This window comes from Streptomyces angustmyceticus, assembly GCF_019933235.1.
In the GTDB taxonomy this organism is placed as follows: domain Bacteria; phylum Actinomycetota; class Actinomycetes; order Streptomycetales; family Streptomycetaceae; genus Streptomyces; species Streptomyces angustmyceticus.
Window position 1 is genome coordinate 1,010,886 of the sequence record NZ_CP082945.1, and the last position, 922,746, is coordinate 1,933,631.

Here is a 922,746-nt window from a genome sequence, read left to right on the forward strand (position 1 = left end):
TCAGGAATTCACGGCCGGTCGAGGTGAGTTCGACCCCATTGCCGGTTCTGTCTAGAAGCTGGAGACCCAGCTCGCCTTCGAGTTGACGGATCGCCACACTCAACGGTGGTTGCGTCATGTGCAGTCGAGCCGCGGCTCGCGTGAATCCGCCTTCCTCGGCTACGGCCACGAAGTACCTGAGGTGCCGCAAGTCCAGTTCCATACGAACAGCATATGGCCCCATGGCTAACGTGTATTGGCGCTGACAGCAGACGTCTGCCTACGCTCATCCATGCAAGTTGCAGCCACCAAACCCTCGGCTCTATCCGCTGCGGGCTCTGTGGAAATTGCCATGGGGGGTCCTCTTGTCTTTGTCACACGAAGTGGCTTTCAACGGGCACATCGACGCGTACGTCACTCATCCCATGGCTGTGACTGGAATCCTCAATCGGCTCGGCACCAGCGACACATCACTCACAATTGACGATATCTGCGCGCATGTGGTGTTAAAGCCACACCTGTGCAGGACGCTGCTGGCCAGCACCACGAACTCGCCCTGAATGTCGCGGAGCCTGAGCGCCCAGCGCCTCGAACGGACACCATGTGCCCCTGGGGCCCGGGTCGGCTGATCAACGCATCAGGGGTCAGCGCGGTCGTGCATGAGGCGGCGCTGATCGAATCCTTGGCCTCTGATCGTCTGTCCGGTGCGGTGCCCGACGCATACGAGACCGAACCGCTGCCACCCGACAGCCCCTGGGGCCCGGAGAGGGCGTCCCGGCACTGCCCCACAGTATCCGGCATCCCCTTGACACCAGGCCGCGCGTCTAAGCGGCGTCCACATCCGAACTCGGTCGACGGCTGCGAGGACAGCCCCGCGGCAACGTCGTCGACCTGGACGCTGAGCACTGAGCCACTACGTCTCCCATGCTCGCCTCGACCACATCACCACGGCAGGTTCCCTTTGTCGCACAACGGCTCTTCGACATCTTCACCGTCGACTGGCGCGACGATGACGCTGATCGCCACCGGCGTATCCGTGCTCTCGTACGCACTCATGCAGACCATGGTCGTTCCGGCCTTGCATGTGCTACAGGTGCAGTTGCACACGACCTCGACGTGGTCGGCGTGGATCCTGAGCGTGTTCCTGCTGACCAGTGCGGCGAGCACACCCTTGCTGAGCAAGCTGGGAGACCGCTTCAGCAAGCGAAAGGTTTTGTTGCTGGTTCTCGCCACCTACCTGATCGGCACGCTCGGCTGTGCTGCGGCAGGCAGCATCGGGGTTCTGATCGGATGCCGTGCATTGCAGGGCGTCAGCCTCGCGGCCCTCCCCCTGTCATTCGGCATCCTGCGCGACGCACTCCCTCAGCACCGGCTGCGCTCGGGACTGGGTCTGGTGTCAGGGACCATCGGTGTGGGTGCCGGCATCGGACTGGTCGTGGGAGGGCTGGTCGTCGACCACCAGTCATGGCGCTGGCTGTTCGCGATCGCTGCGGTACTGATTCTCGGGGCAATGGGCCTTGTTGCGAAGTACGTTCCGGACCAGCGGAGCGGATCCAACGAGCCGGTGGACGTGCCCGGGGCGGTGCTCCTGGCCCTGGTACTCGTGGCGTTGTTGCTCGCGCTGACCAAGGGCACCTCGTGGGGGTGGGCATCTACAGGAACTCTGGCCCTGTTCGGAGTTTCCGTGGTCCTCCTGGCCGTGCTGGTCGTCACCGAGCGGAGGTCCGTCGCCCCCCTGATCGATCCCGCAGTCGTGGCCGGCCGGTCTTTGCTCTCGGTGCACGGTGCGGCGTTCGTGTTCGGTGTGGTCTCGTTCGTGTTCTACGTCCTGCTGCCGGCATTCGCCCAGACCGCAGCAGACCAGCGGCTACCCGGGGGAAGGACGGTCGGCTACGGGATGGGGGCCGATGTCACCGTGGCCGGTTTGCTCCTTCTGCCCGGCTCGTTGGCGCTGTTGCCGACGGGACCTCTCGCAGGTCTGATGCAGCGCCTCACGTCCGCACGGGCCACGCTCGCATCAGGCTTTGCCGTCATGGCCGTTGGGGCGATCTCGCTGTGCTTTTGGAACGGCAACGGGTGGCAACTGGCAGCCGGGTACCTGGTGGTAGGGATCGGTTCCGGACTCGTGCTGGGCGGCATCCCTTCGGTGATCAGTGACTTGACGGAGGCACGACGAACCGCGACCGCCAATGGCGTGAACACGGTGGTCCGTACGGCGGGCGGCGTCGTGGGAAGTCAGCTGGCTGCCGCCTTACTGGCGGCCTGGCACATCGCCGGCTCCGAGATACCGACGCGCGACGCCTTCATCACCGCCTTCTGGATCGCTGCCGCGGTAGCGGCGGCCGGGGGGCTGTTGTGCTGGGCCGGCATCAGAAGCTCGACGATCCCAGCGCCCCGTACGCCAGAGGTCGCTGTCCAACGCCACCAGGGCACAGGAAGCCCACGCCAATGAACCATCCGCCGGCCCACCGGACTTCCCAGGGATTCTCCGGCGTCCCGCCCTCTGGGCACGTCCAGCCGCCACACTCCGAGCGCGCCCGCGACCTCTCGCTACGGATCAACAACCTGTACGGCGATGACGAACCGTGTGCTTCTGCCCGTCTGTTCAAAATGAGGATTTGACCAGGAAATCGCAGGGGAGGCATCAGTGACAGACACGAAAAATGCCCAGCGCGTGACTGCAGCTGCGGAATACGGTGTGGTCGGAACCGTAGAAAGCGCAGCACTGTTCGGCGATCTGCCAGTGACCGTCCGGTTTGAAATCGACCCTGTCAGGCGTTTCATCGGTGATGCGCTGCAGGAGTATCAAAAATGTCTGGACAGTCGCGACGCCAACGGAGTTCCCAGCCATCTGCCGCGCGCGTCGGGTTTGCTGTTCGGGCAGTCGGACGGCGCTGAAATAACGATCAGCGATATCGAATTTGTGCCGAATGTCCGCGACAGTGACGAGAGCGTCATGGCCGAATTCGAAGCGACGATCGCCCCTCAGTTCGGCGATGTGTACAGGAACCCGGGGCGAGGATTCTGGTCCGACGAAAAGGGCGTCCTACGGGCGATCATGCAACAGTCCGCGAACGGCCGGGAGTTGATGGGATCCATACATTCGCATCCGAACTGGCACGAAATCGGCCCGCCACACGAACGCTACCAGAGGCTGAGTGAAAATCCGACACGGATGGATGAATACCTCTTCCGCCAGTCCTGCTGGCCGGTAAACGTCATCTGGTATGTGCATGAAGGCAGTGACGGAATCGCACACCGAGTAGCGGGCTGGCGGCCCGGTCCGAAGCAATGCGACAAGCTTGACATACAGATTCCGTCGGCGATCCATGAGCAATTCGAAGTCCTGCTCGACGAGGGGGAATAAGAGATGCCCGATGTCAAACTTCCCGCAGCCTTCCATCTCTTGACTGGCGGGCGGAGGCAGCTGCCTGTCGAGGGCGGCAGTATCCGGGAGGTGCTGGACGGCCTTGACCGGGCCTGTCCAGGTGTCCTCGATCGACTCATGGACCAAGAAGGGTCCATGAAGCGCTACGTCAATGTCTACCGGAATGACAGCGACATCAGGAGCCTCGACGGCCTCGAGACGAAGGTGGAGCACCATGACGTCATCTGGATAGTGCCGGCGGTAGCTGGTGGCAGCGGAGCGGCACGGGCGGAGGGGGCACGATGACGGACGTAATTCCCACAGAATTCTTCACTGAACCCGGTTCAAATCCGCACGCAGCAGCCGCGGAATACCGGTCCAAGTGTCCGGTTCACCGGATCAATGTTCCCCCCGGCGCCGACGCGTACGCGGTCCTGGGAAGCAAAGTCGTCGAGGAAGCTCTCGGTGACTCACGCCTCTCCAAGCAAGTCGAGAACCTGCCCGCCCGGTATCGGGAAAAGGCCGTGGCCAGTAGCCTGCTCGTGGTCGGCAACCTGGGGTTTGCCGACGTTCCCAAACACACCCGGCTGAAGAAGCCGATCAGCCGGGCATTCCTGCCGGCCACAATTGCCCGGCTACGCCCGCGCATCCAGGACATTGTCGACGATCTCATCGACGCCTTCCCGGAGAACGGTGAAATCGACCTGCTGAGTGCCTTCGCTCTGCCGATGCCGCTTACCGTCATCTGCGAGTACCTGGGGATACCGGTGGCGGACAGGCCGCTGTTTCTGGAGTGGAGCTACGTCCTCAGCCAGGACCCGCTGCAGCACGACGAGGCGGAGCTGAAGGCGGCGAGCGAAGCGTTCACGGACTATTTCACCAAGCTCGTGGCTGAGCGGCGCATGGACCTGCGGGACGACCTGCTGAGCGAGATCATCAGGGCCAGAGACGCGGGCATTTACAGTGAAACAGAGCTGCTGTCGACACTCCTCCTGCTGATCATTGCCGGTCACAAGACGGTCGCCAACATGATCGGCAACGGAACAGCACTGTTGCTCCGCCATCCCGAGCAGCTCGAGATGCTCCGAGCCAACCCCTACCTCATTCCCTCGGCGATCGAGGAGATCCTGCGCTACGAGGGGTCGGCCGCCTGGGCTTCGCTGCGGGTCGCGGCGGAGGATATGCGGCTCGGCAATGTGGACATACCGAAGGGGAGCTTTGTGCACCTGTCGCTGTCCAGCGCGGGTCGTGATCCCGACGTGTATGACGACCCGGACCGTTTCGACATCACCCGGTCGCCGAACCGCCATCTGTCCTTCGGTCATGGTGCCCACTTCTGCATCGGCGCACCGCTGGGCCGGCTCCAGGGCGAAATCGCTTTCTCCACCCTGTTGCGCCGACTTCCGCGATTCGAACTCGCAGTGCCTCCGGAGGAGGTTGCCTGGCTCTCCGACAGCTCGCTCAGCCGAGGCCTCGAGGCCCTCCCCATACGAGTGCGAGAGAGGTTGTCCCGATGACGGAATCAACCAGCCAGAGCATTGCCGTGGTGGGAGCCGGCGGCGTAGGCGGTTATTTCGGCGGCCTGCTTGCCGCTGCTGAGCATGATGTGCGGTTCCTGGCCCGCGGCGAGAGCCTCGCCGCGCTCAGGCGAAAGGGATTGCGCATCAGCAACGGCTCAGGTGACTGGTCCGTGCCACAGGTGCGGGCATCGGACGACCCGCAGGACATCGGCGAGGTCGATTTCGTACTGCTCTGCGTCAAGACTCAGCAGCTGCCGGGGGCCCTCGACGCGCTGGAACCCCTGGTCGGTGAGGACACCGCCGTGGTCACTGTGCAGAACGGGGTGGAAGCTCCTGAGCAGGTCGCAGCCAGGACAGGCCGCCATCGGGTGCTCCCCGGCAATGTCAGGGTCGTCGCCTCCATGGTTGCTCCGGGCGAGATAAGGCAGGTGGGTCCCCCCGGCGCGCTGGGCTTCGCAGAGTGGGACAGCACCGTGTCCGACCGGGTGGTCCGACTGCGCGAGGTGCTGCGGGAGGCCTCGGTGACAGTGCCGGAGCCGAGCGACATCTGGGCCGACCTGTGGGCAAAGTTCCTTTTGGTGGCTCCGATCGGGAGCCTGGGAGCCGCCACCGGTGGGGCGAGCATCGGCGAGCTCCGGTCGCGGGCCGGCACCAGGAACATTCTGATCTCCGGTATGCGGGAGATATACGAGACCGGGATCAAGCTCGGCATCAAGCTGCCGGACGATGCCGTGGACACCGCGACAGGGCTCATGGACCGGCAGTCGCCCGACGTCACCTCCTCGCTGCAACGGGACTTCCTGGCGGGACGGCCCTCGGAGCTTGAAGCGTGGACCGGGGCCGTGGTCCGCCTTGCCCGCCGGGCAGGCCGGACCGCGCCGGTCCACGAGATGCTCTACGAACTGCTTGCCCTGCGCGAATCGCGGGCAGCGAGGAGTGCCCAGCCGTGAACGTGAGATTCGCAGAGCGCAGCACCCTGCGGGCCGTTCGGGCATACCGGGACAAGGAGTCGTCGAACGGTGAAGACGGCACGCACATCACCTTCGATCTGTCCAGCAACGAGCTGGCTCTCCCCCCGCTGCCCACGGTGCTCGGCGGTATCGAGGAACGCTTGCCGCAACTTGCCCGATACCCCGACCCCACGGCACGCGACCTGACCTCAGAGGTTGCCAGGCACCTGTGCGTCTCCGCGGATGAGTTGGCAGTCGGTCCCGGGAGCGCGGGCGTGCTCCAGCAGCTCCTTCTCGCGCTGTGCGGCAAGGGCGACGAAGTCGTCTACGCCTGGCCCGGATTCGACGCATATCCGCTGCTGGTCGCCATTTCAGGTGCCACGAGCGTCCAGGCGCCGCTGACTGCATCCGGAGGACACGATCTCGATGAGATCCGTACCCGGGTAAGTGCGCGGACCAAGGTGGTGATCCTGTGCTCCCCTCATAACCCGACCGGCGCCACAATTGATCACGATGAGTTGCGCGGTTTCCTGCACTCTCTCCCGGATCATGTGGTCACGGTCCTCGATGAAGCGTACGTGGAGTTCGATCGGGGCAGCGATCCCCCGGGCACACCAGGGTTGCTCCGCGAGCACCGCAACATCGTGGTCCTCCGAACCTTCTCCAAAGCCTACGGGCTGGCCGGCCTACGGGTCGGATACGCAGCCGGGCCCCAGCAGGTCATGGCTGCCGTCCGCAAGGCGGCGATACCTTTCGGAGTGACGCGCTTCGCAGAGCAAGCCGCAATTCTGTCCTTGCGCAGTGAGGGCGAACTGATGGAACGTCTGGCCGCAGCGGCGGCGGCGCGCGAAGAACTGACGGCGGGACTCAGGACATTGGGGCTGCCCGTCCTCCCTTCCCGAGCCAATTTCGTCTGGCTGCCGCTCGCCGGGGCCGCCGAGTCATTCACCCGGGCCGCAGCTAGCGCAGGGGTCAAGGTCCGATCCTATCCGGGGCATGGTGCACGGATCTCTGTGGGAGAGACCGAGGCGCATCGCATGCTGCTGGCGGCGCTCGGCCAGAAAGACCATGGCGCCGAGTTCTGAGACGCCATGACCGCGACTGGAGGGCTACTGCAGTTTCCTCCGGTGGTTCTTCCGCGCCGGCCTGTTCTGAGAAGTCTCTGAAGAGATTTCTTCGCCCGTTCTCATACAGCCCGTCGACAGACACCTTAGGGTAGGCATTCTGTGAAAATCCTGATGATCGCCATGCCGTGGCAAGGTCTCGACACACCGTCCAGCGCCCTGGGGGTACTGGGGCCCTGCATACGCAAAAACGCCGCCGACTGGACCGTCGACGAGCTATACGCCAACCTCCGATGGGCCGAATGCCTGATGCGCGAGAGCGACGGCTTCATCACGTGCGAGGATTACGGGAACGTCGCGGATCAAGTCTTCCACGGCGTAGGTGACTGGGTGTTCACCCCGGCCCTCTACGACGTCGACAGTTATCAGGTCGAGGAGTACTCGACGTTCCTCCAGCAGCGGGAAACGGACCCGACACTCCCCGTTGAGATGCAGAAGTATGCCCGGGGGTTCGTCCGGGATCTCGCGGCCGAGATCGCTGCCGACCCACCCGACGTGGTCGGGTTCACGAGCACCTTCATGCAGAACGTGCCGTCGCTCGCACTGGCCAGAGAGCTGAAGAAGATCGCACCGGGCATCCTCACGGTACTGGGCGGCAGTAACTGTGACGGAGCACAAGGTCCAGCCTTGCACCGGAATTTCGGGCAACTCGACTTCGTGATCAGCGGTGAGGGCGAACGTGCACTTCCCGCGCTGCTGAATCGCATCGCCAAGGGCGAGAGCCTCGCTGACGTTCCGGGACTCAGCTGGAGGGGAGACGACGGGAGCACGGTGGTGAATGCACCGTCCAAGGCGGCACTGCCGTTCGCCATGGTGCCTGCCCCCGGTTACGACAGCTACTTTCAGGCAGTGGAAAAGTCACCCGTCCGGCACCACGTCCGTCCGATGCTGGTGCTGGAGACCTCTCGCGGTTGCTGGTGGGGCGAAGCTCACCAATGCACGTTCTGCGGCCTGAACGGATCGAATATCGATTTCCGGAGCAAGGCCCCCGAACGCATCGCTCAGGAAGTCCGCGAGTTGGCCGAGCGACACCAGGTGCTCGACCTGGTCATGGTGGACAACATTCTCGACATGAAGTATCTCCATACGGCCATGCCGGAGATAGCTGCTCTCGACTGCGATCTGAGGATCCACTACGAGATCAAGTCCAATATGAACCGGGAGCAGCTGAGCAAGCTCAAAGAGGCGAACGTCCTGTTCGTGCAGCCCGGTATCGAGAGCCTGAGCAGCCATGTGCTGCGCCTCATGGACAAGGGGGTCAGCGCCGCACACAACGTGCGGATGCTGCGTGACGGGCAAGATCTCGGGCTCAATGTGACATGGAGCATCCTCTACGGCTTCCCCGGTGAGACCGAGGACGAGTACCGCAAACTGCTCCAGAAAATGGCGACACTTGAGCATCTGGAGCCGCCGAGCGGAGCCTGGCGCATTGCGCTGGAGCGGTTCAGTCCCTACTTCGAGGATCCCACCCAGGGGTTCATGTTCCGCCGCCCGTCGGAGATATACGACTTCATCTATCAGGTCCCACGAGATCAGCTGTACGACATGGTGTTCTTCTTCGACACCAGCGTCCAGGGAATCTCAGGGCCCATCGAGGAAGAGATGAAGCGGGCGTGCGAGGAATGGGCCAAGGCCTACCCCCAGAGCACCCTCTCCTACTGGACCGATGAGCGAGGCCGGGTCACCATCGAAGACCGTCGTGCCAGCTGGCCGGAGGAAGTGATCGAGCTGGACGACGTCCAGAGCAATGTGTACCTGGGCATGTTCCAGTGCGCCGCCCGCGAGGGCATACGCCGACGGCTTGCCGAGAGCGGGCACATCGTCAAGGACGGGGAGATCGAGGAGATGCTCCGTTACTTCGTCGATCGCGGCCTGGCATTCGAGGACGAGGGGCGCTACGTGAGCGTCGCCCTTGAGATTGACCCGTATCGCCGAAAGCTGGTGGGCGGCAAGGAGGTGGCGGCTTCACTATGAGCGCGTTGATGGCCATCGATGAACTCAAGACCCGGGGCTCGAATGAGGGACGGGTGCCGGCCGGCGGCCGGCCCTCGACCCTGGCCCTCGGGGCCGACTGGACTGAACTTCCCGCCGCCACCGAGCTGGCGGCGCTGCTGCTCCGGGTACCTGTCGCCGGGGTGCAGCTGACGGAGCCCGTCGACTTCTCGGCACTCCCTCATCATGTGATCGTGCGAATCATCGCGTTGCTTCGCGAATGTTCCGCGATCGGTGCCAGGGCCACCTGGTCGCTGATCCTTCGCGCCGAGCAGCTCGACCTGGTCCCGCGCCTCGATCACCTGCCCGCCCCCGAGAGCATCACGGTGTTGGAGAAAGGGGTTCCGTCCGTCGGCGAGTGGCGTTCTTCTCGTAATTTCGGGCTTCTGTACTTCCGTAAGGGTCCGAAATTCCTGTCCGTCGTCGATCAACGTCCCGAATCCAAGAACCTGATCACTGTGAACGACCCCACCATGATGGAGGTCTTCCTCCAGGGCCTGGAGGGGTGCGCGTGGGCCGAGGTCACCCGCACCCCGCAGTACGCTGCCGCTGCACGGGACCTGGTGAACAAGGGCCTCGTCATGCGTGTCGGGGACCACTGCGTGACCCTTCCGGTGCACATGCGTTCATGGCCTCTGGGTGTGGCTCTTCTGGGAGGAACCTTGGCCTCAGCCGGGAAGAAATCGGAGGATTTTGCGGAGTAGTTCGAGCGATCCCGGGGATGGAGGTTCCTGTCGCAAGAGGAGTTGGGCGGTGAGACACCGATTCGTCACCAGAGGACGACGGTGTCTCACCGAGCCGGCGATTGTCAGTAATGGCTGTTCATGGCGGCACGTACCTCGGCGAGAGTGGTATCGGCCACAGCTCGGGCTCGCTCGTTGCCTTCGCGCAGGGTCTGACGGAGGTAGGCGCGGTCCTGCGCGAACTCGATGCGGCGGGCCCTGATCGGGGCCAGGTACTCGTTGACCGCCTCGGTCACGGTCTTCTTCAGTGCGGCGGCTCCCGCGGAGCCGATGTCGTCGGCCACCTGCTGGGGCGTGCTGTCCAGACAGAGGGCCGCCAGCAGGAGGAGGGAGGACACCTCGGGGCGAGTGGTCGGGTCGTAGGTGATGTGGCGCTCGGAGTCGGTCTTGGCCCCCTTGAGCAGACGGGCGGTCTCGTCGGCGTCGGAAGCCAGGGTGACGGCGTTGCGGCGGCTCTTGCTCATCTTGGTGCCGTCCGTGCCGAGCAGGAGCGGTGCGCTCGACAGCAGGGCATCGGGCTGGGGGAACACGGCGGTGCCGTTGCCGTAGTGGTCGTTGAAGCGGCGGGCGATCGTGCGGGTGAGTTCGAGGTGAGGAAGCTGGTCCTGGCCGACCGGGACCAAGTTGCCCTTGCAGAAGAGGATGTCGGCGGCCTGGTGGACGGGATAGGTGAACATCAGGCCGCTGACGGACGACTGGCGCGAGTGAGCGATTTCGTCTTTGACCGTGGGGTTGCGGTTGAGCTCGGCGACGGAGACGAGGCTGAGGAAGGGCAGCATCAGCTGGTTGAGGGCGGGGACGGCGCTGTGCGTGAAGATCGTGCTGCGCGCCGGATCCACACCGATGGCGAGGTAGTCCAGTACCAGCTCCTCGACATACCCGGTCAGGTTGTCCGCTACATCGCGGTCGGTCAGTACCTGGTAGTCCGCGATGATCACGAACATCTCCACGCCGAGGTTCTGAAGACGCACTCGGTTGTGCAGCGTGCCGAAGTAGTGGCCCAGGTGCAGGCGGCCGGTGGGGCGGTCGCCCGTCAGCACACGGAATTGTCCGGGGTCCTTGAGGATCAGCTTTTCCAACACCGCACTGCGCTCCTGCGCGGCAGACGTCTCGAGCGTGTCGGTGGAGGGATCTGACGCAGAGGCGTCGGGGCCTACGGCCTGGGGGGTGGTGTTCACGAGGTCTCCTGGTAGGCGGGTTTCGCCATCCGGATGACTCGAGCCCTGGTCCAGGGGGACGTGAGTGGGCCGTCCATCCGAACGGCCCGGTCATGCAGAGAGGCGGCCGCTCCTACGAGGAGCGCCACCAGCTCAGACACGACGAAAGATGCATGGCCCCATCATAACGTCGGCTGCCGTGATCCGGGTGGATTCGCGCGCGCGTGGTGGAGGCCCCCCGGGTCATTCATCGGAGGCTCAGGAGGGGGCAGTTGGGGCGGAGAAGCACGTAGTCGGATGGCACCGAGTGGTCTGCTTCCGCCGGCGGGGTGCGCGGGGTGCGTACGGTCCCCGGGACCACACAGCCGCCGAGCCCGGTGACTCCTGTCCATACGTGTCGGGGTCTTGCGTCGTCCCGGTCACCGGGCACCGGTCACCCGTTAGGCCGTTGGATTCGGATCATCTGCTCGTTGGTCCGACGGTGTCGCTGACCGATGCTCCCTGGGCAGGCACGGATCGAGTCGCTGGTGTGGGACCAGGCGCCGAAGCCGGGTGGTAGGGGCGGAGCCACCAGCAGGCGGTCGACGTCTTCGCCTGGAAGTGCCGCACCGGCTTGCCTGCCCTGGACGGATCTGCACGCGGAGTTCGGCTCGCTGAAGGGGGACCACCACCAGCTGCGGAAGTGGGCGGCCGGCGGCGCGTGGGAACGGTTCAGGATCTTCACCGTACTCCTGGCCCAGGCCGACGCCGTCGGCCGCCGGCCAGCCCCTGTGAAGCGTGGGCCCGTACCCCGCCCCGCGCGATGTCTGCCGGGACGGCCGCGACTGGCAGTGACTGCCCGCGCAACGGGTCGGTCAGTGGTAGTTGCGCATGAGGTCGGTGGCCCAGTCGGGCTGGGTGGTGTCGCCCTGGGGGCCGAACTCGGCCATGTAGGGCTTGATGTCGAGGACGGGGGTGCCGTCGACGGCGTCCAGGCCCTGGACGTGCAGGTCGAGGCCGTCGGCCTTGAGGAGACGGCAGCGGGAGACGCCGAGGCGGTTGGGGCGGTTCTTGCCGCGCTGGGCGAAGATGCCGACCAGGGGCCAGTCGGCGTTGCCGCGCGGGTGCCGGGCCCCGGTCTGGATCTTGTCGGTGGGGACACGGTCGAAGTGATAGACGACTTCCAGGTGGGAGAAGGCGTCCAGGCCCGCTACCGCCTCCGGGCCGTACTGGGCGGCGTCCAGGCGGATGATCGCGGTTTCCTTGCCCCAGTCGTCGTCGCGGACCTCCGCCCGGCCACCGACCACCCGGCCCACCGGCACCGAAACCACCTCAGCAGGAATGCTGTCCTCGGGCATGTACCGTGCCTTTCGCTCAAAGGGTCGGTTAGTCAGTCGAGTTGGTTCACCATACCGACGGCCTGCGGTACATAGCTATGCGTTACGCACGTACCGCGCCAAACGCGGTTCAGCCGCTCGCGGGCCTGCTCCAGCGGCGCCTGCAACGCGGTTCACGAAGTCGCCGAGGAGCGAAGGCGGGCCGGGCCGGTCGGCCAGCCGGAGCAGGACACGCTGGAGCACGCACCGTTCGTCGTGGGAGCGAGCGATGGTCTGCCGCTTGACCGGCCCACGCCATGGAAAACCGTCCGCCGCGGGCTCGTAGTCCACTGCGCGGGTGCTCCACGCTGCGTCTGGCGGTCTGGTATCGGATGGCTGCCCAGGACGCGTTCCGGGCCGGCTGTGGCGGTGCCGGTGACAGTCACCTCCAGATAGTGGCCGTGCCTACCTCACTTCGGTGTGCAAGGTGTCGATCACGGGCTGCACGGCGATGAATTGACGAGTAGTCACAAATCTTGCGGCGTTGCCAACACCGCGTGGTTTCGTCGACACCTCGTGGCGTTGCCGGCACCTCCCGAAGACTCCGCTAACGGGCCCCTCCAGCGGACGCCGCAGCCTTTCCGACCTTCACCGCACCCATCGGACAAGCCCTAGAGTCCCCGTGGCCGCACCGTCATCCGGATCCCCTCCCGCGCCCACAGCACGAACCGTTCCACCGGCGTCACTTCGTGCCCCGGGGCGGGTCGAAAGCGTAGGCGCTTGAGGAGGACGGCCAGGACAAGCTGGGCCTCGACGGTGGCCAAAGCGGCGCCCTCGCAGCTGCGCGGCCCGATCCCGAAGGGGACGTACGCGAGCCGCGGCCGCTTGGCCACCTCCTGCGGTGTGAAACGCTCGGGGTCGAACCGCTCCGGCTCGGGCCAGTGCTCAGGGTTCAGGTGCACCGCCCAGAACGGATAGAACACCGTCGTCCCGGCCGGGATCTCGTACGGGCCCAGAACCAGGTCCTCGGTCGTCTCGCGTGCGCCGTACGGGCCGGGTGGGAACAGGCGCATCGACTCCTTGAGCACCATGTCCAGAAAAGTGAGCCGCCGCAGTTCGCCGTAATCGGGCGTGTCGCGCCCGCCCAGCACCTGGTCCAGTTCGGCGGCCACGCGATCGGCCACGTCGGGATGGCGGCCCAGCAGGTGCAGCGTCCACGAGACGGCGACGCCGGTGGTGTGGTGGGCGGCGAGCAGCGTCATCATCACGGTGTCCCGGATGCGCGCCGGGCTCTGACCGGCCTCGATGAGTGCCCCGATCAGGTCGCTGCGGCCGGTGCGGTCGCCCGAGCGGTGGGCCGCCACCACGCGGTCGACCGTCGCGCGCAGATACGCGAGGGCCGCCTCGGCACGCTCCGCCGAGCGCGGGTCGGCCCGCGGCACCTGGTAGAGCCGCCCGAGGTGCTCGGTCAGCACCTCCTCGAACGCGGCGACGACGCGGTCCGTGTCGGTCTCCGCGCCGCCGAGCGCGAACCCGCAGATCATCTGGAGCGACAGCGCGGTCAACTCCTTTTGCAGGTCGACGGGTTCGCCGTCGACCTGCCCCGCCCAGCGGTCCGCGAGCTCCCGTGCCAGCTCGGTGAAGCGCGCGAAGTGCCGCTCGTGAGCCGGCCGTCCGGCGAGCACCGAGAGCAGCAGCCGTCGCCATGGGGTGTGCTCGTCGGCGGGTAGCACTTGCAGATTGCCGGCCTCGCACAGCGGGTCCAGGAACGCGAACAGCTTCTCGGGCCGCGTGTCAAGATGCGCCGTGGCCTCCAGAAGCACGGGGTCGGCGACCGACACGGCCGTGTCCGCGCCTGGCAGTTGGAAGCGCACGACGGGTCCGTACGCCTCGTGGAGGTGTAACTGGTAGTGGTGCAGCCCGCCCGCAGCCGCAACGGCGCTCAGCCCGCCATCGTCCTGGTGCCCGGGGTCGGGGATGCGCATGACGGTGCCTCCTGTCCCAAGTCCTGCCCTCGGGTCCGGTCCGTTCCGAGGGGCCCTTAACTCGCCCTTGCCTCAGCACGTTTCCCCCGTACCCGCTTCCTACCCCACGGTGGGTCCCCTGCCCGCCGCGCTGCACTGGCCTCGGCGAGGAAGCTCGTGTCCAGTGTGGTGAGGCGGCATCCGGCCATGGAGCCGCCGTGAAAAAACCGTTGGCGGACCACGGAAACCATTGTTAATCTCCCGAAGGCCGTGCGAGAGAACGAGGAGGTGGTACCCGTGAACGCAGTATCGACATGGGTGCTCCCCTCTGGGGTCACGGTCGGGCGATAGGTCGTCCGGGAGCGCCGTTCAAGCGCACTCCCGAAAGGCACGACCATGCACTTCACTTCTGCACGGCGTCTCGACGACAGCGTCCTCGAACGCGAATTCACCCTCGGCGAGATCCCCGGCATCCTCTGGACGCCCACATCTACAACACCCGCGCCGCTGATCCTGCTCGGCCACCCTCCGCTCGGACTGCGGAAGATGTACCCCCGGCTGGCGGAGCGGGCCCGGCGCGCCGCGGCGGATGGCTTCGCCGCGGCCACCATCGAGCTCCCCGGGAGCGGTGACCGGCCGCGTTGGGCCGCCGCCGAGCAGGCACGCGCCGACCTGCGCCGGGCTATGGAGGCCGGCGAACCGGTCGGCGACGGGATCATCGACGCCCTCGTCCTCCCGCTCGTCGAAAAGTCGGTCCCGGAGTGGCGGGCCGCCCTGGACGCCCTGCTGTCGTTGCCCGAGATCGGCGGCCCGGTCGGGTACTCGGGGGGAGTGATCTCCATCGGCATCCGGCTCGCGATGGTCGAGGCGCGTGTCTCGGCGGCCGTTCTGTTCGCCGGGAGTCTCGTGCCCGCCGCCATGTTCGCGGAGGCCCGCCGGGTCACCATTCCGCTGCACGTCCTGCTGCAGTGGGACGACGAAGGAAACGACCGGCAGGCGGCCCTGGACCTGTTTGACGCTTTTGCCTCCAAGGAGAAGACGCTGCACGCCAACATGGGCGGGCACACCGGCGTCCCGCAGTTCGAGGGGGACGCCGCGGCCCGGTTCTTCGCCCGGCATCTCCGGTAGCCGCGGGCCGGCGCCGCCCGCCCGGTAAGCCGGAGGCGGTGCCGGCCGGGGCGGTTCTGGGCTCGGTGATCGAGAGAGGCCGGATAGTCGCGGGGATGGCGCGGACTCGCTGACCGTTCCGCACCACGCTTCGAGAGCCGTCCCCCGCAACCGCCCGCCGCCCGCCGCCCGCCGCCCGCCGCTGAGATGATCTCGGCGTGGCCGGAGCGATACGACCTCAGAGCCGTCTTGGACAGGCCATCGCACGGGGTTGATTGCACGCCGCGCGCCGACAGCGCCCGTCAGGGCCCCTGCCATGCGGGCACCAGATGGTCAGCGCCCCGAATCCGGAGCCTCGCGCGAGGCGGCCGGAGCCCGGCCTCCGGGCCGAGAGACCCAGCCGGCGGTGGCTGCCAGAGTGCGCAGGACGGTGGCGCCGGCGAACACTGCCGAGGAGACCGGCCATCCCATCCATCGCGTCAGATCATCCCGCAGGTCGGGATCGACCTCGACGGTCACCCGGATGTATCTGCTCTGCAACCTGGTGACCTTGGTGGGCCGAGGAGCCGGGACGTCCTGCCCGCGCCGCAATGCCGCGCGGTAGCTCTCCTTGCGCTGGCTCATACCTCATCCTGACGCTTGATCAGTTCTTCCGCGAAGTCCATGTACGCCGACCCCTTGGCCTGGACCGGGTTCCCGAAGGACTGGGCGTACAGATCGAGCCGCGCGATATGGGTGTCCAGCACCTCGAAACCCCGCTCGGTGAGTGCCTCGCGAGCGTCCGCGTCGGGCCCGGTGCGGGTGGCATCGGGACGGTTGGTGCGATTGAGCAGCACCGCCGAGCGGGCCGGCTCGGCACGCAGGGACTGCACGTCCGCCATCTCGCCCCGGATGGGTGCCATCCGGTCCAGTTCGATGGGGGCGGGGGTCACGGGCACGATCCACTCGCCGGCGTACCTCATGATGCTGCGGGCGATACGGGGATGGTCCTCCAGCTGGGGCGCGTCGAGAACGACGGCCTGCCGGTTGCCGAGGAAGTCGTTCACGCGACGGTGGACGTCCCCCACCGGCAGGGCGATCACCGGAAACGGAAAGCCATTGGCCAGCTCGCTCCAGCGCAGCGCGGAAGCGGCCGGGTCGCCGTCGACCAGCAGCGGCGGCATGCCCAACTCATAAAGCGCGTGGGCCAGCCACACCGCGCTCGTCGTCTTTCCGACGCCGGGCTTGAGATTTACAAACGCACAACTCAAAGGCACAAGAAAGGACAATAACGGGCATGATCGCCCAGTTTCGGTTGGCGCGAGGGCGTGGTCCCGCGGTTCACCCGCAAGCAGTGAGGAACGTCGGACGCCCGGTCGTGGTCGCGGCCGCACCACCGGCTGCTCTTGCCTCCTCTTCGCCGGACGGCATTCGGCCCCGCCCGGCCGCACCCACTACTCCGCTCGGCCCCGCAACGAGTCACGGCATGGGCACCGCGCTGGCGGGCTTCGCCGTCAAGATCGCCACCGAACGAACGGGCACGGCGGTCGCCCTGCGCTGACAGCCGACGGGACGACGGGACGACATCCACGAGGCGTTCCTCGAAGTGGCCTGCCACGTCATCACCTACCGACGCGCACAGGCCACGCATCAGCCCCTCCTGACCAAGCGAAAAGCTCGGGTGGAACCGGACGCATCCCAGCAGGACTCCGCCCCACCCTGGGCCAGTCGCGAGCCGACAGAACCGACGGGCCGGTACCCCAGCGTGGCCCGGCGGAGTTCGCCGCCCCGGGTGTGGGGTCATTCCTCCAGCGCTGCCGCCATGCGGTCGAGGTCGGCGAGGAGGACCGGCAGGCGCTGTGCCGGGATCGCTTCGACCATGCGCTGTTCGATGGCGTAGACGGCGGCCTGGACGGCGGCCAGGCGTGCGTTGCCCTCCTCGGTGAGGTGGGCGGGCCGGGCACGGCCGTGGTCGGCGGTGGCGGGGCGGGTGATCAGTCCGGCTTCCTGCAGGGCCCGCAGGACGACGTTCCCGGACTGCCGGGTGACGAAGCTCGCGCGGGCGAGGTCGGCGTTGGACATGCCGGGATGCAGGGCCAGGAGTTCGAGGGTGGCGTACTGCGGCACGGTCAGGCCGTGCTCGCGCAGGACCTTGTCCATGGCCCCACGGAGGGCGGCCTGGGTGCGTTTGAGCAGGTATCCCACGTGTTGAGTGACGTCCTTCGTGGGGCGGGACGGTTCGGCCGACGCGTTCTCCAGCATGTCAGCATTTTGACATACGCGACCCGGCCGCCTTAGCCTCGCCTATGTCAAAGTCCTGACATCGAGTTCCGAGGAGAGCTATGACCGCCACCATCGACGGCCCCGACTTCGTCGCCCTGCAAGTGCGTGACCTGCACGCGGCGGCGGACTTCTGCGAGCGGCACATCGGTCTGCGCCGGGCCGCGGTCTCGCCGCCCCACGCGGTCGTCTTCGACACCAAGCCGACCCCCTTCGCCGTCCGCGAGCTCCTCCCGGGCGTCGATCTCACCGAGACCGCACGGCCCGGACTCGGCACGGTCCTCTGGTTCCGGACCTCCGACGCCCACCAGCTCCACGACCAGCTCACCGCTGCCGGGATCAAGATCCTCACTCCGGTCACGGACAGCCCCTTCGGGCCGATGTTCTCCTTCGAAGGCCCCGAGGGCTACACCCTCACGGCACACGGAGGCTGATCATGCCCGCCGTCACCCTCACCCCGGCCGGGCCCTTCTCGCTCGCCTCCGGCATCCGGTTCCTGGAGGGCTTCGGCCCCTCGAACCACCACCCCGCGGCGGACGGAATCCTCCGGCTGGCCTTCCCTGCCGACGACGGGACCTCGGTCGTCTCGGCCGCCGTCCGGCAGGAGGTGAGGGCAGACGGCGGCACGGGAACGGTCCGGGCAGACTTCACCGTGCACCCCGGCACCCCGGACGCGGCGAAGTCAGTGAAGGCGGTGAACGCAGAGGCAGCGGCCAGACAGGCCGTGCGGGCCCAACTCGCCCGCGTCCTCTCGCTCGACGTGGACGCCACCGGATTCACCGGCCTTGCCACGGACCCCGTGGTGGCCGGGCTCATGGCGGACTACCCGGGGCTACGCCCGGTGTGCTTCCACTCCCCCTACGAAGCCGCCGCCTGGGCGATCATCGGCAACCGCATCCGCATGACCCAGGCAGCCGCCATCAAGGCCCGCATCGCCCACCAGCACGGACACCGCGTCCACATCGCAGGCCGGACCCTGCACGCATTCCCCACCCCCACGGTCCTGCGCACCCTCACCCACGTGCCCGGTCTCACCGACATCAAGATCCAGCGGCTGCACGCGCTGGCCGAAGCAGCCCTCGACGGGACACTCGACGCACCCCACCTGCGCGCTCTGCCTGCCGACTACGCCCTCGCCGAACTGCGCGCCCTGCCCGGCATCGGCCCCTTCTCCGCCGAACTCATCCTCATCCGGGGAGCAGGACACCCCGACGTCTTCCCCCGCCACGAACCACGCGTCCACAAGTCCATCGCCACCGCGTACGGGCTCAGGGCCCCGAGCACCGACGACGTCACCCCATTGGCCAGGATCGCCGACCGGTGGAAGCCCTACCGCAGCTGGGTCGCCTTCCTGCTCCGCGTCCACGCCCAGGACACGCCCCGGCCGGGCCCCACGTGCCACGGCTCCCCGCCCCCGTCATGACGTCGTCGTCCGCGCTCGCTGAAATGCGCAGTCCCGAGCATCGAGCCCCCACGCTCATCTCCCCCACCGCAACCACCTCCCCGTGCCTACCGGCGCCCATCACTCCCCCGGTCGCGAGGCCCCGTCACTCGCCCGGTTCCGAAATTCCATCACTCCCCCAGTTCCGAGGCCCCGTCACTCCCCTGCTGCGAAGCCCGGTCGAGTTCTGCCAGGCGCTCACGGCACCTGGCAGCCGTGGTGTCCGCGCCGAGTCCCTCGTAGAGGGCGAGCGCCTCGGTGTACGCGGCTCGCGCCTCGGCGCCGGGCGGCAGCACACCTGCCAGCGAGCACAGGGTGTCGGCGAGGCCGCGGCGGGAACCGACGCGGTGGAACGCGGCGCGCGCCTCGTCGTAGGCGGCTCGCGCCCGGTCCGGTCGGCCGTCGGCGCGTTCGGTGTCGCCGAGTGCGCGCAGGGTGAAGCCCAGGCCGCCGGCGTTGTCCAGGTCCCGGTGGACCTCGGCGGAGCGGGTGAGCATCTCGCGCGCCTCCGCGTAGTTGCCGCGCAGGCGCTGCACGTCGCCGAGCCCGCGCAGCATGTCGGCCTCTCCGCGCCGGTCGCCGATGCGGCGGGACAGATCCCGGGCCCGGACGAAGAGGTCGGCGGCCTCCTCATGGCGGCCGTCGACCCGGGCCACATGGCCGAGGCCGCGCAGCGACTGGGCCTGTCCGCGGACGTCGCCGATCTCCTCGTACGTGGCCAGGGCGGCGTGGTAGCCCTCATGCGCCTCGTATCCCCTGCCCCGGTTGCGCGCGATGTCGGCCAGGCCCCGTATGGCCTGTGCCTGGCCGCGGCGGTCGCCCAGCCCCGCGTACAGCTCACGCGCCTGCCGGAACTCCTCGGCGCCCCGCTCGTAACGGCCCAGCGACACAGCGACGTTGGCCAGACCCCAGTACGTGTCCGCGAGGCCCGCCCGGTCGTCGAGTTCCTCATAGCTGCGCCGGGCTTCGAGGAAGAGTGCGCGCGCGTCCTCGTACCGGCTGCGGGCGCGTTCGGTCTCGGCGAGGCCCCACAGGGCGTCGGCCTGACCGCGCCGGTCGCCGAGCGCCTCGTACAGGTCGGCGGCCACCTGGTAGTTGTCCCGGGCGGTGGTCAGGTCGCCGCTCCTGCGCTCGGTGTCGGCCAGGCCGCACAAGGCGTCGGCCCGGCTGGGGCGATCGTGATCGGTCTCTGCGGTGTCCCTCATGGTGCTCCAGATCCTCGCGAGTTCGGTGGTGGCGCCGAGCCTGCCGAGGAGGGCATGCGTCATCGCGGCGAGCCGCCTGGCCTGCGGGGAACGGCGTTCGACGGCGGCCACGGTCACGGCGATCAGGTTGGTGCGCTCCCGGTCCAGCCAGGTCCGTGCCACGCCCGGATCGCCAGTGCTGGCGGTCAGTGCGACCTGTGCCGCCTCGCCCCGGCTCAGGAAATGGGTGAAGAGCCGGTCGAGTACCTCGTCCCAGCGCTCCTGAGGCTCCTGTGCCATCGCCAGGCTGCGGGCGTAGGCGAGGAACAGGTCGTGGAAACCGAATCGCCCGCGCCCCTGGCGTTGCACCAGGTGCTTGGTGGCCAGGTCGGCCATCCGGCGGCGGCACTCGCGCGCCGTCATCCCGGTCATCGCCGCACACGCCTCCACCTCCAGCTCGGGACCCGGATGCATGGCGAGTACCCGCAACAGGCCGGCCTGCAACGGGTCGGCAGCCTCCAGCGCCTGCCAGGACACGGCGAACGCCGCGCCCACCCGACGGTCGGCGTCGGGAATCTCCAGCAGCGGGGAGTCCGTCTCCCGCATGGCCGACAGGAGTTCCTCCGGTTCCTCGAAGCGCAGCCGGACCGCGACCGCCTGCACGGCGAGCGGGAGGAATCCGCACGCCCGGCAGATCTCCTCCAGCGCGGGATCCGTCGCCTCCTCCGCCTGCACTCCGGCGCTCTCGATCAGGAGCCGTACGGCCTCATCGGCGGGCAGGACATCGAGTTCGGTGAGCGTGATGCGGTCGGGATCATGTAGCGCGACGCGGCTGGTGATCAGGACGAGGCTGCTGTCGTCGCCGGGAAGCAGGCACGCCACCTGTTCCAGCGACTCCGCATTGTCGAGCAGCAGCAGGCCGCGTCTGCCGTGCAGCCAGTTACGCCACAGCGCGGCCTTCGCGTCGAGGTTCGGGGCATTGTCGCCGCAAATGCCCGCCCATGTGAGAAGGGCTTCCATCGCGGCCTGCGCGTTGAGCGGAGCCCGGTCGGGAGTGTGACCGTACAGGTCGAGTTCGAACTGCGCGTCGGGGAAGTCCGCGGCCAGTTGGTGAGCCAGGTACCGGGCCAGTGCCGACTTGCCGACGCCCGGCATGCCGACGATGGCGTGCACCAGCTCGGGTCGACCGGTGAGGTTCCCGGCGACCAGTTCGGGCAACCGGTGGCGTTCGGCCTCGCGGTCGACGATCCTGCGCGGCGGCGCCTTGAGGGTGGTCCGCACCGCTGCTGTCGCCAGCTGCGAACCGGCCGTGAGCCGTACCGATTCCACCGGCCGTTCGGGATCGAGAGCACGTAACAGTGCGTCCTGGCCGGTCATTTCACGCAGCACGCCCCGGAATCCGGGGTCCGCGAGCAGGGCCCGCACGGGAACAGCCGTCAACCGCCGTCCCTCGTAGGGCCGGTCGCTCCAGGCGACGACGCCCAGCAGGGCGCCGCTCTTGTGGACGACGGCGCTGCCGGACATGCCCGACCACTGGTCCCAGCCGGCCGGCCAGGCAGTGGACACGTCAACGGCGTAACGGTCGCTGCGCGTGTACGTCAGCGGGTCGAGGACGCCACGGACCGTCTCGGTCTCCGTGCCGTCGCCCGTGCTGCGCGCGGCGGCCGCCGACATGCCGGTAACGGCGACAGCGACCGGCTCGGCACCCGTCACCTCGGCCCAGCGCGGCTCGGGGACGGCGGGCGCGCCGGACATGTCGAGCCCCTCGGCGGAGAGCCGCAGCAGCGCCGCGTCGAGCCCGGCGTCCCCCTGCCAGGCGACCGTGCACGGCACCGGCTCGGTGAGACGCACGGATCCTCGCCCACCGACAACGGACCTGACCGTGATGTCCGGTCGGGGCCTGCCGTCCGCGAAGGTCACGCCGTGCCGGGAGGTGAGTACGAGCAGGGGCGCGAGCAACCGTCCGGACGAGAACTCCTTCCGTCCCTCGGCGTCCTCCGGGCCCGCGGTGACCGCCACGAGCCCCGGGTGGAGCGGCGTGGTCCCGTCGTGCGCGCTCCCGGTCCGTGGTGTGGTCACCGCCGGCCGGAGACGGTGGCCGAGTCCCCGGTCAGGGTGTCGTGCACGTCGAGCTTGAGGCGCAGCCGGTGGGTCGTGCCCTGTGATGCCTTGGCATCGGCGCCGAGCTTGACCACGCCGAGTCGCACACCGCCCGACGCGCCGGCGTCTTGGCGCACCTCGACGAGGAACTCCATCTCCACCTCGGCGATATGGAACTGGAGCCGGGCGTCCTTGCCGTACTCCTGCGCTTCGGTCAGCTGCGTGCGCAACTGCTCGATCGCCTCGCTGATCTCATTGCGGTCCGTCGCCATCCCGTGCCCCCGTTGTCGCAGATCACTGTCGCCGGATCCTGCCGTACCGGCCCACGCACTCGCCACCTCTTCCCGGTTCCCGGCGGAGAGCGTGCAGGTCGCCGGGAGACTGGTCTGCGCCGCGCTTGGCCTGACTCCCTCTCTGGGGAGACCTCATATTCCAGGCCAGTCAGGCGAGTTCGGTGGCTTGCCCGAGATTCCTGATCCTACCGGTGTGGTGCTCCATGACGAGTTGGATGTGGATCGTCACGTCAGCACGGAGGAGTTGGTGAGCCCACGTTGCTGTCCGAGCCCAGCGAGACCGATGATGTCGAAATTTCCTGGGGATAGCCGGGCGGCCGCACCCCCGAAGTTTCCTCCTCCTCACCTCGGACGGGCAGGGCGGCCGCGCATGGACGGCACCCTTTCTACTGATGGGTAACTTGACGTACAGTGCTGCAGCGGCGGGCAGTTGGCCCGTCGTCTGCCTGTAGGGCAGACAGTCACCACACGGCACACAGGCTGCCACCACGTGTAGCCCGTGCAACGGAAAGGACTGTCCTCATGGCCTCCCCACGCCGGCTTCGCGCCATACTGCTGCCGCTGGCTCTGATCGGCTCCGCGGCCACCCTGGGCACCGGAGCCGCCATGGGCGCGGTTTCGGAGGGATCTTCCTCCAAGGCCGCGCCCGACACCACCGAGCAGCGCCCCACCTGGGCCATCGCCCACCGGGTGCTGACCACGGGCGGGGTGACCATGGCGCTCAAGAACGGGGCCAACGCGCTGGAGATGGACGCAACGGCCTGGCGCAAGGGCTGGTGGGCCGATCACGACGGTTCTCCCACCAGCGCCGGGGACACCATGTCGGCCATGTTCGACCAGGTGGCAAAGGAGCATGATCAGGGGCGTCACGCCTCCTTCGTCTGGCTGGACATGAAGAACCCCGACTGGTGCGACAGCAGCGACCCCAAGTGGCGCCACTGCTCCGTGGCCGCGCTGCGGGACCTGGCTCGCCAGAAGCTGGAGAGCAGGGGCATTCGGGTGCTCTACGGCTTCTACGGCAAGGAGGGCGGCAGCGGCTGGAAGAACGCCCTCGCTGACCTGAACTCCAAGGAAGCGGTCAGCTACAGCGGCGATTACGCGCAGGTCAGGGACGGCTTCGCCAAGTACGGGCCGCACGTCCCCGGCAACCAGCGCGTAATGGACAAGGGCGAGTTCAGCATGGCCTTGAAGTTCGGCAGCATCCGGGAGGAACTGGCGGCCGGCCGGAAGCCCCGGGACGCCGGAGAGCTCGCGCAGACCGTCGGCTGGACGGTGGGCAAGGGTGACAGGGATCGTGCCGCCACCCTGCTCGACTCCTCCGACGGGAGTGCCGCCGTGGACAGCCTGATCTACGGCAACCGGGCATCGTGCTACCCGGACGGCGTCAGCGGCCCGAAGGGCTGCGGCACGGACGACAGCGCGGTGCGGGAATCACTCTCGTACATCACGGACTACGTGAAGGCCCACCCGGACACCCGCAGGATGGCCACCGCTCAGGACATCCCCTTCGGCAGCTGACGTCTCGGGCTGCCCCGCCCGGCCCCGGTTCCTGTCGGCGCCGTCGCCGCACGGACCGCCGGGGACCGCGTCGTACGCGCCGTACGCGCCGTACGCGCCGTACGCGTCGGCACACGGTTACGACCGGGCGCGGGTGCCTTCTCAGTGTCCGGTCACCGGCCGGGATGTCGGCCTGCCGTGCCGCTGATCGGCTCAGGGCACTGGGCACGCACCATGTCTCCCTCAGGAGCCCACCGAACTGAATCGCCAAGTGGTCGTGGAGTGGCGGGTCGATCCGCGCTCCAGTTCCACGCGCTGCTCGGGGTGAATTCGCCCCGAGCAGCGCCAGCAGCGATCCGGCGCGTCAGTGTCGGCGAGGGTTTGTCGAAGGCCGCGCGCAGGTCCGCCGGGACGATCTCGGCGGGGTGTCGGCGGGGTGCGCGATGTCGAGCAGCCCGCTGCGGTTGGTGACGGCCGGAGAGGGCAGTGCAGTGCAGCTTCCTGCGTACGGTGATCATGTGCGAGCGGACCGTGTGGACCGACACCGTCTCGGCGTCGGCGATCTGACGTTTCTGGAGACCGTTCACCACATTTTGGGCGATGCGCGTACGGCCGGAGTGAGCGGCGTGGTCGGGACGAGGGCGGTCGTGGCGTGATTCCTCGTGGCTAACGGTCAGTGGGCCGGCGTCGGGCGCAGGCGCACGGGGAGAGTGGTGTGGCCGTTGCTGATCAGGCTGGGCAGTCGCTTCAGCTCGTGCGGGCCGGCGGCGAGTTGGATGTCGGGGAAGCGCTCGAAGAGCAGTCTCAGGACGACGGTGACTTCGAGGCGGGCGAGCGGAGCCCCGAGGCAGAAGTGGACGCCGTGGCCGAAGGCAAGGTGCTCTTTGCTGGGGCGGGTGGCGTCGAACCGATCCGCGTGGCTGTGCCAGCGGGGGTGCCGGTTGGCGGCGGCATACGAGGCGAGGATGGCATCTCCGGTCTGGATGGTCTGTCCATCGGGGAGCGCGATGCCGGCGCGGGCGTAGCGCAGGGGAAGGTGCTTGATGGCGGGCTGGTGGCGCAGTGTCTCCTCGACGACGTCCTGCCAGGTGCAACGGCCGGAGCGGACGTGAGCCAACTGTTGCGGGTCGGTCAACAGAGCGGTGACGGCGGCGTCGATGACGTTGACCGTGGTCTCGTACCCGGCCGCGAGCATCAGCAGGAGCGTGTCACGCAGCTCGGCGTCGCTGAGGGCCGCGCCGTCGCCCTCCTCATCGCGGGCGGCGATCAGCGACGAGGTCATGTCCTCACCGGGCTCGGTGCGCTTGATCTGGATCAGGGCGTCCAGCAGGCCGTAGAGGGTGGCGGTGTTGGCGACCTGTTCCTCGACGGTGAGATGGGTGGCGAACACGGTGTCCACTACGGTGCGGAACTCGGGCCGCCGGTCGGCAGGTACGCCCATGAGCCGGCCGATGACAGCGATCGGGAGCGGGTAGGCCAGGTGCTCTCGCAGGTCGACCGTCTCGTCGGCCGGAAGGGCACCGAGGTCGTCGAGGATGGCGTTGACCAGGGTCTCGATGTCTGTCTGGAGGGCGGCGGTTCGACGCGCCGAGAGGGTGGGGGCGACCATGCGGCGCAGGCGGCTGTGCTCCTTGCCGTAGGCGGTGAACATGTTGCTGACGGACACCCACAGGGCCAGTGGCCAGGTGGGCACGGTTTCGGCGAAGTCCGGCCAGTGAGCACGGGCGTCTTTGGAGACATCCTCGCTGGTCAGGAGCTGCTTGAGGAGGTCCGGGTCGGACACGCTCCAGGCGCGCACGCCGAGGATGTCCACCAGCGTGGCCGGGCCGCGATCACGCAGGGCCTGGTGCTCGGCGTCCGGATCGGCCCCTGCGGGGTCGAGGACGAGGATCTGCTGTGGGGACACGGTGTTGCCTCTTTCAGCTCGCGGGGAGGATGACGGGCCGGGCGGTGAGCGACCGGTGGAAGCCGCCAGGACGCCACACCAGACGAGGTCGTCACAGTGGCTAACGAGGCCCACCTCGGGAAGGACATCGAGGCCGCACCTGGCGGCCCGGGTTGTCGGTGTTCGTGTCCGCCAAACTCCGTTGAGACAACCCAAAGGTACCGAGCATCTTGGGGATCGGTCATGGCCCGACGGGACCGAATGGGCCCGGGAGCGATCAGTCGCGACGCTATCGGTGGCCTGTCGACCAGAGCGGATCGTGTCAGGCATGCCGGATGACACCGATCACCGCTCCGACGAGATCCATCCGCGAAAGGCGGGGGCACCGTCTGGGCCCCTCAAGCAGCGTGCGCCCGAGCCCATCACGCGGTTGAGGCCACCGATGCAGCCAGCCACCTCAGGCGATACCTATAGCTCAATGCGCCGCGCGGCCCCCTGCCCTCGGGCTCGCAGGGCCCGGTCCTGAACAGATCGGGTGGCCAGCGCGAGCTCAAGCTTCGTCACTGGCAGCATGCTCGGCGGAGGCTGGCTGCGTCAGAGCGCGGTGTGGACCGCCGACGCCGAGCGGCCCACCATGAAAGAGCGTCAAGAGTCGTTGGACTCGGTCGACTCCTGTGCCGGGGAACGTGGTGCGGTCGCTCGGTCGAGGGCGTGGGAGTGTGTCGGTTCCGCCGAAGGAGAGGCATACGGGCGGATTCCCGGCCTGGCTGTGCCCCGGATCGGCTGCAGGGCCGAGCCATGGACATCTCGGATCACGCCCTCGGCCGGAGGGCGAAGTCCCTGTCACTCCCGGCAGCCGCAACCGTCGTTCGCGGTGCCTCAGCACGCCTGTAAAAAGTCCCGGAGGCCCCGCCGAAAGTACTTCCGCGGGGCCTCCACGCATCATTCTCAACTCACTCCGAGATCACCCTCGGCTACTCCGGTAAGATTCTCTGAATCACCGGGTTGGCAATCAGTCCGGGGATCTCTGAAGTCAGACACGAATGCGCATCTCGCAAGAAGCCTCAGAAAGCTCTCGTGAGCGCTTCAGGCTCGACAGTAACCTGCCAGGGCCGCTTCGATGAACTGACGACGATGTGATCACCATTCCGACGAAGATAAATCACCTCTTCGCTCTCCGTGAACCCGAATGCAGCATCTTCCCCTGCTGAGATACGCCTACCAGCATGCGAGAGGGAGAGGGCTAGATCCGTGAGAGTCACGAACCTTCTCTTTGACCTTCTTCGGTCGGAGCACAGGACCGGACGAAGGCCGTGTTCACGTCCCCGGAATCCTCGTACGAGCGATCACGCTCGGGGAATCGTTCGAGGTCAGACCGTCAAGAACAAGCTCAGCGCATCCACACAATGTAGTAGTTGGGGAGTCCGGGCTTCGGAGCGCTTTGGCAGGTGGCCTCGTGGTACTTGGGGTTGAGCGGCAGGTCACGCTGCGCCTGGTCGACGCACTGCTGGAAGGAGTCGTACGACTCGCCACCGACCTGCACCCAGCCGTCATTGGGCTGAGTGTCGGCGAAAGCGGCCGTGGCGGTCAGCGGCATGGTGACGGCTGCGGCACCCACCGCGAGACCGAGAGCGATACGAGTGCGCCAGGACTTCATGAATTCCTCCATTGGTTGCTTTCGGGTCGTTCTCCGCACAGCTCTCCTGGAGAGACGCTGCGGTCGAAAACCGCCTGAGCTGTGCGTCGTTCACCGGGTGGTGAACTTTTCTGGCCAGTGCTGTCCGGGGGCCTGGGCCCTCGTACGAGCCGGTCGGCACGTCCCCGCACCGGTAGAGCGGTGAGCGGTCCATGGGGCGCGTATGGCGCGGGGTGCGCGGGCTTACGGGTGGTACTTCTCCTCGACCGTCTCGGCGGCGCCGGACTTGGTGCTCATGGTGACGCGGACGGTCACGCTGCTGGTCTTGGCAGCCTTCTCCAGCTGGTCCACGGTGCACTTCGAGGTGCCGTAGCCGTCCTGGCCGATGGACACGCTGCCCGAGTCGTCCGAACAGATCGCGGCCGCGCCGAGGATCTTTGTGGCGTTGGCGACGAAGAACGCCTGGTCCATGCCGCCGCCCTGGGGCTTGACGATCAGCTTGCCGGGCGCAAGGTACTCCAGCTTGCCGACGAGCGTGCGGTGACTGCCCGCGTGGGCGACGCCGCCCCCGGCGGTGGCCGACGCCCTGGTGGACTTGGCGCCGTTCTGGCCCTGCGAGGCGGAGTGGGACGAGGAGGAGCCGCTCGTGTGCTGGGCCGGGGCCGAGGCGTGCTGCGAGTCGGACACGGTCGAAGAGCTCGTGGAACCGACGGCGCTCGCCGCCCCGGAGCCCTGCCCGCAGGCCGTGAGCCCCATGCCCAGCGCCGCCGCGGCGACAATGGTGGTGGCGATGCGGCGGCCGGCGCGCCCGCGGAGGCGGGTGGTGACGGTGGCGGTGTTCATCGTGGATTCCTGTTGCTCTGTTCTCTCGTTCGCTCCCGGACAACCATCACCTTCGTAGACCGGATTGGCGTTCTGCTAACGGACGACTAATGCGGTGCAGCGACGCACCGCAGCCCGCTCGTCGCCGACCGCATCGGCATCGCCGGCCCTGGCGTTCAGGTGTGACTGCCTCGATCAGCCCAGGTACCGAGGGACCACTACGACGAGGAGGGGGAAGGAAAGGAGGAGGGGCCGCTCGCAGAGGAAGACTCGGGGACGCTCCTCAGAACGACATCGAACTGAGCTGAACCGGATTTTCTAGCGGCCCTGCAGCCAAGCATGGTCGTCTCGGCAGACGGGAGGACACAGGTCCGATGCCCGCACCACGGAAGTACCCCGACGAGCTGAGCGAGCGAGCCGTCCGCAGAGTCCGGACCTCCGTGTCCATCCGCTACGACGAACGGCTCATCGAGGCCGGCGCGAGCACCTCCGTCGGCTCCGTAGCCGACAGCGACAGCAACGCGATGACCGCCACGGTTCGGGACCGGCCCCCCGCCGTCCAGCCGCCCGCACCCGAATTAGGCCGCTTCTTTCGGATCATCTGATCCTTGGTCTGGTCGTGTCGTTAACTGGCAGTGGGCGCGGATTGAGCCGCTGCTGGCTGACCGGACGCCCCGGAGGGCGGCCGATAGCGCGATCAGCGGCAGGTGATCGACGCGATCGCGTTCAAGTACCGGACCGGCTGCCCGTGGATGGACCTGCCCGCCGAATTCGGGTCGTGGAAAGGCGCCCACAACCAGCTGTGGAAGTGGGCAGCCGACGGCACTTGGGAACGGATCTTCACCGCGCTCCTGGCCCAGCCCGACGCCGAAGGTGACCTCGACTGGGTCGTGGCGGTCGACTCCACGATCGTCCGTGCCCACCAGCACGCCGCCAGGGCCCGTCAAAAGCTGCCCCGGCAGGCGAGCCCGCCGACCATGCCCTCGGACGCTCCCGCCGTGGTCTGACCACCATCATTCAGCTCGCCGCGGACGCCCACTGCAGACCCCTCGCGTTCCCTCGTGGCCATACGTGACGAGCAGCTTTCCTTCGTCGCGCATCTTGTAGCCGGTGTTCAGGCAGTCAACGACGTTGCGGCCGAGTCGGTCCACCGCTGCGGCGACGAGGCCGTCATTCGGCCCCCGCTCGTCGCGAAGCCACGGGCCGAGCTTGGGCCGGGTGACCGGGTCCGTGGCTCCCGATACCTCCCAGTCGTCGGCCCAGCCGATGATGTGCCCGCCGACAGATGCCGCGGCTGTCAGCATGGACGTGCTGGAGGACACCGGCCTGGTCACCGACGCCACGCTCGACGACGTCGCCTCGACCATTCCCAAATGACCGCCCCCCCACGCCGCCGGACGGGAGAGGCTCGAACGGCCTCACACACTCAACAGCCTCCAGTGGCCCATACCTCGACGAATGGTCCCCGGTCGACGCGGGTGACCTCGAAGCCGGCGTGGGCAACGCAATCGACGAACGTATCGCCGTCCCAGACCGTGTACCAGCGACGTCCGTCAGGCTCGTCGAGCCAGCCGGAACGGCCCGTCGCCCTGACGCACGCGTACAGTCTGCCGCAAGGACGCAGTAGTCGGGCGAACTGGCCGAGCACCTCCGCGGTTTCGGCCTCACGCAGGTGCACGAGCGAGGCAGCAGCCCAGATCCCGTCAAACGTCCCTGCCGGGAATCGGTCCCCGATCTCTCGCAGATCGCACTGTGAGGTGGGTGCATGAGCGTTGGCCATGTCGACGAACATGGGGTTGAGATCGATGCCACGGGCGACATGCCCCTGGGCACAGAATCTCGCGAGGTCGCGGCCAGGACCGCAGCCCGCGTCCAGGATCAGCGAGGGCTTGGGAAGTGAGTCAGCGAAGCGTTCAACGGCCGCGGACATCTTTGTGGCGTGTGTTGCCGCATAGTCGTGAGCACTGTCGCTGTAGACCGCGACCGACTGGGCCACGGGGTCGGACGAAGGGTCCTTACTGCTGTACGACGTCATCCTGCCCCTGTGTTCGCTTTGCGCAGTGCCCGTGCAGGGCGCCTCTCCAGTGATCGATTCCTCACCCATACTGTCCGACCCGTTGCCTCCCGCACAGCAATCTTCGTAGCGGTGCGCGTCACGTCCGGCCTCACCACGTACACCCGAAGCCGGAAGCGGCATCTGTTGTGCACTTACGCCATGACCGTCCAGAACGCCTCAGGCGAGAGCGAAGTAGCGCAGCCACACGTAGGCGAGGGACAGGGTGACCGTCACCGCGGTGACGATCAGGCCGTACTTGGTGAACTGCCAAAAAGAGATGGGCTGCCGATTGCGTTCCGCGATGCCGAGGACGACGACATTGGCGGAGGCGCCGATCGCTGTGGCATTGCCGCCGAGGTCGGCGCCGAGCGCGAGGGCCCACCACATGACGTGGTCGCTTCCGCCGCCCATGTTGTGGACGAGGTCGCTGGTGATGGGGGCCATGGTGGCGACGTACGGGATGTTGTCGACAACGCCGGAGAGGACCGCGGAGGCGCTCAGCAGGGTGAGGGATCCGCCGAGTTCGTTGGATCCGATGGCATGCGCCAGACCCTTGGAGACCTCGTTGATGACGCCGGTGTCGATCAGACCACCGATCATGACGAAGAGCCCGGCGAAGAAGGCGAGCGTGGGCCATTCCACTTCGCCCAGTACCTCACTTGTCTGTGCTGAGGAGATGGCGACGAGGAGGCCGGCGCCGAGCAGGGCGACGACGCTGGGGGCGTAGTGCAGGACCGGGTGCAGGACGAAGCCGGCCACCACCAAGGCGAGCACGACCAGGCCCTGGATCAACAGGCGCGGATTCTTGATGGCCTCGCGCTCCTCCAGCGCCATGATCTCGGCGGCCCGGTCCTCGTCGTAGACGAAGGTCTTGCGGAACATGACCCGGCACAGGGCGACCAGGACGACGACCAGGATCGCCGAGAGGGGTGCTAGGTGGACCAGGAAGTCGTTGAAGGTGAGGCCGGCCCGGCTGGCGATGATGATGTTGGGTGGGTCGCCGACCAGTGTTGCCGTGCCACCGATGTTGGAGGCCAGGACCTCGGCGATGAGGAACGGCGCGGCGGGCAGGGCGAGGCGTTCGCAGACGAGCAGAGTGACGGGGGCGATCAGCAGGACGGTGGTGACATTGTCGAGGAGGGCTGAGGCAGCGGCCGTGATGACGACGAGCATGACCATGACCCGGAAGGGTTTGGCCCGGGCGCGTTTGACCGACCAGATCGCCAGATACTCGAACAGGCCGGTCTTCTTCAGGACGCCGACGATCATCATCATGCCCATCAGCAGGAAGATGACGTTCCAGTCGATACCGGACTCCGCGGAGTAGAAGGCCGACGCGTCGTCGGTCGCCCCGACGACCAGCATCAGTCCCGCACCGCCGAGGGCCACGGCGACGCGGTGGATCTTCTCACTGATGATCAGGGCGTACGCGCCGACGAACACGGCGATGGCCGCCCAGCTGTGCCAGTTGTTCACAGTCCTCCGATGAAAGATTCCGGCTGAGTGTCCTCTTGAGCCGGACGGTTGTCCCTCAGCTGAGCGCGCCGGCGTGGTTCTCCTTGGTGAGCGGGTTCGGGTGCACAGCTCCCTCCTCGTGCGGGGCCGGGATTTCGGTCAGGTCGTCGAGAGGGAAGGCGCGCGATCGGGACGTCCATGGAGCTGTGCTCGATGATCGAGAGGCCGATGCACACCGCAATGAACGTGAATGCCTTCTCCGCCTGGGGAACGCCGGAGTGGAGCACCAGCCGCTCCGCCGGCTCCGCCAGCGCCTCACCAATTGCCCAAAAGGCCGCTTCGCATCGGGCGAGATGCGCTCGGCACCGAACACCATCACGAGCACCACGACGCAAGCCCCCGATCGGAAGAGAGAGTGATCCCCTGCTCGCCGACCAGACTTCCCGGCACACCGTGCGGAAGCTTACCGATTCTTGATGGTTCTTTGACAGATCACTAACGGGCACCCTGGGGAACGGAAGCTTGCCGGGCCCCGGCAATGAGCGAGATGTCATCGGCCAGCCCGGCAACCGGGAGCGCTGCCGGTCAGCCGGGCTACGGCCTGCCGACAACGGGTAGAAGCGCCCCCGCCACTCTTCGGGTCGGCCGTCAGGATACGGCGAGCAGGAGCCGCTCCAGCAGATGGGACGCGGTGATCACACCGAGCAGCCGTACACCGCCCTCGTTCTTGTCCACGACCGCCACGAGCGGACTGCGGACCTGCGCCATCAGAGCCGCCACCTCCAGTGCCGTGTCGTCTGGTGCCGCGACCGGTGGCGTGGGCGCCGTACTCGGCAGGCAGTCCCGTACGGTGCGCCCGGACAGCGCCTGACACAGCCGGTCGGCGTGGGGCTCGTCCACCACCGCAGCAAGGGTCGGGTCCTCCACGACATAGCCGGGCACCAGGACTTTGATCATCTGCGAGGCCGGCAGGACCGCCGCCGGCGCGCCCTTCTCGTCCACCACCAGCAGGCCGGGCAGTCGGTGTTCGGCCATCAGCCGGGCCGCGTCCAGAGCCTCGCTGTGGAGACCGACTGTCTCATATTGCACTGCCAGGTCACGTGCCCGCACGATCGGCTCCTGTCTCGCCCTGAGGTACCGGCCTTCGGCGTCACAAAAGCGGCGCCGGGACGGCATGGGGCACCATACAACCGGGCGGCCGGGGGCACCGACGGCGCGGCGAGTGGTGCCGGACAGGGCATCGAACGCGCCACAGCAGCGGCGCCGGTCTTTCACCCGGCGGGCGACCTGGATATGTGCCCAAGGGCTGTGGAGTTGGCTGTTCGGTGGCGAGGATCGGCTGCCCCGTGAACGGCCGACGCGACGGCGTCGACCCGGTCAGTGAGGAGGCCGAGAGCGGTGATGGCCCGGACGGTCGGGTTGTCCTCCGTGCCGCCGAGCTTCTGGGCCCGGACGTAGGAGGATTTCAGCTCTGCCCAGCGGACGGCCTGTTGCGGAGTGAGGGTTTCGCGCAGTTCGGCCAGCTTCAGCAGGTTGGCCTCGGCTCCGCTGGTGAGGGTCTGGGCTTCGGCGGTGTAGTGGTCGTCGATGACGGCCGCCAGTTCCGCGTCGTTCATGACCGGCTGGATGCGCTGGGCGATCTTGGCCATGTTGCGGTAGGAGCCCTGGAGCTGGAAGGGCGGTTCGGTGCGGGTGGTGTCGGTCTGTGCGGCGGAGGCGATGTAGGCGTCGTTGACCGCCAGAACGGTGGCACGGGCGGCGAGCAGGTGCCGCAGCACGGCTGTGACGCGGTCCAGTTCCGCGGGAACGTACGGGTGCGTGAGCCGGTCGGCGCGGGCAGTCGGGTCGCCGGTGGCGAGCCGGATGAGGACGTCGAGGTCACCCCGGTCCCGGCCGGCGAGCGGAGCCAGCACCGGGTTCGCGGTGAGGGTGTTCTCGATGAAGCTGAGGGCGAAGGCCTCCTCCTTGCCGGTCAGTACCTCGCCCAGGTTCCAGACGTCGGCGCGGTTGGCCAGCATGTCGGGCACCCGGAAGCGGCCGCCGGATTCGGTGTAGGGGTTGCCCGCCATGCAGACCGCGAAGCGTTTGCCGCGCAGGTCGTAGGTGCGGGGCTCGCCGTCCCGGACGCCGTCGATGCGGCGGGTGGCGTCGCAGAGCGGGATGAACTTCTGGAGCAGCTCGGGTGAGGTGTGCTGGATGTCGTCCAGGTGGAGGAGGGTGTTGTTGCCTGCCGCCAGGGCGAAGTTGATCTTTTCGATCTCCTGGCGGGCGGTGGCGTTCGGGGCTGCGGCCGGGTCCAGGGAGGTGACGGAGTGGCCGAGTGCCGGCCCGCTCACCTTGACCAGGACGAGGCCGAGCCTGTCGGCGACGTACTCCATCAGCGTCGTCTTGCCGTATCCGGGCGGTGAGATGAGCAGCAGCAGTCCGCCGGTGTCGGTGCGCTTGGCGTCACCCGTGGTGCCGAGCTGTTTGGCGAGGTTGTCGCCGATGAGGGGGAGGTAGACCTCGTCGATGAGCCGGTTGCGGACGAAGGAGGACATCACCCGGGGCCGGTAGGAGTCCAGGTGGATCCGGGATCGCTCGGCGGCCACCAAGGCGGTGCGCCGTCGCTGGTAGGCGCGGTGCCCGGGGACGTCGTGGACACGGAAGTCGCGGGTGCGGGCCAGCAGTTCGTCGATCCGGACCGTGAGTGCGCGGCCGGTGATCCGGGGGTGGGTGCCGAGCAGCCCTTCGACGGTCTCGGACAGCGGTGCGTCGGACTCGTAGCGCCTCAGGTCCGGGCACAGCTCCGCGGCCACGGCCTCGGCCAGGTCACCGGCGGTGGTGCCGCTGCCGGTGGCGACGGTGTAGGAGGACAGCCACGCCTCGACCAGCTGACGGCGTGCGGTCAGGTCGTCGAGGGCGGTCAGGTCCTCGTCGTACGCCGAGGTGCCCACCGTGCGGCGGAAGGTGTCGAGCAGCGTGCGGGTGCCTGCGCTGAGGACGAAGCCGTCGGGACCGCAGATCAGCTCGTCGAAGAGGTATTCAGCGGCGGACACTGCCTCCTCCCCGCCGATCGCACCGGCGAGCTCCGCTTGGAGTTCGGCGATCGCCGGTGTCGGGCCGAATGTCTTCCGGGCGCGGGCGAGCGATGCGGCCCGGCGGGTCCAGACTTCGCGGGCTTCGTCGGTCGGCTCGTGCGCCCAGAACAAGTGGGCGGCGGCCCGGGCGGCGGGGCGGTGGCGCAGCAGGCCGGCGCCGTCGTGCAGACGGAGCAGCGCGGCCAGGATCGCGGTCGCATCATGGTCGTGGATGCCCCGTTCGTATCCCTCGTCATACGACTCCTCGGCAGCCTGCCGTACCAGGGCGGCGAGGTCGGCCCCGGCAAGGGCGGCCGGGCCGTGTTCGTCCAGCAGACGGGCCGCGAGGTGTTCGGCGCGATAGACGTCGGGGGACTCGGAGGGCAGGAGCCTCCCCCAGTACGGGCGGGTGGCGGCGAGGTCCGGGTCGGTGACCGGTGAGCGGAAGTCGGTACCGGACAGGGCGAAGGCGAGTCCGTCTCCCCGGGGGACGAGTGTGAGGTCGAGGGGCTGGGTGTTGACGGCGAAGCGGTGGCGGCCCAGGCGGATGGTCCGGCCGTCGTCGGCGTAGAGGTCGGTGCGGTCACGCAGGGCGCGATAGGCATCCTGGCGGGCGGTCTTCAGGAGCCCCTCCAGTTCCTCCGCCCGTACCTCCTCGCCGAGTTCGCGGAGCTCCACCGCGATACCTCGGGCCTTGGTCACCATCGGGTCGGAGGCGAAGTACGTGGCGACCGCGTCGGCGTCCGCGAGCGCGGCAGCCCGGCGTCCGAGGGTCGCCGTGACCCGTGTCGCCGCGGTGGCAAGCTGCTCGGCGCGGCGGGAGCGGGCGTCGGCAAGGGTCTGCTTGCGGGCGGAGAAGGCTTCGTGGACCTCGGTGCGTATGTCCGTCAGTTCACCGAGGAAGTCGTCGGACTCGGCGAACCGGGACTCCAGTTCCTCCAGCCCTACGAGGACGCGCGTCAGTTGCTCGTCGCATGCCTCCGGGGTGTCTGCGACGGCGATTGCCCCGGCGACGGTCTGGGCGAGCAGGGCGCATTACGCGGTGAATTCGGCGCGGCCCTCGTGGTCGGCGAGTTCGCGGCGGCGGGCGTCGAGCGTGGCGCGGGCGCGGTTCGCGCCGCCCAGTACTTCCGCGATGCGCCCCAGGACGGAGGTGCGGACCGTGGCATCGCCGATGTCGAGTCCGACGACGACCTCGGTGACGGTCCGGAGCCCGTCGGTCAGCTCGTCGATCCGGGCGGTGACGGGTGCTGCCTCGGCGACCGCGGTGATCTTCCCCGCGTCCGAGACGAGCCGCTCCGTCTCCTGGTGGTGAGGGGTGAAGGCATCCTCGCGGGCCAGGAAGGCAAGTGCGCGTTGGCCGAATGCCGCCAGGTCCGTCTCGATGTCAGCGGCGCGTTCGTCGATACGGGCGGTGTCCGCGTACGGCTGGTCCTTGAGGGTGAGCAGATGGCCCTGGGCCTGCCGCAGCTCGGTCAGTCCCGTGACCCAGGCACCGGCGTCGCGGGGGGCCTCGCCGCGCAGGCGGCGCACCACCGACGCGATCCGGACGTCTGCTTCGGCGAGCGCATCGGCGGCCTGCCGGGTCAGCGCCTGGACGGTCTCGAATTCGCCGAGCACCTGTTCGGCGGTGTTCCGCATCGCGTCCAGGGGGGTGCGCAGACCGCCCAGCGCGTCGTCGCCGAGCCAGTGGTGCGCGTCGGCGGTACGGACGCAACCGGCTATCAGTGCCTTGTACACCTCGGTCGTCGGGGTGGTCTCGGCCACAGCGTGCGTGAGGGATAGGCAGTCGGAAATGCCGCGTACGAGGTCGGCGTTGCCGACCCGGGCAAGGGGGTCTCCCCTGTCCGTACGAAGTGGAGAACTTGGGGAAGGTCCGGTGCCGACGGGCCGGGCGGCGTAGGTGTCGGAGACGTAGGGAGTGCGCCAGAGCTGGAGGGGGTGGACCCGGCCCGGTTCGTCACCGGAGCCGCGCTGCAGCACCATCAGCGTGCCGTCGTCGAAGAGCGCCCAACTGCGACAGGAAAGCGGGGCGGTGACTTCCTTGCGGATCAGGTTGTAGGTCAGCAGCAGGCTGTGGCCCTCGGTCCGTGCGTGGAAGGTGAAGAGCAGGTCCTCGCCGTTGGGCGAGCGTACGGATTGCTCGAACTCCAGGCCGGCGGCGTCCGCATCGAAGGTCTTGTACGCGCCGGAGGCCAGGCAGTAGCCGCCCGGAAAGACGATCCCCTGGCCCTCGGGCAGACGGCGGCACGCCTGCCCGATGCCGTCCAGGCGCACCACCGTTTTGGTGAGGGTGTTGACGACGAGGTGACGAGGGGTGGATTCCTTGTACGGGCTGATCCGCAGCAGCAGGAGGTCGCCCACGCGCGCATGGGCGACGTCCGCATCGGCGAGTGACTGCAGCGGCTCGTCGACCGGCTCGGTGTGGATGCCCTCTCCGGTGCCGGTGTCGTTCGCCGCCTTGACGGTCAGGGTTCCGCCGTCCGTCGCGACGAAGACCTCTCCCCGGATGGAGATGTGCGGATGGCGGCCGGGAATGTGGTCCTCGCGGGTCGCCTCGGTCCACTCGAAGTCGTGCGCGGCAGGCAGGACATGATCGCGTTCCCCGCGGGCATCGAGGAAGGAGATCCGGCCGTCGTCGGACACGGACCAGCGCAGTACCCGGATGTCGTCGGCCTTCTCGCCGGTCCGGAAGACGGCGAGAAGCCTGCCCTCGACCCGCCGCAGCCGAAGGAGCCGGGTCTCGCGGTAGTAGCGGTGGAGGGCGGCGAATTCCCGTACGAAACCGGAGTCGTCGAGGAGACCGGGGACGGCGTCCTCTCCGAGCCGTTTCAGGTCACGGTCGTACAGCGCGAAGACCTCGTCCACAGACCTCCCGGACACGGCTGCGGGAAGAGTGCCGTATCCGAAGAGAAGGGCGTCGCCGAGGGCGACGATGTCGCGGGGCCGGCAGGTGTGCTCGGTGTGCAGCCGCTCGGTGCCGGTGAGTTCGAGCCGCGTCGAGCCGAATTCCGCGATGCGGCGGGTGTTGAGTTCCTCGGCCCGGCGGCCGAGTTCGGCGGCGTGTGCGGCGAGCCGCTCGCGCAGGACCTCGTACGTAGCGGTGTCCAGGCCGGTTGCCCCGATGGCCATGGGGTGCGGTTCCCTTCGCGGAGGTGCGGACCGGAGCTGCCGTCCCCTGTGCGGCAGCTCCGGTCGACGCGGGTTATCAGGCTTTGATGGCACCGTTGGTGCCGAGGGCTCCTCCGGAGGTGGTCAGGGGCAGGTCGGCCAGGCCCAGTTCGCCGGCCTTGTCCATCAGTTGTCGCAGCTGACCTGCGTTGGCGGCGTCGCCCGTCTTCATCAGCTTCATCAGCAGGGCGGAGACGGTCAGATTCTGCACATCGGCCGTCGACACCGAGCCAAGGATCCGGCTCAGGTCCTCGGTGAAGTTCGCCGAACCGTCCAGCCAGGGCTTGGCCAGGGCCTGCGCCGTCTCGGAGTGCTGGACGAAACCGTCGACGCCCTTGCCGAGCGCGATGGACGACACCAGCCGGTCGAAGAAGACCGACTCGCCACCGACGATGCTGATGTCGGCGTTCTCCAGCCCGGTCGCGATCATCGTGGCCTGTGCCTCGGCGACCTGGCGCTGGACGTCGAGGCCGGCCAGCCGGATCTCCTTCTCCGCCTGGATCCGCAGCCGGTACTCCTCGTGACCTCGGGACGCCTCGTCCAGAGCGGCCATCGCGCCGGCCTTCTCGGTCAGGCCCTGGGCCTCGGCCTTGAGTTTCTCACCGATCGCCGTGGCCTCGGCGAGGGCCTTCGCCCGTACGCCCTCGGCCTCGGCACGCAGCCGTGCCTCGGTGACCTCGGCCTCGGCGCGACCGGCCTTCTCGATGACCTCGGCCTCCTTGTCGCGGACCTGTACGGCCGCGAGGCCCTCCGCCGCCGACTCGGCCTGGACGCCCTCGGCCAGCCGCACCTTGGCCCGCGCGGTCAGGTCTGCGGACTTCAGCCGGGCCTCGGCCAGCGTCAGTTCCTCCGCCGCCCGGTGGGTGGCGGCCTGTTCGGCGGCCTCGGCGGCCTTGATGTCCTTGACCAGCTTCTCCTGAGCCTGTGCCTCGGCGGCGATGATGACGGCCTGCCGACCGCGTTCCGCCTCCTCCACGGCGCGCAGCTTCTTGATGGACTCCTCCTGCTCGGCGACCGTACGGTCCACCGCGACGCGCTCCCGGATGACCTCGGCGATCTCTCGCTTCTCCGCCTCGACCTCCTTCTCCGCGGAGATCCGCGTCAGCTGCGTCTCCCGCTCCCGTGCGATGACCTCCAGCAGCCGGTCCTTCTCGATGCGCTCGCTCTCGACGGCGATGACCCGCTCGCGGTTCTTCGCGGCGACCGCCACCTCGCGCGCCTGATTCTCACGCTGCACGCCCAACTGCTCCTCGGTGCGCAGGAACGCCCCCTGTGCCCGCAGCCGCTCCTCCTCCACCACCCGCGCCGTCTCGGCCTCCTCACGGGCCCGTGAGGTGTCGATCTCCCGCTTCTGCTTGATCTCGGCGTCGGCCTGCCGGCGTTCCATCTCCAGGATGGCCTCCCGGGCATCGACGTTCTGCCGGGTGATCTCCTTCTCCTCGGTGCGCTGGTACTCGTTGGTGCGCACGTGCTCGACCGTGGTCAGCTCGGTGATCTTCCGGATGCCCTGGGCGTCGAGGACGTTGTGCGGGTCGAGCTGGCTCAGCGGCGTCTGCTCCAGGTGGTCGATCGCCGCGTCCTCCAGGTGGTAGCCGTTCAGATCGACGCCGATGACCTCGATGATGCGGTACCGCAGCTCCTCGCGCTTGGTGTAGAGGTCGGTGAAGTCCAGCTGCTTGCCGACCGTCTTCAGCGCCTCCGAGAACTTCGCGTGGAACAGCTCCTGCATCGTGGTCTGATCGCTGGCCCGCTGCGTTCCGACGGCCTGGGCGACCTTGATGACGTCCTCGACGGTCTTGTTGACGCGTACGAAGAACGAGATGCGGATATCCGCCCTGATGTTGTCCCGGCAGATGAGACCGTCCCGCCCGGTCCGCGTGATCTCGATGGCCTTCACCGAGATGTCCATCACCTCGGCTTTGTGCAGCACCGGCAGGACGACCTGCCCGGTGAAGGTCACATCGACCTTCCGCATCTTGGAGACGATCAGCGCCTTGCCCTGCTCCACCTTGCGGAACAGACGGGAGAAGACCAGCAGCACAGCGACGGCTATGAGCAGGACAACGGCTACGAGCGCACCGATGCCCACAGTGGTGGCATCCATAGGAAACGTCCTTGAGGAATGAGGAAGGGAAGGGTGCAGCGGACGCGCCGGTCCGCGGACTCAGGCGGCGTGGCGCGGGGGGCGAGTGCCACGTCATGGGGCGTGTGCCCCAGAAGTACTCGCCGGTGTCGTCGTAGGCGTGCAACAGTCCGGTGCTGCCGTACGTCAGAGGTTCTGTGCCCCACCGGTGGCCCGGAGCGTTGCGGTGGAGCCGTCCCGGGCGGTGGCCTCGACCAGGCCGGCCCCTGTATCCGCCCGCCTCGTGCGGATGGTGCACGTCAGCCCGACGGAGTCGGCGCGGGGCGGCGCGGGTCTGTCGGGGAAGAGGCGATGCAACGGGCGTACGAGCAACCGGGTCACGCGCCAGGCGACGAGGAGCGCCGCAACCGCTACGGCAAGGCGCACCAGTACGCGGCCCACGCCCGGCGAGACGACCGGATCCAGCAGAACGGTGCCGCTGACGCTCACGGTCCAGGCGAGCACCGTCATCGTGGAGAAGGCGACCGTGACCGGCACTCCCCCCAAGCCCCGGGCATCGAGGTCCACGTCCGCATCGAAGCTGCCGGACTCCGTCACGCCGGCGGCGACCAGCAGCCAGAAGACCACCGCCATGACGAGGGCACTGGTGAACACCAGGGTGGGGAAGCCTGCGGCCGCGGCGAGAAACCTCCCCATGCCCGTCCTCCCCGATCGTCTCTTCCGGTCTGCGCCCCGACTCTTCGGCAGCAAGGGGAGACGGTCCCGCGGCACGCTGTGCCTGCCGGTATCCGGCACCGGGACCGTCCCCTGTGCTCCCCCACCACCATCCTGCCTTCGCGATCACCGCCCCCGCATTGCCGGTTCCCGGCAATCTTCATTAGGGTCTGCATGCCAGGTTGCCGCTAAGAAAGCGTCACCGACACATCAAGAATCCGGGGAACTGTGGCGGAGTACGAAATACCCGAGCACTATCTGGCGGGCTACGCACAGATCCTGGCCGACGTCTCCGTGACCGGCCGACGGCTGACCCGCGATGAGCTCACCTCTCGCCGTGGCCTCGGAGAACAGGCTGCCGAAGCCGGCCTGGGCCTGCGTGCCCTCGTCAGCGGACACCTCGCAGCCACCCGCGTCGCCTGGCCCCACGCCCCCGCCTCGGTGGACAGTGTGCTCGCGGCCGTGCAGCAGGCGGTCGACGCCTTGGCCGAGGGGTACGAGCGAGCCCAGCGGCTGGCCGTTCGCCAAGAGGAAGCCGCCCGCCGCGAGTTCATCGACGACCTCCTCTACGGCCGCAGCGACCTCGGGCGCCTGGCAGAGCGCGCCGAACGCTTCGGCCTGCGCCTCTCCCACGCCCACGCGGTCGCCGTGGCACAAGGACCGGCCGCGTACGACGAGGGCGACGCGGTGCTGCGGCGCGTGGAGCGGTCCCTCATCGCCCGCTTCAGCGACCGCAGCATCCTGCTGACCACCAAAGGCGGCCGCATGCTGTGCATCGCACCCGGCGACCAGGCTGAAATCCTCCTCCACTTCGCCAAACAGGCGTACGCGGCAACGGACGGCGGCCGGGTCGCCATCGGCCGCCCCCAGCCGGGGCCCGGCGGGGTGGTCCAGTCGTACGAGGAAGCCCTCAACACCCTCGACCTCGCCGACCGCATGGAACTCGACGCCCCCGTGCTGCGCTCCGCCGACCTGCTCGTCTACCCCGTCCTCACCCGCGACCGGCAGGCCATGGCCGACCTGGTCCACAGCGCACTCGGCCCCCTCACCACCGCCCGCGGCGGACCTCAGCCCCTCCTGGACACCCTCACCGCCTACTTCAACTCCGGCTGTATCGCAGCCGAAGCAGCCCGCCGGCTGTCCCTGAGCGTGCGCGCACTGACGTACCGCCTGGAGCGCATCCACCAGTTGACCGGCGCCAACCCCGCCGATCCCGACCACCGCTACATGCTCCAGACAGCCGTCATTGGCGCCCGCCTGCTCGACTGGCCGGCCAAGACCCTGTGAAAGCCGTACGCCGCACCCAAGCGATGCTCATTCACCGGAGGTCTCCCACCGATGCCGGACGCGGCGAAGCCCAGCCCCGCGAGGAACGCTCCGGCAAGCAACCACGGGGGTCAGATGCGCACCGAGCGCGAGCAGGGGCAGCGCTCCGAGGGCACTCATCAGCTGCCCCAGCCGCAGCAGGTGGCCGACCACCAGCCGGTACATCACCGCGCTCATCACCAGCAGGCCGATGCCACGCACGCTGAGCACAGGCCCCCACATCGCCTTCCCACTGATCTGCTCGGTCAGCGCCGGTCCCAGGATCTGCCAGGTACCGGTCTGCACCCAGGCAGGTCACCGCGTCGAAGGCCAGAGCGGGGCCGCAGCCCGTGCCCACGACGAGGACACCGGACAGCCCCCGGCCCGAGGATCTTGGTCCCGTTGCGCACCGCTCCGAGCAACGCATTGACCTGCCTGAGCCGGTCGCGGTCGACGAGGTAAGGCAGGATGCCGCGCAGCGCCGGTGCGGTGAAGGCGCCGAGGACGATGCCGAGATCGCCGGTACCGCCCGAGGCGTCGCGACGGCCGCGCGCCACCAGTCGGCGCACACCCTGGAGCGGCTGATCGGCACCGGCCGCGCGGCCCTCCTCCGTGCACTCGAACGCCCGGCGACCAGCAGTGAACCGGCCGTGAAGCTCCGCCAGTCACTGAGCACCATCGGCGGCCATCTGGCAGCCCTGCGCCTCACGGACCTGGTCGTCGGGACACGGGTCGGCCGCCGGGTGGTCTACCGGCGCACAGAGGCCGGCGATAACGGTCGCCGGAACGGAGCAACACCCAGGGGCTCATTGACCAATGCCGGGGCATCATGGAGGCGCAGGGCGTCCACGTCGATGTCGTACGGGCCGTCGATCACGACATCGCCACCGGAGTCTGGCCGGACATGACCGAACACGGCTGGCAGACCGACGCCTGGCCAGGCCTGTACGAGCAGGTCAAAGCAGCCGACATCCTCGTGCTGGCCGGCCCGATCTGGCTGGGCGACAACAGCTCCGTGACCAAGCAGGTGATCGAACGCCTCTATGCCTGCTCGAGCCTTCTCAACACGTCCGGCCAGTACGCCTATTACGGGCGGGCCGGCGGCTGTCTGATCACCGGCAACGAGGACGGCGTCAAGCACTGTGCCATGAACGTCCTCTACAGCCTCCAGCACCTCGGCTACACCATCCCCCCTCAGGCCGACGCCGGCTGGATCGGCGAAGCGGGCCCCGGTCCTTCCTACCTCGACCCCGGCTCGGGCGGCCCGGAGAACGAGTTCACCAACCGCAACACCACCTTCATGACCTGGAACCTGCTGCACCTGGCCAGGATGCTCAAGGACGCCGGCGGAATCCCCGCATACGGCAACCAGCGCACCGCGTGGGATGCCGGCTGCCGTCATGACTATGAAAATCCGGAACACCGGTAGCGTGGTGGGCGGCCGTACCACGAAGGCATCCGTCTGCAGGGACGCCAACCACCGCGGGGATCGTCAGGGTTTCCGCTGACGACACCACGGCCACCACACCCTGGGGTGTCCGGCAGCCGGAATGCGTTGCCGCGTCCCGGCCCCGCAGAAGCGGACTTGCCAGTAGTCCCGGCATCCGGCTCGCCTCCACCCGGGCCCGACCCGGGAAAAGCCAGAGGCGGCTGACCGCCCGAAGGCGACTCAACGGCCTCAGGTCAGCCCCCGGAGGCGCAACCGCCGGCCGGGGCCGCCCTGAGATCCGGTCACTTTCGCCAGAACAAGTGGTGCGTCACCCCGCTCGGGCTGGGCACGACATCCAGGTGGAACCGGTCGAGCAGCTCATCGGGGGACTCCCAGAGTCGTAGTCCGGACCCGAGCTGCGTCGGTGAGACCGCCACGTGCAGGGTGTCGACGAGGTCGGCGTCGAGGAACTCCCGGATGGTGGTTACTCCGCCGCCGAGTCGGACGTCCTTGCCCTGTGCCGCCTCCCGGGCCTGCTCGAGGACCGTGGCCGGGTCGCCGTCGACGAAGTGGAACGTGGTGTCGGACAGCGTGAACGAAGGACGCCGGTGGTGGGTCAGGACGAACACCGGGGTGTGGAACGGGGGCTCGTCCCCCCACCAGCCCTGCCAGTCATGGTCGTGCCAGGGCCCGCGCTGGGGCCCGAACTTGTTGCGGCCCATGATCTCGGCGCCGATGTTGCGGGCGAAGTCCCGGGTGAAGTAGTCGTCGAGGCCCCTGCTGCCCCCGGGGTCAGTCCGCATGGGCCAGCTCGCCGTGGCGCCGGCCCAGGCGAACAGCCTCTCGGGCTCGACATGACCGAACGGCCTCTCCAGGGTCTGGTCCTCACCGGCCCCGATTCCGTCACTCGAGACATTGAAGTTCTGGACTCTCAGTAGCTGAGCCACGTGTTCCTCCTGTGTTGTCGACAACGGTGGTAGGACGTGCCGATCCGGGAAAACTCATCGCCCGCGTCCCGACAGATCATCGTGCGCGTGCTGGTGAGCACACCAGCGGGCTGCTCAACTACACCGGCGAACTCTGCGACGACAGGAGGGGCGCGCCGGGGATCCCCGCGATCACGGGCAGGGAGTGGGGGGACAACCGATTCCCCGGTCGCCTCCCGACCTGGTGGGCGAGCACTGTCACGAGCTCAGGTGGCGCGGCGCTGATCGTTGCTGTGGTGGCGCAGCTGCTCAGCGTGGTGGGTGAGGGTTTTGATGCGGGTGGCGAGGTCGGGGTGGTGCTGGAGGTGCGGCGCAGCGGCCGCCAGAGGGGCCAGGAGGTTGGCGGCGTCGTCGTCGGCGAGGGCCTGGTTGAGGTGCTCGATGGGCGCGTGAGCGTTGGCGGGGAGGTTGGTGAGGGCGGTGATCTGCCCGGCGAGTTGGCGCAGGTCGGCGGCGTTGTGGCGGGCCCAGGCGGCGACGCTGCGGTTGGCGGCGCGGCGGTCGCGGGTGGCTTTGACGCGTGCTTCACCGGTGGTGTTGGCGGGGCCGGGCCGCAGGCGGAGATAGCGACGCTCGGCGGCCTGGCGGCTGGCGACGCCGAGCGGTTGGGCCAGGTCCGCCCAGCTGGCGCCCGCTTCCCGAGCCGCTTCGATCAGATCCGTCTCCCAGGCGGCGAGCTGTTCGCGGACCTCTCGAAGCAGCATCAGTGAAGCCAGGGCCTGCTGGGGTGCCGCGGCGGGGGCGTGCGGTTCGTCGGCCTGCGTGGTGTGGGCGGTGTACATGGCTTCGTTGATGGTGTTCAGCGCCGCCGCGGCGGCGAGGAAGGGCACGGGGGCGGCGTGCCGGCTGGGGGACGGCGTGGGCTGATCGGGCCTGGGCACCGTGATCCTCCGATCCTGTCGTCCAATGGATAACACTTCGGCTTGTCATCCATTGGACGACATGCTACAACGGTATCAGGTGAAGCGCATTGGCAGTTTCTGCCCGAAGTTTCTGGAGGTGTTTCGCGATGTTGATGCGCACCGACCCGTTCCGCGAACTCGATCGGCTCACCCAGCAGCTGATGGGCACGTCCGGCACCTGGTCCAGGCCGTCCCCGATGCCGATGGACGCCTACCGTGAGGGTGAGGAGTACGTGATCGCCCTCGATCTGCCCGGGGTGTCCACGGACGCGATCGATATCGACGTCGAGCGGAACATGCTGACCGTCAAGGCCGAGCGCCGACCGGTGACCAAGGCCGACACCGTGCAGATGGAGCTCTCCGAGCGTCCGCTGGGCGTCTTCTCCCGCCAGCTCATGCTGGCCGACACCCTCGACACCGAGCACATCAAGGCCGATTACGACGCAGGCGTCCTGACCCTGCGCATCCCGATCGCCGAACGCGCCAAGCCCCGCAAGATCAGCATCGGCGGGGAACCCGGGCACAAGCAGATCAGCGGCTGAGCGGATCACACGGGCGGGGCAGGCCTCCCCTTCTCCCGGCCCCGCCCTCCGCACACATCAAGGGGGCCTCGGTGATGACCCTGCGGTGGGAGGCGTTCCTGGCGCATGTCCAGGAACGCGGCGAGTACGAGACGTCACAGGAAGCAGACCGGGCGGCGCGCGTCGTCCTGGCACTGCTCGGCGCGCACCTGGTGGGGCACGAGCGTGCCGAGCTGGCCGCCCGGCTGCCGGAGGCCTACGCCCTGATCCTGCTCAACCCGCTGCAGGCCGCTGAACCGCTCTCCGCCGAGCGGTTCGTCCAGGCCACTGCGGCCTGGATCGAGGGCGCCACCGCGGAGACCGCGAAGTGGGATGTCGGTGCCGTCCTCAGCGTCGTGGCGGACGCCTCCGGTGAAGAGCTCATGCAGCGCGTCCTGCTCCAGCTCCCACCCGGCTACGACCTCCTCTTCGGCCGTCCCCAGTCAGCTTGAACCAAGACATGGCGCGCATTGCGCCTTGTGACGAGAAAGGCAAAGTCTCTCCATGTCCCTGCAGCCCGGGCCGGTTCTTCCCACAGCGGGTATGACGTTCGACCAGATGCTGGAGCGCGTCCGGTACGAAGGCGCCTATCCCACCCGCGAGCGAGCCGGAGAAATCGTCCGCGCCGTGCTGGCCGGACTGGGCCGCCAGCTCACCGGTGAGGAACGCGTCGACCTCGCGGCCCGCCTGCCCGTCGAGGCCGCCACGGTGTTCGCCTTCCAGGTCCCCGACCCCCAGCAACTCACCGGCCGGGAGTTCGTCAAGGATCTGGCAGCGCGCACCGGCGGCACACCCGCCACCGCACGCTGGGACACCGGCACCGTGCTCACCACCGTCGGCCAACTCGCCGGCCACGACCTCCTCACCCGCATCCTCGCCCAGCTCCCCTCCGGGTACGGGCTCCTGTTCGGCCGCGCCGAACTCACACAGGCTGCCTGACACAGCAGCCCAGAACGCGATGCCGGCCGATTGGCGAGACACAAGCAGTACCACCCCGTGCTGGCTGAGACAGCGCGTCAGCACGGGCACCCGCTGACTGGCCTCCGGCCTACGGCCCCCTGGTGGGCTGTGCACTACGGGCCGATGTCGCGCCGGCCGGTCTGCCCCGTCACCCACCCAGGGTGGCGGGGCAGACCGCCGACAACCCCCGCCGCCCCAACCGGCAGCCCAGTTGAAGGCTCTACGCTCTCCTGGCGATTGGACGGCACATGGCGTCCGGTCAGCGAGCTGCGTCGTCACACCATCCCGCAAGAGTCCCGCCTTCGCGGACAATCTGCTGGGCCGCGTTCGCGTCGGCCACCATCAGCACGCGCGGACCCGTGGCCCACGAAGACGAGATCGTCACCGCCGTCCTGGACCACTCAGCGTTCCATCGCAGTCAACGACGTTGCGGCCGAGCCGGTCCACCGCTGCGGCGACGAGGCCGTCATACGGCCCCGCTCGTCACGAAGCCACGGGCCGAGCTGTGGCCGGGTGACCGGGGCCGTGGCGCCCGATACCTCCCGGTCGTCAAAGCTTCTCCGAGTCGATCACGCAGGGTCCGGGAGATTTCGCGTCCACCGCCAGGACGACCTCGGTCAGCCCAGGAAGCTCAGTCGAACCTGGCGAGCGCATGCCATGCGCGGCACCTTCGTCGTGCACCGCGGGCTGCGGGATCACAGCCCAGATTCACGCCGGCGGAGACGGACCGCATCCCTCCCCCGGGCGCCCACACGCTGACCCAACCTTGGTCCGGGGTGTGCCGTCGGCCGGGTGCGCACCCGGGGTGAGGACAGGCGCGCGTGTTCGACAAGTGGCTCAGGCCGCAGGAAGTGGATCAGCCTGATGGACTGTTGGATGACCAGCTGCCCACGGTGGGCCGCCCCGATCTGGTCGAGCCGCGGCTGACCGAGCAGCTGGCCCGTGCCCAGCATGTCTCCGCCCACCGCCTGGCCGATGAGCCGGACGACGAGGTGCCGGTGCTGCCCACCCACGGCTTCGGCAGCTTCTGCTCCTCCTCACAGGCCGAGGGGGACGCGACCACGATCGGCCAGGACCTGGCCGATCCCGTGGGGCAAGCCCGTCACCCTGCTCGCCGACACCCCTGAGCAGATCACCGACGCACAGCGAGAACTGACCCGGGTAGGCATCGACCGCCCGGCCGCCGCCACCGGCGACCCGGGCACCTGGGTCGGCGCCGGCGAGCAGCTCGCTTCCTTCCTCCGCGCCCGGACGAACTGCCCGTACAGCAGCATCCAGAAGTTGCGGTGGCGGGCGGAGACCTTCTCGATCTGCTCGGCGAATCCGCCGAAGCCGTCCACCGCCTGCGCGACCGCGCCGAGCCCGCCGGCCTGCACCACCTGGGCCTTCACCAGGCGAGGGCTGCCGGGGAGACCCTGCCCTCCAGCCGCGTCGCGACCTCGGCGGCCGACGTCTCCTGTGCCGGGCCGCCCTCGTCGATGCGCTTGACGGGGACGAAATCCCGCGGCTCCGAGGCATCCGCCGCGTCCGCCTCCCCGGCAAAGTCGGTGATCTTCCCTGTGGCGACTCAGGGCCCAGACCGAGCTCTGGTCGCACTTCGGCGCAAGTACGACGGTGGTCATGAGCCGCAGCCCGGCCCGCCTCGCTCGATGCCGCCCGCCGGTGGGGGCGCGATGGGGGTTACCCAGATCTCCCTTCCATGCGATGTTCAAATGTCTGATGTTTGTATAGGCTGTCTTCATGAAGCGCATCAGCACACCGCGGAGGACGGCAAGCCTGTCCGCGCAGCTCGTGGACAGCCTCCGCTCGCACATTGAGGCAGGTGGATGGCCAGTGGGAACGCGAATCCCGCCGGAGCAGGCCCTCATCGAGGAGCTCGGGGTGGGACGCAGCACGCTACGGGAGGCGCTCGGCGCGCTCGTGCACCTGGGCCTGTTGGAAGCCCGGATCGGGGACGGCACCTACGTCCGCGCGTCGAGTGAGCTCCAGTCGGTCATGGTGCGGCGAGCGAGTGCCGCGCAGCGGGACAACGTTCTCGAACTGCGCACCGTCCTTGAGGAGTACGCCTCAGGGGCCGCCGCCCTGCGTCGCAGCGAGGACCAACTGCACCAGCTGAAAGAGCTGTTGGCCGACGCCGACGCGGCCTGCGCCGGTGAGGACATGTCCGCGGCCGGCAGTGTCGACGCATTGTTCCACCGGGCCGTCGTCCGGGCGAGCGGAAACGACCTCCTGATCGAGGTGTACGACTACCTCGGTACAGCTCTCACCTCCGCCCTGGGCGGCCTGCCCTGGGACGCCGTCGGCGCCGAGGAGCATGCCGGCCTGCACAGGCGACTCGTCGACGCGATCGAGGACCGGGACGAGAGCGGCGCCCGTGGCGCGGCGGCTGCGATCGTCCAGCTCACCCGTGACCACGATGCCGAGGCACCACGAGTGACGGAGGGGCAGTGAGCAAGGAGTTATCTTCGATATCCCGTCAACCCTCCACCTCCGGGCCGTCGGCTGCCGACAACACCCGGCCTGCCGTGTCGATCGGGCTCGCCTTCGCGATCTGCCTCGTAGCGGCGAACCTGCGAACGCGTCTCACCGGTGTCGGTACGCTGCTGCCGGCGATCGAGCACGGCAGCGACCTGACATCGAGCTGGGGCGGGCTGCTGAGCACTCCCCCTGCTGACGTTCAGCGCGACGCCGCCTCTGGCGGCCCGGACCTCTCACCGGTTCGGCACCGAACGCCCGCTCGTGGCAGCCCTTGGCGCGCCGACCGCCGGAACTGTGGTCCCGTTCGATTGCCTCTGTGATCTGCCTGTTCACCGGGACCGTGATCCCGTCTGCTGCCATCGCGTTCGGCAATGTGCTGCTACCCGCTCTGATCAGGCAGAGCGTGCCCGCACACCGCCTTCAGGGCATCAGCGCTCTCTACGTCACCGTCATGGGCGTCACGGCCGCGGTCTCCTCCGGGATCTCCGCGCCGCTTTCCCACACCTTCCCGGGTTCCTGGCACACCGCTGCCGCCCGGGGTGTTGCCTTCACCATCGCGGCGTTCGTCGTCTGGCTGCCCCGGACACGGGGCGACAGGCCCCAAGCCTCCACCGGCGTGACCCGCAGTCCGGCCCCCTTGGCGGTCGCGACTGGCATGGCAGGTCAGCAAAATCAGGGACCTGCAGTCCCCGGGCTTACACACCGCCGTCGCGTGGCCACCCAGCATCCTGATGGACTGCGGCCGGGACCTCGGTCGTTGTGGCCGGTGGCTTCGCCGCGCTGGTGTCCGCCCCGCGCTGTCCGTTCTGGCGTGCGCCCTGCTCGCTCGGGCGGTGGCGAGTTCCTCGTCCTCTCGCCGGCCTTTCAGAGCGAACGTGCCGGTAGCTCCGGCGAAGCTGCCGCGCCGGCAGGCATGGCGCAGTCCATCGGCTACCTCGTAGCAGCGGCCGGCCCCCTCCTCCTCGACATCCCGCACGACATCACGAGCCGCTGGACATTCCACTCATTGCCCTGATTGTTCTCGGCTTTGCCATGGCAGGTACTGGATACGACGCAGGGCGAACCATCAAGAGCACGACCTCGACGCGTCGTTCCCCCGCCTCGCTCGCCCGAGCCGGAGCCACGTGCCCGGCCCAGGTCCGTTCCAGCACCACGGCACCCTGCCACCCCTGCCTTCCCTTGCCCGAAAAGTGAAGATCCCTCCCGACGAACGAGCCTTCAAGGCCACAGAGGAGACCACTCATGTCCGACTCGAAGCCCCAAACTGACGAGTTCAGCGCGCGTACCGCTCAGCGCAGCGCTCACCTGTACGCGACAGATCCGCAGTTCCGCGGCGCCGCGCCCCTGGACGCCGTCACCGAGGCGATCCGGCGGCCGGGCCTACCGCTCGCCGACCTCGTAGCCACGGTGATGGAGGGGTACGCGGACCGACCCGCCCTGGGCGAGCGTGCCACGGAGCCGGTCACCGACCCGGATACGGGCCGCACCACGTTGCGCCTCCTGAAGCGGTTCGACACGATCACCTACGGCGAACTGTGGGGACGGGTGGGTGCGGTGGCCTCCGAGTGGCGGCACCACCCCGACCACGCCGTGGGCCCGGGTGACTTCGTCGCGGTTCTCGGTTCCACAAGCGCCGAGTACACCGTGGTGGATCTGGCATGCCTCCGCTCCGGTGCGGTGTGCGTTCCTCTCCAGGCCGGCGCCTCGGCGGGGCACCTGGCCCCCATCGTCGCGCAGACCGGACCACGTCTGCTCGCGGTGGACGTGGCACACCTCGACGTCGCGCTCCAGGTCGCGGCGGACGCCCCGTCGCTGGGCAGGATCGTCGTTTTCGGCCACCATCCGGAGATCACCGCTCACCAGGAGAGGCTGGAATGGGCGCGCGGCCAACTCGCGGCGCAGGGCCGAGGCGTCACCCTGGACGCGCTGGCATCCGTCATCGAGCGGGGAAGGACCCTGCCGTCGGCTACCCGGAGCCCCGAGGGATCGACAGCCGACGCGCTCAGCACGCTGATCTACACCTCGGGGAGTACGGGCACGCCCAAGGGTGCCATGTACACCGAGCGTCTTGTCACGCAGTTCTGGGTTGACTTCGTGCCTGACCAGGAGATGCGACCGTCCGTCGTGCTCAATTACATGCCTCTGAGCCACATGATGGGACGGGGTGTGCTGTTCGGCACGCTCGCAAAGGGGGGCATCGCCTACTTCGTGGCGTCGAGCGATCTGTCGACCCTCTTCGAGGACCTCTCCCTGGTCCGCCCCACCGAGTTCATCATGGTGCCCCGCATCTCCGACATGCTCTTCCAGCGCTACCAGGCTGAGTTGACCCGCCGAAACGACGTGGGCGCGGGAGGGGATGCGGCCGAGCAGGCGGACCGCGTGAAGGAGGAGCTGCGGGAGAAGACCCTGGGCGGCCGCCTCCTGTGGGCCGTCAGCGCCTCGGCCCCGCTGAGCGCGGAGATGACGGCGTTCGTCGAGAGCTGCTTGCACGTCAGGATGCTCGACGGTTACGGGTCGACGGAAGCCGGAGTGGTCTCGCTCGACGGCCGGGTGCTGCGGCCGCCGGTGACCGACCACAAACTGGCGGATGTGCCCGAGCTGGGATACTTCCGCACCGACTCGCCGCACCCCAGGGGCGAACTGCTGATCAAGTCCGACCGGCTCGTTTCCGGCTACTTCCAGCGACCCGATGCCACCGCCGATGCCTTCGACGAAGACGGCTTCTACCGCACGGGCGACATCATGGTCCGCATCGGTCCCGACGAGTTGGTGTACGTCGACCGCCGTTCCCACGTACTCAAACTGTCACAGGGCGAGTTCGTGGCCGCTTCCCGTCTGGAAGCCCTCTTCACCGGCAGTCCGGTCGTCCGGCAAATCTTCGTGTACGGCAACAGTGCTCGTGCCTACCTGCTCGCGGTCATCGTGCCCACGCAGGACGCGCTCGACCTCGTCGGCCACGACACCCAGTGCCTCAGGTCGATGCTGCGCGAGTCCCTGCAACGCCTCGCCGCCGAGGCGGACCTCAACTCGTACGAGATCCCACGGGACTTCCTCATCGAGACCGAGCCGTTCAGCCAGCAGAACGGGTTGCTCTCCGGAGTGCGCAAGCTGCTGCGCCCCGCGTTGACGAAGCGCTACGGCGAGCGCCTCGAAGCGCTGTACACCGAGCTGACCGAGCGCGAGACCGACGAACTCCAGGCACTGCGCCAGGCCGGCCCGTCCCGACCGGTACGGGAAACTGTGTTCCGGGCCGTCCGAGCGCTTCTCGGACACCAACAGGACGACGTGAAGCCCGGCACACGCTTCCTCGAACTCGGCGGTGACAGCCTCTCCGCGCTGTCATTCTCCCAGCTGCTGAAGGAGATCTTCCACGTCGACGTCCCTGTCAACGTCGTCGTCAACCCGGTCAACACGCTCCAGCAGGTGGCTGATCACATCGAAATGGCCCTTGCGTCGGGACACCAGCGCCCGACCGCCGACAGCGTCCACGGACCGAGCGCGACACGGCTCGTGGCGGGCGACCTGACGCTGGACGCGTTCCTCGACACGGAGACCCTGGCGAAGAGCGGCAGGCCGGCCGGTCCACTGCCCGAGGCACGGACCGTCCTGCTGACCGGCGCCAACGGCTACCTGGGCCGCTTCCTGTGCCTCGAATGGCTGGAGCGCGTCGCAGAGCGCGGTGGCACGCTGGTGTGCGTGGTCCGCGGCAGCACCGACGAGCTGGCCCGGGCACGGCTCGACGCGGCCTTCGACAGCGGCGACCCGGAGCTCCTCCAGCACTACCACGACCTGGCCGCCGAGCACCTGGAGGTGGTCGCCGGCGACATCGGGGAGGCCGGCCTCGGGCTCGACAAGGAGACCTGGCAGCGGCTGGCCGACGCCGTGGACCTGATCGTTCACCCGGCGGCACTCGTCAACCATGTCCTGCCGTACGACCAGCTGTTCGGCCCCAACGTGCTGGGTACGGCCGAACTGATCAGGCTCGCGGTCACCTCCCGGATCAAGCAGTTCACCTACCTGTCGACGGTCGCCGTCGCCTTCGGGTCCGAGGCTGCGGCCGACGAGGCGGCGGACATCCGCACGGCCTGCGGGGCGCGCGACCTCGGCAGCGGTTACGCGAACGGTTACGGGGCCAGCAAGTGGGCGGGCGAGGTGCTGCTGCGCGAGGCGCACGACACGTTCGGCCTGCCGGTCGCCGTGTTCCGCTCGAACCTGATGCTCGCGCACCCACGCTACCGGGGCCAGCTGAACATCCCGGACGTGTTCACACGCCTCTTGCTGAGCCTGCTGGCGACAGGAATCGCCCCAGGCAGCTTCTACGCCCAGGGCACCGGTGACGGCAGCGGGCACTACGACGCACTCCCCGTGGACTTCACCGCGCGGGCCATCGCCTCGCTGGGCGACCACGCACGGGAGGGGTACCGGACGTTCAACGTCGTGAACCCGCACGAGGACGGAATCTCACTCGACACGTTCGTCGACTGGCTGATGACAACCGGACACCCGCTGACGCGCGTCCACGATTACGACGAGTGGCTCGACCGCTTCGAGACCGCCATGCGCGGCCTGCCCGACCGCCAGAGGCAGCATTCGCTGCTCCCCTTGCTGCACGCCTTCGCAAGGCCGGAGGAGCCCCTGCCCGGCTCCGCCCTGCCGGCGGACCAATTCCGCGCGGCAGTGCGGGTCGCCGCCCTCAACAAGGAGAACGACATCCCCCATCTGTCGCAGGACCTGATCACCAAGTACGTGGCGGACCTTCGGTCGCAGCACCTGCTGTGACCGAGCCGCCCGGACGATCGCTACATAGGACGCCGCTTCGGAGCGGAGGGCCTTAAGACCGTGCGATGTGCAGCATTTTGCATTCAGCGACGGTCCTCCGGGGAACTGTCCACCGGCCGCTCTGCTCGAATTTCCCAGGCGGGGCTTGAGGACGAGGGTTTCCGCGTCATTGCCAGAACGCGAGTCGGAAGGCCGCTCCTGTGGCAGATCAGCGACCAGGGCGCCGAGCTCGCCGTACGTCTTCGTCCGTACAGCACGGCTCCGGGGAAGCCCAGCTCGAGCACCCGCGCTCCAGCTCAGCCGCAGCCGCGGCCGGTGACTGGGTGGGAGTCCCTGCGAACCCTTGAAGCGGCCGGGCCAGGAGGCGGCAATCCCGGCGAGCTGGTCATTTGCCTCGCGGGCCACCGCGATGGCGTCAGCCTCCGGTAGGTCCTGCACGCCCGGCGACGGCCAAGACAGCACGGCGTATCGACACCCTGATCAACCACGTGGGCCAGCCGCTGCTCACGGCTCTTGCCGAGGCGCCCTGATTCAAGAATCGGTAACGGCGCGAGGGCTCACATCTCTCCACGCTCCTGCGCTGCAAGGACGTCCTCGACGTGTGCCAGCAGGGCCTGCTCCACTGTCGCCGCATCCCCCAGGGGCAGGAGGCGGTTGGGTAGATCGATGCCGTTTCCCTTGGTGCTCAGCGTCGGTTCGCCGGGCACGACGAGTCCTTGATGAGCGGATGGTCCCGCAGGAGCAGCGCGAGCGGTTCCGGAGGGTGGTGCCGGAGGCGGTGGCCACACGTCCGCAGGGCGGCAGGCGTAGCGGAGCGTAGACGGTCAGCACCTCGAAGACAGCTCTTCCCGTCCCCACTGCCTCAAGGTGTCAGAGGTGACGGCGGCCGGTGTTCGGCCGCCGTCGAGCGCTCGCGTGGGTGCGGTTGAGGTCAGCCCAGGCAGCCAGGGACCGTGGTGGGGCTGCCGGCGCAGTTGGTGGGGTGGTTGTTGTGGACGATGCTGAGGAGGAGTGCGACGCTTCCGGTGTCGTTGTAGATACCGCCGGGAGCGTTGGTTGCGGTGTTGTCGGACACGCGGCTCTCGGTGAGAGTCGTCGTGGCTCCGGCGCCGCCGAAGTTGGCGATTCCGCCCCCGACACCCGTCGGCCCGGACGCCTCGTTGTGCTGGATGCTGCTTTGAACGATCTTCAGCGTCGCGTCGTTGGCCACTCCGCCGCCCTTTTCCAGCGCCGTGTTCTGGGTGATGGAACTCTGGGCGATGGTCATATCGCCGTCGTTGGCCAGGCCGCCTCCGTTACGGGTCACGGTGTTGCCCGAGATGATGCTCTGAATGACGCGGGTGGTGGACCGGTATTGCCGCCGATTCCGCCGGAGAAGTCGGCCCGGTTGTTCCGGATGACGGAGTGCACGACGTTGAGGGTGCCGTCGTTGCGGATGCCGCCGCCGAAGTCCCCCGATGCGTCGCCGTTGCTGATGGTGGTCAGGTGCAGGCTCAGTTTTCCGACGGCGTCCACCTTGAGGATGCGGAATGCGGGGGCCGCCCCTGAGCGGGTGAGGGTAGCGCCGTTGCCCAGGATGTTGATCGTGTTCTGGATGGACGGCAGGGGCGCGGTCAGGGCGTAGACACAGCCCGGTGCCAGGATGAGCGTGTCGCCCGAGGCGTTCGCTGCGGTGATGGCGCCCGCCAATGCGCCGGGAGAACACGGGACGAACGTCTGCGCGGCTGCCGGGGTGACAGCCATGCCGGTGGCCACGAGGGTGGTGCCGGCCACGGTGGCGAGTGCGCGGATTGCCGTTTTGCGGAGTTTCATTGCTGCTCCTTGGCTGTGTGGAGAGGGAGAGTTCACGAGCCTTTTCCGGTGCGCCCGAAAACAGTTGTGGGGTCGATTCGGAGCCCGAAAAAGGGGCCGTCAGACAGGCCGCACGGGCATCGCATTTCAGGTTCTGTCGCGCCTTTTGACGCCATCCGACTGCTGAGGGGCTCTTGGGGCGCCATGGGTGCCGAGAGGAGTACTTCTGGCAGCCGTTGGGGCTCGTCAGAGGGTGATGACGCCGCCGTGGGCGGAGGCGGGCAGGTGGTTGGAGCTGCCCGCGTAGGTGGCGGTGGATCCGCCGTTGAGGATGATCAGCGGCAGCTGCGCGGTGATCCAGATGCCTGTCGTATCCATGACAGCCTCCTTCGGGTCAGGGGCCGTCAACCACCCACCTGGGACCGCATGTTCGCCACGGCTCAGCGGGCAGTGAAAGTCTCCTCAGCGGGGGCGCTCACACAGCAGCCATAGCGAGGTCTCATGTTCTTCCTCGGCACACTGCCCACCCCCGGTGAGGGATGGGCGGCCCGCCGGAATTCACTTACAGCAGTAAGGCACCGCCGGCGAACCGCGTCTATGCAGCCGACTAAATTTGACCCGCATGGCGGAGCGTGCGGAGCCGCCGCCTGGAAGGTGTCCTGCATGGTCGGGAGAGCACCGCACCGCGCCGGCCTCGGAGCTGGTCCCGTACCCGGCCCTGCTCCACTGGGCATCGGCGGTAGACCATGGGCCCGGGCAGGGCCGGAAAACAACGAACGATCAGGCCAGGGACTACGGGACAGCCCTTACTGATCTTTTCGTAAGTTCGGTGGGTGTGGTGGGTGGATGGTCAGGCCGGTGTGGGCGAGGTAGGACCATGGCAGGTGCTGGTGGTGGTTGATGCGGTGGATGCCTTGTTCAGTGGCGTCGGCGACGTCGGCGAGGTGGTCGCCGGCGGGGTTGGCGAGTTCGCGCTTCTTGAGCGACGACCAGAGCAGTTCCACCGGGTTCAGCTCGGGAGCGTAGGCGGGTAATCGTTCGAGAGTGAGCCAGCCCTGCTCGGCGACCCAGGCCCGCATCGCCCGGCTCCAGTGAGCGGACAGGCCGTCCCAGACCAGGATCACCGGCTCGCCAGGGTAGAACACTTTGACCTGCTCCAGAACGTCGATCAGTGCGGCGGTGTCGTAGCTGCCGGGCTTGAGGTGGAAACACAGGCGGGGACCACGATCCGGGTCGGTGGCGTGGTAGCCCAGGGCCGCGGCCATCGACGCCCGTTTCCAGTTCAACCGGTGCCGCAGATGCGGAGTACGGCCCCGAGGCGCGTAGGCACGACGGACCTGGGGCAGCAGCGAGACGCCTGATTCGTCGAGGAACACGATCCAGGCACGTGTGTTCACCGCCCCTTTTTGATGCGCGGCCACTCGTGCGTGACCCAGCGGGCGATCTCGGACTCGTCCCGCTCCACCGCCCGTCGCTCAGGCCGCTGCAGACTCCACCCCAGCCGGCCGGTCAGCAGACGCCACACCGACGCCCGTGACAGGGACACTCCTGTCACCCGAAGTCACCCCAGGAAGCTCAACCGGACCCGACGGTCCGTGTTGCTCGTGTTCGTGTCGACCAGGCAGATGGACTGCCAGGTGCCGAGGGCCAGGCGGCCGGTGAGGACCGGGAGGGTGGCGTGGGGTGGGACGAGGGCGGGGAGGACGTGGTCGCGGCCGTGGCCGGGGCTGCCGTGGCGGTGGCGCCAGCGGTTGTCGGCGGGGAGGAGGTCGTGCAGGGCGGCCAGGAGGTCGTCGTCGCTGCCCGCGCCGGTTTCCAGGACGGCGATGCCGGCGGTGGCGTGCGGGACGAAGATGTTCAGCAGGCCGTCGCGGCCGGCTGCCGTCTCGCGGAGGAATGCGGCGCAGTCGGCGGTGAGGTCGGCGACGGTTTCCGTCGAGCCGGTGGTGACGTCGAGGGTGCGGGTGGTGAATGCGGTGCTCATGGGTTCATTTTCGTACGGACGGCGGGTTCTTGTCCGCAATCCCGCGGGCTCCTTCCGCAACGCCGGGTCAATACTGCGGCAACAAAGGTCCACCGGCCGAGATGACGATTGACCCCTCTCGGGGCGCACCGCTACGTTCAGCGACATGCCTACAGCAGCCCTGCTCACCACGCGCGGTCACATCGACCTGCTGCGGGTGGCCTCTGCCGCGTGTCGCCGCGGCGGCTGTTGTTGATGCCGTCGCGTTGCTGCTGATGCCCTTGCGGTTGCCGTTGTGGTTTCCGTTGCCGTCGCCTTTGTGTTGCCGCCGCTGTTGCTGAGGCCGCTCTGGATTTCGCGGTGATCGGTGCGCTGCTGATCTGCTTGGCTTGTTGTGGCGGGCGGTTGTGTCCCCTGCGGGACGCGGCATGTGCGGCTGTGCGCGGTGGTTCTGCGACTTCTCTCCGGCTCTTCCGTCGTGGTCGGCTCTGGTGGTCTTGAGCGGACCTCTGCGCCGCGTAGGGGCAACGTGTTTCCGGTGCCTTCGTCGCCGTCTTGAGCGCTGCGTTGTGAGCGCTGTTGCGTCGCCCCACGGGGATTGACGCCTTCTTCTCTCTTCGCCTTCTTTCCTCCCCCTCCCCGTGGAGCATTCATGACTCTCGATCAGGCCGTGGCCCGCGAGGCCCCGGTCGAAACTGCCGCTGAAACAGCAGGGCCGCCGTCTGTGGTGAAAGGTGAGGAGAGGGAGGTGAAGGCCGCCTCCGGTGTCGAGGGGCTTGAGCTGGTTCATGTTGATCCGGTTTCCCGTCGGCGATGGCCGGTGCCGCGGTGGGTGCGCCGTACGGTGGGGCCTCTCGCGTTGCTGGTGTTGTGGCAGGTGCTGAGTGCGAGCGGTGTGCTGGAGGCCGGCATTCTGGCGTCGCCCGGGACCATTGCCGCCACCGCCGGGGACCTCGTGTCGGACGGGACGCTGCCGTCGGCGATGCTGGTTTCGCTGCAACGGGTCGCGGTCGGGCTGCTGTTGGGTGGCGTGATCGGGGTGGCGCTGGCGCTTGTGTCGGGGCTTTCGCGGCTCGGTGAGGATCTCGTCGACGCGACGGTGCAGATGCTGCGTTCCGTGCCCTGGGTGGGCGTGATTCCGCTGTTCATCATCTGGCTGGGCATCGGTGAGGCACCGAAGGTCGCGCTGATCTCGCTGGGTGTGGCGTTCCATCTGTATCTGAATGTCTATGCCGGAATTCGTGGTGTCGACGCCCAGTTGGTGGAGGCCGGGCAGTCGCTCGGGCTGAGCCGGTGGGGGCTGATCCGGCATGTGGTGTTGCCCGGTGCGCTTCCGGGTGCGATGACCGGGCTGCGCTATTCGCTGGCCACCGCGTGGCTCGCGCTGGTCTTCGGTGAGCAGGTCAACGCCGATGACGGCCTGGGCTTTCTGATGAATCAGGCCAGGGAATTCTTCCGCACCGACGTGATCGTGGTGTGCCTGGTGGTCTACGCGATCCTCGGGCTCCTTGCCGATTTCCTCGTTCGTACCCTCGAAAGGCTGCTGCTGCAATGGCGACCGACGTTCACGGGCCAGTGACCACCTCCGAGCGGGAAAAGCAGGTCGCGGGCGCCGCGGCACCCGGCACCGCCGTACAGGTCGGCGGATTGGTGCGGGCTTTCGGTGGGCGGGCCGTCATCGACGATCTCCACCTTTCGCTCCGGCCGGGCGAATTCGTGGCGTTGCTCGGGCGCAGCGGCTGCGGCAAGTCGACCTTGCTGCGGGTCCTGGCGGGACTCGACCAGGAAATCGACGGTGAGGTGCTGGTGCCGCGCCGCAGGGCCGTGGCATTTCAGGCGCCGCGGCTGATGCCCTGGAAGCGGGTCTGGCGGAATGTGCTGCTGGGACTGCCCGGCCGGCCGGAACGCGATGTCGCCGTCAGGGCGTTGGAGGAGGTCGGGCTCGGCCGCCGGGCGGACGCCTGGCCCAAGACGCTGTCCGGCGGGGAGGCCCAGCGTGCGTCGCTCGCTCGTGCGCTGGTGCGCGAACCCGATCTGCTGCTGCTCGACGAGCCGTTCGGCGCCCTCGACGCGCTGACCCGGATCAAGGCCCAGCGGTTGGTGGCCGAACTGTGGCAGGAGCGCGGTTGCGCGGTGCTGCTGGTCACCCATGACGTGGAGGAGGCCCTGCTGCTCGCGGACCGGGCGCTGGTGATGGAGAGCGGCCGGATCGCGTACGAGACCGCGGTGGATCTGCCGCGGCCGCGCACGGTCTCCGATCCGCGCTTCGGTGCGTTGCGCGCCCGGCTGCTCGACCGGCTCGGCGTGGACGGCGAGGCGAATGAGGACGGCACGGATGGCCGGAGCGCCGGAGCGAGCGTGGACGGCGATGAAGGCTCGGGGGGTGTCGTGGGCGGCACGGAGGTCGTCGGCGTCGGTGCCGCCGCCTCCGGCTCCCCCACTGCTGCCGCCTGATCCGCACCAGGGCGATGAGCGCGAGGCGACCCGCCGTCTCTTCGCCCGCCCGGCCTCCGCCCGCCACCCGACTCCCCCACCCCACCCCCAGACCCGAGAACAAAGAACGAAACGGACGCCCCATGAGAGCACGCCCTGTCGCCCCGGCCGCCCTGCTGCTTCCGCTCACCCTGCTGCTGGCCGCCTGCGGTGGTTCGCCGGGGGCCAAGGGAGCCGGTGGGGGGACCGGGAGCGGGACCGATGGCAAAGGGTCGCTGACGCTCAACGTCGGTGATCAGAAGGGTGGTTCAGAAGCGCTGCTGCGGGCCGCCGGTGAGCTGGACGACCTCCCGTACAAGATCAAGTGGTCGACCTTCACCTCGGGTCCGCCGTTGCTGGAGGCGATCAACGCCGGCGCGGTGGACGTGGGCGGGGTCGGCAACACTCCGCCGGTGTTCGCCGCCGCCGCGAAGTCGAAGATCAAGGTGATCGCCGGGACGCACAGCAGGTCGGACGGCGAGGCGATCCTGGTGAAGAAGGGCTCCCCGCTCAAGCGGCCGTCGCAGCTGAAGGGCAAGTCGATCGCCGTGGCCCAGGGCAGCTCGGCGCACTACCAGCTCATCGCCTCGCTGAAGAAGGCCGGGCTGACGCCGAAGGACGTCACGCTCAACTACCTGCAGCCGGCCGACGCGCTCGCCGCGTTCACCCGGGGGAAGGTGGACGCCTGGGCGGTGTGGGACCCGTACACCTCGCAGGCCCTGGATCAGGCCGGTGCCCGGGTGCTGACCACCGGGCAGGGTGTCGTCAACGGGCTGAGCTTCCAGGTGGCCGCGCCGGCCGCAGTGGACGACAAGAAGAAGTCGGCGGCGCTGAAGGACTACACGGAACGCTTGCGGCGGGCGCAGAACTGGGTGTTCAAGCACCCCGGCGTCTGGGCGAAGGCCTGGGCGAAGGAGACCGGGCTGCCGGAGAAGGTGGCGCTGGACGCGGTCAGGCGCACCCGGGGTACGGCGGTCACGGTCGCCGTGGACAAGGCGGCCATCGCCTCCGAGCAGCAGATCGTCGACGCGTTCGCGGCGGTGAAGCTGATCCCCCGCTCGTTCCGCTTCGGGGATTTCGTCGACCCCCGTTTCAACGGTGGCCTGCCGCCTTCGAGCACAGCGCCGCGTACCTATGGAAAGGCTCAGTGAGATGTCCGTACACCTGCATTGGTTCCTGCCGACCGGCGGCGACGGGCGGACGCTCGTCGACCGCCACGCCTACACCGACGGCGGCATCCGGCGGGACCGGATCACCCCGGTCAGCGGGGTACGGGCCCCGGACATCGAGTATCTGGCGCAGATCGCCAAGGCCGCCGAGCAGTTGGGGTTCGAGGCGGTGCTCACGCCGACCGGGACGTGGTGCGAGGACGCCTGGCTGACGACGGTGGCGCTCACCCAGGTCACCGAGCGGCTGAAGTTCCTGGTCGCGTTCCGTCCGGGGGTGATCTCGCCGGTGCTGGCGGCGCAGATGGCCGCGACCTATCAGCGGATCTCGCGCGGGCGGCTGCTGCTGAACGTGGTGACCGGGGGCGATTCGACCGAGCAGCGGAGGTTCGGTGATCATCTCGACCATGACCGGCGCTATGCCCGTACGGATGAGTTCCTGCAGGTCGTCCGGGGGGTGTGGGGTGGCGCGCCGTTCGACTTCACGGGCGAGCACTATCAGGTCGAGGGCGGTCTGACGGCGCTGCCGCCGGACCCGCTGCCGCAGATCTTCTTCGGCGGCTCGTCCGCTGCCGCGGGGCCGGTCGCCGCCCGGAACGTGGATGTGTACCTCACCTGGGGCGAACCGCCCGCGGAGGTCAAGCAGAAGATCGACTGGATACGCGGGCTGGCGGAGAAGGAGGGGCGTACGGTCCGGTTCGGTATCCGGCTGCACACCATCTCCCGGGACTCGGCCAAGGATGCCTGGGCGACCGCCGACCGGCTGCTCGACGACCTCGATCCGGCGACGGTGGCGGCCGCGCAACAGGCGCTGGGCAAGAGCGAGTCGGTGGGGCAGCAGCGGATGCTGGCGCTGCACGGCGGCTCGCGCGACAAGCTGGAGATCTCGCCGAATCTGTGGGCGGGCGTCGGTCTGGTGCGGGGCGGGGCCGGCACCGCGCTGGTCGGCAGCCATGCCGAGGTGGCCGACCGGATCGAGGAGTACCACTCCCTGGGCATCGAGCACTTCGTGCTCTCCGGCTATCCGCACCTGGAGGAGGCGTACTGGTTCGGGGAGGGCGTCCGGCCCGAGCTGGCCGCCCGGGGGCTGCTGGAAGCGGGGCCCGCTCCGCTGGACGGCGTCCCGGCGGCCAACGGCCGGCCGGCCTCCGCTCCGGGCGGGGCGCCGCTGCTGATCGCCGAGGGACGCTGAGCGTCGGCGGACGCCGAGTGCAGGCGGACGCCAACCGCAGGCGGACTCTGAGCGGCGGGGCCGCGTGGCCCGAGGTCCGCTGGCCTCGGGCCACGCGGCTCCGGGCCTCGGGCCTCAGACCTCGGGCCCTGCGGCTCCACGCCCCGCCGCTCCGGGCCGCGGGAAGACAATCACTCCTCCCCCGGTTAGGTGAAGCATGAACTACACCGGGGTGCGCGAGGTCGAGGTCGTGGTGATCGGCGCCGGACAGGCGGGCCTGGCCGCCGCCTTTCATCTGCGGCGGGTCGGTTACGTACCGGACCGGGACTTCGTGGTTCTCGATCACTCCCCGCGGCCGGGAGGGGCCTGGCAGTTCCGGTGGCCCACGCTGACGTTCGACAAGGTGCACGGGATGCATGCGCTGCCGGGCATGGAACTGACCGGCGCCGATCCGCTGCGCCCGTCGTCCGAGGTGATCGGCGCGTACTTCGAGCGGTACGAGCGGACCTTCGGGCTGCGGGTGCACCGGCCGGTGAGCGTGACGGCCGTCCGCGAGGGCGGCGGGGAGTCTCCTGGGCCGGACGCCGGCAAGGCTCTCGGGGGAGGCCGGCTGCTGGTCGAGACGTCGGAGGGGGACTATGCGGGGCGGGCCCTGATCAACGCGACCGGGACCTGGGACCGGCCGTTCTGGCCGCGGTTTCCCGGGCAGGAGTCGTTCGGCGGCCGCCAGCTGCACAGTTCCCGGTACCAGGGGCCGGAGGAGTTCCGCGGTGCGCGGGTCGTGGTGGTGGGCGGCGGAACCTCTGCCGTACAGCAGCTGACGGAGATCGCGCGGGTCGCGGCCGCCACGACCTGGGTGACGCGGCGGCCGCCGGTGTTCCGTGAGGGGCCGTTCGGCGCGGAGCAGGGCCGGGCGGCGGTCGCGCTGGTGGAGGAGCGGGTCAGGCAGGGGTTGCCGCCGCAGAGCGTGGTGAGCGTGACCGGGCTGCCGATGACCGAGGCCGTCCGGCGGGCCCGGGAGAGCGGCGTACTGGAGCGGCTGCCGCTCTTCGCGCGCCTGACGCCCACGGGCGTGAGCTGGGAGGACGGACGCACGGTCGAGGCCGACGCGGTCCTCTACGCGACCGGTTTCCGCCCGGCCATCGACCATCTCGCCCCGCTGCGCCTGCGCGAGCCGGGCGGCGGCATCCGGATGGACGGCACCCGCGCCCAGCGCGATCCCCGGATCCATCTCGTCGGCTACGGGCCGTCGGCGAGCACCATCGGAGCCCACCGCGCGGGACGCGCCGCGGCCGCCGGCATCGGCCGGCTGCTCGCCGCGACGGAACAGCCGGCCGAGGAAGAGCGGGAGTGGGCCGGCAGTCTCGCGTCCTAGACGCCTGTCTTCAAAGCCCGGAAGCCCCCGGGGCCGCCTCCCCCGAAGCCCCGTCCCCCTCCCTCCGCGAGCACCCGCAGACGAACAGATGCCCCCGGGAGCAACTGTTTTCCGGTGCACATTCTCGAAAAGGGAGGGGCTTCAATTGACTCACAGCAACGGGCGATGATGACGGGGCGCGAGCGGCGGGCTGCAGACCGTTACCACGCCTCCGGCCCAAACCCCTTGCTGTGCCGGGGAGTTGAGTCCCACAACTTCAAGGAGAAGATCCCGATGGACATCCTCACCTCTCTCTTGGCCCACGTCCTGCACCTCGTGGGCTGGCTGATCTGACAGACCTCATCCCCAAGGCGCCGCTCCTCCCCGTCCCGGGAGGGGCGGCGCCTTCACGTGTGCCGCCGGGCTCGGTCGGGCGGGCCCGGTCCGCCCGCCCCGTTCCGTCGCGCTACCTGTCCAGCTTCTGCCGGGAGGTCTCGGGAAGCGTCAGACAGACGAGGAACGAGACGAGGCACAGCGGGGCCACGTACCAGGGGAAGAGGTCGGGGTGGCCGGCCTGCTTGAACCAGGTGCCGACGTAGGGGGCCGTGCCGCCGAAGAGGGCGACGGCGAGGGAGTAGGGGAAGCCGACCCCGGCGGCACGCACCCGCGCGGGGAACACCTCGGCGTTGACCGCCGCGGCGACGGCGGTGTAGCCGGTGAGCAGCACCATGCCCGCGCACTGCACCAGCTGGCGAGCGTCACACCGGCCGGCATGAACCACGGCCCGACCAGGTCCGCCACGCCAACCCGCGCACCCGGCTGCCGTTCTACGTGTGGAACGTCGACACCGTCCGCCCGCTGCGCTACACCGAAGCCGTCGAGATCCCCGACTTCGCCCGCCACGAGAACTACCGCGGACGAACAGCTGGGCGCATGCCTTGGCCTCGGAGGCTTCCTCGACCATCTTCAAGATCGCCTTCGGGGTCGGTGCGACTCACCGACCTCGTTTGAACGTTCGTCACCCCACGCCTGCACGGCGCCGTCACCGCCGCGCGTCAGCGCGCCGAGGCCGCCTCGTCCGAGAGCGGCAAGGACGCGTGCGGCTCTGGCGAAGCTGGTGGGCTCTATGGAGCCGAGGTAACCGGAGCGAGGCTGGGCGAGTGCGTGGCACCCAGCAGGCGGCACCATTGGTGCGGCCGATAGCACGTCGGATCACACCCGCGACCGAAATGCCCGGTCCGTGAACTTACGTAAGATTCATCCGAATCTACTGATCCGACCTCGTTAAGGAAACGCACCGAGCGAAATTTTTCATTGCGCGCATATAGCCTTGCTGGTAGCGTCCCTCCCGTAATGATCAAGATGTTTTAGCGTTTACTGGGGGGCTAACTTCATGAGCATGCGAAGCAAGGGGATATCTACCGCGATCGCCTTAGCCGTGACCAGTGCAATGTGCGGAATCAGCGCGCAAGCGGCAATTGCATCACCGGCAGAAGGCCACCAGGACACGGCGGTCGCGCAGGCGACGACGGAAAAGCAAATACATGCCGCCGGAGCTGATGAAATCTGCGCAGTTCTGGGGATCGGCAGCGGCGCAGCAGGTCTCTCCAAGGCTCTCGCCAAGGGCGCATCCTGGGTGGGAATAGGCGCCAGCGTCGGCTGTTACGCATACACGAAGGCGAAGAACGCCACGCCCGCACAAAAGCGCGCGGCCATGCTGAAGTCGTACAGAAATTACCAAGCAAAGAGCGATCTCGGCAAGCTTGACGCGCTCGGCTATTACTGCCGGAAGAAGGGCGGCGGTGGCGGTGGCGGTACCGATTTCGCCTCCCTTAACATGATGATCGGGTACCGGGACATCAAAATGAAGGGCGTAACGTACTCGTGCACCAACATCCGCGACTGACCGGTCGCCGCGGCCTGGGCTATGGAGAGCGATCCTTGCTCTCCATAGCACTGGTCGTAGTGAGTTCGCTGTGGATCACAGAAGACATGGCCCTATGGGCGAGGATACTGTGCGGGGCCGGTGCAGTCGGGGGAGCACTGGGGGTGCTCTACTTCGGATGGCGCTACCTTCGCTCACGCGGGTAATCGCAGTAAGGGTCTCTCAGCGAAGTAGTCGTCGCGAAGTGAGGTAGAGGGAAAATCAGCCGGAGGCGGACGACACGAGCCCGGCTGACCTCGGAAAGCGAATCACTTAGAGATCCCGCGGGTAGGGGCGCCGTCGCGAGTGCCGCGATACCGCCGCCCGGACCAGCGGAATCTCTAAGTGGTCGAGCGATGATCGGTCGTGGCGACGGCCTCGCGAGGGCGGTTTTGCCGTCGGGGGGCTGAATAGTGCCCCACGCGCTCGGCCGAGAATTGACAGTTTGTTACTCACTACCACTGGGTTCTCTGGTACGTCTGGCCGAAACGATCGAAACCTGACAGGGCGCACATGCCCCACGCCTCCGAACGCCGGAACGAGACGTATTGCGTTAGAGCGCACTCCAACTCCTAGCTTCGGAAGCATGCGATACATCAAACTCGGAACGACCGGACTGGAAGTCTCCGCCATCACCCTCGGCTGCATGAGCTTTGGCGAGCCGGACCGGGGCGGCGAGCCCTGGTCGCTGGGCGCGGACGCCAGCCGGGACATGCTCAAGCAGGCCCTCGAGGGCGGCGTCAACTTCCTCGACACGGCCAATGGGTACAGCGCCGGAAGCAGCGAGGAGATCGTCGGCCAGGCGGTCAAGGACTTCACCCGGCGCGAGGAGGTCGTTCTCGCCACCAAGGTCTGGATGCGGATGCGCCCCGGCCCGAACGGCGCCGGGCTGTCCCGCAAGGCGATCTTCGCCGAGCTCGACGCCTCCCTGAAGCGACTGGGGACCGACTACATCGACCTGTACCAGATCCACCGCTGGGACTACGACACCCCGATCGAAGAAACCCTCGAGGCGCTGCACGACGCGGTCAAGTCCGGGAAGGTCCGCTACATCGGAGCCTCTTCCATGTACGCCTGGCAGTTCGCCAAGGCCCTGTACCTGGCTGACCTGAACGGCTGGACCCGGTTCGTGTCGATGCAGGACCACTACAACCTCATCCACCGAGAAGCAGAGCGGGAGATGTTCCCGCTCTGCGCCGACCAGGGCATCGGGGTGATCCCGTGGAGCCCGCTGGCGCGGGGCAGGCTGACGCGGGCCCGGGACACCACCACGGCACGTGCCGGGACCGACGAGGGCGGCAAGATCCTCTACCGCGACGAGGACCAGGCAGTGGCCGAGCGCGTCCACGAGATCGCGGGCAAGCGGGGCCTGTCCCCGGCCCAGGTCGCCCTGGCCTGGGTCATGCGCAACCCGGCGGTGACCTCGCCCATCGTCGGGGTCACCAAGCCGGCCCAGCTGGCCGACGCGGTCGCCGCGGTGGACGTCGAACTCGACGAAGACGAGGCCGCCTACTTGGAGGAGCCCTACCAGCCGCACGAGGCCGCCTACCTGGAGGAATCCTTCTACAAGCCGCAGCCTGTGGCGGGCTCCCGGTAGTCCGGGCTACCGCCGGGCCTTCGACGAGTCCTTGGCCTCGGCCTTCACAGCCCTGTGGTCGGCCCGGCGGTGCTTGCGGGCGGTCGCGCGCAACTGCATGATCCGCGCGCTGCCCGCCAGCGCGGTGAGCAGGATGCCCGCCACCGCGGCCGGCAGCAGGGCCACGCGCAGCGGAACGGGGCATCCAGGTCTGACCGACCTGAACGTGATGGGTCTGCACAGCCCGGCCTCGGCCATCACCTCAGCGATCATCTTCAACGCGGTCATCATCGTCGCGCTAATCCCGCTGGCGCTGCGCGGCGTGCGCTACACCCCTGCGTCGGCCCACGACCTGCTCCGCCGCAATCTCACCCGCTACGGACTCGGCGGCCTCGTCGCCCCGTTCATCGGCATCAGACTCATCGACCTTCTCGTCTCCCACATCCCGGGCCTGGGCTGAGCGGTTGGGCGATACCGCACGAACGGAAGACGGTGACAGTCAACAGCGCACACACGCGGTGGCCCTCGCCGGCTCCGGCCCGACGACGGTCATGTTCGTCCCTGGCACCAACGTCCATGCCGCCTCTTCGCTGCCGCTGGCCGCGGCCCTGATCACCGCCGGCTATCGGGTCCTGCTGATGGACGCCCGGGCCAGCCCGGTCTTCATGCGGACGAACGCATCTTCTTCAACAACCAGTTGCCCTTGTACGGAGCGTGGCCGAGCGAGCTGATCGAGAAGGCATCCGCGGCGGCTCGGTCCGGCAGCGCGCGGCACACTCGGCGCCGAGCTGGGTCTGGTCCCCGGGGCCGGACACCTCGTGATCGAAGAACGCCCCGCCCATCTGACCGCTTTGCTGGACGGGACGGCATAGAGGCTTGGCATGGGACGAGCCGGCGTCAGCGGAGCACACTGAGAGCCACCCGGTTCCGTCCATACGCAACCTTGACGACGAGCTGGTGTGCGCACCGGAACCGTGCGTCCGGTCGAGACAATCTTGATGACGTGACGTCAACTCTCCACCCACGAATGCCCTTTGGGCAACGGTCCGGGCACATGGTGATCTGCGGCGACGACGGGCTCGCCCACCGGCTGGCCGTAACCCTGGACGGAGTGTGCGGCGAGGTGGTCACCGTCGTGCTGCCCTCGCGGCGCGACGGGCACGCGCCGGAGATCGCGGCGCTACACCGTGATCCGCAGTCGCCGGTCGAACTGTTGGTGGCCGCCGGCCCCGACGAGCAGACGCTGCGTGCCGCGGGGGTCGAGCGGGCGGCCGCGCTCGCTCTCACCTACCGCGACGACCAGGTCAATGTGACCGCCGCGCTGCTGGCCCGCACCCTCAACCCGACGATCCGCCTGGTCATCCGGATGTACCACCGCGAGCGGGGCAGCCACCTCGAACGGCTGCTGGACCGGGCAGTGTTGGCGCTCGACCGGTCTGACGACGCGTCGCTGGACATGTCGGCCACCGTGCTGTCCGACACCGATACCGCGGTGCCCGAGCTGGTGGCCGCCGCCGCGGTCGGGCAGGGGCACACCCTCCAGGTGGAGGGGCAGGTGTTCCGCGGCGTGGTACGCCCCGCGCGGATGCCGTCCCAGTCCGCCGACCTGGCCACGCTGGCCGTGCTCTCCGGCGCCCACCAGGACGACCCGGCAAGCGAGGACAGCCACGAGACGCCTGGTGAAGAGGGCACTCAGCTGCTGCCCGACACCTTCACCGCCTATCACCGGCAGTTCACCCACGGCCGGCTGATGTTGGAGGAGGTCACCCACCACCATCGGCCCGAGGCTCCGCCGCGCGACCGGCGCAGCTACGGAGCCTGGCTGCGGGACCGGCTCGCGCATCTGCCGTGGAAGGTGTTCCTCTCCCGCGAGGTCCTCGCGGTCTTCGGCGCGCTGGCCGCGATCATGCTGGTGCTGGCCGTCGCCACGGCCATCGCCGAGACCGGCCCGCTGTGGAAATCGCTGTATCTGCCGCTGCTGGGCATCTTCACGATGGGCGACCCGGCGACGGACGAGACCCCCGCCCGCCGCGTACTGCAACTGATCGCCGGCTTCGTCGGACTGGCCGTACTGCCGCTGGTGGTGGCCGCGACGATGAACGCCACCGAAGCCTTCCGCAAGGGCTCCGTGGGGCACCCGCCGGCCGAGGACCTGGCCGACCACATCGTGCTCGTCGGCCTCGGAAAGATCGGCACCCGCGTGCTGGCCCAACTGCGCACCACCGCCCACCAGATGGTCGTCATAGAGCGTGATCCGCACGCCGGGGTGTCGCCCTCGCCCGCGAACTCGGCGTTCCCCTGCTGCTGGAGGACGCCGGCGCCCCTGGGGTTCTCGGACGTGCCCGGATCCGCCGGAGCAAGTCCCCCCTCGCGCTCACCCGGGAGGACGGTGAGAACCTCGACATCGTCATGGCCGCGCGCGAGGCCAACCCTCAAGTCCGGGTGGTGATGCGGCTCTACGACGATGATTTCGCCGCCACCGTCTCCCGCACGATGCGTGCCTCCTACCCCGACGCCACCACCCGCAGCCGAAGCGTGTCGGCCCTCGCCGCGCCGTCGTTCGCGGCAGCGATGATGGGCCGTCATGTCCTGGGTGTCATGCCGGTCGAACGTGGCTCCCTCCTCTTCACCACCGTGGATGTCGCCGGCCACCCCGAACTGGAGGGCCGCTCCCTTCACCATGCCTTCCGCGAGAACGAGTGGCGCGTCCTGGCCGTGGGCTCCGCTCTTGAGCCGGCTTCTCCCCGCTCGACGGACACGCTCGGCGGCCTCCGCCTCGACCGTCCCGGCTTCGACTGGCGCCCCCCGCACGGCCGCATGCTGCGCGCGGGCGACCGGGTCGTGGTCGCATCGACCCGGCGCGGCTTGGACTTCCTCATGACGGGGGTGCAGCCGCATCCGACGGCACCACGCGTCTGAAAGGGCCGCCGGATTCAGTGTCGTCAACGCGGCACTCGACCGCGTGCGGACGTGCGCTTCGGTGCGCGTTCGCCCGGACGGGTCATGAGGTGACCGCCGGCGGGCTAGCCTCCTTCCGTCCCGTGCCTGAGTGGAGAGCGCGGGCAGGCCCCGGCCCCGTGACGGGACGCATAACGCCGGGGCCTACCAGTCCGAACGATCTACAGCCGTTCAGGACGGAGCCGTCCCCGTCCGGTGCACAGAGCGGCGAGTGGAGAGCGTTGCCCCTTGCTCAGGGTGCGCAGCGCGGGCCAGCCGATATCGGGGTGCTGCTGGGGCAGGTCGTCGACACGGCTGGTGGAGAACCGGGACGCGTGCGCGAAGTCCCGCATCTGCGGCCCCTATGTCTCGCACGCGGCATCGAGGCGGTCTTTGAGCTGGTTGGCCGCAGTGGTGGCCTGGCCGGGCACATCCTGTATGGCGGCCGCCGTGCGGCGTGCGGCCCGCGGCCCGTAGCCGGACAGTCCGACCGTGCCCTTCAGCCCGGCGCGGCCTACCCGCATGCCGGTTCGGGCTCTGGCACGAGCGGCTCGTTCCACACCGCGGGCGAGACTCCCGGTGCCATGGGCCAGGTGCCCGAGGGATCGGGCGACGCCCGCCGATGGAGGTTCCTGTCATGAAGGCCGCACGCACACGCCGTTCCTGACCGTCTGCCAGGCGACAATGTGCCCCCGCGCCCGAGGTACGGATAAGCCACGGCCTCTTCACACTCACCAGGATGCGCGGCCTGGACGCCGTGGACCAACCGGGGTACGGCATGGGGCGATGGTCTGCTGCGACCCGCGGTGGTGAAGGTGACGAGGCCGCCGCCCGGACCCGAACCGCCTGGCGCGGCGCCATTGCCTGAGTGGCAACTGCCGTCGAACCAAAGGACACTGCCCTTCGGGACACTGCCCGAAGAGACAATACCGTCCCATTACGCCCCCTCATAAGCTCCATGACGTCAGCTTCGACAACCCATGCGAAGAGGGGGATTCCCGCGTGACCATCAGGACCGCGATACGCAGGACCACGACGCTTGCTCTGTTCAGCTCTGTCTTCCTCGGCGGCCTCGCCGGGACCGGCGTCGCCGCCGCCCCGGCCGCCCCGGCTGCCCCGGCCGCCTCCGTCCGTCAGTGCAAGGGCGAGTTCAAGCACTCCGTCTCCAACGTGAAGTTCTCCCGCATGCCCAACGGCCGGCTCACCTGGAGCTTCAAACTGACCGCTGCGGCGAAGAGGAACCTCGGCTCCCTGGTCAGGGTCTCTATGCCGCAAGCCTTCGTCTCCGGCCACGAGATCAACCCGCCCTACGGTCCCCACACCCGCTCGAGCAGCTACGACTTCCACTCGAGCATCAAGAGCTACCAGCGCAAGGGCAGCGGCCATAACTTCACCATCAAGACCAACGACGAGATCAGCTTCTTCTGGCTGGTGAAGAGCATCAGCCACCCGAGGTCAGGGGCCTACCGCACGATCACCTGCAAGGTACCCTCGGCCTGATCCCGCACGCGGGGACAGAAGGGGAGATGAGCCGGATGAAGAACGTTCCCGTTCTGGGCGGACGCCACGAGCTGACCATCGAGGGCTTCGCCGCCACCACCGAACACATGGAGCTGCGCTACCACCTCACTCCCCCTCTTCCCCAGAGCGAACCCGACGAGGAGAACGAGGTCGGCGACCACGAACCGTACGTCTTCCTCGCCCTGGAAGCGCTCGACGACGTCGGCAACGAATACCTCGATTCGGGAGGAGCCTTCGGCCTCTCACCCGATGGGAGCGCCACCGAGGGTTCCCTCTCGGTGCAGCCCGGACCGTACGCGAACGCCCGTTCGGTCACCCTGCATCTCACACTGTTCGACGGCACACGCGAGGAAACCCACACCTTCACGTTCCCCCTCGAAGCCGCCGCCGGATAGCACACGAGCACTCGCGGCTCAGCGGCCCTCCCACAGGGGAAGGCCGCTGAGCCGCCCAGGGCCGTCGGTCACGAGGCGGACGGCAGCGGTGGATCCACAGCCGCCGTCGCCGCGTGGCGGCATTCGCAGTGCGTGTCGGCGCACAGCGCGTGGTGAACGAGTACGGAGAGCACCACGGCCTGTAACCGCGTCTGCTGACCCAGCTTGTCCGAGATCCGCGCGATGTGGGCCTTCACCGTCCGCTCCGCGATGCGCAGCTCCCGGGCCACACCGCTGCTTCGGTGCCGCTTGAGGACCATCGGCGGGTGTTCGCCGTGGCGATGGCGACCCTGCTGGCCGAGTTCAACACCTACCTCGACCGGCCCGGCGCCGGCCCCGCCGCCGATCTGGTGGGCTACCGCCAGCACGCGATGTGCTCAGCCGGGACGAACTCACCGCGCTGATCGACGAGATGCGCGACGCCTTGGTGCGCCGTATCGCCAATGAGCCCTCACCCGAGCGCGCCCGTTACCTGATCGCGACTCGCGTGACCGGCCCCCGACACGCTGTGCGCCACCGTCGAGGAAACGCGGTGGTCCGTGGTGCGACGAGCCCCGCCACCGAGCGGGCACACTCTGGCGACATCGGAGTCTGCCCGCGCACTTCGCCTCCGCTGCCCTTAGGGAAGACTGCATCATGGCGTACATGTTGAAGCCGAAGAGACACGGCAAGGCATCGTTGCAGGTCAGAGGGCGTTTCCAGGTCAGCAAGTCAGCACAAAGTCAGCATCGGCGGCGCTACGCCGAGAAACAGGGCCAGCTCCCAGGGCCATAGGGGCACGGCGTGGTCCAGAGCTTCACAGCGTCCGGGGCCGAGGCCCGGTGCCAGTTGTGGGACCAGAGTACAGCTGCCTCTGGGAGTCCAAACATCCCCAGCTTCAGGTGACATAGCCGGATCGACGAGGTGCCGGGCCCGGGTTGATCGCGTCCAGCGCCGGCCCGGGGACCGCGCCCATGACGACGATCGCGACCAGGAGACGGGACAAGGAAGAGCAGATCGCGCGGACGGGCGTCGTCGACAGTGTGCGCAATCGCCGCCGGGGTGGGTGGGCCCGGTGAACATCCGCTGGTCCGTATACGGCACGTACAGCGCCGAGAGGACCAGGGTTCCGACCGCCACCTCCGTGGCCGCCGCATACCACTGAAAGGTGCCGACCCACGGGCTCGGAAGCACCCCCAGGCGCCAGAACCGGCGGATCTGTAACTCGATCACCACCCGTCGGTAGCCGACCGTGCTGTCCGCCAGCCGGCGCACGTACCGGCTTTGTCCCCTGCCCGAGAGCACTCCACAGCCGGGACAGCCGATCTGCTTCGTCGTGACCCGAGCCCGGACAACCAGAGACTCTATGTCGAGCACTACGTTTTCGATCAGAACAACCTCGACCTGGTGGAGCCACAGCCCCTGACGCCTGATGTGGGGTTTCACCGGCGCATGTGATCGATCCGTTCGCAACGGGCACTGGAACTACCGAGACAGGAGATCCATGCCCCTTTCGTACAGCGTCGTGCCAGACAAGAGCAGGAAGCCCACCAGCGCGAAAAGCCACGCCGTGTTCTCCCGCGCATTGGCCTTGAGCCAGTGGTCGATCCGGCGCAGGGCAGGCTGCACCGCCCGTTGAGAGATGAGGCGGCAGAGCGCCATCAGCATAGCGGGGGCGATCATGACCACGCAGTACAACGCCAGCACGGCGACTTGTGCAAGCCAAGGACGGTCGCCACGGCCGAGGATATCGATCGCCGCGAGATACGGGAACATCGTGGCGATCTCCAGCGCCACAGCCACCAGAGCCACCGCGATCACGCTGCGGGCCGTGGCCGATGCGCCGACCGCCGCCTCCCGCCATCGGGCGAAGCGCCCCTCCCTCGCTCTCTCACGTCTCAGAAGTCCGTACCAGACCCCGATGAGGATGAGCACTACGCCGCTCACTGCCATCGCCGTGTCCCCGGCGGGCGAGTCCAATGCAGAACGTAAAGGTTCGCGTACGGCCGACAGTGCGCTCAGCATCAGAACGCCCAGCACCAGATAACCGAAGGCGACGATCAGCAGGTAGCCGAAGACATTCGCCACCCGCAGCGCACGCGGGGTCAGCAGGAACCAAACCGGAATACCCAGGGTGGACACGCTCAGGGTGTCCACCAGAGCCAACGGGAGAACTTGGCCCAGGACGCCCACTAGAAGACCCCCGGGAGCCAGTTGTCCCGGCGGCCGGAGGCAAATGCCACGCCGGTGAGGACGCCCGCGCTGCCTGTCCGCAGATCGCTCGACAACTTGAAGTTGCGCGAGCCCGGGAAGTGCAGCTCGCCCTCACGCGGCCGGATCTCGTGCAGGCCCAGCTGCTGCATGTGCCGGGCAACGAACGCGCGGGCCTGCTCTTCGGCAAGCTCGCTCCGGGCAAGTGTGGCGAGACCCGCGACGAAGCCCGAACGGCCACGGAACAGACCGCTCTGGACCATGAGTTCAGGTCCGTTCGCCCGCACCAGATCCAGTACAGAAGCCTGTGCCGAGGTCCAGCCCTCGTGACGGGTGAGCTCCGCCAGAACGAGGGCAGCGCCGCAGGATCCCACCTCGACATACCCAAGGCTCCTACGCCCCGCATCGTTGAACTGCAGGGAGCCGTCCGCGCACCGTACAAAACCGGAGAGCTCGAACTCCAGCAGCTCCCGGGCGAGGTCGACCGCGGCGGTATCGCCGGTGCGCAGACCATAACGGTGGACGGCCAGCCCGATGCCCGCGACGCCATGCATCAGGCCGAAGTGCGACACGTCCGGTTGGCTGGTCTTTTTAAGCTGATCGAGGTATGCCCGTGCCTGCTTGGTGAGTTCGGCACCGAGCTCCTCGGGGAGTCCCTCCGGCACCAGCGGGTCGACACCCGATGACATCTCGGACGTGGCCAGGAAGACGCCAGCGAGGCCACTGAAGATACTCAGCCCACTGCCGCGGCGTTCCTTCGCCAGGCTCGTTTCCACCAGCCATTGGGCATGGTCGTGCCGCCCGGCCTTCCACAGGACGTAACCGGCACCCAGCTCGCTGTCGTAGAGGCCACAATCGAGCCTGGCGGCCGATTCCCGGCCGCGGACTGCGATCCAGTCAGCCACCTTCTCCGTGAGATCGGGTGCATCGAGGCCCCGGGTGCCCAGCAGTGACCACAGCACTCCGGACGCCCCCGTGGCCAGGGAGGCCGGGGAGAGGGAGAACCCGGTGAAGTCTCCCCGGAAGAGGCGGTCGGTACGGTCCTGGTCCATGGTGGCCCGAAGCCCGGTCACGATTTGCGACGCCCAAGTCTCGAATCCGAGCGAGTCGTCGAGGTGGCTGGAGGCGATCCGTACCGGGCCGTCGGCTGCGGTACCCGCGGGTCGAGCAACGCGTCGGACGCGGTCCGCCCACTCCTGCGGCAGGCCGTACCAGGTCCGACAGGTCTCGACGAGCTGGTGCAGCTTGGCCCCATCCATCCGGATCAGGTGGGTGAGGGGCAGGTAGCAGGAGAGTTCCAGCATGCACAGGGCGTACTCGTCCGCGGCTCGCCCGGTCCTGGTCAAGTCGGTGAAACCTGGCGCACCGGGGAAGGGCCGCGGAGCATCCTGCGGAAGGCAGGCTTCCAGGTCAATGAGCTTGACATCGAGGTCAGGGGTAACCATCACATTCCCCGTGTGCAGGTCCCCGAAGACGTAGCCACGATCCCAGATTGCGTCTAGCGTGCCACGGACCTTTCCGACGATGGCGGAGACGTCCTCGCGGTAGGCCCTGATGTCCTCGGGTGTCGGCGGATCGAACGGATTGGGGCGGACGAGGAAGGGAACCCTGGCGGCGCACCACTCCTGGAGGGTGACCCCTTCGACGTATTCCATCGCAGTGAAGACATGCGACTGCCAGCTGAATTGATCGTACGCCGCGGGGATTCCGGGCAGTGCGGAGAAGGTCCGCATCGCGTGGTATTCCTTGACGGCCCGGGTGACCGAGTCGCCGCCTATCAGGTCGTATCCGGCGAAGGGCCGGGCTTCCTTGAGCACCATCTGCCTGCCGGTGTTCCGGTCAGTGGCAAGGTAGACGCCGCCGCTGTTGGAGAAGTGCAGCGTCTTGTCGATGAGGTACGGGGGAACCGGCCCGTCCGCAGTGGGCACTGGCGGCTTGAACGCGTCCGGGATCTCCACGAACGAAGGGGCCTTGAACGGCACGGACCTGCGGTCGGGGACGAGGTGACCGTCGGGGTGCTCGAGGGCAAGGATCACCTTGCCCTCGTCGGTGCGGCAGTGCCGACGGGTGTAGGCACCGTACCGGACGTGGACGACGCCCCGGTCGATCTGAAGGTCGGACAGGATGCGCGGGCCTTCTGTATCCGCAAGCAGGCCGACGAGCTCGCCGGCCAGGGCAACGGACTGTTCCTCGGTAGCCGGGTAGAGGGCGAATCCCTTGCCGCTGCCCTGCCGGGGCGCGTACTTGGCGTTGATCAGCCACGCGTACTCGTACCGTGCCAGGAATTTGAAGGGGACGCTGCGCGCGAAGCAGAACGCCGAGACCTTCTCCACGAGTGTCTCGAAGGTGTCGGGCGTGACGGCGACATGAATCTTCCACCCCTGACCGGTGACGGGTTCGCCGCCGGGTCGGCAGACGGTCCAGATGCCATGCTGGGAGTACTGCCACCCGTCAGCGTGAGTGACCGGCACGAGCCCGCACCGCATCGCTCGGAACCTGGCATCGTTGGGGTCGGCCTTCCAGCGAGCGATATCGTCGTATGAGTCGGGATCGGTGAAGGTATAGAAGAAGTGCTCCATGCCCAACCTCTTTACGCGTTTACAGGTGCGGTTGCGGTCTCTGTACCCGACGCCACGGTGGTGGCCGACTCGAAGGTGCCGATCACGTCCCAAAGGGGGGCGGTCACCTCGGCGTCGGCGCCCGTGGAACGGCTCGTCCCCTTCTGGGTCTTGACGAGGTGATAGTTCGGGACGTCGTCGAGGCGGGCCAGCACGTCGGTGATGATCGGGTTCGTTGCAACCCCGGGTGGGAAAGACGGGGCGATCACCACGGGGGCACTGGTGCCGAGCGCGGCGAGGAAGAAGGGCGAGGTGCCCGCGCCCGATGCCATTCCCGACAGGAAGGCGACGCTCGCGGGGAAGACAATGATGCCATCGTAGTCAGCCGCGATCCGGGTGTGCACCGGCTCCCGTCGGCCGGTCGTCGTCTCCCAGGTATTGGAGACGACCGGCGTCTCAGTCATCGCGGCGAGGGCCGATGCGCTGACAAAGTGCTCCGCTGAGTCAGTCAGCCCCACCGTCACCTTGTAGTGGGGGCGGTTCGCCGACAACCAGTTGAGCCAGAACGGCAGGTGCGCGGTGGAGAGTGTGCCGGTGGCGACGAGGAACAGGTTGGCTTCTCGCGCCCTCGCCGCCTCACTCTGGTCGAACCGGGGCATCGATTCAAGTCCCTTCCATTGCTTGCGTTGTTGTGGTCAGCCGTCGCGCGAATCCCGGTCCCGTTTGCCTTCCTCCTCGTCCCGCTTCCGGCCTCCCGAGGACTCCAGACCGAAGTCGCCGCGCAATTCCTCAACAATTCCTCGCGGTTTAGTGCGCCGAAAACTCTCCAGCAGATCAAGGACCCCCAACACGGTCAGCACAAAACCGAAGGGCCTACCCTTGAACCATAAGAATTCGATATCAGGAAAGAAAGCGACGAGCACCACACCCGCCACGATCAGGGCAACCCCGAAAACTCTCTTCACAACTGTCGGCATGATTGGTCGACCCTTCCTTGGTCCGCCGCAACCGAAGGCGAGATTGAACTCGAACCCGGTTGCGCAGCTGATGATTTGACGGTTGGAATGCTACATGCAGGCGGTCGACCATGCAGCGCGAGGCTGAAAATCGCCTGTCTGAGCAGGCCGAAATCCTCTGACACCAGATAGTGACCGCCGCGCAGAAACGTCACCTTCACGTCCTCTCCGACTTCCCCCCATCTGTCGAACGCATCTCTGGGGACCAGAGGATCGCGGTCGCCGGCGAAGACTCTGACCGGAACGGACAGTGGGAGTTCCTGCGGTATATGGCGGTACTCGGCGCACATGCGTGCGTCATCCCGCATCAGGCCGAGAAACGGCCGCACCCAGGATGGATGCTGGATCAGCCAGTCGGGGATGCCTCCGATGGCGTGTAGGCGAGTCATCAGCGCGTCGTCGTCGTGCCCGGCCGCGAAGTCGCCCCACGGCACATGGGGCGCACCGAACGCGGCAATCGCCAGGACTTTCGGACGCCGCGCGCTGTGCTGCTCGAAGTGCCGGGTAAGGAGGTAGGCAAGGAGCCCGCCCATACTCTTTCCGAACAACACGAAATCGTCACCTACGTCCCGCTCCAGATCGGCGGCGAGCGCCGGAATCAGCTCCTCAGTACTGCGATGGAGCCTGCTGCGGCCCGAGTTCGAACTGGTTGGCAGAGCGACCGGCATCAATTCCAGACCGGGCGGTGCGTACTGGGCCCACTGACGGAATACGGAGGTGTTGCCGCCCGCGTGATGGAGGCATACCAGTTTCGTCACCGCACACCCCTTCCGCTGCTCATCATTTCAAACAGACGCACTGACAGGGCGGCGACGGTTGGGTTGTCGAACACTATTGACTGCGGCATCCTGCATTCGAGAGTCCGCTGCATTCGGCTTCTCAGCTCGATGGCCCTGAGTGAATCCAGGCCACGGGCGAAGAGATCATGCTCGTCCGAAAGATCGGTTGTGGTACCTCCAAGCACGCGCCCCACCTGTTCCCGTACGTGGGAGAGCAACAGGTCTCTGCGGGTCTCCAGCGGCGACTCGTCGAGTACAGCCCGCAGGCTTTCCCGGGCGTCGGTGTGCTTGCCGCCCGGCATGTCGGCCAAGAGGCCACGCAGTGCGGGTGCATTGCGATCCTCATACCGGTTCCAGTCAGCTGGCAGTACGGCGAGGACGGGATCAGGGCCCCCGGTGGAGAGCAATCTCATGAGGACGGCCAGGCCGTCGAGGGTCGGAATGACATGCTCGCCCCTGCTGACGAGGGCGGCGTTCAGCCCTGCCCGGGCGCTCATGCCGGTCTCCCCCCAGGATCCCCACTGGATCGCGAGCCCAGGCAATCCAAGGCCACGCCGGTAGGAGGCCAGGCCGTCGAGGAACGCGTTCGCCGCCGCGTACGTAGCCTGGCCAGGTGTGCCGAGCAGCGACGACACCGAGGAGAACAGGACAAAGAAGTCCAGCGGGCGGTCGGCCGTCAGGGTGTGCAGATGCCACGCCCCTTGTGCCTTGGGTGCCATGACCCGTGCGAACCGCTCCGGCGACTGCAGCAACAGGACCCCGTCGTCCAGTACGCCGGCCAAGTGCAGCACCCCGCCCAGCGGGGGGAACGCCGGATCGGCGTCGATGCGCGCGAACACCCCTGACAGCGCGTCGTAGTCCGCAACGTCGGATGTGAACGCCTCCACGGTGGCGCCGTCGGCGCGCAGTTGCTCGATCAGGCGACGTGCGACCTCGCCCGGCGGGGTCCGGCCGAGCAGAACCAGATGGCGCGCCCCGGCGTCGCACAGCATCCGTGCCGCCTCCAGACCGAGCCCGCCGAGTCCGCCGGTGATCAGGTACGTGGCGTCGGGGCGTGCCGGGTGCCGCATCGGTGCTGCGGCACCCGGGGCGTCGGCCAGTTCCACGCGGCCGAGCATCTCCACGTGCCTGCGGTGGCCGTCGTAGCCGACCTGGTGGTGTTCGGGCTGCTCCATCGTGGCACTGAGCAGGGCGAGTTCCGCGTACAGCAGGGCAGCCCGGCTCTGACTGTCGGTGCGGGGATCGAGGTCAATCTGGGTGATGCGCAGCTCCGGGTGTTCCGCGGCCGTCACCCGGCCCAGGCCCCACAGTCCGGCACCCGTAGGCCAGGTGACGGGGCGGCTCGCGACGGGCTGGGCGCCATGGGAGACCAGGCAGAGCCGGGGCGCGGCCGCGTCGAGCGCGGCAAGCCGCTGAGTGAGCCGGAGCAGCTGTCCGCCTTCCGCCACGGCGCCGGCACCCGCATCGTCCGTGTCCAATTGGGGGGTGCGGCACAGGACGACCAGGTTGTACGCCGCGAGGTCCACTCCTGCCCTTGCGTCGTCCATGACATCGCAGGTAACTCCATGTAAGCGGGCGAAGGCGGCCGCCTCCTCGCCCAGTTGGCCGTCGGCGATGACCAGCCAGCGGTTGGCGGAGACGGAGGCCGGTTCCGGCAGCGCGGTGGGGGTCCAACGGGTTGAGTAGAGCCAGTCCCGCCAGCTCTCGCGTCGTGCCGGGATCATCGCCTCTCGATCGGCGCGCTTGAGCAGTACGCCGTCCATGGTCAGGATCAGCGTCCCGTCCGGCGCGATCAGGTCGATGTCAGCTCGGAGGACCTCCGGGTCCTCCTCGGCGGTGGGACGCAGCCGTGCATGGCACCAGGCTTCAGTTCCCGCGGAGCTGCTCTCGATGTGGATGCGATCCACACCGAGCGGTACATACGTCCTGCGGCCCAGCTTTTCCGGGTATGTGACGGTGAGTGCGAGGAAGCACGCCTCCAGCAGGACAGGATGGACCCGATGGCGAGACGCCTCGGGGCGCAGTTCCGGGCCGAGGCGTACCTTCGACAGGGCGTTCGGGCCGCACTGCCAGAGCTGGTCGGTGACGTGGAACAGCGGACCGAGGTCGATCTGCCGCTCCTGCTCGCGCTTGTAGATCTCTTCTGGGCGCAGTTCATGGCCGCCGAGTGCGTTCCGCTCCGCGTCTAGCCGTTCGGGCCCGTACGCCCGAGTAGCGCCGGGAGCGGCCACCGCCAGGCTGCCGGAGGCGTGCAGCGTCCAGCCGTGGGCACGCTGGGCTCCTTCGCCCGTGGCCAGGGGGCGGGAGTGGACCTCGAAGGTGTAGGCCCCGTCCTCCTCCGGCTTGAGGGCGACCTGGGTCTGGCGCACGGCCTTCTCATCCGGGAAGGCCATAGCGTGGTGGATGTGGAAGTCCCGCAGCTCGGCGGGGACCGGCCCGAATACCTCGCGGGCGGCGGCGAACGCGATCTCCTGGTAGGCGACGCCGGGCAGTACGACAGAATCGAAGACCCGGTGGTCGTGCAGCCATGACAGTGTGGTCACGCTGGCAACAGAGTCGAACCGTACGCCGCCCTCATCCGCAAGGTCGAGCCGTCTTCCCAGGAGCGGGGCGGTGTGCGAGGCGGCGGTTGCTGTCGCCGGGCCCGGAGCGGCGATCCAGTACCGCTCACGCTGCCACGGATAGGTGGGAAGGGAGACCCGTCGCCGGTCCCGGTCTCCGGTGACCGCGTGCCAGTCGAGGTCGATGCCCCCCTCGTAGAGGCAGCGGACTGCGTCGAGGAGCTGGGCCCACTGGTGGTCTGGCCGCGTGCTGGGGACGAGTGCCGTACCGCGCTCGTCGAAGAGCTCATCGAGGAGCTGCAGCAGTGTCGGCTTCGGGGAGATCTCCAGCAGGGAACCAGCGCCGAGCCCGTGCAGGGTCGCGGCCGCATCGTGGAAGCGTACGGGCCGGGTCGACTGTTCGACCCAATAACGCCAGTGGGCGAGCTCTGGACCGATGACCTTGCCGCTCACCGTGGAAATGATCTCGATGCGGGGCTCATGGTAGGTGACGGTCCGGGCGGCAGCTGCGAACTCGGCGAGAATCGGCTGCATCAGGGGCGAGTGGCAGGCAACAGATATCTCCAGCTTGCGGTGCCGTATGCCCTGGGCGGTCAGCTGGGCGCAGATGTCCTCGATCTCGCTGGAGCGACCCGAAACCACCGTAGATGTAGGACTGTTGACCGCTGCAACGGATGTGTTTGGGCGGAGCATCGGGGCGACGGTCGCCTCATCGGCGTCGACGGCAACCATCGTTCCCGCCTCGGTCAGTTCCCGCATGAGCCGGCTACGTACGTGGACCAGTGTCAGCGCGTCCTCCAGGGAGAACACTCCGGCGAGGCATGCCGCGACGTACTCTCCGAGGCTGTGTCCGAGCATTACGTCGGGCCGTACGCCCCACGACTCCCACAGCTTCGCCAGGGCGTACTCAAAGGCGAACAGCGCGGGCTGGGCGTAGCTCGTCTCGTCGATGGGGGACGGCTCTCCCGGCACGGGGAAGAGCACGGGCAGCAAGGGAAGGCCAAAGCGCGCTCTGAGCAGTTCGTCGCACTGGTCCAAGATGGCCTTGAACACTGGCTGCCGCTGGTACAGCTCGCGGCCCATGCCCGCGTACTGGGAACCCTGGCCGGGAAACAGGAACGCAACCCGGCCGGGCGCAGCGGCCACACTGCCGCTGGGCATTTCCAGCAGCTTCTTCCGGGCCTCTCCGGCGGTCGCAGCGATCACGGCGCGGCGATGCGGGAAGTGGCGGCGGCCAGTGGCGGCTGTGAAACAGACGTCGGCGAAGCGGGCGGTGTCCGAGGGTGAGCCGAGGAAGTCGGCATAACGGCGGGTGAGGTCGACCAGTGCCTGTTCGTTGCGGGCACTCAGCGCGAGGACCTGCATGTCCTGCTCCGCAGAGGGCTGGCGTGTCGGCTCTGAAGTGATCGCGGCCCGCGGAGGTGCTTCCTGGAGCACCACATGGGCGTTCGTGCCGCCCACGCCGAGCGAGGTGACACCAGCTGTGCGCGGACGTCCATCGGTGGTCCAAGGCGCGGTGCCGGTGCTGACCCGGAAGGGGGAGCGGTGGAAGTCGATCTCGGGATTGGGCTCGGAGAAATGCAGGTTGGGTACGAGCATGCCGCGCTCGATGCACAGCGCCGTCTTGATGAGGCCGGCGATTCCGGCAGCCTCGTCCAGGTGTCCGATGTTGGTCTTTACCGAGCCGATGGCGCAGGTGCCCGCGCCTTCCGGTCGGGATCCGAACGCCTCGGTGAGAGCGGTCAGTTCGATCGGGTCGCCCAGGGCGGTGCCTGTGCCGTGTGCCTCGACGTAGCCCACGTCCAAAGGATCGACCCCGGCAGCCTCCAGCGCCTCGCGGACGACCTCGGCCTGGCGCGCCGGACTGGGAGCGGTGAAGCTGGCCTTGTCAGCCCCGTCGTTGTTGACGGCCGAGCCCTTGATGACGGCGATGATCCGGTCGTTGTCCTCGACCGCCTCGTCGAGCCGTTTCAGTACCACGATGCCGCAGCCATTGCCGAAGAGGGTTCCGGTCCCGTTGGCGTCGAAGGTCCTGGTATGGCCGTCGGCGGACATGATCATGCCCTCTTCGTAGAGATAGCCGGCCTCCTGCGGCACCACGATGTGCGCCCCGCCAGCCAGCGCGAGGTCACTGTCCCCTTCCAGCAGGCTCCGGCAGGCCTGGTGGACTGCGACCAGGGATGTCGAGCACGCAGTCTGGACGCCCATGCTCGGACCGCGCAGGTCCAGGGCATACGACACCCTGGTGGCGAGATAGCCGCCGTCGTTGCCGAGCTGGAGCTGGAACTGTTCCAGGTCGGACTCGGTCAGGGCCTTGGCCTGCCCATAGCCAAAGTGCGGGAGCAGATTGTTGAGCAGGTACGTGCTCATCCCGGCGCCGGCGAAGACGCCGACCCGCCCGTCCCGGTCATCGCCAGGAGCGTGCCCTGCGTCCTCCAGTGCCTCCCAGGCGCACTCCAAGAGCAACCGCTGCTGCGGGTCGAGGAGTTCAGCCTCCCTCGCTCCCATGCCGAAGAACGACGCGTCAAACTGGTCGATGTCCGGCAGTACCGCGCCCGCATGCACGAAGTCGGGGTGTGTGGCGATGCTCTGGTCGCGCTGCCCCTCGCCGGTGCCGGGCAGCGCGCCTGCCGACTCCACGCCCTGAAGGAGGTTGTTCCAGAAAGTCTCGATGTCGCGGGCGCCGGGGAAGCGTCCCGCCATCCCAATGATCGCGATGTCCCCGGCGACGCTACGGCGGCGGCGGACGGGCGGCGGGACGATCTCCGGCATGCTCTCACCCAGCGCGTGGGTATTCCGATCGAGGTGGGCCGCGTAGGCCCTGATCGTCGGATGACGCAGCAGGTCTGTCATCGATACGTCGCGGCCCAGTCTGCGGGCGAGCTCCGCCCGCACCACGACCAGCATCAGCGAAGTGCCGCCGAGGTCGAAGAACCGGTCGTCAACAGATATGTCGTCAAGCCGCAGCACACCGCGCCACACATCGGCGAGGAGCTGCTCGATGTCGGTCCTGGCCGCAGCCGCCGTCCGGATCGACAGCCGCTCGAAGGTGACAGGCGGCAGCAACCGCGCTCGGTCGGTCTTGCCGCTCGTGGTAAGGGGCAGTGCAGGCAGCAGGCTGTACGCCTCAGGGAGCATGAGCGGGGGCAGCTTCGGGACGAGGAACGCGTGCAGCACACGTGCGGCGCTCTCGGGCTCCAGTGACCGGCCGGGGACGATATGGGCGACGAGGCGGCGATGTCCGTCGATCTCGTGGGCGAGGACCACCGCCTCCTCGACACCAGGATGCCCCAGCAGCAGCGTCTCGATCTCGCCTGCCTCGATGCGTACGCCATGGGCCTTGACCTGGGTGTCGATCCGGCCGAGGAGTTCCACCGTGCCGTCCGGCAGACGCCGGGCCAAGTCCCCGGTCCGGTAGAGCCGGCCGTCGCCGAATGGATCATCGACAAACTTCTGAGCGGTCAGATCGGGTCTGCCGAGGTAGCCAGGCGACACCCCGGCGCCCGCGACACAGAGTTCGCCCTCCGCGCCTTCGGGCACTTCCTGAAGATCCTGGCTGAGGATGTGGACCCGTACTCCGTCGATGGGCTGCCCGATCGGGGCGATCGTAGGCCAGTTGGCGGGATTGCCGTCCAGAGTGTGGGAGGTGGCGTCCTGGAACTCGGTCGCGCCGTAGTGGTTATGCAGGCGCGCGTCTGTACAGGAGAAGAACTCCCGGATGTGGGGGCCGATCCGCAGCTGCTCGCCAGTCGTGACGACCTCGCGCAGCCGTAGTCTCTCAGGTGCCTCCGCAGCCGCCCGTGCGACGTGTTCCAGCAGGGTGACCGGCAGAAAGAGGCGCTCGATGCGCTCCTCACGGAGGAACTCGACGAGGGCGAACGGGTTACGCCGGACCTCGTCGTCGGCGACGACAAGCGTGCCCCCGAAGCAGAGTGTGGAGAAGATCTCGTGGAAGGAGAAGTCGAAACTCACGGCGCAGATCTGGGCGGTGCGCCTCCCGCAGCTGTCCGGACGGGTGCGGTTGTGCCAGTGAAGGAGGTTGAGCAGGGCTGCGTGGGTCATCACGGCGCCCTTGGGTACCCCGGTGGAGCCGGAAGTGAAGATCGCGTACGCGGGGGCATCAGGCATGTCCCCTTCGACGTCATTCGGTCCGGGCTCGACAGCCACGTGGGCCGCACCCGACAGCGGACGGCAGTGCTCATCGAGGGCGAGGACTGCGGTGGGCAGGCCGGCTGGCAGGGCTGTGCGGTCGGTGACGACCAAAGAGATGCCAGCCGTGTCGATCACGTGGTGGGTCCGCTCGGCCGGATCAGCCAGATCAATCGGCACATAGGCGGCGCCCGCCCGCATGACTCCGAGCATGGCCGCCATGGCTTCGGGGCCGCGTGCCATGCGTACCCCGACGAAATCGCCGTGCCGTACGCCCGCACGCCGCACCGCGGCGGTCACCCGCTCCGTCATCTCGTCGAGTTGGCGGTAGCTGACCTGGCGGGTGCCATGGACGACGGCGGCGGTATCAGCGTGCGGTCCCTGGCCGTGCCGTGCGACCAGGGCGTGCACCCTGGTCGATGGGACCTCGTTCAGTTGGTTCGGCATGGTTCCTCTTCGTGCTTCTTCGTGCGGCCCGGTGCGTACGTCTGGCTGTCGTCAGTCCACAGGCTGGTACGAGACGGAGGGGAAGTAGTCCTCCTTGGCTCCGTCCCGGCGGATGTCCCAGGTAGCGCAGTGCAGGGAACCGCCGTATTCGAAGACGTTGCGGAAGGGGACCGTGAGGACCTCGAAGCTGAGGCTGGAAAGGAGGTCCTGCAGGGGCTTCTCCTGCTCCTCACAGATGACCTTGTCCGGGGAGATGCTCAGTACGTTCATGGAGAGCCACTTGGACGACTGGCAGTAGGCGGGCATCTCGTCGTTGGAAAGCACCGGCTCAGGAGCTTCGATCAGCTTCCAGCCGTCCTTGATGAACATCGGCAGCTCATCGTCACGAAGGGGCCGGTCCGGGTTGGTGAGGATCAGGCCGGGCCGCAGAGGGATGAAGGTGCAGTCAATGTGAGAGGGGAAGTAGTCCAGCGGGAAGTGGACCGGGTGGACCCGGAACCCCTTGGGCTCCAGGGTCCGCTTGAGCCAGCGGATTCCGGCGCGGTTGGTGGTCATGGACTCCTGCACCAGGATGTCGCGCCCGAGGCGGCTCATGTCCGCGGCGTCGAAGACGATCTCGTTCTGGGTGATGCAGAACTCCGACGCGTGCATCCGGGCGTGGCGCTCTTCGAGCGGCCATTCCCAGAAGTCCTGCCGGTACATGTCGTCGGCCATGGTCGGCTTGGGTGCGACGGTCCACGACACCCGGGGGTCCGCCTCCCAGTACTCGTACACGAGCTTCCGGTACGGCTCGTACTCGAAATAGCGGGCCCGGCGCGACATGGTCGCCTCGACCATCTCGTTGCCGAGCGTGATCATCACATCACGCGGGCACACCGCGCAATACTGGTTCTCCACCTCGAAGTGGGGGGTCCGCAGCGGCTGGGAGAAGTCGTGCAACGTGGGGCGGCGCACCGTCACCCCCTGGGCCTCCAAGAGAGCGGCCAGGCCGTCGAGTTCCACCTCAGCGCGGGCTACTGCCTCGGCCGTCTTGCGCCCGGTTGGGAACGGCGCTGTGGCCCGGCCGCGGATCTGCGGCCTGTTGCCGGGCTCGACCGGTTCGAAGGCCGCGCCCGCCGCAGAGCCAACAACCATCTCGCGCAGGGTGTCCCATTCGTTCCACGCATTCACCACAGGCGTATCCGCAGCCATCCGCATGTGCAGTCCTTCCGTTGTCAGTTCGCGACAAGGCCCGGGACGGCCAGGTGTCGGTGATCCGCCCGGCCGTTGAGCAGGTCGCGCACGCGGGTCACGACGACCGACTTGGCCGGCCCGACCAGATCTACGGCGGTGACCTGGTCGACAGCGCACAGGCCGTCGACCAGGAGGGGCAGGCTCGCCGTGTCGAACCACTGCTCCATGAGCATGTACCGATACGCCTCCGGGGAGTCACCCACCCGCTTGCCGGTGCACGGGGAGATGACGGCCGCGGTCGCAGGCCGGAACTCGACGCCGGCCAGGATGTCCTCGAAGGCCGATTTTCCGGGGGCGGCATAGGGGCAGTGCTCGGCCCGCTCGAAGACGTCCAGGACAGCGACGCCGAACCTGCCCAGGACCTGCCGCATCGCGTCGCCGTCGGTGCTGGTGACGCTGATGGCGATCACTCCGGCCCCGAGGTCGACAGAGAGCCACGGCTGCGCGTCGAATGCGCGAAGCGCGTCGACGAGCCGGTATGCGTCCCCCTCCGACGAGGGCAGCACGGCGAGAAACGTTCCGCTACGGCGAGCCTCGTTGGCAGCGATCTGCCGGGTGTTGGTCTCCCAGATCAGCTGAAAGCACGTCTCCTCGGTGATCACCCCGGCGAAGAGCAGGGCGGTCAGACATCCGGCGCTGAGCCCGCCGTACGCCCGCCAGCTCGCGGGTTCGTCTGCCAGACGCCTGATCAGGCTGACGGCCAGCAGCGCCTCATGCACAGTGGAGAGCAGCCCGGTGCTGCCGCCTGCAGGGTCAACCTCGGCCGGGTCGAAGTGGCAGACCCGCGCGGCTCGTTGGAGGTGTTCGTCCGATACGCAGAGGGTGGCTTTCAGTTCGGCCTCGGTCAGCGGGAGCAGCCCTGGCACGACGAGGGCTCGGTCAGAGGTCACCGGTGACGCCACCCGTGACAGGAGTCAGTTCGTACTCCGGATCAAGGGTCAACGACTTCACCACGAAGGCCGAAGGCTCCAGCACGATGTAGGTGTCCAGCTGGAGACTCGTCAGATAGCGGATCACTCCACGCCAGTCGAGGACCGTTGTGAACTGGTCGATCACATGCTGCCGGATGGTCTCACCGCTGGTATACGGGCGGCAATCGTTGATGCTGACCAGGGGGATGGCCGTGTTGCCGTGCGGGGCACGGAACTCCCACTCGTCGGCGAAGCGCTTGCGTACGGTCTCCATCAGAGCACAGTGTCCCGGGAAACTGTAGGGAATCGCCTTGTAGAAGGCGCCTGCCTTTATCAGCGCGGGCTTCATCGCGTCGATGTCCGAGAGTCTGCAGGCTCCGAGGAACTGGTTGCACGACACCGTGGCAGCAAGGTGGAGCAGTGAGTCCAGGCCCTGGGCGCGCAGCTCTTCGAACACCTTGAGAGGGTCACAGTTGTAGAAGAAGACACTAACGTAGTCGGTGTCGGCGAAAACCTCGGTTTCGATGGAGGCCATCAGGTGCGACGTGCGCACCATGTCCTCCAGGGACACCCAGCCGACGGCCGCGGCGGCCGAGAGGAACCCCAGGCTCATCCCGGTCACACAGACTGGCTGTATGTCCCGGCTGCGCAGATCCTGTTGGTATCCGGCAACTCCCATGAGGTTTATCAGCGGGCGCCTAAACCGAGGGTCGTTGACCTCTTCCTCGGTGCCATTTCTGAGGATGGACCTGAAGTCCATCGCCAGGGTGTCACTCGCCAGGTCAAGCATGACATTCATCGACTTCGACAGACCGCGCCGACGTATCTCGTCGTCCACGTGCACCTGAGAGGGAAAGATGTATGCGCCGGTCACACTCACAGCGAGAACCCTTCATCAACGACGACCACTTCACCGTTCATGGCCGCAAAGTCGGCCCCGGCAACGGCCCGGATCACCGAGGCAACCTGCTGCGCCGACACCAACCGCTCCTCAAGACCTGGGGCCATCATTCCGTCGATCACTTGTGCAGGAACCATGGACAGAAGCCGGGTGTCGCGGATCGGGCCCGGGGAGACCGTGTTGAAGCGCACTCCGGCCCCACCCCACTCACGGGCGAAACCGCGCGTCATTGCCTCGAGCGCCGCCTTGCTGGAGACGTATCCGACCGCGCCTACGATGTAGCGCCTGGTGATGACCGACGACACGTTCACCACGGTGCCGCCGCCGGAGCCTGCCATGGCCTGCGCGCTGATCGAGTTGACCTGATAGGCCCCGAAGACGTTGGCGTCGATGACCGACTTGAACTCTTCGGCATTGGACACGGTCGCCACAGCTGGGTTGCCGGCCACGGCGCAGTTCACGACGACGTCGCAAGGGGTGACCCGCGTGAGCAGCTTGCGGATGCCCGTGCCCCGTGTGTCCGGGTCGGGCAGGGTGAGCTGGTGGACCTCGGCCGTCCCGCCGCGCTCGGCGACCGCCGCACCGATCTTCTCCGCCGCGGCTCGACGGCCGTGGTACGTCAGGTGGACCGTTTGCGCGAGCTGCGCGAACTCGAGTGCCACCGCCTGGCCCAGGCCCCCTGTACCGCCGATAACCAAGACGTTCCGGTAGACCGGCGAGTGCGTTTCGCTCATCACTGTTCTCCGCTCAGATGATCCGCGATAGCGCATATGTCGATGCGTCGTGCCAAAGATTCCTTGAGCATCACCAGACGGTCACTGTCACAGCGCCGCCCTACGCGGGGTTGATAATGTTGGTAAGGCTGGTAGTACTCGTCCCGAGTGAGCGACGACTTCAGTGCCGAGACGGTGCCATGAGGTGTCTGCAAGTAGTCCCGGCATACCGCTTCAAATGACATGCCATCGGCTAGCCCCAGTTTGACTGTGGCGTCGTTGTGGACTCCTGTCGTGAACTGGACACGCTGGCAGTTCATAACCTCGAAGAGGTAGTCGATCAGGAGCATCGCCGCCTCCAGGCCGATACCAGTGCGCCACAGTTTCTCATCACCGACGGCGCCCCCGATCTCGAACACCCCTTCACTCAGCCGCCAGAAGTGCACCAGCCCGATGACGGTGCCATGGGAGTCCGCAATCAAGGCCGCACGATTGTGATCGTTCTCCAGCGAGGCGTATTGAGATTCACGGACTAGCCGACTCGACGTACCACGCAGCAGAGTCTCACACTCTGTTGCACTCAGCCATTTCGCCACAGCTCCGAGAGATTCCTCCGAGAAAGGCACGATGCGACACAACAGACCCTTCACAAGGTGTTCGCTATACGTGTTGTAGCTGATCGTGGACGCTTCGCAGCGTGCTGAAGTCCTCGACCTTCAGGTCGTACACCTTGTCGCCGAAGTGCGGCATAAGCGCCGAGGCGAACCGCATTGTGTCCATCGATTCCAGGCCATATTTGTTGTCCGGGCCGAAGACTACGGAGTGATCGTCCGGAACCTCGCCACCGAACCTCTCCCCGAAAAGCTCCAAGAACGCTTTGTGTAGTTCATCCATGAGTCACTCCTCGGCTTTAACATCATTCGGCAGTTGAAAACACAGCGAGCCCCACAGAAATCCTGCTCCGATGGCTCCGAGTACGATCACGTCGCCCGCTTTGGCCCGCCCGTCGGCCGCGAGGCGCCACAGCGCAGTCATCGGTGATGCCGCACCGGTGTTGCCGAGGACGTCAGCCGTGATGGGCACCTTCTCGTAGTCCACGCCCATGGTGCGGACGATGTACTGCAAGAGCCGGACGTTGGCTTGGTGGAAGGCGAAGCCGTTGACCTCGGATGCCTCGACGCCGGCAGCTGCCAGCGCCTCGCTGACGGACTTAGGCAGGCGGGTGGTGGCTTCCTGCCACACCACACGGCCGTCCATTTGGAGGTAGGGGCTGGGGCCTTCATGGCCCGGCGTATCGCGCGCGTGGTTCAGCTGGGACGGCCCCGCCAGGGCGACGGCAGGCGAATAAGCGTTGCCCAGGTCGTAGCTGAGAAGGCCGCCCGAGCCTTCCGTCCTGGTCAGCACCGTGGCTCCCGCCGCATCACCGAAGAAGATCCGGACTGTGCGGTCGCGCGGATCGGATACCCGAGAGGCGCCCTCGGCACACACCACCAAGGCGTTCTGCAAGCCTGGCTCCTGCAGCAGGCAGGAGGCGGTGTGGATGGCGTAGACGGCCGAAGCGCAGGCGTGCTGGGTCATGTCCACGATGCGTGGCGTCTCGATGCCGAGCCGCTCCGCGACAATGACCCCCAGGGACGGCATGATCCATTCGGGCGTACTGCTCGCGACGACGAGCACGTCAATGTCGCGCGCTTCGATTCCCGCGTGGTGAACAGCCTTCTCCCCGGCCTGAATGGCCAGTTCGGTGATGGTCTCGTCGGCACCGAGGAAGCGACGCTCCAGAATTCCGGTCTTCTCTTCGATCCACTCCGGGGTGGTGTCCAGCGTCTCGCACAGCTCAGCGTTCGAAACCACCCGGTCAGGCAGAGCCAGACCCACGCTTCGCAGACTGACTGGGGCGAGTCCCCACTTGGGCACAGTGGTCCCTTCTCACGTGTGTTGACCAAACGGAACGGGTCGGGAAACCGGCGGGCCGGCTGCCTGAGAGAAATTTTCTGCGGGCAGCCGGCCCGCACTACCGTGTCAGCAACCGTCGCTGTTGCTGCTGACAGGGAGCTCGACGCCGTCGGCGATGATCTCGGTGCCCTGAAGGTCGATCACATTGGTGAGGTCCATGGTTGTTCCTCCTCTCGGGGTGTTGATCCGTTAGGAACATCGCCGTTGCCGACGATGGTTTCTGGCGGTGACGCGAGAATCGGTGTTCACGTACGCCACGACGTACCGTCGTGCGCAGCGGTCAGATCCTCCAGCGTCTTTTCCCGCAGAGCGGCGAGCAGCTCTTGACGGTCACCCGGCTCACGCCGGTCCCCGGCGAGAAACGCCGCAAGGTTCGCACAGCAGATTACCGCTGGCCAGTATCCTCCATCGATGAAGAAACGATTCCGGAGAACACCCTCGACCTCGAAATAATCGCGCTCCGTGAGGTATTCGACGAGTACTTCACTGTATGTGGGAACCAGCAACTCCACTCGTTTCACTTCGGACGAGCGGGTCAGCAGGGAAACTGCCTTCCGTATCGACTCCTCAATCAGCTGAATCGTCCACGCCTTGTCATCGCTGGAGGATACGCTCAGCCGGAAGAATCCGGGGGTCTGGCCTGGCGACCAGCTGATCGCGCCGACTGTACAACCGGAACTGCGGACCACGACGTGAGATTTTCGCTCATCCCTCACGATGCGCTGACGCTGTGCGGCAGTTCGCCAGACCGGCCCGTCCGTTGAAACGTAGGAGAACAGTTGAGAGAGCGCTTCGTCAAGAAGTCTCTCATCCCCCTCAGTGAGCACCGGAATGAACTCGAAGTCCACGTCTTTGCGATGACTCACTCTGGCCCCCGAACAGATTGCTTTGCGCGCCTCTTTGGCACTTCCCCGTCGAATTCGTTAATGAACCTATGCCAGTCAGGGTGAGCCGTCAAAGCTCTTGGACTCCGACTCGAACAGCGGTTCTCAGCCCGTCCTGGTTTCTTTGTCCATGGCAGCGGCGCGCTGCTCCAGCTCCAGCGCAAACTCCGTCCACGCCTCGGCATTCCCACGGATGAGTTCCGCCACCGAACCCGCCCAGTGGGCCGGCACATAATCGACGATGCGCCCCAGTCCGGTCTGTTCCATTGGATGCTGATCTAGCCAGCGAAGCAGGGCGCGCCCCGCCTCGTTGAACCGGAGAGACGGGTCATTGCGCAACCGCTGCAGCGCACTCGCGCGGTCCATCGCGGAATCTCGTCGACTTACTGTCGAGGCGAGGGCGCCGGACGGCCGCTGTTCACCGGAACCCTTTCGCCCCTCCGCTGCCACAGCCGCGCGCTGCCTCAGCGGTACAGGATTCTCGCCTTGCGCCAGCCGTTGCCTCACATCACGGACCGTCGAAGGCGCCACTCCAGCAAGCTTGGCGATCTCCCTAAGTGAGAGTTCCGGGCGGTTGGTGAGCAGTTTGCTGGCACGCATACGGCCTTCGACGGTGCTCACCGGACGGGCTCGGCCGTCCCTTCCTACGCGAGCGTTCGACTGCGCATTTTGATCACTCGCCCGGCCTCGGACCGCCCCCACCGTCGCGCCGGACAGGCCAGTAACGGTGGCGATCCGACGGTCCGACCAGTGCGGATGTGTGCTGACGATGCGGGCCGCGGCGGCGGTGCGATCGGCGAGCGAAAGCGGCAGGCCGTGCGCGGCATTCAGGGTGACGGCCAGGACGAACGCGTCACTCTCCTCGCCATCGTAGAACCGCGCTGCAATCTCCTGCAGCCCGAGGAGTTGCGCCGCCCGCACGCGGTGCACACCGTCGATTACCCGCATCGTCAGGCGGTGCACGATGATTGGCGGAGGGACGCTACCCGTGTCCGCCAGCAGCTGTACATGGTCGGAGTTCACACCGACCACTCGAGGTGAACTGTCCAACCTCAGTGAGTCGATGGCCAGGGATACGACCTCTTGGTCTACCTCATCGGCCACTTTGAGCACGTCGGAGCCGGCATCACGATTCATGGCATCCCCCTTGCGCCAGGCGTCCGCAGAGCAGGCCCCCCCTGTCATCGCGTGATCGCCTGGCGTCATAACTGTTTTCGCATTCGCGGCCCTTACGGCCAGTTTGATCATGGATCAATCAAACTTTGGTCATGATCAGCCAAACAGGGTGACAGTGGACAGCGCAAGATCGGTTATCGGCCAGCTCGGGCGTGCGCCCAAGTCGCATAGGCCGTTGCCGGGTTCAAAGGCTGTGGAACCGTCTCAATAGCCGAGATCGTGGTACTCGAGACGAGACACGCCTTATACACCACCCCCTTCACACTCAAGAGCAGCCGGGCCCAGCAAACAGCGGGGTCGTTGTGGGACTGAGAGAGTCCGCAGCTATTCACAGGACCCAACGGGCCGCATTTAGTTCCACGCACCGTGCTGGTCTTGTCGATCGCGGGGTGTGTTGTGCGGTACAGCATGGTGGTGGAAGAACTCGCCTCGGAGGTTACGGTCGAGCCGCCCTCGGATGTGCGGGGGTCGGGTGGCGGCAGCGGGTTGGTCTCACAGGCCGGCGGGGTACTGCTGGTGGAGACGGTCCGGCGGACCGGTCTGGATGCCGCGCTCTCGGCGGCCCTGGAGCCGTGGCGCAAGCCCCGGGCGGTGCATGATTCCGGCAAAATCCTGCTCGATCTGGCCCTGGCGGTCGCGCTGGGCGGGGACTGCCTGTCTGACGTTGCGATGCTGCGGGCCGAGCCCGAGCTGTTCGGGCCAGTCGCCTCCGACCCGACCGTCTCCCGCCTCATCGACACGCTCGCCGCCGCTGGCTCCCGAGCACTGGCCGCCGTCCGGAGAGCGCGGGTCGAAGTACGCGAGCGGCGAGGTGGTCGTGGACATCGACGGTGTGCTGGTCCTGGCGCACTCCGAGAAACAGGACGCCGCTGCGACGTGGAAGAGGACCTTTGGCCATCACCCGCTGTTCCCGTTCCTCGATCACAGCTGCGAAGGCTCCGGGGGGCCGGTTGCGGACCTGCTGCTACCGGGCAACGCGGGCAGCAACATGGCGAGCGACCACATCGCCGCCGCTCGGCAGGCGCTGTCCCAGCTGCCGAAGCAGCACCGTCGCGGACGACGGACGCTGATCCGCACCGACTCCTCGGGTGGCACCCATGAGTTCCTGAACGGGCTGACCGCGCGGGGACGGTGGCTGTCCTACTCGGTCGGGATGGTGATCACCGAGGCGATCCACCGGGCTGTCCTCCTTGCGGATCACCGACGCCGACGTCATGCGCATCACGTGCTTCGCGACGAACACCACCGGCATCCCGATCCCGGCCCTGGAGCTGCGGCATCGTCAGCGGGCCAGGGCTGAGGACCGCATCCGCGCCGCCCGTGACACCGGCCTGCGGAACCTGCCTCTGCACGACGCCGCACAGAACCGCGTCTGGCTGGAGACCGTCCAGTTCACCCTGGAGCTGCTGGCCTGGATGCCCATGCTCGCCCTGGACGGACCTGTCCGGCGCTGGGAACCCAAACGCCTGCGCCTGCGACTGTTCTCCGCCGCCGCCCAGCTCGTCATAACCGGACGCCGCTGCTGGCTCCGACTGGCCCGCCACTGGCCCTGGACCCAGCTCATCACCGCAGCGCTCGAGCGACTGCAAGCCCTCCCGAGCCCCGGCTGACCAGCAAGAACCCCCATCCCGACTCGCCGACGGCCCACACAGCACCCGGGTAGACGCGGTCACGGACGCCGTTGCGCAGGAGTGTGTGGATGCTTTTGATGTCGAGCGTCATGGTCTGCCGATCGCGAGCCGTGGGTGTCCCGTTGAGCAGGGTAGTGGCGCAGCCGGGGGTGGCTTCGGTGCGCCACGGTGCGGTCAGCTGAGGTGTTTGGTGAGGTGGGTCAGGGCGGCAGCAATGGCGATGAGGGGATAGCGGAGCGGCGTTGACGCGGCCAGCTTTCTGGAGGGCAGGAAGCAAGCCGGGGATGGTGCGGAGGCGGTCGAGATCGCGGGCGGAAGCTGCGATCATTTGCGGCTGGTTTGGGCGCTGATCTGGGCGAACGGCTGGCTCACGGCCTCATCGGACGCTGCTGCTTTCACCGTGATTCCCCGCTGTTCCCCGCTCGCTCTGGTGCACTTGTGGTGCAGACCGCGTCACCAGACTGCTTCATCAGAAGCCCCTTCTACGCCTTGGCGCGAGGTCGCGCTCACGTTCACTGCGCTCGCCACGGTTCCACGTGATGACACCTTTCCTGCTGGGCGTAGCCGCCGGGAACGTCCACGCTAACGGAATCCCAGAAGGGCTCGGACTCGCGGAAGTGCCCGCCCCCCGTGTGCCACTGGACTCCGGGATAGTAGCGGCGCAGAGAGCGGAGAGCGGCTGAGGCGAGGCGGCAGCGCGTGTAGCCCTCATAGGAGTGAGGCGATTCCACCCAGCCGATTTCGCACAGATCGCAGACTACGTACTCGACCTCGAAAGCCAGGTCGGATCCGAAGTATGCCGCTCGGATGCGCCAACCTGTCCGCTCATAGGCCCCGGCTGGCCGGTCGGCCCAGGGTCTCGGCGGGGTGGCGGTCCGGTCGAATCGGTAGAACTCGGGGTACGCCCATCGGCGGAGCCGGTCGCGCCAGGTTGGCTTGTCGGGCCACTCCCGTACCCAATGCACGTGGTCAGCGAGCTGCGCTACGGCACGGATCTCCGTTTCCTTCTCTGCCATGGGCTCTCCGTAAGTTGTTAGGCGAACCGGGAGGGCCGGGTGTGGCTTATGGGTTCTTGCCTTCAGTGGCTTCGGAGGAGTAGCCGCCCGGCTCTCCGGGGCGCCCTGGCTGCTGATTGAGATGTGCGCGCTGTGTGCGGTCGCTGATTACGGAGATGACAGCGGCGTGTTCCTTGGGCCGACGGCACGTTGTGCGGAGAGCGGAGGGGCGAGTGAGCGAGCGACAGGCCCCCTGTGATTGTTCGGGCTTGGGCCAGCGCTGCGCGCAAGGCCGCCCGCGCGGTGATGTGGCTGGCTCCGAGCGCGGTTAGCACGGTGAGAATGCCGACCCACAGTCCGCCGTTCGCCATGGCCGAAGAGTCTGTCAGCCAGGGTGCAAGTGAGATAGCCCGCGAGTCGATCACTGGCCTGATCGTGACGGCCAGATAGCTCCCCACTAACTGGCCGTCGGCGGGTAATCCAAACTGCCCGCTAACAGGCCGGGCCGCAGCCCACGGGGGCGATGCGTGCGAGGTGGGATCAATGTCGATGACGTCGATGCGGGGAAAATCTAGTGGGCATCATCACCTCGGAGACCGCCGCAGATCGCCCTGCAAGTTCAGCAGCATCCAGCCTCGTCGCCCGGCCGTTTCCGCCATCCACTAATCGCTGCCGGCACCCCCATTGAGAGCGGGGGCCTCGATCGAGATGGGCATACAAGCCCCTCCGCCAGCATGACGCTTCTGTTGCGCCACCCCAAGCACGTCATCCTTGGCCATCGCGCCTCTAACAGCATTTCCCGGACACCGAACAAGCTCACAGGGCAGACGTTTACACCGGAGTCAACTGCAAAGATCGAGCCTGCTCAACAGCTCGGGCAAGCGAGGCTGCCCGCTCCCCTGGCTCAAGGCACACGCAGGCGATGTGACGCACCATCACATTTTAGCTGACGAATCGTCAGCAAAGTCAGCATTGAGTCAGCATGCACCCTGCCAGAGGTGGTGACAGGTGGCGACACATGCACATGCACCAATCCACTCTGCACCACCCCTGAGCTGCAAAGATGCTGGCCAACCCCTTACACCCGCAACGCTGCCGCCAACCCGGTGTCAATGGAAGCCGAAAAGGCACGGCAAGGCATCGTTGCAGGTCAGAGGGCTTTTCCAGGTCAGCAAGTCAGCACAAAGTCAGCATCGGCGGCGCTGCGCCGGGAAATAGGCTGACTCCCCGGGTCATGCGGCACGCCATGGTCCAGACCTCAGCGGCGTCCGGAGTCGAGACCGATGCCAGTTGTCGCACCAGGGTACAACCATTCGATTCCTTCAAACGCCCTATAGATGACTGGAGTTGAACGAAGCAGCAGCGGCTGCTACTCAGGCACCTCACCGGCAGATACAACGTCTCACTGTCACCGACTGCGCACCTCGCAGCCGCGTTCACCCCACCTGGCAGCGGGGGCACGTGTAAGCGTCCGAGGCAGTACCGCGTCCAATGTGATCTGCTGGTCGGATTGCGACCTTCCAGCGACCCCTCAGCCCCCTGGCGCACCCCCAGACCGTCCGGTTTCACGGTTCGCGCCTACGCCGACTTGCGCCACGCGCCCCTGACCGGCGGCAGTTTCGACGCCGCAGCCTCCTGTTGACCGGCTGCGGGTCCGGGGCAGTGGGATGGGGGCGGGTAGGGGCTGTCTTCTTCGAGCGGCGAATCTTGTCCCCCAGCTCCAGCAGCACGGCGGCATCGACGTTGCTGCGCATCTGGAGAAAGAGGTTGTTCTCCTCGTCATCGACATGCGCGGTCACCTCGGTGCGCAGCCTGCGCACCATCCCTTGAGAACACGATGAGGGAACACGCCAAGACCAACCGAACTCTGCTCGCCCTGCTCGGACTCGTGCTGCTGGGCGGCGGCCTCCTGGTGCTCGCCGACGGCGCCGACATCTACCGGCGCCGACACCTCGAACCCCGGCCGGCTGGCCGCTCACCACTGCGAGCAACGTCCTGGTCCCATCCGCCGATCAGGCCCCGTGGACGGGCATGAGCTGGTGGTGGCCGGCCACCATCGCGGCACTGGCCCTGCTCCTGCCGCTCGCCGTGGCGTGGCTGCTGTCCCAGCATCGGCGCCACCCCCGCCAACTGACCGTCGCAGACTCAACCGAGGACACGGTGACGGTCAGCAACCACGCGTTGAGCGACGCGCTCACCGCCGACCTCGTCACGCTGCCGGGCATCCGGGACAGCCGAGCACTGTTCTACGGCAAGCACACGCACCCACAGACCCGTATCGACCTCACCCTTGGCCCGGGCACCGGCCCGGAGCAGATCCTCAAGGGCCTGCACGACGCCGTCGAACGAGCACGCCGATCCGCCGGCTGGGACAACCTCCCCACCCGTGTCGACCTGAGCGTCGCCCACCACAGAGCACACCGCGTCGAATGACACCACGTCCCGTTCACGGTTCGGGACGCAGCTGAAGGACAGGGCAGCGGCGAGCCAACGCAGGCCGCGCTGGTCGCTTAGTTGGGGGCGCCGCCCGGCCTGCCGGGAAGTTCCAGTCCGCGGCCTGGGCAGAGCGAGGGTTCAGTGGCGTCCGTGGGCGCTGTCGGCAGCTCCGCCGAACAGCCGGGCGACGGCACGAAATGGGAGGGTGACGACGGTGGCGATGGCCCCGCCGATAGACCTGAGTACGTCTGCGATGGCCGTGAGCATGTCGATCCTCCAAGGGTCTCCTCGACCGCGGCGGGCGACGTGCTGCGGATCGCCGTGCGGTCGTGATGCGTCAGCTGGGCAGCTCAGTCCGACTTGGAGCGCGGTTCCTGCGGGTCCACGCCGGAGGATGCCTCGGCATCCCTGCTGCCGCTGGGGCGCTGCGAAGGGCCTCGCCGGCCTTCGTCGTGCATTCCCTTCTCCTGGGACCTGCCGCCCTGCTTTTCTCCGCGACGGGAGGAACTTTTGACGGTGTCGCCCGTGACGCCCTCCATCTCTTCCTGGGACGTTTCCTTGCGAGGTCCGGTCTCGGGGGCGTACTGGTCAGGGTGGAACGACCGGTGCGCGCTCGGATTGTCTTGTTGCGTGGTTTCGTCGATATCAGGAGACCATCCGTGCTGTTTGGTTCCCTTGTGGCGGCTCGGCCCTTCGCCGTGGGAAGGGTGGGGTGTTTTTTCATGCTTGGTCATGAGCGGATCCGCCTCTCGTGTACGCCGCGCCGCGAGCCGGCGAGCGTGGCGTCACTGCCAGGATAGTTCACGCCGCAGAATAGTGAAATCGCCGAGAATTGCAGACGCATTTCACGCGCCATAAACTGCACCCGCAGTTGCACCGACGTGCGTTTCCTTCCGGCGCATCTTATTCTTCTTCCTCTTCGTATTCAGCGTCTTCGTCGTCCTCTTCGGGCTCGTCTTCTTCGGGGGGCTCGTCCTCTTCGGGCTCGTCCTCCAGGTCTTCGGAGTCTTCCTCATCCTCGACCTCTTGGTCCTCTTCGCCTTCGGCGTCTCGATCTTCGTCGTCTTCGAGTCCCTCTTCGTGGGTTCGGACGACTTCGCCATCGCGGATCTCACCGCGCCAGCCTTCGAGGTCCTCGTTGTCGGTGAGCGTGACATACCGCTGGAAGTGCTTGAGGTCCAGACGCAGGCGCCGTCCCTGAGCGCGCCAGATGTTGCCGGTCTTTTCGAAGAAGCCGGCGGGGTAGTACTCGACCACAGCGACAATGCGGGTGAGTTCCGGGGTCAGTTCATGGAAGCTGATGGCACCGCGCGTGGTGCCCTTGCCCCCTTCCGAGTTCCACACGATGCGCTCATCGGGAATCTGCTCTTGTACGGTCGCTTTCCAACTGCGGTTGGAGAACGCCACCTTCAGCTTCCAGTCGCTCTCGATCTCGTCCGACTGCGTGACACTCTTGACGCCCTTGGTGAAGCCGCTGAACTCCTCAAGCTGGGTCCATCGGTCATACACGGTACGCAGGGGCATACCGATGTCGATCACCTCGACGATGTTGGTGACCTTCTTGTCCCCGGCCTTGCCGCCACCGCCGAAGAACCCTTTCACGGTGTCGACTGCCTTGTCCTTGAGGTCACCGGCCTTCTCGCTGAGGAAAGCCTTTACAGGTGACTCGCCGCCGCCGAGCACCCGCTTCCCGACATTGAGCAGGGTGCTGTTGCCGTCCCCCACGTCTCCCAGCCCCTGTGCAAGGTCACTGATCTTTTCTCCGGCCTTGTCCACCAGCCTCTGGCCCTGCGCTTCGGCGAATCCGGACAGCTGCTCCTTGAGCATGTCAAGGCCGGAAGCCTTGTCCGGAGTGGAGTCGCCCTCCTTCGTGGCCATGACCTACCTCCTGCGACTGGTACGGCGGGATGTCTTCTTGGCAGCCGTCTTCTTGGCGGATTTCTTCTTCGCCGCCGGCTTACCGGAGGCAGCCTTCTTCGCCGGAGCCTTCTTGCCCGGGGACTTCGTTGTGCGGGCACGGCTCGCCGAAGACTTCTCCGGTCGCCGCCCGGAGGGCTTCTCCTCTTCGCCCTCTGCTTCTTCGCTCTCGTCCGCGCTTTCTTCCTCGTCGTCAGCCGGTCCTTCTTCGTCCTCGGCCTCGCCCTCTTCTTCATCCTCGGCCGGCTCTTCGCCCTCGGCTGGCTCCTCGTCCTCCGGGGGCCCCTGAAGGGCGCTGGTGCGTTTCTGCAGGGCACCGGCAAGTGCCCCGAGACTGCGGTCGGCTGTCGCAGACAGCGCGGTGCGACCGGACTCCAAGAGCTCACCACGAACCTGGTCCATGAGCTGGGCGGCCTGGGGAGTGGCCGCGAGGCTGCGCAGCGCTTGACCGATCAACTCTCGCGGACTCAGCGCCTGACCGGCGACCATCGAGGCGACCCCGATGGCGAGTTTGCCCTTCTTGGTGCGGCCCAGTACATATCCAGCCGCGAGCGCTGCAGCCAGAGTGACTTTCGTATCGGTTTCCATGAATGGCCTCATGTCACGTTCGTGGGATCGCGCCGCTCAGGCACCGTGCGGCCCCGGTGCGAGGCTCCCCAGATGTCTCGCAGCGCCTCTTGGGAGCAGAAGCTCTCTTCTCCCACCTTCACCCCACATCCTCAGACGCGCATCTCCCCAGGTAAATCGCCCTCGGTGCCGGACCACACCTCGACGACACAGTTCGGGTTTGCCTGACGAACTCGTAGAGTGAGCTTGTTCCGCTTTGACGGACACCCTTGGTGTGGTGGTCAGGCCGCGAGGGCGGTCTCGTAGTCGGCGGGACTGCGGTAACCAAGGCTGCTGTGCAGTCGGTGCAAGTTGTACCAGCCCTCGATGAAGTCGAAGATCGCGGTGTGGGCAGAGGCCCGACTGGGCCAGGCGGCGGTGCCGAGCAACTCACGTTTGATGGTGGCGAAGAAGGACTCGGCAAGGGCGTTGTCCCAGCATTGTCCGGTGCGTCCGACAGAGAGACGGACGTCCAACTCATATGCCAGGGCGGCGAATTGCTGACTGGTGTATTGGCAGCCGCGATCCGAGTGGAAGATCACCGGATGGGCAGGGCGACGCTGCTGGCAGGCAGATCGCAGAGCATCGGCGACCAGATCGGTCCGCAGGTGGTCGGCGGTGGCCCAGCCCACCACCCGCCGCGAGGCGATGTCGATGACCGTGGCCAGATAGAGCCAGCCCTCGTCGGTCGGGACGTAGGTGATGTCGCCGCACCAGCGGGTATCGAGTCCCGCGGCGTCGGGGGCGAAGTCGCGGACCACGAGGTCGGGCCGGAGGGCGGATCGAGGATCAGGAATCGTGGTGGTGTGCCGTCGCCTGCGGTGCCGGCCCTCCAAACCGGCCGCCCGCATCAGCCGGGCAACCCGGCGGCGGCCGCAGCCGGCGCCTTCCTGCTTGAGTACCGCATGAACGCGCGGGGCCCCATAGGTACCGCGTGAATGCTCGTGGACTGCGGCGATCCGCCGGGTCAGCTCGGCGTCCTGGACGGTGCGGGGACCGGGCTTGCCGCTACGGCGGGCGTAGAAGGCGGTTCGGGAGACCTTGAGCAGTTCACATGCGCGCTTGACGCTGTGACCAGCGCGTTTCTCCGCCTCGATGAACGGGTGCACCGTCACCGGGTCTCCTTCGCGAAGAAAGCCGTGGCTCGCTTGAGGATGTCGACGTCCTCGCGCAGTCGGCGATTCTCCCGCCGCAAGGCGGCCAGTTCCTCGCGTTCGCTGCTGGTCAGCCCATCCTTCTCACCGGCGTCGACCTCAGCCTGGCTGACCCACAGCCGCACCGCGGTCTCTGTCAGGTCGAAGTCCTTGGCCACCTGGCCGACCGAGCGGTCACCGCGTCGGCACAGCTCGACGATCTCGGCCTTGAACTCCGGCGTGAACGAGCGGCGAGGGCGTGGCTTCTTCTTCCCCATGCTCTCCATGATGGACATCCTTCCGGGGCAGGGCCCCTGATCTCGGATGTCCGTCAAAGCGGATCAAACCCAAGAGCTCCAGGTGCTCACGAGGCTTTCGAATCACGATCGCTGATGACTTGCGCGTGATCAGGCTCCCCACAGGGAGCCCGGTCCGACTCGTGAACAGTCCGTCCGCATTCACTGCACGATGAGTCCACCCGGACACCGCTGCGGGGTCCGGGTTGCGACCGGACGTCAGGCCGGCACAGCTTCCTTTCCGCCCCGGTCGGCCGGGACGAACTTGTCGATCCTGCCGTCCGCCCCGGGTACGGATGCCTGATTTGCCGGCTTCGTATGCCGGGAGAGCGGTTACGCCAGGACGCGGTGCGGCTTTCGTCTCACGCTATCCGGCGGGCCGAACGAGTATCCGGCTCTGCCGCGCCAGGTACGGGCGCGGCAGAGGTCGCCCGGTCCGGACGGCACGAACCACCCCCGAATCAGCTGTCTGTGGAGTCGATCGGACCCGCATGCGTGGCCGTAATCCTGGTTCCGCACCCGACGCCGCGACCAACTGTCGAACGATCAGACGTCAGGTCCACCCGCTCCGACGGGTGAGCGGACCCGACGCGGCTGACAGAGCGTGCTCGTGGCCGTGCCGGGTAGGGGCCTGGTGACGGGGGCTCAGCAACCGGAGGGAGCCGGTCATGAGCAACAGCACCATGACGGCACGAGCAGCGCAGGGGACCACGTCGAAGGTGTGTGCCGTCCCGGCCCCGACGGTGCTGCCGCAGATCGAGGACCCTCAGCACATGTGACTCCATAGACCGGCCCGTTCAAGCCTCCGGCTCCAATCAGCAGACCGGCTTTGTCGCCGACCTCATCGGCACCGAGGATCCTTGGGTTTGATCCGCTTTGACGGACATCCGAGATCAGGGGCCCTGCCCCGGAAGGATGTCCATCATGGAGAGCATGGGGAAGAAGAAGCCACGCCCTCGCCGCTCGTTCACGCCGGAGTTCAAGGCCGAGATCGTCGAGCTGTGCCGACGCGGTGACCGCTCGGTCGGCCAGGTGGCCAAGGACTTCGACCTGACAGAGACCGCGGTGCGGCTGTGGGTCAGCCAGGCTGAGGTCGACGCCGGTGAGAAGGATGGGCTGACCAGCAGCGAACGCGAGGAACTGGCCGCCTTGCGGCGGGAGAATCGCCGACTGCGCGAGGACGTCGACATCCTCAAGCGAGCCACGGCTTTCTTCGCGAAGGAGACCCGGTGACGGTGCACCCGTTCATCGAGGCGGAGAAACGCGCTGGTCACAGCGTCAAGCGCGCATGTGAACTGCTCAAGGTCTCCCGAACCGCCTTCTACGCCCGCCGTAGCGGCAAGCCCGGTCCCCGCACCGTCCAGGACGCCGAGCTGACCCGGCGGATCGCCGCAGTCCACGAGCATTCACGCGGTACCTATGGGGCCCCGCGCGTTCATGCGGTACTCAAGCAGGAAGGCGCCGGCTGCGGCCGCCGCCGGGTTGCCCGGCTGATGCGGGCGGCCGGTTTGGAGGGCCGGCACCGCAGGCGACGGCACACCACCACGATTCCTGATCCTCGATCCGCCCTCCGGCCCGACCTCGTGGTCCGCGACTTCGCCCCCGACGCCGCGGGACTCGATACCCGCTGGTGCGGCGACATCACCTACGTCCCGACCGACGAGGGCTGGCTCTATCTGGCCACGGTCATCGACATCGCCTCGCGGCGGGTGGTGGGCTGGGCCACCGCCGACCACCTGCGGACCGATCTGGTCGCCGATGCTCTGCGATCTGCCTGCCAGCAGCGTCGCCCTGCCCATCCGGTGATCTTCCACTCGGATCGCGGCTGCCAATACACCAGTCAGCAATTCGCCGCCCTGGCATATGAGTTGGACGTCCGTCTCTCTGTCGGACGCACCGGACAATGCTGGGACAACGCCCTTGCCGAGTCCTTCTTCGCCACCATCAAACGTGAGTTGCTCGGCACCGCCGCCTGGCCCAGTCGGGCCTCTGCCCACACCGCGATCTTCGACTTCATCGAGGGCTGGTACAACTTGCACCGACTGCACAGCAGCCTTGGTTACCGCAGTCCCGCCGACTACGAGACCGCCCTCGCGGCCTGACCACCACACCAAGGGTGTCCGTCAAAGCGGAACAAGCTCACCTGCCCTCGCACTGGCAGAAGACATCCAGGCTCTCAAGCCACACCTGGCCGAGCTCGGCGACCGCGACCGCACTCTCCTCGAACTCCGCTTCGGCGCCGAGATGCCCCAGAGCGAAATCGGCGAGGAACTCGGCCTCTCCCAGATGCACGTCTCCCGCCTCATCACCCGCATCTGCACACACCTGCGGGAAGAGATGCTGGCCACCGACTGACTGAACAGCACCTCAACTGCTGCTCACAGCATGCCACTTGCCTCCGCATGGGCCTGCCGGGGCAAGAGGTTCAGCTGCCCGTAAGCCCGCCGCAGCTGCTCCTTGCCCATAGTTGAAACGGCCCTCACTATTCTTCTTTGACCTCTTCGTAGTGATGCTCCTTGGCCGGAACGCCCGGTCCACGGTGGGAGCGTTTGCCCGCCTGACGACGCCTCCCGACGGCGAAAGAACGCCGGCCGCCGTCCTGGCACCCGCAGACGCCGACGACGACATCGACTGGACGACGCCGGTGGACTCCACGGGCATCCGGGCCCACCAGCACGCCGCGGGAGCACGCAAAAAGAGGCGACGTGCTCCGGCGAGCCTGCCGATCGCGCACTTGGACGCTCCCGCGGCGAGCTGAACACCAAGGCACACCTGGCCGCCGACGGCGCTGCACGGCCTCTGACCTTCACCGTCACCGCAGGCCAAGCCGGTGACGCCCCTACCTTCGCGACGGCGATGTCTGGCATCCCCGTGCCGCGAAACGGCCCGGGCAGGCTGAGAACCAGCCCCTCGCCGTGCTGGTCGGCCGGGCCCACTCATCCCGCCATCCGCAGCCACCTGCGACGCCGAGGCATCCGCGCAGCACCGCAGCCCCTCGACCAGATCGGCCCCGCCTGCGGCGAGGCTGTCAGGTCAGGTGACCGCCCGCCCGACTTCGACGTTTACTACAAGCGCCTGGTCCGCCTCGCCGCATAGGACACCGTCTAATGACCACAATCCGGCATTGCGTGATATCGAGCCGGCTCCGTGCTCGCACTGGCACGGCTCAGCTCACCCAGGCAACCTCACCCCGCCGCGCGAAAGGGCTGGGCGACCTGGATCGGCCCGCCACCGACGACGGGTTTTGACGCCTCCGCCCGCGAGCTGCGCCCCAGCCTCCCCCGGGTGGGCATTCACCGTCTCCCGGCACCCATAATGCGGGGCGGTACCGAATTGCGCCCTGTGGCGCCCTCGCGCAAAGCCATGAAAGCCGCAGCAGCTTCTGGGTGGCGGCGTTCGGCATATGTGACCCGTCCACCCCACCCACACACCTCAGGGGAAATTCCCTGCCTGAAGCCCGCGGTCGTCTAGGGTCAGTGACGGTCGCGGGCTTCCTGAGGCTCCGCCGAACAGTCGGGCGACAGCACGGCTACCCGGCAAGCTTCGGGCGGCGTACCGCTCGGCGCTTGTCGCGAGGTACACCGTGACGCTCTACGTTCGCCGGGCTGACGGCGCACTGGAGGGCGACTCGGCCACCTCGGTGAGTGGCTCCCGGCGCGCGCGATGATGCGGACGATTCGCTCGGCTCATGACCTACCGGTGGGCAGGTCGATGTCCGAACAGGTGCCACTTGTGACGGTGTCCGTCACCGTCGGGTCGGCCACCCCGAGGGGAGCTGCCGTCCTGCCGTGCCGCCGTTCCCAGGTCGCTCCTCGTGTCAGGGTGGTCGACGCGGCCCTCGTGGTCCGTGCCGCGTGCAGCGGCTGCATCGTGGCGCTCCCCTTTGAGCGCTTGACGCATTGCATGCTTCTTGCGGGTGCTGCGGCGCATGCCGCCGAGCAGCAGACTCAGCCCAAGCACTGCCACTGCGCCGATGATGGCACCCAAGAGGAACAACATGCCGGTGGATCCGGTCATGTGGTACCCGAATACCTTGAACGCTGCCGTCAGCTCGTGTGCGCTACCCATGTTGGTAACAACGGCGGCGACGCCGACGACTACCGCAGCGATCAAGAGGATGACTCCGAGAATCACAATCATGACGAGCTCCTGATAATCACCCGAAAGCGCTGTTATCAGGCTGCACCCATCCGCTCGCAGGCACCACCGGGCACCTTCTTCAGCAGTTGCGCGCGATGCAAGAGCCCCGGGTTCGGAACACCGCCAGCAGAAGAACGAGAGCACGACCGGTCCTCCCAGCCGGAGCGCTACGTGCCCCAGGTGGACCACCGCAAGGAGGACACAGGGCAGGAGAAGGTGCCACCGGCGAACGAGATGAAAAGCGAGACCAAGGGCAGCGAACCCCGAGCGGCTCAGACCGACGAGAAGGGCGTGAGGACAGACCGGCTCCGAGAGTCGCTCATCGGCCGACCGGAGCCCGGGATGCCGCGGCGCACTCTGACGTGGACCGCAAAGCCCGGGCCGTCGCTGTACTGAGCGAGACGCTGGAACTCTTGGGGCCAGGTCTATCGGCTGGTCCGAGTCGGCGGCCTTCCGCTGCCTGGAAGCCGACAGCTCTGCTGGTGCGCGACACGCCGCGCCGGCTTCGGTCTGGGCCCGCCACCGATGCCCTCTACCAAGTGCCGGTGAGTCCATACCTGCGGGTGCCCGATGCTGCTCGCCAGAGTGCGTGGCCCGGGGCGACAGGGTCGGTACGGGCGGACCGCTCTCCTGGTTTCGGCCCCTCAGCATCGCGGCCGTGAAAGAGCCGCGATGACCTCACCCACCTCACGCCGACCGTGATCACGGACGAGAGGGCCGACGTCGGCCGGGAGGCCGCCGGTGTGCGACGCAATGAGCCCCCTGCTGCGGGCTGCCGCGCAGTCCGCGCCCTCGACGCACGGACGAGAGGGAAGCAGCCAAGGCCCAGGCCGAAGCCCCGCATGCACGCGCGACCGTCGAGGCCGATGGGGGCAGGCGCAGCGCAGCATCCTCGATGAGGTGTATGTCCTCGCCTAGGGCACCTCGGTACCGGAGGCGCCCGTCAAGGAGATGGTCGCTGCGCTGGCGCTGTTGCCTTCTGGCACGCGCGCTCAACAGCTGCTCCTCCGCTCGGAGACGCGGCGGGTCGGCCCCGTTCGTCCCGTGCGGTCGATGGCTGCTCCGCCTCCGGGTCTGCTGCGCGTAGAGGCATGTCTCCCTGTGGTGTGTCGTCGAGCGCTATGCGCCGCAGGAAGGCGCCGAAGCCGTGCGGGGCCCGGGAGTCGGGTCGGGCTGAGGTGTGCACCGGGCAGGCGTCGGTGCGCAGGATGCGGTAGGCGCGCTGTTCGAGAGCGGCTACGAGCGCGCGGTCCTCTCCGTGGGCGAGAGCGGCGAATCCGCCCGTCGCGCGGTAGGGCGCGGCTGCTACGCCGAGGTTGGCGCCGTGGACGTGCGGGTGCCCCCAGGGGTGGGGTGGTGCGGGACGGCCGGCGAAGTAGTGGGCACGGTGCCGGGCCGCCGTCCGAGGGGCGAGTGCGGCGTGCGGGCGGATGCGCACGGTGCCGACGACGCAGTGCCAGCCCTGGCGCGCGCACCGCAGCTGGTGGGCCAGCCATCGTGGCGGTACGAGGGAGTCGGCGTCCGTCGTCGCGATCCATGCCCGCTCCGCTCGGGAGCCGAGCAGGCGGAGGGCGCACGCCACGCCAGCTGCTCGGGCGGCCCCGACGTTGTGCGCCGGCAGTTCGACGATCGCCGCGCCCCAGTGCGCGGCGATCGCGGCCGTGGTGTCCGTGCAGGCGTCTGCGGCGACCACCGTCACCACGGGCACTGCGGCTGCCTCCGGGTGGCGGAGAGCCATGCGGAGGGCGGCCAGTGCGGCCGGGAGTTCGTGCGCTTCGTTGTGCGCGGGGATGACCACGGCGAGCGCCGAGGGAGGGGGTGGTGGCCGTTTCACACCAGGTCCTCGTGCTGGGCGGGCGAGCGCGGGGCACTGTGGTTGCCGCGGCGGCGCAGCAGGGTCTGGAGGGTGAAATCTGCGTCGCGGACCTCGGTGAGCAGGGACAGCTGCGGGGTGGCGGCGACCGCGGTGGCGACTTCGGGGCCGGTGCGCACGTGCTCGGGTACGGGGTGGTTCCAGTGCACGGTGATCAGCGTGCCTCCGGGTTCCAGGCAGGCCACGGTCTGGTCGAGGGTGTTTTGCAGTGTCGTGTCGTCGAAGTAGTAGAGGAGTTCGGAGAGGACGACGAGGTCGAAGGTGCCTTCTGGCCACTGGTCGGGGACGGTGAGCCGGCGCACGTCGACGTGCGGGAGGTCGCGGTTGCGCGCGTCGGCGGTGGCGACGGCGGAGGCGACGCGGTCGGTCGCGAGCAGATGGTCGCAGCGGGCGGCGAGTTGGCGGGTCAGGACGCCGACGGAGCAGCCCGGCTCGAAGCCGGCCCGGTAGTGCTGCCGGGGCAGCGAGGCGAGGGTCAGGGCGTACTTGCGGTGCTCGTACCAGCGGCCGGCCAGGTCCCAGGGGTCCGTAGAGGCGCCGTACATGGCCTCGAAGTAGCCGGGTGGGGTGCTCAACGGAACATCACCTCGAAGCGCCGGGTGTGGTGTGCGACCTCCTCCGGCGGGAGGATCGCCGCGTTCTGCGCGCCCTCGCCCAGGGGGTGGAGCTGGCTGACGAACTGCCCGATCGCCGCGGCCTTCAGCGCCGCGACATCGGCCGGCAGCCGCAGCAGCGCGGCGTCGCCCCAGGGGACGCGTGGATCGCCCGGGCGGGCCCAGTGCCACATCCACACCGGATACATCCACAGCCGCACCCCCGCCTGCCGGCACACGCGGCGGGCGGCCCGTCCGGCCGCCTCGTGGTCACTGTGCAGATCCCCGGACCACGGGGCGGCACACCAGGCGGCGCCGGTCTCGCGCAGCAGAGCGGCGAGCCGTCCGGCCACCGCGGCTTCGTGGCGGTCGACCTGGGTGTCGGGCACGCCGAGACGCACCGGCCGTACGTCCGGTAGACCCAACACAGCGAGAGCGGAACGGAGTTCGGAGCTGCGTGTGCGGGCCAGCTGCTGTGGCGTGACAAGGGTGCTATGGGGATGCGACATCTCGCCATCGGTGATGGTCATGACGTGGACCTCGGTGCCGGCGGTGGCGAGGCGGGCGAGGGTGCCGCCGAAGCCCAGCACCTCGTCGTCGGGGTGGGCGGCCACGGCGACGACCGGACCGCCGGGCAGGGCCGCGGTGGGCAGACGGTGCAGGGCGTCCCACGCCGCCCACAGTCCCTCTGAGGTGCCCGGGGCGTCGATGGCGTCGGCAGCGGCCTGCCGGAGGTCTGCGCTCACGCGGCCCCCTCGCCGCGCGCCAGCAGGGTGCCCAGTTCCGCGTCGCTGCGCTCGGCGTGGTGCTGGCGGAGGTAGACGGTGAGGTCCGCCACCGCTCGGGCGTGCGCGGCGTCCCGGCACAGCGGACCGGCGCCGGTGGCCCGTCCGACGTGCTGCAGCACCTCGGTGCAGACCTTCTCCACGAAGGCCCGCACCCGCAGGCTGCGCACCCGGCCTGTGCTGCTGCGGTCCAGGAAGTCCTCGTCGATCTCTTGCGCCGCGCGGTCGAGGACCGTCTCGGCGGCGTGCAATAGGGAGTCCGCCTGTCCCAGGTGGGCGGCGGCGTGCCCGTTCAGCGGGTGGCGCCCCGCCGCGTCCAGCAGAGTGTCGGCGACTGCTTGAGCGCCTCCCAGCCAGCAGGCCGCGACCCCGACACCGCCGTGCTGGAAGCCCGCCCGTTGCACATAGCCCTCCATCTGCCCGACCGGCTCCGCGGGAACGTCGTGGAAGGTGACGTCGAGGGTGTCGCTGCCCACCATGCCCAGCGCCTGCCAGCTGTCCGGCACCGGCGTCACGCCCCGGTCGGCGAGGCGCACGGCGAACAGGCGCCGTCCCTGGCCGGTCTCGGCCGTCACCAGCGCGTGGGTGCAGATCCGTGCTCCGGAGCAGTACTGCTTGACGCCCCGCAGGCGCCAGCCGGTGCCGTCGCTGTCGGCGTGGAGTTCCGGGCCGGGCGCATGGGCCGCCCACACGCCCCACCGCTCTCCCGGGTTCGCCGCGCAGCCGTCCAGTTCGTCGAGGATCGCCACCGCATCGACATGTCCTTCGGCCAGCCGGGCTACGGACAGGTCCTGCCGTCCCAGGGCCCGCAGGGCCCCGAACCGTTCGGCGGTCCGCCCGGAGCCGGGCAGGGGAAGGTCCAGGACGTGCCCTTCGACCAGTCCGGCGAACTGCTCGGCGACCGCCTGAAAAGGGTCCGGGGCGCCCGGCCGGGCTGCGGAGGCCGCCCCGGTCCCCGCGGGCGGCACGGGAATCCCCACCCTCGGCTCCTCTCCGCCACGGCATCGCTCTCGTGAGTAGTCTGCGGTCCCGTGCGACACCCCCGCACCTTGAGATCCACCAGTGTGCGGGGCCGGGACCTGCGCCTCCCCTGGAGTCGGGGTCCGGCGAGCCGCCCGGTCTGCGTCGCCGAGTGCTTTCGTCTCCGACCCAGGACACGCTCCGGGCCGGCCACGCAATAGAGGCCCTGACCGTCGCCGCGGTCGATGCGCCGCTCGGACAGCCGGTACAGCCGCAGCTGGGCACAGCTCCAGGTCGATCGCGTTCTTGAAGAGACCTGGTTCCCATGCCGGATACGGTCACACTGCGGCCCCGGTCGCTCAAGGCCGCTCGCACGAGATCTCCCAAGACCGCGGTCACCGAACGTGCGCATCCGCGCCCCCTCGCATGGGGCGGGGAGCCACCACCCGTAGGTGGGGCGGCTGGTCCAGGTGGGTGCCGTCCGGGTGTCAGCAGCCAGCTCAGCGGGTGTGATGGGGACGCGGTCCTGCGACCGTCTCAGCGGACAGCGTCCCGAGCCGGTACTGCCGGCCAGCGAGGTTGTATGCGAAGCAGAGTTGAGCGCGCCGGCCGCTGTGGGCGCCGACTCTCGCGAAAGGAGTCACGGTGGCTACGCCCTCCTCGGATGGTCCGGACCGAGAACACCACGAGGTCGACGACGCTGACCACGGTGGTAGCGCTCACAGACGCCCGAGCGGCGACGGTGGCGGCGCGCGTCGCTCCCGCGCAGACGAGGATGGCGACGGCGGCGAGGCCGGTCGTCCGTCCCGGAAGGGTGCCGCCGACGGTGGTTTGTCCGCGGGCGTCGTGAAGCGCACGTTGCGCGAGTTCAAGGAGGACAATCTCACGGACTGGGCGGCTGCCCTGACCTACTACGGAGTGCTGGCGATCTTCCCTGCCCTGCTGGCTCTGGTGTCCATTCTGGGTCTGCTGGGTCCTTCCGCCATCGACTCAATGATCAAGAATCTCTCCAGCATCGCGCCCGGGTCCGTGCGCAGCCTCCTCACCACCATCCTGGAGCAGCTGAAGGGCGGCCAGGGCAAGGCCCTGCTCGCGTTGATCATCGGTATTGCCCTGGCTCTGTGGTCGGCCTCCGGCTACGTCGCCGCCTTCATGCGGGCGTCCAATGTCGTCTACGACATCGGTGAGGGCCGGCCGGTGTGGAAGACGCTGTGGGTCCGTCTCGGCATCACCATCGCCGTGGTGATCCTTCTGGCCCTCACCGCGGTCGGGGTCGTGTTCACCGGCACCGTGGCCAAGAAGATGGGGTCGATCCTGGGCCTGGGTGACACGGCAGTGACCGTGTGGAATGTCGCCAAGTGGCCCGTCATGCTCATCCTGGTCGCTCTGAGTGTCATGGTGCTGTACTGGGCAGCCCCAAACGTCAAACGCCGAATCCGGCGCGTGCTGCCCGGCGGCGTCCTGGCCGTGGCCATCTGGCTCATCGTCTCTGCACTGTTCGCCCTCTACGTCGCCAATTTCAGCAGCTACAACAAGACCTACGGAACCTTCGCCACCCCTATCGTCGCGCTGATCTGGCTGTGGCTCACCAACATCGCGATCCTGCTCGGGCTGGAGTTCAATGCCGAACTTGAACGCGGACGCGCCACCGAACGCGGCCATCCCCCGGGTGACGAGCCCTACGCCGAGCCCCGCGACACTCGCAAGCTCTGAGAACTGCAGGGAATCGACATGATCGTCAGCGAGACGAGCGGCAGGCAGAACGCCCGTCGATGAGCAAGGGGCGCGCGCTGTCACCGATGAGGGGTGAGCTCGACCCGGCGTTGGCCCAGCGGGATGGTGAGTGGCAGCAGCCGCTTATGCACATCGGCAGCTGGGGCCGTGATCTCGTCGACCAGCCGCTTCCGCGGCCGACCGACGGCAACCCGCCGCGGCGGTGCCACCGGTACCTCGCGGCGGGTGCGGCCGCTGCGGGTGCGCTCGTGGCTAGCGTCTCCTGCACCGGATCGTTGCCGGCCACCGCGTCAGGCGCCAGATGACCACCTAACGGTGTGCCTCGCCACGGGCACCGCCGCCCTTGCCCACTGCGGATCGTCGTGCACGACGGCGTGCTCCCCGGGAGTGTCGCCGCGCTCGTCGCCGCCGACGGACTGAGCAGTGCGCCCGCGCCGAACTCGTCTTCCGTCAGTTGTCAGAGCCTCGATCGGGGTGGTTGCAGGCTGATGAGCCACGGCTCGACCAGAGCGTCGGCCAGGTTGGGAAACACACGGAAGACGCCCTCGGTCCCGGTGAGCTCCAGCACACTGGGCAACGGAGTGCCGCACCAGCTCGATCGCCAGAGCGTCCACAAGCCGTTTGCGGTCCTTGCTGCCCGGGGTGCCTGGTCGAACCGTGCGAAGAGCTCCCCGACCTCCCGGTGATCAGCAACCAGCTCCGCCATCACATCCCCGTCATGCTCCACAGCGCGCCGCCTCTCCTCCGGCAGCCGGTTCCTCCGGCTGACGCACCACGAGTTCCCAGACGTCACACGCATGACACCGGCATGCCCGGAATGGCCCCAACCGCCTGACGTACGGGCGTGGCATCCACACCCTGCGCGCTGGAGGACAGACCATCAGGGTGGGTGCGATGCGTTCCACCCGTTGTCCCGGCCACCCCTCACCGGCCGGCGGCCCTGTGCCCACCCCACTCTCCCCCGGGGCACCCAGCGGCACAGGGCCGACAACACCCCAACTGAAGCCTCCTCGGCCCCAAGTAACAGGTCCCGGTCCGCAGAGTCGGCGGCGCGACGCGGTGTCCTGGCCCGACGCTCCGCGTGCCGGAGAGTGCTCCCCGTGATCGACTGAGTGAACTGTGGTCCGTTTCTGGTCATTGCTGAAAGTGCTCACAGAGGAGAGGGAATGCACCACATGGGGGCACAGCAACCCTCCCAGCATCTCCCAACTTCCCCCAGGGGCCAGCAGCCGGACCCTCCGGGTCCTGCTCGTGCCCGCGGGCCCAGAAGCTGTCGAGCGGTGGCGTGGCGAGGAGCAGCATCCGTCGACCGGGACGTGGCGGTTGCCGTCGGCTCCGTGCTCGCTGATGTCCTGCGCGAGAGAGCGAGCTCGGCCTGTGGCCTGGACGGCGTCTTCGGGCGTGATGTCGCCGAGCGCGTCGCCCGGTTCACGCTCGACGGCGGCAAGCGGACGCGGTCACAGTTCCTGTGGTGGGCCTTGCGTGCCTGCCGGGGAGGCCACGACCACGAGCAGGTCCGCCGCGCGCTGCGTCTCGCTGCCGCACTCGAACTCCTCCAGACCTGCGCGCTCGTGCATGACGACTTGTTGGATGCTTCCCGGCTTCGCCGTGGCAGACCTACCCTGCAGGTCGACATCGCCGCCCAGTACGCCGCGGCCCCTCGGCCGGGAGCGGGCGAGGCGCTGGGCGTCGCTGGAGCCCTGCTCGGCGGCGACCTCGCGCTGGCCTGGGCGGACGACACCGTCGCCCACCTCGAACTGCCGGCACAGACCGGCCGCCGCATCCGGGAGATTTGGACCGCCATGCGGACCGAGATGGCCGCAGGCCAATACCTCGACCTGCACGCTCAGGCCACCGGATCGACCTCGCTGTCCGACGCGATCCGCATCGCCTACCTCAAGAGCGCCTTGTATTCGGTGGAGCGGCCCCTGGCGCTCGGCGCAGCCCTGGCCGGCGCCGACGAAACCTCCGCCCGGGCGCTGCGGGCGGCCGGCCGCAGCGCCGGAATCGCCTTCCAACTCCGCGACGACCTCCACGGCGCCTTCGGTGACCCCGGGCAGACCGGAAAGCCCTCGGGCGACGACCTCCGGCAGGGCAAGCTCACCCCTCTCGTCGCCATGGCCCGCGCGCGAGCGCTGGCCAACGGCGACGCAGCCTCCCTGGCTGTCCTGGACGATTGTGTCGGCTGCCCCGGCCTGACCCCCGAGGACCTCACCGCGGTACGGCACGTGCTCGTCGTCACCGGTGCCCGAACGGCAGTCGAGACAAGGATCGTCCGGCTCGTCAGGCACAGCACGCGCCACCTGAACTCCGCCGATCTGGAACCCAGCGCCCGCTGGCGGCTCCACGCCCTGGTGTGCGCGGTGGCCGGTGCACCCGCCACCGCCGCGGGCTCCTCCACCTCGCGGGCGGCGAAAGAGGCGGGCGCGCCACCACCGTCGGGCAGCACCGCCGACGCCGACCACTGGTGAGGGACAGAACGCGATGCGGCAGGGGCCTACCGCGGGTGCCGTTGCCGTCCATGCATTCGGCGCAGCACGAGGAGCGCGGGCCGTGGCGCAGTGGTCTTCTTTGAGGACCGACGTCCTTCACCGAGGAGAATGCTGTGATCATCAAGAAGCTGCACGAAGCCGGGCTGCGCAGTGAGCACGCCTACTGCGCCGCTCTGGGGTCCATCGGCATCTCGTTCCTGAGCTGGGCCGCCTCCACCAAGCTGGAGAAGTCCGCCGATGTGGACCGGGCAGACCGGTGGGGCATCTTCGTCGGCGAATGGGCTCCCACCTTCTTCGGTCTCGGCCTGGCGCTGGCGCAGTACGAGAAGGACGGCCTTCTGCACCGGCGCTGACGGCACCGGCCGGGCCCGCTGTCACGGGCTTTGCGGGTCCACTCCGGTGTGCGCTTCGGCGTCCCGGGTACCGGTCGGCCGGCGCGAGGGCCCCTTGGTGCCCGTCTTGCGCATGCCCTTCTCATCACTCTGCGCGGCGCGGCGTTCGCCGCCCTTGGTCTCGCTCTTCACCTCGCTCGCCGGTGGCACCTTCTCCTGCCCCGCGCCCTCCTTGCTGTGGTCCGCCTCAGGGGCGTAGCGCTCCGGGTGGAAGGACCGGTGCGCGCTCTTGTTCTCCTGCTGACGGGTCTCGTCGACGTCCGGCGACCACCCGTGGTGTTCGCTTCCCTTGTGCCTGCTGGGGCCCTCGCCCATTTCCGGGTGCGAGGACTTCCGGTCCTTGGACATGTCGCCTCCTGTTCCGGGGCACCGCAGGCCAGGCCGCGATCGCCGTGGCTCAAGGGCCCGCGCCGCTACCTCCAGCCTGGAGACCCGACCGGGCCTTCGCATCCCGGCCAGAGCCTGCAAGGAGATGCGGAGAGTTGACGGGCGAGCACTGTCTGTTCCTCCCTGCGGTTCCCCGGAGGCGGACGCATGGTGGTAGCGGGGAACCATTTGCCCAGGGGGACTGTCGAGGAGAAGCGATGAGAGCTCTGACCTGGCACGGAAAGCGCGACGTGCGTGTGGAGACCGTCCCCGACCCGAAAATCCAGGATCCGACCGACATCATCGTGCGTGTCACCTCCACCGGCATCTGCGGGTCGGATCTGCACCTCTACGAGATCTTCGGGCCCTACCTCGACCCCGGAGACATCCTCGGCCATGAGCCCATGGGCATCGTCGAGGAGACCGGCCCCGAGGTCACCGAGGTCTCGGTCGGCGACCGCGTGGTCGTCCCGTTCAACGTCTCCTGCGGCACGTGCTGGATGTGCCAGCGCGGCCTTCAATCACAGTGCGAGACCACCCAGGTCACCGACCGGGGCATGGGCGCCTCCCTCTTCGGATTCACCAAACTCTACGGCCAAGTCCCCGGAGGACAGGCAGAGTTCCTCCGAGTGCCGTTCGGCAACACGCTCCCCATCAAGGTCCCCCAGGGGCCGCCGGACCAGCGGTTCGTCTACCTCTCCGACGTCCTGCCCACGGCCTGGCAAGCCGTCGCCTACGCCGCCATCCCGCCGGGCGGAAGCGTCACCGTCCTCGGACTCGGACCCATCGGCGACATGGCCGCCCGCATCGCCCTCCACCAGGGTGCGAGCAAGGTCATCGGCGTCGACCTGGTCCCCGAACGCCTCGCACGGGCCCGGGAACGCGGCGTCCATACCCTCGACCTGAACGAGCACGGCAAGGGCCTTGCGGAGGAGATCCATCGGCTCACCGATGGGCGCGGCACGGACTCCGTCATCGAGGCGGTCGGCATGGAGGCCCACGGCGCCCCGCTCACGCGCGCCGCGCAGAACATGGCATCAGTGCTGCCCGACGCCCTCGGCGAACGACTCATGGCACGCGCCGGCGTGGACAGCATGACCGCCTTCAACACGGCCGTCGATGCCGTACGCCGAGGCGGCACCATCTCCCTCATCGGCGTCTACGGCGGCGCCGTCGACCCCGTACCCATGCTGACCCTGTTCGACAAGCAGATCCAGCTCAGGATGGGCCAGGCCAACGTCAAACACTGGGTCGACGACATCCTGCCCCTGCTCAACGACGAGGACGTCCTGGGCGTCGACCACTTCGCCACCCACACCCTCCCCCTGGAAGACGGCCCCCAGGCGTACAAGACCTTCCAGGCCAAGGACGACGGGATGATCAAGACAGTCCTCACCCCGTGAAACCGCAGCCCGCCGCGAGCCGGGGCCCTGTTGCACGAGGGTCGGGCGGGCGTGGTCGGTGGCTGAACGCAGCAGGAGGTCGACATGGCGGCTGAAGAACGGGCCCCGGACGACCCGGTCAGCAAGCATCCGCAGCCTGAGTTCCCGCAGCAGGGCCAGAGCCACCCGGGCTGGACGGGGCCGATGGACCCGCCGCCCGATCACGGCGAGGAGTCCCACCGGGGCAGCGGCCTCCTCGAAGGACGCAAGACGGTGATCACCGGAGGAGACTCCGGCATCGGCCGGGCCGTCGCCCTGGCGTTCGCCCGGGAGGGCGCGGATGTGCTCTTCACCTTCCTGCCCGCCGAAGAGGACGAAGCGGCAGCGACCACGCGACTCGTCACCGAAGCAGGCCGCAGCGCCGTACCGATCGCCTGCGACATCCGGGAGGAGGAGCAGTGCCGGCTGCTCGTCGAGCGTGCCGTCACCGAGTTCGGCCGGATCGACATCCTGGTGAACAACGCGGCGTACCAGATATCGCAGCCCGACGGGATCCCGGCCATCACCACCGAGCAGTTCGACCGGGTGATGCGCACCAACCTCTACGGGATGTTCTGGCTGTCCAAAATGGCGCTGCCGCACATCCCCGCGGGCGGCTGCACCATCAACACCGCTTCGGTCCAGGCATACAAACCCAGCCCTCACCTGCTCGACTACGCCACCACCAAGGGAGCCATCGTCACCTTCACCCAGGGACTGGCACAGATGCTGGCCTCCGACGGCATCCGCGTGAACGCGGTGGCTCCCGGCCCGGTATGGACACCGCTGATCCCAGCGACCCTGCCGGACACCACCTTCGGCAAGCAAGCCCCCCTCGGACGACCGGCCCAGCCCGCGGAGATGGCCCCCGCCTACGTCTTTGTCGCCTCCCCGCGGGCCAGCTACAACACGGCCGAGGCGCAGCAGCGGCTCAACCGCAGTCCACGCTGGCGTCTCGAACCGCATCAGCACTCCGTGGACAGCCCGGCGAGTGTCCGATCTGGCTTTCGCCGCGTGGATTGATGACCGCTTGCACGAGCAACATCACGACTGCTGCGTACGCGCCCGTGCCCACCCGTGCACCCGCGAGCGGTGCCCGGCAGCGCGCCCTACCGACTTTCCCCGAGACCGTGCCCTCCGCAGGCCCTAAAACGCGGTAAACCAAGGTCAATACAGGTGCCCTCCAGCACTCCCCGTTCCACCCCACAGCCCGCGTTTGCGCAGGCCAGCCCCTCAACGGCGATGACAAGCCCCGGTGATTCCCAAGCTCGGAGCGCGGGTTCGATTCCCGTCACCCGCTCCGCACAGAGCCCCAGGTCAGCGGCCTGGGGCTTACTCATCGGGAAGCCGCTTGAGCCGCAGTCGATACACCGTGTACATCAAGCCCGCACTACGCGTATATCTCGCCATTCTCCCGGGATGCGTTGCCCTTCCTGACCGGCACCCCGATCCTGGAGCGTTCGCCACCAGCACCAAAGGGGGACAGGTGAACGTGCCGCGCTGTTTCTACGGGCGCGTGGCGCGGGGAGTGCGATGGAGGATGCGGTGGGCTGCCTCTTCGCCCCAGATGAGGCTGCCGGTGGGCCTCCACGAATGCCTGGTCCCGCATGGGGTCGGTGAACCGCCCAGAGTACGGTGAACATATCGGAGTATTTCGAGTTCTCCCAATTTTGCCGGTGTCCCTCTCTGCGAAACGAGAGGAACGCACCCCTCCACTGCAGGGACGCCTTGCCGCAGACAGCACGATGGAGCGATGGAGCGATGAGGACGCCAACCGTTCCATAACTGACGGCGGTAGGTGTGAGCATTGGCCGTTGGGCACCTCGTACGCCTGACAGAGAAGCCAGCATGAGACCTGTAGAATCGATGCCTTCGGCAGGGATGGCCGAGGTCCGCATCGTCGCCGCATCCCCCGAGGCCGCGCGCCGGGTCGCAGAAGTACTCCGGCGCTGCTTCCCCGCCGCCGAACAGCGCAGCTACCCCGCCGGCCACGACGGCGGGACCCGGCTCCACATCACGGTGGACACCTCGCACACCTCCGAGCCCAACGCGGCGGCCGCGCCATGGCTCGTGACCAGCGAGTCAGCCGCGCGTGACCGGTCGCATGCGGACGAGGTCTGAAAAAACCGCGCCTCAGACCCGCGGCTGCGACAGGGGCGTCCCCTCGACCGGGAGCCCGCCGCTTCTCCGCCGCGATGAGCGCGACACAGTTGTCCCCAGAGGGAGCAGTCATGGCATCACTGACCGAGCGGAAGGCGTACCGCGAGAAGATCATGCAGGCTCTGTACGAGGCCACTGAAGGCAACCGCCTCCTGGGTGTCACCGGGACCAAGCTGGCCCAAGATCTCGCGATCCCGGCAGAGGATCTGGCTGCCGCCTGCACGTATCTGGTGGGCGAGGAACTGATTACGGTCGACTGGACCGCGGGCAATACGCCGGCCATGGTCACGCTGACGCACCAAGGCATCCGGCGCATGGAGGCCGAAGAAGAAAAGCACGGTTGACGCCATGCTCAGGCGGCGTCCGAACCCTTCGACTGTCACTTTTCGCTGCCCGGGCCACGCGGCCGCCAGGTGCTCCAGGTGCTGTTGGCCGAGGGTCTGCGCGGGGCGGCAAGGGATGCATGTGGGGCCGGGAGAGCGAGGAAGCCGCGGTCAGAGCTGACTTGCGGCACTCGGATGGGACGGCGCGATGGGCTGTCCGGGCACGGGAGCACGTGCCCCTACCGGCTGAGGCCCGGAGAACAACCCATCCGGCCGTCAGTGCCGTTCCTCCGCGGCGGGTACCGGTGAACCATGGCTGGCACCTTCACCACCCGCACCATCACCATGGCAACCGGCGCCACGGAGACCATGCACGACCTGACGAACGCATGCTCCGCGTTCCTCCGGGAGGCCGCTCATGGGCGAAACGGACTGCTGCACGTCTTCACCCCCCACCCGACGTCCGGCCTGGCCATCATCGAGACCGGCGCGGGCAGTGACGATGACCTGTTGGCAGCCCTCCGCGGCGTTCTTCCCGCGGACGACCGCTGGGGGGACCGCCACGGCAGTCCGGGCCACGGCAGCGGCCACGTGCTCCCGGCTCTGGTACCGCCACACGCCACGTTGCCCGTGGTCGACGGCGAGCTGGAGCTGGGGGCCTCGCAGTCCGTCGTACTGGTGAACACCGACCAGGACGGCCCCGAGCGCCAGGTCCGGCTGTCCTTCCTCGGCTGACCGGACGTCCCACGCGGTCCTGCGGCTGACAGCCCCCCGTTGGCAGCTGATGTCGCACGAGAGTGTCCGGCTGCCCGCACGGGAGGCGCTGCCTCTTCGCCATTCTCGGGCCGACTACTCCAAGGTCTCCTGCCGTTCGCCTCGTCGCTCCGATCGGCTCGGTGAGCCTTACCAGGAGTAAGCTGGAACTACCGAGGGCAATTCGTACACCAGCCTCCACGCTCGTGTCGTTTTCGGCGATCACGACACCGGGCCGGTGTGATCGGCCCGGGGCAAGGTCCGCGTCATGACCACGACCATTCCGTATACGCCGGCGGTCGAAGACCGGACCTCTTCGCTGCCCCTGCGACTCGTGCTGGCACCGGCCGGCACCGCTCCTGCTCTGCTCGACGGTGCGTGGTGGCCCCGCTCCCGTGACCTCACGGCGGAACTTCCCGCACTGACAGCCGTCCTCGACCCGCTGTGGGGGCGGATCACCCGCGTCACGGTGAACCCCACCTTCTGGCCGGTCATCCCACGGAAGGTGCCCGTCGACGGGCACGTGGTGGGTGTCGGCTGGTTCACGGCCGAGCAAGACCCCCACAAGCTGCTGCTGCTCTCCTACAACGTCGGACGCTGGGACCTCCTGGTCATCCCCCCGGAGACCAGCCCGGCCACCGCCGCCCGGCTCATGACAGAGGCCGCCGATCCGCTCGGCACCCTCACCGCGAGTGCCCTGATGAACGAAGCGGAGCAACGCCGGATCGCGGAGGAGGTGGAACTGTCCCTGGTCTCGGTCTGGGACTCCGAAGGCGGCCATGGCGCAAGCCTGCCGACCTCACGTTCCCCCGCCCGAACAGTCATTGCTCAGGTACCGGATACGGCGAAAGGTATCTGAGCGTCGTGTCAGTCATCGCGAGCGCGACGTCGGTCCTGCAACCCGCTCCGGGGGAAAGCCCCAGGCCAACAGCCTCGGGCTGATCTCTTATCCGGACGGTCTCCCACAGTGCGCCGTTCGCGCGCCGCAACATGCAACCAATGCCGCGTTGCGCGACGCACCCACGAAGGCTCCCATTCCATTGCCCATACCCGCGCGGCTACGGCGAGGGCCGGGCCGACTGCTCGTCGGACCGGCTCTCGCCGCCGTTCACGCCCCCACTCTCGGCCATCTCGGCCGCCTCCCTGGCGCCTCGGCCGAGGGAGAAGGCCGGTTAATTTGTTCCCGTGGCGCGGATCGCACCACAACTCCCCCTGATACGCCGCCATTCACCGTCGCGCGGCGACGCACTGGCACCACCAGCACCAGAACGCCCAGCAGCGCCACTGCCCCCAGGGGCGTCCGTGCACGAACGGTTCCAGCCCGCTTTTGCGCTGGCTGTGAGTTCGCTCCGCCGGCGAGGCGTGATTTCCACGCATGGTCCGTGGCGGCAGCGACCCTAGGTAAGCGCTGCGCCATTCGGGCGACATCTGGGTTCTCCCTCTATCCGGGGACCGCCGGTGACGCCTTAAATAGCAATAGTGAGTCCGGAGGTTGCCCATTCCTCTCGGGGACTCATGCTTTTGCCGGTTGGCCGGTAGCGGTCAGCGGCATTTCCTGATGGGCGATCCTTGGACGGCTGATCAGTTGCCTCTATCAGCTGTGATCTGACTGGCAGTCGGTCCTTGAGGAGCCCAGGACTAGATCGACCAGACCTAGATCGCGAAGGCTCAACATGGGCAAGGGTTCTCAGCCGAAAAGGCATCAACTGCTTTGAGTCGTGGTGAGTGGAAGATCAACTCACGCTGCCGACTCCGCTGACTTCGAACATACCGGTCTCGGCGGATCTCATCTCAAGCTGGGCTCCACGGACCGCTTGCACGCCCAAGTGACCGACTCGGGCGACAGCTCCGCCGGTTTCCCGACTCCCCTGTACTTTCCATCAGACCTGTATGCCGGACACCCTCCGCGTACGGCACAGGCGACGATCCTGCATCAGGCGACCTCCGGTTCGGCGTCACCAGGAGCACGCGGTACGAGCGCCCACGCCTGAGTGCGCTCAGGCAGCGGTGACGAGTGCGCACACCACGCTCGATCGAAGCCTTCATGTTCCTCCCGGCGTGCAGCCAGAGGCACAGCTCACCCCGCGCCCCAGGCGCCGGTCGCAGCGGTGCAAGCGCACCGCTCCCCCACCGTTCCAGGGCGGCATCAGGGCTGCCCCGGAGCCCTTGGAAAGGAAATCCACGATGGCAACATCCGTACCTCTGGGAACCGCCGCTACCTACGGAGTGCTCGCCAACACGGCCGTCACCAACACCGGTCCCACCGTCGTCGCCGGCAACCTCGGAGTGAGCCCCGCCGGTGCGGTGACCGGCTTTCCTCCCGGAACGGTCACCGGAACCATCCACGTGAACGACGCCGCCGCGGCGCAGGCCCAGGCCGACCTGCTCGTCGGGTACACCAACGCACTCTCCCAGCCGGTCACGGGCACCGTCGCGACGGAACTCGGCGGGACCACCCTGACCCCCGGCGTGTACAACTCCCTCTCCGGCACGTTCACCCTCAACGGGACACTGACCCTGGACGCTCAGGGCAACCCCAACGCCGTCTTCATCTTCAAGATGACCACCACGCTCATCACGGGAGCCGCCGGCAACGTCAATCTCATCAACCAGGCGCAGTCCGCCAACGTGTTCTGGCAGGTCGGCAGCTCCGCGACGCTCGGCGCCGGCTCCACGATCAGGGGCAGCATCCTCGCCTTCACCTCGATCACCGCCACGACGGGGGCCACCGTGGACGGCCGGCTGCTGGCTCTCGGCGCCGCCGTCACGCTGGACTCGAACGCGGTCACCGTGCCGCCCCTGTCCACCTGCCAGGTGGTGGTCCAGCCGGTGGCCGGGCCGGTGGTCGTCGGGCAGCCGACCCCCGTGTCCGCTCTGGTGACCTGCAACGGCCTGCCGGTCTCGGGGGCCTCGGTCACCTTCACCGGTGGTGCGGTCCCGGTGAGCGCCACCACCAACGCGGCGGGCATCGCCACCGGATCGCTGACCTTCAACACCGCCGGGCCCGCCACCATCACTGCCACCGTCACCGCGGCCGGCAGCGGGTGTGCGTGCACCGGCGTCGTCTCCGCGCCCCTCCCCATCACCGTCACTCCGCAGCCGTCCTGCCTGGTGGTGATCCAGCCGGTGGCCGGGCCGGTGGTCGTGGGGCAGCCGACTCCCGTCTCCGCTGTGGTGACCTGCAACGGTCTGCCGGTCGTCGGTGGGTCGGTGACCTTCACCGGTGGTGCGGTCCCGGTAACCGCCACCACCAACGCGGCCGGTGTCGCCACCGGAACGCTGACCTTCAACACGTCCGGGACCGCCACGGTCACGGCCACGGTCACCGCGGCCGGCACCGCCTGCGCGTGCACCGGCGTCGCGTCCGCGCCCCTCACCATCCCCGTCACTCCGGCGACGGGCCCGCTGAGCTTGGCGCCCGCCTGCTGGCACGTCAACCTGCCCATCCCGATTCCGAGCGTGTTCGCGGCGACATTGACGGCCAGCGTCACGCCGGCGCAAGCGGGCGTCACGGTCAACTTCTTCGTCTACGGCCTGCCGGTGGGATCCGCGGTGACCAACGCCAACGGCATCGCCACCCTCAACGCCGGCCTGTCCATCCTGCAGATCAGCGCCAGCAACTACACGGCGACCGCCACCGTCGGCGGCGTCCCCGTCCAGGCCACCGGCACCCTGAGGCCCTGCTTCCCGCCGGTGTGACCGGGCCTGCGCCCGATCGGCCGGGGCCGCGTGACGGGTCCTGCTGCGGTACTCGCATACAGGTCTGATCCACGCAGTGCAGACCCTGACTTGACGGCCTTCCGGTGAGCGGCCGGCCCCTGAGGGGCCGACCCTCAAGGGCTGTCCCCCGTCGTGCAAGGACGGGGGACAGCCCGACTCGAACTCACCGGTGAGCCACTGGGCACCACGCCCGTCGGCAGGACGGACACGGGGTCGGAACGCCCCGGGTGCCGGTGGTTGCGTGGGCGACTCACAGGTGAGGACCGGGGCCGGTGTTTGGCTCCGGCATCGGCCCCGGGACAGCCGTGCGGTGTCGCAGTCCCAAGGCCCCGCGTGGAGTCCCCAGGTGGCCGGGCTGACGCATGTTCGGCAGCACCCCGGGGCCCGTGGTCAGCTCGGGCTCGGCCTACTTGCCCCGCACCGACCCCTCGCCCAGGTCAACGTCCTTGTATCACAGCTCCGCCAGCTCCTCCGGGCGCGTCGAGGAGGATCATCAGCTGCCAGCGCAGCCCGGTAACGTCGGCGAGGTCGATGACCTGCTCGACGGTGGCGACCAGACACTCGTCGGCCTCTTCCTTGCCCGCGCCCCTGATCCGGCACTTGCTCTTCTGGATGATGTCGTCATCGACAGCAGCCTCCATGATCGCCTTGAGCAGTGGTAGGGCTTCGCCACCGTGGTTGCGCCCATCGCCTCCAGACGCGGACCCGCTGTTTGGGCATCGCGATAAGCCAGCTCGCCTTGAAGGTGTCTGACACGCCGCCACTGGCTCAATGAGCCCTTTGGCCCGGTTGGCTGGGTCACGCTGTCCTAGTTGATCACGGTGGTTTCAGGAGCCCGTGTGCACCGTCGCATGAGGGGTCTGCGAGTGGGTCCTTGCACGGTCGGCGGCCGCCGGGCAGGGCGGCAACTTGTGCTCCAGGTCCTCACCGGGCGGGGAGCCGAAGAGCCGCAACGGACTCGAACACTTCGACCGTGGAGTATGGCAGGGCCTCGTTGCTTCCCGCCTGCGCTCAGTCATCCGCGGGTCGGCTCACCTTCCCCCTCGCCCTCATCCAGACCCGCGCACCGTGCCACCGGCGCCAAGCCACCGGAGTCGAAGGCCAGGCCGCCTGGTGACTGACCCGTTGGAGACAGCCGGTCCAGCGGGTGAGGGCGCAATGAGGCTGCTGGGTGAAAGGGCATGGGTATGGCGGCAGGTAAGCGGCCGGCGGACACGGGCGCGGTGGACCGGTCGGAAGGGTTCGGCGAGCGGCTGCTGGGGGTGCTGCTGGACCGGGCGCACGAGATGCCGCCGCAGTTGATCGCCCCGCTGATCGCGGAAGAGGTGGCGAGGGTCGGCGGCCGCGACGTCTCGATCCTCCTCCAGGACTATGCGCAGCTGCTGCTGGTACCCCTGCCGGGCAGGCGGCTGACCGTCGGCCGGCCCGAGCTGATCAGTGACTCGCACGCGGGCGCGGCCTTCCTGTACGGGGCCCCTGTCGAGGTACCGCAGGACGACGGCGTCCGGATGTATCTGCCGTTGCTGGACGGCAGCGACCAGGTGGGCGTGCTGGCCCTCACCCTGGACACCGTCGATGACGATGACCGGCGCTTGTTGCGCAGACTCGCCGGCCTCGTCGCCGACATGCTGGTCACCAAGCACAGCTACACCGACCAGTTCTTCCTCGCCCGACGCCGCGAGCCGATGAGCTTGGCCGCGGAGATCCAGTGGTCCCTGCTACCGCCGCTGGCGATGTCCGTCCCGCAGGTCTCGGTGGCGGGAATCCTGGAACCCGCCTACAGCGTCGCCGGCGACAGCTTCGACTACGCCCTCAACGAGGACATCCTGCACGTGGCCATGGTCGATGCGATGGGCCACGGCCTGGATGCCGCCACCATGGCGACCGTCGCCATCGGCGCCTACCGGCACGCCAGACGCGCCGAAATCGGCCTGTCCGAGATCTACGCGTTCATGGACCGGGCCATCGCCGAACAATTCGGGCCCGACCACTTCGTCACCGCGCAGATGATGCGCCTCAACATCACAACGGGCCACCTGCAGTGGGTCAACGCGGGACACCCCGCACCGCTGCTGATCCGAAACGGCCAGGTTCTCCGGCAACTGGAGAGCCCGACCACCTTGCCGGTCGGCTTCGGTGGCGAAGAGCCCCAGATCAGCGAGCAGCTGCTCCAACGCGGCGACCGGGTGCTGTGCTTCACCGACGGCCTGATCGAGGAGCACGAAACCGGCGAGGAACAGTTCGGTGAGGAACAACTCATCCACTGGGTCAACCGCATCGAGCACACAGAGAAAGGAGTGCGCGCGGTGGTCCGCTCACTCTCCCACACCCTGAAACAGGAGCGGGGCGGGAGCACCAGCGACGACGCAACCCTCTTCCTGATCGAGTGGCGCGGGGCCGCCGCCGACCACCTCGCCGTCCTGGAGTGAGCCGACAGCCGCACCACCATGCGGCGCAGGCGACAGCGCGCAGGCTCGCTGCCTCGCCAACCGTGATGCACACTCGCCACTGACTTCCCTCTGACTGCCGCCCCGGCTGCGGCTGCGGCAACTGAGGATCATCAACCGCCTCAGAGGGCCTAAGCAGTCAGTACTTCTGCCCGGTTCGGCTTCGGTCAGCCGGTGTGACGGCCATGAACGGTTCGCCCGACAGCCGAGGCCACCCGGCGGATGGCGCCCCGGCCCGGCGGCCGTTCGGCGGGCGCGACGCCCGGCCGATGGCGGGGAACCCGTACCCGTAGCGTCCCGGGAATGATGCGGCACCGCACGGGAGTGGGCAGGGTGACGGCTTCACCGTCCAGCCCGACGGGGATGAACGGGACGTCGGCATCGACGACGACCTCTTCAGAGGTGGCGAGATTGGTCAGGCCGTGCGTCTGCCCCTCTCGCAGCCGGGCGGCGGTCTCGGCGGGCGTCTCCGCCCTGGCGGCCAGTACCCCCAGGAGCCCGGAGTCCAGTTGCGCACGCCTGCCAAGCCCGGCCGGATCATCGGCCCGGTAGGGGTTGTTGCTCACCAGCACGGCATCAGGCCGGTCCACAGTGAGCAGCCCGGCGCGTACCACCAGCTCCGGGCCTTGGTGGCGGGCCAGGAATTCCGGGAGGATCCGCACCGTCGTGCCGATCTTGTCCTCGCGATAGGCCGGGTCCTGCACCAGAGCGGCATAGGCACCGAACGACACGTTGTTGACGAACACCCGCTCGCCTGCGAACCCGAGATCCACGCGCAGTTCGACGCCGTCTGTGAGGGCCTCCAGTGCGGCCGAAGGGTCGTCTCGGTCCAGGCCGAGGTCCATCGCGAAGTGGTTGCGGGTACCGGCCGGAATGACCACGAAAGGAACACCGTTCTTCGCGGCCACGCCGGCGACAAGTGCCTGCGTGCCGTCTCCGGCGGCCACCCCCAGCAGGTCCGCACCGTCATCCACCGCGCGTCGGGCGACAGTCGCGAGGTCCTGGGGCCGGGAAGGATCGAGCAGGAGAACCTGAGCCCCCAACGCACGGGCCTTTTCGGCGATGCGGAACCGGCTCGCCTTCCCTCCTCCCGAGCGGGGATTCACGATCAGATACGGCCGTCGTGCGGCGGCCACCGGTCGGAACGTGTTCTCGGTCATGGCAGGCGCCGACAGGCCGCGTTCATCAGCCCGGCGCACGTCACCGGCACAGGCGCCGGCACGACTGCTGTTACCACGCCCGCTGCTGGCGATGCCGTCCGCAACCGGCCCGGTCCAGCGATCGCACCGGCTTCCACCTTCATGGCGCCTCCTCCGGCAGTCACGGCTCCGGCACCGGCCCGGTCGCCTTGATGACAGGACTCACGGTTGGGGGGTGATGACGGCGCGTCCTTGGATCTTGCCGTCGTGCAGGAGCTGGTATGCCTCGTTGGCGCGTTCCAAGGGGAAGTGCTCGACCAGCATCTTGATCTTTTGCTGCTGGGCGAGGGTGATCACTTCCATCAGTTCGGGAAGGGAGCCCCAGTAGGGCGAGGCGACCGAGCACTCGTGCGGCGGGCTGGAGAAGTTGACGGGCAGGGCTCCGCCGCCGAGACCGACGATGGTCAGGTGTCCGAGCACCCTGGCCACCTGGGCCGCCATGCGCAGAGTCGGGTCGATGCCGACCATGTCCAGTACGAGCTGAGCGCCCTGTTGCCCCGTCATGTCCTTGATGCGTGTGACCGCTTCCTCGCCCGAGAGCAGCACCTCGTCCGCGCCCATGCGCTTGGCGGTCTCCAGCTTGCCGGCATCGGTGTCCACGGCGACGACGGTGGTCGCCGCGCTGAGCGCTCGCACCATCTGGATGGCCATCTGGCCCAGACCGCCCACCCCGATCACCACCGCGGTCGAGCCCGCCCCCAGCAGGTGCACCGATCGCTTGACGGCGTGATAGCTGGTCAGCCCCGCGTCGCTGAGCGGGGCGGCCTGGCGGGGGTCGAGGGTGCCCAGCGGAATCAGGAATCGCGCCGCCGGGACGAGCATGTACGGAGCCATGCCGCCATCGGGCCCAGCCAAGCCACCGCCGCCAAGACCGCCCGAATTCTCGCAGTAGTTCTCCATGCCCACCCGGCAGCTCGCGCAGATTCCGCAGCCCCAAGGGCCGTAGACCATCACGGGGTCCCCGGACGCGAAGCCGGTCGCGCCCGGCCCCAGCTTCTCGACCCACCCCGCGTTCTCGTGGCCGATCGTGAAGGGCAGCTTCGGGAGCCGCTCCGCGGGCGCCTCCATGAGATGCAGGTCGGAGTGGCAGGCTCCCGCACCCCCGACCTTCACCAGGACCTGCCCGGGCCCGGGGTCGGGCACCGGCACCTCGCGCAGCTCCGGTGGCTTCTGCGCTTGGACGAGCTGGAATGCCCGCATTGCTGATCTCCTCCGGTCCCCTGATCAGACGCTCAGTCTCGGATCCCGTCGATGTCGACCCAGACGTGGCGCGGACCGCGGAAAATCTGGTTGCGGCGGTACGGCGGTGGGTCCTCGACGAGCCGGGGGTTTTGCACGCGGCGGACGAACTCGCCGACCGCGGTCTGGGCCTCCAGCCGGGCGAGCGGGGCGCCGAAGCAGTAATGGATGCCCTGGCTGTAGCCGACGTGCTGGTTGTCGGGGCGTTCGAGGTCCAGTCGGTCGGGGTTCTCGAACCGTTCCGGGTCGCGGTTCGCCGAGCCGTATGCCAGAAAGATCGGCGCGCCCTTCGGGATGGTGGTGCCGGCGATCTCGATGTCCTCGAGGGCGGAGCGAGTGGGCCAGAACTGGACCGAGGACTCGAAGCGCAGCAGCTCCTCGACCCCGGGCACGATGAGCTCGGGCCGGCGGCGCAGCTTCTCGAGCTGGTCGGGGTGCCGCAGCAGGTTGAGCACGCTGTGGGCGATCAGGTTGACCGTGGTCTCATGCCCGGCGAAGAGCATGAGCATGGCATTTCTGACGATCGACTGCTGGGACAGCCCCTCCGGGCCGCCGTCGTTGACCATCCCCGAGAACATGCCCGGTCCGGGCTGCTTGCGGTACTGGTCGATCAGGCCGGCGAGGAACTGCCTGAACTCGGCCACCTGATCGGGGACCGCCGCTGTGCGGCGCTGCTGCTCCGGGTCGTTCGCCTCCGGGCCGAAGTCCAACCCGTCCAGGGCTGCCTCGATCCAGCCATGGAAGCGCGGGATGGACTCCAGCGGCACGCCGAGGACCTTGCAGATGACGGTCACCGGCCCCGGGAAGGCGAACTCGTCGACGAAGTCGACCCGGGTCTTTCCCTTCATATCGTTCAGGAGCTCGCCGAAGACGCGGCGGATCTCGGGCTCGAAGTCAGCGATCGTTTGGGGACACTCGGGCGGCGCGAAGTGCCGCATCATCCGGCGGCGATCCACGTCGTGCTCGGACGGGTCCTCGGTGATGATCGTCGCCTCGAAGGGGTTCGAGGGCGTGTCGGGGCGCTTCCTCTGATCCGAGGTGACCCGGGGGTCGTGCAGCAGCTGGACGACCTCGCGGTAGGTGCTGACGACGTAGGAGCCGTCCGGCTGCCGCGCCACCGGTGTCCTGCGCAGTTCCTCGTAGAACGGGTACGGATTGGCGCGGTTGGCGTAGCGGAGGGCCTGCTGCCAGGGGGTTTCCTCGACCACGAGGCTTCCCTCCTTCTTCCTGTCGATGCTGTCCGCTTGCACGCCCGCCCCGGCGGGCGCGTCAACGAGGCCGAGGCCGGAACTCGGCCCCCCGCTCGCTCGGGTCGTGGCCGGTCAGGACGACGTCGGGGATCGCCGTCGGAACGCCGGGTTGCGGAAACTCGGCCGGAATCGGCTTCATATCGGGGGGGTGGTCCCAGCCCGGCGGCGGAGGCGGGAACGGACCCGATTGCTCGATCAGCTTCCCGTAGTACTCCAGCCACTTGCCGTGATCGAACGCGACGGCGGCGACAATGCGGCCCCGACGACCGTACGCGGCGGCGAAGCGGCGCTCCTTGACGGAACCCTGCGTGAAGACGATCTCGTCGCCGAACGGCGGCACACCGACGGACTTGATGTTGAGGCCGAACTGACCGGACCAGAAACCGGGCAGCAACAGATGCGGGCGATAGTGGGGCTCGAGGTTCACCATGTTGTGCGCCGCGGCCTCGGCGCCGAGAACGGCATTGTCCCAGTGCTCCATCGCGAGGAACTGGTACTCGTACAGCACGTGGGGCGAGCGCGCCACGTCCCCTGCCACGTAAATGCTGTCGGTGACCACGCCGTTGATGTCGAAGGCGCGACCGCCGGCATCGCAACCCACGCCCCAGAAACCGGATGCCAGCCCGGCGCCCTCCAGCCATTCCACGTTGCGGATCGACCCCAGCGAGGCCACCACCACGTCAGCGTCGACGGTGGTTCCATCCGAGAGATGAGCACGCCGCACGTGGCCGCCGGAGTCGCCCTCCAGTGACGACACGCCCAGCCCGCAGCGCAGGTCTACGCCGTGGTCGCGGTGCATCTCCGCGGCGATCTCACCGATCACCCCGCCGAGCGCGCCGACCAGTGGCGCCGAGCCCCGCTCGACGACGGTCACGGGGAGATCGAGTTCCCGGCAGACGGAGGCGACTTCCGAGCCGATGAATCCGGCGCCGATGACCACGACCCGCGACGGCGGCGCGGCCAGCGCTTTTTGCAGCTGTGCGGCATCATCACGCGAGCGCAGCGAGTAAACCCCCTCCAGGGCGGCCTCGTCCGGGTTCGGCCACTGTCGCGCCCGGGTGCCCGTGGCGATCAGCAACCGGTCGTACGGGATCTGCTCGCCGTCGGCCAGGCGCACCTGCTTGGCGGCCCGGTCCAACCCGGTGGCGGTCACCCCGAGCCGCCACTGCGCATTCACTTCTCGCAGGCGGGGCAGCTTGGTGTGGTCGGCAGGTACCCAGCCTTTGAGCACCTGTTTGGACAGCGGGGGACGGTCGTAGGGCTCGTACGGCTCGTCCCCGATGATGGTCACAGACCCGGTGAAGCCCTCCGCACGCAGGGCTTCGGCGGCCCGCAGCCCGGCCAGGGACGCACCGACGATGACGATCCGGCCGTTGGCTCTGAACTGGCGCACCAGCTCTGCGACCGTTGCCGGCACGGTCATGACGTCGCGCTCCCCTTCGCGCCGTCCAAGCGGTCGATCAAGATCGCCTGCACCGGACACGCCGCAGCGGCTCGCTCAACCTGCAGGCGCCGCTCGTCATCGGGATTCGGCTCGTAGGTGAGCGCCTCCTGGCCGGTCAATCTGAAGTCCTTGTGCGCCAAATACACGCATTGTGCGTATCCCTGGCACCGATTCAGGTCCACGGCGATTCGCATGGGCAGACTCCTTCCGATCGCCGCCCAGCCGGACTGCCCACCCGGCGCCCCCGCCGACGACACCGGCTGAGCACCCGCATGTTCGATCCTCTTCGCCACGGCGGTAGCTTCGCGGTGACGCTTACTGCTGGGGAGCGTCACGGTTTGCAGGTCGCGGTACACGTCCGATGGTGTCGGCATCAAGCTTTGCCCGGCCGTTGCCCCCTAAAAAAATGGTCCCCCTGTCTTCCGACGCCCGCAAATGCGCTGTTACGGAAGACATCTCATGGCAGCTGTAGTTCTTGATCACTGACCGGTTCGCGCAGGTTCGGGGGCTTCCGGAGTGCCTGCCCGCAGGGGAGCGGCCACCGGGATCATGAGCGTTTGTGGAGGCAATACGGCCCCGGCAGACCGAGCCGGCTGAAGCCGCTGATCTCGGCGCACCAGCCGAGCCAGGACAGCACCGCCGCCCGGCGGTCCAGGTGTTGACCGCCGCGGTGCCCCAGAGCAGTTCCAGAGCCTCGCCGACCTCGTCGTCCGCGACCGACGCCAGCGGGCGGCCTCAGCCGATCCGCTCCGCGGTCTTGCCGACCCCGATCCCGCAGCTGCGGCCCGTGTTCGGTTGCCGAGCGAGCCGAGGAAGGCGGGGCTCGTTGGGCTGAACGTAATGGAAAGGATGCGGAGCGTGGCAGGTCACCCCAGGGCGCGGTTGACGTCTCTCGCCTACTACCGCGACGCCGCGGAATCAGCGCGTAAAAATCATGACGCTCTCGAACGAGGGCACTTGACCGTCCCGGTCCTGGGAATCTCCAGCTCCCATGGCTCGATCCCCGACATGGCCGCCTCCATCAGCCCGTGGGCAGAGAACGCGACCGGCGTCTTCATCCCACAGGCCGGACACTTCATTCCCGACGAGCAGCCCGACGCAACTGTGGACGTGTTGACCGCGTTCATCGATCACGAGCGTGTCGGGTAGTTCGCGACGCGCTGGTCAGTCCGGTGACGTAGGCAAGATCAGCCAGCAGCCGTGCCCCGGCATGACCCACCACCCCTGCACCGTCGACGGAGACACAAAGCCAGGGACGCGAACCGTTTCCCTCCCTGCACGTAGAAAGTGCCTTCCATCTGGACCGACAGAACCCCTCGACAAGGTTCATCGTCCCAGATCAGAAGGCACTTTCGCGCTCCCGGCCACCAACCGTCCTCACGTCAACTGAAACGGCGAGGCTAACCGAGGGCCTCGGTGAAGTGGCTCTTGCCCGTGCTCGAGGGCCCGCAGATGCAGAGATTCTCCTTGCGAGTCACCCACTCGATCATCTTCAGCGAGTCCTGGGGCGGCCGTGGGATCGAGGAGGCGGTCTCGTCCCAGTTGCCGAACGTCTTGCCCGCCGGGAACCCGGGCCGCTTGCGGCGGGTGCGGAGGATCACGGCGTCCCGGCCGGATCACGCACGGGTGGGTCCCAGCGTTCTGCTGGGACCCACCCACGAGATAGTTGTGCGAAGTCAGTCCTTGAAGGCATCCTTGGCCTTTTCCCTGGCGCCGCGGAGATCTCCCTTGGATTCCTTCGCCGACCCTTCAGCGGCGGCGCTTTCATTTCCGACCGCGCGCCCTGCTTCCTTCTTGGCCTTGCCGGCGGCCTGCTCAGCCTTGGCCTTGGCCTTTTCGCTAGCGCTTATGACGCGGCCCTTTCGTAGGTGCATCATTCCAATGCCCCGTAATTCCTCCGCAAAACCAACGCCCATCCGAAACGATACGGAAGCGGCCCGGAGCGCGCTGCGGTGGAGGTGACTTCCCTGCGGGAACAGCGCCGCTCCGGGCACAGTCATCTTGTGTCCGCAATGAGCCGGATGACGCCTCACCAACGGCAAAGATGCTTCGGGGGCGGGACAGACAACGCAGTGTTGTCTGTCCCGCCCCCGAAGCATCTTTGCTGGCAGGGCGACTACCAGCGGTACCACCGTCCACGCTTTCCACCGGCTCCGGCAGAACGCAACACGAATCCGAGCAGCCACACCGCGAGAACGATGACCGCGACGACCCAAAGGGCCTTAAGAGCGAACCCAGCACCAAAAAGAAGCAGTGCGAGAAGAAGAACGAGTAGCAGGGGAACCATATCTATCAACCTCCGAGCTACCATGTGCCCCGGCCTTCGCCTCCCACACGGCGGACGACAATGTTTCTCGGTCCAAATACAGGGAAGTTCCACAGCGTGACAGTAGGGCTGAGGGGCCCGATGATCAATTGACTCGACAGAGGACCCGACGTCTGAGAATGAATGCTGAGGCGCGGCGACGCCCCTCCTGGCACATACTGCCGACCCCGCTGCCGTTGCGAGCGACTTCGTCGGGGCGAGGAAGGCTAGTTGACCAATCCCCGCCATTGTCTTCGACCGCCCCCATTTGGCGCGGGAATGTCCCCATGGGCAGTTCATGCGAATCCATGACCGCAACTGCTATTGGTGCCGATACTACGACGATCGCCCCGCCCGCCTCGCGGCCCTATGCGCATGCCGTTAACCGCCTACCCCTGCGAGTTCCGTCGGGGCTGGCCGAGGATGCGCTAGGCACCCGAGGCCGTTCACCGCCCGACTCGATGCACGCGACGCGACCCATGCGACGCTCCCTGACGGTACGTCAGCTAAGTCAGCATTGAGTCAGCATGCGTCCTGCCGGAGGTGGTGACAGGTGGCGACACATGCACATGCGCCAATCCGACCTACACCACCTCTGAGCTGCAAAGATGCTGGCCAACCCGCTACACCCACAACACCGCCGCCAACCTGGTGCCAATGGAACTACAACCTTGCCCTCCCCGATGTGGATGACCCCAGTGTCCTGGCCGCGCTGGTGGCTGAGGGCGATGATCTCGACGTCCTGGTCACGGCAGTGCACGACTGGTCCATACCGACACCGGCACCGGCACCGGGCCGGACGGTCGCCCACCAGATAGCCCATCTCGCGTGGTCGGACGCAAACGCACTCAGCGCCTTACGCACTCCGAACGCGTTCCGCGCCGAGCTTGGGCGGGCGGAGACCGAAGGCAGCGGGTATGCCGACAAGGCCGCCGCCGCGGGAGCGGCCAAACCGCGGTCGGTACTCCTGGACGAGTGGCGGGCCGGTCGAGCGGAATTGGCGGCGACGCTGCTCGACGCACCATGGGACCACGCATTCCCCTGGTATATGTCGAAGGTGACCCCGGCCCTGATGGCGCCCCTTCGTCTGATGGAAACCTGGGCGCACGGGCAGGATGTCTTCGACGCTGTGGGCGTGGCGCACGGCCCGACGGATCGGCTGCAGCACGTGGCTTCGCTGGGGGTGTTGGGACGGGCGCTGTCCTTCGCCGCCGTCGGACTGCCTGAGCCGGCGGCCCCCTTCCGCGTCGAGCTGACAGCATCTGACGGACAGACCTGGGTGTGGGGGCCCGAGGCTGCCGCGCAACGGGTACAGGGCAGCGCCATGGACTTCTGCCTGTGTGTCACCCGGCGTCGCCCCTGGCCTGAGACCGGCCTGACGGCATCCGGCGAGGACGCACAGAAGTGGCTGGAGGTGGCGCGCGTCTTCCTCTGAAGGCTTGTCGGGGTGGCTGGTCATGCGCGATGCGTAACGGTTGCGATCTGTCCTCCAGGAACGACGACGGCCCCGGAACGATCGCGTGGTGTGTGCCAGCGCGACAACTCCGAGCCCGTCAGCGGCCCATGCCCGGCGTCATCAGCCGACCACCCGACAGGCTCTCAGCCACCAACACAGCTTCCCTGCCGCGCGCTGCCGGCGATGGCCATTCCGTCGGCGTGCCGCTCCGCAGCCGGTTGCCGTCAAGGTCGCGCAGCTCAATCTCACGCGCCCACGGAGCGTCCTTCGCCTGCACACCCAACTCGGAGGCGAAGGAACCTCGACATCACAAACGCGGAGGTAGACCGACGTGCCGGGAGGAGCATCGCCTTGTGCTCCGACAAGAACAAGCGCACCCCGCCCCGACCCACCTCGACGAACGCGCGGGATTCAGCAAGCCGATGCGGTTGGTCAGTCGCGAGGAGGGGCTGCACGCCGAGGGCAGCGATGACGGCCTCGGCGCTGACTCCTTGCTTCTCCAGTCCAGGACGGATGGGGTCGCAAGAGGCCGCCCCCCGGTAGCAGATACCCCGCGCCCTCACCGCTCCAGCGGGCTGCGAGCGGTCTCGGGCAGTCGAAGGTAGACGGCGGAGGAGACCAGGCACAGCACGGCCACGTACACGGGGAAGAGACCGGCGTGCCCCATGTCCTTGAACAGCGTGCCGACATAGGGCGCCGTGCCGCCGAAGAGGGCAACGGTGAGCGAGTAGGGGAAACCGATTCCCGCGGCACGCACCCGTGCCGGGAACATCTCCGCGTTCACAGCCGCCGAGACGGCCGTGAAACCGCTCAGCAGGATCATGCCCGCGCACTGCACGAGCAGCAGCGTGACGAACGAATCGTCGAGCATGCGCAGCAGCGGCACGATCAGCACGGCGAAGCCGAGCCCGAACATCAGCAGCAGCGGCTTGCGTCCGATCCGGTCGGACAGGATGCCCGCGAGGGGCTGGAGCACGGCGAAGAACGTCAGCGAGAGGGTGCCCGCCAGTAGCGCGTCTGCTTTCTCCACCCCGGCGTTGAGTTCGGCGTACGTCGGCAGGTACGACGTCCACGTGTAGTACGCGAGTGTGCCGCCGGCCGTGATTCCGCCGATCAGCAGCGATTCGCGCGGATGGCGGCGCAACGCCTCGAAGAGGCTTGGCCGGGACGCCTTCGCCTGCTCCTCGATCGGGGTCTTCCCTGCTTGAACGGAGTTGAGAGCTTGGGGAAGCGTCTCGCGCGCGCCGCGCCGGACCCAGAAGCCCACGAGGCTCAGGAGCGCGCCCAGCACGAACGGGACCCGCCAGCCCCAGCTGCCCATGGTGGCGGGCGCGAGATTCGCGACGAGCATCGCCGCGACGCCGGAAGCGACGAGCTGGCCGATGGTCGTCGACACATACTGGAAGCTGGAGAAGAGCCCCCGGCGCCCGGGCCCGGCCGACTCCACAAGGAACGTGGTCGAGGCGGCGAACTCCCCGCCCACCGACAACCCTTGCAGCAGCCTGGCCAGGACGAGGACGAACGGTGCGAGGATCCCGGCGGCAGCGTACGTCGGCGTCAGGCCCACCAGCAGGCTGCTGCCGCCCATCAGCAAGATGGTCACCGTCAGCGCCGCACGTCGCCCGCGCCGGTCGGCGACCGCGCCCATCAACAGCCCGCCGATGGGCCGCATGAAGAATCCCACCGCGAAGACCGCGAACGTCGAGAGCAGCGGCACCAGCGAATTCGCCGCGCCCATGGGGAAGATCTGTGCGGCGATATACGTGGCAAGGAAGGTATAGGTGTACCAGTCGTACCACTCGACGGCGTTGCCGATGGAGGCGGCGGCCAGTTGCCGCAGGCGTGACGGCGGGCGGACACCGTTCGGCGCCCGGTCCTCTGTTATGTGTTCGGCGCTCGACATGGTCCTCCGCTCGTGGTTCTTCTCCTCGGCCTGCTGCTGGGCAGGATGAGCCGACAGGTGATCATGTACCGCGGAAGCGGATGGCCGCCAGGGTCCGTGGCTGCCGAAAGGAGATGGCAATGTGCGTGTAGCACTGTTCGTCACCTGCATCAACGATGTGCTCCACCCACGGACCGGCCGGGCGGTGGTGACGCTGCCGGAGCGGCTGGGGTGGAGGTCGGCTTCCCGGCCGGGCAGAGCTGCTGCGGCCGGCCGCAGTTCAACACCGGCTACCGGCATACGGCCGAGCCGCTGGTGCGCCGCTTCGACCGGGCGTTCGGGGGCGCACGGGCCACGGACGCCGGAGGTGATTCCGCCGGCGGCGGCGCAGGAAGCGGGGTGAGCCGGGGGCGGCCGGGGCCGCGGAGGGCTGCGACAGGTGTGCGACCCCGTTGTCAGTGGGGATTCCTACACTGATCGGGATGCCTTTCGCACACGCGGTGCGAGGGTGCGCGCCCGGGGGGGAGGGAGCAGATGGTGCTGCGGCAGGGCTTACCACCACGGCGTTCCGGCGCGGCGGGTCGCTCACCCGCACCGGAGCCCGCTCCCCCGTCCACTGCCACGCCCCGCTCCGGTGCCGCGCCCCCGGACTCCGCCCCCGCGCGGCTGCTGACCTGGCTGGGGCGGCTCGGCGTCCCGGCCGCCGCGTTCGCCGTGTTCCAGGCGCTGTTGGGCATCCTGCCGCAGAACCTCGCGGGCGAGGCGGCGCGTTACTGCGTGGCGGCCACGGCCGGGATCGGCGTGGGCGCGGTGGTGTGGCTGGCGACGGTCCTGGTGCGGACGCGGGCCGCGGCCGCTGCGGCCGTCGCCGCACCGGCGTCCGCTCACGCGCCCCCGCCCGCCGGATCGCTTCCCGATCTGATGGACGGCACCTACCAGGCGCTGCGGCGCGGCCTCTCGGTGATCGAGGTGTCCGGGCGCGGCCCGCTCATCGGCTGGCCGCACTCCCTCGCCGAGAGCGACCCACCGGTGCACCCGACGGCGTTCGGTACGGCGTACGGGCTGCATCTGCTGCTCGACATCGCGCCGTACGACGGCCGAATACGGGCGGGACAGGTGGCCGAGACGCTGTGGCGGCTGCGGCTTCCCGGCGGCGGCTGGGCCGCCCGCTCCCAGGGCAGCGGGGCACGGCCCGAGGTGTCCGCGACCGTGCTGGGCGCGCTGGCACGGGCCGGCGCCGATCCGCGGCTGCTGGAGGCCGAGATACGGTCCTGCGAGGTGCTGTGGAATCCCGACCATGACGCATCGGGCCTGGCGAACACCTACGTCGTGACGAATGTGCTGCGCGGCCTGCTGCGGGCGGCGCCCGGCTCCACCTCGCTGGAAGGACTGCGCGAGGTGCTGGTCAACGGCGCCACGGCCGACCCGGCGCGCGGCAACCACCGCTGCTGGGGTGCGGCGCTGGCCACCGGCCGCGGCAACTCCGCCCCGTCCGCGGCGCACACCGCGCGGGCGGTGGTGGCGCTGGACCGGGCCGCCCGGGTGCTGGGCGAGGACGCGCGGCAGCGCACGGTGCGCGAGGAGGGGCTGCGCTGGCTGCTGGCCGGCCCGGCGACGCCGACGGGTGGCGTGAGCGACCTGCAGAACTGCCAGGAGGAGGTGCGACGGCCGGACCAGGAGGACCCGCTGCATCAAGAGCTGCTGTCGGTACGGCACTTCGCGGCCGCATGGGTGGCCCGTGCGCTGATGACGGACGGCGCCCGCAAGGTCGCGGCCGAGGACGAGGGGCTGGCGGCGTGGGAGGCACAGCTGACCACTGCCGTGACGCGGGTGCGCGGCATGCAGCGGGGCGGGGTGTGGCGCTGGGACGACGGGCCCATGGGTCACCCGGTGTGGATGGCCTATCAGGGTCTTTCGGTGCTGCGGCGGCATGCGTTGATGGTGTACCGGCCCTGAGACGGGGTGGGGCGAGACTCGGTGGGACGAGGCTCGGGTGAGCAGGGGAACGGGGTGATCCGGGGGCGGAGAGTCGGGGGCGGCAGAGGGGAGTCAGGCTCATGCAGGTCGAGGAAGCCCGGCGGCTGCTGGCGGAACGGCTGGGCGGCGGGCCGGGGCCGCCGTCGCCCGAGTCGGCGCGCGCGGTGACCGCCCAACTGGCCCACCCGGACACGCTCGGCCCCCTGGTCCGGCGATTATCCGCCGGCGACCTGGACCTGGCGGAGTGCACCCGGCTCTCGTACCGCCATGTGCTGGGCTTCGACAAGCTGGTGCTGCTGGCCGGTGCGCCACGGTTCATGCTGCGGATCCACTTCTGGCACGGCGGGACCGGCGCGGCGCCCGAGGACATCCACAACCACCGGTGCGCGATCGCCTCGGCGGTGGTGCGCGGCCACGTCCGGATGGAGTGCTACGAACCGGCCGCGAACGGCGTGCCCGCGACCGCCTACCGGGAGACCATCGACGGCCCCGGCGGTGCCTGGCGGCTGCGCCGCGTCGGGGACGCCCGGCTCCGGCTGGTGTGCACGCAGCGGTACGGCGCAGGGCGGAGCTACGGCCTGGCCGCCCGCACCCTGCACCGCGTGGTGAGCGAGGAGCCGACGGTGACGCTGTTCCTGGAGACCGTCCCTCAGCGGTCGGTGACCGATGTCTACGTCAGGCACCGCGGTGGTGCCGCAGACCGCGGCGGACTCGGGGGCAGCGGTGGAGTCGGTGGTGCCGGTGGCGCCGGTAGCGCCGGTAGCGTCAGCGGCCCCGTCGCCGGGCGCGGCGGCACCACCACGGACGGCGGCTCCGTCACGCACGACGACGGGGACCGGAGAGGCGACGGAGGCGGGGGCGGCGACGACCGGGCCAGCACCGCGGGCCGGACCGACCACGAGGGCCGGACCGGCGCCCGCGACCGTACCGGTGCCGCGCTCAGGGCCGGCGGTGCCGAGCGGGCGGATCCGCCGCCCAAGACTCCGCTGCCACCGGCCGTCTACCTCGCCGAACTCGACTCTCTGGCAGGCTCCTTGGGCTACTGAACGGAGGTGGCGCCAGGCGCCCGTAGCGGGCCGTCATGGCACGGAGCCCGGCAGCGTCCAGCCGCCCGCCGAGCGCCTGGCGGATCACCTCCAGGTTGTAGGCGTCCACCCCGGCCCCGGCCAACTCGGCGGGCCGCGCCCAGCGATGGGCCTGGTCGGCGCTGGGCAGTACGACGTCCAGCGTCAGCGGGCGGACGAGGAAGTTGTCCTGATGGTTGTGGACGCGGCGGCCCCGGTAATCGCTCAGGAAGCTGGAGGATCCGGTGTGCGCGACGATGGTGCCGAGGATGCCGGTCTCCTCCTTCAGCTCCCGCAGGGCGCCGCTCGCGGCGGACTCCCCGCGATCGAGCTTCCCGCACGGCACACCCCACGCGCCGGGCAGAAAGCGCTCACGGTAGCTGCGGCGCACGATCAGCACACGGCCGTCGTGCACCACCACCGCCGCGGCCAGATAGGTGTCGGCTGCAATCTGGTTCATCGGACATCTCGCAATCCGAAGAGACGGGCACAGGCCCGTGGCGGAGGTCCACCGTACCGGCGGAGTCCCGGCGAAGGACCGGTTCCGTGGGAGCGCGCCGGAGCACCGTACGGCGCCCTCCACCTCAGCCGCCGAGCACTGCACCGCCCCCCTCCGGCAGCCGCTCGGCGACCCGGAAGCGTTCGAGCACGACCAGGGTGTCGTCGTCGACGGTGAAGTCCGGGTCGCCGAGTTCCTCGCGCAGGTCCGGGCCGTGCCAGAAGGTCTCGTGGTCGGCCCGCCAGGCGGCCACCGTGGTGTGGCCCTCGCCCTCGGCCCGCGCGTGTGCCGGGTCGACCTCCGCCAGGCGCACCACCCGCACCCCGGTCACCTCGATCACGGCCACCGGACGGCCGGCGGAGTCGGGCAGGACCGCGCGCCGGCCGGCCCTCGGCAGCGGTTCGCCGCCGCGCTCGTACTCGGTCAGCAGGCTCGTCGTGGTGGTCTTGGCGCCGGAGAGCACCGCGGCGACCAGCCGGTCCCGCAGCGGACCGGGGAAGGCGAGGGTGAACTCCGGGAGTTCCGGGTGCTCCTGAGGCTGAGTCATGCCGTGCAGCGTGGGGGCTACGGGCGCGGGGCGGGGGTGGTCCCGCGGGCCGTGCGGGCGGTGTGCAGGGCCCAGCCGATCAGCGGGAGCTGGCCGGGCAGCCGCGCGTAGGCCAGGGCCTTGAGCGGGGCCGGGCGGTGCCGCCAGTCGTGGGCCATCTTGAGGTTGGCCGGGAAGACCGCGGCGAACAGGCCGGCCGCGGCCAGCGCACCGGCCCGGCGGGTGCGCGGCAGGGCGACGGCGGCGGCGACGGCGAGTTCGGCGGCGCCGCTGGCGTAGGTCCAGGTGCGGGCGCTGCCGGGCAGGTGCCGGGGGACGATCGCGTCGAACGGCTTCGGGGCGAGGAAGTGGAGGGTCCCCACCCCCGCCAGCAGACGGGCCAGGGCGCGGGCGGAACGGTCGTCGGCTGTCACGAAGGGCTCCACGGGTCGGACGGACGGAGCGGGACGGAAGGACGGTACCGGGCGGCCGGGAAGGAGGTGCGGCGGCCACCCCGACCAATGAACTGGCCGCCGCGACTCCGACCTTACCCGCGGGTCACTTACGGGGCCATGGCTTGATCGTCCGCCGGGGTGAGGTGTGCGTCACGCCGTACCAGCGCCGCGTAGCGCCCGTCGGCGGCGAGCAGCTCGTCGTGGGTGCCGCGTTCGGTGATCCGGCCGGCGTCCAGCACCACGATCTGGTCGGCGTCGCGGACCGTGGAGAGGCGGTGCGCGATGGTGAGGGTGGTGCGGCCCGCGGACAGCTCGTCGATGGCCTGCTGGACGGCGTGTTCGGTGCGGGTGTCCAGGGCGCTGGTCGCTTCGTCCAGGACGAGGACGGGCGGGTCGCGCAGGATGGTGCGGGCGATGGCGAGGCGCTGTTTCTCGCCGCCGGAGAAGCGGTAGCCGCGCTCGCCGACGAGGGTGTCGTAGCCGTCGGGCAGGGCGGCGATGTGGTCGTGGATCTGGGCGGCCCTGGCGGCGCGGGCGATCTCCTCGTCGGTGGCGTCGGGTTTGGCGAAGCGCAGGTTGTCGGCGACCGAGGCGTGGAAGAGGTAGGTCTCCTGGGAGACCACGCCGACCGAGCGGGCGAGGGTGTCGAAGTCGAGGTCGCGGACGTCGGTACCGTCGAGGGTGACCCGGCCGCCGGTCACGTCGTAGAGCCGCGGCACGAGGTAGCTCAGGGTGCTCTTGCCGCTGCCGGTCGGCCCGACGACGGCGAGGCTGCCGCCGGCCGGGACGGTCAGGTCGATGCCGTCGAGGGTGGGGGCGGCCTCGGGGTCGTAGCAGAACCGGACGTTCTCGAAGCGGATCTCGCCACGCGGCGCCGGGATGCGGACCGGCTCGGCGGGTTCGGTGATGGCGACCGGCAGGTCGAGGTACTCGAAGATGCGCTGGAAGAGCGCGAGCGAGGTCTGCATCTGCACGCCGGTGGACAGCAGCGAGACGGTCGGCCGCAGCAGGCCCTGCTGGAGGGAGACGAAGGCGACCAGGGTGCCGAGGGAGAAGACCGGGCCGCCGAGCTGGAGGACCATGCCCGCCGCCCAGTAGATCAGCGCGGGCATGGCGGCCATCACGATCCCGATGGTGGCCATCCGCCAGCGGCCGGCCATGTTGGCGCGGACCTCCAGGTCGACCAGGCGCTCGGACTCGCCGGCGAAGTTCTCGGTGAGGGAGTCGGCGCGGCCCATGGTGCGGCCGAGCAGGATGCCGCTGACCGAGAGGGATTCGGTGACCATCGCGGACATCGCGGCCATCTGCTTCTGCCGCTGGGTGGTGATCTTCTTGCGTTCGTTGCCGACCCGGCGGCTGATCCAGACGAAGAGCGGAAGCAGCAGCAGCGAGACGGCGGTCAGCCGCCAGTCGAGGGCGAGCATGGCGCAGACGGTGGCGATCACGGAGGTCAGGTTGGAGACCAGGGAGGTGGCGGTGGAGGTGACCGTCGCCTGCATCCCCCCGATGTCGTTGGCGATCCGGGACTGGACCTCGCCCGTGCGGGTGCGGGTGAAGAACGCCAGTGGCATCCGCTGGAGTTTGGCGTAGACGGCGGTGCGCAGGTCGTGCATGACGCGCTGGCCGACGGTGGTGGACACCAGGGTCTGCAGGACACCGAAGACGCTGGTGGTGACCGCGGTGACGATCATGCCGAGGGCGAGCAGGGTCAGCAGGCCGGTGCGCCGGCCGGGTATCGCCACGTCCAGGATCTCGCGGAGGAGAAACGGGGAGGCGACCGAGACCAGCGAGGAGGCGCCGACGAGCAGGCCGACGAGGGCCAGCCGGGCACGGTAGGGGCGGAAGAGGGCGAGTATCCGCCGCAGTTGGACCGGCTTGGCCGGGTCCTTGGGCGGCGGGGTCCACTGGGGTTCGTCGCTGCGCATGGGCTCCTTCGAAGGACGTACGGATTCCCGGGCCGGAAACTGCCGGCGGGCGGATGGGGGACGAGCATCGCAGAGCTTAGCTCATTGTTACCTATACTCACAATGAACGGAGTCCTGTCATCCGCTATCCTCGCGCCATGCCCTCCCCCGAGCCGACGGTCAGCACCACCCACCTCGCCGAGCAGCTGGTACGGCTGACCCGCCGGGTGCACCGCGCCCAGAAACACCACCTGGAGCACCTGGACATCGCCTTCACCCCCGCGCAGTCCCGGCTGCTGCGGATCGTCGACCACTGCCGCGACACCCCGCCGCGAATGGCCGACCTCGCCGAGCGGCTGGAGGTCGTCCCCCGGGCGGTGACCACCCTGGTGGACGCCCTGGAGGCGCACGGCGCGGTGCGGCGGGTGCCCGATCCGGCCAACCGCCGGGTGGTCCGCATCGAGCTGACCGACACCGGCCGTTCCACCCTGCGCGCGTTGCGCAGCGCGCGCCGGGCCGCGGCGGAGGAGATCCTGGCCCCCCTGACCGCCGATCAGCGCGAGGTGCTCGGCGACCTGCTGACCACCCTGGTGGACGGGCCGGACCGACCGCACTGAGCCGTCGGGCCGGACCGACCGCACCGAGCTGACGCGGAGTCAACCGGAGGAGAGCCGCCATGCCCCTGCTGGAGCCGGATCCGCGGGCCCTGCGCCCCACCACCGCCGCGCGCCCCGCCCACGACCGGGTGGCCGGCCACCGGGCCACCGGCACCCCCGGGCCGCTGCGCGGCGACCTGATCGCGCTGCTCGGCCCGGACAAGGTGCTCCACAAGGTCTCCGACCTGGTCCGCTACGCCTCCGACGCCAGCCCGTACCGCTTCGTCCCGCAGGTCGTGGTGATCGCCGAGGACCTCGACGACATCTCCGCGGTCTTCTCCTACGCGCACGGCAAGGGCCGCAAGGTCGTCTTCCGGGCCGCCGGGACCTCCCTCAACGGCCAGGCACAGGGCGAGGACATCCTCGTCGACGTCCGCCGGCACTGGAGCGGGATCCAGGTGCTCGACAATGGCGCCCGCGCCCGGATCCGGCCCGGCACCACCGTGCTGCGCGCCAACACCACCCTGGCCCGGTACGGCCGGCTGCTCGGGCCCGACCCGGCCAGCGCCGTCGCCTGCACCCTGGGCGGGGTGGTCGCCAACAACGCCTCCGGGATGACGGCCGGCACCACCCGCAACTCCTACCGGACGCTGGCCTCGGTCACCCTCGTCCTGCCGTCGGGCACGGTCGTGGACACCGCTCAGCCGGACGCCGACGCGGAACTGGCGCGGGCCGAGCCGGCGCTGTGCGCGGGCCTGCTGGCGCTCAAGGCGGAGATCGAGGCGGACGCGGAGCTGGTGGCCCGCATCCGCGCCAAGTACCGGATCAAGAACACCAACGGCTACCGCCTGGACGCCTTCCTGGACGGCGCGACACCGGTGGAGATCCTGCGCGGCCTGGCGGTCGGCTCCGAGGGCACCCTCGGCTTCATCGCCGAGACGGTCTTCGACACCCTGCCGCTGGACCGCCACACCTCCAGCGCCCTGCTGTTCTTCCCGACGCTGAGCGCCGCCGCCGCGGCCGTCCCGCGGTTCAACGCGGCCGGCGCGCGGGCCGTGGAGCTGATGGACGGCAATACGCTGCGCGCCTCGGTGAGCGTGGCGGGGGTCCCGGCCGACTGGGCGGCGCTGCCCGGGGAGACGGCCGCGCTGCTGGTGGAGTTCCGGGCGCCCGACGAGGCCGCGCAGGAGGCGTACGAGCGGGCCGCGGCCCAGGTGCTGACGGAACTGGAGCTGGTCGCCCCGGTCGCGTCCGTCAGCAACGCCTTCACCCGGGACCCGGCGGTCATCGGCGGCTACTGGAAGGCCCGCAAGGCGTTCGTGACCGCGGTGGGCGGCAGCCGGCCGGCCGGTACGACCCTGATCACCGAGGACTTCGCGGTACCGCCGGAGCGGCTCGCCGAGGCCTGTACGGCCCTGCTGGAGCTGCAGCGCCGGCACGGCTTCGACGCGGCCGTCGCGGGCCACGCCGCCCACGGCAACCTGCACTTCCTGCTCGCCTTCGACGCGGCGGACCCGGCGGACGTGGCGCGCTACGCCGCCTTCATGGACGCGTTCTGCCGGCTGGCCGTCCGGCGCTTCGACGGCTCGCTGAAGGCGGAACACGCCACCGGCCGCAACATCGCCCCGTTCCTGGAGCTCGAATGGGGCCCGCGGGCCACGGAGTTGATGTGGCGGATCAAGGAGACCGTGGACCCGCACGGCATCCTCGCTCCGCGCGTCCTGCTCGACCGCGATCCGCGGGCGCATCTGCGCGGGCTGAAGACCATCCCGCCGACCGAGGACCCGGCCGACCCGTGCATCGAGTGCGGCTTCTGCGAACCGGCCTGCCCCAGCGGGGACCTGACCACCACGCCCCGCCAGCGGATCGTGCTGCGCCGCGAGATGCAGCGCCAGCCGGCCGGCTCCCCCGTCACCGCCGCGCTGGTGGACGCGTACGGCCATGACGCGGTGGACACCTGCGCCGGCGACTCCGTGTGCCAACTGGCCTGCCCGGTGGGGATCGACACCGGCGCGCTGATGAAGGACCTCCGGCACCGGCGCCACTCGCCGCGCGAGGAGTGGGCGGCCGCTCAGTGCGCCCAACGGTTCGGGGCCGTCGAGAAGGCGGCCCGGCTGGCGGTGGCCGCCGCCGACCGGGTCGGCGACCGGGTGACGGGGGCACTGACCAGGGCCGCCCGCAAGGCGGTGCGCCCCGACCTGGTGCCCGAGTGGCTCCCGCAGGTCCCCGGCCCGGCGGCACGCACCCTGCCCGCGACCCGGCGGGCGGGGGCGGCCGCGGTCTACTACCCGGCGTGTGTGAACCGGATCTTCGGCGGACCCGCGGGGCACCGGGGGCCGTCGCTGCCGGAGGCGGTGGTGGCGGTGTCGCGGCGGGCGGGCCGGCCGGTGTGGATCCCGCCGGACGTGACCGGGACCTGCTGCGCCACCATCTGGCACTCCAAGGGCTACGAGCGCGGCAGCACCGTGATGGCCAACCGCATCGTCGAGGCGGCCTGGGGGTGGACGGCCGGCGGCAGTCTGCCGCTGGTGGTGGACGCGTCCTCCTGCGCCCTGGGACTCGCCCGGGAGGTCGTTCCGTATCTGACGCCCCGCAATGCCGCGCTGCACGCCGAACTCACCGTCGTCGACTCGGTCGTCTGGGCCGCCGAGGAGCTGCTGCCGCGCCTGGAGACGGTCCGCCCGGTCGGCTCGGCGGTGCTCCATCCCACCTGTTCCCTGCAGCACTTGGGGGCGGAGGCCCAGTTGCGCCGGGTCGCCGAGGCGTGTGCGCGGGAGGTGGTGGTGCCGGACGACGCGGGCTGCTGCGCCTTCGCCGGTGACCGGGGGATGCTGCACAGGGAGCTGACGGAGTCGGCCACCGCGAAGGAGGCGGCCGAGGTGACCGCGCGGCACTTCGACGCGCATCTGTCGTCGAACCGGATGTGCGAGATCGGCATGGACCACGCGACGGGGGGCCGGGGCTACGCCTCGGTCCTCCTGGCGTTGGAGCGGGCCACCCGCCCGGCTCCCTAGCGGCCTTTTCGCAACCGTCCCTTCGCCGTCGCCCTTACGCGCCCCGGGCCGCACCCGCCGGCCGGGAAGACCCCGGCCGGCGGGTGCGGACACCGGCCGTCAGCGTGTGACGTGCAGCGCCACCGCGCCCTTGGCCGGGACCGAGAGCTGCGCCTTCCCGTCGTTCCCGACGGTGACGGTGTGGCCGTCGCAGGAGGACGGCGCGGCCGCGACGACATCGCAGTACGTGCCGGCGGGCAGCGAGGTGGCGAAGGTGCGGTGCAGTGCGGCGTCGCCGTTGTTGAGGGCCACGAACCCCTTGCCGCCCCGGCCGAAGGCGAGGGCGTTGCCCCCGTCGTCCCACCAGTCCGTCAGCTCGGCCGAGCCCACCGCGTTGCGGAACCCGACCATCCCGGTGATCGCCTGCTTGGCGTGCTCGTTGGTCCAGCCGCCGCTGCCGGCGGGCGGTCCGGCGTCCTTGTCGGACCACTCGTAGCCGGAGTAGACGTTCGGCGAGCCGTAGGGCGAGGCCAGCATGAAGACGTTGGCGAGGGTGTAGGCGGCGCCGTCCTTGTAGGTCAGCGTGGAGCCGTTGCGCTCGGTGTCCCAGTTGTCGACGAAGGTGCGGGCCTTGTCACTGCCGAGCTTGCCGTCGGCGACGGACTTCAACTGGGCGAGGTTGCCGCTCTGGAAGGCGCTCTTGAGGTGGGTGCCGTAGCGGAACTCGTCGACATCGCCGATGCCGGTGTACTCCTCGGGCCGCACCGCCTCGCCCTCGCCGTGGATGACCTCCTGCACCCAGTAGCCGGGGTCGCGCATCTTGCCCTTGATGGCGGCGAGGTCGGTGGCGGAGATGTGCTTGGCGGCGTCCACCCGCAAGCCGTCCACGCCCAGCGACCGCAGGTCGTCGAGGTAGCGGGCGATCGTGGTGCGGACGTGGTCGCTGCCGGTGTCGAGGTCGGCGAGCCCGACGAGTTCGCAGTTCTGGACGTCGTCGCGGTTGGTGTAGTCGGAGATGCTCTTCCGGCAGCCGTGGAAGTCCTTGTCCTCGTAGGAGCCGGGGTAGCGGTACTTGCTGTACCGGGTGCCTCCGGTGCCCGTACCGGATCCGGCCGCCATGTGGTTGATGACGGCGTCGGCGATGACCTTGACGCCCGCGCCGTGGCAGGCGCTGACCATGGAGGAGAACGCGTTCCGGTCGCCCAGCCGCCCGGCGATCTTGTAGCTGACGGGCTGGTACGAGGTCCACCACTGGCCGCCCTCGATGTGCTCGGAGGCGGGCGAGACCTCGACATAGCCGTAGCCGGCCGGGCCCAGCTGCTTGCTGCAGGCCCTGGCGACGTCCGCGTACTTCCACTCGAACAGCGTGGCGGTGACGGTCTTTTCGCCGGGCGGGGCGGCCTGCGAGGACCACGGCGCGTAGGCGGCGAGGCCGGCCGCTGCCAGTACGCCGGCCAGCGCGCCGCCCAGCACACGGGAACGTTGCTGCATTGTGCGCTCCTTTTCATGGGGCACGGCAGAACGCACCGCGCCCACGAGTGCAGCCACGCGCCAGGCTGCCATGGGGGGATTTCGCCTCGGAGCCTGCCGTTTACCGCGCGGACACGTCAAGGCTTTCCGCAAGGCTTTTCAGCGACTTGCGAAAGACATCGGCGGCGGCAGCTCCGGCGTTGCCCCGGGCCGTCCGTGAGTGCGGCGAAGAGTCCAAGAATGCCGCATCAAGAGTCCAATCGGCCCTCTTGTGCCCCAGGCCGTCGGCCGACAGGGTCCTGACCGAGGTTCACGTATGCCCCGGCACACCACCGCTCCCTGGAGGACCGATGAACGAGGCACCTTCGCAGAACCACGACCCCGACGAGGCGGGCCCGAGCCGCCGTTCGGTCCTGTGGACCGCCGGAGCGGCGGGCGCCGGGCTGGGGCTCGGCGGCCTGGCCACCGGGCAGGCCGCGGCCGCCGCACCCGCGTCGGCGGACTCCGCGGCGGCCGCCGGCGCCGCCCCGGGCACCCGCGCCACCACCATGATCGGGGTGCCGTTCGAGCGGCGCGGCACCGTACGCGTCGGCATCATCGGGCTGGGCAACCGCGGCGGCAGCATGATCGACCTCTTTCTCGCGATGCCGGGCGTCCGCGTCGTCGCCCTGTGCGATCCGGTGAAGGACAAGACCGCCAAGGCCGCCAAGAAGGTCACCGCCGCGGGGCAGCCCGCGCCCGCCGTCTACACCAACGGCGACCACGACTTCGAAAACCTCTGCAAGCGCGGCGACATCGACTTCGTCTACGCGGCCACGCCGTGGGACTGGCACTTCGAGATGGCGAAGACGGCGATGCTCAACGGCAAGCACGTGGGCGTGGAGTGCCCCCTCGCACTGCGTCTGGACCAGCTGTGGGAGCTGGTCCACCTCTCCGAGCGCACCCGCAGACACTGTATGCAGCTGGAGAACTGCTGCTACGGCAGGAACGAGATGCGGGTGCTGCGGATGGCCCATGCGGGCCTGTTCGGCGAGCTGTTGCACGGCGCCGGCGCGTACATCCACGACCTGCGCGGCCTGATGTTCGACCCCAAGTACTACGAGGGGCCGTGGCGGCGGCTGTGGCACACCCGGCTGCGCGGCGACCTCTACCCCAACCACGGTTTCGGCCCGGTCGCCAACTACATGGACCTCAATCGCGGGGACCGCGCCGTACGCATCTCCAGCGTCGGCACCCCGGCCCTGGGGCTGGCCGCGTACCGCAAGGACCACATGCCGGCCGGCGACCCCAGCTGGAAGGAGTCGTACATCGGGAGCGACCGGACGATCAGCCTCGTGCAAACCGCCAAGGGGCGGGTGATCCGGCTGGAGCACGATGTCTCCACCCCGCACCCCTACAGCCGGATCAACAGCCTCGGCGGCACCAAGGGCCTCTTCGAGGACTACCCCGAGCGGATCTATCTGGAGCCGGACCAGAACAACGACGAGTGGGGCGACTTCACCAAGTACGCGGAGTGGGACCACTGGCTCTGGAAGGAGCACGCCAATCCGCCCGGCGGGCACGGCGGCATGGACTACATGCTGGTCTTCCGGCTGACGCAGTGCATGCGGCTCGGCCTCGTACCGGACTTCGACGTCTACGACGCGGCGACCTGGACCGCGCCGGTGCCGCTGAGCGACCTCTCCCTCAAGGCGAACGGCGCCCCGCAGGAGATCCCCGACTTCACCCGCGGACTGTGGAAGAAGGCGCGGCCGGGGATGGATTCGGCCAAGCCGGAGGAGTGAGCGGCGGGGGCCGGCTTCCGGCCCGGGGCCCGGAGACGGGGCGGGGCCCGGAGACGGGGCGGGGCCCGGAGACGGGGCGGGGCCCGGAGACGGGGCGGGGCCCGGAGACGGGGCGGGGCACGGAGACGGGGCGGGGCCCGGAGACGGTCCGGGCCCGGCGGGCGGCGGTGCGCCGGCCGGGCCCGTCGCTCGTCGCCCGTCGCTCAGGTGTCGCGGGTGGTGACGGAGGCGGCGCCGCCCGGCTCGGCCGTTGCCTCCCGCGGCTCCTGCCGGTCACCCGCCCGGTCGGCTGACGCGGTCCCCGGCAGCTCGCCGTTCAGGACCTTCTTCGCGGTCACCCGGTCCAGTGCGCCCTCCCAGCGGGAGACCGCGAAGACCGCGACACAGTTGCCGAGCAGATTGGTCGCCACCCGCATGGAGTCCATGATCCGGTCGACGCCGAGCAGCAGGGCGACCGCGCCGGCCGGGATGACGCCCAGCGCCGAGGCCGTCGCGGACAGCGCGAGGAACGCCGAACCCGGCACGCCCGCCATGCCCTTGCTGGTCAGCATCAGTACCAGGACCACGGTGATCTGCTGGCCGAGCGACAGGTCGACGCCGATGGCCTGGGCGATGAAGAGCGTGCCGAGGGAGAGGTAGATCGAGGCGCCGTCGAGGTTGAAGGAGTAGCCGGTCGGCAGCACCAGACCCACCGCGTCGTCCCGGCAGCCCGCCGCGCGCAGCTTCTGCATCATCCGCGGCATCACGGTCTCGCTGGAGCCGGTGCCGAGCGCCAGCAGCAGTTCCTCACGGGTGTAGCGGACGAACTTCCACAGGCTCAGCCCGGTGACGATCCTCAGCGCGCAGCCGAGCAGCACGAGGAAGGCCAGCGCGACCCCGTAACAGGCCGCGATCAGCTTCCCGTACGTCGACATCGCGCCCAGGCCGTACTCCCCCACCAGGTGGGCGGTGGCGCCGAGGACCGCGAGCGGGGCCAGCCGCATCAGGAAGCCGACGACGGCGAACACGACATCCTGTGCCTGCTCGATCAGCGGCAGGATCTGCGGCACCTTCGTCTGCCCGAGGTGCAGCAGCGCGGCGCCCACCAGGCAGGCCAGCACCAGGACTTGCAGCAGCGAGTTCTCGGCGAACGCGCCGACCGCGCTGTCCGGCAGCGACTCCAGGACGAACTGGGCGGCGGAGGGCAGGTGCCCGCCGCCCGTCCGGGCATCCACCGCGCCCTTGTCCAGGGATGCCGGGTCGATGTGCATCCCGGCTCCGGGCGCGAAGACATTGCCGGCCAGCAGGCCGACGACGAGCGCGACGCTGGTCGCCACCTCGAACCAGATCAGCGCCTTGACCCCGATCCGGCCGAAGGCCCTGAGGTCGCCCGCCTTGGTGATCCCGGCGACGACCACGCAGAAGACCAGCGGCGCGATCATCGCCTTGATCAGGCGGACGAAGCCGTCGCCGAGCGGCTGGAGCGAGGATCCCGCCTGCGGCCACAGGCGTCCGACGAGGACACCGAGGACCAGGCCGATGAGCACCTGCGCGAACAGGCTGGTGCGCAGGAGCCGGCCTGCGCGGCGGATGAGGCTTCCGGTGGCGTGCGGCACGGGCACTCCTCCATGGACGGATTCTGTGATGCGGAAGTGGACTTCCGCAGTCCGTCACTATGGCCGCTTGTTGTTCACCACGAAAGAGGTCGGTGCAACTTCCCCGGAAATCTTGGAGCTTGGTCCAAGGGGGAGCACAGGCCCGCCGCATGCGGGCAGGGGTGACGGCCGCGTGGACCACCACGCGGCCCGCGCTCAGGCCGCCAGGTGCGCCCTGTCCCCCATGACCACCACGGGGTGCCGTGCCGGATCGAGGGCGCGCAGCAGCGCCCGCATCCCGGACTTCGGGATGCTGACGCACGCGGACGTCCCGCTGCCGTGGTCCAGGTGGAGCCAGACGCCGCCGCCCTTGGACTGGCCCTGCGGGCGTGACGGGTCCAGCGGGGAGGTCCCCTTGACGCGGTTGTAGTTGATCGCGACGACGTAGTCGAAGTCGTGCCGGGTGCTCTTGGCCCAGTACGACGGCGGAGTGAACGCCGAGGAGTGCGTATAGGGCAGCTTGGCGCCGGGGTCCTGGAGCACACCGCCCGCGTCGGTCAGCGAGAACACCCCGACGGGACTCCGCTTGTCGCCCTCGTGGTGATCGGCCGTCCAGCCGCGCCGGCCGTTGTGGGCGGTCCAACTGCTGTCGCGGTCCCAGCCCTTGGCGCCCTTGTCGTACAGGACGACGGTGGCGTCGGCGGAGTCCACGCCCTTGCCGTAGACCGCCACGACCTGCCCGGAATCGGCCGGGATCCGCGACCGCAGGGCGGTGCCGACGTCGGGGATGTTCTTGAGGTGGGTGGTGGCCGAGGCGCCGCGGGCCGGGCCGCCTGGGCGCTCCCCCTTGCCCGCGCCGTCTCCCTTGCCGTCCCCGTCCTTGCCGCCGCCCGCACCTCCGCAGCCCGCCAGAAGGACCAGTCCCGTCGCGACCGCCGCCGCCATCCGCATCGCACTGCCCGCTGTTCGCATGACCCCCATGGTCGCACCGTCGGCCTGACGGCCTTTCGGCGCCCGGCAGCCGTTCACGGGCCGCCACACGATTGTCCGGATCGCGGGGCCACAGCGGAAAAACCGTTTGAAATCAACCCACGTCGCGGGCCAACCTTCCAGAACCTCCGCCGGAGACGAGACGGACGAGAGGGCATTCCACCTGCCGCAACGGCCTGTTGCCGCCCACCCACCACGACTTCGCCTGGGGCATCATGCACATTCGCGACCTTCCGCATCCCGATCCGGGCGTCCCGGACGTCCGTACGGGCGGCGCCTTCCTCCTATGGCTCTGCGGACAACAGCTCGGCGGGCAGTTCAAGGCCCTCGCCTGGGGGCTGGTGAACGTCGGCGGTATCGCCGCCTCCCCAGTGCCGGTGGGCCTTGCCGTGCAGGCCGTGGTGGACCGCGACGCCGGCCGGCTCGTCCTGGCCGGCGGCCTGGTCCTCGCCCTGGGCGCGCTGATCGCGCTCGGCGGCATGATGCTGCACCGCGCGGCCGTCACCAACTGGATCACGGCGGTCGCCCGGATGCAGCAGCTGCTCGCCCGCAAGACCACGGAACTCGGCTCGGCGATGACCCGGCGGGTGGCGGCCGGGGAGATCGTCGCGGTCAGCACCGGCGACCTGGAGAAGATCGGCTGGTTCGTCGAGGCGCTCTCCCGGTTCGCCGCCTCCGCGGTCGCCGCGGCCGGCGTCTCCGTGGCGCTGGTCCTCTACCGTCCGGAACTGGGAGTACTCGTCGCCGTCGGCGTGCCCGTGATGGCGCTGGCCGTGCTGCCGTTGCTGCCGCGCGCCACCCGACGGGCCGACGCGCAGCGCGAGAAGGCCGGCCAGGCCACCGAGCTGGCCTCCGACACCGTCGCCGGCCTGCGCGTCCTGCGCGGCATCGGCGGCGAGGAACTCTTCCTCGGCCGCTACCGCAGCGCCTCCCAGGAAGTACGCGAGGCCGCCGTCCGCAGCGCCCGGATGTGGTCGCTGATCTCGGCCGTCCAGGTGCTGCTGCCGGGCCTGCTGCTCATCGCGGTGGTCTGGTACGGCACCCGGCTCGCCCTCGACGGCACCATCGCGGTCGGCGATCTCGTCACGGTCTACGGCGCCGTCACCTTCCTGCTCTTCCCGCTCCGGCACTTCGAAGAGATCGCCCAGGCCTACTCCTTCGCCAGACCGTCGGCGAAGCGCACGGCCCGTGTCCTGGCACAGAGCCGGCCGGCCGACGACCGCGCCCCGGGCCGGGCGCCGACGCCGACGGGCGATCTGCACGACCCCGCCAGCGGCCTCACCGCCCCCGCCGGCCGGCTGACCGCGGTGGTCTGCGGCGACCCCGACAGCGCCGGGCGGCTCGCCGAACGCCTCGGCGGACACCCGCCGCAGCACGAGGAAGGCGGCGACGACGGCCCCGGTCCGGTGTCCGTCGTGCTCGGCGGCACCCCGCTGGACGACCTGCCCCGTGACACCGCCCGTACCGCCGTACTCGTCCAGGACAAGGACCCGATGCTGCTCTCGGGCACGCTCGGCGAACTGCTCGACGTCCCGGCGTCCGGCCGGGTGGACGCGACGGCGGCGCTGGCCGCGGCGCAGTGCGGCGACGTGCTGACCGCGCTGGCGCAGGCGTCCGCCGACGACTCGGGGGACCCGATGCGGACCCACATCACCGAGCGCGGCCGGTCGCTGTCCGGCGGGCAGCGCCAACGGCTCGCGCTGGCCAGGTCGCTGGTCACCGACCCCGAGGTGCTGGTGCTCGACGAGCCGACCAGCGCCGTCGACGCGCACACCGAGGCCCGGATCGCCGACGGCCTGCGTGAGCTGCGGACCGGCCGGACGACCGTCGTCCTCACCTCCAGCCCGCTGCTGCTGGACCGGGCGGAACGGGTGGTGCTCCTCCAGGAGGGCAAGGCCGTCGCCGAGGCCACCCACCGCGAACTGCTGCACACCCACCCCGCCTACCGCGCGATCGTCACCCGCGCGACGGACCCCGAGCCGGCGATGTCGGCCGGCCACCGGACCGAGGAGACCGCATGATCGGCCTGGCGCCACCGGAGCACGATCCGGATGCCCCGCAGACCCTCACCACCCTTCCCGTCGGCTCACCGGCCACGGTCCGCGGCTACGTCAGCGGGCTGATCCGCCGGCACCGCGGGGCGTTCACCCTGCTGGTCGCCGTGAACGCGGCCGCGGTGATCGCCTCCATGGCCGGCCCGTACCTGCTCGGCGGGGTCGTCGAGAAGCTGTCCGCGGGGGCCCGGGACCTTCGACTGGAGCACACCATCGCGCTGTTCGCCGTCGCGCTGGCCCTCCAGACGGTGTTCGTCCGGATGGTCCGGCTGCGCGGGGCGATGCTCGGTGAGCAGATGCTCGCGGATCTGCGCGAGGACTTCCTCGTACGGTCCGTGGCGCTGCCGCCGGGCGTCCTGGAGCGGGCCGGCACCGGCGACCTGCTGTCCCGCATCACCACCGACATCGACCGGCTCTCCAGCGCGATGCGCGAGGCCGTGCCGCAACTGTCCATCGGCGTGGTGTGGGTGGCGCTGCTGCTCGGCGGACTCACGGTGACCGCGCCGCCGCTCGCGCTGTCCGCCCTGATCGCGCTGCCACTGCTGATCGTCGGCTGCCGCTGGTACTTCCGGCGGGCGCCGAGCGCCTACCGCTCCGAGGCGGCCGGCTACGCCGCGGTGTCAGCGGTGCTCACCGAGTCCGTGGACGCGGGACGCACCATCGAGGCCCACCGGCTGGGCGCGCGCCGCATCGCCCAGTCCGAGCGACGAATCCGGGAATGGACCCAGTGGGAGCGCTACACGCTCTTCCTGCGCACGGTGCTCTTCCCCGTCGTCGACATGACCCATGTGCTGCTCCTGGGCTCGGTGCTGCTGCTCGGCGGGGCCTTCGTCATCCAGGGCTGGATCACCCCGGGCCAGCTGACGACGGGCGCGCTGCTGACGCAGATGATGATCGAGCCAGTCGGCATGGTGCTGCGCTGGTACGACGAACTGCAGGTGGCCCAGGTGTCCATCGCGCGGCTCGTCGGGGTCCGGGAGATCGAGCCGGAGACCGTGGACACCGGGCGGTTCCCGGACGGCCGGGACGTCCGTGCCGACGGGGTGAGCTTCGGCTACCGGCCCGGCGTCGATGTGCTCCGGGACGTCTCGCTGCGGGTCCGTCCGGGAACCCGGCTGGCGCTGGTCGGGCCGTCCGGCGCCGGCAAGTCGACGCTGGGCCGGCTCCTGGCGGGCATCTACGGGCCGCGGGCCGGCAGCGTCACCCTGGGCGGGGCCGAGCTCTCCGCGATGCCGGCCGAGCGGATCCGCGAGCGGGTGGCGCTGGTCAACCAGGAACACCATGTCTTCGTCGGCACGCTCCGCGACAACCTCCTGCTGGCCCGCGGCGGTGCGGACGACACCGAGCTGTGGGCGGCGCTCGCCGCGGTGGACGCCGACGCCTGGGCGCGGGCCCTGGACAGGGAACTGGACACCGAGGTGGGCTCCGGCGGCCACACCCTGACCCCCGCTCAGGCCCAGCAGATCGCACTGGCCCGACTGGTACTGGCCGACCCGCACACCCTGGTGCTCGACGAGGCAACGTCCCTCCTCGACCCACGGGCGGCCCGCCACCTGGAACGCTCACTGAGCCGAGTCCTGGACGGCCGCACGGTCGTGGCGATCGCCCACCGCCTCCACACCGCCCACGACGCCGACCTGATCGCCGTCGTCGAGGAGGGCCGCATCAGCGAACTGGGCAGCCACGACCAACTGGTCGCCGCCGACGGCGCGTATGCGGCGCTGTGGAGGTCTTGGCACGGGTGAGGGGGTGGCTGTGGGGGGCTCGGGGGCGGGGGTTGGGTTGGGCCCTGGACGCCGAGAACCCCGTCCCTGCTCAGGGACGGGGTTCTCCCCGATGGCCGGGCTGGCCTGCCTGGCGACTTCACACCTTGTCGCGCGTCCTCGTACGTTCCCGTGGTACGTCCTCGTACGTCCTCGCGGCACGTCCCGGCCGTACGTCCTCGTACGTCAGATGTAACCGAGCGCGCTCAGGCCGCCGACGCCGCCCAGCACCATGAAGACCGGCATCAGCACCCTCAACTCCACCCAGCTGCCGGCCTTGAAGCGCATCCCCTTGGGCGGGCCGACCGGGTACCAGCGCTTGCGGCCTATCGGAATGGGCCACAGGATGGGGCAGCCCGAGACGGTCAGGGCATCACCGATGTCGTGGACGAGCGCTCCGAGAACGACCGGGAGCCCCAGCCAGAGGTACTGCTGCCCCGGTTCACTGAACAGCCAGCTCGCGCCGTTGCCCGGCTGGTCGAGAACGCCGGCCAGGATCCAGGCCGAGGCAGCGCCCAGCAGCCACACCAGCACATCGCTGGAGACCCGCGCCGCCCGCCACAGCAGCCCCTCGATGGCGAGCACCATATGGACGAAGAGGATGCCGAGCACCGCCCAACGGCCGCCCTGCATCGCCAGCACGGACATCCCGGCGCCGACCAGCACGGCCCAGACCCAGGTGTGGGTGAGCGTGCGGTGGCCTCCGTTGCGGTTCGAGTCGCCGCGCATCTTGGTCGCCTTGTAGACGGCGTGCGAGATGGCGTCGACCACTTCGCACAGCCACCGCGAAAGCGGTCCGAAGGCCCGCGAGATGGTCGCGGACTTGTGGTCGAGGTCCGGGGCGAGTGCCGCACCGGCACAGATCAGGGCTCCGCAGACGAGCACCGGCCAGGGCATCGGATGTCCGGCGGCAGCGGCCGCCGCGCCCACCCCCAGCCAGGCCGCGGCCCCGGACAGCGAGTGCGCCGGTCCCATCATGGTTGTTCCCACCCCTTGTTCTCTTGCGCTCGTTGTCCCGCGCGGACGGTGTGCCCCGCGCACTGCTGAGCCGCGCCACTGACGCCCGGTCGGCGACTCAGCGTAGCGTCAGATGATCTCCGTACGAGGAGGGGGTGAGCCAACCACCAGCATGAGAGCGCCTGCCGAACCCCGGCATCATTGGCCACCGGTTCCGCCCACCGGCTCCGGCCACCGGACAGGCCCTGCCGAACGGGACAACTGCCCATCGCAGCGCGCCCTCCGGCGTCTGCCCCGGTCGCCGCCGCCGGATCCCGGCCTGAGCGTTGCGCCAACTACGTTGGCTCGCGATGCCCTTGGCGGCGGACGGCTACCGCTCTGGCCCTCCACACCACCTTCGAAACCGCCCGGCGGTCCCCGGCTGGAGGCCGGTGAGCCAGCTCCAGCGGGTCGGTGAGCCCCTCCGGAGCTCGCCCGAGCCCCCTTCGCCGGCCTGGGGAATGCTCCGGTGCGGGTCTCCCCCCACGACCTCTACATCCCCGCTGGGCCTCCACCTCCCTGCTGCCCCTGCCTGCGACGCCGCCAATAGCCCGGCTGCCGCACCCGCCCCCGGCCGCGCGTCCGCGCCCATCTGGGCCTCCCGCCCGGACCGCCTGACTGAACCTCCTGCCCGCAACGCCTGCCCAAACCGCCCGCCGCGCCTCCACACCCGCCCGGACCACCTGCCCGAGCCACCTGCCCGAGCCACCCTGCTTGCCCCATTACCTCCTTTTCTGCCCGCTTCCCCTTTCCGGCTCGCTTCGCTCCCCGCCCCACCGCCCTCGACACCCACCCCGCCCCGACCGTCCGCCTCCTCCACACCTGCGGTGCGAACGCTGCGTGATCTCCACCACCCGCTACCTGCACAGCAGCCCAGCGGATGAAGGCGATGACAACCACGCGCCCCCGATGTCACACGGAGGGTGAGGGCCCCTTGACCCGCCCCTCCCCCGCCCGCGCCGAGGACGGGTGTATATTCGCAGGTCAGGGCCGCCAAAAGGGCCAAGCGGGTCGATATCGGAGGCGTGGCGACGGGTTCTGGAGGCCGTCCGGTCAGGCAACCGAGGACGCTGTCGATCTTCAGCTGATCTCCGGTCGGGTCGCCGGTTCCCTGATCCGGGCCGAAGACAGGCAGTATGGGGGCGTGACCCTCATCGATCATCTCCCGAACGACGCCGATCCCGATGCCCTCTTCGAAGCCTTTTCGGGCTGGGCCGAGCAGCAGGGCATCGCGCTCTACCCTGCCCAGGAGGAGGCGCTGATCGAGGTGGTCTCCGGGGCGAACGTCATCCTGTCCACCCCGACCGGCTCGGGTAAGAGCCTGGTGGCGGCCGGCGCGCACTTCACCGCGCTCGCCAATGATCAGGTCACCTTCTACACCGCTCCCATCAAGGCGCTGGTCTCGGAGAAGTTCTTCGACCTGTGCAAGCTGTTCGGCACCGAGAACGTCGGCATGCTCACCGGTGACGCCTCGGTCAACGCCGACGCACCGGTCATCTGCTGCACCGCCGAGGTCCTCGCCTCGATAGCGCTGCGGGACGGCAAGGACGCCGACATCGGCCAGGTCGTGATGGACGAGTTCCATTTCTATGCCGAGCCGGACCGCGGCTGGGCCTGGCAGATTCCGCTGCTGGAGCTTCCGCAGGCGCAGTTCATCCTGATGTCGGCGACGCTCGGCGACATGTCGCGCTTCGAGGAGGATCTGACCCGGCGCACGGGGAAGCCGACGTCGGTGGTGCGCTCGGCGACGCGGCCGGTGCCGCTGTCGTACGAGTACCGCACCACGGCGCTGACGGAGACCCTCACGGAGCTGCTGGAGACCCGCCAGTCCCCCGTGTACATCGTGCACTTCACCCAGGCCGCCGCCGTGGAACGGGCGCAGGCGCTGATGAGCATCAACATGTGTACGCGTGCCGAGAAAGACCAGATCGCGGAGCTGATCGGGAACTTCCGGTTCACCACGAAGTTCGGCCGCAACCTGTCGCGCTATGTCCGTCACGGCATCGGCGTGCACCACGCCGGCATGCTGCCGAAGTACCGCAGGCTCGTCGAGAAGCTGGCGCAGGCGGGGCTGCTGAAGGTCATCTGCGGCACGGACACCCTGGGTGTGGGCGTCAATGTGCCCATCCGCACGGTGCTGTTCACCGCGCTGACGAAGTACGACGGGTCGCGGGTGCGGACCCTTCGGGCGCGGGAGTTCCATCAGATCGCGGGCCGCGCCGGCCGGGCCGGGTTCGACACCGCGGGCTTCGTGGTCGCGCAGGCTCCCGAGCATGTCGTGGAGAACGAGAAGGCGCTCGCCAAGGCCGGCGACGACCCGAAGAAGCGCCGCAAGGTGGTGCGCAAGAAGGCGCCGGAGGGCTTCGTCAACTGGGGTGAGAACACCTTCGAGAAGCTGATCGCTTCCGATCCGGAGCCGTTGAACTCCCGCTTCCGGGTGACCCACGCGATGCTGCTGTCGGTGATCGCCCGGCCGGGCGATGCGTTCGTGGCGATGCGCAAGCTGCTCGAGGACAACCATGAGCCGCGCAGGAACCAGCTGCGGCACATCCGGCGGGCCATCGCGATCTACCGGTCGCTGCTGGACGGCGGGATCGTGGAGCGGCTGCCGGAGCCGGACGCGGAGGGCCGGATCGTCCGGCTGACCGTGGATCTGCAGCAGGACTTCGCGCTCAACCAGCCGCTGTCGACCTTCGCCCTGGCCGCGTTCGACCTGCTCGACCCGGAGTCGCCGTCCTACGCGCTCGACATGGTCTCGGTCGTGGAGTCCACGCTGGACGATCCCCGGCAGATCCTGGCGGCGCAGCAGAACAAGGCGCGGGGCGAGGCGGTCGCCCAGATGAAGGCCGACGGCGTCGAGTACGAAGAGCGCATGGAACGGCTCATGGACGTCGAGTACCCCAAGCCGCTGGAGGAAGTGCTCTTCCACGCCTACGGCCTGTACCGCAAGAGCCACCCGTGGGTCGGCGACCACCCGCTGTCGCCGAAGTCGGTCATCCGCGACATGTACGAACGCGCCATGACCTTCACGGAGTTCACGTCCTTCTACGAGCTGGCGCGCACCGAGGGGATCGTGCTGCGGTACCTCGCGAGTGCGTACAAGGCGCTGGACCACACCGTGCCGGACGATCTGAAGTCCGAGGACTTCGAGGACATCATCGCCTGGCTGGGCGAGATGGTGCGGCAGGTCGACTCCAGTCTGCTGGACGAGTGGGAGCAGCTGGCCAATCCCGAGGTGGAGACGGCGGAGCAGGCCGCGGAGCGGGCCGATCAGGTCCGGCCGGTCACGGCCAACGCGCGGGCCTTCCGGGTGCTGGTGCGCAATGCGATGTTCCGGCGGGTGGAGCTGGCGGCGCTGGACAAGGTCGAGGAGCTCGGCGAGATGGACGCCGAGTCCGGCTGGGACGCGGATGCCTGGGGCGAGGCGATGGACGCCTACTGGGATGAATACGACGAGCTGGGCACCGGTCCGGACGCGCGCGGCCCGAAGCTGCTGCAGATTGAGGAAGACGCCGAGCACGGACTGTGGAAGGTGCGGCAGACTTTCGCCGACCCGAACGGTGATCACGACTGGGGCATCTCCGCGGAGGTGGACCTGACCGCCTCCGACGAGGAGGGGCGCGCGGTGGTGCGGGTCACGGATGTGGGTCAGTTGTGAGGCGACGGCTTCGACCGAGGCCGCCGATGGATCTGACGGAGGGCCACCGGTCATGACCAATCCCGCCGAAAAGCTGGTCGATCTGCTGGATCTGGAGCAGATCGAGGTGAACATCTTCCGGGGCCGCAGCCCGCAGGAATCGTTGCAGCGGGTCTTCGGCGGGCAGGTAGCCGGCCAGGCGCTGGTGGCTGCCGGGCGGACCACGGAGGGTGACCGCCCGGTCCACTCGCTCCATGCGTACTTTCTGCGGCCGGGCCGGCCCGGGGTGCCGATCGTGTACCAGGTCGAGCGGGTGCGCGACGGGCGGTCCTTCACCACCCGCCGGGTAGTCGCCGTCCAGCAGGGACGCACGATCTTCAATCTGACCGCCTCCTTTCACAAGCCGGAACCCGGCTTCGATCATCAGTTGCCGTTGCGTCGGGTGGTGCCCGACCCGGAGGAGCTGCCGACGGTTGCGGAAGAGGTCCGCGAGGCGCTGCACGACCTGCCCGAGTCGCTGGAGCGGATGGCGCGCAGGATGCCGTTCGAGATCCGCTATGCCGACCGGCTGCGCTGGACGCCGGACGAGATCGAAGGTGCGGAGCCTCGCAGCGCGGTGTGGATGCGCGCGGTCGGTCCGCTGGGCGACGATCCGCTCGTGCACACCTGCGCGCTGACGTACGCCAGCGATATGACGCTGCTGGACGCCGTCCGCATCCCGGTCGAGCCGCTCTGGGGGCCGCGCGGGTTCGACATGGCCTCGCTCGATCATGCGATGTGGTTCCACCGTCCGTTCCGCGCGGACGAGTGGTTCCTCTACGACCAGGAGTCGCCGATCGCCACCGGAGGCCGCGGCCTGGCCCGGGGGCGGATCTACGACCGGGAGGGCAGGCTGCTGGTCTCGGTCGTCCAGGAAGGGCTGTTCAGGAAGCTCGGCGACTGAACCGGGCGGGCGGCGCAGGACGCGGCGGCCGGGGTCCGCACCCGTCCCGGCTCCTCCCTGCGGGCCCGCTCCAGGCACCGGGAGAGGTGGACGCGGTACCAGAGCACTTCGTCGAAGTCCTCCGCCGTCAGGACGCGCTCGAAGGATTCGCGGGCGGCCGGGGTCGCCGTGATCACGGAGGCCATGGTGGGCCGGAGGCGGCGCAGCAGGGACCGCTCCAGCGGGTTCTCGGCGACCGAGGCGAGCTCTTCCGGCGGCAGTACGGCGGCGATCACCGCTGCCGTTTCCCAGGGGTCGTCGGTCTGCCCCATGAGCTGGGTGACCCGCCTGCTGCGCCACTGGCGCGCCCGCCAGTCCTGACCGCTGTCGAGCATCACCCGCATCGCCGCGGGGGTGTTGCCCCGCATCAGGTCGGGTTCGCGCTCCGCGAAGTCGGCGACCTCGGCCGCGAGATAGAGCCAGACCACCGCGCCGAAACGGTTCACATAGAACCGGACGGGGCCGAGGCAGCCGGCCCGGGTCAGTCGCACCGCCCGGCCGGGCCCGATGCCCATGAGCGCCGCGGCCTCGGTCGTGCTGACCGTGCGGACCCGTTCGCGCAGCGCGTCCGGGAAGTCCGGCTCGGCCTGGAGCCGGGCGATCTCCTCCGCCGGAACCCGGCGCCGGCCGAGCGATCCGGCCCCTCCCGGACGGTCGTCGGCCCCGGCCCCGGCCGCGACTGTCCGTACTTCTCCGAGCTGGGTGGCGAGCTCGAACTCGCCGGTCCTCAGCTCCAGTTCACGGGCGGCTCGCCCGGCCGTGAACGTCTGTTGTCCGTCGCACACCACTGTCATGTCGTTTCCCCCGCAACTCATTCCATCACTGACAGTGACGACCATAGCCGTGGGTGGTGACAGCGGGTCAAACCCCGCCTCAGGCCTGTGGATAACTCTCGGGCTGGCGGGCCGCGACGCCCAGATGCTCCCCGACGCGGTTGACCAACAGCGTCATCTCGTAGGCGATCTGGCCCATGTCGGCGTCGGCGCCGGCGAGCACGCACAGACAGCTGCCGTCCCCCGCCGCCGTCACGAACAACACGCCGTCGTCGAACTCGACCATGGTCTGGCGCACCCGGCCGATCCCGAAGTGGAGCCCCGATCCCTTCGCGAGGCTGTGCAGCCCCGAGGCGACGGCCGCGAGATGCTCGGCGTCCTCCCGCGCCAGAGCCTCGCTCGCCCCGGTCACCAGCCCGTCGTTGGAGAGCACCAACGCGTGCCGCACCTTCTGCACCCGCTTGGTCAGATCGTCCAGCAGCCAGTCGAGTCCGCTGCTCAATGCCATTGCTGCTTCCTCCCCGTGTCGCCGTCCGCACGCGTGGCCGGACGTCAGCCCGCGGTCCGCGAACTGCCGTGCCAGCCTGTCCCACCTCCGCCGTCTCGGCAAGCGGCCCTATGGCCCGGCGTGCCACACGGCGCGTGTGTGCACCGCATGGATGAGAATGTCGGCATGGCACACAAGATGACGAAGGACGAGTGGCACAGGTTCCTTTCCGAGGGCACGCGTACCGGCAAGCTGGCGACCGTACGGGCCGACGGCAGCCCGCACATCGCCCCGGTGTGGTTCCTCCTGGACGGCGACGACCTGGTGTTCAACACCGGGGCCGACACGGTCAAGGGCCGCAACCTCGCCCGCGACGGCCGGGTGGCGCTGAGCGTCGACGACGAACAGCCGCCGTTCGCTTTCGTGTCCGTGCAGGGAACGGCGCAGATCGGCGACGACCTGGCGGAGGTGCGGCACTGGGCGACCCGGATCGCGGCCCGCTACATGGGCGAGGACCGCGCGGAGGAGTACGGCGCCCGCAACGGCGTGCCGGGCGAGGTGGTCGTCCGGATCAGGGTCGACAAGGTGGTCGCCTTCACCGGCGTCGCGAGCTGAGGGGCGCGTGGCGCGCGCCGTCCGGTCTCCGCGCCACCTCCGCCCGCCGGTTCACCCCACCAGGTCCGGCACCCGGGCCGAGTGCCGCCGCCCCGCGTGCTCGACGAGCCGGACCAGCACTTCCTTGCCGGAATCGCGGTCGCGCGCATCGCAGAGCACGACCGGGGTGCCGCGGTCCAGGTCCAGTGCCCGGGCCACCTCGTCGGCCCCGTAGGACCGCGCCTCCGCAAAGCAGTTGACGGCCACCAGGAACGGGATCGCGCGGCGCTCGAAGTAGTCGACGGCCGGAAAGGAGTCCTCCAGCCGCCGGGTATCGGCCAGCACCACGGCGCCCAGCGCCCCCTCCGAGAGGTCGTCCCACAGGAACCAGAAACGGTCCTGCCCGGGGGTGCCGAAGAGGTAGAGGGACAGTCCCTGCCTGATGGTGATGCGGCCGAAGTCCATCGCCACCGTGGTGGTGCCCTTGCTGTCCACTCCCCCGGTGTCGTCCACCGTCTCGCCCGCCTCGCTGAGCCGCTCCTCCGTGCGCAGCGGGTGGATCTCGCTGACCGACTCCACCAGGGTCGTCTTGCCCACGCCGAAGCCGCCCGCGACTAAGATCTTCAGGGCCAGTTCGGCGTCGGGGTCCGGGGCCGCGCCCTCCGGGGCCCCATGTGCGGCGTTCATCTGCCGTCTCCTCCAGGATGCAGGGTCCTGCGCGTCACAGGGTGTACGGATCCACGGCTCGGCGAGGGGAGCCTTCGGCGGCGGAGGGCCGACCGCAATCCATGGCGAGGACCGTACCCCCCGCTGGTCGGGTTTTCCCCGGATTCGCCGAAGCCGCCACGTCTTCGGATCAAGATGCTCAACAACCGGCGTATTCGTGGTAGTTGGGGTGAGGGAAGGGAGGGTCGGCCGCCCTCGCAAGGGGTCTCCGCCCTCGCGGGGTGCCTTCGCCCTCTCAGGGGGCCGGACGAAGCGGAGCCGGTCCCGGTGGTCCGCCTGGGCGTCGTGGCGGCCATCGCTCTCGCGGGAGTCCTGTATGCCTGTACTGCCCCGCTCGCCGACCGCTTTGCCCTGGAGGAGCCCGATGACCGGCCACCGCGACGACCACCACGCCGACCGCCCCGCGGATCACCGTGCGGACCGTCCGCACGAGGTCCGGGCATTCTTCGCGCCGCGCGCCGCCGGCTGGGACGCGAAGTTCCCCGACGACGGTCCCGCGTACGCGGCGGGCGTCGCCGAACTGGGCCTCCAGGAGGGCGACCGGGTGCTGGACGCCGGATGCGGCACGGGGCGCGCGCTGCCGGCGCTCAGGGACGCCGTGGGGCCGCGCGGGACGGTGCTGGGCGCCGATCTCACGCCCGAGATGCTGGCGGAGGCCGTACGGGCCGGACGCGACCGCTGTGCGGCGTTGCTGCTCGCCGACGTGACCCGGCTGCCGCTCCTCGACGGCGCGCTGGACGCGGTCTTCGCCGCCGGGCTCGTCTCCCACCTGCCGGACTCGGCGGGCGGCCTCACCGAACTCGCCAGGACCGTCCGCCCCGGTGGCCGGCTGGCCCTCTTCCATCCCATCGGTCGGGCCGCGCTCGCCGCCCGCAAGGGCCGTCCGATCACCCCGGACGATCTGCGGGCGGAGCCGAATCTGCGGCCCCTTCTGGCGGAGTGCGGATGGGAGCTGGTGCGGTACGAGGACTGTGACGCGCGGTACCTGGCGGTGGCGGTGCGGCGGGGGTAGCGGGTAGCGGGGGGCGGCTCGGGGTTTTCCCGCGTCGGTGGGGTAGCCGGGTCGCCTCCCGCGTCGGTGGGCTGCGCCGGGTTGGTGGGCTGCGCCGGGTTGGTGGCTCCGCCGCACACGTCGGTGGGCTCCGCCGGGTTGACGGCTCAGTCCCTCACTTCGGTGGCGGCGTGGTGTCCTCGCCGTGCGGCAGCGGGCAGCTTCCCGTGCGGCCGGTGGTGGGGAAGGTGCCGAGTTCGGAGCTCGAAGTCCTCGTAGGTCTGCGGTAGTCCGGTGATGCCCATGCGGCGGCCGAGGGTGCGGTAGCAGACGGCGACGGCTTGCTCTTCGTGTGCGGACAGCCGCCGCCAGCCGTAGGCGTCGAGCCACCGCTTGGGCATCACCACGAACGTGCACAGGCCATAGCGCATTTCGTCGTTGCTGATGTCGTGGCTGCGGGCCTCGGGGTGCGGGCGGTGGGGCCGTAGCGGTCCGTGATGGTGGGGTCCGCCACGGCGAGGGCGCGCTGGACGGGCAGGCCGGTGCGGTCGGCGAGCGTCAGTCGCTCCCGGACCTCGCGTGGGGTGCGCGGGCGGTAGCGGGGCCCGTGCCGCAGCAGCCGTCGTGGAAGGTCAGCCCCGCGCGCAGGACGGCCTCCAGGGCGCGCCAGCCGGCGTTGTCGCGCCGCTTGGGGACCGCGAGGTCGGCGCCCGCGTCGATCAGCTCGGCGCGGCACTGGGGGCAGCGGCCGGGCCCCGTGCGGCCGTGGTCTTCTTCCACGCGGCCCGGCAGGACAGGCACACGACGTGCATCCGGCTGCTGTGAAAACACATCCGCGCAGCGTACGGCTGGTGACAAGGCCGCACCAAGCCAATTAGGGTGCGCCGACATACTCCGCGATGGATTGGATGGGGAGGCCCGCGTGCCCACGACCGAGAGCGCCGACAACGACCAGTTGTTCGTGCTGACGGCGGTGCTGCTGACGCCCGCGCAGTTCCCGAGCGTGCTCGGCGACGACTACCCCGAGGTGTGTGCGGGCCTCGGCCTCGAACCGTATGCGGAGGGCTACGGGCTGGTCCTCGGTCAGGACGGCAACGGCGCGCGCTGGACCGTGGCGACGGAGGACGTGTCGCTGGTGGCCTGTGCGATCGCGGCCTGGGACTGCGGGATGGAGTACGACCTCTCCCCCGGGGAGGACAGCATCGTCGGGGCGCTGCCCGGCTGGCCCCTCTCGCTCGCCGTGGCGGCGCCGGAAGTGCCGCAGCCGCACGATCCGGAGCCGCAGGAAGGCGATCCGGAGCCGCTGACGCCGCCGGACGCCGAGGAGTGGGGGCCCGCGCAACGGAGGCTCGGCGCGGACGAGATCGCCATGCAGTGGGCGGCCTGGCGCGAGCAGGTGGATGACGAGGACAGCTTTGCCGAGCCCGGGGATCATGCGCACAAGGGGGTGCGGCGGGTGCTGGAGGAGGCGCGCGGCTATGTGAAAGAGCCGCCGCCGCCCGGGCGGGTGCGGTCGTCGTTCGCGGCCGGGGAGGCGCGGACGCTGCGGGTGGACGGGCCGGGGTGGAGCATGGTGGCTCGTACGGATGACATCGCGTTTGTGCTGTTGGACGAGGAGCCGGGGGAAGTGCATCCGGTGGGGCGGGGACCGGAGTTGCCCGGGTTGTTGGCGTCGCTGGAGGAGTTGGCGGCTCGGCCGGTTTGAGGGCCCGAGAGGCTGCGGAGGCACGTTGCTGCCTGGCGGTGAGTGAGGCCGGGGTCTCGGGTTTACGGACGTCGGGTGGGGCTGGTGTCGTGCGGGGCTCGTAGTCGCCGCGGGATCTAAAGAGCACGTCCGGTGGGGGGTGGCGTCGTCCGGAGTTCGTGAGTGCCGCGGGGGCCGGAGGGGACGCACCGGAACCCTCCCCCAGCCTTCGGCCGGGAGGTGCCCCCACGGCGCGGGCGCATCTGGTACGTGGATAGATCGACCCGGCGTTCGCTCCGGTCCTGCGGGCGGGTCCCGGTACATCCCTTCCGGCCGTCCGACGTTGCCGACTGCGGCCCGGTGGCACCGTCCCTCACCGACCAAGCGCGTCGGGCTCCGGCCAAGCCTCGCCCCCAGCGTCGGTCCCGCTGGCCAACCGGAGCGGACAAGAACCGTGCACCCGGCCCCATGCCCTGCGTGCCGCCGGGGCGTGGGACCGGCCGGACCCGTCGCCGGTCGGTGGGACGAGTAAGGGGCACCCCCCCACGGGGGCGGACCGGGCGGTGCCGCCGGCGTGAGGGCGCGGGGCGGGGGCGCTCGGTCAGCGGCCGATCTGTTTGCGGCTGACGCGGCGGAGGCGGCGTCGTTGGGAGGCGTCGAGTGTCAGGTATGCGACGGCCGGGACTCCGACTATGACCAAGAGGGCCGCCCAGAAGGGCAGCAGCCACAGCAGGATCACTCCCACCGCGACGCCGCCGACCGCGACCTTCGCCTGTGTGGACATCCTTCACGCCCCTTCCGCGGCGTACGCCGCATCTGTGTACTCCATTGAACGCCGATTTCGTCTCGCAGGTTCCAGGGGTGGGTGGCCCGCCCTGCACTCGCGGGCGCGCCGAGGGCAGTAGTCAAACTTGAGTAGTGCCCCTGGTGGCTCCTCTCGGTGGTAGTGCCGGACCGGTTCTCCTTGCTGAAGGTGGCTGGGCGGCGGGTTTCTGCTGTCGGAGCTGCGGTGAGGGGCGGGTGGCCCTGGGGCGGCGCGATGTCCGGGGCGTGGTGGAGGCGGATGGCGGAGGGGGTACGGCGGGTGAGGTGGCGGCGCGGCTGTAGACCGTTCTGGCGGAGGGAGGCGGTGGGGGTGTTCCTGGGTGCGTGCCCGGACCTTGCCCTGACGACTGTGGAGGGGTCCCTGTGGTCACTCGCGTGGGGCTGCTCATGGCACCCGTCCGGCTGCCGCCTTCTGGGGGCGCGTCCGTACCGGCGCTGCAGCTCACGGCGCGAGGGGTACCCGATGTCCATGGTTCGAGGGAAACGGGGGTGCGGTGGATCGGTGAGCCGGGCAGCATGGCGAGGTGACCGGCCTGCTGTGGGATGACGTGAAGGGCTTCTTCGACCCGGCCTTGATGGGGTCGTTGCCGGATGTGCGGGTCCCGAATGCCTCGGTCGAGGACTGGCAGGAAGTCCTCGATCTTGTTGTGGAGAGGGGCTGGAAGTGCCAGTACTCCGAAGGAGAGAGGGTGCTTCCGGTGCCTCGGGCGGAAGTCGTTCTGTCCCGTCCGCCGGATGCTGAGTGTCCGGGCCTGCGGGTCTGGCCGGCTGTCGATGTCCTGGCGATCTTCCGTTTTCATGCCGACGATGAAGTCGACTTCGATGTGGACCTGCGGGAGTTGCAGGGCCAGGAGCGACTGGACGTGTTCTGCGGCTTCCTCCGGGAGATCGGACGGCGGCTGGGGAAGCCGGTGCTGATGGAACCGGAGGGCGACTCCGGCCGTCCGGTGCTCGGATTCGTTGTCGAGGCCGATCGCGTCGTTGTCCTCGCGGACCCGCAGGTCAGGTGACTGCGGCCGACGGCTGCGGTGCGCGGCGGCCGCTGGACGGCTTCGGCCCGGAGGCGATCCGTGCGGTGCGGGCGGGGCCGGCCCGTAGCGAGTCGGAAGGGCAGCGCCGGATGCCGACGCTGCACGGCGGCCGGACGGACGGGCCGGAGGTGGCGCCGAATCTGTGGGCCGGGATCGGGCTCGTACGGGGCGGGGCGGGCACCCGCCGGCCGGCAGCCGTGCGGAGGTGGTCGAGCGGATCGTGGAGTATCACCGGCTGGTGGGCATCGAGGAGTTCGTCCTCTGCGGGCACCCGCACGTCGAGGAGGCGTACTGGTTCGGGGAGGGGTGCTGCCGGTGCCGCGGGACGCCCGGGCTGTGGTGGCATCCGTCCGCACGCGAGGGGGTCCACCCCGGTGCCGCCCAGGTCCGTTCGCCGCCGGGGTGGGCCGCGGGTCCGAGGCGGCTCCGGCCAATCCGTCCCATCCGGCTGCGCCGCGGGTCCGCGCATGATTCGCTGAGCTGATCCCCCACCGCCAGGCACCTCGCCCGCAGCAGGAGGACCAGTGACCGGCACCCCGCCGCACGACATGTCGTACGCACCTGCACCACGGACCGTCGACGGGGCGGGCGGCACTCCGCACCGCCCCGGCCGCCTCCCGTACTACGAGGACCGCTCGCCGGGAAGCGGGGTCCTGCCGCCGCGTGCCTGGTACGCGCGCTCGGACGCCGCCCGCCTCTCGCTGCACGGCCGCTGGCGGTTCCGGCTCTCGGCGGGCGCCGCCACCGAGGACGACGCGTTCGCCCGCCCGGACTTCGACGATGCGCAGTGGCAGGAGCTGCGGGTGCCGGGCCACTGGGTGCTCCAGGGGCGCTTCGCCGCCGAGGGCTCCTACGGGGGCGGCGGCGCGCAGCCGCACGGAGCACCGGCGTACACCAACACCGCCTACCCCTTCCCGGTCGATCCGCCGCGGGTGCCGGACGAGAACCCGACGGGCGATCACCGCCAGGTCTTCAACCTGCCCGAGGAGTGGGGCGCGGGGCCCGCGGTGCTGCACTTCGCCGGGGTGGAGTCCTGTGCCCGGGTCTGGCTCAACGGGCAGGAGCTGGGCCATTTCAAGGGCAGCAGGCTGCCGCACGAGTTCGCGGTCGGGCCGCTGCTGCGGCCGCGCGGCAATGTGCTGGCGGTCCGGGTCCACCAGTGGTCGTCGGGCAGCTATCTGGAGGACCAGGACCAGTGGTGGCTGCCCGGCATCTTCCGGGAGGTCTCGCTCCACCAGCGTCCCGAGGGATCGGTCGCCGACCATTTCGTCCACGCCGGGTTCGATCACCGCACGGGCCTGGGCACCCTGCGCGTGGAGTGCGCGCCCGCGGGCCGGGTCACGGTGCCGTCGCTCGGCCTCGACCTGGCGACCGGGGAGAGCGCGACGGTGCCGGTGCGCTGCTGGACGGCCGAGACGTCGCACCTCTACGACGGGGAACTGGCCACCGCCGGCGAGCGGATCCCGCTGCGGATCGGGTTCCGTACGGTCCGCGTCGAGGACGGACTGCTGAAGGTCAACGGCCGCCGGATCCTGCTGCGCGGCGTCAACCGCCATGAGTTCCATCCGCGCTACGGACGGGCCCTGGATCCCGAGACGATGCGCCGCGACCTGCTGCTGATGAAGCGGCACAACATCAACGCGGTGCGCACCAGCCACTATCCGCCGCACCCCGCCTTCCTCGGCCTCTGCGACGAGCTGGGCCTGTGGGTCGTCGAGGAGTGCGATCTGGAGACGCACGGGTTCGGCGGGCAGGGCTGGCGGGACAATCCGGTGGACGACCCGCGCTGGGAGCCGGCGCTGCTCGACCGGGCCCGGCGGATGGTCGAGCGGGACAAGAACCACCCCAGCGTCGTGCTGTGGTCGCTGGGCAACGAGTGCGGTACGGGCAGCGGGCTGTCCGCCATGGCCGCCTGGATGCGCGAGCGCGACCCGTCCCGGCCGCTGCACTACGAGGGCGACCCCAGCTGCGCCGACACCGATGTCTACTCCCGGATGTACGCCGACCACGCCGAGGTGGAGCGCATCGGGCGGCGTGCCGAGGCGCCGCTGCCCGATCCGGAGCTGGACGCCCGGCGCCGCCGCCTCCCGTTCCTGCTGTGCGAGTACGCGCATGCGATGGGGAACGGGCCGGGCGGCCTCGCCGAGTACCAGCGGCTGTTCGAGCGCTACGAGCGCTGCCAGGGCGGCTTCGTGTGGGAGTGGATCGACCACGGGCTGCGGCAGCGGACGCCGTCCGGCGAGGTCTTCCACGCCTACGGCGGGGACTTCGGCGAGGAGCTGCACGACGGGAACTTCGTCTGCGACGGGCTGGTCCTTCCCGACCGGGTGCCCTCCCCGGGGCTGGTGGAGCTGAAGAAGGTCGTCGAACCGGTGCGGATCGAGGCCGCGGGCGGCGCGGCGGGCGCGGTGCGGATCACCAACCTCCACGACTTCGCCGATCTGGGGCACCTCGACTTCCTGTGGACCTACGAGGTGGACGGTGACCCGCGCGGGTCCGGATGGCTGGAGGTGCCGCCGCCGGCGCCCGGCGAGTCGGTGGTGGAGCGGCTGACGGCGCCGCCGCCCGAACCGGACGACGGCCAGGAGGCGTTCTGGACGGTGCGGGCCGTGCTGCGCCGGGACACCACCTGGGCACCGGCCGGGCACGAGGTCGCCTGGGGCCAGCTGCCGGCGGCCCCCCGCCCGGCCGCCGCTCCCCCGGCGGCCACCGCCGTACCCCGCCGCGGCGAGGGCAATGTGATCGTCCTGGGCCCGGGGACCTTCGACGCGGGCACGGGGACGCTGGCCTATCTGGACGGCGTGCGGATCGGCGGCCCCCGGGTGGACGTCTGGCGGGCGCCGACCGACAACGACGAGGCCGCGCCGTGGCAGCCGGGGCCGCGGCCGGCCACCGAGTGGCGGCGGGCCGGCCTGCACCGGATGCGGCACCGGGTCGATGCCGTCGAGGCCGGCCGGGACGCCGTGCTGGTGCGGACCCGGGTCGCCCCGGCCGGCTCGCCGCTGGCGCTGCGCGCGGTGTACCGCTGGACGGCTCACGAGGGGCTGCTGCGGCTGGAGTTGAGCGTCGATCCCGAGGGCGAGTGGCCGGTGCCGCTGCCGCGGCTCGGGGTGCGGATGGGGGTGTGCGGCAGCCTGGGCCGGGCCGAGTGGTTCGGCGGCGGGCCGGGCGAGGGCTATCCGGACACCCGGTCGGCCGCGCGGGTCGGCCGCTGGTCGCTGCCGGTGGACGCGCTGCAGACGCCGTATGTGCGGCCGCAGGAGAACGGTGCCAGGCCCGGTGTGCGCTGGGCGGAGCTGACCCGCTCGGACGGCTCCGGTTTGCGGATCGAGGGCGATCCGGACTTCTACCTCACCGCCCGCCGGTGGTCGACCGAGGAACTGGCCGCGGCCCGCCACACCACGGATCTGCGGCCCGGCGAACACCTGTGGCTCCATCTCGACCACGCGCAGCACGGCATCGGCAGCCAGTCGTGCGGTCCTGGGGTGCTGCCGCAGCACCGGCTGGAGGCGGCCCCGGCCCGGTTCTCGTTCGTGTTCGCGTCGCTGCGCTGAGCCCCGCGGCGCCCCCTGCGGCCAGGGGCGTTGTCACCGGCCCGGGATACGATCCGATGTGAGGCGTGAGCACCCACGCGTCCCGCAGCACGGAGAGGCTTCGCACCATGGTCAGCACGTCCCCGCCGCTCGCCGACGCCCTCGCCGCGGGACCGGTCGTCCTCGACGGCGGGCTGTCCAACCAGCTGGAGGCCGACGGGCACGACCTCGGGGACGCGCTGTGGTCGGCGCGGCTGCTGGCCGAGGAGCCGGAAGCGGTGGTGCGGGCGCACCTGGCGTACTACGAGGCCGGGGCGCAGGTCGCGATCACCTCCAGCTACCAGGCGACGTTCGAGGGGTTCGCGCGGCGCGGCATCGGCGAGGAGCGGGCCGCGGAGCTGCTCGGCCGGAGCGTGGAGCTGGCCCGCGAGGCGGCCCGGCGGGCGTCGGCCGGCGGGGTGGCCGGGCCGCTGTACGTGGCCGCTTCGGCGGGCCCGTACGGCGCGATGCTGGCGGACGGCTCCGAGTACCGCGGCCGCTACGGCCTGTCGGTGGACGAGTTGGAGCGCTTCCACCGGCCGCGTCTGGAGGTCCTGGCGGCGGCGCGGCCCGATGTGCTGGCGCTGGAGACGGTGCCGGACGCCGAGGAGGCCCGCGCGCTGCTGCGGGCGGTGCGGGGACTGGGGGTGCCGGCCTATCTGTCGTACAGCGTCGCCGGGGACCGCACCCGGGCCGGGCAGCCGCTGACGGAGGCGTTCGCGGTCGCGGCCGGCGCCGACGAGGTGATCGCGGTCGGGGTGAACTGCTGCGCGCCGGACGACGCGGACCGGGCGGTGCGCCTGGCGGCGCGGGTCACCGGCAAGCCGGTGGTGGTCTACCCCAACAGCGGGGAGAGCTGGGACGCCGGGGCGCGGGCCTGGTGCGGCGAGGCGGCGTTCCGGGCGGACCGGGTCGCCGCCTGGGCCGCGGACGGGGCCCGGCTCATCGGCGGCTGCTGCCGGGTGGGCCCGGACGCCATCGCCTCGCTGGCGGCGGGGCTCGGCCGCTGACGGGTGGCCCGGTCGCGGGCCGAAGGCGTTACACAGACGCAACCGACGCGGCGGAGACAGGGCCCCGGGCCGGTGGCAGGATGCAGCCACATCGCAGCACGCATGGCTTGGTTGATGTTCATCCTGCCCCTGGAGGGCCCGTGTCCGCTCGCTCCGCGTTGCCTGTCATAGCCGTTGCCGCGGCCGTCGCCGTCCTGTCGGGGTGCAGCAGCACCACGTCCGGCGGGAAGAAGGGTTCCGGCGGCCTGGAACTGGTCTCCTCCGGGACCCTGAAGACCTGCACCCACCTTCCCTACGCCCCGTTCCAGGTGAAGAAGGACGGCAAGGTCGTGGGGTTCGATGTGGATCTGGTGGATCTGGTCGCCAAGGATCTCGGGGTGAAGCAGGAGATCGTCAACACGCCCTTCGAAGGCATCGAGACCGGCCAGGACTTCACCATCCGCACATGCGATCTGGCCGCCGCCGGCATGACGATCACGCCCGAGCGGGACAAGGTCATGGATTTCTCCGACCCGTATTTCAACGCCACCCAGGCGCTGCTGACGAAGAAGGGCAAGCCCTTCAAGAAGGTCGAGGACCTCAAGGGCAAGAAGCTCGGCTACCAGAAGGCCACCACCGGCGGGATCTACGCCAAGAAGCACGGCAAGGGCGTCGAGCTGGTGGAGTTCGAGGACCTGGGGCTGCTGCTGACCGCCGTGAAGTCCGGGCAGGTCGACGCCGGCATCAACGACAACGGTGTGCTCTTCGACTATGTGAAGCAGAACCCGGACACCGCGGTCACCGCGGAGTTCAACACCGGTGAGCACTACGGCATCGGCGTGCGGACCGGGAACGACGCGCTGCGGAAGAAGATCAACGCGGCAATCAAGAAGGCGAAATCGGACGGGACGTACGACCGGATCTACAAGAAGTGGTTCGGCACCACCCCGCAGAGCTGAGGCCGCCGTCATGTCCGTCATGTCCTTGTCCAAACGACAGCGTGCCCGGGTGATCCGCGGTGTGCAGTACGGCGTGCTGGTCCTCGCCGTGGTGGTCTTCGCGCTGGTCGCCGACTGGCACCAGTTGCGGATGGCGTTCTTCGACGTCGAGGTCGCCAAGGCACTGTTCCCCGACATCATCACCACCGCGCTGGTCAACACCGTCCTCTACACCCTGCTCGGCTTCGGTTTCGGGCTGGCGCTCGGTCTGGTGCTCGCGCTGATGCGGCTCTCGTCGGTGCCGCCCTACCGCTGGATCGCGGTCACCTACATCGAGTTCTTCCGCGGCATCCCCTGTCTGCTGGTGTTCATCGCGCTCGGCTTCGGTGTGCCGCTGGCCTTCGAGGTCGCGCTCGACATGAACGTCACGGTCATGCTGTCGCTCGGGCTGGTGGGCGCGGCCTATATGGCGGAGACGATCCGGGCCGGTATCCAGGCGGTTCCCAAGGGGCAGACGGAGGCGGCACGTTCGCTGGGGATGTCGCACGGGCGGGCGATGGTCTCGATCGTCATCCCGCAGGCGTTCCGCATCGTGCTGCCGCCGCTGACCAACGAACTGATCCTGCTGACCAAGGATTCCTCGCTGGTGTATCTGCTGGGGCTCTCCCTCACCCAGTTCGAGCTGGCCAACTTCGGCCGGGACGCCCTCAACGAACACAAGAGCCTGACCCCGATCCTGATCGCCGGGCTGCTCTACCTCGTGATCACCCTCCCGCTCGGCCAGCTGGTCCGTCGGCTGGAGGCCCGTACGGCGAAGGCCAGGTGAGCGGCGTGACGACCGACCAGGCGGCACCGGGGACGACGGACGCGAAGGCCATCGACGTCCAGGGCCTGCGCAAGGCGTTCGGCGAACTGGAGGTGCTGCGCGGCATCGACTTCTCGGTGGCCCGCGGCGAGGTGGTGTGTGTCATCGGGCCCTCGGGGTCGGGGAAGTCGACCCTGCTGCGCTGTGTGAATCTGCTGGAGGAGCCGAGCGCGGGCCGGGTCACGGTGGCCGGCACCGAGGTGACCGACCCGGACGTGGACATCGACCGGGTCCGGCGGCGGATCGGGATGGTCTTCCAGGCGTTCAACCTCTTTCCGCATCTGACCGCGCTGGAGAACCTGACGATCGCCCAGCGGCGGGTGCTGCGCCGTGACCGGGACGAGGCGGAGCGGATCGCCCGCGCCAACCTCGAACGGGTCGGGCTGAGCGACAAGGCGTCGGCCTATCCGGCGCAGTTGTCGGGCGGGCAGCAGCAGCGGGTGGCCATCGCCCGTGCGCTGTCCATGGACCCGGAGCTGATGCTCTTCGACGAGCCGACCTCGGCGCTGGACCCGGAGCTGGTCGGCGATGTGCTGGCGGTGATGCGGGCGCTGGCGCAGGAGGGGATGACGATGCTCGTGGTCACCCACGAGATGAGCTTCGCGCGCGAGGTCGCCGACCGGGTGGTGTTCATGGACGGCGGGGTGATCGTCGAGGAGGGCACTCCGGAGCAGGTGGTGGGCGCCCCGCGGCACGAGCGGACCCGGACGTTCCTGGCGCGGGTGCTGGATCCGGCGGCCGCCGAGGTCGGGGAGGTCACGGACACCGGAGCGGCGGGGAAGCGCGCCGATCGCTGACGGCCCCGGGGCGTGCGTTGCCCGGGGCCGTCCGGTCGCCGGCGCGGTGCCGGCGACGGTGACCGTGCGGCTCAGGACAGCGGCCTGGTGAGCTTCTTGGTGCCGGTGCTGTTGCCCGTCAGGCTGCAGGTGACGGTCTTGATGCCGATCTTGTAGCCGTTGAGGGTGGGGTACTGGACGTAGGTGCCCTCGGCCGTGCCCGCGGGCTGGCGGGCCGCCGTGTGCTCCAGCTCGTCACGGCACAGCGCGGACGCCTTGGACCTGATGCCGGTCTCGGTCGTCAGGCCGGGGGCGAGGCGGTGGACGGTGACCACCTCGGCGTCGTGCGGGCCGGTGCAGGAGGCCCTGTCGTTGTTGCCGCCGCCGCCCTCCCGCAGGTCGTAGCAGTCGCCGGTCTTCAGCAGGTAGAAGGGTATGCGGCCGTCGGCGGGCGTCGGCAGGCCGCTCCCGGCGTCGCTGCCGGCGGGCGTCGCGGTGGGGGTGGGGTCGTAGGAGGGCGCGGCGGAGGCGCTCTCGGACGGTGTGGCGGAGGCGCTCGAACCGGACGGCTGGGCACGGTTGTTGCTGCCGCCGTCGTCGCTGTTGGCGACCACGATGACAGCGATGACGGCGGCCAGGACGACGGCCCCGCCGCCGATGATCGCCGCGATGGTCTTGCCGTTGCCGCCGCCGGGCGGGCCGGGCGGCTGCTGCCAGCCGCCGGGGCCCGCGGGGCCGTAGCCGCCCGCGGGCGGGCCGAAGCCGCCGGCGGGCTGAGGGCCGCCGGGCGGACCGTAGGCGCCCGGGGCGTATCCGCCCTGGCCCTGGCCGCCCGGTCCGGGGCCGCCGGCCGGCGGGCCGAAACCGCCCGGGGCACCGTGGGGCGGCTGCTGCGGCTGGTTCGGGGGCGGAGGCGGAGGAAAGCTCATGGTGGAGGTGATCGCTTCTTTGCTCGGTTTTCGGGGGCCCGGCGACCGGCCCGGCACATTCCGTGTCTGAAACATCCGGCCCATGGGCACCGTTGGCGGCAGTCAGCAAGCCACCCTACGGCTCGGAGGTTCCCCGTGTTCACCGACCTGTCCCTGGACGAGCTGCGCGCCTACCGCCCGCCCCGCCCCGAGCCGCCCGGCTTCGACGCCTTCTGGCAGCGCACCCTCGACGAGACCCGCGCCCACGACCTCGACGCGCGCTTCACCGAGATCGACGCGGGCCTGGCGCTGCTGCGCACCCAGGACGTGACGTTCGCCGGCTTCGGCGGGCACCGGATCCACGGCTGGTTCCTCGCCCCGCGCGCGGCCGACGGGCCGCTGCCGTGTGTCGTGCAGTACCTCGGCTACGGCGGCGGCCGGGGGATGGTGCACGACTGGCTGCTGTGGCCGTCCGCGGGGTACGCCACGCTCGTCATGGACACCCGAGGGCAGAGCGGCCCCAACCGGCCCGGTGACACCCCCGATCCGGTCGGCTCCGGCAATCCGGGGGTGCCCGGCAAGATGACGCAGGGGCTGCTCGACCCCGACGACTACTACTACCGGCGGCTGTTCACCGACGCGGTGCGGGCAGTGGAGGCGGCGCGGGGGCAGGCCGCGGTGGACGCCGGCCGGATCGTGGTCGCCGGCGGCAGCCAGGGAGGCGCCGCCGCCCTCGCGGTAGCGGGGCTGGTCCCCGGTCTGGCGGGCGCGCTGATCGACGTCCCGTTCCTGGCCCATGTGCGCCGCGCCGTCGAGATCACGGACAGCGGGCCGTACGGCGAACTCACCCGCTACTTCGCGGGTGAGCGCGGCCGGATCGACACCGCGCTGCACACCCTGGACCACTTCGACGGCCTGAACTTCGCGGCCCGCGCCACCGCCCCGGCGCTCTTCGGCACGGCGCTGCGCGACGACGTGGTGCCGCCGTCCACCGGCTTCGCCGTCCACCACCACTACGCGGGCGAGAAGGAGCTGAAGGTGTGGCGGTTCAACGCCCACGAGGGAGGCGGCGGCGAGCAGCGGGCGGCCGAAATAGCCTTCCTGCGCACGCTGTTCGGCTGAGCGGCCGGCGCGGCGGGGCACCGGGACGCGGGGCGCGGGCCCTCAGACGGCCCCCATCAGGTGCTCCAGGGCCAGCTGGTCCAGATGCTCGAAGGCCATCCCGCGGGCGGCCGCCGCGTCGGCGTCGAAGGTCTCGTAGGCGGTGCGGTCGGCGAGCAGCCCGGCCAGGCCGTCCTCGGCGGTGGGTCGGCCCAGCTGGTCCAGGCGTGCGGCGTGCAGCGCGTCCTGGACGGCCGGGTCGGCCCGGAAGGCCGCGGCGCGCTCCTTGAGGAGCAGGTAGTTGCGCATACAGCCGGCCGCCGAGGTCCACACGCCGTCCGGGTCCTCGGTGCGCGGCGGCTTGAAGTCGAAGTGCCGGGGCCCGTCGTACCCGGCCGTCTCCAGCAGGTCGACCAGCCAGAACGCGGACCGCAGGTCGCCCGCGCCGAAGCGGAGGTCCTGGTCGTACTTGATCCCGCTCTGGCCGTTGAGGTCGATGTGGAAGAGCTTGCCCGCCCACAGCGCCTGGGCGACGCCGTGCGGGAAGTTCAGCCCGGCCATCTGCTCATGGCCCACCTCGGGGTTGACGCCGAACAGTTCCGGGCGCTCCAGCCTTTCGAGGAAGGCGAGGGCGTGGCCGACGGTGGGCAGCAGGATGTCGCCGCGCGGCTCGTTGGGCTTGGGCTCGATGGCGAACCGCAGGTCGTAGCCCTGCTCGACGACGTACTGGCCGAGGAGGTCGAACGCCTCCTTCAGCCGGTCCAGCGCCGCCCGGACGTCCTTGGCCGCGCCGGACTCCGCGCCCTCCCGGCCGCCCCACGCGACATAGGTGCGGGCGCCCAGCTCGGCGGCGAGGTCGATGTTGCGCAGGGTCTTGCGCAGGGCGAAGCGGCGGACGTCGCGGTCGTTGGCGGTGAAGGCGCCGTCCTTGAAGACGGGGTGGGTGAAGAGGTTGGTGGTGGCCATCGGCACGACCAGGCCGGTGGCGTCCAGCGCCTGCCGGAAGCGTGTGACGGCGGCCTCGCGCTCGTTGTCCCCGGCGCCGAACGGGATCAGGTCGTCGTCGTGGAAGGTGACGCCCCAGGCGCCGAGGTCGGCCAGGCGCCGGACGGATTCGACGGGGTCCAGGGCGCGGCGGGTGGCGTCCCCGAACGGGTCACGGCCCTGCCAGCCGACGGTCCACAGGCCGAAGCTGAATTTGTCCTCGGGCACGGGCTGGTGACTCATCGCGGCTCCCGGTGATTTCGTCAACACACTTTACAAATTCCGCCGCGGCCAAACTAATATGCGGCAGCACACCGGGGAACCCCCCGGACCGGGACCCTGGAGACGGGCCGCCGAGGGAGAGTGCACGATGGGCGCACAGTCAGCCGGACCGCTGGTCGTCGGGGTGGACAGCTCGACCCAGTCCACCAAGGCCCTGGTCGTGGACGCGGCGACCGGCGCGGTCGTCGCCCGCGGCCAGGCACCGCACACGGTCTCCGGCGGCGACGGCAAGGAGAGCGACCCCGCGCAGTGGTGGCGGGCCCTTGGCGAGGCGCTGGAGCGGTGCGGCGACGCGGCGCGGCAGGTCTCGGCGGTGTCCGTCGGCGGCCAGCAGCACGGGCTGGTCGCCCTGGACGCGGCCGGCGCGCCGGTGCGTCCCGCCCTGCTGTGGAACGACGTCCGGCCGGCGCCCCAGAGCGAGCGGCTGATCGCGGAGCTGGGGGGCGCGCGGGCGTGGGCCGAGCGGGTGGGGAGCGTGCCGGGTCCCGCCTTCACGGTGGCCAAGTGGGCCTGGCTGCGGGAGCACGAGCCGGCCGCGGCCGCCGCCACCGCCGCGGTACGGCTGCCGCACGACTACCTCACCCAGCGTCTGACCGGCGAGTCCGTCACCGACCGCGGCGACGCGTCCGGCACGGGCTGGTGGGCGTCGTCCACCGGGTCCTACGACCAGGAGATCCTGGAGCACGTCGGGCTGTCCCCCGAGGCGCTGCCACGGGTGGCGCTCCCGGGCGAGGCCGCCGGGACCGTGCACGCCGGTGATCTGCCGCTGCCGCACGGCGCGTTGGTGGCCGCCGGGACGGGCGACAACATGGCGGCCGCGCTCGGGCTGGGGCTGCGCCCCGGACAGCCGGTGCTGAGCCTGGGCACCTCGGGGACCGTCTATGCGGTCTCCACCCACCGCCCGGCCGATCCGACCGGCACCGTCGCGGGCTTCGCCGATGCCCGCGGTGACTGGCTCCCACTGGCCTGCACCCTCAACTGCACCCTCGCCGTGGACCGGGTGGCGTCGCTGCTGGGGCGCGACCGGGAGGCCGTGGAGGCGGGCGGCGAGGTGGTGATGCTGCCGTACCTCGACGGCGAGCGCACCCCGAACCTGCCGGGCGCCTCGGGCCTGGTGCACGGCCTGCGGCACCACACCACCGGCGGTCAGCTGCTCCAGGCCGCCTACGACGGCGCGGTGTTCACGCTGCTGCAGGCCCTGGACCGGGTGCTGGACGCGGACGCCGCGCCCGATGCGCCGCTGCTGCTGATCGGCGGCGGGGCGAAGGGCCGGGCCTGGCGGGAGACCGTCCGCCGGCTGTCGGGCCGCCCGGTGGTGGTGCCCAAGGCGCAGGAGCTGGTGGCGTTCGGCGCGGCGGCGCAGGCGGCCGGGCTGCTGCTGGAGGAGGACCCGGCGGCGGTGGCCCGTCGCTGGGGGACGGCGCGCGGCGCGGAGTACGAGGCGCTGCCGCGGGACGGCGCCGCCTGGGACCGGCTGGCCGCCACCCTCGCCGACGGCGCGGCGCTGCTGCGGCGGTGACCCCGGCCCCGTGGCCGTACCCCTGGAGGGACCGCCCTCCCCACCCCACGTCGAGGAGACCCCTGTGACCGCGCCCGGCGGCGACACCCAGCACGGCATCCGGCGGCGCAATCTGGCCCGGGTGCTGCGGACCGTGGCCGCGCAGGGGCCGCTGTCCCGGCCGGCGGTCGCGGCACGGATCGGACTGACCCGGGCGGGTGTGGCCCCGCTGGCCGACGCGTTGCTGCGGGCCGGTCTGCTGGTCGAGGCGGGGCGGGCGGCGACCGGCGGCCGGGGCCGGCCGGGCGGTGAACTGGCGGTCAGCGACCGCGGCCCGGCCGGGATCGGCGCCGAGATAGGCGTCGACCACCTGGCGGTGTGCGCGGTCGATCTGCGCGGACGGGTACGGGCCCGGGTCGCGGCCGACGCGGCGAACCGGCACAGCGCCCCCGGCCCCGTACTGCGGCGGCTGTCCGCGCTGCTCGCCGAGGTCACCGGCCGGATCGCCGCCGAGGGGCTGCGGCCGGCCGGGCTGGCGGTGGCCGTGCCCGGTCTGGTGGCCCGGGGTGCGACGACCGTGGTGCACGCCCCCAACCTCGGCTGGCGGTCCGTCGATCTCGCACCGGAGCTCGCCGGGGCGACGGCCCCCGCGGACGGCTCCCCGGCCCTCCCCCTCACCGTCGAGAACGAGGCCAACCTCGGCGCGCTGGCCGAACTCCGGCTGGGCGGGGACGACGGACGGCCCGCGCCGCCGCCGGACTTCGTGCATGTGTCGGCGGAGATCGGCATCGGCGCCGCGGTGGTCGTGGACGGCCGACTGCTGCGGGGGGCACGGGGGTTCGCGGGCGAGCTGGGGCATGTGCCGGTGCGTCCGGAGGGCCCCGCGTGCGACTGCGGCGGGCGGGGCTGCCTGGAGCAGTACGCCGGGGAGGAGGCGGTGCTGCGCGCGGTCGGGCTGACTCCCGCGCAGGCGGCGGCCCATCCCGGACCGGGGGCCCGGCTCGGGCTGTTGGCGCGCCGCGCCGCCGAGGGGGACCCGGCCGTCGTACGGGCGCTGCACGAGGCGGGGACGGCGCTGGGCATCGCGCTCGCCGGGGCGGTGAACCTGCTGGATCCGCGGGCGGTGGTCCTCGGGGGCGCGCTGGCCGGGCTGGCGCCCTGGGTCCTGCCCTCCCTGGAGCGGGAGTTGGCGCTGCGGACGGCCGTGGCGGCGGATCCGGAGCGGGCCGGCGGGCCGGCGGTGACGGTCTCCCGCCTGGGGGCGGACGGGCCGCTGCTCGGGGCGGCGCACGCGGCGCTCCAGGCCGTGCTGGACGATCCTCTCCGTTCCTGGGCCCCGGCTCACTCTCCCCGGAATGGAATCCGCTAAACCTATCCATGGAACGGGAATTCCATGCCACCCCATCGAGCGATTGTGCCGATAAAAACAGCACGACTACGGTCGGTTCGGCGGGTTGCCGCGGAGCTGCCGTGAAAGGGGGGTTCGGCGGCGGTCCGCATCGCACCCTCCGAAGAGACAGGTGGCATTGTGACGATTGCCGACGAATCACTGCACGGCAGTGCGGAAGAGGCCCAGAATTCCAGTCTGAGTACCACCGCCGCGCGGAATTTGGCGACCACCACCAAGACCGCGCCGCAGATGCAGGGCATCACTTCCCGCTGGCTGCTGCGACTGCTGCCCTGGGTGCAGGTGTCCGGTGGCACCTACCGGGTGAACCGCCGGCTGACGTACACCCTCGGCGACGGGCGCATCGATTTCGACATCAGCGGCAGCGATGTCTCGATCATCCCCGACGAGCTGCGCGAACTGCCGGCGCTGCGGGAATTCACCGATACCGGGGTCCTGGCCGCGCTGGGCGAGCGTTTCACCCAACAGGACTACGCGCCCGGTGAACTGATCGCCGAGGCCGGCACACCGGGCGACCGGCTGGTGCTGATCGCCCACGGCCGGGTGGACCGTGTCGGCACCGGAAAATACGGCGAGGAGGCGGTGCTGGAGGCGCTGGCCGGCGGCGACCACCTCGGCGACGCCCCGCTCACCGATGCCGACGGGACCTGGGAGTTCAGCTATCGCGCGGTGACCCGGGTGACCGTGATGGCGCTGCCCCGGCAGGCCCTGGAGGAGATCCTCGACCGCTCCCCCGGGCTGCGCGAGCATCTGGCGGCTGCCGGGCAGGGCGACGCGGCACCGACGAACACCGCGGGGGAGTCCGCGGTCTCCGTCGCCTCGGGGCACCACGGCGAGCCGTCCCTGCCCGGCACCTTCGTCGACTACGACCTGGCGCCGCGGGAGTACGAACTCAGCGTCGCGCAGACCGTGTTGCGCGCCCACAGCCGGGTCGGCGACCTCTACAGCGACCCGATGAACCAGGTCGAGGAGCAGCTGAAGCTGACCGTCCAGGCGCTGCGCGAGCGCCAGGAGCACGAGCTGGTCAACAACCCGGAGTTCGGGCTGCTGCACAACGCCGACCTCAAGCAGCGCCTCCGCACCCGCTCCGGACCGCCCACCCCCGACGACCTCGACGACCTGCTGGCGACGGTGTGGAAGGACCCGGGCTTCCTGCTCGCCCACCCCCTCACCATCGCCGCGATCGGCCGGGAGTGCAGTGCCCGCGGGCTCTATCCGACCGCGGTCGATTTCATGGGGCATTCACTGCCGTCCTGGCGCGGGGTGCCGATTTTCCCGTGCAACAAGATTCCGGTGACCAAGGAGCGGACGAGTTCTGTTCTGCTGATGCGCACCGGCGAGGAAAAGCAGGGCGTTGTCGGCCTGCACCAGACCGGAATTCCCGACGAATACGAGCCGAGCCTCTCGGTGCGTTATATGGGCCTCGACGACCGGGCCGTACTCAAATATCTCGTCAGCGCCTACTATTCCGCGGCCATTCTCGTGCCGGACGCGCTGGGCGTTCTCGACGACGTACAGATCGGCCACTGACCGGCCCGCGGAACGTACGGCGCGCCCGAGAGCGGCCCGATCCCCGCCCGGGCGCGCCGCCCGCACACCCCGCAGGCCCCGCACCCACAGCACCGCACGCTCCGACCAGAACAGGTGAACCCTCTCCATGACCACATCGGTGGATCCGACGTCCGGCCCGCAGCAGTCCGCGATCGAGCAGAGCCGGTCCAGCCTGGACACCGCGGCCGCCCGCAAGCTGGCGACCACGACCAAGACCGTGCCGCAGATGCAGGGGATCTCCTCCCGCTGGCTGCTGCGCATCCTGCCCTGGACCCAGGTCTCCGGCGGCACGTACCGCGTCAACCGCCGCCTCACCCACACCCTCGGTGACGGCCGGGTGGAGTTCACCTCGACCGGGTCCGAGGTCCGGGTGATCCCGGCCGAGCTGCGCGAACTGGCGCCGCTGCGCGGGTACACCGACGCCGCGACGCTCCAGGCGCTGGCGGACCGCTTCGTCCAGCGGGAGTTCGCACCCGGCGAGGTGCTGGCCCGCACCGGCGCGCCCACGGACCGCGTCATCCTGATCGCCCACGGCAAGCTCGACCGGCTCGGCGCCGGCAAGTACGGCGACGAGACGGTGCTGGGGGTGCTGGCCGACGGTGACGCGGTCGGCGCCGCGGCGCTGCTGAGCCCGGACGCGCGGTGGGAGCACTCCGTGCGGGCGGTGACCCGGGTGACCGCGCTGACCCTCTACCGCAGCGACCTCGAAGAGGTGCTGGGCGGGTCGGAGTCGCTGCGCGGCCACCTGGCGGAGTTCCGCGAGGCGCTGGTCCCGGCGCAGAACAAGCATGGCGAGGCGGCCATCGAGCTGGCCGCGGGCCATGTCGGCGAGCCGGCCCTGCCGGGCACCTTCGTCGACTACGACCTGGCGCCGCGGGAGTACGAACTCAGCGTCGCCCAGACCGTGTTGAAGATCCACTCGCGGGTCGCCGACCTCTACAACGACCCGATGAACCAGCTGGACCAGCAGCTGCGGCTGACCGTGGAGGCGCTGCGCGAGCGCCAGGAACACGAGATGATCAACAACCCCGGGTTCGGGCTGCTGCACAACGCCGACCTCAAGCAGCGCCTCCACACCCGCAGCGGCCCGCCGACACCCGACGACCTGGACGAGCTGATCTCCCGGCGCCGCAAGACCCAGTTCCTGCTGGCCCATCCGCGCACCATCGCGGCGATCGGGCGGGAGTGGAACGCCCGGGGGATCTACCCCACGACCGCGGAGTACGAGGGCACGGCGGTCCGGGCCTGGCGGGGCATCCCGCTGCTGCCCTGCAACAAGATCCCCGTCACCCCGGAGCAGACCAGCTCGATCCTGGCGCTGCGGGTGGGCGAGGAGAACCAGGGCGTGGTGGGGCTGCACCAGACCGGCATCCCGGACGAGTACCGGCCCGGACTGTCGGTGCGCTTCATGGGGATCAACGACCAGGCCGTCATCAATTACCTGGTCAGCGCCTACTACTCGGCGGCCGTGCTGGTGCCGGACGCGCTGGGCATCCTGGAGGACGTGGAAATCGGCCACTGACCGGCCCGGCACCGGCCCGGGTGCCACGTCCACCGGCGGCTGCCAAGGCCGTCGGTGTGGCACCCGGGTGACAACCGATCAGGTATCTCTCCCCTCTCCTGACCTGCGCCGTTTCCGCCTTTGGTCGAGCCATTGGCAAAGCGGCCATTCCCTTGGCAGGGCGTGCCCTGTTGCGCATCATGAACGCACCGCAGGTGTGTGACATGTACGCGACCATGCCCCCACGGTTCCTGTCAGGAGTGCCCATGGAGCCCGATCACCGCCGCCCGGACCGCCGCCGCCTGCTCACCGGCGCGGCCGCGCTCGCCGCGTCCGCCGCACTCACCCCCCTCACCGCGGCCGGTGCCGCGCCGCGTCCACAGGCGCGGCGCGGCAGCGCCTATCCCCCGCACCGCTGGGCGCCGGCCAGCCCGTCCAACTTCACCGCGGCCAACCGCCCGGCGAAGTACCCGGTCGACATGGTCGTGATCCATGTGACCCAGGAGACCTACAAGAACACCCTCAAGCTCTTCAAGAGCCCCCGGCACAAGGCGGCCGCGCACTACGTCGTACGGTCCGCGGACGGCGCGCTCGCCCAGTGCGTCCGCGAGCACGACGTCGCCTGGCACGCCGGGAACTGGGGCTACAACACCCGCAGCATCGGCATCGAACACGAGGGCTGGATCGACGACCCGACGTGGTTCACCGACGAGCTCTACGCGCAGTCCGCCCGGCTCACCGCCGCCATCTGCGGCCGCTACGGGATCCCCGTCGACCGCGAGCACATCGTCGGCCATGTCGAGGTGCCCGGCACCGACCACACCGACCCCGGGGAGTTCTGGGACTGGGCCCGCTATCTGCAGCTGGTCCACGAAGCCTCCTGGGGGAGCGCCGGATGACACGACGGCCGTTCCGCGGGTGTACCGATTCATGACATCTCCGGGCCATGGTGGGCATCTTCGGCACCTGGGACAGTTGGCACGACGTCAGGGGGCATCGTGAAGCGGCGATTCGGTCGAGTACGGGCGTTGCTGACGGTGCTGGTGGCGTGGGGTGCGCTGGCCGGCGGAGGGATGGCGGGCGGGCCGCGGGCCACCGCGGCGGGCACCGCCCTCCAGCGCTTCGGCGCCGGGCCGGTGGCACCCGGCGTGGCGTACGGCGAATTCCGGCTGACGGTGCCGCGCGGCATCGTGCACGGACACCTGCTGACGATCGACCTGGCCGATCCCCGGGTCACCGTCGACCTGCTGTACCCGGGAGCGGTCGGCGCCCGGTCGCCGGTGTCCCGACTGGCCGCCGGCCGCGGCGCGGTGGGGGCCGTCAACGGCGACTTCTTCAACATCACCGAGACCCAGCACCCGGGCGTCGAGGCGACCGGCGCCTCGGTCGGCCCCGCGGTGGCCTCCGGGCGGCAGCTGAAGGGCGCGGTGCCCGACGGCCAGCGGTTCGGTCCGGTCATGCCGCCGGGCGCGACCACCGAGGACGTCATCGGCGTCGGCTACGACCGCCGGGCCAGGCTGGACCGGCTCACGCTGCGCGGCGCGGTGCTGACCCCCGAGGGGGTGCTGCCGCTGCGCGGGCTGAACCAGTACGCCCTCCCCGTCGGCGGCATCGGCGCCTACACCCCGCAGTGGGGTCCGGCCTCGCGGCTGCGCGCCACCTGCGGCACCGACACCGACCGGGCGGCGCCGTGCAGCACGGACACCACGGCGGTGACCGTGCGGCACGGCCGGGTGACGGCGGTGACGGACGACCCGGGCGGCGGCGGGGTGCCGGCGGGCAGCGTGGTGCTGGTGGGGCGGGAGGAAGGGGCACGGCGGCTGCGGACGCTGGACGTCGGCGAGCCGGTGCAGGTCGACTCCCGCCTCGTCGGCCGGGGGCCGGTGCCGCTGCGGTTCGCGGTGGGCGGCTTCCCGATCGTGCGGGGCGACGCGCCGGTGGCCGGGCTGGACGGCGTCGCGGTGGCGGTGCGCACGTCCGCGGGGATCGGGGACGGCGGGCGGGTGCTGTATCTCATGGCGCTGGACGGGGCCCCGGGGCAGACGGGTCTGACGGTGCGCGAACTCGCGGACCTGATGGTGGATCTGGGCGCGCGGGACGCGGTGGACCTGGACGGCGGCGGGTCGTCGACGCTGGTCACGGGCGACGCGTACGGGGCGACGGTCCGCAACCATCCGTCGGGCGGCGCGGAACGGCCGGTGCCCAACGCGATCGGGGTGTTCTCGTCGGGGTGAGCGGGCCGGGCGGCCGGCGGCGGCGCCGGTCGCGGCCCGGCACCGTCACGGGCGGACGCTGCTCACCACATCGGCGGCGCCGGACAGTCCCTGGTGGATGTCCGGGGCCAGGCTGCTGTTCGCCAGGTAGAAGCCGAGCAGCGCGCACACCAGGGCGTGCGAGATCTTGAGCTTGCCGCTGCGCAGGAAGATCACGGTGAGGACCACCAGCAGCAGGACGACCGAGATGGAAATGGCCATGGGACGCACACCTCCTCAGCTGCCGCCCGAACGGGCAGCAAGGGGTGGCCAGTTTGGCGTATTTCGGGGTATGTCAGGTTCTCGTCCGGGTGCTCCGATCAGGTGATCACTGCGGGTCACCAGACGGGCGATTGCAGGGCATAGCGGGCCGGTGACCGGCCGGGAGCCGGGGAGCCCGCCGACCCGGGGGCGGGAGGACGCCCCCACCGCCGGCCGGCCGCCGCCGATCCGCTCCCCACCTGCGAGCGGAACGGCCGCGCGGAACGAATCACCCATATCACCGCAAGCGCCGGGCGCCGCCCCGCGACGCGCCCCGCGCCCCGGCGGCCGCCGCACGATGTGGCGTGGATCACGTCACTCCCTGCAACGGGGCGTGCCGATCCGCCGTCTTAGCGGCCGACAGCGTCGCCCCCTCCCCCGTACCGCAGACGGAAGCCCCCGACATGAGCCAGCCCCTCCCCCGCCGCCGACGGCCCGTCCGGCCGCGGCGTGCCGTCCTCGCGCTGGTCCCGGTGATCGGCATGGGCACGCTCTCCGCGTGCGCGGCCGGCCCGGCTCCGGCGCCCCAGGGCGACCCCGTGAAGGTGGCGCTGGACGCGGCGAGCGGGGCCCGGACCGTGCGGGCCGGAGACCGCCTGCGGGTGACCGCGCAGGGCGGCGTGCTGACCGAGGTGCGGGTCACCGACCCCCGGGGACGGCAGCTGCCCGGCGGGCTGGCCCGCGGCGGGCGGAGCTGGACGTCCCGGGCGAAGGCCGCGCCCGGCACCAAGTACTCCATCGTCGCCAGGACCGAGAACGCCCAGGGCGGCGTCGGCGCGACCAAGGAGTCGCTGACCACCGCGCAGGCGGCCCGGCTCAACACCATGACGCTCGATCCCCGCTCGCCGGGCACGGCGGCCGGTGCCGGCCGGTCCCTCGGTATCGTCTTCGACTTCCCGGTCACCGACCGGGCCACGGTCGAGCGGCGGCTGAGCATCAGCAGCGAGGACGGACCGGCCGGATCGTGGGACTGGGGAGAGGGCCCCGGCGGCAGCGACCGGGTGGACTGGCGGCCCGCGCGCCCCTGGAAGCCGGGCACCGAGGTCACGCTGCGGGCGGACCTCGACGGGGTGGACTCCGGCGGCGGCCGCTACTTCGCCGGCGACTACGACCTGAACGTCACCGTCGGCCGAAGCTGCCCGGACTCGGACATGGGACGGGATTGTGGCAAGGTCCACGTGGGTGACCCCCCAGAGGTCACCGCACCCTTTGAACGAGGGGAAGACAACAGGGCCATCGGGATCGGAGACTGGAATGACGGCTGATCCCCGTGGCAGCGAACCAGCGCCCGCGCGTCGAGCAGCTGAACCCTTTCAGAGCCTAGTGTGACGGAATGAGCACCGTGCAGGACCAGGATCAACTCACGGGGTGGCAGCGCTTCCGGCGCCGCGTCCCCAACGGCTTCGCCATCATCTTCAGCCTGTTGGGGCTCTTCTGTGCCCTGATGGCGCTGATCGGGCCCCTCCGGCGCGGACTCCACCCGGTGATCTACTGGCTGGACACGCTCACCATCCCGGTGGTGCCGAACTTCGCGTACGCGGTGTTCCTCTTCCTCCTGGCCGCGGCGATGACCGCCCGCAAACGGGTGGCGCTGTGGTTCGTGGTGACCTACATGGTGCTGGTCACCCTCGCCGACGCGCTGTTCCTGGCCGGCGGGTACTGGGAGTACGCCTTCTCCCTGGTGCTGTGCGCCGGGGCGCTGGTGCTGCTGCTCGTCTCGCACCGCGAGTTCTACGCGATCACCCGGCGCGGCGCGTTCCTGCGCGCGATCCTGGTGCTGATCGGCGGGCTCGCCGCGGCGGTGCTGATCGGCTGGGGACTGGTGTCGCTGGTCCCCGGCACCCTGGAGCCCGGCGCCGCCAACCGGCTGCTGTGGGCCGCCAACCGCGTCTGCGGCGGGCTCGTCGGCGGCCGGCTGATCGAGGGCCATCCGCCGCACTGGACCAGCGCCGTCCTCGGCCTCCTCGGCGCACTGGCACTGCTGAACGCCGCGGCCACCCTGTTCCGTTCGCAGCGCATGGAGGCCGCGCTGCACGGCGACGAGGAGGCCCGCATCCGGGCCCTGCTGGACCGCTACGGCAGCCAGGACTCGCTGGGCTACTTCGCCTCCCGCCGCGACAAGGCCGTGGTCTTCTCCCCCAGCGGCAAGGCCGCCGTCACCTACCGCGTCGAGGCCGGCGTCTGCCTGGCCAGCGGTGACCCGGTCGGTGACCGGGAGGCGTGGACGCAGGCCATCGAGGCGTGGCTGGAGGTCGCCGGACGCTACGGCTGGCAGCCCGCCGTCATGGGCGCCAGCGAGAACGGCGCCAAGGCGTTCGCCCGCTGCGGCCTGGGCGCGCTGCAGCTCGGCGACGAGGCGATCCTGCACGTGAAGGACTTCGACCTCGACGGCCGGGAGATGCGGGTGACCCGCCAGGCCGTCAACCGCGTCGAGCGGACCGGCGCGACCTTCCGCGTACGGCGCCACTCCGCGCTGACCGACGAGGAGATGCAGGAGGTCATCCACCGGGCCGACGCCTGGCGGGACACCGAGACCGAGCGCGGCTTCTCGATGGCGCTGGACCGGCTGGGCGACCCGGAGGACGGGGACTGCCTGCTGGCCGAGGCGTTCGACGGCGACGGCAACATGATCGCGCTGCTGTCCTTCGTGCCGTGGGGCAAGGAGGGCATCTCGCTGGACGTCATGCGCCGCGACCGCACCGCGCCCAACGGCGTCATGGAGTTCATGGTGGCCCGGCTCTGCGCCCAGGCCGGGGCGATGGGCGTACGGCGGATCTCGCTGAACTTCGCGGTGTTCCGCTCCGCCTTCGAGGAGGGCGGCCGGATCGGTGCCGGTCCGGTGCTGAAGTTCTGGCGCCGGCTGCTGCTGTTCTTCTCCAAGTGGTGGCAGCTGGAGGCCCTGTACCGCTCCAACGCCAAGTACAACCCGGAGTGGTACCCGCGGTTCCTGTGCTACGCGGACGCCGGCGCGCTGGCCCGGATCGGTCTGGCCTCCGGTATCGCCGAGGGCTTCGTGGCCGTGCCGAGCCTGGGCAAGCTGTGGGGCAAGGGCCACAAGAAGCGGGTGCTGGCCCCGGCCAGCACCGCGGGCCTGCCGTCGCTGGACGAACTCGGCCTGGTGCAGACCGGACCGGCCACCGAGGAGGAGCTGCACGAACGGGAACTGGCCGCGCTGCCCGAGCAGGTGCGGGTGCGCCACCTCAAGCTGGAGCGGCTGCGCGAGGCCGGCACCGACCCGTACCCGGTGGGCGTGGAGCGCACCCACACCCTCGCCGAGGTCCGCGACGAGCACCCGGACCTGACGCCCGGCGCGCGCACCGGCAAGACCGTCAGCATCGCCGGTCGGGTGCTGCTCACCCGCGACCACGGCGGGGTGCTCTTCGCGGTGCTGCGGGACTGGTCGGGCGATCTGCAGATCGCGCTGACCCGGGACGGCAGCGGCAAGGAGCTGCTGGAGCGCTTCGGTACGGACATCGACCTCGGTGACCACGTCGAGGCCGAGGGCGAGGTCGGCAGCAGCGACCGCGGCGAGCTGACGGTGTTCGTCACCGGGTGGCGGCTGACCGCCAAGTGCCTGCGGCCGCTGCCGGACAAGCGGCGCGGTCTGTCCGACCCGGAGGCCAAGGTCCGCCAGCGGTATGTGGACCTGGTCGTCTCGCCGGACGCGCGGGACAACGTCCGGGCGCGCAGCACGGCCGTCCAGGCGCTGCGCCAGGGGCTGATCGAGCGCGGCTACCTCGAGGTCGAGACGCCGATGCTGCAGCAGATCCACGGCGGCGCCAACGCCCGCCCGTTCCAGACCCACATCAACGCCTACGACCTCGACCTGTATCTGCGCATCGCGCCGGAGCTGTACCTCAAGCGGCTGTGCGTGGGCGGGATGGAGAAGGTCTTCGAGATGGGGCGGACCTTCCGCAACGAGGGCATCTCCTACAAGCACAACCCCGAGTTCACGATGCTGGAGGCGTACCAGGCGTTCGCCGACTACGACGTGATGCTCGATCTGACCCGGGAGCTGATCCAGGGGGCGGCGATCGCCGCGTTCGGCAGCGCCACCGCCCGCAAGGCGGACGAGAAGGGCCGGCTGGTCGAGCACGACATCTCGGGGCTCTGGCCGGTGAAGACCGTCTACGGCGCGATCTCCGAGGCGCTCGGCGAGGAGGTCGACGCGGACACCGGGCCGGACGTGCTGCGCCGGCTGTGCGCCGCCTCGTCGGTGCCGGTGAAGCCGGAGATGGGCCGGGGCGACATCGTGCTGGAGATGTACGAGCGGCTGGTGGAGGAGCGCACCCAGCTCCCGACGTTCTACAAGGACTTCCCGACCGATGTCTCGCCGCTGACCCGTCAGCACCGCAGGGACCCGCGGCTCGCCGAGCGCTGGGACCTGGTCGCGTTCGGCACCGAGCTGGGCACCGCCTACTCGGAGCTGACCGACCCGGTGGAGCAGCGCCGCCGGCTCACCGCGCAGTCGCTGCTGGCGGCCGGCGGTGACCCGGAGGCGATGGAGCTGGACGAGGACTTCCTGCAGGCCCTGGAGTACGCGATGCCGCCGACCGGTGGTCTGGGCATCGGCGTCGACCGGCTGGTCATGTTCCTCACGGGGCTGTCGATCCGCGAGACGCTGCCGTTCCCGCTGGTGCGGCGCCGCTGACGGCACCACGGGCCCGCGCACCGCGGGCCGGACGGCGAAGGCCGCACCCACCGCTGCGGTGGGTGCGGCCTTCGCCGTTGGCGGGCGCCCGTCACATCCGGGCCCCTGGTTCCGGCGGGGCCTGCCCGCCCCGCGGGGTCAGCCCGCCTGGCGAGCCGGGCAGCCGGCCGGGGTGGCCGCCGCCTGCTGGGAGTACTTCCACTCCGGGTCGAGCAGCTCGGTCTTGAGCTGCTGGGCCGCGGCGGGGCTCTCGACGATGTAGCCGAAGTCCTGCAGCCAGGCCGGGTAGAGGTTCTTGGAGCCGATGTAGAACGCCGAGTCGTCCACCGACACCAGCTTGTGGTGCAGCGCGTACGGCTTGCCGTCGGCCCACTTCGCGGCGTCCGAGCTGCGGAACGAGGCGAGCTGCAGGTTGCCGCACAGGGCCCGCGACGCCTTCTCGTTGTCGCCGGTCAGGGCGACGAGACGCGTGCGGAGGGTGTCGCTGATCTCGTCCAGGGACTTGATCTGGGAGTAGCCCCCGCTGCCGACGGCGCCGCGGTTGGCGGGATCGCTGACGACGATGCGGACCTTGACCCCGGCGGCCAGCTTGCCCGCGAGGGTGTCGTAGGTCCGGATGTCGTAGCGCGGCAACGGCGGGCAGGTGGCGTTGAGGTCCTGCTGGGAGATCTCGACGTGGCTGCGCGCGCTGGCGATGAGCGAACGCAGCGCGTTCTCCTCGGGGTTGACCGTGTCGTAGTCGCGGTCGGCGTTGGTGTTGTCGTGCAGCCCCACGGTGCACTTGGTGTCCGGGGCCGTCGGCAGGTCCGGGTGGTATCCCGAGGAGGGGTCGGACTCCTTGATGCCCACGCCGAGGCCGCCGACCGCGATGACGGGGACGTCACCGGTGGGCTCGGCGGGGGCGGATCCCGCCTCGTCCTGCTCCATCGACGGCATGCAGGAGGCGCCGTTCGACGTGGCGAGCCACACCTTGGCCGGGTCGGACGCGTTGCGGCAGGTCCAGTCCCAGAGGGTGTCGAGGTACTTCCCCGCCGAGCGGGCGGCCGGGCCGCTGAGCGCCATGTCCACGTCCGACACCGGGTGGGCGGTGTCGAGGTAGTCGTCCTTCCAGCCGTTGATCCCGCCCGTGATGGCCGTCTTCCCGTCGACCACGAGGAGCTTGGAGTGGTTCCAGGAGAGCGACGTCTTGGACGTGGTCATCGAGGCGACGTTGAGCGTGACCTTGCCGGCCGCCGCGCCGAGCTTGCCGATCAGCTCGTCGCGGTAGCGGGACGGCACCACGTTGAGGTGGTAGATCGGGGCGGCGCCGACCAGGATGCGCACCCGCGGGGAGTGCCCCGCCGCGACGGACGCCTTGAGGCCGTCGACGACGGCGTCCTCGAACCCGCCGTTGGGGAAGGGGGCCAGCGAGGAGATGTCCACGGTGTGCCGGGCGTCGGCGATGTTGCGGGTCATCTTGTCGAGCAGCCGCCGGGTGCCGGCGCGGTCCTTGCAGCCGGCGTCGCCCCAGCAGCCGGGGGTCTGCAGCAGCCAGCCGGCGGGGTCGCCGTCCGGGGCGTCCAGGCGGTTGCCGTCCGTGCGCTGCCACACCGAGCCTTCGAGGCCGGGGGAGGTGTCGCGCAGCGACCGCTCGATGGCGTCCAGATGGGGGGTGGGCGGTGTGTCCGCGGCGTAGGCCGTCGAGGACGGCAGTGCCGCGCACACGGTCGTCAGGGCGACGGACACCGGTATCAGGCGGTGGAGTCGGTGAGGAGCCAAGAGCTTGCCTTTGTGCGTGGGGAGGCGAGCCGGGCGCTGATCACTGGTCATGGACCGCGGGCCCGGCTCCGGTTGCGACGAGAAAATACCGGCTCCCTTCCGCTTCCCCGGCGCAGAAGACGATCTTTGCTACAACTGCTGTTCCCGCCGCGTCCGCTGCTCCCCTGCCGCGGGCGCGGCGGGGCCTCAGAACCAGTTCACGGTGAGCGGGAAGGAGGCGGTCGCGCTCGCGCCCGTGGAGTCGGTGACGGTGGCGGTGACCGGGAAGGTGCCGGTCGCCCAGGGCCTGCCGCCGATCCGGCCGGCGGCGTCGGCGCTCAGGCCCAGCGGCAGGCCGGTGGCGCGGTAGGTGAGCGGGGGCGTGCCCCCGGTGGCGGTGAGCGCGAGGGTGCACTCCTGGAGGAAGCGGCAGGTCTGCGGGCCGGGGGCGGTGAGCTTCAGGTCGCCGCCGGGCGGCTCACCCCCGGTGTCGAACGCCGCGGTGACGGGGGTGGCGGTGGCCGCGTTGCCCGCATGGCCGGTGCCGTACATGTCCTCGATCGTGCGCAGCAGGCTGTAGTGGTTGTACGCGCCGCTGACGGTGCCCTGCCGGACGTGGGCCCCGTGGAAGACGGTCGCGATCCTGTTGGAGCCGAAGTAGTTGTCCTCGTCCCAGGTCACCATCAGCAGGCTGTTGTGGTCCTCGGCCCACCGGGCGTAGGAGTCGAGGTTGTTCCTGAGCCAGGTGTCGCCGCTGCCGACGGCGCAGTCGTGCATGTCGTTGCACATGTCGGGGATCACGAAGGACACGGTGGGCAGCCGGCTGAAGTCGTCCCGGGGGAACTGGGCGAAGGTCCGGCCGGTGTTCAGGGGCACGTTGCGGAAGGCGAACCAGGGGTTGTGCTTCTGGGCGTAGCGGCCGCTGGAGCAGGTCGTGGAACCCTCTTCCGGCAGGCCCTCGTTGTAGCTGGCGAAGGTCTTGCCGACGGCGAGGAGTTCCTGGGCGAGGTTGGGCGCGGTCATCGACTGCGGGGTGTAGCAGCCGTCGCCGGTGACTCCCTGGGTGGCGCCGGAGAAGAGGTGGAAGTAGTTCGGCTGGCTGGGGTGGGTCAGCGCCTTCATGTCCGTCAGACTGGCGCCGCTCTGGGCGAGTTCGTTGAGGTAGGGGGCGTCGCGGTTGCCGATGATCTCGCCGTACTGCTTGTTCTCGAAGACGACGATCACGACGTGGTCGTAGGACGGCAGCGCGGTGCGGGTGCTGCCGCCCGGGTGCACCGCGGCGCCTGCCGGGACGGTGCGGGCGTCGGCGGTGGTGGCGGCGAAGATCAGGCCGAACGCGCCGAGCACCGCCACGAGTGCCCTGCGCGCGCGGACCGCTGTACGGGTCATCGGGTCTCCCTCCTTGCCCGGGACGCGGCGTCCTCGTCCGGGCCGCCGGGCTCCTTGCCCGGAATGCTTCGGGGGTCAGCCTTCGCGGCGGGCCGCGGCCGCGAGGGTGATCCGCAGGACGCGGGGAACCGGCAGGTCCCGGCGGCGGAAGGACGCGACGGCGGCGGCCCGGACGGCCGCGCGCCGGTGCGCGGGCAGCAATAGCAGCACACCGCGGCCCGGACGAGCGCCCGGCCACCAGGCGGACCGGGCACCGGCGTCCAGGGCGGCGCGGGCCGCCGCGGCGAGGCCGGCGGCCCCCGCGGCGCGGGCGCCTGGGGCGGCCGCGGTGGAATCGTCCGCGTCCGGGTCCGTACCCGGCGGGAGGCGGGCGGTCAGGAGCAGCAGGCAGGGGTCCGGGGCGCCGTCGAGGGCGCGCAGCGGGCGGTGGGTGCTGCCGTCGGGCGCGAGGAGGTGGCCGGCGCGGGCGAAGAGCACGGCCCGGCGCAGCCCGTCGTCACCGGGCACCGCGGCGTCCAGGAGGGCCGCCAGCCGGTGGCGGCTCGGGGCGTCCGGGCCCCGGCCGGCGTGGGCGTCCGCGACGGCCAGGGCGACGGCGCACTCCAGCGGTTCGGCGACGGGCAGCCCCACGGCCTCGGGCAGCGGCGCGTTGAGGTGCAGATCGGCGCCGCCGCGCCCGCAGCCGGCGGCGGCGAGGGCGCGCAGCGCGGCGTACGGGCGGGCGGCCCAGTCGGGGGCGCGGCCGGCCGGGCCGGTGAGCGGGAGTTCGGCGGCCTCGGCCGGGTGGTTGAGCGAGGCGCAGCGCAGCACCCCGTCGGCGCGCGGGGCGACGGCCACATCGACGTAGTGGCCGGCCGCCGCGCACCAGCCGGCCCATGGCGGGCTACCGGTGGCCGGCGCCGCGGACGGGACCGCGGGGGCGCCGGCGCGGAACGCGTACGGGGCCCGCCACACCGCCTCGGGCGGGCGCCGGTACGTCGTCGCGAAGCCGTGGGAGAGCAGGCGCAGCAGCGGGTCCGCCGTGGCGCGGCGGGCCAGGTCCGCGCCGCTCACCCCAGCTCCTTGCGGGCGAGCAGCCGGTAGGCGTTGCCGCCGTCGGAGGCCCGGGCCACGGCGGTGCGCAGGGCGTCGAGGGCGAACGCGGCGGCGAAGCAGGGCACCGCCAGGGCCTGGACGGTGCTCCGGGCGGCGCGGCGGGCCGGGGTGTCGGGGACGGTGGCCCAGGGTGCCTGCGGGTCGGGGACGAGGCTGTTGGCGGCGAGGACGGCGGCGCCGAGGAAGTCGCCGTTGGGCTGGTGGGCGGCGCCGTGCTCCTCGGCGAGGAGGGTGAACCCCCGTGCTGCCAGGGCCTGTTTGAGGTTGCCGACGGGCATGAGGTGCTGGTGCTGGGGCTGGAACCAGGGCAGCCAGTAGCGGCCGAGCAGCCGGCCGGCGCGGGACTCGGGGTCGGGGAGTTCGATCAGCAGGTGGCCGCCCGGGGCCAGGACCTTGACGGCGGCGTCGAGTTCGGCGAGGGGGTCCCGGGTGTGTTCGAGGTAGTGGTGCATGCTCACCGTGTCGTAGCGGCCGGTGAGCCGGTCGGCGAGTTCGGGGAACTGGCCCTGGTGGCCGGTGTCGATCCAGCCCCGGCGGGCGGCGGCGTGCACCCCCTCTCCCATGTCCAGCCCGTCGAAGCGGGTGTCGGGCCAGACGGCGCGCGCGGCGTTGCAGAAGTGGGCGGCGGCGGTTCCGACGTCGAGCCAGGCCCGGGGGGTGGTGAAGGGCCGGAGCAGCTCGGCGCGGTCGCGGTAGGTGCCGCTCATCCGGCCCAGGACCAGGGCGGTGCCGTCGCCGCCGAGGCCCTCGTAGAAGTCGCGGTAGTAGAAGTCGAGCCCTTCCGGGGTGAGCCGGGGGTTCTGGAAGATGTGGCCGCAGTGGCGGCACTCCTCCAGGGTGAACCGGCCGGGCTTGCCCTGGAGCAGGTCGGTGGTGCGGACCCGGACGGCGGGGCCGGGCGTCGAGCACCAGGGGCAGTCGGGGCGGCGGGGTTCGAAGAACCGGTCCGTGCCGCCCGCGAGTTCCCTGCTGTAGGCGGCCCGGCGAGCGGCCTCGCCTGCGGGGTCGGGCTTCTCGGCGGCGGGGGTGGCGAGGGTCCGCAGCGCGGTCGCCGCGGCGCGCAGCGGACGGGTGGCGGTGGCGCGGGCGAGGCCGGCGGGGCGCGGGCCGCGGACCGGCCCGAGGACGAGCGCGGGCTGCAGCCAATAGAGGGCGGTCGCCGCCGCGCCCCAACGCGGTGCCGAGACCAGGCACTTCACCAGCAGGGCGAGGCCGGCGAGCTGGGCTGTGGAGAGCAGCGCGGGCGGCAGGCCGCGGGCGCGGAGTTCCTCGGCGTGCCGTGCGGGGTCGGCGGGCGGCACGGCCAGGCCGGGGGCGAGGGCCCAGCCGGTGGCGTCGGGGGCGTACTCCTTGAGGGTGCGCACGAGGCGGAACAGGTCGGCCGGCGCACTGGGCGCGGGCTCGGTGTCGAGCCCGGCGCGCCGGTGCACGTCGTCGGACACCAGCAGGGCGTGGCCCGCGCCGTGTCCCGGGGCGCACCGGTCGGTGCGGTGGGCCACGGGGTCGAGGAGCCGGAGCAGGCCGAGGGTGCTCTCGGCGTCCAGGCGCGCCGGGACGAGGTCCACGACGCGCAGTCCCTCGCGGACGGCGTGATCGGCCGCGGCACGCAGGGTCGCCGCGTCCACGGTGACACCGGGCGCGGTGACCAGGTGCCAGCCGGGCAGCGGCGGCCGCGGGGCGTCCTGGGCGGGGGCGGGGTCGAGCACCGGCAGTGCGGCGAGCCGGCGGCGGGCGCGCACGGTGCCCGCCCCCAGGGCCGTCACGGCGGCGGCCGCCGCCCAGCGGCTGCGGGCTCCCGAACGGTGTGCTCGCGTCATCGGGCTCACGGTCCCTTCTCGTTCTCGGTGGGGGCGGTGCCGGGTTCGGGCGGGACGGCGCGGCCGGTGGCGCCGGCCGACAGCTTCTCCAGTCGGTCGGCCGCGGTGCGGGCGCCGCCGGCCGCGGCGAAGGAGGCCTGGATGCGGCGGGCCGCACGGCGGTGGGCCGGGTCGTCCAGGACGGCGGCCAGCGCCCGGTGCAGTTCGTCCGCGCGGGCCCGGCCGAAGCGCACCCGCACCCCGGCCCCGGACGCGGCGACCTGCCCGGCGACGATCGGCTGGTCGTCGCGGACCGGCGCCACGACCAGCGGCAGTCCGTGGGCGAGCGCCTCGCACACGGTGTTGTGGCCGCCGTGGCACAGCACGGCGTCCAGGTGCGGCAGCAGGGCGAGCTGCGGGACGTACTCCTGGTGGATCAGGTGCGGCGGGACGTCCCGGGCGAACTCCCGGGGGGCGGCCAGGATCAGCTGGGCCCGGTCGGCGAGCGCGTCGGCGGCGCGCAGTACCGCGGGGTAGAAGCGGGTGCCCGCCTCGCGGTTGAGGGTGCCGAGGGAGACCAGCACCCGCGCCCGCCCGGGGTCCAGCCGGTGCCAGGGGAAGTCGCCGGCGGACGGGCGGGCGCCGAAGGCGGGCCCGACGAAGGCGTAGTGGGCCGGATGGACCCGGTCCCCGGGGCGGGCCGCGGCCCCCGCTCCGCCGAGGTCCGCCGCCGGGCGCGCCCCGTCGCCGGCCGGGCCGCCGCCCCCGATGAGCGCGGCGGTGGAGAAGACCAGGACGAGGTGCGGGGAGAAGCGGGGATCCCAGCCGCTGGGCGCGCCGCACTGGGCGAGCAGGGCGGCGATGCGCTGCGCCACCCACTCCCCCACCTTGGGGACCCCGTCGAAGGGGTCGGCGAACTCGGCCGACGTGGTCGCCGAGGTCGCCCAGGGCAGACCGTGCCGGCGCGCCACCAGCGGCCCGGCCAGGGCCTGTTGGTCGGCCACCACCACCTCGGGCGCGAAGTCCTCGACCGCGGCGTGCACCCCGGGGAGCATCGCGCGGGCGAGCGGGAGGAGCACCTCCGCCCAGAGGAAGCGCAGGGCCGCCACCCCCCGCAGATCGCGCCACCGCCCGTGCAGCGCGTCGGTGCCCTCCTCGCCCCCGCCGGGGTCCCCCGCCGGGTACAGCACGGAGCCCGCGGGGAGCAGGGGCGACAGGGCCGCGGCGGGGCCGGTCCAGGCGACCCGGTGGCCGCGCGCGGTGAGTTCGGCGGCCACGGCGATCGTCGGATTGACGTGGCCGGCCAGCGGCGGGACGACGAAGAGCACTCTCATCGGGCCACCGCCCCGGCCGGCGCGCCCAGCCGCTCCAGCACGGCGGCGCAGAGCCCGTCGGTGGCCTCGTTGAGCACCGTGTGTCCCACGCCGGGCAGCACACGCAGCGCGCAGTCCGGCGCCCCGGCCGCGAGGTCCCGCGCTCCGGGCAGGAGTTCGGAGTGCTCTCCGTAGACGGCGAGGACCGGATGGCGCAGCCGGGCGAAGTCGCGGGCGGTGAAGGCGGCGCCGGCCGCGAGGTCCTCGATCAGGGTGGTGCGGTTGAGCAGCGCGTCGGCGCCGGCGGTCAGCCGGGCCTCCTTGCGCCGGCCGAGCGCCGCGAGCTGCTCGGGAAGCCGGCGGTGTTCGAGGCCGAGGGCCGCGACGGACAGGGTGTCGGTCATCTTCTCGACCCAGTCGCCGGTCAGTTGGGCGTCGATCAGCACCAGCGAGGCGACGAGGTCGGGGCGGACCAGCGCGGTGTGCAGGGCGAGCACACCGCCGTAGCTGTTGCCGACCAGGTGCACCGGGCGGCGGTCGAGGCCGAGGGCGGCGAGCAGGGCGGCGAGGTCGGCCACCGCGGTGTCCCGGTCGTAGCCGCCGGGCGGACGGTCGCTGCGGCCGTGTCCGCGCTGGTCGTAGAGGAGCACCGGGTGCCCGGCGCGGGAGACGGGGCCGGCGAGGGTGCAGTAGAAGCTCGACAGGTTGTCCATCACGAGGCCGTGGAGGAAGACGACCGTGGACCCGTCGTCGCGGCCCGGCAGCCACTGGGTGTGCAGGCGCAGCCCGCCTGCGGGGGTCAGGGCCATGGTGGGCTCAGCCCGCGCAGGTCCGGTCGGCGGCGGTGACCTCGTCGATGTGGACGGCCAGTTCGCCGACCGTCATGGCCAGGATCTGGTCGATGTCCTTCTCCGCGAGGAGGCCGAGGAGGTCCACGGCGCCGCCGTAGCGCTGGTGCAGCAGCTCGGCGAGGGCGACGAACTCGATGCTCTCCAGGGCCAGATCGTCGTTGAAGGTGGTCGCGGGGGTGATCTCGCCCACGACGAGGAGCTCGTCGCCGACGACGCTCACCAGCATGTCGGTGATCTCGGCCAGGATCGCCCCGGTGCGCTCGGGGAGCGGGTCAGCTGCCATGGGTGGCCTCCGTGGAAGTGGGGGTGACGGTGCCCGTGCGGTCCTCGGGCGGCGGCCCGGTCCAGGCGACGACATGGCGCGCGGACAGGTCGTGGACGGAGTCGAGGTGGACGAGGTGGGCCTGTCCGGACGGGGAGAGGACCCGCAGCGCGCCGCCCGGCGCGGACGTCACGGCCCACTCCAGCGGCCGCCCGCCCAGGCCGCTGCCGGCCGCCTTCGCCGCGGCCTCCTTGGCGCACCACAACGCGGTGAGCCAGTAGGCGCGGCCGGTGCTCGCGGTGGTCTCCCGGGCCTGCAGGGCGTCCGCCAGGCGGCGTTCGGCCGGGGTGAGGGCGATGCGTTCGAGGGCCTGCGGATCGTCGGTGACCGGTTCGATGTCGATGCCGACCGGGCCGGACCGGTGGGCGAGGGCGACGGCGACGTGGTCCTTGTGCGCGAGCGAGAGGTGGAGCCCGGCGGCGAGCGGGCCCTCGGGCCGGGGGCGGCCGTCGTGGTCCTTGCCGACGGCGACCTCGGCGGGGAAGACCGGGCCGGCTCCCGACTCCCACAGCAGCTCACGGACCGCGTCCTTGGCGGCGATCCGGCCCAGCAGCCAGGCCGTGCGGGCGCGCGGCGCGCAGCGCTCGTAGCGGGCGCGTTCGGCGGCGCCCAGATAGCGGCGCATCACCAGCTCCTGCGAGGCCGGATCGGTCCAGCGGCGCCGGGCCAGGCACCAGCCGCCCGGCCGGGGTTCGCCGATCCCGCACACCTCCGGGGTGAACTTCATGGGCCACACCCGTTCGTCGGCGCCGAACCGCCGGTACGTCCAGTTCTCCAGCCGCGCCCGGACGCCGCCGTCGCCGCCGCACAGCTCCACGTCGCCGCGTACCGTGCCCGGCCGCACCTCGCGGATCCGGGCGGTGGCCGCGAGCAGCGTGCCCTCGCCCGGCGGGGGCCCGTAGAGCCGGACGCGCTCCAGCGTCGCGGGGAAGACCAGCCGGTCACCGGTGAGTTGCAGCTGCATCCAGTGGCCGAGGAGCTGGCCCGCGGCGTCCAGGAGGGCGCCGGGCGCGGGCAAGGCGCGCAGCGTTCCGCTGATGCCGTCGGCGGCCAGCGTGCGGACCTCGTGGACCCCGGCGAACGCCGGCCCGTGGAACATCCACCGGTCCCGGTAGAGGGCCTCGGCGCTCACCGGCGCCGACCGGCCGGACGTCAGCGCCGGGAGGCCGGGGGACGGCGGGGGCGGCAGGTGCGCCCCGAGGTGGACGGTGACCACGGCGTGGTCCCCGAGGGCCACCCGTACGCGGCCGTCGCCGACCGGGGTGGCGGTGACGGGCAGGTCGACGGGCGGGGCGACGGGCAGCCAGCGCAGGGCCCGGACGTCGGAGTAGCCGGTGACGACCTGCCCCGGCCGCACCTCCCGGGCCGCCTCGGCCGCCAGCTCCAGCAGCGTGGTCATCGGGACGACGGGGAACCGGTCGGCGGCCTCCGGCCAGTCGTCGGGCTGGAGGTAGACACAGTGGTCACGGACGTAGGGGACGGTGTCGAGGGAGAGGTGGCGGGTGGTGTGGTGAGGGGTGGGGGCGGGGGGCTGAGGTGCGATGGGGGCGGAGTCGGACGCCGGAGCGGTACGGGCGGCCGCGGCGGCGACTGTGCGGGTGGCGGCCCGGGCTTCGGCGAGGAGGGCGTCCAGAGCCTGGCGGACCGGGTCCGCGGCGGGCGGCTGCGGGTGCGGCAGCGCTCCCCCGCCCCCTCCCCCTCCTCCCCCTTCGGGGGAGGGGGCGGGGGGTGGGTTCGGGGGTGGGGGTGGGCCCGCGGGCGCGAAAAGCCGCCCGCCCGGCGCCGCGTCGCCGAGGCGGACCAACGGCGAGCCGAGATCGAGCCGGACCGGCACCCCGGCCCCCTCCGGGCCGGTGACACGGTCCACCGCCGGGACGCTGGCACGGTCCACCGCCGGGGCGCTGACACGTTCCGCCGCCGGGGCGCTGACACGTTCCGCCGCCGGGCCGACGACGCCATCCACCCCCGGGCCGGCGGCCACCCGGCCCACCTCCCCGGCCGCTCCGTCCCGAGCCGTCAGCCGCTCCCAGCGCGGGTTCAGGCCCTCGGTCCACAACGCGGCGGCCGTCCTGCGCAGTTGAGTGCGTCCGTCGCCGCGGGTGCCGGCCGCCGCCACGGCGAGGTGGTCCGTGCCGTGGAGGGTGTCGCCGACGAAACCGGTGAGGCTGCCGGCGCCGAGCTGGACGAAGGCGCGGACCCCCGTCGCGTACAGCCGGCTGGTCAGTTGCCGGAAGCGGACCGGCTCCAGGAGGTGCCGCAGCACCAGCGCGCGGACGTCCGGAGCGTCCTCGGGGAAGGGCGCGACGGTCGTCGCCGACCATACGGGGAGCCGGGGGTCCCGCAGCGGCAGGGCGTCGAACGCGGCCCGTACCTGGTCGAGATAGGGCGCCCACATCGGCGTGTGGAAGCCGGAGCGGAAGGGCATCTCCTGGGCCCGTACGCCCTGCCCGGCGAGCCGGCGGACGGCCTCGGCCAGCGGCCGCGGAGCGCCGCAGATCACCGACTGGTGCGGACAGTTGTCGTGGCTGACCGCCACCCCGGGCAGCCCTTCCAGGGCCGCCGCGGCCTGTGCGGCGCCGCAGCCCAGGGCCGCGTAGACCAGGTCGGGTACGGCGAGGGAGCCGGGACGCAGCGAGTCGAGGAAGGTGTCGACGGCCTGCGGCGGATACATTCCGGCGACCACCATGGCCGTCCACTCGCCGAGGCTGTGGCCGGTCAGCAGGTCGGGGGCGATGCCCAGTTCGGCCAGGACGCGGGCGAGGAAGCGGCCGGCGGCGAGCGTGTCGACGGCCCGCTCCACCAGGCCGCCGCCCGAGGCCGGGGGGCGGGGCAGGGACATCAGGTCGGCGAGGTCGTCCATCCGTGGCGGCGGTTCGGCTTCCAGGCCAGGGAAGACGAAGGCGAGCCGCGCTCCGGCTTCCCGGGCGTACGGCCCGAAGAAGGGGCTCGGGGTGAACCACACGTCGCCGCGCCCCCGCCACGGCAGTCGGCGCGCCACGATCTTGGCCGCCAGGGCACGGCGCTGCGGCGTGGGGCCGAGGAGCGCGAGACGGCAGGGGCCGTCGGCCGGGGAGACGCCCGCGTCCGCGCCCACACCCGCGACTCCGCCCCCGTGCCCGCGCTCGTACCCGTCGGCGAGGCCGTCCCGGCACCCGCCCGCGAGGCCGTCCCCGTTCTCGTATCCGCTCCCGCCCCCCGCGCCCACGTCCCGCAGCTTCTGCGCCAGTTCGTCGGCAGATCCCGCGGCGAGCCGGACGAGGCGCTCCGGCTCCGCCGTCCGCAGCGGGGAGCGGCGGGGCACGGGCGGTGCGGCGGCGGGGCTCCGGTGTCCGGGGGCCTCCTCCAGGATGACGTGGGCGTTGATCCCGCCGAAGCCGAAGGCGTTGACGCCGGCCCGTAGGGGTGCGCGTCCGGCGTCCCAGGGTTCGGTCTCGGTGAGCGGACGCATCCGGGTACGGGCCAGGCCCTCGTGCGGCTCGTCCAGGTGCAGGGTCGGCGGCAGGGTGCGGTGGTGGACGGCGAGGGCGGCCTTGATCAGCCCGGCGATGCCGGCGGCCTGCATGGTGTGGCCGAGCATCGACTTCACCGAGCCCAGGCCGACGGGCGCCCGGCCCGCGCCGGGTGGCCCGAACACCTGGGCCAGTGTGGTCAGTTCGGTGTCGTCGCCGACCGGGGTGCCGGTGCCGTGCGCCTCCAGCAGGCCGAGTGCGGCCGGGTCGCGCGGGTCGAGGCCGGCGCTCTCCCAGGCCAGCTCCAGTGCCCGGGTCTGCCCCTCGGTCCGGGGGTTCATCAGGCTGGAGGCGCGCCCGTCCCCCGACACGCCCGTCCCGCGGAGCACCGCGTACACCCGGTCCCCGTCGCGTTCGGCGTCGGCGAGGCGTTTGAGGAGGACGACGCCGGTGCCCTCGGAGAGCAGGGTGCCGTCGGCCCGGCGGTCGAAGGGGCGGATGCACTGGGTGGGGCTGAGGGCGCGCAGTTGGGTGAAGACGCTCCACAGGGTGGCGATGTGGCAGTGGTGCACGGCTCCGGCGATCACGCTGTCGCAGCGCCCGGCGGCCAGCAGGTCGACGGCCTGGGCCACGGCCAGCAGCGAGGAGGCGCAGGCCGCGTCGAGGGTGTAGGCGGGGCCGCGGAAGTCCAGCCGGTTGGCGGTGCGGGCGGCGGTGAAGCTGGGCACCAGGCCGATGGAGGCTTCGGGGCGTTCGGGGCCGAGGCTCTGCTGGAAGGCGTCGCGCACCGCGGAGATCTTCGACTCCCCCAGTTCCGGGGCGAGTTCGCGCAGGGTGACGGCGAGCTGGTGGGCCGTACGGACCCGCTGGTCGAGCCGGGCGGTGGCCACGCCCATGAAGCCGCCCCGGCCGAGGACGACACCGATCCGGGAGCGGTCGGCGGGCAGCCGCTCCTGGCCGCCGGCGTCCGCGATGGCGTCGGCGATGACGCGCAGCGCGAGGAGCTGGTCGGGTTCGGCGCCCGGGACGGTGGCGGGCATGATGCCGAAGCGGGTGGGGTCGAAGGCGGCCTGCTCGTCGAGGAAGCCGCCCCGCCGGCAGTAGAAGCGGTCGCTGCGGGCGGGGCCCTCGGCGCCGTGCGGGTCGTAGTAGATCGCGGGGTCCCAGCGGGCCGGCGGCACGTCCGTGATGCAGTCCGTGCCGGCCAGCAGGTTGCGCCAGTAGGCGTCGAGGCCGTCGGCGCCGGGGAACAGCGCCCCCATGCCGACGATCGCGGCGTCCGTGGGGCGGGGGCCGGTCTCAGGCATCGCCCGTCGCCTCCCCGTCCGCCTCCGCCGCCAGGACGACCTGGGGCGAGGTGCCGTGGGCCAGTTCGGCCAGCAGGGCGTCGGCCGCGGCCCCGGGGTCCAGGAGCGGGATGCCGCGGCGGGCGTAGGCGCGCTCCAGCTCCGGGGTGACCATGCCGCCGCCGTCGGCCGCCCAGGGCCCCCAGTCGACGGCGAGCACGCGCCCGGCCGTACGGGCCGACCAGGCCCTGGCGAGGGTGTCCAGGGCGTCGTTGGCGGCGGCGTAGTCGGCCTGCCCACGGTTGCCGAAGACCCCGGCGACGCTGCCGAAGAGGACGAGGAAGCCGGTGTCGTCGCCGGCGGCCTCCAGGAGGTGGCGGGCGCCGTCGACCTTGGTGGCGAAGACCCGGGCGAAGGACGCCGGGTCCTTGTCCCGCAGCAGCTTGTCCTCCAGGGTGCCCGCGCCGTGCACGATCCCGTCGAGCCGGCCGTGCCGGTGCCGGATGTCGTCCACCACGGCGCGTACGGCGGCCGGGTCGGTGACATCGGCCGCGTGATAGCGCACGGAGGCGGCGAGCGGCGCCAGGGCGGCGAGGGTGGCGGTGATCTCACGGCGGGCCAGGACCCGGGTGGCCGCCGCCTCGATCTGTGCCGGCCGGCGCAGCCCCTGGGCGATGAGCGCGGCGCGCAGCGCGATGCGGTCGTGGGCGTGCGCGAGTGCCGGGTCCTCGGGGTGCTCGTCCGGGGGCGTGCGCCCGAGGAGTTCGATGTGGCAGCCGTGGGCGCGGGCCAGGGCGTGCGCCGTACGGGCGGTGATGCCGCGCGCGCCGCCGGTCAGCAGCACCACCGAACCGGCGTCGAGCGGCGGGCGGCCGGTGGCGGGCCCGTCGTGGGACAGCGGCGCGGGGACGGTGCGCAGCGTCGTGCGGGTGCCGTTGGTGCGACCGACGACGACCGGCTCGCCGGGCGCGCACAGTTCGGCGAGGAGGTGGGCCGCGACGCGTTCGGGGCGGTCCTTGGGGTCGATGTCCACGGCGCGGATCAGGACGCCTGGGTATTCGAGGGCCGCCGTACGGGCGAAGCCGCGCAGCCCGGCGCCGGGCAGCGGGTCGGGAGCGTCCCCGGTGGCGTCGTGGCCGAAGGTGCCGCCGGCCGCGGTGGCCAGCAGCAGCCACCGGGCGCCGCCGGTCAGTGCGGTGCGCAGCCCCGCGTACTGTCCGGGCAGTACGGCGCCGCGGCCCGCCCGCAGGGCGCTGAGGTCGATCAGCCCGCCCACCCCGTCGGCGGCGGCCTCGGCCAGCCGCTCGGCGGGCACGGTACGGACCCGCGCCCCATGGCTCTCCAGGAGGGCGGCGAGGGCGAGCGCCACGCCCTGCCCGTCCTCCACCACGGTGAAGTCGCTGCCCGCCACCACCTCGGCGGGCGGCCGGCCGTCCGGCGGGCCGAGGGGGGCCACCTCGACGAGGGAACGGGTGGGCGGCCGCGGCGTCAGGACACCGTCGGCTCCGGTTACGGCACCGGCACCGGCACCGGCACCGGCACCGGCACCGACTCCGGTTCCGGCGAGCGGGGTGACGAAGGTGGGTGGGCTCACGAGGGTGGCGGGAGTGCCGACGCCGGGTGGCTCGGGGACGGGTACGGCGGCCCGCGACGGCGGGGCCGGGACGGTCCCGGCCGGCTCGAACGGCTCGGGCGGCGCGGGCAGCTCCGATGGGACAAGGGGCCGTGCGGGCTCGGCCGCCGCGGGCGCTCCCGCCCCCGGCTCGCTGCGGGCGGCGGCGATCCAGTCCACGATGCCGCTGATGGTCTTGACCCGGGCGAGCTGCTCCACCGCCGACTCCATGGCCCCGTCGGCGTCCTGCGGCAGTCCGATCCGGTCGGCCAGCGCACCGATGATCTCCACCCGCTTGATGGAGTCCACCGAGAGGTCGGCCTCCAGGTCGAGCCCGGCGTCGAGCATCTCGTGCGGATAGCCGGTGCGGGTGTGGATGATCTCCCGTACGGCATCGAGGAGTTCGGCGGGACTCAGCGGCGGTGCCACGGCGGCGGGCAACTGCCCATGGGCGGCGGCCCCGTTCTCGTGCCCGGCCCCGTCCCCGTATCCGGCCCCGGCATCGGCCCCGGCGGGTACGACGCCGGACGAGCCGACGGCCCGCTCCGCGCCGGACACCGGCGGCACGACCGCGGCGCCCCGCCCCCACTCCCCCGCCTCGCCCGCTTCAGCCGGCTCTCCCCGCCACGAGGGCCTTCCCACCTCTCCGGAATCTCCCAAGTACCGCAACACGACGTCCCGTTGGGCGGCGACCAGTTCCCGCGAGGCCCGCAGGTACTCCAGCACCGCGGCCTGCCGGGCGGCGTCACCGGAGGCGGTGCCGCTCCCCGGCGCCGTCCCGTCGCCGGCCGGCCGGGGGTCCACCCGCCGCGCCGGGCGCAGCCCGCCCGGCAGGCAGGCGCCGTCGGCGGTGCGCACCAGGTGCCCGTCGACCAGCCATCCCGGGCGGCGCGGCGGGTCCGCGGGCAGGGGCTCGGCGCGCCCGCGGAACAGCGGCTCGGGGTCGATCGGGACCCCGGCCGCGGCGAGCCGGGCCAGGACGTGCGGCAGCCGGGCCAGTCCCGGTTCGCCGGGGACGTCCAGCGGCACGGCGGTGTGCGGGCGGCCGTCCAGGATGCGGCCGACGAGGCCCGTGAGCACGCGGCCGGGCCCGGCCTCCACGAAGGTGCGCACCCCGGCGGCGTACATGTCCTCGATCTGCTCCACGAAGCGCACGGGCGCGGCGACCTGGCCCGCCAGGGTGTCGCGCACCGCGGACGCCGCGGGGTCGTACGGGCGCGCGGTGGCGCCGGACCAGACCGGGAAGGCGGGCACGGACACCTGGGCCGCGGACAGTTCGGCGGCGAGGGCGTCGCGGGCCGGGCCGAGTTGCGGGCTGTGGAAGGCACAGGCCACCGGCAGGCGGCGGGCGTCGAGGCCGGCCGTGCGCAGTGCCGTCACGGCCGCCTCCACGGCGTCCGTGGGTCCGGAGAGCACGCTCTGTTCGGGCGCGTTGTGGTTGGCGACGACGGCCCCGGAGCCGTGGATCAGGTCCCGCACCCGCGCCGGGGCGGCCAGGACGGCGGCCATCGCCCCGGGGTCCGCCCCGGCCGCCGCGAGGATGGCCTCGCCGCGGCGGGCGCTGAGCCGGAGCAGGGTCGCTGTGTCGTAGGCGCAGGCGGCCCACAGCGCGGTCAGCTCGCCGTACGAGTGCCCCGCCGCGCAGTCGGGGCGTACGCCGAGCGTGGTGAGCAGCCGGTGGGCGGCGGCGGAGGCGAGGCCGAGGGCGGGCTGGGCGACGCGGGTGTCGGTGAGGGCGGCCTGCTGGGCGGCGCGCCGCTCGGCGGTGAAGGCGGTGGGCGGGAACATGGCCGCGACACAGTCCGGGTCGGCGTCGTCCAGCAGGCCGCGCAGGGCGGGGAAGGCGAGGAACAACTCGCCCATCATTCCGGTCCGTTGGCTGCCCTGGCCCGGGAAGAGGAAGGCGACCTGCCCGGGGTCGGCGTCCGGCCGGCGGGGATACACGCCCTCGGTGGTCTCGAACCGGCGGGCGGCGGCCAGTTTGCCGGCGAGGTCGTCGAGATCCTCGGCCACCACGCAGAGCTGGACCGGTCCCTGCGCCGCCGCCGTGTCGGCGGCGAGGTCGCGCAGCGGCCAGGGCCGTCCGGCGGCGTCGTTGTCGGCCAGCCGTGCGGCGAGGCGCTCCATGGCGCGTACGGCGGCGGACCGGTCGGCGCCGCGGAAGCAGAAGAGCTCGGCGGGCCAGTGCGTCAGGGTGTGGGCGGGCTCGGGCGCGCCGTCGTAACCGGCGAGCACGGCGTGGTAGTTGGTGCCGCCGAAGCCGAAGGCGCTCACCCCGGCGATGCGCCGGCCCACGGGGACGGGCCAGGGCCCGGCGCCGCCGGCGTCGAAGCGGAACGGTCCGGCGTCCGCGGCCGGCCGGGTCAGGTGCAGGGTCGGCGGGCGCACGCCGGTGTGCACGGCGCGCGCGGCCTTGATGAGTCCGGCCAGGCCGGCCGCGCACTTGGTGTGGCCGATCTGCGATTTGACCGAGCCCAGTGTGCAGCTGCCGGGGGCGGCTCCCGCCTCCTCGAACATCTCGGTGAGGACGCCGAGTTCGGCGGTGTCGCCGACGACGGTGCCGGTACCGTGGGCTTCGAGGAGCCCGACCTGCGCGGGGCTGATCCCGGCGCGCCGGTAGGCGCGGTCGAGGGCCCGCCGCTGGCCCTCGGGCCGCGGCGCGGTCAGTCCGAGGGACCGCCCGTCGCTGGAGGTGCCGACGGCCTTGACGACCGCGTAGATCCGGTCGCCGTCGCGTTCGGCGTCCGCGAGGCGCTTGAGGACCAGGGCGCCGACGCCCTCGCCGAGCGCGATGCCGTCGGCGGCGGCGTCGAAGGGGCGGCAGCGGCCGGTGGGCGACAGGGCGCGGACGGACGCGAACATCAGGTAGTCGTTGATGCCGTTGTGCACGTCGGCGCCGCCGCACAGGGCCATGTCGGCGTCGTGGTCGCGCAGTTGGCGGCAGGCGAGGTCGAGGGCGGCGAGCGAGGAGGCGCAGGCGGCGTCCACGGTGCAGTTGGCGCCGCCGAGGTCGAGCCGGCTCGCGATGCGTCCGGCGATGACGTTGGCGAGGACGCCGGGGAAGGAGTCCTCGGTCAGGCGGGGCAGTTCGGCGTCGAGTGCGGGCGGCAGGTCGCCCAGGTAGGCCGGGTGCAGTGCGCGCAGTCCGTAGGCGCCGGCCAGTTCGGTGCCCGCCTCGGCGCCGAAGACGACGCTGGTGCGGGCGCGGTCGAAGTCGCGCTCGGCGTATCCGGCGTCCGCCAGGGCCTTGGCGGCGGCCTCCAGGGCGAGCAGCTGCACGGGTTCGATGGCGGTGAGGGAGGCTGGGGGGATGCCGTGGGCGAGGGCGTCGAAGGGGACGGCGGGCAGGAAGCCGCCCCAGCGCGAGGGGGTGCGTTCGCCCGCCCGCGCGGGGTCCGGGTCGTGGTAGGTGGCGGCGTCCCAGCGCTCGGCGGGGACCTCGGTGACGGAGTCGACGCCGGCGACGACGTTGGTCCAGAAGCGGGCGGCGTCGGGGGCCCCGGGGTAGACGCACGCCATCCCGACGATGGCGATGTCCAGCGGTTCCGCGGCCGGCCCCCGGCCCCGGTCCCACTGCCCGTCGGGGGCCGGGAACTCCGCGGCCCGCGCGGCGAGCTGCGCGGTGGCGCCCTCGGTGACGGCGGTGTGCAGGGCGGCGACGGTGGTGGTGGCGCTGCGGGCGGTGGCGGCCTGGCCCAGCATGTAGAGGCCCTCGCGGAGCTGTTCGCGCTCCCCGACGGGCGCGGGCCGCCCGCCGTCGGTGTGGCGCAGGCCCTTGCTCGCCAGGCGCAGGCGGCCGAGGTTGCGCCGTTCCAGCTCCTCCCACCGGGCGCGCGGGTCCGTGCCCCGGGCGGCGAGGCGCCGTTCGGCGGCGGCGAACTCCTCGGTATAGGCCGTCTCGGCGCAGCGGGTGGCGTGGCCCGGCGCGGTCCGCAGCAGTACGGTCCGGTCGCAGGCCAGGGCGGTGTCCTGGAAGCCGGGGAGGACGGCGCCGGTGGCCACGGCCTCCTGGGTGAAGAGGTAGGCGGTGCCCATCAGGACGCCGACGCGGGCCCCCAGTTCGGCGAGCGGGGCCGCGGCGGCGGCCGCCATGGCGGCGGTGCAGGCGTCGTGGATGCCGCCCGCGAAGAGCAGGTCCAGGTCCGCGGCCGTGCCGCCGTGCGTCCCGGCGTGCGTGGTCAGCCGCTCGATCTGCTCCTCCCACAGCGGGAAGCTGGCCCGGGGACCGATGTGGCCGCCGCACTCCTGCCCCTCGAAGACGAATCTGCGGGCGCCTTCGGCGAGGTAGCGCTCCAGCAGGCCGGGCGCCGGGACGTGGAGGTAGGTCCGGGTCCCGGCCGCTTCGAGCGGCGCCGCCTGGGCGGGCCGGCCGCCGGCGATCAGCGCGTAGGCGGGCGCGAACTCGGCGACGGCGGCGAGCTGTTCGCGCCGCAGCTCGGGCGGCGCGAAGCCCAGCAGGCCGACGCCCCAGGGCCGCTCGCCCAGCCGTTCGGCGGTCTCGGCCAGCAGTCGGCGCACCTGCCCGCCGTCCATGACGGCGAGCGCGAGGAAGGGCAGCCCGCCCCCGGCGGCGACGGCTTCGGCGAAGGCGGACTCGTCGCTGACCCGGGTCATCGGCCCCTGGGCCACCGGAAGGTGACGGGCTCCGGGGCGCGGCGCGAGCGGCCGGGTGCGGGCCGCCGCGGCGAGGTGCCCGGTGACGGCGGAGCGTACGGCCTGGACGACGCCGCCGGTGGTGCGGTGCCGCGCGGCGAGACGGGCGGCGAACGCCCCGTCCTGGCCGACGGGGAGCAGCTGGGTCCGCAGGTCCCGGGCGCCGAGGAGGGCGGCGACGCGGTCGGGGCCGGTGTCCGCCCCGGCGCTCGCGTCGTCGTCCTCTCCGGCGTCGTCCCCTCCGGTGCCCGCGGCGGCCGCGGGGGCGGCGAGGTCGGGGCGGGTGAGGACGCGGTGCCCGGCGACGAGGCTGGTCTCGCTGCCGTCCATGGCCCGGATCGCGGCGGCGACCGCACCGGGCAGCCGGGCCGCCCCCTCGGTGGTGAGCGCGAGTTGGGAGTCGAGGAGCACCCCGGCCGCGCCGCCGGCGACGGCCGCGGCGGCGGTGTGCGGACCGATCCCCCCGGCGGCGAGCACCGGGACCGTCACGGACGGGTCGGCCAGGACGCGGGACAGCAGGACGCAGGTGGTGAGTTCGCCCACCCGGCCGCCCGACTCGTGGCCCCGGGCGACCAGCGCGGTGGCGCCCGCGGCACACGCCGCCGCGGCCTCCTCGGGGCTGGTGACCTCGGCCCACACCCGGCGCCGCCCGCCGCCGGCCCAGTCGTCGGGACCCGGGACCGCGCCGCGGCCGGTGGCGGCGTACGCCCGCGGGTCGGCGAGCAGGACGGTGTCGGTCCCCTCGGGCAGGTCGGCGGGCGTCAGCGGGCACCCGGCCGGCACCCGGACCCCGTGCCGTAATCGGCCGAGCCGGCCGAGCGCGTCGCGCGCGGCACCGGCGTCCCGCCCGAGGTCCAGCAGCCCGAGCGCGCCCGCGCGTTCGGCCGCCACGACGATCCGGTCCGCCGGCTCCCCGAAGGGCGAGAGCGCGACGACGAGGTCACGGCCGGTGGACTCCGGACGGGCCGGCGCGGCAGCGGCGGTGCCCGGCCCGGCGGAACCTGCGGCCCGCCCGGCCGGCGCGACCACGGGCCGGGCGGTGGAGTCGGTGGCACCAGGGGCGGAACCGGTGGAGCCGGGAGTGGAGCCGGTGGTGCCGGAACCGGGATCACCGGAGCCGGAGAGGGGGGTGCCGGCGAGAGGGGGCCAGGGGGCCACGGGCGCTCCTTCTGCTGGGGGCGGACACGCTCTACCACTGCCACCTGCGGTAACCAGCGGTAGGCGGTCGGCCGGGCCCGCTGATGCCGCGTTGCATGGTGGAGCCACCCCCATGCACTGTCAACGCACGCGCATCAGGCGGTAGTTGATTCCGCCAAGGTCACCACGGCGCCGCGCCGGCCGCGCCGCCACCCCCTCACCTGGGCGGACGCGCTCCCGAGGACGGGCTCCCGGCACCGCGGCTGGCCGGAAATACACCAGGGTGGCACAGTGCACCAGCGGCTCGCCGCGCAGATAGCGGCCGACCTCACCCGGCGCGGTCAGCGCGTAGCGGTTCTCCGTATGCCAGATGGTCTCGCCGCACACCAAGTTCACCCAGTCGTCGAGCGCCATGCCTGCCACCAACGCCACACTGCGCAAGCCGGTTCAACCGCCTCAAGGGCTTCCACAGCATCGCCTTCCGACACGAGAAGACCGCTACCTCTTACGAGGCAGCGGTCACCCTCGCATCATTCCCGCTCGGGGCAGGAATCGCGCGAAGACGGACCCTGGTACGGCAACTGCGGTGGCGGTGAAACGAGTTCACGCCGCGTCCGCACTTCCGCTCACTCCGTTTCCGTCGACACCCCTCAGCGTCAGGGAGTTCCTGGCAGGTGGCCGAGCCGTGAAGGAGCGTCATTGTAGCCGTCATCCTCGCGCCATTGCGGCCGACCGGAGATGACGAAACTGGAGATTCCATGACCCAGCAGGTAGAGACTCTGCACATCAACCTCGATGTCGAGCGCTTCACTGATCCGTCGGGCGTCCTCTTCCGTCCCCTGCCTGATCACCAAACCGTCATACATCCGCTTGATGCACATGTGCTCAACTCCCGCAAAGAGAATATCGATACGTGTACCGTATTCCTCGCGAGAACTCCTCAGCAACAGGCGCCGATGACTGACAGTATATTGCCAAACCTTGAATCGTCGATCCGATTCATAGACCTCTACCACGCGACGAACCTATCTCTTTCCCGGCTTTCTCGGAACTATACTATCCCAGTCCGGCTCAGGGAGTGACGACCTGGGCACTTTCTCGCCATTATGATAGAAATCCACGTTATTCCAGTCGAGATTTTCGAGCCTCGCATGCCAGGCAAGCTCGTACATCTCCCACTGCGTGGCCTTGTAACCTCCCCACGGAGCACCGGCCTTTACGGCGGACTCGAAAGCCTTCGCATAATCTCCCGTATCCGCGTGTTTGAATCCGTCGAGCGCTACGGCAACCCGGCCATTGTTTCGCAACCTGTGGGACACCTCACTCTGCCACTGGGCGACCGGACCGTAAGGGCCATCGGCGACAACTTGAGCATATTTGGGATCGTTGAACGTAACCGACCCCTCAATTTTTTTGGCGAGTTCCTCACATGGGTCATGAATACCCAGAACCAAGACCTCACACGGGCTGAGGCCCAGTGGGTCTGTCCACGCGAAGGGGTTCGAGACATATGCGTACTGGTTGGGATCAGCAGCCAACCCAAGAGGGTCGGCACTGATGTAGCGACCGGTCTCCGGTTCGTAATAGCGGTGGAAATTATAATGAAGACCAGATTCCGGGTCGAAGTATTGGCCGGGAAATCGGAGGGGCGTGTAGGCCGCACTGTCCGCGGCCCAGGTCGCGATGCCGCCCAGCGTGGAGCGAGCATGCCAGGCAAGATTTCCGGTCTCGTCGAGGAGCTCGGTGGGAGTGCCGACGAGGTCAGTGACAATCGCGAAGAAGCGCTGGTCCACTTCTTCTTGATGCGCATGAGCCGCAGTCTTGCGTTCGGTCTGCGCCAGAGGGTGTCTGCCGTCGTAGTCCCAAGTGAGGGTAACGCTACTTGGCAGGTCCGCGGATGTCGTTGTCTGTTCCGCAAGGTTGCTGCCGTCCCAGGTGAAATCAACCTGCTCAAGAATCGCCCCATCAGCAGCTAGGCGCTTCTTCGCGATACGGCGGCCGAGCGGGTCGTAGTAGTAACGCCACAGCTGCCCGTCAGGAGTGATGACGCCGGTGAGACGGTCCTCGGCGTCCCACGTATAGCGCCACGTGTCGGGTTTACGGGACGGTCGCTTCTTCTGACGGAGGGTGACGCGCCCTTGAGCATCGTATTCGTAGCGGATTGCCCCGGCGCGGTTGATGCGAGTTCCGGTATAGGTACGCTCGCCGCTGGCTTCAGGAGCCGGGTGGTTGTCGGGCCAGGTGGTGTGGGTCTGATTGCCGGCCGTGTCATACGCGTAGGTCGCGGTCCAGTTGTGGGAGGAATCGGTGGTGACCCGACCGGCGGTGTCGAGTTCGAAGTGACGGGCTCCGTCAAGATGGTCTTCAATGCCGATGAGGTAGCCGTCCGCGCGGTAGGTATACGCGCGGTGTTGGATGGTTTCGGCAGGAGAGGCGACGTGCTGGTCGGTGAGCCGGCCGACGGCATCGTAGGCGTGGGTGAAGGTGGTGTCGCCGAAGGTGCGGGAGGTTTCCCGGCCGAGCGCATCGTGGGCGAAGGCCAGGCTACGGCCGGAGGTGTCGAGTCTGGTCCGCTGTCCCACTGCGTTGTAAGTCCATCGGCTCACCGCGCCGGTGGGGGTTGTCCGCGATATTCGACGGCCCAAAGGGTCATAGCCGAAGGTGCTGGTGCGACCGTTCACCGACTCGGCAACGAGCCGACCGAACTCATCACGAGCATAAGTGAGATCACCGTCCGGTCCGGTGATCTCTGCCAGACGGCCGGCGGCATCGTAGGTGAAGGTGGTGAGTTCGCCCTCGACATCTTTGGTGACGGTGCGGCCCAGCGCATCGTGGGTGAAGCGGATCGTGTGACCGAGTGCAGTGGTGCGTGAAGTCAGCCGGCCCGCCGCGTCATGCGTATAGGCCTGGGTGCGGTTGCCGAAGTCGGTCTCGGAGATCAGACGCCCGGCCTCGTCGTACTCGTAGCGCCAGGTCAGCCCTTGCGGGTTGATGACCTTCATCAGCTTGAGTTCGGTGTCGCGCAGGAACTCGTAGCGAGCGCCGTCCGGGTCGGTGCGCGCCTTCAGCTGATCGAAGTGGTCGTACTCGAATGTGGTGACCCGGCCCAAGGCGTCGGTGTGGCTGGTGCAGTTCCCCTCACCGTCGTAGGTCCAGGATTCTCGAGTGGCATCCGGGTTCTGGCGAACCGCGAGGCGCCCTTCGGATGTCCAGCGATAGCGGGTGGTGTTGCCGAGTGGGTCGGTGACGGAGGTGGTACGACCGAAGCGGTCCCTGCGGAAATGCGTGGCGGCGCCGAGAGAGTCAGTGACTACGAGCGGGAGACCGGCCTCGTCGCACTCGATACGAGACGTACTGCCCAGCGGGTCGGTGACGGAGGTGAGGTGGCCACGTTCGTCATGGGTGAAGCGGGTGGTTTGACCAGCCGGATCGGTGACGGCGATCCGGTTGCCCTTGGCGTCGTACTCCTGACGGGAGGTGAGGCCATCGGGACCCGTGACTTCCGCCGGGAGGCCGAGGCCGGTGTAGGTGGCGGTACTGCCGGATCCGTCCGGGCGGACGACTGAGACGACGTGACCGTCTCCGTCGTAGGTCAGGTGTGTGGTGTTGCCTAGGGCGTCGATGATCTGCAGAGGACGGTCGTGCGGGTCGTAGGTGGTGCGCGTGGTGTTGCCGAGTGGATCGGTGATCGCGATGACCTGCAGGCGGTCGTTGACGAGGTACCGGGTGCGAGCACCTTCTCCGTTGGTGTGCACGGTGATGTGGTGCCCGGTTTCGGGGTCGGCCTCGCCGTAGGTGAACCGGTTCGCCAGGTGCCCCTCAGCCCCGGATTGGAAGGTGCACCGGTGGCGATGGTCATAGGTGTACTCGTAGCGGGAATCACGGGAGTCGACCCAGGCCGTCATTCGGTGCTCGGCGTCGTATTCGAACCGCGTCACCGCCCCAGTGGAACCAGTGACATCGATGAGATTGCCCACCTCGTCGTGCCCGTAGGACCGGATCAGCTGGTCCGACCCGTCCTCCGCCGCGCCTGCCAGGTGCAGGGCGGTGAGGCGGCCGTGGTCGTCACAGGTGAGCTTGAGCTCGTAGCCCGCGGTGTGGCGGATCGCGTACGGGATGCCGGTCTCGTCCGCGTAGTCGAAGGTGATCCGGTGCCCGTTGCGGTCGATGATTTCGTCGGGCAAGGCAAGGCCGGGCACATGCAGGGCGTCGCTGAAGTAGCGGGTCTGACCGGTTTCCGGGTCATCGACGGCCCAGTCACCCTGCTCGGTGCGCGTCAGCGGCCAGCGCGGACCGTTCTTCGGCACCACCCGCTCGCCGACCTGCGGGGTGGCATAGCGCAGGAGCATCCCGGTGTCGGTGACGAAAACGACCTCTTCGGAGTCGATCTCCAAGCGCTGATCGACGGTTGAGGACCAGGACGGCCCGATGTGCCGTCCGGTGCGGGTCGAGGACTCGTATCTGCGGGTGAACAGCAAGGGGAGGGCGCCGGGCAGGGCAATGTCGGTCTGAGAGAGGAACACCTTCCCTGTGGCCAGGTCGACCGGGTCGGTACCGTCTGTGCACTTCCCCTCGTCCTTGCGGGTGCTGGCGTGGGGATGCTCCGCATCCGCCTGCTTTGCGGCGGCGCTCTTCGTGGGCCTTCTGGTCGGTCCCTTCGGGTCCAGAGAAGTGCTCCCTCCACCGCCCGAGCCACCACCGTTGGGGGCTTTGGGATCCTTTGCGCCTCCCTTGCCGAGGCCGTTGAAGCGCTCTGCGAGGCTCCTGTCATTGTCTTGGTGGTTCTTGACCATCTCCTTGAGGCCACGGGTCATGTTGTCGTCGAGGTGCTTGGCGGTTTTCTTCACCCCGTCCTCGAGGCCCTCGATGACCTTATCCAGGCACGCGTTGGCCGCATCGGCGATGGCATCCTTGCCCCGAGTGCGGCCGTGATGGCTCTTGGCCCGGCCGATCTTTCCGCCGGCCTTGTTCCGGAACGTGCCGCTCGCGCCCTGCAGGCTCGTGACGACCTTGTGGTGCTCCTCCGGATCATGACTGAACCCGCTGCTGCCGCCCGTCCCAGCACTGCCACCGGACCCGCCGAGCCCGCCCCCACGGCGGCCACCAGCGCTGAGGAGCTCCATCGGGTTCTCGGCAGCAGATTTGGCCGAGTCCTTGGCGTCCTGGATGCCCTGGCCGAAGCCGTCCTTGCCGGCCTTCGCGGTCCGGCCGAGGTCCACACCGTCCTGAACGCCGAGAGCGTTACCACCGAGCTGGACCACCAGGTCCCCGACCATCGCGCCGAGCGCCTCCTCGACCGGGGTCAGCGCGATGCTGACCACCTCCTCGGCGACCGCCTGGCAGACCTCCTTGAAGAGCCGCTTGACGATCACGCGGGTGGCCTGCGTCGCCGCCAGAGCCCCGACCTCGGACAGCCCAAGGGTGAAGGGAGCCGCAGCCTGCGCGGCGATCACCTCTGCGGCCAGAATGCCGAGTTGGACCAGGGCACCGATCTTGGCACCTTCGATGAGGACGGCGACGCCGTCCATCGCCGTGCCCGCCATACGACCGCATTCGGCGAGTCCCTTGAGATGCTTGCCGTTGATCTTTCCCCAGTGTGCGTTGAGCGCCTCGACGGCCAAGGAGCCGCCGGCCGACCCCACCAGACCCTGGATCGCGGTGTGCGCCTCGTTCGCGCCCTCGTCGATGTCGTCAGCGAACTCCCGCATGGCCGAAGCCATTTCGCGGTAGTCGTCCTCATCCACATTCGGCCACGACACCCCGATGATGTCGAGAACCTCATCCGCCCACCCAGGCAGCACAACACCCACGCGAAAGCACACCCCCGTACAGCAGTTGTTGGACCATCAGATCCTGTCAACTGCGCAAATGTTCCTCAAGTGAACTCCGAACCGCCCGGTCCGACGGCGTTCCGTATCCGGACAGCGCTACGAGACCACACAGGTCGGCACCAGGGACGGCAGATCGGGCACGCGGCGGCATGCCATGCGTCACGGCGCCCCCAGTGCGCCACCCCGCTGTCGCCGGGCCCAGAAAGGCTGCTCGGGCCAGCGGGTTTCCTGGGCGTGGACGGTGCGGTGGCCGTGGCGGTAGGCGGCGCGGGCCGTGGCGATCTGGGCGGCGTAGCGGGGCAGGGCCGCGCGGTCTCCGCGCAGTCGGGCGTGGACCGCGCGGCCGGCGTTCAGGCCGGTGTAGAGGGCGGTGAGGATGCCCTGGGAGCTGAGCGGGTCGAAGGCGGCCGCCGCGTCTCCGGCGGCCGTCCAGCCGTCGCCGTGCACCCGGTCCAGGTGGGCGCTGTGCGCGGGGGCGCGGCGGGGCGGCCGCGCGGGGGTGAGGGCGTGCGGGCGGGCCCGGTGGGAGAGGTGCCGGGTGGCCAGCAGGCGGGTGCGGAACCGCTCGGCGTCGTGGGTCGCGGCGGCGGGCAGGTCGGCGTCGGTGAAGTAGGCGACCAGGCGGTGCCGGGAAGGCAGCAGGGCGGTGTACCACCAGCCGTCCCGGTCGGACTCGACCAGCGAACGGCCGTCGGCGGGGGCCTGCGGGGCCGGGTCGAGGGTGAGGTGGAAGGCGGTGAGGCGGTCGCCGGTGCGCCGCCGGGCACCGGAGCGCACCGCGATCGCGGCGCCGCGTCCGGTGGCGTCCACCACCCAGCGGCAGCGGACCGTCCGTTCCCCGCCGCCGGCGCCCTCGCGCAGGGCGAGGTGCCAGGTGCCGTCCGGCTGCCGGGCGGGGCGCCGTACGCCGGTGTGCTCGGCGACCTCGGCGCCCGCCGTACGGGCGGCCGCGCGCAGCCGCCCGTCGAAGAGCGGCCGGTCGAGGTGCCAGCCGTGGCCGTAGGGGTCGCGGAGGGAGTCCACGGCGCGGAGTTCGGCCGAGCCCCAGGCGGACAGGGTGCCGTGGCAGGGCAGGTGGCCGCTGCCGAGGACCGGCCGCTCGACGCCGAGGTCGGCCAGCAGCAGCCGTGCCGCGGACACCAGTGCCTCGCCGGTCTTGGGCGGGCCGGTGCCCGCGTCGGCCAGCAGGACGGTGCGCCCGGCCCGTACGAGGGCGAGCGCGGCGGCGCAGCCGGCCGGGCCGCCGCCCGCGACCACGACGTCGTAGTCCGGGACGGGGCTCACCGGGAGCCGTGGAGGGGGTCGAGCTTCTCCAGGTACCCGGCGGCGATGGCCGTTTCGTCCTGGCCGGTCGCCTCCTTGACCTCCTGGACCGCCTGCTGCACCAGCATCGACTCGACGTCCCCGGCCGGGACCGCGCCGGTCCAGGCGTCGGCCGCACCGGCGAGTTGGGGCACGCCCGCCTCGGGCACCTGGATGTTGATCAGGTTGGTGTGGTCCGGGACGGGCGGGTAGCCGGGCTCGGACTCCACCTGGAGGTAGCGCGGGAACTTGGCGTCACCCACGGTGTATTCGTGCGGCTCGACGATGCCGAACCGGAACCAGTCGTCGATCATCTGGCGGCGCTGCTTGGTGAAGTCGGTGCCCTTCAGGCCGCGCAGCCACACCGCCCGGTTCTCGAAGGCCTTCTCCCGGACGCTGTCGTCGGAGCCGGAGGGCGGGGTGTTGACGGTGGTGAAGTCCGCGTGCTTCAGCACGTGGTTGGGGACCTGGGCGGGCCAGAAGGTGGGCAGGTAGGGGCTGTAGCGCGGGCCGAGCCCGGAGCGTACCTGGTAGCCGGAGCGGCAGCTCGCGGCGTCGCACTGCCAGGGGGCGGCCATCCAGCGGGTGAGGTCGCCGGGGCCCTGGGCGAAGAGCGGGCCGTTCTTGCCCAGGGCGTCCTGGACGGTGAGCGCGTCGCCGTAGTCGCGTTCGGGGTCGTCGGGCCCGCGGTGCAGGATGCGGAACGGCTCGGAGTACAGGGTCTTGTGCCGCATCGGCCAGGTGACCTCGCAGCCGGGGTGGAACGCGTCGGCGGCGCAGTTCTCCAGCGCGGCCCGGTCCAGCAGGCCGGGCTGTTGGGCGGGCGGCGCGTCGTCCACGACCGGGAAGCCCGTACGGGGCGGCCCCGTGGTGAAGCGGCCGTCGGCCCATTGGGCCAGCATCCGGTCCTGGGCCGGGGTGAGGGTGAGGTGCTGGCGGACGGAGGTGGGCTTTCCGCTGGACATGGCGTCGCCGTAGAGCCATGGCCAGGGCACCGGGGAGGTGCCGTCCCGGTCGAGGTCGCGCATCTGGACGTAGACCTGACGGCGCAGCTCCTGGGCCGCCTCGCCCGGGTCGGCGAGCCGTCGGCGCAGGGCGGGGTCGAGGAAGTGGTACGGGCCGGCCCAGCCGAACTGGGTGGCGAAGCCGTGGTTGACCCACTGCAGATCGCAGAAGCGGCGCAGCAGCGGCTCGATGTGGTCCGGGTAGGAGACCTGCTGCACGTCGGGCAGGGTGTGCTCGGTGACGAACAGGTCGCGGAGCAGGTCGTACAGGGTGCGTACGGTCTTCACGCCGGGGGCGTAGTGCGGTGGGGCGACCACGGCCCAGGCCGGGGTGGCGGTCCGGGTGACGCCGCGGAGGGTGACCTCCGCCGTGACCGGGCCGTCGGCGACGTCGTCGTACCAGGTGTCGTTGTTGGCGACGCCCGAGATCGGCTTCTCGGGCATGGCGTAGGAGGCCGACTTCCCGGCGCCGCCGACGACCAGCAGGCGGCCGTCGCTCTGGGTGGACATCGAGCCCAGGGCGACCGCCCGGTTCATGATCGTGCCGGCGAAGGCGGCGGTCTCGTGCCGGGAGGCGCGGACGGTCTGGCGGCCGGGGTCGATGACGAGCTTCTTGCGCTCCGCTCCCCGGACGTCGAAGTTGCGGCGGCGGCGCTGGGCCTCCGTCAGGCCGCCGGCCTCGGGGATGTCGAGCGGGAGGTGGAACTGGTACCAGGCGGCCTTCTTGTTGGCCAGGTGCACCGACCAGGTGATCTCGGTGACGTCCTCGTCGCCCAGCTTGAGTTCCCTGACGACCTCGCCGGCCTGGTTGTAGCCGTAGACCCGGAAACGGGCGGCCTGCCGGATGATCTTTCCCGAGCTGTCCTTGTAGGAGCCGGGCGGAAGCGGCGGCTGGTCGGGGGACTCCGGGCCGATGAAGGGCTGTCGGTCGCTGTTGCCGACCCGGGCGATGCCGATGGCCGGGTGGATCTTCACCTGTGCGATCTGTGTGTCCATCGAGGAGCCTTTCCCAGGGCCGGTGCGGATGCCCCCGAACGCCTCAAACGTAGGAGCGGCGCCGCTGACGCGGGGCGGCCGGGGGCGTCACCTGGGCGCACCGATTCACTCGTTCGGGAGCGCCGGCCGGTGTCGGGGCGGGTGGGGTCAGGGCCGGGTCTCCTGGTCCCGCTCGTCGGCGGTGGCCTGCTCCAGGGCGTCGAGGACCGCGAGCTGCTTGCGGTCGCGCTCCCCGGTGAGGTCGCGGTACGAGCGGGAGCCGTACGCGTCCTCCACGGCCCTGATGAGCCGTTCGGTCTGTTCGGGGGTCTGCGCGGGGCGGCCGGAGGAGTCCCCCAGCTGCCGCATCGACGGTCCGATGTGCTCGGCCATGTGCCGGTAGCCGCCGGGGCCGCCGCCCAGGTGGGCGCCGAGGAAGGGGCCCACCGTGGACCAGCGCAGGCCCAGCGAGTTCACCATGATCATGTCGAGTTCGGCCGGCCCGACCACGCCCTGTTCCACGAGGCGGACGGCCTCCCGGCTCAGCGCGTTCTGCAGGCGGTTGCCGACGAAGCCGGGGACCTCCTTGCGCTCCACCACCGGCACCCGCCGCACCGAGCGGTAGAACGCCACCGCCCGGGTGACGGAGTCCTCGCGGGTGCGCCGGCCGGGCACCACCTCCACCAGCGGCACGAGGTGCGGCGGGTTGAAGGGATGGCCGATCAGGATGCGTCCGGCGTCGTCGATCCCGTCGGTGAACGTGGTGGCGGGCAGGGCGGAGGAGGAGCTGAGCAGGAGGGCGTGGGAGGGGGCCTCGCGGACCAGCCGGGCGAAGAGCGCGCGCTTGAAGGCGGCGCTCTCCGGGCCGCTCTCCTGGACCACGTCGGCGTCCCGGACGGCCTCGGTGACCTCGCCGGCGAGCCGGACCCGGTCGGCCAGGCCGGCGGTGTCCAGGCCCTGCCGGGCCAGGTGCGGGGCGGCCTCGGCCAGTGCGGCGCCGACGGCTTCGGCGAGGTCGGGGCGCGGATCGGTGACCCGCACCCGCAGCCCGTGGCCGGCGAACAGGGCGGCCCACGAGAGTCCGATGGTCCCGGCGCCGATCACGGCCACGGTGGGGTGGGTGGTGCTCATGGCAGACGCTTCTTTCCGTGCGCGGGGTCAGCGCGCGAGGTAGTCGTGCACCGGCGCGACCGGTGCCAGGGTGAGGTCGGTGAGCAGGTGACTGGCCGAGACGATCTCGCGGACCGGGAGGTCGGCCAGCGGCGCCAGCACATGCGCGTCCAGTTGCAGCCGGGCCGGGCCGGTCCAGGCGCCCGTGACGGCCACCTCGCTGATCCGGGTGCGGACCAACTGCGCCACCTGCGGCGTTCCGTCGTAGCCCGGTACCAGCTTGAGCATGAAGGTGGGCACGGTGAGCTGTGCGGCCGCCTCTTCGGGGTCCAGCTCGTGGTGCTTGTAGCCCATGGTGGCGGTCGCCACCCGGATCGTGCCGTAGTCGAGGACGCCGACGAGCGCGCCGTGGTCCACGTAGAGGGCGGGCGAGCCGATGGTCTTCGGGTAGGCGCTCGCCTCGCGCCCGGAGGCGGTGGCCGCGAAGTTGTCGAGGTACATGGCGTGCAGGTACTCGCCGCGCTCGGCGCCGAGTCGGACCGGAATCGCCTGGCCGCATTCGGTGTACGGCCCGTATCCGGTGACATCGCCCATCCGCATCACCTCGAAGCGCACCAGCGGTTCGTCGATCTCCAGCGGCTCGGGCACCACCGCGCGCAGGGCGTCGGGGTCGGTGCGGTAGACGATGTTGAGGTACTCGCGGTGGGTGAAGCGCGGGACCACGGGGGGATACGCCGGGTTGAGCAGGGGGGTGGCATGGTGCCGGGTGACTTCGTGCTGCTTCATGGGAGTTGCTCCTCTACTTGCCCTGCCAGACGGGGGCGCGGCGCTCGGCGAAGGCCGTCATGCCTTCCCGTACGTCGGCCGATGCGGTGAGGGCGGCCGTCACGGTGCGCTGGGCGGCGACGATCAGGTCGCAGGCCAGGGCGAGTTCGAAGCCGCCGCCCATGGCCCAGCCCTCGACGGCGGCGATCAGCGGCTTGGTCGTCACGGTCTCGGTCAGCCCGCCGAAGCCCCGGCCGGGGATCTCCGGCGATTCGCCGGCCAGCGCGGCCTTGAGGTCCATACCGGCGCTGAAGGTGCCGCCGGCGCCGGTGAGGACACCGGCCCGCAGCTCGGGATCGCCCGCCAACTCGTCCAGTGCGGCCGCGAGTTGAGCGGCGACGGCGGCGTTGACCGCGTTCCGGGCGCGGGGCCGGTCGAGCGTGATGACCAGGGACGTACCGATCCTCTCGGTGCGGACCTCGGGGGCGGGGTGCGCGGGACGGGGGTGGGAGGGCGTGGCGTCCGGTGTGCTGGGCATGGCCCGGTCCTTCGGTGGTGGGGGTGTGGGGTGGAGGAGGCGGCGGCACGGCGTCGGCATGACGGGCAGTCGGCGCGGTCCGCCGGGGCGGTCGGCGGGGTGAACGGCCCGCCGACGCCACTGCGGTTGGGCGACCCGACGTGCCGTCAGGAGCGCCTCGCGGCCAGCTCGTCGAAGACCTCGTCGGTGTGCTGGCCGGGCAGTGGGGCGAGCCGCCGGACCGAGGCCGGGGTGGCGGAGTAGCGCACGGGGATGCCGATCGAACGGATCGGCCCCTCGCTGGGGTGCTCGACGAGGTCGAGGAGGTGGCCGTCGCGGACGTACGGGTCGTCGGCCGCCCGGTCGAGTTCCAGCACGGGCGCCATGGGGATGCTGTGCTTGGCGCAGATCTCCTCCCACTCCTCGGTGCTCAGGGACGGCGCGCAGCGGGCCACCAGCTCCAGCAGCGGGTCGACGTCGGCGTCCTCGATGGCCGGTCCCGCCACCCGGGGGTCCTCGGCGAGGTCGGGGCGGCCGGCGGCGGCGAAGAAGTCGCGGTAGTTCTGCGGGGAGTACGGCACGATGCAGGCGAGCCCGTCGGCCGTGGGCACGGCGCGGTGGCCGCGCTTCATGGCCAGCGGGAAGCCGGTGGCGCCCTCCGCGGGCTCGTAGACATGGCCCGCGAGGTGCTCGACCAGGTTGAAGGCGAGCAGGGTGTCCGTCATGGGGACTTCGATGTGCTGGCCGCGGCCCGTGCGGTCGCGGTGCACCAGCGCGGCGAGCACCGCGTAGACGATGGTCAGCGCGGCGACCTTGTCCCCGATGATGGTCGGGAGGTAGACGGGCCGGCCCAGCGCGCGGTGGGCCACGTCCACCAGGCCGGAGGACGCCTGCACCGTCTCGTCGTAGGCGGCGTGGCCCGCGCGGGCGGAGTCGCCGCGGAAGCCCTGGGCGTGGGCGTAGACCAGGCGGGGGTGGCGCTCGGCGAGGTCGGCGTAGGTCAGGCCGAGCCGGGTCAGGGCGCCGGGGCGCATATTGGTGATCAGTACGTCGGCGGTGGCGATGAGCGCCAGGGCGCGCTCGCGGTCGGTCTCGTCCTTGAGGTTCAGGGAGACGCTGCGCTTGTTGCGGTTGACGTTGAGGTTGAGCGGCGTCATACCGGGGGTGTTCCGGTAGCGGCCCGACCGTACGGTGTCCGACGGCGACTCGATCTTGATGACGTCGGCACCGAGGTCGCCGAGGATCTGGGCCGCGTAGGGGCCCATCACCACCGTGGACAGATCGATCACCCGTACGCCGTCCAGCGGGCCGTCGGCGCTTTCGGTCGTGGCGTCCATTCTCGCTCCTGCGGAAGTAGCTGCACTACGAATGTTTCCGCCTCCGACGGTAGGCGGGATGCCGCGGAATGAGAACGATCAAGAAACGAAGAAGGGCATGACCACAGCGGTCATACCCTTTTCCCCGGGGGTGCGGCGCGTTTTCCCGGGGCGCGGCGCGTACGGATCAGGCGAAGAGTTCGTCGGCGAAGATGCGCCGGGCCGCGGCGACCAGCTCGGCCAGATCGCCGCCGGACTCCGCCCGGTCCTTGCGGAAGAGCAGGCCGGTGGCGAGTTCCGGACGGAAATCCACCACCGGCACCACCTTCACATTGTCCAGCCGGTAGGAATGCATCGGGCTTTCCGGAGAGAGCATCGTCATCGAAAAGGCGAGACCGCCCGACACCAGTTCCGAGGTACCCGCGTAATCGGAGCTGTTGAGGCGAATTCTCTTCTTCAGTCCCGCGGAATTCAGCCGGGCATCGATTTCGTCGAAGCAGGCGGGCATCGCCTCGGCGGCGGTGGCCACATAGGGCAACTGCTTCAGCTCGTCCAGGGTGACCGACTCCCGGCCCTCGAACCGGTCGGCGGGGACCGCCGCCCCCAGCCGCTCCCGCATGACGCCGAGGACGCCGAGCGCGGGGTCCGCGACCGGCAGCCGGGCCAGGGCGAGCGCCAGCCGGCCGTCGCGGACCGCCCCGGCCAGGCCGGTGGACCGTCCTGGCCAGCGCTTGAGCTCGTACGCCTCCGTGCAGGCGCCCTCCAGCTCCCTGACCCGGGCGCGCAGGGCGGGGTGCACCCCGGAGGGCATCCCGATGAGCAGGGTCGTGCGCTGCGGACGGACGGCCTCGCGCAGCCGCCAGGGAATGGCGTTGACGCGTTCCAGCACGTCGCGCGCCAGCGGCAGCAGCGCGGCACCGGCCGGGGTCAGCTCGACGTGATGCGTGGTGCGCGCGAAGAGCGTCTGGTCCAGTTCCCGCTCAAGATCCTTGATCCGCTGACTCAGCGGAGACGCCGCCATGTGCAACCTGCGCGCCGCCTGCGAGAAATTCAGCTCTTCGGCGACCGCCACGAAGTAACGCAGGTGCAGCATGTCCACCCGGCCACACTACCGGGAGCGGATTCCGCCCTTCGCGCGAGCGGTGGCGCACCGGAACAGGGAACGGCGGGTCCCGTCAGGGGCTGCCCGTCTTCAGTCTCAGGTTCCATTTGGCCAGGGCCTCGCCGACCGGCTGAAAGATGGTGATGGTGGGGCCGCCGAAGTTGCCGCAGGTGGCGGCGCCGCCGCCGGAGTGCACGCCGATCGCCATCGGGGCGTTGGGCTGGGTGACGTACGAGCCGCCCGAATCACCGGCCGCCGAGCAGGCGTTGGTGAAGGAGAGTCCCTCGATGACCGTGTTGCCGTAGTCCACGGTCTGGTCGACCCGGGTGATCTCCCCGCAGTGCCAGCCGCTGCTCTGCCCGGAGCGGCAGATCGACATGCCCACCAGGCCCTCCTGGGAGCCGGTGACGGTGACCGGCAGGCCGCCCTGGCCCGCCACGTACGAGCTGACGATCCAGCCGGGCCGGTCGACCTCCACCAGCCCGAAGTCGCCCTCGCGATCGTTGACGCTGTGCCCGCCGCCCTGGTTGGAGGTCCCCATACGGCTGCCGTCCTTGCCGTACGCGGCCTGGTCGGGGGTGAGGGTGCAGTGACCGGCCGTCAGGAACCCCTGGAAGTCGCCCGGCCCGGTCACCGAGAAGCCGATCGAGCAGATGCCCTCGCTGCCGGGCATCCACCGTTCGCCGCCGACCACCGAACCGCCCTGCTGGCGCGGTCTGCGGTCGTTGCGCTCGACGGTGACGGGGATCTTCGTGGGCGCCGCCAGCGCGCGCACGGCCGTCTCGAAGGCATCGGCCCCGGCGGTGTGCCGGGTGCGGTCGAAGCGGACCACGACGCCGTTGGCGCGCTCGTCCACGCCCCACCCCGTGACGCCCGGTACGCCTTTCCCGGCCCGCACGCTGATCTCCCGCACCAGCGCGGTGAGCGCGGCGCGGCTGTGCGGCACCGTCTTCGCCACCGCCCCGGCGGCCTCCACCAGCTGCGCGTCGTCGGCGCCGGTGACCGCGACGACGAGCTTGCCGGTCGCCTTGTCGAACCACATCCCGGCGGGCGGCGCGGCGAGCACCCGGCGCACCGTGGCCGCCGCACGGTGCGCGTCGGCCTCCTGCGCGAGCCGGGTGCGCACCTGTTCCGCCGTCAGCCCGAGGTCCCGGCGCATCGCGTCGAGCATGGCGCGCGGCGAGGGCTGGGGCGACGGATCGGCCCGCGGCACGGCGCGCGCCGGGCTGAGCGGCCCGGCGGCCGCCAGGACGGCGGCGACGGTCGCGCCCCAGAGAGCGGCCTTGCGAAAGCGGCGTTCCATCGGCGATCTCCTCGCGGTGTCGGGTGACGTCGGATCCGATTCGTCGAGCCTGCGCGACACCGCGGCGTGCGGCATGGGGGAGAGCGCCCGCATCATGGCCGGATGACCAGTGACCCCGGCCGTCAAATCCCCCGTCCCCATGGCGAGGCAGCCCTCCGGTCGCTGCCGGAGGCGCTGCGCAAGGTGACCTACTCGGGCGCCCGCCATCCGGGAGCGCCGACACCTGAATGCCCGTCATACGTTCCGGACGGGGCGGACGGGGCCTCCCGCGCCGCCCCCGACGCCTTCGCCGACCTGGCCGGGGGCGCGAACTGCCAGCGCTACGCCTATGCCGTACTGCGCCACTTCGGCCTGCTGATACCGCCGTTGCGCTCCGCGGAACTCTGGGCGGACGACCGCGCCACTCGCCGGGCCGCCCGGCCGCGACCGCTGGACCTGGTGCTGTTCGACGCCGGGCCGGCCGAGGGGCGGCCGCCGGGGTACGGCGCGCATGTCGGCGTGCACCTCGGGCCCGACCAGGTCCTGCACCTGTGCCGGGAGATCGGCCGGCCCGCCGTGTGGCGCTATGCGGACTTCGCGGCGCGCCCGCGCTACCGGCGCTTCCTCGGCGCCAAGCGGGCGGTGGTGGGGACGGGGAGCACCGAGGGGCGGTGAAGCCGGTGCGCCGCTGAGCCGGGGGGACATTCCCCTCGGAGACGGGGTGGGTTCAGACCGCCCTCGGGCGCGACGTCCTTCCGCGAGTCGCCTCGCGCGCCGCCGGGCTCAGAATCCGCCCCCGAATCCCCCGTCGCCCCCGCCGCCGAAGCCGCCCCCGTCGAAGCCGCCGCCGTCGCCGAAGCCGCCCCCGAAGTCGTCGGAGTTGAAGTCGGCCCCGGAGTAGTCGCCGCCCCCGGCGCCCGCCGCCCCGCCGAAGTCGGCTCCGTAGGCGTCGGTGGAGAACATCACGTTGCCGAGCAGGGTGCCCACCAGGAGGCCGGGCAGCAGGCCGCCGCCGAAGTAGCCGCCGGCCCAGGGGCCGTAGGCCGGGCCCGCGTCCCAGTAGGGGCGGTCGCCGCTCGCGGTGCGGACCGTACGGGCCAGCGGCTCGCGGCCGTCGTCCAGGCGGCTCTTGTCCGCGGCGCAGACCGGCACGGTGCGCTGCGCGCCGCCCTCGGGCGCCCAGGCGGCATCGGCGACGGACGGGCCGTGCCGCGGGTCGAAGAAGCAGGGCAGCCGGCGCTCGGGCAGCGGCCTGCCCTCGCGGCGCGCGGCGAGGGTGGCCAGCGAGAACCGGCCGTCTTCGAGGGCCTGGGTCACGGCCCGCACCTCGCGCGGGTGCCCGGCCGCCGCCATCGACGTCTTGGCGTTCTCGTACGCGTCCAGCGCATGGCTGTAGTCCGCGCGCATGGCGTCGTCCGCGCCGGGCTCGCCGGGGTGGAAGTCGAGGCGGTCGAGTTCCTCGCCGAAGGCGGTGATGTCCTCGTCGACGACGACCCGCAGGTCCTCCAGCGCCGCCCGCTCCTCCTCGGCCCGCCGCCTGCGGTTGCGGCGGGCGATGGCGTAGGCGCCGCCACCGCCGACGGCGACCAGCACACCGAGGCCGATCGCGGTGCCGGTGTCGAAGCCTGAGCCGCCGGAGCCGCCCCAGGAGGAGGGGGCGTGGCCGTGCGCGGACTTGAGGGCGGTGTCGACGAAGCTGTTGAGGCGGGTGCCGACGTCGGGGTACTGGGAGCGCTTGACCGAGCCGACGAGGTTCTGGACCGCGCTGTGCGGCATCACCCGCGGGTCGGCACCGGCGTTGAAGCCGTTGCCGAGTTCGACGGCGTAGACGCCGCTGATCCCGGTCTTGGTGCGCAGGTCCCGCAGCAGCGTGCCGGGCGGGTACTCGGCGGCCCGGGGCAGCACGGCGACGAAGACCGGCTTGTCCGCGTCCTTGATCTTCTTGGCCAGCGCGTCCGCCTCGGCCTTGGGGAACTGGCCCGCCATACGGGGATCGACGTAGACCGGGCCCTTGGTGAGGGCCGCCGCGGCCTCGTCGAGCCCGCCGGCGGCCCGGGCTCCCGGTGCCGTCGCGGCGACCACCGCCAGGAGGGCGGCCACCAGCAGGAGTACGGGTCCGATCAGGGCACGGCGTATTGCGGTCCTCATGTGTCCGACGCTACCCGAACCACACTTTCCAGACATCACCGGTGCCGGGGTCGATTCGGCCCGCATCGGGGGATTTTCCTCTGCCCGCGACCGGCTGTCGCGCCGGGGCTGTCCATCCAGGTGATCGCTCCGCGCGTCGTTTTTGATGATCAAAGTGCCGGGGATGTTGGGCTCGCCACTCCCCCGAGGAAACGAGGAGACGATGTGCAGGGCCACCTCGATGGCCACGAATCTGGCCGTCGCCGTCGCCGCCACCGCCGTCGGATGCATGCTGGTGATCTCGCTGACGCCGTCGCTCCCGGAAACGGCCGGGAAGCGGCCCTCGGGCGGCGCGACGCGGGCCGCCGCGTCCGGCCACGGGGGCTCGGCCGCGCGGGCCGCCACCTCCGCCCTCCACACGGCCGCGGCCGGCGCGGCCCCCGGGAAGGCCGGGGACTCCGGGGAGTTCGACGCGTCGCCGACGGGGCGGATCGAGGTGACCGAGCCGGAGCCGGGGGTCGACTACAAGGCGAACGGCAGCTTCACCGTGGCCTGGAAGAACAGCACGGGCGAGCCGGTGGACGTCTGGCTGCGGGCGGCGACGGGGCACGACAGGTCGCAGCGGGTGGCCCTGGTGGTGCCCCGGTCCGGCGCCGGACCGGACGGCGAGGCGATCGTGACGCTGCCCAAGGTGCCACCGGGCCCCCACTACTTCCTGGAGGTGTCGACCGCAGGTGACGCCGCGGTCGGCGGCCTCAGCCGGACCTTCGCCATCACCGAGTGACCGCGCCCACCGGACCGGACGCCCCCTACGGGGCGTCGAGGGCGACCAGACCCGCCAGCGCCTCCCGGTGGCGGCCCGGCGAGCCGAGGGCGAGTTCGTCGCTCTTGGCCCGCTTGAGGAACAGATGGGCCGGGTGTTCCCAGGTCATGCCGATGCCGCCGTGCAGCTGGACGCATTCCTGGGCGGCCCGGACCGCCACCGGCGCGCAGTACGCCTGGGCGACGGCCACCGCCAGCGGGGCGTCGGGACTGTCGGTGGCCAGGGCGTCCGCGGCGTTACGGGCGGCGGCGCGGGCCGAGGCCACCTCCAGCCACAGGGCGGCCATCCGGTGCTTGAGCGCCTGGAACGAGCCGACGGGGCGGCCGAACTGGGTGCGCTCGGCCGTGTAGCGCACCGTTTCGGCCAGGCACCATTCGGCGACGCCCAGCTGTTCCGAGGCGAGCAGCCCGGCGCCGGCGAGCAGGGCGCCGTCGACGGCGGTGCGGGCCCGTTCCCCGGAGGCCAGGAGCGTGCCGCGGGCGCCGTCGAAGGTGAGGTGGCCCAGGGGGCGGGTGAGGTCGAGCGGGGTGACGGAGCCGGTGCGGACGCCGTCCGCCGCGGCCTCCACGGCGTAGAGGGCGGGGCCGTCGGGGCCCCGGACCGGCACCAGCAGGAGGGCGGCACCCGCGGCGTCGGCGACCGAGGTCACCCTGCCGGTCAGGGTGCCGTCCGCCCCGGCCCGTACGGCCCCTTCGGACGCCCCGCCCGGAGCCGTGGTCCACGGGACGGCGAGCACGCCGACGCTCCCGCCCCCGGCGAGCGCGGCGAGCGGCGCGGCGACCTCCTCCCGGCCGCGGTCGCAGCCGAGCAGAGCGGTCACCGCGATGACCGCGCTGGTCAGGTAGGGGACGGGCGCGACACAGCGGCCCGCCTCCTCCAGCACCACGGCGGCCTCCCGGGCGCTCGCGCCCGCGCCGCCGAGCTTCTCGGGCACCAGCAGCCCCGCGGCGCCGATGTCCGTGGCGAGCGCGCGCCACAGCCCGGCGTCGTGGGCGGACGCCGACTCCAGGCCCGCGAGGACCGTGGCCGGAGCGCCGCGGTCGGCGAACAGCGAGCGCACGGCGGCGCGCAGCGCCTCCTCGTCCGCGGAGTACAGCAGGTCGGGGTCGGCTGCCGGGGTGCCGGCCGGGGATGTCCCGTCGTTCATCGGGGGAGGTCCTTCCACGCGACGTCCTTGTCGGTGCGCGGCTCGGGCGGCAGGCCCAGCACGCGTTCGGCGACGATGTTGAGCAGCACTTCCGAGGTGCCCCCTTCGATGGAGTTCCCCTTGGCGCGCAGGTAGCGGTAGCCGGCCTCGCGGCCGGTGAAGTCGACGCCGTCGGGGCGGCGCATCGTCCAGTCGTCGTAGGTCAGGCCGTCCTCGGCGAGGAACTCCACCTCCCAGCCGCTGATCTCCTGGGCGAGCCGGGCGAAGGCCAGCTTCATCCCGCTGCCCTCGGGGCCGGGCTGCCCTTGGGACAGCTGCTGGCGCAGGCGCTCGCCGGTGAGCCGGGCGGCCTCGGCCTCCACCCACAGTGTCAGCAGCCGCTGGTGCAGGTCGTGGGTGCGCAGTTCGGGCCGCGCGCGCCAGTCGGCGGCGGCCACGCCGATCATGCCGCCCTCGCGGGGGATGCGGCTGCCGCCGATGGCGACCCGCTCGTTCATCAGCGTGGTCTGCGCGACCTTCCAGCCCTCGCCGACCGCGCCGAGGCGGCGGCTGTCGGGGATGCGGACGCCGGTGAGGAACACCTCGTTGAACTCGGCCTCGCCGGTGATCTGCCGCAGCGGACGGACCTCGACACCGGGGTCGGTCATATCGCAGATGAAGTAGCTGATGCCGCGGTGTTTGGGCAGGCCGGGGTCGGTACGGGCGATCAGGATCGCCCAGCGGGCCAGGTGGGCGCTGGACGTCCAGACCTTCTGGCCGTCGATGATCCAGTCGCCGCCGCTTCCCGCTTCGTCCCCGCCGTCGCGGACCGCGCGGGTGGCCAGTGCCGCCAGGTCGGAGCCGGCGCCGGGCTCGCTGAACAGCTGGCACCACACCTCCTCGCCGGTCCACAGCGGGCGCAGCAGACGCCGCTTCTGTTCGTCGGTGCCGAAGCGGAGGAGGGTGGGCGCGGCCATGCCGAGGCCGATGCCGATGCGGCCGGGGTCGTTGTCGGGGGCGCCGGCGGCCGCCAACTCCGCGTCCACGACCGCCTGGAGGGAGCGGGGCGCGTCCAGCCCGCCGAGCCCCTCGGGGAAGTGGACCCAGGCCAGCCCGGCGTCGAAGCGGGCGCGCAGGAAGTCCAGGCGTTGTGTCGCGGCGGGAGGATGTGCGGCGAGCAGTTCGGCGGTGCGCCGGCGCAGGTCCTCGGCGTCGGTCATCGGGTCTCCTCCGCGGCGGGCAGGACGACGAGCCGGCCGGTGGACGTGCCGTCGGCGACCCGCTGGACGGCTTCGGCGGCGTCCCGCAGCGGGAACCTGCCGCCGATGAGCGGCTTGACGGCGCCCTGGGCGGCGAGCTTGGCCAGCTCCTCGTGGCAGGCGTCGACCGCGGCCGGGTCCTTGGTGTTGTACAGGCCCCAGTGGAGGCCCAGGATCGCGTAGTTCTTCACCAGCGCGTGGTTGAGGGCCGGGGTGGGGATGGCGCCGCCGGCGAAGCCGACGACGATGATCCGGCCCTCGAAGGCGATGCACTTGACGGACTTGGCGTAGGCCTCGCCGCCGACCGGGTCGTAGACCACGTCCGCGCCACGGCCGCCGGTGGCCTCCTTCACGGCGCCGACGATGTCGTCGTGGCGCCGGTCGAGGACGAGGTCGCAGCCCAGTTCGCGGGCCGTCCTGGCCTTGTCCTCGCCGCCCACGACACCGATGACCCGCGCGCCGGCGGCCTTGCCGAGCTGGACGGCGGCGCTGCCGACGCCCCCGGCGGCGGCGTGCACCAGCAGGGTCTCGCCCGCCTGGAGCCGGGCCCTGCGGTGCAGTCCGAACCAGCCGGTCTGGTAGCCGATGTGCAGCGCGGCGGCCTCGGCGTCGTCCAGTGCCTCGGGGGCCGGGCGCACCGCCGCCGCGTCGACGACGGCGAGTTCGGCGAAGCCGCCGTCGGGCAGCGGCGGCTGGGCCAGCACCCGCGCCCCGGTCTCTCCGGCCGCCCCCTCGCCCGCGGCGAGCACCTCGCCGCAGATCTCCACGCCGGGGGTGAACGGCAGCGGCGGCCGCACCTGGTACTGGCCGCGGCAGAGCAGGGCGTCGGGGAAGTTGACGTTGGCGGCCCGCACCCGCAGCAGCAGCTGACCCGGTCCCGGCTGGGGGTCCGGCACCTCCTCCAGCCGCATCACCTCACGCGGCTCGCCGTTCGCGTGTACGCGCCATGCCTTCACCTGGTGCCTCCACTGACCTTGGATACGCGGGTGGGGCGGCGGGCGCAGCGGCGCCACCGCCAGCGACATACTAAGCGGTCGGTATCCCGCAGGGAACAGTCTCCGCCACATCGCGACGGCACCCCGGCACCCGCCGGCCGGGACCGGAATCCTGCCCCGAAGCGCGAGAACCACCGGGCTCACCAGGGTGCGGGCGGACGCCCCGCCCCTCGCCCCCTCGGGCCGCGCTTCGAGATCCTGGCGTGGAACCGCCCGGGGCACGCGCCGATCACCGGGCACCTCGACGCCGGCATCCCCGGCCGCCCGCAGGACCGTCCCGGCCTCCGGCGGCCGCACCATCCGCCGGCGGGCGCGCTGGAGCTGGACTTCGAGGTGCCACGGACGCCGGACGGTTCCGGACGGGGAGTGCCGCTGTGCACCGCGGCGCCGGGCTCACCGTCCGAGGCGGCGCCGCGGCTGCTCGTCGCGGAGCACGGCCCGCGGAGCCGGGCCCTCGAACCCGGGCGCTCCCAGAGGGGGTTCGGATCGGGGCGAGCCTCAGGTCCGCCCGGCCCGCTGCTGGGCGTCGCGCAGGGTGTCGGACGGTGTGGCCCAGCGCGCCCGTATCACCGGGTAGCCGGCCTTCTCGCAGGCGTCGCAGACGAGTTCGTCGTCGTCGACGACATGGCGGACCTCCCGGCCGCGGGCGATCCGGCGCAGGATCTCCAGCTTGGTGTGCCGGGCCGGGCGCCGGTCGCTGTCGCGGCGCATCCACAGCCGGCCCTCCGGCAGCCCGTGCCGGGCGAGCCAGGCCAGCGTGTCGCGGCGGCAGCGTTCCGGACGGCCGGTCAGATAGACGACCTCGCACTCCTCGGTGCTGCGCAGGGCCAGGGCGACCCCTTCGGGCAGCGGTGGGTCCTCGGGGGCGGCCGCGAAGAAGGACTTCCAGTCGCGCGGGGCGCGCTGGAGGTGGTGCTGCCGGTGGGTGGTGTCGGCGAGCGTGCCGTCCAGGTCGAAGACCGCCAGGGGGCGCGTCGTCATGCCGTTGCCGTCCTCGTGTGCCGCTGCCGTCGGCCGGCCGTCTCGGGCGGGGTGACCACGATCCGGCCGGATTCGATTCCCTGCGCGAGGGAGAGGCGATCGTACGCGATCTCGGCGCAGGTCGCGGTGTCCGTTCGCAGGAGGACGTCGGGGCGCTCGGCGGGGCCGTCCGCGTAGCCGGGCCCGCCGTCGGCACCGCCCCCTGTCCCGTCGCCCCCGAGGACGACATGGAACTCGCCCTCGTCGAGGGCGATGCCGACCACGTCGACGTCCTCGGGGAAGTGCCGGGCCAGCCGGGTGACGAGGGGCAGCGCGAACCAGTGGGCCCGTACGGCGTCGGTGGGGCGCTTCTCGTCGAGGGCGGGGGCGCCCCAGTCGGCGAGGGCGGTGAGCGCGGGCAGCAGCGCCCGGCCGCGCGGGGTGAGTTCGTAGACGAAGGCGGCGGTGGGCGGGGCGAGCCGGCGGCGGGTGACCAGCCCGTCCCGCTCCATGTCCTTGAGCCGGGAGGCGAGCATGTCGGTGCTGACGCCCGGCAGGTCGGCGTGCAGATCGGTGTAGCGCCGGGAGCCGCCCAGCAGCTCCCGGACGATCAGGAGCGTCCAGCGGTCGCCCACGGCGTCCAGGGCTCGGGCAACGGCGCAGTACTGGTCATAACTTCGGCGCGGCATGACACCAGCATAGACAGAGGTTGGACTTTCCAAGTCTCCGCTTGGTAAAACCAAGTACGTTGTGAATGCTGCCGCACCGCGCGGTGAGCGAGGTACCGGGAGGCCGCCGCATGCAGTTCAAGCAGTCCAGCAAGATGGCCGACGTCTGCTACGAGATCCGCGGTCCGGTGATCGAGCACGCGGACGCGCTGGAGGAGGCCGGCCACAGCGTGCTGCGGCTGAACACCGGCAATCCGGCGCTGTTCGGCTTCGAGTGCCCGGACGAGATCCTGCAGGACATGATGCGCAACCTCTCCCGCGCGCACGGCTACACGGAGTCCCAGGGCATCCTCTCGGCGCGCCGCGCGGTGGCCCAGCGCTACCAGGAGAGCGGACTGCCGGACGTCGGCGTGGACGACGTCTACCTCGGCAACGGCGTCTCCGAACTCGTGTCCATGGCGGTGCAGGCGCTGCTCGACGACGGCGACGAGGTCCTCATCCCGGCTCCCGACTTCCCCCTGTGGACCGCGGTCACCACGCTCGCGGGCGGCAAGGCCGTGCACTACCTCTGCGACGAGTCGGCGGACTGGCTGCCGGACCTCGACGACCTCGCCTCGAAGATCACCGACCGGACCCGGGCGATGGTCATCATCAACCCCAACAACCCGACCGGCGCGGTCTATCCGCGCGAGCTGCTGGAGGGCATGCTCGATCTCGCCCGGCGCCACGGCCTGATGGTCTTCGCCGACGAGATCTACGACCGGATCCTCTACGACGACGAGGTCCACCACCACGCCGCGGTGCTCGCCCCCGATCTGGTCTGCCTCACCTTCAGCGGCCTGTCCAAGTCCTACCGCGTGGCCGGCTTCCGCTCCGGCTGGCTGGTGGTCTCCGGCCCCCGGCAGCACGCCGCCGACTACCTGGAGGGCCTGGGCACCCTGGCGTCCATGCGGCTGTGCCCGAACGCGCCCGCCCAGTACGCCATCCAGGCCGCGCTCGGCGGCCGGCAGAGCATCCAGGACCTGGTGCTGCCCGGCGGCCGGCTGCGCGAGCAGCGCGACCGGGCCTGGGAGCGGCTCAACGAGATCCCGGGCGTCTCCTGCGTCAAGCCCAAGGGCGCGCTCTACGCCTTCCCGCGCCTCGACCCCGCGGTCCACAAGATCCACGACGACGAGAAGTTCGTCCTCGACCTCCTGCTGCGGGAGAAGATCCAGGTCGTCCAGGGCACCGGTTTCAACTGGCCGCACCCCGACCACTTCCGCATCCTCACCCTCCCCCGCGCCGACGACCTCGACGCGGCGATCAGCCGGATCGGACGCTTCCTGGCGGGCTACCGCCAGTGACACCGGGCCGCGGGCGCGCCGTGCCGCCCCGGCGGCAAAATCCGCCCCACCCGGCACTCACTCGAACGGCCGTACCCCTCTCCCGCCCCCGCCCGCCGCCCGCCGGGCCGGTCCGCGCCCCCGGCGGCGGGCGGAAAGGCCGTTGCGGCGCCGGGAGGGCGCCGCGGCACCGTCCGGTGGTCTCCCGGTCCGGACGGCCCGCCCGCCCCGTGGCGGCCCGTACCGCCGCGCTCGGCGCGAAAGCGCCCTTGAGCGCATCGCCCGCAGCGGCTTAGGTGGAGGGCGGCAATCCTGCCGCCACCCACCTGGGAGAGGGATTCCATGCCCGTACGGCCTGCGGAAACAGAAGCGGAGCTGGAAGCTCACCTGCGCGGAATATGCTTCAAGACCGGTCCCCCGAGCCGTCTCGGGGTCGAGATCGAATGGCTGGTCCATGACGCGCGCAACCCCCGATGTCCGGTCGAACCGGACCGGCTGCACCGCGCGGCCACCACGCTGCGCGCCCTTCCCCTCACCTCCCTGCTGACCTTCGAGCCCGGCGGCCAGCTGGAGCTCAGCTCGCTGCCCGCCCGCTCCCTCACCGAGTGCATCGACACGGTCAGTGCCGATCTCGCGCTGGTCCGCCCCGCCATGCTGGCCATGGGGCTGGGCCTGGCCGGCCACGGCCACAATCCGTGGCACCGCCCCCAGCGGGTGCTGACCGCCCCCCGCTACGACGCCATGGAGACATACTTCGACCGCTGGGGCTCCGCCGGGCGGTCCATGATGTGCGCCACCGCGTCCGTGCAGGTGTGCGTGGACGCCGGGTACGAGGAGCCCGGGCCGCTCGGGCACGGCAGGCGCTGGCTGCTGGCCCATCTGCTGGGCGCGGTGCTGGCCGCGGCCTTCGCCAACTCGCCCACCAGCGAGGGCTGCCCCACCGGCTACCGCACCACCCGCCAGGTCGTCTGGTCGCAGCTCGACCCGGCCCGCACCCTCGCCCCTCCGCAGGGGCCCGATCCGCGCACCGCCTGGGTGGACTACGTCATGGACGCGCCGGTGATGTGCCTGCGCGCGGAGGACGGGCCCTGGCACGCGCCGGAGGGGCTCACCTTCCGCGAATGGGTGCGTACCGGCGTACCCAGACCGCCCACCCAGGAGGACCTGGACTACCACGTCACCACCCTCTTCCCGCCGGTACGGCCGCGCGGCCATCTCGAACTGCGCATGATCGACGCGCAGTCGGGCGAGGCCGGGTGGGTCGTGCCGCTGGCCGTCACGGCCGCGCTGTTCGACGACCAGGAGGCCGCGGAGCGGGCGTACCGCATCGTCAAGCCCCTCGCGGAGACGGCGGGCTCCCGCCCGGCGCCGCGCAATCCGCTCTGGCGGCGGGCCGCCCGCGGGGCGCTGACCGATCCGGAGCTGCACGCGGCGGCGGTGGCCTGCTTCGCCGCCGCGCAGGAGGCACTGCCCCGGCTCGGCGCCTCCCCCGAGGTGCGCGCCGCGGTCGCGGAGTTCACCGAACGCTATGTGGCACGCGGCCGCTGCCCCGCGGACGATCACCTCGACGCCCTGTACGCCGCGGAGGGCGACCTCACCGTTGGGAAGGACAGCCAGTGACCCCCGATCCCGAGCTCCTGCGTGAGCGCGCCGCCTCGGCCCTGCTCGCCGCCCGCGACCGCACCCGCCTCCTGACCACCTGCGTCGAGGAACCCGATCTGGTCGCGCAGCACTCCCCGCTGATGTCCCCGCTGGTGTGGGACCTGGCGCACATAGGCAACCAGGAGGAGCAGTGGCTGCTGCGCACCGTCGGCGGCCGTGACGCGCTGCGCCCCAACATCGACTCCGTCTACGACGCCTTCGAGCACCCCCGCGCCCGGCGCCCCTCCCTGCCGCTGCTCGCCCCCGGCGAGGCGCACGGCTATGTCGCCGAGGTCCGCGGCCGGGTGCTGGACATCCTGGAGCACGCCCCGCTGCACGGCACTCCGCTGCTCGACTCCGGATTCGCCTTCGGCATGATCGCGCAGCACGAGCAGCAGCACGACGAGACCATGCTCATCACGCACCAGCTACGGACCGGGCCGCCGGTGCTCACCGAGGAGGAGCCGCCGCCCTCGTCCGACGACGTGCTGCCCGCCGAGGTGCTGGTGCCGGGCGGGCCGTTCACCATGGGCACCTCCACCGAGCCCTGGGCGCTGGACAACGAGCGGCCCGCGCACCACCGCCTGGTGCCCTCCTTCCTGATCGACACCACCCCCGTCAGCAACGGCGCCTACCAGCGGTTCATCGAGGCCGGCGGCTACGAGGAGGCGCGCTGGTGGGCTCCGGAGGGCTGGGCCCAGGTCCAGGAGCACGCCCTGCGCGCCCCGCTGTTCTGGAAGCGCGACGGGGGCCAGTGGCTGCGCCGGAGGTTCGGGGTGACCGAACCGGTGCCGCCGGACGAGCCGGTGCTGCATGTGAGCTGGTACGAGGCCGACGCCTACGCGCGCTGGGCCGGCCGGCGGCTGCCGACCGAGTCCGAGTGGGAGAAGGCCGCCCGGCACGACCCGGCGGCCGGGCGCTCGCGCCGCTACCCCTGGGGCGACGAGGACCCCACACCCGCGCACGCCAACCTCGGCCAGCGGCACCTGCGGCCCGCCCCGGTCGGCAGCTACCCGGACGGGCAGTCGCCACTGGGCGTGCGGCAGCTGATGGGCGACGTGTGGGAGTGGACGGCGAGCGACTTCCTGCCGTACCCGGGCTTCGCCGCCTTCCCCTACCGGGAGTACTCGGAGGTGTTCTTCGGGGACGAGTACAAGGTGCTGCGCGGCGGTTCGTTCGCGGTCGCTCCGGTGGCCTGCCGGGGCACCTTCCGCAACTGGGACCTGCCGATCCGCCGGCAGATCTTCTCCGGGTTCCGTACCGCCCGCGACGCGGACCCGGCGGCGGGCGCATGACGGCCGCGGCCCCGCCGGCCCGGGAGGGCGATGCCTGATGTGCCGTCATCTTGCTTATCTGGGACCGGAGATCCCTCTCGGCCAGGTGGTCCTGGACCCGCCGCACAGCCTCTACCGGCAGTCGTGGGAGCCGCGCCGGCAGCGGCACGGGACGGTCAACGCGGACGGGTTCGGCGTCGGCTGGTACGCGCCGGACGATCCGCTGCCCGCCCGCTACCGGCGGGCCGGGCCGATCTGGGGCGACGACCTGCTGCCCGACCTGGGGCGGGTGGTGCGCACCGGCGCACTGCTCGCCGCCGTCCGCGACGCCACCGTGGCCGGTGCGGACGCCGAGGCCGCGGCCGCGCCGTACGCCGAGGGGCGCTACCTCTTCAGCCACAACGGCGCGGTGTCCGGCTGGCCGGAGTCGCTCGCCCCGCTGGCGGCCGAGCTGTCCCCGGGGGAGCTGCTGCGGCTGCCGGCCCGCTGCGACGCGGCGTTCCTGTGGGCGCTGGTCCGGCACCGGCTGACCCGCGGCGACGAGCTCGGCGAGGCGCTGGCCGGCACCGTCGCGGCGGTCGCGGCGGCCGCGCCCGGCTCCCGGCTCAACCTGCTGCTGACCGACGGCACCACCATCGCCGCCACCACCTGGGGCGACACGCTGTGCCACCTGGCCCGTCCCGGAGGCGGCACGGTCGTCGCCTCCGAGCCGTACGACGATTCCCCCCACTGGACCGACGTCCCCGACCGCACCCTGCTGCGCGCCACCCCGACCGAGGTCCACCTCACCCCGCTCAAGGAGCCCGCCACGTGAGCCCGCTCAGCATCACCCGCACCCTCCCCGCCGACGCCACCGCGGCCGCGCTGCGCGCCGATGTCGCCCAGGGCCTGGCCCGCACCCCCAAACAACTGCCGCCCAAGTGGTTCTACGACGCCCGCGGCAGCGAGCTGTTCGAGGACATCACCAAGCTGCCCGACTACTACCCCACGCGCGCCGAGCGGGAGATCCTGCTCACCCGCGCCGACCACATCGCCGCGGCCACCCGGGCGCGCACCCTGATCGAGCTGGGGTCGGGCTCCTCGGACAAGACCCGCCACCTCATCGGCGCGCTGGGCGAACTGCACAGCTATCTGCCGGTCGACGTCAGCGAATCGGCGCTGGCCGCGGCGGGCGAGACGCTGCTCACCGAGCACCCCGGCCTCACCGTCCACGCGCTGGTCGCCGACTTCCAGCAGGGCATCGAACTCCCCGACACCCCGGGCCCGCGGCTGCTGGCCTTCCTCGGCGGCACCATCGGCAACCTGCTCCCCGAGGAGCGCACCGCGTTCCTGCGGTCCGTGCACGCCATGCTCTCCCCCGGCGACGCCCTGCTGCTCGGCACCGACCTGGTCAAGGACGAGGCCACCCTCGTCGCCGCCTACGACGACCCGCAGGGCGTGACGGCCGCGTTCAACAAGAACGTCCTGGAGGTCATCAACCGCGAGCTGGGCGGCGACTTCGACCCCGCGGACTTCGACCACGTCGCGCTGTGGAACACCGAGCGCGAGTGGATCGAGATGCGGCTGCGGGCCCGCAAGGACCTGACCGTCAAGGTGCCCGGAGTGGACCTGGCGGTGACCTTCACCGCGGGCGAGGAGATGCGGACCGAGGTCTCGGCCAAGTTCCGCCGGGAGGGCGTGCGGGCCGAACTCGCCGCCGCCGGGCTCGAACTGGACAGCTGGTGGACCGACAGCGCGGACCGCTTCGCGCTGTCGCTGTCCTTCCGCGTCTGAATATCCGCCCTTTCCCGGCCGGCGTGCCCCTCGGGTGCGCCGGCCGGGTGCCGTCCGCGCGCTCCCTGTGGTTCGATGCCCCGATCACAGGTGCGCGCGGGGGCCGTTGCCGCGCGCCCGCGCAGACTCGACGACAGGGGAAGCGGCATGGGGCTGGGACTGGATCGGCGGAACTTCCTCCGGGGCGCGGCCGGGCTGTCGGCCGCCGGGGTGCTGGCGGGCTTCGGCAGCGGGCAGTTCACCGCGGACGCGGCCCAGCGCCGGGGCGTCCGCCTGTCCGTACAGGACTGGATGTCGGCGCTCGGCGACGCCACCCCCGTCCAGCGGCTGACGATCCCCGGCACCCACGACTCGGGCGCCCGGGTGGGCGGCCCCTGGGTCGCCTGCCAGAACACTCCCGTCGACGCCCAGCTCAACAGCGGCATCCGCTTCCTGGACGTCCGCTGCCGGGCCATCGACAACGTCTTCGCCATCCATCACGGCGCCTTCTACCAGGAGCTGATGTTCGGTGATGTGCTCAACGCCTGCCGGGCGTTCCTGCGGGCGCACCCTTCCGAGACGGTCCTGATGCGGGTCAAGCAGGAGTACTCGGAGGTCGGTGCCGAGGAGTTCCGCCGGATCTTCGGCATCTACCTGGACGACAAGGGCTACCGGTCCCTGTTCCGGCTGGACGCCGGTCTGCCGACGCTGGGCCAGGCCCGCGGCCGGGTGGTGCTGCTGGCGGACTCCGACGGCCTGGGCGGCGTCCGTTACGCCGATCCGCAGCTGTTCGACATCCAGGACGACTACATGGCGGAGCCGTTCGGCAAGTACCCCAAGATCGAGGCCCAGTTCCGCAAGGCCGTCGCCCAGCCCGGCAAGCTCTTCGTCAACTATGTGAGCACCGCCGCCCTGCTGCCGCCCCGCTCCAACGCCGACCGCCTCAACCCCCAGGTCAAGCGGCTGCTGGAGGGATCGGAAGGGAGCGGCTGGACGGGCCTGGGGATCGTCCCGATGGACTTCCCGAACGAGAACGGTCTGGCGGAGACGCTGATCCGGCACAACCTCGCGGGGCAGGGCGTGCGGCTGACGGCCTGAGCGCGCGGCGGGGCGCGGGCGCACCGCGCCGCCGGGGTCCCGGAGCCGTCGGCCGGGCCCCGCGCGGGTCACCCGACCGGCCCAACGCGGCGCGGTCCGGCGGCGCGGCCGCCGTCGCCCGCCGCGGCCCGCCGGGCGGGCCCCTCGGGCGGCGGGTCCGCCGGGTTTCCGAGCCCGGCTTCTTTCCGTGATCTTCGCCTGCTGAGCGGAATGATGCGCCAAGTGACCGAACCATGGCACGCATCCGTGCATCAGACTGGGTGAAATGTCTGGTTCCGGTGACATCCCCGTATCCGACGGGGTAAAGCGCCGGCTGATGCGGCGAGGCGGGCTCTTGGTGGAGACGAGCGAACGCGGGACCGAGCCGGCGGACCACGCCGGCGGGGCGGACCGGGCGGCCGGGGCACCGGCGGCCGCGGACTGCCTCGGTCCCCGCGGCCCGGCCTGCTCCGGCCGCGGCCGGCCCGGCGTTCCGCTGCGGGCCACCCTCGCGCTCGGGGTACTCACCGTGGCCGTCGGCAGCACCGCGCTGGTCCTGGGAGCCCCCGCCCGCGATCCGTTCCTGGCCCCCGGGGACACCGCCACCGGCTCCTACCTCGCAACCCGCGCCGACGGCGACCGCGCCGCCGCCGCGCTGCTCGCCGGCCCTTATCAGGAGCGTCCCGGGCCGCCGGTGACGGCACGCTACGGCAGCGGGCGGGCGGCCCCGCTGCCGGTGTCCCGGCCCCTGCGGGCGGCCCCGGCGGCGCCCGCGCCGGCGATCGGCGCGCTCTTCTCCCCCGACGGCGACGGTGACCCCGTCCACCACTGCACCGCCAGCGTGGTGCACGCCCCCGGGGGCGACCTCATCGTCACCGCGGCGCACTGCGTGCACGACGACGGCTTCCGCACCCGGCTGGTGTTCGCGCCCGGCCTGCACGACGGCATCGCGCCGTACGGCCTGTGGGTGCCCACTCGGATCCAGGTCGACCCGCGCTGGATCCACGACCGGGACCCCGACCACGACGTGGCCTTCCTGCGGGTGCGCCGGGCGGGAAGCGGCGGCGGCCGCATAGAGGACGTCACCGGCGCCGAACAGATCCGCTTCGGCACACCGGCCGGACGTCCCGCGCAGCTGGTCGGCTACCCCGAGGACCAGGACGCGCCGGTCAGCTGCCGGAACCGGACCGACGCCCCGAGCCCGACCCAGCTCCGCTTCGACTGCCCGGGGTTCCCGAGCGGGACGAGCGGCGGGCCGATGCTCACCGACCTCGACCCGGCCACCGGCACCGGGTCGCTGATCGGCGTGATAGGCGGCCTGAACGAGGGCGGAGACGACTTCGTCTCGTACAGCAGCCGGTTCGGGGCGGACGTGGCCACGCTCTACCGGCGGGCCGCCGCGGAGCCCGACCCGCGGGTGGCGCGGCCCGGCTCCGAGGCCGCCGCCCTCGGCGTCATGCCCCGCGCGGCACCACGGTCTTGAGGACGGACGGCAGCGGATACCAGTCGGCGGTGGCGAAGCTCGCGTGTGCCGCGGCGAGCTGCCGGACCCGGGCCAGCGCCTCCGCCTCGGTCGGGTGCGTACCGTCGATGACCGGCGGCACGTTGTGGGCGTCGGTCATGATGAGCAGGTAGTGGCGGGTGTCGTACCAGGAGGTGTCGATACTGCCGTTGAGATACGTCGCGGCGTCGCCGTCGAAGACCACGAACCAGGGACGCAGCGCCGGGTCGGCGTAGCGCTCGCGGGGGTCGCCGGGAGCCGCGCCGTGCACCGCGGGGAACGCCGTCGACTGCGCCAGCTTCCCCTGCGCGGCAAGGTCCTTGAGGTGGCCGGCGTACTCGACGTCGGTCCACAGCTTGTCGAACGGGTTCTTCTCCTCGACCGTGCCGGGTATCAGCTCGAAGAGGAACTTGCCGGCCAGGTCGGCGCGCGAGGGCCAGCCGCCGGCCCGCACCGCCTCGTCTGCGGTGGCGTGCCCGCCGGTCAGGTCCCCGGGGCCGTAGACCGCGTCGCCCAGCTTCTGACGGATCAGCGCGTCGAACTCGGCGGGGCCGCGGCCGCCCTTGGCGTTGAAGCCGTCCTTCATCTCGATCTTGAGCAGGATCGGGCGGTGGCCGGGGTGGGCGTCGTGCCAGGCCCTCATGTCGGACAGGCAGCCGGCGAAGTCCTGGTCGCGGCTCTTGGTGCGCAGCTCCGAGGCGTTGGCGGCGCCCTCGCAGTTGCTGTTGTTGCCGAGCGGATTGCTGTGCGAGACCCGCCAGGAGCGGCCCAGCGCATTGGACCAGAGGTCGAGTTCGAGCAGGGCGGCGCCGGAGTCCAGGGCGTCCGCGAAGTAGCGGTACTTCTCCTTCTCATAGGCGTTGTGGACGCCCACGGACGTGCTGGTGCCGTACGTCGTGGCGGCCGGCTCGGCGCCCGCCGGCCCGCTCACCGCGATCACCGCCGCCGCCGCGGCGGCGACCGTCCCCACACACCGCTTCCCGTTCATGTGCCCCGCTCTCCCCTAGGTCGTCGGCCGCCGGCGCTGCTCCCCGACGCCGCCCCGACCGGTCGGTCGTCCGGTCGATCGGGGAGCAGCGTACGGGAGTTCGGCAGATGAGGGACCATGAGGGCCGCAACAGACAAGGAAACACAGCATGACAGGAACCGCCGGGGAGGGCGCATGACCGACAGACACCCCACCGACCGCACGCCACGTACCGGACTGCCGCTGGCGGCGGCCGTCCTCACGGGGACGGTCGCGCTCCTCATCTCGCTCGTGGCGTTCGGCAACATCACCGACTACGACACCAACCGGGCGTTCGTCCAGCATGTCCTGGCCATGGACACCACGTTCAAGGACCCGGACCTGATGTGGCGGGCCCTCACCTCGCACGGGCTCCAGGACGCCGCCTATCTGGCGATCATCGCCTGGGAGACGCTGGCCGGCGTGGTGCTGCTCGCGGGCACCGCGCTGTGGGCGGTCGGCGCGCGGCGCGGCAGCTTCGCCCGCGCGCGGCGGATAAGCACGCTCGGGCTGCTGATGGTGGTGCTGCTGTTCGGGGTGGGCTTCCTCGCGATCGGCGGCGAGTGGTTCGCGATGTGGCAGTCGAAGGACTGGAACGGGCTGGAGGCCGCGACCCGCAACCTCACCGTCGCCGGGATCGCCCTGCTGGTGGTCCACCTGCCCGGCGCGGCCGGAAAGCCGGCCGACGCCGAGTAGCCGGCAGCGGCGGACACGCGCCCCCGGCGGGCCGGAGATCCGGTCCGCCGGGGGCGGGGTGCGGGGGCGCGGCGGCGGGGCTCAGCCCGCCGCGTACACGTCCTCGATGTAGCGCCCGGAGGCGGTCAGTTCGCGCAGCCAGGCATCGGACTCCTGGGGCGAGGCACCGGTGGCGGCGCCGTGCAGTTCGCGGAAGGCGGCCCGTACCCCGGGGGCCATCCGGCTGCCGTCACCGCAGACGTACACCCGCGCACCGGCCCGCAGCAGCTCCCACACCTCGGCCGCCTCGGCGGCGATCCGGTGCTGGACGAAGCGGTGGCCGTGCTCGGGGCGCTCGCTGAAGACCGGGCGCATCGCGATGACGCCGGCGGCTTCGGCGGCGGCGAACTCCTCCGCGTGCAGGAAGTCGGCGGCGGGGTCGTCGCAGCCGAAGTAGAGCCGGGCCGGGGACTGCTGCCCCGCGGCGAGGCGGTCGGCGACGGCGCCGCGGAAGGGCGCGAGGCCAGTGCCGGCCGCGATCAGGATGACCGGGGTGTCGTCGGCCGGGTCGAGGCGGAATGCCTCGCGGCAGGGCTGGACGCGGGCCAGGACGGTGTCGCCGGGCCGCAGGGAGTGCAGATGGGTCGAGCCGGTGCCGCCGGGCAGCAGCGAGACCATCAGATCGGCGTGCCGGGGGTCGGCCGCGGGCGACGACGACAGGGAGTAGTGCCGCACGCGCAGCGGCGGCAGCAGCTCCAGGACCACCGGCCAGGGCAGCGCGCCGCGCAGCGCCGGATGGGCCTCGATCAGGTCGATCACGGTGCGCGGGTCGTCCTCGGCGAGGTGCTCCAGGGCGTGGCGCTCGGGCGGGCACGGGTTGTGCGCGGCGAGCCGCGCCACCTGGGCGGCCGTCGGGCGGACGCCCAGCTCCAGGTGGTGGGTGAGCAGGTCACGGACCGTCAGGGGGCGGTCGACGGGGAGGGTGTCGCGGCTCGCGCGGCGGCCGGAGTGCAGCGCGAGGACGGTGTCGAGGTCGGCGCCGAGGGCCCGCGCGGCCCGCTCGACGGCGGCCGGGCCGTTGGCCGGCAGTACCGCGAGGTGGTCGGCGGTGCGGTAGTTGACGCCGTCCGGCAGCGCGACGCGCAGGAAGCGCTTGGGCCGCGGCCAGCCCTCGGCGGTGAGGTCGCGGGCCTCGGTGACGGTCATCGGGACGAGGCCGTGGCGGGCGGCGAGCGCGTCCAGCGGGCCGCCGGTGACCTCGGTGACGGTGTAGCCGGTGTCCTCGTCGTCCGGTGCGCCCGCGCCGATGCTCGCCGGGTCGCCGTAGCGCGCCAGCAGTTGGGTGCGCAGCGCCGCGGCGAACTCCTTGACGGTGCCGCCCAGGTCGCCGGAGGCGTCGGCCTCGGCGCGCGGCAGCAGCCGGTCGCCGCCGAGTGCGGCCAGGCGGTCGTCGATGAGGGTCGGTATGTGCTGGTAGGTGGCGGCCCAGTTGCGGTCGCCGACACCGAGGACGGCGAACGGGACGCCGGCGGCGGCGCCGTCCCGCGCGGTGCCGAGCCGGCTCACGAACGCGGCGGCGTCGTCGGTGGGCCGGCCGTTGTAGGAGGCGGCGACGATGACGACGGGCCGGTCGGCGGGCAGCGCGTCGGCGTACGCGTCCAGCGGCGCCACGTCGGCGGCGAAGCCCAGGCCGGTGGCCTGGTCGGCCAGCCGCTCGGCGAACTCCCGGCAGGTGCCGTAGTTGCTGCCGTGCAACAGCAGCAGGCCGGTGCCCTGGACAGCGCGGGTGGGCAGCCCGTCGTCGGTCGCGGTGTCGTCCGCGGTGCCGGCGCCGCCGCCGGGGAGCACGGCCAGCGCGGCGCGGACCGCGGCCCGGTCGGCGGGCGTACGGGCGGCCAGGGTGAGGGTGAACCCGTCGGGCTTGAGGGTCAGCGTCTCCTTGATGCGCAGCCGGTAGTCGCCGTGGTCGGTCAGACGGTAGCGGTGGGCCAGGAGGGCGAGCAGCATGGTCGCCTCGTGGAGCGCGAACTGCCGCCCGATGCAGGCGCGTTCACCGGTCCCGAACGGCTTGTAGGCGTGCGGCGAGCGGGCCGCCTCGGCCTCCGGGCTGAAGCGGGACGGGTCGAACAGCTCGGGGTTGTCGCCCCAGGCGGGGTCGCGGTGCAGCATCGGGGTGAGGACCGTGACCAGTTCGCCGGCCTTGACCGGGTAGCGGCCGCCGAGCAGCGTGTCCGCGCGGGCCTGCCGGGTGAAGGCGGCAGCGGTGGGCCACAGCCGCAGCGCCTCGTTGAGGACCTGGCGGGTGAACGGCAGCCGGCCGATGTCCTCGAACGAGGGGTCGGGGTCGCTCCGGTCGCCCCACAGCTCGTCGGCCTCGCGCTGGACCATGCGCAGTGCGAGCGGGTCCTTGAGCAGGTGGTAGAGGGCGAAGGAGAGCGCGCCGGAGGTGGTCTCGTGACCGGCGATCAGGAAGGTGATGACCTGGTTGCGGATGTTGGCGAGGTCGAGGGCCGGCCCGCCGTCGGCGCCCGCGCCGAGCATCAGGCCCAGCAGGTCGTCGTCGCCGGTCTCGCCGCTCTCGGTCCGGGCGGTGATGACCTCGTCGACGACCGACGCGAGGTAGTCGGCGTCGGCCTGGAACGCCGCGTCCGCCGCGGAGTGGTCCGCCTCGGGGTCGCGGGAGAACTTCGTCATGCTCCATTCGAGGCAGCGGACCATCGCCTCGACGAAGGGGTGGGCGCTGTCGCCGCGGGAGAACGACTCGAAGTCGAAGCCGAAGCCGGCGAGCCCGATGGTGTCCAGCGTCATCCGGGTCATGTCCTCGGCGACCTGGACGGGCGTGCCGTCGGCGACCCGCCGGTCCCAGGAGGCCATCACCCGGCGGGCGACCTTGAGCATCGCGGGGTGGTAGGTGCGCATCGAGCCGAGCGCGAAGGCCGGCATCAGGACCTCGTGCGCCTTGGCCCAGTTCGGTTCGTCGTTGTAGGCGGTGAACAGACCGTCACCGGCGAACTCTCTGACGTTCTCCAGGACGACCGACACGCCCTTGGCGAAGCGTGACTCGTCGGCCACCTCGGTGACCAGGTCCAGCGAGGAGAGGAAGAGCGTCTCGCGTTCGCCGAACTTGCGCTTGAAGACCGGGCCGTGGAGCCGGGCGAGGTCCATGGACTGCTGGATGGGCGTGTGGGTGAGCCCGGCGTCCGTGAGGTCGGCCACCGGAATGCCGTCATCGGCGGCGCGTTCGTCGCTGTGGAGCGCGATGGTGTCGGTCATGTCTCCAGAGTGAGGGCCCCCACGCGAAGGTCACGCCCGGACAACTGCATGATTGTGCAGTGGTTTCTCGGTGCACGCTCTTGCGCACGGAGAGGAGAAGGGGAAATGGACAACGGGACTGCCGACGAAGCGCCGGACGCGAACGCGGACGGAGGGGACAAGGCGCCCTGTGAAAGGGAACCCGAACACATCGACCCGGCCGGGCCGTACGCGGGCGGCCCGTGGCGCAACTACTTCCTGATCCTGCTGGACCGTATCCCCACGCCGATCGCGGTGTGCCGGGCCCACGGCGAGGTGCTGATCGCCAATCCGGCGATGGCCGAGCAGTGGGGCGCGGCCCCGGGACAACTGCGCGGCCGCAACCTCCTGGACCTCTTCGAGCCGCGCGCCAAGGCCCAGCTCGACCGCCTCACCGAGGCCCTGCGCCTGGGGCGGCGCTCCCGCTATCCGGTCGAGGTGCGCTGGCGCGACGCGTCGGACGGCACCGAGCGGGAGGGGGAGCTGACCATCGACCCGGTGGGCGACCCCTCGGTGCGCCCGCCCGCCCTGCTGGCGCTGCTGCGGGTCGGCGAGAGCGCCCCGCGGCCGGTGCCGCGCGGGTCGGCGAGCCCGGTGGAGGCCCGGATCCTGACGCTGGCCGCGGGCGGCGCCACCACCGCGGCGATCGGTACGGCGCTGGGCCTGACGGTCGACGGGGTGAACTACCACCTCACCCGGCTGGCCCGCCGCTGGCGGGTGCAGGGCCGCACCGCGCTGGTCGCCCGCGCCTATGTGCTGGGCGTGCTGTCCCCGGACAGCTGGCCGCCGGCCCCCGCCTGAACGCACCCGCCCGCGCGGCGGGGCCCGCGCGGCGGCCCGGCGCTCCGGCAGCACGCGTGTGCGGATAACCTCCGTGGTGTGGAGGACAACACAGCCGCGCCGTTCGAGCGCGGAACGGACGGCCCGAAGGTCATCGTCGTCGGCGTCGACGGCTCCGACTCGTCGTGGCGCGCCGCCTCGTACGCGGCGGGGCTGGCCAGGCGCCAGTCCTCGAAGCTGGTGCTGGTCTACGTCCAGCCGGTGCTGCCGGCCGGAGCGGCGATGGGCGCCCCGGTCGCGGACGCGACCGACGAGGTCGCCGAGGAGCTGATGGCCGAGATCCGCCGGGCGACCGAGCGGCTCGCCGGGATATACAGCCTGCGCTGGGAGTTCCACACCCTGCGGGGCGACCCGTACAACGGCATGGTGCAGATGGCCGACGACCTCAAGGCCGACGCCGTGGTGGTCGGCGCCTCGGAGCAGGCCGGGCACCGCATCATGGGCTCGGTCGCGGTGCGCCTGGTGAAGGCCGGCCGCTGGCCGGTCACCGTCGTCCCCTGAGCCGCGGGCCCCAGGGGCCGCCCGGACGCTCCGCTGGTGGGGCGGGCCGCCCTGAGGCACGGTGGACAGTGCACGGGCGGAGCGCCGCCCCGGCGAGGGAGACCACCGTGACCGACCGCACGTATCGCGTGACCGAGATCGTCGGTACGTCCCAGCAGAGCGTGGACGCCGCGATCCGCAATGGCATCAAGCGCGCCTCGCAGACCCTGCGCAACCTCGACTGGTTCGAGATCAGCCAGGTCCGCGGGCATATCGTCGACGGCGAGATCGACCACTACCAGGTCGGCCTGAAGGTCGGTTTCCGGCTGGAGGACGCCGATTGACCCCCCTCCCGTGTACGTCTCCCGGCGAGTGGCCGCAGTACTAGGGAGTCGCCTTCCCTCCCCGCCTCCGAGGGTCCATGATGATCCGCCGTCGGACCACGACGGAGCGTACGGAGGGATGACGTATGGGGCTGCGCGCGGGACAGGGCATTTTGCGCCGTAAACCGATCGAACACATCGAAGAGACGGAAGGCACCGCGAGCGAGCAGCTCACCCGGGAGCTCGGCCTGTGGCAGCTGACGGCCATCGGTGTCGGCGGCATCATCGGCGCGGGGATCTTCACACTGGCCGGCACCGTCGCGAACGGGAAGGCCGGGCCCGCGGTACTGATCTCCTTCCTCATCGCGGGCATCGCCAGCGCCGCGGCCGCGTTCTCGTACGCCGAGTTCGCCGGCCTGATCCCGAAGGCGGGCTCGGCCTACACCTACGGCTACGCGGTCCTCGGCGAGGTCGCGGGCTGGTTCATCGGCTGGGACCTGCTGCTGGAGTACACCGCGATCGTGGCGGTGGTCGCGATCGGCATCTCGGGCTACTTCGGCTTCCTGCTGGGCGAGTTGGGCGTCGATCTGCCCGCCTGGATGCTCGGCGCGCCGGGGACGGGTCCCGGGCACCAGGTGGACCTCTTCGCGGCGGTGCTCTGCCTGCTGATCGCCTATCTGCTGACCCTGGGCATCAAGAACGCCGCCCGCTTCGAGACGATCGTGGTGGCCCTGAAGGTCCTGGTGGTCATCGTCGTGATCGTGGTCGGCTTCTTCCACATCAAGACCTCGAACTACACGCCGTTCTTCCCGTTCGGGGTGAGCGGCGCCTTCACCGGCGCGGCCACCGTCTTCTTCGCCGTCTTCGGCTACGACGCGATGAGCACCGCGGCCGAGGAGTCCAAGGACGCCCAGCGCCACATGCCGAAGGCGATCATCTACTCGCTGGCCATCTCGATGGTGCTGTACGTCCTGGCCTGCCTGGTGCTGACGGGTATGCAGAACTACAAGGACATCGACCCGGAGAGCGGCTTCTCGTCCGCCTTCAAGGCGGTGGGCCTGAGCGGCCTGGCGGACGTCATCGCGGTCGGCGCGATCATCGGCATCCTGACGGTCATGTTCACCTTCATGCTCGGCGTGACCCGGGTGTGGTTCTCGATGAGCCGGGACGGCCTGCTGCCGAAGTGGTTCGCCAAGACCAGCCCCAAGCACCATGTGCCGACCCGGGTGACCTGGATCGTCGGCTTCGTCTCCGCGGTCATCGCGGGCTTCCTGCCGATCGGTGAGGCCGCCGAGCTGACGAACATCGGCATTCTGCTGGCGTTCGTGGTCGTCTGCGTCGCGGTGATCGTGCTCCGCTACAAGCGCCCCGACCTGCCGCGGACGTTCCGCACCCCGGGCATGCCGGTGGTGCCGGCGATCGGGGTGTGCTTCTCGCTCTGGCTGATCACGTTCCTGGAGTGGCAGACCTGGGTGCGGTTCGTGATCTGGTTCCTGATCGGCATGGTCGTCTACTTCGGGTACTCCTACCGCCGCTCGAACCTGGCACGGGTGGAGCGGCAGCAGGCCGGCGGCGGGAGCGGCGGAAAACGGCTGTGAGCCGGGGCTGCTGACGGCGCGGCGGAGGACGGACGGGCGGGACCGGCGGACGAGGGCCGCCGGTCCCGCCCGTCCGCGGCATCAGAAGACGAACGGTCCCGGGGACTGCGGCGACGTGGCGTTGCAGGTGGCCGTGACGCCGAACACCACGACCTTCAGGGACGTGGCCGCCAGCTTGTCGCCCGCGGCGACCGTGCCGCGGAGCGGACCGGTGGAGACCTGGCTGCCGGCCGGGATCGCCGGGTTGGAGCTGCCGGTGAACGTCGTGGTCCCGGAGCCGTTCTTGGTGAGGGTGAGGGTGGAGGCGACCGAGTTCGCGCCGATGGGTATCGGTGAGGTGATCGCCGACGTGGCGAGGCTGATGGTCGCGGCCGTGCCGTTCTGGGTCGCGGTGAGCGTCGCCTTGCCGGAGCCGAACGCGCCGCAGTTGAAGGTGATGGTGGCGGTGCCGGGGGTCACCGCGGCGGCGGCCGGAGCCATCGCCAGGGTGCCCGCCGCGGCGAGGGCGACGCCGAGCGCCGTACCGAGTCTGAGCGTGCCTGATCCGAGGTGTCTCATGGGGGAGTACCGCCTTCTCGAGGGGGGGTGCGCAGGCCCATGGCAGACGTCGAGGGGGTGTGCGAGGGAACGACAGGCGGCCACGCGGGGGCCCGCGGTCGGGACCCGGCCGACCACCGTCCAGATCTGACGGATGGTCAGCGACCTGAATCGCTGACCATTGAGACACGCCCCCCTGAAGAGAGCAAGGCGGACAGCTCATGATTTTCGGGACGGACGGCGTGCGGTGGACGACCACGTGAGCCCACGACAGGGGCCGGGCACAACGGAGTTGGCGCCCCTCGCCCTCTTGACGCGCACCTGACCGGCACCAAGAATGAGCGCGCCCTGACAACGTTGTCGGCCGGTGGGCCGGGTGGCGTCCCCGCACGCCCGACGGGCCGCTCGGCGGCGCACGATCCCGGAGGTCCGGATCCATGCCATGGCTCAGTCGCACCCGGCGGCGCACCGCGATCGCGGCGCTGGCGGCCGCCCTCCTCGGGGGCGCGCTCACCGCCCCCGCAGCGCAGGCCGAGCCGCCCGGCGGCCCGCTCACCGACCTGGTCAACCCGTTCATCGGCACCCGCAACGACGGCAACACCTACCCCGGCGCGGCCGTCCCGTTCGGCATGGTGCAGCTCTCCCCCGACACCGGCCACTCCACCGGCTACGGCTACGACGACGACCACATCCGGGGCTTCGGCGCGGTGCACCTCTCCGGCGTCGGCTGCGGCCTCGGCGGAGATCTGCCGGTACTGCCCACCACCGGCAACATCACCGAGACCGACAACGCGAAGTACGCCGCCGGCTACGGCCATGACGACGAATCGGCCCGGCCGGGCTACTACCGCGTCGGACTGACGTCCTACGGCGGTATCACCGCGGAACTCACCGCCACCGCCCGCACCGGCAGACAGCGCTACACCTTCCCGGCCACCGACAAGGCCAATGTGCTGCTCGACGCGGGCCAGTCGCTGCACCGGACCGTCTCGACCCGCGTCGAGGTACTGGACTCCCGCACCATCCGCACCGCCATCACCGGCCGCGGCTTCTGCCAGGACACCGCGCCGTACACCGTCTACACGATCACCCGCTTCGACCGGCCGTTCACGTCGTACGGCACCTGGGACGGCGACAAGGTCACGGCCGGCTCCCGGGACTCCACCGCCACCGGCCGGCACGGCGCCTACGCCCGCTTCGACACCCGCACGGACCGCACCGTCGAGGCGACCACCGCCCTGAGCTATGTGGACGCGGCGGGCGCGGCGCGCAATCTGCGGGCGGAGGGCGGCGGCTCCTTCGACCGTGCGAAGGCGGCGGCCGACGCCGCATGGGAGCGGCGGCTGGGGCTGGTGCGGGCCGGGGGCAGCGACCGGACGCTGCACCGCACCTTCTACTCCGCCCTCTACCGGTCCTTCCTCGCCCCGAACATCGGCGGCGACGTGGACGGCCGCTACACCGGCTGGGACCGGCGGACCCATCGCGCCAAGGACTTCACCTACTACCAGAACTGGTCGCTGTGGGACACCTACCGCACCCAGGCGCAGCTACTGGCGCTGCTGGCGCCGCGGGAGTCCCGTGACATGGCGCTGTCCGTCCTGCGCATCGACAAGGAGAGCGGCTGGCTGCCCAAGTGGGGCTACGGCACGGTCGAGACCAACATCATGACCGGCGATCCGGTCACCCCGTTCCTCACCAACGCCTATCAGCAGGGGCTGCTGCGGGGGCACGAGGAGGAGGCGTACGCGGCGCTGAAGAAGAACGCCGACGGGGTGCCGCCGGCCGGTTCGCCGGCCGTCGGACGGGAGGCCAACGCGCCCTACCTCAAGAACGGCTTCGCCCCGTACATCAAGGGCCGCCCGCACCCCAAGCCCGGCGACTCCGACTTCGACCAGGGCGCCTCGGCCACCCTCGAATACGCCCTGTCGGACGCGATGCTGGCCCGGATGGCACGCGATCTGGGACACGACGCGGACGCCGGCCGGTACGCGGCCCGCGCCCGGAACTACCGCAGCATCTTCGACCCGTCGACCGGCTTCTTCCGGGCCCGCGACGAGCGGGGCGCCTTCACCGGGCCCGCCGACCCCGCCAAGAGCGAGGGCTTCCACGAGGGCACGTCCTGGCAGTACCAGTGGCTGGTCCCGCAGGACCTGCCGGGCATGCTGAACCTGATCGGCGGCCGGACGAAGGCCGAGGAGCGTCTGGACGCGTTCTTCGCCTACCCGAAGCTGCTGCGGGACCCGGAGAAGACGGCCCGGGAGGTGTGGGTCAACGGGCCGTACGACTACTACAACGCGGACAAGTACAACCCGCAGAACGAGCCCGATCTCATCGCGCCGTACACCTACCTCTCCACCGGCCACCCCTGGAAGACCACGGACGTGGTGCACGCGGCGCTGACGCTGTTCACCGACGCCCCCACCGGTATGACCGGAAACGACGACCTGGGGACGATGTCGTCCTGGATGGTGCTCTCCTCGATCGGGCTGTTCCCGGTGCAGCCCGGCACCGACACCTGGGGACTGAGCACCCCCGTCTTCGACCGGGTGGACCTGACCCTGGACCGCTGCTACTACCCGGCCGGCCACTTCACCGTCACCGCCCCCGGCACGTCCACCACCCACCGCTACGCACAGTCGGTACACCTGGACGGCACCGCCCACGACCGCACCTACCTCACCACCGGCGAACTCCGCACCGCCCGCGAACTCGCCTTCACCGTGGGCACCCACCCGTCCGACTGGGGCACCGGCGCCCATGCCGCACCACCGCCGGTGGGCGTCTCATCCGCGCAGCAGCAGGTGGGCCGCCGGCGCTGAGAGCGCCACGGCGGAGAGCGACGCGGGAGCGAGCGGCAGCCCCCGATCCGCCCGCGGGCTGGTGGCGCTGCGCGCGGCCGCGGGCGGATCGGGGGCGGAGGGGGTGTGAGAAAGGCGGGTGCGGACGTCAGTCCTGCAGGGCCTGCCAGAACTCGTCGAAGGACATCCGGCCGTCGCTGTCGGTGTCCTTGGCCCTGATGACCGCCTCGGCGACGGGGCCGGTGACGAACGGGTCGCCCATCTCGGCCATCGCGTGCTTGAACTCCTCCGGCGTGACCTGGCCGTCGCCGTCCGCGTCGAACCGGGCGAACGCCGCCCTGGCCTTCTCGATGTCTGCCATGAGAGATGCCCCCTCCGTGGTGCTGCGCAGTGCTGCGCGGTGCTGATGACTGCTGATCTGACCTGCGTACATTAGCGGACCGTCAAGAGGCGTCCGGCCGCGCCCTCCGCCGTGCCAGGTAGGGCGCGGTACGGCTGAGCGGTGCCGCCGCGACCTCGGCCGGGGTGCCGGCCGCCACGATCCGGCCGCCGTCCGCGCCGCCGCCGGGTCCGAGGTCGATGACGTGGTCGGCGCCGGCGACCACCCCCATGTCGTGTTCGACGACCACGACGGTGTGTCCGGCGTCGACCAGGCCGTGCAGCTGGCGCAGCAGCACCTCGGTGTCGGCGGGGTGCAGGCCGGTGGTGGGCTCGTCGAGGAGGTAGAGGGTGTGGCCGCGGCGGGTGCGCTGGAGTTCGGTGGCGAGCTTGATGCGCTGGGCCTCGCCGCCGGACAGCTCGGTCGCGGGCTGGCCGAGCCGCAGGTAGCCCAGGCCCACGTCCTGGAGGGTGCGCAGGCTGCGGGCCGCGGCGGGGAGGTCGGCCAGGAACGCCGCGGCGGCGTCCACGGTCATCGCCAGGACGTCGGCGACGGTCCGGTCCCGGTAGGTGATCTCCAGGGTCTCGGGGCGGTAGCGGGCACCGTGGCAGGCGGTGCAGGGCGCGTACGTGCCGGGCAGGAAGAGCAGCTCGACGGCGACGAAGCCCTCGCCCTGGCAGGTCTCGCAGCGCCCGCCGGCGACGTTGAAGGAGAACCGGCCCGCCGTGTAGCCGCGGGCGCGGGCCTCGTCGGTGGCGGCGAAGACCTTGCGCACCGCGTCGAACAGCCCGGTGTAGGTGGCGAGGTTGGAGCGCGGGGTGCGGCCGATCGGCTTCTGGTCGACGCGGACCAGCCGGTCGATCGCCGCCAGGCCCTCGGCCCCGGCGAGCCGGGCCCGTGCCTGCGGTCCGGTGCCGTCGCCGTCGGCGGTGTCCTGCGGCTCCTCCCCGGTGCCGAGGTGGTCGCGCACCGCGTCCGCGAGGACGCGGGTGACCAGCGTGGACTTGCCCGATCCCGAGACGCCGGTGACGGCGGTGAAGACGCCGAGCGGGAAGGCCGCGTCCAGGCCGCGCAGGTTGTGCAGGGTGATGCCGCGCAGGGTCAGGGTGCCGGAGGGGCGGCGCACGGTGCGCTCGGCGGGCGGCGCGGCGTCGAAGAGGAAGCGGCGGGTGGCGGAGTCGGGGGCGTCGGCGAGCGCGGCGACGGGGCCGCTGTGGAGCACCTGCCCGCCGTGTTCCCCGGCGCGCGGGCCGACGTCCACGATCCAGTCGGCGCGGCGCACCACGTCCATGTCGTGCTCGACGACGAACAGCGAGTTGCCCGCTTCCTTCAGGCGCCCGAGCACGGTGAGCAGGGACTCGGTGTCGGCGGGGTGGAGGCCGGCGGACGGCTCGTCCAGGACGTAGACGACGCCGAAGAGGCCGGAGCGCAGCTGGGTGGCCAGCCGCAGCCGCTGGAGTTCGCCGGCGGACAGGGTGGGCGAGGGCCGGTCCATGCTCAGGTAGCCCAGGCCGAGTTCGGTGAGGACGCCGATCCGGGCCACCAGGTCGCGGGCCAGGACCGGTGCCACCTCGTCGTCCGTCCGCTCCGCGGTGGGCCGCAGCAGCTCGGCGAGGGCGGCGAGCGGGCGGCCGGCGAGGGTGGCGATGTCGTGGCCCGCGAAGGTGACGGCCAGCGCCTCCGGGCGCAGCCGCCGCCCGTGGCACACCGGGCAGGGTTCGGCGACCATGAACCCCTGGACGCGCCGGCGCAGGGTGTCGCTCTTGGAGTCGGCGAAGGTGTGCAGCACATAGCGCCGGGCGCTCATGTACTGGCCCTGGTAGGGGCGTTGGATGCGGCCCACGTCGCGGACCGGGTGCACGGTGACGACGGGCTGTTCGTCGGTGAACAGGATCCAGTCCCGGTCGGCCCGCGGCAGCTCGCGCCAGGGCCGGTCGACGTCGTACCCGAGGGCGTCGAGGATGTCGCGGAGGTTCTTGCCCTGCCAGGCCCCGGGCCAGGCCGCGACGGCGCCCTCGCGCACCGAGAGCCCGGGGTCGGGGACGAGGGACTCCTCGGTGACGCGGTGGACGGTGCCCAGTCCGTGGCACTCCGGGCAGGCGCCGGCCGCGGTGTTGGGCGAGAAGGCGTCGGAGTCGAGCCGCTCGGTGACGCCCTCGGGGTAGTCGCCGGCGCGGGAGAAGAGCATGCGCAGGGTGTTGGAGAGGGTGGTGACGGTGCCGACGGAGGAGCGGGAGGTGGGCGCGGAGCGCCGTTGTTCCAGGGCGACGGCGGGCGGCAGTCCGGTGATGTCCTCGACCTTGGGCGCGCCGACCTGGTGGATCAGCCGCCGGGCGTAGGGGGCCACGGACTCGAAGTAGCGGCGCTGCGCCTCGGCGTAGAGGGTGCCGAAGGCGAGGGAGGACTTGCCCGATCCGGACACCCCGGTGAACGCGACCAGCGCGTCCCTCGGGATGTCCACATCGACGGAGCGGAGGTTGTGCTCACGGGCGCCGCGCACCCGTACGTACGAGTCGGCCATCCCTCCATGATCGGGCACGGCCGCCCGTGCGCGGTCAGCCGGGCGCCGTGGCGGCGGCGATCCGCTCGCGTGCCTCCTCCCAGGGCAGCGGAGCGGCGACGACCGCGCGCAGCGCCCGGACCTGGCGGGGCGGGAGCCCGGCTATGAGCACGCCGACGGCGCTGCCGTCCCGGCCGTAGAGCGCCAGGACGCGCCGCTCGGCCCGGTCGACGACGGTGGTCTCGACCCGGTCGGCGCCCGCGGTCAGGCCGTACGCCTGGATCTTGACGGCGTACTGGTCGGACCAGAAGTACGGCACGGGGGCGAACGGGCGGCGCTCCTGGGCGGGGGCGGCTTCCTCGGCCCCGGCGGGGGCCGAGGGGGCCAGCTCGGCCAGGAGGTTGCGGGCGGCGGCCATGCCCTGTTCGGTGGCGTTCATCCGGTGCTCGAAGCGCAGCGGGCGGCCGTGGACCGGATGGTCCCAGCGGGCCACGTCGCCCGCCGCGTAGATGCCGGGGGCGGCGGCGCAGTACGCGTCGCAGCGCAGCCCGTCGCCGGTGTCCAGGGCGGGGTCGTCCAGCCACTCGACGGCGGGCCGGGAGCCGATCGCCACCAGCACGAGGTCCGCCGGCAGCAGGCGGCCTCCCCCGGGGGCTGTTTCCCCACTGCCGCCGGGGGCACCCCCGCTGGGGGCGGCCCCCTCGGCCAGCCGTACGGCGGTCACCCGCGGGTCGCCCCCGTCGGCCGGGTCCGCGGGCGCCGTCTCGAAGCCGGCCACCGCTCCGGTGACCAGCCGGACGCCGCGGGCCCGGTGCTCCTCGGCGAGCAGCTCGCCGACCTCGGTGCCGACGGCGGCGGCCATCGGTGTCGCCTCGATGCCGACGAGGGTGACGTCGTGCCCCAGCTCCCGTGCCACCGCGGCGGCTTCACAGCCCAGGACGCCGTTTCCGACGATCACCAGGCGAAGGCCGCGTCCCCCGGCGGCTACGCCCTCACTGCCGGGGGCACCCCCCTTGGCCAGCCGGCTGCGCAGGGCCAGGGCGTCGTCGAGGGTGCGCAGGGTGTGCACTCCGGCGATGCGGTCGGCGCCGGGCAGGGTGCGGGCCGCGACCCCGGTCGCGATGATCACGCCGGCACAGGCGAGTTCCGTGCCGTCGTCGAGGGTGAGGGTGCGGGTCGCCACGTCGAGGCCGGTGGCGCGGGTGCCGAGCCGCAGGTCCAGGTCGAGCGGGGCGAGCTGGTCCGTGGTGCGCAGCAGCAGCTTCTCCGGCGCCCAGGCGCCGTGCAGCAGCTGTTTGGACAACGGCGGCCGGTCGTACGGGAGATGGGGTTCGTCGCCGATGAGGGTGAGCGGGCCGCGCCAGCCGGAGCGGCGCAGCGTCTCGGCCGCGGCGAGACCGGCCGCCGAGGCGCCGACGACGGCGATCGGCAGGCCGGTCATGCGTGCACCTCGATCACGGCGGCGGGGCAGATGGCGGCCGCCTCGTGCACCGCGTCGTGCTGTGCGGCGGGCGGTGCGGCGTCGAGCAGCACGACCACGCCGTCCTCGTCGCGCTGGTCGAAGACCTCGGGGGCGATCAGCACGCACTGGCCGGCGGCACAGCACTTGTCGGCATCAAGGGTGATCTTCATGTCGGTGGCTCCGTGGGCTTGTTGTGGTGTGTGGGGGAAACGACCGAGCCACGGCACAGGTGCCCGGCGGGCCCCCTCCCACCGGCTCGCCCTCCCCCACCCGCCGGCCATCCCCCACGACCGGCCGGTCCCCACCCACCGACCGGCCGGCCCCCGCCCACCGATCCGCCACTACGCTGCGCCCATGCCCTCCGCCCAGGCCCCCGACCGCTTCCCCGCCGAACTGCCCGTGATCCGGCAGATGGGCCGGACCGCTTCGGGGCGGGCCTGGCTGGACCGGCTGCCAGGGATCATCCGGGAGATCGAGGAGCGCTGGGAACTGCGGCTCGGCGCCCCGTTCCACGGCGGCAGTTGCTCCTGGGTGGCGCCGGCCCGGTGTCCCGGCGGCGCGGCCGCCATGCTCAAGGTGACCTGGCCGCACCGCGAGGCCGACGGCGAGGCCCCGGCGCTGCACGCCTGGGACGGCCACGGCGCCGTACGCCTGCTGCGCCGGTGCCGTGAAAGCGGCGCCCTCCTGATCGAACGCTGCCGCCCCGGCACCCCGCTCGGGGAGGCGCCGCTCCCGCCCGCCGAGCGGCTCACCCTCGCTGCCGGCCTGCTGCGCGACCTGTGGGCCGCGCCCCCGCCGCCCGACGGCGAACTGGAGCGGATGGACGGGGTGTGCGCCGAGTGGGCCGGCCTCGTCCAGGAACGGATGGCGCGGCTGCGGCCGGGCTACGACCCGGGGCTGGTGGCGCACGGCGCCGATCTGCTGCGCTCCCTGCCGGCGACGGCCGCCCGGGAGGTCGTGGTGCACGGCGACGCCAACCCGGGCAATGTGCTGGCCGCGGAGCGCCGCCCCTGGCTGGCCATCGACCCCAAGCCGATGCTCGGCGACCCGGCGTACGACCCCTGGCCGCTGGCGACACAGCTCGACGCCCCTTTCGCGCACCCGGACCCGCGCCGCGTGCTCCGCGAGCGGTACGCGCTGCTCGCCGGGGAACTGGACGAGGATCCCGCCCGGCTGCTCGCCTGGTCGGCGGCGCGCGCCGTCGAGAGCGCCCTGTGGAGCGCCGACCACGACGACATCCCGGGCGGCGCCGAGGAGTTGACGCAGGCCCGCCTCCTGGCGGACCTGGCGGGACGGTGACTCAGGGGCCGTACACCCCGCCGGCCCAGTGGCCGTACGCCCGCCGACTCAAGGGCCGTACGCCCCGCCGGCCACCCGGCGGATCTCCTCCAGCGGATACGGGGTCGCCCGGCTCTCCCTCTGCACCTGGCGGAAGAAACGCGCCATCACCGCGGCGAGCGGCGCGTGCCGGGCGATGAGTTCCGCGGCCCGCTGCGGAATCCCCGAGGGACGCTCCCCCGCGGCGCAGGCGCGCACCCACGCGTCGCGCTCGTCCCTGCCGTACCCGTAGAGCTGGGTGACCAGCCGGTTCACCAGGTGCGTGACGGTGTAGCAACGGTCGTAGGTCCGGTGCCGCTCGAAGAAGCCGGCCTCGTCCCGCGACAGCGCGAAGCGGGAGGAGACCGCGAGGCCGTAGTCCGTGAAGAAGAGGCGCCGGCCGTCGGTCAGGATGTTCTCGAAGTGGGCGTCGAAGTGCAGGAGCCCGCGCGCGTTCATGAACGACACACCGGCGCGCAGCTCCCGCTCCACCATGGCGCACGCCCGGTCGGCCGCCTCGTCACCGGCGCCGAGCCGCGCGCCCAGCCAGTCGTGCAGGTTCTGCGGGACGTACTCCAGGAACAGCGCGATGCTCGCCGAGGCCCCCCGCAGCTCCTCGATCCGGCGGCGCACCTCCGGGCCGCCGCCCCAGTAGGCGACGGCCCGGTCCACGTCCGCCAGTTCCTCCGGAAGCGGCGTCGCCGTGTCCGGCAGCACCCGCCAATGGTGCAGCAGCGGGAAGCCCTCGCACTCCCCCGCGAGCACCCAGTTCGTCGCCATGAGGTGCACGGCCAGCTCCCGCCAGGCCCCGAAGCCCGGCCCGCCGACGCCGTACTGGCAGAAGGCCGGCAGCCCGAAGACGTTCGCCGTGGAGCGGAGGTGCTCCGGCTGCCGCTCCAGGTCGGTGAGCGGCACCTGCTTCACGAAGACCGGAGTGCCGGCGACGTCCAGCAGCGACGGCTTCCCGCCGAAGCCGGCGCCGAGCGGCACGGACGTGTCCACGAGTTCGCGCAGCCCGCGATCGCTGTGCAGCGCCAGGGTGGTGGAGACGGCGCTGTGTTCGGCCAGCCGTACGGGACGGGACCTGTCGTGACCTGCCACTCTCGCCTCCAGCCGCGTTGGGTTTCCTTGCGGCACCGTCACTTCCCCGGCCCATCGGAGGGAAGCCCTCCGGTGCCGCCTAGGCGACCTCGATGCCGTACTCCTGCACCAGCGCTTCCAGACCCCCGGGGAACCCCTTCCCGCCGAGTACGAAGTCCCAGTCGCCACCCGGCCGTTGGCGGAACGACCCGAGGACCAGGGCGGTTTCGCCACGACGTCCGTCCGAGACCTCCAGACAGCCCAGCTCCTCCCCCGAGGCGTCCAGCAGGCGGATCCGGGCGTCGGTGAAGCCGGAGAGGTCGGCGTCGGGGTCGGCCTGGGGGTCGATGGCCGCGACCAGGACCAGCCGGTCGGCGGCCGGCGGCAGTGACTCGAACCGGACCTGCATCGCGGCCCGGTCGGGGGCGAAGCCGGGCAGCATCCGGACCGCGCCGTCCGGGCTGCGCGGGTTGTTGTAGAAGACGAAGTGATCGTCGCTGAGCACGCTCGTCCCCTTGCACACCAGGGCACAGACGTCGAGGGAGACCTCCCCGGACCAGTTCATGCCGAGGATGTTGTGGTCCGGCGTCTCCTCCGTGGCGGCGGCGCCGGCCGGGGCGTCCCCGCCGAGCCGTCCGCGCAGCCCGTAGCGGCCGAGCAGGTCGACGAGTTCGGGGCCGGCGATGAGGCTGAGTGGCTTGCCATTGGCGAAGGTGTGGGCGCCGGGGCCGAACCGGGAGGTGGTCACCAGCACGCCCTTGTTGGCGCCTTCGGACTGGACGGTGCCGTAGAGGTCGCGGACCGCGGTCGGCGGGACGGTGTTCCGGTAGCGCTTGACCTGCACGATGATCTTGCCGCCGCGGATCGGGTCCGGGTCCAGCGCGTCGACGTCGACGCCGCCGTCGCCGGACCGCTGCGTGGTCACGGCCTGCATGCCCATGGCCCGGAACAGCTCGGCGATGAGGTTCTCGAAGGCGATCGGGTCCATCTCGTACAGATCGGGTTCGCTCTCCGTACCGTGCGAGACGACCCCGCCGCCGGCGTCGCCCGGAAGGCGCTCCGGGCGTACGGCGGTGCGCTGGTCGGGGCGCGCGGCGAGCTGCCCGCGCAGCCCTTCGGTCAGGCACTCCACCGCGCCGACCTGTTCGAGGCGGAAGGAGTCGAAGGCGCTGCGCGGCGCCATGACGGTCGCGAGGTACACCTGGGCCGGACGGCCCGTCGCCGGGTCCACGTCGTCGACGAAGCCGTTCAGCGCCACCGAGTCGAGGGTGCCGTGGCCGTCGGCGGCGAAGAGGTCGCGCAGCACCAGCAGCATGCTCTGGGCCAGCACGTCGCGGTAGAGCGCCCGGCGCTGCGCGGCCGGCCGGGCGGTCTCCTTCTCCTGGTCGGCGCCGGGCATGTAGCGGACGGACTTGGTCTCCGGAACGATGTCGTAGCCCGGGAGCTCCCAGTCCAGGACGAGCTGGCGGGCCGTCGGGTCGTAGGCGGCCGCGATCTGCCGGGGGAAGCCCTCCGGCCAGGCGGTGGAGGAGTACAGCGCGGCGGAGAAGTACTCGACGGCCGCGTCCGCGTCACCGGCGCGCAGCCCGGAGAGCAGCTCCTCGATTCCGGAGTTGTGCCGGCGGATCTCGGCGAGGGCACCGGCCGCCCACTGGTCGTACTGCTGCCGGTAGGCGTCGAGTTGGGCCTGCCGCCGGCTCTCCGCGGCCTGCGCGGTGAACCAGTCCTGTTCGTAGCGTGCGCGGGCCTCTTCCTGGGCCCGGTCGCGGCGGGCGCCGAGGTGCCAGCCGCCCGTCGGCGCGTGGTAGCGCGCCGGGTCGGGCATCGGCACCGGGGTGGCGAGCGCTCCCGGCGCGAACTCCGCTATCCGCTCCGAGCGCAGCAGCGCGGCGGCGGAGAACGCGGGGGCGCGGCAGCCGTCGGCGAGCAGGCCGGTCAGCGCGGCGACCCGGGCGTCCAGCTCCTCGGTCCGCCGCCGTGCGTCGGCCTCGCGCTGCTGCCGGTAGGCGGCCTGCCGCTCACGGTGCATCCGCGCCATGGCGCGCTCGGCGTCCCGTGCCTGCCGTTCCTGATCGCGCTGCTGCTGTGCTCGCGCGCGGCGCTGGGCTTCCTGCTGGCGCTGCTGCTGACGCTGCGCCTCGGCCCAGACGGCCATTAATCCGTGAGAACGGCGGCTCATGTCGCTCAGTGTCCTCCCCCCGGGGCGGCTGCCCCCCAAACCCTGTTAAAGCGGTTTCACCTGCGCTGTTGGTGAAACTCTAGCGGGGGAAGAGGACCCCGGTCAGTCCGGTACGAAGTTTCCGCCCCCTTCGTACGGGCAGCCGCCGACCGCCGCCACGGACCGGCCACGAGCCCGCCCGGACCGCCGCGGCCACACCGCCCCCGGCACGTCATCCGGCTGCCGCCGCCTCCCGCACCTTCGCCGCCGTCCCGGCCGGGTCGTACCCGTCCGGCACCCCGGGCACCAGCACCACATCCCCCTCGATGTGCCGCGTACGCAACGGCAAAATCTCCGCATACGCCCGACGAGCCGTACCACCCCCGAGCCCGCGCCATGTCGGGAAACCCGATGACGACAACAAACCCGGGCCAACTCCCCTCAACAACCTCCACCTCGGCCCCATGCACCAGAAACCGCCCACCGAACGGCTCCAGAGTCGACTGGATCTTCTCCATGTACTCAACAACCTCCGGATGAGGGGCGGAGGGCCGAAGGTGCGCGATGGCGTATGCGGTCATGGGGGCTGCCCTTTCGGCGGGGGTGACTGGGCACTGGCTGGCCCGTCGTCGTTCACGTCCATGTCCACGTTTCCAGGCGGGGCGGTACGGGTCGATTACCTCCGGGGTAAGCCGCCGCTGAGCGGGGCCCGGGAAGGCCGCGCATGTTCGGCTCGACCCCCGCCCAAGTGGTCTGGACGCTCGTGCCACTGGTCAGTTTCAGCCTGTTCGCCGCGGTGCCGTTCGTCGTGGCCGCCGCGAAGGGCGTCATCAAGCCGTGGCCGGCGGGCGTCTACGTGGTGGGCGAGGTCGGCGTCTTCGCCTTCTCCACCGCCATGTCCGGGAACGACCCGAAGAACTGGACCGGCCTACTGCTCGTTCTTCTGATGCTGGTCGCGACGACGCACACCGCTCTGCTCGACAGCAAGAAGATCCACATCGGCAAGTAGCCACGAAAGGACCGTTCCCATGCGGCTGCGCTGGCGCATCCCGTTTCCCGGCCCGTTCTCCATCGGCGGCAGCATTCCGCTGACCGGCGGACGGCAGCGCAGGCGCAGCAGCAGCGGCGGAGCCGGCTGCGTCACCGCGCCGCTCCTCCTGCTGTGGTGGTGCCTCGTCTTCGAGGCATGGGCGAGTTGGTGGGTCCTCAAGCCGTTCTACATCGTCGGGGTGCTGGTTCACCGGAAGGCAACGGGGCGGCACACCCCGATCTGGCGCAGCCGCGGCGGCTGGTGGTGACCGATGAGCAGCCGGGAAGCGCCACGGAACTCAGGCCGGAGCACCGAGTGACGGGCGAGACACGCCTGTTGGCGTGGGCCCGAGCTGACTGGGAGGTCTCGCCAAGGAATGCGCGCTGTGCACCTGGGCCGGTAGTCCGGCCTGGCTCAGTCGATCGTCTTGATCACCCGGGCGGGCACTCCCGCGACCACGGTGCCGGCAGGAACATCACGAGTGACCACCGCGCCGGCGGCGACCACCGCACCGGCACCGATGGTCACCCCCTGTGTGATCACGGCAGCCGTCCCGATCCAGACGTCGTCCTCGATGAGGATCGGCGCGAAGGCGAGGTACTCGCGGCGCTCGGCCAGGGGCAGTGGATGGCCTCCCGTGATGAGGCTGACCTTCGGGGCGATCATGACGCCGTTGCCGATACGGATGCCTCCCTTGTCCATGAAGGTGCATCCCTGGTTGACGAAGACGTTCTCCCCGAACGTCGTGTTCAGCCCGAACTCGGTAAAGAACGGCGGGTAGATCGTCACCGACTCCGGCAGCGGACCACCGAACACAACAGAAAGTAGTGCCGCACGACCTTCACTGTCGCTGAACGGAAGCGCGTTCAGTCGAGACGTCGCATCGGTCACCTCCACGATCCGCTCCGCATGACACGCGAACTCAGGCGTCTGGACATACATGACCTGCTCTGTGCGGATTGACATGTGCTGATCCCACCACCACGCCGAACACCCGATCAAACAACCCTGCACCACACCAGACACAACCAATAGTTGTGCAAGTAAGGTTGGAAGTGTGGATGTTGAAGCACTGCGGACGTTCGTGGCCGTCGCTGAGACCGGCCAGTTCCAGGCTGCGGCCGACGAGCTGGGGATCAGCCAGCAGGCTGTCTCCAAGCGGATCGCGGCCCTGGAGAGGCACATCGAGGTCACGCTCCTGGTGCGGACCTCCCGAGGGTCCCGACTGAGCCTGGACGGGCAGGTCTTCCTGCCGCACGCCAAGAAGGTCCTGGCGGCCATCGAGCAGGCCGAGCAGGCCGTGCGCCCCGGCAGCCGTCCCTTGCGCGTCGATGTCCTCAATCGGCGCATCTCCCCGGCCCAGGCCGTCTACCGGTTCTACCGCTCCCACCCCGAGACGGACCTGGACGCGGTCACGCTGAGCAAGGAGAACGCCGCCCAGGCCGCCCAGGCGGTGCTCGAAGGGACCGTCGACGCGTCCTTCCGCGCCCTGCCGGCAGACCAGGCCCCGGCCGGGATCAGCGCCGAACGGCTCCTGGACGCACCCCTGGAGCTCCTGGTCGGCCCCGGCCACCCGCTGGCTGACGCGCCCGGGGTCAGTCCTGCGGACCTGGCCGGCCACCGCATCTGGATCCCCGGGATCAGGCCGGGCACCGAGTGGGCGGCGTTCTACCAGGCGCTGTCCGAGGCCTTCGGCCTGAGCATCGACGCGCTCGGCCCCAACTTCGGTGACGAGGCCCTGATGGACGCGCTGGCCGACTCGGCCTCGCTGGCCACCCTCGTCGGCGGCGGGGACCGGTACCTGTGGCCCCAGACCCACGACCTACGGCGCATCCCATTGCACGACCCGACCCCGGTCTACCCGCACGTACTGCTGTTCCGCAGCGGAGACCAGCACCCCGTGCTGACCGCGCTACGCGACCATCTGCGCACCACAGGCCCGCGAACACCGCACGACGTGTGGACGCCGGACTGGGCAGACCGCTGACCAGACGCCCGAATCAACGGAAACGCCCTGGCAGCAAAACACCACCCCTCAGATCACCCCCTCCCTCCCCACCCAATACGGATCCCGTAGTTGCCGCTTGAAGAGCTTTCCCGACTCGTCGCGGGGGAGGAGTTCTTCGAAGACGACGGCGCGGGGGGTCTTGTAGCCGGCGAGGTGTTCGGCGACGTGGGTGCGGACCTGCTCGGCGCTGAGGAGTACGCCGGGTTCGGTTTGGAGGTGGGCGGCGAGGACCTCGCCGAACTCCTCGTCGGGGATGCCGAAGACCGCCACGTCGCGGACGCCGTCGAGGGCGAGCAGGCAGCCTTCGATCTCCGCGGGGTAGATGTTGACGCCGCCGGAGATGACCATGTCGTTCCGGCGGTCGCTGAGGTAGAGGTAGCCGTCGGTGTCGAGGTGGCCGATGTCCCCTATGGTGACGTATCCGGGCAGGCCGGGGGCTTCCATGGCGGCGCGCCGGTCGGGGTCGCCGAGGTAGGTGAACCGGGGCCAGCCGTCGCCCGGCTTCAGGTAGATGTCGCCGGTGGCGCCGGCCGGCAGCGGCTGCTTGTCGGGGCCGAGGACCGCGACGTCGCAGGTGTCGGTGGCGCGTCCGACGGTGCCGGGGTGGGCCAGCCACTCCGCGCTGTCGCACCAGGTCACGGCGCCCGTCTCGCTGCCGCCGTAGTACTCGCGCAGCACCGGGCCCAGCCAGTCGATCATGGCGTGTTTGACGTGCGGCGGGCAGGGCGCCGCGGCGTGCACGACGGAGGTCAGCGAGGACAGGTCGTAGCGTTCGCGCACGTCCTTGGGCAGGCGCAGCAGCCGGACGAACATCGTGGGCACGACCTGCACCTGCTCGATGCGGTGCAGGGCGATCAGCCGCAGGAACTCCTCGGCGTCGAAGCGCGGCATGAGGGTGATGTCCAGGCCGGCCGCGAGGGCGAGGACGGCGTGCTGGCTGGGAGAGGCGTGGTAGAGCGGGGCGGGGATGAGGGTGCGTCCGCCGGGGGCGACGGCGAAGCGCTCCAGGAACAGCCGTACGCCTTCGTCGAGTTGCTCGGGGGTGACGGGTTCGCGCAGCACCCCCTTGGGCAGCCCGGTGGTGCCCGAGCTGTAGATGACGGTGGGGGGCCGGTCCCCGGCGGGCTCATCCAGCGGGGCGTGGTCCTCCAGCCACGGGTCCAGCAGCGGGTGCTTTCCGGTGACGGGCGGTGCGCCGATCCCGCAGGCGGCTGCGACACCGGCGGGGACGGCGGCCTCGACGATCCGTACGCCGTCCGGGAGCACGGCGGTCACCGCGTCCAGCAGGTCGCTGTGCGCGAAGACGACCTTGCTGCCGCTGTCGGTGAGCACATGCCGCAGGTCGTCGTGCCGGAAGTGCCAGTTGACGGGGACCGCCGAGGCGCCCAGCAGGGCGGCCCCGGCGGTGATCTCCAAGTGGGCGGGCTCGTTGCGCATCACGACCGCGATCCGGTCGCCGGGCTCGACGCCGGCCGCACGCAGTCCGGTGGCGATCCGCGCCGCACGGTCGAGGAAGGACGGATAGTCGCGTTCATGACCCGCGCAGCGGATGGCCGGGGCGCCGGCGGCGGGCGGGACGACGGCTTCCATGGTGCCTCCAGTGAGTGCGACCGGAGGGCTCATTCAAGCGGCAAGTGCGGTGGGACGCCAGAGTGCTGACGCGGGGTCAGCGATCTCCGGCCATAGGTGGTGGCGCGGCCCCCGGCCGCTCCCGAGGCCGCGCTGAGGTCCGAGGTTTTCCGTCTCCTCGACCTCCTCCGCCCTCAACTTCCGCCTGGTTTCCGCCGGATGCTCCGATGTTTGTCGCGTCCTGGGTCTTCCGGTCCCGGAGGCGGCGCTGCACCATGCGGGATGGCACAGGAGGCACGTACGTGACCAACTGACCCGAGGAGCGAGCGATGCACAGCCGCACCAGACCGTTCCGGCTGCTGGGACTCGTGGGGGTGCTGGGCACCCTGCTGCTGGCCGCCGGTGGCCCCGTGGCCGCCGCGAAGCCCCCGCCGCGGCCCGCCGCGGGACCCGGAACCAACCACGCCATCGACGATCCGTTCACCTCGCCGCGCACCTCGTGGTGGCGTCAGGGCCGGTTCGGGATGTTCATCCACTTCGGCGCGTACTCGAACCTGGAGGGCGAGTACACCCGGCCCGACGGCACGGTGTGCCGCAACGCGGAGTGGATCAAGCGCGAGTGCCGGATCCCGGACGAGGAGTACGAGAAGCAGGCCGCCGCCTTCAACCCGTCCGCCTTCGACGCCGAGGCGATCGTCCGGGCCGCCAAGGACGCCGGCCAGCGCTATCTCGTCATCACGGCCAAGCACCACGACGGCTATGCGATGTGGCCGACCCGGCAGAACACCTGGAACCTGCGCGACCACTCCTCCTTCGACCCGCACCGCGACATCCTCGCCGAGCTGAAGAAGGCCGCCGACGCCGCCGGGATCAAGCTCGGCTTCTACTACTCGATCTGGGACTGGCACGACCCGGACTTCGCCGGCCCGGCGACCTTCCCGCGCTACAAGAAGCGGATGTACGCGCAGCTCAAGGAGCTCGTCGAGCACTACGACCCGGCGCTGTTGTGGTTCGACGGGGAGTGGGACACGGACAACCCCGCCAACCGCTGGTCCCGCCGGGACGGCGCCGACCTCCAGGCGTATCTGCACGGCCTCGACCCCCGCCTGATCGTCAACAACCGGGTCGGCAAGCGCGACGTGGTCGATGGCGACTTCGGCACGCCGGAGCAGGAGATCCCGGCGGAGCCGGTCGACGGGCAGCTGTGGGAGAGCTGTATGACGCTCAACGACCACTGGGGCTTCGCCCGGTACGACACGAACTGGAAGCCGGCGGCGACGGTGGTGCGCAACCTGCTCCAGGTGGCGAGCCGCGGCGGCAACTACCTGCTCAACGTGGGCCCCGACAAGTACGGGCGCATCCCGCAGGCGTCCGTCGACCGGCTGCGGGAGACCGGCGGGTGGCTGGCCGCGCACGGCCAGGGCGACGCGGTCCACGGGGCCGGGTACACGGGGCTGGTGGCGGCCCCGTCCTGGGGGACGGTCTCCCGGCGGGGCGACGCGCTGTACGCCGCGGTCACCTCCTGGCCGGCCGCCGGCACGCCCCTGCACCTCACCGCCAAGGGCCGGTTCGAGATCACCGCGGCCCGGGTGCTGGGCAGCTCCCAGCAGGTGAAGGCCGCCCGCGCCGGTGACGGCTTCGACCTCACCCCGTCCGGCGGCGCCCCCGATCCGCTCGCCGGCGTCATCAAGCTCACCATCGAGCCGCCCGCCGCGGCCCCCGCCGGCACCGGCACCGGGCTGACGGCCCGGAGCTGGGCGAACGACTCCTTCAGCGGGCCGCCCGCGGTGACGGCCGTCGATCCGACGGTGAACAAGGTCTACCGCTTCGACGGATCACCGCACCCGTCGATCCCCGCCGACCACTTCAGCACCCGCTGGACCGGCACCGTCCAGCCGCGCTTCGACGAGACGTACACCTTCACCACCGTCTCCGACGACACCGTGCGGCTGTGGATCGACGGCAAGCCGTTGATCGACAACGCCACCCCGCACGGCCCCACGGTCGACAAGGGGACCGTCACCCTACGGGCCGGACACCGGCACAGCATCCGGATCGACTACACGGAGCGGACCGGCGAGGCGCATCTGAAGCTGCTCTGGTCCAGCCCGAGCCAGTCCCAGCAGATCGTGCCGAGGCAGCAGCTCTACGCCGAGTGACCAGGGCCGCGGCGCACCGGCCGGCGGGCGGGCAGGACGGCGGCACGTTTCCCGCCCCCGGTTGGGCCGTTCGGGTCAACGCGGGGATGGGGGCGGCCCTCCCGGGGCACCGGGCGTGCGCCGGAGCGCCGTTGTCCGTGCCCGCTCCTATTGACGGCCGATGCCGTGGTGCACGCCTGGGACCTGTCCCGTGCGATCGGCGCCGAGGAGCGGCTGCCGGAGCATCTGGCGCGGGCGGCGCTGCGCGAGGTGGAGCCGTACGCCGCCGGGCTCGGCGGCACGGGCCTGTTCGCTCCCGCGGTGGAGCCGCCGGCGGACGCCGACGACCTCACGCGGCTGCTGTGCCTGCTCGGGCGTCGGCCCTGACCCGGAAAGGAAAGAGCCCATGGGTCAGGGCCGGTGCCCGAGTGACCGGTGATTCAGTCGATGCCGCGGAAGATATACGGCTCGGCGGGATCGTCATCGCAGCCGGCGAGGCGCACCGGGGCGCAGCGGTCCCAGATTTCCAGATTGCGGACTTCCTTGATCCGTCCGGGCCGCTCGCCCTGCTTCAAACGGGGCTGCTTGTGTTGAGCCTTGTGCAATGCCACCACGCACTCCTTCTTCAGAGGTATTGGTCCGACGCGGTGGCGCCTTGTTCACAAACCGGGAGGTCGGCCAAGGTTTGTGGCGTTCCCGCGACGGGCCAATGGTGTTGGCGTCTCCCAGAAAGGTCGTCCGTCGCCCCTCAGAGTAACGACGCCGCACTCCGCGCGCTCGGCGTTTTGACGCCGCGATGACACGTCATCGGAAGGTGCGGATACGGCCCCGCTCAGCGACGGGGAATTCGGGGTGGATGTGTGACGCACATCACTCACTCCAATGGCCCTCGGGTTGCTGCATCCGGCCCGGTCCCTAGGCTTGAAGAGTGAGCGGCCGATCCGCCCCGGGTCGCCGCGTGCCGTGGTGCGGGGTGCGCGACGGCAGTGCTACCCATGGGCGGGTGGCATGGTTCTCGGATTCCGGTTACTGGCTGGGGCGGCTGGTCTTCCAGCGCGTGCTGGCCGTCCTCTACCTGGTCGCGTTCGTCGCGGCGGCCCGGCAGTTCCGGGCGCTCATCGGCGCGCGCGGCATGCTGCCGGTGCCCGAGTTCGTGGCGCGGGTGCCGTTCCGGGCGGCGCCCTCGGTCTTCCACTGGCGGTTCTCGGACCGCTTCTTCGCCCTCTGGTCGTGGAGCGGGGCGGTGCTGGCCGCGGCGGTCGCGGCGGGGGCCGCGGACGCCGTGCCGCTGTGGGCGGCGATGGTGCTGTGGGCCGTGCTGTGGGCGATGTACCTGTCCGTCGTGAACGTCGGACAGACCTGGTACAGCTTCGGCTGGGAGTCGCTGCTGCTGGAGGCGGGCACCCTCGCGGTGTTCCTCGGGAACGCCGCGATCGCTCCCCCGGTGCCGGTCATGTGGCTGCTGCGCTGGCTGCTGTTCCGGGTGGAGTTCGGGGCCGGGCTGATCAAGATGCGCGGCGACCACTGCTGGCGGGACCTGACCTGCCTGTACTACCACCACGAGACCCAGCCGATGCCGGGCCCGCTGAGCTGGTTCTTCCACCATCTTCCCGGGCCCCTCCACCGGGTCGAGGTGGCCGCCAACCACGTCGCCCAACTCGCCGTGCCCGTGCTGCTGTTCACCCCGCAGCCGATCGCCGGGTGGGCCGCGGTGGCCATGGTCGTCACCCAGCTGTGGCTGGTGCTGTCCGGCAACTTCGCCTGGCTGAACTGGGTGACCATCGCGCTCGCCCTGTCGGCCGCGGCCCCGCTGTGGGGCGGACCGGCCGCGCCGCTGCCCGCGCCCCCGGTGTGGTTCGCGGTCCTGGCCCTCGCCGCCACGGCCGGGGTCCTCGTCCTCAGCTACCGCCCCGCGCGCAATCTGCTGACCCGGCAGCAGATGATGAACACGTCCTACGAGTCACTGCATCTGGTCAATTCCTACGGCGCGTTCGGGAGTATTACGCGGGTGCGCCGGGAGATCGTCGTGGAGGGGACCGCGGACGCGGTGACCGGGCCGGAAACCACCTGGCTGCCCTACGAATTCCGTGGCAAGCCGGGCGATGTCCGGCGGCTGCCCCGGCAATACGCGCCGTATCACCTCCGGCTGGACTGGCTGATGTGGTTCGCCGCGCTGTCACCGGCCTATGCGCGCTCGTGGTTCGTGCCGTTCGTCGTGCGGCTGCTGGAGAACGACCGGGACACGCTGCGGCTGTTGCACCGCAATCCGTTTCCCGATCTGCCGCCGGCCCGGATCAGGGCGCGGGTGTTCCGTTATCGCTTCACGACCTGGCGGGAATTGCGGGAGACCCGGGCGTGGTGGCATCGCACCGAGGAGCGGGAGTTTCTGGCGCCGGTGGCGCGGTCAGCTCTGCGCGGAAGGCGATGACCATGTCGCGGGCGTGGCGCAGCCCGATGCGGGTGAAGTCGGCTTCCAGCGAGTCGAGTTCGGCCAGCGTCTCGTCCCGGTCGCGGCCGAGGCGGGAGCGGGACTTGGCCAGGCCGAGCCGGGAGAGCGCCTCCCCGCGGGGCTCCTGCATCTCGCGGAACTCCCCCAGCGCGAGGGTGTACATCTCGCGCGCCGACTCGTAACGGCCCGCGCGGTAGAAGACGTTGGCGCGCATCTTGTGGTTGTAGGCGAGCGCGCTGGCCAGGTCCATGGTGCGGCAGATGGCCTCCGCCTCGGACAGCAGGGCGAGCGCCCGCTCCGTCTCGCCCTGTACGGACAGGACGTCGGCGACGCCGCGCAGCGACCAGGCGCGCCCGCGGAAGTCGTCGGCCTCCTCGGCGATGCGGGCGGATTCCTCGAACAGCTCCAGGGCCTTGTCGTAGCCGCCGGTGTTGCGGTGCATCTGGGCTATGCCGGACATCGCCCAGACCATGTGCCGGGCCTCGCCGTGCGCCCGGCCCTGGGCGAGCAGCTGCTCGTGGAGTTCGGCGACCGCTTCGTAGTCGCCCTGGATGCGGCCGGTCTCGGCGAGGCCGGCGAGGGAGTAGCCGTGGGCGAGGCGGTCGCCGCTGCCGTCGGCGAGGGTCACGGCGTGGGCGAGCAGCCGGCGGGCGAGCGGCAGGGAACCGCACTGGCGGGCCAGGGTGCCGCCGCTCCACAGCGCCCAGGCCATGGCGCCCCGGTCTCCGGCGCTGCGGCCGCTGCGGTAGCTCTCCCGCCAGGCGTCGCCCGCCTGCGTCACCCGGCCGAGCCGCCGGTTGGCCTCGGCGACCGCGAGCGCGGCCCGGGACCGCTCCAGGGGTGTGCCGGCCTCGGCGTGCGCCCGGCTCGCCGTCGCCAGCACCTCCTCGTACGAGGAGTTCACGCCCAGTGCCGTGCCCAACTCACCCTGATATTCCGGGGCGAATGCCTTGCCGTACATAGATATCCGTGGCCTCTCGGTCATCTCGGTTCCTTGATCAACAAACTACGAGCCACGGGGGGTACGGCGAATCCGCCCGCGTATGGGTTGTGCTCTACGACTGGAGTGCTACGCGAGGGGCCATGGTCATCACGGGGATGTACGGGATCGTCAGGGTTACCCCGAGGCGTTCGTCAGGGTCCGCCCCTGTGCGGCACCTCGCGCCGGGCGGGTGCCTCACTTGCCGGGAGGCGCGCGAAGAGCCACCCTGCTGGCACGACCTCCCGGTCACGGACCACCGATCGCCGAACACCGAGGTGAGGGATGAGCGCAGCACGTACCGGACCGCCGACCGGGCCGTGGATCGGCCGCAGACGCTTCCTCGGCGTCGCGGCGGGGCTGGCCGCGGCGGGCGGGGCGGGGCAGCTGACCGGGGACCCCGCACCCGCCGGCCGGCCCGCCCCTGAGCACCGCCCGCCCCGCGACCGGCCGCTCTTCCTGGGGACGTACACCTCGGCCCCGGGCGGCGGCACCGGCGTCGGCTTCGGGACGTACGACACCATGACCGGCCGGATCACCGCCACCGGCACCGTGGCGGGCGTCGCCGACCCCTCCTATCTGGCGGTGGCGCCGTCCGGCCGCACCCTCTACGCGGTCGACGAGCAGCAGCAGGGCACGGTGACCGCGCTGGCGCTGTCGCCGGACGGGCCGCCCAGGGCGCTGGGCACCCGCTCCACGGGCGGCGCCGGTCCCTGCCATCTGTCGGTGCACCCCGGGGGCCGCTGGCTGCTGAGCGCCAACTACCTCTCCGGCAGCGTGGCCGTGCATCCGGTCGACCGCGCCACCGGTGCCCTGGGCGAGCGCACGGACCTGGTCACCCACTCCCACCCGCCGCCCGGACCCGGCCAGGACGGCCCGCACGCCCACCAGATCGTCACCGCCCCGGACGGCCGCCATGTGCTGGCCGTCGACCTGGGCAACGACACCGTCTACACCTACCGGCTGGACGAGTCGGCCGGCACGCTCACCGAGGTGTCGTACGCGGCGCTGCGGCCCGGGGCCGGTCCCCGGCATCTGACGTTCCACCCGTCGGGCGCCTTCGCCTATCTGGCGAACGAGGTCGACAACACGGTCGTGGTCTGCCGCTACGACCGGCACAGCGGGCGGCTGACGCCCGGCGCTCCGCAGTCCACCGGGACCGGCCCCGGCACCAGCTATCCGGCACAGTTCCTGGTCACCCGCGGCGGCCGCTTCGCCTACCTCGCCAATCGTGGTCACAACAGCCTCACCCGCTACGCCGTGGAGGCGTCCGGGGCGCGGCTGCGGCTGCTGGACACCGTGCCGGTGGGCGGGGACTTCCCGCGGCAGATCGCCTTCTCGCCGGACCAGCGCCGGCTGTTCGCGGCGAACCAGAAGTCGGGGTCGGTGACGGTGTTCGCGGTGGACGCCCGCACCGGGGCGCTCCGGCGCGCGGGCGAGCCGTTCGCGGCGCCGGTCCCGGTGTGTGTCCTGCCGCTCTGAGCACGGGGCCCGGCCCGCCGTGGCGCGCGCCGCGGACGCCGACACACTGCCGCAACACGGCTGCATGGTTGGCCGGTTAGCGTCGCCTGCCATGAGCACGGGAACGGTACGGGACGACGGCACGACACGGACCGGGGCGGCGACCGGGCCGGCCGGTCTGCGGCAGGGGCTGCAACGCCGCCATATGCAGTTGATCGCGCTGGGCGGGGTCATCGGGGCCGGGCTGTTCGTCGGCAGCGGGGTGGTCATCCGGTCCACGGGGCCGGCCGCCGTGCTGTCCTTCCTGGCGGCCGGCGTGCTGACCGTACTGATCATGCGGATGCTGGCCGAGATGACGGTCGCCCGCCCGGCGCTGGGCTCCTTCTACGCCCACGTCCGCGAGACCCTGGGGCTCCGGGCGGGGTTCACGGTCGGCTGGCTGTACTGGTACTTCTTCGTGATCGTGGTCGCCGTCGAGGCGGTGGCCGGCGGCCGGATCGTCCAGCTGTGGCTGCCCGGCGCCCCGTTGTGGGCGGTCAGCCTGGTGCTGATGACCTTGCTGACCGCGACCAACCTGGTCTCGGCCCGCTCCTACGGCGAGTTCGAGTACTGGTTCTCGACCGTCAAGGTCCTGGCGATCGTGGTGTTCCTCTTCCTCGGCGCCCTGTTCGTGCTGGGCCTGTGGCCGCACTCCCCCGGCGGGCTGGGCAATCTGACCGCGCACGGCGGGTTCGCGCCCGAGGGCGTCGGCGCGGTGCTGGCGGCCGTCGTGCCCTGCATCGGGTTCTTCACCGGCGCGGAGATCGTGACCATCGCGGCCGCCGAGTCGGCCGAGCCGGAGCGGGCGGTGGCGGACGCGATCCGTTCGATCGTGCTGCGGGTGGTGGCCTTCTACGTGCTGTCGGTCTTCCTCGTCGTCGCGGTGGTGCCGTGGACGTCGAGGGCGATCGAGGTGAGTCCGTACGCGGCGGTGCTGGACCGGCTCGCGGTGCCCGCGGCCGGCACGGTCATGAACGCCCTGGTGCTGATCGCCGTGCTCTCCTGCCTGAACTCCGCGCTCTACACGTCCTCCCGGATGCTGTTCGCGCTCACCCGGCACGGGGACGCGCCCCGCGGCTTCACCGCGGTCAGCGCGAGCGGGGTGCCGCGCCGGGCGCTGCTGGCCGGGACCTCGGTCGGCTACCTGTCGGTCGTCGCGGCCTGGATCTCGCCCGACGTCGTCTTCGAGTTCCTGATCAACTCCTATGGTGCGATCGCCCTGTTCGTCTATCTGGCGATCGCCGTCGCGCAGGTGCGGATGCGGCGGAAGCTGGAGCGCACCGAGCCGGAGCGGCTGACGCTGAGGATGTGGCTGTTCCCGTGGCTGAGCTGGGTGACGGTGGCGCTGATGGCGTCGGTGATCGGGGCGATGGCGTTCCTGCCGGACAGCCGCGCGCAGTTCTGGCTGAGCCTGCTGACGGTGGCCGTGGTGCTGGCCGGGTACGAGGTGCGGCGCCGGAAGGGTCCGGCCGCCGCGCCGCGGACGCCGGACGGGGCGGGGGCGTGACGGTCTGAGGGCTCGGTGTCGGGGGGCTGACGGCTCGGCAGCCGGGGGGCGGCGACTCTGCGTCCGGCAGCCCGACGGCCCGTGCGCGGCGGCCTGACGGCTCGGTCCCGACGACTCCACGCCGGACGACCCGAGCAGCTCACCCGCCCGGCCGGCCGGTCTCCCCGTCGGCCAGGTACTGCCGCAGCAGCGTGCGCAGCTCGGTCTCGAACTCCGCGTATTTCCGGCGCAGTCGGTCCCCGGGCCAGTCGCCGGGCAGCAGCGCGGCGGGCAGCAGCGGGTCGGCGAGGAGATGGCGGAGTGCGGCCGCCGCGATGGTGAAACGGTCGGAGGGGGTGGCGGCGCGGTCGAGTGCGCCGGTCAGGGCGTCGGCACGGCGCGCCCAGGCGGCCAGGTCCCACAGCCGGGCGGCGAGCGCGGCCGGGTCGCCGTCCGGGGTGCCGGTGAGCCAGGTGCACTGCTCGGTGACGACGGCGGGCCGGGGCCGGTCGAGGTTGGCGGGGCGCAGCCAGCTGCCCTCACGGAGTTCGGCCAGCCGCAGTTCGGCCATGGCCTGGCGCAGTGCGGTGCGCTCGGCGGGGGGCCTGCCCTCCGCCGTGGCGACCACGGCGATCTCCCAGTCCCCGCTCCAGGGCCGGGTCCGCGGGGCGCGGCTCTCGTCCTGCCGGGCCTGGCGCGCCAGGAGGCGGGTGGTGAGGGCGTACGAGCCGTCGGCCTGGTGCAGATCGCCGGCGGCCACCATGCGGGAGAGCGCGACCCGGACAGTGCCCTCGGCGATGCCGAACAGCTCGCCGACCCGTACCAGGGCGCGCGCGGGCAGCCGCGGCGGGTGATGGCCGAGGAGGGTGCTCAGCACGATCGAGCGTGCGGTGAGCGGCCGCAGCGCGAGGGCGGCGGCCCCGGTGCGGCCGGGAGTGCCGGTGTCGTCGTCGTTCATATGTGCACGAAATTCTAGTCAGCCGGGCATGGGCATTACAGTCTTTCCACAGCTGTTCTGTTTCTGTAACGTCGAGGTATGACCGTCACCCATGAAGTCGTGAATCAGGCCCCGCCGCTGACCGGGTTCAGCGCGGCGGACGAGCCGGCCCTGCTGGAGGCGCTGGTCCGGGACGGCGCCGGGTGGGGCACCGGGGAAGTGACGGAGCTGGGCGCGCTGGCCGGTTCCGCCGCGGTGCAGGACCAGGCGCGCTGGGCGGAGGAGCAGCCGCCCCGGCTGCACACCCACGACCGGTTCGGGCACCGCGTCGACGAGGTCGCCTTCCACCCGGCCTGGCACCAGCTGATGACCGTCGCGGTGGAGCACGGTCTGCACGCCGCGCCCTGGGCCGACGACCGCCCCGGGGCGCATCTGGTGCGCGCCGCGAAGTTCTACGTCTGGTCGCAGGCCGAGGCGGGGCACGGCTGCCCGATCTCGATGACGTACGCCGCCGTCCCCGCGCTGCGCGCCGCACCGGAACTCGCCGCGCGGTACGAGCCGTTGCTCACGGCCCGCGCCTACGACTTCGGACTCCGGGCGCCGCTCACCAAGTCGGGCCTGATCGCGGGCATGTCGATGACGGAGAAGCAGGGCGGCTCCGACGTACGGGCCAACACCACCCGCGCGGTGCCGGCCGGCGACGGCAGCTACCGCCTCACCGGCCACAAGTGGTTCACCTCGGCGCCGATGAGCGACGTCTTCCTGGCGCTGGCGCAGACCTCGGAGGGGCTCGGCTGCTTCCTGGTGCCGCGGGTGCTGCCGGACGGCACCCTCAACGGCATGCGGCTGATGCGGCTCAAGGACAAGCTGGGCAACCGCTCCAACGCTTCCTCCGAGATCGAGTACGACGAGGCGGTGGCCTGGCCGGTCGGCGAGCCGGGCCGCGGGGTGCGGACCATCGTCGAGATGGTGAACATGACCCGGCTGGACTGTGTGCTGGGGTCGGCGGCCGGGATGCGGGCGGGGCTGCGGCAGGCGCTGCACCACACCGCGCACCGGCACGCCTTCGGGCGGGAGCTGGACCGGCAGCCGCTGATGCGCTCGGTGCTCGCCGACCTGGCGGTCGAGTCGGAGGCGGCGACGCTGCTGGGGATGCGGCTGGCGAGCGCCGTGGACCGGTCGCAGGCCGGGGACGCCGGGGAGACGGCGCTGCGGCGGCTGGCGCTGGCGGCCGGGAAGTACTGGGTGTGCAAGCGGGGCAGCACCCACGCGGCGGAGGCGCTGGAGTGCCTGGGCGGCAACGGCTACGTCGAGGACTCCGGCATGCCGCGGCTCTACCGGGAGGCGCCGCTGCTGTCGATCTGGGAGGGCTCGGGGAACGTCGCCGCGCTCGATGTGCTGCGGGCGCTGGGCAAGGAGCCCACCGCGCTGGAGGCGTTCCTCGCGGAGGTGGAGACCGCGGCGGGCGCCGACCGCCGGCTGGACGCGGCGGTGGCCGGGGTCCGCAAGATGCTCGGCGGGCTCGGCGATCCGGAGCGGGCGCAGCTGATGGCGCGGTCGCTGGCGGAGCGGCTGGCGCTGGTGCTGCAGGGGTCGCTGCTGGTGCGCTACAGCCACCCGGCGGTCGCCGACGCGTTCTGCGCCTCGCGGCTCGACGGCGAGTGGGGCAACGCCTTCGGCACCCTGCCGGCCGGCGCGGACCTGGCCGCGATCCTGGAGCGCAGCCGCCCGGCGGCCGGGAGCGGGGCCTGATGTCCGTACGGGTGGAGCGCGCCGGGCCGGTGACGACGGTGGTGCTGTCCCGGCCGGCGTCGCGCAACGCGGTGGACGGCGCGACGGCCGACCAACTCGCCGATGCCTTCCGGGAGTTCGACGCCGACGACGGTGCCAGGGTCGCGGTGCTGTGGGGCGAGGGCGGGACGTTCTGCTCCGGCGCCGACCTGAAGGCGATCGGCACCGAGCGCGGCAACCGGGTGGCGCCGGACGGGGACGGGCCGATGGGGCCGACCCGGATGCGGCTCGGCAAGCCGGTGATCGCGGCGGTCGCCGGCCATGCGGTGGCCGGCGGTCTGGAGCTGGCGCTGTGGTGCGACCTCCGGGTGGCGGAGGAGGACGCCGTCTTCGGGGTGTTCTGCCGGCGCTGGGGGGTGCCGCTGATCGACGGCGGTACGGTCCGGCTGCCGCGGCTGATCGGCGCGAGCCGGGCCATGGACCTGGTACTGACGGGGCGTCCGGTCCCGGCCGCCGAGGCGCTGGACATCGGCCTCGTGCACCGTGTGGTGCCGGCCGGGACGGCTCGTGCGGAGGCCGAGCGGCTGGCGGCGGAGATCGCCCGCTTCCCGCAGGCGTGCCTGCGCAGCGACCGCGCCTCCCTGCTGGACCAGGAGGGCAGGGACGAGCGGTCGGCGCTTGCCGCGGAGCTCCGGCACGGCCAGGGAGTGCTGGCCGAGTCGAGGGAGGGCGCGGCCCGGTTCGCCGCGGGAGCGGGACGGCACGGAGCGCCGGACGGTGGCCCGGACGCCCCTTAGGGGCCGTCACCCTCCGGGACGCCGGCGGTTCCGTGGGGCGGGCGGGCCGCGTCCGCGGGCGGAGGCGATCGCTTACGGTTCTCCGGACACCGACGCCCGCCCCGCCCGCCCCGTCCGCCCCGTCCGCCCCGTCCGCCCTGTCCGCCCCGAGGAGCGCACCCCATGAGCGACCTGAACTACCCCGAGCGGGGCGGCACTCGGCACGCCCCGCTGCCGGCCGGCTACCACCACCTCCACGAGGAGCTGCCGCTCGGCCACGGCCGGGCGGTGCTGGCCGCGGCCGGCGAGGCGATCAGCACCTTCCGGATGCACCGCGCGGCCGGCACCCGCATCCGGGCCGGCGCGCCGCGGGCCGCCCCGGGCGTGGACGTCGAGGTCTCGCTGGGCCTCGGCCCGCTGCGACTGCGGGCGCCGTGCACCGTGGTGTGGACCGTGGACGAGGCGGACCGCGTCGGCTTCGGCTACGGGGCCCGGGAGGGCCATCCCGAGTGCGGCGAGGAGGCGTTCGTCGCCGAGCTGCGCGGTGACGGCTCGGTGTGGTTCACCGTGACCGCCTTCAGCCGCCCCGCCCGTGCGCTCACCCGCCTGGCCGGCCCGCTGGTCCCCGTCTTCCAGCGCCAGTACGTCCGCCATCTCGGCCGCACGCTCCGCCGCCTCGCGAACCCCCGGTGACGGCGGCGGGCGGCCCCGGAAGCGGCCCGATCACCTGACGGGCACGATCAGCGGCGCGGGCTCGTCCGACCCGCCGTCACCTCCCGGTCCGGCGATCCGCTCACCGCCTGATGCCCCCTGGAACACGCTTTGTTACCGGCGCGTAGAGGTGTGCCGCGCGATCGCCATACGTCCACCCCGGCTTCATCATTTCGTCACCATCACCTCTGCCGACCGTGAAAGAAATCCAGGCATGTGTGAAGACGAACTGATCCCGCCGCAGGCGGACATGACCGAGCAGGAGTGGCTGCGGACCGGATCGGCGGCGACGGCCGGGGGGCCGCCGCCGCGTACGACGGGGCGCGTGCCGCAGTGGGTGAACCGGCGGACGCTGCTGGGCGGCGCCATGGCCGGCGCGGCGCTCACCCTGCTGCCCTCGCCGGGCCAGTCGCCCGCGTCGGCCGCGCCCCGCCGCCAGGGCCCGGGGGCCTTCCCGTTCCCCGAACACCCCAACGGCAAGGGCGAGTTCGCCGTGCTGGTCACCGGCGACGCGGGGACCGGCGACGAGGCGCAGTACGCGGTGGCGGCCGCCGCGCGGGACCTCTGCGAGGCCGAGGGCATCGGCCTCGCCGTGGGGCTCGGCGACAACATCTACGAGAACGGCCCGGAGTCCGACGACGACTCGGAGTTCCAGGACAAGTTCGAGAAGCCCAACAGCGGCATCGACGTGCCGTGGCTGATGGTGCTGGGCAACCACGACTGCTCGGGCCTGATCCCCGGCAGCGGCGGCGATCCGTCGCGCGGTGACCGGGAGGTCGCCTACGCCGCCACGTCGCGGCGCTGGTACATGCCGGACCGCTACTACAGCGTGCCGCTGCCGGCCGCCGACCCGCTGGTGGAGTTCTTCGCGATCGACACCATCCCCTGGTCGTCGTACGTCGCCCAGCTTGATCCGCACTACCGGTGGGACGGGCCGTACATGCGCGAGCAGCGCAGCTGGCTGGAGGGCGCGCTGCGCGCCTCGCGGGCCCGCTGGAAGGTGGTGATCGGGCACCACCCGTACCTCAACAACGGCAAGCACGGCAGTGCCGGTTCCTACGACGGCTTCGAGATCGGGAACTACACCAGCGGCGTCCATCTGAAGGACATGTACGAGAAGGTGGTGTGCGGGCGGGCCGATCTGATCCTGTCCGGTCACGACCACACGCTGCAGATCCTGGAGCCGACGGCCCGTACGGGCGGCACCCGGCAGGTGGTGTGCGGCGCGTCGGCCAAGACGGAGGACGGGGTGGCCCACTTCGGTCACCCGGCGGCCTGGCAGAACTTCTCCGACCACGGGTTCATGGTGCTGAAGGTGTCCGGCGCGCGCCTGACCATCGACGCCTACACCGTCGATGTGGCCACCCGGAAGGCCACCCTGCGGCACCGGGCCCGTCAGACCCGGCCGGTCGCGGGGGCGGCACCGGCGCACGCCTGACGGCGGGGCCGCCCGGCGGTCGGGCCCGGGGGCGCGGATCGTGAACGCATCCCGTCAAGGGTCCTGCCCGACCGGGGAGTTACCGGGGGCTCGAAGGGCGGACGCGGATCGGCTCCGGGGCGACCGCGGACCGGCTCCGGGCGGGAGCGCGGCTCGCGACGTCCGGCGACAGGGCAGCGCCCGACAGCGCCGGGCGGGTGACGGCTCCGCGGCCCCGCCGCCCCCGTCACCCGTCCTCCGTACCCCCGGACGGCGTCCGGAGCACCGGACGTGCGGGGCCCCCGGCCCGCGCCTAGGGTGAGCGCATGGCCGCGTTCCGGTGGATATCGGCCCCGGTCAACGGCCCGCGACCGTGGGCACGAGGCAGGCTCGGCCCGGCGTCGCCGGCCGCGACGCCGTGCTGCCCTCGCCACCCGCTGATGCCCGTCCCGCACCGCGCGGCCACGAGGTCCGGCACGCCATGACCGACGCACCTCCCGACCCGTTCGACGCGGAGTACGACCCCCGGGCAGGCCGGGACTGGCGCCTCGTCGAGGAGCACGCGCCCGGAGTGTCGCACGGTGAGCCGATCGGCCTGCGCGAGCGGCTCTCGCTCAACCGGATGGGCACCTTCGACTGGGATCTGGACCGCGGCTCCCTGGACCTGGACCCCGGTGCCATGGACGTCTTCGACCTGCGCCCGGACGAATACGGCGGCGTACCGGCGTCCCTGGTCGGCCGGGTGCCGCCGGAGGAGTGCCGCCGGCTGGACGAGGCCCTGTCCCAGGCCCTGCTGGACGGCCACTCCTCCTACGGGGCGTACTTCCGGGTCCAGTGCCGCGACGGGGCCCAGCGCTGGACCCACGCCCAGGGGCGGATCCTGCACACCGCGGACGGGGCGCCGTACCGGGTCATCGGCATCGTCCGGGAGGCGACCAGCGAGCTGGCGGACTCCGCGCTGCTGCGCTCGCTCCAGCAGGAACGCCAGCGGCAGACGGTGATGGTGCAGCAGACCACCGCCGCGCTGGCCCGTGCGCTGTCCGTCAAGGACGTGACCCGGGTGCTCACCGGAAGCGGCGGCGCCCGGCGGTTCGGCGCGGACGGGCTGGTCCTCGGCCTGGTCGAGAACGACGACTTCGAGGTCATCGCCACCGCCGGGCTGGAGGGCGAGGTGCCCGAGGACATGATGACCTCGCGGCTGGACGACACCCTGCCGCTGGCGGACGCGGCACGCGGGCGCCGCGCCGTCTTCCTCGGCACCCGCGGCGAGCTGATCGCCCGCTATCCCCGGCTGCGCCCGTACACCGAGGTGCTGCCGGCGGGCAGCGCGGCGTTCCTGCCGCTGATCGCGCAGGACACCGTGATCGGGGCGCTGGGGCTGTTCAACGCCGAGCCCGCGGTGCAGTCGCCGGAGGCCAGGAACCTGGCGCTGGCGCTGGCCGGTGTCGTCGCGCAGTCGGTGCAGCGGGCGACCCTCTTCGACCAGGAGCGGGAGTTCGCGACGGGGCTGCAGGCGACGATGCTGCCGCGCCGGCTCCCGCCCATCGAGGGCGGCGCGGTCACCGTCCGCTACCACCCGGCGAGCGTCGGCCGGGACATCGGCGGCGACTGGTACGACGTGATCGCCCTGCCCCAGGGGCGGACCGGGCTGGTGGTGGGCGACGTCCAGGGCCATGACACCCACGCGGCCGCCGTGATGGGCCAGCTGCGGATCGCCCTGCGCGCCTACGCCAGCGAGGGGCACTCGCCGGAGACGGTGCTGGTGCGGGCGTCCCGGTTCCTGGCCGAGCTGGACACCGAACGGTTCGCGACCTGCACCTACATCCAGGCCGACATGGAATCGGGGGCGCTGCACCTGGCGCGGGCCGGCCACCTCGGCCCGTTGATCAGCAACAGCTCCCGGCACATCGACTGGCCCGAGGTCCGCGGTGGCCTGCCGCTCGGCCTGGCCACGGTCTTCGGGCGCGACCACTTCCCGGAGACCCAGCTGTTCCTGGAGCCCGGGTCGACGCTGCTGCTGTGCACCGACGGCCTGGTCGAACAGCCCGGCCAGGACATCACCGCAGGCATCGAGGCGCTGTCCGCGGCGGTGCGCACCGGGCCCACGGAGCTGGAGGCGCTCGCCGACCGGCTCTCGGACCATCTGTGGGCCGACCCCGGCTCGGAGGACGACATGGCCCTCCTGCTGCTGCACCGGCTGCCCGTCTCCGGGGCCGTCGCCACCCCGCGGCTGCGGCTGCACGTCCACCAGGCCGACCCGTCGGGCACCGCGGAGGTCCGCTCCGCGGTGCGCCGCACCCTGGACCAGTGGCGGGCGGGCACCGTCGTGCACAACATCGAGGTCGCCGCCTCCGAGCTGATCGCCAATGCGCTGACCCACACCGAGAGCGGCGCCCTGGTGTCCATGGAGCTGCTGCCCGGCACTCCGCGCCGGATCCGGCTGGAGGTCGAGGACCGCTCCAGCCGGTGGCCGCGGCGGCGCAGCCCCGGCGAGACCGCCACCTCGGGGCGCGGGCTGATGCTGGTCGAGGCGCTCGCGGACGAGTGGGGCGCCGAGCCGCGCGGCGCGGGCAAGGCCCTGTGGTGCGAGTTCGCGGTGCCGGACGGACAGGAGGCGGCGCGGCCGGGGTGACGCCCCGCCATCTCCTGTGGAGGCGAGGCGGCGACCGCCGGTCCGGGGCAGGGGTCAGGCTCTGCGACGCCCCGTCAATTGTGCTGCGGGAGAGGGCGGATACGCCCGGACGGCCCGGGAACGGCAAGGGCCGAGCCGACCAACCTGGCCGTTGGCCGGCTCGACCTGACCGGAACGTACACCCTCACATCCGTCACGGAAACCGCCCCGGCGCAGGCGCGCACCGGGAGCGCTTCTTTCCGGCCCGGTTCAGTCCTCCGGGCCGTACCACAGGGTCGTCATGTTGCAGAACTCCCGGATGCCGTGCCCGGACAGCTCCCGCCCGTAGCCGGAGCGCTTGACGCCGCCGAAGGGGATGCCCGGGTGGGAGGCGGTCATCCCGTTGAAGAAGACACCGCCGGCCTGCACGTCGCGGGCGAGGCGCTGCTGTTCGTCGGGGTCACGGGTCCAGGCGTTGGAACCGAGCCCGAACGGGGTGTCGTTGGCCAGGCGCACCGCCTCGTCGAGGTCGGCGACGCGGTAGAGCGTGGCGACCGGGCCGAACGCCTCCTCGCGGTGGATGCGCATCCCGTCGGTGATGCCGGACAGCACCGTCGGCTCGTAGAACCAGCCCGCGCCGTGCTCGGGCGGCCGCCGGCCGCCGCACAGGGCGGTGGCGCCCCGGTGGACCGCGTCGTCGACGAGTTCCTCCAGGTCGGAGCGGCCCTGTTCGCTGGAGAGCGGCCCGATGTCGGTGTGCTCGTCCATCGGGTCGCCGACGGTCAGCGCGGCCATGCGGGCGGTGAACCGCTCGGCGAAGGCGTCGTGGACGTCCTGGTGCACCAGGAAGCGCTTGGCCGCGATGCACGACTGCCCGTTGTTCTGGACGCGTGCGGTGACCCCGACGCGGACCGCCTTGTCGAGGTCGGCGGAGGGCAGCACGATGAACGGGTCGCTGCCGCCGAGTTCGAGGACGGTCTTCTTGACCTCGTCACCGGCGGTGGAGGCCACCGCGCGGCCGGCCGGCTCGCTGCCGGTGAGCGTGGCGGCGACCACCCGCGGGTCGCGCAGGATGTCCTCGACCGCGCCGGACCCGATCAGCAGGGTCTGGAAACAGCCCTCGGGGAAACCGGCGCGGCGGAACAGCTCCTCCAGGTAGAGCGCGGTCTGCGGCACGTTGGAGGCGTGCTTGAGCAGTCCGGTGTTGCCCGCCATCAGGGCGGGCGCGGCGAACCGTACGACCTGCCAGAGCGGGAAGTTCCACGGCATCACCGCGAGGACGGGGCCGAGCGGGCGGTAGCGCACCACGGCACGGATCGCGCCGGAGTCGCTGACGTCGGCCGGGTCGGGGTGCTCGTCGGCGAGCAACTCCTCGGCGTGGTGGGCGTACCAGCGCATGGTCTTGGCGCACTTCGCCGCCTCCGCGCGCGCCTGGGCCAGCGGTTTGCCCATCTCGGTGGTCATGGTGCGGGCGATGCCGTCCTGGTCGGCGTCGAGCAGGTCGGCGGCCGCGAGCATCCGCTCCTTGCGGTACCCGAAGCTGGTGGTGCGGTGCTCCTGGAATGCCTGGTCCGCCCGGACCAGGTGATCTTCGATCTCGCCCGCGTTGAGGGCGTCGAAGGTCTTCAGGGTCTCGCCGGTGGCCGGGTTGACCGTGGCGATCGCCATGATCAGCACCTCCTCGGTGGTGCGGAAGCGGTGTGCCCCCTGGTCGACGGGGCGAAGGGTCCGGGCGGCTCCTAGGAGAGCGGCGACGGCTCCGGGGACGGCTCCGGGACCGGGTCGGGGTCGGGTCCGGGCGGACGCGGTATCGGCGAGGGTTCCGGCGGTATGGGATCCGGCGGCCCCGGCGGGCTCGGCGGGCCGGGAAGCGGGTCCGGGACGGGCGGCGGGCCTCCCGGATCCGGGGGCGTGGGCTGCGGATCGCGGTCGAGCGTGCGCGCACTGCGCGTTTGCGGTTGCCGCTGCACTGCGGGCCTCCAGACTGAGACGGCTAGTGGCACATGAGCCCCCGTACCCGAGTTTCGCCCGTTCATGGCCCCGGCGCACGGCGGACTGCCGCGGACGGGTTGCGCACGGTCCGCGGGCGTCGTATATGACCTGAACGGACGGCGCCGGACGAGCCGGGCGCGCCCTACATTGCGGTCATGCCCATGACGCGTAGAGGGACGACGAGGCAGTTGGTGGCGGGAGGGGCCGCGAGCGCGGGCGGGGCCACGGCTGCGGGAGGGGCGGCGAGCCCGGGAGGGCGCCCGGTCCGGACGGCCAGGGCGGCCACTGCGGCCGCTGCGGCCAGGGCCATGGCCCGAGGCCGGGGCCGGGCGGCGGTCCAGGTCCGGGCCGCGCACCGGGGCCGGGCCGCCGCGCTGATCTCGGCGGCCGCCGTGGCACTGGTTGCGCTCGCCGCGCCCGCCCCGGCGGCCACCATTCCCATCGGCTCCCCCAAGCACCGCCTCCCCCTCCCCCTCCGCATGGCCGACACCGGCGGCGGCGACCAGTTGATCACCGCCCTGGCGCCCACGGCGGACGCCACCTCCGGGACCGTGCGGTGGTGGCAGCGGCACAACGGCCGCTGGCGGCAGGCGGGTTGGGCACCCGCCCGCTTCGGGTCCGGCGGGCTGACCGAGGGAACCACCCGGGTGCAGGGCACCTCCACCACGCCCACCGGGCTGTACGACCTGCCGTTCGCCTTCGGGATCCTCCCGCCGCCATCCGGGACCGCCGTCCCGTATCGCGGGGTCGGCGCGGACTCCTGGTGGTGCGAGGACAACGCCTCCGCCTCGTACAACCGCTGGGTGGCGCCGCTGCCGCCGGACTGCGCGCCCGGCGAGTCCGAACGGCTGGCGGACCACCCCACGCAGTACGCCCGTGCCCTGGTCATCGGCTTCAACTACCGCCGCCCCGTGCACGGCCGCGGCGCCGGCATCTTCCTCCACGTCAATGGGAAGGGCGCCACCGCCGGCTGTGTCTCCGTACCGGCCGGGGCGATGGCCCGCATCCTGTCCTGGGTCCGGCCGTCCGCACACCCCCACATCGCCATCGGCACGACGCACGGACGGACCGCCCTCACCCGCTACTGACGACTCCCCCGACGAGCCGTCCCGCAGCCGCCGGGCCCACCCCGAACCGGACGACGCGCGGGCCCCGCAGCCTTACGAACCCGCCCCGGAACCACAGGAATACCGCCCCGCCCCGCCACGTTGTGGCCCATGCAGGGGGGCCGCGCACCCCCTACGGGTTCTGTTCCCATCCCCCTAAGGCCGCCAGGCCCCACCCACTCCCTAAGGCTGCGGGTCGCGCGCGTCGTAGCGGGCGAAGGCGCGACGGCCCAGGCCGAGGGCGGTCACCACCAGGACGCAGGCCAGGCCGCCGCCGATCACCGCGGTGGCCGGGGAGGTCAGATCGGCGGCCGTGCCGGCGAGGAAGTCGCCGAGGCGCGGGCCACCGGCGACCACCACGATGAAGACGCCCTGGAGCCGGCCGCGCATCGCGTCCGGCGTCGCGGCCTGCAGCATGGTGCTGCGGAACACCATCGAGATGGTGTCCGCGCAGCCGGCCACGGCCAGGAAGAACAGGCCGAGCCACAGGTGCCGGGAGAGTCCGAAGCAGGCGATGGCCGCGCCCCAGGCGGCCACCGCGATCAGGATGGCCAGGCCGTGCCGGCGGATGCCGCCGAGCCAGCCGGAGAACAGCCCGCCCAGTACGGCGCCCACCGCGGGCGCGGCCACCAGCAGGCCGACGGTCTTGGCGTCCCCGGCGAACCACAGCACCGCGACCGCGGGGAACAGTGCGCGCGGCTGGGCGAGCACCATCGCCGCCAGGTCGGAGAAGAACGTCATCCGCAGGTTCGGGCGGGTGGCGAGAAAGCGCAGGCCGTCCAGGACGGAAGCCCGGCGCCGCGGCCCCTCCCCCTGGTCGGGCCGCATGGACGGCAGGCGCCACATCGCGTACAGGGCGCCGCCGAAGGCCGCCACGTCGATCAGGTACGCGGCCTGGTAGCCCCACAGGCCGACGATGACACCGCCCAGCATCGGCCCGCCCATCAGACCGAGGTTGCTGGTCAGGGAGTTGAGGGCGTTGGCGGCCGGCAGCTGTTCGGGCGGCAGCAGCCGCGGGATCATCGACGAGCGGGCCGGTGAGTTCATCGCGAAGCAGACGGCCTGGAGGGCGACGACGGTGTAGAGCAGCCAGACCCGGTGGTATCCGGCCACCGCGGCGGCGGCCAGCGTGACGGACATCGCGGTGGCCCCGGCGGCGCTGTAGAGGCCCAGGGTGCGCCGGTCGACGGTGTCGGCGATGGCGCCGCCGTACAGCCCGAAGACGACCAGGGGCACCAGGGAGCACAGGCCCACCAGGCCGACCGCGAAGGTGGAGTGGGTGAGGGCGTAGACCTGCAGGGAGACCGCGAGGGCGGTCATCTGCTGGCCCATCCAGGAGATGGTGTTGCCGCACCACAGGCGGCGGTAGTCCGGGGAGAGGCGGAGCGGGGTCAGGTCGGCGAATATCCGCGAGCGCAGGGGTATTTCGCTCTTCTCGGGGGTCGTTGTAGGGGCCACGCGCCGCAGTAAAGCATGCTGCGGGGGGCGCGGCGGGCGGCAGGGCGGGAAGTGGCGCTCGCGCCGGTCACCCCTTACGGGCCCAGCGGTCACCCCTTACGGGCCGAGCGGTCCCCCTTGACGGTCCTGGCGGTCACCCCTTACGGGCCGAGCGGCCGGCGCGCCCGGCCTCCGCTCCCCACGCCCCGGTCGCCCGTCCCCCTGGCCGCCGGCGCCCCCGATCACCTACGGGCCCGGTCGCCTCCGGGCCGGGTCACCCGGCCCACGTCCCTCAGCCGCCCTCCAGCCCGTACACCCTCCGCGCGTTGTCCGCCGCGATCATCGCGCCGACCCGCCGGGCGTCCTCGGCGGACCAGGCCCCGGACGACACCCAGTCGCCGAGGACGGTGCCCAGCGCGGTCCGGAAGAGGGCGCTGCCGACGACGTACAGCTCCGGGAGGCCGTAGGCGTCGGTGGAGAAGAGCAGCTTGCCGAAGGGCGCGAGTTCCAGGAACTCGGCGAGCACGGCAGCGGCGCGCGGGCCGGTGTGGGTGAGGCTCAGCCCGATGTCGGCGTAAACGTGCGGGAACACGGCGGCCAGGTAGGCGGCCTGGCGGTGGTAGGGGTAGCAGTGCAGCAGCACGAGGTCCGTGCCGGTGTCCGCGGTGGTGCGGACCAGGTCGGTCAGCAGCGCCGGGTCGGCGTGGTCGAGGCGGAGGTCGGGGTCGCCGAAGCCGGTGTGGAGCTGGAGGGGGCGGCCGGTGGCGACGGCCAGTTGGACGAGGTGGCGCAGCAGGACCGGGTCGGTGAGCCGGGGCGCGCCCGCGGCCAGCCACGAGCGGGCGGCGGTGTGCACCGCGCCGGGTGCGGGCGGCGCGGGGTCCAGGGCGAGCCCGTGGCGGTAGGCGACGACGGACTTGAAGGCGACGGCGGTGCGCGCCGCGTCCCGGACCGCGCGGGCGAGGGCGTCGGTGAATTCCTCGGCGTCGCGGGTGCCGGCCGCGAGCCGTTCGGCGAGCGTCTCCAGCCGTACGACCTCGAACCCGGCGCCGCCTCCGTCCGCGGCGGTCTCGGCCGGGCCCGTCAGGTCGCCGGGCAGTCCGGTGTCGAGGAGGTAGGTGCCGATGCCGGTGGCCCGCAGCAGACGGCGGCGGGTCTCGGCCGGGCCCAGTCCGGCGCGGCGGGCCAGGTAGCGGTCCGGCGGGCAGTGCGCCGGCAGGCCGAGCAGCGGCGGGCACCAGCGGCGGACCGCGAAGCCGGCCTGGGTGTCGAAGAAGGTGGTGCCGGCGGCGGGCGGCCGGTCCGACTCGGTGAGGTACGCGGCGAACGTGCCGGGGTCCGGGGCGTGCCGGAGCACTCCGTGGCAGTGGTGGTCCACCAGCGGCGGCAGGCCGTCGGCGGGTCCGGGGAGGCTTCCCACGGCGTCCGCGGGCATCACCAGCGCCAGCGGGTGGCGGCGGCGATGGCGTCGTCCTCGCTCTCGGCGAAGTGGGCCTCCTCCGCGCGCCGGACGGCGAGGACCGCGCCGTGCAGCACCTCGCCCATCGCCTCGTGGAGCGGGGCGGACTTCTCCAGCCGGTCGGCCGCCTCGGTGAGGGTGGCGGGCAGCCGGACGATGCCGCGCCGGGCGCGCTCGCGGACGCCGAGCGCGCCCGGGTCGCCGGTCTGGGGCGGCGGCAGCTGGGCCGCGGACTCGATGCCGTGGAGTCCGGCGGCGATGACGGCGCCGACGGCGAGGTAGGGGTTGGCGGCGGCGTCGAAGGTCTTGATCTCGGCGTGGCCGCCGTCCGGGTCGTCGGGGGCGCCGGTGATCAGGCGCAGCGCCGCCTCGCGGTTCTCCACGCCCCAGCACTGGTAGACACCGGCCCAGTGGGAGGGCTGCAGCCGCAGATAGCTGGCGGGTGAGGGGCAGCCGATGGCGAGGAGGGCGGGCAGGGCGTCGAGGACGCCGCCGAGGAAGGCGGTCGCTTCGGGGGCCAGGCCCCATGCGGCGTCGGGGCTGCGGTGCAGGCTGGTGCCGTCGCGGTAGAGCCCGGTGTGGAGGTGGCAGCCGTTGCCGACCTCGCCTGCGACGACCGACGGGGCGAAGGAGGCGCGCAGGCCGTGCCGGACGGAGACGGCGCGGACGGTCTCGCGCACCAGCACCACGTCGTCGGCGGCGCGGACCGGGTCGCCGGGGGCGGTGGTGACCTCGAACTGGCCGGGGGCGTACTCGGGGTGGATCTGGAGGACGTCGATGCCCTGGACGCTCAGTGCCTCGGTGACGTCGCGGAGGTAGTCGGAGAGTTCGACGACCCGGGTCATGCCGTACGCGGGGCCTGTGCAGGGGTAGTCGAGCGGCTCGTCGGCGCGGCCGGGGGCGGGGTGTCCTGCGGGGGCGCGGGTGACCACCCATTCGGTCTCGAAGCCCATCCGCAGTTCCAGGCCGGCCGCCGCGGCCCGTTCCGTCATGCGCCGGGCGAACTGCCGCTGACAGGCGGGGTGCGGCAGGCCGAGCTGATCGTAGCGGTCGGCGGGCGCCCAGGCCCAGCCGGGCTGTGCGGCGAGCGAGGTGACGCGTTCGAGGTCGGGGAAGAGCCGCAGGTCGCCGTCGGGGCCGCCGAGGTGCTCGGAGGCGGTGATGGCGTCGTCGGAGGTGAAGACGTCGAAGACGGGTGACATCCCGATGCCGCGTTCGGCCGCGGCGGCGAGGCGTTCGGCCGGGATGGTCTTGACGCGGGTGATGCCCGCGTTGTCCACCCAGGTCAGCGCCACGTTGCGGACGCCCTCCGCCGAGAGACGCGCCGCCAACTGGCGGGCTTCCTGGCGCTGTTGCGCAGCCCACGAACCCATAGAGCCGTCCTCACTGACCGTGCCGATGCCTCGGCGCCCGTTCCCGCTGTGCGCCCTTGCCGGTGCGGTTCGCCGCGTCCCCGGTCAGGAGCAGTTGAACTCGCACCATACGCACTTTCCGCTGCCGCGCGGTTCCACACCCCAGACATCGGCCAGGCGGTCCACGAGCAGCAGTCCGCGGCCGGAGACGCCGGCCTCGCCCGGCTCGCGGCGGCGCGGCAGGCTGCTGGAGTGGTCCTCGACCTCCAGCCGCAGCAGGCGGCCGACGCTGTGCGGCATACGGATGTTGACGACGGCCTCGCCGTCGGTGTGCAGCAGCGCGTTGGTGATCAGCTCGTCGGCGACCAGTTCGATCTCCTCGGACCGTTCCGCCGCGCCCCAGGCGCGCACCGCGGCCCGGATCATGTGCCGGGCGGCGGACAGGCCCTCGGGGTCGGCGGGCGCGATGTGCTGGCGGAAGCGTCCGACGATGTCGTGCTCGGGCGCGCCGAGGCGGCGCAGCAGGAGCAGCGCCATGTCGTCCTCGCCGGTCCGTTCGTCGGCCGTCTCGCAGAGCCGGTCGGCGAGTTGCTGGACGTCCTGGGGGCCCGAGCGGACCTCGCGGGCGAGCCGCCGCATTCCGTCGTCGAGGTCGGTGCCGGGCTGTTCGACGATGCCGTCGGTGCACAGCAGCAGAGTGTCGCCGGGGGCGAGCAGGACGGTGGTGACCGGGTAGTCGAGCCGCCGGAACTCGGAGGCGATCCCGAGCGGCAGCCCGCCGGCCACCGGCAGCCTGCGGCAGATGCCCTCGGCGTGCCGGAGCAGCGGGTCGATGTGGCCGGCCCGGACGATCCGGGCGGCGCCGGTGCTGAGGTCCGCGTCGACGTAGGTGCAGGTGGCGAAGCGGTCGGTGTCGAGTTCGTTGAGGAAGGCGGAGGCGCGGGCCATGACGGTGGCGGGGGCGTGCCCTTCGGCGGCGTAGGCGCGCAGCACGATCCGCAGCTGTCCCATGAGTGCCGCGGCCTGGGTGTCGTGGCCCTGGACGTCGCCGATGACGGCGCCGACGCGGCCGTCGGGCAGCGGGATGACGTCGTACCAGTCGCCGCCGATGTCCCGGCCCATCCGGGCGGAGCGGTAGCGGACGGCGATCTGGGCGCCGACGACGCCGGGGATCCGGCGCGGCAGCATGGCCTGCTGGAGGCCCGCGGCGAGGTCGTGCTCCTGGTCGTAGAGCATGGCCCGGGCCAGGCTCTGCGCGATGCTGCTGCCGAGCGCCACCAGGACGTTGCGCTCCTGGTCGCGGAAGTCGCTCTCCCTCTCGAAGAAGAGGCCGATGACGCCGATCGGGCGGCCCTGCGCGATCAGCGGGAGATAGGCGGCGGAGTGGACGTCGAGCGGTTCGATGGCCGGCCACAGCCGGGGGTAGTCGCGCTTGAAGGCCGCGCGGCTGCCCACGTAACGCGGAGTGAGGGTGCGGACCACCTCGCTCATCGGGAATTCGTCCCCCACCCGCGTGTACTCCAGATCGGGCACAAAGCTTCCCGCCTTGCCCTCGGAGACCAGCCGGATGCGGCCGGCCTCGACGAGTCCGAGGATCACGTTCTCCGCGCCCAGCCGGCTGAGCCCCTGCTCGTCGGCGAGCACGGCGATGACCTCGCGGACCGTCCGGGCGTGGGCCAGCGCCGCGGTGGTGCGTTCGACGACGCTGGTGTGCCGGCGGCGCTCCTCGTCGACGGCGAGCCGCTCGGCCGCGTGGGTGTATTCGTGGCTGGCGTCGCGCACCACGCCGATGATGCGGCGGGGCCGGCCGCTGCTGTCGCGGCGGATGCTGCCCTGGCTGTGGGTCCAGCGCAGCGCGCCGTCGCGCAGCCGGACCCGGAAGTAGGCGCCGTAGGAGTCGCTGCCGTCCTTGAGGGCGCGGGCGACCAGGGCGTCCAGGCGGGCCGCCTCGTGGGGCGGGACGCGGCGGCCGAGGGTGGCCGGGCGGTCGTCCCACTCCGAGGGGAGCATGTCGAACACCTCGAGGGCGGGCGTGTCCATGTGCATCAGCCCGCTGTCGAGGTCCCAGTCGAAGCCGCCCATGCCGTTGAGGGCCAGGGTCAGGTCCGGGTGGGCGGGCCAGTCGTCCGGCACCGACACGGTGGGCCGCTTCGCTCCCCGGTCAGCCATGTCGTCACTTTGCCACATTCACCCGGATTGCGGCGTGTCCGGCCGCCTCGCCCTCCCTCCGCCCGGCAGCATCGCGCGCGCAACTGACTCGCTCACCAGACTCCCCGCAACACCTTCCCCAGAACCCCGGGAATCCAGGGAATTTCACCCTCTCCCGATCCCCGACTCGTTGCGATGATCTCAACACGCTGTTACGGTCCCTGGCCATGGAGGACGCCCCCGGCCCCCGGATCACCGACGAGGGCGGTGATGTCACGGACCGTGTCCGCGACGTGATCGCCCGGCTCGGCTGCAGCCACCGCGAATTCGCCCGCCGGATCGTGATGGACCCGTCGAAACTGTCCAGGTCACTGGGCGGCACCCGGCGGTTCACGCTGGCCGAGATCGTCCGTGTCGCCGACATCGGCGGGGTGGACACGGGCTGGCTGCTCGGCGCCCCCGAGCGGCCCGCGGCACCGCCCGACCGCGCACCGGCGGCCGTCCCCGAGGGCGGCCGGCCGCTGCAGATCGTGCGGGAGACCGTCCGGCTGATCGCCGAGCACGGCTTCCACGCCGTACGGGTCGCCGACATCGCGGCCGCCTGCGGCACCAGCCCGGCCGCCGTCCACTACCACTTCCCCGGCCGCGACGAGCTGCTGGAGGCGGCCGTGCGCTGGTGCATGGACGAGGACACCGAGCGCCGCGCCGCCGGCCTGGCCGCCGCCCCCGACGCCCGCGGCGAGCTGCTGCACCTGATCGCGCTGCAGACGCCGCGCACCGAGCAGCAGCGCCGGCAGTGGCTGGTGTGGCTCGACCTGTGGGCCCAGGCGGCCCGCTCCACGGCCGTGGGACGGCTGCACGAGCACTACTACCGGCAGTGGCGCACCACCGTCGCCGACGTCGTACGCCGCGGCGTCGGCCAGGGCGTGTTCCGCGCCGTCGATCCGGAGTTCGCCGCGCTGCGGCTGACCGCCCTGATCGACGGCCTGGCCACCCAGGTGCTCGCCACCGCGCCGGACAGCACAGGACCCGACACGATGCACGCCGCGCTGCTCGCCTTCGTCGACAGCGAGCTCACCGCCGCCCCCGCCGGCTGAGGGCGGCCGCTCCCCCGCCGCCCGCCCGACCGGGCCCCGGGGCACGACACCCACCGAAGGGAACCCCCGTGAACAACGAGGTCATCATCACCTGCGCGCTCACCGGCGCCGGCGACACCGTCCACCGCTCCCCGCACGTCCCCGTGACGCCCGAGCAGATCGCCGCGTCGGCCGTCGAGGCGGCGTCCGCGGGCGCCGCGGTGGTGCACATCCACGTACGCGACCCCGAGACCGGCGCCCCGTCGCGCGATCCGCGGCTGTACGCCGAGGTCGTCGAGCGGATCAAGGAGACCGGCACCGACGTCGTGCTCAACCTCACCGCGGGCATGGGCGGCGACCTGGTGATCGACCCCGACCGGCCGCTGCGGCAGCTGCCCGGTACGGACCTGGTCGGCGGCCTGGAGCGGCTGCCGCACGTCGAGGAGCTGCTGCCGGACATCTGCACCCTGGACTGCGGCTCCCTCAACTTCGGCGACGGCTCCAACCTCTACGTCTCGACGCCCGACATGCTGCGGGCGGGCGCCCGGCGCATCCAGGAACTCGGGGTGCGGCCCGAGCTGGAGATCTTCGACACCGGTCAGCTGTGGTTCGCCAAGCAGCTGCTGGCCGAGGGGCTCTTGGACGACCCGACGGTCTTCCAGCTCTGCATGGGCATCCCCTGGGGCGCCCCCGCCGAGCCCGGCGTCCTGCAGTCGATGGTCAACCTGCTGCCCGAGGGCGCCCAGTGGGCGAGCTTCGCGCTCGGCCGCATGCAGATGCCCTGGGTCGCCCAGTCGGTCCTCCTCGGCGGCCATGTGCGGGTCGGCCTGGAGGACAACCTGTACCTCAGCAAGGGCGTCAAGGCCACCAACGGCGCCCTCGTCGAACGCGCCGTCCAGATCACCGAGTTGCTCGGCGCCACGGTCGCCGCCCCCGACCGGGCCCGTGCCCTCCTGGGCCTGAAGCCGCGAGCCTGACCGCCCCGCCGCCCGTCCGCCCCTTCCCTCCCCGAGGAGCCGCTCCCGCATGCCCGAAACCACCCCCGCCCCCTGTGCCCCCGAGGACGTACGCCGTATCGCCTGTATAGGCGCCGGCGTGATCGGCGGCGGCTGGGTCGCCCACTTCCTCGCCCGCGGCTACGAAGTCACCGCCTGGGACCCGGCCGCCGACGCCGGGGACAAGCTCCGCCGCCTGGTGGCCGCCGCCTGGCCCGCCCTGGAGCAGATCGGCCTGGCCGAGGGCGCCGCACCGGACCGGCTGACGCTCGCCCCCACGCTCGCCGAGGCGGTCGCCGACGCCGACTTCGTCCAGGAGAGCGCCCCGGAGAACCTGGAGTTGAAGCGCTCCCTGCTCGCCGAACTGGCCGCCGCGACCCGGCCCGGCGTGGTCATCGCCTCCTCCACCTCCGGCTACCCGATGACCGACATGCAGACGGCGGCCGGGGACGCCGGCCGCCTGGTCGTCGGCCACCCCTTCAACCCGCCCTACCTCATCCCGCTGGTCGAGGTCGTCGGCGGCAAGCGGACCGACCGGGCGGCCGTCGACTGGGCGTCGCGCTTCTACGACCTGGCGGGCAAGTCCGTGATCACCATGGACCGCGAGCTGCCCGGCTTCATCGCCAACCGCCTCCAGGAGGCCCTCTGGCGCGAGGCGCTGCACATGGTCGCCAACGGCGAGGCCACGGTCACGGACATCGACGCCTCGATCACCGAAGGCCCGGGGCTGCGCTGGGCGTTCATGGGCCCCTGCCTGACCTTCGCGCTGGCCGGCGGCGAGGGCGGGATGGCCCATATGCTCGACCACTTCGGCCCGTCCCTGAAGTCGCCGTGGACCCGGCTGGCCGCCCCCGAACTCGACCGCGAGCTGCGCGACGCCATGGTCGACGGCTGCGCGGACGCGGCGGGCGGCCGCACGTACGCGGATCTGGTCGCCGAGCGCGACCAGGGCGTCATCGACGTCCTGCGCGCCACGGGCCGCCTGGGGAGCACCCGCCGATGACCGACCACCCGCCCGGCCCCCTCCCCCTCTTCCACCAGACCGTCCGGGACGACTGGATCGACTACAACGGCCATCTCAGCGAGGCCTACTACGTCCTGGTCTTCGGCTTCGCCACCGACGCCCTGATGGACGCGGCCGGCCTCGACGCGGCCTACCGGGACCGCACCGGCTGCTCCCTGTACACGGTCGAGGCGCACGTCCGCTACCTCCGCGAGGTCGCCCGGGGCAGCGAACTCACCGTCCGCACCTGCGTGTTGGGCGTCGACGGCCGGAAACTGCGCCTCCTCCACGAGATGTTCGCCGGCCCGCCGTCCGGCTCCCCGGTGGCCACCGAGGAGCTGTTCGCCCTGCACGTCGACCGGGCCGCCGGGGGCGCCGCGCCGCTGCCCGCCGCGAGCCGGGACCACCTCGCCGGGCTCCTCGCCCCGGCGCCCCCGTGGGCGGGCCACGGGATCCACGGGGTGCCGCCACGGCGGTGAGGACCGCGGGCAGCGGGGCCGGACCGTCGCACCGGGCCGGCCCCGCCGGTGCCATCCTGGAAGGGCGAGGATCGTCACCACTCACCGAGGGGAAGGCACCATGACCGCCACCAAGGGCCATCACATCGAGGTCGAGCAGGGCACCGAGCACGTCCGCGTCACGGTCGGCGGCCGGCTGCTGGCCGACTCCCGCCGCCCGCTCCTGCTCCACGAGACCGGCTACCCCGTGCGGTACTACCTTCCGCCCGAGGACGTCCGCACCGACCTGCTGACCCCGTCCGCGACCCACACCGTCTGCCCCTTCAAGGGCACCGCGTCCTACTGGTCGCTTCCCGGCGGCCCGGAGGACCTGGTGTGGGCCTACCCCGACCCGCGCCCCGCGGTGGCGCGGATCAAGGACCACTTCTGCTTCTACGAGGTCGACACGGACTGACCCGGGAGCACCGGCGCCCGCGCGGCGGCGGACCCTCCTGCGACGCGGGACGCCCGTACGGCGCACAATCGAAGGGTGAACGACGCGGAGCGACCCCACGACGGCCCCGGCCCCCGTGCGCCGGGCGCACCCCCCGTAGGCGACGAGGGCGGCGACCCGGCCTGCTGGCTGGACCGGGTGTGCGAGGTCTGCGGCCGGATCCGCGAACGGCCCGGCGACGCGGTCTGCGCACACTGCGGCGCCGGGACCGGGGAGACGGCGGCCAAGGCCCCGGACGAGGCGGGCGCCGCCGCCGCGCCCACGCGCCGGCGGGACCGCGACGAGGAGGGCCGGGCCCGCAGCGCCCGCCCGCGCGACGGCCTCGGCCGGCCGCTGCCGTACGGCTCCCCGGGCGTGGCACGGCAGCCGGAGGGAGTGTCCCGTACGCCCGAGCGGGCGCTGGCCGAGGCACAGCGGCTGCTCGACGCGGGGATGCCGTTCCACGCCCATGAGGTGCTGGAGGACGCCTGGAAGGCGGCGCCGGAGGCGGAGCGTGAGCTGTGGCGGGGGCTCGCCCAGCTCGCGGTGGGACTCACCCACGCGGCGCGGGGCAACGCGGCGGGCGGTGCGGCGCTGCTCGACCGGGGTGCGGCGGCCCTCGCCCCGTACGCGGACGCCGCCCCCTACGGGATCGATGCCTCGGGTCTGGTCTCCTGGGCCGGCGCGCTGACGGGGCGTCTGGCCGGCGCCGGGCCCGTACCGGCGGCGGAGAACACGCCCCGGCTGCGGGCCACCGGGAGCGGGACGGGGGACCGGCCCGGCGGCAACGGTGCCGCGGCCGACCGGTGACGCGGGGCTCCGCCGGGACGAGCGGAGCCGCCGCCTCTTCGCCCCGTGGGAGGGGCCACCGGGCCTACGCCGGCCCTGACCCCTGGCCTGCGCGCCCGCGCGCCTGCCGCCGGCGGCCGAACAGGGCGCCCAGCCCCATGGCCACGAGGCCGGCGGCGCCCGCCCCGAGGACGAGGGCGGAGCGCCGGGGGGAGCCGCCGCCCGTGTCGGCCGCGGTGAGTTCGGCGGCCTCCGGGCCGAGCGGCACGCCGCCGTCGTAGGCGGTGCGCACGGCGTGCAGGGTGCCCACCGGCTGGGCCGTGCCGGCGCTGTCGAAGCCCCAGTCCAGCAGCGAACCGGCCTCCTTGTAGACGGCGTTGTTCTCGTTCGACTGCGGGTTCAGCACGGTGACCAGCAGGGTGCGGCCGTTCCGCCGGGCGGCGGCGATCAGGGTGTTGCCGGCCTTGCTGGTGTAGCCGTTCTTGACGCCGATGATGCCGGGGTAGCGGGACATCCCGTGCGAGCCCACCAGGATCCGGTTGGTGTTCTCGATCATGGTGGTGCCGCCGGCGCCGGGGAACGCGGCGCGGGGCGTGGCGCAGTAGCGGGCGAAGTCGTCGTTGGCGAGCCCGGCGCGGGCGAAGACCGTCAGGTCGTACGCGGAGGACACCTGGCCGGGCGCGTCATAGCCGTCCGGGGACTTGACGGTGGTGTCGCGGGCCCCGAGCCTGCGGGCGGTCTCCTGCATCTCCTGGGCGGTGTTGCCCCAGCCGCCGTTCATCGCGGCCAGTACGTGCACCGCGTCGTTGCCGGACCGCAGGAAGACCCCGCGCCACAGGTCGGCGACGGAGTAGCGGCGGCCCTCCTTGACGCCGACGACGCTGCTGCCGGCCCCGATGCCCGCGAGGTCCCCCGAGCTGACCCGGCGTACGGTGCCGGCCGAGAACTTCGGCAGGACGGTGACCGCGAACAGCGTCTTGAGGGTGCTGGCCGGGGGCAGCTTGCGGTGGGGGTTCTTCGCGGCCAGCACGCTGCCGGTGTCCGCGTCGGCCACCATCCAGGACAGGGCGGACAGACCGCCGGGCAGCCGCCGGGTGCCGGGGGCGGCAGCGGCCTGCACCCCGGCACCGGCCGCGGCGGGCTGACGGGACGTCGCGTCGTGCGCAGCGGCCGGTATGGACGTCAGCGACACAGCGGCGGCGGCGATCAGGGTCATCGCCGCTGCCTTCTTGGACACACGCGCGTCAATTGCCATGCCGTCACGCTAAGAAGCGGTGCCGCGCCCCGCAGCACAGTTGAGCCAGACGGACCACGAGGGCTGCCCGGCACCCGGCGTGTCGCAACTGCAACGGGTGCAAAGAAGGACCCGCCCGGTGCGACGGGGGATGCACACCGGGCGGGTCTCAGGAACCTTTCTACCTCATGAGCGAACGGTTATGCCTCAAAAACTTGTTCGTTTGCCGTTCAGAAGGCGACGGGGAGCGAAATCAGGCCACGCGAGCGCAGGGCCCGACGATGCCGCACATCGCCACGCGGGACGTCCAGACGCAGCCCCGGGAAGCGGTCGAGGAGCGCTTCCAGCGCGATGACGGTCTCCATCCGGGCCAGTGGGGCGCCGAGGCAGTAGTGGATGCCGTGCCCCAGCGCGAGGTGCCCCGAGCGGTCGCGGCCGCGGTCGAAAGTGGCCGGATCGGGAAAGCGCTCCGGGTCGCGGTTCGCGGACGCGATCGCCAGCAGCACGGTCTCCCCGGCAGCGATCCGCACGCCGCCGATCTCCAGGTCCTCCGTGGGGAAGCGGCGCAGCGACAGCGGGCCGGGCCCGTCGAAGCGGAGGAACTCCTCGACGGCGGCGGGCAGTTCGGCCGGATTACGCTGCAACTGGCGGAGCTGTTCGGGGTGGTCGAGCAGGGTGAGCACCGCGTTGCCGATGAGGTGGACGGTGTTCTCGTAGCCGCCGAAGAGGAGGAGGAAGGCGAGCGAGGTCAGTTCGTCCTCGCTGAGCCGCTCGCTCCCCTCCCCCGCTCCCTCGGCGGTCTGGTCGTCGCGCACCGCGATCAGGTCCGAGAGAAGATCGTCGCCCGGCTCCGCGCGCTTGGCCGCGATCAGGCCGGTGTAGAACTCCTGCATCGCCCCGATCGCCTCCTTCATCAGTTCCGGACGGCTGGGGTCCGGTGTGATGAGCGCGTCCGACCAGGCCAGGAAGTCGCGGCGGTCGCGGTGCGGGATGCCGAGCAGATCGCAGATCACGGTGATCGGCAGCGGGCCCGCGTAGTCGGCGATCAGGTCCGCCCGGCCGCGCTCCGCCATGGCGTCCAGCAGCGCGTCGGCGGTCTTCCGTGTGGGCGCGCGCAGCGCCTCGACCCGGCGCGGGGTGAAGGCCTTGGCGACCAGGCGGCGGATCCGGGTGTGGTCCGGCGGATCCATGTTCGCCATGTTGGCGTCCAGTGCGGGCGGGAGCGAGAACCCCTGGTAGCCGCCGGGCGCGGCATGGCGCTTGTCCAGGGAGAGCCGGGGGTCGGCGAGGCCGCTGCGGACGTCGTCGTAACGGGTCACCAGCCAGGCGGGGTTCCCGTCGGCGGCGGTGATCCGGTGCACCGGCCCGGCTTCGCGCAGCGCGGCGTAGGCGGGGTACGGATCGTCGAGGAGCGGCGTCACGTCGATGGGGGCGTCGGAGCCGGTATCGGCGGTGTTCGGCATGATCCCGACTGTAGGGCCTGTCCGGCCGGTTCCCGGGTCCGTGCCCGTCGTCCGACGACGGCGGCACCGGTCCGCACGGACCGGTGCCGCCTGGTGGTACGGGCGGCCCGGACCCCCGTGCCGGGCCACCCCGTCTGTGGAGTTGTGCGTCAGGTGCGCGCCACCGCGCTGCGCTGGCGCAGCTCGGTGAGCACGGTCTCGATCAGCGGCGAGTGGTAGACGTCCGCGACCAGCGCCAAGTGCTCGTACTCCGCGGTGAGTTCGGCCGGATCCGAACCGTCGGTGACCACCACGCTGTCGGCGCCGTGGACCGGGACATGGCCCACCGCACGGTTCTCCAGGCCCCGGCGGAGGGCGGCGGCCTCCGCGACGGCCGCCAACTGCCGGTCGTCCAGGGCGACCGCGCGGGCCCGCTCACGGGCGATGTCGACGGCGTCGGACTCCACGTGGCGGCGGATGCCGCGCTGTACGTCCCGGATCTCGGCCATCTGCCGGTTGGCCCGCCACTCCAGATCCGCGAACGGCCACCGCACGGCCCACGCCGAGGGCTCCATCGTGACCTCCGGGGAGCGGGCGGTGACGGTCCGCCAGAGCGGGGAGAGGCGGCGCAGCCGGCGCCAGGCGGCGACCCGGGGGCCGGCCGCCGGCAGCGCGAACCCGGCCAGGACCATGAGCGCCGCGACCGAGGCGCTGAGCGGGGCCACGCCGTTGGACAGCCACAGCGCCGCGTGCCCCGTCCAGGACAGGACGAAGCCGATGACCTTGCAGCCGCAGTAGCCCACACCGAGCCAGCACCCCGCGGACAGCAGCCGCAGGCCACGCGCCAGATAGGTCCGGCCGAGCCGGGCGGCGAGCCGCGGGCACAGCGTCCCCAGGGCCGCCGCACTCATGCCGAAGATGGCCAGATACAGCACCAGGAAGAGCATCACTCCCGGCGAGTCGGTGTAGGCGGTGCTGAAGTCGCGGGGATGCTCGACGGCGTCCGGCCTGCCGACCGCGAAACCGGCGATGGCCACCGCCCAGAGCGCGGCCACTCCCCCGACGGCGGCCCGCGCCCTGGTCCGCGCGCGGGCCCGCGCGGCCGCGCCCTCGCCCGCCGTCCAGCGCAGCATCAGCACCAGCGCGCCCGCGGCGAACATCACGACGGAGGAGTAGAGGAACACCATGGCGAGGTTGGCCACGCCGGTGAGCCGGTCGAAGGCGCGGTAGAGGCTCGGCGCGGAGAACAGGAAGACCGTGGCGACCCCGCCGGTCATCACGCAGGCCAGCCCCAGGTCCGCGTTGCTGCGGTCGCGCAGCCACGCACGGGACTTGTACCCGACGATCAGCCAGGCGGCCACCCCGAACGACAGGTAGATGACGTCAAACACGCGGGCCCCCGTCCCCCGCCACGCCCGCACCGACGCCGTCGCGGCCCCCGTCGCCGGGCGGCGCCTCCTCCCGGCGCCGCAGGTGCTGCAGCGCGGGACCGAGCGCCGCCGCCAGCTCCGCCGCCTGCCCCTCCAGGGGGAGTTCGCGCTCGCCCGCGGACGGCGCCACCCGCTCCATCAGCAGGGTGCCGAGCACCTCGGTCTCCCGCTCGGCGAGGTTGTCGTAGCCGTGGTGCCGGGCGAAGCCCATGGTCAGGCCCATCCGGCGCATGGCCGTGGCAACGTCCACGGAGGGCGTCCACAGCTTCAGCGCGTCCTCGGTGACCGCCGGGTCCTGGCCGTGCCCCAGCAGCAGGTGACTCAGTTCGTGCAGCACGATGTGCGCCTGGTGCCAGGGGGAGGTCTTCAGCTCGTAGAAGACCCAGTAGCCGTCGTCGGTGACGGCCGTCATCCCCGAGACCACCCCGCCCAGGCTCATCGGCACCAGATGGACGGGCCGCGCCACCCGTGTGGCGACGATGTCGCACATCCCGCGCAGATCGGTCGTGGCCGGCAGCGCCAGCTCCTTGATGAGCCGCTTGCACCGCCTGCGTATCTGCCCCACTCGCATGCTCGTCCCGTCCTCGTCTCCGGCCCGCTGCCAGGAAGCGAAAATCCGGCCGCGCTCAACGGTCCGCGTCACCTCACTCACCACCCCGGTCACCGCCCCGGTCGGGCGGATCGGCCGGCAGGTTCATCTGCTGCCGGAACTGGGAGATGATCGTCGTCAGGCTGTCCTGCACCTCCGGCGGCAACCCCACGGAGCGCAGCGCGATGGCGCGCACCCGCTGGTCGCGCATGGCGGCCAGGAAGCGGACCTCCTCCTCCACCCGCGCGGCCTGCGGCTGCGAGAGGTCCCCCAGCAGATAGCCGACCGGTACGCCGAAGAACTTGGCCAGCGCGCGCAGGAGTTCCGGGCTCGGGTTCGTACGCCTGCCGTTGCGCAGCATCGACAGGTACTGCTCGGTGACCTTGACCTCGCCGTACTCCTCGTCGCCCCCGCTGATCTCCTCCGCCACAAAGGCGTTGGTGTACGGGGCGCCCGGCGGATGCATGTTCGCGAAGAGGTGACTCAGCCGCTCCGCGAGCGTGCCGCCCGCTTCGCCGGACCGGCCGTCGTCCCCCACACTCATCCCCGCCGTCCCCCCGTCGATCGACCCCAACGAACAGTTAAGGCACCGGAATTGCCGCCCACATCCTGACACGGAGAGAACGCGGCGCACCAGTCCACTTACGGACAGTAGGGGCCACCACCCCTTAACCCGGAGTTGAGTGACGCCATCGGTGACGGGCCGCCCCCCTCGGCGGCACCACCGGCTCGGCGGCCGCCCCGCTCACGGCGGCCGCGGCCGCCGCCACGGACAGCCCGCTTCCCCCGCGCGGCGGACACACCAACGGCCGGGGCCGGTGGACGGAGAAGGCTCCGTCCACCGGCCCCGGCCGAGATGACCGCCTGCGCGAAGAGGCCGCTCCGATCTCCGGAAACGGAAAACCGGAAACGGAAAAAGGGGCCCCGTAGGACCCCTCCGACCTGCAGAAAAGCAAGTCGGGACGACAGGATTTGAACCTGCGACCCCTTGACCCCCAGTCAAGTGCGCTACCAAGCTGCGCCACGTCCCGTTGCCCGTATCGGCCGGAAGGTTCCCGGCTGACCGCGCACGAGAACAATACCGCATGTCAGAGGGTGGGTGCTGCCATATCGGTGCGTCGGGGCGGGGAGCGGCGGCAGGAGAGATGAGTACGCGTACTCATGCAGCGCCGTCACGGTGCCGCCACGCTACGCGCATGACTACTCCATCGATTCAGCGGCCGACGACGACGGCCTTCTTCGTGCAGGCCGCGGTGTCCTTCGGGCTGTCGCTGGCGGCGCTGGTGATCGGGATCACCAGGCTGCCGGTGGGGCCCTGGGAGCGCGGGTTCCTCGCCATCGGCCTGGTCTTCGTGGTGTCGTCGGCGTTCACGCTGGCCAAGTGCGTCCGCGACCGGCAGGAGGTCGCGGAGGTGACCAACCGGGTCGACAAGGCCCGGATCGACAAGATCCTCATCGAGCAGGACGTCTTCAAGCCGGGGCAGGTCTGACGCGGCGGCCCGGTCCGCGGCCCCGGCGCACCGGGCGCGGCCGGGCCGCCGCTTTGGTTCCCGGCCGCGGCCCGGGCCCGAACTGTGGCTCAGACGTGCTTGTCGAGCCAGGCCAGGAGGTCGTCCTGCACCTCGTCGCGATGGGTCTCGTTGAGGATCTCGTGGCGGGCGTCCGGGTAGGCGCGCCAGGTCAGATCGCGGGTGCCCAGGTAACGGAAGTCCTCCAGAAGTTCGTGGATGAGGGTCATCCGCTGGTGGCAGGGGTCCTGGTCGCCGACGGCGACATGCACGGGCAGGCCGCGCGGGATGCGGGCGAGGTGGGCCGGGTCGTTGATCTTGCGGATGGCGCGGACCCAGTCGGCGGCAAGGCCGGCGCAGAACGGGAAGCCGCAGTCCTCGTCGGCGACGTAGGCGTCCACCTCTGCGGCGTCGCGGGAGAGCCATTCGAAGCCGGTGCGGTGCGCGAAGGCGTCGTTGAAGAAGCCGAAGGTGCGCGGGATGAAGGAGGAGAGCGTGCCGCGGCCGTGCTCGGCGATCTCCCGGTCCAGCTCGGCGAGGGCGCCGTCGATGTCCAGGCCGGGCAGGGTGCGGAAGGCGCCGGTGAGGATCAGTCCGGCAAGGTCGGCGCCGTACTCCTGGGCGTAGTCGCGGGCCAGCATCGCGCCCATGCTGTGCCCGAGCAGCACCAGCGGAATGCCGGGGTGGGCGGCGGCCGCGTGGTCGCCGATGCCCTTGAGGTCGCCGACGATCGCCCGCCAGGCGTCCTCGCCGACCACGCCCCGGCCTCCGGTGGAGGCGGCGGTGGCGCCGTGGCCTCGGTGGTCGGAGGCGAGGACGCCGTAGCCGTGGACGGTCAGGAAGCGCGCGAAGCGGTCGTAGCGCCGTCCGTGTTCCGCGGCGCCATGGGCGATCTGGACCAGGGCGCGCGGGTGACCGGACTCCGGGAGCCAGGTGTAGGTGGCGATGCGGGCGCCGTCCGGGGCCTGGTGGAAGTCCTGCTGCAGGGGCTGCATGGCGTCGTCTCCTGACTGCCGGGGCGGTGGCTGACGAGTCGTCGGCGCCCACTCTTTCGTGTGGGGCGGCGGCGCGCCACGGGGCGCGCGTGGCGTGGTTGCCCCGGCACCCGGGCGGCGTGTCACGATCGGCCGGTTCTTTGCCGACGCTGTGCCGCAACCCCCTGCCGCAGGAGGAACGTTGGACACCACGGACCGCTCCGAGAACCCCTTCGCGCACGTCTCCCGTCCCCCCGCTCCGCTGTCCCGCCGCAGGTTTCTGCAGGGCACCGCCTCGGCCGCGGCCGCGGCGGGTCTGGCCGGCGTCGCGGCGCCCGCCGCGGGGGCGCAGGACGCCGGCCCGAACGGCGCCGTCCTGTCCTTCACGGCCGCCACCAACGGCGCCGCTTCCCTCTCCCCCGCAGGTGACCGGCTGGTCGCCGAGGTCCAGAACGTCCTGTGGTCCCTGCCGCGGGCCGGCGGCGACGCGGTGGCGCTGACCCCGCCCGATCTGGAGCCCACCCGTCCGGTCCACTCCCCCGACGGCCGCCTGATCGCGGTCTGCGCCTACCGGGGCGGCGCCTTCCATCTGTGGACGCTCGCCGCCGACGGCTCGGGCCTGCGGCAGCTGACCGACGGCCCGTGGGACGACCGGGGTCCCGCCTGGTCGCCCGACGGCACCCGGATCGCCTTCGCCTCGGAGCGGGGCGGGGACGCGGTGGCCGGCGGCCCGTACCGCATCTGGGTGCTGGAGGTGGCGACGCGGCGGCTGACCCGGGTGACCGGGCTGCCCGGCCAGGACGGCCCCCACCAGGACGCCGCCTGGGAGGACTTCGACCCCTGCTGGTCGCCGGACGGCTCGCGGATCGTGTTCGTACGGGGGCAGGCGGCGGGCGCGAAGCCGGTGTCCCGCACCGTCGCCTCCGTGCCGGCCGACGGGCGGGGCGCGGTGCGCACCGAGCACACCGAGCCGGCCGCCGCGCAGGTGATGGTGCCGGCGCTGTCCCCCGCGGGACGGCTGGCCTATCTGCGGACCACGGACTTTCCGGGGCCGACCTGCGCGCTGGTGGTGGACGGCGAGCCGGTCGCGGTCGACGGCGATGTGGAGCCGGTGCCGCCGCGCTGGGTCTCGCGCGACGAGCTGCTGCTGACGGTCGGCGGGCAGTTCCGGATCGTCCGGCCCGACGCCCCGCAACACGCCGAGACCGTTCCGTTCACCGCGCGGCTGCCGCTGGACCGCCCCCGCTACCGCGTCAAGGACTACGGCTTCGAGCGGACGGCGGCCGGTCCGGTGCGCGGGGTGCATCTGCCCGCGCTGTCGCCCGACGGCCGCACGGTCGTCTTCGCCGCCCTCAACTCCCTGTGGATCGCGCCCACTTCTGGTGGCGGCGCCGCGCGCAGGATCGTCCGGGCCGACGCCACCCGCTACGTCCTGGCGCCGAGCTGGTCGCGCGACGGGCGGGCGCTGCTCTACGCCGACGACCGCGACGGACTGTTCGCGGTGCGCCGCCGCGACCTCGCCTCCGGCGCCGAGACCGTGCTGGCCACCGGCGGCCGGGTGCAGCCCGCGCTGTCGCCGGACGGCGGACGGCTGGCCGCGCTGGACATGGCGGGGAACCTCGTCGTACGGACGCTGTCCGACGGCACGGAGAAGGTGCTGGCCGCGCCGATGGGCGCCGGCGGGCTGCCCGGCCGCCCCAGCTGGTCACCGGACGGGCGCCGCCTCGCGTACTGCGACCGCACCCGCCTCAACCGCCGCTTCCGCGAGGGCTACAACGTCATCAGGATCGTGGACACCGAGACCGGCGAGGACCGGCTGCACCCGGTCGCCGAGCATGTCTCGATCGCCGACCGCTACGACTCCGGGCCGGTGTGGTCGCCCGACGGGCACTGGCTCGCCGTGATCGTCGAGTCGGCGCTGTGGGTGCTGCCGGTGCGGCCCGACGGCACGCCGGACGGGGCGCCGCGGCAGCTGACGCAGGAGTGCGCCGACCATCCGTCGTGGTCCGGCGACTCCGGCACGCTCCTGTACCTCTCGGCCGGGAAGCTGCGGCTGACCGGGGTGTCCGGGGGCGCGGCGCGGACCGTCCCGGTGTCCCTGGAGCACCGGCCCGCGCGCGCCCGGGACACCGTGGTCCACGCGGGCCGGTTCTGGGACGGCACCGGCGACGAGGTCCGGGAGGACGTCGACGTGGTGGTGCGGGACGGGCGGATCACCGCGGTGGAGGCGCACCGCCCGGCCCGGTCCGGCGCGGCACGGCGGGTGGACGCCTCCGGGCGGACCGTGCTGCCCGGACTCTGGGACGCCCACACGCACCCCTGGCAGACGACCTACGGCGGGCGGCAGACGGCGCTGCAGCTCGCCTACGGCATCACCACCGCGGTCTCCTGCGGGGGCTTCTCCTACGAACAGGCCCGTATCCGGGAGGCCGTGGCGGCCGGGGTGCTCGCCGGGCCGCGCCTGCTGACCTGCGGGGAGCTGCTGGACGGCGCCCGGGTCGCGTACAGCATGGGGCGGGCGCACCGCACCCGGGCGGGGCTGCGCCGCTCGCTGGCCCGCGGTGCGGCCCTGGAGTGGGACTTCGTCAAGACGTATGTACGGGCGCCGGGCTGGGTGATGGCGGAGGCCGCGCGCTTCGCCCACGAGCGGCTCGGGGTCCGGGCCGGGAGCCATCTCCTCTCCCCGGGCGTCCAGCTGGGCCAGGACCTGACGACGCATCTGCAGGCCACCCAGCGGCTGGAGTTCGGTCATGCCGTCAGCGGATCCGGGCACGCCTACCAGGACGTCGAGGAGATCTACACCGGCGCCGGCTTCCACCTCCTCGCCACGCCGTTCTCGGCGGCCGCGCTGCTCGGCGCCGATCCCGCGCTCGCCGACGACCCGCGGGTGACCCGGCTGATGCCGCCCTGGGACACCGCGGTCGTACGGGAGAACGCCGGGCATCGCCCCACCGCGGCGCAGCTGGCCGACATCGACACCGAGGTCGGGTTCTACCGGCGGGTGCTGGACGGCGGCGGGCTGGTCGCGCTGGGCACGGACCAGCCACTGGTGCCCGTGGGGCTGGGCCTGCACCTGTGCCTGCGGGCGCTGCACCGCGGCGGTCTCAGCGTGAGCCGGACGCTGCGCACCGCGACCGTGCTGCCCGCCCGGGTGTTCGGCGCGCAGCGGGACCTGGGGACGCTGGAGGTCGGCAAGCTCGGCGACATGACCGTGGTGGACGGCGATCCGTTCGAGGACTTCGACGCGCTGGTGCGGACCTCCGCGGTGCTGCGCGGCGGTCGCGTCTTCGAGCAGCGGGAGCTGACCGGTTCCTTCCCGGCGCCCGCCGCCCGCGCGCTGCGGGCGGCCGGCACCGACTGGCTGCAGGTGGGCCGTCAGCAGCGCCACGAGTCCTGCTGCGACGTCTCGCGCTGACGCCCCGCGCCCCCGTCCGGCGGGGGTGGGAGGCGTGGGGTGGCGCGGTTCCCGGGCCCCTCCCGGGCCTCCTCGGCCACACCGCACACATCCTCGAACAGGGGGTGGTGCGCCTCCGCCGCGCGCCTCAACTCACCACTTAAATGCGCCCAGTTGATGTTTTATGCGCCCCGCAGTAGGTATGCCAACGGGTATTGCACGGGGTAAGCGAAAGATCACTTTCCGGAACGTTCGCTGCGACGGCACCGCCGGTGCCGTCCGAGGCGTGATGCGACCAGCACGGGGGAGATCGCGAAGGAGGGGCTCGTCTTGCACCGCTACTTCACGGATCAGCGGCATGAGGCACTCCGGCACCAGGTGCGGGAGTTCGCCGAGAGGGAGGTCCGCCCCCGGGTGGCGGACATGGAGGCGAACCGTTCCGTGTGCCACGACCTCTCGCGCCTGATCGCGCGGCAGGGCTGGATAGGCGCGACCGTGCACCGCGCCTACGGCGGAATGGGCGCGGGCCATGTCGCCAAGACGCTGATCATCGAAGAGCTCTCCCGGGTGAGCGCGGCGATGGGCGCCATGGTGCAGGCGTCGCAGCTGGGCGTGGCGAAGATCGTCCACTTCGGCAGCGAGGAGCAGAAGAAGACCTGGCTGCCGGCGATAGCCGCCGGGGAATGCCTGCCGACCATCGCGGTCACCGAGCCGCAGTCCGGCGGCCATGTGCTGGGCATGACGTCCACCGCGGTCCGCGACGGCGACGACTACGTCCTCAACGGCCGCAAGATCTACGTCGGCAACAGCCACGTCGGCGATCTGCACGGCGTCGTCGTCCGCACCGGTGAGGGGTCCAGGGGCCTGTCGGCGTTCCTCGTCGAGTCCGACCGGCCCGGCTTCCGGGTCGGGCCGCAGAAGCCCGCGATGGGGCTGCACGGCTTCAGCTTCGGCGAGCTGTTCTTCGACGACTGCCGCGTCCCCGCGGCGAACCTGCTGGGCCGCGAGGGCGACGGGCTGTCGGTCGCCTACTCCTCCAGCGTGCTGTACGGCCGGCCGAACCTCACCGCCGTGTCGCTGGGCATCCACCAGGCGGTGCTGGACGAGACCACGGACTTCTGCGCCGAGCGGCAGCGCTACGGCAAGCCGCTGGCGGACCTCGGCACCATCAAGCTCAAGCTCGGCCGGATCCAGTCGCGGCTGCTGCTGGCCCGGCTGTCGGCGTACCACGCGGTGCACCTGCTGGACCAGGGGCTGCCGTGCGACGCGGAGCTGATGAACGCCAAGCTGGTCAACGTGGAATCGGCGCTGGAGTCGGCGCGTGACGCGATGGACATCCACGCCGCGTGCGGGCTGTTCACCGACCGGCCGGTGGAGCGCTTCCTGCGCGACGCCCACCACATCTTCGCCCCGGCCGGCACCTCCGACATCCAGCTGCTGCGGCTGGGCGAGCTGGCCCTGGGGCGGGCGCGGGGCGAGTGGTCCAGCCGCCTGGCGGACCTGCTGCGGCGGGAGCCCTCGGAGTGGCCGGACGAGGACGACGCCTCCCTCGGCGCCCCGGCCCCCGCCGTACGCGGCGAGGACACCACGGCCACGGTCCCCGGCCAGCGCACCGGGTCGGTGTCCCTGCGCACCTGACGCGGCCGGCCGCCCGGCCCGGAGCCCGCGGCCACCGGCAGTACGCCGATGCCGCGGCCCCGGGCCGGGCGGGGCAGTGCGAAGCCGCCTCAGGCGTCGCTCTGCTGCTTCTCCATCCGGTGGATCTGGTCGACGAGTTCGGCGGCCATCGCCTTGATGGTCTCCAGCCCCTCGCGGCCCCAGGGGCGGGGTTCGAGGTCCACGACACAGACGGTGCCCAGCGCCGTGCCCGTACGGTCGATCAGCGGCGCCCCGAGGTAGGAGCGGATGCCGATCTCGTCCACGACGGGGTTGCCGGCGAACCGCGGATAGTCGCAGACGTCCTCCAGCACCAGCGCCTTGCGGCGGACGATGACATGCGGGCAGTAGCCGTGGTCGCGGTCCATCACCCGGCCCGGCTGGGCGCTGGCGGGCGCCGGCCCCAGCTCGACGGCCTGGTCCTGGGCGGGCGTGTAGAGACCGGCGAAGTACTGCCGCCGCTCGTCGATGAAGTTCACCATCGAGTAGGGCGCCCGGGTGGTCCGGGCGAGCTTGCGGGCGAACTCGTCGAAGGCGGGCAGCGGCGATTCGCCGATCCCCAGGGCACGCAGCCGGGCGACCCGCGCCGGGGCCTCGTCGTCCTGCGGGGTGAGCAGCAGATGGCGCGTCGGGTCGTAGGAGACGTACGGGACGCGGGAGGCGGGGTGGTTCATGGCAGCTCCGGGGTCGCGGCGAGGGCGGGGGTGAGCAGGTGCTGGACGAGCGAGACCAGGACATGGGTGGCCGAGCCGCACTGGCGGGCGTCGCAGAGCACGACGGGGATGTCCGGGGAGATGTCCATCGCGGAGCGGACCTCGTCCGGGTCGTAGCGGTAGGAGCCCTCGAACTCGTTGACGGCGACGATGAACTGGATGCCCCGCCGCTCGAAGAAGTCGACGGCGGCGAAGCACTGGTCCAGGCGGCGGGTGTCGGCGAGGATGACCGCGCCGAGCGCCCCGTTGGACAGTTCGTCCCACATGAACCAGAAGCGCTGCTGTCCCGGTGTCCCGAAGAGGTACAGGACGTGCGCCGGGCCGAGCGTGATCCGCCCGAAGTCCATGGCGACGGTGGTGGTGTCCTTGTTCTCGACACCCGCCAGGTCGTCGGTGCCCACGCTGATCTGGGTGAGCAGTTCCTCCGTGCTCAGCGGCTCGATCTCGCTCACCGCGCCGACGAAGGTCGTCTTGCCGACCCCGAAGCCCCCCGCGACCAGGATCTTCAGCGCGGTGGGGAAGAGGTCGGTCGAGGGGTCCCCCGGGGGCGGGGGGTCACAGTCGTTGACGAAGTCCATTCAGCACCGCCTCCAGCAGGGCTCGGTCGGTACGGGACGCGGGCCCTGCCGAAACGGCCGCGGGGGCCCGCGCGGTGAGCGCCCCGCAGTCGACGAGGTCGGCGAGGAGCACTTTGGTGACCACGGCGGGCAGCCGTATGTGGGCGGCGATCTCGGCCACGGAGACCGGCCCGCAGCACAGCCCCAGCACCTTGGCGTAGTCGGGGCCCTGGCAGGAGACGGGCCGCCGGCCGGTGGCCATCACCATCGTCAGCAGGTCGAAGTGCGCCGTCGGACGGGTCCGGCCGTTGCTGACGGTGTACGGGCGGACCAGCCGGCCCGCCGCGTCGTCGTACCACGGTTCCCCGCCCTGCCGCCGTCGGCGACGCACGGTCATGGTCAACGACCGCCCGCGGGCGTCTGGTGGCGCGCGGGGGTGGAGAGGTACGGCCGGACGCTCTTGACCAGCATCGACATCTCGTAGCCCAGCACCGCCACATCGGCCTCGCGGCCGGCGAGCACGGCCAGGCACGCGCCCGATCCGGCCGTGGAGACGAACAGGAAGGTGGACTCCAGCTCGACGACCACCTGGAGCACGTCGTCGCCGTCCCCGAAGCGCACACCGGCGCTGCGGGCGAGGGAGTAGAGGCCGGAGGACAGGGCGGCCATGTGGTCGGCGCTGTCGGGGTCGAAGCCGTGGGCGGCCTTGACCAGGCCGTCCGAGGACAGCAGCAGCGCGCTCCGGGCGTGCGGGACCCGCTGGACGAGTCCGGTCAGCAGCCAGGACAGGTCGGTGTGCTGACTTCCCTGCAGCTGCGAATGCGCCTGCGCACGCACATCACTCACCATGGTTGCGGTCGTCTCCTCGGGGGCGGGCCATCGTGGCGTCGTGGTCACGGTCGTAGAGCAGGTCGTTGCTTGCCGGGCCGCTGGTGCCGCCGCCCTGGGCAGAGGTGGTGCCGTCGCCGCCGGCGATGCCGTCGGCGTAGGTGTCGTCGGCGAGGCTGAAGCCGCGCCGGAAGGCGGCCATCAGGCCGGGGTCGTGCTCGGGCTCCGGGCCCGTACGGGGTGCCGTGGACGGCAGGACGGGGTCGCCGCGCAGCTCGGGGACGAGGTGCGTCTGCTTGCGCCGCCGGGGCAGCCGCGGGCGGGCGCTGTTGTCCACGACCGGCGGCGCGGGCGGGAGCACGACCGGGCCGGGGTCGGCGGGAGCGGCGCCGGAGGTGTGGGCCCCGGGCAACTGCGGTTCGGACATCCGGACTTCGGGGGTGTAGACGCCCGAGGCGCGGACCAGCCGGCGACGCGCGGCGCCCGACGCGGCATCGCTGTCCGCGGGCGCGGGGCGCGGGGCCGGGACCGCGGAGGGCTCCGGGAGCGGCCGGTCGCCGTAGCCGAGCGGTGCCCGGTCGAGCGCGTGATCGGGAGCGGGCGCGGGGGCGGGAATCGCCACCGTCGGGCGGTCGGGCCCCGGACCGGTTTCGTGGTGGTCGTGGCGTTCCGCGCGGTCGTGGTGCCGGTGGTGGTCGGGGTGCCCGTACCGTTCCGCCGGGTCGTCGACGAAGCCGCCGCCGTACGCCCCGTCGTGCTCGCGCGCGGGGTCGGTGTCCGGTGAGGTGGCGGACGGCGTCTCCGTTCCTTCCGCGTCCCCGTCGGCCGGCTCCTCGCCGAGCAGCTCCTGGGGCACGATCAGTACGGCCTGCACGCCGCCGTAGATGTTGCTCTGCAGCCGGACCACGATGCCGTGCCTGCGGGCGAGCGAGGAGACCACGAAGAGCCCGATCCGGCCGTCGCTCAACAGCTCGGCGACATCGACGTGTTCGGGGTCGGCCAGCAGGGCGTTCATCCGGTTCTGCTCGTCCGCCGACATGCCCAGGCCGCGGTCCTCGACCTCGACGGCCAGGCCGGCGGTGACGAGCTGGGCGCGCAGCAGGACGGGGGTCTGCGGGGCGGAGTAGATCGAGGCGTTCTCGACGAGTTCGGCGAGCAGGTGGATGACGTCGGCGACGGCATGCCCGTGCAGGGTGCCCTCGATCGGCGGCACCAGCTTGATCCTCGGGTACTGCTCGACCTCGGCGATCGAGGAGCGCAGCACCTCGGTCATGGACACCGGACGGCTCCACTGGCGGCGGGAGATGGCGCCGCCGAGCACGGCGAGGTTCTCCGCGTGCCGGCGGATCCGGGTGGCCAGGTGATCGACGTGGAACAGGCCCTTGAGCAGGTCCGGGTCCTCGACCTGGTTCTCCAGCTCGTCCAGCAGCTCGATCTCGCGGTGCACCAGGGACTGCAGGCGGCGGGCGAGGTTCACGAAGACCTCGACCTTCTGCTCGCTGCCGCTGGCGTTGCTGCGGGCGATGGCGACCGCGTCGATGACCGCGGACTCGGCGGCCCGGCCCGCGGCGGCCACCTCGTGGGCGAGCAGGTCGAGGGTGTCGCCGACGGGCGCGACGCCCTGTTCGGGCTCGCGGCGCTGGATCCACTCGCCCTGCCGCACCCGGTCCAGCAGGTCGTACAGGTCGGACTGGCTGCGCGCGCAGACCTGACGCAGCCGGGCGTAGCGGGCGACGGCGGCGCGGGCCTCGGCGTTCGCGGCGGCGCTCGCGGTGAGCACGATGACGCAGATCAGGGCGAGGCCGCCGCACAGCACCACCCACTCGCGCCCGGTGATCCGGGCGCCGCCGGCCTGTACGACGAAGGCGGCGACGGCCGTGCAGATGACGGCGACGAGGAGGCAGGGGACGGCGGCGAGCCTGACCAGGCGGGCCCGTATCGCCGAGTCGGCCACCGACTCGGGGAACGAGGCCCGGCCGTGCCGTCCGCCCTCACGCTCCCGCCGCCGGGCGGGAGGGGGGACGGCGGCGGCCCCGGGGGAACCCTGGAGCCCCGGGGATCTCTGAGCCTCCTGGGAGGTCTGGGTCCCCTGGGGGAATGCGGTAGGCATCGGCGCCCTCCGGATCGGCCGTTGGCAGTTCACGGAGCACGCACGCTAGTTGTTGCACAGGTGGTGTTCGGACCCACTTCGGGGTTTCGCTACCCCTCGCCACCTCCCTGGGAGGGCGCCACCCGCACGCCAGTGCGACCCGATCCGAACTCGCGTTCATGGAGAGCGAGTTGGGGGCGCACGGGGGAACTTCCCCCGACCGTCACGGACGGCGCTCGCAGGCACGACGCAGCGCTGGGACCCACCAGTCCGCCCCTGCGCGAGCGCGGCGTGCCCACGGCGCACCACCACGGCCCGCCACCGCCCGGCGCGCGCCCTCAGCGGTCCGCGACGAGGTCCACGTCGGTCGGGGAGACCGCCGGCGGCCAGGCGGGCCAGCCGTGGACGGGCGGCACGGCGATCGCCCGCCACCACGGGTAGACCGCCGGGAGGTCGGCGGGCTCGAACGGTTCGCCGGGCCGCGGGTGGGCACTGGTGACCCCGGCCTTCCGGGCGGCGGTCAGGGTCCACTCGGCGGGCTCCGCCCACGGGTGCGGGGCGAGGTTGAACGTGCCCCAGTGGATCGGCAGCAGCACCCCGCCGCCCTTCGCGCCCTGGAGGTCGCGGTGGGACCGGACCCCCTGCTCGGGGTCCATGTGGATGTCCGGCCAGAAGTCGCTGTACGCGCCGATCTGGATCATCGTCGCGTCGAACGGGCCGTGCGCCGCGCCGATCTCCGCGAAGCCGGAGAAGTAGCCGGTGTCGCCGCTGTGGAAGATCCGGTGCTCGGGTCCGGCGACGACCCAGGAGGCCCACAGGGTGTGCTGCGGGCCGCGCAGGCCGCGGCCGCAGAAGTGCTGTGCGGGGGTGGCGGTGAGCGTCAGGCCGCCGACGCGGGTGGACTCGTGCCAGTCGAGTTCGGTGATCCGCTCCGCGGGCACACCCCAGAACTCCAGATTGGCCCCGACGCCGAGCGGCACCACGAAGGCGGCGCCGGTACCGGTCAGGCTCTGGACCGTCGCCATGTCGAGGTGGTCGTAGTGGTCGTGCGAGATCACCACGGCATCGACCGGCTCCAGCTCGTCCAGCGCGATGGGGACCGGGTGCATCCGCTTGGGCCCGGCCCAGGTGAACGGCGAACAGCGCTCGCCCCAGACCGGGTCGAAGAGCACCCGCTGCCCGTCCATCTCGGCCAGGACGCTCGAATGCCCCATCCAGGTGAGCCGCAGCCCCGAGGCGGGCGGCTCGGCGCCCTCCGCGGCGGTCGGGCGGTACACCGGGATCGGGCCGACCGGTGCACGGCGCAGCCGGCCCTCCCGGCTCAGCTGGGTGCGCATCATCGGCAGCGCGGAGCCGTGGAGCAGCTGCCTGGTCTCCGCCGGATTGCGGAACTGGCCGTCCACGAACTGCGGCGACCTGCGCATCCTGGCCAGCCGCTCCCCAGTGGGCACGGCGCCGAAGGCCGCGGGCCGCAGCGCGGAGAGTCGAGTGCGACGGGGTCTGGAACCGGTCACGGCACCTCCATGGTCGGGGCAGTCGCGAAGTGAACGGACCGCGCGGGCGGCGGGTTCCGGTACGCCGCGCCACACGGTGCCGCCGTACGGTTTCCGCACCACGACACCCGGACACTCCACACCATCACCCGCAGACACAAACGGCGCGACCGGCCGCGGCATTCCGGAGTAAGGGTGTGACCCGCGCCGCCGGCCTGCCGCGGAGTCCGGCAGGCCGGCAACCCGGACGCGTCCATCGGGGCGGCGGCCGGCCACGGGGCGAGCCCTCCTTGCCGGGCTCCGCCGGCCGCCGCCGGGTCCGGGCGGGCTCACCGCCCTTCGACGGCGGGCGGACCGGGCAGGCCGGGGCGGCGGGGCAGGAAGACGGTGCGCAGGACGATCCGCGGGGCGAGGAGGCGGGCGGGCGGCGCGGTGAGGCAGAAGACGTCCCGGAAGGCCGCCCCGACGACGGGGTCGATGGCGGCACGGGCCGCGAGCCGGTCGAGGTACCAGGTGGTCAGCCGCTCCCCCGGGCCCGCCGTGGTGTCGGCGGGGCTCGCGTAGGGGCGGTCCGAGCCGACCGCGGCGAGCCAGGCGGGTTCCACGGAGCGGGCCACCGCACGCTGCGCCGCGGCGGTGGCCCCGGGGCGCAGCCCGCCGTCGGCGAGCGCGGTGCGCAGGGCCAGCGCGCCGAGTGCGGCGACCGACATGCCCTGTCCGTACACGGGGTTGAAGGTGCAGCCGGCGTCCCCCAGGACGAGGAACCCCTCGGGGAGGGCCCCGGGCCGCTCGTAGTGCCGGCGGCGGTTGCAGGTGTCGCGGAAGCCGTGCACCGGCGAGAGCGGTTCGGCGCGGGCCAGCAGTTCGTGGACGTACGGGTCGCCGATGGTGGCGGTGAAGGCGGTGAACTCCGCCGCGTCCGTCGGCGGGTGGTGCCCGCGCACCCCGGACAGCGTCAGCAGCCACTTGCCGTCCTCGACCGGCACATACGCGGCGCCGCGCGGGCACTGTGGCCAGCCGGGCACGTTGACGCCCGCGTCGGGCGCGGTGGCCGGGTCCTTGGGGCGGTACATCCGGGTGGCGTACGCCAGGCCCGCGTCCACGGTCTCCTCCTGCGGCGCGGCCCGGCCGAGTGCGGTGAACCACTGGGGTGTGCGGGAACCCCGGCCCGAGGCGTCCACCACGAGCGCGGCCGGCAGCACCCGTTCGGCCCGTCCGCCCGGCCCGCCGTCCCGTGGCCGAATCCGTACCCCGGTCACCCGGCCGGCGTCCCCGGTCAGCCCGACGGCCTCGGTCGCCTCCAGGACCTCCACCCGGGTGGCCGAACCGGCGGCGGCCCGCAGCGCCTGCTCCCTGACCACCGCGTCCAGCACCGGACGGGTGACGCTCAGCGTGCGGTGCCGGCGTTCGTCGAAGCGGCGCTGCCAGCCGGTGGGGGTGCGGGTGAGCAGATCGCGGGGCAGGTACAGGCTGCGTGCGCCGGCCCCGGTGAGCGCGGCGGCCGTGCCGGGCAGCAGTTCCTCCAGGGCGCGCTCGCCGCCGCTGAGGAGGATGTGCAGGTGGCGGGCCTGCGGGACGCCCTTGCGGAACGCCGGCTCCTGCGGGTAGCGGTCGCGTTCGACGACGGTGATCGTGTCGACCCGGCCGAGCAGGGCGGTGACGGCCAGCATCCCGGCCAGCCCGCCGCCGATGACGATCGCGGTGTGCCCGCCATCGGAGTGCGCTGCCACGTGCCCCTCGCTCCCCGGCGGCCCGCCCGGCCGCCGACGATCGTTCGTCCCTGTTCCCGGACCCGCCCGCCCGCCGTCCCGGGGACCCGTACGCGTGCCCCGGTTCGCGCGCGCCGGGCTCCGGAACCCGATCACTGGCGGCCCTCAGGCTTCAGTGCCGTCACCGCCCCTGTCAACGGCCCTTTCCGCCAACCGGTGCACGGGGGCATCCCGGCAGTCCCAGGGATCGCGGCTCCCCGCCGGCTCCTCACCGGCCACGGATCACCGGCGCGGCTTCTTGCGGTCCCTTTGTTCCCTCGCGTCACCGGAGTCCCTGACATCCCGTGATGAGCCGGGCGTGCGTCTAGACTCCCGGCAGCGGACGCTCGTCGTCCGCAAACGGTTCCACCAGCAGGGGATTCGTCTCACCAGCAAGGGATTCAGGGACGCTTGTGACATTCCAGCAGGTTTCTGAGCCGTATGACGCATACGACGTACTCGTCGTCGGCGGGTCGGGCGTGGACACCATCGTGTCGGTCGGCGCGCTGCCCGTACCGCTCGCCGACTCCTATGCGGTCCCCCCTGTCCGGGAAGGGGCGGGGCACACCGGCACCGGCGTCGCGCTCGGCTGCGCGGCCCTCGGGCTCACCACGGGATTCGTGGACTTCCTCGGCGACGACCATCCGGGCAGCCTGGTCCGTGAGCGGCTGGCCGGCACCGGCGTCGACTTCCGGCCGCTGATCTCACCGCACGGCACCCGGCGGGCCGTCAACCTCGTGGCGGCCGACGGCCGTCGGATGTCGTTCTACGACGGCCGTGACCCGGCCGATCTGCGGATGCCGCCCGAGCACTACCTCCCGCCACTGCGCCGCGCCCGGCACGTCCATCTGTCGATCATGCACTTCGCCCGTTTCCTCTACGACGACATCGAGGCCCTGGGCATCCCCGTCTCGACGGATCTGCACGACTGGGACGGGCTGACCGACCATCACCGGGAGTTCGCGCTCCGCTCGGACCTGGTGTTCCTCAGCACGGCCGGGGCGGGCGAGCGGATCGGCTCCGTCATGCGGGAGATCCTGCACGAGGGACGCGCCCAGGCGGTGATCGCGACGGCCGGGGCGGGCGGCGCCTACCTCCTGACCACCGAGGACCGCACCCCGCGCCTGGTACCGCCCGCGGTCCCGCCCGGCCCCGTCGTGGACAGCAACGGCGCCGGCGACGCCTTCACCTGCGGGTTCCTCTACGGCCGGCTGGCGGGCCGGGATCTCGACGAGTGCGCGCGCCTGGGCGCCGTGGCGGGAGCGTACGCCTGCACCTCGCCGGGCACCCACACCCGCCTCGCCGGACCGGAGGACCTGCGCCCGGCCCGCACCGCCCCGTCGGCGGCCGGTGCCACCGCTCCGCCCGCCGACGGCCCGCGGCCGGCGGGTCCGCCGGACGCCCGGGTCTCCCCCGCGGGCGCGTAGATCCCGGCCGGCCGGGTCCACGGGCCCGGCCGGTCAGTCCTTGCGGCCGACCCCGCCGTAGAAGATGGTGTTGTTGAGTTCCCGCGCCCCGGGCACCGCGCCGTCCGGGCGCCACAGCGGCACCCGCACCACTCCCGGCTCCAGCAGGGCGAACGGCCCGAAGAGCGGCTCGATTCCGGCCTTCGAGCGCAGGTTGAGGGAGGCGGTGGCGCTCTTGTAGACGTTCACGACGCCGTCGCGCGCCTGCTCGTCGGTGCGGCCCTCCGCATAGTCCTCGTAGGGCTCACCGGTCGCATGCGACAGCACCAGATGGCTGCCGGCGGGGAGCGCCTCGGCCAGGGTGGCGATCAGGGCGGCGGGGTCCTCGTCGTCGCGGACGAAGTGGAGGACGGCGACCAGCAGCAGCGCCACCGGCCGGTCGAAGTCGATCAGTTCCCGGACCGTGGGGTGGTCCAGCAGGGCCTTGGGGTCGCGGACGTCGCCGAGCACGAAGCCGGTGTGCTCGGTGTTGGTCAGCCGGGCCCCGGCGTGGGTGGCGACGATCGGGTCGTTGTCGACGTACACGACCCGGGTGTCGGGAGCGGTCTCCCGGGCCACCTCATGGGTGTTGGGCGAGGTGGGGATGCCGGTGCCGATGTCGATGAACTGGCGGATGCCCCCGGCGGTCAGTGCGCGCACCGCCCGCCGCATGAAGGCGCGGTTGGCGCGGGCGCTCAGCCGGACCTGGGGGTGGACCTCGATGACGCGCTCCGCGGCCACCCGGTCGACCTCGTAGTTGTCCCAGCCGCCGAGGTAGTAGTCGTACATCCGGGCAGGGTGCGGCCGGCTGGTGTCGATCTCCTCGGCCGCGAAGCCCGAGGGCTCCGGGCCCTGGACGTACGGTCCGAAGTCCGGGACCGCGTCGTCCGGCGTGCCCCCGGATATACCCTGCTCGCTCATGCCGTCCTCCGCTCGGTGCGCCGGCCCGGGGCCGCCGCGAGCAGGAAGTCGGCGTGGCCGGCCTTCGCGCCCTCGATGAAGCTCACCATCTCGTGGTGGGTGTAGATCAGCGCGGGGCCGTCCGGGTCGGTCGACTGGCGCAGCGCGATCCGGCCGTCGCCCAGCCGCATGGCCTCGACGCACTCCCCGCCGTTTCCGCCGCTCCACGGCTTGTGCCAGCCCTCAGTGCCCAGTTCCTTGGCGGGCATGCCGTTGTAGATGCGTATGCGATCCATGGTTCAGATCTCCTTGCGAAAGCCACCCAGAATGGCCTCGGTGGTGTGTGCCGGCGCGGCCTGCGCACACATCCGGTCCAGGGCCTCCAGGAACTGCGAGACGTCGTTGCGCTGGTCGAAGTACACGGCTCCGACGAGGCTTTCCGCGTAGGCGATGTCCGGGAGCTCCGGAATCGGGAAGCGGAAAATGTGGAAGGGGCCGTACATGGCGGGGTGCGGGCCCGCGGCGAAGGGCATGACCTGCAGCCGGACGTTCGGCAGTGCGGTGGCCTCCATCAGCCGGGTGACCTGGTCGCGCATCACCTTCGCCCCGCCGATCGGCCGCCGCAGCACGGTCTCGTCCATGACCACCCACAGCATCGGCGCGTGCTCACGGGTGAGGAGCGACTGCCGCTCCATGCGCAGGGCGACGATGCGGTCGACGTCCGCCGCGGAGGCGTGCGGCATGCCGGCCCGCAGGACGGCGGCGGCGTAGTCCTCGGTCTGCAACAGCCCGGGGACGTAGTGCGGTTGGTAGGCCCGGATCAGGTTGGCTTCGCTCTCCAGGCTGACGAAGGCGCTGAACCACTCGGGCAGGACGTCCCGGAAGCGGTGCCACCAGCCGGGCTTGTTGGCCTCGCGGGCGAGGGAGAGGAAGCCCTCGATCTCCTCCTCGTCGGTGACGCCGTAGGTCGCCAGCAGCTTCTCGACGTAAGGGAGTTTGAGGCCGACCTCGGCCTTTTCCATGCGCCGTATCGTGGCGTGGGTCACGTCGAGGGCCGCCGCGGCCCGTTCGAAGGAGAGTCCCGCCTTCTCGCGCAGGTCCTGCAGTCGCTTGCCGAGCACCACCCGCAGGACGGTCGGCGCACCTGCCGACCGTGGGTCCGCCACGTCCGATCGCCTCCAACTGACTTCAGTGTTCAGCAGTGTGTCATGCCGTCAGCAGCACGAACAGACTGCTCCTTACGATTCTGCAAATTGCAGAGTGATCCTTGCCATCGGTGACCGGCATCGCACATAGTTACGGCGTGGCTTCCTCCAACAACGCTCCCTCGTTAGGGCGCTGTGGCGGCTTCGTCGCCCAGTACCCGCAGGACGCGTTCCACTTGCCCGCGCGACGCACGTCCGTTCCCGAGGCGCGCAGACGCGCCAGTGCGCTGCTGCGCGAGTGGGGCGCGGCCCCACACGTCCGCGACGACGTGGAGTTGGTGGTTTCCGAGCTGTTCACCAACGCGGTCCGGCACACCGACAGCGAGAAGGTGGGCTGCGAACTCTCCCTCCTCGGCGCGCACATACGCATAGAGATCACGGACCAGGGCGGCCCCGAGGACTCGGCGCCGCACGTCCAGCCCGGCAGCGTGGACAAGGAGTGCGGACGAGGGCTGTTCCTCGTCGGCGCGCTGTCGGAGAGCTGGGGCTCCCGCCCCGACGACAGCGGCCGTGGCCGGGTCGTCTGGGCGGACCTGCCGTACGCCTCCCTCGCACGCTGAGGCCCCGCTCCGCTCCGGCGGACACGGGGCCTCCGTCATGCCCGGGGCCGACGACGGGCGCCCCGGCCGCTCTAGAGCGGCAGCAGATCGGGCCGCTTGGGCTCGACATGATCGCCGGAGGACTCGCCGCGCAGCCGGCGCCCGATCCACGGGACGAGGTGCTCCCGCGCCCAGTGGACGTTGTCCCGCCGCGCCTCGGCGGCCGAGCGCTCCGCCTCCGGCGGCCACGGCTGGTCCGGGTCGGCCGGCACCCGCAGCCCCAGCACCTGCCCCGCGCGCAGCGCCACCCGGGTGTGGCCGTCGGCGGACAGATGCAGCCGGTCGTCGCTCCAGGCCCGCCGGTCCTGCACCGACGTGAGCGACCACAGGTCCAGGACCGGGCAGTCGTGCCGGTCCGCGATGGCCCGGACGTGCGCCGTGTACGTGGCGATCTTGCCGCGCAGATGCTTGAGGACGGGGATGCCGCGGGTGTCGAAGCCGGTGCAGAGCAGGACCGTGCCGACCTCCTGCCGCAGATCGGCGACCGCCGCCTCATAGCGCCGCGCGACCGCGTCCGGGTCCGAGCCGGGCCGCAGGATGTCGTTGCCGCCGGCGCAGAACGTCACCAGGGCGGGGGCGAGCTCCTTCGCCCGGGGCACCTGCTCCTCGACGATCTGGTCCAGGAGCCGGCCCCTGACCGCGAGGTTCGCGTAGCGGAAGTCCCCCTCGGCCCGCTGGTCCGAGAGGAGGACCGCCAGGCGGTCCGCCCAACCGATGTACGCCCCGTCAGGGCCGGGATCCCCGACCCCCTCTGTGAAGCTGTCCCCGACGGCTGCGTACGACTCGATGGCGCCCTGGGCGCCGTTGCTGAAGTACTTCGAATCGTCTGCCACGTCAGGACATCCTTCACCTCATGAAGTGACCTACGCCACCGTAACCAGGGGTTGACGAGGGGTGATTAATGCCACCAGGTCAAATTCTTGTCAAGTTGGAATAAGGATCGATCACGCCCTCCGGCACTCCCGCGCGCCCCGGCACACCTGTGATGACCTGATTTCCTGTTGCATCAATGTCGTATCGTCGGAGGTGCCCGCCTCGCCGACGAGCGGCGTCGGCGACCGAACCCGAGGAGCGCGCGTGACGCAGCAGACGCCGCAGGTCCCACAGGCCAAGCCCGAGCTCACGGAGGTCCGCAACTTCCGCGACGTGGGGGGTCTGCCGACGGTGGACGGGCGGCGCGTTCGGGAGGGCAGGCTGTTCCGCAGCGGGCACCTCGCCCACGCGACCGAGGCGGACGCCGCGTTCCTGGCCGGCCTCGGGCTGCACACCATCTTCGACTTCCGCAACGCCTCGGACATCAAGCTGGAGGGCCCCGACGTCACGCTGCCCGGCGTGCGCAACGTGAACATCCCGCTCACCGACCCGGCCGACGGCGCGGAGTTCTGGACGATGGTGCGCGAGGGCGAGCTGGACCAGCTGCGCTCCGCGCTCGGCGACGGCAAGGCCGCGGCCCGGATGGCCAGCACCTACCGCCACATCATCACCACCCGCACCGAAGACCACAGCAGGGTGCTGCACGCGCTGGCCGACGACAGCGTCCCCGCGCTGATGCACTGTGCGGCCGGCAAGGACCGCGCGGGCCTGTCCGTCGCCGTGACCCTGCTGGCGGTCGGGGTGGAGCGGGACGCCATCGAGGCGGACTACCTCAAGTCCAACGACCCCCACCGGCGCTACAAGATCCGCCGCTCCGACAACTCCGCGGTCGGGATGTCGCAGGAGGTCATGGAGCTGCTCTCCCCGCTGTTCGGGGCGCACACCGACTACCTCACGGCCGCCTACGACGCGATCGAGCGCACCTGGGGTTCGACGGAGGCCTACCTCACCGACGGCCTGAAGCTGACGCCCGCCACCCGCGAACGCCTGCGCGACCGGCTGCTGACGGACTGACCACCGCCGCCGCCCGCGCACGGCTCCGTGCCCGCCCCGCGACGGGCAGCATCCGGACACCGGCCGCGGTCGGCGCGGTACCCCGCTCCCCCGCCGTGCGCTGCGCCCAGCGGGCCGTCCCGACATGGACGGCCCGCCCCGTTCCCGCGGCGGCCGGCGCCTCTCCCGCCGGCAGGGTCAGCGGTGGGCGACCGCCTGTTTGACCAGCGTCCGCCCGAAGTCCCAGATGAGTCCGCCGCCTTGGTGGGCGTCGTCCATGACGGCGGTGAACGCCTCGACGAAGCGGTCCACCTCCCGTTCGCCGATGATCAGCGGTGGGATCAGCTTGATGACTTCGAGATGGTCGCCGGAGACCTGGGTCAGGATGCGGTGACGCTGCAGCAGCGGCACCACGACCATCTGCGCGAACAGCCCCTTGCGGGCCGTCTGCAGCATCGTCCAGCGGCTGCGCAGACCGAGCGACGTGGGGCGGCCGAACTCGATGCCGATCATCAGGCCGCGGCCGCGTACGTCGTGCAGCAGCTCGTACCTGTCGACCAGCGCGGCGAGCCGGGAGCGCAGCAGCTCGCCGGTGTGCCGGGCGTTCGCGACGATCTGCTCGTCCTCCATCACCGCGAGCACCGCCAGCCCGGCCGCCATCGCCTGGGCGTTGGCGCCGAAGCTGGCGGAGTGCACCAGCACCCGGTCCATGGACGAGTAGACCTTCTTGAAGATCCAGTCCTTGCCCAGGGTCGCCCCCACCGGGACGTAGCCGCCGGACAGCGCCTTCGCCACGCACACCAGGTCCGGTTCGACGCCCCGCTCGTGCTGGTAGGCGAAGAAGTCGCCGGTGCGGCCGAGGCCGGTCTGCACCTCGTCGGCGATCAGCAGGGCCTTGTGGCGGTGCAGCAGGTCCTGTGCGGCGCGCAGGAACCCGGGCGGGGCGGGGTGGACGCCCTTGCCCTGGACCGGTTCGACCACGAACCCCGCCACGTCGCCGCGCTTCAGCTCCCGCTCCAGGGCGTCCAGATCCCCCATCGCGACGGCGGTGTCCGGCAGCAGCGGGGCGAAGCCGTCCCGGAAGCCGGCCTCGCCGTTGACGGAGAGCGCGCCGGTGGTGAGGCCGTGGAAGGCGTGGTCGCAGTAGAGGAGGCGGGGCCTGCCGGTGGCGTAGCGGGCGAATTTGAGGGCGGTCTCGACGGCTTCCGTGCCGCTGTTGCCGAAGAAGACCCGGTCGAGGTGGGGCGCGCGGGACAGCAGCTGCTCGGCGAGCAGGCCGGGCAGCGGCTGGCAGTCGAAGCGGGTGAGGTCGGCGAGCTGGGCGTCCAGGACGTCGTGCAGGGCCCGGCGGACGACGGGGTGGTGCCGGCCCAGGCCCATCACCCCGAACCCGGCGAGCATGTCCAGGTAGTCCTGGCCGTCGGCGTCCCAGAAGTAGGCACCCTCGGCCCGCTCGTAGACCTTGTCGAAGCCGAGGGTGTGCAGCATGCGCGGGAGCTGGTGGTTGAGATGGCGGGTGTGCAGGTCGTAGCGTTCGCCGCCGCGCTCGGCGAGCAGTGCGGTCAGGTCGAATCCGGTCACGAGTCGCTCTCCTCACGGGCCGGCGCGGCGCCGGCCGGGGCGGCGGTCACCCTCGGTTGCCCGCGACGGTCTCCCTGGCCGCCCTGAGGGACTCCTTCAGCGACCCCATGGTGGCGAGGACGGCGGTCGGCTCGTAGCCGCAGTGCGCCATGCAGTTGGCGCAGCGCGGGTCCTTGCCCCTGCCGTACTTGTCCCAGTCGGTGTCCTCGATGAGCTCCCGGTAGGTGGGGACGTACCCGTCGCTCATGAGGTAGCAGGGGCGCTGCCAGCCGAACAGCGAGTAGTTGGGGATCGCCCAGGCCGTGCACGGGAAGTCCGCCTTGCCCTCCAGGAAGTCCAGGAAGAGCGGGCTGTGGTTGAGCCGCCAGCGGCGGCGGTTGCCGCCGGCGAAGGCCTTCTTGAACAGCTCGCGGGTCTGCTCCACGCCGAGGAAGTGCTCCTGGTCGGGGGCCTTCTCGTAGGCGTAGGCGGGCGACAGCATCATCTCGTCGACCTGGAGGTCGTCGTTGAGGAAGTTGAGGACCTCGATGATGGTCTGCGGGGTGTCGGTGTTGAAGAAGGTGGAGTTGGTGGTGACCCGGAAGCCGCGCCGCTTGGCCTCCTTGATGGCCGCCACCGCCTCGTCGAAGACGCCTTCCTTCGCGACGGATTCGTCGTGCCGCTCACGCATGCCGTCGATGTGCACGGCGAACGCAAAATAGCGTGAGGGCGTGAATTTCTCCATCTTCTTGCGCAGCAGCATCGCATTGGTGCACAGGAAGACATATTTCCGCTTGGCCACCAACTGCCGTACGATTTCGTCGATCTGAGGGTGCATCAACGGTTCGCCGCCGGCGATGGACACCATCGGGGCGCCCGACTCCAGCACCGCGCCGACCGCCTGTGCCACCGGCATCCGCTGCTTGAGCACGCCCGCCGGATGCTGGATCTTCCCGCAGCCCTCGCATTTCAGATTGCATGCGAAGAGCGGCTCCAGCTCGACGATGAGCGGGAACTTCTCGCGCCGGCGGATGATCTTCTGTTCAAAAAGATACGTTCCGACCCGGATGGACTGACGGAGCGGCATGGCCATCTGGCTCACCTCCAGGGGAGCAGCAAAGAACGGTGCCATTCGTGGAAAACGGGGAGTACGGAGCGCAGCACTCGGAAGGCCGATATTCCACCGCGCACGGTGCCGATGCGTACGAGTTCATGTTCTGGAGCGTCCACGACCACCCGGACGGCCGCAACCGGACGGCTGCCGGCGCGCCGGGCGGCCCGGAGGGTCGCCGCGGACTCCATGTCCACCGCGACCGCTCCGGCGGCGTGCAGCGCGGCCCGCTCCGCGCCGCGTACGACGTGGTCGGAGCCCCGCAGCAGCCCGGTGTGCACGGTCAGGCCACGCCGGCGCAGAGCCCGCAGCAGCGGGCCGTTGTCGTGGCAGCGGGTCTCCGGCGCGTCCGGGTGGTGATCGCGGGTGGCCTCGGCGACGACCACGTCCCCGGGCCGCATCCCGGGGGCGAGGCCGGCGCAGAAGCCGCTGGCGACGACGGGGGAACGCTCGGTGACCGAGCCCGCACCGAGCGCTGCCGCGACGGCGCGTTCGGCCGCCTGGGGGCCCATGCCGGTACGGAGCGTGACAATCCGCGGGCCGGCCCCGCACTCCGCTCCCCCGGGGTCGCCGCGGCGCAGCGCGAACCGTTCGATGCCCAGCGCGCAGGCGACGAGCAGCGGCGGCTCCGCGTCCGCGGGGGGCCGGCCGGGCATCAGGAGCCCACCGGCGCGCCGGCCGGGCCCCCGCCCAGATAGCGGCCCAGGGCGGTCAGCGGGAAGACCTGGCGGTAGAGGTGGTAGTTGATGGAGAAGTCCCAGGGGAAGCCGGTGCCGGTGAAGTACGGCTCGTCCCAGGTGCCGTCCTCGCGCTGGGTGTCGGTCAGCCAGCGCACTCCGCGCCGTACCGCCTCGCCGTCCCGTTCCCCGGCCGCGAGCAGCGCCATCAGCGCCCATGCGGTCTGCGAGGCGGTGGAGGCGCCGCGCCCGGCCCACTTCTCCTTGTCCTGGTAGGAGCGCTGGTCCTCGCCCCAGCCACCGTCGTCGTTCTGCACCTGCTCCAGCCAGCGCACCGCGCGGCGCACCGCGGGGTGCAAGGCGGGGATGCCGGCCGCGGCGAGCGCCGGGAGCACCGAGCCGGTGCCGTAGACGTAGTTGGTGCCCCAGCGCCCGAACCAGGCCCCGCTGGGCTCCTGTTCGGCCAGCAGCCAGGCGATGCCGCGGCGGGTGCGCGGGTCGTGGGCGCGGCCGACGTCCGCGAGCATCTCGACGACATGGGCGGTGACATCGGCCGACGGCGGGTCGATCACCTCGCCGAAGTCGCAGAACGGCAGCCGGTTGGGGAACGGGCTGGTGTTGTCGACGTCGAAGGCGCCCCAGCCGCCGTCCTTGGACTGCATCCCGACGTTCCAGCGCACCGCGCGCCCCACCGCCGCCTCGACGCGCAGGGGGTCGGGGTGCCGGACGCGGCGCAGCGCGAGCACCACCTCGGCGGTGTCGTCGATGTCCGGGTAGTTGTCGTTCTCGAACTCGAACGCCCAGCCTCCGGAGGGGAGTTGGGGCCGTTTGACGCTCCAGTCGCCGGGCCGGCGGATCTGTTCGGCGAGCATCCAGTCGGCCGCCTTGACCAGCTGCGGGTGGTCGGCGGGCACTCCGGCGTCGGCGAGCGCGATGGTGGCCAGGCAGGTGTCCCAGACCGGGGACTGGCAGGCCTCGATCATCCGGACGGGGCCGGCTCCCCGGCCCCCGGGCCCGGCGGGACCGTCCTCGCGCCATACGGCGAAGCGGTCGAGCGAGGCCAGGCCGTCGCGCAGCACGGGGTGGTCGAGGTCGTAACCGAGGAGGTGCAGCGCGATGACGGAGTAGACGGCGGGGGGCTGGATGCCGCCCCAGCAGCCGTCGTTCTCCTGCCGCTCGATGATCCATCGGGCGGCGGAGCGCATCGCGGCACGGCGCAGCGTGCGCAGGGCGACCTTGTGGTAGAGGTGCAGCGCCTTGTCCAGGCGCTGGAAGAGCCCGTCCCAGCTGGTGACGGGGGCGGGCTGGCGCGGCGGGTTGGGCCGGCGGGGATCGGTGTGCAGCTCGTCGAGGCCGAACGGCGCCGGGCGCACCGGGCGCTTCGCCGAGACGACGGTCAGCGGCACGATGGTCTGCCGCGCCCAGCACCCGAAGTCATAGATGTTGAGCGGGAACCACTTGGGGAAGTAGAGGAGTTCCGGGGGCAGTTCGGGCAGGTCGTCCCACTTCCACCAGCCGAAGAGGGCCAGCCAGATGCGGGTGAAGACGCGGGCCGCCGCGATCCCGCCCTGTTCGCGGACCCATGCGGAGGCGCCGGCCATGTGCGGGGCGCGGGGGTCGTCCCCGGCGAGGCGCAGGGCGACATAGGCCTCGATGGTGGTGGAGAGTTCGCCGGGCCCGCCGTAGAAGGTGGCCCAGGTGCCGTCCGGGCGCTGTTCGGCGCGGAGGTGACGGGCCGTGGCCTCGGTGAGCTTCGGGTCCTGGATGCCCAGGAACTGACGGAGCAGCAGGTCCTCGGCGTCCATCGTGACGTTGGTCTCCAGGTCGCCCTTCCACCATCCGGCGGGGTCCTGGACGGAGAGCAGGTGGTCCCTGGCGCGGGCGCTCGCGCGGCGGGCGGCCTCCACCGTCTCGCGTGCCGCGGCGGTGCGGGCGGGTGGCGCCGTTCCGGTGGTCCCGGCGGCGGCATCATGGGCCGAGGGGGCCCGGGGCGGCAGGGCCCCGGTGCTTCCGTCGGTCGTCGCTGTCATGGCTTCCCCTTCTGCAGTGAACTGTGAAAAGCGTGCTCAGGGATTCCGTCGGCCGGCGCCCGGCTGGCGCCGGCCGGCGACTGCGATCTATTCGGTGTCGGTGGTGCTCATCTCTCGCGTACAACGACGAAGTCCGCGAGTGCGACGAGCTGTGCGCGGACCTTCTCCGGCATCTCGATCTCGTTCAGGGCGGCGATGGCGGTGGCGTGCTGGCGGCGCGCCTCCTGGGAGGTCCAGTCCCGGCCGCCGGCCTCCTCGATGAGGGCCGCGCGGGAGGCGAACTCCTCCTCGGTGAAGTCGGCGATCTCGGTCTCGCTCTTCTTCGCGTCCTCGGCGAGGATCCGGGCCAGGCGCTCGGAGGCCGGGCCACCGGCGTCCAGCGCGGCGACGACCGGCAGCGACTTCTTGCGCTGGCGCAGGTCGCTCCAGGGCCGCTTGCCGGTGGCCTCCGGGTCGCCCCAGATGCCGAGCAGGTCGTCGACGGCCTGGAAGGCGAGGCCGAGGTGGTAGCCGTACCTCTCCAGGGTGTCGGCGGTGCGGTCGTCGGCGCCGCCGAGGACCGCACCGATGGAGACGGCGCAGGCCAGCAGCGCGCCGGTCTTGTTGCCCTCCATCTCCAGGCACTCCTCGACGGTGACCCGCTCGCGGTGCTCGTAGGAGATGTCCTGGGCCTGACCGTCGATCAGCTTGCGGGAGGCCTGGGTGAGCCGGCGGGTGGCCCGGCCGGCGTCGACCGTGCCGAGTTCCAGCAGTATTTCGTTGGCGAGGGCGAACAGCGCGTCACCGACCAGGATGGCCTGCGCGGGGCCGTGCACCTTCCAGACGGTGTCGCGGTGCCTGCGCTGCTCGTCGCCGTCCATGAGGTCGTCGTGCAGCAGCGAGAAGTTGTGCACCAGCTCGACGGCGACCGCGCCGGGGATGCCGACCTCGGGGGCCGCGCCGGCCACCTCGGCCGACAGCAGGGCGAGCGCGGGCCTCACGGCCTTGCCGCTGTCGCCCGCGGTGGGGCGGCCCTCGGCGTCGATCCAGCCGAAGTGGTAGGCGGCGACGGTGTCCATCGGAGGAGCGAGCCGGTCGACGGCGGCACGCAGCACGGGAGTGGCAAGTGTCCGCCCGCGCTCCAGCAGCGCGGTGACGCTCGCGGTGTCGATAGCTGGGGAAGCCGGATTCACGGTTTCTCCTCTGTTTCCGATGCTCGTGCTCGTGCGAGCGCTCGTACTCGTAGTCATGCCGCCTCCTGAGGCAACTGGCCCTGGGGGAAGCCGAGTTCGGTGAGTGCCTCGCGAGCGGCGGCAGTGCCGCTGCGAACAGCGCTTTCCATGGTCGCGGGCCACCCGGTGGCGGTCCACGCACCGGCCAGGAACAGGCCGGGAGCTTGGGTGCGGGCGGCGGGGCGGAGCCTGCCGACGCCCGGGGCGGGCGCGAAGGTCGCGGTGCGCTCGCGGGTGACGAAGAAGTCGTGGATCCTGGCGCCGCGGGCGGCGGGCAGCAGCCGCTCCAGCTCGGGAAGGTAGCGGGCCCGGAGCTTGCCGACCGGGTGGTCGATCTCCTCCAGCGCGGCGGACTGCGACAGGGCGAGGTACTGGCTGCGCTCCTGGCCGGCCAGGCCCCTGAGCCCCGAGGCGTCGGTGCGGTCGAAGACCCACTGGACCGGCGAGCCGACCGCGGCGAAGAACGGGCGGCGCAGCACCGGGCGGTCGTAGACGACATGGACGTTGAGGATGGGGGCCGTGCCGATGTCCAGCAGCCGGTCCTTGCCGTCCAGCGTGCCGTCGGGCAGCAGGGCGTGCGCCTCGCGCTGCGGTACGGCGAGGACGACGGTGTCCGCGTCGAGCCGCTCGCTGCCGTGCGGGCCGTTCCCGACCGTGACCTGCCAGCCGTCGTCGCCGCGGGTGAGCGCCTGGGCGCGGGTGCGCAGGACGACGCGGACGCCGGCCTTCTCCAGGGCCGTGCGGGCACGGTCGTCGTGGACGTCGCCGAGCGGGACCCGGGACCAGCCGATGTCGGCGGCGCCGGGGGCGGACAGCAGGCCGGTCTTGAAGACCTTGGCGGCCAGGCCCATCGAGGCGTCGCCGGCGCGGGCGTTGAGGGTGGCGATGCCGACGAGGTCCCACAGCGCCTCGACGGCGCGGGCGGACTGGCCGTGGCGGCGCAGCCAGCTGCCGAAGTCCAGCCGGTCCAGGGCGGGGTCGGCCGGGTCGAGGCCCTTCAGCGCGAGGGTGGCGCGGACGACCCCGGCGCGTTCGGCGGGCGAGAGGTGCGGGTAGCCGGCCAGGCTCCCGGCGAGGTGCAGCGGTACGGGCAGCGCGGTGCGGCGCAGCCGGCCGAGCCGCATCCGGTCGGCGTCGAGCACGGGCACGTCCATCCGGTCCTGCAGGGGCACCAGGTGCGCGGCGCCGAGCCGCTCCAGCAGCCCGCTGTAGGCGGTGCAGCAGCGCAGGAAGACGTGCTGGCCGTTGTCGACGGACAGTTCGCCGACGCCGGATTCGCGGCGGAAGGAGAAGACCAGCCCGCCCAGGCGGGGCCGGCTCTCGACGAGGGTGACCCGCAGCCCCGCGTCGGCCAGCGCGAGCGCCGCGGTGGTGCCCGCGAGACCGCCCCCGACGACGACCGCGGCCGCCGCTCCGGGAAGGCCGGACGGCAGCGCGTGCCGCCGGCCGGGCCGCCTGGCTCCCGATGTCATGTGCTCTCCCCCCGTACTGCTCTGAGGGACGCAGCCACCCCCGGAAGGGTTGCCCGCCGCACTGACGCGGGATCACCGCTGTCGTTCGCCGCCCGGCGCATCATCCACGCCTCCGGACGGACTCCCGGCGGCCGATCGCCCGCGCGTCGAGCCCGGACAGCCCGCGCACCGCGACGAAGGCCTTCTCCCGGCCGGGCAGCGAGACCCGGCCGCGCAGCACCGCCTCGGGGTCGGCGGCGATCCGGGTCAGCAGCCGGTGGTAGATGCCTGCCATCGCGGCCACGCAGGCGCCGCTGCGCCGGTCGAGCATCGGCAGCAGCCGGAAGCCCTCGGCGAACAGCGCGCGGGCCCGCTTGACCTCGAAGTGCACCAGGCCGGTGAAGTCGGAGCCGGGCGGCGGCACGGGGCCCTCGAAGCCCGCCGCGCAGCCGAACTTGGCGAGGTCCTCGGCGGGGAGGTAGGTGCGGCCGTTGCCGGCGTCCTCGCGCACATCCCGGAGAATGTTGGTCAGTTGCAGGGCCAGGCCGAGGGTGTCGGCGTACTCGAAGGCGCGGTCGGCGTCCGGCGCGCCCGGTACGGTGCCGAACACGCCCAGCGAGAGCCGGCCGATGGCCCCGGCGACACAGCGGCAGTAGCCCCGCAGTTCGTCCCAGGTCTCGTAGGTCTCGCCGCGCACGTCCATCAGGACGCCGTCGATCAGCTCGTCGAGGCCCTCCAGCGGCAGCGGGAAGCGGCGGGCGGCGTCGGCCAGCGCGACGGCCACCGGGTCGGTGTCGTCGTCGTCGATCCGGCCGTCCTTGACGCGCGCCAGCACCGCCCGGGTGTCCTCCAGGCGGCGTTGTTTGGCGGCGGGCTCCAGGGTGCCGTCGCCGATGTCGTCGACCCGGCGGGAGAAGGCGTAGAGCGCCGACATGGCCTGCCGCTTGTCGGTCGGCAGCAGCCGGATGCCGTAGGCGAAGTTCCGTGCCTGCTGCCCGGTGATGGCCTCGCAGTAGCGGTACGCAGCGAGCACCGGCGCGGACGTGTGTGCGGTTGCCTCCACGGTCCGACTCACCCCTCTCTTCGCAATGTCGCCCCCACCTCGCGCAGCAGGCTGAGCTTGGTCGGCTTGGGCGGTCCAGGGAGTACGTCGTAGTCGGCGGCCGCGACCGCCTGGAGTGCAGCGCGTCCGCCGGCCACGAAACCGGCCAGCAGCAGCTTGAGTCTGCCGTGGACGCTACCCACCAGCGGGGTCCCTTCACGCAGCAGCTCACGGGCGCGTTCGGCCTCGAAGGCGATCAGGGCGCGCACCGACGCGCCCCCGCTCGGCGCGGCCAGATCCGCCTCGTCGACACCGAAGCGTTTCATGTCCTCGGCCGGGAGGTAGACGCGGTCGCGCCCCAGGTCCTCGGCCACGTCCTGGATGTGCTCGACGATCTGGAGGGCGGTGCAGACCGCGTCGGAGCGGCGGATCCGTTCGGGGCTCGCGGTGCCGGTGAGCGCGAGGACGAGGCGGCCGACGGGGTTGGCGGACAGCTCGCAGTAGGCGGCCAGGTCGCCGTAGGTGCCGTAGCGGCTGACCCGCTGGTCCTGCCGGTTGGCCTCGATGAGGTCGAGGAACGGCTGCGGGGTCAGGCCGCAGCGGCGGACGGTGGGGCCGAGGCGGCGCAGCAGCGGATGCCCGGGTCCCGGGGCGCGGTCGCTGAACACGCGGTGCAGGTCGGCTTCGAGGGCGTCCAGCAGCGCGGGCCGGTCGTCGTACTGGGCGCGGTCGAGCCCGAGGAGGACGGCGTCGCCGCCGCCGGGGGCCAGATCGCCGTCACCGATGTCGTCGACGAGCCGGGCGAAGCCGTAGACGGCCATCAGGTCGGTCCGCCAGGCGCGGGGCAGGAAGAACGGCGCGACGGGGAAGTTCTCGTGTGCGGCCTGATCGAGCACGGTGCGCGTCTGCTCCCGCCCGTCGCCCGCCGCCCCCCATCGGGGGAAGGCGCGACGCGCCTGCTCGTTGTCTCGGCTCACCGGGGGCTGCCCGGCGCATTTCGGTGCCGGAGCGAACCAGTAGCCATTGCCGTCACGTCTCCCGTTCTACACCGCCAAGCTAAAACATCCCATTTCGGACACGCCGCAGCGGGCGCCGCGCCCCGATCGAGCCCACATCGCCCGCTCGGGTGAGCGTTGCCCGAGATGTGTCACTTGTGCTGGTCGGTACCCGTACAGCTTACGCCGTACATCTCACCCGCGTCCGAGGGGGTGCCGAAGCCCGGGGCAACCACCTCGCCGGCGTCCATTACGCCCGAACTCGTTCCGGCGTCAATGGAGTTGGCCTTGCCCCCACGCTCGAAGGCCCCCGCGAGGCGGACTCACGGAGGCCTTCGGGTGCGGTACGGGCTATTTGCCCGTCTCCTTCTCGTACGCCTTGATGACCTCGTCCGTCGGGCCGTCCATCAGCAGCTCACCGCGCTCCAGCCACAGGGTCCGGTCGCAGGTGTCGCGGATGGACTTGTTGTTGTGGCTGACGAGGAAGACCGTGCCGGCCTCCTTGCGCAGCTCGCGGATGCGGGCCTCGGAGCGCTTCTGGAAGCTGCGGTCGCCGGTGGCCAGGGCCTCGTCGATCATCAGCACGTCGTGGTCCTTGGCCGCGGCGATGGAGAACCGCAGGCGCGCCGCCATGCCGGAGGAGTAGGTGCGCATCGGCAGCGAGATGAAGTCGCCCTTCTCGTTGATGCCGGAGAAGTCGACGATGCCGTCGTAGCGCTCGCGGACCTGCTCGCGGCTCATGCCCATGGCCAGGCCGCCCAGCAGGACGTTCTTCTCGCCGGTCAGGTCGTTCATCAGGGCCGCGTTGACGCCCAGCAGCGAGGGCTGGCCGTGGGTGTAGACCTTGCCGCGCTCGGCGGGCAGCAGCCCGGCGACGGCCTTGAGCAGCGTCGACTTGCCCGACCCGTTGGAGCCGATCAGCCCGATCGACTCCCCCCGGTAGGCGGTGAAGGAGACGCCCTTGACCGCGTGCACCTCCCGCACACCGGTGGACGGCTTGCGCCGCACGATCCGGTTCAGCGCCGCGGTGGCGCTGCCCTTGCCCGCGCCCGTGCCGTAGACCCGGTAGACGATGTGCAGATCGTCCGCGATCACCGTCGGAATGCGGGCCTCGGCGGCCTTCGCCGGCTCGATGCCGTTCTTCTGTTCAGCCACGTCCGTACCGCTCCTCAGCCTTCCAGAAGTACACAAAGCCGACCACGCCCATCAGCAGCGCCCAGCCACCGGCGAACGCCCACACATGCGGCGGCAGCTTCGCGGAGGTGAAGCTGTCGATCAGCGCGAAGCGCATCAGGTCGATGTAGACCGCGGCCGGGTTGGCGTTGAGCAGGACCTCCACGAAGCCGGGGACGTGCTTGCCCTTGAGGATCAGGTCGATGCTGAACATCACGCCGGACGCGTACATCCAGGTCCGCATGATGAAGGGCATCAGCTGCGCCAGGTCCGGGGTCTTCGCGCCCAGCCGCGCCATGACCATCGCCAGGCCCGTGTTGAAGACGAACTGCAGCAGCAGGGCCGGGAAGGCCAGCAGCCACGACCAGGTCGGCACCTGCCCGAAGCCGAGCAGGATGATCACCAGCACGCCCATGGAGAACAGCAGCTGCTGGAGCTGCATCAGGCAGAACGAGATCGGCAGGCAGGCCCGCGGGAAGTGCAGCGCGCGCACCAGGCCGAGGTTGCCGGAGATCGCCCGGGTGCCGGCCATCACCGAGCTCTGGGTGAAGGTGAAGATGAAGACGCCGGTCACCAGGAACGGGACGAAGTCCGGGACGCCCCGGCTCGTGCCGATCAGCACACCGAAGATCAAGTAGTACACGAGCGCGTTCAGCAGCGGCGTCGCCACCTGCCAGACCTGGCCCAGCTTGGCCTGGCTGTACTGCGCCGTCAGCTTGGCGCTGGCGAACGCGGAGATGAAATGCCGCCGCGCCCACAGCTGCCGGACGTACTCCGGGAGGCCGGGCCGGGCCCCGCTCTGCGAGAGCCCGTACTTCTGGGCCCGCTGGGCAGGGGTGAGCCCCTCATCGGAAGATGGCGGGGCACTCATGGCGACCGCACTGTCGTGCGTGGTCTCGCTCACAGTTGACACTTTCGTCCTCAAGGTGCGCTGCCGGGGCCACGCCCCGGTTCGCGCCTGATGCTCTCAGATATGAGCTTGTCAGATGACGGGAGGGCGGCCCAGTCGGGTCAGTCGCCAAACGGTAGCCCACTTCATGGGGCGCCTGGGACCGCACGGGCTCGCCCAGCCCTCCTTGAAGCCGCCCAGCCAGGCCCGCAGCGCCGGACGGGACGGCCGGCGGGCGAGCGTGAGCAGGAGCCAGACGCCGAGATAGACCGGAACCAGCAGGGCGGGGAGGTTGCGCCGGGCCAGCCACACACGGTTACGGGCCACCATCCGGTGGTAGACCGCGTGCCGGGCCGGCGCCGTCGTCGGGTGGAAGAGCACCATGTCCGCGCGGTAGTCGATCTGCCAGCCGGCGTCCAGCGCCCGCCAGGCCAGGTCGGTCTCCTCATGGGCGTAGAAGAAGTCGTCGGGCAGCCCGCCGACCTCCTCGAACACATGCGTACGGACCGCGTTGGCACCGCCGAGGAAGGTGGTGACCCGCGACGAGCGCATGGGGTCCGAGGCCCGCAGCCGCGGCACATGGCGGCGCTGGGTCTCCCCCGTGTCCGGGTCGGCGATCCGGAAGCTGATGATCCCGAGCTCGGGGTCGGCGGCGAACGCCTCCCGGCACAGCTGTGCGGTGTCCTCCCGGGCCAGCAGCCCGTCGTCGTCGAGGAAGAGCAGGACGTCGACGTCGCTGCCGCCGGGTCCGAACGCCTCGATGCCGGCGTTGCGGCCGGCCGGGATGCCGACGTTCTCCGGCAGCTCGACCGTCCGCACGCCCTCGGGCAGCTCGGGCAGCGGCGAACCGTTGCCCACGACCGCGACCTCGACCGGGTCGCCGTCCTGCTTGGCGACCGAGTCGAGCAGCGCCCGCAGCTCCTCGGGGCGGTTGCCCATGGTGATGATGACCGCGCCGACCTTCATCGCGCCCCTCACTTCAGCCTGCTCGACGCCAGGATGGACACCAGGTGCAGCAGCGTCTGCAGCAGCGCGATGCCGGCCAGCACGGCGACACCGAGCCGGGAGAAGAACAGGTCGCCCCTGACCGTGTCCAGGACCGCCAGGGCCAGGATGAGGAGGGACGCCTCCACCCCGAGGACCAGACGGTGGAACTTCAGCGCGGCGGCGGCCTTGCGGGCCAGCGCCATGCCGGACGAGCGCGGCTCGGACGCCGCCTCCTGCACCGGCGGGAGCCCGCCCTGGTGCCGGGCGACACCGACCAGGTCGGTCTCGGCCTTGATCAGGATGGCGCCGAGCGCGGCGAGGGTGCCCAGGAAGGCCCACAGCCAGTCGATCCGCCCCGAGCCCCACAGGTCGGCGGCGCGCAGACCGAACCCGACCAGGACCGCCGCGTCGCACAGGTAGGCGCCGACCCGGTCCAGGTACACCCCGCCCAGGGAGAACTGCTTCTTCCAGCGGGCGACCTCGCCGTCGACGCAGTCGAGCAGCAGATAGAGCTGCACCATCAGCACACCGAGCACGGCCCCCCAGATCCCCGGCACCAGCAGGGCCGGGGCGGCGAGGACGCCGGCGACGGTCATCACGTAGGTCAGCTGGTTGGGCGTGATCCGCGTGTTCACCAGGTGGCGGTCGATGCGCAGCGAGAGCTCGCGCATGTAGAGCCGGCCGGCCCAGTGCTCGCCGCTCCGCCGGTCCTTCACCCCCGGGGGGTGAACGACCGGGCGGAGCTCAGCTACCGATGGCTTGTGCATAGTCGGCGTAAGCGTCCCTGATCTGGTCGGTGGACAGGTCCAGGTGCTCCAGGATGGTGTAGCGCCCGGGACGGGTCTTGGGTGCGTACTCGACGGCCTGGACGAACTCGTCGTCGGTGAAGCCGATCTCGCCCGGCGTGACCGGCAGGCCGTGCCGGCGCAGCGCCTGGACCATCAGGTCCCGCGTCTCCTTGTCCCCGCGCAGATGCGTGGCGAAGGCCGCGGCGAGGCCGCACTGTTCGCCGTGGCTGGCCGCGCGCTTGGGGTAGAGGATGTCGAGCGCGTGGTTGATCTCGTGGCAGGCGCCGGACGCCGGACGGCTGTCGCCGGCCACCGACATCGAGATGCCGGTCAGGACCAGGCCCTCGGCAAGCACCTGGAGGAAGGCGTCGTCGCCGACCCCGCCGGGGTGGCGCAGCACGGCCTCGCCGGCCTGGCGCGCCATGGCGGCGGCCAGTCCGTCGATCGCCTCGCCGGTCTCCCGGTGCGAGAGCTCCCAGTCCGCGACCGCGGAGATGTTGGAGATCGCGTCGCCGATGCCGGAGCGGACGAACCGGACCGGGGCCTCACGGATGATGTCGAGGTCGATCACCACGGCGATCGGGTTCGGCACACCGTAGGAACCGCGGCCCGCGTCGTTGTCGAGGGTGGCGACCGGCGAGCACAGGCCGTCGTGCGACAGGTTCGTCGCGACGGCGACCAGGGGCAGGCCGATGCGGGCCGCGGCGAACTTGGCGCAGTCGATGATCTTGCCGCCGCCGAGGCCCACGACCGCGTCGTAGTGCCCCTTCTTCATGGCGTCGGCGAGCTTGATCGCCTCGTCCAGGGTGCCGCCGCCGACCTCGTACCACTCGGCGCCGGGCAGCGCGGGGGACAGCCGCTCACGCAGCCGTGCCCCCGAGCCGCCGCTGATCGCGATGGCGAGCTTGCCCGACGCGGAGATGCGCTGATCGGCCAGCAGGCCCGCCAGGTCGTCCAGGGCGCCGGCGTTGATGTCGACGACGACCGGGGACGGGATGAGGCGGGTCAGTACTGGCATGCGATGTCACGGCCCTTCGCGAGGTCGTCGTGGTTGTCGATCTCGACCCACTTGACGTCGCCGATCGGGGCCACGTCCACCTTGAAGCCGCGGTTGACCAGCTCCTGGTAGCCGTCCTCGTAGTAGAGGTCGGGGTCCCGCTCGAAGGTGGTCTTCAGCGCGTCGGCCAGCTCCTCGGCGGCCTCGCCCTCGATGAGGGTGACGCCGATGTACTCACCGGTCGCCTCGGCCGGGTCCATCAGCTTGGTGATCTTCTGGACACCCTTGGCGGGGTCCACGACGACCTTCATCTCCTCGTCGGCGAGCTGCTTGACGGTGTCCAGCGCGAGGATGATCTTCTGGCCGTTGCCGCGGGCGGCGAGCAGGGTCTTCTCAACGGAGACCGGGTGCACGGTGTCGCCGTTGGCGAGGATCACGGTGTGCTTGATCGAGTCACGGCCGCACCACAGGGAGTAGGCGTTGTTCCACTCCTCGGCCTTGTCGTTGTCGATGAGGGTGAGCTTGAGGCCGTACTTCTGCTCCAGGGCCTCCTTGCGCTCGTAGACGGCTTCCTTGCGGTAGCCGACGATGATCGCGACCTCGGTCAGGCCGATCTCGGCGAAGTTGCCGAGGGTCAGGTCGAGGATGGTGGTGTCCCCGTCGACCGGCACCAGGGCCTTGGGCAGAGTGTCGGTGTAGGGGCGCAGACGCCGTCCGGCGCCGGCAGCCAGCACGAGGCCGATCATGCGGGTTCTCCTTCATCGTGTACGGCGGGTGCTTGGGAGGACACCCAGAAACGGATGCTCTCGACGAGCACCAGCAGCGCCAGGACCACAGCAAGGGCCGTCAGCGCGATTGTGAAACCTTCGGGGGACAGCGCGGCGGCGAGGACGGTGACCACAAGGATCCGTCCCTCGTGTCCGCCGGTCGCCCGGACCAGCCACCGGGGCGGGGCTCCGGTGCCACCACGGATGCGGTAGACCGTGTCGTAGTGATGGTAGGCGACCGCCGCGACCAGCCCGTACGCCGCGGGCAGTGCTCCGGGGACGTCGGCGCGGGCGGCCAGGACCAGGATCGCGAGGTACTCGCCGGCCCGGAAGAAGGGCGGGACGAGCCAGTCGAGGGCGCCCTTGAGCGGGCGGGACACGGCCGCGCCGGCCAGCAGCGCGGAGCAGGCGGCGACGCCGACGGTGAGCCACGACGCGGGGTCGTCCTGGAAGATCACCCAGACCAGCAGCACCGCGGCCGAGAGAAACGCCATAGCGGGCGCCAGGTAGGAACCGGTCCGGCCGCGGCCACGCGCCCCGGCGGCGATCAGTTCGGCGAGCGGCCCGGAGTCGGCGAGGTCGGCCAGTGCCTGCGCCGCGCGGTCGGTGCGGCGGGCCCGGCGGGTCAGCGAGCGCAGCACCCGCCCGGCCGTGGTGTAGCAGGCGGCCAGCGCACAGCCGACGAGCAGGGCGTAGAAGACGATGCGGGGGGTGGTGAGCGCGGTGAGCACCGCGATCATCGCCCAGCGCTCCCCGATGGGCAGCACGATCATCCGGCGCACCCAGACCGTCCAGCCGACGCTGTCGAGCTTGTCGGAGAGCGCGGCGGTGGGGCTGGTGTTGGCGGTCGCGTCGTGGTTCGCCTCGTTGAAGGAGAAGTCGACGACATGACGGCAGGTCTGCAGCACCATCGCGCCCAGCGCCAGCGCCCATACGTCGTCCCCGCCACGGGCCGCCCCGAGGGCCAGGCCCGCGTAGTACGCGTACTCCTTGGCCCGGTCGAAGGTGGCGTCCAGCCAGGCGCCCATCGTCGAGTACTGCAGGGAGTAGCGGGCGAGCTGCCCGTCGGTGCAGTCCAGGACGAAGGAGAAGAGGAGGAGCAGGCCGGCCGCGACGAAGCCGCCGCGGGTTCCGGTGGCCGCGCAGCCTGCCGCGATCAGCGCGGTGAGCAGGGACGCGGTGGTGACCTGGTTGGGGGTGAGCCCGCGGCGCGCGCACCAGCGGGCCAGGTAGCGCGAATACGGGCTGATGCAGTACGTCGTGAAGAAGCCGTCGCGGGACTTCACGGCGGTGCGCAGGCGTACCGCCTCGTCGTCGACCGCGGCGACGGCCTCGCGGGCGTCCTCGCGCTGCGCCGGGGTGAGCGCGACGGTGGCGACCAGGCTGCCCAGTTCGACGCGGTGCAGTCCGGCCTCCTCGCGGTCGAGGGACTCGGTGAGGGTGTCGGTGAGCACGTCCGTGAGGTGGGCGGTGCCGGCGCCGACCGGGATCCTGCCGACGGCACGGGCCAGCGCGGCACGCGCCGCGGGCTGCGCGGTGAGCGCGCCGGGCACGGCCGCGGCGGGGAAGCGGGGGTCGGTCAGCGCGAGCCGCAGGGCGTGCAGGTGGCCGACGAAGCGGGGGTCGACGACGGCGACGCGCTCCTGGGCGGGCACCGCGGCGAGCAGCTCGGCCGTGGAGGCGGCATCGTCCGCGGTACGGACGTCAAAGCCCAGCGTGCGCAGGTCGGCTTCGAGCGGCGACCCGGCGACCGGCGGACCGGTGAGGATGGCGGTCGACAGTCGAACTCACTCCTTGGATGCTGACAAGGCAGCACGGACGGTTCGCGATCGATCCGCATTCGATACGAACTACCCGGGCAGCGGGCGTGGCACACCTGGCGCCCGGAGGGCCGGGTGGCACGTCGGCAGAGGCTATCGGATCGCCGGATGCGGCCGTTCACCGCGCATTCATCGCACGATCGAGTGACCGACGGCTGCGCCTGCCGCGATCATCATGGTGGATCAGGTGGTCCATGAACAACTGGCCCGCGGACCGGGCGGTCCCTCCGGTGCCGGTTATGAGCGGGCTGGTCACGGGGCGGGCGGGTTGTGCCGGGGCCGGTGTGGCGAGAGCCATCCCAGGTCCGGGGGGGGCGGTCGCCGTCCGGCGCCGGCGCCATCGGGGCGCGCGGCGCGCTCCGCGGCGGGGGCGAAGGGTCCGGCGGCGGGTGTGGAGCATCTCACGGCCCGGCGCACCGTGCGGGCGGCGCGCTGGCATGTGGCGCCGCGCACCCGCTCTGCCGGTGATGCGGACCCGGCTAGGGCAGACTTGGCGTCGAAGACCGACGACAAGGATGGGCATGCCGATCACACCTGCCAACGGACAGACCGCCGGGGACCCGGCGGTGAGCACACCGGGCGGCGCCGCCGAACCGATCATGCTGGAGCTGGTCGACGAGGACGGTACGACGATCGGCACCGCGGAGAAGCTCGCGGCCCACCAGGCTCCCGGTCAGCTGCACCGGGCGTTCTCCGTCTTCCTCTTCGACGAGAAGGGGCGGCTGCTGCTGCAGCGCCGGGCCCTGGGGAAGTACCACTCCCCCGGTGTGTGGTCCAACACCTGCTGCGGCCACCCCTACCCCGGTGAGGCGCCGTTCGTGGCCGCGGCCCGGCGGACCTCGGAGGAGCTGGGCCTGGCGCCCACCCTGCTGGCGGAGGCGGGCACCGTGCGCTACAACCATCCCGATCCGGCCTCCGGCCTGGTGGAGCAGGAGTACAACCACCTGTTCGTCGGGCTGGTGCGGGCCGAGCCGGCGCCCGACCCCGAGGAGATCGGCGAGATCGCCTTCGTGACGCCGGAGGAGCTGGCCGAGCGGCATGCCCAGGCGCCGTTCTCGGCGTGGTTCATGACCGTGCTGGACGCGGCGCGTCCGGCGGTGCGCGAGCTCACAGGACGTTCGGCGGGCTGGTAGCGAGCGGGGTGAGCGGCAGCTCGGCCCAGATGGCCTTGCCGCCGCTCCTCGTGTTCTCGACGTCGCACTTGCCGCCCGCCTCCGCGGTGAGCGTCTTGACGAGCCACAGTCCGCGGCCGCCGACATCACCCTGTTCCGCCTCCAGTGCCTTGGGGCGGTAGGGGTGGTTGTCCTCGACCGCGACCCGTAGCCAGTTCGCCCCGATGGTGACCTGGACGGCGATCTGGGGCGAGAGCAGGGCCGCGTGCCGGACGGCGTTGGTGACGAGTTCGGAGACGATGAGCAGCAGGCCGTCCATGATCTCGGCGGCCACGGGCACACGCTGTTCGGCGAGCAGATCCCGGACCGCGTGACGTGCCTGCGGCACCGAAGCCTCCAGTGCCGGGGCGGTGAACCGCCAGACACCTTCGTACGCGAGCGGGGAGGTCAGCTCTTCGGGGGGTTCTGCGGGGGGTCCGGAAGGCATCCTCACAGGAAGAGTGTTGAGAATGCGTTGGTCCGGACCGGCCAGCTGAACACAAGTCAGCGCCTATCGACGCCTTATGGCCGATTGCGAGTGAGGCGAGCGGCCCGGCGACCGATCCTGTTGCTTTTATGGGGTGTTCGCGGACTTACCGGAGGTGACCCCCGTACGATCCGCGCCGCCGGCGGTGCGACCGGAACGCACAGTGCGGCGGGACCGGATGCCTGAGCACCGGTCCCGCCGCACTGTTTCAGTAGCGGGGACAGGATTTGAACCTGCGACCTCTGGGTTATGAGCCCAGCGAGCTACCGAGCTGCTCCACCCCGCGTCGGTGAACACCACCCTACGGGCCGGCCGCCTCAGGACCAAATCGATAATCCTCACGGGTGGCGCGAACCCGTCGGTGCCGGGTGCGCGCCCGCCGCCGGGGGCCGCAACCCGGACCGGCTGACCGCCGCGTCCGGGGGGGCGCCGCGCCCGCGCCCTCAGACCGCCCGGTCGGTGATCCGTCCGCCGTCGACCTCGATCCGGCGGGTGGTGTGCACCGCTTCGAGCATCCGGCGGTCGTGGGTGACCAGCAGCAGGGTGGCCGGGTACGACGCGAGGGCGGACTCCAGCTGCTCGATGGCCGGCAGGTCGAGGTGGTTGGTCGGCTCGTCCAGGACGAGGAGGTTGACCCCGCGGCCCTGGAGGAGGGCCAGCGCGGCCCGGGTCCGCTCCCCCGGCGACAGGGTGCGCGCCGGGCGCAGCACATGCGCCGCCTTCAGCCCGAACTTCGCCAGCAGGGTGCGGACGTCGGCGGGCGGCAGGTCGGGGACGCAGGCCCGGAAGGCGTCCATCAGCGGCTGGTCGCCCAGGCCGTGCGCGCCGAAGAGCCGGCCGCGGGCCTGGTCGACCTCGCCGACCACCACGCCGGGGCCCAGGGCGGCGTGCCCCGTCTCCAGCGGGAGCCTGCCGAGGAGGGCGGCGAGCAGGGTCGACTTGCCGGAGCCGTTGGGGCCGGTGATGGCGACCCGGTCCGCCCAGTCGATCTGCAGGTCCACCGGGCCGAAGCGGAAGTCGCCGCGCCGCAGGCCGGCGCCGCGCAGGGTGGCCACGACCGCGCCGGCCCGGGGCGCGGCGGCGATCTCCATCCGCAGCTCCCACTCCTTGCGCGGCTCCTCGACGACGTCGAGCCGCTCGATCAGGCGCTGGGTCTGCTTGGCCTTGGCGGCCTGCTTCTCGGTGGCCTCCACCCGGGCCTTGCGGCCGATCTTGTCGTTGTCGGGTGCCTTGCGGCGGGCGTTCTTGACGCCCTTCTCCATCCAGTTGCGCTGGGTGTGCGCCCGGGTCTCCAGGGCGGCCCTGGTGTCGGCGTACTCCTCGTACTGTTCGCGCGCGTGGCGCCGGGCCCGCTCGCGCTCCTCCAGATAGGAGGTGTAGCCGCCGCCGTAGGTGTTGACCTGCTGCTGGGCGAGGTCGAGTTCGACGACGCGGGTGACCGTGCGGGTCAGGAACTCGCGGTCGTGGCTCACCAGGACGGTGCCGGCCCGCAGCCCCGTGACGAAGGACTCCAGGCGGTGCAGGCCGTCCAGGTCGAGGTCGTTGGTCGGCTCGTCCAGCAGGAAGACGTCGTAGCGGGAGAGCAGCAGCGAGGCGAGGGAGGCGCGGGCGGCCTGGCCGCCGGAGAGCGTGGTCATCGGCTGGTCGAGGCCGATGGACAGGCCGAGCTGTGCGGCGGTCTCCTCGGCGCGCTCGTCGAGGTCGGCGGCGCCCAGCGCGAGCCAGCGCTCCAGCGCCGTGGCGTAGGCGTCGTCGGCTCCGGGCCGCTCGTCGACCAGCGCCTGGGTGGCGGTGTCCAGGGCGAGCTGGGCGTCGGTCACGCCGGTACGGCGGGCGAAGAAGGCGCGGACGGTCTCTCCGGGGCGGCGGTCGGGCTCCTGGGGGAGGTGGCCGACCGTGGCGGTGGGCGGGCTCAGCGCGAGCGAGCCGTCCTCCGGGGTGTCCAGGCCGGCCAGCAGGCGCAGCAGCGTGGACTTGCCCGCGCCGTTGGCGCCGACGAGGCCGACCACGTCGCCGGGGGCGACGACCAGGTCGAGGCCGGAGAACAGGACGCGCTCGCCGTGGCCGGCGGCGAGGTCTTTGGCGACGAGAGTTGCTGACATCAGGCCGCCGATCGTATCCGGCCCGGTCCGTCGTGGTCGCTCTAATATCCGGAGCATGGAACCCGGCCTGAAGACGCATGTCAGCGACGGCACAGCGACCGTCACCATCAGCAACCCCGGCAAGCGGAACGCCATGACCGTGCCGATGTGGCGGGAGCTGCCGCCGCTGCTGGCACGGCTGGCGGCCGACCGGGCCGTCCGGTCGCTGGTGCTGACCGGCGAGGGCGGGACGTTCTGCGCGGGCGCCGACATCGGCTCGCTGCGGGACCCGGCGGGTGAGTCGCAGGGCCTGGCGGCGGCGGCCGAGGAGGCGCTCGCGGCGTTCCCCAAGCCGACGCTGGCGGCGATACGCGGCTACTGCGTGGGCGGCGGCACCCAGTTGGCGGCCGCCTGCGATCTGCGGTTCGCGGAGGAGGGCGCGCTGTTCGGGGTGACGCCGGCCAAGCTGGGGGTCGCCTATCCGGCGGGCGCCACCCGGCGGCTGGTCCGGGTGGCCGGGCTGTCCACCGCCAAGTACCTGTTGTTCTCGGGTGAGTTGATCGACTGCGCACGGGCGCTGCGCACCGGACTGGTGGACGAGGTGCTGGCCGAGGGCGAGCTGGTCAAGCGGGTGGCGGAGTTCTCGGCGGTCCTGGCGAGCCGGTCGCTGCTGACGCAGACCGCGGCGAAGGAGCTGGCCGACGGGACGTGGGACGTGCCGCCGGCCGAGGCCGCGGTGCGCGGCGCTTACTGGGCCGCGCAGGCCCGCGCGAGCGGCGACATCGCCGAGGGTGCCGCCGCCTTCCTGGAGCGCAGGGCGCCGCGTTTCAGCTGGCCCACGGACTGACGCCGGGGCGGGCCTTACGCGGGGCGGGCCTTACGCGGTCCCGGGCGGGTGAGGCCCGCACGGGCCGTGGGACGGCCGCTCACTGCCGCCCGGTCAGCAGGGCCCGGCCCCCCTCCCGCATCATCGCGGTGATCTCGGCCGGGGCCTTGTCCGGGGAGCCCGCGTCGTAGGGCGGCTGCGGGTCGTACTCGATGCCGAGCTGGATCTCCTGGGCCACGGCGTCCCCGGCGATCCGGCCGGCCAGCGTCAGCCCCATGTCGATGCCGGACGAGACGCCGGCCGCCGTGACGTACTTGCCGTCGAAGACCACCCGTTCCCCGGTCGGCTCGGCCCCCAGCGCCGGGAGCTGGTCCAGCGCGAGCCAGTGGGAGGTCGCCCGGCGCCCCTTGAGGAGGCCCGCGGCGGCCAGGATCAGCGAGCCGGTGCACACCGAGGTGGTCCAGGTGGTGCCGGCGTCCACGGCGCGGATCCACTCGTGCACCGGGCCGTCCGCCATCTGATCGGCCTGCCCCGCGCCGCCGGGCACGACGAGGATGTCCGGCGCGGTGACCTCGCCCAGCGTGGCGTCGGCGACCAGCCCGAGCGAACCGAGGTCATTGCGGTGCGGGCCGGTGCGCTCGGCGACGAACACCGTTTCGGCGCCGGGCAGCCGGCTGAGGGTTTCGTAGGGGCCGACGGCGTCCAGTGTGGTGAAGCCGTCGAAGAGAAGGATCGCGAGCTGCATGGCGTCTCCTGTCGGTGGATCGGTATCGGTAGGGGTGGCGCCGGCCCGGTGGAGCGATGGCGGCCGGCAGGGGGTCAGGAAGAGATGAGGGGTGGTCCGACGGTCCGGAAGCGGCGGCGGTATTCGGCCGGAGAGGCGCCCAGGACGCGCAGGAACGCGCGGCGCATCGCCTCGGGGGTGCCGTAGCCACAGCAGCGCGCCACCTGCTCGATGCCATCGGCGGAGTCCTCCAGATGCCGTCGGGCGGCCTCCAGCCGGACCCGGTCGACATAGCGCCCCGGCGTCATGCCCACTTCGTCGCGGAAGGCACGGGCGAAGTGCCGCGGGGAGAGGCGGGCGCGCTCGGCGAGGGCGTCCACGGAGAGGTCCCCCGCCGGGTTCTCGGTGATCCACTGCTGGACGTCGCGCAGCGGTCTGCGCTGTGCGGTCTGCGCGGCGAGCTGGGCACTGAACTGGGTCTGGTTGCCGGGCCGGCGCAGAAACACGACCAGGTGGCGGGCGATGCTCAGCGCGACATCCCGGCCCAGGTCCTCCTCCACCAGGGCCAGGGCGAGGTCGATACCGGCCGTCACGCCCGCGGAGGTGGCCACATCACCGTCCCGTACGTAGATCGGTTCGGGCTCGACCCGTACCGCGGGGAACCGTGCGGCAAGGGTGTCGCAGAGCATCCAGTGGGTCGTCGCCCGGCGGCCGTCCAGCAGCCCGGCCTCGGCCAGCAGCAGCGCTCCGCTGCACACCGAGACCTTCCGCCGGGCGTGGTGGGCGTTGCCGCGCAGCCAGTCGATCAGCCGGGGATCGGGGGTGCGGGTGCCGTCACCGCCGGGCACCAGCAGGGTGTGCGGCGGCCCGGCGGCGGCGAGGGTGGTGTCGGGGACCAGGGCCAGCCCGCTGGTGGTGCGGACCGGGGCGTCGTCAAGGCCGGCGGTGCGGATCCGGTAGGCGCCCGGGGTTTCCAGGGTCGCTCCGTGGAAGACCTCGACCGGTCCGGAGACGTCAAGAGCCTGCACTCCGTCGAAGAGGACGACGAGCACCTCGCGCTGTTCCATGCCTCCATCCTGGACAGCGGCGGCGAAGGCGGCAATGACGGATTTCCCACCCTTTCTGCCATCGCGGCGGCCGGTGGCTCCCCTCCGGTGCCCTGCCCCCGCCTCCATACCGACGGGTCGGTAACCTGCCCGTATGACCACTTCCAGCGCACTGCCCGAGCAGGCCGGCCGGACCTGCCACAACGTCGTCAACCCGTTCCACTCCACGCACTACTTCGCGCCGGAGCTCGCCGCGGAGATGGCCAAGGCGGGCGTCGAGAACCGCAGGGCCGCCTACTTCGCGTGCCGCGCGGCGGCCATGGGCGCGGTGGGCCCCGGCACCGTCACGGCCACCTTCTACAACTTCAAGCACGAGCTGATAGCCGAGCACGTCCCGGCCGTCTGGACGGTCACCACGCCCGAGGCCGTGCTGGAGGCCCGGCTTCGCGCCGTCGACGCCACGCTGCGCCGGCTGCTGGGCAAGGAGACCGTCGAGTCGCCGGAGATGGCGGAGGCGGCGCGGCTGGCGCTGCGCGCCGTCGAGGGCTGCAGCCGACAGGCGCGGCCGCTGTACGCCGCGCACGCCGACCAGCCGGTGCCCGACGCCCCGCACCTGGCCTACTGGCACGCCGCGACGCTGCTGCGCGAACACCGCGGCGACGGCCACCTGCTGGCCCTGCTCGACGCCGAACTCGACGGGCTGGAGGCGCTGGTCTCCCACACCGCCAGCGGCCGCGGGATGAGCTACCAGGGCGTCATGGCGACCCGTGGCTGGTCGGAGGAGGACTGGGCGGCGGCGCAGGAGCGGCTGCGGACCCGCGGTCTGCTGGACGCGGAGGGCGAGTTGACCGAGGAGGGCGTCCGGCTGCGCAAGGACCTGGAGCGCAGGACGGACCGGCTGGACCGGGCGCCGTACGAGCACCTGGGCGCCGAGGGCGTGGCCCGGCTCACCGAGCTGGCGACCGGTTTCACCACGGCCGCCATGAACGCCGGGGCGTTCCCCGCCGCGCTGTTCGGCAAGTGAGGCCCGCGTAGCGTCACCGGGCCCCGTGCCCGCCCGCGGGCGGGCGCGGGGCCGCGCGGACACCCCCGGGCGGCCGGGCGGTGCGACAGTCCGGGCCGCCAACCGGCACAATGCAGGCTCAAGCAAGCGCTGGAAGGCGGGTCAGGATCAACGTGACGGCATCCACTGAGCCCATCGGGACTCCCGGGTCCATCGAAGCGAGGATCGCCGGGGAGCTCGGCGTCAAGGAGCGGCAGGTGAAGGCCGCGGTCGAACTGCTCGACGGCGGCTCGACGGTTCCGTTCATCGCGCGCTACCGCAAGGAAGCCACCGAGACGCTCGACGACGCGCAGCTGCGCTCGCTCGAGGAGCGGCTGCGCTATCTGCGGGAGCTGGAGGAGCGGCGGTCCGCGATCCTGGAGTCCGTACGGTCCCAGGGCAAGCTGGACGACGCCCTGGAGGCGCAGATCCGCGGCGCCGAGTCCAAGGCGCGGCTGGAGGACATCTACCTCCCGTTCAAGCCCAAGCGGCGCACCAAGGCGCAGATCGCGCGGGAGGCGGGCCTGGAGCCGCTCGCCGACGGACTGCTGAGCGATCCGTCGGTGGAGCCGGCCGCGGCCGCCGCGGCGTTCGTGGACGACGGCAAGGGCGTGGCCGACGCGGCGGCGGCGCTGGAGGGCGCGCGGGCCATCCTGACCGAGCGGTTCGGCGAGGACGCGGACCTGATCGGCGAGCTGCGCGAGCGGATGTGGTCGCGCGGGCGGGTCGCGGCGAAGGTGCGCGAGGGCAAGGAGGAGGCGGGCGCGAAGTTCGCCGACTACTTCGACTTCGCCGAGCCGTTCACCGAGCTTCCCTCGCACCGGGTGCTGGCGATGCTCCGCGGCGAGAAGGAGGAGATCCTCGATCTCCAGCTGGAGCCGGAGGACCCGTCGGCGGCGACCGAGGGCCCCAGCTCCTACGAGCAGTCCATCGCGCACCGCTTCGGCATCGCCGACCGGGGCCGGCCCGGCGACAAGTGGCTGCAGGACACGGTCCGTTGGGCCTGGCGCACCCGGGTGCAGGTGCACCTCGGGATCGATCTGCGGCTGCGGCTGCGGCAGGCCGCCGAGGACGAGGCGGTACGGGTCTTCGCCTCGAACCTGCGCGATCTGCTGCTGGCGGCGCCCGCCGGTACCCGCGCCACGATGGGCCTGGACCCCGGCTTCCGTACGGGCGTGAAGGTCGCCGTGGTGGACGCGACCGGCAAGGTGGCCGCCACGGAGACCATCTACCCCCATGTGCCGCAGCAGAAGTGGGACGCCTCGCTGGCCACCCTGGCGAAGCTGGCCCGTGAGCACGATGTCGAGCTGATCGCGATCGGCAACGGCACCGCCTCCCGCGAGACCGACAAGCTGGCGGCCGATCTGATCGCCGCGCAGCCGGAGCTGAAGCTGACGAAGGTGATGGTCTCCGAGGCCGGCGCCTCGGTGTACTCCGCCTCCGCGTTCGCCTCGCAGGAGCTGCCGGACCTGGACGTCTCGCTGCGCGGCGCGGTGTCCATCGCCCGCCGGCTGCAGGACCCGCTGGCCGAGCTGGTCAAGATCGACCCGAAGTCGATCGGTGTCGGCCAGTACCAGCACGACCTGTCCGAGGTGAAGCTGTCGCGCTCGCTGGACGCGGTGGTCGAGGACTGCGTGAACGGCGTCGGCGTGGACGTCAACACCGCCTCGGCGCCGCTGCTCTCGCGGGTGTCGGGCATCGGCTCGGGGCTCGCCGAGAACATCGTGGCGCACCGGGACAGCAACGGCCCGTTCCGCTCCCGTAAGGCCCTCAAGGACGTGGCACGGCTCGGCCCGAAGGCGTACGAGCAGTGCGCGGGCTTCCTGCGGATCCGGGGCGGCGACGACCCGCTGGACGCCTCCAGCGTGCACCCGGAGGCGTACCCGGTGGTGCGCCGGATGGTGAAGTCGGCGGGCAGCGAGGTCGGTTCGCTGATCGGCAACACGGCGGTGCTGCGCTCGCTGAACGCCGCGGACTTCGTCGACGACTCCTTCGGTCTGCCGACGGTCGGCGACATCCTGCAGGAGCTGGAGAAGCCGGGCCGCGACCCGCGCCCGGTCTTCAAGACCGCGACCTTCAAGGAGGGCGTGGAGAAGATCGGCGACCTGCAGCCGGGGATGCTCCTGGAGGGCGTGGTGACCAATGTCGCCGCCTTCGGGGCGTTCGTGGACGTCGGCGTCCATCAGGACGGTCTGGTGCATGTCTCCGCGATGTCGAAGACCTTCGTCAAGGACCCGCGGGACGTGGTCAAGCCCGGCGACATCGTGCGGGTCAAGGTGCTCGACGTCGACATCCCCCGGAAGCGGATCTCGCTGACGCTGCGGCTGGACGACGAGCACGGCAAGGGCGCGCCGGCCGGCGGCGGCGAGCGGCGCGGTGGCGGCGAGCGCCGGGGCGGCAACGGCGGCGGACAGCGCGAGGGCGGCGGCCGGGGCGGCGCGCCGCGGCAGCGGCAGGGCGGCGGCGGACAGCGCGGCGGTGACCGCCGGGGCGGCCGCGACGCCGCGCCGGCCAACGACGCGATGGCGGACGCCCTGCGGCGGGCCGGGCTCCTGGGCACGGAGCGCGGCGGCCGCTGACGGGCCGCGACGACCCGCACGACAACGACCGGCGGCAGCGGGCCCGGTGCCCGCTGCCGCCGGCGCCGTCCGGTGCGGCGGTCCGGTGCGGTCCGGCGCCGTCCGGTGCGGTCCGGGCGAGCGGGCACCCGCCCGGACCGGACCACCGCGCCGGACGCCGGACGGCCGGACCGGCGATGCCCCCCGATGCCGCCCGCCCCGAATTGCGTGGACGGGGACCGCGCTTCGCGCCTACCCTGACCGCATGTCCGGCCCCGAAGCGTCAAGACGCTAGCCACCGGTCGTCCGGTGGCGCCCCGCACCGCTCCGCGCTCGCGCCTTCTTCTCGGCGCGCCTTCGCGCGGCCGTGTTCCGCCTGCCACCGGATCGCCGTAGTACGGGCTTCTCCGACCTGACGCCGCGTCACCCCCGGCACCGCTGTGCCGCCGTGCCGCCGCCTCCGGTCGTTTCGCGCGGTGGCCGCGCGTGCCCGGCCGGACGGGTCGCTCTCCGCGCCCCGTCACGGGTACCGCCGCGCCCGCCGCCTCGTGCCGATTCCCCTGTGGTTGCGGAGTGTTGCTGTGCCGTTCGTTCTCCATCTGCTCCAACTCGCGGTCTTCGCCCAAGGAACCTCCGAGTTCATGCTGTCCGGTCTGCTGCCGGACATCGCCCGTGATCTGCGTGTCCCGGTCTCCGCCGCGGGCGCGCTGACCTCGGCCTTCGCCGTGGGCATGGTCCTCGGCGCGCCCCTGATGGCGCTGCTGGGCCGGCGCTGGCCACGGCGCCGCGCCCTGCTGGTCTTCCTGGTCACGTTCCTGCTCGTCCATGTCGTCGGCGCGCTCACCACCCGCTACGACGTCCTGCTCGCCACCCGGTTCGTCGCGGCCCTGGCCAACGCCGGGTTCCTGGCGGTGGCGCTGACGACCGCCGCCGCCATGGTCGCGCCCGGTGCCCGGGGCCGGGCGACCGCGGTCCTGCTCGGCGGCACCACCCTGGCGTGTGTCGTGGGCGTGCCCGCCGGCGCTCTCCTCGGGGAGCTGTGGGGGTGGCGCGCGGCCTTCTGGGCGGTGGCGCTGGTGTCGCTGCCCGCCGTCCTCGCGATCCTCCGGTCGGTACCGCACGGCCGTCCCGCACGCTCCACGGGACGCGGTGGGGGCGTCCGCGGCGAGCTGGGCGCGCTGCGCCGCCCGCGGCTGGTGGTGATCCTGCTGCTGGGAGCCCTGGTCAACGGAGCGACCTTCTGCACCTTCACCTACCTCGCGCCGCTGGTCACCGGCGTCACCGGCGTCGGCACCGGCTGGGTGCCCGCGGTGCTGGCGCTCTTCGGGCTGGGGTCGTTCGCCGGGGTGAGCGCCGCCGGACGCCTGGCCGACACCCGGCCCGTCCCCCTGCTGGTGGCCGGCGGGGCGGCGCTGCCGCTCGGCTGGACGGTGCTCGCGTTCACCGCCGGGGACCCGGTGGCCGCCCTGGTGCTGGTCCTGGTCCAGGGCGCGCTGTCGTTCGCGGTCGGGGCCACCCTGGTCGCACAGGCGCTCTCCGCGGCGCCCGGGGCGCCGACCCTGGGCGGCGGGTTCGCCACGGCGGCGTTGAACGTGGGCGCGGCGATCGGCCCCTGGTGCGGCGGCGCCGCGCTCACCGCGGGGCTCGGCCCCCGCTCGCCGCTGTGGGTGAGCGCCCTGCTGACGGCCCTCGCGCTCGTCCTCGCGGCGGCGGCCCGCGCGGCGCGTCGCCGGGCGCCGCGGGACGGCGTACCCAGGGTCCTCCGCACGAGCCAAAAAACTTCGGACGGCGATGTCGAGAACCCGTAACCGGCTCCGTCCCCGCTATGAACGCGACCACAATGGGTCGCACCCGCTCCGAGGAGACCGACGATGGCCAAGTACCTGCTGCTCAAGCACTACCGTGGCGCTCCGGCCGCGGTCAACGACGTGCCGATGGACCAGTGGACGCCCGAGGAGATCTCGGCGCACGTGCAGTACATGCAGGACTTCGCGGACCGGCTGGAGAAGACCGGCGAGTTCGTCGACGGTCAGGCGCTGGCCCCCGAGGGGAGCTGGGTCCGCTACGACGGCGAGGGGCGTCCGCCGGTCACCGACGGCCCGTTCGCCGAGACCAAGGACCTCATCGCCGGCTGGATGGTGATCGACGTCGACAGCCATGAGCGCGCCGTCGAGCTGGCCGGGGAGCTGTCGGCCGCGCCCGGGGCGGGCGGGAAGCCGATCCACGAGTGGCTGGAGGTGCGCCCCTTCCTGTCCGCGCCGCCCACCATCACGGAGTGACCCGCACCATGGACGAGGCCCTGCTCCGGAGCCTCATCCCGGGCGTGCTCGCCGTCCTCGTCCGCCGCGGAGCCGACTTCGCGGCGGCCGAGGACGCGGTGCAGGACGCGCTGGTCGAGGCGGTCCGCGTCTGGCCGGCCGATCCCCCGCGGGATCCGAAGGGCTGGCTGGTCACGGTCGCCTGGCGCCGGTTCCTCGACGCGACCCGGGCGGACGCCGCCCGGCGCCGGCGCGAGGACCGCGTCGACGAGGAGCCGGTGCCCGGTCCCGTGCCCACGTCGGACGACACGCTCCGGCTGTACTTCCTGTGCGCCCACCCGTCGCTGACGCCGGCGTCCGCGGTGGCGCTGACGCTGCGCGCCGTCGGCGGGCTGACCACCCGCCAGATCGCGCGGGCCTACCTGGTGCCCGAGGCGACCATGGCGCAGCGCATCAGCCGGGCCAAGCGCACCGTCTCCGGCGTCCGCCTCGACCGGCCCGGTGACGTCGCCACCGTGCTGCGCGTCCTCTACCTGGTCTTCAACGAGGGCTACTCCGGCGACATCGACCTCGCCGCCGAGGCCATCCGGCTCACCCGGCAGCTCGCGGCCGCGATCGACCACCCCGAGGTGGCGGGGCTGCTCGCCCTGATGCTGCTGCACCACGCCCGGCGCGCGGCCCGGACCGCGGCCGACGGCAGCCTGGTGCCGCTCGCCGAGCAGGACCGCGGGCGGTGGGACACCGCGGCGATCGCCGAGGGCGTGGCGATCCTGCAGGGGGCCCTGGCCCGCGACCGGCTGGGCGAGTACCAGGCCCAGGCGGCGATCGCGGCGCTGCACGCCGACGCGCCCGCCGCCGAGGAGACCGACTGGGTGCAGATCGTCGAGTGGTACGACGAGCTGGTGCGCCTGACCGACAGCCCGGTCGTCCGGCTCAACCGCGCGGTGGCCGTGGGCGAGGCGGACGGGCCGCGCGCCGGGCTGGCGGCCCTCGCGGAGCTGGACGACGCGGCCCCGGGCGCTGCGGGCGGGGCGCACCCGGTCCCCCGCCGCACCGCCGTGGCGGCCTACCTCCACGAGCGCGACGGCGACCCGGCGACGGCGGCGCGGCTGTACGCCGAGGCGGCCCGGGAGGCGCCCAACCTCGCCGAGCGCGACCACCTGACGCGCCAGGCCGCCCGGCTCAACAGTCTGCGGGGGCGCTGACGGGCCGCGCGCGGACTCTCCCGGGTATCCGGCGCCCACCCGGCCCGGAGCTCCCGTCCCGGGCCCTGTCTCAGGGCGCCCCCGCATGGCCGCGGATCCGCTCCACTTCCGCCGCCACGTCCGTGAGGGTGGCGCAGTCCGGAACCGGCAGCAGGTCGGGGCCCGGCGGGCCGGCGGGCCGGCGCGGGTCCTCCAGCGCGTCGGCCATGGCGGACAGCGCCTGGCACAGCCGCTCGGCCTCGGCCACGCTCGGGCGGTGGGCACCGTGGTCCAGGCGTACGGCGCAGGCGGTCGCGGCGTCCACGATGCGTTCGGCCGCGGTGACGACGGTCAGCCAGTCGGGGTTGCGGTCCCGGGCGGCGAGGAGTTCGGCCGCGGTGGTCTCCGCCGCCGCCCTGGCCTCGCCCAGCGCGCGGTAGGCGGCGCGGCGCAGCGCCAGCCGCCGGGTGGGGTCGGTGCCCGGCTCCGACTCCAGGACGTGCCGGAGGTACTCCTCGGTGCCGTGCAGCGCCGCGGTGACGCGGTGGCCGACCCGGCGGCGCGGATCGGCGAGCCGGGGCAGATGCCCGACGACGAGCACGATGGCGCAGGCGATGGAGGTGTCGACGACCCGCTCGGCGGCGGCCTCGTGGGCGCCGCTGGCGTAGACGAAGGACAGCACCATCAGCGTGATCGCCACGGTCTGCAGCGCGAAGTGGCGCGTGGCGAACGGCAGCAGCGCGCCGCCCGCGCCCGCCACCACCGCGGGCCACCACGCCCCGGCCGGCACCAGGCCCGCCGCGGCGAAGAGCAGGACGCCGGCGACGGTCCCGGCGAAGCGGTTGACCGTACGGGAGAAGAGCGGGCCCAGGTCGGGCTTGACGAGGAAGGTGGTGGTCGCCGGGAGCCAGTACCAGTGCTCCGGGCGCAGCAGCAGGGCCACGGCGGCGCTGGCCGCGATGCAGACGGCGACCCGCAGCCCGTAGTCGCGCCCGGCGGGCCCGAACAGGCCGCGCCCGCGCCGGGTCCGCCCGCCGACGGCAACCAGCGCCCCCTGGAGCACGGAGCCGGGCAGGGTCATCCAGGCGGGACGGCCCGAAGGGGCGGGTGCCGGCTGCCGCGGCGGCGCCGGCAGCGGCTCGCGGCGGGCGAACACCACCGCGGCGTCCAGCAGCGCCTGGTCGAAGGCGCCGCGCGCGGCCGTACTCGCCTCCGGGGCGGACAGCCGGCCCGGGGAGCCCCCGGTGCGCAGGGCATCGGCGAACCGCCGGGGACTGTCCGCCACGCGGGACGACAGCGGGCGGGCCTCCCACAGCAGCGCGACGCTGGCCTCGCACAGCGCGGTGGCCGCGGCGAACCGCTCGGTGAGCAGGAGTTCCTCGGTACGGGCGGGCCGGTGCAGCAGCCGGCTGGTGAGCCGGCGCAGCCGCAGGGCCTCGTCGGCACGGTCCAGCGCGGCGGTGAGCCGGCGCCGGGCGGGCTCGGCGCCGGTCCCGCCGGCCGCGCCCAGGGCGTCGGCGAGCGCGTCGAAGACCGTGGCGACCGCCGCCCGCTCGCCGCTGAGCGCCCCGCCCGCCGGGCGCGGTGAGCGCACCACGAGCCGCAGCAGGAGCAGCCACAGGCAGCCGGCGAGGACGAAGAGGGCCTTCTCCCAGGGCGCCCCGGGAAGCGGCATCCCGGCCCCCAGGATGGCGGCGGCCAGCATCTGCATGCCGGCGTTGGAGCGCACCGGACCGGCCACGCTGCCCGCGCCGGAGAGGAAGCCGACGGCGAACAGCGCGGGCACCGTCCACCAGCCCGCGCCGGCCGTCTGCAGCGAGGCGCCGATCAGCATGCCGAACGCCGTGGCCAGGGCGGGCAGGCCGATGTGGACGATGCCGGTACGACGGGTGCCGGGGCGGTCGTTGACCCCGGCCAGCATCGAGCCGAGCGCGCTCAGGACGCCGGGCGCCACCTGGCCGGTGGCGATGCCCGCGGCCAGCAGCGGTCCCGCGCACAGCGCACCACGGGCGACGGCCGCCCAGGGCACGGGCAGCCGCTGCCAGCGGAACGGGTGGGCCAGCCAGGCGGGTACGGCGCGCGGCGCGCGGAGCATGGGCCTCCTCAGACGACGGCGTACGAGGTCACGGCGTACGGACGGCGGGAACGGGATCCGAGGGGCGACATCGGCCGACGGTGCTGCCACCAGCCTACGGTCCGTGCCTGTCCGGACCGCTGCCGCGGGGTTACCGCAAGATCACGACGAGATGATCCCCACGCCGCCGGGGCGCCACGAGCGGGTGCGCCGCCGCCCCCGGGCCCTCCGCCTCTCCCGGGCGCGTTCCCGCACCCGCCCTCGTCAACCGCCGCCCCACCCGTTAGCGTCCCGCCATGGCGAGCGACACAGGTGGCATGGACGTGACGGTGGTCGGCGGCGGCGTGATCGGGCTGACGTCGGCGATCGCGCTGGCGGAGGACGGGCACCGGGTGCGGGTGGTGAGCCGGGACGCCGCGGACCGGACGACGTCGGCGGTGGCCGGCGGGCTGTGCTGGCCGTACCGCATCCGGCCCTTCGAACGGGCGGTGCGCTGGTCGGTGCGGTCCTTCGAGGTGCTCGCGGCGCTCGCCGAGCGGCCCCAGGAGACCGGCGCCCGGATGGTGACGGGCACGATGACCCGGGCGGCCGGCGACGGACCGGACGACGGCAGGGCCCTGGACGGCGCCGGCGACGAACTGGCCGCCTGGTACGCCGCGGTGCCCGGACTGCGGCGGGCCACCGCGGCGGAGCTCCCCGAGGGGGACGCGTCGGGGTGGCGGGCCCGCACTCCCCTGGTGGACATGCCGGCCCATCTCCGCTACCTGGAGCGACGGTTGACGGCCGCGGGCGGGACCGTGGAGCGGCACGGAGTCGCGTCGCTGACCGAGGCCGGCCGGTCGGCCGATGTGGTGGTGAACTGCTCGGGGCTGGGGGCGCGCGAGCTGGTCCCCGATCCGGACGTGCATCCGGTCCAGGGGCAGTTGGTGGTCGTGGAGAACCCCGGTATCGAGGAGTGGCTGGTGTCCGCCGACGCGGGCGCGGCGGAGACGACGTATGTGCTGCCCCAGCCGTACGGCGTGGTGCTGGGCGGGACCGCGCGGGAGAACGCCTGGTCGCGGGAGCCCGATCCGGCGGTGGCGGAGGCGATCGTGGCGCGCTGCGCGCGGCGCTTCCCCGAGCTGGCCGGGGCCCGGGTGCTGGCGCACAAGGTGGGGCTGCGCCCGGCCCGTCCGGCGGTCCGGCTGGCGGTGGAACCGCTGCCCGACGGCACGCCGTGCGTCCACAACTACGGGCACGGGGGCGCGGGGGTGACCGTGTCGTGGGGGTGCGCGGACGAGGTGCTGCGGCACGTGCGCGCCCTGCGGGACTTGTGAATCGGCGGCAGACGAGATGAAGTTGCCGCCCAAGGGCGCACATCCATTCCGTCGGCTCGTGCGTCTCATCAGCGAGCGGCATGCGCATAGGGCCGCGCTGCAGGGGCATTTGGAGTATATATTTTGAAAAACGGCAAAATCGGTAAAAGGGGTATGCGTCGGGCATCCGCGGCCGTCGTCACCGCGAGTGCCGTCCTGACCGCCGGGGCGCTCGCCGCACCGGCACAGGCCGCCGCGCCCAAGACCCCCACGATCGTCGCCAAGGGCGGCTTCGTGATGAACAACGGCACCGGGAAGACCCTCTTCACCAAGGCCGCTGACACCCGTCGCTCCACCGGCTCCACCACCAAGATCATGACGGCTCGGGTGGTGCTGGCACAGGCGAACCTCGACCTGGACGCCAAGGTCACGGTCCAGAAGGCGTACAGCGACTACATCGTCGACAACAACTGGGCCTCCTCGGCCAAGCTGATCGTCGGCGACAAGGTCACCGTCCGCCAGCTGCTGTACGGGCTGATGCTCCCGTCCGGCTGCGACGCGGCGTACGCGCTGGCCGACAAGTTCGGCAGCGGCTCCACCCGGGCCGCGCGCGTGCAGTCGTTCATCGGCAAGATGAACTCCACCGCCAAGTCGCTGGGCCTGAAGAACACGCACTTCGACTCGTTCGACGGCATCGGGAAGGGCGCGAACTACTCGACTCCGCGCGACCTGACCAAGCTGGCGAGCAGCGCGATGAAGTACTCCACCTTCCGTACGGTCGTGAAGACGAAGGCGACCACGCAGAAGGTCACGACGAAGAGCGGTGGCTACCGCAACATGTCGTGGGAGAACACCAACGCCCTGCTCGGCAGCTACTCGGGCACCATCGGCGTCAAGACCGGTTCGGGTCCGGAGGCCAAGTACTGCCTGGTCTTCGCGGCCACCCGGGGCGGCAAGACCGTCATCGGCACGGTTCTGGCCTCCTCCTCGGTGGTCAACCGCACCGCGGACGCGAAGAAGCTGATGGACTACGGCTTCAAGAAGTAGTCCGGGGCGAACGAGGGGCCCGTGCGCAGCCGTCCGGCCGCGCACGGGCCCCTTCGTCATGGCGTCGCCGGGGCGCGCTCCGCCGTCAGCCGGCGGCCAGGCGCGCCGACACGCAGGGGTCCTCGTTGCGGTAGCCGAGGCGGTCGTAGAGCCGTTCGGCGGGGGCGTTGTCCGCGAGCTGCCACAGCGTGCAGAAGCCGTGGTGGCGTACGGCGTACCGGGTCAGCCACGAGGTCAGGCCCGCGCCCAGGCCCTGACCCCGCTCGCGGGCGTCGGTGGCGACGGACGCCATCAGCGGGGCGCCGCTGTCGCGCAGGGTGCTCAGCGCGCCGCAGGCCACCAGCTGCCCGTCCGCGCCGCGGATCCCGGCCCACAGGGTGACGTCGCTGGATCCCGGCCCGGTGGAGTGGGCGGGGCTGTGCTCGTTGAGGAAGTCGAGCAGCTCGCCGTGGTGCGAGGCGTCGAGGGTGATCACCCGCTCCTCCGCGGGGTGGACGGCCGGCTCCTCCAGCGTCCAGCGGAAGATCCACTCCACCACGTCGGCCACCGGCAGATGCCGTGCGACCTGCGCGGCGGTGCCGCGCGGCCCGGTGAACTCCCGTACGTGCCCGGGCAGGCCCTGTGCGGCGCGCAGCACCAGCCCGGCCGCGGGATCCGGTTCGCCGACGCACCACAGATGCCCGCGGGCGTCGTCGAGCCAGGCGGCAGCGCCGTGGCCCGACCAGCTGACGCGGCCGGCCGGACGCCGCCGCGCCGCGCCGAAGCGCAGCAGCGCGGCGCCGGTTTGCCGCTCCAGGCCCTGGTCGAACAGGTCCGCGGTCCGGGGGAGAAGAGTCGTTGCCTGCATCGCTCTCTGGGGAAGTAAAGGGGGAGGCGAACGGCCCGGACACGCGCTCGCGCGACCGGAGTCCGTCCATCTGGGTACAGGGGGAGCCCGGCGGCGGCTGCGCACGCGCGCGCCCGGCCGACCGGGACGGCCCACTGTGACATACCGCCCCCGGCCCGGGGCAAATCCGCTCCGCACACCCCCTGGCCCGCCCCCGCCGGCGGCGTGAAATCGGGCCGCGACGCAGGCTCCGGACAGCCGGAGGGGCCGGCCGGAAACCTCTCCGACCGGCCCCTCACCTGCACTGATGTATGTCCCGGCAGGCGCTCGCCGCCGGACGCGTCCGTCAGGTGAACACCTCGTCAAGGAGTCGTGTCCCGGGCCCTTTCGCCGCTCGGGGTCCCGGCGCCGCCGCCGTCCGCGCGGTCCTCGGCGGTCCCGTTGCCGCCCGGCCCGATCTGGATCTCGAAGTCGCCGTCGTACTGCTCATGGCCCGCGATCACGGCCATCTCGACGGCCTCCTCGCCCTTCTGGCCGCGCACGATCAGCGGGTCGCTGCGCAGATCGCGCATCAGCGCCCAGCACATGGCGATCATCACGACCATGAACGGAACCGCGACCAGGATCGTCAGGTTCTGCAGCCCGGTCAGGGCGTCGCCCGAGCCGCCGCCGATCAGCAGCATGATCGCGGCGACCGCGCCGGTCACCACGCCCCAGAAGACCACCACGAGCCGGGTCGGCTCGAAGGTGCCCTTCTGCGAGAGGGTGCCCATGACGATGGACGCGGCATCGGCGCCGGACACGAAGAAGATGCCGACCAGGACCATGACCAGGATGCTCATGACCGTGGCGAGCGGGTACTGGTGCAGCACGTCGAAGAGGTGGCCCTCGGGGGTGCTCGACCCGCTCAGCTTCTTGTCGGCCTGCAGCTTCATCGCCGAGCCGCCGAAGACCGCGAACCACGCCAGGCTGACCACGCCCGGAACGAGGATGACGCCGCCGATGAACTGCCGGATCGTCCGGCCGCGGCTGATCCGGGCGATGAACATGCCCACGAAGGGCGTCCAGGAGATCCACCACGCCCAGTAGAAGACCGTCCAGCTGCGCAGCCAGCTGCCCACGTCGGCGCCGCTGCTGGCCTCCGTACGGCCCGCCAGCTGCGGCAGCTCGCCGATGAACGAGCCGAGGGAGGTCGGCACCAGGTTGAGGATGAGGATGGTCGGGCCGACCACGAACACGAAGACCGCCAGGATCACCGCCAGCACCATGTTGATGTTGGACAGCATCTGGACGCCCTTGGCGATGCCGGAGACCGCGGACAGGATGAAGGCGATGGTCAGCACGGTGATGATGATCACCAGCAGGCTGGTGCTGACGCTGTCCATCCAGCCCAGCACCTTGATGCCGCTGCCGATCTGCAGCGCCCCGAGCCCGAGCGAGGCCGCGGAGCCGAAGAGGGTGGCGAAGATGGCCAGGATGTCGATGACCTGCCCGCCCCAGCCGTTCGCCCGCCGGATCCCGATCAGTGGCGTGAACACCGCGCTTATCGTCTGCCGCCTCCCCCGCCGGAAGCAGCTGTAAGCGATCGCCAGACCCACCACCGCGTAGATGGCCCACGGGTGCAGCGTCCAGTGGAACATCGTGGTCGCCATCGCCGTGTCCATCGCCTGGGCGGCGTCCTTGGGATCGGTGCCCGGCGGCGGCGCGGTGAAGTGCCCCAGCGGCTCGCTGACACCGTAGAACATCAGGCCGATGCCCATGCCCGCGCTGAACATCATCGCGATCCACGACACGGTGCGGAATTCGGGCTCCTCGCCCTCCGTACCGAGCGTGATCCGGCCGTACTTGCTGACCGCCAGCCAGATCGCGAAGATCACGAAACCGGAGGCGGAGAGCACGAACGCCCAGCCCCCGTTGTCGATCACCCAGTTCAGCATGGCGGTCGAGGCGCTCTTGAGGGATTCGGTGGAGGTCGCTCCCCAGGCGATGAAGGCGAGGGTGAGCAGCGCGGTCACACCGAAGACCACACGGTCGGTCTGCGGGGGCCCGGTCCGCCGCGGGTCTTCGGGAAGATCGGCCAGCAAGGGGGTGCCACCCCCGTCTCTGGCTTCCTTGACTGTGTCCGACACGAGTCAACCTTTCAATGAGCCATATTTTCCTTACCCGTTACCCCCTACCACACGACGACAGACGTTCATGGGGGTCGCGACCGTAAGGTGATAACCGGCCCGCGCGTCCAGCAGGAGCGGGACGAGCGCGCGCAGCGGCTGGCGCAGCGGCACGACGGCGCCGCCCCGGTCCCGCTCCCAGCGCACGCCGTGCAGCGCCAGCACGTCCTTGACCTGCGCGAACCGGGCCGCGTCCAGGCGGTAGGCGCAGGGCGGGTCGGACAGGACCTGCCCGTCGCCGGCCGGTTCGTTGTCCGCGCCGCCGAGGTGGACCGGGCCGCGGTCGGCGAGGCCGGCGAGCCGGGCGGCGGCGGTGGCCGCCTCGATGCGCGGGCGGTGCCGGTCGAAGAAGGTGAACGCGCCGCGCAGCGCGGCGAGCTGGGAGGTCACCCGGCGCCGGTTGTTGAGCGCGGGGTCGGCCTGCTCGGCGGCGGTGAGGGCATCGACCCGGGTCTCGACGAGCAGCCCCAGCGAGCCCTTCACCCCCGCGGTGTTGCGCAGGATCCGTTCCTGGCCGTCGCCCGCGACCTGCTTGACGGGGTCACCGGTCTCCGGGTCGGTCCAGATGCCGTAGACGCCGGTGGAGAAGCCGGCCCGCTGGACGGCGGGAGCCACGAAGTCCTGGGAGAGCGCCAGGGCTTCGCGGTGCACCCCGTCCGCGGTGTTGAGGTTGCGGGGCCACAGCGACAGCAGGTCCTTTTGGTAGTACGGGGCGGTCGGCCCGTACTCGTGCAGATCGTAGAGGGTGTCGGGGCGGTAGTCGCGGATGACGCCGGCCACCGCGCGGGCCTCCGCGGTCCGCAGGGCGAGGTGGTCGCGGTTGACGTCCACGCCGTCGGCGTTGCCCCGGGTGTCCGCGGCCCGGCCGTCGGGGTTGGCGGTCGGGACGACCAGCACGCTGGTGCGCTCCAGGAAGCGGCGGGTGGCCGGGGACTTGCTGGAGGCGAGGTCGCGGACGGTGGTCAGGCACGCCTCACGGCCGGAGGGTTCGTCGCCGTGCTGGGAGCAGACCAGCAGCACGGAGTTACCGCGGCGGACCGCCGCCGGGCGCTCGGGGGCCGGGGCGCCGATCCTGACGAGCCGCAGCGGGCGGCCCTGCTTCGTGGTCCCGATCCGGTCGACGCGTACCCGGGCCGAGGCGCGGTCGACGGCGGAGAGGAACGCCTGCTCCTCGGTCCCGCTGGTCCAGCGGGCACCGTGGCTGGTCTCGAACCCCGTACGGGGCGCGGGGGTGCCGCTCGCGCGGGCGGGAGGGGCCGGCACGGTCGCGCCGAGGCAGGCCGTCAGGGCGACGGCCAGCACTCCCAGGGCGGGGCGGCAGGAGCGGGACATCACGAGGGGGCCTCCCTTGGGTGAGCGGTGGGGGGAGTGGGTCCGGTGCGGGGCCGCCCTTCGTGGGCGGCCCCGGGTGGTCGGGCGGTCAGTCCCCGGCCGGCAGCCGGCTGATCGAGCGCGGCGGGGTGATCCCGTCCAGCGGTGCGGCCCCGGCGTCGTGCCGGGGCGCGTCCGCGGTGGCCCGCGCGAAGGCCGGGGCGCCGCCGGTCAGCGGCAGTCGGGCGGAGGTGCGGGACAGGTCGAGGGTGAGCTTCGGGGTGGCGGCGGGCGGGTCGATCAGGCCGGCGTCGGTACCGGCGACGATGAGCGCGAGCCGGTGTCCCGCGGGCACGAGGTGATCGCTCGCAGCCAGGTCCAGGGTGAGGGTGTAGCGCTTGCCCGGGGTGAGCGGGCGGCCCTTGCGGGCGTCCGCCCAGTTGCCGAGGTCCGCCCAGCCGCGGCTGAAGACGGTGTATCCGACCTTCCGGGTGTCGGCGGCGGTCTCCTTGAAGCAGCCGGTGTCGCCCGGGGTTCCGGCGCCCCAGCAGGTGCGCTTGTCGAGGGTGGTGATGCCCTCGCCGTCGGCCGCGTAGTCGCGGATGGTGTCCGGGCCGATGTCCACCAGGACGGCGGAGAGATGGGCGGTGGAGGTGCTCGGGGTGGCGGTCACCGTCACCTTGCCGGAACCGGACAGCCGCAGCGGGGCCCGCAGCGGGGCGGTGCGGAACCCGGCCTTGGCGGGGGTGGATTCGTCGATCCGGGCGGCCCAGTCGGCCTCGCTCAGCTTCGGGTCGTCGGTGAAGGCCGCGGTCGCGCCGTGCGGCGCCCTGGTGGTGCCCAGCACGCCGACGCCGGGTGCGGTGCCGCCGCGCGGCCGCAGGGTGGTGGTCCGGGTGCCGGGGGCGGGCCACTGCCGGTCGGTGGACCAGGTGCCGGGGGAACGCTCGATGTCGGCCATGGGGGCGCGGTCGATGCCGTTGTCGTAGCCCATCAGGTAGTGGTCGAACCAGTGGTGCAGGGTGGTGACCCAGTCCGCGCGGCGGTAGTCGAAGGGGTCGACGTGCCCCGTCTGGGAGAGCCAGATCTTGCGCTCCACGCCGTGCCGGGCGAGCGCGTCCCACCACTGCCCGGCGTGCCGGGTGCGGACGTTGAGGTCCTGCATGCCGTGCACCAGGAAGACGCTGGCCCGGACCTTGTCCGCGTGGCGCACGTAGTCGCGCTCGGTCCACAGCCCGGTCCAGTCGCCGCTGCGCGGCGCACCGTCGGCGAGCTTCTTCTGCGTCGCGGCGCAACGCTTGTGCGCGTCGGGGCTGTTGACGAGATCCGCGAGGGTGTCGGGGCCCGAGTCGTAGAGCGGGGCGCCCTTGGCGAAGTAGTAGTCGTACCAGGAGGAGATGCCGGCGATCGGGACGATGGTCTTGAGCCCCTTGACGCCGGTGGCCGCGACGCCGTTGGCGATGGTGGCGTCCCAGCTCTTGCCGATCATGCCGGTGCTGCCGTTGGACCAGTCGGCGGTGACGGGTCTGCCCCCGGTACGGGAGGTGTAGGCGCGGCCTCGGCCGCCGAGCCAGTCGACGACGGCCTTGGCCGAGCCGATGTCCGAGCGGCCGCCGATGTCGATGCAGCCGTCCGAGCGGTTGGTGCCCGCGAGGTCGACGAGGACCGTCGCATAGCCGCGCGGCACGAAGTAGTTGTCGTAGTAGAGCGGGAACTGGACCGGCCGGCCGTGGTCGTCGTAGGTCTTCTTCTGGCTCTCGTTGCCGCGGCCGCAGCAGGAGTAGTACGGGCTGGCATCCATGATCACGGGGATCCTGCGGCCCTGCCGCGCGGGTTCGGCGGGCCGCACGATGTCGACGGCGACGCGGTCGGTCCTGCCGTCCGCGTCGCCGTCGAGCCGGGTGTCCACCCAGACCGTTTCGCGTATCGCGTGGTCGTAGGAGTAGACGGGTCTGCTCTCCCGGGGCGCCGCCTGCGCGGCGGCCGGCCCGGTCAGGGCGGACAGCAGGGCGACGACGGCCGTCAGCACGAGCACGGTGAAGGGAATGCGGAGGATCCGCGCGGGATTCGTCACGGGCGGACGGTAGCGCGGCTCAACTCCCCTGCGTAAGAGCCCGTTCGGGAACCCTGCGGCCGCGGCCGCCGCCGAGGGGCGGTGCCGGACGACTGATGCGGGTGGCGGGGACGGTGACAGCGCACGCGGGAGGCCCTGCCGGACCGGTGCGCCCCGCCGGAGCGGCCCGGGGTGGTTCATGTCGGTCATGTGTCAGATGAGGCCATGTACATGACGCCGCCCGGCCGCAGTACATAAGGTCGGACTCGAGCCATCCCCCTACGAGTTGGAGGACTCGTGCGTCACAGACTCCTGGTCCCGGGTGCCGTCGCACTCAGCCTGCTGCTGGCGATCCCGGCCTCCGCGGCCGGCTTCACCCCGGGCGCTCCGGGTGTGGGCGACAGCTACTACCCCGAGAGCGGAAACGGCGGATACGACGTTTCCCACTACGACCTGCGGCTCAAGTACCAGCCGAAGACGGACCTGCTGGAGGGGACGGCGACGCTGCTCGCCACGACCACCCAGGACCTGTCGCGCTTCAACCTGGACTTCGGCCTCAAGGTCAGCGAGATCCGGATCAACGGCAAGAAGGCCTCCTTCGCCACGTCCGGCAAGCACGAGCTGGAGGTCACCCCGGCCACGCCGCTGGAGAAGGGCAAGCAGATCAGCGTCGTCGTGCGCTATGCGGGCAAGCCCTCCGAGCTGAAGATCGACAACTTCAGCGCCTGGGCCCGTACGCCCGACGGCGCGGTGATCGCGCAGGAGCCGGACGCCGCGGTGTGGTGGTTCCCCAGCAACGACCACCCGACCGACAAGGCGACCTACGACATCTCGGTGGCGGTCCCGGACGGCACCCAGGCGCTGAGCAACGGCGTGCTGGCCTCGCAGTCCTCCAAGCTGGGCTGGACGCGCTACAACTGGCGCTCGGACAAGCCGCAGGCGACGTACCTGACGACGCTGGCCGTCGGCAAGTTCGACATCACCACCGACAAGACCGCCAACGGCCTGCCGGTCATCAACGCGGTCAGCAAGGACCTCGGCGCGAACGCCGGCTCGGCACGGGCCAGCATCGAGCGCACCACCGAGGCCACCGAGTGGCTGGAGAGCGTCTTCGGCCCCTACCCGTTCAACGCGGTGGGCGGCTATGTGCCGAACGTGCCGGCCCACTACGCCCTGGAGACCCAGACCCGCCCGTTCTACGGCGAGAAGGCCTTCGACCGCGGGACCAACGTCTCCGTCGTCGTGCACGAGCTGGCCCACCAGTGGTACGGCGACAGTGTCTCGCTCAAGGACTGGAAGGACATCTGGATCAACGAGGGCTTCGCCGCCTACAGCCAGTGGCTGTGGTCGGAGAAGGAGGGCGAGGGCACCGCACAGCAACTGGCGGACTACGTCTACGCCCAGCACCCGGCCGACGACCCGTTCTGGAAGGTCAAGCCGGGCAACCCCGGCGCGGAGAACCAGTTCGACGACGCCGTCTACGACCGTGGCGCGCTGGCCCTCCAGGCGCTCCGCAACAAGATCGGCGACAAGGCGTTCTTCGCGCTCCTCAAGTCCTGGCCGACGGAGCACCGGTACGGCAACGCCTCGGTGGCCGACTTCGTGAAGTTCGCCGAGAAGAAGTCCGGCAAGAAGCTGGCCGGCTTCTTCGACACCTGGCTGTTCAAGCCGTCCAAGCCGGCGGTCGGCGCGGGCACCTCGGCGTTCGGCACGGGACGGACGCCGGTCGCCGCACCCAAGTCGTGGAAGCAGATCGCGGCCACCCACAACGTGCACCGGCACTGACGTATGCGTGCGGGCGCCGCTCGGTGCCCGTACGACGATCCGGCCGGAGCGGGGGCGATGCCCTGCTCCGGCCGGAGCTGTTCCGGCTAGCGGCGCGCCGCGCGGCGGGCCCGGCGGGCGATCGGCAGGAACCGCAGACGTTCCGGAAGCACCGGGACCACGGCGCGGACGACCCGCCCGAAGCGGCGCAGCCGGCGCTCCTGCTGGTCCGTCCACTCCAGGCCGATGGCCTGCCGGGCCTCCGGCGGCATCAGCCCGATCGTCAGGAAGCGGCGGACCCGGGCGAACCGCGGGCACAGCCACGGCCAGGTCAGTCGCAGGAGCAGCCGCAGCCACCGGGGTCCGCGGTCCGGGACCGGCAGGTGCGGGTCCGGTTCCACCAACTCCCGCACCACGGCGGTCGCTTCGAGGTCGTTGTCGAGGACCTTCTGGTAATACGGCCAGAACTCCTCGATGCTCTGTGGCATATCGCGGTCGTGGATGCCCAGGATCCGCCCGACCTGGAGCCACTCCGCGTACAGCCGGCGCTCCTGGGCCTCGGTGAAAGGGCGGCCGAGATAGCGCCGGGCGTACCGGAAGACGGGGTAGCCGGTGGCGTGCACCCACGCGTAGTACTCGGGGGTGAGGGCGTGGTACCGGCGGCCGTGCGCGTCGGTCCCCTGGATGCTCTTGTGCATCTGCCGCAGCCGCCGCCCCTCCGCGGCCGCCCCCTCGCCTCCGTACACCCACGTCTGCAGCGAGACGAGCGACCGCTCACCGCGCCCCCACGGGTCCGTACGGAACGCGGAGTGGTCGTCCACCCCGGCACCCACCGCCGGGTGCGCGACCTGCATGGCCAGCGCCGCGGGCAGGGTGAGCAGGATGCGGATGTCCCCGGCCATCGACCAGAGCACACCTCCGACCGGCGGGGGTTTTGGGTCACTTTTCACCGTATTCATGTCATTAATCATGATACGGCGCACCCGACGGGCGAGGGAGGCCGGGGCACCCAGGACGGGCACGCCCTCCCGTCCGCACCGGACACCGCTTCACGGCGATCCGCCCAGATCAGGGGACGCCTTGCGCTGGGTTGGGGTTGCTCCGTGCACCCTGGATCGGGTGCGCCGCCCCACACCCCCGGCCCAGGGCACACCTCGGCACCGGCCATCCCTCCCCCACCGCACCCGCACCCGCACCCGCACGCCAACACCAACACCAACACCAACACCAAGAGGGTCGGCGCCCCGGAACGTCACCCCGGAACGGCTTCGGCTTGTCCATCTCCCGCCCGCCAGGCGGTTACCTGGAGGTAACCCCGGCTGGTTGGATGAGCGCACCGGAGCAAGTCCCGACCCCCACAGGGAGATTCAGTGTCGCACTCAGCGCTGCGCACGTCCCGGATCGCCGCCCTCGTCACGGCCCTCACCGCCGTCACCCTGGCCGCCGCCCCCTCCGCGTCGGCCGCCACCGCCCCCCGTCTGAAGGTGCTCAGCTACAACACCTTCCTCATGAGCAAGACCCTCTATCCCAACTGGGGCCAGGACCACCGCGCCCAGGCGATCGCGGCCTCGGACTTCTTCCGGGGCAATGACGTCGTGGTGCTGCAGGAGGCCTTCGACAACTCCTCCTCCGACGCGCTGAAGGCGGCGGCCGCGGCGCAGTATCCGCACCAGACTCCGGTGGTGGGCCGGAGCAGGAGCGGCTGGGACGCCACCGGAGGCTCTTACTCCGCCGTCACCCCGGAGGACGGCGGGGTGACACTGCTGAGCAAGTGGCCGGTCCTGCGCAAGGAGCAGTACGTCTACAAGGAAGCCTGCGGTGCGGACGCCTTCTCCAACAAGGGCTTCGTCTATGCGGTGTTGGACGTCAACGGCACCAAGGTGCATGTGGTCGGCACCCACACCCAGTCCACCGACTCGGGCTGCGAGGCGGGCGAGGCGGCCGGCGACCGCGCCGAGCAGCTCCAGGAGATGGACGCCTTCCTGGACGCCAAGAACATCCCGGCGGACGAGGAGGTGATGGTCGCCGGCGATCTGAACATCGACTCACACGGCCCCGAGTACGACGCACTGCTCCGCAACGCCGACCTGGCCCCCGCCGACAGCCGCACCGGCCACCCCTACTCCTTCGACACCCAGGAGAACTCCGTCGCGAAGTACCGCTACCCGGACGACCCGCGCGAGGACCTGGACTACGTCCTGCACCGCAACGGCCACGCCCGCCCCACCGGATGGCAGAACACCGTGATCAAGGAACAGTCGACCCCCTGGACCGTCTCCAGCTGGGGCAAGAAGTACACCTACACCAACCTCTCCGACCACTATCCACTGATCGGGGGCTGAGGCAGGGGCGTACGGCGGGCAGCGGGCGGCGGTAGGGGCAGGCACTGACAATCGGCCGGGGCCGAGGAACCGTGCCGCGCCGGGACCGGTGCGGCCGCCTGCTGCCCCGCCGCCGCACAGGCGAAAGGGCGGTCGCGGACGCCGTCCGGCCTCCGCGACCGCCCCTGGTTCCGCGGGCGTGCGCTACTGCGTGACTACTTCGACAGCTCGCGTTCCTCGGCGATGCGGTTCACCCGGCCGCGGACCGCGAACCAGCCGCCGACCAGGGCGACGGCGAGGACCGGGATCAGCATGACGGTCTGCCGGCCGACACCGTCGTCGAACCACATCAGGACGATGACGCCGAGGAGGAAGGCGATGGTGGCGATGTCGGTGACCGGCGTGCCGGGGAGCCGGAAGCGCGGGCGCTCGACCACGCCCTCCTTCGAGCGGCGCACGAACACCATGTGACAGATCATGATCGTGCACCAGGTGCTGATGATGCCCAGTGCCGCGATGTTCAGGACGATCTCGAACGCCTCGCCCGGCACGACGTAGTTGAGCGCGACACCCAGCACACACACCGCGGAGGTGAGCATGATCCCGCCGTACGGCACCTGGTTGCGGTTCATCAGGCCGGCGAACTTGGGCGCGGAGCCCGCCATCGACATGGAGCGCAGGATGCGGCCGGTCGAGTAGAGCCCCGAGTTCAGGCTGGACATCGCCGCGGTCAGCACCACGAGGTTCATCACGTCGCCCGCGGCCGGCACACCGACGTTGGACAGCACGGTGACGAAGGGGCTCTGGCCGTCGACGTACTGGTTCCACGGCAGCAGCATCGCCAGCAGGATCACCGAGCCGACGTAGAAGACGCCCACCCGCCACATGATGGAGTTGACGGCCTTCGGCACGACCTTCTCCGGCTCACCGGTCTCACCGGCGGTCACACCGACCAGCTCCACGGCGGAGTAGGCGAAGACGACGCCCTGGAGCACGATCACCACGGGCAGCAGACCGGTCGGGAAGATGCCGCCGTGGTCGGTGAGCAGATTCAGCCCCGGCGTGTGGCCGCCGACCGGGTGCTGGGTGGCCAGCAGGAAGATGCCGATGAACATGAAGACGACCAGCGCCGCGACCTTGATGATCGCGAACCAGAACTCCAGCTCACCGAAGATCTTCACCGAGATCAGGTTGACGGTCAGCACGACCGCCAGCGCGATCAGCGCCATCACCCACTGCGGGATGTCGGTGAACAGGCTCCAGTAGTGGGTGTAGAGCGCGATCGCGGTGATGTCGGCGATACCGGTCGTGGACCAGTTGACGACGTACATCCAGCCGGCGACGTAGGCGCCCTTCTCCCCCAGGAACTCGCGGGCGTACGAGACGAACGAACCCGACGACGGACGGTGCAGCACCAGCTCGCCCAGGGCCCGTACGACGAAGAAGGCGAAGAGTCCGCAGACCGCGTAGGCAATGGCCAGGGCGGGGCCGGCGGAGTGCAGACGGCCGCCGGCGCCCAGGAACAGGCCGGTGCCGATCGCTCCACCGATGGCGATCATGTTGATGTGCCGGCCCTTGAGGCCCTTGCTGTAGCCCGCGTCGCCCGCATCCTGCTGCGCGCCGCTTCCCCCGTCAGGTGACCTGTGGGCTGTGTCGGTGACGGTTTCTGTGCTCACTGGTGGTGCATCTCGCTTTCGGGGAGGCGCTTGAGCGATGCCGATCCCGCGGACAACGCGGACGGCCGACGGCACACCTTCCCTGAAGACCGGCCCCCCGTCTGTGTGCAAGATCACAGCGTGTATAAGCCATCCAAGATTTGTCCGTTTTTGTCGCGAATTATCTGGCGGTTAAGTTTCAGGCAGGTTTCCGTTCGCCCCATTCCGGCCCTCCCCCGGCACCCGGAACCCGTTGTTCGTGACCGGTTCCGTCCGATGGAAGTCGGAGTTTGCTCCTGCGTGAGCAGATTCCGGCTCGTCGGAACCTCCGTATGACGCCGACATATGCCCGTCGATCTCCGGAAGCCGCGCGCACACGCTCCGTAGCGATGCCGCCGCTCCTTCCGGCCCTTGAGGAGGGGGACGCACCTGCCCTCCAGAACGAACCCGCGGGCTGCGCCGCGCCGGACGGTGCGGGCCCCGGCCGCGGCATGGAGCGATGAGGCGGTGAGGGCGATGGAGGCGGTGAACGAGGAGGAGAAGGGGGCAGAAGGGTTCAGATAGGTTTCACAGGAGTGGTGAGACAGCAATACTGTTCAACATGAGCGAGACCGCCACGGACCTGACGGTCGACGAACTGGCCGCCCGCGCCGGCGTCACCGTCCGCACCATCCGCTTCTACAGCACGCGGGGCCTGCTGCCGCCGCCGGAGATCGGTCCGCGCCGGGTCGGCCGTTACGGACCCGACCACCTCTCGCGGCTCGCCCTCATCGAGGAGCTCCAGCACCAGGGGCTGACGCTCTCCGCGATCGAACGTTATCTGGAGCAGCTGCCGCCGGACCTGAGCGCCCAGGATCTGGCCATCCACCGGGCGCTGGTGGCGAGTTGGATCCCGGACAAGGCGGAGGACGCGACCCGGGAGCAGTTGGAGCGGCGGGTCGGCCGGGCGCTGACCGAGGAGGACCTGGACCGGCTGGCGGCCATGAGCGTGCTCGTACGGACCGATGATCCGCGGGTCTTCCGGGTCGACCCGGGGCTGCTGCACCTGGGCACCCGGCTGCTGGACGTCCCCATCGCGCTGGAGACGATCATCGCGGCGCGGACCGTGGTCATCGAGCACACCCGCTCGGCGGCGCGGGAGCTCAGCCGGCTCTTCAAGGACGAGGTGTGGGAGCCGTACCGGGACGGCGGGCCGGACGAGGAGGAGCTGGCGCGGATGAAGTCGCTCTCGGCCCATATGCAGCCGATGGTGGTGCAGGCGCTGGTCACCGCGTTCCAGCGGTCGATGAAGCAGGAGCTGCGGGAGTCCTTCGGCGAGGAGGGCGGCAACGGCCCGACGGGCCAGGAGGACCGCACCGCGCGGGGGTGACGGGGGCGGGCCGCCGGGGCCCGCCCCCATGACCGGTCAGTCGCTGAACTTCTCGCCCTTCTCGGCCTTTTCGACCAGCAGCGCGGACGGTGCGAACCGGTCTCCGTAGGCCTCCTGCAGCTCACGGGCGCGGGCCACGAAGCCGGGCAGGCCGACGAGTTCCTCGCGTCCGGGACCGCCCTGGTAGCCGTTGATGTACTGGATCACGCCGCCGGTCCAGCCCGGGAAGCCGATGCCGAAGATGGAGCCGATGTTGGCGTCGGCGACGGAGGTGAGCACGCCCTCCTCGAAGCAGCGGACGGTGTCCAGCGCCTCGGCGAAGAGCATCCGCTCCTGCATGTCTCGGAACGGGATGGTGGCGTCCTTCTTGGTGAAGTGCTCGCGCAGGCCGGGCCACAGGCCGGCGCGCTTGCCGTCGTCGCCGTACTCGTAGAAGCCGGCGCCACCGCTGCGGCCGGGGCGGCCGAACTCGTCGACCATCCGGTCGATCACCGCGTCGGCCGGGTGCGGCTGCCAGTTGCCGCCGGCCTCCTCGACCGCCCGCTTGGTCTCCTCGCGGATCTTGCGCGGCAGGGTCAGGGTCAGCTCGTCCATCAGGGACAGCACCTTGGCCGGGTAGCCGGCCTGGGCCGCGGCCTGCTCGACGGAGACCGGGTCGAGGCCCTCGCCGATCATCGCCACGCCCTCGTTGATGAAGTGGCCGATGACGCGGGAGGTGAAGAAGCCGCGCGAGTCGTTGACGACGATCGGGGTCTTCTTGATCTGGCGGACCAGGTCGAAGGCGCGGGCCAGCGCCTCGTCGCCGGTCCGCTCCCCCTTGATGATCTCCACCAGCGGCATCTTGTCGACCGGGGAGAAGAAGTGCAGCCCGATGAAGTCCTGGTCGCGCTCGACGCCCTCGGCCAGCAGCGTGATGGGCAGGGTGGAGGTGTTGGAGCACAGCAGGGCGTCGGGCGCGACGATGTGCTGGATCTCCTTGAACACCTTGTGCTTGAGGGCGACGTCCTCGAAGACCGCCTCGATGACGGCGTCACAACCCGCGAGGTCCGCCGGCTCGGCGGTGGGCGTGATGCGCGCCAGCAGCTCGTCGCGCTGCTGCTCGGTCGTCCGGCCCCGGGAGAGCGCCTTGTCGAGCAGCCCCGCCGAATACTCCTTGCCCTTCTGCGCCGCCTGAAGGGTCACGTCCTTGAGGACCACCTGCATGCCGGCCCTGGCGCAGGAGTAGGCGATGCCCGCGCCCATCATGCCGGCGCCGAGGACCGCGACCTTCTGGACCGGGCGGGGCTCGATGCCCTGGGGGCGGTTGGCGCCGGAGTTGACGGCCTGCAGATCGAAGAAGAACGCCTGGATCATGTTCTTGGAGATCTGGCCGGTCACCAGCTCGACGAAGTAGCGCGCCTCGATGGTCTGCGCGGTCTCGAAGTCGACCTGGGAGCCCTCGACCGCGGCGGCGAGGATGTTGCGCGGCGCGGGGTAGGGCGCGCCGTTCAGCTGCTTCTTGAGGTTGGCGGGGAACGCCGGGAGGTTGGCGGCGAACTTGGGCTGCGCGGGGGTGCCGCCGGGGATGCGGTAGCCCTTGACGTCCCAGGGCTGCTGGGACTCGGGGTGCTCCTCGATGAAGGTACGGGCCTTGGCCAGCAGCTCCTCGGGGGTGGCCGCGACATCGTGGATCAGCCCGGCGTCCTTGGCGCGGGTGGCGTTGTACTGGGTGCCCTGGAGCAGCACCTTCAGCAGCGCGTCGGCGATCCCGAGCAGCCGGACGGTACGGGTGACACCACCGGCGGCGGGCAGCAGGCCGAGGGTGACCTCGGGCAGGCCGATCTTGGTGCCGGGGGCGTCGAGGGCGACGCGGTGGTGGCAGGCCAGCGCGATCTCGTAACCGCCGCCCAGCGCCGCGCCGTTGATCGCCGCGACGACGGGCTTGCCGAGGGTCTCGATCCGGCGCAGGTCCCGCTTGATGCCGGTGCCCGCGGCGAAGGCCTGCTCGGCCTGTGCGGGGGTGACGGCGATCAGGTCGTGGAGGTCGCCGCCGGCGAAGAAGGTCTTCTTGGCGGAGGTGAAGATGATGCCGCGGATGCTGTCCTTCTCGGCCTCCAGGCGGTCGGCGACCGCGGTGAGGGAGGTCTTGAAGGCGCTGTTCATGGTGTTGGCGGACTGGTCCGGGTCGTCCAGGACCAGGGTGACGATGCCGGTCTCGTCCTGTTCCCAGCGAATGGTCGACAAAGCAGCGGATTCACTCATGGTGCGTACTCCGTGGTGGGTGGGACGAGGGTCAGAGGCGCTCGATGACGGTGGCGATGCCCATGCCGCCGCCGACGCAGAGGGTGGCCAGGCCGTAGCGCTTGTCCTGCCGCTCCAGCTCGTCGATGAGGGTGCCGAGGATCATCGCGCCGGTGGCGCCGAGGGGGTGGCCCAGGGCGATGGCGCCGCCGTTGACGTTGACCTTGTCCAGGCTCAGGCCCATGTCCTTGACGAACCGCAGCACGACGGCGGCGAAGGCTTCGTTGATCTCGACCAGGTCGATGTCGTCGATGGTCAGCCCGGCCTTGGCCAGGGCCTTGCGGCTGGCGGGCGCGGGGCCGGTGAGCATGATCGTCGGCTCGGAGCCGGAGACCGCGGCCGAGAGGATGCGGGCGCGCGGGGTGAGGCCGTAGCGCTCGCCGACCTCCTTGGAGCCGATGGCGACGAGCGCCGCGCCGTCCACGATGCCGGAGGAGTTGCCCGCGTGGTGGACGTGGTCGATCTTCTCGACCCAGTGGTACTTCTGCAGGGCGACCGCGTCGAAGCCGCCGGCGTCGCCGATGGTGGCGAAGGACGGCTTGAGGCCGGCCAGGGAGTCGGCGGTGGTGCCGGGGCGCATGTGCTCGTCGTGGTCGAGGACGACCAGGCCGTTGCGGTCGCGCACCGGGACGACGGAACGGTCGAAGCGGCCGTCCTTCCAGGCCTCGGCGGCGCGCTCCTGGGAGAGCGCGGCGAACTCGTCGACGTCCCGGCGGGTGTAGCCCTCGATCGTGGCGATGAGGTCGGCGCCGATGCCCTGCGGGACGAAGCCGGTGTCGAAGTTGGTCATCGGGTCGGCGAACCAGGCGCCGCCGTCGGAGGCCATCGGGACCCGCGACATGGATTCGACGCCGCCCGCCAGGACCAGGTCCTCCCAGCCCGAACGCACCTTGGCGGCGGCCATGTTGACGGCCTCCAGACCCGAGGCACAGAAGCGGTTCTCCTGGACGCCGGCCACCGTGTCGGGCAGCCCCGCGGCGATCGCCGCGATCCGGGCGATGTCGGAGCCCTGGTCGCCGACCGGTCCGACGACGCCGAGCACGATGTCGTCGACGGCGGCCGGGTCCAGCCCGGGGAAGCGCCGGCGCACTTCGTGGATCAGGCCGACGACCAGGTCGATCGGCTTGGTGCCGTGCAGTGCGCCGGTGGCCTTGCCGCGGCCGCGCGGGGTGCGGATCGCGTCGTATACGTACGCTTCGGTACTCAAGTCAACAAGCCTTTCGCATGAGGGTGGAGGCGGGAGCAGCGGGTGGGGACCGGGGCCGGTCCGGGGTCAGCCGAGCAGGGAGCGTCCGATGATCTCCTTCATGATCTCGGTGGTCCCTCCGTAGATCGTCTGGATACGGCCGTCGGTGAAGGCCCTGGCCACGCGGTGTTCCGCCATATAGCCGTAGCCGCCGTGCAGTTGCAGACAGCGGTCGGCGACGCGTTTTTGCAGCTCGGTGGCCCACCACTTGGCCATCGAGGCGTGCACCGCATCCAGCTCGCCGGCGGAGTGGTCGGCGATGCAGCGGTCGAGGAACGCGCGGGTGACGGCGCACTCGGTGGCCATCTCGGCTATCTCGAAGCGGATGTGCTGGAGCTTGGCCAGCGGCCGTCCGAATGCCTCGCGCTCCTTGACGTACTCGCTGGTGATCTCCAGCAGGTGTTCGGCGGCGGCGATACCGGCGACGGCGATACCCATCCGCTCCTGCGCGAGATGGGTCATCAGATGGACGAAGGCGCCGTTCAGCTCGCCGAGCAGGTTCTCCTTGGGGACGCGGACGTCGTGGAAGAACAGCTCAGCGGTGTCCTGGGACTTCTGCCCGATCTTGTCGAGGTTGCTGCCGCGCTCGAAGCCCGCCATGCCCCGCTCGACGACCAGCAGGCTCAGGCCGTGCGCCCCGCCCTCCGGCGTCGTCTTGGCGACGACGATGACCAGGTCGGCGAGGATGCCGTTGGAGATGAAGGTCTTGGCGCCGTTGAGGATCCAGTGGTCGCCCGCGTCCTCGGCGTGGGTGCGGATGCCCTGCAGGTCGGAGCCCGCGCCGGGCTCGGTCATCGCGATGGCGGTGATGATCTCGCCGCTGCAGAAGCCGGGCAGCCAGCGGCGCTTTTGCTCATCGGTACCGAGCGTCGTCAGATACGGGCCGATGATGTCGTTGTGCAGGCCCACGGCCAGCCCGGACGCGCCCACCCGGGTGAATTCCTCGGCCAGCACCGCGCTGTAGCGGAAGTCGTGCTGCCCGCCCCCGCCGTACTCCTCGGGAACCGCCGGCCCCAGCAGTCCCTGCTTGCCGGCCGCCCGCCATGCCTCCCGGCTGACGATGCCGTCCTTCTCCCACTGCTCGTAATGCGGTGTCACCTCCCTGGCGAGGAAGGTCCGTACGACCTGGCGGAAGGCCTCGTGGTCCTCGGTGAAGATCTGGCGCTTCATCTGCGCGGTCATCCTGCGGGCCCTCCTCGGAGCCGGTTCTTGACGGTCTCGGTCGGTGTGACGGACGGCGGCCCCACGGGACCGCGCCGGGCGGCGCGCCCGGTGAGCGGGCCGCCGCCCCCGGTGCGGGTCCTCTCCCGGCGGAGGACGGCGGCCGCCCCGCGGGCGGTGGCCGGCCGGAGCGCGGATCCCATCAGCCGGCCGTGTCCTGCTGCCCGGTGCGGTCCGGGCCGGCGGACGGGGACTCGGCGGGGAGGGGGGCGAGGAGGCCGGGGACCTGCCAGTCACGGGAGATCTCCGCACTGTCCGCCCCGGGCCGTGCGGGCGGCCTGCGCACCGCGCCCGGTGTGCGCGAGAAGCGCGGCGCGGGGGCGGGCTGGGTCATTCCGCCGTGCTCGACGAAGGTGCCGCGGGCGGCGAGATGCGGGTGCTGCGGCGCCTCGCGCAGGGACAGCACCGGCGCCACACAGGCGTCGGACTCCGCGAAGACCGCCGTCCACTCCTCGCGGCTGCGGGTCTTGAAGCGGGCGGCGATGGTGGTGCGCAGCTCGCTCCAGGCGGCGGGGTCGTCGCGTCCTGCGGCCTCCTGCTCGATGCCCAGCAGCCGGATGAACTCGCCGTAGAACCGCTGCTCCAGCGCGCCGACCGCCATGTAGCCGCCGTCGGCGGTCTCGTAGGTGCCGTAGAAGGGGGCCCCGCCGTCGAGGAGGTTGGCGCCGCGCCGGTCCTGCCAGCCGCCGGCCGCCAGCATGCCGTGGATCATCGCCGTCAGATGGGCGGTGCCGTCGACGATGGCGGCGTCGACGACCTGGCCCGTGCCGCCGTCGGTGCGGGCGTGCTGGAGGGCGGCGAGGACGCCGATGACCAGGTAGAGGGAGCCGCCCGCGTAGTCACCGAGGAGATTGGCGGGCGCGGCGGGCGGGCCGTCGGGCGAACCGATCATGCCCAGGGCGCCCGTGATGGCGATGTAGCCGATGTCGTGTCCGGCGGTGCCGGCGAGCGGGCCCTGTTGTCCCCAGCCCGTCATCCGGCCGTAGACCAGCCGGGGGTTGCGTGCCAGACACTCCTCGGGGCCCACTCCCAGCCGCTCGGCCACGCCCGGACGGTACCCCTCGATCAGCACATCGGCGCGCCCGGCGAGTTCGAGGACCTGCGCCACCCCGTCGGGGCTCTTCAGGTCCACCAGCACGGAGCGTTTGTTGCGGTTGGTGACGTCGCAGGCCGGATCGATGCCCAGCCCCGCGCCGCCGGGCCGGTCGACACGGACGACGTCGGCGCCGAGGTCGGCCAGGAGCATGGCGGCGAACGGGCCGGGGCCGATGCCCGCGAGTTCGACCACCCGCACCCCGCTCAGCGGGCCGTTCCCTGACTCCGTCATCGCGCCCCATGCCTTTCCGCACTGTGACACTTCTGATGTAACACTCGTGATGTTAAGAACGTGTTCCACTTTCCACAAGCCCCCCGTGTCGCGCGGCAGCAGCGGAAAAAGCCCGTGGCGGCGATGCTCAACTGTCATCGCCGCCACGGGCCTTTGCGCGCCTGCTGCCGCTGCGCCGCTATCCCCCGTCGAGCTCGGCGATGAGCTTCTTGGGGGCTATGACGCGATAGGACTCCTCCGCCCAGTCGCAGAGCAGCTCGGCCGGCGGAGCGCCCGGCTCCGTGAGGGGGACCCGCACCCATCCGGACCTGCCCAGGCCGTAGCCGGCGGGCTGGGCACCGGGCGAGGTCAGCGCATGGGCATGCACCTCGGGGGCCTTCAGCTTCAGCGTGACCCCGAAGGGATGGTTGCCGTCACCGACGCCCAGGAAGATGAAGACCCTCTTGTTGACCTTGATGACGCTCTCGCCCCACGGGAACTCCTCCACCGTCCCCGGAAGGCCGAGCGCGAACGCGCGCACCCGCTCGCGCACCTTCGCCGGATCCGCCGCCTTCGCCATGCGCTCCTCCACGTCCGTCCCCCGTACGACACCGCCCGCGGCGCCGCCCGGACCGCGCTCGTCACGCCCGGCCCGCCCAACGCATTCCACGCTAACGGCGACCACTGACAACGGCCCGCGGAGCGCCGGACGCCGGGCCGACCGAGGGACACCCGTCCCCCCTTCCTGTCCCTTCCCCCGCAACTCGCCGCCGCGCTGTCCGGCTTCCCCGACGGCCGGGGCCGCGGGCGTGCACGGAGTCGGCGACGGACTCCAGGGCCGCTACGCCACATCCGCCGACGCCTCTCCTGACCCGCCGGACGGACCCGCGGCCGACGCCTCCGCTCCCCCGGCCTCCGGCACCAGGTGGTCGCCGGACGCCTTACGGTCCACCAGCCGGCCCAGCCGCCGGGGCACATCGCCGCCCACCAGGACGATGACCACGAGCGTCAGCCCGAAAGTGAGCACGGCCAGCGCCCTGCCCAGGTGCATGCCTTCGGCCAGATGGGCCCCGAGAACGGGCGCCACCGCCCCGCCCAGGGCCCCGGCGTTGTAGACGAAGCCCAGGGAGGCGGCCCGGGTGGCGGTCGGGAAGTGGCCGGCGAGGTACTTCGGCAGGATGCCGGAGATGCCCTGGCTGAGCGCGAGCAGCCCGAAGAGCAGCACACCGAGCGCCGGCAGGCTGTCCCGCACCGCGAAGACCGGGAAGACCAGGGCGAGGGAGGCCAGCAGGGTGCCGGCATAGGCACGGCGGGTGCCGAACCGGTCGCCGACGAAGCCCGCCAGCCAGCAGCCCGCCATGGTGCCGAAGCCCGCGCAGAACATCACGTCGCCGACCTGCCCGGCGGTGTACCCGAGGCCGGTCTTGAGGTAGGTGGGCAGCAGGGCCTGGATCGGCCAGCTGTAGAGGAAGGCACAGAACACCGTCACCATCAGGGCGACGTACAGCAGCCCTCCGCGACGGCCGCCGAGCTGTGCGGCGAAGGCCACCAGGCACCCCGCGGCGACGACGGACAGCCCCGGCACGAAGCCGGTACCGACGGGTGTGAAGACACAGAACAGCGCGACCGAGGCCGTCGCCGCCAGCGCCGCGTTGACCCAGGGCCGGATCCGGCCGGTGAACAACGGCCGGAACGGATGGGGGCGTTCCTCCCCCGTACGGGCGGCGCCGATCTGCCGCTGCCAGTCACCGGCCTCCGGCAGCGATCTGCGCATCCAGAGGGCGACCAGGACGGGCAGCACGCCGATCCAGAACATCCAGCGCCAGCCCCAGCGCGGGACCACCCAGGCGTAGAGCTCGGCGGCGAGGACGGTGCCGCCGGCGTAACCGGAGATGATGAATCCGGAAGCCCGGTTGCGCCACCGGACGGGCCAGCTCTCCAGCACATACGTCACACTCGCGCCGTACTCCCCCGCCATGCCCAGACCGATCACCAGCCGGGCGACGAACAGGCTGGTGTAGCCCCAGGCGAAACCGCAGGCGAAGGTGCCCAGCGAGTAGAGCAGAATGCTGGCGATCATGGCGGCCCGGCGGCCGTGGCGGTCGGCCATCGCGCCCAGGACGGCGCCGCCCAGCCACCGGGTGACGAAGGCGCCGGAGACCAGCGAGGCGGCGGTGGCGGTGCTCAGACGGAAGTCGTCGGCGATCTCGGTCAGCACGAGCGTGATCAGAACGAAGTCGAAGCCGTCGAGGAGGTACCCGATCCAGGCGGCGGCCATCGCCTTCCACTGGCCCGGACCGACCTCCCGCCACCAGTGCCGTCCGTGCTCAGCGGTATCGGTGGGACGCGTCGTCATGACTACCCGGCCTCCCCGGCGGTAGGGACATGGGACATCCCATGTCACCGCCCATCCGCGAATGTGGACCGGCCGCGAGGCCCTGTCAAGGCTGCCCGCCGCGCTCCCAGCGGCCCTGCGGGAAACCAACGACGCGGCCGCAAAGGGACGTTGACGGAGGCAACGGCAGCTGCCTAAGGTCCGTTCTCCATGCCCCACAGGCGGTCGAGAGGACGCGGGATGCCACGGCAGGACACCTCCGGACGGGCCCATGACCTCGTGCTCTACGGCGCGACCGGCTTCGCGGGCGCGCTCACCGCCGCCTACCTGGCCCGGCACGCACCCAAGGACTGCCGCTGGGCGCTGGCCGGGCGCAACACCGCCAAACTGGAGCGGTTGCGCGACCGGCTGGCGGACATCGACCCGTCCTGCGCCGAGCTGCCGCTGCTGCGGGCCGACAGCGGCGATCCGGACGCGCTGCGCGCCCTCGCCGCCGATACCCGGGTGCTGGCGACAACCGTCGGCCCGTATCTGCTCCACGGCGAGCCGCTGGTCGCCGCCTGCGCCGCGGCAGGCACCGACTACGTCGACCTGACCGGCGAGCCGGAGTTCATCGACCGGATGTACCTGCGCCACGATGCGACGGCCCGCGCCTCCGGTGCGCGCCTCGTGCACGCCGGCGGATTCGACTCCGTCCCGCACGACCTGGGGGTCCTCTTCACGGTGGGGCTCCTGCCGGAAGGCGTCCCCGTACGCATCGACGGCTTCGTGCGGACCAACGCGACGTTCTCCGGCGGCACGCTGACCTCCGCGCTGACCGTCGCCTCGCGTCCGGTGGCCATGGCGCGGGCCGCGCGCGAGCGGCAGCGGGTCGAACCGCGACCGGACGGCCGTACGGTGCGGGCGTCGTTCGGGCCGCCTCTCAAGAGCGCCGAAACGCGCACCTGGGGCGTGCCGTTGCCGACCCTGGACCCTCAGGTCATCGCCCGCTCGGCCGCCGCGCTGGACCGTTACGGGCCCGATTTCCGCTATCGCCACTACGCGGGCGTACGGCGGCTGCCGGTCGCCGTCGGCGGGGCCCTGGGGGTGGGAGCCGTGTGCGCGCTCGCCCAGTTGCCGCCCGCCCGGCGGTGGATGTCGCGGCGCCTGGAGCCGGGCGACGGGCCCGGTCCCGAGCGCCGCGCGCGCAGCTGGTTCAAGGTGCGGTTCGTCGGTTCCGGCGGTGGCGCACGTGTGATCACCGAGGTGTCGGGCGGTGACCCCGGCTACGACGAGACGGCGAAGATGCTCGCCGAGTCGGCGCTCAGCCTGGCCTTCGACGAGCTGCCGGAGACCGCGGGACAGGTGACGACCGCGGTCGCCATGGGGGACGCGCTGACGGCTCGCCTCCAGGATGCGGGCATCACGTTCCGCGTCGTCCGGGAGTAGCCACGGACGCTGGCCCACCCCCGTGGAGGCTCACCCCGGGCCCGCCGTCAGGCGTCGGCGAGCGCCTTCCGGCACAGCGCGTCCGCGGCCCGGGTCGTCTCGGGGAGCCGGAAGCGCGCCGCCAGGTGGAGCGTGTGCGCGCAGGCGCGGTCCAGGTCGATGCGGTGCCCCACGGAGACGAAGACCGGCTTGACGCCCTTTTGGGTCCGCAGCGCACGTCCCACCTCCTCGTCCCCGTCCAACAGGGGGGAGGTGTCGCCGCGCTCCGGCCCGGGAGGTTCGTACCGGAAGGTGAAGGGATTCTTGGCGACACCGATGGTGGGCAGTCCGGTCAGCACTCCCAGATGGCTGGCGAGCCCGAAGCGGCGCGGGTGCGCCAGCCCGTAGCCGTCGCAGACCACCAGGCCGGGGGTACGGGTGAGGCGGGCGAGCGCGTCGAGCACCGTGGGAATCTCGCGGAAGGCGAGCAGTCCGGGGACGTACGGGAACGAGATCTGCCCGACCGCGGTGGCCTCGTCGACGACGGCGCGCGTACGGGCGTCCAGCGCGACGGCGGCAGCGGCGACGACATCGCGTGCGTCGTCATAGGCCACGTCCACTCCGACGACGGTGCCCTCGAACCCCGGTTCCGGACCGGCTTCGTCGAGCCGTACATGGGGCCGCAACCGGTCCTGGACCGCGCGCGCCTGTTCCTCGTCGGCGGGCCAGTGCCGCAGTTCGTCGTCACGGGAGATCGTTCCGGGAGTGTCCATGGTGGCCCCACGCTACCGAACCGGTGAGCGAGCGAGCCTCCGGGCGGTCGGGGCACCGGATGCCCCCGGGCCGGGCATGCCAAGGAGAGCGCGCCCCGGTCCGGGCGCCGCCGACCGGTTCGGTCCGCGGTCTGTTCCAGCGAGGTCCCGGGGCCGCTCCCCCAGGGCCCTGGCCTGCGCGTTCCCGGGCGGAAGGAGGCGCCGATTCCGCCTGATTCCTCGTCTATATTGCAGCTATGTTCGTCTTGGAACTGACCTATACCGCGCCCCTCGAACGCGTCGACGCCGTCCTTCAGGACCATGTGGAGTGGCTGCAGAAGCACTACGCCGCCGGGCACTTCATCGCCGCCGGCCGCAAGGTCCCACGGGACGGAGGCGTGATTCTCGCCGCCGGGACGGACCGGGCGACCGTCGAGCGGATCGCGGCCGAGGATCCGTTCACCCTCGCCGGGGTGTGCGAGTACCGGATCACGGAGTTCGTGGCGACGACGACCGCTCCGGCCCTGGAGCAGTACCGCGAACAGCTCCCGTCCTGAGGGCCCGGCCCTCCGGGCCGGACCGCCGGCGATCCGGCAGTCCGGGCACCGTCGGCAGCGGTCTCGCCAGGACCGCTCTCCGCTCCGGGCAACCGGCAGTCGAGCACGCGGTCTTGCCCGACAGCTCGGCGAAAGCGCCCCGCCCGGGGCTACGACGTCGTCGGCGGCGCCGCCGAACCGCTGAGCGTGTCCGGGCGCGCGGGGGCAGGCGACGCGGGCCAGCGCCCCCCGTTGCGCCAGAAATCCTGGATCTCCTCCAACTGGCGCCCCTTGGTCTCGGGAGCCGTGACGGCCGCGAAGACCAGCGCGACGAGCGCCAGGAACCCGAGGCCCGCGAACGTCCGGGCCGCACCCGCCCAGGCCATCAGGGAGGGGAAGAACTGGGCGATCAGCAGATTGGCGACCAGGTCGGCGGTGAGCATCACCGACGCCCCGGTGGAGCGCAGTTGGGCGGGAAAGGACTCGCTCGCATAGACCCAGATCAGCGACCCGAAGCCGAAGTTGAAGGCCGCGGTGAACAGCAGGATGGCGGCAAAGCCCACCCAGGTCGTGGCGCCGTGCAGCGCGCCCCCGGCGAAGACCGCGGTCAGCACCGCAAGCATCACGGCCATCGTGCCGATGCCGGAGAGCAGCACCACCCGCCGGCCGAGCCGGTCGATGATGAGGATGGCGAGCACGGTCGCGGCCAGTGAGGCGAGCTGCACGAAGGACGGCAGCAGGAAGTTCTGGCCACTGCCGGTGAAGCCCATCTCCTCGAAGATCTGCGGGCTGTAGTACGTCACGGCGTTGATGCCGGTGATCTGGCAGAAGAAGCCGAGACCGACGACGAAGAACGCGGCGCGGGCATACGGCTTGCGCAGCAGCGAGCGCGCCGATCCGCCGCTCTCCTGGGCGAGCGCGGAGGCCACCGCGGCGACCTCCCCGCGCGGATCGACGTCCGGGTCGGTCATGGCCATGACCTCGACCGCCCGCTCCGTCCGTCCCTTGAGGACGTACCAGCGCGGGGTGTCCGGCAGCCTGAGCAGCGGAATCAGCACGAGGGCGGCCGGGATCGCGGAGAGGCCGAGCATCCAGCGCCAGTGACCGCCGCCGGACAGGCCCCAGTTGACGAAGTACGTGATGACGATGCCTGCGACCGTGGCCACCTGGTAGGCGGCGACGGAGGCTCCGCGGATGCGTGCCGGGGTCGATTCGGCGACATAGAGCGGCGCGGCGACGATCGAGATGCCGATGGCGATGCCGAGCAGGAAGCGGACGACGTCCAGCACGACGGCGTTGGGCGCGACGGCGGAGAGGGCGACGAAGACCGCGTACGAGCCGGCCACGATCAGCATCGCCGCCTTGCGGCCCAGGGCGTCGGCGAGCTTGCCGCCGATCAGCGCGCCCGCGATGGAGCCGAACACCAGGATGCTGTTGACCAGGCCCTTTTCGGCCTCGGTGAGGTGGAAGTCCTTGCTCAGGAACACCAGGGCACCGGAGATGCTGCCGGTGTCGTAGCCGTAGATGACGCCGACGACGGCGCCGGTGAGCGCGAACAGCCTGCCGGTGCGGCGGGTGGTCCGGGATGACGGTGGCGGGGGCGTCGCGGAGAGCGTGGCAACGGACATGGGAAGTCCTTTGTGCGGCGGAGCGGGCCTTACTGCATGACTGATCTTGCAAGTATTCGGAGAGTTTCACGCACCTGTCAACACTTCGTGCCGCGCTCTCGACAACCCATCATCACCCCGCCTTCACCCCGGCAGAACCGGCAGTTGAGCATCCACGAAGGCCAAAACCCGCCCCTCCCCTCTGGCGCCTCCACTCGTACGAGGGATGGAAGCGCGTCAGATTTCTGCGTACAGTCGATTGCAACGAAAGCAAATATTGCACTTTCACGCAGCACATCGAGCGTACGCACCTCACGGGAGGGTGGGCCATGAGCGAGATCTCGTACATGGAGCAGGAACTGCACAGCCAGCCGGAGACCTGGCGGGAAGCCGCGCGGATCGGGGCGGCCACGGGCACGCTGCCCAAGCCCGGACAGCGGGTGGCCGTCGTCGGCTGCGGCACCTCCTGGTTCATGGCGCAGTCGTATGCCGCCCTCCGCGAGGCGGCCGGACAGGGCGTGACGGACCCCTTCGCCGCCTCCGAGGCGTTCCTCGGCAGTGACCGCGGCTATGACGCGGTCGTCGCCATCACCCGGTCCGGCACCACGACAGAGGTGTTGCGCGTACTCGACGCCGTCAAGGGACGCATCCCGACGGTGACGATCATCGGTGATCCCGAGACGCCGGCGGTGGCGGTCTCCGACGAGACGGTCGCGCTGCCCTTCGCCGACGAGAAGTCGGTGGTACAGACCCGTTTCGCGACGACGGCACTGACGCTGCTGCGTGCGCATCTGGGCGAGGACGTCTCCCGGGCGGTGGCCGACGCGGAGGAGGCGCTGACCTCGCCGGTGGAGAAGGAATGGGTGGACGCCGAGCAGTTCGCCTTCCTGGGGACGGGCTGGACCTTCGGTCTGGCCAATGAGGCGGCGCTCAAGATGCGGGAGGCATCGCAGAGTTGGACCGAGTCCTACCCCGCGATGGAGTACCGCCACGGCCCGATCGCGATAGCCGCACCCGGCCGGGTGACCTGGCTGTTCGGCCAGGCGCCGGAGGGGCTGGAGGCCGATGTGGTGCGGACCGGGGCGCGCTTTGTGCGCCATGCGCGCGATCCACTGGCCGATCTGGTCCTGGTCCAGCGGGTGGCCCTGGAGCGGGCCCGTGCCCGCGGCCTGGACCCGGACAACCCCCGCAGCCTGACCCGCTCGGTGATGCTCGAAACGCCGGCCGCCTCGTAGGCCCTCACCTCCCCCGCCCCGTCTCCCCCACGCCAATCAACCCCGTCCGCAAGGGAGTCAGCCTCCGATGCCCCTCGTCCCGACCTCGTCGATCGTCGACTCCGCGCGTGAGGCGCGGGTCGGTGCCGCGGCGTTCAACGTCATCCATCTGGAGACCGCCGAGGCACTCGTCACCGCCGCCGAGCGCACCGACATCCCGTTGATCCTGCAGATCAGCGAGAACTGCATCCGCTATCACGGCAGCCTGCTGCCCCTCACCCGTGCCACCCTCGCCCTCGCCGAGGGCTCGACTGCCCCGATCGCGGTGCACCTCGACCACATCACCGATGCCGACCTGGTCCACCAGGGCGTCGCCGCCGGAGTGGGTTCCGTCATGGTGGACGCCTCCGCCCTTCCCTACGAACAGAACGTGGCCACCACCACCGAACTCACCTCCTGGTGCCACGACCGTGGCGCCTACGTCGAGGCCGAACTCGGCGAAGTGGGCGGCAAGGACGGCGTCCATGCGCCGGGGGCCCGCACGGACCCGGACGAGGCGCTGGCCTTCGTCCGTGCGACCGGGGTGGATGCGCTCGCCGTGGCCGTCGGCTCGTCCCACGCGATGCATGAGCGCACGGCCGTACTGGACAAGGACCTGATCGCGGCGCTGCACACCGCGCTGCCGGTGCCGCTGGTACTGCACGGCTCGTCCGGAGTGCCCGACGACGAACTGCGGCGGGCCATCGCCGCCGGAATGACGAAGATCAATATCTCCACTCATCTGGTCTCCGTCTTCACCCGCTCGATACGGCACGCACTGGACGCCGACCCCGCACTCGTCGACTCCCGCAAGTACCTCAAGCCCGCCCGGGAGGCGGTGGCCGAGGAAGCGGCGAGGCTGTTGGGTGTGCTGGGCGCTCCGGCGACGGTCCCGGGCCAGTACGCGGCCCAGGCGCCGGCCCGGGGGTGAGGAGACGGCGGGCGGATCATCGCCCCGGCGGCGCTTCTTCCGCGCGGGCGGGGCGACGGCGGTCGTCACAGAGGACAGGAGGACCAGAGGGCCGGAGAGAGGGGAGGGCTTGCCGCGGTCAGCGCAGTGGAGTGCGGAGTGGAGCGGGGGTGGATCGCGAGGCCCCTACGGTGCGTCGTCGTGGCCTGCTGGGACGAATTAGGCTCGCGTCATGAAGCGCCATGAACGGATGAACGCACTGCTCGAGCTGCTCGGCGACCGGGGCCGGGTGGATGTCGAGGAGGCGGCGACCGCGCTGGAGGTCTCGGCCGCCACCATGCGCCGCGACATGGACGCACTGGCCGAGCAGCAGTTGCTGACCCGCACCCGCGGCGGGGCGGTGCTCAGTTCGGTGGCGTACGACCTGCCCATCCGCTACAAGCACGCTCATCGGTCGGCAGAGAAGGAGGCGGTGGCGCAGGCCGCGGCGAAGCTGGTCGAGCGGGGCGACGTGGTCGGGCTGAGCGGCGGCACGACGACCACGGCGATCGCCCGGGTGCTCGCCACCCGCCCGGACTTCGCGGAGGCCGGCCCACAACCGCATCTGACGATCGTCACCAACTCCCTCAACATCGCCAACGAGCTGGCCGTACGACCACAGATCAAGATCGTGCTCACGGGCGGGGTGGCCCACTCGCGGTCATTCGAACTGGTGGGACCGTTCAGCGAGTTGGTGATGCAGCAGATCTCCATCGATACCGCGTTCATCGGCGCCAACGGCATGGACCCGATGATGGGGGCCACGGTGCACGACGAGGCCGAGGCCCGGGTCAACCGCCTCATGGCCGAGCGTGCCCGGCGTGCCGTGGTCGTGGCGGACTCGTCGAAGATCGGCGAGCGCTGCTTCGCCCGGGTCGGCGGCGCGGACGTCTTTGACACGTTCATCACGGACAACGGAGCGAAGGAGGCAATCCGCCGTGAGTTCACGGACCGGGGACTGAAGGTCGTGGCGGCTCGCCCACCCGTCGGCGAGTGACGCCTGAGCGCCGAGCCACCGTCAGCCCGTCCGCCTGCTGCTCCGCCTGCGTCTCTCCACGCCTTTCCACGCCTCTCCACTGCGCCGCGCTCGCTCCGGCCCCCCTTTCCGGGCAGGACGACTCGGCTCGGTCGCCGACACGGCTCCGAGGGTGGCTCGGCCCCGTCGAGCAGCTCGGCCCCCTTGAGCAACACGGCCCCGTCGAGCGACGGCCTAGTCGAGCGGCTCGGTCTCCATGAGCAACACGGCACTGTCGAGCGGTACCGCCCGGTTGCGGGGCGTGGCCCTCGCTTGGGGCTTCCGTGCGGGTGGTTCGGCCGGGAATCAGCTAGGGCCGGGTCGGTTGTGGACTCGGGCGGGGGCGGTTGCGGAAGGGTTGCCCTGATGTCGCGGGTGTGTCCCTGTGGGACCCCCGGGGCTGATTTCCCCGGGGTGCGCGTGGACAATGGGGAATGAACGTGCGAACCCGATGCGGGCTTCGCGGGGGAATCCAAGTTTTCCAGCGGGGGAGCTTACGGTGCGGAAGATCATGGCGATAGCGCTGGCGGCGGTGGCCTGCAGCGCCACTTTGACCATCACCAGCGCCTCCACCGCTGCGGCGGCGGAACGGGCGCCACACTGCGTGGTGGTGCGGAAGTACTTCAACAAGGGGCACCAGCGCTACGTCCGGCTGACGAATCTGTGCAGCCGGCGGACCGCGTGCTTCACCATCGTCGTGCCGCACCAGCGCGACCCCCACGGCAGCCTTCCCAAAGGCGCGACGAAGGACGTCCGGTACGGCACGACCTGGACGTCGCGGGCCCTGTTCGTGAAGAACAGTTCCTGCTGAGCGGTCGGCGTCAGCACGCCGGGGCGTAACGATTCGCGGGACCGCGACCCCGCCGGGGCGGGTCAGGCACGTACGGCGACTCCGTCCAGCACCATGGAGAGGTACTGGCGGGCGATCTCCTCGGGGCTGTGCTGCCCACCGGGCCGGTACCAGCTCGCCGCGACCCAGACGGTGTCGCGGACGAAGCGGTAGGTGAGCCGGATGTCGAGGTCGGCCCGGAAGACTCCGTCGGCGACACCTCGCTCCAGCGTGCCCAGCCAGGCCCTTTCGAACTTCTGCTGCGAGTCCGCGAGGTAGCCGAAGCGGGGCTGGGCGGTGAGGTGCCTGGCCTCCTTCTGGTAGATGGCGACGGCCGCGCGGTGCCGGTCGATCTCCCGGAAGGACTCGGTGACCAGGGCTTCGATGGTCTCCCTGGGGCCGAGGCGGGCGGCGAGCACGGCGTCGTAGCCGTCCCACAGCTCGGTCAGGAAGCTGGAGAGGATCTCGTCCAGCATCGATTCCTTGGAATCGAAGTGGTAGTAGAGGCTGCCCGCGAGCATCCCGGCCTCGTCCGCGATGCGGCGGACGGTGGTGGCGTTGTAGCCGTGTGCGGCGAAGACCTCCGCCGCGATGTTGAGGATTTCGCGGCGGCGCTCCGGTGACGCGTTCGCGGTCGTCGGCTTCTTCTTGGCGGCTGGCACCTGAATATTGTCGCCCCGCCCTTGCCCGCCTCCGGCCACCCGGGCACTCGCCCAACCGCTGCCCCTGTGACCTCCCCCGGCCGGCCCTTCCTGCTGCTCCCTCGCCCCGCAGGCCCTTCCCGCTGCTCCTCCATTCAGCAGGCCCCGGTGCCGCCACACGCCGCTCGCATATTTCACTAGTAAAACACCTGTTAATCTTTTCTCCATGGGGAAGCATGCCAGGCCGTCCGGGAAGAGCGCGGGCGCCGTGCCGGGAAGTGGGGTGCGGGTCAGACCGCTGCCCGTCAGGAGCAGCGTGCGGCTGCGTAAGCCGGTCGACATTTGGCACAAGCCGGCGCTCAGTGCGGTGGTGGCGCTGGCGATTCCGGATCTCGTGCTCTTCGGGCTGGGGCGGCTGGATCTGGTCCTTTACACCTCGGCCGGGGCGATGTGCGCCCTGTATGCGCACGGTCTGCCGTACGCCGCCCGCGCTCGCACGCTGATGTGGGTGGTGCTCGGCATGGTCGCGAGCCTCGGTATCGCGCTGACCGCCGCCTCGCTGACCACGTCGGCCGTGTTGCTCGTCGTGCTCGCTTCGCTGATGTCCGCGGTCCACAAGATGGTGTGCGATGCGACGCGTATCGGTCCGCCGGCGAACGTCATCCTGACGTTCATCACGGCCTCGGCCTTCTTCGTGCCGCAGCACCTCGGCGAGGTACCCCTGCATCTGGCGCTGGCCCTCGGTACCGGAGGGCTCGCCTGGCTGGTCTGCATGGCACCGGCGCTGATACGCCCGCAGGGGCCGGAGCGGATCGCCGTGGCCCGCGCGCTGGAGGCCGCGGCGGGGCTGCTGCGTACCGAAGCAGGACCCGGCGGCGGGGTGGGACCGGCCGGTGGCGAGCCCGCCGGTGTGGCGCAGGCGCGGCATGCCGCTGCGGCCGCGGTGAATGCCGCCTGGCACACGTTGTTCCTGGTCCCGGCGCGTAACCCGGCCAGGGCCGTCGCGCGAGCCGGGCTCGAACGCCTGCTGGTGCGGGCCGAATCGGCGCTGGGGCACGACGGATGGTCCGCGGCGGGTGAAGCCGAGCGGCTCGGCTCCTGGGCGCGGGAGGTGCGGAGCGGGCGGCCGCTGCCCCGGGTGGTGCTCTCGGACGAGCAGGCGGCGGAGTTGGCGGGCGTCGCCGAAGAGACGCGGGAGCCGCGGCGGCCCGCGCCCGGCCGGCCGTACGGGGTGCGGGCGGTGCTCGCCCGGCTGGCGCCCGGGTCACCGCTGTTGCCCATCGGGGCGCGGGTCGCCGTGGGGTGTGTGGTGGCGGGCTGGGTGTCGATGGCGGTCGGCGTCGGGCATCCGTATTGGGCCGTGGTCACCGCGGCCTCGATCTATCAGGCCAACACCACGCTCTCCTGGCAGCGGGCGCTGCAGCGGACCCTCGGCAACCTGTTCGGCCTGCTGCTCTACACGGCGCTGCTGCCGCTGATGCACCTCGGGGAGCTCGCGATGATCGCGCTGGCGCTGGCCTTCCAGCTCGGGGCCGAGGCGTGCATCACCCGCAATTACTGGCTCGGCTCGGTGTGTGTCACGCCGATGGCGCTGCTGCTGACCGAGTTCGGCCGGCGAACGCCGGCCGGCACGCTGGTCGCCGACCGCTGGATCGACACCGTGGTGGGCGCGGTGGTGGGGCTGGCCTGCTGCGTCCTGGTCACCAACCGGCGGGCCGCCGACCGCATCGAAGCCGCCCTGGGCCGGGTCGAGGCTGCGGAGGCCGTCGCCGCGCGGCTGCTGACGACGGGGGCCACGCCGGCAGCGGACGGGGGCCGGGAGATCGGCTGCGTTCCGGAGACCAGCACCGGCCACACCCCGGAGACCGGCGGCACCCCGGAAGCCGGCTGGGCCAGGGAAACCGGCTACGCCCCCGAGACCAACCGGGCCACCGAGCCCAGCCGGGCCCTGGAGGTCGTCTGGGCACGTGACCGGCTGGCCGGGTGTCTGGTCGAGTTGCGGGAAGCCGTAGAGGTGGCGAGCGGTGAGTGGTGGCAGCGGGCGCTGCCCGAGGAGCGGATCGCGCGTGCCGAGCAGCGGGGGCACCGGGCCCTGGCCGGGTTGGTACGACAGTCCCCGGAGCCGGGACCGGCTCCGGTCCCGGCGCCGGTCCCGGTCGGCTGACCCGCGTGCCCGCCCGGCGCGGCGGCAGGAACGGCGGCAGGCACAATTGAGGGATGTGGCCGAGAGGAGTGTGCGGGTGACCGAGGACATCGTCGCGGGGGTGCTGCGCCAGTGGCAGCAGGTGCACCCCGGGCTGGACACCGGCCCGATGGCGGTGATCGGACGGCTCAACCGCTGTTCCGCACTGCTGCAGCAGGCGTCCGATGCGCCCCTGCGGAAGGCCGGACTCACCCGTCCCGAGTTCGACATCCTCGGCACCTTGCGCCGGATGGACCGTGAGGTGACCCCCGGGCGGGTGGTCCGCGAGACCTTTGCGTCCGGTGCCGCGGTGACCAAGCGCGTACGGCAACTGGAGGAGCGCGGGCTGATCGCCCGCCGCCCCGACGACCGGGACCGCCGCGTCGCGCACCTCTCGCTCACCGAGGAGGGGCGGGAGACCATCGACCGGCTGCTGCCCGAACAGCTGCGGTACGAGGCAGCGCTGCTCGACGGCATCGGCGATCAGCGGCAGGAGGAACTCTCCGCGGCGCTGGGCGAGTTGCTGGTGGTGCTGGAGGGACGGCTCGGAAGCCTGATGGAGTAGGGACGGCAAGCCGGGGGTGAGGGGAACCTCGGGCCGCCCCCTGCATCAACCGGCGTTCCCCACCCCACCCCTTCACCAACGCCCCCTTCCCCCATCACGGACGCCCCCACCCTCAGCCCCTCACGCGGTACGCGCCCCGGCGTCCGCCCTCACGGCTCCAGGCGGGCGATCCGGCCCCGTTCGCCCGCGGCCCAGCAGCCCAGGTCGGGGGCGCAGTCGACGGTGTCGTACGAACCGCGGTCGAAGGTGTGCCAGGTGCGGCCGCCGTCGAGGGTGAGGTCGCTGCCGGACGGGCCGACCGCTAGGGCGAGGTGCCGGGAGTGCGGGAGCCAGACGGCGCCGGAGCGGTAGGCGTTGGGGGGTGCGGCGGCCGGGGTCCAGGTCGTGCCGCCGTCGTCGCTGACGGCGGCGGCGCGGGGCGAGGGCTGCCCGGGGCGGTAGTCGCCGCCGACGGCGAGGCCGTGGAGGCGGTCGCGGAAGGCGAGCGCGAAGACGCCGCGGGCCGGGTCGCCCGCGGGCAGCGGGGTGTCGGTGGCGGACCAGGTGCGACCGCGGTCGGTGGTGTGCAGGACGCGGGCGGTGGCCGCGCCACCGGTCGCGATCCAGGCGTCACGGCTGCCGGTGGAGACCAGGCACTGGCCGCTGGCGGCGAAGGCGGCCTCGCCCTGCTGGGCCGACGGCATGCCCGTCGACGGGAGTACGCGCCAACTGCGGCCGCCGTCAGCCGTGGACAGGATGCGGTACCTGCCGTCGACGGGGTCGCCGAGGGCGATGCCGTGCCGCCGGTCGAAGAAGGTCAGACAGTCGTAGAAGGCGCGGGGGTCGGTGTTGCGGAAGCTTTCGGTCCAGGTGGCGCCGGCGTCGTCGGTGCGGAAGACGCGCGAGGCCACGCCCTCGCCGATCGCGAGGACGACCGCGCGGCGGGCGTCGAACGCCTCGATGTCGCGGAACTCCAGCGCCCCGGCGCCGGGTGGCGAGACGTCGCTCCAGTGCTTGCCGCCGTCGTGGCTGCGCAGCACGGTGCCCGCCGTGCCGGCGACCCAGGCGGTCGTCCGGCTCACGGCCGCGAGACCGCGGAAGCGGGCGGTGCTGCCGCTGTCCTTGAGCCGCCAGCCGGCATGCGGGGTGCTGAGTACGGCCGCCGATGCCGGCTCACCCGCCCGAGTCGGTGCCGCCGCCGGCGAACCCGGCCGGGCCGCGGCCGCCGGCCCGGCCGCCATCGTGGCGAGCACCGCCGCTCCTGCCGCCATGGCCGCCCCACGGCGAGCCCTGCGGGTACGTGACGCCTGCTCGGCCTCCCGGTCCGAGCCCCTGCCCAACAAGCGCCCGTTGCGCCGCATTCGCCCCACCCCGCTCCGGTTGTGGGCTGGAAGCTAGCCCAGCCCGACCGCGCCGTCCAGCCCCCCGGCCCGCCACCGCAGCGGCCACCACCCATCGCACCACCCGCCCCACCCCCGATGGCCTTCCGACAACGAGCCCGTCGACGGCTCGCGGCACACCTGACGCTCCATCACTTGGACCGATTCGCAGCCGATCCCGCCTCCGCGCGCACAGCAAAGAGGGCATATACGTACATTCAAAGGCCCGTGATGCAGGTCACGCAGGAATTCAATGCACCTGGCGCGATGACCTGTGCGTCCTAGTGGCCAAAGGCCCAATCAATCGCCTGAAGGCCCAGCCGAACCGTCTCGTGGCCGCGGGCGCAGCGAACCGCATCGAATACAAGGGAGCCGGCGATGTCCAGCGTCATCGACCAAGCCGTTCAGGCCCGTCTCATCGCGACCGCTCCCCGGTCGCAGGTGATCGCGGCGAGCCTGCGTTACGACCGCGCCGACCCGTTCGCGGTGCGCTTGGTCTTTCCGCCCGCCGCGTCGCTGGACGGGGCGGAGGTGGCGTGGACGTTCGGGCGCGACCTGCTGGAGGAAGGGCTGTGCGGGCCGGCCGGGTCGGGCGACGTGCAGATCTGGCCGTACGACACGGACGCCGTGGTGGTGGAGTTCCACGCCGTCGGGGGCATGGCGGTGGTGCAGTTCGACACCCAGGAGCTGCGGTCCTTCCTGACCCGGTCGTACCAGATCGTCGCGAAGGGCGAGGAGGCGCGGCACCTGGACGTCGAGGCCGATCTCGTCGCCCTGTTGCGCGAGGCGTAGGCCCCACCCGCCCCTGAGGCACCCGACGGCAGGCCCCTCCCCGTTGGAGGCAGGAGCCCACCCCTGGAGGCGGGCCCCCTAGCCGGACCCCTCGCCCCCAGACCGCCCCCAGCGGACGCATACGGCACCTAGCCCACCCCAGGCGCGACCGCCCCAGCCTCCCAAGGCGCCGCGCCCACCCCGTCCGCCATGCCCGCCCCGTCTACGTCACTCGCCCTGCCTGCCTCGCACACCCCGTCCGCCCCATCCGCCCCGAAAAGCTTCGCCAGTTGCAGATCCACCAGCCGTAGCGCGGCTTCGGGCGTGTGCACGCCCAGCAGGACGTAGGTGGCGAGTCCGTCGACCGCGCCGATCAGCAGCATCGCCTCGTCCTCGGTGGCGCGCTCGGGCGGCAGTTCGCCGCGTTCCGCGGCCAGCCGCAGTTGGGCGGCGAAGAAGGCGCGGAGCCGGGGGATGCCGTTCTCGGCCTCGGCGCGCAGGGCCTCGTCGTGCACGGCGCGGGCGTAATAGGCGGCGCCGACCAGCAGTCCGGTACGGCTCCGGTCGTCCAGCGGCAGCATGCCCGACAGGCAGGCGCGCAGCACCTGGCGGGGCGCCGGCTCCCCGTGCAGCGCCTCGATGCGGGCGCGGATCCGTTCCGTGGCGAGCTGGTTGATGTACCGGAGGGCGAAGACGAGCATCTCGTTCCTGGTGCGGAAGTAGTGCTGCAGCCGGCCGAGCGAGATCCCGGCCTCCGCCGCGACATCGCGCAGGCTCGCGCCGTCGAGCCCGCGGGTGCTCGCGATCCGCCACAGCGCCTCCGCGATCTCCCGGCGCCTGGCTTCGTGGTCCACCTTCTTGGGCACGGATGACTCCTTCGTACTGTGCACGACCCTCACGCGGCCCCGGCCCGGGGGAGCCCGGTCCGCTTTTACAAGTCGCTTGTACCGTTATAACGTATGGCTACTCAATACGCTTGACTTGGAAACGGTGACCCTGATGCCCGAGCACGCCGCCCCGTTGCTGCGCCCGCCCCGCCATCGAGTCGATCCCCGGGCCCGTCGGTGGTGGACGGTCCAGGCGCTGCTGACGCTCAGCGGCCCGATGCTGCTCACCGCACTCGTCATGGCGGTGCTGTCCCTCCTCTTCTTCCCGGGCGCGCTGCCGTGGCTGGGCCCCCTGCTGCTGGTGGTGCTGGTGCTGCCCGCCGTCGGCTATCTCGCGGTGATGCCGCGGTGGCGGTACGCGGTGCACGCCTGGGAGCTGGGCGGGCGCGCGGTCTACGCGGCGGGCGGCTGGTTCTGGCAGAAGCGGCGGATCGCGCCGCTGTCCCGGGTGCAGACGGTGGACACCGTGCGCGGGCCGCTCCAGCGGCGGTACGGGCTGGCGACGGTGACCGTCACCACCGCCTCGACCGCGGGCGACATCAAGATCGCGGGATTGTCCGACGCGGACGCCGAGGAGCTGTCCCGGCGGATCGGCGAGGCGGCGCAGGACGTGCCGGGTGATGCCGCATGAGCACGCCGCACGAGCACGAAACGCCCGCCGTGGCGCACGACATACCGGGCACGGCCGGCGCCGACCCCGTCGCGCCCGCCGGCCTGATGGGGACGGACGAGTGGCGTCGGCTGGATCCGCGCACCCTTCTGGTGCACTGCGGCTGGCTGGCGGCGCCGCTCGGTTCGCTGGCACTGACGGCGCTGGCCACCGGAGGCCGTATCACCGCCCGCGCCTGGATCACACTCGCCGCGGTCGCCGCCTCGTTCGCCGTCGTCACCACGATCGGCCTGATCCGCTGGGCCCGTACGGAGTTCCGCGTCGCCCGGCGGCCGGACGACGCGGGCGGTCCCGGCCAGGGGCGCGCGGCCCTCACCCTGGAGGTGCGCAGCGGGCTGCTGACCCGGAGGCTGCGCAGTGTGCCGCTGCGGCGCATCCGCACGGTCGATCTGACCGCGTCGCCGCTGCACCGGCTGTTGGGGGTCACCGTCCTGCGGGCCGGCACGGCGGGCTCGGGCGACGGCCGCAGCGAGCTGTCGCTGGAGGCGCTCGCGGTCCCGGAGGCGGAACGGCTGCGCGCGGAGCTGCTCGCGTACGCGGACGCCGCGGCGGCCGGGAACGATCCGGTGCTGGCCCGCATCCGGTGGCGCTGGCTGCGGTACGCGCCGCTGACGTTCTGGGTCGTCGGCGGGGTGTTCGTGACGGCCGGGTCGGTCTACCGCGTCCTGGACGGCATCGGCATCGAGCCCTGGAAACTGGGCTTCGTCCAGGAGGCGTTCCGCGAGTTCGGCGCGAGCGCCCTGTGGCTGACGATCCCGGTGGCGCTGCTCGCCGTCCTCGCGCTCGGCTCGGCCGGCGCCGTCGCCCTGTACGTCGAGAACTGGTGGGACTACTGCCTGGAGTGGACCGACGCGCGCACGCTGCGGGTGCGCCGCGGGCTGTTCACCACCCGCTCGGTGACCATCGAACGGGCGCGGCTGCGCGGGGTGTTGCTGCGTGAACCGCTGCTGCTGCGGGCCGGCGGCGGGGCGCTGGTGCGCGCGGTGGCGGGCGGCCTGGGCAATCGCGAGGAGAACCGCAAGCGCAGCGGGCTGCTGCCCCCGGCGCCCCGTCCGGAGGCGTTGCGGGTGGCGGGCGGCGCCCTGCGCGCGCCCTTCCCGGGAAGCGGGGCCCCTGTGGCGCTGGCCGCGCACCCCCGCGTCGCACTGCGCCGGCGCCGGGTGCGCGGGCTGCTGTGGGCGGTGCTGCCCGGCACCGCCGTACTGGCCGGTCTCGGCGCGGCGTTCACCCCCGTCCTGCTGCACTGCGCGTGGATCTACGCGGTGGTGGCCACGGCGCTCGTGCTGTGGCTGGCCCGGGACGCGTACCGCAGTCTGGGGCACGGGATCCAGGGCCCCTATCTGGTGACCCGTTCGGGCACCTTCAGCCGGGACACCCTCGCCCTCCAGCGCGAGGCCGTCGCCGCCTGGACGTTCTCGACCTCGCCGTTCGCCCGCCGGGCCGGTCTGGTCACGCTGACCGCCGCGGTCGCCGCGGGCGAGGACGGCTACCGCGTCCCGGACCTTTCGGCCGCCGAGGCCCCGGCCTTCGCCGCGGCGGCGGCCCCGGGAATCCTGGAGGAGTTCCTCCAGCACCCCGGGGCGCCGGAGCCTCCGGGGCGCCTCTCGGAGCAGCGGCTGCCGTAGCGGCGAAGGCACCTCGTCCCGGCCTCCCGCGCCGCGTCCGCCGCCGGGCCGACGGCCGTGCGCCCCAGGGGCCGGGCGAGGGATGCCACCACACATCGCGATATGACGGACCGTCGGACAACCCGTGCGCAACATGAGATACCTCACACCCATGTCGCGTGCACGACCTGCGTGGGCACACCGTCCTACTGGACGAGCCATTGCCCATGACCCGACAGCCGTGAGGGAGCAGCGCGATGAACACTGTCATCGACCAAGCCGTCCAGGTTCGCCTCATCGCCACCACCTCCGGCCCGCACGCGGTACCCGCCGTGCTGCACTATCAGCCCGCCGACCCCCTGGCGGTACGGATGTTCTTCCCGCCGGAGATCTCGCTGGACGGATCCGCCGTGGAATGGGCGTTCGCCAGGGAACTGCTCGACGAGGGGCTGCGGGTGCCGGCCGGGCGGGGCGACGTGCGGATACGGCCGTCCGGCCCGGACCGCACGGTGATGGAGTTCCACGCGGAGGAGGGCGTGGCCATGGTCCAGTTGCGGACCGCGGACGTCCGGCACTTCCTCGCCCGCTCCTACGAGGCCGTGCCCGCGGGCGGCGAGTCGGCGCACCTGGGAATGGACTACGGCCTCGCGGAGTTGTTCGGCGCGGCGTAGGGCGGGGTACAGGGCCGGCGGGCCGATGACGCAACCAGGCCGGGGGAGGAGGCCGTCGCACCGGGAGACCGGACGGCGACGGCACAGCCCGGGGCCTGTCCGGCAGGTCGGTGACGGACAGGCCCCGGGATGTCCGGCGGGACGGGCCGCCGCCCGGCTTCCGGGGCGGCCGCCGGGGTCCCGCCTCAGCGCTTGGGGAACCCGAATCCGTAGCCCTGCTGCTGCATCCACGGCAGCAGCCGGTCCAGCGACTCGACGGTCCGGGCGCGGTCGCCGCCGCCGTCGTGGAACAGCACCGTGGGCCCGTTGGAGAGTTCACCGCGGACCGTCGCCTCGATCCCGTCGACGGTGCCGCCCTCGAAGTCCTTGCTGTCGACGTTCCAGCCCAGGGGCCGCATACCGTGCTGGGCGGCCAGCTTGCGGCTGTAGGGCGTGAAGGCGCCGCCGGGGGCGCGGTAGTACTCGACGCGTGCGCCGCCGGCGGCGTCCTCGATCATCTTCTGCGCGTCGAGTATCTGCCGCGACTGGTAGCTCTCCGGCTGGTGATCCATACCGGTGTTGTGGCTGACGGTGTGGTCGCAGAGCCTGTGCCCCGCCGCCACCACCTGCTTGACCAGGTCGGGGTGGGCCTTGGCCTGCGGTCCGATCATGCAGAAGACGGCCTTGACGTTGTGCTTCTTCAGCACGGCGAGCACCTTCGGGGTCCAGGCCGGGTCCGGGCCGTCGTCGATGGTGATGTTCAGGCTGCGCCCCGGGCGGTCCGAGGCGTGCACGATGGAGGGGTCGACCGGTGCCGCCTGCTGGGCCTTGGCGTCATCGACGCTCTCCGCCTCGGCCTGGGACGTGGTCCCGAAATCGCCGAAGGCGAGCGTCCCCGCGACCGCGAGTGAGACCACCGCCGCCGCGGCCGCCCCGATGATGCCGCTCTCCCTGCCGAAGCGCCGTGCCATCCCGACCCCGTCCCTACCGTGCTCGTGTGCGTACCGAAGGGCGGTGGCCGAGTTGCGCGCACCGCCTTGCACCACGTGAGATGCACCGGAGTCCGGGCAGGCTGCTCCTGTTACGGATCCATCATGAAACTTATTGATACTGGACCCATGCCACGTGTACTTCTGATCGAGGACGACGCCGCCGTACGGGACGGAGTGTCCCTGGCCCTGCGGCGGCGCGGCCACGAAGTGGCGGCCGCGGCAAGCGGGGAGGAGGGGTTGGAGGTCCTGCCGGGCTTCCGCCCCGACATCGTGCTGCTGGACCTGATGCTCCCCGGCAAGGACGGCTTCGAGGTCTGCCGGCTCATCCGCGCCGAGCGGCAGCTGCCGATCATCATGCTCACCGCCCGCGGCGACGATCTCGATGTGGTGCTCGGTCTGGAGGCCGGCGCCGACGACTACATCGTCAAACCGGCCCGCGGTGAGGTCCTCGAAGCGCGGATGCGCGCGGTGCTGCGCCGTACCGCGCTGCCCGCCGACGGCACCCCGGCCGCCGCCGAGCCGGGCCCGGCCCCGGTGGAGACCTACGGCGAACTGGCCATAGACCGCGCCGGACTGGTCGTCGGCAAGGGCGGCCAGGACCTGGCGCTGGCCCCCTCGGAGATGAAGCTGCTGCTGTTCCTGTCCGCCACCCCGGGGCAGGTCTTCAGCCGCCAGCAGCTGCTGGAGCACGTGTGGGAGCACAGCTACCACGGCGACGCGCGGCTGGTCGACGCCTGTGTCATGCGGCTGCGGACGAAGATAGAGGACACCCCGCGCAGCCCCCGTTACGTCCAGACCGTGCGCGGCTTCGGCTATCGCTTCGGACCCCTGTGAAGCGCCCCGGCCTCCGGATGCCGGCCCTCCCCCGCCTGCGCACGGGGAACCCCCAGTTGCTGCGGGGTCTGCGGGCCAGGCTCGTCGTGGGGTTCCTGGTGGTGGCCGCCCTCAGCGCACTGACCACCGCGCTGCTGACGTACCAGGAGGCCCGTAACGCGATACTGCAGCGCTCCCAGGACATCGCCGTCAACGACCTGAGGGCGCAGGTCAACTCGCTGGCGCCGGAGCTGCCGGTGCCGCCGGCCCAGGCGGACCTGGACTCGCTGCGGGTGCAGCTGGAGCGCTCCGGAAAGTCCCGCGACTGGGACATCTCCGTGCACTACAGCGGCGCGCGGGACAGCGGCGACGGCAGCCTGCGGGGCGACGTCGTGATCCCGGGCGGCCTCAAGGCGTCGGTGGAGAAGCGCCATGTGCCGGCCTTCCAGCGCGTGGACCGCGGCGGCGACCCCTGGCTGCTGATCGGGATGCCGGTACGGCAGTCCGACGGCCGCGCCTCCGCGCTGACCGTGTACGCCCAACTCCCGCTGAACGCCGAGGAGTCCAATGTCGAGGCGCTGGTGAGCGCCGCCCAGCGGGGCGCGCTGCCGGTGCTGGTGCTGACCGTGGTCCTGGCGCTGCTCGCCGCGCGCGGGGTGCTGCGGCCGGTGCGCGGTCTGCGGCAGGCCGCCGGACGGATCGCCGAGGGCAAGCTGGACACCCGGCTGGAGGTCAAGGGCGCCGACGAGATCGCGGACCTGTCCCGGACGTTCAACGACATGGCGGCCCGGCTGGAGGAGAGCATGGCCGAGCTGCGCCGCCTGGAGTCCAACTCCCGCCGGTTCGTCGCCGATGTCTCGCACGAGCTGCGGACGCCGCTGGCGGCGATGACCGCGGTCACCGACGTCCTCGACGAGGACGCCGACGCCCTCGACCCCGACACCGCCTCCGCGGTCCGGCTGATCAGCCAGGAGACCGGGAAGCTGGCGCGGATGGTGGAGGACCTGATGGAGGTGTCGCGGTTCGACGCGGGGGCCGCGGCGCTCCACCTGGACGAGGTGGACGTCGGCGAGACCATCCGCAAGACCCTGCAGGCCAGGGCCTGGCAGAAGCGGGTGACGGCGCAGCTGCCGGCGGACGTGCGGGCCGGACTCGACCCGCGGCGGCTCGATGTCGTGGTCGCGAACCTCGTCGGCAACGCCCTGCACCACGGCGGCGAGCCGGTCCGGGTGCGGCTGCACGCCCCGGAGCCGGGCGCCGGCCGGCTGCTGATCGAGATCTCCGACAGCGGCCCCGGCATCGACCCCGAGGTCCTGCCGCACGTCTTCGAGCGCTTCTACAAGGCGGACTCCGCCCGCGCCCGCTCGGAGGGCAGCGGTCTGGGGCTGGCCATCGCGATGGAGAACGTACGGCTGCACGGCGGCTCCATGCGCGCCGCCAACTCCCCCGAGGGCGGCGCGGTGTTCACGGTGGATCTGCCGCTGCGCCACGAGGAGGCGGGGGAACCGGCGCCCGACGCGAGCGCGGACCCGCCGGACGACGAGGCACGGACGGCCGGCGGACCGGCCGCGGACGACGAACGGGACGGCGTACGCTCCGGAGCCGGGAAAGAGACCCACGCATGAGCACCACGAACGCCAGGGAAACCGCGGACGCCCCGGACGCCGCGCGGGCGACGCGTGCCCGCCGGCGGGTGGTGACCGGAGTGCTCACCGCCACGGTGGGCGGGGTGCTCACCGGCGTGCTGGGCGGAGCACTGACCGGCTGCGGCATCGCGCCCACCGATGTCATCGACGCCGGTGAGCCCGCGACCGGAGTACGGTCGCCCGGCCAGCGCACGGCCGATGTCCAGCTGTTCTTCTACGGGCCCTCGGGGCTGCGCTCCGCGACCCGGCGGGCGAAGGAGCCGGTCGACCCGGAGGAGGCCATCGACCTGCTGATGAAGGGGCCGAACCACGCGGAGCGGATGCGCGGCCTGTCCAGCGTGCTGCCGAAGTTTCCCGGCCCGCTGACCGCCGTCACCCATCCGGGCAACGTCGTGATCACCCTGCCGATGAACGTCAAACTGCTGGACTCCGGCTCACTGAACCAGCTGGTGTGCACCGCGGCCAACGCCCGGGTGCCCGGGGGCCGGCCCCCGGGGGAGGTCACCGTGACCCTCGTGGGCGACACCGTCCGGATCGGCCCCATGGTGTGCGGCGGCAACAACGCCTTCCCGGTCGTCGAGCCCAGCCCGACGGGCACCTCCACGAGCCGGCCCACCCCCGTCCCGACGCCGGGACAGCCGGGCCCGACCGACGCGGGCCCGACGCCGGCGGAACCGGACCCGACGGGCTGACGGGCGTCCGGGAGAGCCGGCGGCTCACGGCGTCCGCCACCACGCCGTCATGCCTCCGTCACTCTCCTCACTCCCCGGCAGGCCCCGTCCGCACCCGCAGGAACCGCGGCCGGTAGAGCTCGACATCACCGTTGAGCCGGGCGTCGGGCGGGGTGCCCGGCGGGCCGAGCCAGTTGATGTCGTAGCTGAGCAGAAGCTCCCCGTTCGCGGTGAATTCGGGGTGTACCTGAGGGTTGTAGGCGACGACGTACCGCGGGTCGGCGGCCGGCGGGCGGGGCGGGGTGAGGCGGCCGTCCGGTCCGTGCCAGGGGCCGTGGGGCGAGCAGGACCAGTAGGTGGTGATCGACCGCACTCCGGCCGCCCCGTCGCCCCCGGTGTCCATGGTGAACAGCAGCCAGGCCGGACCGTCGCGCACAACGGTGAAGGCACTGCCGACGCCCCGCCGGCCGCCGGCGCGCAGCACCGGCGCGGCCCGCCCGGCCCGGCGCTGCCAGCGGGCCCCGTCCCAGAACCGCCAGCTCCCGCGGTCCGCGAGCCGTCCGCGGGGAACCCGTGCGAGGAAGGCGCTGGAGGCCGGTGACGAGGCGGGGTCGTCGCCGCCGAAGACATAGGTCCAGCCGCCGTCGCGGACCGCCGCCGTTCCGTAGAGGACGCGCCGGTCCGGGTCGGCGGAGGTCCGGCCGACGGTCTCGGTGATGCCCTCCAGGCGCAGGGCGGGCAGCGACAGCGTGGCCACCTCGGTGCCGCGCGGCAGGCCGAAGATCCATGGTCCGGTGCCGGGGACGCGGTTCCACAGCAGCACCCGGAGGACCTTTTCGGCCGCGCCGGGCGTACGGGGCTCCACGCTCGCGGCGACGGGCCAGCGCCAGCCGCCGCCGGGCGGGTCGGGGAAGAGCGGGCCGGGTGCGGCCGCGGTGCCGCCGGTCAGGGTGCGCGCCGGCCGGCCCGTAGGGGACGTCACCACGGCGGAGTTGTGCCGCAGGAGCGGGGTGCCGCCGGTGTCCGCGGTGCGCCAACGGTGCCGCTCGCCGCGCGGGTTGGGCGGTGGCTGGATCCGGTCGAGGAAGGTGTCGGAGAAGAGCCAGAGCGTACGGCCGTCGGGGAGGCGCACGGAGTGGGTGCCGTCACCGCCGGTCCAGTCGTCCACCCGGGAGTTGTCGTCTCCGTATCGGGCGAATTCCGCGGTATGCCGGGAATCGGCGGACCAGGAGGCGATCCGCCGCCCCCGGCAGTCCGCGGCGGGGCCGGGAGGGGAGGCCCACGGCGTCGCCCCCGGCAGGGCGGCGGAGGCGAGCAGCGCGGCGGCGACGGCGACGGTGCGGGTCAGCGGCGGCTGAGGCATCGCCCTCCTCTGGGGATTTCCCTACTCCTCAAGACCCTGGGGGAGGGTGCCGCGTCCACCGTACGGAACCCCCGGGCGTCACGCGGCAGGCGCGACGCGCGGGGAAAGAGATGACTCCGTGCCATACGGCCGAACCGCCCCACCTGCCCCTTCCGGCGCATAAATATGAAGATCCATGGGAGGTCAACGAGGGCAACGTCACAGCTGGAGCCCCTGCTCCAGCTAACGGTCGTTCGCCTAGCCTGCTGCCATGACCGCCGAGTCCCCCGAACTCCCCCTGGCCGCCGCCTTCCCCGATGCCGATCGAGAGCAGTGGCAGCGCCTCGTCGAAGGCGTGCTGCGCAAATCGGGCGTCACAGAGGCGACGGGCACCGCCGCCGAGGACGCGCTCGCCACCGATCTGCAGGACGGCATCCGCGTCCGCCCGCTCTACACCGCCGAGGACGGCACGGCCGCCCTCGGCCATCCGGGCTTCCCGCCGTTCGTACGCGCCGGGCGGCCCGAGGGCACGACCGTCGCCGGGTGGGACGTACGCCAGCGCCATGTCCACACCGATCCCGTGCGCGCCAACGAAGCGGTGCTGGCCGACCTGGAGAACGGCGTCACCTCGGTCTGGCTGGCCGTCGGCGACGGCGGGCTGCCCGTGGACGGCATGGCCCGCGCGCTCGACGGTGTCTACCTGGACCTGGCCGCGGTCGTCCTGGACGCCGGCGCCGATTTCGCACCGGCCGCCGAGGAGTTGCTGCGGCTGTACACCGCGTCCGGCGCGCCGACGGCCGAGGCCGTCGGCTGCCTGGGCGCCGACCCGCTCGGGCTGCTGGCCCGTACGGGCGACGACGCCAAGCTGCGCCTGCAGGGGGAATCGGCCGCCCGGATCGCCGCGCGCTGCGCCGCGGAGGCGCCCGGCGTGCGCGCGCTGGCTGTGGACGCGCTGCCGTACCACGAGGCGGGTGGCTCCGCCGCCGAGGAACTGGGCGCCTCGCTGGCGACCGGTGTCGCCTACCTGCGGCAGCTGACGGAGTCCGGCCTGGGCATCGACGACGCCTGCCGGCAGCTGGAGTTCCGCTACGCCGCGACCGCGGACCAGTTCCTGACGATCGCCAAGCTGCGCGCCGCCCGGCGGCTGTGGGCCCGGGTCGCCGAGGTCTGCGGGGCCTCCCCCGCCGCCTCCGCGCAGCGCCAGCACGCCGTCACCTCCACGGTGATGATGACCCGTCGGGACCCGTGGGTGAACATGCTGCGCACCACCGTCGCCGGGCTGTCCGCGGGTGTGGGCGGCGCGGAGTCGGTCACGGTGCTGCCGTTCGACGAGGCGCTGGGCGTGCCCGACGCGTTCGCCCGCCGGATCGCCCGGAACACCCAGTCCGTGCTGCTGGAGGAGTCGCACCTGTCCAAGGTGATCGACCCGGCGGGCGGCTCCTGGTACGTGGAGCGCCTCACCGACGAGCTGGCCCGTGCGGCCTGGGCGTTCTTCCAGGAGATCGAGGGCGCCGGCGGCCAGGCCGCGGCGCTGCGCTCCGGGATGATCGCCGGCCGGCTGGCCCGTACCTGGGAGCGCCGCACCGGCGAGCTGGCCCGCCGGCGCGAACCGATCACCGGTGTCAGCGAGTTCCCGCACCTCGCCGAGGCCCCGGTGCACCGCGAGCCGGCGCCCGATCCGATCGGCGGAGGGCTGCCGCGGGTGCGCAGGGACGACGCCTACGAGCGGCTGCGGTCGCGCTCCGACGCCCACCTGGCGGCGAGCGGCGCCCGTCCGAAGGTCTTCCTGGCCGCGCTGGGCCCGGTCGCGGCGCACACCGCGCGGGTGACGTTCGCGGCCAATCTGTTCCAGGCCGGCGGCATCGAGACGGTGCAGGAGGCCGCGCCGGTGGACGCGGAGTCGGTGGCCGAGGCGTTCGCGCGCAGCGGTGCGCGGATCGCCTGCCTGTGTTCGAGCGACGCGGTGTACGGCGAGCAGGCGGCGGCCGTGGCGGCCGCGCTGAAGTCGGCGGGCGCGCTGCGGGTGCACCTGGCGGGCAAGCCGGGCGAGCGCCGGGAGGAATTCACAGCGGCCGGGGTGGACGCCTTCGTCTTCGCGGGCTGCGACGCGGTCGAGGCGCTGTCCTCGGCCCTGGATGTCATGGAGGTGGCGTGATGAACGACACGACACAGCAGACGGGCGCCATCCCGGACTTCAGCACGGTCGAGCTGGGGAAGCCGGGCGGGGCGGACGCCGCGGGCGACACCGGCGAGTGGGCCGCCGCGGTGGCGCAGTCCACCGGCAAGGCCGTCGACGACCTGACGTGGGAGACGCCGGAGGGCATCGACGTCAAGCCGCTGTACACCGAGGCGGACCTCGACGGCCTGGACTTCCTGGGCACCTACCCGGGCATCACGCCGTACCTGCGCGGCCCGTACCCGACGATGTACGTCAACCAGCCCTGGACGATCCGGCAGTACGCCGGCTTCTCCACCGCCGAGGAGTCCAACGCCTTCTACCGCCGCAACCTCGCGGCCGGCCAGAAGGGCCTGTCGGTCGCCTTCGACCTGCCCACCCACCGCGGCTACGACAGCGACCACCCGCGGGTGACCGGCGACGTCGGCATGGCGGGCGTCGCGATCGACTCGATCTACGACATGCGGCAGCTCTTCGAGGGCATCCCGCTGGATAAGATGACGGTGTCGATGACGATGAACGGCGCGGTGCTGCCCGTTCTCGCGCTCTACATCGTGGCCGCCGAGGAGCAGGGCGTACCGCCCGAGAAGCTGGCCGGGACCATCCAGAACGACATCCTCAAGGAGTTCATGGTCCGCAACACCTACATCTACCCGCCGCAGCCCTCGATGCGGATCATCTCCGACATCTTCGCGTACACCTCGCAGAAGATGCCGCGCTACAACTCCATCTCCATCTCCGGCTACCACATCCAGGAGGCGGGCGCGACGGCCGACCTGGAGCTGGCGTACACCCTCGCCGACGGGGTGGAGTACCTGCGCGCGGGCATGGCGGCGGGCATGGACGTGGACTCCTTCGCGCCGCGTCTGTCGTTCTTCTGGGCGATCGGCATGAACTTCTTCATGGAGATCGCCAAGCTGCGGGCGGCCCGGCTGCTGTGGGCGCGTCTGGTCCAGCGCTTCGAGCCGAAGAACCCCAAGTCCCTCTCCCTGCGCACCCATTCGCAGACCTCGGGCTGGTCGCTGACCGCGCAGGACGTGTTCAACAACGTCACCCGCACCTGCGTGGAGGCGATGGCGGCGACGCAGGGCCACACCCAGTCCCTGCACACCAACGCCCTGGACGAGGCGCTGGCGCTGCCCACCGACTTCTCCGCCCGGATCGCCCGCAACACCCAGCTGTTCCTGCAGCAGGAGTCGGGCACCTGCCGGGTCATCGACCCGTGGGGCGGCAGCGCGTACGTCGAGAAGCTCACCCACGACCTGGCGCGGCGGGCCTGGCAGCACATCGAGGAGGTCGAGGCGGCCGGCGGGATGGCCAAGGCCATCGACGCGGGCATCCCCAAGCTGCGCGTCGAGGAGGCCGCGGCCCGTACCCAGGCCCGGATCGACTCGGGGCGGCAGGCGCTGATCGGCGTCAACAAGTACCGGGTGGAGACCGACGAGGAGATCGAGGTCCTCAAGGTCGACAACTCCTCGGTGCGCGCCCAGCAGATCGAGAAGCTGAAGCGGCTGCGCGCCGAGCGCGACGAGGACGCCTGCCAGGCGGCGCTGCGGGCGCTGACCGCGGCGGCCGAGTCCGGCCCCGGCGAGGGGCTGGAGGGCAATCTGCTGGCGCTGGCCGTGGACGCGGCCCGTGCGATGGCGACGGTCGGCGAGATCTCGGACGCCCTGGAGACCGTCTACGGGCGGCACTCCGGCCAGATCCGTACGATCTCCGGTGTGTATCGAGATGAAGCGGGCCCCTCCTCCGGTGTCGAGCGCACCCGGGACCTGGTGGCCGAGTTCGAGCGCGCCGAGGGGCGCCGGCCGCGCATCCTGGTGGCCAAGATGGGCCAGGACGGCCATGACCGCGGCCAGAAGGTGATCGCCACGGCCTTCGCCGACCTGGGCTTCGACGTCGATGTCGGCCCGCTGTTCCAGACCCCGGCCGAGGTCGCCCGCCAGGCCGTGGAGGCGGACGTCCACATCGTCGGGGTGTCCTCGCTGGCGGCCGGCCACCTGACCCTGGTGCCCGCGCTGAAGGAGGCGCTCGCCGCCGAGGACCGCGAGGACATCACGATCGTGGTGGGCGGGGTGATCCCGCCGCAGGACGTGCAGCCGCTGCGCGACATGGGCGCCGCCGCGGTCTTCCTGCCCGGCACGGTCATCCCGGACGCCGCGCACGACCTGGTGCGGGACCTGGCGTCGGTCCTCGGCCACGAACTCTGATCGGGGGGTCATGCCTGCGACGATCGATGTCGAACGGTACGCCGAGGGGGTCCGCGCGGGCTCCCGGGCCTGGATCGCCCGTGCGGTCACCCTGGTCGAGTCCACCCGGACCGACCACCGGGCGGCGGCCCAGCGGCTGCTGGTCGAGCTGCTGCCGCACTCCGGCGCGGCCCGCCGGGTGGGCATCAGCGGGGTGCCGGGTGTCGGCAAGTCGACCTTCATCGACGCGCTCGGCTCGCTGCTGACCGGCGCCGGGCACCGGGTGGCGGTGCTCGCCGTCGACCCGTCCTCCAGCCGTACCGGCGGCTCCATCCTGGGCGACAAGACCCGGATGGAGCGGCTCGCGACGGATCCGGCGGCGTTCGTGCGCCCCTCCCCCACCTCCGGCACGCTGGGCGGGGTGGCGCGGGCCACCCGGGAGTCCATCGTGGTGATGGAGGCCGCGGGCTACGACGTCGTCCTGGTGGAGACGGTCGGCGTCGGCCAGTCCGAGACCACGGTGGCGGGCATGGTCGACACCTTTCTGCTGCTCACCCTGGCGCGCACCGGCGACCAGCTCCAGGGCATCAAGAAGGGTGTGCTGGAGCTGGCGGACCTGGTCTCCGTCAACAAGGCCGACGGCCCGCACGAGCGGGACGCCCGTTCGGCGGCCCGCGAACTGTCCGGCGCGCTGCGGCTGTTGCAGCCCCCGGACGCGGCCTGGACGCCGCCCGTGCTGACCTGCAGCGCCCGCGAGGGCACCGGCCTGAAGGGGGTCTGGGAGCGGGTCGAGCAGCACCGCGCCCTTCTGGAGTCCACCGGCGCACTGGCCGAGCGGCGCCGCGCCCAGCAGGTCGACTGGACCTGGTCGATGGTGCGCGACCGGCTGATCGACCGCCTCCAGGAGCACCCGGAGGTGCGCCGGCTGGGCCCCGGCGTGGAACAGGCGGTGCGCGACGGCGAGATCACCGCGACGCTGGCGGCGGAACGGCTGCTGGAGGCGTTCGGCCTCGGCGACGGCCTGGCGGCCGGGGCGTAGCGGACCATCACGCGGCTGGCGCGGGACCCGGGGGCCGGCTATCCGGCCCCCGTCTCCTGTCCCGGCCGGGCGGGGTGTTCCCGCGCGGCGAAGTGGGCGACGGCCATGGCGCGGAACCGCCGGGCGGCCGTGGAGAGATAGCTGTCCTCGCGCCGGACCAGGTCCAGGGTCCGTACGCAGTCCGGGGTGTCGAGGTGCAGCCAGGCGAGCGGCACGTGCGGGAGTTCGGGGCGGGCGAGGGCGGGGATCAGGCCGATGCCGAGCCCGGCCGCGATCAGGAAGTGCGTGGCGCCGGGCTCGTCGCCCTCGCAGGAGATCACCGGCCGTCGCCCGATCGCGGTGAACAGCCGCTCCAGCAGGGCGCGTTGCCAGTTCCCCTGCCTGGTGGTGATGAAGGGCTCATCGGCGATCTCGGCCACCGTGACCCGCTCCCGTGCGGCCAGCGGATGACCGGCCGGCACGGCGAGCAGCACCTCTTCGCGCAGCAGCCGCACCGCGCCCAGACCGGGCCCGGACAGCGGCTGGGAGGCGAAGCAGAAGTCGACGTCCCGCGCCCGCAGTTGGGCCCGCATCACCTCGGGGGTGGACTGCAGGCACCGGAGGGTGACGCCGGGGTGGGCGGCGCGGAAGGCGGCGAGCAGTTCGGTGAGCGGCAGCAGGGTCTCGGCGGCGACGGCGAGGGAGCCGTCGTCCAGCCCGGCGGCGTCGGCCATCTCCCGCCGTGCGTCGTCGAGTTCGTCCAGCGCCCGTTCGACCCGGGTCAGGAAGGCGGCGCCATGGCGGTTGAGCCGGATGGCACGGCCCTGCCGGTCGAAGAGCCGTACGCCCAGCTCCGCCTCCAGCCGGGCGATCGTCCGGCTCACCGACGGCTGGGCCACCCGTAGTTCCTCGGCGGCCCGGCTGATGTGCTCCCGGCGCGCGACCTCCCGGAAGTAGCGCAGTGACAGCAGATCCATCGGATTCCGGGCCTTCCGTACGGAGCGGGACGACCCGGGAATCGTCACACATCCGGCGGCGCCGTGCCCGCGGCGTACGGCCGCCCGCGCCGGATCCCCGCCGGGCCGGTCTCAGCCGCGCATCGACACCGTCGCCCACACCGTCTTCCCGGTCGGGTCCGGCGTCGTCCAGCCCCACGCGTCGCTCAGCCGGTCGACGATGTGCAGACCGCGCCCGGACTCCGCCAGGTGGTCCGCGGGCTTGACGACGGGGGCGCCACGGCCCGCGTCCGACACGGCGCACAGCACCGAGGAGTTCTGGCGGGTCAGGGCGAGCCAGGCGGTGCAGAAGGGAGCCGGCGCGCCGGACGTCCCGGCCTCCTTGGAGTCCTCGGCGCCGTAGCGCAGGGCGTTGCTGACGAGTTCCGAGACCACCAGGGCCACGTCGTCGGCCACGCCGGCGCACATCTGCCAGCCGGCGAGGGTGGCCCGGGTGAACCGGCGGGCCTCCGGCACGCTGCGGGTGCTTCCGCTGAGGGCGCAGGCGGCGAATCCGTCAGGGGCGGGCATCCACCAGCTGTCCTCACACGCTTCATCCCGAAGGGCGTCGTGCACGGTCTCTGCCGGATGAGTGGTCATCAACATCTCCGCGAGGGGGATTTCGGGGCTGGGCCGGACTGCCTCGGAGAGCTAATATCCTCGTCAGCCGTCGCATGATGCAAGTGCATCTGCAATTACATCAGTAAGGACGGTCGCTCAGGGTCTCGTTCACGCCAAGGTGATCGCGGGCCCGGATCCCGTCGGAGAGCGGCCTCCAGCAAGGGAGCAGCTGTTATGGAGCCGGTGACCAACGGCATGCAGGCGACCAGCATCGAAGGCGCCGTCTGGCGCAAGAGCCGCCGCAGCAACCCCAGCGGCAACTGCGTGGAACTGGCCGCCCTTTCGGACGGCGGGGTGGCGGTGCGCAACTCCCGGTTCGCCTCGGGTCCGGCGCTGGTCTACACCCACGAGGAGATGGTGGCTTTCGTCCAGGGCGCCAAGGACGGCGACTTCGACGATCTCATCGCCGGCCGCTGAGCGTGCGCCGGCGCGATTGGCGCATATGTCGGCCGGATAGTCGCCCCGGCTGTACGAAGCACTCGGGGCGGTGGGACACTGGGCGCTCGCCCGACCACTCAGGGGAGTCAGCATGACCGCCGCGCAGTCGAGCAGCGACCCGTCCCTGCGCCGCTACCTGGAGCATCCGCGGGGCGGCCCGACCGTCCTGCGCATCGTGCTGGGTACGCAACTCCGCCGGCTGCGCGAAGGCGCGGGCATCACCCGCGAGGCCGCCGGGGAGGCCATCCGCGGTTCGCACGCGAAGATCAGCCGCCTGGAACTCGGCCGGGTGAGCTGCAAGGAGCGCGATGTCGCCGATCTGCTGACGCTCTACCACGTCACGGACGAGGCGGTCCGCGACGACTTCCTCAAGCTGGCGCGCAGGACCAGCAGTCCGGGCTGGTGGCACCAGTACAACGATGTGCTGCCCGGCTGGTTCGAGACGCACATCGGCCTCGAAGAGGCCGCCTCGGTGATCCGCACGTACGAAGTGCAGTTCGTCCCGGGCCTGTTGCAGACGCCGGACTACGCCCGCGCGGTGGCCCAGCTCGGGCATCCGCGGTCCTCCCCGGAGGAGATCGAGCGGCGGGTGCAGCTGCGTGTACAGCGCCAGGAGCTGCTGACCGTCTCGGACGCGCCGCGGGTGTGGGCCGTGATCGACGAGGCGTCGCTGCGCCGGCCGCTGGGCGGACCGGAGGTGATGGCGGGCCAGCTCAGACACCTGCTGACGATGGCCGGACTGCCCAACGTCACCCTGCAGATCGCGCCGTTCAGCCTGGGCGGTCTGGCCGCGGCGGGCGGGCCGATCACGATCCTGCGGTTCCTGGAGCCGGACCTGCCGGACATCGTCTACCTGGAGCAGCTGACCAGCGCGCTCTATCTGGACAAGCGCGACGACGTCGACCACTACCTCGCGGTGATGGACCGTCTCAGCGCACAGTCCGAGTCGCCCCGCGAGTCCCTGGCGATCCTGGAGCGGCTGCTCAAGCAGGAGGACTGACGCGCGGCACCGCACAGGCGGAGCGGATCACGCAGGGAGAGGGGCGGGGCGCCCACCGGGCACCCCGCCCCTCTTCCTGCGCCGCGAGCGCGCTACGGCTTGCGGGCCACCCCGCCGAACTCGATCCACTCCTGGGTGAGCTGCTTGGGCCCGAGGTCGGCGTCCGGCTTCCAGGTGGAGACCTCCACCAGGCCCGGCTCCTGGATCTCCAGCCCCTCCAGGAACCCGGCCAGCTCATGGGCCTGCCGCACCCGGCCCCACTGGCCGTGGGTGCTGACCCGCATGAACTCCGTGACGAAGTCGCGGGTCGCGGCGTCCTCGCTGACCAGCTGACACACCACCAGGAAGCTGCCCGGCGCCAGCCGGTCGGCGACCCTCTTGATGAGGCCGGCCGGGTCGTCGGCGTCGGGTATGCAGTGCAGGACCGAGACGAACAGCGCGGCGACCGGCCGGTCGAAGTCGATCAGCCGCTCGACCTCGGAGCTGCCGAAGATGCCGTCGGTGTCCCGCATGTCGGCCTGGATCACGGCGGTGTTGGCGTTCTCCTCCAGCAGCGCCCGGCCGTGCGCCAGCACGATGGGGTCGTTGTCGACGTACACCACCCGGGAGTCCGGGTCGACCTGCTGGGCGACCTGGTGGACGTTGTCCTGGGTCGGCAGACCTGATCCGTGGTCGATGAACTGGCGGATGCCGTGTTCGCGAGCCAGCCAGCGGACCACCCGCTGCAGGAAACGCCGGTTGTTGATCGCCAGCACCTGGGTGCTCGGGACGACCTTGCTCAGCTCTTCACAGGCCTCGCGGTCCACGGCGTAGTTGTCCTTGCCGCCCAGGTAGTAGTCGTACATCCGCGCCACACTCGGGATGCTGACATCGACGGCACTGGACTGCGGTCGTGATTCCTGGCTCATTCCACACTTTCCCGTCGCTTCGACAGTCATCAGCCATGGGGCAGGGGTGATCGCTCCGTACAGGAGTGACCACGCGCCGCAAGGCCCCAACATACCCACCGAACGGCGGTTGCCGCAGACGAGCGGCGGGGTCCCTTGGCAAGAAGTGCCGGATGCCGCGCCACGGGCACGCCGGAGCACCCCAACAGACGTACGAATCAAGGGTGTTCAATCGGCCAGACCGGGCCGCGGGCCGCGCGTCCGCCGGCGCGGGGGTACGGGCCGCCGCCACGCCACTCACAGGCGGCGGCCCGTTCCACTTCCCCGGCGACACCCGACGCCGGGCACGCCCCCCGCGCGGTCCGGGTCGTCCCAGGAGCGCACTCCGGCCCGGTCCGCATCCGGTTCCACCACGGCAGGCACCCGAGCAACTCCCGTTGTGGAATGGAGCGTTGTGTGACCACGCCTACCACCGTCGGCCCGCTTTACACCCGTCTTCCGGATCCGCCCGGAGAGGCCCGTGGCGGGCCACTGCCTTACTTCAACGTAAACTTACCCGTTAGTAACGTTACGGTAGGCTGGACCGGATGACGGATACACGCAGGCGACGCGTTCCCCGCCCGGTCCGGGAGCAGCAGATCATCGACGCGGCGATCGGGGTCTTCGCCAAGCGCGGCTATCACGCCGCCTCGGTCGAGGAGATCGCCGAACTCGCCGGGGTCTCCAAGCCGATGGTCTACCTCTACCTCGACTCCAAGGAGGGGCTGTTCCTCGCCTGCCTGCGGCGCGAGACCGAACGCCTGGTGAGCGCGCTACGGGCCGCGGCGGGCCCGGTGCACGGTCCCGAACTCCGGCTGCGGGCCGGACTGCTGGCGTTCTTCACCTTCGTCACCGGGCACCGCGACAGCTGGGTGGTGCTGCACCGTCAGGCGGCGGAGCTGAGCCCGGCGATCGCGGCGGAGCTGGCCCGCACCCGGCGGGCGGTGGTGACGGAGGTCTCCGGGCTGGTCCGGGCCGGCGACGCGGCGGATGCCGGCCCCGCCTGCCCCGACGACGAGGCCGACTTCGTGACGTACGCCCTGGTCGGGGCGGCGGACTCGCTCACCGACTGGATGACGCTGCACCCCGAGGAACCGCCCGAGCGGATCACCCTGCGGCTGATGAACATGGTGTGGGTGGGCATGCGCAACGTCCTCGACGGCGAGGTGTGGACGACGCCGGGCCGGGAGCCGTAGGGGGTCCTCCCCGAGGCGTGGCGACATGGCGCCTGCCGTACTGGCCGGGTCCCCTGCCCGGCCGGTACAAGAGAGGGATGACCACAGAGCAGAGTGAGCTGTCGACCGCCCCGGGGGCCTCGCCCGGCGCCGAGGCGCCCACCGTCGAGGAGATGGTGCGGGCCAACGAGGCGAACTGGGACGCCCGTACCCCGGTGCATGTGGCGAGCCGGTTCTACGGCCTGGACGGGTCCCGGACCGCCGAGGACTGGTTCGCGCCCTTCGAGTGGACGGACCTGGGCGAGCTGGCCGGGCGGGACGTCCTGCACCTGCAGTGCCATCTGGGCACCGAGACGGCCGCGTTCGCCGAGCGGGGCGCGCGCACGGTGGGGCTCGACTTCTCGGCCGCCGCGGTCGGCGAGGCACGACGGCTTGCCGAGGAGGCCGGCCGCAGCGTGGAGTTCGTCCGGTCGGATGTGCACCGGGCCGTGGAGGCGCTGGGCGGGCGCCGGTTCGACGTGATCTACACCGGCAAGGGCGCGCTGTGCTATCTGCCCGACCTGGCCGCCTGGGCGGAGATCGTCAGCTCGCTGCTCCGGCCCGGCGGGACGCTCTACCTCGTCGAATTCCATCCGCTGCTCGACTCCCTGGGGCCGACGCCGAGCCCGGACCGGCAGCAACTGCGGCTCCACCACGACTACTTGGGCGGTCGCGGGCCACTCCGGAGCGATACGCCGTGCACCTATACCGACGGCCCGCCGGTGGAGGGTGCCACCACGAGTTACGAGTGGCGGCACGGCCTCGGGGAGGTCGTCTCCGCCGTGGTCGGGGCGGGGCTGACCGTGCAACTGGTCCGGGAGACCGAGCTGCTGCCGTGGAAGCGGTTCGACTCGATGGTGCCGTCCGAGAACGGCTGGTGGCGGCTCCCGCCGTCGGAGCCGATCATTCCGCTGCTGTACGCGCTGCGGGCGGTCAAGGTCTGAGCCACCGGCCGGCGCGGGCGCCCGGCGGCCCGCTCCGGCCCGGCCCGGCCCCGGTGGCCCGTCGGTACGGGCCGGGCCCGCGCCTCAGTTCGCCGGACCGTGGATCCTGCGGTGCGTCAGCGCCCACCAGACCTCCGCCAGGTCGGCCGGGTCACGCAGGCTGGTGCCGGTGATCTCCTCGAAGCGCCGCAGCCGGTTGCGCAGGGTGTTGGGGTGGACGTAGAGGGTCCGCGCGGCGGCCTCCAGGCGCAGCCCCTGCTGGAGGTAGGCGGCCGCGGCCTCCTCCAACTGGGCGCCGTCCTCGCCCCGTTCGGCCAGCGGCGCCAGGCGCAGCCCGACCAGCTGCTCCCCCACCGCCGGCAGCGCCACGACGGTGGCCCGCAGTCCCAGTTCCTCGCGGGTGAACGCCCCGACGAGTCCGAAGCCGTCCGCGGCCCGCAGCGCCTGGGTGGCCCGGGTGAACTCCGCGGCGAGTCCGGGCGCGGGGGCCGGGGCGCCCAGCCCCAGGACCAGGCCGCGGCACAAACCGGCCGGACGGCCGGTCAGCAGCCCCGCCACATCGCCGTCCACGGTCGTGACCAGCGGCTTCCCGTCCCCGTCCAGGGCGAGCCAGGGGCGCAGCAGGGCGACGATCCGCTCGAAGGCGCGGTCGCCGGGGCCGGGATGGGCTGCGGGGTGCGGGTCGGGGCCGGGCGCGGGTATGCGGTCCGGCGCGCCGGGCGGGGCATCCTCGGGCAGGCGCGCGCGGAAGGGCAGACGGAGCGCGCTGTGGTCGTACCCGCCCTCCGCGGCGTCCCCGTCGTCGGGGTGTCCGCCCACCCGGTGCCCGTCGCCCGCGCCGTCGCCGGCCGGTCCGGTGCCCCACGTGCCGCCCGGGGAACCGGAGGCGCCCCACCGCGCCTCACCGAGCAGCAGGGCGCGGACCAGCGCCGCGCGCCGGCGGTCCGTCGCCCGGTCGCCCGGGATGCCGACCCCGCAACTGCGGACGATGCGCAGGGTGTTGGCGTCGACCCAGGCGCGCAGCGTCTCGGCGATCGGCAGCAGGTCCTCGGCGGTGCCGCGGCGGGCCGCCATCTCCTCGCCGAACCGCCGCCAGACGATGTCCGTCCCGATCCGGTAGGCCGAGATGATGTCCTCGGCGGGCAGGGAGCGCGCCAGCGTCGTCACCTCGTCGAGGTGGGTCTCGGGGATGCCGTACGCCCGGTCGCGGTCGTGGCCGGGCCCGCGGGGGAACCGCCGTTCCTCCGACCAGCGTTGCACCAGCGACAGGCCGTTGCGCAGGGACGCCAGCACCCGTGGCCGCAGCCGGTCCGCCGGCACCGCCGCGTACGAGGGGAGCTGGGCCCGCAGGCCGCCGATGACCTCGTCGGTGAGGGCGTCGATTCCGGCGTGCAGCGCGGCGACGGACTCCGGCACCGTTGTGGAAGTCTCCACCCGTCCCCTCCCGACTCGGTGTCTTTCCCCATGGCGAAAGCGATCATTCGTCGCCATGCTACGAGGAAGCCGCCCGAACCCCTACAGATGTTCGATCTTGGACGACTTTTCCCCAGCCGTCCGGATCCGTCCGGCAGTTCGGCGCCCGGCCCCGCTGTACCTCCCCGTCACCCCCCGCACCACCAAGGAATCCCATGGCTGTTTCCTGGCGTCGCATCGCGGTGCCCGCCGCCGCGGTCGGCGTGCTCGTCCCCGCCGCCCTCGGCGCCCATGCGCTGCTCTCGGGCCCCGACGCCCCGCGCACCTCCTCGGCCGGCATACCGGCCACCGGGCCGACCGCCCCCGGTGCCGTGCCGGACGACGCCCGGGCCTCCGGTCCGGAGGGCACCGCCGCGGTCGCCCGGCCCTCCGACGCGCCGACCCGCTCCGGCAACTCGGTCTCCGTGCAGCTCTCGTCGTACGACGCACAGCGCAAGCAGGCGGAACTCAAGCCGTCGGCCGGCAAGACCGTACGGACCGGCGACGTGATCGCCGCCGCGCCCAACCGCCATGCCCCGTCGGGTGCGCTGTTCAAGGTCGGCAAGGTGACCGGTTCCCGCGACGGCAAGGTCCGGGTCACCACCGCGCCCGCCACGCTCTCGGAGCTGCTCGGCGATCAGAAGGTGGACCAGCGCGCGGCGTTGCAGCCCGGTGAGATCTCGGTCAGGCCGCTCTCCTCGGGTGTCACGGTGCAGAAGCCCGGTGCCGGTTCCGCCACGGAGAGCGGCGCTCCGGCCACCCCGTCCGGCAGCCCCGGCGCCACCGCCTCCGGCTCCCCGAGCCCCTCGGCGTCCGGCTCCTCCGGGGTCCGCACCCAGCTCGTGCCCTCCGGTACCCGCCCGGCCCCCAGCTCCTCCGGCAGCGCGCTGTCGCCCGACGCGCGCAAGGCGCTCACCACCCTGCGGCTGGGCGTCAAGGTGCCGCTGCCCAAGGGCATCGAGGCGACCGGCAAGTCTCCCGCCCGGCTGTCCGGCGAGGTGACCTTCCGGCCCGAGCTGATCTTCCAGTACGAGAAGCGCGGCGGGCTGAACCTGCTGCCGCAGCGCGCGGCCATCGGCCTCGGCGGCTCGTACGCCTACGGCTGGCAGGTGCACGGCAAGGTCCGCGGGACCGCCGACACCGGACAGGTCGCGGTGCCGCTGGCGGCGGTCACCGGGCGGCACGTCTTCTGGGTGGGCCCGGTCCCCGTCGTGGTCAGCACCGAGGTCACCTTCACCTACCGCTTCACCGCGGGCGGGCGCATCGTGCTCGACGCCGACCAGCGCACCTCCGGCGCGTTCGCCGTCGGCGCGAAGTACGACCGCCAGGGCGGGTGGCAGCCGCTGCACGAGGCGCGGCAGCAGACCCGGGGCGCCGCTCCCCGGGTCGAGGGCGCGGCCTCCGCGACGGCCCGCGTCGGGGCGCACGCCCAGGTGTTCCTCTACGACACCGCGGGCGTCGGCGGCGACCTGTCCGTGCACCTCACCGGACGGGCCGCGGCGGCCAGTGGCGGCGGCGCCCCGGCCTGGGCGCTCAGCGCGGGCTACGACCTCAAGACCGAGCTGATGCTGCAACTGAAGATCTTCGGCATCCAGATCGCCGACCTGCGGACCACGCCGTTCGCCCTGCACGACGAGCGCAAGCTCTTCGGCCGGGGGAAGCTGCCGGCTGCCTGAGCCCACGCTCCCCACACGCACCACGGCGCCCCCGGGACAGCTCTCCCCGGGGGCGCCGTGGCGCGTCCGCGCACGGTGCCGGTGGTCGTCCGCGCACGGGACGCCGCGGTCATCCGTGTACCGGCGCCGCCGCTCTCACCCCAGCCGCCGGTACCGAGAGCGCAGCAGTTGGTCCTTCGCCGGCCCGGCGACCCGCCACTCCAGGTGCCAGGTGTCCGGCCCGGTGACGGTGAAGCTTCCCGCGTACCGGTCCGCGGCACAGGGGTGGACAGTGTTCCAGCGGCCGGTCCTCAGGTCGAGGTCGTGGAAGGGCCGGCCGTCGGCGAACTCGACCTCGGCGGTGCCGTCGGGCCGGGGCCGCAGTCGCAGGGTGCGGCTCGCCGGTTGCTCCGCGCCGCCCCACCGCAGGTGCCCCTCCTCGACGTGCAGCATCCCGGGACCCGCCGGATCGGGACGGAACTCGGCGGTGCCGCGGAAGCTCCCCTCGACGCCGGCCCGCAGGTCGCAGACGGTGCGCTCGATGCTCCAGCGGCCGCCGAGGTACCCCGCGGCATCAGGGACGGGGTACGGCGACGATCCGGCGACCGGCTCCGCGACCTGCCCCGGCACCGCGACGTCCGGACCTGCCACCGGCGACGCCTCCGCGCCCGGCCGCGCCCCCGCGCCCCGCCCCGGCTCCCGTTCGCGCCCCCGGTCCAGCTCACTGCCCATCCCCCCATTCTCCCGTCCGCCCGCCCCGGTCACTCCGTCGGCCCCACCCGGTACCGCTCCCCTCTCCCCCGGCCCCTCGTACCGTGCGGAGCCGCACCGCCCGTCTTACTCTCGGTTCAGTGACCGTCACCGAGGCCCTCAGGGCGGGCCGCCCGTCGGCCCGACGCCGTCGGCCGGGGCGCCACGCCCGCCGCTGCCGCCTCGTACGAGCCGGAGACCGAAAGGCACCACCATGCCGGAGCTGTTCATCGGCGGTCAGTGGACCGCAGCGGCCGACGGGCAGGTGCGGGAGATCCGCTGCCCGGCGGACGGCACGCTGGTCGCGACCGTCGACGAGGGCGGGCCGAAGGACGCGGCAACCGCCATCGGCGCCGCCCGGGCCGCCTTCGACGACGGGCCCTGGCCGCGGACACCGGCGGCCGAGCGCGGCCGGCTGGTGCTGCGCGTCGCCGAGCTGCTGGAGCGCGACAAGGACGCGCTGGCCAGGGCCGAGTCGCTGGACACCGGCAAGCGGCTGGTCGAGAGCGCCTACGACATGGACGACATCGCCAACTGCTTCCGCTACTTCGGCAATCTCGGCGCGGCCGGCGGCACCGACCGGGTGGTGGACGCGGGCGATCCGGAGATCGACAGCACGGTGCGGCACGAGCCGGTCGGCGTCTGCGCGCTGATCACCCCGTGGAACTACCCGCTGCTGCAGACCGCGTGGAAGGTGGCCCCCGCGCTGGTCACGGGCAACACCTTCGTCCTCAAGCCCAGTGAGCTGACCCCGCACACCGCCATTCACCTCATGCGGCTGCTGGCCGAGGCGGGCCTGCCGGACGGCGCGGCCAACCTGGTGCTGGGCACCGGCCAGGCCGTGGGCGCCCCGCTGACCGAGGACCCGCGGGTGGACATGGTGTCCTTCACCGGCGGCCTGGTCACCGGCCGGCGCATCATGGCCGCGGCGGCGCCCACGGTGAAGAAGATCGCCCTGGAGCTGGGCGGCAAGAACCCCAATATCGTCTTCGCCGACGCCGATTTCGACACCGCCGTGGATTACGCGCTGATGGCGGTGTTCCTGCACTCCGGGCAGGTCTGCTCGGCGGGCGCCCGGCTGCTGGTCCAGGAGGAGCTGCACGACGCGTTCGTCGACGAACTGGTCACCCGCGCCCAGCGGATCCGGCTCGGCGGGCCGTTCGACGAACACGCCAGAACCGGCCCGCTGATCTCGGCCGCGCACCTCGCGAAGATCGAGGCGTATGTGGCGGCCGGGCTCGACGAGGGCGCCGTGCTGCTGTGCGGCGGCGCCCGGCCCGACGACCCCTCGCTGTCGAACGGCTTCTACTACCTGCCGACCGTGCTGGACGAGTGCACCCCGGACATGACCGTCGTCCGCGACGAGAGCTTCGGCCCGGTGCTGACCGTCGAACGGTTCCGCACCGAGGACGAGGCGGTCTCGCTCGCCAACGACACGGTCTACGGGCTGGCCGGGGCGGTCTGGACGCAGGACAGCGGCCGGGCCCACCGGGTCGCCGCCCGGCTGCGCGCGGGCACGGTGTGGATCAACGACTTCCACCCGTATGTGCCGCAGGCGGAGTGGGGCGGCATGAAGCAGTCGGGCGTCGGGCGCGAACTGGGGCCGGCGGGGCTGGCCGAGTACCAGGAGGCCAAGCACGTCTGGCGCAACACCGCGCCGCGTCCGCAGAGGTGGTTCGAGTGACCGGCCCCGACACCCCCCGCCCCGGCACCCGGGCCGACGGTTCGCACGACGACGACTCGCTCGCCGAGCTCGGCTACAAGCCGGAACTCAAGCGCACCCTGGGCAACTTCCACACCTTCGCCGCCGGGATCAGCTACATCTCCATCCTCACCGGCACCTTCCAGCTCTTCTACTTCGGCATCGCCCACGGCGGACCGGCCTACTGGTGGTCGTGGCCGATGGTCTTCCTCGGGCAGCTGATGGTGGCGCTGTGCTTCTGCGAGCTGGCCGCCCGCTACCCGGTGGCCGGATCGGTCTACAACTGGTCCAAGAAACTCGGCGGCCCGCACATCGGCTGGCTCGGCGGCTGGATGATGCTGACCGCCACCATGGTGTCGCTGTCCGCGGTGGCGCTGGCGTACCAGGTGACGCTGCCGCAGATCTCGTCCTGGTTCCAGTTCATCGGCGACGGCACCGGCCAGTCCGCGGCCGAGAACGCCGTGGTGCTCGGCACCATCCTCATCACCTTCACCACCCTGGTGAACGCCTTCGGCGTCAAGCTGATGGCGCGGATCAACTCCGCGGGCGTGGCGATCGAACTCATCGCCGCCATCGTCCTGGTCATTCTTCTCGCCGCGCACGTCACCCGCGGCCCCGGCGTGGTGCTGAACACCTTCGGGCTGGGCAGCGGCACGAACCTGGGCTACTTCGGCGCGTTCCTCACCGCGGCACTGGCCTCGGCGTACGTCATGTACGGCTTCGACACCGCCTCGTCGCTGGGTGAGGAGTCCAAGGACCCCGGCCGCAACGCCCCCCGCGCCATCCTGCGGGCGCTGGTCGCGTCCTTCCTCATCGGCGGCCTGATCCTCCTCTTCGCGCTGCTCTCCGTGCCCGATCTGCACTCCGCGAAGCTGGCCGTGGACGGTCTGCAGTACGTGGTGCTCTCCACGCTCGGCTCGACCATCGGGCAGATCGTGCTCTGGTGCGTGGTCATCGCGATCACCGTGTGCGAGCTGGCGGTGCACACCGCCGGCATCCGGCTGGCGTTCGCGATGGCCCGTGACAACAACCTCCCGGCCGCCTCGCTGCTCGCCAAGGTCAGCCCCCGCTTCCAGACGCCGGTGCTGCCGGCCGTCGTCATCGGCCTGGTGGGGATCGGCATCCTCCTCATCAACGTCAACCAGCCGCAGATCTTCTCGGTGATCACCAGCATCGCGATCATCATGATCTACCTCGCCTACCTGGCGGTCACCCTGCCGATGCTGTTCCAGCGGCTGCGCGGCAACTGGACCCCGGTCAAGGGACGCTTCTCCCTGGGCAGGTTCGGCCTTCCGGTGAACGTCCTGGCCGTGCTCTGGGGCTTCGGGATGTCCCTCAACCTCGCCTGGCCGCGCGCCGCGGTGTACAACGCGACCGGCCCGCAGCACTGGTACCTGCGCTGGGGCGCCTTCCTGTTCATCGGGGTCGTGGCGATCGGCGGGTTCACCTACTACTGGTTCGTCCAGCGCAAGCGCACCGGCGTCCTGGCCATGCACGCCGCCGGCGCCCCCGACGGCGGCAGCCCGGGAAGCAGCAGCACCCCCACCCCCTGACCAGGAGCGCGCGATGTCCCCAGACGTCCCCGTGGACGAGTTCGACTATGTCGTGGTCGGCGGCGGCACGGCCGGTGCCGTCGTGGCGGCCCGGCTCAGCGAGGACCCGGCGGCCACCGTCTGCCTCCTGGAGGCCGGCCCCTCCGACGTCGGCGACGAGAACGTGCTGCGCCTGGACCGCTGGATGGGGCTGCTGGAGTCCGGCTACGACTGGGACTATCCGGTCGAACCGCAGGAGAACGGCAACAGCTTCATGCGGCACGCCCGCGCCAAGGTGCTCGGCGGCTGCTCCTCGCACAACTCCTGCATCGCCTTCTGGGCCCCGGCCGAGGACCTCGACGAGTGGGCCGCGATGGGCGCCACGGGCTGGAGCGCGGCCGACTGCTTCCCCCTCTACCAGCGGCTGGAGACCAACGACGCCCCCGGCGACCACCACGGCCGCAACGGCCCGGTCACCCTGCGCACCGTCCCGCCCCACGACCCGTGCGGGGCGGCCCTGCTGGAGGCCTGTGTCGCCGCCGGCATCCCGACCACCCCGTTCAACACCGGCAAGACCGTCGTCCGGGGCGCGAACTGGTTCCAGATCAACTGCCGCCCGGACGGCACCCGTTCCTCCGCGTCGGTGTCCTATCTGCACCCCCTCATGGGCACCCGCAAGAACCTCGACATCCGCACCGGCCTCCAGGCCAAGCACCTGAATTTCGACTCCGCCCGGCGCTGCACCGGCGTGGACTACCTCGCACCGGACCTGATCCACACCCGCACCGTCAACGCCCGCCGCGAGACCGTCGTCTGCTGCGGCGCCATCGACACCCCCAAGCTCCTCATGCTCTCCGGCATCGGCCCGGCCACCCATCTGCGGGCCACCGCCATCGAGCCGCTCGTCGACTCCCCCGGCGTCGGTTCCTCCCTCCAGGACCACCCGGAGGGTGTGATCATGTGGGACGCCAAGCGACCCATGGTCGAGACGTCCACCCAGTGGTGGGAGATCGGCATCTTCGTGAACACCGAACCGGGCCTGGACCGCCCGGACCTGATGTTCCACTACGGCAGCGTGCCCTTCGACATGAACACCTACCGCCGCGGCTACCCCACGTCGGAGAACGCCTTCTGCCTCACCCCGAACGTCACCCGGGCCCGCTCCCGCGGCACGGTCCGGCTGCGCACCCGCGACTTCCGCGACAAGCCCATGGTGGACCCGCGCTACTTCACCGACGAGCACGACGTCCGCGTGATGATCCACGGCCTGCGCCTGGCGCGCGAGATCGTCTCCCAGCCCCCGATGGCCGAGTGGGCCGGCACCGAACTCGCCCCCGGCCCTTCCACCCACTCCGACGCCGACCTGTTCGACTACATCCGCGCCACCCACAACACCGTCTACCACCCCGCGTCCACGGTCCGGATGGGCGCTCCCGACGACCCGTCGACGCCCCTCGACCCCCACTTGCGCGTCAAGGGGGTGACGGGTCTGCGGGTGGCCGACGCCTCGGTGATGCCGTTCCTGCCGGCCGTGAACCCCTGTATCACCACGATGATGATCGGGGAGAAGTGCGCGGACCTGATGCGCGCCGACTGACCGGCGCCCCGGCGCACAGCGACGACCTACGAGGTGGGCTCCCTTCGCCGGCATGGTCCGGATCAGGTGCTAGGGGTCGCCGTCCGGTCTTCCGACCTTCCGGCCTCTCAGCCCGGCCTTCCTTCACGTCCTCGGCGGCAACCAGAGTTGCCTTCCCCGAGGCCGGTCCGGTCGGACTCCCTCGCTCGCCCCGTAGGCCTGCCCTCAGGATACTCCCGACCAAACTGAATGGAACAGTCAATTCGGACTTTTTCCCGGCGGCGCCCGGAAAAGCAGAAAACCCCTGCTCAGCAGGGGTTTTCGTTGGTGTCCGAGGGGGGACTTGAACCCCCACGCCCGATAAAGGGCACTAGCACCTCAAGCTAGCGCGTCTGCCATTCCGCCACCCGGACTAGGTGTGATCTTCGCGGGGCGCTTCCCGCGGCGACGTGGACAACAATACCAAGGTTTCGGAGTGCCTTTCACCTGCGTATCCGTCCGCTACATAACTTCGATTTATGGGCATCGAGGGACATGTCGCGCATATCAGTGGCCCCCGCAGGCCACGTGCGCTCCCGCCGCCGGGGGGCTTCCCCCCGGCGGCGAGGCCGTACGGCTACGGCATCAGGTGGTAGTCGGGGAAGTTGCCCGGCAGGCGTTCGGCGGCCGGGCCCTCGGTGACCGCGCGGACCAGGAGGTCGCCGCCGACGAACGCACCGCTCCAGGAGTTGCCGAAGCCGCCGAAGAGCTCGTCGCGGTCACCGCGGGAGCGGGGCTTGCCGTGGCCGACCTTGAACGCGCGGATCTGCGGGGCGAGGCGGTCGAAGGTCTCCTTGTCGTCGCAGGACAGGCTGGCGACCAGGGCGCCGTTGCTGGCGTTCATGGCGGCGAGGAGCTCGGCCTCGGTGTCGACGAGGACGAGGGTGTCGACGGGGCCGAAGGGCTCGGCGTGGTGGAGCGGGGAGGAGGAGGGCGGGGCCAGGAGGGTGGTGGGCGGGAAGTAGGCCGAGGTGTCCTGGGAGGGCAGGAAGTGGCCGTCGGCGAGGCTGCCGCGGTGCAGCGGGACGGCGCCCCGGGAGATCGCCTCGGTGGTGAGGCCGGCGAGCTCCTTGGCCTTGGCGGCGTTGATCAGCGGGCCGAAGTCGAGTTCGGGCAGCGGGTCGGCCGGATCGGCGACGGCCAGCGGGTGGCCGAACCGGACACCGCGCACGGCCGGGAGGTATGCGGCGAGGAAGTCGGCGAAAGCCTCACGCTGGACGACGAAGCGGGGGTAGGCGGTGCAGCGCTGCTTGGCGTAGTCGAAGGTCTTGCGCACCAGCGGGGTCAGGGACGGCCAGTCGGTGTAGTTCCAGATGCCCCAGGTGTTGAGGCCCTCCTGTTCGAGGATGTGGCGTTTGCCGAGGTCGGCGACGGCGGTGGCGACCCTGGCCCCGGTGTCGCGGCCGCCGACGAAGGAGACGCAGCCGATCTCCGGCGAACGGACGAGGGCCGGCGAGAGTTCTTTGCCGCTGCCGCTGACCAGGGTGGCCGGGACCCCTTCACGGACGGCCAGGGCACAGGCCAGCGTGAGACAGGCCAGGCCGCCGTCGGTGGGGGTCTTGGCGATCACGGCGTTGCCGGCCAGCGCCTGGACGAGCATCGCGTGGATCAGCACCGACATCGGGTAGTTCCAGCTAGCGATGTTGCTGACCGGGCCGGGCAGCGGGGCGCGGCCGGCGACCATCCCGTCGATCCCGGAGACGTACCAGCGGACGCCGTCGATGGCGCGGTCGACATCGGCCTGGGCGAGCTTCCAGGGCTTGCCGATCTCCCAGACGAGCAGCAGCGCGAGCAGTTCGCGGTGCCCGGTCAGCGCGTCGAGGGCCGCGGAGATCCGGGCCTTGCGGTCCGTCAGCGGCACCTGGCGCCAGGCCCGGTGCTGGTCGAGACCGGCGCGTACGGCGTGCAGCGCGGCGTCCGCGTCGAGGCGGGGCGGGCCGGCGATGGGGGTGTTGTCGACGGGGCTGGTGGCGGGCAGCGGGTCGCCGTCCGGATGCCAGGCGGCGGCCCAGAGGTTGAGGACCCGGTCGTCGCGGAAGGCTTCGGGGGCGGCGGCCAGGCTGCGCCGCCAGGCGTCCTGCCAGGACGTTCCGGGTTTGAGGGCGAGCGTCGGGGCGGGCGAGGTGTGCGCGTCGTGCTGCGGGTTCGAGGGGGCGGTGGGGGCCATCGGTGTCTCCGCTCTCGGTGCACGGCCGGAGGGACAGGGTGGTGGCGCTCGGGCGGCTCCCGGAGGAACCGTGTTACTGGACGGTAGTGGGCAGGGCGGCACCGCGGGACGGTCCGGCGTCAGGTATGGCGAGTGTCACTCGGCGCGGGCGGCGGGGCCACCCGGGTGAGGCGACCGCGTGGCTCCCGGGGGCGGCTCGGGCCGCCGGCACTCCCGGTATCCGGCGCCAACAGGCGGTAGCAGAAGGGAAGTTGCCCGGCGCGCAACGCGGCGAGGGTGGGCGGCGCCGCGATGGCACCGCCCACCCTCGTCCGTCGTGCGTACCGGCTCAGCCGGCCGCGGGTTCGGCCGGCTCCCCCGTCTCCTGGGTCCGGTCGGCGATCGCCCGGTGGTGGCGGACGACCTCCCCGATGATGAAGTTGAGGAACTTCTCGGCGAAGGCCGGATCCAGCCTGGCGTCCTCGGCCAGCCGGCGCAGCCGCTCGATCTGTGCGGCCTCGCGGGCCGGGTCGGCGGGCGGCAGGCTGTGCCGGGCCTTGAGCTCGCCGACCTGCTGGGTGCACTTGAAGCGCTCGGCGAGCAGGTGCACCAGGGCGGCGTCGAGGTTGTCGATGCTGCCGCGCAGATAGCTCAGCCGCTCACGGGCCGCCTCGTCGGCGACGGCTGCCGCTTCGCCGGCCGCCGGTGCTGTCCCCTCGCTCATGTGCGTCTCGCCATTCGTGGTTCGGTTGCCTGGTGCGGTGTCGTGCGGGTGCTGTTTCCGCGATGATCGGGTGCACATTACCCGGACGGTGACGGGCGGCCGGGCCGGTCTCGCCGATCGGACCGGAGCGGGCCCTTCCGGGCGGGCGGGACCCTGCCGGGGCCGCAGCGACGGCGGACGCGGTTCTCTCGTGATCCTGACGCCCCCGGCGCCGGTGGCCCGGGGTCTCTCCTCGCGGACCACGCCCGGTGGCAGGCTCCCCCACAGAACCCGCCACCGGGCCGCTCATCCCGGGGCGCGGCACGCGGCCCGTCCCCGGCTCAGGCACATACCCAGGTCGCGGTCCCGCCATCCCTCATTTCGCTCCGAGGATCCGGGCGATGTGGGGGACACCGGTCCGCCCAGGCGGACGGTTCACTTGACCGGCGGCGACATCGAGGCCGACCGTCCTACGGGCGCGCGGACGGCGGGACGGTACGGGCTCCCCCTGGGAGGATGAGCCCGGTCGCACCTGGCAGCCGACCGACCATCGGCGCCGGACAACGCAGGGGGTAATCGCCATGAGCAGGGACCGAATCCGTATCGCGGGGGCCGATGTCGCCGTCGTGGGCGGCAGTATCGCGGGGTGCGCCACGGCGCTGGCCGCCCACCGGGGCGGCGCGGGCCGGGTCACCGTCTTCGAACGCACCGCCGGGCACCTCGCGGACCGCGGGGTCGGCCTCGCGGTGCACAACGCCCGGTACGCCGAACTCGCGTCCGCCGGGTATCTGGACACCGGCATGCCGTGGGTGCAGCTGACCACCCGTCGCTGGTACGTCCGCGACGGCGCCGCTCCGCTCGGCCGCGAGATCGGGACGCTGCCCTTTCCGTTCCGCTCGTACTGCTGGGGGCCGCTCTGGCGGGAGTTACGGCGGCGGCTGCCCGAGGAGACCGTCTTCCGGCCGGGGGTGCGGGTGGACGCGGTCGCCGAGACGGCGGACGGCGCCACCCTCCGCCTCGACGGCGCCGACGACGGGGGCGAGAGCGCCGCGGGCCACGGCGAGCGGTACGGTCCCGGCTCCGGCAGCGGCCGCCGCAGCGAGCACTTCGACCTGGTCATCGGCGCCGACGGCTATCGCTCGGTGGTCCGCGAGGCCGCGTTTCCCGGCGTGCGGCCCGACTACGCGGGCTATCTCGCCTGGCGCGGCGCGGTCCCGGCCGAGCGGCTGACGGAACTCCGCTTCCCCGGCCTGCCGGCCGGCCCCTGGGCCGAAGAGGACTGCGTCTACGGCGTCTTCGACGGCGGCCATGTCATCATCTACCGCATCCCGGACGGCGCGGGGGGCCACCGCGCGAACTGGGTCCTGTACACCGCCCCGCCCGCCGGTCTCGACCTGGGCCTCGACACCCCCACCAGCCTGCCGCCCGGCACCCTCACGGACGCCCTGCACGCCCATTTCGCCTACGTCACCGACGAGCTGCTGCCGCCCTACTGGGGCGGGCTGATGCGGCTGACGCCACGTCACGAGCTGTTCATCCAGCCGATGTACGACTTCACCGCGGCGCGCTACACCGCGGGCCGGCTGCTGCTCGCGGGCGACGCGGCCACCGTCGCCCGCCCGCACACCGGCGCCGGCGCGGTCAAGGCGCTGCAGGACGCCGCGGCCCTGGAGGCCGCGCTGCGCGCCACGCCGGAGCGGCCCGACGCGGCGGCCGGGTACGGCGCCGAGCGCGGCGCGGCCGGCCGGACGATGGTCGAGCTGGGGCGGCGGCTGGGCCGGTTCCTGGTCCAGGACACCCCGGACTGGCGGACGCTGGACCAGGCCGGGCTGACGGCCGCCTGGGCCGCGGCCGACGGCTCGGGCTCCTTCGGCGGCCGGGAGCTGAAGAGCTGACGCCGCGGGACACCGCGCACCGCGCTCCGCCGGCCGGCGGGGCCGGCCGGTGCGCGGTGCGACGCCCGGCTGCCGCGCCGCACCGCCGTGCAGGACAATGGAACGCCGGGGCCGCCGCGCCGCACGCCCCCGGTGACCAGGGCGGCGGCCTGCGCACCACGGGCTCCGGCCCGCCACACGGACAGCACCGGGACCGGGCACGGCCCGGTGCGGACGGGACTGATCAGACATGGGACGGGTCACCGAGCGACGCCGCGTCATCCGCATCCGCGACGGTGCCGTGAGCACCCGCCCGGACACCCTCGTCGCCGAGGAACCGCTGGAGATCCGGCTCGGCGGCAAACCGCTCGCGATCACCATGCGCACGCCGGGCGACGACTTCGCGCTCGCCGCCGGCTTCCTGGTCAGCGAGGGCGTCCTGGCGAGCGCCGACGACCTGGCGAACATCGTCTACTGCGCGGGGGCGACCGCGGACGGCGAGAACACCTACAACGTCGTGGACGTCCGGCTCGCCGACGGGGTCCCGGTCCCGGACATCACCCTGGAGCGCAACGTCTATACGTCGTCGTCGTGCGGGCTGTGCGGCAAGGCGAGCCTGGACGCGGTGCGCACCACCACCCGCTGGCCCCTGGACGCCTCCCCCGCCGCCCCGTTCCGTATCGAGCCGGCGACGCTCGCCGCCCTGCCCGACCGGCTGCGGGCCGCACAGCGGGTGTTCGAACGGACCGGGGGGCTGCACGCCGCGGCACTGTTCACGACGGACGGCGAGCTGCTCGACATCCGGGAGGACGTGGGGCGGCACAACGCTGTGGACAAGATCGTCGGCCGGGCGCTGCAACAGGGGCGGCTGCCGCTGTCGTCGAGCGTGCTGATGGTCTCCGGCCGGGCGTCGTTCGAGCTGGCGCAGAAGGCCGTGATGGCGGGCGTGCCCGTGCTGGCCGCGGTCTCGGCGCCCTCCTCGCTCGCGGTCGATCTGGCGGCCGAGACCGGGCTGACGCTGGTCGGGTTCCTGCGCGGCTCCTCGATGAACGTGTACGCGGGCGAGCACCGTCTCGCCCTGCCGGCCGAGGCCGCCACCCCCACGGGCTGAGGCCGCGTACGGGCGCACGGGCCGGCGCGGCGGCCGCCCCTCCCCGCCCGTGGCTCACCCCTCCGGCAGCGCGATCCGGGTCAGCAGCGCGACCAACTGCTCGCGTTCGGCGGGGGTGAGGTCCGCGGTCAGCTCCGCGTTGGCCTCGTCGCCGAGCTGCTGGGTGCGGCGCAGCCGCCGGCGGCCGTCGGCGGAGATCTCGACGGCGTTCTTGCGCCGGTCCCGGGGGTCGGGGGTGCGGGTCACCAGCCCGTCCCGCTGGAGGTCGTTGACGATGGCGACCATGTCCTTGGGGTCGATGCGCAGCGTCCGGCCGAGCTCCGCCTGGGAGACCGGGCCGAGTTCGCCGACGGCCGACAGCACGGCGTGGTGCATCATCCGCATGCCTTCGGCGGCGAGGGCGTCGGCGACCAGGCGGTGACCGCGGGCGGCGGCGCGGCCCAGCAGCCAGCTGGGGAGCGCGCGGATCCGGCTGGGGGCGTACGGGGTGTCGGCCATGGGGCCACCGTACCCAGAAAACCATTGGCAGGCCCTACGAAAAACCATTGGCGCACCCCATGAATATCGCTATTGTTGGTGTACCCAACGAAGCCCGGCCGGCGCGTGCCGTCCGGCGATCCCGGAGGTGTCCGCCCATGCGCCGAGTCCGTTTCCACACCTACGGCGGCCCCGAGGTCCTGCGCGTCGAGGAGGCCGGGGCGCCGGTGCCAGGCCCCGGCGACCTGCTGGTGCGCACGGACGCGATCGGCGTCACGCTGCCGTGCGTACGGCGGGTGCGCGGGGACGGCAGGGGCGGCGGCGATCCGCTGCCCGCCACACCCGGCGGCGAGATCGCCGGCACGGTCGTCGCGCTCGGCCCGGACGTCACCGGCTTCGCCCCCGGCGACCGCGTCACCTCGCTCACCCTCACCGGCTCCTACGCCGAACTCGCCCTGGCACCCGCCTTCCTGGCGAGCCGGATTCCGGACGACGCCGGTGCCGTGGAGGCGGTGGCGCTGGTGCGCGGCGGCCAGGTCGCGCTCGCCGCGCTCAGCACCGCGGCGCCGCGGGGCGCCGAGTCCGTACTGATCACCGGCGCGGCGAGCGCCACCGGGCACCTCGCCGTCCAACTCGCCAAGCTCCAGGGGGTGCCGCGGGTGGTGGCCGCGGTCGGCTCGGCCGCCAAGGCGGAGTTCCTGTACGGGCTGGGGGCCGACGAAGTAGTGGTCTACGACCAGGAGTCCTGGGGCGCGCCGGTCGATGTCGTCCTGGACGGCGTCGGCGGCGACCTGCTGCCGCGCGCGCTGGCCGCAGTGGCTCCCGGCGGCCGGCTGATCTTCTTCAACTCCGGTGGCGGGACGGTCCCGGCGCACGAGCTGCTGGCGGGCGCCAAGACCATCACGGGCCTGACGATGCGCCGCTTCTCCACCGTCCACCGGGAGCGGCACGAGCAGCACCGGGCGCGGCTGTGGGAGCTGTCCCGGGCCGGCCGGCTGCGGGCCGCGGTGCACGCCGAACTCCCCCTGGCCGAGGCCGCGAAGGCGCACGAGATCATCGAGGCCAGGGCCAACCTCGGCAAGGTGGTGCTGCGGCCGTGAGGCACGGTGGCCGTCGGCGGCATCGGCGGCGCACCCGTCCCACCGGGCACTCCCGGCCCTCGCACCGCACGGGCGCTCCCGGCACGGCGCCTGCGGGCCGGGAGAGTGAATTACGCCCGCGGCACGGAGAACCGCCGCACGCTCCTTGTCGCGGTCCGCACGCGGCAGTAGCTTCCGTCGCGATGCACATAGGACGTGGGATGTCCTGATGACCCGACGCCGATGCCTCGAAGGGCAGGCCGGACCATGACGTCAGCTCTCCGCGCACACCCCAGCCGCCGCAGCAGACCCCGGCGACCGCGCGCCGCGGCCCTGCTCGCCGCACTGGCCGCCACCGCCCTCGCCCTCCTGCCGACCGCTCCCGCGCAGGCCGCGCCTGACGGGGCGTCGGGCCGTACCCGTGCCGCCGCGACGGCGTCCCCCGCAGGGGGCTTCGACCAGCAGATCCTCTTCAAGTCCTCCCAGGAACAGGGCTACTCCTGCTTCCGTATACCGGCCGTCGTGCGGTCCGTACGCGGCACCCTGCTCGCGTTCGCCGAGGGCCGGCGGCACGACTGCGGCGACGCGGGCGACATCGACCTCGTCCTCAAGCGCTCCACCGACGGCGGCCGGACCTGGGGCCCGCTCCAGGTCGTCAACCACGGCGACGGCGACACCCACGGCAACCCGGCGCCGATCGTGGACCGCCGCACCGGCCGGATCGTGCTCGCCGAGACCTACAACAAGGGCCGCGCCGACGGCCTCAACTGCGATGTCCCCTGCGATCGCACCCCGCACCTCCAGTACAGCGACGACGACGGCGCGACCTGGTCCGCGCCCCGGGACCTGACCGCCGCCCTCCGCCCCCCGCGGTGGAACTCCTGGTACGCCACCGGGCCCGTGCACGGCATCCAGCTCACCCGCGGACGGCATGCGGGCCGGCTGGTCTTCGGCATCAACGCCGAGAGCTACGCGGGAGGCCGGGTCACCGCCAACCACGCCGCCCTGGTCCACAGCGACGACGGCGGCGCCACCTGGCGGGTCGGCGCGCTGGACACCTGGCCCGTCGCCGCAGCGGGCACGTTCCGTCAGAAGCCCTCGGAGATGACGCTCCTGGAACGCTCCGACGGCACGCTCTACGTCAACGGGCGGGAACAGGACGGCACCGACCTCGGCCACCGCACCGCCGCGGTCAGCCGCGACGGCGGCGCCTCCTTCGCCGCGCCGTTCCGCGCCCTGCCCGACCTCTACTCCCCGATGGTGCAGGGCTCGGCGCTGCGGCTGGCGCACCCGCGCGCCGGCCGCGGCCGCACCCTGTTCGCGGCGCCCGCCGACCCCGACCGGCGCCGGACCATGACCATCCGCTCCTCCTGGGACGAGGGCCGCACTTGGGAGGGCGTCGACCGGGGCGCCCGGGTCACCACCGACTGGTCCGGCTATTCGGACCTGGTCGCCGTCTCCGACGACGTCACCGGCCTGCTGTACGAGGGCGGCGCGGTCGACGCCCGGGACGAGATCCGTTTCGCGCGCTTCACCGAGGACTGGCTCGGCCCGCGCCGCGGTCCGGACCCCACCACCCGCGACGCCGCCCCCGGCGCCCGGCCGGCCCTCGTCCTGGGCGGCGCCCGGACCACCGCAGGACGCTTCGGGCAGGCACTGTCCTTCGACGGCACGGACGACGCGGTACGCCTCCCCTTCCGCCGCTCCCTTCCCCTGGGCACCCACGACTTCACCTGCAGCCTGTGGTTCCGCTACGACGCCGCCACGGGCGAACAGCCGCTGTTGTGGATGGGCGGGGTGGGCGCCAGGGCCCCGCAGGTCGCGGTGGAGGGCGACCCCGGACACCACCGGATCACCGCCCGCCTCACCGCCGTCGACGGCGCCGCCCCGGCCGCCACCGCGCAGGCCGTCACCCACGACGGCTACAACGACGGCGGCTGGCACCATCTCGCGCTGCGCCGTACGGGCGGCCGGCTGCTGCTCACCGTGGACGGCGGCGAGACCGGTGTCGTCCCCGATGTCCCGGGATCGGTGAGCCAGGGCTCGGTCTTCGGCGTGCACCTGGGCCAGCGGCCCGACAGCCGCGCCCAGTTCACCGGCGCGCTGGACGAGGTCCGCGTCTACCGGCGGGCCCTGACCGACGCCGAACTGGCCGAAGTCCGCAGTGACAACGCCCCGGTGCGCGCCCCGCTGGTCCTGGGGCTGGCGCTGGACCGGGTGCGCGGGGCCGCGCGGAGCTGAGCCGACGCGCCGCCCCGGCCCGCCCGGCCCGCGCGCCGGGCGGGCCTCAGCCCCGCGTCCCGCCCACCCCGGCCTCGGCCTCGCGCCCCGCACCGGCCGCGGCCCCCGCCGGTGCGGCTGCCGTCCCGGCCGCCGGACGGGCGGTGGCGGCGTAGCGCTTCGCCAGCACCGCACACACCATCAACTGCATCTGGTGGAAGAGCATCAGCGGCAGCACCGCCAGACCGGCCTGCGCGCCGAACAGCACACTGGCCATCGGCAGTCCGGTCGCCAGACTCTTCTTGGAACCGGCGAAGGTGATCGCGATGCGGTCCTCGCGGGGGAAACCGAGCCGCTTCGCGCCGTACGAGGTGACGGTCAGCATCACCGCGAGCAGCACGGCCTCCACCCCCAGCAGGCCCAGCAGCCGCGGGGCCGAGACCTGGTGCCAGATGCCCTCGACCATGCCGGCGCTGAAAGCCGTGTAGACCACGAGCAGTATCGAGCCGCGGTCCACCGTGCCGAGGGCCTTCCTGTGGCGGACCAGGAAGCCGCCGACCCACCGGCGCAGCAGTTGCCCGGCCGCGAACGGCACCAGCAGCCGGCAGACGATCGACAGCAGCGCGTCGGCCGAGAAGCCACCGCCGCTCCCGTGCAGGACGAGGCCCGCCAGCAGCGGTGTGGCGACGATGCCGACGAGGCTGGAGAACGACCCCGCGCAGATCGCCGCCGCGACATTGCCGCGGGCCAGGGAGGTGAAGGCGATCGAGGACTGGATCGTCGACGGCACCAGGCACAGGAACAGCAGCCCGGTGTGGAGGGCGGGCGGCAGGACGGCGGGGACCAGGGCGCGCGCGGCCAGTCCGAGCACCGGGAAGAGCACGAAGGTGCAGGCCAGGACGGTGAGATGGAGCCGCCAGTGGCGCAGCCCGGCCATCGCCTCGCGGGTGGAGAGCCGGGCGCCGTAGAGGAAGAAGAGCAGCGCGACGGCGCCGGTGGAGGTGCTCTCGGCGACGGTGGCGGCCGGGCCGCGGGCGGGCAGCACGGCGGCCAGGGCGACCGTGCCCACCAGCGCCAGGACATAGCCGTCCACGAGCAGCCAGGAGGGAAGCTTCGGCAGAGGGCGGCGCATGGTCTCTCTTCGGTCGTTCGACGGCTCCCGTACGGGTGGCACGGCCACGGGCCCTCCAGGGTGCCGCGCCCACCGGAAATCGGGAAACCCTCTTACCGTGGTCACTGTTATTCCGTTTCGCGATGCCCGGCAGCTGGGGGTGCACGGGGAGGGCGGCAGCGGACGACAGCACCCGAGCGGAGGGCCCGTGTTCGACCCCGCGCAGTTGCGCACCTTTCTCGCCGTGGCGCAGACCCTGAGCTTCACCCAGGCCGCGCACCGGCTCGGGCTGCGGCAGTCGACCGTGAGCCAGCACGTGCGGAAGCTGGAGGACGCCGCCGGGCGCCGGCTGTTCGCCCGGGACACCCATGCCGTGGAGCTGACCGAGGACGGCGAGGCCATGCTCGGTTTCGCCCGCACGATCCTGGAGGCGAACGAGCGGGCCGCGGGCTTCTTCGCGGGCACCCGGCTGCGCGGCAGGCTGCGCTTCGGCGCCTCGGAGGACTTCGTGCTGACCCGGATGCCGGAGGTCCTGGAGGAGTTCCGCCGGGAGCACCCCGAGGTCGACCTGGAGCTGACGGTCGAGCTGTCGGGGACCCTGCACGAGCTGCTGGCGGCCGGGCGGCTCGATCTCGTCCTCGCCAAGAGGCGCCCGGACGAGGCGCGCGGCCGGCTGGTGTGGCGCGACCGGCTGGTGTGGGTGGGTGCCCAGCGGCTGCGCCTCGATCCGCGGCGCCCGGTCCCGCTGGTCGTCTACCCGCCGCCCGCGCTCACCCGCGCCCGCGCGCTGGAGACGCTGGAGCGGGCGGGCCGGGAATGGCGTATCACCTGCACCAGCGGAAGCCTCAACGGACTGATCGCCGCAACTCGGGCAGGTCTGGGCGTCATGGCACATACGAGGGGCATGATCCCGCCAGGTCTGGTCCGGATTTCCTCCCGTGCGGGCCTGCCGGAACTCGGCGGAGTGGAGTTCGTCCTGCTCCACGGGCGGGCCGAACGCGCCGCACGGGGCCCGGCGGAGGCGCTGGCCGACGCGATCCTGGCGGGCGGCGACCGGCTGCAGATCCCCTAGGAGCACGCCCTTGATCCACCGGAAAAGCCGCTGGCCGCGGGCTCCGCGCCGGGGCCGGCCGGCGCGTTCAGTGCCAGGTGCAGAGATTTGGTGCAGATATGGTCCCGGCGTCGTGATCGTCCGGCGGCGAACCGGCTGGATCATGTCCAAGCTTCTCCGAAGTAACCCGATTTCGGCGCTTGGCCAGATCCCGTGCGGCCCGATTCACGACGTGGTACGGCTCTGCCGGATGCCGTCACGGTGGGGTACGGTCGCGGCCTTGTGAGCAACACCACGAGGAGCTGGGTCATTGCGCGAGTTCACCGTCCCACCTTTGGCGACCGCGCCCCGGGTCGGCGGGCTGGCGGATGTCGTCTACGAGTACGCCGAGGCCGATCCCGAGCGCGTCGCCTTCGCCCGTAAGGACGACGCGGGCAACTGGCAGAACGTCACCGCCGGGCAGTTCCGGGACGAGGTCCTCGCCCTCGCCAAGGGCCTCCTCGCGCAGGGCGTCCGCTTCGGCGACCGCGTCGGCATCATGTCCCGTACGCGCTACGAGTGGACCCTGTTCGACTTCGCCCTGTGGTCGATCGGCGTCCAGTCCGTACCGCTGTATCCGACGTCGTCGGCGGAGCAGGTCTTCTGGATGCTGCACAACGCGGGCGTCTCGGCGTGCCTGGTCGAGCACGAGGACCATGCGATGACCATCGGCTCGGTCATCGACCGGCTTCCGCAGCTGCGCAAGCTGTGGCAGCTGGACGCCGACCCGGTGGCCGAACTGACCGCGGCCGGCGCGCACATCGACGACGACGTGGTGCACCGCCACCGGATGGCCGTCACCCCGGACGCCACCGCGACGATCATCTACACCTCCGGCACCACCGGCCGCCCCAAGGGCTGTGTGATCACGCACGCCAACTTCATGGCCGAGGCCGACAACATCGTGCTGCGCCACGAGACGGTCTTCACCTCCAAGGGCGACGAGGAAGCCGCCACCCTGCTGTTCCTGCCGCTGGCGCACGTCTTCGGGCGGATGGTGCAGGTCGCCGCGGTCCGCGGCCGGGTCAAACTGGGCCACCAGCCCGAGCTGGCGGCCCGGGCGCTCCTGCCCGACCTGCAGACCTTCCGGCCGACGTTCATCCTCGCGGTGCCGTACATCTTCGAGAAGGTCTTCGCCGCGGCCCGGCGCAAGGCGGAGGCCGACGGCAAGGCCGGGCCGTTCGACAAGGCCGTCGAGATCGCCGTCCGCTACGCCGAGGCACAGGAGCACAAGGCCTTCGGCACCGGGTCGGGGCCCAGCGCCGCGCTGCGGATGCAGCACCAGTTCTTCGACAAGGTCGTCTACAGCAAGGTCCGGGCGGCGATGGGCGGCCGGGTGCGGCACGCGATGTCGGGCGGCTCGGCGATGGAGCGCCGGCTCGGGCTGTTCTTCGACGGCGCCGGCGTCCGGATCTTCGAGGGCTACGGCCTGACGGAGAGCACCGCGGCCGCCACCGCCAACCCGCCCGAGCGGACCCGCTTCGGCACCGTCGGCACCCCCGTGCCCGGCACCACCGTGCACATCGCGGAGGACGGCGAGATCTGGCTGTACGGCGGGCAGATCTTCCACGGCTACCACAACGACCCCAAGGCGACCGACGCCGTGCTGCACGACGGCTGGTTCTCCACGGGGGACCTGGGGGCGCTGGACGAGGACGGCTATCTGACGATCACCGGCCGGAAGAAGGAGATCCTGGTCACCTCCGGCGGCAAGACCGTCTCGCCGGTGGGGCTGGAGGAGCGGGTGCGGGCGCATCCGCTGGTCGCCCAGTGCATCGTCGTCGGCAACGACCGGCCGTTCATCGCGGCCCTGGTGACCCTGGACCCGGAGGCGGTCGCGCACTGGCTGGCCATGCGGGAGAAGCCGGAGATGCCGCCGACCGACCTGGTGCGCGACCCGGACCTGGAGACCGAGATCCGGCGCGCGGTGGTCGCCGCCAACACGCTGGTCTCGCAGGCCGAGTCGATCCGTACCTTCCGGATACTGGCCAACCAGTTCAGCGAGGAGCACGGCCTGCTGACCCCGTCGCTGAAGCTCAAGCGCAAGGCGATCGAGACGGCCTACGAGGTCGAGGTGGACGCGCTGTACCGGACGTGACGGACGGTGGGGGCGCCACGGGTGCGGCGCCCCCACCGCACCCGCGTCCCGGCCGCCCCTCCCCCGTCCGGCGGACCCGGATCGCCCGCGGGCCGGACGGCCGCCGCACCGCTCCCGGCGAGGCTGCTGCCATGAAGAGCAGCCGCCTCACCCGCCTCGGCTGGATCGCGGTCGTCGCCTGCGTGCCCTACCTCGCCCTCAAACTCCTGTGGGTGCTGGGCCTCGACGTCGGCGTCGTCGACGCCTCCCGCTTCAGCCGCACCACCTGGATCGCGGCCAACGCCGCCACCTTCCTCCTCGACGCCGTCGCCGCGGTCGTGGCCCACACCCTCACCCGCCCGGCCGGCCGCCGCGCCCCGGCCTGGCTGCTGGCCCTCCCCCTGTGGGCGGCCGCCGGGCTGCTCCTCCCGCTGCTGACGGGGCTCCTCGGCGGCAGCCTGACCGGCCTGGTCACCGGTGCCCGCAACCCGCTGGCCGACGGCGACTTCCTCCAGCCATGGGTCTTCGGCGTCGTCTACGGCGGCTTCCTCGTGGAGGCCGTCACCCTGCTCGGGGCCTTCGCGGTGTACGCGCACCAGCGCTGGGGCGCCCTGCTGCGCCGCCCGCTGGGCGCGCTGCCCCGTACCGGCAGCCGGGCGCTGCAGCGGCTCTTCCTGCTGCCCGCGGCCGCGGTGCTCGCGGCGCTGGGCACCGTCCGTGTCCTGTGGGGCGCGGGCGCCGGCCCCGGGACGCCGACGGCCGGTGGGCCGCCCCGCACGGTCCTCTCGGCCGCCTCGGACTGCGCCCAGGGCGGGTACGCGGTCGCGGGCGCCGTGGGGCTGGTGCTCCTGGTCCTGCCCGGCCTGCTGCCCCGGCTCCGGGTCCGTACGCCGCTGGCCCTGGCCTGGGCCGGGAGTGCCACGGTCTTCGCGTGCGGCGGCTGCACCTGGCTCGTGCAGGCGGTGGCCGGCGGCCTCTTCGGCGCCGGTGCGGTCCCCGGCGGCCTGCCCGGTCTGCTGGGCGCGCTGGAGCTGTGCACGGGGCTCGTGGTGCTCTGCGCCGGTGCGTTCGCCCTCTGCGAACTGGCCGTCGCGGCGGGCCCCGCACCGGCGGCCTCGGAGCGGGGCGTGCCGGCTCCGCCCGCCCCGGGCACACGGGAAGACCCCCTGTCGTCCGCATCGCTTCGCGCCGTGCGGGAATGCGCGTCCACGGATGATCGTTGACATCCGTGAACGAGAAAGCCGACGTAAGGACCGATTCCCCCGTGAGCAAGGTTCCCTCCATCACGCTCAACAACGGCGTCACGATGCCGCAGCTCGGCTTCGGCGTCTGGCAGGTCGAGAACGACGAGGCGTTCACCACCGTCGGCCAGGCCCTGGACGCCGGGTACCGCAGCATCGACACCGCGGCGATCTACGGCAACGAAGAGGGCACGGGCAAGGCGCTGGCCGCATCCGGCATCCCCCGTGACGAGCTGTTCGTCACGACCAAGCTCTGGAACGCCGAACAGGGCCACGACTCCACCCTGCGTGCCTTCGACGCCTCCCTGGCCAAGCTCGGCCTGGAGTACGTGGACCTCTACCTGATCCACTGGCCGCTGCCGTCGAAGGACCTCTACGTCGAGACGTACCGGGCCTTCGAGAAGATCTACGCGGAGGGCCGCGCCAAGGCCATCGGCGTCTCGAACTTCCTGCCCGGACACCTGGAGCGGCTGATGGGCGAGACCTCCGTCGTCCCGGCCGTCAACCAGATCGAGCTGCACCCGCAGCTCTCGCAGGCCGAGTCCCGCGCCTTCCACGCCCGGCACAACATCGTCACCGAGGCCTGGTCGCCGCTCGGCCAGGGCAGGGGTCTCCTGGAGAACCCCGCGATCGCCGAGCTCGCCGCCAAGCACGGCAGGACGCCCGCCCAGGTGGTGCTGCGCTGGCACCTCCAGCTCGGCAACGTCGTCATCCCGAAGTCCGTCACCCCCTCGCGCATCGCCGAGAACATCGACGTCTTCGGCTTCGAGCTGGACGACGAGGACCTCGCCACCCTCGCCCGCCTGGACACCGGCACCCGTCTCGGCCCGGACCCGGCCACCTTCGACGTGGCCTGACCGGCCCGCTCGCACGGCGCCGCCCGGCTCGTCCGGGCGGCGCCGTCGTCGTACCCGAGTGGCGGGCCCGGCGGACGCCAGGAAGTGTGGAGGGTGAGCGTGGGGCGGTCACGGCGGTCCGCCGACCGGGGCCCCTGCCCCTGCGCTCCGCCCTTGCTCCCCCGTGCCCAGGCATGGGAGGTGCCCCCATCGAGGAGGCCACGATGCCCGAAGTCACCTCTCCCTACCAGGCCGGGACGCCCTGCTGGGTCGATCTCGCGGCTCCCGACCAGCAGGCCGCCATCGACTTCTACTCCGAGGTCTTCGGGTGGGCCGGAGAGGTCGGGCCCGCGGAGACCGGGGGCTACGCCGTCTGCACCCTGAACGGCAAACCGGTGGCCGGCATCATGGCCGCGGTCCCGATGGGCGGCCAGCCCGCGCCGCCGACCGTGTGGACCAGCTACCTGGCGGCCGCCGACGCGGGCGCCACCTCCCAGGCGGTGAGCCAGGCCGGCGGCACGCTGCTGATGCCGGTCACGGACGTGATGTCACTGGGCCGGATGTGCATCGCGGCCGACCCCACCGGCGCGGTGTTCGGTATCTGGCAGCCGATGGACTTCCCCGGCGCCGGCATCGTCAACGAGTCCGGCGCGCTGATCTGGAACGAACTCAACACCACCGAACCGTCCGCCGCCGCCGCGTTCTACAAGGCGGCCTTCGGCATCGAGAGCGCCCCCATGGAGGGCGCCGAGCACTACTACGGCCTGACGGTGAACGACCGGCCGGTGGGCGGCATGCAGCCGATGTCCGAGCAGATGCCGGCCGACACCCCCTCGCACTGGCTGGTGTACTTCGCGGTGGCGGACACCGACGCCACCGTCGACAAGATCACCTCGGCCGGCGGCGCGGCGCTGCAGCAGCCCTTCGACATGGTCGCCGGACGCATGGCGGTGGTGACCGACCCGCAGGGCGCGACCTTCGCCGTGATCAATCCGAAGCCGATGGACCAGGGCTGATCAGGGGCGTCGCGAACTGATGTGACGTCATGGGCGCCGCCGCCCGGCTCCCGGCTCCCGGCTCCCGGCTCCCGGCTCCCGGCTCCCGGCTCCCGGCTCCCGGCCATGAACTACTGCCGGCCGTGAACTACTGCGCGCGTGCCGTGTGGACGGTCTGCGCGGACAGCAGGAAGGCGTCGGGGCGGCGGACGATGCCGGCCGCGTCGTCGGGGTCGGCGAGGCGGGCGAGGGTGGTGCGGTCGCCCTCGTCCAGGCGGTCGCCGTACAGGTCGAGACCCTGGGTCAGGGTGTCCTGGAGGCAGGCGCGCGCGGCGGCGGACAGCGGGGCCGGCAGGTCCAGCAGGAAGCTGCGGGTGCACGGGGTGCGCAGACCGGCGTCGGCGAGGAAAGCGGGCCAGTCCTCGATGTCGTCGACGGTGCCGGGCAGCGCCGCGCGCATCTCGCAGAACCAGTCCTCGCAGGCCGCGTCGATCCTGGCCTGCAGCCCCGGGCGCCCGATGCCGATGTCGCGCGGCAGGAAGCGGGGCGTCAGACCGCCCTCGCAGACGGCGAGCAGCCCGCCGGGCCGCAGATGGGCGCCGAGGGCGGCGACCTGGGCCCGCTGGTCACCGACGTGGTGCAGGGTCCTGGCGGCCCAGATGAGGTCGGCGCCGCCGAGGGCGTCGAGCCCGTCGGGGAGTTCGGCGAGATGGGTGCGGACCCGGTCGCCGAGGCCGAGGCGCCCGGCACGGGCGTGCGCCCGCTCCAGGAGCGCCGCGCTCGCGTCCACCGCGACCACCTCGGCGGCGGGGAAGGCCCGGGCCAGCAGGCAGGTGATGACGCCCGGTCCGCTGCCGACGTCGAGCACCCGGTCCACGCCCTGGCCGCCGTCCGCGCCCGGCCCGACGAGGAGTTCCCGCAGCCAGGCCGCGGCCTGCTCGTGGAGCGGCAGGTGCAGTTCGGCGCCGCGTTCCAGGAGCGGTCCGGCCACCTCCCAGTCGATCTGCCCCTCGTCGTGGGGGCCGTGCCCGGGTGCGGGCCGTTCGTCGTTGCTCATGACATCGAGCCTCCGTTACCGGTCGAGCCCGTGCAATCCGCGTTGCCGTTCCGGCAACCCCGGATTCCGGCGGGGAGCGGCGTGATCGTAGGGTCTGGCCCGTGGCTACTCCGGGATGGATACCGCCGACGGACACCGAGCGGCGGCTGTGCGAAGCGACGGCGCGTGGGGACTGGGACGGGCAGATCGCGGCGATCGCCGGTGAGGATCTCTATCTGGCGGCACCGCAGGAGGGTCAGGACCCGCTGCCCGTCTACGACGACCCGGCGGCGGGTGGTAAGTGCATTCCCGTCCTGACCCGCGGCATGCTGCCGCCGTGGCAGCCGCAGCAGTTCTTCGACCGGGTGTCGCTCGACGAGCTGGCGCAGGACTGGCCGAACGACAAGTGGCGGCTCGCGGTCAACCCCGGGACGCCGTGCGCCGCGTACCTGGCCGCCTCCCCGGCCCACCGCGCCGCCTGGCTGCAGCGGCGCGGCCAGATCGGGCCCCGGCCCGGCGGGCTGCTCGTCACCCACTTCGGGGGCCCGCTGCACGGCCCCCTGGCGCAAGGGCTGGCGTGCGGCGCGCCGATCGCGGTGCATCACAGCGTGCCGTGGAACGAGCTCGGTACGGCCTTCCTCGACCATGACGCCGACGCGCGGACGCTGCGCGAACAGTGGTCGGTGACCGACCCCGCCGCCTGGCAGCAGCGCCTGGACCAGCTGCTCGGCGGGCAGTTCGTCCCGGCGGAGACGGAGGCGGCGCTGCGGGCCAGGGCCCGCGACCGGACCGCTCCGGGCGCCGAGGGCGCCGAGGACGCCGCCGGCGGGGAGAAGGCCGCGGGCACCCCCGACGCCGCGCCGCCGCCCGCCGTCCCCGAGCTGGTGACCCGGTACGAGGAGCGGTTCCGCGCGGACGGGCTGCTGCCGGCGGACGGCCGGGTCGTCTCCCTCGTCGCGCTGGACCACGCCCATGCCGTCGCCCTCGTCCGCTGGGGCCTGGGCGCCCGCCTGTGCGCACCGCAGCAGGCCGAGCACGCCGTGGCGCAGGCCCATGCGCGGGCCCGCGAGGTGTACGGCTCGTGGGAGGAGTTCGCCGCCGGCTACGCGCTGGGCCGGATGCTGGCGTTCGACCACGGCTGGTTCGGCCCGCAGTACGCGGAGGCCGTGCACCTGCACCGGGTCCTCACCCAGGACCCGTCGTCGCCGTGGCGCGCACTGCCCTTCGCCTGACGGACGCCGCCCGTCGGGGCTCGCGGGGCGCGGGTTCGGTGTAGACGTAGGGCATGGATGTAGCGATCTGCCTGTTCAGCTCCGACCTCCGGCTGCACGATCAGCCGGTGCTGCACGCCGCGCTGCGCTCCGCGACGCGGGTGGTACCGCTGTTCGTCGTCGACAGCGGGGTCGCCGACGCCGGGTTCATGGTGCCCAACCGGGCGGCGTTCCTGGCCGGTGCGCTGGCGGATCTCGATGCCGGGCTGCGCGCTCGCGGCGGTCGGCTGGTCATCCGTACGGGGGACGTCGTCGCCGAGACCTGCCGGGTGGCGGCGCAGACCGGGGCCGGGGAGGTGCATCTCGCGGCCGGGGTGAGCGGCTATGCGCTGCGCAGGGAGCGGCGGCTGGGCGCGGAGCTGGCGGCGGCGGGGCGTGCGCTGGTGGTGCACGACGCGGTCGTCACGGCGCTGCCGCCGGCCGCGGTGCTGCCCTCGGGCCCCGGCAAGGACCACTTCGCGGTCTTCACGCCGTACTTCCGGCGCTGGCAGGCGGCGGGGCTGCGGTCGGTGCTGCCCGTCCCGCGGACCGTACGGGTCCCGGACGGGGTGCGGTCGAAGGACGTGCCGTCGGCGGCGGAGCTGTGCCCGGACGGGAAACCGTCGCCCGCGCTGCCGGAGGGCGGCGAGAGCGCCGGGCGCCGCCGGTTCGGGGCCTGGCAGCGCGCGGGCATGGCCGACTACCAGGACCGGCAGGACGATCTGCCGGGCGATGCCACCTCGCGGCTCTCGCCGTATCTGCACTTCGGGTGCCTGTCGCCGGTGGAGCTGGTGCACAAGGCGTCGGCCCGCCGGGACGCCGGCGCCGAGGCGTTCGTCCGGCAACTGGCCTGGCGGGACTTCCACCACCAGGTGCTGGCGGCCCGGCCCGACGCGGCGCGGGCCGACTACCGCACCAAGGGCGACCGCTGGCGGTACGACGACGCCGAGGTGACGGCGTGGAAGGAGGGCCGCACCGGCTACCCCGTGGTCGACGCGGGAATGCGGCAGCTGCTGCACGAGGGGTGGCTGCACAACCGGGCCCGGATGCTGGTGGCGAGCTTCCTGACCAAGACGCTGTACGTGGACTGGCGGGTCGGCGCGCGGCACTTCCTGGACTGGCTGGTGGACGGCGACATGGCGAACAACCAGCTCAACTGGCAGTGGGTGGCCGGAACCGGCACCGACACCCGGCCCAACCGGGTGCTCAATCCGCTCGTCCAGGCCAAGCGGTTCGACCCGCGGGGCGAGTACGTACGGCGCTGGGTACCGGAGCTGGCCGGCCTCCCGGGCGCCGCGGTGCACCAGCCCTGGAAACTGACCGGGCCGGAGCGCGCGGCGTACGACTATCCCGATCCCGTGGTCGACCTGGCGGACGGGCTGGGACGGTTCCGGCGGGCACGCGGGCTGGAGTAGGGGGTGTAGTGCGGCCATGACCCGAACGGCACACCGGGCCCGGGCCCGGCCGGCCGACGTGTCGTGGACGGCCGCCGTGCCGGGAGATGATGCAGGACGGACCGACGGAGAGGACGGACACGACATGGGCGGGAGCGGTATGCGCCGCGGGCTGGACCGGACGCAGCTGGACCGCGCGCTGGGGGCGGTGGGGCCGAGGCAGCCGGCCACGCTGCCGACGTGGGCCCAGTGCCGTACCGCACTGCGCCGTACCCCGCTGTCGGTGTGGCACGACGACGTGACGGACTGGGCCGCGAGCCTGACGTACTACTCGGTGCTGGCGCTGCTGCCGTCGCTGATCGTCACGGTGTCGCTGATCGGTCTCGCCGATCCCCCGGCCACCGAGCAGCTCATCAACCAGCTCAGCTCGATCGCCCCGGCCCAGTCGGGACCGACCGTGCACCGCGCGCTGCTCGGCATGGCGCACCAGCGCACCGCCGCGTGGGTGGTGCTGGGCGGCGCCCTGGTCAGCGCCCTGTGGTCGTCGTGCAGCTATCTGGCCGTCTTCCGCCGCGCCCTGCACGCCATGAACCGCACCAAGGACGACCGCCCGCCGTGGCGCAAGGCTCCGCGGATCCTCATGACGGCGCTGCTGCTGATGGCGCTGCTGATCAGCAGTGCGGTGGCGCTGCTGGTGAGCGGGCCGATCGCCACCGCCCTGGGCCGGGCCATCGGGCTCGGCGAGGCGGGCGAGGCGACCTGGAACCTGCTGAAGTGGCCGCTGCTGGTCGTCCTGGCCACGGTCTTGGCCATGGTCCTCTTCCGGTCCGGACCGCCCAGCTCCCGCGGCGTGCGCCGAGCGGCCCCCGGCGGCATCGTCGCCGTCCTGCTCTGGCTGATCTCGTCCGCCGCCTTCGCCCTCTACGCCTCGTACGTCGGCACCTTCAACCGGCTCTACGGGTCGCTCGCGGGGCCGGTGGTGTTCCTGATCTGGCTGTGGTTCTCCCACCTGTCCCTGCTGTCCGGCGCCCAGTTCAACGTCGAGCTGGCACGGGCCGGGCGGGTGGTGCGGCCGCGGTCGGGGAGCTGAGGGCGGGGAGGCCGGCGGGCCGGTGGCTCAGCGGGCCCCGTGCACCGGCGCGATCTCCTCGATCCGGTGGGCGAGACCGAAGTCGAGGCGGGTGATCCGGCCGCCGAGGCTGTGCGTGTTGACCGAGACGGCGAGCCGGTTGTACCCCAGCGTCAGGTCGGCGTGGTGGCCCAACTCCTCCTGGATCTGCGCGATATGGATGACCATCGCGGCGGCCGGGAAGTGCCCGTGGAAGGCGTAGCCGCGGCAGAGCATCCCGCCCTCGACGGACCAGCCGGGCAGCTCCGCGAGGCGGTCCTCGATCTCCTTGAAGGTGAGCGGTTCCAACGGAGCGTTCATGGCGCTCGCCTCTCGCCGTGCCGGCCGCCGATGAGCCGGTCCCCGAATACGCATGCCGACCACGCCGCCGTCCCTGACGCGACGGCCGCGCTCCCTCCAGCCTGGCACGCCGACGGCCGTTTCGCGCACCCACGGCACACCCCTCCCGTACGGCCCGCCCGCACCGGCCGCTCGACTACCGTCCCTCCCATGACAACTGCTGCGGTGTCCTCACCGGAGACGACCACGGGCGTGGGCGCCCTCCTGCGCGAGTGGCGCGACCGGCGCCGGATCAGCCAACTGGAACTGGCGCTGCGCGCCGACTCCTCCGCCCGCCACATCAGCTTCATCGAGACCGGCCGCTCCCGCCCCAGCCAGGAGATGGTGCTCCGCCTCGCCGAACACCTCGACGTCCCCGTACGGGAACGCAACGCCCTGCTGATCGCGGCCGGCTACGCCCCGACGTTCCCCGAGACCCCGCTGGACGACCCGTCGATGGCGGCCCTGCGCTCCGGCATGGAACGCCTCCTGACCGGCTACGAGCCCTTCCCCGCCCTGGTGGTCGACGGGACCTACCACGTCCAGGCCGCGAACCGCGGCATCACCGTGCTGCTCGAAGGCGTCGCCCCCGCCCTCCTCCGGCCCCCGCTGAACGCCATGCGCCTCACCCTGCACCCGGACGGCCTGGCCCCCCGCATCCGCAACTACCGGGAGTGGCGCGGCCACCTCCTCTCCCAGATGGAGCGCCAGTTGGCCCTGCTGCGCTCCTCCCCCCTGCGCGCGCTCTACGACGAGGTGAGCGCCTACCCCTTCCCGCCGGGCGGCCACGAGACGGCGGCCTCCGGCGAACACGCCCCCTTCGCCCTGCCGATGATGCTCGAACACCACGGCACCGTGCTCTCCTTCATCTCGACCATCGCCACCTTCAACACCCCGATGGACGTCACCGTCTCCGAACTGGCCGTGGAGACCCTCCTGCCGGCGGATCCGGAGACGGCGGCTTATCTGCGGGGGCTGGATCTGCCGGGGTGAAGGGGCTGGGGGCGGCTCGGCCGACGGCCCCGCCGCTGGTCGGGCGGCGCCGGCCCGGGTGCCTGGGGCTGGGGCCCGCTGCCGCCCCCGATCAGACCGCGGGCACCCGGTCCAGGAACCCGCACACGGACCGGATCCGCCCGTCCTCCCCCAGCCGCACCACATCGAACCCGGCCACCGGCGCCGACCCGTCCGCGACGCTGACCAGCTCCCATCCGAACCGCGCCATGTCGTGGTGCCCGTCCACACCCCCCGACCGCCGGAACTCGAACCCGGGGAACTGCGCGTGCGCCCCCGCGATGGCCGCCGCCAGCCCCTCGTGCCCCGCGACATCGACCAGCGGATCGGTGTACGTCACGTCCTCGCCGAAGGCAGCCGCGACAGCCTTCCCCGACGCCCCTTCCCCGCTCGCGTTCCACGCCTCGAAGTACCGCGCCACGGCCGCCTCGTACCGCGCCCCCGCGTCCCCGGCCCGCTGCTCCCCCTGCTGCCCGCCCTGCTCCTGCTGCGTCATGACGTACTCCCACTCCCGACGAGTTCCGAACGGCACCACTGCCGCCTGACCCGGATCACGGACCGGAGTGCGCCGGCCCGTGAACCGGTGCCCTCACCCTGCCGGGCCGTGCGGTGGGGGTCGATTACGCGAGAGGTAATGGCGCAGGAACCTCGGCGCGTGCCCCTCGTCCTCCGTTCTACCGGGACGGCGACAGGACCCGGACCACCTCGTTCAGCGGCTCCGGCGAGGTGGAGAACACGCCGACGAAGGGGTAGGCCAGTTCTGTGACGAGGAACAGGTTGGCGGCGACGAGGACGCTCACCGCCGCGACCATCACGTAATGCATCCGGGCCCGCTCGGCGCCGAAGACGACGGCGAACCAGAGGACCAGTCCGCTGTTCAGCAGGATCACCAGCCACAACGACGGCGGTGGGCCGGTGTTGGTGCGTGCCTGGAGCAGCCGAGTCGTGCGTGCACCGCTCAGATCCCTCAGGGACGCGAGCGAACTGGTGAGGAAGGACCGTTGGATATCGTCGCGCGGCTTGATGGCCTCGTAGGTGGCACTCAGGCGCTTGAGCGCGTTCTCGGCCCCGGGCGTGGTACGGCCGGCCGCGGCGCGGGGCCACTCGGCCGCTGCCGCGCGCCCGTATGCCAGAAGGCCCTGTCGGATCCGCTCGCCATCGGCCTTGCCGAACGCATGGAGACCTTGGGCCATCTGCACCGCGGCGGCCCCCTCGGTCCGCGTCGCCTGGTCCGCCGAGTTCACCTGGCCCCAGAGCGCGAGGACCAGGAAGCCGATGAGGAACCCGTAGACGACGGCGACAACGGGAAAGACGAACTGCGCCATCTCGTTGTGCTCACCCCGCCGGAGACGAGGGAAGCAGCGCCGCACACCCGCCTGGACCACCGCTGTCCCACCCACGATGACGACGATGAACCCGGCCAGCAGCACCCAGGGCGGGACGCTGATCACGAACCAACGGGCCACTGCTCCACGCTCCTGACGTACCCCGCCCCCGCCACCACCGACGCGGTGGCCAACGACCACACCGGCCCGCGGACACGCCCGCTTCGTCCCTTCGGCGACCCTCCGGAGAACGCCGGTGGTACGCCGCCGCAGGAAGCTCCGTGCTCCGGCCACCGGTCACGGCTGATGCGGTGGGGGCGCCACGGCTCTCACCACAGATCACCCGCCGCGACCCGCTCGGCCCGCGTCCGCTTCACCGTCAACGCGCCAGGGTCCCGCACCGGCCACTCCCGGTTCCCGGGCGACCGGAGGTAGTACTCGCCTCCACGGATGTCCGTCACCACGGCGCGGCGACCCGGGGCGTACTCGACCTCGTCGCCGACCTCGGCCCGGCGGGCGCTCACCGGAGATCCGCAGGCAGCGTGGACAGCCGGCGGACGAACCTTCGCTTCCCGCTCACCGCCACCCCTCCCGGTAGCCGTCCAGCAGCCATTGACAGTCACGAGCCATCAGCTGCACCTCGATCAGCGCGGCGAACGGAAGCGGACTCGGCGCCTGCGCCGTCTGCCGTTCGATACCGTCCAGGCGCGCGACATGGCGATACCACGCGACGCCGCCGTGCCACATCTCGTCGGCGGCCTTCCGAGCGGGCCCCCGGAGTAAGGCGATATGGCCGCGCAACCGCGCCCCGAGGTCGACGAGCGCACTCACCTGAAGCTGCCCTCGACTCGCGCCCAGCGCCAAGGTGATGGTCTCTTCGATGGTGAGCACGTCGATGGCAAGGGGCTCGGCTGCCTCAGGGCTCCGCTCACCGGTCCTTTCCGCGTGACCGGTCTTCGTGGCTGCGTCATCGTCCCCATCCGCGCGCACGACTTCGCCGTGGGTTCCGGAGGGGCCGCGGGTGGTGGGCACAGAGCTGCTCTTTTCAATCCGCTCTCGGATCAACATGCGCCCATCCTGGGCCCTGCCGTATTCCCCAAGCGAGGACTTCCAGAGGCCTCTTGTGTGCAGCAAAGGGGACTTTGACGCCGTCCCACGGGTGACGTGTAGCCAAGGAGAGGACTTCCAGGGGACACTGCTTGGCAGTCCCGCGACGGAGGTGCATCGTGATGCGGTCTGCAGGAAACACCCGGCTCAAGTCGGCCCGCGTGGCAGCTGGGTACCACACCCAGCAAGCCTTCGCCGAGGCAATGGGGGTAGGCGTACGACAGGTCCGTCGTTGGGAATCCGACAATCCACCATGGCCTCACCCGGACGTGCAAGCGCGGCTCACGCACCTCACGGGGCAGGACATGGAAGCTCTGGGCTTCACCATTCCCCCGGGCCGCGACCAACCCAGCCGGCGGCGGCCTTATGCCACCGTCACCCCAAGGAACATCGGCAACCAACTGTCCACCGTCCCTTCGCAGACCACCGCACCCATGCAGCCCGCATCCGTGGCGGACGACTATGCAAGCGTCACGCGCGTCCATCGGGGTCTGTACTGGTCAGTGGCGCCTGCCACCCTCCACCCCGCTGTCATCGCCCATGCCGGCCTCGGCTGTGCGCTGCTCTCCGAAACCGCCGGCCAGACGCGCCGCACTGTGGCGGCCGCCTTGGCTGAGACCTGGCTGCTCGCGGGACGAATCGAGTTCTTCGACCTCAGAGAGCCGGACGACGCAGGTGCCACCCTGCTCCGCGCTCTGCAGGCCGCAGGCGAGGCAGACGATGCCCTGCTCGGATCCGCGGTCCTCGCACACACCGCTTTCCTTCCCGGGTGGGCCGGAGAACGGGAAGCCTCCGCGGAGCGCATGGTCGCTGCCCGGACGTATGCCCGTCGGGGCTCCGCCTCAGCCGAGTTCTTGGCGTGGCTCGACGCGGTCGAGGCCGAGTGTGAGAGCCGGTGCGGGTACACCCGCACCGCACTCCACTTGATCAGGCACGCCGAGGACACCCTTGCCGCAGGGGGCGAAGACACCACGCCCGTATGGATGGACTGGTTCAGCCCGGTACGTCTGGCCGCGTTCAAGGGCAACATCCAGCTGAAGGCCGGCCATCTGCCGCAAGCCCGCACCACGCTGCTCGACGTGCTGGACCGGATGCCGGAGACGGAGGACAAGCAGCGGACCGTCGTCTACGGCGATCTGGCCGCGATCGAGACCGCCGCCGGTCAGCCGGAGGAAGCCTGCCGGTATGCCTGCCTCGCCCTCGACCAACTGGAGAACACCTGGTACGCGACGGGCATGGACCGGATCCGGGAAGTACGGCGAGCGCTCGCCCCACACCAACACCTGCAGTGTGTACGTGACTTCGACGAGCGGCTCTACGGGTGGTCGACGACGGTCAGCGCCCTTTCCCGTTGAACTCGGCGATGGCTTGCGGCAGTTCCTCCAGCGACGCGATGCGGAACGTCGGCAGTTCGCGCGCTTCCGTCGTGTTCCACTGGATCGTGGCCCAGGGGCCGCGGTGGATGAGAGCCGTACGCATGCCCGCGGCCACGGCGGGGCGCAGATCGTTGTCCACCCGGTCCCCGACGTACAGAATCTGATCGTTCTCAAAGGGGACGACGTCAGCAACGCGCCCGAAGAAGAGCGGATCGGGCTTGCTGGCTCCCCAGTCGTCGGATGTGCCGATCAGGTCGACGTCGTTGGTGAACAAGTCGCGGAGGATCCTGCCCGCCCGGACGGTTTGGTTCCCTGCAATGCCCAGCCAGAGCCCGTCACCGCGCAATCGCGCGAGGGTGCGCCGGACATCAGGGTAGAGATCCGACTCGTCGAAGTGCTCCGGCCGGCCTGCGGCGACGCGCGCGTCCCTCTCGTCGTACAGGTCAAAACCGGGGCGGAACTCCTGGAACACCTCGCGGTAGTCCCGCCCCTGGGCGATGACCGCGCCGAACATCGCCGCGAAGGTGTGCCTCGGCACCCCGAGCCAGTCCGCCCATGTCCCGTACTCCCGCGTCTCGTCGACCAGGCACTCACCGACATCGAAGACCACAGCGCGAATCATGCGGCAACCCTACTGAGCGGGGCGCGGGGGCGATGCCCCGGATTTCCGGGCGGGGTACCGGTCTCTGAAATCATCAGCGGATGACAGACGCACGGCTGCCCGCAGGGTGGAACCTCACGGAGATACGGAAAGTGTCGGGGGACGAGGAGGCCCTCGCGCTCAGCCCCGACCGGCGCGTGACCTGGTCCGCTTTCTCCGGGCCCGACGAGGAGGTCGATCCCGAGATCGTGCTCGCCTTTCATGATCTGTGCCTGGTGAAACCCGTCGATGACGACCAGTGGTACATGGGCGACCTGAAGCAGGACGGCAGCGTTCTTTGCTGGAGCGCCTACGACGGTCTGTATGAGGCCCTGCGCGGGCTGTAGTTTCGGGCGACGCGGCCCGCCGCGGAAGCCACGTTCCTAGGATGGACGGCATGCGTAGGGGGAGGCGCCCGGGTTGGGCGTGGTGGGTTTCGGCGGTGTATGTCGTCGGGTTCGCGGAAGGGGCGGGGGCGCACGCGTACTTCGTGGTGACGGGTGGCGTGGACGCGTATGCGTACGCGCCGGTGGCTGCGCAACTGCTGTTCCACGGGCTGCTCTTGCTCGATCCGCTGGTTGTCGTGCTGGTGGTGCGGGGGCGGCCCGGTGGGCCGCTGGTGGGGGCGGTCGTGATGGTCGCGGACGTGGTGGCGAACTGGTGGTTCCAGTGGGGTGCCGTTGTCGCGGATCCGGTCGCCTATCTGCGTCCCGTGGGGCTGTCGGCGATCACGGTGTTCGGGGTGTTCGTCGTCTCCACCGCGCTTCCCCTCCGCCGTGCGCTGATGTCTCGTTCCGGAGAGTGTGCGATCGGGCGGCGGCAACCGGGCGGGGGGTGAGTGATCCCGGGTGCCACCCGAGGCGCCTCGTTCCGCTCCTGGTGTGTGCCCGGTCCGCTCAGGACGTGCACAGAACGTAGGGCGGCCTAGCCTGGGAGGTATTGCCGTGCTTGCCCCGGTTGTCTGCCGCTGGGCGGCTTCCGGCGGCGGCTGTGGCGACCGTGGCGGCCCGTGCCGAGCGGGCGGCCGGTGAGCAACGCCGACGAGAGGACAGGCCATGAGCACTCCGACCCCCGATGAGAACTCGCCCCCGAGCGAGGTCAACGGTTCGCAGGCCGCGGCGGAGGCCGAGGACACCCAGGCCGCCCTGATCGCGCTCGCGGCCAGTGTGGCCCTGCTGCCGCAGGCGCCGCCGGCCGAGGGCGAGGGGGAGCGTCCCGAGGGCGCCATCTCGCTGCCGGTGATCGAGCAGGACGGCAATCGCTATGTGCCCGTCTTCACGACCGAGGACGCGCTGCTGGCGGCCGGCGGGGACCTGGGCACCGCGCTCCGCGTCCCGGTCCTCGACCTGGCGGCGAACTGGCCGGCGGACGATCTGTGGCTGGCGGTCGATCCGTCGAGCGAGGAGGGGCTGGCCCTTCCACCGGACCTGGTGCGGGCGCTGCCCGTGTTCAGCCAGCAGGGCGGTGCCGCCCGGCCGGGCGAGGCCGGTACGTAGGCGGCGCGGGGAGCCCCCCGGCGGCGGGGTGCAGGCACCCCCCTTCAGGGTGCAGGCACCCCCTTCAAGGTGCGGTTGTCCCCCGCTCCGGTCTGGGGTGGACCGGCTGTCGGGGTGGGCGTGGCGCCTGAAGACTCGGCGGTATGACGACGAGTGTGGGGACCTCTTCCGCGACCGCTGGTCCGGGAGCGGGCGGAGGCAGTGATTTCGCGCGGCTGTCGCGGCGGATCGTGGCGGCGGGGCTGATGAGGCGGCGGCCCGGGTACTACGCGGTGCGGCTGGCGGCGGTGAGTGCGGCGTTCGCCGGTGGCTGGGCGGTGTTCCTCGTGCTGGGCGACAGCTGGTGGCAGCCGGCCGTGGCGGTGTTCCTGGCGTTCGTGTACGGGCAGGTGGCGCTGGTCGCCCATGACGTGGCGCACGGGCAGGTGTTCCGCGGGCGGCGGGCGAGCGGGATCGCCGGGCGGCTGTTCGGCAACCTCGGGGTGGGGATGTCGTACGGCTGGTGGATGGACAAACACACCCGGCACCACGCCCACCCCAACCACGAGGAGCTGGACCCGGATGTCGCGCCGGACATCCTGGTGTGGTCACCGGCCCAGGCGCGGGCCGCCACGGGGCTGCCCCGCTTCGTCGGCCGCTATCAGGCGCAGCTGTTCTTCCCGCTGCTGACGCTGGAGGGGTTCAACCTGCGGGTGGCGAGCGTCCGGGCGCTGCGGTCGCCGACCATGAAGCACTGGGGCAGCGAGGCGGCGCTGCTGACGGCGCACATCGGCCTGTACCTCGGCGCGCTGTTCCTGGTGCTGTCGCCCGGGAAGGCGCTGGTGTTCCTCCTGGTCCACCAGGCCCTCTTCGGTGTCTACCTGGGGTGCACGTTCGCGCCCAACCACAAGGGGATGCCGACGCTGACGGGGGACGCCCGGCCGGACTTCCTGCGCCGTCAGGTGCTGGCCTCGCGCAATGTCCGGGGCGGCGCGCTGACCTCTTTCCTGCTCGGCGGGCTCAATCACCAGATCGAGCACCACCTCTTCCCCGGCATGCCGACGCCGCACCTGCGCCGGGCCCGGAAGATCGTGCGGGCCCACTGTGCCGAGCTCGGCGTCCCGTACCACGAGACGGGGCTGATCAGGTCGTATGCGGAGGCGTTGCGGCACTTGCGGCGGGCCGGGGAGCCGCTTCGTGGTCCGCGGGGCTAGGCAGTTCCGGGGCGGCCGCGGTCTCCGCCCGGCGCACCGTGCGCCGGGCGGCCATGAAGGCGTAGACGAGGATGCCGACGAAGAGGAAGAGCACGCCCTGGTAGATCGCGGCGTAGCCGGCGCCGGCGACGAGCCAGAAGGTGAAGCCGAAGGCGGTCAGGGCGAGGGTCAGGTCGCGGGCGAAGCGGGCGGGGCGGACCTGGTCGCTGCGGCCGGTCAGCAGGAAGTAGACCTGGGCGCCGGCGGCGAGGAGGTAGGGGACGGTCGCCGAGAAGGTGGTGATCAGCACCAGGATCTCGAAGACGCCGCCGGCGCCGGTGAGGTAGTTGAGCACCGTCAGGGCGCTGGCCAGCACCCCGGCGGCGAGGACGCCGAAGGTCGGCACGCCGCGCCGCTTGGTCAGGAACGGCGCGGGGAACAGCCCGTCCTTGGCGGCGGCGTACGGGGACTGGGCGCTCATCAGGGTCCAGCCGTTGAGGGCGCCGACGATCGAGACGACGGCGGCGAGCGCGACGACCGTGCCGCCCCAGTGCCCGCCGAACATGGCGTTCACCGCGTCGGAGAACGGCGCCTGGGACTTCACCAGCTTGTCGTGGGCGACGGTGCCGAAGACGGCGACGGTGCCCAGGAGGTAGACCACGGCGGAGCCGATGGTGCCGAGGACGGTGGCCCGGCCGACGTTCCGCTCCGGGTCGCGGACCTCGCCCGCGCTCATCGCGGCGGACTCCACACCGACGTAGGAGTAGAGCAGGATCGCGGCGGCCGCGGACATCCCGCCGAGCGCGCTGCCGCCGCCCTCGTGGAAGGAGCCGAGGTTGGACGGGTCGAAGAAGAACAGGCCGACGACGGCGATGAAGAGCAGCGGGACGAACTTGAGGACGGTGGAGACCGTCTGGACCAGGCCGACGTAGCGGGTGCCGGCGAAGTTGGCGAGGGCCGGCAGCCAGAGCGCGCCGAGGGCGATCGCGAGGTCGGTGCCGCTGGAGGGGTGGCCGGGGAGCAGGACGTGGACGTAGCCGACGATGGCGACCGCGAGCGCCGCGTTGCTGACCCAGGTCATGGTCCAGTACGACCAGGCGGAGAGGAAGCCGGCGAAGTCGCCGAACGCCTCGCGCGCGTAGACGTAGGGGCCGCCGGTGTCGGGGTGGCGCTCGGCGAGCCGCCCGAAGACCAGGGCGAGGGCGACGGCACCAATGGTCAGCACGCCGAAGGCGACCAGGCTGACGGTGCCGAACGGGGCCACCGAGGCCGGCAGCAGGAAGATGCCGCCGCCGATGATGTTGCCCATCACCAGGCAGGTGGCGGTTCCCAGTCCGAAGCGGCGGGTGTGCCGGTCGTTCATGACGTGGCGGGCCTCTCGTCGTGCGCTGTGCACCCGGGGTTACCGAGCAATGCACATGGTCGGGGATCGGCGGCGTACGCCAAAATCAGCGGGCTTTGTCCTGCGGGGCGGGGGCCGGCGGCGAAAAACCTTCGGCCGGGGGTGCCGCGCGCCGCAGTTCGTCCTTGTGGGGCCCTTCGGTGGCTGCGGGGCCCGGCGGGCGCGGCCCTCCCCGGCGGGGCGCGGTGGTCAGCCGCCCGCGGGCGTGATGAGGCCGGCCAGCGCGCGGGACAGGGCGGTCAACGCCTCGATGATGTGCGGGAGTTCCAGCGGGTCCGGGGCGGTCAGGACGCGCCGGCGCTGTTCCCGGTCGGTGCCGAGCAGGGCCTCGGCGCCGAGCCGGACCCGCAGAGCTCCCGGCGCGTCGCCGAAGCGGTGTCCGCCGCGCGCGCCCCACGGCGCCAGCCTCCGCTCCAGTGCGCGGGACTCCACGATGCCGCGGGCCGCCAGCGGCCGGCGCAGCGGTTCGAGGTCGGCGTAGAGATGGCTGCCGGAGTGCGGCGGGCGGCAGACGGCGCCGGCCTCGGTGACGGTGTGGTGGAGCGCGGCGGCGAGCGTGCCGTAGACCCGGGCCATGGCGGCCGTCCGCGCGCGCACCTCGTCGGGTTCGCCGAGCGCGTGGGTGACGGCGCAGCCGAGCGGGCCCGGGACCGGCACGGGGACGGCGGTGAGCGCGTCCAGTGCGGCGGCCCGGAGGACGGCTCCGCGGTCGGTGGCGGGGAAGCGGGCCAGGGCGGCCGGCCAGGAGGCGGGCACCAGCGTGGCCCGCAGGTCGGTGAGCACCACGACCTCGCCGGGCAGCATCTCGGCGGGGCTCAGCATGACGGTGTCGTGCGGATCGTGCAGCAGGTCGCGGCGCGTCTCGTCGCTGATGATCCACAGGCCCTCCTCCGCGGCCGCTTCGCAGACCTCGTGCAGCTGCTCGGGCGCCGGACAGGTGCCGGTCGGGTCGTCGGCGACGGACAGGACCAGGACGCGGGGGCTGTCGCCGTGCATCCGGGCCCGGCGGACGGTCTCCAGCAGCGCGAACGGGTCGGGTACCCCGCCCGACTCCGCCGGTACGGGCGCGAGGTGCACCGGCCGCCCGAGCAGCCGGGCGGGCGGGGCGTACCACTCGGAGCAGGGGCGCGGCAGCACCACGGTCCCGTCGGCCGCGGCGTACAGCGCGAGGAGCAGCGCCGGTGCCCCGGGGGCGACGAGGACCCGGTCGGGGGTGGTGGCCTGGCCGCGGCGTTCCCAGTAGCCGCAGGCGGCGGTGCGCAAAGGGGCGCCGCCGCCGGGGGGCTCGGCTTCGGTGCGGTCCGCGGCCGCGGCGAGGTGCGCGGCGAGTTCCGGGAGGACCGGCAGGCCCGCCGGCGGTTCCGGGTCCGGCTCCCGCTGCGGATCCGGCGCGGTCCGCTGCATCCGTACCTCCACTCCCGGCGGCGCCTCGATCGTGGGGCCCGGGTGCGGCCCCGTCCCACCTTGGCAGATCGCGGGGGTGGCGGCGCGGCCGACACGTCAGCCGAGGGCGGGTCGGGTGGTCAGTGCGCCGGGCGCCCGGCGGGTGCCTCGTAGCGGTGCACGGTCACCGTCCCGCCGTGGCCCCAGTCCTCCCGCTCGGTGGCGCGGCGGATCCAGCCCCGCCGTTCGTAGAGGCCGATGGCCGCGGTGTCGGTGGCCTTCACCGTCAGGACGGGACGCACACCGCGGGCCGCGGCGCGGGTCTCGGCGGCGCGCAGCAGGCGGCCGCCGAGGCCCGTGCCGCGGGCGGCGGGGGCGACACACAGCCGGCTGACCTCGTTCCCGCACAGCGCCGCGTGGCCGACGACCGCGCCGTCCGCCTCGGCGACCCAGGCGTCGGTCAGCCCGTCGGGGGTCAGCCAGCGGGCCGGGTCGTCCGGCCACCGGTGGGGGTAGCCGCTATGGGTGTGCACCGCGGCGAGCAGCGCCACACAGGCGTCGAGGTCGGTGTCGTGCCGTTTCCTGATCATGCGGGCAGCGAAGCACGGCCGGGCGGGGCGCGTCCGCCCGGCGAACGCCCGGTGGTGCGCCGCGACACCGCGCGGCGGCCCGAACCGCACGTTCCTGCCTGTTACGGGCAGTCTGGGGTACAAGGTGGCGCATGCGATCGCTACTGACCCATCTCGACCGGCGGACCTTCCAGCAGATTGCCTCGCGCGAATGGCCGGGCGCGCAGCGGGTGCTGCCCCGGCTGACCCGCAGCGCCAACCACGGGCTGCTGTGGTTCGGCATCGCGGCCGGCGCGGCCGCGCTGGGCGGGCGGCCGATGCGCCGGGCCGCCCTGCGCGGGGTGGCCTCGCTGGCCGTGGCGTCGGCGACGGTGAACACCCTCGGCAAGCGCTCGGTGCGGCGTGAGCGTCCGCTGCTGGACGCGGTGCCGGTCATACGGCAGCTGCACCGCCAGCCCATCACCTCCTCGTTCCCTTCCGGGCACGCGGCCTCGGCGGTGGCCTTCGCGACCGGTGTGGCCTTCGAGAACAAGTGGTGGGGGCTGGCGCTGGCACCGGTCGCCGCGTCGGTGGCGTTCTCCCGTGTCTATACGGGCGTGCACTATCCGGGTGATGTGCTGGCGGGCGCGGCGCTGGGGGCGGGCGCGGCGTTCGCGGTCCGCGGCTTCGCGCCGACCCGCGCCCAGCTGGCGCCGCCCGCGAGACCGCGCGCCGAGGCGCCCGCGCTGCCCGGCGGCCGGGGCCTGGTCGTGGTGGCGAACCAGGGCTCGGGACAGCGCTCGGGCCCCCGCCCGGACCGGGCCGAGGAGGTGCACGGGGTGCTGCCGGAGGCCGAGGTGACGCTGTGCGGCGGGCCGGACGGGGAGCCGCTGGACAAGGCCCTCGACGACGCGGCGGAGCGGGCCAGGACGCTGGGCGGTGCGCTGGGCGTGCTCGGCGGGGACGGCACCGTGAACGCCGCGGCCGAGGTCGCGCTCCGGCACGGGCTGCCGCTCGCGGTGTTGCCCGGCGGCACCCTGAACCACTTCGCCTACGACCTCGGGATCGAGACGTATGCGGAGGCGGCCCGCGCCGTGGAGTCCGGTGAGGCCGTGGCGGTGGACGTGGCGCGCTTCCGGGCCGGGCCGCATCCGGAGGCGCGGCACTTCCTCAACACCTTCTCGATCGGCGCGTACCCGGAGCTGGTGCGGATCCGCGAGCGGTGGGCGGGGAAGATCGGCGCCTGGCCGGCCGGGGTGCTCGCCGCGTGGGAGGTGCTGCGCACCGCCGAGCCGCTGACCCTGCGGATCAACGGCGAGCGGCGCGCGGTGTGGCTGCTGTTCGTCGGCAACTGCCAGTACCGCGGGCTGGGGTTCGCGCCGGTGCGCCGGCACGACCTGGCGGACGGGGTGCTGGATGTGCGGGTGGTGCACGGCGGCCGGCTGGCCCGCACCCGGCTGCTCGCCGCCGCGCTGCTGGGCACACCGCGCAGCTCTCCGGTGCTCGGCGAGGCGCGGCTCTCCCGGCTGCGGATCAGCGACCTTCCCGAGGGCACCACGCTCGCGTTCGACGGTGAAGTGGCGCCCGCTCCCGACCAGTTGACGCTGGACAAGAAGAAGGAGTCGCTGACGGTCTACCGCCTCCTGCCCGAATGATGAGACCCCACTCTCATGATGCGAGATCGCGGCGTACGGTGTGAGCACCACGCCGCACGGCGGCCGCGCCCCGGGGGGCGTGCGGCCGCTTGAGCGGTGGCCCGGGGCGCCGCGCGCCCGCCGGCCACCGCTCCCCAGCATGCGAAGGAGCCGGCCATGCCGCAGGAGTCCGCCGTCTACACCCACGGCCACCACGAGTCCGTACTGCGCTCCCACACCTGGCGCACCGTCGCCAACTCGGCGGCGTACCTGCGGGACGCGCTGCGGCCCGACATGCGGATCCTCGACGTCGGCTGCGGCCCCGGCACCATCACCGCCGACCTGGCGGCCCTGGTGCCGGACGGTCAGGTCACCGGCCTGGAGCACGCACCGGACGTACTGCGCCAGGCACGCGCCACCGCCGCCGACCGGGGCCTGACGAACTTCCGCTTCGCGGTCGGCGACGTCCACGCCCTGGACTTCCCCGACGACACCTTCTGCGTGGTGCACGCCCATCAGGTGCTGCAGCACGTCGGCGACCCCGTCCAGGCGCTGCGCGAGATGCGCCGGGTCACCAGGCCCGGCGGGCTCGTCGCCGTCCGGGATTCGGACTACTCGGCCATGACCTGGTACCCGGAGGTCGACGGGATGGCCGACTGGCTGCGCCTGTACCTGCGGGTGGCCCGCGCCAACGGTGGCGAGCCGGACGCCGGGCGGCGGCTGCACGCCTGGGCGCGGCAGGCCGGTTTCGCCCCGGACGCGATCACCGCCACCGCCGGCACCTGGTGCTACCGCACCCCCGAGGAGCGCTCCTGGTGGAGCGAGCTGTGGGCGGACCGCACGGTCAACTCCTCCTATGCGCGCCTGGCGGTGGACGGCGGGCACGCCACGACGGAGCAGCTGGACCGGATCGCCCGGGCCTGGCGGGCGTGGGGCGCCGAGGAGGACGGCTGGTTCGGCATCCTGCACGGCGAGATCCTCTGCCGCGTCTGACACCCGGCCCCTACCACCTCCGGTCCGATCGTCGCCAAGTGATCGCGCACCGGCGGGCCGTCCAACTAGGGTTGCCCGTATGGACATTCTGGGGACCTCATTGCGGGTGTGCGTCGGCGATCTCGGTGCGGCGATCGGCGTGTACGAACGACTGACCGGTGCCGAGGCGATCCGCTTCCAGCGCGGCGGGGTGGCGGTCGCGGCCGTCGGGCCCTTCTTCCTGATGAGCGGCCCCGAGGCGGAGCTGTCGGTGCTGCGGAAGATCACGGCGACCATCGCCGTGAAGGACGTGGACGAGGCGGTGGCCGATCTGACGGCGGTCGGCGCCGAGATCATCGCCGGTCCCCTGCCGACGCCGATCGGCCGCAATCTGGTGGCCCGTCACCCGGACGGTTCCGTCTTCGAGTACGTCGACCGGCAGCAGGAGGGGGAGGTCTAGGGCCTCCCCCTCCTGCTGCGGCGGGCTGCCGTCAGGCCACTTCAAGGACGATCTTGCCGCGGGTCCGGCCGGCCATGCTCCGCCGGAACGCCTCGGCGGCCTCGGGGAGCGGGAGGGTCACCTCGACCGGCACGGTCAGCTTCCCGGCGTCCGCGAGGGCGCCGAGCGCGGTCAGGTCGGCGGTGTCCGGGCGCACCCACACCATGTGGCCGCCCTTGCCGGTGACCTCGCCGTCGGCGATGGACGCCACCCGTCCGCGGTCCTTGAGCAGCTCCTGCGAGACGTCCACGGCGCCGCCGCCGACGAAGTCCACGGCCGCGTCGACGCCTTCGGGCGCCAGCGCCCGCACCCGGCCGGCGAGGCCGTCGCCGTAGGTGACCGGTTCGGCGCCCAGGGACCGCAGGAAGTCGTGGTTGCGCTCGCTGGCCGTGCCGATGACCCGGGCGCCCTGGGCGACCGCGATCTGGACGGCGAGCGAACCGACACCGCCCGCGGCGGCGTGCACCAGGACGGTCTCGCCCGCCGTCACGCCGACCCGCTTGAGCGACTGATAGGCCGTCAGCCCCGCGAGCGGCAGTCCGGCGGCCTGCTGCCAGCTGAGCGCGGCGGGCTTGCGCGCCAGGGTCCTGACCGGCGCGGCGACCAGCTCGGCGTAGGTGCCGTGCTGCACCTCGTCCTTGCGGACATAGCCGATGACCTCGTCGCCGACCGCGTACTCGGTGGCGTCCGCGCCCACCGCCTCGACCACGCCCGCCACGTCCCAGCCGGGGATCAGCGGGAAGTGGCCGTCCATCATCGGGTCCAGATAGCCCGCGACGATCTTCCAGTCCACCGGGTTGATCCCGATCGCCTTGACCCGGATCAGGAAGGAGTCCGGGCCCACCTTCGGGTCGGGGTGGTCGGTGTATTCGAGGACCTCGGGGCCGCCGTAGCTCTTCGCGATGATTGCCTTCATGATCCGCCAGAACACATGACGGCCGGCGCGCATTCCGCGGCCGTGGACGATCACCGCAATGGCGTACGACGGAGAGCCGGGGGCGCCCGCCCCACCGGTCAGTCCGCCCGCGCCCCCAGCGCGCGCAGCAGGAACGGCAGGAGTTCGCGGAGGGCCGCCTCGCCGGACGAGGGACCGTCGCCGGTGCCGGGGTGCGCCGCGTCCGGGCGCCGGTGCCGCCCGCCCGGCCCACCGGCTACACCGGCCGCATCCGGTAGTCGTACCGCTCCGGCAGCGGATGCCGCCTCCGGGCCTCGGCGCGGACCTGTGCGGTGACCGGCCCGCCGGCGGCGACCAGCCGCTCGGCGATGGCGTACCAGGTGTCGGCGAGCACCTCGTCGCCCTCCCGCAGCACGGCGATCTCGAAGCCGGCGTCGAAGATCTCCCGGGCCGCTTCCGGACGCCCCTGGGCGAGCAGCACCTGAGCGGTCAGCAGCCGGCGGCGGCCGTCGGCCGGACCGGTCCGCGGCAGCCCCGCCAGCAGCCGCGCCGCCTCGTCGGCCCGGCCGGCCGCGAGCAGCGCGGGCACCGCCTCCCGGACGAGGGCCGTCAGCACGGCCTGCCGGTCCCCGGCGTCCGGGCCCGGCTCCGCCGCCTCCCGCGCCGCCTCGTCGCAGGCCCGCAGACAGCGGTCGGCGGCGCGCCCGGTCTCGCCCGCCTCGGCTTCGGCGACGGCCAGGCAGTACAGCGGCAGCGCCCCGGCGCCGTGCCCGAGCGCACGCTCCCAGCTGCGGACGGCCTGGGAGCGGTCGCCGGCGTGCCACTGGGCGAGCCCCAGGTGGTAGTCGGTGGCCGCGCCCGACGGGGCGGACTCCAGCAGATCGCGCCAGGCCGGCCCGACCAGCGCCGCGCCGGGCACCGGGCGGGCGGCCGGCAGCGCCCCGGTTCTGAGCAGCGTCAGCCAGGGCTCCTGCTCCGCGCCCAGCGTGGCCGCGTCGAACGGCGTGCCGGGCAGGTCCAGGCCCGCGCGGGCGGCCTCCAGCGCGCCCCAGCCGGAGCCGGTGGCCAGCGGCTCCTTCGGTTCCTGGTCGGCGTACGGCAGCCAGGCAGCGTGGGCGGCGTCGACGTCCGCGCGCGGCAGGGCGGCTGCCAGCCGGGACGCGACCTCCGCGCGGGCCGCGCCCCAGTCCGTGCCGTGCACCGTCGCGGGGTCGGCGGCCAGCGGCCCGTACGCCTCCAGCCAGGTGAACTCCCCGCCGGCGTCCAGCGGCAGCTGTTCCAGTTGGGTGCGGGCCAGTCCGGCCTGGATCTCGGCGTAGCCGCCGGTGCCCGGCTCGGTGAGCCACTGCTGCCAGCGCCGCCCGCCCCGGCCCGCGCCCCACAGGAAGAGCTTGCGGCCGCGCAGGGTGTCGGTGGAGGTCTGCACCAGGCCGCGGCCGTCGGCGTCGAGGGCGGCGATCCAGCGGCGGGCGTCGTCGGGCACCTCGTAGAAGTAGTCGGCGGGGAACTCGCCGCGCAGCGGGTAGGTCCGGTCGACGCCGCCGTCCTCCGGCACCGGGACGCGGCGCAGGCTCCGTTCGTAGCCGAAGTGCCAGGCCGCGTCGGCGGGGGCCAGCACGCGGGTGCGCTCGTCCTCGGGGACGGCGGTGTTGGACCACCAGTACACGGGGACCGTGTGGTGGTGCGGATTGCGGATCCGTACGCCCACGTGGAGGAAGTCGGAGCCGTCGGGCAGCCACAGGTCCACCTGGAAGGGCAGGTCGCGCAGCCGCTCCCACTCCCACAGCCGCAGCATCTCCCCGCCGTCCGGCGCCGGGACGCGGGCGGCGTGCAGCGGGGCGCAGGAGAGGGCGGTGTGGCCGGGGGCGCCGATGTTCCATTCGATGCCGCCGGAGAACCAGGCGCCGTTGAGGGCGAAGGCGGCGGGCTGCCACACCGGGTTGCGGTAGAGCAGTTCCCGGCCGGTGGGCTTGTGGTGCAGGGAGTACACCCGGCCGCCGAGGCCGGGCAGGACGGTGGCGCGCAGCCGGTCGTTCTCGATGACGAGCGCGTCGAGGTCCGTGGCCCGGCGGGTGCGGCCGTAGCCGTCGCGCAGCCGGACCGGCAGCAGCGAGCGCGGCGGTGCGGCGCCGATCTGCCGTGCCATGTCGGCGGGCAGTCCGGCGTCCCGGGGGATCTCGACGCGGTGGAGGTCCGGGCCGCCGCGCAGGGCGGGGAGGGGGTTGTCGGGGCCGAGGGGGGCTGCGGGGAGGGTCAGGGTGGTGCGTCGCACTCTCGTGGCCACGGCTGCCTCGCAATGCTGGAGCGGGCCGCCTCGGCTGCGGCGGCCTCCTGTTGACCATGCAACCGCGTGCCCGCCGCTCTGCACAGGGCCGTTGGCCGCCGGGTGAGGTCAGGGTTGCGCAAAGAGGTCCTCAAGGAGACCGGCGAGGAGCACGGCACCGGTCCCCTCGGGGTCGCGGTCCGGGTCGTAGATGGTGACGTCGATGCCGGCACAGCGCGGCGAGGCGGCCAACGGGCCGAGCAGCGCGCGGAGTTCGTCGGTGAGCAGGCCGCCCGGGTCGGGGCTGTCGACGGCCGGCATGACGGACGGGTCGAGGACGTCCGCGTCGAGGTGGATCCAGAAGCCGTCGAGCGGTGCCCGCGCGAAGTCGGTGAGGACGTCGCGGGCGACGGCCTGCGGGCCGCGCCGCCGGATCTCGCCGACCGGGACATGACCGATGCCCAGGGCGCTCAACTCCGCCTGGTCCTCGTCCGCGTCGCGCAGGCCCAGCGCGCGCAGGTCCTCGTCGCGGACGTACGGCCGCAGCCCGTCGATGTCGGTGAGATCCGCCTGCCCGCGCCCGGTGATCTGCGCCAGGCCCTCGCCGGCCGCGGCGCCGAGCGGACCGGACACCGCGGTGTTGCCCGGGTGCCGGAAGTCGCCGTGGCCGTCGAGGTAGGCCACGCCGTACCGCCCCAGCCGGCGCAGCGCGAGCACCACGCCGAGCAGGATGCTGCAGTCCCCGCCCAGCACCACCGGGAAGTCTCCGCCGCCGACGTGCTCCCCGACGCGGCCGGCGAGCTTTCCCGTATAGGCGGCGAGGGCGGCGGCGTTGAAGTCCCCGTCGCCCTCCCGCCACTCCCCCAGGTCGTAGCGGGGCGGCACCACCACACCGCCCTCCAGCGCGCCCAGCCGCCGCAGCAGCCCCTGTTCGCGCAGGGCGCCGGCGAGCTTGTAGCAGCCGGGCACGGTGCCGGGGGCGGGCGGCCGCAGTCCCAGGTTGGAGGGGGCATCGATGAGTACGGTCCGGCGCATACCGGGATCGTCACACAGTCGCACGGAAAATGGGGAGGCCCCGGAAGATCCGCTGACATAGCCTGTCCGCCCGGCCACCGGCGAACGACAGAACGGACCACGAACCCATGGCGACCCAGCACACCTACCGCGTCATCGTCCGCGGCAAGTGGGACGGCCTCACCCCGCGGTCCCGGACCGAGCTGCTCGCCACGATGGACGACAACGACCTGGCGCAGCTGCGGTTCACGCCCGAGGGCACCCTGGCGTACGACCGGGCGCTGCACTCCTTCAGCTACCGCTTCGTCATCGTCTCGGACGCGGCGGACGGCGAGGAGATGGCGGCCGCGCTCGCCGAGGACAAGGCGGAGCAGGCCCTGCGGGCCGCCGGCCTCGGCTACCGGGAACTGCGGTCCACGGTCACCGACATGGACTCCATGAAGATCAACCGCAAGTCCCGCTGAGGCGCTCCCCGCCCCGGGCCGCGGCCGCGCCTCCCGGACCGGCCGTCCCCGGGAACCGGCCCGCTACGCGCCGGCGTCCGGCTCGGTGAAGCGCAGCCGGTTCCCGAACGGGTCGGTCAGCGTGAGCGAGGTGCCGGTCTCGTCCTGCTCCAGGCCGGGCCGCAGATACGGATAGCCCTTGCCCGCCAGTTCGGCGTGGAGGGCGTGCACCCCGCTGAGCTCCGTGTGGAGCGTGGAGCCGGGGGTCGCGTCGCCGTGGTGCTCCGAGAGGTGCAGCACGAGGTCACCGCGCGAGACCTGGGTGTAGAGCGGCATACCGGCCTCGAAGCGGTGCTCCCAGTCGACCGTGCAGCCGAGGTAGCCGAGGTAGAACTCGTGGGCCTTGGCCACATCGAAGATCCGGAAGACCGGCACGGTGCGGTGGAAGACGATGTCCATGGCGGACAGGGAATCACACGGCGTCCCCGGCGACCATCTCGGCGGTGATCGCCCAGCGTTCGTGGTCGCGCCAGGCGCCGTCGATGAAGAGGAAGTCGGGGGAGAACCCCTCCAGCCGGAATCCGGCCCGCCTGACCAGGGCGATCGACCGCTCGTTGGCCGGCTGGACGTTGACCTCAAGCCGGTGCAGCCCCATCTCCCCGAAGGCGTGGTGCAGGACGAGCCGCAGCCCCTCGCCCATCAGCCCCCGCCCGGCGGCGTGCGCGAAGGCGCCGTAGCCGATCGCGCCGCAGCGGAAGGCGCCGTGCACGATGTTGTTGATCGTGAGGTAGCCGGCGATCCGGCCGTCGGCGAGCTCGCAGATCAAGAAGCCCTCGCGCGGCGGTTCCTGGAGCCGCCGCAGATAGGCGTCGTAGGCGGCGTCCTCGGCCGGCGGGAACAGCCAGGGCCGGTGCAGTCCGGTGCTCTCCCGCGCCAGCGCGGTGAACTCTTCCCGGTCGGCGGCGGTGAAGTGCCGGATGCCCACCCGCGGGCCACGTGCGAGGTAGCGGTCGTCGATCGTCACCGGAGGATCGTACGGAGGGCGGGGGCGGTGGGCCAGCGGTTTCGGGGGCGCCGCCCGTCGCCGCAGCGGCGTGTCGCCCCGTATGCGCGGCCCGCCCCTTCCGCCCCGCCGGCGCGTCCGTGGCACGGCCTCTCGCCGGATCACACCCGGGACACCTCCGTACAATGGTTCATACACGTACATCACCCGAACGCGCCGGTCCATCCGCCGGTGGCCGCCGCGCTCGCCGGGCGAGCGCCCGGCGCCCGGACCGCATCGCCGCGCTCTTCGCACGAGCGCCGTGCGGAGCGGACATGGTGATCGAGACCCTCGTACGGCCCTGAACGGAGGTGAAGGTTCCGAAAATGAGCGAACCTGATCGAAGTTGGCCGAACTGCGCGTAGACGTGCCCGGCTTCCGCGGCATGAGGTGAGATCGGCACGCCGAAAACGGCGTGCCTGAGCAGGGACCTCTCACACCCGAGCAGCCCGCCCCGCTCGCGCTCCTCGTACGGGAGGAATTCCGTGACCGAAGCCATCTCCTACTTCCAGGACCGCACCTGTCCCTACCATCCGCCCGCCGGCTACCAGCCGCTGCGCGAGTCGGGACCGCTGACCCAGGTCGCCCTCTATGACGGCCGGAAGGTGTGGGCCGTCACCGGCCACCGCGAGGCCCGGGCCCTGCTGAGCGACCAGCGGCTCTCCTCCGACCGGCAGAACCCCGCCTTCCCGATGCCGATGGAGCGCTTCGCGGCGATCCGCCAGGTCCGCACCCCGCTGCTCGGGGTCGACGACCCGGAGCACAACACCCAGCGCCGGATGCTGATCCCCAGTTTCAGCGTGAAACGGGTCGCCGCGCTGCGGCCGGACATCCACCGCGTCGTCGACGAGCTGCTCGACCGGATGCTGGCCGAGGGCCCGCCCGCCGAGCTGGTCTCCGCGTTCGCGCTGCCGGTCCCCTCGATGGTGATCTGCTCGCTGCTCGGCGTCCCGTACTCCGACCACGAGTTCTTCGAGGGCCGCTCCAGCCGCCTGCTGCGCAGCCGTACCGCCGAAGAGGCGGAGCACGCCCGGATCGAGCTGGAGGACTATTTCACCGAGCTGATCGCCCACAAGGAGAAGCATCCGGCCGACGGGCTGCTCGACGAACTGATCGCGGACCGGCTGCGGACCGGCGACCTCTCCCACGAGGACCTGGTCCGGCTCGCCATGATCCTTCTGGTGGCCGGCCACGAGACCACCGCCAACATGATCTCGCTGGGCACCTTCACCCTCCTCGAACACCCCGAGCAGCTGGCGCAGCTGAAGGCCGAGGACGGCCTGATGCCGACCGCCGTCGAGGAGCTGCTGCGGTTCCTGTCCATCGCGGACGGCATGCTGCGGGTGGCGACGGAGGACATCGAGATCGGCGGGCAGCTCATCCGCGCCGACGACGGCGTGCTGTTCCCCACCTCGCTGATCAACCGGGACGAGGCCGTCTACGCGTCGCCGGACGACCTGGACCTCGGCCGTTCCGCCCGGCACCACGTGGCGTTCGGCTTCGGGATCCACCAGTGCCTGGGCCAGAACCTCGCCCGCGCGGAGATGGAGATCGCGCTGCGCTCGCTGTTCACCCGGATCCCGGACCTGCGCCTGGCCGTTCCGGCGGCCGAGGTGCCCTTCAAGCCCGGCGACACCCTGCAAGGAATGATCGAACTGCCGCTGGCCTGGTAACGGCCGGGACGGCGGACGAACGAAAGGGGTCCGGGATGCGGATCACCATCGACACCGACATCTGTATCGGCGCCGGCCAGTGCGCCCTGACCGCACCGGGGGTGTTCACCCAGGACGACGACGGTTTCAGCGCCCTGCTGCCCGGCCGTGAGGACGGCGCGGGCGATCCGCTGGTGCGCGAGGCCGCCCGTGCCTGCCCCGTGCAGGCCATCACGGTCACCGAGGACTGAGCCACCACCTCCCCGCGGACGGCCGGCCGGCGCGCGCGGCCCCGGCGCCGCGGCGCGCCCGGCCCGCTGCCGCCCTCCTGCCCGCCCCTGCGGCATGCGCCCGTCCGCTACCGCAACACCCCGTGCACGACGGGCAGTTCGAGCACCCCGGCGTCCGAGGGCGACGCGCCGACCGTCACCGGCTTCACTCCCCGATTGCCCGCGTAGGCGTCGTCGCTCGCGGCGAGGACGAGGCGCAGCCGGTGCCCCGGCGCGTACCGGTGCACGAGGCCCGGGAGTTCCACGGTGAAGCGCCGGGTCACATCGGGTACCCGGGCCGGGGCCACCAACCGGTGCACCAGCGTCTTTCCGCCGTCCGGCGCGAGGTCGTAGAGCTTGACGAAGAGCACCAGCTTGTCGGCCGCGTCCGGGGAGCGCTGCGCCCGCTCGGCCTGCGGCGAGGAGACCTTCAGCGTCACCCTGGGCGCCCCCACCACGTCCACCGGCCCGCCCGCCACCGGCTTCGAGGTCCAGTCCAGGTAGGTGCCCCTGGCGTCGTACGGCGGGGCGTCCGGCAGGCCGAGCAGCCCGTTCAGCGAGCTCTCGGAGTGGCTGGTGGGCGTGCGCAGGTTGCGGTACTCCCGGCTGCCGCGCACCACCTCGCGGCGGGTGCCGACGAGCGTGCCGTCCCCGGACAGGTACAGCCGCCGGCTGCCGCCCGCGGGGAAGACGGCCGAGGCGGCGTAGGGGGAGCCGGCGGACGCCCAGTCCCGGTAGTAGGCGAAGGCCGGGCCGGTGGCGGTCGCCGTCCGCCGGTGCAGGTACCGGTCGAACCACGCGAGGATCCGCCGCCCGACGTAGCTGGTGTCGAGGTTGCCCCGGGACAAGGAGAGTTCGCCCGGCGCGGGCTTCTTCATCCCGCCGCTGTGGCCCCAGGACTGCCAGATCATCTTCGCCGGGGTGCCCTGTGCGGTCAGGGTCCGGTAGGTGGCGGCGGCCTCGTTGAGGTTGAACAGGGTGTCGTCCTCGCCCTGGACGAGCAGCGTGGGCGCCCTGACCGAGGACAGGTACGACACCGGGGAGACGCTGCGCAGATAGGCGAGCACCTCCCGGGTCCGCGCGGCCGGGTAGCTGCCGGAGTCCAGCAGCCGCTTGCTGTCGCAGGCCCGCGCGACGAAGTGCAGACAGCCGGCGCCGCCGGCCCGCGACGGGTCGAGGTTCGGGTGCAGCAGCCCCTGCGCCTCGCCGATCAGGAAGAACCCGCCCGTCCACTGCCACTTGTACGCACCGGGCAGCGGCCCGCCGGCGCCGTGGGCACGGGCCGCGTTGTCGGGGGCGAGGGAGTAGGCGAGGTCGTTCCAGGTGATGAGCGGGACCAGGGCGTCGATACGGTGGTCGACGGCGGCGGTGGCCAGTTGGACCGCCCCGCCGTAGGACCCGCCGATCATGCCGACCCGCGGATCGCCCGGCCCGTCCTCGGCGACGTAGTCGATCCGCGTCCCGTCGTCGGCCCTGCGGGTCCCGGCCAGCAGGTCGACCAGCGCGCCGGCCGCCCGGCCGTCGGTCCGGGGGTCGTCGAGGGAGATCGGGCAGCCGGTCCGGCCGAAGCCGAGCCCGGAGTAGGCCAGCGCCACATAGCCGCGGGCCGCGAGGGCCTTGGCGAGGGCGTCGGTGGAGCCGTCCGCCTTGTTGCCGCCGAAGCCGTTGGTGGTCAGCACGGCGGGCGCCGGGTGGGCGGCGCCGGCACCCGCCGGGCGGTAGACGTCCGCGTCGACGGTGCAGGTGCGGTCGCCGGCCCGGACGGTGACCTTGAGTGCGGTGACGGTGTACGGGTCGGCGGCGGCGACCGCGGGGCCGGTCGCCGCGAGCGGGGCGAGCAGGGCGGAGCCGGCCAGCAGGGCGAGGGACCTGCGGAGGAGGGGGCGGGACACGCCTCGGGACACCTTGCGCACGGGGACCTCCACACACGTCGTACCAACCAGTCGGTACCGGCGCGCTCATGCTGTGGCAGCCGTCCGGGGAAGTCAACGCGCCCGGCGCGAGTCGCCGTTCGGACGTGCGTTCAGCGCCGTCCGCCGGCGACGCGGATCACCGGGGTGTCCGAAAAGGGGCGGCACTGTTGACTTTTGACACTCCGTCAAATCTGTCCGCGAACAGACTCACACGGTCGCCGGCACCTCGAACGTCAGTGTCCCGGCCGTCGCGTCCAGCTCCGCGGGGACGCCCAGCGGCACGGTCAGCGCGGTGTCGCCGTGGCCGAAGCCGAACTCCTCGGCCACCGGCACCCCGAGCCCGGCCAGGCGGTCCACCAGCACCGCCCGCACCTGGTCGTAGGGACCGCAGCGGGCCCAGGAGCCGAGCACGATCCCGGCGACACCGTCCAGCCGGCCGGCGCGCAGGAGCTGGGTGAGCGCGCGGTCGAGACGGTACGGCGGCTCCCCGACGTCCTCCAGCAGCAGGAGACCGCCCGCCGCGTCCCGCCCGGCCCCCGCGGTGCCCACCTCGGTGGCGAGCATGGTCAGGCAGCCGCCGAGGGTGACCCCGCGGGCCCGTCCGGGCACCAGCGGGCGGGCGGACGGCGCGGTCAGGGTCCGCACGCTCTCCGGCGCGAAGAGGGTGCGCCGCAGATGCTCGCGGGTGGCCTCGTCCTTGAGGAAGACCTCCCCCGCGACGGCCGGGCCGTGCAGGGTGGACACCCCGGCGCGCACCGCGAACGCCTCGTGCAGCACCGTCACATCGCTGAAGCCGACCAGCGGCTTGGGAACCGCGGCCCGGATGGCGTCCCAGTCCAGCAGGTCGACCATCCGCTGGGCGCCGTAGCCGCCCCGGCCCGCGAACACCGCCTTGACGGACGGGTCGCACCACGCCTCCTGGAGGTCGCGGGCCCGCTGCTCGTCGGTGGCGGCCAGATAGCGCAGGGTGGGGTGGGTGTCCCTGGCGTGGGGCGCGGCGATGGGGTCGAGGTCCCAGCCGCGCAGGACGTCCAGCCCGCCGTCCAGCCGCTCCGGCGCGAGGGGGCCGCTGGGCGCCACCACCGCCACCCGGTCGCCGGGCCGCAGCCGCGGCGGCCTGACCGGCAGCGCCGGGGTCATCCGCGCAGCTCCAGCGCCGGGACATCGGTCCGGTCGAGGCCGAAGGTCCGCGAGTAGAGGGCGAGTTCGGCCTCCACGGCGCGCACGATGGTGTCCGCCCGGCGGAAGCCGTGTCCCTCCCCGGCGAAGGCGAGGTAGGCGTGCGGTATGCCGCGCCCGGCGACCTCGGCGAGGAAGCGTTCGCACTGCACGGGCGGGCAGATCACGTCGTCCAGGCCCTGGAGCAGCAGGAACGGTGCGGTGATGCGGTCCGCGCGGTGCAGCGGCGAGCGCTCGCGGTAGCGGTCGGGCACCTCCGCGAACGGGCCGACCAGCGACTCCAGGTACCGCGACTCGAAGTCATGGGTCTCGTCGGTGGCCCAGCCGGTCAGGTCGAGGATCGGGTAGCTGATGGTGCCGCAGGCGTAGAGGTCGGTGGCGGTCAGCGAGGCGGCGGTGGTCCAGCCGCCGGCGCTGCCGCCGCGGATGGCGAGCCGTGCGCGGTCGGCGGTGCCCTCGTCGGCCAGGCTCCGGGCGACGGCCGCGCAGTCCTCGACGTCCACCACGCCCCACTGGCCGCGCAGCCGCTCGCGGTACTCCCGTCCGTAGCCGGTCGATCCGCCGTAGTTGACCTCGGCGACGCCGATGCCGCGGGAGGTGAAGTAGGCGATCTCCAGGTCGAGCACCATGGGGGCGTGGCCGGTGGGACCGCCGTGCGCCCACACCACGAAGGGCGGCAGCTCGCCGTCCGGGGCGACGTGGTCGGGGTTGTGCGGCGGGTAGATGTGGGCGTGGATGTCCCGCCCGTCGGGGCCGGTGAAGGTACGGCTCCGCGGCCGCGGGTAGTAGGCGGGGTCCAGGACGTCGGCATGCCGGCAGGCGATCACCCGGGCGCGCCCGGTGCAGGTGTCCAGTTCGACGATCTCGTACGAGCTGTGCGGACCGGCGGCGATGCCGAGGACGCGGCTGCCGTGCGCGGCGAGGCTGGACGCCCACTCCGTCCACGGTCCCGCGGAGTCGACGAGGTCGCCGCTCACCGGGTCGAGGATGCCCAGGGTGGTGGAGCCGCGGCCGTGGATCACCGCGAGGGTGCCGTTCTCCAGGGGCAGGAACCAGCGCTGCCCGACGTTCCACAGCGGCCCGCCGAACTCCTCCTGCCGGGAGGGGCACAGGCGCCTGCCCGCCGCCGGGCCGCCGCCGTCCGCGTCGGGGTCGAGGCGCCGCACCTCCCACCAGCCGCCGGCGTCCGAGACGAACAGCAGCGAGCCGTCGGACGCCCACTCGACCTGGGCGACGGACTCGCCGGCCGCGCCGCCGTCCGCCCCGCCGGTGCCGAGGTCGCCGGCGAGCGGCCGGATGTCCTCGAACGTGCCCTCGCCGGTGATCCGGGCCCCCATCACCAGCGTGCCGTCCCACGGCATCAGAGGGTGGTCCCAGGCGATCCAGGCGGCCCGCCGGCCGTCCGGCGAGATCCGCGGCCCGGTCACGAAGCGGTGCCGGTCGTCGCTCAACTCCCGTACGTGGTCGCGGTGTTCGGCGGCCGAGCCGTCGAGCGGAACGGCGGCGATCACCCTGCGCACGTCGGTCGGCCGGTCGCCCGTGAACTCCTCCAGGACGCACCACACCTCGCCGAGTTCGGGGCGCAGCACCGGATCGACCCAGCGCAGTCCGGCACCGACGCCGGACAGCGGGGTGAGCGGGCGCGGGGCCTCGCCGCTGTCCGGCGCGCAGACGTACAGCCGCAGGTCGGCGAAGTCGCTGAAGACGACGAGCGGTCCGTGCGCGGTGACCGTGCCGGCCCAGGGCTGGCCGCCGTACTCCACCACCCGGCTGCGGACGTTCCAGGGCGCGGGCAGCACCGACTCCTCGGTGCCGTCGGGGCGCAGGCGGACCAGCGCCCGCCGGCCGCCCTCTGCGGGCCGCGGCTCCGTCCACCACACCTCGTCGCCGACCACCCCGACGAAGCCGGGGCGGCCGTCGTGCGCGGCGACCGCCCGGGCCTCGATCGGGGACGTCCAGGCGCCGTAGGGAGCCGTGGTCACCATGTGCAGTTCCTCTCCTCCACCGGCCGGGCAGCCGCCGGCCGGTCAGACGGTGCGCAGGAAGTGGTCGAGCACCCGGACACCGAAGTGCAGTCCCTCGACGGGCACGCGCTCGTCCACGCCGTGGAAGAGTGCCTGGTAGTCGAACCCCTCGGGCAGTTTGAGCGGCGAGAAACCATAGCCGGTGATGCCCAGCCGGGAGAACTGTTTCGCGTCCGTGCCGCCGGACATGCAGTACGGCACGACATGGCCGTCCGGGTCGAAGCGCTCGATGGCGGCGCGCATCGCGGCGTACGCCGGGGCGTCGACCGGGGCCTGCAGCGCGACCTCGCGGTGGTCGTACTCCCAGCTCACGTCGGGTCCGGTGAGCTCGTCCAGGGTGGCGCGGAACTCGTCCTCGCCACCGGGCACCACCCGGCCGTCGACGTGGGCGACGGCCGCTCCCGGGATCACGTTGACCTTGTAACCGGCCGACAGCATCGTCGGGTTGGCGCTGTTGCGGACGGTCGGCTCGACGAGCTTGGCGGCCGGGCCGAGGGCGCCGAGCAGCGCGTCGACGTCGAAGTCGGGCGCGTCGACGTCCGCCTCGATGCCGTGCAGCGCGGCGAGTTCGTCCAGCGCGGCCCGCACGGTCGGGGTGAGGCGGACCGGCCACTCGTACGCGCCGATCCGGGCCACGGCCGCGGCCAGCCTGCTGACGGCGTTCTCGCGGTTGACCTTCGAGCCGTGCCCCGCCCGGCCCCGGGCGGTCAGCTTCAGCCAGGCCGTGCCGCGCTCCCCCGCCGCGACCGGGTAGAGCCGCCGCCCGCCGCCCGCGTGGAAGGTGAAGGCCCCGGACTCGCTGATGCCCTCGGTACAGCCGTCGAAGAGCCCGGGGTGCCGGTCGGCCAGGAATCCGGAGCCGTCCTCGGCGCTGGCCTCCTCGTCGGCGGTGAAGGCCAGCACGATGTCGCGCCGCGGCCGCACCCCGCTGCGGGCCCAGTCCCGTACGACGGCGAGCACCATCGCGTCCATGTTCTTCATGTCGATGGCGCCCCGGCCCCAGACCACGCCGTCGCGGACCTCGCCGGAGAAGGGGTGCACGCTCCAGTCGGCGGGCTCGGCGGGGACCACGTCGAGATGGCCGTGGACCAGCAGGGCGTCGGCCCCCGGGTCGGTGCCCTCGATGCGGGCGACCACGTTCGTGCGACCCCTGCTGCGCTCCAGCAGCGTCGGTGCCGTCCCGGCACCGGCCAGCCGCTCGGCGACGTACTCGGCGGCCGGCCGCTCGCGGCAGGCGCCGTCACCGGCGTTGCTCGTGTCGATCCGGATCAGCTCGGAGGTGAACCGCACCACCTCGTCGAGCGCCTGCTGACCGACGCCGCCGGCCTGTCCGGCCGCCGGCTCCCCGGCTCCTGCCGCACGCTCAGCCATATTGCTCCTCCACGGCGGACGACACGACGGTCGTGACGGCCTTGAAGCATCGGATCGCCTCGTACATGTCCCCACTGGTATACGCAACGCGGCGCTCTTCCGTTCGCTCCACGCCGGGAACGCAGGTCGCCGCGCCCACCAGATGCTCGGCGTCGAACTCCAACTCGACCCGGAACGGCCCGCCCCGGGTCGGTTCATGACGCACCGCCAGCGCCGCCCCCTTGCGGGCCGCGGCCCGGATCCCGGCCGCCGTACGGGCCGGCGGCCGGCACACCGCCGCATAGCGCGACACATAGTCCTTGACCGCCACGGCGGGCGCCTGCGGGGCGTAGCCCAGCGCGTCCTGGCAGGTGCGGTCGTCGCCGGTGACCAGCACCACCGGCACCCCGAACTCGGCGACCACGAGGGAGTTCAGATAGCCCTCGCTCGCGCGGATGCCGTCGACCCAGACGCCGGTGACGGTGTTGGCGAGGTAGGTGTGAGCCAGGACACCTTCGGTGCCCGCACCCGTGTGGTAGCCGACGAAGGCGATGCCGTCGACATCGCCGTGCTGCACGCCCTCGACCATGCTGAGCGATTTGTGTCGCCCGGTGAGCATCTGCGCCCGTTCGTCGAGCTGTTCCAGCAGCAGGTTGCGCATTGTCCAGTGCGCCTCGTTGACCAGGACGTCCTCGGCGCCGCCATCGAAGAATCCGGCGATCGCCGCGTTCACGTCGGAGGTGAACATCCGGCGGCAGCGCTCCCATTGGGGGGTGCCGGGGAGCACATCGGCGGGCCAGGTCACGCCGGTGGCGCCCTCCATGTCCGCGGAGATGAGGATCTTCACATTCACCAGTCCTATCGCAGGTAGGAGGCGGTACGCACGGTCCCTGACGGCACGCGTTCACCTCGCGTTCGCAGGGCCCGGACGGCTCACCAGCCTAACCAGCACCCCTGGGCTGACACCCCGTCCAGGACGTTCCGGGGCGGGCGCGTTGGCGGCGGCATCACGATTTCTTCGTCTGAGCAACACGATTCCTTCCAAGCGGAACCTGGGGGTACGCTCTTGTGGCGCCGCATCTCACACAGTTTCTGTCGCAAAGCGGAAGAGCTTCCGACGGAATCCGTAAGGACTTCCGAACGAGTTCTGTCAGCTGCCGACGGCACGTGCCAGGTGAGGTAGAACAGGCCGGACCAGCTTCCCACGCGATGAAACAGAGGCAGAATGGTGAGCGAAGCCCTCAACGACGCCTTACCGCAATGCGGCATCCGGGCCGACAGCGAAGACGACCAACTCGCGATCCTGACCGATCTGATCGCGCAAACACTTTGCGATCGCAACCCAGGCTTCCGGGAAGTCATCGAACGAGGGGGTCACCAGCAGGTCACCCGCCTCATCGAGGACGTACTGCGCCGCGGCCGGCCGCTGCCCGACAAGGTGCGCGCGATCATGCTGCGCACCAACACCGACATCCACCTCGTGGCGTCCGCGCTGGGCGACTGTCTGGTCAGCGCGCCGGACGAGGCGCCCGGGCTGCTGATCCCCGCCCAGCTCGCCGACGGCAAGAGCGGACGGGCCCGGCTGAAGGGCGTCCTGCGGCACCGCGCCGCGGTGGTCGGCCACGCCGTACCGGCGCACGAGGCGGCCGCTTCCGCGCGCTCCGCGTCGCGGCTGCTGGACCTGGCGTCCCCGCACGACGGGCCGGAGGCCGGCGTGATGTTCGTCGACGACCACCTCTCCGCCCTCCTGCTCCTCCAGGACGAATCGCTCTCCCGCACCCTGATCGCCCGCCATCTGAGCCCCTTGGCGGGACTGACGCCGGAGCGGTGCGAGCGGCTCGAAGCCACCCTGCTGGCCTGGCTCGGCGGCATGGGGGCACCGGAGGTGGCCAAGGCGCTCAGCATCCACCCGCAGACGGTGCGCTACCGGATGCGCCAGCTCGAGAAGCTCTTCGGGTCCCGCCTCCGCGACCCGCGGACCCGCTTCGAGATCGAGATGGCACTCCGCAGCCGCCAGCTCATGGCCGGGGCGCGCCGGCGCCGCGCGGCCGCCACCCGCCGCCCCCGTGCCGTCGGCAAGGCCCGCAAGGCCCTGCCCCGCCCCTGAGGAAACGACCCCCGACCACCCCGTCCCACCCCACAAAGCCCACCCCCTGACCACCTCCCGTCCGCCCCCTGCACGCCACCCCCTGCCCACCCGTCCGGTTTGTCGAAAGTCACACCACGACATACCGCATAAATACGGACATTCCAGCCCATCCGTCCGGAGCGTCCCCTTCCCCCGCCCCGTATCGTCACCGTGACCTCTCGTCCGGGACCCCGGCCGCCGCGCGGCCGCCCAGGCCCGGCGCACCGTCGGTCGCCCGAGGCCGGCCGCCCCTTCGCGGGCCTCCGATACCCAGCGGGACAGGACACACCTCCATGCACGGATCACGCACAGCGACCCGCACGCGCCGCGGGCTGGCCGCGGCCGTGGTCGCCGGAGCACTGCTCACGGCACTCACCACGGCGACCTCGGCCTCGGCCAGCACCGCCAGTACGCCGGTGGGCGACTCCAGGGTCGTGTGCACCTCCGGGAAGCCCGGCCTGGCGCCCGCGCTGTCCCAGGACCTCGCCGACGCGCTCCACGGACGCAAGGGCTCCTCGGCACTGGCGCTCTACGACCGGCCGACCCGCACCCACTGCGAGTTCAAGCCCGGCGCCCACTTCGACTCGGCGAGTGTGGTGAAGGTCACGGTGCTCGGGGCCCTGCTGCGGCAGGCCCAGGAGACGCACCGCGCGCTGACCCCGCACGAGGTGAAGCTGACCACCGACATGATCACCAAGTCGGACAACGCCGCCACCTCCGCCCTCTGGCACCAGATCGGCGCGGCCGGCGTCAAGCACTTCCTGTCCCTCGCCGGTATGCGGCACACCGTCCCCGGCGCGGGCAGGGCCTGGGGCCTCACCCAGGTCACCGCCGGCGACCAGCTCAGGCTGATGCAGCTGCTCACCACGGACAACACGGTGCTCACCGCGTCCTCCCGCGGCTACGCCCTCGACCTGATGCACCGGGTCGAGGCCGACCAGCGCTGGGGAGTCCCCGCCGGCGCCCCCGCCGAGACGTCCGTGCACGTGAAGAACGGCTGGCTGCCGCGCGACACCGGCGGCTGGCGCGTGAACAGCGTCGGCACCTTCACCTGCACCGGCCACGACTACGGCCTGGCCGTCCTCTCCACCGGCAACCGCACCATGGACTACGGCATCGACACCGTCGAGAGCGCCGCCCGGGTCGTCCACCGCGATCTGACGCACTGACGCCCGGGGGCCGCGGGGCCGTGGGGCGCGGCCGTGCCGCTCAGTCCAGGGTCACCGGGAACCGTTCCTGGAGGCTGACCTCCAGTACCGGGCAGCCCAGTTCGAGGATCCGGGCGACGATCCGGGCGCTCTCCCTGGGACTTATGGCCGGCAGGATCTCCGGCAGTCTGCGGGCCAGGTCCGCGGCGCCGGGCACCTCGGTGTGCGGCCCGAAGGCGGGCGCGAAGCGCTCGGGCCCCGCGCCGTTCCCCGTAGCGCCCTCGCCGGGCAGCCGGTCGGCGGCCACCGCGAGGACGAGGATCCGTCCGGCGCCGGGGCCCACCAGGGGGTAGGCCCACCACAGCAGGTCCACCGGGCCGGTTCCCGCGGCGGCCATCCGGGCCCGGCCGGCGGTGGGGCAGACGCCGCAGGACCACGTGTCCTCCCCGCCGGGCCCGTTGCACTCGTCGTAGCCGCTGCCCGTCCCGGGGCCGCTCGTCCGCCCGTCCCACCCCTTGTCGCCCAGCGCGCCGGTGACCGGCATCAGATCGACGGCGGGGGCGCCCACCGCTTCCTCGGGGGTGGATCCGAAGAGCCGGTGGGCGCCGCTGCTCCAGTGGGCGATCCGGCCGTCCGCGCCCACCACCACGACCGCCAGCGGAATCCGTGCGGGCACCGCGTCCCGGGGCACGGGCGCCGCGAGGGTCGGGTCGTCGCCGTTCGACGGGCCACGCTCCATGGGTGGTTGCTCCTTCGTACACCGGCCGTGCACCACCCCCACCACGGTACGACCGCCGCCCGGTACGGCGGGCGGCATTCCCCGAAGAGGGAGTGCCGCCCGCGTACCGTGCGCACCGTCCGCCGCAGCCGTCGCCCGGTGCTCAGTCCTCGTGCCCCAGTTGGAGGTCGCGCTCCGTGCGGCCGCCGCCCGCCATCCGCAGGACGGTGGCCACCGGCGGGTATCCGGCGGCGATGACGGTGTACTCGCCGGCCGACAGGTCCACGAAGCGGAACAGCCCGTCGGACCCGGTGGTCGCGGTGTCGACGACATTGCCCCCGGCGTCCAGGAGGGTGACCCGGGCGTCCTCGACCGGGCGGCCGCCGCCGGCCCGTACCGTCCCGCGCAGCACCGCGCCGCCGGCCAGTTCGATGTCCTGGCGGGTCTCCCGCGACGCCTGCACGGTCACCGGCAGGGCGGCGGGGCGGAACGCGGGCGCGCTGGAGGCGAGCGTGTACTCGCCGGCCACCAGCTCCCCGATGACATAGCCGCCTTCGCGTCCGCTGCGGGTGGTGGCGACGACCTCGCCGCGGACATCGGTGAGGGTGACCATGGCGTCGCGCACGGGCGTGCCGTCTGCGGTGGTGACGGTGCCCGCGAGGCGCCCCGCGCCGCCGAGCACGACGTCCAGCTCGACCGGCCGCTCGCCGACGGTGACGCTGACGGCCTGCGGCTGGTGCCCGCCGGCCGCCGCGATCAGCACATACGAGCCGGCTCCCGGGGTGCTCAGGGCGTAGCGCCCGTCGTCACCGGTGGCGCCGCGGCCGACCTGGCGGCCGGCGACGTCGATGAGGGTGAGCGCGGCGCGCGGCACGATGCTGCCGTCGTGGTGCTGGACGGTGCCGCACACCGGGACGCCGGGCGTGACGGGCGGCACGCCGGCGGCGCCGTAGCCGTGCGTGCGCGGGTAACTCGCCCTGGTGTCGTGGGAGTCGGGGGCGGTCGCGTCGGTCGTGGAACGGGCCGGGGGCACGGCGGCGGAGGCGAGCGGCTCGCCGTACGGGGGCTGCGGGGTCGGGGAGGTCTGCGGGGCAGGGGAGGCGTGGGACACCAGGGGTTTCTCTTTCAGGAAGAGGGCGAGCACGAGGCCCAGGACGAGCACCGGCACGAGGTAGCGGAAGATCCCCGGCATGGCGTGCGCATACGCCGCGATATAGCCGTCGCGCAGCGGGGCGGGCAGGGCGCGCACCAGTTGCGGGGTGATCGACTCCGGGTCGGGCAGCCGCGCCGTCCCCGGCAGCCGCTCGCCGAGCCCGCGGGCCAGCCGGTCGGCGAAGAGGGTGCCGAAGACGGCCGCTCCGACGCTGCCGCCGATCTGCCGGAAGTAGTTGTTGGCGCTGGTGGCGGTGCCGAGGTCGGCGGCGCGTACGGAGTTCTGCACGGCGACCACCAGCACCGGCAGCACGAGACCGATGCCGAGACCGAGGAGGCCCATCCAGAGGCTGTAGACCTCGCGCGGGGTGTCCGGCCGCAGCCGCGACAGCAGCCACATCCCCGCGGCGGCCGCGGCGCAGCCCAGGACGGGGTAGGCCCGGTAGTGCCCGGTGCGGCTGATCAACTGCCCGGAGGCCAGGGAGGCGAGGACGATGCCGCCCATCATGGGCAGCATCAGCAGCCCGGACTCGGTGGCCGTCGCCCCGTCGACCATCTGCAGGAAGGTCGGCAGGTAGCCGGCGGCGCCGAAGAGCGCGACGCCGATGACGGCGCCGATCAGGCCGGTGAGGTTGAAGACCGGGTCGCGGAACAGCCGCAGCGGGAGCAGCGGTTCGGCCGCGAGGTGCTCGACGGCGAGGAACAGCAGGGCGCAGCCGAGCGCACCGGCGCCGAGCCCGAGGACGACCCGCGAACTCCAGGCGTACTCGGTGCCGCCCCAACTGGTGAGCAGGACCAGGCAGGTGGAGAACGCGGCGAGCAGCAGCGCGCCGGTGATGTCCAGCCGGGCGCGGCGCGCCGGCCGGGGCAGCCTCAGGACGAGGGCGATGACCAGGAACGTCAGCACGCCGAACGGGACGTTGAGGTAGAAGCACCAGCGCCAGGAGGCGTGGTCGGTGCAGAAACCGCCGATCAGCGGTCCGGCCACGGAGGCGATCCCGAAGGCGGCGCCGATCAGGCCCATGTAGCGGCCGCGGGCCCGTGGCGGTACGACATCGGCGATGATCGCCTGCACGCCGATCATGAGCCCGCCCCCGCCGACGCCCTGGACGGCGCGGAAGGCGATCAGTTCGTCCATCGTCCGCGACCAGCCGGTCAGCGCCGAGCCGACGGTGAAGACCAGGATGGCGAAGAGGAAGACGGGCTTGCGGCCGAAGAGGTCGCCGAGCTTGCCGTAGAGGGGCAGTCCGATGGTGGAGGCGAGGAGGTAGGACGTCACCGCCCAGGACATCCGGCCCAGGCCGTGCAGCTCGCCGACGATCTTGGGGAGCGCGGTGGCGACGACGGTCTGGTCGAGGGCCGCCAGCAGCAGCGCGAGCATCAGGCCGAGGACGACCAGGCGGAGGCGGCCGGGGCCGAGCGGCGCCGGCGCGCCGGGGGCGGGTTCCGGGGGTACGCCGGGGGCCGGGTCCTGCGGGGCGCCGTGCGCGGCCGGGGCCGCGGTCCCGGCCGGACCCGCGGCCGCACCGGCGACGGGCGGGCCGGTCCGCCCGGCCCGCCCGTCCCGCTCGCTCAGGGTGGTCCCGCCCACGTGCTGCTCCCCTCGTCACGCCTGTTGCCGCCCAATTTCTCGCATTGGGCGACAACACCGATCAACCGCGGCGAAAGGGTGCGTGCGGGGCGGGGAGGGACGTCAAGTGCGGTGCCCGGAGCGCCTCTTGGGCTCCCATCAGGGCTTTCCGTACCGAGGCGTTCCGGCGGGCCGGACGCCTCGGGCCCACCGGAAACCACCCGAACCGGTGAGTGTGACGGCAAACGCTCAGGGTGACGGGTGGGGCAGGCCGATCACTTCGCGACGTGGGCGGCGAGCTTGTCGAGGATGCTGTCGTAGATCCGGCCCAGCCCCTTGGGCGCGAAGGTCCGCTCGAAGAAGCCGCCGATGCCGCCGGCGCCCTGCCAGGTGGTGGTGACGACGACCCTGGCGCGCTTCTCGCCGGCCGGGGTGACGACCCAGGTGGTCACCATCGAGGAGTTGCGGTCCTTCTCCACGAGCTGGCCCTCGGTCGGCTCGTCGATGTCCAGCAGGCAGTCGCGCACCCGCTTGCTCGTGGCCTGGAGCTTCCAGTGGACGAGGGTGCCCTTGCCGTCGCCGCCCTCCCGGACCTCGTACTCGCTGAAGTGCTCGGGCAGCAGCTGCGGGCGCGTGCCGGAGTAGTCGGCGAGCGCGTCGAACACGTCCTCCGGGTCCGCCGCGATCTCGCGCTGCGTGATGGCTTCGACCTGCCCCATGTGTGTGGTCCTCCAGTACTCGGCTGCCGGTGCTGCGATGCGCCGCCAAGCCAACCACCCCGGGGCGGCGCACCCAAATTCAGGGCCGCCGAGCCCGAAGGGAACATGTGTTCTATTATGGCGCAGGGGGGGGCTCTGCTGGTTCCCGAAGGAGGCCCGATGCGCTGGGACAACCTCGGCGACGGCCGGTCCGCGCTGTTCGGCGCGGACGTCGTCAGCCGCACGGTCGACACCCCCGAATTCCGCGGGATCACCTTTCACGAAGTGCGCGCCCGCTCGATCCTGAACCGGGTGCCGGGCGCGTCCCGGATGCCGTTCGAATGGACCGTGAACCCCTACCGCGGCTGCAGCCACGCCTGTGTGTACTGCTTCGCGCGCAAGACGCACGGCTATCTCGATCTGGACACCGGGCAGGACTTCGACTCGCAGATCGTGGTGAAGGTCAACGCTCCCGAGCTGCTGCGCCGGGAACTGGCCGGGCGGCGCTGGCGCGGCGACCACGTCGCCATGGGCACGAACGTCGACTGCTATCAGCGCGCCGAGGGCCGCTACCGCCTGATGCCCGGCATCATCACGGCGCTGCGCGACCACGCCAACCCCTTCTCGATCCTCACCAAGGGCACCCTCGTCCTGCGGGACCTGGCGCTGCTGCGGCAGGCCGCCGAGGTCACCGACGTCGGCATCTCCGTCTCCGTCGGCTTCCTGGACCGCGAACTGTGGCGCACGGTCGAGCCCGGCACCCCGGCGCCGGAGCGCCGGCTGGACGTGGTGCGCACGCTCACCGCGCACGGCATCCCCTGCGGTGTGCTGATGGCGCCGGTGATCCCCTTCCTCGGGGACGCGCCGGAGCAGCTGCGGGCCACGGTGCGCGCCATCGCCGAGGCCGGCGCCGGCTCCGTCACCCCGCTCGTGCTGCATCTGCGGCCCGGCGCCCGGGAGTGGTTCATGGCGTGGCTGGCCGACCACCACCCGCAGCTGGTGGGGCGCTACCGGACGATGTACCGCGACGGCGCCTACGCCCCCACCTGGTACCAGCGCCGGATCACCCGCCAGGTCCACGAGTTCGCCGCGGAGTACGGCATCGGGCCCTCCCGCCCCGGCGCGGCCCGCGGGATCGCGCCGGCGGACCCCGCCCCCGCCCCGCCCGGCGCCCCCGCGGACGACCGCCCCGGCTCTCCCCCGGGCCCCACCCAACTGACCCTGATATGACCGGCGGGCCGGCCCCCGCCCGCCGCCCGGCCCGCCGGCCCCGGGAATTCGGACCGGCCGGGGACCCCGATCCCGCGCCGGAGCCCGCGGAGTTGCCCGCACCCCGGCCGACCGCGGGTGAGCTGCTCGCCCTCTACGTGACGCCCGATCTGATCGGCACCGGCGTGGGGCGCGCCCTGCTGACCGCCGGCACAGCCCGCGCCCGGGCGAACGGCTACCGCGCGCTGCATTTGTGGGTGGTGCGCGGCAACACCCACGCCCGGCGGTTCTACGAGCGGGCGGGATTCGTGCCGGACGGCGCACAGCAGGCGTACGAGGTGGGCGGCCGCAACGTCCCCGAGGTGCGCTACCGCCGCCCGCTGACGCCCGGACCGGACGGGCCGCCGGCGGCCCCCTCGCCGCGCTCGGCGTCCTGAGCCGGGCCTCCGGGTCCGGCGTCGGCTCCCGTCGTCCCGGGGCCGGGCTGTGCCGGTGCGTCCTCGTGGACCCCGAGCCGGGCCAGTGACGCCGCCGCGGCGGCGGCCAGGCGGGGGTGGGCGACGGCCGTGGTGAGCGTGGGGACCGCGCGGCGGTCGCCCAGCGCGCCCAGGCCCTCGACGCAGGCGAGCGCCACCCGCCAGTAGGGGTTGTGCGGGGTCAGCAGCCGCTCCAGGGTCGCGATCAGCGCGGGCACGGACTGCGGCGCGCGGAGTTCGGCCAGCAGCCGGACCGGGTGCAGGGCGTAGGCGGTGCGCAGCGGGTTGGTGGCGAGTGCGGCGGCGGCGCGGGCGGTGCGGGGGTCGCCGAGGCGGCCCAGGGCGTGCGCGGCGGTGGCGCAGCGCACCGGGTCGCGGTAGTTCAGCAGCAGCACGAGCGTCTCGAAGGCCCGCTTGTCGCCGGCGCAGCCGAGGACGAAGGCGGCGATCTCCCTGGCCCACAGCGGACGTTCGACGGCGACCAGCATCCGGGCGAGTTCCTCCCGCCCGGCCGGGGTGTTCTTGCGGGCCAGCCCCAGCAACCGTTCGTAGGCGACCAGATCCTGTGGGGAGCGGAGTTCGGTCCGCACCCGGTCCGTCAACTCGTGGAATTCCTCTTCCATTTGCCGATCCCCTCCCGCCGGGCCGCCCCGGTTCCCGCGACGTGGCCTGCACCACAGCCTAATGACCCCCGCTACCCCTGGCGCTCTGGTTACTCACCGGTTAACCTGCTGGAACGAGCAGCACCACTGCTCGGGCGGCCTGGTGACGCAGCCGCCACAGAGTGAAGTCGGTTCGGCACCGCACAGCACGACATCAGTACGGAGCACACGGCACGGCCCCGGGACAGGGCCCGCCGCGGCTCCCGCACCGCAGGCGTTCCTGCGGCGCTGCGGCTCCCGCGGTTCACCGCCGCATCTCCGCCGCCGCGTACGACAGGTACCGCGCCCTGCGGACACCCCCAGTCGTCACTTCTCCCCTGCTGCCAGGGGAACACCCTCAGGAGTCTCGCGATGGGCCCTCAGTCCACCCCAGATCTCTCAACTGAAGCCTCCCCCCTGTCCCTTTCCACCGTGGCCGTCGTCGGCCTGGGCACCATGGGTACCGGTATCGCCGAGGTGCTGACCCGGGCCGGCCGCGAGGTCATCGGCATCGACACCGACGAGGCCGCGGCCCGGCACGCCGTCACGGCCCTCGAAGCCACCACCGCCCGCGCGGTGCGACGCGAGCGGATCACCGAGCGGGAGCGGCAGGACATCCTGGCCCGCTTCCGCACCTTCACCGACCTGCAGGCCGCCGCGGACGCCGATCTCGTCATCGAGGTCGTGCCCGAGGACTACGAGCTCAAGCGGCAGGTCTTCGCGGGGCTCGACGCCGTGGTCCGCCCGGACACCATCCTCGCCACCGGCACCAACGCCCTGTCCGTGACCCGGCTGGCCGCCGATTCGCAGCGCCCCGAGCGGGTGCTCGGTGTGCACTTCTTCAACCCCGCGCCGGCCATGAAGCTGGTCGAGGTGGTCTCGTCCGTGCTCACCGCGCCGGCCGCGGTCGCGGCCGTCACGGAGCTGGCCCACGCCCTGGGCAAGGACCCGATCGCGGTGGGTGACCGCCCCGGCTTCGTCGCGGACGGCCTGCTGTTCGGCTACCTGAACCAGGCCGCGGCGATGTACGAGTCCAAGTACGCCACCCGCGAGGACATCGACGCCGCGATGCGGCTCGGCTGCGGCCTGCCGATGGGCCCGCTGGCGCTGCTGGACCTGATCGGCGTGGACACCGCGCGGACGGTCCTGGAGGCGATGTACGCCGAGTCCCAGGACCGGCTGCACGCCCCCGCGCCGATCCTGGGCCAGCTCGCCGAGGCGGGCCTGACCGGCCGCAAGGCGGGCCGCGGTTTCTACACGTACGACGCGCCGGGCAGCACCACGGTCGTGCCGGACGCGGAGAGCCCGGCGGCCGCCGACGAGCTGGCCGGCGGGCGGAGCGTCACCGGCGTCGGCGTGGCCGGCTCCGGGACGATGGCCAGCGGCATCGCCGAGGTCTTCGCCAAGGCGGGCTACAAGGTCGTGCTGGCCGCCCGCAGCCTGGAGAAGGCCGAGAAGGCCAAGGCCCGGATCGCCAAGTCGCTGGGCCGCTCGGTGGACAAGGGCCGGATGAGCGCCGAGGCCCGGGACACCGCGCTGGCCGCGATCACCCCGGCCGGGTCGCTGGACGCGTTCGCGGACGTGGACCTCGCGGTCGAGGCGGTGGCCGAGGACCTGGCGGTCAAGCAGGAGCTGTTCAAGACCCTGGACAAGGTCTGCAAGCCGGGCGCGGTCCTGGCCACCACCACCTCGTCGCTGCCGGTCGTGGCCTGCGCCCGCGCCACCTCGCGCCCCGAGGACGTCATCGGGATGCACTTCTTCAACCCGGCACCCGCCATGAAGCTGGTCGAGGTGGTCCGTACGGTCCTGACGGCCGACGACGTCCACGCCACCGTGCGGGCGGTCTGCGCCAAGGTCCGCAAGCACCCCGTGGACTGCGGCGACCGGGCCGGCTTCATCGTGAACGCGCTGCTGTTCCCGTACCTGAACAACGCGATCAAGATGGTCGAGGAGCACTACGCGTCCCTGGACGACATCGACGCCGCCATGAAGCTCGGCGGCGGCTACCCGATGGGCCCCTTCGAACTCCTCGACGTCGTCGGCCTGGACGTCTCGCTGGCCATCGAGAAGGTGCTGCACGCGGAGTTCCGCGACCCCGGGCTGGCCCCGGCGCCGCTGCTGGAGCACCTCGTCGCCGCGGGCTGCCTCGGCCGCAAGACCGGCCGCGGCTTCCGTGAGTACGCCCGGCGCTGACGCGTGGCGGCACCCCGGCCCGGCCGGGGGAGGGTGGGGTGGACTGCTGGAACCCGACGGCGGTCCACCCCCGCTCACGGGGACGAGGGCCGCACCTCATGCCGCAGGTCGCGTAAATATGCAGTACCGTCCCCACATGTCCCAGCCCGCTCGCACGCCACCCTCCGACACCCCCGACGCCGTCACTCCCGGCACCCGCCGGGCGGCCGCGCAACGGCTCAAAATGCGCCGCGAATTGTCGGCGGCGGCGATGGAACTGTTTGCGACCAAGGGCTACGAGGCGACGACGGTCGACGAGATCGCGGCCGCCGCGGGCGTCGCCCGGCGGACCTTCTTCCGCCACTTCCGCTCCAAGGAAGAGGCGATCTTCCCCGACCACGACGACACCCTCGTCCGTGCGGAGGCCGTCCTGGACGCCGCTCCGCCGCACGAGAACCCGCTGGACACGGTCTGCCGCGGGATCAAGGAGGTCATGCGGATGTACGCGGCCTCCCCGGCCGTGTCGGTGGCCCGCTACCGCCTGACCCGCGAGGTCCCCACCCTGCGGGAGGCCGAGATCGCCTCGGTGGCCCGCTACGAGCGGCTGTTCACGCGCTATCTCCTGGGCCACTTCGACGAGGGGGCGCACCGCGAGGGCGACGACGATCCGCTGCTCGCCGAGGTCGCGGCGTCCGCCGTGGTCACCGCGCACAACCATGTGCTGCGGCGCTGGCTGCGGGCCGACGCCCAGGGCGATGTCGAGGCGCAGCTCGACCACGCCTTCGAGATCGTCCGGGAGACCTTCGGCGCCGGCATCGGCGCGGGCCGCACCGGCAGCGGGGAGAACCCCCCGGCGGCCGTCTCGCGGGAGGGCGAGGTGCTGGTCGCGGTGGCCCGCACGGACGCCCCGCTGGACGAGGTCATGCGCACCATCCGCAAGGCCATCAAGGAACGCAAGTAACGGCCCCCGGGCCCGAACCGGAGACGAGCGCGGCCCGGCGCCCTTGGGCGGACCGGGCCGCGACACGGATGGCGTAACGCCACCCCCGCACACGCTGCGCACATGCGCCTTTTCTTTGCGTGACATCCAGGGCTCCCATCGGCCCTCTTTTGCTCATGCGTGCCGTCCGGATGACATCTGAGAGAAATTCTTGGCACTCAGTGTCTTGTCGCCTGGCACGCGGTGTCATACGTTGAAGGTGTCCGGGCGGCCGGCGTGCTGAGAACCAACGCGCGCCGGCTGTCCCACCAGCCGTACGCGGCTGTCCGCCCGGATGCCTGCGTCACAGGCACGTCCCGGCTGTTGCCGGGAACCGCGCTCACCAAGCGCTGCCAGGCTTCGCGGCCGACGGCTCTGCGACCCCCGCAGAGGCGACGGAAGCGGCGCCGCCCCGGCCGAACCGACGGCACCACCTCTGCACCACCCCCGACGTTCCCCCAAACCGTTTCCCTCAACGGTTCCCCGAGCCCGCCGCACTTGCCGGGCCGGGGAGGCCCCAACCGCCGGAGGCACCCCGTGAACGAAATCCTGGACGCAATCCTCGCGCCTGACACCACCAGCGCCGACTTCGCCGGCCTGACCATCCCCGAGTCCTACCGCGCGGTGACCGTGCACAAGGACGAGGCCGAGATGTTCGCCGGCCTCGAAAGCAAGGAGAAGGACCCCCGCAAGTCGCTGCACGTCGACGAGGTGCCGGTGCCCGAGCTGGGCCCGGGCGAGGCGCTGGTGGCCGTCATGGCCTCCTCCGTGAACTACAACTCCGTGTGGACCTCGATCTTCGAGCCGGTGTCGACGTTCGGGTTCCTGGAGCGCTACGGCAAGCTCTCCCCCCTCACCAAGCGGCACGACCTCCCGTACCACGTCATCGGTTCCGACCTGGCCGGCGTGGTCCTGCGCACCGGGCCCGGCGTCAACGCCTGGGGCCCCGGCGACGAGGTGGTCGCGCACTGCCTGTCCGTCGAGCTGGAGTCCTCCGACGGCCACAACGACACGATGCTCGACCCCGAGCAGCGGATCTGGGGCTTCGAGACCAACTTCGGCGGCCTGGCCGAGATCGCACTGGTCAAGTCCAACCAGCTGATGCCCAAGCCCAAGCACCTGAGCTGGGAGGAGGCGGCGTCGCCCGGTCTGGTCAACTCGACCGCCTACCGCCAGCTCGTCTCGCAGAACGGCGCGGGGATGAAGCAGGGCGACAACGTCCTGATCTGGGGCGCCAGCGGCGGACTCGGCTCGTACGCCACCCAGTTCGCGCTGGCCGGTGGCGCCAACCCGATCTGCGTGGTCTCCTCCGACCAGAAGGCGGAGATCTGCCGCCAGATGGGCGCCGAGGCGATCATCGACCGCAACGCCGAGGGCTACAAGTTCTGGAAGGACGACCACAACCAGGACCCCAAGGAGTGGAAGCGCTTCGGCAAGCGCATCCGCGAACTGACCGGCGGCGAGGACGTGGACATCGTCTTCGAGCACCCCGGCCGGGAGACCTTCGGCGCGTCCGTCTACGTCACCCGCAAGGGCGGCACCATCGTCACCTGCGCCTCCACCTCGGGCTACAACCACCAGTACGACAACCGCTACCTGTGGATGTCGCTGAAGCGGATCGTCGGCTCGCACTTCGCCAACTACCGCGAGGCGTGGGAGGCCAACCGCCTGATCGCCAAGGGCAAGATCCACCCGACACTGTCGAAGACGTACAGCCTCGAGGAGACCGGACAGGCGGCGTACGACGTGCACCGCAACCTCCACCAGGGCAAGGTCGGCGTGCTGGCACTGGCCCCCGAGGAGGGCATGGGCGTGCGTGACGAGGAAATGCGCGCCAAGCACCTCGACGCCATCAACCGCTTCCGGAACGTCTGAGCACCTCGGACTCCGGACCAGGAAGATTCGGGCCTGATATGACTGAGCGTCAGAAGGATCGTCCGTGGCTGATGCGGACCTACGCCGGCCACTCCACCGCCGAGGCGTCCAACGAGCTGTACCGGCGTAATCTCGCCAAGGGCCAGACGGGTCTGTCGGTCGCGTTCGACCTCCCGACGCAGACCGGTTACGACCCCGACCACATCCTCGCCCGCGGCGAGGTCGGCCGGGTCGGGGTCCCGGTGTCCCACCTCGGCGACATGCGACGGCTGTTCCAGGACATACCCCTGGACCAGATGAACACCTCGATGACCATCAACGCGACGGCCATGTGGCTGCTGGCGCTGTACGAGGTGGTCGCCGAGGAGCAGGGTGCCGACATCTCCAAGCTGTCGGGGACGACGCAGAACGACATCGTCAAGGAGTACCTCTCGCGCGGGACGCACGTCTTCCCGCCGGGACCCTCGCTCCGGCTGACCACCGACATGATCACGTACACGGTGGCGCACATCCCCAAGTGGAACCCGATCAACATCTGCAGCTACCACCTGCAGGAGGCGGGGGCCACACCGGTCCAGGAGATCGCCTACGCCATGTCCACCGCCATCGCGGTGCTGGACGCGGTACGGGACTCCGGGCAGGTGCCGCCGGAGAAGTTCGGTGATGTCGTGGCCCGTATCTCGTTCTTCGTGAACGCCGGCGTCCGCTTCGTCGAGGAGATGTGCAAGATGCGCGCCTTCGGCCGCATCTGGGACAAGATCACCCGCGAGCGCTACGGCATCGAGAACGACAAGCAGCGCCGGTTCCGCTACGGCGTCCAGGTCAACTCGCTCGGCCTGACCGAGGCGCAGCCGGAGAACAACGTCCAGCGGATCGTCCTGGAGATGCTGGCCGTCACGCTCTCCAAGGACGCCCGCGCCCGCGCCGTGCAGCTCCCCGCCTGGAACGAGGCGCTGGGGCTGCCGCGGCCCTGGGACCAGCAGTGGTCGCTGCGCATCCAGCAGGTCCTCGCCCACGAGAGCGACCTGCTGGAGTACGAGGACATCTTCGCCGGCTCGCACGTCATCGAGGCCAAGGTCGACGCCCTGGTCGAGGACTGCCTGGCGGAGATCGAGCGGATCCAGGAGATGGGCGGCGCGATGGCCGCGGTGGAGTCCGGCTACCTCAAGTCGCAGCTGGTCACCGCGCACGCCGAGCGGCGGGCCCGGATCGAGGCCGGCGAGGAGAAGATCGTCGGCGTCAACTGCTTCGAGGGCACCGAGCCCAACCCGCTCACCGCGGACCTCGACACCGCGATCATGACCGTCGACCCGGCCAACGAGGCGCGCGTGGTGCAGGCCCTGCACGAGTGGCGGGACAACCGCGACGAGGTCCGGGCGCAGGACGCGCTCTCGGCACTGAAGAAGACCGCGGCCGGCGACGGCAACCTCTTCGCGGCCACCCTGGAGTGCGCCCGCGCCGGCGTGACGACCGGCGAGTGGGCCTGGGCGCTGCGGGACGTCTTCGGCGAGTTCCGGGCCCCCACGGGCGTCTCCAGCGCTCCCCTGGCGGTCGCCGCCGAGGAGGGCAGCCCGCTCGCCGAGGTCCGCGAGAAGGTCGCCAAGACCGCCGCCGAACTCGGCAGCGGAAAGCTGCGGCTGCTGGTCGGCAAGCCCGGCCTGGACGGCCACAGCAACGGTGCCGAGCAGATCGCCGTACGGGCCAGGGACGCCGGCTTCGAGGTGATCTACCAGGGCATCCGGCTGACCCCGGAGCAGATCGTCTCGGCCGCGGTCGCCGAGGACGTGCACTGCGTGGGCCTGTCGATCCTGTCCGGCTCGCACGCCGAGCTGGTCCCGGACGTCCTGGACCGGCTGCGGCGCACCGGCGTCGACACCACTCCCGGGCCTGGCGGCCCTCCCATACCGGTGATCGTCGGCGGCATCATCCCCTCCGCCGATGCGGCAGCGCTCCGGGAAGCCGGAGTGGCGGCCGTGTTCACCCCCAAGGACTTCGGTATTACGGAGATCATCGGCCGTATCGTCGACGAGATCCGGAAAGCGAACCAGCTCGACCCCCTGGAGGTCCCCGCATGACCGAGGCCGCACCCCCGGTGTCCCGGCTGCGCCCGCGCCGCTCCTGTCTCGCGGTCCCCGGCAGCAACCCGCGCTTCCTGGAGAAGGCCCAGGGCCTCCCGGCCGACCAGGTCTTCCTGGACCTGGAGGACGCCTGTGCGCCGCTCGCCAAGGAGGGCGCCCGCCACCACATCGTCGAGGCGCTGAACGAGGGCGACTGGACGGGCAAGACCCGGGTCGTACGGGTCAACGACTGGACGACGCACTGGACCTACCGGGACGTCATCACGGTCGTCGAGGGCGCGGGGCAGAACCTCGACTGCATCATGCTGCCGAAGGTCCAGGACGCCCAGCAGATCGTGGCGCTGGACCTGCTGCTGACGCAGATCGAGAAGACCATGGGCTTCGAGGCCGGCCGGATCGGTATCGAGGCACAGATCGAGAACGCCAAGGGCCTGGTGAACGTCGACGCGATCGCCGGTGCCTCACCGCGCCTGGAGACCATCATCTTCGGCCCGGCCGACTTCATGGCCTCCATCAACATGAAGTCCCTGGTGGTCGGCGAGCAGCCGCCCGGCTATGGCGCGGATGCCTATCACTACATTCTGATGCGCATTCTGATGGCGGCACGCACCTACGATCTGCAGGCCATCGACGGCCCGTACCTTCAGATCAAGAATATTGACGGGTATCGCGAGGTCGCCGGCCGCGCCGCCGCCCTCGGCTTCGACGGCAAGTGGGTGCTGCACCCGGGTCAGGTCGAGGCCGCCAACGAGGTGTTCTCCCCCTCCCAGGAGGACTACGACCACGCCGAGCTGATCCTGGACGCCTACGAGTACCACACCTCGGAGGCGGGCGGGGCCAAGGGCTCCGCGATGCTCGGCGACGAGATGATCGACGAGGCGAGCCGGAAGATGGCGCTGGTCATCGCCGGCAAGGGCCGGGCCGCCGGCATGGCCCGCAGTTCCAAGTTCGAGGCCCCGGAGGCATAAGCACCATGCAGTTCGGCCGTACCTATGAAGAGTTCACCGTCGGCGATGTGTACAAGCACTGGCCGGGGAAGACCGTCACCGAATACGACGACCACCTCTTCTGCCTGCTCACGATGAACCACCACCCGCTGCACATGGACAGCAACTACGCCGAGCGGACCACCGACTTCGGCAAGAACGTCGTCGTCGGCAACTACATCTACTCGCTGCTGCTGGGCATGTCGGTGCCCGACGTCTCCGGGAAGGCCATCGCCAACCTGGAGATCGAGTCGCTGAAGCACGTGGCGCCCACCTTCCACGGCGACACGATCTACGGCGAGACCACCGTGCTCGACAAGACGCCCTCCCGCTCCAAGACGGACCGCGGCATCGTGCACGTGGAGACCAAGGGCTACAAGCAGGACGGCACCCTGGTCTGCGTCTTCCGGCGCAAGGTCATGGTCCCCACGGCCACCTACATCAAGGAGCGCGGCGGCGAGCAGCCCGGCCGCCCGGAGCTGCAGGCCCCGCCGGCCAAGAAGGAGAAGTAGCCATGACCCGTCTCGCGCAGACCGAGGGCCTGACCGACATCCAGCGGGAAATCCTCTCCACCGTCCGCGACTTCGTGGACAAGGAGATCATTCCGGTCGCCACGGAACTGGAGCACCGCGACGAGTACCCGTCGCAGATCGTCGAGGGCCTGAAGGAACTCGGCGTGTTCGGCCTGATGATCCCCGAGGAGTACGGCGGGCTGGGCGAGTCGCTGCTCACCTACGCGCTGACCGTCGAGGAGATCGCCCGCGGCTGGATGAGCGTCTCGGGCATCATCAACACCCACTTCATCGTGGCGTACATGCTCAAGCAGCACGGCACGCAGGAGCAGAAGGACTACTTCCTGCCGAAGATGGCGGCCGGTGAGATCCGGGGCGCCTTCTCGATGTCGGAGCCGGCGCTGGGCTCGGACGTTTCGGCCATTTCCTCCAAGGGTGTCCGCGACGGCGACGAGTACGTCCTCAACGGCCAGAAGATGTGGCTCACCAACGGCGGTTCGTCCACCCTCGTCGCGGTGCTGTGCCGGACGGACGAGGGCCACCCGGAGGGCACCGCGCCGCACAAGTCGATGACGACCTTCCTCGTGGAGAAGGAGGCCGGCTTCGGCGAGGTGCGCCCCGGTCTCACCATTCCGGGCAAGATCGACAAGATGGGCTACAAGGGCGTCGACACCACCGAGCTGATCATGGACGGGCTGCGGATCCCGGCCGATCGGGTGCTCGGCGGCGAGACCGGACGTGGCTTCTATCACATGATGGACGGCGTCGAGGTCGGCCGGGTGAATGTGGCGGCCCGCGGCTGCGGTGTGGCACAGCGCGCGTTCGAGCTGGGTGTTTCGTACGCGCAGCAGCGACACACCTTCGGCAAGCCGATCGCCCAGCACCAGGCCATCCAGTTCAAACTGGCGGAAATGGCGACAAAGGTCGAAGCGGCGCATGCGATGATGGTTAATGCCGCTCGCAAAAAGGACTCGGGCCAGCGAAACGACCTCGAAGCGGGCATGGCGAAGTACCTGGCCTCCGAGTACTGCAAGGAGGTAGTGGAAGACGCTTTCCGCATCCACGGCGGTTACGGCTTCTCCAAGGAGTACGAGATCGAGCGGCTCTACCGCGAGGCCCCGATGCTCCTGATCGGCGAAGGAACCGCCGAGATCCAGAAAATGATCATTGGGCGACGGCTACTCGAGGAGTACCGGATCCAGGGCTGAACGTCCCGTTCGGGGTGCTTTGTCCTAGACGAAGATCACACCCCGTCATCGTTCTTCGGCCACGGATTGGCTCTGGCTCTTGGCCAGTTGCCGCTTGTAACCGATAGCATCCCCGGAAAGCCGCCGTCCCCCGTATCCATACGCGGCATCCTCCGCTACGAAGGTCATCCATGCCCCACAGCCAATCCTCTGCATCACGCGGTAGCGTCCGCCTCGCGCGCGGAGCGTCGCCGTGGCTCCTGCCGACCGTTGCCACGGCAGCGGTCAGCCTCGCCCGGTCCCGCCGGTCGGGACGCTGGGCCGCCGTTGCCGTGCCCACCACCGCACTGGCGGCGGGCATGCTGTGGTTCTTCCGCGACCCGGAGCGGGAGATCGCTCAGGGCCGCGTCATCTCCCCGGCCGACGGCGTGGTGCAGAGCATCATGCCGTGGAAGGACGGGCGCACCCGCGTCGCGATCTTCATGAGCCCGCTGAACGTCCACGTCAACCGCGCGCCGCTGGCCGGCACGGTGACGTCCGTGGAGCACATCCCCGGCGGGTTCGTCCCGGCGTTCAACAAGGAGAGCGAGAACAACGAGCGGGTGGTCTGGCACTTCGACACCGAGCTCGGCGACATCGAGATGGTGCAGATCGCCGGCGCGGTGGCCCGCCGCATCGTCCCCTACGTGCCCCAGGGCACCAAGGTCGAGCAGGGCGAGCGGATCGGGCTGATCCGTTTCGGCTCGCGCGTCGACGTCTACCTCCCGGAAGGCGTCGAGGCCGCGGTCGAGGTCGGCCAGGCCACTACCGCGGGGGTGACACGCCTTGACCGTGATTGATCCCGAGACACAGGCGGGCTGGGCGCCCGAGACCGACGAGGACGAGGACGACATGCCGCTGTCCACGCGGCTGTCGATAGCGGACACCCTCACCCTCGGCAACGCGATCTGCGGCTTCATGGCCGTGTACTTCACGACCACCGGGGTCCTCATCCCGCATCTGACGGGCACCGACGACGGCGGGATGGCCCGGCACAGTGCGGCGATGGCCGTGATCCTGATGCTGCTCGCGTCGGTCTTCGACCTCTTCGACGGTCTGGTGGCGCGCAAGCTGCGGGCCTCGGCGATGGGGGCCGAGCTCGACAACCTCTCCGACCTGATCAGCTTCGGCCTGGCGCCCGCGTACTTCGTCGTGACCTGGGGCATGGTCGCCCAGGACGCGCACCAGCGGGTGTCGGTGGTGGCCGCGGTCGTGGTGCTGCTGGCGGTGGTGCTCCGGCTCGCGCGGTTCTCCTGCGTCACCCTGCGTGACGGCATCTTCCAGGGCATGCCGAGCCCGTTCGGCGCCCTGACCGTCGTCGCCATCGTGCTGCTGGAGCTGCCGTTCGTGCCGACGCTGCTGGCGATCGTCGGGGTGGCCTGGCTGATGGTGAGCCGGGTCGAGTACCCCAAGCCGCGGGGCCGGCTCGCGGTGGCGATGCTCAGCTGGATCGTGCTCAGCATGGGCATGCTCGCGGCCTGGGCGCTGGACGCCCCCGGCGGCCAGCTGCTGCTGCAGACCGGCTGTGCCCTGCAGGTGGTCATGGGCGCGATGATCCCGCTGTTCGCGACGGCCCGGAGGGTCAACACCTTCCGCGACAACCGCCGCGAGTCGCGGGCCGAGTCCCGCGCCGCACAGCTCCCCTAGCGAGAACCACGAACGCCGCGGGCCCCGAGCGAATTCTTTCGCCCGGGGCCCGCGGCGTTCGTGGTGGGTGCGGCCCGCGCCCGGGCCGCACCGCGCCTCAGACCAGGAAGTCCCGCGCCAGCTGCTCCGCCGCCCGCTCCAGCAGCGGGCCCGCCTCGGCCATGCAGCGGGCCGGGTCGGGCTCCAGATCCGTCAGGGCGTAGGCCCGCCGGATGCCGGCCGCGGCGAGCGCCTCGGGCGGCAGCTGGAGACGGCCGCAGACCGCGGCCACGTCCAGGCCCGCCGCCCGGGCCGCGGCGGCGACCCCGGCCGGGGCCTTGCCGTGCAGCGTCTGGGTGTCGAGCGAGCCCTCGCCGGTGACGACGAAGCCGGCTTTCGCCAGCGCCGGGGCGAAGCCCAGGACGTCGAGCATCACGTCGATGCCCGGCCGGAACGTCGCGTCCAGGCCGACCAGCGCGCCGTAGCCGATGCCTCCCGCGGCGCCCGCGCCCGGCGCCGAGGCGGCCTCCGCGGCCTTCGGGCCCACCGCGCGCCCCAGCACCTCGGCGTAGTGCGCCAGCGCGGCGTCCAGCGCGGCCACGTCCTCCTCGCTCGCGCCCTTCTGCGGGCCGTAGACCGCCGGGGCACCCTTGGGACCCGTGAGCGGGTTGTCGACGTCGCTGGCGAGCACGATCTCCGTCGTCGCCAGCCGGGGGTCGAGCCCCGACAGGTCGGCCGTGGCCAGGTCGCGCAGCGGGCCGCCGCCGGGGGCGACCGGCGCGCCGTCCGCGTCCAGGAACCGGGCGCCCAGCGCCGCCAGCATGCCCGCGCCGCCGTCGGTCGTGGCGCTGCCGCCGACGCCGAAGACGATCGAGGTCGCGCCCGCGTCGAGCGCCGCGCGCAGCAGCTCGCCGGTGCCGTAGGTGGTCGCCGTCAGGGGCGCGAAGACGCCCGCCGGGAGGTGCTGGAGCCCGGAGGCCTCCGCCATCTCCACCACCGCCGTGCCCTCGGCGCGCAGCGCGAAGGTCGCGGTCACCGGCGCTCCGGTCGGGCCGGTGACCCGTGCCTCGTGACGGGTGAAGCCGGCCGCGAGCGCCGCCGCGACCGTCCCGTCGCCGCCGTCCGCGACCGGGACGGCCGCGACGTCCAGACCGGGTACCACGCGCCGGAGACCGGCCGTGACGTGCTCGGCGACCTCGACGGCCGTGAGCGAGCCCTTGAATTTGTCCGCGGCGATCAGCACCTGTGCCGACGGTGTCCTTGCTGCGTCCGCCACCGTGTTTCCCCTTGCTTTTTGTACGGGCAGTCGCGCCGCTGTGACCCTATCCGGCGCGGGGCCCGGCGAACAGGGCACTCGGGCCGGCGGCGCCGCAGAGTGCCCCGGGTCGCCGCGGAGAACCGCACGGCCGCCGGCCAGCCCTTAGGCTCACGCCGTGACCACCATGGACTACGCCACGTACATCGCCGGTCTGCCCCGTGTGCTCGCGGGCGCGGCCGTCCTCTTCCGCGACGCGGAGGGCCGTCTGCTGCTCGTGGAGCCCAATTACCGCGACACCTGGGTCCTGCCGGGCGGCACGGTCGAGTCGGACCAGGGCGAGTCGCCCCGGCAGGCCGCCCGGCGGGAGACCGCGGAGGAGATCGGCCTGGACGTCGAGCCGGGCCGGCTGCTGACCGTCGACTGGGTGCGCGGCAAGGAGCGGCCGCCGCTGGTGTCGTACCTCTACGACGGCGGGGTGCTGGACGCCGCGCGGCTGTCCGCGATCCGCGTCCAGGAGGAGGAGCTGCTGTCCTGGCGCATGGTGCACTGGGACGAGGCCCAGACCCTGGTCAACCGCGACCTGGCGCTGCGCATCGGCGCCGCCCTGAAGGCCCTCGCGGACGGCGGCGGCCCGGCGGAACTGGAGGACGGCGTACCCCCGCACCGGGGCTGACGGTGCGTCGGGGCGGGCGGGGGGCGGGCGGGGGGCGTCCGGGCCGGAAAATGGTGTGTGGAGCGGGCGTCCGGTTGACAGGCTGGGGGCATGAACCGACCGCACGATTCCGCCCCCGGCTCCTCCCCCGCACCCGCGGCCTCCGGGACGACGGACCTGATCACCACGCCCGTCACCGCCTCCCTCCTGCGCGGCGCGCTCGACCTGGAGCGCACCGAGCACGGGGTGCTGCCGCACCGGCTCCCGGGGCGCGCCCGCGCCCAGTGCGCCGACGGGCAACTCGCGATAGCGGAGTCCCAGCCCTCCGGCGTACGCCTGGTGTTCCGTACCCGGGCCACCGCCGTCGAGCTGGACACGCTCCGGACCAAGATGGCCTACCAGGGCGCGCCGCCCCGCCCCGACGGCGTGTACGACCTGCTCGTCGACGGCGTCCTGGCCGGTCAGGGCAGCGTGACCGGCGGCAACACCCTGATGATGGACATGACGACCGGGGCCGCGGAAACCCGCCCCGGCCCGGTCGGCACCGTCCGGTTCGCCGGTCTGCCCGCCCGGATGAAGGACGTGGAGATCTGGCTGCCGCACAACGAGATCACCCAGCTGGTCGCCCTGCGCACGGACGCTCCCGTCGAGGCCGTGGAGCCGGGGAGCCGCCGGGTCTGGCTGCACCACGGCAGTTCGATCAGCCACGGCTCGGACGCCGCGAGCCCCTCCACGACCTGGCCCGCCCTGGCCGCCTCCCGCGGCGGCACGGAGCTGATCAACCTCGGTCTGAGCGGCAGTGCCCTGCTCGACGCGTTCACCGCCCGCGCGCTGCGCGACACCCCCGCCGACCTGATCAGCGTCAAGATCGGCATCAACCTGGTCAACGCCGACCTGATGCGGCTGCGGGCCTTCACCCCGGCCGTCCACGGCTTCCTCGACACCATCCGCGAGGGGCACCCGACCACGCCGCTGCTGGTCGTGTCGCCGATCCACTGCCCCATCCACGAGGACACCCCCGGCCCCAGCGCCCCGGACTTCAGCAGCCTCGCCGAGGGGAAGCTGCGGTTCCGGGCGGCGGGGGATCCCGCGGAGCGGGCCGCCGGGAAGCTGACGCTGGGCGTCATCCGCGAGGAGCTCGCCCGCATCGTGCGGCAGCGGGCGGCCGACGACCCGCACCTGCACCACCTCGACGGCCACGCGCTCTACGGCCCCGCGGACTTCGCCGAACTGCCGCTGCCCGACCAGCTCCACCCGGACGCCGCCACCCACCGCCGCATCGGCGCGCGCTTCGCCGAGCTGGCCTTCGGACCCGGCGGGGCGTTCGCCGCGGGGCGGGGCTGAGGCGTCGGGAGTCGCTGAGGCATCGGCTGTCTCTGCGGCGCCGGGCGCCCTCTGCGGCATCCGGCCCGCTTGAGGCATCCGGCCGGTCTGTGGCGTCCGGCCCGCTCCTCCAGCGCGCCTGATCCGGCGCGCCCTACCCTGGCGGGATGGATGACATTGCCGCAAAGGTCGCTCAGGTTCCGGGAGTTGTGGGGGTGATGCTCGGGGGAAGCCGGGCGCGGGGCACCCATCGGCCGGACTCCGACTGGGACCTCGGCGTCTACTACCGGGGCGCGCCGGATCTGGGGGCGCTGGAGGAGCTGGCCGCCGAGGTGACCGGTGGCCCCGTCGAGGTGTACGCGCCGGGTGCCTGGGGCGCGTGGGTCAACGGCGGGGCCTGGCTCGTCCTGCCCGACGGCAGCCGGGTGGACTGGATCCTGCGGGACGTCGACCGGGTGCGGCGGGTGTGGGAGGAGTGCCGCGAGGGCCGCTACGAGATCGGCGCACAGGCCGGGCACCCCCTCGGGTTCTGGTCCCCGGCCTACCCGGGCGAGGCGGCGCTGGGCCGGGTGCTGGCCGACACCGACGGGGAGCTGGCCCGCCTCCGGCAGGAGACCCGTACCTATCCCGAGGCCCTGCGCACGGCGCTGACCGGGGGCGCGGTGTGGGACGCGGGGTTCTCGGTGGCGATGGCGGGCAAGTCCTGCCTGGCGCGGGACGTGCTGCACGCGGCGCTGTGCCTGTCCCGCGCCGTCGGCGGCCTCGTCCAGGCGCTGCACGCCCATCACCGCGTCTGGTGTCTGAACGAGAAGGGCGCGCTCGCGGCGGCCTCGGCGATGCCGGAGACCCCGCACGACTTCGGCGCCCGTGCCACCGCCCTGCTCGGCGGCATCGGGCGCGGGGAGGCGGAGTTGACGCGGTCGCTGGAGACCGCGACCGGGTTGGTCGACGAAGTGCGGGAGATCGTCGGGGCCGAAGCGTGATCGTCTGACGTCGCCGGCACCGAGGATCTGCCGTCGCCGCCCCGCACCGCGGCGGACGCCATAGGGTTGGCGCCATGGCCAGCGCTTCTTCGTCCACGTACCGCGACGACCGTCGCACCGAGCTGCGGGAGTTCCTGCGCAGCCGCCGCGCCCGGGTCTCGCCGGCCGATGTCGGGATGCCGGCGGGCGGGCGGCGGCGCACGCCGGGTCTGCGGCGCGAGGAGGTCGCGGTGCTGGCGGGTGTGGGGGCGTCCTGGTACACGTGGCTGGAGCAGGGGCGCGACATCACGGTGTCCGGCCAGGTGCTCGACGCCATCGCCCGGGTGCTGCTGCTGGACGCCGCGGAGCGCGCGCATCTGTACCGGCTGGCCGGGCTCACCCCGCCGCAGGCGCCGTCCGCGCCGTCGGTGGCCCTCTCGCCCGAGGTGCGGCGGCTGCTGGACGCCTGGTCGCCGCGGCCCGGCTATGTGCGCGACCGGCACTGGCACTTCACGGCCGTCAACGACGCGGCGCGTGTGGTGTTCGGCTACCGCGAGAGCGACCACAACTGCCTGGTCTCCTTCTTCACCAACCCGCGCTACCGGGTGCGGCACCGGGACTGGGAGGAGACCGCGCCCGAGGTCGCCGCCGCGTTCCGGGCCGACGCGGCGCGCTACCCGGACGATCCGGAGTTCGGCCGTATCGCCGGTGAACTCGCCGCGGTCAGCCCGGAGTTCGCTGCGCTGTGGGCGCGTCATGACGTCGCCGAGCACACCAGCGCGGTGAAGGCGGTCGATCACCCCGAGGCCGGGACGATGGTCTTCGACGCCACGCTGCTGCCGCTGCCCCAGCACCCCGGCCACCACCTGATCATGCACAACCCGCGGCCCGGCACCGACACCCAGGAGCGGCTGGAGGCGCTGATGCGGCAGCACAGCCTGGTGGTGGCACACCCAGGATGAGGGGACACTGTCCGCGCCGCTGACCTGCCCGGAGGATCGGAGGCATGAACTCCAGCAGCGCGCAGATGAACGCCATGACCATCCCCGAGTTCGGCGGGGCCGAGGTGCTGAGCACCGCCGAACTGCCGCTCCCCCAGCCCGGTCCGGGCCAGGTCGCCATCGACGTGGCGTACGCGGGCGCCAACTTCGCCGAGGTCCTCTACCGGCGCGGGGTGGTCGACGTGCCGCTCCCGTTCGTGCCCGGCATCGAGGTGGCGGGCCGGATCCGGGCCGTGGGCGAGGGCGTCGCGCACCTGAGCGTCGGGCAGCCGGTGGCGGCCCTGACCATCGTCGACAGCGGCGGCTACGCCGAGGTGGTGGTCACCTCGGCGGACCTGGTCGCGCCGCTGGACGGACTCGGCATCGGGCTGGGCGTCGCCGCGGCGCTGCCGTCCAACAGCACCACCGCGTTCCTGGTGCTCGACCGGGTGGCCCGGATCGCCCCCGGGGAGAGCGTCCTGGTCCATGCGGCGGCCGGCGGCGTGGGGAGTCAGCTCGGCCAGGTCGCCCGGCTGCTGGGCGCGGGCCGGGTGGTCGGCACCGTCGGCAGCGAAGCCAAGATCGAGACCGCCCGGCAGTTCGGGTACGACGAGGTGATCCTGCGTGATCAGGCCGCCGGTGCCGGTGCGTTCGACATCGTGGTCGACATGGTCGGCGGCCCGGCCCGCCGCGCCGGCCTGGACCTGTTGGCGCCGATGGGGCGCCTGGTGGTGATGGGCAACGCCTCGGGCGCCGAGGACGTGGGCCTGCCGGCCAACGACCTGTGGTTCACCAACAAGACCGTCTCCGGCTTCAACCTGGCCGCCTTCGCCGCGGCCTTTCCCGCGGAGACGGGCCGGGCCCTGCGCCGGGCGGTGGCGGCCGCCGCGGCGGGGGACCTGCGGGTGCGGGTCGACGCCCTGCCGCTGGGGCGGGCCGCCGAGGCGCACCGCCGTATCGAGTCGGGCGCGACCACCGGGAAGCTGGTGCTGGAGGTCTCGGCGTGGTGAGCCGGCCCGGCCGGGGCCCGTCGCCGCCGCGGGCCCGTCGGGGCGGGCTGCCGGCGGCCGTCCCCGGCCGGTCGCCGTCACCCGGCCGGCTCCAGGGGGAACAGGGTGTCCGGTGTCCGCTCGAAGGCGAGCAGCCGGCGCTTGCGGTCGAGGCCGCCGCCGTAGCCGGTGAGGCTGCCGTTGGCGCCGACGACACGGTGGCAGGGGACGATGATGCCGACCGGGTTGCGGCCGTTGGCCAGGCCGACCGCGCGGGCCGCCGTCGGGGCACCGAGCCGTTCGGCGAGTTGCCCGTACGAGAGGGTCTCGCCGTACGGGATGGTGCACAGCGCCGCCCAGACGCGGCGCTGGAAGGGGGTGCCGCGCAGGGCGAGCGGCAGGTCGAAGGTGGTCAACTCGCCGCGGAAATAGGCCCGGAGCTGGTCGATCGCGGCGGCGAACGGCGGCTCGCCGGGGTCCGCGGGAGCGCCGAAGGTCTCCTGGGGCGGGCGGTGGCGCTGGTCGGTCATGTACAGGCCGGTGAGGGCGTCGCCGGCGGCGACCAGGGTGAGCGGCCCCACCGGGGTGCCGTCCAGGACGGTGTGGGTGCGGGGCGCGTCGGGCGCGGGGGTGTGAACGGTCATGGCTGCGGGCTCAGTTCGTCGGAAGGTGGTTGATGGGGTGGTCGTCGGTCGCCCAGAGGTACTGGACGGCGTAGGCGCGCCAGGGGCGCCAGCGCGCGGAGTGCCGGGTGAGGGCCGCCGGGGTGTGCGGCAGGCCGAGGCCGGCGGCCGCGCGGCGCAGTCCGAGGTCGGTCGGGGTGAAGGCGTCCGGGTCGCCGAGGGCGCGCATGGCGATGCATTCGACGGTCCAGGGGCCGATGCCCGGCAGCGCCGCGAGCCGTTCGCGGGCCTCGTCCCGGTCGCTGCCGACGCCCAGGTGCAGCGCGCCGGAGCCGAGGGCGGCGATGACGCCGGTGAGGGTGGCCCGGCGGGTGCGGGGCATCGCCAGTGACTCCGGGTCGAGGTGGGCGAGCGTGGCGGTGGAGGGGAAGAGGTGGCTGAGGCCGCCGCCGGGGTCGTCGACCCGTTCGCCGTGCGCGCGGACCAGCCGGCCGGCGTGGGTGCGGGCCGCCGCCGTGGACACCTGCTGGCCCAGGACGGCGCGGACCGCGAACTCCTCGGCGTCGGCCGTGCGCGGGACCCGTCGTCCCGGTGCCTTGTCGACGAGCGGCGCCAGCAGCGGGTCCTCGTGGAGCAGCGCGTCGACGGCCTCCGGGTCCGCGTCGAGGTCGAGCATCCGGCGGCAGCGGGCGATGGCGCCGGCCAGGTCGCGCAGGTCGGTGAGGGAGAGGCGGCAGTCGATGTGGTCGGGGCGCGGTGCGAGGGCGACGATGCCGTGTCCGTAGGGGAGGCGCAGGGTCCGGCGGTAGGCGCCGTCGCGCCACTCCTCGACGCCGGGGACCGCGGTGGCGGCGAGGTGCCCGAAGAGGTTGTCGGGGTTCAGCGGCTGCCGGAAGGGCAGCCGCAGCGCGAGCGCGCCGGGCGCCGCGGCACGGGGCCCCGGCCTGGCGCGCTGCCGCAGCTCCGTCGGGGACAGCGCGAAGACCTCCCGCACCGTCTCGTTGAAGGTGCGGATGCTGGCGAAGCCGGCGGCGAAGGCGACCTCGGCCATCGGCAGCGCGGTGGTCTCCACCAGGAGCCGGGCGGTCTGGGCGCGCTGGGCACGGGCCAGGGCGAGCGGCCCCGCCCCCAGCTCGGCCAGCAGCTGGCGCTCGGTCTGGCGGGTGCTGTAGCCGAGCCGGGCGGCGAGTCCGGGGACGCCCTCGCGGTCGACGATGCCGTCGGCGATCAGCCGCATGGCGCGGGCGACGAGGTCGGCTCGCTCGTTCCACTCGGGCGAGCCGGGGCTGGCGTCCGGGCGGCAGCGCTTGCAGGCCCGGAAGCCGGCCTGCTGGGCGGCGGCCGCGCTCGGGTAGAACCGCATGTTCTCCGGCTTGGGCGGCACCACGGGGCAGCTGGGACGGCAGTAGATCCGGGTGGTGAGGACGGCGGTGTAGAACCAGCCGTCGAAGCGGGCATCCTTGGACTGCACGGCGCGCAGACAACGCTCGGTGTCGGTGTGCATGACCTCAGGATTGCTCAGTCGACGGCATCCGGCTGGCGGGAATCCGACATCAGGGTCGGGCCACCAGGGGCGGCGCCGGTCACCCGGGCCGTCACCTGGGCGGTCACGTCCCGGCGAACCGGTCGAGCGCGCCGATCACCTCCGCCTGCATCGCCTCGCTCCCCTTGTGTCCCGCGTCGGGGATGACCGTCAGCCGGGCGTCGGGCCAGGCGCGGGCCAGCTCCCAGGCGGTGTGCGGCGGCCCTCCCATGTCCCGGCGGCCGTGGACGAGCACCCCGGGGATGCCCGCCAGCCGCCCGGCGTCCCGCAGCAGGGCGCCCTCCTCCAGCCAGGCGCCGTGCGAGAAGTAGTGCGAGCAGATCCGGACCAGGGCCAGCCGGGCCCGGGAGGGCCGGTCGCCGTAGGGGCGGGCGGCGCCGTGCTGCTCCAGGGAGAGCACCGTGTCCTCCCAGGCGCACCAGTCCGCGGTGGCCCGCTCGCGCACCGCGGGGTCGGGGTCCGCCGCCAGGCGTGCGTACGCCCCGACGATGTCGCCGTCCGGGTCCGTGCCCGGTGCCCCTGCCAGGAAGCGTTCCCACGCCTCCGGGAAGAACCGGCCGGCCCCGCGGTAGAGCCAGTCGATCTCCGAACGGCGGGTGGTGGTGACACTGGGGATGACGATCTCCGACACCCGCTCCGGATGCCGCTGCGCGTACGCCAGGATCAGCGTCGAGCCCCACGAGCCGCCGAACAGCAGCCAGCGGTCGATGCCGAGGTGTTCCCGCAGCCGTTCCATGTCGGCGAGCAGGTGGCCGGTGGTGTTGTGCCGCATGTCGGTGGCCGGGTCACTGGCGTGCGGGGTGCTGCGTCCGCAGCCGCGCTGGTCGAAGAGGACGACGCGGTAGCGGTCCGGGTCGAAGGACCGGCGCACGCCGGTGCCGCAGCCGGAGCCCGGCCCGCCGTGGACGACCAGCGCGGGCTTGCCCCCGGGGTTGCCGCAGACCTCCCAGTACACGAGGTTGCCGTCGCCGACGTCCAGCATGCCGCTGTCGTGGGGCTCGATCGGCGGGTACGGCCGCGTCATCGCACCTGCTCGGCGAAGGCCGCGTAGGCACGCTCGTCGAAGAGCACGAAACGCACCTCCGCCACGGCCGTGTCCGCGCCTCGGACCGTCGCGACGGCGATGCGGGCGGCGTCGTCGAGGGGCCAGCGGTAGACGCCGGTGGAGATGGCCGGGAAGGCGACCGTCCTGGCGCCCAGTTCGCCGGCGATCCGCAGGGATTCGCGGTAGCAGGAGGCCAGCAGGTCGCTGCGGTCCTCGCTCTCGGAGTGGACCGGGCCGACGGTGTGGATGACCCAGCGGGCCGGCAGCCGGCCGGCGGTGGTGGCGACGGCCTGGCCGGTGGGCAGGCCGCGGCCGTAGTGCCCGTCGCGCAGGGCGCGGCACTCGGCGAGGATCTCCGGGCCGCCGCGCCGGTGGATCGCCCCGTCCACTCCCCCGCCGCCCAGCAGCGAGGAGTTGGCCGCGTTGACCACGGCGTCCACGGCTTGTTCGGTGATGTCGCCCTGGATGAGGGTGAGAGTGGGACTCATGGTGTCCGAGCCTACGGACGGTCCTGCGGCGCGGCCACCCGATTCGGCGACCTCGCGGCCGGCGCCGTCAGCGGCCCTTCCCGCGCAGCCTGCGCCAGACGGCCCTGGCGGCGTAGTGGCCGGACATGCCGTGGACACCGGGGCCGGGCGGGGTGGCCTGGGAGCAGAGGAAGACGGCGGGGTGGGCGGTTTCGTAGGGGACGCGGGCGAGCTTGGGGCGGATGAGCAGCCGCAGGCCGGCCGCGGAGCCGGTGGCGGTGTCGCCGCCGACGTAGTTGGCGTTGCGCGCGGCGAGTTGGGGCGGGCCCGCGACCGCGCGGGCCAGGACGAGGTCGCGGAAGCCGGGGGCGAAGCGCTCGATCTGCCGCTCGACGACGTCCGTGGCGTCGCCTTCCCAGCCGTGCGGGACATGGCCGTACGCCCAGAAGGTGTGCTTGCCCTCGGGGGCGCGGGTGGGGTCGATCAGGCTGGGCTGAGCGGTGATCAGGAAGGGGACGGAGGGGGCCCGGCCCTCGGTGGCGGCGTTCAGCGCGGCGGAGATCTCGCCGCTGGTGGGGCCGATGTGGACGGTGCCGGCGCGGCGGGCCTCCTCGGCCGTCCACGGCACGGGGGCCGACAGCGCGTAGTCGACCTTGAAGACGCTGGGGCCGTACTTCACGTCGCGGTAGGCGTTGCCCAGGCCGGCGATCCGGGCGAGCGCGGTCGGCGAGGTGTCGAAGACATAGGCGCGGGCCGGCGGCAGGTCGTCCAGGCGCTTGACCTCGAAGTCGGTGTGCACCGCGCCGCCGTGGGCGCGCAGCAGGCCGGCGAGCGCGTCGGAGATGGCCTGGGAGCCGCCGCGCGGCACCGGCCAGCCCTTGGCGTGTGCGGCGAGCGCGAACATCAGGGCCATGCCGGAGGTGCCGAAGCCGCCGAGCGGGGCGTTGGCGTGCGCGGCGAGCCCGGCCATCAGGGCACGGGCCTTCTCGTCCTGGAAGCGGCGGTTCAGGAGGGTGACCGGCTGGGCCGCGACCAGGCCGAAGCGGGCGTAGGTCAGCGGGTCCTGCGGCAGGCCGAGCCACTGGGTGCGCAGGAAGTCATGGGCCATCGACTCCCACTTGCCGGTGAAGGGGGCGACGAGCCTGCGGTAGGTGCCGGCGTCGCGCGGCCCGAAGGACATGGCGGTCTCGCCGACGGAGTGGCCGAGGACGGCGGCCGTGCCGTCCGGGAAGGGGTGCGCCATGGGGAGGTCGGCGTGCAGCCATTCGAGGCCGTGGCGCTCCAGCGGCATGGTGCGGAAGGCGGGCGAGCCGACGCCGGTGGGGTGCACCGCCGAGCAGGGGTCGTGGCGGAATCCGGGGAGGGTCAGCTCCTCGGTGCGGGCGCCGCCGCCGATGGTGTCGCGGGCTTCGAAGACCTCCACGGACATGCCGCGGCGGGCGAGTTCGACCGCCGCCGTCAGGCCGTTGGGCCCCGCCCCGATCACCACGGCATCGAGCATCCTCGGCACCTGCGCCACTCCCCTCATGTCCGACCCTCGTCGGTGAGGGTCAGTTGGCGGCCGCCAGCAGTCCGAGGATACGCCGCGCCGTCGCGGTGTCCCGCGCCGCGGTGAAGGGCAGCGCATTGCCGCCTTCTATGCGGAACGGCTGCCCCGCGACGGTGCCGCTGGCGCCGCCCGCCTCGTGGACCAGCAGCAGCCCGGCGGCGTGGTCCCAGGCGTTTTCCCAGCTGAAGGCCGTGGCGTCGATCTCGCCGCGGGCGACGTGCAGATACTCCAGGCCCGCCGAGCCGCAGGGGCGCGGGGCGACGCCGCCGGTGTCCAGGGCGGCGAGCACCTGCTTCTGGGCGTCGGTGGTGAAGTCGTAGTGGGACGTGGCGACATCGAGGACGGCGCCGGACGAGGGGGTGCCGGCCCGGAGGGGGACGCCGTTGAGCCAGGCACCGGCGCCGCGGCGGGCGACGGCCATCAGGCCGAGCGCGGGGGCGTAGGTCCACGACGCCAGCACCTCGCCCCGGTGGGCGAGCGCGACGAGCGTGGCGAAGCCGGGGTCGCCGTGCACGAACTGGCGGGTGCCGTCGACCGGGTCGACGATCCAGACGGGGGCGTCGCCGTGCAGCGCGTCGAGGACGCGGGGGTCTGCGTGCACCGCCTCCTCGCCGACGACCACGGAACCGGGCAGCAGGGCCGTGAGCGCGGCGGTGAGGTGCTCCTCGGCGCGCCGGTCGGCGACCGTGACGAGGTCGTGCGGACCGTTCTTCTCGACGATGTCCTCGGCGGCGAGCTGCCGGAAGCGGGGCATGATCTCGTCGGCCGCGGCGCGGCGGACGGCGTCCTCGACGGCGGCCAGGTCCAGCGCCGCCACGTCGAACAGCGGGGTCTCAGGAGCGTCGGGGGCGGTCGCGGCGGCCGGGGGCACGGCAATCGGGGTAATCGCGGTCTCTCCGGTTTCTTCGGTACGAAGTGCATCGATCATGTGTCCATCGAACCATGAGCCACTGACACGGGGCCTGGACTCCAGGTGAACTCGGGGTGCCGCGGAGCGCACGGGGCAAGGCGCACGGGCAAAGCGGCAGGGCACACGGGGCGAGGCGGCGGGACGCACGGGGCGAGGCGGCGGTGCCCACCAGCGCTCAGCGCCCCACCGCGTACCCCTGCATCCCCCGGGGATTCGCGGCGGCGGACAGCACGCCGGTCTCCGGGTCCCGTGCCACCGCGCAGAGCCGCCCCTCGGACCAGGCGTCACCCACCGTGACGTGGTGCCCACGCCGGCGCAGCTCACCGATGACCCCCTCGCCGATGCGCGACTCCACGGTCACGCTGCCCGGCCGCATCCCACGCGGGAAGAAGGAGCCGGGGAACGCGTCGTTGTGCCAGTTGGGGGCGTCGATGGCGCCCTGGAGGTCGAGGCCGCCGCGGACCGCGCCGCGCAGCGCCACGGCCAGGAAGAAGTGCACCTGCCACTGGTCCTGCTGATCGCCGCCCGGCGTGCCGAAGGCCATCACGGGGACCCCGTCGCGCAGCGCGAGGGACGGGGTGAGGGTGGTCCGCGGGCGGCGTCCCGGGGTGAGGGTGTTGGGCAGGCCCTCCTCCAGCCAGGCCATCTGCAGCCGGGTGCCGAGCGGGAAGCCGAGGGCCGGGACGACGGGGTTGGACTGCAGCCAGCCGCCCGACGGGGTGGCGGAGACCAGGTTGCCCCAGCGGTCGACGATGTCGAGGTGGCAGGTGTCGCCGCGGGTGGCGCCGTTCCGGTCGACGCCGGGCGCGGCGGCCGCCGGGACACCACCACCGGCCCCGGCGGGCGCGGCGGCCGCCGTACCGCGCCCGGCGGTCGGCTCACCGGCTCCGCTGCCGGCGACACCGCCCGCCCCGGAGCCGGCCGCCGGCGCCGCCCCGGCCGCGGCCGCCGCCGCGTGCCCGCTCAGGCGCGGGGTGCGGCCGTCCGGGCTGCCGGGCCGCAGCTCGTAGGAGGCCCGTTCGCCGATCAGGGCCCGGCGGGCGGCGTTGTACCGGGCGCCGAGCAGGGTGGCGAGCGGCACCTCGTCGGCGTCGCCGTACCAGGCCTCGCGGTCGGCCATCGCCAGCTTGCAGCCCTCGATGAGCAGATGGACGTAGGCGGCGCTGCCGTAGGCGGGCAACTCGTCCGGCAGCAGGGCGAGTTGCTGGAGGAAGGCGGGGCCCTGGGACCAGCCGCCCGCCTTGGCGACGGTCCAGCCGTTCCAGTCGTGGGTGACGGGTGCCTCGTACGCGGCGGAGAAGGCGGCCAGGTCGTCGCCGGTGAGGGTGCCCGCGTGGCGTTCGCCGGAGGTGTCCATGGCCGGGCGGGCCGCGAAGTCGGCGAGCGCCGCGCCGATGAAGCCCTCGCGCCAGATGCGGCGGGCGGCCTCGATCTGCGCCTCGCGGCCCGCCGCCGCGGCCTCGGCCTCCGCGAGCAGCCGGCGCCAGGTGGCGGCCAGCGGCCGGTTGCCCAGCAGCCCGCCGGGGGCGACGGACCTGCCGCCCGGGAGGTAGATCTCGGCGGAGGAGGTCCACTCCGTCTCGAAGAGGGCGCGGACCGTCTCGACGGTCGCGCCGACGCGTTCGACGGCGGGGTGGCCGTGCTCGGCGTAGCCGATGGCGTACCGCAGCACCTCGGCGAGGGACCGGGTGCCGTGGTCGCGCAGCAGCAGCATCCAGGCGTCGAAGGCGCCGGGGACCGCGGCGGCCAGCGGCCCGGTGCCGGGCACCAGGTCCAGGCCGAGCGCGGTGTAGTGCGCCACGCTCGCCCCGGCCGGCGCCGGGCCCTGCCCGCACAGCACCCGTACGGGCCCGCCGGCCGGCGCCAGGATGATCGGCACCTCGCCCGCCGGGCCGTTCAGATGCGGCTCCACCACATGCAGCACGAATCCGGCGGCCACGGCCGCGTCATAGGCGTTTCCGCCGTCCTCCAGGACGGCCATCGCGGACTGGGACGCCAGCCAGTGCGTGGTGGAGGCCATGCCGAAGGTGCCTTGGAGGGTCGGGCGGGTGGTGAACACGAGAACTCCTCTGCCTGGCGGTCCGGCTCCGCGAACGGGGCGCACGGCCCGCGGAGACGGGCAGACCGTATGCCCCCTACAACCATCGGGCAAGATGCCCGCCCGGCCCCGGCCGCGCGCTTCGGGCACCCCGCCGTGCGCCCGGCGCACCTCCCCGGGAACCCCCTCGCCCTTCCCCGCGCCGCTGCGTACGCTCGCCCCATGGCCGGCTCCGATACGCCCCCCGCTCAGCCTCCCCGGCGCCCGCTCGTCGCGATCCTCACCGGGGCGGGCATCTCCACCGACTCCGGGATCCCCGACTACCGCGGGCCGAACGGGCTGTGGCGGCGGGACCCGGAGGCGGAGAAGCTCGTCACGTACGACACGTACATGGCCGATCCGGAGATCCGGCGGCGGTCGTGGCGGATGCGGCAGGACAGCCCGGCGTTCCGGGCCGAGCCGAACGCCGCGCACGAGGCGGTGGTCCGGCTGGAACGCTCCGGGACGCCGGTGCGGGTGATCACGCAGAACGTGGACGGGCTGCATCAGCGCGCCGGGCTGCCCGAGCGCAAGGTTCTCGAACTGCACGGCACCGTACGGGCGGTGACCTGCACCCGCTGCCATGCGCGGTCCTCGATGCGGGAGGCCCTGGACCGGGTGGCCGCGGGCGAGCCCGATCCGCCGTGTCTGGTGTGCGGGGGAATCCTCAAGTCGGCCACGGTGATGTTCGGCGAGCGGCTGGACCCGGAGGTGCTCGCCACGGCGCTGGGGGTGGCGAAGGCGGCGGAGGTCTTCCTCGCGGTCGGCAGCACCCTCCAGGTACAGCCGGCGGCCTCGCTCGCCGGGGTCGCCGCGGAACACGGCGCACGCCTGATCATCGTCAACGCCGAGCCCACGCCGTACGACGCCCTCGCCGCCGAGGTGATCCGCGAACCGATCGGCAGTGCCCTGCCGAGGCTGCTGGCGGGGTTGACGGAGGGCGGCTGAGGCGCGGCCCTCGCGGCCTTCCGTCCTCGGTGCCGCTCTTCCCGCCGGACCGGGGCCACGCCTCGGCCCGGCGAACCCGGCACGGCCGATCCACGCCGACCGGCACCTGCCGCGTCGGACGGGGCACTGTGTCCTGGGCCACGCCCCCTCCTCCCGCCATCGTCTACAGTGCGGTAGACCGTCTACTTACCTGTAGTCGCTCCGGGGCGCGCAGCCCGGTCGCACCCGAGCCCACGACGTCGGCCTGTGAGGATCTTCGTTGCCTGTCACCGTCCTGGTCGTCGAGGACGACCACGCCCTGCGGGACGTGCTGCTGCGCGGACTGCGTGACGAGGGCTTCGGCACGCGGTCCGCGCAGGACGGCGCCGGCGCCCTGCGGCTGGCCGGCGACGGCGTCGACGCGGTGGTGCTGGACGTCGGTTTGCCGGACGCGGACGGGCGGGACGTGTGCCAGGCGATGCGGGCGCGGGGATTCGCCGGCCCGGTCGTCTTCCTGACCGCGCACCACCAACTCCACGACCGCCTCAGCGGGTTCTCCGCCGGGGGTGACGACTACCTCCCCAAGCCGTTCCACCTCGCCGAGCTGGCCGCCCGATTGCGCGCCGCCCTCAAGCGTTCGGGACCCGAAGCGCCCACGGCCACCGGGGACCTGGTCCTGGATCCCCTGCACCACCGCCTGTGCGTACGGGGCGTCGAGGTGGCCCTGACACCCACCGAGTTCCGCCTGCTGGCCGCGCTGATGGCCGGGCTGGGGGCGGTGGTGCGCAGAAGGGAGCTGGTCCGGGCCGGCTGGCCGGAGGGCGCACAGGTCAGCGACAACACCCTCGACCAGTATCTGAGCCGGCTGCGCCGCAAGATCCGGGAGGCGGGCAGTGAGCTGACGATCAGCACCCTCCGGGGGATCGGGCACCGGCTGTCATGAGCGCCCTCCGTGGCCTCCTCGCCGTGCCGGCCCGCCGTTGCCGCCCCCGTACGCTGCGGGGCCGGCTGTCCCTGATCGCGCTGACCACCGCCGCGCTGGTGATGGTGGTCCTCACCGTCGTCTTCAACACGGTCGTCCGCCAGCGCCTCCAGCAGCAGGCGGACGGCGAACTGCGCACCCGGGCCGGCGCCGTGGCCGCGACCGTCGACACCCGCCACCACCCGGTACGGGTCCTGGAGACGCCGGGCGACGCCGCCCTCGACACCAACGTGTGGATCTACGCGGGCACCCGGCTGCTGGAGCACCCCGTGTCCGCCCCGCCCGGCGACACGGTCACCCGCGCCGCGGCCGGTCTCGCCGCGCACGGCGACCCACGCTGCACGGCCATGACGGCCGGTGACCGGATACGCCTGTGTGCCGAGCCCGTGGGCGGGGTCCGGCCGGGCGCCGGACCCGCGGCAGTCGTCGTCACCGCCATGGACCTCGCGCCCTACCGCGCCTCGGCCGACACCCTGCTCATCGCCTCCCTCGCCCTGGACGCCGGCGTCCTGGCCTGCACCTATGTCCTGACCCGGCTGGCGGTGGGACGCGCCCTGCGGCCCGTGCGGGCGATGACGGAGCAGGCCACCCGGTGGAGCGTGGTCGCCTCCGAACAGCGCTTCGGCGCCGGGGACCGCCCCGTCGAACTCACCCGGCTCGGGGCCTCGCTGGACGAACTCCTGGACCGGATCCGTGCCGTGCTGCGCCACGAACAGCAGCTCACCCGGGAGCTCTCCCACGAACTGCGCAACCCCCTGGCGCGGATCACCGCCGAACTCGACTGGTGGCAGACCCGCCCCCGCTCCACCGCCGAAACCCGCGCCACGCACGCCTCCATCGCCGATGCCGCCACGTCCATGCGCACCATCTGCGAGACCGTCCTCGACGACGCCAGGGCCGACGCACACACCGTCCCCGGCACATCGGACGCCATGGCCGTGCTGCGCCGGCTCGCCGCCCGGCTCGAAGCCCCGGGGAGGACCACGCTCACGGTTTCCGGACCGGGCACCCTGGTGGCCGGGGTGCCCGCCGCGCTGCTGGAACGCATCGTCGCCCCGCTCCTCGACAACGCCCTGCGCTACGCCCGCACCCGGGTCGCCCTCCAGGTCTCGCCGGAGCCCGACGGCATGCGGGTGGCGGTCGCCGACGACGGTCCCGGCGTCCCGGCCGCGTTCACCGCGCACCTCTTCCAGCCGGGCCGGCGCGCCGACCCCGAGGACGGACACGGCGGAGCGGGCCTGGGACTGCCGCTCGCGCGACGCCTGGCCCGCTCCGCCGGCGGTGAGGTGACCCATGACGCCGGGCACACCCCGGGCGCGCGCTTCGTGGTCGGCCTGCCCGCCGGATGACCCCGCCGCACCCGGCGCCGCTCAGGAAACGCCCGTGAGGGTCTGGTCCTCCGGGACCGCGGTCCTGCGCTCCTGCACGTGTGCGTATCCCATGAGGCCGAGCAGCACCGCGAGGAGCACTGCCGACGACCCCGCCGTGCCGAGGTCGAGGCCGCCCTTGGCGACCGGCTTGGTGAGGAAGTCTCCGGCGGTGGCCCCGAGGGGCCGGGTGAGCACGAACGCGATCCAGAACAGCACCACGTTCGGCACGGCCGGCACCCGCATCAGGACGACGAGTACGGCGAGCACACCGGTGACGAGCAGGGCGCCGCCCGCGTACCCGAGTCCGGAGCTGTCGGAGAGGAAGTCCCCCATGGACGTGCCGAGCGTGTTCGACACCAGGATCGCCGCCCAGAAGAGGGCCTCCGCGCGGAAGGTGACGATGTCGCGGATGGCGAACGTCAGCCCGGTGGCCTTCCAGATGGCGAAGATGGCGATCAGCAGCGAGATCAGGATGGCGGCCCCGGTGGGGTAGCCCAGCCCCAGGCCCTGCGGCCCCCAGCCGAGCGACTTGGCGCCGTCGGTGAGGAACTTGGCGCTGGCGTCCCGGTTCATGAAGTCGGACATCGTGGTGCCCGCCATGCTGGTGGACAGGATGACCGTCCAGTAGAAGAACGGGTTGTAGCGCCGGGACCGGAGCTGCACCACCAGCGTGACCACGAAGATCAGGAACAGCGCGATGGTGGTCAGGAAGTACCCGATTTTGAGGGTCTGGGCGAAGAGGTCACCGGCCGTCTCGCCGAGGGTCGTCGCCGCGGTCTTCATGACCCAGAAGGCCAGGGTGACCTCCGGGAGCTTCCGCAGCACGTACCTGTCGGTACCGGCGACGTCCCGGTCGGTCAGGACTTCGGGCTCAGGCAAGGTCGATCCCTCCTGGTGGCGCCTCCGCCTCGCCTCACGTCGTGCCGTGGGGCCGTGCGAAGTGCGCGCAGTGGCGGCAATGGGCGGGTACGAGGGACACCGCGATCAGCGATGGCGTCGCACGCCGCCCCACGCTTCCAGCCGCGACCTGAACGCATCCTGAACGCCACCGGACGCACCCGCGAAACAGCCCCGGACGGGTGAAGCCGGCCCCCGGAGCTCGGAGGGGCCGGCTTCACGTCCGGGCCGGGGCGATCCCGTGCTCAGCTCGCTGCGGAGGGAAGCCGTTCCGGCTCGGAGACGTCCCGCCGGGTGACCGTCAAGAACACCACCAGGCCGAGGATGACGGCCAGGAACAACACACTGGTGATCACCGTGCCCAGGCCGAGTCCGCCGCCCGAGGTGGGCTGGGAGAGGTAGTCGCCGATCGACGCGCCCAGCGGCCGGGTCAGGATGTAGGCGATCCAGAAGCTCCAGACCGCGTCCAGCCCGAGGGCGAAGTGCGCCACCGCGACGGCGGCGATCGCCAGGGCGAACAGGCCGGCGGAGACCCAGTATCCGAGGTCCATCCGTTCGGCGACCAGGTCACCGGCCGCGGTGCCCAGGGCGAAGGTGAACAGCACGGCGAGCCAGTAGAAAGTCTCGCGGCGGGTGGTGTCGATGTGGTGGATGGACAGCGTCTTTTCGCTGCGGTACCAGGCCACGAACACCACGACGAGGACCACCGCGAAGGCCACGGTGCTGGTCTCCAGCGGTACGCCCAGGTTGTCGGTGAGGTTGTCGCTGATCAGCGTGCCCACGACGCTGATCAGCGCCACGGCGAGCCAGTAGACGCCGGGCCGGTAGGCGCGGGTGCGGAACTGCGCCACCAGGACCGCGACGAGCAGGACGCTCATCAGCAGCGACACACCGGTCAGGCCCAGGCCGAGCTTCTCGTTCAGCAGGTCGGCCGCGGTCTCGCCGACCGTGGTGCACAGGATTTTGATGACCCAGAAGTACGGCGTGACCTCGGGAACCTTGTTCCGGCGGAGGCCCCGGCCGACGGGAGCGGAAGGGGAGCCGGACGCCATGTGCGCCTCAACGGCCCCAGGGATATCAGCTGTCATGGTGCCCGACCGTGCCACCGGCTGCCTGAACATATCCTGAGCGCTGCCAACCGTCTGCCGGGCTCGGAGGTAGCACAGTGCACGGTGAGTACAAGGTCCCCGGGGGCAAGCTCGTGGTCGTGGACCTCCGCGTCGAGGCGGGGCGGCTCAAGAACGTACGGGTCGCGGGTGACTTCTTCCTCGAACCGGACGAGGCCATCCTGCTGATCGACGACGCGCTGGAAGGCGCCCCGGCCGACACCGACGCCGCCGGCCTCACCGCCCGGATCAACGCCGCGCTGCCCCCGTCGGCCGTGCTGTTCGGCTTCACCGCCGAAAGCGTGGCCATCGCGGTACGCCGTGCCCTGGCCCAGGCCACGGACTGGAGCGACTACGACTGGCAGCTCATCCACGAGGGCCCGCAGCCGCCCGCCCTCCACATGGCGCTCGACGAGGTCATCACCGCCGAGGTCGCCGCGGGCCGGCGTCCGCCCACCCTCCGGGTCTGGGAATGGGACTCCCCCGCCGTCATCATCGGCAGCTTCCAGTCCCTGCGCAACGAGGTCGATCCCGACGGCGTCGCCCGCCACGGCATCACCGTCGTGCGCCGGATCTCCGGCGGCGGCGCCATGTTCGTGGAGCCGCAGAGCACCATTACCTACTCCCTGGCCGTCCCCGAAGCGCTCGTCTCGGGCCTCTCGTTCGCCGACAGCTACGCCTACCTCGACGACTGGGTCCTCGCCGCGCTCGGCGACATGGGCATCAAGGCCTGGTACCAGCCGCTCAACGACATCGCGACCGAGGTCGGCAAGGTCGCGGGCGCCGCGCAGAAGCGGGTGGTCGGGCCGGGCGGCGGACCGGGCGCGGTGCTGCACCACGTGACCATGTCCTACGACATCGACGCCGAGAAGATGCTCGATGTGCTGCGCATCGGCAAGGAGAAGCTGTCCGACAAGGGCACCCGGAGCGCCGGGAAGCGCGTCGATCCGCTGCGCCGGCAGACCGGCCTGCCCCGCGAGACCGTCATCGAGAAGATGATCGACTCCTTCCGCTCCCGCTACGGGCTCACTCACGGAGAGGTCACCGAGGGCGAGATGGCCCGCGCCCGGGAGCTCGTCCGGACCAAGTTCGAGGACGCCGCGTGGACCGCGCGCATCCCCTGATCCCCTGACCGGCCGCCGTGGCACAGGCCCCGCCCCCGCGCGCGAGGGTCGCGCACGGACGGGGCCGGTCTCTCACAGCGCCCAGGAGCCGGCCGGGTCGTCCAGCCACACCCTTTCGCCCCTGGCGGTCACGGTCAGACCGAAGCGCGAGGTGGTGGGACGGCCCTGGCCCTCCCACCACCGGAACGCGGCCTCCGCCTCGTCCCACAACCGGCGGGGGCCGGACTGCCAGACGCGCGCCGCCTGCCCGTCGCGGAACAGGCAACAGGCCCAGGACCGGTCACCGAGGCCGTAGAACCAGACCGGCCGTGCGCCGCCGTCCCTGGCCGCCACGACCTGCCGGCATCGCGGGACCCGGAGGCTCAGGGCGAACCGCTCGGGGCCGAAGTGGTCCCCGACGAACTCCGCTTCGGTGACCGTCGTGGACGACTCGTCGCCCTCCGCCACGCTGCCCGGGACGAACTCCTTGTGGACCACCGGCGAGAGCCGCTGGGAACGGAGCTTCATGAACTCCACGGGGCCCGTGAAGTTCCCGGCCGCGGACTTCCCGTCCGGCGCGACCACCAGGCGGGCCACCGCGTCGCCGTGGGAGAAGTCCGTCCCCCACGGGGCCACGATCACGCCACCCGGCCGGCACTGCTCCAGCCACACGGGCGGGATGGACCGGAGGCCGCACGTGGCGATGATCCGGTCGTACGGCGCGCCGCCCGGGTATCCCTGGGCCCCGTCGCCGTGGACGACATGGACGGGGATTCCCAGGCGCTCCACCGTGGCCATGGCGGCCGTGGCCACCGCCCGGTCCACCTCCACCGTGGTCACGCACCCGGGCCCGGTGCGGTGGGCCATGAGCACGGCGTTCCAGCCGGTGGCGGTGCCGATTTCCAGGACCCTGTGACCGGGCCGGAGGCCCAGGTCCCGGAGCATCCGGAAGACTACCGAAGGCATGGACGCGGAACTGGTCGGCACATGGCCCGGTTCGGTGCCGGCGTGCTTCCCGTCGTCCCATTGCGTCACGACGGGCACGTCGGAGTCCGCGAACTCCTGCCACCTCACGGGGTCGTCGGCCTTGCAGACGGCCACGCTCCGGCCGGTCTCCATGTCGAAGGGCCACATGAGGTCCGGCAGCACGGTGGAACGGGGAACGGCCGCGTACGAGGGAGCCCAGTCGGAGGACAGGACCCCTGACGACATGAGGGCACGCCCCAGCCCGTCGAGGCCGGGGCGCTCCTCGGGTGCGTCGGTGGTCACCGGTTCAGTCACCCTTGGGCGGGTTGGGGACACCGGGACCACCGTCCGGGGTCGGGGGCGTCTGCGGGCCGGGCCACGGCTCACCCGGGACCTTGTCGCCACCGTCATACGCAAGGATCATGATCACTGCTCCTCCATGTGCTCTCTCGGTTCTTGCCCACCCGTCCGACCACCGCTGTCCGTGGGACGGTCGCCCGGGGTCTTGCCCGCCCCCCTGCCGGGGTCCCTCAACAACGCGGGGGACGCCGGAACGGGCGTCCGGCGAGGAGGCGGAGTCCGGGGCCGGCCGGCGTCCGGCTTGCCGTGGATGCGCTGGCGCATCCGGTCCAACAGGTCGGCCCTTTCCGCGCGTTGCCTGTCCGCGTTCCGGTCGTCCTTCGCCACGGCGCCGGTCTGCTTCAAGTCACCCCGCGGCTTGCGGGCGTTCAGCGGCCTGCTCATTCCCCGCCCCCTCCCTTCCGGGCACGCGCGGCGGCCGCCACGGGCACGTCGTCGTGCTGCGGATGACGCCGGAGCAGCACCCGGCAGTCCACGGCCCGGGTCCGGTCACCAGCCCTCTCGGCCGCCTCCAACTCCCGTTCCAGGTCGCCGCACTTCGCACAGCTCACGACGCACCTCGCAGGCGCGTCCGCGTCGTGAGCTGTTGCGGCGACGCGCTGAACTCGGGTGGTGCCTGCGTCCTGGTCACGCCCGCGCCTCCCTTCCGTGAGGGTGACCAGCGATCACGCCGTTCAGGCTCCGGACCTCCAACGACCGGCCCGCCTGCCGGGCCGCCTCCCGTTCCCATCCGCAGGTTTCGCACACGTCGCACCCCGGAACCGGGACGGGCTCCAGCTTCGCCCCGACAACCGCCGGGCCGTTCTCACTCCGATTCATCGCGCATCCGCTCCAGCCCGGCACGTGCGGCGGCCGTCCCCGAATCCACAACATCGCTGGCCGCTGAAGCTTTTCGCTCACCCATCCGAACCCCTCACTCTCTGCGGCTGGTTGGTGACAAGAGTGGGGGAGAAATCGGTACGGTGAGGAGCGATTCAGCGCCCGGTCTGGGCGTTGGGAACGCGGACATATGCGTACGCCGTTGACCGGCATAAATGACGCGACGGCCGCACGTGACCAGGTCAATGGGCAGGGGGAGTTATGGACCGTACCGGGGGCGCGCCAGGGGGTGCAGGGAGCCCAGAGGACACAAACGACCCACGCAGGCAACTCGGGGAGGAGTGCCGGAGCCACCGGGAGCTGTATCCAGGAGAGCCCCTGAGCCAGACTCAACTGGCAAGGCTGACCCGGACGTCCAAAAGCACCATCAGCCGCGTGGAGACGTTCGTGGGGCCAGTGCCGGTCGATCTCCCACCCCTCTTGGACCAGGTCTTTTCGACGGACGGCCTGTTCAAGCGGCTGTACGAAGAGATCACCGCCCAGTCCTTCCCGGAGCACTCCCGAAAGCGAATGAAGCTGGAGCCCGGGGCGATAGCGATTGCCGAGTGGTCACCGACCGTCGTGCCCGGACTCCTCCAGACAGCGAGCTACGCATACGCCCTCTTCCGGGAGGGTGACCCGCGGGCCAGCGATGAGGAACTGGCGAAGAAGGTTCAAAAGCGCATGGCCCGCCAGGAAGTGCTCAGAGGAAGCTCACCGCCGGACTTCTCCGTCATCATTTGTGAGTCCGTGCTTCTGCGGAACGTCGGCGGCCCGGAGATCATGCGGGAACAGCTTGCCGCGCTGCTCCACCATGGCGCCCAGCCCACCACCGTCTTGCAGGTACTTCCGCTCTCTGCGGGGACTCACGGACTGATGGACGGGTCCATGTCGATTCTGACCAGCGACGATGGACAACCCGTGATTTACACAGAAGGCATCAGGTCCGGCGCGATCATTGATGAGCCGTCAGCCGTGCGTCATCTCTCCCGGTCTTACGATGTACTCACCGCTTCAGCCCTGGCGCGTGACGTGTCCACCCGCATGATCCGCAAGCTTTTGGAGGCATCGTGACCCCCCCGACTCACCCCTGGGTCAAGTCCAGCTACAGCAGCCAAGACGGCGGCAACTGCCTGGAGTGGTCCCCGGCGCACGCAAACGCCCACGGCACCGTTCCCGTCCGGGACAGCAAGAACCCCAACGGACCGGCCCTGAACTTCGCCCCGACCGCGTGGTCAGCGTTCGTTACCGGTGTGCAGGCAGGGGACTTCCCCGCGTAAGGCGTACGCCGAAGTACAGAAGGCCCCCTCCCGGATGCCCAGGAGGGGGCCGCTGTGCGCCCGGCCGCCGTAAAGCCCCGGCCGGACCGCGCGGACGGCCCCTCAGGACGCCCGCGCCCGCCCGGCCCGTCCCGACGCCGTGGCCATCAGCAGCGTGTAGAGGGTCAGTGCGGTGGCCAGGCCCACTGCCCAGCCGTAGTCGGCCAGGGGTTTGAGGAGGGGAATCAGGCCGTCGGCGGGGAAGGGGCCCTTGCCGGGGTGGGAGTAGGAGCCGCCCACGGCCAGGAGGCCGCCGGTGGTGAAGGCGAGGACGGCGCGCCAGTTCCAGCCGGCCGTGTACCAGTAGGGGCCGTCGGGGCGGTAGAGGCCGGCGAGGTCGAGGACGGTACGGCGGACGAGCCAGTAGTCGGCGATGAGGATGCCGGCGACGGTGCCGAGCAGGCCGCCGACCACGCCGAGCCAGGTGAAGATGTACAGCTCGGGGGTGGCGGTGAGCTTCCACGGCAGGATGATCACGCCGACCACGCCGGTGATCAGCGCGCCGGTGCGGAAGCTGATGAACTTCGGGGCCAGGTGGGCCAGGTCGTAGGCGGGTGAGACGACATTGGCGGCGAGGTTCACGGAGATCGTCGCGATCAGGACCGTGACCAGGGCGAAGAGCAGGCCGAAGACGCTGTCGGACTTGCCGGCCAGGGCGACGGGGTCCCAGATCGGCGCCCCGTACACCGCCTGGGAGCCGGAGGTGACCAGGACGGACAGCAGGGCGAAGGCCGTCATCGTGGTCGGCAGCCCGAGGGACTGCCCCCAGACCTGGGCCCGCTGTCCGGCGCCGAAGCGGGTGAAGTCGGGGATGTTGAGGGACAGCGTCGCCCAGAAGCCGATCATGCCCATGAGGGACGGGAAGAAGACCGGCCAGAAGTCCGCGCCCCAGCCCAGTGCGCTGGGCTGGTCCAGGAGCGGGCCGAACCCGCCCGCCTTGGCCGCCATCCAGCCGAGCAGCGCCAGCGCGCCGACGAGGACGAAGGGCGCGGCCCAGTTCTCGAAGCGGCGCAGGGTCTCCATGCCCCGGTGGATGATGGCGAGTTCGACGGCCCAGAAGACCAGGAAGCAGAGCCACAGGGTCCAGGGGTAGCCGCCGATGGACGCCGCGGAGGCCCAGTCACCGCCGAAGATCTTGCCGAGCAGGATGTAGATGCCCTGGCCGCCGATCCAGGTCTGGATGCCGAACCAGCAGCAGGCCACGGCGGCCCGGACCAGCGCGGGCAGATTGGCGCCGCGCAGCCCGAACGACGCCCGCGCCAGGACGGGGAAGGGGATGCCGTACTTCGGGCCCGCGTGCCCGGTGAGCAGCATCGGGACGAGGACGACGAGGTTCGCCAGCGCGATGGTCAGCACCGCCTGCTTCCAGTCCATGCCGAGCGCGACCAGCCCGGAGGCGAGCGTCCAGGACGGGATGTTGTGGGCCATGCCGACCCAGAGGGCGGTGAAGTTGTAGGTGGTCCAGCGGCGTTCGGCGAGCGGCACGGGGCGCAGGTCGGCGTTGACGTACCGGCCGTGTGCGGCGATGGCGCCCGGCGCCGGCTCGACGCGGCCGTCCGGGGCGGTGAGCTGCGCCGGGGATGCTATGGGGGGCTCCGGGGGCACGGGTGCGGAGGTCGCGGGCATACGGGGCCTGGCCTTTCGTCCGGGTGCGGGCCGCCCTGCGGACGGGCGGCGCAGCAGGTCCTCGGTCGTGGCGGCCGGCCGGTCGGGCCGGCCGCCACGGCCGCTGGGGCACTCGCGGGCCGCCGCGCCGAGGGCGGTGCGCACCACCCCGTACCGGCGCCCGTTCAGTCGGCGAACGCGGGAAGGATCTCCGCTCCGTAGGCGTCGATGGTCGACTCCTTGGCGTCGTGCATGGCGTAGAGCGCGAACTGGTCCACGCCCAGCGCCTGGAGCTGCCGCAGCTTCTCCAGGTGCGCGGCGGCCGGGCCGAGCAGGCAGAAGCGGTCGATGACGGCGTCCGACACGAAGCCGGCGTCGGGGTTGCCCGACCGGCCGTGGTGGGCGTAGTCGTAGCCCTCCCGGGACTTGATGTAGGCGGTCAGCTCGTCCGGCACCATGCCGGAGTGCTCGCCGTAGCGGACGACGAGGTCGGCGACGTGGTTGCCGACCATGCCGCCGAACCAGCGGCACTGCTCGCGGGCGTGGTCCAGGTCGTCGCCGACGTAGGCCGGGGCGGCGACGCAGATGGTGATCGCGGCCGGGTCGCGTCCTGCGTCCTTCGCTGCCGTTCGTACCGCCTTGATCATCCATTCGGTGAGGAAGGGATCGGCGAGCTGGAGGATGAAGCCGTCGGCCAGTTCGCCGGCCATGGCGAGGGCCTTGGGCCCGTAGGCCGCCATCCACACCGGGAGCTTGCCGTCCTTGATCCAGGGGATCTTGATCCGGTGGTCGCCGACGTACGCCTCGCGCCCCTCGGCCAGATCGCGGATGGTGCCGATGGCCTGGCCGAGCCGGGCGAGGGTGTTGGGCGGCCGCCCGGCCACCCGCATCGCGGAGTCGCCGCGGCCGATGCCGCAGACGGTGCGGTTGCCGTACATCTCGTTGAGGGTGGCGAAGGTGGAGGCGGTGACCTCGGGGGCGCGGGTGGAGGGATTGGTGACCATCGGGCCGACGATCAGCCGCTCGGTGTGTTCCAGGACGCGGCTGTAGAGGACGAACGGTTCCTGCCACAGCACGGTCGAGTCGAAGGTCCAGCCGTAGCGGAAGCCGTTGCGCTCGGCACGGCGCATCAGGGACACCACGGCGGAGGAGGGCGGGTCGGCCTGCAGAACAACTCCGAAGTCCACGGCGGCGCTCCTTAGATGAGGTACTGGCAGGTGCCACGCGGGATGTACTGGCCGTGCCCCGCATGGCCGGTGAACTCCCGCCGGTCGATGACGAGTTCGCCCCGCGAGAGGACCGTTTCGACCTGGCCGGTGAGCTGTTTGCCCTCGTACGCCGAGTAGTCGACGTTCATGTGGTGGGTCTCGGCCGAGACGGTCTGCTGGGCGGTGGGGTCGTAGATGACGAGGTCGGCGTCGGCGCCGGGGGCGATGGTGCCCTTCTTCGGGTAGAGGCCGAACATCCGGGCCGGGGTGGCGCAGGCGATCTCGATCCAGCGGCGGCGGCTGATCCGGCCCTCCACGACGGCCTGGTGGAGGAGGTCCATCCGGTTCTCCACGCCGGGCATCCCGTTGGGGATCTTGGAGAAGTCACCGCGGCCGAGCTCCTTCTGCCCCTGGAAGCAGAAGGGGCAGTGGTCGGTGGAGACCACCTGGAGGTCGTTGGTGCGCAGCCCGCGCCACAGCGCCTCCTGGTGCTCCCGGGGCCGCAACGGGGTGGAGCAGACGTACTTGGCGCCCTCGAAGCCCGGCTCGGCGAGGTTGTCGGTGGACAGGAACAGATACTGCGGGCAGGTCTCGCCGAAGACGTTCAGCCCCTTGTCGCGGGCCTGGGCGATCTCGGCCAGGGCCTCCTCCGCGGAGACGTGGACGACGTAGAGCGGCGCGCCGGCCACCCGTGCCAGCTGGATGGTGCGGTGGGTGGCCTCGGCCTCCAGGAGGACCCGGCGGACCTCGCCGTGGTAGCGCGGGTCGGTCCTCCCCTCGGCCAGCGCCTGTTCGACGAGGACGTCGATGGCGATGCCGTTCTCGGCGTGCATCATCACCAGGCCGCCGTTGTCGGCGGAGCGCTGCATCGCGCGCAGGATCTGTCCGTCGTCGCTGTAGAAGACGCCGGGATAGGCGGTGAACAGCTTGAAGGAGGTAACGCCCTCCGCCACCAGGAGGTCCATCTCCTTGAGGGTGTGCTCGTTGACGTCCGAGAGGATCATGTGGAACGCGTAGTCGATGGCGCACTGGGCGTCGGACTTGGCGTGCCAGGTGTCCAGGCCGGCGCGGAGGGACTTGCCGCGGGACTGGACCGCGAAGTCGATGAGGGTGGTGGTGCCGCCCCAGGCGGCGGCGCGGGTCCCGGTCTCGAAGTTGTCGGAGGAGAACGTCCCGCCGAACGGGAAGTCCAGGTGGGTGTGGGCGTCGACACCTCCCGGGATGACGTATCTTCCGGTGGCGTCGAGGACGCGGTCCGCCGACTCCACCCAGCTCTCGGCGCCGGGACTGCCGTGCGCGGCGAGGGCGGCCACCCGGCCGTCCTCCACGAGCACATCGGCATGGATCTCATCGGCGGCTGTGATCACCAGTCCGCCCCGGACGACCGTACGGGTCACCATCCCTGCTCCTTCCACACCAGCGACTTCGGCGGCACGGGAGTGCGGAGCTCGACGCGCACCATCCCCTCGGCAGGTCTGCTCCGCTGACGCCACGCCACGACCGGATCTACACCCGTAGATCGCGGTCGAGAAGGAGACCGTAGAAGCATGTCACCCACCGTGGCAATACCGTGACCGTTAATCAGCGGAGTCCTTCGTGTTGCGCCGACGATCATCTGGACGGTTCAACGCGGCGGCCGGGCGCCACGGCCGCGCCGTGCGGCACAGGGGTGCGGGGGCGGCCCGATGGGCAGGTATCCGCCGGCGCCGGCGGCCGTTCCTCGCGAGCGCCACGGCATCCTGGCGGACGCGGCAGAGAGGCGGGCGGGCATGGAGCACAGCACACCGTGGGAGTTCTCCGACGACCGGGGGCGCCTCGCGGTGGCCGGGGAGCGGCCGTCGCGGATCGTGGCGTACATACAGGCGGGAGCGACGCTGTGGGACCACGGCATACGTCCCGTGGGGCTCTTCGGTTCCCAGCACGACGGCGCCGCCCCCGACCCCGCCAAGGCCGGTGAGCTGCCGCTCGCCGGACTCCGCTATCTGGGGTCGGGCGCCGCCCTGCACCCGGACACCGTGCTGGAGGCGGATCCCGACCTCGTCGTGGCCGTGACCTACGACGGCGAGCAGGTCTACGGCCTGGAGCCGAAGACCGCGCTGGAGCTGGAGGCGCATGTCCCGGTGGTCACGGTCGCGGTGGGCCCGGGGCGCAGCCTGGCCGGGGTGCGCGAGCGGTTCGCGGCGCTCGCCGGTTCGCTGGGACGGGGCGAACCCCTCGGCGCGGCACGGGAGTTGGACGCCGCCGAGGACGCCCTGCGGCAGGCGGCAGGCGCCGCGGCGGGCCCGCGGGTGCTGGCGCTGTCGCCGGCGGGCGCGGAGCGGGTGCATCTGGCCCGGCCCGGTTCCTGGCCGGACCTGCGGGCGCTGACCGAACACGGCGTGGGGCTGCTGGAGCCGGCCGCGGGCGCCGGGGTGAACTGGTCCACCGTCGGCTGGGCGGAGGCCGCGGCGATGGACCCGGACATCGTGCTCATGGACGTACGGACCAACGCCGCCCGGCCCCAGGAACTCCGGGCCGACGCGCACTGGCGCGCGATCGAGGCGCGGGCCCGGCTGCTGCCGTGGAACCCGGAGGCGCCGTGCAGCCGGCGCGCACACACCCGTTTCTTCACCCTGCTGGCCGAGACCGTGCGCGAGGCGGCCGGGGCGGACTGAGACGGGGCCGGGGCCCGCCGCGCAGGAGCGGGGACGCCCCTCTCCGTGAGGCCCCCGCCCCGTGCGCGGCGGCGCCGGCTACGACGCGGCCAGCAGGCCCTGGGCCGACCGCAGCGCGTCCGCGAGCAGTTCCGCGCCCTCCTCCGCCTCGGCGACCGTCAGCGTCATCGGCGGCGCGATCCGCAGCGAGGAGCCGCCCTGCCCGCCCTTGCCGACCAGCAGGCCGCGCTCCCTGGCGGCCTCCACGACCAGCGAGGCGGCCTCGGGCGAGTGCTCGTCGGTGCCGGGTCTGACGAGTTCGATGCCGATCATCAGGCCGCGGCCGCGCACCTCCCGTACGACGTCGAGGCCGGCCGCGACCGCCCGCAGCCGCTCGATGAGCAGGCCGCCGACCCGCCGGGCGTTGCCCTGGAGGTCGTGTTCGAGGAGGTAGTTGAGGTTGGCCAGGCCCGCGGCCATGGTGACGGGGCTGCCGCCGAAGGTGGAGATGGAGTTCGCGGACAGGCCGTTCATCACCTCGGCGCGGGCCACCACGCCGCCGATGGACATGCCGTTGCCGATGCCCTTGGCGAAGGTGAGCATGTCGGGCGGGCCGTTGCCGTCGTGCGCCTGCCAGCCCCAGAAGTGGTCGCCGGTGCGGCCCCAGCCGGTCTGCACCTCGTCGCTGATCCAGAGGATGCCGTGCCGGGCGAGCACCTCGCGGAACGCGGCGTAGAGGCCGTCGGGCGGCATGGTGAACCCGCCGACGCCCTGGACCGGTTCGGCGATCAGCGCGGCGACGCCGCCGGCGGTCTGCTGGAGCACGTCCTCCAGGTCGGCGACGCAGGCGGCGGTGTACGCGGCGTCGCTCAGCTCCGCGTACGGGCCGCGGCTGCGCACCCCGCCGTGGACGTAGAGCGTCTGCAGCGGGGAGAGGCTGGTCGGGGACCAGCTCTGGTTGCCGGTGATGCCGACGGTGGAGAACGACCGGCCGTGGTAGCTGTTGCGCATCGCCAGGACCTGGTTGGAGCGGCGGTGCGTGGTGGCCAGCAGCAGGGCCGCGTCGTTGGCCTCGGTGCCCGAGGTGGTGAAGAAGACCCGGGCGTCGGGGATGCCGGAGAGCGCCACGATCCGCTCCGCCAGCTCGACCATGGGGCGGGAGAGGTAGAGCGTGGAGGTGTGGAGGATGCGGCCGGCCTGCTCGCCGACGGCCTTGGTCACCTCGGGCAGCGCGTGGGCCGTCATGGTGGTGAGGATGCCGCCGAAGAAGTCGAGGTAGCGGTTGCCCTCGGCGTCCCAGACGTGGCGGCCCTCGCCGTGGGTGAGTTCGAGGGGCCGCTCGTAGTAGAGGCTGAGCCAGGAGGGCAGGACGGCCTGGTGGCGGGCGTACAGGCTCGCGGGGTCGTGGCTCATGGCTGCACCAGCCCGTCGTACGCGTCGGGGCGGCGGTCGCGGTAGAACGCCCACTGCTGGCGGACCTCGTCGATCAGGTCGAAGTCGAGGTCGCGGATGACCAGTTCCTCCTTGGAGTCGCTGGCCACGTCGCCGACGAACTGGCCGCGCGGGTCGACGAAGTAGCTGGTGCCGTAGAAGTCGTTGTCGCCGTACTCCTCGACGCCGACGCGGTTGATCGCCGCGATGAAGTACTCGTTGGCGACGGCCGCCGCGGGCTGTTCCAGCTGCCAGAGGTAGGCGGACAGGCCGCGGGAGGTGGCGGAGGGGTTGTAGACGAGCTGGGCGCCGTTGAGGCCCAACTGCCGCCAGCCCTCGGGGAAGTGGCGGTCGTAGCAGATGTAGACGCCGATCTTGCCGACGGCGGTGTCGAAGACCGGCCATCCGGCGTTGCCCGGCTTGAAGTAGTACTTCTCCCAGAAGCCCTTGACCTGCGGGATGTGGTGCTTGCGGTAGGTGCCCAGCACCGTGCCGTCGGCGTCGATGACGGCGGCGGTGTTGTAGTAGAAGCCGGACTGCTCGACCTCGAAGACGGGGACGACGATGACCATGCCGGTCTCCCGGGCGAGGTCCCGCATCCGCCGGACGGTCGGCCCGTCGGGCACCGGCTCGGCCCAGCGGTAGTGCTCGGGCTCCTGGACCTGGCAGAAGTACGGGGCGTTGAAGACTTCCTGGAAGCCGATCACTTTCGCGCCCTGCGCGGCCGCCGCTCTGGCGTACTCCTCGTGCTTCGCGATCATCGATTCGGTGTCGCCGGTCCAGGTCGCCTGGACCAGTGCGGCACGCACAACATCGGCCATGAGCTGCTCCTTTGTCGATGCGTCAGCCTGCAGCCCGCGCGGGATCTACGCGTGTGGAGGTGACCGTAAGCCCCGTCACGCACCGTGGCAAGACCATCTCCGTATGGCGCGTCCGGGATATCGACAGGGAATCTTGCAAGTTTGCCTGTCGATAATTACGCTGGGGATATGCCGGAAAAGAACCAGGAACGCCTGGCGACGGAGCTGGGCGCCACCGTCTCGCTGCTCATGCGGCATCTGCGCGCCGCCTCGCCGCACGGGGAGCTCACCCCGACCCAGCGCGCGGTGATCGGCCGCATCGACACCGACGGCGAGGCCACCATCGCCGCCCTGGCCCGCGCCGAGCTGGTCCGCCCGCAGTCGATGCGGCTGACCGTCGGGGCGCTGGAGGAACGCGGCGTCCTCGCCCGCAGCCCGCACCCGACGGACGGGCGGCAGGTGGTCTTCTCGCTCACCGGGGAGGGCCGCCGGATGCTCGCCGTCGTACGGCAGGAGAAGCAGAACTGGCTGGCCGAGGCCATCGCCGACCGGCTGACTCCGGAGGAGCAGCAGACGCTGGAGTCGGCGACCGCGCTGATACGGCGGCTGATGCCGGAATGAAGGCCGGGATGAGCGCCGGGGGGACAGCCGGATCGGATGCCGGACCGGGCGCCGGATTCCCGCAGGGCGGGGGTGGGCCCGGCGGACCCGCCGCCCCGGCCGGCCCCGGCGCGGTCACCGGCCCCGGCCCGACCGTCGGCGCCGACCGTGCCTTCGGCGCCCGGCTGATGGCGCCACTGCTGCTCGGCTCGCTGCTGAACCCCGTCAACTCGACCATGATCGCCACCGCGCTGGTGGCGATCGGCCGGGACTTCCGGGTCGGCGCCGCCGACACCGCCTGGCTCATCTCCGCGATGTACCTCGCCAGCGCGGTGGGCCAGCCGTCGCTGGGGCGGCTCGCCGACCGGATCGGGCCCCGCCGGGTGTTCACCGCCGGCGCGCTGACCGTCTGCGCCGCGGGCGTCATCGGGGCCCTCGCGCCCACCTTCACGCTGCTGATCGTCTCCCGGGTCGTACTGGGCGTCGGCACGGCGGCCGCCTACCCCGCCGCGATGGCGGTGCTGCGCGCCGAGTCGCTGCGCACCGGCCGCCCGACGCCCCGCCGTGTGCTCGGCCGGCTCTCGCTCGCCGCGCTGGCCAGCGCCGCCGTAGGCCCCACCCTCGGCGGGCTGCTCGCCGCGACCGCGGGCTGGCGCGCGGTGTTCGCGGTGAACGTCCCGCTCGCGCTGCTCGCCCTGGCCGGCGCGCTCGCCTGGCTCCCGGCCGACCCGAAGGACGCCCGGCCGGGGCGCGCGGGCTCCCCGTCCTCCCTCGACCCGCTGGGCATCGCCCTGTTCGCCGGGGCGCTCACCTGCGCCATGGTCTTCCTGCTGCGCCTCGCGGACCCGCGGTGGCCGCTGCTCGCGCCGGCCGGGGTGCTCGCGGGCGTCCTGGTGTGGTGGCAACTGCGCCACCCGGCGCCCTTCATCGACCTGCGGATGCTCGCCGGGAACGGCCCGCTGGTGCGCACCTACCTCCGCCAGGGACTGACCTACCTCGTCATCTACTGCGTGCTGTACGGCTTCAGCCAGTGGCTGGAGCAGGCGTACGGCGCCTCGTCCTTCCAGGCCGGGCTGATCATGCTGCCGATGTCCCTGGCGGCCGCGGCCTGCTCGCTCGTGGGCGCCCGGACGAAGGGCGTCCGCGCCCCGCTGACCCTCGCCGCGGCGTGTCTCGCCCTGGGCAGCGGGGTCTTCCTCCTGCTGCACGGCACCGGCCCGCTGGTCGCGCTGCTGTGTGCCGGCGCGCTGTTCGGCATCCCGCAGGGCCTGGCGTCGACCGGCAACCAGGCCGCCGTCTACGCCCAGGCCCCGGCCGACGGCGTGGGCGCGGCCGCCGGACTCCAGCGCACCGCCCAGTACCTCGGCGCGATCACCGCGTCCGGCCTCATCGGGCTGCTCTACGGGCAGCGCGCCGGGGACGCCGGGCTGCACCAGATCGCGCTGATCGGCGGGGCGCTCGGCCTGCTGCTGCTCCTGCTGACCCTCGCCGACCGCGGTCTGCGGCCCGGCGCCCTCGGGAGCGGCGTCTGAATCCGGCCACCGGCCACCCGCCGCAACGGCCACCTCCGCGACATCTCCACCACCCGTCACCACCACACAAGGAGCACCCGTGCCCGCCACCACCCTCGATGCCACGACCGCCCTGATACTGATCGACCTGCAGCAGGGCATCGCCGCCCTGCCCGGCACCCCGCTGCCCTCCGCCGAGGTCGTCGAGCGCGGCGCGCGGCTCGCCGCCGCGTTCCGCGAGCGCGGGCTGCCGGTCGTCCTGGTGAACGTCACCGGCGGCGCCCCGGGCCGCACCCAGACCGCGCGGCCCGCCGGCAGCCCGCCCGCCGACTGGGCCGAGCTGGTGCCCGAACTCGACCGGCAGCCCGGCGACATCCTCGTCACCAAGCAGCAGTGGGGCGCCTTCCACGGCACGAACCTGGACCTGGAGCTGCGCCGCCGCGGAGTGACCCAGGTCGTCCTCGCCGGCATCGCCACCAGCATCGGCGTGGAGTCCACCGCCCGTGCCGCCCACGAGCACGGCTACCACGTCACCCTCGCCACCGACGCGATGACCGACCTGGACGCCGACGCGCACCGCAACAGCCTGGAGAAGATCTTCCCGCGGCTGGGCGAGAGCGACACGACCGCGGCGATCCTCGCCCTCCTGGACTGAGGCCCGGCGCGCTCCGAGGACGCCGGCCGCGGCCGCACTCCGGCCGGCCTCCTCCGGGGACCGCGCAGGATCAGCCGAACAGCGCTGAACCGAGGGGGTGTTGCCGGTCGAAGCCGGGGAGGATCAGGAAGGTCGCGCTGGCGGTGGTGGTGGTGAATCGCAGCAGCGCGTCGGAGGCGTCCATGTGGGTGAGGGTGGCCGTGAAGGCCCGCAGGTCGTTCTGGAAGCTCAGGAAGAGCAGGCCAGGGGCGGGTTCGTCGATGCTGTAGGAGCGGCGGAGCATGAGGCCGGCGCCGACGACGGCGGGGTTGGCCCGGCGCACGTGAGCATCGACGGGGACGAGGTAGCGGCCGTCCGGTGTCTTGGCCCCCAGGTCCGGGCCCGAGGCGACGGGGCCGCCGGAGAGGGGGACGCCACTGGCCCGGCGCCGTCCGAAGACCGCCTCCTGCTGGGCCACGGACAGGGCGGCGAACCGCGGCAGGTCGAGCTCCATGCGCCGCAGTACGGCAAGGGTGCCGCCCGCGACCGCGGGGGGACCGGCCAGCCACAGGTCGCGTTGTTGTTCGGCGGTCGTGTGCGGGCCCACGATGCCGTCGAGGAAACCGAGAGGGTTGCGTGACGCGGTGAGGCCGTTGCCGAGGGGCACGTTCGTACCGCGGCGTGCGGACTGCCGCCAGCGTTCGTGGAGGCGGTCACCGGCCTGGGCCAGGAGCGCGGCGCCGACGACCGGCAGGAGCAGCGCGTCGCCGGCGCAGATCTGTATCAGCAGGTCTCCGCCGCGTGCCCGGGGGGCGACCCGTTCGCGGGAGAAGCGCGGGAGGTCGGCCGCGCCGGGCAGCGAGGCACCGGCCGCGCGTACCAGCCGGGGGCCCACGCCGACGGTCACGGTGAGGTCGCCCGGCGGCAGGCCCAGCAGCCGCGGGTCGGTCCCCGCGGTGAGCGTGCGGATGGCACTGCCGAGTTCGGCCAGTAGCGGGCCGGCGTGCGCGGTGGCGTCGAGGTCGGCGACCACGGCCAGCAGGTGGGGCTGGGCCGGCTGGGGCAGCGTGATGCCTGCCTGGTGCCGGCCCGTTGCCGCAACCGGCGTCGGCGTGGCCGCCGCGACGGGGGCGGGCCGGCCCGGCCGGGCGGAGTCCGATGTGCACCCGGCGGTCAGACCGGCGGCCACCATGGCGCCGGTGACATCGAGGAACGCCCGGCGCGACGGATGGTGATCGGCTCGGTGCATGGAGCGAGAGTGCCACACGCGAATCGCCCGTGCCGGTCAACCTCCCGATTCCGGCGCGGAATTGGGCGTCTGCTGCCAAACTGGGATCATGCCTCGATCAGCTCTTCGCGTGTTGGCGGCGGTACTGGGCACGCTGACACTTGTGGTCGGCTGCGGCGGCGAGGGCGGACCGGACCGCGGCCGGCGACCGGCCGGTGCGCAGGTGACGATCCGGGTGCCTGCCGATGCGCCGACGATCTCGGGCGCGGTGGCGCTGGCCCGGCCCGGTGACCTGGTGCTGGTCGCTCCGGGCGTGTACCACGAGTCGGTGAGGATCGACACGGCTCGCGTCACTCTTCGCGGCGCGTCCCGGGACAGGGTCGTCATCGACGGGCGGTTGCGGCAGCCGAACGGTGTCGTCGTCGCGGCGCCCGGGGTGGCCGTGGAGAACCTGACCGTGCGGAACAACACCCAGAACGGGGTCCTGGTCACCGGTTCGGCGAAAGCGGCCGACGGGCAGCCGGGACGAAGCGGCGGCTACGACACCGGCGACGAGCCCGTCACCTTCCTGAAGTCGTTCCTGGTCTCGTACGTGACCGCGACCCGCAACGGTCTCTACGGCATCTACGCGTTCTCCGCGCAGAACGGTGTCATCGAGCACTCGTACGCGTCAGGAGGAGCCGACTCGGGGATCTACGTCGGGCAGTGCAAGCCCTGTCGCGTCGTGGTGCGGGACAACATCGCCGAACTCAACGCGGTCGGTTACGAAGGCACCAACGCCAGCGAGGACATGTACGTGGTCGGCAACCGCCTGGTCGGCAACCGGGTCGGCCTGACCACCGACTCCGACCACCAGGAGAAGCTGCTCCCGCAGCAGGGCGCCGTCATCGCGGGCAATCTGATCGCCGCCAACCAGCAGCGGGCCACCCCGGTGCAGGCCGACGGCGGGTGGGGTACCGGCATCGGCATCGACGGCGGCAGCGACAACCACTTCGTCCGCAACCGCGTCGCCGGCAACAGCAACGCCGGGCTCGTGATCACCGCGACCGCCGACATGCCTGCGGTGGGCAACCGGATCGAGGACAACACGTTCACCGGTAACGGCATCGACGTCGGCTGGACGTTCCCCACCGCCACGCGGGGACGGGGCAACTGCCTGCGCGGCAACGACCTGCGAACCACCGTGCCCGGCCGGCTCGCGACCACCGCGTCCTGCCCGCGTCCGGGCAAGTCGCCCTCGCCGGCCGGCAGGTGGGCGATGCCGACGGCGCCCGGCGGCATCCCCTTCACCGAGGTCGCGGCGCCGGGTCCACAGCCGCAGTTCCCCCGTGCCACCACCACGGGCGCCACCCCTGTCCCGGCCGTTCCCGTCCTGCCGAAGACGGCAGGCATCCCACTGCCGTCAGCATCCCTGCTCGCCGCGAACGCGCGGGTGCAGACGTCCTGAACAGCGCCTACCGGCCCGGGGTGACTCCGGGTACCGGCGCCACCGGAACGTACTTCCGGGTGTCGAAGTCGATGACCACCGGCTGCGGCTGGGAACCCACGCTGACGCGGACCCGGTACATGGTCCCGTCCGGGCCGATCCAGTAGCGCACGTTGCCCGCCGTACCGGAGCGGCCGGGGGAGGACGGCCCGGTCATGACGTCCACCCGACGCCCGTCCACCTGGTCCTGTCCCCACCAGGCGGCGCCGTTCTGCGGCAGCAGTTCGGCGTTGTCCGGCCGGTCGCTGCCGAGGCCGAGCGCGATGGTCAGCGAACTGTCCAGCGCGCTGCCGGCCGACAGCAGCGGACGGCGGTACCAGGCCGAGCGGGGCGGCGACGCGGGTGCGTGCGCCGGGGCCTTCACCATCGGGTGGACGAACACCGAGGTGGCCGTCCACTCGATCAGCCCGTCGCCGGAGGTGTCGCGCCCGGTGCCGTGCACCACGCCGTAACCGAGCTTTCCCCGGTAGTCGACGGACCCGGTGACGGTCAGTCCGCCGGCGGTACCCGGCACCGTGATCGTCACCGCACGGCCGTGCGCCTCGTAGTTACGGAACCGCGCGATCGCCAGCCGGTTCGCCTCGTCCGACGTCAGGGCGCGCGGGCCGCCGGAGCCGATGCCGCCGTCGGCGAGAAGGAACGCGGCCGCCGCGGCCACCGCGGCGGCCGCGGCGGCGAGGACGGCTGCCGCCCGGCGTGGCCGCGGCCATCGCCGCCGGTCAGCCGCGGGGTCCGGTGGAGCTTGCCGGGTTCTCACGCTCCGCACCTGGCTCGACGCTGACACTCTGTTGATTCACCCTCTCGGTCACCATGCTGCCCGGCCACCGTGCGGTCGTGGCGGCACTCGGAAGTCCGGTGACAGACGACGCCAGGGCCGGCCCTCGTGGACCGGCCGAGAGATGATCTGCCTGCCGGCGCCCTCCGGAGCGCGGGCAGGCAGATCGCTGTGGTCCGTTTCGTTCAGCGTTTCCGGGAGCGGCGCTTCCGGCTCATGAACGCGATGACCAGGCCCGCACCCACCAGCAGACCGGCGAGGGCGATCATCTTCGGCAGCCCGGACATACCGGTCTGCGCCAGCGAACCCCTGCTCCCACCGGCCGGGGCCGGGTTGCCGGCAGGCGGCGCGGGTGACGGCGGCGTAGCGGCCGGTGGTGAGGCCGGGTTCGGCGCCGGGGGCGGGCTCGGCGTCAGGCTCGGCTCCGGGGCGGAGCTCGAAGGCGGCGTCGGGGCCGTGCTCGGGGGCGGCGTCGGGGTCGGCGTCGCGGTTGCCGTCGGAGTCGGCGTCGGCGTCGCGGTTGCCGTCGGAGTTGCCGTCGGAGTTGCCGTCGGCGTCGGAGTTGCCGTCGGGACGTACACCCCGGCGTCGATCGTGTGATCGACGCCGCCCGGCTTGTCCGGCGCGGTGACAGGCGCCCGGCCGTCGCACAACCGACCGGCGGTCGGCGGGGTCACATTGGAGTCATGCGCACGGTGGGCACCGGCTCGCGGGAGCGTGAACCGCAGCTCGCTCGCCGGGGGCCGGCCGGGCACCTTGCCGGTGTCCGCGGTACACACGTCGAACTGCACCGTGTATTTCGCACCCGGTGTGAGCTGGTATGCGGCGCCGACACCACCGAAGTAGTACTCGCCGGCGGCATTGGTCCTGGTCGTGGCGACCTGTTTGCCGTCCGCGTCCAGCAGGTTGATCGTCGCCCCCGGCAGCAGCACGTGCCCCGGGTCCTGGATCCCGTTGTGGTCGCCGTCGAACCACACGACGTTGCCGATCTGGACCGGCGCGTTCGCGGCCGCGTACGCGATGTCACCGAGCCCGCCGGCCTTGCCGAACCCGCCTTGTACCCCGCTGACGAACTGGAACCCGTTGGCCTTCGGGTTGTTGCCCGGGCCCTGACCGGTCGTGATGTCGTGGTACCCGGTCCCTGAGGTCGCGACGTTGACGACCGGGTCGAACTCCGTGCTGACGACCCACTGCTGCTGCGGGATGTAGGCCACCGACCCCAGCGCGGTCTCCTGGTGCGCGTTGGCGTAAAAGTCGCCCGGGAAGTATTCGACGACATCGGCGGCCTGGCCGCCATTGTTGGCGGGGGTGGCGTGGTTGGGGCAGTTCCCGGTGCCTTCCCACTGGTATTCACCGGTGGGAGTGGCGCAGACCATGGTGATGTCCCCACCGGACATGGCGTTTTCCGCCGTGTCGTTCCCCGGGCGGGGGTCCAGCCCTCCCCAGCTGAGCACGTCCATGAACCGGTCGCGGAAGCCCAGGATCATCGAGCCGTCCCGGGCGAAGGCGAGGGAGGCCAGCTCCGGCTGCGGATCGATGAAGACGCCGCCCGACTTCCGGTCGTCCCACGTGTCCAGGCCGGTGTTCCACGGGTTCCAGTGGGTGGCCTTGTCGCCGGAACCGAAGACGCTGCCGCGTTTGTCCGTGAGCGGGTGGCTCAGCACCGTGGTGAACCGCTTGCCGTCGTAGGTGGAGACGAAGGCTTTCAGGTCCGCGCGCTGCTGGGTGCTCTCCGCGCTGCACACGCCGCCCACGTACAGCGTGTTGTTGTGGACCTGGAGACCGAACGGCCGCCAGTCGTCGGGGCTCGCGCACCCCGGGTCCGGGATCGGGACCGTCGACTTGGGCGCCGCGGCGGTGGCCCCTGTCGCGTCGAAGCTCACCAGGCTGCGGGTCCGCAGGTTCACCGCGTACAGCGTGGAGCCGTCCTCCGACAGGGCCAGGCCACCGATGCTCTCCTTGCCCGGCGCGTCGGTGAACCCGGGGTCCTTGATCATGTTGGCGGAGTCGTGCCGCGTCACCGCGGCGTCCGGCACCCGCGCGAAGAGCTCCGGCGCACCCGAGCCGTTGACCGGCACCGTGTAGATCGCGCCCCCGCCCTTCGGCCCGTACGGGGCGTACCGGCGGGCGAACGCGCTCTGGAACAGCCGGGTCCGGTCCTTGTCGTACGCCAACCCGAACGTGGTGCCCACCTGGTCCTGCGTGGCCAGCGTGGCCGGGCACGCCACATCGGTGGGACACGTGCCCCGGGTCTTCGTCCCGAACGCCACCAACGCCCGGTTGTCGGTCCCGTTGGCGCCGTTGTGGACCGGCACGAAGTACCGCGAGTCCGGCAGCGCGTAGTCGGCCGGATCCCACACGCCCGTCACCACCGAGGCGTTCTTCCCGTCCGACACATCCACGAACGACGTGAAGCTGTCGAAGTGGTTCTCCGCCGTCGACGCGGGCGCCGCCCGCAGATAGCCGCGGTACGGTGCCGGGATGCTGACGTCGACGCGGTAGTGGCCGCCGCTCAGCACGGTCGACCGCGACACCACGACCTTTCCCGTGGCATCCGTGACGCCGCCGGCACGGTGCCCGGCGGGGTCGGAGATCTCCACCTTCATGCCCCGCTGCGGTACGTCCATCGCCGTGTGGATCACGCCGGTGCCGAAGAAGTCGCGCAGCACCTGCACCGTCAACGTGCCGTCGGCCGTCGAAGCGGCGGCCTGGCCGGCCGTCGCTCCCACGGCGCCGCCCGCCAGCAGGAGAACAGATAACCCCATGCGCGCCAGCGCCTCCACCAGCCTCCAGGCCGACCGGCGAGATTCTCTGCCGACTCGGTTCATGGCATCACGCTCCACATTTTTCTCTTCAGGAATACGAAGCACCCGCTGCTCGCCGCCCGTCCACTTCATGCCCCCGGAAACGAACACCGAGGCGAACGCCACGCAAAAGAAAGACGGCCCACGCAGTTGCGTGGACCGCCTTGCGGTGATCGCTCGGGGGAATTGCAGGCGAGCGGTAAGCGTCGCGGAACAGGAAAAGCGAACGCGCGTTCAGGGCTTCGGGCAGAACGGCCCTGGTTCGCGTCTTCTGGCAACTCCATCACGGCGCCCTCGCCCCCCACCGCCGACCTCACCGACCGCCATCGCGAGCAGCGCGCAATATCCTATCCACCCCAGTCCCGCCGATACCCGCAGAACTCCAGATATCCCTTCGGGCTCCGCGATAATCCTCGAACTCCCAGAAGACGGCGACCGGAAGAATGTGCGACAGGGACAGGGTGGCCGGATCCGGTCGCATGGAGTGCGGGACATCTGGATGACGCGTCCGGAACGCGCCCGTCACGCATAGGAAGTTGTGCGATCGGGGTGGGTCTGATTCGCCTGCCGCACGATTGACGGTGCGCCATATCCGTTACACGGAAAGGGAATCCGGACAGCGGTGCCGCGTACTGCCGTTGTTCCTCGCGTGGTGGCCGGGACCCATGAGAACGACCGATCCGGACGACTCCCCTCAGCGGCGTGCCCCGTCGAGCGGTGCCGGATGGCCGGCCGGGCGCCGTTCGTGCCAGCGCAGGTCGTCCTGGAGCTGGGCGGCCAGCGAGATCAGCCGCGGCTCGCCGTGGGCCGGGCCGAGCAGTTGGGCGCCCAGCGGCAGGCCGTGGGTGCTGAAGCCGGCCGGGACGCTCACGCCCGGCCAGCCGAGGACGTTCCATGGCCAGGCGTACGGGCAGGCGGCGATCATGGCTTGATCCGTACGCCAGCCGCTGAGCTTGGCCAGGGTGCCGATGCGCGGCGGCGGGGTGGCGGTGGTCGGCGTCAGCAGGACGTCGTAGGGGCCGAACAGCGCGCCGATCCTGCGCTGTTGGCGCCTCTCGACGGCGCGCGCCCGGCGCAGCACGGGCCCGCCGAGCAGCCGTCCCATCCGCGCCGCCTCCCGGGTGCGGCGGTCCAGCAGGGAGCGGTCGGGGACCCGGTCGGCCCACTCCCCCACCCCGGCCGTGGCGCGCGGGACGAAGGCCAGGCCGACCAGCCCGTAGTCCGGTTCCGCCTCCTCCACGAAGTGCCCCAGCCGGGCCAGGGTGCGGGCCACGCCCGTCACCGCCTCCCGGACCTCCGGGTGCAGCGGCTTGGGGGTGAAGGTGAAGGCGGCCTTCCACGACAGCGCGATGCGCAGCCGCCCCGGGTCGCGGCCGGCCGCCTCGCGCGCCGCGATGGCGGGCGGCCGGTGCAGGTCGCCGTCGTGGTTGCCGCTGGCCACGTCCAGCAGCAGCGCCGCGTCCTCGACCGTACGGGCCAGCGGTCCGATGCCGGTGATCCCCTGGAAGGACTCCGGGTCCGGCCAGGTGGAGATACGCCCGCGCTGGGGCTTGATGCCGACGAGATGGGACCAGGCGGCGGGGATCCGGACCGATCCGGCGCCGTCGGTGCCGAGCGCGGCGGGGACCAGCCCGGCCGCGACCGCGGCGGCCGAGCCGCCGGACGAACCGCCCGGGGTGTGGGCGAGGTTCCAGGGGTTGCAGGTGTTGCCGAAGGCCGGGCCCTCGGTGAACGGCCACTGCCCTAGTTCGCAGGCGTTGGTCTTGCCGACGATGATGGCGCCGGCCGCGCGCAGCCGCCGGACGACCTCGGCGTCGCGCTCCTTGGGCGGGAACTCGCCGGCGCAGCCGAACGCGGTGGGCTCGCCCGCCACGTCGGTGTCGTCCTTGACGGCGACCGGCACCCCGAGCAGCGGCAGCCGCTCCCCGCCGGCCAGTCGGCGATCGGCGCGGGCGGCCTCCGCCATCGCCGCCTCGGCCCGTACCCGGCGGAAGGCGTTGACGCTGCTCTGGGTGGCCTCGATGCGCTCCAGCGACCGCCGTACCAGCGCGGTCGAGGTCACCCGGCCGTCGGCCAGCGCCCGTGCCTGCTCGGCGAGGCCCTCCCACTCCCCGGCCGTGACACCGGTGTGCCGGGCCGGGGAGCGCCCGGTCTCGCTGTCCTGGCTCTCGTCAACGCTCACGCTGCGTGCCCTCCCTGGGACCGCTCATTCGAACGAACGGTCCCAGGAGGCTAATCGTCACGGCGGAGACCATCAACGATGCCGCGCGGTGCGCCACATCGACGACACACGGACGGCACACAGCGGCCCGCCGTGTTCCGGCGAGGTGACGCCCTGCGCACGAACCGGGGGCGCGACGGGTGGCGCGGGCCCGTCACGACGGGCGGACGACCCTCGCCGAGCCGCCGCCGCGCCGCACCTTCTCGGCGGCGGCCAGCCAGCGGCCGTCCGGCAGCCGCTGGACGCCGGTCGCCGCGCCGATCTCCGGGTTCGGCTTGAACGCGTGTCCGATCGCTTCGAGTTGCCGGCGGACCGGGCTGTTCCACAGGCCGGGTTCGAGTTCGGTCGTCGCCGCGTTGCGCTGGCTGGCGCGCGGGGCGGCGATGGCGTCGGCCAGCGGCATCCCGCGGTCGAGGTGGTTGACCAGGGTCTGCAGCACGGTCGTGATGATGGTCGCGCCGCCGGGCGAGCCGAGCGCGACCACCGGCCGGCCGTGGCGCAGCACGATCGTCGGCGAGATGGACGAGCGCGGCCGCTTGCCCGGGCCCGGAAGGTTGGGGTCATGAACCGCCGGGTCGGCGGGCGCGAAGGAGAAGTCCGTGAGTTCGTTGTTGAGCAGGAAGCCGCGGTGCGGGACGACGATGCCGCTGCCGCCGGTCTGTTCGATGGTCAGGGTGTAGGCGACGACGTTGCCCCACTTGTCGGCGACCGTCAGGTGGGTGGTGTCCTCGCCCTCGTACGTCGTCGCGACGCCCTTGCCGCCGCCGGCGCAGCGGCCCGGATGGCGCGGGTCGCCGGGCGCGAGCGGGCTGGTCAGCGCCTTGTCGTCACGGATGAGGCAGGCGCGGGAGTCGGCGAAGCGCTGGGAGGTGAGGGCCTTGGCCGGCACGTCCTCCTGCGACGGGTCGCCGATCCAGCGGCCGCGGTCGGCGAAGGCGATCCGGCTCGCCTCCAGGTACCGGTGGAGGTACTGCCGCTCGCTCAGCCGGGAGACGTCGCTCTTCTCCAGGATGTTGAGGGCCTCGGCGACGCTGGTGCCGCCGGAGGAGGACGGCGCGATGCCGTAGACGTCCAGGCCGCGGTAGCGGGTGCGGGTCGGGGCGTGGCCGAGGGCCCGGTAGGCCCGCAGGTCGCCCGCGGTCAGTTTGCCGGGCCGCACCTGGCGGGTGGCCCCGGAGCGCACCGGCGGCTTCTGAACGGTGCGGACGATGTCCCGGCCCAGTGCGCCGTCGTAGAGCGCCCCGACCCCCTTCCTCGCCAACTCCGTGTACGTACGGGCCAGGTCGGGGTTCTTGATCGTCGAGCTGACCGCCGGCGGTTCGCCGCCGGGCAGGAAGAGGCGCGCGGTCGCCGGGAAGTCCTTGAAGCGCGCCTCGTTGTCCGCGGTCTGCTGCCGGAACGTCGGATCGACCGTGAAGCCGTCCGCGGCCAGCTTCGTGGCGGGCCGCAGCACCTGCGCCAGGGAGCGGCTGCCCCACTGGCGCAGGGCGGTGTCCCAGGTGGCGGGGGTGCCCGGGGTGCCGACGCTCAGACCGCTGGTGACGGCGTCGGCGAACGGGATCGGGGTGCCGTTCTCCAGGAAGAGGTCCCGGCCGGCGGTGCGCGGGGCGGTCTCCCGGCCGTCGAGGGTGCGGACGGTGCGGGTCCGCGCGTCGTAGGAGACGAAGTAGCCGCCGCCACCGATGCCCGCGGAGTAGGGCTCGGTGACGCCGAGGGCGGCGGCGGTGGCGACCGCGGCGTCCACGGCGTTGCCGCCCTGCTTCAGCACCGCGATGCCGGCGGCCGAGGCGTCCGCGTCGACGCTGGAGACGGCCCCGCCGTAGCCGACGGCGACCGGCGTCTTGCCCGGGGTGGCGGGGGTGGCGCTGTCCTGGGCCGCGGGAGCCGGCCGGGCGGGCGCGGCGGACCCGGCGGCGGCCGGGACCGCCATCAGGGAGCCGGCCAGCGCGGTGGCCGCTCCCAGGACGGTGAGGCGTCGGGCTCTGCTCATTCCGGATGTTCCTCCAAGCGCGTGCGCGGGGGGCGGCAGCGGGCGGTGAGCCTACTCGGCCCAACAGCGGGCGGACAGAGGGCATTTCGCCTGTCGCCGCCCCGGGTCCGGCAGGGATCAGCCGCGTCGTTCCGGTACGGATCCGGTAGGCCGGGACGGACCGGGACAAGCCTCCCCGCGGCCGCGCCCCGCCCTCGAACACCCACCCGGTGAGCCGCTACGCTCCCCGGCCATGGACGACACCCTGCTGCTCCTGACCGCGGCGGCCGTGGCCCTGATCGTGGGGCTGGTGGCCGGCTGGGCCGTGCAATCGACGGCGGTCCGCCGGAAGCTGACCCGCGAACAAGGCTTCTTCGGGCTGCCGGACGGTTCGGAGTGCGTGCTGGTCACCCACCGGGACAGCTCCTCGGCGCACTGGAGCATCCCCCGCCATGACGCGCTGGCGCTGCTGGGGCTGGCCGCGGTGATCGAGAACTGTGGTGCGCACCCCGAGGTCGCGCCGCACGACACCGGCCTGCAGGGCTTCGGGGCGCGTACCGAGTTCTGCGTCGGCGACCCGACCGCGCACCGGCGGCTGGCGGCCCACCTGGCCAATCTGCTGCCGGGGGTGGCGGTGCATCCGGGTGACGAGGCCGGCGCGGGCCGCGGCACCTTCACCATCGGCGGGACGGCGTACCGGATGGAGCCCGGCGCGGTCGAGTACGTCCTGCTGGCCCGGCTGACCGCCGGTGAGGGCGGCGACCGCCCGGTGTTCCTGGCGGCCGGGCAGCGCCCGGTCACCCACCGCGCCGCGGTCCGCCACCTGGTCCGCAACCGGGCCCGGCTGGCCCGGAAGCACGGCGCCGACGGCCAGTTCTGCCTGCTGCTGAAGGTGGTCAACTCGCAGGCGTACGGGCCCGATGTCGTCGAGCTGGTCGCCGATGTCACCAAGGCCGCACTCACCGCCGCGGAACCGAAGGGCCACCGGGCGGCGGCCTGAGCCCGGCGGACGGTCGGGTGGCCCGGTCCCCGAACCGGCACCCCACCCCCCGCCTGTCCCCTGCTCTCCGCCCGTCCCCGTCCCTCCGCCCGGCGCACCGAGCGGGCAGCCGTCCCGCCGGGCCCGCGCTTCTCCACCCCGCAGCTGATCTTCGCCGCGCTGGCCGCGCTGGTCCTCTACGGCCTGTTCGTGGCCACCCAGACGGTCCGGCACCGGGACTACTTCCTGCCGGTGACCACGTCCGGCGAGGTGATCCACGGCGAGGACCACGCCGACCCGCCCCCGGCACGGGCCGCGGCGGCCAGCCTCGGCCTGCTGGCGCTGGCGCTGATCGCGGTGGTCGGCCTGGCCAAGACGGTGTCACCGGCCATCGAGTCCGGGGTGATCGCGGCCGGGCTGCCCTCGTCCGTGGTGGGCGTGGTGATCGCGCTGCTGGTGCTGCTGCCGGAGAGCATCGCGGCGGTCCGCGCGGCGCACCGCGACCGGGTGCAGACGAGCCTCAACCTGGGCCTCGGCTCGGCGATGGCCAGCATCGGCCTGACCATCCCGGCCGTCGCGCTGGCCACCGTCTGGCTGCCGGTCCCCCTGGTCCTGGGCCTGGGCGCGAGCCATATGGTGCTGCTCGCCCTGACCGTGACCGCCGGCACCCTGACGGTCCTCCCCGGCCGGGCCACCCCCCTGCAGGGCGGCGTGCACCTGACCCTGCTGGCGGCGTACCTCGTGCTGGCGGTCAGCCCGTAGGGCGGGGCCGCGGCCGGGGCCGGCGCCGGGGCGGGACAGCCCACGGCGCCGGTCCGCGCCGGCCCCGGCCCGGCCCCGGCCCGGCGATCCGGAACTCCGGCAGCCGGTGCCCCGGGCCCCGGCTATCCGAACTGGCCGGGCTGGTAGTCGCCCGCGGGCTGCCGGGTCATCACGTTCAGGCGGTTGAAGGCGTTGATGAGGGCGATCAATGACACCAGAGCGGTGAGCTGCTCCTCGTCGTAGTGCCGGGCGGCTCGGGCCCACGCCTCGTCCGTGACCCCGCCGGCCGCGTCGGCGATGCGGGTGCCCTGCTCCGTCAGCTCCAGGGCGGCGCGTTCGGCCTCGGTGAAGACCGTGGCCTCCCGCCAGGTCGCGACCAGGTTGAGGCGCACCGAGGTCTCACCGGCGTGCGCGGCGTCCTTGGTGTGCATGTCGAGGCATCCGGCGCAGCCGTTGATCTGGCTCGCGCGGATCTTCACCAGTTCCTGTGTCGCGGCGGGCAGCGCCGAGGACGCGGCCTCCCTGTCCACCGCGATGAAGTGCTTCACGATCTTGCCTGCGAACGGGTTGCCGATCAGCTGCAAACGGGCGTCCATGGTGTGCTCCTTGGCCGTTGTCGTGGTTACGCATCTAGGACCGGACGGCGCGGCGGGATGTGACATGCCCCCGTGTGATGTGCGTCTCCCCGCCCGTGCCGCCTGCCCCTGCCTCCGTCCGTCGGACCAGGACCAGCGGACCAGGACCACCACCGGCGGACCGGGACCAACGGCCGATCGCACCGTGGTCCGCCCGGCCGGTACGTTCCTTGGGCAACCGTCCGACGGGCCCCGCGGGGACCCGGTGTCCTCAGGGGGACTCCCATGCGCGTCATCGCCTTCGACCACCTCGTGCTGAACGTCGCCGACGTCGAGCGGTCGCTCGCCTTCTACTGCGGGCAGCTCGGCCTGGAGCCGGTCCGGGTGGACGCCTGGCGCGCGGGCGAGGTGCCCTTCCCGTCCGTGCGGGTGAGCGCGACGACCCTCATCGACCTGGTCCAGGGGCCCCGCGAGGGCTCCAATGTCGACCACCTCTGCCTGGTGGTCGAGCCGCTCGACTGGCAGGAGGTCATCGACTCGGGCACGTTCACGGTGGCCGACGGCCCGGGGCCGCGCTTCGGCGCCCGGGGCGACGGCCAGTCCCTCTACGTCGAGGACCCGGACGGCAACACCGTCGAACTCCGCTGGTACCCGCAGGACGCGTAGGGGTGTCCCCCAGCGGGTCTGCGCCCGGTGCGCCGCCGGGTGCCCGGCGGGCGCGTCAGGCGCTCTCCCCCGGCGCCCGGCCGGCGTCGCGCGTCCGGCCCGACGGGAGCCGGTAGGGCACGCTGACCACGCTCACCCCCGGCGTGAACAGCAGCCGGGCCTTGAGGCGCAGTGCGCTCTGGTTGTGCAGCGGCTGTTCCCACCAGCGGCCGACGAGGTACTCCGGGATGACGATCGTGACGGCGCCGCGCGGGTGCCGGGCGCAGCTGTCCAGGACGTAGTCGATCACCGGCCGGGTGAAGTCCCGGTAGGGCGAACTGAGCACCTGGAGCGGCACATCGATGTCGTGGGCGTCCCACTGCTCGCGCAGCCCCCGCACATCGCGGGGGTCGACCGCCACGATCAGCGCGTCCAGCGATGTGGGGCGCATCGCGCGGGCGTAGCCGAGAGCCTTGAGCGTGGGCGCGTTCAAGGCGTTGACCAGCACCAGCACAAAGTTCCCGGCCGGCTCCCACGGCCGGGCGTCGGGCGCGACCGCCAGGGCCCGCGCCACCCGGTCGTAGTGCCGGCGCACCGCGCGCATCCCCAGGAAGAGCAGCGGCATCGCGATCACCACGATCCATGCGCCGTGCGTGAACTTGGTGATCAGGACGACGATCAGGACCACCCCGGTGAGCACCGCGCCCACCGCGTTGATGGCCTGGGAGCGCCGGTGCCGGACCCGCTCCCGGGCCGGCAGTCCGGGGGCGGCGAGCACGGTCCGCCAGTGCCGGACCATGCCGGTCTGGGAGAGCGTGAAGGAGACGAAGACGCCGATGATGTAGAGCTGGATGAGGTGGGTCAGCTCCGCCTTGAACAGCACGATCAGCCCGATGGCGGCCAGCGCGAGCAGGATGATGCCGTTGGAGAAGACCAGCCGGTCGCCGCGGTTGCGCAGTTGCCGGGGGACGTAGCGGTCCTCGGCGAGGATCGACGCCAGCATCGGGAAGCCGTTGAAGGCGGTGTTGGCGGCGAGGATCAGCACCCCGGCCGTGAAGGCCTGCAGCAGGTAGAAGAGGACGGTGACGTCGCCGAAGGTGGCGCGGGCGATCTGGGCGAGGGCGGTGGAGGTCGGGGTGCCCGGCGGCAGGCCCAGTTCGGTGGGCTCCACCGCGACGTGCACGTCGTAGAGCATCGCCAGGGTTGTGATCCCGGCGAACATGGTGACGGAGAAGAACCCCATGATCAGCAGCGTGGTGGCGGCGTTGCGGCTCTTGGGCCGGCGGAAGGCGGGCACTCCGTTGCTGATCGCCTCGACACCGGTCAGCGCGGTGCAGCCGGACGCGAAGGCCCGCATCCCGAGCAGGACCAGCGCCAGGCCGGTGTAGGAGGAGACGGCGTGCAGCGGCAGGCCGGCGGATTCGGCGCGGGGCGTCGCGCCGGTGGCGATCCGCGCCGCCGCGAAAGCGAACATCAGGTAGATGAAGAAGACGAACCCGTAGGTGGGGACGGCGAAGACCCGTCCCGACTCCCGTACGCCGCGCAGGTTCATCATCGCCAGCAGCGCCACGAACCCGACGGACAGCGCCTGGTCGTGGCCGCCGAGCGAGGGGATCGCGGAGGTGATCGCGGCGACGCCGGAGACGACGGACACCGCGACGGTGAGCACGTAGTCCACGAGCAGCGCGCTGGCCGCGGTGAGCGCCGCGTTGCGCCCGAGGTTCCGCGCGCTGACGAGGTAGGCCCCGCCGCCCCCGGGATACGCGTAACAGGTCTGCCGGTAGGACGTCACCACGACCACCAGCACCAGGACGATGGCGGCCGCGGCGTACCAGGTCAGATGGAGCAGGGCGATCCCGCCGAGGCCGACGACCAGCAGGATCTCCTCGGTGGCGTACGCGACCGAGGAGAGCGGGTCGCTGCAGAAGATCGGTAGCGCCAGTCGCTTCGGCAGCAGCGTCTCGCCGAGCCGCGTGCTGTCCAGCGGACGGCCCACCATCATCCGCTTCGGCCTGAAGAATTGGCTCATAGGCGGTCAAACTAGGGGCCGTCCGGCGGGGGCAGAGGGAGGCTCGCGGTGCCGTCGCGCATCGCGGCCGCGGGCCCGCCGTCCCCTTCGGCGGCCGCCCGCCGGGCCCGTCCGCGCGGGGGCCGATCGGGTGTGGATGCCGCCCGCGCCGGTGTCGTTCCCGCGACCGCCGCGGACCGCGTGAGAGCACGTGGAGATGGCATCCGACAAGCGCACGCCCACGCGGCGGCGGTTCCTGCAGGCCGCGGTCGTGGCCGGGGTGCTCGCCGCCGGGCGCGCCCTGCTCCCGCGCGGCGGCGCCCTGGAGACCGGTGACCCGCCGCGGGCCCGGCCCCGCCCGCCGAGGCCGCCCGACGCCCCGGCCTCCGCCGCCGGCCCCGGCGGTGCCGCGCACACCCCGGAGCCCTACCGGCTGCGTCCGATGGCCGGCGAGACCTCCCGCTCCGGTCCTGGCGCCTCGCCCCCGCATCCGGACGTCGCCTTCCACCTCGCCGGCGCGCACCGGGAAATCTTCCTCACCTTCGACGACGGCCCCCACCCCCGCTACACCCCGGCCGTCCTGCGGATCCTGCGCCGGCACGGGGTCCGGGCCACGTTCTTCGTCATCGGCGAGAACGTGGCCGAATTCCCGGGCCTGCTGTGGGACATCGCCGACGGGGGCCATGCCGTCGGCAATCACACCTGGACCCATCCGCAGCTCACCACGCTGGCGCCGGACGCCGTCCGCTGGGAACTCGGCCGCACCAGCCGCCTGATCGAGGACATCCTCGGCACCGCCCCCGACCTGGCCCGCGCCCCGTACGGCGAGTGGGACGACTCCTCGCTCGACATCTGCAACGACCTGGGCATGTCTCCCGTCGGCTGGGCGATCGACTCCCAGGACTGGACCCTCCCCGGGGCCGGGACCATCGCGTACACCGTCCTGGAGGCGATGCATCCCGGCGCGATCGTCCTGTCCCACGACGGGGGCGGCCGGCGCCGGCAGACCGTCGAGGCGCTGGAGTGGTACCTGCCGCGCCTGCTGGCCGAGGGTTACCGGCCGCTGCGCATCCGGCCCTGACCGCCGGGACGCGGAGCCCGGGGAAGCGAGGGAGGCCGGGAGAGCAGGGAGGCCGGGAGAGCAGGGAGGCCGGGGGCCGGCGGCGGTGAGAGCGGTCCCCCGATACTCCGGAACTCCGACCAATGGTTTATCGTTCAATTGGAAGCGGGTGCCGGCACGACGGCGTCCGAGGGCCCTCCCCCGGGGGAGCCGGCCCACCGCCGCGCGGCAGCAGGCCCCGAGGGGCCGCCGCCGTCACCGCCCGCGCCACCAGAGCCGCCCCGGCCGACTTCCCCCGTTCGGCCGGGGCTTCCCCTTGTCCGGCGCGAGGACGACGCGCCCCCTACGGGGCGGCGCGGTCAGCGCAGGTACGACGCGCCGTTGACGTCGAGCACCGTTCCCGAAGTCCAGACGGCCGCGGGCGAGGCCAGATAGTGGACGGCGGACGCCACCTCCTCGGGCGAGGCGACCCGGCCGAACGGGCTCTGCCGCCGGACGTCGTCGGTGAGGCGGTCCTCGACCCGCTCGGTGGCCACGAAACCGGGGGCCACGGAGGCCACGCCGATGCCGTACGGCGCCAGATGCACGGCCAGCGACTGCCCCATCGCGTGCAGCCCCGCCTTGGACGCGCCATAGGCCGGATGCTCGGGCTCGCCGCGGAACGCCCCGCGCGAGCCGATGTTGACGATCCGGCCCTCCACCTCCCGTTCGATCATGTTCCGGGCCGCGTGGTAGGTGACGTCCGCCGCCCCCAGCAGGTTCACGTCCAGGGTCCGCCGCCAGGCGCTGTGCCAGTCCTCGAAGGACGTCCGGTCCAGCGGGTGGGCGATGTTGGCGGCCGCGTTGTTGACGAGCACATCGACACCGCCCAGCCCGTCCACGGCCGCCCCGACGAGCGCCGCCGCCCCCTCCGGGGTGCTCACATCCCCCTGCAGCAGCACATGCCCGTCGCCCGCCAGCCCCTCGAACGCCTCCTCGGCCGCCGCCCGCCGCGACGCGTAGTGCAACGCGACCCGGTCCCCGTGCGCGGCGAAGATCTCGGCGACCGCCCGGCCGATGCCCCGCGAGGCACCGGTCACCAGCACCGCCCGGCTCATCGGACACCCTCCGCCCCGGCGCGCGGACGGCCCGTACCGCCGCGCCCGCCACCTGACCCCGACCACTCGGCGAACGAACAGGAATGGCTCATCAACAGATCGATCCTTCTCTCGTGCCGTGTCACCACCATGTGTGACGCATCGTAAGGAGCCGGGCCCGGGGACGGTGCCCCACCCCTTCGGACGACACCCGTCTCCCCTCGTGGGCATGCCGCGGCGGCCGGGCCGCCGTTGAATGCTGTGTGTCCGCCCGTGCCGTGAGCGCCGGCCCGCACCGGGAGCACCCATGTCGTTACCGAAGACCCCGAGCGCTCCCGCCGCGCCGGTCCCCCGCCCCCGCGAGGAAGCTCTGCGGCGCCTCGGCGAATGGTGCGCCCGCCGCTGTGTCCTGGTCATCGTGCTGTGGCTGGTCGCCCTGGCCGGCCTCCAGGTCCTGCAGCGCGCGTACGGCGGTGACTACTCCGACGACTTCGCGCTGCCGGGCGTCCAGTCGAGCCAGGGCCGCGACGTGCTCCAACGGCACGAGCCGAAGGCCGGCGGCTACAGCAGCCAGGTCGTCCTGCACGGCACCGGCAAGCCGCTCGCCGGGTTCCGCGGCCAGATCGACGGCGCCGTCACCGCGCTGGGCAAGCTGCCCGAGGTGCTCTCGGTGCAGAACCCGCTGCCCGCGCCCGGCACCCCGCCCGCCGCGCCGCCGCCCGGCACGCCGAATGCCGGCCCGCTGTCCGCCGACGGCCGCACCGCGTACCTCACCATGCGGTTCGCCGTGCAGCCGTCCACCCTCGGCCCGGACTATCTCCAGGGCGTCGACGCGGCGGTGCGGCCGCTGCGGTCGGCCGGCGTGGAGGTGGAGTACGGCGGGCCGCTGGGCGAACTGGCCAGGCCCGCGCCCAACGACCTGGTCAGCGAGGTGGTCGGCTTCGCGGTGGCGATCGGGGTGCTGCTGGTCGGCTTCGGGAGCGTGCCGGCGGCCGGGGTGCCGCTGCTGACCGCGCTGATCGGCGCCCTGTGCGGGCTGGCCTGCCTGGGGCTGCTCGCCGCCGTCTTCGTCTTCGCCACCGTCTCCCCCACCCTGGCCACGATGATCGGCCTGGGCGTCGGCATCGACTACGCCCTGTTCCTGATCACCCGGCACCGGCAGAACCTCATGGACGGCGCGGATCCGGTCGCCGGCGCGGGCCGGGCCGTGGCCACCAGCGGCCGGGCGGTCCTGGTGTCCGGCTGCACGGTCATCATCGCGCTGATGGGCCTGTGGGTCTCCGGCCTGTCCTTCATCGGCAAGCTGGGGCTGGCGGCCGCCCTCACCGTGGTCTCCGCGGTGCTCGGCGCGCTCACGCTCGTACCGGCGCTGCTCGGGCTGATCGGCCGCCGCATCGACCGGTTCCGCGTCCGCCGGCCGGTCGCCGAGACGGACGCCGCGCCGGGCGAGGAGGCCCGCGGCACCTGGCACCGGTACGCGCGGCGGGTGGAGCGCCGCCCGTGGTGGTACCTGGCGGGCGGGGTGCTCGTCATCGTGGTGCTGGCCCTCCCGGTGTTCTCGATCCAGCTGGGCCACATCGGCGACGGCGCCGACCCGAAGTCCTTCACCGACCGGCGCGCCTACGACCTGATGTCCTCGGCCTTCGGACCGGGCTCCAACGGCCCGCTGACCCTGGTCGTCGACGAGTCCGCCGTCCCGCAGGCGGACCGCCCGATGGTGACGGCGCAGGCGCGGAAGGCGCTGGCGAAGGTGCCGGGCGCAGCCGTCGTCACCCCGCTGAAGGCCACCCCGGACGGCGCGGTGCTGACCGGTACCGCGTACTCCGCGCAGGCCCCGCAGAACGCGGCCACCACCGACCTGGTCAACCGGCTCAAGAACGACCTCCTGCCGCAGGCCGTGAAGGGGACCGACGCACGCGGCTATGTGACCGGCACGACCGCCGCCCAGGTGGACTTCCTCGACCTCGTCGCCGGCCGGCTCCCGCTGATCATCGCCGTGGTCGTCGCCCTCGCGTTCGTCATCATCCTGACCGTCTTCCGCGGGGTGCTGGTCGCCCTGAAGGCGGCGGTGCTCAACATCCTGTCGATCGCCGCCTCGTACGGGGTGGTGGTGGCGGTCTTCCAGTGGGGCTGGGGCGGTCCGGCGCTCGGCGTCTCGGGCACGGTGCCGATCGAGAGCTATGTGCCGATGATGATGTTCGCGATCGTCTTCGGGCTGAGCATGGACTACGAGATCTTCCTGCTGTCGCGGGTGCACGAGGCGTGGCAGCGGACGGGCGAGGCGAAGGCGAGCGTGGCGCACGCGCTGGAGATCACCGCCCGGGTGATCACCTGTGCCGCACTGATCATGGTGAGCGTGTTCGCCGCGTTCCTCATCAGCGACAACATCGTGGTGAAGATGCTGGGCCTCGGCCTGGCCGTGAGCGTGCTGATCGACGCCACCGTGGTCCGGCTGCTGCTGGTCCCGGCGGTGATGACGCTGCTGGGCCGGGCGGCGTGGTGGACGCCGCGGTGGCTCGACCGGATCCTGCCGCATGTGCGCACCGAGGGCGAGGAACAGCTCCCCGCGGCCGGTCCGGCCGCCTGACCCGCCGGCAGCCGATCTGCGCGCGCCCCCGGATCCGACGACCATCGACATATGGCCCCGCACGCCGAGCCCGGCTCGGCCCCGTACCCCGTGATCCGGCCGATGCTGGCCACGGTCGGTCCGCTGCCCGCCGCGCACGAGGAGGCGGCCTGGGCGTTCGAGGCCAAATGGGACGGGGCACGCTGCATCGTCAGCACTCCCGGCGACGGCACGCTCCGGCTCGTCACCCGGGCCGGCAACGACGCGACCTCGACCTACCCGGAGCTGGGGCCGCTGGGCGAGGCACTGCGGGGCCGGTCCGCGGTGCTCGACGGCGAGGTGGTGGTCCTGGACGCGCGCGGGCGGCCGGACTTCGGGCTGCTGCAGCGCCGGATGGGCGTGGTGAACCCGCGCCGCACGGCCCGGCTGGCCATGGAGCACCCCGTGCACCTCGTCCTCTTCGACCTGATGTACCTGGACGGGTCGCTGCTCGGATCGCCCTACTACGAGCGCCGGCGCCTGCTGTCCGGGCTGGGGCTGCGCGGCCCGAACTGGTCGGCACCCGAGTACGTGGCGGGCCACGGGCAGCAGGCCTGGGAGGCTTCGCTGCAGGGCGGCCTCGAAGGGGTGGTGGCCAAGCGGCTGGCCTCGGCGTACCTGCCGGGGGTCCGGTCGCCCGAGTGGCGCAAGACGAAGCACGTGCTGACCCTGGACGTGATCATCGGGGGCTGGACCGAGGGCCACGGCGGGCTGGCCGGCCTGCCGGGGTCCGTGCTCGCGGGGGTCGCCGAGCCCGCGGGGCTGCGGTACGTCGGCTCCGTCGGCTCGGGGCTCTCCGACCGGGAGCGCCAGGAACTGGCGCGATACCTGGGCGTGATCCCGCGCGAGAGCTCCCCCTTCGTCAACCCCGTGGACGCACCGGGCGCGCACTGGGCCGAGCCCCGGCTCGTCGCCGAGATCACGCTCAGCGGCTGGACCTCGGCCGGCCGGCTGCGGCATCCGATCTGGCACCGGCTTCGCCCCGATCTGACCCACCTCGGATGAGGGAGGGGAGACCGGCGCGACGCCGGGAAGGCCGGCCATGGAGGAACCGAGCAACGCACGACGGAAGGAGTCGGTGATGCCCCACCCCACCGACCGCAGCGCCGACGGCGCACCGGACGACGCCCCGCCCGCCACCGCCGAGGGCAACACGGCGTACGGCAGGAAGCCCTTCACCCGCGCCAGGAGCCACTTCGCCGACCGGGTCACGGCGGACGGCCGCGACGGCTGGCCGGTCGAGGCCGGCCGCTACCGCCTGGTGGTCAGCCGCGCCTGCCCCTGGGCGAGCCGCGCCGTCATCTCCCGGCGGCTGCTCGGCCTGGAGGACGCGATCTCGCTGGCCCTCACCGACCCGCTCCAGGACGACCGCAGCTGGCGCTTCACCCTGGAGCCGGACGGCCGCGACCCCGTCCTCGGCATCCGCTTCCTGAGCGAGGCCTACGACGCCCGCGAGAAGGATCACCCAGGCGGCGTCAGCGTCCCCGCCCTCGTCGACGTGCCCAGCGGGCGGCTCGTCACCAACGACTACCAGCGGCTCACCCTGGACTTCGCGACCGAGTGGCGGGCGCTGCACCGGCCCGGCGCCCCCGATCTGTACCCCGAGCCGCTGCGCGAGGAGATCGACATCGTGATGGCGGGCGTCTACCGGGACGTCAACAACGGCGTGTACCGGGCCGGTTTCGCCACCGGGCAGGGCGACTACGAGGCCGCCTTCCACGACCTGTTCCGGCGCCTGGACCTGCTGTCCGTGCGGCTGTCCGACCGGCGCTACCTCGTCGGCGACAGCATCACCGAGGCCGACATCCGGCTGTTCACCACCCTGGTCCGCTTCGACGCCGTCTACCACGGGCACTTCAAGTGCAACCAGTTCAAGCTGGCCGAGGACCCGGTGCTGTGGGCCTACGCCAAGGACCTCTACCAGACCCCCGGCTTCGGCGACACCGTCGACTTCCACCACATCAAGCAGCACTACTACCGGGTGCACACCGGCATCAACCCGACCGGCGTCGTCCCCCTCGGACCGGACCTCTCCGGCTGGCTGACCCCGCACCACCGCGAGGAGTTGGGCGGACGGCCGTTCGGCGACGGCACCCCGCCGGGCCCGGTCCCGCCGGCCGAGGAGGTCCCGCCCAGCGGACGCCCCGAGCCCGCGCCGACCCACTTTTGAACCGGCACCCGGCCGGCCCCGCGGGCCGCCGCCGCCATCCGGCCGCGGCTCCCGGACCGTGAGACCCTGAGAACAGGACAGCGACGGACCGGGGAACCCGCGCCGGCCGGGCCGCCCGCCCCGCACCCGCCGGGCCCGCGGGCCACCCTCCCCGCCGCAGACCACCCGCCCACCGATCCACCCGCCCCCGCGATCCACGCACTCCAGCGAGGAGTGAGCCCGATGAGGATGGTCCTGACCGCCCGGATACCCACCCCGACAGGCAACGAACTGATCCAGAACGGCGAGCTGTCGAAGATCCTGGAGTCGGCCTACGCCGCCCTGCGGCCGGAGGCGGCCTACTTCACCCTCGGCGACGGCGAGCGCACCGCCTTCTTCTACTTCGACATGAAGGAGTCGTCGCAGATGCCGACGCTCCTCGAATCGTTCTTCATGGACCTGAACGCCAAGGTCTCGCTGCAGCCGGTGATGAACGCGGACGAACTGCGCACCGGCCTCTCGGAGCTGATGAGCGGCACCTGACGGTCCGGCGCCGCCCTCGCTCACTCCGGCGCACTGTCCTCCGGCGCGCCCCGCGCCAGCCCGGCCAGCACATCGAGCGCCCCGGCCAGGGCGTCGGCGGGCGGCGAGGCGAGAGCCAGGCGGACGGCGCCCGGCGCATGGCCCGACCCGACGGTGAACGCCCCGGCCGGGGTGACCGCGATGCCGCGGCGGGCAGCGGCGGCGACGAAGGTGTCGGCCCGCCAGGGCTCCGGCAGTTCCCACCAGCAGTGATACGCGTGCGGATCGGCCCGCACCCGGAAGCCGGCGAGCCGCTCGGCGGCGATGCGCTGGCGCGCGGCGGCGTCGGCGCGCTTCTCCTCCTCGATGGCCGCCGCGGTCCCGTCGGCCATCCAGCGGGTGCCCGCGTCGAGCGCGAAGCGGGCGGCCGCCCAGGTACCCGACCTGAGGGCCGTCCCGACGTCCTGGGCGACGCCGGCGGGCACCGCGAGGAAGCCCAGGGAGAGGCCCGGCGCGAGCCGCTTGGACAGGCTGTCGACGAGCACGGTGCGCTCCGGCGCGAGAGCCGCGAGGGGCGGCAGGTCGGGGCGGAGGAATCCGTAGATGGCGTCCTCGATGGCGTGGATGTCCAACTCCCGCAGGAGCGCAGCGAGTTCGGCGCGGCGGTGGCCGGGCATCGTGATGCCCAGCGGGTTGTGCAGGGCCGGCTGGAGGTAGACGGCGCGCAGCGGGGCGACGGCCCGCAGCGCCTCGGGGACCGGGCCGTGCTCGTCCATGGCGAGCGGGACGAGGGTGACGCCGAGGCGGGCCGCGATGCCCTTCACGACGGGGTAGGTCAGCGCCTCGACGCCCAGGCGCTCACCGGCCGGGACCAGGGCGGCGATCGCGGCGGCCACCGCCTGCCGGCCGTTGCCCGCGAAGAGCAGCCGCCCCGGGTCCGGCGCCCAGCCGGCGCGGGCGAGGTGGGCGGCCGCGGCCCGGCGGGCCGCGGCCGTGCCGGCGGCGCCGACCGGGCGGAGCGCGGCGGCCAGGGCGTCGGGGCGCGCCAGGTGTTCCAGACTCTTGGCGAGCAGCGCGGGGTGGTGCGGCAGAACGGGGAAGTTCATCTCCAGGTCGACGCGGGCGCCACCCGGCTCGGCCAGGGCGGGCTCGTCCGCGGGTGCGGCGTCGCGGACGAAGGTGCCGCGGCCGACTTCGCCCACCGTCAGGCCGCGTCGGCTCAATTCCTGGTACACCCGGGCCGCCGTCGAGGCGGCGATGCGCCGGCTCCTGGCGAACCGGCGGAGCGGCAGCAGCCGGTCACCGGGGTGGAGCCGGCCGGCGGCGATGTCGGCCGCGAGTTCATCGGCGATCGCGCGATAGTCGTCCATCGCCCACTCCCCACATTGCACCGAGTACATTTTTTACATTGCACCGAGAGATTGCCCTCTATAGCATCGAGGAGTCAAGTCACAGCAGAGGGGGCACCTCCCATGGGATCGGTCTTTCACGGCGACATCACCGTCGGGTACGAGGACGAGGGCAGCGGCGAGGCCCTGGTGCTCGTCCACGGCCACCCCTTCGACCGCTCGATGTGGCACCCGCAGACCGAGCACTTCAGCCGGGCCGGATGGCGGGTGATCGCCCCGGACCTGCGGGGCTACGGGGACAGCACCGCCGTGCCCGGCACGACCCCGCTGGCGGCCTTCGCCCGCGACCTCGCCGGACTGCTCGACCACCTCGGGATCGAGCGCTGCGTCCTCGGCGGCCTCTCGATGGGCGGCCAGATCGTCATGGAGTGCTACCGGCTCTTCCCGGAGCGGATACGGGGCCTGGTGTTCGCCGACACCTTCGCCTCGGCGGAGACCGCGGACGGCAAGGCCGCGCGGTACGCCATGGCGGAGCGCCTGCTGCGCGAGGGCATGGACGGCTACGCACACGAGGTGCTGGCCAAAATGATCTCCCCGGCCACGATCGCCGCCCGGCCGGACGTCGCCGCGCACGTCCTGCGGATGATGACGGCCACGCCCCCGGAAGGCGCGGCCGCCGCACTCCGCGGCCGCGCCGAACGCCCCGACTACACCGGGCTGCTGTCACGCGTCACGGTTCCGGCTCTGGTGGTGGTCGGCGCGGAGGACGCCTACACACCGGTGGGCGACGCCCTGGACATCCACGAGCGCGTCCCCGACTCCCGGCTGACGGTCATCGAGCAGGCGGCCCACATGCCGAACCTGGAACAGCCGGACACCTTCAACGCGGCGCTGGGCGCGTTCCTCGACGCGCTGCCGTAGGCCGGGGCGCCGTACGGGAACGACCTTGGGGGCGGGGTCCGCAGCCCGCCCCCGGGTCCTCACTCGACGGCAGCGTCGGGCCCCTCATCCGACGTCACCACCCGCCCCGGTCACCCGCCCGGACGCCAGCAGTGCCCGGTGCGGGAGCACCAGCGCCCCGTCGCTCCCGGTGAACTCCCGTGCCAGCACGACGAATTTCCGGCGGATGCGCTCGGTCGCGGCCTCCCCCTGGCTCCGTACGATCCGGCCGATGGTCGCCACCCCCGCCGCCGGGCCGCTCCACCACTCCTCCGGCGTGGTGCGGTGGTCCCAGGACAGCGGCCGGCAGACCGCGTCCGCCAGGCCCGCGTCCCGCAGCAGGGCGACGAGACCCTCTTCGGTGCGCGGGAAGTCGTCCTCGGGGGCGAGCGCGGGCAGGGACGGCGGACGGGTCACACCGGCCGCCCGGACGGCGCGGCCGAGCAGCGCCTGCCCCGGCGCGGCGGGAGCCGCCCAGAGCGTCAGCGCGATCCGGCCGCCGGGCCGGGTCACCCGGCGCAGCTCCGCGAGGGCCTCCCGCGGCCGCCCCACGTGGTTGAGTACGAAATTGCCGATCACGGCGTCGAACCGCCCGTCGGCGTACGGCAGGTGCGGCAGTGCGGCGATCTGGACGCATGCGCCGGGGACGGCACGGGCGGCACGCCGGGCCATCCCGGGCTCGGCGTCCACCGCCACCACCCGCGCTCCCCGCGCACAGGCCGCGGCGGCCGCCGAGCCCGTGCCCGTACCGGCATCGAGCACCCGGGCGCCCGCGACCACCCCCGCGGCGTCCAGCAGCCGCGGCACCGGATGGGCACAGAGCCTGCCGAACCCGGCCTCGTACGCGGCCGCGGTCCCCGCCCACGCCCGGCGCTCACTCTCATCGAACGGTGTGTACGCCACCGTTCCCCCTCTCCTGTCGACTCCCCTTGCGCGCAAGGGCGTTACTCACCCGTAACCTACCGATGGGTTACCTCAGGTAAGGCATGGCACTTAATCTCCAGTTCACATTCGGGTGGCCGTATGCCCCTCCTGTCCTCCGACAGCGTGCGGCCCGCCCGCGTCGAGATCTGGAGCAGAAGATGAGGCCCTCCCGCACGACACTGCGCGCCGCGATCAGCACCGTCTCCGCCGCGGTGCTCGCCACCACGGTGCTCGCCGGCGCACCGGCCACCGCCCGGGCGGCAGAGCCGGAATCCGCCCCCGCGGCAGCGGCGGCGGGTGCCCCCTCCGTGCGGTTCGTCGACATCCAGGGCGACGGCGGCACCACCCTCAAGGCCAACGTCTTCACTCCGGCCGGCGCCGACGGCACCCGGCGCTACCCGGTCATCGTGCTGCCCACCAGCTGGTCGATGCCGCAGATCGAGTACATGGCGCAGGCCAAGAAGCTGGCGGACAAGGGCTATGTGGTCGTCGGATACAACTCGCGCGGGTTCTGGCAGTCCGGCGGGGAGATCGACACCGCCGGACCGAAGGACGTCGCCGACGCCTCGAAGGTCATCGACTGGGCGCTGGCCCACACACCGGCCGATCCGCAGAAGGTCGGGATGGGCGGTGTCTCCTACGGGGCCGGGATCAGCCTGCTGGCCGCCGCCTTCGACAAGCGGATCAAGGCGGTGGCGGCGCTCAGCGGCTGGGGCGACCTCGTCGGCTCGATCTACAGCGGCCGCACCGAGCACCGGCAGGCCGCGGAGTTCCTGGGCGCCACGGGCGCGCTGACCGGACGCCCCAGCGCCGAATTCCGCACCATCATGAAGGACTTCCTGGCCTCGAACCTGGACAAGGAGCAGGACCTGATCAATTGGGGGCGCAAGCGCTCCCCCGCCACCTATCTCGACAAGATCAATGCCAACGGCGCCGCCATCATGCTGGGCAACGCCTGGGGCGACTCCATCTTCCCGCCCAACCAGACCGCCGACTTCTACGAGAAGCTGACCGGCCCCAAGCGGCTGGAGTTCCGCCCCGGTGACCACGCCACCGCCGAAGGGCTCGGACTGTTCGGACTGCCCAACGACACCTGGACCGATACCCAGCGGTGGTTCGACCACTACCTCAAGGGCGCCGACAACGGCGTCGAGCGGGAGTCGCCGGTCCTGCTCAAGTCCCGTTCCACCGGGGCGTACGAGGGCTACCGGAGCTGGCAGGACGTCCCGTCCGCACAGCGCCGGATCGGCCTCGACGGCAGCAAGCAGCTCCACACCAACTGGGACTCCGGCGCCGACGGCGGCCTGGTCATCCTCTCCAGCATGCTGGACCAGTTCCTCCGGCTGCCGCCGATGGCCTCGATCCCCCTGCTGCCGCGCTCCCTTGCCGCCGTCTGGCAGTCCGAGCGCTACGACACCGAGCAGCGGGTCCGGGGGACCACCCGGCTGCACACCACCATGACCAGCACCGCGGAAAGCGGCACCGCCATCGCCTACCTCTACGACGTGGGCCCGCTCGGCATCGGCAAGCTGGTCACCCACGCGCCGTACACCTTCCACGACAAGACGCCGAACCAGCCCTTCGGCGTGGACCTGGACCTGTTCTCCACGGCGTACGACGTCCCGGCAGGCCACCGTCTCGCGGTGGTCGTGGACACCGTCGACCCGCTCTACAACGAGCACAACCCGAGCGGCGCCCGGCTGACGTTCTCCTCCCCGGCGAACGACCCGTCGTACGTATCGGTGCCGGTGCGCGATTAGGCCCGGCCTCCCGACGGCGCTGGCGGCTCGGTCAGGTCTGCCGGCTGAAGGCCTGCTGGGCCAGCAGGTCGTCGGCGGAGAGCAGCGCCCCCTCCCCGTCGGTGGCCGGTGCTTCTTCGGTCCGGACAGTCCGGTCCACCGGGCCGGGGCCGGCCAGGCGGTCCGCATACGGCGAGCTGGGGTGGGCAGCAAGCAGCCGCACCCGGCCATCGCCGGAGCCGCGCGGGGAGACCGGCACCACCGCAGCCGGGAGACCTCTGCCGTCGGTGACGAACAGGTCGAAGTCGTCGTAGCGGAAATGGTCGATGTCCACGATGGGCTTCGGGTAGTGGTGGTACCCGGCGGCTTTCGGGAGCACCCCGGAGTGGGTACCGGCGGGCAGCGGAACCGAGGCGTTGAATATCGAGTCCGTCCACTCGGCCACCTGCTCGGCGGTCTCTACGGGGGTGTCCAGGAGCCGTTGACCGTCGTCGTAGCCGAGGTTCGCGTACCCGGGCAGGGTGTCCGGGAATGCTCCGACCACCCGAGCGGCGCAGCGGCGGATGCGGTCCACCTTCGCAGGGTCCGCGCAGAATTGCGCCGACCACTCGATGCCAAGCGGCAGAAGCAGGCACAGCCAGCCGTCGCCGTCGTGTACCCACACTCCACCACCGTGGTGGTCCTGATACGGCCCAGGCGCGAACGTCCAGTCACCAGTTGTCCCGACGAGCTTGACCATCAATGTGCGGCTCGCCCGGTACTGGGAGCTCTCGCTGCGCGGCGGATGGTCCGCCACGGTGATGGTCCACGGAAAGTCTTCGTGCTCTGGGTGTCCCCGTCCCGAGCTGTTCATGGCGATCTCCTTGGTGGAGTTCCCGGCTGCTCCGGGAGAAACTCCCGTTCTCGAACGTCAGGGTCATACAGGCCGTTGACAGGCATCTGGCATCCGGGGGGAGAGACGCTTCACCGAAATCGGGCTGCCATCACCATCGGCTGCCGGCCGTGCCACTGCACGGGAGAGTTTCAGGTGAATCAGTCCACTGCGACGGGAAATCTCTCCCGGACATTCCGCACTGATTCCGCGGCGCCTGCCGCCAGGCCCTCAGTGATTTCCACGCGGAGAAGAGATGGAGCACCAGCACCTCAAGCTGCCACATGCGGCAGTCATCGGCTGCTCCTGTTGCCGCTCTTGAAATGTGCGACACGAGTGCACCCCGCCCCATAGGGGCGATTTTACCTCTGCCCTGGAAGGCACGCCTTCCGGGCAGGTTGGCCTCAGCGCACCTGCGCTTCGAGAGGCCCGAGGGGCCGCGGCCTGGTCCTACGAGGACGTCGTGAAGCCCAACTGGCCTATCACCGGCTCGCACGTGCGAAGCATTCGAATGGCAACCCGACGGATCGCCACGGACGATGGTGCTCGAACCTTCGGCGCGACGGCAGATCCCCTGAGTTTGCGCTGCACATGTGGAGGGCATGACCGGCGGCCTCAGGAGGCGATCGTATGCGGACACCCCCCAAGCCTCATTCCCACCCGCACCCGGAAGCACGGCGACCCTCGCTCAGTACCTGGTGGTCGCGGGCAGCCCTGTCAGTGATCGTGCTGGTGCTCCTTATGACCACGCTGCTACTGGCCCGGTTCGGCCTGGAGGACTTCGTCCATGATCTGACCTTCGCCGGTCGCCTCACCGGTGCCGTCCTTCTCGCGGTCTCGTTCACCACGCTCGTGGGCGCCGCCGCGGTCCTGGACCACTGGATCCGGCAGAGCTTCCCCTACTCCGGCCTGGTCGCGCTGATCGGCACGTTCGCGGCCCTGCTGACCAACGCCATGCTCCTGGCGCAGACAGTCAAGGACGGCGAGTCCGCGGTCTACCCGGCGCTGTTCGGCGTGCTCACGGCGGGTTCGGCATACGCCGCCTTCGTGGTGTGGCGGACATCGGTCGTGATCCCCGCTCCGAAGCGGGTGGCCGCCGCGGTGATCGTCTCCTCGGTCATCGCGGCGGCCAATTTCGGCTACCAGAACCTCTTTCAGCCGTACCAGCGACAGACCCAGCCGCTCATCACGGTGTCCATGGGAAAGCCGGTACTGAGCAAGGACCGCAAGGCGTTCGCCGTACCGGTCGACATCACTCTCCAGAACCACGGCGAGGTGGGTTTCTACGTGCTCGGCACCGAGTTCCACGCCATGGGGAAACAGGTTCCGCTGAGCCCGAAGGACCGGCTCCGCCGGCAGTGGCGGGCCGATGCCGAGCAATGGCGCAATTCATCGGAGTGGAACCCGCTCTCCCGCCGGGAGATGCACCAGCCCGGAGAGTTGGTCGAGGCGAAACCGTGGATGCCCTACGGAAGTTGGGTTGAGTCGAACGACACCTACGCCACCCGAATGGTGGTGCAACTGCCCATGAACACGCCGTACGACCAGGTGGCCTTCTATGCCACCGCGAGCCTCGCGCGCAAGGACCGGCTCGTGCTGCAGCCGCTCGACTTCGTGGCGTACTCCTGGGGCAGGGAAAAAATCCCCGGATGGGTGAAGGCGCAACAGAGGGGCGGTCTTGACTCTCTCCTCTACCGTGCCAGGGTGCACGAGAACAATGCGCTCGACGAACACACAAGGGACCCGCGTTTCATCACCGTCTACTGGCAGTTCGGCACGCACGGCGCGAACGTGTCCTCATCCATTACGCGGAAGGGCGAGGAAAACCGCATCCCCAACCCGGCGGAGAACCGGGAGGTAGCGAGCCGGTACGGCCTCGTCGACCTCATCACCGGCCCGGTGGAGCGGACCCTCTGGGACGTCAAGAGCCAGCGCTGACGGGCGCCGCCCCGCCGAGCGCGCCGGAACGCCGGTCCAGTCCCTCCAGCCAGGCCACCAGGGCGAGCGAGCTGTTCACGCGGTCCCAGGAGTACGAGTCCCCCAGACCGAGCCGGGCCTCCCGCACGGCCCGGCACAGCGTCTCGACATCGAACATCTCCGCGACCAGCGGATGCCGGGCGGAGCGGCACAGGGCAATGAGTTCATCGCCGTGTCTCCGCAGGCCCCGGGCATAGAGGTCGTTGAAGGGCACCTTGACCGACCTGCCGCGGATCGGGGCCGGGAGGAGATCCGCCATGGCCGCACGGAGCACGGCCTTCGGACGGCCCGGCCGGAACGTGGCTGCGGCGGGCAGGCGGCTCATCGTGGCGACGACCTCCGGGTCGAGGAAGGGGTGCGAGAGGAAGAACCCGTCCCGTCGTGCGCGCTGCCAGGACAGCAGGTCGGGAGCGGCGACGTAATTGGCGGCGTCGTAGAGCGACTGTTCCGGCTTGCGTCCGAACACGAACCGGCTCTCCGCGATGCCCGCATCCCGATAGCCGTGAGCGCGCGCGAATCCGGGGCGCAGCCATCGGGGGCGGTTGAAGGTGCCGAGACCGCCGAGCACCGTTCCGCCGCCGCGGAGGGCGGTGATCCGTTCGGCTGCCAGCGGGAAGGCCGGCTGCACCACGTAGGCGCGGACGATGTCCCGCAGGCCCCGCTCGCTTCCCGCGGCCCAGGCACGTGCCTGCTCGGTCATCTGCCGGAGCCGTCCCGTGCGGGCCAGCCTGTGCAGATGGAACGGGTTGGCGTCCACGACCGGATCGGCCCCGCAGCCGGTCAGGAGCGTGTCACAGCCCAGTTCGGCGGCCGCGGCGTGGAGCCTGGCCCAGAACGGGGCGCGGAAGGCGTGCGCATGAGGTTCGTCGGCGTCTCCCGCGTGGTGCTGGAAGTCGTCGAAGTCGGCTACGTCGTCGGCATCGACGATCACGGGGCGAGCCGCGGGTGTGTGACGGCGGATCGCCTCCATCGCGACGTCGAGGTACGGCCGCTCCGCGGCCAGCTCCCCGCGGGAGAAGCGCCCGGCGAGCAGGACCAGGTCCCCGGCGTCGCCCCGTTCCGCGGCCAGCAGGAGTGCCGCGAGCAGCGCGACGCTGGTGGAGTCGGTGCCGCCCGAGACATGACATGCCGTCATCGTGCCCATGCGGCGTCCCACCGCGGTCTCCAGCGCGAGGCGCAACTCCTGCGCGGCCTCATCGAGGCAGGGGCCTTCCGCGGCCGGCTCGGGCGGGTCGGTGGCCCGAGGGGACCGTCGCGGCGTCCGGCCGCGCATCTGCCCGGTGATGGACAGCTCGACCACCTCACCGCCGAGGACGCGGTGCACCCCGGAGAAAGGGGTGAGGTCCGAGTGCGGTTGTGCCATGTTCCCGGCGAGGTATCGGCAGAAGTAGCGGGGTTCCAGCTCTGTGGCGCTCCCCAGGCAGCGGACCGAGGTGCTCACGGCGCTCACGCGGCCGCCGGACTCCCTGAAGAACAGCGGGATGCGTGCCTGCTCGTCACGCGTCAGGAGGATGCGATCGCCGTACACCAGGACAGCCGCGTAGTCACCGGCCGGCGTCGGCGGCGCGGCCCCCCGCCTGCCGGCGTCGTCGAGGAGGCTCCGCGCGCCCGCCGCCCGGTCACGGGCCGAGCCGACCCAGCCGACGACGGCCGCCGTGCCGGCCCGTGAGGAGACCGTCGTCACGAGTCCCTGACGGGCCAGGGCCTCGCTGGTCCGGAGCCTCGGTGCGCCCCCGGCCCAGTCGAGGCGGAGCGCCTCCACGTCAGCATCCACCGCAGTCGATCGAGAGCACCGGTGTGAAGGCGTGCCCTCGGGGATCGGCGTCGGGGATGCACAGGCCGCCGGAGACCGTCCAGGCGTGCAGGGCGAACGGGTGTTCGCGCACGCCGACGTGGAGTACGGCCTGCAGACCGCACCGCCGCAGCAGGACGAAGGCCGTCACCGCCTCGGACTTGCAGTCGCCGTTGACGAACCAGCTTCTGCTGCTGTGCGACTGCACCGCTCGTTTCAGCCGTCCGAGCTCCTCCGCGGAGGGGAGGTCCGCACGGGCGTACCCCGGGGCGGCCAAGGACAGCAGCCGGAGGACGCGCCCGAATCCAAGGGCCCGGATCAGCAGGTGCACTCCACCCAGCCAGAGCCTGACGCCGGCGTCCACGTATGTCTTCCGGCGGCGCGTCGCGCACCCGGCACGCGTGAGACCGATGACGAGTTCGGCGCGTTCCTCAGGGCTTCCGGAGGCGAATTTCTGGACTTCCGTCATCGCCAATCCGTGAAAACGCGTCCGCTTCCAGTCCGCGATCAGCGCTCCGTCGGACATCCGGGTAACACGGCAATGCGGTGACAGGATTCTTGCCATGGCTGCCAGGGCATCGACATCCTCTGCCACCGCATATCCTCCAGGATTGACTGTGAATGAACGTGAACGGTGTCAGTGCTGATATCCGTGACCGTCGTAGAATCCGCCGCTGAAGCCGCGGATCAGACAACCGTCACCGAGAAAAACGAGCTGATGCGGCTTACGGCGCCGCAGCAATCGGAGAATCATCGCCTACCTCCAGAAACGACAGCACATCAACTTCAGGCTACTCTCGCCCGAATGCCCCGCAACCGGGCTACCGACGTCAATCGGCCGACGGAGCCGTTGCCTTGGGGCCGCTCCTGAGATGGGTTTCCTCAAGTGAGGAGCCCTTTTCCCCAGCCGACGGAGCTCATCCGGGAGGAAGATGCTCCGGACTTGAGGCCCGGAGCGTTCCTGGGACCTACTGGATCGGGGAGTCGGGCGGTGGGAGCTGGATGGTGCGCTCCCGGTCGACCGATTCGACGCCGTCGACTGCCTCCAGGGCCGGTATCCGGTCCTCCGTGACGGTTCCGTGGAGCGTGCCGAGGATCGGCTGCTCGCCCGTGACCGTCAGCCCCGCCCGCCGCAAGGCTTCGACCACCTCCGCGAACCGGTCGGGGTCGACCGCAAGGATGACCCCGACCGGCGCGGGCCGGGACGCTTCGCTCACGGCGCCTGGAGCAGACCCGAGCCGACGTCCCTGGCGGGCTGCGTCAGCGGGAAGGCACCGGACGTCAGACTGAGTTTGAGATCGGCCGCGGAAGCGTGGGGGTTTGCCTGGGCGAGCAAGGCGAGGACGCCCGCGACATGCGGCGTGGCCATGCTGGTGCCGCTCAGGTTCTGGTACCCGCCGCCAGGGGCGGCCGAACGCACATCCCTGCCGGGTGCGGCAATGTTGACCTCACCGCCCTGGCCGTTGATGCCGCCATTGGAGAAGAACGACGGCGTGAGTGCCTTGTCGAGCGCGCTCACCGCGAGGATGGAGGGGCAGTTGGCGGGCCGGCTGACGGGCCTGATTTCCGGGGGCCGGTGGCTGTCGTTGCCCGCGGCAGCGACGATCACCGTCCCGCGCTCGAGTGCGCGCTGGGCCAGCTTTTCGTATGTCTGCGGGAAGAGCTCACCCGGTCGGACCCGGGCTCCGAGCGACATGGAGATCACGCGGGCGCCCTGCGCGACGGCCCAGGCCATGCCCGCCAGGATCTGGCCATCGGTGCCGCTCCCCGCGTTGCTGAGCACCTTGGCTGCGAGGATCCGGGCCTCGCAGGCCACCCCGTAGCGGGGTCCCTGCCGGGGGTGTGCCGGCCCGGCTGCGGTGCCGATGCAGTGGGTGCCGTGGCCATTGCCGTCCTCGACGGCCTCGCCGGGCACGAAGGAGGCCGACGCCTCGATGCGCCCGACCAGGTCCGGGTGGTCGGTGTCCACGCCGGTGTCGATGATGGCGATCTTCACATCGCGTCCGGTCAGGCTGGACAGATTGGCCCGGATCGCCTGCAGGCCCCAGGTCCAGTTCTGCTCGTCCAAGGAGGGGCCCTGGGCAGCGGCGATTTCGGCCATGGTGTGCTGGCCGACCACTTCCTCGTCACTGCGGTAGGCCGGAAAGAACTCGGTCGGCGCCTGCTGAGGAGCGGTGATCGGCAAGGCGTAGACCATGCGCTCCGGTTCTGCCGCGATGATCGAGGGCTCCGCCTCGGCCGAGGTCACCAGCGCGTGGCGCTGCTCGGGCCGCACCTCGACCACGGCGGCGCCGAGTTCCTCGAAGAGCACCGAGACGTCGGGGCGCTCAAGGAGTCCGGCGACATGCGCCGCCTCGGTTCCTCGGACGCGCTCGACGGACGCGATGTCGGCGGAGGAACGCAGTGCGTTCAGACCGCTCTCCTGGTCATTCGGTTCGAGCAGGACTACATATCGTCCCGTGTACTCCGTGCCCTGGCCCGTGACGGTGCCGTTGGGCCGATCGGGATGCTCGCCGAAGGCGCGCCTGTCCATGGGTCCGTTCACCATTGAATTTCCCGCTCTCTGTGCGCTGCCCCCGTTTCGTGGACGCGCGCCGATTCACGGAGTGTCAGGCGCCGGGGAGGCTGGGGCGCGGATCAGTCGCGTATCGACGCGTGGTGCCGTGGCCTGCGGGGCTGTCCATCTCCAGGCCGTCGGCATTGCCCCCCGTACACCGTCTCACTGGGTGTGAAGACCCGCAACACAGCGTCGCCACCGGTCAGCCGGGCCGGTGGACGCCGGGTGCACGACGTGGTGCGTCGTGCGACAACGGCAGCATGGCAGAGACTCCCAGGGCCACCGCCGCGGAAATCAAGGTCGGTTCTTCCGGAGACGCGGCCGTCCTCGTCCGCGACCTGGCACTCTGACGGCGCCGTCACCAGCGAGCCCTTTCCCGGCCCGATGCGGATCCGTGCCCGGCCCTGCGGCGGGCGATGGCCGGCACGCGGCGGCTCGGGCGCCCCGTCTGGCTCGGACGGGTTGGTGCTCCCCACGGTCCTGCCGCAATCTGGCCTGGTCACCGGTTGACCGCGCGCCGGCCGCACCAGCCGCGCGTGCCTCGGGAAGGCGTTTCACCATGGCGGAGCGATCACCCATCATCTACCTGCGGGGATATGCCGGTCCGCAGCGCGGTGTGGACAAGCAGGCCGACGACCCGTTCTACGGGCTCAACAGTGGCGCCACCCACATTCGCGTCGGCGCGGAGGGGACGCCGCGCTTCTACCAGTTCGAGGGCCCCCTGCTGAGGCTGATGAGCGACGAGGGCTATCAGCTCCTGGTGCGCGGCGATCAGCACGCCTATCTCCACTCGCAGCCCGATGGCGCGGTCACGCCCGAGTCCATCTGGGTGCACCGCTTCTACGACTATGCCGCGTCCACCTTCGGTACGTCCGTCACCGCGATCCCCGAGGAATTCGACCTCGAAAAGGCGGCAGAGCGCCTCTATGACTTCGTCCAGCTCGTCCGGCAGAAGACCGGCGCCGCCAAGGTGCATCTGGTGGCCCACTCCATGGGAGGGCTGCTCGCACGCTGCCTGATCCAGAAGGTCTCCCGTACGGCGGACTCGCGCACGGGTGAGCCTCGCCGCCCCGGCAGCGAACTCGTGGACAAGCTCTTCACCTATGGCACCCCGCACGGCGGAATCGCCTTCGACCTCGGCGGAGGGCTCGTCGACTGGGCGATGGAGACCTTCGGGCCGAGTGGTTCGGACATCTTCGCTCCTGACCGGATGTACACCTATCTGACCCCGGGTGCGTCCCACGGCGACGATCCCCCGCCGGGCTGGCGGCCCCACGAGATTCCGCCGGAGGTCTTCGACGCACGCCGGGTGTTCTGTGTCGTCGGGACCAACGCGGCCGACTACGGGCTGGTCGAGAAGGCGGTCGGACCGAGCAGCGACGGGCTGGTCCATATCGACAACGCCTATGTGCGCAACGCCCACCGGGCCTTCGTCCACCGCTCACACTCCGGCCGCTACGGACTGGTGAATTCCGAAGAGGGCTACCAGAACCTGCGCCGCTTCCTCTTCGGGAACTACCAGGTTCGGGCCGAACTTCGCGGCCTGGACCTGCCCGATCAGCCCTCCGGCGCCTCACGGGTATGGCAGGCAGAGGTGCGGCTGGCCGTCCGGGGCCTGCCGACCGTCATGCATGAGCAGCGCGCGGCCCACTACTGCCCCATTCAGCTGAACCAGGAATCCGCCCGGCACGGCTCCGCGGAGGGCGACACCGGCCGCGTACACCTGGCCACCGCTTTCCTCCTCGACCCGGTCAACGGCCAGGGCGGCCGGGAAAGCCGGCCGACGCTCCGCTCCCGCTACACGCTGGTGTTGCGCGTCTTCCACCTCGTGGAGAAGAGCGGCCGGTTCTTCTGGGAGGACCACCTCGAGCAGGTGCCCGACTGGGAGGACACGCTCATCGTCGACGTCGGCCCGCGCGGCTCGTACGAAGCGGCAGGATCGCAGGCCTGGGTGGCATGGAATTCACGAGTCCCCGGCAGCATCGACGACATCGACCCGATCGCCGGGGAACCATGCCGGATGACCGAGGACGGCGAAGACCTGCACACCGAGATCCCGATGCCTGAGACGGTCCGTCCCATCCTCGGCAGCAACTCCCGGCTCCGCCTCACCGTGAGCCGCTTCGGCTGAGCCTCAGTCGAACGAAGCCAGCTGCCGGTGCACGGACCAACCGCGCAGTGCCACCTTGTCCTTGAAGTTTCCAAGGCTCGTGTCGACCGGGTGGTCGGTGTACTGGTGGAACATCCACGGCTGCTGAATGTCGGGCCGGCCGGCCCTGCCGTTGTACTGGGCTATCCACAGGCCGTCCCCGGCGAAGGACGTCGTGTCACGATGCAGCCAGAAATCCCGGTTGCAGTAGAGCACCGTCCTGTGACCGGGCGTGCGCTGCTGCACGCGCTTGATCCAGTTGTCCTTGAAGGAGTTCGAGACGCCACGGTCCTCCCAGTCGAGGGCGAGAATGTCCCCCTCGGCCAGCTTGATCTTGGAGAGGAAGAAATCGGCCTGGTCTTCGAAGGATCCGGGTCGGGCGAAGTGATAGAAGCCCGTCACCAATCCGGCGTCCCGTGCGGTCTTACGCTGAGCGACCCACCTGGGGTTCGTGTAGGTGGTCCCCTCCGTGACTTTGATGAAGACGAAGGCGAATCCGCCGGTGTGGTATTTCTCCGGCTGGAACGACGACACGTCGATTCCCTTGATGGTCATGGTCAGCTCCTCAGGCGGCGGCGAGGCGCCTGGCGATCCTCGCGCGCATGCTATCCATCGTGAATCCCTTGGGATCGATCTTTCCGGGCTGCCACTCCAGGTGGCCGATCACGCTGCCGGCGTGCCAGCCGTAGACGCGGCAGATCGCAGCTGCTGCTTTTTCGATCGACTCGAGTTGCTCCTCCGGCCACGGGTCGATTCCGTCGCCGAGGTTCTCGCATTCGAATCCGTAGAACCTCGCGTTGCCGTCGGTGTTCTGCTCATTGTCAGGAGGCAGCGGCCTCTCCTCGATGACCGCCCGAAGCACATCGTCGTCACCCTGGCCGGCGTGGTTCGTGCGACCGTTGCCCACCATGTAGACGGTTCCGTCCTTGGCGATGACGCCGTGGCAGAGCGGGCCGGGGAGATCCGGGCGGCCGTCATAGCAGAGCCTGACGGTGTTCTTCGTGTTGGAGGTGACGGTGTGGTGGATCATCACGCCGTTCACATTGTTGAACGGCCCCTTGTGGTTGCGGTTGTGGTGGCGCCAATCGCGGGTCTCCTCGATGACCAGGTCTTCGTTGCGAAGTGCCCGGAGCATCTGGTCCGCGGTCATGGGTGCGGCCATGGTGTCCTCCCTCCAGCGATGGGAGGTTCCTGAACGACCCCTCGCTGGGGGGACTCAGCCGGCGGGGGTGCTGTGGTGCGCTACGGCACCGCCTTGCGGAGGGCCGGTCACCAGCCCGTCCTCCCTGGCTGCCGGCGCCGGCGTCCACCGCGGCGCCGATCCAGGGGCCCGCCCCACCTCTGGCCGTTGGCCGGTGAGGGAACCTTCCCGGAGCACTCACGGTCTCTCTTCATTTTCGCGCTGCGCGCCGCCTGCGGCATCTGGATCAACCTGCCGAGCGGAGCGAACCGCTGGCCCTCGCCCAGCACGCCGAGCTCGTGCGGCGGGAAGTGAGCCGGCGGGAGCCAACGGACCGCTGCCGGGCCCCCCTTGAGATCGTCCCGCGCAACGGCGACGATGGCTGCCGTCACAGTCCTTGGCGGCATGCGGTCTCAGCGGACTCATCGCACTGCGCCAGAATCGTGGCGAGCGAGGAACAGCCGACCCGAGGCGCCGGAAACAGGGTGACACCATGACGACACGGCAGGTCCGCAAGCGGTGCCAGGCGCTCGTCAACGCGCTCGACCTGCCCAGTCCCTTCTCCGTCGAGGCCCTCGTCCGTGAACTGTCGGCCCGGCGCGGCCGGCCCATCCGGATCCACACGCTGGCGATCGGCTCCGCCGTGAACGCCTGCGGCCTGTGGATCGCCACCGACTCCTGCGACCACATCTTCGTCGAGGAGAAGACCACCAGGTTCCACCAGGAGCACATCGTGCTCCACGAGATCGGTCACATCCTGATGGACCACGGCGCCGGCGAGGACGAGAACCGGCGCGCCCTGGCCACGCTGCTGCCCGGCCTCCGCCCCGACGTGGTCAGCCGGCTGCTGGGCCGCACCAGCTACACCTCCGAGCAGGAGCAAGAGGCCGAACTCGTCGCCAGTCTCATCCACTCGGCCGCGGGCATGCTGCCCCCTTCGTCGTCCCCAGGGGTGCGCGGCACGCTCGAAGTCGCCCTAGGAATCCGCAGGTAGGTGCGTGGACACACACTCCCTCTACGAACTGGGCACCCGCGTCGAACTCACCGGCGCACTGGCCCTCTGGCTGGTGATCGCCCTCCGGCTGCCCACCGCCCGCCGCTCCCGGCAGCAGAAGATGCTGCTGCTGTCCGCGATCGGTCTCGCCGGTTCGATCACCGTCTATCTCGACCCCGTCACCGCGGCGCTGACCCGGACCTTCCGCTTCGCCGAGAGCTGCGGCCTGTTCATGAACGGCTGGGGCGTCCTCAGTTCGGCCCTCATCCTCGACTTCGTGCTCGCCGCCATGTCCCGGCGCCGCCCCTGGCTCGTCTACGGCCCGATGGTCCTCACCATCGCCGCGCTGATCGCGCTCAACTACACGATCGCGCCGGACGCCGGCTGCGTCACCAGCCAGGCCGTCGCCTGGTACAGCCCGTTCTGGTGGCTGCTCATCGCGGCCCACCTGATCGGCACCATCCCGTGCGCGGTGCTGTGCGTGCGCTACGGGCGCCGGGCCGGCGACGACCGGCCCGTGCGCACCGGGCTCCTGCTGCTCGCCGCGGGGTTCACCTCGTCCGCCACGTTCTGGTGCGTGGTCCTGGCCTTCCTCCTCGCCCGGCCGGCCTGGCTGGGGGCACTGTTCCCGCTCAACATCGGGGTCACGGCCTGGATGATGACCGCCGGGGTCGGGCTGCCGCTGGTCGTCACCGTCCGCCGGGCCGCCCGCGACATGAGCGCCCTGTGGCGCCTGCACCCCCTGTGGCGCGAAGTCACCGAAGCCGTTCCGTACGTCACCCTGGACAAGCCGCTCCCCCGCCTCCGCGCGGTGCTCGGCGGCCCCCGTACGGTCCGCCTCCGGCTCTACCGCCAGGTCATCGAGATCCGCGACGCGCTGCTCGTGCTGCACGACTACGTGTCCTCCGAGGCGATGGAGGCCGCCCGGGACCACATCGGGACCCAGCAGCTGCCCGGGGAACAGGTCGAGCCGGCGGTCACCGCCTGCTGGCTGTGCACCGCGCTCGACGCCCGGCAGGCCGAGGCCACCCCCCGGCCGAACCAGCTCACCCCCGGCGGGCCCGCCCACGACGGCCTGCGCAGCGAGGCCGACTTCCTGCTCGCCGTCCTCAAGGCCCGCGCGCTGCCCGCCGTACGCTCCTTCGCCGTGCCGCCCGCACCGGCCGGCCCCGCACGGGCCCGTCCCGCCGTGCCGGACCTGCGGACCCCCCACTCCCCACCGTCTCGTACGAGTTAGGAATCCATGACCCAGCAGTCCGCCCGCACCCCCTACACCAGCGGCATGTTGAGCAATGACGACGGCCGTGAGCGGGACCGTCTGACGTCCATCCAGGGCAGCGTGGACACGTTCACCACCGGAATCCTGGAGCGCCTCCCCGTCGAATCCTCCTGGAACTGCCTGGAGTTGGGCGCCGGGGCCGGCTCCATCGCCTACTGGCTGGCACAGCGGTGCCCGGAAGGCCGTGTGGTCGCCGTCGATCTCGACACGCGCCACCTCGACGCCGGACGTGCCGCGAACCTGGAGGTCCAGGAAGCCGACATCACCGACGAGGACTACGCCCCCGGCAGCTTCGACCTCATCCACGCGCGCTACCTGTTCTGCCATCTCGCCGCACGCGACGACATGGTCGCGCGGGTCGCCCGCTGGCTCGCCCCCGGCGGGCGGCTCGTCATCGAGGAGCCCTACCACCTGCCCGGCGCCACCTCCCCCTTCCCCGTGATGGGGCGCATCCTCGACGCCTACCAGCGCGTCTACCACGAGAACGGCGCCGACCTCACCTGGGTCCGGGGCCTGCCCGCCCTCCTGGCCGGCAGCGGTCTGTCCGACGTCGCCTTCGCCGCGAACCCCGGGTACATGGGCGGACTCGACAAGGACCGCTGGCTCCCGCTCATCAGCCAGGCCACGCCCGGCCTGCTCGCCGACGGCGCGGTCACCGAGGCCGACCTGGCGGAGTTCCACACCCTCCTCAAGGACCCGGCGTTCATCGACATCCCGCAGCTGACCCTCTCGGCCTGGGCCCGCCGCCCGGCGGAGTGAGCGTCCGCGGACGGGCCGGGCGGAAGCCGGTGGGTGCGGTGCCTGCCCCGTTGAGATGATCAAGGAGATGAGAAACGACCACCCGCACCTGCCCACCACCGAGTCCGCCGTCACCGCCCTCCGCGCGATCGCGGCCGAGTACCGCCTCGGCCTGACCGTCACGGACGACATCGGCGCGGACCGTACCTCCCGCCGCACCGCGGCCGGAGTGTTCACCGCCCTGGACGCGGACGGCTCGCTGCCGCACGAGGCCTTCGTGGAGCTGGACGGGTCGCCCGCGGTCACCGTCCAGCTCTTCCCCGAGGACGATGCGACGATCACCGTGGAAGGGGTGGCGTTCGCCGATGTCCCGCGGGACGCGGTGCCGGCGTTCCTGCGCTCGGTGTACGGCGGCCTCGCCCACGTCAGGACGCGGTTCTTCCCGCCGGGCCAGTGGCTGGTGGTGCCGCTGCCCGGCGACGAGACCTACAAGGAGCGCCTCTTCGGCGGCGTGCTCAGCCCCTGGCTCGCGCGCGGCATCCGCTGAGGCGGAGGCAGTGGCCGGGCCGGGGGCCGGCTTCCGTCCTGGCTCTCACGCCGGCGGCCGGTGGCCCCCCGGCAGCAGGGGGCCCGGCTCCGGCGCGGCCACCTCGACGCCCTCCACCTTGGGATTGCGCCGCTGGCGCTTCGAGACCCAGTGGGCCAGCCAGGACAGCAGCATGCACATCCCGATGTAGATCGGCGAGATGATCATGACGACGGGGATGAACGGCAGGTCGTAGTCGAGGTTGGAGGCGATCAGCTTGCCGGCGTGCAGGAACTCCTCGTAGGTGATGAGGTAGCCGAGCGAGGTGTCCTTCAGGGCGACCACCAGCTGGCTGATGATGGCCGGGAGCATCGCCCGGACCGCCTGCGGCACCAGCACATGCGTCATGACCTGGGTCTTGCGCATGCCCAGCGCGTAGGCGGCCTCCCGCTGGCCGCGGTCGACGGCGTTGACGCCGGTGCGGAAGACCTCGGCGAGCACCGAGCCGTTGTACAGGGTCAGGCCGGCGACCAGGGCGATCAGCGGCTCGGCCTGCAGCGCCACATAGATGAAGAAGATCATGACCAGTACGGGCATGGCGCGGAAGAACTCCACCAGCACCGTGGACACCCAGCGCACGGGCCGGTGCGCGGAGAGCCGGCCGGTCGCCAGCACCCCGCCCAGCGCCAGCGACAGCACGGCCGCGAGGGCGAAGGCCTTCAGCGTGTTGCCCAGGCCCCGCAGGAGCAGCTCCTGAATTCCCTTGTAGGTGAAGGGAGTCCACTTCGCCGCGGTGAACTGGCCGGTGGAGAAGAGGAGGTAGACGACGCAGCCGAGCAGGGCGAGGATCAGCGCCGTGGAGGCAAGCCCGTAGAGCCGGTGGCGCTGCCGGGTCCGCGGGCCGGGGATGTCGTAGAGGGCGGTGGTCATCGGGCGACTCCGAAGCGCTTCTCCAGCACGTTGAAGAGCGCGCTGATGGTCAGGGTCACGATCAGGTAGCCGACGGCGATCCAGACGAAGGTCCAGATGATGCTGTAGCCCAGCTCGTTGAGCGGCTTGTAGACCCCGAGGAGTTCGGTGACGCTGAACGCGCCGGCGATCGCGGAGTTCTTGGCGAGCGCGATCAGGGTGGAGCCGATGGGCGGGATGACGGACCGGAACGCCTGCGGGAGGACGATCCCGCCCAGCGTCTGCGGGAAGGTCATGCCCAGACTGCGGGCCGCCTCCCCCTGCCCGACCGGCACGGTGTTGATGCCGGAGCGCACCGCCTCGCAGATGAAGGCGGAGGTGTAGCAGCCCAGCGCGAGGATGGCGAAGAGGTTGAAGGGCAGGACGAGCCCGAAGCGCGGCAGGCCCAGCACCACCGCGAAGAACAGCAGCGTCAGCGGCGTGTTGCGCAGCACCGTCACCCATGCCGTGCCGAGGGCCCGCAGCGACCCGACCGGCGCCACCCGGAACGCGGCCATCAGGAAACCGAGGACGAGCGCGAGCAGCGAGGCGAAGACGGTGAGTTCGACGGTGCCCAGCAGGCCCTTCCCGTAGAGGGAGAGGTTGTCGAGGAGAACGTTCATCGGTCAGTTCCTTGGCGGCTCAGGTCGCCGGGTAGCGGTCGATCGGGGGCGGCTTGGGGGCGGGCACGCCGGACGCGCCGAGCGTCGCCTCGTACGCCTTGCGCCAGTTGCCGTTCTTCTCGTTCGCGGCGAGGGCGTCGTCGAGCGCGAACCGCAGCGCGTTGTCGCCCCGGGGCACGCCGATGCCGTACGGCTCCTCGGAGAACGGCTTGCCGGCCACCTTCAGCTCGTCGGGCACCTTGGCCGCGTAGCCCAGCAGGATCGCGTCGTCGGTGGTGACCGCGGCGACCTGGTAGGTGAGCAGGTTGTCGACGCACACCGAGTAGGTGTCGTAGGAGACGAGCACGGCCTTGGGGTAGTCGGCCTGGATGCGCTGGTAGGGGGTGGAGCCGGCCGCCGAGCAGACCCGCTTGCCGGCCAGGTCCTGCGGGCCCTTGATGTCGTTCTCGTCGGTGCGCACCAGCAGCGACTGGCCGGCCATGTAGTAGGGACCGGCGAAACCCACCAGCTTCTTGCGCTTGGCGTTGATGGTGTAGGTGCCGACGTAGAGGTCGATCTGGCCGTTCTGCAGGGCCGTCTCGCGGTTGGCGGAGGCGATCGTCTTGAACTCGATGGTGTGCGGCGGGAAGCCGAGGGCGGCGGACATCATCTTGGCGATCTCGATGTCGAAGCCGGTGTACTGGCCGGAGGCCGGGTCGCGTTCGCCGAGGTAGGGCTGGTCCTCCTTGACGCCGATGACGAGATGGCCGCGGCGCTTGGCCTTCATCCAGGTCGGGGAGGCGGGCAGGGAGAAGTTCCGGGCGACCGGGTACTGCGGCAGTTCGCTGCCCTTGGGGCCCTTGACCGGCGGACTGCCCTCCCGGCCGCAGCCGGCCAGGGCCAGGACGAGCACGGCGAACACGGCGAACACGACGCCCGCGAGGGCACGGCGCGGGGGCGTGGAGTGGCTGTGCGGCATCACGGCACCCCCGTTCAGTGCTTGAGGATCTTGGAGAGGAAGTCCTTGGCCCGTTCGCTGCGCGGCGCGGTGAAGAAGTCGTCGGGGCTGCGGTCCTCGACGATGCGGCCGTCGTCCATGAACACCACGCGGTTGGCGGCGGAGCGGGCGAAGCCCATCTCGTGGGTGACCACGACCATCGTCATCCCGTCCCGCGCGAGCTGCCGCATGACCTCCAGCACCTCGTTGATCATCTCCGGGTCGAGGGCCGAGGTCGGCTCGTCGAAGAGCAGCGCCTTGGGGTCCATGGCGAGTGCGCGGGCGATGGCGACGCGCTGCTGCTGGCCGCCGGAGAGCTGCGCCGGATACTTCTCGGCCTGGGAGGCGAGCCCCACCCGGTCCAGGAGTTCGCGGGCGCGCCGGGCGGCCTCGTCCTTCTTTTTCTTCCTGACCTTCATCGGCGCCAGCATCACGTTGTCCAGCACCGTCTTGTGGGCGAAGAGGTTGAAGGACTGGAAGACCATGCCGACTTCGGCACGCAACTGGGCCAGTGCGCGGCCCTCTTCGGGCAGCGGCTGCCCGTCCAGCTCGATGGTGCCCGACTCGACGGTCTCCAGGCGGTTGATGGCCCGGCACAGGGTGGACTTCCCGGACCCGGAGGGCCCGATGACCACGACCACCTCCCCGCGGCCGACGGTGAGGTCGATGTCCCGCAGGACATGCAGTTTTCCGTAGTGCTTGTTGACCCCGCGCAGTTCAATCAGCGCATCACCGGCCATATGCAGACCTGCCCACTCTCATCCGTACAGCGGAGAGCCCGCAACCTACCGGGGCGGACAGGGCGCCTCTCCCCTGACACGCACGCATGCACGGAGATGGGCGGATAAATCAGGGTTACGGATGAACCTTCCGCACGGCCCGCGAGGACGCGGGGCCGCCGTCCGCGCTCCCGGCCAGGGGTCAGCTCTCGGACGCCTCGGCGTAGACCTGCGACAGCTCGGGCGCGCCGATGTCGGCCCAGTCGTGGCCCACGGCCACCACGTCGATCTCCCGCCCCGAGGCCAGCCGGACCACCGGCTGCCCGTCCGGCCAGACGTGCCAGACGGCGCCGCGCACCGTGCGGACCAGGACCGTGCCGAGGTAGAGACCGGCGTCGTTGCCGAGCCAGGGCAGCACCTCAGGGTCGTCCCGCCAGACGGGCTGCAGCTGGTCCAGGGCCTCCAACGACCCTACGGAGTCGTCCAGTTCCACGCCGGCGGTGGCGGCCTGGGCCCGCAGCAGCTCGCACTCGGACAGCAGCTCGACGACGCTCTCCGGGTCGGCGCGCACCGACTCCGCGAGCGGCACGGACCGGTGCGCGTTCCGCCGCCTGCGCCACCTGTCCAGGAAAGACATGTTCATGGTCCGCAGGGTCCCACCCGCCTTCCGGTCGCGGCCACAGGCGCGCGGCACACCCGTGCCCGGTTCGTCACCTTGACGCCTCCCCTTCGCCTCCCTACCTTCATGGCGCTCGGATCGGATCAACCAGATCCCGGGTACCCCCCTGCCCCTCGCGGGCCCCGGCCTGGAACGCAGTGCACGCCTGCCCGTTGGCGCCAACCGGAGGGACACGGACCGATGCGTGGACGACGATGGGGCACCGCCCTGACCCTGCTGCTCACCGCGACCGCACTGCCGGCCACCGGGCCCGGGACCGCGACGGCCGCCGCCGCGCACCGGCCGCCCCCCGCACTCCCCCTGGCGCGGCTCTTCGACAACCGGGCGGTCAGCGACAACTCCCGGCCCGGAGCGGCCGACTTCGACGGTGCCGGCCGCTCGCTGTCCGCCCAGGACCTCGCGGCGGCCGGCTGGTCGCCCGGCAGCACACCGACCCTCGACGGCACCCGGCTCGCCCTGCCGCGCGCCGCGCCCGGGACACCGGACAACGTGGTGGCGGACGGTCAGGCGGTGGCCGTACGCGGCCGGGGCGAGGCGCTGACCTTCCTGGTCGCCGGGACGGGCGGCGCGGCCACCGGCACCGGGACCGTGCGCTACCGGGACGGCTCGCACAGCGGCTACGAACTCACCGCTCCCGACTGGCGGTCGGGGCCGATGAGCACCAAGGCCGTGGCGCTGCCGCACATCAACGCTCCGGGCGGACAGCTGACCGGGGCGGCGCGGCTCTACGCGGTGACCGTCGCGCTGCGGCCGGGGCGGGAGGTGAGTTCCGTGGTCCTGCCCGAGCGGGCCGCGGCGCCCGGCGCGCTGCATGTGTTCGCGGTGTCCGTACGGGACAGCGGCCGCGGCAGGACCGGGAGTTGGGCGGCGAGCACGGCCGGCTACCGGGCGGTGGGGCCCTGGACCGACCGCACGCTGCGGCTGGTGGTGCACAGCGGCGCGGGCGGGCCGCGGGCGCGAATACGGCTCGCCAACACCTTCGCCGCGGCGCCCCTGGACATCGGGGCGGCCAGTATCGCGGTGCGTGGCGCCGGGGCGGCGGCGGACCGTGCGCCGGTGCCCCTGACCTTCGGGAAGGGCCACACCGGGGTCCGTGTGCCGGCCGGGGCCGAGGCGTTCAGCGATCCCGTCGCCTTCACCGTCCCGACCGGCGCCGATCTGCTGGTGAGCATCCATCTGCCGGGGACGGTGACCGCGGCGCCGGTCCACCAGGAGGCGGCGCAGCTGTCGTATCTGAGCGCCGCGGGCAGCGGGGACCGCACCGCGGACACCGGGGGCGCGGCGTACCCCGAGACGATGGCCTTCTGGCCGTTCCTCACGGGCGTCGATGTCGGGGGCGGGCCCGGCTCGGTGGTGGCCCTGGGCGACTCGATCACCGACGGGGTGAAGTCGACGAGCGGCGCCAACCGCCGCTGGCCGGACGTCCTGGCCCGCCGCTTCCAGGCGCAGCACACCCTGCCCCGCTACGGCGTGCTCAACCAGGGCATCTCGGCGAACCGCATCGTCACCGACCGCTACCCGGGCGACGGCGTCAGCACGGACACCGGCGGGGTGAGCGCCCAGCACCGGCTGGAGCGCGATGTGCTGGCGCAGCCCTCGGCGCGGACGGTGGTGATCTTCGAGGGCATCAACGACGTGCGCTGGGGGACCTCCGCGGACGAGGTCGCCGCCGGTCTGCGGGCGCTGGCGCGGCGGGCGCACGAGCGGGGGCTGCGGGTGGTGGCGGCGACCGTCGCGCCCTGTGAGGGCTACCCCGACTGCACCCCGGCCGTGGAGGCCCGCCGCCAGGCCGTCAACGCCTTCGTCCGCGACCGGGCCGGCAGCGTCTTCGACGCGACGCTGGACTTCGACGCGGTGCTCCGCGACCCGCAGCGCCCCGCCCGGCTGCTGCCCGCCTACGACAGCGGCGACCACCTCCACCCCGGCGACACGGGCCTGACGGCGCTCGGCGAGTCGGTGGACCTCCGGGCGCTGGTACCGGGGCGGGGCTGACGCCGGGCCGGGCCGGTCCCGGGGCCTGTGTGGACCGGTCCCTGGGGGCCTGCCCGGACGGGGCTCGCGGGGCCTGCCCGGACGGGGTCCTGCGGGGCCTGCCTCGACCAACCCCCAGCCCCCGGGCTCCAGCGCCCCCGCAGCCGCCTCCCGTCGGACCGCCCTAGACGTCGAGGTCCACCACGACCGGGGCGTGGTCCGAGGCGCCCTTGCCCTTGCGCTCCTCGCGGTCCACATAGGCGTCCGAGACGGCCTTGGCGAACGGCTCGTTGCCGTAGACGAGGTCGATGCGCATTCCGCGGTTCTTGGGGAAGGCGAGCTGGCGGTAGTCCCAGTAGGTGTACGGCCGGTCGTACTTGAGGGGGCGCGGCACCACGTCCGACAGGCCCGCCTCGCGCAGGGCGCTCAGGGCGGCCCGCTCGGCGGGCGTGACATGGGTGGCGCCCTCGAAGACGGCCGGGTCCCAGACGTCGTCGTCGGTCGGTGCGACGTTGTAGTCGCCGAGGACCGCGAACGGGCGGGTGCCCGCCGCGTCCTCGGCGACGGCCGTCTTCAGCGCCTCGAACCAGCCGAGCTTGTAGGTGTAGTGCGCATGGCCGACCTCGCGGCCGTTGGGGACGTACACCGACCACACCCGGGCCGGGCCGCAGGTCGCCGAGACGGCCCGCGGCTCCTGCACCCCGTCGTACTCCGGGCCCCCGGGCAGGCCCAGGACGACGTCGTCGAGCCCCACCTTGGACAGCAGTGCCACGCCGTTCCACCTGCCGTCGGCGTTGACCGCGGCCTCATAGCCGAGCGCGCGCAGCTCGTCGTACGGGAACTGCTCGGCGGAGCACTTGGTCTCCTGGATGCACAGCACGTCCGTGCCGGTGCTCTCCAGCCAGGCCAGCAGCCTCGGGAGGCGGGCGGTGATCGAATTGACGTTCCAGGTCGCGATGCGCATGCCGGTAAACCTACCGCGCGGCACTGACAGCCGGCCCTCAGCCGAGGGCGGTCCGGTTCCCCGGGGTGAGACGGCCGTGCTCGGCCCCGCCGCCCAGCTTGTCGATCATGGAGTCGTAGATCGGGCGGGCGTGGTCCTGGAGCAGGCTGTCGTGGATGTCGATGGCCCGTCGCGGCGCGACCTCGCGTACGTAGTCGATGATCTCGGCGACCTTGTTCCAGGGGGCGTGCACGGGCAGCAGCAGGGTGTCGACCGTACGGCCCTCCGGGACGGTGAGGGCGTCGCCCGGGTGGAAGACCGTGCCGCCGTCGATCAGGAAGCCGACGTTGGTGACGCGCGGGATGTCGGGGTGGATGACGGCGTGCAGCTGGCCGTGCACCTCCACCTCGAAGCCGGCGGCGGTGAAGGTGTCCCCGTCGCCGACCGTGTGCACCCGGCCGGGGAAGGCGCCGGCGAGCTGGTCGGCGACGCTGGACAGGGTCCAGATCTCGGCCGCCGGGTTGGCTTCCATGCCCGCCCGCAGCCGGTCCTCGTTGAAGTGGTCCATGTGCTCATGGGTGACCAGGATCGCGTCCGCGCCGACGGCCGCGTCCTCCTCGCTGAAGACACCGGGGTCGATGACGAGCGTCCGCCCGTCCTTCTCCAACCGGACACAGGCGTGGGTCTTCTTGGTGAGTTCCATGGGCCCATCTTGCCGTGGCGGGCCGCGGCGGGTGCGCTCCCGCCCCTCACCGCGGCACATCCGCACGCCACTTACGGGGGCCGCCCCGCTCCGGGGCCCCCTCGGGAGCCCGTCAGCCCTCGGGGCCCGGGGAGCCAGTCAGCCCTTGGGCACCTTGGAAACCCGTCAGCCCTCCGGTGTCGTCTCCTCCCGGATCACCCGCTGGGCGACCGCGAAGGCGGAGTTGGCCGCCGGGACACCGCAGTAGACGGCGGTGTGCAGCAGGACTTCCTTGATCTCCGTGGGGGTGAGGCCGTTGCGCAGGGCCGCGCGGGTGTGCAGCGCCAGCTCGTCGTGGTGGCCGCGGGCGACCAGCGCGGTGAGCGTGATGACGCTGCGGGTACGGCGGTCCAGGCCCGGCCGGGTCCAGGTCTCGCCCCAGGCGTAGCGGGTGATGAAGTCGTGGAAGTCGCCGGTGAAGCCGTCGGCGGCGGCCTCGACCCGGTCGACATGGGCGTCACCCAGGACCTCGCGGCGGACCTTGATGCCCGCTTCGTACGTGGCGCCACGGGCCTGCTCCGGCTGCGCGAGACCGGACTCTATGGCGGCGGGCGGCGCCATCGGGGGCGGCGGGGGCGCGATCTGCGGCTTGGGGGCCGCGGCGCCGATGGCGTTCTGGCCGCCGGGGCCGGGCTTGTCGTGCCAGGCGGTGGAGAAGTGCCGGATGAGGAGTTCGGTGACGGCCGCGGGCTGCTCGACCGGCGTGAGGTGGGAGGTGCCGGGCACCAGCGCCATGCTCGCGTCGGGAATCCCGGCGACCAGGGTGCGGGCGTCGGTGGTCGGGGTGACCTGGTCCTCGGAGCCGACGACGGCGAGCGTGGGCACCCCGACCCGGCCGAGGGAGGACCGTACGTCGAAGGACGCCAGCGCCTCGCAGGCGGCGATGTAGCAGCCGGGGTCGGTGGTCCGCACCATCTGGACGGCCCATTCGACGATCGCGGGCTGGGCGCCGGCGAAGCCCTGGGTGAACCAGTGCTCGGGCGCGGTGCGGGCGATCGGGTCCAGCCCGTTCGTGCGGATGACGACGCCGCGCTGGCGCCAGGCGTCGGCGGTGCCGTAGCGCGGCGAGGTGGACACCAGGGCGAGCGAGGTGACCTGGTGCGGGCGGGTGAGCGCCAGCTGTATGCCGATGGCCCCGCCGATGTTGCAGCCGGCGTAGCCGAAGCGGTCCACGCCCAGGGCGTCGAGGGTGGCGATCAGCCGGTCGGCCAGTTCGGCCACGGAGGCCGCCGCGTGCGCGGGCGAGCCGCCGTGCCCGGGAAGGTCGAACCGGATGACCCGCCAGTGACGGGTCAGCTCGGGGATCTGCCGGTCCCACATGTGCCATGTGGTACCCAGAGCGGCACCGAGGACAAGTACGGGGGCGTCGTCGGGGCCGTCGATCCGGTGCTGCAGGGTCTTCTCACTCACCCGGCCACGCTACCGACTCTCTGACAAGATCCTTACACCCGGGTCAGGAAGAGCCACCGGAGCATGGCCGCCGACGGCGCCCGAAGCAGGGTTTGCGCAGGTCAGAGCCTCAGCGTGGAGACGACGTGGACGATCGCATGCCCCGGCTCGTCGTAGCTCACCGTCATCTGCCGGTACGGATGCGGTGCCTTGCTCATGATCAGGGCCGGGGCCTTCTGGCCCAGAGAAGCGGCGTTGCGGGGTGGGCGCGGACAGCTCACTCACGCCTTGCACGCTCTCAAATCTCACAACAGCCCCTATGACGGAGGTCATGGCTGTGTGGGCCTGACCAGGTGGAACACCTCCCGGGCGGCGTACCGTTTGAGGCATCGAACAATCTCGCGTCGCGTCTTGCCCTCCTTGACGCGGCGCTCAAAGTAGTCCTGGGTGCGTGGGTCGAAGCGCAGGCGGGTCTGCACGATCCGGTGCAGGGCGGCATTGGCCTGCCGGTCGCCGCCGCGGTTGAGGCGACGGTAGTGCCGAGTGCCCGAGGAGCGTTCTACGGGGCTGACCCCGCACATCGCGGCGAAGGACGCCTCACTGTGCAGACGTTCCGGGTTGCCCCCATCGTGATCAGCAAAGTGACGGCCGCGTCCGGACCGATGCCCACCACAGTGAGCAACTGCGGGGCATGGAGTCCGCGAGCAGGGCCAGGCGGCGTTCCAGATCCTGGATTCTGGTCGGTGAGCTGCCCAATTCGCTGAGCCAGCAGGCACAGAATGCATCGAGCCGTGGCCACCAGGTACGACAAACTCGCGGTCCGCTACGAGGCGACCGTCCTCGTTGCCGCCATCAACGAGTGGTTGTGAGGTACTGGTCCGACGACAACTCGAACACCCGTACTCGCCGACCGCCGGTGGGATGGACGGTCTCACGGACCGGATGCATCCCCAGTTTGGTCATGATCCGTTCGGAGGCGTCGTTGCCCACTTGAGCGATGCTGACGATCCGCTCCAGCCCTCGCTCTTCGAACCCGAACCGCACAGCAGCCCTCGCGGCCTCGGTAGCCAGGCCCTGCCCCCAGTGGGAACGTCCCAGCCGCCAGCCGACCTCCACCGCCGGCAGTACCTCCGGCAGGAAGTGGGGCACCGAAAGGCCGGTGAACCCGGCCAGCTCGCCAGTGGACCGGATCTCCACGGCGAACAGCCCGAAGCCCTGTGACTCCCACTCGCTCTCCCATGCCTGGACCCCGCCGCGAGTCTGCTGTTCGTCACGGACGCTGCCGTCACGGATCCACCGCATGACCTCGGGGTCGGCATTGACGGCAGCCATGGGCGCAACGTCTTCCTCGCGCCAGCGACGCAGGATCAAACGGGGAGTCTCAAGCATGACCATCCAATCTTTCTGGATCACAAAATGGGCTCTCTCCGCCATCCTCACCAGGCACTTTCGATGCACGCCCTAGAAGGTGGCACCGGGGGCGGCATAGGCGGTTGGGCCGCCGCATCGAGCCGAGGCGCGTGCCACCGCTTGCTGCGGCGTGAGGAAGCGGCCGACATGCGGGACGATCAACCGTCCTGCATGGGCCGCGCTGGCAGTTCGGAGCGCTGGCTCTGCGCGGAGAAGATCCGCAGTACCGCAATCCACACCAGGCACGAGCCGAACATATGGGCACCGATGACCAGCTCCGGCAGATGCGTGAAGTACTGCACATATCCGATGACACTCTGGCCGGCCAACACGGCGAGGAGCTCCAGTACCCGACGACGGACGACGGCAGGCGCTGACACAGCGCGCAGCGCGAACCAGAGTGCCACGGTCAGGCCCACCACGATGTAGACGAAGTCCACGTGCACTTGGGTGATTTCCTGCCAGTCCAGCGGGATCCGGTGCACCTTGCGTGCGTCGCCCGCGTGCGGCCCTGCGCCGGTCACCACGGTGCCGATCACGATCAGTGCTGCAGCGGATGAAACGAGCAGCCCTGTCAGCTGCCGCAGTGGCCTCGTCACCAGGTAACGCGCTGGGGCGTCGCCCTCCCGGGCGCGCTGCCAGGTCACTACGGCCACGGTGAGCAGTGCCATGGCCAGAAGGAAATGCGAGCTGACGATGTACGGGTTGAGCCCGGTCATCACAGTGATGCCGCCGACCACTCCATTGCCCATGATGATCCAGAACTGCGCCCAGCCCAGCCGGCCGAGATCGCGACGCACCGGTGTACGCGACCTGGCGGTCAAAATGACCAGGCCGGCCACGACGCCCATGAGGCCGATCATCATGCGGTTTCCGAACTCGATCACGCCGTGGATACCCATGTCAGCGGTCGGGGTCAGGCTGTCGTCGGTGCACTTCGGCCAGGTCTCGCAGCCGAGCCCGGATTCGGTGAGGCGCACCGCGCCGCCGGTGACCACGATGAGGACGGCCGTCATCACCGAGGCCAGCGCGGCCCGTTTCACCGCCTGCTCGGAGGGCTGCCAACAACGGACAATCAGACCAAGAGAATTCATCAAGCTCGGTGCTTCCTTCCGGTATCACGCGTCTGAACCAGGCCGCCTCAGTCCAGGGTCCGTCTGCCTCGTTCGCCGCGCTGTCCTGGAGACGTCGAGCCTCTTCACAGGGCGTCACGATCACCACGGTTGAACGGAACGCGACGGGCCGACCCTCGAGCACACCGCATCTGGCCTTTGTGAACACTGGCGCCGCCACGACTCCGGACGGGGCCGCTTTCCTGGCTGGGCGGCACTGACCGGTCGCCCACGCGTGAAGGGCAGTGACCCGGCAGGCAGCGCACCGCTTCGAGAGGCAACCCACTGGTCAGCGTCGCGGTGGCTCTTCTGTGGGTTGGAACCGCGGCCGGCTGCTTCAAGGCGCGTGGTTCATCAAGGTAGTTGGCGTCGGTGACACGTTTGTCGCGGCTCCGGTCATTGGCCCTGGAGTTCCTGGTTGCCATGAGCTGCCTCGGGCTCGGCAGCTGCTGCGGGGAACTCGACGGCGACGTCGTACAGGCCCGGGCTTGACGTGATCTGCGTCTGCGGGCCGTCCTGCGCGGCTCTGGTGCGCCTACCGAACTCAGGGTCCGCAGTGGCCGCCTCCCACGCTTCCCGGCTCTCCCAGTGAGAGACGTTGACGAGCTGGAACCGTGTCTCCGTGGATCGGGCCCGGTGCAGCCGGGAGTCGATGAAGCCGGATTTGGTGCTCATGAGTGCGGCGCGTTGCTCCCACTGGGCGATGAATGCATCGAGGTGCTCGGCGGAGATTTCGAAGATGTTGATGAAAGTGACGGCCGGGCTCGGCACGTTGACGGGCCGACTATCTGCGGTCACAGGGGTCTCCAAGAGTTGGTGGCGCTACGTGGTCCGCTCGGTGCGGATGGGACGACGGCCAGCGGTCAGGTTCTGCCACGCAGTGCGGCGAGTTGCAGGAGGGCGAATACCGAGACGGGGATGGTCTGCAGGACGGTCCACACCGTGCCGACGGTGTTGGTGTCCCACCAGTTGAGGACGAGAGAGACGACGCTCGCCGCCACCCACGCGGCCCCGATCGCGACGACGAGCCATACCGATGCGGCGGGTGGATCAGCTCGCCGGGCCAGCAGAGCGACGCCCACGCCGATCGTCAGCATCAGGCCGCCGGCGGTCAGCACCAGCTTGTCGCCGACTCCCAGCAGCCGGGCGAGGGGGTCGGAGACGAGGAGGTACACCAGCCCGAACACGATCATTCCGGCGGCGTCCATGGCGAGGATCCGGCGCAGCGAAGGTAGCGCCGGCCTGCGGGGATGCGTCGGGGCGACGTCCGCGGATGACGGTGTCATGAGGTCTCCAAGCACTCGACGTCACCGGGCGGCGCGCGGCGGGATGTTGTAGTTGAGGCGGAAGATGTTCTGGGGGTCGTATTCGGCCTTCAGAGCGGTCAGCCGCCTGTGGTCGTCCGTGGTGTAGGCGGTGCGGGTCCGTTCCTGATCGGCGGTGTCGCCGTGGCCCATGAAGTTGAGGAACCGGCCGCTGGTCCAGGGCTCCAGGTCCTTGAACATGCGCTCCAGGAAGGCGTGCGCGTCGGCGGTGGAGTCTCCCGTCAAGGGGGTGAGGACCGCCAGCATGAAGCGCGCGTCGCGATGGCCGACGGCGTTCGGGTGCTCGGGTCGGCGGGCCAGCGCGCCGCCCAGGTGGCGGAGCTCCACGATGGCCGGCAGTGCGGTGCTGGGGCCGGTGTGCTTGAGGATCGTACGGGCCGTGTCGCCGTCCAAGTCCGCCAGCAAGGCATTGTCGGCGGCCCACGGCATGGGGACCGGGGGATCGTCGTGGATGTCGCCGCTGTGCTCGTAGGGCATGTCGCGCAGGTTTTCCAGCAGTCGGGGACCGGCCTGGCGGAGCGGTTCGACCAACCGCTCGCCGTCCTCGGTCGAGCCGGTGAACGCGATCCGCACGTGGCAGACATGGCGTCCGCGCATCGGCTCGGGCACCTGCGGGTCGTCCGGGAAGGGAATCAGCGCCAGCGAAGAGTTCATCTCGTCAGGCACCGTGGCGGCCCACCCCCCGTACGCCTCCAGGATCCCGGGGGTCTGCTCGACATCGAAGAAGAGCCCGCCGCCGTACAGCCGGGCCACCGGGACCAGGTCGAACTCCATGCCGGTGACGATGCCGAAGTTGTCCCGGCCGCCCAGCAGCGCCCAGTACAGTTCCGGCTCGGCGTTCGGGGTGGCGTGACGCAGCCGCCCGTCGGCGGTCACGACGTCCATGGCCTGCACCCGGTCGGCGGCCCAGCCGTGGCTGCGTCCGAGCAGCGCGAGCCCTCCGCCCAGGGTGTAGGAGACGACGCCCACGTGCGGGGCGGAGCCGTTCAGCGGCGCCAGGCCGTGCCGTGCCGCCTCGGGAATCACCTGGTCGAAGCGGGCGCCTGCTGCGACGTACGCGCTGCGCGTTTCGGGGTCGACGCGGACAGCGGCCATGCGCCGGGTGGTGACCAGCAGCCCGCCCTCTGCGGCCACCGAGAAGCCGTGCCCGGTGTTCTGTACGGCTACCGGCAGGCCGTGCGCCGCTGCGAAGTCGACGGCCGCCGCCACGTCCTCGGCCCGCGCGGCGCCGACGATCACCTCCGGATGGTGCCGCACGGCCAGGTTGAAGCCCGTCAGCTCCTCGTCGAAGCCCTCCTGGCCGGGCAACAGCACAGGCCCCTCGGTACGGGCGGCCAGGGTCTCGATGTCGTGACGCTCCACAGTCCTGCTCCTTCGTCGTGCCAACGGGAGCGATCTTGATGGGCGTATATGACATCTGCCGTCATATTCTGCTCAGGTGAAATTCGACCGCCTGCTCTCGATCGTGCTGCTGCTCCAGCACCGTGACCTGGTCCCGGCCAAGGAACTCGCCGAGCGCCTGGAGGTGTCGCAGCGCACCATCTACCGCGACGTCGAAGCACTGTCGGCGGCCGGCGTCCCGGTGTACGCCGAGCGTGGCCAGGACGGCGGCATCGGGCTCCTGGCCGGCTTCCGCACCGACGTCACGGGCCTGACCACCGACGAGGCCCGCGCGCTGTTCGTGCTGGCGTCGCAGAGCGCCCACTCGGCGCTCGGCCTCGACCACGCCCACGGCTCCGCGCTGCGCAAGGTGATGGCCGCGCTGCCCGCCCCGCACCGCCCGGCGGCCGAGCTGACCAGCCGCCGCATCCTCATCGAACCCGACCGCTGGCATGCCGCACCCCGCCCCGAGACCGACCTCGAGGCCCTGTACACCGCGGTCCTCAGCGACCGTCGGCTGCGCATCCGCTACCGCCACAGCGGCCAGACCGCGCTGCGCACCTACACCCTCGACCCCTACGGGCTGGTGGCCAAGGCCGGCACCTGGTACCTGGTCGCCGACCACAAGGGCAAACCGCGGCTCTTCCGAACCGACCGGCTGTCGCAGGTCAGCCTCCTCGCGGCCGAAGCGCGCCGCCGCCCCGGCGCAGAGCTGACCCAGGTCTGGCACGACCTGCGCCGCCAAGTGGAAGACCGCAGCGTCGGCGTCACGATCGTCGTCCGGGTGCGCCGGGAGCGGCTGGACATGGTGACCCGTATCGCCGGCGGCTACTTCACCGGGCCACCTGTCCCCGAGGCCGGCACCGACGAGTGGCTCCGGGTCGAGGTCGCCTACCCTGTCGTAGAGGCGGTCCGCCACCTGCTGCAGTTCGGCACCGACATCCAAGTCGTCAGCCCTCCCGAGGCCCGCGCCGAGATGACCCGCGCCATCGCCGAGTTGGCGGACCACTACCACGCTGCATGAACCACGGCTTCGGTTCGGCCGCATCCCAGCGGTTTCGCAGTCCGTCACTGCAGGCCACCGACCGGATGGCGCGGTGGCCCGTAATCCTCCGGCAGGCAGCTCCCATCGCCACCGACTACGAGTAGTAGTTGTTGAGTATCGCGAGCTATGGCCCACGGAATGGTGCCGAAGTCGAAGAGTTGATCAACCGGCGGCCCACGCTCCAGGTCCGTTACGAGTCCCTGTACGGCGCGCTGTCATCCGCAAGTCAGGATGACCTTGCCAAACTTGCCTGGGCCGGCGAGCCGGGCATAACCATCGGCGTACCGGTCGAGGGAGAGGGTCGTGTCCACGGGGACCCGCAAGCGACCTTGGGCGAGTAGGGGAACGACCGAGGTGCGAACGAGGTCGGCGAGCAGCGCCTTTTCCGCGTGCGTGCGGCCGCGGATGGTGGTTCCGATCAGATGGCCGCGTACCAGCATGAGGTCGAACATTCGCAGCGGCACCGTAGCGCCGGCCTGAACCCCGACGATGAGGACCTTGCCGCGGCTGCGCAGCAGGCTGACCCGTTGCAGGCTGTCCTGTCCGCCGACGAGTTCCACGATCACGTCGTACGGCCCGTGCTGCGCCTCATCGGCGGGAGTGACGACGTTCGACGTGTGCGCCGTCCGGGGCGAGCGCCTTCACCTGGTGGTGAAGCTCGGGACGGCGCACACTTGCCACGGTATGGGCTCCGGAAACGGCGGCAACCTGCACCATGGCCGTTCCCACGCCGCCTGCCGCTCCGGTGACCAGTACACGGTCGCCCGCGCGGACCTGGGCCTGGGTGATCAGGGCGTCCCAGGCGGTACTGAAGGCTTCCGGGAAGCCGCCGGCCTCCTGCCAGGACAGCGCATCCGGCACCGGAAGCAGGAGATCGGCAGGGACGGCGATCCGCTCGGCTTGACCGCCGCCACCGACCAGCGCCATGACTCGGTCTCCGGTGGAGATGCCGGTAACGGCGCTCCCCACGTGCTCGACTTCACCGGCGATTTCCAGGCCGGGCACGTCGGTTGGCCATCCCGGCGGCGCCGGATAGTCCCCCCGTGCCTGCTGCAGGTCGGCGGCGTTGAGACCTGCGGCGCGCACACGGACCACCACACCTCCTGGCCCCGCCACCGGGTTCGGCCGTCGCTCCAGATGGAATTGCCCGTCGGAGTCGATCACTACAGCCCGCATGATCGCACTCTACGGCCAAGGCACTGATGAGGCTGCGAGTGGGGCACGAGACAGTCACAGCCACTCATTGATAGCCGCGACGAGGACGGTCACCTCGTAGCGGACAGCGAGCTTCTCGTAGCGAGTGGCGACCGCCCGGTGCCTCTTGAGCCTGGTACCGGCACATCACCCTGGCCATGGCGGCTTCCGCCCACCTGACAGCGGTCCGGGCCACCACTCATGACAGGGAGGACACAGCCGCGACCTGATCCGACTGAGCGTGAACGAGATCCGCCGCCTGCTGAACACGTTCGCTCACACCGCCCGACACGAAGCCGGTCACTTCCTGTACTGGGGTCGCTGGCGTCGCCGCCATCAACACCGCACAGCCCCTATAACGGGGGTCATGGCCGTGTGGGCCTGACCAGGTGGAACACCTCGCGGGCGGCGTAGCGTTTGAGGCATCGGACGATTTCGCGCCGGGTCTTGCCCTCCTTGGTGCGGCGCTCAAAGTAGTCCTGGGTGCGCGGGTCGAAGCGCAGGCGAGTCTGCACGATCCGGTGAAGGGCGGCGTTGGCCTGCCGGTCGCCGCCGCGGTTGAGGCGACGGTACTGCCGAGTGCCCGAGGAGCGTTCTACGGGGCTGACCCCGCACAGCGCGGCGAAGGACGCCTCACTGTGCAGACGTTCCGAGTTGTCCCCCATCGTGATCAGCAAAGTGGCGGCCGTGTCCGGGCCGATGCCCACCACAGTGAGCAGCTGCGGGGCGTGGCGTTCCGCGAGCAAGGCCAGGCGGCGTTCCAGATCCTGGATCTGCTCAGTGAGCTGCTGGATTCGGTGGGCCAGCAGGCACAGGGTGATGCGGGTGGCCTGCTGTACCGCCTCTTCGTCGCCCTCGTCGTTCTTGCTGTCGTCGGCGAGCCGTGCGCAGGTACGGAAGAGTTCCGGGTTGTTCAGCCGGGCCAGTTCTTCCCGCAGGCCCGGGTCAGCAGTGACGAGGACGGCCTTGAGCTGGTTGATCGCCTGGGTGCGCGCTTTGACTGCCGACCCTTTGGTGAGTTCGTACATCCGGGCGATCTGCACTGGTCCGTCGCCGGACTTGGACTGGGCGCGTGCTCGCCCGCTCAGCACCGCCCGGGCTGCGTTCTGGGCATCGAGCGGATCCGATTTGCCGCGCTGACGGCGGTCGGTCCGGTCGGGCCGGTTCACGTCGAACACTTCCACGCCCTGGGCCAGCAGATAGCGGGACAGGGCCGCCCCGAAGGAGCCGGTCCCCTCTACTCCGGCCCACCGCACCGTGCCCATCCCTCTGGCCCACTTGAGTAGTTCGCGGTATCCGGCCGCGGTGGCCGGGAACTCTTCGGTACCGATCACCGCCCCCACCGGGGAGAGCACGGCAGCCACATGAGCGTCCCGGTGCGTGTCCACTCCGAGGACCACCTCCCCCGTGGGCCGGCGTCGGCGAGTACGCGGGGTTAAGGACGTATCGGTCATGTTCGTTCACCTTCCGACCCGATGGCACATCGCGTGGCCGGCACCGGACCGGGCGGGCGGGCGGGCGGTCAGAACTGTGAATAAGCCTGGCTGGTCGGCAGGCCCCTATCGGGACACACCCGGCCGGCCCGGTGCCAGCAACGCACCTCCCCGGTCCGCGGTCGACACAGCGTGAGTAAGACACCGCGGTCAGAGTTCTCATGAGTCAGACCCCGGCCCGGGACAGCACCCACCAATCCTCCCGGTACTCACTGCGTCCCGCCCAAGCCCGCAGAACATTCTCCACCCCAGCTCAAGGAACACCCTGAATCTGACTCTGGCCGACCACAACGGATCGCAAAGGTCCACATCACGATCAGTCCTCAGGATTCACCAACGGCGTCGTCGACTGACAGCGCCTTGCCCCCGACCACCGGACGAGGATCAACCCGCGCCCACGGTCAGCGGCCTACTGCGGGCGGCCGACGGAACCGGCGCGCCCCGCGCCAAGCGTGGGAGGCGGCTCGCGCCGGGAGCGCCCCGACACATGGTCATCGACCACCTCCAGGCACACCCCGACGAGTCATTCACCGCCGTCCGGATCAGCCGCATCATTGATAAGCCCTCAGGCGCCATCGCCAACGCCCTCAGCAGGCTCATCAGTCTGGGAGTCGCCGAGCAGGTCAGCGAGATGGATGACGCCACGGGGGTCCATCTCCGGGGCGCTGCCCATGACTTCTCCGTGCGCCTCCTCGGTGGCATCTGCGGGATCGCCGGCGCCTTCTCCGTCCTTGCTGACCTCGCCGCCTTCCTGCGCCATATGCTGGTTCCCGCAGCCGCTTCGGAGCAGCCGGGATTCGGGGCGAACTGGGTTGAGAGGTCCCTGCAAATCCACACGGGTGAGCTCACACCAGAGCGCGGTCTGTTCTGGCACCCAGCCCCGAGCACAGTTCCGGCAACGGACGACGTCTGGGTGCACTACGGCTTCACCGGTACCGGCATGTGGATCTCACCGTCGAAGGGCCGCTGGGCAATCCTCCTCACCAACAAGCTCTACTACACCCGCGACCGGGATCCCCTGACCGCGATTCGCAACGCGTTCTGCACCGCCGCATTCTCGTAGCGGCACCCCACGCCAGGCCGAAGGCCGACGAGCACAGGGCGACGCCACGCCGCCGACGGCAGGTCGCCATCCGGGACACGCGTGGACCGCGCTGGCCTTCGCGATGCACTGGCACCGCAGGCATCAGCACGCTCAGCAAGAGGCGGCAGCCCATCAGGCCCTCGTCCACCTCCAGCCCGCATACGGACCGATCGCCGAACCCGTACTGAACTTGTGCTGATCTGGCGCATCCGACCGTGCCTGGAAACGGTCGCTCACCTGGGTACCGCCCCACGCGGGGAAAGCAGCGATACCGATAGGCGCACGCCAGTAGGGTCGAAGAGGGCTCCAGGCGGAGATACCGGTTATAGGGGCTGTGTGATGTAGAGCTGTTCCGCCGCCCGGCCGAAGTGCCGGCGCTCGGCCACCGCGACGAAGTAGCGGAGCTTGCGCAGATCAAGATCCATGCCCTCAAGGTACCAATTGCCCAGGAAGAGTATTGGACGCCGTAGATGCGCCGGCCCGAGACTCGAAGCATGATCCTCATCACCACCCCCACCGGCCAGATCGGCGGCCGGCTCCTGGACATCCTGCTCAACGAAACCCCCACGCGTGGCGAAGAGCTGCGCGTCATCGTGCGCGACCCCGGGAAACTTCCCGACGCGGTCCGCGCCCGCGTCGATGTCGTCACCGGCTCGCACGGCGACGCCGAGGTCGTCGACCGTGCCTTCGCCGGCGCGGACGCCGTCTTCTGGCTGGTCCCGCCGGCGGACCCGCAGGCACTGAGCCTGGACGCCGCGTACTCCGGGTTCACCCGCGCCGCCGCGAAGGCATTCACGACCCACGGAGTGGGGCACGTCGTCGGTGTCTCGGCGCTCGGCCGCGGCACACCCGTCGCCGGCCGCGCCGGACTGGTCACGGTGTCGCTGGCCATGGACGACCTCATCGCGAGTACGGGCGTGGCCTACCGGGCGCTCGCGAACCCGACTTTCATGGACAACCTGCTACGGCAGGCGGATTCGATCCGCGACGACGGAGTCTTCACCGACACCGTCGCCGCCGACCGCAAAGCACCGATGGCCGCCACCCGGGACATCGCCGCGGCCGCCGCCGACCTGCTGCTCGACCGCTCGTGGACGGGGACGGGCGAGGTCCCGGTGCTGGGTCCCGAGGACCTCTCGGCGCACGACATGGCGCGCATCATGTCCGACGTGCTCGGCCGCCCGGTCCGCTACGAGCGGCAGTCGCTCGACGACTTCCGCGCCGCGCTCACCGGACGCGGCGTCGGGGAAGCGCTCGTGGAGGGCTATGCCAACATGATGCGCTCCAAGGACGCCGGTCTCGACGACGGCGTACAGCGCATCCCGCAGACCGCGAGCCCGACCACCTTCCGCGAATGGTGTGAAGAGGTCCTGAAGCCGGCGGTCCAGGCATGAGCGCCAAGACCGCTCTCATCGTGGGAGCCTCCCGCACCCTCGGGCTCGGCCTCGCTACCGAGTACGCGCACCGCGGCTGGGACGTCATCGGAACCGTCAGGGGCAGTGACCGCACCGGTCTTCACGACGTGGCCGAGGCGTCCGGTGGGCGGGTCACGATCGAGTCACTGGACATGACGCAGCCGGAGCAGATCACCGCGCTGCGCGAGCGCCTGGCGGAGCGCACCCTCGACCTGCTGTTCGTCAACGCCGGCATCACGAGGGGCGACATTCCGATCGGCGATGTCCCGGAGGAGATGTTCGTCGAGGTCATGGTCACGAACGCGCTCAGCCCGATGCGCGTGGTCGAGTCCTTCCGCTCGCTGGTCGCGCCCACCGGGACCATCGGCGTCATGTCCTCGCGCCAGGGCAGCCTCAGCTTGAACACCAGGGGTGGACAGGACGTCTACCGCGCCAGTAAGTCCGCCCTGAACCAGCTCATGCGCAGCTACGCCGCCCGGTACGCCGAAGCCGCTCACGCACTCCTGCTTATGTGCCCCGGCCACGTCCGCACCGAACTCGGCGGGCCGGACGCACCGCTGACCATCGACCAGTCCATCCGCGTGGCGGACACGATCGACCGCCACAGCGGCGAACCCGGCCTGAAATACCTCAACTACCAGGACCAGACCGTGCCCTGGTAGCAACCGTCGAGGAAACGCGGGTCCAGACGCTGCCGGTCGGCACTGCGCTAAGGCGTGTTTGAGATGTGGTCACAGGGCTTGCCTTATCAGGGCGAGTTGGATGGTGGCTTCGTAGCGGACGGCGAGCTTGTCATAGCGGTGGCGACGCTCCTGGCCTGTTTCAACAGACCGATGCGGTTCTCGACCTTGTGCCTGCGCCTTTGCATCTCGCGGTCGAAACCGGCCGGTCGGCCCCCTGCTGAGCTGCGTCGGCGCCGGTGTCCGGCCTGGTCGCGCTTCTCGGGGATGGTGTGCGGGATCTGCCGTCGGCGCAGGTACTCACGGATCTCGCGGGAGGAGTACGCCCGGTCGGCGAGCACGTGAACGGGCCGGGTGCGGGGAGGGCCGCCGCCGGTGCGACCAACTGACTCAGGCCGCAGCGGTGGCTTCCGTCGGACTTCTACCGGTACTACTCGCCGGCGCGGCCACGCACTTCCTCACCACCAACGTGGCCGGGCTGAGGCAGGAATGACTCCGCTGGAGGCTTCGCGCGCTTGGTCGCTTCCAAGCGACGCCACGTAGGGGGATTGCCGGTTAGCCAGTGGCTTGGTGTTCACCGAGCTGGTCGGCCTTCGGGCAGGAAGCGACGGACAGGCCCGCGAGGCGGTGCTCGGGCTGGTCGACGAGGTGATCAGCGTGCGCGCAGGCGTACCGGCTCAGCACGGTCAGTGAACCGCTGACTCTTGGGGTGCGGCGTTACGAAACCAGCGATGGGTGCCGTGTGACAAGCAGGACCGACTGATCCTCGACGGTTCGCGCCTCCTGACTGATCTCGGCCCAGACGGCGTCGAGAGACAGGCCGAGGGTGTCGGCGATCGCTGCGATGGTCGGGAAGGCGGGAGTAGCCACACGGCCGGATTCGATCTTCCGCAGAGTTTCCGGCGAGATGTGTGAAGCGAGCGCCACGTCCAGCATCGAGCGGCGGCCCCGGGCTCGGCGGAGCAGGGCGCCAAGGCGCTGTCCGCGTTCTACCTCGGCGGGGGTGAGCGGCAACCTGACCATGAACCCATTCTAATACCGGTACAGTTATACCGGTATAGTTATTGGACGTACATGAGAGGTCCCCCATGATTGAGATCCTGAACTCCGCGCGGCTTGAGCGGGCGAGGGACACCGGCGCCCTGGTCGGAGACATCCTGCACACGCTGAAGCAGCGCAGCACGGTCGGGACGAATCTGCTGGACATCGACCAGTGGGCCAAGGAGATGATCACCGAGGCGGGAGCACAGTCCTGCTACGTCGACTACGCGCCTTCCTTCGGGCGCGGCCCGTTCGGGCACTACATCTGCACGGCCGTCAACGACGGAGTGCTCCATGGGCGGCCTCACAACTACACGCTGGCAGACGGGGATCTGCTGACTCTCGACCTCGCCGTAGCCAGGGGCGGGGTGGCCGCGGACGCCGCGATCAGCTTTCTGGTGGGCAAGGCCAGGCCGGCGAAGAGCGTCGCGATGATCGAGACGACCGAACGCGCACTCGCCGCCGGCATCGCCGCCGCCAAGCCTGGGGCGCGCATCGGCGACCTCTCCCACGCCATCGGCACGGTCCTCAGCAAGGCGGGCTACCCGATCAACACCGAATTCGGAGGCCACGGCATCGGCTCGACCATGCACCAGGACCCACACATCGCGAACACCGGACGGCCCGGCCGCGGATACAAGCTGCGCCCCGGACTGCTGCTCGCCCTGGAGCCCTGGGTCATGGACGACACCGCCACACTCGTCACCGACGCCGACGGTTGGACGCTGCGCAGCGCGACGGGCTGCCGGACCGCGCACAGCGAGCACACCATCGCCATCACCGACAACGGAGCCGAAATTCTCACCCTGCCCCCGCAGGCACGACCGTAAGGGAGCCCACACCGCTGCCGCGTCAGCAGACCCGGCTGCCAGGCGCGGCCGGGCCTCAACTATCCCCGGCCGCCTCGAACCGGGAGGTCACCATGTCCGAGCTGATCGCCGCTTGCACACCGAACAGCCACCCGAAAGATGGTGAGTTCCTGGCTGCCATCAACCTTCCGGACTGGGAGAGCCTCCAGGACGTGGCGGCCCGCCCGCCGCTGCCCGCCGACGCGGGCTTCGCCCCCACCCGATCTCGCCTCCTCCGGCTCGGCCGACTGCGAGTGGCTGCGACTAGACCTCGGTGCTGACCGGGTTGCGCTCCATCCGGCTCGGCAGGTTGGTGAGAAGACGCCGATGTCCCAGAGCCGCCCTCTAGGCGGGTGCCGACGATTTCGGCCACGTCGGACACGTCGACCTGCTCGTCCGCCACCAGAGGCGCCTCACGTTGTCCGCCCGCCAGCGGATGCCCCCGGCGACGCGGCGGCACCCGTTTGGCACCACGCCGCGCCTGCGGGCCGGGGCACCCTGACGGGCCGGGGTAGCTCGGTCCACACCAAGCCCGGTTTGCGTATGGCAGGGGATTGCACGCTGAGCACCTTGGCGAGTTGAGGCACCGCGGCGGCTGATTAGCGGTGGGGCCGGGGGTCGGGCTGGCGCCGGGCGGCGTGGATGGAACCGAGCAGATTGAGGGACTGGGCGCTGGGGCTGCCTGGTTCGGCATGGTAGATGACGAGCTGCTGGCCGGGCGCTTCCCGTACGTCGAAAGCCTGGTAGGTGAGAGTGAGGGGGCCGACTTCCAGGTGGAGGAAGTGTTTGGCGTCCTGGGCCTTGCCGCGCACGGTGGGGGCGTTCCAGAGGCGGGTGAAGTCCGCGCTGTGCTCAGTGAGGGTGCGGACGAGTTCACGCAGCCGTGGGTTGTCCGGGTCGAACCGGTTGCCTCGCGAAGGTTGGCGACGGTGGCCTGTGCTGCCCGGTCCCAGTCCGTGTAGAAGTTGCGGCCTGCGGGGTCGAGGAAGGTTATGCGGGCCAAGTTGCCCGCCGGCTCGAACGGGGCGTAGAGGGCATCGGCCAGGGCGTTGACGGCAAGGAGGCCCAGGGTCCGGCTCATGACGAACGCTGGAGTGTTCGGGTAGCCGTCCATAAGCTGTCGCAGCGCCGGGCTGACCCGCTCGGCGGCATGGACGGAGCGCCGGTCGTTCCGCGTGGCCGCGGCCAGCCGGTACAAGTGCGCGCGGGCGTCCGCGTCGAGGCGCAGCGCGCGGCTGAGCGCGTCGGCCACCTGGGGTGAGGGATTGCGCTCGGCCGTGTTCCAGGCGGGTGTAGTAGTCGGCGTTCACTCCGGCCAGGACGGCGACCTCCTCGCGGCGCAGTCCGGCGACTCTGCGGGCCCCGTAGCCGCCATGCCGACGCCCTCCGGCCGCAGGCCGGCGCGGCGTGTGCGCAAGAAGTCTCCCAGGTGGTTGTCGTCCATGTGTTCCTGGCTAGGCGGCAGCCCGGTGTGCTGCCTGGGCGTGGCACACCCAGGCAGCACGCGTCCTGGTTGATGGCCGCTGACCTGCCCAGACTCGGTGGAGCGGGAAAGACCGCACCATTCGAGGAGAGGAGAGGAGTCCGCCATGGCCGGGACCGTTGAGGGCGACCACGTCGACGTGGTCGGGATGTGGGTGACCGCGGATGGTCACATCCGTCAGGAGCTGCTGCCGGACGGCCGCTACGACGAAGCTCGCGGCGAGCGGCGCAGCGCGTACACCGGCCGGTACACGGTGACCGGCAGCCACCTGGACTACGTCGACGACACCGGGTTCACCGCCACGGGCGACCTCCGGGACGGAGTGCTGTATCACGAGCACCTCGTGCTCTACCGGGAGCAGAAGTCGTCGTAGAGGAGGCCGGGCCGCGGCCGCCGTGGTCACCGGGGGCGAATCCGCCGTCGGCGGACCAAGAAGTCCCGACACAGCAGTCAGTCAGCCAGCAACAACGAGAATCAAGGACCATATCCATGACAGGACCACGACTTGACGGCAAGGTCGCGCTGATCACGGGCGCGACCGGCGGCCTCGGCACAGCGACCGCCGAACTCTTCGCCCGCGAAGGCGCCCGGCTAGTGATCACCGATGTCGCCGAAGGCCCCCTGCGGGACCTGTCCCACCGGATCGGGGAACGCGGCGCGAAGGTCGTCGCTGCCCGCCTCGATGTCTCCTCCGCGCGGGAGTGGGACGAAGTGATCAGCGTCGTACGCGACCGGTTCGGAACGCTGGACGTGCTCGTGAACCTCGCCGGCATCCTGGACTGGCCAGGTATCGAGGACACGCAGGAAGAGGCTTGGGACCGCGTCATCGACGTGAACCAGAAAGGCACATGGCTCGGCATGAAGGCGGCGTTGCCGCTCCTGCGTGCGAGCGGCAACGCGTCGGTGATCAATACGTCGTCAGTACTCGGCCTGGTAGGAAGCGGTGCAGCTGCGGCCTACCAGGCGTCCAAGGGGGCCGTGCGCCTGTTGAGCAAGACCGCCGCGGTCGAGTACGCCCGGCAGGGAGTACGGATCAACTCGGTGCATCCCGGGGTGATCGCCACGCCGATGATCCAGGAACTTCTGGACGACCAGGGCGACCAGCAGCCGGACATCCAACGCACCCCCATGCGCCGAGCCGGCCGTGCCGACGAGATCGCGCCCGCGATCCTCTTCCTGGCCTGCGACGACTCCTCGTTCGTCACCGGCTCGGAGCTGGTGGTCGACGGCGGGCTCACCGCGCACTGAACGGCCCGGCCGTGCGACGTCCACGACGGCCTGCTGTGAACGCAGCGCCCCCGTGAGCGCGTCAACGGCTTGGCCCACCTGGCCCGTTCACCGTGTCACTGCACAGCACTTCAGGTGCCCCGCACCGGCGCCTGCACTCACACTCGCCTTCTCCAGGGACCGCACCCATGACACCTGCAACTGCGTCCGCCGAAGCATCCGAATCCGCCGAGTTCGCTGGGAAGAGCGCCCTCGTCACCGGGGCCGCGCGCGGCGTAGGCAAGGAGACCGTGGCGCTCCTCTACGCCCGCGGTGCCCGCGTCGTCGCCGTCGACCTACGCCCTGACATCACGACTCTGCCGGACGAGTTTCCCGGCGTACTCGCGATGTGCGGCGACATCACGCAGGAAGAGACCGCCGCCCGCGCGGTGCAATCGGCCCTGGACACCTTCGGAGGACTGGACATCCTGGTGAACAACGCCGGACGCACCCTGAACAAGCCCATCACCGAAACCACCGCCGAGGACTGGGACGCTGTGATGGCGGTCAACGCCCGCGGCGCCTTCTTCTGCACCCGCGAAGCCTTCCGGGCCATGAAGAACCGCGGCGGCGGCGCCATCGTCAGTACCGGCTCTTACACCTGCACCGTCGCCCTGCCCGAAGGCGCCGCCTACAGCGCGTCGAAGGGCGCTCTGGCCCAGCTGACCAAGGTGCTCGCCGTCGAGGGCGGGCCACTGGGCATCCGCGCCAACATCGTTGCCGCAGGTGTCATCGAGACCGATTTCCTCGACACGATCCGCTCCGACAGCCGTGCGTACCTGGCGTCCTTCGCCGACGTGCAGCCCCTGGGTCGAGTCGCACAGCCCGAAGAGATCGCCGAGGTCCTGTGTTTCCTCGCCTCACCACGCTCGAGCTTCATCACAGGAGCCGTGGTCGCCGCTGACGGCGGCTTCACCGCGGTCTAGCGCCGCATTGGCCGCATCCACCGCCTGACCCGCTACGTCCGCGGCCTTGTACACCGCCTTCGCCGCGGCCTCGGCATGCTTCGCTGCGTCATTGGCGGCATTGCGCGACTGCCGCGCGGCCACCGCGGCCTGCCGGACATTGGTCTGCGCCGCCTCAGCTGCACGCGTGGCCTGACGTAAGTCAGCACCCGCTATCAGCGCCGTCCTGCCGCCAGGTATGCCTCGGTGATGTCGCGCCTCGCCCCTTCCCCCAGGCTGCCACCATAGGGAGGGTCCGCCCGTTCACCGGTTCACCCGTTCGGCAGCACGCCGCGCCTGCGGGCCGGGGCACCCCTAGCATGCTGACTGTGCGCCCCATTCTCCCGAAGATCGAGGGCGGCCGGGTACAGGGCCTCCTGCAACTCATCGAGGACGGCATCCACCTCGTCGTCGCAGCGCTCCTCGTAGTGCTCGCGGGGCTCCTGGCCATCGGGGTCGTCCACGACGTCATCAGGTCGATCCAGGGGCCGTACCGCGAGGATGCGGTCGTTCTCTCCGCCCTGGACAACGGCCTTGTGCTGTTCATCGTGGCCGAGCTGCTCCACACCGTCCGCCTCACCATCAGAAACCAGACCCTCGACGCGGAACCGTTCCTCGTCGTCGGCCTGATTGCCGGCATCCGCAAGGTGCTCATCGTGACGGCCGAGGCGGAGAAGTCCTTCCGGTGGAACGTCGAGGGGATCGAACTGCTCATCCTGGCGGGGCTGATCCTCGTGATGGCGACAGCGGCGTACGTGTGGCGGCGTTCGACGCGGCCGGGAGACTACTTCCCGCTCCAGGAGGCGGGGCGCTCCCCGTCGCCGGCGCCGTCATCCCCCTCGGTGCGCGGGTCCTGATCCGTCACCTTCCGCCTCCATGGCCGCCCGCACCCGCTGTCTTCGCGAGCAGAGCCGACGTACCGTTCCAGGGGGGTGCGGCTCACGGCCGTCGCGTGGTCCTCCAAGGCCCGTTTCTGCAGTTCCGCCCCGCGCCGCACCACCGGGCGCCGGTCCCTGGCGGCGGCGTCCTCCCACGCGTGGAGAGCCCCCTCCACGCGCCCCAGCCCGGATTCCGTGCTGGCGCACGTCGACTGCGCGCTGGCGCACGCCGACTGCCGCCCGTTGCCGCAGCACCGTGCCCTGGATGTCCGCCAGGTCCAGAACCTGTGCCTGGCCGTCCTCCACATCGCACCCGTCCAGCGCGGTGGGCGTGCAGGTCCCCGGAGACTCTCCGAAGCTGGATCAGGCGGTTACCTCTCACCGAAATGGAGACATCATGAGCATTGCCGTTGTGCCACGGCCCGGCATGGGTGGGTGCATCCGCCAAATGAACGAGTGAGTTTCCGTGACCCTCGGGCTTGCGCCCAAGAAACCTCACCCCAAGGTCCCACGGCGTCACGGCGAGGGCGGAAAGTCCCACCTGACCGTGCTCCAGGGGCTGGCCGCCCTATCACTGGACGCCCTCAGCTCGGTCGCGTACGGCCCGGAGGCCATCGTCGTCGTGCTGGTGACCGCCGGTTCGGGCGCGCTCACGGCGATGCTGCCGATCACCCTGGTCATCGCCGGGTTGCTGGCCGTCCTGGTCGTCTCCTACCGCCAGGTGATCGCCGTGCACCCGGACGGCGGTGGAGCCTACGCGGTGGCGAAGAAAGATTTGGGCAGAACGGTCAGTCTGATGGCCGCGGCCAGCCTCATCATCGACTACGTCCTCACCGTCGCCGTCAGTCTCGCCGCCGGCGCCGCGAGCCTCGCATCGGCGTTTCCCGTCCTTTCCGATCATCTTCTGGCCGTATGCCTGATCGCGCTGTTCCTCCTCACCGTCGTCAATCTGCGCGGCATCGCGGACAGCGCACGGGTGCTGATGCTGCCCACAGTGCTGTTCATCGTCAGCGTGATCGGTGTCATCGTCGTGGGGCTGTTTCGAGCCCATCCCGCAGCCACGGTCGGAACATCCCAGTCCTTCCCCGCCGTCGAGGCGCTGGGTGTGCTCCTGGTGCTCAAGGCGTTCTCCGCCGGATGCTCGGCGCTGACCGGGGTGGAGGCCATCGCCAACGCCGTTCCGATGTTCCGCCAACCACGCGTCAAGCGGGCGCAACACACCGAGCTGATGCTGGGGTTGCTGCTGGGCGCCATGCTCATCGGACTGTCGTTGCTGATCCGTCGCCATCACGTGGTGCCACGCGGCGGTGTGACGCTGCTGGCCCAGCTGACCGCCGGCGCCTTCGGGACCGGCTGGCCCTACTACGCCATCAGCCTCATCGTCACTCTCGTGCTGGGCATCGCCGCGAACACCAGCTTCGGCGGCCTTCCGGTCCTGATGAGCGTCCTCGCCAAGGACGACCGTCTCCCTCATCTGTTCGCCCTCCGCTCGGAGCGGCCCGTCCACCGCTGGGGCGTCGTGGCACTGGCGGTGCTGGCCGGCGTCATGCTGGTCGTCGTCAGTGCCGACACCCAGCGCCTGATCCCGCTCTTTGCCATCGGCGTCTTCGTCGGCTTCACCATCAGCCAGATCGGCCTCGTCCGGCACTGGAGCATGCAACGCCCCGACGGCTGGTTGCCCCGGGCGTTGGTCAACGGCGTCGGGGCTGTGCTGACCGGCGTCGCCGGAATCGTCCTGCTCGCCACCAAGTTCCTCGCCGGTGCCTGGATCGCAGTCCTCACCGTGCCGCTGCTGATGCTGCTGTTCTCCCGGATCGAGCGCTATTACACGCGCGTTCGCGACCAACTCGGATGGGACGGCACCCCGCCACGCCCCACACGAACCCACAGTCTGGTCATCGTCCCCCTGGGCAGGGTCGACATGGTCGCCGCCGCCGCCCTCAACGCCGCGTCCTCATTGGGCGATGAGGTCGTCGTGGTCGCCGTCTTCGACGACCGGACGAAAGCGGACGCTATGCGCGCCGACTGGGCACGATGGAACCCCGGCCCACGGCTAGACATCATCGACAGCCCTCAGCACTCCCTGGTGCATCCAGTCATCGGCTACGTCGAGCAGCTCGCCCGCAACGACAGGCAGGTCGCCGTACTCATTCCCCAGGCGGAACCCCTGCACGGCCGCTACCGGATTCTCCAGAACCAAAGGGGCATTCTCATGGCCGGCCTGCTGAGTTCCCGCACCGACGTAGTCGTATGCCTGCTCAAACTCCAGTTGAACCTGTGACCCCGTCACTCACGTGACGGCGCCCCCAGTGGCACACCATCAAGTTCTTTCATCAGGGAGGGCCATTGATTCCCCGAACCTGCCACGCATGGCGCCTCTTCGCCCCGCCGAACTTGAAGGTCAGGGCTGTAGGTAGCCACACCTGCGCGGCCGCCGCTCGCCAAGCCGGGCGGGGGCGGGTGGCTCTGGCCCCTGGAGGGGTGACCTGCGCAATCCGGGCAGGGCCGGCTACAGGAGCAGGTCGAAGATGGCGGTCGCGCCCTCCCAGTGCTTGGTCTGGGGGTTTTTGACGTCGGGGTACATGATCTTGAAGGTTTCGGCGAGTGCCACGCTCAGCCCGCCGATGATCTCCGGGTACCGGGCCTCGGCCTCCTCACTGGGTGCCCGGTCGAGCAGGGGGTGCGCGGCCAACTGCTCGAGGATCGGCTTGAGCTCGACCTCCTCGTCCAGCTGCCGGAACCGGTGAATGCTCTCCTGAAGCCCCTTGGTGATCGGTAGATCCCACAGTTCGACGATGTCCCGGTCGTTCGCCTTGGCCGCGGCCTGGGCGACGAGCAGGAGGTCGTAGAGCTTGCCGTCGACGAAGTCGCTGTACCGCTTCAGATCGTTCTTGTCCACGTCGAGACTTGCGGCGGCACGGAAGAACCTTTCGAACCTGGACACGCCCATCACGGTCATGCCTTTCGCCTCCTCGCCCTCGGTGACCAGCCCACACCGGCGACTGTCCGCCCACCGGCGCGCAATGCCCAGTTCCAGGATTCCAGACACCACCGGGGCACGCCTGCGCATGCCAGGCCGAAGCCGTGGCGCTTATTTCACCTGACAGGCCAAGCGATCGGAACGTTCCCGGAATTGGCCGTGACGGCTTCATCCCCCTGCCCCGCCCCATGAAGACGATGACACGACCGAATGGAGAAGATCCCAAGTAGCTGCTCTCACTCGCCCAGGCGAACACTCAGCCGGCAACCCGGCTCCCGGAACCCGAGCGCAGCCGCCACACATCGGGATGCCGCGGGGCCGGCGCCCGTGACAGCGGCACCTGGATCGGCCCCGTCTGGTGGCAGGCGTTCCGGCCGGACTCCTCGGTTCGTTCCCGGGCGGCACCGCGTGGTAGCTCACGTGGACGGGTGCACGGTGCGGCTGACGGCGGACGGCCCCGGCCTCGCCCTAAGCTCGGCGCCGTGACGTGGCTGCGGGCGCTGGGGCTGATCGTGCGCTCCGGACTGACCATTGAGAGGACCCGGCTCGAGCCGCTGGTCGCACTGCGCGCCGCGGCCGGAGTGGCAACCGTGATCGGGCTCGCGCTGTGGCTTGTCTCCCCGGCCTATGCCGCGTCCGCCGCGTTCGGGGCCTTCTCGGCTGGCACCGCCACGTTCCAGCGGAGTTGGCGCCCGCGCAAGGTGCTGGCGCTGGCCGCCGGCGCGGGCCTGGCGCTCAGCACCTTCCTGGGATATCTGGCGGGGGCGCACCCCGTGTCGTTCCTCCTGCTGCTCGCCGTGTGGTCCTTCGGCGCCGGAATGGCCTGGGCCGCGGGCTCGACCTCCGGGATCGTCGCGGCCACCACGATCGGCATCATGCTGGTGACCATCACCCTGCCGACCACCGTGGTGCAGGCGCTGGAGCACGCCGCGGTGATCGCCTTCGGCGGTGTGGTGCAAGCGACGCTGATCCTGCTGTTCCCGATCCGCCGCTGGGGAGCGCACCGGGATGCGCTCGCCTGCGCCCTCGCCGCCGTGGCCGACTACGCCCGGCGGCTGCGGGACGACCCGGTGGCCCCCTTCGCCCCGGAACCGATGATGACGGCCCGCGACGCCGCTGCGGTCACGCCGTGGCAGGCGCGCCGGCGGCCCGCCGCCTTGCACGGCCCCCGCGGCCTGGCCGAGCGCATCCGCCCGGTCCTCGCCTCCCTCGCCGACCCCCGGGTCGGCGCTCCGGCGGAGGGGCCGGAACGCGACCGGGCGCGGGAACTCCTGAAGGCGGCCGGCGAGGTGCTGGACGCCGCTGCCCATTCGATCCGCCGCGGTACCCCGGTCCGGGCGCCCTCCGAAGCCATGGAGGTCCTCCGGGGCGGGGAGGACGAGGTGCTGCGGGGGCCGGCGCGGCTGGCAGCAGTGCGGCTGTTCGATCTGCTGCGCGAGGTCGTGGAGACCGCGGACAGCAGCGACACGCACGCGGCGAACGCCCCGGCACTGGTGCGTCCGACCATGTTCCGGATGGTGCCGGTCGTGCTGCGTGCGATGCGCCGCGAGCTCACCTGGGACTCGACTGTTCTCCGGCACGCTGTACGTCTCGCCGGGGTGGCTTGCCTCGGCTACCTGCTCGGCAATGCGCTTCCGCTGGGCCACGGCTACTGGGTGCCGATCACCTCCGTCATGGTGCTGCGGCCCGACTTCCACCAGACCTACTCCCGTGCTGTGGCCCGGTTCTCCGGCACTCTCGTCGGCGTCGGCCTGGCCACCGGAGTGGTGCAGCTGGCTCACCCGGGCGCATATCTGTCCGGCGGGCTGGCCGTGCTCTCGGCCGGGTTGATGTACCTGCTGATGCGCACCGGGTACGCGGTCTCGCAGTCCTTCGCCGCAGCGTATGTCGTCTTCCTGCTCGGGATGGGGGGCGCGGAGTGGCACCAGACGGTGCGGGACCGAGTGCTGCTGACCCTGCTCGGCGGTGCGCTCGCGATGCTGGCCTATGTGGTCTTTCCGGCCTGGGAGACCCCGCGGCTGCTGGACCGTCTCGCGGACTGGCTCGCCGCGAACGGGCGGTACGCGGCGGCGGTGGTCGACAGCTACGCGGATCCCGACCGCGGGCATCGCGCGGAAGTGCGGCAGGCACTGCTTGCCGCCCGTACGAAGGAGGCCGCATGGGACGAGGCTTTCGAGCGGGCCAAGCAAGAGCCGGTGAAGCATCGTGGACTGACCCGCAGTGCGGCCCAGGACGCGTATGAGGCGCTCAAGTCGATGGGGCGGGCGGCGATGCTTCTGGAGGCCCATCTGCCGGGGCCAGAGGTGCGGCCCGTCCCGGAAGCCGCACTGTTCGCGGCGGCCCTGCGGGCGGACACCGCGCGTGCGGCGCGGGACGTACGCGAGCGGCGGGCCCCGGGATGGGAGCGGGTAGCGGCGGCGCTCGACGCCTGGGAGGGCTCGGACGGCGGTGATGATCCGGTGGTGCGGCGTGGCGCGGAACTTTTGCTAGGGGCCCTGGAGGAGCTGACGGCCGCGCTGGGCACGACACCGCTGGAACGGGATGTCGAGCCGGTCCGGGAGGCGCGGGAGGGCCGGCAGGAGCGACCGGCGCCGGAGGAAGAGGCGGCAGACGCGGAAGAGGAACAGGAACTCCGGCGGGGGCGCGGTGACGGCTCGGCTCCGCCTCCCAAGGACGTCGGATAGACAGCGCCTACGCTCCGTGCGGCAAGCCGGGATTTCGTGCCGGAACCGGACGGCGGGACGTGCGCACGGCCGGAGCGGTGAGCGGTGAGCGGTGAGCGGTGTCAGGTCTCCCCGGAGGCCGGTGGCCCGGTCTCCTCATCGGGATCGAGGAAGTACGGATTTTCCATGATCATGCCGTTCAGCCAGACCTTCGGATGGGCCTTGACCAGTGGGACGATCAGGTCACTGTGGAACATCTCCAGGTCGTACATGCACATCCCCACCTGGGGATACGACCGCAGCCACCGGGTCGCGCGCATCTCATACCGGACCAGATCCTGGACGAAGGCGGGCTGCACCAAGGGCTGGGCCCAGCTCATATCGGCGGCGAGCCGGGCGCAGGTGCCGTTGTCGGACGGGAACATCTCGTCCGACCATGCGGAGAGCCGGGCCAGTGTGCGATCTCCGTCGAAGGTCGTCCCGTCCCGCAGATACTCATTCGGGCCCCTGATCTGGAGGCTGTTGCCGCGCCGGCCCACCGCGGGGGCGTGCGAGGCCAAGACGTCGCGAAAAGTACGGCCGTCGCCCTCGGTGCCCAAGAGGAGGCAGATGTGCCCTGCACTCAGGCCCTCCGCCAAGAAGGGGGTCATGAGCTGGTCCCGCTCGGCACGCCCCCGGTACAGGGCACAGATGTGGTCGCCGGGAGTCAGTGGTACTCCGCCCAGGTGAGCGACAGCGGCCACGGGAGTGTCCGCTGTCCGCCGGTGCATCGCTCGCCTCCTGGTCAGGGTCAGCCGCCCAGGACTTTCCACACCCGGGTGGCAACGTGCAGGTTCAGCCGGCCGTCGACGTCCCCGAGGCCATTGCCGCTGACCTCGCGGATGCGCTGGAGCCGGTAGCGCAGGGTGCTGCGGTGGATGGCCAGGGCGGCTGCCGTGGCGTCGTAGTTGCCACCGCACTCGAAGTACTGGGAGAGGGTCTGGACCAGGTCCGAGTGGTGTGCGGCGTCATAGTCCAGTAGCGGGCCGAGCCACTCACGGACGAACTGCTCGACCTCCCGGTAGCCGCCGCCCGACCCCAGGATGCGGTAGAGACCCAGTTCGTCGAAGGTCGTGGCCCCGTGGGGGGACTGCGAGCGCTGGCGGACCTCCAGGGCGCGCAACGCTTCCTGGAACGAGCGGGGGATCTCGCTCGGGGTGTCGCAGCGGCCGCCCACACCGATCGAGCCGGTGGGCGAGCCGAGTTCGCGGCCCACTGCCTCGTACAGGGCCTTCGCCTGGGGACGGCCCTGCAGTACGAGGACGGCCATCCCGGACCGTCTGGCCAGCAGTGACCGCATCCGCAGCCCGGCTGCCGACCTGCCGACCGCTTGCACGAAGGTGTCGTCGGCCGGCCGGCCCGTCCATTGCACGGCGACGAGATACTGCGGACCGTGCAGGTCATGGCCTACGGCGGCGGCCCGGGCGTAGGCGCTCGCGTCGTCGGTGCCGGTGATCAGGTCGTCCACGAGTTCGCGTCGTAGCCGCAGCTCCACCTCGGCGAGGTTGCGCAGATGGGCCAGTTCCAGGGCCAGCGCAGTGCTGGCGTAATCGAGGGCGAACCATTCTTCCTCGCCGGCGCCCGCTTCGGGGTCGATCAGGGCCACGGTGCCGAGGACCTCGCCACGGTGCTGGGCCAGCGCGATGACCTGTTCCGCCACCCGCACCGGCCGCAGTCGGCGGGCCACATCCTGCAGAAGCTCTTCGTGCGGGGCCGCCTCGGGTTTGGGGTAGGGGTCGGGGCGGCCCGGGCCCGCCCAGGCCCGCAGATTGCCGAAGCGGTCCTCGATGGCGACCGGGTAGCCGGTGAGCTGGTGAAGAGCCCCGGCAATGCCCTGTACGCCGTCGTCGTTCGCGGAGGCGTCGCTGAGCATCTCGTGGACGGAGCGCTGATGCTCCAGTTCGGAGACGGACGTGGTGAGCCGGGCGTTCGTGGCCGCGCGGTCATCGCTGAGCTGCCGCAATCGCTGTTCACGGTCGCGTTCCGTGCGCCGGGCCATGGCTTGCGTGAGGGCTGCCGCGGTCTGCTGAGCCAGGACCCGCAGCAGGAAGTACTCGTCATCGGTGGGCTGGGACCGTGCGCTGACCACCAAGTGGCCGATGACGTCCGCCGTGCTGCGCAGCGCGAGGCTCCAGCCCCATTCCCGGTCCGGCACCGTGACCGGCCCACCCTGACCGTCCAGTCTCCGGACCTGGGCATCGAGGTGGGGGGTGGCGCGGGGCCAGTCGGTGGGTGTGCGGGTCAGGCCGTTGTCGAGCGTGAGGTAGGCGGCCTCGGCGCGGCACGGACCGAGGGTGCCAACGGCGGTGAGGGCCCGCGTCAGGACGTCACTCTCGTCCGGCGCGTCATTCATGATCATCGAGAGCACGAAAAGGCTGTACATGTTCGCCAGGTGCTCGCGTCCCCAGCTGGTCCGGGGGGACCGGCCCGTCGTGCCCGAGGTCGTGGCCATGGTGGGATCAACGGCCTTTCTAAGGGACTCGCCCGCGATCCACACTACCCAACGACGCAGATCTTGTCCGAATATGTCGGCCTCGATCAGCTCACCCTGGCAGACCCAGATTGCCTACGGATTTCGGCCTCGCAGGCGCAGGCCGCGGGTCGCCCGCGATGGCGAGACTGAAGCGGTCAGCCGTGAACCAGCAGCAGTGGCGTGTCGTCGGGAGGAGGGGACATGAGCCAGCAGGACCGTCGGACCATCGCGTCGTACCCCACCTACTCGGAGGCGGAACGCGCCGTCGATTACCTGTCCGACCAGGAATTCCCGGTGGAACGCGTCGCCATCATCGGCCACGACCTGCAACTCGTCGAACAAGTTGTCGGCCGTGTCGGTCATGGCAGGGCGGCGCTGAGCGGGGCCGCCTCCGGAGCACTCCCCGGTGCACTGATCGGCTGGATCTTCGGCCTGCTCAGTTGGCTCGACCCGGTGCTGTCGTCGCTGTTGCTGGCCCTTTACGGGATGATCTTCGGCGCAGTGATCGGCGCGCTGCTCGGACTACTTCTGTACAGCGTGCAGCGCGGGCGCCGCGACTTCGCTTCGGTCAGCACGATGCAGCCGAGCCGGTACGAGGTCGTGGCGGACGCCGAGGTGGCCGATCAGGCCGCCAAGCTGCTCAACCGGCTCGGGAGCGCGGCGGCCGGCACCACCGCCACCGAGAAGTGAGACCCCGACCCCGCGGCACAGGGCGCGCGAACACTTCCGTGGCTTTCGATGAAGGAGTATCCCCATGGCTAAGGCAGTCGGCATCGACCTCGGAACCACCAACTCGGTGATCGCCGCGTGGGAGGGCGGTGAGGCGACGGTTCTCCCGAACTCCGAGGGCAGCCGCACGACCCCTTCAGTCGTTGCGTTCACCGACACGGGCGAGCGGCTCGTCGGCCAGTTGGCCCGCCGCCAGGCGATCCTCAACCCCAAGGGAACCATCTACTCGGCCAAGCGCTTCATCGGCCGCCGCTACGACGAGATCTCCGACGAGGCGAAGGCCGTCGGCTTCGACGTGGTCGCCGACGACCACGGCAATGCGCGCTTCGAGGTACGCGGCAAGCTGTACGCGCCCGAGGAGATCAGCGCACTGGTCCTGCGCAAGCTCGCCGACGACGCCGCCAAGCAGTTGGGCGAGAAGGTGACGGAAGCCGTCATCACCGTCCCCGCCTACTTCAACGACGCCCAGCGCACCGCGACGAAGGACGCGGGGCGCATCGCGGGACTGGAGGTCCTGCGCATCATCAACGAGCCCACGGCGGCGGCCCTCGCCTACGGGCTGGACAAGAAGGGGCACGAGACCGTGCTCGTCTTCGACCTGGGCGGCGGCACCTTCGACGTCAGCCTGCTCGACGTCGGCGACGGGGTGGTCGAGGTCCGGTCCACCGCGGGCGACAGCCACCTGGGCGGTGACGACTTCGACCGGCGGCTGGTGGACCACCTGGCGGACAACTTCCAACGCGACAACGGCATCGATCTGCGGAACGACCCGCAGGCCCTGCAACGGCTTTTCGAGGCCGCGGAGAAGGCCAAGACCGAACTCAGCTCGGTCAGCCAGACGCAGGTCAGCCTGCCGTTCATCACCGCGGACGCCGCCGGCCCGAAGCATCTGACCGAGACGGTCATGCGGTCCACGTTCGAGCAGATCACCTCCGACCTGGTCGAGCGGACCATGGAACCGGTCAAGCAGGCGATGGCCGACGCCAAGATCAGCGACAGCGATATCGACGAGGTCATCCTCGTGGGCGGCTCCACCCGCATCCCCGCCGTCCAGAACCTGGTCCGCCGGCTGACCGGGGGCAAGGACCCGAACATGAGCGTCAACCCCGACGAGGTCGTGGCCATGGGCGCCGCGATCCAGGCAGGAGTGCTCAAAGGCGACGTCAAGGACGTCCTGCTGCTCGACGTCATCCCGCTGTCGCTGGGCGTGGAGACCCGCGGCGGTGTGATGACCAAGATCATCGAGCGGAACACCACCATCCCGGTGCGGCGCACGGAGACCTTCTCCACCGCCGAGGACAACCAGGGAGCCGTCGACATCGTCGTCCTGCAAGGAGAGCGCGAGCTCGCGAAGGACAACCGCGTCCTGGGCCGCTTCCAGCTCAAGGACATCCGCCCCGCGCCCCGCGGCGAGCCGCAGGTCGAGGTCACCTTCGACGTCGACGCCAACGGCATCCTGAACGTCGCCGCGCGTGACAAGGACACCGGCGCCGAGCAGGGCATCACCATCAGCGAGGGCTCCAACCTCGACCAGAGCGAGGTCGAGCGGATGGTCCAGGAGGCCGAGGCGCACCGCGGCGAGGACCAGGCGCTGCGCGCGGCGGTGGACGCCCGCAACGAACTGGACGCCGTTGCCTACCAGGTCGAACGCCGGCTGAATGAGCTGGGCGACGCCGCACCCGCGCACGAGAAGGCACGGGCCGAGATGCTTGTCACCGACGCCCGGGAAGCCGTCAAGGGAGAGGCGCCGCTCGACAAGGTCAGGTCGCTGACCTCCGAACTCCAGCAGATCCACGCCTCGCTGGCCTCCCACCAGGCAGGCGCGGGCCCGTCCGCGGAGGAGCGGGCCACGGCGGACGCCGGGGCAGGCGGTGCTTCGGGCAGCTCCGCCGGATCCGACGACGACGTGGTCGACGCCGAATTCGACAAGAGCTGAGGTGCGGCGATGTCCACCGAACAGGAGCCGACGACGCCCCAGGGCGAGCTGAGCCAGGCCCTGCCCCCGGAGCAGCCGGAGGTGGACGACCACGCCGCGGCCCTCGACGAACTCCAAGACCGCTGGCGCCGCGCCCTCGCGGACCTCGACAACCTCCGCAAGCGCCACGCCAAGGAACTGGCCGCCGTACGGAACGAGGAACGCGCCCGCACCGCGGCGGCCTGGCTGCCGGTGGTCGACAATCTGGACCTGGCGCTCACCCATGCCGGATCCGATCCGTCCGCCGTGGTCGAAGGCGTCAAGGCCGTACGCGACCAGGCCGTCGACGTGCTCCGCCGGCTCGGCTATCCCCGCTACGAGGAGACCGGAGTGCCGTTCGACCCGGCCGTGCACGAGGTCGTCGGCACCGTCGACGACCCCGATGCCGAGCCGAACACCGTCGTGCAGGTGATGCGTCCCGGCTACGGCGAGGGGAGCCGGCAGCTGCGCCCCGCGGCCGTCATGGTCAGCAAGCGGCAGGAGTGACGCCCCATGGCACGGGACTACTACGACGTGCTCGGGGTGCAGCGCAACGCGAGCTCCGACGACATACAGCAGGCCTTCCGCAAGCTGGCCCGCAAATACCACCCCGACATCAACAAGGACCCGCAGGCCGAGGAGCGCTTCAAGGAGCTCAACGAGGCGTACAGCGTGCTGTCCGACCCCAAGACGCGCAAGCGCTACGACCGCTTCGGCGAGGACTTCCGGCAGATCCCGGAGGACTGGGAAGAACGGGTGGGCGCGGGCGTGGGGGCCGGGGCGGGAGCCCGAGGCAGCGGCCGTGGCCGGGCCACCGGCGGCGGCCGGGTCCGGTTCACCGACTATGGCGAGGGATTCGACGGCGCCGGCATCAACTTCGAGGACCTGTTCGGCGGGATGTACGGCCGCGGCGGAGGCGGCGGACGCTGGGGCCCGGTTCCCGGCGCCGACCAGGAGGCCGAGATCCAGCTCGGTGTCGAGGAGGCCTACCACGGCGGTCATCGCAGCATCACCCTCGCCGGACCCGGCGGACAGCGGACCTACGACGTCAACATCCCGCGTGGCGTGGTCGACGGACAGCGCATCCGGCTGGCCGGGGAAGGCGGCAGGGGCAGCGACGACGGTCCCCCGGGAGATCTGTACCTCCGCGTACGGATCAAGCCCGATACGCGATTCCGCCTGGAGGGCCGGGACATCCACGTCGCGCTTCCCGTCACGCCCTGGGAGGCGGCGCTCGGCGCGACGGTACCGGTACCCACGCCCGGCGGCACCGCCAAAGTCACCGTTCCCAAGGGCTCGTCCAGCGGCCGCCGGCTGCGGTTGCGCGGCGAGGGCATGCCCAACCCCCGTGGCGCCAACGGAGATCTCTACGCGGAGGTCCGGATCATGGTGCCGCCCGAACTCGGCGACCGGGAGCGTGAGCTCTTCGAGGAGCTGGCTGCCGTGTCCACCTTCGACCCGAGGAAGCCAGGATGACCCATGATCCACGGCGCGCTGCCGCCGGGCCGAAGGCCGGGCATCGCCGGCCGACGGCGCCGGACAAGCAGCGGGCCCTGAACGTCGTTGTCCGCAACTACGCCCTCGCACCCGTCGACAGACTCAGCCTGGACGTCGTGGCCCGGCGCTCCGGACTCCACCCCGATCTCGTCCGGCGGTTCGTCACCCTCGGCCTGGTCGACGCCACCCGCGACCACAGCGGCCGGCTGTGGTTCGACCCGGGCGCGCCCGCAACTCTCGCCCGCATCCAACGGCTACGGGCCGGGCTCCCCCTCAACTACGCCTCCCTCGGTCTGGTGCTCGACCTGCTCGACCGGATCAGCGAGCTGGAGGCCGCGTTGAGACGCAGCAACGCCGGCTCGAGGAGTGATGAATCGTGGATATGAACCGGCTCACCCAGAAGTCCCAGGAAGCTCTTCAGGAAGCGCAGACGATCGCCGGCCGGATGGACCAGACCGAGGTCGACGGTGAGCATCTGCTGCTCGCCCTCCTCGACCAGCCGGACGGGCTGGTGCCGCGCCTCTTCGACCAAGCAGGCGCCGACACCAAGGCGTTGCGCGCCGCGCTCATGGGCGAGCTGTCACGCAGACCGAAGGTGACCGGACCCGGCGCCACACCCGGCCAGGTGTACGTCACCCAGCGGCTGGCCAAGCTGCTGGACACCGCCGAGCAGGAGGCCAAGCGGCTCAAGGACGAATATGTGTCCGTGGAGCACCTCGTCCTGGCACTGGCCGATGAGGGCTCCAGGACCGCGGCGGGACGGCTGCTCAAGGAACACGGCATCACCAAGGACGTCTTCCTCTCCGCGCTGACCCGCATCCGCGGGCACCAGCGGGTCACCTCGGCCACGCCCGAGGCCGCGTACGAGGCGTTGGAGAAGTACGGCCGTGATCTGGTCGCCGAGGCGCGCAGCGGCAAGAAGGACCCGGTGATCGGCCGGGACGCGGAGATCCGCCGCGTCACCCAGATCCTCAGCCGCAAGACGAAGAACAACCCCGTCCTGATCGGCGATCCGGGCGTCGGCAAGACGGCCATCGTGGAGGGACTGGCACAGCGGATCGTCCGCGGCGACGTCCCCGAGGGGCTGCGCGAGAAGACCATCTTCTCCCTCGATATGAGTTCGCTGGTGGCGGGCGCCAAATACCGCGGTGAGTTCGAGGAACGACTGCAGGCCGTGCTGAGCGAGGTCAAGGCCGCCGAGGGGCGCATCCTGCTCTTCGTCGACGAACTCCACACGGTCGTCGGAGCCGGCGGCGGCGCCGAGGGCGCGATGGACGCCGGGAACATGCTCAAGCCGATGCTCGCCCGCGGCGAACTGCACATGATCGGCGCCACCACGCTGGAGGAGTACCGCAAGCACGTCGAGTCCGACGCCGCCCTCGAACGCCGCTTCCAGCAGGTCCTGGTGGACGAGCCGAGCGTGGAGGACACCGTCTCCATCCTCCGCGGCCTGCGCGAACGTCTTGAGGTCTTCCACGGCGTGAAGATCCAGGACACCGCGCTGGTCGCCGCGGCCACCCTCAGCCACCGCTACATCTCCGACCGCTTCCTGCCGGACAAGGCCATCGACCTCGTCGACGAGGCCTGCGCCCGGCTGCGCACCGAGATCGACTCCATGCCGGCCGAACTCGACGAGATCACCCGCCGGGTGACCCGTCTGGAGATCGAGGATGCGGCCCTCGCAAAGGAGACCGACACTGCCAGCCGTAAGCGGCTGGAGGAGCTCCGGCGCGAACTGTCCGACCTGCGCGCCGAGGCCGACGCCATGAACGCCCAGTGGGAGGCCGAACGCCAGGCCATCCGGCGAGTGCAGGAGCTGCGTCAGGAACTGGAACAGGTCCGTCAGGAAGCGGAAGAGGCCGAACGCAACTACGACCTCAACCGCGCCGCCGAACTGCGCTACGGCACACTCACCGAACTCGAACGCCGGCTGGCCGCCGAAGAGGAGGCGCTCGCCGCCAAGCAGGGCGATACCCGGCTCCTGCGCGAGGTCGTCACGGAGGACGAGATCGCCGAGATCGTCGCCGCCTGGACCGGCATCCCGGTGACCCGGCTGCAGGAAGGCGAGCGGGAGAAGCTGCTGCGGCTCGACGAGATCCTCACCGAGCGGGTGATCGGCCAGGACGAGGCCGTCAAGCTGGTCACCGACGCCATCATCCGGGCCCGCTCCGGCATCCGCGACCCGCGCCGCCCCATCGGCTCGTTCATCTTCCTCGGCCCCACCGGCGTCGGAAAGACCGAGCTCGCCAAGGCGCTCGCCGCGGCACTGTTCGACACCGAGGAGAGCATCGTCCGCCTCGACATGAGCGAGTACCAGGAACGGCACACCGTCAGCAGACTGGTCGGAGCGCCACCCGGATACGTCGGCTACGAGGAGGGCGGCCAGCTCACCGAGGCGGTACGCCGCAAGCCCTACTCCGTGGTCCTGTTCGACGAGGTCGAGAAGGCACACGCCGATGTCTTCAACACCTTGCTGCAGGTACTCGACGACGGCCGGATCACCGACGCCCAAGGCCGCACCGTCGACTTCCGCAACACCGTCGTCATCATGACCTCCAACATCGGATCCACCCATCTGCTCGACGGGGTGACCCCCGAGGGCGAGATCAAGCCCGAGGCACGGGCCCTGGTCATGGGCGAACTGCAAAGCCACTTCCGCCCCGAGTTCCTCAACCGCGTCGACGACGTCGTGCTGTTCAAGCCGCTGGGCATGGACCAGATCAAGCGCATCGTCGAGCTGCAGTTCAACGACCTGCGCCGGCGCCTGGCCGAACGCCAGATCACCGTCGAACTCACCGAGCGCGCCCGCGAGCTCATCGCCCAGCAGGGCTTCGACCCCGTCTACGGGGCACGGCCGCTGCGCCGCTACATCTCGCACGAGGTCGAAACACTCGTCGGGCGGGCCCTGATCCGCGGCGATGTACAGGACGGCTCGGCGATCCGGGTCGACGCCCAGAACGGTGAACTGGTCGTGACGTACGACAGGCCGGCCCAGGCCGACCACGGAATGGCTGCGTGAGCACGGTGACAACGAGCCGGAGCAAGACGGTCGTCTGTGAGTCGTGCGGCCGCAAGAACCGGGTGCCGGCAGCGGGGGACGGGCGCCCCAAATGCGGAAATTGCGGTACCCCGTTGCCCTGGATCGTCGATGCCGGCGATGACGACTTCGCGGAGATCGCCGGTAAGGCGGCGCCCCTCGTCCTCGTCGACCTCTGGGCCACCTGGTGCGGTCCCTGCCGCAAGGTCAGCCCCGCACTGGAACAGGTCGCCCGCGAGCTCGCCGGAAAGATCAAGCTCGTCAAGGTCGATGTCGACCAGGCCCCCGGGCTGTCCCAGCGATTCCAGGTGCAGGCCGTGCCGACCCTGCTCCTCCTCGACCGGGGAGAGGCGATCGCTCGACAGGCCGGCGCCGCCCCCGCCAACGTGCTGCGCCAATGGGTCGAGGAGACCATCGCGGGTCGCCGCTGAGCCCGTCCGCCAAGGAAGGACGACCATCATGACTACCGAAAGCGACTGGCACCTGTCGCTCGTGCGCCCGGTGACGCCGCGCACCCCCGAGGGCTGCGAGGAGTGCCTGCGCCTCGGCTCTCCCTGGGTGCACCTCAGGCTGTGCCTGACCTGCGGACACGTCGGATGCTGCGACTCCTCGCCACTCAAGCACGCCCGTCTGCACGCCGCCAACATCGGCCACCCCATCGTGCAGCCCCTCGAGCCGGGAGAGAACTGGCGCTGGTGTTACGTCCACGAGGCCGTGGTCTGATGACTGCCGCGGGCCCGGGCGGGGTACCCACCGAAACCCCCGATCAGCACGGTGCCTACCCTCGGCTGACGCCGGAACAGCTCGATGCGCTGGCCCAGTACGGCGAGTACCGCCCCACGCGGCGGGGCGAGGTGCTGTTCCGCGAGGGCGAACCGTGCGAGGAGTTCCTTGCCATCGTCAGCGGGATGGTCGAGGTCATCCACGACTACGGCGGTCCCGACCAACGCACCGTGGCGGTACACGGCCCCGGCCGCTTTCTGGGGGAACTCGGTCTCCTCGAAGGGCAGACGGCGTTCGACACCGCGGTCGTACGCGAGCCCGGCCAGGTGCTCGCGGTCCCGGTGGAGCGCCAGCGGGCCCTGGTGGCACGCGATCCGGCCCTCGGGGACCTGGTTCTGCGCGCCTACCTCGGCCGCCGGTCCCTGCTCATCGGCCTGGGCGCCGGCTTCCGGATCCTGGGCTCGTGCTACTCGCCCAACACCCTGCGGCTGCGTGAATTCGCCGCCCGCAACCGGCTACCACACCGATGGATCGACCTGGAGAAGGACAAGGAAGCCGAGGCGCTGCTGCGCCGGTTCGGCATCCGTCCGGACGAGACCCCGGTCGTCATGTGGAAGGGAGAGCAAATACTGCGCAATCCCAGCATCGCGGACCTCGCCCGCCTCATCGGGCTCCCCACCTCTGCGCACGGCGACGGTGAATACGACCTGGTGGTGATCGGCGCGGGCCCGGCCGGGCTCGCCGCCGCGGTCTACGGCTCCTCCGACGGCCTCGTGACCGTAGCCGTCGACGCCATGGCCACCGGAGGCCAGGCCGCCACCTCCTCGCGCATCGAGAACTATCTGGGCTTCCCGTCCGGGATCTCGGGTGGCGAACTCATGGAACGCTCGGTGCTCCAGGCCCGCAAATTCGGCGCACAGCTCACCGTTCCCGCCGAGGTCACCTCGCTCGAACCGCGCGACGGCCGGTACGCCCTCACCTTCGCGGACGGCTCCGAGATCCGGGCCGCCACCATCGTCCTGGCCTCGGGAGTGCGCTACCGCAGGCTCGACGTCCCCGGCATCGACCGGCTGGAAGGCTCCAGCGTCTACTACGCCGCCACCCTCCACGAAGCCAACCTGTGCCGGATGGACCCCGTGGCCGTGGTCGGCGGGGGCAACTCCGCAGGCCAGGCGGTGCTCTTCCTCGCCGGATACGCACCCAAGGTGTATCTGCTCGTCCGCAGCGGCGACCTCGGCAAGGACATGTCGCGCTATCTGGTGGACCAGGTGACACGCCATCCGAAGGTCGAGGTGCTGACCCACACCGAAGTGCGCCAGGTCAACGGAGAGGGCACCCTGCAGTCGTTGACCGTGGAGGACAACGCCTCCGGCGACCGTCGCGAACTGCCGGCCCGAGCCCTGTTCGTGTTCATCGGCGCCCGGCCGTACACCGAGTGGCTGAAGGACGTGGTCGCGCTGGACCGACGGGGGTTCGTGCTCACCGGCGCCGACGCCCGGGCAGCGGCCGACGAGAACATCTGGGAATCGCTCGGGCGCGGGCCACTGATGCTGGAGACCACGATGCCGGGTGTGTTCGCCGCGGGCGACGTCAGGAGCGGGTCGGTCAAGCGGGTCGCCTCCGCCGCGGGGGAAGGCGCCATAGCCGTCCGGCTCGTCCATGAGCACCGGGCCCAGGAAGGCAATCTCGTCCGCGGTTCCAGCGTGAGCGAGCCTCGGTCCGTGCCGGGCCGGTCGGTGTCCTGACGCCGGCCGTGCTGCTGGTGGCCGGTGCGGCGCTGGGGTCGTGGCTCGCGCTGGCGGGCGGCTGGGGGCTCGCCTACGTATCGTGGCGGCTGAGCCGGGCCGAGGCCAAGTTCGCGGCGCTCGGCGTGCCGGGGAGCGTCGTCGGCGGTCTGGTGGTGCGGCTGTGGGGCCGGTTCGACGGGCGGTGGGGCAAGCCCCTCGCCCAGGGACAGCTGGGGCAGGAGATGGCCGACGGGCTGCCGGGGATCGTGCGGGTCGCGGCGGTCGCCTCGGCGCTGTTCCTGGTGTGGCGGATGCGGCGGGTGCCCCGCTGAGGGGCCGGGGTCGTGCCTCCCTGACCGGGGATGCCGCCGCAGGCACAATGGCAGGCATGGCTGCACACTCTCTGACGGTCGGCTTCGACCTCGACATGACGCTGATCGACTCACGTCCGGGCATCAAGGCCGTGTATCAGGAGCTGTCGGCCAGGACCGGCACCTTCATCGACGCCGACCTCGCGGCGAGCCGGCTGGGGCCCCCGCTGGAGCACGAGATCCGCCACTGGTTCCCCGAGGAGCGAGTGGCGGAGACCGCCGCTCTCTTCCGCGAGCTGTATCCGCAGTACGCGGTCGCGGCGTCGCCCGCCATGCCCGGTGCCCGGGAGGCCATCGACGCGATCCACGCGGCGGGCGGCCGGGCGATCGTGGTGACCGCGAAGTACGAGCCCAACGCCAAGCTGCACCTGGACCACCTCGGCCTCGACGTGGACGCCCTTTTCGGCTCCCTGTGGGCGGAGGGCAAGGCCGAGGCGCTGCGCAAGCACCAGGCGCAGGTCTACGTCGGCGACCACATCGGTGACGTCGTCGGGGCGCACACCGCCGGCGCGCTGTCCGTCGCGGTCGCCACCGGCCCGTGCGACGCCACGGAACTGCGCAACGCCGGTGCCGATGTGGTGCTCGCCGACCTGACGGAGTTTCCGTCCTGGCTGGAGCGCTATGCGGCGGAGGGCGCGGACGGGGGCGACACCGCCACCTGACGGCGCTGCGCGGTGGCGGAACAGATCACTCCGGCCGCGGCGATCAGAAAACCGAGGCCCATCAGCATGCACACCCAGGAGCAGCGCCGACTGCGCCCAGCACACCGTAGGCACCCAAACAACGCGGCGCCGCTGCCTGCCCTTCGGGCTCGAAGCGAAGACCCAGAAAGATCGCCCTGGTCTGCGATGGCCTGCCGGTCGCCCCACGGTTGAGCCGACGGTGATGATGGCGTCCCGAGGAGCGCTCGATGGGGCTGACCCCGCACAGCGCGGCGAAGGACGCCTCGCTGCCCAGACGTTCCGGATTGTCCCCGATAGTGATCAGCAAGGTGACGGCACTGTCCGGACCGATGCCCACCGAGGCGAGCAACTGCGGGAAATGGCACTTCACGTGCCGGGCCAGATGGTCTTCCAGTTCACGGATCTGCCCGGTCAGCTGCTCTGGTGGGGATATTTGAATCTCCTCACCCTGTGCTGAGGATGACCTCGGAGTTGCTCACCTTGATTCCTCAGGCGTGCACGTGCTGATCCCAAACTGGAGGGCCGGACCGGTGGTTGAGTGGCTGGGCACAACGGCCTGGAACGGCAGTCCGGGGCGAGCGGGGCTTCTCGCATGTGGCGGCAACGTGTGGCATGGGTGGGGACTCAGGGCTCGATGACGAGGCGTTCGATGAGGCCGTCGCGGAGTGTGAACTGGTAGCGCAGATCGATGGTCCCGCCGGGGAAGTTGCCCTCGAGGTGGTGGGTGGCGATGTAGCGGGTTTCGTCGGTCTGCTGGGCGCCGGTGAGGTGGATGGTGTAGTTGAATTCGGTGGCGGATCGGTCGAGCCACTCCCCGATCGCCTCGGTGCCCTCGTAGGTGTTGCCGTCGTCGATCACTGTGGCTTCGCGGGTGAACGCCGTGACTGCGGTGGCGGTGTCGTGGGCGCGATGCGCTTTCAGGTAGCGGGTGATCACCTCGGGCAGGGTGTCCGGGATGCTGGTTCGGGGCTGGTTGTCGTGCATGACGCTCCCTGGGGTGGTGGACGGTTCAGACGGTGGGGGTGGTGCCGCCGTCGATGACGTGTTCGGCGCCGACGATGGCCGAGGCGCGGTCGGAGACGAGGAAGGCGACGAGCTCGGCGACTTCCTCAGGCCGGTTGGGACGGCCCAGCGGGATGCCGCCCAGGGAGTCCATGAGCCGTCCCAGCGCCGCTTCCTGGGTGATGTCTGCGTCATGGGCGATCCGGGCGACAAGGTTGTCGGCGGCCGAGGTCTGTACGAAGCCGGGCGAGACGGTGTTGACGCGGACGCCGTGCGGGGCGACCTCGTTGGCCAGGCCCTTGCTGTAGGTGGTCAGGGCGGCCTTGGCGGCGGCGTAGGCCAGGGTTCCGTTCCACAGCGGCATGCGGCGCTGGATCGAGGTGACGTGCACGATCACGCCCTTGCCCGTGGCGATCATGTGCGGCAGGAGTGCGCGGTCCAGGCGGACAGCGGCCAGCAGGTTCGTGTTCAGCTCCCTGGCCCAGTCGTCCTCGCCGAGCGCTGCGAACCCTCCAGTCGGCGACTCGGACCCGCCGAGGGTGTTGACCAGGATGTCGACGCCTCCCACGCGGGCGTCCACCTCGGCGGCGACGTGGGCTGCGCCCTGGGCGGTGGACAGGTCGGCGGTGATGAACGCGTTCTCCTCGACGTCGTCGGGGCGGCTGCGGGCGGTGACCAGTACGTTTGCGCCGGCCTGGGTGAGCCGTCGGGCGATGGCGGCTCCGGTGCCCTTGGTGCCGCCGGTGACCAGAGCGCATCGGCCTTCGAGGGATTCGCTGATGGACGTGGTCACGGTGTGCTCCGTTCCCGGGTGCGGACACAGAAGGCACCGCTCCCGTCGTTACTGCTAAAATAGCACCCACTAACTTCGACTTTAGCAGTAACCGAGGGGATGGTCGCCGTGGCAAGCCGGATCAGGCTGTCGGACCGAGAGTGCCCGCTGTCTACGACGGTGGAACACGTGGGCGAGTGGTGGACGCTGCTGATCCTCCACGACGCCTTTGACGGCTACACCCGCTTCGACCAGTTCCAGGAGAGCCTGGGCATCTCCTCCAGCATGCTCACCACCCGGCTGAAAACCCTCGTCGCGGACGGGCTACTGGAGCGCCGGCCCTACCAGTCCAACCCCGTGCGCCACGAGTACGTCCTCACCGAACTCGGGCACTCCCTGCGACCGGTGATCGTCGCCCTGGCCGCATGGGGCAACTCCCGCCTCGCATCGGCCGAACGCAGCATGATCCTCATCGACGCGCACAGCGGCGAGGAAGTCGATCCCGTCATCGTCGACGCCAAGACCGGCCGCCGACTCGACGACAGCGCCACCTACGTCTTCACCGCAGGCCCCGCGGCCAGCGACGCCATGCGCCACCGCTACGCGACACGACCGGCCACCCCCGCGGAGGCGTAAGGCTGGTCCGGACATGCACCGAACGGCCTTGAGCAGGGCCGGGACGCACAGGTCGTACCTGATCGACCGGGCAACACCGGCTCGCCGGCAGCATCACGCATGCCAGTCATCCCGAGCCGTGCCCACCCCCTGACCCACATCAGCAGTTCGCGATATCCCACCGCGGTGGCGGGGAAGCTCCCGGTCCCGATCACCTCCCCCAGCGAGGAGACCACCGCGGCGGCATGAACATCCCGGTACGCGTCCACACCGAGGACGACCTCCCCACCAGGCGGACGCCGGCCGGTGCGTGGGGTGCTGGGCGTACGGGCCATGGTCATTCGCCTCCCGACCACATGGCGCCTCCAAGTGGCCGACACCGGACCGCGCGGACGGCAGAACTGTGACAATGCCTGGGCATCCGATGCCGAACGCTCACGGCCCCTCACTCCAGGTCCGGTCTTGATGCAACAGTCGTGGCCGAACGGCAGAGCCGGAGCACAGCAAGACCGTGCCGAACACCTCACCAGACCCGCCCCCGAACACAGGAACCCCCGCCGGCAAGCCGACGAGGGTTCCTCACCTCTCACGCGGTATCACACGCGTCTCACCAACAGCATCGACGCTCCTGGACCACAAGCCCCTGACCTGCACCTGCGCCCCTGACCTGGACCACCTGGACCGCACGAGACGCGATCTACAACCTGTGCCAGGTGGTCCCGAGCGCGGCGCCCAGTACGAGTACGGGGGCGTCGTCGGGGCCGTCGATCCGGTGCTGCAGGGTCTTCTCACTCACCCGGCCAAGCTACCGGCTCTCCGAAGCGGTCCTGACGCCCGGGTCAGGAAGGGCCGGCACGAGGACCGCCGAGGCGTGGCCGCCGGCCACACCCGAAGCGGGAAACGCGCAGGTCAGATCCTCATGACCCGATGGCACATCGCGCAGCCGGCACCGGACCGCACGGACGGCCGGAGCCGTGACGACGCCTGGTCGCCAAGCCCCTGTCGGCACACCCGGCCGGCCCGGTACCGGCAACGCACCATCCCGGCCGGCAGCCGACACAGCTCCCCGGCCTACCGGGCGGGGTCGCCGAGCGGCGTACGGAATTCCCGCTGGTACCACAGAAGGGGCTCACCACCCGGGCCCTGGCGTACTTCCAGGAGTTCGCCGATGAGCAAGTCGTGATCGCCCGCGGGCAGGACGTCCACCCGGCGGCACCGGAAGGCGGCGTGCGCGTCCGCGAGCACCGGCAGGCCGGAGCCCGGCCACTGGGCAAACTCACCGGTCGCGAAGCGGTCGGCGCCGCTGCGGGCGAACGTCCTGGCGACGTCGGCGTGGGCGGCGCCCAGGAGGTTCACCACGAACTCGGTGCCGGTGGTCAGGATCGCGTGGCAGCTGGAGGTACGGCCGATCCCGACGAGCAGCAGCGGCGGTTCCATGGACACCGAGGTGACCGCGCTGGCGGTGAAGCCGCGGCGGTTCCCCTCCGCGTCCGTGGTGGTGATGATGGTCAGCGGTGCCGCCAGGTGCGCCATCGCGTCGCGGAACTCGTCCGCGCCGATGGACGCCTGGGCCGCCTGTGCGGTCGTGGTCACGGGGTCTCCTCCCAGCGGAGAGTCGTACGGAAACGGGGGCCTGCGGCGGCGGAGGTCACCACATCAGCTCGGTCGGGTCGAGCGTGCGCGTCGTCCCGTCGGGGAACGCGAAGTCGTAGCTCAGCGTGGCCAGGGTTTTGTCGTACAGCGCGGCCATCTCGGCGTGGTCCGCTCCACTGCCCCAGACCAGGTTGAGGATCTGGGTGTTGACGCCGCCGGGCAGGTCCTCGCCGATCCGCGTGAAGCCCCGGTAGCCGGCGATGCCCTCCAGGGCGCGGACGTCGTCCTCGCCGTGGACGGCGAGGAATCGGGCCGGCTCCACCGGTCCGAGCCCGATGAACACGAAGTGCGCCCGGTCCGGGCGGAACGGGGGGAGACGCACCTGCTCGCCGAGGGCGAGCAGCCCTGCTACCCGGGCCAGGTCGACGTCGCAGGCGTTCTGGCCGAGCAGGTGGATGTGCCCGCCGATCCGGCCGTTGATCTCGATGATCCGCGGACCCTCGGGCGTCAGCTTGACCTCGGTGTGAGTGATCCCGGTGGTGACGCCGAGGGCGCGCAGCGCGTTTCCGGTGAGGGTCCGGATCTCGTCCTCCAGCCCGTCCGGCAGGGCCGGCGGCCAGAAGTAGCCGGTCTCGCGGAACGGCGGCGCGAGCGGGAACTTGCCCGTGACGGCCAGATGCGTCACGCCGTGCGGCCCGCAGAGGCTCTCCACGGAGACGTAGTCCGCGAAGTCCAGGTCGGTACGGCCCTGGAGGAGTTCCTCGGCGACCACGGTGGTCCCGGTCGCGTCCGCGGTGACGAAGACCTCGGCCACCATGCGCCGTACCCCGTCCGGGTCCGAGACGACGAAGACGCCCCGGCTGCCCTCGCCCTGCAAGGGTTTGACGATCGCGGGCAGGCCCACCTCGGCCGCCACCCGCGGCCACTCCTCGGGCGAGGTCAGCGTGATGCTGCGGACGCGGTCCACGCCGGTCTCCGCGAGGCGGGCGCGCTGGCGGGCCTTGTCGGTGAGCATCAGGACCGTCTCAGCGGAGTGGCCGGGCAGGCCGAGCGCCGTGGTCAGCGCCGAGGTGGTGCCCAGCTGGGACTCGGCGAAGGTGAGCACCGCGGCCGGAGCCTCGGCGCGGACGCGGGCGATGTCCGTCTCCGGATCGCCGGTGAGCCGCACGGTGCGCCCGACGTGTTCGAGGAGCGGCAGCATCTCCTCGTTGTGGGCCGAGTCGGGCAGCAGGAAAAGCAGCTCGCCGAGGCCGGACAGGCCTGCCGCGAACTGGGCGGGCGCCACCGCGCCCTTGTCGTAGACGACCGCGATCGTCCGGGCGGTGCTCATCGGGAACCCTCCGCGCAGTATTCGAGAGCGGTGACGCCGAAGCTGAAGCCCATGCCACTGGACGCCACCAGGATCAGGTCGCCATCGCGCAGTACCCCGCGCCCGGCCAGTTCCTTGAGACAGATGACGGTGTCACTGCTCGCCATGTGGCCGAGCCGGCCGTACGTGAAGACGCTCTGCTCCTCGGTCAGGCCGAGGACGTCCAGGAAGCGCGACTGGATGTTCCGGTCGCCCTGGTTGGTGAGGACGTAGGCGATGTCGCCGCGCTTGCCGCCGATCGCGTCGAGGGTCTGCTGTGCCAGGGTCGTGAAATTCTCCATGTAGACCGTCGAGAGGCCCTTGCGGTCGCTCTTCCGCCGGAATTTCGCCCCGTCCGGGCCCTGTTCACCGGCCCAGAAGTCGGCCCAGCTCGCATCGGTGTGCATCGCCGCGTGCAGGTGCCGGTAGGTGCAGCCGTGCGGGCCGACCAGCATCGCGCCGCCCGCGTCACCCACGTTGAACAGCGGCCGGGTGTCGGCGTCGTGGTAGTCGACCAAGCGGCCCAGCCGGTCGCCGAGGAGGACGAGGGCGTACCCGCCGTCCAGGCGGGTCCGCTCGCTGGCGATCTGCAGCGCCGTCATGCCCGCGTTGCAGAAGTTGACGATCTCGAAGCAGTGCGCGTGCTCGATGCCCAGCTCGTGGGCGATCTTCGCGGCCGGGGACCAAGCGGGCCGGTCCCAGACACCCGAGCCCACGTACAGGACCTGCCGGATCGCGGCGCGGTCCACACCGGTGCGCTCCAGGACCGCGGCGGCCGCGTCCCGGGTGATCTCCCAGGCCGTCTCGTCCGGTCCGAGGACGGGGATCTCTTCGCAGAGGGTGATCTCGCGGATCTCCTCGGCGGACAAGCCGGAGGCGCGCCGCATCTGCTCCAGTGTGGCGCGGCCGCGGGGGAAACGGACGTCCAGGTCGACGATCCCGCTCACGGCCGCACCGCCTCGGGCATCGCCCTGTTCGTACGGTTGCACACGGCTTCCTCCAGTATGTCGTCAAGTGCGGCGGCCGGACCGGCGGCTCGGTCGCCGAGGTGGAAGTGGCCGCCCTCGAACACCCGCAGGGCGAAGGGGCCGCGGGTGTGGGCGGCCCAGGCCGCCGCGTCCGCCACCGAGGTGGTGGGGTCGGCCGACCCGACGAAGGTGGTGACGGGGGCATCGACAGCCGCCCGGGTGTCCGGGCGGTGGGTCAGCACGGCCCGGACGTCGGCCCGCACGGCGGGCAGCACCAGCCGGAGCAGTGCCTCACTGGCCAGGACGCGGGCGTCGGTGCCGTGCATCGCCCGGACGTCGTCGAGGAGTCGGCCGTCGTCGAGGTCGTCGGGGTGCGGCTCCGCGCGGTGCACGGAGGGCGCGCGCCGGCCGGCGATGACCACGGCGGCGGGGCGCGGCCCGTCCGCCGCCTCCAGGCGCAGGGCCAGTTCGAAAGCGAGCACCGCGCCCATGCTGTGCCCGAAGAGGACCAGGGGCCGCCCGTCGGAGCCGGGCAGCTCCCGCAGGAGCGCGGTGTGCAGCGCGTCGGCGTGCTCGGGCAGCGAGGTGAAGGCCGGCTCGCCGAGCCGGTCCTGCCGCCCCGGGTACTGGGCCGCGAGCACCTCGGCCGCGGACCCGCGGGCCGCCAGCTCCCCGGCCAGCGGCCGGAAGAAACCGGCGGTGCCGCCTGCGTGGGGCAGGCACAGCAGCCGCGGCGCGGCCGCGGCCGCCGTGCCCAGCGTACGGATCCATCGGCGGCTCACGGAGAGACGAGCTCCCACAGCGCGGCCTCCAGAGCGGTGGCCAGTCCCCGCGCGGAGGCGGGGTCGGCCTTCGCCGGGTCGACCGTGATGTCCAGCTTCCACTGGTCGCTGCCGGTCATGCGGCCGATCTCCACGGAGACAGGGAAGCTGTTGCGGTCGCTCAGCCACCAGTCCGTCGCCTTGAGGAGCATGAGGTCCTCAAGGCTGTCCACCACCCCGAACACGGTGAAGTTGAACAGCACCTCGAACGGTGCGCCCTTGACGTCCCGGCTGATCCGGGACAGTGGGTAGCGGCGGTGCGGCATCATGTCCTGCTCCGCGGCGAAGGCCGCCCGGACCAGGTCCGCGGAGTCCTTGCCCGCCAGGTCGACGCGCAGCGGCACGCTGTTGAGGAACAGCCCGAGGGTCGACTCCGCCGAGGCTGCCTCGGGCCTGCCGCCCGAGACGAGGCCGGTGACGACGTCCTCGGTCCCGGCGAGGCGGCCGAGCGCCCGCAGGTGGGCGGCGAGGAAGAGGCTCTTGACGGGCGTGCCGAGGGCGGCGGCCCGTTCGGCGACCCGTTGTACCAGCTCCGGCGCGAAGACCACGGTGACGTCCGGACCGAGGTCTCTTGAGCCGGCGGCGTCGGCGGCAGCGGTGGGCGCCTCGGCCGGGGCGGGCAGCCGGGTGGCCGTGGCCCCGTCGAGCACGCGCGTCCAGTACGCGCGGGCCGTGTCCGACGTGGCCTCGCGGGCCTCCAGTGCGACGAACTCCCGGTAGGGCAGGGGTCGTTCGTCGTCGGCGTAGGCGGGGCGGCCGGTCATCTCGCGGTCGTAGCCGGTGAGCAGCTCGGTCATCAGGAGAGCGAAGCTCCAGCCGTCCAGGATGCTGTGGTGCGTGGAGACCGCCAGGTGGAAGTCCTCCTCCCCGTGCGGGAGCACGTGGACGCGCAGCAGCGGCGCCTGGGTGAGGTCGAAGCGGTTCCGCCACTGCTCTCGCCACCACGCGCGCAGCGCGGCGTCCGGGGAGAGGCCCTCGGCGGGCGTCACGACGGTCAGCGGGACCTCGGCCGCGGTGTGCACGTACTGGACGACCTGCCGGTGGGTGCCGAGGTCGAAGGAGGTGCGCAGGATCTCGTGGCGGCCGACGAGGGCGTCGAGCGCGCGCCGCAGCGCCCCGAGGTCCAGCGGTCCCCGTACGCGGACGCTCTCCAGGTCGTGGTAGAGCGTCGGGTCGTTGCTGAGCTTCGAGTGGAAGATGATGCCCTGCTGGAGCGCCGACGCCGGGTAGGCCGCCTCGACGCCGTCCGGGGCGGCGGCCAGGAACCGGTCGTCGTCGGCCTCGGGGGCGGTCTCCTCCACCACCGGTGCGGCGACGGGCTGTTCCTGGGTGCGGCAGTACTCGGCGAGCGCGCTGACGGTCGGGTTGGCGAAGAGCGCGACCACGGTGACGGGCAGCCCCGCCTCCTTGGCCCGGGCCACCATCGGGATGGCCCGCATGGAGTCGCCGCCGATCGCGAAGAAGTTGTCGTCGAGGCCCACGGCGGGCACCCCGAGCGCCTCGGCCCAGATCTCGGCGAGGCGGGTCTCGACGCCGTCGGCGGGGGCTCGACCGCCCGTGGCAGGCGCGGCGGCCGGGGCCTCGGGGCGGGGCAGCGCGGCCCGGTCCAGTTTGCCGTTGGGTGTCATCGGCAGCGCGGCCATGGGCACGAACGCGGACGGCACCATGTGGGCGGGCAGCCGCTCGGCGGCGTGTTCCCGCAGGGCGGCGCGCAGGTCGTCCGGCCCGGTGCCGCCGCGCCCGACCGAGTAGCAGACGAGGGCCTGCATGCCGGGCTCGTCCTCGCGCAGGAGGACGACGGCCTCGCGCACGTCCGGGTGGGCGAGCACGGTGGCCTCTATCTCGCCCAGCTCGATCCGGAAGCCGCGCATCTGGACCTGTCCGTCGGCGCGCCCGTGGTAGTAGACCTCGCCGTCGGCGCCCCGCTCCGCCAGGTCGCCGGTGCGGTAGAGCCGGCCGCCCGGGGCGAATGGGTCGGGGAGGAAGCGCTCGCGGGTGAGCTCGGGCCGGTTCAGGTAGCCGCGCGCGACGCCGGCGCCGCCGACGTACAGCTCGCCTTCCTCGCCGGGGGCGACGGGGCGCAGCTGCTCGTCGAGCACGTGGAGGGTGAGGTCGGCCAGCGGGGTTCCGATGGGGCTGCGCCGGTCGTCGAAGTCGGCGCGGGTGAGGGGGCGGAGGGTGACGTGCACGGTCGTCTCGGTGATGCCGTACATGTTGATCAGCCGGGGCCGGTCGTCGCCGTACCGCTCCACCCAGCGCTTGAGGATGGCCGGTTCGAGCTTCTCGCCGCCGAAGACCACCGCGCGCAGCGCCGTTTCCGGGAATCCGAGCGCCTCGGCGGCCGTGGCCAGCTGCCGGAAGGCGGAGGGGGTCTGGCTGAGCATGGTGACGTGCTCGTCGACGAGCAGCCGGACGAACGCCTCGGGGTCGCGGCTCAGCTCGTACGGCACGACGACGACGCGGCCGCCGTGCAGCAGGGCGCCCCACAGCTCCCATACGGAGAAGTCGAAGGCGATGGAGTGGAACATCGTCCACACGTCGTCCGGGCCGAAGCCGAACTCCTCGGCAGTGACGGTGAACAGGCGGGCGGCGTTGGCGTGGGTGACGACGACGCCCTTCGGCTTGCCGGTGGAGCCGGAGGTGTAGATCACGTACGCGGTGTGGCCGGGCTCCGCGCCGGTGGCGGGCGCGGTGCCGGGCTCGCCCGCGAGGTCGTCCTGCGCCGGGGCCACGGTGGTCAGGCCCAGGTCGGGCACCTCGTCGCCGACGGCCAGCGAGCAGCCGGCGTCGGTGACGGTGGCGCGCAGCCGCTCCAGCGGGTAGCGCGGGTCGAGCGGGAGGTAGCCGGCGCCCGACTTCAGGATGCCGAGGACGCCGACCACCAGGTCGACGGTGCGCGTGGAGCAGAGGGCGACCAGCTGCTCGGGGCCCGCGCCGAGGGCGATGAGCCGGTGGGCGAGCCGGTTGGCCGCGCCGTCGAGCTCGGCGTACGTCAGATGACGCCGCCCGTCGCTCACGGCGACGCGCTCGGGCCAGGTGGCCGCGGCGGCGGCGAAGGTCTCGTGGAGGGGGCGCACCGCGGGTGCCCCGCCGACGGGTGTGATGGTCATCGGGTCACTCCGTGTCGTCGAGGCTGAGGCGGCGCAGCCGGTCCAAGTGGTCGAGGCTGTCGAGGACGTCCTGGGCGGGCAGGCCGAAATCGATGAGGCAGGCGATCTCGTCGACGCCGATCGAGCGCAGCCGCCGGACCACCGCGCGGCACTTGTCGACACCGCCGAGCAGGCCGCCGTCGTCGTAGTAGCGGTCGAAGGCCCGCTCGACGAGGAAGTCAATGTCCTTCTCGCGCAGCTTCGACGGGTCGATCTTGCGGGCGCCGCCCAGCTGCGAGCCGTTGAGGATGAGCCCGAGCGAGCTGCGCAGGTACGCGGAGAGGGGCGCGCGGACCAGTTCGCGGGCCGCGTCGTCGTCCTCGGCGAGGAAGGTGTGCACCATGAGGGCCACGTGGCCGGGCCGGCCGTCCGCGCCCGGGCGTTCGGCGTAGGCCTTGCGGTACCGGGCGATCTTCTCGGCGAGTTCGTCGAGGTCCTGGCCGAGCAGGTGCGTGAGCAGGCCGTATCCGCCGGTGCCGGCCTCCTGCACGGTGCGGGCATCGCCGCCGCTGGTGATCCACACCGGCAGCTCGGGCTGGACCGGCGGCGGGAAGATGCGCACGCTGGCCTCGTCACCGGTGCCGCCGGTGACGGTCATCGGCTCGCCGCGCCAGAGCTTGCGGACCTGTTCCGCCTGCTCGAAGAGGCCCGCCTTGCGGTTCTCGTACGCGCCGGGGTTGAGGCAGAAGTCCGTGGCGTGCCAGCCGGAGGCGACGGAGATGCCGACCCGGCCGCCGGAGATGTTGTCGACGACCGACCACTCCTCGGCGATGCGCAGGGGGTGGTGCAGGGGGGCCACGACGCTGCCCGCGCGAATCTGGACGCGTTCGGTGACGGCGGCGATGGCCGCGCTGGTCACCGACGGGTTGGGGTAGGTGCCTCCGAAGGGGTGGAAGTGCCGTTCGGGCGTCCAGACCGCAGTGAAGCCGTTGCGGTCGGCGAACTTGGCGCCTTCCATGAGGAGTTCGTAGCGGTTGCCACCACCGTCGCCGACGCTGTCGTTGGCGAAGTAGAAGAGACTGAAGTCCACGGTCGTGCTCACTTGCCTTCCTGCGTCGCACGTTCGGCGAGCATCCGGATCAGGGCGGGTCGGTCGGCCTTCCCACTGGCGTTCAGGGGCAGTGCGGCCAGGTGCTCGTATCGCTGCGGCACCATGTGCACCGGGAGTTTCTTGCGCAGCCAGGACTTCAGTTCCTTGAGGTCCGGCTCGCCGGGACCGGTGACGAAGGCGACGACGCCGGCGGCGGGGCCCTGCGGGGGGACCACGACGACGGCCTGGTCGATGCCGGGGTGGCGGCGCAGCGCGGTCTCGATCTCGCCGAGCTCCACACGGTAGCCGCGGATCTTGACCTGGTTGTCGAGCCGTCCCAGGTGCACCCAGGTGCCGTTCTCCAGGCGGACCCGGTCCCCGGTGCGGTAGTAGTGCGCGTCGGTCAGCTCACCGGTGCCGTCGTGGACCGTGGCAACGGGGCCGTCGGGGGTCTCCTGGACGGACAGGAACCGGCCCGCATTGTCCGCCGGGTCGTAGTAGCCGGCGAACCGCTGGGAGCCGCGCACCACGAGCTCGCCGTCCTCGGCCGGGCGGCCGTCCTCGTCCAGGACGAGCCACTCCAGGAAGGGGTAGACCGGGCCGATCGGCACCGTGTCGTTGGAGGTGGACGGCCACTGCTCCGGGTCGGCGGGGAGCTCGTAACCGGTGCAGGCAACGGTGAGTTCGGTGGGGCCATAGACGTTACCCAGCACCGCGCCGGGCGCGATCCGACGCCAGGCGGCGGCCTGGTCGAGGGTGAGCTGTTCGCCGATGAAGAGGCTGTAGCGCAGCGTATCCGAGACGCCGGTGAACAGCTTGCCGAGGCTGCGGCTGACCGACACCACCGAGGGGACCGAGAACCAGTGGGTGATCCCGCGGTCGATGATGTGGTCGACCGGCGCGAGCAGTTCGGTGCGCTGGGGCACGACGAGGGTCGCGCCCGCGGCCCAGGTCACGAAGAGGTCAAAGACCGAGGGGTCGAAGGTGAGGTCGAAGGTGTGCGACACACGGTCGCCGGGCCGCACGTCGTAGCGCTCCATGGAGTACGCGACGTAGGCGGAGGCGTTGCGGTGCCGGATGGGCACACCCTTGGGGCGGCCTGTGGAGCCGGAGGTGAACAGCAGGTAGGCCACGTCGTCCAGGTCGCCCTGATAGGCGGGCAGGGAGCCACCGGCCTTGCCCTCGACCACGTCGGCGGCGGTCAGCGCGATCGCCCGGTGCCCCTCCCAGCCCTCGGGCCGGTCGAGCTGTGCCGCGCCGGACTCGTCGGCGATGACCATGTCGATCTTGGCGAGGTCGCAGGTGGCCTGGTTGCGGGTGATTGGGAAGCGCGCGTTGAGCGGGGTCACGACCGCGCCCAGGCGCAGCGCGGCCAGGTAGCCCGCGTAGGCGACGTGGCTGCGCATCGCGAGCAGCGCGACGCGCTCGGGGGCCCGGCCGTGCTCGCGGATCAGGAGTTCGGCCAGGGCCTCGGCCTGGTCGTGCAGCTCGCGGTAGGTGTACGAGGCGTCCTGGACCTCGATCGCGGTGTGGTCGGGGTACCGGTCCACCGCCTCCTGGAACCAGGAGTAGAGGGTACGGGCGGTCATACGGGGTCTCCTTGGGCTGGGTGCGGGCAGGAGCCGTCGCCCGGCGGCGGGGGCACGGCCTCCCGCCCGGAGGACTCGGGGAAACGGTCGAGGGCCCAGTAGCGCTCGCGCGGGAAGGGATAGGTGGGCAGGGGCACGCGCCGGCCGCGGGAGCCGGAGAGGGCGGCCCAGTCGACGTCGACGCCGTGCAGCCAGGCCTCGTGGGCCAGTTCCTCGACGGCGTCGGCCACGTCCGCGGGCCGGGCCGGCAGGTGAACCACCGGGCCGGTGCGCGTGCCCGCGTCGAGGCCCTCGCCCACGAGAACGGCGAAGGCCTTGTCGGGCACGTCGGCGACGGCGTCGTGCAGGGCGCTGCGGCGCGGGAAGGCGGCGGCGAGCAGGTCGAGGAGTTCCCCGGTTTCCGAGGCGCCGGGGGCGACGACCACGGCGAGCCGCTGCCCGGAGGCGGCACGGCGGCAGCGTACGGCCGGGTCCGTGGCGTCACGCAGGGCGGCGGCGAGGCGGGCCGAGCTGTCGTGGGGGGCACCGGCGGGGACGGTCACCACGCGCCGTGCGGGGAACGCGCGGCGGCCCACCCGCAGGGTGTGGGCGAAGTCGCCCGGGGGGATGTCGCCGGACTCGGCGGCGTCGGCCAGCCGCCGTGCCACAGCGTCCAGTTCGACGTCGTTGCGAGCCGACAGGGCGAGCCGTACGACGGGCCGTTCCGGGGCCGCGGGGCGCTCCGGCGCAGGCGGTGCGGCAACCACGGCGACGGCGTTGTTGCCGCCGAAGCCGATGTTGTTGACCAGCGCGAACCGCTCGGTCCCGGCAAGCGTCCCGGGCTCCGTCGTCACGTGGAACGGGCTCTTCGCGAAAGCCTCGGGCTCCCGGGGCGACGCGAAGAGCGGATGAGGCACGAGGCAGCCGGTGCGGACCACGTGGACGGCGCTGAGCAGTCCCGCAAGTCCGGAAGCGGGCCCGGTGTGCCCGATGTTGGCCTTGACCGAACCGAGCGCGATGCGCCCGGCCGGCACCCCCGGGCCCAGGCCCACGGTGAGCCCGCGGATCTCCAGGCGGTCCCCGATGGGCGTGCCGACGCCGTGTCCCTCGACGTAGTCGATCTGTTCGCCGCGGACCCCGGCCGTCTCCAGGGCCCGGCCCACGACGCCGGCGATACCTGCGGCGCTGGGCACGGTGAAGCCGGCGCGGTCGGCGCCGTGGTTACCGACGGCCGTGCCGCGCAGGACCGCGAGCACCGGGTCGCCGTCGGCCAGCGCGTCCGGGAGTCTGCGCAGCGCCACGGCGGCGACGCCCGAACTGTAGAAGGTGCCCGTGGACTTCGCGTCGTACGAGCGGCAGTAGCCGTCCACGGACAGGCTGCCGTCCGGACGCTGCCGGTAGCCGGTCTCCGGTTCGAGGACCGTCGCGCCGCCGGCCAGCGCGAGGTCGCACTCGCCCGCGAGCAGGTTCAGCACCGCCTGGTGCACGGAGTACAGGGCCGAGGCGCAGGCCGCCTGGACGCCGACGGTGGGCCCGCGCAGCCCCAGCTTGTAGGCCACGCGGGCGGGCATGAAGTCCCCGAGGCCGCCGAGGTGCAGCGGCACGTCGCTGAGCGCCGTCGGCCAACCTTCCTGCTGCGCCGTCGCGGCCAGCAAGCGTGCCGAATACGGCCCCGCGTGACTGCCGGCGAACACGCCGGTGGCACTCCCGGAGCGGGCGCCGTGCCCCGCGGACTCCAGGGCCTCCCAGCACACTTCGAGGAAGAGGCGCTGCTGCGGGTCGACGGCTTCGGCCTCCGCCCGGGAGTAACCGAAGAACTCCCCGGCGAAGTCGGCGGGCGCGCCCAGCCGGGCGGCTTTCCGGACGTACGCGGGATCGGCCCAGGTCTCCGGCTCCACCCCGGCGGCGAGCAGGTCCTCGTCGGAGAGCTCACGCACGGAGACGGTGCCCTGGTCCAGGTTGCGCCAGAACTCGTACGGATGCGACGCGTCGGGGAATCGGCACCCGGCGCCGATGACGGCGATGTCGGTGTCGCGGCTCACGCCTTCGCTGCCCTGTCTCAGCGGCCGCTGGAGAGCAGCCGGCCACTTCCCTCGTCCGCGGCGTCACCGGCGAGGAACTCGGTCTGAGCCTCCACGGTGGCGTGGTCGAAGAGTTCGGCGGCCTCGATCTCACGTCCTGCCAGGCGGTTCACGCGCTCCAGGAGAACGATGAAGAGCAGGGAGTCGCCGCCGGCCTCGAAGAAGTTCTCGTCGACCGGGACATCCTCCGGGTCCTGGTCGAGCACCTCGGCCCAGATCAGCCGTATCTGCTCCTGAAGGTCGTGCGTGGCAGTGCCCATGGGGTTCCTTTCGGGGCGTGCCCGTCCGCGCCCGGGCACCGGTCGTCGGTGTCCCAGGCGGTTCATGAGGTGAGCGCTCCGCCGGTGCGGAGCCCGCGGACGGGCGGAGGAAGCGTCAGTGGTCGGTGGCGGCCCGGCTCGCGCACGGTGTGCGCTCCACCTGGCGAGGGCGCCGGGGCCGACCGTGGGACCCATCCTCCGAACCGGGATTTACCCCGTCAAGAAATGTCTGTCGAACGGACGTTGCTGCCGTGTCAGGCGAGGGAGCCCGCGCCCTTCCCTCCACTCTGGACGGTCCTGGCCTCGGGCACTGCCCCTGTTTCCGGGGCTTCCACGGGCGCGGACCGGGCCTGTGCCGCATAGTCCAGCCGGAGCCCGCGGACACCGGGAACCGCGGCCGTGCCCACGCAGACCACCGCGACCAGGACGGCCGCGGCGGCGAACGGCACCCGCTCGCCCCACAGCGACAGGGCGACCGGCGCCAGGATCACGCCGAGCGGCTGCGCGGCCAGCGAGACCAGCCAGTCGTAGGAGCTGACCCGGGCGAGCGCGCTCTGCGGGATGACCGCCTGGACGGTGGAGTCCCAGGTGGGGTTGAGGAAGCCGAGGGCGGCAAGGGCGATGCCGTAGCCGGTCGCCAGGAGCAGGACGGGGGCGCCGGCGGCGAACAGCGTGAGCGGCAGCGCGTAGCTGGCCAGGGCGATGTTGCCGACGAGCACCGGCCGCTTCGGGCGGGCCCAGCCCGACACGAGCGAGCCGAGGAGGAGGCCGACGCCGCCCGCCTGGGTCACCGCAACCCAGGAGCCCTCGCCGCCGAGCCGCTTCACGGCGATGAGCGGACCGAGCGTGAGCAGGATATTGGCGACGAAGTTCCAGACGGCATGCGCGATGAGGCTGGTCCAGTACCAGTCCCGGGCCCGCACCTCCGTGAACCCCTCGATCAGGTCGGCCCGGATGGAGCGGCGCTCAGCAGGACCGGCAGAGGCCCCCTCCGTCGCCTCTGCGCCTTTGTCCAGGCGTATCAGGAGCATCAGGGTGGCGCTGATGCCGAAGGCGGTCGCATCGGCGACGAAGACCCAGCCGAAGCCGACTGCGAAGATCAGGGCGCCGGCGAGGGCAGGGCCCGCCAGCAGGGAGACGCTCTTGGCCACACCCATCAGGGAATTGGCCTTGATCCGCTGGCCGCCGGAAGCGGGCACGGTCTTGGTGACCAGGGGCGAGAGGTTGGACAGGCCGACCGCCGACGCCGCCCCCGCTACCACCTGGGCCACGGCGATGAGCGCGATGCTGGGGTTGTCACCCAGCAGCTCCACGGCCACCACCGCCTGGGTGACCATGCGCGTGAGATCCGCGACGAGGGCGACCTTGCGGGTGTCGAACCGGTCGGCGACCGCGCCGGCGACCGGCAGCAGCACGAGCCTGGTGCCAAGGGCGCACCCGAGCACCACCGCGAGCATGGTGGCGGAGCCGGTGACCTCGACGACGGCCAGGCTCAACGCGGTGGGCACTAGGGCGTCGCTCAGCGTGGACATGGTCCGGCTGACGAACAGCAGCCGGAAGTTGCGGAGGCGCAAGGGGTGGGTCATGACGGGAGATTAATTCGACATCGCAATATTCGGCAACGTACTTTATGGCGACGAAGTAAAATGTATTCATGACCGAGCGCGACTCCGTGGACGAACACGTCACCCGCTGGCGGCGGATCCTGCCGTCACTCGACCCCGTGGTGGAGGGCACGGTGACCCGGATGTCCTTGCTGGTCCAACACTTGGGCCGGGCCAGGGAGGCCGCACTCGCCGAACACGGCCTGCAGAGCTTCGAGTACCTGACACTGCGCGCCCTGTCCGGCCGCGGTGGCCGGGCCACCCCCTCGGAGCTCGTGGCCGAACTGCGGCTCTCCCCCTCGGCGATGACCAGCCGCCTCGACGGCCTGGAGCGGCGCGCGTTCGTCCGACGCTCGGCGTCCGTGACGGACCGCCGCAAGGTGACCGTCGAGCTCACCCCCGCCGGGCAGGCCGCCTGGCAGTCCGCTCTGGAGACCGAGGGCCGCGAGGAGCACCGCATCCTGCGGGCCCTCGACCCGGCCGAACAGGGACTCCTCGCGGACCTGCTGCGCCGCGTCCTGCTCGAAGCCGAACGCGGGCCGCGCTCCAGCGCGTGATCACATGACGACGCCCGGCGGGCACGGTCCCGGCGGACACCGTGCCGAAAGTGCCGTCAGCCCGCGCGCTGCGCGTCCTCCTGCTCCTGCGGGCGGGAGAGTTCCCGGGCGAACCGCTCCCACTCCTCGGCGTAGCACTGGGCCAGATCGGCGACCGTGACCGCGCAGTGCGGCGGCACGGCGGCCAGCAGCCGCTCGCCTGCTTCGATATCCAGAGCCCGCGCGCTCAGCCACCGCACCAGCGCACGCCCCGGTTCGGTCAGCCGGAGCGAGGGGTCGCTCGCCAGACTGCGCAGCGCCGTCACCCGATTGCGGCCCACGTCGGGATCTCTGCGCACCCCCGCCACGGTGGACCGGGTCCCGCGTTTGTCGGTCCGGCTCACTCCGGCCGACTCCGGCTGCTCACCGCCGCGCATGCGCCGGGAGACGTCGTGGGCGGTGCTGACGGAGATCCCTGCGAAGGCGGCCACCTCGCGCAACGGGACCCCGGGGCGTTCGGCCAGCAGGGTCCGGGCGATCTCCCGGCGCAGGGCCGGGTCGGCCGGGCGGGCACGGCCGTCCTGCCCGACGCGCGTGTTCGGCTGAGGAATATCCTCGGTCGAGCGCCTGCGGGCCGCCCCCACAGTCTTCGGGGACAGGTCCGTGATCCGGGCGATCGCCCGGTCCGACCAGGCGGGGTGCATCCGCAGGATCCGCTCGGCCGCGAGCTTGCGGTCCTTGAGGGTCAGCGGCAGGCCGTGGGTGATGTTCGCCCTGACGGCCTGGATGAAGACCTCGTCGGCCGGGCCGTCGAGGTAGCGGACCGCGATATCGCGCTCGCCCCGTAGCACCGCCGCCTGTAACCGGTGCATGCCGTCGATCACTTGGCGCGTGGCACGGTGCACGAGGATCGGGTCGAAGCCCCGGGGCGACTCGGCGAGGGCCTGGACGTGGTCCGGATCGATGCCGCCGGCCCGGGGTGAGTCGCCGTCCTTGAGGCTGCTCACCGGGACCCTGATCACCGGGCGCGGCACGCCCCGCAATCCTGGCCCGGGCACCACCGACATGTCCTTCGTCTCTGTGGGCGTCTTCGACAACGCAGGCTCCCCCTATTTTCTTCGCGTGCGGCAGTACCGCCCACACGCATCCCCTGTTCTCCTTAGCGAAAGATCATTTGCCAGACTTGTCAAGCCTTGGCCAACTCCGCCGATCAGAGCCGAACGCGGTCCGCTCCCCTGTGCCCGCCGCCCCGCCCGTGACACCATGACGGCCATGCGGCAGCGACAGATGTTTCTCCTGGAGCAGCCGGGGTTCGGGGCCCGGCTACGGGAGATCAGGCAGGCTCGCGGCATGCTGCAGTCGGAGCTGACCGGCCCGGGCATGTCACCGGCCTATCTCTCACGCCTCGAGTCCGGCAACCGGCCTCCGACGGAACGGGCCCTCGCGTACCTCAGCGACAAACTCGGCGTTCCCGCCGAGATCTTCCGCCGGGACGATCCCGACGAAGCCGCACAGCAGCTCGCGGTGGCGCTCTCCAGCAGCGCCACCGAGGACATCGACATCGTGCCGCTGCTGCTGCGCAGCCTGGAACGGCCCGGCGCGATGGACCCCGCCCTGCGCTGGCAGGCACTGTGGATCCTCGCCGAGACCTACAGCGCTCAGGAGGACCGGGACCAGGAACAGTCCGTCCTCCGGGACCTCGTCGCACTCGGCACCGCCATCGGCAACCCCCGCCTCGAGGTCCGCGGCCGGACCCGGCTCGCCCGCTGCCTGCGGGACGGCGGCCGGCTCCGGGAAGCACTGGGCGCCGCGCGCGACGCCCACGCGCTCGCCGTCGCCGCGGCCATGCCACCGCCGGACACAGCCCGCGCGCTCCTGGCCCTCGTCCTGCTGGAGGCCGACACGGGGCGGCACAACGAAGCCGCCTCCCACACGGAGGAGTTGCTGGCCCTCACGGCAGCACTGCCCCTGCGGCTGGGCGCCGAGGCCCTGTGTACGGCAAGCACGGTACGTGTCCGCCAGAAACGGCACGCGGAAGCCGTCCGGCTGCTCGAACAGGCCCTGGAACGGCTCGATCCCGGCGCGGGCCCGCACTCCGGGGACATCCTGCCCTGGCTGCGGCTGCGGTTGGCCGCGGCGTGGCTGTTCCTCCAGATGCCCCCGCGCGGCCCGGCCGAGGCCGGGCGCCGACTGCGCGAGGCCGCTCCTGTCGTCGACCTGCTGGGCAACGCCGCCTGCCGCCGCGAGTTCCTGCTGCTCCGCTCGTATCTCGCCTTCCACCAGGGCGATCACACCACCGCGCGCGAACTGTGCGACCGCGTCGGCGAGGACGGCGGGCGCCTCGCCTTCCGGGACCGAATCCGCCTCCGGGCGCTGCGCAGCCAGCTGGCTCTCTTCCACGAGCACGGCGAGCGCAGCGTGGAGCTGACCGGCCTGGCGCGCCAGGCCGAGCGGGCGGGCGACGTCCGCCTCACGGCCGAGGATCGGCGCTCGGCCGTCCTGCCGACGCGGTAGCCGGTTCCGCACTGACGTTCTCGGACGGGCCTGGGGCACGCCGCCGTTGCACAGCAGATTCGGTGCATTGCCACGGGTGTACGCCCACGCCTCTCGCACGCAGCCCGGGTTACCTGGTGTACGGCGCATCACGGGGCAGATGCGAGTGTGACCGTGCAGGTAAAGAGCTCTTCTCCGTGCTGAACGGCGTCGACGCCCACTGGCTGCCCGTCGTCGAGCGGCAGTTCGCACCTGGATTGAATCCAGCACGGAGCATCCAGCTCTACGTAGCGCCGGAAGACGGCATCGAGTCCGACCGCCACCGTTGGTCTCGGGTGCGCCGCTTCGTGGGCGGACTGGCGTGCAGCCTCGAGCAGGAGCATGCCAGGGACATGGTCGACCGGATGATCGAAGAGAACACGATGCGAGAGGTCCGCGCGCAACCGGCTGCAGTTGGGCGAGTCAGTCGTCGACAGAACGACGTCCGCCAGTTGTTCGCGGGAGACTCGCTGGGGAGCTGTCGGAGGTACGGCAGGTATGGCCCGGCTTGTGGCCCAGTCGATGTCCGCATATCTGCGACGCAACCGCTTGTAGATTGCCGGCGGATGATTGCGGAAGCCTAACTCCGCCGTGCCGAGCGGCAAGCCCTCGCGGAACATGTCGACTCGCATGGTGAGCGAAGCCAGCCCTCCCGTTCGACGGATGACGTCGGTGCAGGCGATGCGCAGCTCGATTTCAGCAGTGGACCCGTCGCTCTCCAGAGCTGTGGGATCGAGGTTCTGGCGGTAGTAGCCCCATGACTGCTTGTGCCCGAACGGCACACCGTATGCGACATGACTGAGCAGTGGTACCGCCTGCCGGATCGACTCCGCACCGAGCAGCGGGTCGAACAGGCCATGCACAGGATGGTAAAAGCCGTGGTCGATGGGCCAGCGTGCAGTGACAAGAAAAGTGTCCGGGCCGCTCGCTCTGCACCCGGTGAGGAGGACCTCGGACTCATCCTCCTTGTGCACGTACTCCCTGGGCACGCGCGAAGCGACGGAAGCCAGCACTGCACTGGGATCCATGGTGAGCAACTGAATTCCCCCTTGTGACAGCGGAAGGACCTCACGCCCTGGGACGTCGAGGTGCTGCGATGCTGTGCACCACAACATAAAGAGTGCTCGTTTTGTTTTGGGTAAGGTGAAGGTAAAAAGATCTTTGAGTGAGGCCACGTGCCGGGCCAGAGGGGTGCGTGCGACCTGCCGATGACCGGCTCCACCCCTGGTGGCAGCCGAGTTGGTGCGTGCAGCCCCCGCGACTTGCCAGCAGTAACATAACGAGCGTTTCATCTGAACTAAGGAGGCCGGCCGTGGGGTCAGCCAGGCAAGAGCGGGCGATACTGACACGCAAGGCGCTCATTCGCGCGGCGGCGGAGGTGTTCGATGAGAGCGGCTTCGCCGGCGCCAGCATCAGTCGCATCCTTCAGCGTGCGGGGATGACGGCAGGAGCCTTGTACTTCCACTTCAGCTCCAAGGAAGACCTTGCCAAGGCCGTGATGAACGCTCAGCCCGGCACGATCGTGCCGTTGCTCGACTCGGAGGGGCTCCAGCAGTTGGTCGACATCACGTTGATCTGGGCCCGCCGCCTGCAGACCGACCCGCTGCTGCGTGCGGGAGTCCGGCTCACAGGGGAGCAGGAAACCTTCGGAATGCGCGACTCCACCCCCTATCAAGAGTGGAGTCAAGTGATGGAAGAGTGTTTGCGGGTTGCCCAGCACAAGGGCGAGCTGCAGGCGGGCGTTGAACCGTGGGAGCTTGCCGAGTTGCTCGTCGAGTCCTGTACCGGCATGCAGATGTATGCGGCTGCCAAGAGTTGCCGAGCGGATCTTCCGGACCGCGTGGTCCGCATGTGGCGACTTTTGCTGCCAGGCGTCGCCGTGCCGGCCGTGGTTGCCCGAACCGAAGTGAATCCCACCCGTGCCATGCCGATCGGTGAGGCGGTGGCCCCGGCGGGGCCCTCTGACTGACACTCCTCCGCCACCTCATCGTGACCGCCCCCTGCTGGTCGTACGGGCAACGGCAAGTAGTCTTCGCCGAGTTGAGCCCGCTGCCTCATGGCATGTCCGGCTCGGCAGCGCCATACAGGCGCGGTTCCTATCACCGCAGGGGGAAGCAGCACATGGCACCTATGCTCAGCCGGCTGCGCTTAGCCGCAGTCAACATCGACGGCGTCGTACTCAACGACACCTTCAGCCCGGTCATCCACCGATTCCTGGTCAGCAGGGGGTGTGCGTACACCGCCGAGGTGGAACGCAGCATCTTCTCGCAGCCACGAAGCGTCGCGGGCCGGATCCTCGCCCAGGCGATCGACGAACCCGTCACACCTGAAGATGCGTTAGATCTGTACTTCAGGGAGCGTGCGCACTACCTGGAGACCCATCCGGTGAGGCTCAACGGTGGGGCGGTGGAACTTCTGGAGCGGCTGCGTGGGTTGGGGCTCCAGATCATTTGCTATGGCGGCCTGGCCAAGGACCACTTCGACGAGTTTCTCAGAGCGTACGCCGACCTCTTCGACAACCCCGGGTACATCTGCACTGACACGTTCCGGCCCGGCATCCAGGAGATCATCACGGAGTACTTCGGCTTCACGTACGACGAGGCCGTCTTCATCGACGACGTGGCGAACGTGGGCCTGGCGGCCAAGGAGCTCAATGTGCCGTTCATCGGCCACCCCACCAACTTCGAGTACAGCTTTCAGCCGCGGTTGATGCGCGAGATCGGCGTGCGGCACGTGGTTGAATCCCTGCACGCCGTCGACGAGGGCCTACTGCACAGGGTGGACCGGGAGGCAGCCCTCGGCAGCGTCTGGAGGGCCTGACGTGCTGACAGGCAAGGTCGCCATGATTACCGGGGCGTCCAGCGGCATCGGCGCGGCGGCGAGTCGGCTGTTCGCCGAGGAGGGAGCCGCTGTGGTGCTCATGGCGCGGCGCAGGGACCGTCTCACACGCCTCGCGGAGGAGATCCGCGCGGCGGGCGGGTCCGCGGTCGCCGTCCAGGGCGACGTGGCATCGTCCAAGGCCGTCGAACGGGCCGTCGCGGCAGCCGTCGACACCTTCGGACGGCTGGACGCGGCCTTCAACAATGCCGGTTACGCCAGCGTCGGGACTCTTTTGCACGAGATGGACGACGAGGAGTACACCCGGACCATGGACGTCAACGTGCGGGGCGTCTGGAACTGTCTGCATCATCAGATCCCGGCAATGCAGGCGTCCGGCGGCGGGGCAATAGTGAACACCTCAAGCGTCGCCGGCGTACTCGCCTCCAGTGCGTCCGCCGCGTACGTGGCCGCCAAGCACGCGGTGATCGGTCTGACCCGAGCCGCCGCGCGGGAATACGGTCCTTGTGGGATCCGGGTCAACGCCCTGGTCGTGGGCAGCACACGAACCGAGATGATGGACCAAGTACTGTCTGGTTCGCCTTGGTTGGAAGAGCGCTTCGTCAGACACACACTGCGCCGGCGTATGGCTGCCCCTGATGAGATCGCCCAGGCCGCAGCCTGGCTCTGCAGCGAGCGATCCGAGTTCGTGACCGGCGCGGCCCTGCCCGTCGACGGCGGGAGAACAGCGGTCTGAGAGCGCGCTCGGCCCCTATCGGCGCATGGCCAAGGGCTGTCCCGTAACGCCCGCCAGAGAATACGGGACAGCCCCTTAGGGGGCGAGAGGGACCGAGAAGCGGCTGGAGAGGCCGCCGCTCATCTCGCCGGGCGCCCTTGCCCGAGCCAGTGCCTCTGCGGACGATCCGCAGTAACCGCCGATCCTCGTCACCGTCGCCCCCCCCGGGCCTGCACACGTTCAGCCACGTGATCTTTCCTGCCATCCGGTGCCGCCGGGCGCAGCAACCAACCGGTGCGTCACGGCACAGCGGACGTTACTTGATCCAGCACTGGAAAATAAAGCGAACGATTGCTTTTATTTTGACCCTCGGATGGAGGTAACCCCGTGGTGGCTCAGGAGAGGTCTGCCCGCACTCGACAGCGGCTGGTGCACGCCGCAGCCGTCGAGATCGACGAGAATGGTTATGAAAGGGCCACACTGACTCGAATCTGCAAGTATGCCCAACTTTCCATAGGGGCGCTCACGTTTCACTTCAACTCCAAGCGTGACCTTGCCGACGCAGTGCGGGCTGATGCCCGCGCGCTCACGAACGACCGGATGAAGCAGGTCGCGCACGGACACGCCCCGGGGCTGGACTGCCTGATTCACCTGACCGGGGAGCTCGCACACCTCTTGGAGACAGAGGTGGTCGTGCGGTCGGCAGCTCGGCTGGAGCGGGACTGCCCAGGTGACGGCGGCTGGCTGGAGTCATGGCTCCCCGCGGTGCGGTGCCTGCTGCGGGAGGCGCAGCGGTCCGAGGAGCTTCGACCGGGAGTTGACCCTCAGGTCATGACCGCACTGGCTGTGCACCTCGTAACCGGCGCCGAAACCTTCGCCCGCGCCAGCGCAGGAGGGGCCGATCCGCATCTCCCGGCCGTGGCCACACAGTTGGAGCGCATGTGGGAGGTGGTGCTGCGGGGGGCAGTGGCCACTCCCTGAAGATGTCCGTCGCATCAGAGGCACTCACCCGATCACCCTTGAAAAACATAGCGAACGTTCTCTACGCTTCAAGAGCTTCCGGTGATCAGGGCGTGCGGATTCTCCGCACCCTGAGGCACACAGGTAGCCGATTGGTCGAATGGGGGAGCGTTATGACAGTTGTGACCATGGGCGCAGTCGACGTCGGCGGCTGCCCGGCCACGGCATTTCGCCGGCAGTCCTTCGCGTCCGAGGGTGAGCAGCTCGGGGAACAGGACCGACAACTGTGCGACATGCTCCAAGTCGCCAAAGGTGCGGGTGAGTTGACCTTCCGCAGACCCCCGCGGTCCAAGTCGGCGTCCATTGCGCTCTTCGGCGAGCGCGGCGCGGCGGTGGACTACGCGATCGGCGAAGTGCACAACCAGACGGGAACTGCGCGGCTGCGCCGGGAAGCAGCGATCCAGAGGACAGCCCCGCAGACCCCGGTCGACTTCTCCCTCCACGAAATGCCCCGCCCGCGCGAGGCACGCTCGGGCGCCACGGCCCGCCCCGAAGAAGGAGTTTGACATGCCCGCGTCATATGAGCCAGCTGTCGATCTAGCCGTCGTCGGTGCTGGACCAAGCGGACTCTACGCCGCCTATTACGCCGGATTCCGGGGTCTGACCACCGCCGTCCTGGACACACTGCCGCACGTCGGCGGCCAGGTGGCAGCCATGTATCCGGAAAAACTGATTTACGATGTCGCCGCGCATCCAGCGATCAAGGGACGAGACCTCGTCGACAACCTGTTCCGGCAGGCGGCGCCGTTCGAGCCGCGCTACCTTCTGGGGCAGACCGTCACGACGCTGGACCGCAGCGGCTCAGGGTGGGTATTGGAAACCAACCGCGGAGCCCGCGTACGTGCCAGTGCTGTAGTCATCGCCGCCGGTCTTGGCAGGTTCGTGCCACGCAGGCTGCCGACAGCCAGTGACTACGAGGGCCGTGGGCTGGTGTACCACGTGCCACGCCTTGCCGAGCACCGTGGTCGTGACGTGGTGGTGGCCGGCGGCGGGGACAGCGCGGTGGACTGGGCGCTCGCCCTCGCTCCCATCGCCCGCTCTGTCACCCTCGTGCACCGACGGACCACATTCCGTGCCCACGAGCACAGCGTTCGGCAGCTGCGTGCCACGCCGGTGCGCGTCATCACCAACGCCCAGATCACGCGCTGCATGGGGGAACCACGCCTCGAAACGGTCGAAGTCCAAGCCGGCGAAGAACTCCTGACGCTACCCGCTCACACGCTGGTCACCGCGCTCGGCTTCTCCGCACACCTCGGGCCCATCGCCGAATGGGGTATCGATCTGGAATACCGGCAGATCAAGGTCGACGCGACCATGCAGAGCAACCTCTCCCGGGTCTACGCGGTCGGGGACGGGTGCACTTACCCCGGCCGGGTGCCCCTCATCTCTGTCGGCTTCGGCGAGGCTGCGACCGCCGTCAATCACGCCGCCGTGGCCCTGAGGCCCGGAGAGCGTCTCACGCCCGGCCACTCCTCGGACACTGTCCCTCCGCCCCAACTGACCATGTCGCCCATTGCTGTTGCTTGACCTCGTACGTCGGCACAACACCCGCGCACCGTACGGGCGCGGCCCAGCGGCCCGTAGAACAGCGGACACCACATCCCGGCGCTTCCGGGAATCTCTCATCTTCTCAGGGAGTCATGCACCAATGGATCTCAAGAAACTGACTCTGATGCCACACGGCTTGGAGGTCCTTCTTCCCGAGGGAGCATCCTTGACCGAACTCGAACGGGGGACCTCCCAGAGGGTCATTCCGTTCGGCTGCCAGTCGGGGGCGTGCGGAGCCTGCATGATCGAGGTACTGGACGGCCTTGACTCGCTGGGCGAAATGGACCCCGACGAAGTCGATTTCCTCGAGGACCTCGGCCGGACGGATGGGCCATACCGACTGGCCTGCCAGTGCCGCCTCATGGACGCCGCGACAGTCCGCGTCGCGGAGGAGCAATGATCCCCGTCGGACAGAAGGCAACGTCGTCGGCACGTGCGACACGCCGACTGGCCTCCGGGGCCTGTGCTTGTCACATCAGGTAGAGCCGGATCCGAGCGCGATTCAGGACCACTGCTGGTGAAAGGCCCCAAGCGCTCGCGCTGATCCACGAAGCGCAATGTCCGACCACCACGGTCATCGCACTCGGCGCAGCGCTGCGCAACGAACACTGTCCGGCCGGCTCCCCGGGCTTCCATGACCCGACCTGTTCTGGCCATCCGTCTCGGCTGCCGCCGCCAGCTGACCGCAACCGCAAAGAACCTCGGAAACGATTGGAGTTCCTATGTCGGCGACCAACTCCGCAGTCCTAAAGCCCGATGCGCGTCCCGTCCACCCACCCGAAAGTCATGATCCTCGCGAGTCCATGACGCGGCTGCCCAAGGCGCTACAGCGCCCGCTGACCTTGTTCACCGGCAAGGCGTTGCCCGGCCAGACCTCCTTAGGGTGGACCCCCACCCTTCACCTGGCCACCGCACTGGCTTCCACCGTCGCGGGCGTCCTGCTCGCCACGCTCGGATACGCGCTGGGCGGCGGCTGGCTGCTGCTCCTGATTCCGGGGTGGGCCCTCACCTTGCACGGCATGCGCAACCTACGGATGATGATCTACCACCAGTGTTCGCACCGGAACATGTACCGGCAGCGCAAGCTCGACCGCTTCATAGGGCACGGCATCTCCAGCCTGCTCATCATCCAGAACTTTCAACGATACAGCCGCGAACATGTCAAGGACCACCACGCCGCCGGGCACATGACGCTCAAGGACCCCACGGTCCAGGCCTTCCTTGTCAGTCTCGAACTTCACCCGGGCATGACCCGTCGCCAGATGTGGCGTCGAGTGCTCGGCAAGCTCATTTCCCCGCGCTTCCACTTCGCCTTCGCAGTCTCCCGCGCCCGGTCCTTCTGGAGCGAGTCGGCCCGCAGCGAGAAAGTCTCCGCAAGCGTCCTGTACGGAGCCGCCCTCGCTGCGACCGTGGCGACCGGCACCTGGCCGGCGCTGCTGATCATCTGGTTCGTGCCGCTCATTCCCCTGTTCCAGGTGAGCAACACACTGCGGCTGTGTGTGAAGCACACCTTCCCCGAACCCGGTATCGAGCTCCGCCACGGGCGCGAGTACTTCTCCAGCCTGACCAATGCCATCTTCATCGGCGACCCGATCCCGTCCGTCGAAATTCCGCTCGGGCGCCGAATCGCAGCCTGGGCCCGCTGGACGCTTCGACTGGTGTTTCTGCATGCACCGTCCCGCTACCTCGTGCTGACTGGCGACACCGTGGTGCACGACTACCACCATCGCTATCCGGCGGCGCGGAACTGGGCGAACTACATCTTCGCCCGCCAGCAGGACATCGACACCGGCCACCAGGGCTGGCCCCCGTACCACGAAGTCTGGGGACTTGTCCCGGCCATCAACTACGTCTTCGACTCGCTCTCCCATGCGGACGTCGAGGAGTACGACATCAATCGGCTGAAGGCGGTCAGCAAGCGCGAGCTGTTCGCCGCCTTCGACGACTGACACGGCGACCGGCACCTAGACGAGGAAACAGACCCATGACGAAGCAAACAACAGCGCCCCGCACAGTGATCCTCGGGGTGGCCGCCAGCGACAGTCACGCCGTGGCCAACCATCTGATCGCCTACTCACTCCGGGGCGCCGGATTCGATGTCGTCAATCTCGGCACCTGCACCCCCGTTGAGGAATTCGCCGCGACGTGCCACGAACACGCTGACGCCGAAGCCGTCATAATCGGCAGCCTCAACGGCCACATCCACGAGGACTTGCGCGGCCTCGCCGAGGCCAAAGAGTCCGGGCAGATCGCCTGCCCGGTCATCGTCGGCGGGAATCTCTCCGTCGGCAGCCACAAGGACGCATCCGCTCACGAGCGCCTCTACGCACTCGGCGTCGACCATATCCTGATCGACCCGGCGGAACTTCCCGCGCTTCTCAACAAGCTGCGCGCCGCACGGCACCGGACAACACCCCTGCGGGCGGCGTCATGACGAGTACGCACAGTTCCCTGGCCCTTCTCGGTCCCGCGGCCGGGAAGGGCCCCTCGGGAGACATGATCCCGAACCTGCCCAGCCTGGCGGACTCCGCCGCCTATATCGCCGAACTCGGCAAACCCACGGCCGCCGATGTCCTCGAACGCTGCCGTGCCTCGGGGCGGGTCGCCATCCAACCTCGATGCGGCGTCGGCGGCCACACGGAGATGACCAACCTGCTGGGCACCCTGGAGGCCGAGGCTCGCCCCGACATCCTCACTCTCACCATCGACTCGCACACCCGGCTCAAGCGCTTCGACGAAGCTCTGCGCACCCTGAACCTTCGCCCCTCCGACCTCAACGGCTACCCGCTGGTTGCCCACGGTTGGCGGCGCGGTCGAGAGCTGAACGAGTCGGTATCTGCCCCGCTGGAAGTCCGTCACGGCTCGCCGGATGCCAGGCGGCTCTTCGATGTCTCCGTTGCGGCCGGCATCACTTCCTTCGAGGGCGGCGGAATCTCGTACAACCTGCCCTATTCCAAGGCCGTGCCGCTCGCCGAGTCCCTCGGCGCCTGGCAGGACGTGGACCGCCGGTGCGGCGAGCTCGTCGAGCACGGTGTGGTCATCGACCGGGAGCTGTTCGGCACTCTCACAGCAGTCCTCGTGCCCCCCTCTATCAGCTTGGCCATCAGTGTCATCGAGGCCGTTCTGGCGGCACGCTCCGGGGTGCACTGCATCTCGGTCGCGTACCCGCAGGGCGGACACCTGGCTCAAGACGTCGCGGCCCTTCGATGCATCCCACTGCTCGCCGAGCGCTACCTGCCTGCCGGCATTCAGGTGCACGCCGTACTACACGAGTTCATGGGGGTCTTCCCGCGGCAGCGTGGCAACGCCGAGGACCTCATCTTCTACGGCGCGCTGGTGGCTCGGCTCGGAGGGGCTTCCAAGCTCATCACCAAGACCTATCAGGAGGCGCACGGCATCCCCGACACTCAAGCCAACGTGGAGGGCCTGCGCCTCGCAAACCGCGCCAACTCCCCCTTGCTGGAGGTCCTCACGGTCGACGAGACGCGCATCGGCGAGGAAATGGAGTGGATCCTGGCTGAGGTCGGCGAGCTCATTGATCCCCTGATCGAGCAGGTGGACCTGATCGAAGCCGTAGCCGATGCATTCAACCAGGGCACCCTGGACATCCCGTTCAGCGCCAGCCGCTATGCGCGCTCCGACCTCATACCCCGGCGCGACGGCGACGGAGCCATCCGCTACCTGTCGGTCGGGGCCCTGCCGTTCTCCGCGGCCAATCGCCGTCGCAACGAGGAGCTACTCAAGGCCGGACCCGAGGACGGGACAAACCTCGGATCCCTCATGGCCGGACTCACCGGCGACATCGACTACTTCCGCAGGCTCTTCCGCGAGACCGACGAGACCCGTTCGTCCGGCACAGCCGACGACGACATCCCCAAGTGAGGTATCTGTGCGCGCAATCCAGGTGAGCCGGGTCGGTGGCTCCGCAGCTCTCACCCCCGTCGAGTTGCCTGATCCCCTGCCCGCCGCTGGTGAGGTCGTGGTGCGCAACGCGGCAATCGGGCTCAACTTCATCGACGTCTACTTCCGTGACGGAACCTATCCGACAACATGCCCGTTCATTCCCGGCCAGGAGGCGGCCGGGACAGTCATCGCGGTGGGCGACGGCGTCGAGGAGATCACCATTGGCGATCGGGTCGCCTACGCCACCCAGCTCGGCGCCTACGCCGAACACACGGCTGTGCCTGCGGGCAAGCTCATCCCCGTTCCCGAGGAGGTTCACCTCCGCGATGCCGCCGCAGTGTTGCTGCAGGGCCTGGCCGCGCACTACCTCACCCATACGACCCATGCAGTCCATCCCGGCGAGAGTGTGGTCGTCCTCGCCGCGGCCGGCGGCCTTGGTCAGCTGCTGGTGCAGATGGCTGCGCACCGCAAGGCAAGCGTGATCGCGGTGGCCTCCAACGAGGAGAAGCAGCGGATCGCGCTGCAGGCCGGGGCCCGGCAAGCCCTGCCGTATGAGGGCTTCGACGAGCGCGTTCACGAGATCACCAACGGAGAAGGAGCTCACGTCGTCTACGACTCCGTAGGCGCGGACACCTTCGAGCGAAGTCTGCGTTCGCTGCGCCGCCGAGGCCACCTCGTGGTCTGCGGACTCTCCAGCGGCTCCGTCGGCAAGGTCGATATCGAGATGCTTCGTACGGCCGGCTCCCTGAGCCTGACCCGGCCTTCTCTCGCCGACCACGTGCCCGACACGGATTCCCTGCGTGCCGCTGCTAGGGAACTGTTCGGCTATGTGGCCGATGGGGTCGTACGTCCCGTGGTGGAGGTAGAGATGCCGCTGACCGAGGTAGCTCACGCGCACGCCCTGCTCGAGGGACGAGGCACGACAGGAAAGGTCCTGCTGACGCCTTGAGGACACGGCGCTGAAATCGGATCCGCCCAGCGGCGGGCAAGCCTGCGTCCCGGGCGTCGGCACTCGTGTCCGGAGTGCTGCTGAGCCGGAGCCGGCGATCGGCACGCAGGTTGCCGTGACCGTGCTCGGGAGGGCTCGGTCGCCTGGTCGGATGCCGGGCCCGGCATCCGTGGTCGTTGCTTCGACCGGAGGAACCCGCAGAGCCTGAACCCGCACTTGCACTCACGCACCATCACAGAACCCGATAGAAGGAAGCGATAGTGAACCGAGCAAACGCTGTCGACGCCGGTGCCCACCAGACCGTGGCCCTGGCCGGCACCGCTGACGGCCTTGAGCAACTGCGCACGTTGGTGGACGCCGCCCTCGACGCAGTCGCCGCGTCGTCGATCAAGCATGGCGGTCCGGTCACGGTCGGCGGTCCCAGTGCTGCGATCGCAGCCGTGCGAGACATGATGCATGGTGAAGGGTTCCTGACCGATGCGCCCGGACCGGACCGGGTAACGGAGCTGTTCGAGACATACGCCGCCTGGTCGGCTGATCTGACCCACCCGTCCGCCGTTTCGCGTATGCAGTGCGCGCCCACACCGGCCGCTGCTGCCGCCGAGCTCCTCGCCGCCGTCCTCAACCAATCGCTGCACTCATGGGAAAGCGGTCCCTTCGCCCTCGAGCTGGAACGCCGGCTCATCAGCGAGATGGCCGGCTGGGTCGGCTACGGTGAAACGGCATCGGGCACGTTGACCCCCGGCGGCAGCATCTCCAACCTCGTGGGGCTGCTGCTCAGCCGTGATCACATGCTGACCGACGCGGTCGGCAGCGATATTTCGCAGTCGGGGCTCGCTGGCAGCGCAGTGCGACCGCGCATCCTCTGCTCAGCCGCCGCACATTTCTCCATCGCGCGTGCAGCCGGCTTCCTCGGGCTCGGGCGTGATGCGGTGGTGAAGGTACCCACGGACGAAATGGGCAGGATGATCCCCGAGGAAGCCTGCCGACTGCTCGACGGATTCACCGCGGACGAGGTACCCATCGCTCTCGTGGCGACTGCGGGCACCACTGACCACGGGTCTTTCGACCCATTGCCCGAACTGGCCGCCCTCGCTGCTGAGCGGAGGATCTGGTTTCACGTCGACGCCGCATACGGGATCGGAGCTCTGTTTTCGAACAGTCTCGCGCCTCTCCTCGATGGCCTGTCCGAGGCGGACTCCATCGCTTTCGACCTGCACAAGTTCGGCTGGACCCCGGCTTCTTCCAGCATCCTGCTGGTACGCGATGAGGCCCGCTTGAGTCCTCTCGCCCAACAGGCCGTCTACCTCAACCCGCCGGACGATGAGGCTGAGGGATACACCGCACTCCTGGGAACGTCGATGCAAACCACCCGCCGCTCCGATGCCCTCAAGATCGCAGCTTCGTTGCTGAGCCTCGGCCGGAAGGGGATGGGCGACTGGGTCGACGCCTGCCATTCCCAAGCACGGTACGCCGCCGCTCGTATCGACCGGCACCCGGACCTTGAACTGCTTGCCGAACCGGTGCTCAGCACAGTGATCTTCCGTTGCCGGACCAGTGAGGCGATCGAAGACGAGAGCGCTTGGAATGCCGCTGTTCGCAGGCGCTTGATGACCGAGGGCCGGGCCCTTCTGGCCCGTACCAAGGTACGGCGCCAAGACGGCGAGACGTGGGTGCATCTGAAGCTGGTCTTCCTGAACCCGGCCACGACGAAGGAGGAGATCGATGCGCTGCTGGACGATGTCGTGACCGCCGCGGCAGAGGTCAAGGAGGCGATGCGTACGCAGGTGCGCCACAGCTGACGCTGGATGGCTCCGGAGGGGGCACATCTTCTTGTGCTGGTCGGTGCAATGCCCCCTCGGGATATTCAGCTTGGTCGCCCCGGGGCGGAACAGGGGGCGATCCAATGGCCTCTCTTCCGCCCCGTCATGCCGCCACACCCCTCCGAGCCACTCGCCCGCCGATGCGTCGGCGGGCGACGTCACGCTCTGGTCGACGAAGAGGCTTCATGACCGCCCGCACTCTCGTCACACGTCCTACGAGCCGTTCAGCGAAGGGCCGAGGCTACAGAAATCGCCGGTTTGCCGACTCGAATTCGGTATGCCCCGCCATGCCCTGAACAAGCATATGTCTGCGAAGCCCGTCGCACCTGAACTCGGGGCCGGTAACGAATCCAACGCACAGCCTGACGTGCATCAGAAGCTGGCGCAACGGGGCCGATGCCACATTCGGCCTGTTCCTGGACTGACCGACCGGCACGCCATGGGATGGCACCGTGGCCCGTCCCGCGCTCATAGAGCGCGGGACGGGCCACGGCCGCGCGGGTCGGCCGATGCCGCAGTCCGTCGCACGGCGGGATACGGTCGCTGCGCGAGCCGCGGGCCGGACCGGTTGACGCTGCACGTCTGCCGGTCCAAGGCAGCCTTCCGGCCTGGATGCTGACTCCGTACGTGATGGCCTGGACGGGCCAAGGGTTAGTGAGCGTCCTGCGGGATGTGAGCACCGTTCGGATCGGTGCTCTCCTCGCGAGCCGAGACGCTCGTTGCGCGGGTGCGCGCGGCTCTGCGTTTCCCAGCGCCCAGATACGTGGCAGCGATCGAGGCACAGGCGACAGCGGCGATGCCGAGCCACTGGGGCAAGTGGAGGTGCTGGCCGAGGATCAGCAGGCCGAACAAGGCGCCCGCGGCCGGCTCCAGGCTTGTCAGTACGCCGAAGACGCGTGGCGGAATCCGGCGGAGCGCTTCGAGGTTGAGCGAGTATGGCAGCACACTGGAGGCGACGGCCACGACTGTCGCCACCCAGAGAACGTGCGTATCCAGCAGGGCGCTCCCGGCATGCGCGATGCCATAGGGGGCGCTGAGCAGCGCCGCCCATGTCATGGCCACGGCCAGCCCCTGGCCACCGCTGAGGCGGGTCGCCATGCGGGCGGCGACGAGGATGTATCCGGCCCAGCAGGTGGCTGCCACGGCAGCCAGGGCGAGGCCGGTTACGGAGAGGGAGGCGTTGCCGCCGTCGCTCAGCAGGAACACGCCGCCTGCCGCCAGGCAGGCCGGGAGCAGATCGATCGCGCGGCGGGAGCCGGCCAGCGCGATAGTGAATGGGCCGAGGAATTCGATGGTGGCGACGATTCCGAGAGGGATGTGGTTGACGGCTTCAAAGAACGTGATGTGGTGTCCCGCAAGCAGAGCTCCGGCGGCAAGTACTGTGCCCCAGGCCCCTTTCACTCCGCTGAGGTTTTGGCGTCGTGGGCGCCATAACAGGCATAGCAGTACGCCGGCAATCAGTAGTCTGAGGAACACCACACCAGCAGCGCCTGCTTGGGGGTATGCGCTGGGGGCGAGCGCTGCACCGAACTGGATTCCACATACCCCGACCAGCACAAGGCAGGGTGCGGGTACCTTGTCCGTGACGCTGGAGAGTCCTTGGGTCGTGCTGCTCTGCTGCATTCTTCCCTCCGTGGTTCTGGGCCCAGGCATCCGGGGATGCCCCGGGCGTGATGGCGCATGCGGACGGCCGGTGGGATGAGCCGCTCCACCGGCCCGTCATGCCTGATCGGCGTCGCTTTTTGGCGATACACAGCAGCAGTCTGCCGGTGGACGTGTGCCACCCATGACGGTCTGAGCGGCCGCTGCGCCCGACAGCGGGAACTCAGCGGTTACGGGCGGCGACAGCTTGCTCTCGCAGACCGTGCGCACGGCGCGTGCGGTCAGTTCGCGCGCAATGCCGGGTGCGCTCTGCGTGAGCGCCGGCACGGAGACGCCCCCGATGGCGCGACCCTCTGCGTAGAGTTCAGGCTGTCCGGCCCGGCAGGGATCGGCGCCGCTCGCATTGCCGAAGGACGCCAGGCGCCCTGAGGCGGCCAATTCGTCCAGGCGGCGCCACAGCGTTTCGCCATCCCGGGATCGCGAATCAGGTCGACACCTCGGCCGCCGGTAGCGCGGCGGACGTCTTCGGCGAGGGTCTCGGTCCGGAACACGTCGTCGTAGCCGTGCTTGAGGGTGTACTCGGCCTTGGCATCGGTGGGGACCACGCCGTACACCGCACCGGCGCCCGCCGCCCGGGCCAATTGCCCGGCCGTGGTCCCGATGTCTCCCGCCGCGCCATGCACCACACACTCTCTCCGGCGCGCAGCCGCCTCACGTCGTGGGTCAGGGCATGTGCCGTCGGCAGCACGGTCGGCTGCGCCGCAGCGGTCCGCAGATCCAGCTTGTCGGGCAGCGGGGATACGGTCACGGCCCGGAGCGCCCTGATGGCCACCTGGCCGGCTCCCGGCTCGGACGTACCGGTTCTCTGGACTGCCTTCAGCACCTCGGGGCCGCCGTGCTCCTGTAACTCGACCGCGCGCATACGCAGACTGCCCTCCCGTAGGTGTTCAATCGAAAGCGAACAATGGCAGTGTAAGATCAGCATCGAACACTCAGCAAGTGGGTGTGTTCACTCCAGGGGAGGAACGGGGATGTCGGATCAGGCCGAAAGCGGAAGTCACCGCCCGGCACCAGTGCACACGCACCCGGATGAAGTCCCCCTGCTGACCGCGCTGTCCGCGCTCGCGGACCCTGTGCGCATTCAGCTGATCCGCAGCCTGGCGAGCCACCCCGACTGGACGCTCAGCTGCAGCAACTTCGACGTGCCGGTCGGCAGAGCCGCCAAGAGCCACCACTTCTCCGTCCTGCGCGAAGCCGGCCTTGTCGAACAACGCGACCAGGGCCCCAAACGGCTCAACCGACTTCGTCGCGCGGAGTTTGATGCTCGCTTTCCCGGCCTCCTCGACCTGGCCCTCCGCCCGGACAACACCGACTGAAACCGGCAAGACCCGGCAAGCGGCGGTCACCGGCACCGCCCTGGGCCGTCAATGAGACGAAGCCGGCAGAGAAGAGGCCGCACCACCGGCGCCGCAACGGCACGGACGTGCCGGCGTGGGGTGCGACTGAGCTGCGCATGCGGCTCCTGGCCGATGAACAGTGGCGCTTGCGCTCTGGCCAACGGTCGACCCCTGGCCGACCTGCGTGAGACCGGCCCACTCATAGGTGTCGGCCTCAGCGTGCCCGCGTCCTGGATCTGCGGGACGTCGAGCCTTCCCGGCCGGCCCCTCCCGGTTCTCCCACCGACCCCGGTCAGAACCGCACAGTCGACACCGTGTACACCACCGGGTGCCCCGGCTCGTCGTAGCTGACCATGATCCGCTGGTAGGGGTGCGGTGCCTTCGCCGAGGTCGTCGTGCCGGACCAGGGTGCGTCGGTGCCGAGGTCCCAGCCGACCTTCGCCGCCTGCTCGGGCGGGATGGTCCGCTGGTCCTTCTTGAGGGCGGCGGTGCTGGTGCCGACGGCGTTGAGGTAGTGCTCCAGGCCCCACGCGTTCGTCCTGAACTGCACGAACAGCGAACTGGTCTGCCAGGAGTTGGTCTCGTAGTAGTAGACCGGGGTGGAGCCGATCGGCACCGGGACGTTGTAGATCCGCTGCTGGACCTTGGAGGGGAAGGCGTTGGTCAGGCCGGTGGCGGCGGCCTCGGCCTCCTTGCCCTCGCCGCTGTCCCGGCTCTGCTCGGCGGAGATGACGATGTAGCCCGCCGGGATCGCGATCAGCAGGAAGATGATCAGCGCCATCAGCACCGGGCGCCGCCGCTTGACGCGGGGCGGCGGGACGGGCTGGGCGTCGTCGTGCACGGTGTGCAGGTCGGTGTCGGTCATCGGCGGCCTGCCCGTTCGTAGCGTTCGTAGCGCTCGACGCGCCGCCGGTTGGCGCGCCGGAAGCGGCGGGCCACCAGGCGGGCCAGATCGGCGGCGCCGACCATCCCGGCCTCGGGGCCGAGCTGGGCCTTGGCGATGGTGGCCTCGGGACGGTAGCCGCGGCCGGTGAGATGGCGCCGGAAGGCTTCTCTGGCCGGGCCGATGAGCAGGTCGTCGGCGGCGCTGACGCCACCGCCGATGACGAAGCAGGACGGGTCGAGGGCGGCGGCGAGGTTGGCGATGCCGACGCCGAGCCACTGGCCGATCTCCTGGAGGAGTTCGACGCACATCGCGTCGCCCTCCCGGGCCAGCTCGGTGATCAGCGGTCCGGTGATGTCGCCGATGCGGCCGCCGACCCGCTCGATGATGTTGTACGCGACCGGGGAGTCGGCGGCGGCCAGCTCACGGGCCTCGCGCACCAGGGCGTTGCCGGAGCTGTACTGCTCCCAGCAGCCGCGGTTGCCGCACGGGCAGCGGTGGCCCCCGGGGACGACCTGCATATGGCCGAATTCGCCGGCCACGCCGAACTTGCCGCGCTTGACGGCGCCGTCCTCCAGGATCGCGCCGCCGATGCCGGTGCCGAGCGTGATCATGACGAGGTGGTCCTCGCCGCGGCCGGCGCCGAAGCGCCACTCCGCCCAGGCGGCGGTGTTGGCGTCGTTGTCGACCATGACCGGGACCGCGAGGCGGCCGGCGAGGCGGTCGCGCAGCGGCTCGTTGCGCCAGTTCAGGTGGGGTGCGAACAGCACCTTGCTGCGGTCCGCGTCGACCCAGCCGGCGGCGCCGATGCCGACCGCGTGGACGTCGTGCCGGTCGGAGAGGTCGAGCACCAGCTCGGTGATGGTGTCCTCGACGACCTTGGGGCTCTTGGACTTGTCCGGCGTCTCGGTGCGGACCTTCTCCAGGATGGTGCCGTCGGCGTCGACGACGCCCGCCATGACCTTGGTGCCGCCGATGTCGATACCCACGGTGGGTACCCGGGGGGCGGTCAGGTGCGAGCGGCGCTCACGGGTGCCGACCGTGCGCAGCACGGTGGCCCTGGCGGAGCCTCGGTGCACCCGGTCCCGGTACATGCTCATCGACCGACCTCTTCGCCGTTGCTCCCGCACTGCCTGGTGGGCACGGGCAGTGCCCCCATGCGGCGGCTGTGTGCTCGCAAGAGTCGTCTCGTCCCTGCGGGTCTCGGGAGGCCGGGGCCTCGATGTGCGGGTTCGGTGCGATTGTGCATCACCGGCGGCGTCCGGCGCACCGCGACGGAGAGTGATGCGCCCCGCACAGCCTCGGGGCCGTACGGGGCGCGGTGGTGATCACTCGGGGCGATGGCCGCCGGGGAACTCCGGGGTCGCGGTCCGGGCCAGCTCGTGACTGAGCTGTTCCAGTTCGCTGCCGCCCGCCATTTGGCGGGTCAGCTCCTCCAGGGCGATCTCCGACTTGGTGTGGCTGCCGGCCATGGTGCCGCGCTTGAGCAGGACGAAGCGGTCACCGACGAGATACGCGTGGTGCGGGTTGTGGGTGATCAACACCACGCCGAGTCCGGCGTCCCGCGCGGCCGCGACGTACTTGAGGACGACGCCGGACTGCTTGACGCCGAGCGCCGCCGTCGGCTCGTCCAGGACGAGGACCTTGGCGCCGAAGTAGACGGCGCGGGCGATGGCCACGCACTGGCGTTCGCCGCCCGAGAGGGTGCCGATGGGCTGGTCGACGTCGCGCAGGTCGATGCCCATCCGCAGCAGCTCGCCGCGGGTGGTCTCGCGCATCGTCTCCACGTCGAGCCGCTTGAAGGGGCCGATGCCGGTGGTGGGCTCGGACCCGAGGAAGAAGTTCCGCCACACCGGCATGAGCGGGACGACGGCCAGGTCCTGGTAGACGGTGGCGATCCCGCGGTCCAGGGCCTCGCGCGGGGAGGCGAGGGAGGTCTCCTCGCCGTCGATGGTGAAGGACCCGGCGTCGTGCCGGTGCAGCCCCGCGATGATCTTGATGAGGGTGGACTTGCCGGCGCCGTTGTCCCCGAGCACACAGGAGATCTCCCCCGCGTGCACCTCCAGGGACACGCCTTCCAGGGCGCGGACGTTTCCGTAGTACTTGCTGACGTCGGTCAGCTCGACCAGCGCTGTCATGCCTTTTCCTCCGCCCGCTTGCGGACCCATGCGTTCAGGAGCGTGGCGAGCAGCAGCATCGCGCCGAGGAAGAACTTGTACCAGTCCGGATTCCACTGCGCGTAGACGATGCCCTTGCTCGCCATGCCGAAGATGAAGGCGCCGACAGCCGCGCCGATCGCCGAGCCGAAGCCGCCGGTCATCAGACAGCCGCCGACCGCCGCGGCGATGATGTAGAGGAACTCGTTGCCCACCCCGTCGCCGGACTGGATCGCGTCGTACGAGAACAGAAGGTGCTGGCCGGAGACCCAGGCGGCGAAGGCGACGCCCATGTAGAGGCCGATCTTGGTCTTGGTGACCGGGACACCCACCGCCCGCGCGGCGTCGGCGTTGCCGCCGACCGCGAAGATCCAGTTGCCGACGCGGGTGCGCAGCAGGATCCAGGTGGCGAGGGCGACCAGCACGATCCACCACAGGATGGTGATCTGGATGTCGACGCTGCCGAGGGTCAGGTGCGAGGCGAAGACCTCGCGGGCCGAGTCGAAGCCCTCCATGTCGGCGATGGACTTCGTGGAGACGGTGCCGTCGATCAGCTTGGTGAAGCCGAGGTTGAGGCCGGTCAGCATGAAGAAGGTGCCGAGCGTGATGATGAAGCTGGGCAGTTTCGTGCGGGTCAGCAGCAGGCCGTTGAAGGCCCCGATGGCCAGGGTGACCAGCAGCGACACCCCGACGCCCACCCAGGTGTTCGCCGTCATCTGGTAGCTGAACATCGAGGAGATCAGCGCCGAGCTGACGACCATCACGCCGGCCGAGAGATCGAACTCCCCGCCGATCATCAACAGCGCCACCGGCACGGCCATGATGCCGATCGTCGAGGACGCGTAGAGCACGGTGGAGAGGCTGGAGGCCCGCAGGAACGGTTCGGCGACGATCGAGAAGAACACGAAGACCGCGGCGGCGCCGACGACCGAGCCCAGTTCGGGGCGGCCCATCAGCCGGCGTGCCAGGGAGCGGTGCAGCAGCCGTTCGTCGCCGGTGACCTTGGCGGGCGGCCCCGCGGGGACCGGCGTGGGTGCGTCGGTGTGGCTCATCGGGTCCCCCGCTTCGTGTACTCCTGCAGCGCGGCGGCGTCCTTCTTGGTGATCACCTGGGGGCCGGTGAGCACCGGCTTGCCGCCGCCGAGGACGTCGGAGTTGTACTTGTACAGCCACAGCAGGTCGACGGCCTCGTAGCCCTGGAGGTAGGGCTGCTGGTCGACGGCGAAACCGAGGGAGCCGTCCTTGAGACCCGTCGCGACCTGGGCGTTGAGGTCGAAGGTGTCGATCTCGGCCTTGCTGCCGGCCTGCTCCTTGGCCTTGACGGCGGTGGGGGCGAACGGCGCGCCGAGCGTGACGACGGCGTCGATGGAGCTGTCCGACTGGAGCTTGGACTCGATGGAGGACTGCACGTCGGGCATGTTGGTGCCCTCGACGTAGAGCTTCTGCAGATCGCCCTTGAAGGTCTTCTCGGCGCCGTCGCAGCGCTGCTCGTGACCGACGTTGCCCTGCTCGTGCAGGACGCACAGGGCCTTCTTCCGGCCGCGCTTGTTCAGCTCCTCGCCGACCGCCTCACCGGCCACCGTCTCGTCCTGCCCGATGTGGCTGAGCGCGCCGAAGGCCTTCGACGCCTCGGCGCCGGAGTTCACCGTGATCACCGGGATGCCGGCCTTCTCGGCCTTGGCGATCACGTCCTTCATGGCGCTGGGCTTGGCGAGCGAGACGATCAGCCCGTCGACCTTCTGGTCGATGTAGGACTGCACCAGCTCGCTCTGCCGCTGGGCCTCCTTGTCGTGTCCGTAGACGAACTTGATGTTGTCCTTGACGGCGGCCTGCTGGGCGCCGTTCTGGACGATGTCCCAGAAGGTGTCGCCGTCTCCCGAGTGGGTGACCATCGCGAACGTCCACCTGGGGGTGTTCACCGCGGCCTTGCCGCCGGCCGCCCGGCCGGCGCGCTCCTGCTCGGCGCGCAGCCCCCCGGTGCTGCTGCACCCCGCCAGACTCACGCCGAGCACCGCCGCCAGCACGGCGCCGACGACGCGTCCCCTTCTCCGAACCCGTGCCACGAGGACTCGCCCTTCCCGCTGATGCTGCCGTATCGACCGCGTTGGTTGCCTGCTCGACTGCGTTGCCTGCCCGCGCCGGCCGGACCGGGCGCGCGCGGTGCCGTGCACCGGCTCCGGCACCGGCCGACCGGGCGCAACCGGCCAAGTATCCGTTACCAGTGATCTGTCCCGGTTCATCGGGTCCCGTCTTCCCTGTGGCCTCACCGGGTGCCCCGCCCGGTGTACTCGGTCAGCTTCGGTACGTCCTCGCCGGTGACCAGCGCCGGCCCGGTGAGCACCGGACGGCCGCCGCCGAGCACATCGGCGTTGGCCTTGTGGAGCCAGAGCAGGTCGACGGCCTCGTAGCCCTGGAGGTAGGGCTGCTGGTCGACGGCGAAGGTGACGTCCTTGGCCTTGAGCAGCTTGACGACGGCGGAGTTCAGGTCGAACGTCGCGAGCTGCGCCGCGCTGCCCGCCTCCTCCTCGGCCTTGACGGCGATCGCCGCCATCGGTGCGCCGAGGGTGACGACCGCGTCGATGTCCTTGTCGGACTGGAGCCTGGCCTCCACGGACGACTGCGAGGCCGGTGCGTTGGTGCCGTCGACATCGAGGTTCGCGACCTTCCCGTGGAAGGTCTCGCGGACACCGGCGCAGCGGTCCTCCAGCGACACGTTGCCCTGCTCGTGGACGACGCAGAGGGCCTTCTTCCGGTGCCGGCGGTTCAGCTCGTCGCCGACCGCCCGCCCCGCCACGGACTCGTCCTGCCCGATGTGCGTCAGCGCCCCGTACGCCCGGGAGAACTCGCCGCCGGAGTTGATGGTGATCACGGGTATGCCCTGCGCCACGGCCTTGCGGACGGCGGCCTTGACGGCCTGCGGCTTGGCGAGGGTGACGATCAGCCCGTCGACCTTCTGGTCGATGTACGACTGGATCAGCGCGGCCTGCTGGGCGCCCTCCTTGTCGTGCGCGTACAGGAACTTCACGTTGTCCTTCGCGGCGGCCCGCTCGGCGCCGTTCTGCACGATGTCCCAGAAGGTGTCGCCGTCGCCGGCGTGGCTGACCATCCCGATCGTCATGCGCGGGGTACTGGCGCCCTTGCCGGACCCGGCGGCCGCGCCCGCGGCGTCCTGCCCGCCGGCGGCGGCGCACCCCGTGGCCAGGGCGGCGGTGGTCAGTAAGGCGGCGGCGGTGCGCACCGTGACGCCGCGGACAGTGAGGGGACCAGCCGTACGCACGCCGATCATCGTGGGACCGCCTTTTCTCCCGGCCGCCGGACTGCGGCTGGAGGAGTTTGTAACGGCGCGCGCGGAGCCACGTCAATGGTTTGTCAGAACATTCTGACGAGAAGGGGTCGCTCAGGGCCCTCATAGCGGGACATCGCTGCCGAAACCGCCGCGTCAGGTTGCCCCGGAGGGGGCGGCGGATCGACCCTTCCGGGCTCCCTTCAGGGACGCTCAGGGCCGTACGAGGAGCTGGAACTCGAAGGCGTAGCGGGAGGCGCGGTAGACGTGCGTGCCGAACTCCACCGCGCGGCCGGTGTCGTCGAAGGTGGTCCGCTGCATCGTGAGCAGCGGGGCGCCCTCGGGCTCCCCGAGCCGCTCGCCCTCCTCGGCACTCGCGGCGCGCGCGCCGACCGCCTGCCGGGCGCTGTGCAGGGTGATGCCGGCCGACCGCATCAGGCGGTAGAGCCCGGTCTCCTCCAGTGCGGCGGTCTCCAGCGTGAGCAGCCCCGCGGGCAGCAGGTTGCGCAGATGCGCGACGGGCTCACCGTGCGCCAGCCGCAGCCGCTCGACCAGTGCGACCTCGGCCCCCTCGGCGATGCCCAGCGCGGCGGCGACCTCGGCGTCGGCCTCGGCGGTGGTGTTGAGCAGCACACGGGTGGCGGGCTTCTGCCCGGCCGCCTCCAGGTCGTCGTAGAGGCTGCTCAGCTCCAGCGGGCGCTTGACCTGGCTGTGGACGACCTGGGTGCCGATCCCCCGGCGGCGCACCAGCAGCCCCTTGTCGACCAGCGACTGGATCGCCTGCCGCACCGTCGGCCGGGACAGGCCGAGCCGGCCGGCCAGCTCGATCTCGTTGCCGAGCAGGCTGCCGGGAGCCAGCTTGCCGTGCTCGATCGCGGCCTCCAGCTGCTGGGACAGCTGGAAATACAACGGGACCGGACTGCTCCGGTCCACGCTGAACTGGACGGGGCTCTCGGCACCCAGGGCTTCTGTATCGCGTTTCCCCACGTTCGCGAGCGTATCCGCCCGGACAGATGACGGGAAGTCCGGAGGTCACATTGTCCGGACAAGGGCGCCGGGGCAGGGGCGGCCGGGCGGACGAGGCGGCGGGGAAGCCGGGCGGACGGGGGCGGACGGTCGTGAACGGGCAGCCGGGGGGGCCGGGCGGACGGGGGGCGGCTGGGATCGCCGCATCCACGGCGCTTCCCCGCGCATCCGGGGCACCCCGGCCGTATCCGGGACACCCGCTCCGTTCTCTGATAACCAAGAACCGGCGAGCGCAGCACCCCTCCGCCCCTCCGCCCCGTCTGCCCATCCGCCTCCATCCGACCCTCCCCGAGGAGTCAGCCGGTATGTCCGTACGTCGCGTCGTCCCCGATATCCAGTCCGATGCCCTGGAGGAAAACCGCGCGTTCTACGGCCTGTTGGGGTTCGAGGAGGTCATGAACCAGGGCTGGGTCATGACGCTGGCGTCGCCCGCCAACCCCACCGCCCAGCTCACCTTCATGACCCACGACGAGACCGCCCCGGTCACCCCCGACATGAGCATCGAGGTCGAGGACGTGGACGCGGTCCACGCCGCCGTGCAGGCCGCCGGCGCGGACATCGTCCGGCCGCTCCGGGACGAGGAGTGGGGCGTCCGCCGGTTCTTCGTCAGGGATCCGAACGGCCGGATCGTCAATGTCCTCGCACACCGGGCACCGTCCCGCGAGAACGAGCACGGGAACGAGAACTAGGCCGCCGAGGGAAGCGAGGACGGCCCCTGGCGCCCTACTTCATCCAGGCGTCCTCGTACTTCCGGTACGTGCCGTCATGGGTGGCCAGATGCACCCACTGGTCCACGTACTCCTGGAAGTCGTGGTCGCCGCGGGGCAGCGCGTAGGCCTTCTCGGAGAAGGAGAAGGGCTGGTCCGGGTGGAGCGAGCAGAGTTCGGGGTGGATCTTGGCCTGGTAGCGGGTCTCACCGGCGTCGGTCATCATCACGTCCGCGCGGCCCGCGATGATCTCGTCGAAGATCGTGGTGTTGTCCGGGTGGACCGTGAGCGTGGCCCGCTTGAGGTGGGCGCGGGCGAACTCCTCGTTCGTGCCGCCGGGGTTGACGACGACCCTGGTCCCCGGCCGGTCGATCTGGGCCAGGGTCCGGTACTTGTCCTTGTCGGCGCACCGCACGATGGGTGTCTTGCCGTCGGTGCGGGTGGGCTCGCTGAAGGCGACGTGGCGGGCGCGCTGGAGGGTGACCGAGACGCCGCCCATCGCGATGTCGCAGCGGCCGGCGGACAGGTCGCCGACCAGCCCGGCCCAGGTCGTCGCCACGTAACGGGGTGTGGCGTCAAGGCTCTTGGCGAGGTCCGCGGCCATCGTGATGTCGACACCGCTGTAGCTGCCGGTCGTGCGGTCGAGGTGGCTGAAGGGGCGGTAGTCGCCGGTGGTGCAGACACGCAGCACCCCGCGCCGGGGAACGGTGTCGAGGGCCGATGCCCGGCCGGCGGCGGCGGTGGTGGCCCCTCGGCCGGCCGGTGCGTGCGACACCGCCGGGGCGGCGGCGGTGACGGCGAGCAGACAGGCCAGGGCGGAGAGGGTGGCGGCGCGCTTCATGGGGGCTCCTGTGACTCCTGGACGCGGCGGCGGGATCGCGTGATCGAAGCGCTCAGGGTGGCAGAGCCCGTGGTGCGGGTGAAGCCCCCGGCCGGCCACCGGGACGGCCGAGGAGCCGCGGCGGGGGCGAGCCGAGGGGCCGTCAGTCCTCGTAGAGGTCCGCGGTGCCCCGGGTCGTCGGGCGGTCGGGAGCGGCCTCGTCCAGGCGGTTGAGGAGGTCGGCGGCGCGCTTGGCCACGGTGTCGCGGTCGCCCTCGGAGAGCGCCGTCCCCATGCCGACCGCGACCGCGCCCGCCGCGATCCACTCCGGGGCGTTGTCGACCGTGACCCCGCCCGTCGGCAGCACCGGTACCTGCGGCAGCGAGGCGCGGACCTCCGCCAGCCAGGACGGGTCGTACGCCGACGCGGGGAACAGCTTGACCGCGTCCGCGCCGAGTTCGAGCGCGCGGACCATCTCCGTCGGCGTGGAGACGCCGGGGAAGACCGGGATGCCGTAGCGGTGGCCGGTACGGATGACCTCGGCGTCGAGGCTCGGCGAGACCAGGTAGCGGGCGCCCGCGTCGACCGCCATCCGGGCCGATGCCGCGTCCAGGACCGTGCCGGCGCCGATGATGGCGTCGTCACCGAGTTCGCGGCTGAGCGTCGTCACCGCCTCCAGGGCGAAGGGGGTGGTGAGGGATATCTCCAGGCTGATGATGCCCGCCGACAGCAGGGTGTCGGCCGTCGCGCTCGCCTCGTCGTAGGTTCTGCTGCGGACGATGGCGAAAACCCGCTGCGCCAGCGCGGCCCGGGTGATCTCCCAGCGATACACGGCAGTTCGCCGTCCTTCCTTGTCTGCGACGCGCCACGCCGGCCCACCATGACCCATGGCGGATACGGCATTTACCGGGGCGTGCCCCAGCAGCCGACCGCACATGGTCTTTTTCCGCCGATGCCCGCCCGCTCCTCGTTTCTGCCGAAACGCTACCGGGAACCACCGACAATCCTCTCGCGGGGGTGCGCCCCGTGCGCCCCTTCTGCCAAGAATGGGGAGAAGAGGGAGGTCAAAGGGGGCGCACGGCGAAGACGCCCAGCACCGGCGCACAGCACGGCGGCGGCCGGGGTGCGTAGTGCACCCCGCCCGCCGCGGGTTGGGGGGCGGCCCCTGTCAGGGGCCGCCGCTCCGGTGTTTCCGTCGGACCGTCAGCAGCCCCGGTCGACGAGGTCGAACGTCTTGTAGTGGTCGGCGGTGTAGTAGTCCTCTTCCTTCTTCTCGCCGGTGACGATGCGTCGCGCACCGCGGTCCGGCGAGCCGGGCGTGACCACGGTGAACTCGTGGTAGTAGTCCGCGCTCTGGGACGGGAGGATGCCCTCCCGGTTGTCGAAGACCGTGCCGTCCTTGGGGTACGGGTAGGGCCCGCCCTTGGCGATCAGGTCGAGGGTGTCGTGGGCCTGCGAGGGCAGCTTGGAGTAGCAGACCTTGCCGACGTCCGCGACGTGCGCGGCCGGGGCGTGCGCCGTCGCGGCGTACGAGGCGGCCGTGGGGGTCGTGGCGAGGGCGGGCGTGGCGGAGACCGCGGTCCCGCCGATGAGAAGGGCCGAAGCGAGGGCGCCCGCGGCGCCGAACCTGGTGATCCGTGGGGGGATTCTCATGCCTCCAGAATGACGCGCGTAGACATGATCCTGTCAATCCCAACGGGCCGAAGTTTTCCGGGAGTTCACAACCTCATGACTCTCAACCGCCCCAATCGTCCCCAAATTGCGCTCACGTCCCGGCGCTGTTTTTACCCGGGTATTGCCCGTGGTGCGGACGGCCGCTCACGCCCCCAGGCGGCCAGCGGCTGGAGGGCGTCGTTGAGGCGCACGCCGTCCTCGGTCAGCGCGTACTCGACGCGGGGCGGCACCTCGTCGTAGGAGACACGCCGCACCACGCCGTCCGCTTCCATCTCCCGCAGGTGAGAGGCCAGCACCTTCTCGGTGACGCCCGGAAGCAGGCGGCGCAGCTCACCGAAGCGGCGACGAGGATGCTCGTGGAGCGCCCAGAGGATCAGCACCTTCCACTTGCCGCCGATCACCTCCATCGCGGCGTCGATCCCACAAGCGTGTCCGTCCGGTGCGCCCGGCCGGTTCAGCGTCGTCATGCCCCACCCCTCCGACGTGCTCGCTTCCCCCGGGGTAACCACCCACTCCCAAGTGCGTACTTGATCACCTCCGGGCCTGTGACCAGCCTAATCGGCATGACACAGAACGCTCTCGGAAAGACTTCCGTCACGCTGCTGGGCCTCGGCGCGATGGGCACCGCACTGGCCCGTACCTGGCTGGCCGCCGGCCACCCGGTCACCGTCTGGAACCGCACCCCGGCCCGCGCCGCCGCGCTCGCCGCCGAGGGCGCGCGGGTCGCGGACGGCGCCGCCGCGGCGGTCGCGGCCAACACCCTGGTCGTCGTCTGCCTGTTGGACGACACCTCGGTCGACGAGGTGCTGGCCGGCACCGACCTGGCCGGCAAGGACCTGGTCAACCTGACCACCAGCACCCCGGCCCAGGCCCGCGGCCGCGCCCGGTGGGCCCGCGAACGGGGCGCCCGCTACCTGGACGGCGGGATCATGGCCGTACCTCCGATGATCGGCGTCCCGGAAGCCGGCGGCTACGTCTTCTACAGCGGCTCGCGGGAGCTGTTCGAGCGGCACCGGGAGACCCTGGGCGCCCCGGTCGGCACCACGTACGTCGGCGAGGACGCGGGCTTCGCGGCCCTGTACGACGTGGCCCTGCTCAGCGCCATGTACGGGATGTTCGCCGGTGCCGCGCACGCCTTCGCCCTGATCCGCAAGGAGGACATCGACCCGGCGGCGCTCGCCCCGCTGCTCGCCGACTGGCTCGTCGCGATGGCCCCGGCGGTGCACCGGACCGCCGGCCAGTTGCGGAGCGGCGACTACACCGAGGGAGTCGGCTCCACCCTCGCCATGCAGGTGGCCGGGACCCCGACCTTCCTGAGCACCGCCGAGCAGCAGGGCGTCAGCCCGGAACTGCTCAGCCCCTACTTCGCCCTGATGCGCCACCGCCTGTCCGAGGGCAGCGGCGAGGAGGACCTGACGGGCGTGATCGACCTGCTGGTGCGCCGACCGGGCACCTGACGTCCCGGCGGCGGTCGTCTCGCCGACGCCGGGGCGAACGGGTTGCGGCCGGACCGGAGGGGCGGCGGCACGGCAGCCGCGCCGGGCGGCCCGGGGTGCGCACCCCGGAGCCCGAGCCGCTCCCCCTGCGACGGCGTCTACGTCTGGGCGGTGGCCCGTCGGTCGCGGCGCTGCTTGAGGTGGCCCGCGCCGGCCAGCGCCGAGGCCACGACGGCGGTGCCGAGGAGTTGCTGCCGGCCGTCGGAGCTGCCGGCCATGACGGCGAAGACGCCGAGGATGGCGGCGAGCGCGAGCCAGGTCAGGTAGGGGAAGCCCCACATCCGCACCAGGAGCAGGTCGGGGCTCTCGCGCTCCAGGCGGCGGCGCATCCTCAGCTGGGTGAGGCAGACGATGGACCAGACGACCAGCACCGAGCAGCCGGCGATGTTCAGCAGCCAGGCGAAGACCGTGGTCGGCCAGATGATCCCGGCGATCACGGCGGCGAAGCCGAACAGGCAGGACGCCACCACGGCCGCGGCGGGCACGCCCCGGGTGACCTTGGCCAGGAGGCGCGGCCCCTGGCCCCGGTTGACGAGGGAGTACGCCATCCGCGACGAGCCGTAGATGTTGGCGTTCATCGCGGAGAGCAGTGCCACCAGGACCACGATCTGCATGATCGTGCCGGCGGCCGGGATGCCGAGCCGGTCGAGGACGGTGACGTACGGGCCGTCCGTGGCGACCCTCGGGTTGTTCCACGGCACCAGGGTGACGACCACGGCCATGGAGCCGATGTAGAAGACGGCGATGCGCCAGACGGCGGTGCGGACGGCACGCGCCACGTTCCGGCTCGGGTTGTCGGACTCGGCCGCCGCGATGGTGACGGTCTCCAGACCGGCGAAGCCGGAGATGGTGGTCAGCAGGCCGGCGGCGAGTCCGGCGGCGCCGGTCGGGAAGAAGCCGCCGTGGCCGGTGAGGTGGTGGGTGCCGGGCGCGTCGCCGAAGACCCCGAGAATGCCGAGCACGCCCAGCACCAGGAAGGCGACGATCGCGGTGACCTTGACGGCGGAGAACCAGAACTCGAACTCGCCGAAGTTCTTGACCGCGGTCAGGTTGCTGGCGCAGAAGAACACCATGAAGACCGCCACCCAGCCGTAGGCGGGGACGAACGGCACCCAGCTGTGCATGATCGTGCCCGCCGCGGTGGCCTCGGCGGCCACGCCGGCGCAGAGCATCAGCCAGTACATCCAGCCCGAGGTGGCCCCTGCCCAGGAGCCGAGTTCCTCCTCGGCGTGCACCGAGAACGAGCCGGTGGAGGGCCGGGCGGCGGACATCTCGCCGAGCATCCGCATGATCAGCATGACCAGCGCGCCGGTTCCCGCGAAGAGCAGGACGATGGCCGGTCCGGCCGCGGCGATGCCGACGCCGGAGCCGACGAAGAGCCCCGCGCCGATGACCCCGCCGAGCGCGATCATCGAGAGATGGCGCTGCTTGAGGCCGTGCGACAGCACGGACTCGCTGTTCTGCGCGTCCTGCGGGGCGGCCTGGGATGACCGGGTGGAAGTCCGACTCATGGTCGTGCCTGTTCACTAATTGAGACGTTCGGTGAGCCTCACGAGTGTGAAGACACGTGCGCGCGCGGGAGGTGAACGCCCGCTATTCGGACTTTTTGCGTACACATGGTGAGGGGGGTGTTACGCACTGAAGGTGCCGATTCCCCGGCCGGACCGGCGGAGGCCGACGCCGCCCGCACCCCTCCCGGGGGCCCGGAGAGGCCACGCCCGCGCCATCCCCCGTACGGCGCGCGGAACTTGCCTCTCAGGCAAATCTTTTGCCCCAGGGGCGAGGGGTCGCTATACCGGGGATATGACCGAGTTCCCCGACGGGCCCGCCGGCACAGTGCCGGAGGACCTGTCCACCGTCGCGCCGCGCCTTCGTGATCTGCGCAGGCGCAGTGGTCTCACGCTGGAGACCGCGGCCCGGCTGGTGGGGCTCTCGCCCGCGCACCTGTCGCGGCTGGAGACCAACCAGCGGCAGCCGTCGCTGCCGATGCTGCTGGCGCTGGCCCGTACGTACGGCACCACGGTATCCGACCTGCTCGGCGAGACCGCCGCGGAGCGGGACCCCATCGTGCGCGCGGGCCGTACGGAGCCGTCGGAGGCCGGCGGCTGGACGTACTGGACCGTGGGCGGCGCCGGGCGGGCGATGCAGGCGCTGCGGGTCCATGTGCCCCAGCGGGCGCAGGGCGAGCTGGTGCGGGTGCACCCGGGCGAGGAGTGGCTGTACGTCCTGGAGGGGCGGCTGCGGCTGACGCTCGGCGCGGCGGTGCATGTGCTGGACCCGGGCGACGCCGCGCACTTCGACTCGCTGACGCCGCACCGGATCGCCGCCGCCGGACCGGGCGGGGTGGTCCTGCTGTTCGTCCACACGCTGCTGCAGAGCGGGGCCGCCGAGCTGTGCCTCGGCGACGACGCCAGGCGCCGCGGGCTGTGAGCCCCGCGCCTTCTCCTGACCGAAGGACCGTACGTCGTGCCTGATCAGACCACTCCTGCCAGTCCTCCGCCGGCCGGGCCGCCGCCCGAGGCGGGGCCCGCCGCCCGGACGTACAAGGAGGACGCGCCGCCGCGCGGGCTCTATGTGCGGGTGTTCATCTATGTCGTGGCGTCGCATGTGCTGTTGGCGTTCTTGAGCTTCCTGGTGATCGTCGCCAAGACGCGGTGACACCGCGGGCGGCCGCCGCGCCCCAACGTCCATCCCTTCGGTGCGAAAGTCCATTGCCGCGGTGCGGCGGGCGGGTGAAGCCTGCTGGCGCGAAGGCCCGCACGACGCTCGTCCCGCACCTCGCCGCACCGAGGAGGACCGAAGGATGCACCGTACGCGCACCGCGGCGGCCACGGCACTGGCCACGGCCCTGGCCGTGCTCCCCCTGACGGGCATGGCGGGGCCGCCGGGCGCCGGCGGCCCGACGTCCGGGCACCACGGCCCCCGGGACAGCCACAAAGCGGCCGTGTCCCGCCCCCTCTCCCCCGTGCCCCGCTCCGTCCGCAGCCGGTCCGACCAGGTCACCGTCACGCCCTCCGTGACCGTCGTCGCCGGTCCTGACACCGACCGCCCGGCGCTGGCCGTCGTCGAGAAGGCCCTGGCGGACGCCGGTGCGGCCCGGGTGGTGCGGGCCGGACGGGCGCCGGGCGGCGGGCAGTTGACGGTGTACGTGGACGGCGCGGGCGCGGCCCGGACGCTGCGGGCCCTGGGGGCGCGGGGCAGCGACGGGCTGCCGGCGGAGGGCTACGCGCTGGCCGTCGGCGCGGGCCGGATCGCCCTGTCCGGCAAGGACGCCACCGGTACGTACTACGCCGCGCAGACCCTGCGGCAGCTGCTGCCCCACCGGGCGCGGCCGGGCGCCCGGATACCGGGCACCGCCGTACGGGACTGGCCGGCCACCCCGCTGCGCGGCGTCATCGAGGGCTTCTACGGCACCCCGTGGTCGCACGCGGCCCGGCTCGACCAGCTCGACTTCTACGGGGCGCACAAGATGAACCTCTACGCGTACTCGCCCAAGGACGACCCCTACCTGCGGGCGAAGTGGCGCGATCCCTACCCCGCGGACCGGCTCGCGCAGCTCAAGGAGCTGGTGGACCGGGCGCACCAGCGGCATGTGGAGTTCACCTACGCGCTCTCCCCGGGGCTGTCGGTCTGCTACAGCTCCGACGCGGACCTCAAGGCGCTGACCGCCAAGTTCGAAACACTGTGGGACATCGGTGTGCGGACCTTCGCGGTGCCGCTGGACGACATCAGCTACACGGACTGGAACTGCGCCGCGGACAAGGACGCGTTCGGGACCGGCGGCGGCGCGGCGGGGGCGGCACAGGCCCATCTGCTCAACCGCCTCCAGCGGGAGTTCATCGCCGGGCATCCGGGAGCGGCGCCGCTGCAGATGGTGCCGACCGAGTACTACGACGTGAAGCCGTCGCCGTACAAGGAGGCGCTGGCCGCCCGGCTGGACAAGGACGTGCTGGTCGAGTGGACGGGGGTGGGGGTGATCGCGCCGACGATGACCGTCGCCCAGGCGCGGCGGGCGCGGGAGGTGTTCGGGCACCCGATCCTGACGTGGGACAACTATCCGGTCAACGACTATGTGACCAGCCGGCTGCTGCTCGGGCCGTTCAACGGGCGGGAGAAGGGGCTGCCGGAACAGCTGGCGGGGATCACCGCGAACCCGATGATCCAGCCTGCCGCGTCCAAGCTCGCGCTGTACACGGTGGCCGACTACGCGTGGAACGACGCCGCGTACGACGCCCGTGCCTCGTGGACCGCGGCGATCGGTGAGCTGGCCGGCGGCGACGCCCGCACGGCACGGGCGCTGCGGGCCTTCGCCGACGCCCAGTACGCCTCCTCGCTCAATCCGCGGCAGGCACCCGAACTGTCCGCCGCCATCGAGCGGTTCGGCGGGGACGGGGACGCGCGGCGGCTGGACGGGGTGCTGCGGTCCCTGCAGGAGGCGCCGGCGGTGCTGCGGGAGCGGCTCGCCGACCGGGGGTTCGTCCAGGACAGCGGGCCCTGGCTGGACGCCACCCGCGCCTGGGGCACCGCGGCGCGCACCGCCCTGCGGCTGGTCGAGGCGGTGCGGGCGGGCGACGGCCCGACGGCCTGGCAACTGCGTCAGCGGATACCGGAGTTGGTGCGGACCGCCAGGTCGTTCGTCTACGTGGACATGGCGGGGAAGCGGGTTCCGGTGGTGGTGGCGGACGGGGTGCTGGACACCTTCGTCGAGGACGCGGTGGCCGCGCACGACGCGTCGCTGGGCCTCGCCGGCCGCCCGAAGGGGGCCACGGACCTGCCGGTCCACCAGGACAACGCGGTGTCCCGGATGACCGACGGCGACGACGCCACCTGCTTCTGGAGCGGCGCGGCGCCCGGGGCCGGCTCCTTCGTCGAACTGGATCTGCGCGCCGAGCGGCCGCTGGGCGCCGTACGGCTGGCGATGGGCAAGAGCGGCAGCCCGGACGACTACCTGCGGCACGGCGTCCTGGAGTACTCCTCGGACCACGAGAACTGGCACCCGCTGGCCGCGTTCGACCAGCGGGCGGAGGTCCGCGCCGAGCCGCCGGCCGGGACCTCGGCCCGGTACGTCCGTGCCCGGGCCACCCGGGCGCAGGACACCTGGCTGGTGGTGCGGGAGTTCACGGTGGCCGGGGCCGGGGCGGCGGCGGTGGCCGGCGGCCCGCCCGCGGCACCGGGCAGCGCGCTGCGGTCGGCGGGGGACGGCGACCCGGCGACGGCGTACCGGGCGGCGCGGGCGGCGCAGCCGGGCGAGGCGCTGGAGTTCACCCCGGACGCGCCCCGCGCGGCACGCTCCGTCACCGTGCTGCGGCCACAGGGGGCGCCTGCCGGTGCGGCGGACGTCGAGGTGCGGACCGGCGGCGCCTGGCGCGGGATCGGCACCCTGTCCGGGGCCTGGACGCGGCTCGGCGCGGGCGGCGGCGCCGTCGGGGGCGTGCGTCTGGTCTGGCGGGCCGGGCCGGCGACACCCGAGGTCAATGAGGTGATTCTGCGCTGAGGGGGGCCAAGGGGCTGAAGGGAACGACCATTTCCCGACGGGCCGCGCCATCGGGCCCTCGGGCCGTGCCGTGCGCCCTACTCTGAGGCTCTCGTCGCCGCCCTCGCCCCGGAGGAGACCGACCCCATGGCCCGTCCTGCGCCCGATGCCCCCCGCCCCACCGCGGCCGCCGTGCTCGATGACGCGGTCCGTTCCCTCGCCCCCGACACCGACGCCAACCGGCTGGTCGCGCGGATCGAGGAGGGTGCGGCGCCGCGCTCGGTGTTCGCCACCCTCGCCCTCGAACAGCACCATGTGATCAGCGCGGACCGGGTCAGCTTCCAGCACCTGGCGCGGCGGGCGGACGGCGACCCGCCCGTGGCCGACTTCTTCGATCTGCTCGCCCAGGGCGAGGCGCTGGCCATGAAGCAGCTCGCCGGGCTGGCGGACGCGTGCGAGCTGAGCGAGCGGGAGATCGCGGAGTACCAGCCGCGGCCCGGCTGCCAGGCGTATCCCTCGTACGCGGCGCGGCTCGCCCTCGGCGGCGAGCCGACCGATGTGGCGATCGCGCTGACCGCCAACTTCGCGGCGTGGGGCCGCTGTTGCGCGGTGGTCGAGACCGCGATGCGGGACCGGTACGCCTTCCCCGAGGAGGCGTGCGGGTTCTTCGGCTTCTTCGCCGGCCCCGCACCCGACGTCGGGGAGAGGGCGCGCGCGGCGGTGCAGCACGGCCTCGACACCGGCCAGGCGGAACCGGCCACGGCGCACCGCTACGGCCGCCTGCTCCAGGCGTACGAGCTCATGTTCTGGAACTCGGTCGCCGACTGAGGAGGGCGCCGGGGTGGCGGGTACGGGCAGCGGGGGGCGCCCGCGCCCGCCGCGGTCGCCCGCTCAGCCCGTGGCGACGGGCGGCGAGCCGGCGGGCGCCCTCCTCGGCGCGGGAGCCGTCAGGGCCGCCGCGGCCGTTCGAGCAGGGTGCCGGTGGGCTCGGTCAGGGCGGTGCCGTCGTTGATCTGGCGGCCGCGCAGCCAGGTGGAGCGTACGACGCCGTGCAGGGTCTTCCCGGCGTACGCGGTGATCTTGTTGCGGTGCTGGAGGGCCTGCGGGTCGACGGTGAACGTCTCCTCGGGGGCGAGGACCGCGAAGTCCGCGTCCCGGCCGGGCTCGATGGCGCCCTTGCGGTCGAGACCGGCGAGCGCGGCCGGTGCGGTGGCCATCCAGCGCACGACGTCGTCGAGGGTGTGGCCGCGCTTGCGCGCCTCGGTCCAGATGGCGGGCAGGCCGAGCTGGAGGGAGGAGATGCCGCCCCAGGCCGCGCCGAAGTCGGCGGTCTTGAGGTCGGCGGTGGAGGGCGAGTGGTCGGAGACGACGCAGTCGATCGTGCCGTCGGCCAGCCCCTCCCAGAGGGCGTCCTGGTTGGCGGCCTCGCGGATCGGCGGGCAGCACTTGAACTCCGTCGCGCCGTCCGGGATCTCCTCGGCGGTCAGGGTCAGGAAGTGCGGGCAGGACTCGACGGTGATCCGTACGCCCTCGCGCCTGGCGGCGGCGATCAGCGGCAGCGCGTCGCTGGAGGACAGGTGCAGGACGTGCACCCGTGCGTCGAGCCGCCGGGCGAGTGCGATCAGTCCGGCGATGGCGTCGTTCTCGCTGGCGCGGGGGCGGGAGGCGAGGAAGTCGGCGTACTTCGGGCCGTGCGGCGCGGGGGCCGCGCCCAGGTGGCCCGGATCCTCGGCGTGCACGATCAGCAGGCCGTCGAATCCGGCGATCTCGCCGAGGGCGGCGGCCAGTTGCTCCTGGTCGAGCTCGGGGAACTCGTCCACGCCGGAGGGCGACAGGAAGCACTTGAAGCCGAAGACGCCGGCGTCGTGCAGCGGGCGCAGGTCCTTGACGTTGCCGGGCACGGCACCGCCCCAGAAGCCGACGTCGATATGGGCCTTGGGGCGGGCGACCGCGCGCTTGGTGTCGAGGTGGGCGGCGGTGGTCGTGGGCGGGAGGCTGTTGAGCGGCATGTCCAGGAGGGTGGTGACACCGCCGGCCGCGGCCGCGCGGGTGGCGGTCCAGAAGCCCTCCCATTCGGTGCGGCCGGGGTCGTTGACGTGGACGTGGGTGTCGACGAGGCCGGGCAGCAGGACGTCGTCGCCGAAGTCCCGTACCCGCGCCCCGGCCGGGGCCTCGGCGTCGTGCGGCAGCACCGCGGTGATCGTGCCGCCGGTGACGGCGACGGACGCGGCGCGCGTCCCCTGCGGGGTGACGACGCGTGTGGAGCGCAGCACCAGCTCTGTTTCGGACACCCGGTCCCCTCCTCGTATCTGTCTTCATCGTGGCGTGACGGCGTGCGGGGCGCACGGCATCGGGGGCCGCGCACGGCCGCGACCCTGAGCGCACGCGAGCACGATCCGCAAAATTCAACAGTCTGTTGAACGAGTCTTCACTCCGGACCGCGGCCCGTCAAGACCCCTCGACGGGCACCGGCGGGGCCGGCGGCCGGGCCCCCTCCGGCGCCGCGGCCTTGGCCGCCACGGCCGCGCTGACCTGCGACGGGATGATCTCCTCCGGGACCGGAACGGTGCCCGCCGCGGCCCGCTCGCGACGGGAGAGCAGGGCGTAGAGCGCGCCGGCGAGCCCCATGCCGACGATCCAGGAGAACGGCGCGACCACGTCGAAGGCCGGGACCAGGGCAAGCACGGCGCAGACCGCGGCGGCCGGCAGGAAGGCGGCCGCGGCCTTCGGGTTGTAGCCCCTGCGGTAGAAGTACGCGCCCCGGGCGTCGGCCGAGAACAGCGCGTCGACGTCGATCCGCCCGCGCCGCACCAGGTGGTAGTCGACGAGCAGGATCGCCACCAGCGGCCCGAGGAAGGCGCCGAGCGCCCCCAGGAAGTACTGGATCACCAGCGCGGACGAGTAGAGCTTCCAGGGCATGACGACGATCGCCAGCACCGCGGTGATCATGCCGCCGCGCTTGAAGTCGAGGTGCTTCGGGGCGAGGTTGGCGAAGTCGTAGGCGGGCGAGACGAAGTTGGCGACGACGTTGATGCCGATGGTGGCGACGATGAAGGCCAGCGCCCCGATGACCGTGACCACCGGGTTGTCGATCTTCTGGATCACCTTCACCGGGTCGTAGACCGCCTCGCCGAAGACGGAGATGGTGCCCGCGGTGACGAGGACGGCGACCACGGCGAAGGCGGTGAAGTTCACCGGCAGCCCGATCAGATTGCCGCGCCGGTAGGAGCGGTGGTCGGGGGTGAAGCGGGCGAAGTCGGCGTAGTTCAGGACCAGCGTCAGGAAGGTGGCGACGGTCAGGCTGACCGCGATCAGGCTCTGCTCGACCTGCGCGGAGCCGCTGAGGCCGGTGAGGCTGCGGGTCAGCGAGATGTCGCCGCCGGCCCTGACGACCAGGTACACCGCGAGCGCGAGGACGACCAGCCAGACCACCGGACCGGTCGCGAAGTCCTGGACCTTGCGGATGAACTCCATCCCCCGGGTCAGCAGGACCGCCTGCAGCCCCCACATCAGCAGGAACGCGATCCAGCCCAGCGTGGACAGCCCCAGCACCGAGTTGTGGTGGTGGACCGCCAGCCCCGGCGCGATCTGCAGCGTCAGCAGGACCACCGCGGTCGAGGCCAGCCAGGTCTGGATGCCGTACCAGGCCACGGCCATCACCGCGCGCAGCAGGGCGGGGATGTTGGCGCCGTAGACGCCCCAGCTGGCGCGGGCGAGGACCGGGTAGGGGACGCCGGTCCGGTGCCCGGCGTGCCCCATCCGGTTCAGAAGGGGGTGTCGAGGGTGGCGAGCCGGTCCAGGACGGCCGCGGCGCTGAGGTAGCCCTCGAAGTGGCCCTCGATCGACTCCGGGCCCCACAGGGGTTCGGTGGCGAGGATCTCGGTGCCCGGGGCGGCGGCCGCGGTGGCCGTGGCGCGGATGGAGGCAGTCATGGAAGCCGTGGTGTTCGGGTTCATGACGAGAATGCGCATGACTCTCCAACGATTTGGAGGATTCCATAGAATGGACAGTAGGTTTCGCGCAGCAGAACGTAGCTACGGCCACTGGCACCGTCAAGGGATCGCGGCTAGGCAGTTGCCGGGCCGCTCGCACCGTGGGACGAAGCGGGCCTGACCGGCGCGAACGAGTGTGCGAGAGACCGTGTGTCACCGTAGGGGGACCGGTAGGCTGCTCCGGTCGGGCCCGGCGCCCGCAAGCCCCGGCCGAGACCGATCGACCCGCCCCGAAAGGAACGCGACGTGCCGCCGTCCAGCGCCAGCACCTCCGCCGCCGAAGCCAAGCCCGCGGGCGCCAGCGGCGGCGTCCAGTCCCTCGAGCGCGCCTTCGACCTGCTGGAGCGGATGGCCGACGCCGGCGGCGAGGTCGGCCTGAGCGAGCTGTCCACCAGCAGCGGGCTGCCGCTGCCCACCATCCACCGCCTGATGCGCACCCTCGTCGCCTGCGGCTACGTCCGGCAGCAGCCCAACCGCCGCTACGCGCTGGGCCCCCGCCTGATCCGGCTGGGCGAGAGCTCCGCACGGCTGCTGGGCACGTGGGCGCGGCCCTTCCTGGCGCGCCTGGTCGAGGAGACCGGCGAGACCGCCAACATGGCGCTGCTCGACGGCGACGAGATCGTCTACGTCGCCCAGGTCCCGTCGCGGCACGCGGTGCGGATGTTCACCGAGGTCGGCCGGCGGGTGCTGCCGCACTCCACCGGCGTCGGCAAGGCCCTACTGGCCCATCACGCCCCGGAGGAGGTCCGCGCCCTCCTCGGCCGTACGGGCATGCCCGCCGCCACCGAGAAGACGATCACCGACCCGGACCGCTTCCTGGAAGCGCTCGCCGACGTCCGCCGCCTGGGCTACGCGGTCGACGACAACGAGCAGGAGATCGGCGTCCGCTGCCTCGCCGTGCCGGTTCCCAACTCCCCCACCTCGGCGGCGATCTCCATCTCCGGACCGACCGGGCGGGTGACCGAGGCCGCGACGGACAAGATCGTCCCAGTGCTGCAGGACGTCGCGGCACAGCTTTCGGTGGCGCTGGCGAACCAGACGCCGGCGTAGGCGCGGCCGGCGCTTCACAGGACCGCACACGGGCGCCTCACGGGCCACACGGGGCGGTCGCGGATCACTCACCAGGGGCGCGGCAGCCCGCCGAAGCGGTCGATCCCCTCGCGCACCTCCGCGAGCGCCGGCGAGAGCGCGCTCACCGATCCGACCGCCCCGGCGATCAGCAGGAGCGAACGGCGCAGCCGCGGCACCTCCGGCAGCCCGTGGCTCACCATCGCGTCCAGCGCGGCCAGCTCGTCGTCGGCGGCCGCCCGGTCCGGTAACTCCCCGGGGAGTACGGCCAGTTGCCTGCGCAGCCGGGCCACCGCCCCGCGCAGCTCCTGGACACGCGGGTCGCCCTGACCCCCGGTCACTCGTGGATCCCTCTGCAGCTGTTCCACAACGACGGAGCCCTCCCAAGCCGTTGCCCGTACCGCGACGCGGGACAGTTAACGCCACTCTCCGCTGATCGCGCCACACGGAGAGCGAAATAGCCGGATCACCGGGCGGATCCGGCTGCCGCGGCCGGAACCTGACGCGACGTCGGTCGCACGCACGGAAGGGGCCCTGCCTCCTCGCCCCGCGCGGCAGGCACGCCGTCCGCGACCGGAAGGCCGCCCCGCGCGGTACCCAGGCATCGACCTGATGACACGTCAGCACGTCTGTTCGTCAGGCCACCCTTTGGTGTGGGTGCGTGCGCTCCGAAGCGTATGCCGCGGCACGATGGAGCATTCTCCCTTTCAAGGAAATATCCGGCATATCACTGAATCGGAGAGTGCCATGGAATCCCACTCCGGCCCCGACACCGGCTCGAACCACCACCACGACGTCAGCGTCGTGCAACTCATCTGCCGTGCGTACGGACTCTCCGATGCCTCGGAGATCACGATGGAGCACATACACCGCTACGTCGACGAGCACCGGCCCGCGGAGGAACGCACGCCCCATCTGCGCAGCCGGTTCCGGGCGGGCATTCCCCGTCCGCGAGCCTCCGGCGACGCCGCCTGACCCGGCCGCGCCGCCACCAACGGGCCCTGAGGCCGGGCGTCATGAGGTAAGCAGTCCCCATGGCAGCGACGACACCCGGGGAGACCGGAGAAGCGCAAGGACAGCCGCCGCACACCGGGCCCGGCGCCCCCGAGGGGACGCGTGGCACCGGGCGGCCCGAGGGGAGGGTGGCCGGCCTGCTGCTCGCGGCGGGCGGCGGGCGGCGCCTGGGGGGACGGCCCAAGGCACTGCTCGGCCACCGGGGACGGCCCCTGGTCGAGCACGCGGCGCGGGCGCTTCGGGACGGCGGCTGCGACCCCGTGCACATCGTGCTGGGGGCGGCCGCCGGTTCCGTACGTGAGCGGGCCGATCTCTCGGGGTACGGCCTCTCGGAGAATCCGGACTGGGCCCAGGGTATGGGCTCCTCGCTCCGGACGGGCCTCGCCGCGCTGGCCGGTTCGGGGGCGGACGCGGTCGTGGTGTCGCTGGTGGACCAGCCGGGCATCGGCGCCTCGGCGGTGGCGCGGGTGGTGGCGGCGTACGAGGGCCGGGCCTCGCTCGCCTCCGCGGCGTACGACGGCCGCCGCGGCCATCCGGTGCTCTTCGGGGCCGACCGCTGGGCGGACATCGCCGCCACCGCGCAGGGCGACCGCGGGGCGCGCGCCTATCTCCAGCGGCACGCGGACGCCCTCACCCTCGTCGAGTGCGCCGACATCGCCGAGCCGTACGACATCGACACGCCGGAGGACCTCGGCCGGCTGGAGTGAGCGCGCCCGGGAGCGGCCGCATCGCCCCTCCCCCCGCCCGGGGCGGAGGGGCCCGCCGGGCGGGCAACTGGCCAGCGGGGTAAGGGAGTAGGGGCGCGGGCAGGGGTGATCGAGAGTGACCGGCGTGGCACCGAGAGCCATTCGGCCGGGCCTTCTGTCGACTCGGAGAATCTCGACATCAACAAACCATTGAAGTTCCGCGATAAGGAAACTAGTCTCCACTGGTCAGAAGCGCCCTGAACCCAGACGGCGCCCGCGACCGCATTGCGGAGCCCGCGGCACCCCGTGCCGCGGCACGCCCCGCGAGGCCGCCAGGCACCGCCGCTGAATGGAGTGACCCTCATGTCCGCACCAGCGCCGTCCCCGCTGGCCATCGCCGAAGTCGACCCCGCGCACACCCCCGAACGGCAGGGCGAGGTCCTCACCGACGCCGCGCTGGCGTTCGTCGCCGAGCTGCACCGCCGGTTCACCCCGCGCCGCGACGAGCTGCTCGCCCGCCGGGCCGAGCGCCGCGCGGAGATCGCCCGGACCAGCACGCTGGACTTCCTCCCCGAGACCGCGCAGATCCGGGCGGACGACAGCTGGAAGGTGGCCGGGGCACCCGCCGCGCTCAACGACCGCCGGGTGGAGATCACCGGCCCCACCGACCGCAAGATGACCATCAACGCGCTCAACTCGGGCGCCAAGGTCTGGCTCGCCGACTTCGAGGACGCCTCCGCCCCGACCTGGGAGAACGTCGTCTCCGGTCAGCTCAACCTGATCGACGCCTACGAGCGCCGGATCGACTTCACCGACGCCGCGTCCGGGAAGTCGTACGCCCTCAAGGACGCCGGGGAGCTCGCCACCGTCGTGATGCGCCCGCGCGGGTGGCACCTCGACGAGCGCCACCTCCAGTTCGAGGGCCGGCCGGTCCCCGGCGCGCTGGTCGACTTCGGCCTCTACTTCTTCCACAACGCCCAGCGCCTGCTGGACCTGGGCAAGGGGCCGTACTTCTACCTGCCGAAGACCGAGTCGTACCTGGAGGCCCGCCTCTGGAACGAGATCTTCGTCTTCGCCCAGGACCATGTCGGCATCCCCCAGGGCACCGTGCGCGCCACCGTCCTCATCGAGACCATCACGGCCGCGTACGAGATGGAGGAGATCCTCTACGAGCTGCGCGACCACGCCTCGGGGCTGAACGCCGGCCGCTGGGACTACCTGTTCTCCATCGTCAAGAACTTCCGTGACGGCGGCGCCAAGTTCGTCCTCCCGGACCGCAACGCGGTCACGATGACGGCCCCGTTCATGCGCGCCTACACCGAACTCCTGGTCCGCACCTGCCACAAGCGCGGCGCCCACGCGATCGGCGGCATGGCGGCCTTCATCCCCAACCGCCGCGACCCCGAGGCCAACGAGCGGGCCCTCGCGAAGGTCAAGAACGACAAGGACCGCGAGGCCGGCGACGGCTTCGACGGTTCCTGGGTCGCCCACCCCGACCTGGTGCCCGTCGCCCGCGCCTCCTTCGACGCGGTCCTCGGCGACAAGCCGCACCAGAAGGACCGCCTGCGCGAGGACGTCGACGTCCGGGCCGCGGACCTGATCGCGATCGACTCGCTGGACGCCAAGCCCACCTACCAGGGCCTGATCGACGCGGTCCAGGTCGGCACCCGCTACATCGAGGCCTGGCTGCGCGGCCTGGGCGCCGTCGCCATCTTCGGCCTCATGGAGGACGCCGCCACCGCCGAGATCTCCCGCTCCCAGATCTGGCAGTGGGTCGACGCGGGCGTCGTCTTCGAGAACGGCGAGAAGGCCACCGCCGAGCTGGTGCGCGCGGTCGCCGCCGAGCAGCTGGCCGCCATCCGCGCCGAGGTCGGCGAGGACGCCTTCACCTCCGGCAAGTGGCAGCAGGCCCATGACCTGCTGCTGCGGGTCGCCCTGGACGAGAACTACACGGAGTTCCTGACGCTGCCCGCGTACGAGCTGCTGGGCTGAGGCCCTCGCCCGTGGCGCCCGAGGGGCCGGTACGCACCGCCGCGCGGTGGCCGTACCGGCCCTTCGCCGTCACGGGAACCGGCGGACCGGCGGGCCCCGGGACTCGCTCGGCCCGGAAGGCCGCCTCGGCGATCGGAGGGCGCCGCGCAGCTCGCCTATAGTGGCTGACACTACAAACGTAGTGGGAAGCAACTCGGCACGAAGGGCGCTCAGGGTGGCACGACGGCGGGAGCAGGTGCTGGACGCGGGCATCCAGGTCCTGGGCAGCGCGGGGGCGCGGGGGCTGACCTACCAGGCCGTGGATGCCGCGGCAGGGGTCCCGTCGGGCACCACCTCCAACTGCTTCCGCAACCGGACGGCCCTGATCGACGGCATCGTCGACCACCTCCAGGCCCTGGAGCACCGCGACTGGGAGACCTTCGCCACGGCGGCCGACCCAGCCGACGCCGGTGAACTCGCCGATGCCGTCGCCCAGTTCCTCCGGTACGCGACCGGTCCGGAGCGGGCCAGGACCGCCGCCCGCTTCGCGCTCTACCTGGAGTCCTGCGCCCGCCCCGAGCTCCGTCCCGCACTCGCCCGCGGCCGCGAGGCCGTGGTCGGCTGGGGAGCGGAGTGGCTGCGGCGCATCGGCTCGCCGGCGCCGCGGCGGCACTGCGCGATCCTCTGCGACTACATGGACGGCGTCGCCTTCCGCCAACTCGCCTTTCCCGAGCAGGACTTCGATCCGGGGCCGGGCCTCCGCGAGTTCCTGGGCGGGCTGCTGGGCTGAGCGCCCGGCGGACCGGCGGACCACCGGGCCACCGGACCGCCGTCCGCACCGCTCCCGGAACGCCCAACGGCCCCCAGGAGAGCCGCGGATGCCGCCTCCTACGGGGCCGTTGGGCGTTTTGGTGTCAGTGGGCGGTGACCGCCGCGGCCTCGTCGGCACCGTCCGCGCCGCCGGGGGCGGGCGGCTGGGCGATCCCCGGATCGACCGGGACCGCGTCGGCCGCGTCGGCCTCCGTTTCCCCGGCGGCCTCGCCGTCCGCCGTCTTCCTGCCGAGGTGGTTGAAGGCGAGGTTGAGGACGAGGGCGACCAGGGCGCCGGTGCTGATCCCGGAGTCCAGGACGACCAGCAGGTCCTTGGGGAGGTTGTGGTAGAAGTCCGGCGCGGCGATCGGGATCAGGCCGATGCCGACGGCCGCCGCGACGATCAGGGCGTTGTCGCCCTTCTCCATCGCGGCGGAGGCCAGGGTCTGGATGCCGCTGGCGGCCACCGAGCCGAAGAGCACGATGCCGGCGCCGCCGAGGACCGGCAGCGGGACCAGCGAGATGACCGAGGCGGCCACCGGGCACAGGCCCAGCACGACCAGGATCAGGCCGCTGGTGGCCACGACGAAGCGGCTGCGCACCTTGGTCATCGCGACCAGGCCGATGTTCTGCGCGAAGGCGCTGTTGGCGAAGCCGTTGAACAGCGGGCTGAGGGCGCTGCCGAGGGTGTCGGCGCGCAGTCCGCCCTCGATGGTGCGCTCGTCGGCCGGGCGGTCGACGATCCTGCCGAGGGCGAGCATGTCGGCCGTCGACTCGGTCATACAGACCAGCATCACGATGCACATGCTGACGATGGCGGCGAGGTCGAACTGCGGGGCGCCGAAGTGGAAGGGCGTCGGGAAGCCGATCAGGGACGCCTGGGAGAGCGCGGAGAAGTGGGTGATGCCGACGGGTATCGCGATCAGGGTGCCGGCGATCAGTCCGAGCAGGATCGCGATCTGCTGGAGGAAGCCGCGCAGCACCCGGCGCAGCACCAGCACGATCAGGAAGGTCAGCGCGGCCATGCCGATGTTGGTCAGCGAACCGTAGTCCGGGGCCCGGTCGTTGCCACCCTGGGACCAGTTGAAGGCCACCGGCAGCAGCGAGACGCCGATCAGGGTGATGACGGTGCCGGTGACCACCGGCGGGAAGAACCGGACGAGCTTGGAGAAGTAGGGGGCGAGGAGGAATCCCAGCACACCGGCGACGATCACCGCGCCGAAGATGACCGGCAGGGCGTCGGCGGGGCCGTGCGCCTTGCCGATGGCGACCATCGGTGTGACGCCGGCGAACGAGACGCCGTTGACGAAGGGCAGCCTGGCGCCGACCTTCCAGAAGCCCAGCGTCTGCAGCAGCGTGGCGATGCCGGCGGTGAAGAGGCTGGCGCCCATCAGGAACGCGGTCTCGGTGGCGCTCAGCCCGCAGGCCGGCCCCACGATCATCGGCGGGGCCACCACTCCCGCGTACATCGCGGCCACGTGCTGGAGGCCGCTGGTGAACATCTTGAAGGGCGGGAGGGTCTGGTCGACCGGATGCTTCCGGTCCCCCTCCGGCTTCTGCCCGGTGCTTGCGGCCACTGCGGGCCTCCTTCGTTTTCTGCGTCGCCGGGGGCCGGCGAGCGAGGCTGTCACGGAGGGCTTGCCATGTGGTGCGTGGTGCAGGAAGTTGCCTGGTGAGCGAGGGTGCGGCAGGGGGGCTCGTGGCGCGCGGGGGACGGCGGCGGGGCCGGCCGGCCCGGGGGTGGGAGCCGACCGGCCCGGGGGTGGCGAGAAGTTCCCGCACCCCCGGGTCCGGCGCTTGTGGACCCCGCTCGGATCCACAAGCCCGGCCGGGAGCCGTCCCTCCCAGCCGAGTTCACGGTGGCGTCGGCCGCGGCCGCGCCGAGGGGTCAGCCCTCGGCGGCGATCCGGGCCAGACGCTGCGCCTCGGCCCGCGCGGTGCGGGCCACGGCGTCCTCGTCGACGGTGCTGAGGTGGTTGTCCTCGACGACCGGCCGGCCGCCGACGAGGGAGAGGGTGACCGGCGCCGCCGGGCCGAAGACCAGGGCGGTGACCGGGTCGGCGATGGAGGAGTGGCCGAGGCCGTCCAGCTTCCACAGCACCAGGTCGGCGAGCTTGCCGGCCTCCAGCGAACCGATCTCGGCACTCCGGCCGAGGACCTGCGCGCCGCCGTAGGTGCCCAGCCGCAGCGCCTTGCGGGCGTTCAGCGCGGCCTCCCGGTGGGCGCCGAGACGGTTGATCAGCAGGGCGTTGCGCAGCTCGGTGTGGAGTTCGCCGGACTCGTTGGAGGCGGTGCCGTCCACGCCGAGGCCGACCGGGACGCCGGCTGCGAGCATGTCGGGGACGCGGGCGATCCCGGCCGCGAGGCGGGCGTTGGAGGACGGGCAGTGCGCGACGCCGGTGCCGGTGCGGGCGAAGGCGGCGATGTCGGAGTCGTTCATGTGGACGCAGTGCGCCATCCACACGTCGTCGCCGAGCCAGCCGGTGGACTCGAAGTAGTCGGTCGGGCCCATGCCGAACAGCTCGTGGCAGAACTTCTCCTCCTCCACGGTCTCCGATCCGTGGGTGTGCATCCGTACGCCCTTGCGGCGGGCCAGCTCGGCGCCCTGCCGCATGAGTTCGGTGGAGACGGAGAACGGCGAGCAGGGCGCGGCGGCGATGTGCACCATCGAGCCGAAGGAGGCGTCGTGGTGGGCGTCGATGGCCTCCTCGGTCGCCAGCAGGGCGCCCTCGGTGGTCTCGACGGCGAAGTCCGGGGGGAGCCCGCCGTCCTTCTCGCTGCGGTCCATGGAGCCGCGGGCGAGGGTGATCCGGGCGCCGATCTCGGCGGCGGCCGCGAGTTCGGCGGCGACGAGGTCGCCGGAGCCCCGCGGGAAGACGTAGTGGTGGTCGGAGGCGGTGGTGACGCCGCCCTTGACCATCATGCCGAGCGAGCCCTGGGTGGCCGCGGCGAGCATCGGGGCGTCGATCCGGGCCCACGTCGGGTAGAGCGCGACCAGCCAGTTGAACAGGTTGTGGTCGGTGGCGAGGCCCCGGGTGATCCACTGGTAGAAGTGGTGGTGGGTGTTGATCAGGCCGGGGGTGACCAGGTGCCCGGTGCCGTCGATCCGGCGGGCGACGCCCGCCAGGTTCTCGGGCGCCTTGCCGGCGCCCACCGACTCGATGACGTTCCCGGCGACGACGACATGGCCGGTGGCGTACTCCGTGTCCTGGGCGTCGACCGTCGCGATGGCGCAGTTCTCGATGACGAGGCGCTCGATCGCGCCGTCAGGGGATGCCGAGGCAGCCATGGTGCTCCTACTTTCGATTCCGGCGGTGGGCACGGCATGGCCCTACGGGATTTGAGTGCCGGAGCCGGGCGAGGCGGCTGACAGTACCGCTGCCCGTGGGGTGCTCCGGGTGCCGAGGTGATGGAAGAACAGGTTGAGCAGCACCGCGACCAGGGCGCCGGCGCTGATCCCCGAGCCGAGCACGGTCTGCGCCCAGGCGGGGAAGTCGTCGTAGAAGGCCGGTGCGGCGAGCGGGACGAGGCCGGCGCCGAGCGAGACGGCCACCAGGATGATGTGGGAGCTCTCGTCGAGACCGGCCTCGGCGAGTGTACGGATGCCGCTGACCGCGATCGATCCGAACAGTACGATGCCCGCGCCGCCGAGGACCGGCATCGGCACCAGCGAGACCACCGCGCCGAGGACCGGGAAGGCGCCGAGGACCAGCAGCGTGGCGCCGGCCAGCGCGACGACGTACCGGCTGCGCACCCGGGTCAGCGAGACCACGCCGACGTTCTGGGCGAAGGCGCTGGTCGGGAAGCCGCCGAAGACGGGGCCGAGCAGGGTGGCGAGGCCGTCGGTGCGCAGTCCCCGGGTGAGGGTGGCGCCGGTGGCCGGGCGGTCGCAGATCTCGCCGAGCGCCAGCATGCCGGCCGACGACTCCGTCATCAGCACCAGCATCACGATGCACAGCGAGAGGATCGCGGCGGGCTGGAACTCGGGGGCGCCGAAGGCGAACGGGGTGGGCAGCGCGGCGACCGGGGCCGTGCGCAGGGCCCCGAAGTCCGCCATGCCGAAGGGGATCGCGGCGAGCGTGCCGGCGACCAGGCCGACCAGCAGCGCGATCTGCTGGAGGAACCCGCGGGCGAAGCGCTGGACGAGCAGGATCACCACGAGGGTGAAGGCGGCGAGCGCCAGGTGCCGCATGGCGCCGAAGTCCGCGGCGTGGGCGTCGCCGCCCTGTGCCCAGCCGACCGGCACGGGCATCAGGGTGACCCCGATGAGGGTGATGACGACGCCGGTGACCAGCGGCGGGAAGAAGCGCAGCAGTCTGCCGAAGAACGGTCCGACGGCGAGGCAGAAGACCCCGGCGACCATCACCGCCCCGTAGATCGCGGGGAGTTGGTGGCCCTTGGCGGTGGTCTCGGCGATGGCGAGCATCGGTGTGATGCCGGCGGAGCTGGCCGCGTTGACGAACGGCAGGCGGTTGCCGGCGAACCGGCGGAGGCCGAGCGTCTGCAGGAGGGTGGCGAGCCCGGCGACGATCAGGCCGGCGGCGATCAGCCGGGTCCGGCCCGCGGTGTCCAGGCCGACGGCCTGGCCGATGATGAGCGGAGGGGTGACGACACCGGCGTACATGGCGGCGATGTGCTGGAGCGCGGCCGGGACGAGCCGTCCGGCGGCCGGCTTCTCGTCCACCGGGTGGACCGGTGGCGCGGGGTGGTGCGGGGCGTGCGTGTGCTGTGCCATGGGTCGTTCCCCTCGGGTTTCGCGTGCCCCTCCCCGCTGTGGAACGGGGAGGGGGACACGAGGCACGGCGTTGCGTCGGAGCCGCTCAGAGGTTCGTCAGATCCACCGGGATCCCGGGCTCGACACCGTCGCGCAGAACAGTGGCTTCGATCAGGCCGTACGGGCGGTCGGCCGCGTAATAGACCTCGTTGTCGTTCTTGAGACCGAACGGCTCCAGATCCACGAGGAAGTGATGCTTGTTCGGGAGCGAGAAGCGGATCTCGTCGATCTCGGAACGGTTGTTGATCACGCGTGACCCCATCTGGTACAGGGTCTGCTGGAGCGAGAGGCTGTAGGTCTCCGCGAATGCCTGCAGGATGTGCTTCTTGACCTGTTCGTACGAGCGCTCCCAGTTCGGCATCCGCTGCTCGTCGTCGGTCCAGTTGAACCGCCAGCGGCTGGACACCTCGGTGGCCAGGATGCGGTCGTAGGCCTCCTTCAGCGTCGTGTACTGGTCCTTGATGTAGCCCCAGAACTCCGAGTTGGTGGAGTTCATCACCACCAGGTCCTTCAGGCCGGAGATGACCTGCCACCGCTCACCGTCGTAGGTGATCTCGGTCAGGCGGGTCTCCTGGCCCTTGCGGACGAAGGAGTGCTGGACCTCGTCGGCCCCGATGAAGCGGGAGTTGGCGTCGGAGGTGGCGATCCGCTCCCAGGAGTACTCCTCGATCCGGATGCGGGCCCGGTGGATCGGCTCCTGGCTGGTGACGAAGTGCCGGGCCAGGTGGATGCCGAACTGCTCGGCCGACTCGATCCCGTGCTCCTTGGCGAAGGCGTACACGGTGTTCTTGGTGGTGTCGGTGGGCAGGCAGTGGGCGTTGGAGCCGGAGAGGTGGACCTCTTCCAGGTCGCCGGAGAGGGAGACCGAGACGTTCAGGTCCTTGATGTGGTGCGTGTCGCCGTCGCGGGTGATCTTGACGACGCGGTTCTCCGCTTTGCCGTACTGGTTCTGGCCGAGAATCACCGGGCGGGCCGGGCGGGAATGGGCAGCGCGGGCCGGGCGGGAATGGGCAGTCATGTCGGTGCTAGCTCCCTCGGTATACGGAGTAGCCGAACGGGTTGAGCAGCAGCGGTACGTGATAGTGCTCGCCCGGCGTGACGGCAAAGGTGATCGCCACCTCCGGGAAGAAAGCTCCGCTGTCCCTTACGCGGGGGGCGTCCTGCTGTTCCTCGGCTTGCTGGGTTGCCTTGTGATGGACGAAGTAGTCCTCGACGGCGAAGTCGAGGCGCACATGGGTGGTGCCTTCCGGCAGGGCCGGCAGATCCTTGCAGCGCCCGTCCGCGTCGGTGGTGGACGCGCCGTGGGCGCTCCAGGCACCGTCGCGGCCGGAGCGCACCGCGAGCGTGAGGGCGACGCCCTGTGCGGGGCGGCCCACGCTGGTGTCCAGGATGTGCGTGGACACCGACGTCGGTGCAGCCGTCTCGCCGCTCATGCTGCGTCTCCTTCTGCGTGCTCCGCGATACGGGTCAGGCGGATGCGGTTGATCTTGCCGAGCTCCCCGCGAACGATCTCTCGTTCCTGTTGCGGCGTGTTGTCGATCCGGTGACGGATCGCGTCGCGCATCTGCTCGCCGGTACGGCCGGAGGCGCAGATCAGGAAGACATGCCCGAACTTCTCCTGGTAGGCCAGGTTGAGTTCGAGCATCTCGGCCTTGAGCGCGTCGGAGGCGCCGGCCATCCCGCTCTGTTCGCGGTGCGAGGTGGCGTCGCCCGGCTTCGGCCGGCCGATCGGCGGGTGCCCGGCCATCGCCTCGGCCAGGTCCTCGTCGCTCAGCTCGGCCATGGCGGCGTCGCTGGCGGCGAACAGGGCGTCGGCGGTGGCGTAGGGGCGCTGCGCGAGGAGCTTGCCGCCCCATGCCCGGCTGGCACACACCTCGTGCAGTGCGGCCAGGGCCGTACCGTCGTCGGCGGTGTTGAACCGGGTGAGCCCCGGCGGGCGCTCGGGGGTGTCCCCCGTCGAGCGCGGTGAACTCGAAGACACGGGAAGCCTCCGTGGCCTGGTGCTGGACAGCTCTCTTTGGCTGGAAACAGCTAAGACCCCCGGCAACATCACGTCAACACTTTGTTGAAAACTCGGCGGCACAAAGCCGCCGCCCGGGTGACGTTCCGGCCCGTTTCACCGGGGAGCCGCCCGGCGCCGCACCCGGCTGCCTACGGGCCCTCCACCTGCGCGTTCCCGTCCTTCGCCGCGTTCTCGCGGTTCAGGTAGTTGTACACGGTGAACCTGCTGACACCGAGGGCGCCCGCGACCGTCTCGACGCCGTGCCGGACCGAGAAGGCGCCGCGGGACTCCAGGATCCGCACCACCGACTGCTTGGTCCTGCGGTCCAGCTCGGCGAGCGGCATGCCGTGCCGGCGCTGGAGCTCGGCGAGGATGTGGTCGAGCGAGTCCGACAGGTGCGGGAGGCGTACGGCCACCCGGTCCTGCCCCTCCCAGGTGAGCACGACGTCGTCGCCCCGGGCCTGGTCGGGCGCGACCATCTGTCCGCCCATCGCGTCGATCAGCGGTTTGACCGCCTCGACGAACGGGTGGTCGGCGGGCCCGGTCACGTCGCCTCCCCCTCGCCCTGCCCGGCTTCCCGGATCACATTGACCTGCAGGGAGACCCGGGTGGCGCCCGCCTGCAGCGATTCGCGCAGCAGGGCGGTCACGGCGCCCAGCACCTGGTCGGCGTCACCTTCGGCCGTGTTGCCGAACGGCCCGACGTCGACGGCGTCCAGGGCGGCGCCGGTGACGACGTCCCGCGCCACCACCGCATGCGCCGGCGCCTCGTCCAGGTCGAACGGCTCCGTCGTGAACTCCACTCTCAATCGCACGCCGCTCAACCTACGCGCGGTTCGGCCCGGCCACCAGAAATTGCCTCGGACCCCCCTTGACAGCCTCCGAACCCGACAGGCAGTGTTCCAGTACGCAGAAAAACAGTTCCACTATCCGGAAGGAGCGCCGGGCCTGATGGGTTTCACGGACACGCGCTTCAACGTCAATCTGTCGATCCTGTTCACCGAGCTTCCGTTGCTGGAGCGGCCGGCGGCCGCGCGGGCGGCGGGGTTCACGGCGGTGGAGCTGTGGTGGCCGTGGGTGGACGCCCCCGTGCCCGAGCAAGCGGAGCTGGCGGCGCTGCGCACGGCGCTGAACGACGCCGGGACCCAGCTGGTGGGGCTGAACTTCTACGCCGGCCAACTGCCCGGACCCGACCGCGGCGCGCTGTCGGTGCCGGGCGAGGAGTCGGAGAAGTTCCGCGCGAACGTGCCGGTGGCGGTGGAGTTCGGCCGCTCGCTGGGCTGTACGTCCTTCAACGCCCTCTACGGCAACCGCGTCGAGGGGGTGCCGGCCGCCGAACAGGACGCGCTGGCGCTGGAGAACCTGGCCTTCGCCGCCCGCGCGGTCGCGGAGGTCGGCGGGACGCTGCTGATCGAGGCGCTCAACGCGCCCGAGTCGCCGAACTGCCCGATCGTCAGCGCGCCGAAGGCGATCGAGGTGGTGGACGCGGTGAACGCGGCCACCGGCCTGGACAACGCCCGCTTCCTGATGGACCTCTACCACCTGTCCATGAACGGCGAGGACCTCGACGAGGTCATCGACCGGTACACGCCCAAGACGGCGCATGTGCAGATCGCCGACAACCCCGGCCGCGGCGCCCCCGGCACCGGTTCGCTGGACCTCGCCGCCCTGCTGGCCCGGCTGACGAAGGCCGGTTACGACGGCTGGACCGGCCTGGAGTACAAGCCCGGCGACGGACCGAGCGCCGGAGCCTTCGCCTGGCTCCCCGCGCCCCTGCGCGCCGCCCGTACCTGACCCGGCGCGGCGCGGGCCGCCCCGGCGCACCGCGGCGCGGCCCGCGCACCCCCGCACGCACACCCCGGCGGCCCGCCCCCGCCGCCGACGCAGCACCGCCCGGAAAGAAAGGCACCCCGATGAGCAATCTGCCCAAGGTCGCATGGATCGGTCTCGGCATCATGGGCTCCCCCATGGCCGAGAACCTGATCAAGGCCGGCTACCCCGTCACCGGCTACACCCTGGAGACCGACAAGCTCGAACGCCTCGCGGCGGCCGGCGGAACGGCGGCCGGCTCCATCGCCGAGGCCGTCGCCGACGCCGATGTCGTCATCACCATGGTCCCGGCCTCGCCGCAGGTCGAGGCCATCGCCTACGGCCCCGACGGCATCCTCGCCCACGCCCGCCCCGGCACCCTGCTGATCGACATGTCCTCGATCACGCCCCAGACCTCCATCGACCTCGCGCGGGCCGCCGCCGACAAGAGCGTCCGCGTCCTGGACGCCCCGGTCTCCGGCGGCGAGGCCGGCGCCGTCGAGGCCGTCCTGTCCATCATGGTCGGCGGCGACCAGGCCGACTTCGACGCGGCCCGCCCGCTCTTCGAGGCGCTCGGCAAGACCATCGTGCGCTGCGGCCCGCACGGCGCCGGCCAGACCGTCAAGGCCGCCAACCAGCTCATCGTCGCCGTCAACATCCAGGCCTGCGCCGAAGCCGTGGTCTTCCTGGAGAAGTCCGGCGTCGACCTCGGCGCCGCCCTCGACGTCCTGAACGGCGGCCTGGCCGGCTCCACCGTCCTGTCCCGCAAGAAGGGCAACTTCGCCCAGCGCGACTTCCGGCCCGGCTTCCGCATCGACCTCCACCACAAGGACATGGGCATCGTCACCGACGCCGCCCGCACCGTCGGTGCCGCCCTTCCCGTCGGCAGCCTCGTGGCCAGTCTCGTCACCTCCCTGCGCGCCCAGGGCGACGGCGGCCTCGACCACTCCGCCCTCCTGCGCGGCGTCGAACGCCTCTCCGGGCACACCGCCGGAAACTGAGGCCATGGCGGCGCAGCGGATTCCCGCCGTACGAGCGGCCGTCCCGGGGGGGGCGGCGCGCCTGCTGGCCAGGGCTGCGGCCGGTGGCACCACCGCGGCCCGCCCGGCTGGGAGGTACCGGCCGCGATCGGCGTCCACAGGGCGCTGGACCTGCGGGGTGAGCGGGACGCGGAGGTCATCGCGGCCGTCGACGGCGAGGAATTCCCGTTCCTCGCCGAGGAGTTGGCGTCGGCGGTGCGCCACGAGGTGCCCTTCGTGCCGCTGCTGCACCGGCCCGGCCACGACGGCCACGGCCGGCGCCGGGACCCCTGCGCGCCCGACGAGTACCTCACGGACCATGTGAAGCTCGTGGAGGCGTACGGCTGCGCGGGCCGCGACGTCGTCGAACCGGCGGAACTCCGCTCGGCGGTCGAGTGGGCCCGCAAGGAGGCCGTCTCCACCCGGCGGCCGGTCCTCGTGGACGTCCGGACCGGGCCCGCGGGACGCCCGCCCGGCGACGCCGCCGACAGCCCGGTGCACCAGCACAGCCATGATCCGGAGAACGCCCCCGCGGACACGACCTAGCCCGGTCCCCCGGACCAGGCCCCCAGACTTCCGGGCGGCGGCCGCGCCGACACTTGTCCTGTCGCGCCCAGGCGCGGCCGCCGCCCGGAATCCCTCCGGATACCTCCCCGCTTTGTTTCAACAAACTGTTGACGTCTGGTCGTAGCGCTTCTTACGCTCCGACACGCGGAAGCCAACTTCCGCGCTCTCGTACGGAAGGTCACCATGTCGAAGCCCACGCTGACGGCGCGCTTTCTCACTACGGAGGCTGGCGCCCCCGTCGCCGACAACCAGAACTCCGCCACCGCCGGCGTCGGCGGCCCGATCATCCTCCAGGACCAGCACCTGCTGGAGAAGCTCGCCCGCTTCAACCGCGAGCGCATCCCGGAGCGCGTCGTGCACGCCCGCGGCTCCGGCGCGTACGGCTACTTCGAGGTGACCGACGACGTCACGGGCTTCACCCGCGCCGACTTCCTCAGCGCCGTCGGCAAGCGCACCGAGACGTTCATCCGCTTCTCGACCGTCGCCGACAGCCTCGGCGGCCCGGACGCGGCCCGTGACCCGCGCGGCTTCGCGCTGAAGTTCTACACCGAAGAGGGCAACTACGACCTCGTCGGCAACAACACCCCGGTGTTCTTCATCAAGGACCCCATCAAGTTCCCCGACTTCATCCACTCCCAGAAGCGCGACCCCTTCACGGGCAAGCAGGAGCCGGACAACGTCTGGGACTTCTGGGCACACTCCCCCGAGGCGACCCACCAGGTCACCTGGCTCATGGGCGACCGCGGCATCCCCGCCTCCTACCGCCACATGAACGGCTACGGCTCGCACACCTACCAGTGGACGAACGCCGAGGGTGAGGCCTTCTTCGTCAAGTACCACTTCAAGACCAACCAGGGCATCCGCTGCCTGGACGCCGCGCAGGGCGCCGAGCTGTCCGGCACGGACCCCAACAGCCACCAGACCGACCTGCTCCAGTCCATCGAGCGGGGCGTCTACCCCTCCTGGACGCTGTACGTGCAGATCATGCCGGCGGCCGAGGCGGCGAACTACCGCTTCAACCCGTTCGACCTGACGAAGGTGTGGCCGCACGCGGACTACCCGCTGCAGCGCGTCGGCCGCCTGGTCCTGGACCGCAACCCCGACAACGTCTTCGCCGAGGTCGAGCAGTCGGCGTTCTCCCCGAACAACTTCGTGCCCGGCATCGGCCCGTCCCCGGACAAGATGCTCCAGGGCCGGCTGTTCGCCTACGCCGACGCGCACCGCTACCGCCTGGGCGTCAACCACACCCAGCTGCCGGTGAACGCCCCCAAGGCGACCGAGGCCCACAACTACGGCCGGGACGGCCTGATGGCCACCCACCGCTACGACCGGCACGCCAAGAACTACGAGCCGAACTCCTACGGCGGCCCGGTGCAGACCGACGAGGCCCTCTCCGCCCCGTTCGCCGTCTCCGGCCACACCGGCACCCACGAGGCCCCGCCGCACACCAAGGACGACGACTTCTTCCAGGCCGGTGAGCTCTACCGCCTGATGTCGCAGGACGAGCGGACCCGCCTGGTGAACAACATCGCCGGCGGCCTCTCCCAGGTCAGCCGGGACGACGTGATCGAGAAGAACCTGGCCCACTTCCACGCGGCCGACCCGGAGTACGGCGCCCGCGTCGAAGCCAGGGTCCGAGAGCTGCGCGAGGACTGACGGGAGGTCGGCATCCTCGCGCATCCGTACCGGCCGGCCTGTTTGAGGGGTGGCCGGCCGGTACGGAGCGGCAGCGCGAGCTCCGCGGTACACCGGGAGAACCAGTGCGGTGGCCGCGCCCGCCCGGCAGACAGGGCGGGCCTCTCCCCCGCCGCGGAGCCCGCCTGCTCCCCCTTGGGCGTGTCCGCAAAGCCCCACCTCATCTCCACCACCCCACCCCCAGACTCCGTCCGGCGGCGCGATGTCCTGTCGCGCCCGATGCTCGCGCTGTCGGACGGGAACCACAGCGGGCCCGGAATCCGTACGGTCACGGATTCCGGGCCCCGGGTGCGTGGCGCGCGCGCCCGCCCGCACGGACGGCCCCCGCGCTCCGCGATGCGCTCCCCCATGCGCCGCAGCTCCCCCACTGCCCTTCCCCACCTGGGCTCTCCTCGTAAATCACCCCCCTCCGCCCGGTTTTGGAGAGACCATGGGGACAGCAGCAGATCCGACCTGTCTGCCGCCCGACCTGCCAGGAGCCGACGATGGCCGACAGCGTGCCGGTGCGGTGCCCCACGTGCCGCCGTGAGAACGCCTTCACCCCGCCCACGTTCCCGTGCGCGTGCGGTGCCCCGCTGACCCTGCCCGTGCTGCGCGGCGGGGTGCCCGTCGAGATACTCCACCGCACCTGGCAGGCATCCTGGGTGGAGGTGCGCTGCGAGGTCTGCGGCCGGCAGGACGAGTGGCCCGCACCGGAGTCCGGCTGCGCCTGCGGCACGGTCGTACGGATCCCCGTCGCCCCCGCACCACCCCAACCACCCCCGAATTTCCCCTCATCCGGCCGCCCCACCGCCCCGAACCCCACCCCGGCGGCCTCCCCCTCCCCCACCGCCGGAACTCCCCACGCGTCCCGGCGCCCGGCGTTCCGCCCGGTCACCATCCGCACCGCCCGCGACTGCGTCACCGCCGCCGAGCAGTACCTGAAGTGGCTGGGCTACGCCGACATCGCACGGACCAGGGAGCGCACCGCCTCCGGCGTGGACCTCCGCGGCACGGGCGTGGTCGCCCAGGTCGACCCGACCACCCGCGCCACCCCACTGCGCGAGATCGAATGCCTCTGGCTCAACGGCCTCAACGACTCGGCCATAGCGGTCTTCTTCTCCCTCGCCGGCTACGCCCGCGACGCCCGCTCCCGCGCCGACGAACTACACCTCCCCCTCTTCGTCATGGACCTCACCGGCACCCCACAGCCGGTCAACGACCCGGCCGACGAACTGATCAGGTACGGGGCGGCGGACCCGTGAGGCCGCCGCCGCGTGACGGCCGACGACCATCGAAATCCGCTCGCCCCCGGCCCCCGGACCGGCGACACTGACACCGTGCTCATCCATGCCCCCTCCCCGACCGAGCTGCCCGCCCTGCGCACCCTCGAACGCGCCGCCGGCGAGGCGTTCCGCGGACTCGGGATGGCGGCGATCGCCGACGACGAACCGTCGGCACTCGCTCAGTTGACGGCATATCAACGGGCGGGACGGGTCCTGGCCGCGTACGAGGAACCGGGCCGGGCGACCACCACGGACACGCCGCCCGGACGGCCCCTCGGCTATCTCCTCTGGGAGCCCGTCGACGGATGCACCCACATCGAGCAGGTGTCGGTCCACCCACACCATGCCCACCGCCGCATCGGCCGGGCACTCATCGACCGGGCCGAACGGGAAGGCGGCCCGGCCCCGCTCCCGCTCACCCTGACCACCTTCGCCGAGGTCCCGTGGAACGCGCCGTACTACGCCCGCCTCGGATTCCGAGTCCTCGCCGATCCCGAACTCACCCCGGGCCTACGGGCGATCCGCGCCCATGAGGCGACGCTGGGGCTGGACCGGTGGCGGCGGGTGGCGATGCGCCGGGAGCCCGGCCAGTCGGATGGCAGGGCATGAACCGGCGGCCGGACATAATGACCTGGTGATCGACGCGAATGCCCTGCGGGCCGTCTGCCTGGACTTCAACGGCGCGGTCGAGGAGTTCCCTTTTCCGCGCCACCCCGACGTGTCCACCTTCAAGGTCGGCGGAAAAATCTTCGCGCTGACGACACTGACGAATACCCCGCTCACCGTGAGCCTCAAATGCGAACCCGAACTGGCCGAACGCCTGCGCGCGACGCACCCCGAGGTGGTCCCCGGCTACCACCTCAACAAGCGCCACTGGAACACCGTTTCGCTGACCGGCGCCCTCCCCGACCAACTCGTCCTCGACATGATCGAGGACTCCTACGACCTCGTGGTCGCTTCACTCCCCCGCACCCAGCGCCTGCTGCTCGACTGGCCCGGGGAGCGGCGGCCCTGAACCGCCGCCGCCGCGCACCGCCCCCAGCTCCAGGCCCCACCGAGCACGCCAGCTCATGCGGATCTGCGAACTTCCCGAACCGGCGCCGGGCCCGTGCCACGGACTCGGGTACCGGGTCATGGCACCGATGTACACGGGCTCAACCCTCGCCCCCTCAGGGCCTCCGATGACGTCGCTCCGAAGTCTGAGCAACAACTTTCTCCACGAGTCAGATATCGCTTGTTCCACTGCCTCACGGAGCCTGCCCTGACTCGGCTTGCTTTACCTTCCCATATGCGCGGGCTGCCTCTTCCAGCGCGCCCGCCCTTTTATAGGAATCAGCGGAGAGCAGCCAGACTTCACACACCTTCACAACGTCGGCATCAGCCGCACTGAGAGTTTGCGCCAGTTCACCCAATGCTTCTCCGGCGGAGGTGAGGTCACCGAGAGCTTCAAGAATCGACACCGCGCGCCGGCCAGCAGATTCGGCCAGGTCGTAACGACACAGGCCTCTAAGAGCGATCCCGGTGCCATTCCATGCGGCGGCTTGGCCGTCTTTGTCGCCGGTCTGTTCAGCGAGGGTGCGCGCGGTGTCGCATGCCGTGAGGGCCTCGTCGTAACGGTGCAGCTTCTCCAGAGCACTGCCCGTGTTATTCCACGCGGCGGCCTGTCCGTCTTTGTTGCCAGTCTGTTCAGCAAGACCACGCGCGGTGCCGTATGCCGTGAGGGCCTCGTCGTAACGGTGCAGCTTCTCCAGAGCACTGCCCGTGTTATTCCACACGGCGGCCTGACTGTCTTTGTTGCCAGTCTGTTCAGCAAGACCACGCGCGGTGTCGCATGTCGTGAGAGCCTCCTCGTAACGATGCAGCTTCTCCAGAGCACTGCCCGTGTTATTCCACACGGCGGCCTGTCCGTCTTTGTTGCCAGTCTGTTCAGCAAGACCACGCGCGGTGCCGTATGCCGTGAGAGCCTCCTCGTAACGATGCAGCTTCTCCAGAGCACTACCCGTGTTATTCCACACGGCGGCCTGACTGTCTTTGTTGCCAGTCTGTTCAGCAAGACCACGCGCGGTGCCGTATGCCGTGAGAGCCTCCTCGTAACGATGCAGCTTCTCCAGAGCGTCACCGGTGTCATTCCATGCGATGGCCTGACTGTCTTTGTTGCCAGTCTGTTCAGCAAGACCACGCGCGGTGCCGTATGCCGTGAGAGCCTCCTCGTAACGATGCAGCTTCTCCAGAGCACTACCCGTGTTATTCCACGCGACGGCCTGACTGTCTTTGTTGCCAGTCTGTTCAGCAAGACCACGCGCGGTGCCGTATGCCGTGAGAGCCTCCTCGTAACGGTGCAGGCTGTACAGGACGTTGCCAATGCCATGCCAGGTGGTGGCTTGGCCACTAGGGTGACTGGTTTGTTCTGCGAGGGTACGCGCGGTGCGGTATGCGGTCAGAGCCTCGTCGTAACGGTGCAGCTTGGACAGAACACGGCCGGTGTTATTCCACGCGGTAGCTTGACTGTCTTTGTTGCCGGTTTGTTCTGCGAGGGTACGCGCGGTGCGGTATGCGGTCAGAGCCTCGTCGTAACGGTACTGGTCCTCCAGGATATTTCCGGTATTATTCCATGCGGCGGCTTGCCTGTCTTTGTGGTTGGTTTGTTCGGCGAGGATACGCGCGGTGTCGTATGCGGCGAGAGCCTCGTCGTAACGGTGCAGTCTCTCCAGGGCGTTCCCGGCACTATTCCACGCGACGGCTTGACTGTCCTTATTGTCCGTTTGCTCGGCGAGAGCGCGCGTGGCATTAGAGGTGGCGAGGGCCTCTTGGTAACGGTGTAGCGCCTCTAGAGCATTGCCAATGTTGTTCCAGATATTAGTTTGGCCGTCTTTGTTGTTGGTTTGTTCGGCGAAGGCGCGCGCGGTGCGAAATGCGGTGAGAGCCTCATCGTAACGGTGCAGCCGGTACAGAGAGCCACCGGCACCATTCCACGCGGCGGCTTGACCATCTTTGTCGTTGGTTTGTTCGGCGAGTGCACGCGCGGTGCGAAATGCGGTGAGAGCTTCGTCGTAACGATGCAGTTCATCCAAGGCGCTCCCAAGGTTGTGCCAGGCGCCTGGTTCATTATGAAAATCGCCGAGGGCACGGCAGGTATCCAAAACCAATGCTCCGATTGCCAGAACGTCCTGCGTCCTGTGGCGCCATTCCAGGTAGTCACGGATAGCGAAACCAAGGCGGGCGGTGCTTTCGGAGGGGGCTTCAGCGTGAGCGGCGGCAATGAGATTGGCGCACTCTGCGTCCAGCTGCGTCAGCGCCTCATCCCGGCCAGAAAGTGTAGGGGAAGCACCCTGCCCGGACGATGTGATATGAGTGTCCGCGTTTTCGGCCAGTCGAATGTAATAGTCAGTCAGACGTTGGTGTGCTTGCTCGTATTTACGGCGCGCGGTGCGGTTGTCCTGACAGTGGGACCGAGATTTTTCGTAGGCGTAGTCGCGTAGCAGGTCGTGCATCTGCCACCGACCCCGAACTGGGCTGCGTTCGATGAGATGTGTGGCGGCGAGCTGGCTGAGCTGGTTGTCGGTAACTGTCTCGGTCTGGTGGGTGAGAGCGGCGGCTGCGGCCGTAGAGATGTCGGGACCGGCATTGAGAGACAGCATGCGGAACAGATCCTGCTGTTGTGGGAGCAGGCTGTTGAGGGTCTGGTCGAAGACGGTGCGCAGGTCGCGTTCTCCGTCGTTGATGCTGTCCAGCCGTCCCTCGCCTGAGGCAAGGCGTTGGGCGCGTTCGGCCAGAGGCTGTCCGGGGTCTTGAACCAGCTGCGCGGCCACGATCTGCAGGGCCAGGGGCAGGCAGCCGCATGCAACAGCGATGCGCTCAGCTGCTCTCTGGTCCCCTTCGACGCGTTGGTCGCTGGGATCTGCTTCGCGCAGAGCGAGGTCCAGGAGGTCGACGGCGTCTTCGGGCTGCAGCTGATGGAGGGAGCGCAGGCGGCCGATTCCGGGGAGCGCTTTACGGGATGTGACGATCATCCCGTGCGGCGCGGGCGGCAGCAGGGGTTTGACCTGGGAGGCGCTGGAGGCGTTGTCCGCGACTACCAGCAGCCGCTCACTCCCCCGGGCGCGTTCCACGAGATGGGAGCGGTAAAAGACTTCCCGTTCGGGCCCGGTGGGAGGAATGTGCTCCGATGGCACCCCGAGCAAACGCAGCAGGGAATCAAGGGCTTGCTCGGCCTGGGCAGGCTGGGAGTCGTACCCACGCAGGTCTACCAGGAGCACCCCGGTGAACCATTTTCGCTTCAACGTTTCATGACCGGCGGCATGAGCCAGCGTCGTCTTGCCCACGCCCCCCATGCCCGCTACGACGACCCCCGGCCGCTCTACACCCGACCCTGGATCGAGGAGGTCCAGCAGGAATGCCAGGTCCTCCTCTCGTCCGGTGAACTCTGCCGGCAGCTCCGGCAGCGAGGCGAGCGCGGACGGTGCCGGTGCGTATTCGTGCACGAACGTGTTGTACTGCGTTCCACTGCCCAAGGCAGCGGCTCGATCGAACCGGCTGCCGGCGAAGCTGTTGTCACGCTCCGCTCCGGTCCCCGGCCCTGCAGCGACCCGCTGACTGCGGCTGCCGCTCTTCTTGTTCCGTCCCTTGGACTTGTTCTTGCCCCCCACCAGATGCCGCCCTCTGCGTCAGTTGAAGGTGTTGTGCTGCGAACCGCTGCCTTGCACCGCCGACTTCTCAAACGTCGCCCCGCTGAAGTCGTTATGCACGGACTGGCTCCCACCTCCTGCACCCGCCCGCTCGATCAAAGCCCGCAGCTCCGCCGCGGCTTGCCGACGCTGCGTCTCGGGCAGTGCTTCCAGAAGCATCTCCAGACGGTTCTGCCAAGCCGCGGCCTGGGCCGTACGCACCCCCTCAAACTCATCCTCGTTCGAGGCCTCCAGCACAGCTCGCGTGCGGTCCAGCCGCTCCAGTTCGCTCTGCTCACGAGCGGCCTCGCCTCGGCCCAGCACTCGGGCAATACCACCGCGGACCCCGTTCCAGGCATCTGTACCAGCAGCCTGCACGACGGCACCACCACCCGCAGCCGCCAAGGCCGACAACGCTTCTACCAGCATCAAATCCCCCTCGACGCTCTACCAGCAAGGACTACCAGCCTAAAACCAACCGCCACGGAAAGGCGCTACAACCAAAAAGTCCAGTTCCCGTAGCCGAGAGTTCGAGAGGGGCACCGAGATCAGTTCTTCGGCCACGTATCGGCCCTTGTTGCCGCCCTCTGGTCGACGGCATGAGCCGGTAGCGAGGCCGGTGGCGGTGGCGGTGGCGGTGCAGCGAGGCAGACGCGAGCCTGATCGGCCAGCGCCCCCGCCCTCGTGGCTACCTGTCGTCGGCTCAGGTCCAAGCGGCGGCGAGTCACGCAGCGCCAAGTGCGTCCCCAGACGGATGGGCGGCCACGGTCAATGAGGATGCCGACCGGTACGTCCCCGTTTCATGCCCGTGCGGGGCCTCCACCTGGGGGTGGAGCTTCCCGGTTCCCGTGGGTGGTGGTGCACCACGCCGCACGCGGAGCAGTCTCGCCCCATGGGCTCTCTTCATTCGGCAGTGGTTGCGGTCACCGACATCTGCGTCGTCATCGTTCTTGTGGCCTGGGTCGTGGGGGCGGTCTACTGCGGTGTGAAGAGCCGGAATGGGCCGGGGCCGGCTGGGTGCGCGGACTGCGGCGCACCGCGCACGCACGGATTCCGGTGATCGTGGGCGCCGGGGTCTTCGCGGTGCTGGTCGGCCATGCCCCGCCGTCCTCCTGGCGCCACCTCCAGTACTGGCAGCCCGAGCTCGCACTCCTGGGTGCCCTGCTCGCCGCCGCCTCCACCGCGTTGCTGCTGTGGGCCCGTTGGGTGCTGGGCACGATGTGGGCCGGCGTCCCGCTGGTGCAGGAGCACCACGAGTTGCGTACCGACGGTCCCTACCGGCTGGTCCGCCACCCCATCTACACCGGTCTGCTCGGTCTGATCGTCGGCGGCATGCTGGCCTGCGGCTTCGGGGTCTGGGTGGATTATCTGGTAGTTGCCGTCCCCTGGTTGCTGCGTAGGGTGTGCCTTGAGGACGGCCTGATGGGCAGTCAGTTCGATGTCGCCTACGACACCTACCGGGCGCGGGTCCCCGCCCTGATCCCGTGGACGCGCCCCGCCCGGGTCGGCTCCCGCCGCGCCGGCGGCGAGCGGGGGCAGTAGCCCGGGGCGCGGACTCACTGCGAGACCCGCCCCACCTCCCCCGCCAACCGTTCCCGCAGTTCCACCTTGCGGACCTTGCCGCTGACGGTCATGGGGAAAGTGTCGACGATGTGGAGGTAGCGGGGGATCTTGAAGTGGGCGAGGTGGGAGCGGCAGTAGTGGTCCAACTCGTCGCGGGTGAGGGGGTTCTCGGGGTCGCGGAGGATGACGCAGGCGGCGATTTCCTCGCCGTACTTGTCGTCGGGGACGCCGACCACCTGGACGTCGGCGATCTTGGGGTGGGAGTAGAGGAACTCCTCGATCTCGCGTGGGTAGACGTTCTCGCCGCCCCTGATGATCATGTCCTTGATGCGGCCGACGATCCGGACGTAGCTGTCGTCGTTCATCACGGCGAGGTCGCCGGTGTGCATCCAGCGGTCGGTGTCGATGACCTCGGCGGTGCGCTCGGGTTCCTGCCAGTAGCCGAGCATCACGCTGTATCCGCGGGTGCACAGTTCGCCCGGGGTACCGCGGGGGACGGTCGCGCCGCTCACCGGGTCGACGACCTTGACCTCGATGTGCGGCAGTACGCGACCGACCGTCGTGGTGCGGTGGGCGAGGTCGTCCTCGCGGCGGGTCTGGGTGGAGACCGGGGAGGTCTCGGTCATGCCGTAACAGATGGAGACCTCGGCCATGTGCATCTCGGAGACGACCCGTTTCATCACCTCCTCCGGGCAGGGCGAGCCCGCCATGATGCCGGTGCGGAGGGTGGTGAGGTCGTAGGTGGCGAAGTCGGGGTGGTTGAGTTCGGCGATGAACATGGTGGGGACGCCGTAGAGGGACGTGCAGCGCTCGTCCTGGACGGCCCGGAGGGTGGCGGCGGCGTCGAAGGCGGGGCCGGGGATGACGAGGCAGGCGCCGTGCGAGGTGCCGGCGAGGTTGCCCATGACCATGCCGAAGCAGTGGTAGAAGGGCACCGGCAGGCACACCCGGTCGTGCTCGGTGTAGGCGACGGTCTCGCCGACCCAGTAGCCGTTGTTGAGGATGTTGCGGTGGGAGAGGGTGGCGCCCTTGGGGAAGCCGGTGGTGCCCGAGGTGTACTGGATGTTGACCGGGTCGTCGGCGGCGAGGGTCTGCTCGTACTCGGTGAGCCGGGCGGGCGGGACGGTGGCGCCTGCCGCCAGCAGCTCGTCCCAGGTCGGGTCGTCGAGGTAGACGACCTCGCGCAGCGCGGGGCTCTCGGCGCGCACCTGCTCGATCATCCCGCGGTAGTCGCTGGTCCGGTGGTGGGTCGCGGAGACCAGGAGGGTGATGCCGGCCTGCCGCAGGACGTACGCCAGCTCGTGGACGCGGTAGGCGGGGTTGACGTTGACGAGGATCGCGCCGATCCGGGCGGTGGCGTACTGGACGAGGACCCACTCGGCGCAGTTGGGCGCCCAGATGCCGACCCGGTCGCCCTTGCCGACGCCCTTGGCGAGCAGGCCGAGCGCCACTTCGTCGACCGCGCGGCCCAGTTCGGTGTACGTCCAGCGGCGGCCGCTCGCCACGTCGACCAGCGCCTCGCGGTCGCCGAACCGGGCGATGGTGCGGGCCAGGTCGGTGCCGATGGTGCGGTCGAGCAGCGGCCGGTCGCCGGCCCCGGCGGCGTACGAGAGTTGCTGGTCCGGGCGGCTCATCGGTGGTTCTCCTCGCGGTACTCGGCGCTGCCGTCGCCCTGGGCGGTGCGTTCGCGCAATTCGATACGGCGGATCTTGCCGGAGACGGTCTTCGGCAGTTCGGCGAACTCCAGCCGCCGGATGCGCTTGTAGGGGGCCAGGACCTCGCGGGAGTGCGCGAAGATCAGCTTCGCGGTCTCCGGCCCTGCCGACCACCCGGCCGCCAGCACGACATAGGCCTTGGGCACGGACAGCCGCAGCGGGTCGGGGGCCGGCACCACGGCGGCCTCGGCGACCGCCTCGTGCTCCAGCAGGGCGCTCTCCAGCTCGAAGGGCGAGATCTTGTAGTCGGACGCCTTGAAGACGTCGTCGGCGCGCCCGATGTAGGTCAGCCGGCCGTCGCTGTCGCGGAAGCCGATGTCGCCGGTGCGGTAGTAGCCGCCGGCCATCGCCTCCGCGGTGCGTTCGGGGTCCCCCTGATAGCCGGTCATCAGGCCGACCGGCCGGGTGGAGAGGTCGAGGGCGATCTCCCCCTCGTCGGCCGGTGCGCCGGTGACCGGGTCGAGCAGCACCACGTCGAAGCCGGGGGTGGGCCGGCCCATGGAGCCGGGGGTGACGGGCTGGCCCGGGGTGTTCGCCACCTGGACGGCGGTCTCGGTCTGTCCGAAGCCGTCGCGGATCGTCACGCCCCAGGACTGCCGCACCCGCTCGATGATCTCCGGGTTGAGCGGTTCACCGGCCGCGACGATCTCCCGGGGCGGGGTGCGGAGCGCCGACAGGTCGGCCTGGATGAGCATCCGCCAGACGGTGGGCGGGGCGCAGAAGCTGGTGACGCCGGCCCGGTCCATCTCGGCCATCAGCCGGGCCGCGTCGAAGCGGGTGTAGTTGTGGATGAAGACGGTGGCCTCGGCGTTCCAGGGCGCGAAGAGATTGGACCAGGCGTGCTTGGCCCATCCGGGCGAGGAGATGTTCAGGTGCACGTCGCCGGGCCGCAGGCCGATCCAGTACATCGTGGCGAGGTGGCCGATGGGGTAGGAGGCGTGGGTGTGCTCGACGAGCTTGGGCAGAGCGGTGGTGCCGGAGGTGAAGTAGAGCATCAGGGGGTCGCCGGCCCGGGTGGGGCCGTCCGGCTCATAGCTCTCGGGGCTCGCGTAGCACTCCTCGTACGCCAGCCAGCCGTCCGCCGCGCCGCCGACCGCGATCCGGGTGTAGTCGCCCGGGACGGCGGCGAACTTGTCGGTGTCCGCGGCGCGCACCAGGACGTGGCGGGCCCGGCCGCGGTCGATCCGGTCGGCGAGATCGGCGGCGCCCAGCAGGGGGGTCGCGGGGATGACGACCGCGCGCAGCTTCATCGCGGCCAGCGCGGTCTCCCACAGTTCCGCCTGGTTGCCGAGCATCACGACGATGCGGTCGCCGGCCCGGACCCCCTGGGCGGAGAGCCAGTTGGCGGCCTGGTCGGAGCGGCGGCGCAGCTGCTCGAAGCTCAGCCGGGTCTCGCTGCCGTCCTCCTCGACGAGGTGCAGCGCGGTGCGGTCGTTGCCGCGGGCGATGGCGTCGAACCAGTCCAGGGCCCAGTTGAAGTGGGTGGGCCGGGGCCAGCGGAATTCCGCGCGGGCCGCGTCGTAGTCCTCCCGGTGCCGCAGCAGGAGATCCCGCGCCGCCCGGAACGCCTCGGTGGCGGCCGGTGCGCGGCCCGTCGCACCGTTTTCCGTGTCCGTCATGTGTCCTCCTCATTGCCGCACCGCTCCCTGCCATCGTGTAATCAGTGGCGCAGGTCTCACCACCCCCGAATGGGGGGAACCGGAGGTATCGGCGTGCAGTTCGAGCCCGCGGCGAACGATTCGGCGGACGTACGGGCGGCGCTGTCGCGGCTGCGGCGGGCGACCGGTCTGCCGGTGGCGTTCGGCGGGCTGCTGGCCGGCACGGGGCGCTACCGCATCAACGAGCTGGCCGGTACGGAGACCACGGTGCTGCACGGCCTCGACATCGCGCAGGGCAACGGGCTGGGCGGGAAGGCCGCGACGCTGTCCCGGCCGCTGGCGGTGACCGACTACGGCGCCTCGTCGGTGATCAGCCACGAGTACGACGCGGCGGTGGCCGCGGAGGGGCTGCGGTCGGTGCTCGCGGTGCCGGTGATCGTCCGGCGGCGGGTGCGCGGCGTGCTGTACGGGGCGCTGCGCCGGCCGGTGCGGCTGGGCGACCGGCCGCTGTCGGCGGCCGTGGAGGCGGCGCGGGAGCTGGAGCAGGCGCTGGTGCTGCAGGACGAGGCGGCGCGGCTGCTGGCGGAGGCCCTGCCGCCCGCCACGGGGGCGCGGGCGGTGCCTCCGGGGCCGGGGGCTGCCGCCGGCGATCCGGCGAGGTGGGAGGAGGTGCGGGAGGCGCACGGTGAGCTGCGCGCGCTGGCGCAGCGGGTCGGCGACCCGCTGCTGCGCCGGGAGCTGCTGGCGGCGTGCGGGCGGCTCGCGGCGGCCTCGTCGCGGCGGGGCGGCGGGGGCGGTGCGGACGGCGTGGCGGGCGCGGACGGCGTGGCGGGTACGGCCTGCGCGGCCGGCGCGGATCCGGGGCTGTCGCCGCGTGAGGTGGACGTCCTGGCCTGTGTGGCGTCGGGGGCGACGAACGCGGTGGTGGCGGAGCGTCTGGGGCTGCGCCCGGAGACGGTGAAGAGCTATCTCCGGTCCTGCATGCGGAAGTTGGGGGCGCACACCCGGCTGCAGGCGGTGGTGGCGGCGCGGCGGGTCGGGGTGCTGCCGTAGGGGCGGGGGCGGGGTGTTTCCGTAGGCCCCGAGCCGGGGGTGTTCCCGTAGGGGCGAGAGGGCGTGGTGCAGGCCGCTCCCGTTGCGGATCAACTCCCCTGCACGTCAATTCCGTTGCCGTCCGATCCGCGGCCCGGACATCATCCCCTCATGATCGACGCCACCGCACTCTCCGAGAAACCGGTGCTCACGGGCGACCGGATCCGTCTCACGCCGCTGTCGGCGCGCCATGCGGCCGCCTTTCACGCCTCCGCCGCCGACCCGGAGATCCGCCGGCTGACCGGCACCCACCATGACTTCACGCTGGAAGAGCTGCAGGCGTGGTGCGCCGGCCGGGCCGCCTGCGCGGACCGGCTGGACCTGGCCGTCGAGGACCGGGAGTCCGGCGCGTTCCTGGGCGAACTCGCGCTGCACGACATCGACGCGCCGAACGCCTGCGGAAGCTTCCGGATCGCCCTCGCCCCGGACGCGACCGGCCGCGGCATCGGCACCGAGGCGATCCGGCTGCTGCTCGACTACGCCTTCGACCGGGTGGGCCTGCACCGCGTCCAGTTGGAGGTCTACGACTACAACCCGCGCGCCCGGCGGGCGTACGAGAAGTGCGGCTTCGAGGTGGAGGGCCGGATGCGGGAGGCCCTGTTCTGGGACGGCGCGTGGCATGACGTGCTGGTGATGGCGGCGCTGCGGCCACGGCGGGACGGGGGCGCGGGCCGGGCGCCGGCCACACGCTGACGACCGGCCACACAGTGACGACCGGGCGCACGCTACAGGCCGGGCGCGCACCGTGGAGCGAGCCCCCGTTGCAGGCCGGCCGCACATCCGTCCCCAGCCCGTGCCCCTGCCGCCCCGCTCAGTGGTTCTCCCCCGTGAAGGGCAGCCACTCCGTCTGCAGGGCGGCGTCCAGGCGGCGGACCGCGCCGGGGGTGTGCTCGGTGGCCAGGCCGGCGTGTGCGAAGTGGCGCAGGGGGGTGCCACCGAGGTAGCAGGAGGCCAACTCCCGTACGTCCAGGGAGAGGTCGGGGGTGTCGGCGGCGGGCTCCCATGTGGCGCCCTCGGGGCCGGCGGTCAGCCGGAAGCGGCCCGCGTTGGCCGGCAGGACGGTGTCGCGCAGGTCGACGACGACGTCGACGGGGGCCGCCCAGGAGCGGGCGGTCAGCGCGGCGCGGACGTCCAGCAGCCGGAGCCAGAGGTCGGGTTCCTGGCCGGTGACGCGTACCTGGTCGCGGTCGGCGGCGAGGTGGAGCAGCGGGTCGTCGGCGGGGCGGCCCTGGATCTCGACGGTCGAGGTCAGGTCGATCGAGACGAGGTAGGACCACAGGGCGGCGGCGGCCGGTCCGGATTCGGCTTCGAGTTCGGCGACGCGGACCGTGCCGGGGCCGCTCCCGCCGGGGCCGCGGGTGCGGTAGACCGCGTAGCCGCCGGGCGTCTCACCGGGGGCGCCGAGCACCACCACGTACGCCGGCCCGAACCCGTCCTGACCGGCTCTCATGCTGGCGCCGTCGAGGTCCAGCGCCCCGCAGCGCCACCAGCTCTCGTCGCGGGTGAACCGGCCGGCCCGCCGCGCCAGCGTCGCGTCGTAGTGCGGGGCGAGCCGGGCGGGTGCCCCGGCCGGGTCGATCAGCCGCAGCGGGCGGCTGTCGGGGGCGGTACGGAGCGCGAGGGGACGGCTGGAGTCGATCTCCATGCGGCAGAGTTCGGTGGCGGCGCCGAAGCCGTAGCGGCCGTAGATGGCGCTCTCGGACGGCCACAGGCAGGCCAGTGGGTACGCGTCCGCGGCGCAGCGGCGCCAGAGGCCGTCCATCATCGAGGTGAGGATGCCGCGGCGCCGGTGCGTGGGCAGTACGGAGACGAAGTCCACCGCCGCGCACGGGAGTTGGCCGCCCGGGACGGAGAGGGTGCGGCGGTGCGCCCCGGCCACCCCGGCCAGCTGTCCGCCGTCGTACGCGCCGACGCGGAGGGCGGCCCGGAGCATTCCCGCGTGCCGGTGCCGGGTCTTGTCGCCGGGCGTCAGATGGAAGACGGAGTACGTGAGGTCCAGGGCCCGGTCGCAGTCGGCCTCCGGGACGTCGCGGAACTCCGTGGTGGCGCGGGCGTCGTCGTCAGTGGTCACCGGGGGACGCTAGCGCGGTGCGCCGGGACGGTCATCCCGATTTCCGGCGCCTCTCACCGGGCGGCCGCCTCCCACGCGCCCCGGGCCCCGGACGCCGCACGCGGGTCGCCTCCCGCGCGCCCGCCGCACCGCCGCGCCCCGTCCTCACGCCACCGACCCGATCCGCCCCACCGGCCGCCCCGTGTCGTGGTGGATGGGGGTGTGGGCGCCGGTCAGCGGGGTGCCGGTGCCGCCGCGGCGGTTGGCGACGATCTCGGCGGCGATGGACAGCGCGGTCTCCTCGGGGGTGCGGGCGCCGAGGTCGAGGCCGATGGGCGAGCGCAGCCGGTTGAGTTCGAGTTCGGTCAGGCCGGTGTCGCGCAGCCGCCGCAGCCGGTCCAGGTGGGTGCGGCGCGAGCCCATCGCGCCGACGTAGGCGACCGGGAGCCTGAGCGCCCGCTCCAGCAGCGGGACGTCGAACTTGGCGTCGTGGGTCAGCACGCACAGCACCGTGCGGGGGTCGAGGTCCTGGGAGTCCAGGTAGCGGTGCGGCCAGTCGACGACGATCTCGTCGGCGTCCGGGAAGCGGGTGCGGGTGGCGAAGACGGGGCGGGCGTCGCAGACCGTGACGTGGTAGTTGAGGAACTTGCCGACCTTGACCAGCGCGGAGGCGAAGTCGATCGCGCCGAAGACGATCATGCGGGGCGCGGGGACGGAGGATTCGACGAGGAGGCGGACGGGCTGACCGCACTGCGCACCGGCCGGCTGCTCCGCGTCGTCGCCCGTGGCGTCCTCGCCGGGTGCCGGGCCCGCCCCGAGCTCGATCGTCGTGGTGCGCCCGGCGTCCAGCAGGGCGCGGGTGAGGGCCGTCGCGGTGCGGTCGAGGGCGGGGTGGCCGCCCAGGGTGCCGGTGTGGCTGCCGTCGGGGCGGACCACCAGCGCCCGGCCGAGGAGCCCGGCGGGGCCCTCGATGACCCGGGCGAGGGCCGCCGCCCGGCCCGTGGCGGCGGCGGCCAGGCCGGCGGCGAGCGTGCCTGCGGCGCCGTCGGCCGGCTCCCCCGGCGTGCGGTCGCCGGCCGGGCGCGCGGCGGGCGCCCGGACCGGCTGGACGAGGATGTCGATGACGCCGCCGCAGGTCAGGCCCACGGCGAAGGCATCCTCGTCGCTGTACCCGAAGCGCTCCAGCACCGGCTCGCCGGTCCGCAGCGCCTCCTGGCACAGCTCGTACACCGCCCCCTCCACACATCCGCCGGAGACCGACCCGATCGCCGTGCCGTCACTGTCGACGGCCAGGGCGGCTCCGGGCTGGCGGGGCGCGCTGCCGTGCGTGGCCACGACGGTGGCCACCGCGAAGTCGCGGCCCTGCCCGACCCACCGGTGCAGCTCTTCGGCGATGTCCAGCATGTCGGTCTCCTTACGGACGGGGGAGAGGGCGGGCGGTTACTTGACGCCCAGCCACTGCTCGATCGGGTGGAGCGAGAAGTAGACGACGAAGATCGCGGCCAGCACCCACATGAAGCCGCCGATCTCGCGCCATTTGCCCTGTGCCGCCTTAATGGCAACGTAGGCGATGACGCCCGCGCCGACACCTGCGGTGATGCTGTAGGTGAACGGCATCAGGGCCACGGTCAGGAAGACCGGGATGGACACCGAGCGGTCGCGCCAGTCCACGTGGCCGGCGGCGCTCATCATCATCGAGCCGATGACGACGAGGGCGGCCGAGGCGACCTGGGCCGGTACGAGCTGGGTGACCGGGGTGAAGAACAGGCAGGCCGCGAAGAGCAGGCCGGTGACGACGGACGACAGGCCGGTGCGCGCGCCCTCGCCGACGCCGCTCGCCGACTCGATGAACACGGTCTGGCCGGACGCGCCGGCCACGCCGCCGATCGCCCCGCCCGCGCCGTCCACGAACAGCGCCTTGGACAGGCCCGGCATCCGGCCCTTGTCGTCGGCCAGCTCGGCCTCGGTGCCGACGCCGATGATGGTGGCCATGGCGTCGAAGAAGCCGGCCAGCACCAGGGTGAAGACGATCATGCCGACGCTGAGCACGCCGAGGGAGCCCCAGCCGCCGAACTCGACATGGCCGAAGAGGCCGAAGTCGGGCATGGCGACCGCGCTGCCGCTCAGCTCGGGGGGCGTGCCGCCCCAGTCCTTGGCCGTGAGGCCGCCGATCCTGGTCGCGGCGATGGACAGCACGCTGCCGGCCACGATGCCGATGAGGATCGCGCCGGGCACCTTGCGGGCCTGCAGCATGAAGATCAGCAGCAGGGTGACGCAGAAGAACAGCACCGGCCAGCCGGACAGCTGCCCGGTGAGGCCGAGGGTGACGGGGCCGCCCTCGCCCTTGCCCACGAAACCGGCCTTCACCAGCCCGAGCAGGGCGACGAACATGCCGATGCCCATGGTGATCGCGTGCTTGAGCGCCAACGGGATGGCGTTCATGATCATCTCGCGGAGGCCGGTGACCACCAGGAGGCAGATCACCACGCCGTAGACCACGCACATCCCCATGGCCTGCGGCCAGGTCATGTGCGGGACGACCTGGGCGGTCAGCGCGGCCGACACGTTCAGGCCGGCCGCCAGGGCCAGCGGCACCTTGCCGATGAAGCCCATCAGCAGCGTGGAGACCGCCGCGGCCAGTGCGGTGGCGGTGACCACGCCCGCGTGCGCGAGGGTGTTCTTCTCCACGTCCGGGGTCGACAGGATCAGCGGGTTGAGCAGGAGGATGTAGCACATCGCCATGAAGGTGGTGATGCCGCCGCGCACCTCTCGCGCCGGCGTCGATCCTCTGTCGGATATGTGGAAGTACCGGTCGAGCCAGGACCGGCCCGCGGGCTGGCGCGAGCCGGCCCCGGCGTCTTCCGCCGTGGTCCTCGGCTCGGTGGACTGCTGGGTCATGGTGCCTTACTCCCAAGGTTCACAGGGGCACTCGCACGGGTGCGAGATTTGGGATGAAACATCGGCTGCACGACCCGGGGGACGGCCCGAGACGAACGGGGGGTACTGGCTCCGCCGGAGCGGAGCAGCGACTGCGGTGGTGGGCCTCCGGGCGGTGGGCGGAGGAGGACGGACAGGGACACCCCTGACACCCACCGCCCGGAGGCCGGTGTCCGGGGTCGCCCCCGGACGGTCTCTAGGTGCCGGTGAGGTGTTCGGGCCGCACCGGCGTCTTGTTGAGTTCCAGCCCGGTCGCGTTCCGGATCGCCGCGAGGACGGCCGGGGTGGACGACAGGGTGGGGGCCTCGCCGATGCCGCGCAGCCCGTACGGGGCGTGCTCGTCGGCGAGTTCGAGCACATCGACCGGGATGGTCGGGGTGTCGAGGATCGTGGGGATGAGGTAGTCCGTGAAGGACGGGTTGCGCACCTTCGCGGTCTTCGGGTCGACGATGATCTCCTCCATGACCGCCACGCCCAGGCCCTGGGTGGTGCCGCCCTGGATCTGGCCGACGACGGACAGCGGGTTGAGCGCCTTGCCGACGTCCTGGGCGCAGGCCAGCTCGATGACCTTGACCAGCCCGAGTTCGGTGTCCACCTCGACGACCGCGCGGTGGGCCGCGAAGGAGTACTGGACGTGGCCGTTGCCCTGGCCGGTGTGCAGGTCGAAGGGCTCGGTGGGGCGGTGGCGCCACTCCAGCTCCAGGTCGACCGCCTCGTCCTCCAGGACGTCCGCCAGGTGGGCGAGGACCTCGCCGCCGTCGGTGACGACCTTGCCGCCCTCCAGCAGGAGTTCGGCGGTCGCCCACGCGGGGTGGTACGTGCCGAACTTGCGCCGGCCGATGTCGAGGACCTGCTCGCGGACGTGCTCACAGGCGTTCTTGACGGCGCCACCGGTGACGTAGGTCTGGCGGGAGGCGGAGGTCGATCCGGCCGAGCCGACCCGGGTGTCGGCGGGCTGGATGGTGACCTGCTGGACCCCCAGCTCCGTACGGGCGATCTGGGCGTGGACGGTGACGCCGCCCTGGCCGACCTCCGCCATCGCGGTGTGGACGGTGGCGACCGGCACCCCGCCGACGACCTCCATCCGCACCCGGGCGGTGGAGTAGTCGTCGAAGCCCTCGGAGAAGCCGACGTTCTTGATGCCGACGGCGTAGCCGACGCCGCGGACCACGCCCTCGCCGTGGGTGGTGTTGGACAGCCCGCCGGGCAGCGCACGGACGTCCGCGCCCGCCCCGGCCGTCAGCCACTGCTGCTCCGGCGGGAGCGGCATCGCCTTGACGCGGCGCAGGAGTTCGGCGACCGGGGCCGGGGAGTCGACCGGCTGCCCGGTCGGCATGATCGTGCCCTGTTCCATGGCGTTGAGCTGCCGGAACTCGACCGGGTCCATGCCCAGCTTCTTGGCGACCTTGTCCATCTGCGCCTCGTAGGCGAAGCATGCCTGGACGGCGCCGAAGCCGCGCATCGCCCCGCAGGGCGGGTTGTTGGAGTAGAGCGCGATGGCCTCGATGTCGACGTCGTCGACCACGTACGGGCCGACGGCGAGCGAGGAGGCGTTGCCGACGACGGCGGGCGAGGCGGACGCGTAGGCGCCGCCGTCCAGCACGATGCGGCACTTGAGGTGGGTGAGCTTGCCGTCCTTGGTGGCGCCGTGCTCGTACCAGAGCTTGGCCGGGTGCCGGTGGACGTGCCCGAAGAAGGACTCGAAGCGGTTGTAGACGATCTTGACGGGCTTGCCGGTGCGCAGCGCCAGGAGGCAGGCGTGGATCTGCATCGACAGGTCCTCGCGGCCGCCGAAGGCGCCGCCGACGCCGGAGAGCGTCATCCGCACCTTCTCCTCGGGCAGGCCGAGGACGGGGGCGATCTGACGCAGGTCGGAGTGCAGCCACTGGGTGGCGACGTAGAGGTCGACGCCGCCGTCCTCGCCGGGTACCGCGAGGCCGGACTCCGGGCCGAGGAACGCCTGGTCCTGCATGCCGAAGACGTACTCGCCGGAGACGATGACATCGGCCTTCTTCGCGGCCTCGGCGGCGTCGCCGCGGATGATCGGCTGGCGGTGGACGATGTTCGGGTGCGGTACGTGCCCGATGTGGTGGTCGGTGCGGTTCTCGTGGACCAGCGGGGCGCCCTCGGCGGTGGCGGAGGCCTCGTCGGTGACGACCGGCAGCTCGGCGTAGTCGATCTTGATCTTGGCGGCGGCGCGGCGCGCGGTCTCCGGGTGGTCGGCGGCGACCAGCGCCACCGGCTCGCCGTGGTGGCGCACCTTGCCGTGCGCGAGAACCGGCGTGTCCTGGATCTCCAGGCCGTAGTTCTTCACGTCGGTGGGCAGGTCGTCGTAGGTCAGGACGGCGTAGACGCCGGAGGTCGCCAGCGCCTCGGAGGTGTCGATCGACCGGATCTCGGCGTGCGCGGTGGTGGAGCGCAGGGTGTAGCCCCACAGCATGTCCTCGTGCCACATGTCCGAGGAGTAGGCGAACTCGCCGGTCACCTTGAGGGTGCCGTCGGGCCGCAGGGTGGACTCGCCGATGCCGGCCTTGGTCTGGCTGCCCTGCGTCAGGTTCGTCGGGGTACGGCCGGGCGCGGTGGCGACCCGGGTCTCCTTGTCGGCCATCGCGGTCAGGCCCCCTGTCCGGCGGTCCGGTTCTCGCCGCGGGCGGCCGCCAGCCGGACCGCGTCGAGGATCTTCTCGTAGCCCGTGCAGCGGCACAGGTTGCCCGACAGGGCCTCGCGGATGTCGGCGTCCGACGGGGAGTCGTTGCGCTCCAGCAGCTCGTCGGCGGCGACCAGCAGGCCCGGGGTGCAGAAGCCGCACTGGACGGCGCCGGCGTCGATGAACGCCTGCTGGATCGGCGAGAGCCCCTCGTGCGGGGCGCTGTCACCGGACTGCGGGGCGGCCGGGCGGGCCTGCCAGCCCTTGGCCTCGTCCAGGCCGGTGCCGCAGGTGCCGTCGGCACAGCCGCCCTCGGCGCGCTGCCGGGCGAAGTCCGCCAGGCCCTCGACGGTCACCACCTCGCGGCCCTCGACCTGGCCGGCCGCGACCAGACAGGAGCACACCGGCACCCCGTCGAGACGGACCGTGCAGGACCCGCATTCGCCCTGCTCACAGGCGTTCTTCGAGCCCGGGAGGCCCATCCGCTCACGGAGGACGTACAGCAGGCTCTCGCCTTCCCAGACGTCGTCGGCCTCCTGCCGGCGGCCGTTGACGGTGAATGTCACGCGCACTGTGCGCTCCTCTCGTTGCCCCGGTAGGACTCCCAGGTCCAGCCGAGGGTGCGGCGCGCCATGATGCCGACGGCGTGCCGCCGGTACTTGGCGCTGCCGCGCACATCGTCGATCGGGTTGCAGGCGCCGGCGGCGAGCTGCGCGAACTGCTTGGCGACGGACGGCGGGATGGGGTTGCCGGACTCCCACAAGCCACCCTCGTCCAGCGCCGCGGCGAGGAAGTCCTCGGCCTCGCGGGCCCGTACGGGCGTGGGCGCGGCGGAGCCGATGCCGGTGCGCACCGTGCGGGTCTCCGGGTGCAGCGCGATGCCGAAGGCGCAGACCGCGATCACCATGGCGTTGCGGGTGCCGACCTTGGAGAACTGCTGCGGGCCGTCCGCCTTGGGCAGGTGCACCGAGCGGATCAGCTCGTCGGCCTCCATGGCGTTGCGCTTGACCCCGGTGTAGAAGTCGTCGATCGGGATCATCCGGCGGCCGCGCACGGATTCCACCTCGACCTCGCAGCCGGCGGCGAGCAGCGCGGGGTGCGCGTCGCCGGCCGGGGAGGCGGTCCCGAGGTTGCCGCCGACGCCGCCGCGGTTGCGGATCTGCGGGGAGGCCACCGTGTGCGATGCCAGGGCCAGGCCCGGGAGTTCGGCCCGCAGGTTCTCCATGATCTTGGTGTACGGGACGGAGGCGCCCAGGCGCACGGTCCTCTCGCCGACCTCCCACTCGCTCAGCTCACCGATGCGGTTCAGGTCGAGCAGGTACTCGGGACGGCGGTGGTCGAAGTTGATCTCGACCATCACGTCCGTGCCCCCCGCGATAGGCACAGCGGTAGGGTGCTCGGCCTTGGCGGCGAGCGCCTCCTCCCAGCTGGCGGGGCGAAGGAAGTCCATGGTTGGCCTCTTCTACGAATTCTACGAAATCGGGTCGTCGCTACTCATGGTGAGGACGCTGCGTCGCCATCGCCACGGATACGTTCATGTCCTGTTCATGCGGATGAGGTCAGTGAACGCGCCCGGCACCCACTGGGTGCAGTCACCGAAACCATGAAGCGGTTGGCTGGCCAGGCCACCCGTCTTGTAGATTCGAACGAAAGACGAGGCTCTGAAACCTCGCGGCATTCCACCGGCAACACAGACAGCAAAGAACGGCGGGCGAGGTCATGCGGCTCCGCGCACTCCTGGACACTCCCACCCTGGGCCTTCGGCTGCTCGGGGGCGAGGACGAGCTGGACCGTACGGTACGCGGCGTGATGACCACCGACCTGCGCGACCCCAGCCGCTACCTCTCCGGCGGCGAACTGGTGCTGACGGGGCTCGCGTGGCGCCGGGAGCCCGACGACTCCGAACGGTTCGTCCGCATCCTGGCCACGGCCGGGGTCGCCGGACTCGCCGCGGGCGAGGCCGAGCTGGGCTCGGTCCCCGACGACCTCGTCGTGGCCTGCCGCCGGCACCGGCTGCCGCTGTTCTCCGTCGTCGAGGACGTCTCGTTCGCCTCCATCACCGAGCATGTCGTCCGCCAGGTCTCCAGCGAACGGGCGGGCGACCTGGCCGCCGTGGTGGACCGTCACCGGCGGCTGATGACCTCCGGCCCCACGGGCGGCGGCCCGGAGGTGGTCCTGGACCTGCTCGGCTCCGACCTGGACCTGCGGGCCTGGGTGCTCTCCCCCACCGGCCGGCAGATCGCGGGCTCGACGCTGGCGGACTCCGGGCCCGAGCTCTCCGGCGAACTCGCGGCCCGGCTCGCCGGCGAGCACCTGGCGGCGGCCCGCACGGGCCGCAGGGGCCCGCACCGCGTCACCCTGGACTCCGCCACCTTCTCCCTCTTCCCGATCCGCCACGAGGGCCGTGACCTGCGCCAGACGCTGCTGAGCGACTGGCTGCTGGCCGTCGAGGCGGACGCCGGCGACTGGCCCGACGAGCGGCTCGACCTGCTGCACGGGGTCACCCAGCTGATCGCCGTGGAGCGCGACCGGCGCGACGCGGCCCGCACCGTCCGCCGCCGGCTCGCCCAGGAGGTGCTGGAGCTCGTCCAGACCGGCGCTCCGCCCGCCGAGATCGCGGCCCGGCTGCGGGTGGCGGCCCCGGTGCTGCTGCCCGGACTGGGCGCCGCGCCGCACTGGCAGATCGTGGTGGCCAGGGTCGAGTGGGCGGACGGCGACCTGCCCGGCGGCCCGGTGGCGCAGAGCCTGCTGGAGGAGATGCTGGTCGACCCCGGCACCTTCGGCCCGGAGCCCTCCGACCGCATCGCCGTGGCGCACACCGGCGACGAGGCGGTGGCCCTGGTGCCGCTGCCCGTCCCGGACGAGCCCGCGGACGCCTCGATCACCGGTCTGCACGCCGACCAGCTGCTCTCCGTCGTCCGCGAACCGCTGAGCCGCGGGCTGGCCGACGACGGGCGGCTCACGGTCGGGGTGAGCGCCGCGGTGCACTCGGCGGAGGGGCTGCGCGGCGCCCTGGAGGAGGCCCGGCACGCCCGCAGGGTCGCCGCCGCCCGCACCGGCCGGGTCTGCGCCGCCGGCCACGAGGAGCTGGCCTCGCACGTCCTGCTGCTGCCGTTCGTGCCGGACGACGTCCGCCGGGCCTTCACCGCCCGCCTCCTGGACCCGCTGCGCGACTACGACCGCAAGCACCGCGCCGAGCTGATCCCCACCCTGGAGGCGTTCTTGGACTGCGACGGCTCCTGGACGCGCTGTGCCAGCCGCCTCCACCTGCACGTCAACACCCTCCGCTACCGCGTGGGCCGCATCGAGCAGCTCACCGGCCGCGACCTGTCCCGCCTGGAGGACAAGCTCGACTTCTTCCTGGCCCTGCGGATGAGCTGACGGCGACCCCGTCCGGGCGTCGCGCCGCGGCGTCCTCGCGCCCCGCGCTCCCGGGCCCCGCCGGTACGACCCGGCGGGGCCCGGCTACTCCGTTCGGGGTAACTCGATCGGGCGTCATCGCACTCAACTTCCCCTGGCCGCACGCCGGTCGCACCGTGCGGTGATGCGCCCGATCAGGGCCCTGCGGGGACCGCGAAACCCCCTCCCGGGGATTGTGAATTCATTCACCCACCCTCTTGGCCGCACCACGGAATCCGTGCTGAGATTCGCCCACTGCTTCCAACTTCCAGCTCAATGGCGCGCTCGGGGAGGGCAATGTGGCGGATACCGCCATGTCGGAATCCGCGGATTCCGCGGATCCGGTCAGTTCTGCGGTTCCGGTGCCGATCGTGGTGCCGGCACCCGCATCCGCACCGGAAACAGGCTCGGCAGGCACGGTCGAGGGGGACGACCCCCTCGACCGTGCCGTTTGGCGGCTGCGCTCCCGCGGCTGCTGGGACGACGCGGCCGCCCTGCTGGAACCGCACTCCGTCCACCACGCACCGTCCGCGCTGCGCCGCGCCGCGCTGCTGGTCGAGCGGTGCATGTTCACGGCGGCCGGCTGGGCCGGGGCGGAGGACGCGCTGCGCGCCGCCGAGGCACTGGCGGGCACCGACGACGAACGGGGCGGCGCGGCCTGCGAGCGCGGCCATCTCGCGTACGCCGCCACGGTCCTCGGCGTCCGCGACCGCGCCGACGAGGCACGCTCGGCACTCGGCAGGGCCGCCGCGCTGCTGGCGCCCACCGCGGCCGGGCGCCCGCTGCTGGACTTCCGCCGCGGGCTGATGGCCGAGCACGTCGCCGACAGCCCGGACTCGGCGCGGGCCGCCTACCGCCGCGCCCACGCCGGCGCCACCGCGCACGGCGACACCCTGCTGCTGTCCTTCACCTGGCGCCATCTGGCCGGACTGGCGCTGCGCGACGGCGAGTTGGCCGAGGCCCGGCACGGATTCGCCGAATCGCTGCGGATCCGCGAGGAACTCGGCTTCCTGGTCGGCACGGCACCGGCCCTCGTGGCGCTGGCCGAGGCCGCCCCGGACGCCGACGCGGACCGGCTGCGCGCCGAGGCGGCCCGGCTCTACCGCCTCATGGGCGGCGTGCCCACCTGGCTCGCCGACCATCTGTCCACCGGCATCACGGCCACCTAGGACGTGTCCGCACCCCTCACGGAAGACGGCCGGTCCACCACACTCCGTGGCGGACCGGCCGCCGCTTGTACGTCACCGCCCGTGCCTCCTCGTCCACGCGCCGTCAACCCCCCAACTTCAGCCATGCCGGCACCGTCGGCGATTGGCCGGATCCGGACGGTCCCCGCGCCGGATCGGCCGGGGTGCGATGGTTCCCGCTCCGGCCGGCCGCCGACGCGCCAGGCGAACCCTGAGGTGGGACTATGGGCCGAAGGCCCGGGGAAGGGGTGTCCCACAACGCCCCACAGGCCCCGAGAATGGCCACAAGTCGCACTGTGAGGCGGCAGCGGGGTATGGATGCTGGTCCGGGACCAGCTGGCCCCACCCACTGGCACAGCCTTTCAGGAGGCCACATGACAGCAGGAGTGACCAACACGACCGCTGCAACCGACTGGGGCAAGGCAGATTTCGAGGCGATTTACAACTGCCCGGATCCCCGTAGGTACTTCACCACTCTCCACCCCCTGGACTACCAGATTCCGCACCACGGCCAAGCGGTGTTCCGCGCCGTGGCCGAGACCCTGCAGCGGCACCGGAGCGACCGCCCGCCACTGAACGTTGTCGACCTCTGCTGCTCGTACGGGGTCAACGCGGCCCTGCTCAACCACGAGCTGTCCCTCGCCGATCTCTACGGCCGCTACACGGCGAACGGCCACGCGCTGCCGTCCACCGCCCAACTCCTCGAAGAGGACCGCTCGTTCTTCGCCACCCGGCGGCGTGCCGAACCCTGGCGGGTGACCGGCATCGACGCGGCGGACCGCGCGGTCGGCTACGCACGGTCGGTCGGCCTGCTCGACCACGGCTTCGCGGAGAACCTGGAGCTCGACGAGCCGAGCCCTCAGCTGCGGAAGGTACTGGCCGGCACCGACCTGATCACCGTCACCGGCGGCGTCGGCTACATCTCCGCGCGCACCTTCGGCCGCCTCTTCGACTGCGTGTCCGCACCGCCGTGGGTCGCCGCGTTCGTGCTGCGCGAGGTGGACTACCGGCCGATCTCCGCCCTGCTGGCGCGGGCCGGGCTGGTGACGGAGAGACTCACCACCCGCACCTTCCGTCAGCGGCAGTTCGCCGACGGCAACGAGCGGCAGGCGGCGTTCGACGCCCTGGCCGCCCGGGGCCTGTCCACCGCGCAGAAGGAAGCCGACGGCTTCTACCACGCCGATCTCTACCTCTCCCGGCCCGCCGCCGATGTCGCGGCGCTGCCGCTGGAGGAATTGCTGCCCGGCTAGCCGGCCCGGCGCCCGGCCGGGACACCCCGCCGGGCCCGCCCGGTGCGGGCTCAGTGCGGGTGGCGGGCCACCGACACGTGCTCGCGGGTGATCCGCTCGGCCACCGCGTACTCCTGGGCGACCAGGGCGTCGAGCAGCGCCGTGTGCTCGGAGGCGTCGGCCAGCAGGTCGGCCGTGCGCCTCCGGGGGCGGTCGGCCGGCGGCCACTGGGAGCGGCGCAGCAGGTCACCGGTGACCTCGGTGAGCCTGCGGTTGCCGGTGAGCGACATCAGGGCGTCGTGGAAGGCGTGGTCGGCCTCCGCGTAGCCGACCCGGTCCCCGCGGGCCGCGGCCGTGACGCCCGCCTCGGCGAGCGGGCGCAGCCCCTCGAAGCGCTCGGGGGGCAGCGCCCGGGCCAGCCGGACCACCGCGGGCACCTCCAGCATCGCCCGGACCTCGGCCAGCTCGGCGAGGTCCCGGGAGCTGCACTCGGCGACCCGGAAGCCGCGATTGGGCACGACCTCGACGGCGCCCTCGCAGGCGAGCTGCTGCATGGCCTCGCGGACCGGGGTCGCGGAGACGCCGTAGCGCTCGGCGAGCCCGGGTGCGGAGTAGACCTCGCCCGGGGTCAGCTCCCCGCCGACCAGCGCATGGCGCAGCGCGGCCAGCACCTGGCCGCGCACGGAGTGCCGCCGGGGCACGGGGGGACCGGCCTGCTCGGGCACCCGTGCCCGGGCGTGCGGTTCCTGTTCCGCCGTGCCCTGTTCCCTCACGGTTCCTCCTGACGTCTGAAGCACCATAGGCGGCGGACGCCCCCGTGCAAATCCGGGGAGCCTGCCCGGAGGTCGTACCGGCGCCAGGACTGGTGTTCAGCGGGCAAGGGTAAGCCTTCGAGCAAGGTAAGGCTTACCTGCTAACGATCGCGATTCGGTGGTCCCCGCATGACTCGTGCCCCCGCCGCCCCGCCTTCCGCCCACCCCCTCACCGCGGCCTACGCCCGGCTCTCCGCGGTCTTCCCCGGCCTGCGGGTGACCCTGTGGGACGCGGCCCCGCCCAGCGGTGACGGCTGGGTCTGCGCGGCCGGGCTGGCGGCCGGCGGCGACAGCCTGGAGTCCTTCCTCGCCCGGAACGACGCCCGGATCGTGCGGGACCACGGGCAGCGCGCCCGGCCGGACGTCGTCGCGAGCTTCGCCCTGCACCGCTACGCCTGGCCCGCCTGCCTGCTGATCACCCTCCCCTGGTTCCTGCACCGCCGGGTCCCGCGGCTGCCCGTGCAGGACGTCTCCTTCCAGCGCGAGCCGGGCCGGATGGCGGTGCGGATCAGCGCGTTCGCCTGCCTTCCGGACGATCCGGCGGCGGCGCTGCCCGGCGCCCGGGTGGTACCGGACGAGGAGGCGCTGCGCGCGGAGGTCAGGGCGGCGGTCGCCGCACACCTCGGGCCCGTCCTGGACGGTTTCCGCACCCGGACGCGGCGCGGGCCGCGAGCACTGTGGGGCATGGCGTCCGACGAGATCGCCGAGGGCCTGTGGCACGTCGGTCACCTGCTGGGCGAGGAACAGCGCGCGGTCGCCGCGCTGCAGCTCCTGCTGCCGGGCGCCACCGCCCCGTACGTGGGGAGCGCAGGCTTCCGCGAGCTGACCGGACCGTGCGGCGAGCCACTGCCCACCCGCGACCGCGCCAGCTGCTGCATGTACTACACACTGCGCCCCGCCGACACCTGCCTCACCTGCCCCCGCACTCGCGACGAGGAACGCGTCCGGCGCCTCACCGGGGCGGGCTGAGACCTCGGTTGCCGGCCTTTCTGGTTCGGGGCGGAGCGATGCCCCGAACCAGCCTCCTCACTGCCGAAGTTCCGTCCGTTGAAGCCTCTCGACGGTGATCTTCGGGTGAGCCGGCACGGGCTTGCCGCTCTGCCGCACGGTCAATTCGGTCGGCCACGACGTTCCGGGGTAGAGACCGACGGTATCCAGTGACGCCTGCGCGGTGGCGTTGTACCCGTCAGGTCCGGTGACGCGGATGCGAAAGGCGTATGAGGCGCGCCGGTCACCTCTGTTGGTGATCTTGCACGGCACGACGAGCCCGGCACCCTCGCGCTTGGCGGCATAAACCGTCAGGTCGCCCTGTTCGGCAACGGCCGACCCGAACTCCTCAGTACCTCGCGGAATGCCATGGCGCGGAGCCGAGGTGATGATGTCGCCGGACGGTGCGCGGTTTCTGCGCTCCTCCGCAGCCCTGTCCTGCGCCTGCTTGTCCTCACCGCGCTCCGCCGGGCCGGAGGCGGGATCCCGGGGAGCTTCAGTCCGAGGAGCTGTGGACTGAGCGGGCGCCGGCCCCTCGCCCGACTCAGCGTGAGCTCCGGGCGTTTCCGTGTGCGCTGCGGCCGTGCGCTCGTGTGCGCCACCGCATGCAGTGACCGTTGACGCCACCAGCCCCAATACGGCCAGACTCAATGCGTGGCGCCATTTCAGGCGCCATTGATTGTCCGTCACTTTCCCCCCAGGCTGTTCTGGATTCCCATCAACCGCATGACCTCGTGCTGCGAGCGCTTCCGGCCGTACGCCGCACGGCAGCGGACTCTCCTCCAGGAACGCAGCCATGCACTCATGCGGACACCATTGCGCTGCACTGACGTCGCAGCGCGTCGACCGACGTCAGTCACACAGCGTGGCCGACGTGACGCGGTCGATGAGGACCTTGCCATTCGCGTCCCACATCAGCGCGCTGACCATTGAGCACTGGACATATCTACCGGATACGTCCGCGTACTTCACAGGACCCGCGTACCGGCTGAAGGTGCCTTCATCGACCGTGCAGGTAGCACCGGTCTTGTTCGGGCACAGCTTGAGCTTCATGCGCTTGGCGCTGCCGGTGTTGTTGTCGAACAGCGCGCAGACACCGGACGACCCGGTGGTGAACTTCGTGTACGTAAACAGAGTTCCGTACCGCCTCGCGTCCGGAAGTCGTTCGGCGTATTCCAGCTCGTAGCCGCTGCCACAGAGGGTTGCGGTCGCCGTGACGGCTTCCGGGTCCGCCTCAGCGATCGCACGGGTCCGAGCATCTCCGGCCCCCTTCTCGGACAGCAGGGCGCTGGTGCCGGCGATGTGCCGATCGCTCGACGGCAAGTCCTGGGCCGTTGCTCGAGGAGCTGTGAGAAGCGTAAGAGCGAGTGCCGCTCCCGCGGCAGCGGTACGTAAGACATTACGCATGAGAAAGCCACTCCTTCTTCACGAGAAGACCTTGCCCGACGAATACGATCCAGGCGTTTCCGGGCACTGCGAAGTCGCACCTGGAAGACACGCAATGATCCCGACCGGCCATGACACATGACGCCGGGAGATCCCTACGGGAGCAATTCTGCGCGCACCGCGTCAGTTACATCCAACGCCCCGGCGGGAAAGGGCTCAGAGCCACTCCGGTGCGGTCTCGGCGCGATCCCGGCAACAGCGAACAGGGATACAAGTCATCGCGCTCAGGCACAGTAACCCACGGACATCCGCAGCGAACAGCGGAACTTTAGGCTCCATGTCTAAAATATCAGGCTTGATGGGCAAGTCTCCCTATTTCTTGTCTCAATTACCGTGCCATGGCTGAGACATACAGGCCCGTACACAACAAGAACGGCCTCAATCCAGCCAGTTTGACTGGATCTCATATGCGGAGCGCGCAGTTCAACGGCAGGCCGTGATGGGCGGTTGACTGCCCGGAGCGCATGGGATGGGATGCGTTCACTGCTCAGCCGGCAACGGCCACGATCCAATTCCTTGCACCGTGCCTTTATGGGGGAGACCTTTCCGGCGAGGGGCCGGCACCGGCGGAACGGCTGTTCCTTCGCATCTGAGTAATTCCGCTGTACCGATGGATATTTCCATGGGCCGAGGAGAATGATCGCCGCCTCACTCAGCGCCCCGTCGTCACGACGGTCACACTCGTCCGCGACTGATTCCTCACGCCCACCATCGGTGCCGCCGCCCGCGCTTACCCTGCCCACCGGCCCGGTCCCCGGCCTCTCTCCGGCCTGGCGAGAGCCACATCCGGCCTGTGAAGCAGTTCGGCTTTGACGTCCGTACCGCCCATCGCCCATCGCCCAACCCGGCCGTGGGGCTCGTCCCCGAGTATCCACACGAGAGGAATCAGACATGGCAGACGAGCAAGTTCTCAGAGCTCAGAAGTGGGTCAACTCCCGCTACAGCAGCGTTGCGGGCTACGTGCGCTGCCCCGAGGACGGCCGGACCGGCTGGGGGACCATGACTTCCCTTGTCATGGCGCTCCAGCATGAACTCGGTATCAGCCCGGTCATGGGCTCGTTCGGCCCCACCACGTATGCGAAGTTCGCCGCCCTCGGTGACATCGGCTTCCAGTGGGACAAGAACCGCAACCTTGTCTCCGTCCTTCAGTACGGCCTGTGGTGCAAGGGGTACTGGGCCGTCGAGCCCGGAAGCGAGGGCTGGTTCACCGGTGTCACCCGTGACGCCGTCAAGAAGCTTCGCGGGAACATGGGCATCGGCGGCGAAGGCGTCATCAACGCCCCGATCGCCAGAGCTGTCCTGAACATGGACGCCTACGTCGTCGTGGCCGGTGGCACCGACGGGATCCGCTCGATTCAGCAGTGGCTCAACGGCCGCTACTGGACCCGTGACGCCTACAACATCGGTCCCTGCGACGGCGTCTACTCCCGGGATGTCCAGAAGTCACTGATGATCGCCCTCCAGTACGAGTTGGGCATCGCCGCTCCGACCGGCAACTTCGGTCCCGGCACCCAGGAAGGTTTGAAGGCCCACACCCTCGCCCCGGGCGACTCCGGGGTCTTCGTCCAACTCTTCTCGGCCGCATGCGTCTTCAACGCTCCGACCTACCTTCCGAGTGGGGACCCGGTCCTCACGACTTGGCGGTCCACCTATGACTCCGGCGATTCAAGCCTCGCCGCATGGGTCAAGTTCTTCCAGAAATTCAACAAGTTGACTGAAAGCGGGAAAGGTGACTACGCGACGTGGGCTCAGCTCTTGGTCTCCATGGGAGACCCCGATCGCGAAGCGCACGGATCGGACACACGATTCGAGATCACTCCCGCTCGCGCTAAATGGATGTATGACAAGGGCTATCGGTTCGTCGGGCGCTACATATACGACCCGCCCGGCTCAACCCTGGACAAAGAAATCAAGCCGGGCGAGCTGGAGACCATCTTCAGTAACGGCCTCAAGGTCTTCCCGATCTACCAGGACAACGCCCGAAGACTCGGAGATTTCTCATACAGCTCCGGTTACCAGCACGGGCTCAACGCACACAAACACGCCTCCGCCTACGGATTCAACCGGGGCACCACCATCTACTTCGCTGTGGATTACGACGCGACCGGAGAAGAGATCCGAAGCGCCATCGTTCCGTACTTCCATGGCGTGCAGGCCGCCCTCGCCAGCCAGGGCAAGAAATACACGCACGGGGTGTACGGATCCCGGAACGTTTGCAGCACCGTCAGCAACGCGACGTTCGCCCGCTCCTCTTTCGTATCCGGAATGTCCTGGGGGTTCTCAGGGAACCTCGGATTCCCCATCCCCAGAAACTGGGCTTTCAACCAGATCAAGGAATTCAAGGTCACCAACGGCTCCGACACGTTCGACCTGGACCGCGACGTAGTTTCCGGGATCGACCCCGGCGCCTCCTCGGTGAACGACGCAGGTGGACCGGCGGACGTTTTCATCAACTACGTCCAGCAACTGTACGACCTGGCCGGCTCGTACGGGGCCGGCGGACAAAAGCGCAGCCAACTCGTCATGGAGTACATCCGCCACCGCGAGTACGGCGACAAGGATCTGGCCAACAAGCTGGGCTGGTGGTACCTCATCGGCTCGTACGACACCGGATTCGTCGATTACTGCAATTCCAAGGGCATGAGCATCAAGGGTTCCTTCACCGACCCCTTCACCGGCTATCAACTCGGCTCCCCGCACATGATGGCCACGGCGAACGCACATCTCCTCAGGGATCAGCCGGGCGACAAGAAGGCCGCCAATGGCGGGGATGTCGGTGGCTGGGCCGGCGATCTGATGACGTTCTGGGCCGACTGGCGCAACTCCGAACAGAGTTATGCCAACCCGTGGCAGTTCGCCCACGACAGGCTCGCGGTCCCCGGCGTGGCATCGTCCTTCGGCTTCACCGACCTCATAGAAGACGCCGACGGGTACCACCTCGCCCGAGCCGTACGCGGCAACAAGAGCATCGTCGACGCCCTGAAGGACCACTACAACGGAGGCGGCGGCCTGCGACGCTTCAACAACTACTTCAACCAGAGGTGGGGCAACGCCACAGACTGCAAGACCTCCGCCCACAATGCCCTGACGTCGCTGGACAAGACCCTTTCAGCCGCGCAGATATACCTCATCACCTGTTCCGGAGCAGCTCAGCCGGCGGACTACCAAAACCTCCCCGGCGGAAGCGAAAAGCTCGGCAAGTTCGAGCAGGGGTTCGTCGACGCCCTGCTGGCCCGCATGGGCACGGAGCGACGCAGCCTGTCCCGGTACCGCGCAAACCATGAAAAGTACCTCAAGGCGGCCCGCGCCCGCTCCGCTCGATGACAACGAAAGAACAACGGCATGAAAGAAGCCTCGGTCCTCATCGTCGCAGTGATCCTTGCCGCCTGGCTCGTGTGGAACCTGTGGAACCTCTTTCACATGGCCGTCGGCCTGCGAAACGGATCATGGCGGCGGGCGATGTGGTGGACGCGCTTGTGCTCCGTCGCGCTCTGTGCCGGCCTCGCATCGTGGATCCGGGGAGTGTTCGGGGGAGGCCTCGACGTCCGCGAAACGTGTCTGTTCGTCCACCATGAGCGCTACGACGCGACGTACTGGGACGCCCATGCCGAGGAGTTCAGGAAAGTCTTCCCGCTGCACAACAAGTGCAATGCGCATTACGACTTGGTTCCCGCATGGATCAATCCGGCCATTGTGACCTGTGCCGTCATTTCATTGGCCGCTCTCGCCGTCCTCCTGTGGTTCGGCACCACACACCTCACCCGCTTGCCCGGAAAGGAGAACCAGTCATGAATCAGTCTGGTCTGTCAAGGCGCCGGTTCATAGCCGCCGGCTCCGGCGTTGCCGCCGCTGCAACGCTGGTCAACCTCGGTGGCGCCAACTGCGCGTCGGCCGATACCCGCGCTTGGAAGGGTCCGGTATCCAAGAACAGGTGGCCTGTCCTGGACGAGGCGACCAGCTTCACCATCGAAGGCAGCGGCCGGAAGGTCTCACTCGCGGAGGGGGACGCCGCCACGATCCTCCTCAACGTGGCCCGCCGGTTCCACTATGAGATCGACTCCCTGCGCGCCGGCGATGTTCACGGCTGGACACGCGACCATAAGCTGACGGAGACATACGAGTCGAACTACCTGTCCGGCAGCGCGCTGGCGATCCGTCCCGTGGACTATCCGGTCGGCGCCAAAGGCAATTTATATCCGCACGAACTCGTCATCATCCGGGACATCCTCGCTGAACTCGACGGTGTCGTCGCATGGGGCGGTGACTTCAAGAGACCGAAGGAATCCCACTTCGAGATCGCGCTCAGACCCGGCCACCCACGCTTGAAGGGGGTGGCTCGCAAGATCCGCGAGTGGAACAGCGGCCCTGGCAACAACGGCGCGGGGACGATCGACGCCTTCGACCCGAAACGTCGAAGCGCTGCACACACGTTCTTTCAAAGACAGGCGTCATAAGAATCCGCGGTGCGGCGCGATGCACGTCGGGCAGCTTCCCGATCCTCGTGCCGCGCTTCGGCGCTCCTGGCGTCCATGCCATCCAACAGGGCGATTTAATCGAAATCCCTTTCCCGTTGCGCGCGACGGTTCGAATCCGAGGTGACTTCCTCGCACCCCTTGGCGGCTTCTTGTTCCGAACGCCTCGGTTGCCACAGTGGTTTCCGCCAGGATGTCGCGGAAATCGCGTATCCGAGGCACGAGGCAAAGGGACCCCAGAATGAGGATGACCGACATATCGCTGGATTGGCTGGTTCCCGGGGCCCTGGTGGTCGTCGGTGTGCCGGTGGCCGTGGCGCTGGTGATGCGCGGCAGGCGTGCGGCCGCGCGGGCCGGCGGGGAGGACTCCTGGGAGCGCAGCGAGGAGCGTCGTCGTCGTAAGGAGACGGTCTTCGCCTCGGCCTCCTATCTGTTGCTGTTCTGCTGTGCGGCGGTCGCCGCCGCGCTGTCGTTCCACGGTCTGGTCGGCTTCGGCGTGCAGAACCTCAACCTCTCCGGGGGCTGGGAGTACCTGGTGCCGTTCGGGCTCGACGGTGCGGCGATGTTCTGCTCCGTGCTCGCCGTGCGGGAGGCCAGCCACGGTGACGCGGCGCTGGGCTCGCGGCTGCTGGTGTGGACGTTCGCGGGTGCGGCGGCGTGGTTCAACTGGGTGCACGCGCCGCGCGGCCTGGACCACGCGGGAGCGCCGCAGTTCTTCGCCGGGATGTCGCTGTCGGCGGCGGTCCTCTTCGACCGGGCGCTCAAGCAGACCCGCCGGGCGGCGCTGCGCGAACAGGGACTGGTGCCCCGTCCGCTGCCGCAGATCCGGATCGTCCGCTGGCTGCGCGCGCCCCGCGAGACCTTCGCGGCCTGGTCGCTGATGCTGCTGGAGGGCGTACGGACGCTGGACGAGGCGGTCGAGGAGGTCCGTGAGGACCGGCGCGAGAAGGAGGCCCACCGGCTCCGCAGGCGCGAGCAGGGCAGGCTCGATCGTGCACGGCTCAAGGCCATCAACCGGCAGCACCGCAGCTGGGGCCTCGGGCGTGGTGGCGGCCGGCAGTTGGTGACGACGGCGGCGGCCGCGGAGGTGGCCGGGACCGACCCCGCCATAGCCGGTGACGTCGAGCCGCCGCGGACCGGGGACCTGCCGTCACGCGCCCGTCCGGCGCTCAAGGCCGTGTCCGGCGCTGAGGCCGAGGGTGCCGGTGCCGCGGCTCCGCGGACCGTGGATCTCACCGCCGAGGACGACACCCAGACGATCCCCCGTCTGGACTCCCTGGAGGAGAAACTCGCCGAGATCGAACGGCAATTCGGCTGACCGGTGGCGGACCGTGCCCTCCGGCACCCCCGCCCATGGGTCAGGCCGGTCCGCCGCCCAGTTCGAACCACACGCTCTTGCCGAGGCTTTCGGTGCGTATGCCCCAGGCGTCGGCTAAGGAGCGCACCAGCATCAGTCCCCTGCCGGAGGTCCCGTCGGTCGTCGGCGCGCGCGGCTCGGGGCGGCCGGGGACGAAGTCCCTGACCTCCACCCGCAGCCGGTCGCCGACCCTGGCCGTGACGACGGCGCCGCCCTCCGCATGGACCAGGGCGTTGGTGACCAGCTCGCTGGTGAGCAGCGTCGCGACCTCCGCGAGCTCGCCGTCCCCCGGCGACGCCCAGCGGCTGAGCAGCTGGCGCAGCTCCCTGCGCACCTCGCCGACCGCTTTCAGATCCGCATGCCGCACCTTGCGCTGCAGTACGCCCGGCGCTCGTGCGGTGATCCCCCGGTCCCGGCCCCCCTCGGCCGTTTCCTGCCGTCTGTCCCGTCCTTCGCGCCGCACAGGCTGACGCATTTTCTCCCCCGCCCCCAACGAACTCCGGCGCTCTGCCTCGAACAGCCTCACGCTCAGCATGCCCATCCGCTCTGCCGCCATGCTTCGGATTTGCCGCTTCCGCCCGCCTTGCCGCCGATCCGCCACCCGTGCGCCGGAGGGACCGGGCGGGGCCGTGGGCGGCGCCGTGCTCCGGCACGACCGGGCAGGCACCCCCTGAGTGGGTATGCCTGATCCGAGCCTGTCGTGGAGGCCCGGCCGGGAGCGCCGGGCACTCCCCCGGCAACCGCCGGGGCCCCGCCCGCGCCCGGGAGGCGTCGGGGAGTACGAGCGTGAGGAGCCGCTGTGCACGACGACCGACTGCTGGTGGAGGGGCGCCTGGAGCGAGCGCTGGGGCAGTTCATCCGGCCCGCGCGGTACGCGGCGCGGGTGCCGCTGCGGCTGGCCGTCTGGCACGCGCCGGCAATCGGGGGATCCCCTGCGCGCGGGGAATCGGGAACCGGGGAAACGGTGCCGGTGGGCGAGGCGCTGCGGGCCGCGTACGAGCCGTTCGCGCTCGGCGAGTCCTGGGGGCCGCCGTGGTCCACGAGCTGGTTCCGGCTGGCGGGCGAGGTGCCGCGGGAGTGGGCGGGGCGGCGGGTGGAGGCCGTCATCGACCCCGGCTTCACCGGTGACGGGCCCGGGTTCCAGGCCGAGGGCCTCGTCTACGACGCCGAGGGCGTACCGGTCAAGGGGATCCATCCGCGCAACCGGCACGTCCCCGTGGGCGCGCCGGCGGTCGGCGGCGAGGAGGTCCGTCTGCTGCTGGAGGCCGCCGCGAACCCGGCGGTGCTGCGGGACTTCCGCCCCACCGGCCTCGGCGATGTGCGCACCGCTCCGCGCCGGCCGCTGTACCGCTTCGCCTCGGCGGACCTCGCGGTGCTCGACGAGACGGTGTGGCAGCTGGTCCTGGACATCGAGGTGCTGTCGGAGCTGATGCACGAGCTGCCCGCCGACGGCTCGCGCCGGCACGAGATCCTGCGGGCCCTGGAGGACATGCTCGACGCGCTCGACCTGCACGACGTCGGTGCCACCGCGGCCGCGGGGCGGGACGCGCTGGCGGACGTCCTGGGCCGCCCGGCCGCGGCCAGCGCCCATCGCGTCTCGGCCACCGGGCACGCCCATATCGACTCCGCCTGGCTGTGGCCGCTGCGCGAGACGGTGCGCAAGGCGTCCCGCACCTTCGCCAATGTCACCCAGCTGGCCCAGGAGTACCCGGAGGTGGTGTTCGCCTGCTCGCAGGCGCAGCAGTACGCCTGGGTCAAGGAGCACCAGCCGCACATCTGGGAGCGCATCAAGGAGGCCGTACGGAGCGGCAACTGGGCGCCGGTGGGCTCGATGTGGGTGGAGTCGGACGCCAACATGCCCGGCGGCGAGGCACTGGCCCGGCAGCTGGTGCACGGAAAGCGCTTCTTCCTGGAGGAGCTGGGCGTGGAGACCGAGGAGGTCTGGCTGCCGGACTCCTTCGGCTACACCGCCGCCTTCCCGCAGCTGGCGCGACTGGCCGGCGCGAAGTGGTTCCTCACCCAGAAGCTGTCGTGGAACCAGACCGACAAGATGCCGCACCACACCTTCTGGTGGGAGGGCATCGACGGCACCCGCGTCTTCACCCACTTCCCGCCGGTCGACACCTACAACTCCCGGCTGGCCGCGCCCGAACTCGCCCACGCCGAGCGCAACTTCGCCGACAAGGGCCGCGCCACCCGCTCCCTGGTGCCGTTCGGCTGGGGCGACGGCGGGGGCGGCCCGACCCGCGAGATGCTGGAGCGGGCCCGCCGGCTGCGCTCCCTGGAGGGCTCGCCGCGCGTCGCGATCGAGCCGCCGGCCCGGTTCTTCGAGGCCGCCCAGGCGGAGTACGGGGCGGCGGCGCCGGTCTGGTCCGGTGAGCTGTACCTCCAGTTCCACCGCGGCACCTACACCTCACAGGCGAAGACCAAGCAGGGCAACCGGCGCAGCGAACACCTGCTGCGCGAGGCCGAGTTGTGGGCCACCACGGCGGCGGTGCGGACGGGCGGCGGCTACGCCTACCCGTACGACGCCCTCGACCGCCTCTGGAAGACCGTGCTGCTGCACCAGTTCCACGACATCCTGCCCGGGTCGTCCATCGCCTGGGTCCACCGCGAGGCCCGTGACACGTACGCGGCGGTCGCGGCCGAGCTGACCGGGATCATCGAGACGGCGCTCGGGGCGCTGGCGGGCGGGGAGCCGGCGGCGGCCGGGGTGCCGACGGTGTTCAACGCCTCGCCCTACGACCGGGACGAGGTCGTGGCGCTGCCGGAGTCCGGGGCGGGCGGGCCCACCGAGGCCGCGGTGCACGTCCCGGCGCTGGGCTCGGCCGCGGTCCGCCCGGCCGCCCCGGACAGCGCCACCCCGCCGCCCCCGCCCGTACGGGCGGACACCGGCACCGGGGACACCGTCACGCTCGACAACGGGCTGCTGCGGGTGGTCGTCGACGCCGACGGCCTGCTGGCGTCGGTGCGTGATCTGCACGCCGGGCGGGAGGTGCTGGCGCCGGGCGCCCGCGGCAATCTGCTGCAACTGCACCCCGACCACCCCAACCAGTACGACGCCTGGGACCTCGACCGGCACTACCGCCGCCGGCACACCGATCTGACCGACGCCGAGTCCGTCGAGCTGGCCGCGGCCGGGCCGCTGTCCGCGACGGTCCGGGTGACCAGGGCGTTCGGCGCGTCCCGGATCACCCAGGAGCTGACCCTGCGGGCGGGCTCGCCCCGCCTCGACATCGCCTGCGACATCGACTGGCACGAGTCGGAGAAGGTCCTCAAGGCCGCCTTCGCGCTGGACGTGCACGCCGAGCGGTCCACCTCCGAGGTGCAGTTCGGGCACGTCCACCGCCCCACCCACACCAACACCAGCTGGGACGCGGCCCGTTTCGAGATCTGCGCGCACCGCTGGCTGCGGGTCGCCGAGCCCGGCTACGGGGTCGCCCTGCTCAACGACTCCACCTACGGCCACGACGTCACCCGCACCCCGCACCCCGAGGGCCTGGGCACGACGGTCCGGCTGACCCTGCTGCGCGCCCCGCACAGCCCCGACCCCGAGACCGACCAGGGCGGTCACCGTTTGCGCTACGCCCTGCTGCCGGGCGCCGGGACCGGCGAGGCGGTCGCCGAGGGGCTGGCGCTCAACCTGCCCCTGCGGACCGCCACCGCGCCGCCCGTCCCGCCACTGATCCGCGTCGACCACCCGGCCGTGACCGTCGAGTCGGTCAAGCTCGCCGAGGACCGCAGCGGCGATGTGGTGGTGCGGCTCTACGAGTCGCAGGGCGGCCGGGCGAGCGGCCTGCTCTCCCCCGGCTTCCCGGTCGCCCGGGTCACCGTGACCGACCTGCTGGAGCGGCCGTTGCACGAGGAGGAGAGCGGGCCGACCTCGGATGTGGCGGTGGAGCTGCGTCCGTTCCAGATCCTGACGCTCCGGCTGCGGCCGCAGCACCCGCCGGGGAGCTGAACCGGGCTCCGGGTCGGGCGGACCGGCCGGGCGGGCGGACCGGCCGGGCGGGCGGACCGGCCGGGCGGGCGGACCGGCCGGGCGGGCGGACCGGCCGGGCGGACCGGCCGGGCGGGAGCACGTCAGATCCGGGGCACGTTCCGCAAGTTGGAGCGGGCCATCTGCAGCATCCGGCCGACGCCGCCGTCCAGGACGATCTTGCCGGCCGACAGCGCGAAGCCGGACACCATCTCCGCGCTGATCTTCGGCGGGATCGACAGGGCGTTGGGGTCGGTGACGACGTCGACCAGCGCCGGGCCCTTGTGCTTGAAGGCCTCGCGCAGGGCGCCGCGCAGGTGCTTGGGCTTCTCGACCCTGATGCCGTGGGCCCCGGCCGCGCGGGCGATGGCCGCGAAGTCCGGGTTCTTGTTGCCGGTGCCGTACGAGGGCAGGCCGGAGACCAGCATCTCCAGCTCCACCATGCCCAGCGAGGAGTTGTTGAACAGCACCACCTTCACCGGCAGGTCGTACTGGACCAGGGTGAGGAAGTCGCCCATCAGCATGGAGAACCCGCCGTCGCCCGACATCGAGACGACCTGGCGTCCGCGGTCGATGAACTGGGCGCCGATCGCCTGCGGCAGCGCGTTGGCCATCGAGCCGTGACTGAACGAACCGATCACCCGGCGGCGGCCGTTGGGGGTGAGGTAGCGGGCCGCCCAGACGTTGCACATGCCGGTGTCGACGGTGAAGACCGCGTCGTCGTCGGCCTCCTCGTCCAGGACCGAGGCCACGTACTCGGGGTGGATCGGCAGGTGCTTCTCGACCTTGCGGGTGTAGGCCTTGACCACGCCCTCCAGGGCGTCGGCGTGCTTCTTCAGCATCCGGTCCAGGAACCTGCGGTCCGTCTTCGGATTCACCTTGGGCATCACGCCGCGCAGCGTCTCGCGGACGTCGCCCCAGACGGCCAGGTCGAGTTTGGAGCGGCGGCCGAGGTGTTCGGGCCGGACGTCGACCTGCACGATCGTGACGTCGTCGGGCAGGAACGCCTCGTACGGGAAGTCCGTGCCGAGCAGGATCAGCAGGTCGCACTCGTGGGTGGCCTCGTACGCCGCGCCGTAGCCGAGCAGTCCGCTCATGCCGACGTCGTAGGGGTTGTCGTACTGGATCCATTCCTTGCCGCGCAGTGCGTGCCCGACCGGGGACTTCACCCGCTCGGCGAACTCCATGACCTCGGCGTGCGCCCCCGCCGTGCCGCTGCCGCAGAACAGCGTGACCTTGTCGGCCTCGTTGATCATCCGGGCCAGCGTGTCGATCTCGACGTCCCCGGGGCGGACCGACGGGCGCGTGGTGACCAGGGCGTGTTCGACGGTGCGCTCGGGCGCCTGCTCGGCGGCGATGTCGCCGGGGAGGGAGACGACCGAGACCCCGCGCTGCCCGATGGCGTGCTGGATCGCGGTCTGCAGCACCCGCGGCATCTGCTTGGTGCTGGAGATCAGTTCGCTGTAGTGGCTGCACTCGACGAACAGCCGGTCCGGGTGGGTCTCCTGGAAGTAGCTGGTGCCGATCTCGCTGGAGGGGATGTGGGAGGCCAGGGCGAGGACCGGGGCCATGGAGCGGTGGGCGTCGTAGAGGCCGTTGATCAAGTGCAGGTTGCCGGGGCCGCAGGAGCCGGCGCAGGCCGCCAGCGAGCCGGTGAGCTGCGCCTCCGCCCCGGCGGCGAACGCGGCGACCTCTTCGTGGCGGACCTGGATCCAGTCGATCGCGGAGTTGCGGCGGATGGCGTCCACCACCGGGTTGAGGCTGTCGCCGACGACCCCGTAGAGCCGGCGCACCCCCGCGCGCACGAGGATGTCCACGAACTGCTCGGCCACGGTCTGCTTCGCCATGTCGCTGTCGCTCCTTCGACGGGTGGGGGCTGCCCGCTGGGGCGGAGGGGGCTGCTCTCCCATGAACCCACGCGGTGCCGCGGCGCGCCTCCGCTGTGCGTCACCGCCCTCTGCGCACCCCGGCTCCCCGTGTGCCCGGCGCTACGACTCCCACACCCCGACGGCCGTACGGTCCATCGCGTGCCCCTCGGCCCGTAGTTGCGAGGCGGCGAGGAACTCCACCAGACCCGGCGGCTCGGCGGCGGACCACCGCTCGGCCAGCCGGGCGGCGAGCGCGGCCTCGTCCCGCAGCGGCTCGGCGAGACCCGCGCTGCACAGCAGCAGCGTGTCCCCCGGACGGGCGAACGCCGTGCGGAAGAGGAACGGCTCGGGCCGCTCCGGGCCCTCGGCCGGCGCGTACGGGTCGTGCGCCGGCTCCGGGGCGGGACGCGGCAGTCCGCTGCCGGCGCCCGCCGTCGTGCCGGAGTCGTGGTCCGTCACGGCGGGCTCCAGGTCCTGCCAGGCCCCGTCGCGCAGCAGGAAGAGACCGCCCGCGCCGACGCCGAAGAACACCCGGGTACGGCAGTCCGGGTCGGCGGGCACCAGCAGGCAGCGCAGCGCGGCCGGCTGCCACCGCGCGGGAACGTCCCGGGACCGCTCCGCCGGGGCGTCCCGCTCGGGCGCCCGGCCGCGGAGTTTGCCGTAGCTGCGGTCGGTGAGCCGCTGCAGCCCGGATTTGAGGGCGTCGCGACGCTCCGCCTTGATGTCCTCCGCCAGTCGGGTGTAGCTGCGGCCGATCGCGCCACCGATCCAGGTGCAGGCGTCCCGGGCGTCCCGGGCGGCACGGTGGGCGCCCCCGGCGGACGGCCTGCCGGTGGCGACGGCCACCAGGATCAGCGCGTGCCGGCCCGCCCCGAAGCGGGTGGTGAGCAGCGCGTCACGGCGTACCTCACCACGCACGCGGGCGCCCTCACCGCGCTGCGAGGCGGCCCGCAGGGTCAGCGCGCCGTAGCAAGAGCCGTCGAGGGTGGTGTCGGGCACCGGATCGTCGAGAACCGCCGGGTCGGCTACGGGCAGTTCCCCCGGCTCGGCGGGTGGGGCGGGGTGGGCGGACCGGGCGGGGCCGGCCGGCCGGGCAGAGTCGGCCGGCTTGGTGGGCTCGGTCTGGTGGGTGGGCTCGGTCGGCTTGGTGGGCTCGGCCTCGGGGGAGGGACGGTCCGCGGCTCGACGGTCGGGAGACGGGCCGGGGGCCGAGCGGCGGTCCCGTGACGGGCGATCGGCGGAGGTCCCGCGCGTCCCGGGACCGGTGGACCGGAGCGGGATCGGTGGGGACGGCACGGGTGGGGAGGGCGCGGCCCTGCCCGGTGGCTTTCGCGGCGGCGGCTCGGCCTTACCGGAATCCGGGGGTGGGGGCGGAGCCGGGGGCTTCCGCGGTGTCGTACCGCCCCTCCGCGGCGCTCCCAGCGCCCGCAGCGCCGACGCGACCCGTTCGTCGAGGGTGTCCACGGCGTCGGACGGCCCGGCATCGCCCACCGCGCCGGGTGCCGGGGCGCCCTCTCCCGCGCCCTCGCCGCCGTACAACTGCCGCCACCAGTCGTCTTCGTGGCTCCGCGCGGCTCCCTGCTGATTCATGGGCCGTATTGTCCCTGCGCGACCACGCCCGAAACAGGGCGCGAAAGAGCGTCCACCGGGCGGCCGGCCTCCTACGGGTGACCGGCCGCGGGACTTCAGCGGACCGCGCAGGTCATGGGTGGCCCGGTGGAGCGGACGACCGTGGACGTCAGCCGGTCCGGTCTTCGGCGTCGTCGGTTTGACGGGGTGAAACGGGAGGGGCGGGGCTGACGACGGCCCGTCCGACGGGGTTCCGGTCCGGCCGGCGGGCGCCCCTCCCGGCGGGCGGGAGCCCCTGGCCCGGCCAACGCCCCACCCCGGCCGCCGGCAAGCGCTTCCGGGCCGCTTCCGGCACGCTGGGCCCATGAGAGTGTGCAGCCTACGAGCCGTCACGGGGCGTGTGCCCGCCGGGTGTGAGGCCGGCACGTGAACGAGTGCGGCGAGCGGGCCGGCGGACGGCGCGTGCCGCCCCCGGGCGGGCGGGCCGGGCGTGACGGGACCGGCGCATGAGCGTGTGGCAGTTGGTCGCGGTCGGCCTGGTGATGCTGCTGGGGCTGCTCGGGGTGCTGGTACCGGGCATCCCCGGCCCGCTGATCGTCTGGGCCGCCGTGCTGTGGTGGACGCTGTCCGAGAAGTCCTCCCTCGCCTGGGTGGTGCTCATGGGCGCGACCGCCGTGCTGCTCCTCAACCAGACGCTGAAGTGGCTGCTGCCGGCCCGCAACCTGCGGGCCGCGGGCGCGCCGTACCGGGCGTTGTTCCTGGCGGGCGTGGCCGGCATCGTGGGGTTCTTCGTGATCCCGGTCATCGGAGGACCACTGTGCGCCGTCGGGGGCCTCTACCTGCTGGAACGCGTCCGACTCGGCAGCCACGGCGACGCCTGGGCCTCGGCCCGCACCGCCCTGCGCGCCATCGGCCTGAGCGTCCTGATCGAACTGTTCGCCTGCCTCCTGGTCGTCGGCGCCTGGACGGGCGCGGTGGCAGCGGGCTGAATCCTCCCCCGTCCCGCCCCGGCACCGCCTCCTCCATCAGCTTCTTCATGACTGACAGACCGATTCTTCATGACTGACGGGCCGAACATCCTTGATGCCCTTCTTCGATGCCCTTCTTCTTGCGGTTGGCGACTTGTTCCATTTGGCTCCCGCTCGGCCGGTCGAGTGGAAGACTCGGTCGGGACGTGACGATCTGAGGAGTTCAAGGCATGGCAACAGGTGCCCTCGACGGACCGGTTCCGGCAGCAGCCCCACGCGGGCAGCGCGTCCTCGACCTCCTGGACAAGGCAATCGACGCCCAGAGCCCCCTGGTGCGCAAGAACATCGCCCGGGCCCGCCAGCGGAACCCGGAGGCGACACCGGCACAGGTGATCCGCAATCTGGAGCGGATGTACGTCAGCGCCTTGACCGGGACGGGTGCTGCGGTGGGAGGAACTGCAGCCGCGCCCGGCGTCGGGACGGGAGTCGCGCTGGCGCTGTCGGCAGGCGAGGCCCTCTCATCTCTTGAACTGAGCGCCCTCTACGCGCTCTCGATCGCGGAAGTGCACGGCGTCCCCATCGACGAGCTCGAACGCCGCCGAACGATCGTGATGGGAATCATGCTCGGCGGGACCGGCTCCACCACCATTACCAAGGTCGCCGAGCGTACGGGGCAACACTGGGGACGTCAGGTGGTCGCCAAGGTACCTGTCGAGATGTTGCGTCAGATCAACAAGATCCTGGGGAAGAACTTCGTCACGAAGTACGGAACCAAGCAGGGGATCATCGTGCTCGGCCGGGTGGCGCCGTTCGGTATCGGCGCTGTCATTGGCGGGGGCGCCAACGCCGCTCTCGCCACTCTGACCGTGCGGTCCGGCCGTCGCGCATTCGGCCCACCCCCGACGTCGTGGCATGGCTGACACGGACCACACCGCCACCGTCCGACAGTTCGCACGGCTGTTCCTCGGCGCGCTGAAGGGTGTCGAGCAACCAGCCTCCGCCACCGGAGTCGGGTTCGGAGCGGATCGCGCCCCGGCTTGTCTCATCCCCGGTGCAGGCGTTCATTCGGCCGGGCTGGTGCGGGCTGGAACGAGCCGCTCGGTCGCTGATGAGGCAGTGGTCGCGGTGCGCCGGAACTCGCTCGGGTCGAACCACTCGCGCAGCGTGCAGACCAGCATCCAGTCCAACAGCCGGTCGAGCACCACCTGCTGGTTCAGCTTCCGCGAACCCGCTGCTGTGGAGGGGGGAGGAGCGGATCACTCCGTTCCTCCCCCGTCGCCGAGCGACGAGGGCCCGGGGCCCCCGCGCTCCGTCACCTCACCGCTGCGGCCCCCGCTTCCGCTCCATCATGTGGCGGCCCAGTGCCTGCTTCTGCTTCCAGTCGCGGCGGATCTCGGCGCGCAGCCGGGCGTCGGTCTTCGCCACGATGCGTTGGTTCTCCCGTAGGAGCTTGCGGTAGCTCTCCAGCCGTCGCAGGGGCAACTCCCCGGTCTCTAGGGCCTCTTGGACCGCGCAGCCGGGTTCGGCCTGGTGTGCGCAGTCGTGGAAGCGGCACTCCTCGGCCAGCGACTCGACGTCCGAGAACGTCCGGGACAGCCCGGTTCCCGCGTCCCACATGCCGACGCCGCGCAGCCCCGGCGTATCGATCAGCACCCCGCCGCCGGGGAGCGCCCGCAGGTCGCGGGTGGTCGTGGTGTGCCGGCCCTTGCCGTCCCGGTCGCGGATGGCCTGCACCCGCTGCAGTTCCTCGCCGAGCAGGGCGTTGGCCAGCGTGGACTTGCCCGCGCCGGACTGCCCCAGCAGGACGGAGGTGCCGCCCGCGAGCACGGCGGTGACCACTTCCACCCCCTCGCCGGTCATCGAACTGACCGTCAGCACCTGCACGCCCGGTGCCGCGGTCTCCGCGTCCGCGACGAGATGCGCCAGGGTGTCCGGTCCCCCGGCCAGGTCGGCCTTGGTCAGCACCACCAGCGGCTGTGCCCCGCTCTCCCAGGCCAGCGAGACGAACCGCTCGATACGTCCGAGGTCCAGCGCATCGGCCAGCGACACCGCGATCACCGCGTGGTCGACGTTCGCCGCGAGGATCTGTCCCTCGGAGCGCTTGGAGGAGGTGGACCGCAAGAACGCCGTACGCCGGGGCAGCAACGCCCGTACCACGCCGTCGAGATGGCTGCCGGTCAGGCCGTTCTCCAGGTCGATCGCGGCCCAGTCCCCGGTGCACGGCACCCGCATCGGGTCGCTCGTGGCGACCAGCGCGGTGTCCGCCAGTACGGTCCGGACGCCCGCGCCCTCGCCGGAGCCGTCGGCGACGACGGCGTCCACCCGCCCGCGGTCCACGCGGACGATACGGCCGGGCACGATCCCCCGCCCGGCGTGGGGGGTGAAGCTTTCCGCGAACCCGTCGTCCCAGCCGTAGGCGGTCAGCGGGTGCGCAGCAGAGAAATCGAGGTCCAACAACGGGATGACCCTTCAGGAAGGAGCAGCCCCGGCCGCCCGCGCACGGCGCGGGAAGAAGAAAGGTGATGTCGAGTCAGCCGGAGACCACGGGAGAGAGGTTGATGGTCTTCTGGAGGCGGGCAGCGCCCTGCGCAGCGACAGTCATCGGTCCTCACCTCCCGGATTCCTCGACAGCCGACGACGGTGACCCCGGGTCCCGTCCGAACACCGCCGACCTTAGGCCGTCCCGGAGCGGCGGTGCCACTTCTTTTTCCCGCTCCCTTCCTCGGCTTCTGTTTTCGGTTTCTTCCGCTGCCTTCGCCCGCTCCTGCAGCCCGCTCCCCTGCTACGCCGCCGTTCGCCCCGCCGCCCCGGCCGTGCGCCCCGTCGGGTGCAGGGCGGCGTACTCCAGGGGTGCGGACGGGTCGATGGAGACGTCCAGGGGGGCCGGGGCGGCACCCGCGCGGGCCAGGAGGTCTCCGATGGCGGCGATCATCGCCCCGTTGTCGGTGCACAGCCGCAGCGGCGGCACCCGCAGGGTGATCCCCGCGGCGGCGCACCGTTCCTCCGCCAGGCTCCGGACCCGGGAGTTGGCGGCGACTCCGCCGACCACGACGAGGGTGCTGACGCCGTGGTCGGCGCAGGCGGCGACCGCCTTGCGGGTCAGGACGTCGGCGACCGCCTCCTGCAGGGCGGCCGCCCCGTCCGCCACCGGCAGCTCCCGGCCGCGGTGCCGCTCCGCCCAGCGTGCGGCGGCGGTCTTCAGCCCCGAGAAGGAGAAGCCGTAGGGGTCGTCGTGCGGTCCGGTCAGGGGGCGGGGAAAGCGGACGGCGCGTACGTCGCCCTCGCGCGCCGTCCGGTCGATGGCCGGTCCCCCGGGATACGGCAGACCGAAGACCCGGGCGGCCTTGTCGAAGCATTCGCCGGCGGCGTCGTCGAGGGTGTCGCCGAGGTGCACGATGCGGTCCCGGGCCAGGTCGCGGACGAGCAGCAGCGACGTGTGGCCGCCGGAGACGATCAGCACCACGCAGGGGTCGGGCAGCGGGCCGTGCGCGAGGGTGTCGGCGGCGACATGGCCGGCCAGGTGGTGCACGCCGTAGAGCGGCACGTCCAGCGCGTACGCCAGGCTCTTCGCGCCGGCCAGCCCGACCTGGAGCGCGCCGGAGAGCCCCGGCCCGGTGGTCACCGCGACCGCCCCGATGTCGGACATCCGCAGCCCGGCCTCGGCCAGGGCCCGGTGCACGACCGGGGTGAAGGCGTGGACATGGGCGCGGGCCGCGATCTCCGGCACCACTCCCCCGAACCGGGCGTGCTCGTCCATGCTCGACGCCACGGCATGCCCCAGCAGCCGGCCGTCCCGGACCAGGCCGGCGCCCGTCTCGTCACAGGACGACTCGATGCCCAGCACGACGGGTGTTCCACGCATGCCGTTCTCCTCTCGCATACGGCAGCCAGTTTTCTGCGCTGGCTACGTAACTGCGAAGGATATGCAATAAGGGGCGGGGCGGGTTGCCGCGCGCGACCGCCTCATGCCCCCGTGGCGCCGTCGATGGCCTCCCTGAGCAGGTCCGCGTGACCGTTGTGGCGTGCGTACTCCTCGATCATGTGGACCAGGATCCAGCGCAGCGAGACGCCCTGACCGCCGGCCTGGCCGGCCTCCTGCTCCGAGAGCTTGCCGGTGGCGTCGAGCGCGGCGCCGGCGGTCAGTTCGCGACTGCGGGCGACTTCGGCCTGCCAGCCGGCCAGGGCCTGGCCCAGCCCGCGGTCGGGGGTGAGCGTGAAGCCGTCCGGGTTGTCCGCCTCGTGGACCGGCGGGACATCCTGGCCGGCGAACACCCTCTGGAACCAGTTGCGTTCGACCTCCGCCAGGTGCTGGACGAGGCCCAGCAGCGTCATCCCGGACGGCGCCACCGGGGCGAGGCGGGCCTGACGGTCTTCCAGGCCCGCGCACTTCAGCGCGAGTGTGGCGCGGTGGAAGTCCAACCAGCCTTCCAGCGTGGCGCGTTCATCGGCCTGCAGGGGCGGAATCGGCCGCCCGTCCGGTGTGGCATGCATGGGCGCAGCCTTTCACGGCGGGGTCCTGGGACGGAGGCCCCTTTTCGTGCGGACCCGACGGGACGAGGCGAGCGGAAAGAGGCGAGAGAAGGCGGGGAGAGGGGAGCGGGAGGGCGCGAGCGGCCGGGCTCCGCACCTGGGCGGGCGCGGGGGGGCGCGGTCGGCGCGTCGGCGGGCCGCGGGGCCCACCCGGCCGTCCGCCCCCTGGCGGAGCACAATGCTAGACATGGGGCATGACGGAATACTTCGGGCGAGAGGGTGACGATTCCGCGTCATCACACTCCCCGGGACGACGCCTCCGCTCGCTGCTGCAGGTGCCCAGCGTCGCGGGCCAGGTGTTCGTGCTGCAGCTCGCCCTGGCGGTACTGCTGGTCGTCGCCGCCGTCGTCGCGCTCGTCCTCCAGGCGGAGGGCGCGAGCATGCAGGAGGCCCGTCAGCGTTCCCCGGCCGGGGCCGCCGCCTTCGCCCATGCGCCCGGCACCCTCACCGCCATGCAGTCCCGCGACCCCAGCGCGCTGCTGCAGCCCGGGGCGGAGGCGGCCCGCAAGGCCGCCGGGGTCGACCACAGCGTCGCGTTCCGCCCCACGGGCATCCGCTGGACGCACCCCGGCACCCGGCTGATCGGCAAGCACGTCGTCGGCGCCGGCACCTACCCGCCGTCGCTCCACGGCACGCCCCGCACCGCCACCTTCACCTCGTCCGTCGGTCCCGCGGTGGACACCACGGTTCCGGTCTCCGCTCCCGACGGCTCGACCGCCGGGTTCGTGGCCGCCGGGATACGTGTCCAGCGGGCGGGCGAGCGGGTGGCGCAGCCGTTGGCGCTGGTGCTGGGCGCCGCGGCCGGCGGGCTGCTGGTGGTCGCCGTCGGGGCGGCGTGGACGAGCCGCCGGCTGCGGCGGCAGACGCACGGGCTGCGGCCGGCCGAGCTGCGGCGGAGGTACGAGCATCACGACGCGGTGCTGCACGCCGTACGGGAGGGCGTGCTGGTCATCAGCGGCGACGGGCGGCTGCTGCTCGCCAACGACGAGGCCCGGCGGCTGCTCGCCCTGCCCGCCGACGCGGAGCGGCGCCCGCTCGCCGACCTGGATCTGGAGCCCGGGCTGAGCGCGCTGCTGGCCTCCGGCCGGGAGGCGACCGACGAGGTGCTGCCGGCCGGCGACCGGCTGATCGCGGTGAACGTCCGGCCGACGGCGCCGCACGGCGGGCCCGCCGGGACGGTGGTGACGCTGCGGGACACCACCGAACTGCGGACGCTGGCCGGGCGGGCGGGCGTGGCCCAGGAGCGGCTGAAGCTGATCTATGACGCGGGGCTGCGGATCGGCACCACGCTGGAGGTGGGGCGGACCGCCGAGGAGCTGGCCGATGTCGCGGTCCCCCGGTTCGCCGACGTGGCCACCGTCGAACTGCTGGAGCCGGTGCTGCGGGGTGACGAACCGGCGGCCGGGCCGGGCACCGGCCTGCGGCGGCTGGCGGTCAGCGGGGTCCCCCAGGCCGCGGCGATCTACCGGGTGGGCGAGGACCTCAGGTTCGCGCCCGGCACACCGATGGCCACGGCCCTGGCGAGCGGCCGCCCGGTCCTGGTGGACGATCTGCCCCGGTCGGACGAGTGGCGCCGGCCGGACCCGGAGCACACCCAGCGGGTGCTGGACGCCGGTATCCGGTCGCTGATCGCCGTGCCGCTGCAAGCCCGCGGGGTGGTGCTGGGGCTGGCCAACTTCTGGCGGACCGGGAGCGCCGGCGGCTTCGAGGAGGAGGATCTGGCCTTCGCCGAGGAACTGGCCGCGCGCGCCGCGGTCGCGATCGACAACGCCCGCCGCTACACCCGCGAGCACACCACGGCCGTCACCCTGCAGCGCAGCCTGCTCCCGCAGACCCTGCCCGAGCAGTCCGCCCTGGAGGCCGCCCACCGCTACCTTCCCGCCCTCGCCGGGGTCGGCGGCGACTGGTTCGACGTCATCCCGCTGCCCGGCGCCCGGGTCGCCCTGGTGGTCGGAGATGTCGTCGGGCACGGGCTGCACGCCGCCGCCACCATGGGCCGGCTGCGCACCGCGGTGCACAACTTCTCCGCCCTCGACCTGCCGCCCGACGAACTGCTCAACCATCTGGACGAACTCGTCACCCATATCGACACGGACGAGGCGGGGACGGCGGAGGCCGGCGCCGGCGGGGACGAGGGGACCTGGCCGGGCGGCACGGCCGACGGGGCGCCGGCGCAGCTGGGCCGCACCGGCATCACCGGTGCCACCTGCCTGTACGCCATCTACGACCCGGTCGGCGGCCTGACCACCCTGGCCAGGGCGGGCCACCCGGGTCCGGCCGTGATCGCCCCGGACGGCACCGTCTCGTTCCCCGAGGTCCCTGTCTCCCCACCGCTGGGCCTGGGCGGCGGGGAGCCGGTGGAGACCACGGAACTCACCCTGGGCGAAGGCTCCCGGCTGGTGCTGTACACGGACGGGCTGATCGAGGGCCCCGACCGCGACCTCGGCCGGGGCCTGGAGCTGCTGCGGACGGCCCTGGCCGGCGCGGCGGACCGGGCCCCGGAACAGATCTGCACGGCGGTCCTCGACACTCTGCTGCCCGAACACCCCAGTGACGACATCGCCCTGCTGGTGGCCCGCACCCGGCTGCTGGCCCCCGGCCGGGTCGCCGAATGGGACGTGCCCTCCGACCCCGCGGCCGTCGCCCGCATCCGGTCGGCCTGTCTGCGCACGCTGGAGTCGTGGGGGCTGGTGGCGCTGTCGTTCACCACCGAGCTGATCCTCAGCGAGCTGATCACCAATGCCATCCGCTACGGGGCCCAGCCGATCCGGGTCCGGCTGCTGCACGACCGGGCGCTGATCTGCGAGGTCTCGGACGGCACCAGCGCCTCCCCGCACCTGCGCCGGGCGGCGACCACGGACGAGGGCGGCCGCGGCCTCTTCCTCGTCGCCCAGTTCGCCCAGCGCTGGGGCACCCGTTACACGCCCAACGGCAAGGTCATCTGGACCGAGCAGACCCTCGACGGCGGCCGGCCGGAACCCGGTCCGGACTCGGCCGACGACATCCTCGACCAGTGGGACGACGTGCCCGCGCTGTGACGCCGCCCCTGGCGACAGCGTTCCCGCGCTCCGCCGCCGCGCGCGGCGGCCGTCGGATGCACCCCCGTTGCCCCCTGGCTAAGCTCGGGGAAGGGGCCGAAGATCTGATCATGGAGGCTCCCCGTGGTGCAGCTGCCCGAAGCGCGTGATCTGGCCCCTCGCCTGGCCACCGGTGCGTTCCTGCTGAATTCCGGTCTGACGAAGTTGCGGGCCGACGAGGCGACCGCGCAGGCCGTGCACGGCATGGCGTGCGTCGCGTACCCGTTCCTCGACCGGATTCCCGCCGAGCGCTTCACCCGGCTGCTGGCGTGCTCGGAACTCGCCCTCGGCGGCGCGCTGCTGGCGCCGTTCGTACCGACCCGGCTGGCCGGGCTGGGGCTGACCGGCTTCGCCGGCGGGCTGTTCGGCCTGTATCTGCGCCTCCCCGGCATGCGGCAGGAGGGCGGTCTGCGACCGACCCAGGACGGGATCCCGCTGGCCAAGGACAGCTGGCTGCTGGGCATCGGGCTGGGGTTCCTGGGCGCGGCCGGGCGGCGGAAGCGGGCCGCGGCCGCCCGGTACCGGCACGCCTGCCGCCGGCATCACGGGCACCATCACCGGGGCCGTTGCCGCTGCTGAGTGCGGCAACGGGGGCGGGCAGCCGGACGTGCGGGGCCGGGCGCGGTCAGCGGGCCGGGGGCCGCCGGAGGGCCCGTACGGCGGCGGCACAGCCCGCGGCCGTGACCCCGGCGAGGAGGAGGACCAGCAGGCTCGTCCGGTCCTGCGGCTGGAAGGCCAGGTCGGAGCGCTGGTTGAGGACGAAGCCGTCGTAGAACATCCAGGACACCAGGGCCACGACCGGCGCCAGAAGCGGCCGCGCCAGCAGGGACACGGCGGCCGTCAGCGCGGCGAAGACCGCGAGCGCCGCCGTGGCGTGCGCCGCCGTGCCGGTCAGCATCAGGGCGGTCACCAGCAGCGCCGCGCCCAGGGCGCCGAGCGGCAGTGCGAGGTCACGGGCGAGGGCGGCGGGGCGGGGCGGCGGCCGGCGGACCGGCCGCGTACGGGGCGGGGCCACCCGCGGGCGGTGTGCGGTGCGGGGGACGCCGGAGGCGTGGGGCACGCAGGTGCGGCGCGCGGGCGCCGGGCGGTGAAGGGTGGCCACGGAGAACACCTCCTGCTTTGGCCCCGCGGCGGACCGGACGGTTCCGCGGATCCGCGAAGGCCCCTTGCCGCCAGACTGCGCGCCCCGGACCGGTACGGGAGCGCCCGGTTTCCGTCCTTGACGCCGTGTCTACGGGCCGCGGGCGCTTTCTGACGCGGTCTTGACGGCGGGGGTGCGGCGGCCGATGTCGCCCGGCGCGGGGTGCGACACGGCGCCGCTGACGTGGTGATGCATACTCGCTCCTCGTTGCCCGAACGACGACCGATGATCGGCAGGCCCTCCCCGCATGACCACTGTCCAGGCGGACCCCACGCCGTCCCCCACCACCGCCTCCAAGAGGTGGCGCGCCTGGCTCCTGGACGGACTGAGCAGCCAGGCCGCCCGCCACCCCGGGCCGCACGGCACCCCGCCGGCCGAGCACAAGGGCCACTCCTGGTGGCGCGTCATGTGCCTGACGGGCGTCGACTACTTCTCCACGCTGGGCTACCAGCCGGGCATCGCCGCGCTGGCCGCCGGGCTGCTCTCGCCGTTCGCCACGCTCGTGCTGATCGCGCTGACGCTGCTGGGCGCGCTGCCCGTCTACCGCAGGGTCGCCAAGGAGAGCCCGAACGGCGAGGGCTCGATCGCCATGCTGGAGCGCCTGCTGCCGTGGTGGGCGGGGAAGCTGCTGGTCCTGGTGCTGCTGGGGTTCGCGGCCACGGACTTCATCATCACCATGACGCTGTCGGCCGCCGACGCCTCGGCGCATGTCGTGGAGAACCCGTTCGCCCCTCCGCTGCTGCACGGCGCGAACCTGTGGATCACCCTGGTGCTGCTGGCCGCCCTGGGGGCGGTGTTCCTCAAGGGTTTCCGTGAGGCGATCGGCATCGCCGTCGGGCTGGTCGGGACGTATCTGGCGCTGAACGTCGTGGTCCTGGCCACCGCGGCCGCGAACGTACTGGCGCACCCGGTGGTGGTCGGCAACTGGTGGGACGCGATGACCGCCGAGCACTCCTCGCCGGTGGCGATCGTCGGGGTGGCGCTGCTGGTCTTCCCCAAGCTGGCGCTGGGCATGTCCGGCTTCGAGACGGGCGTGGCGGTGATGCCGCAGGTACAGGGCGACGCCACCGACACCGAGGCCCGCCCGGCCGGCCGGATCCGGGGCACCCGTCGGCTGCTGACCACCGCGGCGCTGGTGATGAGCGGCTTCCTGCTGCTGTCGAGCCTGGCCACCACGCTGCTGATCCCGCAGCGGGAGTTCGAGGCCGGCGGGTCGGCCAACGGGCGCGCGCTGGCCTACCTCGCGCACCGGTATCTGGGCGAGGCATTCGGCACCGTCTACGACCTCTCCACCATCGCCATCCTCTGGTTCGCCGGCGCCTCGGCGATGGCCGGGCTGCTCAACCTCGTTCCGCGCTATCTGCCGCGGTACGGCATGGCGCCGGAGTGGGCCCGCGCGGTGCGTCCGCTGGTGCTGATCTTCCTGGCCACCGCCTTCGGCATCACCTTCTTCTTCAACGCCAGCGTCGACGAGCAGAGCGGTGCGTACGCGACCGGTGTGCTGGTGCTGATGCTCTCGGCGTCCTTCGCCTCCACCGTCGCGGCCCGCCACCGGCGGCTGCGGGCGGCCACCGCCGGCTTCGGCGCCATCACCCTCGTCTTCGGCTACACCCTGGTCACCAATGTCATCGAGCGGCCGGACGGCCTGAAGATCGCGCTGCTGTTCATCCTCGGCATCCTGCTCACCTCGTTCGCCTCGCGGGTCCACCGGGCCTTCGAACTGCGCGCCGTACAGGTCGACTTCGACGAGACCGCCGAGCGGCTGATCGGCGCGGCGACGGCGGCCGGGCCGCTGCGGGTCATCGCCAACGAGCCCGACGAGCGGGACGAGGCCGAGTACCGGGAGAAGGAGTACAGCCAGCGCGAGGAGACCCACATACCCGACGGCCGTCCGGTGCTGTTCCTCGAAGTGACCGTCCCGGACTCCTCGGACTTCACCACCGAGCTGCACGTGCGGGGCGAGGAGCGGTACGGGGCGCAGATCCTGCGGGTGGAGGGCGCCGGCGTGGCGAACACCATCGCCGCCGTGCTGATGCGGCTGCGCGAGCACACCGGCCAGGTCCCGCACGTCTACTTCAACTGGACCGAGGGGCATCCGCTCGGCCATCTGCTGCGGTTCCTGGTCTTCGGTGACGGCGAGGTCGCGCCGGTCGCCCGCGAGGTCCTCCGGCGCGCCGAGCCCGACCCGGCCCGCCGCCCGCGGGTCCACGTCGGCTGACCCACGGCGGGCGAACCACGGCGGCCGGGGTGTGACAGGCTGCCCGTCGGATGCCCGGCCGGTCAGGTCGCCGGGCCGAGGAGATCGGGAAACAGCGCCCATGAACACGCCGGACACCCCGGGCCGCGAGCCCCTCTCCCCCGCCGAACACCGCGCCGCCGTCGCGGCGGAGACCGCGCGGTTCGTGGCGGCACTGGACGGCGCGGACCTCTCGTTGCCGGTGCCGGGCTGCCCCGACTGGACGCTGCTCGACCTGGTCCGGCACGCCGGGAGCGTGCAGCGCTGGTTCTCCGTGCTGCTGCGCCGGCGCGTCCAGGAGCCGCCGCGCAGCCGCGAGGTGGACCTGGAGCTGCCCGCCGACGACACCGGCTGGGCCGACTGGCTGACGGCGAGTGCGGCCCGGGCCGCCGACGTGATCACCGGGACCGACCCGGACGCCCCGATGTGGGCCTGGGGCGTCGATCAGCACGCCCGGTTCTGGATGCGGCGGATGCTGTTCGAGACCCTGGTGCACCGCACGGACGCGGAACGCGCCCTGGGCCTCGGCACGGACATCGACCCCGGACTCGCGGCCGACGGCGTGGACGAGTTCCTGGTCAACCTGCCGTTCGCGACCCCCTTCGCCCCCGGGGTGGCGCACCTGCGCGGCGACGGGGAGACCCTGCGCTTCCGGTGCGCGGACACCGCGGGCGACTGGCTCGTGCGCCTGCGGCCCGACGGCTTCGAGGTGACGTCCGGGGCCCGGGACGCGGTGGCCGCCCCCGCCGACGCCGTCGTGCAGGGCGCCGCCGCGGATCTGCTGCTCCGCCTCTACGGACGCCCGGCGCGCGCCACGGACACCGTCGGGACGTCGGGCGACGAGGAGTTGCTGACGCGCTGGTTCACCCACTCCGCGTTCTGAGGCGGACCGGCCGGCGCTCCATGGCGGCGCCGGCCGGTGCGCCGCCTACTCCTGGAGCCCGTCCCGGATCGCCCGCAGGGCGGCCGACACGTGCTCCTCGGTGCGCGCCTTGTCGAGGCCGAGCCCGCTGAGCACGCCCTCGCCGTTCTCCTGCTCCAGCAGCGCCAGCAACAGGTGCTCCGTACCGACGTAGTTGTGGCCCAGTCGCAGCGCCTCGCGGAAGGTGAGTTCGAGCGCCTTCTTCGCGTGGGCGTCGAAGGGCACGAGGTCGGGCACGGGCTCGCCGGAGGGCTCCGGCAGCGCCTCGGTCACGGCCGCTTCGACCGTCTCCAGCGGTACGCCCTGGGCGACGAGCACCCGTGCGGCCAGCCCTTCCGGATCGGCGAGCAGGCCGAGCACGAGATGGCCCGTGCCGATCTGCGTGTGGCCTCCCGCGCGGGCCTTGCTCTGGGACGCGACGACGACGCTCCTGGCCCGGGGGGTGAATTTGGCGAAGTTCTGGCTCATGTCGGACGACGGCTCGTCCTTCGTCACGAACCGCTTCTGGGCGGCCTGCCGGGTGACGCCCATGGACCTGCCGATCTCGGTCCATGAGGCACCGGAGCGGCGGGCCTGGTCCACGAAGTGGCCGATGAGATGGTCGGCGACTTCGCCGAGATGGTCGGCGGCGACGACGGCGCTCTGGAGCTGGTCGAGGGCGTCGCCGTGCACCTTCTTGATCGCTTCGATGAGGTCGTCGAGGCGGACGGGATGGTTCATCTGAGTCGGTTCAGCCATGAGGCAACCCTAGGTTGACAGCCGCACGAGTGTCAACCCTTGGTTGACACCTCAGGCCGCCCCCGAGCGGGAATTCGCTGGCACCCCCGTGCCCCGCGGAGGAGCATGCACCGCATGAGCGACCGACCCGCACGATGGAGCCAGGGAACCGTCCACCCCGACATGTGGACCGATCCGGACGACGACCCCCGCGAGTGCGACGGCCCGAGCCCGGACGGCGAACGGGCAACGCTGCACGAGTTCCTGACGAACTACCGCCTGACCCTGCGGATGAAGTGCGAGGGCCTGGACGCGGAGCAACTGGCCCGCCGGACGGTTCCGCCGTCGACGATGTCGCTGCTCGGCCTGGTGCGGCACCTCGCCGAGGTGGAACGGGACTGGCGCACCTGGATCGGCGACGGCGAACCGCTGCCGAAGCTGTACGGCGCGCGGGACGCGGACTTCGACGAAGCGGTCGCCGAACAGGCCGTGGTCGACGCCGCGTACGACGACCTGGAGCGTGAACAGGCCGCGACCGATGCCGCGCTGGCCGCGTACCCGGACCTGGGCGCGCGGGCGGGCAGGGACCGGATCGCGATCCGGGAGCTGCTGGTGCACCGGATCGAGGAGTACGCCCGCCACTGCGGGCACGCCGACCTGCTGCGCGAGTGCCTCGACGGCAGGGTGGGGCAATAGCCCCAGGGGCGATCCCGCCCCGGCCGGAGACCCTTACCCATAACGCTTCGATGACGTCCCGCCGTCCTGGCGGCCCCAAGAATTCCTACCGCCCGGTAAGGGATGGGGAATCGGCTATACCCAGTAAGCAAGTCGATGCCTGAAATCGGACAGATAACGCACATCTCCCGCGCATCCGACTCCGCACCCCTTGACCGGCTTCGCCTCCCGGGGGAACTGGAGATTCGTACCTATCGCCCATCTGTTAATCTGCCCGCTCCTGGATGTTCCTCCATGTCCCCTCCCCCCAAGCGCCCCCCGTCCCCCGGGGGCAGCGAGGTGTCCCGCAGGTGTACAGCAGCACTCCGTTCTCCGCCGCCGAGGCCAGATCCGCGCGGGCCCGGGTGGGCCTGAGCACGGCTCAGGTCGCCCAGTCCATGACCGCGTGCGGCGTGCCGGTCCGCCCCGAGCTGATCGAGTCCTGGGAGTACGGCACCCAGGCGCCGTCCGAGGCGCAGTTGTTCGCCCTGGCCGATGTCCTGTGGTGTCCGCCGACGGTGCTGATGGGCGTCGAGCCGCGGACGCTGGCCGAGCACCGGATGGCCCGCCAGTTGAGCGTGGAGCGGCTGGCGCAGCTGATCGGCATGGAGCCGGCCGCGTACTGGGCGGCCGAGTCGGCCCAGCAGTGGAGCGGTGACTACCGGCAGACCAAGGCGCTGGTGGAGGCGCTGGGGCTGTCGCTGCGGAAGCTGATCGGGGTGATGGGCCGCAACGACGACCTGGCAGGGCACCTGCGGTCGGCCATCGACGGGCGCTGGAAGGGGCACGTGGGGCCGATCAGCCAGATCACCACGCTGAACAAGACCCGGGTGAGCGACGCCCTGCGCACGATGCACGCGGAGTTCGCGGAGTTCTCCGAGCGCTACATGGGGCATGTGGTGGCGCGGAACGACGACTCCCGGCTCAAGGAGGTCGCGGCCGAGCGCTCGGCGTACCTGCGCCGGCTGGTCGACCACTTCTGGGACCTGATCGGGGAGGCGGGCGAGGCGCCGCCGTTCAACTCGGTGGCCACCCACTGACGCGGGCGGCGGGGGACGGACACAAGCGGGCGGGGAGGGACCTGGATCAGGTTCCCTCCCCGCCCGCTCGGCGTCCGCGGCTCAGTGGCCGGGGGCGCCCCAGTTCGGGCCCTGCGGGCCCTGCGGACCGGACGGGCCCTGCGGGGTGTGCGGAGCCTGCGGCGCGTAGTGGCCCGGCTGGGTGTGGGTGTGCGGGCCCTGCGGCTCGTAGCGGCCCGGCTGCGGGCGCACGCCCTGCGGGGCGAACGTTTCCGCGGGGACGTGCGCGCCGGCCGGCTCGGGGGCGCCCAGGGGACCCTGCGCCTCGGCCGGCTCGTCGTCCTCCATCTCGTCCCAGTCGATCTCCATCGTGCTGCGGCGGGTGAAGACGTTGAAGAAGAGGTTCAGCAGGACGGCGGTGAGACTGCCCAGTGTGATGCCGCTGTTGAGGACGGCCCGGACGTCCTCCGGCATCCGCTCGAAGAACGGCGCGACGGCGTTGGGCAGCAGCGCCGCGGCGAGGCTGACCGCCAGGATCAGGGCGTTGCGCTCCTCGCGCAGGTCCACCTTGCCCAGGATCTGGACGCCGACCGCGGCGACCATGCCGAACATCGCGATCGCGGCGCCGCCGAGCACCGGGTGCGGAATCGCGGCCACCACGCTGCCCGCCTTCGGCAGCAGCCCCAGCACGATCATGAAGCCGCCGGCCGCGACCACCACGAAGCGGCTCATGATCTTCGACATCCGCACCAGGCCGATGTTCTCGGCGAAGGCCACGTACGGGAAGGAGTTGAACACGCCGCCGAGGACGGTGGCGACGCCGTCGGCGCGCAGGGCGTTGGCGACCGTGGCGTTGTCGACCTTCTTGCGGGTGATCTCCCCGATGGCGTAGACGTCCCCGGTGGTCTCCACCATGGTGATCAGCATGACGACGACCATGGCGATGATCGGGAACAGCTCGAACTTCGGCATGCCGTAGTGGAAGGGCGTGCTGACACCGAACCAGTCGGCGTCCTTCACCGGGCCGAAGTCCGCGTCGCCGAGGAGCCAGGCGACCGCGGTGCCGACGACCAGGCCGAGCAGCACGGCGAGGCTGCTCAGGTACGGCTTGCCGAGCCGGACCACGAGCAGGATGAAGAGCAGGGTGCCCAGCGCGTAGCCGAGGTTCTTGAGGTCGCCGTAGCCGGGGTGCCCGATCAGCTTGGCGCCGCCGGCCGCGTCCTGGAGGCCCTGCGGGATGAGGGTCAGGCCGATGATGGTGAGGACGGTGCCGATGACCACCGGCGGGAAGTACTTCACCAGCTTGCTGAAGAACGGCGCGAACAGGAAGGTCGCTATGCCCGCGGTGATCACCGCGCCGTAGACGACGAGCAGTCCGGCGGTCCCGCCGCCCGCGCCCATGCCGATCGCGATCATCGGCGAGACCGCGGTGAAGGTGACGCCCTGGACCAGCGGCAGCCTGGCGCCGATCTTCCAGACGCCGAGGGCCTGGATGATCGAGGCCACACCGCAGGTCAGCAGGTCCGCGTTGATCAGATAGACGAGCTCCTCATGGGAGAGATCCAGGGCGTTCCCGAGGACGATCGGGACGATCACCGCTCCCGCGTAGAACGCGAGGACGTGCTGGAATCCGTAGAGGGTGAGCTTGCCGACGGGGAGCACCTCGTCGACGGGGTGGACCTGCTCGGGGTTTTGTCGGGAGACTCGTGCCATCTCTGCCTTGCCTTCGGGAGGTAGGTGAATAAGAAGGAACCGGCGCCGTCGCGTGCCGATGACGGACGGGCCGGCTGGGTCTTACAAAGCCGACGTCGGGCGGTGTCGCCGACACCACGTAGCCCTGCGCTGCACTTGCGTCCTGATTCGGTAGGACTTCCTTCGATCAGCGCCGCATATTCCGGTATTCAACTGGCATGTGCGGGTGGGCCGATCGGAGCGGTTCACCTTAGTTGACCTGCACCATTTCTCGCGAGTAACCCGTCGCGTTCGCTCCCATAAAAGGGGATCAGGTCCCGAAATCCCGTTTTGGCGAGGGAAATTACCCCGCCTCGGCGAGATATGCCCACGGCGAGGCCGGAAGGGAGACGGGGCGACGGAGAACAGGGACACCGGGCACACGTTGAGCGCCAATTGCCGACAAGATCAAGCCGGTGTTTCCGATACGCCCGGGAACGGGCCCGCTTCCCTGGCACACTGCACTGCTGACATGCAGTGAAGCGGAAATCGGGGGTGGGGCGCCGTGGCGCAGAGCAGGAAGGGCTACTACCGGGCGGGGCACTATGTACGGCCGTCGAGCGGCTCCCGGCGGGCCAAGACGCCCGCGCTGTGGGTGCTCGTGGTCGGTGCGCTCCTGGTGATCGCCACCTGGAACACCCTCTTCGGGGGCGATGACAGCAAGGCGACACCCGGCCCGCAGCGAACGGCGCATCACCAGAAGGCCGATCCGGACCGCTAATCACGGCCCCTGCGGCGAACGACTCGGGACCATACGGACGCGGCACGCCCACCACGGTCCCTGCCGCGATCCAGGGCCGGACTCGCGGCCCCGGTGGCGGGCGTCTGTGCCCGAAGGCGCTCCCAGGTACGCCGCCAGCCGTCGGCCCGCTCGTCCGGGACACCGCACGCGGCCAGATAGATGCCTGTTGTCTTCCAGGTCTTCGGGAGGTCCTTGCGGTTGAGGAGGCCGCTGACCGTCCCGGCGGCGATCCCCCCGCCGGAACGAAGGCTGACGGCGGCGTGGGTGAGTCCGCTCACGATGCGCACCTGCCCCAGCGCTTCCAGGAAGCCCTGGGCCGTGCAGATGGCCTCGGGGTCCGGCCAGGAGCGGAGTTCGGCCCGGCCATCGCTCGCGTCGGCCGCCAGGGGGCTCCGGCTGAAGGCCGCGTTCCAGCCGAGCGCGAGTCGCCCGTTGCTGTTGCGTCCCCGCCCTTGAGGGACCGGACGGCCCTTGGCCGTGAGAGCGGTGCGCAACTGCCGGAAGACCGAGTCGAGGTCCAGCTTCTCGGGGCCGCCCGCGATGCCGTGGTCCAGGATGCCGAGCAGTTCGCCCGTGAACGCCGTGTGCGTCTCCCCGGGCGGGGCGAGTGCCTGGCGGGTCTCCGAGGCCGCCGCCAGCAGGTAGGTCCCTTCCACGTCGGCCTGAGCGGCCAGGTCGGAGGATCCCATCATGCCGAGGGCGAGGCCGCTGTAGCAGCAGTCGAGGATGACGACGGTGCGCTCCGCCATCCCCTCCAGAAGCGCACTGCGCACCCACTTGTACGAGATCCCCGTTTCGACCCGTTGCTGCCGGGAGCGGGGCAGCCCCAAGTAGAGTTCGCCTTCGGGGTCGACGAGCCCATGCCCCGCGTAGTACACGAGCAAGGTGTCCCGGGTCGTCGCGGCGGCGTCCCGCAGGGCGTCCATCACGGCTTCACCGCTGGCCGGATCGGCGAGGACGGTGCAGTTGTCCTGCCGGAGGTTCCAGGACGCGGGCCCGCGGAGCGTCTCGGCCAGGGAGCTGAGGTTGTTGGCCACGGCGGGGAGGTCGACGAGGAACTCGTAGGTGCTCGTCCCGATCAGCACCGCCGCCGAGGCGCCGGGGTCCGGCAGCACGCTCAACGCCCCGCGCCCTCTCCGCCCCCGCCCCGCTCCTCCTCCAGGAGGCGGATGATGCGGGCGATCTGTTGGTCGCTGCAGTCGGTCAGGGCGTCGGCGAGGTCGTCGCGCCGGACCGTGACGCGGGAGGCCCGCGGACGGGTCCGCTTCCAGGCGGCGAGCGCCAGCACGAAGTTCGCCGCGTTCCAGCCGTTGTCGGTGACCAGTTGCACGATGTCGGCCACGGACCCCATCCGGCCTTCCTGCGGGGGCTGCTCGCGCAGCTCCACCACGGCGGAACGCCTGAGGTCGGGGTCCTTGCGAAGCCAGTTGAGCAACGAACGCAATTCGTCGTCCGCCGACTCGACACGAACCTCGATGCGCATGTCATCCCCCTCGTCACAGCACTTTCGATCACGGTGGTCCGACCATCGTCGGCCATCCCGCGCTGGAAAGGATCATTTTCGCCCAACGACCGTGCCGGGGAGGGCAACCGGACGGAGAAAGGGTTCCCGCGGCGGCCGGATATCGCCGGCCGGGTGCCTGCGGTGGCCTCAGGCTCCGGGGATGCGGTTCCCGCGACCCGGGTGGGGCACGGTTACCATGGCAACAGAGTGCCAAGATGGCGCCATGTTGCCATATGCCGGAGAGAGGGCGGGAGCGACGATGTCCGACGAGTTGGCTCTGCTGGTGGCGGACGTGTTCGAGGCGGCGGGGGCGCTGCGGCGTTCGGGGGAGGCGTTCGCCGCTGCCGAGGGGCAGACCCAGGCCCGTTGGCAGTTGATGAGCGCGGTGTCGGAGGAGGCGCTCACGGTGCCGCAGGCGGCCCGGCGCCTCGGCATCGCCCGGCAAGGGGTCCAGCGCGTGGCCAACGACCTGACGGACGCGGACCTGGCGGAGTTCCTGCCCAACCCGGACCACCGCACCTCCCCGCTGCTGGCCCTGACGTCCGAAGGGCACACCACCCTGCGCAGGATCACCGCCCGCGCGGAGGCCGCCCACCGGGTCATCGCCCCGAAGCTCCCCGAGGAGGACCTCTCCGGCGTCCGTGCCCTCCTGCAGCGCCTCACCGAGGAGGTGCGGAACTACGGGACCGGGCCGGAGGAGGGCGGGAAGACCGCGGCGGGGTGAGGGCGGGGTCGGCGGGGCCCCGGGGGCGACGCCTGCCGTGTCGTTCGCCGTACCGCTCCAGGCGGCGCGTCACCGTGCCCGCCGCACCGCTACTCCCGTCCCACCTCGCCCGGATGGCGTACCCGTCGCGCCGGGAGGCTGCCGAGGTAGCCGGTGGCCACTCCCCAGGCGAGGCCGACGCCCACGAGCCGGAGGAGTTGGGGCTCCAGGGTGACCCGGCCGCCCAGGTCGCCGCCGAGGTCGCCGACGCCGATCAGGGAGAGCCCGTAGTGGGCGGAGATGCGGGTGAGCAGGCCGACGACGAGCAGGGTGAGCGCCAGGGCGACGGCCATCTCGACGGCGTGCCGCCAGGCCGGCCGCCGGGCCGGGGAGCGGACCGCCGCGGTGAAGGCGGCGACGAGCAGCACCACGGCCGCCACCGGCACCAGGATCCACGCCCGGCCGTCGTGCTCGGACAGCGAGCCGAGATCGAGGGTCTGCTGCCCGTGGGTGCGGAGGATCTGGTCGAGGACGTGCGGCAGGGGCAGTCCGATGGCCTTGTCGACATGCCCCGCCCACGCGCCGCCGGTGCCGATGCCCAGCGCCATCCAGGTGAGGTTGGGCAGTCCGAGGAACAGGGCGGCGAAGGTGTCGGCCGGGCGGTCCTTGGTGATCAGCTCGACGATGCCGATGACCAGCCCGATCGCGACGTAGACGAGCAGCGTCAGCAGCATCGCGAAGGCGGGCGGCCGCACCGAGTCCTGGAAGCGCAGCAGTTGCGGGGAGAGCGGGGCCCGGCGCGAGACCGCGAAGGCCAGGACGAGCAGCGCCAGCACCCACACCAGTGCGACCCCGAGCGTGGCGGGCACATCGGCGCGGAAGCCGACGGTGGGGGTGGCGCCCAGTTCGGCGCCGAGCCGGTCGGCGAGGTCGTTGCCCACGGAAATCCGGAAGCTGTGCCGGGCGGCGAACGTGAGCAGCAGCAGAAGCACCAGCCAGCACACGGCCGTTCGGGCGATCCGGGCGAGCAGTTCCTTGGTACCGGCCACCGCGCGGTGGCGCAGCGGCCGCAGGAAGAGGACGGCGGTCACCAGCGCTCCGGCGAGCGTGACCGACAGCGGTACGACATCCAGGGCGGCACCGGCCTGTGCCAGGCCGCCGATGTCGCCGAAGAGGCCGACCGAGCCGCCGGCCGCGACCAGTACGGTGGCCGCGACCACGGAGGGGAACGCCCCGCCGGGCAGGTCCGCGGCGCCCGCCGCCCACAGGCCGAGCACGGCGACCACGAGCATGGTGACGACGCCCGCCACGGCCGCGCCGAGGGCCTCCGCCCAGGCCCGCAGGGCGGGCGGTGCGCCACGGCGGCGTACCGGGCCCGGCGAACCGGCCGACGCGGGGCCTCGCAGCTGGCTCACGTTCTCTCCTGCCGGTCACGGGACCGCGTACCGGCGGTCCGCCTGGAAGGACGCGGGTGGCCGCCGTGCGCTGCCCGGCACGGCGCCGGCCGCCCTGTGCCGCCCCGCCCGGAGCCGGTACGGATACCGCTCGGCGGCGGTTCCGGTACGTCTCCCGCGTACGCGGCGTGCACGCACCACCGTAGACACCGGCGCGGCCCCCCGCTCGCGGACGCCGCGGAGCCACCCGGGCGGGGCAAGCCGCAGCCGGCCGTCCGCCCCTCGCCCGTCCGGCCGGTGCGCCGAGGGGCCGGCCCGCCGCTGCGCCGCGGCCCTCCGGCGCCGCTTTGCTCCGCTGTGGCCCCCGATATCGAACTGTGTCCTAATACACCGCCGCTCCGGACAACCGCGGACGCGGACAACCCCTCTGCCTGTACGTGGCGGATGCACGGACAGCCCACGACGGTCACCCCCGTACGGGGGCCGTGCCCCGCCACTGTCAGTCGTTCTGCTCTGGAGGGAACCCCCGTGTACGCCGGACCACGCCGCCACCCCACCCGGTTGATACCCGCCCTGATAGCGGCGGGCACGCTGCTGACCGCGTGCGGCCCGGGCGCTGACGGGCCGAAGGCGGACGAGCCCGCGGCGAAGGTGACCGTCACCCCGGCCGCCGGCACCACCTCGGCCAAGCTCGGCTCGGAGATATCCGTGCGGGCCGACGGCGGCAAGCTCACCTCCGTCGAGGTCGAGGACGACAAGGGCGGCAAGGTCGCCGGACGGCTCGCCGGTGACGGGGTGTCATGGAAGTCGGACGGCAAGGTCAGGCCGCAGACGACGTACACCGTGCGGACCAAGACGAAGTCGTCGAAGGGCAAGGAGTCGTCGGCCACCTCGAAGTTCACCACGGAGCGGGCCGACAAGGTCAACAAGCTCACCAACACGCCCGGCGGCGGGCAGACCGTGGGCACCGGAATGCCGATCTCGATCCTCTTCGACCACCCGGTGGCCAAGGACTCGCGCGCGGAGATCGAGAAGGCCCTGAAGGTCACCACCCAGCCGAAGGTCGAGGGTGCGTGGGGCTGGGTCAAGGACTACTCCGGCAAGGACCGCATCGACTGGCGCCCCAAGGACTACTGGCCCACCGGCACCAAGGTCTCCGTCAAGGGCGCCCTGTCCGGGATCGACTCCGGTGACGACGGCGGCTGGTTCGCCCGCGACTACAACTTCGGCTTCCGCATCGGCGCCGACCACAAGGCCGTCATCGACGTGCCCGCGCACCAGCTGACCATGTACGAGAACGGCAGGAGCGTCGGCACCATCACCGGTTCCGCGGGCTCCCCGCAGGACCCGACCCGCGGCGGTGTGCACACCGTGCGCAGCAAGAACGCGGCCGAGACCATGGACTCCGCCACCATCGGCCACGGCAGCGAATGGATGCTGGACTCCAAGTGGGTCACGCACCTCACCGCGTCCGGGACCTTCCTGCACTCCGCGCCGTGGAACAAGTCGCTCGGCGTGGTCAACAACAGCCACGGCTGTTTCGGCATGTCCACCTCGGACGCCAAGAAGGTCTACGACTTCCTGTCGATCGGCTCCACGGTCGAGGTGAAGGGCACCACCAACACCAACAAGACCGACGTCGGCAACGGCCTGGAGGTCTGGCAGGAGAACTGGCAGCAGTGGCAGCAGCGCAGCGCGCTGGGGCACTGACCGGGCGGCCGCCCGTCACCTGCGGTCCCTGCGGGGGCCGCGGGTGCGGGTGAGCAGCAGGAAGCCGGTGGCCAGGAAGGCGACGGCCTGGCCCAGGGCCGCGAGCTTCTTGTCGGCGCTCCAGTGCGGTTCGTACATGTCCGGCAGCGGGCCGGGCGCGCCGAAGTCCACGTAGGTGTACAGGAGCAGCAGCGCGAATCCGCCGGTCGCGACGAGCCAGGCGAAGGTGTCGCCGGCCGGCCGCCGCCAGACCAGCACGAACAGGGCGGCGAGCGCGGCGAGCGCGGCCTCGACGCGGAAGAGCATGCCCTGGCCGATGGTCGCCGTGACCGCGTCGTACCGGCCGGCGAGCCGGGCGTGGACGAAGGCGTCAAGGGCCAGTCCGGCCGCCGCCAGCAGCCGTGCGGCATCGCGGACGATCCGGCCGGGCCGCCCCCGCCGCGGGGCCGAGTGGTCTGGTGCCACGGCTCCTCCAAGCCTCTCGGTGCGTGGCGGTGGCCGGGTCAGCGGACGGTGAGCGTGGCCTTCGTGTACCGGTGGGTCGTGCCGGTGCGCACCCCCTCAATAGACCGCAGACGCCGCCGCCCGGCCATCCGGGCGGCGGCGTTCGGCGTAGTGGGCGGCTGGGAACCGGCCGGGGCGTATGCGACGCGCGCCGGGCCGTGCGCCGCGGCAGCCGTTGCCCGTCAGCGGATCTCGTTCGCCGTGCGGCGGTAGGTGGAGCGGCGGTCCTCGATCCGGTCCCACCGGTCGCCGTAGACGGTCTCGGTGATGCCCGGCTCCCGCAGGAAGTCGTGCGGGAAGCCCAGCGGTACCGCGCTGCACCGGTCGAGCCGTGCCAGTGCGTCGGCGTCGAGCGTGACGTCCACGGCGGCGAGGTTGTCGCGGAGCTGGCTCTCCTTGGTGGCGGCGATGATCGGGATGATGTTGCCGGGCCGGCTGCGCAGCCAGGCCAGCGCCACCTGCGCCGGGCTCCAGCCGCCCTGCTCGGCGACCTCCAGCACCGCGGTGACGGTCTCCTCCGCGTTGTGGTCGCGCTGGTTCTCCTCGCCCACGACGTCGCGCCGGCCCGGCTCGCCGCGGCGGTACTTGCCGGTGAGCCGGCCGGCCGCGAGCGGCGCCCAGGCCAGCACGGCCAGGTCGAAGGCGCGGGCCTGCGGCAGCAGTTCGCGCTCCGGCGTCCGCTCCAGCAGGTTGTAGCGCAACTGCGAGCCCGCGAACGCGGTCCAGCCGCGCAGCTCGGCGAGGGTGTTGGCCTGCGCGATCTCCCAGGCCGGCCAGTCGGACACCCCGACGTAGAGCACCTTTCCCGACCGCACCACGTCGTCCAGCGCCCGCATCACCTCCTCCACGGGCGTGAAGTTGTCCCGTGCGTGCACCCACAGCACATCGAGGTGGTCGGTGCGCAGCCGGCCGAGGCTCTCCTCCACCGACCGGACCAGGTTCTTGCGGTGGTTGCCCGCCGCGTTCACCTCGCCCTTGCGGGTGGCGCAGGTGTACTTCGTCGCCAGCACGAAGCTGTCCCGGCGGCCTTCGAGCAGCTCCCCGAGGATCCGCTCCGAGGTGCCGTCGGTGTAGATGTTGGCGGTGTCGAGGAAGTTGCCGCCCGCCTCCGCGTAGGCGTTCAGGATGCGGCCGCTGGTGTCCTTGCCGGCGCCCCAGCCCCAGTCGTCGCCGATGGTCATGGCGCCCAGGCTCAGCTCGCTCACCCGCAGGCCGGTCCTGCCGAACAGTGTGTAACGCATGTGGTTCCCTTCGATCGGCGCAGCTCTCCGGTGGTGCGCTCACGCTAGGAGCTGGAGCGCACTCCAGCGCAAGGCGCGGCCCGGCGGCGTCCGGGTCCGGCCGGGTGGGGGGATCGGGCCGGGCGGGGCGTTGACGGCGGGGGTTAGTGTGGGCGGAGCAACTGGTTCGCCCTGCCCGCCAGGCAGGCGCGTCGCAAGAGGGAACCCGGTGGGAATCCGGGACTGCCCCGCAGCGGTGAGTGGGAACGACCGCCGTCATACGCACTGGGCCCGGCCGGGTCTGGGAAGCGACGGCCAGTAGGTGTCCGCCCTTGGCGGATGTGCCCATGAGTCCGAAGACCTGCCAGTGCCCCCGCGCGACCGCGCGGGGAGATCTCGGTGACCTCGAGGGCGGGTCGGCGGACATCGGACGGGTATCTCCGGCCTCGCAGGCGCCGGGTCCGTCCGGTTTGCCGTTCCTTCGCGCCCTCGGCCCGTCCCGGGGTCCATGGAGACATACTCGCGAAGGAGAGTTCCGTGACCAGCACGTCCGCGGCCGCGGCCGCACGCGCCACCGTGCACGGCTACCCCCGCCAGGGGCCGAACCGTGAACTGAAGAAGGCCATCGAGGGCTACTGGCAGGGCGGGGTCGGCGCCGACGCCCTGCGCGCCACCGCCGCCGAACTGCGCCGCGACACCTGGCGGCAGCTCGTCGGGGCCGGCGTCCACGAGGTGCCGACCGGCGACTTCTCGTACTACGACCACGTCCTGGACACCAGCGTGATGGTCGGCGCCGTCCCGGCCCGACACCGCGACGCGGTGGCCGCCGACCCCCTCGACGGGTACTTCGCGATGGCCCGCGGCACCCAGGACGTGGCGCCGCTGGAGATGACCAAGTGGTTCGACACCAACTACCACTACCTGGTGCCGGAGTTGGGACCCGATACGGTCTTCGCCGCGGACTCCGCCCAGCAGGTCGGTGAGCTGGCCGAGGCGCTCGCGCTCGGTGCGGCCGCCCGCCCGGTCCTCGTCGGGCCGGTCACCTACCTGCTGCTGGCCAAGCCGGCGCCCGGTGTCGCGGCCGGCTTCGATCCGCTGACGCTGCTCGACCGGCTGCTGCCCGTCTACGCCGAGGTGCTCGCCGACCTCCGGGCGGCCGGCGCCGACTGGGTGCAGCTGGACGAACCGGCCCTGGTGCAGGACCGCTCCCCCGCCGTCCTGAACGCCGCCGCCCGCGCCTACCGCGACCTCGGCACGCTCCCGGACCGCCCCCGGCTGCTGGTCGCCTCGTACTTCGACCGGCTGGGCGAGGCGCTGCCGGTGCTGGCCAAGGCCCCCGTCGAGGGGCTGGCGCTGGACTTCACCGGTGCCGCGGCCGGCAATCTGGGGGATCTGGCGGCGGTCGGCGGGCTGCCCGGCAAGCGGCTGGTGGCCGGTGTCGTGGACGGCCGCAATGTCTGGATCAACGACCACGAGAAGTCGCTGGCCACCCTGGGGACGCTCCTCGGCCTGGCCGACCGGGTCGATGTGGCGTCGTCCTGCTCGCTGCTGCACGTCCCGCTGGACGCCGCCGCCGAGCGCGACATCGACCCGCAGATCGCCCGCTGGCTGGCCTTCGCCCGGCAGAAGACCGCGGAGATCGTGACCCTGGCGCGCGGGCTGGCGCAGGGCACCGGCGCCATCGCGGCCGAACTCGTCGCCAACCGCGCCGACCTGGCGTCCCGGGCCGGTTCGGCGCTCACCCACGACCCGGCGGTGCGCGCCCGCGCCGCGGCCGTCACCGACGCCGACGGCCGCCGCTCGCAGCCGTACGCCGAGCGGGCCGCGGCCCAGCGCGCGCACCTCGGGCTGCCGCTGCTGCCGACCACCACCATCGGCTCGTTCCCGCAGACCGCCGAACTGCGCACCGCCCGCGCCGACCTGCGGGCCGGGCGGATCGACGCCGCGGGGTACGAGGAGCGCATCGCGGCCGAGATCCGGGAGGTGCTGGCCTTCCAGGAGAAGGCCGGTATCGATGTGCTGGTGCACGGCGAGCCGGAACGCAACGACATGGTCCAGTACTTCGCCGAGCGGCTCACCGGCTACCTCGCCACCCGGCACGGCTGGGTCCAGTCGTACGGCACCCGCTATGTCCGCCCGCCGGTCCTGGCCGGGGACGTCTCCCGCCCCGAGCCGATGACGGTCCGCTGGACGACGTACGCCCAGTCGCTCACCGACCGGCCGGTCAAGGGCATGCTCACCGGCCCGGTCACCATGCTCGCCTGGTCCTTCGTCCGCGACGACCAGCCGCGGGCCGAGACCGCGCGGCAGGTGGCGCTCGCCCTGCGCGACGAGGTCGACGACCTGGAGGCGGCCGGGAGTTCGGTGATCCAGGTCGACGAGCCGGCGCTGCGCGAGACGCTGCCGCTGCGGACCGCGGCGCGGGCGGCGTACCTGGCCTGGGCCACCGAGGCGTTCCGCCTGACGACCGCCGGGGTCCGCCCGGACACCCAGATCCACACACACATGTGCTACGCGGAGTTCGGCGACATCCTGGCGGCCATCGACGACCTCGACGCCGATGTCATCAGCCTGGAGGCGGCCCGCTCCCACATGCAGGCGGCCGCGGAGCTCGCCACGGCCGGCTACCCGCGCGAGGTGGGGCCCGGCGTGTACGACATCCACTCGCCGCGCGTACCGGGCGTGGCGGAGGCAACCGCCCTGCTGCGCAAGGGCCTTGACGCCATTCCGGCCGAGCGGCTGTGGGTCAACCCGGACTGCGGCCTGAAGACCCGCGGCTGGCCGGAGGTACGGGCCGCCCTGCAGAACCTGGTCGCCGCGGCCCACGAGGTCCGCGCGAGCGTGCCGGACCCGGCTTCCTGACGGCGGGCGGGGCCGGCGCCCGTGGCGGTGCCGGCCCCGCCCGTGTCCCGGGAACGCAGTGCGGGGCACCCGCCGGACCGCGGGTGCCCCGTACCGGAGGAGGCGGAGGGACGGCGTGCGCCGTCCGCCCGGCTCAGCCCGTGATGAGCGCCGGGTCGCTCACACCCGGCTCACCGTTCTCCACATGGCCGGCGAACCGGCGCAGGAAGGTGCGGTCGGTGTCGGAGACCACCGACAGGTCGTACCAGCGCTTGCTGGCGCGCAGGTCGATCTGCCGGGTGACGGTGGCGCCGGCACGGACGGGGTAGGTCTCGCTCGCCCCGCCGTAGGCGTGGGTGACGGTGAGGTGGCAGTCGGTGCTGCCGTGGTTGGTCAGGGTGAGCGCGATGCGGCCGGTCCGCGCGTCGTGGCGGGCGGTCACCTCGGGTCCGGCCTTCTTGCCGTCGCCCTTGAAGGAGCGCAGGAAGCCGTTCGGGCCGTACACCGTCAGGTCGTAAGTGCCCTTGGAGTACTGGGTGTTCCAGGTGTCGGAGATCTTCTTGCCGGCCTCCGTGGTGTACGTCCAGGGGCCGTCGGTGCGGTTGCCGCCGGTGACGGTGAAGCAGACGCCGGCCTTGTCGCCGCCGCTGAAGGTGAGGGTGTAGCGCCCGCTGGAGGGGGTGGCGGCACCGTCGACGAGCGGCGCGTACGGCAGCGGACGGGACGGCCGGGAGCCCGCCTCCTGCTTGGGCAGGACGGGGTTGGCCGGCGGCTTGGGCACATAGCTGTCGTGCCGCTCGTTGTCCGGCGGCCGGAAGCCGTCGGTGGCCGGGAGCGCGGCCGGCTTGGTGTTCTCCAGACTGAAGTCGAAGGCCGAGGTCAGGTCGCCGCAGATGGCCCGGCGCCACGGCGAGATGTTGGGCTCGTGCACCCCGAAGCGGCGCTCGATGAAGCGGATGATGGAGGTGTGGTCGAAGACCTCGGAGCAGACGTAGCCGCCGGTGCTCCAGGGGGAGACCACGATCATCGGGACGCGCTGGCCGAGGCCGTAGGGGCCGGCGGCGTACTTGGCGTTGCCGCCGAAGTAGTCGAGCGAGGTGTCCACGGTCGACTTGCCCTGGTCGGCGGAGGCCGGCGGGAAGGGCGGCAGGACGTGGTCGAAGTAGCCGTCGTTCTCGTCGTAGGTGACGAGCAGGGCGGTCTTGCTCCACACCTCGGGGTTGGAGGTGAGCGCGTCCAGCACCTGGGAGACGTACCAGGCGCCGTAGTTCGCGGGCCAGTTGGGGTGCTCGGAGAACGCCTCGGGGGCGGCCACCCAGGAGACCTGCGGGAGCTTGTCGGCCTTCACGTCGGCCCTGAGCCGGTCGAAGTAGCCGTCGCCCTTCTTGGCGTTAGTGCCGGTGCGGGCCTTGTCGTAGAGCGGGTCGCCGGGCTTGGCGTCGCGGTACTGGTTGAAGAAGAGCAGCGAGTTGTCGCCGTAGTTGCCGCGGTAGGCGTCCTCGATCCAGCCCCACTTGCCGTCCGCGTCCAGACCGTCGCCGATGTCCTGGTAGAACTTCCAGGAGATCCCGGCCTTCTCCAGCCGCTCCGGGTACGTCGTCCAGCTGTAGCCCGCCTCCTCGTTGCCGAGGACGGGGCCGCCGCCCTTACCGTCGTTGCCGACGTGCCCCGTGTACATGTAGTAGCGGTTGGGGTCGGTGGCCCCGAGGAACGAGCAGTGGTACGAGTCGCAGATGGTGAACGCGTCGGCGAGCGCGTAGTGGAACGGAATGTCCTTGCGCGTCAGGTGCGCCATCGTCCCGGAGGTCTTGGCGGCTATCCAGTTGTCGTACTTGCCGTCGTTGCGGGCCTTGTGACCGCCCGCCCACTCGTGGTCGAGGCCCTCGATGAACTGCATACCGAGGTTCTCGGCGTCCGGGTGGTAGGGCAGGACCTCCGAGGAGCCGTCGGGCTGGTGCCAGACGGACTTCCCGTTGTCCAGGATGAGCGGGCGCGGGTCGCCGAAGCCGCGGACGCCCTTCATCGAGCCGAAGTAGTGATCGAAGGAACGGTTCTCCTGCATCAGGACGACCACATGCTCGATGTCCTTGATGGAGCCGGAGCGTCGCTTGGCGGGGATGGCCGCGGCACGGGCGATGCTGCTCGACAGGGCCGAGACACCCGCGGTGGCACCGGCGATCTGGAGGAAACGCCGCCGATTCAGTTCAGGCATGACTTTGGGGACCTCATGTCGTGTGGGGGTATGCGCGATACAGGGAGTGTTTGCTGTGCGGTGGTGCACGGTCGTGAGGAAACCGTCAGCAGAGTGTTCCAAGAGGAACGAGGCGCGGGGAAGGGGGGGTGTCGCAGGTGTGACGTATCGCCGTACGCACGGCGAACTCCCAGGCCAGGAGGGGCACACGAGAATCCCGGCGGCGGGCCCGGCCGGCGGCGCAGGCGGGCCGGGCGGCGGCCGGGATACGGGCGCGGGCAGCCGGATGCCCGGCAGCGGGACGGCGTCACGGCAGGGCGAAGCGACCCGGGCGACGCGCGGCGGGCCGCGGCCCGGAGCGAGCGCACGGCACACCGCCGACGGGCAACGGCGCGGGGGCCAGGCTACGGTGAGCGGCGGCCGGACACCAGGGGCCGGACGGCGGCCGGCACGGCGGCGCGGCCGGACGGGGTCATGCGCGAGGGCCCGCCGAGGTGTCCTCGACGGGCCCGGGGCGAAAGCGTGGGACGAGCGCGGGCCGGAAGGCGTCGGACGAGCGCCGTCGGACGCACCGCGTCAGACGAACGCCGTCAGACCAGCGCGTCCGTGGAGGACGGCGCCGGGGCGGCCGCGGCCGCGGTGGCAGCGGCGGCTTCGGGGACGGGCTCGGCGAGCGGCTCGGCCGGAACCGCCGGAGGCACCGCCGGCTGGCCCTTCGCGTCGGGCACGCTGCGCAGCGGGGTGCGGCTGGTCAGCCGGGTCCTGCGGGTCGCCTCGACCCGGCGGGTGAACCAGATGACCTTGCCGTCCGGCGTGCCGCAGGTGCCCCAACTGTCGCTCAGTGCCGCCACCGTGGCGAGCCCGCCACCGGCGGCGGAGCGCAGCTTCGGCAGTCGCGGGCCCTCGTCGGCGACGGACGCGGTGAGGTGGCGGCCGCTCCAGCGGAGTTCGACGACGCACTTGGCGTCCGGGCCGATATGGCGGTGGACGTTGGTCAGGAGTTCCGCCACTCCCCGGCACACGGGCGGGATATGCAGTTCGAGATCCCAGTACCGCAGGTGCGCGGCGAGGATTCGCCGGATCTGCGGCACACGCTCCGCCGAAGCATGCAGTTCGACCGTGTAGTGCCGGTCGCTGGGAAGTGTCATGTCGTGGCTCCTCACCGCGAGGCTCACGCCCTTCACCTCGTTGGACCAACGAACCCCGAATCACGAAGAGTGAGCATTTATCACGTATGGGTCATTTGTCATGGTGACCCCGTGCGGCGGGTTCCGCAACAGATCATCGGGACTCCAGCCGGAGCTCGACCTCCTTCTCCTGGTCGCCGGCGGCCGTGCCGAGGACGTGCACCGTGAACGCGGATTCCAGGCCCTTGCACAGCTGGTCGACGGCCCAGTAGCCGCCCTGGAGGCTGACCAGGACGGGGGCGCTCAGCCGGCGGGGCTCGGCCGCCGACTTGAGGTCGCTCACGTCGAACGTCGAGGTCCACACGGTCGAGCCCGGCCCTGAGACCTCCTCGGGGACGTCGTCCGCGGCCCGGTCGGAGCTGAACGAGGTGCGCAGCGCGCTGAAGACGGCATGCGCGTCCTGCGTCGCGCAGCTCTCCAGCTCCACCACCACCTCGGCCGATACGTGCTGCGTGCCTGCCGGTTTCGCGCTGTTCACTGTGGGACCTTCCTGGCCGTTCTCCGGGAGCCGAACGCTTCCAGGCTCGCCCGGCCGACCGGTGTGTGCGACCGGAGTCCGCACGCAGGGGGTGAAGGGGCGCGGCCGCACCCCGGAGCCGGTGGCCCGCCGGGGCGGCCCGCGGCCCGGCCGGGTGCGGCCGGCCGCGAAGACCGGGCCCCCTTCGGGCACTCGGGTGAACTCCTCGGCGAACGGCGAACGGCGAACCGGTCCGGCCGGTGATCATCCGCCGGGGCGGAATCCGGACACGCGCCGCTGAGCCGTCCGGGCCCCGTGATTGCCACGGGCCGCGGCCCGGACGGATCATCCGGAACGGGACCCCGTACGCGCGTACGGGGGTACGGAAGTACGGGGACGACCGGACACGGACGACGCGAGGAGAGTCACCCATGGGACCAGCCACCGTCCACGGCCGCTGCGCACCGGGCTTCGCCGGCGTACGGGAAGCGTTCGAGCGGAACTTCCGCGAGCACGGCGACATCGGCGCGGCGGTGGCGGTGACCCTGGACGGCGAGACGGTGGTCGACCTGTGGGGCGGCCATGCGGACGCCGCCGGGACCCGCGCCTGGGAGCGCGACACCCTCGTCAACGTCTATTCGACGTCCAAGGGGATGACCGCACTGTGCGCGCATCTCCTCGTGGACCGCGGCGAGTTGGACCTCGACGCGCCGGTGGCGCGGTACTGGCCCGAGTTCGGGCAGGCCGGCAAGCGGGACATACCCGTGCGCTGGCTGCTCAGCCACCGCGCCGGCCTGATCGCGCCCCGTGAGCCGCTCCCCGCCGGGTGCGCCTACGACTGGGACGGGGTGTGCGCGTCCCTGGCGGCGGCCGCGCCGTGGTGGGAGCCGGGCACCGCGCAGGGCTACCACGCGGTGACGTTCGGCTACCTGGTGGGCGAGGTGGTACGGCGGATCACCGGGCAGTCCCTCGGCACGTTCCTGCGCGGCGAGATCACCGGGCCGCTGGGCGCCGGGGTGTTCATCGGCACCCCCGCCGAGGAGCACGCCCGCTGCGCGGACATGGTCGGGCAGCTGGACGAGGCGCGGCTCGCGGCGCAGTTCCCCGGCGGCGTGCCCCGGCCGCCGTTCCGTGCGCTGTCCGACCATCCGCTGGCCGTGGTGATGCTGGCGCTGACGTCCATCCCCACCGGCGATGTCAACAGCGCCGCCTACCGGTCGGCGGAGATCCCGGCGGGCAACGCCCACGCCGGCGCCCGCGGGCTGGCGACCGTGTACGGCGCGCTGGCGGGCGGCCGGCTCGTCGGGCCCGCCACCCTGGAGGCGATGCGCCGGTCGCAGAGCCTGCCGGGCGAGCGCGATCTGACCATGGACGCGCTCGCCCCGGCGGGCCGCGAACACCGCTGGGGCCTGGGCTACATGCTCAACCACCAGGGCCAGGCGGGCCCGAATCCGGGGGCGTTCGGGCACGGGGGCGCGGGCGGCTCGTTCGCCTTCGCCGATCCGGAGAACCGGCTGTCGTTCGCGTACACCATGAACAAGTACGGCGGGGGCACGACGGGCGACGATCCGCGCAGCCGCGGCCTGGTCCGGGCGGTGTACCGGGCCCTGGAGGGGACCCGGGGGTGAGGGAGCGGCCGCTCTGGGACGCCGGGGGTCCCGGCCGGGAGGCGGTCCGTACGGCGGCGACGGCCCTCCTCGGCGTCATGACCGATTTCCTCGCCGGTGCGGCCGCCGCGACGTGCCGCGGTGCGCGCCGCGCGGCGTGCCCCAGGGCGCCCGTCCTCCCCGCCGAGGGCGTCGTGCCTGGTGGCGGGCCCTGTCGAAGGTCATCGAGGGGTCCGGAATCCGGGCCCGCGAACCCCGTTGCCGAGCGCGATAATGGGAGGTGCGGCATGCATCCGGCCCGGCGCGAGCGCGGCGGGCCCGAGAGGGTGTGAGGACCATGGAACGGGACACCGAGACGGTTCACGAGGCCTATTCCTTCGTCTGTCTGCACTGCGGGCACGGCTGGGAAGAGGAGTACGAGATCCGGCACACCACGGACCTGGCCGGCCATCGGCGTGCCGACTACTTCGCCCGTGGCGCCCGGGTCCGCTCTCCGCTGACCCTCTCCGACTGCCCGTCGTGCAACCTCGGCCCGATCCGTATCCTGCGCCCCGGCCGGGTCAACTCGACACGTCCGTATCTCGCCTGACCCGGCCCTCAGCCTGTCCTGATGCCTCGTCACCACCCGGTGTACAGCAGGTGGTTGAGGAGCAGGGCCAGTACGGCCTGGGCCGCCAGCCACCGGCGGTGCCGGTGGGCGGGCAGCAGGGCACAGGCGGCCGGCAGCCAGACGGCGAACGGCAGCCAGATCCGCTCGGTCTCCGCCTTGCTCATCCCGGAGAGGTCGGCGACGAGCACGGCGAGCAGGACGGCCGGGACGAGGACGGCCAGCCGGGCGGCGGGGGCGCGCAGCGGCCCGGCGGAGGGGCGGAGCCCGCGCAGGGCGGTGGGTGCCCCCGCCAGGGTGCGGCGCAGACCGGCCACCGTCGCCGGGCCGGTGATCAGGACGGTGCAGGCGAGGTTTCCCCACACCCAGTACGCGTACGGGCGGACCGCCGCGGCGCCCTGGTAGTAGCGCTCGACGAGCAGCCGGTAACCCTCCCACCAGTGGAATCCGGAGAGGGTGAAGCCGGCCGCGACGGCCAGTGCCCCGGCCGCCAGGAGGGGCAGCGGGCGTGCGGTGCGGGTGAGCAGCAAGACCGCCGCGCCGATCAGCGCGATCAGCGTGAGGCCGTAGGAGAGGTAGCAGGTCAGGCCGAAGAGGAGGCCGGAGGCCAGGGCGGCGGCGGCCCGGAGGAGGGCGCCCGCCCGCGGTGACCGGGGCGGGGCGGGGCGGGTGGTGGCGAGGGCCAGCAGCGCCAGGGACCAGGCGGCGACGGCCGCGAAGTACCCGTCCGCCGAGGTGCCCACCCACACGGCGGCCGGGCTCAGGACGAGGAAGGGGGCGGCCCGGCGGGCGGTGGCCTCGTCGGTGAGGGCGCGCAGCGCGAGGAGGACCGCGGCCACCGCGGAGGTGCCGGCCGTGATGCACCAGACGCCGGCCCAGCCGCCACCGCCCAGGCCGATGCGGTCCAGGCCGACGAAGGTGAGGACGGCGGCCGGCGGGTGCCCGGCGACATGGGCGGGCCAGTGGTCCGGCGCGTTGTTGAGGATGTGGTGGGTGAAGTCGCGCAGCGCCGCCCCCGCGTCGTCGAAGCGGTGGATGACGGTCAGGTACTCGTACGCGGTGGTGAGCCGCTCGGCGATACCGGTCCGCCAGCCGTCGATCAGGGCCAGCGACCCCGTCCAGAGCAGGGCGGCCGCCCAGCCCGTGAGGACGAGACGGCGCCAGGGCAGCCGGGCCGCGAGGGACGGGCCGTGGACGATCACCACGACCGCGACGGCGAGCGCGGCGGGGGTGCCGGGGCCCAGGTGCGGGTACCACGAGGCGTACAGCGGGGGCCAGTTGACGTGCAGGCTGCCGTTGGCGTGCTCGATGGCGGTGCCGATCAGCGCGGCCGCCACGACGAGGAGGGCGCAGGCCGCGACGGCCGCCAGGTCGCGGCGGTGCGCGGCGCGTGCCGCGGGAGGCGCCGCGGCGGGATCGCCGGGTGCCGGAGAGGGGGCCGGAGGAGAAGCCGGCCGGGGCTCCGGACCGGGAGCCGGGCGGGGGTCCGGATCGGGAGTCATACGGGAGGTCGCACGGGAGGTCACAGCGGCACGCTAGGCGCCGGGCGGCGGCCGCGGACGCTCCGCGGCGGCGGTGTCATCGTTCCGTCAGATTTCCCCGGAGCGCGGGCGGCGCAGGGCGCCCCCGCCCCGCGACGTCAGAGTTTCGTCATGCGTCACGGGCCCGTCGGCGCACCGGCCGCGGCATACCGTCGAAGCCAGGCCGCGCCGGCCCCGAGCGCCGGGCGGGCCCAGGCGGCGGACCCGCGCCGCACCGAATCGCCAAGGACACACCATGAGTGCCCCACACGCCTCCCTCCCCTCGCCCGCCTCGTCTCACCCGCCCCCGGCGTCACGGCCCGTCTGGCGCAGCCCGCTGCGCGGTCCGCGGCTGACCGCGCTGCTCGGCGTCGTCCTGCTGGCCGGGATCACGCTGCTGTTCGTCACCGGTCTGCTGTCGTACGCCGCGTACAACCCGGATCTGGGCGGCGGGGTCAACGACAAGACGCCCGGCAAGGGCCTGCTGGGCTTCTACCTCTTCAGCTGGCCGACCGGCCCCTCCTGGCTCTACCGGCTCACCCAGGGACTGCACGTCACCCTCGGGATCGCGCTGGTGCCGGTCCTGCTGGCGAAGCTGTGGTCGGTGATCCCGAAGCTCTTCACCCTGCCGCCGGCCCGGTCCGTGGGCCATGCGCTGGAGCGGCTCTCACTGCTGTTGCTGGTGGGCGGAGCGCTCTTCGAGTTCGTCACCGGCATCCTCAACATCCAGCTGGAGTACCTCTTCCCCGGGTCGTTCTATCCGCTGCACTTCTACGGCGCGTGGGTGTTCATCGGGGCGTTCGCCGCTCATGTGGTGCTGCGCATGCCGCGGACCGTACGGGCGCTGCGCGAGCGCACCGACCCGGCCGCGGCGGCCGACGACACCGGGCTGGTGGCGGCCCGGCCGGACCCGCCGACCATGACCAGGCGGGGAGCGCTGGGGCTGGTCGGTGCCGGTTCGCTGCTGCTGTTCGCCACGACCGCCGGGCAGAGCCTGGGCGGTTGGTGGCGGCGCACGGCCCTGCTGGCGCCGCACGGCGGCCGGGAGCCGGGCGGCGGACCGAACGGCTTCCAGATCAACAAGACCGCCGCGGCCGTCGGCGTCACCGCCCGGGAGACGGGCGACGCCTGGCGGTTGACGGTCGAGGGCGGCGGACGGCGGGTGCGGATCGGCCGGGCCGAACTGCTCGCGCTGCCCCAGCACTCGGCGGCGCTGCCGATCGCGTGTGTCGAGGGCTGGTCGACGGGCGACCAGGAGTGGAGCGGGGTGCGGCTGCGGGACCTCGCCGCGCTGGTGGGGCTCGGCGACCGACCCCCGGGTGTGCTGGTGGAGTCGCTCCAGCTGCACGGCGCGTTCCGCCGGGCCGCGCTGCGCGACAACCAGGTGCGCGATCCGCGCTCGCTGCTCGCGCTGCGGGTGGGCGGCGCCGAGCTGTCCCCCGACCACGGCTATCCGGCGCGGATCATCGTGCCGGCGGCGCCCGGGGTGCTCCAGACCAAGTGGGTGGCACGGCTGACGTTCGGGGAGTGGTGAGGATGCGGAACAGGCAGCGGACGGTGCGGGAACGGGCGGCGCGGACGCGGCGGCCGGACCTGCCCGGACAGGCGGCACGGACACGGCGACCGGCCACGGGTGAACGGGCGGTACCGGCCCCGCGCACCAGCGCCGGGCGGGCGCTCGGGGCACTGCGCCTCCCCCGCCGCTACGGCGAGGGACCGCTGCATCTGCTGCTGATGCTCGCGTCGTTCGCGCTCACCGGCTACGCGGGAGTGCGGCTGCTGGCCGGCGGGCAGTGGCCGCTGGTGCTCGTCTGGTTCGCCGGGGCGGCGCTGCTGCACGATCTGGTGCTGCTGCCGCTGTACGCGCTCGCGGACCGGGCGCTGGTCCGCTGGACCGCCGGGACCGGCCGGCCGCGGGTCCGGGCGGCGTACGTCCGGGTGCCCGCCGCGCTGTCCGGATTGCTGCTGCTGGTGTGGTTCCCGCTGATCGCCGGGGCGGCGGGCGGCGCTTCGGCGGCGCACTACGAGGCCACGACGCGGCTGCCCGGCGAGGTGTTCCTGAGCCGCTGGCTGCTGATCACCGCCGGGCTGTGTGTCCTGTCCGCGCTGTGGCTGCTGGTGCGTACCGTTCAGCGGCGGATGAGCGGGGCGCCCCGGCGGCGCAGCGAGACGAAGCAGCGCGCGGTGCCCGGCGCCTGACCGGACTGGTCCGTGACGGTCCACTCCTCGACGGGGGTCCAGCCGGCGGCCGCCGCGTGGCGCAGCAGCGCGGCGGCGCCGACCCGGGCCCAGGGGAACGACTCGCCCGGCGCGCACGGGGCGCCGGGCGAGGGGTGGTAGCCCCGCTCGACCCGGACCTGGACCCGTTCGTCGACGTCCGCCGCGGCGGTCTCCACGATCAACAGGCCCGGCCGGCCGACCAGTTCGGCGGTGCGGGTGAGCAGGGCGCGCGGGTCGCCGCCGATGCCGATGTTGCCGTCGAGGAGCAGCGCGGTGCCCCAACTCCCCTCACCTGGAAGGGAGTCGAAGACGGAGCGGTGCAGCGCGGAGCCGCCGGACGCCGCGGTGCGGGCCACCGCGGCGGTGCTGACGTCGATGCCGAGCGCCCGCCGGCCCTGGGCGGCGAGCGCGGCGACCAGCCGGCCGGGGCCGCAGCCGATGTCGAGGACGGCGCCCTCGCAGCGGCGCAGCGCCGACAGGTCGGCGGCGTCCGGCCCGGCGCACCAGCGCTCGACCTCCAGCGGCAGCAGCCAGCCGTCGCTGCGCCGCAGGAAGAGCGGGCCGCGGCCGCTGCGCAGCGCGTCGGCGTACGGGTCCGCGCCCCAGGTGACGGTGTCGCGGCGGTCGGTTCGTGCCGTCGGCGGCAGGGCGGTGCTCATCGGCCGGTGACCGGGGTCAGGCGGGCGAGCGTGGCGGCGAAGGCGCCGGCGGGGGCCGCGGCCGCGACCCGCTCCGCGTCGTCGGCGGTGTCCACGTCGCGCAGGGGCGGCAGGTCCCGCACCCGCAGCCCGGCGGCGGTCAGCCGCGCGCGCTGGGCGGCGCCGGTGCGGCCGGTGGACATGGGGACGCCGCGCAGCAGCCGGGGGTCGGGGGACGCCAGGCCGAGCGCCCAGAACCCGCCGTCCTCGGCGGCGCCGAACCAGGCGTCGCAGTCGTCCCAGGCGCCGGCGTCCAGCGCGGGGGCGAGGAGGTGCGGGGTGATCTGCGGGGTGTCCATGCCGATGAGGAGGGTGGGGCCGGCGCTGCCGGCGAAGGCGGCGGCGAGCCGCTCGTCGAGGCCGCCGGCGCTCTGGGGCCGGACCTCGAAGCCGTCCGGCAACCAGCTCCCCGGGCGGCCGTCGAGGACGACCACCCGCCGCCGGGCGGGCATGGCGCGGACGGCCCGGAGGGTGTCGGACAGCGCCGCCTCGGCCAACTGGGCGGCCTCGTCGGGGGTGAAGGGCGGGGTGAGGCGGGTCTTGACCCGGCCGGGCACCGGTTCCTTGGCGATGACCAGGAGCGTGGTCGGGCCGGTACCCGCCGGGCGGTCTGCGGGCGCGCTCATCGGGCGGTCTCCTCCGTACGGGACGCGAGCGGGGGCTGGTTCAGGACGTCGCGCATGTCGCGCACCGCGTGCCAGGTGCCGCGCCAGGTGCCGGTGACCTTGGAACGGCCGGTGCGCGGGCGGTAGGGCACGTCGCGTTCCTCGACCCGCCAGCCCGCGTCGGCGGCCCGGACGACCATCTGCAGGGGGTAGCCGCTGCGGCGGTCGGTCAGCCCGAGGCCGAGCAGCGCGGTGCGCCGGGCGGCGCGCAGCGGGCCGAGGTCGTGCAGCCGCAGTCCGGTGCGGCGGCGCAGCATCCGGGCGAGGGCGAGGTTGCCGAGCCGGGCGTGCGGCGGCCAGGCGCCGCGCCCCTCGGGGCGGCGGCGGCCCAGCACCAGGTCGCTGGCGCCGTCGTGGACGGCGCGGACGAACGGGGCGAGCAGGGCGGGGTCGAGGGAGGCGTCGCAGTCGCAGAAGCAGACGATGTCGGCGTCGGCGGCCAGCAGTCCGGCGTGGCAGGCGGCGCCGAACCCGCGGCGCGGCTCGTGCACCACGGTGGCGCCCAGGCCGCGGGCGACCTCGGCGGAGCCGTCGGTGGAGCCGTTGTCCACGACGATCGCCCGCCAGCCCGCCGGGATGCGGGCCAGCACCCAGGGCAGCGCGGCGGCCTCGTCGAGACAGGGCAGGACGACGTCCACGGAGGGGGTGGGAGGAGGGGAGTGGGTCACGCCTTCACCTATGCATCAGAAGCGGACGGGCAGAGGGGGTTGAGGTGTGTGGGGCGCGGGTGCCGGCGGGCGGCGGCGCGCGGGTCAGACCATCGGTGCCGCCCGCATCCCCTCCCGGGCGAATTCCCGCATGCCCGCCGCGAATCCGGTCGCGGCCCGCCAGCCGAGGTCGTCGGCGATGCGCTGCGAGGAGGCGGTGATGTGCCGTACGTCGCCGAGCCGGTACTCCCCCGTGACCACGGGCGCCGGTCCCCCGCACGCCTCGGCCAGGGTCCGCGCCATCTCGCCGACGGTGTGCGGCACCCCGCTGCCCGTGTTGTACGCGGTCAGGGTGCCCGCCGCCCGGTCCGGCAGCGCCTCCAGGGCGACCACGTTGGCCGTGGCGACGTCCCGTACGTGGACGAAGTCCCGCCGCTGGCCGCCGTCCTCGTAGACGGTCGGGGACTGTCCGCGGGCCAGCGCCGAGCGGAAGAACGAGGCCACCCCCGCGTACGGGGTGTCGCGCGGCATGCCGGGCCCGTAGACGTTGTGATAGCGCAGCGCGACGGCCCGGCCGCCGGTGGCGCGGGCCCAGGAAGCCGCCAGGTGTTCCTGGGCGAGCTTGGTGGCGGCGTAGACGTTGCGCGGATCGGTGGGGGCGTCCTCGCCGACCAGGCCCGGCCGCAGTGCGGCGGCGCAGTCCGGGCAGCGTGGCTCGAACTGCCCGGCGTCCAGCTCGTCCACGGCCCGCGGGCCGGGCCGCACCACCCCGTGGACGGGGCAGGTGTAGCGGCCCTCCCCGTAGACCACCATCGAGCCGGCGAGCACCAGCTCGCGCACCCCGGCGTCCGCCATCGCGGCCAGCAGCACCGCGGTGCCCAGGTCGTTGCAGCCGACGTAGTCGGGCGCGTCCGCGAAGTCCTTGCCCAGGCCCACCATCGCCGCCTGGTGGCAGACCGCCCGCACGCCCCGCAGGGCCTCGTCGACCGCCGCCCGGTCGCGGACGTCGGCGACGATGCGCCGCTCGCCGGGGCGCGGCGGCGGGGGTTCGGGGTGCGCCGAGGGCAGCAGCGCGTCGAGCACGACAGGCTCGTGCCCGTGCGCCATGAGCGCCTCGACGACCTGCGATCCGATGAATCCGGCACCGCCGGTGACCAGTACACGCATGCCGGTCACGCTAAGCGGGACGGGGCGCTCCGGCGCGCGCATGAGCCGCCGTGTCACGGGTCCGTAAGATCCGCGGCCGCCCGGACCGCCCGCTGCCGCACCCTGCGGGCCACTGCGATTCGGTAACAGGGCGCATTCGAGGTATTTCGGTACGGCATATGGCGCCTATGCTCAGGTCGGGCGTGGGGGGCCGCTTTCGGACACTCCGACGGCCGACGGGCCCCTTGCCCGACCTTGCCCGCTCACCTCACCAGACACCGTCGGAGAACACCTTGGCCGTGGAGAATGTGGAGCAGCGCACCGGCTCCCGGGTGCTGCCCGCGCTTCCGTACGCGGTGATGGCCGTGGTCACCACGGTCGACCTCACCGCGGGCCCGGGCGTCGGGTTCCTGCCGCTGGTGTCACTGGGACCGGCGTTCGCCGGGCTGGTCGGCGGCTGGCGGCGGACCGCCGTGGTCGGGCTGACGGCCTTTGTGCTCTGCGTCGGCCTGGGCGTCTACAACGGCCTGTTCGAGAGCCGGCGCGGGCTGACCGCGCTGCTGTCGGTGGCCGGGGTGACCGCGGCAGGGGTGGTGGCCGCGGTGATGCGGCAGCGGCGCGAGGCGGAGCTGGCCAGCGTCCGCTCCATCGCCGAGGTCGCCCAGCGGGTGCTGCTGCGCCCGGTGCCGCGCGGCGCCGGGCCGCTGCGGGTCGCGGTCTCGTACACCTCGGCGGTGGCCGAGGCCCGGATAGGGGGTGATCTGTACGAGGTGGTGACCTCGCCCGCCGGGGTGCGGATCATCGTCGGCGATGTGCAGGGCAAGGGCCTGGAGGCCGTGGAGAGCGCGGCGGTGGTGCTCGGCGCCTTCCGGGAGGCTGCGCACGACGAACCGGATCTGCCGGCCGTCGGCGAGCGGGTCGAGCGGGCGCTGAACCGCCATCTGTCCGGCGAACGGTTCGTCACGGCGGTGCTCGCCGAGATCGGTGACGGCCCGCACGCCACCCTGCTGAACTTCGGCCACCCGGCGCCGCTGGTCGTCCGCCCGGCCGGCTCGGTGGCCTTCGCCGCCCCGCCGGACCGCGCCCTGCCGCTCGGCCTCAGCCTGCACGACGCCGGGGCGCCGGCCCCCTACGAGGTGCCCTTCGCGCCCGGCGACCAACTGCTCTTCTACACGGACGGCGTCACCGAGGCCCGCGACGCGGCGGGCCGCTTCTACCCCCTCGACGAACGCGCCGCGCTGCTCAAGGACCCCGATCCGGAGACCGCCCTGCGCGCGGTGCGCGAGGACCTGGTCGAGCATGCCGAGGGGCCGCTGCACGACGACGCGGCGATGCTGCTGGTCCGCTACCGCGGGGCCTGCTGACCCGGCGTCGGGCCGGGCCGGGAGCCGATTCCGGGTCAGCTCCCGGCCGGTCGGCTCCCGGGCGCCGCTCAGTCGTCGCGCGGGTCCCCGGTGCCGCGGTCCCCGTCGCCGTCCCGGTCCCCGTCGCCGTCGCTGCTCCGGCCCCGGCCCCCCTCGCCGTGACCGCCGCCGTCCGCTTCGTCCGCCTCGTCCGCGCCGTCCCCCTTCGCACGGCCCGCGTCCGGCTCCCCCGCTCCCGGCCGGGACTCCGCCTTGGCGGCCGCCCGCCGGGCGACCTCCTCGCGGGCCGCGGCCGTGGCGACCGAGGGCCACACCCGGTCGAGTGAGGCGTTCATCGCGGCCCCGACCAGCACCGCGAAGGCCGACACCCCGATCCACAGCAGCACCGCGACCGGCGCGGCCAGCGAGCCGTAGATCGTGGGCCCCTCGACCGTCGAGGCGAGGTAGAGCCGCAGCAGGAAGCTGCCGAGCACCCACATCCCGAGTGCCACCACCGCGCCGGGAATGTCCTCCGGCCAGGGCGAACGGACCGGGACGGACGCGTGGTAGAGCGTGGTGAGGAAGGCGACGGACAGGAGCAGGACGACCGGCCAGTACAGCGCCCGGATGATGTGCTCGCTGGCCGGCAGCCAGCCCACGACGGTGTCGGGACCGGCGACCATCAGCGGCAGCGCCACCGCGCCGACGACCAGCGCGGCGAGGTACAGCGCGAACGCCAGCAGCCGGGTCTTGATGATGCCCCGCCGGCCGTCGAGCCCGTACATGATGGTGATGGTGTCGACGAAGACGTTCATCGCCCGGGACCCCGACCACAGGGCGATGGCGAAGCCGAGGGAGATGACGTCCGGGCGGCGGCCGGTGAAGACGTCGTTGAGCAGCGGCCGGGCGATCTCGTTCACGCCCTTGCTCGACAGGACCGTGCCGGCGGCGCCGAGGATGTGCCGGCGGACGTTGTCGAGGGTGTCGTGCCCGATCCAGGTGTTGGTGTAGCCGAGCACGCCCAGGAGTCCGAGGATCAGCGGCGGCAGCGACAGCAGGCTCCAGAAGGCGGCCTCGGCGGCCAGGCCGGTGACGCGGTACTTCATGCAGGAGTTGACCGTGTCCTTGAGCAGGAGCCAGGCCAGCCGGCGCTTGGAGACGTTGCGGTAGAGGGCACGGGCCTTGGTCAGACGGCCCGCGGGCCGCTCGGTTGGTTCGTTTGCCGGCTGCACGTCCTTACCGTATCCGGCATGGCAGCCACCACTCACACGGTCACGAACCAGCCTCCGCCGCTGGTCGGATACGACGTCTTCACCGGCGATGCGGCCCTGACCGAGGGCGTCGCCCGGTATGTCGCCGGCGTCCGACTGGTCGAGGTACGCGAAGAGCTCAGCACACTGGGGCGGGCGGCCGGCTCCGCGCACGCCCGGCAGTGGGGCGAACAGGCCAACGCCCACCCCCCGGTCCTGCACACCCACGACCGCTACGGCCACCGCATCGACGAGGTCGAGTACCACCCGGCGTGGCACCGGCTGCTCGGCCATGCCGTCACGGCCGGCCTGACCGGCGCGTGGTCCCGGCCGGACGGCCATGTCCGCCGCACCGCCGGGTTCCTCGTGTGGACCCAGGCCGAGGCGGGACACGGCTGCCCGGTGTCGATGACCCACGCGGCGGTGCCCACGCTGCGCGCCGAGCCCGAGCTGGCGGCCGAGTGGGAGCCGCTGCTGACCTCGCGGGTGTACGCGCACGAGCTGCGCCCGGTCGCCGAGAAGGGCGGCGCGCTGGCCGGGATGGCCATGACGGAGAAGCAGGGCGGCAGCGACCTGCGGGCCGTCACCACCCGCGCCGAGCCGCTGGCCGCGCCCGGCGAGTACGTGCTGACCGGCCACAAGTGGTTCTGTTCGGCGCCGATGTCCGACGCGTTCCTGGTACTGGCCCGCGCGCCGGGAGGGCTCACCTGCTTCCTGCTGCCCCGAGTGCTGCCGGACGGCAGCCGTAACGCCTTCCGCATCCAGCGGCTCAAGGACAAGCTCGGCAACCGCTCGAACGCCTCCGCGGAGGTCGAGTTCGACGGGCAGACCTGGGCACGCCGGGTCGGCGAGGAGGGGCGCGGGGTGGCGACCCTCATCGAGATGGTCGCGGCGACCCGGCTGGACTGCGTCAGCGCGTCGGCGGCGGTGATGCGGCAGGCGGTGGCGCAGGCGCTGCACCACACCGCCCACCGGGAGGCGTTCGGGGACCGGCTGATCGACAAGCCGCTGATGCGCAATGTGCTGGCCGACCTGGCGCTGGAGTCGGAGGCGGCGACCACGCTCGCCCTGCGGCTGGCGGCGGCGTACGACGGCGGCACCGAGCAGGACCGGCACTTCCTGCGGCTGGCGGTGCCGGCCGCGAAGTACTGGGTGACCAAGCGCTGCACCCCGGCGGTGACCGAGGCGCTGGAGTGCCTGGGCGGCAACGGCTACGTGGAGGAGTCGGGGCTGCCGCGGCTGCTGCGCGAGGCGCCGCTCAACTCGATCTGGGAGGGTTCCGGCAACGTCCAGGCGCTGGACGTCCTGCGGGCCCTGCGGCGCGAACCCGAGGCGCTGCACGCGTTCCTGGCCGAGATCGGGACGGCGCGGGGCGCGGACCACCGCCTGGACCGGGCCATCACGGCAATGCTCACCGAACTCGCCGACCTGGAGGGCATCGAGGCGCGGGCCCGGCGGCTGACCGAGCGGATGGCGCTGGTGCTCCAGGGTTCGCTGCTGGTGCGCCATGCGCCGCCCGAGGTCGCGGACGCGTTCTGCGCCGGCCGGCTCGGGGGCGACGCGGGCGCGGCGTTCGGGACGCTGCCGCACACCCTGGACCTCGGGGCCGTGGTGGCACGGGCGCAGCCGGTGGCCGGGATGTGAGGCGGTCCCGGGTCCGGCGCGGCGGCGGTTCCCCGTCGCCTCCGGGCCGTCGCCCACGAGGCTACGGGGACAGGGGGTCACCGCCGCCGCGCCGTCGGGGAGCGGTGCCGCGCCGACACGGCACCGCTCCCGGCACAAGGGTGTCCGGGGCACCCCGCGGGGTCCCCGGTGCGCGGGCGGCCGCCGGCTTCGTGAGCCCCTCCCGCGCCGCGCCGGCGTCACGTGTGGCGGCCGACGGAGTCCCTGCGACATCCCACGGGTTCCTCGACGGGTGACCGGCGAACCCGCGGGGGCGAGACACCATCGGCCGCTTCGGCCAGACTCCCCGCAACGCGTCGTGGGCGACAACGGTTGCATTGCGTTGCAGCGCCGGGCGGCGGCCCGGGACAATGGCCGCTTCCAGGACGGACCGGTCGCCCGGTGAGCGTGCGAGAGGCACGCGCGGCACGAGGCACGGCCCGGGGAATTGGGCAGTACGGAGAACAGCGTGAGCGACAGAGCGATCGACGGCGCCGTCTGGTCGGCCCCGGACAACCGCGCCACCGCACACCGGCTCGCCACGGTCCACGAGGCGGCGCTCGCGGGCGGGACGGCACCCGGCGAGGCGGGGGACGCGCCCCGTGCGGTGATCGGTGAGTCATGGCGGCGGATGCTGGTCTCCGGCGTCGACCCGGACCACGACCGGCCCCAGACCCCGCTCCCCGTCGCGGAGTTGGAGCGCCGCCGGCAGGTGTCCCAGCTGGCGACGGTGCTGCCGGTGTTCCATGAGGGGCTGTTATCCGCGGCCGACGCCGCTCAGCAGATCATGGTGATCACCGACGCCGAGGGCCGGGTGCTGTGGCGGGAGGGCAGCGCCCCGGTCCGGCGGATGGCCGACCGGCTGGGCTTCGACAAGGGCGCCGACTGGACGGAGGGCGTCGTCGGCACCAACGCCATCGGCACCGCGCTGGTGGCCCGCCGGCCGGTGCTGGTGCACTCCGCCGAACACTTCGTCCGCAGCCACCACGCCTGGACGTGCGCCGCGGCGCCGCTCCACGACCCGCGCGACGGGCGCCTGCTGGGCACCGTGGACCTCAGTGGTCCGGCGCCCGCCTTCCACCCCATGACGCTCTCCCTGGTGTCCTCGGTCGCCCGGCTCGCCGAGGGCGAGCTGCGCACCCGCCACCACCGGTCCCTGGAACGGCTGCGGTCGAGCGCGGCACCGGTGCTGGCACGGATCGGCGGGCGGGCGCTGGCCGTCGACCCGGGCGGCTGGGTCGTGGGGGTGACGGGCCTGACGCCGCCGGACCGGGTGCCGCTGCCCAAGGCGCCGGAGGCCGGGCCGCTGTGGCTGCCGCGGTACGGGATGTGCGCCCTGGAGCCGTTGCCCGGCGGCTGGCTGATCCGCGTCGGACGGCAGGAGTCGGAGCCGCGGCCCAGCCGGGTGGTGCTGGACGTCAGCGGCCGGGACGGCTCGACGGTCACCGTCAGCGGCGCGGCCGGCAGCTGGTCGCACGAGCTGACCCCGCGCCACGCCGAGCTGCTCTTCGTCCTCGCCGCGCACCCCCAGGGGCGCAGCGCCGCCCAGCTCGCCCGGGACCTCTTCGGCGACGACAGCCGCACGGTCACGGTACGGGCCGAACTGTCCCGCCTGCGCCGCCACCTCGCGAGCGTCCTGGCCCACCGCCCCTACCGCTTCGCGGACGGCGTCGAGGTGGAACTCCTGCTGCCGCCCCGCCCCGCCCACCTCCTGCCGCAGTCCCTGGCCCCGGCGGTGGCGGCGGCCCGGCTCGGGTGAGGCGGACGGCCAGGGGGTGTCCGCCACCCGTCCGGCCGTCTGCTGTCGCCCCCGTCCGGGCGCGCGCCTAGCGTGCCGACAGCGGACCGTGCGCCTCGGGAAGCGGCGTCCCGGGAAGCGCGGCCGGTCACGGGAGGTGAGCGATGAGCCCGACGGGTCCGCCGGAGCCGGCGGCCGGGGAGCCGGCGGCCGGGGAGTCCGCGGCCGCGCGCCGGCCCCGGTGGGGTGCGCTGGCGCTGGCCGGGCTCATCGGCATCGGCATGGTGCGCCAGGGGCTGTCCGGTGAGGCGGACGGGCCGCCGCAGCCGGGGGCGGATACCGCGCTCTTCCCCGGCGATCTCCCGCCCGACGGCCCCGCGCCGCCGCCGCTGCCCCGCTCCGCGCCCGCCCGGGTGGCGATCGCGTCGCTGGACGTGTCGGCCCCGCTGCTGCCGCTGGGGCTGGACAAGGACGGCTGGATCGAGGCCCCGCCGGCCGACGCCCCGCGGCTGGCGGGCTGGTACGCGGGTGCGCCGACCCCGGGCGAGAACGGCACCGCGGTGATCGTCGGCCATGTCGACAGCCGCAGCGGGCCCGCGGTCTTCTACGGGCTGGGCGCCCTGGAGAAGGGCCGGACGATCCGGGTCACCCGTGAGGACGGGCGGACCGCGGTCTTCGAGGTCTACGGCATCCAGGTCTTCGACAAGCGGAAGTTCCCGGCCCGGAAGGTCTACGGCCGCACCGGACGCCCCGAGCTGCGCGTCCTGACCTGCGGCGGCCCCTACGAGGCGGGCTCCGGCTACACGGGAAACGTGGTGGTCTTCGCCCGGATGACCACCACTGCCGGCGCGGCACCCCGGAGCCGGTGATCCCCCACACTGTGAGCCGCCGTCTCACGATACGGATGGTCCCTCCCCGGCCTCGCCACCACCCCGCCCGGCCTCGCCACCACCCTCGGCCTCCTCACCGTCCCGCCCGGCCTCACCGCCCCCTCGGCCCGGCCCCGGCCCTCCGCCCCCGGTGTGATGTGCTGGCCGCATGAGCATCTCGGTCACCACGTGGTACCTCGAACAGACCTCGCGCGCCGACCTGTCCCCCACCTCGGGTCCCGCGCCCGACCGGGACGTCCGCATCCTCCGGTCCGAGGTGCCGTCGCCCGAATTCAGCCGCTTCCTCTATACGGCGGTCGGCGGGGACATCACCTGGACCGACCGGCTGGCGTGGCCGTACGCACAGTGGGCGGCACATCTCGGGCGCCCCGGCGTGGAGACCTGGGTGGCGCACGACCGCGGGACGCCGGCGGGGTTCATCGAGCTGGTGGCCGAGGGCGGCTCAGTGGAGATCGCCTACTTCGGACTGCTCCCGGGCTTCCGCGGGCGCCGGATCGGCGGGTACCTGCTCGCGTACGGGACCGAGCGGGCCTGGGACCTGGCCGAGCGGTGGCCGGGGCTGCCGCCGACCGAGCGGGTATGGGTGCACACCTGCAGCCTGGACGGCCCGCACGCGAAGGCCAACTACGAGCGGCGCGGCTTCCGGGTGTACGAGACCACGGTGACCGAGGAGCCCGACGCACCGGCCCCGGGACCCTGGCCCGGCGCGGGCCCGCTGACGGCCGACGCACCCGCCGGGGAGTGACCGGCACCACAACGTCTCGCCATACGAGACAGAGGCGTCCGGATTCTGGATAACGGTGGACTGGCCGGAGAGCGGCGTGACACGCTTCCGTCATGTCTCGAGCTGGAATTGCCTTGGTGAGTCGGCGGCACGTCGACCTCGGCCGCATGTCCAGCGCCATTTGTCGGGCGGGCTGAGGCTGCCCCCACCAGGGGCCACGGCCCCGGGCAGCACCCAGCACCACCACCGCACCTCCCGCCGTCCCCACCGTCGCGGACGCGCTGACACCCCTCGACCCGCAGACCTTCCGACGCGTGTGCCACGCGCCGCCTTTCGGTATGCCTGCGCAGGCCGTCGCGGGTGCCCGGCGCCCCGTCCGCATTCCTTGAGCCCGCCCAGAAGGACGTACATCCATGGCCGCCTCCCCCGAACTCCCCGCAGCTGCCACGACCCGCCGCAAGGCCGGACGCCACCGCGGCGAGGGCCAGTGGGCCGTTGGTCACCACACGCCCCTCAACGGCAACGAGCAGTTCAAGAAGGACGACGACGGTCTCAATGTGCGGACACGCATTGAGACGATCTACGCCAAGTCCGGCTTCGACTCCATCGACCCCAACGACCTGCGCGGGCGGATGCGTTGGTGGGGCCTGTACACCCAGCGCAAGCCCGGGATCGACGGCGGCAAGACCGCGATCCTGGAGCCGGAGGAGCTGGACGACAAGTACTTCATGCTGCGGGTGCGCATCGACGGCGGACGCCTGAGCGTGGCGCAGCTGCGCGCCATCGGCGAGGTCTCCGAGCAGTACGCCCGCGGCACCGCGGACATCACCGACCGGCAGAACATCCAGCTGCACTGGATCCGTATCGAGGACGTCCCCGCCATCTGGGAGAAGCTGGAGGCGGTGGGCCTGTCCACCACCGAGGCCTGCGGCGACTGCCCGCGTGTGATCATCGGCTCCCCGGTGGCCGGCATCGCGGCGGACGAGATCATCGACGGCACCCCGGCCGTGGACGAGATCCACGAGCGGTACATCGGCAGCAAGGAATTCTCCAACCTGCCGCGGAAGTTCAAGACGGCGATCTCCGGCTCGCCCGTCCAGGACGTGGTCCACGAGATCAACGACGTCGCCTTCGTCGGCGTCGTCCACCCCGAGCACGGCCCCGGCTTCGACCTCTGGGTCGGCGGCGGCCTGTCCACCAACCCCAAGCTCGCCCAGCGCCTGGGCACCTGGGTGCCGCTGGACGAGGTCGCGGACGTGTGGGCCGGCGTCGTCGGCATCTTCCGCGACTACGGCTACCGCCGGCTGCGCACCCGCGCCCGGCTGAAGTTCCTGATGGCCGACTGGGGCCCGGAGAAGTTCCGCCAGGTGCTGGAGGACGAGTACCTCCAGCGCAAGCTGACCGACGGCCCCGCGCCCGAGGAGCCGCTCTCCCGCTGGCGCGACCACATCGGGGTCCACCGGCAGCAGGACGGCCGCTTCTACGTGGGCTTCGCCCCGCGCGTCGGCCGGGTCGACGGCACCACCCTGACCAAGATCGCCGAACTGGCCGGCGCGCACGGCTCCGACCGGCTGCGCACCACCGTCGAGCAGAAGATGATCGTGCTCGACGTCGCCGAGGACCAGGTCGACTCGCTGGTCGCCGGGCTGGAGGCGCTGGACTTCCAGGTCACCCCCTCACCGTTCCGGCGCGGCACGATGGCCTGCACCGGCATCGAGTTCTGCAAGCTCGCCATCGTCGAGACGAAGGGCCGCGGCGCCTCGCTCATCGACGAACTGGAGCGCCGCATGCCGGACTTCCAGGAGCCGGTCACCATCAACCTCAACGGCTGCCCCAACGCCTGCGCCCGTATCCAGGTCGCCGACATCGGCCTCAAGGGCCAGCTGGTCCTGGACGACGACGGCAACCAGGTCGAGGGCTACCAGGTGCACCTGGGCGGTGCGCTGGGCCTGGAGGCCGGCTTCGGCCGCAAGGTCCGCGGCCTGAAGGTCACCGCCGACGAACTCCCCGACTACGTCGAGCGGGTGCTGCGCAACTTCGAGGCGCAGCGCACGGACGGCGAGCGGTTCGCCCAGTGGGCGGCGCGGGCGGAAGAGGGTGCCCTCAAATGAGCGAGCGCGCGGCCCCGTTCTACTGCCCGTACTGCGGCGACGAGGACCTGCAGCCCTCCGAGGAGGGCCATGGAGCGTGGGAATGCCGGGCCTGCAGCCGGGCGTTCCGGCTGAAGTTCCTGGGCCTGCTGGCGCCCGGAGGCACCGGCCGGACCCCTTCCGCTTCCGACGGAGGTACCTCGTGACCACCGCTACCGACCTTCAGCAACTGGCCGAGCAGGCCGGCCGGGACCTGGAGGACGCGTCCGCCCTGCAGATTCTCGAATGGGCCGCCGAGACCTTCGGTCCGCGCTTCTGCGTCACCTCCTCGATGGAGGACGCGGTCGTCGCGCACCTGGCCTCGCGGGCCTTCCCCGGCGTGGACGTCGTCTTCCTGGACACCGGCTACCACTTCCCCGAGACCCTCGGGACCCGGGACGCGGTGGCCGAGGTGATGGACGTCAACGTCATCACCCTGACGCCGCGCCGGACGGTCGCCGAGCAGGACGCCGAGCACGGCCCGAAGCTGCACGACCGCGACCCTGACCTGTGCTGCGCGCTGCGCAAGGTCGCGCCGCTGGAAGAGGGCCTGACCGGCTACGACGCCTGGGCGACGGGCCTGCGCCGGGACGAGTCGCCCACCCGGGCGAACACCCCGGTCGTCGGCTGGGACCCCAAGCGCCGCAAGGTGAAGGTCTCGCCGATCGCCCGCTGGACGCAGGCCGACGTGGACGCGTACGTCGCCGAGCACGGGGTGCTCACCAACCCGCTGCTGATGGACGGCTACGCCTCCGTCGGCTGCGCGCCCTGCACCCGCCGGGTGCTGGAGGGCGAGGACGCCAGGGCCGGCCGCTGGGCCGGGAGCAACAAGACCGAGTGCGGGCTGCACGGATGACAGAGCATCAGGAGATATCGATGACGGGCGCCACGATCTGGCTGACCGGTCTGCCGAGCGCGGGCAAGACGACTCTCGCGCACGAGCTGGCCGGCCGACTGCGCGGCGACGGCCACCGAGTGGAGGTGCTCGACGGCGACGAGATCCGCGAGTTCCTCTCCGCGGGCCTCGGCTTCACCCGCGAGGACCGGCACACCAACGTCCAGCGCATCGGCTTCGTCGCCGAACTGCTGGCGAGCAACGGCGTCAAGGCGCTGGTGCCGGTGATCGCGCCGTACGCGGACAGCCGGGAGGCGGTCCGCAAGCGGCACCAGGCGGAGGGCACCCCCTACCTGGAGGTGCATGTGGCGACGCCCGTCGAGGTGTGCTCCGAGCGGGATGTGAAGGGGCTCTACGCCAAGCAGGCGGCCGGTGAGATCTCCGGCCTGACCGGCGTGGACGACCCGTACGAGGCGCCCGAATCGCCCGACCTGCGCCTCGCGTCGCACACCCAGACCGTGCAGGAGTCCGCGGCGGCGCTGCACGCGCTGCTCGCCGAAAGGGGACTGGCATGACGACCGTCACCGCGGTGACCGGGAACGCCGGAGACGCCGACAACCCGTACGCCCTCTCCCACCTCGACGCCCTGGAGTCCGAGGCGGTGCACATCTTCCGCGAGGTGGCGGGCGAGTTCGAGCGGCCGGTGATCCTGTTCTCCGGCGGCAAGGACTCCATCGTCATGCTGCACCTGGCGCTGAAGGCGTTCGCGCCGGCCGCGGTGCCGTTCTCGCTGCTGCACGTCGACACCGGGCACAACTTCCCCGAGGTCCTCGACTACCGCGACCGCACGGTGGAGCGGCACGGCCTGCGGCTGCACGTCGCCTCCGTCCAGGACTTCATCGACCGCGGCGAGCTGCGCGAGCGCCCGGACGGCACCCGCAACCCGCTGCAGACCGTCCCGCTGCTGGACGCCATCGAGAAGGGCCGCTTCGACGCGGTCTTCGGCGGCGGCCGCCGGGACGAGGAGAAGGCGCGCGCCAAGGAGCGGGTCTTCTCGCTGCGCGACGAGTTCGGCGGCTGGGACCCGCGCCGGCAGCGCCCCGAGCTGTGGCAGCTCTACAACGGCAAGCACTCGCCCGGTGAGCACGTGCGGGTCTTCCCGCTGTCCAACTGGACCGAGCTGGACGTGTGGCAGTACATCGCCCGCGAGAAGATCGAACTGCCCGCCATCTACTACGCCCACGAGCGCGAGGTCTTCGCCCGCAACGGCATGTGGCTGGCGCCCGGCGAGTGGGGCGGCCCCAAGGACGGCGAGAGCCTGGAGACCCGGCAGGTGCGTTACCGCACCGTCGGCGACATGTCCTGCACCGGTGCCGTCGACTCCGACGCCGGCACCATCGAGGCTGTGATCGCGGAGATCGCCGTGTCCCGCCTCACCGAACGGGGCGCGACGAGGGCCGACGACAAGATGTCCGAGGCCGCCATGGAGGACCGCAAGCGCGAGGGGTACTTCTAGCCATGAGCACGACCACGCACACCGACGCCCTGGACGCCGTCGACGCGGGTGCCGCCTCGCTGCTGCGGTTCGCCACCGCCGGGTCCGTCGACGACGGCAAGTCGACGCTGGTGGGGCGGCTGCTGCACGACTCCAAGTCGGTGCTGGCCGACCAGCTGGAGGCCGTCGAGCACGCCTCGCGCAACCGCGGGCAGGAGGCGCCCGACCTGGCGCTGCTGACCGACGGGCTGCGCGCCGAGCGCGAGCAGGGCATCACCATCGACGTCGCCTACCGCTACTTCGCCACCCCGCGGCGCCGTTTCATCCTGGCGGACACCCCGGGGCATGTGCAGTACACCCGCAACATGGTCACCGGCGCCTCCACCGCCGAGCTGGCCGTGGTGCTGGTCGACGCCCGCAACGGCGTGGTCGAGCAGACCCGCCGGCACGCCGCGGTCGCCGCCCTGCTGCGCGTCCCGCACGTCGTGCTGGCCGTCAACAAGATGGACCTGGCCGACTACGCCGAGCCCGTCTTCGCCGCCATCGCGGAGGAGTTCACGACGTACGCGGCCTCGCTGGGCGTCCCGGAGATCACCGCGATCCCGATCTCGGCGCTGGCCGGCGACAACGTGGTGTCGCCGTCGGCGAACATGGACTGGTACGGCGGCCCGACGGTGCTGGAGCACCTGGAGACCGTGCCGGTCGTCACCGACCCGGGCGACGACCCCGGCCGTTTCCCGGTCCAGTACGTCATCCGTCCGCAGACCGCCGAGCACCCCGACTACCGCGGCTACGCGGGCCAGATCGCCTCCGGTGTGCTGCGCGTCGGCGACGCCGTGACCGTGCTGCCCTCGGGCCGGACGAGCACCATCGAGGCGATCGACGCGCTCGGCCAGGCCGTGGACGTCGCCTGGGCGCCGCAGTCGGTCACCGTCCGGCTCGCCGACGACATCGACGTCTCGCGCGGCGATCTGATCGCCCCGACCGCCACCGCGCCGGGTGTCACGCAGGACATCGAGGCGACCGTCTGCCATGTCGCGGACCGTCCGCTGGCCGTCGGGCAGCGGGTGCTGCTCAAGCACACCACCCGCACCGTCAAGGCGATCGTCAAGGACATTCCGTCCCGGCTGACGCTGGACGACCTCTCCCAGCACCCGGCGCCGGGCGAGCTGGCCGCCAACGACATCGGACGGGTCGTGGTCCGTACGGCCGAGCCGCTAGCCCTGGACGCCTACGCCGACTCCCGCCGCACCGGCTCCTTCCTGCTGATCGACCCGGCGGACGGCACGACGCTGACCGCGGGCATGGCGGGCGACGCCTTCGCGCAGGCGGCCGCCGAGGCCGCGCCGGCCGACGGCGCGGACGACGAGGGATGGGACTTCTGAGCATGCTCAAGGACGTCTTCTCGACCTTCGCCAAGGAGGGCGGCCGCGTCGGCAGCGGCGCCCTGGGCAGCGGGCAGGGCGGAGTCGGCCGATGTGTGCGCTGACGAGGCACGGCTCCGTATCCACCGCACCACCCTTCCGAAGATCGATCGATCTGCCGGGCGCGCCATAGCAGGCGCCCAGCGACCCGGCCCTCCGAGAGGAACCCCTCCCGTGACTGCCCTTCGTCACCGCCTGCTGGCGGCCGCCGTCACCGTCCCGCTCCTGACCGTGGCGCTGGGCGCCTGCGGCTACGGCTCCGAGGCCAAGAAGGACACCGGCGCCGGTGTCGCGCCCAAGGGTGCCAAAACCGACGGGCTCGATCACGTCACGATCGGCGTCTTCGGCAACACCACGCACGCCACGCCGCTGGTCGGCCTCCAGACCGGCCGGTTCCAGAAGGAGCTGGGCGGCACCGAGGTGAAGTCCTCCACCTTCAACGCGGGCCCCGCGGAGATCGAGGCGCTCAACTCGGGGGCCATCGACATCGGCTGGATCGGCCCCTCCCCCGCGATCAACGGCTACGCCAAGTCGCACGGCAAGAGCCTGAAGATCATAGGTGGTTCGGCCTCCGGCGGGGTCTCGCTCGTGGTCAACCCCAAGAAGATCAAGAGCCTGGACGATCTCAAGGGCAAGACGATCGCGACCCCGCAGCTGGGCAACACCCAGGACGTCGCGCTGCTGCACTACCTGGCCCAGAAGGGCCTCAAGGTCGACGCCACCACCGGCAAGGGCGATGTCACCGTCCAGCGCACCGACAACAAGGTGACGCCGACGGTCTTCCAGCAGGGCGGCATCGACGGCGCGTGGGTGCCCGAGCCCACCGCCTCCAAGCTGGTCGCCGAGGGCGGCAAGACGCTGCTGGACGAGAAGAAGCTGTGGAAGGACGGGAAGTTCGTCATCACGAACATGATCGTCTCGCAGAAGTTCCTCAAGGAGCACCCCAAGGCCGTCGAGGCGGTACTGCGGGCCTCGGTGAAGACCAACGCCTGGATCCGGTCGCACCCGGCCGAGGCGAAGAAGGCCCTCAACGACAAGCTCGCCTCCTCGGGCGTCGCGGGCAAGGCACTGCCGGACAACGTCATCGACCCGGCGTTCAAGAACGTCGACGTCACCGACGACCCGCTGGCCGGCACCCTCCAGGAGGAGGCGGACCACGCCGTCCAGGCGGGTCTGCTCCAGAAGCCCGACCTCAAGGGCATCTACGACCTCACGCTGCTCAACAAGGTGCTGAAGTCCCAGGGCAAGCCGCCGGTCTCCGACGCCGGACTCGGCAGCAAGTAGCCCCCTCCCCCGCAGTACCGCACTCCCCCAGGAGGTGACACCGATGACGACCACCACCACCCTCAGCAAGCAGCGGCCCGCCACGGCGGACACGGACCCCGCCGTGCCGTACGCGGCGCGCATCGACCACGTCTCGAAGTCGTTCGGCCGCACCGGCGCACAGCAGCATGTCCTGGACGACATCAGCATCGATGTGGCGCCCGGTGAATTCGTCTGCCTCCTGGGGGCCTCGGGCTGCGGCAAGTCCACCCTCCTCAACCTCGTGGCCGGGCTCGACGCGCCGTCCGCCGGCGCCATCGAGACGCCCGGCGGCCGGCCGGCCCTGATGTTCCAGGAGCACGCGCTGTTCCCGTGGCTGACCGCGGGCCGCAACATCGAACTGGCGCTGCGGCTGCGCGGGGTGCCGCGCGCGGAGCGCCGGGACGAGGCCGAGCGGCTGCTCGAACTCGTCCGGCTCAAGGGGGCCCACGGCAAGCGGGTGCACGAGCTGTCGGGCGGTATGCGCCAGCGCGTGGCGATGGCCCGTGCCCTGGCCCAGGACAGCCAACTGCTGCTGATGGACGAGCCGTTCGCCGCGCTCGACGCGATCACCCGCGATGTGCTGCACGACGAGCTGACCCGCATCTGGCGCGAGACGAACCTCTCGGTCCTGTTCGTCACCCACAACGTCCGCGAGGCCGTGCGGCTCGCCGAGCGGGTGGTGCTGCTGTCCTCCCGCCCCGGCAAGGTCGCCCGCGAGTGGCGGGTGGACATCCCGCAGCCGCGCCGCATCGAGGACGCCGCGGTCGCCGACCTGTCCATCGAGATCACCGAACAGCTCCGTGGGGAGATCCGCCGACATGGCCAGCACTGAGACCACGCCCGCCGCCGGGAACGGCACGGGCACCGCGGACGGCGGCAACGCCGGCACGGCCGGTGACATCGCGGGCCTGGAGGCCGGGCTCGACGCCCTGGAATCCCGGGTCGTCGACCGCCAGCCGTGGCTGCGCACCGCCGCCGCGAAGGCGTTCCCCCCGCTCGTCGCGATCGTCATCGTGCTGGGCCTGTGGCAGCTCGCCTACCACTTCGAGCTGAAGCCACACTACCTCCTGCCGAGCCCCCTCGACGTCGCCCACTCACTGCGGCAGAAGTGGCTGGAGGGCACCCTGCTGGGCTTCGTGTGGACCAGTGTCTCCCGCGGCGCCCTGGGCTTCGTGGCCTCCGTCGTGCTCGGCACGCTGCTCGGGCTGGTCGTCGCCCAGGTCAAGGCGGTCCGGGCGGCGATCGGGCCGATCCTGAGCGGTCTGCAGTCGCTGCCGTCGGTGGCGTGGGTCCCGGCCGCGATCATCTGGTTCGGGCTGAGCGACGCCACGATCTACGCGGTGGTGCTGCTCGGCGCCGTCCCCTCCATCGCCAACGGCCTGGTGGCGGGCGTCGACCAGATCTCCCCGCTCTACCTGCGGGCCGGCCGCACCATCGGCGCCACCGGGCTGACGGGCGTACGGCATGTGCTGCTGCCGGCCGCCCTGCCCGGCTACATCGCCGGCCTCAAGCAGGGCTGGGCGTTCTCCTGGCGCTCCCTGATGGCCGCCGAACTCATCGTCAACGCGCCCGACCTGGGCACCGGTCTGGGCCAGTTGCTGGAGCAGGGCCGCGAGATCCAGGACATGTCCTGGGTGCTCGCCGCGATCTTCCTCATCCTCATCGTCGGTATCGGCATCGAGCTGCTGATCTTCGCCCCGATCGAACGCCGGGTGCTGCGCAGCCGCGGCCTCCTCGTGAAGAGCTGACCCATGGACGTACGCCCCTCTCGCCCCACCCTCCTCGTCGTCGCCCACGGCAGCCGCGACCCGCGGCACGCGGCGGCCGTCTCGGCGCTCTGCGCGCGGGTCCGGTCGCTGCGGCCGGGGCTGCGCGTCGAGGTCGGCTACCTCGACTTCAACGCGCCGCGGGTGCCGCGGGTGCTGGAGCGCCTGGCGGCCGAAGGAGCGCGGGAGGTGGTGGCGCTGCCGCTGCTGCTCACCCGGGCCTTCCACGCGAAGTCCGACATCCCGGCGGTCCTGCGGGAGGCGGCCGCGCGGCTGCCGCTGCTGACCGTCCGCCAGGCCGAGGTACTCGGCCCCTCACCTCTCCTGACCGCCGCGCTGGAGCGCCGGCTGTCGGAGGCCGGGCTGCGGCCCGGCGACCGCCGCTCGACCGGGGTCGTCCTGGCCTCGGCGGGCTCCTCGGACCCGGAGGCGATCGCAGTGATCGCTGAAATCGCGCGGGAGTGGCGGCACACCGCAGGCTGGTGTGCCGTGCGACCTGCGTTCGCCTCCGCATCTCTTCCCCGGACGGCCGATGCCGTGCGCGCCCTGCGCGCCGAGGGCGTCGCCCGGGTGGCGGTGGCCCCGTACGTCATCGCGCCCGGCTTCCTCCCCGACCGCATCGCCGCCGGGGCCCGTGAGGCGCGGGCCGATGTCCTCGCCCCCGTCCTCGGCCCGGCGCCCGAACTGGCCCGCCTGCTGCTGCGGCGCTACGACGTGGCGGCCCTGGCCGGCGCCCGCGGGGACCTGACGGCGCTGAGCGCCTGACGGGCCCCCGCGGCACCGCCCTGGGCGGTCAGGGCCGCGGGGTGTGCAGCCAGACCGTCGTCCAGGCCGGCAGTTCGTCGCCGGTGACCGGGGCGGAGGCCAGCAGGACGTCGCCGGGCGGCAGCGGCCGGGGCTCACCCGACAGGTTGGTCACGCACTCCCAGCCGCCCGAGCGGCGGAAGTGCAGCACGTCCGGCGCCGCGGTGGGCGCGTCGTCGGCCCATTCCAGCGCCTCGTCGGCCAGCAGCCGGCGCCGGGTGGCCAGCGCCGCGCGGTACAGCTCCAGGGGCGACGAGGCCACGCCCTGCTGTGCCTCGACGGACAGTTCGCCCCAGCCGGCCGGCTGCGGCAGCCAGGCACCGCCGCTGCCGAAGCCGTACGAGCTGCCCTCGCGGCGCCACGGCAGCGGCACCCGGCAGCCGTCCCGGCCCTTCAGCCGTCCTTTGCTGCGGGTCCACACCGGGTCCTGGAGGCTGTCCCGGGAGAGTTCGGCGACCTCGGGCAGTCCGAGTTCCTCGCCCTGGTAGACGTAGCCGGAGCCGGGCAGCGCCAGCATCAGCAGGGTCGCGGCCAGCGCGCGGCGCAGCCCGAACTCCCGCTCCAGTACGGGCTCCTGTCCGTCGGAGAGCAGCCAGGCCTCCTCGTCGCGGCCGTCCGGCAGGCCGTACCGGGAGGCGTGCCGGATCACATCGTGGTTGGAGAGCACCCAGGTCGCGGTCGCCCCGGCGGCCCGGGCGTCGGCGAGTGCGGTGTCGATGGCGGCGCGCAGCTCCCCGGCGCGCAGCGGGGTCTTGAGGAAGTCGAAGTTGAAGGCCTGGCCGAGTTCCTGCGGGGTGGCGTACGCGGTGCGGCGGGAGGCGCGCACCCAGGCCTCGGCGACGGCGACCCGCGGCGGGTCGTACTCGTTGAAGACCTTGCGCCAGTCGCGGAAGATGTCGTGCACCTCGTCGCGGTCCCAGAAGGGGTGGCTGCCGTCCTCGGGCAGGTCGCCGGGCGTGTAGCCCTCGACGGTGCCGATGTCGCGGAGCGGCGCGGCCAGGTCCTTGGCCAGGCCGTGGGCCACATCGACCCGGAAGCCGTCGACGCCGCGGTCGGACCAGAAGCGCAGGGTGTGCCGGAAGTCGGCGCGGACCTCGGGGTTGTCCCAGTTGAAGTCGGGCTGCTGCGGGGCGAAGAGGTGGAGGTACCACCAGCCGTCGGGCAGCCGGGTCCAGGCGGGGCCGCCGAAGCAGGAGACCCAGTCGGTGGGCGGCAGTTCGCCCGTCTCGCCCTTGCCCTCGCGGAAGACATAGCGCTCGCGCGCGGCGGAGCCGGGCTCGGCGCGCAGCGCCTCCTGGAACCAGACGTGCTGGTCGGAGGAGTGGTTGGGCACGATGTCCACCATCACCTTGAGACCCAGGCGGTGTGCCTCGGCCACCATGGCGTCGAAGTCGTCGAGGGTGCCCAGGCGCGGGTCGACATCGCGGTAGTCGTCGACGTCGTAGCCGCCGTCGGCCAGTTGCGAGGGGTAGAAGGGGCTCAGCCAGAGGGCGTCCACGCCGAGGTCGGCGAGGTAGGGCAGCCGGGAGGTCACGCCGGGGAGGTCACCGATGCCGTCGCCGTCGGCGTCGGCGAAGCTGCGCGGATACACCTGGTAGACGACGGCCTGCCGCCACCAGTCGGTGGTGTTGCGGTCGGTGCCGAGGTGCTGTGCGGTCACGGAAGGGCCTTTCGGTACGGGAGCGGTCGCATGGGGGCACCTCCCAGCGGTAGCCGGGGGAGGAATGCGGCGCGGTGCGGCGCCGGGTGCGGTCGGGGCAGGCGGGGCGGGCGGGGCCGACGGGCCTTCGGAACGCCGGTCTCAGCCCTTCACCGCCCCGGAGGTCATGCCCGAGACGATCGAGCGGCGGAAGATCATGACGAGGATGCCGATGGGCAGGGTGGCCGCCACGGCCCCCGCGAAGAGCGTCCCGTAGGGGACCGTGTACTGGCTGGTGAACAGGGCGATGCCGACGGGGACGGTGCGGTGCCCGTCCTCGCTGTTGAAGGTCAGCGCGAGCAGGAACTCCGACCATGTCGCGGTGAAGGTGAAGATGCCCGCGGTGAACAGCCCCGGCCGGGCCAGGGGGGCGATGACGGTCAGGACGGTGCGCAGCGGCCCGGCGCCGTCCACGGTCGCGGCCTCCTCCAGTTCACGCGGGACGCCGGCCAGGTAGTTGCGCATGATCCAGATGGCGAACGGGAGGTTGAGCGCGACATAGGGCACGATCAGGCCCGCGTAGCTGTTGAGCAGCCCCACCTGCCGCTCCAGCAGGAAGAGCGGGACGACCAGCGCGATCGGCGGGAAGACGGACAGCATCAGCAGCGCGGTCATGATGCCGCCGCGGCCCCGCAGCGGGGTGCGGCCCAGGGCGTACCCGGCGAAGAAGGACAGCCCCAGCACGGCGACCGTGGAGACCGACGCCACCAGCACGCTGTTGAGCAGATAACGGCCGATGCCGTTGCGGACGAACGCCTCGGCGTAGTTGCCCAGCGTCGCGGCCTTCGGCACCGGGCTCGGCGGCGCGGCGCTGATCTCGCCCGGTCCCTTGAAGGACGACGCGATCATCCAGTACAGCGGCAGTGCCGACAGCACGACGATCGCCAGACCGCCCAGGTTGACGGCGTTGACGTACCGGCGGACGCCGGACGCCGGGGCACGGCGGCTCATGCCCGCCCTCCTTCGTCGGCCTGCGCCTTGAAGACCCGCAGGAAGAGCAGACAACAACTGATCACGATGACGGCGGTGGTGGTCGCCACCGCCGCGCCGCGGCCGATGGCGAGGTTCTGGAAGAGCGTCTTGTACCCGAGGATCGCCAGCGACTCGGTGGCGGTGCCCGGACCGCCCTGGGTCAGGACGAACGGCAGGTCGAAGATGCCGAAGGCCTGCAGGATGCGGAAGAGGACCGCGATGGCCATGATCGGCCGCAGTTGCGGCAGGGTCACCTTCCAGAACGTCGTCCAGGTGCCGGCGCCGTCGATCTCCGCCGCCTCGTAGACGTCGCCGGGAATCAGCATCAGCCCGGCGAGGACGACGATCGCGACAAAGGGCGTGGTCTTCCAGACGTCGACCACCACCATGGCGCCCATGGCGGAGGCGGGCTGCCCGAGGATGTCCGGCTGATGGCCGAGGAGCTGCTCGAAGAGCCAGGTCAGCCCGCCGTACGTGCCGTTGAAGAGGTACCCCCACAGCTGGGCGGCGACCACATTGATCAGGGCCCAGGGCAGCAGCAGGACCGCCAGCACCCAGCCGCGGGCGGCCCCCAGCCGCTCCAGGACGAGGGCGGCCGCGGTGCCCAGCACCAGTTCCAGCAGGACGGTGACGACGGTGAACCCGAAGGTGAACAAGAGCGCCTGGCGCCACTCCGGGCTGCTCAGCACGGCGGCGTAGTGGTCGCCGGTCAGGGACCGGATGCTGAATCCGCCGTACTCCAGGCGGACCTCGGCGAAGCTCAGCAGCACCGAGAAGAGCACCGGGAAGACGGTCACGGCGCTGATGATCAGCAGCGCCGGGGAGGCGAAGAGCCAGCCGGTGCGCGCCCGGCGGCGCCTGCTCACCCGGCCGGGGCCGTCGCCGCGCCGCGGCCGCACCGGAGGCGGACCGGCCGGCTCCGCGGCGGGGCGGCGCGATGCGGGGGCGGAGGATGTCATGGCGTTCACAGCGCTCTGCCTTCCAGCGCGGTCCGGATGTCGGCGCGGGCGGCGCGCAGCGCCTGGGCGGGCGTGGCCCGGCCGCCGATCACGGCGTTGGCCCGGGTGTAGAGCGCCTTGCTGACCTGGGGGTAGTACGGGGTCTGCACCGGCCGGGCGACCAGGTGCAGTTCACGGACCCGGGTGAGCGTCGGATCGCCCACCGCACGGGCCTCCGGCCGGGTCAGCACCTCTTCCAGCGCCGGGATCACCCCGGCGTGCTTCAGCAGGATCAGCTGCGCCTCCTCACCCGCACAGAACCGGGCGAAGGCCACCGCGGCCCCGAGGTGGCGCGAGTTGGGGTTGACGAAGTTGCTCCAGCCCCCGGCGCAGCTCACCCCGCGCGGCCCGTCGCCCTCGAACCCGGGGCGGGGCGCGACGCCGACCCGGCCCGCCACCTTGGAGGCCGAGCGGTCGGCCGCGTTGCCCCAGGCGTAGGACCAGTTGCGCAGAAAGACGCCGCGGCCGCCGGTGAAGGCGTCCTGCGAGTCCGCCTCCGCATACGTGGCGACCGTCGAGGGCGTCACGCCGGTCTCGGTGAACTCCCGCATCAGCGCGAAGGCCCGCTCCGCGCCCGGCCCGTGGAGCGCCACCCGCCCCGCGCCGTCCAGCACGGGGGCCTGGGCGTCGGCCAGGAACTCGGCGACGTTGCAGGTCAGCGACTCCGAGACGGACCCCTGCCAGAGAAATCCGTACGCGGCGTCGCCGGCCCGCTGGATGGTGCGCGCGGTGCGCAGCAGCTCCTCCCAGGTGCGGGGCACCGGCCGGCCGTGCTTGGCCAGCAGGTCCTTGCGATAGAAGAGGAAGGCGCTGTCGGTGTAGAAGGGCAGCGCGTACACGGCGCCGCGGTATTCACTGACCCGCCGCAGGGCTGCCGGGTAGGCCGACCAGAAGTCCTTGGGCAGCAGCGTCTGCAGCGGCAGCGCCAGGGAGTTGGTGCCGAACTGGGCGGGCCAGGTGGTGTCGCCGAGATAGACGTCGGGGGTCGGTGAGGCGCCCGCGAGCTGGGTGGTGACCGCGGCGCGGTTGGCGTCGGTGGCGCTCAGGGCGTTCGATTTTCGGACATGGATGTGCGGATGGCGGCGCTCGAAGGCGCGGATGATCAGGTCCGCCACCACGGGCCCGTTCCGGGCGGGGATTTCGGACACCCACCAGGTGAGAGTGGCCGGGGTACGCGGGACCTGGGCGGCCTGCGTCAGCAGGGTGTCCAAGGGCTTGCCCGCGCAACCGCTGGTGAGCCCGGCTCCGGCGGCGACAGCGCCGGCGAGCAGGGTTCTGCGGCTCAAGGCCATGAGTGCTCCTCACGTCTTGGCTGTCATCGATGACAGCGCTTGCAGGCTAGAAGTGGCCTTGTCGCCAGGTCAACGGCTCGTGAACGAGAGATTTCGAGGGAATTCACTGGCAACGCTGTCATCGCCTTTTTGTGCTAGCGTCCCCGCATGTCCTCAGCGCAGAGCGAGGCCACGATGGCCGATGTGGCCCAGCGGGCGGGGGTTTCGGTGTCCACCGTTTCGCGCACCTTGCGCGGACTCCCGACGGTCTCGGAAACCACACGCGCCCGGGTGGAAGCCGCAGCCCGCGAACTCTCCTTCGCGATCACCCGCAGCGCCTCCAGCCTCGTCACCGGCCGCACCGGCCGCGTCGCCGTCCTGATGCCGGACCTGGCGTCGTGGTTCCTGAGTTCGGCGCTGTCCGGCATGGCCCCCGCGCTGCGCGAGGCGGGCCTGGAGCTGCTGGTCTACAGCGTGACCGACGTGCACGAACGGGCCGACTTCTTCGACCGGTTGCCTGCCCGCCGCAACGCCGACGCCCTGCTCGTGGTCAGCTTCTCCCTCTCCCCCGCCGAACGCGCCCGGCTGGACCAGCTCGGCATGCCCCTGGTCTTCGTCAGCCAGCACGCCCCGGGCCGGCCCAGCGTCTACGTGGACGACGAGGACGCCGCCCTGCGCGGCACCCGCCATCTGATCAACCTCGGGCACCGGCGGATAGCCTTCCTCCAGACCTCCGACACCACGGGCTTCGCCTGGAGCAGCAAGAACCGCCTCACCGGGCATCTGCGGGCCCTGGCCGAGGCCGGGCTGGAGCACGACGAGTCCCTGGTCATGAGCGTGCCGGACTGGAAGGGCGGCGGCATGGCCCCGGCCGTGGGCCGGCTGCTGAGCCTCCCCGACCCGCCGACCGCCCTGTTCACCGAGACCGACGACATGGCCTTCCGCCTGCTCGCGGCCCTGCGCGACGCCAACGTCCCGGTGCCGGGCCGGGTTTCGGTGATGGGCTTCGACGACCACGTCATGGCCGCCGTCATGGGCCTGACCACACTGGCCCAGCCCGCCGTCGAGATCGGCCGCGCCGCCGTCCGCCTCACCCGCGCCGTCATCGACGACTCCGACGGCGCCCACGAACGCCACATCGTCCTGCCGACCGAACTCGTCCCCCGCGGCAGCACGGGGCCGCCGCCGGGGAGGGGGTAGGGGGAAGTCACCTCCCCACCTCGACCGCGCCCGCACGGAGTTGGCCGTGCCCAGTGCTTCGCGGATGTCGACGGGCGCGGCAGGGCTACGCTCCGCCGGCCCTCGCCTGGGGACCGGCAGTACGGGCGGTGGACACCGGGCCGGGGCCGGACCCGGTGCCGGCACCGGAACCATCGCGCACCCGTGACCGGCCCCGGAGCTGAAGGCGGGGCCCGAAGCCGGAACCAGCGGCGGACCCGCCCGACACTCGTCCGGTTCGCATATCCGGCCGGCCTCGACCGGAAAGCTGACCTAACTGACCTTGCTGACCACGGCTGCCCCTTCAACAGCGCCCTCCCTTCGGATGTCATAGGAACCGCACACCCACCGGTGCGGCCGGCGACGATCTGGGGGAACCGATGCTGGACAGGAGTTACGTCGTGCCCTGGGGGAAGCGGGGCAGCATCTCGGCCGGCGCCGAGGCGGCCGTACTGACCGAACTGGCCCGCGACACCGCCCCCTTGCCGGCGGGCAGTCGGCGCGAGGCGTTCGAGCGCTCCTTCGCCGACACCGTCGGCAGCCGCCATGCCATCTCGGTGACCAGCGGAACCGTCGCCCTCCACCTCGCGGTCCGGCTGCTCGGCCTGGCGCCCGGCGACGAGGTGATCGCCACCCCGCAGACCCACCGGGCCACCGTCCAGCCGCTGTGCGACCACGACGTACGCGTCCGTTTCTGCGACATCGACCCGGCGACCCTCAACATCGACCCGGCCGCGCTCGAAGCGCTGATCACTCCTCGGACCAGGGCCCTGCTGCTGGTGCACTACGGCGGCTGCCCCGCGGAGATGGACACCATCATGGCGCTGGCGCGGCGGCACGGCGTCGTCGTACTGGAGGACTGCGCGCACGCGCTGGGCGCACGCTACCGCGGACGCAGTCCCGGCTCGCTGGCCGACCTCGCCACCTTCAGCCTCCGCAACGCCAAGAACGGCGCCCTGCCCGGCGAGGGCGGCGTGATCACCTGCGACCGGGACGACTGGGCCGAGCGGCTCCGCCGGCTGCGCACCGCCGACCGGGACACCCGGATCGCGCGCACCCCGCCGGCCGGGGCGGCGCGGCCGGGTCTGCTGCCGTGGACCGCGCGCACCGAGCCCCTGCACCGCGGCGCCCCACGGCGGCCCGGCAGCGACGCGACCATGCCGGACGCGGTCGCCGCCCTCGGGCAGGCCCAGCTCACCGGGCTGAGGGCCGCCGTCGACCGCCGCCGCGCACTCGCCGCACGGCTCGACGAGGTACTCACCCGCTACCCCTTCGTCACCCCCCAGTCGGCACCCGCACACAGCGAGCACGCCTACCACCTCTACACCTGCTTCGCCGACCGCCAGGAACTGCGCGACCAACTCGTCCTGGCCCTGGACCGCAGAGGGGTGGAAATCCAACTCCGCTACTTCCCCCAGCACCTGCTGCCCCAGTGGCGGCACCGAGGACACCTGCGCGGCGAGTGCCCGGCCGCCGAACGCAGCTGGTTCGACCAACACCTCAACCTCCCCTGCCACCCCCTCCTGACGCCCCCTCAGGAGACCTACCTCGTCGAGGCCCTGGACGCCTCACTGGCCGAACTGAACGGCGGACCACCAGCACCGGCACCACTGCCGGCGACGGCCTGCGGCCGGTACTAGAGCCCGCCCCCTCGATCCATCCGGCGGGTGACGAGCTGTGGCTCCAGAACGAATGTCGGCCCTGCTCGCTAGCCTCTCCGCATGCCCGAGCAGCGCTTCGTCCCCGCCGACTTCGTCGTTCCCCCGAGTCTCGCTGCCGACGGGTTCCGCTTGGAGCCCCTCGGCCCGCAACACAACGACGCCGACCATGCCGCCTGGACGTCGAGCATCGAGCACATCCAGGCCACCCCCGGCTTCCACGAGCGTGGGTGGCCGCCTCCTGCGGGATTGAGCCTGGCCGAGAACCTGCGTGACCTGAAACGCCATGCGAGCGACTTCGAGAAGCGGTCCGGCTTCACGTACACGGTTCTCGACGACGCCGGAGAAGTGATCGGCTGCGTCTACATCTACCCGTCACGCGCGGACGAGCGCGTGGCAGATGTCCGCTCGTGGGTCCGCGCGGACCATGGTGACATGGACGGCCCACTGCACAAGACCGTGGCGGCCTGGCTGGCATCCGACTGGCCGTTCACGAAGGTCCGATACCGGTCAGGCGCGTAGCCAGAGGAGGAGTGCGGCGGCGGTGACGGTGCCGAGGTAGACGTATCCCATCCACAGGGATGCTCTACAGCAACCCGCCCCGAAGACCGCGACATCCGCTCTAGGGAAGCCGGGCCAGCAAGTGGGCGTCAAGGAAACCGCGTTCGGAGAGCGGGTCGTGGAGCAGCCGGGCGACGATGTCCAGACCGGACCCGGCCAGTAGCTGCGCGAACCGGTCCACCGGCCAGCTGTAGGCGGGGGCCACCTTGTGGTCGAAGCGGACCGGTTCGGGTCCATCGGTACCGAAGAACGAGACCAGGAGCAGACCCCCTGGCGCCAGAACCCGTACCTGCTCGGCAAGCAACGCGGGCAGTTCCCCGGGCGGAGTATGGATCATCGAATAGTGAGCCAGCACGCCACCGAGCGCGCCGTCCTCGATCGGCAGGGCCTCCATCCGCGCCTCGTCGAATCGCAGCGCCGGATGGGCCCGCCGGGCATGGTCGACCATGGCCGAGGAGAGGTCGAGCCCGAAGGCGTCGAGCCCCAGGTCGTGCAGCATGGCCGTCAGATGCCCGGGTCCGCACCCGACGTCGGCTGCCCGTGGGTTCCCCGTCCCACGCACCAGCTCGGCGAAGGTGCCGATCATGTTCCGCGCGAACGGCTGCGTCTCCAACCGATTGGCGAACATCGACGCGTACAGCTCGACGACCCCGTCATAGGCCGCCCTGGTCTCGTCCTGGTGCCCCGTCACGGGAGGGAAAGCTAGCACCCGCGCACGTTCGTTCGCAGCCTCTCCGGCCCCATGCCGCCCTCGCCTCTTAGCACGTGACCGGGGTGCTTGACCGGGCGTTCATGCCGGACTGCTCGGCGGTTTCGGCCCGGGGAGTGGCTTATCACCCCTGCTCGTTGATCATCTTGAGCATGGTCCGGGCTGTGCTGTTTTCGGAGTCGATCCCGTGAACCTCGGTGCCTTCAAACGTGACGGCCTCGGTGCTGCGGGCGAACATGGCTTGTTCGTACTCGGTGAGCGCGGCCTCGATGTCGTCGGGATGCGCGGCGAGGGCCTCGCCGAGTTCGGCACCGTCGAGCATGGCCAGGTTGGCGCCTTCGCCGTTCGGGGCGGCGAGGTGGACGGCGTCGCCGAGCAGGGTCGCCCCCGGCGCCCGGTCCCACCGGTGCCCGGCCGGCAAGGCGTAGTGAGGGCGCAGGACAGGCGGGATGTCGGCGTCCGTGATCAGCGCGGTGAGCTCCGGCGCCCAGACCTCGAACTCCTGGGCAATCCGCGCGACCGCGGCGTCGGCGTCGGCATCGGTGAAATCGAGGGCGGCGAACCAATCCTGCGGCCTGGACAATGCCACGTAGGCGTGCAGGGTGTCACCGCTTTCCCGGTGAGCGAAGATCTCCTTGCCCGGCGAGGGCGCGATCATCGATCCGCCGCCGACCACCATCGCGGTGCCGGTGTGCCGGGTGTCGGCGTCGAACAGGCAGGTCTCGACGAACGACGTGCCGGCGTACTCGGGTACGGCGTCGGAGAGCAACGGCCGGACCCGCGACCACGCACCGTCCGCGCCGACCAGCAGGCTGGTGACGACGGTGCCGCCGTCGGCGAACGTCACCTCGTGACGGCCCTCACCGAGGGCACGGATGCCGCTGACCTTGCGCCCCCACCGGACGGTGCCGGCCGGGAGCGAGTCGAGCAGGATCCGTCGCAGCTCCCCGCGCTGCACCTCGGGGCGTCCGCCCGTGCCGTCGTCGGCCATCTCGTGCAGAACGGTCCCGTCCTGCTCGACGAGCCGCATCGTCTGGCGGCCCTCGATGACGATGGCGTGGAACTCGTCCATCAGACCCGCCGCCTTGAGGGCGAGCTGCCCGTTGTAGTCGTGGATGTCGAGCATCCCGCCCTGCGTGCGCGCCGACGGGGAGGACTCGGCCTCGTAGACCGTGACCGGGATTCCGTGGACGTGCAGGACCCGGGCCAGCGTGAGTCCGCCGAGTCCGGCGCCGGTGATCGTGACAGGCGTGTGCATGGTGGCTCCTCGGGGTCGGGACCGCCCAGTGACCTCCGGCGGCCGTTTCAGGAAAGGTGCCAAGCCCCGCCAACCAGCACCCGGCATCGGTCCGCCGGCCCCGATAGATGACCGACGCCCACCCAGAAGGGCGTTCATCTCAGCGTCCGCAGGCAGCTGTGGGCGGACTGCGCCGAGGGCCCGTCTCACCGCGAACAAACGGAGTGACGCGGATCGGCGGGCGGCGACCGCCTGCGGCGAGCGGGGTTCCGGGCCCCAGGCAATCCCTCCCCGCACGGTTCCTAAGTTGCGGTCGTCGTGGCCTCCGCGTGTTTCTTGATGAGGTCGTAGGAGCGAAGGCGGTCGCGGAGGTCGTAGACGGGTGTGGTCAGCATCAGTTCGTCCGCCCCGGTCTCGGCCGCCAGTTGCGCGAGCCGGTGTACGACGGTCTCCGGTGTGCCGACGGCTTGCTGCGCGCGGAAGCCTGCCAGTGCCCGTCGTTCCTCGGCCGTGAAGGCATGGACCGCCGCGTCAGCGGGCGCGGGGAAGGGGATCTCGCTCAGGCCCTTGAGGAGCCCGGCCTTGACGACATCCATCGGTCCGACGCGCCACGCGGCTTCCTCCTCCGTCTCGGCGCACACCGTCTCCACGCACAGCAGCACCCGGGGTTGCTCGCACCAACGGGACGGGGCGAATCCGGCCCGATAACGCTCCAGCACCGCACGGGTGTTGTCCGGCCGGATGTGGTGGGCGACGGCGATGGGCAGGCCGAGTTCCGCGGCGAGCGCGGCACCCGCGGTGCTGGAGGCCAACAGCCACGGCTCCGGCAGGGGGCCGAGTGCCACTTCGTCGACCAGAAAGGACAGGACCGCGGCCACGTCGCCGTGGTACTCCGCATCCGTCGTGGGCCCGGCTCCGCGGCGAAGTGCGCGGGCGGTGGCCTCGTCGAAGGTGCCGGGGCCGCGACCGATTCCCAGGTCGATCCGGTCCTCGTGCAGGGCGGCCAGCGTTCCGAACTGCTCCGCGAGGGTGAGGGGCGCGTGGTTGGGGGCCAGTACACCGCCCGAACCGAGGCGGATGGCCGAGGTCGAAGCGGCGGCGTGCGCGGTCAGCACGATCGGCGGGAACGCGCCGATGGCGGGCGAGTGGTGATGCTCGGCATACCAGATCCGGTGGTAGCCGAGCCGCTCCAGCTCCTGCGCGAAGGCGGTGGTGTCGCGCAGGGTCTCCACGGCTCGGGTACCCGCCTGCACCATCGCGACTTCCAGCGCTGAAAGAGGTACTTCGATCATGCCGTCAGGATAGGGATCGAATGTTCGACCGGGGTGCCGTTTCCCTCGGTCGCAGCCCCAAGGGGGCGACTGATGCGGCGCGTTGGAATGGCATGCGCTGAGGGCTCATGTCCCCCTGTCTGCCGGGGAATTGCCGGACCAGGCCAGTCGGCATGCGCCGGAGTGCAGCGGCTCTGCGTCCAGGTCACACCGTGAGCAACTGTTGACGAGGCCCGACTGCGCGTTCACCCACCGCGCGCAGGGCCGCCCATATCGTGGCCTGGTTGACCGTGACGACGGGCATGCCGAGCTCGGCCTCCAGTGGGGAGATGAGGTCGTAGGTCGGCAGGGCCGTGCAGCTGATGAACACGGCTTCGGCCCGCGGGTGGATTCCGGCTCGGACCGCCGCGGTCACCTGCTCATAGGACACATCGTAGATCTCGTGAACGGAGCCCAGGCCGAGGTCGGTGAGGGACACCACCTCCAGCCCCTCACCAGTCAGGTACTCGCGCAACCGTTTGCCCACCGGCGGCTCGTAGGGGTGCACCACGGCGATGCGTCGCGCCTTCAAGGCATGTAAGGCCGCCACCACCGACCCGGCCGACGTCAGTGCCTGCGGGGCACCAGCGGTACGCATGGCCCGGCGAAGTGCCCGCTCGCCGGCGGCTCCCCCGACAAAGCTGCACGCCGTGCACAGGTAGGTGACGACTTGGGAGCCGATCGCACAGACCTCACGGGTCGGCCGGTCCACGCACCCAGGCCGGTTGAGGGAAGAGACCAGTTCGAGGTTGTCGGAGAACGGCACAGGGTCGGTACGCGCAATGAACAGCGAGGCCGACTCGGGCACCCAGCGCCAGATCTCCCGGTCCCGGTCGAAGTCGAACGACGCGACCACCCCCACCCGGGAGCGGGGGTGCGGGACGCGCATTCGCTGTGCGTCATCCGGGCCCGTCACATCCGTCATGGTTACTCCCTCACGTTGTGCCGCTGTTCCACTCGCAGCAGGGGTGGAGGCCGGGGCCTCGCTCGCGTTAAGTCGATGTCCATATTGGGCCGGGCACTTGCGGTCTTGCGATCTTGCCCGTTGACATTGCGACAACCTTCAGGTGCGAGAGGCAGCTGAAGATGCCGCCTCAGCTGTGCTCACAGGGTCCGGCAGTCTCGGATACCCGTACGGCATCGAGTTCGCACGCAGCAGGCGCCATCACCGCTCTCTGGACTCCGCTTCGTGACCGAGCACCCGCGCCCGTACAGGTGGCGTACGACGGCTGGCGCGAACGGCCCTCAGCGGCGCCACCAGAGCTCCGGTGGATATTGCCCCGCTGCCTGAGCGGGTGCGGGCAAGTCCGCCTGATCCGGATGAATTTAGAGGGCTGAAGTCAATGAAAGCTCTATCGTGTCAGTTGGAGTCCGCAGGTCTGAGACAGTGTCACCCAGCATCCCAGTATCGAAGAGGGCATCCAGTTGATAAGCGATCCGGATGGCGCCGGCCTTTCTGCTGTCCTGTTCAGGTCCGAGCGCACCTTCAAGGTCTGGCGCTATGGTGTTGGGCACTCTCAGTTGCTCCTTCGTGCGGTTCCCGACGATACGGAGACCACGTGTCTGGATCTTCTTTTCGAAGGTGTGAGAGCCATGCAACTGGCGACTCACTACCAGTCGCTTGAGCTCCACCCGGCAAGTGAGGCCGAGGCTCAGCGGATCCTTGAATTCTCAGGATTGGCTCCCATCTGGAGGGAACGGAATCTCGCTCTCTCCCTTCGGTCCAGAAGCACATCAGGGTTTGTGCTGTGTGCGAGAGCCACCGCTCTGCATGGCGGCGAAGATCCGTTTGGGAATCACGGCGGATTTGAGGAACGTGACGTCGTATGGAGCGCTCGCCGGTAGCGGTGCACACGCGCGACGGCGGACAGCAGCGCACTCTGTCCTTAAGAGAGCCGGCCCCTCCCGGCACATCAGGGACTACCGGGGATACCGAGACGCCGGGAACACCGGGTGGGGCCGCTCCGTATAGCTGGTCGTCGTCCGGTGCGTGTTATCCGCCGGCCAGCGCCGTCCGTGTCGGCACGGTATCGGCCCGGCCCTTCTCATAGACCGTCAGGCCGCGGGACAGGCGGAGCGGGACCAGGAGGAGTTCCACGATGAGGGCCTTCCAGGCGTAGACGAGGTTGACGGCCTTGGTCGCGTAGACGCAGGGGATGTTTGCCAGCACGCCCAGGACCGGGAGTTTGCGGCGGTGGGCGGCGTAGAGGAGTGGTGGGATCGTCAGTAGGAGTTCGGCTCCTGCCCACCAGGCGAACGCGAGGGCGAGGGGTTCGTGGACCGTCGCGGCGAGCACGAAGGGGGTCGCCCACCAGAGCGGTGCGGTGAGGATCTCCAGGAGGGCGAGGAGTACCCAGACCGCCAGCAGGGGTTTGCGGACGACCAGCCGACCGAGGTGCAGCCGGACGTTCTGGCAGAAGCCCGCCATCCAGCGCCAGACCTGTTTGCGCAGGTAAGTGAGGTCTTCCGGATCGGCGGCGAGGGCCACGGCATCGGAGACGTAGACCGCGCGTCTGCCCGCGATCTGCTGGGACCAGGTGTAGTCCATGTCCTCGACGATGGTCCGTTCGGGGAAGCCGCCGAAGGCCATCAGATCGTCGCGCCGGAAGACGGAGCAGCAACCCGAGCACACCATGGGGCTGTTGGCGCGGGCCTGGATGGGGCGGTGCCAATGGAAGCCGAAGAGGTACTCGGTGGAGCGGCCGCGCTCCCAGAGCGTGCGGGTATGGCGGGTGCGGACGGTGCCGGCCGCGACCGAGACCTCCGGGTCGTCGAAGGCGGGCAGGACCGTCTCGATGTAGTCCGGCGCGAGGACGGTGTCCGCGTCGACGGCCAGGACGAGGTCGGTGGAGCACCGCGGAAGGGCGTAGTTCTGCGCCTTGGCCTTGCTGCCGAGATTGTGCGGCGGGCGCAGTACGGTGACTCCGTGTGAGGACGCCACCTCTCCCGTACGGTCCGTTGAGGCGTCGTCCACGACCAGGACCCGGTCAGGCCGGACCGTTTGCCTGGCCAGCGACTCCAGCGTGGCCGGCAGTCCCTCCTCCTCGTTGTGAGCGGGCACGATGACGGTGATGGTGTGCAACTCGATCTCCCCCTGTCTTGCGGATCGCGCCGACTACGAGCGTGATCAGTCCGATCACGCCGTAGACCATGGTGCTGATGCCGATGAACGGCAGTCCTCCGTGCATGTCACCGACGGTAGCGAGAGCCGGCACCGAGCAGTTCCGGAGGCGACCTCCTGTGGATAACTCGCGGGAGACGGGGGGGAGGCAGGAGGAGAGGAAAGGAAAGGCGGGAAGAGGCGGGGGAGTTGCCGGGCCGCAGGGAACGCGGGTCGGGTTGCGAAGCCTCGTTTACGCGTCCTCTGGAGTGGCCGGCGTCTGTTCCGGCGCGTCGTGGTGCTGGTCGAGCAGGCGGGTGCGGAAGAGGTCGAGCACCTCGTCCAGTGCCGCGCGGGTCGGCTGGCCGGGTTCGTCGACGAGGTGCTCGGTCAGCACGGAGTGCGGCGGCATCACGGCGTCGGGGTTCGCGGCGTCGTCGTCCAGTTCGACGGCCGTGAACGCGGAACCGAGCTGGCGGCGCAGGAAGGCGAACCGGTCGTCCGGAACGAACTTGTCCGAGCGGAACCGCAGGCCCATGACCCCGAGGCCCGCACGCTCGCAGCGCCCCCGGACAGCGGCGAGGTCCTCGGCGGAGATGTCGATGCGCGCGGCCCGGCTCCTGGTGACGGGCAGCGGCAGGGACGGCTGGGACAGGACCGGGGCGACCAGGCGTTCATCGGCCGCCATGGCCAACGCGAAGCCGCCGGTGAGGCACATCCCGACGGCTCCGACGCCGGGGCCGCCGCAGCGCTCGTGCTCGTACGCGGCCAGGGCCCGCAGCCAGGTCACCACGGGGGACGTCTTCCCGGTGGCCAGCACGGTGAACTCCCGGCTCATGCACACCTTCCAGATCGACGAGGCCGTGTAGAGCCCCGCCTTCAGCCGCCCGGCGGACACGGGGTCGGCGTCGCGGCCGGGCGTCCCGAAGAGCACCGGGAGCACGGCGGTGCAGCCGATGGCGGCCACGCGTTCCGCGAACGCCAGCACCTTGGGCGTGATGCCGGGGATTTCCGCTATCACGATCACCGCGGGCCCCGTACCGCGCCGCAGGATCCGGCGGGTGGCACCGTCGTGGGTGAAGGTGCTGCGGTCGAATCCGGTCAGGTCGTGATCTGCCATGGACTGCCACCGTTCGGGTCGGTCGGGATCGTTCACTGGTCGGGTGCGGGCGAGCGGGGGGCGGGTGCGGTGCCGTCGCTCCCCGGTGTGCGCCAGCGCACCTCAACATGACCCTATCCAGCGGTAGTTGACACCGGCGCACGCCCCGTACGAAACCGGCCCCCGCACCACAACGGCGCCGGCCGCCGCGCCCCGTGGGGGCGAGCGCGGCGGCCGGCGTGTGGTGCTGAGGAGGCGAGGTGGTTACTCGACGACCTTCAGCAGCTTGTTGGGCGTGCCCTCGCTCGGGTTGCTGATCTTGCCGGACGTGGCGCCGTCCGTCAGGGCCTTCTCCACGTCCGCCGGCTTGGCGTCCTTGTGGCCGGCCAGGTAGACCGCGGCGGCACCCACGACGTGCGGGGTGGCCATGGACGTACCGGAGATGGTCTTGGTGGCGCCGTCGTTCCAGTCCGAGGTGATGTCGGAGCCGGGAGCGTAGAGGTCGACCGCGCTGCCGAAGTTGGAGAAGTCGGACTGCTCGTCGTCCTTGGTGCTGGAGGCCACGGTGATGGCCTCCTTCACGCGCGCCGGGGAGCTCTGGCCGGCGTCGGAGGACTCGTTGCCCGCGGCGACACCGAAGGTGACACCGGCGTCGATGGCCTTCTTCACGGCCGAGTCCAGCGCCTCGTCCACGCCGCCGCCGAGCGACATGTTGGCGACCGAGGGGCCCTTGTGGTTCTTGGTGACCCAGTCGATACCCGCGACGACCTGCTCGGTGGTGCCGGAGCCCTGGCCGTCGAGGACCTTGACGGCCACGACCTTGGCCTTCTTGGCGACGCCGTGCTCGGTCCCGGCGATGGTGCCGGCCACGTGCGTGCCGTGGCCGTTGTCGTCCTCGGCCTTGCCGCCCTTGTCGATGGCGTTGAAGCCGTACGACGCGCGACCACCGAAGTCCTTGTGGCTGATGTGGATGCCGGTGTCGATGACGTACGCGGTGACGCCCTCGCCCGCGGACTCGGGGTACTTGTACTTCTTGTCGCCCTTGGTGTCCGTCTGGTCGATGCGGTCCAGACCCCACGACGGCGGGTTGGCCTGGGCTTCGTCGATGTGGAACTTCTTGTTCTGCACGACCTTGTCGACGGCCGGATCGGCAGCGAGCTGCTTGGCCTCGTCCTCATTCAGACCGGTTGCCGAGAAGCCGTCGATGGCGGAGGAGTACTGCCGCTTGACGTGGCCGCCGTACTTGGACGCCAGGTCACCGCTCTCGGCGGTACGGACCGACTTCTTCAGCATGACGATGTAGCTGCCGTTCACGGCACCCTTGGCCTCGGCTCCGTAGATCTTGCCTTCGGCGGCGGGCGACGCGCCCGCGGTGACCGCGGTGACGGCGGCGATACCAGTGGCGGCTACGGCGGCGGATATCGCCGTGACAAGCCGCTTCTTGCTGGAACGCTTGTGAGCCATTGCGAGGATTCTCCTCGTTCGTGGTGTGGGGGGAAAGCGTTGCGCAATAGCCCGAACAGACCGGAAGATCTGCGTCGGACTGGTTCGAAACCCTGTCTGATTGATGAGTTCAATTTCAAGGCCAGTCGGAGCGTGTGAGATAGCCAACAAGGCTTCTGAACCGAGAAATGTTTCAGAAGTGGTCAAAGGGAACGCGGAGTTGAACCGGAGCGACTCAACTCCGTTTACACAGGCGCAATGGAGGGTTTCGCGGAGATGGCGAAGGCGTCGGGCGCGACGGAGCGCCACAGCCGGACGCGGGCTGTCGCGCGGGGGTTACGCATCGTGTGGATGCCTTCATATCCGGCTGCTTCAGGGGCAGTTGGGCGATGTCGCGTACCGCTGCGTCCGGGGCCGCTCAGCGCTGATAGCGGGCCAGGACCAGGTTGCCGTCCCCGACGAGCCGCTCTTTCAGGGCGTCCAGGTCGATGGCCCCGCTGTAGTACTCCTGCAGACCGGGAGTGGCGACCTTGTCCTTCCACTCCGGATAGCCGCGGACGGACTGGGCCGGGGCCGCGCGCAGGGTGCTCGCGAGTGCGGTGCCGGTTGCCCAGTCGTAGCGGGCGGTCCGCAGTGCCGGATCCCTGAGCGCCTCGCGGCCCGTGGGCAACAGCCAGTCCCCCAGGGCGAGCCGGACCATGTGCGGCGGGCGGAGGAGGAAGTCGATGAAGGCCATCGCCACTTCCTTGTGCGGGCAGTCGGCCGCGATCGACAGAGTCTGCGGGCTCACCCCCTGGTCCGGGGTGGTGCCCTCGGGGGCGGGCAGCACCGTCCAGTCGAAGCCCCCGGGCGCCTGCTGGACGATCTGCTGACGGTAGGAGAAGCCGAGCGGCACCATCGCGCAGCGCCCGGCGAAGAAGCCCGGGAGGGTGTCGGAGCCGCCCATTCCCAGGGTCGTACGGGAGGCGCTGCGGTCGACGTTCACCTGGTCGTGGATGGTGCGCGGCACCACCTGGTCGACGGCGTCGAAGCGGACCTCCGCCCTGCCGTCCGGGTGGCGGTGGAACATCCGGCCGCCCGTGGACAGGGCGAGGTTGAGGGTGGCCGAGACCGGTTCCTTCAGCGGCCAGGCGACGCCGTGTGCGGTGCCGCGGGTCAGCCGCCGCGCCGCGTGGGCGAACTCCTCCCAGTTCCAGGGGTCTTCGGGGGTGGGCAGGCGCACCCCCGACCGGCGGAGTTTCGCGCGGTTGGCGATCAGCACCCGCGGTTCCTGGAGGAAGGGGACGCCGTGGATCCGGCCGTCGAACGTGGCGGTCTCCCAGGTCCGCTGCGGGATGTCGCGACGCAGGCGCGGCGGCAGGAGGGCGGTGAGGTCGGCGAGGTCACCGCCGTGGGCGAAGTCCGCGAGGTCGTCGGTGGCGTCGTGGATGATGTCCGGTGCCTCGCCGCCCTCGAAGGAGGTCAGCAGCTGGTCGTGGACGGTGGACCAGGATGCCTGGACGTACCGCACCTGGACCGTGGGGTGCTGCCTGTTCCATTCGGCGACCAGGTGCCTGTTGGCCGCGAGGGAGTCCTGCTGCCAGGCCAGGGACTGGAAGCGCAGGGTGATCCGGCCGCCGGACGTGCGCCGTCGCCGGTCGCCGGAACAGCCCGGCAGCAGGGCGGCCGCGGGCAGTGCGGCGGTGGCCGCGAGCAGGCCCCGCCGGGTGAGTTGGGCCGGGGGCGCGGGGGCGGGGTCGTGGCCCATCAGTTCTTCACCGCCCCGGCGAGCATCCCGCCCGTGATCCGCCGCTGGATGACGGCGAAGAGGAGCAGGCTCGGGAGGGTGGCCAGGAGCGCCGCGGCGGCGAGCGGGCCGAGGTCGGCGACGCCCTCCGTCCCGAGGAAGTGGGTCAGCGCCACCGGCAGGGTCTGCTTTCCGGGCGACTTGAGCAGGACCAGGGCGAAGAAGAACTCGTTCCAGGCGGTGAGGAAGGCGAACAGCGCGGTGGCGACGATTCCCGGGGCGAGCAGCGGCGCGGTGACCGAGAGGAGCGTACGGAGCCGGCCGGCGCCGTCCACGGCGGCCGCCTCCTCCAACTCGGCCGGTACGGCCCGGACATAGCCGGTCAGCATCCACAGGGCGAACGGCAGCGACCAGACGACGTAGACCAGGATCAGGCCGGTCCGGGAGTCCACCAGATGGAGCCCCTTGAGGATCAGGAAGAGCGGGATGATCACCAACACCAGCGGGAATGCCTGGCTGATCACGACCCAGCCGGTGGCCGCCCGCGACAGCCGGGTGCGGCAGCGGGCCAGGACGTACGCCATCGGGGTCGCCAGCGCGATCGCGAGGAGCGCGGAGACCGCCGCGGCCAGCAGGCTGTTGCCCGCGGCCGCCCACAGGGGCTGTTCGGCGAAAGCCTGCCGGAAGTTCTCCAGGGTGGGCGCCTCGGGGATCCACGTGGGGTGGAGGCTGCCGATTTCCCGTGGCGGCTTGAAGGCGGTGGACAGCAGCCAGAGGAACGGGAAGGCGAGGAAGGCGAGATAGGCGAGGAGTGCGGCGTACTGGCCGGTGCGGGTGGCGGTGCGCCGGGCGGTGGGGGCGACACCCCGTCGGCGGGTGCGGGTGGTGGCCGTCCGTCGCCGGACGGTGGAGGCGTCCCCCGTAGGGCCGCTCTCGTTGCCGCTCACCGGTCGTCCGCCCCCTTCAGCCGGCCGGCCAGGTGGAACGCCAGCAGGACCGAGATCACCGCGACCAGCGCCAGGCCCATCGTGGCGGCGTAGCCGAACTGCCCGTAGCGGAAGGCCTCTTCGTACGCGAAGAGCATCGGCAGCCGGGTCCGGCCGCCGGGGCCGCCGTCGGTCAGGACGAAGACCAGGGCGAAGGAATTCAGGTTCCAGATGAAGTTGAGGGCGGTGACGGAGAGGGCGATGGGCCGGAGGGCGGGCCAGGTGACGGCGCGAAAGCCGCGCCAGGCGCCCGCGCCGTCCATGGCCGCGGCCTCGTGCAGCTCGCGTGGGACGTGTTGCAGACCGGCCAGGAGGGTCACGGTGGTCTGGGGCATCCCGGCCCAGATGCCGACGACGACGACCGCGGGCAGGGCGGTGGCCAGGCCGCTCAGCCAGTCCCGGCCGTCGGCTCCGGGCAGGCCGAGGCCGCGGAGCGTCTCGTTCAGGATGCCGGCGTCCGGGTGGTAGACCAGCCGCCACATGATGCCGACGACGACCTCCGGCATCGCCCACGGGATGATCGCCAGCGCCCTGGCCAACCAGCGCAGCCGCAGCGGGAGGTGGAGCAGCAGGGCCAGGCCGAGGGCGAGGAGGAACTGCGGGACGGTGACCCCGAAGGCCCACCCCAGCCCGATCCGGAAGGAGTCCCAGAACAGGGTGTCGTGGAACAGGTCGGAGAAGTTCAGCAGCCCCACGAAGCGGGTGGCCCGGGTGCGGCCCGACTGGGCGTCGGTGAACGCCAGCCCGGCGCCGTAGAGCAGCGGTCCGACGCTCAGCAGCAGGATCGGGATCAGGGCGGGCAGCACGAGGAACCAGGCGCCGTGGTCGCGCCGGGTGCGGGCGGCGGGGTCCGCGGCCGGCTTGCCGGACCGCCGGGGCGCGGTCGCCAGGCTCACGGCGGGGGCTCCCCGGGGCGCGGCCCGGCCGGTCCGCCGCCGAGCGGCCCCGCGGCCGTCACTCCTGCCATCGCTTCCCCTCTCCCCCGTGGGCCGCGCCCGGCCGCGCGCCCGGCTGTTCCTGGCCGGGCCCCGCTGCTCCCGGCCGCGCCGCTCCCGGCCGCCGTCATCGTCGTGACGGCGGCCACCTCCGTCAAGGTCCTGGCCGGTTTCCTCGGAGGATCTCCCCCTCCGGGAGGTCCTCCGGGGCGGCCCGGCCGACCTGCGACACTGGTCGCGTCCACGCACCGCAGGAGGCCCCCGATGACCGAACCGAGCCCCGCCGCCTTCACGGAAGCGCGCGCCCGGGACGTACTGGCCGCGGCCGGGCGCCCCGAGGCGGCAGCCGACGCCACGCTGCTCTCGCTCGGCGAGAACGCCGTCTTCGCCCTCGGCGGCAACGGACCGGTCGTACGGGTGGGCCGCAGCGCCGAACTCCTGGAGCGGGCCGAGCGGGAGCTGCGGGTGGCGCAGTGGCTGGCGGCCGAGGGGGTGCCGGCCGTACGGGCCGCGGAGACCGAGGCCACCCTGGTCGACGGGCACCCCGTCACCTACTGGCACCGGCTGCCGGAGGCCGTCCGGCCGGCCGGGCCGGACGATCTGGCCGCGCTGCTGAAGCTGGTCCACGCCCTGCCGGAGCCGCCGTTCGCGCTGCCCCGGCGCGAACTGCTCGGCGGCGTCGAGCGCTGGCTGCGGCTGGCCGGCGACGCCGTGTCGGCGCCGGACGCGGAGTATCTGCGCGGGCGGCGGGACGCGTTCGCGGCGGCCGCCACGGCCCTGGAACCGCATCTGCCCCGTGGTCCCATCCACGGCGACGCGCTGACCCGCAACGTGCATGTCGGGCCCGACGGACCGGTGCTGGTCGACCTGGAGACCTTCTCCGCCGACCTGCGCGAACACGACCTGGTCGTGATGGCGCTCAGCCGGGACCGCTACGGCCTGTCCCCGGACGCCTACGACACCTTTGTGTCCGTCTACGGCTGGGACGTACGGGACTGGGAGGGCTGCGCCGTGCTGCGGGGGTCGCGGGAGACGGCGAGCTGCGCCTGGGTGTCCCAGCACGCGCCCGGAAACCCGGCGGCGCTGGGGGAGTTCCGCCGCCGGATCGCCTCGCTGCGCGAGAAGGACGCGACGGTGCGGTGGTACCCCTTCTGAGCCGGGCGCCCGGAGCCGGGTGCCACCGGACGTCCCGGACGGGGAGTGCCGCCCCGTCCTGAGGGAGGTTCACCGGGCCCGCCCCGCGTCACCCCTGGGACGGCACCTGCCGCGCGGTCAGGCCCCGGCCTGGTACGGGATCAGCGGCCAGGCCGGCTCGACTATCGCCCGCGGGTCGCCGGAGCGCCGCAAATACGCCTGGAACGAGGCGGCCTGCTCGGCGGCCGCCTGCTCCTGGAGGGCGTGCAGCGCGCGGGGGGACGGGAGGGCGACGGCCGGGAACGTCTCCCCGATGCGCCGGGCGACCCCGGCCGCGGCCGCAGCGTCGGCACCCGCCTCGTGCGCGCCGTCCAGCGGGACGCCGTAGTGACCGCAGAGCGCCTGCAGTGCGCGCTTCCCCTTGCGGTAGCGGTCCACGTGCTTGTCCAGGACGAGGGGGTCGATGACCGGCGCGGGGGCGTGGCCGAGGCGTTCGGTCAGTGTGCGCAGGCCGTGGCGCCGGCACTCGCGGTCCAGGAGGGAGAGGTCGTAGCGGGCGTTCATCACCACCAGCGGGATGTCCGCGCGCAGGGCGTCGGCCAGCGCCTCGGTGATCTCCTCTATGGCGGTCGCCGGCGGGCGGCCGTGTTCTCGGACATATGCGGTCGAAATGCCGTGAATGGCCGCGGCTTCCCCGGGGATCGGCACTCCCGGGTCGAGCAGCCAGGTCTGCTGCGCGGCCGTGCGGCCGTCCCCCTCCAACCGGATCAGCGCAGCGGTGACGATGCGGTCCTGCTCGACATCGGTGCCCGTGGTCTCCAGGTCGAAGCCGACCAGCAGTTCCTGATGCCAGCTCATGCCGGAACCTCGCTGCGCCTCGTCCCGCACGCGCCGGGCGCGCGCCCTTCCGCGGTTGTCTCACTGCGCTCGCTCACACGGCCTCCTTCGGTGGTACTTCCCCCGTTGCCCGCTCACTCTCGCACGCACCACTGACAATCGACCGGCCGCCCGGCGCGACGGGCGGCACGGGCGGCCACCGACGGCCATGGCCCCCGCCCGCGAGGCGCGCAGGCCGGTGGCCCCGCCCGGCGTCGGCCGGGGCGGGCGTCGCGGACCCGCGGAGACCGGTAGGACACCCCTAGGCTGGCCGCCATGGACCTACGGCTGGCAGGACAGGGCGCCCTGGTGACGGGCAGCAGTGCGGGAATCGGGGCGACGATCGCCCACATGCTGGCGGACGAGGGCTGCGACGTCCTGGTCCACGGGCGGGACGCGGGGGCCGCGACGGTCGTCGCCGAACAGGTCGCGGCCCGCGGCGTACGGGCCGAAGTGGTGCTCGGCGATCTGACGGAACCGGGCGTCGCCGAACAGGTCGCCCTCACCGCACGCGACTTCGGGGCCCGCATCCTCGTCAACAACGCGGGCCCGTTCGCCGAGCACGACTGGGAGAGCTCGGGGCCGGCCGACTGGCGGGCCGCCTTCGAGGGAAACGTGCTGCCGACCGTGCGGGTCAGCCAGACACTCCTGCCGTCGCTGCGTGCGCACGGCTGGGGGCGGGTGATCACCATCGGCAGCCGCGCGGTACGCACCCCCCTGCCCAACATGGCGGCGTACTCCGCCGCCAAGGCCGCCGTGGTGAACATGACCACCAGCCTGGCCCGGCACCTCGCCGGGACCGGCGTCACCGCGAACTGCGTGAGCCCGGGAGTGATCGTCACCCCCTCCATGGCCCGGATGTTCGAGGAGCGGGCGGGCGCGGACGAGGGCTCCGCGACGGGCGCGGCGGACGGACCGGACGAAGCGAGGATCGTCGCCGAGTACGCCCCCAACCCGAGCGGGCGGCTGGGGCGCCCGGAGGACATCGCCGCCGCGGTCACCTACCTTGCGAGCCCGCTCGCCGACTACGTCAACGGGATCGAGCTCCGGGTCGACGGCGGGATCACGGGGACTCCGTAAGCCGCCGAGCCCCCTGCCGCCGCTGCGGGGCACCCGTTCAGGAAACCGGCCGCGAATCCGCCCACATGCTCTCGAATTCCTCCCGGTAGGTCTCGAAGAGGCCGTGGTCGTCGTCGCCGGCGCCCCGGGCGTCCTGGCGGACGACCTCCCGGCCGCCGCCGCGCAGCACGAGGACGGGCGATTCCATGCCGCGGCTCTTGCGGAGGTAGGGCTGGACGACGGCCACGCCGTCGGGTCCGTCCCCGTCGACGAGGTAGGCGGTGAAGCGGGGGGTCTCGTCGAAGACCTGGATCTCGAAGGCGCCGGGGTCGCGCAGCCGGGCGCGCACCCGCCGCATATGGAGGATGTTCATCTCGATGGACCGGCTCATCTCGCCCTTCTTCAGGCCGATCTCGCGCTCCCGGCGGCGGACCGCGCTGCTGGCCGGGTTGAGGAAGAGCAGGCGGACGCGGCAGCCGGATTCGGCGAGCCGGACCAGGCGGCGGCCCGAGTAGTTCTGGACCAGGAGGTTGAGCCCGATCCCCACGGCGTCGAGCCGGCGGGCGCTGCCGAAGAGGTCCTCGGCGGGGAGCTGGCGCTGCAGCCGCACCCGGTCGGAGTGCACCCCGATGACGTCGGCGTAGCGGTCGCCGACGAGGTCCTCCACCGCGTCGATCGGCAGCCGCCCGGAGATCCGGGTGCCGACGCCGGAGCCGAGGAGGTCCAGGAGGCGGGCGGAGGCGCGCTCGGCCTGGGCGAGGACCGTCTCGGACAGGGCGCGGTTGCGGGAGACGATGTTGCGGGCGACCTCGAGTTCGTCGAGGGCCAGCTCGACCTCGCGGCGGTCGTCGAAGTACGGCTCGAAGCAGGGCCAGTGCTGGACCATCAGTTCGCGGAGTTGCGGCAGCGTCAGGAAGCTGACGATGTTGTCGTCGGCGGGGTCGAGGAGGTAGCCCTTGCGGCGGCTGACCTCGCGGACGGCGACCGCACGCTGGACCCACTCCTGTCCGGCGGGCCCGGCCGCGGCGACGACCCATTCGTCGCCGTGCACCGGCTCGTAGATGGGCCGCAGGACCGCCGCGACGACGGCCCGCAGCCGCTGCTCGACGAGATTCAGCCAGATATAGGCGCGTCCGGCCCGCCGGGCCCGGGTGCGCACCTCGCTCCAGGCGTCGGCGCCCCAGTCCAGCTCCGCCCCGATCTCCAGCGGGCGTGCCAGGGACACCGCGCCGGGCGGTGCGTCGACGGAGCCGCCCTCATGGCCCTCATGACTCTCGTCACCAGGGGGCAACTCCAGCCCGCCGCTCACCTGCCACCGCCTTCCGAACCCCCGTGCCAACGATCAAGGCAGACTACTGCGGTGCGGGAGGCGGTGCAGCAGGATGGATCGAGTCGGTTACCAACTCCCCTTATCCATAGTGCCCGTTGTGCCCGGACAGTGCGGGTGGAGTGAGCGGATTCATAGCCGTGACGTCACGGGGAACGAGCTGGAAGCCCTGCCAGTGAACAGGCATGGGCTCCTGGTCCTCGTCCCTGGCGATGTGGTGGAACCCGATGTTGACCCACGCGATGGGGTGTTTCAGCGGCTGGCCGTTGACCCAGGTGTCGACGCTCCGGCCGGCCCGGTCGCCGCAGTTGGCCAGGTTGTTGCTGGCGAACTGCTCACATTTGTTGTACTCGGTGAAGTAGATGTCGTGCCGGGTGTAGCTGCGCCCTGTGTACTTGCTGCTGGCGCCCGGGACGATCTCGTACGAGCGCGGGTGGCCGTCCCGGTTCTTGCCGGCGTCGCTCACCACCCGCCACCAGCGCAGCGCCCCGGTGTCCCCGGCCAGCTCCCTGGTGACGGGGGTGCGGGTGGTGCGGATGGTGGGGGTGCTGCCGCCGGGCCGGAGGGTGGTGGCGGAGTCGACCTGCTCGACCTTGTTGGTGGCGGAGCCGTCCAGGCCGAAGTTCAGCCGCCAGAAGACGTTGTGGCTGTGGCTGGTGGCGTAGTCCTTGGCACCCTTGCCGAGGGGCGCGCCCCGGCCGTCGCCGGCGTCGAAGTCGCTGGGCGAGACGGTGCCGGTGGCGCCGACCTGCAGGGTCATGGTGCCGTCGCCGGCGAACCGCCACTCGCTGATGTACTCGTACCAGCCGACCTTGTTGACGGTGTAGAGCAGCAGGTCCTTGCCCTGGAGCTGGTAGGTCCTGGCGTGCTCCCCGGGGTAGGGGCCCATCCGGTAGGCGTGGCCGCGGGCGCGGGTGGTGGCGCACAGGCCGCTGACGTCGGGGTGTGCGGGGTCGTAGGCGCCGGGGACCCGGACGGTTTTGATGGTGCCGCCGGGGCATTCGGCGGGGTCGAGCGTCATCAGGCCCTGGGCGAAGCCCTGACCGGTGAGGTCGTCGTACTCGTTGCCCCCGTCGTCGTAGGGGACGTGGATCTGGGCGAGTTTGGCGGTGGTGAGCACTGTGACCGGGGCGCGTTCGCCCTTGGGCTGGTAGGAGACGTCGTCCAGGACGAGACCGGCGTTGCCCTCGTAGTGCCAGCACATCCGCCAGACGGTGCCGCCGTCGAGCGTCCGGGTGATGCGGTGGGCGGGGCTGCAGCGGGGAGCGGGCGCCGGGCCGGCGGCTTCCGGGGCGGCCTGGGCCGACGGGCCGGTGAGCAGGGCGGTCGCCGCGAAGACCAGGGGAATCGCGGTGAGGGTCGCGGCGCGGCGGCGCGGGCGGCGGGATCCGGCGGGGCTTCTCACGGGCATGCACATGCTCCTGGGGAGGAGTGACGGGGGCAGACGGTGCGGCGGCTCAGGCGAGGCGGGCGACGGTGCGGGCGCTGAGGTCGATCACGAAGCGGCGGGTGTCGATCCACGGGCCGTTCCGCACCTTGGTGAACAGGCGGACGCAGCGGTGTTTCCCGCACTCCCCCAGGGCGCCCGGCGCCGCTCCTTCGGCGCGGCCGCGGTAGACGAAACCGGTGACGACGAGCGGTTCGGGCCCGGTGAGGTCGCGGCCGGTGGCCTCGCGGTAGTCCTGGCGCAGCCCGGATCCCAGCGGGGCGGCGATCAGCAGCCGGGCCGCCTCGACGGCCTCGGCACGGTCGGGCGGCGGCTGGACGCCGTGCTGGGTGTCGGTCGACTCCACCGTCGAGGTCGTGAGGTTGACGGTCCGGGTGACGTAGCTGTCGTCGGCGTAGTCGTAGAAGGAGACCAGCGCCCGGCGCGGCGGGTCGGCGAGCCGGACTTCCGAGGGGGCGAGTTCGGCCAGGTCGGTGGTGAGGGGTTCGGGTCCGGGCCGTCCGGTGACGTCGGCGGCGGCGCCGCGGCGGGCGCGCGGCAGCGCCAGCTCCCGGGCGCGGCGGAGTTCGTCGTCGGTGAGCGGGTCGCGTCCCCGGCCGCGCGCCCCCTGGGGGCCGGCCGCCTCGACGACGCCGGGCGGCGCCCCCGGGTCGTGTCCGGGCGCGGACGGGCCGGAGGCGCCGGACGCGCCGGTCCGGGCCCCGGCGACCGTGCCGTCGGCGGCGCCCGCGCCGACGGGCAGGGTGACCGCGGCCATCAGGGCGGTGCCGGTCAGCGCGAGGGCGGTGCCCACGAGGACCTTGCCGAGGTGGCGACGCATGAACTGGTGCGCGGTTCCCCCGCCGTCACGTTCCGTGACACGCATGTCGGACCTCCGTCCGTCCTCCGGTCAGGCCGACCAATAGGACGATCCGACATCGCGACAGGTTGCCCACGATTGAGCGGAGATTCGGCGAAAGGCCCTCTGTGTGCGAGAAGTTGCGAAAAGTTGGGGAAGGATTTCGTTCCGTTCCGCGGATGTGTGTCGTGGAGTCGCCGCAGCGCCCGAGAAGAAAGTGGAAGAGTCAACCCATGCAGGTCTGGCCGGGACAGATGTATCCGCTGGGTGCCACCTATGACGGGGCGGGCACCAACTTCGCGGTGTTCTCCGAAGCCGCGAAGCGCATCGAACTGTGTCTGCTGCACGACGACGGTTCGGAGACCGCCGTCGAGCTGAGGGAGAGCGACGCCTTTGTGCGCCATGCCTACCTCCCGGGAGTGATGCCGGGACAGCGCTACGGCTTCCGGGCGCACGGCCCCTACGAACCGGAGCGGGGGCAGCGCTGCAACTCGGCGAAGCTGCTGCTCGACCCCTACGCACGGGCCATGAGCGGCCGCATCGACTGGGACGAGGCCGTCTACGGCTACCACTTCGGGCGCCCCGAGGTCCGCAACGACCTGGACTCGGCACCGCACACCATGGCGTCGGTCGTGGTCAACCCGTACTTCGACTGGGGCGACGACCGTCCGCCGCGCACCGCGTACCACGAGACGGTGCTCTACGAGGCCCATGTGAAGGGCCTGACGATGCGCCATCCGGAGCTCCCCGAGGAGCTGCGCGGCACCTACGCCGCGCTGGCGCATCCGGCGGTCATCGACCACCTCACCAAGCTCGGGGTGACCGCGCTGGAGCTGATGCCGGTGCATCAGTTCGTCCAGGACCACCGGCTGGTGGACGCGGGCCTGACGAACTACTGGGGCTACAACACCATCGGGTTCTTCGCCCCGCACAACACCTACGCCTCCTGGGGCGACCGCGGGCAGCAGGTGCTGGAGTTCAAGACGGCGGTGCGGGCGCTGCACCAGGCCGGTATCGAGGTGATCCTCGACGTGGTCTACAACCACACCGCCGAGGGCAGCCACCTGGGCCCGACGCTGTCGTTCCGCGGGCTGGACAACGCCTCGTACTACCGCCTGTCGGAGGACAAGCAGTACTACATGGACACCACGGGCACCGGGAATTCGCTGCTGATGCGCAGCCCGCACGTGCTGCAGCTGGTGATGGACTCGCTGCGCTACTGGGTGCAGGAGATGCGGGTGGACGGCTTCCGCTTCGATCTGGCGGCGACGCTGGCCCGGCAGTTCCACGAGGTGGACCGGCTGTCGTCGTTCTTCGACCTGGTCCACCAGGACCCGGTCGTCAGCCAGGTGAAGCTGATCGCCGAGCCGTGGGACGTCGGCGAGGGCGGCTACCAGGTGGGGAACTTCCCGCCGCTGTGGACCGAGTGGAACGGGAAGTACCGCGACACCGTGCGGGACCTGTGGCGGGGCGAACCGCGCACCCTCGCGGAGTTCGGATCGCGGCTGACCGGCTCGTCGGACCTCTACCAGGAGGACGGGCGGCGGCCGCTGGCCTCGGTGAACTTCGTGACCTGCCACGACGGCTTCACGCTGCACGACCTGGTCGCGTACAACGAGAAGCACAACGAGGCCAACGGCGAGGACAACCGGGACGGCGAGCGCTTCAACCGGTCCTGGAACTGCGGTGCCGAGGGGCCGTCCGACGATCCCGGGGTGCGGCGGCTGCGGGCCCGGCAGATGCGCAACTTCCTGGCCACGCTGATGCTGTCGCAGGGCGTGCCGATGCTCAGCCACGGGGACGAGTTCGGGCGCAGCCAGGACGGCAACAACAACGCGTACTGCCAGGACAACGAGCTGTCGTGGGTCTACTGGCCGCAGCGGGCACCGGGCGGGGACGACGACGCGGCGGACGGGCCCGGTGCGGCGGACGGGGCGGACGAGGCGCCGGAGGGCGACGAGGAGCAGTTGGCGCTGCTGGCGTTCGTCCGGCAGATGGTGTGGCTGCGGCGCGACCATCCGGTGTTCCGCCGCCGGCGGTTCTTCCAGGGCCACCCGATGGAGGGCGCCCGCGACGAGCTGTCCGACATCGCGTGGTTCACGGCGGACGGCGAGGAGATGGGGCCGCGCGACTGGCAGTCGGTGCACGCCAAGGCGCTGACGGTGTTCCTCAACGGCAGCTCGATCTCCGAACCGGGCCCCCGGGGCGAGCCGGTCACCGACGACTCGTTCCTGCTGATGTTCAACGCCCACGACCAGGAGAAGGAGTTCATGGTCCCCGAGCATCTCGGCCGGCAGTGGCAGATCGTGGTGGACACCGACCGGCCGCGGGCGGTGGCGGACGGCGGCGGCGCCAAGGTGAAGGCCGGCGACCGGCTGACGCTCATCGGCCGGAGCCTGCTGGTGCTGCAGCGGCCGGCGTAGGGAGGGCGGACGCCCCGGCGCGGGAGCCGAGGGCGAGTGCGCAGATCGAGGCGGCGGCCCCGACGGCGACGGCGAAGGCGGCCGCGGGGCCGTGGGCCTCGGCGAGCCGTCCTGAGGCGGCCAGGGACAGCGCCTGGCCGCCGACCACCGCACTGGTGAGGAACGCCATCGACTCGGCCAGCCGGCCGGCCGGCACCAGCCGTTCGGTGAGTCCGAAGACCGTGATCAGATGCGGGGCGAAGGCCACTCCGAGCACCACGACGACCAGATAGAGCGCGCCCAGGGACCGCACCCACAACAGCGGCACGGACAGCACGACCAGCGCGGCCCCGGCCGCCCGCCACCGCACCGGCAGCGTGATCCGGGCCGGGACGAGCGCCAGCAGGACGCCGGCGACCGCGCTCATCACCCCCATCGCGGCGTAGACGAGTCCGGCCTGGTCGGGCTGGTGGAGGCGTGCGGTGAGCGCGGTGATGCCGGCCTGGCAGGCGCCGAAGAGGACGCCCTGCAGCGCCATCGAGACGCGCAGGCCGTGCACCGCGCGGGGCATCGGGGCGCGGACGGTCCCGGCGCCGCGTCCCCGGCCGCGGTGTCCGCCCGCGGCGGGTACGGCCGGCCCGCCCGGAGGGCCCGGGCTCCACGCCGCGGCGAGGGCGGGCGGGGGCCCGGCGGCGGACGGACGCAGCACCGCGGCCGTCGGGTGCAGCGCGAAGGCCGAGCCGCAGACCGCGAGCAGCAGCGCGGCCAGGGAGAGCGCCACGGCCGGGTGGGCCACCGTGGCGGACAGCCCGACCAGCGCCGGGCCGAGCACGAACGACGTCTCGTCCAGGGTGCCTTCGAAGGACAGCGCGGTGTTGACGAGGCGGTCGTCCGCCCGTGCCCGCCGGGCGAGCGCCACGAGCCTGGTGCGGGCCAGCGGCCCGATCTGCGGGACGGCCGCGCCGGCGAGCAGCCCGGTCAGGACGAGCAGCGGCGTCCCGGTCCGGGCGAGGGCCGCGGCCACCAGCGCCGCCACCGCGAGCGCGTCGAACCAGCAGGCGGCCAGCACCACCGGCCGCTGTCCGTGCCGGTCGGCGAGCCGGCCGAGCAGCGGCCCGCCCACCGTCTGGCCCGCCGCCAGCGCGCCCGCCACCAGCCCCGCGGTGGCCAGCGAGCCGCTGGTGCGCGCGACCAGCAGCAGACTGCCGAGCTGGCACATGGCCGTGGGGAGCCGGCCGAGGAAGGAGACGACGGGCAGCAGCGGCCCGGTCAGCGCGAGCACCCGGCGATAGGTGGCCATGGCAACGGTCATCGGCAGACGCTAACCGGGCCCGTGCGCCGCACCCCACACACCGGACGTACGAAGATCCACCGCCGGCGCGCGCGTCCCGTTGGAGGAAGGAACGACACCAATGCCGGGCGAGGAGGACACAACGGGCCGCCGGCGGGGTACGGGTGTTGCCATGACGCAGCCTCCGAGTCCGTCGCCGACCGCCACCTACCGGCTGCAGCTCCAGCCGGACTTCCCGTTCGCCGCCGCCGAGCGGGCCGTCCCGCACCTGGCCGCGCTGGGCGTCTCCCATCTGCACCTCTCGCCGGTGCTGGAGGCGGTCCCGGGGTCCGCCCACGGCTACGACGTGGTCGACCACACCGCGGTCCGCGCCGAACTCGGCGGCGAGCCGGGGCTGCGGGCGCTGGCGGCGACGGCCCGGGACCACGGCCTCGGGCTGGTCGTCGACCTCGTGCCGAACCACATGGCCGTGCCCGCGCCGGTGTCGCTGAACGCACCGCTGTGGCAGGTGCTGCGCGACGGCCCGGCGTCCCCGTACGCGCGGTGGTTCGACATCGACTGGGACGCCGGGCACGGCGGCCGGCTGCTGCTGCCGGTGCTCGGCGGCCGGCTCGGCGAGGAGGCCCGGCACCTCCGCGTCGAGGACGGGGTGCTGCGCTATCACGAGCAGAGCTTCCCGCTGCGCCCCGGTACGGAGGGGCTGCCGCTGATGCGCCTCCTGGAGGCCCAGTGGTACCGCCTCGCCTGGTGGCGGCTGGCCCGCAGTGAACTCAACTACCGACGGTTCTTCACCATTTCGGAGCTGATCGCGGTCCGCGCCGAGGACCCCGCCGTCTTCGAGGCGACCCATGGGACGGTGCTGCGGCTGGTCCGCGAGGGCGTCATCGACGGCCTGCGCATCGACCATCCGGACGGCCTGGCGGACCCCGCCGGCTATCTGGAACGGCTGCGGGAGGGGACCGGCGGCCGCTGGACGGTGGTCGAGAAGATCCTCACCGGTGACGAACGGCTGCCGGCGAGCTGGGCCTGCGCGGGCACCACGGGCTATGACGCGCTGCGCCGCGTCGACGGCCTGTTCGTCTGCCCGCAGGGCGCCGGGCGGCTGTTCTCCCACTACCGGGACTTCGTCACCCCGCTGGCCGACGAGGGCGGCGACTGGGAGGAGACGGTGCGCCGGGCCGCGTACGAGGTCGTCACGCACGACCTGGCCACCGAGGTCGAGCGGCTGGTGCGCACCGCGGCCCGGATCAGCGCCCGCGTCCCCGCGCCGGGCGACCACGCGGCGTGGGCGCTGCGGCACGCCGTCCGCGAGCTGATGGTGCGGCTGCCGGTCTACCGCCCGTACGCCGCGGACGCGGGGCAGGCCGAGGTGGACGCGGCGATGCTGGGCACGGCGGCGGCGGGGGCGCGCACCGCCTTCCGGGTGCCCGAGGAGGCGCGGGCGGTGGACCTGATCCACGACCTGGCGCGCGGCCGGACGACGGGCCGGCCGGAGGTCGGACCGGACGACGGCCCGGACCACGAGGCCGCGGACCGCGCCGACTTCGCCGCGCGGTTCGCCCAGACCGCCTCCGCGCTGCACGCCAAGTCCGTGGAGGACACCGCCTTCTACCGCTATCCGGTGCTGCTGTCGGCCTGTGAGGTCGGCGGCGCCCCCGGCGACCCGGCGCTGCCCCCGGAGGCGTTCCACACGTACTGCGCGCGGATGCAACGCGACCGTCCGACGGCCGGCACGGTCCTGTCCACGCACGACACCAAGCGCAGCGCCGATGTGCGGGCGCGGATCGCGGTGCTGTCGGAGTGCCCGGACCGGTGGCGGGACGCCCTGGGGGCGATGGGCGAGGACGCGGTGTGCGACCTCGGCGCCGGCGGGGTGGACTCGGCCGGCCCGGCCGACCCGATGGTGTCGTGGCTGGCCTGGCAGACCGTGTTCGGCCTGGGCGCGCCCGGCGACCCGGCCGCGGCGGAGCGGGTGACGCCCGCGGTCCTCAAGGCGGCGCGGGAGGCCGGGCTGCGCACCTCGTGGACGGAGCGGAACGCGGGCTACGAGGAGGCCGTCGCGGAGTTCGTCCGCAAGGGGCCCTGCGGTCCGGCGGCCGCCCCGCTCGCCGCCCTGGAGGCGGAACTCGCCCCCTACGTCCGCGCCAATGTGCTGGGCGCGGCGCTGCTGCACCTCACCATGCCGGGCGTCCCCGACCTCTACCAGGGCACCGAACGCGCCTACGCCGCACTGGTCGACCCGGACAACCGGGGGCCCGCCCGCTTCCGTCCGGAGCTGCTCGCCGAGCTGGACGGCGGCGCCGCGCCGCGCGACCTGTCCGCCGAGAAGCTCCGGCTGACCGCCACGGCGCTGCGGCTGCGACGCGACCGTCCGCGGTGGTTCGGCGCCGCCGCGTCGTACGAGCCGGTGTACGCGGAGGGCCCGGCCGCCGAGCACTGTGTGGCGTTCTGCCGCGGCGGACGGGTGCTGACGGTGGTGACCCGCCTGTCGCTGCGCCTGGTGGAGACCGGCGGCTGGTGGGACACCCTGCTGCGGGTGCCGCCGGGCGGGCCCTGGCGCGAACTGCTGACCGGCCGCGAGCTGCCGGGCGGCACGGCGGTGGCCCTCAGCGAGCTGCTGGCGCCGTCGCCGGTGGCGTTGTTCGCGGCGGGGTGAGGGGCGGGCGGCGGCGCGGGCCGTGCGGCCCGGGACCGTAATTCGGTTGCCGCGGCGCGCACCACCGGCGAACCATGGCCCGGTACGCCCGTTTCCCCCGCCTCAGGAGCAGAGCATGCGCGGATTCCTCGGAACCACTCAGCCGACCGGCCGGACGACAGTTCTCGAGGAATCGCCCTTCCATGCTCCCTTCGCACACCCTGAACATCGGGATTCTCGCCCACGTCGACGCGGGTAAGACCAGCCTCACCGAGCGGCTGCTGTTCCACACCGGCGCCATCGGCCGGCTCGGCAGCGTCGACACCGGTGACACCACGACGGACACCGGCGAGCTGGAGCGGCGGCGCGGCATCACCATCCGCTCCGCCGTCGCCTCCTTCACCGTCGGCGACACCCAGGTCAACCTTCTCGACACCCCCGGACACTCCGACTTCATCGCCGAGGTCGAACGCGCCCTCGGGGTGCTCGACGGCGCCGTCCTGCTGCTGTCCGCGGTGGAGGGCGTGCAGGCCAGGACCCGGGTGCTGATGAGGACGCTGCGGCGGCTGCGGCTGCCCACCCTGCTGTTCATCAACAAGATCGACCGGGTCGGCGCCCGGGACGAGGCGCTGCTCGCGGACATCCGCCGGCTGCTGGCGCCGGCCGCCGTCCCGATGACGTCCGTCACCGGCCTCGGCACCCCGCGGGCCGAGGTGGTGCCGTACGCCCTGGAGGACCCCCGGGTCCGCGAGCGGGTCGCCGAGACGCTGGCCGAGGTGGACGAGTCGGTCCTGGCCGAACTGGTGGGCGCCGGGGCGGACCCGGGGCCGGGCGGGCGGGGGCCGGCCGTGGAACAGGTCCGCGCGGCGCTCGCCGCCCGGACCGCCGACGGTTCGCTGCACCCGGTGTACTTCGGCTCCGCGCTCGGCGGCCAGGGCGTCGGCGCGCTCGTCGCGGGCATGGCCGGGCTGATCCCGCCGGCGCCGCCCCGCGCGGGCGCCGCGCCCCGGGGCACGGTCTTCGCCGTCCATCAGCCGCCGAACGGCGAACGGACGGCCCATGTCCGCCTCTACGGAGGAGAGTTGCGGCCACGGCAGCAGATCACCCTGCACCGGCCCGGGGCGGACGGCGCCGACGGCTCCCTCACCGGACGGATCACCTCCCTCCGGGTCGTCGGCCGGCCGCCCGGCGACGACGGGCCGCTCACCGCGGGGAACATCGGGGTGCTCCGCGGGCTGTCCGGCATCCGGACCGGGGACCGCCTCGGACCCGCCCCCGAGGACCCCGCCGGGAGCGCCCTGTTCCCCTCCCCCACCCTGGAGACCCTGGTGCGGGCCCGCCGTCCGGCGCAGGCCGCCGCGCTGCGCGCCGCGCTGCTGGCGCTCGCCGACCAGGACCCGCTGCTGCGGGCCCGCCCCGCGCCGGACGGCGCGACCTCGGTGCTGTTGCACGGCGAGGTGCAGAAGGAGATCGTCGCGGCCACCCTGCGTCAGGAGCACGGCATCGAGGCCGCGTTCGCGCCCAGCCGGGTGGTGTGCGTCGAGCGTCCGCGCGGCGTCGGCACGGCCTGCGAGGAGATCACCAAGCGCGGCCACACCGGCCCCTGGGCCACGGTCGGCCTCCGCGTCGAGCCGGGCCCCCGCGGCTCCGGCCCGGTCTTCGCCTACGAGACGGAACTCGGCGCCCTGCCGCACGGCTTCCACCAGGCCGTCGAGGAGACCGCACTGGCCGGCCTGCGAGACGGCCTGCACGGCTGGGCGGTGACGGACTGCCGGGTGGTGCTGATCCGCTCCGGTTTCGTCGGCCCGCTCAGCACCGCCGGGGACTTCCGCGCGGTCACCTCCGTCGTGCTGCGGCGGGCCCTGCGCCGGGCCGGCACCCGGGTCCACGAGCCGTACCACGCGTTCGAGGCGGACGTCCCGCTCACCGCGCTGGCACCGGTGACCGCCCGCCTCGCGGCACTGGGCGCGACCTTCGCGGAGACCACCGGCGGGCGGCAGTCCTGGCTGGTCAGCGGGCATCTCCCGGCCCGTCAGGTACGGGATTTCCAGCTGGCGTTGCCCGGTCTGACCCACGGGGAGGGCGTGTGGACCTCGCATCCGTCGGGGGACCGGCCGGTACGGCGGGCCGAAGCGGCGCGGGCGGACGGCGGGGCCGCCGGCGGACGGGACGGTGCCGGTTCCGCTTCTGGATGAGGGCGGAACCGGAACGGCCTCAGCGCGACGGAACAGGGCCCGCTGAGGGGGATGCCCGTCCCCCCTCAGCGCTCCGTCAGGACGTAGTCCACCCGGCCGAAGGTGATGTGGTCGCCGGGGCCGACCGGCACCTCGCCCACCACCCGGCGGCCGTTGACGCAGGTGCCGTTGGTGGAGCCGAGGTCGCGCAGCACCCATCCCTTGCCCTCGCTGCGGAGTTCGGCGTGGGCGCGGGAGACCGTGTCGTGGTTGAGGCGCAGGCCCACGCCGGGCGCCCGGCCTATGAGCAGCGGGAGCGGGCCGGGCTCCGGCAGCAGCAGCTTCGGCAGCCGTTCCAGGCGCCAGGCCCGGCGCACCCGGAGATGGAACGCCGACGCCCGGCCCACCATCCGCAGCATCACGCCCTGGACCTTGCCGCGGGTTGCCAAGTCGGCCGTGACCAGGTCGAGTTCGGACTGCTGCTCGGCGGTGAGGACCAGTTCCAGACGCCGGAGGAACGTGTCCTGGGACAGCCGTCCCTGCGCGGCACCGTCGCGCAGCAGGTCGAGGGCGCGTTCCCGGTCGGCGTCCGACGGGCGCGCGGGGCGCGCAGGGAACTCGAGCGAAGTCATACCGTGATTCTCGGGCCACCGTGAGCCGCTGTCCAGGCAGGGTGGCCGCGGGGGACAGTGCAGGTCGGGGCGCGGTTCGCCGGACGGCGCAGGTGAGCGTGCGGTCGGCCGGAGGGGTCCGGCGGGATGGCGTGATGTCGGCGCGTGCCGCCGCGCCGGGCTGTCGGACGGGCGGTCCGCATGCTTTCTTCGTCAGGGACCGGGACCGAACGAAGGAGGACGGCCGTGCTGTTCGAGGTGTGGGCGCCGAAGGCCGGGCGGGTCGCTCTCCGGTGGGCGGGTGAGCGGGCCGGCGAACCGGACGTGCCGATGGAGCGCACCGCGGGGCGCGCGGGCTGGTGGCGCACCGAGGCCCCGGCCGGTGACGGGGACCGGTACGGCTTCCGGCTCGACGGCGGGCCGCCGCTGCCCGATCCCCGGGCCGCGCGGCTGCCGGAGGGACCCGGCGGGCCCGCCGCGGTCGTCGAGCACGACCTCTTCAAGTGGCGCCACCCGTGGCCCGGCCGCCCGCTGCCCGGCGCGGCCCTCTACGAGCTGCACATCGGGACGTACACCCCCGAGGGCACCTTCGACGCCGCCGCCGCGCGGCTGCGCCACCTCGCCGACCTGGGCGTCACCCATGTCTCCCTGATGCCGGTCTGCCCGTTCCCCGGCAACCACGGGTGGGGCTACGACGGGGTCGCGCCCTGGGCGGTGCACGAGCCGTACGGCGGGCCGGACGGCCTCAAGCGGTTCGTGGACGCGGCGCACGGCCACGGGCTGGGGGTCGTGCTCGACGTGGTGCACAACCACCTCGGCCCGTCCGGCAACCATCTCCCCCGGTTCGGGCCGTACTTCACCGGGACCCATCACACGCCCTGGGGCGCCGCGGTCAATCTCGACGCCCCCGGCAGCGACGAGGTACGCGGCTACCTCCTGGGCTGCGCGCTCTCCTGGCTGCGCGACTACCGGCTCGACGGGCTGCGGCTGGACGCCGTCCACGCCCTGCACGACGACGGCTCCCCGCACTTCCTGGCCGAACTGTCCGCCGCCGTGGACGCGCTGGCACACGAGCTGCGGCGGCCGCTGTTCCTCGTCGCCGAGTCCGATCTCAACGATCCGCGCACCACCGCCTCGCGGGCGGACGGCGGGCAGGGCCTGCACGCCCAGTGGAACGACGACTTCCACCACGCCCTGCACACCGCGCTCACCGGCGAATCCCAGGGCTACTACGCGGACTTCGCGCGGGCCCCGCTCGCCGCCCTCGCCAAGACCCTGACCGGCGGCTTCTTCCACGACGGGACGTACTCCACCTTCCGCGGCCGGACCCACGGCGCGCCCCTCGACCTGCGGGTGACGCCCGCGTACCGGCTGCTGGCCTACGCCCAGACGCACGATCAGATCGGCAACCGTGCCCTCGGCGACCGGCTCGCGGCCGGGCTCTCCCCGGGGCTGCTCGCCTGCGCCGCCGCCCTGGTGCTGTGCGCGCCGTTCACCCCGATGCTGTTCATGGGCGAGGAGTGGGGGGCGACCACCCCGTGGCAGTACTTCACCGCGCACACGGACCCGGAGCTGGCGGAGGCGGTACGCGCCGGGCGCCGCCGCGAATTCGCCGCGCACGAGTGGGACGGGCAGGCCGGCGACTGGCCCGATCCGCAGGACCCGGCGACCCGCGACCGCTGCGTCCTGGACTGGAGCGAGCCGGCCGTGGAACCGCACACCGCCCTGCTGGCCTGGCACCGTACGCTGCTGGCGCTGCGCCACGAGCTGCCGCCGCTGACCGACCCGGACCCGCGCCACACCGCCGTCCGCTACGACGAACGGGCCCGCTGGCTCCTGCTGCGGCGCGGCCCGCTGCGGATCGCGGTCAATCTCTCGCGGGACACCACGGCCGCCGTCCCGGTCGCCGAGGACAGCGCGGGCGGGGACGACTCAGGCCGGCCCGCCACCGGGCTGCAGGCGCTGGCGGCCTGGCCCGCCGCCCGGCTCCCCGGGGCGGACGGTGTGCTGCGGCTCCCCCCGGAGTCGGTGGTGGTGCTCGGGCCGTAGGGGTGTCCGCCCGCATGGTTCACCGCGCGGCCCCGTGCCCTCAGTGTGAGAACTCCGCGACGAACGCCGCGCAGAAGGGCTCCAGGTCGGCCGGCTTGCGGCTGGTGATCAGGGTGTTCGGCCCGCTGGTGCAGATGCTGACCGGTTCGTCGACCCAGGTCCCGCCCGCGTTGCGGATGTCCGTGCGCAGACTCGGCCAGGAGGTCAGGGTGCGGCCGCGCACCACATCGGCCTCGATGAGCGTCCACGGCGCGTGGCAGATGGCGGCCACCGGCTTCCCTGCGTCGAAGAACGACTTGATGAACGCCACCGCCCGCTCGTCCAGGCGCAGTGCGTCCGGGTTGGCGACCCCGCCGGGCAGCACCAGTCCGTCGAAGTCCGCCGCGGTCGCCTCGTCCACCGTCAGGTCGACGGGGAAGGTGTCCGCCCTGTCCAGGTGGTGGAACGCGCGCACCTTGCCCGCGTGGGGGGAGACCAGCGTCGGGCCGCCGCTCGCGTCGGTCACCGCCTGCCACGGCCGGGTCAGCTCGACCTGCTCGGTACCCTCGCTCGCCACCAGAAACGCCGCCTGCATAGCGCGCTCACGTCCCTTCGTCGGGTCGGGAAGCGGGGACCGCGCACCACTCCCCACCTCTCGACCATAACGGGGCGAAGCACCTTCACTCATCCGCAGCCGGCGGGTGCGCGGACCGGGCCGGAGGGAATGCCCGCGGGCGCTGCCCGACGACACCCTCCGGCCGCCGGACGGGCCCACCGTCCTCGTCCGGGGACCCTCCCCCGGCTCGCCCGGCCGTCCACTCCACCGCCATCTGATGGACACTGTGTCCATGCCCCTGCACCTCTCCGATCTGCTGGCCAGGACCGACCTCCGCCTGGCGGTCACCTACGACGTGCCGCCCGAGCAGCTGGCCCGCACCATCGAGGCGGCCACGGTCTCGGACCTGCCGACGCCGGGGAAGTGGCTGCAGGGCGGCGAACTCCTCATGACGATCGGCCTGTTGCTGCCGATGGAGCCGGCCGCCTGCCGGGCGTACGTCCGGGACGCGGCCGAGGGCGGGGCGGCCTGTCTGGCGCTCGGGCTGGGGCAGGGGCTGCCGTTCCAGGAGGCGCCGGAGCCGCTGGTGAGAGCGGCCGAGGAGGCCGGCCTGCCGCTGCTGACGGTGCCCGACGAGGTGCCCTTCATCGCCGTCACCAAAGCCGTCTTCGACGCCCGGGCCGACGAACAGCGTGCGCTGCTGCACCGCGCGTTCGCGACCCAGCGCCGGCTGACCGCCGCGGCGGCCGGCGACGGGCTGCTGCCGATGCTGGCGGAGTGGACGGCCGCCACCGGCGTGGACGCGGCGGTGCTCGACCCGCTCGGGCGGCTGCTCGCCACCAGCGGGCCGGAGCGGCGGACCCTGCCGGCGCAGGCGCGGGAGCTGCTCGACCGGGTGGCCGCGCGCGGACTGCGCGGCAGCGCGTCCAGCACCGCCGCGGGGCAGCAGCTGGAGGTGCAGCCGCTGGGCGCGCGGCGGCTGCGCGGGCTGCTGCTGCTCACCGGCCGGCCGGACGACGCCGCCCGCTCGGTGGTGCCCGGTCTGGTCGCGCTGCTCTCCCTGGAGCTGGAGCGCCGCCACCTGAGCGACGAGCCGGAGCGCCGCCGCCGCTCGGCGCTGCTCTCGGAGCTGCTGGCCGACGAGGACCCGTCCGCCGACCGGGCCCGGGACATGCTGCGCTCGGTGGGGCTGACGGCCGAGCGGGTCCGGGCCGTCGTGGTGGAGGCCGCGGGCACCCCGGGGACCCGTACGGCGAACGGGGCCGGAGCGGCCGGCACCGGGGCGGCGGGCGGGACCGCGGACGACGCCGCGCGGGAGATGGCCGCGGACCTGGCGCTGGCGGTGCCCGGCGGCCTGGTCAGGGTGGTGGACGGGGCGACGGGCCCGGTCGTCGAGGCGGTGGTGGGCGAGGAGCCGGACGTACGCGAGGTGCTCGCCCGCTTCGCCCCGCGCTGCCCGGCCGGTATCGGCCCGGCCACCGCGCCCGAGGCGGTACGGGTGTCCCTGCGTCAGGCGGCGGGACTGCTCGCCGTCAGCAGGGCGGCAGGCGAGCCCGCACACGCCCGGCAGAGCCAGGCCAGCCGGCTGCTGCTCGACCTGGGCGACGGCAGCACGCTGCACGGCTACGCGGACAGCGTGCTCGGCCCGCTCGACCTCGCCGACCACGGCGAGGAGCTGATCGCGACCCTGGCGGCCTGGCTGGAGACCGGCGGCGCCTGGGACGCCACCAGCCGGCGGCTCGGCGTCCACCGGCACACCGTGCGCAACCGCCTCGACAAGGCCATGGAGCTCACCGGCCGCCGCCTCGACGACCCCGACGACCGCTTCGACCTCTGGCTGGCCACCCGCATCCGCCGCGGCGGCGCCCCCGCCGCCGGGCCCGGCGGCCGGCCGGCTCCCCCACCGCCAGGCCGGTGACGCGGCGCCCCGCCACCCCGCCCGCCCTTCACTCTCTCCTCCACACCGTCTTTACTTCGGGGGGTGACCTACGAGATCCGCACCCTCCCGCCCGACGCCACCGGACCCGCCCCCGCGCCCGCTCCCGCCGCCCCGCGGGGCGGCGGCCACGGCGGGACCCTCGTGGCCGTCAGCGACCTGCACGTCCGCTACCAGGAGAACCGCGACATCGTCGAGGCCCTGAGGCCGGAGTCCGACGACGACTGGCTGCTGGTCGCCGGCGACGTCGGCGAATGCGTCTCCGACATCCGCTGGGCGCTCACCCGGCTCAGCGAACGGTTCGCCAAGGTGGTGTGGGTGCCCGGCAACCACGAGCTGTGGACGCCGGAGCACGATCCGGTGCAGCTGCGCGGCGTCGCGCGCTACGAGCATCTGGTCGGCATCTGCCGGGAGTTGGGCGTCCTGACCCCCGAGGACCCCTATCCGCTGTGGGAGGGCGCCGGCGGCCCGGCCGTCATCGCCCCGCTCTTCCTCCTCTACGACTACACCTTCCGGCAGCCCGGCACGACGTCCAAGCAGCAGGCGCTCGCGCGGGCCGAGGAGGCCGGAGTGGTCTGCACCGACGAGTACTTCCTGCACCCCGACCCGTACCCCACCCGGGAGGACTGGTGCCGGGCGCGGGTCGCCGCCACCGAGGCCCGGCTCGCCGCCCTGCCGGAGGACCTGCCCACCGTGCTCGTCAACCACTGGCCGGTGGTGCGCGAGCCCACCCGGCCGCTGTGGTACCCGGACTTCGCGCTGTGGTGCGGTACGGAGGCGACCGCCGACTGGCCGCGCCGGTTCCGCGCCGCCACCGTGGTCTACGGCCACCTCCACATCCCGCGCCTGCTGGTCTGCGACGGCGTCCCCCATCAGGAGGTGTCGCTCGGCTACCCGCGGGAGTGGCAGCGCCGCTCCGCCGTCCCCGGCCGCCCGGTGCGGATCCTGCCCGCGCCGGCCGCCGCCCCCGCCGAGGCCACCGGGACCCGCGCATGATCGACAAACTGCTGCCCGCCCCGGTCGTGACCGCCGAGACCTTCCACGACGCCCCGCTCACCGAGATGTTCCCCGAGGAGCGGGCGCTGGTGTCCGCCGCCGTGCCGCTGCGGCAGAACGAGTTCGGCACCGTACGCGGCTGCGCCCGCCGCGCCCTGGCCGAGCTGGGCATCGCCCCCGCCCCCCTGCTCCCCGGCCCGAACCGGGAACCGCAGTGGCCGCCGGGCATCGTCGGCGCCATGACGCACTGCGCCGGCTACCGCGCCGCCGCCGTGGCCCGCGCGACGGACATACGGACCGTCGGCCTGGACGCCGAACCCCACCTCCCCGTGGACGACCCCGGCGTCGTCGACCTCATCACCCTCCCCGAGGAACGCGCCCAACTGCGCCGCCTGGCCGCCGCGCAGCCCGGCATCTGCTGGGACCGCCTGATCTTCAGCGCCAAGGAGTCCGTCTACAAGGCCTGGTTCCCCCTCACCCACCGCTGGCTCGACTTCGAGGAGGCCCACCTCACCCTCGATCCCTCGAACGCCACCTTCACCGCCCAACTCCTCGTCCCCGGCCCGGTGATCGACGGCACGGAGCTGACCGAATTCACCGGCCGCTGGCTCATCGGGTCGGGGCTGGTGGTGACGGCGATCGTGGAAAAGGCGTGACGGGGCGACCGCGGGCCGGGCGGGTCCCCGCGGCCCGTCCGGTGCCCAACGCCGCACCGGCCGCCGGTCCCCGCCCCTGGTTGCGGTATTTTTCATGGCCCGTCAGGACGTTGAAGGGTCAGCTGCCCACTCATGCAAGAGCACTGCGACACCACCGGTGGGACAGCACCCTCCGATACCGAGCTGGTCCGGCGCATCCGTGCGGGAGCCCGGTCCGGCGGCCGGACGGCGGACGCCCCGTTCGGCACCCCGGCTCCGGACGGCAGCGCCCGGACGGGACAGGACGCCCTTCACGAGTTCCACCAGCGGCACTACGCGGCCGTGCTGGCCAAGGCCCGTGACTGCTGCCGCTCGTCCCAGGCCGCGGCGGATCTGGCGAAGGAGGCCATCGGCCGCGTCCTGTACTTCCCCGATCCGGACGAGGGGCCCGATCCGGCCTGGCGGGCCGCGCTGCTCACGGCGGTGGGCACCACCGCCGCCGCCTGGCACCGCACCGCCCGGAACGCCGAGCTGCGGGACGACTTCGCGGCCTGGCTGGCCGCCCAGCCGGGGGAAGGTTCCGGCCCCGGCGACGGCGCCCGGTCGTTCGGCGCCGACCGCGTGTCCACGCCCGGCCCGAGCTTCTCGGGGAAGGTCCCGTCCGCCGCGCCGGACACCCCCCGGCGGGCGCGGTTCTCGCCGGCGCGGATCACCGTGCTCGCGGTCGCCGTGGCCGTCCTGGCCGGTGTCGCGATATCCGTCGGCCCGCTGTTCGGCGCGAAGGACGACGATGCCGCGGCCGGGCGCCGCGACCGGGCGGACCGCTCCTCCGCCCCCGCCACGGACCGGCCGCCGTCGGCGTCCGCCACGAGTTCCGCGACCGCTTCCCGTTCGCCGTCGGGCTCCCCCTCCCCCACGCACAGCAAGAAGCCCAAGCACCCGAGTTCCCCGCCCCCGGCACCGGCGAAGCCGTCGCACGCGCCCCGCCCGGGTCCCGCGGACAAGCCGCCGGCCGGCCACACGGCGCCGCTGGGCAGCCGGCCGTGGACCTCGCAGAAGTACAGCTTCGCGCCGTTCAGGCCGGACAGCAGCATCGACGGCCACCCCCTCACCATCCAGGGGGCCACCTACTCCCAGGGGCTGGGCGCGCACGCCTACAGCGAGATCACCTACGAGCTCGGCGGCGCCTGCACCGCACTCGGCGTGGATGTCGGCGTCGACGACGAGGTGGGCGCGAACGGCTCCGTGGTCTTCCAGATCTACCGGGACGACACAAAGGTCGCCGACAGCGGCCTGATGACGGTCGACCAGCCCGCGAAGCACCTCACCGCCGACCTCACGGGCGGCAGCCGGCTGCGGCTGGTGGTCACCGACGGCGGCAACGGGATGGACTCCGACCACGCCGACTGGGGCGGGCCGCGCCTCACCTGCCGGTGAGCCGGACGGGCCGCGGGGGAGAGTGAGCGGGACGCTGCCGTGCTCTCCCCCGCCGCGCTCACTTCTCGTCCGGAGCCAGCCGGAGGGAGATCGAGTTGATGCAGTAGCGCTGGTCGGTGGGGGTGGCGTAGCCCTCGCCCGCGAAGACGTGGCCCAGGTGGGAGCCGCAGCGGGCGCAGCGGACCTCGGTGCGGACCATGCCGTGGCTGCGGTCCTCGATGAGTTCGACGGCGTCGGTGTCCTTGGGGTCGTAGAAGGACGGCCAGCCGCAGTGGCTCTCGAATTTGGTGTCGGAGCGGAACAGCTCGGCGCCGCAGGCGCGGCAGGAGTAGACACCGGCGGTCTTGGTGTCGGTGTACTCACCGACGAAGGCGGGCTCGGTGCCGGCCTGGCGGAGCACCTGGTACTCCGCGGGGGTCAGCTCGGCGCGCCACTGCTCGTCGGGCTTGTCGATCTCGTACGGCATCTGGGGTCCTCCTCAGCTCAGCTGCCCAGGCGGGACAGGATGGCGGGGCCGAGGTCGGTCACGTCGCCCGCGCCCATGGTGAGAACAAGGTCACCGGGCTTCGCCATTCCGGCGATCACGTCCGGGACGGCGGCCTGGTCGCTCTCGGGGGTGACATCGGCGCCGGCGGCGCGCGCGGCGTCGACGATCAGGGTGCTGGTGATGCCCGGGATCGGGTCCTCGCGGGCCGGGTAGATGTCCAGGACGACGGAGGCGTCGGCGAGGGCGAGCGCCTGGCCCATCTCGGTGCCCAGCTCCTGGGTGCGGGAGAAGAGGTGCGGCTGGAAGACCACCAGCACCCGGGAGCCCTCGGCGGCGCCGCGGATGGCTTCGAGGTCGGCGGTCATCTCGGTGGGGTGGTGGGCGTAGGAGTCGATGACCTGCACGCCGGCCGCCTCGCCCTTGAGCTGGAGGCGGCGCTTGACGCCGGTGTACTTGCCGAGCGCGGAGGCGAGGTTGTGCGGCGCGAGGCCCAGGGCGACGCCGGCGGCCAGGGCGGCGACGGCGTTGTGGGCGTAGTGCCGGCCCGGGACGGAGACCGTGAAGGTGAGGATCTTGCCGCTGGTCAGGGTGACGGTGACGTCGCTGGTCAGGCCGCGGGGGTTGACCTTGAGGATGCGGACGTCGGCGTCCGGGGACTCGCCGTAGGTGACGACCTCGATGTCGTAGCGGCCGGAGATCCGCTCGGTCAGCTCGCGGGCGCCGGGGTGGTCGGCGGCGATGACCAGGGTGCCGCCGGGGCGGACGCGGCCGACGAAGGTCTCGAAGGACTCGTAGATCTCGTCCATCGAGGCGTAGTTGGCGTGGTGGTCCAGCTCCACGTTGAGGATGATCGCGACCTCGGGGGCGTACTTGTGGAAGCTGCGGTCGCTCTCGTCGGCCTCGGCGACGAAGATCTCGCCGGAACCGTGCTCGGCGTTGGACCCCGGCGCGTCGAGGTCGCCGCCGATGGCGTAGGACGGCTTGAGGCCGAGGGCGCCGAGAGAGACGGCGAGCATGGAGGTCGTGGTCGTCTTGCCGTGGGTGCCGGCGACGGCGATGGGGCGCAGGCCGTCCATGAGGGAGGCGAGCGCGTCGGAGCGGTGCACGACCGGGATGCCGCGCTCGTGGGCGGCGGCCAGCTCGGGGTTGTCCTCGCGGATCGCGGAGGAGACGACGACGCTGGTGGCGTCCTCGGCGAGATGCCCGGCGGCGTGGCCGATGTGGACGGTGGCGCCGAGGGCGCGCAGGGCCTGGGCGGTCGCGGAGTCCTTCGCGTCGCTGCCCGCCACCTGGGCGCCGCGCTGCGCGAGGATCTTGGCGATGCCCGACATACCGGCTCCGCCGATGCCGATGAAGTGCGGCCGGTCCATCGAGGCTGGGATGGCGGGTGCCATGGGCGGGTCTCCCTGATCGTCGATCATCGCGAGCGGTGGTGCTGTCCATGATTCTCGCACCCGGCACCGACAGCGCGGGTCCGTGGACCCCCGGCGGGGCCGGGAGGCGGCCCGGCGCGCGGCGTTCAGCGGCGGATCAGGCCCTGCGCGGTGGCCGCGGCGACGGCCGAGGTGCGGGAGTCGGCGCCCAGCTTGGCGTAGATGTGGACGAGGTGGGACTTGACGGTGGCCTGGCTGAGGAAGAGCTGTTTGCTGATCGCCGCGTTCGACAGGCCGTCGGCGACGAGCTGGAGGACCTCGGTCTCCCGGCGGGAGAGCGCGGTGGCGGGGGTGCGCATGCGGTCCATGAGGCGCAGCGCGACGGTGGGGGCGAGGGCGGACTTCCCGGCGGCGGCGGTGCGGACCGCGGCGGCCAGCTCCTCCGGCGGAGCGTCCTTGAGGAGGTAGCCGGTGGCGCCGGCCTCGATGGCGGCGAGGATGTCGACGTCGGTGTCGTAGGTGGTCAGGACGAGGACGCGGGGCCCTCCGGGGCGGGCGGTGATCGCCGCGGTGGCCTGGGAGCCGAGCATCCGGCCGCCGAACTGGAGGTCCATGAGGACGACGTCGCAGGCGAGCCGCGCGGCGAGGTCGACGGCCTGTTCTGCGGTGGGGACGTCGGCGACGATCTCGAAGTCGTCCTCGGTCTCCAGGACCGCGCGCAGCCCGGCGCGGACCACGGGGTGGTCGTCGGCGAGCAGCAGCCGGACGGGGGCGGGCGCGCCGGTCACGGGGCGGCTCCGACGGCGGTGCCGGGCGCGGCGGCGGGGCAGGGCAGGGTGACGGCGACGGCGGTGCCCTCCCCGGGAGCGGACTCCACGACGAGGGTGCCCTGGAGGGCGCGGGCCCGGGCGCGCATCGCGGCGAGGCCGAAGCCGGTGCCGTCCGCCGCCGCGGAGCCGGGGGCGGGCACCTCGGCAGGCACGAACCCCACTCCGTCGTCGACGACGTCCAGCACGACCTCGCTGCCCATGTAGCTGAGGGTCAGCTCGGCCCGTCCGGCGCCGGCGTGCCGCACGGTGTTGGCGAGCGCGGACTGGGCGATGCGCAGCAGGGCGACCTCGTGGGCGGTGGGCAGGGCGGTGGGCGTGCCGGAGACCTGGCAGTGCACGGCGAGCGGGGAGGTGCGGGCGGTGGTGGCGCACAGCCGCTCCAGGGCGGCGGGCAGCGAACCGGCCTCCAGGTCGGGCGGGCTCAGCGCGCGGACGAAGCGGCGGGCCTCGGCGAGGTTGCCGACGGCGGTGGTGCGGGCCTGCCGGACGTGGCCTAGGGCGGTGCCGGGCCGCTGCGGCAGGGCGCGCTCGGCGGCCCGCAGCAGCAGCTGGATGCTGGACAGGCCCTGGGCGAGGGTGTCGTGGATCTCGCGGGCCAGCCGTTCGCGTTCGGCGAGCACCCCGGCGGCGTGTTCCGCCGCGGCCAGTTCGCTGCGGGCGGCGGTGAGCTCCTCGATGAGGCGGCGGCGCTGTTCGCTCTCCCGGTAGAGGGCCTCGTAGCCGAGGACGACGGCGACGGCGACGGCGGCGCCGAGGGCGGGACCGAGCACCGTGCCGAGGCTCAGGGCGTGGGTGTGCAGGCCGAAGCCGGCGATGGCGAGGGCGGTGGTGACCGTGACGGCGGGCAGGGCCGCGCGCAGCGGCAGCAGGTGCAGCTGGACGAAGAACATCGGGAAGGCCAGCCAGACGCCGTCCTGGGTGAGGGCCAGCAGCACCAGCCAGAGCAGGGCCACGGCGGTGAGCCAGAGGGCGGCGGCGCCGGTGGAGGTGCGCAGCCGGGGCAGCCGGGGGCCGACGGCGTAGACGGCGCACAGCGCGGCGGCGGTGGCGGTCACGGCCGGGGCGTCCGGGGCGTGCCCGGCGACGGCGCGGACGACGGCGAGCGCGAGCAGCGCGGCCACCATCAGGTGCAGGCAGCTGCGCAGGACCCGCAGGACGGGCGTGAGGGAGTGGGCGGTCACGGTTTCTTCGGTCACGGCCCCCTCAGGCTAAGGGCCCTCCCGGCCCGCGGCATCAACCAAAGGGTTGACCGCGGACCGCGCCTTTCGGCGCCGGCGGACCACTCCCCCGCGCGATGCCCGCGCCCCGCCCGGGAGGCGACGGTGGACCCCGGCCGCCGGGCAGTGGAGCCCGGCCCTGATGTGAGGAGGCAGTTGCCGGTGTTCGTCGCCTGGAGGGACCTGAGATTCGCCAAGGGGCGGTTCGCCCTGATGGGGGCCGTCGTCGTGCTGATCACGGTGCTGGTGGGGCTGCTGTCGGGCCTGACCGCGGGCCTGGGCCGGGAGAACACCTCGGCGATCACCGCGCTGCCCGCCGACCACCTGGTGTTCTCGGCGCCCGCCGACGGCCGGGACGTCGCCTTCACCGACTCGCGGCTGACGGAGCGGACCGTACGGGCCTGGGCGCGGGTGCCGGGCGTCCGGCACGCCGACCCGCTGGGGATCACGACGACGAAGGCCGGTGCGGGCGGCCGGACCGCCGCGGTGGCGGCGTTCGGGGTGCGGCCGGGGTCGGGTCCTGCGCCGGCCGGCGTGGGCGACGGCGCGGTGGTGCTGTCCGCGAAGGCCGCCGCCTCGCTGGGGGCGCGGGCCGGGGACGCGCTGACGCTGGGCGGTCGTACGGTCCGGGTCGGGGCGGTGGCGGGCGCCGCGATGTACAGCCACACGCCGGTGGCCTGGACGTCGCTGGCGGACTGGCAGCGGCTCACCGGCGGAACCGGGCCGGGCAGCCGCGGCCCCGGTGGGGACGGCGCGTCCGGCGACCGTCCCGGAGCGACCGTGCTCGCCCTGTCGACCTCCGGGACGGCCCGGCTGGCGGCCGCCGACAAGGCGCTCGGCACGCGGACCGTCGGCACCGACGACGCGGTGCGGGCGATCGGCTCGTACACCGCCGAGAACGGGTCCCTGCAGCTGATGCGCGGCGCGCTGTTCGTCATCTCCGCGCTGGTCATCGGGGCGTTCTTCACGGTGTGGACGATCCAGCGCGGCGGCGACATCGCCGTGCTGAAGGCGCTGGGCGCCTCGACCCGCACGCTGCTGCGGGACGCGCTCGGCCAGGCCGTCGTCCTGCTGGTGGCCGGGACCGGTCTGGGCACCGCCGTGGCGGCCGCGGTGGGCGCCGCGATCGGCGGCACGGTGCCCTTCGTGCTCGCCCCGTCCACCGTGCTGGCGCCCGCCCTGATCATGATCACGCTGGGCGCCGCCGGCGCCGCGCTCGCCGTCCGCCGCATCACCTCCGTCGACCCGCTGACCGCCCTGGGGAGTGCCCGATGAGCCTCGAACTGACCGATGTCACCCTGACCTACCCCGACGGCGAGGCGCGGCTGACGGCGCTGGACGAGGTGTCGCTGACCGTGCCCGCCGGCTGTCTGACCGCGGTGATCGGCCCGTCCGGTTCCGGCAAGTCCAGCCTGCTCGCGGTCGCCGCCACGCTGATCTCCCCGGACCGCGGGCGGGTGGTGATCGACGGCACCGACACCGCGGGGCTCGGCCGGGCCGCGCGCACCGCGCTGCGCCGCACCGCCGTCGGCACGGTCTTCCAGCAGCCGAATCTGCTGCCGTCGCTGACCGCCGCCGAACAGCTGCAGGTGATGGCCCACCTGGACGGCCGGCCGGCCCGTACGGCGCGGGCGCGGGCCCGGGAGCTGCTGGCCGCGGTCGGCCTGGACGGGCAGGCCGACCGGCGGCCGCACCAGCTGTCGGGCGGTCAGCGCCAGCGGGTCAACATCGCGCGGGCGCTGATGAACGAGCCCGCGGTGCTGCTGGTGGACGAACCGACCAGCGCCCTGGACCACGAACGGGGCGCCGCGGTGCTGGAACTGCTGGTCACCCTCACCCGGCAGCGCGGGACCGCGACGGTGCTGGTCACCCATGACCCGGCGCATCTGGCGTCGGCGGACGCGGTAGCCGAGGTGCGCGACGGCCGGCTCCGCCCCCGGGCGGCCCCCCGCCCGTGACCGGGCGGGGCCGGGGCCGGCGGGCCGGTCAGCCTCCGGCGGTCCCCTGGGGCTGGTCGTCCGCCGCGTGGGAGAACAGCTTGAGGACCGGGACACCGACCTTGTGGCGGGCGCGGGAGGCCCAGTCACGGTGGAAGAACTCCTCCACGAAGTGCGGGGTGGTCAGCACGATCACCTCGTCCGCCCCGGTCTCGTCGACGACGGAGCGCAGCAGGTCCAGCGGATGGTCCTCGACCACCCGGCCGACGGCCTCCGCGCCGGTGTCGCGCAGCGCCTGCAGGGTGTGGGCGAGGGCGACCTCGGCGGGGGCCTCCGCCCGGTCGCCGCCCGGCTCCTCGCCCTCCCGTACGGCGTCGTCGAACTCCCCGAGGGCGACGTCGTCGATGGCCCGTAGCAGAAGATCCTGCTTGCCGCGAGGCTGCATGAGCACGAAGAACGAGATCCGGTCATCGCCGTGGAGGGTGGTCACAAACTCCACATCGGCGGGCGTCAGTGGCTTCTCGATCATCAATACGCTCGTGAACACGACGGACGCCCTTCTTCTCTTCGGGGCGCCGCATGGCACGGAGCCCGACAGACACCATCCTGCCCCGTAGCCGTGCGGGACTGTTGGCTTTTAGTGTGCCCAACGGAAGCTAACCGGAACAGACAATTCCGACGATTGTCACGCCCGACGGTAGCGGGTGAAGAGGAACCCGGCCTCCTCCAGCACCGACGCCAGGGCGAACCGCTCCGGCACCGCGACCGCCGGACCGTTCATGATCCTCGGCGCCTCGCCCACGGCGACCACCGGCGCCAGCGACAGGCACAGCTCGTCCAGCGCGCCGGCCGCCGCGAACTGTCCCAGCAGCTTCGGCCCGCCCTCCGTCAGCAGCCGGGTGTGGCCCCGCTCGGCCAGCACCCCGGTCACCCGGGCCGGATCGACGCCCCGTCCCTCACCGGCGAACAGCACCTCGGCGCCCGCGGCACGCGCCCGGGCCACCCGGTCCGGCGGCGCGCCCGCGCCGGTCAGCACCAGGGTGGGGACCAGCGGATCGGTGAACAGCGGCAGGGTGAAGTCCAGCCCTAGGCCGGCGCTCACCACGGCGATGGCCGGGGCCGGGCCCTGGCCGGCGGCGGCCCGGCGGGCGGCGAACGCCTCCCGGGCGCGGGCCGGCCGGTAGCCCTCCTGCCGCACCGTCTCGGCGCCCACCACCACCGCGTCGGCGAGCCCTCGCAGCACCCCGAAGATCCGCATGTCGGCATCGCCGGAGAGCGGCTGCGAGCGGCCCTCGTGATGGGCCGCGCCGTCCAGGGAGGACACCATGTTCGCGCGCAGCCAGCCGGTACGGCCCGCGCGCTCCGGGGCGTCGGCCGCCGGGTACGCGTAGGCGTCGGCCAGCTCGTCCAGCGTCCACTCGCGGTCCGTGGGGTCGATCGCCCCCACCACGGTGTTCTCGCTGTCGGGGGCCGGTACGGAGGGGGCGGTGAGGGGGAACAGGCGTCGCATGGCGGCAGTGTGACATGCCTCGCTCAGCGGACCGGCGGCCCCCGCACAAGAGATAGGCTGGACGGCTGTGTCGCCTTCCCAGCCCTCTTCCCCGCAGCCCGACCCGATAGCCGGACCGCCGGCCGACGGGGACGACGCGGCGCCCGCCGCGCTCACCGCCCGCGCCCCGCACGTCCCGGCCGACCGCCTGGTCGCCGAGATGGTGCCGCCGCCGCGCTTCCAGGGCGCCCGCTTCGACACCTACATCCCGGACCCGAAGCAGCCCAGCCAGGCCGAGGCCGTCCAGGTGCTGAGCGACTTCGCGGAGAGCATCGACGCCGGGCGGGCCGGCACGGGCAAGCGGCGCTGGTTCGCCAAGAAGCCCGCGGCTCCCCGGGGCCCGCGCGGCGTCTATCTGGACGGCGGCTACGGCGTCGGCAAGACCCACCTGCTGGCCTCCCTGTGGCACGCCACCCCCGCCCCCGCCGAGCGCAAGGCGTTCGGCACGTTCGTCGAGCTGACCAACCTCGTCGGCGCGCTCGGCTTCCAGCAGACCGTCCGCACCCTCGGCGAGCACAAGCTGCTGTGCATCGACGAGTTCGAGCTGGACGACCCCGGCGACACGGTCCTGGTATCCACCCTGCTCGGCAAGCTGGTGGACGCCGGTGTGGCGCTGGCCGCCAGCTCCAACACGCTGCCCGGCAAGCTCGGCGAGGGCCGGTTCGCCGCCGCCGACTTCCTGCGGGAGATCCAGGGCCTCAGCGCCCACTTCCGCCCGCTGCGGATCGACGGCGAGGACTACCGCCACCGCGGCCTGCCCGAGGCGCCCGCCCCGTACGACGACGAGACCGTCACCCGCGCGGCGTACCGCACCCCCGGTGCCTCGCTCGACGACTTCCCCTCCCTGTTGGAGCACCTGTCGAAGGTGCACCCCAGCCGCTACGGCGCGATGTGCGACGGCATCGAGGCGGTCTGCCTCACCGACGTGCAGGCGGTGCCCGACCAGTCCACGGCGCTGCGCCTGGTGGTCCTGGCCGACCGGCTCTACGACCGTGAGGTGCCGGTGCTGACCTCCGGCAAGCCCTTCGACGAGCTGTTCAGCGAGGAGATGCTGCGCGGCGGCTACCGCAAGAAGTACTTCCGGGCCATCTCCCGGCTGACGGCTCTGGCACGCGACGCGGGCGCCCTGGTGGCCGACAAGTCCTAGGCGACACCGGGCCGCCGCCTGGTTCCCGGCGGCCCGGCACCGTGGTACACACGAGCGGGTCACGTCACCTGTCCGCCAACAGGGAGTTGCCCATGTCCGCGACACGACGTCAGATCCTGGCCAGAACCGGAGTGCTGGGGGCGGGGATCGCCTTCTCCGGCAGCCTCACCGAACTCTTCGCGGGGACCGCGACCGCCCGGAGCATGGGACAGCGCGGCTACGGCCCGCTGGTCCCCGACCCGCACGGCCTGCTCGACCTCCCCCGGGGCTTCCGCTACCGGGTCCTGTCCAGGGAAGGCGACCCGCTGCGCTCCGGCGAGGGCAAGGTCCCCGGCAACTGCGACGGCATGGCCGCCTTTCCCGGCGGTCACCGCGGCGGCACGTTCCTCGTCCGCAACCACGAGAACCGCACCGGCTCCCGCCAGGCCGTCCCCACGGTCCGCGAGCTGACCTACGACCCGGGCGGCGAGGGCGGCTGCACGGCCCTCGCCCTGGACCGGGACAACAGGGTGCTCTCGGAGCGGGTCGCCATCGCCGGTACGTCCACCAACTGCGCGGGCGGCCCCACCCCTTGGCACACCTGGCTGACCTGCGAGGAGACCGAGTTCCGGGCCGGTGAGGAGAACTACACCAAGGACCACGGCTTCATCTTCGAGGTCGATCCGTACGACCCGCTGCGCACCGGCGCCGTCCCGCTGACCGCGATGGGCCGCTTCCAGCACGAGGCGATCGCCGTCGACCCCGGCACCGGCATCGTCTACGAGACCGAGGACGCCTTCGAGAAGCCCTTCGGCCTGTTCTACCGCTTCCTGCCCAACAAGCCGAGGGGCGGCCGCGGTTCCCTCCGGGCCGGCGGCCGCCTCCAGGCGCTGCGGGTCCCCGGGGTGCCCGATCTCTCCACCGTCCAGCGGCCCGGCACCACCTTCGACGACGTCACCTGGGTGGACGTGCCCGACCCGCTCGCCCGTCAGACCCCGATCCGCTTCCAGGACTTCGGCCCCGGCGGCGTCACCCACGCCCAGAAGCTGGAGGGCTGCTACTGGGGCGGCTCCTGCGTGTACTTCGTCTCCAGCTTCGCGCACCGCAAGGACGGCTCGGCAGCCGACCACTACGGCCAGGTCTGGAGGTACGACCCGAAGAAGCGGCGGCTGACCCAGGTCGTCGTCTTCGGCCCGGACAGCGACCTCCAGCTGCCCGGCGAGTCCCCCGACAACATCTGCCTGGCGCCCAGCGGCGGCCTGATGGTCTGTGAGGACGGCGACGGCGCCCAGCACGTCTTCGGCCTCACCCGGCGCGGCGAGGTCTATCCGATGGCACGCGGCCGGCAGAACATCGGCACCCCGGAGAAGCCGGAGTGGGGCGAGTTCGCGGGAGTGACCTTCTCGCCCGACCACCGGACGATGTACGTCAACTGCTACACCCCCGGGACGACGTTCGCGGTGACGGGGCCCTGGCACCACTGAATCCTGGTCCGGCGCCCGGGGGGGGCGGTGGGGTGGTGGGGTGGTGGGGTGGTGGGGTGGTGGGCGGCGTGTCGGGCGGGCGGCTGCTTCCCCCCCCCACCCCCGAACCCACCCCCCGCCCCCTCCCCCGAAGGGGGAGAGGGGGAGGGGGCGGGGGAGAAATCCGCGGAGCAGGGCGGAGCCCGGCCAGGGCCCTCCCCCGGGCTCCTGCCCGAGCCTTCCCGAGCCCCTGCCGGGGCTTCCCCCGAGCCCGCTCCGGAGCCCTCCCCGAGCCCGTGCCAGAGCCCGCCGCGCCCTCCCCCGAGTGCGCCCATGCCCGCCTCCACCCCCGCCTTCGGCGGGCGCCTCACCCCCGGCGGGAGCTGAGGGCGCAAGCAGCGGCGGTGGCGGCGGTCGCGAGCGGGACGGTGCCGGCGAGCGGCAGCCACGGGGTGGTGACGGTGCCGTGGAGGGAGCCGGTGATCAGGTCCGAGATGGCGGCGTTGGCGGGCGAGACGCCCAGGACGAGCAGCAGCAGGGCGGCGAGCATGCCCACCGGGATGCTCCAGCCGGGGCTGCGCAGCACCGGCCAGTTGCTCAGCGCGCCGATCGCGGTGCCCGTCAGCAGGCACACCAGCGCGGCGAGCAGCCCGGCGAGCGCCGCGGGCGCGAGCGGGACGGCCCGATGGTCGCTGGAGTGCGGGTCGGAGAGCAGCAGCGCCAGTGCCGTACCGAGGAGGGCGAGCAGCGTCGCGGCGCAGACCGCGGTCAGCACCGCGGCGAGGTGCGCCCGGCCGGGCCCGGCGGCCGCCGCGGTGCAATTGCGGGCGGCCGGCGGCTCGTTGGTGACACAGACCCGGGTCAGCCATACGGCGACGGGCAGCAGACCGCCCGCGGCGTAGCCGAACGCGTCGAGGACCGGGCCGCCGCTCTGGACGCCGATGGCCAGCCAGGCGGCGTAGAGGATCACCGGCGGCAGCCAGCGGTGCGAGCCGATGAGCAACGCCGCCTGATAGCGGAGGAGAGCGGTCACGGGAGGGGAGCCTCGTCGGGTGCGGGAGCGGATACGGGACCCGCGGCGGATGCGGGAGCAGGCGCGGTGGGGGAAGCAGGCGTGGAGGGGGCCACAGGAGCGGTGGTGGACGCAGGCCCGGATGCGGGGGCGCCCTCGCCGGAACCGTCCTCCGGCCCCGCTCCGGTGCCGGCATCAGTGCCCGTGCCAATGCCAGTGCCCGTGCCAATGCCAGTGCCCGTGCCAGTGCCCGCACCGGTCACCGACCGGATGTGCCAAGGCGGCCGTGCGGTGAGCAGGGCACGCAGCAGGGCGTCGGAGTGGACGGCGGGGACCGTCAGCCGGGTCATGCCGTCCGGCCGCGGCACGACCTCCGGTCCGCCGGGCAGCCGTGGTGCGCCGTCGGCTGGGTGCCCCGGCGCGCCGGGCGGGGCCGTTCCCGGTGCGGCTTCGGCCTCGATGACCACCCGGGGGCCCGTCACGGAGGCCGCGGACTCCGCCTGGCCGCTCTCCTCGTGGGGCAGCAGCCGGCCGTCCGCGACCCGGTAGCGGGCGTCGGCGGCGCCCGCCAGGCGCTGCGGGTCGTGGTCGACGAAGACCACGGAGCCGCCGTCCGCGACCCGTTCGGCGACGGCGCGGTCGAGCACCTCCCTGGCGCCCTGGTCCAGGCCGGTCCATGCCTCGTCCAGGACCAGGAGTCCGGGTGCGGCGAGCAGCGCCTGGGCGACCGCGACCTTCTGGCTGGTCCCCTTGGACAGCTCGGCCAGCGGGGTGCGGGCGTGTCCGGCCGCGCCGAAGCGGGCGAGCCACTCGGTGGCCCGGCGGGCCGCCTCGGGCCCGCGCAGTCCGTGGACGCGGCCGAGGTGGGTGAGGTAGCCGGCGGCGGTGAAGGGGAGCGCGGCCGGGAACCGTTCGGGCACATAGGCGCTGCGCGGGCGGCCGGTGATCCGTCCGGTGGTGGGCCGGTCGATGCCGGCCAGCAGCCGCAGCAGGGTGGACTTCCCGCTGCCGTTGGTGCCCTCGATGCGCAGCAGCGTGCCTGCGGGCACGTCGAGCCGCACCTCCCGCAGCACCCAGGGGCCGCGCACCCCGTAGCGCCGCCCCACCCCGTCCAGCCTCATGCGTTCCGGCACCTCCACCGTCTCCCGGCGGCCCCGCCCGCTGCCCCGTCGTCGATGGCCCCGCGCGTTCCGCCTGCCCGTCGGCGGCCGACCGCTCCGCCGTCCCCGACGGTAGCCGGACGGGCCGTCCGGCGCCCGTACGTCGGCGCGGTCGGCGCGGTCCGCCGCCAACCCGGGTCCGGACGGGCGGCGTTGGCGTTCCCGGCGCGCCTGCAGCGGGCGGGCCTGCGGGTGGTTGTCCACAGCGGCGGGGGCGCTGTCGGCGGCGGCTGGCAGACTGGGCGGGTGACCAGCGCAGAGACCGCCGGACAGCCCGGCAACGACTTCGAGAGCCCGGTATGCCGCGAGGAGACCGACCGGGACGCCGCACCGCAGTTCGTGCTGCCCCTCGTCGCGCGGATCGAGCGGGCCGAGCCGCCGGCGCGTACGGACGCGCTGGAGACCGCGGCGCGGGCGGTGCTGGTGCTGCTGTCGGACGAGCGGGCGGCCGGGGACGGCGAGTGGGCCGCGGCGGTACGGGACTGGCAGGACGCCCGCATCCGGAAGGTGGTGCGGCGGGCGCGCGGCGCGGAGTGGCGGCGGGCCGGGGCGCTGCCGGGCATCACGGTCACCGGCCACCGCGCCGAGGTGCGGGTCTTCCCGCCGGTCCCGCTGGACGGCTGGCCGAAGGACCTGGCGCGGCTGCAGGTCTCGGGCACGGAGCTGGACGACCCCCGGCCACCCGGGCCGCCCGCCGGGGGCGCGCCGGTGCTGTGGTTCAACCCCGGGCTGGAGATGTCCGCGGGCAAGGAGATGGCGCAGGCGGGGCACGGCGCCCAGCTGGCGTGGTGGGAACTGTCCGAGCAGGAACGGGCCGCCTGGCGCGCGGCGGGCTTCCCCCTGTCCGTACGCTCCGCTCGCGGGGCGGACTGGGCGGAGCTGACCCGCAGCGGCCTGCCCGTGGTGCGCGACGCCGGGTTCACGGAGATCGCGCCCGGCTCCTGCACGGTCGTCGCGGACCATCCCGCGCTGCGCGGGGCGCTGCCGCGCAGCCGTTGAAGAGGGGACGGCGTCGGGGAACCACAGGGCCGGCCCGCGACCGGATCGGGCCACCGGGAGGCCGCGTCACGCGCGAGGCACGGCGGGCCCCGCCCCCCCGCTACGGCAAGCTCGGGCCCTGTCCCCGCCCTCGCACCGCAAGCTCAAATCAAGCTCTGAACTCGTCCGCCGCAGGGTTCGCTCCGTCCTGCCGCGGCCATGAGTACCGACACCACGGAGCGAAGGGGGAGCCATGGAGCGCCTGGGTACGGGGATCGGCTGGCGGCCGGAAATCGCCGCGGAGATCGCGGAGCTGCCCGGGGTGGACTGGGTCGAGGTGGTGGCGGAGAACGTCTGTCCCGGCCATCTCCCGGACGCCTTGCAGGAGTTGCGCGAGCGTGGCACCACCGTCGTCCCGCACGGGGTCTCGCTCGGGCTCGGCGGCGCCGACCGCCCGGACCCCGGCCGGCTGACCGCGCTCGCCGAACGCGCCGAGGCGCTGGGCGCGCCGCTGGTGACCGAGCACATCGCGTTCGTGCGGGCCGGCGGTCCGCTCACCGCCTCGCCGCGCATGGAGGCCGGGCATCTGCTGCCCGTGCCCCGCACCCGTGACGCGCTGGACGTGCTGTGCGAGAACGTCCGGATCGCCCAGGAGGCCCTGCCGGTGCCGCTGGCGCTGGAGAACATCGCCGCGCTGATCAACTGGCCGGGCGAGGAGCTGACCGAGGGACAGTTCCTGACCGGGCTCGTCGAACGGACCGGGGTGCGGCTGCTGATCGATGTCGCCAATCTCCATACGAACCACGTCAACCGGGGCGAGGACCCGGTGGTCGCCCTGGACGGGCTGCCGCTGGAGGCCCTGGCGTACGTGCATGTCGCGGGCGGTGTGGAGCGGGACGGGGTGTGGCACGACAGCCATGCCCACCCGGTGACCCGGCCCGTGCTGGACGTGCTGGCCGAGCTGTGCGCCCGGACCACCCCGCCCGGTGTGCTGCTGGAGCGGGACGAGGACTTCCCCGGGATCGGGGAGCTGTCCGGTGAACTCGACGCGATACGCACCGTACTGAAGGAGGCCCGCCATGTCCGCGCGGCGTGAGCCGGCCGCGGGAGCCACGGCGGACGCCCGCGTCCGGCCGGTCACCCCCGGCCGGCCGGACGCCCTCACTCCGCCGGCGGCGCTGCCCGGCACCGGCGCGGGCACCGACGCCGCGCGGGAGCGGCTGGCCCTCGCGCAGACCGCGCTGCTGTCCGCCCTGGTCGCCGGGACGCCGGTCCCCGAGGGCTTCGACCGGGTGCGGCTGCGGGTGCAGAGCCGGGCGCTGACCGCCAAGCGGGCCGACGTGGTCGCCAAGGTCGCGCCGGAGCTGCCGGAGATCCTCGGCGCCGGCTACCGGCCCGCGTTCGTCGACTATGCGCGCCACCGGCCCATGAGCGGCGGCTACCGCCAAGACGCCCTGGACTTCGCGGCGCATCTGCTGGCCCGGTCGCGTCCCCAGGACCCGGCCGCGCGACGGCAGTTGACGCGCTGGTGGCGGGAGCGCGCGGGGCCGAGGCCGCTGTCGGACCGGCCCCTTGCCCGGCTGGCGGGCGCCGTGCGGCGCGTCCTGGGGCGGGGGTGAGCGCGATGTCCTTCGCTTCGTGGGCCCTGGCGGCCCTCGGTGTCTCGTCGCTGGTGCTCCTGTGCGGCGCGGTCTCGGTACGTCTGCGGACGCCGTCGGTCCGGCGGCGGGACGCCGTGGCCCACGACGTGTGGGAGACGGCGTTCCTCGCCGGCGGTCCCGGCCGGGTGGTGGACGCCGCGGTCGCCGGGATGCACGAGGACGGCCGGCTGGCCGTGGGCGGTCCCGGCGTGGTGACCGTGCGCCGGGCCGTCGCCCGGGACGCGGTCGAGGCGGGCGTCCTGGAGGCGATCGCCCGGACGCCCGGCGGTGCGCTGGTGGCGGTGCGCACCGCGGCGATGCGCGGTCCGGCGGTCCAGGGGGTCGGCGACCGGCTGGCGGACCGCGGTCTGCTGCGCCGTCCGGAGCTGGGCCGCGGCTGGCGCCGGCTGGCGAGCGCCCAGAAGGCGGCCTGTGTGGTCGGCTTCTTCCTCGCGGTGCTGCTCTCCCTCATCGGGGGCGGTACGGACGGCCCGACGTCGGTCGCCCCGGCGTTGCCGGCGCTGCTCGGTGGTCTCGTGGTGGGTCTCGTCGTGGCGTCGCTGTGCAAGAAGGTCTTCAACCGCCGGATCACCACGGCGGGGTCCGCCGCGCTGCGCTCGGCGCGGGCGGCGCACCCCCGAGCGGGCGGTGCGGCCGGTGTCTGGCAGCCGGCCGCGGTGGTGGTGGCGCTGGGCGGTACGGCGCTGGTCGCGGACGAGCTGCTGCGGCAGCAGTTCGAGGAGGCGCAGCGTGCCACGGCCGCCGCGCCGGGCGGCGGTTCCGGGTCGTCCGGCGGGTCCTCGTCCGCGGACGGCGGGGGCGGCGCGGGGAGCGACGGCGGGTCCTGGTGCGGCTCCTCGGACGGCGGTTCGGGTTCGGGCTGCGGCAGCAGCGGCTCGTCCTGCGGCAGCAGCAGTTCGTCCTGCGGCGGTGGCTCGTCGTGCGGGGGCGGTTCGTCCTGTGGCGGCGGTTCGGGCTGCGGGGGCGGCGGCTGCGGCGGCGGGAGCTGAGGGCCGGTGCCCGCGGCCGCCCGGATCGTGAGAAATTTTGTGGCGGTATTTGTGCCGATCCCGTAGAACCTCGGGCATGTGGCTCTTCTTCTTCCTCCTCGCCTCGGGCGTGGCGGCTCTGTCCTGTGCGCTGCTGTGCCGTGCCGCGGTATCCGCCGCGCGCACCACCCGGCCGGCGCCGGGGGCCGCCCCGGCTCCGGCCGCCGACGGCGACCCTGCCGGGCTGACCCTCTATGAGATGGCCTACCTCTCCGGCGGCCCGCACCGCCTCGCCGACCTCGTCCTGGTGCTGATGGCCCAGCAGCGGCGGCTGCTGCTCACCGAGACGGGGTGGGCCACCGTCGTCGACCCGGTCGCCGAGGACGCCGTCGAGCGCGCCGCCCTGACCGCCATCGGCCCCGGTGGGCAGTGCCGCATACCGCGGATACGGGAGTCGCTCTCCGGGGACGCCGCGGTGCGGGAGGTGGCCGAGCGGCTGGTGACCGACGGGCTGGCGCTGCCCGCCGCGGTGCGCCCGGGCATCGCCACCGGGGTCCGTCTGGTGCGGGGCGCCGCGCTGGTGGTGGTGCTGTGTGCCGCCGCCGCCCTCTGGATGGCGCCGGCCGGCGCGGACGGCGGGCTGCTCCTGGGCTGGTTCGCGCTCCCGCTGGTCCTCACGCTCGGCACCTGGGCCGTGGCCCGCTTCGAGCTGCACCCGTACAGCGACTGGGCGACCGAAGCGGGAGGGCGGCGACTGCCCCGCGCTTCCGGCTCCCCCGCCCCTCTCCCCTCTCTCACCTCGTTCGCCCTCCGCGGCCCCATTGCCCTCACCGACCCCACCTTGCGCGCCGCGCTCCACTCTTCCGGGGCATAGCCTCCGACACCGGTGCCAGGTGCTTTACATCGACAATCGACGCCCCAACTATCCCTTTTGTATGCACACACGAAGGGACGGCCAGTGAGAGCACTTGCGTTGTACGGCACCATCGGGTCGCTGCTGGTGACCGCCCTCGCCACGGCCCCGGCGGGTGGCGCCACGGGGGCCGCCGCGCCACCCGCGCCCGTGGCGCACCGCATCGGCTTCGGCCGCTGCGCACCGGTGGAGCACATGCCGTCGTCCGTCGAGTGCGGCACCCTCACCGTCCCCCTCGACTACGCGCGGCCGGACGGCAAGAAGATCCACCTCACCGTCAGCCGGATCCGGGCCACGGCACGCCGCGAACGGCAGGGCACGCTGGTCTTCAACCCCGGCGGCCCGGGCGCGTCCAGCATGGAGTTCCCGCTGTACGGCGGGCTCCCCAAGTGGAACAAGCTGGCCCGCGTCTACGACTTCGTGGGCTACTCGCCGCGCGGTGTGGGCCGCTCGGCGCCGCTGTCGTGCCAGGACCCCCACAAGTTCGCCACGGCGCCCACCGACAGCCGGTCGCACCCCGACGCCGCCTTCAAGCGGCGCAAGCTGGCCCAGGCCAGGGAGTACGCCCGCGGCTGCGTCCGCCGGAACGGCGCGGACCTGCCGTTCTACAACTCCGTCAACAACGCCCGTGACCTGGACATGCTGCGGGCCGCGCTCGGCGAGCGGCGGCTGAACTTCATGGGCGCCTCGTACGGGACGTACTTCGCGGCGGTCTATGCGACGCTCTTCCCCGGCCACGTCCGGCGGATGCTCTTCGACAGCGTCGTCAATCCCGCGCCCGACAAGATCTGGTACCGCAACAACCTCGATCAGGACATCGCCTTCCAGCACCGCTGGAACGACTGGCTGCGCTGGGCCGCCCGGCACCACGACCGCTACCACCTCGGCAGGACCACGGGAGCGGTGCAGCGCTCCTACGACACGGCCGCGGACCGGCTGCGCCGCCACCCGCTGGAGGGGAAGATCGGCGCCGGCCAGCTGCAGTCGGCGTTCCTCAAGACCGGGTACAACGACGCCTTCTGGCCGATGCGGGCCGAGGCGCTCTCGGCGTATCTGCGCGGCAACCCCAAGCCGCTGACCGCCCAGGCCCTGCCGCGGCCCGGCAACGCCAAGGACGAGGAGAACGGCAACGCCGTCTACACGGCCGTGGAGTGCAACGACGCGCGCTGGCCGCACGACTGGCGGACCTGGGACCGGGACAACACCGAGGTCGCCCGGATCGCGCCGTTCGAGACCTGGGACAACGCCTGGATGAATCTGCCCTGCGCCTTCTGGCCCGACCGGGCGGAGACGGCCGCGGCCGGGCTCGCCGCGGCCGCGCACCGTGCGGACGGCCGCGCCGGCGGCCAGGACCTGACCGACGCCGCCGGTCACGCGGCCTCGGTCCAGCTCGACGAGGCGCTCCACGGGCGGCGCGGTCCGCTCGACGTCCGCACGGAGCCCGGCGCGCTGCCGCCGGTGCTGCTGCTGGCGGCCGAGCGGGACGCGGCGACGCCCTACAAGGGGGCGCTGGAGCTGCAGCGGCGGCTGCCCGGCTCCTCGCTGGTCACCGAGAACGGGGCCGGCACCCACGGCATCGCGTTCGGCGACAACGCCTGTGTGAACAGGTACGTCGAGGCGTATCTGCTGCACGGGAAGATCCCGGCGCGCAAGGTGTACTGCACGCCGCGCGCGGAGCCGGTGCCGGGCCAGCAGTTGATGCGGGCGCAGCACGCGCTGCCGGGCAAGTAGCGGGCCGTATGCGCCACGGGCCGTCCCCGAGGGGGCGGCCCGTGGCGCTGTGTGCGGCGGCGCCGCGCCGGGGAGCCCGGTCGGCCCCGCGGGTTACGCCAGGCCCGCGACCAGCTCGGAGACCGGCTTGCGGCGGCCGGTGTAGAACGGGATCTCCTCACGGACGTGCATCCGCGCCTCGGAGCCGCGCAGGTGACGCATCAGGTCGACGATGCGGTAGAGGTCGTCGGCCTCGAACGCGAGCACCCACTCGTAGTCGCCGAGCGAGAACGACGGCACGGTGTTGGCGCGCACGTCCGGGAAGCCGCGGGCCATCTTGCCGTGGTCGGCCAGCATGCGGCGGCGGTCCTCGTCGGGCAGGAGGTACCACTCGTAGGAGCGCACGAAGGGGTAGACGCTCACGTAGGCGCGCGGCTGCTCGTCGGCCAGGAAGGCCGGGATGTGCGACTTGTTGAACTCGGCGGGGCGGTGCAGCGCCATGTTCGACCACACCGGGTCCAGGGCGCGGCCCAGGCGGGTGCGCCGGAAGAGGTTGTACGCCTCCTGGAGGGCGTCCGAGCTCTCCGAGTGCCACCAGATCATCACGTCGGCGTCGGCGCGCAGGCCGGACACGTCGTAGGTGCCGCGCACCACCACGTCCTTGGCCGCGAGCTGCGCGAACAGCTCCTCGACCTCCTCGGCGTAGCCGCCGCGGTCCTCCGGGAGGACGTCGCGCAGCTTGAACACCGACCAGAGGGTGTAGCGGATGATCTCGTTGAGGTCCTTGGCCTTCTTGCCGGCGTGCGGGACCTTCTCGGGCGCCGCGGGTGCCTGCGGCGCGGAAGCGGGGGTGGAAGCGTCTGTCATGCCGTCCATTCTCGCTCGGCGGGAGCGGGGACCGGGCGCAGGGTGGCGAGGATGTCGTCGGCGGCCGTCCGGCCCGAGGCGATACAGGCCGGGATGCCGACGCCGCCGTAGAGCGCGCCGCACACCCGCAGGCCCGGCAGCCGCCCCACGGCGTCGTGGATGCGGGCCACCCGCGCCAGGTGGCCGACCGGGTACTGGGGCAGTCCGCCGTTCCAGCGGGTGACCCGCGAGGCGACAGGCGCGGCGGTCAGCCCGACGGCCTCGCGCAGGTCGGCGCGCGAGTAGCCGACCAGTTCGGCGTCCTCGCGGGTGAGGTCCTCCTCGTCGCCGTAGCGGCCGAGGGAGGTGCGCAGCACGAAGAGGTCCGGATCGGAGCGGCCCACCCAGCCCCACTTGTTGCCGGAGAAGGTGGACGCCTTGATCTTGCGGCCGTCCACGGGCGGGACGAGGAAGCCGCTGCCGGTCAGCCGCCCCTCGACGTCCGAGCGGCGGAAGGCCATGGTCACCAGGGCCATCGAGGCGTACTCGACGGACTCCAGCTCGGCGGCGGCGGGCCGGCAGACGGGGGCCAGGAGCCGGGCGGTGGCCGGCGCGGGGGTGGCGACGACGACGGCGTCGGCGGTGAGCCCGGTGCCGTCGAGGTCGAGCTGCCAGCCGTCGGGGGTCTGCCGCAGGCCGGTGACCGGTGTGCCCGTGCGGATCTCGCCGCCCCGGGCCCGTACGGCGTCGGCCACCGCGCCCGGCAGCGTCCCGATGCCGCCGTCGATGCCCATGAAGACGGGGCCGGTCGCGGCGGCGCCGGCCTGGTGGACGGTCGCGGCGGTGCGCGCCTGGATGCCCCGTACGCCGTCGAGCAGGGAGCGGTGTCCGCACGCGGCCTCGAACAGCGGGGGCACGGCGGCGCGCATCGAGATCCGGTAGGCGTCGCCCGCGTAGACCCCGCCGAGGAGGGGCTCCACGAGCCGGTCGACGACCTCGCGGCCCAGGCGGCGGGCGACATAGGTGCCGACGGCGACGTCCTCGCCGACCTCGGTGCGCGGCAGCCGGGCGTCCTCGTCGATCCGGGCGAGCCCCTCCGGGGAGAGCACCCCGGAGGCGGCGAGCGGGCCGAGGTCCCCGGGGACGCCCATGACATGGCCGGTGGGCATCGGGCGCAGCGCGCCGCGCGTCCACAGCGAGGCGCCTGCCGTGGCGGGCGGCTGCAGCCGGTCGCCGATCCCGACGGCGCGCGCGAGGTCCACCGCCTCCGGCCGCCTGGCCAGCATCGATTCGGCGCCCAGATCGACCGGTACGCCCGCGATCTCCCCCGCCCGCAGCTTGCCGCCGAGCCGGTCGGCGGCCTCCAGCACGGTCACCCGGGCCCCGCCTTCGAGGAGCCGGTGGGCCGCCGCCAGCCCGGAGATGCCCGCGCCGATGACGACCACATGACCGGTGCCGCCGGGCCCGCGGCCCGTACGGGTGTGCGCTGCGCTCATGCCCCCACTCTCTCAGAGCGCGCCGGCCGTACCGGGACCGGATCATGGCTTTCGCCGCGGGCGCCGCGGGCGGGCAGGGTGGCCAAGAGCCCCGTTGACAGCGGGCAGCGGCGGGCAAAGACTCGGGGGCGGCGGGTGGCGATCTTCGTACCGTCCGCCGACCGTCGAGCCGGGACAGCGAGGACAGGGCCTGATGACCGACCCACGCGCACGGGATGTCTACATCGTCGACGCCGTACGGACCCCCGTCGGCAAGTACGGCGGCGCACTGGCCGCGGTCCGGCCGGACGATCTCGCCGCGCATGTGGTCCGGGCCCTGGTGGACCGCACCCCGGACCTCGACCCGGCGCGGATCGACGACGTCTGCTTCGGCGACGCGAACGGCGCGGGCGAGGACAACCGCAATGTGGCGCGGATGGCGGTGCTGCTGGCGGGGCTGCCGGTGACCGTCCCCGGGGTGACCGTGAACCGGCTGTGCGGGTCGGGTCTGGAGGCGGTCATCCAGGCGGCCCGCGCCATCGCGCACGGCGACGCGCACATCGCGGTGGCCGGCGGTGTGGAGTCGATGAGCCGTGCGCCGTATGTGCTGCGCAAGCCCGAACGCGCCTTCCCCGCGGGCCATCAGGAGATGTTCTCCTCGACGCTGGGCTGGCGGATGGTCAATCCGCGGATGGCCCCGGAGTGGACGGTCGCGCTGGGCGAGGGCGCCGAGCTGATCGCCGACCAGCACGGCATCACCCGCGAGCAGCAGGACGTCTTCGCGCTGGCCAGCCATCAAAAGGCGGTGCGGGCGTGGCGGGAGGGCGCCTACGACGACGAGGTGGTGCCCCTGCCGGACGTGGACCTGCCGCGCGACGAGACGATCAGGGAGGCGTCCTCCCTGGAGTCGCTGTCCAAGCTGAAGCCGGTGTTCCGCCCCGCCGGAGGCACGGTCACCGCCGGGAACTCCTCGCCGCTCAACGACGGTGCGGCGGCCCTGCTGCTGGTGGACGAGGAGGGGCTGCGGGCCACCGGGCGCGAGCCGCTGGCCCGTATCCGGGCGAGCGCGGTGACCGGCATCGAGCCGCAGCTGTTCGGCCTGGGCCCGGTCGAGGCGGTGCGGCGGGCGCTGGAGCGGGCCGGGCGCGGCTTCGCCGAGGTGACCACGTTCGAGCTCAACGAGGCGTTCGCGGCACAGGCGTTGGGCTGCATCGGGCAGTGGCCGGAGCTGGACCCGGCCGTGGTGAATCCGCGCGGCGGCGCCATCGCCATCGGCCACCCGCTGGGTGCCTCCGGCGCGCGTCTGGCAGGGGCGGTGGCCCACCAGCTGGCCGCCGCGGGCTCGGGCACCGGGCTCGCGGCGCTGTGCATCGGCGTGGGACAGGGGCTCGCGCTGGTCCTGGAGCGCTGAGCACCGCGGCGCGGCGCAGCACACCCGAGGAAGCGGTCACACGGCGAAGGGGCACACGGCATGGCGACGGAGCGGCTGGTCATCGTCGGGGGCGACGCGGCGGGGATGGCCGCCGCCTCGCAGGCGCGCCGGCTGCGGACCCCGGACGAGCTGGCGATCACCGCGTTCGAGCGCGGCCACTACACGTCGTACTCCGCCTGCGGCATCCCGTACTGGGTGGGCGGCGAGGTCGACGGCCCGGACGCGCTGATCGCCCGGACGGCGCAGGAGCACCGTGCCCGGGACATCGATCTGCGGCTGCGCCACGAGGTCACCGCGCTCGACCTGGACCGCGGCCGGGTGCTGACCCGGGAACTGGACGACGGCGGCCGGGAGTCGTGGACCGGCTTCGACAAGCTGGTCCTGGCGACCGGCGCCCGCCCGCGCCGCCCCGGCCTGCCGGGGATCGACGCCCCCGGCGTGCACGGGGTGCAGACCCTGGACGACGGCAGGGCCCTGCTCGACACCCTCGACGCCTCCCCGGGACGGCGGGCGGTCGTCGTGGGCGCCGGCTACATCGGGGTGGAGATGGCCGAGGCGCTGATCCGCCGCGGCTACGAGGTCACCGTGCTGGAGCAGAGCGCGCAGCCGATGTCCACCCTCGACCCGGACATGGGCGCGCTGGTCCATGAGGCGATGTGCGCGATGGGCATCGAGACGGTGCGCGGCGCCACCGTCACCGGTGTGCTGACCGACGAGGGCAGCGCCCCCGGGGGAGGCCGGGCCCGCGCGGTCACCACCCAGGACGCGGAGTACCCGGCGGACGTGGTCGTGCTGGGCCTGGGCGTCCGCCCCGAGACCACGCTCGCCGCCGCGGCCGGGCTGCCGCTGGGCGCGTCCGGCGGGCTGCTCACCGACCTCGCCATGCGGGTCCGCGGCCATGACCACATCTGGGCGGGCGGCGACTGCGTGGAGGTCCTGGACCTGGTCTCCGGGCAGCTGCGGCATGTCGCGCTGGGCACCCACGCCAACAAGCACGGGCAGGTCATCGGCGCCAACGTGGGCGGCGGCTATGCGACGTTCCCCGGTGTGGTCGGCACGGCCGTCAGCAAGGTCTGCGACCTGGAGATCGCCCGGACGGGGCTGCTGGAGCGCGAGGCGCGCGCCGCGGGGCTGCGCTTCGTCTCGGTGACCGTCGAGGCCACCAACCGCGCCGGCTACTACCCCGGCGCCCGCCCGATGCACGTCAAGATGCTCGCCGAGCGCCGTACGGGCCGGCTCCTGGGCGTGCAGATCGTCGGGCGGGAGGGCGCCGGCAAGCGGGTGGACGTCGCGGCGGTCGCGCTGACCGCCGGGATGACGGTGGAGCGGATGACCGCGCTCGACCTCGGCTACGCCCCGCCGTTCTCCCCGGTCTGGGACCCCGTGCTGGTGGCGGCCCGCAAGGCCACCGCCGCGGTACGGGACGCCGGCGCCTGACCGCGCGGGCGGGCCGCCGGCCCCGGTTCCGCCGTCGTGCGGTGCGCCGGGCTCAGCGCGCCGTCTGCGTGTGGACGTAGTCGACGAGGCGGGTCAGCGCGTCCGGGTCGGTGGACGGCAGCACGCCGTGGCCGAGGTTGAAGATGTGGCCCTCCAGGCCGGCGGCCGCGTCGAGGACCTCGCGGGCCTTGTTCTCGACGGCCTCGCGGGGGGCGAAGAGCACGGCCGGGTCGATGTTGCCCTGCAGCGCCTTTCCGGGGCCGACGCGGCGGGCCGCCTCGTCCAGGGGGACGCGCCAGTCGACGCCGACGACGTCCGCGCCCGCCTCGCCCATCAGGCCGAGGAGTTCGCCGGTGCCGACGCCGAAGTGGATGCGGGGCACGCCGAGGCCCTCGACCGCGCGGAAGACCTTGGCGGAGGCGGGCATCACCGAGCGGCGGTAGTCGGCCGGCGAGAGCGCGCCGACCCAGGAGTCGAAGAGCTGGACGGCGCTCGCCCCGGCCTCGATCTGGACCTTGAGGAAGGCCGCGGTGATGTCGGCGAGCCGGTCCAGCAGGTCGGCCCACAGCTGCGGGTCGCCGTACATGAGGGCCTTGGTGCGCTCGTGGTTGCGCGACGGGCCGCCCTCGACGAGGTAGCTGGCGAGCGTGAAGGGCGCCCCGGCGAAGCCGATCAGGGGCGTGGCGCCGAGCTCGCGGACGAGCATGCCGATGGCCTCGGTGACATAGGGGACGTCGCCGGCCTCCAGGGGACGCAGCTGCTCCAGGTCGGCGCGGGTGCGGATCGGGTTCTCGACGACCGGGCCGACGCCGGGCTTGATGTCGAGGTCGATGCCGAGGGCCTTGAGGGGGACGACGATGTCGCTGAAGTAGATCGCGGCGTCGACGCGGTGGCGGCGCACGGGCTGCAGCGTGATCTCGGTGACCAGGTCGGGGCGCATGCAGGAGTCCAGCATCGCGATGCCCTCGCGGACCTTGCGGTACTCGGGCAGTGAGCGGCCGGCCTGGCGCATGAACCACACCGGGGTGTGCGGCACCGGCTCACGCCGGCACGCCTTGAGGAAGGCCGAGTCGTGTGTACCGGTCTGCTGCTGGCCCGTGGGGCAATCGTTGGCGCTCACGCCCCGAATCTTCGCACGCCGGGCCGGCCGTCCCCGTGGCCAGGTGGCCGATATCTCCGCATGCGCCCGGGGGCACCTCCGAATGGGCGACGCGCGCACCGGGTGTCCTCCCCGTATGCGGGCCCGGTTCCGCCTAATCTTCCGGGCATGGCTGCGGCTCACGAACACCTCGCGGACAGCGCGGACGACGCCCCGATCCCCTTCCGTCAGGCGGTCGATGCGCTCCGCGCGGCACGGCTGCGGCCGGAGATCGAGATCGACCCGACGCCCGCTCCGAAACGGCTCGCCCCGTACGCGTACGCGCTGGAGGCGGCGGTCGTCGAGCGCGGCTCAGGTCCGGACGGCGAGGACCGGGATCTGGCGGACGGCCGGCTGGTGGTGCTGCACAATCCGGCCGGGGACGACACCTGGCAGGGCACTTTCCGCGTGGTGACGCTGGCGCGCGCGGAGCTGGAGCCGGAGATGGGCGCCGATCCGCTGCTGCCGGAGGTGTCGTGGTCGTGGCTCACCGGCGCGCTGGACGCGCGCGGGGTGCGCTACGGCGCGCCGAGCGGCACGGTGACCCGAGCCGGCTCGCACTACTTCGGCGGGCTCGCGGCGCGTGAGCCCGCCACGCAGATCGAGATCCGCGCGTCCTGGACGCCGGCCGAGGGCGCCGGTGGTGTGCCGGAGCTCGCGGTGCATCTGGCGGCGTGGTGCGATCTGCTGTGCCAGGTGGCGGGTCTGCCGCCGGCCACCCTCGACATGACGCCGCGCGGCGGGATCGTCCCGCTGCCGCAGCGCCGCGGCGCGCAGCCCCGCTGAGCTGCGCTTTCCCGTTCTCCCCCCAGCGCGGTGATCACCTTCTTGCAGAGCCGGTCCGGGCGTGCGCCCGCGCCCGCGGTCTCCGTGATCACCGCGCTGCCGCTTTCGGTAACGGGTTCCGGCGGCATCGCGTACGGCTTTGATCATCTTGGTGCACACCCGGTGTCCACCTCTGATCGATCACCCATCCGATTTGCCCGAATTGCCCCCAACTAAATCGTGATCAAAGTCTAAAGTCCCGCCGGATTGCTGCCGAAGAGGTCAGTGACCCTTCCAACACGGATCATTCCGGCTCCCCCCAGCCGGTTTCCGTCCCCCCGCCACTCCCCCCAGGAGGCCCGGTGTCTGTTCTCCTCGAGCAACCTTCGAGCCTGGTCGCCTACCGCCCGAACAAGCCGACGGCCATGGTCGTCGTCGCCGACCCTCGCGTCCGCTCCACCGTCACCCGCCACCTGTGGGCCCTCGGAGTGCGTGATGTCATCGAGGCGTCGTCCATCGCGGAGGCCCGTCCCCGCGTCGGCAACCCGCGCGACATCTGCGTGGCCGACGTCCACCTTCCCGACGGCTCCGGCCTCACGCTCCTGTCCGAGACCCGGGCGGCCGGCTGGCCCAACGGCCTCGCGCTGTCCGCGGCCGACGACATCGGCGCCGTGCGCAACGCCCTGGCCGGCGGCGTCAAGGGCTATGTCGTGACCGGGACCCGCACCAACCTGGGCCTCCCGGGCCGCCCCGGCACCTCCCCCATCGGCGCCAACGCGGCCCGGATGCAGCGCCGTCCCCCGGGTGCCCCCGGCCACCCGGGCGGCTACCGGGAGCTGTCGGGCCGCGAGGTGGAGGTGTTGCGGCTGGTGGCGGAGGGCCAGTCCAACAAGGCCATCGGCGTCTCGATGGGGCTGTCGGCGCTGACCGTGAAGAGCCACCTGGCCCGTATCGCCCGCAAGCTCGGCACCGGCGACCGGGCCGGAATGGTGGCGGTCGCGCTGCGCACCGGGATCATTCACTGACCGTCCATCCGACCGGCTCGCCCGTCGAGGGAACGTTCCCTCGACGGGCGACGTGCATACACAGATACCCTTGACTGGTGACCGACGCCCAAAAGACCGCAGCAGACACGACACTGCGAGCGACCGGAGACTCCCCTCCGGATCCCCGACCGGCGCCGGTCCCTCTCCTGGAGCCCCGCGAGGGCATCCCCCCGGTGACCGCCACCGACGAGGCGCTCGCCGAGGTCGTGGCCGCCTTCGCGGCCGGCACGGGTCCGGTGGCCGTCGACGCCGAGCGCGCCTCGGGCTACCGCTACGGCCAGCGCGCCTACCTCGTACAGCTGCGCCGCGAAGGCGCCGGCAGCGTACTGATCGACCCGGTCGGCTGCCCCGACCTGTCGGCGCTGGGCGAGGCGATCGGCGACGCCGAGTGGGTGCTGCACGCCGCCACCCAGGACCTGCCGTGCCTGCGTGACATAGGGATGGTCCCCACCCGGCTGTTCGACACCGAGCTGGCGGGCCGGCTGGCCGGCTTCGCCCGGGTGGGCCTGGGCGCCATGGTCGAGAACGTCCTCGGCTTCGCTCTGGAGAAGGGACACTCCGCCGTCGACTGGTCCACCCGCCCGCTGCCCGAGCCCTGGCTGCGCTACGCCGCGCTCGACGTCGAGCTGCTGGTGGACCTGCGCGACGCGCTGGAGGAGGAACTGCGGCAGCAGGGGAAGCTGGAGTGGGCCCGGCAGGAGTTCGCGGCGATCGCCGCGGCTCCCCCGCCGCCGCCCCGCAAGGACCCCTGGCGCCGCACCTCCGGCATGCACAAGGTCAGACGGCGCCGTCAGATGGCGGTCGTACGGGAGCTGTGGACGGCCCGTGACCAGGTGGCGCAGCGGCGGGACGTCTCACCGGGCAAGGTGCTCGGGGACGCCGCGATCGTGGAGGCGGCGCTGAACCTGCCGCCGAACAGCCACGCCCTGGCCGCGCTCCCCGGCTTCGGCCACCGCATGGGCCGCCGGCAGCTGGAGCAGTGGCAGGCCGCCGTCGACCGCGCCCGCGCGCTGGCCGAGAACGAGCTGCCGCAGCCCGGCCAGCCGCTCAACGGGCCGCCGCCGCCCCGCGCCTGGGCCGACAAGGACCCGGTCGCCGCGGCCCGGCTGTCGGCCGCCCGCGCGGCGGTCACCGCGCTCGCCGAGAGCCTGAACCTCCCGCAGGAGAACCTCATCACCCCGGACACGGTGCGCCGGCTGTGCTGGGAGCCGCCGGCCGAGCCGAGCCGGGAGTCGGTGGCCGAGGTGCTGTCGGGCCACGGCGCCCGTCCCTGGCAGATCGAGCAGGTCACGCCGATCCTCACCGAGGCGCTGCTGACCGACGCCGACTGACGCCGGCGGCACGGCGCCGCATGCGCCGCTCCGCCCGTCGCCGGTCGTCGCCGGTCGTTCGGCGCGTCGTCGTCACCGTCACCGTTCGCCGTGGCGGCGGGAGCGTTTCCCGCCGCCACGGCGCGGCGCCGGGACGGTGCGGGGACCGGCACCATGCGTCCCGGCCGGAGAGAGGGCATCGGGGGATGAGGCGAAGGGTCCCCGAGGGCGGCGTCCCGCTTCCCGGTCGCCCGGGAGTCCGGTGCCGCCCCTCGGTTCCCCGGGTTCAGTCCTGGTTGACGTGCATCCACAGGACCTTGCGGCTGGCCGCGTCGATCCCGTAGGTGGTCTCGTTCCAGTTGTCGGGGGTCACGACGCCCACGGTCCAGGCCACCGCGTCGCTCCCGTTCTGGGCATCGCCGAGTTCGATGCTGGTGACGGTGCCCTTGGTCTTGTCGGTGGCCGTCTGCGCTGCCTGCTGGGCCGTGACCTTGGCCTTGGACAGCCGGTCGGCCAGCTGCTGCTTGTCGCCGGAGTCCCCCGACTCGGTCTTCGGCTGCTCGGCCTTTCCGGAGACCGCGTCGACGCGGACGGTGTGCACCGTCCCGTCGGTCGTCGCGACCGCGGTGCTCCAATAGGGGCTGGCGGGCGACCCCTTGAGCTCCGCGGCGATCGCCTTCGAGCCCGGGACGGCCGCGACCGCCGCCTTCAGCGCCTGCTCGTAGCCCACCTTGGCCTTGGGGATCAGGGCCTTGCGCTGGGCCTGTTCCGCGTTGAGCGAGCTGCTCGGCGAGGCGGGGGCGGAGGCGGGCACCGCCCGCTTGGGGGCGCTCTCCTTCTCGCTGTTCCCGCAGCCCGACAGCAGCGCGCCCGCGGCGGCGACGGCGCAGACCAGACCGATCGCGCGCGGCCCCGCCGGACGCCCATATCGGGTCACGACACCACTCCTTTTCGTATCCATATGGGCACTTTAAGTGTGTGATGGGATGAATTGCGCCAAGACCCGACCGCATTCGGTCGTTTTTGATCAGCACGTTCGGCCGCCTGCCGCGCCGTCGCCCGGCGGGAGGCCCCGCACTCCGGTGTGACGTTCACCGCTCCGGGCGGTGGGGGTGTGCAGCGTGGTTACCCGTAAGTAGCATGTCGGTGTGAAGCGTCCCCCGGGGCGCCCCGCAGCAGTGCCATCCCGCACATGGAGGAGAGCCAACGTGCCTCGTACCGCTAGGGACGTCGTCTTCGTCGACGGCGTCCGCACCCCGTTCGGCAAGGCGGGCCCGAAGGGCATCTACCACGAGACCCGCGCCGACGATCTCGTCGTGAAGGCCATCCGGGAGCTGCTGCGCCGCAACCCGGACCTGGACCCCGCGAAGATCGACGAGGTCGCCATCGCCGCCACCACCCAGATCGGTGACCAGGGCCTGACCCTCGGCCGGACCGCCGGCATCCTCGCCGGCCTCCCGCAGTCCGTGCCCGGTTACTCCATCGACCGCATGTGCGCCGGTGCGCTGACCGCCGTGACCGCCACCGCCGGATCGATCGCCTTCGGCGCGTACGACGCCGTCATCGCCGGTGGTGTCGAGCACATGGGGCGCCACCCCATGGGCGAGGCCGTCGACCCGAACCCGCGGTTCGTGAGCGAGAAGCTCGTCGACCAGTCCGCGCTGTTCATGGGCATGACCGCGGAGAACCTCCACGACCGCTACCCGCAGATCACCAAGCAGCGCGCCGACGAGTACGCCGTGCGCTCGCAGGAGAAGGCGGCGAAGGCGTACGCGAACGGCAAGATCCAGCAGGACCTGGTGCCGATCTCGGTGCGCAACACCAACGCGGAGGTCGGCGAGACCGGCTGGGGCCTGGTGACCGCCGACGAGCCGATGCGCCCGGGGACGACCCTGGAGAACCTCGCCGGCCTGAAGACGCCGTTCCGCACCCACGGCCGCGTCACGGCCGGTAACGCCGCGGGCCTCAACGACGGTGCCACCGCCTCGATCCTCGCCTCCGAGGACTTCGCCCGGGAGAACGACCTCCCGGTCAAGATGCGCCTGGTCTCCTACGCCTTCGCGGGCGTCGAGCCCGAGGTCATGGGCTACGGCCCGATCCCGGCCACCGAGAAGGCCCTCGCCAAGGCGGGCCTGGGCATCGAGGACATCAACCTCTTCGAGATCAACGAGGCGTTCGCCGTGCAGGTGCTCGCCTTCCTCGACCACTACGGCATCGCGGACGACGACGCGCGCGTCAACCAGTACGGCGGCGCCATCGCCTTCGGCCACCCGCTGGCCTCCTCCGGCGTCCGGCTGATGACCCAGCTGGCCCGGCAGTTCGAGGAGCAGCCGGAGGTCCGCTACGGCCTGACCACCATGTGCGTCGGCTTCGGCATGGGCGCGACGGTCATCTGGGAGAACCCGAACCACAAGGACGCCGGAGGCGACAAGTGAGCACCAGCACCACCGCCGAACTCCTGAAGGGTGCGGCCGAGCTGTTCCCGGACGAGGTCGTCACGTCGGCGCACGTCCGCCACCTCGACCTGCCGTACGGCGCGGGCAAGTTCGCGCTGATCACGCTGGACAACGGCTTCGACCACACCAAGCCGACCACCTTCGGTCCCGGCTCGCTGGCGAACCTCAACGCCGCGATCGACCAGGTCGAGAAGGAGGCCGCGGACGGCGACATCGTCGGCGTCGGCGTCACCGGCAAGCCGTTCATCTTCGCCGTCGGCGCCGACCTCAAGGGCGTCGAGCTGCTCAAGCGCCACGAGGACGCGCTGGCCATCGGCAAGGGCGGCCACGAGGTCTTCAAGCGGCTCGCGAAGCTCGCCGTACCGACCTTCGCCTACTACAACGGTGCCGCGATGGGAGGTGGCGTCGAGGTCGGTCTGCACTGCTCCTACCGCACCGTCTCCAAGGCCCTCCCGGCCTTCTCGCTGCCCGAGGTCTTCCTCGGTCTCGTCCCGGGCTGGGGCGGCTGTGCGCTGCTGCCGAACCTCATCGGCGCCGACAAGGCCGTCTCGGTCATCATCGAGAACTCGCTGAACCAGAACAAGCAGCTCAAGGGCCAGCAGGTCTTCGACCTCGGCATCGCGGACGCGATCTTCGAGGGCGCGGACTTCCTGGAGCAGTCGCTGATCTGGACCGCGAACGTCCTCAAGGGCGACGTGGCCGTCGAGCGCCCCGAGATCGACCGCGGTGAGGCCTGGGACCAGGCCGTCGCCAAGGGCAAGTTCATCGCCGACGGCAAGGTGCACGGCGCCGCCCCGGCCGCCTACCGGGCGCTGGACATCATCGCCGCCGCCAAGGACGGCGACCTGCAGGCCGGTTTCGACGCCGAGGACCAGGCCCTGGCGGACCTGATCATGGGCGGCGAACTCCGCGCCGGCATCTACTCGTTCAACCTGGTGCAGAAGCGTGCCAAGCGGCCCGCCGGCGCTCCGGACAAGAACCTGGCGCGTCCGGTCAGCAAGGTCGGTGTCGTCGGCGCCGGTCTGATGGCCTCGCAGCTGGCCCTGCTGTTCCTGCGCCGCCTGGAGGTGCCGGTCGTGCTGACCGACATCGACCAGGAGCGCGTCGACAAGGGTGTGGGCTACGTCCACGCCGAGATCGACAAGCTGCTCGGCAAGGGCCGGATCAACCAGGACAAGGCCAACCGCCTCAAGGCCCTGGTCTCCGGTGTGCTCGACAAGGCCGAGGGCTTCTCCGACGCCGACTTCATCATCGAGGCGGTCTTCGAGGAGATCGGCGTCAAGCAGACGGTGTTCGCGGAGGTGGAGGCCGTCGCCCCGGCGCACGCCATCCTCGCCACCAACACCTCCTCGCTGTCGGTCAGCGAGATGGCCTCGAAGCTGAAGCACCCCGAGCGGGTCGTCGGCTTCCACTTCTTCAACCCGGTCGCGATCCTCCCGCTGCTGGAGATCGTGCGCGGCGAGAAGACCGACGACGCCTCGCTGGCCACCGCCTTCGCGGTCGCCAAGAAGCTGAAGAAGACCGCGGTGCTCACCAAGGACGCCCCGGCGTTCGTGGTCAACCGCATCCTGACCCGCTTCATGGGCGAGATCCAGAACGTCATCGACGAGGGCACCCCGGTCGAGACCGCGGAGAAGGCCATCGAGCCGCTCGGTCTGCCGATGTCGCCGCTGGTGCTGCTGGAGCTGGTCGGCCCGGCGATCGGTCTGCACGTCTCCGAGACCCTCAACCGCGCCTTCCCGGACCGCTTCACGGTCTCGCCGAACCTCAAGGCCGTCGTCGAGGCCGGCAAGCGCGGCTTCTACGTCTACGACTCCGGCAAGCCGGAGCTGGACCCCGAGGTCGCGGCCCTCCTCAAGCAGGGCGACTCGGTGCTGACCGAGGAGCAGGTCCGCGACCGCGTCCTGGACGCGGTGGCACAGGAGATCGGCCTGATGCTGGACGAGGGCGTGGTCGCCGAGGCGCAGGACATCGACCTGTGCCTGATCACCGGTGCCGGCTGGCCCTTCCACCTGGGCGGCATCACGCCGTACCTGGACCGCGCGGGCGTCTCCGAGCGGGTGCGGGGCAAGAAGTTCCTGGCCCCGGGCATCGCGAGCGTTCCCGCGTAAGGACGCACCGATCACCACGGCGCGGGCCGGCTCAGCGGAGCCGGCCCGCGCTGTGGTTGTGCCGGGAAGCCGCCGGACCCGCCCCACGGCACGGACGGCGCCGCCCGGCGTGGGAAGGTGGCGGCATGGATTCCATGGTCGTGGTCGATGCCGCCAACGTCGTCGGCTCGGTGCCGGACGGCTGGTGGCGCGACCGGCACGGCGCGGCGGAGCGGCTGCGCGACGCACTGGTCGAGTACGCCGGCACGGGACTGCCCGGTCTGGTGGCGCCCCCCGTGGAAATGGTCCTGGTGGTGGAGGGCGCCGCGCGCGGGGTCGCTTCCGTCGAGGGCGTCCGGGTGGTGGCGGCGAGCGGCAGCGGCGACGACCGGATCGTGCGACTGGTCGCGGACGAACGCGGCGACCGCGACTGTCTGGTGATCACCGCGGACCGCGAACTGCGCACCCGCGTCCAGGCCCTGGGCGCCCGGGTCACGGGCCCGCGGGCGGTGTGGGGGCGGGGAAGGGACTAGGGCGGACACCCCCTAGGGGTGCCGTCCGCCGCGTCCCCCCCGGCCCGGGAGCGCTCAGGGCCGGTTCAGGTAGGTGAGGACGGCGCGGACGCGGCGGTTGTGGTGGTCGTCGTCGGTGATGCCGAGCTTGCCGAACAGCGAGGTGGTGTACTTGCTGATGGCGCTGTCGCTGAGGAAGAGCCGGCGGCCGATGGCGTGGTTGGACAGGCCCTCGGCCATCAGGGCCAGCACGGAGTGTTCGCGTGCGGTGAGCCCTTCGAGGCGCCGGCGGGAGGGCCCGCCGGCCAGCAGTTTGGCGATGACGGCCGGGTCCATGGCGGTGCCGCCGCGGGCGACGCGCTCCAGGGCGTCGATGAACTGGTCGGCGTCGAACACGCTCTCCTTGAGGAGATAGCCGACGCCACCGGAGCCGTCGGCCAACAGCTCGCGGGCGTAGAGCTGTTCCACGTGCTGGGAAAGGACCAGGACGGGCAGGCCGGGCACCTGGGCGCGGGCGGCCAGCGCGGCCCGCAGGCCCTCGTCCGACTGGGCCGGCGGCATCCGGACGTCGACGACGGCCACATCGGGGCGCCAGGTCAGCAGCGCCTCCAGCGTCTCGGGTCCGGTGGCCGCCGTCGCCACCACCTCGTGTCCGTACGCCTCGATCAGACGCACCATCCCGTCACGCAGGAGATAGAGATCCTCGGCGATCACGATCCGCATGGCACCCTCATCCTCGCGCGGGTCGGACCGCCTTCCGGGCTGGTGATCTCCAGCGTGCCGTCGAAGACCGCGAGCCGGCGGCGCAGCCCCGCGAGTCCGCCGCCGGGGCGCACCGCCGCCCCGCCGCGGCCGTCGTCCTCGACATCGACGACGAGGCCGGTGGCGTCCCGGGAGACGACGATCCGCGCCCGGGTCGCCCGAGCGTGCTTGACCGCGTTGGTCACCAGCTCGGCGATCCCGAAGTACAGGGCCGACTCGATCGGCGGGTCCAGGCGGAGCCGCAGCTCGGCCTCGACCGTCACGTCCAGCGGGCTGTCCAGGGCGAAGGCGCGGACGGCGGCGAGGAGGCCGCGCTCGTTCAGCACCGGCGGGCTGATGCCGCTGACCAGTTCGCGGAGCTCGGTCAGCGAGGTGGCGGCGCCGGCCCGCGCCTCCCGCAGCAGTGCCCTGGCCCGGTCGGGGTCGGTCTCCATCAGCTTCTCCGCGGTCGCCAGGGAGAGTCCGAGCCCGACCAGGCGCGCCTGCGCCCCGTCGTGCAGGTCCCGTTCGATCCGGCGGATCTCGGCGGCCTGCGCGACCGTGGTGTCCGCGCGCTGGGCCGTCAGCTCGTCCACCCGGTGTGCCAGCGCCATCGCGGGCGAGGCGCGCAGGAAGCGGACGGCCACCGGTTCGGCGCACCGCCAGGCGTACGGGGCGGTGGCGAGGGCAACGGCCAGGCCGAGCAGGCCGATCGCGCGGGCGGCGGGCTCCGGCCGGACGAGCCCGAGGACCGCCGTGGCCGCCCCAGCGGGCGGGAGGACCGCGACAGCGCCCGCGGTGAACGGTGCGATCGCCGTGAACCGCAGGTCGCGCCAGGTGGCGGGGTCACGCAGGCGGATCCGCCACTTCTGGTCCAGGAGGGCGTCGCGGCTGGTGCGCTCGTAGCCGAAGCCGTTCCACCAGTAGCCGGTGGACATCCGCGTCACCGGCCCGGCCTCCTGGTATCCGGCGGGCACGACGGTGGTCGTCCACCGCGCGACGAGGTGGCGGAACATCCGGCAGACCGGGCGGGACAGGGCGGGAGTGCCCACGCACACCAGCACGCACGGCGCCGTCCACGACCACGGGTTGCCCGCCCCCCACCAGATCCCCAGCGCCACGGCCCCGGCCCACACGGCCGGGACCAGCATGCTGACGACCAGCACGGCACAGGCGCGCACGAACCCCGTGCAGACGCTCGCCGCCCACGACCTCAGCTGTCGCATGTCGCTCCCTCTCCCCTACGGCTCGGTGTGGCTCCACTGTGCGCCCCGCGGGGCCCGGTGCCGCCCGGATCGGCGCGGAAGTGGGTCTGGCCCCACCCGGTCGTGCGTCCAGGCCGATACCGGGCCGCCTCCGCGCTTCCTAGCGTCGGGACCACACCTGCCGGCACAACGGAAGAAGGAACCATGGAGGCCACCCGCCGCACCACCGCCGAGCCCGCCCGCCTCGGAGATCCGGGGACCCAACGGGCCTTCGGCCGGGCGAAGTTCCTCGTCGCCGCCTACGGTGCGCTGAGTTCCGCGGTCCTCGCCGCGGTCGCCGTCCGCGCGCTCACCGGGCACCCGGTGACCTCGTTCCTGTGGGGCCGGTCGGCCGGGGTGCTGGCGAGCGCCGCGGTGACCTACTGGCTGACCGTCCTCGCGGCGCGGGGAGCGCGGTGGGCCTTCCTGCGGGTGCGCCTCGTCTCGGTGGTCATGCCGGTCGCGATCGTCGGCGTCGACCTGATCCCCGGTGTCTGCCCGGCGTGGTTCGTCCTGGCGCAGGCCACGTGCGCGCTCGCCGTCGGCGCGGCCGCGTGCGTCGTCCACGGGCCCCTCCTGCGGGCCGCCTTCCGCCGGGCGCGCTGACCTGCCGCGCCGGCGCAGCCGTTTCGCCGCCGGGCCACGGCCGCTTTCGGGCATGGACGAGCCCCGTACCCCGCGGCGAGCGGTGTACGGGGCGGTCCGGACCGGGCGGGAGGTCGGGGGTGCGGGCGGGCGTCAGTCCTTGCCGTCGCCCTGGCGGTCGCGCAGGCCCAGGCGGCTGTGCGAGCGCCCGTAGAGGAAGTAGACGCCGAATCCGACGACCATCCAGATCGCGAACCGGACCCAGGTCTCCGCCGGCAGGTTGAGCATCAGCCACAGTGAGGCGAGCACCGACAGCAGCGGCACCACCGGCACCCACGGCGTACGGAAGGAGCGCGGCAGGTCGGGCCGGGAGCGGCGGAGCAGGACGACACCGACGGCGACCACGACGAACGCGAAGAGCGTGCCGATGTTGACCAGTTCGGCGAGTTCGTCGATCGAGGTGAAGCCGGAGACGACGGCGACGACGCCGCCCAGCGCGAGGGTGGAGCGGTAGGGGGTGCCGAAGCGGGGGTGGGAGCGGGAGAAGACCCGCGGCAGCAGCCCGTCGCGGCTCATCGCGAAGAACACCCGGCTCTGGCCGAGCAGCAGGATCATGCAGACCGAGGTCAGGCCGACGGCGGCGCCGAAGCTGATGACGTCGGCGAAGAAGGGGTGTCCGAGGTCCTTGAAGGCGTCGGCGAGCGGGGCGTCGGTGGAGAGTTTGCTGTACTTCTCCATGCCGGTGACGACGACCGAGACGGCCACATAGAGCACCGTGCAGATGGCGAGCGAGCCGAGGATGCCGCGGGGCACGTCGCGCTGGGGGTTGCGGGTCTCCTCCGCGGCGGTGGCCACGATGTCGAAGCCGATGAAGGCGAAGAAGACCACGGCCGCCGCGGCGAAGATGCCCATGGTCCCGAAGTTGGACGGCTCGAAGCCGAACAGCAGTTGGGACAGCGGCGCGGCCAGCCCGCCGCCGGCCCGGCTGGGTTCGCTGGGCGGGATGAACGGGGTGTAGTTGGCGCCGGTGATGAAGAAGGCCCCGGCGACGATGACCAGCAGGACAACGGTGACCTTGACCCCGACGACCAGCGCCGTCACCCGCGAGGACAGCTTCATCCCCAGCACCAGGATGCCGGTCAGCGCCAGGACGAGGAGGGTGGCGAGCAGGTCGAAGCCGAAGTGCCCCTCATGGGTGCCGGAGAGCCCCGCGGGCAGGTGCACTCCGGCGCTGTCCAGCAGCGAGCGCACATAGCCGGACCAGCCGACGGCGACCACCGCACAGCCCAGGGCGAGTTCGAGGATCAGGTCCCAGCCGATGATCCAGGCCGGCAGCTCGCCGAGCGAGGCGTACGAGAAGGTGTAGGCCGAGCCGGCGACCGGCACGGTGGAGGCGAACTCCGCGTAACACAGCGCCGCCAGCGCGCAGACCACGCCCGCGACGACGAACGACAGCGCCACGGCCGGCCCGGCCTGCTCCTTGGCGATTTTTCCGGTGAGGACGAAAATGCCGGTGCCGATGACGACACCGACCCCGAAAACGGTCAGGTCGAGCGCCGACAGGGACTTTTTGAGCGAATGCTCCGGCTCCTCGGTGTCCAGGATCGACTGCTCCACAGTCTTCGTCCGGAACATGCCGCGCTTGCGGCGCGCTTCGTGTGGTGTGCCGTGCTGTGTGCTCATGGGCGAACCTCCGCCTGGACGACCCTCGCAACTCTCCTGAACTGACCGAGTCTCCGCAATGTCAGGAAACAGTCAGCTTCGGCGGGCCTCCGGACGGCCGGGATTCACCCGATGGAGTGCGGCCGTGGACATGCCGATGGGCCGGGCGGAACATCCGTACGGATGACCGGCCGGCCCATCGTGCGGGCTTTCGCGGAGTCAGTCGCGGGCGGCCTCCGCCCGCTCGGCCACGTCCTCGGTGCCGGCGGGCTCGGAGCGGAGCCGGGACTGCGGCAGGCCGTCGATCTTGGACACCAGGCCGGTCACCTGACGGGCGATGTCCGGCGCGGTGAGCCCGATCTCCGCCAGGACCTCCTTGCGGGAGGCGTGGTCGAGGAACCGCTCGGGGATGCCGAAGTCGCGCAGCGGCAGGTCCACGCCGGCGTCCCGCAGGGCCTGCGCCACGGCCGAACCGACGCCGCCGGAGCGGACGTTGTCCTCGACGGTGACCACGACCCGGTGCTTGGCGGCGAGGCCCGGCAGCGCCGCGTCGACCGGCTTGACCCAGCGCGGGTCGACGACGGTGGTGGAGATGCCCTGCTTGTCCAGGAGGTCGGCGATCTCCAGGCACATCGGGGCGAGCGCGCCCACGGAGACCAGCAGGACGTCGGGGTGCTTGACGGCCTCGTCGGGCCTGCGCAGCACGTCCATGCCGCCCACCCGGTCAAGGGCCTCGACGGCCGGGCCGACCGCGCCCTTGGAGTACCGCACGACGGTGGGCGCGTCGTCGACCTCGACGGCCTCGCGCAGCTGGGCGCGCACCTGGTCGGCGTCGCGCGGCGCGGCGATCCGCAGGCCGGGCACGACCTGGAGGATCGACATGTCCCACATGCCGTTGTGGGAGGCGCCGTCGGTGCCGGTGACACCGGCCCGGTCCAGTACGAAGGTGACACCGCACTTGTGCAGCGCCACGTCCATCAGCACCTGGTCGAAGGCGCGGTTGAGGAAGGTGGCGTAGACGGCGAAGACCGGGTGCAGGCCGCCGGTGGCCATGCCGGCCGCGGAGACCGCGCCGTGCTGCTCGGCGATGCCGACGTCGTAGACCCGGTCGGGGAACGCCTTGGCGAACTTGTCCAGGCCGACGGGCTGCAGCATGGCCGCCGTGATGGCGACGATGTCCTTGCGCTCCTTGCCGAGCTCGACCATCTCGTCGCCGAAGACGGAGGTCCAGTCCTTGCCGCCCGAGGAGATCGGCAGGCCCGTGTCGGGGTGGATCTTGCCGACGGCGTGGAAGCGGTCCGCCTCGTCCTGGAGGGCGGGCTGGTAGCCGCGGCCCTTCTCGGTCAGGCAGTGGACGATGACCGGGCCGCCGAAGCGCTTGGCGCGCGTCAGGGCGGACTCCAGCGCCTCGATGTCGTGGCCGTCGATCGGGCCGACGTACTTCAGGCCCAGGTCCTCGAACATGCCCTGCGGGGCGATGAAGTCCTTCAGGCCCTTCTTGGCGCCGTGCAGGGTCTCGTAGAGCGGCTTGCCGACGACGGGCGTGCGCTCCAGCAGGTCCTTGCCGCGGGCCAGGAACCGCTCGTAGCCGTCCGTGGTGCGCAGCGTCGCCAGGTGGTTGGCGAGGCCGCCGATGGTCGGGGCGTAGGAGCGCTCGTTGTCGTTGACGACGATGACGAGCGGGCGGTCCTTGGCGGCGGCGATGTTGTTGAGCGCCTCCCAGGCCATGCCGCCGGTCAGCGCGCCGTCACCGATGACCGCGGCGACCCGGTCGTCCGACCCGAGCACCTCGTTGGCCTTGGCGATGCCCTCGGCCCAGCCCAGGACCGTGGAGGCGTGGCTGTTCTCGATGACGTCGTGCTCGGACTCGGCACGCGAGGGGTAGCCGGACAGGCCGCCCTTCGCCTTGAGCTTGGAGAAGTCCTGACGGCCGGTGAGCAGCTTGTGGACGTAGGACTGGTGCCCGGTGTCGAACAGCACCTTGTCCTTCGGCGAGTCGAAGACACGGTGCAGGGCGATGGTCAGTTCGACCACGCCGAGGTTCGGCCCGAGGTGTCCGCCGGTCTTGGACACCTCGTCGACGAGGAAGGTACGGATCTCCTTTGCCAGCTGCTCGAGCTGCTCCGGGCCCAGTCGGTCCAGATCGCGCGGTCCCTTGATCCGGGAAAGCAACGCTCTCCCGTCGCCCGCCGACACCCCGGCCGGACGCGCTTTGCGCGGCACCTCCTGCACCCCTGCCTCCTTGCTGCTTGCTGCCGTGGATCGAGCTTGCCGATCAGATGAGTCTAATGTCGCGCCCGCCGCGCCGACGCCCGGGCCTTGCGATGTATGTCACTCGGGTGAAGCAGGATCCGGCGCGCCGCCCGCGGGGCGCCGCCGCACGCGCACCGGCCCCCACCGGATGATGCCCGGTGGGGGCCGGCAGGGTCGGAACGGGGGCGCGATCAGGTGCGTCCGGCCGTCTTCTGCGTCCGGCGGGAGACCGAGTCGATCACCACGGCGGCGAGCAGCACCGCGCCGGTGATCATGTACTGGATCTCGCTCGCCATGCCGAGCAGGTTCAGCCCCTGCTGGATCGACTGGATGACCAGCATGCCCAGCAGCGCGGACCAGATCTTGCCGCGGCCGCCGAAGAGGCTGGTGCCGCCGATGACGGCCGCCGCGATGACGTTCATCAGGGTGTTGCCGGAGCCGAGGTTCTTGGTGGCACCACCGGAGAGGCTGGCGATGAACAGTCCGCCGAAGGCCGCGAGCATGCCCGAGATGGCGAAGACGCTGATCCGGATCCGGTTCACGTTGATGCCGGCCCGGCGCGCCGCCTCGGCGTTGCCGCCGACCGCGAAGATCTGCCGCCCGTAGGGGGTGCGGCGCACCACGAAGTCGGCGACGACCAGGACCGCGAGGAACAGCACCAGGGCCAGCGGCAGACCGCGGGCACCGGCGGGCTCGTTCAGGACGTAGGCGACGGCGAAGGCCAGCACCGCGACCACGCCGGTGCGCAGCAGGATCTCGCTGAGCGGCCGGGAGGGCAGGGCGGCGGCCTTGCGGCGCCTGCTGTCGAGCAGCAGCGATCCGGCGTAGGCGAGGACCGCGATCAGCGCGAGACCGTAGGCCGCTGCCTTGTCCTCGAAGTAGTAGCCGGTGAGGGCCTCCACCACGCTGCCGCTCGGCGTGTTGATGGAGCCTTCCTGGCCCATCATCCAGATCTGCAGGCCGCTCCACCCGAGAAATCCGGCCAGTGTGACGACGAAGGCCGGCACTCCGATCTTGGCGAAAAAGAACCCGTGCAGGGCCCCGATGGCCACACCGGCCACGAGGGCGACCAGCACGGCGACCCAGTCGTTGACGCCGTGGGTGACGCTGAGCACGGCCCACACCGCCGCACCGACGCCCGCCACCGAGCCGACGGACAGGTCGATCTCGCCGAGCAGCAGCACGAAGACGATGCCGACGGCCATGATGCCGAGACCGGAGGTGTAGACACCGATGTTCGCGAGGCTGTCGGCGGACAGGAAGCTGCTGTTCTTGAGCTGGAAGACGACCGCGATGACGATCAGGCCGATGACGACCGGCAGCGAGCCCAGCTCACCGCCGCGCACCCGGCGCTTGAAGTCGTTGAGATAGCCGGTGAAGCCCTGTTCGCGCACGAGCAGGCGGGGGTCGACGGCGGCCGGCTGGGGGGTGTCGGCGGCGGGGGCCGGCGCGGCCGCCTCGCCCTCGTCCGCGGCAGGCCGCTTGGTGAGGTCACTCATGCGCCGGCCTCCTTCTTCACCTGGTCCGTACGCGCCTTGCGGCGGGTCACGGCGTTGTCCGAGGCGCCGGTGATGGCGGCGATGATCTCTTCGTGGGAGGTGCCCTCGACATCGAAGACACCGTTGTTGCGGCCCAGCCGCAGCACCGCGACCCGGTCCGCGACGGCCTGGACATCGGCCATGTTGTGGCTGATGAGGATGACGCCGAGCTGCCGCTCGCGCAGCCGCTCGACGAGGTCGAGGACCTGGGCGGTCTGCTCGACGCCGAGGGCCGCGGTGGGCTCGTCGAGAATGACGACCTTGGGGTCGCCGATCAGCGCGCGGGCGATGGCGACGACCTGCCGCTGGCCGCCGGAGAGCGCGGCCACGGGGATGCGGACGCTGGGGATGCGGATGGACAGGGTGTCCAGCAGCTCCTTGGCGCGCTTCTCCATCGCGATCTCGTCGAGGACGCCCGCGGTGCGGATCTCGTTGCCGAGGTAGAGGTTGGCGACGACGTCGAGGTTGTCGCAGAGCGCGAGGTCCTGGTAGACGGTGGCGACGCCGAGTTCCTGGGCGTCGTGCGGCTTGGTGATGCGGACCGCCGCGCCCTCCCATTCGATGGCGCCGTCGTCGACCGGGTGGACGCCCGAGATGGTCTTGACGAGGGTGGACTTGCCGGCGCCGTTGTCGCCGACGAGGGCGACCACCTCACCGGGGTGGATCTCCAGGGTGACGTCCGTGAGTGCTTGGACGGCGCCGAACCGCTTGGAGACTCCGCGCAACGCCAGCACAGGCGTAGCGGACACGTGAATCATCTCCTTCGCCGCCGTCACAACGGCGGGGATGGTGGTGCGTGGAGCGGGGGGCTTGCGGGGAACGGTCCGGCGCGGCGCCCGGGACGGGACGAGGCCGGGCGGGTACGGCCGGGGCAGGGGCCGCGGGCGGTGTGCCGCGCGGCCCCGCCTGGCGGGGGCCCGGGAGAGGCCGGAGGGCCGGGGCCGGGGTGGAGTGGTGTGCCGGCGGGCCGGGCGGGCCGTGGCCGGGAGGCGTGGCCGACGGGCCCGGGGGCCGGCGGCGTGGGGGAGGTGGCCGGGGCCTACTTGATGCCGGCCGCCGCGCAGGCCTTCTTGACGTCGCCGGTGCAGATCTGGCTCGCCTTGTAGACCTTGTCCTTGATGATCGTGGAGGCGATGTTGTCCTTGGTCACGATCTGCGCGTCGTAGAGCTTGGCCGGGATGCCCTTGACCTCACCGCTGAGGCTGTCGACCTTGGTGTCCGTCAGGGAACCGATCTTCTCGCCCTTGAGCAGCTTGACCGCGATCTCGGCGGTGGAGTCGGCCTGCGGCTTGATCTGCTTGTAGATCGTGAAGGCCTGGTCGCCCTTGAGGATCCGCTGCAGGCCCGCGAGCTCGGCGTCCTGGCCGCCGACCGGGACCTTGACGCCCTTCTGCTTGAGCGCGGTGATGATGCCGCCGGCCATGCCGTCGTTGCCGGAGTAGACGCCCTGGATGCCGTCCTTGCCGAGCGAGTCGAGGGCCGCGTTCATCTTCTTGTTGGCCTCGTCGGTCGACCAGTCCGGGATGTCCTGCTCGTACGCGACCTTCTTGACCTGCTTGTCGAGGACGCTGTGGGCGCCCTTCTTGAAGAACGGCATGTTCGGGTCGGTCGGCGAACCGTTGATCATGACGACCTGGCTGTCCTTGGCCTTGTCGCCGAGCGCCTTGACCAGCGCCTGGCCCTGCATACGGCCGATCTTCTCGTTGTCGTAGGACACGTAGGCGGAGAGCTTGCCCTCGGCCAGCCGGTCGTAGGCGATGACCTTGACACCCTTGGCGGCGGCCTGGTTCACCCAGGACTTGGTCGCCTTGAAGTCCACCGCGTCCAGAATGATCACCTTCACGCCCTGGGTGATCAGCGCGTCGAACTGCTTCTTCTGGGTCTCGGTCTCCTGTGCCGCGTTGTTGTACTTGACCTTGCAGTCGGGGCACAGCGCGCTGATCTTCGCCTCCATCATCGGGCGGTCGAAGGTCTCGTAGCGCGTGGTCTTGTTCTCCGGCAGGAGCAGGCCGATGGTCTTGTTGTCGCCGCCGCCCTTGGCGTTGTCACCGGCCTTGCCGCAGGCGGCCACGGAGAGCGCCATCGAGACGGCGGCGGTGCCTATGACGACGCGACGCGTCCAAACGTTCATGGGGTTGCCTCCCTGACGAGGCCGCGTCGTTGCGGCCGAGGTGGCTGGAAGTCAACTCGGCCCCCAGCCGACCGTCAAGGAGTAAATCCTTAACGAGATGACAACGGTGCCATGCGTTAGCTGTATGAACTCAGTGATCTCATGCCAGGGCCGGAGCGCCCGGGGACTGCGCGCCGTCGAGCAGGGTCGAATCGCCCATCTCGCTCAGCACCAGCGCCAGCGCACCCAGCACCTCGGCCCGGCCGCCGAGCGTGCCGGGGACCACACCCAACTGCCGTGCCGCGCTGGGGATCGCGTACCGCGACACCGATTCGCGGATCGGCGCCAGGACCAGCTCACCGGCCTCGGCGAGATCGCCGCCGAGCACCACCCGGCTCGGATTGAGCAGATTGCACAGATTCGCCACACCACTGCCGATATGGCGGCCCACGTCCGCGATGACCCGCCGGCAGCCCGGGTCGCCCTCACGGGCCAGCTGCACCACCCGCGCCATGGTCAGGTCCGGGCCGTGGCTCGGCTGCAGCAGGGGCAGGACGTAGCGGGCCGCGGTGAAGGTCTCCAGGCAGCCGCGGTTGCCGCAGCGGCACACCGGGCCGGACTCGTCCAGGGTGATGTGCCCGATCTCCCCGGCCGTGCCGCCCGGCCCCCGGTAGATCTGCCCGCTGATCACCAGGCCGGCCCCGACACCGCTGGCGACCTTGATGTACGCCAGGTCGGCGGCGCCCCGGCCGCCGCCCCAGACCAGCTCGCCCAGTGCGCCGAGGTTGGCGTCGTTGTCGACGTGGACGGGCACGCCGAGGCGCCCGGACAGCTCCTGGCGCGGGTTGGTCCCCGACCAGCCCGGCAGGATGGCCGTCGAGCCCAGCGTCCCGGACTCGACGTCGATCGGGCCCGGTACGCCCAGGCCGACGCCGATGACCTTGCCGACGTCCAGCCCGCTGGCCGTGATCAGCCGGTTGACCAGCTCTTCGGCCCGGTCGAAGCCCTCGGCCGCGGAGGCGTCCACGTCGATCGGCTCGGCCTGTTCGGCGAGCACCTGGTGGGCGAGGTTGCCGACCGCCACCCGCAGATGGGAATGCCCGAAATCGACCCCCACGACGATGCCCGCGTCACCGGACAGGGAGACGCTGCGCGCCCGGCGCCCGCCCGCCGAGGTCGGGGTCACCTCGACGGTCCCGCCGTCCTTCAACTCGCGAACGATGTTGGAGACGGTGGCCGCGGACAGCCCCGTGCTCCGGGCGATCTCCGCCTGCGTGAGTGAGCCCGCCATACGCACCGCGCGTACGACCCGCTCCAGATTGGCCCGGTGCAGCGAGGACTGCGACCCCGGAGTCTCCATCGACTCATCCACTCCCGTCTGGGGCCGGGGGTGCCTCCCAGTGGTGACTGGGGAGGCACGACGACCGCCCGCCGGCCGCGCCCACACCGTTGTGGAACGGCCCTCGATTCAACATGTGAACTCTAAGCAGAACTCCAGCCGGGAAGTCCCGTCAAGGCGTTGAGCCCACACATGATCGGCAATCGGCCCGCCGGGGCGGCCGGCACGGCGGCCCCGCGGCAGCGGAGGCACCCGAAGGCTCCCCGGGGCGAGACGCGGCGGTACGCACAGCCGGCACACGCCCCTGCCTCCGCACCGCCGCCGGGAGGGGGACACGCACCGGGCCCGCTCCCCCGCCGGCACTCGCCGCCGCGCTCCCCTATTTGAGTGCGCCCGCGGTCAGCCCGGCCACCACCTGCCGCTGGAAGACGATGTACGCGGCGAGCACCGGCAGCATCGCGATCGTCAGGCCCGCGAACAGGCCGGACCAGTCCCCCTTGTAGCCCTGGCTCACCGCCAGCGCCACCAGCCCCTGGGTCAGCATCTTCTTGTCCGGGTCCCCGACGTTGAGCACCGTCGGCAGCAGGTACTGGTTCCACTGCCCGAGGAAGTTGAAGATGCCGACGCTGATCAGGCCGGGCTTGGCCATCGGCAGCATCACCTGGAAGAAGGTGCGGGTGTGCGAGGCGCCGTCGATGAGCGCGGCCTCGGCCACCGAGGTGGGCAGCGTGCGGAAGAACCCGCTGAGGAAGAAGACCGTGAACGGCAGGGAGTAGGCGATGTAGACCAGGATCAGGCCGTGGTAGGTGTCCAGCAGCGCCATGTTCTTCATGACGAAGAACAGCGGGACCAGCGCCAGGATGACCGGGAAGCCCATCCCGCCCACGAACAGGAAGTACACGAAGCGGTTGCCCGGGAAGTCGAAGCGGGCCAGCACATACGCCGCCATCGCGCCCAGCAGCATCGTGCCGATCAGCGAACCACCCACGACGATCAGCGAGTTGAAGAAGTACTGGCCCATGTTCGCCTTGTCCCAGGCGCGTGACCAGTTGTCGAAGTGCAGGACCGAGGGCAGCCCCCAGGGCGAGCCGAAGATCTCGGTGTCGTCCTTGAAGGAGCTCACCACCGCCCACAGCAGCGGCATGGTGACCAGGAGGCCCCAGATCACCAGCACGCCGTGCGAGAAGACGTTGAGGACCCTGCCCTCACCGCTCCCGCCGCCGGACGGGGCGCCGACCTTCCGGTCCCGTCCGCCGCGCGGCCCGGGAAGCCGCGGGGTGCCCGACCCCGGTCCCTGCCGCTTCGTCACGCCCGGGAGGTCCGCGGGATCCGTCTGCGCACTCATCAGAACTCCAGTCGCTCGCGTCGTCCCAGCCGCAGCACGACGGCCGAGAAGACGAGGGTCACGATCAGCAGGGAAACGCCGATGGCCGTCGCGTATCCGGCCTGACCGTCACGGAAGGTCTTCTGGTACACGTACAGCGGAAGGACCTCGGTCGCATAGTCGGGGCCGCCGGGGCCGACGCTCATGATCTGGACGAAGGCGAACGCCGACACGTCCAGGGCGAGGATGCCCATGTAGATCCAGCCGGTCTGGACGGTGTCCCACAGCAGCGGCAGGGTGATACGGAAGAACGTGTTGAGGCGGTTCGCGCCGTCCAGCAGCGCGGCCTCGTAGAAGTCCTTCGGAATGGAGCTCATACCGGCGGAGAAGAGCACGACGTAGAAGCCCACATTGGCCCACACCATCGCGGCCATGACGCACCACAGCGCGATCTGCGGATCGCCCAGCCAGTCCGGCTGCACCCGGCCGAGCCCGACCGCCTTGAAGAAGGCGTTGAGCGCGCCGCTCTCCGGGTTGTACGCGAACTGGAACAGCAGCGCGACGATCGGGACCGACAGCACCTGCGGGAAGAAATAGAGGATTTTGTAGGCGCCCGAGCCGCGCACCCCGCCGATGACCGCCTTCCTCCTGCGGCGGCCACCGACGTTGAGCATGAAGGCGAAGAAGAGCCCGAGCGAGAGCGTCACCACCGGCAGCAGCAGCAACAACGTCACGCTGTTGCCCACGGCGGCCCAGAAGACGTCGTCCCGGAAGAGGCGGGCGTAGTTGTCGAAGCCGACCATCTTCATGTCCGGACTCAGGCCGGTCCAGTCCGTGAAGGAGTAGTAGATGGCCTGGACGAACGGCGAGATCACGAAGATCGCGTAAATCGCCAGCGGGAGGGCCAAGAACCCCGCGATGAAACGGTACTTACCGTGTTTCATGACTACCGATCCCGTTCTCTCCCCGCGTCCGCCGCCGCCGGTGACGCGCCCCGGCCCGTGCCGGGAGGTTCCCCTGCGAACTCGTCGGTCAGCGCTTGTACTTCTTGACGCTGGAGTCGTCGCGGGTGTCGTCCGCGTACTTCTGGATCTTCTTGATGGCTTCGTCCGGTGTCATCCGGCCGGCCATCATCTCGCCCAGGGCGCCGACGCCGATCCGCTCCTTCTGGAGCGCCACATACCAGTCCTGCAGACGCGGGTTGACGATGTTCTGGCCGGCCTTCTGCAGTGCGACCTGCGCCGATGCCAGGCCGGGCGGGAGCGTCAGCCCCTCGGTGCCGCCGTTGAGCGAGGTGAGCGAGGAGACCTGCTTGATGAAGTTCTGCGAGGACTTCCTGCTGAGCATGATGCGCAGCAGCTCCATCCCGCCCTCGGCGTTCCTGGCCTTCCGCGGCACGATGTACGGCTCGCCGCCGGAGGCCCAGAGGGTGCCGTACGGCATCTTGTCGGAGTCCGACAGGCTGGACGGGGCGCCCACCGCGAGGTCGAAGTGCGGGTTCTTCGCGATCTGCTTGGCCGACTCGTTCTCCACCCAGGAACCGTTGGGGATGAACAGCGCCTTGCCCTCGGCCCACGCCTTCTGCGACTGCAGGTGGTCCAGTCCGGGCGAGCCCTTGAGGACATAGCCCTTCTTGTAGAGCTCGTAATAGGCGTCGAAGGCCGCCTTGACCGCCGGGTCCTTCCAGGCGTTCGGCTCCAGATTGTCGATCTTCCGCAGGACCTCCGCGCCACCGATCTTGGCGATGAACGGGTACAGGCTGAAGGGGAGGTAGTACGGGTACTTTCCCGGGTACGTCCAGCCGGCGACGCCCTTCTTCTTCGCCTTGGCGCAGAGGGCCAGCATGTCGTCCCAGGTCTCGGGGTATTCCGCGTCCAGCTTCCGCAGATTGCTCTTGGAGTACCAGACGCCGTAGACGGTGTAGGCGTAGTAGAGGATCCAGGTTTCCTTGCCGCCGAACTGACCCATTTCGACGACACCGGGGCGCAGAGTGTCACGCACCTTCTTGCCCGGGTCGTCGACGGAGGGGGCGTCCAGGAGCGCGGTGAGGTCGGTCAGCTGGTCCTTGGCCACCAGCGTGCCGAAATCCATCTGCTCCGCACCGGAGTTGTCGACCAGGTCGGGCGGGTTACCGCCGTTGAAGCGCGGCTGCAGCGTCGACTGGATCTTCTGGGTCGACGAGAGCTTCACCTTTCCGTCGGCCTTCGGGAAGGACTTGAGATATTCGCCCTGCGCGTCCTTGGCGTACTTGTCGCCGAATCCGCCGTCGAAGATGACCACGTCGAGGCCGGCCGACTCATTGACCGCGAGCGGATTCCTGGCCGACTTCTTGCCTTTTTCGACCTTGTTGTCGCCGCCGCTGCCGCCGCCGGCACACGCCGACAGCACACTCATGGCCGGTACGGCGACGATTCCCAGGGCCGCGGCCCGCTTGACCAGATCGCGACGGTTGAATTCCGAGGTGGATCCCATGCTCAAGTCCTCGCCTTCTTCAGGACTCAGGCGGTGTACCGGAGCCACCCCGGCACCGCGGGTCAGATGAAGCTGAGTTGTACGGGATGTGCACCGGGCGCGCTAGAGAAATGCGGGGCAGTCATCCGTTCCCGCCTTCCCCCCGGATCCGCGGCCGTGGTCGTACGGCCGGTCGGACGCCGACAGGTATAGTCCACTTCCGGCCGCAGGGGCAAGATCGAATGCAGGGTTGGCCGGGAGTCTTTCCCGAGTTGAGACCTCGCCGGTATGCACGGGATTGCCCGGCCGTCACCCTCCTGGACGCCACCGCGACACGGCACCCACCGATCTCAGCCGCACCCTTGACACCAAAGCCCCCACGCACCTTACTTATCTCTGTTTATCTCGGCGTCATGTAACTGACAACGATGTCAATCTCGTTGAGAGGGCTCGCGTGCGGCTCAGACACCGGCACCGTCCACTGCGGGGGATCGCCCGCCCCGCCGCCCTCGCGGCGGCCGCTCTGCTCGTCATCACCGTGCCGGGGCCGGCGGGCGCCGCCCAGGCCGCGCCGCCCGGAACGCCCCAGGGGGCAGCGGAGTTCCGTTCGTCCTTCGAGGCCGGCGACCCGCAGCCGGACTGGACCGACAGCGTCGACACCGGCCCCGACGGGAAACCCCGGGCCTCCGGGGTCAGTCCGCAGACCGCCCCCGCGGCCCCCGGAATGAACACCGCCACCGACACCGGCCCCGACGCCTCCCCCACCGCCAAGGCGCACGCCGGCTTCAGCGGCACCCGCGCGCTGCGCTACTCCGGCACCCACACCGCCGCCGGCCGCGGCTACTCGTACAACAAGATCTTCGATGTCAACGTCCCCGTCACGGCGGCCACTTCGCTCTCGTACAAGCTCTTCCCCGAGATGGCGAAGAGCGATCCGGACTATCCGGCGACCCACGCCGCCGTGGACCTGGCCTTCACCGACGGCACCTACCTCAGCGAGCTGTCCGCCGTCGACCAGCACGGCACGCCGCTGACGCCGCAGGGCCAGGGCGCCGCCAAGACGCTCTACGCCAATCAGTGGAACAACCGGGAGTCGCGGATCGGCGCGGTCGCCGCCGGAAAGACCGTCGACCGCGTCCTGGTCGCCTACGACGCGCCCCGGGCGCCGCGCACCGCGCCCGCCTTCCGCGGCTGGGTCGACGACATCGTCCTCGGCCCGAAGGCGCCCGAGAAGCCGCTCGCCCACCTCTCCGACTACGCCGCCACCACCCGCGGCACGCTCTCCAGCGGGAGCTTCTCGCGCGGCAACACCTTCCCCGCCACCGCGGTCCCCAACGGGTTCAACTTCTGGACCCCGGTCACCAACGCGGGCTCCGCCGACTGGCTGTACGAGTACGCGCGCAAGAACAACGCCGACAACCTGCCCACCCTCCAGGCGTTCAGCGCCAGCCACGAACCGAGCCCGTGGATGGGAGACCGGCAGACCTTCCAGGTCATGCCGTCCGTCGCGGCCGGCACCCCGGACGCCTCCCGCACCGGCCGTGCGCTGCCGTTCCACCACGCCAACGAGACCGCGAAGCCGCACTACTACGGGGTGACCTTCGACAACGGCCTCAAGACGGAGATCACCCCGACCGACCACGCCGCGCTGATGCGGTTCACCTTCCCCGGCGACCGGGCGAGCCTGATCTTCGACAACGTCAACGACAAGGGCGGGCTGAGCCTGGACACCGAGCACGGCGTCGTCACCGGCTTCTCGGACGTCAAAAGCGGCCTGTCCGTCGGCGCCACCCGGCTCTTCGTCTACGGCGTCTTCGACGCCCCGGTCACCGGCGGCGGCAAGCTGGAGAGCGGAGCCGGCAAGGACGTCACCGGCTATCTCCGCTTCCGGCCGGGGGCCGACCGCACCGTGACCATGCGGATCGCCACCTCCCTGATCAGCGTGGACCAGGCCAGGGCGAATCTGGACCGGGAGATCCCGGCCGACGCGACCTTCGCCGGCGTCAGGGACCGGGCGCAGGCGCAGTGGGACGGCCTCCTGGGCAGGATCGAGGTCCAGGGCGCGAGCCGCGACCAGCTCACCACCCTCTACTCCAACCTCTACCGCCTCTACCTCTACCCCAACTCCGGCTTCGAGAAGGTCGGTTCGCGCAGCCGTTACGCCTCCCCCTTCTCGCCGCAGACCGGCCAGGACACCCCGACCCGCACCGGCTCGAAGATCGTCGACGGTGAGGTCTACGTCAACAACGGCTTCTGGGACACCTACCGGACCACCTGGCCCGCGTATTCCCTGCTCACCCCGAAACGGGCCGGGAAGATGGTCGACGGCTTCGTCCAGCAGTACAAGGACGGCGGCTGGATCTCCCGCTGGTCCTCGCCCGGCTACGCGGACCTGATGACCGGCACCAGTTCCGATGTGGCCTTCGCCGACGCCTACGCCAAGGGGGTGAAATTCGACGCCGAGGCCGCCTATGCCGCGGCCGTCAAGAACGCCACCGTCGCCCCGCCGAACCCCGGCGTCGGCCGGAAGGGCATGACCACCGCGCCGTTCCTCGGCTATACGAGCACCGACACCCGCGAGGGCATGTCCTGGGCGCTGGAGGGCTACCTCAACGACTTCGGCATCGCCCGTATGGGCCGGGCGCTCTACGAGAAGACCAGAAAGCCCCGCTACAAGGAGGAGTCCGCCTATTTCCTGGACCGCGCCCGCGGCTACGTCCACCTCTTCGACGCCACGGTGGGCTTCTTCCAGGGCAAGGACGCCCAGGGAAAGTGGCGGTTGCCGCCGGACCGGTTCGACCCGCGGGTCTGGGGCAACGACTACACCGAGACCAACGCCTGGACCGCCGCCTTCACCGCGCCGCAGGACACCCGGGGCCTGGCCAACCTCTACGGCGGCCGCGCGGGCCTGGCCGAGAAGCTGGACGCCTATTTCGCCACCCCGGAGACCGCGTCGAAGGAATTCGCCGGCTCGTACGGCGACGTGATCCATGAGATGACCGAGGCGCGCGACACCCGTATGGGCATGTACGGGCACAACAATCAGCCCTCGCACCACATCGGCTACCTGTACGACGCGGCCGGGCAGCCCTGGAAAACGCAGGAAAAGGTCCGCGAGGCGATGGCCCGGCTCTACCTCGGCAGCGAGATCGGCCAGGGATATCCGGGCGACGAGGACAACGGCGAGATGTCGGCCTGGTACGTCTTCAGCTCGCTCGGCTTCTATCCGCTGGTGATGGGCCAGGGCGAATACGCGGTGGGCTCCCCGCTGTTCACCAAGGCCACCGTCCATCTGGAGAACGGCCGGGACCTCACCATCAGGGCCCCGCGCAACAACGCCCGCAACGTCTATGTCCAGGGCCTCCGGGTGAACGGCAAAACCTGGAACTCCACCGCCCTGCCGCACCGGATCCTCGCCCGCGGCGGCACCCTGGACTTCACCATGGGCGACCGCCCGTCCCACTGGGGCACCGCGGCGCACGCCGCCCCGACGTCGATCACCAAGGACGACAGGGTTCCCGACCCGCCCCGGGACGTGACCGGCGCCGGCGGCGGTCCCCTCTTCGACAACACCTCCGCCACCTCGGCCCGGCCGACCGGCGCCCCGGTGGACCTCACCCGGCCCGCCCGGGTCACGTCGTACACGCTCACCTCGTCGGACCGCGCCGCCGCGCCCGGCGGCTGGACCCTGGAGGGCTCCCCGGACGGAGAGCGGTGGACGCGGCTGGACCACCGCGCGGGCGAGTCCTTCACCTGGGACCGCCAGACCCGCGTCTTCGCCGTCGGCCGGCCCGGGAGCTATGCGCACTACCGGCTGGTCCCCGACGGCGCGGGCACCCTCGCCGAGATCGAGCTGCTCGGGTCGCCGTAGTCCCGGCCGGTGGCCGACGCCGACGCACGGACGGGCCGTACCCCCTCGCCCGAGGGAGTACGGCCCGTCCTGGTGCCGCGGGTGGACCTACTTGCGGATCAGCGAGCGCAGCACGTACTGCATGATGCCGCCGTTGCGGTAGTAGTCCGCCTCACCGGGGGTGTCGATGCGGACGACCGCGTCGAACTCGACGCCGCTGTCCGTGGTGACCTTGACGGTGCGCGGGGTGGTGCCGTCGTTCAGCTCGGTCACGCCGGTGATCGAGAAGGTCTCCTCGCCGGTCAGGCCGAGGGACTCGGCGGACGCGCCCTCCGGGAACTGCAGCGGCAGGACGCCCATGCCGATGAGGTTCGAGCGGTGGATGCGCTCGTAGGACTCGGCGACGACGGCCTTGACGCCGAGCAGCGCGGTGCCCTTGGCGGCCCAGTCACGGGACGAGCCGGAGCCGTACTCCTTGCCGGCCAGGATGACCAGCGGGGTGCCGGCGGCCTGGTAGTTCTGCGAGGCGTCGTAGATGAACGACACCGGAGCGCCGTCCTGGGTGAAGTCGCGGGTGAAGCCGCCCTCGGTGCCCGGCGCGATCTGGTTGCGCAGGCGGATGTTGGCGAAGGTGCCGCGGATCATGACCTCGTGGTTACCACGGCGCGAGCCGTAGGAGTTGAAGTCACGACGCTCGACGCCGTGCTCGGTGAGGTACTGGCCGGCCGGGGTGTCGGCCTTGATCGCACCGGCCGGGGAGATGTGGTCGGTGGTGACCGAGTCGCCCAGCTTCGCCAGCACCCGGGCGCCGGAGATGTCCGAGACCGGGGTGGTCTCCATCGTCATGCCCTCGAAGTACGGGGGCTTGCGCACGTAGGTGGACTGCGGGTCCCACTCGAAGGTGTTGCCGGTGGGGATCGACAGCGCCTGCCACTGGGCGTCGCCCGCGAAGACGTCCTGGTAGGACTTGTTGAACATGTCCTCGCCGATGGCGTTCGCCACGACGTCGTTGACCTCGGCCTCGGTCGGCCAGATGTCCTTCAGGAAGACCGGGTTGCCCTCGGTGTCGGTGCCCAGCGCGTCCTCGGTGATGTTCACCTTCATGGAACCCGCGAGGGCGTACGCGACGACCAGCGGCGGCGACGCCAGGTAGTTCATCTTGACGTCGGGGTTGATCCGGCCCTCGAAGTTGCGGTTGCCGGAGAGCACCGAGGTCACGGCCAGGTCGTGGTCGTTGACGGCCTTGGAGACCTCCTCCGGCAGCGGGCCGGAGTTGCCGATGCAGGTGGTGCAGCCGTAGCCGACGAGGTTGAAGCCGACCTTGTCGAGGTACGGGGTGAGCCCGGCCTTGTCGAAGTAGTCGGTGACGACCTTGGAGCCCGGGGCGAGGGTGGTCTTGACCCACGGCTTGCGGGTCAGGCCCTTCTCCACGGCCTTCTTCGCGACCAGCGCGGCGGCGACCATGACGTACGGGTTCGAGGTGTTGGTGCAGGAGGTGATGGCCGCGACCGTCACCGCACCGTGGTCGATCTCGTAGGTCGAGCCGTCGGGGGCGGTGACCGTGGTCGGGCGGGTCGGCACGCCGTTGGTGGCGGCCGGGGCGTCGGAGGCCGGGAAGGACTCCTTGCCCGCCTCGTCGTCGTCCTCGACGTAGTTGCGCACGTCCAGCGCGAACTGCTCGGCGGCGTTGGCCAGGACGATGCGGTCCTGCGGGCGCTTCGGACCGGCGATCGACGGGACGACCGTGGAGAGGTCCAGCTCCAGCTTCTCGGAGAAGTCGGGCTCGGCGGCCGGGTCGAGCCAGAGGCCCTGCTCCTTGGCGTACGCCTCGACGAGCGCGACCTGCTGGGCGTCGCGGCCGGTCAGACGCAGGTAGTTCAGGGTCTCGTCGTCGATCGGGAAGATCGCGGCGGTGGAGCCGAACTCCGGCGACATGTTGCCGATGGTGGCGCGGTTGGCCAGCGAGGTGGCGGCGACGCCCTCGCCGTAGAACTCGACGAACTTGCCGACGACACCGTGCTTGCGCAGCATCTCGGTGATGGTCAGCACCAGGTCGGTGGCGGTGGTGCCGGGCTTGAGCTCACCGGTCAGCTTGAAGCCGACGACGCGCGGGATGAGCATGGAGACCGGCTGGCCGAGCATCGCGGCCTCGGCCTCGATGCCGCCGACGCCCCAGCCCAGCACACCGAGGCCGTTGACCATGGTGGTGTGCGAGTCGGTGCCGACGAGGGTGTCGGGGTACGCCTGGCCGCCTCGGACCATGACCGTGCGCGCCAGGTGCTCGATGTTCACCTGGTGGACGATGCCGGTGCCGGGCGGGACGACCTTGAACTCGTCGAAGGCGGTCTGGCCCCAGCGCAGGAACTGGTAGCGCTCCTTGTTGCGGCCGTACTCCAGCTCGACGTTCTGGCCGAAGGCGTCCTTCGTGCCGAACTTGTCGGCGATGACGGAGTGGTCGATGACCAGCTCGGCCGGCGCCAGCGGGTTGATCTTCGCCGGGTCGCCGCCCAGCTCCTTCACGGCCTCACGCATGGTGGCGAGGTCCACGACACAGGGCACGCCGGTGAAGTCCTGCATGATCACGCGGGCCGGCGTGAACTGGATCTCCTGGCTGGGCTGGGCCTGGGAGTCCCAGCCGCCGAGCGCCCGGATGTGGTCGGCGGTGATGTTCGCGCCGTCCTCGGTGCGGAGCAGGTTCTCCAGCAGCACCTTCAGGCTGTAGGGAAGACGCGCGGCGCCTTCGACCTTGTCCAGCCGGAAGATCTCGTACGACTCGTCGCCCACCTGCAGCGTGCTGCGGGCGTCGAAGCTGTTCGCCGACACGACAGTCTCCTTCATGCATGAAATTCGCGCGTACCACCGCCATGCTGCCGTCACAGCTTCTTGCCCCGTCCGCTAAGGTATGCCTAAGTTAGGCACGCCTTACTGGCGCGGCAGCGGTACGCCTCTCGGCAGATATCTCGATGTCGAGATAACTCTAGTACATCGTCGCGGCCTGGTCATGCCCCGGCCTGTGTCCCCGCTCACGCATCCGCCCGCCCGTACGGGACAAAACGGCAGGCCGCGCAGGCCGCCGCCGGGCTTCGCCGTGCCCCGTCCGGCGCATGCCACCTGCGGCTCGTGTCGCCTCCGGCCCGGCGCGGCCCGTGCGGATACCCCGCCCGTGTCACCTCCCGCCCGCTTCGCCTCCCGGCTCGTGTCACATCCGTCCCCCGGCATCCGTCATGCCGGTGACGGAACCCGACGGGGGAGGAACGAGCGCCATGAACGACGACCACGAGTGGCTGGCGGAGCGGTTCGAGGAGCACCGGGGCCACCTGCGGGCCGTGGCCTACCGCATGCTCGGCTCGGTGAGCGAAGCCGACGACGCCGTCCAGGAGGCGTGGCTGCGGCTGAGCCGGTCCGGCGCGGACGGCGTGGAGAACCTGGGCGGCTGGCTGACCACGGTCGTCGGGCGGGTGTGCCTGGACCAGCTGCGGACGCGCGCGGCGCGGCGCGAGGACCCGCTCGGCGTCCGCGTCCCCGAGCCGGTCGTGAGCCCCGCGGACGCCGCAGGACCGGAGCAGGAGGCACTGCTGGCCGACTCGGTCGGGCTCGCGCTGCTGGTCGTGCTGGAGACCCTCACGCCCGTCGAGCGGCTGGCCTTCGTCCTGCACGACCTGTTCACGGTGCCCTTCGACGAGATCGCGCCCCTCGTCGGCCGCACCCCGGCCGCCGCCCGGCAGCTCGCCAGCCGGGCCCGGCGCCGCGTCCGGGGCACCGCCCCGGCCGCCGACGCCGATCGCGCCCGCCGGCGGGAAGTGGTCGACGCCTTCCTCGCCGCCTCGCGCGGCGGCGACTTCGAGGCGCTGCTCGCGGTCCTCGACCCGGACGTCGTCCTGCGCGCCGACGCGGGCGACGCGCCCGAAGGCGTCTCGAAGCTGGTCCGGGGAGCGCGCGCGGTCATCGAGCAGGCGCTCACCTTCTCCCGCGTCGCGGCCTTCGCCCGGCCGGCCCTGGTCAACGGCGCGCCGGGGCTCGTCACGGCGCGGGGCGGCCGGCCGTTCTCCGTCATGGGCTTCACCGTCGCGCACGGCAGGATCATCGAGATCAACATCCTCGCCGACCCGGCACGGCTGAGCCGGCTGGACCTGACGCTCCTCGACGACTGACGCCGGGAGGCGGGGGCCACCGACGCCGGGAGGCGGGGGCCACTGGCACCGGGAGGCGCGGCAGGGGCGCTCCGCCTACCTCCCCGCCAGCCCCGTACGCACCACCGTCACGATCTCCTCGTCGGAGAGCCCCAGGTGGCGGGCCTCGGCGATCAGACGCTGGGCGGTCTCGCCGAGGCGGGCGCGGGCCGGGGACGCGGCGCCGGTGACCACCGCGCCGCGGCCGCGCCGGAGTTCGATCAGCCCCTCCTCCTTGAGGCGCTGATAGCCGCGCAGCACCGTATGGACGTTCACGCCGAGCGAGGCGGCGAGCGCGCGGGCGGCCGGCAGCCGCTCCCCGGCGTCGACCGTGCCGTCGGCGATGGCGCCGCGGACCGAGGCCGCGATCTGGTCACCGAGCGGGACGGACGATCCCGGGTCCACCCGGAAGAGCACGTCAGGCTCCTTCCTTCCGCGAACGCGCGCGGTCCAGGTACGTATTGAGCAGAGCGGCGGCGGTCGCGGCGTCATCGACCGTCACCACGAACTCCTTGCCGTCGGTCAGCCTTACCACGATGCCCTCGCCCGAGCGCAGGACGAGGCCGCTGCGGCCGGACCGGATGCGGTAGCCCCAGCCGCCGAACTCCTGGAAGGCGCCTATCGGGCGGCTGGTGGCCTCCGTGACGCGGTCGAGGGGGAGGTGGCGGATGCGCAGGGGCGGCAGCAGGGTCGACGAGACGGTCAGACCTCGGCGGTCGACGGTGACCCGCGCGGCGGCACAGGGCAGGACCGCGATCGCGCCGATGAGCAGGCTGATACCCGCCTGCCAGTCGGCGAACGCGAGGAAGAAGAGCCCGGCGCCGAGCAGCAGGGTGCCGAGCGCGACGATCGGTGGCGAGCCGATGGTGCGCGACCAGCCCGCCGACACACCCGCCGGGAGGTCGAGCCGGGGCGCCCCGCCCGCCGCCCGGTCGGACGGCCGGGGCGCGGGGCCCGCCAGCAGACGGCCCAGTGCCCCGGCGAGCACGGCGACGGCGAGTGTCAAGGCCAGTTCCCACAGCGGCAGCCGGACCGCCGAGGCGTCGGTGGCGCCGGCGTTGGCGAACAGGGTCCGGCAGGCGAGAAACGCGATGGCGGCCGCGAGGGCGTAGCCACCGGCGATCAGCCAGGGCGTCCCCGCCGACGGCCCCGGCAGCCGCGCGAGGAGGCCGGCGACGGTACCGAACACGAGCAGCAGCGTGAACACGAGCAGCAGGAAGCCGCGGGCGGAGGTAAAGCCGTCGGCCCGCGCGGCGCCCTCACCGAAATGGGTGGCAAGCGGTTCGGGCAATCGGGCGGAGATCGAGAAGTAGACGACGGCGACGGCCACGGCGGCGGCGACGAACGGCAGGACGGCAATCAGGGCCCACGGACGGGCATTTAAGGGCGGGGAGGAACGCTGGGCACTCTTCATCGGCTGGTCGACCACCTCTCGATTGTTTGCATAGTAGTAGAACTACTCGACTATCGACAGTTGCGTAGCCATCTCATATCTGAGATACGGTCACCCCATGGCAGACGACTACCTCGTACGCATCGGCAGGCTCATCCGTGACGCCCGACAGCACCGTGGCTGGACACAGACGCAGCTCGCCGAAGCTCTCGGCACCAGCCAGAGCGCGGTCAACCGCATCGAACGCGGGAATCAGAACATCAGCCTTGAGATGATCGCTCGTATCGGCGAAGCGCTCGACAGCGAAATCGTCTCGCTCGGCTACGCCGGCCCGATGCACCTGCGCGTGGTCGGCGGACGCCGGCTGTCCGGCAGCATCGACGTCAAGACGAGCAAGAACGCCTGCGTCGCGCTGCTGTGCGCCACGCTGCTCAACGCGGGCCGCACCACCCTGCGCCGGGTGGCCCGCATCGAGGAGGTCTACCGCATCCTCGAAGTGCTGGGCAGCATCGGCGTGCGGACCCGGTGGATCAACGACGGGAACGACCTGGAGATCGTCCCGCCCGCGGAACTCGACCTCGACTCGATGGACACCGAGGCCGCCCGCCGCACCCGCAGCGTCATCATGTTCCTCGGCCCGCTGCTGCACCGCATGGACCACTTCAAGCTGCCGTACGCGGGCGGTTGCGACCTCGGCACCCGCACCGTCACGCCGCACATGACGGCACTGCGCCACTTCGGCCTGGAGATCACCGCGACCGACGGCACCTACATCGCCGAGGTGGACCGCAGCGTCGCCCCCAAGCGCGCGATCGTGCTCACCGAACGCGGCGACACCGTCACCGAGAACGCCCTGCTGGCCGCCGCCCGCCACGACGGCGTCACGGTCATCCGCAACGCCTCCTCCAACTACATGGTCCAGGACCTCTGCTTCTTCCTGGAGGAACTGGGCGTCCGCGTCGACGGCATCGGCACCACCACCCTCACCGTCCACGGCGCCGCACACATCGAACGCGATGTGGACTTCGCACCGTCCGAGGACCCCGTCGAGGCAATGAGCCTGCTGGCGGCGGCCGTTGTCACCGAGTCGGAGCTGACCATCCGCCGGGTCCCGGTCGAGTTCCTGGAGATCGAACTGGCCGTCCTGGACGAGATGGGCCTGGACCACGAGCGCAGCGCGGAGTACGCCGCCGACAACGGCCGCACCCGGCTGATCGACCTGACGGTCCGCCCCTCCAAGCTCCAGGCCCCCCTGGACAAGATCCACCCGATGCCCTTCCCGGGCCTCAACATCGACAACGTCCCCTTCTTCGCGGCCATCGCCGCCAGCGCCCAGGGCCAGACCCTCATCCACGACTGGGTCTACGACAACCGCGCCATCTACCTCACGGACCTCAACCGCCTCGGCGCCCAGGTCAAACTCCTCGACCCGCACCGCGTCCTGGTCGACGGCCCCACCCGCTGGCGCTCCGCCGAAATGATGTGCCCCCCGGCCCTCCGCCCCGCCGTCGTCGTCCTCCTCGCCATGATGGCCGCCGAGGGCACCTCCGTCCTCCGCAACGTCTACGTCATCAACCGCGGCTACGAGGACCTGGCAGAACGCCTCAACTCGCTCGGGGCACAGATCGAGATCTTCCGGGATATCTGACGCCCCTCCGGAGGAAGGCCGCCGCAACCCACCGGACCTGTGTGCATGCGGGCCTCGAAGGGATGCGGCGGCACTCGCGGGACTTCTGGGACTTTGGGTTGGGCCTCCCGCCCGCTCCTGCAGGCCGCGATCCAGGTGGCCTGCCGCCCCGGCCGGGACTATGCGAAGATCGCGTCGACCGCGGCGCTGCCCGCACCAGCCCGGGGCAGGTGGGGGGCGTACTTCCGCAGCGCGAAAGAGGCGACGACGGAATCATTCCAGCAGTCATGAAAGGCTTCTCAGCGCCCCCGTCCCAAGCGGATGTTCTGGGTCCAGGCGTTCGTCCCGCCCCTCGGCGTGGTCTTGCAGGCGGGGGCATAGCAGCGCCAGACCCAGGTGCCATTCTGCCTGCGGCGGATCTCGATCTCACTCCCGTTGCAGCGCCCGCAGCGGGGCGGAGCCGCAAAGGCCGCCGCGTGTTCGTGTTCCAGCAGCTTCCCGGCGAAGTGCGCACCCCGCATCGTCAGCATGACTTCACGGGTCCAGCTCTGTGAGAGGACGTTGAGGCTGCCGAGCATGACCGTCCGCTCGTCGATGACCGCGATCTTCTGGTGCATGACGTTCATCGGTACGACCACATGCGCAACGGCTCTCAGGTCAGTGATGAGTTTCTGGTTGGCAGGCTTCTTCTGAAGCTGGTCGGTGTCGTCTCGGATGAAGACACTGATCCGTACTCCGCGGTCGGCGGCCGCACGTAGCTCGGGCAGCAGGGAGCTGACCCGCCTCGCCACCCAGGGGGCCCAGAGCCACAGGGAATGTCGTGCGTGGCGGATCTCTTCGGTGAACGTACGGTAGAAGTCGCGTTCGTCGTCGATCTCCGTCACCTCGACATGCCGGCTCAGCACCTCGGCGAGCGCGGTGCCGAACTCCCCACGGAACGTGGGCGGCGCGGTCGGTGGGGTGATCAAGGTCTTGGCCTGGAGGACCCGCACGCCCCGTCGGGTATCGATGAGCGCCGCGAGCTGCGCCAGGGCCGTTCCTGGTTTCGCGTTCTTGACTCGTTCGCCGCTGGCGATCACGTACAGGCGGGTCTTGACCCGGGTGACAGCCACGTTGAAGAGACGGACGCCGTCCCGGGGCCAGCTGCTGGCCGCCGGCTGGAGGTGGGCGCAGGCCATCCACAGCTCGCGGCTGCCCACCCCTCCCTCCACCGTGTCGAAGACGACGATGTCGAACTCCCGGCCCTGGAACTTGTGCGCGGTACCGACCTCTGCCAGCGCGCCCCCTCCCGGGCCTTCGACGTCTCGCAGGGCCTCCAGAGTGGCGTCGGACTGGACGCGGTAGGGCGTGACCACGCCCGTTTCCTCACCCAGCTCGCCATGCAGCTCCACCAGCGCCCGCGCGATCAGTGAGCCCGCCGGCCACCAGCCACTGCGACTTCCGGTCAGGTGCGCCCGGGCCAGCTCGTGCAGCCCGTCCGTGTCGATCAGCACGATCTCCGGATCGTCGGCCGGGCGTGCGGCCTGTGTCTGGCTGCCTCCGCCCAGCACTCCGCCGTATGCGAGGCCGTTGGCCAACTGCATAACGGCGGGGCCGAAACGGTGCTGCTGGGTGAGGGTGACGCAGGCCGGGTGGGCCTGAGCGTCGGACGGTTCCACGATCCCGCAGTGCTGGAACACGTCGGGGAGCAGCCAGCGCTTGATGTCCGCGCGATCGTGTCCCTTGAGCTCGGGCGGGACGACCGCACCCAGCTGCATGAAGTCCCCGAGAAGGACCACGGTCCGACCGGCCTTGCCTGTGGCGAGCAGAACTTCTGGCAGGGTGGCTGCGCCTGCCTCGTCCACGAGAACGACGTCGTACGGGCCGTCGAAGACCGCCCGGTTCGTGCGGAACCGGGCCAGGGTCGTGGCGACCAGCTTGGCGCCTTTGATGATCTCGCTCTGGGCGTCACGGGCGAGGCGCTCGTACTCCTCTTGGACTTCTTGGTATTGCTTCTCCAGTCCAGGCTGCCGAGTCGTGTCGGCGGCTACGGCCGGTCGTAGGCGGCGGGCCAGATCGAACCGGGCCGGCCAGCCCTGCTGCTCGGCCCGCTCCGTCAGGTCGCCGGCCTGCTGAGCCCGCTCCGCGGCCTCCTCCGCCCGGGTCTTGTCTTCTTTGCATCTGTCGTAGTGGCGTCCGGCCTGCTGCTCTGCCGCCAACCGGGCCTTGACGTCGGCCGCCAGACGGGCGGCCTGTTCCCGAGTGAGCGCGACGGTGTCGACCAGCGCTGCGATCTGAGCGTCGAGGGCTGCGATGTGGGTGGTGGCCGTGGCGCGGGCCTTGGCCGCCGACTTCTGGGCGGACGCGGCAGCCTGCTCGGCGTCGGCGAGCTTCCGCTGCAGCTCGCCGGCCCTTTCGCGCAGACGCCACTTCTTCACAGAGCCCTTGCCCTCTATTTCCTCCAGCTCCTGGCGCAGGGGATCGCAGGCGCCTTCGGCCAGTAGCGCAGCTGCCTCACGGGCCTCCGCTGCCTTCCGTACCTGGACCACTTCCTCGGACAGCCGGTCGACTTGGCGCCACTGCGCCCGCGACGGCTCCGCAGCTTTATCGCGGGCCGCGGCCGTCTCGGCATCGGACAATGCCTCCCGGAACATCGCCTCGGAGTCAGCCAGACGTCGGCTGGCAGCTTCCTCTCGCGACCGTGCCGATGCGAGATCCTCACCGGGCGTGCGGAGCAGCTTCAGCGCCGCGAAGTAGGCAGAGGAGTCGAATCCGGCAAGACCGCTGTCCAGGGTGGCGAGCTGTTCGGCTCGGTGCTTGATCGCGACGAGCTCGGCTTCGAGGGTGCGGCGCAGGGCCGCCGTGTCCGCCAAGCGCGCCTTGACCATCAGCGGCAGGGACACCGAAGCGTCCTCGGCAACCTCCCGCAGATGCGGTGGGCCCACCCGGACGATGTCGCCGGGGTTGTGCTGCTTGGCCCGGACCACTCCGAGCAGAGCATTGTCCACCGCGATGTTCGTGGCAGAGACGAGCAGTACCCGGTCGTCCCTTGCGATGAGATCGCCGATGGCGCGTTTCAGGACGGTCGTCTTCCCTGTGCCCGGAGGACCCCACACCAGGTACGCCCCCTCGCCGAGGCAGGCCCGGTACGCGTCGCCCTGCGCGGGGTGGAATCCGGGCGGGTCTGCCTCGTGGGCCGGTGCTCCGCCAATGCGGCCGGCCGCCAGGGCTGCCGCCAGAGGGTGCTCACCGAGACCGGAAATGCCGTCACGCAGAGCCTCGATGAGGAAGGTGGGCGGCTGCTTCAGCATCCACAGGTGCGGGTCGGCCACGTCGGCGAACTCGGCCACCCGTAAGGTCAGCAGAGAACCGTCCTGGACCAGTTCTGAGACCGCGAAGCCATTCGTCTCGACGCCCTCGTGCTCCGGTCCGGCGAGCCGCAGGCTGTCCAGCTGGTCGGGCCCGATATCGGAGCCACGGAGGTCGACAGCGTACTGACCGACGTCCCCAGTACGTGCCGCCCGACCGATGCGCTGCCAGCGGGGCTGCTTGCCGGCACCGCCTTCCACGTTGATCCACTCCCCGAGCGCCGTGGCGATCTCCTCGCGCCAGCCCACGTGCCAGTCCCCCTGCCTGTGGCCCTCGTGTCCGGAACGACAAATTTACCCACTCCCACTAAGTGACATACGGCGAGCTTGCGTGATGGATAGTCAGAAGTGAGCGCCCGGGGGCCTTGCGGGATCCGGGTGCAGGGTGCCGACGGCTACCGCGGAGTCGATCCGGTCCTGTGTGACCGCTTCCTACGACAGGATGTCGATCAGTACGCTTGTAGCAGTGATTCGTCGGTGTCCACGTCACCACGCCGTTCTTGTGCGGCGGCGTGGATGCACGCACCGAGCGAGGTCGCGCTGTCGTTACGGGAGTCAGGGGGGTGCGGTGAACGGCAGAACTTTGCCGCCGCGTATCGGTCCGTACCTCGTCGAGCGACGGCTCGGCGCGGGCGGCATGGGCGAGGTGTTCCTCGCCTACTCCGTCGCGGGTGAACCGGTCGCAGTGAAGGTGATCCGGCCCGACCGCACGGATCCGCACACCCGCGCCCGCTTCGAACGCGAAGCGACGATCGCGCGCACGATCTCCGGCACGGGCCGGGTAGCCCGTTTCATCGACGCGGACCCGTTCGCCGAGGAGCCGTGGCTGGCCATGGACTACGTCCCGGGTCGCTCACTCTCCGACCTCGTGAAGGACCAAGGCCCTCTCGCCGCGCCTCTCGTGGCGAGCCTGGGCGCATTATTGGCCGAGGGCCTTGCTGCCGTGCACGCCGTGGGCCTGGTCCACCGCGACCTGAAGGCGCAGAACGTCATTCTGGGCGACTTCGGCCCAGTGATCATCGACTTTGGGCTCGGCGCCTTCCTCGGAGCCTCCAAGGGCTCGCTCTCCCAGGCCGGCACTGTCATCGGTACGGTGCGCTGCATGCCACCCGAGCAAGCCTTGGGCGAGGTGGACATGACACAGGCCGCCGATGTGTACGGCCTGGGCACGGTGCTTCTCTACGCAGCGACCGAGCACTACCCGTATGACGGCGCCCGGTGGGAGGCGGTGGCCGCGCAGGTGGTCAATCCCGAGGTCGACCCCGATCTGTCCGGGCTGCCCAAGGACCTTGCCCCCGTCGTGCAGCCGATGCTGGCGCACAAAGCGGAGGACCGCCCCTCTTTGGAGGAGGTGACCCGGCAGTGCGCCGATCTCATGCGTCTGCTGGGTACGAGTCCAGCCCGCGCGCGCCGCTCTCTGATCGAGGAGACGACGGCGAAGGATCACCCGACGATGGTGCTTCCGCAGCCGGACGCACCGATGCTTGACCGGCTCGACTCGCTGGAGAGGCTGCTGCGCGAAGAGTTGGTGTCCGGGGAGCGGAACATCCCTGTCCCCACCGCCGCTGGTGAGCCCGGTACGGACACTGCGGGCGAGATCGACGTCGAGATCTCGCTGACGCCCGAGCCCTCGGCCGCGTTCGGTTCCGTACCCGGGAGCGGAAGACCGGCGGAGCCCGTACCGCAGCCGGGCCGTCCCCCCGCTTCCCGCAGGGTTGCCGACGAGCTGCGCGAGCGCTACGCGAGACGACCGGCACTCGCCTGGCCGAAGCGCTGAGCCGCTTCCCTCCTCCGTCCTCCCGCCAACGAGCCGACACAGTACGGGACTCGGGGCATCGGTATGGCCCCCTGGACACAGCGCACCCGGCTCACCGGACGACCACGCGGGCTCCCCCACAAGCACACCAGACAGCACGAGCAGACCGTTCACAGAGGAGCACCACGTGACCACGGCGAAGCAGCCAGAGGTCCCTGAGCCGCGCGACGCCGATCCGGCGCATCCGCCGTACCCGACCGGCGCGAAGCTGGTCTTGGCCCCCGGCGCCCAGGTGCGCATCCGCGACGAGCAGTGGCTCGTGAAGTCCGTCGGGGAGTCCCGCGACGGACTGATGGTCGAGGTCAGCGGGGTTTCCCCATTCGTCCGTGGCACGGACGCGGTGTTCTACTCCGGCCTGGACCAGATCGACGTACTCGATCCGCGCAAGACCCGGCTCGTGCCCGACGACACCTCCAAGCACGCCAAGGCCCGCCTCTACCTGGAGGCGGTCATCCGCAAGACCGCGCTGCCGCAGACCGAGCACGGCCTCGCGCTCGCCGGCTCCTTCCTCATGGACCGGCAGGAGCATCAGCTGCGCCCCGCCGAGCTGGCGCTGTCCATGCGCAACCCACAGCCCCGGCTGCTGATAGCCGACGTCGTCGGTCTGGGTAAGACGCTGGAGATCGGCGTCACGCTCTCGGAGCTGATCCGGCGCGGGCGCGGCGAACGCATTCTCGTGGTCACGCCCGCCCATGTGTTGGAGCAGTTCCAGCGCGAGCTGTGGACCCGCTTCGCCCTGCCGCTGGTGCGCCTGGACTCCACCGGCATCCAGCGCATCCAGCAGGAGATCCCGGCGGGCCGGAACCCGTTCGCCCACTTCAAGCGGGTCATCGTCTCCGTCGACACCCTCAAGTCGGCGACATACGCCCACCACCTGGAGAAGATCACCTGGGACGCGGTGGTCATCGACGAGTCGCACAACCTCGTGAACAAGGGCACCCGCAACAACCGCCTCGCCCGCCGCCTCGCCGAGCGGACCGACGCGCTGATCCTGGCCTCCGCCACTCCGCACAACGGCGACGCGGAGTCCTTCGCCGAGCTGATCGGGATGCTCGATCCGGCGGCGATCGCCGACCCCAAGAACTACAAGGTGGCCGCCCTCGACCACCTCTACATCCGACGCACCAAGTCCGACCGCGAGGTGCGCGACGGCCTCAAGGACAAGCCCTGGGCCGAACGCGGCGCGTCCCTGCCGGTGCCGGCTCCGGCGACACGGAAGGAGGTCGCCGTCCTGGAGAAGCTCGCGAGCGAGTGGACGCCCGGGGAACCGAACCGTTCGTCGGTGTGTGCCGATCCGCTGGTCGGCTACAACTTCCTGAAGGCGTTTCTCTCCTCCCACGTCGCCCTGCGCAAATCCCTCACCGCCCGCCGCGCCTACCTGGACAACCCCAGGAGCGCCATGGTGAAAGGCAAGGACGGCAAGAAGGCGGACTCTCCCGAGCGCCGCGCCGCCCTGGCGGCAGAGGGCACAGCCCTCGCGGAACTGGAGGCACTGGTCGCGGATTTCACCGATCAGGACTCCGCCAAGCTCGACGCGCTCGTCCGCACATTGCAGGACGACCTCAAGGTCGGCCCGGGATGCGAGCGCCGCGTCGTGATCTTCTCCGAGCGGGTCCACACCTTGGACTGGCTGGCACAGGAGGTCCCGGCCCTGCTCGGCTTCAAGAAGAAACCGGCGGCCAAGCCCGACAAGACGCGCCCCTGGCAGGTGTACGGCGGTGTCGTCGAGGTCATGCACGGCGACACCACCAACGACGAGCAGCAGCGGGAGATCATCGACCGTTTCGGTCGGGCCGACGAGCCGGTGCGGCTGCTCTTCACCGGCGATATCGCCTCCGAGGGCGTCAACCTGCACCACCAGTGCCACGACCTCGTTCACTTTGACCTCCCCTGGTCCCTCATCCGCATCGAGCAGCGCAACGGGCGCATCGACCGGTACGGGCAGGCGGTGAGTCCCGAGTTCCGTGCGATCACCCTCACCGCCGACGTGCCCTGGCGGCGCGACGAGGAGAGCGGCAGGATGCTCACGCTCGACGACCGGCTGGTCGGCGCCCGCCTTTTGCGCCGGGAGGCCCAGGCCCACGAGATCGAGACCGGCGAGGGCAGCGCCGAGGCCGTCACCGGCCTCTACGACGACAAGAAGGAAGAGGACCGCCTCACCCGCGACCTCATCAAGGGCGGCACCGTCGAACGCTCCATCAAGCAGTCCCAACAGGAGTCCGGCGGAGTCCTCGCCGACCTTCTCGCCGGCGCGAATGCCCGCCTCGCCGACCCGACAGCCGCGCCGGCCACCCCCGGCACGGGCTCGGTGCCCGAGGCCGACGTGCCCCACGTGTTCGCCGACACCAAGGCGTACTTCCACGCCGCGATGGACCTCATCTACCCGGAGGCCGAGCGCAAGGCTCTCGACTGGAAGCCCGAAACGGCCCACGGACGCATCGAGTTCACTCCGCCAGGCGACCTGCAGTACCGCTTCCGGGAGCTTCCGAAGTCGTACCTGGAGCAGGAGAAGATCCTCACCACCCCCAAGTACGACGGCACACTGCGCATCACCTTCGACAAGCGGTACGCCGCCGACCGGCTGGACGCCGCCCGCAACGCCAAGCAGGGCAAGGGCGACCAACCCACATCCCAGTGGCCCAACGTCTCCTACGTCTCCGACATCCACCCGGTGCTCGACTGGGTGACGGACAAGGTCCTCGCCAAGCTCAGGTACGACGAGGCGTTCGTCCTCGCCCACCAGCCCGACGCCGACAAGGCCAAACGGATCGATGCCGCCCTGCCCGAGGCCCTGACCAGCCCGGTCTACCTCCTCCAAGGCGTCTACTCCAACGCGGCGGGAAGGCCGACGGTCGTGGAGTGGATGGCCGTCACCGGTCTCACCGAGGCCGCTCCTCGCGTATGGCGCATGGACTCGGCGTTCCTCGCCGCCTGCGGTGTGGGCCCCGGCATGCCCGGCCGCGGCCGGCCCGTCGACCCCGACCTCCTCCAGGCACTCGTCCCCGCGGCCGTCGACGCGGCCGAGACCCACCTGCGCGAGCGCCGTGCCGACTACGACAAGCACGTCGACTCCTACCTGGCCCCGTACGAGGACCGGGTACAGGTCTGGGAGCAGGGCGCCCTGATCGCCGTGGGCAATCAACAGCAACGCCGCAAGCAGGTGTGCGACACCGCCACCCGCCGCCGCAAGCTCGTACGCCGCCTGCGGACCGACGGCGATCCGATGCTGCGGGTCCTCTGCGTCCTCGAACCCCTGCACACCACCACCGTGTCCGCCGCGTACGCCGAGGAGTCCGCACGATGAGCTACACCTACGACTCCTTCGCCAACCGCGGCGAATACCTCTCCGCCCACTACTTCAGCGAGGAGCTGGAGAACACCCTCAAGAAGAGCAGGGCAGGCGACGAAGGTCTGTTCACCCTGTGGACCAGCCGCGAAACCGACCCGCACGACCCGCGGCCCACCCCACGCGAACTACTCCCGCGGCTCCGCGGTGAGTACCTGTCCACCGTGCGCCCCTTCCTGGCCTCCCGCGCCCAGCAGGAAGAGTTCGACAGCACCTACGACGACCCGACGGGCGAGTGGACCGAGCGCGTCACCACCTGGCACGCCGCCGTCCTGAAGGCTCTCGGCTACGGCGGAGACCGGCCCGGTCCGCTCACCGTGCACCACGCGGACAGGGAGTACGCACTCCAGGTCGCCTGGCACGGTGACGGCATCCTCGCCGTCGACTGCGGCTGGACCGCCAAACTCGACGACGCCCTCGACCCCGAAAAGGCCGGACGGCTCCTCCACCCCCTCAAGACTGCCGACGGCCTCCACGAAGTCGGCGAGAAGCTCGTGGGCTGGCTCTTCCAGAGCGAACTGCACGAGCCCGGCGGCGACGCACCCCGCTTCGTCCTGCTGCTCTGCGGCGGCGTGCTCGTCCTCGCCGACCGGGGCACCTGGGCCGAAGGCCGCTACCTCGCCGCCAGTCTGGACGCGGCCCTCACCCGCAACGACACCGCGAAGGCCGGCGAACTCGCCCTCCTCACTGCCCTCTTCTCCCACGACATGCTCGCGCCCCGCCCCGACGGCAAGGGCCCCCGCATCGACGACCTCCTGAAGGCGTCCCGTGACAACGCCGTCGGCGTCAACTCCGAGCTGCGCAAGGGTCTCCAGCACTCCGTCGAGATCATCGCGAACGAGGTACTCGCCCGGTTGCGCAAAGCGGAGGTTTTGCCACGGGAGATCGAGGACCTGAAGAAGGGCCCGTTCGCCAAGCAGCTCACCCGCGAGTCGCTGCGCTACCTCTACCGCATCCTCTTCCTCCTGTACGCGGAGGCCCGTCCCGAGCTGGGCATCCTTCCTGCCAGCGACGACACGTACGAGGCCGGGTACTCGATCGCCCGGCTCCGCGAACTGGTGGCACGCGAACGAAAGCTGGTCGACGAGGACAGCCGAGGCGGCTTCCACCTGTACGCCTCCCTCGACGTCCTCTTCAACAAGGTCAACTACGGCCACCGCCCGCACGGCACCGAGGCGGACGACGACAAGCCCGCCGAGAAACGCAGCGAACTGCGCGGCCTGCGCTTCGAGCCGCTGCGCAGCGAGCTGTTCGACCCGAAGGCGATCACCCTCATCGGCCGCCGCGTCCTCGACCCCCGGTGGGACGAGGACGGGGACGAGCCACCTCGCTGGCTGGACCTGAGGCTGCGCAACGAGGCGTTGCACCAGGTGCTGCGTCTGCTGACCATGAAGGAGGCCGGCCAGAAGGGCCGACAGGGCGGCTTCATCTCCTACCGCAACCTGGGCATCAACCAGCTCGGTGCCGTGTACGAAGGGCTTATTTCTTACACCGGCATCATCGCCGATGAAGAACTCGCCGAGGTCGCCAAACCCGGCGCTAAGCAGGGCGACAAGCAGTACGGCGACCCCGAGAAGGGGTCCTGGCTCATCCCCGCCGACCGGCTAAGTCAGTACAGGGAGAACACGCACGTCGTGTACTCGGCTCAGGACGCCGAACAGTACGGCCTGCGCGGCCCGAAGAAGTACCCCGAGGGTACGTTCGTGTACCGCCTGGCGGGGCGGGACAGGGAGACGTCGGCGTCGTACTACACGCCGGAGTCGCTCACCAAGGTGACGGTCGAGCTGGCGCTCAAGCACCGCATCACCGACGAGACGCGGGCGAGCGAGCTGCTGCGCTACACGATCTGCGAACCGGCTCTGGGGTCGGGTGCGTTCCTCAACGAAGCGATCAGCCAGGTCGCGGAGGAGTACCTCAAGCGCCGCCAGGCAGAACTCGGCGTCACACTGGATACGTCAAAGACGCTCGATGCCAAGCAGAAGGTGAAGGCATATATCGCGCTCCACAACGTATACGGGATCGACCTCAACCCGACGGGCGTGGAGCTGGCGGAGGTGTCACTGTGGCTCAACACCATGCACCCCGGCATGCGGGCACCGTGGTTCGGGCTGCATCTGCGACCCGGAAACTCCCTCATCGGGGCGCGCCGTTGGGTGTACGAGGCCGAGCGCATCAAGAAGGAGCGGACCATCGGCGCACAGACGCCGACGAAGCTGCCGTTCCGGGAGAAGGGGAACGGCGCGGAGCAGCCGCTGCCGGACGGCGCCGTGCACCAGTTCCTGCTTCCGACGCCCGGCTGGGGTGCGGTCGCGGGGGCGAGCGGTGACGCCAAGAAGCTTGCCGAGCAGCTTGCCGGGCCGCAGGTCGAGCACCTGAAGGCATGGAAGAACAGCATCAAGGCCAAACCCAAGACGGTGGGTGGCAAGAGCAGCCAGCTGGCCCGGCTTCAGGCGGCGGCCAGACGAGTTGAGTTCCTGTGGCAGCTCGTCGCCAAGCGCATGGAACTGAGCGAGCGCGAGATCGCCCGCACCATCGACGTGTGGGGCACGGGCCGGGAGGAGGACGCGGAGGAGTACGCGTTCCTGCGCCGTGACAAGAAGGGCGCTGGGGACACCGATCTGCCGCTGACCAAGGAACGGGTCTTCAAGGATCTGTTCGAGGCGGAAGGTTCGCCGTACTGGCGCCTCAAGCAGGTCATGGACGCGTGGTGCGCGCTGTGGTTCTGGCCGCTGGACAAAGTCGGGCTGCTGGATGGCACGGACGCGGAGTACGGGACTGCGCCGGTCGTGTCGATGGACGCTCTGCTGTCGGCAGGAGTCGTCGGTGAGGTCGGGACGACATCACAGGATGAGCCCCAGGCAGAACCGCGTTTCGTCGAGAACGGACTGCTGTTCGCCCTCGAAGGTGACCAGATGTCCTTCGCCGACGATTCAGGTGATGGCGACCTTGTCGAGAAACAGGAGATCAAGAAGAGGCGAGTTACTGAGGCCGGGGCGAAGAAGCGCGGGGGGCCGCCCCGACGCCGCGACGTCGTGCCGCTGGCCGACCTCGATGACTGGCTCGACTTTCTCGAATCCATGCTTGGCACCAAGGACGTGCAGCAGGGCACCATCGTGTCGTCCGTCGGGTCCCTAGAGGAGCTGAACGACCTTGAGGACCTGATCCAGACTCAGCCTGAGATGGACATGGACGATGCCCGAAAGGCGGTCGAGAGCCGCTATCCGTGGATGCGTGGCGTGCGCGACATCGCGAAAGAGCAGGGCTTCCTGCACTGGGAGTTGGACTTCGCGGGCGTGTTCGCCAGTGAGGCGGGGGGCTTCGACCTCCAGGTGGGGAATCCGCCCTGGGTACGGCCGCGCTGGAACGAGTCCCTGGTGCTGGCGGAACGCGAACCGTGGTTCGAGCTGGAGGAGCGGGTCTCCACGTCGGTGAAGGCGGAGCGCCGGGATGACCTGCTGAGAACGCCGGCTGCGGCCGCCTATGTGCTGGGCGAGATCACGGACAACGTCGGACAGGTCGCGTTCTACGGAGCGCCACAGGTGTATCCATTGCTGGAAGGAACCCAACCCGATCTGTACCGCGCCTTCATGTGCCAGGTGTGGGACCACGCGTCTGTGCGAGGCACGACCGGATTCCTGCACTCGGACACACACTTCACAGGGGACAAGGAAGGTGCGCTGCGGGGTGCGGCGTATCGGCGGCTTCGGATCCACGGAGACTTCGTGAACTCCGGTCAGCGGTTTTTCCCGCGCCCCGTGGGCGACACCACGCACTTCGGTGTGCATGTCTACGGTCGCCCTCAGGACATCGACTTCAGCCACCTCTCCTGGCTGGTGTCGGCCGATGCCCTGCGCTTGTCGGCGAACCATGACGGTTCGGGAACGGCCCCGGGAATCCGCTACCAGAACGGGGAGTTCGACGAGCGCCCGCACAAGACGCGCGTGGTGCACGTCAACAGGGAGCTGCTCACGGTCTGGAAACGGCTGTTCGGTGACACGGGTCCGGTGGACGAGGCACGTCTGCTGTTTCCGGTGAGCACGGCCGAGGCGTCCGCTATTGAGGCCCTGGCGAACTATCCACTGCGCCTTGCAGATTTCAAGCCGCAGATCACCCGTGGCTACGACGAGAGTGGAGCAAAGAAGGACCGTCTGATCGACTACAACCGGCCGGACCCGAAGACGGGCGAGCCGTACGAACCCGACCGGTGGCGCCACGTGATCCTCAAGGGCACGCAAATCAGCGTCGCCACACCGGTTTTCAAGCGGCATGACGCCAACTCCAACGCGCCCTTCGGCGCCGATCTGGTCTCGCTGCCTTCGGACTTCGTACCGGACACGGAGTACGTGAGAGTGCCCGGTCGTACGCAGGAGTACCTCAAGGCGCAGGATCGGTGGATCGACCACGCCACGCTCGAACGGCTCCGGGCGAGCGACAGGGCCGTGGCGCGTGCGCGGGCTCAGGTCGCGGAGATGATGGGGGTGGCGCTGGCGGATGCCGATCCAGAGAAGGTGGATGCGCTGCTCGTGGACCGGGCGCGGAGGCGGTACGCGGCGTTCTATCGCACAGCCTGGCGGCGACAGGTTGCACCGAATACCGAACGAGCGTTGTACCCCGCGATTGTGCCTCCCGGTGTGACGCACATCGACGCCATGCACAGCATGGCGATGCCCGGAGGTCTCATGACCTCGTTGGTTGCTGGATTTTGGGCGGCATTGCCTGTGGACTACCTCCTCCGCTCTTCCGGCCGGGGGGACCTGCGGATCGCCGGAGCGAAGGCTATGCCCGCCCCGTCACCACATCACCCCCTCGCCCCCGCCCTCCTCCTCCGTACCCTCCGCCTGAACTGCCTCACCACCGCCTACGCCGATCTCTGGCAGGATCTGTACGACGCGACCTGGTCGGCGTACGAACCCTGGGCCCTCAACTGGCCAGGCATGAACACGGACCTTCACTCTGTGACCCCGACCTGGCAGCGCGACACCCCCCTCCGTACCGAGTACGCCCGTCGCGCCGCACTCGTCGAGATCGACGCTTTGGTCGCCGTCTGGCTCGGCATGGATGCGGATGCCTTGATCGCCGCGTACAAGGGGCGATTTCCCGTGCTCCAGAAGTACGAGGCGGCAAGTTGGTTCGACGCCGAGGGGTGGAAGCTGGCGAGCAATGCGCGAACCATCGGTCAGCGTCAGACCAAGGAGACCTGGACCCAGTTCGAGGCCTACCGCGAAGCGGTCGGTGAGCCGTCTTCCGAAGGTGTGCTCCCCGCCGACCCCAACGCCACACCTCCCCACGGCTACACCGCCCCCTTCTACAAGGCCAACCGAGAACGCGAAATGCGAGAGGCCCACGCCTACTTCCAGAAGCGTCTCGATGAAGCCGTGAGCAAGGGTCTCTGGGACCCGGAGAAGATGGAGGTCCCGACCTCGTGAGGCCGACCCTCGAAGCGCAGGGGCTCAAGGAGAGCCTGCTCCAGTACCTGTCCACGACGTACGGCCTCGCGGACGAGGGGGCCCGAAAGGCCCTGCACGCCTTTCTCGGGGACGAGACGACGGGGATGTTCCGCGGGCCGTACCTGCGCCTGCGTACTCCCTTCACCCCGGCCGACGACGGCTGGCAACAGCACCTGGACTGGGTACGAACGGATGGCTGGACGCCGTACGCGCACCAGGCCCGTGCCTTCGCCCGGCTCACCTCGAAGGACGGCCACACCCCCCAGCCCACCCTCGTCACCACGGGCACGGGGTCCGGCAAAACGGAGTCGTTTCTGTACCCCGTACTCGATCACTGCGCCCGCGAGCGCGCGGCCGGGAACGACGGGGTAAAGGCTGTCTTCCTCTACCCGATGAACGCCCTGGCCACCGACCAAGCGGCCCGCATCAACCAACTGCTCACTGAGTGCGACGAGCTGAGCGGCGTACGCGCCGGCCTGTACATCGGGGAGAAGGCGGCGACGCACTACGACCGGGTCTACACCCGCCGCCAGGACATGCAACTGTCCCCGCCGGACATCCTGATCACCAACTACAAGATGCTCGACCTGCTCCTGCAGCGGGCTGCCGATGCGCCGCTGTGGGACGGCAGCGACATCCGGTACGTCGTCGTCGACGAGTTCCATACCTACGACGGCGCACAGGGCACCGACGTGGCCATGCTGCTGCGCCGTCTCGCCATCGCCGTCGACGCCAACCGGCCTGGCAAGCCGCTCGGCACGATCACCCCGGTCGCCACGTCCGCGACGCTCGCCTCGGGCACCGATGAGGACGGGGTTCGCCAGCTCCTCTCCGTGGCCACCAACGTCTTCGGCGCCGAGTTCACCGAGGACGCAATCGTCGGCGAAGACCGGCTGACGGTCGACGAGTTCATCCTCGGCAACGACGAGTCGATCCCGGACGCGAAGTTCCTGCCGGGCCAGGCCACTCCTCCCGAGACACTGACCGCCTTACCTGACCCGGCCGCCGGCCCCGAGGCACTCGGGGACCTCGCCAAGGCCGTCACCGGAAGCCGTACCACCGACCCGGTCGCTCTCGGTGCCGCGCTCAAGCGCAACCGGCTCACGTACGCGGTCCTGAACGCCTTCGACGGCACGGTGCGCACATACGACGAAGTGCTCGACGTGATGCGTCGCAGTGGGGCGAGGAGCTGGGACGAGGCGATAACGACACGGCCGCAGATCGCCGCGGTGGCACTCACCCGCTTCGTCGCCCTGCTGGCCGTGGCGCGGGCACCGGAGGCACCGGCCGGGATGAGCCGTCCGCTCGTCCAGATCGAGGTGCACCAGTGGGCGCGGTCCGTGACACGCATCCTGCGTGGCGTACTGCCGTGGCCGAAGGCCGAGTTCGCGTGGGACACGACCGGGGCGCAGAGCCAGTCGCGCGCAACACCCAACACCACCACCTCACGCGACACCAAGATCTTCCTGCCCGCGGTGTACTGCCGTGAGTGCGGACGCTCCGGCTGGTCGGTGCTCGCCCCCGAGTCGGACCTGGAGGAGCTGAGCTTCGAGCCCCACAAGATCCGCCGGGCCACCGTCACGGCCGACAAGGCCAAGGTACGGACCCTGGTGGCGGCCACCGACAACGAGGCACGCGAGGGCAATGGCCGCGCCGCCATGGACCGGGCGGCGCAGAAGTCGCTGACCACGGGCGGTGCCGGCGTGCTGATGGTGCTCGACGGTCTGTCCCAGCGGCTGCGGCTGCCCGACCCCGAGGCCGACTATGACGCCGAGGGCAACCCGGCGCCCGGCAGCCCCGACTCCGCCTTCGTCCTCGTCCAGCTCGGCGACACCGCGGAACGAGCCGCCAAGGACGACTGGTGCCCGGCCTGCGGTACGCACAACGCGATCCGCTTCGTCGGTACGGGCGCCGCCGCGCTCGCCGCCGCGTCCGTCACCCAGCTCTTCACCGGTGGGGAGATGGACAAGGAGCAGCGCGAGACGAAGACGCTGATGTTCAACGACTCGGTGCAGGATGCCGCCCACCGGGCAGGGTTCGTCGCCTCCCGCTCGTACACCTTCTCCCTGCGGGCGCTGTTCACCAAGCACCTGAGCGAGCAACGGCCCATTGCGCTCAACGACCTCGTCGCCGACGTCGTCGCGGCCACCACCGACCGTGAGACGCTGGCCGCCGTCGTCCCGCCGGACCTGCACGACGACACGGGCGTGGCACGTCTGCTGTCGGGCGCGGGGCGGGGCGGGGACAGGAAGACGTGGGACCTGATCGGTGAACGGTTCGCGTTCGAGGCGGTCATGGAGTTCGGCCACCGCTCGCGCAACGGCCGTACCCTTGAGCTGACCCGTACCGCGGCCGCCTGGGTGGACATCCCCGACATACAGGGGGCCGTGGCAATCACACGTGCCGCCCACGAGGAATCCACCGATCACGGGCTGGCGCTCACCGACCACGACGACGGACGCTATCTCGCGTTTTTGCGCGGGCTGTTGGAGCGGCTTCGTACGCGGGGCGCGGTCGGGCACCGGTGGCAGGAGAAATTCCTCGATGAGGCGGGCACCAGCCGTTACTTCATCTGGGGTGGCCGTCCGCGCGGCATGAAGGCTTTCCCGAAGGGCGTCTCCGCGCCGACGTTCCTGCTCGCACGGCCCAAGCAGGGCAGCGAGTTCGACTTCGCCGCAGGGCGTCTGTCCTGGTACCAGACCTGGGCGCAGCGCTGCCTCGACATGACCCGCGAGCAGGCCGACGAGTTCTGGGTGCGGCTGCTGCCCCGGCTCACGGACGCCGGCCTGCTCTCGGCTCGCACCCCGGGCGACACGGCTGTCCGGCTCTATGGTCTCCAACCGGGCGCCATTCAGCTGCAGTTGTTGACTGACGGTCAGGTCAACGAGTCGTATGTGCGCTGTCCGAAGTGCTTCTGGGAGCAGACCGTCCACCCCTCGCTGCTCGCTCAGTATCACGGGCAGCCCTGCCAGGCGTACCGCTGCACGACCGGACGGCTGGTCGCGGGGGACCGGTGGCTGGAGACCGTGGACCGGCACGACCGGGACCGCGACTACCGCGACGACTACTACCGGAGCCTGTACCGGCGAGCCGGCACCTACCAGGTCATCACCGCCGAGCACACCGGTCTGCTCTCGCGCGGCAAGCGCGAACGCGTCGAGGACGCCTTCCGCAGTGGCAAGGGATTCAACGACCCCAATGTGCTGTCCTGCACGCCCACGCTGGAGATGGGCATCGACATCGGCGAGCTGTCCGCCGTCGTCCTCGGTGCCCTGCCGCGCCGGCCCGCCAACTATGCCCAGCAGGCGGGGCGGGCCGGGCGCCGTACCGGAAACGCCTTCCTGCTGACCATCCCCGACCGCTCCCGTCGTGAGCTGTACTTCCTCGACCGGCCACGGGACATGATCGACGGGCGGATCGTGCCGCCGGGCTCGTATCTGTCGGCCATCGAGATTCTGCGCCGCCAGTACACCGCGCACCTCCTCGACCTCGCGGCGCGCGGCCGGCTGCTGCGCGAGGACGGCAGGCCGCTGGCCGCCCTGTCGCGCAGGGTCGACGAACTCTTCGGCCCCTCCGGCTACCTCGCCGACCTCACCGACGCCGCCCTCGCCCACGGCGAGGAACTCGTCGCGGGCTTCCTCGCGCTCTTCCCCACCGGCGTGAGCGACGCCGCCCGGGAAGAGCTGACGAAGTACGCGGTTCGCGGCATCCGCAGCGCCATCGAGAAGGCCGAGCGAGAGTGGGAGCGGGAGAACCAGAAACTGCGCACCCGTATCCGTACGATCCGCTCCGCGATCGATGAGCTCAAGGAAGGCGACGACGAACAGGCCCGTACGAAGGCCGAGTTGGAGGCCGAGCTGGGTGCCGTCTCCAAGCAGGGCGCCACACGCCAGCGTCAGCCCGCCCAGACCGTGCTGTGCGACCTCGGCCTGCTGCCCAACTACGCCCTCATCGACGCCACGACCACCCTCGATGCCACCGTCTTCTGGCCCGAGGGCACCACGCCCGAGGGGCGGGCCCGTTACAAGTCGAAGTCGTTCTCCTACGGGCGGCCACGCGGCTTCGCCCTGTCCGAACTCGCGCCTGGCAACATCTTCTACGCCGAGGGCTACAAGCACCGGATCACCGGCATCGACATCGTCACCGGCCGGGACCAGGACTGGCGCCACTGGCGCTTCTGCCCCTCGTGCGGTTACGTCCGTACCGAGAACGCCGAGAAGGACTTCACGCCCTGCCCGCGGTGCGGGGATGCAGGGATCGCCGACTCCGGCAGCCTGCGGCAGATCGTCCAGCCCAGTGTCGTCACGGCCCGCGACAAGCGAGAGGATGCCAGGATCGGCGACGAGAGCGACGACCGTGATCGGCGCTTCTACACGGTCGTCGACATGGTGGACATCGACCCCAATGACTTCGCGGCGGGCAAGTCCTGGCGGCACACCAAGGAGATTTTCGGCGTCGACTACACCCGCCGCGCCGTCATCCGCCGCGTGAACGCCGGACCGCTGAGCATCGGCGCCCAGGAGAACGACCAGCTCGCCGGAAAGCCTGTGCGCATCGCCCCGTTCCACGTGTGCACCGCGTGCGGAGCCGCGAGCGCCGACGGCCGGCCCGTCTTCGACGACGACCAGGACGCCGTCGACAACTCCGCCAACCGCCAGCGCGAACTCAAGCACCACACCCCCTGGTGCCCGCGGCGGCGCGGCAAGAAGGGTGTGGATCAGGTACCGGTCCTGCTCGCCCACGAGTTGGAGACCGAAGCACTGCGGGTCCTGCTGCCCGCAGCGACCGTCCTCGTCGAGGAGAAGGTCCACTCCTTCCAGGCAGCCCTGCGTCTGGGCGTGGACAGCGCCTTCGGCGGCGACCCACAGCACCTCGCCACCACACTCGCCACCATGCCGGACCGCGACACCGCGGAGAAACGGCACTTCCTGGTCCTGTACGACCGTCTCCCGCACGGCACCGGCTACCTCGACCGCCTGACCGACCCCCTGAACTTCCGGCAGGTGCTGGAGGGTGCGCGCCGGCTGCTCGTGGAGTGCCCCTGCAACGGGGAGGGCCGGCAGGCCTGCCACCGCTGTCTGTACCTGTATGCCGACGAACAGCACATCGAGCGCGTCTCCCGCCAGGCCGCCCTGGAGATCCTCGACGAACTCCTGGGGACCGACACCGACGCCTGGGACACCAAGGCGGTCGGTAATACCGACCAGATCGGTCTTGACGGACAGGTCGAGTCCGACCTGGAGGCACGCTTCCTCAAGGCCCTGCGCGGGTGGGCCGGACAGCGCGCCGACGCTGTGCTGGAAGAGAGCGGTGACAACAGCGCCTATCTGCGCCTCGACGAGGTCGGCACCGTGCACGGCTGGCGTCTGACCGCTCAGCGCAACGAGGGTTTCACCCGTACCGACTTCACCTTCGAGCGCATCGACGGCCCCAAGCGGAAGATCACCGTCTACCTCGACGGACACCGCTTCCACGCCACCCGGCGTTACAACCGGCTCGCCGGTGACGCCGACAAGCGCAACCGGCTCCGGGCCGAGGGCCGCATCGTCTTCCAGCTCACCTGGGACGACCTCGACGCCTTCGAGCGGCAGACGAACACGGTGGAGTCCTCCGCGGGGCGGGAGGCGGCCGAGGCGGTGTGGCCGCCGTATCCGCGCAGCGCCCAGGACGTCGCCAAGCGGCTCTACGCCGAACGCGGAAGCGACGACCTCGCCGATACCGCCTTCACCGACCCCATGACCATGCTCCTCGCCTACCTGCGCAGCCCGGATGACGCGGCCTGGGGACGACGGGCATCGGCGGTGGTCGGCGGACTGCTCGGGGCCGGCAAGGAGATCCTCGTCGGCAACGGCTCCCCCGAGCAGACCCGCCAGACGCTCGATCGTCTCCTCGACGCCTGGGGCCGCACCGACGGCATGGACACGGCGCCCGTCCAGGGAACGGGCACACTCAACCTGTTCCAGACGTGCGACGAGTCCCATCTGCCCATCGCCTTCCTCGTCGACGGGGCCACCGGCCGCTGGTCCGCCCTGGCCTGCCTCGACGACACCGCATCCGACCAGCTCGGCACGCCCGAACACAAGGTGCGTTGGCGCTCCTGGCTCCAGTGGTCCAACATTCTTCAGTTCCTCGCCCACGACGGCGGCGACGGCGTCCAACTGACGACCACCACCGCGGGGCGCTTCGACACCGCGGTCCTCAAGGTCTTCGGCGGCCTCGGCGAACTCGAATCCCTCGTCGTGCGGTACGGCACCGGCCTACCCGCGACGCAACCCGAGCCCGCGGAGGCGTCTCACGAGACATTTCTCGAAGCGGCGGTCCGGGATCTGCTGTGGGACCGGGAGATCCTCGAATTCCTCGACGAGGACGAACCCGACGCCCCCCTCACCCGCCTCGCCCACATCCTGGCCGACGGCGGCAAGAAGGCCCCCGCCTACGGCTACGAGCTCGGCGAACGCGGCTGGCTCGCCGACTTCGCCTGGGACCACGGCGAACAGCGAGTCGCCGTCATGGCCGAACCGCACGATCAGACGAACGAGGAGAGCGACAAAACCTGGAGCGCCTACCGCGACGCCGGGTTCACCATCCGCTCGGCCGACGACTGGCTCACCGGCCTCGACGCCCTGCTGACCATGGTCCCCGACGCCGCCGCCCGTCCCGACTCCGAAGAACAGAGTGCCGCACGATGACCGCACGCCTGAGCCTCTACCAGAAGGCCGAGAACGAGCTCTACAAGATGGACTCGTCGGTCAAGACAAAGTTCTACGACTTCTGCCACCAGTTCCGTCTCGACCCGGATCACCCCAGCCTCGACCTCAAACCGCTCAAGGGCGACGGCCGGATCTTCCGCGCCAAGATCGACCGTGCGTACCGGGCGCTCCTCGCCCGGGCGGGTGTCGGCGCCGATGGCATCCAGCAGTGGCTGATCGTCGCCGTCCGTCACCGCAAGGACGTCTACGACCAGCTCAGCGTCGCCGTCAACCGAGTGACCGGCGAGATCGAGTTCGTCGACCTCGGCGTCGTCGGACAGAGTGTCCTCCAGCGCGCGGGACTCCAGCTCACTCCTACCACGGACGATCAGGACGCACCGGTCCCGGACGAGCAGGCCGTACCGGCCGAGCCCGCGCCCGCGCCCGTCGTGACGAAGCAACCGGCCGCACCCGCCGAACCGTTCCTCACCGGCTGCGCCCCCGAGGACCTGCGCCGTCTCGGTGTCGCCGATGCCCTGATCGACGTCGTCCTCACGGTCACGACCGAAGAGGAACTCGACCAGCTCATCGCCGGCGCCCCGCGGCTGACCGCCGAGATCCTCACCGGCCTCGGCTCCGGCATGTCCGTCGACGAGGTCGAGCGTGAGATCACCCAACCCGCCTCCGCCGAACTCGAACCGGGATTCGAGTACGACATGGCGGCGGCCCTCACCCGTACCGCGGTCACCACAGTCGACGACGACATCCGCAACGTCCTGGCCGA

Annotated in this window: 759 protein-coding genes, 3 tRNA genes, 30 pseudogenes and 1 riboswitch (2 of these 793 running past the window's edge); of the genes and pseudogenes, 378 read left to right on the forward strand and 414 right to left on the reverse strand. The window is 71.7% G+C overall.

Annotated features, from left to right (window positions below):
• Window positions 1-202, reverse strand: the beginning of a protein-coding gene (locus K7396_RS04935; protein ID WP_158101126.1) for a LysR family transcriptional regulator. It extends 743 nt beyond the left edge of the window; 202 of the gene's 945 nt are visible here — the first part of the coding sequence; it begins with the start codon at window positions 200-202; its stop codon lies beyond the left edge, outside the window.
• Window positions 203-988: 786 nt separating this feature from the next.
• Between K7396_RS04935 and K7396_RS04940 the strand changes: the two genes are divergently transcribed.
• From K7396_RS04940 to K7396_RS04975, 8 genes are all read left to right on the forward strand, one after another.
• A complete protein-coding gene (locus K7396_RS04940; RefSeq protein ID WP_158101125.1) occupies window positions 989-2,431 on the forward strand; it encodes an MFS transporter in 1,443 nt (480 codons plus the stop codon).
• Window positions 2,432-2,626: 195 nt separating this feature from the next.
• Window positions 2,627-3,346: an MPN domain-containing protein gene (locus tag K7396_RS04945; RefSeq protein WP_143589094.1), complete on the forward strand. Its 720-nt coding sequence runs from the start codon at window positions 2,627-2,629 to the stop codon at window positions 3,344-3,346.
• A 3-nt stretch (window positions 3,347-3,349) separates the two neighbouring features.
• On the forward strand, window positions 3,350-3,652 hold the full coding sequence (locus K7396_RS04950) for a MoaD/ThiS family protein (RefSeq protein ID WP_086718249.1): 303 nt from the start codon (window positions 3,350-3,352) through the stop codon (window positions 3,650-3,652).
• Window positions 3,649-4,863, forward strand: a complete 1,215-nt coding sequence (locus K7396_RS04955; RefSeq protein WP_086718248.1) for a cytochrome P450 family protein — start codon at window positions 3,649-3,651, stop codon at window positions 4,861-4,863. The genes K7396_RS04950 and K7396_RS04955 overlap by 4 nt, the downstream gene beginning before the upstream one ends.
• Window positions 4,860-5,816, forward strand: coding sequence for a 2-dehydropantoate 2-reductase (locus K7396_RS04960; protein ID WP_086718247.1), 957 nt, complete (start codon window positions 4,860-4,862; stop codon window positions 5,814-5,816). Before K7396_RS04955 ends, K7396_RS04960 begins: the two co-directional genes overlap by 4 nt.
• On the forward strand, window positions 5,813-6,901 hold the full coding sequence (locus K7396_RS04965) for a histidinol-phosphate transaminase (RefSeq protein WP_158101124.1): 1,089 nt from the start codon (window positions 5,813-5,815) through the stop codon (window positions 6,899-6,901). The genes K7396_RS04960 and K7396_RS04965 overlap by 4 nt, the downstream gene beginning before the upstream one ends.
• 141 nt (window positions 6,902-7,042) lie before the next feature.
• On the forward strand, window positions 7,043-8,914 hold the full coding sequence (locus tag K7396_RS04970; RefSeq protein ID WP_086718245.1) for a RiPP maturation radical SAM C-methyltransferase: 1,872 nt from the start codon (window positions 7,043-7,045) through the stop codon (window positions 8,912-8,914).
• Window positions 8,911-9,636, forward strand: a complete 726-nt coding sequence (locus K7396_RS04975; RefSeq protein WP_086718244.1) for a DUF5825 family protein — start codon at window positions 8,911-8,913, stop codon at window positions 9,634-9,636. The genes K7396_RS04970 and K7396_RS04975 overlap by 4 nt, the downstream gene beginning before the upstream one ends.
• Window positions 9,637-9,740: 104 nt before the next feature.
• On the opposite strand, the gene trpS is transcribed toward K7396_RS04975, so the two are convergent.
• From trpS to K7396_RS04990, 3 genes are all read right to left on the reverse strand, one after another.
• Window positions 9,741-10,853, reverse strand: coding sequence for a tryptophan--tRNA ligase (gene trpS / locus K7396_RS04980; RefSeq protein ID WP_086718243.1), 1,113 nt, complete (start codon window positions 10,851-10,853; stop codon window positions 9,741-9,743).
• 833 nt (window positions 10,854-11,686) lie between these two features.
• On the reverse strand, window positions 11,687-12,169 hold the full coding sequence (locus tag K7396_RS04985) for an SAM-dependent methyltransferase (RefSeq protein ID WP_086718242.1): 483 nt from the start codon (window positions 12,167-12,169) through the stop codon (window positions 11,687-11,689).
• Window positions 12,170-12,798: 629 nt separating this feature from the next.
• Window positions 12,799-14,112 (reverse strand): cytochrome P450, encoded by a 1,314-nt coding sequence (locus tag K7396_RS04990; RefSeq protein ID WP_086718241.1) that lies wholly within the window; start codon window positions 14,110-14,112, stop codon window positions 12,799-12,801.
• Window positions 14,113-14,487: 375 nt separating this feature from the next.
• On the opposite strand from K7396_RS04990, the gene K7396_RS04995 reads away from it, so the two are divergent.
• Window positions 14,488-15,219, forward strand: coding sequence for a dienelactone hydrolase family protein (locus K7396_RS04995; protein WP_152105096.1), 732 nt, complete (start codon window positions 14,488-14,490; stop codon window positions 15,217-15,219).
• A gap of 312 nt (window positions 15,220-15,531) precedes the next feature.
• Here the strand turns inward: K7396_RS04995 and K7396_RS05000 are convergent, their stop codons facing one another.
• The 3 genes from K7396_RS05000 to K7396_RS05010 all read right to left on the reverse strand — a co-directional run bounded on the left by K7396_RS05000 (window position 15,532) and on the right by K7396_RS05010 (window position 17,439).
• A complete protein-coding gene (locus K7396_RS05000; protein ID WP_086716324.1) occupies window positions 15,532-15,822 on the reverse strand; it encodes a hypothetical protein in 291 nt (96 codons plus the stop codon).
• Window positions 15,819-16,628 carry a ParA family protein gene (locus K7396_RS05005; protein ID WP_308686922.1) on the reverse strand — a complete coding sequence of 270 codons (810 nt, stop codon included), beginning with the start codon at window positions 16,626-16,628 and terminating at the stop codon, window positions 15,819-15,821. Before K7396_RS05005 ends, K7396_RS05000 begins: the two co-directional genes overlap by 4 nt.
• A gap of 349 nt (window positions 16,629-16,977) precedes the next feature.
• Window positions 16,978-17,439, reverse strand: coding sequence for a MarR family winged helix-turn-helix transcriptional regulator (locus tag K7396_RS05010; RefSeq protein WP_086716330.1), 462 nt, complete (start codon window positions 17,437-17,439; stop codon window positions 16,978-16,980).
• 80 nt (window positions 17,440-17,519) lie between these two features.
• Between K7396_RS05010 and K7396_RS05015 the strand changes: the two genes are divergently transcribed.
• Complete coding sequence (locus K7396_RS05015) at window positions 17,520-17,891, forward strand: VOC family protein (protein ID WP_086716331.1); 372 nt, start codon at window positions 17,520-17,522, stop codon at window positions 17,889-17,891.
• Window positions 17,892-17,893: 2 nt separating this feature from the next.
• Window positions 17,894-18,880, forward strand: coding sequence for a DNA-3-methyladenine glycosylase family protein (locus K7396_RS05020; RefSeq protein ID WP_086716334.1), 987 nt, complete (start codon window positions 17,894-17,896; stop codon window positions 18,878-18,880).
• Between the two features lie 149 nt (window positions 18,881-19,029).
• Here K7396_RS05020 and K7396_RS05025 read toward each other — a convergent pair whose 3' ends face one another.
• On the reverse strand, window positions 19,030-21,933 hold the full coding sequence (locus K7396_RS05025; protein WP_143589043.1) for an ATP-binding protein: 2,904 nt from the start codon (window positions 21,931-21,933) through the stop codon (window positions 19,030-19,032).
• Window positions 21,934-22,157: 224 nt separating this feature from the next.
• The gene (locus tag K7396_RS05030; RefSeq protein ID WP_086716337.1) at window positions 22,158-22,454 is read right to left on the reverse strand and encodes a trypco2 family protein; all 297 of its coding nucleotides are present in this window, start codon (window positions 22,452-22,454) and stop codon (window positions 22,158-22,160) included.
• A 543-nt stretch (window positions 22,455-22,997) separates the two neighbouring features.
• On the opposite strand from K7396_RS05030, the gene K7396_RS05035 reads away from it, so the two are divergent.
• Window positions 22,998-23,993, forward strand: coding sequence for a PI-PLC domain-containing protein (locus K7396_RS05035; RefSeq protein ID WP_086716339.1), 996 nt, complete (start codon window positions 22,998-23,000; stop codon window positions 23,991-23,993).
• 652 nt (window positions 23,994-24,645) lie between these two features.
• On the opposite strand, the gene K7396_RS05040 is transcribed toward K7396_RS05035, so the two are convergent.
• The 3 genes from K7396_RS05040 to K7396_RS05050 all read right to left on the reverse strand — a co-directional run bounded on the left by K7396_RS05040 (window position 24,646) and on the right by K7396_RS05050 (window position 28,336).
• On the reverse strand, window positions 24,646-25,878 hold the full coding sequence (locus K7396_RS05040) for a cytochrome P450 family protein (protein ID WP_086716341.1): 1,233 nt from the start codon (window positions 25,876-25,878) through the stop codon (window positions 24,646-24,648).
• A 1,369-nt stretch (window positions 25,879-27,247) separates the two neighbouring features.
• Window positions 27,248-27,514, reverse strand: a complete 267-nt coding sequence (locus K7396_RS05045; RefSeq protein WP_143589044.1) for a hypothetical protein — start codon at window positions 27,512-27,514, stop codon at window positions 27,248-27,250.
• Between the two features lie 222 nt (window positions 27,515-27,736).
• Window positions 27,737-28,336, reverse strand: a complete 600-nt coding sequence (locus K7396_RS05050; RefSeq protein ID WP_086716345.1) for a hypothetical protein — start codon at window positions 28,334-28,336, stop codon at window positions 27,737-27,739.
• A gap of 353 nt (window positions 28,337-28,689) precedes the next feature.
• Between K7396_RS05050 and K7396_RS05055 the strand changes: the two genes are divergently transcribed.
• Complete coding sequence (locus tag K7396_RS05055) at window positions 28,690-28,920, forward strand: hypothetical protein (RefSeq protein WP_086716347.1); 231 nt, start codon at window positions 28,690-28,692, stop codon at window positions 28,918-28,920.
• A gap of 102 nt (window positions 28,921-29,022) precedes the next feature.
• Window positions 29,023-29,322, forward strand: a complete 300-nt coding sequence (locus tag K7396_RS05060) for a transposase (protein ID WP_086716349.1) — start codon at window positions 29,023-29,025, stop codon at window positions 29,320-29,322.
• Between the two features lie 6 nt (window positions 29,323-29,328).
• On the opposite strand, the gene K7396_RS05065 is transcribed toward K7396_RS05060, so the two are convergent.
• From K7396_RS05065 to K7396_RS05095, 7 genes and pseudogenes are all read right to left on the reverse strand, one after another.
• Window positions 29,329-29,682 carry a recombinase family protein gene (locus K7396_RS05065; protein WP_086716351.1) on the reverse strand — a complete coding sequence of 118 codons (354 nt, stop codon included), beginning with the start codon at window positions 29,680-29,682 and terminating at the stop codon, window positions 29,329-29,331.
• A gap of 59 nt (window positions 29,683-29,741) precedes the next feature.
• Window positions 29,742-30,350: a class I SAM-dependent methyltransferase gene (locus tag K7396_RS05070; RefSeq protein WP_158101095.1), complete on the reverse strand. Its 609-nt coding sequence runs from the start codon at window positions 30,348-30,350 to the stop codon at window positions 29,742-29,744.
• Window positions 30,351-30,548: 198 nt separating this feature from the next.
• Entirely contained in the window at window positions 30,549-31,847 is a 1,299-nt protein-coding gene (locus tag K7396_RS05075) for an ArsB/NhaD family transporter (protein ID WP_086716356.1), read from the reverse strand.
• 627 nt (window positions 31,848-32,474) lie between these two features.
• A complete protein-coding gene (locus tag K7396_RS05080) occupies window positions 32,475-32,936 on the reverse strand; it encodes a CBS domain-containing protein (protein WP_086716360.1) in 462 nt (153 codons plus the stop codon).
• 161 nt (window positions 32,937-33,097) lie between these two features.
• Window positions 33,098-38,017: pseudogene (locus K7396_RS05085) on the reverse strand (DNA repair ATPase).
• Window positions 38,018-38,093: 76 nt separating this feature from the next.
• Window positions 38,094-40,160 (reverse strand): flotillin family protein, encoded by a 2,067-nt coding sequence (locus K7396_RS05090; RefSeq protein WP_107421146.1) that lies wholly within the window; start codon window positions 40,158-40,160, stop codon window positions 38,094-38,096.
• 165 nt (window positions 40,161-40,325) lie between these two features.
• The gene (locus tag K7396_RS05095; protein ID WP_223659655.1) at window positions 40,326-40,835 is read right to left on the reverse strand and encodes a hypothetical protein; all 510 of its coding nucleotides are present in this window, start codon (window positions 40,833-40,835) and stop codon (window positions 40,326-40,328) included.
• 246 nt (window positions 40,836-41,081) lie between these two features.
• Between K7396_RS05095 and K7396_RS05100 the strand changes: the two genes are divergently transcribed.
• The gene (locus K7396_RS05100; RefSeq protein ID WP_086716362.1) at window positions 41,082-42,140 is read left to right on the forward strand and encodes a PucR family transcriptional regulator; all 1,059 of its coding nucleotides are present in this window, start codon (window positions 41,082-41,084) and stop codon (window positions 42,138-42,140) included.
• Window positions 42,141-42,167: 27 nt separating this feature from the next.
• Here K7396_RS05100 and K7396_RS05105 read toward each other — a convergent pair whose 3' ends face one another.
• Window positions 42,168-42,464, reverse strand: coding sequence for a hypothetical protein (locus K7396_RS05105; RefSeq protein ID WP_086716364.1), 297 nt, complete (start codon window positions 42,462-42,464; stop codon window positions 42,168-42,170).
• 469 nt (window positions 42,465-42,933) lie between these two features.
• Here K7396_RS05105 and K7396_RS05110 point away from each other — a divergent pair.
• Window positions 42,934-43,587, forward strand: a pseudogene (locus tag K7396_RS05110) (flavodoxin family protein); the annotation flags it as partial.
• A gap of 302 nt (window positions 43,588-43,889) precedes the next feature.
• On the opposite strand, the gene K7396_RS05115 reads toward K7396_RS05110, so the two are convergent.
• Together K7396_RS05115 and K7396_RS05120 are read right to left on the reverse strand one after the other, a co-directional pair.
• Entirely contained in the window at window positions 43,890-44,534 is a 645-nt protein-coding gene (locus K7396_RS05115; protein ID WP_086716369.1) for a dihydrofolate reductase family protein, read from the reverse strand.
• Window positions 44,535-44,779: 245 nt separating this feature from the next.
• Complete coding sequence (locus K7396_RS05120) at window positions 44,780-45,454, reverse strand: type III effector protein (RefSeq protein ID WP_152105097.1); 675 nt, start codon at window positions 45,452-45,454, stop codon at window positions 44,780-44,782.
• A 128-nt stretch (window positions 45,455-45,582) separates the two neighbouring features.
• Here K7396_RS05120 and K7396_RS05125 point away from each other — a divergent pair, with 128 nt between their 5' ends.
• The 5 genes and pseudogenes from K7396_RS05125 (at window position 45,583) to K7396_RS05145 (ending at window position 49,446) form a co-directional block, all read left to right on the forward strand.
• Window positions 45,583-46,017, forward strand: coding sequence for an Hsp20/alpha crystallin family protein (locus K7396_RS05125; RefSeq protein ID WP_086717323.1), 435 nt, complete (start codon window positions 45,583-45,585; stop codon window positions 46,015-46,017).
• Window positions 46,018-46,091: 74 nt separating this feature from the next.
• The gene (locus K7396_RS05130; protein ID WP_086717324.1) at window positions 46,092-46,487 is read left to right on the forward strand and encodes a DUF2267 domain-containing protein; all 396 of its coding nucleotides are present in this window, start codon (window positions 46,092-46,094) and stop codon (window positions 46,485-46,487) included.
• A gap of 52 nt (window positions 46,488-46,539) precedes the next feature.
• A complete protein-coding gene (locus K7396_RS05135) occupies window positions 46,540-46,974 on the forward strand; it encodes a DUF2267 domain-containing protein (protein WP_223659658.1) in 435 nt (144 codons plus the stop codon).
• Between the two features lie 911 nt (window positions 46,975-47,885).
• Window positions 47,886-48,246: pseudogene (locus K7396_RS05140) on the forward strand (hypothetical protein); the annotation flags it as partial.
• Between the two features lie 489 nt (window positions 48,247-48,735).
• Window positions 48,736-49,446 (forward strand): FadR/GntR family transcriptional regulator, encoded by a 711-nt coding sequence (locus K7396_RS05145; protein WP_086717326.1) that lies wholly within the window; start codon window positions 48,736-48,738, stop codon window positions 49,444-49,446.
• Between the two features lie 465 nt (window positions 49,447-49,911).
• On the opposite strand, the gene K7396_RS05150 is transcribed toward K7396_RS05145, so the two are convergent.
• The gene (locus K7396_RS05150; RefSeq protein ID WP_158101111.1) at window positions 49,912-50,130 is read right to left on the reverse strand and encodes a hypothetical protein; all 219 of its coding nucleotides are present in this window, start codon (window positions 50,128-50,130) and stop codon (window positions 49,912-49,914) included.
• A 585-nt stretch (window positions 50,131-50,715) separates the two neighbouring features.
• Here K7396_RS05150 and car point away from each other — a divergent pair.
• On the forward strand, window positions 50,716-54,252 hold the full coding sequence (car, locus tag K7396_RS05155) for a carboxylic acid reductase (RefSeq protein WP_086717327.1): 3,537 nt from the start codon (window positions 50,716-50,718) through the stop codon (window positions 54,250-54,252).
• Window positions 54,253-54,809: 557 nt separating this feature from the next.
• Here car and K7396_RS05160 read toward each other — a convergent pair.
• From K7396_RS05160 to K7396_RS05185, 7 genes are all read right to left on the reverse strand, one after another.
• Window positions 54,810-54,959, reverse strand: a complete 150-nt coding sequence (locus tag K7396_RS05160) for a hypothetical protein (RefSeq protein ID WP_158101112.1) — start codon at window positions 54,957-54,959, stop codon at window positions 54,810-54,812.
• Between the two features lie 224 nt (window positions 54,960-55,183).
• Window positions 55,184-55,558 carry a hypothetical protein gene (locus K7396_RS05165; RefSeq protein ID WP_143589075.1) on the reverse strand — a complete coding sequence of 125 codons (375 nt, stop codon included), beginning with the start codon at window positions 55,556-55,558 and terminating at the stop codon, window positions 55,184-55,186.
• Window positions 55,555-56,064, reverse strand: a complete 510-nt coding sequence (locus K7396_RS05170) for a hypothetical protein (protein ID WP_086717329.1) — start codon at window positions 56,062-56,064, stop codon at window positions 55,555-55,557. The genes K7396_RS05165 and K7396_RS05170 overlap by 4 nt, the downstream gene beginning before the upstream one ends.
• Before the next feature lie 225 nt (window positions 56,065-56,289).
• Window positions 56,290-56,421 (reverse strand): hypothetical protein, encoded by a 132-nt coding sequence (locus K7396_RS35630; RefSeq protein WP_263295773.1) that lies wholly within the window; start codon window positions 56,419-56,421, stop codon window positions 56,290-56,292.
• A gap of 428 nt (window positions 56,422-56,849) precedes the next feature.
• The gene (locus tag K7396_RS05175; protein ID WP_152105098.1) at window positions 56,850-57,440 is read right to left on the reverse strand and encodes an IS630 family transposase; all 591 of its coding nucleotides are present in this window, start codon (window positions 57,438-57,440) and stop codon (window positions 56,850-56,852) included.
• A complete protein-coding gene (locus K7396_RS05180) occupies window positions 57,437-57,589 on the reverse strand; it encodes a winged helix-turn-helix domain-containing protein (RefSeq protein ID WP_158101157.1) in 153 nt (50 codons plus the stop codon). Before K7396_RS05180 ends, K7396_RS05175 begins: the two co-directional genes overlap by 4 nt.
• 15 nt (window positions 57,590-57,604) lie before the next feature.
• Complete coding sequence (locus K7396_RS05185) at window positions 57,605-58,027, reverse strand: secondary thiamine-phosphate synthase enzyme YjbQ (protein ID WP_152105099.1); 423 nt, start codon at window positions 58,025-58,027, stop codon at window positions 57,605-57,607.
• Window positions 58,028-58,172: 145 nt separating this feature from the next.
• On the opposite strand from K7396_RS05185, the gene K7396_RS35905 reads away from it, so the two are divergent.
• From K7396_RS35905 to K7396_RS05215, 7 genes are all read left to right on the forward strand, one after another.
• A complete protein-coding gene (locus K7396_RS35905) occupies window positions 58,173-58,262 on the forward strand; it encodes a putative leader peptide (protein WP_359490674.1) in 90 nt (29 codons plus the stop codon).
• A gap of 396 nt (window positions 58,263-58,658) precedes the next feature.
• Window positions 58,659-59,585: an ABC transporter permease gene (locus K7396_RS05190; protein WP_223659660.1), complete on the forward strand. Its 927-nt coding sequence runs from the start codon at window positions 58,659-58,661 to the stop codon at window positions 59,583-59,585.
• Window positions 59,558-60,460, forward strand: coding sequence for an ABC transporter ATP-binding protein (locus K7396_RS05195; RefSeq protein WP_152105100.1), 903 nt, complete (start codon window positions 59,558-59,560; stop codon window positions 60,458-60,460). The genes K7396_RS05190 and K7396_RS05195 overlap by 28 nt, the downstream gene beginning before the upstream one ends.
• 122 nt (window positions 60,461-60,582) lie before the next feature.
• Window positions 60,583-61,629 carry an ABC transporter substrate-binding protein gene (locus K7396_RS05200; RefSeq protein ID WP_086721244.1) on the forward strand — a complete coding sequence of 349 codons (1,047 nt, stop codon included), beginning with the start codon at window positions 60,583-60,585 and terminating at the stop codon, window positions 61,627-61,629.
• Window position 61,630: 1 nt separating this feature from the next.
• The gene (locus K7396_RS05205; RefSeq protein WP_086721245.1) at window positions 61,631-62,836 is read left to right on the forward strand and encodes an LLM class flavin-dependent oxidoreductase; all 1,206 of its coding nucleotides are present in this window, start codon (window positions 61,631-61,633) and stop codon (window positions 62,834-62,836) included.
• 196 nt (window positions 62,837-63,032) lie between these two features.
• Window positions 63,033-64,190 carry an NAD(P)-binding domain-containing protein gene (locus K7396_RS05210; RefSeq protein ID WP_086721246.1) on the forward strand — a complete coding sequence of 386 codons (1,158 nt, stop codon included), beginning with the start codon at window positions 63,033-63,035 and terminating at the stop codon, window positions 64,188-64,190.
• A gap of 114 nt (window positions 64,191-64,304) precedes the next feature.
• Window positions 64,305-64,523, forward strand: a complete 219-nt coding sequence (locus K7396_RS05215) for a hypothetical protein (RefSeq protein ID WP_152105101.1) — start codon at window positions 64,305-64,307, stop codon at window positions 64,521-64,523.
• Between the two features lie 112 nt (window positions 64,524-64,635).
• Here K7396_RS05215 and K7396_RS05220 read toward each other — a convergent pair.
• A pseudogene (locus tag K7396_RS05220) lies at window positions 64,636-64,917 on the reverse strand (MFS transporter); the annotation flags it as partial.
• A gap of 651 nt (window positions 64,918-65,568) precedes the next feature.
• On the opposite strand from K7396_RS05220, the gene K7396_RS05225 reads away from it, so the two are divergent.
• Complete coding sequence (locus K7396_RS05225; RefSeq protein ID WP_223659663.1) at window positions 65,569-66,075, forward strand: hypothetical protein; 507 nt, start codon at window positions 65,569-65,571, stop codon at window positions 66,073-66,075.
• Window positions 66,076-66,679: 604 nt separating this feature from the next.
• A complete protein-coding gene (locus tag K7396_RS05230) occupies window positions 66,680-67,690 on the forward strand; it encodes an aldo/keto reductase (protein ID WP_086719661.1) in 1,011 nt (336 codons plus the stop codon).
• Between the two features lie 6 nt (window positions 67,691-67,696).
• Here the strand turns inward: K7396_RS05230 and K7396_RS05235 are convergent, their stop codons facing one another.
• Complete coding sequence (locus K7396_RS05235; protein WP_167392804.1) at window positions 67,697-67,855, reverse strand: LapA family protein; 159 nt, start codon at window positions 67,853-67,855, stop codon at window positions 67,697-67,699.
• Between the two features lie 16 nt (window positions 67,856-67,871).
• Here K7396_RS05235 and K7396_RS05240 point away from each other — a divergent pair.
• The 3 genes and pseudogenes from K7396_RS05240 to K7396_RS05250 all read left to right on the forward strand — a co-directional run.
• Window positions 67,872-68,129: pseudogene (locus K7396_RS05240) on the forward strand (potassium-transporting ATPase subunit B); the annotation flags it as partial.
• Window positions 68,130-68,723: 594 nt separating this feature from the next.
• Window positions 68,724-69,014: pseudogene (locus K7396_RS05245) on the forward strand (NAD-binding protein); the annotation flags it as partial.
• Between the two features lie 959 nt (window positions 69,015-69,973).
• Complete coding sequence (locus tag K7396_RS05250; protein WP_233476838.1) at window positions 69,974-70,588, forward strand: NAD-binding protein; 615 nt, start codon at window positions 69,974-69,976, stop codon at window positions 70,586-70,588.
• 200 nt (window positions 70,589-70,788) lie between these two features.
• Here the strand turns inward: K7396_RS05250 and K7396_RS05255 are convergent, their stop codons facing one another.
• Window positions 70,789-70,959 carry a hypothetical protein gene (locus K7396_RS05255; protein ID WP_158101164.1) on the reverse strand — a complete coding sequence of 57 codons (171 nt, stop codon included), beginning with the start codon at window positions 70,957-70,959 and terminating at the stop codon, window positions 70,789-70,791.
• A 649-nt stretch (window positions 70,960-71,608) separates the two neighbouring features.
• On the opposite strand from K7396_RS05255, the gene K7396_RS05260 reads away from it, so the two are divergent.
• Together K7396_RS05260 and K7396_RS05265 are read left to right on the forward strand one after the other, a co-directional pair.
• The gene (locus K7396_RS05260) at window positions 71,609-72,106 is read left to right on the forward strand and encodes a hypothetical protein (RefSeq protein ID WP_086719660.1); all 498 of its coding nucleotides are present in this window, start codon (window positions 71,609-71,611) and stop codon (window positions 72,104-72,106) included.
• Between the two features lie 35 nt (window positions 72,107-72,141).
• The gene (locus tag K7396_RS05265) at window positions 72,142-72,522 is read left to right on the forward strand and encodes a hypothetical protein (protein WP_086719659.1); all 381 of its coding nucleotides are present in this window, start codon (window positions 72,142-72,144) and stop codon (window positions 72,520-72,522) included.
• A gap of 68 nt (window positions 72,523-72,590) precedes the next feature.
• Here the strand turns inward: K7396_RS05265 and K7396_RS05270 are convergent, their stop codons facing one another.
• Window positions 72,591-72,821 (reverse strand): LuxR C-terminal-related transcriptional regulator, encoded by a 231-nt coding sequence (locus tag K7396_RS05270; RefSeq protein ID WP_086719665.1) that lies wholly within the window; start codon window positions 72,819-72,821, stop codon window positions 72,591-72,593.
• A gap of 6 nt (window positions 72,822-72,827) precedes the next feature.
• Here K7396_RS05270 and K7396_RS05275 point away from each other — a divergent pair, with 6 nt between their 5' ends.
• On the forward strand, window positions 72,828-72,965 hold the full coding sequence (locus tag K7396_RS05275) for a hypothetical protein (RefSeq protein WP_174887014.1): 138 nt from the start codon (window positions 72,828-72,830) through the stop codon (window positions 72,963-72,965).
• Between the two features lie 1,060 nt (window positions 72,966-74,025).
• On the opposite strand, the gene K7396_RS05280 is transcribed toward K7396_RS05275, so the two are convergent.
• The 15 genes from K7396_RS05280 to K7396_RS05350 all read right to left on the reverse strand — a co-directional run bounded on the left by K7396_RS05280 (window position 74,026) and on the right by K7396_RS05350 (window position 94,107).
• Window positions 74,026-74,733: a GAP family protein gene (locus tag K7396_RS05280; protein WP_223659664.1), complete on the reverse strand. Its 708-nt coding sequence runs from the start codon at window positions 74,731-74,733 to the stop codon at window positions 74,026-74,028.
• Complete coding sequence (lanKC, locus tag K7396_RS05285; RefSeq protein ID WP_086719657.1) at window positions 74,733-77,330, reverse strand: class III lanthionine synthetase LanKC; 2,598 nt, start codon at window positions 77,328-77,330, stop codon at window positions 74,733-74,735. Before lanKC ends, K7396_RS05280 begins: the two co-directional genes overlap by 1 nt.
• A gap of 11 nt (window positions 77,331-77,341) precedes the next feature.
• Complete coding sequence (locus K7396_RS05290; RefSeq protein WP_086719656.1) at window positions 77,342-77,968, reverse strand: flavoprotein; 627 nt, start codon at window positions 77,966-77,968, stop codon at window positions 77,342-77,344.
• 36 nt (window positions 77,969-78,004) lie between these two features.
• Window positions 78,005-78,286, reverse strand: coding sequence for a DUF202 domain-containing protein (locus K7396_RS05295; protein WP_086719655.1), 282 nt, complete (start codon window positions 78,284-78,286; stop codon window positions 78,005-78,007).
• Window positions 78,271-79,083 carry a thioesterase II family protein gene (locus K7396_RS05300; protein ID WP_086719654.1) on the reverse strand — a complete coding sequence of 271 codons (813 nt, stop codon included), beginning with the start codon at window positions 79,081-79,083 and terminating at the stop codon, window positions 78,271-78,273. The genes K7396_RS05295 and K7396_RS05300 overlap by 16 nt, the downstream gene beginning before the upstream one ends.
• Window positions 79,080-86,261, reverse strand: a complete 7,182-nt coding sequence (locus K7396_RS05305; RefSeq protein ID WP_086719653.1) for a type I polyketide synthase — start codon at window positions 86,259-86,261, stop codon at window positions 79,080-79,082. Before K7396_RS05305 ends, K7396_RS05300 begins: the two co-directional genes overlap by 4 nt.
• A 51-nt stretch (window positions 86,262-86,312) precedes the next feature.
• Window positions 86,313-87,395, reverse strand: coding sequence for a glycine amidinotransferase (locus tag K7396_RS05310; protein ID WP_373866973.1), 1,083 nt, complete (start codon window positions 87,393-87,395; stop codon window positions 86,313-86,315).
• A gap of 80 nt (window positions 87,396-87,475) precedes the next feature.
• Window positions 87,476-88,384 carry a hypothetical protein gene (locus K7396_RS05315; RefSeq protein WP_143589177.1) on the reverse strand — a complete coding sequence of 303 codons (909 nt, stop codon included), beginning with the start codon at window positions 88,382-88,384 and terminating at the stop codon, window positions 87,476-87,478.
• Entirely contained in the window at window positions 88,374-89,243 is an 870-nt protein-coding gene (locus K7396_RS05320; protein ID WP_143589176.1) for an ACP S-malonyltransferase, read from the reverse strand. Before K7396_RS05320 ends, K7396_RS05315 begins: the two co-directional genes overlap by 11 nt.
• A 38-nt stretch (window positions 89,244-89,281) precedes the next feature.
• On the reverse strand, window positions 89,282-90,040 hold the full coding sequence (locus K7396_RS05325) for an SDR family NAD(P)-dependent oxidoreductase (protein ID WP_158101162.1): 759 nt from the start codon (window positions 90,038-90,040) through the stop codon (window positions 89,282-89,284).
• The gene (locus K7396_RS05330; RefSeq protein ID WP_223659667.1) at window positions 90,040-90,669 is read right to left on the reverse strand and encodes a GNAT family N-acetyltransferase; all 630 of its coding nucleotides are present in this window, start codon (window positions 90,667-90,669) and stop codon (window positions 90,040-90,042) included. Before K7396_RS05330 ends, K7396_RS05325 begins: the two co-directional genes overlap by 1 nt.
• A 10-nt stretch (window positions 90,670-90,679) precedes the next feature.
• Window positions 90,680-90,913, reverse strand: a complete 234-nt coding sequence (locus tag K7396_RS05335) for a hypothetical protein (protein ID WP_086719648.1) — start codon at window positions 90,911-90,913, stop codon at window positions 90,680-90,682.
• 3 nt (window positions 90,914-90,916) lie between these two features.
• Complete coding sequence (locus tag K7396_RS05340) at window positions 90,917-91,897, reverse strand: 3-oxoacyl-ACP synthase III family protein (protein ID WP_158101160.1); 981 nt, start codon at window positions 91,895-91,897, stop codon at window positions 90,917-90,919.
• A 323-nt stretch (window positions 91,898-92,220) separates the two neighbouring features.
• Window positions 92,221-92,823 (reverse strand): hypothetical protein, encoded by a 603-nt coding sequence (locus K7396_RS05345; RefSeq protein WP_086719646.1) that lies wholly within the window; start codon window positions 92,821-92,823, stop codon window positions 92,221-92,223.
• 141 nt (window positions 92,824-92,964) lie between these two features.
• Window positions 92,965-94,107 carry a ParB/RepB/Spo0J family partition protein gene (locus K7396_RS05350; protein WP_208629140.1) on the reverse strand — a complete coding sequence of 381 codons (1,143 nt, stop codon included), beginning with the start codon at window positions 94,105-94,107 and terminating at the stop codon, window positions 92,965-92,967.
• Window positions 94,108-94,443: 336 nt separating this feature from the next.
• Here K7396_RS05350 and K7396_RS05355 point away from each other — a divergent pair.
• Window positions 94,444-95,645 (forward strand): annotated as a pseudogene (locus K7396_RS05355) (transposase).
• Between the two features lie 2,581 nt (window positions 95,646-98,226).
• Here the strand turns inward: K7396_RS05355 and K7396_RS05365 are convergent.
• Entirely contained in the window at window positions 98,227-98,484 is a 258-nt protein-coding gene (locus K7396_RS05365) for a hypothetical protein (protein ID WP_143589175.1), read from the reverse strand.
• A gap of 14 nt (window positions 98,485-98,498) precedes the next feature.
• Between K7396_RS05365 and K7396_RS05370 the strand changes: the two genes are divergently transcribed.
• Both K7396_RS05370 and K7396_RS05375 read left to right on the forward strand, forming a co-directional pair.
• The gene (locus K7396_RS05370) at window positions 98,499-98,696 is read left to right on the forward strand and encodes a hypothetical protein (RefSeq protein ID WP_143589174.1); all 198 of its coding nucleotides are present in this window, start codon (window positions 98,499-98,501) and stop codon (window positions 98,694-98,696) included.
• Window positions 98,693-99,094 carry a hypothetical protein gene (locus tag K7396_RS05375; RefSeq protein WP_086719642.1) on the forward strand — a complete coding sequence of 134 codons (402 nt, stop codon included), beginning with the start codon at window positions 98,693-98,695 and terminating at the stop codon, window positions 99,092-99,094. Before K7396_RS05370 ends, K7396_RS05375 begins: the two co-directional genes overlap by 4 nt.
• Before the next feature lie 141 nt (window positions 99,095-99,235).
• Here the strand turns inward: K7396_RS05375 and K7396_RS35635 are convergent, their stop codons facing one another.
• The 6 genes from K7396_RS35635 to K7396_RS05400 all read right to left on the reverse strand — a co-directional run bounded on the left by K7396_RS35635 (window position 99,236) and on the right by K7396_RS05400 (window position 103,040).
• Window positions 99,236-99,364, reverse strand: coding sequence for an LPFR motif small protein (locus tag K7396_RS35635; protein WP_263295776.1), 129 nt, complete (start codon window positions 99,362-99,364; stop codon window positions 99,236-99,238).
• A gap of 83 nt (window positions 99,365-99,447) precedes the next feature.
• Entirely contained in the window at window positions 99,448-99,831 is a 384-nt protein-coding gene (locus K7396_RS05380; protein ID WP_086719641.1) for a hypothetical protein, read from the reverse strand.
• Window positions 99,832-100,000: 169 nt separating this feature from the next.
• Entirely contained in the window at window positions 100,001-100,975 is a 975-nt protein-coding gene (locus K7396_RS05385) for an SRPBCC family protein (RefSeq protein ID WP_086719640.1), read from the reverse strand.
• Between the two features lie 3 nt (window positions 100,976-100,978).
• Window positions 100,979-101,602, reverse strand: a complete 624-nt coding sequence (locus K7396_RS05390; protein WP_086719639.1) for a hypothetical protein — start codon at window positions 101,600-101,602, stop codon at window positions 100,979-100,981.
• A gap of 260 nt (window positions 101,603-101,862) precedes the next feature.
• Window positions 101,863-102,735, reverse strand: a complete 873-nt coding sequence (locus tag K7396_RS05395; protein ID WP_107421206.1) for an IS3 family transposase — start codon at window positions 102,733-102,735, stop codon at window positions 101,863-101,865.
• The gene (locus tag K7396_RS05400) at window positions 102,732-103,040 is read right to left on the reverse strand and encodes a transposase (RefSeq protein ID WP_223659499.1); all 309 of its coding nucleotides are present in this window, start codon (window positions 103,038-103,040) and stop codon (window positions 102,732-102,734) included. Before K7396_RS05400 ends, K7396_RS05395 begins: the two co-directional genes overlap by 4 nt.
• A gap of 933 nt (window positions 103,041-103,973) precedes the next feature.
• Here K7396_RS05400 and K7396_RS05405 point away from each other — a divergent pair.
• The 4 genes and pseudogenes from K7396_RS05405 to K7396_RS35910 all read left to right on the forward strand — a co-directional run.
• A complete protein-coding gene (locus K7396_RS05405; protein WP_223659499.1) occupies window positions 103,974-104,282 on the forward strand; it encodes a transposase in 309 nt (102 codons plus the stop codon).
• Complete coding sequence (locus K7396_RS05410) at window positions 104,279-105,151, forward strand: IS3 family transposase (RefSeq protein WP_107421206.1); 873 nt, start codon at window positions 104,279-104,281, stop codon at window positions 105,149-105,151. The genes K7396_RS05405 and K7396_RS05410 overlap by 4 nt, the downstream gene beginning before the upstream one ends.
• On the forward strand, window positions 105,105-105,404 hold the full coding sequence (locus K7396_RS05415; RefSeq protein WP_398685863.1) for a sigma-70 family RNA polymerase sigma factor: 300 nt from the start codon (window positions 105,105-105,107) through the stop codon (window positions 105,402-105,404). The genes K7396_RS05410 and K7396_RS05415 overlap by 47 nt, the downstream gene beginning before the upstream one ends.
• Window positions 105,405-105,639: 235 nt before the next feature.
• Window positions 105,640-106,109, forward strand: a pseudogene (locus K7396_RS35910) (IS5/IS1182 family transposase); the annotation flags it as partial.
• 633 nt (window positions 106,110-106,742) lie between these two features.
• Here K7396_RS35910 and K7396_RS05425 read toward each other — a convergent pair.
• From K7396_RS05425 to K7396_RS05445, 5 genes are all read right to left on the reverse strand, one after another.
• Complete coding sequence (locus K7396_RS05425; protein ID WP_086715512.1) at window positions 106,743-107,189, reverse strand: hypothetical protein; 447 nt, start codon at window positions 107,187-107,189, stop codon at window positions 106,743-106,745.
• A 943-nt stretch (window positions 107,190-108,132) separates the two neighbouring features.
• Window positions 108,133-109,023 carry a glycosyltransferase gene (locus K7396_RS05430; RefSeq protein ID WP_086715507.1) on the reverse strand — a complete coding sequence of 297 codons (891 nt, stop codon included), beginning with the start codon at window positions 109,021-109,023 and terminating at the stop codon, window positions 108,133-108,135.
• Entirely contained in the window at window positions 109,020-109,637 is a 618-nt protein-coding gene (locus tag K7396_RS05435; protein WP_086715504.1) for an SAM-dependent methyltransferase, read from the reverse strand. The genes K7396_RS05430 and K7396_RS05435 overlap by 4 nt, the downstream gene beginning before the upstream one ends.
• Entirely contained in the window at window positions 109,634-110,401 is a 768-nt protein-coding gene (locus K7396_RS05440) for a PIG-L deacetylase family protein (RefSeq protein ID WP_086715502.1), read from the reverse strand. The genes K7396_RS05435 and K7396_RS05440 overlap by 4 nt, the downstream gene beginning before the upstream one ends.
• Window positions 110,398-111,420 carry an acyl-CoA dehydrogenase family protein gene (locus tag K7396_RS05445; RefSeq protein WP_223659668.1) on the reverse strand — a complete coding sequence of 341 codons (1,023 nt, stop codon included), beginning with the start codon at window positions 111,418-111,420 and terminating at the stop codon, window positions 110,398-110,400. Before K7396_RS05445 ends, K7396_RS05440 begins: the two co-directional genes overlap by 4 nt.
• 625 nt (window positions 111,421-112,045) lie before the next feature.
• Here K7396_RS05445 and K7396_RS05450 point away from each other — a divergent pair.
• From K7396_RS05450 to K7396_RS05460, 3 genes are all read left to right on the forward strand, one after another.
• Window positions 112,046-113,113, forward strand: coding sequence for a YihY/virulence factor BrkB family protein (locus K7396_RS05450; RefSeq protein WP_086715498.1), 1,068 nt, complete (start codon window positions 112,046-112,048; stop codon window positions 113,111-113,113).
• A gap of 1,196 nt (window positions 113,114-114,309) precedes the next feature.
• A complete protein-coding gene (locus K7396_RS05455; RefSeq protein ID WP_086715521.1) occupies window positions 114,310-115,605 on the forward strand; it encodes a polyprenyl synthetase family protein in 1,296 nt (431 codons plus the stop codon).
• 134 nt (window positions 115,606-115,739) lie between these two features.
• Complete coding sequence (locus K7396_RS05460; protein WP_086715492.1) at window positions 115,740-115,979, forward strand: hypothetical protein; 240 nt, start codon at window positions 115,740-115,742, stop codon at window positions 115,977-115,979.
• Between the two features lie 21 nt (window positions 115,980-116,000).
• Here K7396_RS05460 and K7396_RS05465 read toward each other — a convergent pair whose 3' ends face one another.
• Entirely contained in the window at window positions 116,001-116,366 is a 366-nt protein-coding gene (locus K7396_RS05465; RefSeq protein ID WP_086715490.1) for a hypothetical protein, read from the reverse strand.
• 236 nt (window positions 116,367-116,602) lie between these two features.
• Between K7396_RS05465 and K7396_RS05470 the strand changes: the two genes are divergently transcribed.
• From K7396_RS05470 to K7396_RS05500, 7 genes are all read left to right on the forward strand, one after another.
• Window positions 116,603-117,787 carry a zinc-dependent alcohol dehydrogenase gene (locus tag K7396_RS05470; RefSeq protein WP_086715488.1) on the forward strand — a complete coding sequence of 395 codons (1,185 nt, stop codon included), beginning with the start codon at window positions 116,603-116,605 and terminating at the stop codon, window positions 117,785-117,787.
• 84 nt (window positions 117,788-117,871) lie between these two features.
• Window positions 117,872-118,828 carry an SDR family oxidoreductase gene (locus tag K7396_RS05475; protein ID WP_086715486.1) on the forward strand — a complete coding sequence of 319 codons (957 nt, stop codon included), beginning with the start codon at window positions 117,872-117,874 and terminating at the stop codon, window positions 118,826-118,828.
• Window positions 118,829-119,653: 825 nt separating this feature from the next.
• A complete protein-coding gene (locus tag K7396_RS05480) occupies window positions 119,654-119,926 on the forward strand; it encodes a hypothetical protein (protein ID WP_086715484.1) in 273 nt (90 codons plus the stop codon).
• A gap of 110 nt (window positions 119,927-120,036) precedes the next feature.
• On the forward strand, window positions 120,037-120,309 hold the full coding sequence (locus K7396_RS05485; RefSeq protein ID WP_086715483.1) for a hypothetical protein: 273 nt from the start codon (window positions 120,037-120,039) through the stop codon (window positions 120,307-120,309).
• 291 nt (window positions 120,310-120,600) lie between these two features.
• Window positions 120,601-121,023: a YjbQ family protein gene (locus K7396_RS05490; RefSeq protein WP_086715481.1), complete on the forward strand. Its 423-nt coding sequence runs from the start codon at window positions 120,601-120,603 to the stop codon at window positions 121,021-121,023.
• A 286-nt stretch (window positions 121,024-121,309) separates the two neighbouring features.
• Window positions 121,310-121,900, forward strand: coding sequence for a DUF5994 family protein (locus K7396_RS05495; RefSeq protein WP_086715479.1), 591 nt, complete (start codon window positions 121,310-121,312; stop codon window positions 121,898-121,900).
• A gap of 1,325 nt (window positions 121,901-123,225) precedes the next feature.
• Window positions 123,226-124,740: an ice-binding family protein gene (locus tag K7396_RS05500; protein ID WP_158101073.1), complete on the forward strand. Its 1,515-nt coding sequence runs from the start codon at window positions 123,226-123,228 to the stop codon at window positions 124,738-124,740.
• 458 nt (window positions 124,741-125,198) lie between these two features.
• On the opposite strand, the gene K7396_RS05505 is transcribed toward K7396_RS05500, so the two are convergent.
• On the reverse strand, window positions 125,199-125,402 hold the full coding sequence (locus K7396_RS05505) for a hypothetical protein (RefSeq protein ID WP_143589014.1): 204 nt from the start codon (window positions 125,400-125,402) through the stop codon (window positions 125,199-125,201).
• A gap of 546 nt (window positions 125,403-125,948) precedes the next feature.
• Here K7396_RS05505 and K7396_RS05510 point away from each other — a divergent pair.
• Entirely contained in the window at window positions 125,949-127,190 is a 1,242-nt protein-coding gene (locus K7396_RS05510) for a PP2C family protein-serine/threonine phosphatase (RefSeq protein WP_086715473.1), read from the forward strand.
• Between the two features lie 185 nt (window positions 127,191-127,375).
• On the opposite strand, the gene K7396_RS05515 is transcribed toward K7396_RS05510, so the two are convergent.
• From K7396_RS05515 to K7396_RS05540, 6 genes and pseudogenes are all read right to left on the reverse strand, one after another.
• On the reverse strand, window positions 127,376-128,368 hold the full coding sequence (locus K7396_RS05515) for a diacylglycerol/lipid kinase family protein (protein ID WP_086715470.1): 993 nt from the start codon (window positions 128,366-128,368) through the stop codon (window positions 127,376-127,378).
• Between the two features lie 201 nt (window positions 128,369-128,569).
• A complete protein-coding gene (locus K7396_RS05520; RefSeq protein WP_086715468.1) occupies window positions 128,570-129,607 on the reverse strand; it encodes an NAD(P)-dependent alcohol dehydrogenase in 1,038 nt (345 codons plus the stop codon).
• Between the two features lie 32 nt (window positions 129,608-129,639).
• Window positions 129,640-130,854, reverse strand: a complete 1,215-nt coding sequence (locus K7396_RS05525; RefSeq protein ID WP_086715466.1) for a cytochrome P450 — start codon at window positions 130,852-130,854, stop codon at window positions 129,640-129,642.
• A 61-nt stretch (window positions 130,855-130,915) separates the two neighbouring features.
• On the reverse strand, window positions 130,916-132,319 hold the full coding sequence (locus K7396_RS05530; RefSeq protein WP_086715464.1) for an NAD(P)/FAD-dependent oxidoreductase: 1,404 nt from the start codon (window positions 132,317-132,319) through the stop codon (window positions 130,916-130,918).
• Window positions 132,316-132,534 (reverse strand): ferredoxin, encoded by a 219-nt coding sequence (locus K7396_RS05535; RefSeq protein ID WP_086715462.1) that lies wholly within the window; start codon window positions 132,532-132,534, stop codon window positions 132,316-132,318. Before K7396_RS05535 ends, K7396_RS05530 begins: the two co-directional genes overlap by 4 nt.
• A 413-nt stretch (window positions 132,535-132,947) precedes the next feature.
• Window positions 132,948-133,191 (reverse strand): annotated as a pseudogene (locus K7396_RS05540) (site-specific integrase); the annotation flags it as partial.
• Window positions 133,192-133,228: 37 nt separating this feature from the next.
• On the opposite strand from K7396_RS05540, the pseudogene K7396_RS05545 reads away from it, so the two are divergent.
• A pseudogene (locus K7396_RS05545) lies at window positions 133,229-133,489 on the forward strand (alpha/beta fold hydrolase); the annotation flags it as partial.
• A gap of 254 nt (window positions 133,490-133,743) precedes the next feature.
• Here the strand turns inward: K7396_RS05545 and K7396_RS05550 are convergent.
• The 3 genes and pseudogenes from K7396_RS05550 to K7396_RS05560 form a co-directional block, all read right to left on the reverse strand.
• Window positions 133,744-133,956 (reverse strand): annotated as a pseudogene (locus tag K7396_RS05550) (ATP-binding protein); the annotation flags it as partial.
• A 60-nt stretch (window positions 133,957-134,016) separates the two neighbouring features.
• A complete protein-coding gene (locus K7396_RS05555) occupies window positions 134,017-134,214 on the reverse strand; it encodes a CsbD family protein (RefSeq protein WP_373866885.1) in 198 nt (65 codons plus the stop codon).
• A gap of 242 nt (window positions 134,215-134,456) precedes the next feature.
• Window positions 134,457-134,627 (reverse strand): hypothetical protein, encoded by a 171-nt coding sequence (locus K7396_RS05560; protein ID WP_006607051.1) that lies wholly within the window; start codon window positions 134,625-134,627, stop codon window positions 134,457-134,459.
• 703 nt (window positions 134,628-135,330) lie between these two features.
• Here K7396_RS05560 and K7396_RS05565 point away from each other — a divergent pair.
• Window positions 135,331-136,080 (forward strand): maleylpyruvate isomerase family mycothiol-dependent enzyme, encoded by a 750-nt coding sequence (locus K7396_RS05565; protein ID WP_167392697.1) that lies wholly within the window; start codon window positions 135,331-135,333, stop codon window positions 136,078-136,080.
• A gap of 211 nt (window positions 136,081-136,291) precedes the next feature.
• Here K7396_RS05565 and K7396_RS05570 read toward each other — a convergent pair.
• Both K7396_RS05570 and K7396_RS05575 read right to left on the reverse strand, forming a co-directional pair.
• Window positions 136,292-136,556, reverse strand: a pseudogene (locus K7396_RS05570) (glyoxalase superfamily protein); the annotation flags it as partial.
• A 104-nt stretch (window positions 136,557-136,660) separates the two neighbouring features.
• Window positions 136,661-138,004 (reverse strand): MFS transporter, encoded by a 1,344-nt coding sequence (locus K7396_RS05575; RefSeq protein WP_086715461.1) that lies wholly within the window; start codon window positions 138,002-138,004, stop codon window positions 136,661-136,663.
• A 121-nt stretch (window positions 138,005-138,125) separates the two neighbouring features.
• Here K7396_RS05575 and K7396_RS05580 point away from each other — a divergent pair.
• From K7396_RS05580 to K7396_RS05590, 3 genes and pseudogenes are all read left to right on the forward strand, one after another.
• Window positions 138,126-138,322: pseudogene (locus tag K7396_RS05580) on the forward strand (heterodisulfide reductase-related iron-sulfur binding cluster); the annotation flags it as partial.
• 195 nt (window positions 138,323-138,517) lie between these two features.
• On the forward strand, window positions 138,518-139,939 hold the full coding sequence (locus K7396_RS35640; RefSeq protein WP_263295793.1) for a hypothetical protein: 1,422 nt from the start codon (window positions 138,518-138,520) through the stop codon (window positions 139,937-139,939).
• Between the two features lie 101 nt (window positions 139,940-140,040).
• The gene (locus tag K7396_RS05590; protein ID WP_152104364.1) at window positions 140,041-141,006 is read left to right on the forward strand and encodes a hypothetical protein; all 966 of its coding nucleotides are present in this window, start codon (window positions 140,041-140,043) and stop codon (window positions 141,004-141,006) included.
• Here K7396_RS05590 and K7396_RS05595 read toward each other — a convergent pair.
• The 4 genes from K7396_RS05595 to K7396_RS05610 all read right to left on the reverse strand — a co-directional run bounded on the left by K7396_RS05595 (window position 140,900) and on the right by K7396_RS05610 (window position 144,429).
• Window positions 140,900-141,484 (reverse strand): NUDIX hydrolase, encoded by a 585-nt coding sequence (locus tag K7396_RS05595; RefSeq protein ID WP_086719569.1) that lies wholly within the window; start codon window positions 141,482-141,484, stop codon window positions 140,900-140,902. The two genes, K7396_RS05590 and K7396_RS05595, sit on opposite strands and share 107 nt — an antisense overlap.
• Before the next feature lie 124 nt (window positions 141,485-141,608).
• Entirely contained in the window at window positions 141,609-142,070 is a 462-nt protein-coding gene (locus K7396_RS05600; RefSeq protein ID WP_086719570.1) for an ASCH domain-containing protein, read from the reverse strand.
• Between the two features lie 17 nt (window positions 142,071-142,087).
• Window positions 142,088-142,483, reverse strand: coding sequence for a DoxX family protein (locus tag K7396_RS05605; RefSeq protein WP_174886856.1), 396 nt, complete (start codon window positions 142,481-142,483; stop codon window positions 142,088-142,090).
• Window positions 142,484-142,611: 128 nt separating this feature from the next.
• Window positions 142,612-144,429 carry an ABC transporter ATP-binding protein gene (locus tag K7396_RS05610; protein ID WP_086719571.1) on the reverse strand — a complete coding sequence of 606 codons (1,818 nt, stop codon included), beginning with the start codon at window positions 144,427-144,429 and terminating at the stop codon, window positions 142,612-142,614.
• Window positions 144,430-144,566: 137 nt separating this feature from the next.
• On the opposite strand from K7396_RS05610, the gene K7396_RS05615 reads away from it, so the two are divergent.
• The gene (locus K7396_RS05615) at window positions 144,567-145,025 is read left to right on the forward strand and encodes a MarR family winged helix-turn-helix transcriptional regulator (protein WP_086719572.1); all 459 of its coding nucleotides are present in this window, start codon (window positions 144,567-144,569) and stop codon (window positions 145,023-145,025) included.
• Between the two features lie 59 nt (window positions 145,026-145,084).
• Entirely contained in the window at window positions 145,085-148,018 is a 2,934-nt protein-coding gene (locus K7396_RS05620) for an FAD-binding and (Fe-S)-binding domain-containing protein (protein WP_086719573.1), read from the forward strand.
• 99 nt (window positions 148,019-148,117) lie between these two features.
• On the opposite strand, the gene K7396_RS05625 is transcribed toward K7396_RS05620, so the two are convergent.
• Entirely contained in the window at window positions 148,118-149,488 is a 1,371-nt protein-coding gene (locus K7396_RS05625; RefSeq protein ID WP_086719574.1) for an alpha-amylase, read from the reverse strand.
• A 329-nt stretch (window positions 149,489-149,817) separates the two neighbouring features.
• On the opposite strand from K7396_RS05625, the gene K7396_RS05630 reads away from it, so the two are divergent.
• Window positions 149,818-151,251: a Gfo/Idh/MocA family protein gene (locus K7396_RS05630; RefSeq protein ID WP_086719575.1), complete on the forward strand. Its 1,434-nt coding sequence runs from the start codon at window positions 149,818-149,820 to the stop codon at window positions 151,249-151,251.
• Between the two features lie 203 nt (window positions 151,252-151,454).
• Here the strand turns inward: K7396_RS05630 and K7396_RS05635 are convergent, their stop codons facing one another.
• Both K7396_RS05635 and K7396_RS05640 read right to left on the reverse strand, forming a co-directional pair.
• Complete coding sequence (locus K7396_RS05635; protein ID WP_223659671.1) at window positions 151,455-152,846, reverse strand: cation:dicarboxylate symporter family transporter; 1,392 nt, start codon at window positions 152,844-152,846, stop codon at window positions 151,455-151,457.
• Between the two features lie 195 nt (window positions 152,847-153,041).
• Window positions 153,042-153,806 (reverse strand): hypothetical protein, encoded by a 765-nt coding sequence (locus tag K7396_RS05640; protein ID WP_373866879.1) that lies wholly within the window; start codon window positions 153,804-153,806, stop codon window positions 153,042-153,044.
• 224 nt (window positions 153,807-154,030) lie between these two features.
• Between K7396_RS05640 and K7396_RS05645 the strand changes: the two genes are divergently transcribed.
• Together K7396_RS05645 and K7396_RS05650 are read left to right on the forward strand one after the other, a co-directional pair.
• Entirely contained in the window at window positions 154,031-155,836 is a 1,806-nt protein-coding gene (locus K7396_RS05645) for an ABC transporter transmembrane domain-containing protein (protein ID WP_086719592.1), read from the forward strand.
• Complete coding sequence (locus K7396_RS05650; RefSeq protein WP_152104363.1) at window positions 155,833-157,614, forward strand: ABC transporter ATP-binding protein; 1,782 nt, start codon at window positions 155,833-155,835, stop codon at window positions 157,612-157,614. The genes K7396_RS05645 and K7396_RS05650 overlap by 4 nt, the downstream gene beginning before the upstream one ends.
• Before the next feature lie 204 nt (window positions 157,615-157,818).
• On the opposite strand, the gene K7396_RS05655 is transcribed toward K7396_RS05650, so the two are convergent.
• A complete protein-coding gene (locus tag K7396_RS05655; RefSeq protein ID WP_086721037.1) occupies window positions 157,819-158,610 on the reverse strand; it encodes a metal-dependent hydrolase in 792 nt (263 codons plus the stop codon).
• A gap of 1,162 nt (window positions 158,611-159,772) precedes the next feature.
• Here K7396_RS05655 and K7396_RS05660 point away from each other — a divergent pair.
• Together K7396_RS05660 and K7396_RS05665 are read left to right on the forward strand one after the other, a co-directional pair.
• The gene (locus K7396_RS05660) at window positions 159,773-162,286 is read left to right on the forward strand and encodes a DEAD/DEAH box helicase (RefSeq protein WP_086719940.1); all 2,514 of its coding nucleotides are present in this window, start codon (window positions 159,773-159,775) and stop codon (window positions 162,284-162,286) included.
• A gap of 52 nt (window positions 162,287-162,338) precedes the next feature.
• On the forward strand, window positions 162,339-163,208 hold the full coding sequence (locus K7396_RS05665; protein WP_086719938.1) for an acyl-CoA thioesterase: 870 nt from the start codon (window positions 162,339-162,341) through the stop codon (window positions 163,206-163,208).
• Here the strand turns inward: K7396_RS05665 and K7396_RS05670 are convergent.
• Both K7396_RS05670 and K7396_RS05675 read right to left on the reverse strand, forming a co-directional pair.
• The gene (locus tag K7396_RS05670) at window positions 163,139-164,041 is read right to left on the reverse strand and encodes a DUF6397 family protein (protein WP_223659674.1); all 903 of its coding nucleotides are present in this window, start codon (window positions 164,039-164,041) and stop codon (window positions 163,139-163,141) included. The genes K7396_RS05665 and K7396_RS05670 overlap by 70 nt on opposite strands.
• Before the next feature lie 79 nt (window positions 164,042-164,120).
• On the reverse strand, window positions 164,121-164,528 hold the full coding sequence (locus K7396_RS05675) for a roadblock/LC7 domain-containing protein (protein ID WP_086719936.1): 408 nt from the start codon (window positions 164,526-164,528) through the stop codon (window positions 164,121-164,123).
• A gap of 165 nt (window positions 164,529-164,693) precedes the next feature.
• Here K7396_RS05675 and K7396_RS05680 point away from each other — a divergent pair, with 165 nt between their 5' ends.
• Complete coding sequence (locus K7396_RS05680; RefSeq protein WP_086719934.1) at window positions 164,694-165,122, forward strand: PPOX class F420-dependent oxidoreductase; 429 nt, start codon at window positions 164,694-164,696, stop codon at window positions 165,120-165,122.
• Window positions 165,123-165,173: 51 nt separating this feature from the next.
• On the opposite strand, the gene K7396_RS05685 is transcribed toward K7396_RS05680, so the two are convergent.
• Window positions 165,174-165,788, reverse strand: a complete 615-nt coding sequence (locus tag K7396_RS05685) for a GTP-binding protein (protein WP_086719932.1) — start codon at window positions 165,786-165,788, stop codon at window positions 165,174-165,176.
• Window positions 165,789-166,191: 403 nt separating this feature from the next.
• Between K7396_RS05685 and K7396_RS05690 the strand changes: the two genes are divergently transcribed.
• Window positions 166,192-166,839, forward strand: coding sequence for a class I SAM-dependent methyltransferase (locus K7396_RS05690; protein WP_152104362.1), 648 nt, complete (start codon window positions 166,192-166,194; stop codon window positions 166,837-166,839).
• 242 nt (window positions 166,840-167,081) lie between these two features.
• Here K7396_RS05690 and K7396_RS05695 read toward each other — a convergent pair.
• Window positions 167,082-167,276 (reverse strand): annotated as a pseudogene (locus K7396_RS05695) (oxygenase MpaB family protein); the annotation flags it as partial.
• A gap of 100 nt (window positions 167,277-167,376) precedes the next feature.
• Window positions 167,377-167,619, reverse strand: a complete 243-nt coding sequence (locus K7396_RS05700; RefSeq protein ID WP_223659675.1) for a hypothetical protein — start codon at window positions 167,617-167,619, stop codon at window positions 167,377-167,379.
• 121 nt (window positions 167,620-167,740) lie between these two features.
• Between K7396_RS05700 and K7396_RS05705 the strand changes: the two genes are divergently transcribed.
• The gene (locus tag K7396_RS05705; RefSeq protein WP_152104361.1) at window positions 167,741-168,523 is read left to right on the forward strand and encodes a hypothetical protein; all 783 of its coding nucleotides are present in this window, start codon (window positions 167,741-167,743) and stop codon (window positions 168,521-168,523) included.
• Window positions 168,524-169,103: 580 nt separating this feature from the next.
• On the opposite strand, the gene K7396_RS05710 is transcribed toward K7396_RS05705, so the two are convergent.
• A complete protein-coding gene (locus K7396_RS05710; protein WP_152104360.1) occupies window positions 169,104-169,286 on the reverse strand; it encodes a hypothetical protein in 183 nt (60 codons plus the stop codon).
• A gap of 565 nt (window positions 169,287-169,851) precedes the next feature.
• Here K7396_RS05710 and K7396_RS05715 point away from each other — a divergent pair.
• The 7 genes and pseudogenes from K7396_RS05715 (at window position 169,852) to K7396_RS05745 (ending at window position 177,519) form a co-directional block, all read left to right on the forward strand.
• Window positions 169,852-170,337 (forward strand): hypothetical protein, encoded by a 486-nt coding sequence (locus K7396_RS05715; RefSeq protein ID WP_086719335.1) that lies wholly within the window; start codon window positions 169,852-169,854, stop codon window positions 170,335-170,337.
• Window positions 170,338-170,357: 20 nt separating this feature from the next.
• A pseudogene (locus tag K7396_RS05720) lies at window positions 170,358-170,842 on the forward strand (hypothetical protein); the annotation flags it as partial.
• Between the two features lie 64 nt (window positions 170,843-170,906).
• Entirely contained in the window at window positions 170,907-173,912 is a 3,006-nt protein-coding gene (locus K7396_RS05725; RefSeq protein ID WP_086719337.1) for a glycoside hydrolase family 2 TIM barrel-domain containing protein, read from the forward strand.
• Between the two features lie 107 nt (window positions 173,913-174,019).
• A complete protein-coding gene (gene mmuM, locus K7396_RS05730; protein ID WP_086719334.1) occupies window positions 174,020-174,940 on the forward strand; it encodes a homocysteine S-methyltransferase in 921 nt (306 codons plus the stop codon).
• A gap of 140 nt (window positions 174,941-175,080) precedes the next feature.
• Complete coding sequence (locus K7396_RS05735) at window positions 175,081-175,878, forward strand: basic amino acid ABC transporter substrate-binding protein (RefSeq protein WP_086719333.1); 798 nt, start codon at window positions 175,081-175,083, stop codon at window positions 175,876-175,878.
• Between the two features lie 19 nt (window positions 175,879-175,897).
• Entirely contained in the window at window positions 175,898-176,683 is a 786-nt protein-coding gene (locus K7396_RS05740) for an amino acid ABC transporter permease (protein ID WP_086719336.1), read from the forward strand.
• Window positions 176,680-177,519: an amino acid ABC transporter ATP-binding protein gene (locus tag K7396_RS05745; protein ID WP_086719332.1), complete on the forward strand. Its 840-nt coding sequence runs from the start codon at window positions 176,680-176,682 to the stop codon at window positions 177,517-177,519. Before K7396_RS05740 ends, K7396_RS05745 begins: the two co-directional genes overlap by 4 nt.
• A 71-nt stretch (window positions 177,520-177,590) precedes the next feature.
• Here the strand turns inward: K7396_RS05745 and K7396_RS05750 are convergent, their stop codons facing one another.
• Window positions 177,591-178,427: a hypothetical protein gene (locus K7396_RS05750; protein WP_086719331.1), complete on the reverse strand. Its 837-nt coding sequence runs from the start codon at window positions 178,425-178,427 to the stop codon at window positions 177,591-177,593.
• Window positions 178,428-178,562: 135 nt separating this feature from the next.
• Here K7396_RS05750 and K7396_RS05755 point away from each other — a divergent pair, with 135 nt between their 5' ends.
• Window positions 178,563-179,528, forward strand: coding sequence for an acetylxylan esterase (locus K7396_RS05755; RefSeq protein ID WP_086719330.1), 966 nt, complete (start codon window positions 178,563-178,565; stop codon window positions 179,526-179,528).
• Window positions 179,529-179,570: 42 nt separating this feature from the next.
• On the opposite strand, the gene xylA is transcribed toward K7396_RS05755, so the two are convergent.
• Window positions 179,571-180,734 carry a xylose isomerase gene (gene xylA / locus K7396_RS05760; protein WP_086719329.1) on the reverse strand — a complete coding sequence of 388 codons (1,164 nt, stop codon included), beginning with the start codon at window positions 180,732-180,734 and terminating at the stop codon, window positions 179,571-179,573.
• Between the two features lie 127 nt (window positions 180,735-180,861).
• Between xylA and xylB the strand changes: the two genes are divergently transcribed.
• The 6 genes from xylB to K7396_RS05790 all read left to right on the forward strand — a co-directional run bounded on the left by xylB (window position 180,862) and on the right by K7396_RS05790 (window position 188,965).
• A complete protein-coding gene (gene xylB, locus K7396_RS05765; RefSeq protein WP_086719328.1) occupies window positions 180,862-182,292 on the forward strand; it encodes a xylulokinase in 1,431 nt (476 codons plus the stop codon).
• A gap of 64 nt (window positions 182,293-182,356) precedes the next feature.
• Window positions 182,357-183,640: an ROK family transcriptional regulator gene (locus tag K7396_RS05770; RefSeq protein WP_086719327.1), complete on the forward strand. Its 1,284-nt coding sequence runs from the start codon at window positions 182,357-182,359 to the stop codon at window positions 183,638-183,640.
• A gap of 156 nt (window positions 183,641-183,796) precedes the next feature.
• Complete coding sequence (locus K7396_RS05775; RefSeq protein ID WP_086719326.1) at window positions 183,797-185,209, forward strand: family 2B encapsulin nanocompartment shell protein; 1,413 nt, start codon at window positions 183,797-183,799, stop codon at window positions 185,207-185,209.
• Between the two features lie 127 nt (window positions 185,210-185,336).
• Complete coding sequence (locus K7396_RS05780) at window positions 185,337-186,752, forward strand: family 2B encapsulin nanocompartment shell protein (RefSeq protein ID WP_086719325.1); 1,416 nt, start codon at window positions 185,337-185,339, stop codon at window positions 186,750-186,752.
• Window positions 186,753-186,997: 245 nt separating this feature from the next.
• Window positions 186,998-187,630, forward strand: coding sequence for an N-acetylmuramoyl-L-alanine amidase (locus K7396_RS05785; RefSeq protein WP_086719324.1), 633 nt, complete (start codon window positions 186,998-187,000; stop codon window positions 187,628-187,630).
• Window positions 187,631-187,804: 174 nt separating this feature from the next.
• Window positions 187,805-188,965 carry a phosphodiester glycosidase family protein gene (locus K7396_RS05790; RefSeq protein WP_152104383.1) on the forward strand — a complete coding sequence of 387 codons (1,161 nt, stop codon included), beginning with the start codon at window positions 187,805-187,807 and terminating at the stop codon, window positions 188,963-188,965.
• A 45-nt stretch (window positions 188,966-189,010) separates the two neighbouring features.
• Here the strand turns inward: K7396_RS05790 and K7396_RS05795 are convergent, their stop codons facing one another.
• Window positions 189,011-189,205, reverse strand: a complete 195-nt coding sequence (locus K7396_RS05795) for a hypothetical protein (protein WP_086718035.1) — start codon at window positions 189,203-189,205, stop codon at window positions 189,011-189,013.
• 443 nt (window positions 189,206-189,648) lie between these two features.
• On the opposite strand from K7396_RS05795, the gene K7396_RS05800 reads away from it, so the two are divergent.
• Together K7396_RS05800 and lysX are read left to right on the forward strand one after the other, a co-directional pair.
• Window positions 189,649-190,509 (forward strand): Ig-like domain-containing protein, encoded by an 861-nt coding sequence (locus K7396_RS05800; RefSeq protein ID WP_086718037.1) that lies wholly within the window; start codon window positions 189,649-189,651, stop codon window positions 190,507-190,509.
• Between the two features lie 68 nt (window positions 190,510-190,577).
• Complete coding sequence (gene lysX / locus K7396_RS05805; RefSeq protein WP_086718039.1) at window positions 190,578-193,895, forward strand: bifunctional lysylphosphatidylglycerol synthetase/lysine--tRNA ligase LysX; 3,318 nt, start codon at window positions 190,578-190,580, stop codon at window positions 193,893-193,895.
• Window positions 193,896-194,033: 138 nt separating this feature from the next.
• Here lysX and K7396_RS05810 read toward each other — a convergent pair whose 3' ends face one another.
• The 20 genes from K7396_RS05810 to K7396_RS05905 form a co-directional block, all read right to left on the reverse strand.
• A complete protein-coding gene (locus K7396_RS05810; RefSeq protein WP_223659678.1) occupies window positions 194,034-195,653 on the reverse strand; it encodes a phospholipase D-like domain-containing protein in 1,620 nt (539 codons plus the stop codon).
• A gap of 186 nt (window positions 195,654-195,839) precedes the next feature.
• Window positions 195,840-197,021, reverse strand: a complete 1,182-nt coding sequence (locus tag K7396_RS05815; protein ID WP_086718040.1) for an alkaline phosphatase family protein — start codon at window positions 197,019-197,021, stop codon at window positions 195,840-195,842.
• 75 nt (window positions 197,022-197,096) lie between these two features.
• Window positions 197,097-198,074 carry a galactokinase gene (locus K7396_RS05820; protein ID WP_086718042.1) on the reverse strand — a complete coding sequence of 326 codons (978 nt, stop codon included), beginning with the start codon at window positions 198,072-198,074 and terminating at the stop codon, window positions 197,097-197,099.
• Window positions 198,071-199,933, reverse strand: coding sequence for a class I SAM-dependent methyltransferase (locus K7396_RS35645; RefSeq protein ID WP_263295795.1), 1,863 nt, complete (start codon window positions 199,931-199,933; stop codon window positions 198,071-198,073). Before K7396_RS35645 ends, K7396_RS05820 begins: the two co-directional genes overlap by 4 nt.
• A 5-nt stretch (window positions 199,934-199,938) precedes the next feature.
• On the reverse strand, window positions 199,939-201,240 hold the full coding sequence (locus tag K7396_RS05830) for a nucleotide disphospho-sugar-binding domain-containing protein (RefSeq protein ID WP_086718046.1): 1,302 nt from the start codon (window positions 201,238-201,240) through the stop codon (window positions 199,939-199,941).
• Between the two features lie 2 nt (window positions 201,241-201,242).
• Window positions 201,243-202,034, reverse strand: a complete 792-nt coding sequence (locus K7396_RS05835) for an alpha/beta fold hydrolase (protein ID WP_086718047.1) — start codon at window positions 202,032-202,034, stop codon at window positions 201,243-201,245.
• A gap of 7 nt (window positions 202,035-202,041) precedes the next feature.
• A complete protein-coding gene (locus tag K7396_RS05840; RefSeq protein WP_086718049.1) occupies window positions 202,042-202,359 on the reverse strand; it encodes a phosphopantetheine-binding protein in 318 nt (105 codons plus the stop codon).
• On the reverse strand, window positions 202,349-207,154 hold the full coding sequence (locus K7396_RS05845) for a type I polyketide synthase (protein WP_152104358.1): 4,806 nt from the start codon (window positions 207,152-207,154) through the stop codon (window positions 202,349-202,351). The genes K7396_RS05840 and K7396_RS05845 overlap by 11 nt, the downstream gene beginning before the upstream one ends.
• Entirely contained in the window at window positions 207,147-214,556 is a 7,410-nt protein-coding gene (locus K7396_RS05850) for a type I polyketide synthase (RefSeq protein ID WP_223659681.1), read from the reverse strand. The genes K7396_RS05845 and K7396_RS05850 overlap by 8 nt, the downstream gene beginning before the upstream one ends.
• Before the next feature lie 120 nt (window positions 214,557-214,676).
• Entirely contained in the window at window positions 214,677-214,949 is a 273-nt protein-coding gene (locus tag K7396_RS05855; RefSeq protein WP_086721329.1) for a hypothetical protein, read from the reverse strand.
• A 242-nt stretch (window positions 214,950-215,191) separates the two neighbouring features.
• Window positions 215,192-215,551 (reverse strand): hypothetical protein, encoded by a 360-nt coding sequence (locus tag K7396_RS05860; RefSeq protein ID WP_086721330.1) that lies wholly within the window; start codon window positions 215,549-215,551, stop codon window positions 215,192-215,194.
• A 9-nt stretch (window positions 215,552-215,560) separates the two neighbouring features.
• The gene (locus tag K7396_RS05865) at window positions 215,561-220,345 is read right to left on the reverse strand and encodes an RHS repeat-associated core domain-containing protein (RefSeq protein ID WP_143589263.1); all 4,785 of its coding nucleotides are present in this window, start codon (window positions 220,343-220,345) and stop codon (window positions 215,561-215,563) included.
• Between the two features lie 180 nt (window positions 220,346-220,525).
• A complete protein-coding gene (locus tag K7396_RS05870) occupies window positions 220,526-221,650 on the reverse strand; it encodes an FAD-dependent monooxygenase (protein ID WP_152104357.1) in 1,125 nt (374 codons plus the stop codon).
• Window positions 221,647-223,668, reverse strand: a complete 2,022-nt coding sequence (locus tag K7396_RS05875) for a LodA/GoxA family CTQ-dependent oxidase (protein ID WP_086717160.1) — start codon at window positions 223,666-223,668, stop codon at window positions 221,647-221,649. Before K7396_RS05875 ends, K7396_RS05870 begins: the two co-directional genes overlap by 4 nt.
• A gap of 147 nt (window positions 223,669-223,815) precedes the next feature.
• The gene (locus K7396_RS05880) at window positions 223,816-224,778 is read right to left on the reverse strand and encodes a 3-hydroxyacyl-CoA dehydrogenase NAD-binding domain-containing protein (protein ID WP_086717161.1); all 963 of its coding nucleotides are present in this window, start codon (window positions 224,776-224,778) and stop codon (window positions 223,816-223,818) included.
• A gap of 27 nt (window positions 224,779-224,805) precedes the next feature.
• Window positions 224,806-225,543 carry an acetoacetate decarboxylase gene (locus tag K7396_RS05885; protein ID WP_086717162.1) on the reverse strand — a complete coding sequence of 246 codons (738 nt, stop codon included), beginning with the start codon at window positions 225,541-225,543 and terminating at the stop codon, window positions 224,806-224,808.
• Between the two features lie 13 nt (window positions 225,544-225,556).
• Window positions 225,557-226,060, reverse strand: coding sequence for an enoyl-CoA hydratase-related protein (locus K7396_RS05890; RefSeq protein ID WP_152104356.1), 504 nt, complete (start codon window positions 226,058-226,060; stop codon window positions 225,557-225,559).
• A 146-nt stretch (window positions 226,061-226,206) separates the two neighbouring features.
• Window positions 226,207-227,376 (reverse strand): CaiB/BaiF CoA transferase family protein, encoded by a 1,170-nt coding sequence (locus K7396_RS05895; protein ID WP_086721733.1) that lies wholly within the window; start codon window positions 227,374-227,376, stop codon window positions 226,207-226,209.
• A gap of 166 nt (window positions 227,377-227,542) precedes the next feature.
• Complete coding sequence (locus K7396_RS05900) at window positions 227,543-228,448, reverse strand: LysR family transcriptional regulator (protein WP_223660359.1); 906 nt, start codon at window positions 228,446-228,448, stop codon at window positions 227,543-227,545.
• 82 nt (window positions 228,449-228,530) lie between these two features.
• A complete protein-coding gene (locus K7396_RS05905) occupies window positions 228,531-229,760 on the reverse strand; it encodes a S1 family peptidase (protein ID WP_086721731.1) in 1,230 nt (409 codons plus the stop codon).
• A gap of 102 nt (window positions 229,761-229,862) precedes the next feature.
• On the opposite strand from K7396_RS05905, the gene K7396_RS05910 reads away from it, so the two are divergent.
• Entirely contained in the window at window positions 229,863-230,414 is a 552-nt protein-coding gene (locus K7396_RS05910) for a cell wall hydrolase (protein WP_152104355.1), read from the forward strand.
• A gap of 108 nt (window positions 230,415-230,522) precedes the next feature.
• Here K7396_RS05910 and K7396_RS05915 read toward each other — a convergent pair whose 3' ends face one another.
• Window positions 230,523-231,887 (reverse strand): hypothetical protein, encoded by a 1,365-nt coding sequence (locus tag K7396_RS05915; RefSeq protein ID WP_152104354.1) that lies wholly within the window; start codon window positions 231,885-231,887, stop codon window positions 230,523-230,525.
• 220 nt (window positions 231,888-232,107) lie between these two features.
• On the opposite strand from K7396_RS05915, the gene K7396_RS05920 reads away from it, so the two are divergent.
• Window positions 232,108-232,650 carry a hypothetical protein gene (locus K7396_RS05920; protein ID WP_086721559.1) on the forward strand — a complete coding sequence of 181 codons (543 nt, stop codon included), beginning with the start codon at window positions 232,108-232,110 and terminating at the stop codon, window positions 232,648-232,650.
• Between the two features lie 25 nt (window positions 232,651-232,675).
• Here K7396_RS05920 and K7396_RS05925 read toward each other — a convergent pair whose 3' ends face one another.
• The 5 genes from K7396_RS05925 to K7396_RS05945 all read right to left on the reverse strand — a co-directional run bounded on the left by K7396_RS05925 (window position 232,676) and on the right by K7396_RS05945 (window position 237,718).
• Window positions 232,676-233,836 carry an acyl-CoA dehydrogenase family protein gene (locus K7396_RS05925; protein WP_086721560.1) on the reverse strand — a complete coding sequence of 387 codons (1,161 nt, stop codon included), beginning with the start codon at window positions 233,834-233,836 and terminating at the stop codon, window positions 232,676-232,678.
• Window positions 233,833-235,035, reverse strand: a complete 1,203-nt coding sequence (locus K7396_RS05930) for an acyl-CoA dehydrogenase family protein (protein ID WP_086721561.1) — start codon at window positions 235,033-235,035, stop codon at window positions 233,833-233,835. The genes K7396_RS05925 and K7396_RS05930 overlap by 4 nt, the downstream gene beginning before the upstream one ends.
• A complete protein-coding gene (locus K7396_RS05935; protein WP_086721562.1) occupies window positions 235,032-236,030 on the reverse strand; it encodes an NADPH:quinone oxidoreductase family protein in 999 nt (332 codons plus the stop codon). The genes K7396_RS05930 and K7396_RS05935 overlap by 4 nt, the downstream gene beginning before the upstream one ends.
• A gap of 537 nt (window positions 236,031-236,567) precedes the next feature.
• Window positions 236,568-237,050: a phosphatase domain-containing protein gene (locus K7396_RS05940; protein WP_086721563.1), complete on the reverse strand. Its 483-nt coding sequence runs from the start codon at window positions 237,048-237,050 to the stop codon at window positions 236,568-236,570.
• Window positions 237,047-237,718 carry a winged helix-turn-helix transcriptional regulator gene (locus K7396_RS05945; protein ID WP_086721564.1) on the reverse strand — a complete coding sequence of 224 codons (672 nt, stop codon included), beginning with the start codon at window positions 237,716-237,718 and terminating at the stop codon, window positions 237,047-237,049. The genes K7396_RS05940 and K7396_RS05945 overlap by 4 nt, the downstream gene beginning before the upstream one ends.
• A 110-nt stretch (window positions 237,719-237,828) precedes the next feature.
• Here K7396_RS05945 and K7396_RS05950 point away from each other — a divergent pair, with 110 nt between their 5' ends.
• From K7396_RS05950 to K7396_RS05980, 7 genes are all read left to right on the forward strand, one after another.
• Window positions 237,829-239,040 (forward strand): pyridoxal phosphate-dependent aminotransferase, encoded by a 1,212-nt coding sequence (locus tag K7396_RS05950; RefSeq protein WP_152104353.1) that lies wholly within the window; start codon window positions 237,829-237,831, stop codon window positions 239,038-239,040.
• Between the two features lie 321 nt (window positions 239,041-239,361).
• Window positions 239,362-240,639, forward strand: coding sequence for an ergothioneine biosynthesis glutamate--cysteine ligase EgtA (gene egtA / locus K7396_RS05955; protein WP_086720473.1), 1,278 nt, complete (start codon window positions 239,362-239,364; stop codon window positions 240,637-240,639).
• Window positions 240,636-241,955 (forward strand): ergothioneine biosynthesis protein EgtB, encoded by a 1,320-nt coding sequence (egtB, locus tag K7396_RS05960; protein ID WP_086720474.1) that lies wholly within the window; start codon window positions 240,636-240,638, stop codon window positions 241,953-241,955. The genes egtA and egtB overlap by 4 nt, the downstream gene beginning before the upstream one ends.
• A gap of 37 nt (window positions 241,956-241,992) precedes the next feature.
• On the forward strand, window positions 241,993-242,748 hold the full coding sequence (gene egtC, locus K7396_RS05965; RefSeq protein WP_086720475.1) for an ergothioneine biosynthesis protein EgtC: 756 nt from the start codon (window positions 241,993-241,995) through the stop codon (window positions 242,746-242,748).
• Window positions 242,745-243,707, forward strand: coding sequence for an L-histidine N(alpha)-methyltransferase (gene egtD / locus K7396_RS05970; RefSeq protein ID WP_086720476.1), 963 nt, complete (start codon window positions 242,745-242,747; stop codon window positions 243,705-243,707). Before egtC ends, egtD begins: the two co-directional genes overlap by 4 nt.
• Window positions 243,708-243,854: 147 nt before the next feature.
• The gene (locus K7396_RS05975; RefSeq protein WP_086720477.1) at window positions 243,855-244,784 is read left to right on the forward strand and encodes a phosphatidylinositol-specific phospholipase C domain-containing protein; all 930 of its coding nucleotides are present in this window, start codon (window positions 243,855-243,857) and stop codon (window positions 244,782-244,784) included.
• A 265-nt stretch (window positions 244,785-245,049) separates the two neighbouring features.
• On the forward strand, window positions 245,050-246,246 hold the full coding sequence (locus K7396_RS05980; protein WP_223659682.1) for a trypsin-like serine peptidase: 1,197 nt from the start codon (window positions 245,050-245,052) through the stop codon (window positions 246,244-246,246).
• On the opposite strand, the gene K7396_RS05985 is transcribed toward K7396_RS05980, so the two are convergent.
• Window positions 246,218-247,252 carry a phosphatidylinositol-specific phospholipase C domain-containing protein gene (locus K7396_RS05985; protein WP_086720478.1) on the reverse strand — a complete coding sequence of 345 codons (1,035 nt, stop codon included), beginning with the start codon at window positions 247,250-247,252 and terminating at the stop codon, window positions 246,218-246,220. The two genes, K7396_RS05980 and K7396_RS05985, sit on opposite strands and share 29 nt — an antisense overlap.
• Before the next feature lie 174 nt (window positions 247,253-247,426).
• On the opposite strand from K7396_RS05985, the gene K7396_RS05990 reads away from it, so the two are divergent.
• Window positions 247,427-247,966, forward strand: coding sequence for a DUF2165 domain-containing protein (locus tag K7396_RS05990; protein WP_152104352.1), 540 nt, complete (start codon window positions 247,427-247,429; stop codon window positions 247,964-247,966).
• An 81-nt stretch (window positions 247,967-248,047) separates the two neighbouring features.
• Here K7396_RS05990 and K7396_RS05995 read toward each other — a convergent pair whose 3' ends face one another.
• The gene (locus K7396_RS05995) at window positions 248,048-251,218 is read right to left on the reverse strand and encodes a bifunctional cytochrome P450/NADPH--P450 reductase (RefSeq protein WP_086721529.1); all 3,171 of its coding nucleotides are present in this window, start codon (window positions 251,216-251,218) and stop codon (window positions 248,048-248,050) included.
• Between the two features lie 105 nt (window positions 251,219-251,323).
• Here K7396_RS05995 and K7396_RS06000 point away from each other — a divergent pair, with 105 nt between their 5' ends.
• The 4 genes from K7396_RS06000 (at window position 251,324) to K7396_RS06015 (ending at window position 254,477) form a co-directional block, all read left to right on the forward strand.
• On the forward strand, window positions 251,324-252,037 hold the full coding sequence (locus tag K7396_RS06000; protein WP_086721528.1) for a PAS domain-containing protein: 714 nt from the start codon (window positions 251,324-251,326) through the stop codon (window positions 252,035-252,037).
• A gap of 78 nt (window positions 252,038-252,115) precedes the next feature.
• The gene (locus K7396_RS06005; protein WP_086721527.1) at window positions 252,116-252,577 is read left to right on the forward strand and encodes a universal stress protein; all 462 of its coding nucleotides are present in this window, start codon (window positions 252,116-252,118) and stop codon (window positions 252,575-252,577) included.
• Window positions 252,578-252,684: 107 nt separating this feature from the next.
• A complete protein-coding gene (locus K7396_RS06010) occupies window positions 252,685-252,900 on the forward strand; it encodes a dodecin (protein WP_086721526.1) in 216 nt (71 codons plus the stop codon).
• A 125-nt stretch (window positions 252,901-253,025) separates the two neighbouring features.
• Window positions 253,026-254,477 carry an amino acid permease gene (locus tag K7396_RS06015; RefSeq protein ID WP_086721525.1) on the forward strand — a complete coding sequence of 484 codons (1,452 nt, stop codon included), beginning with the start codon at window positions 253,026-253,028 and terminating at the stop codon, window positions 254,475-254,477.
• 81 nt (window positions 254,478-254,558) lie between these two features.
• Here K7396_RS06015 and K7396_RS06020 read toward each other — a convergent pair whose 3' ends face one another.
• Window positions 254,559-255,035: a hypothetical protein gene (locus K7396_RS06020; protein ID WP_152104351.1), complete on the reverse strand. Its 477-nt coding sequence runs from the start codon at window positions 255,033-255,035 to the stop codon at window positions 254,559-254,561.
• Window positions 255,036-255,451: 416 nt separating this feature from the next.
• Here K7396_RS06020 and K7396_RS06025 point away from each other — a divergent pair, with 416 nt between their 5' ends.
• Entirely contained in the window at window positions 255,452-257,833 is a 2,382-nt protein-coding gene (locus K7396_RS06025) for a GH92 family glycosyl hydrolase (RefSeq protein ID WP_086719255.1), read from the forward strand.
• 127 nt (window positions 257,834-257,960) lie between these two features.
• On the opposite strand, the gene K7396_RS06030 is transcribed toward K7396_RS06025, so the two are convergent.
• The 4 genes from K7396_RS06030 to K7396_RS06045 form a co-directional block, all read right to left on the reverse strand.
• Window positions 257,961-258,173 carry an EF-hand domain-containing protein gene (locus tag K7396_RS06030; RefSeq protein WP_086719256.1) on the reverse strand — a complete coding sequence of 71 codons (213 nt, stop codon included), beginning with the start codon at window positions 258,171-258,173 and terminating at the stop codon, window positions 257,961-257,963.
• An 82-nt stretch (window positions 258,174-258,255) separates the two neighbouring features.
• Entirely contained in the window at window positions 258,256-260,712 is a 2,457-nt protein-coding gene (gene uvrA / locus K7396_RS06035; protein ID WP_107421208.1) for an excinuclease ABC subunit UvrA, read from the reverse strand.
• Window positions 260,713-260,746: 34 nt separating this feature from the next.
• Window positions 260,747-262,132, reverse strand: a complete 1,386-nt coding sequence (locus K7396_RS06040; RefSeq protein ID WP_152104350.1) for an NAD(P)/FAD-dependent oxidoreductase — start codon at window positions 262,130-262,132, stop codon at window positions 260,747-260,749.
• Complete coding sequence (locus tag K7396_RS06045) at window positions 262,129-262,323, reverse strand: ferredoxin (RefSeq protein WP_152104349.1); 195 nt, start codon at window positions 262,321-262,323, stop codon at window positions 262,129-262,131. Before K7396_RS06045 ends, K7396_RS06040 begins: the two co-directional genes overlap by 4 nt.
• Window positions 262,324-262,507: 184 nt before the next feature.
• Here K7396_RS06045 and K7396_RS06050 point away from each other — a divergent pair, with 184 nt between their 5' ends.
• On the forward strand, window positions 262,508-263,452 hold the full coding sequence (locus tag K7396_RS06050; protein ID WP_152104348.1) for an aminoglycoside phosphotransferase family protein: 945 nt from the start codon (window positions 262,508-262,510) through the stop codon (window positions 263,450-263,452).
• 48 nt (window positions 263,453-263,500) lie between these two features.
• On the opposite strand, the gene K7396_RS06055 is transcribed toward K7396_RS06050, so the two are convergent.
• From K7396_RS06055 to K7396_RS06065, 3 genes and pseudogenes are all read right to left on the reverse strand, one after another.
• Window positions 263,501-264,571 carry a protein kinase family protein gene (locus K7396_RS06055; RefSeq protein WP_086717803.1) on the reverse strand — a complete coding sequence of 357 codons (1,071 nt, stop codon included), beginning with the start codon at window positions 264,569-264,571 and terminating at the stop codon, window positions 263,501-263,503.
• Window positions 264,572-264,650: 79 nt separating this feature from the next.
• Complete coding sequence (locus tag K7396_RS06060) at window positions 264,651-266,729, reverse strand: restriction endonuclease (protein WP_086717804.1); 2,079 nt, start codon at window positions 266,727-266,729, stop codon at window positions 264,651-264,653.
• Window positions 266,730-266,940: 211 nt separating this feature from the next.
• Window positions 266,941-267,289 (reverse strand): annotated as a pseudogene (locus K7396_RS06065) (DUF1330 domain-containing protein).
• A gap of 143 nt (window positions 267,290-267,432) precedes the next feature.
• Here K7396_RS06065 and K7396_RS06070 point away from each other — a divergent pair.
• Both K7396_RS06070 and K7396_RS06075 read left to right on the forward strand, forming a co-directional pair.
• Complete coding sequence (locus K7396_RS06070; protein WP_086717806.1) at window positions 267,433-267,717, forward strand: hypothetical protein; 285 nt, start codon at window positions 267,433-267,435, stop codon at window positions 267,715-267,717.
• A 19-nt stretch (window positions 267,718-267,736) separates the two neighbouring features.
• Window positions 267,737-268,006 carry a hypothetical protein gene (locus tag K7396_RS06075; RefSeq protein WP_086717808.1) on the forward strand — a complete coding sequence of 90 codons (270 nt, stop codon included), beginning with the start codon at window positions 267,737-267,739 and terminating at the stop codon, window positions 268,004-268,006.
• A gap of 146 nt (window positions 268,007-268,152) precedes the next feature.
• On the opposite strand, the gene K7396_RS06080 is transcribed toward K7396_RS06075, so the two are convergent.
• Window positions 268,153-268,680, reverse strand: coding sequence for a sugar O-acetyltransferase (locus K7396_RS06080; RefSeq protein ID WP_086717818.1), 528 nt, complete (start codon window positions 268,678-268,680; stop codon window positions 268,153-268,155).
• Window positions 268,681-268,795: 115 nt separating this feature from the next.
• On the opposite strand from K7396_RS06080, the gene K7396_RS06085 reads away from it, so the two are divergent.
• Window positions 268,796-269,725, forward strand: a complete 930-nt coding sequence (locus K7396_RS06085) for a LysR family transcriptional regulator (RefSeq protein ID WP_086717810.1) — start codon at window positions 268,796-268,798, stop codon at window positions 269,723-269,725.
• 48 nt (window positions 269,726-269,773) lie between these two features.
• On the opposite strand, the gene K7396_RS06090 is transcribed toward K7396_RS06085, so the two are convergent.
• The gene (locus K7396_RS06090; RefSeq protein WP_086717812.1) at window positions 269,774-271,336 is read right to left on the reverse strand and encodes an AMP-binding protein; all 1,563 of its coding nucleotides are present in this window, start codon (window positions 271,334-271,336) and stop codon (window positions 269,774-269,776) included.
• Window positions 271,337-271,644: 308 nt separating this feature from the next.
• On the opposite strand from K7396_RS06090, the gene K7396_RS06095 reads away from it, so the two are divergent.
• Both K7396_RS06095 and K7396_RS06100 read left to right on the forward strand, forming a co-directional pair.
• Window positions 271,645-273,474: an alpha-L-fucosidase gene (locus tag K7396_RS06095; RefSeq protein ID WP_086717814.1), complete on the forward strand. Its 1,830-nt coding sequence runs from the start codon at window positions 271,645-271,647 to the stop codon at window positions 273,472-273,474.
• Between the two features lie 150 nt (window positions 273,475-273,624).
• Window positions 273,625-273,840, forward strand: a pseudogene (locus tag K7396_RS06100) (TIGR03086 family metal-binding protein); the annotation flags it as partial.
• Between the two features lie 53 nt (window positions 273,841-273,893).
• On the opposite strand, the gene K7396_RS06105 reads toward K7396_RS06100, so the two are convergent.
• Window positions 273,894-274,064, reverse strand: a complete 171-nt coding sequence (locus K7396_RS06105; protein ID WP_158101079.1) for a hypothetical protein — start codon at window positions 274,062-274,064, stop codon at window positions 273,894-273,896.
• 392 nt (window positions 274,065-274,456) lie between these two features.
• On the opposite strand from K7396_RS06105, the gene K7396_RS06110 reads away from it, so the two are divergent.
• Window positions 274,457-275,881, forward strand: coding sequence for a lipase maturation factor family protein (locus K7396_RS06110; protein WP_086715812.1), 1,425 nt, complete (start codon window positions 274,457-274,459; stop codon window positions 275,879-275,881).
• Here K7396_RS06110 and K7396_RS06115 read toward each other — a convergent pair.
• Complete coding sequence (locus tag K7396_RS06115; protein WP_086715814.1) at window positions 275,775-276,863, reverse strand: tetratricopeptide repeat protein; 1,089 nt, start codon at window positions 276,861-276,863, stop codon at window positions 275,775-275,777. The genes K7396_RS06110 and K7396_RS06115 overlap by 107 nt on opposite strands.
• A 303-nt stretch (window positions 276,864-277,166) precedes the next feature.
• Between K7396_RS06115 and K7396_RS06120 the strand changes: the two genes are divergently transcribed.
• On the forward strand, window positions 277,167-278,363 hold the full coding sequence (locus K7396_RS06120) for a lactonase family protein (RefSeq protein WP_086715816.1): 1,197 nt from the start codon (window positions 277,167-277,169) through the stop codon (window positions 278,361-278,363).
• 91 nt (window positions 278,364-278,454) lie between these two features.
• On the forward strand, window positions 278,455-279,888 hold the full coding sequence (locus K7396_RS06125) for an amino acid permease (RefSeq protein ID WP_086715818.1): 1,434 nt from the start codon (window positions 278,455-278,457) through the stop codon (window positions 279,886-279,888).
• Between the two features lie 139 nt (window positions 279,889-280,027).
• On the opposite strand, the gene K7396_RS06130 is transcribed toward K7396_RS06125, so the two are convergent.
• Complete coding sequence (locus K7396_RS06130; RefSeq protein ID WP_086715820.1) at window positions 280,028-280,825, reverse strand: PaaX family transcriptional regulator C-terminal domain-containing protein; 798 nt, start codon at window positions 280,823-280,825, stop codon at window positions 280,028-280,030.
• Between the two features lie 78 nt (window positions 280,826-280,903).
• Here K7396_RS06130 and K7396_RS06135 point away from each other — a divergent pair, with 78 nt between their 5' ends.
• From K7396_RS06135 to K7396_RS06155, 5 genes are all read left to right on the forward strand, one after another.
• Window positions 280,904-282,556: an acyl-CoA dehydrogenase family protein gene (locus K7396_RS06135; RefSeq protein ID WP_086715822.1), complete on the forward strand. Its 1,653-nt coding sequence runs from the start codon at window positions 280,904-280,906 to the stop codon at window positions 282,554-282,556.
• A complete protein-coding gene (locus K7396_RS06140; protein WP_152104347.1) occupies window positions 282,556-283,332 on the forward strand; it encodes a crotonase/enoyl-CoA hydratase family protein in 777 nt (258 codons plus the stop codon). The genes K7396_RS06135 and K7396_RS06140 overlap by 1 nt, the downstream gene beginning before the upstream one ends.
• Window positions 283,333-283,494: 162 nt before the next feature.
• Window positions 283,495-284,004 (forward strand): DUF1990 family protein, encoded by a 510-nt coding sequence (locus K7396_RS06145; RefSeq protein WP_152104346.1) that lies wholly within the window; start codon window positions 283,495-283,497, stop codon window positions 284,002-284,004.
• Between the two features lie 232 nt (window positions 284,005-284,236).
• Window positions 284,237-285,460, forward strand: coding sequence for a metallophosphoesterase (locus tag K7396_RS06150; RefSeq protein WP_086715102.1), 1,224 nt, complete (start codon window positions 284,237-284,239; stop codon window positions 285,458-285,460).
• A 460-nt stretch (window positions 285,461-285,920) separates the two neighbouring features.
• A complete protein-coding gene (locus K7396_RS06155; RefSeq protein WP_086715100.1) occupies window positions 285,921-288,071 on the forward strand; it encodes a SpoIIE family protein phosphatase in 2,151 nt (716 codons plus the stop codon).
• Between the two features lie 249 nt (window positions 288,072-288,320).
• Here K7396_RS06155 and K7396_RS06160 read toward each other — a convergent pair whose 3' ends face one another.
• The gene (locus K7396_RS06160) at window positions 288,321-289,718 is read right to left on the reverse strand and encodes an NADP-dependent succinic semialdehyde dehydrogenase (RefSeq protein ID WP_086715106.1); all 1,398 of its coding nucleotides are present in this window, start codon (window positions 289,716-289,718) and stop codon (window positions 288,321-288,323) included.
• A gap of 632 nt (window positions 289,719-290,350) precedes the next feature.
• Between K7396_RS06160 and K7396_RS06165 the strand changes: the two genes are divergently transcribed.
• Window positions 290,351-291,130, forward strand: coding sequence for a L,D-transpeptidase family protein (locus K7396_RS06165; RefSeq protein ID WP_223659684.1), 780 nt, complete (start codon window positions 290,351-290,353; stop codon window positions 291,128-291,130).
• A gap of 201 nt (window positions 291,131-291,331) precedes the next feature.
• Here K7396_RS06165 and K7396_RS06170 read toward each other — a convergent pair whose 3' ends face one another.
• The 4 genes from K7396_RS06170 to K7396_RS06185 form a co-directional block, all read right to left on the reverse strand.
• On the reverse strand, window positions 291,332-292,606 hold the full coding sequence (locus K7396_RS06170) for an MFS transporter (protein WP_223659685.1): 1,275 nt from the start codon (window positions 292,604-292,606) through the stop codon (window positions 291,332-291,334).
• 271 nt (window positions 292,607-292,877) lie between these two features.
• Window positions 292,878-294,020, reverse strand: coding sequence for an amidohydrolase family protein (locus K7396_RS06175; RefSeq protein ID WP_152104345.1), 1,143 nt, complete (start codon window positions 294,018-294,020; stop codon window positions 292,878-292,880).
• A complete protein-coding gene (locus K7396_RS06180) occupies window positions 294,020-295,417 on the reverse strand; it encodes a glutamine synthetase family protein (RefSeq protein ID WP_152104344.1) in 1,398 nt (465 codons plus the stop codon). The genes K7396_RS06175 and K7396_RS06180 overlap by 1 nt, the downstream gene beginning before the upstream one ends.
• Before the next feature lie 84 nt (window positions 295,418-295,501).
• Window positions 295,502-297,565 carry a SpoIIE family protein phosphatase gene (locus K7396_RS06185; protein WP_152104343.1) on the reverse strand — a complete coding sequence of 688 codons (2,064 nt, stop codon included), beginning with the start codon at window positions 297,563-297,565 and terminating at the stop codon, window positions 295,502-295,504.
• A gap of 206 nt (window positions 297,566-297,771) precedes the next feature.
• Here K7396_RS06185 and K7396_RS06190 point away from each other — a divergent pair, with 206 nt between their 5' ends.
• The 6 genes from K7396_RS06190 (at window position 297,772) to K7396_RS06215 (ending at window position 302,358) form a co-directional block, all read left to right on the forward strand.
• On the forward strand, window positions 297,772-298,641 hold the full coding sequence (locus tag K7396_RS06190; protein WP_086721303.1) for a TetR/AcrR family transcriptional regulator: 870 nt from the start codon (window positions 297,772-297,774) through the stop codon (window positions 298,639-298,641).
• A 68-nt stretch (window positions 298,642-298,709) separates the two neighbouring features.
• A complete protein-coding gene (locus tag K7396_RS06195) occupies window positions 298,710-299,597 on the forward strand; it encodes a BKACE family enzyme (protein WP_086721302.1) in 888 nt (295 codons plus the stop codon).
• A 49-nt stretch (window positions 299,598-299,646) separates the two neighbouring features.
• A complete protein-coding gene (locus tag K7396_RS06200; RefSeq protein ID WP_086721548.1) occupies window positions 299,647-300,618 on the forward strand; it encodes a 3-hydroxyacyl-CoA dehydrogenase NAD-binding domain-containing protein in 972 nt (323 codons plus the stop codon).
• Window positions 300,615-301,097 carry a thioesterase family protein gene (locus K7396_RS06205; protein WP_152104342.1) on the forward strand — a complete coding sequence of 161 codons (483 nt, stop codon included), beginning with the start codon at window positions 300,615-300,617 and terminating at the stop codon, window positions 301,095-301,097. Before K7396_RS06200 ends, K7396_RS06205 begins: the two co-directional genes overlap by 4 nt.
• A 100-nt stretch (window positions 301,098-301,197) precedes the next feature.
• The gene (locus tag K7396_RS06210) at window positions 301,198-301,530 is read left to right on the forward strand and encodes a DUF427 domain-containing protein (protein ID WP_086718182.1); all 333 of its coding nucleotides are present in this window, start codon (window positions 301,198-301,200) and stop codon (window positions 301,528-301,530) included.
• A gap of 198 nt (window positions 301,531-301,728) precedes the next feature.
• Window positions 301,729-302,358 carry a DUF309 domain-containing protein gene (locus K7396_RS06215; protein ID WP_086718210.1) on the forward strand — a complete coding sequence of 210 codons (630 nt, stop codon included), beginning with the start codon at window positions 301,729-301,731 and terminating at the stop codon, window positions 302,356-302,358.
• A gap of 64 nt (window positions 302,359-302,422) precedes the next feature.
• Here the strand turns inward: K7396_RS06215 and K7396_RS06220 are convergent, their stop codons facing one another.
• The 6 genes from K7396_RS06220 to K7396_RS06245 all read right to left on the reverse strand — a co-directional run bounded on the left by K7396_RS06220 (window position 302,423) and on the right by K7396_RS06245 (window position 308,063).
• A complete protein-coding gene (locus K7396_RS06220) occupies window positions 302,423-303,592 on the reverse strand; it encodes a D-alanyl-D-alanine carboxypeptidase family protein (protein WP_086718183.1) in 1,170 nt (389 codons plus the stop codon).
• A gap of 209 nt (window positions 303,593-303,801) precedes the next feature.
• Window positions 303,802-305,034: a cytochrome P450 family protein gene (locus K7396_RS06225; RefSeq protein WP_086718184.1), complete on the reverse strand. Its 1,233-nt coding sequence runs from the start codon at window positions 305,032-305,034 to the stop codon at window positions 303,802-303,804.
• A 149-nt stretch (window positions 305,035-305,183) separates the two neighbouring features.
• Window positions 305,184-306,404, reverse strand: a complete 1,221-nt coding sequence (locus tag K7396_RS06230) for an MAB_1171c family putative transporter (RefSeq protein ID WP_086718211.1) — start codon at window positions 306,402-306,404, stop codon at window positions 305,184-305,186.
• Window positions 306,397-307,008 carry a hypothetical protein gene (locus K7396_RS06235; protein WP_223660361.1) on the reverse strand — a complete coding sequence of 204 codons (612 nt, stop codon included), beginning with the start codon at window positions 307,006-307,008 and terminating at the stop codon, window positions 306,397-306,399. Before K7396_RS06235 ends, K7396_RS06230 begins: the two co-directional genes overlap by 8 nt.
• A 79-nt stretch (window positions 307,009-307,087) precedes the next feature.
• Window positions 307,088-307,576, reverse strand: coding sequence for a helix-turn-helix domain-containing protein (locus tag K7396_RS06240; protein WP_086718186.1), 489 nt, complete (start codon window positions 307,574-307,576; stop codon window positions 307,088-307,090).
• Window positions 307,577-307,989: 413 nt separating this feature from the next.
• Window positions 307,990-308,063 (reverse strand) — tRNA-Pro (locus K7396_RS06245).
• Between the two features lie 165 nt (window positions 308,064-308,228).
• Between K7396_RS06245 and K7396_RS06250 the strand changes: the two genes are divergently transcribed.
• Entirely contained in the window at window positions 308,229-308,522 is a 294-nt protein-coding gene (locus K7396_RS06250; RefSeq protein WP_174886854.1) for a YiaA/YiaB family inner membrane protein, read from the forward strand.
• 89 nt (window positions 308,523-308,611) lie between these two features.
• Here K7396_RS06250 and K7396_RS06255 read toward each other — a convergent pair whose 3' ends face one another.
• Window positions 308,612-309,535 carry an alpha/beta fold hydrolase gene (locus K7396_RS06255; RefSeq protein WP_086718188.1) on the reverse strand — a complete coding sequence of 308 codons (924 nt, stop codon included), beginning with the start codon at window positions 309,533-309,535 and terminating at the stop codon, window positions 308,612-308,614.
• 181 nt (window positions 309,536-309,716) lie between these two features.
• On the opposite strand from K7396_RS06255, the gene K7396_RS06260 reads away from it, so the two are divergent.
• A complete protein-coding gene (locus K7396_RS06260) occupies window positions 309,717-312,929 on the forward strand; it encodes an amidohydrolase family protein (RefSeq protein ID WP_086718189.1) in 3,213 nt (1,070 codons plus the stop codon).
• A 309-nt stretch (window positions 312,930-313,238) separates the two neighbouring features.
• Entirely contained in the window at window positions 313,239-314,546 is a 1,308-nt protein-coding gene (locus K7396_RS06265) for an acyl-CoA dehydrogenase family protein (RefSeq protein WP_086718190.1), read from the forward strand.
• Between the two features lie 89 nt (window positions 314,547-314,635).
• Here the strand turns inward: K7396_RS06265 and K7396_RS06270 are convergent, their stop codons facing one another.
• From K7396_RS06270 to K7396_RS06300, 7 genes are all read right to left on the reverse strand, one after another.
• Complete coding sequence (locus K7396_RS06270) at window positions 314,636-315,238, reverse strand: GAF domain-containing protein (RefSeq protein WP_086718191.1); 603 nt, start codon at window positions 315,236-315,238, stop codon at window positions 314,636-314,638.
• Complete coding sequence (locus K7396_RS06275) at window positions 315,235-315,855, reverse strand: GTP-binding protein (RefSeq protein ID WP_086718192.1); 621 nt, start codon at window positions 315,853-315,855, stop codon at window positions 315,235-315,237. Before K7396_RS06275 ends, K7396_RS06270 begins: the two co-directional genes overlap by 4 nt.
• Entirely contained in the window at window positions 315,833-316,231 is a 399-nt protein-coding gene (locus K7396_RS06280) for a DUF742 domain-containing protein (protein WP_086718193.1), read from the reverse strand. Before K7396_RS06280 ends, K7396_RS06275 begins: the two co-directional genes overlap by 23 nt.
• Window positions 316,232-316,233: 2 nt before the next feature.
• Entirely contained in the window at window positions 316,234-316,683 is a 450-nt protein-coding gene (locus K7396_RS06285) for a roadblock/LC7 domain-containing protein (protein WP_086718194.1), read from the reverse strand.
• Window positions 316,673-318,772 carry a sensor histidine kinase gene (locus tag K7396_RS06290; RefSeq protein ID WP_086718195.1) on the reverse strand — a complete coding sequence of 700 codons (2,100 nt, stop codon included), beginning with the start codon at window positions 318,770-318,772 and terminating at the stop codon, window positions 316,673-316,675. Before K7396_RS06290 ends, K7396_RS06285 begins: the two co-directional genes overlap by 11 nt.
• Window positions 318,773-319,089: 317 nt before the next feature.
• Window positions 319,090-320,265 (reverse strand): MBL fold metallo-hydrolase, encoded by a 1,176-nt coding sequence (locus tag K7396_RS06295; RefSeq protein ID WP_174886853.1) that lies wholly within the window; start codon window positions 320,263-320,265, stop codon window positions 319,090-319,092.
• A gap of 308 nt (window positions 320,266-320,573) precedes the next feature.
• The gene (locus K7396_RS06300) at window positions 320,574-321,974 is read right to left on the reverse strand and encodes an NAD(P)/FAD-dependent oxidoreductase (protein ID WP_174886852.1); all 1,401 of its coding nucleotides are present in this window, start codon (window positions 321,972-321,974) and stop codon (window positions 320,574-320,576) included.
• 431 nt (window positions 321,975-322,405) lie between these two features.
• Here K7396_RS06300 and K7396_RS06305 point away from each other — a divergent pair, with 431 nt between their 5' ends.
• Window positions 322,406-323,419: a carbohydrate kinase family protein gene (locus K7396_RS06305; RefSeq protein WP_086718197.1), complete on the forward strand. Its 1,014-nt coding sequence runs from the start codon at window positions 322,406-322,408 to the stop codon at window positions 323,417-323,419.
• A 33-nt stretch (window positions 323,420-323,452) separates the two neighbouring features.
• Here the strand turns inward: K7396_RS06305 and K7396_RS06310 are convergent, their stop codons facing one another.
• The 3 genes from K7396_RS06310 to K7396_RS06320 are packed head-to-tail and all read right to left on the reverse strand — an operon-like array spanning window position 323,453 to window position 325,503.
• Window positions 323,453-324,358, reverse strand: coding sequence for an SAM-dependent methyltransferase (locus tag K7396_RS06310; protein WP_174886851.1), 906 nt, complete (start codon window positions 324,356-324,358; stop codon window positions 323,453-323,455).
• On the reverse strand, window positions 324,355-324,633 hold the full coding sequence (locus K7396_RS06315) for a DUF397 domain-containing protein (RefSeq protein WP_086718198.1): 279 nt from the start codon (window positions 324,631-324,633) through the stop codon (window positions 324,355-324,357). The genes K7396_RS06310 and K7396_RS06315 overlap by 4 nt, the downstream gene beginning before the upstream one ends.
• A gap of 3 nt (window positions 324,634-324,636) precedes the next feature.
• Window positions 324,637-325,503, reverse strand: a complete 867-nt coding sequence (locus K7396_RS06320; RefSeq protein ID WP_086718199.1) for a helix-turn-helix domain-containing protein — start codon at window positions 325,501-325,503, stop codon at window positions 324,637-324,639.
• Between the two features lie 137 nt (window positions 325,504-325,640).
• On the opposite strand from K7396_RS06320, the gene K7396_RS06325 reads away from it, so the two are divergent.
• Window positions 325,641-326,102, forward strand: a complete 462-nt coding sequence (locus tag K7396_RS06325) for an ATP-binding protein (protein ID WP_223659686.1) — start codon at window positions 325,641-325,643, stop codon at window positions 326,100-326,102.
• A gap of 71 nt (window positions 326,103-326,173) precedes the next feature.
• On the opposite strand, the gene K7396_RS06330 is transcribed toward K7396_RS06325, so the two are convergent.
• Window positions 326,174-326,974, reverse strand: coding sequence for an SGNH/GDSL hydrolase family protein (locus K7396_RS06330; RefSeq protein ID WP_086718201.1), 801 nt, complete (start codon window positions 326,972-326,974; stop codon window positions 326,174-326,176).
• 244 nt (window positions 326,975-327,218) lie between these two features.
• On the opposite strand from K7396_RS06330, the gene K7396_RS06335 reads away from it, so the two are divergent.
• Window positions 327,219-328,028 (forward strand): tyrosine-protein phosphatase, encoded by an 810-nt coding sequence (locus K7396_RS06335; protein WP_086718202.1) that lies wholly within the window; start codon window positions 327,219-327,221, stop codon window positions 328,026-328,028.
• A gap of 177 nt (window positions 328,029-328,205) precedes the next feature.
• On the opposite strand, the gene K7396_RS06340 is transcribed toward K7396_RS06335, so the two are convergent.
• The 15 genes from K7396_RS06340 to K7396_RS06410 all read right to left on the reverse strand — a co-directional run bounded on the left by K7396_RS06340 (window position 328,206) and on the right by K7396_RS06410 (window position 345,466).
• Complete coding sequence (locus K7396_RS06340) at window positions 328,206-329,588, reverse strand: aspartate aminotransferase family protein (protein WP_086718203.1); 1,383 nt, start codon at window positions 329,586-329,588, stop codon at window positions 328,206-328,208.
• 46 nt (window positions 329,589-329,634) lie between these two features.
• Complete coding sequence (hpnH, locus tag K7396_RS06345) at window positions 329,635-330,660, reverse strand: adenosyl-hopene transferase HpnH (RefSeq protein WP_086718204.1); 1,026 nt, start codon at window positions 330,658-330,660, stop codon at window positions 329,635-329,637.
• 5 nt (window positions 330,661-330,665) lie between these two features.
• Window positions 330,666-331,334: a phosphorylase family protein gene (locus K7396_RS06350; protein ID WP_086718205.1), complete on the reverse strand. Its 669-nt coding sequence runs from the start codon at window positions 331,332-331,334 to the stop codon at window positions 330,666-330,668.
• Window positions 331,334-333,385 carry a squalene--hopene cyclase gene (gene shc / locus K7396_RS06355; RefSeq protein ID WP_086718206.1) on the reverse strand — a complete coding sequence of 684 codons (2,052 nt, stop codon included), beginning with the start codon at window positions 333,383-333,385 and terminating at the stop codon, window positions 331,334-331,336. Before shc ends, K7396_RS06350 begins: the two co-directional genes overlap by 1 nt.
• 107 nt (window positions 333,386-333,492) lie before the next feature.
• The gene (locus K7396_RS06360) at window positions 333,493-334,614 is read right to left on the reverse strand and encodes a polyprenyl synthetase family protein (protein WP_086718207.1); all 1,122 of its coding nucleotides are present in this window, start codon (window positions 334,612-334,614) and stop codon (window positions 333,493-333,495) included.
• The gene (gene hpnE, locus K7396_RS06365; RefSeq protein WP_223659690.1) at window positions 334,611-336,068 is read right to left on the reverse strand and encodes a hydroxysqualene dehydroxylase HpnE; all 1,458 of its coding nucleotides are present in this window, start codon (window positions 336,066-336,068) and stop codon (window positions 334,611-334,613) included. The genes K7396_RS06360 and hpnE overlap by 4 nt, the downstream gene beginning before the upstream one ends.
• Window positions 336,069-336,168: 100 nt before the next feature.
• On the reverse strand, window positions 336,169-337,122 hold the full coding sequence (hpnD, locus tag K7396_RS06370; protein WP_086718208.1) for a presqualene diphosphate synthase HpnD: 954 nt from the start codon (window positions 337,120-337,122) through the stop codon (window positions 336,169-336,171).
• Window positions 337,119-337,985 (reverse strand): squalene synthase HpnC, encoded by an 867-nt coding sequence (gene hpnC, locus K7396_RS06375; RefSeq protein ID WP_086718209.1) that lies wholly within the window; start codon window positions 337,983-337,985, stop codon window positions 337,119-337,121. The genes hpnD and hpnC overlap by 4 nt, the downstream gene beginning before the upstream one ends.
• A 450-nt stretch (window positions 337,986-338,435) precedes the next feature.
• Window positions 338,436-339,239 carry an ABC transporter ATP-binding protein gene (locus K7396_RS06380; RefSeq protein ID WP_152104341.1) on the reverse strand — a complete coding sequence of 268 codons (804 nt, stop codon included), beginning with the start codon at window positions 339,237-339,239 and terminating at the stop codon, window positions 338,436-338,438.
• Window positions 339,232-340,161 (reverse strand): ABC transporter permease, encoded by a 930-nt coding sequence (locus K7396_RS06385; protein ID WP_152104340.1) that lies wholly within the window; start codon window positions 340,159-340,161, stop codon window positions 339,232-339,234. Before K7396_RS06385 ends, K7396_RS06380 begins: the two co-directional genes overlap by 8 nt.
• A gap of 78 nt (window positions 340,162-340,239) precedes the next feature.
• Window positions 340,240-341,112 (reverse strand): glycosyltransferase family 2 protein, encoded by an 873-nt coding sequence (locus K7396_RS06390; protein ID WP_086720808.1) that lies wholly within the window; start codon window positions 341,110-341,112, stop codon window positions 340,240-340,242.
• A gap of 8 nt (window positions 341,113-341,120) precedes the next feature.
• The gene (locus K7396_RS06395; RefSeq protein WP_086720809.1) at window positions 341,121-341,900 is read right to left on the reverse strand and encodes a CDP-alcohol phosphatidyltransferase family protein; all 780 of its coding nucleotides are present in this window, start codon (window positions 341,898-341,900) and stop codon (window positions 341,121-341,123) included.
• Window positions 341,878-342,939, reverse strand: coding sequence for an iron-containing alcohol dehydrogenase family protein (locus tag K7396_RS06400; RefSeq protein WP_086720810.1), 1,062 nt, complete (start codon window positions 342,937-342,939; stop codon window positions 341,878-341,880). The genes K7396_RS06395 and K7396_RS06400 overlap by 23 nt, the downstream gene beginning before the upstream one ends.
• On the reverse strand, window positions 342,927-343,664 hold the full coding sequence (locus tag K7396_RS06405; RefSeq protein WP_086720811.1) for a phosphocholine cytidylyltransferase family protein: 738 nt from the start codon (window positions 343,662-343,664) through the stop codon (window positions 342,927-342,929). The genes K7396_RS06400 and K7396_RS06405 overlap by 13 nt, the downstream gene beginning before the upstream one ends.
• On the reverse strand, window positions 343,661-345,466 hold the full coding sequence (locus K7396_RS06410; RefSeq protein WP_152104339.1) for a DUF5941 domain-containing protein: 1,806 nt from the start codon (window positions 345,464-345,466) through the stop codon (window positions 343,661-343,663). The genes K7396_RS06405 and K7396_RS06410 overlap by 4 nt, the downstream gene beginning before the upstream one ends.
• A gap of 560 nt (window positions 345,467-346,026) precedes the next feature.
• Here K7396_RS06410 and idi point away from each other — a divergent pair.
• Window positions 346,027-346,638: an isopentenyl-diphosphate Delta-isomerase gene (idi, locus tag K7396_RS06415; protein ID WP_086719249.1), complete on the forward strand. Its 612-nt coding sequence runs from the start codon at window positions 346,027-346,029 to the stop codon at window positions 346,636-346,638.
• Here the strand turns inward: idi and K7396_RS06420 are convergent.
• The 3 genes from K7396_RS06420 to K7396_RS06430 form a co-directional block, all read right to left on the reverse strand.
• Complete coding sequence (locus K7396_RS06420; protein WP_086719248.1) at window positions 346,613-347,104, reverse strand: ATP-binding protein; 492 nt, start codon at window positions 347,102-347,104, stop codon at window positions 346,613-346,615. The genes idi and K7396_RS06420 overlap by 26 nt on opposite strands.
• A gap of 251 nt (window positions 347,105-347,355) precedes the next feature.
• Window positions 347,356-347,429 (reverse strand) — tRNA-Met (locus K7396_RS06425).
• A gap of 157 nt (window positions 347,430-347,586) precedes the next feature.
• On the reverse strand, window positions 347,587-349,245 hold the full coding sequence (locus tag K7396_RS06430; RefSeq protein ID WP_086719247.1) for an ABC-F family ATP-binding cassette domain-containing protein: 1,659 nt from the start codon (window positions 349,243-349,245) through the stop codon (window positions 347,587-347,589).
• A 55-nt stretch (window positions 349,246-349,300) separates the two neighbouring features.
• On the opposite strand from K7396_RS06430, the gene K7396_RS06435 reads away from it, so the two are divergent.
• Window positions 349,301-350,071, forward strand: a complete 771-nt coding sequence (locus tag K7396_RS06435) for an enoyl-CoA hydratase/isomerase family protein (RefSeq protein ID WP_086719246.1) — start codon at window positions 349,301-349,303, stop codon at window positions 350,069-350,071.
• A gap of 79 nt (window positions 350,072-350,150) precedes the next feature.
• Here K7396_RS06435 and K7396_RS06440 read toward each other — a convergent pair whose 3' ends face one another.
• Together K7396_RS06440 and K7396_RS06445 are read right to left on the reverse strand one after the other, a co-directional pair.
• On the reverse strand, window positions 350,151-350,795 hold the full coding sequence (locus K7396_RS06440) for a DJ-1/PfpI family protein (RefSeq protein WP_086719245.1): 645 nt from the start codon (window positions 350,793-350,795) through the stop codon (window positions 350,151-350,153).
• A 74-nt stretch (window positions 350,796-350,869) separates the two neighbouring features.
• Window positions 350,870-351,841 (reverse strand): GlxA family transcriptional regulator, encoded by a 972-nt coding sequence (locus K7396_RS06445; RefSeq protein WP_086719244.1) that lies wholly within the window; start codon window positions 351,839-351,841, stop codon window positions 350,870-350,872.
• 133 nt (window positions 351,842-351,974) lie between these two features.
• On the opposite strand from K7396_RS06445, the gene K7396_RS06450 reads away from it, so the two are divergent.
• The 5 genes from K7396_RS06450 to K7396_RS06470 all read left to right on the forward strand — a co-directional run bounded on the left by K7396_RS06450 (window position 351,975) and on the right by K7396_RS06470 (window position 358,883).
• Complete coding sequence (locus tag K7396_RS06450; protein WP_086719243.1) at window positions 351,975-352,844, forward strand: SCO6745 family protein; 870 nt, start codon at window positions 351,975-351,977, stop codon at window positions 352,842-352,844.
• Between the two features lie 152 nt (window positions 352,845-352,996).
• Window positions 352,997-355,441 carry a Tex family protein gene (locus K7396_RS06455; RefSeq protein WP_086719242.1) on the forward strand — a complete coding sequence of 815 codons (2,445 nt, stop codon included), beginning with the start codon at window positions 352,997-352,999 and terminating at the stop codon, window positions 355,439-355,441.
• Between the two features lie 560 nt (window positions 355,442-356,001).
• Window positions 356,002-357,228: a Cmx/CmrA family chloramphenicol efflux MFS transporter gene (locus tag K7396_RS06460; protein WP_086719241.1), complete on the forward strand. Its 1,227-nt coding sequence runs from the start codon at window positions 356,002-356,004 to the stop codon at window positions 357,226-357,228.
• 63 nt (window positions 357,229-357,291) lie between these two features.
• The gene (locus K7396_RS06465) at window positions 357,292-357,699 is read left to right on the forward strand and encodes a YciI family protein (RefSeq protein WP_086719240.1); all 408 of its coding nucleotides are present in this window, start codon (window positions 357,292-357,294) and stop codon (window positions 357,697-357,699) included.
• A gap of 8 nt (window positions 357,700-357,707) precedes the next feature.
• Window positions 357,708-358,883, forward strand: a complete 1,176-nt coding sequence (locus K7396_RS06470; protein WP_086719239.1) for an RNA polymerase sigma factor — start codon at window positions 357,708-357,710, stop codon at window positions 358,881-358,883.
• 70 nt (window positions 358,884-358,953) lie between these two features.
• On the opposite strand, the gene K7396_RS06475 is transcribed toward K7396_RS06470, so the two are convergent.
• Window positions 358,954-360,957 carry an FUSC family protein gene (locus tag K7396_RS06475; protein WP_086719238.1) on the reverse strand — a complete coding sequence of 668 codons (2,004 nt, stop codon included), beginning with the start codon at window positions 360,955-360,957 and terminating at the stop codon, window positions 358,954-358,956.
• 275 nt (window positions 360,958-361,232) lie between these two features.
• Here K7396_RS06475 and K7396_RS06480 point away from each other — a divergent pair, with 275 nt between their 5' ends.
• Window positions 361,233-362,252 (forward strand): FAD-dependent oxidoreductase, encoded by a 1,020-nt coding sequence (locus tag K7396_RS06480; protein ID WP_223659692.1) that lies wholly within the window; start codon window positions 361,233-361,235, stop codon window positions 362,250-362,252.
• A gap of 153 nt (window positions 362,253-362,405) precedes the next feature.
• Window positions 362,406-363,278: a D-alanyl-D-alanine carboxypeptidase family protein gene (locus K7396_RS06485; RefSeq protein WP_086719237.1), complete on the forward strand. Its 873-nt coding sequence runs from the start codon at window positions 362,406-362,408 to the stop codon at window positions 363,276-363,278.
• Window positions 363,279-363,363: 85 nt separating this feature from the next.
• Here the strand turns inward: K7396_RS06485 and K7396_RS06490 are convergent, their stop codons facing one another.
• From K7396_RS06490 to K7396_RS06505, 4 genes are all read right to left on the reverse strand, one after another.
• Window positions 363,364-364,125, reverse strand: coding sequence for a GNAT family N-acetyltransferase (locus K7396_RS06490; RefSeq protein WP_086719236.1), 762 nt, complete (start codon window positions 364,123-364,125; stop codon window positions 363,364-363,366).
• Between the two features lie 341 nt (window positions 364,126-364,466).
• Window positions 364,467-366,185: a BCCT family transporter gene (locus K7396_RS06495; protein ID WP_223660362.1), complete on the reverse strand. Its 1,719-nt coding sequence runs from the start codon at window positions 366,183-366,185 to the stop codon at window positions 364,467-364,469.
• A 78-nt stretch (window positions 366,186-366,263) separates the two neighbouring features.
• A complete protein-coding gene (locus K7396_RS06500) occupies window positions 366,264-367,604 on the reverse strand; it encodes a M14 family metallopeptidase (RefSeq protein WP_086719235.1) in 1,341 nt (446 codons plus the stop codon).
• An 88-nt stretch (window positions 367,605-367,692) separates the two neighbouring features.
• The gene (locus tag K7396_RS06505; protein ID WP_373866878.1) at window positions 367,693-369,657 is read right to left on the reverse strand and encodes a Xaa-Pro dipeptidyl-peptidase; all 1,965 of its coding nucleotides are present in this window, start codon (window positions 369,655-369,657) and stop codon (window positions 367,693-367,695) included.
• Between the two features lie 276 nt (window positions 369,658-369,933).
• Between K7396_RS06505 and K7396_RS06510 the strand changes: the two genes are divergently transcribed.
• Window positions 369,934-371,421, forward strand: a complete 1,488-nt coding sequence (locus K7396_RS06510; RefSeq protein WP_086719234.1) for a M1 family metallopeptidase — start codon at window positions 369,934-369,936, stop codon at window positions 371,419-371,421.
• 86 nt (window positions 371,422-371,507) lie between these two features.
• Here K7396_RS06510 and K7396_RS06515 read toward each other — a convergent pair whose 3' ends face one another.
• Window positions 371,508-372,302: an oxygenase MpaB family protein gene (locus K7396_RS06515; protein WP_233476771.1), complete on the reverse strand. Its 795-nt coding sequence runs from the start codon at window positions 372,300-372,302 to the stop codon at window positions 371,508-371,510.
• Window positions 372,303-372,770: 468 nt separating this feature from the next.
• Here K7396_RS06515 and sph point away from each other — a divergent pair, with 468 nt between their 5' ends.
• The gene (gene sph / locus K7396_RS06520; RefSeq protein ID WP_086718374.1) at window positions 372,771-373,742 is read left to right on the forward strand and encodes a sphingomyelin phosphodiesterase; all 972 of its coding nucleotides are present in this window, start codon (window positions 372,771-372,773) and stop codon (window positions 373,740-373,742) included.
• A gap of 194 nt (window positions 373,743-373,936) precedes the next feature.
• On the opposite strand, the gene K7396_RS06525 is transcribed toward sph, so the two are convergent.
• On the reverse strand, window positions 373,937-375,397 hold the full coding sequence (locus tag K7396_RS06525) for an amino acid permease (RefSeq protein ID WP_086718373.1): 1,461 nt from the start codon (window positions 375,395-375,397) through the stop codon (window positions 373,937-373,939).
• A gap of 580 nt (window positions 375,398-375,977) precedes the next feature.
• On the opposite strand from K7396_RS06525, the gene K7396_RS06530 reads away from it, so the two are divergent.
• Entirely contained in the window at window positions 375,978-376,745 is a 768-nt protein-coding gene (locus tag K7396_RS06530) for a MerR family transcriptional regulator (RefSeq protein WP_086718372.1), read from the forward strand.
• 36 nt (window positions 376,746-376,781) lie between these two features.
• On the opposite strand, the gene K7396_RS06535 is transcribed toward K7396_RS06530, so the two are convergent.
• The 6 genes from K7396_RS06535 to K7396_RS06560 form a co-directional block, all read right to left on the reverse strand.
• The gene (locus K7396_RS06535) at window positions 376,782-378,986 is read right to left on the reverse strand and encodes a 3-hydroxyacyl-CoA dehydrogenase NAD-binding domain-containing protein (protein WP_086718371.1); all 2,205 of its coding nucleotides are present in this window, start codon (window positions 378,984-378,986) and stop codon (window positions 376,782-376,784) included.
• Window positions 378,987-379,017: 31 nt separating this feature from the next.
• On the reverse strand, window positions 379,018-380,232 hold the full coding sequence (locus K7396_RS06540) for an acetyl-CoA C-acetyltransferase (RefSeq protein ID WP_030086013.1): 1,215 nt from the start codon (window positions 380,230-380,232) through the stop codon (window positions 379,018-379,020).
• Window positions 380,233-380,298: 66 nt separating this feature from the next.
• The gene (locus tag K7396_RS06545) at window positions 380,299-381,441 is read right to left on the reverse strand and encodes an acyl-CoA dehydrogenase family protein (protein ID WP_086718375.1); all 1,143 of its coding nucleotides are present in this window, start codon (window positions 381,439-381,441) and stop codon (window positions 380,299-380,301) included.
• 193 nt (window positions 381,442-381,634) lie between these two features.
• The gene (locus K7396_RS06550; protein ID WP_086718369.1) at window positions 381,635-382,819 is read right to left on the reverse strand and encodes a CaiB/BaiF CoA transferase family protein; all 1,185 of its coding nucleotides are present in this window, start codon (window positions 382,817-382,819) and stop codon (window positions 381,635-381,637) included.
• A gap of 178 nt (window positions 382,820-382,997) precedes the next feature.
• A complete protein-coding gene (locus K7396_RS06555; RefSeq protein ID WP_086718368.1) occupies window positions 382,998-383,378 on the reverse strand; it encodes an MmcQ/YjbR family DNA-binding protein in 381 nt (126 codons plus the stop codon).
• Window positions 383,379-383,639: 261 nt separating this feature from the next.
• The gene (locus tag K7396_RS06560; protein ID WP_086718367.1) at window positions 383,640-385,154 is read right to left on the reverse strand and encodes a sialate:H+ symport family MFS transporter; all 1,515 of its coding nucleotides are present in this window, start codon (window positions 385,152-385,154) and stop codon (window positions 383,640-383,642) included.
• A 219-nt stretch (window positions 385,155-385,373) separates the two neighbouring features.
• Between K7396_RS06560 and K7396_RS06565 the strand changes: the two genes are divergently transcribed.
• Entirely contained in the window at window positions 385,374-386,561 is a 1,188-nt protein-coding gene (locus tag K7396_RS06565; RefSeq protein ID WP_086718366.1) for a saccharopine dehydrogenase family protein, read from the forward strand.
• 47 nt (window positions 386,562-386,608) lie between these two features.
• Here K7396_RS06565 and K7396_RS06570 read toward each other — a convergent pair whose 3' ends face one another.
• Complete coding sequence (locus tag K7396_RS06570) at window positions 386,609-387,313, reverse strand: endonuclease V (protein WP_086718365.1); 705 nt, start codon at window positions 387,311-387,313, stop codon at window positions 386,609-386,611.
• Between the two features lie 236 nt (window positions 387,314-387,549).
• On the opposite strand from K7396_RS06570, the gene K7396_RS06575 reads away from it, so the two are divergent.
• Window positions 387,550-387,849 carry a YciI family protein gene (locus K7396_RS06575; RefSeq protein ID WP_086718364.1) on the forward strand — a complete coding sequence of 100 codons (300 nt, stop codon included), beginning with the start codon at window positions 387,550-387,552 and terminating at the stop codon, window positions 387,847-387,849.
• A gap of 149 nt (window positions 387,850-387,998) precedes the next feature.
• Here the strand turns inward: K7396_RS06575 and K7396_RS06580 are convergent, their stop codons facing one another.
• Complete coding sequence (locus tag K7396_RS06580; RefSeq protein ID WP_086718363.1) at window positions 387,999-389,456, reverse strand: sugar porter family MFS transporter; 1,458 nt, start codon at window positions 389,454-389,456, stop codon at window positions 387,999-388,001.
• Between the two features lie 308 nt (window positions 389,457-389,764).
• On the opposite strand from K7396_RS06580, the gene K7396_RS06585 reads away from it, so the two are divergent.
• From K7396_RS06585 to K7396_RS06600, 4 genes are all read left to right on the forward strand, one after another.
• Window positions 389,765-390,670, forward strand: a complete 906-nt coding sequence (locus K7396_RS06585) for an SIS domain-containing protein (protein ID WP_086718362.1) — start codon at window positions 389,765-389,767, stop codon at window positions 390,668-390,670.
• 67 nt (window positions 390,671-390,737) lie between these two features.
• Entirely contained in the window at window positions 390,738-391,619 is an 882-nt protein-coding gene (locus K7396_RS06590) for a class II fructose-bisphosphate aldolase (RefSeq protein WP_086721789.1), read from the forward strand.
• A 211-nt stretch (window positions 391,620-391,830) separates the two neighbouring features.
• Complete coding sequence (locus K7396_RS06595) at window positions 391,831-392,634, forward strand: DeoR/GlpR family DNA-binding transcription regulator (RefSeq protein ID WP_086721790.1); 804 nt, start codon at window positions 391,831-391,833, stop codon at window positions 392,632-392,634.
• A 517-nt stretch (window positions 392,635-393,151) separates the two neighbouring features.
• Entirely contained in the window at window positions 393,152-393,463 is a 312-nt protein-coding gene (locus K7396_RS06600) for a hypothetical protein (RefSeq protein WP_086721791.1), read from the forward strand.
• Window positions 393,464-393,525: 62 nt separating this feature from the next.
• Here K7396_RS06600 and K7396_RS06605 read toward each other — a convergent pair whose 3' ends face one another.
• Window positions 393,526-394,143 (reverse strand): TetR/AcrR family transcriptional regulator, encoded by a 618-nt coding sequence (locus tag K7396_RS06605; RefSeq protein WP_086721792.1) that lies wholly within the window; start codon window positions 394,141-394,143, stop codon window positions 393,526-393,528.
• A gap of 295 nt (window positions 394,144-394,438) precedes the next feature.
• Between K7396_RS06605 and K7396_RS06610 the strand changes: the two genes are divergently transcribed.
• Window positions 394,439-396,286, forward strand: a complete 1,848-nt coding sequence (locus tag K7396_RS06610) for an FUSC family protein (RefSeq protein ID WP_223659697.1) — start codon at window positions 394,439-394,441, stop codon at window positions 396,284-396,286.
• A 76-nt stretch (window positions 396,287-396,362) separates the two neighbouring features.
• Entirely contained in the window at window positions 396,363-396,869 is a 507-nt protein-coding gene (locus K7396_RS06615) for a MarR family winged helix-turn-helix transcriptional regulator (RefSeq protein ID WP_152104338.1), read from the forward strand.
• A gap of 149 nt (window positions 396,870-397,018) precedes the next feature.
• On the opposite strand, the gene K7396_RS06620 is transcribed toward K7396_RS06615, so the two are convergent.
• A complete protein-coding gene (locus tag K7396_RS06620) occupies window positions 397,019-398,089 on the reverse strand; it encodes a WD40/YVTN/BNR-like repeat-containing protein (protein WP_373866884.1) in 1,071 nt (356 codons plus the stop codon).
• Between the two features lie 516 nt (window positions 398,090-398,605).
• On the opposite strand from K7396_RS06620, the gene ssgD (K7396_RS06625) reads away from it, so the two are divergent.
• Window positions 398,606-399,019 (forward strand): spore wall synthesis regulator SsgD, encoded by a 414-nt coding sequence (ssgD, locus tag K7396_RS06625; RefSeq protein ID WP_152104336.1) that lies wholly within the window; start codon window positions 398,606-398,608, stop codon window positions 399,017-399,019.
• Window positions 399,020-399,147: 128 nt separating this feature from the next.
• Here ssgD (K7396_RS06625) and K7396_RS06630 read toward each other — a convergent pair whose 3' ends face one another.
• Complete coding sequence (locus K7396_RS06630; protein ID WP_152104335.1) at window positions 399,148-399,864, reverse strand: TetR/AcrR family transcriptional regulator; 717 nt, start codon at window positions 399,862-399,864, stop codon at window positions 399,148-399,150.
• 133 nt (window positions 399,865-399,997) lie between these two features.
• On the opposite strand from K7396_RS06630, the gene K7396_RS06635 reads away from it, so the two are divergent.
• The 3 genes from K7396_RS06635 (at window position 399,998) to ssgD (K7396_RS06645) (ending at window position 402,830) form a co-directional block, all read left to right on the forward strand.
• The gene (locus tag K7396_RS06635; protein ID WP_086717089.1) at window positions 399,998-400,516 is read left to right on the forward strand and encodes a PH domain-containing protein; all 519 of its coding nucleotides are present in this window, start codon (window positions 399,998-400,000) and stop codon (window positions 400,514-400,516) included.
• Window positions 400,513-402,180: a PH domain-containing protein gene (locus tag K7396_RS06640; RefSeq protein WP_086717086.1), complete on the forward strand. Its 1,668-nt coding sequence runs from the start codon at window positions 400,513-400,515 to the stop codon at window positions 402,178-402,180. Before K7396_RS06635 ends, K7396_RS06640 begins: the two co-directional genes overlap by 4 nt.
• 236 nt (window positions 402,181-402,416) lie before the next feature.
• Window positions 402,417-402,830: a spore wall synthesis regulator SsgD gene (gene ssgD / locus K7396_RS06645; protein WP_086717085.1), complete on the forward strand. Its 414-nt coding sequence runs from the start codon at window positions 402,417-402,419 to the stop codon at window positions 402,828-402,830.
• 185 nt (window positions 402,831-403,015) lie between these two features.
• On the opposite strand, the gene K7396_RS06650 is transcribed toward ssgD (K7396_RS06645), so the two are convergent.
• A complete protein-coding gene (locus tag K7396_RS06650; RefSeq protein WP_086717084.1) occupies window positions 403,016-403,780 on the reverse strand; it encodes a polysaccharide deacetylase family protein in 765 nt (254 codons plus the stop codon).
• A gap of 147 nt (window positions 403,781-403,927) precedes the next feature.
• On the opposite strand from K7396_RS06650, the gene K7396_RS06655 reads away from it, so the two are divergent.
• Genes K7396_RS06655 through K7396_RS06665 form a run of 3 tightly spaced genes read left to right on the forward strand, consistent with a single transcriptional unit; the run spans window position 403,928 to window position 406,952 of the window.
• A complete protein-coding gene (locus K7396_RS06655; RefSeq protein WP_086717083.1) occupies window positions 403,928-404,635 on the forward strand; it encodes a response regulator transcription factor in 708 nt (235 codons plus the stop codon).
• Between the two features lie 17 nt (window positions 404,636-404,652).
• A complete protein-coding gene (locus tag K7396_RS06660) occupies window positions 404,653-406,239 on the forward strand; it encodes a sensor histidine kinase (protein ID WP_086717088.1) in 1,587 nt (528 codons plus the stop codon).
• Window positions 406,236-406,952: a hypothetical protein gene (locus K7396_RS06665; protein ID WP_223659698.1), complete on the forward strand. Its 717-nt coding sequence runs from the start codon at window positions 406,236-406,238 to the stop codon at window positions 406,950-406,952. The genes K7396_RS06660 and K7396_RS06665 overlap by 4 nt, the downstream gene beginning before the upstream one ends.
• 67 nt (window positions 406,953-407,019) lie before the next feature.
• Here K7396_RS06665 and K7396_RS06670 read toward each other — a convergent pair whose 3' ends face one another.
• Window positions 407,020-408,294: a DUF4185 domain-containing protein gene (locus K7396_RS06670; protein ID WP_086717082.1), complete on the reverse strand. Its 1,275-nt coding sequence runs from the start codon at window positions 408,292-408,294 to the stop codon at window positions 407,020-407,022.
• Between the two features lie 250 nt (window positions 408,295-408,544).
• On the opposite strand from K7396_RS06670, the gene K7396_RS06675 reads away from it, so the two are divergent.
• From K7396_RS06675 to meaB, 3 genes are read left to right on the forward strand one after another with little or no spacing between them, the layout of a single operon-like run.
• Window positions 408,545-410,428: a methylmalonyl-CoA mutase subunit beta gene (locus K7396_RS06675; protein ID WP_086717081.1), complete on the forward strand. Its 1,884-nt coding sequence runs from the start codon at window positions 408,545-408,547 to the stop codon at window positions 410,426-410,428.
• Window positions 410,428-412,659, forward strand: a complete 2,232-nt coding sequence (gene scpA, locus K7396_RS06680; RefSeq protein WP_086717080.1) for a methylmalonyl-CoA mutase — start codon at window positions 410,428-410,430, stop codon at window positions 412,657-412,659. The genes K7396_RS06675 and scpA overlap by 1 nt, the downstream gene beginning before the upstream one ends.
• A gap of 10 nt (window positions 412,660-412,669) precedes the next feature.
• Window positions 412,670-413,677 (forward strand): methylmalonyl Co-A mutase-associated GTPase MeaB, encoded by a 1,008-nt coding sequence (gene meaB, locus K7396_RS06685; RefSeq protein WP_086717079.1) that lies wholly within the window; start codon window positions 412,670-412,672, stop codon window positions 413,675-413,677.
• 38 nt (window positions 413,678-413,715) lie between these two features.
• On the opposite strand, the gene K7396_RS06690 is transcribed toward meaB, so the two are convergent.
• Both K7396_RS06690 and K7396_RS06695 read right to left on the reverse strand, forming a co-directional pair.
• On the reverse strand, window positions 413,716-414,633 hold the full coding sequence (locus K7396_RS06690; RefSeq protein WP_086717078.1) for a LysR family transcriptional regulator: 918 nt from the start codon (window positions 414,631-414,633) through the stop codon (window positions 413,716-413,718).
• A gap of 111 nt (window positions 414,634-414,744) precedes the next feature.
• On the reverse strand, window positions 414,745-415,182 hold the full coding sequence (locus K7396_RS06695) for an ATP-binding protein (protein WP_223659699.1): 438 nt from the start codon (window positions 415,180-415,182) through the stop codon (window positions 414,745-414,747).
• Between the two features lie 264 nt (window positions 415,183-415,446).
• Here K7396_RS06695 and K7396_RS06700 point away from each other — a divergent pair, with 264 nt between their 5' ends.
• Both K7396_RS06700 and K7396_RS06705 read left to right on the forward strand, forming a co-directional pair.
• Window positions 415,447-415,689, forward strand: a complete 243-nt coding sequence (locus K7396_RS06700; RefSeq protein WP_086717076.1) for a DUF397 domain-containing protein — start codon at window positions 415,447-415,449, stop codon at window positions 415,687-415,689.
• A gap of 112 nt (window positions 415,690-415,801) precedes the next feature.
• Entirely contained in the window at window positions 415,802-416,710 is a 909-nt protein-coding gene (locus K7396_RS06705; RefSeq protein ID WP_086717075.1) for a helix-turn-helix domain-containing protein, read from the forward strand.
• 92 nt (window positions 416,711-416,802) lie between these two features.
• On the opposite strand, the gene K7396_RS06710 is transcribed toward K7396_RS06705, so the two are convergent.
• The gene (locus K7396_RS06710; protein ID WP_086717074.1) at window positions 416,803-417,618 is read right to left on the reverse strand and encodes an SAM-dependent methyltransferase; all 816 of its coding nucleotides are present in this window, start codon (window positions 417,616-417,618) and stop codon (window positions 416,803-416,805) included.
• Window positions 417,619-418,184: 566 nt separating this feature from the next.
• Between K7396_RS06710 and K7396_RS06715 the strand changes: the two genes are divergently transcribed.
• Both K7396_RS06715 and K7396_RS06720 read left to right on the forward strand, forming a co-directional pair.
• Window positions 418,185-418,832, forward strand: a complete 648-nt coding sequence (locus tag K7396_RS06715; RefSeq protein ID WP_086717073.1) for a TetR/AcrR family transcriptional regulator — start codon at window positions 418,185-418,187, stop codon at window positions 418,830-418,832.
• A 77-nt stretch (window positions 418,833-418,909) separates the two neighbouring features.
• Window positions 418,910-419,794, forward strand: coding sequence for a class I SAM-dependent methyltransferase (locus K7396_RS06720; RefSeq protein WP_086717072.1), 885 nt, complete (start codon window positions 418,910-418,912; stop codon window positions 419,792-419,794).
• 84 nt (window positions 419,795-419,878) lie between these two features.
• Here K7396_RS06720 and K7396_RS06725 read toward each other — a convergent pair whose 3' ends face one another.
• A complete protein-coding gene (locus K7396_RS06725; protein ID WP_223659700.1) occupies window positions 419,879-421,228 on the reverse strand; it encodes a helix-turn-helix domain-containing protein in 1,350 nt (449 codons plus the stop codon).
• A gap of 194 nt (window positions 421,229-421,422) precedes the next feature.
• On the opposite strand from K7396_RS06725, the gene K7396_RS06730 reads away from it, so the two are divergent.
• Window positions 421,423-422,922 carry a hypothetical protein gene (locus K7396_RS06730; RefSeq protein WP_086717070.1) on the forward strand — a complete coding sequence of 500 codons (1,500 nt, stop codon included), beginning with the start codon at window positions 421,423-421,425 and terminating at the stop codon, window positions 422,920-422,922.
• Window positions 422,923-423,057: 135 nt separating this feature from the next.
• On the opposite strand, the gene K7396_RS06735 is transcribed toward K7396_RS06730, so the two are convergent.
• Entirely contained in the window at window positions 423,058-423,633 is a 576-nt protein-coding gene (locus K7396_RS06735; RefSeq protein ID WP_308686891.1) for a DUF6314 family protein, read from the reverse strand.
• A 232-nt stretch (window positions 423,634-423,865) separates the two neighbouring features.
• Between K7396_RS06735 and K7396_RS06740 the strand changes: the two genes are divergently transcribed.
• Genes K7396_RS06740 through K7396_RS06750 form a run of 3 tightly spaced genes read left to right on the forward strand, consistent with a single transcriptional unit; the run spans window position 423,866 to window position 428,482 of the window.
• Window positions 423,866-425,335 (forward strand): aldehyde dehydrogenase family protein, encoded by a 1,470-nt coding sequence (locus K7396_RS06740; protein ID WP_152104334.1) that lies wholly within the window; start codon window positions 423,866-423,868, stop codon window positions 425,333-425,335.
• Window positions 425,332-426,906, forward strand: coding sequence for an APC family permease (locus K7396_RS06745; protein WP_086715041.1), 1,575 nt, complete (start codon window positions 425,332-425,334; stop codon window positions 426,904-426,906). The genes K7396_RS06740 and K7396_RS06745 overlap by 4 nt, the downstream gene beginning before the upstream one ends.
• Before the next feature lie 13 nt (window positions 426,907-426,919).
• Window positions 426,920-428,482, forward strand: coding sequence for a GMC family oxidoreductase (locus K7396_RS06750; RefSeq protein ID WP_086715043.1), 1,563 nt, complete (start codon window positions 426,920-426,922; stop codon window positions 428,480-428,482).
• Between the two features lie 304 nt (window positions 428,483-428,786).
• Here the strand turns inward: K7396_RS06750 and K7396_RS06755 are convergent.
• From K7396_RS06755 to K7396_RS06765, 3 genes are all read right to left on the reverse strand, one after another.
• A tRNA-Leu gene (locus K7396_RS06755) sits at window positions 428,787-428,874 on the reverse strand.
• Window positions 428,875-429,077: 203 nt separating this feature from the next.
• Complete coding sequence (locus K7396_RS06760) at window positions 429,078-430,667, reverse strand: aldehyde dehydrogenase family protein (RefSeq protein ID WP_152104333.1); 1,590 nt, start codon at window positions 430,665-430,667, stop codon at window positions 429,078-429,080.
• Window positions 430,668-430,995: 328 nt separating this feature from the next.
• Entirely contained in the window at window positions 430,996-431,370 is a 375-nt protein-coding gene (locus tag K7396_RS06765) for a chorismate mutase (RefSeq protein WP_086720754.1), read from the reverse strand.
• Between the two features lie 560 nt (window positions 431,371-431,930).
• Here K7396_RS06765 and K7396_RS06770 point away from each other — a divergent pair.
• Window positions 431,931-433,244, forward strand: a complete 1,314-nt coding sequence (locus K7396_RS06770) for an FAD-dependent monooxygenase (protein ID WP_086720753.1) — start codon at window positions 431,931-431,933, stop codon at window positions 433,242-433,244.
• 229 nt (window positions 433,245-433,473) lie between these two features.
• Window positions 433,474-434,334, forward strand: a complete 861-nt coding sequence (gene fdhD / locus K7396_RS06775) for a formate dehydrogenase accessory sulfurtransferase FdhD (protein ID WP_086720752.1) — start codon at window positions 433,474-433,476, stop codon at window positions 434,332-434,334.
• A 54-nt stretch (window positions 434,335-434,388) separates the two neighbouring features.
• Here the strand turns inward: fdhD and K7396_RS06780 are convergent, their stop codons facing one another.
• A complete protein-coding gene (locus tag K7396_RS06780; protein WP_086720751.1) occupies window positions 434,389-434,832 on the reverse strand; it encodes a MarR family winged helix-turn-helix transcriptional regulator in 444 nt (147 codons plus the stop codon).
• A gap of 137 nt (window positions 434,833-434,969) precedes the next feature.
• Between K7396_RS06780 and K7396_RS06785 the strand changes: the two genes are divergently transcribed.
• Both K7396_RS06785 and K7396_RS06790 read left to right on the forward strand, forming a co-directional pair.
• The gene (locus K7396_RS06785; RefSeq protein ID WP_086720750.1) at window positions 434,970-435,911 is read left to right on the forward strand and encodes a quinone oxidoreductase family protein; all 942 of its coding nucleotides are present in this window, start codon (window positions 434,970-434,972) and stop codon (window positions 435,909-435,911) included.
• A 246-nt stretch (window positions 435,912-436,157) separates the two neighbouring features.
• Entirely contained in the window at window positions 436,158-438,131 is a 1,974-nt protein-coding gene (locus K7396_RS06790; RefSeq protein ID WP_152104332.1) for a sialidase family protein, read from the forward strand.
• 46 nt (window positions 438,132-438,177) lie between these two features.
• Here the strand turns inward: K7396_RS06790 and K7396_RS06795 are convergent, their stop codons facing one another.
• A complete protein-coding gene (locus K7396_RS06795; RefSeq protein WP_152104331.1) occupies window positions 438,178-439,242 on the reverse strand; it encodes a bile acid:sodium symporter family protein in 1,065 nt (354 codons plus the stop codon).
• Between the two features lie 187 nt (window positions 439,243-439,429).
• On the opposite strand from K7396_RS06795, the gene K7396_RS06800 reads away from it, so the two are divergent.
• From K7396_RS06800 to K7396_RS06820, 5 genes are all read left to right on the forward strand, one after another.
• The gene (locus K7396_RS06800) at window positions 439,430-440,293 is read left to right on the forward strand and encodes a LysR family transcriptional regulator (protein WP_086717037.1); all 864 of its coding nucleotides are present in this window, start codon (window positions 439,430-439,432) and stop codon (window positions 440,291-440,293) included.
• Window positions 440,294-440,582: 289 nt separating this feature from the next.
• A complete protein-coding gene (locus K7396_RS06805; protein ID WP_174886848.1) occupies window positions 440,583-442,409 on the forward strand; it encodes an AMP-dependent synthetase/ligase in 1,827 nt (608 codons plus the stop codon).
• A gap of 131 nt (window positions 442,410-442,540) precedes the next feature.
• A complete protein-coding gene (locus tag K7396_RS06810) occupies window positions 442,541-443,611 on the forward strand; it encodes a hypothetical protein (protein ID WP_086717039.1) in 1,071 nt (356 codons plus the stop codon).
• A gap of 41 nt (window positions 443,612-443,652) precedes the next feature.
• Window positions 443,653-444,486, forward strand: coding sequence for an aldo/keto reductase (locus tag K7396_RS06815; RefSeq protein WP_086717040.1), 834 nt, complete (start codon window positions 443,653-443,655; stop codon window positions 444,484-444,486).
• 203 nt (window positions 444,487-444,689) lie between these two features.
• Window positions 444,690-445,481: a VOC family protein gene (locus tag K7396_RS06820; protein WP_086717041.1), complete on the forward strand. Its 792-nt coding sequence runs from the start codon at window positions 444,690-444,692 to the stop codon at window positions 445,479-445,481.
• A gap of 127 nt (window positions 445,482-445,608) precedes the next feature.
• On the opposite strand, the gene K7396_RS06825 is transcribed toward K7396_RS06820, so the two are convergent.
• On the reverse strand, window positions 445,609-446,517 hold the full coding sequence (locus K7396_RS06825) for a class I SAM-dependent methyltransferase (protein WP_086717042.1): 909 nt from the start codon (window positions 446,515-446,517) through the stop codon (window positions 445,609-445,611).
• 101 nt (window positions 446,518-446,618) lie between these two features.
• Between K7396_RS06825 and K7396_RS06830 the strand changes: the two genes are divergently transcribed.
• The 3 genes from K7396_RS06830 (at window position 446,619) to K7396_RS06840 (ending at window position 450,230) form a co-directional block, all read left to right on the forward strand.
• The gene (locus K7396_RS06830) at window positions 446,619-447,728 is read left to right on the forward strand and encodes a DUF1266 domain-containing protein (RefSeq protein ID WP_223659702.1); all 1,110 of its coding nucleotides are present in this window, start codon (window positions 446,619-446,621) and stop codon (window positions 447,726-447,728) included.
• Between the two features lie 53 nt (window positions 447,729-447,781).
• Window positions 447,782-449,161: a cryptochrome/photolyase family protein gene (locus K7396_RS06835; RefSeq protein WP_086717043.1), complete on the forward strand. Its 1,380-nt coding sequence runs from the start codon at window positions 447,782-447,784 to the stop codon at window positions 449,159-449,161.
• A 124-nt stretch (window positions 449,162-449,285) separates the two neighbouring features.
• Entirely contained in the window at window positions 449,286-450,230 is a 945-nt protein-coding gene (locus K7396_RS06840) for a YihY/virulence factor BrkB family protein (protein WP_086717044.1), read from the forward strand.
• A 27-nt stretch (window positions 450,231-450,257) separates the two neighbouring features.
• On the opposite strand, the gene K7396_RS06845 is transcribed toward K7396_RS06840, so the two are convergent.
• Window positions 450,258-450,569: a 4a-hydroxytetrahydrobiopterin dehydratase gene (locus K7396_RS06845; RefSeq protein WP_086717045.1), complete on the reverse strand. Its 312-nt coding sequence runs from the start codon at window positions 450,567-450,569 to the stop codon at window positions 450,258-450,260.
• Window positions 450,570-450,758: 189 nt separating this feature from the next.
• Between K7396_RS06845 and K7396_RS06850 the strand changes: the two genes are divergently transcribed.
• Window positions 450,759-451,580, forward strand: a complete 822-nt coding sequence (locus tag K7396_RS06850) for a helix-turn-helix domain-containing protein (protein ID WP_086717046.1) — start codon at window positions 450,759-450,761, stop codon at window positions 451,578-451,580.
• 91 nt (window positions 451,581-451,671) lie between these two features.
• On the opposite strand, the gene K7396_RS06855 is transcribed toward K7396_RS06850, so the two are convergent.
• From K7396_RS06855 to K7396_RS06870, 4 genes are all read right to left on the reverse strand, one after another.
• The gene (locus tag K7396_RS06855) at window positions 451,672-452,094 is read right to left on the reverse strand and encodes a nuclear transport factor 2 family protein (protein ID WP_086717047.1); all 423 of its coding nucleotides are present in this window, start codon (window positions 452,092-452,094) and stop codon (window positions 451,672-451,674) included.
• A gap of 178 nt (window positions 452,095-452,272) precedes the next feature.
• On the reverse strand, window positions 452,273-453,049 hold the full coding sequence (locus K7396_RS06860; RefSeq protein WP_086717058.1) for a bestrophin-like domain: 777 nt from the start codon (window positions 453,047-453,049) through the stop codon (window positions 452,273-452,275).
• Window positions 453,050-453,252: 203 nt separating this feature from the next.
• Window positions 453,253-453,447: a hypothetical protein gene (locus K7396_RS06865; protein ID WP_086717048.1), complete on the reverse strand. Its 195-nt coding sequence runs from the start codon at window positions 453,445-453,447 to the stop codon at window positions 453,253-453,255.
• Between the two features lie 52 nt (window positions 453,448-453,499).
• Window positions 453,500-453,991: a DUF6415 family natural product biosynthesis protein gene (locus tag K7396_RS06870; protein ID WP_086717049.1), complete on the reverse strand. Its 492-nt coding sequence runs from the start codon at window positions 453,989-453,991 to the stop codon at window positions 453,500-453,502.
• Between the two features lie 161 nt (window positions 453,992-454,152).
• On the opposite strand from K7396_RS06870, the gene K7396_RS06875 reads away from it, so the two are divergent.
• Window positions 454,153-455,385: a helix-turn-helix domain-containing protein gene (locus K7396_RS06875; protein WP_174886847.1), complete on the forward strand. Its 1,233-nt coding sequence runs from the start codon at window positions 454,153-454,155 to the stop codon at window positions 455,383-455,385.
• Here K7396_RS06875 and K7396_RS06880 read toward each other — a convergent pair.
• Window positions 455,366-456,028: an HAD family hydrolase gene (locus tag K7396_RS06880; protein ID WP_086717051.1), complete on the reverse strand. Its 663-nt coding sequence runs from the start codon at window positions 456,026-456,028 to the stop codon at window positions 455,366-455,368. The two genes, K7396_RS06875 and K7396_RS06880, sit on opposite strands and share 20 nt — an antisense overlap.
• An 80-nt stretch (window positions 456,029-456,108) precedes the next feature.
• Between K7396_RS06880 and K7396_RS06885 the strand changes: the two genes are divergently transcribed.
• The 4 genes from K7396_RS06885 (at window position 456,109) to K7396_RS06900 (ending at window position 458,735) form a co-directional block, all read left to right on the forward strand.
• The gene (locus tag K7396_RS06885; RefSeq protein WP_223659704.1) at window positions 456,109-456,393 is read left to right on the forward strand and encodes a hypothetical protein; all 285 of its coding nucleotides are present in this window, start codon (window positions 456,109-456,111) and stop codon (window positions 456,391-456,393) included.
• Window positions 456,394-456,488: 95 nt separating this feature from the next.
• Window positions 456,489-456,884 carry a hypothetical protein gene (locus tag K7396_RS06890; RefSeq protein ID WP_223659706.1) on the forward strand — a complete coding sequence of 132 codons (396 nt, stop codon included), beginning with the start codon at window positions 456,489-456,491 and terminating at the stop codon, window positions 456,882-456,884.
• 217 nt (window positions 456,885-457,101) lie between these two features.
• Window positions 457,102-457,542, forward strand: a complete 441-nt coding sequence (locus K7396_RS06895) for an SseB family protein (protein ID WP_086717053.1) — start codon at window positions 457,102-457,104, stop codon at window positions 457,540-457,542.
• Window positions 457,543-457,685: 143 nt separating this feature from the next.
• Entirely contained in the window at window positions 457,686-458,735 is a 1,050-nt protein-coding gene (locus tag K7396_RS06900; protein ID WP_086717054.1) for a fatty acid desaturase family protein, read from the forward strand.
• Here the strand turns inward: K7396_RS06900 and K7396_RS06905 are convergent.
• From K7396_RS06905 to K7396_RS06915, 3 genes are all read right to left on the reverse strand, one after another.
• Window positions 458,665-460,077, reverse strand: coding sequence for an amino acid permease (locus K7396_RS06905; protein ID WP_086717055.1), 1,413 nt, complete (start codon window positions 460,075-460,077; stop codon window positions 458,665-458,667). The genes K7396_RS06900 and K7396_RS06905 overlap by 71 nt on opposite strands.
• A 228-nt stretch (window positions 460,078-460,305) precedes the next feature.
• Entirely contained in the window at window positions 460,306-461,520 is a 1,215-nt protein-coding gene (locus K7396_RS06910) for an aminotransferase class I/II-fold pyridoxal phosphate-dependent enzyme (RefSeq protein ID WP_086717056.1), read from the reverse strand.
• Window positions 461,521-461,639: 119 nt separating this feature from the next.
• Window positions 461,640-462,089 (reverse strand): GNAT family N-acetyltransferase, encoded by a 450-nt coding sequence (locus K7396_RS06915; protein WP_152104330.1) that lies wholly within the window; start codon window positions 462,087-462,089, stop codon window positions 461,640-461,642.
• A 131-nt stretch (window positions 462,090-462,220) separates the two neighbouring features.
• On the opposite strand from K7396_RS06915, the gene K7396_RS06920 reads away from it, so the two are divergent.
• From K7396_RS06920 to K7396_RS06930, 3 genes are all read left to right on the forward strand, one after another.
• Window positions 462,221-463,702, forward strand: coding sequence for a phosphatase PAP2 family protein (locus K7396_RS06920; RefSeq protein WP_086720059.1), 1,482 nt, complete (start codon window positions 462,221-462,223; stop codon window positions 463,700-463,702).
• Window positions 463,703-463,858: 156 nt separating this feature from the next.
• A complete protein-coding gene (locus K7396_RS06925; protein ID WP_086720057.1) occupies window positions 463,859-464,674 on the forward strand; it encodes a class I SAM-dependent methyltransferase in 816 nt (271 codons plus the stop codon).
• 79 nt (window positions 464,675-464,753) lie between these two features.
• Complete coding sequence (locus tag K7396_RS06930) at window positions 464,754-465,113, forward strand: VOC family protein (protein ID WP_086720055.1); 360 nt, start codon at window positions 464,754-464,756, stop codon at window positions 465,111-465,113.
• 31 nt (window positions 465,114-465,144) lie between these two features.
• Here the strand turns inward: K7396_RS06930 and K7396_RS06935 are convergent, their stop codons facing one another.
• The 3 genes from K7396_RS06935 to K7396_RS06945 form a co-directional block, all read right to left on the reverse strand.
• Entirely contained in the window at window positions 465,145-466,068 is a 924-nt protein-coding gene (locus K7396_RS06935; protein ID WP_086720061.1) for an NADP-dependent oxidoreductase, read from the reverse strand.
• 235 nt (window positions 466,069-466,303) lie between these two features.
• Window positions 466,304-468,331 carry a DUF5107 domain-containing protein gene (locus tag K7396_RS06940; protein ID WP_152104329.1) on the reverse strand — a complete coding sequence of 676 codons (2,028 nt, stop codon included), beginning with the start codon at window positions 468,329-468,331 and terminating at the stop codon, window positions 466,304-466,306.
• A gap of 108 nt (window positions 468,332-468,439) precedes the next feature.
• Entirely contained in the window at window positions 468,440-469,345 is a 906-nt protein-coding gene (locus K7396_RS06945) for an arginase family protein (RefSeq protein ID WP_152104328.1), read from the reverse strand.
• Window positions 469,346-469,452: 107 nt separating this feature from the next.
• Here K7396_RS06945 and K7396_RS06950 point away from each other — a divergent pair, with 107 nt between their 5' ends.
• Window positions 469,453-469,788 (forward strand): DUF6204 family protein, encoded by a 336-nt coding sequence (locus tag K7396_RS06950; RefSeq protein ID WP_086716487.1) that lies wholly within the window; start codon window positions 469,453-469,455, stop codon window positions 469,786-469,788.
• 63 nt (window positions 469,789-469,851) lie between these two features.
• On the opposite strand, the gene K7396_RS06955 is transcribed toward K7396_RS06950, so the two are convergent.
• Both K7396_RS06955 and K7396_RS06960 read right to left on the reverse strand, forming a co-directional pair.
• Window positions 469,852-470,226, reverse strand: a complete 375-nt coding sequence (locus K7396_RS06955) for a glyoxalase superfamily protein (RefSeq protein ID WP_086716486.1) — start codon at window positions 470,224-470,226, stop codon at window positions 469,852-469,854.
• Between the two features lie 13 nt (window positions 470,227-470,239).
• On the reverse strand, window positions 470,240-470,791 hold the full coding sequence (locus K7396_RS06960) for a GNAT family N-acetyltransferase (protein WP_086716485.1): 552 nt from the start codon (window positions 470,789-470,791) through the stop codon (window positions 470,240-470,242).
• Between the two features lie 503 nt (window positions 470,792-471,294).
• Here K7396_RS06960 and K7396_RS06965 point away from each other — a divergent pair.
• Window positions 471,295-472,482: a cytochrome P450 gene (locus K7396_RS06965; protein ID WP_086716484.1), complete on the forward strand. Its 1,188-nt coding sequence runs from the start codon at window positions 471,295-471,297 to the stop codon at window positions 472,480-472,482.
• Between the two features lie 35 nt (window positions 472,483-472,517).
• Window positions 472,518-472,712 carry a ferredoxin gene (locus K7396_RS06970; RefSeq protein WP_086716483.1) on the forward strand — a complete coding sequence of 65 codons (195 nt, stop codon included), beginning with the start codon at window positions 472,518-472,520 and terminating at the stop codon, window positions 472,710-472,712.
• Between the two features lie 107 nt (window positions 472,713-472,819).
• Here the strand turns inward: K7396_RS06970 and K7396_RS06975 are convergent, their stop codons facing one another.
• The 5 genes from K7396_RS06975 to K7396_RS06995 all read right to left on the reverse strand — a co-directional run bounded on the left by K7396_RS06975 (window position 472,820) and on the right by K7396_RS06995 (window position 480,043).
• Window positions 472,820-474,634, reverse strand: a complete 1,815-nt coding sequence (locus K7396_RS06975; protein WP_086716491.1) for a CocE/NonD family hydrolase — start codon at window positions 474,632-474,634, stop codon at window positions 472,820-472,822.
• 216 nt (window positions 474,635-474,850) lie between these two features.
• Window positions 474,851-475,783, reverse strand: a complete 933-nt coding sequence (locus K7396_RS06980) for a S66 peptidase family protein (protein ID WP_086716482.1) — start codon at window positions 475,781-475,783, stop codon at window positions 474,851-474,853.
• The gene (locus K7396_RS06985) at window positions 475,780-477,807 is read right to left on the reverse strand and encodes a S9 family peptidase (RefSeq protein WP_086716481.1); all 2,028 of its coding nucleotides are present in this window, start codon (window positions 477,805-477,807) and stop codon (window positions 475,780-475,782) included. Before K7396_RS06985 ends, K7396_RS06980 begins: the two co-directional genes overlap by 4 nt.
• Before the next feature lie 42 nt (window positions 477,808-477,849).
• Complete coding sequence (locus tag K7396_RS06990; protein ID WP_086716480.1) at window positions 477,850-479,217, reverse strand: M20/M25/M40 family metallo-hydrolase; 1,368 nt, start codon at window positions 479,215-479,217, stop codon at window positions 477,850-477,852.
• Window positions 479,210-480,043, reverse strand: a complete 834-nt coding sequence (locus tag K7396_RS06995) for a M55 family metallopeptidase (protein WP_086716490.1) — start codon at window positions 480,041-480,043, stop codon at window positions 479,210-479,212. The genes K7396_RS06990 and K7396_RS06995 overlap by 8 nt, the downstream gene beginning before the upstream one ends.
• Window positions 480,044-480,421: 378 nt before the next feature.
• On the opposite strand from K7396_RS06995, the gene K7396_RS07000 reads away from it, so the two are divergent.
• Both K7396_RS07000 and K7396_RS07005 read left to right on the forward strand, forming a co-directional pair.
• Window positions 480,422-481,303, forward strand: coding sequence for a helix-turn-helix domain-containing protein (locus tag K7396_RS07000; RefSeq protein ID WP_152104327.1), 882 nt, complete (start codon window positions 480,422-480,424; stop codon window positions 481,301-481,303).
• A gap of 314 nt (window positions 481,304-481,617) precedes the next feature.
• Window positions 481,618-482,493, forward strand: a complete 876-nt coding sequence (locus tag K7396_RS07005; RefSeq protein ID WP_152104326.1) for a serine hydrolase — start codon at window positions 481,618-481,620, stop codon at window positions 482,491-482,493.
• Between the two features lie 40 nt (window positions 482,494-482,533).
• Here the strand turns inward: K7396_RS07005 and K7396_RS07010 are convergent, their stop codons facing one another.
• The 3 genes from K7396_RS07010 to K7396_RS07020 form a co-directional block, all read right to left on the reverse strand.
• Entirely contained in the window at window positions 482,534-483,211 is a 678-nt protein-coding gene (locus tag K7396_RS07010) for a PAS domain-containing protein (RefSeq protein ID WP_086720893.1), read from the reverse strand.
• Window positions 483,212-483,353: 142 nt separating this feature from the next.
• Complete coding sequence (locus tag K7396_RS07015; RefSeq protein ID WP_174886846.1) at window positions 483,354-485,933, reverse strand: MFS transporter; 2,580 nt, start codon at window positions 485,931-485,933, stop codon at window positions 483,354-483,356.
• A gap of 254 nt (window positions 485,934-486,187) precedes the next feature.
• A complete protein-coding gene (locus K7396_RS07020; RefSeq protein ID WP_086721736.1) occupies window positions 486,188-486,631 on the reverse strand; it encodes an SRPBCC family protein in 444 nt (147 codons plus the stop codon).
• 159 nt (window positions 486,632-486,790) lie between these two features.
• Here K7396_RS07020 and K7396_RS07025 point away from each other — a divergent pair, with 159 nt between their 5' ends.
• Together K7396_RS07025 and K7396_RS07030 are read left to right on the forward strand one after the other, a co-directional pair.
• Window positions 486,791-487,840 carry an Rv2578c family radical SAM protein gene (locus K7396_RS07025; RefSeq protein ID WP_152104325.1) on the forward strand — a complete coding sequence of 350 codons (1,050 nt, stop codon included), beginning with the start codon at window positions 486,791-486,793 and terminating at the stop codon, window positions 487,838-487,840.
• A complete protein-coding gene (locus K7396_RS07030; protein WP_152104324.1) occupies window positions 487,837-488,256 on the forward strand; it encodes a GNAT family N-acetyltransferase in 420 nt (139 codons plus the stop codon). The genes K7396_RS07025 and K7396_RS07030 overlap by 4 nt, the downstream gene beginning before the upstream one ends.
• On the opposite strand, the gene K7396_RS07035 is transcribed toward K7396_RS07030, so the two are convergent.
• Window positions 488,187-488,918 (reverse strand): HEAT repeat domain-containing protein, encoded by a 732-nt coding sequence (locus tag K7396_RS07035; RefSeq protein WP_223659708.1) that lies wholly within the window; start codon window positions 488,916-488,918, stop codon window positions 488,187-488,189. The two genes, K7396_RS07030 and K7396_RS07035, sit on opposite strands and share 70 nt — an antisense overlap.
• A 390-nt stretch (window positions 488,919-489,308) precedes the next feature.
• Between K7396_RS07035 and K7396_RS07040 the strand changes: the two genes are divergently transcribed.
• The 9 genes from K7396_RS07040 to pssA all read left to right on the forward strand — a co-directional run bounded on the left by K7396_RS07040 (window position 489,309) and on the right by pssA (window position 500,411).
• Window positions 489,309-491,129 carry a 3-hydroxyacyl-CoA dehydrogenase family protein gene (locus K7396_RS07040; RefSeq protein WP_086716543.1) on the forward strand — a complete coding sequence of 607 codons (1,821 nt, stop codon included), beginning with the start codon at window positions 489,309-489,311 and terminating at the stop codon, window positions 491,127-491,129.
• A gap of 136 nt (window positions 491,130-491,265) precedes the next feature.
• Window positions 491,266-492,069: a TetR family transcriptional regulator gene (locus K7396_RS07045; RefSeq protein ID WP_086716544.1), complete on the forward strand. Its 804-nt coding sequence runs from the start codon at window positions 491,266-491,268 to the stop codon at window positions 492,067-492,069.
• 555 nt (window positions 492,070-492,624) lie between these two features.
• A complete protein-coding gene (ccrA, locus tag K7396_RS07050) occupies window positions 492,625-493,962 on the forward strand; it encodes a crotonyl-CoA carboxylase/reductase (RefSeq protein WP_086716542.1) in 1,338 nt (445 codons plus the stop codon).
• Between the two features lie 38 nt (window positions 493,963-494,000).
• Entirely contained in the window at window positions 494,001-496,037 is a 2,037-nt protein-coding gene (locus K7396_RS07055) for a methylmalonyl-CoA mutase family protein (protein ID WP_086716541.1), read from the forward strand.
• Window positions 496,034-497,008, forward strand: a complete 975-nt coding sequence (locus K7396_RS07060) for an HpcH/HpaI aldolase/citrate lyase family protein (protein ID WP_086716540.1) — start codon at window positions 496,034-496,036, stop codon at window positions 497,006-497,008. Before K7396_RS07055 ends, K7396_RS07060 begins: the two co-directional genes overlap by 4 nt.
• A 5-nt stretch (window positions 497,009-497,013) precedes the next feature.
• The gene (locus tag K7396_RS07065; protein WP_086716539.1) at window positions 497,014-497,538 is read left to right on the forward strand and encodes a MaoC family dehydratase; all 525 of its coding nucleotides are present in this window, start codon (window positions 497,014-497,016) and stop codon (window positions 497,536-497,538) included.
• 2 nt (window positions 497,539-497,540) lie between these two features.
• Window positions 497,541-498,746, forward strand: coding sequence for an acyl-CoA dehydrogenase family protein (locus K7396_RS07070; RefSeq protein ID WP_086716538.1), 1,206 nt, complete (start codon window positions 497,541-497,543; stop codon window positions 498,744-498,746).
• A 170-nt stretch (window positions 498,747-498,916) separates the two neighbouring features.
• Window positions 498,917-499,564, forward strand: coding sequence for a phosphatidylserine decarboxylase (locus K7396_RS07075; protein ID WP_086716537.1), 648 nt, complete (start codon window positions 498,917-498,919; stop codon window positions 499,562-499,564).
• Entirely contained in the window at window positions 499,551-500,411 is an 861-nt protein-coding gene (gene pssA / locus K7396_RS07080; protein ID WP_174886845.1) for a CDP-diacylglycerol--serine O-phosphatidyltransferase, read from the forward strand. The genes K7396_RS07075 and pssA overlap by 14 nt, the downstream gene beginning before the upstream one ends.
• A 97-nt stretch (window positions 500,412-500,508) precedes the next feature.
• Here the strand turns inward: pssA and K7396_RS07085 are convergent, their stop codons facing one another.
• On the reverse strand, window positions 500,509-501,633 hold the full coding sequence (locus K7396_RS07085) for a glycerate kinase (RefSeq protein ID WP_152104376.1): 1,125 nt from the start codon (window positions 501,631-501,633) through the stop codon (window positions 500,509-500,511).
• A gap of 199 nt (window positions 501,634-501,832) precedes the next feature.
• Here K7396_RS07085 and K7396_RS07090 point away from each other — a divergent pair, with 199 nt between their 5' ends.
• The 5 genes from K7396_RS07090 (at window position 501,833) to K7396_RS07110 (ending at window position 506,575) form a co-directional block, all read left to right on the forward strand.
• The gene (locus tag K7396_RS07090; RefSeq protein WP_174886861.1) at window positions 501,833-502,321 is read left to right on the forward strand and encodes an NUDIX domain-containing protein; all 489 of its coding nucleotides are present in this window, start codon (window positions 501,833-501,835) and stop codon (window positions 502,319-502,321) included.
• A gap of 90 nt (window positions 502,322-502,411) precedes the next feature.
• Complete coding sequence (locus tag K7396_RS07095; RefSeq protein ID WP_086719349.1) at window positions 502,412-503,644, forward strand: GDSL-type esterase/lipase family protein; 1,233 nt, start codon at window positions 502,412-502,414, stop codon at window positions 503,642-503,644.
• Window positions 503,645-503,790: 146 nt separating this feature from the next.
• Window positions 503,791-504,606, forward strand: coding sequence for a nucleotidyltransferase domain-containing protein (locus tag K7396_RS07100; protein WP_086719348.1), 816 nt, complete (start codon window positions 503,791-503,793; stop codon window positions 504,604-504,606).
• 74 nt (window positions 504,607-504,680) lie between these two features.
• Window positions 504,681-505,547 carry a helix-turn-helix transcriptional regulator gene (locus tag K7396_RS07105; protein ID WP_086719347.1) on the forward strand — a complete coding sequence of 289 codons (867 nt, stop codon included), beginning with the start codon at window positions 504,681-504,683 and terminating at the stop codon, window positions 505,545-505,547.
• A gap of 44 nt (window positions 505,548-505,591) precedes the next feature.
• Entirely contained in the window at window positions 505,592-506,575 is a 984-nt protein-coding gene (locus tag K7396_RS07110; protein WP_086719346.1) for a quinone oxidoreductase family protein, read from the forward strand.
• Window positions 506,576-506,652: 77 nt separating this feature from the next.
• On the opposite strand, the gene K7396_RS07115 is transcribed toward K7396_RS07110, so the two are convergent.
• From K7396_RS07115 to K7396_RS07145, 7 genes are all read right to left on the reverse strand, one after another.
• Entirely contained in the window at window positions 506,653-507,198 is a 546-nt protein-coding gene (locus K7396_RS07115) for a methylated-DNA--[protein]-cysteine S-methyltransferase (protein ID WP_086719345.1), read from the reverse strand.
• A 10-nt stretch (window positions 507,199-507,208) separates the two neighbouring features.
• Window positions 507,209-508,681, reverse strand: a complete 1,473-nt coding sequence (locus K7396_RS07120; protein ID WP_086719344.1) for a DNA-3-methyladenine glycosylase 2 — start codon at window positions 508,679-508,681, stop codon at window positions 507,209-507,211.
• A gap of 103 nt (window positions 508,682-508,784) precedes the next feature.
• A complete protein-coding gene (gene pip, locus K7396_RS07125) occupies window positions 508,785-509,744 on the reverse strand; it encodes a prolyl aminopeptidase (RefSeq protein WP_086719343.1) in 960 nt (319 codons plus the stop codon).
• Complete coding sequence (locus K7396_RS07130; protein WP_086719342.1) at window positions 509,741-510,253, reverse strand: O-acetyl-ADP-ribose deacetylase; 513 nt, start codon at window positions 510,251-510,253, stop codon at window positions 509,741-509,743. Before K7396_RS07130 ends, pip begins: the two co-directional genes overlap by 4 nt.
• A gap of 67 nt (window positions 510,254-510,320) precedes the next feature.
• Window positions 510,321-511,742: a phytoene desaturase family protein gene (locus K7396_RS07135; protein WP_086719350.1), complete on the reverse strand. Its 1,422-nt coding sequence runs from the start codon at window positions 511,740-511,742 to the stop codon at window positions 510,321-510,323.
• 40 nt (window positions 511,743-511,782) lie between these two features.
• Complete coding sequence (locus K7396_RS07140; RefSeq protein ID WP_086719341.1) at window positions 511,783-512,709, reverse strand: inositol monophosphatase family protein; 927 nt, start codon at window positions 512,707-512,709, stop codon at window positions 511,783-511,785.
• A gap of 157 nt (window positions 512,710-512,866) precedes the next feature.
• Window positions 512,867-514,750, reverse strand: coding sequence for a gamma-glutamyltransferase family protein (locus tag K7396_RS07145; RefSeq protein WP_170314258.1), 1,884 nt, complete (start codon window positions 514,748-514,750; stop codon window positions 512,867-512,869).
• 201 nt (window positions 514,751-514,951) lie between these two features.
• Between K7396_RS07145 and K7396_RS07150 the strand changes: the two genes are divergently transcribed.
• From K7396_RS07150 to K7396_RS07160, 3 genes are all read left to right on the forward strand, one after another.
• Window positions 514,952-515,716 (forward strand): SIR2 family NAD-dependent protein deacylase, encoded by a 765-nt coding sequence (locus K7396_RS07150; RefSeq protein WP_086718946.1) that lies wholly within the window; start codon window positions 514,952-514,954, stop codon window positions 515,714-515,716.
• A 259-nt stretch (window positions 515,717-515,975) separates the two neighbouring features.
• Window positions 515,976-516,638 (forward strand): response regulator transcription factor, encoded by a 663-nt coding sequence (locus K7396_RS07155; protein ID WP_086718945.1) that lies wholly within the window; start codon window positions 515,976-515,978, stop codon window positions 516,636-516,638.
• Complete coding sequence (locus K7396_RS07160) at window positions 516,635-518,026, forward strand: sensor histidine kinase (RefSeq protein WP_086718944.1); 1,392 nt, start codon at window positions 516,635-516,637, stop codon at window positions 518,024-518,026. Before K7396_RS07155 ends, K7396_RS07160 begins: the two co-directional genes overlap by 4 nt.
• Before the next feature lie 21 nt (window positions 518,027-518,047).
• Here K7396_RS07160 and K7396_RS07165 read toward each other — a convergent pair whose 3' ends face one another.
• Both K7396_RS07165 and K7396_RS07170 read right to left on the reverse strand, forming a co-directional pair.
• The gene (locus K7396_RS07165) at window positions 518,048-518,926 is read right to left on the reverse strand and encodes a COG4705 family protein (protein WP_208629126.1); all 879 of its coding nucleotides are present in this window, start codon (window positions 518,924-518,926) and stop codon (window positions 518,048-518,050) included.
• 263 nt (window positions 518,927-519,189) lie between these two features.
• On the reverse strand, window positions 519,190-519,996 hold the full coding sequence (locus K7396_RS07170; RefSeq protein WP_086718943.1) for a COG4705 family protein: 807 nt from the start codon (window positions 519,994-519,996) through the stop codon (window positions 519,190-519,192).
• 113 nt (window positions 519,997-520,109) lie between these two features.
• Between K7396_RS07170 and K7396_RS07175 the strand changes: the two genes are divergently transcribed.
• Complete coding sequence (locus K7396_RS07175; protein WP_086718942.1) at window positions 520,110-521,174, forward strand: lipoyl protein ligase domain-containing protein; 1,065 nt, start codon at window positions 520,110-520,112, stop codon at window positions 521,172-521,174.
• A 72-nt stretch (window positions 521,175-521,246) separates the two neighbouring features.
• Here the strand turns inward: K7396_RS07175 and K7396_RS07180 are convergent, their stop codons facing one another.
• The gene (locus K7396_RS07180; protein ID WP_174886860.1) at window positions 521,247-522,365 is read right to left on the reverse strand and encodes a methyltransferase domain-containing protein; all 1,119 of its coding nucleotides are present in this window, start codon (window positions 522,363-522,365) and stop codon (window positions 521,247-521,249) included.
• A gap of 1,368 nt (window positions 522,366-523,733) precedes the next feature.
• Between K7396_RS07180 and K7396_RS07185 the strand changes: the two genes are divergently transcribed.
• On the forward strand, window positions 523,734-524,411 hold the full coding sequence (locus K7396_RS07185; RefSeq protein WP_223659711.1) for a DUF5753 domain-containing protein: 678 nt from the start codon (window positions 523,734-523,736) through the stop codon (window positions 524,409-524,411).
• Window positions 524,408-524,617: a DUF397 domain-containing protein gene (locus tag K7396_RS07190; protein ID WP_086718938.1), complete on the forward strand. Its 210-nt coding sequence runs from the start codon at window positions 524,408-524,410 to the stop codon at window positions 524,615-524,617. Before K7396_RS07185 ends, K7396_RS07190 begins: the two co-directional genes overlap by 4 nt.
• A gap of 102 nt (window positions 524,618-524,719) precedes the next feature.
• Here the strand turns inward: K7396_RS07190 and K7396_RS07195 are convergent, their stop codons facing one another.
• The 3 genes from K7396_RS07195 to hydA form a co-directional block, all read right to left on the reverse strand.
• The gene (locus K7396_RS07195; RefSeq protein WP_086718950.1) at window positions 524,720-526,282 is read right to left on the reverse strand and encodes an NCS1 family nucleobase:cation symporter-1; all 1,563 of its coding nucleotides are present in this window, start codon (window positions 526,280-526,282) and stop codon (window positions 524,720-524,722) included.
• Window positions 526,283-526,446: 164 nt separating this feature from the next.
• Entirely contained in the window at window positions 526,447-527,448 is a 1,002-nt protein-coding gene (locus K7396_RS07200; protein WP_086718937.1) for a TIGR03842 family LLM class F420-dependent oxidoreductase, read from the reverse strand.
• Between the two features lie 11 nt (window positions 527,449-527,459).
• Window positions 527,460-528,869: a dihydropyrimidinase gene (hydA, locus tag K7396_RS07205; RefSeq protein WP_086718936.1), complete on the reverse strand. Its 1,410-nt coding sequence runs from the start codon at window positions 528,867-528,869 to the stop codon at window positions 527,460-527,462.
• A gap of 369 nt (window positions 528,870-529,238) precedes the next feature.
• Between hydA and K7396_RS07210 the strand changes: the two genes are divergently transcribed.
• Window positions 529,239-530,123 (forward strand): ABC transporter substrate-binding protein, encoded by an 885-nt coding sequence (locus tag K7396_RS07210; protein WP_086718935.1) that lies wholly within the window; start codon window positions 529,239-529,241, stop codon window positions 530,121-530,123.
• A gap of 78 nt (window positions 530,124-530,201) precedes the next feature.
• On the opposite strand, the gene K7396_RS07215 is transcribed toward K7396_RS07210, so the two are convergent.
• The gene (locus K7396_RS07215; RefSeq protein ID WP_086718934.1) at window positions 530,202-531,515 is read right to left on the reverse strand and encodes an aspartate aminotransferase family protein; all 1,314 of its coding nucleotides are present in this window, start codon (window positions 531,513-531,515) and stop codon (window positions 530,202-530,204) included.
• Complete coding sequence (locus tag K7396_RS07220) at window positions 531,512-532,354, reverse strand: nitrilase-related carbon-nitrogen hydrolase (RefSeq protein WP_086718933.1); 843 nt, start codon at window positions 532,352-532,354, stop codon at window positions 531,512-531,514. Before K7396_RS07220 ends, K7396_RS07215 begins: the two co-directional genes overlap by 4 nt.
• Before the next feature lie 168 nt (window positions 532,355-532,522).
• Between K7396_RS07220 and K7396_RS07225 the strand changes: the two genes are divergently transcribed.
• The 3 genes from K7396_RS07225 to K7396_RS07235 all read left to right on the forward strand — a co-directional run bounded on the left by K7396_RS07225 (window position 532,523) and on the right by K7396_RS07235 (window position 535,099).
• The gene (locus K7396_RS07225; RefSeq protein WP_086718932.1) at window positions 532,523-532,954 is read left to right on the forward strand and encodes a MarR family winged helix-turn-helix transcriptional regulator; all 432 of its coding nucleotides are present in this window, start codon (window positions 532,523-532,525) and stop codon (window positions 532,952-532,954) included.
• Window positions 532,955-532,962: 8 nt separating this feature from the next.
• The gene (locus tag K7396_RS07230) at window positions 532,963-534,465 is read left to right on the forward strand and encodes an MFS transporter (protein WP_223659713.1); all 1,503 of its coding nucleotides are present in this window, start codon (window positions 532,963-532,965) and stop codon (window positions 534,463-534,465) included.
• A 79-nt stretch (window positions 534,466-534,544) separates the two neighbouring features.
• The gene (locus tag K7396_RS07235) at window positions 534,545-535,099 is read left to right on the forward strand and encodes an isochorismatase family protein (RefSeq protein WP_086718931.1); all 555 of its coding nucleotides are present in this window, start codon (window positions 534,545-534,547) and stop codon (window positions 535,097-535,099) included.
• A 70-nt stretch (window positions 535,100-535,169) separates the two neighbouring features.
• Here K7396_RS07235 and K7396_RS07240 read toward each other — a convergent pair whose 3' ends face one another.
• Window positions 535,170-536,327, reverse strand: coding sequence for a Dyp-type peroxidase (locus tag K7396_RS07240; protein WP_086718930.1), 1,158 nt, complete (start codon window positions 536,325-536,327; stop codon window positions 535,170-535,172).
• 88 nt (window positions 536,328-536,415) lie between these two features.
• Here K7396_RS07240 and K7396_RS07245 point away from each other — a divergent pair, with 88 nt between their 5' ends.
• Window positions 536,416-537,753 (forward strand): right-handed parallel beta-helix repeat-containing protein, encoded by a 1,338-nt coding sequence (locus K7396_RS07245; RefSeq protein WP_167392783.1) that lies wholly within the window; start codon window positions 536,416-536,418, stop codon window positions 537,751-537,753.
• Window positions 537,754-537,760: 7 nt separating this feature from the next.
• On the opposite strand, the gene K7396_RS07250 is transcribed toward K7396_RS07245, so the two are convergent.
• From K7396_RS07250 to ggt, 4 genes are all read right to left on the reverse strand, one after another.
• Window positions 537,761-538,450 carry a hypothetical protein gene (locus tag K7396_RS07250; protein ID WP_086718929.1) on the reverse strand — a complete coding sequence of 230 codons (690 nt, stop codon included), beginning with the start codon at window positions 538,448-538,450 and terminating at the stop codon, window positions 537,761-537,763.
• A 302-nt stretch (window positions 538,451-538,752) separates the two neighbouring features.
• A complete protein-coding gene (locus K7396_RS07255; RefSeq protein ID WP_174886844.1) occupies window positions 538,753-541,332 on the reverse strand; it encodes an SdrD B-like domain-containing protein in 2,580 nt (859 codons plus the stop codon).
• Window positions 541,333-542,065: 733 nt separating this feature from the next.
• Window positions 542,066-543,553 carry an amidase gene (locus K7396_RS07260; protein ID WP_086718928.1) on the reverse strand — a complete coding sequence of 496 codons (1,488 nt, stop codon included), beginning with the start codon at window positions 543,551-543,553 and terminating at the stop codon, window positions 542,066-542,068.
• A 193-nt stretch (window positions 543,554-543,746) separates the two neighbouring features.
• Window positions 543,747-545,582: a gamma-glutamyltransferase gene (ggt, locus tag K7396_RS07265; protein WP_086718927.1), complete on the reverse strand. Its 1,836-nt coding sequence runs from the start codon at window positions 545,580-545,582 to the stop codon at window positions 543,747-543,749.
• Between the two features lie 232 nt (window positions 545,583-545,814).
• Here ggt and K7396_RS07270 point away from each other — a divergent pair, with 232 nt between their 5' ends.
• Both K7396_RS07270 and K7396_RS07275 read left to right on the forward strand, forming a co-directional pair.
• Window positions 545,815-546,561, forward strand: coding sequence for a hypothetical protein (locus K7396_RS07270; RefSeq protein WP_152104322.1), 747 nt, complete (start codon window positions 545,815-545,817; stop codon window positions 546,559-546,561).
• A 117-nt stretch (window positions 546,562-546,678) separates the two neighbouring features.
• Window positions 546,679-547,302, forward strand: a pseudogene (locus tag K7396_RS07275) (calcium:proton antiporter); the annotation flags it as partial.
• A 122-nt stretch (window positions 547,303-547,424) separates the two neighbouring features.
• Here K7396_RS07275 and K7396_RS07280 read toward each other — a convergent pair.
• Window positions 547,425-547,898 (reverse strand): carboxymuconolactone decarboxylase family protein, encoded by a 474-nt coding sequence (locus K7396_RS07280; RefSeq protein WP_086721123.1) that lies wholly within the window; start codon window positions 547,896-547,898, stop codon window positions 547,425-547,427.
• Between the two features lie 264 nt (window positions 547,899-548,162).
• Here K7396_RS07280 and K7396_RS07285 point away from each other — a divergent pair, with 264 nt between their 5' ends.
• Window positions 548,163-548,543: a VOC family protein gene (locus tag K7396_RS07285; protein ID WP_086721122.1), complete on the forward strand. Its 381-nt coding sequence runs from the start codon at window positions 548,163-548,165 to the stop codon at window positions 548,541-548,543.
• Between the two features lie 55 nt (window positions 548,544-548,598).
• On the opposite strand, the gene K7396_RS07290 is transcribed toward K7396_RS07285, so the two are convergent.
• Complete coding sequence (locus K7396_RS07290; protein WP_086721121.1) at window positions 548,599-550,551, reverse strand: APC family permease; 1,953 nt, start codon at window positions 550,549-550,551, stop codon at window positions 548,599-548,601.
• A 196-nt stretch (window positions 550,552-550,747) separates the two neighbouring features.
• Here K7396_RS07290 and K7396_RS07295 point away from each other — a divergent pair, with 196 nt between their 5' ends.
• Complete coding sequence (locus tag K7396_RS07295) at window positions 550,748-551,611, forward strand: polysaccharide deacetylase family protein (protein ID WP_086721125.1); 864 nt, start codon at window positions 550,748-550,750, stop codon at window positions 551,609-551,611.
• Window positions 551,612-551,949: 338 nt separating this feature from the next.
• Here the strand turns inward: K7396_RS07295 and K7396_RS07300 are convergent, their stop codons facing one another.
• The gene (locus tag K7396_RS07300) at window positions 551,950-552,687 is read right to left on the reverse strand and encodes an SDR family NAD(P)-dependent oxidoreductase (RefSeq protein ID WP_086721120.1); all 738 of its coding nucleotides are present in this window, start codon (window positions 552,685-552,687) and stop codon (window positions 551,950-551,952) included.
• A 286-nt stretch (window positions 552,688-552,973) separates the two neighbouring features.
• On the opposite strand from K7396_RS07300, the gene K7396_RS07305 reads away from it, so the two are divergent.
• From K7396_RS07305 to K7396_RS07320, 4 genes are all read left to right on the forward strand, one after another.
• A complete protein-coding gene (locus tag K7396_RS07305) occupies window positions 552,974-555,253 on the forward strand; it encodes an MMPL family transporter (protein ID WP_086721119.1) in 2,280 nt (759 codons plus the stop codon).
• Between the two features lie 51 nt (window positions 555,254-555,304).
• Window positions 555,305-556,276, forward strand: a complete 972-nt coding sequence (gene ligD, locus K7396_RS07310) for a non-homologous end-joining DNA ligase (protein WP_086721118.1) — start codon at window positions 555,305-555,307, stop codon at window positions 556,274-556,276.
• Window positions 556,277-556,352: 76 nt separating this feature from the next.
• Window positions 556,353-557,441 carry a glutathione S-transferase family protein gene (locus tag K7396_RS07315; protein ID WP_086721124.1) on the forward strand — a complete coding sequence of 363 codons (1,089 nt, stop codon included), beginning with the start codon at window positions 556,353-556,355 and terminating at the stop codon, window positions 557,439-557,441.
• Window positions 557,442-557,663: 222 nt separating this feature from the next.
• Window positions 557,664-557,963 carry a hypothetical protein gene (locus tag K7396_RS07320; protein ID WP_152104321.1) on the forward strand — a complete coding sequence of 100 codons (300 nt, stop codon included), beginning with the start codon at window positions 557,664-557,666 and terminating at the stop codon, window positions 557,961-557,963.
• A gap of 20 nt (window positions 557,964-557,983) precedes the next feature.
• Here the strand turns inward: K7396_RS07320 and K7396_RS07325 are convergent, their stop codons facing one another.
• Window positions 557,984-559,312, reverse strand: coding sequence for an aminotransferase-like domain-containing protein (locus K7396_RS07325; RefSeq protein WP_152104320.1), 1,329 nt, complete (start codon window positions 559,310-559,312; stop codon window positions 557,984-557,986).
• A 102-nt stretch (window positions 559,313-559,414) separates the two neighbouring features.
• Between K7396_RS07325 and K7396_RS07330 the strand changes: the two genes are divergently transcribed.
• Complete coding sequence (locus K7396_RS07330) at window positions 559,415-560,212, forward strand: alpha/beta fold hydrolase (RefSeq protein ID WP_086721224.1); 798 nt, start codon at window positions 559,415-559,417, stop codon at window positions 560,210-560,212.
• A gap of 84 nt (window positions 560,213-560,296) precedes the next feature.
• Here the strand turns inward: K7396_RS07330 and K7396_RS07335 are convergent, their stop codons facing one another.
• Entirely contained in the window at window positions 560,297-561,133 is an 837-nt protein-coding gene (locus tag K7396_RS07335; protein WP_086721225.1) for a class I SAM-dependent methyltransferase, read from the reverse strand.
• 179 nt (window positions 561,134-561,312) lie between these two features.
• Here K7396_RS07335 and K7396_RS07340 point away from each other — a divergent pair, with 179 nt between their 5' ends.
• Window positions 561,313-562,914, forward strand: a complete 1,602-nt coding sequence (locus K7396_RS07340) for an alpha/beta fold hydrolase (protein ID WP_086721226.1) — start codon at window positions 561,313-561,315, stop codon at window positions 562,912-562,914.
• A gap of 31 nt (window positions 562,915-562,945) precedes the next feature.
• Here the strand turns inward: K7396_RS07340 and K7396_RS07345 are convergent.
• Window positions 562,946-563,767, reverse strand: a pseudogene (locus K7396_RS07345) (DUF6424 family protein); the annotation flags it as partial.
• A 717-nt stretch (window positions 563,768-564,484) separates the two neighbouring features.
• Here K7396_RS07345 and K7396_RS07350 point away from each other — a divergent pair.
• Window positions 564,485-565,702: a hypothetical protein gene (locus tag K7396_RS07350; RefSeq protein ID WP_223659720.1), complete on the forward strand. Its 1,218-nt coding sequence runs from the start codon at window positions 564,485-564,487 to the stop codon at window positions 565,700-565,702.
• Here K7396_RS07350 and K7396_RS07355 read toward each other — a convergent pair.
• The 4 genes from K7396_RS07355 to K7396_RS07370 form a co-directional block, all read right to left on the reverse strand.
• A complete protein-coding gene (locus K7396_RS07355) occupies window positions 565,686-567,503 on the reverse strand; it encodes an asparagine synthase-related protein (RefSeq protein ID WP_086721228.1) in 1,818 nt (605 codons plus the stop codon). The genes K7396_RS07350 and K7396_RS07355 overlap by 17 nt on opposite strands.
• Before the next feature lies 1 nt (window position 567,504).
• Entirely contained in the window at window positions 567,505-568,002 is a 498-nt protein-coding gene (locus tag K7396_RS07360) for a lasso peptide biosynthesis B2 protein (RefSeq protein ID WP_223659730.1), read from the reverse strand.
• 499 nt (window positions 568,003-568,501) lie between these two features.
• Window positions 568,502-568,750, reverse strand: a complete 249-nt coding sequence (locus K7396_RS07365) for a hypothetical protein (protein WP_086721229.1) — start codon at window positions 568,748-568,750, stop codon at window positions 568,502-568,504.
• Window positions 568,747-570,066, reverse strand: coding sequence for a S8 family peptidase (locus tag K7396_RS07370; protein WP_223659731.1), 1,320 nt, complete (start codon window positions 570,064-570,066; stop codon window positions 568,747-568,749). Before K7396_RS07370 ends, K7396_RS07365 begins: the two co-directional genes overlap by 4 nt.
• Before the next feature lie 583 nt (window positions 570,067-570,649).
• Between K7396_RS07370 and K7396_RS07375 the strand changes: the two genes are divergently transcribed.
• Window positions 570,650-572,221, forward strand: a complete 1,572-nt coding sequence (locus tag K7396_RS07375; RefSeq protein WP_086721231.1) for an esterase/lipase family protein — start codon at window positions 570,650-570,652, stop codon at window positions 572,219-572,221.
• A 3-nt stretch (window positions 572,222-572,224) separates the two neighbouring features.
• Here the strand turns inward: K7396_RS07375 and K7396_RS07380 are convergent, their stop codons facing one another.
• Both K7396_RS07380 and K7396_RS07385 read right to left on the reverse strand, forming a co-directional pair.
• Complete coding sequence (locus K7396_RS07380) at window positions 572,225-572,794, reverse strand: glycoside hydrolase family 25 protein (RefSeq protein WP_086721232.1); 570 nt, start codon at window positions 572,792-572,794, stop codon at window positions 572,225-572,227.
• Window positions 572,795-572,807: 13 nt separating this feature from the next.
• Window positions 572,808-573,401, reverse strand: a pseudogene (locus tag K7396_RS07385) (N-acetylmuramoyl-L-alanine amidase); the annotation flags it as partial.
• A 511-nt stretch (window positions 573,402-573,912) separates the two neighbouring features.
• Between K7396_RS07385 and K7396_RS07390 the strand changes: the two are divergent.
• The 4 genes from K7396_RS07390 to K7396_RS07405 all read left to right on the forward strand — a co-directional run bounded on the left by K7396_RS07390 (window position 573,913) and on the right by K7396_RS07405 (window position 576,977).
• Window positions 573,913-574,413, forward strand: coding sequence for a hypothetical protein (locus K7396_RS07390; protein ID WP_086721234.1), 501 nt, complete (start codon window positions 573,913-573,915; stop codon window positions 574,411-574,413).
• 4 nt (window positions 574,414-574,417) lie between these two features.
• Window positions 574,418-575,650 carry an MAB_1171c family putative transporter gene (locus K7396_RS07395; RefSeq protein WP_218039123.1) on the forward strand — a complete coding sequence of 411 codons (1,233 nt, stop codon included), beginning with the start codon at window positions 574,418-574,420 and terminating at the stop codon, window positions 575,648-575,650.
• 6 nt (window positions 575,651-575,656) lie between these two features.
• The gene (locus tag K7396_RS07400) at window positions 575,657-576,451 is read left to right on the forward strand and encodes a class I SAM-dependent methyltransferase (protein ID WP_223659743.1); all 795 of its coding nucleotides are present in this window, start codon (window positions 575,657-575,659) and stop codon (window positions 576,449-576,451) included.
• Window positions 576,452-576,518: 67 nt separating this feature from the next.
• Window positions 576,519-576,977, forward strand: a complete 459-nt coding sequence (locus K7396_RS07405; protein ID WP_086718125.1) for a hypothetical protein — start codon at window positions 576,519-576,521, stop codon at window positions 576,975-576,977.
• 45 nt (window positions 576,978-577,022) lie between these two features.
• Here K7396_RS07405 and K7396_RS07410 read toward each other — a convergent pair whose 3' ends face one another.
• From K7396_RS07410 to K7396_RS07430, 5 genes are all read right to left on the reverse strand, one after another.
• On the reverse strand, window positions 577,023-577,886 hold the full coding sequence (locus K7396_RS07410; RefSeq protein WP_086718117.1) for an amino acid ABC transporter permease: 864 nt from the start codon (window positions 577,884-577,886) through the stop codon (window positions 577,023-577,025).
• On the reverse strand, window positions 577,883-578,527 hold the full coding sequence (locus tag K7396_RS07415) for an amino acid ABC transporter permease (RefSeq protein ID WP_086718118.1): 645 nt from the start codon (window positions 578,525-578,527) through the stop codon (window positions 577,883-577,885). The genes K7396_RS07410 and K7396_RS07415 overlap by 4 nt, the downstream gene beginning before the upstream one ends.
• A gap of 19 nt (window positions 578,528-578,546) precedes the next feature.
• Window positions 578,547-579,485, reverse strand: coding sequence for a glutamate ABC transporter substrate-binding protein (locus K7396_RS07420; RefSeq protein WP_086718119.1), 939 nt, complete (start codon window positions 579,483-579,485; stop codon window positions 578,547-578,549).
• Window positions 579,486-579,499: 14 nt separating this feature from the next.
• The gene (locus tag K7396_RS07425; protein ID WP_086718120.1) at window positions 579,500-580,243 is read right to left on the reverse strand and encodes an amino acid ABC transporter ATP-binding protein; all 744 of its coding nucleotides are present in this window, start codon (window positions 580,241-580,243) and stop codon (window positions 579,500-579,502) included.
• A gap of 181 nt (window positions 580,244-580,424) precedes the next feature.
• A complete protein-coding gene (locus K7396_RS07430) occupies window positions 580,425-580,865 on the reverse strand; it encodes a DUF6278 family protein (RefSeq protein WP_086718121.1) in 441 nt (146 codons plus the stop codon).
• 216 nt (window positions 580,866-581,081) lie between these two features.
• Between K7396_RS07430 and K7396_RS07435 the strand changes: the two genes are divergently transcribed.
• On the forward strand, window positions 581,082-582,893 hold the full coding sequence (locus tag K7396_RS07435) for an SGNH/GDSL hydrolase family protein (protein WP_086718122.1): 1,812 nt from the start codon (window positions 581,082-581,084) through the stop codon (window positions 582,891-582,893).
• Between the two features lie 163 nt (window positions 582,894-583,056).
• Here K7396_RS07435 and K7396_RS07440 read toward each other — a convergent pair whose 3' ends face one another.
• The 4 genes and pseudogenes from K7396_RS07440 to K7396_RS35795 form a co-directional block, all read right to left on the reverse strand.
• Window positions 583,057-583,836 (reverse strand): exodeoxyribonuclease III, encoded by a 780-nt coding sequence (locus K7396_RS07440; protein ID WP_086718123.1) that lies wholly within the window; start codon window positions 583,834-583,836, stop codon window positions 583,057-583,059.
• A gap of 37 nt (window positions 583,837-583,873) precedes the next feature.
• Window positions 583,874-584,518 carry an MBL fold metallo-hydrolase gene (locus tag K7396_RS07445; RefSeq protein WP_152104318.1) on the reverse strand — a complete coding sequence of 215 codons (645 nt, stop codon included), beginning with the start codon at window positions 584,516-584,518 and terminating at the stop codon, window positions 583,874-583,876.
• 165 nt (window positions 584,519-584,683) lie between these two features.
• Window positions 584,684-585,967 (reverse strand): bifunctional 3-oxoadipate enol-lactonase/4-carboxymuconolactone decarboxylase PcaDC, encoded by a 1,284-nt coding sequence (pcaDC, locus tag K7396_RS07450; protein WP_152104317.1) that lies wholly within the window; start codon window positions 585,965-585,967, stop codon window positions 584,684-584,686.
• A gap of 308 nt (window positions 585,968-586,275) precedes the next feature.
• Window positions 586,276-586,619: pseudogene (locus K7396_RS35795) on the reverse strand (transposase); the annotation flags it as partial.
• Between the two features lie 94 nt (window positions 586,620-586,713).
• Here K7396_RS35795 and K7396_RS36100 point away from each other — a divergent pair.
• Window positions 586,714-586,815: pseudogene (locus tag K7396_RS36100) on the forward strand (IS5 family transposase); the annotation flags it as partial.
• Here the strand turns inward: K7396_RS36100 and K7396_RS07460 are convergent.
• From K7396_RS07460 to K7396_RS07485, 5 genes are all read right to left on the reverse strand, one after another.
• Window positions 586,799-587,335: a GNAT family N-acetyltransferase gene (locus K7396_RS07460; RefSeq protein ID WP_086720801.1), complete on the reverse strand. Its 537-nt coding sequence runs from the start codon at window positions 587,333-587,335 to the stop codon at window positions 586,799-586,801. The pseudogene K7396_RS36100 and the gene K7396_RS07460 overlap by 17 nt on opposite strands.
• Window positions 587,336-587,514: 179 nt before the next feature.
• Window positions 587,515-588,450: a COX15/CtaA family protein gene (locus K7396_RS07470; RefSeq protein WP_086720800.1), complete on the reverse strand. Its 936-nt coding sequence runs from the start codon at window positions 588,448-588,450 to the stop codon at window positions 587,515-587,517.
• Between the two features lie 414 nt (window positions 588,451-588,864).
• Complete coding sequence (locus K7396_RS07475) at window positions 588,865-589,266, reverse strand: antibiotic biosynthesis monooxygenase family protein (RefSeq protein ID WP_086720799.1); 402 nt, start codon at window positions 589,264-589,266, stop codon at window positions 588,865-588,867.
• Between the two features lie 65 nt (window positions 589,267-589,331).
• Window positions 589,332-589,754: a hypothetical protein gene (locus K7396_RS07480; protein ID WP_143589225.1), complete on the reverse strand. Its 423-nt coding sequence runs from the start codon at window positions 589,752-589,754 to the stop codon at window positions 589,332-589,334.
• Between the two features lie 21 nt (window positions 589,755-589,775).
• Window positions 589,776-591,155, reverse strand: a complete 1,380-nt coding sequence (locus K7396_RS07485) for an FAD-binding oxidoreductase (protein WP_086720797.1) — start codon at window positions 591,153-591,155, stop codon at window positions 589,776-589,778.
• Window positions 591,156-591,231: 76 nt separating this feature from the next.
• Between K7396_RS07485 and K7396_RS07490 the strand changes: the two genes are divergently transcribed.
• Window positions 591,232-592,197 (forward strand): helix-turn-helix transcriptional regulator, encoded by a 966-nt coding sequence (locus tag K7396_RS07490; RefSeq protein ID WP_086720796.1) that lies wholly within the window; start codon window positions 591,232-591,234, stop codon window positions 592,195-592,197.
• A 236-nt stretch (window positions 592,198-592,433) separates the two neighbouring features.
• Here the strand turns inward: K7396_RS07490 and K7396_RS07495 are convergent, their stop codons facing one another.
• The 3 genes from K7396_RS07495 to K7396_RS07505 all read right to left on the reverse strand — a co-directional run bounded on the left by K7396_RS07495 (window position 592,434) and on the right by K7396_RS07505 (window position 594,866).
• Window positions 592,434-592,778 (reverse strand): zinc-binding dehydrogenase, encoded by a 345-nt coding sequence (locus K7396_RS07495; RefSeq protein WP_233476769.1) that lies wholly within the window; start codon window positions 592,776-592,778, stop codon window positions 592,434-592,436.
• 28 nt (window positions 592,779-592,806) lie between these two features.
• Entirely contained in the window at window positions 592,807-593,394 is a 588-nt protein-coding gene (locus K7396_RS07500) for an alcohol dehydrogenase catalytic domain-containing protein (RefSeq protein ID WP_223659753.1), read from the reverse strand.
• Between the two features lie 383 nt (window positions 593,395-593,777).
• Window positions 593,778-594,866 (reverse strand): IS110 family RNA-guided transposase, encoded by a 1,089-nt coding sequence (locus K7396_RS07505; RefSeq protein ID WP_152104316.1) that lies wholly within the window; start codon window positions 594,864-594,866, stop codon window positions 593,778-593,780.
• 664 nt (window positions 594,867-595,530) lie between these two features.
• Here K7396_RS07505 and K7396_RS07510 point away from each other — a divergent pair.
• A pseudogene (locus K7396_RS07510) lies at window positions 595,531-595,968 on the forward strand (serine hydrolase); the annotation flags it as partial.
• 347 nt (window positions 595,969-596,315) lie between these two features.
• Here K7396_RS07510 and K7396_RS07515 read toward each other — a convergent pair.
• Window positions 596,316-596,414: pseudogene (locus tag K7396_RS07515) on the reverse strand (LysR family transcriptional regulator); the annotation flags it as partial.
• 69 nt (window positions 596,415-596,483) lie between these two features.
• Between K7396_RS07515 and K7396_RS07520 the strand changes: the two are divergent.
• Both K7396_RS07520 and K7396_RS07525 read left to right on the forward strand, forming a co-directional pair.
• Window positions 596,484-597,383: an NAD(P)H-binding protein gene (locus K7396_RS07520; RefSeq protein ID WP_086716146.1), complete on the forward strand. Its 900-nt coding sequence runs from the start codon at window positions 596,484-596,486 to the stop codon at window positions 597,381-597,383.
• A complete protein-coding gene (locus K7396_RS07525; RefSeq protein WP_086716144.1) occupies window positions 597,380-598,066 on the forward strand; it encodes an SDR family NAD(P)-dependent oxidoreductase in 687 nt (228 codons plus the stop codon). Before K7396_RS07520 ends, K7396_RS07525 begins: the two co-directional genes overlap by 4 nt.
• 86 nt (window positions 598,067-598,152) lie before the next feature.
• On the opposite strand, the gene K7396_RS07530 is transcribed toward K7396_RS07525, so the two are convergent.
• Window positions 598,153-598,485 carry a transposase gene (locus K7396_RS07530; RefSeq protein WP_086716142.1) on the reverse strand — a complete coding sequence of 111 codons (333 nt, stop codon included), beginning with the start codon at window positions 598,483-598,485 and terminating at the stop codon, window positions 598,153-598,155.
• A 169-nt stretch (window positions 598,486-598,654) separates the two neighbouring features.
• Between K7396_RS07530 and K7396_RS35655 the strand changes: the two genes are divergently transcribed.
• Window positions 598,655-598,777 carry a hypothetical protein gene (locus K7396_RS35655; RefSeq protein WP_263295818.1) on the forward strand — a complete coding sequence of 41 codons (123 nt, stop codon included), beginning with the start codon at window positions 598,655-598,657 and terminating at the stop codon, window positions 598,775-598,777.
• A 24-nt stretch (window positions 598,778-598,801) separates the two neighbouring features.
• Here K7396_RS35655 and K7396_RS07535 read toward each other — a convergent pair whose 3' ends face one another.
• On the reverse strand, window positions 598,802-599,107 hold the full coding sequence (locus tag K7396_RS07535) for a helix-turn-helix domain-containing protein (protein WP_086716140.1): 306 nt from the start codon (window positions 599,105-599,107) through the stop codon (window positions 598,802-598,804).
• A gap of 65 nt (window positions 599,108-599,172) precedes the next feature.
• Here K7396_RS07535 and map point away from each other — a divergent pair, with 65 nt between their 5' ends.
• Window positions 599,173-599,955, forward strand: coding sequence for a type I methionyl aminopeptidase (map, locus tag K7396_RS07540; RefSeq protein WP_086716138.1), 783 nt, complete (start codon window positions 599,173-599,175; stop codon window positions 599,953-599,955).
• A 617-nt stretch (window positions 599,956-600,572) separates the two neighbouring features.
• Here map and K7396_RS07545 read toward each other — a convergent pair.
• Window positions 600,573-601,417, reverse strand: a pseudogene (locus K7396_RS07545) (helix-turn-helix domain-containing protein).
• Window positions 601,418-601,562: 145 nt separating this feature from the next.
• On the opposite strand from K7396_RS07545, the gene K7396_RS07550 reads away from it, so the two are divergent.
• The 4 genes from K7396_RS07550 to K7396_RS07565 all read left to right on the forward strand — a co-directional run bounded on the left by K7396_RS07550 (window position 601,563) and on the right by K7396_RS07565 (window position 604,523).
• On the forward strand, window positions 601,563-601,829 hold the full coding sequence (locus tag K7396_RS07550) for an Atu4866 domain-containing protein (protein ID WP_086716134.1): 267 nt from the start codon (window positions 601,563-601,565) through the stop codon (window positions 601,827-601,829).
• A gap of 116 nt (window positions 601,830-601,945) precedes the next feature.
• Window positions 601,946-602,704 carry an SDR family NAD(P)-dependent oxidoreductase gene (locus tag K7396_RS07555; RefSeq protein ID WP_086716132.1) on the forward strand — a complete coding sequence of 253 codons (759 nt, stop codon included), beginning with the start codon at window positions 601,946-601,948 and terminating at the stop codon, window positions 602,702-602,704.
• A 167-nt stretch (window positions 602,705-602,871) separates the two neighbouring features.
• Window positions 602,872-603,648, forward strand: coding sequence for an SDR family NAD(P)-dependent oxidoreductase (locus tag K7396_RS07560; protein WP_086716131.1), 777 nt, complete (start codon window positions 602,872-602,874; stop codon window positions 603,646-603,648).
• Window positions 603,649-603,986: 338 nt separating this feature from the next.
• Window positions 603,987-604,523 (forward strand): phosphate-starvation-inducible PsiE family protein, encoded by a 537-nt coding sequence (locus tag K7396_RS07565; protein WP_086716127.1) that lies wholly within the window; start codon window positions 603,987-603,989, stop codon window positions 604,521-604,523.
• On the opposite strand, the pseudogene K7396_RS35915 reads toward K7396_RS07565, so the two are convergent.
• Window positions 604,497-604,766 (reverse strand): annotated as a pseudogene (locus K7396_RS35915) (FUSC family protein); the annotation flags it as partial. The gene K7396_RS07565 and the pseudogene K7396_RS35915 sit on opposite strands and share 27 nt — an antisense overlap.
• Before the next feature lie 244 nt (window positions 604,767-605,010).
• Between K7396_RS35915 and K7396_RS07570 the strand changes: the two are divergent.
• Window positions 605,011-606,825: an APC family permease gene (locus K7396_RS07570; protein WP_086716126.1), complete on the forward strand. Its 1,815-nt coding sequence runs from the start codon at window positions 605,011-605,013 to the stop codon at window positions 606,823-606,825.
• A gap of 228 nt (window positions 606,826-607,053) precedes the next feature.
• Here K7396_RS07570 and K7396_RS07575 read toward each other — a convergent pair whose 3' ends face one another.
• Entirely contained in the window at window positions 607,054-607,503 is a 450-nt protein-coding gene (locus K7396_RS07575; protein ID WP_086716124.1) for a DUF1931 family protein, read from the reverse strand.
• A 503-nt stretch (window positions 607,504-608,006) separates the two neighbouring features.
• On the opposite strand from K7396_RS07575, the gene K7396_RS07580 reads away from it, so the two are divergent.
• Window positions 608,007-610,208: an FUSC family protein gene (locus K7396_RS07580; protein ID WP_086716122.1), complete on the forward strand. Its 2,202-nt coding sequence runs from the start codon at window positions 608,007-608,009 to the stop codon at window positions 610,206-610,208.
• 101 nt (window positions 610,209-610,309) lie between these two features.
• On the opposite strand, the gene K7396_RS07585 is transcribed toward K7396_RS07580, so the two are convergent.
• Together K7396_RS07585 and K7396_RS07590 are read right to left on the reverse strand one after the other, a co-directional pair.
• Window positions 610,310-610,957 (reverse strand): MEDS domain-containing protein, encoded by a 648-nt coding sequence (locus K7396_RS07585; RefSeq protein ID WP_086716120.1) that lies wholly within the window; start codon window positions 610,955-610,957, stop codon window positions 610,310-610,312.
• Between the two features lie 20 nt (window positions 610,958-610,977).
• Window positions 610,978-612,678, reverse strand: a complete 1,701-nt coding sequence (locus K7396_RS07590; protein WP_086716118.1) for a PucR family transcriptional regulator — start codon at window positions 612,676-612,678, stop codon at window positions 610,978-610,980.
• A gap of 222 nt (window positions 612,679-612,900) precedes the next feature.
• On the opposite strand from K7396_RS07590, the gene K7396_RS07595 reads away from it, so the two are divergent.
• The 11 genes from K7396_RS07595 to K7396_RS07645 all read left to right on the forward strand — a co-directional run bounded on the left by K7396_RS07595 (window position 612,901) and on the right by K7396_RS07645 (window position 623,399).
• Window positions 612,901-613,389 carry a general stress protein gene (locus K7396_RS07595; RefSeq protein ID WP_086716116.1) on the forward strand — a complete coding sequence of 163 codons (489 nt, stop codon included), beginning with the start codon at window positions 612,901-612,903 and terminating at the stop codon, window positions 613,387-613,389.
• A gap of 64 nt (window positions 613,390-613,453) precedes the next feature.
• Window positions 613,454-615,364, forward strand: a complete 1,911-nt coding sequence (dnaK, locus tag K7396_RS07600; RefSeq protein WP_086716114.1) for a molecular chaperone DnaK — start codon at window positions 613,454-613,456, stop codon at window positions 615,362-615,364.
• Between the two features lie 9 nt (window positions 615,365-615,373).
• Entirely contained in the window at window positions 615,374-615,889 is a 516-nt protein-coding gene (locus K7396_RS07605; RefSeq protein WP_086716112.1) for a nucleotide exchange factor GrpE, read from the forward strand.
• Window positions 615,890-615,895: 6 nt separating this feature from the next.
• Window positions 615,896-616,858, forward strand: a complete 963-nt coding sequence (locus tag K7396_RS07610) for a DnaJ C-terminal domain-containing protein (RefSeq protein ID WP_086716110.1) — start codon at window positions 615,896-615,898, stop codon at window positions 616,856-616,858.
• Entirely contained in the window at window positions 616,855-617,265 is a 411-nt protein-coding gene (locus tag K7396_RS07615) for a chaperone modulator CbpM (RefSeq protein WP_086716108.1), read from the forward strand. The genes K7396_RS07610 and K7396_RS07615 overlap by 4 nt, the downstream gene beginning before the upstream one ends.
• Window positions 617,256-619,898, forward strand: a complete 2,643-nt coding sequence (gene clpB / locus K7396_RS07620; protein ID WP_086716106.1) for an ATP-dependent chaperone ClpB — start codon at window positions 617,256-617,258, stop codon at window positions 619,896-619,898. Before K7396_RS07615 ends, clpB begins: the two co-directional genes overlap by 10 nt.
• 5 nt (window positions 619,899-619,903) lie before the next feature.
• The gene (trxA, locus tag K7396_RS07625; RefSeq protein ID WP_086716159.1) at window positions 619,904-620,347 is read left to right on the forward strand and encodes a thioredoxin; all 444 of its coding nucleotides are present in this window, start codon (window positions 619,904-619,906) and stop codon (window positions 620,345-620,347) included.
• 28 nt (window positions 620,348-620,375) lie between these two features.
• On the forward strand, window positions 620,376-620,639 hold the full coding sequence (locus K7396_RS07630) for a UBP-type zinc finger domain-containing protein (RefSeq protein ID WP_086716104.1): 264 nt from the start codon (window positions 620,376-620,378) through the stop codon (window positions 620,637-620,639).
• A complete protein-coding gene (locus tag K7396_RS07635) occupies window positions 620,639-622,384 on the forward strand; it encodes an FAD-dependent oxidoreductase (RefSeq protein ID WP_086716102.1) in 1,746 nt (581 codons plus the stop codon). Before K7396_RS07630 ends, K7396_RS07635 begins: the two co-directional genes overlap by 1 nt.
• Window positions 622,385-622,392: 8 nt before the next feature.
• On the forward strand, window positions 622,393-622,698 hold the full coding sequence (locus K7396_RS07640) for a hypothetical protein (RefSeq protein ID WP_223659754.1): 306 nt from the start codon (window positions 622,393-622,395) through the stop codon (window positions 622,696-622,698).
• Window positions 622,699-622,754: 56 nt separating this feature from the next.
• On the forward strand, window positions 622,755-623,399 hold the full coding sequence (locus K7396_RS07645; protein ID WP_086716099.1) for an HAD family hydrolase: 645 nt from the start codon (window positions 622,755-622,757) through the stop codon (window positions 623,397-623,399).
• Between the two features lie 61 nt (window positions 623,400-623,460).
• On the opposite strand, the gene K7396_RS35920 is transcribed toward K7396_RS07645, so the two are convergent.
• The 3 genes from K7396_RS35920 to K7396_RS07660 form a co-directional block, all read right to left on the reverse strand.
• Window positions 623,461-623,790: a transposase gene (locus K7396_RS35920; RefSeq protein WP_398686072.1), complete on the reverse strand. Its 330-nt coding sequence runs from the start codon at window positions 623,788-623,790 to the stop codon at window positions 623,461-623,463.
• A gap of 254 nt (window positions 623,791-624,044) precedes the next feature.
• A complete protein-coding gene (locus tag K7396_RS07655; RefSeq protein ID WP_086716096.1) occupies window positions 624,045-624,404 on the reverse strand; it encodes a nuclear transport factor 2 family protein in 360 nt (119 codons plus the stop codon).
• A gap of 25 nt (window positions 624,405-624,429) precedes the next feature.
• Entirely contained in the window at window positions 624,430-625,215 is a 786-nt protein-coding gene (locus K7396_RS07660) for an SDR family oxidoreductase (protein WP_086716094.1), read from the reverse strand.
• Window positions 625,216-625,314: 99 nt separating this feature from the next.
• Between K7396_RS07660 and K7396_RS07665 the strand changes: the two genes are divergently transcribed.
• The gene (locus K7396_RS07665) at window positions 625,315-625,830 is read left to right on the forward strand and encodes a winged helix-turn-helix transcriptional regulator (RefSeq protein WP_174886842.1); all 516 of its coding nucleotides are present in this window, start codon (window positions 625,315-625,317) and stop codon (window positions 625,828-625,830) included.
• A 99-nt stretch (window positions 625,831-625,929) separates the two neighbouring features.
• Entirely contained in the window at window positions 625,930-626,058 is a 129-nt protein-coding gene (locus K7396_RS35660) for a hypothetical protein (protein ID WP_263295826.1), read from the forward strand.
• A gap of 457 nt (window positions 626,059-626,515) precedes the next feature.
• Here K7396_RS35660 and K7396_RS07670 read toward each other — a convergent pair.
• The 11 genes and pseudogenes from K7396_RS07670 to K7396_RS07720 form a co-directional block, all read right to left on the reverse strand.
• Window positions 626,516-626,605 (reverse strand): annotated as a pseudogene (locus K7396_RS07670) (3-oxoadipate enol-lactone hydrolase); the annotation flags it as partial.
• 275 nt (window positions 626,606-626,880) lie between these two features.
• Window positions 626,881-627,402, reverse strand: coding sequence for a flavin reductase family protein (locus K7396_RS07675; RefSeq protein ID WP_223659755.1), 522 nt, complete (start codon window positions 627,400-627,402; stop codon window positions 626,881-626,883).
• A 55-nt stretch (window positions 627,403-627,457) separates the two neighbouring features.
• Complete coding sequence (locus K7396_RS07680) at window positions 627,458-628,732, reverse strand: ATP-grasp domain-containing protein (RefSeq protein ID WP_086716090.1); 1,275 nt, start codon at window positions 628,730-628,732, stop codon at window positions 627,458-627,460.
• On the reverse strand, window positions 628,729-629,697 hold the full coding sequence (locus K7396_RS07685) for a 3-oxoacyl-ACP synthase III family protein (RefSeq protein ID WP_086716150.1): 969 nt from the start codon (window positions 629,695-629,697) through the stop codon (window positions 628,729-628,731). The genes K7396_RS07680 and K7396_RS07685 overlap by 4 nt, the downstream gene beginning before the upstream one ends.
• Complete coding sequence (locus K7396_RS07690) at window positions 629,694-630,500, reverse strand: thioesterase II family protein (RefSeq protein WP_086716088.1); 807 nt, start codon at window positions 630,498-630,500, stop codon at window positions 629,694-629,696. Before K7396_RS07690 ends, K7396_RS07685 begins: the two co-directional genes overlap by 4 nt.
• Window positions 630,497-633,649, reverse strand: a complete 3,153-nt coding sequence (locus K7396_RS07695) for a non-ribosomal peptide synthetase (protein ID WP_086716086.1) — start codon at window positions 633,647-633,649, stop codon at window positions 630,497-630,499. The genes K7396_RS07690 and K7396_RS07695 overlap by 4 nt, the downstream gene beginning before the upstream one ends.
• A gap of 4 nt (window positions 633,650-633,653) precedes the next feature.
• Entirely contained in the window at window positions 633,654-634,730 is a 1,077-nt protein-coding gene (locus K7396_RS07700; protein WP_223659757.1) for an LLM class flavin-dependent oxidoreductase, read from the reverse strand.
• Window positions 634,727-636,307: an amino acid adenylation domain-containing protein gene (locus K7396_RS07705; protein WP_086716085.1), complete on the reverse strand. Its 1,581-nt coding sequence runs from the start codon at window positions 636,305-636,307 to the stop codon at window positions 634,727-634,729. Before K7396_RS07705 ends, K7396_RS07700 begins: the two co-directional genes overlap by 4 nt.
• Window positions 636,304-638,328 carry a beta-ketoacyl [acyl carrier protein] synthase domain-containing protein gene (locus tag K7396_RS07710; protein ID WP_086716083.1) on the reverse strand — a complete coding sequence of 675 codons (2,025 nt, stop codon included), beginning with the start codon at window positions 638,326-638,328 and terminating at the stop codon, window positions 636,304-636,306. Before K7396_RS07710 ends, K7396_RS07705 begins: the two co-directional genes overlap by 4 nt.
• Before the next feature lie 17 nt (window positions 638,329-638,345).
• Entirely contained in the window at window positions 638,346-638,627 is a 282-nt protein-coding gene (locus K7396_RS07715; RefSeq protein ID WP_158101091.1) for an acyl carrier protein, read from the reverse strand.
• A gap of 254 nt (window positions 638,628-638,881) precedes the next feature.
• Entirely contained in the window at window positions 638,882-640,213 is a 1,332-nt protein-coding gene (locus K7396_RS07720; RefSeq protein WP_086716079.1) for an MFS transporter, read from the reverse strand.
• Between the two features lie 68 nt (window positions 640,214-640,281).
• On the opposite strand from K7396_RS07720, the gene K7396_RS07725 reads away from it, so the two are divergent.
• On the forward strand, window positions 640,282-640,788 hold the full coding sequence (locus tag K7396_RS07725; RefSeq protein WP_086716077.1) for a MarR family winged helix-turn-helix transcriptional regulator: 507 nt from the start codon (window positions 640,282-640,284) through the stop codon (window positions 640,786-640,788).
• A 56-nt stretch (window positions 640,789-640,844) separates the two neighbouring features.
• Here the strand turns inward: K7396_RS07725 and K7396_RS07730 are convergent, their stop codons facing one another.
• Complete coding sequence (locus K7396_RS07730; RefSeq protein WP_263295829.1) at window positions 640,845-641,774, reverse strand: ParB/RepB/Spo0J family partition protein; 930 nt, start codon at window positions 641,772-641,774, stop codon at window positions 640,845-640,847.
• Between the two features lie 265 nt (window positions 641,775-642,039).
• Between K7396_RS07730 and K7396_RS07735 the strand changes: the two genes are divergently transcribed.
• Window positions 642,040-643,281, forward strand: coding sequence for a helix-turn-helix domain-containing protein (locus K7396_RS07735; RefSeq protein WP_170314257.1), 1,242 nt, complete (start codon window positions 642,040-642,042; stop codon window positions 643,279-643,281).
• A 128-nt stretch (window positions 643,282-643,409) separates the two neighbouring features.
• Here K7396_RS07735 and K7396_RS07740 read toward each other — a convergent pair whose 3' ends face one another.
• Window positions 643,410-644,327 carry a ScbA/BarX family gamma-butyrolactone biosynthesis protein gene (locus K7396_RS07740; RefSeq protein ID WP_086719160.1) on the reverse strand — a complete coding sequence of 306 codons (918 nt, stop codon included), beginning with the start codon at window positions 644,325-644,327 and terminating at the stop codon, window positions 643,410-643,412.
• 284 nt (window positions 644,328-644,611) lie between these two features.
• Between K7396_RS07740 and K7396_RS07745 the strand changes: the two genes are divergently transcribed.
• From K7396_RS07745 to K7396_RS07800, 12 genes are all read left to right on the forward strand, one after another.
• On the forward strand, window positions 644,612-645,268 hold the full coding sequence (locus K7396_RS07745; protein WP_174886841.1) for a ScbR family autoregulator-binding transcription factor: 657 nt from the start codon (window positions 644,612-644,614) through the stop codon (window positions 645,266-645,268).
• 152 nt (window positions 645,269-645,420) lie between these two features.
• Window positions 645,421-646,119: a haloacid dehalogenase-like hydrolase gene (locus tag K7396_RS07750; RefSeq protein WP_086719141.1), complete on the forward strand. Its 699-nt coding sequence runs from the start codon at window positions 645,421-645,423 to the stop codon at window positions 646,117-646,119.
• Between the two features lie 22 nt (window positions 646,120-646,141).
• Window positions 646,142-646,873 carry an SDR family NAD(P)-dependent oxidoreductase gene (locus K7396_RS07755; protein ID WP_086719162.1) on the forward strand — a complete coding sequence of 244 codons (732 nt, stop codon included), beginning with the start codon at window positions 646,142-646,144 and terminating at the stop codon, window positions 646,871-646,873.
• Window positions 646,874-647,239: 366 nt separating this feature from the next.
• Window positions 647,240-647,833 (forward strand): TetR/AcrR family transcriptional regulator, encoded by a 594-nt coding sequence (locus tag K7396_RS07760; RefSeq protein ID WP_086719142.1) that lies wholly within the window; start codon window positions 647,240-647,242, stop codon window positions 647,831-647,833.
• 167 nt (window positions 647,834-648,000) lie between these two features.
• Entirely contained in the window at window positions 648,001-648,378 is a 378-nt protein-coding gene (locus K7396_RS07765) for a hypothetical protein (RefSeq protein ID WP_143589144.1), read from the forward strand.
• A 1-nt stretch (window position 648,379) separates the two neighbouring features.
• A complete protein-coding gene (locus tag K7396_RS07770; RefSeq protein WP_086719144.1) occupies window positions 648,380-649,399 on the forward strand; it encodes an NAD(P)/FAD-dependent oxidoreductase in 1,020 nt (339 codons plus the stop codon).
• A 121-nt stretch (window positions 649,400-649,520) separates the two neighbouring features.
• Window positions 649,521-649,820, forward strand: a complete 300-nt coding sequence (locus tag K7396_RS07775) for a 2Fe-2S iron-sulfur cluster-binding protein (protein ID WP_086719145.1) — start codon at window positions 649,521-649,523, stop codon at window positions 649,818-649,820.
• A gap of 403 nt (window positions 649,821-650,223) precedes the next feature.
• Window positions 650,224-651,369: a fatty acid desaturase gene (locus tag K7396_RS07780; RefSeq protein WP_086719146.1), complete on the forward strand. Its 1,146-nt coding sequence runs from the start codon at window positions 650,224-650,226 to the stop codon at window positions 651,367-651,369.
• 35 nt (window positions 651,370-651,404) lie between these two features.
• Entirely contained in the window at window positions 651,405-651,854 is a 450-nt protein-coding gene (locus K7396_RS07785; protein ID WP_086719147.1) for a cobalamin-dependent protein, read from the forward strand.
• Window positions 651,855-651,916: 62 nt separating this feature from the next.
• A complete protein-coding gene (locus tag K7396_RS07790; protein WP_086719148.1) occupies window positions 651,917-653,302 on the forward strand; it encodes a methylaspartate mutase in 1,386 nt (461 codons plus the stop codon).
• 7 nt (window positions 653,303-653,309) lie between these two features.
• The gene (locus K7396_RS07795) at window positions 653,310-654,272 is read left to right on the forward strand and encodes a quinone oxidoreductase family protein (RefSeq protein ID WP_086719149.1); all 963 of its coding nucleotides are present in this window, start codon (window positions 653,310-653,312) and stop codon (window positions 654,270-654,272) included.
• Between the two features lie 260 nt (window positions 654,273-654,532).
• Window positions 654,533-656,074 (forward strand): pyridoxal phosphate-dependent decarboxylase family protein, encoded by a 1,542-nt coding sequence (locus tag K7396_RS07800; protein WP_086719150.1) that lies wholly within the window; start codon window positions 654,533-654,535, stop codon window positions 656,072-656,074.
• A 672-nt stretch (window positions 656,075-656,746) separates the two neighbouring features.
• Here K7396_RS07800 and K7396_RS07805 read toward each other — a convergent pair.
• Window positions 656,747-657,718, reverse strand: coding sequence for an EamA family transporter (locus tag K7396_RS07805; RefSeq protein ID WP_086719151.1), 972 nt, complete (start codon window positions 657,716-657,718; stop codon window positions 656,747-656,749).
• Window positions 657,719-657,978: 260 nt separating this feature from the next.
• A complete protein-coding gene (locus K7396_RS35925; RefSeq protein ID WP_398686090.1) occupies window positions 657,979-658,383 on the reverse strand; it encodes a zinc-binding dehydrogenase in 405 nt (134 codons plus the stop codon).
• Between the two features lie 345 nt (window positions 658,384-658,728).
• Between K7396_RS35925 and K7396_RS07815 the strand changes: the two genes are divergently transcribed.
• The gene (locus tag K7396_RS07815) at window positions 658,729-659,073 is read left to right on the forward strand and encodes an ArsR/SmtB family transcription factor (RefSeq protein ID WP_086719152.1); all 345 of its coding nucleotides are present in this window, start codon (window positions 658,729-658,731) and stop codon (window positions 659,071-659,073) included.
• A gap of 313 nt (window positions 659,074-659,386) precedes the next feature.
• Here K7396_RS07815 and K7396_RS07820 read toward each other — a convergent pair whose 3' ends face one another.
• The 7 genes from K7396_RS07820 to K7396_RS07850 all read right to left on the reverse strand — a co-directional run bounded on the left by K7396_RS07820 (window position 659,387) and on the right by K7396_RS07850 (window position 666,402).
• On the reverse strand, window positions 659,387-659,959 hold the full coding sequence (locus K7396_RS07820) for a hypothetical protein (RefSeq protein WP_086719153.1): 573 nt from the start codon (window positions 659,957-659,959) through the stop codon (window positions 659,387-659,389).
• On the reverse strand, window positions 659,956-661,077 hold the full coding sequence (locus tag K7396_RS07825) for an ROK family glucokinase (RefSeq protein ID WP_086719154.1): 1,122 nt from the start codon (window positions 661,075-661,077) through the stop codon (window positions 659,956-659,958). Before K7396_RS07825 ends, K7396_RS07820 begins: the two co-directional genes overlap by 4 nt.
• A gap of 228 nt (window positions 661,078-661,305) precedes the next feature.
• Window positions 661,306-662,115, reverse strand: coding sequence for an ATP-binding cassette domain-containing protein (locus K7396_RS07830; protein WP_086719155.1), 810 nt, complete (start codon window positions 662,113-662,115; stop codon window positions 661,306-661,308).
• Window positions 662,112-663,185, reverse strand: coding sequence for an ABC transporter permease (locus tag K7396_RS07835; RefSeq protein WP_086719156.1), 1,074 nt, complete (start codon window positions 663,183-663,185; stop codon window positions 662,112-662,114). The genes K7396_RS07830 and K7396_RS07835 overlap by 4 nt, the downstream gene beginning before the upstream one ends.
• The gene (locus K7396_RS07840; RefSeq protein ID WP_223659761.1) at window positions 663,182-664,195 is read right to left on the reverse strand and encodes a sugar ABC transporter substrate-binding protein; all 1,014 of its coding nucleotides are present in this window, start codon (window positions 664,193-664,195) and stop codon (window positions 663,182-663,184) included. Before K7396_RS07840 ends, K7396_RS07835 begins: the two co-directional genes overlap by 4 nt.
• A gap of 200 nt (window positions 664,196-664,395) precedes the next feature.
• Window positions 664,396-665,418 carry a sugar ABC transporter substrate-binding protein gene (locus tag K7396_RS07845; RefSeq protein WP_086719158.1) on the reverse strand — a complete coding sequence of 341 codons (1,023 nt, stop codon included), beginning with the start codon at window positions 665,416-665,418 and terminating at the stop codon, window positions 664,396-664,398.
• A gap of 210 nt (window positions 665,419-665,628) precedes the next feature.
• Complete coding sequence (locus tag K7396_RS07850) at window positions 665,629-666,402, reverse strand: GntR family transcriptional regulator (protein ID WP_152104314.1); 774 nt, start codon at window positions 666,400-666,402, stop codon at window positions 665,629-665,631.
• 344 nt (window positions 666,403-666,746) lie between these two features.
• On the opposite strand from K7396_RS07850, the gene K7396_RS07855 reads away from it, so the two are divergent.
• The gene (locus K7396_RS07855) at window positions 666,747-667,130 is read left to right on the forward strand and encodes a VOC family protein (protein WP_086718264.1); all 384 of its coding nucleotides are present in this window, start codon (window positions 666,747-666,749) and stop codon (window positions 667,128-667,130) included.
• Window positions 667,131-667,164: 34 nt separating this feature from the next.
• On the opposite strand, the gene K7396_RS07860 is transcribed toward K7396_RS07855, so the two are convergent.
• The 4 genes from K7396_RS07860 to K7396_RS07875 all read right to left on the reverse strand — a co-directional run bounded on the left by K7396_RS07860 (window position 667,165) and on the right by K7396_RS07875 (window position 670,109).
• Window positions 667,165-667,989: a transporter substrate-binding domain-containing protein gene (locus K7396_RS07860; RefSeq protein ID WP_086718265.1), complete on the reverse strand. Its 825-nt coding sequence runs from the start codon at window positions 667,987-667,989 to the stop codon at window positions 667,165-667,167.
• A gap of 142 nt (window positions 667,990-668,131) precedes the next feature.
• Window positions 668,132-668,800: a bifunctional 4-hydroxy-2-oxoglutarate aldolase/2-dehydro-3-deoxy-phosphogluconate aldolase gene (locus tag K7396_RS07865; protein ID WP_086718266.1), complete on the reverse strand. Its 669-nt coding sequence runs from the start codon at window positions 668,798-668,800 to the stop codon at window positions 668,132-668,134.
• A gap of 371 nt (window positions 668,801-669,171) precedes the next feature.
• Window positions 669,172-669,621 (reverse strand): ribonuclease domain-containing protein, encoded by a 450-nt coding sequence (locus K7396_RS07870; RefSeq protein WP_086718267.1) that lies wholly within the window; start codon window positions 669,619-669,621, stop codon window positions 669,172-669,174.
• Window positions 669,622-669,752: 131 nt separating this feature from the next.
• A complete protein-coding gene (locus K7396_RS07875) occupies window positions 669,753-670,109 on the reverse strand; it encodes a winged helix-turn-helix transcriptional regulator (protein ID WP_086718268.1) in 357 nt (118 codons plus the stop codon).
• 96 nt (window positions 670,110-670,205) lie between these two features.
• On the opposite strand from K7396_RS07875, the gene K7396_RS07880 reads away from it, so the two are divergent.
• The gene (locus tag K7396_RS07880) at window positions 670,206-671,099 is read left to right on the forward strand and encodes an NAD(P)-dependent oxidoreductase (protein WP_086718269.1); all 894 of its coding nucleotides are present in this window, start codon (window positions 670,206-670,208) and stop codon (window positions 671,097-671,099) included.
• A gap of 137 nt (window positions 671,100-671,236) precedes the next feature.
• On the opposite strand, the gene K7396_RS07885 is transcribed toward K7396_RS07880, so the two are convergent.
• Window positions 671,237-672,649 carry an amino acid permease gene (locus tag K7396_RS07885; RefSeq protein WP_086718270.1) on the reverse strand — a complete coding sequence of 471 codons (1,413 nt, stop codon included), beginning with the start codon at window positions 672,647-672,649 and terminating at the stop codon, window positions 671,237-671,239.
• A gap of 292 nt (window positions 672,650-672,941) precedes the next feature.
• Here K7396_RS07885 and K7396_RS07890 point away from each other — a divergent pair, with 292 nt between their 5' ends.
• The 4 genes from K7396_RS07890 to K7396_RS07905 all read left to right on the forward strand — a co-directional run bounded on the left by K7396_RS07890 (window position 672,942) and on the right by K7396_RS07905 (window position 677,439).
• Window positions 672,942-673,568 (forward strand): helix-turn-helix domain-containing protein, encoded by a 627-nt coding sequence (locus K7396_RS07890; protein ID WP_152104313.1) that lies wholly within the window; start codon window positions 672,942-672,944, stop codon window positions 673,566-673,568.
• 36 nt (window positions 673,569-673,604) lie between these two features.
• Window positions 673,605-673,796, forward strand: a complete 192-nt coding sequence (locus K7396_RS07895; RefSeq protein ID WP_152104312.1) for a DUF6126 family protein — start codon at window positions 673,605-673,607, stop codon at window positions 673,794-673,796.
• Window positions 673,797-673,941: 145 nt separating this feature from the next.
• Window positions 673,942-676,632, forward strand: coding sequence for a beta-N-acetylglucosaminidase domain-containing protein (locus tag K7396_RS07900; protein WP_152104311.1), 2,691 nt, complete (start codon window positions 673,942-673,944; stop codon window positions 676,630-676,632).
• A gap of 126 nt (window positions 676,633-676,758) precedes the next feature.
• The gene (locus K7396_RS07905; protein ID WP_086721772.1) at window positions 676,759-677,439 is read left to right on the forward strand and encodes a thiaminase II/PqqC family protein; all 681 of its coding nucleotides are present in this window, start codon (window positions 676,759-676,761) and stop codon (window positions 677,437-677,439) included.
• Window positions 677,440-677,558: 119 nt separating this feature from the next.
• Here K7396_RS07905 and allB read toward each other — a convergent pair whose 3' ends face one another.
• The 3 genes from allB to K7396_RS07920 all read right to left on the reverse strand — a co-directional run bounded on the left by allB (window position 677,559) and on the right by K7396_RS07920 (window position 680,582).
• Entirely contained in the window at window positions 677,559-678,902 is a 1,344-nt protein-coding gene (allB, locus tag K7396_RS07910; protein ID WP_086721773.1) for an allantoinase AllB, read from the reverse strand.
• A gap of 157 nt (window positions 678,903-679,059) precedes the next feature.
• Entirely contained in the window at window positions 679,060-680,370 is a 1,311-nt protein-coding gene (locus tag K7396_RS07915; protein WP_223659763.1) for an NCS1 family nucleobase:cation symporter-1, read from the reverse strand.
• A gap of 5 nt (window positions 680,371-680,375) precedes the next feature.
• Window positions 680,376-680,582 (reverse strand): aspartate/glutamate racemase family protein, encoded by a 207-nt coding sequence (locus tag K7396_RS07920; protein WP_223659765.1) that lies wholly within the window; start codon window positions 680,580-680,582, stop codon window positions 680,376-680,378.
• Window positions 680,583-680,849: 267 nt separating this feature from the next.
• Between K7396_RS07920 and K7396_RS07925 the strand changes: the two genes are divergently transcribed.
• Window positions 680,850-681,653, forward strand: coding sequence for an IclR family transcriptional regulator (locus K7396_RS07925; RefSeq protein WP_086721774.1), 804 nt, complete (start codon window positions 680,850-680,852; stop codon window positions 681,651-681,653).
• Between the two features lie 68 nt (window positions 681,654-681,721).
• On the opposite strand, the gene K7396_RS07930 is transcribed toward K7396_RS07925, so the two are convergent.
• Window positions 681,722-682,012 (reverse strand): DUF5955 family protein, encoded by a 291-nt coding sequence (locus K7396_RS07930; protein ID WP_086721775.1) that lies wholly within the window; start codon window positions 682,010-682,012, stop codon window positions 681,722-681,724.
• 406 nt (window positions 682,013-682,418) lie between these two features.
• On the opposite strand from K7396_RS07930, the gene K7396_RS07935 reads away from it, so the two are divergent.
• The 4 genes from K7396_RS07935 to K7396_RS07950 all read left to right on the forward strand — a co-directional run bounded on the left by K7396_RS07935 (window position 682,419) and on the right by K7396_RS07950 (window position 686,132).
• Complete coding sequence (locus K7396_RS07935) at window positions 682,419-682,646, forward strand: hypothetical protein (RefSeq protein WP_086721776.1); 228 nt, start codon at window positions 682,419-682,421, stop codon at window positions 682,644-682,646.
• Window positions 682,647-682,813: 167 nt separating this feature from the next.
• Window positions 682,814-683,392: a nucleotidyltransferase family protein gene (locus K7396_RS07940; RefSeq protein WP_152104374.1), complete on the forward strand. Its 579-nt coding sequence runs from the start codon at window positions 682,814-682,816 to the stop codon at window positions 683,390-683,392.
• Between the two features lie 342 nt (window positions 683,393-683,734).
• The gene (aceB, locus tag K7396_RS07945; protein WP_086721941.1) at window positions 683,735-685,363 is read left to right on the forward strand and encodes a malate synthase A; all 1,629 of its coding nucleotides are present in this window, start codon (window positions 683,735-683,737) and stop codon (window positions 685,361-685,363) included.
• A 214-nt stretch (window positions 685,364-685,577) separates the two neighbouring features.
• Window positions 685,578-686,132, forward strand: a complete 555-nt coding sequence (locus tag K7396_RS07950; RefSeq protein ID WP_086721940.1) for a TetR/AcrR family transcriptional regulator — start codon at window positions 685,578-685,580, stop codon at window positions 686,130-686,132.
• Between the two features lie 124 nt (window positions 686,133-686,256).
• Here K7396_RS07950 and K7396_RS07955 read toward each other — a convergent pair whose 3' ends face one another.
• The 8 genes from K7396_RS07955 to K7396_RS07990 all read right to left on the reverse strand — a co-directional run bounded on the left by K7396_RS07955 (window position 686,257) and on the right by K7396_RS07990 (window position 693,742).
• On the reverse strand, window positions 686,257-687,729 hold the full coding sequence (locus K7396_RS07955; protein WP_223659766.1) for a nucleobase:cation symporter-2 family protein: 1,473 nt from the start codon (window positions 687,727-687,729) through the stop codon (window positions 686,257-686,259).
• Window positions 687,730-688,040: 311 nt separating this feature from the next.
• Complete coding sequence (locus tag K7396_RS07960; protein ID WP_152104310.1) at window positions 688,041-689,441, reverse strand: 8-oxoguanine deaminase; 1,401 nt, start codon at window positions 689,439-689,441, stop codon at window positions 688,041-688,043.
• 42 nt (window positions 689,442-689,483) lie between these two features.
• Window positions 689,484-690,887 carry a nucleobase:cation symporter-2 family protein gene (locus K7396_RS07965; RefSeq protein ID WP_086721251.1) on the reverse strand — a complete coding sequence of 468 codons (1,404 nt, stop codon included), beginning with the start codon at window positions 690,885-690,887 and terminating at the stop codon, window positions 689,484-689,486.
• 85 nt (window positions 690,888-690,972) lie between these two features.
• Window positions 690,973-691,944 (reverse strand): factor-independent urate hydroxylase, encoded by a 972-nt coding sequence (pucL, locus tag K7396_RS07970; RefSeq protein ID WP_152104309.1) that lies wholly within the window; start codon window positions 691,942-691,944, stop codon window positions 690,973-690,975.
• 7 nt (window positions 691,945-691,951) lie between these two features.
• The gene (gene uraH, locus K7396_RS07975) at window positions 691,952-692,359 is read right to left on the reverse strand and encodes a hydroxyisourate hydrolase (RefSeq protein WP_086721456.1); all 408 of its coding nucleotides are present in this window, start codon (window positions 692,357-692,359) and stop codon (window positions 691,952-691,954) included.
• The gene (gene uraD, locus K7396_RS07980; protein WP_086721457.1) at window positions 692,356-692,907 is read right to left on the reverse strand and encodes a 2-oxo-4-hydroxy-4-carboxy-5-ureidoimidazoline decarboxylase; all 552 of its coding nucleotides are present in this window, start codon (window positions 692,905-692,907) and stop codon (window positions 692,356-692,358) included. The genes uraH and uraD overlap by 4 nt, the downstream gene beginning before the upstream one ends.
• A gap of 170 nt (window positions 692,908-693,077) precedes the next feature.
• The gene (locus K7396_RS07985; protein ID WP_086721458.1) at window positions 693,078-693,476 is read right to left on the reverse strand and encodes a helix-turn-helix domain-containing protein; all 399 of its coding nucleotides are present in this window, start codon (window positions 693,474-693,476) and stop codon (window positions 693,078-693,080) included.
• Window positions 693,473-693,742 carry a hypothetical protein gene (locus K7396_RS07990; RefSeq protein ID WP_086721459.1) on the reverse strand — a complete coding sequence of 90 codons (270 nt, stop codon included), beginning with the start codon at window positions 693,740-693,742 and terminating at the stop codon, window positions 693,473-693,475. The genes K7396_RS07985 and K7396_RS07990 overlap by 4 nt, the downstream gene beginning before the upstream one ends.
• Before the next feature lie 136 nt (window positions 693,743-693,878).
• Here K7396_RS07990 and K7396_RS07995 point away from each other — a divergent pair, with 136 nt between their 5' ends.
• The 7 genes from K7396_RS07995 to K7396_RS08025 all read left to right on the forward strand — a co-directional run bounded on the left by K7396_RS07995 (window position 693,879) and on the right by K7396_RS08025 (window position 700,297).
• Complete coding sequence (locus K7396_RS07995; RefSeq protein WP_086721460.1) at window positions 693,879-694,721, forward strand: TIM barrel protein; 843 nt, start codon at window positions 693,879-693,881, stop codon at window positions 694,719-694,721.
• A 119-nt stretch (window positions 694,722-694,840) separates the two neighbouring features.
• Window positions 694,841-695,737 (forward strand): 2-hydroxy-3-oxopropionate reductase, encoded by an 897-nt coding sequence (locus tag K7396_RS08000; protein WP_086721461.1) that lies wholly within the window; start codon window positions 694,841-694,843, stop codon window positions 695,735-695,737.
• Window positions 695,738-695,887: 150 nt separating this feature from the next.
• Window positions 695,888-696,301 carry a thiamine pyrophosphate-dependent enzyme gene (locus tag K7396_RS08005; protein ID WP_233476774.1) on the forward strand — a complete coding sequence of 138 codons (414 nt, stop codon included), beginning with the start codon at window positions 695,888-695,890 and terminating at the stop codon, window positions 696,299-696,301.
• Between the two features lie 219 nt (window positions 696,302-696,520).
• Entirely contained in the window at window positions 696,521-697,978 is a 1,458-nt protein-coding gene (locus tag K7396_RS08010; RefSeq protein WP_152104373.1) for a catalase, read from the forward strand.
• A 524-nt stretch (window positions 697,979-698,502) separates the two neighbouring features.
• Window positions 698,503-699,261 carry a hypothetical protein gene (locus tag K7396_RS08015; RefSeq protein ID WP_152104308.1) on the forward strand — a complete coding sequence of 253 codons (759 nt, stop codon included), beginning with the start codon at window positions 698,503-698,505 and terminating at the stop codon, window positions 699,259-699,261.
• A gap of 75 nt (window positions 699,262-699,336) precedes the next feature.
• Window positions 699,337-699,891, forward strand: a complete 555-nt coding sequence (locus K7396_RS08020) for a GNAT family N-acetyltransferase (protein ID WP_208629171.1) — start codon at window positions 699,337-699,339, stop codon at window positions 699,889-699,891.
• Between the two features lie 25 nt (window positions 699,892-699,916).
• Window positions 699,917-700,297 carry an MmcQ/YjbR family DNA-binding protein gene (locus K7396_RS08025; RefSeq protein ID WP_223659768.1) on the forward strand — a complete coding sequence of 127 codons (381 nt, stop codon included), beginning with the start codon at window positions 699,917-699,919 and terminating at the stop codon, window positions 700,295-700,297.
• A gap of 232 nt (window positions 700,298-700,529) precedes the next feature.
• Here K7396_RS08025 and K7396_RS08030 read toward each other — a convergent pair whose 3' ends face one another.
• Together K7396_RS08030 and K7396_RS08035 are read right to left on the reverse strand one after the other, a co-directional pair.
• Window positions 700,530-703,928 carry a tetratricopeptide repeat protein gene (locus K7396_RS08030; RefSeq protein WP_223659771.1) on the reverse strand — a complete coding sequence of 1,133 codons (3,399 nt, stop codon included), beginning with the start codon at window positions 703,926-703,928 and terminating at the stop codon, window positions 700,530-700,532.
• Between the two features lie 18 nt (window positions 703,929-703,946).
• Window positions 703,947-704,375: a hypothetical protein gene (locus tag K7396_RS08035; protein WP_143589166.1), complete on the reverse strand. Its 429-nt coding sequence runs from the start codon at window positions 704,373-704,375 to the stop codon at window positions 703,947-703,949.
• Window positions 704,376-704,963: 588 nt separating this feature from the next.
• On the opposite strand from K7396_RS08035, the gene K7396_RS08040 reads away from it, so the two are divergent.
• Window positions 704,964-705,488, forward strand: coding sequence for a methyltransferase family protein (locus K7396_RS08040; protein WP_223659773.1), 525 nt, complete (start codon window positions 704,964-704,966; stop codon window positions 705,486-705,488).
• Between the two features lie 14 nt (window positions 705,489-705,502).
• Here the strand turns inward: K7396_RS08040 and K7396_RS08045 are convergent, their stop codons facing one another.
• Together K7396_RS08045 and K7396_RS08050 are read right to left on the reverse strand one after the other, a co-directional pair.
• Window positions 705,503-707,143, reverse strand: coding sequence for an AMP-binding protein (locus tag K7396_RS08045; protein ID WP_152104306.1), 1,641 nt, complete (start codon window positions 707,141-707,143; stop codon window positions 705,503-705,505).
• The gene (locus tag K7396_RS08050; protein ID WP_086721830.1) at window positions 707,140-708,843 is read right to left on the reverse strand and encodes an AMP-binding protein; all 1,704 of its coding nucleotides are present in this window, start codon (window positions 708,841-708,843) and stop codon (window positions 707,140-707,142) included. The genes K7396_RS08045 and K7396_RS08050 overlap by 4 nt, the downstream gene beginning before the upstream one ends.
• A gap of 93 nt (window positions 708,844-708,936) precedes the next feature.
• Between K7396_RS08050 and K7396_RS08055 the strand changes: the two genes are divergently transcribed.
• Both K7396_RS08055 and K7396_RS08060 read left to right on the forward strand, forming a co-directional pair.
• Window positions 708,937-709,875, forward strand: a complete 939-nt coding sequence (locus tag K7396_RS08055; protein WP_373866876.1) for a helix-turn-helix transcriptional regulator — start codon at window positions 708,937-708,939, stop codon at window positions 709,873-709,875.
• A gap of 150 nt (window positions 709,876-710,025) precedes the next feature.
• The gene (locus K7396_RS08060) at window positions 710,026-710,607 is read left to right on the forward strand and encodes a GNAT family N-acetyltransferase (RefSeq protein ID WP_086716304.1); all 582 of its coding nucleotides are present in this window, start codon (window positions 710,026-710,028) and stop codon (window positions 710,605-710,607) included.
• A gap of 118 nt (window positions 710,608-710,725) precedes the next feature.
• Here K7396_RS08060 and K7396_RS08065 read toward each other — a convergent pair whose 3' ends face one another.
• From K7396_RS08065 to K7396_RS08090, 6 genes are all read right to left on the reverse strand, one after another.
• Complete coding sequence (locus K7396_RS08065; RefSeq protein ID WP_086716305.1) at window positions 710,726-711,985, reverse strand: GNAT family N-acetyltransferase; 1,260 nt, start codon at window positions 711,983-711,985, stop codon at window positions 710,726-710,728.
• Window positions 711,986-712,129: 144 nt separating this feature from the next.
• The gene (locus K7396_RS08070; protein WP_152104304.1) at window positions 712,130-713,368 is read right to left on the reverse strand and encodes an XdhC family protein; all 1,239 of its coding nucleotides are present in this window, start codon (window positions 713,366-713,368) and stop codon (window positions 712,130-712,132) included.
• Between the two features lie 36 nt (window positions 713,369-713,404).
• Complete coding sequence (locus K7396_RS08075) at window positions 713,405-714,862, reverse strand: NCS2 family permease (protein ID WP_086716309.1); 1,458 nt, start codon at window positions 714,860-714,862, stop codon at window positions 713,405-713,407.
• A 235-nt stretch (window positions 714,863-715,097) separates the two neighbouring features.
• Entirely contained in the window at window positions 715,098-717,509 is a 2,412-nt protein-coding gene (locus tag K7396_RS08080) for a xanthine dehydrogenase family protein molybdopterin-binding subunit (RefSeq protein ID WP_086716311.1), read from the reverse strand.
• A 5-nt stretch (window positions 717,510-717,514) separates the two neighbouring features.
• Window positions 717,515-718,120, reverse strand: a complete 606-nt coding sequence (locus tag K7396_RS08085; RefSeq protein ID WP_086716313.1) for a (2Fe-2S)-binding protein — start codon at window positions 718,118-718,120, stop codon at window positions 717,515-717,517.
• A complete protein-coding gene (locus tag K7396_RS08090; protein ID WP_086716315.1) occupies window positions 718,111-718,998 on the reverse strand; it encodes an FAD binding domain-containing protein in 888 nt (295 codons plus the stop codon). Before K7396_RS08090 ends, K7396_RS08085 begins: the two co-directional genes overlap by 10 nt.
• A gap of 269 nt (window positions 718,999-719,267) precedes the next feature.
• On the opposite strand from K7396_RS08090, the gene K7396_RS08095 reads away from it, so the two are divergent.
• From K7396_RS08095 to K7396_RS08105, 3 genes are all read left to right on the forward strand, one after another.
• The gene (locus K7396_RS08095) at window positions 719,268-720,929 is read left to right on the forward strand and encodes a PucR family transcriptional regulator (RefSeq protein WP_086716317.1); all 1,662 of its coding nucleotides are present in this window, start codon (window positions 719,268-719,270) and stop codon (window positions 720,927-720,929) included.
• Window positions 720,930-721,261: 332 nt separating this feature from the next.
• Window positions 721,262-722,116 carry a hypothetical protein gene (locus tag K7396_RS08100; protein ID WP_373866875.1) on the forward strand — a complete coding sequence of 285 codons (855 nt, stop codon included), beginning with the start codon at window positions 721,262-721,264 and terminating at the stop codon, window positions 722,114-722,116.
• Between the two features lie 392 nt (window positions 722,117-722,508).
• Complete coding sequence (locus tag K7396_RS08105; RefSeq protein ID WP_223659775.1) at window positions 722,509-723,384, forward strand: hypothetical protein; 876 nt, start codon at window positions 722,509-722,511, stop codon at window positions 723,382-723,384.
• A 50-nt stretch (window positions 723,385-723,434) separates the two neighbouring features.
• Here K7396_RS08105 and K7396_RS08110 read toward each other — a convergent pair whose 3' ends face one another.
• On the reverse strand, window positions 723,435-724,163 hold the full coding sequence (locus K7396_RS08110; protein WP_152104303.1) for a GntR family transcriptional regulator: 729 nt from the start codon (window positions 724,161-724,163) through the stop codon (window positions 723,435-723,437).
• A gap of 141 nt (window positions 724,164-724,304) precedes the next feature.
• Here K7396_RS08110 and K7396_RS08115 point away from each other — a divergent pair, with 141 nt between their 5' ends.
• Entirely contained in the window at window positions 724,305-725,144 is an 840-nt protein-coding gene (locus tag K7396_RS08115) for a (2Fe-2S)-binding protein (RefSeq protein ID WP_152104302.1), read from the forward strand.
• Window positions 725,145-725,201: 57 nt separating this feature from the next.
• Here the strand turns inward: K7396_RS08115 and K7396_RS08120 are convergent, their stop codons facing one another.
• Both K7396_RS08120 and K7396_RS08125 read right to left on the reverse strand, forming a co-directional pair.
• Window positions 725,202-725,960, reverse strand: coding sequence for a hypothetical protein (locus K7396_RS08120; RefSeq protein ID WP_143589145.1), 759 nt, complete (start codon window positions 725,958-725,960; stop codon window positions 725,202-725,204).
• Between the two features lie 54 nt (window positions 725,961-726,014).
• Complete coding sequence (locus K7396_RS08125) at window positions 726,015-726,569, reverse strand: hypothetical protein (RefSeq protein WP_086719183.1); 555 nt, start codon at window positions 726,567-726,569, stop codon at window positions 726,015-726,017.
• A 930-nt stretch (window positions 726,570-727,499) separates the two neighbouring features.
• Here K7396_RS08125 and K7396_RS08130 point away from each other — a divergent pair.
• From K7396_RS08130 to K7396_RS08145, 4 genes are all read left to right on the forward strand, one after another.
• Window positions 727,500-729,932, forward strand: coding sequence for a glycoside hydrolase domain-containing protein (locus K7396_RS08130; protein ID WP_086719182.1), 2,433 nt, complete (start codon window positions 727,500-727,502; stop codon window positions 729,930-729,932).
• 18 nt (window positions 729,933-729,950) lie between these two features.
• Window positions 729,951-730,400: a hypothetical protein gene (locus K7396_RS08135; RefSeq protein ID WP_086719181.1), complete on the forward strand. Its 450-nt coding sequence runs from the start codon at window positions 729,951-729,953 to the stop codon at window positions 730,398-730,400.
• Complete coding sequence (locus tag K7396_RS08140) at window positions 730,397-731,062, forward strand: hypothetical protein (protein WP_086719180.1); 666 nt, start codon at window positions 730,397-730,399, stop codon at window positions 731,060-731,062. Before K7396_RS08135 ends, K7396_RS08140 begins: the two co-directional genes overlap by 4 nt.
• A gap of 259 nt (window positions 731,063-731,321) precedes the next feature.
• Window positions 731,322-732,398 carry a DUF2637 domain-containing protein gene (locus K7396_RS08145; protein ID WP_086719179.1) on the forward strand — a complete coding sequence of 359 codons (1,077 nt, stop codon included), beginning with the start codon at window positions 731,322-731,324 and terminating at the stop codon, window positions 732,396-732,398.
• Window positions 732,399-732,438: 40 nt separating this feature from the next.
• Here the strand turns inward: K7396_RS08145 and K7396_RS08150 are convergent, their stop codons facing one another.
• Window positions 732,439-732,816 (reverse strand): ATP-binding protein, encoded by a 378-nt coding sequence (locus K7396_RS08150; protein ID WP_086719184.1) that lies wholly within the window; start codon window positions 732,814-732,816, stop codon window positions 732,439-732,441.
• Between the two features lie 420 nt (window positions 732,817-733,236).
• Between K7396_RS08150 and K7396_RS08155 the strand changes: the two genes are divergently transcribed.
• The gene (locus tag K7396_RS08155; RefSeq protein WP_086719178.1) at window positions 733,237-736,398 is read left to right on the forward strand and encodes an alpha-mannosidase; all 3,162 of its coding nucleotides are present in this window, start codon (window positions 733,237-733,239) and stop codon (window positions 736,396-736,398) included.
• A 122-nt stretch (window positions 736,399-736,520) separates the two neighbouring features.
• Here K7396_RS08155 and K7396_RS08160 read toward each other — a convergent pair whose 3' ends face one another.
• Complete coding sequence (locus tag K7396_RS08160) at window positions 736,521-738,263, reverse strand: pyruvate dehydrogenase (RefSeq protein ID WP_086719177.1); 1,743 nt, start codon at window positions 738,261-738,263, stop codon at window positions 736,521-736,523.
• Window positions 738,264-738,404: 141 nt separating this feature from the next.
• A complete protein-coding gene (locus tag K7396_RS08165; protein WP_152104301.1) occupies window positions 738,405-739,874 on the reverse strand; it encodes a protein phosphatase 2C domain-containing protein in 1,470 nt (489 codons plus the stop codon).
• Window positions 739,875-740,359: 485 nt separating this feature from the next.
• On the opposite strand from K7396_RS08165, the gene K7396_RS08170 reads away from it, so the two are divergent.
• The gene (locus K7396_RS08170; RefSeq protein WP_086719816.1) at window positions 740,360-740,842 is read left to right on the forward strand and encodes a DUF456 domain-containing protein; all 483 of its coding nucleotides are present in this window, start codon (window positions 740,360-740,362) and stop codon (window positions 740,840-740,842) included.
• Window positions 740,843-741,051: 209 nt separating this feature from the next.
• Complete coding sequence (locus tag K7396_RS08175; RefSeq protein WP_086719817.1) at window positions 741,052-741,741, forward strand: hypothetical protein; 690 nt, start codon at window positions 741,052-741,054, stop codon at window positions 741,739-741,741.
• A 216-nt stretch (window positions 741,742-741,957) separates the two neighbouring features.
• On the opposite strand, the pseudogene K7396_RS35930 reads toward K7396_RS08175, so the two are convergent.
• The 4 genes and pseudogenes from K7396_RS35930 to K7396_RS08195 all read right to left on the reverse strand — a co-directional run.
• Window positions 741,958-742,041 (reverse strand): annotated as a pseudogene (locus tag K7396_RS35930) (cupin domain-containing protein); the annotation flags it as partial.
• Between the two features lie 97 nt (window positions 742,042-742,138).
• Window positions 742,139-743,278, reverse strand: coding sequence for a ribosome small subunit-dependent GTPase A (gene rsgA / locus K7396_RS08185; protein ID WP_086719818.1), 1,140 nt, complete (start codon window positions 743,276-743,278; stop codon window positions 742,139-742,141).
• Window positions 743,279-743,603: 325 nt separating this feature from the next.
• Window positions 743,604-744,683 (reverse strand): tRNA (adenosine(37)-N6)-threonylcarbamoyltransferase complex transferase subunit TsaD, encoded by a 1,080-nt coding sequence (tsaD, locus tag K7396_RS08190; protein WP_086719819.1) that lies wholly within the window; start codon window positions 744,681-744,683, stop codon window positions 743,604-743,606.
• Window positions 744,684-744,784: 101 nt separating this feature from the next.
• On the reverse strand, window positions 744,785-745,312 hold the full coding sequence (locus K7396_RS08195; protein WP_152104300.1) for a DinB family protein: 528 nt from the start codon (window positions 745,310-745,312) through the stop codon (window positions 744,785-744,787).
• A gap of 233 nt (window positions 745,313-745,545) precedes the next feature.
• Here K7396_RS08195 and K7396_RS08200 point away from each other — a divergent pair, with 233 nt between their 5' ends.
• A complete protein-coding gene (locus K7396_RS08200; RefSeq protein WP_152104299.1) occupies window positions 745,546-748,389 on the forward strand; it encodes a SpoIIE family protein phosphatase/ATP-binding protein in 2,844 nt (947 codons plus the stop codon).
• Between the two features lie 123 nt (window positions 748,390-748,512).
• Complete coding sequence (locus K7396_RS08205) at window positions 748,513-749,007, forward strand: hypothetical protein (RefSeq protein WP_152104298.1); 495 nt, start codon at window positions 748,513-748,515, stop codon at window positions 749,005-749,007.
• 46 nt (window positions 749,008-749,053) lie between these two features.
• Here the strand turns inward: K7396_RS08205 and K7396_RS08210 are convergent, their stop codons facing one another.
• Window positions 749,054-749,530, reverse strand: a complete 477-nt coding sequence (locus tag K7396_RS08210) for a hypothetical protein (protein WP_223659776.1) — start codon at window positions 749,528-749,530, stop codon at window positions 749,054-749,056.
• Window positions 749,531-749,816: 286 nt separating this feature from the next.
• Between K7396_RS08210 and K7396_RS08215 the strand changes: the two genes are divergently transcribed.
• On the forward strand, window positions 749,817-751,787 hold the full coding sequence (locus tag K7396_RS08215; protein WP_086716876.1) for an APC family permease: 1,971 nt from the start codon (window positions 749,817-749,819) through the stop codon (window positions 751,785-751,787).
• A gap of 100 nt (window positions 751,788-751,887) precedes the next feature.
• Window positions 751,888-752,688: a maleylpyruvate isomerase family mycothiol-dependent enzyme gene (locus K7396_RS08220; protein ID WP_086716875.1), complete on the forward strand. Its 801-nt coding sequence runs from the start codon at window positions 751,888-751,890 to the stop codon at window positions 752,686-752,688.
• A 45-nt stretch (window positions 752,689-752,733) separates the two neighbouring features.
• Here the strand turns inward: K7396_RS08220 and K7396_RS08225 are convergent, their stop codons facing one another.
• Complete coding sequence (locus tag K7396_RS08225) at window positions 752,734-753,465, reverse strand: Clp protease N-terminal domain-containing protein (protein WP_086716874.1); 732 nt, start codon at window positions 753,463-753,465, stop codon at window positions 752,734-752,736.
• A gap of 105 nt (window positions 753,466-753,570) precedes the next feature.
• On the opposite strand from K7396_RS08225, the gene K7396_RS08230 reads away from it, so the two are divergent.
• Both K7396_RS08230 and K7396_RS08235 read left to right on the forward strand, forming a co-directional pair.
• Window positions 753,571-754,140: a mycothiol transferase gene (locus K7396_RS08230; protein ID WP_086716873.1), complete on the forward strand. Its 570-nt coding sequence runs from the start codon at window positions 753,571-753,573 to the stop codon at window positions 754,138-754,140.
• Window positions 754,141-754,556: 416 nt separating this feature from the next.
• Window positions 754,557-755,198, forward strand: a complete 642-nt coding sequence (locus K7396_RS08235) for an XRE family transcriptional regulator (protein WP_152104369.1) — start codon at window positions 754,557-754,559, stop codon at window positions 755,196-755,198.
• Between the two features lie 81 nt (window positions 755,199-755,279).
• Here the strand turns inward: K7396_RS08235 and K7396_RS08240 are convergent, their stop codons facing one another.
• Window positions 755,280-756,890 carry a nucleobase:cation symporter-2 family protein gene (locus K7396_RS08240; RefSeq protein ID WP_152104297.1) on the reverse strand — a complete coding sequence of 537 codons (1,611 nt, stop codon included), beginning with the start codon at window positions 756,888-756,890 and terminating at the stop codon, window positions 755,280-755,282.
• Between the two features lie 523 nt (window positions 756,891-757,413).
• On the opposite strand from K7396_RS08240, the gene K7396_RS08245 reads away from it, so the two are divergent.
• The gene (locus tag K7396_RS08245; RefSeq protein ID WP_086721555.1) at window positions 757,414-757,629 is read left to right on the forward strand and encodes a hypothetical protein; all 216 of its coding nucleotides are present in this window, start codon (window positions 757,414-757,416) and stop codon (window positions 757,627-757,629) included.
• Here K7396_RS08245 and K7396_RS08250 read toward each other — a convergent pair.
• Together K7396_RS08250 and K7396_RS08255 are read right to left on the reverse strand one after the other, a co-directional pair.
• Entirely contained in the window at window positions 757,626-758,765 is a 1,140-nt protein-coding gene (locus K7396_RS08250; RefSeq protein WP_223660370.1) for a caspase family protein, read from the reverse strand. The genes K7396_RS08245 and K7396_RS08250 overlap by 4 nt on opposite strands.
• A gap of 2 nt (window positions 758,766-758,767) precedes the next feature.
• Window positions 758,768-759,133 (reverse strand): effector-associated constant component EACC1, encoded by a 366-nt coding sequence (locus K7396_RS08255; protein WP_086721557.1) that lies wholly within the window; start codon window positions 759,131-759,133, stop codon window positions 758,768-758,770.
• Window positions 759,134-759,413: 280 nt separating this feature from the next.
• Here K7396_RS08255 and K7396_RS08260 point away from each other — a divergent pair, with 280 nt between their 5' ends.
• Window positions 759,414-759,878, forward strand: a complete 465-nt coding sequence (locus K7396_RS08260) for a MarR family winged helix-turn-helix transcriptional regulator (protein ID WP_086721558.1) — start codon at window positions 759,414-759,416, stop codon at window positions 759,876-759,878.
• 89 nt (window positions 759,879-759,967) lie between these two features.
• On the opposite strand, the gene K7396_RS08265 is transcribed toward K7396_RS08260, so the two are convergent.
• A complete protein-coding gene (locus K7396_RS08265) occupies window positions 759,968-761,272 on the reverse strand; it encodes a streptophobe family protein (protein WP_152104296.1) in 1,305 nt (434 codons plus the stop codon).
• A 507-nt stretch (window positions 761,273-761,779) separates the two neighbouring features.
• On the opposite strand from K7396_RS08265, the gene K7396_RS08270 reads away from it, so the two are divergent.
• A complete protein-coding gene (locus tag K7396_RS08270; protein ID WP_223659778.1) occupies window positions 761,780-762,961 on the forward strand; it encodes a L,D-transpeptidase family protein in 1,182 nt (393 codons plus the stop codon).
• Between the two features lie 15 nt (window positions 762,962-762,976).
• Here K7396_RS08270 and K7396_RS08275 read toward each other — a convergent pair whose 3' ends face one another.
• On the reverse strand, window positions 762,977-763,426 hold the full coding sequence (locus K7396_RS08275; RefSeq protein WP_086721753.1) for a hypothetical protein: 450 nt from the start codon (window positions 763,424-763,426) through the stop codon (window positions 762,977-762,979).
• A gap of 221 nt (window positions 763,427-763,647) precedes the next feature.
• On the reverse strand, window positions 763,648-764,706 hold the full coding sequence (locus K7396_RS08280) for an aldo/keto reductase (RefSeq protein WP_086721752.1): 1,059 nt from the start codon (window positions 764,704-764,706) through the stop codon (window positions 763,648-763,650).
• Window positions 764,707-764,851: 145 nt separating this feature from the next.
• Window positions 764,852-765,068, forward strand: a riboswitch (cobalamin riboswitch).
• Window positions 765,069-765,222: 154 nt separating this feature from the next.
• On the opposite strand from K7396_RS08280, the gene metE reads away from it, so the two are divergent.
• Window positions 765,223-767,547 (forward strand): 5-methyltetrahydropteroyltriglutamate--homocysteine S-methyltransferase, encoded by a 2,325-nt coding sequence (gene metE / locus K7396_RS08285; RefSeq protein ID WP_086715726.1) that lies wholly within the window; start codon window positions 765,223-765,225, stop codon window positions 767,545-767,547.
• 133 nt (window positions 767,548-767,680) lie between these two features.
• Here the strand turns inward: metE and K7396_RS08290 are convergent, their stop codons facing one another.
• The 3 genes from K7396_RS08290 to K7396_RS08300 form a co-directional block, all read right to left on the reverse strand.
• On the reverse strand, window positions 767,681-769,738 hold the full coding sequence (locus tag K7396_RS08290) for a phosphocholine-specific phospholipase C (RefSeq protein ID WP_086715728.1): 2,058 nt from the start codon (window positions 769,736-769,738) through the stop codon (window positions 767,681-767,683).
• Between the two features lie 569 nt (window positions 769,739-770,307).
• Window positions 770,308-770,865 (reverse strand): ATP-binding protein, encoded by a 558-nt coding sequence (locus tag K7396_RS08295; protein ID WP_086715730.1) that lies wholly within the window; start codon window positions 770,863-770,865, stop codon window positions 770,308-770,310.
• A 133-nt stretch (window positions 770,866-770,998) separates the two neighbouring features.
• Window positions 770,999-771,382, reverse strand: coding sequence for a hypothetical protein (locus K7396_RS08300; RefSeq protein ID WP_086715732.1), 384 nt, complete (start codon window positions 771,380-771,382; stop codon window positions 770,999-771,001).
• Between the two features lie 410 nt (window positions 771,383-771,792).
• On the opposite strand from K7396_RS08300, the gene K7396_RS08305 reads away from it, so the two are divergent.
• Window positions 771,793-772,989, forward strand: coding sequence for a serine hydrolase domain-containing protein (locus K7396_RS08305; protein ID WP_086715734.1), 1,197 nt, complete (start codon window positions 771,793-771,795; stop codon window positions 772,987-772,989).
• 316 nt (window positions 772,990-773,305) lie between these two features.
• The gene (locus tag K7396_RS08310) at window positions 773,306-773,557 is read left to right on the forward strand and encodes a hypothetical protein (protein WP_223659780.1); all 252 of its coding nucleotides are present in this window, start codon (window positions 773,306-773,308) and stop codon (window positions 773,555-773,557) included.
• 29 nt (window positions 773,558-773,586) lie between these two features.
• Here the strand turns inward: K7396_RS08310 and K7396_RS08315 are convergent, their stop codons facing one another.
• Window positions 773,587-775,077, reverse strand: a complete 1,491-nt coding sequence (locus tag K7396_RS08315; protein WP_373866881.1) for a hypothetical protein — start codon at window positions 775,075-775,077, stop codon at window positions 773,587-773,589.
• A 274-nt stretch (window positions 775,078-775,351) separates the two neighbouring features.
• Between K7396_RS08315 and K7396_RS08320 the strand changes: the two genes are divergently transcribed.
• Both K7396_RS08320 and K7396_RS08325 read left to right on the forward strand, forming a co-directional pair.
• Window positions 775,352-776,629 carry a molybdopterin-dependent oxidoreductase gene (locus tag K7396_RS08320; RefSeq protein ID WP_086715740.1) on the forward strand — a complete coding sequence of 426 codons (1,278 nt, stop codon included), beginning with the start codon at window positions 775,352-775,354 and terminating at the stop codon, window positions 776,627-776,629.
• Between the two features lie 200 nt (window positions 776,630-776,829).
• Entirely contained in the window at window positions 776,830-777,294 is a 465-nt protein-coding gene (locus tag K7396_RS08325; RefSeq protein ID WP_086715762.1) for a hypothetical protein, read from the forward strand.
• Here the strand turns inward: K7396_RS08325 and K7396_RS08330 are convergent.
• The 4 genes from K7396_RS08330 to K7396_RS08345 all read right to left on the reverse strand — a co-directional run bounded on the left by K7396_RS08330 (window position 777,225) and on the right by K7396_RS08345 (window position 780,492).
• Window positions 777,225-777,974, reverse strand: a complete 750-nt coding sequence (locus tag K7396_RS08330; RefSeq protein WP_086715743.1) for a methyltransferase domain-containing protein — start codon at window positions 777,972-777,974, stop codon at window positions 777,225-777,227. The two genes, K7396_RS08325 and K7396_RS08330, sit on opposite strands and share 70 nt — an antisense overlap.
• Window positions 777,971-778,639, reverse strand: coding sequence for a TIGR04282 family arsenosugar biosynthesis glycosyltransferase (locus tag K7396_RS08335; RefSeq protein WP_086715745.1), 669 nt, complete (start codon window positions 778,637-778,639; stop codon window positions 777,971-777,973). Before K7396_RS08335 ends, K7396_RS08330 begins: the two co-directional genes overlap by 4 nt.
• The gene (locus tag K7396_RS08340) at window positions 778,636-779,346 is read right to left on the reverse strand and encodes a glycosyltransferase family 2 protein (protein WP_086715747.1); all 711 of its coding nucleotides are present in this window, start codon (window positions 779,344-779,346) and stop codon (window positions 778,636-778,638) included. The genes K7396_RS08335 and K7396_RS08340 overlap by 4 nt, the downstream gene beginning before the upstream one ends.
• Window positions 779,347-779,430: 84 nt before the next feature.
• Entirely contained in the window at window positions 779,431-780,492 is a 1,062-nt protein-coding gene (locus tag K7396_RS08345) for an NAD-dependent epimerase/dehydratase family protein (protein ID WP_152104295.1), read from the reverse strand.
• A 338-nt stretch (window positions 780,493-780,830) separates the two neighbouring features.
• Here K7396_RS08345 and K7396_RS08350 point away from each other — a divergent pair, with 338 nt between their 5' ends.
• Window positions 780,831-781,835, forward strand: coding sequence for a PP2C family protein-serine/threonine phosphatase (locus K7396_RS08350; protein WP_279627924.1), 1,005 nt, complete (start codon window positions 780,831-780,833; stop codon window positions 781,833-781,835).
• Between the two features lie 68 nt (window positions 781,836-781,903).
• On the opposite strand, the gene K7396_RS08355 is transcribed toward K7396_RS08350, so the two are convergent.
• Window positions 781,904-783,046, reverse strand: coding sequence for a YihY/virulence factor BrkB family protein (locus K7396_RS08355; protein WP_086715585.1), 1,143 nt, complete (start codon window positions 783,044-783,046; stop codon window positions 781,904-781,906).
• Window positions 783,047-783,064: 18 nt separating this feature from the next.
• Here K7396_RS08355 and K7396_RS08360 point away from each other — a divergent pair, with 18 nt between their 5' ends.
• The 15 genes from K7396_RS08360 to K7396_RS08425 all read left to right on the forward strand — a co-directional run bounded on the left by K7396_RS08360 (window position 783,065) and on the right by K7396_RS08425 (window position 797,797).
• Window positions 783,065-784,708 (forward strand): acyl-CoA dehydrogenase family protein, encoded by a 1,644-nt coding sequence (locus K7396_RS08360; protein WP_086715583.1) that lies wholly within the window; start codon window positions 783,065-783,067, stop codon window positions 784,706-784,708.
• Between the two features lie 487 nt (window positions 784,709-785,195).
• Window positions 785,196-786,485: a GAF domain-containing protein gene (locus K7396_RS08365; RefSeq protein WP_107421136.1), complete on the forward strand. Its 1,290-nt coding sequence runs from the start codon at window positions 785,196-785,198 to the stop codon at window positions 786,483-786,485.
• Between the two features lie 143 nt (window positions 786,486-786,628).
• Entirely contained in the window at window positions 786,629-787,333 is a 705-nt protein-coding gene (locus K7396_RS08370) for a class F sortase (protein ID WP_152104294.1), read from the forward strand.
• A 169-nt stretch (window positions 787,334-787,502) separates the two neighbouring features.
• On the forward strand, window positions 787,503-788,099 hold the full coding sequence (locus K7396_RS08375) for a GNAT family N-acetyltransferase (RefSeq protein ID WP_086719864.1): 597 nt from the start codon (window positions 787,503-787,505) through the stop codon (window positions 788,097-788,099).
• A 92-nt stretch (window positions 788,100-788,191) separates the two neighbouring features.
• A complete protein-coding gene (locus tag K7396_RS35935; RefSeq protein ID WP_350257049.1) occupies window positions 788,192-788,275 on the forward strand; it encodes a putative leader peptide in 84 nt (27 codons plus the stop codon).
• A 216-nt stretch (window positions 788,276-788,491) separates the two neighbouring features.
• Window positions 788,492-790,189 (forward strand): nitrite/sulfite reductase, encoded by a 1,698-nt coding sequence (locus tag K7396_RS08380; protein ID WP_086719863.1) that lies wholly within the window; start codon window positions 788,492-788,494, stop codon window positions 790,187-790,189.
• Window positions 790,186-790,374, forward strand: coding sequence for a hypothetical protein (locus K7396_RS08385; RefSeq protein ID WP_086719862.1), 189 nt, complete (start codon window positions 790,186-790,188; stop codon window positions 790,372-790,374). Before K7396_RS08380 ends, K7396_RS08385 begins: the two co-directional genes overlap by 4 nt.
• A complete protein-coding gene (locus K7396_RS08390; protein WP_086719861.1) occupies window positions 790,371-791,063 on the forward strand; it encodes a phosphoadenylyl-sulfate reductase in 693 nt (230 codons plus the stop codon). The genes K7396_RS08385 and K7396_RS08390 overlap by 4 nt, the downstream gene beginning before the upstream one ends.
• Before the next feature lie 20 nt (window positions 791,064-791,083).
• A complete protein-coding gene (cysC, locus tag K7396_RS08395) occupies window positions 791,084-791,617 on the forward strand; it encodes an adenylyl-sulfate kinase (protein ID WP_086719860.1) in 534 nt (177 codons plus the stop codon).
• The gene (gene cysD / locus K7396_RS08400) at window positions 791,614-792,558 is read left to right on the forward strand and encodes a sulfate adenylyltransferase subunit CysD (RefSeq protein WP_086719859.1); all 945 of its coding nucleotides are present in this window, start codon (window positions 791,614-791,616) and stop codon (window positions 792,556-792,558) included. Before cysC ends, cysD begins: the two co-directional genes overlap by 4 nt.
• A gap of 2 nt (window positions 792,559-792,560) precedes the next feature.
• Window positions 792,561-793,922 (forward strand): sulfate adenylyltransferase subunit 1, encoded by a 1,362-nt coding sequence (locus K7396_RS08405; protein WP_086719858.1) that lies wholly within the window; start codon window positions 792,561-792,563, stop codon window positions 793,920-793,922.
• Window positions 793,923-794,135: 213 nt separating this feature from the next.
• Complete coding sequence (locus K7396_RS08410; RefSeq protein ID WP_086719857.1) at window positions 794,136-795,245, forward strand: aliphatic sulfonate ABC transporter substrate-binding protein; 1,110 nt, start codon at window positions 794,136-794,138, stop codon at window positions 795,243-795,245.
• 43 nt (window positions 795,246-795,288) lie between these two features.
• A complete protein-coding gene (locus tag K7396_RS08415; protein WP_086719856.1) occupies window positions 795,289-796,098 on the forward strand; it encodes an ABC transporter ATP-binding protein in 810 nt (269 codons plus the stop codon).
• Window positions 796,085-797,014, forward strand: coding sequence for an ABC transporter permease (locus tag K7396_RS08420; RefSeq protein ID WP_086719855.1), 930 nt, complete (start codon window positions 796,085-796,087; stop codon window positions 797,012-797,014). Before K7396_RS08415 ends, K7396_RS08420 begins: the two co-directional genes overlap by 14 nt.
• 3 nt (window positions 797,015-797,017) lie before the next feature.
• Window positions 797,018-797,797 (forward strand): sirohydrochlorin chelatase, encoded by a 780-nt coding sequence (locus K7396_RS08425; RefSeq protein ID WP_086719854.1) that lies wholly within the window; start codon window positions 797,018-797,020, stop codon window positions 797,795-797,797.
• 28 nt (window positions 797,798-797,825) lie between these two features.
• Here the strand turns inward: K7396_RS08425 and K7396_RS08430 are convergent, their stop codons facing one another.
• From K7396_RS08430 to K7396_RS08445, 4 genes are all read right to left on the reverse strand, one after another.
• Complete coding sequence (locus K7396_RS08430; RefSeq protein WP_086719853.1) at window positions 797,826-799,496, reverse strand: glycoside hydrolase family 13 protein; 1,671 nt, start codon at window positions 799,494-799,496, stop codon at window positions 797,826-797,828.
• Window positions 799,497-799,637: 141 nt separating this feature from the next.
• Window positions 799,638-800,486, reverse strand: coding sequence for a carbohydrate ABC transporter permease (locus K7396_RS08435; protein WP_086719852.1), 849 nt, complete (start codon window positions 800,484-800,486; stop codon window positions 799,638-799,640).
• Window positions 800,483-801,466, reverse strand: a complete 984-nt coding sequence (locus tag K7396_RS08440; RefSeq protein ID WP_223660372.1) for a carbohydrate ABC transporter permease — start codon at window positions 801,464-801,466, stop codon at window positions 800,483-800,485. The genes K7396_RS08435 and K7396_RS08440 overlap by 4 nt, the downstream gene beginning before the upstream one ends.
• A 5-nt stretch (window positions 801,467-801,471) precedes the next feature.
• The gene (locus K7396_RS08445) at window positions 801,472-802,797 is read right to left on the reverse strand and encodes an extracellular solute-binding protein (RefSeq protein ID WP_086719851.1); all 1,326 of its coding nucleotides are present in this window, start codon (window positions 802,795-802,797) and stop codon (window positions 801,472-801,474) included.
• 147 nt (window positions 802,798-802,944) lie between these two features.
• On the opposite strand from K7396_RS08445, the gene K7396_RS08450 reads away from it, so the two are divergent.
• The 3 genes from K7396_RS08450 (at window position 802,945) to K7396_RS08460 (ending at window position 806,174) form a co-directional block, all read left to right on the forward strand.
• On the forward strand, window positions 802,945-803,976 hold the full coding sequence (locus K7396_RS08450; RefSeq protein WP_223659783.1) for a LacI family DNA-binding transcriptional regulator: 1,032 nt from the start codon (window positions 802,945-802,947) through the stop codon (window positions 803,974-803,976).
• 398 nt (window positions 803,977-804,374) lie between these two features.
• Complete coding sequence (locus K7396_RS08455; RefSeq protein WP_086719849.1) at window positions 804,375-805,634, forward strand: DegT/DnrJ/EryC1/StrS family aminotransferase; 1,260 nt, start codon at window positions 804,375-804,377, stop codon at window positions 805,632-805,634.
• Window positions 805,635-805,715: 81 nt separating this feature from the next.
• Complete coding sequence (locus K7396_RS08460) at window positions 805,716-806,174, forward strand: GNAT family N-acetyltransferase (protein WP_086719848.1); 459 nt, start codon at window positions 805,716-805,718, stop codon at window positions 806,172-806,174.
• Window positions 806,175-806,274: 100 nt separating this feature from the next.
• Here K7396_RS08460 and K7396_RS08465 read toward each other — a convergent pair whose 3' ends face one another.
• The 10 genes from K7396_RS08465 to K7396_RS08510 form a co-directional block, all read right to left on the reverse strand.
• The gene (locus K7396_RS08465) at window positions 806,275-806,904 is read right to left on the reverse strand and encodes a class I SAM-dependent methyltransferase (protein ID WP_086719847.1); all 630 of its coding nucleotides are present in this window, start codon (window positions 806,902-806,904) and stop codon (window positions 806,275-806,277) included.
• Between the two features lie 142 nt (window positions 806,905-807,046).
• Window positions 807,047-808,180, reverse strand: coding sequence for an FAD-dependent oxidoreductase (locus K7396_RS08470; RefSeq protein WP_086719846.1), 1,134 nt, complete (start codon window positions 808,178-808,180; stop codon window positions 807,047-807,049).
• 281 nt (window positions 808,181-808,461) lie between these two features.
• Complete coding sequence (locus tag K7396_RS08475) at window positions 808,462-809,451, reverse strand: MsnO8 family LLM class oxidoreductase (RefSeq protein ID WP_086719845.1); 990 nt, start codon at window positions 809,449-809,451, stop codon at window positions 808,462-808,464.
• A 184-nt stretch (window positions 809,452-809,635) separates the two neighbouring features.
• Window positions 809,636-810,394 carry a maleate cis-trans isomerase family protein gene (locus K7396_RS08480; protein ID WP_086719844.1) on the reverse strand — a complete coding sequence of 253 codons (759 nt, stop codon included), beginning with the start codon at window positions 810,392-810,394 and terminating at the stop codon, window positions 809,636-809,638.
• A 1,068-nt stretch (window positions 810,395-811,462) separates the two neighbouring features.
• Window positions 811,463-812,551, reverse strand: coding sequence for a glycosyltransferase family 2 protein (locus tag K7396_RS08485; RefSeq protein ID WP_086719843.1), 1,089 nt, complete (start codon window positions 812,549-812,551; stop codon window positions 811,463-811,465).
• Window positions 812,552-812,822: 271 nt separating this feature from the next.
• A complete protein-coding gene (locus tag K7396_RS08490) occupies window positions 812,823-813,689 on the reverse strand; it encodes a dienelactone hydrolase family protein (RefSeq protein WP_086719842.1) in 867 nt (288 codons plus the stop codon).
• A gap of 243 nt (window positions 813,690-813,932) precedes the next feature.
• Window positions 813,933-815,132: a S8 family peptidase gene (locus tag K7396_RS08495; protein ID WP_086719841.1), complete on the reverse strand. Its 1,200-nt coding sequence runs from the start codon at window positions 815,130-815,132 to the stop codon at window positions 813,933-813,935.
• Between the two features lie 397 nt (window positions 815,133-815,529).
• The gene (locus K7396_RS08500; RefSeq protein ID WP_086719840.1) at window positions 815,530-816,858 is read right to left on the reverse strand and encodes an ABC transporter substrate-binding protein; all 1,329 of its coding nucleotides are present in this window, start codon (window positions 816,856-816,858) and stop codon (window positions 815,530-815,532) included.
• Window positions 816,858-817,784: a carbohydrate ABC transporter permease gene (locus tag K7396_RS08505; RefSeq protein ID WP_086719839.1), complete on the reverse strand. Its 927-nt coding sequence runs from the start codon at window positions 817,782-817,784 to the stop codon at window positions 816,858-816,860. Before K7396_RS08505 ends, K7396_RS08500 begins: the two co-directional genes overlap by 1 nt.
• Window positions 817,781-818,713, reverse strand: coding sequence for a carbohydrate ABC transporter permease (locus K7396_RS08510; protein WP_373866880.1), 933 nt, complete (start codon window positions 818,711-818,713; stop codon window positions 817,781-817,783). The genes K7396_RS08505 and K7396_RS08510 overlap by 4 nt, the downstream gene beginning before the upstream one ends.
• 309 nt (window positions 818,714-819,022) lie before the next feature.
• Between K7396_RS08510 and K7396_RS08515 the strand changes: the two genes are divergently transcribed.
• Entirely contained in the window at window positions 819,023-819,913 is an 891-nt protein-coding gene (locus tag K7396_RS08515; protein ID WP_086719837.1) for an aminoglycoside phosphotransferase family protein, read from the forward strand.
• Between the two features lie 117 nt (window positions 819,914-820,030).
• On the opposite strand, the gene K7396_RS08520 is transcribed toward K7396_RS08515, so the two are convergent.
• Window positions 820,031-820,750 carry an exonuclease domain-containing protein gene (locus tag K7396_RS08520; RefSeq protein ID WP_086719836.1) on the reverse strand — a complete coding sequence of 240 codons (720 nt, stop codon included), beginning with the start codon at window positions 820,748-820,750 and terminating at the stop codon, window positions 820,031-820,033.
• 294 nt (window positions 820,751-821,044) lie between these two features.
• Here K7396_RS08520 and K7396_RS08525 point away from each other — a divergent pair, with 294 nt between their 5' ends.
• A complete protein-coding gene (locus tag K7396_RS08525) occupies window positions 821,045-821,848 on the forward strand; it encodes an SDR family NAD(P)-dependent oxidoreductase (protein ID WP_086719835.1) in 804 nt (267 codons plus the stop codon).
• Window positions 821,849-821,885: 37 nt separating this feature from the next.
• On the opposite strand, the gene K7396_RS08530 is transcribed toward K7396_RS08525, so the two are convergent.
• The 3 genes from K7396_RS08530 to K7396_RS08540 all read right to left on the reverse strand — a co-directional run bounded on the left by K7396_RS08530 (window position 821,886) and on the right by K7396_RS08540 (window position 825,466).
• Window positions 821,886-823,136, reverse strand: a complete 1,251-nt coding sequence (locus K7396_RS08530) for an SAV2148 family HEPN domain-containing protein (RefSeq protein WP_086719834.1) — start codon at window positions 823,134-823,136, stop codon at window positions 821,886-821,888.
• A gap of 100 nt (window positions 823,137-823,236) precedes the next feature.
• Entirely contained in the window at window positions 823,237-824,565 is a 1,329-nt protein-coding gene (locus tag K7396_RS08535; protein ID WP_086719833.1) for a copper amine oxidase, read from the reverse strand.
• Between the two features lie 46 nt (window positions 824,566-824,611).
• On the reverse strand, window positions 824,612-825,466 hold the full coding sequence (locus tag K7396_RS08540) for a Tat pathway signal sequence domain protein (protein ID WP_223659785.1): 855 nt from the start codon (window positions 825,464-825,466) through the stop codon (window positions 824,612-824,614).
• A 206-nt stretch (window positions 825,467-825,672) separates the two neighbouring features.
• On the opposite strand from K7396_RS08540, the gene glgX reads away from it, so the two are divergent.
• Window positions 825,673-827,862, forward strand: a complete 2,190-nt coding sequence (gene glgX / locus K7396_RS08545) for a glycogen debranching protein GlgX (RefSeq protein WP_086719832.1) — start codon at window positions 825,673-825,675, stop codon at window positions 827,860-827,862.
• On the opposite strand, the gene K7396_RS08550 is transcribed toward glgX, so the two are convergent.
• Complete coding sequence (locus K7396_RS08550) at window positions 827,822-829,153, reverse strand: MFS transporter (protein ID WP_152104293.1); 1,332 nt, start codon at window positions 829,151-829,153, stop codon at window positions 827,822-827,824. The genes glgX and K7396_RS08550 overlap by 41 nt on opposite strands.
• Window positions 829,154-829,304: 151 nt before the next feature.
• On the opposite strand from K7396_RS08550, the gene treY reads away from it, so the two are divergent.
• The gene (gene treY / locus K7396_RS08555; protein ID WP_152104292.1) at window positions 829,305-831,788 is read left to right on the forward strand and encodes a malto-oligosyltrehalose synthase; all 2,484 of its coding nucleotides are present in this window, start codon (window positions 829,305-829,307) and stop codon (window positions 831,786-831,788) included.
• A gap of 182 nt (window positions 831,789-831,970) precedes the next feature.
• Window positions 831,971-833,962 carry a tetracycline resistance ribosomal protection protein Otr(A) gene (gene otr(A), locus K7396_RS08560; RefSeq protein WP_152104291.1) on the forward strand — a complete coding sequence of 664 codons (1,992 nt, stop codon included), beginning with the start codon at window positions 831,971-831,973 and terminating at the stop codon, window positions 833,960-833,962.
• Between the two features lie 65 nt (window positions 833,963-834,027).
• On the opposite strand, the gene K7396_RS08565 is transcribed toward otr(A), so the two are convergent.
• On the reverse strand, window positions 834,028-834,573 hold the full coding sequence (locus tag K7396_RS08565) for a DUF1707 and FHA domain-containing protein (RefSeq protein WP_086719598.1): 546 nt from the start codon (window positions 834,571-834,573) through the stop codon (window positions 834,028-834,030).
• Between the two features lie 225 nt (window positions 834,574-834,798).
• Here K7396_RS08565 and treZ point away from each other — a divergent pair, with 225 nt between their 5' ends.
• Complete coding sequence (treZ, locus tag K7396_RS08570) at window positions 834,799-836,601, forward strand: malto-oligosyltrehalose trehalohydrolase (RefSeq protein WP_086719599.1); 1,803 nt, start codon at window positions 834,799-834,801, stop codon at window positions 836,599-836,601.
• A 40-nt stretch (window positions 836,602-836,641) separates the two neighbouring features.
• Here the strand turns inward: treZ and K7396_RS08575 are convergent, their stop codons facing one another.
• A complete protein-coding gene (locus K7396_RS08575) occupies window positions 836,642-837,175 on the reverse strand; it encodes a type 1 glutamine amidotransferase domain-containing protein (RefSeq protein WP_086719600.1) in 534 nt (177 codons plus the stop codon).
• 253 nt (window positions 837,176-837,428) lie between these two features.
• Here K7396_RS08575 and K7396_RS08580 point away from each other — a divergent pair, with 253 nt between their 5' ends.
• From K7396_RS08580 to K7396_RS08595, 4 genes are all read left to right on the forward strand, one after another.
• On the forward strand, window positions 837,429-839,054 hold the full coding sequence (locus K7396_RS08580; RefSeq protein WP_152104290.1) for a PucR family transcriptional regulator: 1,626 nt from the start codon (window positions 837,429-837,431) through the stop codon (window positions 839,052-839,054).
• Window positions 839,055-839,117: 63 nt separating this feature from the next.
• On the forward strand, window positions 839,118-840,068 hold the full coding sequence (locus tag K7396_RS08585; protein WP_152104289.1) for a metallophosphoesterase family protein: 951 nt from the start codon (window positions 839,118-839,120) through the stop codon (window positions 840,066-840,068).
• The gene (locus K7396_RS08590) at window positions 840,065-840,724 is read left to right on the forward strand and encodes a 4'-phosphopantetheinyl transferase family protein (protein WP_152104288.1); all 660 of its coding nucleotides are present in this window, start codon (window positions 840,065-840,067) and stop codon (window positions 840,722-840,724) included. Before K7396_RS08585 ends, K7396_RS08590 begins: the two co-directional genes overlap by 4 nt.
• A 132-nt stretch (window positions 840,725-840,856) precedes the next feature.
• Window positions 840,857-842,140, forward strand: coding sequence for an NPCBM/NEW2 domain-containing protein (locus tag K7396_RS08595; RefSeq protein WP_086719828.1), 1,284 nt, complete (start codon window positions 840,857-840,859; stop codon window positions 842,138-842,140).
• A gap of 58 nt (window positions 842,141-842,198) precedes the next feature.
• Here K7396_RS08595 and msrB read toward each other — a convergent pair whose 3' ends face one another.
• The 4 genes from msrB to K7396_RS08615 all read right to left on the reverse strand — a co-directional run bounded on the left by msrB (window position 842,199) and on the right by K7396_RS08615 (window position 846,026).
• On the reverse strand, window positions 842,199-842,606 hold the full coding sequence (msrB, locus tag K7396_RS08600; protein WP_086719827.1) for a peptide-methionine (R)-S-oxide reductase MsrB: 408 nt from the start codon (window positions 842,604-842,606) through the stop codon (window positions 842,199-842,201).
• A gap of 17 nt (window positions 842,607-842,623) precedes the next feature.
• Window positions 842,624-844,021: a UDP-N-acetylmuramate--L-alanine ligase gene (gene murC / locus K7396_RS08605; RefSeq protein WP_086719826.1), complete on the reverse strand. Its 1,398-nt coding sequence runs from the start codon at window positions 844,019-844,021 to the stop codon at window positions 842,624-842,626.
• A gap of 125 nt (window positions 844,022-844,146) precedes the next feature.
• Window positions 844,147-844,788 (reverse strand): response regulator, encoded by a 642-nt coding sequence (locus K7396_RS08610; RefSeq protein ID WP_086719825.1) that lies wholly within the window; start codon window positions 844,786-844,788, stop codon window positions 844,147-844,149.
• Window positions 844,785-846,026 (reverse strand): sensor histidine kinase, encoded by a 1,242-nt coding sequence (locus K7396_RS08615; protein WP_174886836.1) that lies wholly within the window; start codon window positions 846,024-846,026, stop codon window positions 844,785-844,787. The genes K7396_RS08610 and K7396_RS08615 overlap by 4 nt, the downstream gene beginning before the upstream one ends.
• Window positions 846,027-846,209: 183 nt before the next feature.
• On the opposite strand from K7396_RS08615, the gene K7396_RS08620 reads away from it, so the two are divergent.
• A complete protein-coding gene (locus tag K7396_RS08620) occupies window positions 846,210-847,322 on the forward strand; it encodes an ABC transporter permease (protein WP_086719824.1) in 1,113 nt (370 codons plus the stop codon).
• Window positions 847,319-848,005: an ABC transporter ATP-binding protein gene (locus K7396_RS08625; RefSeq protein WP_086719823.1), complete on the forward strand. Its 687-nt coding sequence runs from the start codon at window positions 847,319-847,321 to the stop codon at window positions 848,003-848,005. The genes K7396_RS08620 and K7396_RS08625 overlap by 4 nt, the downstream gene beginning before the upstream one ends.
• 28 nt (window positions 848,006-848,033) lie before the next feature.
• Here the strand turns inward: K7396_RS08625 and K7396_RS08630 are convergent, their stop codons facing one another.
• On the reverse strand, window positions 848,034-848,531 hold the full coding sequence (locus K7396_RS08630) for an indole-3-glycerol phosphate synthase (RefSeq protein ID WP_086719822.1): 498 nt from the start codon (window positions 848,529-848,531) through the stop codon (window positions 848,034-848,036).
• A gap of 138 nt (window positions 848,532-848,669) precedes the next feature.
• The gene (locus tag K7396_RS08635; RefSeq protein WP_086719821.1) at window positions 848,670-849,494 is read right to left on the reverse strand and encodes a dihydrofolate reductase family protein; all 825 of its coding nucleotides are present in this window, start codon (window positions 849,492-849,494) and stop codon (window positions 848,670-848,672) included.
• 67 nt (window positions 849,495-849,561) lie between these two features.
• Between K7396_RS08635 and zapE the strand changes: the two genes are divergently transcribed.
• Together zapE and K7396_RS08645 are read left to right on the forward strand one after the other, a co-directional pair.
• A complete protein-coding gene (gene zapE, locus K7396_RS08640) occupies window positions 849,562-850,680 on the forward strand; it encodes a cell division protein ZapE (RefSeq protein WP_174886835.1) in 1,119 nt (372 codons plus the stop codon).
• Window positions 850,681-850,772: 92 nt separating this feature from the next.
• Window positions 850,773-852,143 carry an alkaline phosphatase PhoX gene (locus K7396_RS08645; protein ID WP_086719820.1) on the forward strand — a complete coding sequence of 457 codons (1,371 nt, stop codon included), beginning with the start codon at window positions 850,773-850,775 and terminating at the stop codon, window positions 852,141-852,143.
• A 346-nt stretch (window positions 852,144-852,489) separates the two neighbouring features.
• On the opposite strand, the gene K7396_RS08650 is transcribed toward K7396_RS08645, so the two are convergent.
• Both K7396_RS08650 and K7396_RS08655 read right to left on the reverse strand, forming a co-directional pair.
• Complete coding sequence (locus tag K7396_RS08650) at window positions 852,490-853,155, reverse strand: ABC transporter (RefSeq protein ID WP_152104287.1); 666 nt, start codon at window positions 853,153-853,155, stop codon at window positions 852,490-852,492.
• Window positions 853,156-853,394: 239 nt separating this feature from the next.
• A pseudogene (locus tag K7396_RS08655) lies at window positions 853,395-854,255 on the reverse strand (ABC transporter ATP-binding protein); the annotation flags it as partial.
• A gap of 285 nt (window positions 854,256-854,540) precedes the next feature.
• Here K7396_RS08655 and K7396_RS08660 point away from each other — a divergent pair.
• The 5 genes and pseudogenes from K7396_RS08660 (at window position 854,541) to K7396_RS08680 (ending at window position 860,545) form a co-directional block, all read left to right on the forward strand.
• Window positions 854,541-855,293: an aminoacyl-tRNA hydrolase gene (locus K7396_RS08660; protein ID WP_086719073.1), complete on the forward strand. Its 753-nt coding sequence runs from the start codon at window positions 854,541-854,543 to the stop codon at window positions 855,291-855,293.
• 232 nt (window positions 855,294-855,525) lie between these two features.
• Window positions 855,526-856,891, forward strand: a pseudogene (locus K7396_RS08665) (multinuclear nonheme iron-dependent oxidase).
• Between the two features lie 5 nt (window positions 856,892-856,896).
• Window positions 856,897-857,922: a TIGR04222 domain-containing membrane protein gene (locus K7396_RS08670; RefSeq protein ID WP_086719071.1), complete on the forward strand. Its 1,026-nt coding sequence runs from the start codon at window positions 856,897-856,899 to the stop codon at window positions 857,920-857,922.
• Between the two features lie 76 nt (window positions 857,923-857,998).
• Window positions 857,999-858,775 (forward strand): TIGR04222 domain-containing membrane protein, encoded by a 777-nt coding sequence (locus tag K7396_RS08675; RefSeq protein ID WP_152104286.1) that lies wholly within the window; start codon window positions 857,999-858,001, stop codon window positions 858,773-858,775.
• 84 nt (window positions 858,776-858,859) lie between these two features.
• Window positions 858,860-860,545: an alpha/beta hydrolase gene (locus K7396_RS08680; RefSeq protein ID WP_223659787.1), complete on the forward strand. Its 1,686-nt coding sequence runs from the start codon at window positions 858,860-858,862 to the stop codon at window positions 860,543-860,545.
• Between the two features lie 93 nt (window positions 860,546-860,638).
• On the opposite strand, the gene hemQ is transcribed toward K7396_RS08680, so the two are convergent.
• Window positions 860,639-861,391 (reverse strand): hydrogen peroxide-dependent heme synthase, encoded by a 753-nt coding sequence (gene hemQ, locus K7396_RS08685; protein WP_086720355.1) that lies wholly within the window; start codon window positions 861,389-861,391, stop codon window positions 860,639-860,641.
• Complete coding sequence (hemG, locus tag K7396_RS08690; RefSeq protein ID WP_086720351.1) at window positions 861,388-862,866, reverse strand: protoporphyrinogen oxidase; 1,479 nt, start codon at window positions 862,864-862,866, stop codon at window positions 861,388-861,390. The genes hemQ and hemG overlap by 4 nt, the downstream gene beginning before the upstream one ends.
• Before the next feature lie 193 nt (window positions 862,867-863,059).
• Between hemG and K7396_RS08695 the strand changes: the two genes are divergently transcribed.
• Together K7396_RS08695 and K7396_RS08700 are read left to right on the forward strand one after the other, a co-directional pair.
• On the forward strand, window positions 863,060-864,256 hold the full coding sequence (locus K7396_RS08695; RefSeq protein ID WP_086720352.1) for a thiolase family protein: 1,197 nt from the start codon (window positions 863,060-863,062) through the stop codon (window positions 864,254-864,256).
• A gap of 60 nt (window positions 864,257-864,316) precedes the next feature.
• A complete protein-coding gene (locus K7396_RS08700) occupies window positions 864,317-865,714 on the forward strand; it encodes an FAD-dependent oxidoreductase (protein WP_086720353.1) in 1,398 nt (465 codons plus the stop codon).
• 52 nt (window positions 865,715-865,766) lie between these two features.
• Here the strand turns inward: K7396_RS08700 and hemE are convergent, their stop codons facing one another.
• Window positions 865,767-866,834, reverse strand: a complete 1,068-nt coding sequence (hemE, locus tag K7396_RS08705) for a uroporphyrinogen decarboxylase (protein WP_086720354.1) — start codon at window positions 866,832-866,834, stop codon at window positions 865,767-865,769.
• A 147-nt stretch (window positions 866,835-866,981) separates the two neighbouring features.
• Here hemE and K7396_RS08710 point away from each other — a divergent pair, with 147 nt between their 5' ends.
• From K7396_RS08710 to K7396_RS08720, 3 genes are all read left to right on the forward strand, one after another.
• The gene (locus K7396_RS08710) at window positions 866,982-867,638 is read left to right on the forward strand and encodes a DUF3000 domain-containing protein (RefSeq protein WP_152104285.1); all 657 of its coding nucleotides are present in this window, start codon (window positions 866,982-866,984) and stop codon (window positions 867,636-867,638) included.
• Window positions 867,639-867,979: 341 nt separating this feature from the next.
• On the forward strand, window positions 867,980-868,642 hold the full coding sequence (locus K7396_RS08715) for a response regulator transcription factor (protein WP_018536954.1): 663 nt from the start codon (window positions 867,980-867,982) through the stop codon (window positions 868,640-868,642).
• A 77-nt stretch (window positions 868,643-868,719) separates the two neighbouring features.
• The gene (locus tag K7396_RS08720) at window positions 868,720-869,994 is read left to right on the forward strand and encodes a ribonuclease D (protein WP_086720903.1); all 1,275 of its coding nucleotides are present in this window, start codon (window positions 868,720-868,722) and stop codon (window positions 869,992-869,994) included.
• A gap of 265 nt (window positions 869,995-870,259) precedes the next feature.
• Here K7396_RS08720 and K7396_RS08725 read toward each other — a convergent pair whose 3' ends face one another.
• Window positions 870,260-870,910 (reverse strand): PepSY domain-containing protein, encoded by a 651-nt coding sequence (locus tag K7396_RS08725; protein WP_086720904.1) that lies wholly within the window; start codon window positions 870,908-870,910, stop codon window positions 870,260-870,262.
• A 271-nt stretch (window positions 870,911-871,181) separates the two neighbouring features.
• Between K7396_RS08725 and K7396_RS08730 the strand changes: the two genes are divergently transcribed.
• The 3 genes from K7396_RS08730 (at window position 871,182) to K7396_RS08740 (ending at window position 875,052) form a co-directional block, all read left to right on the forward strand.
• Entirely contained in the window at window positions 871,182-872,408 is a 1,227-nt protein-coding gene (locus K7396_RS08730; protein ID WP_086720905.1) for a thiolase family protein, read from the forward strand.
• A complete protein-coding gene (locus K7396_RS08735) occupies window positions 872,405-874,540 on the forward strand; it encodes a 3-hydroxyacyl-CoA dehydrogenase NAD-binding domain-containing protein (protein WP_086720906.1) in 2,136 nt (711 codons plus the stop codon). Before K7396_RS08730 ends, K7396_RS08735 begins: the two co-directional genes overlap by 4 nt.
• A gap of 125 nt (window positions 874,541-874,665) precedes the next feature.
• Window positions 874,666-875,052, forward strand: coding sequence for an NYN domain-containing protein (locus tag K7396_RS08740; protein WP_086720907.1), 387 nt, complete (start codon window positions 874,666-874,668; stop codon window positions 875,050-875,052).
• A gap of 54 nt (window positions 875,053-875,106) precedes the next feature.
• Here K7396_RS08740 and K7396_RS08745 read toward each other — a convergent pair whose 3' ends face one another.
• Window positions 875,107-875,754, reverse strand: coding sequence for a response regulator transcription factor (locus K7396_RS08745; protein WP_086720908.1), 648 nt, complete (start codon window positions 875,752-875,754; stop codon window positions 875,107-875,109).
• Window positions 875,742-876,998 (reverse strand): sensor histidine kinase, encoded by a 1,257-nt coding sequence (locus K7396_RS08750; protein WP_152104284.1) that lies wholly within the window; start codon window positions 876,996-876,998, stop codon window positions 875,742-875,744. The genes K7396_RS08745 and K7396_RS08750 overlap by 13 nt, the downstream gene beginning before the upstream one ends.
• A gap of 183 nt (window positions 876,999-877,181) precedes the next feature.
• Between K7396_RS08750 and K7396_RS08755 the strand changes: the two genes are divergently transcribed.
• Window positions 877,182-877,622 (forward strand): hypothetical protein, encoded by a 441-nt coding sequence (locus tag K7396_RS08755; protein WP_152104283.1) that lies wholly within the window; start codon window positions 877,182-877,184, stop codon window positions 877,620-877,622.
• A gap of 132 nt (window positions 877,623-877,754) precedes the next feature.
• Here K7396_RS08755 and K7396_RS08760 read toward each other — a convergent pair whose 3' ends face one another.
• The 9 genes from K7396_RS08760 to ngcE all read right to left on the reverse strand — a co-directional run bounded on the left by K7396_RS08760 (window position 877,755) and on the right by ngcE (window position 890,299).
• Complete coding sequence (locus tag K7396_RS08760) at window positions 877,755-879,284, reverse strand: amino acid permease (RefSeq protein ID WP_174886834.1); 1,530 nt, start codon at window positions 879,282-879,284, stop codon at window positions 877,755-877,757.
• A 198-nt stretch (window positions 879,285-879,482) separates the two neighbouring features.
• Entirely contained in the window at window positions 879,483-881,495 is a 2,013-nt protein-coding gene (gene dxs, locus K7396_RS08765) for a 1-deoxy-D-xylulose-5-phosphate synthase (protein ID WP_174886833.1), read from the reverse strand.
• A 212-nt stretch (window positions 881,496-881,707) separates the two neighbouring features.
• Window positions 881,708-883,015 (reverse strand): sugar ABC transporter permease, encoded by a 1,308-nt coding sequence (locus K7396_RS08770; protein WP_086721191.1) that lies wholly within the window; start codon window positions 883,013-883,015, stop codon window positions 881,708-881,710.
• On the reverse strand, window positions 883,012-883,812 hold the full coding sequence (locus tag K7396_RS08775; RefSeq protein WP_086721190.1) for an ATP-binding cassette domain-containing protein: 801 nt from the start codon (window positions 883,810-883,812) through the stop codon (window positions 883,012-883,014). Before K7396_RS08775 ends, K7396_RS08770 begins: the two co-directional genes overlap by 4 nt.
• Before the next feature lie 281 nt (window positions 883,813-884,093).
• Entirely contained in the window at window positions 884,094-885,185 is a 1,092-nt protein-coding gene (locus K7396_RS08780; protein WP_223659789.1) for a sugar ABC transporter substrate-binding protein, read from the reverse strand.
• Between the two features lie 139 nt (window positions 885,186-885,324).
• Complete coding sequence (locus tag K7396_RS08785) at window positions 885,325-886,524, reverse strand: ROK family transcriptional regulator (protein ID WP_086720913.1); 1,200 nt, start codon at window positions 886,522-886,524, stop codon at window positions 885,325-885,327.
• Window positions 886,525-886,882: 358 nt separating this feature from the next.
• Window positions 886,883-887,848 carry a carbohydrate ABC transporter permease gene (locus K7396_RS08790; protein ID WP_086720914.1) on the reverse strand — a complete coding sequence of 322 codons (966 nt, stop codon included), beginning with the start codon at window positions 887,846-887,848 and terminating at the stop codon, window positions 886,883-886,885.
• The gene (locus K7396_RS08795; RefSeq protein WP_086720915.1) at window positions 887,848-888,771 is read right to left on the reverse strand and encodes a carbohydrate ABC transporter permease; all 924 of its coding nucleotides are present in this window, start codon (window positions 888,769-888,771) and stop codon (window positions 887,848-887,850) included. Before K7396_RS08795 ends, K7396_RS08790 begins: the two co-directional genes overlap by 1 nt.
• Window positions 888,772-888,859: 88 nt before the next feature.
• The gene (gene ngcE, locus K7396_RS08800; protein ID WP_086720916.1) at window positions 888,860-890,299 is read right to left on the reverse strand and encodes an N-acetylglucosamine/diacetylchitobiose ABC transporter substrate-binding protein; all 1,440 of its coding nucleotides are present in this window, start codon (window positions 890,297-890,299) and stop codon (window positions 888,860-888,862) included.
• Window positions 890,300-890,732: 433 nt separating this feature from the next.
• Between ngcE and K7396_RS08805 the strand changes: the two genes are divergently transcribed.
• A complete protein-coding gene (locus K7396_RS08805; RefSeq protein ID WP_086720917.1) occupies window positions 890,733-894,149 on the forward strand; it encodes a GH92 family glycosyl hydrolase in 3,417 nt (1,138 codons plus the stop codon).
• An 87-nt stretch (window positions 894,150-894,236) separates the two neighbouring features.
• On the opposite strand, the gene acnA is transcribed toward K7396_RS08805, so the two are convergent.
• Window positions 894,237-896,951, reverse strand: a complete 2,715-nt coding sequence (acnA, locus tag K7396_RS08810; protein ID WP_086720918.1) for an aconitate hydratase AcnA — start codon at window positions 896,949-896,951, stop codon at window positions 894,237-894,239.
• A 440-nt stretch (window positions 896,952-897,391) separates the two neighbouring features.
• On the opposite strand from acnA, the gene sigJ reads away from it, so the two are divergent.
• A complete protein-coding gene (sigJ, locus tag K7396_RS08815) occupies window positions 897,392-898,279 on the forward strand; it encodes an RNA polymerase sigma factor SigJ (protein WP_086720919.1) in 888 nt (295 codons plus the stop codon).
• 75 nt (window positions 898,280-898,354) lie between these two features.
• On the opposite strand, the gene K7396_RS08820 is transcribed toward sigJ, so the two are convergent.
• A complete protein-coding gene (locus tag K7396_RS08820; protein WP_086719670.1) occupies window positions 898,355-898,714 on the reverse strand; it encodes a GntR family transcriptional regulator in 360 nt (119 codons plus the stop codon).
• A 1-nt stretch (window position 898,715) separates the two neighbouring features.
• On the reverse strand, window positions 898,716-899,726 hold the full coding sequence (locus tag K7396_RS08825) for a DUF1648 domain-containing protein (RefSeq protein WP_223659791.1): 1,011 nt from the start codon (window positions 899,724-899,726) through the stop codon (window positions 898,716-898,718).
• Between the two features lie 82 nt (window positions 899,727-899,808).
• On the opposite strand from K7396_RS08825, the gene K7396_RS08830 reads away from it, so the two are divergent.
• Window positions 899,809-901,338, forward strand: coding sequence for a helix-turn-helix domain-containing protein (locus K7396_RS08830; protein ID WP_086719671.1), 1,530 nt, complete (start codon window positions 899,809-899,811; stop codon window positions 901,336-901,338).
• Between the two features lie 278 nt (window positions 901,339-901,616).
• On the opposite strand, the gene K7396_RS08835 is transcribed toward K7396_RS08830, so the two are convergent.
• Entirely contained in the window at window positions 901,617-904,913 is a 3,297-nt protein-coding gene (locus K7396_RS08835; protein WP_086719672.1) for an AAA domain-containing protein, read from the reverse strand.
• Window positions 904,914-905,232: 319 nt separating this feature from the next.
• Between K7396_RS08835 and K7396_RS08840 the strand changes: the two genes are divergently transcribed.
• From K7396_RS08840 to K7396_RS08860, 5 genes are all read left to right on the forward strand, one after another.
• Complete coding sequence (locus K7396_RS08840) at window positions 905,233-906,441, forward strand: serine/threonine-protein kinase (protein ID WP_086719673.1); 1,209 nt, start codon at window positions 905,233-905,235, stop codon at window positions 906,439-906,441.
• Between the two features lie 166 nt (window positions 906,442-906,607).
• Entirely contained in the window at window positions 906,608-909,784 is a 3,177-nt protein-coding gene (locus K7396_RS08845; protein WP_086719674.1) for a DEAD/DEAH box helicase, read from the forward strand.
• Complete coding sequence (locus K7396_RS08850; protein WP_152104282.1) at window positions 909,781-915,252, forward strand: N-6 DNA methylase; 5,472 nt, start codon at window positions 909,781-909,783, stop codon at window positions 915,250-915,252. Before K7396_RS08845 ends, K7396_RS08850 begins: the two co-directional genes overlap by 4 nt.
• Window positions 915,249-921,962: a DEAD/DEAH box helicase gene (locus K7396_RS08855; protein WP_086718610.1), complete on the forward strand. Its 6,714-nt coding sequence runs from the start codon at window positions 915,249-915,251 to the stop codon at window positions 921,960-921,962. The genes K7396_RS08850 and K7396_RS08855 overlap by 4 nt, the downstream gene beginning before the upstream one ends.
• A protein-coding gene (locus tag K7396_RS08860) for a UvrD-helicase domain-containing protein (RefSeq protein ID WP_086718611.1) crosses the window boundary here: on the forward strand, window positions 921,959-922,746 show its start. The gene runs 1,546 nt beyond the window's last position; the window shows 788 of its 2,334 coding nt (coding positions 1-788); its start codon is at window positions 921,959-921,961; its stop codon lies off the right edge, out of view. The genes K7396_RS08855 and K7396_RS08860 overlap by 4 nt, the downstream gene beginning before the upstream one ends.

Excerpts from the sequence above, each read along its gene's own strand:
- K7396_RS04940 (WP_158101125.1), top strand. The coding sequence starts at position 989 with ATGACGCTGATCGCCACCGGCGTATCCGTGCTCTCGTACGCACTCATG.
- K7396_RS04950 (WP_086718249.1), top strand. The coding sequence starts at position 3,350 with ATGCCCGATGTCAAACTTCCCGCAGCCTTCCATCTCTTGACTGGCGGG.
- K7396_RS04955 (WP_086718248.1), top strand. The coding sequence starts at position 3,649 with ATGACGGACGTAATTCCCACAGAATTCTTCACTGAACCCGGTTCAAAT.
- K7396_RS04960 (WP_086718247.1), top strand. The coding sequence starts at position 4,860 with ATGACGGAATCAACCAGCCAGAGCATTGCCGTGGTGGGAGCCGGCGGC.
- K7396_RS04975 (WP_086718244.1), top strand. The coding sequence starts at position 8,911 with ATGAGCGCGTTGATGGCCATCGATGAACTCAAGACCCGGGGCTCGAAT.
- K7396_RS04985 (WP_086718242.1), bottom strand. The coding sequence starts at position 12,169 with ATGCCCGAGGACAGCATTCCTGCTGAGGTGGTTTCGGTGCCGGTGGGC.
- K7396_RS04990 (WP_086718241.1), bottom strand. The coding sequence starts at position 14,112 with ATGCGCATCCCCGACCCCGGGCACCAGGACGATGGCGGGCTGAGCGCC.
- K7396_RS04995 (WP_152105096.1), top strand. The coding sequence starts at position 14,488 with ATGCACTTCACTTCTGCACGGCGTCTCGACGACAGCGTCCTCGAACGC.
- K7396_RS05000 (WP_086716324.1), bottom strand. The coding sequence starts at position 15,822 with ATGAGCCAGCGCAAGGAGAGCTACCGCGCGGCATTGCGGCGCGGGCAG.
- K7396_RS05010 (WP_086716330.1), bottom strand. The coding sequence starts at position 17,439 with ATGCTGGAGAACGCGTCGGCCGAACCGTCCCGCCCCACGAAGGACGTC.
- K7396_RS05015 (WP_086716331.1), top strand. The coding sequence starts at position 17,520 with ATGACCGCCACCATCGACGGCCCCGACTTCGTCGCCCTGCAAGTGCGT.
- K7396_RS05020 (WP_086716334.1), top strand. The coding sequence starts at position 17,894 with ATGCCCGCCGTCACCCTCACCCCGGCCGGGCCCTTCTCGCTCGCCTCC.
- K7396_RS05030 (WP_086716337.1), bottom strand. The coding sequence starts at position 22,454 with ATGGCGACGGACCGCAATGAGATCAGCGAGGCGATCGAGCAGTTGCGC.
- K7396_RS05035 (WP_086716339.1), top strand. The coding sequence starts at position 22,998 with ATGGCCTCCCCACGCCGGCTTCGCGCCATACTGCTGCCGCTGGCTCTG.
- K7396_RS05045 (WP_143589044.1), bottom strand. The coding sequence starts at position 27,514 with ATGAAGTCCTGGCGCACTCGTATCGCTCTCGGTCTCGCGGTGGGTGCC.
- K7396_RS05050 (WP_086716345.1), bottom strand. The coding sequence starts at position 28,336 with ATGAACACCGCCACCGTCACCACCCGCCTCCGCGGGCGCGCCGGCCGC.
- K7396_RS05055 (WP_086716347.1), top strand. The coding sequence starts at position 28,690 with ATGCCCGCACCACGGAAGTACCCCGACGAGCTGAGCGAGCGAGCCGTC.
- K7396_RS05065 (WP_086716351.1), bottom strand. The coding sequence starts at position 29,682 with ATGGTCGAGGCGACGTCGTCGAGCGTGGCGTCGGTGACCAGGCCGGTG.
- K7396_RS05070 (WP_158101095.1), bottom strand. The coding sequence starts at position 30,350 with ATGACGTCGTACAGCAGTAAGGACCCTTCGTCCGACCCCGTGGCCCAG.
- K7396_RS05090 (WP_107421146.1), bottom strand. The coding sequence starts at position 40,160 with ATGGATGCCACCACTGTGGGCATCGGTGCGCTCGTAGCCGTTGTCCTG.
- K7396_RS05095 (WP_223659655.1), bottom strand. The coding sequence starts at position 40,835 with ATGGGGAGGTTTCTCGCCGCGGCCGCAGGCTTCCCCACCCTGGTGTTC.
- K7396_RS05125 (WP_086717323.1), top strand. The coding sequence starts at position 45,583 with ATGTTGATGCGCACCGACCCGTTCCGCGAACTCGATCGGCTCACCCAG.
- K7396_RS05130 (WP_086717324.1), top strand. The coding sequence starts at position 46,092 with ATGACCCTGCGGTGGGAGGCGTTCCTGGCGCATGTCCAGGAACGCGGC.
- K7396_RS05135 (WP_223659658.1), top strand. The coding sequence starts at position 46,540 with ATGTCCCTGCAGCCCGGGCCGGTTCTTCCCACAGCGGGTATGACGTTC.
- K7396_RS05145 (WP_086717326.1), top strand. The coding sequence starts at position 48,736 with ATGAAGCGCATCAGCACACCGCGGAGGACGGCAAGCCTGTCCGCGCAG.
- K7396_RS05150 (WP_158101111.1), bottom strand. The coding sequence starts at position 50,130 with ATGCCAGTCGCGACCGCCAAGGGGGCCGGACTGCGGGTCACGCCGGTG.
- car (WP_086717327.1), top strand. The coding sequence starts at position 50,716 with ATGTCCGACTCGAAGCCCCAAACTGACGAGTTCAGCGCGCGTACCGCT.
- K7396_RS05170 (WP_086717329.1), bottom strand. The coding sequence starts at position 56,064 with ATGAAACTCCGCAAAACGGCAATCCGCGCACTCGCCACCGTGGCCGGC.
- K7396_RS35630 (WP_263295773.1), bottom strand. The coding sequence starts at position 56,421 with ATGGATACGACAGGCATCTGGATCACCGCGCAGCTGCCGCTGATCATC.
- K7396_RS05185 (WP_152105099.1), bottom strand. The coding sequence starts at position 58,027 with ATGAGCACCGCATTCACCACCCGCACCCTCGACGTCACCACCGGCTCG.
- K7396_RS35905 (WP_359490674.1), top strand. The coding sequence starts at position 58,173 with ATGCCTACAGCAGCCCTGCTCACCACGCGCGGTCACATCGACCTGCTG.
- K7396_RS05190 (WP_223659660.1), top strand. The coding sequence starts at position 58,659 with ATGACTCTCGATCAGGCCGTGGCCCGCGAGGCCCCGGTCGAAACTGCC.
- K7396_RS05195 (WP_152105100.1), top strand. The coding sequence starts at position 59,558 with ATGGCGACCGACGTTCACGGGCCAGTGACCACCTCCGAGCGGGAAAAG.
- K7396_RS05200 (WP_086721244.1), top strand. The coding sequence starts at position 60,583 with ATGAGAGCACGCCCTGTCGCCCCGGCCGCCCTGCTGCTTCCGCTCACC.
- K7396_RS05205 (WP_086721245.1), top strand. The coding sequence starts at position 61,631 with ATGTCCGTACACCTGCATTGGTTCCTGCCGACCGGCGGCGACGGGCGG.
- K7396_RS05210 (WP_086721246.1), top strand. The coding sequence starts at position 63,033 with ATGAACTACACCGGGGTGCGCGAGGTCGAGGTCGTGGTGATCGGCGCC.
- K7396_RS05225 (WP_223659663.1), top strand. The coding sequence starts at position 65,569 with ATGCGAAGCAAGGGGATATCTACCGCGATCGCCTTAGCCGTGACCAGT.
- K7396_RS05230 (WP_086719661.1), top strand. The coding sequence starts at position 66,680 with ATGCGATACATCAAACTCGGAACGACCGGACTGGAAGTCTCCGCCATC.
- K7396_RS05255 (WP_158101164.1), bottom strand. The coding sequence starts at position 70,959 with ATGCGGGACTTCGCGCACGCGTCCCGGTTCTCCACCAGCCGTGTCGAC.
- K7396_RS05265 (WP_086719659.1), top strand. The coding sequence starts at position 72,142 with ATGAAGAACGTTCCCGTTCTGGGCGGACGCCACGAGCTGACCATCGAG.
- K7396_RS05270 (WP_086719665.1), bottom strand. The coding sequence starts at position 72,821 with ATGGTCCTCAAGCGGCACCGAAGCAGCGGTGTGGCCCGGGAGCTGCGC.
- lanKC (WP_086719657.1), bottom strand. The coding sequence starts at position 77,330 with ATGGAGCACTTCTTCTATACCTTCACCGATCCCGACTCATACGACGAT.
- K7396_RS05290 (WP_086719656.1), bottom strand. The coding sequence starts at position 77,968 with ATGCCCCGGTTCGACCAGAGTGAGGCGGCGAGGGCGCGAGAAGCCAAC.
- K7396_RS05295 (WP_086719655.1), bottom strand. The coding sequence starts at position 78,286 with ATGCCGACAGTTGTGAAGAGAGTTTTCGGGGTTGCCCTGATCGTGGCG.
- K7396_RS05305 (WP_086719653.1), bottom strand. The coding sequence starts at position 86,261 with ATGCCGAACCAACTGAACGAGGTCCCATCGACCAGGGTGCACGCCCTG.
- K7396_RS05310 (WP_373866973.1), bottom strand. The coding sequence starts at position 87,395 with ATGGTTGTTGGCTCTGCGGCGGGCGCGGCCTTCGAACCGGTCGAGCCC.
- K7396_RS05325 (WP_158101162.1), bottom strand. The coding sequence starts at position 90,040 with ATGAGCGAAACGCACTCGCCGGTCTACCGGAACGTCTTGGTTATCGGC.
- K7396_RS05335 (WP_086719648.1), bottom strand. The coding sequence starts at position 90,913 with ATGGATGAACTACACAAAGCGTTCTTGGAGCTTTTCGGGGAGAGGTTC.
- K7396_RS05350 (WP_208629140.1), bottom strand. The coding sequence starts at position 94,107 with ATGATCAAACTGGCCGTAAGGGCCGCGAATGCGAAAACAGTTATGACG.
- K7396_RS05365 (WP_143589175.1), bottom strand. The coding sequence starts at position 98,484 with ATGGTGCGCAGGCTGCGCACCGAGGTGACCGCGCATGTCGATGACGAG.
- K7396_RS05370 (WP_143589174.1), top strand. The coding sequence starts at position 98,499 with ATGAGGGAACACGCCAAGACCAACCGAACTCTGCTCGCCCTGCTCGGA.
- K7396_RS05375 (WP_086719642.1), top strand. The coding sequence starts at position 98,693 with ATGAGCTGGTGGTGGCCGGCCACCATCGCGGCACTGGCCCTGCTCCTG.
- K7396_RS35635 (WP_263295776.1), bottom strand. The coding sequence starts at position 99,364 with ATGCTCACGGCCATCGCAGACGTACTCAGGTCTATCGGCGGGGCCATC.
- K7396_RS05380 (WP_086719641.1), bottom strand. The coding sequence starts at position 99,831 with ATGACCAAGCATGAAAAAACACCCCACCCTTCCCACGGCGAAGGGCCG.
- K7396_RS05385 (WP_086719640.1), bottom strand. The coding sequence starts at position 100,975 with ATGGCCACGAAGGAGGGCGACTCCACTCCGGACAAGGCTTCCGGCCTT.
- K7396_RS05390 (WP_086719639.1), bottom strand. The coding sequence starts at position 101,602 with ATGGAAACCGATACGAAAGTCACTCTGGCTGCAGCGCTCGCGGCTGGA.
- K7396_RS05400 (WP_223659499.1), bottom strand. The coding sequence starts at position 103,040 with ATGGAGAGCATGGGGAAGAAGAAGCCACGCCCTCGCCGCTCGTTCACG.
- K7396_RS05405 (WP_223659499.1), top strand. The coding sequence starts at position 103,974 with ATGGAGAGCATGGGGAAGAAGAAGCCACGCCCTCGCCGCTCGTTCACG.
- K7396_RS05425 (WP_086715512.1), bottom strand. The coding sequence starts at position 107,189 with ATGATTGTGATTCTCGGAGTCATCCTCTTGATCGCTGCGGTAGTCGTC.
- K7396_RS05455 (WP_086715521.1), top strand. The coding sequence starts at position 114,310 with ATGGGGGCACAGCAACCCTCCCAGCATCTCCCAACTTCCCCCAGGGGC.
- K7396_RS05465 (WP_086715490.1), bottom strand. The coding sequence starts at position 116,366 with ATGTCCAAGGACCGGAAGTCCTCGCACCCGGAAATGGGCGAGGGCCCC.
- K7396_RS05470 (WP_086715488.1), top strand. The coding sequence starts at position 116,603 with ATGAGAGCTCTGACCTGGCACGGAAAGCGCGACGTGCGTGTGGAGACC.
- K7396_RS05475 (WP_086715486.1), top strand. The coding sequence starts at position 117,872 with ATGGCGGCTGAAGAACGGGCCCCGGACGACCCGGTCAGCAAGCATCCG.
- K7396_RS05480 (WP_086715484.1), top strand. The coding sequence starts at position 119,654 with ATGAGACCTGTAGAATCGATGCCTTCGGCAGGGATGGCCGAGGTCCGC.
- K7396_RS05485 (WP_086715483.1), top strand. The coding sequence starts at position 120,037 with ATGGCATCACTGACCGAGCGGAAGGCGTACCGCGAGAAGATCATGCAG.
- K7396_RS05490 (WP_086715481.1), top strand. The coding sequence starts at position 120,601 with ATGGCTGGCACCTTCACCACCCGCACCATCACCATGGCAACCGGCGCC.
- K7396_RS05495 (WP_086715479.1), top strand. The coding sequence starts at position 121,310 with ATGACCACGACCATTCCGTATACGCCGGCGGTCGAAGACCGGACCTCT.
- K7396_RS05500 (WP_158101073.1), top strand. The coding sequence starts at position 123,226 with ATGGCAACATCCGTACCTCTGGGAACCGCCGCTACCTACGGAGTGCTC.
- K7396_RS05505 (WP_143589014.1), bottom strand. The coding sequence starts at position 125,402 with ATGGAGGCTGCTGTCGATGACGACATCATCCAGAAGAGCAAGTGCCGG.
- K7396_RS05510 (WP_086715473.1), top strand. The coding sequence starts at position 125,949 with ATGGCGGCAGGTAAGCGGCCGGCGGACACGGGCGCGGTGGACCGGTCG.
- K7396_RS05515 (WP_086715470.1), bottom strand. The coding sequence starts at position 128,368 with ATGACCGAGAACACGTTCCGACCGGTGGCCGCCGCACGACGGCCGTAT.
- K7396_RS05520 (WP_086715468.1), bottom strand. The coding sequence starts at position 129,607 with ATGCGGGCATTCCAGCTCGTCCAAGCGCAGAAGCCACCGGAGCTGCGC.
- K7396_RS05530 (WP_086715464.1), bottom strand. The coding sequence starts at position 132,319 with ATGACCGTGCCGGCAACGGTCGCAGAGCTGGTGCGCCAGTTCAGAGCC.
- K7396_RS05535 (WP_086715462.1), bottom strand. The coding sequence starts at position 132,534 with ATGCGAATCGCCGTGGACCTGAATCGGTGCCAGGGATACGCACAATGC.
- K7396_RS05555 (WP_373866885.1), bottom strand. The coding sequence starts at position 134,214 with ATGCACCTACGAAAGGGCCGCGTCATAAGCGCTAGCGAAAAGGCCAAG.
- K7396_RS05560 (WP_006607051.1), bottom strand. The coding sequence starts at position 134,627 with ATGGTTCCCCTGCTACTCGTTCTTCTTCTCGCACTGCTTCTTTTTGGT.
- K7396_RS05575 (WP_086715461.1), bottom strand. The coding sequence starts at position 138,004 with ATGTCGAGCGCCGAACACATAACAGAGGACCGGGCGCCGAACGGTGTC.
- K7396_RS35640 (WP_263295793.1), top strand. The coding sequence starts at position 138,518 with ATGGTGCTGCGGCAGGGCTTACCACCACGGCGTTCCGGCGCGGCGGGT.
- K7396_RS05590 (WP_152104364.1), top strand. The coding sequence starts at position 140,041 with ATGCAGGTCGAGGAAGCCCGGCGGCTGCTGGCGGAACGGCTGGGCGGC.
- K7396_RS05595 (WP_086719569.1), bottom strand. The coding sequence starts at position 141,484 with ATGAACCAGATTGCAGCCGACACCTATCTGGCCGCGGCGGTGGTGGTG.
- K7396_RS05600 (WP_086719570.1), bottom strand. The coding sequence starts at position 142,070 with ATGACTCAGCCTCAGGAGCACCCGGAACTCCCGGAGTTCACCCTCGCC.
- K7396_RS05610 (WP_086719571.1), bottom strand. The coding sequence starts at position 144,429 with ATGCGCAGCGACGAACCCCAGTGGACCCCGCCGCCCAAGGACCCGGCC.
- K7396_RS05615 (WP_086719572.1), top strand. The coding sequence starts at position 144,567 with ATGCCCTCCCCCGAGCCGACGGTCAGCACCACCCACCTCGCCGAGCAG.
- K7396_RS05620 (WP_086719573.1), top strand. The coding sequence starts at position 145,085 with ATGCCCCTGCTGGAGCCGGATCCGCGGGCCCTGCGCCCCACCACCGCC.
- K7396_RS05625 (WP_086719574.1), bottom strand. The coding sequence starts at position 149,488 with ATGCAGCAACGTTCCCGTGTGCTGGGCGGCGCGCTGGCCGGCGTACTG.
- K7396_RS05630 (WP_086719575.1), top strand. The coding sequence starts at position 149,818 with ATGAACGAGGCACCTTCGCAGAACCACGACCCCGACGAGGCGGGCCCG.
- K7396_RS05640 (WP_373866879.1), bottom strand. The coding sequence starts at position 153,806 with ATGGGGGTCATGCGAACAGCGGGCAGTGCGATGCGGATGGCGGCGGCG.
- K7396_RS05645 (WP_086719592.1), top strand. The coding sequence starts at position 154,031 with ATGCACATTCGCGACCTTCCGCATCCCGATCCGGGCGTCCCGGACGTC.
- K7396_RS05650 (WP_152104363.1), top strand. The coding sequence starts at position 155,833 with ATGATCGGCCTGGCGCCACCGGAGCACGATCCGGATGCCCCGCAGACC.
- K7396_RS05655 (WP_086721037.1), bottom strand. The coding sequence starts at position 158,610 with ATGATGGGACCGGCGCACTCGCTGTCCGGGGCCGCGGCCTGGCTGGGG.
- K7396_RS05665 (WP_086719938.1), top strand. The coding sequence starts at position 162,339 with ATGACCAATCCCGCCGAAAAGCTGGTCGATCTGCTGGATCTGGAGCAG.
- K7396_RS05670 (WP_223659674.1), bottom strand. The coding sequence starts at position 164,041 with ATGACAGTGGTGTGCGACGGACAACAGACGTTCACGGCCGGGCGAGCC.
- K7396_RS05675 (WP_086719936.1), bottom strand. The coding sequence starts at position 164,528 with ATGGCATTGAGCAGCGGACTCGACTGGCTGCTGGACGATCTGACCAAG.
- K7396_RS05680 (WP_086719934.1), top strand. The coding sequence starts at position 164,694 with ATGGCACACAAGATGACGAAGGACGAGTGGCACAGGTTCCTTTCCGAG.
- K7396_RS05685 (WP_086719932.1), bottom strand. The coding sequence starts at position 165,788 with ATGAACGCCGCACATGGGGCCCCGGAGGGCGCGGCCCCGGACCCCGAC.
- K7396_RS05690 (WP_152104362.1), top strand. The coding sequence starts at position 166,192 with ATGACCGGCCACCGCGACGACCACCACGCCGACCGCCCCGCGGATCAC.
- K7396_RS05710 (WP_152104360.1), bottom strand. The coding sequence starts at position 169,286 with ATGTCCACACAGGCGAAGGTCGCGGTCGGCGGCGTCGCGGTGGGAGTG.
- K7396_RS05725 (WP_086719337.1), top strand. The coding sequence starts at position 170,907 with ATGTCGTACGCACCTGCACCACGGACCGTCGACGGGGCGGGCGGCACT.
- mmuM (WP_086719334.1), top strand. The coding sequence starts at position 174,020 with ATGGTCAGCACGTCCCCGCCGCTCGCCGACGCCCTCGCCGCGGGACCG.
- K7396_RS05740 (WP_086719336.1), top strand. The coding sequence starts at position 175,898 with ATGTCCTTGTCCAAACGACAGCGTGCCCGGGTGATCCGCGGTGTGCAG.
- K7396_RS05750 (WP_086719331.1), bottom strand. The coding sequence starts at position 178,427 with ATGAGCTTTCCTCCGCCTCCGCCCCCGAACCAGCCGCAGCAGCCGCCC.
- xylA (WP_086719329.1), bottom strand. The coding sequence starts at position 180,734 with ATGAGTCACCAGCCCGTGCCCGAGGACAAATTCAGCTTCGGCCTGTGG.
- xylB (WP_086719328.1), top strand. The coding sequence starts at position 180,862 with ATGGGCGCACAGTCAGCCGGACCGCTGGTCGTCGGGGTGGACAGCTCG.
- K7396_RS05780 (WP_086719325.1), top strand. The coding sequence starts at position 185,337 with ATGACCACATCGGTGGATCCGACGTCCGGCCCGCAGCAGTCCGCGATC.
- K7396_RS05785 (WP_086719324.1), top strand. The coding sequence starts at position 186,998 with ATGGAGCCCGATCACCGCCGCCCGGACCGCCGCCGCCTGCTCACCGGC.
- K7396_RS05790 (WP_152104383.1), top strand. The coding sequence starts at position 187,805 with ATGGCGGGCGGGCCGCGGGCCACCGCGGCGGGCACCGCCCTCCAGCGC.
- K7396_RS05795 (WP_086718035.1), bottom strand. The coding sequence starts at position 189,205 with ATGGCCATTTCCATCTCGGTCGTCCTGCTGCTGGTGGTCCTCACCGTG.
- K7396_RS05800 (WP_086718037.1), top strand. The coding sequence starts at position 189,649 with ATGAGCCAGCCCCTCCCCCGCCGCCGACGGCCCGTCCGGCCGCGGCGT.
- lysX (WP_086718039.1), top strand. The coding sequence starts at position 190,578 with ATGAGCACCGTGCAGGACCAGGATCAACTCACGGGGTGGCAGCGCTTC.
- K7396_RS05815 (WP_086718040.1), bottom strand. The coding sequence starts at position 197,021 with ATGACCCGTACAGCGGTCCGCGCGCGCAGGGCACTCGTGGCGGTGCTC.
- K7396_RS35645 (WP_263295795.1), bottom strand. The coding sequence starts at position 199,933 with ATGACGCGAGCACACCGTTCGGGAGCCCGCAGCCGCTGGGCGGCGGCC.
- K7396_RS05835 (WP_086718047.1), bottom strand. The coding sequence starts at position 202,034 with ATGGCCCTGACCCCCGCAGGCGGGCTGCGCCTGCACACCCAGTGGCTG.
- K7396_RS05840 (WP_086718049.1), bottom strand. The coding sequence starts at position 202,359 with ATGGCAGCTGACCCGCTCCCCGAGCGCACCGGGGCGATCCTGGCCGAG.
- K7396_RS05845 (WP_152104358.1), bottom strand. The coding sequence starts at position 207,154 with ATGCCTGAGACCGGCCCCCGCCCCACGGACGCCGCGATCGTCGGCATG.
- K7396_RS05855 (WP_086721329.1), bottom strand. The coding sequence starts at position 214,949 with ATGGCGCTCGACGACTGGGTGAACTTGGTGTGCGGCGAGACCATCTGG.
- K7396_RS05875 (WP_086717160.1), bottom strand. The coding sequence starts at position 223,668 with ATGGACACACAGATCGCACAGGTGAAGATCCACCCGGCCATCGGCATC.
- K7396_RS05880 (WP_086717161.1), bottom strand. The coding sequence starts at position 224,778 with ATGAGCACCACCCACCCCACCGTGGCCGTGATCGGCGCCGGGACCATC.
- K7396_RS05885 (WP_086717162.1), bottom strand. The coding sequence starts at position 225,543 with ATGAAGCAGCACGAAGTCACCCGGCACCATGCCACCCCCCTGCTCAAC.
- K7396_RS05890 (WP_152104356.1), bottom strand. The coding sequence starts at position 226,060 with ATGCCCAGCACACCGGACGCCACGCCCTCCCACCCCCGTCCCGCGCAC.
- K7396_RS05895 (WP_086721733.1), bottom strand. The coding sequence starts at position 227,376 with ATGGACGCCACGACCGAAAGCGCCGACGGCCCGCTGGACGGCGTACGG.
- K7396_RS05900 (WP_223660359.1), bottom strand. The coding sequence starts at position 228,448 with ATGCTGCACCTGCGTTACTTCGTGGCGGTCGCCGAAGAGCTGAATTTC.
- K7396_RS05905 (WP_086721731.1), bottom strand. The coding sequence starts at position 229,760 with ATGGAACGCCGCTTTCGCAAGGCCGCTCTCTGGGGCGCGACCGTCGCC.
- K7396_RS05910 (WP_152104355.1), top strand. The coding sequence starts at position 229,863 with ATGACCAGTGACCCCGGCCGTCAAATCCCCCGTCCCCATGGCGAGGCA.
- K7396_RS05915 (WP_152104354.1), bottom strand. The coding sequence starts at position 231,887 with ATGAGGACCGCAATACGCCGTGCCCTGATCGGACCCGTACTCCTGCTG.
- K7396_RS05920 (WP_086721559.1), top strand. The coding sequence starts at position 232,108 with ATGGCCACGAATCTGGCCGTCGCCGTCGCCGCCACCGCCGTCGGATGC.
- K7396_RS05925 (WP_086721560.1), bottom strand. The coding sequence starts at position 233,836 with ATGAACGACGGGACATCCCCGGCCGGCACCCCGGCAGCCGACCCCGAC.
- K7396_RS05930 (WP_086721561.1), bottom strand. The coding sequence starts at position 235,035 with ATGACCGACGCCGAGGACCTGCGCCGGCGCACCGCCGAACTGCTCGCC.
- K7396_RS05940 (WP_086721563.1), bottom strand. The coding sequence starts at position 237,050 with ATGACGACGCGCCCCCTGGCGGTCTTCGACCTGGACGGCACGCTCGCC.
- K7396_RS05945 (WP_086721564.1), bottom strand. The coding sequence starts at position 237,718 with ATGCCGCGCCGAAGTTATGACCAGTACTGCGCCGTTGCCCGAGCCCTG.
- K7396_RS05950 (WP_152104353.1), top strand. The coding sequence starts at position 237,829 with ATGCAGTTCAAGCAGTCCAGCAAGATGGCCGACGTCTGCTACGAGATC.
- egtA (WP_086720473.1), top strand. The coding sequence starts at position 239,362 with ATGCCCGTACGGCCTGCGGAAACAGAAGCGGAGCTGGAAGCTCACCTG.
- egtC (WP_086720475.1), top strand. The coding sequence starts at position 241,993 with ATGTGCCGTCATCTTGCTTATCTGGGACCGGAGATCCCTCTCGGCCAG.
- K7396_RS05975 (WP_086720477.1), top strand. The coding sequence starts at position 243,855 with ATGGGGCTGGGACTGGATCGGCGGAACTTCCTCCGGGGCGCGGCCGGG.
- K7396_RS05980 (WP_223659682.1), top strand. The coding sequence starts at position 245,050 with ATGTCTGGTTCCGGTGACATCCCCGTATCCGACGGGGTAAAGCGCCGG.
- K7396_RS05985 (WP_086720478.1), bottom strand. The coding sequence starts at position 247,252 with ATGAACGGGAAGCGGTGTGTGGGGACGGTCGCCGCCGCGGCGGCGGCG.
- K7396_RS05990 (WP_152104352.1), top strand. The coding sequence starts at position 247,427 with ATGACCGACAGACACCCCACCGACCGCACGCCACGTACCGGACTGCCG.
- K7396_RS05995 (WP_086721529.1), bottom strand. The coding sequence starts at position 251,218 with ATGACCGACACCATCGCGCTCCACAGCGACGAACGCGCCGCCGATGAC.
- K7396_RS06000 (WP_086721528.1), top strand. The coding sequence starts at position 251,324 with ATGGACAACGGGACTGCCGACGAAGCGCCGGACGCGAACGCGGACGGA.
- K7396_RS06015 (WP_086721525.1), top strand. The coding sequence starts at position 253,026 with ATGGGGCTGCGCGCGGGACAGGGCATTTTGCGCCGTAAACCGATCGAA.
- K7396_RS06020 (WP_152104351.1), bottom strand. The coding sequence starts at position 255,035 with ATGAGACACCTCGGATCAGGCACGCTCAGACTCGGTACGGCGCTCGGC.
- K7396_RS06025 (WP_086719255.1), top strand. The coding sequence starts at position 255,452 with ATGCCATGGCTCAGTCGCACCCGGCGGCGCACCGCGATCGCGGCGCTG.
- K7396_RS06030 (WP_086719256.1), bottom strand. The coding sequence starts at position 258,173 with ATGGCAGACATCGAGAAGGCCAGGGCGGCGTTCGCCCGGTTCGACGCG.
- uvrA (WP_107421208.1), bottom strand. The coding sequence starts at position 260,712 with ATGGCCGACTCGTACGTACGGGTGCGCGGCGCCCGTGAGCACAACCTC.
- K7396_RS06040 (WP_152104350.1), bottom strand. The coding sequence starts at position 262,132 with ATGACCGGCCTGCCGATCGCCGTCGTCGGCGCCTCGGCGGCCGGTCTC.
- K7396_RS06045 (WP_152104349.1), bottom strand. The coding sequence starts at position 262,323 with ATGAAGATCACCCTTGATGCCGACAAGTGCTGTGCCGCCGGCCAGTGC.
- K7396_RS06050 (WP_152104348.1), top strand. The coding sequence starts at position 262,508 with ATGCCCTCCGCCCAGGCCCCCGACCGCTTCCCCGCCGAACTGCCCGTG.
- K7396_RS06060 (WP_086717804.1), bottom strand. The coding sequence starts at position 266,729 with ATGAGCCGCCGTTCTCACGGATTAATGGCCGTCTGGGCCGAGGCGCAG.
- K7396_RS06070 (WP_086717806.1), top strand. The coding sequence starts at position 267,433 with ATGTTCGGCTCGACCCCCGCCCAAGTGGTCTGGACGCTCGTGCCACTG.
- K7396_RS06075 (WP_086717808.1), top strand. The coding sequence starts at position 267,737 with ATGCGGCTGCGCTGGCGCATCCCGTTTCCCGGCCCGTTCTCCATCGGC.
- K7396_RS06080 (WP_086717818.1), bottom strand. The coding sequence starts at position 268,680 with ATGTATGTCCAGACGCCTGAGTTCGCGTGTCATGCGGAGCGGATCGTG.
- K7396_RS06090 (WP_086717812.1), bottom strand. The coding sequence starts at position 271,336 with ATGGAAGCCGTCGTCCCGCCCGCCGCCGGCGCCCCGGCCATCCGCTGC.
- K7396_RS06095 (WP_086717814.1), top strand. The coding sequence starts at position 271,645 with ATGCACAGCCGCACCAGACCGTTCCGGCTGCTGGGACTCGTGGGGGTG.
- K7396_RS06115 (WP_086715814.1), bottom strand. The coding sequence starts at position 276,863 with ATGTACGGCAAGGCATTCGCCCCGGAATATCAGGGTGAGTTGGGCACG.
- K7396_RS06120 (WP_086715816.1), top strand. The coding sequence starts at position 277,167 with ATGAGCGCAGCACGTACCGGACCGCCGACCGGGCCGTGGATCGGCCGC.
- K7396_RS06125 (WP_086715818.1), top strand. The coding sequence starts at position 278,455 with ATGAGCACGGGAACGGTACGGGACGACGGCACGACACGGACCGGGGCG.
- K7396_RS06130 (WP_086715820.1), bottom strand. The coding sequence starts at position 280,825 with ATGAACGACGACGACACCGGCACTCCCGGCCGCACCGGGGCCGCCGCC.
- K7396_RS06135 (WP_086715822.1), top strand. The coding sequence starts at position 280,904 with ATGACCGTCACCCATGAAGTCGTGAATCAGGCCCCGCCGCTGACCGGG.
- K7396_RS06140 (WP_152104347.1), top strand. The coding sequence starts at position 282,556 with ATGTCCGTACGGGTGGAGCGCGCCGGGCCGGTGACGACGGTGGTGCTG.
- K7396_RS06145 (WP_152104346.1), top strand. The coding sequence starts at position 283,495 with ATGAGCGACCTGAACTACCCCGAGCGGGGCGGCACTCGGCACGCCCCG.
- K7396_RS06150 (WP_086715102.1), top strand. The coding sequence starts at position 284,237 with ATGTGTGAAGACGAACTGATCCCGCCGCAGGCGGACATGACCGAGCAG.
- K7396_RS06155 (WP_086715100.1), top strand. The coding sequence starts at position 285,921 with ATGACCGACGCACCTCCCGACCCGTTCGACGCGGAGTACGACCCCCGG.
- K7396_RS06160 (WP_086715106.1), bottom strand. The coding sequence starts at position 289,718 with ATGGCGATCGCCACGGTCAACCCGGCCACCGGCGAGACCCTGAAGACC.
- K7396_RS06165 (WP_223659684.1), top strand. The coding sequence starts at position 290,351 with ATGGCCCGAGGCCGGGGCCGGGCGGCGGTCCAGGTCCGGGCCGCGCAC.
- K7396_RS06175 (WP_152104345.1), bottom strand. The coding sequence starts at position 294,020 with ATGCCCGCGGACGCCGTGGGAAGCCTCCCCGGACCCGCCGACGGCCTG.
- K7396_RS06180 (WP_152104344.1), bottom strand. The coding sequence starts at position 295,417 with ATGGGTTCGTGGGCTGCGCAACAGCGCCAGGAAGCCCGCCAGTTGGCG.
- K7396_RS06185 (WP_152104343.1), bottom strand. The coding sequence starts at position 297,565 with ATGGCTGACCGGGGAGCGAAGCGGCCCACCGTGTCGGTGCCGGACGAC.
- K7396_RS06190 (WP_086721303.1), top strand. The coding sequence starts at position 297,772 with ATGGAGGACGCCCCCGGCCCCCGGATCACCGACGAGGGCGGTGATGTC.
- K7396_RS06200 (WP_086721548.1), top strand. The coding sequence starts at position 299,647 with ATGCCCGAAACCACCCCCGCCCCCTGTGCCCCCGAGGACGTACGCCGT.
- K7396_RS06205 (WP_152104342.1), top strand. The coding sequence starts at position 300,615 with ATGACCGACCACCCGCCCGGCCCCCTCCCCCTCTTCCACCAGACCGTC.
- K7396_RS06210 (WP_086718182.1), top strand. The coding sequence starts at position 301,198 with ATGACCGCCACCAAGGGCCATCACATCGAGGTCGAGCAGGGCACCGAG.
- K7396_RS06220 (WP_086718183.1), bottom strand. The coding sequence starts at position 303,592 with ATGGCAATTGACGCGCGTGTGTCCAAGAAGGCAGCGGCGATGACCCTG.
- K7396_RS06225 (WP_086718184.1), bottom strand. The coding sequence starts at position 305,034 with ATGCCGAACACCGCCGATACCGGCTCCGACGCCCCCATCGACGTGACG.
- K7396_RS06240 (WP_086718186.1), bottom strand. The coding sequence starts at position 307,576 with ATGAGTGTGGGGGACGACGGCCGGTCCGGCGAAGCGGGCGGCACGCTC.
- K7396_RS06250 (WP_174886854.1), top strand. The coding sequence starts at position 308,229 with ATGACTACTCCATCGATTCAGCGGCCGACGACGACGGCCTTCTTCGTG.
- K7396_RS06255 (WP_086718188.1), bottom strand. The coding sequence starts at position 309,535 with ATGCAGCCCCTGCAGCAGGACTTCCACCAGGCCCCGGACGGCGCCCGC.
- K7396_RS06270 (WP_086718191.1), bottom strand. The coding sequence starts at position 315,238 with ATGAACCACCCCGCCTCCCGCGTCCCGTACGTCTCCTACGACCCGACG.
- K7396_RS06275 (WP_086718192.1), bottom strand. The coding sequence starts at position 315,855 with ATGGACTTCGTCAACGACTGTGACCCCCCGCCCCCGGGGGACCCCTCG.
- K7396_RS06280 (WP_086718193.1), bottom strand. The coding sequence starts at position 316,231 with ATGACCGTGCGTCGCCGACGGCGGCAGGGCGGGGAACCGTGGTACGAC.
- K7396_RS06285 (WP_086718194.1), bottom strand. The coding sequence starts at position 316,683 with ATGGTGAGTGATGTGCGTGCGCAGGCGCATTCGCAGCTGCAGGGAAGT.
- K7396_RS06290 (WP_086718195.1), bottom strand. The coding sequence starts at position 318,772 with ATGCCTACCGCATTCCCCCAGGGGACCCAGACCTCCCAGGAGGCTCAG.
- K7396_RS06310 (WP_174886851.1), bottom strand. The coding sequence starts at position 324,358 with ATGAGCGAGCAGGGTATATCCGGGGGCACGCCGGACGACGCGGTCCCG.
- K7396_RS06315 (WP_086718198.1), bottom strand. The coding sequence starts at position 324,633 with ATGGATCGCATACGCATCTACAACGGCATGCCCGCCAAGGAACTGGGC.
- hpnH (WP_086718204.1), bottom strand. The coding sequence starts at position 330,660 with ATGGCCATGCCGCTCCGTCAGTCCATCCGGGTCGGAACGTATCTTTTT.
- K7396_RS06350 (WP_086718205.1), bottom strand. The coding sequence starts at position 331,334 with ATGCCCGGCCGGCCCCCCGCGGACGCGGAGCCGCCGCTGCTCGTCGCC.
- shc (WP_086718206.1), bottom strand. The coding sequence starts at position 333,385 with ATGACAGCGACGACCGACGGAAGCACCGGGGCCCTGCCGCCCCGGGCC.
- K7396_RS06360 (WP_086718207.1), bottom strand. The coding sequence starts at position 334,614 with ATGACTACGAGTACGAGCGCTCGCACGAGCACGAGCATCGGAAACAGA.
- hpnE (WP_223659690.1), bottom strand. The coding sequence starts at position 336,068 with ATGACATCGGGAGCCAGGCGGCCCGGCCGGCGGCACGCGCTGCCGTCC.
- K7396_RS06390 (WP_086720808.1), bottom strand. The coding sequence starts at position 341,112 with ATGAAGGTCGGCGCGGTCATCATCACCATGGGCAACCGCCCCGAGGAG.
- K7396_RS06395 (WP_086720809.1), bottom strand. The coding sequence starts at position 341,900 with ATGCACAAGCCATCGGTAGCTGAGCTCCGCCCGGTCGTTCACCCCCCG.
- K7396_RS06400 (WP_086720810.1), bottom strand. The coding sequence starts at position 342,939 with ATGCCAGTACTGACCCGCCTCATCCCGTCCCCGGTCGTCGTCGACATC.
- K7396_RS06405 (WP_086720811.1), bottom strand. The coding sequence starts at position 343,664 with ATGATCGGCCTCGTGCTGGCTGCCGGCGCCGGACGGCGTCTGCGCCCC.
- idi (WP_086719249.1), top strand. The coding sequence starts at position 346,027 with ATGCCGATCACACCTGCCAACGGACAGACCGCCGGGGACCCGGCGGTG.
- K7396_RS06420 (WP_086719248.1), bottom strand. The coding sequence starts at position 347,104 with ATGCCTTCCGGACCCCCCGCAGAACCCCCCGAAGAGCTGACCTCCCCG.
- K7396_RS06430 (WP_086719247.1), bottom strand. The coding sequence starts at position 349,245 with ATGTCAGCAACTCTCGTCGCCAAAGACCTCGCCGCCGGCCACGGCGAG.
- K7396_RS06435 (WP_086719246.1), top strand. The coding sequence starts at position 349,301 with ATGGAACCCGGCCTGAAGACGCATGTCAGCGACGGCACAGCGACCGTC.
- K7396_RS06440 (WP_086719245.1), bottom strand. The coding sequence starts at position 350,795 with ATGCAGCTCGCGATCCTTCTCTTCGACGGCTTCACCACACTGGACGCC.
- K7396_RS06445 (WP_086719244.1), bottom strand. The coding sequence starts at position 351,841 with ATGGAACAGCGCGAGGTGCTCGTCGTCCTCTTCGACGGAGTGCAGGCT.
- K7396_RS06450 (WP_086719243.1), top strand. The coding sequence starts at position 351,975 with ATGACCACTTCCAGCGCACTGCCCGAGCAGGCCGGCCGGACCTGCCAC.
- K7396_RS06465 (WP_086719240.1), top strand. The coding sequence starts at position 357,292 with ATGGCCAAGTACCTGCTGCTCAAGCACTACCGTGGCGCTCCGGCCGCG.
- K7396_RS06470 (WP_086719239.1), top strand. The coding sequence starts at position 357,708 with ATGGACGAGGCCCTGCTCCGGAGCCTCATCCCGGGCGTGCTCGCCGTC.
- K7396_RS06475 (WP_086719238.1), bottom strand. The coding sequence starts at position 360,957 with ATGCTCCGCGCGCCGCGCGCCGTACCCGCCTGGCTGGCCCACCCGTTC.
- K7396_RS06480 (WP_223659692.1), top strand. The coding sequence starts at position 361,233 with ATGGCGAGCGACACAGGTGGCATGGACGTGACGGTGGTCGGCGGCGGC.
- K7396_RS06485 (WP_086719237.1), top strand. The coding sequence starts at position 362,406 with ATGCGTCGGGCATCCGCGGCCGTCGTCACCGCGAGTGCCGTCCTGACC.
- K7396_RS06490 (WP_086719236.1), bottom strand. The coding sequence starts at position 364,125 with ATGCAGGCAACGACTCTTCTCCCCCGGACCGCGGACCTGTTCGACCAG.
- K7396_RS06500 (WP_086719235.1), bottom strand. The coding sequence starts at position 367,604 with ATGTCCCGCTCCTGCCGCCCCGCCCTGGGAGTGCTGGCCGTCGCCCTG.
- K7396_RS06515 (WP_233476771.1), bottom strand. The coding sequence starts at position 372,302 with ATGGCCGGGGACATCCGCATCCTGCTCACCCTGCCCGCGGCGCTGGCC.
- K7396_RS06530 (WP_086718372.1), top strand. The coding sequence starts at position 375,978 with ATGAGCGAGACCGCCACGGACCTGACGGTCGACGAACTGGCCGCCCGC.
- K7396_RS06535 (WP_086718371.1), bottom strand. The coding sequence starts at position 378,986 with ATGAGTGAATCCGCTGCTTTGTCGACCATTCGCTGGGAACAGGACGAG.
- K7396_RS06545 (WP_086718375.1), bottom strand. The coding sequence starts at position 381,441 with ATGAAGCGCCAGATCTTCACCGAGGACCACGAGGCCTTCCGCCAGGTC.
- K7396_RS06550 (WP_086718369.1), bottom strand. The coding sequence starts at position 382,819 with ATGACGGAGTCAGGGAACGGCCCGCTGAGCGGGGTGCGGGTGGTCGAA.
- K7396_RS06555 (WP_086718368.1), bottom strand. The coding sequence starts at position 383,378 with ATGGCGAAGGCGGCGGATCCGGCGAAGGTGCGCGAGCGGGTGCGCGCG.
- K7396_RS06560 (WP_086718367.1), bottom strand. The coding sequence starts at position 385,154 with ATGACGACGCGTCCCACCGATACCGCTGAGCACGGACGGCACTGGTGG.
- K7396_RS06565 (WP_086718366.1), top strand. The coding sequence starts at position 385,374 with ATGCCACGGCAGGACACCTCCGGACGGGCCCATGACCTCGTGCTCTAC.
- K7396_RS06570 (WP_086718365.1), bottom strand. The coding sequence starts at position 387,313 with ATGGACACTCCCGGAACGATCTCCCGTGACGACGAACTGCGGCACTGG.
- K7396_RS06575 (WP_086718364.1), top strand. The coding sequence starts at position 387,550 with ATGTTCGTCTTGGAACTGACCTATACCGCGCCCCTCGAACGCGTCGAC.
- K7396_RS06580 (WP_086718363.1), bottom strand. The coding sequence starts at position 389,456 with ATGTCCGTTGCCACGCTCTCCGCGACGCCCCCGCCACCGTCATCCCGG.
- K7396_RS06585 (WP_086718362.1), top strand. The coding sequence starts at position 389,765 with ATGAGCGAGATCTCGTACATGGAGCAGGAACTGCACAGCCAGCCGGAG.
- K7396_RS06590 (WP_086721789.1), top strand. The coding sequence starts at position 390,738 with ATGCCCCTCGTCCCGACCTCGTCGATCGTCGACTCCGCGCGTGAGGCG.
- K7396_RS06595 (WP_086721790.1), top strand. The coding sequence starts at position 391,831 with ATGAAGCGCCATGAACGGATGAACGCACTGCTCGAGCTGCTCGGCGAC.
- K7396_RS06620 (WP_373866884.1), bottom strand. The coding sequence starts at position 398,089 with ATGGCGGCCGGGCCGGCGGCCGCGGCCCGGCCGGGTTCGCCGGCGGCG.
- ssgD (WP_152104336.1), top strand. The coding sequence starts at position 398,606 with ATGTCCAGCGTCATCGACCAAGCCGTTCAGGCCCGTCTCATCGCGACC.
- K7396_RS06635 (WP_086717089.1), top strand. The coding sequence starts at position 399,998 with ATGCCCGAGCACGCCGCCCCGTTGCTGCGCCCGCCCCGCCATCGAGTC.
- K7396_RS06640 (WP_086717086.1), top strand. The coding sequence starts at position 400,513 with ATGAGCACGCCGCACGAGCACGAAACGCCCGCCGTGGCGCACGACATA.
- ssgD (WP_086717085.1), top strand. The coding sequence starts at position 402,417 with ATGAACACTGTCATCGACCAAGCCGTCCAGGTTCGCCTCATCGCCACC.
- K7396_RS06650 (WP_086717084.1), bottom strand. The coding sequence starts at position 403,780 with ATGGCACGGCGCTTCGGCAGGGAGAGCGGCATCATCGGGGCGGCCGCG.
- K7396_RS06655 (WP_086717083.1), top strand. The coding sequence starts at position 403,928 with ATGCCACGTGTACTTCTGATCGAGGACGACGCCGCCGTACGGGACGGA.
- K7396_RS06660 (WP_086717088.1), top strand. The coding sequence starts at position 404,653 with ATGCCGGCCCTCCCCCGCCTGCGCACGGGGAACCCCCAGTTGCTGCGG.
- K7396_RS06665 (WP_223659698.1), top strand. The coding sequence starts at position 406,236 with ATGAGCACCACGAACGCCAGGGAAACCGCGGACGCCCCGGACGCCGCG.
- K7396_RS06670 (WP_086717082.1), bottom strand. The coding sequence starts at position 408,294 with ATGCCTCAGCCGCCGCTGACCCGCACCGTCGCCGTCGCCGCCGCGCTG.
- K7396_RS06675 (WP_086717081.1), top strand. The coding sequence starts at position 408,545 with ATGACCGCCGAGTCCCCCGAACTCCCCCTGGCCGCCGCCTTCCCCGAT.
- scpA (WP_086717080.1), top strand. The coding sequence starts at position 410,428 with ATGAACGACACGACACAGCAGACGGGCGCCATCCCGGACTTCAGCACG.
- meaB (WP_086717079.1), top strand. The coding sequence starts at position 412,670 with ATGCCTGCGACGATCGATGTCGAACGGTACGCCGAGGGGGTCCGCGCG.
- K7396_RS06690 (WP_086717078.1), bottom strand. The coding sequence starts at position 414,633 with ATGGATCTGCTGTCACTGCGCTACTTCCGGGAGGTCGCGCGCCGGGAG.
- K7396_RS06695 (WP_223659699.1), bottom strand. The coding sequence starts at position 415,182 with ATGCCCGCCCCTGACGGATTCGCCGCCTGCGCCCTCAGCGGAAGCACC.
- K7396_RS06700 (WP_086717076.1), top strand. The coding sequence starts at position 415,447 with ATGGAGCCGGTGACCAACGGCATGCAGGCGACCAGCATCGAAGGCGCC.
- K7396_RS06705 (WP_086717075.1), top strand. The coding sequence starts at position 415,802 with ATGACCGCCGCGCAGTCGAGCAGCGACCCGTCCCTGCGCCGCTACCTG.
- K7396_RS06710 (WP_086717074.1), bottom strand. The coding sequence starts at position 417,618 with ATGAGCCAGGAATCACGACCGCAGTCCAGTGCCGTCGATGTCAGCATC.
- K7396_RS06715 (WP_086717073.1), top strand. The coding sequence starts at position 418,185 with ATGACGGATACACGCAGGCGACGCGTTCCCCGCCCGGTCCGGGAGCAG.
- K7396_RS06720 (WP_086717072.1), top strand. The coding sequence starts at position 418,910 with ATGACCACAGAGCAGAGTGAGCTGTCGACCGCCCCGGGGGCCTCGCCC.
- K7396_RS06730 (WP_086717070.1), top strand. The coding sequence starts at position 421,423 with ATGGCTGTTTCCTGGCGTCGCATCGCGGTGCCCGCCGCCGCGGTCGGC.
- K7396_RS06735 (WP_308686891.1), bottom strand. The coding sequence starts at position 423,633 with ATGGGCAGTGAGCTGGACCGGGGGCGCGAACGGGAGCCGGGGCGGGGC.
- K7396_RS06740 (WP_152104334.1), top strand. The coding sequence starts at position 423,866 with ATGCCGGAGCTGTTCATCGGCGGTCAGTGGACCGCAGCGGCCGACGGG.
- K7396_RS06750 (WP_086715043.1), top strand. The coding sequence starts at position 426,920 with ATGTCCCCAGACGTCCCCGTGGACGAGTTCGACTATGTCGTGGTCGGC.
- K7396_RS06760 (WP_152104333.1), bottom strand. The coding sequence starts at position 430,667 with ATGGCCCCCACCGCCCCCTCGAACCCGCAGCACGACGCGCACACCTCG.
- K7396_RS06765 (WP_086720754.1), bottom strand. The coding sequence starts at position 431,370 with ATGAGCGAGGGGACAGCACCGGCGGCCGGCGAAGCGGCAGCCGTCGCC.
- K7396_RS06770 (WP_086720753.1), top strand. The coding sequence starts at position 431,931 with ATGAGCAGGGACCGAATCCGTATCGCGGGGGCCGATGTCGCCGTCGTG.
- fdhD (WP_086720752.1), top strand. The coding sequence starts at position 433,474 with ATGGGACGGGTCACCGAGCGACGCCGCGTCATCCGCATCCGCGACGGT.
- K7396_RS06780 (WP_086720751.1), bottom strand. The coding sequence starts at position 434,832 with ATGGCCGACACCCCGTACGCCCCCAGCCGGATCCGCGCGCTCCCCAGC.
- K7396_RS06785 (WP_086720750.1), top strand. The coding sequence starts at position 434,970 with ATGCGCCGAGTCCGTTTCCACACCTACGGCGGCCCCGAGGTCCTGCGC.
- K7396_RS06790 (WP_152104332.1), top strand. The coding sequence starts at position 436,158 with ATGACGTCAGCTCTCCGCGCACACCCCAGCCGCCGCAGCAGACCCCGG.
- K7396_RS06795 (WP_152104331.1), bottom strand. The coding sequence starts at position 439,242 with ATGCGCCGCCCTCTGCCGAAGCTTCCCTCCTGGCTGCTCGTGGACGGC.
- K7396_RS06810 (WP_086717039.1), top strand. The coding sequence starts at position 442,541 with ATGAAGAGCAGCCGCCTCACCCGCCTCGGCTGGATCGCGGTCGTCGCC.
- K7396_RS06820 (WP_086717041.1), top strand. The coding sequence starts at position 444,690 with ATGCCCGAAGTCACCTCTCCCTACCAGGCCGGGACGCCCTGCTGGGTC.
- K7396_RS06825 (WP_086717042.1), bottom strand. The coding sequence starts at position 446,517 with ATGAGCAACGACGAACGGCCCGCACCCGGGCACGGCCCCCACGACGAG.
- K7396_RS06835 (WP_086717043.1), top strand. The coding sequence starts at position 447,782 with ATGGATGTAGCGATCTGCCTGTTCAGCTCCGACCTCCGGCTGCACGAT.
- K7396_RS06840 (WP_086717044.1), top strand. The coding sequence starts at position 449,286 with ATGGGCGGGAGCGGTATGCGCCGCGGGCTGGACCGGACGCAGCTGGAC.
- K7396_RS06845 (WP_086717045.1), bottom strand. The coding sequence starts at position 450,569 with ATGAACGCTCCGTTGGAACCGCTCACCTTCAAGGAGATCGAGGACCGC.
- K7396_RS06850 (WP_086717046.1), top strand. The coding sequence starts at position 450,759 with ATGACAACTGCTGCGGTGTCCTCACCGGAGACGACCACGGGCGTGGGC.
- K7396_RS06855 (WP_086717047.1), bottom strand. The coding sequence starts at position 452,094 with ATGACGCAGCAGGAGCAGGGCGGGCAGCAGGGGGAGCAGCGGGCCGGG.
- K7396_RS06870 (WP_086717049.1), bottom strand. The coding sequence starts at position 453,991 with ATGTTGATCCGAGAGCGGATTGAAAAGAGCAGCTCTGTGCCCACCACC.
- K7396_RS06875 (WP_174886847.1), top strand. The coding sequence starts at position 454,153 with ATGCGGTCTGCAGGAAACACCCGGCTCAAGTCGGCCCGCGTGGCAGCT.
- K7396_RS06880 (WP_086717051.1), bottom strand. The coding sequence starts at position 456,028 with ATGATTCGCGCTGTGGTCTTCGATGTCGGTGAGTGCCTGGTCGACGAG.
- K7396_RS06885 (WP_223659704.1), top strand. The coding sequence starts at position 456,109 with ATGACAGACGCACGGCTGCCCGCAGGGTGGAACCTCACGGAGATACGG.
- K7396_RS06895 (WP_086717053.1), top strand. The coding sequence starts at position 457,102 with ATGAGCACTCCGACCCCCGATGAGAACTCGCCCCCGAGCGAGGTCAAC.
- K7396_RS06900 (WP_086717054.1), top strand. The coding sequence starts at position 457,686 with ATGACGACGAGTGTGGGGACCTCTTCCGCGACCGCTGGTCCGGGAGCG.
- K7396_RS06905 (WP_086717055.1), bottom strand. The coding sequence starts at position 460,077 with ATGAACGACCGGCACACCCGCCGCTTCGGACTGGGAACCGCCACCTGC.
- K7396_RS06910 (WP_086717056.1), bottom strand. The coding sequence starts at position 461,520 with ATGCAGCGGACCGCGCCGGATCCGCAGCGGGAGCCGGACCCGGAACCG.
- K7396_RS06915 (WP_152104330.1), bottom strand. The coding sequence starts at position 462,089 with ATGATCAGGAAACGGCACGACACCGACCTCGACGCCTGTGTGGCGCTG.
- K7396_RS06920 (WP_086720059.1), top strand. The coding sequence starts at position 462,221 with ATGCGATCGCTACTGACCCATCTCGACCGGCGGACCTTCCAGCAGATT.
- K7396_RS06925 (WP_086720057.1), top strand. The coding sequence starts at position 463,859 with ATGCCGCAGGAGTCCGCCGTCTACACCCACGGCCACCACGAGTCCGTA.
- K7396_RS06930 (WP_086720055.1), top strand. The coding sequence starts at position 464,754 with ATGGACATTCTGGGGACCTCATTGCGGGTGTGCGTCGGCGATCTCGGT.
- K7396_RS06935 (WP_086720061.1), bottom strand. The coding sequence starts at position 466,068 with ATGAAGGCAATCATCGCGAAGAGCTACGGCGGCCCCGAGGTCCTCGAA.
- K7396_RS06945 (WP_152104328.1), bottom strand. The coding sequence starts at position 469,345 with ATGCGCCGGACCGTACTCATCGATGCCCCCTCCAACCTGGGACTGCGG.
- K7396_RS06950 (WP_086716487.1), top strand. The coding sequence starts at position 469,453 with ATGGCGACCCAGCACACCTACCGCGTCATCGTCCGCGGCAAGTGGGAC.
- K7396_RS06955 (WP_086716486.1), bottom strand. The coding sequence starts at position 470,226 with ATGGACATCGTCTTCCACCGCACCGTGCCGGTCTTCCGGATCTTCGAT.
- K7396_RS06970 (WP_086716483.1), top strand. The coding sequence starts at position 472,518 with ATGCGGATCACCATCGACACCGACATCTGTATCGGCGCCGGCCAGTGC.
- K7396_RS06980 (WP_086716482.1), bottom strand. The coding sequence starts at position 475,783 with ATGACCCCGGCGCTGCCGGTCAGGCCGCCGCGGCTGCGGCCCGGCGAC.
- K7396_RS06985 (WP_086716481.1), bottom strand. The coding sequence starts at position 477,807 with ATGGTGACCACGGCTCCCTACGGCGCCTGGACGTCCCCGATCGAGGCC.
- K7396_RS06990 (WP_086716480.1), bottom strand. The coding sequence starts at position 479,217 with ATGGCTGAGCGTGCGGCAGGAGCCGGGGAGCCGGCGGCCGGACAGGCC.
- K7396_RS07000 (WP_152104327.1), top strand. The coding sequence starts at position 480,422 with ATGGTGAGCGAAGCCCTCAACGACGCCTTACCGCAATGCGGCATCCGG.
- K7396_RS07005 (WP_152104326.1), top strand. The coding sequence starts at position 481,618 with ATGCACGGATCACGCACAGCGACCCGCACGCGCCGCGGGCTGGCCGCG.
- K7396_RS07010 (WP_086720893.1), bottom strand. The coding sequence starts at position 483,211 with ATGGAGCGTGGCCCGTCGAACGGCGACGACCCGACCCTCGCGGCGCCC.
- K7396_RS07020 (WP_086721736.1), bottom strand. The coding sequence starts at position 486,631 with ATGGGGCAGGTCGAAGCCATCACGCAGCGCGAGATCGCGGCGGACCCG.
- K7396_RS07025 (WP_152104325.1), top strand. The coding sequence starts at position 486,791 with ATGCGCTGGGACAACCTCGGCGACGGCCGGTCCGCGCTGTTCGGCGCG.
- K7396_RS07030 (WP_152104324.1), top strand. The coding sequence starts at position 487,837 with ATGACCGGCGGGCCGGCCCCCGCCCGCCGCCCGGCCCGCCGGCCCCGG.
- K7396_RS07035 (WP_223659708.1), bottom strand. The coding sequence starts at position 488,918 with ATGGAAGAGGAATTCCACGAGTTGACGGACCGGGTGCGGACCGAACTC.
- K7396_RS07040 (WP_086716543.1), top strand. The coding sequence starts at position 489,309 with ATGGGCCCTCAGTCCACCCCAGATCTCTCAACTGAAGCCTCCCCCCTG.
- K7396_RS07045 (WP_086716544.1), top strand. The coding sequence starts at position 491,266 with ATGTCCCAGCCCGCTCGCACGCCACCCTCCGACACCCCCGACGCCGTC.
- K7396_RS07055 (WP_086716541.1), top strand. The coding sequence starts at position 494,001 with ATGACTGAGCGTCAGAAGGATCGTCCGTGGCTGATGCGGACCTACGCC.
- K7396_RS07060 (WP_086716540.1), top strand. The coding sequence starts at position 496,034 with ATGACCGAGGCCGCACCCCCGGTGTCCCGGCTGCGCCCGCGCCGCTCC.
- K7396_RS07065 (WP_086716539.1), top strand. The coding sequence starts at position 497,014 with ATGCAGTTCGGCCGTACCTATGAAGAGTTCACCGTCGGCGATGTGTAC.
- K7396_RS07070 (WP_086716538.1), top strand. The coding sequence starts at position 497,541 with ATGACCCGTCTCGCGCAGACCGAGGGCCTGACCGACATCCAGCGGGAA.
- K7396_RS07075 (WP_086716537.1), top strand. The coding sequence starts at position 498,917 with ATGCCCCACAGCCAATCCTCTGCATCACGCGGTAGCGTCCGCCTCGCG.
- K7396_RS07090 (WP_174886861.1), top strand. The coding sequence starts at position 501,833 with ATGGACTACGCCACGTACATCGCCGGTCTGCCCCGTGTGCTCGCGGGC.
- K7396_RS07095 (WP_086719349.1), top strand. The coding sequence starts at position 502,412 with ATGAACCGACCGCACGATTCCGCCCCCGGCTCCTCCCCCGCACCCGCG.
- K7396_RS07100 (WP_086719348.1), top strand. The coding sequence starts at position 503,791 with ATGGATGACATTGCCGCAAAGGTCGCTCAGGTTCCGGGAGTTGTGGGG.
- K7396_RS07105 (WP_086719347.1), top strand. The coding sequence starts at position 504,681 with ATGGCCAGCGCTTCTTCGTCCACGTACCGCGACGACCGTCGCACCGAG.
- K7396_RS07110 (WP_086719346.1), top strand. The coding sequence starts at position 505,592 with ATGAACTCCAGCAGCGCGCAGATGAACGCCATGACCATCCCCGAGTTC.
- K7396_RS07115 (WP_086719345.1), bottom strand. The coding sequence starts at position 507,198 with ATGACCGTTCACACCCCCGCGCCCGACGCGCCCCGCACCCACACCGTC.
- K7396_RS07120 (WP_086719344.1), bottom strand. The coding sequence starts at position 508,681 with ATGCACACCGACACCGAGCGTTGTCTGCGCGCCGTGCAGTCCAAGGAT.
- pip (WP_086719343.1), bottom strand. The coding sequence starts at position 509,744 with ATGACGCGGCCGTACCCGCCGATCGAGCCCCACGACAGCGGCATGCTG.
- K7396_RS07130 (WP_086719342.1), bottom strand. The coding sequence starts at position 510,253 with ATGAGTCCCACTCTCACCCTCATCCAGGGCGACATCACCGAACAAGCC.
- K7396_RS07140 (WP_086719341.1), bottom strand. The coding sequence starts at position 512,709 with ATGATCGATGCACTTCGTACCGAAGAAACCGGAGAGACCGCGATTACC.
- K7396_RS07150 (WP_086718946.1), top strand. The coding sequence starts at position 514,952 with ATGGCCGGCTCCGATACGCCCCCCGCTCAGCCTCCCCGGCGCCCGCTC.
- K7396_RS07160 (WP_086718944.1), top strand. The coding sequence starts at position 516,635 with ATGAGCGCCCTCCGTGGCCTCCTCGCCGTGCCGGCCCGCCGTTGCCGC.
- K7396_RS07170 (WP_086718943.1), bottom strand. The coding sequence starts at position 519,996 with ATGGCGTCCGGCTCCCCTTCCGCTCCCGTCGGCCGGGGCCTCCGCCGG.
- K7396_RS07180 (WP_174886860.1), bottom strand. The coding sequence starts at position 522,365 with ATGTCGTCAGGGGTCCTGTCCTCCGACTGGGCTCCCTCGTACGCGGCC.
- K7396_RS07195 (WP_086718950.1), bottom strand. The coding sequence starts at position 526,282 with ATGCCCGCGACCTCCGCACCCGTGCCCCCGGAGCCCCCCATAGCATCC.
- hydA (WP_086718936.1), bottom strand. The coding sequence starts at position 528,869 with ATGGTGACCCGTACGGTCGTCCGGGGCGGACTGGTGATCACAGCCGCC.
- K7396_RS07210 (WP_086718935.1), top strand. The coding sequence starts at position 529,239 with ATGGAGCACAGCACACCGTGGGAGTTCTCCGACGACCGGGGGCGCCTC.
- K7396_RS07215 (WP_086718934.1), bottom strand. The coding sequence starts at position 531,515 with ATGAGCCACGACCCCGCGAGCCTGTACGCCCGCCACCAGGCCGTCCTG.
- K7396_RS07220 (WP_086718933.1), bottom strand. The coding sequence starts at position 532,354 with ATGGCCGATGTTGTGCGTGCCGCACTGGTCCAGGCGACCTGGACCGGC.
- K7396_RS07225 (WP_086718932.1), top strand. The coding sequence starts at position 532,523 with ATGCCGGAAAAGAACCAGGAACGCCTGGCGACGGAGCTGGGCGCCACC.
- K7396_RS07230 (WP_223659713.1), top strand. The coding sequence starts at position 532,963 with ATGAGCGCCGGGGGGACAGCCGGATCGGATGCCGGACCGGGCGCCGGA.
- K7396_RS07240 (WP_086718930.1), bottom strand. The coding sequence starts at position 536,327 with ATGCACCGAGCCGATCACCATCCGTCGCGCCGGGCGTTCCTCGATGTC.
- K7396_RS07245 (WP_167392783.1), top strand. The coding sequence starts at position 536,416 with ATGCCTCGATCAGCTCTTCGCGTGTTGGCGGCGGTACTGGGCACGCTG.
- K7396_RS07255 (WP_174886844.1), bottom strand. The coding sequence starts at position 541,332 with ATGGGGTTATCTGTTCTCCTGCTGGCGGGCGGCGCCGTGGGAGCGACG.
- ggt (WP_086718927.1), bottom strand. The coding sequence starts at position 545,582 with ATGAGCAGAGCCCGACGCCTCACCGTCCTGGGAGCGGCCACCGCGCTG.
- K7396_RS07270 (WP_152104322.1), top strand. The coding sequence starts at position 545,815 with ATGGACGACACCCTGCTGCTCCTGACCGCGGCGGCCGTGGCCCTGATC.
- K7396_RS07280 (WP_086721123.1), bottom strand. The coding sequence starts at position 547,898 with ATGGACGCCCGTTTGCAGCTGATCGGCAACCCGTTCGCAGGCAAGATC.
- K7396_RS07285 (WP_086721122.1), top strand. The coding sequence starts at position 548,163 with ATGCGCGTCATCGCCTTCGACCACCTCGTGCTGAACGTCGCCGACGTC.
- K7396_RS07290 (WP_086721121.1), bottom strand. The coding sequence starts at position 550,551 with ATGAGCCAATTCTTCAGGCCGAAGCGGATGATGGTGGGCCGTCCGCTG.
- K7396_RS07295 (WP_086721125.1), top strand. The coding sequence starts at position 550,748 with ATGGCATCCGACAAGCGCACGCCCACGCGGCGGCGGTTCCTGCAGGCC.
- K7396_RS07300 (WP_086721120.1), bottom strand. The coding sequence starts at position 552,687 with ATGAGCCGGGCGGTGCTGGTGACCGGTGCCTCGCGGGGCATCGGCCGG.
- K7396_RS07305 (WP_086721119.1), top strand. The coding sequence starts at position 552,974 with ATGTCGTTACCGAAGACCCCGAGCGCTCCCGCCGCGCCGGTCCCCCGC.
- ligD (WP_086721118.1), top strand. The coding sequence starts at position 555,305 with ATGGCCCCGCACGCCGAGCCCGGCTCGGCCCCGTACCCCGTGATCCGG.
- K7396_RS07315 (WP_086721124.1), top strand. The coding sequence starts at position 556,353 with ATGCCCCACCCCACCGACCGCAGCGCCGACGGCGCACCGGACGACGCC.
- K7396_RS07320 (WP_152104321.1), top strand. The coding sequence starts at position 557,664 with ATGAGGATGGTCCTGACCGCCCGGATACCCACCCCGACAGGCAACGAA.
- K7396_RS07325 (WP_152104320.1), bottom strand. The coding sequence starts at position 559,312 with ATGGACGACTATCGCGCGATCGCCGATGAACTCGCGGCCGACATCGCC.
- K7396_RS07330 (WP_086721224.1), top strand. The coding sequence starts at position 559,415 with ATGGGATCGGTCTTTCACGGCGACATCACCGTCGGGTACGAGGACGAG.
- K7396_RS07340 (WP_086721226.1), top strand. The coding sequence starts at position 561,313 with ATGAGGCCCTCCCGCACGACACTGCGCGCCGCGATCAGCACCGTCTCC.
- K7396_RS07360 (WP_223659730.1), bottom strand. The coding sequence starts at position 568,002 with ATGACGGAAGTCCAGAAATTCGCCTCCGGAAGCCCTGAGGAACGCGCC.
- K7396_RS07370 (WP_223659731.1), bottom strand. The coding sequence starts at position 570,066 with ATGGACAGGCGCGCCTTCGGCGAGCATCCCGATCGGCCCAACGGCACC.
- K7396_RS07375 (WP_086721231.1), top strand. The coding sequence starts at position 570,650 with ATGGCGGAGCGATCACCCATCATCTACCTGCGGGGATATGCCGGTCCG.
- K7396_RS07380 (WP_086721232.1), bottom strand. The coding sequence starts at position 572,794 with ATGACCATCAAGGGAATCGACGTGTCGTCGTTCCAGCCGGAGAAATAC.
- K7396_RS07390 (WP_086721234.1), top strand. The coding sequence starts at position 573,913 with ATGACGACACGGCAGGTCCGCAAGCGGTGCCAGGCGCTCGTCAACGCG.
- K7396_RS07400 (WP_223659743.1), top strand. The coding sequence starts at position 575,657 with ATGACCCAGCAGTCCGCCCGCACCCCCTACACCAGCGGCATGTTGAGC.
- K7396_RS07405 (WP_086718125.1), top strand. The coding sequence starts at position 576,519 with ATGAGAAACGACCACCCGCACCTGCCCACCACCGAGTCCGCCGTCACC.
- K7396_RS07410 (WP_086718117.1), bottom strand. The coding sequence starts at position 577,886 with ATGACCACCGCCCTCTACGACATCCCCGGCCCGCGGACCCGGCAGCGC.
- K7396_RS07415 (WP_086718118.1), bottom strand. The coding sequence starts at position 578,527 with ATGAACGTTCTCCTCGACAACCTCTCCCTCTACGGGAAGGGCCTGCTG.
- K7396_RS07420 (WP_086718119.1), bottom strand. The coding sequence starts at position 579,485 with ATGCCGCACAGCCACTCCACGCCCCCGCGCCGTGCCCTCGCGGGCGTC.
- K7396_RS07425 (WP_086718120.1), bottom strand. The coding sequence starts at position 580,243 with ATGGCCGGTGATGCGCTGATTGAACTGCGCGGGGTCAACAAGCACTAC.
- K7396_RS07430 (WP_086718121.1), bottom strand. The coding sequence starts at position 580,865 with ATGAACATGTCTTTCCTGGACAGGTGGCGCAGGCGGCGGAACGCGCAC.
- K7396_RS07435 (WP_086718122.1), top strand. The coding sequence starts at position 581,082 with ATGCGTGGACGACGATGGGGCACCGCCCTGACCCTGCTGCTCACCGCG.
- K7396_RS07440 (WP_086718123.1), bottom strand. The coding sequence starts at position 583,836 with ATGCGCATCGCGACCTGGAACGTCAATTCGATCACCGCCCGCCTCCCG.
- K7396_RS07445 (WP_152104318.1), bottom strand. The coding sequence starts at position 584,518 with ATGGAACTCACCAAGAAGACCCACGCCTGTGTCCGGTTGGAGAAGGAC.
- K7396_RS07460 (WP_086720801.1), bottom strand. The coding sequence starts at position 587,335 with ATGCTTGAGACTCCCCGTTTGATCCTGCGTCGCTGGCGCGAGGAAGAC.
- K7396_RS07470 (WP_086720800.1), bottom strand. The coding sequence starts at position 588,450 with ATGAATTCTCTTGGTCTGATTGTCCGTTGTTGGCAGCCCTCCGAGCAG.
- K7396_RS07480 (WP_143589225.1), bottom strand. The coding sequence starts at position 589,754 with ATGACACCGTCATCCGCGGACGTCGCCCCGACGCATCCCCGCAGGCCG.
- K7396_RS07500 (WP_223659753.1), bottom strand. The coding sequence starts at position 593,394 with ATGCGGGCTGTAGTGATCGACTCCGACGGGCAATTCCATCTGGAGCGA.
- K7396_RS07505 (WP_152104316.1), bottom strand. The coding sequence starts at position 594,866 with ATGACCGATACGTCCTTAACCCCGCGTACTCGCCGACGCCGGCCCACG.
- K7396_RS07520 (WP_086716146.1), top strand. The coding sequence starts at position 596,484 with ATGATCCTCATCACCACCCCCACCGGCCAGATCGGCGGCCGGCTCCTG.
- K7396_RS07525 (WP_086716144.1), top strand. The coding sequence starts at position 597,380 with ATGAGCGCCAAGACCGCTCTCATCGTGGGAGCCTCCCGCACCCTCGGG.
- K7396_RS07535 (WP_086716140.1), bottom strand. The coding sequence starts at position 599,107 with ATGGTCAGGTTGCCGCTCACCCCCGCCGAGGTAGAACGCGGACAGCGC.
- map (WP_086716138.1), top strand. The coding sequence starts at position 599,173 with ATGATTGAGATCCTGAACTCCGCGCGGCTTGAGCGGGCGAGGGACACC.
- K7396_RS07550 (WP_086716134.1), top strand. The coding sequence starts at position 601,563 with ATGGCCGGGACCGTTGAGGGCGACCACGTCGACGTGGTCGGGATGTGG.
- K7396_RS07555 (WP_086716132.1), top strand. The coding sequence starts at position 601,946 with ATGACAGGACCACGACTTGACGGCAAGGTCGCGCTGATCACGGGCGCG.
- K7396_RS07560 (WP_086716131.1), top strand. The coding sequence starts at position 602,872 with ATGACACCTGCAACTGCGTCCGCCGAAGCATCCGAATCCGCCGAGTTC.
- K7396_RS07565 (WP_086716127.1), top strand. The coding sequence starts at position 603,987 with ATGCTGACTGTGCGCCCCATTCTCCCGAAGATCGAGGGCGGCCGGGTA.
- K7396_RS07575 (WP_086716124.1), bottom strand. The coding sequence starts at position 607,503 with ATGACCGTGATGGGCGTGTCCAGGTTCGAAAGGTTCTTCCGTGCCGCC.
- K7396_RS07585 (WP_086716120.1), bottom strand. The coding sequence starts at position 610,957 with ATGCACCGGCGGACAGCGGACACTCCCGTGGCCGCTGTCGCTCACCTG.
- K7396_RS07590 (WP_086716118.1), bottom strand. The coding sequence starts at position 612,678 with ATGGCCACGACCTCGGGCACGACGGGCCGGTCCCCCCGGACCAGCTGG.
- K7396_RS07595 (WP_086716116.1), top strand. The coding sequence starts at position 612,901 with ATGAGCCAGCAGGACCGTCGGACCATCGCGTCGTACCCCACCTACTCG.
- dnaK (WP_086716114.1), top strand. The coding sequence starts at position 613,454 with ATGGCTAAGGCAGTCGGCATCGACCTCGGAACCACCAACTCGGTGATC.
- K7396_RS07605 (WP_086716112.1), top strand. The coding sequence starts at position 615,374 with ATGTCCACCGAACAGGAGCCGACGACGCCCCAGGGCGAGCTGAGCCAG.
- K7396_RS07610 (WP_086716110.1), top strand. The coding sequence starts at position 615,896 with ATGGCACGGGACTACTACGACGTGCTCGGGGTGCAGCGCAACGCGAGC.
- K7396_RS07615 (WP_086716108.1), top strand. The coding sequence starts at position 616,855 with ATGACCCATGATCCACGGCGCGCTGCCGCCGGGCCGAAGGCCGGGCAT.
- K7396_RS07630 (WP_086716104.1), top strand. The coding sequence starts at position 620,376 with ATGACTACCGAAAGCGACTGGCACCTGTCGCTCGTGCGCCCGGTGACG.
- K7396_RS07635 (WP_086716102.1), top strand. The coding sequence starts at position 620,639 with ATGACTGCCGCGGGCCCGGGCGGGGTACCCACCGAAACCCCCGATCAG.
- K7396_RS07645 (WP_086716099.1), top strand. The coding sequence starts at position 622,755 with ATGGCTGCACACTCTCTGACGGTCGGCTTCGACCTCGACATGACGCTG.
- K7396_RS07655 (WP_086716096.1), bottom strand. The coding sequence starts at position 624,404 with ATGCACGACAACCAGCCCCGAACCAGCATCCCGGACACCCTGCCCGAG.
- K7396_RS07665 (WP_174886842.1), top strand. The coding sequence starts at position 625,315 with ATGGTCGCCGTGGCAAGCCGGATCAGGCTGTCGGACCGAGAGTGCCCG.
- K7396_RS35660 (WP_263295826.1), top strand. The coding sequence starts at position 625,930 with ATGCCAGTCATCCCGAGCCGTGCCCACCCCCTGACCCACATCAGCAGT.
- K7396_RS07680 (WP_086716090.1), bottom strand. The coding sequence starts at position 628,732 with ATGAGCACCGCCCGGACGATCGCGGTCGTCTACGACAAGGGCGCGGTG.
- K7396_RS07695 (WP_086716086.1), bottom strand. The coding sequence starts at position 633,649 with ATGACCATCACACCCGTCGGCGGGGCACCCGCGGTGCGCCCCCTCCAC.
- K7396_RS07705 (WP_086716085.1), bottom strand. The coding sequence starts at position 636,307 with ATGACCGCCCGTACCCTCTACTCCTGGTTCCAGGAGGCGGTGGACCGG.
- K7396_RS07715 (WP_158101091.1), bottom strand. The coding sequence starts at position 638,627 with ATGGGCACTGCCACGCACGACCTTCAGGAGCAGATACGGCTGATCTGG.
- K7396_RS07720 (WP_086716079.1), bottom strand. The coding sequence starts at position 640,213 with ATGACCCACCCCTTGCGCCTCCGCAACTTCCGGCTGCTGTTCGTCAGC.
- K7396_RS07725 (WP_086716077.1), top strand. The coding sequence starts at position 640,282 with ATGACCGAGCGCGACTCCGTGGACGAACACGTCACCCGCTGGCGGCGG.
- K7396_RS07735 (WP_170314257.1), top strand. The coding sequence starts at position 642,040 with ATGCGGCAGCGACAGATGTTTCTCCTGGAGCAGCCGGGGTTCGGGGCC.
- K7396_RS07740 (WP_086719160.1), bottom strand. The coding sequence starts at position 644,327 with ATGGATCCCAGTGCAGTGCTGGCTTCCGTCGCTTCGCGCGTGCCCAGG.
- K7396_RS07750 (WP_086719141.1), top strand. The coding sequence starts at position 645,421 with ATGGCACCTATGCTCAGCCGGCTGCGCTTAGCCGCAGTCAACATCGAC.
- K7396_RS07755 (WP_086719162.1), top strand. The coding sequence starts at position 646,142 with ATGATTACCGGGGCGTCCAGCGGCATCGGCGCGGCGGCGAGTCGGCTG.
- K7396_RS07765 (WP_143589144.1), top strand. The coding sequence starts at position 648,001 with ATGGGCGCAGTCGACGTCGGCGGCTGCCCGGCCACGGCATTTCGCCGG.
- K7396_RS07770 (WP_086719144.1), top strand. The coding sequence starts at position 648,380 with ATGCCCGCGTCATATGAGCCAGCTGTCGATCTAGCCGTCGTCGGTGCT.
- K7396_RS07775 (WP_086719145.1), top strand. The coding sequence starts at position 649,521 with ATGGATCTCAAGAAACTGACTCTGATGCCACACGGCTTGGAGGTCCTT.
- K7396_RS07780 (WP_086719146.1), top strand. The coding sequence starts at position 650,224 with ATGACGCGGCTGCCCAAGGCGCTACAGCGCCCGCTGACCTTGTTCACC.
- K7396_RS07785 (WP_086719147.1), top strand. The coding sequence starts at position 651,405 with ATGACGAAGCAAACAACAGCGCCCCGCACAGTGATCCTCGGGGTGGCC.
- K7396_RS07790 (WP_086719148.1), top strand. The coding sequence starts at position 651,917 with ATGATCCCGAACCTGCCCAGCCTGGCGGACTCCGCCGCCTATATCGCC.
- K7396_RS07805 (WP_086719151.1), bottom strand. The coding sequence starts at position 657,718 with ATGCAGCAGAGCAGCACGACCCAAGGACTCTCCAGCGTCACGGACAAG.
- K7396_RS07815 (WP_086719152.1), top strand. The coding sequence starts at position 658,729 with ATGTCGGATCAGGCCGAAAGCGGAAGTCACCGCCCGGCACCAGTGCAC.
- K7396_RS07820 (WP_086719153.1), bottom strand. The coding sequence starts at position 659,959 with ATGACCGACACCGACCTGCACACCGTGCACGACGACGCCCAGCCCGTC.
- K7396_RS07825 (WP_086719154.1), bottom strand. The coding sequence starts at position 661,077 with ATGAGCATGTACCGGGACCGGGTGCACCGAGGCTCCGCCAGGGCCACC.
- K7396_RS07830 (WP_086719155.1), bottom strand. The coding sequence starts at position 662,115 with ATGACAGCGCTGGTCGAGCTGACCGACGTCAGCAAGTACTACGGAAAC.
- K7396_RS07835 (WP_086719156.1), bottom strand. The coding sequence starts at position 663,185 with ATGAGCCACACCGACGCACCCACGCCGGTCCCCGCGGGGCCGCCCGCC.
- K7396_RS07845 (WP_086719158.1), bottom strand. The coding sequence starts at position 665,418 with ATGATCGGCGTGCGTACGGCTGGTCCCCTCACTGTCCGCGGCGTCACG.
- K7396_RS07855 (WP_086718264.1), top strand. The coding sequence starts at position 666,747 with ATGTCCGTACGTCGCGTCGTCCCCGATATCCAGTCCGATGCCCTGGAG.
- K7396_RS07860 (WP_086718265.1), bottom strand. The coding sequence starts at position 667,989 with ATGAAGCGCGCCGCCACCCTCTCCGCCCTGGCCTGTCTGCTCGCCGTC.
- K7396_RS07870 (WP_086718267.1), bottom strand. The coding sequence starts at position 669,621 with ATGAGAATCCCCCCACGGATCACCAGGTTCGGCGCCGCGGGCGCCCTC.
- K7396_RS07875 (WP_086718268.1), bottom strand. The coding sequence starts at position 670,109 with ATGACGACGCTGAACCGGCCGGGCGCACCGGACGGACACGCTTGTGGG.
- K7396_RS07880 (WP_086718269.1), top strand. The coding sequence starts at position 670,206 with ATGACACAGAACGCTCTCGGAAAGACTTCCGTCACGCTGCTGGGCCTC.
- K7396_RS07885 (WP_086718270.1), bottom strand. The coding sequence starts at position 672,649 with ATGAGTCGGACTTCCACCCGGTCATCCCAGGCCGCCCCGCAGGACGCG.
- K7396_RS07890 (WP_152104313.1), top strand. The coding sequence starts at position 672,942 with ATGACCGAGTTCCCCGACGGGCCCGCCGGCACAGTGCCGGAGGACCTG.
- K7396_RS07900 (WP_152104311.1), top strand. The coding sequence starts at position 673,942 with ATGCACCGTACGCGCACCGCGGCGGCCACGGCACTGGCCACGGCCCTG.
- K7396_RS07905 (WP_086721772.1), top strand. The coding sequence starts at position 676,759 with ATGGCCCGTCCTGCGCCCGATGCCCCCCGCCCCACCGCGGCCGCCGTG.
- K7396_RS07915 (WP_223659763.1), bottom strand. The coding sequence starts at position 680,370 with ATGGGGCACGCCGGGCACCGGACCGGCGTCCCCTACCCGGTCCTCGCC.
- K7396_RS07920 (WP_223659765.1), bottom strand. The coding sequence starts at position 680,582 with ATGCGCATTCTCGTCATGAACCCGAACACCACGGCTTCCATGACTGCC.
- K7396_RS07935 (WP_086721776.1), top strand. The coding sequence starts at position 682,419 with ATGGAATCCCACTCCGGCCCCGACACCGGCTCGAACCACCACCACGAC.
- aceB (WP_086721941.1), top strand. The coding sequence starts at position 683,735 with ATGTCCGCACCAGCGCCGTCCCCGCTGGCCATCGCCGAAGTCGACCCC.
- K7396_RS07960 (WP_152104310.1), bottom strand. The coding sequence starts at position 689,441 with ATGGCTGCCTCGGCATCCCCTGACGGCGCGATCGAGCGCCTCGTCATC.
- K7396_RS07965 (WP_086721251.1), bottom strand. The coding sequence starts at position 690,887 with ATGGCACAGCACACGCACGCCCCGCACCACCCCGCGCCACCGGTCCAC.
- pucL (WP_152104309.1), bottom strand. The coding sequence starts at position 691,944 with ATGACTGCCCATTCCCGCCCGGCCCGCGCTGCCCATTCCCGCCCGGCC.
- uraH (WP_086721456.1), bottom strand. The coding sequence starts at position 692,359 with ATGAGCGGCGAGACGGCTGCACCGACGTCGGTGTCCACGCACATCCTG.
- K7396_RS07995 (WP_086721460.1), top strand. The coding sequence starts at position 693,879 with ATGGGTTTCACGGACACGCGCTTCAACGTCAATCTGTCGATCCTGTTC.
- K7396_RS08000 (WP_086721461.1), top strand. The coding sequence starts at position 694,841 with ATGAGCAATCTGCCCAAGGTCGCATGGATCGGTCTCGGCATCATGGGC.
- K7396_RS08015 (WP_152104308.1), top strand. The coding sequence starts at position 698,503 with ATGGCCGACAGCGTGCCGGTGCGGTGCCCCACGTGCCGCCGTGAGAAC.
- K7396_RS08035 (WP_143589166.1), bottom strand. The coding sequence starts at position 704,375 with ATGCTGGTAGAAGCGTTGTCGGCCTTGGCGGCTGCGGGTGGTGGTGCC.
- K7396_RS08045 (WP_152104306.1), bottom strand. The coding sequence starts at position 707,143 with ATGAGCCGCCCGGACCAGCAACTCTCGTACGCCGCCGGGGCCGGCGAC.
- K7396_RS08050 (WP_086721830.1), bottom strand. The coding sequence starts at position 708,843 with ATGACGGACACGGAAAACGGTGCGACGGGCCGCGCACCGGCCGCCACC.
- K7396_RS08060 (WP_086716304.1), top strand. The coding sequence starts at position 710,026 with ATGATCGACGCCACCGCACTCTCCGAGAAACCGGTGCTCACGGGCGAC.
- K7396_RS08070 (WP_152104304.1), bottom strand. The coding sequence starts at position 713,368 with ATGCTGGACATCGCCGAAGAGCTGCACCGGTGGGTCGGGCAGGGCCGC.
- K7396_RS08075 (WP_086716309.1), bottom strand. The coding sequence starts at position 714,862 with ATGACCCAGCAGTCCACCGAGCCGAGGACCACGGCGGAAGACGCCGGG.
- K7396_RS08080 (WP_086716311.1), bottom strand. The coding sequence starts at position 717,509 with ATGGCCGACAAGGAGACCCGGGTCGCCACCGCGCCCGGCCGTACCCCG.
- K7396_RS08090 (WP_086716315.1), bottom strand. The coding sequence starts at position 718,998 with ATGGACTTCCTTCGCCCCGCCAGCTGGGAGGAGGCGCTCGCCGCCAAG.
- K7396_RS08095 (WP_086716317.1), top strand. The coding sequence starts at position 719,268 with ATGCGGCTCCGCGCACTCCTGGACACTCCCACCCTGGGCCTTCGGCTG.
- K7396_RS08100 (WP_373866875.1), top strand. The coding sequence starts at position 721,262 with ATGTCGGAATCCGCGGATTCCGCGGATCCGGTCAGTTCTGCGGTTCCG.
- K7396_RS08105 (WP_223659775.1), top strand. The coding sequence starts at position 722,509 with ATGACAGCAGGAGTGACCAACACGACCGCTGCAACCGACTGGGGCAAG.
- K7396_RS08110 (WP_152104303.1), bottom strand. The coding sequence starts at position 724,163 with ATGGTGCTTCAGACGTCAGGAGGAACCGTGAGGGAACAGGGCACGGCG.
- K7396_RS08115 (WP_152104302.1), top strand. The coding sequence starts at position 724,305 with ATGACTCGTGCCCCCGCCGCCCCGCCTTCCGCCCACCCCCTCACCGCG.
- K7396_RS08120 (WP_143589145.1), bottom strand. The coding sequence starts at position 725,960 with ATGGCTGCGTTCCTGGAGGAGAGTCCGCTGCCGTGCGGCGTACGGCCG.
- K7396_RS08125 (WP_086719183.1), bottom strand. The coding sequence starts at position 726,569 with ATGCGTAATGTCTTACGTACCGCTGCCGCGGGAGCGGCACTCGCTCTT.
- K7396_RS08130 (WP_086719182.1), top strand. The coding sequence starts at position 727,500 with ATGGCAGACGAGCAAGTTCTCAGAGCTCAGAAGTGGGTCAACTCCCGC.
- K7396_RS08135 (WP_086719181.1), top strand. The coding sequence starts at position 729,951 with ATGAAAGAAGCCTCGGTCCTCATCGTCGCAGTGATCCTTGCCGCCTGG.
- K7396_RS08140 (WP_086719180.1), top strand. The coding sequence starts at position 730,397 with ATGAATCAGTCTGGTCTGTCAAGGCGCCGGTTCATAGCCGCCGGCTCC.
- K7396_RS08145 (WP_086719179.1), top strand. The coding sequence starts at position 731,322 with ATGAGGATGACCGACATATCGCTGGATTGGCTGGTTCCCGGGGCCCTG.
- K7396_RS08160 (WP_086719177.1), bottom strand. The coding sequence starts at position 738,263 with ATGGCGAAGCAGACCGTGGCCGAGCAGTTCGTGGACATCCTCGTGCGC.
- K7396_RS08165 (WP_152104301.1), bottom strand. The coding sequence starts at position 739,874 with ATGAATCAGCAGGGAGCCGCGCGGAGCCACGAAGACGACTGGTGGCGG.
- K7396_RS08170 (WP_086719816.1), top strand. The coding sequence starts at position 740,360 with ATGAGCGTGTGGCAGTTGGTCGCGGTCGGCCTGGTGATGCTGCTGGGG.
- K7396_RS08175 (WP_086719817.1), top strand. The coding sequence starts at position 741,052 with ATGGCAACAGGTGCCCTCGACGGACCGGTTCCGGCAGCAGCCCCACGC.
- tsaD (WP_086719819.1), bottom strand. The coding sequence starts at position 744,683 with ATGCGTGGAACACCCGTCGTGCTGGGCATCGAGTCGTCCTGTGACGAG.
- K7396_RS08195 (WP_152104300.1), bottom strand. The coding sequence starts at position 745,312 with ATGCATGCCACACCGGACGGGCGGCCGATTCCGCCCCTGCAGGCCGAT.
- K7396_RS08200 (WP_152104299.1), top strand. The coding sequence starts at position 745,546 with ATGACGGAATACTTCGGGCGAGAGGGTGACGATTCCGCGTCATCACAC.
- K7396_RS08215 (WP_086716876.1), top strand. The coding sequence starts at position 749,817 with ATGACCACTGTCCAGGCGGACCCCACGCCGTCCCCCACCACCGCCTCC.
- K7396_RS08220 (WP_086716875.1), top strand. The coding sequence starts at position 751,888 with ATGAACACGCCGGACACCCCGGGCCGCGAGCCCCTCTCCCCCGCCGAA.
- K7396_RS08225 (WP_086716874.1), bottom strand. The coding sequence starts at position 753,465 with ATGGCTGAACCGACTCAGATGAACCATCCCGTCCGCCTCGACGACCTC.
- K7396_RS08230 (WP_086716873.1), top strand. The coding sequence starts at position 753,571 with ATGCACCGCATGAGCGACCGACCCGCACGATGGAGCCAGGGAACCGTC.
- K7396_RS08235 (WP_152104369.1), top strand. The coding sequence starts at position 754,557 with ATGACCGCGTGCGGCGTGCCGGTCCGCCCCGAGCTGATCGAGTCCTGG.
- K7396_RS08240 (WP_152104297.1), bottom strand. The coding sequence starts at position 756,890 with ATGGCACGAGTCTCCCGACAAAACCCCGAGCAGGTCCACCCCGTCGAC.
- K7396_RS08255 (WP_086721557.1), bottom strand. The coding sequence starts at position 759,133 with ATGCGCATCGAGGTTCGTGTCGAGTCGGCGGACGACGAATTGCGTTCG.
- K7396_RS08260 (WP_086721558.1), top strand. The coding sequence starts at position 759,414 with ATGTCCGACGAGTTGGCTCTGCTGGTGGCGGACGTGTTCGAGGCGGCG.
- K7396_RS08280 (WP_086721752.1), bottom strand. The coding sequence starts at position 764,706 with ATGCGTTACACACTGTTCGGCAGGACCGGCCTGCGGGTGAGCGAGCTG.
- K7396_RS08290 (WP_086715728.1), bottom strand. The coding sequence starts at position 769,738 with ATGCCTGAACTGAATCGGCGGCGTTTCCTCCAGATCGCCGGTGCCACC.
- K7396_RS08295 (WP_086715730.1), bottom strand. The coding sequence starts at position 770,865 with ATGACACTTCCCAGCGACCGGCACTACACGGTCGAACTGCATGCTTCG.
- K7396_RS08305 (WP_086715734.1), top strand. The coding sequence starts at position 771,793 with ATGGGACCAGCCACCGTCCACGGCCGCTGCGCACCGGGCTTCGCCGGC.
- K7396_RS08310 (WP_223659780.1), top strand. The coding sequence starts at position 773,306 with ATGGAACGGGACACCGAGACGGTTCACGAGGCCTATTCCTTCGTCTGT.
- K7396_RS08315 (WP_373866881.1), bottom strand. The coding sequence starts at position 775,077 with ATGACTCCCGATCCGGACCCCCGCCCGGCTCCCGGTCCGGAGCCCCGG.
- K7396_RS08320 (WP_086715740.1), top strand. The coding sequence starts at position 775,352 with ATGAGTGCCCCACACGCCTCCCTCCCCTCGCCCGCCTCGTCTCACCCG.
- K7396_RS08325 (WP_086715762.1), top strand. The coding sequence starts at position 776,830 with ATGCTCGCGTCGTTCGCGCTCACCGGCTACGCGGGAGTGCGGCTGCTG.
- K7396_RS08330 (WP_086715743.1), bottom strand. The coding sequence starts at position 777,974 with ATGAGCACCGCCCTGCCGCCGACGGCACGAACCGACCGCCGCGACACC.
- K7396_RS08335 (WP_086715745.1), bottom strand. The coding sequence starts at position 778,639 with ATGAGCGCGCCCGCAGACCGCCCGGCGGGTACCGGCCCGACCACGCTC.
- K7396_RS08345 (WP_152104295.1), bottom strand. The coding sequence starts at position 780,492 with ATGCGTGTACTGGTCACCGGCGGTGCCGGATTCATCGGATCGCAGGTC.
- K7396_RS08350 (WP_279627924.1), top strand. The coding sequence starts at position 780,831 with ATGGCCGTGGTCACCACGGTCGACCTCACCGCGGGCCCGGGCGTCGGG.
- K7396_RS08360 (WP_086715583.1), top strand. The coding sequence starts at position 783,065 with ATGGCAGCCACCACTCACACGGTCACGAACCAGCCTCCGCCGCTGGTC.
- K7396_RS08370 (WP_152104294.1), top strand. The coding sequence starts at position 786,629 with ATGAGCCCGACGGGTCCGCCGGAGCCGGCGGCCGGGGAGCCGGCGGCC.
- K7396_RS08375 (WP_086719864.1), top strand. The coding sequence starts at position 787,503 with ATGAGCATCTCGGTCACCACGTGGTACCTCGAACAGACCTCGCGCGCC.
- K7396_RS35935 (WP_350257049.1), top strand. The coding sequence starts at position 788,192 with ATGTCTCGAGCTGGAATTGCCTTGGTGAGTCGGCGGCACGTCGACCTC.
- K7396_RS08380 (WP_086719863.1), top strand. The coding sequence starts at position 788,492 with ATGGCCGCCTCCCCCGAACTCCCCGCAGCTGCCACGACCCGCCGCAAG.
- K7396_RS08385 (WP_086719862.1), top strand. The coding sequence starts at position 790,186 with ATGAGCGAGCGCGCGGCCCCGTTCTACTGCCCGTACTGCGGCGACGAG.
- cysC (WP_086719860.1), top strand. The coding sequence starts at position 791,084 with ATGACGGGCGCCACGATCTGGCTGACCGGTCTGCCGAGCGCGGGCAAG.
- cysD (WP_086719859.1), top strand. The coding sequence starts at position 791,614 with ATGACGACCGTCACCGCGGTGACCGGGAACGCCGGAGACGCCGACAAC.
- K7396_RS08405 (WP_086719858.1), top strand. The coding sequence starts at position 792,561 with ATGAGCACGACCACGCACACCGACGCCCTGGACGCCGTCGACGCGGGT.
- K7396_RS08415 (WP_086719856.1), top strand. The coding sequence starts at position 795,289 with ATGACGACCACCACCACCCTCAGCAAGCAGCGGCCCGCCACGGCGGAC.
- K7396_RS08420 (WP_086719855.1), top strand. The coding sequence starts at position 796,085 with ATGGCCAGCACTGAGACCACGCCCGCCGCCGGGAACGGCACGGGCACC.
- K7396_RS08425 (WP_086719854.1), top strand. The coding sequence starts at position 797,018 with ATGGACGTACGCCCCTCTCGCCCCACCCTCCTCGTCGTCGCCCACGGC.
- K7396_RS08435 (WP_086719852.1), bottom strand. The coding sequence starts at position 800,486 with ATGAGCCGCCGTGCCCCGGCGTCCGGCGTCCGCCGGTACGTCAACGCC.
- K7396_RS08440 (WP_223660372.1), bottom strand. The coding sequence starts at position 801,466 with ATGACATCCTCCGCCCCCGCATCGCGCCGCCCCGCCGCGGAGCCGGCC.
- K7396_RS08445 (WP_086719851.1), bottom strand. The coding sequence starts at position 802,797 with ATGGCCTTGAGCCGCAGAACCCTGCTCGCCGGCGCTGTCGCCGCCGGA.
- K7396_RS08450 (WP_223659783.1), top strand. The coding sequence starts at position 802,945 with ATGTCCTCAGCGCAGAGCGAGGCCACGATGGCCGATGTGGCCCAGCGG.
- K7396_RS08455 (WP_086719849.1), top strand. The coding sequence starts at position 804,375 with ATGCTGGACAGGAGTTACGTCGTGCCCTGGGGGAAGCGGGGCAGCATC.
- K7396_RS08460 (WP_086719848.1), top strand. The coding sequence starts at position 805,716 with ATGCCCGAGCAGCGCTTCGTCCCCGCCGACTTCGTCGTTCCCCCGAGT.
- K7396_RS08470 (WP_086719846.1), bottom strand. The coding sequence starts at position 808,180 with ATGCACACGCCTGTCACGATCACCGGCGCCGGACTCGGCGGACTCACG.
- K7396_RS08475 (WP_086719845.1), bottom strand. The coding sequence starts at position 809,451 with ATGATCGAAGTACCTCTTTCAGCGCTGGAAGTCGCGATGGTGCAGGCG.
- K7396_RS08480 (WP_086719844.1), bottom strand. The coding sequence starts at position 810,394 with ATGACGGATGTGACGGGCCCGGATGACGCACAGCGAATGCGCGTCCCG.
- K7396_RS08490 (WP_086719842.1), bottom strand. The coding sequence starts at position 813,689 with ATGGCAGATCACGACCTGACCGGATTCGACCGCAGCACCTTCACCCAC.
- K7396_RS08495 (WP_086719841.1), bottom strand. The coding sequence starts at position 815,132 with ATGGCTCACAAGCGTTCCAGCAAGAAGCGGCTTGTCACGGCGATATCC.
- K7396_RS08500 (WP_086719840.1), bottom strand. The coding sequence starts at position 816,858 with ATGGGCCACGACCCCGCCCCCGCGCCCCCGGCCCAACTCACCCGGCGG.
- K7396_RS08515 (WP_086719837.1), top strand. The coding sequence starts at position 819,023 with ATGACCGAACCGAGCCCCGCCGCCTTCACGGAAGCGCGCGCCCGGGAC.
- K7396_RS08520 (WP_086719836.1), bottom strand. The coding sequence starts at position 820,750 with ATGAGCTGGCATCAGGAACTGCTGGTCGGCTTCGACCTGGAGACCACG.
- K7396_RS08525 (WP_086719835.1), top strand. The coding sequence starts at position 821,045 with ATGGACCTACGGCTGGCAGGACAGGGCGCCCTGGTGACGGGCAGCAGT.
- K7396_RS08535 (WP_086719833.1), bottom strand. The coding sequence starts at position 824,565 with ATGCCCGTGAGAAGCCCCGCCGGATCCCGCCGCCCGCGCCGCCGCGCC.
- K7396_RS08540 (WP_223659785.1), bottom strand. The coding sequence starts at position 825,466 with ATGCGTGTCACGGAACGTGACGGCGGGGGAACCGCGCACCAGTTCATG.
- glgX (WP_086719832.1), top strand. The coding sequence starts at position 825,673 with ATGCAGGTCTGGCCGGGACAGATGTATCCGCTGGGTGCCACCTATGAC.
- K7396_RS08550 (WP_152104293.1), bottom strand. The coding sequence starts at position 829,153 with ATGACCGTTGCCATGGCCACCTATCGCCGGGTGCTCGCGCTGACCGGG.
- treY (WP_152104292.1), top strand. The coding sequence starts at position 829,305 with ATGACGCAGCCTCCGAGTCCGTCGCCGACCGCCACCTACCGGCTGCAG.
- K7396_RS08565 (WP_086719598.1), bottom strand. The coding sequence starts at position 834,573 with ATGACTTCGCTCGAGTTCCCTGCGCGCCCCGCGCGCCCGTCGGACGCC.
- K7396_RS08575 (WP_086719600.1), bottom strand. The coding sequence starts at position 837,175 with ATGCAGGCGGCGTTTCTGGTGGCGAGCGAGGGTACCGAGCAGGTCGAG.
- K7396_RS08580 (WP_152104290.1), top strand. The coding sequence starts at position 837,429 with ATGCCCCTGCACCTCTCCGATCTGCTGGCCAGGACCGACCTCCGCCTG.
- K7396_RS08590 (WP_152104288.1), top strand. The coding sequence starts at position 840,065 with ATGATCGACAAACTGCTGCCCGCCCCGGTCGTGACCGCCGAGACCTTC.
- K7396_RS08595 (WP_086719828.1), top strand. The coding sequence starts at position 840,857 with ATGCAAGAGCACTGCGACACCACCGGTGGGACAGCACCCTCCGATACC.
- msrB (WP_086719827.1), bottom strand. The coding sequence starts at position 842,606 with ATGCCGTACGAGATCGACAAGCCCGACGAGCAGTGGCGCGCCGAGCTG.
- murC (WP_086719826.1), bottom strand. The coding sequence starts at position 844,021 with ATGGCACCCGCCATCCCAGCCTCGATGGACCGGCCGCACTTCATCGGC.
- K7396_RS08625 (WP_086719823.1), top strand. The coding sequence starts at position 847,319 with ATGAGCCTCGAACTGACCGATGTCACCCTGACCTACCCCGACGGCGAG.
- K7396_RS08635 (WP_086719821.1), bottom strand. The coding sequence starts at position 849,494 with ATGCGACGCCTGTTCCCCCTCACCGCCCCCTCCGTACCGGCCCCCGAC.
- K7396_RS08645 (WP_086719820.1), top strand. The coding sequence starts at position 850,773 with ATGTCCGCGACACGACGTCAGATCCTGGCCAGAACCGGAGTGCTGGGG.
- K7396_RS08670 (WP_086719071.1), top strand. The coding sequence starts at position 856,897 with ATGTCCTTCGCTTCGTGGGCCCTGGCGGCCCTCGGTGTCTCGTCGCTG.
- K7396_RS08675 (WP_152104286.1), top strand. The coding sequence starts at position 857,999 with ATGTGGCTCTTCTTCTTCCTCCTCGCCTCGGGCGTGGCGGCTCTGTCC.
- hemQ (WP_086720355.1), bottom strand. The coding sequence starts at position 861,391 with ATGACAGACGCTTCCACCCCCGCTTCCGCGCCGCAGGCACCCGCGGCG.
- hemG (WP_086720351.1), bottom strand. The coding sequence starts at position 862,866 with ATGAGCGCAGCGCACACCCGTACGGGCCGCGGGCCCGGCGGCACCGGT.
- K7396_RS08695 (WP_086720352.1), top strand. The coding sequence starts at position 863,060 with ATGACCGACCCACGCGCACGGGATGTCTACATCGTCGACGCCGTACGG.
- K7396_RS08700 (WP_086720353.1), top strand. The coding sequence starts at position 864,317 with ATGGCGACGGAGCGGCTGGTCATCGTCGGGGGCGACGCGGCGGGGATG.
- K7396_RS08710 (WP_152104285.1), top strand. The coding sequence starts at position 866,982 with ATGGCTGCGGCTCACGAACACCTCGCGGACAGCGCGGACGACGCCCCG.
- K7396_RS08740 (WP_086720907.1), top strand. The coding sequence starts at position 874,666 with ATGGATTCCATGGTCGTGGTCGATGCCGCCAACGTCGTCGGCTCGGTG.
- K7396_RS08745 (WP_086720908.1), bottom strand. The coding sequence starts at position 875,754 with ATGCGGATCGTGATCGCCGAGGATCTCTATCTCCTGCGTGACGGGATG.
- K7396_RS08750 (WP_152104284.1), bottom strand. The coding sequence starts at position 876,998 with ATGCGACAGCTGAGGTCGTGGGCGGCGAGCGTCTGCACGGGGTTCGTG.
- K7396_RS08755 (WP_152104283.1), top strand. The coding sequence starts at position 877,182 with ATGGAGGCCACCCGCCGCACCACCGCCGAGCCCGCCCGCCTCGGAGAT.
- K7396_RS08760 (WP_174886834.1), bottom strand. The coding sequence starts at position 879,284 with ATGAGCACACAGCACGGCACACCACACGAAGCGCGCCGCAAGCGCGGC.
- K7396_RS08770 (WP_086721191.1), bottom strand. The coding sequence starts at position 883,015 with ATGAGTGACCTCACCAAGCGGCCTGCCGCGGACGAGGGCGAGGCGGCC.
- K7396_RS08775 (WP_086721190.1), bottom strand. The coding sequence starts at position 883,812 with ATGATTCACGTGTCCGCTACGCCTGTGCTGGCGTTGCGCGGAGTCTCC.
- K7396_RS08780 (WP_223659789.1), bottom strand. The coding sequence starts at position 885,185 with ATGAACGTTTGGACGCGTCGCGTCGTCATAGGCACCGCCGCCGTCTCG.
- K7396_RS08785 (WP_086720913.1), bottom strand. The coding sequence starts at position 886,524 with ATGGAGACTCCGGGGTCGCAGTCCTCGCTGCACCGGGCCAATCTGGAG.
- K7396_RS08790 (WP_086720914.1), bottom strand. The coding sequence starts at position 887,848 with ATGAGTGCGCAGACGGATCCCGCGGACCTCCCGGGCGTGACGAAGCGG.
- K7396_RS08795 (WP_086720915.1), bottom strand. The coding sequence starts at position 888,771 with ATGAAACACGGTAAGTACCGTTTCATCGCGGGGTTCTTGGCCCTCCCG.
- ngcE (WP_086720916.1), bottom strand. The coding sequence starts at position 890,299 with ATGGGATCCACCTCGGAATTCAACCGTCGCGATCTGGTCAAGCGGGCC.
- sigJ (WP_086720919.1), top strand. The coding sequence starts at position 897,392 with ATGAACGACGACCACGAGTGGCTGGCGGAGCGGTTCGAGGAGCACCGG.
- K7396_RS08830 (WP_086719671.1), top strand. The coding sequence starts at position 899,809 with ATGGCAGACGACTACCTCGTACGCATCGGCAGGCTCATCCGTGACGCC.
- K7396_RS08850 (WP_152104282.1), top strand. The coding sequence starts at position 909,781 with ATGAGCTACACCTACGACTCCTTCGCCAACCGCGGCGAATACCTCTCC.